This window comes from Mesorhizobium sp. M0077 (assembly GCF_040322955.1).
Taxonomy (GTDB): Bacteria; Pseudomonadota; Alphaproteobacteria; order Rhizobiales; family Rhizobiaceae; genus Mesorhizobium.
Genome location: NZ_JAMYUL010000001.1, coordinates 1 through 846,642, shown reverse-complemented (window position 1 = coordinate 846,642; position 846,642 = coordinate 1). Strand labels below are relative to the sequence as shown.

The window sequence follows — 846,642 nt, the reverse complement described above, 5'->3', positions numbered from 1 at the left end:
GATGCCATCGAACAAACCCTGACCTTCTTCAGGCTGCCGAGACAGCACCACAAGCATCTCAAATCCACCAACATGCTGGAGCGGCTCAACGAGGAAATCCGCCAGCGCACCTATGTCGTGCACATCTTCCCCAATACCGAAAGCTGCCTGCGCCTGGTCAGGGCCTTGGCCGTCGAGACCAATGAAAACTGGATGGAGGCCAACCGATACATCAACATGGACGACCTGCGCGAGCACAAGAAGCTCGCTCTGCGCCAAGCCGCATGACCAGCATCATGGCTGCCCCATTTTGCAGAACTTGACGCACACAACCATGGTTGCCGATAGCCGCATGCCGAGGCCTAAGCTCATCAACAGTCGCACGATTTGGGATCGTGTCACCCTCGATATCGCTTTCTCCTCCCTGCCAGACAAAGATAACGGCCTCCAAGAACTGTTAGATCGGAGTAAGCAGAAGGCGGCAACAAGATAGGAAGCTACGCGCATTGCGTATACGCTGTGGGCGTAGTACCATTATCCTCCGAGTGGAATGATGACGTGAACGAGAATGACAAGCTTGCGCGAGATGTGAAAGCCTGGCGTTCGAAGGGAGGTTTCACTGCTGAGAGTGCAGCGAAGGTGTTGGGAATACCGAAACGCACATACGAGGGCATCGAGCAAGGTCGAGGTTTCCCGTACCCGAAACTCCTACGCGTTGCCCTCGAAAGCAAAAACCTTTCGCTTGAAGCGATGATAGAGGTCTCTCCGCATGTGAAAAAGCGGCGGTAGAGGACTGGAAGGAGGCCTAATCGCCCGGCCATTCAAGGATGACACTTTCCCCGGCGTTTCGTCGCGCCTCAAAAATGGAAAGACAGTCTATCGCTATCGTGCAAAGGGAATGCCTGAAATCCGCCTCCCCGGCCAGCCCGGTGATCCGGAATTCGAGGCTGCCTACAAAGGGCGACCCAGAGCCAGGGCCTAAAGGCAATTATTATCGACCTACCCGGTCGGGCGTTGCCAAAGACGTTCGGTCATGCAGCGCGGCGACTTGAAGGGACTATGGAATGGCTGGACGAAGCAACGCAGCGGAAGAATGCCAGGCTGATTGAACGCTTCCTTCGGAGCAGGTCGAACCTGCCTACCCGCTGACTTGGCGCGATACGCCAGTAGGAACATCTCGACGCCGACCATCTGCGTGCGATTGTCGAAAGCGCCTTTGCCGCCAACCGGACGGTTGCCAAGCACCTGCTGGTCGCAATCAAGAAGCTCCTGTGGGTGGGGATCGAAGTTGAGAAATGGAGCAAACCGCAGAACAATCCCTCACTGTCGATCCGCGTCCGCATTCCTAAATCCACCACCAATCCCGCGTGGCCGGTCCCCATTCGTGAAAAGTTCGAGGCGCGCCATCCGATCGGCTCCCCGCCGCGCACCTGTTACACGCTCGCCTTTTGGCTCGGCAAGCGACGAGGCGATATCGCCTCGTTGCAATGGGACGATTTGGTTTTCGAGGAGATCGAACTGTTCGATGGCTCCCTAGGGGTGATCGAAGCCTTCGATTTCCGGCAGAAGAAGAACCGCAACCGTCACGGCGGTCGCGAGATGTTTATCCCCATCCTCGACAAGCTGGCGCAAGCCTTGGCGCCGCTCGACCGTTCGAAAGGCGGAACGGTACTGAAGAATGCCTATGGGCGTCCATTCGCGGAAAAGAGCCTCACCGGCATGATGGCACATTGGAACAAGCAGGCCGGCATTCCGGAGGGCTACACTCTCCACGGGCTACGCCGCACCTTCGGCACGTATCTCGCCGAATGCAACACCCAATCGCGTGCCATCATGGAGGCGATGGGGCATTCTTCCATGACGGTGACGGACGAATATGTCCGGCAGGCTAACAAGAAGCGAATGGCCGTCGACATAGCCCGCGCCATCAACGAGCGCGAGGCCAAACGCGATGCGATGAAGCAGCGAGCGGCCCTGCGCGTCGTCAAGTAAGTGAAATCAACCGACCATGAGCAGGGTCCCATATCGGGTGCCCTTTTCTTCGGGCCCATAATGGGCCCAAAACGTTTTGGGCCGAGGCATATCTTTAATAATGAAATCAATGGTTATGGTGGTGGTGGCAGTCTGGAGCGAACCCGTCTCTGTCTGATCGTCCCTGTTTCGCCCGGAAAAACAGCGAATTTTCGGCGATTTTGGGCGCCTGAGCCATTTTCGACCTAAAATCCCGGCGCAGTTTCAACGCCTTGGCATAAAATTCCCTATTCAGCCTAACAGAGAAATGGACGCGGCCTATCAGGGAACGCAGCGAGCTTTAGAGGCCAGGAATGCGCGTCGTCCCCTGTTCGCCTTTGAGCAGCTTACGATTGGGTTCGTCACTCCGCCATGGAAAAAAGCCGAGTGCAGCACACCTTCACCGCCAAGAATTGTACGACCTCCTTTGGTCGACGCCCATCATCACGCTCGGTGAGCGGTTCGATATTTCGGATCCAGGACGAGCGAAGAGTGAAACGTCCCCACACCCGGTCGCTGGACTAGTGGCAGCGCTGAGATCTGCAAATCCAGACCAACACGGCGAGGTCTCAGTTCCGGGTGTAAGCGATTTTGAGCGGACTGAAAATCCGCGTGTCGGTGGTTCGAATCCGCCTCTGGGCACCAGTTCTTGACTGAAGTTGCTTTATTTCCAGTAAGATACAGGAACTTGGCGGATTTCGATCCACCTGAACACCCACCTTAGAATGCTTCGTTGGCAGCCCTGTGAGGGTCGCGTCCTGCCTGTACCATGGCCGTCTAGGCGACGGCATCAGCCATCAGTCATCAGTCATCAGATTGAACCAATCCGCCTTGCAGGCCGTATCATGTGCAATTGGTTCGCCCTTGGTCTCAAGCACAATCACTTAGATAAACTCGCCTTCGGTAAAATCGCGAAAATAGATCGGGACCGCGTTAGTAAGAGGGGAGGAACATTCCTTCTTCCATGGGAGCTTCCTCAAAGGCCTTTCGGACATCCTTCGGGGATACCTCGTCTGCCATGGCCGCCACATAGGCTTCCACGGCCTGCTGCCATTTTGGGCCACGCTTGGTCCAGGTCAGCAGTGGCTCCGCAGCACCTTGGACGTGGTTGACGCCATGGCGCATGCCTATGCGATCCGTCTTCTTCTTTTTGGGGGGCAGCATAGCGCCATTTGCGGTCATTGAAATTTGCACTCGCTGGGGGCTGTTGTAATGGTGTTCTCGGTGAAGGTAATCGCCGCCTTATCCTCACAGCGATATCGTAGGGCAAGACAATGAGTAAGCCACCCAAACGTCCAATCGATCTAAGACGCGAATCCGCGTTCTCGATGACAATCGGCGGCCAAGGCGACCGAGCAGCGGTCCTGAACATGGTCGCGACCACGGGATCAGCTTTTGTGATAAAGCAGAACTCAGTGCATGAGATCAGACTCGCGGATCAAATTGACCCTGATCGCACAAACATTAATGTTCCCAACACTCAGCAATTGTTCGCTGAGGCTGGTTCGGAATCCGACATCGTTGCCCGAACGTTTCTGTCGGCCGACGCACTTTTTACCAAAACCCATTTTCCGGATGAGAAGGTGAGAGACCGAGTGGTTTTGGTCTCAGCCGAAATCATGACTCACCTTCTGGCGGCGCAGAAGGTTCTGGATCACCTACAGGCAGACCAAGAAAAGCGAATTGCCGATGTAAAGGCGTCGAAGGATCCGACAAGACTGCCAGCTGTCACGGAAGTCGAGTCTCGAGCGAATACGTTCATCCAGAAGGCGGAACACGCGCTTCAAGCAATATATCGTCTCGCCGAAGTCTTCTATGGCCCGCAAATGAAAGCCGAAGGAAAATTTCCTGACAACCTCCCTCTGGCATTTGCAAAAGCCTTTGGGGAAAACGCCCCATCAACGGCTTATGCAAAGGCTGTGGCACTCTTTGGCCATCAGGTTCGCAACACGCGACATTGCGTCGAACACCGCAAAGAAGATCAGCGGATCGTAGCGAAGGATTTTCAGCTCAGACCAGACGTTGTGCGGTACCGCTGTCTATGCCTTTCATTAGGGTTGTGACCGCTGCGGCTTTCCAGCCTCAAACGTCCCTCATTCTGTGACCCCGGTGGAACGGTCGTCCCCGGCGCGGAGGAAGAACATAGGACCAACGCCTGGCCTCCAGCACCCGCTCATGCCTGAGTCTGGTGGCGACCATTTTCACGACCGTTTGAACTGGAAAGATCTGCGCTCGCTTCCGAGCCGCATTCAAGAATGCACTTGGCGGAACTGCCGCAACTATGGCCTGCCCTTCGACGCGCTCCGGCAACAGACACCAGAGCATGCCACGGTTAGGCCCCGACGGATCATCCATTGCCTCGATACCCTCGAAGTCGAAGAACACCGGCGTTGTGCATGTAAGCCACGCCAAGGGAAAGCTCTGCTCTGGGCTACGGGTAATGAAAATGCTTGTCCCCGGTATGGGCTTGAAAAGCCTTTGACCTTGCAGAAACCGGGATCGATCTCTCTTCAGCCTCGCTCCGTCCACGACCCAGACCATATTTCGATGGAACGCCTCGCGTGCTGACTTCTCCTGCATGGGCAAGTGCGAGTGCTGGAACTCGATAGCCAAGCCATACTCGGTCTTCACATCTGCAATATGCTTCTCGCCTGCCTCGTCACGCTGGACCACCTCCTGCCATCCCGCTGGAAATTGGTCCTTCCAGCTGCGATGCCACAGGGTTTCGGGCTCCCACCACGGATCGCAGTTCCTGTTGCCGTGATGCGCCCAGTGCCAGACCCTTTGCGTTCCGCACCTTGCAGTCATTGGCCGCGAACAGCCCGGGCAGAAAGCGACCATTCCAGGCGATGCCTGACACCGAATATCGTTCACCAATGCAAACCGCATGTTCTTCTCCATAAGCGTTCAGGGCCGCACACCACCGTAGGCGGCAGCCAGATTTCTTGTTTGGGAAGCTATGTCGGCAGCGCGGCCAGCCTGAGCTGGTGCTGTTTCTTCTTATCTTCGACGTGAGGTCGGACCGTCGTCGGTTATCATGCGGCTCAGAAAATGCCCGGCGCCGCTTCTTCTCAAAGCATGCACCAAAAATATCCGACTTGCTGGCTCAGTCAAGTCTGTCGGGAAGGGCGGCAACCGCCGCCAAGAGGTGGCAAGATTGTAGACCACCCCTGTCGCTGCCGAGAAAGCCCGACAACCGCCGATAAGTGATCCGCCGGTCAGAGACTGCTGACAAGCGGTATGCCGCTCAGCGGCCAAATCTCGCGCTAAAGGCCCACAGTGAGAAAGTCAGAAAAAATCTGCCGCGATTTCGAAGCAAGGTCACGCAAGAAGGTATCCCTTCCCCGCCGCAAACTGGGACCGGCCCCTCCAGGAACGCTCCGTCGCCTAGACCGCGAGGCACTGCGGCGCGCGATCACGGCAGGACGAGGGAAGTCAAGTTTGTCTCGGCCGTCATCCGAGGAGGCAAGTGAGCCATTGCTCGCGCAAAACGACGCCGAATCGTGACAAAAGTCCTTCCACGGAGAGACGAAAACACGAAGAGATTGCGTTGACGTGCGTTGCTGGTAATGACGGTCTGTGCCGTTGCGCGAAGCCTGAGCCAAAGAAGCTCGCGCAGACGGGCGCGGCTATGAGGGGGTAATGGAGACATCAAAGCAAGTCTGGCTTCGTGCGTTTTGGGGTTTTGATCCAGAGAACGAGGGGTATTTTGGCTTCACGCATGAAGGAGATCGGAAACAGTTCCTGAATGCGGCGAACGGTGGCGATTGGGTTTTGATATATGGCGGTGTAAACGAGCACACGGCGGCCGAGGAAACGCGCCAAGCCTTGGGCTTTTTGGAGCTTTCAACAGAGCTCTGCCTGGACGTTGAACGCATGTCACCCAAAGCCGTGCAGCGAAGGCAAGATGGAGAATTTGAGGACCGCTGGAATTATGGTCTCGTAGTTACGCGCGCTTGGCGTCTCCTACACAACGTTCATATTAGAAATATCGCGGTAGAGGCTTATTCAAATGATTTTCGGTTTGATAGGGCAAGTCGCGGCGTCTTGTTGAACACCCAGGAAACTGAACGTGCATTGAGCTATCCAATAGTTGAAGTGAACGTTTATGGGCAGACTCCAATCGAGACCGTTGATGCATTTCCTACACAGGCTGTTAAGATATTCAAACCGTCTGTTGGGATTCCGCCGTCCTTTGGCTCCAAAACCCACACGTCTGAGGACGGCGAGAACATTTTATACCTGATGGAATTTACCGGATCCGCTACGTACCTGCTTGGTGACTCGCCACTTTACTCTGGAAATACTCTCTTCAAGGTGGGAAGGAGCAACGATCTCAAAAGGAGGACGTGCGAACTGAACAGCGGCTTTCCCCCGCCATCAGTGGTTAAATGGAAAGTTGTAGCCAATCATAAGTTCCAGGATGGGGAGTCAGCCCACGAATCTGAAGCCGTCCTGAAGAACTCTTTTGACAAGAAGTTCTGCTCGGTCGGCGGAGAATTTTTTGTTGGCAAAGGAGTTGCAGTGCAAAGCGCGTTCCTTCAGCATTGTTCAGCCTACTCGATTGTTATTAAGGGCGCTCCTGGGAAAAATAAGTTGTAGTACTGCTGGAAGTACGATCGCGCCCATACCCCTCTCTCACCGCAAATCGCGACCGGCCCTCCGATCTGCTTGTTAAAGTAAATCAGATTTCACTCATCACCGCGCACATCCATTTTTCTTGTGAGATAAGCTTTTTTGTCCTCTTCGCTTAAAGCTGCAAGCCACTTTTCATGCTCACGCTGTCGCTTTTCTTCAGACGTGGAATGCAATATTCCAGCGACGACGAATATTGCGACCGTCCAAAACGTGATTTGGTTCAACCAAGAAGGACGAAAGCCATCTTGGTCGGTATAGATCACGTTTATGACTATCAAAAATAGTATTATCCCGCCTACAAACCCAGCTCCATATCCTGTATCCTTCTTATTCACTGTTTCAAACCTTGTGAGGTAGTGAGTTTAATTCCAAGGATAAACTATCATGGTGAGCAGCAACCGGAAACAGCCCTCCTAAAGCGGTGCTGTTTTTCACCTGCATATCAAGGAACGATCATTGCGTCTAAGCCCTACGATGTTTCCTAGACCAACGACCACGGCACTCCCCCCCTTCATCTGATGCACCTAGACATAAGGCTGTCGCGAAGTTGGTAAGCGTTGCCGGTGTAGGCGCACCCGTCAGGCATGAAGCACCACTGTCCAGGCATTTGTCGGCCCGATACACGCTAACAGCCGGCCAAGCCTTCCTTGCTCCCTCTGAACGGACGAAAAGAGCATGTTGCAATGCCGGCTTCGGCGGTGGCGTGAGATCGGGCAATCTCCACGATCAGGGTAACTTCACTTTTCAATGGACGTTTCTTTTCCATGGAAGGGAATTTCCATACGCCACATCCCCAGGAAAACCAGCAGTCCGCCTACAGGCAACGGTCAATCGTAGGTGAGGCGTTTTTCCCAGGTCGCGGTCGTTCCATAGTCGTTCGTTGGGGTATTCTATGTCGGTCTATCTTTTTGATAATTCATGTGAAAATAGGGGTATTGGTTGGTATGCCTATCTATTAGGGTCGTAGCCCACCGCTTTTCCAGCCTCAAGCGGACATACTCCGGCGTCGGACGGCAGCGTTGCGCCAGGAGCTGCCATTCCCGGCGCTTCTCCAAACCTGACTTTCGCGCTACAGCTTGGGTTCGACCCTGTGCAACTGTCTGATAGGCAATGGGGCAAAGACTGCTTCGGGCCCAAACCGCTCAAACTCGACCGCATCTTGCTGATCGGCTTCCGATACAGTTCGGACTTCCAAGAGGTGTGAAATGGATGATGATATCTGGAATCAGGCCTTCTATGACGACGGCGAGTGGGTCTCCTGGTCCGACGTAGAAGAACAGCTCCAATACCAGGAGTGGCGAGCAAAATATCCTAATGCGATAAGATCTTTGATTCCTTATTTTCAGGATCTCTTGTCGCTGGCAGAAAGCTACCACCTTGAGACAGGTCGTCATCTCAATGTGTACGGAGACATTGGGGAACTCTTCGGCGCCATTACCTATGGAATAAAGCTGAACAAGAACTATGCGCAGGGTTCTGATGGTAGGCTTGGCAACGATCACGTTGAGATCAAGACCATCACCCCGTTCAAAATCAAGGACGAGGTTTTCGTGAAGTTAGCAGGTAACTTCAACAAGCTGCTCGTCGTGAAGATCAACGCGGACTTTGAAGTCTCATCCCGAATGGTCGTTCGCTCGAAGCTTCCCAAAACGGCGAAGCCTTTCCTCAGGATAAGCTGGGGGGATCTGCTCGTGGCCGAATGACGGCTTCGTCCGCCACTTGCTCGTCCCCATCAACGTGGCGAATGGCAACGTTCCACCCGATCCGGACCTCCATGGTCGTTCCGTGGGAAGGCAACGGTCAAAAGCGGACAGACCTTATGAGGTCAAGAAAGGCCGCTGAGAGCGTGCGGTGTCAGGCGTTTGTCGGGGCGACGACAGGCAATTGCCAGTTGATCGCACGTCGCTAGGGTCGTTGTCGCCGGTCCTTGATGGTGACTGAAGATGTTTGCGCATGGGCCATGCCAGGAAGTCATAAAAAATCTACGGCGATTTCGAAGCAAGGTAACGTGAGAAGGGGACCCCTCCCAGCGCGCAAATTGGGACCGCCCCTCCTAGCCTCAGAAACAGCCGCCACCAAGCGCAACGGTATCTGCCGGGCTTCCACACTGGCCAAGTGCAGCAAGCCGCTGTGCGCCTTTTGTCGGGTCACCAAGCTGACTCGCCGTAGCCGATCACTTGTACCTGTGATGTATGGTCTAGACCGTTGAGTGGATGCCGCCTGGTCCGGACCGACTCATCCCGCCAATGCCGATGACTGCGGCGTGGGGAAACAGATCCTAGAAGCGCACGAAGGCGGTTTGCCAGGGCTTTGCCGGCTGAGGTGTCGTTCCAAGCTGTATCGCCCGTTGTCGGCCTGTGAAGGCTGACCTGTCCACCAACGTTGGACACTGGGCGAAAAGAGCAGTGTTCCGCCTAGCGTTAAGCCGACAACGGTGGCCAGCCCTACCTTTTTCGGGGCCGGCAATCGTTTGCACTTGATGGTTCTTTTCCTGGACAGGAAATTACATGTGACCATCACATTAAACAACGCTGTCGTGTTGGTGACGATCAAGGCGTGTTCATCGTGGTCATTCTATGAAAGTCGTGGTTGTCTTATCTCACTGTGATTTCGTGGGAATTAGGCGGTGGTGGTGTCTACGCTTTACATTAGGGTTGTTATGGCGGCTATTTTCTCAACCGTACGCGGTTCCTTCTCAGTGAGATTTTTGTGAAGCAGGTTTGTAGCTTCTTCATTGTAAGCGGGTGTCGCTGAAGCCGTCGCTTGGCAGGCTTTTTTGCGTGTCGCTTTGCCTGCATTTTTCTGATGGCATCCCGGAACCGTCCCTTTATCTGTGCGGGGGAGGATCGCCAAACTTCTTCGGGCACACTGCGGACTTCTTCTATCTGTGGCCATTCGCGCTCTTCGAGCACTTTGATCGCAAGGTGGGCGACCCTACTTGCTCGGTAGTCCGCATCCCGGAAAAGAGCGGTTACCGGAATGGCGTTCGCGCGGGGGTTGCTCGACGTAAGTTTCGCGTGCCGCATCACGGTCCGTGGTGCGAGCAGCTTGCCGAGTTTGACGTAGTCGATCTGTTCCAAGATCAGGAACCGGTGAAGATAGCTCTCCAAGTTCGCATTGATGAGGTCCGAAAGCTGGTCGCCGCCAAAATGAGTCCTGACGGCTCGGCCGCCTTTCGATGTCCATTCTAGGTGGGCAATGATCGATCCAAACTGCCCCAGCGCCAGCTTTCTTCGCCGAATGTATATTTTTAAGTTGTGGGCCGCCTTATCGTGCTCGAAGTAGATCGTGGGGTGGTCGAATAGGCCCCGACGCTTCAGTTCCTTTGCCGTAAGCCTCGGACCTTTTTTCGCCTTGCTTACGAACCCTATGTATCCGCGTTCGTGGTTTATCTTACCAAGGTGCCGAAGCAGCCAGTCTCGAACAAGAAGGGCAGTTTTCTCTGACCTGGCATCAATGTCGAAGGCCGCTTCGACCTTGTTTACCCAATACGAGCCAAGTGCAGCTTCATGTTTTTGGAGCAGCTTCAGGACCGCCTTGTCGGGCAGGCAAACGATCTTAAGCCGGCTGCCTCGCTTCCCGTGTCTCTTCTCAATCTTGAATGAGTGACTGCGCCGCTCGAGTTCCTCGATCGGCAGGAGTTGTCCTAGCTGGTCTTTTGGTACTTCGGTGCAAATGTTGATTGCGTCGAACGTGGGCCGAAACGTCCCAATTCCAGGTATGGTCAAGAAGGCTGCCATGTCGCGCTTACTTCAAGCCGCTTCTATCAAGGTGCACACGAAAGCGATTGTTCTTGGTCTTCGATGTCGGTACCGACGGTATCGACGCATTTACGTGCGTTTGGCGGATCGCCATTTTCTTCTCAATCACAGCCAGAACTTCCGCCTCAATCCACCACGTATGACCATCTATCCGGACTGGTTCCGGCAAGGTGCCGCGTTCCGCGTAGCGCCAGATGGTCGCGACTGACACATGCATCGTCACGGCAACTTCCTTGACGCTCAGAAATTTCACAGCCTGGGCCATCCTAGATCCTGTGGCCACGGCTAGGCAGGTCTGCTTTTATGAGCAGCACGTCGCGGACAAGGAACAGACGTCGCCCCGTTGGACTCAGTTGGTAGGTCTTGAGTTCTCGGTCTAGTTTGCGGAACTGAGCAGCGCTGACGCCGAGCATGTTGGCTGCCACGCTCGCCCTAACGTACCGGTGCTCCCAACCGAAAAATCCCAAGCGTAGTGTGCGCCGCTGGGTCGGGGATAGCAGTTCATCCCGCTCGCGGCACTGCCGGCCCGACCTTGCGCGCCACTTAAAGTCTCACCCGAGCACGATAGTTCTTGCCAACGTGGCTTGCGACATGACCCGCCCAACGATCCAACAAGTCACGCCTTTGATCCAAATAGTCGGTGCGGCGGTAGGACCTTTCAACGCTTGATCCTATGGTACGGCGAAGCATGGTTTCGGCTACTTCGTGCCGGGCGTCGGTCGTTTCCGCCAGCCAATCCCGCAAGGATGATCTGAACCCGTGCGGTCTGTACTCCAGCTTGGCACGCTTCATGTGTTGGCTCATGGCCATATCGCTAATGACGCCCTTCTTCGGGTTGGCAAAGAGGTATCCGTCACGCTCAAACTGCTGGGCCTTCTCAATCACGGCAAGCGCTTCCGCCGACAAAGGTACCCTGAATTCGGTGGTGGCGTCCCGCCGCCCCTTCATTGCCTCAGCCGGTATCGTCCACACGTCACCTTCAATCTGATCCTCGTGAATATACCTGATAGGCGCTGACCTCACCCCCGTGAGGATTAGCAAGCGCAGGGCCAAATGCGTGATTTTGTCGTCTTTAAGCGTCGCGTAAAATGCCGGCAGATGCGACCAAGGCATGGCGGGAATATTTTCAGCTTTGTGCCGTTGCCTACCCAGCAAGGCCCTTGCCTTGTCCGTGGCCTGTAGGTCCACTTCCAGGCCCAGCGCGGCGGCGTGTTTGAGACATATACTCAGCCGGTTCATTGCCTTGCGCGCCGTGTCGGCCTTGACGTGCCAAATCGGCGCCAGCGTGTCACGAATGTCGCGCTGGTCTATTTCTCCGACGGGCACCTTTCCAAGCTTCGGTAGCACGTGCAGTTCCAGCGGCGTGAACCACCGGCCAGCTTTGCCGTCGCCTTTCAATTCTGCCTTGCGCGACTCAAAAGCATCTTTGGCGATGTCGGCCAAAAGGTGCAGGTTGCGCGCGGCTTCCCGCTTCTCGTGGTCGCGTACCCTGATGGGGTCTCTTCCAGCCCGCACCACCGCCCGCCATTTCTCGGCTCCGTCGCGGGCTTCCTTGAGGCTGACCCCCACGATGGAGCCAAGGCCCATTTCCCGCCGCCTGCCGTGCATCGTGTAGCGCAAGAACCATTGACCTCCCCCGTCATCGCGCCTCAGCAGCCACAATCCCCCACCGTCAGCGTGCTTGCCCGGTGTTAATTTCTTGACGGCAATGGCGCTTAGCCTGTTGAGGGCGCGCATCGCATTCACCTCTCCAAAATTCCCAAATGTCACCGATCACAAACCACCGCAAGGCCCACCTATCCATCTATGATAGGTTGCATTCAATTGCGACGACGTGAGACATAAAAATCAGCAACTATCGACACTTACAGGAAATTTGATAGGCCCTGATACACGCTGTGGTCCTATGTAAATGCCGCCTCTGGGCACCATCTCTTTATGGTCCATTCCGGACACATAGGTTACGGTTTATATCGGAGACATGGGTAACACTTTTGGCCCGAAGGGGTTTTGGAGTGGTTCGAGCCTGCATGTCTCATCATCGAAGTAGCCCAAATCATAATCCATGAAGGAAGCCAGCCAGATATGGTCCTCGACCTGTTTGATGCCGACGGTCTGGCCGGCAAAGACGAGGCTGAGGTTGATCTTCTTGCGATTGTAGCAGATGCGGCCGCAGGTGGTGACGGTGACGGCCTTGTCGTGAAGCGGATAATCGAGATCCGGCAGGCCGGCATAGATGCGCGGTGACGGCGTGTAGCGCTCGGCTGGACAGGCCATGTCGAGCGCCTGATGTGGGCGTTCTGAGTTGAACTCATTGATGAAGTCATCGAACCTGGCCTGCTGCTGCAGGAAATTGGCGCCAGCCGGTTTGGTGGTTTCCTTCTTGAGAGTCAGATGCATGCGCTCATGGCGCCCGTTCTGCTGCGGACAGCCCGGCTGGATGCGCTCGATGTCGATGCCCAGGCGCAGCCACCAGACCGACAGTTTGCTGAGATTGAACAGCGCGTTTGGGCTGGCAAAGGGAACGCCATTGTCGGTCCTGATGGCGCTGGGCAGGCCGAACTCTTTGAAAACGCTCTCGAACACCGTGAAGGCATAGGCTTCCTTGGTAGTCGACAACGCCTCGCAGGCGATGAGATAGCGGCTGGCGAAGTCGGTGATCGTCAGCGGATAGCAATAGCGCCGATCGGCGAGCATGAACTCGCCTTTGTAGTCGGCACACCACAGATCGTTGGGCCGATAGCCGTTTGAAAGTGGTGTTCCCATCGCGCTGTTGCGCCTTCGCTTGCGGCGGGTCGAGAACCGCATGCACCGTCGAGATCGCAGGCCGGTGAACGTCAGGATACAGCCGGGCCAACCGTTCGCGTATCTTTGGCGCACCCCAGGTCGGCTTGTCTTGCTTGAGGCGCACAATCAGCTTCTCGATTTGAAACGGAAGCTGATTGGCGTGGCGGTAGGGTCGGCGTGATCGATCCGTCAGCCCCTCAAGGCCACTGTCATTGTAGCGTGTGAGGATCTTGTAGCCGGTCTTGCGCGAGATATCGAACTCACGGCAAGCAATGAACTTCAGCCGCTCTTCCATGACGTTACACTCCTTCCAAGGCACCTTGCTCTCCTTGCAAAGGGCCGAAAGTGTAACCCATGTCTCCGGAATGAACTGTCACCCATCTCTCGGGAAGGGCATATGCTGATAAATCAATTGGTTGGAACAAATCCTGGCAACTTGACTAGGCCGTTACGTGTCGCGCCATGTTGCAACTGGGTTGCATTGATTTTCAACGGTTTCCTGTGACAAGCGGCTAGTCGACGCGACATAGAATGCGACATGATCCACACGTCTCGGCCCGGAGGCACCGGTCTTGAAATTCGGTTGCTGCCGTCCCTGCCCTTCCCCTTCGGTGTTATCAAATCCTTGCCCGTCAACGCTTTGCAGCTCACTTATGTCGGCTTTGTGCTATCCCGTGCCGGCCAATACCGTAGCGTTGCGTTGCAAAAACCGTAGCAGAGTGTTCACACATTGTTCCGGTGTTGATTTCAAAAAGTTTCCTGCGACTATCGGCAGGTCCACATGGCTGCGACATAGCAGAGGGGGATCGATGGACATCATGTTGATGGTGAACATTGCTGGCGGCATCCTTCTGGCCGCCGCTACTATCTCGATTTTGGGCCCGGTCGGATGGCCATCTCTTTGGCAGACGCCATCAGGCCGACATCTATCTCCGTGAGAGCGAAAGGCCGGCGGCTGTCGCCACTAATGGTCCAGCGCAGCGAAGCATTCCGCCGCCGTCGACGATCGACCAGAAATGGCCACACCAGGTGGCGCTGCCTGATGACCTCTGCACCCGTCGGAACCGGACCAAAATCCACGACTACTGCGACGCGAAGCGGGATCGCTGGAAGGGCAAGATACGCGGCGTCGCCGCGGCGACGGCTATAGGAGAATTCTCGACCTTGGCCCGCTCAGCGTGCCTGAACTCCTGCGCAACTGAGGCAGAGCCATGTGAGACGCTACACCAAATATCTGTCGTGGTCGGAAATCCACCGGCTGTACCGCCTGACTTCCCAGGCCGAGACCGGACGCAACGACGAGCCGCGCTACAACATCGCGCCGACTCAGGATGTCCCATTCTTCCTCGGTCGAGATTGCGTCGACTGTCAGGCCCAGGGGCTCGATTGAGCCGTCCGCATGCTCGATAGTAATTTTGACCGGCCCCTCATCGATGTCGCCGAATTGCGAAGCAAACGCGATCTCAGACTGCATCGCGACGCACCGATGCGAACGAGAACGTCCAGATTGGCCTGCCTAGTGCCGTCGAAAAGCCACCAGCGGCCACCCAGGTAGGCTTCGAACACGGCGTGGAAGTCACGAGGTTCGAGCCCAAAGGCGTAGCAGTCTGATGCCAGATCGACGGTGGCACCGCGTAGCTACTTCTGCTCGGACGACCAAGGGAATTTATATATCGGTCGCGGCTGTCATAGCAGATGTTTCCATACATCTTGAGGTATGCATCCCGGCGCGCCGCGTTGGCATACACCGAGGCGGGGTCCTTGAGATCGGCCTCGTATTGCGCGAGATTGGCAGTTGTCAGCGCTATAGGAAGGATGTCCATCGCCTGCGGGATGCTTTTGCCCTCAAGCCAGTCGGCCGCAAACTGTCCCATGGCATAGCCGAAGACGGGCGAGGACAACGAGATACTCGCCTTGTAAGGGCTGTTGCCTTTCCTGATTTCAGCGACAGCTTCCGCCTCTCCGTCAATTCCGCCAAGGAATTGGTCAGGTCGGTCTTTGCCTGCCGCGCGCAACGCTTCAAGCGCACCCAGCACGACCGCATCCGCGCCGAGCACGACGTCGACATCCGGATTGGCCAGCAGGATGGTTTTCATGGTAGCGGCGCCGCCTTCCTTGGTAACCGGCTTGGGTGCGATATCGGCGACGATGATCACGCCAGGCATCGCATTCAGGCCATCGCGCATAGCCGTGAACCGGGGCGCCAGAAACTCCATCGTATCCTGGGTCAGCAGAACGACCTTGGCCTTACCGCCGAGCTTGGTGTTGATATGGTCAATGGCTGCATCGGTCAGCACCTTGCCAGTTCGATATTGCGGGGCATTGAGCAGCAGCGTTGCCGGTGGGGGCACAATCGTGCCAACAAACGCCCCCGACCAGATCGCCTTCTGAAGAGCCGTACTGAAAGCCACTGGATCCGATGAGGTGGCAACCATGGCGCCAACCTTCGCCGCGACCAAAGACTGCACGTGGGCTATCGCCTTACCCACATCGTTTTCCGCCAACACTCTTCGATATTCCAGGCCGCGGTTCTTTGCAGCCATGGACAGACCGTGGTCGACCCCTTGCAGGAAGTCGCGCTCGTTCTCCTGCACGTAGGCCAACACTTTTGTGAGGCCAACCGGAGCGTTGCAGGAGGGCGCATGGGGATCGAAGGCGGGGAATACCGTTCGCTGGGTAATGCCGGGGGCGCCTTCCTTGGCATCCGCGACGGTAAGCCCGCCCATCGCGGCGACCAAAAGCAGCGCTGTCCCGATCAGCCGTCGACCGGCAATTTTATTGCGATCAACCATTTTTGTCCCCCCTCGACATCACCCTTTGGCGGTGAACGCGCCAACGCTGGTGATGCCGCTGCAGTCATTTCACCTTGCGATGAACGGGTCTACTATCCAGCAGTAGCGCGCCGTGGTTCTGTCGAAAACACCAAATGGGCGGCCGTTCCGGGCTGGATGTCCCGGTAGTCCAATTTGGAGCCGAGGCTGATGCACATCGCATTGATGATTCTGCTGCCAACGCCGGTGCCTTTGGCAGGTGCGCCGTCTGCCTTTCCAACACCGTCGTCTTCGACCACCAGCTCCGCCTGGCCACCTGGCAGCCTGCTTAGCCGGACGCGGATTTCTCCGACACCATCCGGATAGGCATACTTGAAAGCGTTGGTGACCAGTTCGGTGACCACAACGCCCAAATTGATGCTGATGTCCGTTTCGAGGTCGATTGGTTCGATCTTGTAAGACAGGCTGACACCGTGAACCTGGCTGCGCATCGACGTTTGCAGATGATCGAGCAGGCCGGTCAGATATTCGTCCAGGTCAACCGAGCGAGCGTTGGCCGAGCCATACAGCCGCCTGTGCACCAGCGAGATGGCAAAGATGCGGTCCTGGGTTTCGGCCAGCGCTTCCTTGGACGCGAGATCTCCGACAGCCTTCGCCTGCAGTTTCACCAGAGACGACACAAGAGCCAGGCTGTTGGCGACCCTGTGATTGACCTCTGACAAAAGCACTTCGGCTCGATCGCGCTCCTTTGCCAGGTCCTCGGTGCGGGTGGCGACACGTTGCTCCAGTTTGTCATTAAGCGCATTGACCTCGTCGTGGGTATCGCGAAGTTCCCTGGTGTAGCGAGCAGCACCATAGGCTGCTCCGCCAACCACAGCGATGATGACAAATCCGCCGATTGCCGAAACGAGCCGCAGCCACGCGCTGTTAGCTCGTTGTTCGACGACACCGGAGGTAAGCCGGTTATCTGCTTTTACAATGATACCCGAAAAGAACACATTGGCTTCGTCAGTCAAAGCCTTGCCTTTGTTCGTGCGGAATATCGCCAATATCTCGGCGTCGCGGTGATCTCGCTTGAGAGCGATTGTCTGGTCCAGCTCACCAAACTTGGCGGCAATGATTGCGGAAAGCCTTTCCAGTGTAGGCTTCGAATCGAGATAGGACGTCAGCAAGGTCTGCAGCGCTTGCATGTGGCGCTGTGCCCCAGCCTTGGCGGTTTCATATGGCCCCAAATAGATTTCGTTCCCGGTGATGACAAAGCCGCGCTCGCTCGCCTCGGCCGTCTGCATTGCATTTCTCAACTCGACAGCAGCGACTCGTATATCGCGCGCTTCAATCGCATTGTCGAAATAGGATTGAGCCCGCTGCCCCAGCCAGAAGTTGGTGGCGACAATGGCCATAAGCGCCGCAAACCCTATTAGCAGGGAGGCGGAAGTGAATCGGACAATTTTTCGGTTGGAGAATTGCATCGGCGCATTCCTGCCCGATTTTGGGCGAGTGCGCCATCAAGTATCGAGAGCTAATAAGCCCCGCGTGCAAAACTAGCCTCTTAGCTTTGCCCTTGCGACGTGATCGACCAACCAAGAAGGTAATCAGGTCGAGTTAGCGCCGATGATCGTGACTGGTAGCAGTTCAGTCAGAGTACAAGGCCACCGGTGCTGCACCGAGGGCCTTTGCTCTAGGGACCATCACTTCCGCGCCGTGACCAGAGTACCAGAACGTCCATCTCCCGACCCAGTGGCCCAGATGGATGCCCGCAGGCGACATCAAAAGTCGAGTGATCAGTTTGTCCTGTTGATCGATGTTATCGCAAGGTTCGTCAGCTTGTTGTTGGTGGCCTTCTCCTCGTCGAGGATCTCGCTGAGCAGCTTATGCGCCTCGTCATGCCCCAGTTCCTTTGCCCATTCCCGCAGAGAGCCGTACCGGGAAATCTCGTAGTGCTCGACGGCCTGGCAGGCGGCCAGCAGGCCCGCATCGAGGGCTGTACCTGACGCTTCCTCCATCAGTCCGTCGGCTTCCTTGATGAGCCCCTCAATGGCGTCGCACTTCTCGCCGACGGCCTTCTTGCCGATAGACTTGAACACCTGCTCCAGCTTCTTGATCTGCCCCTTTGTCTCAGCGAGGTGATCCTCGGCCGCCTTCGTCAGCTTGGCGTCGTTCGCGGCGGCAGCTACTTTGGGTAGCGCCTTCGTAATCGCGTTCTCCGCATAGTAGATGTCCTGGAGGGTATGTTCAAAAATTTCGGCTAGCGTTTTCATCGTGATGCTCCGTTCGCCCGAATTGGCTTCGGGAGAAAGTGGGAGCGAGGCGAATGGTTCCTTCAGGTGGGGCGGACTTCAGACTGAGATATCCGGTATGAGCGGGGAACGATGGAACACCCCTACATCCCGGAACTTTATTGGCGTTTGGCACGTTCTCCGGCCGAACCAACTAAGGTTCAAGGAAAAGGGGAAAATATGGAAAATCCAGGTGTGGGTTGGATAGCAGCGATCGTCATCGGCGGTATCGCCGGCTGGCTTGCCGAGATGTTCATGAAAAGCAACATGGGCGTGCTTATGAACATCATTTTGGGGATCGTCGGCGCAATCGTCGCCAATGTCCTTCTCGGGCTGCTGGGCGTATCGCTGGCCGGCTGGCTCGGCTATCTTGTCGCAGGCTTCATCGGCGCGTGTATTTTGATTGCCGTGGCGCGAATGATTAAACGCTGAGCCTCAAAAATCGACCTTGCACACATCCTCGAATATGCAGGCGCGTGATCGAAGGATCACGCGCCTGCTATTCACAGCGGAGGTAAGCGGGCCCTGTCCGGATTACTTTGTTGAGGTGACGGCGCAGCAGTCTGATGTTGCGATTGTTAGCTTTGAAATACACGTCGAAGATCGAGCCGAGAATTGGGACACTTCCTACGAGCGTGTCCAGCAGCACGTTGCCTAGCATGCGGGCGACCAAGCCGTTTCCGGCACCGACGTTTCGAGCTCGCAAGACGATGTAGGCCGAGACAATGCCCGTCGCCGCATCTCCGAGTACGGGGACCAGACCTACGAGCGCATCCAGTCCAAAACGAATTGATGTGCCTGGAATGCGCCAGCGGGAATCGAGTAGCGCGGCCAATAGATCCAACTCGGCAAGTACGTTTGCTGTATCACCACCGTGACCGCCCTGCCCGATCATGCCAACTCGCGCGCCAGTACGATTTAGTATCTCTCCCTGATGGATAGCCGTCACCTTAGATATCGCTTTGACCGCCTGAATTCGCTTGCGTCCTGTGCGATGGCACGTCGTCGAGCAAGGTCGTCTCACCGGAGCTTTTCGGCGCCTCAACGGGCAATTCACCAGTAGGCGTCATTTTGCTGACGGCCTCAGGCAAATCTCGCGTGATCCGGCTTATGAGCTCCTCGCGCGAAAGGCCGGTCTGCATCGAGAGGGAAGTCAGGGTGTCTTCGTCTATGGCTGCTTCCACCTCGCTTGGCTGGATCGGCTCGTTCGGCCCGGTGCCTACCCACGAATCGACCTTCGATCCGGCGCCTGCCCCTCTGAACCGGTCGAGAATATCGCCAAGCGCGGCCCCCGAAACGCCTTTTGAAAGCTGATCCAGAATCCCGCCTTGCGGATCATTTGGGTTGCGATCACCCGCTCCACGGATCATGTCGCCGATCTTGTCGCGATTTTGGTATGCCAAGACGCCGAGCATCGCGATCGCCAATTTTCCCAGGTTAGCCATTGGTACCTCCACTGTTCAATGGACAAGGGCTCAACATCACAAAAGTTCCGACGGCGACGGTCTAATTGAATAAGGGCTGGCGTATCGACACCGACGTGAGCGGTGGCTTCGCCTAGGACCGTGGAACAGGCAGCGAGCTGCGGTCACGAACTCCCCTGTCCCGCAATTACCATTTGCCTAAAGCGGCGTGTTGTCGTTGGCCTGCCGGGCGGCTTCGGCCTCGGCGACGTCGATCGTGCAAAGCTCGTTGCCTGCCTGATCGCGCATCCGTACCAGCCATCCAGTCAAATCGTCGTCGCCGGGTTGCAGATCGAGTCGATCGCGCAACGGATCGCCTCGGCGCGAGCAGCCTCAAAACTTGGCATCACGGCAGGCGGAACCTGGCGAGATTGGTCGCCGTCGCGATATTCGAACGTATAGACATTGCTCTGCCGGCCGCGGACATTGCCGGATTCCGGTGTCCTATTGAAACCGCCAATTCTATCGACAGGCATTTCGAAGGTCGCGGTCTGAACAAGCAGGGCTTTTGCACGGTCGATTGCCCCCAGCGCGCCGTCGGCGTCGTCGCCTCGCGCCATTTCGACCGCGATAGATTCACCCCCCCGGCCCTCAAACACCACTCTAACAAGAGGCAGGCCGGAAGGCGCGGCCGCCTGTCCAATGTTGATTCCGACGATATGCATGGGGGATACCTTTGACGCTCAGTTTCGCACTCTCAGTGCTTTCGCTGCTCGTGCTCATCCGCGCGGACGAGATAGTCGCTAGCTGCGGCCAGTACGGCCAAGAACGCAGCGGCATATCTGGCAAACCCGAAGGCCTGCGCGGCGGCCAATTTCGCACCGCGTGCATGCTCGGCGATAAATGCATCCGTCGCATCCTGAACTTCAGCTCCAGCCTTGCCGAATAGGGTGCGCTCCTTCGCTGTGGGCTCAAACGCCTTACCGATTATGTGGCCGAGCAGCAGGCCACCCGCAGATCCAGCGAGCACCTTGGCCCGAAACAGGTTTGTGATCGCCTTGCGCGGATGGGCTTCATAACGAATTGACGCGGCGTCGGAATGCGAGGCGCCGGCGACCTTATCTACAGCTATATCGTCGGCGCCTGCCGGGCCATGCGTGCTACGCCTGCCGGCGTCAAATACCGCAACTGCACCCAGTGCGACCGCGGCAGCAGTGCCGCCATTATTCTTGACGGCGTCCGACACACCGCCTAGCGCCCTCGCCACCTTCTGCTTCGCGTACCGGGCGGACGCATCGACCAGATTTCGGGGCTGCAGGCGCCGGCTTATCTCGCTGACAGGTTCAAACAAAGCCTGCCGCTCTGTGCGGCTTTTCAGCATGATCTCGCGCATCTCTTCACTGGGTTGAGCCAAAACGCATCCCCTGTTTCAATGCCGCGATGTCAGTGCGCACCTGGTTGACGGTTTCGACAGGTGTGATGGTCCATCCCGCGAGCGCTCGCTTCGCAAGATAGAGAAACAGCACGCCGCCTACCCCCAGAAGTGCTGCGACGATTAGGCAAGCTACCATCGGATCGACACCAAAGTGGATCATAGCGAGGATCAGGAACTGGACCATGGCGAATGCAGCCAAGACAAAGAGCACCAGTGCGGCGATGCCGCACGCGCCTGACGAGACGATCGTAGACGTCTTAACCTTCATCTCGGCTTGGAGAAGACGAAGATCGAGGCGCATCAGCGAAGCGAGATGGCTATACCCTTCGCTGAAAACGCTTCCCAAGGGTCGGAGATTGGAACCATCATCCATTTGGAACGCTCTTCGTGTCAGGACCGATCGGAGCTTCGCATGATCCGGGTCAGCACAACGCCGGCCAGGATGCCTACGCCGAAAAAGGCCGCCGGTTGGCGCTGGGCGAATCTCGTGACTGAGTCGAGCAGTTCACCCACGTTGCGGTCCCTGATATCCGACGAAATCCGTTCGACACCTTCGGCCGCGCTCCGAACCATGCCTGCAACCTGCGGAGATTGCTTCTCGATTCCATCAGCCGCCTCCTTCACGGAATGGGCAATGTTGGCGATCGCGTCGGCGCCGGCGGTCTTGTTCAACTCCACCGCTTCCTTGAAGGCGCCTGCAGCATCCGACGCAACCGAACCGGCATAATTTTTCGCGTCAGTCGTCACCGAAGCGGCAGCGGTTTTGAGATGCCCTGCGGTTTCGGCAGCGCTCGACTTTAGTTTGCCGAGCGCTTCCTTGCTGCTGTCGGCCACCTCGGCATCGTTAGGGTGTAGCCAGTTCAGGTCGCTCGATGATCCAGTGGGGTCGTTGCTGATTGACGTGTTCACGGTTTTCCACTCCTGTTGTTGTGAAGTGAACTCGGCCAATGGCAACCTGTTCCTACCCCGAGCGAATTTTCCTGCCGCGATTTGGCCTGCTGCCGGAACAGAGCAGAAGGGTCGGTTGGCCCTAAACCCATGTTTTCGATGATGTCCGGCGTGTTGTTGCGCGGGCTGTCGATCGGCCAAGTCGCTGGAGGCGATCGGGTCACCTCGCGCGCCGATGGGACTCATTCTCGTTTTTTGCGTCTGGATGAAGGACGGGTTGAGGCCTCCTTCTCAAGCTTGCCAAGCCTTGTCTTGATCGTCTCGGGATCCTCGTGTTCCAAACCGACAACGTCATTCCGGGTCTCGTTTAGAGCCACAATGATCTCGTCCAGTTTGGCGTGAATTGCTGCAGTGTCGCGATAGCCCTGGATCAGTACGACCCCAGTGATGATGATTGCAGCGACAGACAAAGCATTAGGTGACCGCGTTCGTTAGGCCAAACGGCACCAGCAGCGTGCATATGGCCATCACAACTAGCATCACGTAGAAGCCTGGCGGCCGCGAAAGGAAATCGGCGGCTGAAAACAACAATCGATTCATTAACTCACCTTTTGTGAGAAGGTCTGCCGCCTACAGCAATCGGCGCCTTTCACAATGAGGCATTGCAATGCGATCCGCTATTCCTCTTTGCGAAATCCTGCAGCGATGCGTGCCGCAGGTCAGCCTCGGCGCGCAGGTGCTTCACGCGACCGATCAGGCCCGGCTTGACACATTGCGTCGCCGGCCGCTTCATAATGCCCTTGTGCGCCGTGGCCGTCACCTGGCCGCTGTGATTCGGGATCGAGGAAACCTTTTCAAAGCTTCGCTGTTAGGGCACCATGGCCCGCTTCTTCTTCGATCTAACCGAAAACTATCCCCTACCGGGATACCGAAGGCACCGAGCTTGCAAACTCGGCCGCCGCTGAAGATGAGGCGGCAAGGGCGTTGTTTGAAATAGTGAAAGACCAGGTGCCGGGCGGCACATTCCGCCAAGTCGCCTTCCAAGTTCATGACGGCACCAACATTTCGCTGTTTGAGGTGAAAGTCACGTGTGACGTGACGCGGGCTGCACATTCCGATGACAGACGGTTGGAAGCCTGACGAACGTACCTCGAAAGCGCTCGCCGGAACCAACGCCGGGCGGTTGGCGAACTCAACTCCCTACGTACGACCATCGACGAGACACGCCGCGTCCTGGCTGCGTCACGGAAGCTCTTGGAACAGATGGCCGAACGCGAAGACCCCCAGCCGCAGGTTAAGGCGCCTTCTATTGGAATCCGCTCATCTTAACGCGAGAGCTGGCAGGTCCGTCAACCGGCTACCCGCAGAAGCAGTGCGACACCGATCCCATAAGGGATCAGCAGTGCCGCCAAGGCGACCCACAGGCCCGGATCGGCGAATACCTGCATCTGGCTGCGAAGCTGTTCCATTGCACCCAACGCTGTGTTCCAAACTGAAAAGGCCGGCGCACACAAGCGGTCGACGGGCATTAAGTTCCATTGCTAGATCACCAGCAAGCGCGCTTACCTGCAGCGGAACCTGATGGCCACTACGACCGTTATTCGAAAGGACAACGAAAGGAGATCGCCATCATGGACTGGAACCGCGTCGAAGGAAATTGGAAGCAATTCAAAGGCAAGGTCAAGGAGCAGTGGGGCAAGCTCACTGATGATGATCTCGACCGCATAGCCGGCAACCGCGATCAGCTCGAAGGTACGATCCAGGAGCGCTACGGCATTGAGAAGGATCGCGTGCGGCGAGACGTCGACGACTGGTATGGCCGACAAGACTCGTAGGATACGACAGTTGAGCCTGTTCAAATAAAGGGCGCGTCACGAACCGCGCCCTTTTCGCGTTTTTGGCATCCGTGCGCCGTTCGGCTCGGCCTTGAACAAGCGATTTTTGGGAACGTGTCGGCTTCCGGCCGCGTTGATCTCCACAATGGAGATTGTAGAAATGTCCATCCACAAAGAAGACTATCGAACGAACAAGGCTGACTACCTGATAGCGAAAAGGCCAGATCTGGTTGAGAAGACCAAGCCGAAAAAGAAGACGTTGCGGCGTGACGATCAGCGTTCCGCAAAGTTATTGGAAAGCCCCGCCGCGTTACCCGAGAGGCCGGCCTCACGCCGTTAGAAATCGCAGAAGGTCAAGAGGAACATTTTAGCGATATTGAATGTTCGACTGTTTATGGACAGCCGAACCGTACTCTCAGCAGATCAATCCAGAGCAGCACGAGCCCTACTGAACTGGTCGCGTGTGCGACTAGCCGCAAAGGCCAATCTTAGCGAAATGGTGATCAGCGATCTTGAGAACGGCTTCAGGAGACCGCGTCCCCACAACATCGCGGCCGTCCGCAAAGCGTTTGAAGACGCCGGAATCATCTTCACAGTCGAAGGCACTCCATCGTTAGCCCGCTCAGAAGGTGATAGCAGCCTCGCCACCGATAATAGACAGTGGCGCCGCAGGGAGAAAAAAGGATAAGGAGAAAAGCCCGTGTACCCTCCTCTGCAACCCGATCTCTAAAGCGGCCGCTAACAAGGGCGGTTGTTCACTGAATTTGTGCTGCGCTCACCTTTCTAAGGTGCCGGTCGAATATGGCCAGCTTCTCTTCGTAGCCGATCCGCACTCTGGACCTGCAGCTATCGCAGTTGAAACCGGCAATCGTTTTCAGCCAGGATCCCCTTCTCACCATTGGGCACGAACAGGAGGGACATTGGAATTCTATAGGTACGTCGCGCAGTTCATTTGATAGAGGCACTGTGTATGTTCTCCTAAGCGGCACGGCCAATGCAACAAAGTAGAAGGTGAAATGTTTCGCGGCTCGGCCATTTACGCGGAGGGATCAGACCTAAGTCCAAATGCTGAGGAGGGCAGGCAAGCTGTTCGTTGGCCCTCGATCCCGGTTAGTCGCAGTGGCCTCACCAGACTCAGCCGTAGCTCAAGGGCTCGTATCACCGGCCAGAAGGCACAGTTCATCCAGTGGAATGGTGACAGAACCGGCAAAGCCGCGCGACCGATAAAATTAAAGCCGCACGAACTTGTCGAGATTCAGACGGATCCGTTCCTTCTGCCACTTCAGCAAGGTGGCCGTAGTCGCAGTGGCCGCTTGAGCGATATCTAGGGGCGTTGCAACCATCGCATCCCCCCAAAAGGCAATGGTAAACGCAATCTTTATGGGCCCTACGAAACCCTTTCTTCAATCAAAAACGAAAATGGCTATTCGTCGGGGCGCTCGACGGCGGCTTCGTCGACCTCGGCTTCCATCTCGTCGCTGACCGTCTTGCTCTTGCCCAAACCGGCCATCGGCACACCGTTAAGCCTTGTAGCCAGGCGTCGGCATGCTCCTGCCAGTAAGGCGGGGCGGCGCGCTCCGTGCCGTCCTTCTGCGCTTGAGCACCGTACATCCACGCATAGGTGGCACGCTCCTGATCCTTCTTAGCCACCGCCATCTGTGTCGTCCTCTCGAAAATCTTGCAGAGAAGCGTGCCGCAAATCTTCCTCACCACGCAAGTGCTTCACGCGGCCGATGATGCCGAGCTTAACCCACTGTGTCGCCGGCCGCTTCATGCCCTTCGGCGCCGGCCCAGCGTGCTCCTGGACGCGCTTCCATAGCCGTTCGCGGATTGCCTGGCTGGAGTTGATGAACGCTGAGCCGACATACTGCCCGGTTTTCCGATCGGCCATCAACGCAAAGGCCGGCTTGCCGGGTTCCCGCTCGACGCCTAGCAAATCATATTCCTCCACCATGTAGCTTTTGATCTTCAGCCAGGCTGTCGACCGGCCGCTGCGGTATTTGCTGTCACGTCGCTTCGACACCATGCCTTCTATGCCCGCCTCGTCGATCAGGTGGAATATGGCTTTAGCATCTCCGGGCAGCGCTTGGCTGAACTGGATGCGGTCATCAGGGAAGATGAGGCCTTCCAGGATTTCGCGACGGTCTTCGAGGTCCATTTCCCGCAGATCGTGACCGTTCAAATAGAGGAGATCGAAGGCAACGAAATAGAGGTCGTGCTGCCGCCGCGTGATCGCCTTGTGCAGTTCGCCGAAGTCCGACAGGCCGGCATCGTTCAACACGACGATCTCACCGTCTATGATTGCGCTCTCGGCGCCGAGCTCTGCGCTTGCCGCCACGATGTCGCGGTATTTGGTTGTCCAGTCGAGCCCGCGACGGGTGTAGATCCGCGTCCCGTCCTCGTCGATGATCATCTGGGAACGGTAGCCTTCACCTCGTGAGTCCATCCATCGCCCTCGGGAGGCTTCTCCACCAAGGTCGGCATCAAAGGCTCAATGAACTTCAAACGCATGCACTGACCCACACCCGGCGATTCAAGCCGCGAGCCCGAAATCGGTTCCGGAACATTTTAGCTCAAATGCATGAAGCCGACGAATGCCGAGCAGCGTTGACGCTCATCCGGCGCACAATCGAGGACCACTGCCCGCCCGGCGTGCTGCCGAGCGAGGAAGCGGTGAACGGTCTCTATGGGCCGGGGCTCATGGATGAGGCGGAAGCGCTGGCGGCTGCCATCGTCGCAACGATCGACCAGATGCAATTGCGCGTGATGACGAAACCGCCTGACCGCGCTGCCCCATTATAGGACGGCGCGGTCAAACCCCAACCTTGGCTGCGCAGGCGGCTTCGGCATTGAGTTCCACCCCTAACTCCGGCCGGCGCTGATCAGGCAATCTCCCACTGCGGCGCCGGCCATTTTCGTTGCACCCCGCGCGGGAGCCGCCTTGGCTGACGTCCATTAGCTCCCGCTCATCTTGACCCCGGGCGCAATGTATTGTCCGTATATGAACTCGACGAGTGAGGGCACTGCATTGCCATGTAGGCGGTCGGCCCTCGCGGCTGTCGAGCGATGTTTGAGGGAGCAGCGCATTGTTCGTCGATTACTACGAACTCTTGGAGATCAGCCCAAACGCCAACTCGGAGACACTTGAGCGAATATTCCGCTACTTTGCGATGCGCTATCATCCCGACAATCAGCAAACTGGAAACGAAGCCCGCTTCAGCGAAATAGTAGAAGCACACAACGTCTTGAGGGATCCCGTTAAGCGCGCCCAGTACGATATCTCCTATCGAGAGCATGCCGGTGAGCGGCTTAAATTGGTCGAGGAGGCAAGCGACCCCAAAGGGGTCGAGAAGGATGCTTTGGTCCAGGCCAAACTGCTTTCGCTGCTCTATGTGAAGCGCCGCCAGGATGTCGGCAATCCGGGCATTGGCGACGTCGAAATCGAACGGTTGTTAGGCTGTCCACCAGAGCATCTGGAGTTTCATCTCTGGTACATGAAGGCAAAGGGATGGATTGCAAGAATTGAGAACGGGACAATCGCGATCACGGTTGAAGGCGTCGATCGCGCCGATTCCGAACTGCGTCGCGATACCAGCATTCGGCTCCTGAGTAGAGAATAGAGAGGGTATCTGCCCAAGATTCCGCAAGGCTCCAGGGGAGCCTCGCGCGTCATTTTGCCGAGACCAGATAGGCTGAGGAAATAGGGTCTTCGGTGGCCGCTTGCGGACGGGGGCAATGAGGATCATGCTGACGCTGGTCCTATCGCTTCCCTCGAAGTAGGCCAGCGAGCCCTATTGTGAGGCAGTCCGGCATGTAGGATTGTAGTCCTCGTTGCGGCGACCCCCTCAAGCGGAGATCGCCAATGGCCAGAACCAAACCTTCCGAACAGCTTTCCCGGGCTGAAATCGAGCGCTTCATCGCGGCAGCCGAAGCGCTGCACAAGAGCATCGTCGGGCCGCTCCTGGCGTATCACAGCGAGCACTACCAAGCTCTACGTGAGGTCCATCGACCGCTGTTGAAGTCGGTTCAGACCATTACCGGCAAGAGGGCGCCATTCATCCAGCCGAACATGACAGGACCGGCACAGCCGCGGGAGAAGCCTCCGGGCTAGTTCTCCTCGCGGAAGTCCTGCAGTGAGGCGTGGCGGAGGTCCTCCTCGCCGCGCAGGTGCTTCACAGCTCAAACTCATACGGGCACTCGGGAAGGGACCGAGTTTAAATCGGGTTATGGTTGCAGCGCGGATTAGACCATCAGGCTTAATTGCTGCGCTGTCATTCTGCGGGTAGGATCGGGGTGTGGTTAATGCCACTCTCCAGTGTGGTCGGCACCGTCACGTCACCCAACTGTAACGTTGCCCCCGACAGCGCCGACCACGCTCAATGTTGGCCGATTAGGCCGGGGCCTCCCCTGTACGAAACCGTACCTTTGAACCTCCTTTGCAAAAAAAGAGTGAATAAATCCCTTCGCCGGAAGGGAGGCCGCGATGGATCTAAAGCATTTAGAAACCGCACTAATGTCAGGCGAGAATTTTCTCGAGCAAGCGCTCATCCAACCTTTTTCGAAGGCCTGTTGGATGTTGGCGCCGAGGTGAAGTGGTGTTTATCTGCGGCGCTTCGATCACTTGCTTGAGAGCGTGTATTCGCATGCGTCAAAGACTACCTTACGGGCCCCATCGAAGTCGCGGAATATCAACTCGATTTCCAGGAAATCCTGCGACCGTTTGTTGCGGCACTCGGCGCGATCGTGTTGTCGTTCGACCATACAACGCCAAATTTTGGCCCGGCGAGCCGATCGGCCAGGATTTCTTCTCTGCGATTGGCTTGCCTCATCTCTGGGGCGCCATGAGAAAGCCGGCCGGCCCGATCAACGAAAGCCTGTCACGGCCGGAAATATACGTGCTTTCAGTGACTGAAGGTATTGCTGAAAAGCAGCGCCTGATGGACCACTTCCGAGCCCGGCCCTTCGCGAATTGCGGCAGGGCCAAGTTCTTCCGGTCACCCGATTTTCGCGTTGACTTCAACCTGAGATATTTGGTTTTGAACTCTGGCGTTGCCGCCCTCAATGGCGGGGTGGACATCACCGAATTTCTCGATCTGGCCAACGTCGACGATGATCCACATTGGCAAGCATTGGACCCGAACGACCCTCAAATAGTCGACTATCTTGAAACCTTCAGGGCCAAGCATTCGGACTCAGACGGTGGGATTGATTGGGAAGTGCAGTGAAGATCGCGATGGAGCGGGATGCGGCGCGGTAATCGGGCGGAAACACTTACCCAACCGTAGGGTAAGGGCCGCTATCTAAAAGCCCGCCAACCTTTCGGTGGGCGGGCCTCCAGTGTCGGAACTGGAGAGTGTCATGTCGACAGCTCCGGCACTTGCGAACGATTGGTTAGTGGCGCCAGATCAGCAGGCAGAGCTGGCGCAGGTCACGATCATAAGCGCCCCGGCTCTCGATCACGTCGATGCAGCGCTTCTTGAACCGAGTGATTTCGGCGCTCGACATAGCGTCGACAATGCGAGTCAGATCCGTATTGGTCGGATTGTCGGGGGACTCGGTTCCGACAGTGGCACCGCTCGTGCCAATGGGTGCAGTGGTTCCGTCGTCGCCAACTGCGGCGTTCGCCGGCATGCAAAGATTTGCGAGAACGGCTCCAATGGCCATGCTTCCCACCAGGATATCAAAGATCTTTGTCATAATGCGCCTCCAAGGCTGTCAGCCCATTTTTCAAACCAAGGCCGGCGGTGTTTTAGCTCGCAACCAGCGGGACGGTGTGGTCGTTGAGTGATTGATTGGGTATTGATCGAAAAACGGGAACGCGATCAGATACGCGTATCGGCCGTAAGATGTGCCATGCGGAAACCTCCGCTGTCGGCATTAATTATGATCGTGACCACGACATCCTCCAAACCGGATCCGGGTGAAGATGCTGAAAGACATAGCTCATTAGAAGCACGAATAGATGAATGAATGTCTAAAAACTCCATACCTATTCTTGGCAATGACAGTGACGAAGTGAATTGTGTTAGGCGTTCTTAGCCGTGTTAACCGTTGACAAGCGTGAGGCGAGTTCCTGCGGTATCGCGTTCAGCTCCGCCTTTGCGGCGTTAGGATGCGCGCCTCTCGCAAAAGCGATGACCAGTTGTGGAGCTGCTATTTGTTCTCCTCGCGGAAGTCCTGCAGCGATGCATGCCGCAGGTCATCCTCGCCGCGCAGGTGCTTCACACGACCGATCAGCCCTGGCTTGATCCATTGCGTCGCTGGCCGCTTCATGATGCCCTTGGGCGCCGTGCCTGGGTGCTCCCGGACGCGTTTCCATAGCCTCTCGCGCATTTCCCGGTTCAAGGTGACGAACGCGCTGCCGACATAGCGCCCTGTGCCCCGCTCGGCCATGAGAGCGAAAGCCGGCTTGCCAGCTTCACGCTCGACGCCGAGCAGATCGAATCGTCGATCGCATAGCACTTGGCCTTCAGCCAGTTGGTCGACGGACCGCTTCGGTATTTGCTGCCCTTCCGCTTCGACACCATGCCTTCATGTCCGGCCTGGTCGAGCAAGTGAAAGATGGCCTTGGCTTCCCCCGGCAAGGGCTCGCTGAACTGAATATGCCCGCCGGGCCCGATCATGCTGGACAGGATCTCGCGCCGCTCCTCCAGCGCCATGTCTCGCAGATCATGGCCGTTAAGGTGAAGCAGATCAAAGGCAACAAAATACAAGTCGTGCTGCCGGCGGGTGATAGCTCTGCGCAGCGCTGCGAAGTCCGAAAGGCCCTTGTCGTTCAGAACGACGATCTCGCCGTCGACAATGGCGCTTTCGGCACCAAGGCGCTTGGCCTCTCTCACCATGTCGCGATATTTTGCCGTCCAGTCGTGGCCATTGCGCGTATAAATGCGCGTGCCGACTTCATCAATGATCATCTGCGATCGGTAGCCGTCGAACTTGACTTCGTGGGTCCAGCCTTCACCCTCGGGAGGCTTCTCCACAAGGGTCGGCATCAACGGCTCGATGAACTTCAAACGCATGTACTGACCACCCTCCGGCGATTCAATAAGATGAAGCTAAAATAGTTCCGAAACCGGAATCAGCCTCTTGGGTGCAACAAACACGTCAACTCGGCGTTGCGGGATGAGCGAAGGAGGAATCGATATGGCCGACGACAAGAGCAAGCGGGATTTTCGTGATCGGGACCGTGTCTCGGCCGATGAGGATTATGAAGTTGAATATTTCGCAACAAAGACCGGCATCACACCCCAGCAGGTCAAAGAGCTGATCGCGAAGCACGGCAACCAACGCGAGACTTTGGAGCGGGTAGCCAAGGCGCTGCGGAAACAATGACCAAGCTGTCTGATCTCGGCAGACCACTAATCGGGCACCGACATGAAGGCCCGCCCGCGAGCGAACTCGCGCATTTCCTCCCTTGCCCTGTTTGCGGGCAACAGATTGATATGCGCGATTTTCGCCAGGTCACGCCGATCAGGGCGGCGCGGGAAGCGACAGAGCGCGACGTCACTCTGCGCACCAGCGAGCCCATCTGGATCAGGGTTGCCGACGAAAAGCGCGGCCACATATTCGAATACAGTTTCAGCCTGTAGGTGGCGATCCAACTCGGCTACTGAGTTTTTGAATGGCATACCATGCCGTCGACCTCGATACGCAAGTTCGACTATGACCCGAACACCAGGGTTCTCTCGGTTTGGTTTGTAGCGAGCGGGAAGAAATACGAGTTTTTGGACGTACCTGCTGAGGCGTTTGCCGCGTTCAAAGCTGCCTTTGCCAAGGGCGTCTATTCTAACAGCCACATCCGGAACCGTTATGCATTCCGGCTCGCGCCAGGCAGGCGCGAACTTGCAAATCTTCCATGATAAACGGCGAATGATAAAAAGCCCGCTGACGTCTGGCGACGCTGCAGGGATGGCCCGCGCCTGCTTCGGAGGCTGCGCGGGCCGACCATGACGAGTGGAGAGGACATCTTGGTCACCGGCACGGACCGCTGAAGAACGAGCCAGCAGTGGCCAAACAGCCTCAGAGCGGGAATGTTCCCGCCTGACGCAAAAACACCCGTGGCTCAGCCGGCGGGCTCTGTTTCAGGGGCACTGTGCACGGGCGCGGCGTCTGCCGTCAATGCAGTTTGCCGACTAGCCGAGCGTATTCGGCTTCAGCCCTGCCATAGGACCCATCAGCCAGCGCAATTAGACGCGCGCGATCAAGGATGACGACCTCTCCTCGCATCGATCGTATCAGACCTTGGCCCTCCAAGGTTTGCAGCGCTATGGTGACGCCGGGCCGCCTGACACCCAGCATGACTGACAAGAACTCGTGCGTAATCGCAAAGCGGTTCCCGTCGACGCGATCATCACACATCACCAGCCATCTTGAGAGCCTGTCGACGATGTTCATCCGGGCATTGCCGAGAGCGGTGAAGCTTGCCTGGAGGTGAAAGTAGTGAACGTAGCGGAGCAGAAAAGTTCGCAGGGTTGGGCTTGTCAAAAGCGCCTTGCTGAAGAGGCCCGCGTCTATACCAAAGGCTCGGGCTTCTAATTGCACGTAGCAATCGTGCGTTGATCGGTCATCGCCCATGACGAGCGCTGAGCCGGTCATGCCCTCACAACCAATGATTCCGATCTCAGCTTCGATACCAGGCCGCAGCTCGCCCACCACTGACCCGAGACCGCTCTCGAAGAAGTACACGGTGCTGATTGGTGACCCCGCCACTTCGAGATGCGTCTTCAGCCCAAGGGAGACGCTTTCGAAATGAGGTTGCAGCAATGCCAAATCTGCCGAGCACATTCGAAGCAGCAGCGAATTGCGATAGATCGAATTTTGGCCGGTGTCGCGTTGCGCGGCAGTGTGAGTTTGTGAACTGGAGTCTGTCATAGCTCCCTCTCCCTATTGGGGGCGGAAGCATGTTGATCGCTCACAGCCGACGGACGCCCTTGGAGTTGCCGTCGATGGCACACTCTATGCCTGCGGACCGCGGATGTCCCATTCTTAATTTAATTGCATTGATCGGCCCGAGCCAACCTTTGGCGCGCCCGCGCTAAGACGGCATTCAGATGCTCCAGGAATTCGTCATCACTTTTCGTTGACAAACCGCGTTGTCGAACGCGAGTGACAATGCGCTCCTGGAGTGAAACCGCTGTCTCATAGTGGTCCACGATCAGCTGATATGAAGCGTTCACTGGGGCGGATTCGAAGAGCTGAGCCATTGTGGCAATGTAGTTCCAAGATGATGAGAGTCGATGCGGCCGCTGCTTTGCGTAACAATCGTACAATGTGCTCAAGAATGTGCGGTTACCTGATCTATACGGCCTATCCGGAGGTGGTGTGGAATTCTGCTGACTTAGCAGCACGGATAGAACTCGTGATCCGCCACGCAGCACGCGCCAGATAGACCAATAGGGCGTAACTAGCGACGCGAGCGCCGCCGCTGCGATGCAGTGAGCCGAATGCGCCGAGGCCCATCAACTTCCACAGGGTCACCTCGGCAGTGGCCGCCTCACCCCGGTCATGTCTTCGCTGAAGGATTTCACCGCGTCTTCAGCCTTGGCAAAACGCTGCACCAGCTTGTCGGTCTTGGCGTACATCTTCGATCGGCTGGCGGCTGGGCGCTGCTCGGATTGCTCGTAAGAGAGCGCGGCTCAAGCATCGCTGTCGTTTAATGTCGCGCCGGATCTCGGTTGCGTCTCGCTGAACGCCCTCCATGGACGCCCTTCATCGTTGGGCCACCAGGGTCTTTCTTGTTGTCTGAATAGCCGCCTTCGCGCGTGAGCACCTTGGCAGGCGCTTTCTTTTCGCGCGAAATTGCCACCGTTTTAAAGCGGGAGGGTCGGGATGCAGGTTTTCGATGACATCGAGGCGCTGCTGGATGCGGGTGAAGCCTCGACGGCACTTAAGGAAGTGCGGGCGCTGGTGCATCAATTTGGGCGCGGGTCCAGTGTCTTGGCGGGCGCGATCGACGACCTCATTATCGACCTGTCGACGCTATCATTCGTCGCCGATGCTTACGGAGACCGTATCGCAGAGGCGGCGAGCATGCTGGCTCGAAAAAGGCTATTGAAGACCAAGTTGCTCGCACCTCGTCAGAACGTGGAAGCGGTCAGCTAGAGATTGGTGGTCGCTACCAGAAACGTGTCGACCTGCTCGGTGCTCCGAGCGCATCGAAACCTCTCGCCATCATCGGTTCCGTATGGACGAAAGAGCCTCCTGACCTTGCGACCAGATGAAAGCTTGGACTTGCGGCAGACCGCAAGCAGTTGGAGCTTGAATTGCCGACACACACTCAGGAACCGTTGCCGGGATCGCACTCCATTGGTCGTCGGCCCAGATCCGGCGCGCCTCGCTTAAGGTGCCGGTCGAATATGGCCAGCTTCTCTTCGTAGCCGAGCCGCACTCTGGACCTGCAGCTATCGCATTTGAAACCGGCAATCGTTTTCAGCCAGGATCCCCTTCTCACCATAGGGCGTGAACAGGAGGGGCATTGGAATTCTAAAGGTACGTCGCGCAGTTCATTTGATAGAGGCACTGTGCATGTTCTCCTCAGCGGCACGGCCACTGCAACAAAGTACAAGGAGAAATGTTTCCGGGTTCGGCCATTTGCTCGAAAGAATCGGACCTAAGTCTAAATGGTGAGCGGCCCTGAAACCCATTCGCCTTGGTGTCGGCCTTTGCGTCGGAAATTGAAAATAGCGAGGGTTCGAGGGCGGCCCCGGGCGTGAGGCTGGCAAGTGGGCCAAGACGGCGGCGGTAAGGCGGAGCCTGTGGCGATCAAATAACCGGTTCCCCTAGAATCTCCTTTAGCCAGCTCATGGTTCTCAGCCCGTATGCCATTCCGGCGCAGTCGGCAAACCAGTCGAAGACGCTCATGTCACGCCCTGTGACGCATTGAAGGATTTCGATCGCTGCGCCCGTTAAAGCAAGTAGAACCGCCAGCCGGACCACCTGTTGGGGCCAGCCGAGGCTACCCAAAGCCGACAAGGTGGCGAACGCAGCGGCGTGGTTGAGCTTGTCGTGATGAGACGTAAAGGCCAATCCGAGGGCGTGCAGCAGGTGGTCTGGCAATAGGGCGAGCAACAGGACGACTGCCAACGTGGAGAGAAAGGCAGCCCTTGCCATGCTCTGATAGAAGCTCGACTGCGGCAATCTATTCGTAGCACTCCCGGTTCCTAGTTCTCGCTTCCCCGACCGACGCACTGGGCAGGGTCAAACCTGCATCTGAGCTAAGAGCGCGAACAACTGGCATGCTTAACAGGCCTCCTGATCTCATCAGTAAGTTCCATGAAACAGCCTATGTCACTCTGGATGGTTCCATAGGGCGCTGCGAATGTCGCCCTCCATTGTGATGAGGCCGAGGGATTCCTGCCGAAAAGGCGCGGCGGAATAGGCGAGCCGTTGGTACCGCTTGCGCCCAGGTGCGATGCGTATCATGCCGGGCACGGCTGGGCGGGAGCGGAACTCTTTCCAGCCTTGGCCCGGCTGTGCAGCCCGGCCGACGCCCTTCTGAATTCAATTATCGCCCGCGTCGCGGCTAACAGACGAAACCGTTATTTAGTCTGGTCATCCCTGCCTCGGTGATCTCGCCTTTACAGATTTCAATCCTGGACGCTAAGCCAGCAGCGGCCACTCGCTGCTGTCCAATCAACAAGCCTCAAACATCAGGTCGCGGTTATATGCAAAAAAGCCGGCCACCTTTCAGCAGCCGGCCAGTGCAAACAAGGAAGGGAACGTTGCACTGATGGGGCAGTGCACCGTCCGAAGCGTTTCCAAGCGACAATGTTCCACCGACGAGAGAACAAAGAAGGCTTCACCGCCAGCGCACATTCCCCTTAGCCGCGCTGTGTTGCCGTCGGCTAGACTAGTGTCTAAAGGCCTTTAACCAGCCACGGATCGGTGTCGTATCCGAGGCGCGGCTTTTCCGGCGTTCCACCGGCCGGCAATTTGGCGGTTCCGGTCGGCCTGCAGTCCAGCTCGAGCACCTGCTTCTTGGCCGAGTGCTTCGTAGAGCAAAGGTCCGTGGCGTCACTCACCACCACCTTCTTCTCCTTGGAAACAGCGACACCAGTCCCAGCGATCACGATCGCCGCGCAAAACACAGCTACTCTCATCATACTCCCCACCGTTGCTCCTCCCCAAAAAGGCTGAGCATGACGTTACGGCACATTTAAATTAGCGCAAGCGAATATTAGCTGCCTAGTCCCCTTCACATCGGCTCTGGTCGCCTCCCCCTTGCTGCTGCGCCTTGCGAAACCGGGAGCGCGATATGGTAGGATGGGCGCATGCCTGCTCATGATCGGAGGGCCGATGTTCATGACTTGAGCTCGACATGGCAGAGGGCTGCAACCGTCAAGTTTCCCAAGTCGTCGTGGCGATGAACGATCGCGTCGAGGATCGCTTACCAAGCGGCGTTTACTAGGTTCCGCTGGTCTAGCCTTACGCGATCACACCATAACCACGTGATGACAAATCAGCCATGTGTGTGGCGCGGCGGGCCTGTTCCGCTTGTGGCCGGCGCCTACCCACCCGGGTTCCCCAACCATGGGCGTCGGCCATTTTCGTTCTCTCAGCTATTATAGGCCTTTGCCATCGGCCTATGTGTTGGCCTTGGATGGCGAGATCGCGGTTAGATCGCCTCGTTCGTTTGGATGTTTCGCTGGCGTTGGCAGGAGGCGCATATGTTCGCCAGCCGGCGGATACCACACCGCCCCACCGGTCAGGCCCAGCGCGCCCGCTGCAAAGTCCCGCAGACGGCTGCTGGGCCGCTGGCGGGCAGCGGCTACTTGCTGATGATCCAATCCACCAAGCCAGTTTCGATCAGCTCGCACCCAGTGAAATCGCGCACCAGGGCCTTGGCTAAATCGCGCCATTGACACTCAGGCGTACCCGTTTCCCCTACTAGGGCTCGGAATGCAGAGCGGAAAACGTCGGCTTGAAACGCGGAGACGGCAACAGTAGACGGGTCGCCATCTTCCCAGCCTCGCGCCACGTCGCGACGACGTTGACGAGGCGCTTCAGAAGCTCGCGTGAGGCTCGGATGGCCCTGCGCGATTGATCCATGTCCCAGCGAAATGTGGCGGGTTCCGCCATGGACTTCTGGCGCATGAGCAGGTGGCCGTAGTGGCCGATCGAGCGATATCTATGGGCGTTGCAACCATCGCGGCCTCCCAGAAAAGGCAATGGCAAACGACACATTAATAAGCTCGCCGAAACTCTCTCTGCAATGAAAAGAGTTGTACGAATTTGACCAACCCGCACCTTCAGTGATGCCGGGCCGCTACTATCCTCGCTCATGGTCTGTCATCGCAATGAAGGACGACATCTCCGAGCACCCGTAGCACACCTGTTGCATGGAAAAAGCTGTAGGCGTTTATAGGTGCCCGGGCACTCCGCCATTAGTTTGCGTTGTGGCGCGGGACAAAGCAGGTTTCCTCACTCAGGCTGACTACCGTGAAGCGGGGCACAAGCCCGACTTCGACGCATTGCCTTGGGAAGCTGAATACAGGGCCGCCAACTCAACCAAGCCGGCTGTATCCTAGCTTGCAACCAGGGGCACCGTGACGGTCGTGGCGTAATTTATCGGATACTGGTCGAAATACGGGAAAGCGATGACGAAGGCATAGCTGGCGGTCAGATGCGCCATCTTGAAGCCGCCGCTGGCAGGGTCGATCGCGATCGTCACAATGACGTTCTGCAGACCCAGGTTCACCAATTTCTGCGTGGCGATGGCCTGGATGTCGCTCTGCGAAAGCGTGTTGTTCAGCTGCAGCGCCCGAGAAGAGGTTTCCAGCGTATAGCGGACGGTCGACACGGCATTCATGGCCCAGCCGAAGGCGAAGATTCCAAACAAAAGCATCACCAGGAAAGGCGCGATCAAGGCGAACTCCAGCCCGGCTGCGCCGGAGCAGTCACGGCGCCATCTGGATCCGATCCTTTCAGCGGACACGGATCACCTCCTGATGACTGATCGCGCGCGGGTCCGGGAAGACACCGAAGTTGAACGGGGGCACCCAGGTGCCCGTGGCCGTTATCTGGACGAACACGGTCGGCAGCTTCGTTCCGCCGCAAATGGTGGTCGCATCCACGACCGTGGCGCCGCACAAATAGGAGCGGACCAGCACGACCGCGGCGTCCTCGGGCTTGTCGTTCCAGCTCGAAAGCGCGACCGCCTGCGTTCCGGTGTCATTGGACGCGCCGGCCATTACGAGATTGGCCGCGGTTTTGACGCCCGCGCGCATCTGCAGGTAACTCGTCACGTAGGACCAGCCGTCGGCGATGCCGAGGCAGACGAGGCACAGGATGGGCAGCAACATGGAAAACTCCACGGCAGCTATCCCGGATTTGTCCAAGACAATGCGCAAGGTCCGCCCACCCACCCCGCTACTCGACGAGCTGAACGGATTGCGTCGCCGGAATGTTCTTCATCCCGAGGCTGGTGCAGTCCTGCTTGATGGTCGTACTGCCGGACCACTGGATGGTGTCGGCGACGACCTGAGTACAGCCGCCGTTCCCCGAGAAGTTGCCAAGGTAGTTGACCTGCTGCCTGGGGAAATAGATGGCGCCGGTCAAAAGCGAGTCCGCGGTGCCATTGAAGGTGCTCTGCGCCGCAGTCCCAGTCCTGTCGCCGTAGAACAGCACGCCGGAATAGGCTCCGGAGGTAGGCGCGCTCAGCGTCACCTTGGCGTTGCCGTTCATGCTGACGGTGTTGCTGCCTGCCATGAAGATGGTTACCCCGCTGCCCGCGACGACCGCGTTGGCGTTGACCTTCATACCACCTTGCACGACGTAGACGCCGGGCTGCAGGGTGACGTTGCCGCTGAGGCTCATGCCGCTGCAGTAGGTGCCAGGCTGGAGTGTTTGCGACGTCTTGTTGCCGTTGACAGACTTGCACGGGTTGCCGGCCGTCGGCTTCGCCAGGCTGGAGAAAGGATCAGCCGCCGGCAAGGCATGGGTGATGTTGGACTTGCAGACCGTGGTCGCTGGATTGTTCAGCACCATGCCGCCGACGGTGATCAGGCAGTCGGCCTTGAGCACCGCCGAGCCCTGCGTCTTTATGGCGTCCGAGGCAATCGAGTCCGACATGACCGAACAGCCGGTGAGGTTGACGGTGGTGTTGCCGGAAAAGAGCGCAGCCTGGGAGGCCGACTGACTAAGCGCCAGCACGCAAGCCTTGGAGGCGTCATTGATCAGCGCCACCGCCCTTGCTTGTTCGGCAACGGGCGCCTGGTTGAAAATCGCCGTGAAGTAGCGGTCGAGGTTCTGCTTGACGATGACCTCCACTGCCTTCTTCGCGGTGTTCGGGCCGGACAATGGCGGCGTGTTGACCTGGATCGTGCCCGGCGTGGCAAAATTGTTCGAGGTCGCGGACTGCGTGGCGGCGGCGATGATGGTCGGGTTATCGGAACCCGCGACTTTCTCGAGCGCACCGGCATAGGCCGCGGCATCGGCAACGGCCTGCAGCTTAAGGCTGCTGTAGTACCAGAAGGATGTCTCCATACCGAGGCCGGCGCCGGCGACCACGACCGGCAAGGTGAAGGCGAAGATGACGGCAACGTTACCGTTCGTGAGGCGCCTTAGCCGGCCCAAAGCAAACCAGATCCGGGTGAACGCGTTGGATGACATATGTATTAGAAACCACGAATAGATAAACGAATGTGTAAAAAACCCATTCCGATTCGATGAAGTCCGATCTGCCAGACGAAACAGGTGTGCTGCAATTCCTCCTCGCCTCGCATGTGCTTCACGCGGCGTCATCACTACGGCCAATGGAGGCGCATTGCTGACCGGCAGCTTTGGGGCCGCAACCTGACCGTCCGTGATTGGGAGCCATATGGCTGCGCGGCTGTTCCGCTATTGAGCCTCGACAGGAGTCCTAGATCCACACACACGCGTATCTTGGGTCGATCGCGCTTCGCGCAAGGCGCCAAATTGCCAGGTCGTGAGTTCGGACAGCGGAAGCATTCTCCTCATGGGTGTGGCTTGTCGAGCACAAGATTTCACGATCACCACCAAGTTTCGGGATGACAGTTTCGTGTTGATCCCGCTGCTCGGCAGCGTCTGCGGTGAAGTCTCCGTTTAGCGGCTTACCCGGATAATGACGGCAATGCAGGAGATCGGCAATCTCCTGTTCAAGCACATCCATGGGCCATCACCGTCGAGGCCCTGAGGTTACCCAGCCGCAGGAGGGTCCTAAAGCCGCACAACCTTGTCGAGATGCAGCCGTATCCGCTGGCGTTCAGCGAAGGACAGGGCGAACGATTCCAAGCCGAATGAGCGTGTAATTTCCTGGTCGGTCTCTATGATGCGCACGACCCATTCGCCACTGGCTCCGACCACTTCCACGCGAGGCAACGCCTTGCGGATTGGCACCACGTTGCTCATCACATCCTCCCTACGAAAAGCAATGGCAAGTCGATTTAAGACCCTGGTAGTCGGTAGTTCAATAACAAATGCTTGTTCGGATCGGACGAACCACCCTGGATGGGGAGTACGAAGCCGGGCGAATCACACCTCAGTCAGGCGAACCCTCCCAGGAACCTTCCGTGAGATAGCCTCTGCTTTAGGTCGTTGGCATTCAGGATGGCCGCCAGCTCTTCGGCATACTCCATGTCGGGAAGGTCGACAGATGGGTGGCCCGCTACAATAGCAGGCAGCCCGGTGAACACGTCGAATACCGTCCACGTCCCATCCGGTTCCCGCCTTACGCCGTACCGCAGAGTTGCCATGAGAGGATGCTAATGGAAGCCGCGAATATATGGTACAAAAAATGCGAGCGGGCCATCGGGCAACAGGCACGCCTTTCCGGAACTTTTGCCGCTGCGACGGGTTCGGTCGGGCATGGCCAGAATAGCCAACCTCGGACCGCCCATCCCCGGCAAGCCACATGACCTGACTGGGAAGAGCATTTCTATGCGCGCCCCATTTGCGCGCAAAAGGTAGACCGTCGCGATTTCCGCCGACTGATGTGGCACGAGCAACCGGACCGCCAGCCGCTGGAATTCGACGCCTAAGAGCGCAGCACAACCCAACTGGTCATCGCTATCGAAGCAGCGTTTGCGCGCGGCCACTTCTAGGCGCATGGTGCCTAGATGAGTTCTATCGAACGCAAGCTGGCCGAATTGAACGACATTCAGCAGGACTTGACTGAACAGGCTACAATCCTGCGCTATCTCTCCGAGATTTCGCGCCAAGACGCGAGAGAGATCTGCGAAGAGCTCCGCCAAATGGTAGGTGTGGCTCGCAGCAGCAACAAATTCGCGTCCGTCATCACCGGCTCGTGCAAAGGCTAGGCCGACCGGAATCGGCGGCTGGCTGGTCCGGGCCGGAATGAACCGGGGCAATGCCCGGCTCAACGGCTACGCTCTCGATCAAGTGCAACTGGTCCCGGAAGATCGCGCCGTGGAGGTCGGTTTCAGCGGCGCAGTCTTACTGCCGCAACTTCTCCGTGAGGCAGCATTCGTTTGCGGTGTTGATCGCTCGCAGGATGTCGTGAACGCTGCCTCCCACCGGTTCGCCGATGCAGTGCGCGTCGGACGAGCCGAGTTCCGGACCGGGCTAGTCGAGGACTTGCCCTTGCCGGATAGCACATTCGACAAGGCCCTCAGCGTCCACACAGTGTACTTCTGGCAAAGCCTTAGAGCTGGATCCGCAGAGCTCCATCGCGTCCTCAAACCAGGCGGTCGCGTCGTGCTTGGCTTACTCCCGAAGGCACATATGGACCGGATGAACATGCCGGCCGATGTTTTTTACACCTCGCGAGCCGGATGAGGTCATTGCTGCCTTGCGAGAGGCAGGGTTCAGCGACCCTGAAGTCCGGAGACCGAGCACGGAAACCGCCTGGCTCGTTGTGACAGGCATACGAAGATACGTTTCGGCGCCTAGACACGGAAAAGCCCGCTGCCGAAGCCAACTGGCTTTGTTGCAGGGCCGTGGTTTGCCTAGGCTCCTCTGGGTTCAACACTGGGTGCCAATTGCGCCGTCACTGCGCTGAGACGCCCACGTTTGGCCAGTACTGGCTTGCTGTATTCTTTCTTCACGGCAGTCCCTCTCTAGCGAATTCGGCAAAGCGCCGGTCTAAATGTTGTCACTCATCGGTGCAGGTTGATGGCGTGCACACAGCCGTTACGGCCGAGAGCTTCTCGCGCTTCTTTAATTCAGGCTTCTGATAAGGCTTCTTCATGCAGGGTCCCCACGTTTGTCCCTCAACGCGAAAAATGCAGTGAGGCCGCCACGATTGTCAACCAGAAACACTGAAGTAGCGGCCGACCGACGCCAGGGGACCGGCACGCGCGGTCAGGGCGGCGTGCGCAGCGTGGATGCTGCAATTGCCTGGCCGGTTGCCATTGCCTGCTAACGAGCGCACACTGCTGCGGTCGCCTCGAAAAATCAAAAACAAACAGGCACGAGGCGCTTGGGAGCGATCATCAGGCTTTCGCCCGACTACTTGGGAGAAGGCCCATGCCCACACCGGCACAGAGCCGGCTCATGTATTTTGTCGTGTTATCCCGATCATGCGAAGACGTTCGCTCTGGTGCGGGACGACTTCAAGTCCTTTTCAAGGGTGTTGGGAGGTTGGCCCACGGCTGAAGGACTGCACAACCAAGGGGCGACGATCAGCTTCTGCACTTTCAGACACATCGTGATAACCTGTCGGTCATGAAATCGGAGGCTTGAGAGAAACGTGGGCGGGCCCCAGGAGAATAATTTCTGCCCATGGGGAAGGCGATGTCCGCGCTAGCCGGAATGTCAGCTACCGAAGATCCGCCGCCTGAAGGCTGCCAGTCCGCTAACGGCCGCCCCAAAGCTGCCGGTCAACACAAGGTCGCATCGGAACCGATCCTTCGCATCCCCCGTTATCGAATGGAAGGGACATTACTTGTCATTAGGAGATGAAGAATGAAACGGCTTCTTTTTGCCACTGCCATGATGGCTGTTTCCAGCGGGCTTGCGTTCGCGGGGACGACAGGGACAACAGGGACAACAGGGACAACGTCGAGTGGCTCCTCCACTACCACAACGATGCCGACGACAGATAACAACACGGATTCGACCACAACGAAGTCGACCAATTCGAACTCAGCGAAGGACTGTGCGCCGGGCCAGCAGAGTGGCAGTGCCAAGCAGGCCGCTCCTGGTCAACAGGATGACACCAGTGCCCAGTCCGCAGCCCCTGGACAGATGAAAACGACTGCCGAAGGTTGCTAATTGTGCCGGGAGAGGCCGGTTTGCACCGGCCGGAATGGATGCCTCCCGCTGCCGACCGGCGGCAACGGTCCGGCCTGCGCGCCCTTCGATCAGCGCGGGCCGTTTTTCGGAAAGTACCTCCCTTAATCGTCCAACGAGCCTGCAGCCTTTTCTTGGGCGAGTCGGATCTTGGGCGAGTCGGAATGCATAGTTAGTTGCGGATGTGATTGTTGAAATAGCGGCCCTTGGCGAAGGCAGATTTGAACGCGACAAATGCCTCAAGCGGCACGTCCAGGAAATCGTATTGCTTCCCCCTTGGCTCAAAACCAGACCGAGAGAACCCTGGTCCGGGTCAATAGTCGAACTTGCGCATCGAGGTCGACGGCATGGTGCGTTTCAAGAAACCAGCGTGAGCCGTCGGCCAGCCGGGTATGGACCGCCCTACGGGCTGAGCTGTATTCGAAGATGTGGCCGGGCGTAGAATGACGTCGCGTTCCGTCGCTTCGCGCGCCGCCCTGATCGGAGTTTTCGCGTTGACGGTGTGGGTGGCCGTCACGGCATCGCATGCCATCTCCTCAACACGGTATTTCGGCACTTTTGTTCCTACGCGTCGGTAGCGACTCCGCTTGTTTAGGGTCGCCCTCAAAGAGGAGAATAAGGTGGCAAGCTCGTCGTCGCCCAGCCGCCGGGGGTGTGACCCGGCGGCTTGCACGTTCGACTAGGGTCGTTTCAGCGGTGACCGGTCTTACGGCGTTGGCGCAGGATCCTGTTTGGAAGCCAACTCGTCGATCTTCTCGGCAAGCACGCCATTGGCCCATTCGGTGACCTCGGCGTCTACCGGCTTGTTGGCCATATCGGCGAGCGCGTCATCCAGCGATGGGACGGCGGCAGCAGCATCGGCCGCCGCTATATTGGCCGCATCGAGCGCCGCCTGCGCTGCATCGATCTGCTCCTGGGTCGGGACTTGGTCGGCCGGAGTATTCGGGTCGTTCAATTTGGCGTTCAACGCGTCGACTTCGGCTTGGGCGGCATCTACCGCGGCTTGGGCGCCCTTGGCGGCGGCCGAAGCTGTCACATAAGCCTGAATGCCGGCGAATTTCTTGCTCTTGGAGTTCATATAAGCGTTGATGTTGCGCTGCAGCGAGTTCAGCCGGCCAAGCTTGGCGTGAATGTTCTTGTCCTTGGGCGTCGCGGCGACCTCAATGTCGTCGACGGCGACCTGGTCGTCGGCCGAGGCCTTCTTTCCGGCGTGAGCCGATGCCGACTTGCCGTGCGAAACGCTGTTGCCGGACTTCCCGCCGCTGTTGCCGGACTTGCCGCTATTGCCGTGACCACCGCCATTGCCGTGACCACCACCATTGCCGTGACCACCACCGTTGCCGTGACCACCACCGTTTCCACCCGCGCCAGCGAAAGCAGGAGCGGTCACTAGCGCAAGCGCGGCAAGCGCTGCCAACAGCGTTTTTCGGGATGTCATGGTACCTCCTCAGGCGAATACTCACCTCGCCGATTTCTTATAGAGCGGCTTATAAGAGTTTCCTAATCCGACTGAAGGAACTTTAGATAAATGCTTGTTGCAATGAGCGACTGACGACTGCGAAGCTCTTTGTAAGCGTATGAAATCTAACAAAAAATTCGGAGTCGCAGACCCTGTCGGCCTTTTGCGCGACTGAAGTCCCATACCGATCGGACCTTGGTCGGGCGATGCACAACTGCGGAATGCTTGCGGCATTGCGGAGTATGGCGTCACCATGTGGCTGCGACTGCGCAATGTAGACAACTCGCCGGGCGAAGACCCCAACTACCTCGAGCCCGGCGAGCCTTACACCTGATCAGAGTACGCGATCAGGACCGGGGATCAGCCGGCGAAAGATGTGGGTGCAATATGGGTGCCAAACTATTCGTCCCAAATTGGGACCATGCTGCGGCCGGCAAGCTGCGCTTACGTCTCATAAAAGGCTTAGGCGCTGGCATCGGAAATGGGGATCGCTGGTTAGATCGCTTCCTTCCTCCGTTTGTATGATTCGTTGGCATTGGCAGGCGTGCGCATATTGTTTGCTGGCCGGCGCTGAGTCTCACCGGTCGGGCCCAGCGGCCCGCCCGCCGCAAAGTGTCCCCCCGCGACAAAGGCTGCTTGGCCGTCCTAGCGCCGATCTGCTCCGGCAATGGCCGCGTCAATGCCCGCTCGGCTCCAGCAACAGCTTCATCCTTGGTTGCGACGGTTCCGCGCGCGCCGCCGTCATCGAGCGAATCTTACTCGCCTAACCCGGATCGTGCCGCGTCCGCTTTCCGGGACGCACGGATCTATGCTCAATAGCTAATGTCAGGCGCGTACCTGAATTGGTCCTCGAGCCGAGATAGCGCGTTAGTCGACAACACGACATTGCGATGTCCAGAAATCGACCGTTTTCGGACAGCTTGTGGCGGCCGTAGCACAGCGGGTTGTTTCGCAGGTGCTGTGTCCGGAAACTCTGTCCGGATTTCTATTGTTCGGCATACGCGATTTGCGCCGCCACCCGGCTATGTTCCCGACTGCATATTATGAGACATTTGGCGCCGTGGCCCAATTCGCTCACCTAGAGGAAATGGACTCGACAATTCGAGTTGACTGTCGTTCCCGATCGAGCGCAAGTCCACCTCACAAGTCTGGTGAACGTCTGCCAATATAATCGAAATATCTTCGACGACGATTTCTAGGTGGCATATTGGAGAAGGTGACCTTCGAATGAGTGCCTTGTTATTTTCTGGCTTCAGTTCAACAGTTCCCGAGCCCCTGGGCCGTCGCTCGCTGATGCCAAACCAAACGCCTGCCCGAGGGCGAGTGCCAGTTTCGAATGCTTTTTCGCAGCATGCTTATGACGAGCATTGGCTACAAGGTTTGCTGTTTCGGCATCCCGAGTTGATCATGGCTGACCGCCTTGAAGGCAGCTTTGGCGATGTCGTGCCTTTATGCCGGGAACTCGCCATTCCTCGAGCGGGCGGGACAGTGTTCGCGGATATTCTGGGCGTCGCAAGGACCGGCCGACTGGTCATTATTGAGTGCAAGCTTTGGCGCAACCCACAGGCGCGACGGGAGGTGTTGGCGCAAATCCTGGAATATGCCGCGCTGCTGCGACGCTGGAGCTTCGGTGATCTGACCGCAGGGATAAAACGCAAGCTGGCAACCCATGAGCCGAACCCGATCTTTGTCGCTGCGAAGATTCGTTGGCCAGAGCTTGAAGAGGCCCCTTTTGTCGATGCCGTGACGCGGTCGCTGAAGCTGGGTGACTTTCAGCTCATTATCGCCGGAGATGGCATCCGCTCGGATACGCACGCGATTGCCGAGCATCTGAATTCGCAAGGTGCGGGCCTAGCTCAGCTGACACTGCTTGAGATCCAATTGTGGCAGGCGGCTTCGGGTACCATTGTCGTGTTACCAATAGTGCCCTTGCGGACTAAAGTCCTTCAGCAAAGAGTTTTGGTCGACGGCGGCGGCGTGCCGCTCCAGCTGGAGACGCAGGAAATCGGCGCCTCAGAAGCCAGCGAAACGATGGAGAGCGTTGTTGATCCGGAAAGCGGCAGTCGGCGAAGCGTCAATCGTGCGTTCTGGCAACGGTTCAAAGACCACGTTCAATTCGATCATTCCGACCAGTTGCCAGCGCGTCACAGTGGCGACAACTGGGTCAGGATACCGCTCTCAAAGCCCCTAGGCTGGATTACAGGTTTTCGCTCCACTGGCGCAAAGGCTGAAGTGGGTTTGTTTCTGACCTTCAGGGACGAGGATGGGTAAGTTCTTTTCGATGAGTTCGACGCCCACATTGCAGAGCTGCGCAGCGAAAGCGGCCTCGATTTGGCAGCAAGGTTGAAATCCGCCGCACCGTTCTATACCGAACTCGGCGTATTCAGACCGCGGTCGACCTTCGCTGACGAGGAACAGCAACTCGACTGGCTCTGTGATGCTGCAAATCGATTTGTCTCTCTGATCCGGCCTCGGCTTAGCGTGCTGGCGGAAGCCGCCGAATGACACGGCTTCTCAAGTGGGAACGACTGGCCTTGAAGGGCGACTTCTCGGCGATGCCCGGGCCCTTCGAGTGGGATCAGTCAGGGCGCTTCGCCCATTTCCTGAACGGGTACGACGTCGCCGGAGGAATGGACCCTCTTGCCGGCCTTGCCATCGGAATGTCGGAGCAAGCTCGCAAGATTGGCAAATGGGACGGCAGCGCGCTCGACCTTTGGCTCTGTCTGTTCTTCCAGCATCGAGCGCATCGTCATATGGGCTCCGAAGATAGCGACCCGATACTCGACGAACTTTGCGAGGCGCTGCGAGTGAGGCTCAGTCGGCTGTCTCCAGCCGAGGCGAAAGCATTGGCTTCGCGTCTCAACCAGAACGCCGCTTAGGCAATGAGCTCTTGCCCTTCCGACGCTCGATTCCGCATCTGCCTGATCAATGTACTCTTGCACATCGGCGGTTCGCGGCTCGACCGTCAGTATATCGTCGCAAACGCAATCCATTCGCGGAGCGGTGTCCAAGGCGACGGGGGATCAACGAAGCCTTTGAACATTCGGCTGCCTCTATCCGTGCCGGTCAACCTGTCGCGACGGCGTCAGAAAACTCTCCTACGCTATCTAGTTGTGTAGATCGAGAACCGCTATTTTTGGCGTGTGCCCCAGACAAGCCAGGGCAAACCGCCTCGCGCCTCAAGCAGAGCGCCATCAAGGCCGCTTTCCGCAGTTGTTCGCATATCGAAATAGTTGATAGCTAGTTCCGAAAGGGGGAGCAAAACAGTTTGTCGGCAATCGCTGTATCGCAAGGAGCCGACAAAATTTTTTGTTGCCCCATACTTACACAAAATCGGTGATTTGTGAATCCTAGCTCGAACGCTGCCGAAACACTCTGTGAATTCCGGGTATGGCTAATTTAGATGGTTTTTTCGAATCGTCGATTCTGCGACCTCACAGGCGCGTTACCATGCGGCGCGCACGAATTTCAGAGGATCAAATGGCCACCAAAATCACCACAGTTTCGATGGACGCACTCACCCCCTACCGCAACAATGCTCGCACCCACTCCAAGAAACAAATCCGACAAATTGCCGACTCCATCGAAAAATTCGGGTTCACCAATCCGGTTTTGGTCGACGAGAAGAACAACGTCCTTGCCGGCCATGGCCGGCTCTCAGCAGCGCGCCTCCTGGGTTGGAAGGAAGTTCCAACCCTCTCAATCACCCATCTCAATGAGGCGCAGAAGCGCGCCTACATAGTTGCCGACAATCGGATCGCCGAGAAGGCCGGCTGGGACAAGCAGATCCTGGCCATCGAGTTGCAGGCGCTGGTCGACCTCGACTTCGATGTGAGCCTCACCGGCTTCGACATCCCAGAGGTCGATCTGATCATCAGCGAGTTCTCGCCGAACAATCAGGATGATGAATCGGAAGAGGATGAAACGGGCCTTCCGGAGCAATCAGCAGGACCAGCAATAACGCGGCCCGGCGATCTGTTTCTGCTCGGCGAACATCGATTGCTTTGCGGCAACACGCTTTCGAAAGAGAATTTCGAGACGCTGATGCAGGGGGAGAAGGCGTCCGTCTGTTTCACAGACCCGCCCTACAACGTTCCGATCGGCGGACACGTCAGCGGGCTTGGCAAGACGAGCCACCGGGAATTTGCAATGGCATCCGGCGAGATGTCCGACGACGAGTTCGCAGGGTTCCTGGAACAGTCGTTCTCACTGATTGCTGGGTCGAGCAAGCCGGGCGCTATCGCCTTCGTGTGCATGGATTGGCGTCATATCGCAGAGACCACATTGGCGGGTAAACAGACGTTCGGCGATCTGCTCAATCTGTGCGTCTGGAACAAGACTAATGCCGGCATGGGCAGCCTCTACCGCTCTCAGCACGAACTGGTGCTGGTGTTCAGGAATGGCAAGGAGCCGCATCGCAATAACGTTGAACTCGGCAAACATGGGCGTCACCGCAGCAATGTCTGGACCTATCGCGGCGCCAACAGCTTTGGCACCTCGCGAATGGAAGAGCTCGAAGCGCATCCGACCGTCAAACCTGTCGCTCTGGTTGCCGACGCTCTGCTCGACGTCAGCCGCCGCGGCGACGTCGTGCTGGACCCTTTTGGCGGCTCGGGCAGCACGCTACTCGCATCGCACAAGACCGGGCGCCACGCACGCCTTATCGAGATCGATCCTGTCTATTGCGATCTGATCATCCGCCGCTTCGAAAGGCATACGGGCAAACAGGCAACGCTCGCCACCACGGGCGAGACTTTCGAGGAACTGTTCGAGCAGCGTGGAAGCGTCAAAGCTTCCGGCGTACTCGCCAAAACAGCGTCCGCGGCCCCAGCGCCTGAAACTGTGGGAGGCGTGCTGTGACCACCCGGAGAAAGAGATCTGCCGACTACTCGATAGGCTACGGCAAGCCTCCGGCTGAAACCCGGTTCCAGAAAGGAATATCAGGCAATCCGAAAGGCCGACCGAAAGGCAAAAAGAACATGAACACCATTGTACGCGAGACGCTCTTTGGGCCGATCCAAATCCAGCAGAATGGCAGGACGACGACGGTGACGGCCCTGGAGGCCATCCTTCTCAAAATGCGCAACAACGCGCTGTCAGGCGATTTCCGGTCGGCGGCCCATGCTCTTCAGCTCGCATCCCGTTGTGCCGAACTTGAGGAAAGCCGGCATCCCGATGCGGAGGTTGACGTGTTCGATCCGCAAACGATGGTCGAGATGATGCGGGATTATCTCGACCACAAGGACTCGTCAGAGAACAACGATACCGAGACGCCTTCCAAGACGGGCGATCAAGGAGATGAGGAATGAACGCCCCCCTCTCCCTACCGGGCCGACCATCCTCCTCGCCCGTTGCACCGACTGCCCTTCAGCTGCTGTTGGGCGCGGCCCGCGTTGACCTGGCGACCTTCGTGGCCCTGGCTTTCTCCGCTGTCGATCCAGGCGCCAAGTATTTGCCCAACTGGCACATCCGCGCCATTGCGCATCAGCTCGAGCGCGTATCCGCGGGCAATTGCAAGCGCCTGATCATTACGATGCCACCGAGATCGTTGAAGTCGGTCACCACCTCGGTCGCGTTCCCGGCATGGATTCTTGGCCGCGATCCGTCGAAGAAAATGATCTGCGTCTCTTATGCTCAACCACTTGCGGTCAAGCACGCCAACGACTTTCGAACGGTCGTCAACACCGCCTGGTACCGATCGATGTTTCCGACCTTCAAGGTTAGCCCGCGCAAGAACACCGAAAATGAGCTGCAGACCACGCTCGGCGGTGGGCGCCTGGCGACCTCGACCGGTGGTCAGCTAACCGGCCGGGGTGGCGACATCATCATTATCGATGACCCCTTGAAGGCAGATGAAGCGCATTCGGAATCGGCTCGCAATAGGTGCGCCGACTGGGTTCGCACGACATTGATGTCGCGCTTCGACAATCCCGCGGCCGGTGCCGTCGTCCTTGTCATGCAAAGATTGCATGTCGACGACCTAGCAGGCGTGCTTCTGGAGACTGGCGGCTGGGAGCATTTGAACCTGTCGGCGATTGCCGAGCAGGACGAACGCGTCCAGACAAGTGTAAATCGCTGGCACGATCGCAAGCTTGGCGACTTGCTGCACCCCGCGCGTCTTGGACACGTCGAATTGGACGGTCTAAAGCGCCTACTAGGATCGCTTAATTTTTCCGCGCAGTACCAACAATCCCCTGCCCCACCGGACGGCAACATGGTCAAGAGGGTGTGGTTTCGCGACTACGATCCGCATCAGTTCGACCGTCGTTCTATGACCATCGTTCAAAGCTGGGACACCGCCCTCAAGGGCGACCCCTCCAGCGATTACTCCGTCGGAACGACATGGGCCAAAGACGACAACAACTATTATCTCCTCGATCTCGTCCGCGTCCGGGCAGCTTACCCAGACCTCATCAAGGCGGTAAAAAACTCCCTTCTGGAGCACTCCCCCGACATCATCCTCATCGAGGATGCGGGTTCCGGCTCAAGCCTCATCGCCGACTTGGATAGCCAGGACATCAGCACCACGCCGGTAAAAGCCAGAACCGACAAGGAAAGCCGGCTGTCACGTGTTGCCGCAATGATCGAAAACGGCAACGTCAATCTTCCGAAAGACGCGCATTGGCGAGACGACTTCCTGCTTGAGGTGCTCGCATTTCCGAACGGAAAGCACGACGACCAGGTCGACTCCATGACCCAGGCGCTGATTTGGATGAAGGATGACAAGCCGACGGGTAGGTTCTATTTCGGCAAATTTTGAAGTCCTGCTCCAAAGTCTGGGCCAAATGTCAGCTATGCGCCTCATCTCGGCCGTTGCAGCCACCTTTGATACCTTCTGAAAGCAGACGTTGACGGCGACCACGCTGGAGGTCGCGGTTGCGCACTGTGCGTCACGACTATGTAAGAGGTGGCCGGCCTAACCGCGCGGTCGAGTGGTCGAGCCGCGGACCAAGAGTTCGACCGGTATTATCACCTGGCTCGGGGCGCCGTTTGCAAACACCATCCTGGCGGCAAGTCTCCCCTTCCCGACGATGTCTTGGGCCACTGTCGTGAGCGGAGGCGTGGTGCGCGAAGACTCTGCGGTGCCATCGAAGCCGACGACCGACATGTGCTCGGGTATCTTGATATTGCGCCGACGCGCTTCGTCCAGGACGGTGATTGCCTGCCAGTCCGACATGGTCAAGATCGCCGTTGCTTGCGGAACCTGGTCGAACACGACCGCTCCTGCCGAAGGCTCACCTGGAGTCGTCTCGATGATCGGGACATTGTCGAGTGACAGACCGAGCTCAGCCAAACCCTGCGCGAAGCCGAAGAGTCTCTCGTGATCGAGTTGAAAACCGGCAGAGATAGCGCGCGGGGCATTGCCCGGCAAATGGACGATGGGTGACCCCGATGTGCGCCGAATGGACAGGATTGCAAAACGCCGATGTCCAAGCGCAGCCAGATGCCTGATGGCCGCCAGCGCCCCGCTCCTGCCGTCTATCCTGATAGAATTGACGTCCGGACCGGCATCGCTCTCGAGGATGACGAAGGGCAGCCGCCGGCGGCGTAAAGACGCGATCAACTCGATGTCCGCACTGTGGCCCAGAATGAAGCCGTCAACCAAGGCCTCTCGAATGGTGGAGGTGCGCGTTTCGTCCGTACCATTGACCAAACTCAGTGTCGCTCCAACCTCGTCACAAGCAAGCGAAACGCCAAGCACCAGCTCGCGCAGATATGGGCTCCTGATCATGTCGGCAATGGCGTATGCACCCGGGGGGATCAGGCCGATGGCGTTGAACTTGCCGTCGCGCAGCACGCGTCCTCTCGGGTCGGGGCCATCATAACCAAGCTGACGCGCCGCGGCCTCGACGCGCTGGCGCAGATCGGATCGCACCAGATCCGGATGGTTGAATACGTTGGAGACGGTGCCGCGGGAGACTCCAGCGACCCGGCCGACATCGGCGAGCGTAGGCGTTTTAGAAGCGTTCATTTCCCTCAGTTAGACAATTTTTTGGAGCGCTCCAAGTTTTTTCTTGACGTCAAGCGTCAAATGATGGAATTTGTACTTGGAGCGCTCCAAAGATTGAAAAATTGCAGATTTTCGGTCTCTATGCCGGACATCGGCCAAGCGTGCCTGATTTCGCAAATCATTAAGGAGGAATAGGATGGCTACGACCAATGGTGCTCCGACCTCACTCGTCGGAAAGACTTTTGATTGCTTGTTCGGACAGTTTGTACCGAGGTTGACGGTCCTGTCGCCGACCGAATTGCGGTTGCAGGCGACGATCGGCGCTACAAAGATCGACGAGGTGGTTCAGAGCAGTCTGACCGGCGTTCGACCCGGACTTGTCATCATGAGTTGGACCGAGCAAGGCGGCAACTTCGTCGTGCAGGTTCAAGATCACGAGAACCAGATCGTTCATAACTATGCGCGACTGGCGGACGGGCAGCAGTTCTGCGCGCAAGGCACAATTCAACCAGTGACGACGGCGTGAGGGCCGCCTGTCTATCTGAGAGGAGAATTACGCCATGACCACCAAGGTGATCGACCAGACCGACCCTACGCAGTGGGATCCAAAGCTTGACGCCGTTATCGCGGCTCCCGGAAACCATAAGGTGTTGTTTGAGAATGACCGGCTACGTGTGCTTGAGGTAATCCTCAAGCCCGACGAGGAAGAGCCGACACATCACCACCGCTGGCCTTCAGTATTCGTGTTCGATCAGGTAGAAGGCCCTATCCACGACTTCGCGCCGGATGGAACCATGATGCCGCCCAATCGAGATGTCATCCAGGCGGTTCAGGCATGGGACGGTCAAGGCTGTCTCGTGGTGCATATGGCCCCCCAACCAGCGGGTCGCGTGCTCAACGCTTCGAGCAAGACCGTGCATGGTATCCGTGTCGAGATGAAGTCATAAAGCAGACGTGATCCTGGCCACCGGAACTCGCGCACGCTGAACGTCCACTTCTGACGGATTTAAGCCTTAAAGCTGCCAGTTGGCTTGCGGTCCCCAAGGTTGCCCGACAGCTTGCGCTTCATCTCAGCCGTTGCGGACAGATTTGCCACTGATTGAAAGCGGGCATCGCGGCGACCAGGCTGGGCGCGATCAAAGCCACCACGGCCGAAACAAGAGTCGCCACCGTACACCCGACTTGGATTGTGCGTCAGCGCATTGGTAGGATGTTCTGGTTAAGGCGGAACAGATTGTCCGGATCGTATTTGTGCTTGATCTTGGCGAGCTTCGCGTAGGCGTCGGCTCCCAAGGCGTCGCGCACGAGATCCGCTCCTTCACCATGGCCGGGGAAATTCAGATAGAGGCGGCCAGTCGAGTAGCGCTGCATGTCCTGCCAGAAGCTGCGAACCCAGCCGATGTTCGCATCGTCCTCGTTAGCGCCTGGCCAGATGGCGTCGAGGCTGAGCATGAAGGGCATGGAGCGGTCGCCGAAGGCAGTTGCATCGGCTGCAACGCGCTGGACGAAACCGCCGAACTTCCAGATCGAGGCGAAGGTCATTTCGGAGGGGCGCTTCGCCATCCAAGCGGTGGTCTCCTCGATGACCTCGTCGTCGAGGCGCGAGAGGTAGGTGGATTTCCAGTAGCAGCGGTCGCGGCCTTTCGGGAACAGCCCGTCATAGAGCGACTGGACGGTGCGATATGGCATGCGGCCGCTGAAATCGACGAGCGGTTCCCCAAAACTGCGCAACGGCGCCACGACCCGTTCGCCCTCGTCGGCCGGTCCGTCATAGACATGCGCGAGCGCCAGGACGCGCCGGCCCCTTGCATGCTCGGGAATCGAGGGGTCGTCGGGCAAGGTGGAGAACTCGGCCAGGCCGCTCAGGCGGTCGGGTGCGGTCTGCATGTAGTCGCGCCAGAGCGGAATGATCTCGTTGGCGCGCTCCTCGGGATAGGCCGGACCGCATAACATCAGCTCCGGTTCGATCGGGTGCAGCTTGAACTCGAAGCTCGTCACCACGCCGAAATTGCCGCCGCCGCCCCGTAGCGCCCAGAAGAGATCCGGGTTCTGCGTCGCGTCGGCATGGATGAGCCGGCCATCGGCGGTCACCAGATCGGCGGCCAGCAGATTATCGACGCTGAGGCCGTGGCTGCCGCGCAGCCAGCCGATGCCACCGGAAAGCGTCAGGCCAGCAACGCCCGTCGCCGAGATGAGACCGCCCGGCGTGGCGCGGCCAAGCGGTGTGGTGGCCGCATCGACATCGGCCCAGGTCGCGCCGCCCTCGACGAGGGCACGGTCGAGGCCGGACGCGACCCGCACGCCCTTCATCAGCGACATGTCGATCATCAGGCCGCCTTCGCAGACGGCGTAGCCTGCAACATTGTGGCCACCCGAGCGGATCGCGATCGCTAACCGATGCTCGCGCCCGAAATTCACCGACGCCACGACATCGGCAGCACTCCGGCAGCGCGCGATGAGGGCGGGACGGCGGTCGATCATGCCGTTCCAAACGACCCGCGTCGCGTCATAGGACAGGTTGGACGGCTCCAGCACCTCGCCGCACAAGATGGAACGGAAGCTATCGATGCTCGATTGTGCAAGGGTAGCGGTGGCGGCCATGTGGCGGTCTCCTCGTTTTGACACACGCTAGCGCGGCGCGGGCACGGCCGCTAAAGTCGAAAATGCTGGAAAGCGGTCATTTCTGCCATGGTTGAACAGGCGAGACCATTGAAAGTGGCGATCCTTGCCGCTCCGGAGGCTACCGCCTCCACGATCTACGGCATGTTCGACTTGTTTTCCTCGCCCGGCAGGGATTTCCTGTTCATCACCAGCGGAGCCGCGGGCACGCCACGCATGCGGCCCTATGTGGTTGCCGGGGACGGCAGCCCGTTTCGCGCGGCAAACGGCATCTGGGTGCGCCCAGATCACAGCCTTGCCGATTGCCCGCCACCCGACATCGTCTGTATTCCAGATTTCTTCGTCAATCCGGGCGAAAGCGTTGCCGGGCAGTATGACGCCGAAGCCGCGTGGCTGAAGCGAGCGCATGACGACGGCGCCATGCTGGCCAGCGCATGTTCGGGCGCGGTGCTGCTCGGTGAGGCCGGGCTGCTCGACAATCGCGAGGCCACCATTCACTGGGGCTATGTCGAGACGCTCACGAACAACTATCCCGGCGTGAAGGTGAAGCCGGGCCAGTCGCTCGTGCTGAGCGGCGAGGCCCAGCGCATCGTCATGGCCGGGGGCGGCTCAAGCTGGCAGGATCTCGCCCTCTATCTGATCGCGCGCTTCGTCAGCCTCAGGGAGGCGATGGAGGTCGCCAAGGTCTACATGCTGCAGTGGCACGACATGGGCCAGCAGCCCTTCGCCGCGCTGATGCGCTTTCGCCAGACCAGCGACGCGGTGATCAACCGGTGCCAGAGATGGGCGGAACTCAACTATCGGACGCCGTCGCCCGTCGCCGCCATGACGAAGTTGTCAGGCCTGTCCGAGCGCTCCTTCGTGCGCCGCTTCGCCAGGGCTACGGACATGAAGGCGATCGACTACATCCACGCGCTCAGGCTCGAGCAGGCCAAGCAGATGCTGGAGACGGGCGATCTCCCGGTCGAAGCGGTGGCGAATGAAGTTGGCTACGAGGATGCGAGTTTTTTCGGGCGTCTCTTCCGCCGCAAGGTCGGGCTGACGCCGGCGCAATATCGCATTCGTTTCAGTGCTCTCCGGCGAGTTCTGAGCTGCGGTTGAATCTCGGCCGCCGCGGCGCGATACCCATATTCCGCTTCGCGCTTCAATTCGGCCATTGGGCCGAGCTCTGCCGCCGATTGAAGCGGACTCTGGTGGCTGGTGCGCGTAGGCAGGGGTGCCACGTTACAGCAAACCCACGTGTAGCGCCGGAGGGGATCGTGGCGCGCCCAGAACGAAAGCTTGTGGCGGTTTTGGCAGCAGAAATGACGGAAGCGCCGTAAGATTGCGGCAATCCTAGTGGCGGGTTCAGCCGTCTGGGGCGAACGACCAGGATTGTAGGCTCCTTCTCGCGGAAAGCCTGGCCATCCGCATCTCGGAATTCACCTATCGAACGTCGCCTTCGAAAACGGGATTCTGTAATCTGTGCTATGCCACTTAGTCGACAGGAGTGGGCAAAGTGAGCCAGACGCGGAAACTTGCGGCGATCCTGGTCGCCGACGTGGTCGGATATAGCCGGTTGGCGGGGTCGGACGAAGATCGAACGCTCGCGCGGCTACGGGCGCTCCGGAGCGATCTCATCAATCCGGCCATCGCTGTCCACAATGGGCGCGTTGTGAAGCTTATGGGTGACGGCACCCTCGTAGAGTTCCGGAGCGTTGTTGACGCCGTACGCTGTGCAATCGAAATGCAGAACGGCATGGTTGAGCGCAACGCTGGCTTACCGCCCGGGCGACGCATTGAATTTCGCGTCGGCATTCATCTCTGCGATGTTGTCGAGGAGAGCGACGGCGATCTGATGGGAGATGGTGTCAATATTGCCGCCCGTCTAGAAAGCATCGCTGAGCCGAACGGCATCTGTTTATCGGCCGCCGCTTACGAACAGGTGCGCGACAAACTGAAGGAAGAATTTGTCGATCTGGGCGAGAAAGAGCTCAAAAATATCGCACGCCCGGTGCGGACCTATTGTCTATGTATGCGCGACACAGTCCCAAAAACCGATCTGGCTGCGACTGCCGGGTCCTCCGAACAGCTGGCGCTGCCCGACAACCCTTCGATTGCTGTCCTGCCATTTCAGAACATGGGCGGCGACCCCGAACAGGAATACTTCGCCGACGGCCTTGCCGAAGACATTATTACTCGGCTGTCGCGTCTTCGTTGGCTCTTCGTGTCCGCCCGCAACTCTTTGTTCACCTACAAGGGAAAAGCGGTCGACTTAAAACAAGTCGGTCGAGAGCTTGGTGTGCGGTATGTGCTGGACGGAAGTGTAAGGCGCTCAGGTCATCGCCTCCGGATAAGCGCGCAAGTCAGTGACACATCGAACGGGGTCCAAGTGTGGGCTGAACGATACGATGTGGAATTGTCGGAATTCTTCGCGCTTCAGGATCAGATTGCCGAAAGTGTCATCGCTACGATCGAGCCGCGGCTCTACACGGCGGAACAGCAACGCTTTCAGAGCAGGTCCCCCACCAATCTTGACGCTTGGGGATTCGTCATGAAGGCGATGCCATATGTCTGGACCTGGAGTTCGGCTACGGAAATCGAGATTGCACAGGGATTTCTGAAGCAGGCTACGGACCTCGATCCTGACTATCCCCGCGCCAACAGCCTGTTGGCGTGGGCTCACGCGGCCCGCGTTTTGTCAGGATGGGCCAACGCAGCAGACATTCTGCCCACCTCTCGCGCCCTCGCGCAGCGGGCAATCCAAGGCGACCCCGAGGACCCGTGGACGCATTTAGCGGCAGGGTTTGTGCACATGATTTCGCGCGGCTTCGACTCTGCTGTGAGAGAACTAAATGAAGCGATCGAGCTAAACCCGAGCTTCGCCTTTGCGCATTCGATCCTGGGCTCAACTTACGGATATGGGGGCATGCCCGCCGAGGGGCTCGACCATCTTGAAATCGCGGGTAGGCTAAGTCCTCGCGATCACACATATGCTGCGAATTTCTCCATCCTTGGCTTATGTCATTTCATGGCTGGACGATATGCAGACGCGGTCGAATGCGAATGTCGAGCGGTTGAACTCCGGCCCCATTTTGGGTCTGCATGGCGGACGTACGCGGCGGCCGCTGGGATGGCCGGTGAAATGGACATCGCGGTTCATGCGCTTTCGCAGGCCAAGCGCCTTCAACCGTCCCTATCCCTTCAATGGGTAGACAAGTTTCATCCGATCGTTCACGACAAGCACCGGGCTCTCTATGTAGAGGGGCTGCGCATTGCCGGGCTTCGATAGTTGCGGATCGTGCCGTGCTCGTAACTCGCTATCGGACCTACTATACCGCACGAGTGTGCGCTCAGCGCCTCAACTCGGTTGTTAAAGCTTCGGTGGGTTTCTTCCAACAGCAGACGTTCCTCACGATGAATCCGAAGAGCCGGCCGACTACTTGGAAGTATGCATCCGAATCGCTTCGGCGCGCTAGATCTCTGAAACCAAGGCGCTACTGGGATGGCCCTGAGTTCGGCTGATCGATTGCCCCCGTCAAAACGGCTTCCGCTCCCGGGGCTCTCCCTTCTCACCAATTTCCCGTGCGGTTCTGCGCTGCACTCTGGAGCGCGCGAGAGGCGGACCTATCGAAGCTGTCGGCGCAGGCCGCTTCGACGTCCGCTTCGGTCAAGCCAACGTCCCGCAGAAGGAAGTTGGACAGGTGACCGAGCCCGCGCTCTATGTTGCGGCGGGTCCTCCACTCACGGACAAGGGCCAGCAGGCGTTCGAGCGGAGGGTCAAGAAAAGTGCCCGGCAAGCGCCGTGCGGTCTGGCCTATTGTCGTTTGCGTCATGTTACGCCAAGTCATGGTGAACCTCCGTTGATCGGGGATGCGAATGACGATCACGTGACGGCAGAAGGCGAGAAGGCACCAGGGCAGCTTCGGAAGCGTTCCGCTTCAGATTGTGAACTGGCCTCAGACCTCCGCAAGGCCTAACCTGCGGCAAAGGAGCGGTCAGCCATGACGCGACGGCCTTACGGACTGGTCTGCCCGATCTCGCACGCCTGCGAGTTCCTGGAGCCACGCTGGACAATCCAAATCCTGACCGAGCTCTGGAACGGCTCGACCCGCTTTAATGACATTCGCAAGGGGGTGGGCAACGTCTCGTCCGCCCTCTTGTCGAGGCGGCTCAAGGAAATGGAAGCGTTGGGCCTGGTCGAGCGCGTCGAGGACGAGGCGACGGGCACCATCAGCTATTTCCGTATCGAAAAGTCGATAAGGCTCGAGCCGGCGATGAACGCGCTGGCGGAATGGGCGCAATGCAACATCGAGGCGGAGATCGCGCTCGCCGACGTGGATGTTTCGACCCTCATGTGGGCCGTGCGGCGAAAGATTGACCTCGCTGAACTGCCGCGGCGGCGCGCCGTCATCCGCTTCCATTTCCGCGACGATCCCCCACCGAAGTGTCCCCATTACTGGTTTGTGGTCGAGCCAGGCTCAGACTTGCCCGAGCTATGCTCGCTCGACCCCCGCCGGGACGTCGATCTTTACGTTGAGACCGGCGTTGTTTCACTGGGAGCCATCCTGGAGGGCCGCTCCAGCATCGAGCGTGAGAAAGAGAGGGGCGGCCTTTTCCTCATCGGCGACCCCGGCCTCGCGCGAAGCATGGACCGCGAATCTCGGTCTACGCGGCGCTTGAGGGAATCGTCCAGCTTCCTTGAAAGCCATGTTTGGAGTGCAGCCTTATGCAACCCGCCCAGGACGACAAAGCCATTTGGCTGGCCTCAAAAGCTATGGTGCAATCGTCCGTGTTGATTGCTGCTCACTGAAAGCCGCCAGTCCGCATTCGACCCAGAGTCGCCAGTCTGCAATGCGCCTCATTTCGGCCAGAAGGTCGACATTTGCCGCGTCCAAAAGCGTACATCGTGATGATCGGCGTGACGGTCTGTCTGCGCCAAGCGACCGTCAGAACGCTGCTTGAGAAGAGGTACGGAATCACATCAAATATCCGTGCCTTCAGTCCGATCTCCCGGCTCTGCTGGATCAGCAAATGCCCTGCAGATCGCTCTCCCGCGCTTTGGCTCCAGACAGGCCGCCGGAGGTAATGATCCTCGGCCCCGCGCTTTTGGCTAGTATTTGATAACGAAAAACCCGCTTCGGCGGCTTTTTTACTCAATATCGTTTTTTTAGTCCAGCGCGCTTCGGTGTACTCAGCAAATTTCACTGTTTCGTTTCGGGTGGCGTCTTAGCTGGTCTAAATGAGTGGTAAATCGCGCCGAAAATAATCCCCACTGCTATCCCAACAAAAATTATTAGCAACGCTCCACCAGTGGTGTTTGGCGCAATGATCGTCATCGCAATGAGCCCAAGCACCAATCCCACCACTCCGGACACACCGAACCCGGCTATGAAATCTAGGAAGGGCGTCACTTCACACCGACGACTGAAAAGATCAGGGACCCGTAGTGATCCGCCCACTCGCGAGCTGTTGCGATCAAGCTTCTATCGAACGTTCCCGATCTCCAAAGCTCGGGCCTGTTTTCAATTTCCACTACCCACCGGTGCATGATGTCACTTGCCATCTTGTATTCGGTCACTGTTGAAAGGTCGGCTTTAAGAACCACAGCACCAGGCTTTCCGATTTGCGTCGGCGGTGCCCACGCAATCAGAAAAGGCCCGTCGCCGTCGACAGCAACGCCGCTTGCAACTGCATCGCGGACTGCCTTTTGCGAAACAGCTAGTCCATAATCCTGAAGGGCTTCGTCGCAGGTCCTGGTTATGTTCGCCTTGGTTGCGGCCTTTGCATGCTCGGCGCTGTCCATCGGCCATACCGTTACCATTTGGGCCGCTGTAGGGACGACGAGCGACGACGACGGCAGGACGGCATTCACAAACGCCTCGCACAGCATCTTTTGCCGTTCCTGGTCGTAGGTGGTAACTTTCGATTTGAATGCCAGAATCCCATAAGCCGCGAAATTAGTGGGTGGATATTCGTTCGGTCCGGCAAAGATCCTAGAGGCGTGAATTTCGTGAGAGGTGTCTGGAGCGCCGGGCGAAAGTACTTTGTCGACCGCGTAGACCAAGCCGTTCGTCTGTTTCACGTCGCTGGCAACGAGACTGGCGATGTCGCCAAATTGGTCCGTTACAGAAATATTGCTTCCTGCCGCCCGAAAAGTGAGAGAGCATCCCCCGATTGTGTCGACCGAGTAGGCTCCGTTGTTCGCGGCTATCTCAGCGAGGATCGCGTCGGTACTCAGATCTCCGGAAATCACATGACACTTTAGGATTTTGGAGAGTTCGTTTTTAGCTTCGGGCGCAAGAAGAACCTGCACTGCACCTTGCTGCAATCTTGCAAATGCAGCGTCTGTCGGCGCGAGAACAGTGAACGGGCCTTTACCCTCCAACGTCTCAACCAGCCCGGCCGCTTTCACAGCTGCTACAAGGGTGGTGTAGTCCTTGGAAAGAGCGGCATTCTGGATGATATTGTTGTCGGAAGTCGTCTGGGCGCGTGCTACCGCCGTCTCAACCGTCTGGGCGTTTCCGACCGCCACCTGACTTATCAGGATGCACACTGCAAAAATCAGTCGACGCTTCATGCCAAACTCCGCCCAGCGAGAGCGAATTTATCATAACCATCAGTTTTGATAAGTGACCTTGGCTATTTGCCCAAGGCGCAGTTCTTTGGACGTTTGGCCTTACGATTGCGTCACCAATGAAACTGCGGGAGGCGGTGACATCACTGCTGCAATGCGCGCCAAGGAGTTTCGACGCGAGTTTAGGGGCCGCGAACGGCCCCGTCTGAGGATCATCATACCGCAAGCTGCCTGTTCGCTCTCTGCCAGACAGGACGTTCGGCACGCCGACTCTTGATCTCGGCTTCGAGGCGCATTTCAGACATTCAGTCAGGATGTCGGTTTAGGGGCCGTTAACGGCCTGGCAGCTTTCAGGATGACTGGCAAGAAAGCCGACCGTTGCGTCCAGCCTAGTGCAGACCGCTTTGCGCCAGAAGCGGCCCTCGCTCACATCGGGCCGGCCCAAATTGTCTGCGGTCACTCGCGTTGCACTGAGGAAAGAGAGCCTGCTAGTAAGATTCCGGCCGCCGGGCGGTACCGAAGTGCCGGGGTGCTCGACGGATGAGACTGGGGACGCAAGGCAATGGCTACCGGTAGGATCTCCGACATCGTCCTTATGGACGGCATCGGGCTTTCGAGCGCTATCAAATCGAAGCAAGTTTCTTGCGTCGAGGTGATGACCGCTTATCTCGACCGCATCTACGCATTCAACCCGCGCGTGAACGCCATCATCTCCATGCCGCCGCGCGAAACGCTGCTGGCAGAGGCCAGGGAGCGCGACGCGCAGCTCGCGCGCGGCCACATTCTCGACCCGCTCGAAGCAGATGCCGGCGCCCTTGCCGGCACGATAGAGCGAACGATAGAACGCCAGCGCCTTGAGCTTGCCGTCACGGGCCACCGCATAGGCGCTGATCTCCTCGCCGGCAATGAAACGCTGCGCCACCCACGGCATTTCCGGCGAAGGGCTGATGGCGTCGAGTTCTTCAGGTGACGGGCGCAGCAGGACATGGCTGGCAAAACGCGACCAGACCGGCTTGAACACCAGCTCGCGCGACCGGTCGTGCACAGCCTGCAGATCGTGGGTGCTCTGCAGCAGCGTCGTTTTCGGCACGGCGAGGCCGAGGCTTTCAACCAGCCGGATGAAGGCGTGCTTGTCGTGGACCCGGGCGAGCAGATCCATGTCAGGCGCAAACAGGCGGGCAGTCATGGCGCGGTCGCGCCAGAGCTGGCCGAGATAGAAAACCTCCTCGCAGGTCGGGATGACGAGGACGACGCCCTCGCTGCGTACCAGCGCTTCCACCGCCTCGGCATAGGCATCGGGCGCAAAACGAGGCGGCGGCAGGCGGCGATAAAGCGCGCATGCCGTGCTCGCCGCAGCGATCGGATGTGCCGGGCTGTCGGCCAGGATCACTCGCCGCCCGGCGCCGTGCAGCAGCCGCGCCAGATGCAACGCCACCGGCGCCCGGGCTCCGGTGATCAGCACGGTGCTATTTGCATGCGGCACCGACATCACAGCGGAGCGAGGATCAAACGCCGGTCAAGGATTTTGTCGTCACCAGCGTCACACCGGCGCTGGCGAAAATCGGCATTATGCCGGGCGATGATCTGCGCGGCCGTCTCACTGGGGCTGTCCAGCGTGCTGTGGGCGTCGGACACCACGGTGACGCCGAGCCCGCGAGCAAAGGCGCCCTTCACGGTGGCCGCAACACAATAGTCGCTCTGCGCGCCGATGAGCACGACCTCACCCGCGCCCTGCCCTGCAACCCATTCGCCAAGTGCGGCATTGCTGAAGGCGTCGCCGACATTCTTGGCGAAGGTCGGCTCGCTGTCGGCCTGGCCGAGTGCCGGCCACACCGGCCAGCCCGGCGCGCCGGGCGCCAGCGGGTCTCCCGCCGGTCCATCATGCCTGATGAAAGCGATCTTGCGCCCGCCGCGGCGTGCCCATTCCAACAGCGCCTGGACACGCGCGGCGATGCCCGCCGCATCATGGATCGGCGGCTCGGCGATGCCGTCGAACATGCCGGTCTGGAGATCGATGACGATGAGCGGCGCGGTGGATGCAGGTGCTGGTTTTGACATGGCCGCGACCATAGCGCGGGTGACAGGCGGGTCAAGGATTTCAGGATGCAGGCACTCCCGGACGCGAGCTGCCGGCGCCGTCGGTATCGGCTACGAGCTGCGCGGGTCGGGTCTGCACTGCGGGACCGCCTTGGTAGTGTTGATCAACCGGGTGCGCACTACGGATGGCTGCCGAAGGTTCTGCCAATAGGCTCCGGCCCCCTTCATCTCGCGCCCCGCGCCGCCGCCGATCATGCCGTCCGCCCCGACGAGCATCGTCACGACCTTGATCCCGCAGGCGAGGTTGCGGTTGGGATCGGTGATGTCGACCTCCGACTTGAAGCCGCATCTGTATCTCTCTTCATCTGCCAGCGACAGCTGCAGCAGCCCGATGGAATATTGGCCCTGATCCGCTTCCCAAAAGGCCGCCGAGGTATTGTTTACGGACTCTTCAGCGGCCAGGTCAGCAATCATCGTGCGCCAGAAAACCGCCCGCCCGTTTCTGTCTTGCAGCATGTAGCCGGGGCAGAAAGTTGCGATGTCGGAGGGTTCCAGCGCAGTCAAGGGTGTGTCTGCATTGATCAGCGCCGTCACCTTGCGGGTGACTATCTTGTTGTCGAGCTGCTTTTCCACCGCGCCTTGCCCGTCAAGGCACTTTTTGGCGAACGCCTGTGCCTGGGGCTGGGTCGTGTGGCCTCGAGCCCGCCATTGCGCGGTGCAGGATGGCTGGGCTCCGGCCGGAGGAGCCGCCGGCGCCGGGGGAACCGCAGGGGATGGGGGAGCGGCCTTGGATGGGGGAACCGCCGGGACGGCGCTTTCAATGACGCGCGGGTTCGCGCAGCCCTCGACCAGGCACGCCAGAGCGCCAGACACCGCAATTGCCTGCAACAGTCTCGATCGCAAAAAGCCAATCAGCGGCGCTGACCCGTACACGAACACCCCCTCCCGGCCACCGGTTGCGCTTGCCACGACCTGCACAGTCTTGTTGGCGTCAACTTGGCAGATCGGTATCCGTATGTCACCCCGATGCCGCCGGTTGTGGTAAAGGCACCGGCAACGCGTCCGTCGGGCAGGCGCACGATAGCCGTGACGACCGTGCCGTAGGCGCCGCGCCAGACGCTATGGAAGCCTTGATGCGTGTGGGGCGCCACGACAGCCGAACTGGAACGCGCAAGACGCTGTCGACCGCTACAACTGCCCGCACACTTAGTAGAAACAATGGAACAAGATGATATCAAATGGGGCTTGGCAACAGCATATCCCTCCCTTGCGGAATTGGGCAAAAATAGCGGTTTGGAGATAGGTTGTGCCTTTTCCGGAAATGTCGACGCGCGGTATCGTCGATTGCTTGCTCATCATTCCCGACTAATCGTCCCGGAATGGCAACTGAAACCACGATTTGTGCGACCGAGGCGGACCTCGACGTATAATTTCGAACCCTGTAACGCGATTGCAAATTTTGCTGGCTCGAACAACATGGCGTTCCACGGCCATACGCTGTTCTGGCACCAAGAGCCGATCCGCTGGGCGCAAAGTGAAAAATTCGATCGGGTGAAGCACAATTATGGCGGCTTCATCCGTGATGTCATGCAACACTACCCCCAGGCGGTCTCGTGGGATGTTTTCAACGAGATTGTCGGCGAGCAGGCGCCGTTGCGCGACGAGTTCTTCATCCAGCCATTCGGCCTGCAGTTCATCGACTACTGTCTGCGCCTCGCGCACGAATGTGCCCCGGCCGCCCGCCTCGCCATCAACGACTACAATCTGGAATGCGCCACCGACTGGTCGCATGCCAAGCAAGACAACATGTTGCGGCTGATCGTGCAGATCAAGGCCATGGGCAGCCCGCTGCATGCGATCGGCATCCAGGGCCACCTGTCGTCGATCCACAAAGCGTCGGCTGAATCGACCGTGCGCTTCATCGACCGGCTAGCGGATCTCGGTCTCGATGTCTTCATTTCGGAACTCGACGTCAACGACTCCACCATGCCCGTCGACACTGCGGTTCGTGACAATGCGGTCGCAGCCTACTACGAAGACTTTCTGACGGTGGTTCTCAGCAGACGATCGGTCAAGCGCCTGGTGTTCTGGGGCATCTCGGATTTCGACAATTGGGTGGTCCGGCGCCAGACACGGGAAAGGCGCCGATCCGGTAAGGCTCGCCCTGCCTTGTTCGATGACGGGCTTCAGCCAAAGCCGGCTTTTGACGCCGTGGTGCGGGCGTTGCAGGGTGCGCCACGGCGTTGACCCTGCCCTGCCCGAAATCCTACGCTTTAACCACCCGGTCGCAGACTATGCCATTGCGCTGCATGGCGTTTCGCGTGTCGATGATGAGCCTCGAATGGTTGGCCAGCAAGCCGTAGTCAATATCGTCGTGATCAGTCACGATGACCACGGCGTCGTAAGCGCCGATGGAATCACGGCTTAACTTGATGCAATCCTTGCCGGCAAGCGTCGGGTGCTTGCGCGTCTTTGGAATGCGCGCCACGTGCGGGTCGTGATAGGCGATGTCCGCGGCTCTTGTTTCCAGCAACTCGATGAGCTTGAGCGCCGGACTTTCACGCACGTCGGAAACATTCTTCTTGTAGGCGACGCCGACGATGAGAATGGATGCCTGGCTGAGTGGAAGACCAAGCTGCGTATCCAGTGCCTCCGACAGCTTCGACATGACATAGTGCGGCATCGACACGTTGATCTCGCCGGCCAGTTCGATGAATTTTGTCGACACCTCGAACTCCCGGGACTTCCACGTCAGATAGAACGGGTCGATAGGGATACAGTGCCCGCCAAGCCCCGGTCCCGGGTAGAATGGCATGTAGCCGAAGGGCTTGGTCTTGGCTGCCTCGATCACCTCCCAGATATCGATGCCCATTGCGGCATAAATGACCTTGAGTTCGTTGACCAACGCGATGTTCACCGCGCGGAAGATGTTTTCGGTCAGCTTGACCACCTCCGCGACCTTGATGGAGGACACCGGCACAACCTTGTCGACGATGGCACCATAGAACTGCGCCACCAGCCTGGCCGCGATCGCGCCATCGCCCGCAACGACCTTGGGGATGGTCGCGGTTTCGAAGCCGACGCTGCCTGGGTCCTCGCGCTCCGGCGAATAGCCGAGGAAGAAATCACGCCCGGACCGGTACCCGCCGGCTTCCAGAATAGGCTTCATCACCTCGTCGGTCGTGCCGGGATAGGTGGTGGATTCAAGTACGATCAACTGGTCCTTGCGCAGATAGTCAGCAATTGCGCGCGTCGTGTTCTCGACGAAGGAAAGATCGGGTTCGCGCTGCTTGGTCAGCGGCGTCGGAACGCATATGGAAATGACATCGCATTCGGCAAAGCTGGCGAAGTCGCATGTCGGCGTAAACGAGCCTTCGGCCATGATCGACTGCAGCGTTTCGTCGCTGACCGCGCCAATGTAGGAGCGGCCTGTTTTCAGTTTCTCGACCTTGCTGTGGTCGACGTCGAATCCGATGACCTTGAAGCCGGCGCGCGCTGTGACAGCGGCCAGTGGCAGGCCGACATAACCAAGCCCGACAACACCGATTGTCGCCGTGCGGTTTTCCAGTCTGGAAAGAAGCAAGGCACCGCGCATCTTGTCCGTATGAATGTTCAATTGCGCCTCCAAAGATGCAAGGCGAGGACGTTCGCGCTGCAATCTCAACAACTTGAGAGCCGCGAATTGCGTCTCCCGCCTTGAGACAGAGCGCAACCTTTGTGCCAATCCGTATTTATCCGGCAAAATTCCGCATTCAAACGGCCCAGGAGGTGAGAAAGACGGGATTCCGGCTGCTGCTGAGCATTGAAAATGTCAAGAGCAAGAGATGTGCCAAAATCATACATCTTTGTTGCGTAATAGCTCATATAGCAAATTGTGTCCCAAAAAATCCAATGATTACAATAGGATAGTTAACCACTCCCGTTAGTCATATCGTTAACAATTAGTTGCATTTGCCTGTGGAAAAGTTGTTTCGATACCTGGGGCGCACAATGAGGGGGTGCGGTTGTCCTTCGTCTTCAATGCAGGAGTGTCGCCATTATGGGTACATACATCAGAGAAGTCAGATGCCTGATAGCGGGAGGTGCAGGGTTCGTCGGAACGAACCTCGCGCGCAGTCTGCTTGAGAATGGCGCTACCGTGGATTGCGTCGACAATTTTTCGACAGGCCGCAAGGCCAATGTGACGGATCTTGCCCGATATCCGAACTTCAACTTCATCAAGCTCGATGTGACGGATACGGCATCCTGCGACCGCTTGCTGCGGCGCCGCTACAGTCACGTCTACAACCTTGCCTGCCCGACCGGCGTACCCAATATTGCGTTGCTCGGCGAAGAAATGCTCATGACATCTTCGATTGGCGCATTGAACCTGCTCAAGGTCGCACGCCGGTCAAAGGCCAGCTACCTCTTCGCCAGCACCGCAGAGGTTTATGGCGACCCAGAAATCTTTCCGCAGCCGGAAAGCTATGTCGGCAAGGTCGATCCTGTCGGCCCGCGCAGCCCCTATGAGGAAGGCAAGCGCTTCGGCGAAGCCCTCGCTCACTTCTGGGCCCAGAAGTACGATGTCGATGTCCGCATTGTGCGTATCTTCAACACCTACGGTGCAGCAATGTCGCCCGATGACCAGCGGGTTATCCCGCAGATGCTGTCGCGGCTGATTGCCGGCAAGCCGGTGCCGATCTATGGCGACGGCGCCCAGACCCGGACCTTCCTCCATGTCGACGATTTGGTCGACGGCCTGGTCACCGTCATGGAAAAAGGCAAGAAAGGCGAAGTCTACAACATTGGCGGCGATACGCAGATCACCATCTGCGACTTGTTCGAGCTGGTGAAGACGGCAACCGGCCTCGCGGGCAAGGCACAGTTCAAGAAACACTTCATTGCCGATCATCGCGGCCGGTGCCCCGACACCGCAAAAGTACGGGCGCTGGGATGGCGCCCGCAGGTCTCGCTCGCCGACGGCATTCGCCAGAGCCATCGCGATCTGCTGGCATCGATCAACGCTCATCCGCCCTGCAGCAACGGCGCGGTGACCAGTCAGCTTTTGGGACGTCGAATTTCCGCAGGACTCGATCCCGATCTGCGACCGGCCCTGACATGAACGAGGTCGCGGCGGCCAACATAGCCATGATAGTGCTCAGCGCTTCGCTGGGCATCAACATCATCTTCTGGTGCACGATCGGCGTCATCAGGTTCGTGAGCGAATTCGGATCGCGAAATGCCACGGGCGCACTGCCGAGTGTCCGCCTCGCCGATGTAGCCGTCGTCATTCCCGCGCACAATGAAGCGATCGCCCTGCCGAAATGCATCGCAGCGCTGAAGCAGATCATTCCGGCCAGACAAATCTACGTGGCCAGTGACGGTTCCCGCGACGCCACAGTGGCGATTGCTCGCGCTGCCGGCTGCAGGGCTCTCGACATCCAGCCCAATGGCGGCAAGGCCAAGGCCATCGACCAGGCGATACGGCACTACCGTCTTTGCGATCGATACAAGGCCGTGCTGATCCAGGACGCGGATTCCGAAATCGATCAGCATTATTTCCGCCACGCACTGCCATTGTTCGACGATCCCGGTGTGGCGGCAGTTGCAGGCCATGTCCTGTCGCGCTGGCGCGACCACCGCTGGCCAAGCATTGACATGCTGTTTGCGGCCTACCGGACGCGGCTCTATCGGATTCTGCAGACAGCATTTCAATACGGACAGTCCTGGAAATGGACCAATGTCACCTATATCGCGCCGGGCTTTGCCAGCATGTATCGCACCGACGCGCTGCGCTTCATCGATATCACCGCGCCCGGACTTGTCATCGAGGATTTCAATATGACCTTCGAGGTCCAGCACAAGCGGCTGGGGCGTGTTGCCTACTCGCCACTGGCCCGCTGCTCTTCCGAAGACCCCTTCACACTAAACGACTATCGCAAGCAAGTTCAGCGCTGGTACCTCGGCTTCTGGCAGACCGTATGGCGCCACGGGATCTGGCCAAGCCGGTTCTGGCTGTCGCTGGGCGGACTGCTGACGGAGTTGATGGTCATCTCATTGTTTGCGCTGGCACTGCCTTTCGCCGCGATCTTCTATCTCGCAACGGGTATCGAGATTCCGGCCATCTCGCTCAATGAATTGGCTGTGCATCCGGTGTCTCCACTCGGCCTGCTGGCCCTGTTCCTTGCGGTCGACTACTCGCTCACCTTCGTCGTCGCCGTCATTGAGTGCCGTCCAAGTCTGCTTGTTTATGGCCTTGCATTTCCATTCATCCGGCTGCTCGACGCTGCTCTTTTCCTGCGCGCGCTGCTCAAGTCGCTTTCCGCAAAATCGGACGGCCGCTGGATCAGTCCGGAACGATACGTGCCAGTCGTCCTCGACGGGAGGAAAACATGAACATAACCCGACGGACTGCCCTTCTTGGTGGTCTTGCGATGCCGCTGCTCGCATTCGCGGGCAAAGGCATTTCGCGGGCCGCGACCGCCGAGACATTGCCCAACCCGCTGATCGTCGCCATCAGCGGACTTGATGCCACGGCAAAGCCGGCCCGGCTCGCAGCACTTACCGATGCGTTCCTGGCCCGCAAGGTGCCGATCCTGGTCACCATCGCGCCCGTCGATGCCACTGGTGCTTTGCTCGATTACAATTCCGACGTGGCCAAATGGCTGCGCCAGACGATCCTGCTCAATACGGGCGGGATCGAATTCGGCGCGCACACGGACACCATCACTTCTGCGGATCCCTATTTCCAGGCGCGGCAGGCCAGCGACATCCAGGCCGCCTTTTCCTATCTGGCCAACGAGTACCAGAGATATCAGTCGAAGGCGGTCATCACGGCTTTGACAATGACAACCAATTCGCCGTTGCGGTCGCACCAGGACGCCTCGTCGCTGCGCGCGGCCGGTATCCGTTCGCTGATCAGGCTGCGTGGCGGGCTCGAGGACAAGGTCGGGCTGCAGCCGGTTGATGGCGGCTACTGGAGCACCGACACCAACCTGGTCAATGTCTTCGCTTCCGCCCTGACCTCGACCAGGCCGGCGGCCGCGAGTTCAGGCCCGATGGATGTGCCGACCCTCGGCGCCAACATTGCCGGCCTGACCGACCGCAAAAATCCGATCATTGTCGATATCCCGTTTGCGGCACTGGCAGGCCTCAGCGACGGCGATCTGGCCGGTTATGGGGCGACCGTCGCACAGGCGGCGGTCGATGCCATCGCGAGCGGCAAGGTGCGGAGCATTCTGCCGCAAAAACTCTACGTCCAGAGCAAGCAGACCAACCGCCTCATCGTCGTCCGGGTCGATGATCTCCGCGTCGACCGCGACACCGACCCGAGCCATATGGCTTTTGTCTACGATTTGATCGAGTCCGGCTATCCCGTCACCGATGCGATCATCCCCGCGCCGCGGTCGGGCCGTTTGTCCACGGATGAAAAAATCAAGGCCTTTCTGCGCGCCATGCTGCCGGAAAAGCACTACGATATCGCCGCACATGGCTGGAACCATACGCCACAGGAACTGCTCGGCAATTCGTCGCAAAAGGACTTCGACCTGATCAGGGACGGTATCAGCGAGGTCTATCGCTCCACGGGCAAGTTCCCGACTTCCTACATCCCGCCCAACGACGCCTTCGACGACAACACGCTGAATGCTGTGGCTGCCACCGGCACGCCCGTTTTCAGCGCCGAGAAGGGCGATCTGCGCTGGTTCAGCGGGATCGACAGGCGTGGCATCCTGCACGTCTCCAACACCATGAAATTCGAGAAAGCCTGGACCCCCGACCTCCCCTATTTCACCAGGCAGCAGGTGCTCGACTATTTTGGCACCCACAACGATGCGGTGTTCTGCATCCATCCGCAGACTGCCAACACGCCGGAAAAGCAGGCGCTGGTCCTCGACATGCTGGCCGAGCTTTCCAGTCAGCCCGGCACGAAACTCGTCAACTTCGACGAATATTGTCGCGCCGTCAGTCCGGCGATGCCGAAGGTCGATCGCATTCGCAGCGCGCGCGCCGATGTGTCGGTGCGCGACTGGATCAAACCGGATCCGTATCCGCTGGACGACGGCGTGCTGAAAGCAGATGCGGCACTGGCCTGGAGCTATTTCGACTGGGGCGCGAAGAATTACAACGGCATGGTTCCGGCCACGTCATGGATCGAGTTCGGCAAGCAGACGGGCTACCCGTTCACGACGATGTGGGATGTCGGATCGTACATCCTCGCCGCCTTGTCGGCCGAGCGTCTCGGCATCATCGGCCAAACCGAATTCGAGACGACCGTCAGCCGGATCATTGCTTTCCTGGGCGAAACCAGCTTCCGTTATGCAGGCGGAAAACTGCCGCACACCGAGCGCGCCTTGAAGTCGCAAGCTGGCCAGCGCGACGGCTTCGACAGCGCCGACACCGGACGCTTGCTGATCGCTCTGAAGATCCTCGACAACTACACGTCCGGCACGTTCCCTGTTTTCGACCTTGTGTCGGGTTGGTCGTTCAAGCCCGTACTCAAGGGCGGCGAAATGCATGTCGTCAGCGACAAGGGCCGCATTTCGTCCGCGCATGCGAACAGCTATGCCGGCTATGCCGGCCGCGGCTACAGCATGTGGGGCGAAGAGCTCAAGCCGGTCTTCGATACAGCCCATCCGGACCGCAACATGGACGAGGCCGTTGTTGCGCTGGGGGAAATCCAGCGCCGCGGGCGGATCGCCACCGAACCTCACGTCACCGAGGAGATCGAGCTGGGCGGTTCACCGCACGGCCGCCTGATGGCCGACATCCTCTACGCCGCCCAGCTCAAGCGCTATCGTGAGACCGGCATTGTCACCTGCGTCTCGGAAAGCGCCATGGTCGGCCCACCCTATTTTACCTATCAGGGGTATCAGTTGACCGACATTGGCGGCAATTTCACGGTCGACACGATGAAAACCTCGGCCCCGGACAAGGCGGCAAAACTGGCTGATTCCCTGCGTCTGGTCAGCGCCAAGGGCGCCTATCTCTGGCACGCGTCACGCCCCGGTGATTATTCGACCATCCTGGTCGACCTGGTCAGGGATCGAGCGAAAATGCCGGGCATGGGCTTCTCCTCCGGCATTTCGGAAAAGACAGGCAAGGCCATCCGGGTCAGCGACGTCAACACCAACGGCATCATCCTCGAATCCGTCGCCTATATTCTTGGTGGGCGAAAACCACTCCTGCTCTCGGAAGAGGCATGAGCAATTCCAACAAAGCTTGAAGCGGTTTGTACGGATTGTGTAGCATGGGCTTCCGCCGGGAGCGATTGCGGAGATGCGCGTTGCGGCGCTGGCCCCTGCGATCGTCTCGGTCATGTAAGTAGAGCCGCGTTTAAGTAGAGCCGCGTTCTCCGCGAGCCTCGCGCCGGGAATCGCTCGAATTTCTCGTTAGTGCAGAGTTTCCGGCGCGCGCGAGAAGTACGATAGCTGCTGAGACCGAAGCCAGCGGGCAAAGGCTTGGAGCAACCAGGAAGGCCCTGGCGTGAATAAACGGGCGACCGCTGGATTGGGTTCCCTTGGTGAATGGTGGCTCGCTCCGCGCAAGGCGCGAGCGGACCAAGATATGAGGGCATATCTCGGTCAGCACCCGGGACCGTCGACGAACTCGCTGCGTGCACCGCGGTTGACCTTTGACCTTTGGCACACGCTATTCCGATCCACCTTTGCAGCAATGAATGGATCTCGCCGCTTCGCTTATCGACAGTCTTGATGACGGCCGTCCTGGAAACAGGGATGATGCCGGATGCACTTCTGTCTGCGCCGGCAGATTTTCGAATGGCACGCTCATCTCGCCCGCCAAGCCTCCCGGCGCTTAACCCTGTTTGTGGCCTCTTGTTGGCCTTGGTCCTGATTGAGTTCCGGACTGCATTTTATGCGACTTCAGGTGGGTGTGCCCACCGAATTTTAGTCTTGGCGGCTAGAATAGTCCCTGCCCTATCGAGCACCAGAGCCTACGGAGTGATTTGCCCAATGATCAACTGCGGCGCTGAGGCCGCTGCCTTCGTCGCGGCGATGCGCAATGCACCTCAGAGGATCGCGAAGGAACGCGACCTTCAAGAAATACGGCCGTCAGTAGCAGCGCTAGTCCATTGTGTTGTGGCTATCCTCGCGGATCAATGTCCGGTGTGTCGCCACTTAGATGTGCCGCCTAGCGCTCGCAATGTCCGCTTTTGGGAACGCCGAAATGGGTCTAAACGGCCGACATGAGGCGCAAAGCCGCCGTTCGGCTTCCACTATGCCCAGAGCGCATGCCGTCACGTTCCGACGCTCAGTCAAAGCGAACCAGATCTAATCCTGAAGAATCAGCCGGCCGGGATTACCGGCGCAGCCGGATCGTGAGGTCCGGGAACATGGCCGGCAGGAACCACTGCCGCCGCGCCTAAAACGTGCTTCTCTTGATCATCAAAGAAAATGTGGGCCCCGAGCGCCTTCAGGATGGGTGCTTTCTCACGGCTGCCTACGAAGTGCGCCTCGTCAGCCGGTGTTCCCCACGCTCTCAGCGTCCGAATTACGCGCTCATGCGCAGGGGCATTCCGGGCAGTGACAAGTGCGATGCGGACCTTACTCACGTTGCCCTCATTAAGGAAAACTCGGCGCAATGCCGATAACTTGTGAAGAAAATTGCCAAACGGGCCGCGCGCCATCGGATTGCTCGCGTTCGCGGTCTCATGCGCAAGGAAAGCCTCCAGGCCCTTTTCTTTGTAGATTGCGTCGGACTCGGGGCCAAACACTACAGCATCGCCGTCGAACGCGACCCGGACCTCGCCCTGGGGTGTTTCGGCACGATCCTTGGGCGCCAAGCCAAGCCGAGCAGCGGCTGCTCCGCCGTCTACCGCTCCTTTTACATCCGTGTCCGCGTTTGAGAGAAATAGGTCAATGCCCCAAGCAGGAACAAAAGGAGCGAGTGACCGCCCGCTAGTAAAACTGCCTGTCTTGACGACAAGCCCATAATGATCGATCGACTTGAACGCTCGGAGAGAGAGGTCGGGCGAGTTCTGGGACAGAAGGATCACTTCAACATACGGAGCAGCCTCAGGATCGTTCAGCGCGAGTAACCGCTCGACTACCTCAAAGCCAGCACCCCTGCGGAGGATCACGTCCTCGCGTTCGAGCTGCATGGCCGCATACGACTTGACGCCGTAGTTCTCGAATACGCGATGTTCCTCCTCCAGATCAAAAAGAGCGCGCGTAGAGATTCCGATGCGGAGAGGGCTGGCCCTTAGCGTAGACCCTGGATCGCCTTTCCCCTTGTCATCTTCGGCTGTAAGAGAGGCTTCCGCGATTTCCATTTGCCCTTCCTCCGATATTAAGACAGCCTAGGCAATGCCTTTTCTATATTTGACTTATTTCCGAAGAATTGAAGATCTGCGGTTCATTGCAGATCGCTGTCATTTCATCGCGATTTCCTAACTTTTCAAATGCCGGATGGAATTGGGTGCATCGACACGTCGTGGCAAGGTCCACTGGTGTGGTCTAAGCCTTGAGGCAGCGATATTCGACTGGACTTCATACGGCAACGGAGCATTGGTGTTGCCAGCGCAGCAGAAGAACAATGGATTAAGAACGAGCAGAATCTCCAGCCCGCCAAAGCAGCGGGCTTCGGTCAGTACAAGCGCCGGAATGGTCCGGGCTTCTAACTGATGGAGATTTGAAATGTCTATCTTTAACAACACCACTATGAAGGCCGACAATGCGGAAGCCGCCGATACGGCACCCAGCGTCGACGACAGCACCCCAACCCGGAAGCCGCGCGAGAAGTCCGTGGTGACCGTCGCAGTGACGGTCAAGAAGGCAAAGGACGAAGCGCCCGCAGCGCCTACCAAAACCGACATCGTCCTCAAGAAGCTGAAGTCGGCCAAAGGCGCTACAATCCAAACTTTGATGGATGCGACGGGATGGCAGGCGCATTCGGTGCGGGGTTTCCTCTCCGGTACCGTCAAGAAGAAGCTTGGCCACGAACTGCTCAGCGAAACCGGCAAGGACGGACAAAGGCGGTACCGCATTGCCGAGGCGAAGACCGCCGGTTGACCTAGATGCGCAAAAGACAGGATCTGGATAGTGAGATCGCCGGGATTGGCGGTCTCACGCGTGATGAACTCACGGCAGCATGGAAAAAGGCCTATGGCTGCCCGCCGCCCAAAGGGGTCAAACGTGGGTTGCTTGAACGGTCGGCCGCCTGGCATCTCCAGGCCAAGCGATTGGGTGGTTTACCTTCGACCGTCAAGAAAACACTCGGAGCAGGCAACGCGCGCCGGTCCAACGTAAAGGCTGTCCAACCGAGCAATACTGGACCGGATCGCGAGGACGGTGTTCCGTCGGTCCGAGCAGCGTCATCGGATAAGGCACTAACGTCCCCGCCACGATCCCTTCCGCCAAGAATCGGCTCCCGTCTGGTGCGGGAATGGAATGGCCGGATGCACGTTATCGAAGTGGTCTATGACGGCTTCGTGCTCGATGGCAAGACGTACGGATCGCTGTCGGCTGTCGCCCGCCGCATTACCGGCGCCCATTGGTCTGGCCCGAGGTTCTTTGGCCTATGACAGCAATCCCTCGCCTCAACTGCGCGATCTACACTCGCAAATCGACCGAAGAGGGATTGGAGCAGGAATTCAATTCGCTCGATGCCCAGCGCGAAGCGTGCGCGGCCTTCATCGCATCGCAGGTCGGTCTTGGCTGGAAGTTGATGCCAAGCCACTACGATGACGGCGGGATTTCGGGCGGCACGATGGAGCGCCCTGCCCTGCAGCGTCTCCTACAGGACATCCGGGACAAAGAGGTCGATGTGGTGGTCGTCTATAAGATCGACCGCCTCACCCGTTCGCTGATGGATTTTTCCAAGATCGTCGAGATCTTCGATGCCAGCTCCGTCTCGTTTGTCTCGGTCACGCAGCAGTTCAACACCACAACCTCAATGGGTAGGCTCACGCTCAACGTGCTCTTGTCCTTCGCCCAGTTCGAGCGAGAGGTTACAGCAGAGCGTATCCGCGACAAGATCGCGGCCTCGAAGAAGAAAGGCATGTGGATGGGTGGCGTGGTGCCCCTGGGCTATCGTGTCGAGTACCGCAAGCTGGTGATTGACGAAACCGAGGCACAAACAGTCAGATACCTGTTCGCCCGCTATCTCACCCTGAGGTCAGTGCGCGACCTTGTCGATGAGGCTGCGAGCGACGGGGTTTCCACACGATCGCGACACCTCAAAGACGGATCAGTTGCAGTTACCATGCCGTTTGGTCGCGGCAACCTCTACCACCTGCTTTCGAACCCGGTCTACGTCGGCAAGATCAGGCACAAGGATCAGGTCTACGATGGAGAGCACAAGCAGATTGTCACGTCTGCCACGTTCGACGAGGCCCAGGCACTACTTGCCTCTCAGGCGCCGCGGCGGCGAAGCGAGTCCAATGTCACGCAAGCCCATTTGCTCACCGGTCTGCTCTTTGATGAAGCGGGCGAGAAATTGCGATCGGTTCATGCCAACAAGCAAGGTGTTCGCTACCGATACTATGTCTCAAAGCAGTTCGTCGATGAGCGCACGAAAGGTTCCGAGGGCTGGCGTCTTCCGGCACCCGCACTTGAATCAGTTGTTGAGCATCGCCTCAATCTGATTCTCAGTGATCAAGCCCAACTGTCTGATTGGATTCGGCAATGGGCAGACTCTGGCGAAATCCAGGCAGCGATGCGGCGAGTTGACGAGACGCGGTCGTGTTGGGCTTCAGGCACTACGGATGCGAAGCGATCTCTGCTCCAAAAGATCGTTCACAGGATCACCGTCAAGCTTGGGTTATTGACCATCGAACTGGATCGCCGCTTGCTATCGGAATTGCTTCTCGACCGAAAGCTGCCACCCAACGATAGCGCCCAAGTAACTTCCATCGAATGTCCAATCGGAATGAAGCGTCGCGGCGTCGAAACGCGGATCGTGCTTACCAACGGATCCAACATCAACCGGGCACCCGATGCCGCCTTGATCAACCTTCTGCGCCGCGCCCAGCTATATCTCAGCCAACTTACAGACGGAGTCGGTCGCAGCCTTACCGACGTTGCCATGCTCAACGGCACCGATACATCCGAGGTCAGCCGCCTATTGCCCTTCGCTTTCCTCGCTCCAAAAATTGCGGCCAACATCGTTGCAGGTGATCAACCTGTTGAACTAACGGCGCACCGGCTGTCCCGATGGTCGGACCTCCCCCTTGCCTGGGCCGACCAGGCTTCACTCCTCGGCTTCTAATCATCCGGCGAGCATCTCGCCGATCAGTCGCCCATCACTTTGGCAAACACTTGGCTACGGAATTCGCCCGACAGAGACGGACGACCACAAGTCAGGTGTTTCAGGCGCTCACTGCGTCGTCTCGGCCAAGTGTTGCCCACTACCGGGTGCTAACCCACGGAAAGGTCGGAGCTATTCTGAGACGGATGGAAACCCAAAAAATGAGGGGACTGGATGGTGGGCCCGGAGGGACTCGAACCCCCAACCAAGCGGTTATGAGCCGCCGGCTCTAACCATTGAGCTACAGGCCCCACGCGCGCTGGATTAGTGTTTTTCCTTGCGCGGCACAAGGCTTTCCGGACGGGCTGGCCGAGATCGCCCAAATCAGCCCATATTCGCGCCCTAGTCGACAGGCGCGACTGGATCGCACATCGAGGAGATTTTCATGACCAGACATATTTTGCCGCTCGCACTTGCCGCCGCGATCGCTTTTCCGGCGATAGCAAGCGCTGCCGATTCGCTGCCCCCGCCCCGGATCATCGTGTCGGGTGAAGGCCAGTCGACCGTGGCGCCCGACCTGGCGCTGCTGACGCTCAGCGTCATGCGCGAGGCCAAGACCGCACGCGCGGCACTCGACGCCAACAACGACGCCATGGCCGCCGTGATCGCGGCAATGAAGTCGGCAGGGATCAAGGATCGCGACCTGCAGACCGCCGGCATCCAGATCAACCCGCGTTACAATTACACCAACAAGCCCGACGGCAGCCAGGAAGCCGAGCTTGTCGCTTACCAGGTGACCAACACACTCTCGGTGCGCATTCGCGACATCGACAAAACAGGTGAGGTTCTCGACAAGGCTGTGTCGCTCGGCGTCAACCAGGGCGGCGGCATTTCGTTCTCCAACGAGGATCCGAAGGCTGCCGTCACCGAAGCCCGCAAGAAGGCGGTCGCCGATGCCATGGCCAAGGCCAAGACGCTGGCCGAAGCCGCCGGCGTCAGCATCGGCCGGGTGCTGGAAATCACCGACCAGAACGTTGCGCCGGCGCCGATGCCGATCAATGCCAAGGCCTTCGATGCGGCAGGCGCCGCGGTTCCCGTGCAGGCCGGCGAGAATGCCTACGCCGTGCAGGTAACAGTGACATTCGAGCTTAAGTAGCAGGCCGCCGGGCCGGGTGCGGTTCTGCTGAACCCGTCGGCCGGAACCGCTATCGCCGACATGAAAAACCCCGGAGGACTGGCCTCCGGGGTTTTTTCGAGCCGCACCCTTCCGCGGAGGGAAAGGGGCTCCTGGCTGACCCTAGAAGGGTCATGCCGCTACTCCAGGCTGATCCTCGCGGAGGAACATGCCTCCGGATCGACCTTCGCAGAAGGTCGTATCCCAGACTGATCTTCGCAGAAGATCAGTCTGGTTCTGTTAGCGATAAATAACCGGGCAGCCGCGCTCATTGGCGAACACGATCACAACGCGATCGCCATACTGACGGCCGGCGACCTTCACCACGCGGCGATTGACATCGACGATGCGGACGCGGTGCAGGCCCATGCGCTCGGCCTTGTCGAGGGCGCGATCCGGCGAGCAGCGGCGCCAATTGCGGTCACGGCGAAAGCCGTCCTCATCGTCGCCGGTGTAGACGCCGACGCGGCGGTCATGGTTGTTGCCGAAGCCGAGATAGATCGAGTCCGCCTGGGCGGGCACTGCGGCAAGCGTGCCGAGAGCTACGAGACCCGAAAGGGCTGCCGTCTTGAATGAGTTGAACATTGTCTTCTCTCCTTGTTGAGGGCTTGCGCCCGTCTTGGTCGAACCGATGGGGGGAGAATGCTCCTTGCAATCTGAACTCTTCGCGAACCGGCCGTTCATTTTCGGTTAATCTGCCCGACAGGTTGAAAGCAACCGCCCCTTCCACCGCTGCAAACGATCCTGACCGTCAAAAACGTCCAATGGCGCAGAACGCCCTATGGCAGCGTCCGTTCCAGAATGCTCAGGGCTCGTCATCGAGCATATAGTCGAAATAGTCGTCCGGCTCGGCCAGATCGGTCTCACTGGCGCGGACGCGGCCGCGCATGGAGATGCCGGCATCATGAACGGTCTCGGCACTTCCCGACACCAGCCTGTGCCACCAATAGAGGTCGTGCCCCTCGGCAACCAGCCGGTAGGCACAGGTTTTCGGCAGCCACGTGATGGTGCGCACATTCTGCGGCGTCAACCCGACACAGTCCGGCACGCGCGCCAGCCGGTTGGCATAGTCCGAACAGCGGCAGCTTTGCCCATCGAACAGCCGGCAGCCGACTGATGTCCAGTAGATCTCGCCGGTATCCTCGTCCTCGAGTTTAGACAGGCAGCATTTTCCGCAGCCGTCGCACAGCGATTCCCACTCGGTGGGCGTCATCGCTTCCAGCGTCTTGGTCTTCCAGAACGGCGTTTCCATTATGGGTCGAGATGTGGCCTCCGCATGCGGCAAGGTCAAGCTGTTGTGTGACTTCAAGTTCCGGCCGCACCATAGGAAAAACATGAAGTTGCCTTCAAAACGCCGGTCAATCGTCCTTGGGTGCGGGTAATGCCTGCAAACCGGAACCAATCCGGTCAAGGACAGTTTGGGCAGGGATGGGACCCCACAAGGAGAATTTAAGATGAAACGCCAACCACGGGTACTGGCAGGTACGGCACTTGGCCTGCTTATGGCATCCGCGCCGTTGGGCGCATCCCCGTTGCAGGGCAACGCCGTTTTCGGCCCCTTGCAGCACACGGCCGCGCCACTGATCCTGGTCCAGGACGACCCTGCTGCAGATGGTCAGCAGACCGACCAGGAACTGCCGCGCAAAAAGAAACGCCAGCAGGCCGAACAGGCAGCGCCGGCCGCCGAGCAGCCTGCACCGGCTGCAGAGCAACCCGCCCCTGCCGCCGAGGAACAACAGCCGCGCAGGAAGAAGCGGGATCAGCAGCAGACCGAGCAGGCCCCGGCCGAACAGGCCGCACCTGCCGCTGAGGAACAGCAGCCGCGCAAAAAGAAGCGCAATCAACAGCAGCAGATCGAGGCGGCGCCTGCGGATGAGGGCGGCGCCCAGGCAGCGCCGGCGACCGATGAGCAGCCGCTCAAGCCACGCAAGAAGAAGCGTGACCAGCAGCAGATCGAGGCAGCACCGGCTGAACAACCGGCCGAACAGGTAGCTCCGGCAAATGAAGAACAGCCGCTAAAGCCACGCAAGAAGAAGCGCGACCAACAGCAGATCGAAGCGGCGCCCGCTGAACAGCCGGCCCAGCAGCCTGCCGAGCAAGCAGCGCCCACCGAACAGGTGGCGCCGGCAAACGACAACAAGTCGGGCAAGAAAAAGCGCAAGCAGGATCAGCAGATTGAGGCCGCGCCTGCCGACAAAGCGCCAGACGTCAAAGTTGCGCCTGCCGGAGAGCCCGCGCCGCAGGCCGAGCCGATTCAGCCCCCGGCCGATCAGCAAGCGGCTCCCGCCGAAGGTGAACAGCCGAAGGATCAGGCGAAAAAGCACGGCAAAAAAACTGTCGGCGAACAGCCGGTGACGGGCGAACAGCAGCCTGCGACCGGTGAACCACAGCCTGCGGAGCAACCGGCCAATGCCGAGCAGCCCGCGCAAGGTGAGACGCCGGCGCAAGGCGAAGCCACGGCCAATCCAGACGAAGCACCCATCCTGGACAGCCAGAAGGATGCCAGGCGCAAGCACCGCAAGGACCAGGGCGGCAACAGCCAGAATGGCGATGGCCAAAATGGGAACGGCCAGAATGCTGGCGGCCAGACGGGCGAGCAGCCCGCGCAGGGCGGCAGCGAGGCGCAAGCCCCGAAGCCGGCTCCGGTCGACCAGGGACCGCCGCCCACCGACGACAAGTCGGCTCAGCAGGCAATTCAGCCAGAAAAGATCGCCCCGGTGACGGAGGAAAAAGGCAAACGCGTCGAGCGTGCACCCGATGAGAACGTCCGCGACCGCCGGCGTCCAAGAGGCGTCGACGTCGTCAAGGAACTCGGCGACCGCGTCATCCTGCAGTTCAACAACCAGACGATCGTGCAAAGCAATGACGCCCCGCGCATGCACCGCGGCGCCAGGAATGTTTACTACGAGGATCTGTCGGGCAACCGCACCCGCGAAATCGTCGAGCGCGACAATGGCATCCAGATCGTCACCATCCGCAACCGCAATGGCGACGTCATCAGGCGATCGCGCATCACGCCGGATGGGCACGAATATGTGCTGAGCTATGTCGACGAGCGCAGCTATGACGACGACAACGACTGGCGCGATCCCGGTGACGACCTGCCGCCGATGCGGCTCACCATCCCGCGCCGCGAGTACATCCTCGATTCGGAAGATGTCGAAAGCCCGGACGATTATTACGAGTTCCTCGAACAACCGCCGGTGGAGAAGGTCCAGCGCCTCTATTCCATCGACGAAGTGAAGCGTTCGGCGCGCGTGCGCGACATTGCCCGTCGCGTCGACCTCGACACATTGAACTTCGAGTTCGGCTCGGCCTCGATATCCGACACCGAAGTGCAGAAACTGGAAGGCGTCGCCACGGCCATGGAGAAACTGTTGAAGAAGAACCCGGCCGAAACCTTCCTGATCGAAGGCCACACCGATGCGGTTGGCACGCCGGAGGCAAACCTTGCTCTGTCCGACCGGCGCGCTGAGTCTGTCGCCGAAGCGCTGACCAATGCCTTCGGCATCCCGCCGGAAAACCTGACCACTCAGGGCTATGGCGAGGAATACCTCAAGGTCAACACCACGGCGCCCAACCGCGAGAACCGCCGCGTCGGCATCCGTCGCATCACCTCGCTGGTGGCACCGGTGGCGAGTAACAATTGATCTGCTTTCCAATGGCTTGAGCAGCTTTCTGGAATCAGATCGACAACAAGGACCCATCCCGGCAGACCGGGATGGGTCGAGCTGCGGACAGCAATCCCGGTTCAACAAGAATTGTACTGGTATTAGAACCGGCTCATTGAATAGAGCGGCCGCCCTCCCCAGATTCAAGGCTGGGCGTTCCCTGCCCCGTCCCGACTCCAGCGGGATGCATTGAACCCCGCCGGCCCTCCCGGCGGGGTTTTTTTGCGTCGCAATTTGCCTTGCAAACCGCGGCAAGCTGATCGAAATACCCCAGTCGACATCAAAGCTGACCGGAACCGCTGCATGAAACGTCTCGAACTAGCCATCGAATCGATCATCCTCGCCTCACGCTGGCTGCTGGTGGTTTTCTATATCGGGCTGGCCCTGGCGCTCGCCGTCTATGCGCTGTCCTTCGGCAAAAAACTCTACGAGTTCGTCATGGTCGCCTTCACACTCGACGACACCGACACCATCCTGAAGATGCTCGGCCTTATCGACGCCGCACTTGTCGCCTCGCTGGTGGTGATGGTGATCATCTCCGGCTACGAGAATTTCGTCAGCCGTTTCGACGACCAGGATGGCGGCGTACACTGGCTGGGTACCATCGATGTCGGCTCGCTGAAGGTCAAGGTCGCCTCGACCATCGTCGCTATTTCCTCGATCCACCTGCTGCAGGTGTTCCTGAATTCGTCTTCCTATACGATCGACCAGCTGATGTGGCTGACCATCATCCATCTCGCCTTCGTCGTCTCGGCGCTGATGCTGGCCTATATCGACCGGCTGATGGGACTGAGCAAAGGCAAGAAGGGCGAGGCGTGATGAGCCCCTTTCTCCCGTTCATGGGGAGGTGAGGCTGGTCCGCACAGCGGGCGAAAGGCAACTGCTTGGTTTTTCGAACGACCAACGCCGGCAGGTGGATGAGGGGCAGCGCCGGCGGCCCGTGATTTCCGTCAATAGACGCTTTTGACGTTCGTCGGCGAATTGGCAAATACCGCGTCCGGCACGAAAAAGTCGCCGGCCAGCGGCCCGGTCGCGCCCGGCGCATAGACCGCGAAATCGGTCACGCCCTCGGCGCGCAGCACCTCTTCATCGATGTAGAAATTGCCCGATGTCTCGCGCGATGGCCGCAGGAAGATGGCGTGTGCGGCATCGGCCATGATGTCGGGTAAGCGGCTCATCGCCGCCACCGTCGCGCCGCCGAGCAGATTGCGCACCGCAGCCGTGTCGATGGTCGAGATCGGCCACAGCGAATTTACCGCGATGCCGTCCTTGGCAAACTCGGCGCTCATCCCCAGCGTGCACATCGACATGCCGAACTTGGCCATGGTGTAGGCGACGTGGTTCTTGAACCATTTGGCCTTCATATCGAGCGGCGGTGCCAGATTCAGAATATGAGGATTCTCAGCCAACTTCAGGTGGGGAACGCACATTTTCGACACCAGGAAAGTGCCGCGCGTGTTGATCTGGTGCATCAGATCGTAGCGCTTCATGTCGGTCTCCAGCGTGCCGGTGAGCTGGATGGCGCTGGCATTGTTGACGCAGATATCGATGCCGCCGAACTTTTCGACGGTCTTGGCAACCGCCTCGGCCACCTGCGCCTCCTCGCGGATGTCGCACAAAACAGGCAGCGCCTTGCCGCCGGCCTGCTCGATCTCCTCAGCTGCCGAGTAGATCGTGCCCGGCAGCTTCGGATGCGGCTCGGCGGTCTTGGCCGCGATCGTCACATTGGCGCCGTCGCGCGCCGCCCGCAACGCTATCGCCAGCCCGATGCCGCGCGACCCGCCGGAGATGAACAGCGTCTTTCCCTTGAGCGACATGTCTTGGCACCTCCCTTGCTACATCACTGACGCGAACCATTGCGCGGCGGCAATGCACTGCGCAAGGCCTCGGCAGCCTGCAACGGGTTACGCAACGTAGGCTCAAACGGATAAGGGGGTTAGACCAGCACCAGGCCCTGCCGCATCGCGATCGCGATGGCATCCGTGCGGTTCGCAGCACCCAGCTTGATCAGGATCGCGGCGACGTGGAACTTTGCCGTGTGCACGGAGATGTTCAGCCGCCGCGCGATCACCTTGTTGGGCGCGCCTTCGGCCAGCAGCGCCAGCACTTCGGCCTCGCGCGGCGACAGCGCCGGACGGGCGGTAGCGCCATCGTCCAACGGCTCCTCGCCGAACAGCCCGCTATGGCTTCCGCCGTTGGCGGCGCCATCGAAATCGTCGTGGCGAGCGGGCGTCGAACGCCCATCCCTGGACACCCGGTAGCCGGCCGCCGCCAGTCTGACGGCAGCCGCGATCAGATTCGCATCCGACGCCAAAGGCAGCACGGCAAGCACCCGGTTTTCCGGCCGGCCAGCGCTCGCGGATAGCAGCACCCGTGGGATTGCGCTGTTGCCACCATCGGCTCGATCGAGCCAGGCCGCACTGTTCGCAACAGCGTCATCGAAGACAGCGACGTCGGCAATCCCGCTGCCGGCTACGACCGGAAGCAGATCGTCCGCCATGGCAAGCGAAGCTGACAGGCGCTCGGCACGCGCGGCATCGTGCAGCGCGATCAGCACCACGAGCTGGCGTCCGCCGCCCGCCACCTCCGGCCGACCCACCTCCGGCCCACCCGCCTCCGGCCCACCCGCCTCCGGCCTTGTCAGCGTGTCGCTTTCCATCGGCCCTCTCAGCTCAGCGGTTTTTCACCGACGGTCAGCGCGACGTCGCGCTGCTCGCCGCCGCGCACCACGCCGAGCGTCACCGCAGCGCCCGCGCTATCCGGCCCAAGCTTTCGGATCAGTTCGCGCGGGCCGTGCACTGCCTCGCCATTCCACGCCACGATGATGTCGCCCAGCGCAAGGCCGGCGGCTTTGGCCGGACCGTTGTCGTCGAGGCTCATGACCATGGCGCCGCGCGCCGCGCCGTCACGGATCGGGTGCAGGCCGGCGCCGAGATAGCCGCGCGCGACATGGCCCTTTTCACGCAGCGTCGCCACGGCCCGCTCGATCGTCTCATAAGGCATGACCAGCGCACGACCACGTGGCCCAAACAGCAGCATGCCGATCAGCGCGCCCTTGGCGTCAAGCACCGGCCCGCCCTCGAAACGGCCGCCGGCATTGACGGCGAGATTGATGCGCCGATCGATGGTGCCGCCGCGCATCGAGCGCCAGGCGGGGCCGACCTCGCCGACCGAGCCCGAGACAGCCAGCGCCGAGCCCTGACTGCTGCCGACAGCGATGGCGACGTTGCCCGGCCGCACCCCATCCGCCTTGGCGAGCGCAGACGCCGCGGCCGCGCCGGCCGGCTTCAGAAGCGCTACGCCGGTCGACGGATCGCGACCGACCAGTTCGGCCTTCACCGCTTCGCCCGAAGCCAATGTCAATTCGATCTCCTCACCGGCCTCGACAGCTTCCTCGGCGGTGACGAAATAGCCGTCACGCCAGTGGAAGGCGCTGGCGGTGCGATGGTGATGGGTGGTGAAACTTGCCGTTGCCGGCGCAGCCTTGGCGGCGAGATCGGCGATGGCCTCGGAAAATGCATTAAGGTTGAAGTCACTCATGATGATCTCCTGGGTTTTCTCATGCCCCAGATATCGCTCGGCAGTGCGCCCGGAGGTACTCGTCTGACGGCTAGTTACTGGTGTGACTGGCCATCTGGTCAGGTCGCGGCAGTTCGAGCCGCTCCGCACATATAGTCATCATCGCGCCTGAAAAACACGGAGCCCCGCCAATGGCCCTCGCCGCCCACAAATTCGAAACCGACGACACACTGCTCGACGCCTATTCGACGACAGTCGCCGACGCCGTCGACCGCATCGGCCCAGCCGTCTGCCGCATCGAGCGGGTCGGTGGCCAAGGTGGCCATGGCTCCGGCTTCGTCATCGCGCCGGACGGGCTGGTCGTTACCAATTTCCATGTCGTTGGCGATGCCAAAACGGTGCGCGTCTCTATGCCCGACGGCGCCTCCAGCGAAGGCCGCGTGCTAGGCCGCGACCCTGACACCGACATCGCGCTGGTGCGCGCCGATGGCAGCTTCACCGAAGTCGCGCCGCTCGGCGATTCCAAGCGGCTGCGGCGCGGCCAGATCGCCATTGCCATCGGCAATCCGCTCGGCTTCGAATGGACCGTAACGTCAGGCGTGGTCTCCGCACTTGGCCGTTCGATGCGCGCCTCGACCGGGCGGCTGATCGACGATGTCGTCCAGACCGATGCCGCGCTCAATCCCGGCAATTCCGGCGGACCGCTGGTGTCGTCGGCAGGCGAGGTCATCGGCGTCAACACCGCCATGATCCACGGCGCGCAAGGCATCGCCTTCGCGGTCGCTTCCAACACCGCCAATTTCGTCATTTCGGAGATCATCCGCTTCGGCCGCGTGCGCCGTGCCTTCATCGGCATCTCGGCCGACACCACGAGTTTGCCGCGCCGCGCAGCGCTCCTGTCGCAGGTGACCACCAGTACGGCGGTGCGGCTGCGCAGCGTCGAGAAAGACGGACCCGCGGCGAAGGCCGGCCTCAGGGAAGGCGACATCATCGCGGCGATAGACGGTCGCCCGGTCACCGGCGTCGACGACCTCGTGCGCATGCTCGACGCCGAACGCATCGGCCGCGAGACGCTATGCACAGTGGTGCGCCGCACCGGCGTCAGCCAGGTGACGGTGACGCCGGTAGCAAGGGCGAGCTGAGCCTTTATCGAGGCTTGAGCACCCGCCCGAGCAGCGACACCAGCAGTCGCGCAAGGTCACCGGTCGGGTCGAGGTCGGGATCGTAGATCGTCATGTCCAAGCCGGTGCAGCGCTGGTCCGCTGCCAGCGCCGACAGAATGGCAACGAGTTCATCGGGGTCGATGCCGGGGCTGCCGGGCGAATCCACCGCCGGCATCACCGTCTGGTCGAGCACATCGACATCGAGATGCAGCCAGTAGGGACAGCCGGCGCGCGCCAGCGTCGCTCTTGTCTTTTGCAACACTCCAGCCGCGCCGAGTTCCTGCGCGGCAAAGACGTCGATGCGCGTCACGGCGGTCGCATTGATGTCGGGCCAGGCAAAATCGGCATCGCGGCTCTCGCGTTCGCCGATCTGAACCACCGCATCGTCGGCGACGAGCGGACCGACAACACCTGGCCATTGCGCCAGCAAAGCCTCGCCGCGTCCGGTGGCAAGTGCCAGATCCATGCCGGCAACCGAGCCGAGTGAGGCATTGACATCGTAGTTGCCGGGATGGCGGAAATCGCTGTGGCCATCGAAATGGATCAGGGCGACCGCGCCCGAGCGCCGCGCGGCGACCAGTGCGCCAAGCAGGATCGAGCAGTCGCCGCCGATGATCAGCGGGAACTCGCCTTGCCCAAGCGCACGGGTGACGATCTCGGCAAGATCGAGGTTGAAGCGGCGGATCGCAGGACCATTACGCAGCCTAGTGCCCGGTTGCGGTTCGGTACTGTAGGCGGGTCTGTCGAGATCGACCACCCGCCCCGGCGCCAGCGACTCGATCAAACCAGCTTGGCTCAGCGCCTGCGGCGCACGCCAGGTGCCGGGCACATGGCCCGGCTCCAAGGGCCGAAGGCCGAGATTGGATGGCGCACGAACAAGGCAGATGTCACGCATGCGGCAGGCCCAGCTTCAACATCACCAACATAGACCGCATGGTGCGGGTCCGGCCACAGCGGCCGGAGCCGCTGCCGACATTTGCTGCCATTGTTCAGCCTTCCGCCGCGCCCGCCGCGAATTGCGCCTGAAATTCCGGGCTGAGCGGGATCGGCTTGATGATGTCGATCAGCACGCCATTGGGATCCTTGGTGATGAAGTGGCGCTGGCCGAAGGGTTCGTCGCGCAGCGGGCACAGGATCGGCAGGCCGGCCGCAACGATCCGTTCATAGACAGCGTCAGGATCCCTCACCTCGAAATTGATCAGCAGCCCCGATGTGCGGCCGCGCCCCTCCTCGGGGATCGTCTCGTGGTCGCCCTGGACGATGCCGAGATTGACGCTGCGATCCTCGGCAGACTGCAGGTGCACATACCAGTCGCTCGCAAACAGCGGCTTGAAGCGGAAGTGATTGATATAGAAGGCTTTCGTGCCGGCTACGTCGCCCGTCATCAGCACCGGATAATAGCTCGTCGTCTTCATCTTTCTTTCTCCCGTTAGCCAACATACAGTTTGCATGCAATTCGAAATAACATACAGGCTGCATGTATGCAACGAGAAACCCCGCGCCGCTCCAACCGCGACCGCACCGAAGCGACGCGCGCCGACCTGATCGCTGCGGCGCGCAAACTGTTCATCGAAAAGTCCTATGCCGAGACCGGCACGCCGGAGATCGTTGCGGCCGCCGGCGTCACCCGCGGCGCGCTCTATCACCATTTTGCCGACAAGCAGGCGCTGTTTGCCGCCGTGGTCGAGCAGGAGGCGGCGGCGGTGGCGCAAGAGATCGAGCGCGCCTCGCCGCCTTCTTTGTTTGCCCGCAATGCGCTGATTGCCGGCTCGGACGCCTATCTCGCCGCCATGCGCGCGCCCGGCCGCACGCGGCTTTTGCTGCTCGACGGACCGGCCGTGCTTGGCCGCGCCGCCATGGATGCGATCGACAATCGCCACGGCAACCGGTCGCTGCGCGAAGGCCTGGTTGCGGCGATGCGCGAACAGTCGATGACCAGACTGCCTGCCGATGCTCTGACCGCTTTGCTCGCCGCTGCCTTCGACCGCGCAGCACTTGCCGTCGAGGCCGGCGCCTCGGCCGAAGACTATCGCGCCGTGCTCATGGCTCTGATCGATGGGCTGTCTCCGGCTCATCCTCAGGCAGGTCGTCCGGGTCGAACTCGTTGAAGCAGCCGAGCTGGCGTTTGAACTGGTCGATCAGCCAGGCCGCCGCCGGTTTCGGGCTACGGTCGGCGCGGTGCATGGCATAGAGCGATGAGCGCACCTCGCTAAAGGGTTCAAGGTCGAGTTCCACCAGCCTGCCGCTGGCCAAATCGTCCGCGATCAGCCAGCGCGGCAACCCGCCCCAGCCCAGCCCCTCGCGCATCAACGTATGCTTGATACGCACGTCTGTCAGCCGCCATGTACGATAGGCAAAGACGCCGAAGTCGCGTCCCTTGGTGCGTTCCGACTGGTCGGTGACAACCAGCTGGGTGTGCTCGCGCGCATCCTCGAGCGTCACCGGTTTCGGCAGCAGTGCCAGAGGGTGGGTGGGGGCGGCAGCCAGCACGATCGACATGAAGCCGATGCGCACGAGATGCACGTCGACCTCGCCCAGCAAGCCACCGATGCCAAGATCCGACTGTCCGCTGACGACATGGTCGGGGATCAGACCGAGCGTGCCGATATGCAGTCGCATCATCACGGTCGGGAACTGCGCCTCGAATGCCTTCAGCACCCGCACCAGCACTGGCGAGGGCAGCGCCGCGTCAACCGACAGCGCAACTTCAGCCTCCAGCCCCTGATGGTGACCGTCGGCACGCGAACGGATGCGCTGCAGCACGCCGACCATGCGCCGGGCGTCCTCCAGCATCGCCCGGCCGATTTCGGTCAGCTGCGGCTCGCGCGTGCCCTCGCGCTCGAACAGTTTCAGGCCAAGCTGCGCTTCAAGATTGGCGATGCCGTAGCTGATGACGGACTGCGCGCGGTTAAGCTTGCGGCCGGCGGCTGAGAAGCTGCCGGTGTCGGCGACCGCAACCAGGATCTGCAATTGGTCGAGCGTCGGATTGGGCTGCACGGCATACCTACTTTATGGATGGATCATATAGATAATATACCAGTTTTTTGAATGGGTCGGTAGGTCCATATCAGGCGGGAGAAATCAATTCCCACTGGAGAGAACCGCTATGTCTATCCTGCTTGTAACCTCGAGCCCGCGCGGCGCTGCCTCGCACTCGACCCGTATCGCTACCGAATTCGCTGAAAAGCTCGTCGCCGCCGACCCGTCGAATACGCTCGTCGTACGCGACCTCGTGGCCAACCCGCTGCCGCATATCGACACCGATTATGCGACCGGCATCTACACCCCCGTTGAAGCCCGCACGCCGCGCCAGGCCGAAGTCGTCGGCGTCTCCGACATCGTGCTTGACGAACTGTTCGCAGCCGACACCGTGATCCTGGCCACCGGCTTCATCAACTTCAACATCTCCTCAACCCTGAAGTCCTGGGTCGATCACATCTCCCGCTCCGGCAAGAGCTTCTCTTATGGCGAGGGTGGTCCCAAGGGCCTCGTCACCGGCAAGAAGGTCTATATCGTACTCGCCTCGGGCGGCATCTATTCCGAAGGTGCGGCCGTGCAGTTCGATCACGCCATCCCCTATCTGCGCGGCGTGCTCGGCTTTCTCGGCATGACCGACGTCGACGTCATCCGGATCGAAGGCGTCGGCATGGGTCCCGACGCCGTGACCGCCGCGCTCGCCAATGCGACCGCCAAGGTCGATGCCGTGGTGGCCAAGACCGCGAGCGCGCAAATCGCCGCGTAAGCACACCCCGTCATTCGCATTGAAAAGGCAGGCGCTTCGGCGCCTGCCTTTTTCCTTGTCAGGCGGCGCGATAGGTTGCGTGTCGAAAACGGATCTATCGCGTTACTAGATTGCCGCGCAACGCCATTGGTTATTCGGCCTGTCTGCGTTATCGGTCGCTGATGTTCCTTTCCGTCGCGACAACCCATCATCCAGCCACAGATCTCGGCTTCTTGCTGCACAAGCATCCCGAACGTCTGCACGAGACTGACCTATCCTTCGGCAAGGCCTGGCTGTTCTATCCGGAGGCGACCGATGAGCGTTGTGAGGCTGTGCTTCTGCTCGATGTCGATCCGATAGGGCTCGTTCGGGGCAAAGGCCAGGCAGAGGGCTTGCTGGATCAATATGTAAACGACCGACCTTATACGGCATCGTCATTTCTGTCTGTGGCTTTGAACAAGGTACTGCGGACAGCGATGACCGGCATCTCGAAGGAGCGCCAGCAACTGGCCGATAGCGACCTCCCGCTCGAAGCTGTGGTGACCCCGCTGCCGATGCGTGGCGGCGAGGCCCTGGTTCGAGATCTATTCGAACCGCTGGGATGGACCGTCAACCTGGCGCCGGTCGAAACTGTCGGATCTGGCGCGGGTGGACCACGATACGGTCATCTGAGGCTGACTGGCACCGGCCGCCTAAGCAGCCTGCTCAACCACCTTTATGTCCTGATCCCGGTGATGGACGACACCAAGCACTACTGGGTGGGCGAGGCCGAGATTGACAAGCTGCTGTCCAAGGGCGAGGGCTGGCTGGAAAACCACCCAGCCAAAGACCTGATCGTGCGCCGTTATCTGCGCAACCGAGGTGCGTTGGCCCGCATCGCCCTGGAGCGGCTGGCTCCGGAGACGGCCAATGAGGTCCTACCCCCCGAAGCCCGGGCTGCACCTGAGCAAGCGCTGGAGGCGCCCATCCGGCTGAACGACCTGCGCATGGACGCCGTGGTGCAAGCCATTCGGGCGACCGGAGGGACCAGTGTTGCAGATTTGGGGTGTGGCGAAGGCAAGCTGCTCTATCGACTCGTGCGCGAAAAATGGGTCCACAAGCTGTTCGGGCTCGACCCCGCTATTCGTGAACTGGAATGGGCCGCCAAGCGTCTCAAACTGAACGAGTTCGGGGGACCGCCTGAAGACCGGGTCACGCTGCTGCACGGATCGCTGACATATCGCGACAGCCGATGGGCGGAAGCCGACGTCGCGGTGCTGGTCGAGGTCATCGAACATCTCGACGAAGACCGGCTGCCAATGATCGAGCGTATTATCTTCGGCGAGACAGCGCCAAAATTCGTGATCGTGACTACGCCGAACGCTGACTACAACCCCTTGTTCCCCAGTCTGGCCGCCGGCGCTTTTCGCCATCCGGATCACCGTTTCGAATGGGGCCGGGTTCGGTTTGAAGCCTGGGCGGCCAGGATCGGCGAGATCTATGGCTATAGCGCCGCCTTAAGTGGCATCGGAGCCGTGGACCCCGTGCTCGGCGCGCCGACGCAGATGGCGGTGTTCACCCGATGAGAGAGCCAGACAAGACCGACCTCACCATCCCTGACTTCGCCCTCGTCGTGCTGATCGGCTCGACGGGATCGGGCAAGTCGACCTTCGCCGCCAGGCACTTCCTGCCGACCGAAATCATCTCGTCGGATCGCTGCCGCGCGTTCGTCAGCGACAACGAGACTGATCAGGATGTCTCGGCCGACGCTTTTGATTTGGTGCGCGAAATCGCCGGCAAACGGCTCAAGCATCGAAAGCTGGCCGTCATCGACGCGACCAATGTGCGACCCGCTGATCGCAAGGCGTGGGTCGAGCTGGCGCGCAAATGGCACGCTTTGCCGGTCGCCGTGGTCATCGATCCGGGTGTTGATGTTTGCGTCGCCCGCAACGCGCTACGAGCCGATCGTCCCTTCGGCGCCGGCGTTGCCCAGCGCATGACGAACGAAATTCGCAAGGGCCTCGGCGGCCTGCAACGCGAAGGTTTCCGTCAGGTCTGGAAGCTCACCGGCCAGGCCAGTATCGACGCGGCCAAGGTCTCGCGTCAGCCATTATGGACCGACAAGCGCGACGATTGCGGTCCTTTCGACGTCATAGGTGATGTCCATGGTTGCGCCGACGAACTTCAGACCTTGTTCTGTCAGCTCGGTTACAGCATCGCCTGGTCCGACGGCCATGGTGATCGGACCGTCACTGTAACGCCGCCAGAAGGCCGCAAGATCGTCTTTGTCGGCGACCTCGTCGATCGTGGTCCCAACGTGCCCGACGTCTTGCGCATCGCCATGAGCATGGTCGCGGCGGGAACCGCCTACTGTGTCCAGGGCAATCACGAACGCAAACTCAGCCGCTGGCTGGAAGGCCGCAAGGTCACGATCGCCCACGGCCTGCAGCAAACCATCGACCAGTTGGACGCTCAGGATCGCGGCCTGCGAGAGGCTTTGCCGGCCTTCCTCGACAGCCTGCGCAGCCACGTCTGGCTGGACGGCGGACGCCTCGCCGTGGCACATGCCGGACTCAAGGAAGAGATGATCGGGCGCGGTTCCGGCGCGGTGCGCGAGTTCGCCCTCTATGGCGAAACCACGGGCGAAATCGACGAATTTGGCCTGCCCGTCCGTGCCGACTGGGCAGCCGCCTATCGGGGCAAAACCAGCGTAGTATACGGGCACACGCCGGTGCTGTTGGCGGAGTGGGTCAACAACACGCTTTGCATCGACACCGGCTGCGTGTTCGGCGGCAAGCTGACTGCCTTGCGCTGGCCGGAACGCGAACTGGTCGACGTGCCGGCAGTCGAGACCTGGTCCGAACCCGTGCGTCCCCTCGGCGGACCGGGCCTTGGCAAATCGGCACAGGCCGATGCCGACGGCGTGCTCGACTATCAGGATGTCTCTGGGCGACGCTGGATCGAGACCGAACTGAAAGGCAGGGTTGTCGTGGCCGAGGAGAACGCGTCGGCGGCACTTGAGGTGATGAGCCGCTTCGCGCTGTCGCCGCAGTGGCTGGTATATCTGCCGCCGACAATGTCGCCATCCGAGACCAGCAGCCAAGCCGGCTGGCTGGAACGCCCCGAGGAAGCTCTCAGTCATTTCCGCGAGCGTGGCGTCACCCAAATCCTGTGCGAAGAGAAGCACATGGGTTCGCGGGCAGTCATCGCTCTGTGCCGAAACGCGCAGACGGCGCGCGACCGGTTCGGGGTATCTGGCGACGAGACAGGCGCGATCTGGACCCGGACCGGACGCTCCTTTTTCAGCGACAGCGGCATGACGGAGCGCCTGCTCAATCGCCTGCGCGCCAGCGTCGACGCTGCGGATCTATGGCAGGAATTGAACAGCGACTGGTTGCTGCTGGACACCGAGATCATGCCATGGTCGGCCAAGGCAAGCAGCCTGATTGAAAGCCAGTACGCCCCAGTGGCAACGTCTGCGGCCGCTGGGCTCCAGGCCAGCCGCGAAGCGCTGGCCCGTGCGATGGCACGCGGCGTGGATACGGCCGCGCTCAAGGCTCGCATTGAGGACCGCGCCGCGCGTGCCGCCAGATACGCCACTGCCTGGGCGCCTTACGTGTGGCCGGTCTCGGGCGTCGACGACCTGAAGGTCGCGCCGTTCCACCTGCTGGCAAGTGAGGGATGCGTCTGGTACGACCAGAACCACGTTTGGCACATGACGCTTGCGGACCGTCTGGCTGCCGGGGGCGGCGTGGTAACGCGAACGCAATGGCGGATGGTTGACCTGGCCGATGCCGGTTCTTGTGCGGAGGCCGTCGCCTGGTGGGAGACGCTGACCGACTCAGGCGGCGAAGGGATGGTAGTGAAGCCGCACGACTTCGTCAGCCGAAACAAGAAGGGGCTCATGCAACCGGCGCTGAAAGTGCGCGGCCAGGAGTATCTTCGCATTATCTATGGCCCCGAATACGATGCGCCGGACAATCTCGTGCGCCTGCGCGAACGAGGCTTGGGTGGCAAGCGCAGCCTGGCGCTCAGAGAGTTCGCGCTCGGTCACGAGGCACTGAAGCGGTTTGTCGCCAAGGAACCGCTGCGACGTGTTCACGAGTGTGTTTTCGGCGTCCTGGCGCTGGAGAGCGAGCCAATCGATCCGAGGCTGTAGGCTACCCGAACATCCTCTCGCCTTGCTCGTCGACCAGTTGCATGCCCTTCTTGATCGAGATGTCGACGGCGTCGCCCAGTCCGGCAAAGCGATCGGCGCGGATGAATTTGTGTTCCTTCATCACGCCGTCGACTTCCTTCGAAACCACGCCGCAGGTCTGGTATTGGCCCCCCTCCGCCTTGTAGGGCGTGGCACTGATCAAAAATCCCTTGTGCTCAACCTGCTTTGCCGGTGCTGCGCTCTTGGGCTCGCCCCCCTCACCGCCACCACCGAAAAGACGCTTCAGAAAAGACATGGGGCTTCCTCCAACGGCAATCATCCTGCACCACGTCTCGCGGTGCAGGATGATTTTCAGTACCGTTCCTCAGTCGAACGGGCAAGCGTTCTCGCCAGGGGTCAACCGCGCGATAGCGCTTCCAGGGCTTCAGCGGCGGCTTCCAGGACTGCAATCGCCTCGGCCTGCTTTTCAGCCGACGCGTCGACGAGATCGCCGAGCGCGGCACGCAGCCGGTGACGCACGGCGCGGAACTCCTCGCGGGCTTCCGAGCGACCCCGTCCACCACGCCGTCCGCCTTCCTCGCCGTCGTCGTTCCAGCCGAACCAGTCCCGCGCTTTCGCCATCTTGCGGCCGAAGCGCTCGAGATGCTCCAGCACGCCGTCGATCATCTCGCGGTTCTCGGCGAGATGCGCCTGGCCCGCCTCGGTGATCGAAAACACCTTCTTGTTGCCGTCGGCGGCTGAAGCCGCATAGCCGGCCTCTTCCAGGAAGGTCAGCGTCGGATAGACGACGCCCGGGCTCGGGCTGTAGATGCCGCTGGTGCGCTCTTCCAGCGCCTTGATGATGTCGTAGCCGTGGCGAGGCGCCTCGGCCAGCAGCGACAGCGTGATCAGCTTGAGATCGCCGTCGGCCAGCATGCGCCCGGCGCGAAACATGTCGCCCGGGCCGCCGCGTCCACCGCCACGTCCGCCGTGGCCGAACGGACCAAAGCCGCTGCCCCCTCTTCCACCAAATTTGCCTGCCATGTGCAGGAATGCGCGCTCGGCGCGCTCGCCAAAGGGATGATGTCTATGCATGAATTGCTCCTTGAGTTATATCTTACGATACATCTTAATTAGGCTTGCCCCGCCGACGAGTCAAGATATATCTTACGATGTATCTAAAGGCGGCGCCAGAAGGTTGATTTCGCCGCCGCCGGCAGCTAGAAAGCGCGTGAGGGCCAAAACCTCTCCGTAAGCGTCTGACGTCAAGCAACGCATCCACCCCGGTCTTTCCGGGCAGTTCCGCCGGAAACCCGGCGCAATGGATGCCAAATGCGACGGACCGGATGTTTCAGGAAAATCCAAAAATGACCACGAACCGTAAGCGCGGCAAGCTGCCGGCGCGCTATGCCGCGATCGTCAGCCCGCTGGTGCTGTCGCTGCTGATGACCTTCATCGTCTCGTTCATATCGACGCTGAAAAGCCTTGGACTGCAACCTGATTTGCCGGCTGTCTGGCTCACTGCCTGGGGCCTGTCCTGGCTGGTAGCGTTCCCAACGTTGCTCATGGTGCTGCCGGCGGTGCGCCGCATTGTCGGCTGGCTTTGCGAGCCGGCGTCCCGGTAACGCCCATGACGGTAAGGCCCGCAGATTCTTCGGGCCTTGCCTCGCTACCAGCGGCCCTTGCGCCGGTTCCAGGCATAGAGAAGATCGGCGAAACGATCATAGGCCAAGCGCGTCAGCGGCAGCGCGACCGGATTGCCGAAGAGCGTCGCCAGCCAGCCGTCGCCCGGCGTCGCCCGCCAGACGGCAACCGCGACATCGGCGCCGACCAGCAGCCTGCCTTCGGCATCGGTGGCATGCAGCCGGCGGCGTATGTCCTCCAGCGAGGCGCTGTAGCCAGAGAGCGCCGCCGGTTCGAGGTTGATGTCGCGGAATTCGATCCGCCCGGCCTTGATCGCCTCGATCAGCCGCCGTTTCTGCCGGGTGATGCCGCCATCGCAAACCGGGCAGCGTGTGTTGTACCAGACGGTCAGCGCAGGCTTGGACATGGCGCGACTATCGCCCTGACGGCACGGCCCCGCAATATGACGCCGAGCCGCACGGACCCGCGCCCAGCGCTATCCAAGCGAGGCGACGATCTCGCGATAGGCAAATTCCGGGAAAGCCTTGAGCGTTCGCGTCTTGACGCTGCCACCCGTTGCCAGCATCAGGGCGAAACGAGCAAGCACAGCATCGTCGGGCGCCTCGATAATCGCCACCATGTCATATTCGCCCATAGTCAGGTAAAACGCCTTGAACGAGCCGCCCATGTCGGCCAGTTGCTTCTTGGCGGCATCGAGCCGCTTCGGCGACTCTCGGATATTTCTGGCGCCCTGTTCCGTCCAGTTCATCAGCAGGATGTAGGTTGTCATCACACACCTCCCTCCGGCGCCACGGAGCACGGCTGAGGACATCAGCCGGGGCGGACATCCGGTTTTTCGCCCAGAACATGCATCCGACCAGGCAAGTATCCTCCCGACGGAGATGGGCGACAAGAGCCTTCACCCGGCAACAAAAAGGGCGCCATCGGCGCCCTTTTCGAATTCTGGTCTGTTGCCGGTATCAGCTGTCGAGGAAGCTCCTCAGCTTGCGGCTCCGGCTCGGGTGCTTGAGCTTGCGCAGCGCCTTGGCTTCGATCTGGCGGATACGCTCGCGCGTCACCGAGAACTGCTGGCCGACTTCTTCCAGCGTGTGGTCGGTGTTCATGCCTATGCCGAAGCGCATGCGCAGCACCCGCTCCTCGCGCGGCGTCAGCGAGGCGAGCACCCGCGTGGTGGTCTCGCGCAGATTGGCTTGGATCGCCGCATCGATCGGCAGGATCGCCATCTTGTCCTCGATGAAATCGCCCAGATGCGAATCCTCTTCGTCACCCACAGGGGTTTCGAGCGAGATCGGCTCCTTGGCGATCTTCAAGACCTTGCGCACTTTTTCGAGCGGCATTGCGAGCTTTTCTGCCAGTTCCTCCGGCGTCGGCTCGCGGCCGATTTCATGCAGCATCTGGCGCGACGTGCGCACGATCTTGTTGATCGTTTCGATCATGTGCACCGGGATGCGGATGGTGCGCGCCTGGTCGGCAATCGAACGCGTGATCGCCTGCCGGATCCACCATGTCGCATAGGTCGAGAACTTGTAGCCGCGGCGGTATTCGAATTTGTCGACCGCCTTCATCAAGCCGATATTGCCTTCCTGGATCAGGTCGAGGAACTGCAGGCCGCGATTGGTGTATTTCTTAGCGATGGAAATGACGAGGCGCAGGTTGGCCTCGACCATTTCCTTCTTGGCGATAGCGGCTTCGCGCTCGCCCTTCTGCACCTGGTTGACGATCTTGCGGAATTCCAGGATCGAGATCGCCGTCTCGGTGGCGAGGTTCTGGATTTCCGAACGCAGATCCTTGATCGCGTCCTTCTCGTTCTTGGTGAATTCCTTCCAGCCGCGCGAGGTGAGATTGCCGATCGAGCGTGTCCAGTTCGGGTCGAGCTCGGAGCCCTGATATTCCTTGAGGAACTCCTCGCGGCGCACGCCATAGCTTTCGGCCAGGCGCAGCAGCTTGCCTTCGTTCTGCACCAGCCGCTTGTTGATGTCGTAGAGCTGCTCGACCAGCGCCTCGATGCGCGCCGTGTTGAGCGACAGCGACTTCACCGCCTTGATCAGCTGGTCCTTCAGCTCCTTCAGGCGGCGGTCCTGGCTTGGCGACAGCGTGCCGGTCGCGGCCAGACGGTTCTCGACCTGCTGGTCCTGCAGCTTGCGCAGCTTCTTGTAGGTGTCGGCGATGACGTCGAGCGTCTCCATCACCTGCGGGCGCAGTTCCGCTTCCATCGCCGCCAGCGACAGGCTCGCCTCATCCTCGTCTTCCTCGTCGTCATCGACCAGGCCGCGCGTGTCGGCGCCGACATTGGTGATGTCGTCTTCCTCGTCGCGTCCACGCCTCGGCTTGTCCTCGGCCTTGGGCGCCTCCTCGATGCGCTCGACCACCGGCGCCTGCTTGGCTTCGGGGCCGGCATAGGTGGCTTCGAGGTCGATGATCTCGCGCAGCAGGATCTTGGATTCGTTGAGCTCGTCACGCCAGATGATGATGGCCTGGAAGGTCAGCGGGCTTTCGCAGAGGCCCGCAATCATCGTCTCGCGGCCGGCCTCGATGCGCTTGGCGATCGCGATTTCGCCCTCGCGCGACAGGAGCTCGACCGAGCCCATCTCGCGCAGATACATGCGCACCGGGTCATCGGTGCGGTCGGTCGGCTCTTTCTTGGTGGTCGTGGCGGCGACGGCGGTGCCGGTCTGCTCGGCCAGTTCGTTGGCGTCTTCCTCGGCGTCGGCATTGCTGTCGGCGGCCTCGGGCTCCTCGCTCTGATCGTCGTCCTCGACCACGTTGATGCCCATGTCGGACAGCATCGCATTGATGTCTTCGATGCGATCCGGATCGGTCTCTTCCGACGGCAGCACCGCGTTCAGTTCGTCGAGAGTCACATAGCCGCGCTTCTTGGCGGCCTTGATCATCTTCTTGACAGCATCATCGGAAAGGTCGAGCAGAGGCCCATCGGTGGCGCCTTCACGTTCGGTCTCGACCTCTTCCTTTTCCTTTGTCGCCATAGTCTTTATCTTCTCCTAGCGGCCGAGCATCGAAGCCGCGTAGCTGCCGCACCGGTCAAACTACATGCGCTGGTGGCGCTTAACCGGGCCGGTAACCGAATCAACTCTTTTGTTTGTTCATATCGTGCCCCCAAAACCGGTTTTCACTTTTGGGCGATATGCATTAAGTCCAGATTAACCCTGATATCTGTGGCAGGCTGACAGCCTGTCCAGTGATCAGCACCTCGCGTCAGTGCATTTCCATCGACGCCGGCGCGGGTTAAGGTTTCGAATCGTCCTGATTCCGTCATTCTGCCAGAAGGTCAAGCGCCTCTCGCATGATTCGCATCAAAAAAGCGAATCAATTACCCGACTTAGAGGCGTCGATTCGACGCGCAGCACGTACAACATTCATTCTTGCGCAGGTTTCGACCTAGACGCGCCCACCCCTGCCCGAGGATACCCCGAACCCTTCGATCAGCGCTTCCGTTGCTTGTACATCACGGAATTGCGCCTGAATCTCGATGAGGTGCCGGTAGTTTTCGTCAGTGGGATCGCTGGCGAGCGCTGCTTCCGCCTGTTTCAGCTCCTTATGTAAGGTGCGCGCGCTGCGCTGCAAGTGCAGCGCCTGGTTGAAGGCGTCGCGGGCATCGTCAAGCGCTGCGGTTTCCAGCGCGGGCCATTGCCTGGCCCGTTGGATGAGCGCCACGGCGCGCGCCCAGATATCGCTGCAGCCGGCACGTTCGATGGTGGCGATCACCGCGCTACGGTCATTGGCCATGTCGTGCGCCATCGCATCGAGGATGGCGGCGTGCAGCCGCTGCAGATCGGTGTTGGCGAGATCGAGGAACTCGACATGGGCGAAGTTCTCGTCGATCAGCGCCGGATGGTTGACGAGGGCTACGATGATCGTCGCCTCGCGCACCGACATCATCTCGCCACCGCGTTTGACCATGGCGGAGCGGCCGAGGCTTTCGGTGATCGCGGCGCGCGCGCCTGCCCCGCTGCCTTTGGCGAACTGTCCGCCGGATGCGGGCGTTTTGCCCTGCCCCGGTTTCCAGTCCTGGCGACCTTGCCGCACTTCGCGCTGGGCGCTGAAGAAGGTCAGCTCCCGCTCGCGCATCCACTGCTGGTAGTGGTAGCGCTGGCTCTCGTCGCGGATGCGGCTGGTCAGTTCGCGCAGCGTCTTTGTCAGCCCCGCCCGCCGCTCCGGCGTGTCGAAGACGCCACCGGATGTCTCACGCATCCACAACAAATCAGCGAGAGGCCGCGCTTCCGCCAGCACGGCACGAAACGCGTCCGGCCCTTCTGCCTTGACCAGATCGTCGGGATCCTTGCCCTCCGGCAACAGCGCAAAGCGCACCGACCGCCCGGCCTGCACCGACGGCAGCGCGAGATCCGCGGCGCGCCACGCCGCCTTCAGCCCGGCCTGGTCGCCGTCGAAGCACAGCATCGGCTCAGGCGCCATGCGCCACAGAAGTTCGAGCTGGTTTTCGGTGAGCGCGGTGCCGAGCGGCGCCACGGCATTCTCGAAGCCGGCCTGCGCCAGCGCAATCACGTCCATATAGCCTTCGACGGCAATCACCGTGCCGCCTTTCGCCAGCGCTTTGCGGGCGCGGGCGAAATTGTAGAGCACGTTGCCCTTGTGGAAGAGCTCCGTGTCGGGCGAATTCATGTATTTGGCCAGCGCATCGGGCGCCAGTGCGCGGCCGCCAAAGGCGATGATCTTGCCGCGCGAATCCGGGATCGGGAACATGATGCGATCGCGGAACCAGTCATAGGAGACCGGGATGTCGTCGCCATGACGCACCAGCCCGCAGGCCTCGATGTCGGCCTTGGGCACACCCTTGGCGGCAAGATGTTCCTTCAGCGCATTGCGGCTGTCGGGCGCAAAGCCCAGCCGGAACGATTGCTGCGTCGCCGGCGTCAGCCCGCGATCCCTGAGATAGGCGCGGGCTTTTGCACCCTCCGGTCCTTGCAGCCGCTCCTGGAAGAAGGCAGTCGCCATCTCCATGACATCGGTCAGACTGGCGCGTTCCTTCTCACGCTGTTCTTCCCGCTCGTCGCGCACCGGCATCGGCACGCCGGCCATGTCGGCGATCTTCTCGACCGCTTCGGGAAAGCTTAATCCGTCGAGCTCGGTCAGGAACTTGAAATGATCGCCCGACACCGAACAGCCGAAACAGTGATAGCGGCCCTTCTTGTCCTCGCAGTGGAAGGAGGGGCTCTTTTCGCCATGGAACGGACAACAGGCCCAATAGTCGCCGCGCGAGGCGTTGGTCTTCTTCCTGTCCCATGCGACGCGCTGGCCGATGACCGATGAAATCGGCACACGGTCGCGTATCTCATCGAGAAAGGCGGGCGGAAAGCGCATTGGGGAACTCGTTTGTCCCTCATATAATCATGCTCGCGAAAATCCGACGACCCTTATTGCGGACCATACCCGGTTTCCACAGCCAAAAAGCCCGGTTTCTACAGCCAAAAGAAAGGCGGCCGTTTCGGGCCGCCTCCTTTCAAGTCTCTGCATTGCGCCGGCGAGGCCGGGCTTAATGCGCGGCAATGGCGCCGAAGATGATGCCGGACAGGACGCTGACCAGCACATAGTCGTTGCCGACGCGGATCCATTCCTGGCCGCGGCCGGGGCGATGCAGGCCATAGCGGCCATAATCGCGGATCGGCTGGTGCCGCTTCCAGCTGGAATATTTCTGGCCATTGCGCCAATGGCTGCGCTTGACGACCACCGTCTTCTTCACGACGCGCTTCCTGACATCGACATGCTTGCCGGGCCTCTGCCAGTCGACCCGCGTGTAATTCGACTGCGGTGCGACCGGTGCGTTCACCGGTGCGGCCTGGCCGGTAAGCGAAGTGGCGGCCAGCATCGAGAAAGCGAGGGCGGAAAGAACAACACGTTTCATAGCGGGGCTCCTTGGTTGTCGATGCCTAGGGAATAGCGCCCGAAGGATGAACCGAAACTGAACACTAGCATTACATTTACGTAATGAAATCCGGTGCTTATCCTGGATATTTGAACATCATCGCAAAGGCGATTGCCGGGAGTCCGGCAAACCGGGACGATCCGCTGCCATCACCAGGGATCCGCCATGCAACCATTTGCGCATCCGTCCATTTTCCGACACGCCCTGTCGCGCCGCGACGGCTCTTGAAATCGACAAGATTTTATTACCCGGCTAAAATATTCCGGATATTGTTCAAGACTGTCATGACCATGATTCGCAGCCCCGTTTTCCTCCCTGCACTGCGCGCCCTCCGCGTCGCGGTAGCTGTCTGCGTGCGGGTTTCGAAATGAGCGGCTCCGTCGTCCTGCTGCATCTGGCGGGCGCGGTGGCGCTGATGCTGTTTGCCACCCGCATGGTCAAGACAGGCGTCGAGCGCGCCTATGGCGACGTGCTGCGTCACCGGCTGCGCTCCACCATGCGCAATCCGATCATGGCGGTGCTGGCCGGCTGCGGCCTGTCCATCGCGCTGCAGAGCTCGACCGCCGTCACGCTTCTCGTCGGCTCCTTCGCCGGCGCCGGCATCGTCTCGGGCATGTCGGGCCAATTGGCTGTGCGCGGCGCCGAGATCGGCTCGGCGCTGGTGGTCAAGCTCTTGACCTTCGATCTGACGCTGCTGGTGCCGATCTGCCTCGTCGCCGGCACGGTCATGTTCATGGCCACCGAGCGGCGCGATTGGCGCCAGTTCGGCCGTATCCTGGTCGGCATCGGCCTTCTGGTACTGTCGCTGGAAATGATCGGCCAGGCGTCGGAGCCGCTGCGGCAGAGCACGCTGATGCCGCTCATCATCGAATATTTCTCCAGCGACTACGTCACCGCCTATCTGCTCGCCGCGCTCGTTACCTGGCTCTTCCACTCCTCGATCGCCGCCGTGCTTTTGATGGTGACGCTGGCCGGCCGCGGCTTCATCCCGCCCGAACTCGGCATCGTGCTGGTGCTCGGCGTCAATCTCGGCTCGTCGATCATCGCGCCGCTGCTCACCCGAAGTGCCGAACCTGGCGTGCGCGTCGTGCCGATCGGCAATCTGTTGATGCGCGGCATGGGCTCGCTGATGATGCTGATCCTGTTCATGACGCTGAAGCCGCCGGTCGCCTTCCTCGGCGCCACCGTGCCCGACCAGATCGTCAACGCCCACATCCTGTTCAATGTGCTGATCCTGCTCGCCGGCCTGCCGCTTGCCAGCCTGATCTATCGTGCCTCTGAGAAGATCGTCGCAATGGGCACCAAGCCAGCGCCGGCTACAGAGCTCGATGTGGTCGAACTCTCCGCCCTCAACGACGGCGCGCTCGACGTTCCGAGCCAGGCGCTGGCCAACGCCACCCGCGAGGTGGTGCGCGTCTGCGAGACGGTCGAGATCATGCTCAAGCGTATCATCGAGCTGTATGAAAGCGCCGACGGCGACAAGATCAAGGCGCTGGCCGCCCTTGACGACCGCGTCGACAGGAAGCACGCGGCGATCAAGCTCTATCTGGCCAAATTGACCAGGAACTCGCTCACAGAGGACGAGGCGCTGCGCTGCCAGGAGCTGATAGGCGCCTGCGTCAAGCTCGAGCAGGTCGGCGACATCATCGTGCGCAACATGCTGGTGCATGTGAAGAAGAAGTTCGAGCGCGGGCTGGAGTTCACGCCCGAGGGCTGGAGCGAGCTGCTCGCCTTTCACACCTCGGTGCTGGCCAATGCCAGGCTTGCCTTCAACGTGCTGGTGTCGCGCGACCCTGAGACTGCCCGCCAGCTGGTGCTGGAAAAGGACCGGCTGCGCGACCGCGAAAAGGAAACCAGCGCCAGCCATTTCGTGCGGCTGCGCGACGGCACCGCCAAGAGCGTCGAGACCAGCTCCATCCACCTCGACACCATCCGCGACCTGAAGCAGATCAACTCGCTGCTGGCGTCGATGGCCTACCCGGTGCTGGAAGAGCGCGGCCTGCTCGGCGGCTCCAGGTTGAAGGCGAGCTGATCAAGAAAACCTAAACCGGCCGCAAAAATTTCTGCATTGCCGGCAAGCGCCATCCATGATTTGAGGCCAACTCGTTCAAGGATCGCTTCCGCGCCATGCTTCCGCTCATTGCCCTGTTCATCGCCGCCTTCGCTTTCGGCACCACCGAATTCGTCATTGCTGGCGTGCTGCCGCAAGTGGCCGACGGCCTTGGCGTTTCGATCCCGACCTCCGGCTATCTCGTCTCAGGCTATGCCGGCGGCATCGCGGTTGGCGGGCCATTGCTGGCGCTCGCCACCAAGGGCATTCCCCGCAAGACGCTGCTGCTTTGCCTGACCGTCGCCTTCACCATCGGCCAGGCCGCTTGCGCGCTGGCGCCCGATTTTACCTCGATGCTGCTCTTGCGCATTGCGGTCGCCGTCGCACACGGCGCCTATTTCGGCGTCGCCATGGTGGTGGCTGTCGGCCTCGTGCCCGAGGACAAGCGCGGCATGGCCGTGGCTGTGATCCTCTCCGGCCTCACCGTATCCAATGTCATCGGCGTCCCGGCCGGCACCGCAATCGGCAATCTCTGGGGCTGGCGCGCCACCTTCTGGGTGATGTGCGCGCTTGGCGTCGTAGCCTTTGCCGCCATGGCTGCGCTTTTGCCGCGCACGACAGGCGCATCAAGGCCATCCGCCAGTCTTGGCAGCGAGGTTCGCGTGCTGGCGCGCCAGCAAGTCTGGACCTCGCTGATCCTGATGCTGATGTTGATGATCGGCCAGTTCGGCCTGTTCACCTACATCACCCCGACCCTGCTTGAGGTGACCCATCTCGACGAGGGCCTGATCCCCTGGGTGCTGCTGCTCAACGGCGTCGGCGCCACCGTCGGCGTCTTTCTCGGCGGCAAGCTTTCCGACTGGAAGCTGATGCCGTCGCTGATCACAATGCTTGCGCTGCAAGCGGTGATGTTGGGCGTGATCTATGCCGTCAGCCCCTACCCCGTGCCGATGGTCATCGCCATCGTTATCTGGGGTGGCCTCAACTTCGCCATAGGCACGCCGATCCAGACCCGCATCCTGGCCTGGACGGCGGACGCCTCCAACCTCGCCTCCTCGCTCATCCCCTCCGGCTTCAATGTCGGCATCGCGCTCGCCGCGTCGCTGGGCGCTGCCATGCTCAACGCCGGCTACGGCTATCGCAGCCTGCCGGTTGTGGGCGCTGCCGCCATGCTGGTGGCGGTGGTGGTGGCACTTGCCTCCTACATCTGGGAGGGGCGCAGCCGGGCAGCGCCGCCGCTGCCAGCAGCGGCCGAATAGCATCGGACTACAAATCGATCCGGAACAACAAGCTCTCGGCGCCGCCATACGCGGCGTCCTTGATGAACGGACCGACCACACGGCCGCCATTGGCCAGCACCACCTTCTGCGAGGCCGGATTGTCGAGGTCGGTGGTGAGCTCGACATATGGCAAACCAACAGCCCTCGCCTCGTCCAGCATCAGCCGCAGCGCCTCGGTCGCATAGCCTCGTCCGCGCTTCCACGGCACCACGGCATAGCCGATATGGCCGAGCACATGCGACGGCAGTGCGGCCGTACCCGGCTGCCAGCGAAAGCCGATCGAGCCGGCGGCCTCGCCGTCCCAGATCCAGCGCCGGAAGCCCGGCAGCCGCGGCACGGTCGTGCCGTCCGGCAAGGTAATCGGGCCTCCTTTGGCCTCGGGATCGTCGAGGCTGGCAAGGAACGCCGCGGGATCCTCGTCGATCGCCGCAAGTTGCTCGCGCGTCGCTTCCATCAGCCGGACATTGTCCGGCGACCAGCCACGCTCGAGCGCCGCCTTGTAGGAGGGCAGATGTTCGAGCGTGGGTTTGACGATTTCGATCATGGTGGGTCTCTCCGGCAGGTCAACGCTTGCTCGCTTAAGCCGGTGCGGACCGTTTCTTGCCCAGAGGTAATGCCCCTGCTCTCCTTCGCCATTGAAGTGGTGTCGGCTCCTACTGCAGCAGGCCTTTGACGATGCCGCTGGCCTTGCCGAAATCCATCTGGCCGGCATATTTCTGCTTCAGCACAGCGATCACCTTGCCCATGTCCTTCTGGCTGGCGGCACCGGTAGCAGTGATCGCTTCGCGCGCCGCTGCAGTCACCGCCGCCTCGTCCAGCTGCGTCGGCAGGAAGCCGCGGATGATCTCCATCTCGCCACGCTCCTGCGCCGCCAGTTCCGGGCGCTTGCCGTCCTCGAACGCCATGGCCGATTCCTCGCGCTGCTTCACCATTTTGGCCAGGATCTGCAAGATCTCCTCGTCGCTGGCGGGGTCCTTGGCCGAGCCGCGATTGGCGATGTCGCGGTCGTGAATGGCGGCCTGGATGAGCCGCAGCGTCGGCAGCCGGTGCTTGTCCTGCGCCTTCATCGCGCTTTTCAGGGATTCGGCGATTTTTGCGCGCATGATGCTTTCTCCTTCGAACGGCGCGGACAATAACCGCGGCCCATCCGCAAAGCAAACGCGCCAAAGCCCTGATATCGTTCGACGAAACAAATGCTCGCCGTTTTTGGCACGGGCATCATTGACCGCTCTGGCGCCTTCCCCTATGTACTCGGCCTTGCACAAGACAAAGAATTGATGCGCGCAGGCTCGAGAGATCGGCCGCGCCGTTTGCTGCGCAGATGGCCCGCCATCGAAGCGCGCAGCGTGACAGGAGCGTCGCCATGGCCGAGATGACCCCCGAACTGACCCCGCCTTGGGCAACCGAAAAGCCGACCGCCGTCCTGGTGCTGGCCGACGGCACCGTCATCGAGGGTCGCGGCCTCGGCGCCACCGGTTCCGCCGTTGCCGAAGTCTGCTTCAACACCGCGCTCACCGGCTACCAGGAAATTCTCACCGACCCGTCCTATGCCGGCCAGATCGTCACCTTCACCTTCCCGCATATCGGCAACATCGGCACCAATGACGAGGACATCGAGGACTTGAACCCGGTCGCCCGTGCAGGCGCCGTTGGCGCGGTGTTCAAGGCCGATGTCACCAACCCGTCCAACTACCGCGCCGACACCGGGCTGGACCAGTGGCTGAAGAAGCGCGGCATCGTCGCGCTGTCGGGCATCGACACCCGGGCGCTGACCGCGCTGATCCGCGAAAAGGGCATGCCCAATGCCGTCATTGCGCACGCGCCCGACGGCATCTTCGACATCGACGATTTGAAGCGGCGCGCCGCCGCCTGGTCGGGCCTGATCGGGCTTGACCTCGCCAAGGAAGTCACCTCGGGCCAGTCCTCGGTCTGGCGTGAAACGCCCTGGGTGTGGAACGAAGGCTTTGGCGAACAGGCCGAGCCGTCGATGCACGTCGTCGCCATCGACTACGGCGTCAAGCGTAACATCCTTCGCCTGCTTTCCGGCCTCGGCGCCAAGGTCACCGTGGTTCCGGCCGGCACCGGCTCGGAAGAGATCCTGGCCATGCAGCCCGACGGCATCTTCCTCTCCAACGGCCCCGGCGACCCGGAAGCCACCGGCGACTACGCCGTGCCGGTCATCCAGGACCTGCTCAAGACCGACATCCCGGTATTCGGCATCTGCCTCGGCCACCAGATGCTGGCCCTGGCGCTCGGCGGCAAGACCGCCAAGATGCACCAGGGCCATCACGGCGCCAACCACCCGGTCAAGGATCATACCACCGGCAAGGTCGAGATCGTCTCGATGAACCACGGCTTTGCCGTCGATGCCGACTCGTTGCCCGAGGGCGTCGAGGAAACCCATGTCTCGCTGTTCGATGGCTCCAACTGCGGTATTGCGCTCACGGGCCGTCCGGTGTTCTCGGTCCAGCATCACCCCGAGGCCTCGCCCGGCCCGCAGGACTCGCACTATCTGTTCCGCCGTTTCGTCAATCTGATCCGCGAAAAGCGCGGCGAGCAACTGCTGGCCGAACGGGCCTGAGCCCTCTATGTACCAGTGATAATATCGCTTAACCTCGAGCGATAAATCTGCGATATTGCGCGAGTGAAGACGATCCTCCTCTCGGTGTCGGCAGCTCGCGATCTCGACAACCTGCCGGCCGATGTCCGCGAGCAGGTCTCTGAAGGTTTGAACACTTATGCCATCAGCGGGCGTGGCGATGTAAAACGTCTTGCCGGCCGAGACGGTTACAGACTTCGGATCGGTCGCTACCACGTTATATTTGATGAAGATCGCACGACAATCCTAGCGATCTACATCGGCAAGCGCGAAACGACGACCTACAGCCGGCCATAGGACAGCACATCATGAACGCTCCGCAAATCATAAGGACTTCAACTGGGGAAGAACTGGTCGTCATCCCGAAGGCTGACTACGAGGCATTGCTGCATGCCGCCGAAGAAGCCAGAGAAGACGCTGCGGATGTGGCGATCTACGATGAGCGGAAGGCCGAGTTCAAAACTGAAAAGCCCCTGCCCGCCGAGGTGACCATGGATATTTTGCGAGGTTCCAGCCGGCTCAAGGCGCTGCGCAACTGGCGCAAGCTGACGCAGGCCGAGTTGGCTGATGCCATCGGAGTCAGCCAGGGCTTCCTGTCGGACCTTGAATCCAATCGCCGCAAGCCATCGGCGCAAACCAGCACCATGCTGTCGAAGGCATTGGACGTGCCCAGCGAATGGATCGAAGCCTAGTATCTGACCTTACGCCACCGGCCGGCCTTCGCTGGCCTCCAGTATGGCGAACCATTGCTGGCGGTCGAGGTCGATCTCCAGCGCCTTGACCATGGCGGCCAGCCGCTCGGGCTTCATCGTGCCGAGCACCGGCGCCAGCCGCGCCGGATGACGCAGCAGCCAGGCGATGGCGACGGCGGCGAGATCGCCGGCGCCGATCTCGGCAGCCACCGCCGCGATTGCCGCCCTGACCCGCGCCTCGCGCCCTTCCTTGCCGGTGAACAGCAAGCCGCCGCCGAGCGGCGACCAGATCATCGGCGCATAGCCGAGGCGTTGCGCGTGATCGAGGCTGCCATCCATCAGCGCATTGGTCTTCAGCACCGACATCTCGATCTGGTTGGTGGCCAAGGCAAACGGCAGCCGCGAGGCCAGAAGGTCGAACTGCGACGGCGTGAAGTTGGAGACCCCGACCGCCCTCACCTTGCCTGACTTGACCAGCCCGGCAAGGGCCGCCGCCGTCTCGTCGGCATCCATCAGCGGATCCGGCCGGTGCAGCAGCAACAGGTCGAGATAGTCAGTGCCGAGATTGGCGAGCGAACGGTCGACCGAGGCCGCAATATGGGCCGCACTGGTGTCGTAATGCTTCAGCCGGTTCTGAGGCCGGTTGGCCGATGCCAGAATGATGTCGCATTTCGAGATCAGCTCGATGCTGTCGCGCTTGCCCTTCCAGCGCGACAAGCCGGCGCCAAAGGCAGCTTCCACCTGGTGATGCCCGTAAATATCGGCATGGTCGAAGCTGGTAAGGCCGAGATCGACCGCAGTGCCGATCAGCCGCGCGACCTGATCGGCGTCCGGGCGCGCGGCGCTGTCGAGCAGGCGCCAGGCGCCGAACACCAGCCGCGACAGCGACAAACCGTCCTTGGTCAGCTTTATGCGGCTGTCATGGCTCATATCTGGGCTCCATCTTCCGCAGCGCCGGTGGCAACGCTTTTCACCGCCGTCGGCCTCGCAACTTTCGTTACAAAGACAATGACGGCAAGCGTCAGGAAGCACGCGCCAACCAGATAGGGCGCGCCGCCGAACACCACGGGCGCATTCGGCCCGGTGAACCAGGAAAAGATCGCGGTGTACAGCAGCGGCGTGATGATCGAGGTGATCGAGAAGATCGACGTCATCGCGCCCTGCAATTCGCCTTGCGCCGATGGCGGCACCTTGGCGGCGGCGAGGCTTCTCAGCGGCGGATCGGCCAGTGCTTCCAGGCAGCCGACGACGATCACCGCATAGATCATCCAGCCTTGCGAGGCGAAGGCGTAGCCAAAGGCGCTGGCCGCCGTGAAGGTCAGGCCGATGACCGCCGTCCTCCATTCGCCAAGTTTGGGGATCACGCGCGGCAGCACCGTCGCCATGACGATCGCCCCACACAGGCCGAAGGCGCCGAGCGAGAAGCCGATCTGCTGCTCGCTCCAGCCATAGCGGTAGTTGGACACGAACGACCACACCGCCGGATACATCATGTGGCCGAGCGTCATCAGGAAGAAGGCGAGCCCGATCCAGCCGATGCCCTGATATTGGCGCATCTGCAGCAGCGTGCCGACCGGGTTGGCGCGTTTCCAATCGAAGCGGCGGCGGTGCTTTTCATCGAGCGTTTCAGGCAGGAAGAACATGGCGATGAGGAAGTTCACGAAGGCAAGCCCGGCGGCAAAGTAAAACGGCACCCGCGGCCCGAACGTGCCGAGCAGCCCGCCCAGCACCGGCCCAATGACGAAGCCGACGCCGAAGGCGATGCCGAGCAGACCGAAATTCTTCGCCCGGTTGTCGTCGTTCGAGATGTCGGCAATGAAGGCCGACGTCGTCGAATAGCTGGCGCCCGAAATGCCGGCCAGCACGCGGCCGATGAACAGCATCGGATAGGACCAGGCGATGGCGCAGATCAGATTGTCGATCGAGAATGTAAGCACCGAGGCAAGCAGGATCGGCCGCCGCCCGAAGCGGTCGCTCAATCCACCCATGATTGGCGCGAAGAAGAACTGCATCGCCGCATAGACGAAGAACAGCCAGCCGCCTTCGATCGCCGCTTCGCTGATGCCGACGCCGGAAAGCTCCCTGAGAAAGGCCGGCAACACCGGCATGATCATGCCGAAGCCGATAATGTCGAGCAGCAGCGTGGTGAAGACGAGCGCAAGGCCCCGCCTGGCGGTTTTGGGGTCGATCATGATGGCGTCTGCTCCCTGAGACCGCCCTTGGGCGGGCGCCCGTTATAGGCGAGGCGCCACTTTGGAACAATAGGAGAACGCCTCAGGCGTTCTCCTCCTGACATCTGTTGCCGGTGGTGAATCGGCCCGCCGACGGATGCGCTTTGGACCGCGGTCGGCTGGAACTTGCGAGCGCCTCAAACCGGGCCGGTCAGCGTGTTGCAGTCCGACAGCTTGCCGCTCTTGTAGCCGCGCGCCAGCCAGGTCTGCCGCTGCTGCGACGTCCCGTGGTTGAAGCTTTCCGGAACGACATAGCCCTGCATCTTCTTTTGCAGCGTGTCGTCGCCGATCTGCTTGGCGGCGTTGAGCGCCTCTTCGATGTCGCCCTGTTCCAGAATGCCCTTCTGCGCGGTGAAATGCGCCCAAACGCCGGCGAAGCAGTCGGCCTGCAGCTCGATGCGCACCGACATCTGGTTGGCTTCCGCCTCACCCATCGACTGCCGCATCTGGTTGAACTTGGGCAGGATGCCGGTGAGGTTCTGCACATGGTGACCGACTTCATGGGCGATCACATAGGCCTGGGCGAAATCCCCCGAAGCGCCGAACTGCTGGTCGAGTTGCTGGAAGAAGGTGGTGTCGAGGTAGACCTTGTGGTCGCCGGGACAATAGAACGGTCCGGCTGCCGTCGAGGCGGAGCCGCAGGCCGAGCGGATCTGGCCGCTGAACAGCACAAGCTTCGGGTCCTCGTATTTCAGGCCCTGCGACTGGAAGATGCCGGTCCAGGTCTCTTCGGTCTCGGCCAGCACGGTCGCCACGAACTGCTTCATCTCGTCGGAAGCAGGCGTGCCGGCGCCGTCGTCCTGGCCGCCGCTGTTGTCGGTAATCTGGCCACCGCCACCCGGCAGCACGCCGCCGCCCTCGCCAGTGCCCAGGATCTGCGACGGATCGAAGCCGAAATACCATCCGGCCAGCACCACGAGGACGACCAGCAGGATGCTGCCGCCGCCGCCGGTGCGGCCGCCAATCGGGATGCGGAACTGGCCAGGGCTGCCGCCGCCGAAACCACCACCGCCGCCGCTGTCGCTGCGCTCGTCCTCGACATTGTCACTCTGACGGCGGCCCTTCCAGAGCATGGCAACTCCCCGTATGCAAATTTTCGGCTGGCCTGGCCGATGTCGTGGCCCAGTCCGACCCAACAGACAATTATCGCAATGGTTGCGCCAAGTCACAGTATTTTTCGTGGCAGCGGCATCGCGCGTTCGCACTCTGGTCGAGGCGGCATGCGCGCTGTAGCATCCGGTTCGAACGGGGGTATCGGGGACTTGCGGACGATCGGTCGATTTCTGCTGCTGGCGGTGGTGCTATGCCTCGGCCCGGCGTCGGCGCGCGCCGTGACGCTCGATTCCAGCGTCGCCGTAACCGATCCCGAGACATTGCAGGCGCTTGAGCGTGGCGGCCTCTCCATCAGCCGCCTGCTCGGCCCGGCGCTGGGTCTCACGCGCGAGGTCGACAATCGCGCCCTGTTTTCGGTGCGCGCGCTGACCCCTGTCCGCAACGCCGTCAAGCAGCAGATCGCCGACGAGCCTGCCAATAGCCCCGATCCCTATGTCGCCGCGCTGGCGAAGACGAGGGCCCCCAGCCAGAAATTCAACCCGAAATACATCGACGATGACCGCTCGACGCTCGACCTGACCGGCGTCGTCAACCGCATGGACCGCGGCTATCTCGGCCACACCGAATGCGGCGAGATCAGGCTGATCTACCGCTTCCACTATTCGGTGGCGGAGAAGCCCACGAAGGGAAAGACAGCGCAACGCATCTCGTCGCGGCTGCCGCTGACCATGAGTCTAGTCTTCAACGCCAGGCCCGGCGAGGCTCGCCCCCGCGCTTCGAGAGACCGTCCAAGCGCCACCGCCGTTTCCTGTGCCGAAATCGCCAAGCGCTGGCTCGCCGCCGGCCAGAAGAACCTTGCGCCCGAGCAACTGGCAGCCTGGCTGCGCTCCGACGAAGGGCCGCTCTCCAACGCCATGCTGAATTCGTCGCAGATCATGCGGCTTGAGCTGAACATGCAGGTTCTCCGGCTGTCGGCCTCGAGCCGCCGCGACTTCGGTGGCCACGCCGAATATCTCCTCAAGATTTTCAAATGGGACCCAACGACGTCCACCTTCCAGGAATCGAAGATGGAGAACCAGATCGACCGGAAAGTGGTTCTGGCCGACCGGCCGGCCTTCGCCAAATGGCTGCTCACCGACCGCAACATCTACGATCTCGACCGCGGCCGGCTGGTCATCGACGACAAATTCCTGGCGACCAGCGCCGTCTCGGTCGCACCCGGCGGCATGGCCAGATCGCAAAACAACATCGCCTATGGGCTGCTCGATGATGCTGACATCGACAGGGCGTTGCAGGATTATGTCGCCAGGGGCAACACGCTGCGCAGCGTGAAATCGGTGGCCGGGTTCAATCTGCGTCTCAACGAAATGACCTGCACCGGCTGCCACCAGACGCACGGCATTGCCGGCTTCCACTATACAGGCGCCGATCCGGCCAACGAGCCGCGCCGCAACGCCGTCTTCGTCCCCGGCTCGGCGGTGTTCTTCGCCGACCTGCCGCGCCGCCGCGCGATCGTCGAGGACTTCGCCACAGGCGGCCATCCGGATTTCTCCCGCGGCTTCGCCGCCCGTCCGGACGCCAAACTCGCCGAAGCGCTGAAAAGCACCGATCTCTACAATGGCTGGGGCTCGATCTGCTACAGCGGCGAGGATGCCAGCTTCAAGGACTGGAGCTGCGGCGAAAGCCTGCGCTGCGCCGGCGTCCATGAAAGCGACATCCATCCGGGCTTCGGCACCTGCGTCAGCGAGGCGGCCACCGCAGTCGGCGACCCCGTCGAGTTCGGCGAGATCAAGATGTCGAGCTGGGGCAGCGACAAATATTGCCGCCTGTCGCCGGCCACCGCAAAAGCCTGCGCCATCGATCCGGCGCGCGACAAGAAACCGGTAATCAAGCTCGCCGGCTATGGCGCGGCGCGCCAACGCTACGACAACCCCGAGCAGAAGACCGGTGGCTTTCCCGGGGGCATGCTGCGCAAGGCAAGCTGCGACAAGCTTCCCGACGAGGCGACTTGCGGCCGCCTCGCCAAGACCGGTTTCAACGACTGCATCGCGTCGGGCAAGGACCACAAATTCTGCACCAAGGAATTCACCAAGACCGCCGGCCTGCGCGCCTGCGACAAGGCGCATCCCTGCCGCGAGGACTATATCTGCACCGCCGGCTACGACGATCTGGCCGCAGCCAAGCCTGGCAAGGGCTCCTGCATTCCGCCCTATTTCATCTTCCAGTTCCGCGTGGACGGCCATCCGCGCAGCTGGGTGCAGGACACCGAGGAATGAGCGGCAGGTTGCCGCTTGCGAACAGAACTCAGATCTTCTGCTTGGTGCCGGCGCTTTTGCCGTCCGAGCTTTTGGAGCGTTCCTCGAAACGCGCGGCGCCCTTTTTCAGCGCATGGCCGGTTTCGACCTCGGTCTTGCGTTCGTCCTTTGCCGCTGCCTGCCTCAAACCCTCGGCCGCCTGCTTGCCCTTCGCGGTCGGTGCCTGTTCGACGCCCATGTTTTCCTCCTTGGCGCGCAACAATCACGCGCAACGTCAGGAGCAACGAGCCTGACGTGCGGAGGTTCCAGTGGTGCGGCCCCGGCACCCCTCAGCCCGGCGCGATCATCGCCTTGCGAAAGGCTTCCAGCGTCTCGGCGCTGACATGATGCTCGATGCCCTCGGCATCGATGCGCGCCGTCTCGGCGCTGACACCGAGCGAACGCAAAAACGCTTCTACCGTCTGGTGGCGGATGCGGCTCTCTTCCGCCACCTTGCGCCCGGCGTCGGTCAGGAACACACCGCGATAGGGTTTTCTGGAAACGAGCCCGTCGGCGCACAGCCTGGTCAGCATCTTGGCCACCGTCGGCTGGGCGACACCCAGCCGCGCAGCAATATCGACCTGACGCGCCTCATTGCCGTCCTCGATCAGGTCGGCGATCAGCTCGACATAATCCTCGACCAGCGCGCCGCGGCGCGCTTCGCGCTGCTGCCGGAACCCTTTCGAATGAATCTCGGCGTCAGGAAGCGGCTCCTCGCGTCCAACCGGTCTGTGCTTCAGCGCCAACACGCGCTCCTTCCTATCTTTTGACAAGAATCGGCTTTGGGCAAAGCAATCGCCCTTTGCCATTCATAGCACGGGCTTAACTGTTCCAGCCGTTTATTTCCATTCCATGGCAGGCGCAACCGGCGTTTGCGATCCCCTGCCGGCCTGCCGGTCGGCGCAACAGGAAGCACATACAATGAAATATAGCCTATTGCATAATGTTGAGCCCTGGCATAGATAGGATGACGTCAACCGATCCACCCAGTGGAAAGCCCTCCATGTCCGAAGCTGACGCTACCTTGGGATCATCCTGGCGATTTGACAGGCCGGAGGACAATCCTCCCAGCCTGCGCGAGGTGAACTCCACGATCGCGGTGCCGCAGTCCGGCGTCTGGTTCCGTCGCCTGTTCGCCTTCATGGGACCGGGCTACATGGTCTCGGTCGGCTATATGGATCCGGGCAACTGGGCCACCGACCTCGCCGGCGGCGCCCAGTTCGGCTACACGCTATTGTTCATCATCATGCTGTCCAACCTGATGGCGATCCTGCTGCAGGCGCTTGCCGCCCGGCTTGGCATCGCCACCGGCCGCGACCTCGCCCAGGCCTGCCGCGCCTATTATCCGCGTCCCGTCAGTTTCGTGCTGTGGATCGCCTGCGAACTCGCCATCATCGCCTGCGACCTCGCCGAGGTGATCGGCACGGCGATCGCGCTGCAGCTTCTGTTCGGCATTCCGCTGATCGGCGGCGCGTTGCTGACGGCGCTCGACGCCTTCATCGTGCTGCTCTTGATGAACAAGGGTTTCCGCTATCTCGAAGCCTTCGTCATCGCGCTTCTGATCATCATCTTCGGCTGTTTCGCCATCCAGATCTTTGCCGCTGCCCCTCCGGTCGGCTCGATCCTGCATTCGATGTTCGTGCCGTCGACGGAGATCGTCACCAATCCGGCGATGCTCTACATCGCCATCGGCATCATCGGCGCCACGGTGATGCCGCACAATCTCTACCTGCACTCCTCGATCGTACAGACACGCGCCTATGAACGGACCGAAAAAGGCAAGCGCGACGCCATTAAATGGGCGACGACGGACTCGACCATCGCGCTCGTCCTGGCGCTGTTCGTCAACGCCTCGATCCTGATCGTCTCGGCGGTGGCCTTCCATGGCACCGGCCATCAGGATGTCGCCGAGATCGGCCAGGCCTTCGAGCTCTTGTCACCGCTGCTTGGCCTCGGCATCGCCTCGATCCTGTTTGCGGTGGCGCTGCTGGCCTCCGGCCTCAACTCGACGGTTACGGCAACGCTTGCCGGCCAGATCGTCATGGAAGGCTTTTTGCGCCTGCGCATTCCGCAATGGGCGCGCCGGCTGCTGACGCGCGGCATCGCCATCGTCCCGGTGGTGGTCGTCACCGCGCTCTATGGCGAAAAGGGCACCGGCCAGTTGCTGGTCTTCAGCCAGGTGGTACTGTCGATGCAGCTGCCCTTCGCAGTCATCCCGCTGGTGCAGTTCGTCTCCGACAAGAAGAAGATGGGCAACCTTGCCATTCCCCGCGGCGTGGCGGTCCTCGCCTGGGTCGTCGCGGCGGTCATCCTGGTGCTCAACTTCAAGCTGCTCTACGACACCGTCTTCGGCGTCGGCTGAGTTTCTTCTTGAACTGCTCTATCTCTTGTTTGACGCAATTCCGGGCGGAAAGCCGCCTCACACTTTTCCTGGAATTGCTCAAGACGGCGACAAACCGGCGGCTTGCGCTATCTTACCGGCCATCATGACAAGTGTCGAAGACGCCAGGAAATTTTACGCGCAGCTGATGGCGGCCAATGCCGGCTCGGCCGATCCGCGCCTCGAAGAGGCGTTCGCCACCGTTCCGCGCGAGGCCTTTCTCGGTCCCGGACCCTGGGCGGTAGTCGCCGGCAGGGCGCTCACCACCGGCAACGGCAAGATCATGACGCCGAGCGCCGATCCTGTTCACATCTATCAGGACGTGCTGGTGGCGCTCGATGCCGACAAGGGCATCAACAATGGCGAACCCTCCTTGCACGCGATGTGGATCGGCAGGATCGCCCCCAGACCGGACGAGGCCGTCACCCATATCGGCGCCGGCACAGGCTACTACACCGCCTTGCTGGCGCGGCTGGTTGCGCCCGGCCCGGTGACCGCCTTCGAAATAGAGGCAGATCTTGCTGCCAGAGCAACAAAGAATCTCGAAACCTACGGCAATGTAAGCGTCGTCCACGGCGATGCCGTCACCGGCGATCTGCCGCCGTCCGACATCATCTATGTCAATGCCGGTGTCGTCGCACCGCCGGCTCCTTGGCTTCGGGCGCTGAAAGCGGGCGGCCGCATGATCTTTCCCTGGCGTCCGTCCCAGGGCGTCGGCCTGGCCGTGATGGTAACCCGCAACGACAAGGGCTTTGCCTGCGACCCCTTCATGCGCTCGTGGTTCATCCCCTGCGTCGGCGCCTCGGCGGCCGGTTCGGCGGCCAAAATCCCCGACCTCCAGAAGGCGGCGCGCAGCCGTTCGATCTGGCTGACGTCAGACAGGGCGCCGGACCGGACCGCCACCGCCATCATCGGCGACGTCTGGTTTTCGTCGCAGGCGCTTGGCGGCGGGCGACGGCGGTAGGTACCCTTGTCGGCCGGCAGCGTTTTTTTGCCAACGCCTGTCGGGCGGCCGCCGGCCTGTCCGTCCTTAGTTTAGATCGAAATCCGGCCCTGACGGCGCGGATCCTGGAAAAGGAAAATCCAATGCGAAAGATCATCGCTTCCACCTTCGTCAGCCTCGACGGCGTCATGCAGGCGCCAGGCGGCCCGGAAGAAGACCCGGTTGGCGGCTTCGAGTTCGGCGGCTGGACGTTCCACTACTTCGACGAGGTGGCGGGGGTGGCCATGGAGGAATTGTTCTCCAAACCCTTCGCCCTGCTGCTCGGCCGCAGAACCTACGACATCTTCGCCGCTTACTGGCCGTATCAGAAAGATGCCATCGGAGATGCCTTCAACCCTGCGACTAAATATGTGGCGACGCATCGGCCGGATTCGCTCACCTGGGAAAATACGCAATGGCTTGGAGAAGATATCGTCGCGGCGTTGCGCCGCCTCAAGAAGGAAGATGGGCCTGACCTGCTCATCCAGGGTTCGAGCGAGCTGATCCAGACTTTGCTCGCCAACGGGCTGATCGACGAGATCCGGTTGATGATCTTCCCGCTGCTGCTGGGCAAGGGCAAGCGGCTGTTCGATGGTGGTGCGATGCCCGCCGCTTTCAAGCTGGTCAAGTCGCAGGCCACTACCACAGGCGTCATCATGGCGACCTACGAACGCGGGGGTGAGGTCAAGGTCGGGTCGTTCGCTACGCAGAAGCCGTCAGAGGCCGAGCTCGAGCGGCGTAAGAACTGGAAGTAACAGGGACAGGCTTGGCACCTTTCCTCTCCCCCGATCGACGGGGGAGAGGAAATGCAAGTTCTGTCAAGCCGCCACAGCCCGCCGTGCCAACCCACCCCGGACATACCGCGCGAACTCCTGCGCTGCCGGCGCCGTGCCGTACTTCGGCAAATGCAGATTGATGGAAAAATTCGGCAGCGGCGGCAGCCCGGCATCAAAAGCCAGGATGTCAAGATCGGCAGGCACGGTGGAGGCCAGCCAGGCGGTGACGGCAAGGTCGGAGCGCACTGTCGCGGTCGTCGCGTCGATGTTGCCGTTCTCGAACACGGTGCGCCATTCCAGCCCGTGCTCGTTCAGCGCCGACAGCACCACCGGTCGGAAGGCGCAGGTGTCGGCGACGATCGACACCGGCAGCGGCCGCTTGGCACGGGCGACGCCGCCCTTGGCCCCCACCCAGACCAGCCGGTCAATGGCCAGGCATTCGCCGGCCGACGGGCCAACCCGTTCCTCGATGACGGCAAGATCGATAGTGCCGGCCGCAAGGGCCGCGGCAAGATCCGGCGAGGCGGCGCAGAGTAGGGATATCTCAACCTGCGGATAGGTCTCGGCATAGGCTTTCAGCACCGGCGCCAGCAAGGTGCCGACAAGGTCATAGGGAACACCGAGCCGCACCTGGCCGGCGACCTCGGTGCCCGCCATCTCGGCCCAGATCTCGTCATTGAGGCCAAGCAACCGTTTGCCCTTGCCGAACAGCCGCTCGCCGGGCCGCGTCAGCCGCAAGCCACGCCGGTCGCGCTCGAACAGGCTGCAGCCCAGCGCCTCCTCCAGCCTTTTGATCTGCTGGCTGACGGCGCCTTGCGTCAGATGCAGCGCGTTCGCCGCCGCCGTCATGCTGGCCTTGTCGGCGACAGTGACGAAGGTGCGGATCAGCGCTGTGTCGAGGTTACGGATCATGGTTGGCATTATATCTGCTAATGCCAACCATCGCAAACATTGCATTTACTGAAGTATGCAGAAGTCTACCGTAGGGCCTTCGATGGAGGACGCCTCATGTTGCAGCCCATCTTTCCGCTCATCCTGTTTGCCTTCGTGGCCACCGTCACGCCCGGCATCGCCACCACCCTGTCGACTGCTTCAGGTGCGCAGTTCGGCTTTCGCCGTTCCGTTCCCCTATTGATCGGCAGCGCTGCCGGCCTCGCCACCGTGACCGCTGCTGCCGCCGCCGGGCTCGCCGGTCTGCTGCTGGCTATGCCTTCGCTGCAACTGGCGATGAAAATCATCGGCTCGCTCTATCTCATCTGGCTGGCAATCAAGATCGGCCGCGCCGGGCCGCCTGATCTCGATGTGGCGATGGCAAAACCCAACAGCTTCTTCGGCGGCGCCGGCATTCAATGGATGAACCCGAAGGGCTGGGCGATGGGACTGGGGGCGGCGGCCTCGTTCGCAGCCCTTGCCGACGGGCCGGGACAACTCGCGCTGCTGCTCGGCTCGACCTTCGGCCTCACTGCAGCCGTCTCGCTGTCGATCTGGTGCGTGGCGGGCATGGTGCTGGCACGGCTGCTCGAGACCGAATGGCAATGGCGCGCGCTCAACATCGTGCTGGCGCTGGTGCTGGCTGCATCGATCATACCGATGTGGCGGGGAGCGTAAACGCAGAGGTCGGCGCCAGTACCCCCACCCGGACCTGCGGTCCGACCTCCCCACAAGGGGGAGGTAGGGGAGCGCGCACTTTACCCTCCCCCTTGTGGGGAGGGTCGCGAACGAAGTGAGCGGGGTGGGGTCCTGGTTCGCGAACCAGCTACTCTCAAGCCGCGTAGCGGGCAGCCGGCTTGTCGGCGTGCAGGCTGCCATAGAAGACTTGCCTTGCGCCGAGGAAGGTGTCGAGCTTAGCTGCGTCGGCCAGCGCCGGCACGGTGACGGCTTCGCCCCTGGATAGGCCCACAAGCGCGGCATCGACCATATCGTCGGCGGTCATGATGATCTCCTTCGGCAGATTGTCGATATCACCGCCGGCAAGCTCCCAGAAATCGGTGCGGGTCGCGCCCGGCAGCACCGCCTGCACCTTCACATTGGTGCCGGCGACTTCGCGGTGCAGGGCCTCGGTGAAGTTGACGACATAGGCCTTGGTGCCGCTGTAGATGCCGCCGAACGAGGTATCATAGGCGAGCACAGAGGCGATGTTGACGATGGCGCCGCGGTTGCGCGCAAGAAGCCCCGGCAGAACGGCGCGGGTCAGGCGGGTCAAGGCGATGACGTTGACCTTGATCATGCGCTCGGCCTCGTCGGCGTCGGCCGTTGCCACCACGGCCTGGCCACCAATGCCGGCATTGTTGACCAGCAGCGTGACGCTATCGTCGGCTGCGATCGCTTGCTCGACGCCGCGCACATCATTGTCGTCGGCGAGGTCGGCGGCAATCACGCTGACCTTGCGCTTGTAAGCATATCGCAGCTTTTCAGCCAGTTCCTCCAGCCGGTCGGCGCGCCGCGCTACCAGCACCAGATCGTAGCCTTGCCCGGCCAGCCGGTCGGCATAGACCGCGCCGATGCCGGCAGATGCGCCGGTGACGACTGCGGTACCCTTGTTGTCCTGTCCACTCATTGTCCTGTTCCTTTTTTCTGCCCGGCGAGACAGGTCGATGAACCCTCGTCCCGCCCTGATCTCCATTAGTGGCATATACCACTTTCCGGGAAGTAGGCATATACCACCATCTTGTCAACGGAGGCGGCAGAAACTATTTCTGCGGCAGGCCGGCAGCGGTTTTGCCGGCAAGGAGTCGTGATGAGCAAGACCGCGCTGCCGGGATTTAGCCTTTGCAACAACGCCACGCTGCGGCGGGCCGCGCGCAAGCTCGGCCGCTTCTATGACGATGTAATCTCGCCTTCGGGTCTGAAGGGCACGCAGTACGGCCTGCTCTACCAGATCCATGTCAGCAACGAGCCGGCGATGGGCACGATAGCCGAAGCGATGGTCATGGATCTCTCGGCGCTCGGCCACACGCTGAAGCCGCTGATCCGCGACGGCTATGTCGACACCTTCGCTGACAAGGACGATCGCCGCGTCAAGCGGGTGCGGCTGACCGACCAAGGCCTGGCCAAGCTCGAGGAGACGACGAAATTGTGGACCATTGCCCAGCAGCGCTTCGAGGCGCTGGTCGGCCCGCAACGAGCGGCAGATCTGCGCGCTATGCTGGATGAAGTCGCGGCGCTGGACTACGACGTGCCGGCGGCCGCCCCTTCAAGCTGAAAGAACGGCCGCCGGTCCTTTGCAAAGATCTATTCCGCCGGCATGGCGACCGGCCGGGCCGCCCAGCGGCCGGCCAGCACCACGCCAAGCCCGATCAGCGGGAAGATGGCGGCGACTAGGCCGAGGTCGGCCGGCACGCCGTAGCGAAGCACGGCGCCGCCGGCCACAGCGCCCAGCGCCACGCCGAGATAGAGGGCCGAAGCGTTGAGCGACAGCACGATCGGGGCGGCGTCGGGCGCCAGCTTGATGATGCGGCTGGCCTGCGCCGGCGGAAATGCCCAGCCGACCATGCCCCACGGCACCATCATGGCCATCAATGCCGGCCCGGCGAGATGCTGCGGCAGGAAGGTCGGGATGACCGAGAGCATCACCAGCATGACGGCGCTCAGCGCCAGCGACCAGCCGACGGTGCGCGTCGCACCAAAACGGTCGGCCGCCTGGCCGCCGGCTATGTTGCCGATGACGGCGCCGACACCGAAGGCGAGCAGCATGCCGGGCAGCGCAATCGGGCTGAGGCCGCCGCTCTGGATGGCCAGCGGCGCGATATAGGAAAACACCGAGAAGGCGCCGATCAGGGCAAGAGCGGTGGTCAGCAGGATCGGCATGACGCCGGGGCGCAGCGCCGCAGCCAGCCGCCGCCTGAGCGGCAGCTTGGTGCCGACAATTCCGCGCGGCAGCCGGTACCACAGGATGGCGCCGACCAGCGCGCCGAGCCCGGCAATGGCAAAGAAGGTCCCGCGCCAGCCGGCTATCGTGGCAACCAGCGCGCCGAGCGGTGCACCCAGCGCAACCGCCACCGTGGTTCCGCCGACGACGACTGCAATGGCCCGCGCCCGGTGGTGGTCATCGACCAGCGCCACCGCCGTGCCTTGAGCGGTCGCGGCAAACAGGCCTGACGACAGCGCCATGATGATGCGGGCAATGAGCAGCAGCTCGAAGGACGAGCTCAGCGCCGCCACCACATTGCCGATGACGAAGAACGCCAGCGTCCACAAGATGACGCGGCGCCGGTCCCATTCGCCGGTCAGCGTTGCCAGGATCGGCGTGCCGATGGCGTAAGCCAGCGCGAAGGCGGTGATCAGCGTGCCGGCGAGCGGAATGGAAATGAGGGCGTCGGTGGCGATATCAGGCAGCAGGCTGGAGATGACGAAGCCTTCGGTCGAGATCGTGAACGATCCGAGCGCAAGCCAGAAGAGGCGCTTGTCCATAGGGCGTGTCCTTAGTTCAAAACTTATTGAACAATTGGACATAACAGGACATGATGTCAATGAAGCCAGACGAAAATAGCTGAAGCCTGCTGACAGCCCTGTGTCAGGACAGCCATTGGGCCAATCGCGAAACGGACTGTGCATGCCCGCGAAAGATCGACGCGTTGAAATCGCCACCGACTGTGCTTAGTTTCGGGCCATGACTTTGCCGCACCCCAATACAGACCAGATCAGCCTGCCGGTTGTGCTCGGCGTGCTTGGCGACCCGACCCGGCTCGCCATCGTGCGCTATCTCGCCAGCAAGGAAGGCGTGCCGCTGAACTGCAGCCGGTTCCTCGACCTCGGCTCCAAGACCAATCTCAGCTATCACCTGGCCAAACTGCGCGAGGCCGGCGTCACCCGCGCCGAAGTGGCCGGCACCAACCGGATGATCACGCTGCGCCGCGCCGACCTCGACGCCCGCTTCCCCGGCCTGCTCGACAGCGTGATTGCGGCGGCCGGAGATGACCCGGCTCTACCCATCGTCGGCGGCCACGACATCGAAATGCCGGCGTAGCTGGTGCCGAAGTCAGGCCGCTCCTAGCGCTGCCAAAAACCGATATGCGGGGCGAGGAGCTCCTCGTCCATCTCGGGGAAAGGGCCGTGGACATCGACCGGCTTCTGCCCGGAGCCGAGGACTGTGCGCGACGAGAGGTTCATCGTCGGATTCTCGGCGTGGTTGCCAGTCAGCGCGAGAAGCTTGGTCTCCTCGAAGCCGTAGACCAGCCGGCCGATATTGGCCCAGTACAGCGTTCCCGTGCACATCGCACAGGGCTCGCCGGTTGTGACCAGCGTGCAGGACCAGAGGAATTCCGGCGGATAGGCGTCCGCGGCACGCCGGGAGAGCTCGGTTTCGGCGTGGCGCACGGTGTTGATGTTTCCTTGCCGCATCAGGATGCGATCGTCGGGGCCGACGAGCACGCAGCCGAAAGGATGGTGCCCATGCGCGGCAGTCTCGCGCGCGACGTCATTGGCGGCGCGGAGGTGGGCAACCATCTGGTCGCGGGTCATCGCCTGGTCCCTCCCCAGATGAACTCTGGAACGGCGTGGACGCTAGCAGATGGAGTGCTTCCGCGATAGCCAGCTCCCGGCTGTCTCGAACGATCTCAAAGGCTTGATAATGAAGGCAGCGCCTTGATAGGAAGACGGGCCGCAAGCCTCCAACGGGGCTGCACCAAGGAGCCCGCCGCATGCGCATTGCCGTTCTCGCCGACATCCATGGCAATGTGCTGGCGCTGGATGCCGTGCTCGCCGATCTGGCGCGGCGCGGCGGCGCCGATCTAACCGTCAACCTGGGCGACTGCGTCTCCGGTCCGCTTTGGCCGCGCGAGACGTTCGAGCGGCTCGAAGCGCTCGACCTGCCGACTGTGCGCGGCAACCATGACCGCCGCGTCGCCGTCGATCCGGCCGACCATACGATGTGGGCTTCTGACCGGTACGCCCAGGAGCGGCTGACGGAGACGCAGCGCGAGGCGCTGTTCGCCCTGCCTTTCACGCTGGAGATTGTTCCCGGCGTGGTCGCTTTCCATGCGCGGCCCGACCATGACGAGAAATACCTGCTCGACGCGATCGTCGATGGCCAACTGGTGCGCGCGCCGCTTGCCGCTATTCAGCGGCGGTTGCAGGCGCTGGACCCGGCCTGCCGCATCGTGCTGTGCGGCCACAGCCACCGCGCGGAACTGGTCCGTATCCCCGGCGGCCCCTTGCTCTTCAATCCCGGCAGCGTCGGCGCCCCCGCCTATGAAGATGACACGCCCCCGGCGCATGTTTCGGAGCAAGGCAGCCCGCATGCGCGCTACGGCATCCTCACCTTGGATGGCGATGGTCCAGACCGTTTCGAGACCATCGCCGTCGACTACGACCACGAAGCGGCGGCGAGACAGGCCGCACAGGCGGGCCGACCGGAATGGGCGCATGCGCTGAGGACCGGCTTCATGCCCAAACCCTCTTGGCAAGGCTCCGCTTGACCGCATGGCTGCGCCCTGCTTCCGCCTCGCGGCACCAAACATCGGACGCATTTTCAGACTTACATGGCCGCGTATCGTCCCTTATAAAACCGCCTTGGCATACGGCAGGACTGCTGCCGCAAGGGTAATCGGCGCACGGCCAAATGATGAGGCGCACAATCCGAACCATTTTGCATCGACTGACTGGCGCTCCGCTCCTGCGGGCAGCCCGGTTGTTGGCGGGTCCGTTGGTGGTGGGCCCGTTGTTGGTGAGCTTGCCGGCCAATGCCGAGGACGCGCCTGCCGACATCGTTTCCATAGTGACCGAGCTCGGCCCAGGCGATCTCCTCAACATCCGCGCCACGCCGTCGCCGGTCGGCAGAACCCAGGCGCGTCTGCCGATCGGCTCGAGCGTCAGGAATTTCGGCTGCAACGAAGTGGACGGCCACCGCTGGTGCAAGGTCGAGGAGATTGACAATCCACTGGTCAAAGGCTGGGCGCCCGCGCGCTATCTTATCCCCGACAATCCGACCGTGGTCGAAGTTGACGCCGCGCCGCCCCAGGTGACCGCCAGCGCTGAAGCCGGCGGCCCGACGCTCGCGCCCGACATGCCGACGCAGCCGGCCGACGTGGCCGCAGCGCCCCGGACGACTGCACCTGCCGCCTCTGCCGCTCCGGCTGCACCCACTCAGGCTCTACCCACCCCGGCTGCACCCGCGCCGGCTCCACTCGACCTGACGGAGCGCCTTGGCGGCACGAATCCAGGCGCGCCGAAGTCCGCCGCCGAGATCGGCAGGACCGCCATGCAGGATGCTTACGGCCTTGCCTTCGCAGCGAATGAAAGTCCGCCGACGGATGAAATCCCTGCCACAGAGGCTCCGGCAACGGAGGCCACAGGGACGCCGGAACTCGCCGCCGCCGCGTCTGCGGGAGCAGCGCCGGATACAGCGTCCGCGCCGGGGGTACTATCCCCGACGCCACGGCCAGACCAGGCCAAAGCTGCGACCGCTACGCAAACCGTTGCACGGCTGGAACCCCCGCCCGCCCTCGGCGCCACCGCCGAGATCCCCTGCGCCCGCTATGTCGGACAACCGATGACCCGCTGCGCCGTCAACATCGTCCACAATGGCGCCGACAAGGCAGACATCACCGTGACCTGGCCCGATGGCGGCACGCGCGTCATCTCCTTCTATGCCGGCATGCCGGCCGGCTCGGATTTGGGCAAGGACTTCCGCTTCACAAGGGAAGGCAGCCTCAACATGATCCGCGTCGGGGTATCCGAGCGGTTTGAGATTACGGATCAGCTCGCGCTGGGGGATTAGGTGTCAGGCAGTAGGGAATGGGCAACAGGCGCCTTAACCTCGCTCCTGCCTAATCCCTGCTGCCTGATCCCTACTGCCTGATCCCTACTGCCTAGCCTCATTTTCGGGGTTACATCTCCCAAAACTCTTCCCTATAAGGCCCTCCTAGCCTGATACCAGAATCGCAAGCACAACCGGCCGGGTCTTCCCGTCCCGGTTTTTCGTGCAAGCCGCTCGCCGAACGGAACTCACAACGATGCCAAGACGCACCGACATCAAGTCGATCCTGATCATCGGGGCCGGCCCCATCGTCATCGGCCAGGCCTGCGAGTTCGACTATTCCGGCACACAGGCCTGCAAGGCGCTGAAGGAAGAGGGCTTTCGCGTCATCCTGGTCAATTCCAATCCGGCCACCATCATGACCGACCCGGAACTGGCCGACGCCACTTATATCGAGCCGATCACGCCTGAAGTCGTCGCCAAGATCATCGCCAAGGAGCGGCCCGACGCGCTGCTGCCGACCATGGGCGGCCAGACCGCGCTCAATACTGCTCTGTCGCTGCGCCGCATGGGCGTGCTCGAACGCTACAATGTCGAGATGATCGGCGCCGACGCCACGGCGATCGACAAGGCTGAGGACCGGGCGCTGTTTCGCGAGGCGATGAAGAAGATCGGCCTGGAAACGCCGAAGTCGATGCTTGCCAATGCCACCGATGTCAAGAACGCCGACCGCAAGACGCACGAGGCCGAGCGCGCCGCCGTAAAGGCCGAGGCGCCTGCCGACCTCGATGCCGCGCTCGACGCGCTGGAAACCCGCTGGAACCTCGGCGAAGGCGACCGCAAGCAGCGCTACATCAGCCATGGCATGGCGATTGCCGCCCAGGCGCTCGACCATGTCGGCCTGCCCGCCATCATCCGCCCGTCCTTCACCATGGGCGGCACCGGCGGCGGCATCGCCTACAACCGCGCCGAATTCTACGACATTGTCCAGTCCGGCCTCGACGCCTCGCCGACCACCGAAGTGCTGATCGAGGAAAGCGTGCTCGGCTGGAAGGAATATGAGATGGAGGTCGTCCGCGACAAGGCGGACAATTGCATCATCGTCTGCTCGATCGAGAACATCGACCCGATGGGCGTGCATACGGGTGACAGCATCACCGTCGCCCCCGCGCTGACCTTGACCGACAAGGAATACCAGATGATGCGCAACGCCTCGCTCGCAGTGCTGCGCGAGATCGGCGTCGAGACCGGCGGCTCCAATGTGCAGTTCGCCGTCAACCCGGCCGATGGACGCCTCGTCGTCATCGAGATGAACCCGCGCGTCTCGCGCAGCTCTGCCTTGGCGTCGAAGGCGACCGGCTTTCCCATTGCCAAGATCGCGGCCAAGCTCGCTGTCGGCTACACGCTGGACGAGTTGGAGAACGACATCACCGGCGGCGCCACGCCCGCCTCCTTCGAGCCGAGCATCGATTACGTCGTCACAAAAATCCCGCGCTTTGCCTTCGAGAAATTCCCCGGCGCCGAGCCGGTGCTGACCACCGCCATGAAGTCGGTCGGCGAAGTCATGGCCATCGGCCGCACCTTCCAGGAATCGCTGCAGAAGGCTTTGCGTGGACTGGAAACCGGCCTGACCGGTCTCGACGAGATCGAGATCCCCGGCCTCGGCCACGGTGCCGTGGCTGCCAACCACGCCGACGACCGCAACGCCATCCGCGCCGCGCTCGGCACGCCGACGCCCGACCGGCTGCGCATGGTGGCGCAGGCGATCCGCATGGGCACCTCGCTGGAAGACGTGCACGCCATGTGCAAGATCGACCCGTGGTTCCTCGAACAGATCGCCGGCATCGTATCCATGGAAGCCCGCATCCGCGAGCACGGCATCCCACAGGACGCTGTCAATCTGCGCATGCTGAAAGCGATGGGCTTCTCCGATGCCCGCCTAGCGTCGCTGACGAAGACCGACGCCGAAGTGATTCAAAAGATTCGCGAAAAGCTCGACGTTCATCCAGTTTATAAGCGCATCGACACCTGCGCCGCCGAGTTCGCCTCGCCCACCGCCTATATGTACTCGACCTATGAAGTGCCCTTCGCCGGCGCGCTCGCCAACGAGGCGCATGTGTCGTCGCGCAAGAAGGTCGTCATCCTTGGCGGCGGTCCGAACCGCATCGGCCAGGGCATCGAGTTCGACTATTGCTGCTGCCACGCCGCCTTCGCATTGCGCGACGCCGGCTATGAAGCAATCATGATCAACTGCAACCCCGAGACGGTCTCGACAGACTACGACACCTCCGACCGGCTCTATTTCGAGCCGCTGACGGCGGAAGACGTGCTGGAGATCCTGCGCGCCGAACAGGCCTCGGGCGAACTGGTCGGCGTCATCGTCCAGTTCGGCGGCCAGACGCCGCTGAAGCTTGCCGACGCGCTGGAGAAGGCCGGCATCCCGATCCTGGGCACCTCGCCGGACATGATCGATCTCGCCGAAGACCGCGACCGCTTCCAGAAGCTGCTGCACAAGCTCAACCTTAGCCAGCCGAAGAACGGCATCGCCTATTCGGTCGAGCAGGCCCGCCTCGTCGCCGGCGAGCTCGGCTTTCCCTTGGTGGTGCGCCCGTCCTATGTGCTGGGCGGCCGCGCCATGCAGATCATCCACGACGAGGGCATGCTGCAATCCTACCTGCTCGACACCGTGCCCGGCCTGGTGCCGGAGGACATCAAGCAGAAATACCCCAACGACAAGACCGGCCAGATCAACACGCTGCTGGGCAAGAACCCGCTTTTGTTCGACACCTATCTCTCCGGCGCCATCGAGGTCGATGTCGATTGCCTATGCGACGGCACGTCGACCTTTGTGTCGGGCATTCTGGAACACATCGAAGAGGCCGGCATCCACTCCGGCGACAGCGCCTGCTCGCTCCCCGTTCACTCGCTGCCTTCCGAACTGGTCGACGAGTTGGAGCGCCAGACGGCGGCGCTTGCCCGCGCGCTCAATGTCGGCGGCCTGATGAACGTGCAGTATGCGATCAAGGACGGCACGGTCTATGTGCTGGAGGTCAACCCGCGCGCATCGCGCACCGTGCCCTTCGTTGCCAAGACCATCGGCCGGCCCATCGCCAAGATCGCCGCCCGCATCATGGCCGGCGAAAAACTGGAAGACGCCTTCGCCCATTACGGCGCCATGCCCGACCCGCGCAACCCCGGCCACATCGCGGTCAAGGAAGCCGTCTTCCCCTTCGCCCGCTTCCCCGGCGTCGATATATTGCTGGGCCCGGAAATGCGCTCGACCGGTGAGGTCATGGGCCTCGACCGCGATTTTGCGCTGGCCTTCGCCAAGAGCCAGCTCGGCGCCGGCGTCGATCTCCCCCGGTCCGGCACGCTGTTCGTCTCGGTGCGCGACGAGGACAAGGCCGGCATCCTGCCGGCGGTCAAGCGCCTCGCCGGCCAGGGCTTCAAGGTGCTGGCGACATCCGGCACGGCCCGCTTCCTCGCCGAAAATGGCGTCGACGCCCAGAAGATCAACAAGGTGCTGGAGGGCCGGCCCCACATCGAAGACGCCATCCGCAACCGCCAGGTCCAGATCGTCTTCAACACGACGGATGGCCAGAAGGCGGTATCGGACTCGAAATCGCTGCGCCGCGCCACGCTGATGCAGAAGGTGCCGTATTACACCACGCTGTCGGGGGCGGCGGCTGTGGCGGAGGCGATTGCAGCGCTGAAGGCGGGGAGCCTGGAGGTCAGGCCGCTGCAGGAGTATTTTGCTTGAGGCGATTAGCTCCCTTCTCCCCGTTCAACGGGGAGAAGATGCCGGCAGGCAGATGAAGGGCAGCGCCACCACCCAGATGAGCTCCCTGAGGGTGTCCATCACTGATTTTCTCTGCGGCGCGGAAATATCCTATTTGCTATCGTCAATAAGCTGTCATCACGTATCAACTCAGAACCCGTTCCTACGGTCAGGTTTGCACCGACGCGCTGGCGATAAATATCTCGAATTTTCTTAAGCAGTTTCTTTCCCGACATATTGGCACGAGGGTCATCATTCACCCTTTGCCTCATGTCTCGCGCTAAAGCTCCTACGTTTACTCGTCCATTTCCCTGTTTGCGTTCCCAATCTAACCGGGAATTGAGAGCATGCTCGTATGCGTCCTCGCGAATCTCCTCGATCGCCTGATTGAGAATTTCCGTAAACTGAGCCTCGTTCTGTAAGTTGTTTAGAGCCGAAAGGTAGCGCGGATTCAGCAAGTGGGATTCGATATCGACACCAGTTGTCACAAATGAATCACACTGCATCTCCCGAATTGACGTTTTCCACGCTTCGACTTCCATGGGGTCAAGGAAGTCGCGATCCCTATGAATCACAAGGCGGGCGCCCGATATACGTCGAGTATGATTCGCTATAGTCCTAAGATTATGTAACTCCGTTACACCGCGATAGGGAAGAATCAACGTTCTTTCCATATCAAATCCACTAGACGCCAATAATGTAACGATACTTCTAGTTATTTCATCCTCGGTTAATAATATAGCATCGTAGTTCTTTGTTCCAATTCTCTCCTTCAAATCGAGAGCGCCCAAATCCATTAGTATGTCAATCTGGTCGTCGCGGGAAGCCGGAGCCGCAGCACCAGACTGAACCCAAATATATCGAGCAACGCCGGAAAGCGCATCAACTATGTGTCGAGAATGGGTCGTGATAACAATCTGAGTTCCTAAATCCTCAGTTATTCTAAATAGAAGATTCGAGATTATCCTTTGATTGTTCGGATGAAGATGGGAGTCTGGCTCATCAAGAACAATTAGGCTCGGGCGGAATCTATGAAGATAACACAGTATCTGAACTGCCTGTAGGAATCCGGTTCCGCAAAGTTCAATAGGGATACTCGTGCCGTCCTTCTTAACGAATACATATATATATTCATCAATCTTTTGCTCAAAAATAACATCGATCTCGACACCAGGGAATACCTCAGCGAGGTCAACGAGAAATCTATTTCTATTATCTTCATTTGGCCAAAGCCTAAGGAGCATATTGCGAAGAATTACGTTCGCGTCACCCCGAGCAAGAGCCCGCAACAAAACTCCATCAGAAACAAACACCTCGCTCTTAGCGACACCCGCTAATCCCGGCGAGAATATGCTGAACGGATCATCTAAACTCGCTAATCCCACAGCGACTTCCGGATTCACAATTCGGGCTTGGACATTGTTGTTCTTACCTTTCGCAACTTCCAAGGAAAAAGTACGCCCATTCTCCAAGGTCAAATCAAACAAAATCGATCTATTTTCACCCTCCACCAATTTTCCACCTTGACCTAGGGCGTATGGATTAGAAGCAGGAGAGTATATGATCTCATCCGGCCCTAGCGTCGCTATCAAAGGGCTTTTTCGCGTCCATTTCTTTGCCAGTGCGATGGACTGCAAGATCGATATGCAAAAATGGAGAGCTTGAATTATGCTGCTTTTTCCAGAATTGTTTGATCCAACAATTATGTTCAAATCAGATAGGCCTACACTGGTATCTTCGATAACCTTGAACCGGCGTATCCTGAAATTTTGAATTTTCATTGCTCGGCTCCAAAGAATCTCATTTTGGCGTTTCTACCTCAATGAGCTTCACTGCCTTAGCCTTAGCCCTCTCCAGTTTGTTCGTAGCCTTTCGCATCCTAGCGACCGCTTCCTTAGCCTTGTCGCCTTCGATCGTATCCCGCTTGATTACTTCATTTTCGACCAACTGCGAGAGGTTCTCGTTACCAACCTTGATGTCTGGAAAGAGCTTCCGGATTTCCCGGCGCACCACCGAAATCACGGCTTCAGACCGGATGATCGCCGAAACCGTAAACTTGTTGAACAGCTGTGCCTGCTGATGGAATGCATCCATTGCATCGGTCGTCAGCCCTTCCTTGGCGAACAGGAAGAGGCACTGTAGATGGTCCTCATTCTTGGGATTCATGTCGGCAAGGACAATCCGGCAAACTTCTTCATGGCTGATCTGGTTTGCCACATAGATACGGACCAACCGCCATTCGACCGCATTGGTGAGGATCACCCAGTGAATGCCTTGGTGGGCTCCGTAGTCGATAACCTGCCTCAAGTGATTATCAGCCAAGCTGCTGCCCGCTGATTTCACCTCAACAAGCAATCGCAGTTTTCCTGCAATCTTGATCGCGAGATCGCAATATGTAGCCTTGATCTGGTGTTCCGAGGTTAGCTCGTCATATTTATCATAGCCAAAAACATCGGCCAGGATGTCCTTGACCAAGGTAACCGTGTCGGCTTCCGCGACATCAGATTTTTGCTGAGCCAGCGTAATCCGCTGATACTTCTTGAGATTCGACGCAACGCGTTCGCCGAATTTCTTCGGTAATTTGTTCATGACTCGCCCTCCCTATCCCCGGCGAGATTTGAGGACGACTTTACTTCAAAGACAAGCGGAAATTATTTCATGAGGGGAGAGGTGGCCCCTCACGCCACCGCCACACACTCGATCTCGATATCGAACTCCATCGGCCACGACGCCACCGGCACGAAGCTCCGCGCAGGCGGGTTGACGCTGAAGTACCTGGAATAGACCCGGTTGATGGCGTTGTAGAAGCCGGAATTGACGGCGTAGATGCGCACCATCACCACATTGTCCAGCGAGGTGCCGGCGGCTTCCAGGCAGTGTTTCAGCGCCTTCAGCGACGCCTCGGTCTGCGTTTCGATATCGCCACGCACCATCTCGCCGCTCACCATGTCCACCGGCGGCGTCGCCGAGATGAACACGAAGCCATTGGCCCTTACTGCCGTCGAGCAAGGCAGCCCGAGCGCCCGCACCTTGGCCGACATGACGGGCACTTCGATGACTTCTTTTTTCATGGTGATGCTCCCTTTGTTTGGCAAGGTTAGCGCCAAGTCCCCCTCACCCAGCCTCCGCTTCGCTCGGCTGACCTCTCCCCGAGGGGAGAGGAGACTGCGAGCGCCAGCACGTCCCTCTTCTCCCCAGTGGGGAGAAGGTGGCCGCGAAGCGGTCGGATGAGGGGGCCTGCGCCACCTTTGATTGTGAGGAGCTTATCCCCCCGCCCAGCGAACGCCAGCGCCGGACCATAGTCCAGCCGTCACCCCTGCCCCGGATAGGGCATGCCGTCCTTGTGCAGGAACCTGCCATCCGAACTCGGGCTCATCATGTCGATGTCGGAGCAGGTGATGAGATCATCCGGATTGCGCGATCCGACCTCGAGATAGCGCGCCGTTGTGGACGAGCGGTTGATCATGTGGTGGCCGTTGCCGCTGTTCTTGGCAAAGGTCGCGCAGTCGCCGGCCTTGAGCAGCGTCTCGCCGCCATCCTCGACCAGCACCAGTTCGCCGTCCAGCACATAGACGAGCTCGTCCTCATGGCTGTGCCAGTGGCGCTGGCTGGACCAGCCGCCTGATGGCAATGTCATCAGGTTGACGCCGAAATCAGTGAGGCCGCCGGCATCGCCGAGGCGCTGGCGTGTGCGCTCGGCGCAAGGGGCGTCGAAGGGTGCGGGGTAGCCGGAGCCCTTGCGGACAGGCACGGTGGACAGGTCGATCTTGGGCATGGGAGCTCCATTGAATTGGTGGCGGCAGTGTATGTCACTGCCGCCGCAGCCACAGAGCCACTTTGCCGCAATGCCTTGCCAACGGCAGGCATCGGCCGTCGCACTCTACGGCGCCCCCCTCTGTCCTGCCGGACATTTCCCCCACAAGCAGGGAGATTGGCTGTCGCCTCAGCCTTCGCCAATTTTCACCGTCGGTAGAAAAGCACGGCGCCGACGCTGCTGATCTCCCCACTCGTGGGGGAGATGTCCGGCAGGACAGAGGGGGCGCCGTAGAATGCTATTGCTGGCCAGTCACCAACCCTCAACCCTGATGCGCGGCCGCGAGTTCCTTCACGTGCTTCTCGTGCATCTGCAGCGTCGGCAGCGTCTTCTTGGCGAATTCCTTCATCGCCGGGTCGTCGCCCGAGTTGGCATAGGTGCTGAACAGGGCAACGGCCTCCTTGTGCGCGTCCGTCTGCATCTGGATGTACTTGGCGTCAAAATCCTTGCCGCTTGTGCTCTTCAACTCGTCGAGCATTGCCTGCTCCTTCGGCTGCAGGGCCGGTCCCGCGGCTTTGGTCGAACCGGTGGTCTGGCCCTGGCTCAGCGCCGCCTTGAACTCCTTGCCGGCTTTGGTGTGGTCCTTGACCATCTGCTTGGCGAATTTCCTGACGTCAGCCGCCTTGGATTTCTCCTCGGCGAGCTTGCTCGACTGGATTTCGAATTCGTTGGAGCTAGGCACGGTCTTGACGAAGGTTGGGGTATCGACCTTGCTGGCGGCCATGGCAGGCGCGACCGCAGTCGAGTTGGCCGCAAAGGCGGCAGGGGCACCGGCGAACAAGGCGACGGCGGCAATGGTGAGAAGCGTTTTCATCTGAGGTCTCCGATTTGAAAATTTCCCTCGGCTAATCAAACGCGGCATTGGCGGCAGGGTTGCGTCCGGAGAACTATTCGTCAGCGACCATCTGCCGAAGAGCCGTCCCGAGCCCCTGGCGGACAAACCTCAGGACAGCACGCCTCGCCATATTGCAGCTGTTCGTTCCAGTTCGGCCGACCCTCAGGCGTGAAATCCATAAGGTTCCACAGGATCTCGCAGATGCCGATGGCGCGCTGATCCTAATGGACGGCGCTGCATTGGGAGCCGGTTGCACTTCCCTGTATTGCGTCTGCAGGTTAGATTTCCGGAGCTGGGGAGACACATGCAAGAGGATGAAGAGATCGATCTGCGCTGCCCGCAAGTGGTGGCCGACAATGCCGCCAAGGGGTTGAGGCTGCGAAGAGAATTCGGCCGGGGCGGCACCGAGATCGGCGTGGCGCGGGCGACGGAACTCAAGAACCGCGAAAAGCTGGCGCCATCCACTATCCGCCGCATGGTCAGCTACTTCGCCCGCCACGAGGTCGACAAGCGCGGCAAGAATTACGGCAATGAAGACAATCCATCGGCCGGCCATATCGCCTGGCTGCTGTGGGGCGGCGACGAGGGCCGCGCCTGGGCGCTTGAGCTCAAAAAGAAGATCGGCAATGCGCCCGATATCTGAGGGCTGCCGTAAAACGACTGGCGGGCCCCAAACCCCCGCCTGGGACCCGCCAAGGAGTGGCTGAACACATGCCGGTGCAGCCCCTCCACATCTGCCAGTCGTCGATCCGCCGTCGGTCGAAAGGCATGGATGGTGAGGTAGCATCCGGTTGCGGCGGCCTATGTGAAGCAGTTCACAATCCGAAGGATTTCAACAGCGCTCGAGCAATTCCAGGAAAAGTGGGAACCGGTTTTCCCGGGAAAAGCGCGTAGCGTTTTCCCCAGGGAATTGCGGCAAGAAAAAAGCCCTTACCCTTCCCAGGCGACAGGCATCATTCCCAACCGCTCGTAGAGCCTGAGCGCGGCGGCGTTCTCGACCGTGTTGGTCTTGAGGTCGACATGGGCCGCGCCCCGATCCCGAAAGGCGTTGAAAGCCTGCCACATCAGCGCTTCGCCAATGCCTTTGCCGCGCGCTTCGGGATGGACCGCGAGGTCCTTGACGAAGGCCCTCGTCCAGCACAGCGCTGCCGCCGCCAGCCGTCCCTTGGCGTCGATGACGAGGAAACACAGCGCCGGGTCGAATTCGGCATCGCTGGATATGCGCGGCCACCATTCGTCGAACGGGCCGTCGGCGCCGTCGTCGAACACCTCGGTCAAAAGCGCATGCAAGGGCTGCGCGTCACCATGTTCGAAGCAGCGCATGGTAAAGCCGTCCGGCCAGTGCGGTGCAACGAGCGTCTCGTCGAGGGTTTTGCGCAGCCGGATGTCGTTTGGAGCCGGCGGGCGCGGTTCAGGCATCGCGCTCAGGCGTCGGGCTGCAGCCGGCGGCGCTTGCGGTCGACACCGAGGCCGGTGGCCTCGAGCAGGCCTTTGCGCTTGGCGTCGAAATAATAGCCGGTCTGGTAGAGCCAATCGGCCTTCTTGGCGTTGCCACCCGCCACCAGCCAGGCGCCACGCAGATATTTGACCGCGTATTTCAGATTGGTTTCGGCGTCGAACAAGCCCTTGGCCGGCCCGTCATAGCCCATGCCGCGCGCCGTCGCGTGCTTGATCTGCATCAGCCCCCAATGGCCGTTATTGTAAGCCTTGGGATTGTAGGTGCTTTCGCGGTTGACGACGTGGCGCACCAGATCGACCGGCACCTCGTAGAGAGCAGCGTATTTCTGGATCAGCCGGTCGACGTCGCCGCGCATGCCGGTCGCATGCTCTTCTTCCGGGAGACCGAGCGGCGCGGCGGGGAACTGGCCCAAGGAAGCCGGGTTCTGCGGCACGACATAGGCTACCTGCTGCACGCCGGGCATGGCGTTCTGGCCGCCCTTGGCGGTCGCCGGCATGACAAGGCTGGCGGTCGTATATTGCGCCGCGACCGGCTGTCCGGCCTTGGCGGGCGCAGGCGCCTGCCAGGCATTGGCGGCCATCACCGCAGGCACGGCCGGGGCCGTGGGCGTCGCGCCGGCAAAGGCCGCGGTCGCGGCAGCCGGCTGCGGGGCGGCGGCAAGTGCCGGTGTGGCGGGAGTTGCTTCGGCCGCCTGGACGGGTGTTATGCCCGAGGATTGCGGCAGCACCGAAACCGTATCGGGCAGCGGCACGGTGAAGCCGGCATCGCTGCCGGCGGCGGTCGCGGTTTCGGTCAGCGCAGGCGTGGCCTTCATCTGCGAGGTCGATTGGCAGCCGCTGAGGGCAGCTGCGCCGACGATCACAGAGATCGCGAAAAGGTTGAATTTTGCTGGCAAGCCGCGCGGGTCCGATTTGTCGGTTGTTAAGAAGTCCTTACACCAGCGATTCCTGGTGGGCAATCGGGACCATCTGGTGGTTTTCGGGTGGCGAGAGCCGGGCTCAGATGCCATATTGTTCTGCATATGTACCGGTCGGTATCCCGGTTTTCGCCGCTTTGCGGAAAGGAGCGCATCATGGAAACGGCATCTTCGATCACAGCCGGCCACGCAGTGTTAGAAACAGTGATCGGCTTCATGGGCATCGCCTGGAGCGAAAAGGGCCTGATCCGGCTCTGCCTGCCCGAAAGGAGCCGCGAAGCAGTGGAGCGCCGGCTGATGCGGCATGCCGGTGTTGCCGCCAGTACCACTGCGAACATTGGGCAGCCGCAATGGGTGGTCGAGCTGATCGCCTCGATCAAGGCGTATGCGTCAGGCGAGGACGTCGATTTCTCCGGCGTGCCGGTCGATCTCGACGGCGTCGACGACTTCCGTCTCGCCATCTACGACGCGGCGCGAAAACTGCATTACGGCGAAACCACCACCTATGGCGAACTGGCCAAGCGCGCCGGCCAAGCCGGCCTGCCGCGCGAAACCGGGGCAGCGCTGGGCGCCAACCCGGTGCCGCTGGTCATCCCCTGCCATCGGATACTAGCCGCGGGCGGCAAGATCGGCGGCTTCTCGGCGCCCGGCGGCTCGGCCACCAAGGAAAAGATGCTGGCCATGGAAGGCGTGCGCGTCGGCCCGCCGCCGGCGGCGCAGGTCTCGTTCGGGTTCTAAGAGCTTGAATGGTATGCCGGCTGGGTATGTTGAGATTCAGGTCAGGCCGCACCGAGAACTATGGTCTTCGAGAACCGGAGCGGAGCGTACTTAATGTACGTGGGCGCCGGAAGCGCAGAAGACCATCGTTCGCAGGCCGGCCTCACTTGAATATCAATATGCCTAATGACGGCGCAGGAAGCGGCGGTGAAAATGGTCGTTCTCGATCCGCTTGCAGAGATAGACCGGGCAGGATTCGGTATCGGCGCTCGGCACATAGGCGCGCTTTCTGACCTCGCCGACATTGCAGAATTGCTGGCTCTGCACATAGCGGTCGAAGAGCGGCAGCCCCGGCACACGCCTGGACTGATAGCGCAGGATGACCGCGCCCTGGCGGGCGATCGTGCCTTGCACCGTGTCGCAGCTCATACGAGTGGGGTCGTAGCGCGAGATCGCCTGCGCCTCGGCGGCCGCCAGCGTCAGGCAGGCGGCAAGCAGAATGGTTTTCACAACCGTTTTCATGACAGTCTCCCAAAACCGGACTAACGCCGTCGGGCGTCCCGATCTTCCCGATTGCTCGACGCTTTCATGCGATTGGGGCGGCCTTTAGGCGGCGCCACCGCAACGCCATTTTTCGAGCCATCTTGTTTTTGGTGCGAAACCCGCCTATATCAGCTCCATTGATATTTCGGCCGATCGATCCGGGCCTCGCGATCTTCGCGTTTGCTGACGTCTATCTCCAAAATCTCGATACAAACCGGCTGAACCTCGGTTCGGTCAAACCAAAGCAAATGCGAGGACTATTCATATGGCAACTGGTACGGTCAAGTGGTTCAATGCCACCAAGGGCTTCGGCTTCATTCAGCCTGATTCGGGCGGTGCGGACGTTTTCGTTCACATCTCCGCTGTCGAGCGCGCTGGACTGTCGACCCTGGTCGAAGGCCAGAAAATCAACTTCGAGATCGAGCAGGACCGCCGCACAGGCAAGTCGTCCGCTGGTTCTCTGAGCAAGGCAGCCTGATTTTGCGATAGCGCGCGCCGGACGAGAGTTCGGGGCGCGCGGCAAGTCACGGATGTACTGACGGTCGCGCGAGAAGCGCGCTGGAGCGGAAAGACCCGACAAGCTGGATCAGCAGATAGCTGCCGGCCCGGACTTAAAGCTCCGATCAGGCTACCGAAAATGGGAAGGCGGGATTTATCCCGCCTTTTTGTTTGTCTGGAATTGGACGATGGCCATGCTATTAGTTTCGCCCCATGACCAAGCTCGAACAGATTGAAAGATCCATCGCAGCCCTGAACACCACAGAACTAAAGGCCTTTGCCAAATGGTTCGCAGCGTATCAGGCAGAGGTGTGGGATATGCAGATCGAGGCGGACGCCAAGGCTGGCCGGCTGGATAAGTTTGCCGAGCAGGCTTTGGCTGAACTTCACGCGGGCCGAGTTCGCCCTCTTTGAATGCGCGCTACGGCCGAAGGCCGCAAGCCCAACCGGGCATCGCGCCCGTTGGCGTCCCGTCCGGAACGAGCCGCGAAGCGGCGGCAAGCGTGAGGACAAAATCAGCGCCGCAGATGCAGCGGCACCACCTTGTTGTCGGCGCCAAGCAGCGCCTCGATCGACAGCGGCTCCCGGTTGAAGATCGTGCCGGCCAGCGCCGGGCGGCCGAGATGGAACCCCTGTAGCAGGTCGACGCCGCCATCCAGCGCGACGCGCAGATGCACGGATTGCTCGATGCCTTCCACCAGCACCTTGGCGCCGCGATCGTGCAGCGACGAGACGAGCGGCCGGAAGAAGCGCTCGGCGGCAGCGTGGCGGCAGAATTCGGCGAACCAGCCGCCGTCGATCTTCACAATATCCGGTTGAAGCAGGCTCATCCGCTCCGCGGTCGAGTGGCCGGTGCCGAAATCGTCGATGGCGATGCGGATGCCGTGGCGCCGCATCTCGCGCACCAGCGGAGCCAGCACATTATCGTCGGCCGCCTGTTCGGTGATCTCGCAGACCAGCATGGCGGCATGCAGGTCGAGATCGCCGAGATGCCGCGTCATCAGCCGGATCTCGGCCAGCGCCCGCCCGAGATGATCGTTGATCATCGGGTTGTAATTGAAGAACAGGTCGAGCCCGTCGGCGCCGATGTTGCGGAAGTTTTTCAGATGCAGCATCCGGCACATCGTCTCGACAAACAGGCGGTCGCCCGGCGCAACACTGTCGAAGAACATGGCCGGTGCAACCGGCATGGAAGCGCGCTGCGGTTCGATCAGCGCCTCGACGGCAACCGCGGCCAACGCGCCGCCGCGTGGCGCAAAGATCGGCTGGTAGGCGCTCTTCAGCCGGAACGCGCCGTAGACGCCGTATTCGATGCCGACCTCGTCGGCAAAGATCGCTTCGCCGATATCGCGACGCCTCTCGCGCTGCCCGGTCATGGCCCGGTCCTGCGCCCGAACACCCTGCCCGGCCGCGCTGGAGGCGCTGCAGTCGGGCCGGCAGGCGTCTTGCCAGGCTCGGCCGCCGCGACAGATGGCTGCCCATCCTTGCCGAAAGCGCGAAAGCTGGTCGGCGCCAGTTCCGGCTTGGCCAGCACGAAGCCCTGCACCATCGATGCGCCGGATTTCTCGGCCAATTCAAGCTGCCAGCCTTCCTCGATGCCTTCGAACACCGTGCGGATGCCCTGTAGTTCGAAGTTCGTCACCATGGCAGTCAAGAGGGCAAAGCCGGCGCCGGATTCCATGAGCTGCGTGATCCAGTGCGCATCGAATTTGACGATGTCGGGCTTGAGCTCCTTGATGCGGTTGATGTCGGATTCATCGGCGCCGTAATCGTCGACGGCAATGCGAAAGCCATTGGCCCGCAGCGCCTCGACAAAGCTGTAGAGCGTTTCCTGCGACGCCGACTTCTGCTCGGTCACCTCGCAGACGATGCGGCGCGGATCGATCCCGGCTTCGTGCAGCACCAGCCGCATGTCGCGCAACGCGTTGTCGGCGATGGAGCGCTCGGTAAACACCGACGGATCGAAATTGACGAAGATCGAGGCTTCTTGCGGCAGGCAGGCGCCGGCGTTGAGCAAATGCAGCGTGCGCGTCAGCGCCTCGATGTGCAGGCGGTCGCCGGCCGGACAGGTGCGGAAGAAGTTCATCGGCGATTGCGGCTCGCCGTCACGAAACGGCCGGATCAGCCCCTCGAACGCTGCGATCGAGAGCTTGCCGTCCTTGAAGGCGAAGATCGGCTGAAAGGCGCTCTGCAGCGTGTAGGGACCCCAGACACCTGAAGCGGTGCCGTCATCGTGACGGATGATGTGGGCAAGCCCGGTGCTGCGCGACAAGGGTCCCTCGCTCCGCGAGACAGGCGAAATGGCTGGCGATCCTGCCGTCAAAGGTTTTAGCGGCCGTTGATGAATTTATTCTTGCCGGGGATAAGCCTATCGATTGCCGAGCCCGCAGCGCAGAGCGAAACGGTCATGCACGCGCTCCAAAAGCCGATCTTCACAGGTCCTTGACCCCTGGCTCATCCGACAATGCTTGCACTTGCCGGGTCGATGCGACATGAGAAGCGCCGCAGCTGTTTGCGGTTGCGCCGACCCCTCTGGAGATATCTGGTCATGGCCTTTCTTGCCGACGCCCTTGCCCGCGTAAAGCCTTCCGCCACCATCGCGGTGACGCAGAAAGCCCGCGAGCTGAAAAATGCCGGCCGCGACATTATCGGCCTCGGCGCTGGCGAACCGGATTTCGACACGCCCGACAACATCAAGAATGCGGCGATCGAGGCGATCCGCCGCGGCGAGACCAAATACCCGCCGGTTTCGGGCATCGCGCCGCTGCGCGAGGCGATCGCGAAAAAATTCAAGCGCGAGAACAATCTCGACTACAAGCCCGAGCAGACCATTGTCGGCACCGGCGGCAAGCAGATCCTGTTCAACGCCTTCATGGCGACGCTGAACCCAGGCGACGAGGTCATCATCCCCCGCCCCTATTGGGTCAGCTATCCCGAAATGGTGGCGATCTGCGGCGGCACCTCGGTGTTCGCCGATACTTCGATCGACAATGGTTTCAAGCTCACTCCCGCCGTGCTGGAAAAGGCGATCACGCCGAAGACCAAATGGCTGTTGATGAACTCGCCGTCGAACCCGTCCGGCGCCGCATACACGGAAGCCGAGCTGCGCGCGCTGGCCGACGTGCTCTTGAAGCATCCGCATGTCTGGACACTGACCGACGACATGTACGAGCACCTGACCTATGGCGACTTCGTCTTCAGGACGATCGCCGAGGTCGAGCCGAAACTCTACGAGCGCACGCTGACCATGAACGGCGTCTCGAAAGCCTACGCCATGACCGGCTGGCGCATCGGCTATGCCGCGGGTCCCGTCCAGCTGATCAAGGCGATGGACATGATCCAGGGCCAGCAGACCTCGGGCGCCTGCACCATCGCGCAATGGGCCTCGGTCGAGGCGCTCAACGGCCCGCAGGATTTCGTCGCCAGGAACAAGGCGATCTTTCAGGGCCGTCGCGACCTCGTCGTGTCGATGCTCAACCAGGCGCGCGGCATAACCTGCCCGTCGCCGGAAGGCGCCTTCTATGTCTACCCGTCCTGTGCCCAGCTGATTGGCAAGAAGACCAAAGCCGGCAAGATAATCGACACCGACGAGACTTTCTGCTCCGAATTGCTCGAAGGCGAGGGTGTCGCAGTGGTGTTCGGCTCGGCCTTCGGCCTCGGCCCCAACTTCCGGATCTCCTACGCCACGTCGGAGACGCTGCTGGAGGAAGCCTGCACCCGCATCCAGCGGTTCACGGCATCGCTGACCTGAACTGGCGGCACCGAGACATGAAACCCGGCTTCGAGCCGGGTTTTTGTCAGGAGCAGACCTCAGCCGCCATACTGCTCGCTGGTGACCGCTTCCATCCAATCGGCATGGACGCCGTCCAGCGCTTCCTGCATGGCGACGTGGGTCATTGTCGTCTTTGGACCCGCGCCGTGCCAGTGCTTCTCGCCGGGCTCGAACGAGATCACGTCGCCCGCCTTGATCTGCTGGATCGGCCCGCCCCATGTCTGCGCAAGGCCGGCCCCCGCAGTGACATAAAGCGTCTGCCCCAGCGGATGCGTGTGCCAGTGGGTGCGCGCACCGGGCTCGAAGCTGACCAGCGTGGCTCTGAGCCGGGCCGGCGCTTCCTTCTCGATGATGGGCGTCTGCAACACGCGGCCGGTGAAATACTTCTCCGGTGCGATGATGGTCGGCACGCTGCCGCAGGCAATGATCTTCATCTCTGGTGATCCCTAAGTTTGGCAGAAGCTACCCTGCTCCGGTGCCGGCTACCACCCCAGCCGGGGCCAGAACAGGCCGGCACGTACGCGATAGTCCGCGTAGGCTCCGGCCAGCGGCGTGCGCGAAAATTTCTTCTCTTCGTCCAGTGCCGCAAACACATAGAGGATAGCGATCCCGGCGACCGGCGCCACCGCCCAGATCGACCAGGTCGCGATCCCCCAGCCGATCCAGAAGACGATGTAGGACGTATAGAAGGGGTGGCGGACATGGCCGTAGGGGCCGTGGGTCAGCAGGCTGTGCGGATCGTCGGGTGCGAAGACGAAGCGCAGCCGCACCTTGCGCGACGTCACGATCGCCCACCAGAACAGGGCAGAGCTCGCCAGTTCGACGGCAAGTCCGGTGATCTTTGCCGAACCCGGCTGCGATTGGATCCAAAGGATGGCGAGAAAGAACAGCGCCGTGGCGATGACCGCCGCCGAAATCACCATGGCGCCTGGCGACATCGCCTGCGATTGGAAATGCGCCCGCATCGACCAGACATATTGGCCAAGCATCGCGATGCTGCAGATCGAGACAAGAAGATCGAGGACTGATTCCATTGTCGGGATTCCGCGCGTGATTGCCATGGAGCCAGCGATCGTGCCGGCTATCTCTTTAGAAATCCTTTCTTAACCACATGTTTAAAGAACATATAGAGCCAGCGATGCGATGTTGGCGGTCAGGCAAATCTCAAGGTCTAATCCAGCATGAGCATCACTCACCGCACCATCCGCACGCCGCAGGCCGACTTGCGCCTCAGCCAGTCGTCTGGGTCCGGCATGCCCATCGTCATGATCCATGGCTCGGGCAGTTCGCGCGCCGTGTTTGCCCGTCAGTTCGATAGCCCGCTTGCCGACGCCCATCGGCTGATCGCCTTCGACCTTCCCGGCCACGGCGAGTCCTCCGATGCCCGCGACCCGGCGACCGCCTATACGATTACCGGCCTTGCCCAGACCACAGCCCGGCTTCTCGACGCTTTGGGCATCGGCCACGCCATCATCTTCGGCTGGTCGCTCGGCGGCCATGTGGCGGTCGAACTTGCCAGCTTCCACCATGCGGTGAACGGCCTGGTGCTGACCGGAGCGCCGCCGGTGTCGAGGGGGCCGTTCGGTATGCTGCGCGGCTTTCACGCAAACTGGGACATGCTGCTGGCCTCCAAGAAGGTCTACTCCGAACGCGACATCGAGCGCTTCGAGGCGCTTTGCTTCGGCGATACCGCCAGTCCGTCTTTCCGCGAAGCCATAAGGCGCACCGACGGCAGGCTTCGCGCCGGCGTGGCGCGCAGCATGTTTGCCGGCAAGGGCGCCGACCAGAAACAGGTGGTCGAGCACGCCCCGTTCCCGGTTGCGGTGATCAATGGCGAGCATGATCCGCTGGTGCGGCTGAGTTACTTCGAGACGGTGGCCTATGGCTCGCTGTGGGAACAATGCCATGTCATATCAGGCGCCGGCCATGCACCGTTCTGGGAACGCCCAGACCTGTTTAACCCGCTGTTGTCGCGCTACGCCGAGACGGTGGTGAAGCAAAGCGCAGCCAGGCCGGCGCGCCGCACCCAGGCCCGCTGAAATCTACCGGCGGTTCTGACCCCGGCTCTCGCTCCGTCCGTCTGGCGGCGGCGCGATTTCTATTTTCCTTGCCCTGCCGGCTAACCCGTGGGACGATGGGTTGGGCAGGTGGCTAAATGAAAACAACCCCGCCCGCGACGGTCGAACAGGCCGGCCGCCGCTCACGACAGGGTGCGATCGGCGCAAAACCGTTTCCACTTTTGCTGATCGCACTCCAAGGGCAACGCCTGAGTGGAGGTCAGCCATGGGTACTCGCGCCGGAGGACGACGCACGGGACCGAAATGCACTGCCATAGTCGGTCCCTTTGCAAGCGGTAAGACGACACTTCTCGAAGCCATCCTCGCCCGTACGGGCGCCATCCCCCGCCAAAATCCCGTTTCATCGGGAAGCACCGTTTCCGATCATTCGCCCGAAGCGCGGGCGCACGCCATGAGCGTCGAGGCGACCTTTGCCACCACCGAATTCATGGGGGAGCAGATTACCTTCGTCGACTGTCCCGGATCGATCGAATTCTCCTTCGAGGCCGAGCCGGTGCTGGCAGCCTGCGATCTCGCGGTGGTCGTCGCCGAGGCCGACGAGAAGAAGATCCCAGCCTTGCAGCTCATCATGCGCAAGCTCGACGATCTCGGCGTGCCGCGCATCCTGTTCCTCAACAAGGTCGACAAGGCAATCGCCGGCGTACGCGATACGCTGAAGATGCTGCAGCCGACGAGCGCGGCGCCGCTGTTGCTGCGCCAGATTCCGCTGCGCAAGGACAATGTGGTGATCGGTTCGATCGACCTGGCGCTGGAGCGCGCCTACATCTACCGCGAATATGCCGAAAGCCAGGTTGCCGAAATTCCAACTGACGACAAGGCGCGCGAACTGGAGGCTCGCTTCTCCATGCTGGAGACGCTTGCCGACCATGACGACCAGTTGATGGAGCAGTTGCTGGAGGAGATCGAGCCGCCGAAAGACGCGGTCTTCGACGATCTGTCCGCCGACCTGCGCGCCGGCGCCATAACGCCGGTGCTGATCGGCACCGCCGAAAAAGGCAACGGCGTGCTGCGCCTTTTGAAGGCGATCCGCCATGACGCACCGGATGTCGAGGCGACGCGCAAACGGCTCGGCGTCCCCGACGGCAATCACACCGTGGTCCAGGTGATGAAGACCATCCACACCGCGCATGGCGGCAAGCTGTCCGTGTCGCGCGTACTCTCCGGCCAGATCGCCGATGCAGCCGAACTCTATTTGTCGAATGGCGAGACGGCGAAGGTCTCCGGCATCTACAAGATGCTCGGCAAGGACCAATCCAAGCTCACCGCTGCCAAGGCCGGCGACACGGTGGCGTTGGGCAAGCTGGACGAGGTCAAGACCGGCCAGACGTTGAGCTCCACGAAGGGCGGTATCAAGCCGCTGGTCACGCTGACGCCGCCGCAGCCGGTCTTTGCCTTTGCCCTGCGGCCGAAGGAGCGCAAGGACGAGGTCAAAATGTCGGCGGCCATCCAGCGCCTGGCCGAGGAAGATCCCTCGCTCACCTTGCGCCACAACCAGGACTCGGCCGAGACCGTGCTGTCCGGCCATGGCGAGATGCATCTGCGGGTCGTGCGCGAGCGGCTGGAAGGCAAGAATCAGATTCCGGTCGAAGGCCATGCGCCTGCCGTCCCCTATCGCGAGACGATCCGAAAGACGGTCCAGCAGCGCGGCCGCCACAAGAAGCAGTCCGGCGGCCATGGCCAGTTCGGCGATGTGGTGATCGAGATCAAGCCGCTGCCGCGCGGCTCCGGCTTTCAGTTCTCGGACACCATCACCGGCGGCGTCGTGCCCAAGACCTACATCCAGTCGGTCGAAACCGGCGTGCGCGATTATCTGAAATCCGGCCCGCTCGGCTTCCCTGTCGTCGATGTCGCCGTCAACCTCTCCGACGGCTCCTACCACGCCGTCGATTCCTCCGACATGGCTTTCCAGATGGCGGCCAAGCTGGCCATGAAGGAAGGCATGGCGGCCTGCTCGCCGGTGCTGCTCGAGCCGGTCATGAAGGTCGAGATCGTCACGCCGTCCGAAGCCACTTCGAAGATCATTGCGCTGATCCCGCAACGGCGCGGTCAGATCCTTGGCTACGACGCGCGGCCTGACTGGCCGGGATGGGATGTCGTGGAGGCGACCATGCCGCAGGCCGAGATCGGCGACCTGATCGTCGAACTGCGCTCGGCGACCTCCGGCGTCGCCAGCTATCGTTGCGCCTTCGATCACATGGCCGAGCTGACCGGACGGTTGGCCGACGAGGCGATGAACGCCAACGGCAAGGCTGCCTGACAGGCCGAAGGATGATCCGCACAAAAAACGGCGCCCGGATGATCCGGACGCCGCTCTTATTGCGGACCGTCTTCTTGGGAGGAAAACGGCAGGTGCGCCGCACGTATCCGCCGCGCCATACGGCACTGGCAGACGAATAGGTTCGGACGCGGTAGCCGCCTGAGCCCGGATCTTCCGAGTGATGCCCCCATCTCCCGGTCGAACCACACCGCGTCCTATGATCTGCTTAAACGATGAATCGCGCCTGCGGCATGTTACCTGAGGTTACATGTCACTGTTACGCGGCGATTTTGCTCGATTTTTCGCTGGCTACGGCAGGCCCGGAAACAAAAAAGCCGGATCAATGAAGATCCGGCTGAGTTTGATTGGAAGTGCCTGTTAAGGCTAACCTCCAGAGGGGAACACTCGAGGGCGCTAATGGGAGGAGAACGCGCCCAGGAGATGATCTATATATGTGCTGTTCATGCCCAAGAAACAAGCATCTATTTTGCAACACACGCATGCAAAAAGGTACAGGCTGTGGTCTAACCCGTGTCTAGGGGCCATAGGACCACGAAAAGTTGCCAAATGAATAGCGCGACCGTGCTGTTGCCTTCGCAGAACCGCAAGTCGGGCTGATTCTCGCGCTCGCGGGCAAAAAGCCGAATGACGTTGAATCGGGCAGCAGGCGTTTATTTTTGCGGCAGCGGGATGGGAAGGGTCGGCCGGAAGAAGGGAGACCTGACATGCGGACACCTCAGGCGATCGCCGGCAGCGCGGTCTTCTTCATCGCCGCACCTTGTGTCGTCGCCCGGCTGGTGCCCTGGCTGCTGACGGACCGCTACCGTCTGCCGCTGTCGACGGTGCCCGGCTTCTTGCCGGCTGGCTCCCTCCTGATCGTCGCGGCCATCGCCCTGCTCGTCCATTCCTTTGCCCGCTTCGCGCTCGAAGGCCTGGGCACGCCGGCGCCTGTCGCGCCCACCGAGAGACTGGTGATCGGCGGCGTCTACCGCCATGTCCGCAACCCGATGTACGTCGCCGTGCTGTCGATCATCCTCGGCCAGGCGTTGCTGTTTTCAAGCTGGAGCGTCGCTGCCTATGCCGCCATCGGCGCGATCGTCATGGGCTCTTTCGTCAGGTTCTATGAGGAGCCGACTCTCGCCCGCCGCTACGGTGGCGAATACGAGACCTACCGCCGCAATGTTCCCGGCTGGCTGCCACGGCTGACGCCTTGGCGGAGGTGACCAGCACCTCCCAAGGCCATGTTTAAAATGACCAGCTGCGCGCTTTGGCGATGATGAAGTCGCGGAAGACGTGCAGCTTGGCCTGGTTCTTCATTGCATCGGGATAGGCGAAATAGGTGTCGAAGGACGGCACCTCGGTCTCCGGCAAAAGCTGCACCAGATCCGATTCCTTGGAGATCACGTAGTCGGGCAGCATGGCGATGCCGGCGCCGCCCTGCACGGCGCGCTTGATCGACAAGATGTCGTTGATCTGCAGCGTCGGCACCCTTTGCCCACCGTCGAAATCGCCGATCGTTTCCAGCCAGTTCAGCTCCGACAGATGCGACGGCACCGGCACACCGAAAGTGACGATGCGATGGTTCTTCAGATCGGCGACCGAGGTCGGCTTGCCGTGCTTGCCGACATAGGACGGCGAGGCATAGAGGTGGAAATGCACGGTGAACAGGCGGCGCTGGATAAGGTCGGGCTGCTGCGGCTGGCGCAGCCGTATCGCGCAGTCGGCCTGACGCATGGTGAGGTCGAGTTCCTCATTGGCCAGGATCAGCTGCAGGCTGATTTCCGGATAGAGCTCGATGAATTCCTGCACCCGCTCGGTCAGCCAGCCGGCGCCGAGCCCGACGGTGGTCGTTACCCTCAGCACGCCGGAGGGCCGGTCCTTTGCCTCGGTCAGCTTCGACTTGATGGTCTCCAGCTTCATCAGCACGTCATGCGCCGTGCGGAACAGCATTTCGCCCTGCTCGGTCAGCACCAGGCCGCGGGCATGGCGATTGAAAAGCGGCACCCCGACGTCATGCTCGAGCGCGCTGACCTGGCGTGAAATCGCCGATTGCGACAGGTGCAAAGTCTCGGCGGCATGGGTAAACGACCCAGCCTCCGCCGCTGCGTGAAACACGCGAAGCTTGTCCCAGTCCAACGCCATTGAATTCCCCTCGTTCTGTTCTTGGCGTCTGAATGAAAAATCAGGCTTTTGAACGGCTTGCGACGCCGTCTTGATAGATATTATTCCGCCGCTTCGCGGTGCACCTCGATGCCGGCCAGGTATTTTTCCGCCTCGAGCGCGGCCATGCAGCCGAGCCCGGCGGCGGTCACCGCCTGACGGTAGATATCGTCGGTCACGTCACCGGCGGCGAACACGCCGGGAACGTCCGTGCGGGTCGAATTCGGCGCCGTCCACAGATAGCCGTTCGGCTTCTGCTTCAGCTTGCCGACAAACAATTCCACCGCCGGCGCATGGCCGATCGCCACGAAGACGCCGTCCACCTGGAGGTGGGTGACCTCGCCGGTCACCGCATTTCTGAGCTTCAGCCCTTCGACCGAAGGCGGCAGCGGCGTCTTGCCGGGCCGGCCGGTGATCTCGTCGACGATCGTGTCCCAGATGACTCGGACATTGTCCTTTTTCAACAGCCGCTCACGCAGGATGCGCTCGGCGCGGAAATCGTTGCGCCGGTGGATGACGGTCACGCTCTTCGCCAGATTGGAGAGATAGAGCGCCTCCTCCACCGCCGAATTGCCGCCGCCGATGACAGCGACATCCTTGCCGCGATAGAAAAAACCATCGCAGGTGGCGCAGGCCGACACGCCGAAGCCCATGAAGGTCTGTTCGGTGGGGATGCCCAGCCATTTCGCCTGCGCGCCGGTGGCAATGATCAGCGCGTCGGCCGTGTAGGTGGTGCCGGAATCGCCCGTGGCGCGGAACGGCCGCACATTGAGGTCAACCTCGGTGATGATGTCGTTGATGATATCGGTGCCGACATGCTCGGCCTGCTTCAGCATCTGCTCCATCAGCCACGGGCCCTGGATCGGATCGGCGAAGCCCGGATAGTTTTCGACATCGGTGGTGATCATCAGCTGCCCGCCCTGCTGCAAGCCTGCTACGAGCATCGGCTTGAGCATGGCGCGCGCGGCGTATACTGCGGCGGTATAGCCGGCCGGGCCGGAACCGATGATAAGGACAGGCGCGTGCTTGGTGGTCATCTAAAGCCTCTGCGGGGCAGACAATCGAGTGTGCCTTGGAAAACGACGTGAAATGTTGCTGGTAATGTAAGGGTTGCCAACCACACCAGCAAGACGATCAGGCAGTCGTCCCCGGAAAGCTTCGGCCTACAGGCATATTCGCGCAATGGCCGCTTTCGTTACGGTTGCGAAATCGCCCGACCAAAGGGCTGGCATCGACACAAAAGTCGTTTAAGGACGAGAGCGCGAAAGATTCTTGCGCTAAGCCGAGACCGCCATGCCCCTGAAAGCCGACCTCGACGCCATCGACTGGAAGATTCTGCGCGAGCTTCAGGCCGACGGGCGCATGACCAATGTCGAACTGTCGAGCCGTGTCGGCATTTCCGCCCCGCCCTGCCTGCGCCGTGTCCGGCGGCTGGAGGAAAGCGGCATCATCAGAGGCTATCGCGCCTTGCTCAACGCGCCGGCGCTCGGCATGGATGTCGTCGCCTTCTGCCTGATCGGCCTGCATCACCAGGCCGACGCGGAACTCAAAACCTTCGCCGAGCGCACTCGCGGCTGGCCGATCGTGCGCGACGCCTGGATGGTCTCGGGCGAATCCGACTTCCTGCTGCATTGCGTGGCGAGTGATCTCGGCACCTTCCAGACCTTCGTCATCGAAGAACTGGCTTCGGCGCCGAATGTCGACACGGTGCGCACCGCGCTGACCATCCGCCGCGTCAAGGACGAAGGGCTGGTGGCGTTCAGCGCCCCATGATCGTCCTAGATTCGGGCGAGCGACTCGATAGCCCCCAAAAGCCATACCAGATCATCGGGGTTGCGCAGCGGCAGAACCTCGAAGCCCGGCTCATTACTTCCCTCGCCATCCACCAGCCAGCCGCGCGGCAGGCCGGCACGTTGCCCGGCCTGCATATCCGCGGGATTGTCGCCGACGATCAGCGAGCGTTTGAGATCGAGGCCGAGGCGCTGCTGGGCCTCGAGCAGCATGCCCGGATTGGGCTTGCGCATCGGATGGTCGGCGACCGCCAGCGGACCGCTGCCCGCCTCGTGGTACGCGCAGGCCAGAACCATGTCGACGAAGGCATCGCCGGCGGCAAGCAGCTTGAGAACCCGGCCGTTGACCGCGGCAAATTCCTTCCAGCCGAAATAGCCGCGCGCGACGCCTGACTGGTTGGTGACGATGACCACCGGGATGTTGCCCCGGTTGGCGGCGGCGATGACCGGCACGATGCTGTCGCGCAGCGCCATTTTGGCTGGATCGTCGGGATAGCCGGTGTCGACATTGATGGTGCCGTCGCGGTCGAGGAACAGCGCCGGCGCGTTGGCTGGAAACACCCGCGAACCCACCCGCTCAACCCACAGGCCGGGTTCAGCCAGCGGGTATGGACCGTAGGCCCCGGTGTCAGCCATTCGACAGACGGTCTTCCACCACCTCGCAGAGATAGTGGTAGAGGCAGAGATGTCCCTGCTGGATGATCGGCGTCGAGGTCGAGGGCACGTTGAGCAGTATGTCGGTGAGCGGCTTGAGTTTGCCACCGCTGTCGCCGGTGAGGCTGACCACCGTCATGCCCATCATGCGCGCCTGTTCGGCGGCAGCCAGAATGCTCGGCGAGTTGCCGCTGGTCGAGATCGCCAGAAGCACGCCGCCGGCCGCGCCATGCGCTTCGACCTGGCGCGAAAACACGGTGTCGAAGCCATAGTCATTGCCCCAGGCGGTCAGCATGCCCGCGTTGGCCGGCAGCGCGATCACATTGTAGGCCTTGCGCTCCTTAAGGAAGCGGCCGACCAGTTCGGTGGCAATGTGGATGGCGTCGCTGGCCGAGCCGCCATTGCCGCAGACCAGCAGCGCCTTGCCCGAGGAAAGCGCGGCGACGACCGCACTCACAGCACGTTCCATCTCGGCGGTCAGGTCACGCTCGACTGTCGCGGTGATCGCGGCCGCCGAGCGGACCAGATAGTCATTCAGTCCGGACATGAAATCCCTCAGTTGGTACCGCCGCCGGCGCGCAATTTGCCGATCGTGCCGGTGGTGCTCTTGCCGGCGACAAGGTCGACCAGGACGACGCGCCCGCCCGCCTTCTGCACCACATCGGCGCCGACAACGGTCTCGACCGTGTAGTCGGCGCCCTTGACCAGAATGTCGGGCAGAAGCGCCTCGATCAGCGCCAGCGGCGTATCCTCTTCGAACACCACGACCGCATCGACCGAGGCCAGGGCGGCGAGCACGCAGGCACGATCATGCTGATCGTTGACCGGGCGCCCGGCGCCTTTCAGCCGACGCACCGAGGCATCGCTGTTGAGGCCGAGCACCAGCCGGTCGCACTGGCTGCGCGCCGCGTGGAGAAGACTGACATGGCCGGCATGCAATATATCGAAGCAGCCATTGGTGAAGCCGACGCTCAGGCCCTCGTCCTTCCACGCCGCCACCATGCGCGCGGCCGATGCGGCATCGAGGATGGCGTCCTTGTGGGCGGTGGGGCCGTGCGAGCGGAACAGCGCGCCGGTGAGTTCCTCCACGGTCAGCCGCGCGGTGCCGCGTTTGCCCACCACCACACCGCCGGCGGCATTGGCGATGGAGGCGGCCATGACGCGATCGGCGCCCGCGGCCAGAGCCAGCGCGAAGCTCGCGATGACCGTATCGCCGGCGCCCGAAACGTCGAACACTTCGCGCGCCTGGGTGGCGATGTGGCGCGCCTCATCCGCGCCGACCACGCTCATGCCCTTTTCGCTGCGGGTGGCGACGACGAAGTCGAAGCCATGTGCCGAAATCAGCTGGCGTGCCGCCGCGACGATCTCGTCGTCGGCGAAAACCGGGCGACCGACAGCTTCGCCAAGCTCCTTGCGGTTGGGCGTGATGGCGGTCGCGCCGGCATAGCGCGCATAGTCGCGGCCCTTGGGATCGACCAGCACCGGTTTTCCCGCCTCGCGGCAGATGGCGATCAGGTCGGCGGCGACGCCGTCGAGCAAGATGCCCTTGCCATAGTCGGACAGGATGACGATGTCCGCGCGGGCCAGCGCCTCGCGGAAATGCACAATCAGACCCGCCCGTTCCTTGTCGTCGAGCGGCTTGATCTCTTCCTCATCGAAGCGCAGCACCTGCTGATTGAGCGCGCTGAAGCGGCTCTTCGACGACGTCATGCGACCGCGCTCCTGCGCCATATCAGCCGTATCGGCGCCGAGTTCGCGCAGCATGCGCACCAGATTGTCGCCGGCCAGATCGGTGCCGATCACCGATATGGGAATAGCGCTGGCACCCAGCGAGACGATGTTGGCGACAACGTTGCCTGCGCCGCCCATCGTCGAGGTCTCGCCGCGCCCGTGCAGCACCGGGATCGGCGCTTCCGGCGAGATGCGCTCGATGACGCCGTTGACGAAACGGTCGAGGATGAAGTCGCCGACCACCAGCACGGCAACGTCGCCAAAGCGGGCAATGGCGCGGTGCAAAGGTTCGGGCGAAGGCGGATTGTGCTTGATCATGTCACTGGCAATGCGAGGGAAAGGCCGACCTCAATCACGCTGAAAATTGTCAATTTACGGGCCGGATCGTTCATGGCGAAGCCGATATACCGCAAATCCGCGCAGCGCAACGTCAGGGCGGCCGTCAGCTCTTCTGCAACGCGACGTGGACGCCCAGTCCGACCAGCACCGCCCCGCCCGCCCGCTGCAAGATGCGCTGCGCACGGCTGGAGCGCTTCAGCCGGGCGATCACCATGCCTGCCAGCAACACGCAGACAATATCTGCCGAAGAGAACATTAAATTGACGATGGTGCCCAGCACGACGAATTGCAGCCACACCGGGAACCCCGCCGAGGCATCGATGAACTGTGGCAGGAACGCCATGAAGAAGATCGCCGTCTTCGGATTGAGCACTTCGACGGTGATGCTCTCGAAAAATGCCCGGCGCGCCGATTTGCGCTCGATCGCCGGCAGCGCCGTGTCACCGTCCCCGCGCTTGCGGAACAAGGACACGCCAAGCCAGATCAGATAGAGCGCGCCGATGAACTTGACCGCCATGTAGAGCGGCGGCACCGCATGGAAGAGCACCGACAGCCCGGCGGCAGCCGCAAAGACATGGAAATAACCGCCAAGATGGATGCCAAGTGCCGCCGTCAGCCCCGACCAGCGCCCGCGCGCCATGGTCTGCGCGGCGGCATAGAGCATGGCCGGTCCTGGAATATAGGCAAAGATCGCCGTGGTGGCGAAAAACGCAATGAGCAGTTCGGTCGACGGCATTTTTTGTCCCCTAGCTTGCGGGCCTCGATAAAGCGGGCGCTTCGCGGTCTCACTATGTCGTCGTGGTGCTTCATCGACAGCCCGGCTGCCCTCCCTTATAAGGACCGGAATCGCAAGCAACCAGAGGCCTTCATGATCATCGTCACGGGCGGGGCCGGCATGATCGGCTCCAACATCGTCGCCGCACTCAATGCCGAAGGCCATGATGACATCCTCGTCGTCGACGACCTCACCGACGGCCACAAGATCGCCAACCTGGCCGATTTGCAGATAGCCGACTATCTCGACAAGGACGAATTCTTGGCCACCTTGGAAGCCGGCGACCTAGGCCGAGTGGAGGCCGTCTTCCACCAGGGCGCCTGCTCGACCACCACGGAATGGAACGGCAAGTTCATGATGGACGTGAACTACGCCTTCTCAAAGCGGTTGCTGCATGGCTGTCTTTCGCTGCGCATACCGTTCCTCTATGCCTCCTCGGCTTCCGTCTACGGCGGCGGTTCGGAGTTTCGCGAGGACCCCGCACTTGAGCGGCCGCTCAACGTCTACGCCTATTCGAAGAAACTATTCGACGACTATGTCAGGCGCACCGTGTTCGACACCGATCATTCCCAGGTCGCCGGCCTGCGCTACTTCAACGTCTATGGCCCGCGCGAGGCGCACAAGGGCGCCATGGCCTCGGTCGCCTTCCATCTGTTCAACCAAGTCGGGCGCGGCGAAAACCCAAAGCTGTTCGGCGCCCATGACGGCTTCGGGCCTGGCGAACAGAGCCGCGACTTCATTCATGTCGGCGATGTCGCCGACGTCAATCTGTGGCTGTGGAAGCGCGGCTCGAGCGGCATCTTCAACTGCGGCACCGGCCGCGCCCAGCCGTTCCGCGCCATTGCCGAGACCGTGATCGATACGCTGGGCAAGGGGGAGATCGAGTTCATCGAATTCCCCGATCACCTCAAGGGCAGCTACCAGAGTTTTACCCAGGCTGATATGTCCCGCTTGCGCGCAGCCGGCTATAATGGGCAATTCCGCAGCGTGGAAACCGGCGTCAGAGACTATGTCGAATGGCTGAAAGCCCAACGATCCTCGTGATCGGCCCACGCTGGGTGGGCGATATGGTCATGGCTCAGTGCCTGTTCTCGGCGTTGAAGGAGCTCCATCCCAACGCCGCCATCGACGTGCTTGCCCCGGCCTGGGCGGCCCCGCTGGTCAAGCGCATGCCCGAGATTCGCCAGCAGATCGATTTCCCGCTGCAACCCGGCGCGCTCGAATTCATCATTCGCCGCCGCTTCGGCCGCCTGCTGCGCGGCCGCTACGACATGGCCTACGTCCTGCCGGGCAGTTGGAAATCGGCGCTGATCCCGTTCTTTGCCCGCATTCCGCGCCGTTTCGGCAATCTCCGGGAAATGCGCTACGGCCTGCTGACCGACATCGTGCCGCTGCCCGATGCCGTCAAACGGCGCACCGCGCAGGCCTATTTCGGTCTTGCCCAGGGTGGCCATTTCCGGGCGCCGCACCTGACCGTCGATGGCGGCAATCAGAAAGAGTTGCTCGCCCGCTTCGACCTGCAGCCGGGAAAATTCGTCGCCATGATGCCCGGCGCCGAATTCGGTCCGGCCAAACGCTGGCCTAGCGAAAGCTATGCCGGCCTCGCCGGAGAGATGATGGCGAAAGGATTCGAGGTCGCGTTGTTCGGCTCGAAGAACGATCGCGACGTCACCGCCGAGATCGCAGCACTCGCGCCCGGTGTCGTCGATCTGGCAGGAAAGACGCGGCTGGAGGACGCCATCGACCTGATCGCCGCGGCCAGGCTGGCGGTGTCCAACGACAGCGGGCTGATGCATGTCGCGGCCGCCGTCGGCACACCGGTCGTTGCCGTCTACGGTTCGACCTCGCCGGAAAACACGCCGCCGTTGGCTGAACAGCGCGAACTGATCTGGTTGCATCTGTCCTGTTCGCCCTGCCACCGGAAGATCTGCCCGCTCGGCCACCTCAACTGCCTGAAGACGCTGGACGTTGCCCAAGTGGCAGCGGCGGCGGACAGGTTGCTGGAACTCCCGGCCGCCGCATGAAGGTTTTGATCGTCAAGACCTCCTCGATGGGCGACGTCACCCACACCTTCCCCGCCGTCGAAGATGCACGCCGCAAGCGCCCCGATATCGCCTTCGACTGGTGCGTCGAAGAAGCCTTTGCCGCCATCGTCGCGCTGCATCCGGCGATAGCAAAGATCCATACCGTCGCCATCCGGCGCTGGCGCAAGCATCTGTTCAACGCCCGCACATGGCGGGAGGCGACAAGCTTGCGCCGCGCTCTGCAAGCAGGCGAGTACGACCTCGTCATCGATGCGCAGGGGCTGCTGAAATCGGCCCTGGTGGCGAAACAGGCAGCGGCACCAATCGCAGGTTTCGACCGCGCGAGCGCGCGGGAGCACTCGGCAACGTTGTTTTACCAGCGCAAATACGCCGTGCCGCGCAACCTGCACGCCATCGAACGCACGCGCCGGCTGTTCGGGCTGGCGCTCGGCTACGAGCCCGACCTTTCGACCCTGGCATCCGGGATTGTGCCGCCTCCGGGCCGCCTGGCCGGCATCGACGGCAAGACGGCCTTCCTGCTGCACGGCACCAGCCGCGAAGACAAGAAATGGCCCGCCGAAGACTGGATCGAAACCGCTCGCCTGCTGGTTGGTACCGGAATGACGCCGGTCACCACCTGGTCGAACGAGCGTGAGAAGGCGGTCGCCGAGGCAATCGCGAAAGCCGTGCCGTCAACGATCGTGGTGCCGAGATCGCCGCTGGCAGACATTGCCGCGATCCTTGGCCGCTCGACGCTGGTTATCGGCGCCGACACCGGTCTGACCCACCTCGCCAGCGCCTTCGGCCTGCCGACGGTCGCGGTGTTCCTGGCGACCGAGCCGGGTTTGACCGGCCCGCGCGGGCAATATGCCTCAACGCTGCTGGCCGCATCGGGAGAGCACCTAACGCCGGCGAAGGTGGTGGCGGAAGCTGAGAAGCAGCTGGCGCTCAAATCACGAGCACCAGCCTAGAGCCTTTCAGAAGGATCTGAGGTGCTAGATGAACTGCACCTGGACGATCTCGTAACCCCTGGCGCCGCCAGGGGCGTTGACCTCGATGGCGTCGCCGACTTCCTTGCCGATCAGCGCGCGCGCGATCGGCGAGGAGATCGAAATACGGCCCGATTTCACATCCGCTTCCTGGTCGCCGACAATCTGGTAGGTCTTCTTTTCCTCGGTGTCCTCGTCGACCAGCACCACCGTGGCGCCGAACTTGACCTTGTCGCCGCTAAGCTTGGTGACGTCGATCACCTCGGCCCGAGCAATATAGTCTTCCAGTTCGTTGACACGGCCCTCATTGAGGCTCTGCGCCTCTTTGGCGGCATGATATTCGGCATTTTCGGACAGGTCGCCATGCGAGCGCGCTTCGGAGATCGCCTCGATGATGCGCGGCCGCTCCTCCTGCTGGCGCCAGCGCAGTTCTTCCTTCAATGACGCGAACCCCTCGCCTGTCATCGGGACCTTGTTCATGATGCCTGACCTTTCCTGCCGCCACCCCCGCATTTCGGGGAAAGCCTTGTCGATGGGTATAAAAAGAAAACGGGTCCGGCAGCCTCGGGCTAACGGAACCGTTTCACCGCAGTTTTCCCCAATATAGCGATCCTCGCGCGTTTTTCACGCTGAAAAAGCAGGCTTTTTGAAAAATCATGAGCCGATTGTCCAATTGTCGTTACGGCACGTGCAGCGTGTTGCAGTTGCGACAACCAAAAAACCGACTGCGATTGCTCGCAGCCGGCCCAGAGAAGCCGTTGGGGTTGGGTCAGCTTCTCATGAAATGGTAGATCTGTTCGGCCAGCATGCCGTATTCGCGGGAACCTTTGCCGGTCCGCTTCTCGATCTCGGCCAGCTGCGCCTGGGCGCCGGCCAGATCGCCGATCTGCAGATGGGCCTCGCCGAGATATTCGCGCACCAGCGTGTAATCCGGGTTGATGCGGAGCGCTTCCTCGTAATAGCCGAGGCCGACGGTGACACGGCCGGAATGGCGATGCGAATAGCCGAGATAGTTGAGGATGCGTGGATCCTGCTTGTTGGCGGCAAGGCTGAGCACGGCGATCGCCTCATCATAACGCCCGGCCATGGCCAGGTCGTGACCAGCATCGTAGATGTTGTCGTCGTCCAGCATGCCGTACTTCGGCGCGACGCATTTCTGCTTTTTCTTGTCCCAGACCTGCCCCTTCTTGCACTGGGTGGTGGTCTCGGTACCACCGCCACCGCCGCCGGCCGCAAACACCGGAACCGCAAAGAACTGCAGCGCCACAAGCGCCGCAGCCGCCTGGATCAACACTCTTTTATGCATCGAAGCCTCCTTGAGGGATAATGACGATCTTGAGGGAAAATGACGATAATGAAAAGCTAACGCCGGGATGCAGACTTTTCATCCCGGAAACCCGCAGCCGCCGAAACTATTTGTGCGGCCGTGCCTAACCTGAATTCGGTCAAAGGCGGGAGCCAGGGATCAGAACATGACGTGACGCGCGCTGCAAATCCGCTATCATTCGGGAAATGATCAGCGGGGGTGCCCGAGAGTGCAACAGCGCCGTGAGCGGGAATGGGAGCTATCGATCGGCCCGGACACCGTGCGCCTGTTCATTCTCAAGGCAAAGGGACTGAGTGCTGCCGTCAACGAAGACTATGCCGACGGTGCCGAGCATGAGGTCGAGCTCGATGGTGAATCACATGCCAATCACCACCATGACGGTCTGGCGGAGGAAAGCGCGGAAGACCTCACCGAGGAAGAGCTGCGCGAGCTGATCAACGACCTCAACGTCGACGAAGCGGCCGAGTTGATCGCGCTGGCCTGGGTCGGCCGCGGCGACTATGACGCAGCGGAATGGTCCGATGCGGTTGCCGCTGCGCGCGACCGCGCCAACAAGCGCACGGCGAAATACCTGCTCGGCATGCCGCTTTTGGCCGACTGGCTGGAAGAAGGGCTGGAAGCGATTGGCGCGTAACGACGTCGTTACCGTTCGTGATGGGCCGCAGGCAACCTCCGGGCGCTCGCGCCGTTGAGGACGATGGGGCCTGTTGTACTTTCCCGAACATGCAGGGTTGCACTGGTCATGGTCGTCACGGCTCTGCTGCTGACGCCCCTGCTGACGCAAGCCGACGCCAAACAGCGCAAGAAGCATTACACGCCGCTGTCACAGCGGTTGGAGCAGCTGTTTTCACCGCGGGTCGACTCGCATCCTAAGCCGCGCAGCAAACACCGCCAGAAGCCCAGGCCACAGCGGCACATCACGCCAAAGCAGGTGGAACAAAAGACCCCGGATAAAGAGCCCTCGCCCGCCGATGTTCCGGTGCAGCCCTCGCGCGTTGTCCCGCTGCCCGAGGCGCGTCCTTCAGAGGCGCCGAAGACCGGCGCGGCACCGATCGAAAAGCAAAAGGCCGAAGGTCCGAACCCCCTTGGCGCGCCCAACCGGTCCAATGACGATCGATTCAACGAAGAAAAGTCCCGTTTGAAAAAGCAGGCGCGGCCCGGACCGTCAGCCCCGAAGCCGTCGACCGATAAGCAAAGCGAGCCCGAGCCGCCGGCCGCGGTGCCGATTCCGACACAAAAGCCAGACACTTCGGAACCTGAAGCTCAGCCGCTGGCCGTTGCTCCGCAACCACCTGAAAAACCCGATGCCGGCGACAAGAAGATGCTGCCCGATGCGCGCTCGGCCGATGTGCCCGATGCAAAAATGCCGGCGGCGGAAGTCGCCTGTCGCGAGCGGCTGACGGCCCTTGGTGTCGAATTCGAGGAGCATAAGGCGGAAAGCAATCCCGACATCGGCTGCTCGATCCCCTATCCCCTGGTGCTGAAGTCGCTCGGAAAATCCATCGCCATCGGCCCCGCGACCGAACTCAACTGCCCAATGGCCGAGGCTGCAGCCCGCTTTGCCGCCGAAATCATACAGCCGGCGGCGAAAGCCGAGTTCGGAGCTGACCTGAAATCGATTAACCAGGCATCGGCCTTTGTCTGCCGGCCGCGCAACGGCACGCGCCATCTGTCGGAACATGCCTTCGGCAACGCGCTCGATATTGCCAGCTTCACGTTGTCGGATGGCAGAAAGGTCGAAGTCGGTCCAACGCCGCCCGAGAAGGACGGCAAATTCCTCAATGCGGTGCGCAAGGCCGCCTGCGGACCGTTCAAGACCGTGCTTGGGCCGGGCGCGGACCCGGACCATTCCCTGCATTTCCATCTCGATCTCGAACCGCGCCGGAATGGTGGCACTTTCTGCCAGTAATGGCCCTCCAGTGATCGTCATGCCGGTGATGGTCTGGCTGCCGCATTTCGGCCGCAGGCATGAACGTGGACGCTGAGTTTTCCTTTACCCTTGATCGTTAAAATCCCATCGATCAAGGACAGGATTCCGCCCATGGCCGCAATATTTCGCGCCGCCGCGAAGGCAAAAAGCGCAGCGATACTGGCCACCGGTCTTGCGCTGGCCGCCGTTTCGGCTTGCAACACTGGCAGCGTGCTGTCGCTGCAGCCGGCCGTCGATGTCGGCTCGCAGACCGCGGCCGTGCCGCAATATGAAGGCATGCAGAAGCTCGTCCCGTCCAATCCCTATATGACTGCCGCCTATCCGCGCATGGACGAGCCGATGTCGGAGCCGCAGCAGATGCCGGCCAGCGAAACCGATTGCCGTGGCGAGCTGAAGCGCCTTCGCGTCGTCTACACCGATGTCCAGCCGATCCATGAGGGACAGTGCGGCATAGACTGGCCGGTCAAGGTCTCCGCCATCGGCGGCATCCAGATGAAGCCCGCCGCGACATTGACCTGCGACATGGCCGCAAGTTTCGCCGCCTGGACCAGCAACGAACTGGTTCCTTCCGCCCGCTGGCGCTATTTCTCGGGCGTCAAGACCATCCACCAGGGCTCAAGCTATTCCTGCCGCAACATCGCCGGCGAAGGAGTCCTGTCCGAGCACGGCAAGGGAAACGCCCTCGACGTCATGAGCATCGAGCTCAACAACGGCGACGACATCGACGTGCGCAAGCCCGGCCTGTTTGCCTTCCGCACCCGCGGTTTCCTCAACAATGTGCGCGCCGACGGCTGCCAGTATTTCACCACCGTGCTCGGTCCCGGCTACAATTACGATCACCGCAACCATTTCCATTTCGACATCAAGAACCGCAAAAGCGGCTACCGCGCCTGCCGCTAAGGCGTTTCACCGTTCAGAAATCAGTCGGGATTGGCGTTCCCGGTGGAAGCGATGATTTGCTCGGCCACCAGATCCTGGATGCGCCAAAGGTTCCTGTCGCGGATACCGCTCTCTTCCAACTTGCTGACGGTTCGGAACAGGTATTGAGCCGACGAGCCCCAATGCCCGGCAGCCCGCGCCAGCGTGTCGGCAACCTGCTCCAATGGCAGCCGGCCCGCATAGGCCCTGCCGTCTGGCGCGGCGACGAAAGCCAAGGCCCGCAACGGCCCATCCTTGGTCTTGACCTTGATCCAGCATGGCACGTTGGTCGGCGGGTTGGCATCGATCTCGCGGCGCATCAACTGGCCAAGTTGCCCGACATGGTCTTCCGCGGGCAGCCGATAGACGATGCCGTTGCAGCTGCCGCCTCGATCGAGCGCCAGCATCAGCGCCGGCAAATCACGGGTTCCGCGCCAACGGGTCAGCGTCAGGCAGAACGAGCGGTGCCATCCTGGCGCCGTGGCCGGGCGCTGCTCGACATGGGCGAATTCGGGGTTCCAGATCAGCGACCCGTAGGCAAAGACCCATAGCGCTTCAGGCCGATGCTCCGACAGAAGTTGCTCGACAAGACTATCGAACTCCGCGTCTGTATGCTCGGTTGTTCCGGGCTCGGGACCCGGATCCGGTTCGACACGCTCGACCCTTGCGACAAGGTCCGCGGTCAATGCCATCGAGCTGCGACCCACCGGCTTCTTATCCATTGCTGCTCACCCCCGCAAAAACGATGGCCGACGATAGAACGGCTGCTCGCCGCTGGCCATTGATTTCCAGGGTCCGTCAGGCACAGATACCGCACGGATCGAGCCGCTTTCATGAGCCGACGAAGCCTGCAACGACGCGCATTGACCTGGCTCGCCGCTCTTCTGGCGGTCTGGCTGGCCCTCGCCTATGTCGCTGCGCCGGAATTCTGGACGGTTCGCGACCGCGGCTTTCGCACGCAGACTTTCGAGATGGTGACACACACGCCGCAAGGCATTCCGGGCGACCCGATCAATATCGGCCTTGTCGGTACCGAAAAAGAGATGATCCATGCCTTCGCCATGGCCGGATGGGATACGGCCGATGGCGTGACGCTAAAGACCGCGATCGAAATCGGTGAGAGCGTGCTGTTCGATCATCCCTATCCTGACGCCCCGGTCAGCCGGCTGCTGTTCGAAGGCCGCGCCCAGGATCTCGCCTTCGAAAAGCCGGTCGGCGGCAGCGCCGACCGGCGCCATCATGTCCGCTTCTGGCGCAGCGATGCGACCGGCGACGACGGCCGAACGCTCTGGATGGGCTCGGCCAGCTTCGACCGCGGCGTTGGTCTCAGCCACGATACCGGCGCCATCACCCACCATATCGCCCCTGACATCGACGCCGAGCGCGATCTCGTGATCCACGACCTGTCGGCGGCCGGCATGGTGATCTCGGTGAGCGACATCCCGGGCATCGGCGCCACCAGGACCGGACGCAACGGCGGCGGCGATCCCTATTTCACCGACGGCAAGGCTGTTGTCGGGGTGCTCAGGCAATTCCCCTGAACCACTGTCATTTTCCAAAAATCATCGCGGACTATTTTCCTGCGGCCCGCCGCAATGCTATTGAGCCCTGATGCTATACGTCGAAATCGCCACCGTGGTCGTCCTCATCTGTGTGAACGGCCTTCTGTCGATGTCCGAGCTCGCCATCGTGTCGTCGCGCCCGGCGCGGCTCAAGGCGATGATCGACCGCGGCGTCAATGGCGCCGGGCGTGCGCTGACGCTCGGCTCCAATCCCGGCAAATTCCTGTCGTCGGTGCAGATCGGCATCACTCTGGTCGGCGTGCTGTCGGGCGCCTTCTCCGGCGCCACGCTGGGCGACAGGCTTTCGGTGTACCTGGCCTCGACCGGCATGCGCGAAAACATCGCCGACCCGCTCGGCGTCGGGATCGTCGTCGCCATCATCACCTATTTCTCGCTGATCGTCGGCGAGCTGGTGCCCAAGCAGATCGCGCTGCGCGATCCCGAGCGCGTTGCCGCCCGCGCGGCGCCTGCGATGACCATCCTAGCCACCGTCTCCGCGCCGCTGGTGTTCCTGCTCGACATTTCCGGCCGCGCCATATTGTGGCTGCTTGGCCAGCGCGGCGAGAGCGAGGAGAAGGTCACCGACGAAGAGATCAAGATGCTGGTCGCCGAGGCCGAGCATCACGGCACCATCGAATCCGACGAGCGGCGCATGATCGCCGGCGTCATGCGGCTCGGCGATCGCGCCGTGCGCGCCGTGATGACGCCGCGCACCGAGGTCGACTGGATCAATTTGCAGTCCGATGAGGGCGCCATCCGCAAGCTCTTGATGGAGACCCAGCATTCGCGCCTCCCGGCCGGCGATGGCGGCGTCGACGTCATGGTTGGCGTTGTTCAGACGCGCGACGTGCTGGCCGCCCTGCTCGCCGGCCGCGCACTCGATCCGCGCAAGCATGTGCGCGCCGCCCCCATCGTCTACGACCAGGCCGACGCGCTGGATGTGCTGCAGAAGCTGAAGGAATCCGACGTGCCGATGGCGCTGGTGCATGACGAATACGGCCATTTCGAAGGGATCGTCACGCCTGCCGACATTCTCGAGGCCATCACCGGCGTCTTCCGCGCCGACCTTGATGCCGGCGACGAGGAAAACGCCGTCAAGCGCGAGGACGGCTCATGGCTGCTCGCGGGATACATGCAAGCCGACGAGATGGCTGACGTTCTCGGTATCGACCTGCCGGAAAATCGCGATTACGAGACCGTCGCCGGTTATGTGCTGTCGCACATGCACCATCTGCCGGCGACCGGCGAATGCGTCGACGCGCAAGGCTGGCGTTTCGAGGTCGTCGACCTCGACGGCCGCCGCATCGACAAGCTGATCGCCACCCGGCTGCCCAGCGGCCATCGCGAAGTGGTGCGTTGACGCTCTGCCGTCAAAGCGAATAGCGCGCTCAGACCGCGGCTTCGATCGGTTCGGCAAGCTTCGGATTGGAGCGCGAGGCGATCAGGCAACTGGCCACGATCAGGGCCGCTCCAGCCAGCGTGGTCCAGGTCGCCGCCTCGTCGAAGAACAGCCAGCCAAACACGATCGCCCAGATGAAGGCAGAATACTCCGTCGGGATCAGATATTGCGCTTCGGCCCGCGCGTACGACCAGCTCATCAGGAACTGGCCGGAGAGCGACAGCGCCGTCACCCCGGCCAGCGGAAGCCAGAGATTGCCCGGCAGGGCAACCGCGAGCCAGGGAGCGGCGGGGAGAAGGACGGCGGCAACGCACAGGTTCTGGAACAGCATGATCTCGACTGGCTTGGCCACCAGCGCCTGCCGCCGCGAGAGGATCAGATTGTAGGCGTAGAACACCGTCGATGCGAGCACCGCCACCGTGCCAAGCAGGGCATCCCCGGTATAATTCCCTTGCCCGAACTGTCCGGCCATGATGATGACGACGCCGGCGATGCCCGCCAGCGACGCCCAGATCGCCTGGCGCTGTATGCGTTCGCCCAAAAGCAGCGCCGCCAGCAGGAGAGCGAACAGCGGCGCGACGAAACTAAGCCCGATCCCATCCGCTAGCGGCAATCTGGCAAGGCCCCAGAAGAACGACAGCAGAACGATGCCCACGATCACGGCACGCAGCGCGTGTAGCCGCAGCACGGAAGGCGTGGGAAGGGAACGCGGCCCCGCCGCCCAGGCCGTGCCCGCGACCACGCTCGCAAGCATGCTTCGCCACAGCACCGTGTTGTAGACACCGACGGCGATGACCAGGATTTTCATCGCCGCATCCATGGCGGACAGAAGGAAGATCGCAAGTGCACAGACCAGCACCGGGGTCATGGGGGAAACGACGCCTGACGGGCTGGGTAACTTCACGGGGCATGCTCATGTGATGGATCGCAGCCGGATATATCAGGGGAGGACGGCCAGGCCAGATGGCAGGGCCGTGCATATGGCGGTCCAACCGATCTTCGCAGCCCCTCGATTTGAATTCGGTGCGTCGGCAGCGCCTTTCGCTATCGGCCCCAGCCTGCCCTCACCCATGATTGATCCGCTGGACGAATGGCAAAAGCAGCCAAAGCCTCTATATCGATTGTCATGGATGCATCGAACGAACACGCGCTAAACGACGAGCTTCTCCAAGATATCCAGCGCCTGTCCTTCGAGTATTTTCTCAACGAGGCCAACCCTGCCAACGGCCTAGTCGCCGACCGCAACACGCAGGCGTCGCCTGCCAGCATAGCCGCCGTCGGGCTCGCTTTGTCGTCCTATCCCGTCGGTGTCGAGCGCGGTTTCATGACGCGCGATGCCGCAATCGAGCGGACGCTCGCCACGCTTCGCTTCTTCTGGAACGCCCCGCACGGGCCGGAGCCCGATGCCACCGGCTACAAAGGTTTCTACTATCATTTCCTCGACATGAAGACCGGCCGCCGCGTCTGGAATTGCGAACTGTCCACGATCGATACCGCCCTTTTGCTTGCCGGTGTTCTGGCCGCCGGCGCTTATTTCGACGAGGACGATGAGCTCGAACTGGAAATCCGCCAGCTTGCCGATGCGCTCTACCGCCGTGCCGACTGGCGCTGGGCGCAGAACGGCGGCGCCACCGTCACCCATGGCTGGCGGCCTGGAAAAGGCTTTCTCCGCTACCGCTGGGAAGGATTTGACGAGGCGCTGATCCTGTACGTCCTGGGTCTCGGTTCGCCGACCCACTCGCTAACTCCCGAGAGCTACGCGGCCTGGCTGTCCACTTACAAATGGAAGACCATCTACGGCCGCGAGATGGTCTATGCCGGCCCGCTTTTCATCCACCAGTTCTCGCATATCTGGATCGATTTTCGCGACATCCGCGATGCCTTCATGCGCGATCACGACCGGGACTATTTCGAAAACAGCCGCCAGGCGACGTATCTGCAGCGCGATTACGCAATCCGCAATCCGAGGGGGTTCGCGGGCTATGGCGAGAATTGCTGGGGCGTCACCGCCAGCGACGGCCCAGGTCCGATCGCGCGGCGAGCCGATGGACGCCGCTTCTTCGGTTATCTCGCCCGCGGCGCACCGTTTGGCCCCGATGACGGCACGCTGTCGCCATGGGCGGCAATCGCCTCCTTGCCTTTTGCGCCGGAAATCGTGCTGCCGGCGCTGCGCCATTTCCACGAGATGGACCTGCGCGACGGCAACCCTTACGGCTTCACCGCGAGCTTCAACCCGACGATCGCTGCCGACGACGGCCGCGCCTGCGGTTGGGTATCGCCGGACCATGTCGGCATCAACCAGGGGCCGATCGCCCTGATGATCGAGAACTACCGGTCCGACTTCCTGTGGCGATTGATGCGCCGCGTGCCGGCCATCACCACAGGACTGCGCCGGGCCGGGTTTTCCGGCGGTTGGCTGTGACAGGCGGCGATCCTTCGCGCGGGATCGTCAAGGCATCAGCGCGACCTTGCCGGTCCGACTCCACCATCCGGCCAAGGGAGCCGAGAGCGCCTCTTCACGTGAATGAAAAAGGGCGGCGCAAACGCCGCCCTTTGGAAAAATCATCGGTCCTTGGGAGGATAAGGCTCAGGCCGCCTGGGCTTCGCCGGCAATCGCGTCGGCCTGACGCGCTGCCTTGAGCACGCGGGCCCACCAGGCAACGTCGTTGACCAGCGCCGTGGCAGCCTGGTTCAGATGCTCGATCTCCTCGAGCTTCTTCTCGCCCTGGCGCACCGCCAGGAAATCGCTCCAGGCAATGTGAACGGCGGATTTGACCGGCGCCATCTGCAATTCGACCGCGGCAAGACGCAAATGTTCGACAGCGCGCGAGCCGCCGACGCTGCCATAGCCGACGAAACCGGCCGGCTTCTTGTTCCATTCATTGGCGGCGTAATCGATGGCGTTCTTCAGCACGGCCGTCGGGCCATGGTTGTATTCGGCGGCGGTGAAGATGAAGCCGTCGAATTCGGCGACCTTCTTTTGCCAGCGCTGGGCAACTTCGTTCTGCGACGGCGCCCAGGCGGACGAGGCGACCTCGTCGAAGAAGGGCAGCGGCCAGTCGCGCAGGTCGACGGTCTCGACGTCGATGTCGGCATGGGATTTCGCGATCTTGGCGATCCACTGGGCGGGCACATCGGCGAAACGCGCGGCGCGTGTCGAACCGACGACGATGGCGATTTTGGGCTTGGACATGGGGCTCTCCATATATGCAAAAGCTGGTATCGTTTGGATACCGGCGCTATATGAGATACTGACAAATGGCAGCGCAAGGAGGCACCGTTATGTTACTGAGGCACCCGCACAACACCGAAGACTGCCGCGCCGTCTCGGAAATCCTGCAGCGCGTCGGCGACAAATGGACCGTTCTGGTCGTCGGCAAGCTGGGCGGCGGACCGCTGCGTTTCAATGAGTTGCGCGCCGCTGTCGGCGGCATTTCGCAGAAGATGCTGACCACCACCTTGCGCGGTCTTGAGCGCGACGGCTTCGTCACCCGAACCGTGTTCCCGACCATCCCGCCACGCGTCGACTATGAGCTGACGGAGCTCGGCCATGAGCTGCTGGTGCCGGTCGGCGCGCTCGGCGAATGGGCGCGGAAGAACACCTCGCGGGTCCAGGCGGCGCGTGAAAGATTCGATGGCGTGCACGCCTGAAAACCGTTGCTTAGCAATAGTTTACGGATTTTGCCGTCCACGACGCGTACCCGGGTTTAACTGGATCCGCCCTTGCATCGTTGGTCACGCCATGGCGACATAGCTGCAGCGTTTCGTTCGCCGGCGCATCATCATTTTGAGGCTGACGAGGTCTTCCGCTGACGGGCCCTCAGGCCTTTGACGCAGGGTTGCTGCAACACACTGCGCCGCACGTCTCTACCCTTGCAGACCGCTGGGCAGTCCGCTCGTTGCCAACGGTCCGGTCGTGCGTGCAGGCAACGCTTGGAAGCTCTTTCCTGATCTCGGTATAAGCGGTCGTGCCAAGCAGGCAGATCACCGCGACGAGGGCCGCCACGAGCCAGCCGTTCAGCATGTGTTGACGCATTGTCTTCCCTCCGCCGCCCGCAGAATCGGATGTGAAGGCAACCATTGGATGTCGCGCAGCGCATCGCCCGCGCGGGGGATGTTACATAAGCGCAAGCTTGGCAGAATCGACGATGTCAACTTTCGGTTGGAATCGGCTTCGGCTTGCCGTCGCTATCCAGCGCCACCATGACGAAATCGGCGTGGGTGACCTTCTCCATCAGGTCGGAGAGGTAGCGTTGCGCCCAGGCCTCGACCTTGAGCGTCATGGAGGTGCGGCCGACGCGCTCGACATGGGTGTAGATGCACAGCGTGTCGCCGATCTTCATCGCCTTGGCGAAGGACATTTCCTTGACAGCCGCCGTCACCACGCGACCCTTGGCCCGCTCGGCCGCACGGATGCCGCAGGCAAGATCCATCTGCGCCATCACCCAACCGCCAAAGATGTCGCCGGCCGCATTTGCATCGGCCGGCATGGCGAGCGTACGCAAGGTCAGATCGCCGATCGGCCGTCCGTCCGCGTAATGCACCATCTGCCGGATCCCCTGAAACGATTGCCCTCGATCCCCTAGCGTCATGGACCCAAGAGGTCAACGCGACGGGCGAGGCTCCCGGCGCAATGTCGGTTCCATGGCAGCTTTTCCGGCCAGGCGTCTCACGGTCGCATTTTTCACAACGCATGCCGGAAGGCACCGCGACTTCGGAAGCCTGCCGCGGATAGGCTGCAGCCAGTTTTGCGGAGCCGCCGACACCAATCATGCAGACCTATGACTTCATCATCGTCGGCTCCGGCTCAGCCGGCTCGGTTCTCGCCGACAGGCTGTCGGCTTCCGGCCGTTACTCCGTGCTGGTGCTGGAAGCCGGCGGCAGCGACCGCCGCTTCTATGTCCAGATGCCGCTTGGCTACGGCAAGACTTTCTTCGACCCCGCGGTCAACTGGAACTACAAGCCCGAGCCGGACCCCGGCCTTGCCGGCAATGTCGACCATTGGCCGCGCGGCAAGCTGCTTGGCGGCTCCAGCTCGATCAACGCCATGGTCTGGATCCGTGGCGCGCGCGAGGACTTTGACGACTGGCGCGATGCCGGAAATCCCGGTTGGGGCTATGACGATCTGTTGCCGGGCTTCAAGGCGCTTGAGGACAATGAGGCCGGCGCCGACAGATGGCGCGGCACCGGCGGGCCGCTGCATATCACCGACACGACGAACGCCGTCCATCCGCTGACCAGGCGCTACCTCGCAGCCGGCCAGCAGGCTGGGCTGCCGCTCAACCCTGACTTCAACGGCGCCGCCCAGGAAGGCGTCGGCGTCTACCAGATCTCGACCAGGAATGGCCGCCGCATGTCGGCCGCGCGCGCCTTCCTGCGCCCGGCGATGAAGCGCGCGAATGTGCGCGTCGAAGCCAATGCGCTGGCGACCAGAATCCTGTTCGAGGGCAAGCGAGCCGTCGGCATCGAATATCTGCAGAACGGCGAGACCAAGACGGCGCGGGCCGGCCGCGAGGTGATCCTGTCCGCCGGTTCGATCAACTCGCCGCAGCTGCTGCAACTGTCCGGCGTCGGCCCCTCGTCACTGCTCAAGGGGCTTGGCATCCCGGTCGTCCACGGCAACGAAAATGTCGGCGCGCATCTGCAGGACCATGTCGGCATCAACTATACCTTCAAGGGAAACGTGCCGACGCTCAACCAAATCCTGCGGCCCTGGTGGGGCAAGCTGCTGGTCGGCATGCGGTACATCCTCACCCGCTCCGGCCCGCTGTCGCTGTCGATGAACCATGGCGGCGGCTTCTTCCGAACCGACCTGGCGTTTTCGCGCCCCAACATGCAGCTTTATTTCCAGGCTTTCTCGACCGTCATTCCGAAGAGCGGCGAGCGGCCGATCCTGACGCCGGATCCGTGGCCGGGCTTTTCCATCGGCCTCTCCAACTGCCGCCCGTCCAGCCGCGGCGAGATCATGATCCGCTCCAGCAATCCGCTGGACTATCCCAGGATCGTCGCCAACGCCTATTCCACCAACGCCGATGTCGACGAGATGCTGGCGGCGGTGAAATTCGTGCGCAAGATAGCCTCGATGCCCGCCATGGCCGAGATCATCACTGAGGAGGTTTTGCCGGGCCCATCGATCCAATCGGATGCCGATCTGATCCAGGATTTCAGGAAGCGCTCAGGCACCGTCTATCACCCGGTCTCGACGTGCCGCATGGGGCCGGGCGCCGGGGCCGCCGTCGTCGACCCGCGCCTGAAAGTGCACGGGCTCGCAGGTCTGCGTGTCATCGACGCCTCGATCTTTCCCGCCAACATCACCGGCAACACCAACGCCGCCTCGGTCATGACCGGATGGAAGGGCGCCGAACTGGTTCTGGAGGACCAAAAATGAAGATCACCGACGTCAAGACCTGGGTAGTCGGCAACCCGCCGCCCGGCATCGGCGGCAAGTATTTCATCTTCGTCAAGCTGACCACCGATGGCGGCGTCGTCGGTTACGGCGAGGCCTACAACGCCACCTTCTCGGCTCACATAACAGCGAAGCTGGTCGAGGACATGGCCGAGCGTTACCTGATCGGCCACGATCCGCATGACATCGAGACCTTCTTCCGCCGCGCCTATTCCTCAGGATTTACCCAGCGCCCCGACGTTACCGGCATGGGCTGTTTCTCGGCGCTGGAAATGGCCTGCTGGGACATTGTCGGCAAGGAAGCCGACAAGCCGGTCTACAAACTGCTCGGCGGCCAGGTGCACGAGACGCTGCGCTCCTACACCTATCTCTATCCGCACACCGGCAGCGTCCATTCGGAGGACGCGCCGGACGGCCGGAACGTCTACAATGACCCCGAATTGGCGGCCGCCTGCGCGCTCGAATATGTCGAGCAGGGGTTCAACGCCGTCAAGCTCGACCCGGCAGGCCCCTACACCGCCTTCGACGGCCACCAGCCGCGCCTGATCGACATCGATGTCTCCACCCGCATGGTCAAGGCGATCCGCGAAGCCGTCGGCACCCGCGCCGATATTCTGTTCGGCACGCATGGCCAGTTCACCGCATCGGGTGCGCTGCGCATGGCACGCGCCATCGAGCCCTACGATCCCTTGTGGTTCGAAGAGCCGGTGCCGCCCGACATGCCCGAAGTGATGGCTCAGGTGGCGCGAGGCACGTCGATCCCGATCGCCACCGGCGAGCGGTTGACGACCAAGTTCGAATTCGCCCGAATCATCGAGAACCGCGCCGCCACCATCCTGCAACCGGACCTTGGCCGTTCCGGCGGCATTCTCGAAACCAAGAAGATCGCCGCCATGGCCGAGGCATACCACATCCAGATCGCGCCGCACTGCTATTGTGGGCCGATCGTTGGGGCCGCCAACATCCAGCTGGCGGTGACGCTGCCCAATTTCCTCATCCTGGAATCGCTGAAGCAGTGGGACGGCTTCCACGCGACACTGCTCAAGAAGAAGATCGAATGGCAGGACGGCAATGTCATTCCATCGAAGGAGCCGGGCCTCGGCGTCGAGCTGGACGAAGCGGTCTGCGACGCGCATCCCTACACCGGCAAGGACCTGCATTTGCAGATGATGCAAACGCCGCTGATGCCGTGAGCGAACGCTACGCCTTCATCGGCCTTGGCCATCTCGGCGGCAACCTTGCCGCCAGCCTGTTGCGCAACGGTTTTGTCGTCATCGTCTTCGACCGCGACCCCGCCGCCGTCGAGCGCCTCGTGGCGCTCGGCGCCACGGCCGCGACCAGCCCGGCCGAAGCGGCGGCACAGGCCGGCAATGCCATTACTTGCCTGCCCTCGCCCAAGGTCAGCGAAGCGGTGCTGGCTAATGCCGGCGGCCTGCTCGAGGGTCTGCCCAGGGGCGGCTCCTGGATCGAGATGTCGACCAACGGCCGCGACGAGATCCTGCGCCTCGCCGCCCTCGCCGCGGCCAAAGGCATCGAGACGCTGGAGTGCCCGGTCACCGGCGGCGTGCATCTGGCCGCGGTCGGAAAGATCACCGCGCTTGTCGGCGGCGATGCTGCGCTTTACGAGCGCCATCGTCCGGCCATCGAAGCGATGTGCGCAAAGTCGTTCCTGATGGGTCCGGTCGGCTCCGCGGCGGTGATCAAGGTGATCACCAACATGCTGGCCTTCATCCATCTCGTCGCCGCCGGCGAGGCGCTGATGTTGGCCAAGCAAGGCGGCCTCGACCTCGCGCAATCCTACCACGCCATCGTCGCCTCCTCCGGCAACAGCTTCGTCCATGAGACCGAAAGCCAGCTCATCCTCAACGGCTCCTACGACATTGGCTTCACCATGGACCTGGCACTGAAGGACCTCGGCTTTGCGCTTGCGATGGGCAGAGAGTTCAGACTGCCACTCCAACTGGCGCCGCTTGTGAGTGAGATTTTCCTGATGGGCAAACAGGAATATGGCGGCGGCGCCTGGTCGACCCAGATCGTCAAACTGCTCGAGGATGCCGTCGACATGGATCTGCGCGCGCCCGGTTTCCCAGCCAAGCTGGAAAGCTAAGCCGGGTAAATATGTCCTGCGATTTCAGGCCTTTGGCCGGTTCGCCGGAATCGCCGCTCAAACCACCTGAATCAATCCCTCAACGCCTTGATTCAATATCTCAGCGTCAGCGCTCCGGGCAGGATCTCAAACGTCGCGGGTATACGCCCCGGCGACTCGCCATCTATGTCGACCAGCGCGCCGTTCTTCTCGACATCGCCGATAGGTTCGACCACCACTTTCCGGCCACGCAATATGGTGATGGCCGGATGGTTGCGGTGCCGGCCGCCATAGAGCAGCCGAATATCCCAGATCAGCTTCAGCTTGCCGGCCGCGCGCAGGATGACGATGTCGAACTGGCCGTCGGCGAGTTCGGCGTCCGGGGCGATCATCATGCCGCCGCCGAAGAACTTTCCGTTGGCGACCGCCACCAGCGCCATGCGCGCCTCGACCGGGGTGCCATCGTCGACGGTGATCCTGACGTCCTGGAAGCGGTAGCGGATGAACTCGACCACGGTGCGCCAGAAAAACAGCGCCTTGGCCGACATCCTGCCCTTGCGCTTGTCGGCATTGACCGCACGGTCCGTGGCGCCGGATAGGCCGAGGCTGGCGATATTGATGAAGTGCCGGCTGGCCAGCGCGCCATGGTCGTCGATGTAGCAGATGCGCCCTGCATCGACCTTGCGCGCCTTGGCTTCGGCGATCCGCTTCAGCACCGCATCCACCTCTTTCGGCAGCCCGAGCCCGCGCGCGAAATCGATGCCGGTGCCGCAAGGCAGCAAGGCAAGTTCGGTTGTCCGGCCGCTCTCATCGAAAGCCTGCAGCAATCCGTCGGCCACTTCGCTGGCGGTGCCGTCGCCGCCGGCCGCGATCACCAGCTCGAAGCCGCTTGCCGCGAGGTCGAGCGCCAGCCTTTCGGCGTCGCCCTCGGCCTGCGTCTCGCGCAGCTCGAATTCGCCGAAATGCTTTTTCAGCGAAGCAGCCACCTCCGGCCAATGCCGTTTCAGCCGGCCGCCGCCGGCAATCGGATTGAGCACCACCCCGACTTTCAATGCGCACCCTCCCCGCACCGAGCCGATAGGCTTGATGCTTTGCCGGCATTGAAGCCCGCGCCAGCCGGCGGAGCAAGGGGCACAGCCGATCAGGCGCCAAAAAGCGGGCGGGCTGTCTAATGCAGCTGGAGTCGAAATTCCGAGCTTTGTGGCAAACCGTCCCCGATAATCCCGTTATCCACAGGCTCACGCCCATTCCCCAAAACCCTTACCCGGCGTAAGTTTAACCCATCTCAGGCGGCTACCGATCGCCACGCCGAAAGGCAAAGCGAAAAGGCGGATTTCCTGAGGCCCGTACGGCCCGAAGCGAGAGCAGGCTTGCTTGTTCGAGGGACGGATGCCGAGACCTACGGGGCCGCGGAAAGCGTGCGAACGCCAACGGCGGACCGATGCTGCCATGAAGGACGGCGAAAACCTTCGATGGCGCGCCGAACGAAGCTCGCAAGGGTGGAGAACGGCGTGGTCTGGAACGGGCACTGTCCTCGGGCGGTGACTGGCAGGACCGTCAAAATCAAGGCCGGCATGGCGCGACGACTTTGCGGAAGTTGCTGCCGCGACCGTGTCCTGATCTGACAGGGAGGCGCTGGGAGAAATCCCGGCGCCGACTGTCTTTTGGGCCAAGGGTCCGGTCGGCGAAGCGACGCGTGAAGAAGCCGATACTTTGTTGGAACGCGATTTCGGCGCTGACGGCACCATCTTCATCACCAGGCGGGGTCAGCAATTCACCGACATGATCCCGCGCCTGATCGACAGAGGCGTGTCCTTCGTCGAGATCGGTGGCAATGACGCGACCATGCTCACCGTGCTTTCGGCGGCAGACTTCGCTCCGCCCGAAGGCGCCCGGGCGCTGTTCAGCCAACCGTTTCCTCGATCCGGCCACCCGTCGCACCGGGCTGATCGTCGCCGTGCGCAAGCTGCACATCGTGCTGCCGGCGCTGTTCGAAGCAGGCGCCAGGCTGGAACACCTCTACGACTGAAGACGCGCCCTGCACCGCGACCTGCCCGGCGGGCCAAGCTACTTCTTCGGGCCGATGCCCGGGATCAAATTGAGGCCGGCGCTTATATATTCCGGCCGTATGGCGCCGCTGATGAGCGTGAAGGTGGCGAGCATGATGCTGGCCAGCGCACCGTCATGCCATGGCCTGAGGGCCAGCGCGTTGACGGCATAGGCCCAGAATGGGAAGGCCAGCATCGACATGACGATGTTGGCTCCCGGAGCCTCCGCATCGTCCGCTGAATCGCTGACCGATTTCAGATACACCGGCGTCATCGCCAGCGCGACGATCAACATGATCCATGAAATTGTCCAAACGCTGATACCGGCCATTTCAATCTTATAGATGGCTGCCTGCACCTTACCCGGAATGTCCCCCGGATTGCCTTTCGTCTCTTCCGCCACCGCATCGGTCAACGCCTTGGCAACCGGCTGCTCAGTGGCATTGACCAGGATGGAATTGACGAAGATGAAAAATGCCACGACTTCGGCAGGCACGTACTTCGCAACCCGGTCGAGATAGCCGTCGCCGCCTTTCGATCCTTGATCTTCTTGCTTGTCATCGTCGACGCCGAGCGGAGCATCGCCTGGAATGCCCTCGAGCGTTGAATCCCTTTTCGGCACAGGCTCAGCGGACCGGACAATTCTTCCCATGACAAACCCCTCCTATATTGTTGTATCGCCCCGTGAGTATCGTAGTAGAAAACCGGGCCAAGAAACAGTTGTCGCGGCCATAGCCGACAGGATTTATTCAGGCTTCTTCCTGCAAATGCATCACGCTCCCGCCCTATCTGCTACCGGGTGTCTCGAAATCCACCTATAGTGAGCCGTACCCGAAAAACGCATCCCCCGGCTCATCGCGTGATCGCGGCCAAAATCCCGCCTTGTTCGCGCGCGATGGAAGGACTGGCTGCCGGGGGGCAATCCGAAGGACAAGACCGTGATCAAGACCGCCCTTGTCGCCATGACCATTGTCGGCTGCGACTGCGACGCCAAGCTTTGCGAATATATCGGCGAGACGCCGGCGAAGTGGGCGACTATCGCCGACTGCGAAGCGGCGATGAAAAGCCAGATGCTGCACCAGAAGAACTTCGACTATCCGCTGGTCTCTGGCATCTGCCGCAGCAAGGGGTCGGCGTCTTCTTCGCAACTGGCGGCGGCCGCATCCCGCCCGGAACTGAAGCCGGCCAGCCGGAATGTCCAAACCCCGTTGCCGCCGGAACTGAGCCATCGGCCGAGCGTTCCCGTCGGCTCCCCGACGACGGCCATGGAGGCAGCAGCGGTACGGCCCGTCGCCTACGAGCAAGTGGTCGATGGCGGAACAGGCGTGCTCTACCGCACCAGGAACGGCTACGCCGTGGTCAAGACAGATCTCGGCCGCGTCGCGTCGGCAACGGTCGGCATGGCCAAGCGGTCCGCGAACTGGCTGGCAGGGCTGGTGCCGAGCGGGTTGTGAGCGGCCTGCCGCCGGACCATACCACGCTGTCGCACTGCCGTTGAAAACTCCAGATAGATGCATGATGGTGTCAGCATCGACACGCAGGAGCGCCATTTCATGAAGCATGCAGTTCGAACCGTGCTGTCCCTGGTGCTGGCCTTGGCGCCGATTCCGGCCGGTGCGCAGGATTCCGGCCAGGGCGGCGACAAGGTTGTAGGCGTCGCCAGGGACGATCCGGACATGGCGGCGGCCATTGCGCAGGCGCGCGCCAGCCTCGATGAATTCCTGTCCTTGTCGGATGCGCCGCCAGCCGGGACAACCAGCTACAAATTGAAAGTCGAGGTCAGGGACGGAGACGCCTCGGAGCATTTCTGGATCATCCCCTTCCACAAGACCGCGACCGGCTTTGCAGGAACATTGGCCAATGAGCCGCAAGCGGTGCACAATGTCGTGGCCGGCCAGGAACTCGAATTCAACCGGGACGATATTTCCGACTGGGGCTACACCAGAAACGGTCGCCAGGTCGGGAGCTTCACCGTCTGCGTGATGTTCAAGACGATGGCGCAAGAAGACGTCGAATATTACCGCCAGAACTACGGCTTCGACTGCTGAGGCGCGGCAGCCTGGCTAATGCATGCGCCCAAACAGGACCGCCCGTTTTGGGGCAACGAATGCATGAAAACAAGACCTGAAGCGCGTCGCATGAATTCGTTTCGACGCGCGGCGCTTTAGGCCTCGCCATCCGTCGCGCCGATCTTGCGCACCAGCGCCGCGGTCGCCAGGATCGCGCCCATATCGGCGATCATCGGCGCGACGTGCTTGGTGTAATCGAGCGGCACGGAAATGGCGGGCAGTTCGAAGAAATTCTTCGGCTGCGGCAAGAGCAGGAAACCATCACTGCCATTAAGCGCCACCCGCGCCGGATCATCGCGCCATGTCTCGTGCAGCCATTTCAGCGCCTGCGCCAGCCGGCCGCTCACCAACGGCTGGGCGGCGGCGACATTGTCGGTGCGAAATTCGTAGTCGCCGTCGAGCAGCGGATCGCCGCTGGACAGTTCCTGCATCTTGCCGGCGAAGATGCCGCGGAAGAAACCGACCACCGCGTTGCTGCGGCGCGTCGCGACCAATATGCCGGGGAACGGCGCGATCGTTTCGAACGCAACGATGACGCCCTTGAAGACCGTCGACGAGCCTTTGCCCGAACCTTGGCGCAACTCCGCCTCGTAGAGCTCGAACGGAAAATCCTCGTAGCGGCCTGACACGATGTCGTCAAAGCTCTGCCGGTTGAAGGCGCCGACCACGGCGCGCGGCAGCCGGTCGAAGGAATTCGGCGTCACGCTGTGCTGATAGCGCACATCCCTGATGAAGCCGAAGATGATCGGCAGCAGCGTGTCACGGAACGATTGCTGCAGCCGCGTCGCCGGCCTGATCGCCAGGAAGTACAGCAGCAGCGCCGCGAAGAAACCGCCGACATAGAGGAACACATGCGGCGTCGAGAACCATTGCTCGTTCAAGTCGGCGACCTTGTTGAACAGCCAGGCCACCAGCACGACAAAAACCAGCAGCGGCCCCAGAAACACCGGCACCCGCCAGCGCACCTGGCGGCAGGCCGAAGCCCGTCCAGCCTCATAGATCTCGATATTCTTCCTGATGCCGGCGACCACCGCTTCATCAGGCATGAACTCAGCTGCTTCCATCGCCCCCTCGCAAAGTCCTATTATGCCTATGATAGCGGGAAAGTCGTCAGTCGCCAAAGATCGCCTTCAGCCTGGCTTCGACCTTGCCCTTCATCCGGCCAGTCAGCGCCTCGACCGGAACCAGCCGCTCATGCCCGCCTGCGCGCAACCGCATGAAGGCATGCATCCGGTAGCCAGCGATCGCGCCGCGCTTGCCGAGATCTGCGCTGACATCGACGACGAAAATGCCGGCGATGCGGCCGGGCCAGGGCTGCCGCGCCAGCGCCGTGCCGAGGAAGTCGCCAAGCCCGTAAGCCACGAGCGTCTTGCCGACCCATTGCACCGGCTGCACGACATGGGCGTGGTGCCCGGCAATCAGCCCCACGCCGTGACCGGCCAGCAACCTCGCCAGCGTTTGCGTTTGCGGCTGCGGAAAATGCCGGAACTCCCAGTCCCAGTGCGGCACCGCACAGGTGAGGTCGATGTTCTTGTCGGCCGCGCCTCTCGGCCATGCCGCCGGATCGCTTTGCATCGAGACAAGCTCGGTGAATGGCCCGGCGTCGCCATTGCGCCACAGTGTGAAGGCGGCAAAGCCGATCGTCAGCGGCCCGGCCTTGACCTGCTCGACCGGTCCTTTTTTCGCGGTGCCGACGGTGCGGATGCCAAGCCGCTTCAGCGCCGCAGCCGTCTCGTCGAAACCGGCGACGCCCTGGTCGAGCACATGGTTGTTGGCCAGCGACAGCACGAGCTTTTCACGCGCGATGCCTACGGCGGCAAGCGCCGCGGCAAGAAACCGCTCGCTCATCGCATGGTGCGTGCCAAGCCGCGTGCCGAGCGCCACGCTTGGCTTCTCGACGATCGGGCTTTCACAATTGCCGATCACCAGGTCGGCTGAGCCCAAGAGTTTTGCGATCGCCGGATCGCACTCCGGCGCACTATGGTTGGCCACCGCCGAAATATCGCCGACAAAGGCCAGCCGCACCTTCCGCCCTGGCGGTGGATCGATGAGTGTCGTCGCCGCGATGGGCGCAAAATCCCTGACATCGCCGCCAAGCGACGGCTTCAGGAAGCGCGGCAGCCATGACAGTTTGTAGGAAAGCGGATAGTTCGACACGCGACGCCCAATCGTTTGCCCAATCGGTTAGCTTGTGTAGACGGTCTGCCCGGGAAGTGTCGACCGTCAGTCCTTGAAACACTGCCGCCGGCAGACACGGCGCCAAATGCGTGTAATGTCTGCGCGTCGCATAGTGGAGGGATGAGATGACACGTTTTGCAGGCCTGCTGGCGTCCGCCTTCCTCCTGTTGCTGCCTTTATCTTCGGCCCGCGCCGCCGCGCCCGAAGCGGCAACCGCTTTGTTCGAGGCCAAAACGGTGACCGAGCGCAACCGTGCGCTCACAACGCTTGAGTCTGCAGCGAAAGGCGATCCGGCGTCAGCCTATGCCGCCGGCGCCGGCGAATTCTTCACCGCGCTGGAAATCCTCGCCGGCGGCCTGCACCGCCACGGGTTCGAAAGCCCGCAATCCTTCATGCTGCCGCTGATGCGGCTGCCGATTCCGGACAATCCCGATCCCGAACCGCTGACCTATGAGCAGTTCCGCGCCATTCTGGTCGCCTTTCGCGACCGGTTGGAAGAGTCGGCGGTGACACTGGGTTCGGTGCCCGCGGGAGCCGATATCGGCATGGTCATCGACCTCACCCATCTCGGCATCGATCTCAACGAGGACAGCAGTATCACGCCGGATGAAAGCATCGCGGCGGTCATGGCCGCGCTGTCGCGCGGCGGTATCTCGTCGGACGGCGCCGCTCCCTCGCTCACATTCCGCTTCGACCGGGCCGACGGTTTCTGGCTGCAGGGCTATGCCGAATTCCTGATGGCGCAGGCCGATTTCTGGCTGGCGCATGATTTCAGGACCATGTTCGACGGCTCGTTACACATGCTGTTCCCGCACGCCAAACTGCCGCTGCAGGACGTTCTGGTGCCTCCCGCCGGGGACATGGGCAGCAGCATCTTCTCATCGGAATGGCGCATCGCGGATTTCATCTCCATGGTTCACCTCGTCAACTGGCCGGTGGTCGAGCCCGAGCGACGTCAAGCGGCGCGCCGCCATCTGCTCGAAATGATCCGGCGGTCGCGCCAGGACTGGAAGGCGATCCGCGCCGAGACCGACAATGACCGCGAATGGCTACCGGGACCGCAGCAGAAGGGCGAGAACCCGCTCACCGGGCTCGAAGTCGGCGAGGAGCAGGTCGAGGCCTGGCTCGCCACTCTGACCATGGCCGAAGACCTTTTGGAAGGCCGCAAGCTGCTGCCGCATTTCCGCATCACGGCCAGCACCGGCCAGGGCATCAACATGAAGCGTTTCTTCGAAGAACCGAAGCCTTTCGACCTAGTGCTGTCGATTACCGGCCCGGCCATCGCGCCCTACCTCGAGAGCGGTGAGATCGTGACCAGCGGCGAGTTCGACCAGATCCAGCGTCAGTTCGGTGGCGGTGGGTTTTTGACCTTCGCGCTGTGGTTCAATTGAGCAGGTGGCCCGGCTTTGCGTGACACAGCTCCTGACACCCTTGTGTCAGGAGCTTCGACCCGCTTAGTGTCCCTTGCCACTGCACTCTTTCCATTTTGGCGGACTCTGCCCATATTTGGGGCATGGCCAAACTTCCCGAGAAAAAGACACCGTCTCCGGCGGGTGACAACAGCGCTTCGCTGCCCAAGCGGCGCAGCCCGTTGACCGATTTCCTCGATGCTTCGGAGCCCTTGCACAAGGGTGGCTTCGCCGAGGCGCCGCAGGCTGACTTCACCGGCACGCCGCTGAGCGGCTCGATTGCCGACTGGGCCGAGCAGATCGAGCAGGAGGCCGAGAAGGAAGGCCGTCTCACCGGTAAGGGCGATGGCAAATCACCAAGGTCCGCGAAGAAGATCCCGGAGCGGTCCGCTGCGCCCGGCCGCAGTTCGCGCGGGACCTCGATGGGTGGCGCGGCAACGGCGCGCGAGCGCACCGCCGCCGGCCTCAACCCGGTCGCCGGTCTCGACATCTCGCTGGAAGACGCCGAGACGATGGCCTCGGGCAGCGTCACCGCGACGGTCGCGGCGCTGTCGGCGCTGATCGAATCCGGCAACCCGCTGCACAAGGACGGCGTGCTGTGGACGCCGCACCGCCCTGCCCGCCCGGAAAAATCCGAAGGCGGCATCGCTATCAAGATGGTGTCGGATTTCGAGCCGGCCGGCGACCAGCCGACCGCCATCAAGGATCTTGTCGAGGGCGTCGATAACAATGACCGCACCCAGGTACTGCTCGGCGTCACCGGCTCCGGCAAAACCTTCACCATGGCCAAGGTGATCGAGCAGACGCAGCGCCCTGCCTTGATCCTGGCGCCCAACAAAACGCTGGCCGCGCAGCTCTATTCCGAGTTCAAGAAATTCTTCCCAGACAATGCGGTGGAGTATTTCGTCTCCTATTACGACTACTACCAACCGGAAGCCTACGTTCCGCGCACCGACACTTTCATCGAGAAGGAATCCTCGATCAACGAGCAGATCGACCGCATGCGCCATTCGGCGACGCGTTCGCTGCTCGAGCGCGACGACGTCATCATCGTCGCCTCGGTGTCCTGCATCTACGGTATCGGCTCGGTCGAGACCTACACGGCGATGACCTTCCAGATGCAGATCGGCGATCGGCTCGACCAGCGGGCGCTGCTCGCCGACCTCGTCGCCCAGCAGTACAAGCGCCAGGACATCAATTTCGTGCGCGGCTCGTTCCGCGTGCGCGGGGACACGATCGAAATCTTCCCGGCGCACCTTGAGGACCGCGCCTGGCGCATCTCGATGTTCGGCGACGAGATCGAGGCGATCACCGAATTCGATCCGCTCACCGGCCAGAAGACCGGCGAGCTGAAGAGCGTCAAGATCTACGCCAACTCGCACTATGTGACGCCGCGTCCAACGCTCAACCAGGCGATCAAGTCGATCAAGGAGGAGCTCAAGCACCGGCTGGTCGAGCTCGAGCGCGCCGGCCGCCTGCTGGAGGCACAGCGGCTCGAACAGCGCTGCCGCTTCGATCTTGAGATGCTGGAAGCCACCGGCTCCTGCGCCGGCATCGAGAACTATTCGCGCTATCTCACGGGACGCCAGCCGGGCGATCCGCCGCCGACTTTGTTCGAATATATCCCGGACAATGCGCTGGTCTTCATCGACGAAAGCCACGTCACCGTGCCGCAGATCGGCGGCATGTATCGTGGCGACTTTCGGCGCAAGGCGACGCTGGCGGAGTATGGTTTTCGCCTGCCCTCCTGCATGGACAACCGTCCGCTGCGCTTCGAGGAATGGGACGCCATGCGACCGCTCTCCGTCGCGGTTTCTGCGACACCCGGCGCCTGGGAGATGGAACAGGCCGGCGGCGTGTTCGCCGAGCAGGTCATCCGCCCGACCGGCCTGATCGATCCGCCGGTCGAAGTCCGCCCGGCGAAAAGCCAGGTCGACGATGTCGTCGGCGAAATCCGCGACACCACGGCCGCCGGCTACCGCACGCTGGTCACCGTTTTGACCAAGCGCATGGCCGAAGACCTGACCGAATATTTGCATGAGCAAGGCGTGCGCGTTCGCTACATGCACTCCGACATCGACACGCTGGAGCGCATCGAGATTCTGCGCGATCTCCGCCTCGGCGCTTTCGACGTGCTGGTCGGCATCAACCTGCTGCGCGAAGGCCTCGACATTCCCGAATGCGGTTTCGTCGCCATCCTCGACGCCGACAAGGAGGGCTTTCTGCGCTCCGAGACGTCGCTGATCCAGACCATCGGCCGCGCCGCCCGCAACGTCGACGGCAAGGTCATCCTCTATGCCGACCAGGTCACCGGCTCGATGGAGCGGGCGATGGCCGAGACCAACCGCCGCCGCGAAAAGCAGATGGAATGGAACGCGGCCAACGGCATCACCCCGGAATCGGTGAAGTCGCGCATCTCCGACATTCTGGACTCGGTCTACGAGAAGGACCATGTCCGCGCCGACATCTCGCAGTTCACCGACGGCGCCGGCGCGATGATGGGCAACAATCTGAAGGCCCATCTCGACGCCATGGAAAAGCAGATGCGCGACGCCGCCGCCAATCTCGACTTCGAGAAGGCCGCCCGCATCCGTGACGAGATCAAGCGGCTGCGCGAGATGGAACTGTCCATCTCGGAAGACCCGCTGGCCAAATACGCTGACATGGAAAGCCCGGTCTCGGGCCGCGAGAAGGGCAAGCACAACAAGGGCGTGGCCAAGCACCGTACGGCTGAGGAACAGGAGCGTTTCCGCAAGTTCGACGACGCACGCGCGGCTGAAGAGGCGGCCAGGGCTGCCCGGTCCAACCTCTTCCGCAAGCCGGCGCTCGACGAGATGGGTGCCGAGGGCGCCGTGCCGGTGAAGAAACCGCTATTTGCCAAGCCGTCGATCGACGATATGGGGCCTGGTACCGACATGCCGACACCGTCAGGCGCGGTGTCGCGCTCGCTGTTCAAGAAACAGTCGGCGCAGGAAGCGCACGGCTCCGACTTCGGCATTCCGGGCGGCGCCACCAAGCCACTGTTCAAGAAGAATTCGCTCGACGAGATGACCGTGCGGCGCACGGAAAAGCCGGTCGAAGGGAAAGTGCCGGCCAAGCCCCAGCCAATCTCCCCCCGAGTGGAGGAGATGCCCGGCAGGGCAGAGGGGGGCGCGAAGGAACGCGACGATTCCCCAAAGCCATTCGTTCGCCAGCGCGCCGGCATCGGCTCCTACGAAGACCCAGGCGACGCCCGCCGCGAAAAGCGCCGGCCGGGCAAGACGGGACGGCCGGGGAAATAGCACCTCTTTCCTTCTCCACTTGTGGGAGAAGGAAAGAGCGCTCCACCACCGCCGCATCCGTCGCCCACTTGCCTCCACCCCCGCCTTTGGTGTAATCGCTCCACACACTCAAAGTTTTGTCTTGAAAGGAGGGCTGCGTGTCTATCGATCACCATCATCAGCGTGGCCCGATTTCTGCCCTGCGAGTTCGCTTGCAGGGTTGACCAGGGACATTACGGGTTTTCCCGTTTCGATTTTTTGGTCTGCCTTTCGTGGTGCGCAAAGCTGAGCCTGATGGCCGGCAAGCACACCGTCAAAGTGCATCCGGAGTTGTCTCCGGCGAGACCAGAGAAATCGCAATGGCCCTGATCAGCCTCAAATCCCTCGGCGTCACCATGAGTGCGCCGCTGTTTTCCAATCTCGACCTCACCATCGGCGCCGGCGACCGGCTCGGCATCGTCGCCGCCAATGGCCGCGGCAAGTCGACCTTGCTTAAATGCCTGACCGGCGCGCTGGAGCCGACCTCGGGCGACATTTCTCGCACGCGCGGCCTGCGTGTCGGCCATGTCGAGCAGTCGGTTCCGCCTGCCCTTCTTAGCCGCAGCTTCCATCAGGTGGTGGCCGATGCCTTGCCGGCCGAGCAGGCCGACAGCGAGATGTGGCGCGTCGATGTGGTGCTGGATTCGCTCGACGTGCCCGAGCCGATGCGCGAACGGCCGATGCAGGCGCTGAGCGGCGGATGGCAGCGGCTGGCGCTGATTGCCCGCGTCTGGGTCACCGACCCCGATGTGCTTTTGCTCGACGAGCCCACCAACCATCTCGACCTCGCCAAGATCAGCCAGCTGGAAAGCTGGCTGAACGCGCTGCCTCGCGAGGTGCCGGTGGTCATCGCCAGTCACGACCGCGCCTTTCTCGACGCCGTCACCAACCGCACGCTGTTCTTGCGCCCGGAGGACTCGCCGGTGTTTGCACTGCCCTATTCCAGGGCGAGGCAAGCGCTCGACGACCTGGACGCTTCGACGGCGCGCCGGTTCGAGCGCGACATGAAGGTGGCGCAGCAACTGCGCAAGCAGGCCGCCAAGCTCAACAACATCGGCATCAATTCCGGCAGCGACCTTTTGACGGTGAAGACCAAGCAACTCAGGGAACGGGCGGAGAAGCTGGAAGACGACGCGGTATCGGCGCATCGCGAGAAATCAGCCGGCGCGATCCGGCTGGCCAACCGCGGCACCCATGCCAAGATGCTGATTACGCTGGACGACGCCAGGGTGGAAACGCCGGACGGCATGCTGCTGTTCAAGACCGGCAAGCGCCACATCTGCCAGGGCGATCGCATCGTGCTGCTCGGCCGCAACGGCGTCGGCAAGTCGCGTTTCGTCAACCTGATCCGCAATGCCATCTCCGAGCCTGACACGGTGCCGAACGTCAAAGTGACGCCGTCGACGGTGCTCGGTTACAGCGACCAGGCGCTGGCCGGCATCAGTGGCGACGACACGCCGCTGGCCATGGTCTCGCGCCGCTACGATGTCGGCGAGCAGCGCGCCCGTTCGCTGCTTGCCGGCGCCGGCGTTGTCATTGAGATGCAGGAGAAGAAGATCGGCGTGCTGTCCGGCGGCCAGAAGGCGCGGCTGATGATGCTGGCGCTGAGACTCGCCAACCCCAACTTCTACCTGCTCGACGAGCCGACCAACCATCTCGACATCGACGGCCAGGAAGCGCTGGAGGAGGAACTGCTCAAGCACCAGGCGAGCTGTGTGCTCGCCTCGCACGACCGTTCCTTCATCCGCGCCATCGGCAACCGCTTCTGGCTGATCGACAAGCGGAAGCTGACCGAAGTCGAAGACCCCGAGGATTTCTTCCGCTCAGTGGCTGAAACGGCGGGCTGAGGAACTACCACCATGGGCCGCACTGTGTTGCGGCCCATGGTTTCACATCTCCCAGAATATTTTCAGCGCTCTGTCGGATCGCCTGAACCTGCTGCGTCCTTGGGATGCCGACACGATGATGCCGGCTTCATCTGAGGAGAACGCATCATGTCCATCCTGTCATCCATAGGCCGCGTCGCCGCCCGTTACGCACAGAACCGCGCCCGCTATCGCAGCGAGCGCGAGCTTCTGGCCCTGCCGATCGAACTGCGCAAGGATATCGGCTGGCCGGAAATCCTCATCGACGCGCAAAACGGCCCGCGGATCTGCAGGGCGCCCTGACCATGCGGTCGGGAAAGATCGATGCAGGCCGCCGCGGGGCGACCGTTGCTCAGTCATGCGTATCGCCAGACAGCGGCGTCGCCTGCATCGATCGGCGCTTTTCGAACGCCTCGAACCAGCGCGTCAGCCGCGCCCGCGCGCGAAAGGACGGCAGCTGGCGGAACGCCATCCACGACAGCGTGGTGGCAAGCGCTATATGGCCGATATGGAGCGATGTCTCGTCGTCCAGCGCGCTTTCGATCCAGTCATAGCTGGCCTCGATTTTTTCCCGGTAGCCTTCGGCAAGCGCCGCATAGCGCAACTGTTCGGGCCGCCTTTCCGTCTCCCAGCGCAGGCCTATGCCCGTCTGCGCCAGGCCTTGGGCGACCGCCTGCAGCCGCAACGCCTGCCAGCGCGCCTCGCCATCTGGCGGCAGCAATTTGCGGCCGTCATGCAGCGTATCGAGATAGGCGCAGATGACATCGGAATCGAAGAGCGGCGGCGCATCCGGCCGCAGCAGCACCGGCACCTTGCCGAGCGGGTTTTCGGCGTAGACACGGGCATTGCGCAAGGTCGGGCTGGTCTCGTGATGAATGACCTCGAGCCGGCCGGCAAGCCCGACCTCATGGGCGAAGACGAGCGCTTTGCGCGCAAAGGGCGAATGGGTCTGGTAATAGAGGATCATTGTCGTCTCAGCGGGGTTGAAGGAGCAGTCCCCTTTTCTAGCCTGCTCATACCGAGGATTGCGCTCTGATTGGGCGCCGCCGACGCAAGTTCATTTCACCCCAAAAATCGCATCGGCCCAAAAAATCGCATCAGACATGTAGGATTGCCGCCGCCTCGTTCGTCCTGAGGTTCGCAAAGGCCAGACCAAGCGCCCAGACCAAACCCAAAGAGGAACAAGACATGACCGACCAGACCCCCATTCAGCCGGCCGCGAAAGTTCTCGGTGGATTGACCCCCTATCTGCAGCTGGACGGCGCCTTCAAGGCCGCCGAATTCTACAAGAAGGCCTTCGGCGCCGAGCAGGTGTTCTTCTATCCGCCCGATGAGCAGGGCCGCACCATGCACATCCATCTCCACATCAACGGCTCGACGCTGATGATTTCCGATTTCTACCCCGAAAACGGCATGCCTGCCGTCAAGCCGCAGGGCTATACCATGCAGCTCCATCTCGGCGCCGACGAGATCGATGGCTGGTGGAAGCGCGCGGTCGATGCCGGCTGCGAAGTCGCAGTGCCGCTGCAGCTGATGTTCTGGGGCGACCAGTGGGGCAACATGCGCGATCCCTTCGGGGTCGAATGGGCGATGAACGCGCCGGCGAAGAAAGACTGACCACCGCTGACAAAGCTCCTCACCGGCTGACGCCGGTAAGGAGCTTTGTGAGATACTCCAAGGAGAACCTGATGTCCTATGTCGATGGTTTCGTGCTCGCCGTGCCGAAGGCAAATATCGATGACTACAAGAAGCTGGCCAACCTCGCAGGCCCGATATGGAAGGAACACGGAGCGCTCGCCTATGTCGAATGTATCGCCGACGACGTGCCCTATGGTGAGTTGACCTCATTTCCGCGTGCCGTTCAGGCAAAAGACGACGAGATCGTCGTCTTTGCTTGGGCCGTCTATTCGTCCAGGCAAAGCCGCGACGCGGTAATGGCCAAGGTTATGGCCGATCCCCGTTTGACACCCGATTTGGGGCCCATGCCCTTCGATATGAAGCGCATGATCTTCGGCGGCTTCCAGCCCTTCATCGAGCTTTAGCCGCTGCTCAGTCCAGCTTGTCCAGCAGCGGCTTCAACCTGTCGCCATAGCGCTTCCAGAGATCGACCGAGCCCTGATACATCGGCTGGCGCACCTGCGCGGCCGAGGCCGTGCGCACCGGGCGGTCGGTCTCGTGGAACGACAGCGCCTTGTCGTCCCAGGACAGGCCGAGATGCCCGATCAGCGCCCGCGTCTGTCCCTCCTGGTCGGCCACGAAATCCTCGTAACGCACGTCATGGACGACGCCCGGCAGAACATCGTGCCAATGCGCCATGATGTCGGTGTAGATGTTGTGGAAATCGGCGAGCTCGCCCAGATCATAGCCGTAGCGGTGGTTGTCGCCGCGGAAATGCACTTTGTAGATCGAAAGGCAGGTCGCCGCCGCATCGCGCGCGCAATGGATGATCTTGGCTTTCGGCAGCATCATATGGATGAAGCCGATGAGCAGGAAGTTGCCGGGCATCTTGTCGGTGACATGCCTGAAGTTGGGATAGCGCTCATGCAGCATGTCGAGATAGGCTTGGCCCGCCTCCGCAAACTCCGCGTCGGATACATCGACCAGTCCCCAGGGGAAACCTCCCGGCATGGTCAGCGGAAATTGCTTGCCGACCGCGGTTTTCAACATGCTGAGCTCGCCCGCGCCATAGACTTGTGGATGGCTGGCGATGATCTGTTCGACCAGCGTGGTGCCGGAGCGCGGCATGCCGACGACGAAAATCGGCGTGTCGTCGGAGATTGCACTTGGCTTGTGCTTTTCGAAAAAGCCGGCGTTGAACACCGTCTTCATCGCCTCGAATTCGGCCCGCGTCCTGACCGGATCATAATCGATGCCCTTGCGGCGGATCGCATTGCCTTCAGCGAAATAGTCGAAGGCCCTGTTATAGTCCTTCAAATCGTCATTGGCCTTGCCGAGACCGAAGGACAGCTGCATGCGTGCCAGGCTGTCGGCCGGCGCCTTGGCATGCTGGGCCTCCATGCCGGCGAGTTCGGCGTCGCGCTCCTTCTGGCGCTTGACCTGCGTCAGCATCAGCCAGGCCTTTGCCATGCCTGGCGTGATCGCCAACGCCTGCCGAAACAGGTCTGCCGCTTCATCGAGCTTGCCTTTTTCCATCAGCCCGACGCCGAGCCCATGCAACAGGTCGGCATCCTTGGGCCGGATCGTCAGCGCCTCGCGAAAGGTCGCCAGCGCCTCATCCAGACGACCGGCTTCCTGCAACGTTTCGGCAAGCCCGATGCGGGCGCGGACATGGAAGGGATTGCGCCCGATTGTGCCGCGATAGATGTCCTCCGCAGCCTCGAACTGGCCGAGCTGTTTCAACGCCGAACCCAGATTGTCGCGTGCCGCGAGCTGGTCGGGCTTGAGATCGACCGCGCCGCGGAAGAAATCGGCGGACGCGGCAACGCGGCCGAGATCGCGCATCACCGTGCCGAGATTGTTGAGGAAATCGGGATTCTTCGGCTGCAGACGCACAGACTGCTCGATCAGCTCCAGCCCTTCGGGGCTGCGCCCGGTCTGGTGCAGCAACAGGCCCAGGAAATGCGCCGCTGCCGGGTGATTGGCCTTGCGCGCCAGCACCTGCCGGTACAGCGTCTCGGCCTCCTGCCGGCGCCCGGCCTGATGCAGCTGCAGCGCCTGCTGCACATATTGGTCGAGGCCCAGCGGCGCCTGTCCGCCAGCTCCAGCACCCGCCGCTCTTCTCTGATCTCTGTTGATGGGAAACCTGCCGTGTTTTGTCCGCTTGCCGCGATCTAGGCCATCGGCGCTGCAGGTTCAAGGGAAGAGTGGGCTCGCCAAGGGCGCGGACCTCTTCGAAACTCTAGAGGAATTCCAGGAAAATGTAGCGTTCAAATCAGCCGGTGGCTCTCGGCGAGCCGGCGCTCCCGCCGTAGCGTGCCGTCGGTGTCGGCAATCTTGCGCCGTGCCGCTTCGTCGCTTCTTATCGTCAGGCGCACTGATATTGCCTTTGGGAAGAGGACGATTGGCTCGATTGTTGCGGTCGGACGATCCGGCGTTTTCATGAATCTCATATATTTTTGCCTTTCGTAAAAAATAATCTTAGGGGCACCGGAATAATTATTCCGGTGCTCTCTAAATAAGAAATTGGCTGATATTGTTCCACGATAGCAGATTTATTAGGGGTTTATACGACATTTTTTTGATACCGGTCGAGCCGTGGCGGAAATCAGCTTGAATAACCAACAATTTCGGATTATTGATCTGAGATCGTTTTTTGGGTCAAGCTTGGCATATAGCGGCGTCGGAGATACTCGACCCGCCAAACTCATTCCAATCGCCGATGGTTGAGGTCCCGGTTGATGCCGGAAAGCATCGACGAACCAGAGCCAAGCCAATGCCGGATCGCACCACCCGTTCCATCGCCCATTTCGCGGCACCCTTCGTGCTTAGCGGGCTGGAAGGGCAACTGCCGGCCGGCGACTATGACATCGATCACGACGAAGAGCTGATCGAGGGCATGTCGCGGCTTGCCTGGCGTCGCGTCGCCACCTTCATCCATTTGCCGGCAAGGGCGGTGAAGAACCCGGCCACCAGCCAGCTTGTCGCCATCGACTACCTCGAACTCGAAACAGCGCTGAGGCGCGACCAGGAGAACGCAGCATGATCCGCTTCCAGCAGAATGCGCGTCCGCGCACCGACACGCCCTCGCACCTCTTCGCCATCGGCCAGACCGTGCGCATGAAGAGCCGCAGCGGGCTCGCCCAGAAGACCGCCGAGCTGTTTCAGATCAAGAGCAGATTGCCGGTCAAGGATGGCTCGCCGCAATATCGCATCCGCAGCGAGCAGGAGACCTATGAGCGGGTCACCACGGAAGACAACCTCGAAGTGGCGGACGCCCCGGCTGTCCCCGACAGCCCGGCCGTCTGACACCGCACCCACCCAGCACGTACGAAGGAGCAGACAGATGGCCAAGGGTCAGCAGCGCAGCAATCGCGAAACGCGCAAGCCCAAGAAAGACAAGGTGGTGGCCAAGGCCGCCTCCCCGTTCGGTTCCTCGGTCAAGCAAGCAGAGAGCAGCCTGAAGCCGAAGTCGAAGGGCTGACCAGGCAGGGCGCGCCTGGCGCACCTGCCGGCAATGGACTGACGATCTCGGACTGACGATCTCGCGCAAAACTCTACAACGGAGGCTTGCTTGACGTTCTTCGTCGAGCCGCTCGCGCGACGTCGACGAAGCCACGCTCGACAAGGTATCGCTGGACGCGCCGAACCTGCGCGCCGCCCTGCAGGGCGCCACCGCGCTGTTCCACAGCCTCGCCATGCCGCAGATCCCCGACCGTCTGCGCATTTGCGACGAGGACGGCGCAGAGCTTTATGCCGGCCCGGCCGACGGGGCGTATTCGGCGTAGGCAACCACTCCGATCCGCGACCTTGCCTTCTCCCTTGGGGGTGAGAAGCGGTCCGCGCAGCAGACGAAAAGCCAATTGTTGGCTTTTCGAGTTTCGAACGCCCTGAGCCTGCGAAGGACCAAGGGTGGTCCGGTCCACCCGCCCGGTCCCCGCTGCTTCGCAGGGTCCCGGCATTCGCCGCCTTTTATCGTGCCAGTGGGACGGTGAATTCGCCTCCGGCGGACTCACCCGACAGGGGAGAAGGAAAATCAGCAGGGGCCGTCCTCGACGACGCGGTAGTCGGCGGCACGGGCCTCGCAGGCGTTGGGAAAGGTGCGCAGCTCGCCATGGCGGCGGGCGCAGACCGGGGCGTATTCGCGCGTGCAGAATGTCGGCTCTTCGCCGCCACCACCGCCACCACCGCCGCCGTCGCGGCAAGGGCCGTCGCGAACGATGCGGTAGCCTTCCCGTTCGGCAAGGCAGGCATTGGCGAAGGTCTGGCGGTCACCGTGGTGCCGCGCGCAGACCGGCTCGTATTGCCTGGTGCAGAATTCCGGTTCCGGCCGTGGCGGGCGCGGACGTGGTCCCGGCCCGTCATCGACGACGACGGTGCAGGCCGCAAGAAGACCCGACAGGAAGAGAATAGTAAAACCCTGGCGCGAGAAGATCGTCGCAAGAAATCTCATGAATATGCCTCCCTCGAGACCCCCGTCCCCGGCGCAAAACGCGCCTGTCGATCCTCGCCATTCCCTTGCCAAATGCAACCCCCGTTTGCGGCGCGGGAGCCATGCGATGCCCGGCCCGCGCATTGGTTTGGCCTGGACCAGACCGCTGGACCATGCGTGGCCGGGCTCTGGCTGATGAACTCTTAAGAACCCAGGTTTATCGAAGCGCCTTCGTTGGGATGCGTCGATGGACGCGGCCCGCGGCGCTATCTTGCAACTATCACGTTTCCGTGCGATAAATTTTGTGTTCGGGCATTTGCGACCCGGAGAGCGGAACGTTTTGGACGACCTTTCCCCGATACTGTGAATCTCTGACGGCCCCGTTTTCGGCGGGGGGTTTTACCATGCGCGAATGCAGGACTGCCGAAGCAACCACCGGGACTTGCCCACGATGCCAGGCGGCGGGCAAACCATAAGACTGACACGGGTGAAGGAGTTTCCCCAATGGCCCAGACCGGCACCGTTAAATTCTTCAACGCGACCAAAGGCTTCGGCTTCATCACGCCCGACGGCGGCGCCAAGGATGTGTTCGTCCACATTTCCGCGATCGAGGCCTCGGGCCTGCGTACCCTCGTCGACGGCCAGAAGGTCACCTTCGACGTTGAACCCGACCGCATGGGCAAGGGTCCGAAGGCGGTCAACCTCCGCGCGGCCTGAACCGGCGGTGCCCGCGCGCCCGTCAGGGGCGCGCAAAAAAGCACTCAAGCGTGTTTGAACCGGCTCTGTCAGAGCCGTCCAGAGTTTCGAAGGCGCGACGTTTCTGGTCGCGCCTTTTTCATGTCCGCCGTCGCCGCAGGCAAAGGACGCTCTACCGGTCCATGGCGTGGCTGATCGCCGGAGCAATCGTCTGGCGCGAATTGCCTTCGGTGCAACAATCTATTTGACCAGCCTTCAGCGTTGCCGCCCTGGCCAAAACTTTCTCTTGCCGATAGCGCTAAAATAAAGGACAAATTTCCCTTCGGGCATTTGCCGGCCCGAAACTGGACTTTATGGGATCAAAGGGAGCTTCCCATGCCGCAGACCGGCACTGTCAAATTCTTCAATCATGCCAAAGGCTTCGGCTTCATTACGCCCGACGACGGGCAGAAGGATGTCTTCGTTCATATTTCGGCCGTGCAGGCTTCGGGTCTTTCCGGTCTGGAGGATGGACAGAAAGTGACATTCGACACCGAGCCGGACAAGCGCGGCAAGGGTCCGAAGGCCGTCAACCTGTCGGTCGGCTAAGCCGGCTCAAGACAGTCCGGACGGAGATTGACGAGGCGGAGCGCCTTGCGTACGCGCTTGGTTTTGCCGCAAGAACTGGATCGTATCAGCCAATTCCGTTCAGCCCCCGTTCAGCCACGGTCTTCTATTAATCGTCCCCTAGGCTGGACCGCATCCCCGAAAACTATCCGGGCCGGCACGAAGGAGACCAAAATGAATCGCATTTTCAAGACCGCCATCCTGGGCGCCGCTCTCGCCGCGACCACCCTCGCCACCTTGCCTGCCGCCAATGCCAAGGACTGGAACCGCTGGCATCATGGCCATGGTCGTCATCATAATGGCGACGCGCTTGCGGCCGGTGTCGTCGGCCTTGCGGCCGGCGCTCTGATCGCCGGTGCGCTGAGCAACCCGCAGCCGCGCTACAGCAGCTATGACGACGACTATGACTATCGCGAAGTGCGGCCGGCGCCGGTGCGCCGTTACTATGCCGAACCGCGGGTCGTCTATGCCGACCGCTATGCCGAGCCGTGGACCCGCGATTGGTACGAATACTGCTCGGACCGCTACCGGAGCTTCAATGCCCGCAGCGGCACGTTCACCGGCAATGACGGTGAGCAGCATTTCTGCGTCGCGAATTGAGGCTTCCCTGCCCCAAAAAAAGCGCTGACCGCAAGGCCAGCGCTTTTTTTGTTGGCAGAAAGACATCGCTAAGTCAGGAAGGGATTGGTCCGCCTTTCCTCGCCAAAGCGGCCACCCGGGCCGTGGCCGCAGATGAAGCCGATCTCGTCGCCGAGCGGCAAAAGCTTGTCCTTGATCGAGGCGATCAGCGCCGCATGGTCGCCGCCCGGCAGGTCGGTGCGCCCGACCGAGCCGCGAAACAGCACGTCGCCGACATGAGCGAACTTCGCCGCGCGATTGTAGTATACGACATGGCCGGGCGCATGGCCGGGGCAGTGCAGCACCTCGAACATATGTGAGCCGAACGAAACCGTCTCGCCCTCTGTGAGAAACCGGTCGGGCACGCAGTTGCGCGCCCCGGCAATGCCGTAGCGCTGGCCCTGGTTCTCGAGATTGTCGAGCAATAGCTTGTCGGCTTCGTGCGGGCCGATGATCTCGATGCCGAGTGCTTCCTTCAGCTCCATGGCGCCGCCGGCGTGATCGATGTGGCCATGGGTGATCCAGATCGCAGCGGCGGTGATCGCATTGTCCTTCAGCACCGCCAGCACCTTGTCGATGTCGCCGCCCGGATCGACGACGACGCCATGCTTGTCATCCATGTCGAACAGGATGGTGCAGTTCTGCTGGAAAGGCGTGACCGGCACGATGCCGGCATTGAGCTGACCCATGATTGTCCTTTCGCTGGTCCAGAGTGATGTAGAGGCGTGGGCGAAGGCCGTCCACTGCTGAAAGGCAAACAGTCCGTCCCAAACAGAAATGGGCGGCCCAACGGCCGCCCATTTGACGAAGCCTGAGTCTCGGGCAATTCCAGGAAAAGTGTAAAGCGGTTTTCCGTCCGGAATTGCGTAAAACAACAAACTAGATCATTCGCCGTGAAACGGTGAATGATCTAGAGGCTTACTTCTTCATCGCGCCCATGACCGCACCGATGATGCCGGTCAGGATGGCGCCGCCGCCGGCGCCGCCGAGCAGGTTTTTGAGGTTCAGCGTATCACCCAATCCGCCCGCTGCCGTGGCAGCCGCTGCCGGGTCGGCCGTGCCGCCGAGCAGGCTGCCGAGGATCGCCGCGCCGCCGACGCCGCCAACGGCGCCACCGATGATTTTGGTCAGCTGGCCCATCGCCGCATTCTTCAGCGCAACGCCGACCGCCTGACCACCGACAACACCTGCAATTACCTGTACAACGAGCGCAATGAGCGTATTCGTATCCATGTACCTAGTCCCTCCATAGCTGCCAGCCTCCCGGGCCGACACCATCATGAGACGCTGAATTATACGAAAGTCAAATGCACAGATGCTGAAATAAAGGGGCCGGCCTCAAAACCGCCCCTGCTTGCGAAAAAAGCTGTGACTTTCGTTATTCTGCGGCTATCGCATGCTTAGGTTGCACCGCAGCAGAATAGTCGTTCATCAAAGTCTTGGCGATCTCGCCGACCTCGAATCGGTACGGACCGATCTCGGAGACCGGCGTCACTTCCGCTGCCGTTCCGGTGAGGAAGCACTGTTCGAAGCCTTCGAGTTCCTCAGGCATGATGGCGCGCTCGACGACTTCAAGGCCGCGGTCCTTGGCGAGGCCGATGACGGTGCGGCGGGTGATGCCGTCGAGGAAGCAATCGGGCTTCGGCGTGTGGATCTTGCCATCCTTGACGAAGAAGATGTTGGCGCCCGTTGCTTCGGCGACCTGGCCGCGCCAGTCGAGCATCATGGCATCGGCATAGCCCTTGGCCTCGGCGGCATGCTTGGACATGGTGCAGATCATGTAGAGGCCGGCGGCTTTCGACTTCGACGGCGCGGTGCGCGGATCGGGCCGGCGCCATTCCGCCAGATCGAGACGGATGCCCTTAAGCTTCTGCGCCGGGTCGAAATAGCTCGGCCATTGCCAGATGGCGATGGCGCAGTTGATGCGGCTGTTCTGCGCCGACACCCCCATCTGTTCGCTGCCGCGCCAGGCGATCGGCCTGACATAGGCGTCCTGGAAACCCTGCTTCTTCAGAAGCGTGGTCGAGGCGTCATTGAGCTCGGCCACGGAATAGGGAATATTGAAGCCGAGCAGGCGCGCCGATTCATGCAGACGCTCGGTGTGCTCGTTGAGCTTGAAGATGGCGCCGCCATAGGCGCGCTCGCCCTCGAAGACGGCGCTGGCATAGTGCAGGCCGTGGGTCAGCACGTGGATCTTGGCATCGGCCCATTTGACGAACTCGCCGTTGATCCAGATGAAGCCGTCCAGTTGGTCGAAGGGAACGGATGCCATGGAAACCTCCCGCGGGCGGCGACCCGCACATCATTAGTGTTGTTCTTGTTGCGCGACAGCCGCGTCGGGCGGCCCTTGAAGCGTAAGCGGAGAATCGAACTCTGGCAAACTCAGGAAGTTCCGGAAAAACCGCACTCCCTTGCCTTTTCGTTCGCATTCAGCCGAAAAGCTTGTCAAAAATTACCATTGCGGGGAAATTACGTCAATAGTACTGACATAATTTCCCTCTATGGACGGAGAAATGATGACGGATCGAAGCCCAGCTGCCGGAAAACCGATCAAGACGCCGATCACCGACGAGGACGGCATCGACTTCGCCATCATCGAACTGTTCTTCTTTGCGTATCGCGATTTCACTTCCGATCCGGACCAGATCCTGGCCGATTACGGCTTTGGCCGCGCCCATCACCGGGTGCTGCATTTCGTCAACCGCCGGCCGGGACTGACGGTCGCTGAACTGCTCGACGTGCTCAAGATCACCAAGCAGAGCCTGGCGCGGGTGCTCAAGCAGTTGATCGACACCGACCATATCGTGCAATTGCAGGGTCCGCGCGACCGCCGCCAGCGGGAGCTCTATCCGACAGCCAAGGGGCGCGCCCTGGCGCTGGCCCTGGCGCGGCCACAGTCACGCCGCATCCGTGCTGCATTGGAAGATTCCGGAGCCAGCGAGCGTCCCTTGATCGAACGATTCCTGGAAGCCATGGTCAATCCGGAACTAAGGGCGCAGATCGACATTGTGCCTGCAAACATGTCAGGGAAAAGCCATGGAGACCATTGAGAGGGTGGACCAGCCGACGGCGCCGGACGATGACGCGCCGCATCTGCTTGTGGTCGACGACGACACCCGCATTCGCAATTTGCTCAAGCAGTATCTGACCGAAAATGGTTTTCGCGTCACAGTCGCCGGAAATGCCGGCGAGGCCAGGCGAAAGCTTGCAGGACTCGACTTCGACCTCCTTGTCCTCGACGTCATGATGCCCGGAGAGACCGGCGTCGACCTCACCAAGGCGCTGCGGGCGGAGAAGAACGTACCGATCCTGATGCTCACCGCGCTATCGGAAACCGACAGCCGCATCACTGGGCTCGAGGCCGGCGCCGACGACTATCTGCCCAAGCCCTTCGACCCGCGCGAACTGATCCTGCGCATCAATAACATTCTGCGCCGCGGCGGCCCGGCGACGACGCCCAAGGTCGAGCAGCTGGTCTTCGGCCCCTACACCTTCCAGATCGCCAGGCGCGAGCTGAAGCGGGGCGGCGAGGCGCTGAAGCTGACCGACCGCGAGCAGGAGATCTTGGCGATCTTTGCCGCGCGGGCCGGCGAAACGATCCCGCGTCACGAGCTTGTCGGCGACGATTCGGAAGTCGGCGAGCGCACCATCGACGTCCAGATCAACCGCCTGCGCCGCAAGATCGAGCGCGATCCGTCCAATCCGGTCTGGCTGCAGACGGTGCGCGGTATTGGGTATCGGCTCAGCGTGGAATAGAATGCCGCTGACGGCCGCCCTTGGCCATAGATGTGTGGCCATCGACCAGCGGCATCGACCAGCGGCCATTGACCCAGCGAAAGGACAAATGGCGACCACGCAACTGGAACGGCCGGAACAGGGCGGCTTTGGCGCGCGCGTATCACGCGCGCTGAAAGCAATGCCGCGTGCCTGGAAGCGGTTCTGGCGGCTGGTTGCGTTCTATATGCCCAAGCGGCTTTATGCCCGCTCGCTGATCATCGTCATCGCGCCGATGATCCTTCTGCAGTCGGTCGTCGCCTTCGACTTCATGGAACGCCACTGGGCAACCGTGACGCAGCGCCTGTCGCAGGCCACCGTGCGCGACATCGCCGCGATCATCGACATGATCGAGACCTATCCGCACGATGGCGACTACGCGAACATCATCCGCATCGCCCAGGACCGCATGCAGTTGAAGGTCGACCTCTTGCCGCCCGACCCGTTGCCGGCGCCTGGACCCAAGCCCTTCTTCTCGATCCTTGACGACGTCCTTTCCACCGAGATCACCCGCCAGATCAACCGCCCGTTCTGGATCGACACGGTCGGCAATTCCAACATCGTCGAGGTCCGCATCCAGCTCGAGGGCAAGGTGCTGCGCGTCTTCGTGCGCCGCAGCCAGGCCTATGCCTCCAACACCCACATCTTCCTGATCTGGATGGTCGGGACGTCACTGGTGCTGCTGACGATTGCCATCCCCTTCCTTCGCAACCAGATCCGGCCGATCCTGTCTCTGGCCGAGGCCGCCGAAAGCTTCGGCAAGGGCCGGCCGATGCCGCGCGATTTCCGCCCACGCGGCGCCGAGGAGGTTCGCCGGGCCGGCTTTGCCTTCATCCAGATGCGCGAGCGCATCGAACGCCAGCTGGAACAGCGCACCGCCATGCTGACCGGCGTCAGCCACGATCTCAGAACCATCCTCACCCGCTTCAAGCTGCAGCTGGCGCTGGCCGGCGGCAAGCCCGAGACCAAGGCCGCGCTCAACCAGGACATCGACGACATGCAGTCGATGCTGGAAGGCTATATCGCTTTTGCCCGCGGCGAAGCGTCGGAAGATGCCGGCCATTTCGATCTCGAGGCCTATTTCCAAAAGCTCGGCGAGGAGGCGTCGCTGCACAAGCGCAAGCTATCGACCGTGCTTGCCGGTGATCCGGACGTGCATGTGCGCCCGCACGCTTTCGCCCGGCTGTTGTCCAATGTCGCCGGCAATGCCTTGCGCTATGCCAAGACGGTGGAGATCAGCGCCGATCACGGCCGCGGCTCACTCGTCGTCACCATCGACGATGACGGTCCGGGCATCCCGCCGGAAAAGCGCGAGGACGTGTTCAAACCGTTCGTGCGGCTCGACGAGGCGCGCAACCTCGACGCCAGCGGCACCGGCCTTGGTCTCTCTATCGCCCGCGATATTGCCCGCAGCCATGGCGGCGACATCATGCTGGAAGACAGCCCGCTCGGCGGCCTGCGGGCGGTGATCAAAGTGCCCGCCTGACCAAAGCATGATCTGGAAGTCGGGCTCGGCCAAAAACCACCTTCATCCGCGCGTCATGAAACCATGGTCAAGAGCGCGCATGAAGCGCGCGACCTCAGTTGATTCGGCTCAGCCGCCTTACTTCGACCTCGTGCCTGCCCGGGTGCGGTGGAGCGAAGCGAGGGCAGCCGGGCCGTACCGCTATCGCATCAAGGCAACCGTCGACCCGAGCAAAGGACCGCCATGCGCATCCTGATGGTCACCGACGCCTGGCGGCCGCAAGTCAACGGCGTCGTCCACACGCTGGAGCGGCTCACCGAAACGCTGAAAACCTTCGACGTTGCGGTCGACTTCCTGACCCCGAACATCTTTCGCACCTTGCCGTTGCCGACCTACCCCGACATCAGGCTGGCGCTGACCACGCCCGGCCATGTCGCGCGGCTGATCGAGGCTCGCAAGGCCGACCATATCCATATCGTCACCGAAGGCCCGCTCGGCATCATGGCGCGGCGCTATTGCCGCAATGCCGGCCGTCCCTTCACCACCAGCTATCACACCCGCTTTCCCGAATATCTCAGCGCCCGCCTGCCGGTGCCGGAGAGCTGGGCCTATCGCTGGCTGCGTGATTTCCACAATTCCGGACAAGGCACGCTGGTCGCCACCCAGTCGCTGGCGGAGGACCTTGCGTCGCGAGGCTTCACCAAGCTCAGGCCGTGGACGCGGGGCGTCGACACCGATCACTTCCGCCCCGACAAGAAGAAGGACCTCGGCTTCCCTGGCCCGGTATTCCTGTGCGTCGGCCGCGTCGCCATCGAGAAGAACCTGAGCGCCTTCCTCGATCTCGACTTGCCCGGCAGCAAGGTGATCGTCGGCGAAGGACCGGAACTGGCCAGGCTCAGGGCGAAGTACCCGCAGGCGCATTTCCTCGGCCATCGCCCGAACGATGAGCTGGCCGAGATCTACGCCTCGGCTGATGTTTTCGTCTTCCCCAGCCGCACCGACACGTTCGGCAACGTCATCATCGAGGCGCTGGCCAGCGGCACGCCGGTGGCCGCCTATCCGGTCACCGGACCGATCGACATTGTCGGCGACGGCATCGGCGGCGCGGTGTCGACCGATCTGCGCGAGGCCTCGCTCGCCGCGCTCAATGTCGACCGCGCCGAGGCGCGCGAACGCGCCATGCGCTACAGTTGGAAAGCCTGCGCCGAAATGTTCATGGACACGGTCGAAGAGGCGCTGAGCACAAGGCGCAAGCTGGCCGCCTGACGCAATCTTCCTAAAACAACCTGCCGCCGTCCGGCACCTTGCGCTCGATGGCGCCAAGGACCACGGCGCCTTCCTCATCAGGGAAGCCGAGCGTGAGCACTTCGGACATGAACGGACCGATCTGGCGCGGCGGGAAATTCACCACCGCAAACACCTGCCGTCCCACCAGCGTTTCCGGCGCATAGTATTTCGTGATCTGTGCCGAGGATTTCTTCACGCCGATCTCAGGGCCGAAATCGATCTTCAGCTTGAAGGCGGGTTTGCGCGCCTCGGGGAAAGGCTCGGCCTCGACGATCGTGCCGGCACGGATGTCGACACGATCAAAATCGGCAAAGCTGATCTCGGGCTTGCGCGCGCTGCTCGAACTCATGGAAGCTCAAGCGTTGCCATAGGTCTCGAACAGGACACCGGCCAGCGCATCCTTGGCCGAGGTTCCCGACCAGACAACGAACTGGAAGGCCTGGAAATAGCATTCGCAGGCTTCAAGCGCCGACGACAAAAGCACCTCGACCTGCTGGCTCGACGGTTCGACCCCGCCGGCAAGCAGCAGCGACTGGCGAAACATGATCGCGCCCTCCTGCTCCCAGAGATCGAAATGGCCAAACAGCATCTGCTCGTTGATCAGCGACAACAGCCGCATCACTTCCAGCGCGCGGGCTTCCGGCACCTTGATGTCGAAAGCACAGGCCAGATGCAGCGCCTCGAAATCCTCCATCCATGAGAAGGAGACGTGATAGTCGGTCCAGCTGCCGGCAACCGAGATCGAGATTTCGTCATCGCCGGCCCGTTCGAAGGACCAGTCATTGTTATGGGCGACCTGCTCGATGACATCCACCGGATGGATTTCGCGGGAGAATTCGAGTTCGAGAAGTTCCATGGAATGCTTCCTGTGTTCAGGGGAGCGCCACACGCTCCGCGGGGCACACACGACGAACAATTTGTCTTGAACTCGGACGGCCAGGACTTCACGACACAAAGACCCCGGACCGGACCCCACCGCCCGGCCGCATGACCCTGCTCCGAATCATGCAACAAATTCAGTCTATTGATCGGGAGTCGCGTGAACAGCCTAATTTTTCGCACTGCGTCATCAGCATGTGGAAAGGCGCTGTCACAAAGATTCATGCATTGCCGGTAAACGATTCACGGCAAAGCACTTTTTCGGATTGTGCTTTGTGGAAAAGTTTAAATTTTATTTTTTTGCTTTGGGCTTTGCCGCAGCCGCAGGTGCGGCCTGTCCGGTCAATTCGGCAAGCCTGGCCTCGAGCGCGTCGATGCGGGCGGCCAGCCTGGTGTTTTCTTCGCGGGCCTTGGCAGCCATCTCGCGGGCAGCCTCGAACTCCTCGCGCTGCACCACATCCATGGTGTTGAGGATGCGCTCGGCCTGCCCCTTGAAGGCAGTCTCCACCTCGCGGCGCACGCCTTGTGCGGCACCCGCAGCATCGGTCATCAGCTTGGCGAATTCATCGAGAATGCGGTTCGGTCCGGTTGACATGGCAAATCCTCGCTTGCTCGAATTGACGTAGTGGCACTGCCTGCGGAATGCAAGAACGTTGAAGCTGGTGCGGCTTCATGTCGGACGCGATTTGGCTCACGGTCCGGCCGACAGATTGCTATTATCGCAAATGGATTCTTGGAACGACGGTTGCCGTGACGGACAGTGCGGACTTGGAGAAGCGCTTTGCAGCACTCGATGCAGCACTCGCAAAGGGCATTTCGGATGCCGATGCGGGCCGGGTCAAGCCTGGCGACGAGGTGCTGGACAGGCTTGAAGCCAAATACAGGGCAATGGCAGAGAGAACCAAGTGAAGTTACTGGTCTTCGCAGACCAGCGGCCTAGTTTTCCTCACGACTTGCTCAGGCAAGAGTCACTCTCATTCAGGATCAACCAATGGCAACGCCCCCGCGCCGACCGACCAATCCGATGGAAGCCGCTGAAGCGGCCTTCAAGCCGGTCAAGAAACCCGCGCCTCCCATTCGCGAACCCTCCGCCGCACCAAACGTTCGCGAGCTTGTCTCGATCAGGATCGATCGCGCCGTGCTCGACCATTTCCAGGAAGATGGCCCCGGCTGGCAAGACAGGATCAACGATGCGCTCAGGCAATTGGTCGCCGGCAAGCCGCAGGGTTGAGCCCATTATCTCTGACGATCAGGCTGTCGTCACCTTGCCTTGACCCAGCCAAAACCCTGCCGCATGGTCCGCGCCCTAACGCGAGCCCTCCCAGGAGATCCTGTTGAACGACTATTTCCCGCTGCCGATGGCGTCGCTGTCCTTCCCCAACATCGACCCGATCCTGGTTCAGATCGGCCCGCTGGCTGTGCACTGGTACGGCATCGGCTATATCGTCGGCATCCTGTTCGCCTGGTGGTACGCCAAGCGGCTCGTCACCAACACAAGGCTGTGGCCTGATGGCGTCTTGCCGATGAAGCCGATCGACCTCGACGATTTCATCGTCTGGGCCGCCGTCGGCGTCGTGCTCGGCGGACGCACCGGCTATGTGCTTTTCTACGATTTAAAGCGCTATATCGACCACCCGCTCGACATCTTCGCCGTCTGGCAGGGCGGCATGTCGTTCCATGGCGGCCTGCTTGGCGTCATCCTCGCCATGACGCTGTTTTCCCTCAAGCGCGGCATCCGCACCTGGACGCTGTTCGACGTGGTGGCAGCCGGCGTGCCGGTCGGGCTCGGCCTCGTCCGCATCGCGAACTTCGTCAATGCCGAACTCTGGGGTCGCGTGACCGACGTGTCGTGGGGCGTCGTCTTCTGCAACGAGCGTCTCCAGCAGACCGTGGCGGGTTGTGTCGCGGGCCTGGAGCCTCGCCATCCGAGCCAGCTCTACGAAGCGCTGCTCGAGGGCGCGGTGCTGTTCCTGGTCCTGCGCTTCCTCACCCATTCGCGGCTGAAGCTGAAGACGTCGCGCTTTGTCGGCGGCGCCTTCATTTGCGGCTACGGCCTGTCACGCATCTTCGTCGAGTTCTTCCGCGAGCCCGACCAGCAGCTCGGCTACCTCCTCGGCGGCTGGCTCACCATGGGCATGGTGCTGTCGCTGCCGATGGTGCTGGCCGGCATCTGGGCGATGGCCACCGCCAAACCGGCGCCGCAACCACAGCCGGCATGACACGGCTGAAGACCCGCATCGTCGACCTGATCGGCGCGCTCGGGCCCCTCCCCGTCAACGAGTACATGGCGCTCTGCCTTTTCGATCCCAGCGACGGCTACTACACCACGCGCGAGCCGTTCGGCGCCGCCGGCGACTTCGTCACCGCACCCGAGATCAGCCAGATGTTCGGCGAACTCGTCGCCGTCTGGCTCTATCAGGCCTGGCTGGCGATCGGCCGACCGCTGCCGGTCACCATCGCGGAGATCGGGCCTGGCCGCGGCACGCTGATGAAGGACATGCTTCGCACCCTGACGCGGCTCGATCCGGCTATCGCCGCCGGAGCGTCCTTCGCTCTGGTCGAGACCAGCCCGCGGCTAACCGAAATCCAGAAGCAGACGCTTGCCGAAAGTTCGGTTGAGCTCGGCTGGCACGAAACCATCGCCACGCTACCGCAGGCGCCATTGCTGATCGTCGGCAACGAATTGTTCGATGCCGTGCCGATCCGCCAGTTCATCCGCGCCGGCGCCGGCTGGCGCGAACGGGTGATCGGCCTCGATGTCTCAGACGAGTTGAGCTTCTTCGCCGGCGCTGGCTCGGTCGAGGCGACGCTGCTGCCGGAAGACGCCACCGAGGCGCCACAAGGCTCTATTTTCGAAATAGCACCGGCCCGCGCGGCACTGATGGCGACCATTGCCGAACGCATAGCCGACCACGGCGGCGCCGGGCTGTTCCCCGATTACGGCCATCTCCAGCCCGGTTTCGGCGACACATTGCAGGCCGTGCGCAGGCACGCCCCCGAAGATGTGCTGGCCAATCCCGGCGAAGCCGATCTCACCGCCCATGTCGACTTCGCTGCACTGGCCGCCGTCGTGCGGGCGCATGGCCTCGATGTGGAATTGGCGACGCAGGGCGACTTTCTGCTTGGCATGGGATTGCTTGAGCGAGCTGGCCAGTTGGGCAGCCAGGCAAGCCAAGAGGCACGACAAACCATTGCCGATGCCGTCGAGCGCCTGGCCGGACCCGACGGCATGGGCACGCTGTTCAAAATCCTGAAAATCCTGCCGCATCAGCCAGTCTGACCCTCAGAGATCGTTACAAGCCGTCCCGCGACGCCGCCTATGGTCGCATGCCTGCTTTTGGCCAATGCAAAGTCGACGCAGCAGCACTGTCGCAATCACTCGGCCGAACTTCGCCTTGACGAAAACGCCGGCGCGGACAACAAACCCATCCATGCTGAATCAGACCAAACCGGATCCTGTTCGCTCGCCGCTGCTGGAAGCGGCCAAGCCGCGAGGTATCCGCCATGGCTATTTCACCCGTATCGGCGGCGTCTCCGGCGGCATCTATCAGGGACTTAACATCGGCACCGGGTCGGATGACGATCAGATGCTGGTCGCCGAGAACCGCCGCCGCGTCGCTGCCTGGATGGGTGTGCCGGCCAGCCATCTCCTGACCGCGCATCAGGTCCACTCGCCCGATGTCGTTATTGCCAGGGAACCCTTTCCCGGCCCGCGGCCCAAGGCCGACGCCATCGTCACCGACCGGCCGGGCATCGCCATCGGCGCCTCGACGGCCGATTGCGGCCCGGTGCTGTTCGCCGATGCGCAAGCGCGCATCATTGGCGCTGCACACGCCGGCTGGAAGGGCGCTTTCACCGGTGTGCTTGAAAACACCATTGCCGCGATGGAAAGCCTCGGCGCCCGCCGTGAGCGCATCATTGCGGTTCTCGGTCCTTCGATCGGCCCCGACAATTACGAGGTCGGGCCGGAATTCGTCGCCCGTTTCGTCGAAGCCGATGCCGAAAACATCGGCTATTTCGCGCCTTCGGCCAATCCGGCGCATGCAATGTTCGATCTCAACCTCTATACGGTCGACCGGCTGAAGAAGGCTGGCGTGACCGCCGAGGGGCTTGGCCGCTGCACCTATGCCGAGGAGGATCTCTTCTTTTCCTACCGGCGCGCGACGCATCGCAAGGAACCGGACTACGGTCGGCAGGTTTCGGCAATTGTTTTGGAGAACGGATAATGGCGCTGCATTTCGAACGGTCGGAATTTGACGCCCGGCGTGACCGGTTGATGATCGAGATGACGGAAAAGAAGCTCGATGCTGTACTGCTTTTCGCCCAGGAGAGCATGTACTGGCTAACCGGCTACGACACGTTCGGCTTCTGTTTCTTCCAGTGCCTGGTTGTGAAGGCTGACGGCTCGATGGTGCTGCTCACCCGCTCGGCCGATTTGCGCCAGGCGCGCCACACATCGATCATCGACAACATCGTGCTGTGGACCGACCGCGACGGCGCCAACCCGGCGGTCGACCTGCGCAACCTGCTCAACGACCTCAATCTCCTCGGCGCCCGCATCGGCGTCGAATACGACACCCATGGCCTGACCGCCTTCAATGGCCGCCGCGTCGACGAGCAGCTGCAGACCTTCGGCCAGATCGCCGACGCCTCCGGTATTGTCGGCCGTCTGCGCCTGTTCAAGAGCCCGGCTGAAATCGCCAAGGCCGAAAAGGCCGCCAACCTTTCCGACGACGCGCTCGACGCGGCCCTGCCGCTGATCAAGCAGGGCGGCGACGAAGCGCTGATCCTTGCCGCCATGCAGGGCGCGGTGTTTGCCGGCGGCGGCGACTATCCGGCCAATGAATTCATCATCGGCTCGGGCATCGACGCGCTGCTCTGCCGCTACAAGGCCGGGCGCCGCAAGCTGACCAAGAACGATCAGCTGACGCTCGAATGGGCCGGCGTGTTCCATCACTATCACGCGCCGATGATGCGCACCGTGCTGACCGGCAAGGCGTCGAAGCGCCATCAGGAGCTGTTCGACGCCGCCCGCGCGGCTCTTCTGGCGGTCGAGAAGGCGATGACGCCCGGCAACACCTTCGGCGACGTCTTCGACGCGCATGCCCGCACGCTGGAGGCGCACAGCCTGACCAAGCATCGGTTGAACGCCTGCGGCTATTCCGTCGGCGCCCGCTTCACCCCGTCCTGGATGGATATGCCGATGTTCTACCAGGGCAATCCCGAGCCGATCGCGCCCAACATGACATTGTTCGCGCACATGATCATCATGGACTCCGAAACCGAGACGGCGATGACGCTTGGCCGCACCTACCTGACCACCGAATCCCAGCCGAAGCCGCTTTCGCGCCATGATCTCGACTTGATCGTACAGTGAATCCATAATGGTTGGTCCACGCGGGGGCGTTCGCGACTAAGGAGTTTTCGGGCAGATGAGACGATCGCATGTGACGACCGTGTCATTGCTCGCAGCGCTTGTGCTGGCCGCTTGCACCAATGCCAAGGACGTCCTTGAGCCGTCCGCCATCACGCCGCCGGCAGCCTCGGCCCAACCGGCTCAGCCCTTGGCTGCCCCGGGCATCGCGCCCGCCGCCACACCAGCGCCGGCCGTCGGCGCCACGACACCCGCCAACCCCGCGCAGAGCGCCGCCGCTTTGTCGAAGACCCGGCTGCAGATCGCGCCGATCGTCGGCGCCTCGGTGGAAGCGGCAACGCCGCTGACGGCCGAACTGCAGACACGCGCCAAGCAGCGCGGCATCACCCTTGCCGGCAGCGCCGACCAAGCCGCCACCCATGTGCTGAAGGGCTACTTCTCGACGATGACGGAAGGCAAGGACACCACCGTTATCTATGTCTGGGACGTCTATGACCCCGCCGGCAACCGGCTACACCGCATCAATGGCCAGCAGAAGGCGCCCTCGGTCAATGCCGCCGAAGGCTGGCCCGCGGTTGCACCCGCTACCATGCAGGCGGTCGCCGACCAGACGATCGACCAGTTCGCGGCCTGGCTCGGCGGCAGCGCCGGCTGATCCGCCTGTTACCGGCTTCCGTTCACTGTTGACGTTTTTGAGATTAGCCGGCGGATTCCCGTCAACGAGGCTTGCAATACCGGCACGGCTCGCTACAAGCCCGATTAAGAGGACCTCCCCATCCTTCGCCAGGAACGGTGCATGAAGCTTTTCGCGGGCAATTCCAACCGGGTGCTGGCCGAAGCGGTCGCCCGCTATCTCAATGTCCCGCTGGGCAAGGCCAGCGTCAGACGCTTCGCCGATCAGGAAATCTTCGTCGAAATCCAGGAAAACGTGCGCGGCGAGGATGTCTTCATCCTGCAGTCGACCTCGTTCCCGACCAACGATCATCTGATGGAACTGCTCATCATGATCGATGCCTTCATGCGCTCCTCGGCCAAGCGCATCACCGCGGTCATCCCATATTTCGGTTACGCCAGGCAGGATCGCCGGGCCTCGGGCCGCACACCGATCTCGGCGAAGCTGGTCGCCAACATGATCACCCGCGCCGGCGTCGACCGCGTCTTGACGCTCGACCTCCATGCCGGCCAGATCCAGGGTTTTTTCGACATTCCGACCGACAATCTGTTCTCGGTGCCGGTGATGGCCCGTGACGTGAAGGCAAAATACAAACAGCTTGCCAATGTCGTCGTCGTCTCGCCCGACATCGGCGGCGTGGTGCGCGCCCGCGCGCTCGCCAAACGCTTCGACGCACAACTGGCCATCGTCGACAAGCGCCGCGAACGTCCCGGTGAATCCGAAGTGATGAACATCATCGGCGCGGTCGCCGGCAAGGATTGCCTGCTGATCGACGACATCGTCGATTCCGGCGGCACGCTGTGCAACGCCGCCGATGCGCTGCTCGCCAACGGCGCTACCAGCGTCACCGCCTATATCACCCACGGCGTGCTGTCGGGCGGTGCGGTCGCCCGCATCAGCGGCTCGAAGCTGCAGGAACTGGTGATCACCGATTCCATCCAGCCGACGCAAGGCGTGCTCGACGCCCCGAATATCCGCGTCATCTCCATCGCCGACCTGATGGGCGAGGCGATTTCGCGCACAGCGACCGAAGAGTCCGTGTCGAGCCTGTTCGATTAATCCATGTTGCCCAAAAGCGTGCCCCCGGGCCTGGCTCGGGGGTAATCTCGTTTTTGGAATCTGCCCCAAACCGTCGTGAAAGGAGCCAGCTGATGCGCAATCGAATCAAGGCTGCAGGCATCGCAGGAATGCTTCTCGCAATCGGCATCGCCAGCGCGGCCTATGCGCCGACAATCGCTCCGGTTTCGACCGCGCAGGCGCAAACGGAATATCTTCCCACCGAAAAGGATTTCATCGGCAAATGGAGCATCGCAGGGTCCGCAATCCGGCCACCGCGTGATCTGAAAGAGCCGGCGAAGCCCGACCAGGAAGCGGCTGCGACCGAATTTCAGCAGACTGTGACCGCCTTTTATGGCGCCTTCGACTATCTGGAGATCACGGCGGACGGCCGCTACAATTTTCACCAACCGGGTGACCCGGCATCGGGGCCTTGCGTCTGGTGCGGGACATGGTCGTTCAAGAACGATTCCGTGTGGCTCGAACTGGACACGGCACCCAGGCTCGACATCTACACCGAGGGCGGCGACATGCAGATGACCTACACGGCCGAGCCTGAAGAGACGTCACGATACAAATGGCTTGTTTTCAGCTGGACCAAGGCTGATTGAACTGAGGGGTGAGGCGTTCTCGCGCACGCCAACCGAAGCATCGGTGTCAAGCCCGATCTCCTGAGGCGGGCAGTCAGTCCATGGTTGCATTGTGCGAGGAGTTCACCATGGCCATACTGCCCCTCCAATCAACGGAGGAGTAGCAGATGCGGCGTAGGACTTTGCTCGGGCTCGCGGTTTCCATTGCAGCCACCCTTTCAGTACCGGCGGCCTGGGCCGCCGATTTTCCGGACCGGACCATCACCATGGTTGTCCCCTTTTCCGCCGGTGGCTCGACGGATCTGGTCGCGCGCCTAGTCGCCAACAAGATGTCCGAAAAGCTGGGCCAGCAGATTGTCGTCGAAAATGTCGGCGGCGCCGGGGGCAGCATCGGCGCTGCCCAGGTCGCCCGAGCCGAACCGGACGGCTACACGATCCTGATGGGCACGGTCGCAACCCACGCGCTCAACCCGCTGATCCTGAAGACAAAGCCCTACGATGCGGAGAAGGATTTTGCGCCGATATCGTTGCTCGTGCTGGTGCCAAACGTCCTGGTCGTGAACCCTGAATTCCCTGCCAAGGACGTCAAGGAACTGATCGAGATGCTGAAGAAGGACCCGGACAAATATGCCTACGCCTCATCAGGCAATGGCACCCCGCTCCATCTCTCCGGCGAGCTTTTCAAGACGATGGCCGGCGTCAGCATGCAGCACATTCCCTACAAGGGCGCCGGACCGGCCTTGAACGACGTTATCGGCAATCAGGTGCCGATGATGTTCGACAACCTCCCCTCTTCATCGGGCCATATCAAGAGCGGGACGCTGAGAGCGCTTGGCGTCACCACCAAGGAGCGCGTTCCCTCCTTCCCCGACATACCGGCCATTGCCGAAACCATTCCCGGCTATGAAACCTACAGCTGGAACGCTCTGTTCGCGCCCGCAGGCACGCCGCCGGAGGCCGTCGCCGTTCTTCAGAAGGCGGCAGTTGAAGCCCTGAAAGACCCTGATGTGATCGCCCGCATGGCCCAGTTCAGCGCCTCGATCGTGGCCTCCACCCCGGAAGAGCTTGGAGTGCATGTGAAGGCCGAACTCGCCAAATGGGAACCGATCGTCAAGGCCAGCGGCGTTCAGCTGGACTAGGGCCTACGGCAAAGTACTGCGGGCTTTTCCTGGCGCTACGGCGCCGGGGCCTCAAGTCGGGGCTGAGCCCGCCGCATGCCTTCGTCGCGGGCGCCGCGCATATAGCCGCGCGGCGAGGCGCCAAGCATGCGCTTGAACATGGTTATGAATGCCGGCACGCTGTCATAACCGAGGTCGAGCGCCACCCTGGTGATCGGCTCGCCATCGGCGAGCCTGGGCAGGGCCGCAAACAGGCAGGCCTGCTGGCGCCAAGTCGACAAGGACAGTCCGGTCTGGCGCTGGAAGGCGCGGGTGAACGAACGGCGGCTCATGCCTGCGGCATCCGCCCACTCGTCGATCGTGGCGTGCGGCGAAGGTGCCGCGACAAAGCGTCGGCAGAGCGCCGCCAGCTTCGGGTCGGACGGGAACGGCAGCCCGAGCGGCCGTTCCGGCAAGGTCGGGATCTCGTGCAGCAAGAGGTTCATGATCAGCCCGCCGCGGCCTTCCAGTTCGCTGCCTTGCGGCAGCTTTTCCGATTCGACGATCAGGCTGTGCATCAGCTCGGTGATGCCGACGACGCGCAAACCTTCCGGCAGGCCGGGGATAGCGCCCGGCATGACATAGACCGAGCGCATCGAGACGTCGCCCAGCATTTCGACGGAATGCTCGGTGCCGGCCGGTATCCACATTGCGTGGTCGGGCGGCACCATCCAGCGCCCGTACCTGGTCGTCACCAGCACGACACCGACCAGCGCATGCAGCAGCTGGCTGCGGCTGTGGCGGTGTTGCGGCACGAGGTAACCGTCGGGATATTCGGTCGGCAAAGCCACCGCCGGCCCGGAAACCTCCTCCAGCCACTGCCAGCGGCTTTCGTGCAATCGGCCGAGATCGGCATTGCCGGCGCGGAAGATGTCCCTGCCATGTGGCATCGGCTATGGCCCACTTGCGAAACTATTGGACCAAACCACGAAAGAAGTCGCCTGGCAAGCGGCTTATAAGGCAGCCATCCCCAAGGCGCTCCGCAGGGGCGTCGCCCAAGCGCTTCAGACGAGCGTCCTTAAGGCGGTCCGCGGGAGCGGCCGCCAAGCCTGCCTGCGGGCAAACACCCGCCAAAAAGACCTCGGAGCCTGCCTTGACCGATACGACAGCCACCAGCATTGCACCGCAGCCAAGCGCCAGCCTCCCTTCAGCCCAGGCGACCGCCTTCACCGTCATTCTGGCGGTGAGCTTTTGCCACGGCATCAACGACATCATGCAATCGCTGCTGCCGGCGATCTATCCGCTGCTGAAAGAGAACTACGGTCTCGATTTCTGGCAGATCGGTCTTTTGACCTTCACGTTCCAGGTCACGGCGTCGCTGCTGCAGCCGGTCATCGGCATGATCACCGACAAGCGGCCAATGCCCTATTCGCTGCCCTACGGAATGGCGTCCTCGCTGATTGGCCTGATCGTGCTCGCCTATGCCGGCCACTATGCGCTGCTTCTGGTCGGCGCCTCGCTGATCGGCATCGGCTCGGCGATCTTCCATCCGGAATCCTCGCGCATTGCCCGCTTTGCCTCCGGCGGCCGCTTTGGCCTGGCGCAATCTTTGTTCCAGGTCGGCGGCAATTTCGGCCAGTCGATGGGGCCGCTGCTCGCTGCCTTCATCGTCGTGCCCTTCGGCCAGACCAGCATTTCATGGTTCGCCGTCGGGTCTCTGATCGGCATCATCGTTTTGTCGCGGGTCGGCGGCTGGTACAGCCGGATGCGCGCCGCGCAAGGTAATCGCAAGGCAGCAAGCTTCGTCTCGCCCTTCCCGCGCAAGAAGGTGATGGGAGCGCTGGCGGTGCTGACGCTGCTGGTGCTGACCAAGAACGCTTACATCGCCTCGCTCTCCAGCTACTACACCTTCTATTCCATCCATAAATTCGGCGTTTCGGTGCAGATGAGCCAGGTCATGCTGTTCCTGTTCCTTGGCGCCTCGGCGCTGGGCATCCTGCTCGGCGGCCCGTTCGGCGACCGCTATGGCCAGAAGGCGATGATCTGGTTCTCGATCGTCGGCGTGCTGCCGTTCACGCTCGCTTTGCCCTACGCCAATTTCGAATGGACGATGGTGCTGACGGTGCTGATCGGGCTGATCCTGTCCTCGGCCTTCTCCAACATCGTGGTGTTTGCCCAGGAGTTGGTGCCGGGACGTGTTGGCACGATCGCCGGGATCTTCTTCGGCTTCGCCTTCGGCATGGGCGGCATCGCCGCAGCCGTGCTCGGCGTCGTCGCCGACATGAAAGGCATCGATTTCGTCTTCCAGATCTGCTCGTATCTGCCGCTGCTCGGCCTGCTGACGGTGTTCCTGCCCAACATGAAGGAAGCCAGGAAGGCGCAGGCGGCGGCCAGATAAAACCGGTCGATTTTGCGGATTTGACGCAGGGCGCGGCATTGCTGCGCCCTCTGTGATTCTTTCACCATGCGCTGGTTGAAAAGCCTGCTAGAGATAGTCATCAACGAAGGCTTGGGGCCTTCGACGTCTCTGGGGGATGACATGCGCAAGATCGTATTGGCCGTATTGGGTGTGCTTCTTGTTACCTTGCCGGCGACGGCACGCATCGTTCCTTTTCCGCCGGGTTTCAAGACGCAGTCCGTCGAAACCAACGGCACCAAACTCTATGTGCGCGTTGGCGGCAAGGGTCCCGCCGTCGTGCTGCTGCACGGCTTTGCCGATACCGGAGACATGTGGGGCGCCGCGGCCATCGCCCTCGCAAAGGACCACACCGTCATCGTGCCGGACCTGCGCGGCATGGGTCTGTCGGCCCACCCGGAAGCGGGCTACGCCAAGAAGAACCAGGCCGTCGACATCGCCGGCGTGTTGGATGCCCTGAAGATCGACAAGGCAGATCTCGTCACCCACGACATCGGCAACATGGTCGGCTATGCGCTTGCCGCGCAATATCCCAAGCGCATCACCAAATGGGTCATCATCGATGCGCCGCTGCCCGGCATCGGCGATTGGGAAAAGATCAAGCAAAGCCCGCTGCTTTGGCACTTCAACTTCCGCGGCCCGGATATGGAGCGGCTGGTCGCAGGGCGCGAGCGCATCTATCTCGATCGCTTCTACAACGAACTGTCGGCAGACCCCAAGAAGATCGACGAGGCCACGCGCAAGCACTACGCCAGACTCTATGCCCGCCCGCATGCGATGCATGACGCTTTCGAGCAGTTCAAGGCGTTTGACCAGGACGCGATCGACAACCAGGCGATGCTTGCCGCCGGCGGCAAACTGACCATGCCGGTGCTGGCTGTCGGCGGTGAAAAATCCGCCGGCACCACGCAGGCCGATCTCCTGCGGCTTGTTGCGACCGATGTCACGAGCGGCATCGTGCCCGACTCCGGTCACTGGATCATGGAGGAAAACCCCGACGCGACCGTCAAAGTGATCACTGGTTTTCTCGATAAATAAGGCACCGCCTCGCTGACATTTCGATGAAAGCAAAGGCACCCGCCCGGCGGCGGGTGCCTTGCTTATCCGACTGGACGATGTCTATTCAACTGAACGGTTCTACGCCTTGAAGAAGGCCAGGAGGTCGGCATTGATGACATCGGCATGGGTCGTCGCCATGCCGTGCGGGAAGCCCTTGTAGACCTTGAGCTCGCCCTTTTTGAGCAGCTTGACAGCCAGCAGCGCGGAGTCGGCGATCGGAACGATCTGGTCGTCGTCGCCATGCATCACCAGCACCGGCACGTCGATGGCCTTCAGATCGTCGGTGAAGTCGGTTTCCGAGAACGCCTTGATGCAATCGTAATGCGCCTTGGTGCCGCCCATCATGCCCTGGCGCCACCAATTCTCGACGACAGCCTGCGACACCTGGGCGCCGGGGCGGTTGAAGCCGTAGAACGGGCCGGCCGCAACATCGTGGAAAAACTGGGCGCGGTTGGCTGCCTGGGCGGAGCGGAAACCGTCGAAAACCTCGATCGGCAGGCCGCCGGGATTGGCCGCCGTCTTCAGCATGATCGGCGGCACCGCGCCGAGCAGCGCGGCCTTGGCGACACGGCCGCCGGAGCCGTACTTCGCGACATAGCGGGCCACTTCGCCGCCACCGGTAGAATGGCCGACATGGATGGCGTCCTTGAGGTCGAGATGCGCCGCAAGTTCCGCGACATCGGCGGCATAAGTATCCATCTCGTTGCCGGTATCGGTCTGGGTCGAGCGGCCATGGCCGCGCCGGTCATGGGCAATGACGCGGTACCCCTTGGACAGGAAGAACAGCATCTGGGCGTCCCAGTCGTCGCTGCTCAGCGGCCAGCCGTGATGGAAGACGATGGGTTGTCCCGTTCCCCAATCCTTGTAGAAAATTTCGGTGCCGTCCTTGGTGGTGATCGTGCTGCTGCCGGGCTTGGTCATCTCGCTCTCCATTGATTGCTTCCGCGATAATCAATATCGCGATAACCATATGACTAGCGCAGGTCCAAATCCTTGTCTACAGAAAATATGTACCGCGATATCATTTTTCGTGGTACATATTGGTGTGCTCAGTCGGCAAAGGAATGCCTCGTGCCTCTCCCGTTGGACAACCAGCTCTGTTTCACGCTTTACGCCACCAGCATGGCAATCAACCGCACCTACAAGCCCATGCTGGACGAGATGGGCATCACCTATCCGCAATACCTCGTGCTGAACGCACTTGCCGAAGCCGGCGGGATGTCGGTCGGCTCGATTGCGCACAGGCTCGCTTTGGAATCGAGCACCATCACGCCGCTGGTGAAGCGCATGGAACAGGCCGGTCTCGTCACCCGCCAGCGCAGCCAGACGGACGAGCGCCAAGTGCAGGTCGACCTGACGCCTGCCGGCCGCGCGCTGCTCGTCCAGTGCAACTGCCTCAACGAAACCCTGATCGAACGCTCGGGCATGACGATGGCTGATCTCGATGCCTTGAATCGGCGGATCCAGGCGCTGCGCGAAGCGTTGAGCAGCAAGCCGGACTAGCTGCCCTACAAACACGCCAGGCTTAATCCTTGCCGGCCAGCCAGCGCACGACGTTGCCCATCAGCTTGCCGTAGAGCGGCCATCCCAAAAAGTCCTGCGACAGCCAGTGTGGGCCGATGTCGGTCGCCCACGCGACGGTGCGGCCACGGCCATGCTCACGAACCGCAAGCAGCGGCCAGTCCGTGCCGCGATACTGGCAAGTCGCCAGAAGCTGGGACGAGCCGTCGCGCCTGAAATCGAGTTTGTTCATGCCGAGGATCGGCGGCAACGGACCCGCGACACCGGCAAGGATCGGATGCGACGCCTGAAGGATCGACGGCTGCAGGCCTTGCGGCACTTCCAGCCCGTCCGAGAATGGCAGGCAGCGCACGGGCAGCACGTCCTCGACCGGGGTGTCGTGGAAACGCGCCGTGCCGAACATGCCTTGGAACCCCATATAGCCGCCGGCCAGCATCAGCCCGCCGCCGCCTTCGACATAGGCCTTGAGGACGTCGAGGCGGTTGACGCCGATGCGCCCGGCGCGGGCCTCCGGCGTGACCAGCAAGGTCAGCGCGCCGACATCGGAGATCACCACCGCCTGGTATTCGGCCAGCGCGTCGAGGTCATACGGAAATTCGGCCGCACAGCGATCGCCACCGATCTGCGTCACCGCTATGCCCTCTGCGGCAAGGGCGGCATTGAAGGCCGTCGCGCCATTCACCCATGTCGCACTTGTCAGAACGTCGCCGCCGGCAGCGACCGACGTCGTCGCCGCGAAGGTCTCGCCTGCCAGCAAAAGTTTCATCGTCGCCCTCACGCTTTTCGACTGAGGATTGAAAGGCGAGCGCCGGCTCGAGCCGGCGCCCGCAAAGCCTTGGGAGGCTTAGAACAATTCCAGGAAAAGTGTGACCGGTTTTCCGTCCGGAATTGCGTAAAACAAAGGGATAGAGCGGTTCGCCGTTTCCGTGAAACGGTGAAACGCTCTAGAACTTAAACTCGGCCAGATTTTCCGGCGTCACGATCTTGGCCGGGCCGAGGATCAGTTCGCCGCTGGCCCCGATCGTGTATTCGCCGAGCCTGCCCGCCGTGAACTTCTCACCTTCCTTGCCGGTGATCTTGCACTGCGCCAGCGCCTGGGCCGCCTGATAGGTCAGGTAGCCGAGATCGGTGACATTCCACCAGATGTCCTGGGCGGCGCCGTCCTTGATGTATTTCGAAATCAGAGTGGCCGGCGCAAGGCCGGTCAGCTTGACCTTGCCGATCATGCCGGCTTCCTCGAGTGCGCGCGCGGCCGCCGGAAGGCCTATGCCTGCCGGCACGATGATCACCTTGAGATCCGGAAACGCCTGCACCAGCGCCAAGGCCTGCTGCTGGTTGACCTGCTCGCTCTCCTCGCCATAGGCGACCTGCACCAGTTTCATCTTGGCGTATTTCGGCTCTGCCGCCATCTTCGCCTTCATGAAGTCGATCCAGGCGTTCTGGTTGGTCGCCGTCGGCGTCGACGACAGGATGGCGAACTCGCCTTCGCCGCCGCTGAGGTTGAATGCGCTTTCCAGCATCATTTCGGCCAGACTGTCGCCCTTCACCTGGTTCACGAACACCGCGCGCGCATCGGCCGCGACGTCGGAATCGTACGATATCACCCGGACGCCTTGCTGAACGGCGCGCTTCAGCGCAGGCGCAACCGCATTGGCGTCGTTGCCGGCAATAGCGATGACCCCGACCTTCTGCGACACAAGGCTGTTGATAAATTCGATCTGTGCCTCGGCCGTCGCCTGCGACGGGGCGACCTGGGTGGCGGTGCCGCCAATTTCCTTCGCAGCCTCCTCGGCGCCGCCGAAAGCCACCTTGAAGTAGGGATCGGTGTCGAGCTTGGGCAGGAAGCCGACCGTTACAGGTTCCTTGGCGCATTCCTGGCTGTATGCCAGCGAGGCCGGCGCAAGCAGAACCGCGGATGCGAGCAGGGCTATTCTAAACGCTTTCATTGTGTCTCCTCCGTCAGAATTCGGGCTTGAAGAAAGGGGCCCGAGATCACCCCTTGGTTTCGCGCAGGACGCGCGATCTTGACAGCCGCTCCTCCAGGGAGCGCCAGTAGTTGGAGACCAGCAGCGAGCCGATCAGGAGCAGGCCGATGATCATGCCTTGGGCGTCGCCGCCGATCTGGTTGAGCGCCAGCACGTTGCGGATGATGGCAATCAAGAGCAGCGCCAGCATGACGCCGGTGAGCCGCCCCTTGCCGCCAAAGACACTGACGCCGCCGAGCAGCACGATGGTGATGACGTCGAGCTCCATGCCGAGCGCATTGTTGGCGCGGGCATTGGAAAGGCGCGCGGTGTAGACGATGCCGGCGATGGCCGCGACGACACCGGAGACGACGAATAGCCTCAGCACCATCTTGCGCGTGTCGATGCCGGAATAGCGCGCCACTTCCGGACTGCCGCCGAGCGCGTAGATGCGCTTGCCGGTCGGCGTCTTCTGCAGCACCACCGCGAAGATCGGCGCCAGCAGCAGGAACGGCACGATGGTCCACGGGATTTGTGTGCCCGGCAGATTGCTGATGCCGAAATCGACAACCGCCGGCGGCAATATGTTGACCGAACCGGTGCCGAGCAGGATGTAGCCAATGCCCCGATACAGCGCCATGGTGCCGAGCGTCACCACCAGCGACTGCAACCCGAGGCCCGACACCAGATAGCCGTTGAAGGCGCCGAGCAGGCCGCCGAAGACGAGCGTCAGCGGAATGGCGGCCAGCGTCGGCACGCCAGCCTGGACAAGCAGGCCAAAAATCACGGATGTCAACGCCAGCACCGAGGCGATCGACAGGTCGATCTCGCGGGTGATGATGAGCAGCGTCATCGGCAGGATCAGCAACGCCTTTTCCGAGGCGCTTGCGGCCAATTGCGAGAGGTTGAAGCCGGAGACGAAATTCGGCACGAAGACCGCCGCATAGATAAAGACGGCGAGGCAGGCGGTCGCCAGCAGCAGATCCCAGAAGTCGATCGAGCGGATAAACTTTCTCATCTCGCCCTCGCCTGTCTTGCCTGTTCGGCACGCCGCACGATGAAGGTGTCGATGCCGATGGCAACCAGGATCACCAGGCCATAGACGCCCTGCAGCCAGAGCGGGTCGACACGCACCAGCGTCAGCCCGTTCTTGATGACCAAGAGAGTGAGCGCGCCAAGGATGATGCCGAGCAGCGTGCCCGAGCCGCCGCGGATGGCGACGCCGCCGACCACTGCCGAGGCGATCACCGTGAGTTCGAAGCCGAGCGCGACGCGGGCATCGATGGTGGCATAGCGCGATGCCCACAGCGCCCCGCACAGACCGCCGAGCAGGCCGGCCATGCCGAAGGCCAGCAGAATGCGCCGGTCGACCGGGATGCCGATCAGCCGTGCGCCGTCGGGGTTGGAGCCGGTGGCAAACAGCTCGCGCCCGGTTGCGGTGCGATAGAGCAGCACATAGCCGGCGCACAGGATGACAATAGCGATGATGACGATCAGCGGCACGCCTGCGATCTTCAGCCCGGTCATGTCGAGCCAGGCTTGCGTGACTTCGTCGGCGCTGACCTGGTCGCCCGCCGCCCAGATCGAGTTGAAACCGCGGAAGATCGACATCGAAGCCAGCGTAACGACGATGGCCGGGATCTTTCCCCAGGTAACGACAAGGCCGTTGAGCAGTCCGGCAAAGCCGCCGACCGCGCAGGCGGTGATCAGGCCGATGCCGATGTCCAATCCGGGATAGGCCTGAACCATGCTGGCCGCCATATAGGCGGAGAGGCCGATCACAGCTGCGATCGACAGGTCGATGTTGCGGGTGATCAGCACCAGCATCTGCGCCAGTGCGGCGACAATCAGCAAGGCCGCGTCCATCGACACAGCGGTGAGGTTCGCCGCGCTCACCATGCGCGGGTTGATGATGGTAACCGGGATGGCGACGGCGAGCATCGCGGCGAGCAGCCCGAACTCCCGCCGCTTCAGAAAATCGAACGGTCCTTTTGCCTTTTCCTCCCGGGCGGCGCGTTCTATCTGCGCTGCCTGGCCGGCGCGTTCATCGGTCCTGGTCGCCGCTTCCAGTACTTTTTCCTGCGTGGCTTGCCCGCGCGAAAACTCGGCAGTCTGGCGGCCTTCGCGCAGCACGACAATGCGGTCGCACATGCCGATCAGCTCGGGCATCTCTGACGAGATCAAAAGGATCGCCATGCCTTGCGCGGCAAGGTCCGCGATCATTGCATGCACTTCCGCCTTGGTGCCGACATCGATGCCTTGCGTCGGCTCGTCGAGGATGAGCACGCGCGGCTCGGTGCGCAGCCACTTGGCCAGCACCACCTTCTGCTGGTTGCCGCCGGATAACTCTTTCACCGGCTGCCCGTAGCCGGAAAAGCGCAGCTTCATGCGCTTCAGCCAGTCCGCCACCAGACCGATGGCGCGGTCGGTGCCGTAGAGACCGCGTTGTGCGGCCTTGTCGAGAACAGGTAGCACCGCATTGTCGAGGATGGAGAAATCCATCACCAGGCTCTGGCCCATGCGATCTTCCGACACATAGGCGATGCGCGCATCCATGGCGTCGCGCGCCGAGGCGAACTGCACGGGCTTGCCGTCGATCAGGATTTCGCCGGCGTCGGGCCGGTCGATACCGAACAGCACGCGCGCAATCTCGGTGCGTCCGCTGCCGACCAGGCCGCCAAGCCCCAGCACCTCGCCGGCGTGAAGCTTGAGGTCGATACCGGTAAAGCCGCCGGCGCGCGAAAGTCCCTTCCCCTCCAGCACCAGCGCGCCTGAGGCATGGCGCCGTTCGGGATAGAGGTCGGTGACTTCACGCCCGACCATCATGCTGATGGCGGCAGCACGGCCAAGCTCGGCCTTCGGCTTGACGCCGATCAGGCGCCCGTCGCGCAGCACCGCGATGCGGTCGGCGATGCGGAAGATCTCGTCCATACGGTGGCCGACGAACATCATCGCCACGCCGTGCAGCCTGAGATCGGCAACGACGGAAAACAGCCGCTCGACCTCGCGCTGCGACAGCGCCGCCGTCGGTTCGTCCATGATCAGCACGCGCGCATCCAGCGATAGCGCCCGGGCTATTTCGACCAGTTGCTGTTCTGAGGTACGCAGGGTTCCCAGCCGCGTTGCCGCCGGCACGTCGAGGCCGACGGTCGCCAGCACCTTGCGGGCGCCGGCCAGCATGGCGGCATTGTCGATGCCGCCAAAGCGGTCGCGCGGCATGTGGCCGAGATAGATGTTCTCCGCCACCGACAGATCGGGAAACAGGCCAGGATGCTGGTGCATGACCGCAATGCCGGCCGCCTGCGCGTCATGCGGCGAATGGAAGACGGCTGATTTGCCGTCAACCTCGACATGACCGCTGGTGGGAGAATGCACACCGGCCAGAAGCTTCACGCAGGTGCTCTTGCCGGCGCCGTTTTCGCCAAGCAGCGCCAGCACCTCGCCGGAGCGCAATTCGAAGGAGGCGTCCTTGAGCGCAATCGTGCCGCCGAAAGCCTTCGTCGCCTGAACCAGGGCAACAGGAACAGCCCGCACCACCGCAGCGTCGGCTTCGCTTTGTGTGCTCGAGTGCAGCACGTCTCCTCCCTGACTAGTTATTTTTTCAATTTGCTATATTAAATAGCGCAAAGGCGCAACGGCAAAATTGACTTCCATGGTTCCGACGCGCACTGTCGCCGCCAACATAGGCACCGCAGGGTGCGCTCGGCCGCAGGTGGTTTGCGGGCTTCGCGCCGGGAACGGGACATTTGGGGAGTGTGCGGGTTTTGTCAGGGAAAGGCAGCAATTCTGTCAAAGTTCGGCACTATAATGAGCGTTTCGTGCTCGACGCCATCCGTCGCCTCAAGGAAGCCTCCAAGTCCGATCTGGCGCGCGCGGCAAGCCTGACGCCGGCGGCCGTCGCTGCCATCGTCGACGGCCTGGAATCTTCCGGATTCGTAAAGCAAGTGGGAAAAAGGTTCGGGCAGCGCGGTTCGCCCTCCACGCTTTACCGGCTGACGCCGGAGCGCATCTACAGCGTCGGCATCAAGATCGGCCGGCGTGCGCTTGAAGCCGTTCTGGTCGACTTCGCCGGTGAAATCCGCGCAAGAGAGTCGCACGAATACCGCTTCCCCGATCCTGATTTGGTGCTGAAGGCCGGCAACATGGCGCTGGCCACCTTCGAAAAGCTGGTGGATGGGCTTGGCGATGCCAGCATCGTCGGCGTCGGCATTGCCTCACCCTATTTCCTCGGCGGCTGGAGCGAGGAACTCGGCTTTCCCGACGATCTCGGCAGCCGCTGGGAGGCGATCGACCTGACGACATGCTTTGCCACGCCGGCGAAGACGCCGGTGTTCGTGGAAAACGACGCCACGTCGGCGGCGCTGGCCGAACTTGTCCAGGGCGCCGGCGCCCGCTTTCGCGATTTCATGCACATCTCGATCGACACTTTTGTCGGCGGCGGCCTGGTGCAAGGCGGCAGGGTCCATACCGGGCCGCATGGCAACAGCGCTGCCCTCGGACCCTTGCCGGTCTCGCCCTCAAGCCTCGATTCGGTGGCGGCGAAGCCTGCGCGCTACCAGAGCCTGCTGCATCGCGCCTCGATCTATGTGCTGGTCAATCACCTGAGGTCGCGCGGCGTGGTGATCAATCGTGTGCGGGAACTCGATCCGTTGCCAGCCGAAGCGCGCGTGCCGCTGTTCGAATGGATCGACGATTGTGCGAGCGCGCTGGTCGAGGCGATCATCGCCATCACCTCCATCATCGACATCGAGGCCATCGTTCTCGACTCGATCCTGCCCAGGCCGATCCATCTCGAACTGCTGGCAAGGGTGCAGACCCAGTTCAACCAGGCCAGCGCAATCGGCATCGTGGCGCCGGAGATCGTGTCGGGGCAATTCGGCCCTGAGGCCTCCTCGATCGGCGCTGCCATGCTTCCGTTCTCGGCGCTGCTGGCGCCCGACAGCGGCGTGCTCATGATCGGCAAGGACCGGACGAAACTGCTGAGCGCTCTGTCCACGCTCGGTGGCGCCAAGGGAAACGGATCAAATCCGCCCACCGACCTGCCGGCCTGAGCGCAATGCGGCGCGCCCAACGCAGGCATCGGCCGCCCTTGCCCGCCATGGCTTGCACGCCTGCCCGCCTTCCGCTATAGAGCCGCCACCCGCGTAGACACCCTTGGAGGCAACGCGGCGGAAGGCTGCCTTCCCTTGTGATCCCGAACAAAGCTCCGCGTATGCGGTTTCTGGCATTCGGACATCCAGGCCTGGCGGCTTTCGACGTTTACGGTCCAGGCACACTGCCACCGCAAACGCTCCATAAAACGCGAAAGGAAATGCCATGAGCCACGATACTTACGAGCTCAAGGCCGAAGCGCGCGAACAGGTCGGTAAGGGGTCCGCCCGTGCAGTTCGCCGCAACGGTAAAGTGCCTGCAGTTATCTACGGCGACAGACAGCCTCCCCTGGCGATTGCGCTGAACTACAAGGACGTCTTCTACAAAATCCATGGCGGCGGGTTTTTGACCACGATCGCCACGATCGATGTCGACGGCAAGAAAATCCAGGTTCTGCCCAAGGATTTCCAGCTCGACCCGGTCAAGGATTTCCCGGTCCATGTCGACTTCCTGCGCATCGGCAAGGACACCGAGGTCAACGTCGACGTGCCCGTCCACTTCATCAATGAAGACAAGTCGCCCGGCATCAAACGCGGCGGCGTGCTCAACATCGTGCGTCACGAAGTCGAGTTCCACTGCCCGGCCAATGCGATCCCGGAATTCATCACCGTCGATCTCACCGGCGCCGACATTGGCGATTCGATCCACATCTCGGCGGTTACCTTGCCGGCCGGCGTCAAGCCGGTGATCTCCGATCGCGACTTCACCATCGCGACCATTGCCGGCTCCTCGGCGATGAAGCCGGAGACGGAAGAGACGGCGGAAGCGGCAGCCCCCGAAGCGGCGGCTCCTGCTGCCGAAGAGAAGTAATTTTCGGGCCCGGAGTTCACGATGCTTGTCTTTGCAGGCCTCGGCAATCCGGGCGCGAAATACGCTGATAACCGGCACAATGTCGGCTTCATGGCGGCGGACGCAATTGCCCGCCGCCATTCGTTTTCGCCCTGGTCGAAGAAGTTCCAGGGCCTGATCGCCGAAGGCACGATTGCCGGCGAAAAGATTCTTCTGATCAAGCCGCAGACCTTCATGAACCTGTCGGGACAGCCGGTCGGCGAAGCCCTGCGCTTCTACAAGCTCGGCCCCGAGGCGCTGACCGTCTTTTACGACGAGATCGACCTGCCGGCCGGCAAATTGCGGGTTAAGGTCGGCGGTGGCGCCGGCGGACACAACGGCATCCGTTCGCTCGACCAGCATGTCGGCAAGAACTTTCGCCGCGTGCGCATCGGCGTCGGCCATCCCGGCGTCCGGGAAATGGTGCAGTCCCATGTGCTCGGCGATTTCGCCAAGGCCGACCGCGAATGGCTGGACGTGCTGCTCGACACCATCGCCGACGATGCCGGGCTGCTGGCCAAGGGCGACGACAGTTCTTTCATGAACCGGGTGACGCTGGCCTTGCGCGACAAACTAACGCCAACCGGCGACGACGACCGGCCGCCGCCAAAGGCGCCGAAGGCTGAGGGCCCGAAAGCTCAAAGCCACATCCGCCAGGCACGGCCACAGCAGGCGCCGGCCAAGCTGCCGGAAAGCGGCCCGATGGCCGCCATGCTGAAGAAACTGTTCGGCAAGAAGGACTGAGCGTCGACAGGATCGGGACCGCGGGGCTTGACGTTGCTCACTCCTATCGCCCATAGCCCTCATCAAATTTCTAGTTTCCCGATAGGACCGGACACATGGGTTTCAAATGCGGCATCGTTGGCTTGCCCAACGTCGGCAAGTCGACGCTTTTCAACGCGTTGACCAGGACGGCGGCGGCGCAGGCCGCCAACTATCCGTTCTGCACCATCGAACCGAACACCGGCGAGGTGGCGGTGCCTGATCCGCGGCTGCAGAAGATCGCCGCAATCGCCAAGTCTAAGGAGATCATCCCGACCCGCATCTCCTTCGTCGACATCGCCGGCCTGGTGCGCGGCGCCTCCAAGGGCGAAGGGCTGGGCAACCAGTTCCTCGCCAACATCCGTGAGGTCGACGCCATCGTGCATGTGCTGCGCTGTTTCGAGGATGACGACATCACCCATGTCGAGGGCAAAATCGACCCTGTCGCCGACGCCGATACGGTCGAGACCGAGCTGATGCTCGCCGACCTCGACAGCCTCGAGCGCCGCATCGTGCAGATCCGCAAGCGCGCCGGCAGCAAGGACAAGGAAGCAACCACCGTGCTGCCGATGATGGAGGCAGCACTCGAGCTCCTCCAGGCCGGCAAGCCGACCCGCATCCTGCTCAACGGCATTTCAGCGGAAGACCTGCGCATCCTGCAGGGACTGAACCTCTTGACCTCGCACCCCGTGCTCTATGTATGCAACGTCGCCGAAGCCGACGCCGCCACCGGCAACGAGCACACCAAAGCCGTGGAAAAGATGGCGACCGCGCAAGGCGCCGGCACCGTGGTGATCTCGGCCGCGATCGAGGCCGAAGTCGCCCAGCTCTCCGACGAGGAAGAGATGGAGTTCCTGTCCTCGCTCGGCCTCGACGAGCCTGGCCTCAACAAGGTCATCCGCGCCGGCTACGATCTGTTGCATCTCATCACCTATTTCACCGCCGGGCCGAAGGAGACGCGCGCCTGGACGATCCACAAGGGCGACAAGGCCCCGCAGGCGGCCGGCGTCATCCACACCGATTTCGAGCGCGGCTTCATCCGCGCCCAGACCATCGCCTACAACGACTACATCACGCTAGGCGGCGAAGTGGCGGCCAAGGAAGCCGGCAAGGCGCGCGACGAAGGCAAGGAATATGTGGTCCAGGATGGCGATGTCCTGCTGTTCAAGTTCAACACCTGAGACGCCGAGGCTCTCGCGGCTCGCGCGCTGACGGCGGCCGATCACGGCTTCGTCAAGTGGAGGAGCCGGCATGCCGCTTCGCTTGACTGCCCTTGGCACCGGGTCTATGGCCGTTTGCATGCGACTTGGCCGTCCCCGTGGGAACGGCGGCGCGTGCAAGACCCATCGCTATTAAACGAAACCTTGGGCTCAACCAACGGAGACCGGCGATGATCAAGGCCTTCGTCGTCGACAATGATCGCCTGCGCCTCGCCGACGATCTCGTGGCCAATGGCGATCAGGTCGTCTGGGCCGACCTTCTCAACCCGACCAAGGAAGAAGAAACAACGATCGAGACCTGGCTCGGCGTTGCCATCCCGACGCGCGAGGAGATGGAGGAGATCGAGATTTCGAGCCGCCTCTACATCGAGGACGGCGCCTACTTCATGACCGCCACCTTGCCGGCGCAGACCGAAATCGATGATCCCTTGATGTCACCGGTTACCTTTGTGCTTGCCGGCCCGAGACTGGTCACCATCCGCTATCATGAGCCGAAGGCGTTCAAGACCTTCCCCCTGCGCGCCGAGAAGGTGGCGACAGGCTGCACCACCGGCAACACCATCCTGATCGGCCTGCTGGAGGCGATCGTCGATCGCCTAGCCGATATTCTCGAACGCGCCGGCCGTGACATCGAGACGATCTCGCGCGACATCTTCGAGGCGCGGTCGACCAAGGTGAACAAGCGCAATCGCGATTTCCAGGAACTGCTCAAGGCCATAGGCCGCAAGGAAGACATTGCCTCCTCGATCCGCGACAGCCTGATCTCGCTGCAGCGCCTCACCGGCTTCCTTGCCCACGTCGCGACCCAGATCAAGATGAGCAAGGACGTCCGCGCCCGCATCAAGACAGTATCGCGCGACGTGCTGTCGCTCGCCGACCATGCCACCTTCCTGTCGCAGAAGATCTCGTTCCTGCTCGACGCGACGCTCGGCATGATCTCGATCGAGCAGAACGCCATCATCAAGATCTTCTCGGTCGCCGCCGTCATCTTCCTGCCGCCGACGCTGGTGGCTTCGATCTACGGCATGAATTTCGACGTCATCCCGGAGCTGAAATGGGAGCTCGGCTATCCCTTCGCCATCGGCCTGATGATCCTGTCGGCGATCCTGCCGTTCTGGTATTTCCGCCGCCGCGGCTGGTTGTAGGCCCAATAGAATTCGCTTGACCAAACGCCGCCCGGACGGCATCCGGATGCCCGGTGATCGTACAACCGGATTGGGATCATGACCGCAAAAAGCTGGGCCTACGAGGATTTCACCGAGGGCGCATCGATCGACCTCGGCGCCAAGCAGGTGAGTGCGGCCGAAATCATCGAATTCGCCACCGAATTCGACCCGCAGCCGATGCATCTCGACGAAGCCGCCGGCAAGGCCAGCATCCTTGGCGGCTTGGCCGCCTCCGGCTGGCACACCTGCGCGATCTTCATGCGCATGCTGTGCGACGCCTTCCTGCTCGACTCGACCGCGCAAGGCGCGCCCGGCATCGACCAGGTCAAATGGAAGAAGCCGGTGCTGGCCGGCGACACACTGGCCGGCAGCACCAGCGTGCTTGCCAGGCGCCTGTCGAAATCCAGGCCTCAGCTCGGCCTCGTCACCTTGCGCAGCGAACTGTTCAACCAGCGCGGTGAAAGCGTCTTCGAACTTGAGAACACTGTCATGTTCTTGACCCGCGAGGCCGGCGCATGAGCCTCGACGCGTTCTTCCGCATCGGCGATACCATCAACCTCGGTTCGCACACATTCGAAACCGAGGCGATCAAGGCGTTCGCCTGCAAATACGATCCACAGGTCTTTCATGTCGACGAGGAGGCCGCAAAGAAAAGCGTGTTCGGCCGCCTCTGCGCCTCAGGCTGGCACACCGCGGCCACCTGGATGAAGCTCAATCTCAAAAATCCTATGGACGCTTCTCAATGGACCGGACCCGGCCCGGTACCAGAATTCGGCCCCTCCCCCGGCTTCAGGAACCTGAAATGGCCAAAGCCGGTCTATGCCGGAGAAACCGTCACCTTCATGCGCACGGCCCTGTCCCACCGCCCGCTCGCCACCCGCCCCGGCTGGCGGCTGCTCGCGCTGCGCTCGGAAGGATTCGATTCTACGGGCGACAAGGTGCTGGAGTTCGACAGCGCGGTGCTGGTGAAGGCTGGGTAGGGGGTAGGTTTTAGGCAGTAGGGATTAGGCAGCAGTGGGTGCTGCTCCTTGCACGGAATGCGGAGCTTCCCTCCCTACTCCCTACTCCCTACTCCCTACTCCCTACTCCCTACTCCCTACTCCCTAATGCCCCTCAAACCCGATCAACGTCCGCACCGGCACGCCCAGCGCTTCGAGCTTCGCCCGTCCGCCGAGATCCGGCAGGTCGATGACGAAGCACGCGGCAAGAATATCGGCGCCGATCTGCCTCAGCAGCTTGACCGCCGCCTCCGCCGTGCCGCCGGTCGCGATCAGGTCGTCAACCAGGATCACCTTCTCGCCCGGCGCAACGCCGTCCTTGTGCATCTCCATCTCGTCCAGCCCGTATTCCAGGCTGTAGGCGACGCGTACCGTCTCGTAAGGCAGCTTGCCCTTCTTGCGGATCGGCACGAAACCGGCCGAAAGCTGGTGCGCGACCGCACCGCCGAGGATGAAGCCGCGTGCCTCAATGCCGGCGATCTTGTCGATCTTCTGCCCGGCATAGGGATGCACCAGCTCGTCGATGGCCCGGCGGAAGGCGCGCGCATTGCCGAGCAAAGTGGTGATGTCGCGAAACAGGATGCCGGGCTTGGGGTAGTCCGGAATGGTGCGGATCGCGGCGAGCAGCGTGTCTTCGAGCGAGGATTTCATGGGTCGAGATTACCTGAAACGGAGGTTGTTGCGCGACAATTGTTCGATCGAACTGCAGCCCATCAGCTTCATGCCGCGCTCGATCTCGATCCGCATCTGCTCCAGCGCCCGCTCGACGCCCGGCTGTCCGGCCGCCGCCAGGGGGAACAGATAATAGCGGCCGACGCCAACAGCCTTGGCGCCGAGCGACAGCGCCTTCAGCACATGGGTGCCGCGCTGCACGCCGCCATCCATGATGATGTCTATTCTGTCGCCGACGGCATCGACGATCTCGGCCAGTTGGTCGAACGCCGCCCGCGAGCCGTCCAGCTGCCGGCCGCCATGGTTGGACAGCACAATGCCGCTGCAGCCGATCTCGACGGCGCGCTTGGCATCCTCCACCGACATGACGCCCTTGAGACAGAACGGACCTCCCCACAGTCTGACCATCTCGGCAACATCGTCCCAGGTCATCGACGGATCGAGCATCTCGGTGAAGTAGCGGCTGATCGACATCGTGCCGCCGCCCATGTCGACATGCTCGTCGAGCTGCGGCAGCTTGAACCCCTCATGGGTGAAATAGTTGATCGCCCAGCCCGGCTTCAGCGCGAACTGCAGCATGCCGGCAAGGTTGAGCTTGAAGGGGATGGCAAAGCCGGTGCGCTTGTCGCGCTCGCGGTTGCCTCCGGTGATGCTGTCGACGGTCAGCATCATCACTTCGACTCCAACCGCTTTCGCCCGCTGCATCATCGCCCGGTTGAGGCCGCGATCCCGGTGGAAATAGAACTGGTAGACCTGCGGGCTGCTGCTGATCTTGCGCGCTTCCTCAAGACTGACAGTGCCGAGCGAGGACACGCCGAACATCGTGCCGAATTTGGCCGAAGCCTTGGCCACCGCGCGCTCGCCTTGATGATGGAACAGCCGCTGCAAGGCGGTCGGCGAGCAATAGACGGGCATGGCCAGCTTCTGGCCCATCACCGTCACCGACATGTCGATCTCGCTTACCCCGCGCAGCACGTTGGGAACGAGGTCGCAGCGCTCGAAGCTCTCGGTGTTGCGGCGGTAGGTGACCTCGTCGTCGGCCGCGCCATCGATGTAGTTGAAGATTGGCCCCGGCAACCGCTGCTGGGCCATGCGCCGGAAATCGGAAAAGTTGTGACAGTCGCGTAGCCGCATCATCGATCCCAAATGCCCCTTTAGCCGGCGATCCGCCGGGCGCGCGTGCAATACCAATCGCATGGCGCCGTGCCAACGGACTTCTTACTGGACGGCTGCTGCGCCAAGATGCGAACCATGCCCGGTTTGGCAAGCAAAAAGGGCGTCCGAAGACGCCCTTTCCATTTCCGAGGAATAAGATGCGGCTTAGTGCGCCACGCCTTCCCACACCTTGCGCTTGGTCAGATACATCAGCGCGCCGAACAGAAGCAGAAACACCAGAACGCGGAAGCCGGTCTTCTTGCGGTCTTCCATATGCGGCTCGGCCGCCCACATCAGGAACGCCGAGACGTCGCGCGAATACTGGTCGATCGTCTGCGGCGAACCGTCATCGTAGGTGACCTGGCCGTCGGAGAGCGGCTTGGGCATCTTCAGCGACACGCCGGACATGAAGTATGGATTGTAGTGGGTGCCTTCGGGGATCACCATGCCGGCAGGTGGCGTCTCGTCGTAGCCGGTCAGCAGCGAATGGATGTAGTCCGGGCCGCCCTGCGCATATTGCGTGAAGATGTCGAAGACGAAGCGCGGGAAGCCGCGCTCGACGCCGCGCGCCTTGGCCAGCAGCGACATATCCGGTGGGGCAGCGCCGCCGTTGGAAGCGGCAGCCGCCTCCTCATTGGCGAACGGCGCCGGGAAATGGTCGGACGGCTTGCCCGGGCGGTCGAACATGTCGCCGGCATCGTTGGGTCCATCATGGATGGTGTACTCAGCCGACAGCGACTTGATCTGCGCTTCCGAATAGCCGAGGTCCTCTAGCGTGCGGAACGCCACCAAATTCATCGAGTGGCAGGCCGAGCAGACTTCCTTGTAGACCTTCAAGCCACGCTGCAGCTGCGCCTTGTCGTAGGTGCCGAACGGACCGGCAAAAGTCCAGTCCATCTCCTTCGGCTCGTGGATCGGGAAATGCGTCGGTGCCGCCGCGTTGTGCGCCTCTTCAGCGGCGATCGCCACACTGCCGACGGCTCCGATGCCAGCGGCAAACACGCCTAGCAGGGCGAGCGAGGTGAGAATCTTTTTCATGCCAAATCCCCTTAGATTCTCACTCAGCCTTTGGTTTCCGGCGCCGCGGTCGCACCGGCCGGATGTCCCCCTCCGGCACCCTTGTTCTTCTCCAGCACCGCCTCGGTGATCGAATTCGGCAGTCTGCGTGGCGTCTCGATCAGGCCAAGCACCGGCAGGATGACGAGGAAGAAGGCGAAGTAGAACAGTGTCGCCGCTTGAGCGTAGCCAACGTAGTTGCCCGAGACCTCACCTATCAGGAGGGTCAACAGACCGCCACCTTCCGCCGGCTGCGAGCCAAGCCAGCCAAGCAGGACAGCGTCGGCGACGAACAGCCAGAAGAAAAGCTTGTACCAGGGCCGGTAGACCGCCGAGCGCACCTTGGAGGTGTCGAGCCACGGCACCAGGAACAGCATGACGATGGCGCCGAACATGCACAGCACGCCGCCGAGCTTGGAGTTGATCGGCCCGATGTTGAAGGTGATCGCGCGCAGGATCGCGTAGAACGGCAGGAAGTACCATTCCGGCACGATGTGGGCCGGCGTCTTCAGCGGGTTGGCGATCGTGTAATTGTCCGGATGGCCGAGAAAGTTCGGCAGGTAGAAGACGAAATAGGCGAAGAAGAACAGGAACACGATCATGCCGAATGCATCCTTGATGGTCGCATAGGGCGTAAAGGCAACGGTGTCGGTTTTCGATTTCACCTCGATGCCGGTCGGGTTCGACTGGCCGACCACATGCAGCGCCCAGACGTGCAGCACGACGACGCCGGCAATCATGAACGGCAGCAAATAGTGCAGCGCAAAGAAGCGGTTGAGCGTCGGGTTGTCGACGGCGAAACCGCCGAGCAGCAGTTCCTGGATCCAGTTTCCGACCAGCGGAATGGCGCTGAAGAAGCCGGTGATGACGGTGGCGCCCCAGAAGCTCATCTGACCCCAGGGCAGCACATAGCCCATGAAGCCGGTCGCCATCATCAGCAGATAGATGATGCAGCCGAGGATCCACAGCAGCTCGCGCGGCGCCTTATAGGAGCCGTAATAAAGCCCGCGGAAGATGTGGATGTAGACGGCGACGAAGAAGAACGAGGCGCCGTTGGAATGCATGTAGCGCAACAGCCAGCCCGAATTGACGTCGCGCATGATCTTCTCGACCGAATTGAAGGCGAGGTTGGTGTCGGCGGTATAGTGCATGGCCAGCACGATACCGGTCAGGATCTGCGCCACCAGCATGATCGTGAGGATGCCGCCGAAGGTCCACGCATAGTTAAGGTTGCGCGGCACCGGATAAGCGATGAAGCTGTCATAGACCATGCGCGGCAGCGGCATGCGGGCGTCGAACCAGCGTTCGATACCGGTCTTGGGCGTATAGGTCGAGTGTCCCTCGCTCATCGAAATATCCCCTGCCTCAACCGATAAGGATTTTGGTATCGGAAATGAACTTGAATACCGGCACGGCCATATTTTCCGGCGCCGGGCCTTTGCGGATGCGGCCGGCGGTATCGTACACCGAACCGTGGCACGGGCAGAACCAGCCGCCGAAATCGCCTTCCTGGCCAAGCGGAATGCACCCCAGATGCGTGCAAACCTGCACCATCACCATCCAGGCTTCCTTGCCGGGCGTGGTGCGGTTGGCGTCGGTCGCCGGCGCATCGGCGGGCAGATTGGCGTTGCGGGCAATAGGATCCTTGAGGTCGGCAAGGTTCACGGCCTCGCCGTCCTTCATCTCCTGCTCGGTGCGGTTGCGCACCACGACCGGCTTGCCGCGCCATTTGACAATCAGCGACATGCCAGGCGTGAGCGAGGCGACATCAACCTCGACCGAGGCGAGCGCCAGCGTCGAGGCATCGGGGCGCATCTGGTCGATGAACGGCCAGGCAACGGCGCCTGCGCCAACGACTGCGGCCATGCCGGTGGCGACGTAGAGAAAATCACGACGGTTGGGATCCTGGGTGTCGGTTGCGCTCACGGGTGCCTGATCCTTTCGCCTCTTCCGAGCCGGCGGCCGAGCTTTGTCCCCGCTCCATCGCGCCGGCCCGACAGCGCATGGCGAACAAGCTAGCGAATTCCTCCGGCATTTGGATTTCGGTTTATGCGTGAAGCCCGTTTTTGTCCAGCGGGCTGAAGCCACAAGGGCAGATTGTCGCGGGGACAGAACAGCGCGTCAGTTGGCCAGATGCCCAAAGGTCGGCAAAGGCGGCTAAACAACAGGGAAATATCAGCAAATCCGAGGCTCCCCGCCTGTCTCGACAGGACAGGTTGCCGTGATCTAGTCTCGCCGGCATGGCACATATTATCGACCGCGAGACCTGGACCAGGACGCCCGGCCGCTGGCAGGGCGAACTGCAATGCGGCGCCTACGACTCCAACTCCTGCCTGATTTTCAACTATCAGGAAGAGATTGGCGGCGGCCCGCGCCTGCACACGCATCCCTATTGTGAAATCTTCATCATCCGGCAAGGCACCGGCCTGTTCACGATCGGCGACCAGCAGATAGAGGCCACGGCCGGCCAGATCCTGATCGTGCCGCCCGATACGCCGCACAAATTCACCAATCTTGGCCCAGGCCCGCTCGAAACGACCGACATCCACGAAAACGGCAGCTTCATCACCGAATGGCTGGAATGATTGTTGCCGGCTGGTGACCTCTAGCTTGCACCGAGCCTGACCAGCACGGCCCTTGGGATATCGTATTCGCGGATGGCCGACTCATGCCGGCGCAGGCCGCAGAGTTCACGCTGGATGAAATAGGCGTGCACCGCCGCGGCAGCCTCCTTGAGCAGCCGCGGTCGCTGCTCCTCGTCGCCGTTGTTCTGACGGAGCTTGGCCAGCGTTTCCTCGACCCGTTGGCCGGCACGGCCGAGCGCTGCGGCCTTTTCAGCCAGTATCTCATGGCCGAGGGCGTCGAACGCGGCTTCGGCAGCCGAGGCGCCTAGGGATGGCGGACGCAGTGACATCTCAGCCTCCTTTTATGTCTTGAGAGAGCATCATGCGGTGCGTGACGAATTCTTCGCTCACCACCGGCTGGAAACCAAGCCGTTCATAGAACCCAAAGGCTTCTTGTGGCGCGCGGGTGTTCAGCACGGCAAAATGCTGACGTGCCCTGTCAATGACGGTCTCGACCAGCATGCGGCCAATGCCGCTGCGGCGATGACGCGCGCTGACGAACAGGTGCCTGACCCGGCCGTGGTCCCTGCCTTCGAAATAAGGATCGATGTTCAACCCGCACACACCAGCGAGTTCTCGGCCATGCCATGCACCAAACAGCGCCTCGCCTCGTTTCAGGAACTTGTTGCGGCCGCCCGCCCAGCCATCCGCCAGCCGCACCAGCATCCAGTAGCCTTCCAGCCGGCTCTCCTCCTTCAGCGCATCGAAGGCCGGCGCGGTTGGCCGCAGCCGCTTGAGGACGTAGCCGATATCAGGCGACGCTGCCATGCCCTACTCCGCCGGCCGTGTCTCTTCCAGCACGCTTTCCTCGTGGTAGAGGAAGCCGCCGGACTGCCGCTTCCACAGCCGCGCATAGAGCCCGTCGAGCGCCACCAGCTCGTCATGCGTGCCCTGTTCGACGATGCGGCCTCCGTCCAGCACCACAAGACGGTCGAGCGCGGCGATGGTCGACAGCCGGTGCGCTATGGCGATGACCGTCTTGTTCTCCATCAGCCTGGCCAGATTCTCCTGGATCGCCGCCTCGATGTCGGAATCGAGCGCCGAGGTCGCCTCGTCGAGGATCAGGATCGGCGCATCCTTGAGGAAGACGCGGGCGATCGCGACGCGCTGGCGCTGGCCGCCCGACAGTTTCACGCCGCGCTCGCCGACAAAAGCCTCGTAGCCGGTACGGTCCCGGTTGTCGCGCAGGCCCAATATGAACTCGTGCGCCTCGGCCTTCTTCGCCGCCGCGATCACCTCGGCGTCAGTTGCATCCGGCATGCCGAGCTTGATGTTGTCGCGTAGCGAGCGGTGGAACAGCGCCGTGTCCTGGCTGACCACGCCGATATTGGCGCGCAGCGAGTTCTGCGTCACCTCGGCGACGTCTTGCCCGTCGATCAGGATTTTCCCGCTCTCGAGGTCGTAGAGGCGCAGGATGAGATTGGCTAAGGTCGTCTTGCCCGCACCGGACGGCCCGACCAGCCCGACCTTCTCGCCAGGCTTGACCACAAGGTCGATGCCATTCAGCACGCCAAAACCCTTGCCGTAGTGGAACTCGACATTCTTCACCTCGATGCGGCCGCCGGCGACGACAAGCTCTTTCGCATCCGGCGCATCGACAAGGCCAAGCGGCTGCGAGATCAGCGCCTTGGAGTTTTCCAGGACGCCGAGATTTCGCAATATGCCGTTGAGCTGCATCATCACGCGCCCGAGCAGCATGTTGAGCCGCAAGACCAGCGACAGCGTGAACGCGACGGCGCCGACGGTGATCGACCCTTCGACCCAGAGATAGACGGCAAAGCAGCCAATCGCGGTGATCATGATGCCCGACAGCGTCGTCAGCGCCATGCGCACGCCGGTCAGCCGGCGGGTGAAGGGCCGTAGTGCATCGAGATAGATGTCGAAGCCGTTCTTGATGTAGCGGTCGTCGCCGTCGGCCGAGAATAGCTTCAGCGTCTGCACGTTGGAATAGGAATCGATGATGCGCCCATTGATCATCGAGCCCGCTTCAGCCGTGGCCTCGGCATGCCTGCGGATCGAGGGCAGATAGAGCTTGGCCAGCCAGGCGAAAGCGAGAATCCAGATCACCACCAGCACGGCCAGGCGCAGATCCAGCCCGGCGACCAGCGCCAAGGTCGTCACCGTATAGATGAGCATGAACCAGATGACCTCGATGAAGCTCTCCATCAGGTCGCCGGTCGCCTGCCCCGCCTGCCAGACTTTTGTCGCGATACGGCCGGCGAAATCGTTTTGGAAGAAAGTGTAGGACTGGCGCGATACGTGCCGGTGCGCCTGCCAGCGCACCAGATTGTAGAAGCCCGGCGTAATCGTCTGTTCGTTGACCAGCGCCGACAGGCCGACGACGACGGTGCGGATGACCAGCACCACTGCGATCATGAAAACAAGCTCAGGCCCGGCGGCGGTCCACAGCGCGTGCCAGCTGCGCTCGCCAGGAAGCTGGTCGAGAATATCGACCAGCCGCCCGACGAAGTAGAAAAGCCCGGCCTCGATCAGCGGCGCGATGCCGCCGATGACAAGCATGGCGAAGAAGGCGAACTTCGCCTGGCCGACATAGTGCCAGAGGAAGCCGCCGACGCTTGACTGCGGCCGAAGGTCCGCCGGCTCCCTGAACGGATAGACCCAGTTCTCGAACCAGCGATAGACGGCTGTCATCATGCTGACGTCATCACTCTGCGGCTTCACCCTTCACGCCGATGTCGTTGGCAACAGCGTCATTGGCGGCATCGACCGGACCGTCGTCGAGCAGGAACCCGCCCGACTGGCGCTGCCAGAGCTGCGCGTAGAGCCCGCCGCTGGCGACGAGTTCCTCGTGCGACCCCTCCTCGATGACACGGCCCTTGTCGAGGACGACGAGCCTGTCCATCGCCGCGATGGTCGACAGCCGGTGCGCAATGGCGATGACGGTCTTGCCTTGCATGAGCTTGTAGAGATTCTCCTGGATGGCGGCCTCGGCTTCGGAATCCAGCGCCGACGTCGCTTCGTCAAGGATAAGTATCGGTGCGTCCTTCAACATAACGCGAGCAATGGCGATGCGTTGCCGCTGGCCGCCGGACAATTTGACGCCGCGGTCGCCGACATGAGCGTCGAGCCCTTTACGTCCGGTGTGATCCGAAAGCCTGCCGATAAACTCCAGCGCCTCGGCCCGCCCGGCTGCCTCGATAACCATTTCCTCCGTCGCATCGGGCCGCCCGTAAAGGATATTGTCGCGCACAGAACGATGCAGCAGCGAAGTGTCCTGCGTCACCATGCCGATCTGCGCGCGCAGCGAATCCTGCGTCACCGAAGCGATCTCCTGGCCGTCGATCAGGATCCGGCCGTTCTCGAGGTCGTAGAACCGCAACAGGAGATTGACCAGCGTCGACTTGCCCGCGCCCGAGCGCCCGACAATGCCGACTTTCTCGCCGGGCTTCACCGTCAGCGACAGGTTCTCGATGACGCCCTTCTGCTTGCCATAGTGGAAACGAATGTCGTCGAAGCGGATCTCGCCCTTGGTGACGGCAATGTCCTTCGCCCCCGGCCGGTCTTCGACCAGGCGCGGCAGCGAGATCGAGGCGATACCGTCTTGCACCGTGCCGATGTTCTCGAACAGGCTCGACATTTCCCACATGATCCACTGCGACATGCCCCACATACGGAGCACGAGGCCGATGACCACGGCGACGGCGCCGATCGTCACCGCCTGGCCGAGCCACAGCCACAGCGCCGTCGCCGTCACCGAAAACAGGAGCAGCGCGTTGAGGATATAGAGCAGGCCGTAAAGCACCGTCACCAGCCGCATCGACCGGTAGACCGTGTCGAGGAAGCCTGCCATGCCTTCTTTGGCGAACGTTGCTTCGCGCCGTGCATGGGAAAACAACTTGACCGTCTGGATGTTGGTGTAGCTGTCAACGACGCGGCCGGTCATAGTCGAGCGCGCATTGGCCTGCGCCTCCCCGACCTTGCCCAGCTTCGGGATGATATAGCGCAACAACCCGATATAGCCGAGCAGCCAGACGCCGAGAGGTGCCGCCAGCCGCAAGTCGGCCGAGCCGACGATGAACAGCATGCCGAGGAAATAGACGATTACGTAATTGAGCACCTCGATCACCTTGATGACGCATTCGCGCACGGCGAGTGCCGTCTGCATCAGCTTGGTGGCGATGCGGCCGGCGAATTCGTCCTGGTAGAAGCTCATCGACTGCTTCAAGAGATAACGATGCACCTGCCATCGGATGCGCATGGGGTAGTTGCCCATCAGCGTCTGCTGGTTGAGCAAAGAATGCAGCCATACTGTACCTGGCAGCGCGAACAGCACGACGAAGGCCATGCCGGCGAGCTTCCAGCTCTCGGTCTGCAGGAAGGTTTCGCGGTTCTGCCCGGACAGCCAGTCGACGATGTGGCCCATGAAGCCGAACATCCACACTTCCGCGATGGCAATCGCCGTCACCAGCACCGCGTCCAGGATGATGTATGGCCAGGCGCCGCGCGTATAATGCACGCAGAAGGCAACCAGCGTCTTCGGCGGCTCGACCGGTTCCGCTGCGGGGAACGGATCGAGCCTTCTTTCAAACCAGCTAAACATAGTGATGCTCACAAAACTTTTGTCCGCTCATGCGGCGCGGGAAAAATCCCCGGGGCGCTCCGCGTCCCCAGACCGTACGTCGGCGGGGACCGACGGCCCGGAATCACCCGGGCCATCGGTCCTGCTTCGCGCAATATAGGGACTTGCGGGCTTTTCACCGACAGAAGCCTTCGACTGAGCTGACGGCACGCCGCCGCCAGTCCGGTTTTTCGCGCCCGGCCGGATCAGCCGGATGATCCGGCGCACCAGCGACGGCCGGCTGTGGTCGGGAACCGCACGCGAGAAATCGACATCCGGCAACATGCCGCGATGCGGACGCCGGCGCATCTGGGCGTGAACCGCCGACGAATACGTCTCGCCGACCAGCAACGCCCAGGTCGCCGTCTTGCGTTCGTGCAGGCTTCTTGAACCCGGTATCTTATAGGGATCGAACATCGGTCCGTCCTCCGTGTGAAAATAGACATAAAAAGGCGAAGCAATGTCGTGCGCCGGCCTTCGGCCGGAGGCACGGATTGCATCCGTCGGGACACGACGATAGGCCTCGGTCGCGACATGCTCAGCTGGGGCGCTTGGCCCCTTTAACGGTTTGAAAAACATCGCAGGATTCCTTCGAGAGCCGAAAATTGGGTTCGGCGGGAATCGGTGCGATCAGATCTAAGAAATCAGGTAAATCGTCGTACCGAAACCGCCGGCGGGCAGGTAAGCCCACGGGAGGGGCGCTGGATGTGCATGGTCATCATGAAATACCCCTCCATCGGTTCGGGTTGACAATGCGTGCGGTATAATCGACTTCGCAGAAAATGGCCACCCGCAGGTCCAGCAATTTCCAAAACCAGCCACCCGCTGTGGCCGATCTGCCACTTATTAGAAAGACGCGGAAATGAACCACCGTCTCCGCATCGCCCTCTACCAGCCTGACATCGCCGGCAACACCGGAACAATCCTGCGCTTCGCCGCCTGCCTCGGCCTTGGCGTCGACATCATCGAACCAGCCGGCTTTCCGCTCTCCGACAAAGCGCTCACGCGCGCCGGGATGGACTACCTCGAAATGGCTGCCCTGACCCGGCATGTCGACTGGAACGCCTTCGAGGATTGGCGCAAGGGCCAAGCCTGCCGGCTGGTGCTGCTCACCACCAAAGCCGCGACCCCCTATACGGGCTTCAGCTTCGCCCAAGGCGACATCCTGCTGTTCGGCCGCGAATCCGCCGGCGTGCCGGATCCTGTCCATCAGGCGGCGGATGCGCGGCTGACGATCCCGATGCAGCCGGGCACGCGCAGCATCAACGTCGCGCTGTCCGTCGCCATGGTCGCCGGTGAAGCCATCCGGCAACTCGGCTAGAACCTTCAACGCGTTGTCGTCATCGCCAACGGCCCTTGCGTCTTGCATCATTCTCACCCAGGCGCACATCGCCTTCTCCTCAATTGCCCTATCGACATTTCCTGGCTACAAGCTCAACTTAAGTTGAGGTCAAGCGGAAAATCGAGATGGCTCCGGTAAAGGAATTGACGGTCGGCCAGTTGGCCATGCGCAGCGGCGTGGCGGTGTCGGCGCTGCATTTCTACGAGGCGCGCGGGCTGATCCGCAGCCACCGCACGTCGGGCAACCAGCGGCGCTATGGCCGCGACGTGCTGCGGCGGGTGGCGATCATCCGGATCGCCCAGGAGGTCGGCATCTCGCTGGCCGAGATCGGCGCCGCACTTGAATCGCTGCCAGAAGGCCGTACCCCGACGCGCGAGGACTGGAACCTGTTGTCGACCGGCTGGCGCGACGACCTCGATCGCAAGATCACTCAGCTAAAGAAGCTGCGCGACGGCCTTACCGACTGCATCGGCTGCGGCTGCATGTCGATCGACAAATGCCCGCTGCGAAACAGGGAAGATCGCTTGAGTGCGCAAGGGCCGGGCGCAAGGCGACTGCTTGTGGAATCCTAATCCGCCGCGGGCAGCCGCCGTATGGTGAATTCGATTACGTCGCCCGGCCGCTCGAACCAGCTTTCGATCTCGGTCCAGTAGGCCTGCTTGGGAAAACGCTCGAACCATTCCTTGGCCTTGAGCCGCGCATCCGGGCGCGGCAGGACGAAGGTCTCGCGCAAAAACCCGTCACGCGGCATGCGCTCGCGCTCGGCGCGTGAACGATCGAGCCTTTTCTTCAGGCCATGCAGCGGCGGTCTTGCCGGCGTGCGCATGAAAGAACTCCTGGGCCGAACCAGATGACACTTGACCCTTGCCCCTAAGAGATTAGGGATCGCGCCCGGAAAAGGCTAGTGGTCCGATTCCAACATTCGCCTCCCTAATCCCCAGGCGCCGTTGCGAATGTTGGAATCACAAGGACCGCTAGCAAGTTTATGTTTCTGGTGGAGTTTTCGAATTTGACATTTGCATCGTGCCCTGCGCCACGCTGTGTGCAAATGTCAAATTCACTCCACTAGGTCCTTTGTCGGCCGCGACCGGAGACAGCATTTTGGAACGACCAGAAATACCGGCAGGCCTGCCACCCGACATCGAACAGAAGAAAATGAAGGCCAGGCTCTGGTTCGAGACGCTGCGCGAGCGCATTTGCACAACCTTCGAGCAGATCGAACAGGAACTGCAGGGACCACTGGCCGAATGGTCGCCCGGCAGCTTCGAGAAGACGCCGTGGGAACGCGACAATGGAAAGGGCGGCGGCGGCGCCATGGCGATGATGCGCGGCCGCGTCTTCGAGAAGGTCGGCGTCCATACTTCGACCGTCTATGGCGAATTCTCGCCCGAATTCAGGAAGCAGATGCCCGGCGCCGAGGAAGACCCGAGCTTCTGGGCATCAGGCATTTCGTTGATCGCGCATCCCTGGAACCCCAACGTGCCGGCCGTGCACATGAACACCCGCATGGTCGTGACGTCGCGCCACTGGTTTGGCGGCGGCGCCGATCTGACGCCGGTGCTCGACCGCAACCGCACGGAAGATCACCCCGACACGGTCGCCTTCCATCGAGCCATGCAGTTCGCCTGCGAGAAGAACGCTGCGATCGCCGACCACCCCAAATTCAAGGCCTGGTGCGACGAGTATTTCTATCTGCCGCACCGCCACGAGCCGCGCGGCGTCGGCGGCATCTTTTTCGACTGGCTGCATTCGGGGGAGGAGAAAGGCGGCTGGAATGCCGATTTGAACTTCGTCCAGGATGTCGGGCGTTCTTTCCTTGTCGTCTACGGACACCTGGTTCGCGCCCATTTCAACGAGAACTGGACCGACGACGACCGCGACGAGCAGCTCATTCGCCGCGGCCGTTACGTCGAATTCAACCTTCTTCACGATCGCGGCACCATCTTCGGCCTGAAGACCGGCGGCAATGTCGCTTCGATCCTGTCCAGCCTGCCGCCGGAGGTCAGGTGGCCGTAAAAAATCGGTGAGCGAAACGTGAGCCGCATTGACGTCCCATTCGCCGAATCTGGGCAGCCAATGTGGCATCGCCATTATCTTTTTCGTCTAATAGGCGATTGAAATAAAACGACTATTTGTCGTTTCGGGCCGGGAAGCGCCGGCGGTTCAGTCCCGAACCGCGACACGACGCTACCGGACGGCCCTGAACAAGGCGGAGCATTTTCCAAACGGATGCCCGCATTTCCAGGAGTATTACATGCGAAAGCTCATTGTTTCGGCAGCCGCCGCTGCCCTTCTCGCTTCCGGCTCGATTGCCTTTGCCGCGGTCAAGCACACCACGGGCACGGTCAAGACCTATGATGGCACGGCCATGAGCCTCGTTCTGGACGATGGATCGACCTTTACGCTGCCCAAGACCTTCAAGGATCCTGGCCTGAAGGCAGGCGAAAAGGTCCGCGTTTCCTGGGACATGAGCGGCAAGAACAAGGTTGCCGAGTCCGTCAAGATCGAGAAGTGATCGGGACAAGACCGAACGTTCTCGCCTTGGCTTAGCCTGGCAAGAGGGGGCGGAGCAGCGCTGCTCCGCCTTTTTCGCCCCCACGGCAACCAAACTCGTGGAACCGTGTTATGCTAACTCCCCCGTGCGCGCCCCCGAAACCGACTGCTGTGACAGGGCGGAACAGAGATGGCGGAGCTTCGTGTGCCCATGAGAGGCACAGGCTCCAAGGAGGAAAAGGAGAAAATCCCATGAAGGAATTCCATTGCGGCTCGCTGGTTCCCGGCTGTGAGTGGCACACCCGTGCCGGTGAGGAAGCCGAGGTCATGCGCCGCGCCGTCGACCATATGCGCGAGACACATGGCGAAACGGTCATTCGCGAGACGATGATCGAGGCGATCCGCTCGCGCATCGAGAAAGTTCGCGACGCGGCCTGAGCAGTCCTATCTGGCCTTCAAGGCTTCCGCGGCGCGCTCCAGCAGCGCGTCGCGATCAAGCGCAAAGCCGGACCCGATCCATTCCTTTTCCAGGTTTTTCAGGATCGCACCGAGTATTGGCCCCGGCGACGCGCCAAGCGCCGTCAGATCGCCGCCCTTGACTGGGAACACCGGTTTTTCCCATTTCAGGGCAAAAGCGAGCAGGCGCGAAAACCCGCCGGCCTGAACCAGCGCGTCATTGTCCTCGAGAGCCCGCGCTCGCGCCGACGCCAGCGACAGCCGCAGGCGATCGAGAAAACCCTGGCGCTCCCCGGAATAGAGTTTCTTGGCCAGTTCCGCTTCGCTTGTCTTGGGCTCGACGGCAGCCGTCAGCGCCCAGTGGCGCAGGCGCTCCGCCTCAGTGGTCGAAAGTTTCAGCCGCTTGGCCAGTGTCTTCATCCTCTCCGCATCGGGCGGCACGATCGCCTCCAGCCTGAGCAGCGGGTCCGGCGCCCAGCCCAGATCCTTTTCTGTCTTGGTCAGCCCATGAATGGCATCGATGCCCCATTTCTCGCTTTCCGGCAGGGCGCTGGTGAGCACGCCGGCCTGGCGCATCCACAGCAAGGCGCGCGACGGATCTGGGGCCGATAACAACTTCTTCAGCTCGGACCAGATGCGTTCGGCCGAGAGATGGGCGAGACCGTCCTTGAGCCGGGCGCAGGCCTTCAATCCCTCGGCATCGGGCCGACCCTCGCCATACCAGGCGAAAAAGCGGAAGAAACGCAGGATGCGCAGATAGTCTTCGCGGATCCGCTGCTCGGCATCGCCAATGAAGCGCAGCCTTCGTGCCTCGATATCGCCGACGCCGCCGACCAGGTCCACGACCGTCCCGTCAGCCTCCGCATAGAGCGCGTTGATGGTGAAATCGCGCCGTTCGGCGTCGGCCTTCCAGTCGCGGCCGAACGACACTTTGGCGCGGCGGCCATCGGTCTCGATGTCGGCGCGCAGCGTGGTGACCTCATAGGGCGCGCCGCCGGCAATCACCGTGATCGTGCCGTGCTCGATGCCGGTCGGCACCGCCTTGAAGCCCGCCGCCTCGGCGCGGCGAACGGTTTCCTCGGGCAGGCAAGTGGTAGCAACGTCGATATCGGCGACCAGCTGCCCAATCAGCGCATTGCGCACCGCGCCGCCCGCGATGCGGGCTTCCTCGCCGCCCTGCGCCAGCACGGCAAGCAGCCGCTGCAGATGCTTTTCACCCAGCCAGTCGGCTCTGCCCGCCAGCGATATCGGATCACTCAAGCATAGAGCCTTTCATAGAGCGTGCGGATGATGCCGGCGGTGACGCCCCAGATGCGCTGGCCGCCATAGGGCATATCGTAGAAGAACCATTCCAGGTCGTTCCACATGCGGCTGTCCCTGGTGTGGTTGGCCGGATCCATCAGGAACGAAAGCGGCACTTCGAAGGCGGCGTCGACCTCGTCGGAATTGAGCGACAGCGTAAAACCGGGCTCGACGATCGCCAGCACCGGCGCGATGCGATAGCCGCTGCCGGCGACATAATCGGGCATGCGGCCGATGATCTCGATGCGGTCATGGCCGAGGCCGATCTCCTCGAAGGTCTCGCGCAAGGCCGCTGCTTCCGGGGTCGCATCGGTGGGATCAATGGTGCCGCCAGGAAAAGCCACCTGCCCGGAATGGCTGCGCAGTTTTTCCGCCCGCTTGGTCAAAAGCACGGTCGCATCGCGTCCATGATCGACGACCGGGATCAGCACCGCGGCGTCGCGCAGCGCTTTGAGCTGCGTCAACCGTGGATGGCCGGGGTTGAAGCGATGATCGCCATAATCGTCGCCGGCATGGGCTTCAGCTTGCGCGGCGACCCGCGCGCGAAAATCCGCTGTGGAAAACGGCGGCGGCCTCACCTGATCCATCATGCGCTCAGCCGCTTCAGTTTTTCCGCCGGCATGATCGGATAGATTTCGCCTTTCGAGCGCACGGCAAACATCGTCTTGCCGCCGATATCGATCTCCTCGCCATGCTCGACCAGTTCGTACATCACCGGCCGCGCCACCAGCGCTTCCAGTCTCCCGCGCACCAGCACATAGGGCTTCAGGCCGCCGGTCTCGTTCTCGTCGACGAAGCGCAGCGGATGGCCAGGTCCGGCCTCGACGACATCGCCGACATTGGTGCGGAAAGTGATGGTCTGCTCGGCGCCGGCGCCGGAAACATCCATTTCAACCGCGATGAAAGGCGCGTCCACGACGCGGATGCCGACCCGTTCGACCGGCGTCACCAGATAGGTCCTGCCATCCTCGTCCTTGCGCAGCACGCTGGAAAACAGCTGCACCAGCGGCATGCGGCCGATCGGCGTGCCGAGATAGAACCACGTTCCGTCTTGTTTGATCTCCATGTCGAGATCGCCGCAAAAGTCGGGATTCCAGCGCTCCACCGGCGCCGCGCCCTTGCCGGCGCGAGCCGCACGCGAGATCAACGCTTCGAGACCGCGCGCCTCGGTTGCGGCAGCAAGGCTGTGTTCGCGATGTTCGGAGCGTTCCGTCATGGTCACGAAATAGTCACTGTTGTTCCGCTTGTCAGCCTAAGTCTGTGATTTAAATTCATTCGTAGGCGCCAGGCGAAGCCGAATCGCGGCATTCTAAGGCTCTACAGTGCAAGCCGGTACTTCCAGCACAAGGATCGATGCGGCATGAGCGTAATGGTCAAGGAAAGCCCAATCAGCGAAAAGGACATGATCGCCCAGGCCGAGACGGCGCTGGCCGATATTTCCAGGGTGCGCGACGGCGTCGGCCGCGTCATTTTCGGCCAGGAAGTGGTGGTCGAGCGCACGCTGGTGGCGCTGCTTGCCGGCGGCCATGCGCTGCTGGTCGGCGTGCCCGGCCTTGCCAAGACCAAGCTGGTCGAAACGCTCGGTGTCGTGCTCGGCCTCGATTCGCGCCGCATCCAGTTCACACCCGACCTGATGCCGTCGGACATTCTCGGCTCAGAGGTGATGGAACAGGACGAGGCCGGCAAGCGCTCCTTCCGCTTCATCTCCGGCCCGATCTTCGCGCAATTGCTGATGGCCGACGAGATCAACCGCGCCTCGCCGCGCACCCAGTCGGCGCTGCTGCAGGCGATGCAGGAATATCACGTCACCATCGCCGGCATTCGCCACGACCTGCCCGCGCCCTTCCATGTACTGGCGACGCAAAACCCGCTGGAGCAGGAAGGCACCTATCCCCTGCCCGAAGCGCAGCTCGACCGCTTCCTGATGCAGGTCGACATCCTTTATCCCGAAATCGAGGCCGAGCGGCGCATCCTGCTCGAAACCACCGGCATCGAGGACGCCAAGGCGCAAAACGTGCTGCAGCCGCCGCGGCTGAGGGAAATTCAGACGCTGATCCGCCGTATGCCGGTGCCCGAAAGCGTCGTCGACGCCATCCTCAAACTGGTGCGTTCGGCGCGTCCCGGCCAGGGCAATGCCGAGACCGACAAGCATGTCGCCTGGGGTCCCGGCCCGCGCGCCAGCCAGGCGCTGACGCTGTGCGCCCGTGCGCGCGCGCTTTATGACGGGCGGCTTGCGCCGTCGGTGGACGACATCCGCGCGGTGGCCGAACCGGTGCTGCAGCACCGCATGGCGCTGACCTTTGCCGCCCGCGCCGAGGGCACGACTGTGCGCGACGTGGTGGCGAAACTGGCCAAAGGAATCTGATGGCACGTATCGGCGAAGTCCAGGCACCGGCAGCGACGCGCGACGCGCTCGCCAGGGGCCGGTTGCGGGCTTCGCTGGTGCCGGACCTGCTGGTCGAGGCACGCCGTATCGTCAATACGGTAATTGCCGGCTGGCATGGCCGCCGCAAGCGCGGCATCGGCGAGAATTTCTGGCAGTTCCGCCCCTATGTCGAAGGCGATTCCTCGCGCATCGACTGGCGCCGTTCGGCCCGGGACGACCACACCTATGTGCGCGACCGCGAATGGGAAGCAGCCCACACGGTGTGGCTTTGGGCCGACCCATCGCCCTCCATGCTCTACAAATCGACTGGCGCCAGCGTTTCCAAGGAATCGCGCGCGCTGGTGCTGGCACTGGCCATGGCCGAATTGCTATCTCGCAGCGGCGAGCGCATCGCATGGCCCGGCCTGACAGATCCGTTCACCGCCCGCAACGGCGCCGAGCGCATCGCAGCGCAATTGATGCACGCCGCGGACCTGCCAGCAAAGCCTGACCTGTCCGCCATCCGCCGCTTCTGCGACATCGTCGTCGTGAGCGATTTCCTCGACCCGGTCGAGGAGACCATGGAATGGCTCGATGTGCTGGCGCGGCATGGCGTGCGTGCGCATCTGATCGAGGTTGCCGATCCGGCGGAGGAGACCTTTCCTTATGCCGGCCGCACCGAATTCACCGATCCCGAGACCGGCGACAAGTTGACCGCCGGCCGCGCCGAAATGCTCGGCGACGAATACCGCCTGCTCTACACCGCCCGCCGCCAGGAGATGGCCAGCTGGTGCAAGCGCCTCGGCTGGAGCTACACCGTCAACCACACCGATCGCCTCGCTTCCGAGGCGCTGGTGCGCATCCACATGGCGATGACCGCCGATGGCGCATTCGTGGGAAGGGCCGGCGCATGAGCTGGCTGCCGCTCTCCTTTGGCGCTCCCATGGTGTTGTGGGGCCTGCTCGCGCTGCCGGTGATCTGGTGGCTGCTCAGGCTCACACCGCCCAAGCCGCAGTCCGAAATGTTTCCGCCGCTGAAGATCCTCGCTCGCGTGCTGAAGCGCGAGGAAACGCCGCAGCAGAGCCCGTGGTGGCTGACGCTGCTGCGGCTGTTGATGGCAGCCCTTGTCGTCGCGGCATTAGCCGAACCCGTTTTCAATCCGCGCGAAAAATTGCCGGCCGAGGGCGCCGCCCTGGCGCTCGTCATCGACAATGACTGGGCGAGTGCCGCCGACTGGGGCAAGCGCGTCGCCACCGCCCAGCGGCTGATCGCCGATGCCGGTTCGAACGGCGTACCGGTCGTCATCGCCTTCACCGCCGAAAAGCCGAACGCCGAGATCGGCCCCTTCGATGCCGCGGCTGCCCTCGACCGGCTGCGCGCCGCCAAGCCGAGGCCGATCCCAACCGACCGACCCGCCGTCTATGCCCGCGTCGCCGGCGTGCTGGAAACCTTGCCCGGCGCCAGCGTTGCCGTTCTCGCCGACGGCCTTGCGGCAAAGGGCGACGAGGCCGCCTTCAACACACTGCTGTCGAAAAATGCCGCCCGTGTCGTCTGGGCCAATTCCGACCGGCTGGCGCTGACTGGGCTCACTGGCGCCGAAAATCAGGTCGACGGCTTCGCCCTGACCGCCATCCGCGCGCCCGGCGACCCGGCGCCGGCACAAGTCACCGCCGGCGCCTTCGACGACAAGGGCCGCCGCATCGCCGACGCGACGCTGACCTTCGCGCCGGGTGAGACTACCGCCAGCGGCACGATGGCGGTGCCGTTCGAACTGCGCAACGACTTCGCCTCGATCGCGCTCGACGGCGAACGCCAGGCAGGTGCGGTGCGCGTGCTCGACGAAAGCTCCAAGCGCCGCCGCGTCGGACTTTTATCGCAGGCCGAGGCCGACCAGGCGCAGCCGCTTCTGTCGCCGCTCTATTACATCAGGCGCGCGCTGCAGCCTTTCGCCGATCTGGTCGAACCGTCGAGCGTCGATCTCGCCGACGCCATCCCGCAGCTTCTCGACCAGAAGCCGGCGATGATCGTCATGGCCGATATCGGTACCATTCCGCCGCAGGTCCATCAGCGGCTGGTCGACTGGGTCGACAATGGCGGCACGCTGGTGCGCTTTGCCGGTTCGCGGCTGGCCGCCGCCGGCAATGACGATGATCTGTTGCCGGTCAGGCTGCGCACCGGCGAGCGCTCGCTTGGCGGCGCGCTGTCATGGACGACGCCGCAGGCGGTGACCGAATTCCCGAAGAACGGCCCGTTCGCCGACCTCGCACCGCCGGCCGAGGTCACGGTGAGCCGGCAGGTGCTGGCCGAACCGACGCCGGACATCGTCGAACGCACCTGGGCAACCCTTGCCGATGGCACCCCGCTGGTGACCGGGTTGAAGAAGGGCAAGGGCACGCTGGTTCTGTTCCACATCACCCCGGAAGCGACATGGTCGACGCTGCCGATCTCCGGCAGCTTCGTCGAGATGCTGCGGCGCATCGTGCAGCTGTCGCGCAACCAGGGTGCGGCGGTTGCCAACGCCGAAGCCGCTGCTACGTCGCTGGCACCTTATCGCATGATAGCCGCCGACGGCACTTTGGTGCCGCCGACGCCGGACGCGCGACCGCTGGTCCCCGGCGCCGGCACGCTGCCGGTGACGTTCGAGAACCCGCCCGGCCTCTACGGCTCGGAAACCGGCGTTTTCGCCCACAATCTGCTCGAACCGGCCACCGCCTTCGCGCCGCTGGTGCGCCCGCAATTCACAGTGCCGGTGACCAATATCCAGTACGCTTTCGATGAATCGCGCGACCTCAAGGGATCGCTGGTCACAGCGGCACTTGCGCTTATGCTGCTCGACACGCTGGCGGTGTTCTGGATGGGCGGGCTGATGTCGCGCCGACCGCGCCGCGGCCGATCGGCCGCAGCAACGACGGCTGCGCTGCTGCTTGGCCTCGGCATGCTGTTTGGCCATGCCGACCTCGCCCACGCCGACGACGCCAAGCCCGGCGATGCCGCGGCAATCGAGGATATTGCCAAGACCCGCATCGCCTATGTGCTGACCGGTGTGCCCGGTGACGATTCGATCAGCCGCGCCGGGCTCGAAGGCCTGACCCGCTTCCTGATCGAGAAGACCGCGCTCGAGCCGGGCGCGCCGGCGGGCGTCGATATCTCGAAGGACGAGCTTTCCTTCTATCCGCTGATCTACTGGCCGATCGATCCTTCCGCGCCGATGCCGAGCCAAGCCGCGATCGCCCGCATCGACGCCTATATGCAGCAGGGCGGCACGGTGCTGTTCGACACGCGCGACCAGTTCGCCAACGGCATCGGTGCGGATTCGGCGAGCCCGGCGACGGAACGGTTGCGCGACATTCTCGGCAATCTCAACGTGCCGCCGCTGGAGCCGGTGCCCGCCGACCATGTGCTGACCAAATCCTTCTTCATCCTGCCCGAATTTCCCGGCCGCTTCTCCGGCAGCCCGCTCTGGGTGGAAGCCTCGCTCGAGGCCAGCAATGCCGAGAATCGGCCGGTACGCGTCGGCGACGGCGTCTCGCCGATCCTGATCACCGCCAATGATTTTGCCGGCGCCTGGGCCGTCGACGGGAATGGTGACCCGCTTTTGCCGACCGTGCCATCGGATCCGATGCAGCGCATCTATGCGCTGCGCGCCGGCGTCAACATCATGATGTACATGCTGACCGGCAACTACAAATCCGACCAGGTGCACGTGCCCATCCTGCTCGAACGGTTGGGGCAATAGGATGGCTGTATTGGCTAATTTCGTCTCGATCCTGTCTGGCGCCGGCGGCGCAGCCTCACCCTCCCCCTTTTGGGCAGGGTCGGCTCGCTGTCGCAGCGAAGCGAAGACAGTGGGCCGGGGTGGGGGTGCAGCCAGCGCTCTGTCGCCTACCCCCACCCCGCTCCGCTACGCGGATCGACCCTCCCCACAAGAGGGAGGGTAAACGATGAACTGGTCGATTTCGTTCGAACCGCTGCTGTCCTGGCCCTTGCTGGCTTTGGTGCTCGCACCGCTGCTGGTGCTGGCCGCTGTCGGCTTGTGGTTTCGCCAGCGCGGCGCGATCTTCCGCTTCGCGGCGCTGATTGCGCTGGGCGCAGCACTCCTCAATCCGGTCTTCCTCGATGAGGAGCGCGAGGCGCTGAAGAGCGTCGTTGCCGTCATCGTCGACCGCAGCCAGAGCCAGGATATCGGCGACCGGACCAAACAGACCGACGAAGCGCTTGCCGGTTTGCAGCAGCGCCTTGGCCGCTTCAAGCAGTTCGACGTCCGCGTCGTCGAGGCCGGCAAGTCGGAAGCCGCCGACGAGCGCACCGAGACCAAGCTTTTTGCAGCGCTTGAAGGCGCCTTCCGCGACGTGCCGCCCTCGCGCATCGGTGGCGCCATCATGATCACCGATGGCGAGGTGCATGACGCACCGGCCGCCCCCGACTTCAATGCGCCGCTGCACGCGCTGATCACCGGCAACGAGCACGAGAAGGACCGCCGCATCCGCTTCGAGAACGCGCCGCGCTTCGGCCTCGTCGGCAAGCCGCTCGACATGACCTACCGCGTCATCGCCACCGACGGCGAAACCGGCCCGGTCGATGTCCGCGTCTCGGTAAATGGCGAGCAGGTCGCGGTCGAAGAGGCGACCATCGGCCAGGCGATGCCGCTGCAGGTGACCATCCCCGGCGCCGGCCGCAACATCGTCGAACTCTCCATCGACCGCGAGCCGGGTGAACTGACCGACGCCAACAACCGCGCCATCGCGCTGATCGACGGCATCCGCGAGAACTTGCGCGTGCTTTTGGTTTCCGGCGAACCGCATGCCGGCGAGCGCACGTGGCGCAATCTGCTGAAATCCGACGCCTCGGTCGATCTCGTCCATTTCACTATTTTGCGGCCGCCGGAAAAGCAGGACGGCACGCCGATCAACGAACTGTCGCTGATCGCCTTCCCGACCCGCGAGTTGTTCGTCGAGAAGATCAAGGATTTCGATCTCATCATCTTCGACCGCTACCAGCACCGCGACGTGCTGCCGATCCTCTATTACGACTACATCTCCGAATATGTCGAAAAGGGCGGCGCGCTGCTGATCGCCGCCGGGCCGGAATATGCCGGCGACGCCTCGATCGCCCGCACCCCGCTAATGTCGTCGCTGCCGGCAATGCCGACCGGCGAAGTCATCGACAAGGCCTTCTATCCGCGCCTCACCGATCTCGGCCAACGCCATCCGGTGACGCGCGGCCTCGACGGCTCGGCGACCGAGCCGCCGCGCTGGAGCCGCTGGTTCCGCACCATCGGCGTACAGAACCCCGAAGGCGAAGTGGTGATGAAGGGCGCCGACAACCGCCCGCTGCTTCTGCTCGATCATAAGGGCGAAGGCCGCGTCGGCATGCTTCTGTCCGATCAGGGCTGGCTATGGGCGCGCGGCTTCGAGGGTGGCGGCCCGCATGTCCAGCTTTACCGCCGCATCGCCCACTGGCTGATGAAGGAACCTGAACTCGAGGAAGAGCGGCTGACTGCCGACGGCCGCGGCATGATGCTGGAAATCCGCCGCCAGACGATGAGCGACGATCCCGGCCCGGCGCAGGTGATCACCCCTTCGGGCAAGGCGCTGATCGTGAAGCTGGAGAAGTCCGAACCCGGCGTTTTCCTGGGCAGCATCGAGACCAAGGAGATCGGCCTCTACCAGATCGGCAATGGTGACCTGACCGCACTCGCCCATGTCGGCCCGGTCAACGCGCCGGAATTCTCCGACGTCGTCTCTACCGAGGACCGGTTGAAGGCTCCGACTGAGGCCACCGGCGGCAGCGTGCGCCGGCTGGCGGCCTCCTCCACCCTTGGCCAGCTCACCGGCAGTGTCGCCCTGCCCTCCATCGTCCCGGTCCGCGCCTCCGGTGCGGCCTCGGGCGCAGACTGGATCGGCCTGCGCAGCACCGACGACAGCGTGCTCAAAGCCGTCTCGCGCGTACCCTTGTTCGGCGGCTTCCTCGGCCTTTGCCTGCTGCTGCTGGCCATGGGCGCGATGTGGTACAGAGAGGGACGGTAGCACCGCTTATCCTTCTCCCGGTTCACGGGGAGAAGGTGCCCGAAGGGCGGATGAGGGGCAGCGCGAGCCTGAGGCTGTTGGCAATCTCCTCGGCCCGCGCAAGCGAACTGTCATCGACCTCGGCGCTGCCCCTCATTGTCTCAACCTACTCCTCCGGCTCCGTCGTAAACAGCAGCGGGTACCCCTTGGCCTTGGCCGCGTCGATGGCCCGTGTCGCCTTGGTCTCGGCCACATCCCTGGTGAAGACGGCAACGACGCAAACGCCGAGCCGGTGCGCGGTGATCATCACCCGGTTCGCCTGGTCTTCGCTGAGCTTGAACTCGCCCTTCAGCACCGTCACCACGAATTCGCGCGGCGTAAAATCGTCATTGATGAGGATGACCTTGTAGAGCTTCGGCCGCTCGGTCTGCGGCTTGGTCTTGGTGCGGGGTTTGGAACTGATTTCAGGCATCGGGAACCGGTATCGCGCGAGGGGTCGCTCTCACTTTGTCATGGGGGAAAGCCGTCGTCCATTTTGATCGGCGCGCCAAACCGGCTTCCCGGAAGTGCTGCCGTTCACAAATTTAGGAGCTGTGCGCTGCGGTTCAACGGCCCTGGCGGTCGGCGACGCGACGAGCCTGGAATTGCCGTGCGCTGGATGCCGCATCGGGCCTTGATCCGGCCGCCTTGTATTCGACCCAGGCGACCGCGAGCCAGCCGAAGAAGCAGGCCAGCGCCGCGCCGGTGATCACGGTCAGCAGCAGGCTTTGCCATGGTGTGATGTATTGCCAGCTGCTGGAGATTGCCGGTGCAAACAGCGACGGCTCCGTGCGCCCGCTCACCGGATCGGGCACCGGGCTGGCGGTGAACTGGATCAGCACCCTGACCATTGCCGAGGCCACAAGGCCGCCGATGGCCATCGAGCGCAGAATGGATGAAAGCCGCTTCTTCATGCGGGCTATCCTACCGGACCGGCATTGCAAACGGGTTAAAGTCCTGGGTGGCCGGCACCCATCAACGGGTAATCATGCTCTCACACGACAAGGCCGCTCCAGCCGGGGGGTGCTGGAGCGGCCTTGTTACAGACAAACCTGTTGGCTGTCTGGATCAGGCCTTCGGGGCGTCCGTCTTGACGACCTTCTTCGCCTTCTTGTGCTTCTTGACGGGCTTCTTGGCGACGACCTTCTTCACCGGGGGCTTGGCGGTCGTGGTCGCCGGAGCGGTGGTCGTGGAAGCAGCCGGAGCAGCGGTCGTGGTGGCAGCGGCATTGCCCAGAGCCGGCATTGCGAAAGCGAGAGCGACGGCGAGACCGGTGGCGGAGAGGATGGACTTTTTCATGGCTTCATTTCCTTCTTTGTGCGGGTCGAGTTTCGAGTGTCACTGAACCGGGTCGATCGGTGTCACTCCAAGCAGCTTCAAAGCGTTCGCGAGCATCCGGATACCCTGTGCCTGTTTCTTGTTGGCGCAGAACCGGTTTCCCTTTCTTTGCAGTGCTTTCGCCGCGGTGACCTGCGTTGCCGCGGCATGGGTTTCGAGGGCTTCGTCTACCTGGCGATTGAGATCGATGCAGCGCTCGCTCCTTGTGATCGGCGTCACCTTTGCGGTTGTGGCTCCGATCGCGGCTGTGACGAGCGGAATGCTGAGCAGCGCACCCATCAAGCTGATCGTGAACCTGTGCATCGGTAATGTCCGTTACTCCGGAGACTTAGCGTCGCAGCCGATGTCCTGACCGCCACGGCACCCTTTATGCCCTTGATTCTTTTCGGGAGTTTTTCCGGACTATAGAATTTTGTTTCTGGACTGTTTCTGGCAAATCGGCTTTGCGGGCGATCATCGCCGCTCGCCAACATGTGGCCAGAATTCTATCGTGTGGGTGACGCCACAGAAGCAGACTCAGAAGGCAGCCGCCGACGGGCCGCCAGCAATGACAGGATCGCCGTGAAATCCGATGCGCACATACTGATCGTCGACGACGACAAGGGCATTCGCGACCTGCTTCAGGAATTCTTCCAGAAGCGCGGCCTGCGCACCACGGTTGCCGCCGACGGCGTCGAGATGGAAGACATACTGCGCCGCACGCAGGTAGACCTGATCGTGCTTGATGTGATGCTGCCAGGAAAGAGCGGGCTGGAGCTCTGCCGCGACCTGCGCGCCAGCTACTCGACGCCGATCATCATGCTGACGGCGGTGACCGAGACCACCGACCGCGTCGTCGGCCTGGAAATGGGCGCCGACGACTATGTGCCCAAACCCTTCGATCCGCGCGAGCTGCTGGCCCGTATCCGCGCCGTTTTGAGGCGCAATGGTGCTGCCGAGCCGAAGCGGGCCACCACCAAGCAGATCTATCATTTTGCCGGCTGGACGATGGACTGCTCGCGCCGCCGGCTGATGGCGCCGGGCGACGTCAGGGTCGAACTGACGATGGCGGAGTTCAACCTGTTGCAGACCTTCGTCAAAAGCGCGCAGCGCGTCCTCACCCGTGACCAGCTCATCGAGCTTTCCGGCGGTGACAGCGACTATTCCTTCGACCGCAGCATCGACATCCTGGTCAGCCGTCTCAGGCGCAAGATGGAAGACGACCCCAAGACGCCGAAACTGATCCTGACTGTGCGCAGCGGCGGCTACCAGTTCCTGCCCGAGACCACCTCCGAATGAGACGTTTCCTGCCGCAAACCCTGCCGGTCTGGGTTTTGCTCATCGTCATTGCCGGCCTGCTGATCAGCCAGGTCGCCACGCTCTACATCGTCTCGCGCGATCGTGCCGTCGCCAATGACGAGGTCGATCTCTACCGGCTTAACGACCGCGCCTATTCGCTGGTGCAGCTGATGCATGACGACACGCCGGAGCAGCGCAAGCTGACGGCCTCCGGTCTGTTCAACGCCACCTATGCGCTCACTGTTTCGGACACGCCCGCGGTCACCTCGTCGATCGCCGGCGACGACGAACTGGCCGAACTCGAGGACATCCTGGTCGGGCGGCTGTCGAAATTCGGCATCACCGACGCCCGCGTCCGGCGCGATCCGGCAACCCAGGCAGCCAACGCGCCTGGCGGTGTGGCCGTGACCAAGGATGTCGGCGCGGTGGAGCGCGACCTGTTATCGCTGGCGGCCAGCTTCGCCCAGAGCGACAAGCTGACGGCATCTGTCCGCTTCGCCGACGGCCAATGGCTGAATTTCACCGAGCCCAACACGCCGGTCGGACCGATATTGAGCTTCGACAGCCTGCCGCTCTATTCGCTGATCGCGGCCCTGGTGGTGATCATGTCGATCTGGTCGCTGCGCCGGCTGACGGCGCCCTATCGGATGATGGAGACGGCGGTCAACCGGATCGGCACGGATCTGAAGAGCCCGCCGATCGCCGAGACCGGCAGCCGCGAAATCCGCGCCGCGGCCAAAGCCGTCAACGCCATGCAGGTCCGGCTGCGCGACTATGTCGAGGACCGCGAACATCTGGCCGCCGCGCTCGCCCACGATCTGCGCACGCCGCTGACCCGCATGCGGCTGCGCCTCGAACTGTTGCGCAGATCGACCGCGCGCGAGGCGCTGGCCCACGACCTCGCCGACATCGAGAGCATCGCCAGCTCCGTCATCGACTTCGCCACCTTCGAAGTCACCGAGGAGAAGAGCGAGCGGATCGATTTCTGGTCGCTGGTGGAATCGATCGCCGACAGTTTCGAGGACGTCACGTTCGACCATGACGGCGCCAGGCCGCGTGGCATGATCTGCATCGCGCGACCGGTGGCGCTGAAGCGCTGCGTCAACAATCTGGTCCAGAATGCCGTGACCTACGGCAAGAAAGCCCATGTCAGCCTGCGGCAGTCGGACGGCACGGTGACGCTGGTCATCCGCGACGAGGGGCCGGGCATACCGCAGGCGCAGCTCGACCAGGTGTTCGGTTCCTTCGTGCGGCTGGAGCAATCGCGCAACCGCCAGACCGGCGGTCTCGGCCTCGGCCTGACCATTGCCCGCAACATTGCGCGTGCCGCCGGCGGCGATGTCAACCTGTCCAACCATCCCCGCGGCGGCCTGCTGACGGAGCTCAGCCTGCCGCTGGCGGCATGAGGCAGCAGACTAGCGTCTCGATGGGCACCGGGGGTGGATCAGCCAACCCAACCTTGCAATAGTGCAGCCGCTCGAGCAGGAGGAGATCGCCGCATGTTTTACGCCATCCTGGCCTATCACGTCGAACAGACCATCCAGTCCCTGACGCCGCAGCAGGATGCGGCGCTGATGCACGACCTGCTCGAAGTCAACGCCAGGCTGACCCGCGAAGGCAAGCTTGGGCCGGCGGCAAGACTGGGCGCGACCGCCGAGGCCGTCACGCTGCGCGGTCCGGGAGACGGCATCGTCATCGACGGGCCGTTTGCCGAGACCAAGGAACAATTGCTGGGTCTTTATGTCCTCGACTGCGCCACGCAGGAGGCGGCGATTGCGGCTGCGCGCGACTTGCGCCGCGTGAACCCCTCGGCGGTGTACGAGATCCGGCCGATCACATTTTACCTTCCCGGCCTGGCGTTCCCCGTGACGAAGGGCGATTTCCAGGAGGCCGCCAGCGGCTGAGAGCCGCTTGCCCTACCCCATGGCCGGTCAGGCAGAAGCGATCTCGTTGCCCAGGCGGACCGTTTCGGCGACGAGAAGGTCGAGATCCTCGCGCCGGGTCCGGTGGTTGTTGATCGCCACCCTCAGGCAATGCTGGCCTTGCACCGTGGTATCGGAAATGGCGGCGATGCCTTCTTCCTGCAGCCTCAGCATGATCTCGGTGTTGAGCGCCTTCGAGCGCTCGCCATCGAGCCCTTCCGCGCGATAGCGGAAGCAGACGATGTTGATGCTGGTCGGCGCCGTCAGTTCGAGCGCTGGTTCGGCCGCGATCAGTCCTGAGAGATACTGCCCCTGCGCAATGTTCTGGTCGATCAGGCGGCCGAATTTTTCGACGCCGTGTTCTCGCAACGCCATCCACACTTTGAGTGCCTTGAAGCCACGTGTCGTCTGCAGGCCATAGTCGTGCAGCCATTGGCCGGAGGCCAACCCGCGCGGTGTCGATTCCAGATATTCCGGCGTCACCGCGAAGGTCTTGCGATGCGCCGAGGCATCCCGCACCAGCGCGCAGCCTGCCTCGAAAGGCGCATGCAGCCATTTGTGCGGATCGAGCGCGACGGAATCGGCCCATTCGATGCCGGCGACGCGATGGGCATTCTCAGGCGCGATCGCGATCAGCGCGCCGATGCAGCCGTCGACATGGAACCAGAGGTCCTCCTCATGCGCCAGCTTGGCCAGCGCCTGCAGATCGTCGATGGCGCCGGTGTTGACAGTGCCGGCGTTGCCGATGATGCAGGCCGGCTTGAACCCGGCCGCGCGATCTTCCGATATCGCAGTCCTCAAACCTTCAATGTCGATGCGAAGTCCGGCGTCGCTGGCAATGCGGCGCAGCGCCTTGTTGCCGAGGCCGAGCGCTTCCATCCCCTTGCGGTGACAGGAATGGACCTGGTCCGAGCCATAGAAACGCAAGGGCTTTTCGATTGCTCCAACGCCGTGCTCGCGCACGTCGATGCCGGCCTTGGTGTTGCGCGCCACGGTCAGCCCGATGATGTTGGCCATCGAACCCCCGCTAACCAGCGTGCCGCTGGCCGAAGCCGGCATGCCGGTCATCTGCTTGCACCAGTCAACCACCTGGCCATCCATCAGGGCGGCGGCATGATTGCCGCCGCCGAGATTGGAGCCCTGGATTGCCGCCAGGAAATCGCCGAGCGCGCCGGTGAAGTTGCTCGACCCCATATACCAGGACCAGAAGCGCGGATGGATGTTGCCCATCGGATAGAGCATCACCTTGTCCACGACATCGCCATAGATGTCGGCAAGCGGGGTCGGCGATTGCGGCAGCGAGGCGGTGAAGAAATGCCTCACATCTCCAGGCATCTCCTGCCACACCGGCCGTTGCCTGACATCGCGCAGGTAAGCGACGGCATCGTCAACGATCCGATGCGACAGGCTTTGCACATCGGCCCAGTCCGAGGGGTCAAGCGTTTCCTCGGTACTGGTAGCCGAGTGTCCAGGCATCGCGTCCATGCAGATTGCTCCCGCGTCATTATGCCGGGAACTGGCAGCCGGGCGTGGAGCGCGACAGAGCGAGCTCTTCCGCATTCATCTCGGCCTCGATGCCGTCGAACAAAGGCGTGGTCATGTAGCGTTCACCGGTATCGGGAAGCATGCACAGGACCACCGATCCGGCCGGCGCCGTGCCGGCGATCTGGCGTGCAACGGCAAAGGCCGAACCGCCGGAGATGCCGGTGAAGATGCCTTCCTGCTGCGCCAGCGCCTTGGCCCATTTCATGCCCTCCGGCCCGGCGATCGGCATCACCTCGTCATAGAAGTTGCCATCGATGGCCTCCTGCAGGACGCTGGGAATGAAATCCGGCGTCCAACCCTGGATCGGGTGCGGTTCGAAAGCCGGATGGCTGGCGGCCGGCGCTCCGCCGGCGCCACGCATCTGCGGCTTGCCGCTGCCGACAAGCTGCGCATTAACCGGTTCGGTGAGCACGATCCGAGTCTCAGGCCGCTCGCGGCGCAGCACCCGCGCCACGCCGGCGACGGTGCCGCCGGTGCCGTAGCCGGTGACGAAATAGTCGAGCCGCGAGCCGGCGAAATCGTTGACGATCTCGCGTGCCGTGGTAGCTTCATGAATGTCGGCGTTGGCCTTGGTCTCGAACTGGCGGGCCAGGAACCAGCCATTCGCTTCGGCCAGTTCCACCGCCTTCTTGTACATGCCGAAGCCTTTCTCGGCGCGCGGCGTCAGCACCACCTTGGCGCCCAGCATCCGCATCAGCTTGCGGCGCTCGACCGAGAAACTGTCGGCCATCGTCACCACCAGCTTGTAGCCCTTCTGCGCACAGACCATGGCAAGACCGATGCCGGTGTTGCCGCTGGTCGCCTCGACAATGGTCTGTCCAGGCTTGAGCGCGCCGGTGCGTTCACCTTCCTCGATGATGTTGAGCGCCAGCCGGTCCTTCACCGACGCAGCCGGATTGAAGAACTCGGCCTTGACGTAGATGGTGGCGTGCGCCGGTCCGAGATTATTGACGCGGATGACCGGCGTGTCGCCGATGGTGTCGAGAATGCTGTCGAACAGGCGGCCGCGGCCGGCCGTGGTTCTGATTTTCTGCTGATGCAACATGGGTAAACTCCTGGTTTTGGTCACGGGCCGGTTACACACCGGCGGTTTGGGCGACGAGGTTTCGACACCTTGCCGCACTACGTCCTTGACGTGCGGCAGTGTGGTAAACACCACATTCGGCGCACAAATTTTGCGAGCCGGGTGCACTTTGTCGTGCTCGGTGGTAAAGCAGGGGCCGGCAGGTCAGCGTGGGAGCAGGCGTGGTATCTGGCGTGGAATCGAGCCTGGCGAGCAGCCATCAAGGTGTTGTCGTGCGCCTGTTTGGGCCGCCGACGATTGCGCGCGACGGCGTCCCGGTGGTCTTGCCGGCATCGCGCAAGCTGCGCGCGCTGCTGGCCTATCTGGCGCTGGCGCCCCATCCGGTCGGACGTGGCAAGCTCTGCGAGTTGCTGTGGGATGTTCCAAATGATCCCAGGGGTGAGCTTCGCTGGTGCCTGAGCAAGCTGCGGGCCGCGCTCGACGAACCGGGCCGCCGCAGGATCGAAACATCGGGCGATACGATCGCGCTCGACCTCGACGGCATCTCAGTCGACGTTCTGGATGTCGCGGCGGCGGCTGCCGCAGGCATCGAAACGCTCGAGCCGACGCGACTGCAGTTGCTCTCCGACCTGTTCGTCGGCGACTTCCTCGAAGGGCTGGAGATCGACCGCAGCCCTCTCTTCAACAGCTGGCTGACCGCGCAGCGCCGCCGTTTCGGCTCCTGCCACGCGGCTACACTGGAACATCTGGTCAAGACGCTGCCGGCCGATTCCGAAGACGTCTCCGCCCATCTCGAAAAATGGCTGGAATTGACCCCGTTCGACAGCAGCGCCCATGTCGCACTCCTGGTGAGGCTGGCGCGGCGCGGCCAGTTCCGTGCCTGCGAGGACCATCTTGCCGCAGCAGCATCGCTCTTCCAATCGGAAGAGCTGGATTTCGGCCCCGTGCGCCAGGCGTGGCTTGCCATTCGCGCGGAACGTCACTGCGCCACTTTGCCGGCACAGCCTGCGGTTGCGCCGGTGGCGGGCCACAGTCCGATCGCGCTTGCCGCCACCGAAGCCGCGACGCCGCACAAGGCTGCGCTGGCCGTGATGCCATTTGCCGAAGACGCCGGCAGCGGCGTTCGTGGCGGGCTGGCCGATGGCTTGACCCACGACATCATCACCCGCCTCGCCAAGCTCAGGGACTTCTTTGTCATCGCCCGGGGCTCGGTCTTTGCGCTGGCAGAAAGGAACATCGCGCCGGAAGATGCCGGCCGAAGGCTGAATGTCGACTATGTCGCCACCGGCACGGTGCGCAGCTTGACCGGCCGCCTGATCGTCACCGTCGAGCTCGTCGAGGTCCGCACAGCCAGGATCGTCTGGGCCGAGACCTTCGAGCGCAAGCCCGACGATCTTTTCGCCGTGCTTGACGATATCGGCAACAGCATCGTGGCCTCGGTCTCATCCGAGATCGAGACCGTCGAGCGCAACCGCGCCATGCTGAAAGCGCCCAATTCACTTAACGCCTGGGAGGCCTACCATCGCGGCCTCTGGCACATGTATCGCTTCACCCGCAGCGAGAACGACCTCGCACGGCATTTCTTCGACATTGCTGTCAGGCAGGATCCGACCTTCACCCGCGCCTATGCCGGCCTCTCCTTCACCCACTGGCAGAGCGCCTTCCAGCGCTGGGGCGACCGCGACCAGGACAGCGTGCTTGCCTTTGAGGCGGCCGGCCAGAGCCTTTTGGTCGACGATCATAATCCCGCCGCGCACTGGGCGATGGGCCGGGCGCTGTGGCTACGCGGCGAGGGTGACGCGTCCGTGCTCGAACTGCAAAAAGCCGTCGACCTCAGCCCGAACTTCGCGCTTGGCCACTATGCGCTGTCCTTCGTGCATTCGCAGTCGGGCGACCCGCAAGCGGCGATCGGGTCGTCGGATCATTCGCGCCATCTGTCGCCGTTCGACCCGATGCTGTTCGGCATGCTGGGCGCACGCGCCATGGCGCATGTCCGCCTCGGCCAGTTCGACGAGGCAGCCGAATGGGCGCTGAAAGCGGCTGCCCGCCCCAACGCCCATGTCATCATCCTGTCGATCGCCGCTCACTGCCTGGCGTTGGCTGGGCGGCTGGACGAGGCGAAAAACTTCGCCGCCGCCATCCGCAAGACGCTTCCGGACTACCGTGCGGACGACTTCATCCACACCTTCCGCTTCGACCGGGATGCCACAGCCCTGTTCAAGCTCGGCGCCACGCGCATCGGTCTGGCTTAGAGCATGATCCCAAAAAGTGGGTACCGGTTTTTGGAAAAGATCATGCTCCAACAAAGGGTTAGATCATGATGAGATTTCAACCAAATCTCATCATGATCTAGCGCCGCAACACCGCGCTCAGCACGTCGCGTATGCCGATCGCCCCGACAAAGCGCGACTGGTCGTCGAACAGCGCCACGGGTGCCGTCTGCGAGCGGTGCATGGCCAGCATCACCGTCTTCAGCGAGGTCCCGGGATTGGCCCAGAACACTTGCGCCGTCTCCTCCGGCTGCGCCTCGACATCGGCGCATGAAACCCATACCGCCGGTTTGCCGTCGCGTTCCGCCGCCGCCACCAGCCCGTGCTCGTCGATCTTAAAGCGCGTCGTCTTGCGCCGGTCGAGCCACACCCAGCCATTATCGCCGTGCTCGAGGTCGCGGCTGTCGCGCATGACGTTCCAGGCGGTCAGCACCGACAACGGATTCACATTGGCGATGAAGTCGCGGACATAGTCATTGGCGGGCTTGAGCACGATGTCTTCCGGCGCCCCGGTCTGCACGATGCGCCCGCCTTCCATGATGGTGATATGGGTGCCGATCTTCAGCGCCTCTTCCAGATCATGGCTGACGAAGATGATGGTCTTCTTCAGCTCCGCCTGCAGCTGCAGCAATTCGTCCTGCAGCTTGGTGCGGATCAGCGGATCGAGCGCCGAGAACGGCTCGTCCATCAGCAGGATCGGCGCCTCGGTGGCGAAGGCACGGGCCAGGCCGACGCGCTGCTGCATGCCGCCGGACAGTTCATGCGCGTATTTCTTCGACCACTGGTCGAGATTGACCAGTTTCAGCTGGCGTTGCACGCGCTCCTTGCGCTCTTGCTCCGGCACGCCGGCGAGTTCGAGGCCGAGGCCGACATTCTCCTCCACCGTACGCCAAGGCAGCAGGCCGAACTGCTGGAACACCATCGCCACCTGCTGCTGGCGCAGCCGCCGCAGCGTCGCCTGATCGCAGGTCACGACATCGACGATATTGTCGCCGTCCTTGACCAGCACCTGGCCGCGCGACACCACGTTGAGCCGGTTGACCGCCCGCAGCAGCGTCGACTTGCCCGAGCCGGACAGGCCCATCAGCACCGAGATTTCGCCCTCATGGACGGTCAGGCTGGCGCCGGCGCAACCCAGCACATTGCCGGTCTTTTCGAGGATTTCGGCGCGCGTGGCGCCGCCGTCGATCAGCGCCAGCGAACCGGCCTGGTCGGACCCGAAGACGATATCGACATTCTTGAAGTCAACGGCGACGGTCATTTCTTGCCTCCAACGCCGATACGCGTCATCCGGTCGAGCACGATGGCGAGTACGACAATCGCCAGGCCCGCCTCGAGCCCGAGATCGATGCGGCGCGAGCCGAGCGCGCGGTTGATTTCAGTGCCGAGGCCGCCGGCGCCGATCAGTGCTGCAAACACCACCATCGACAGCGACAGCATGATCGATTGCGTCAGCCCGGCCATGATGGTCGGCAGCGCTGAGGGCAATTCGACCTTCCACAGCAGCTGCTGCTTGGTGGCGCCAAACGCCTCGCCGGCCTCGATGATCGACTTCGGCACCGAGACGACGCCGAGATGGGTGAGCCGGACCGCGGTCGGGATGACGAAGATGATGGTGACGATGAGGCCGGGCGCGTTGCCGAGACCGAACAGGGTCAGGACCGGGATCAGGTAGACGAAGGTCGGCAGCGTCTGCATCAGATCGAGCACCGGCAGCATGATGCGGTAGACCTTCGGCTTGTGCGCGGCCCAGATGCCGAGCGGCACGCCGATGGCCATCGCCATGGCGGCGGCGGCCACGACCAGCACCAGCGTCTGCACCGTCTGCTTCCAGAGGTTCTGGTTGATGATGAAGATCAGGCCGAGAAAGACGCCTATGGCCAGCGGGCGCGAGCGCTGCAGCAGCCAGGCGACGATGGCGATGATCAGCGCCAGCAGCACCGGCGGCACCACCAACAGGATGCCAACCAGCCCGTCGAGCAGGAAATTGAGGCCATTCGAGAAGGCCCTGAACACAGTGTCGAAATTGTCGGTGAGGAAACCGAAGAACGCCTTTCCCCAGGCGCCGATCGGTATCTTGTGATCGACCATGAATTTCGAAATCGGATCCATATCGCCCCTCTCATGCGAGAGACCGCCTGCTTCCGGCCTCCGCTGTCGTTAGGTCATCTTCTCACAGGATATGAAAAAGGGCAGCCCTTTCTAGATTGGCTGCCCTTCCTGGTTCGGCTTTGCCGAATTCAGTCGGCTCAGCTTCCGAGCGCGGTCTTGACCGCCGCTGCCGCATCGCCGCCATCGAAGGTGGTGACGCCGGCAATCCACGGCGCAACCGCGTCAGGGTGCTTCTTCAGCCAGTCGGCTGCGACCGTGTTGGCGTCGCCGCCCTTCAGGATCGCGTCCATCATCTCGCCTTCCATGTCCAGGTTGAACTTCAGGTTGGCGATGAACTTGCCGGCATTCGGGCATTCGGTGGTGTAGCCCTTGCGCACATTGGTGTAGACGGTGGCGGCGCCGAAGCCGCTGTCGCCCATGCCGTCGAGATAGGTGAGCTTCATGGCGCCCATCACCGGATGCGGCGTCCAGCCGAGGAACGCGATCCACTCATTGTTCTTGATCGACTGCTCGGCCTGCGTCAGCATGCCGGCTTCCGAGGACTCGACCAGCTCGAAGCCTTCGAGATTGTCCTTCGGGTTCTTGATCATGTCGAGGATGATGCGGTTGCCGTCATTGCCCGCCTCGATGCCGTAAATCTTGCCGTTGAACTCGTCCTTGAACTTGCCGATGTCGGTCAGCGACTTGACGCCGGCCTCCGCGACATAGGTCGGTACGACGATGCCGTAGCCGGCGCCGGTCAGGTTGGTGCCGATCGTCTCGACCGAACCATCGGCGGTGTAGTCCTTGATGTCGTTGGTCATCGAGGGCATCCAGTTGCCGAGGAAGACGTCGAGATCCTTGTTTTTCAGCGACGCCATGGTCACCGGTACCGATAGCTGGATCGTCTGCGGCTCGTAGCCGAGCGCGGTGAGCAGCACCGAAGCGACGCCGGTGGTTGCCTGGATGTCGGTCCAGCCGACATCGGAAAGGCGCACCGCCTTGCAGCTCTCCGGATCGCCGGCAAGTGCAGCGCTCGTGGACAGAAAAGTCGCCAGGCCGAGGCCGGCGACGAAGGTGTTCATACGCGACATTGGCAGTCTCCCATTGTGATTCTTTGGCGAAGCGTAGTTACGGTTTCTCTGCCCGCCTTGTTTCGTCAGCCAAACACCATTCTGGTGTGGTTTCAAGCGCTAAGACAATCACGATCAACGGCGCGGACTGGCCAAACAGCGACACGCCCGCCGCTTTTTGGATTGCAGACGGCTTTTCCCATGAAATGCAGCGGTGCCCTCTCCCCGCGCCGCGCCAACTCGGCTTAAAAGGACGGCATGGCCAAGCTCTACTTCCACTATGCGACGATGAATGCCGGCAAAACGACAATGCTGCTGCAGGCGTCCTACAATTATCGCGAACGCGGTATGACGACGATGCTGTTCGTCGCCGGCCACTACAGAAAGGGCGACACCGGGCTGATCTCGTCGCGCATCGGCCTGGAGACGGAGGCCGAGATGTTCCGCGACGGCGACGATCTCTACGCTCGCGTCGCCGAGCATCACGAACATACGACGGTGCATTGCATCTTTGTCGACGAGGCGCAATTTCTCGAGGAAGAGCAGGTCTGGCAGCTCGCCCGTATCGCCGACCGGCTGAACATCCCTGTGATGTGCTACGGCCTGCGCACCGATTTCCAGGGCAATCTGTTTTCCGGTTCGCGAGCGCTTCTGGCCATCGCAGACGATCTGCGCGAAGTGCGCACCATCTGCCGCTGCGGCCGCAAGGCGACGATGGTCGTGCGTCTCGGCGCTGACGGCAAGGTGGCCAGACAAGGCGAACAGGTGGCGATCGGCAAGGACGTCTATATCTCGCTCTGCCGCCGCCACTGGGAAGAGGAAATGGGCCGCGCCGCGCCCGACGATTTCATTGGCTTCACCAGAAGCTGAACGGCCGGGACAACATGAAAATTCTGCAGTTCACAGTTGATTGCCCGTTTCCGCCGGTCTCCGGCGGAGAGATCCGGAACGCCGCCAATGCACGCGCCCTGGCATCGATGGGCGAGGTCCTGACGGTAAGCCTGACTGGCGCCCCGGCACCCTCCACACCGCCGAACATCCGTCACCGGATCATCGAGGCAGCGCGCGGCAGGGCGCCCTGGGGCAGGCGCAGCCCGCACCCGACCGTGCATATGATGCCGGACGACGAGCTGGCCGAAGCCGACGCCATCTGGAGGGAGTTCGCGCCCGATCTCGTGGTGATCGAGGAGATCGTGCTTTCGCAGCTGCTGACGCTGGCGCCGAAGCATCGCGCGCGCACCGTCCTTGACCAGCACAACATTGATTCCCGGACGGTGTCCGACCGGATCGCCGGCCTGACGCTGTGGCAGCAAATTCGAGACTGGCGCCAAAACAGGCGAAGGAAGGCAGAGGCGCGCGAAGCCGACAGGTGTGCGGCTGCCCTGGCCGACCAGGTCTGGGTTTGTTCGCGGGCCGACGAAGCGCTTCTGTCCGCTCTCGGCCCCGTCAACGACGTCAGGTTCGTCGCCAACCCCATTCCAGACGAGAGCGTGCTTTCCCTGCCGATTGCTGCCGAGCGCTTCAGTGAGCTCAGCCTGTGCTTCATCGGGCATCTCGGCTATTTCCCCAACATCGACGCCGTCAAGCAGATCGGCCGCGCGATGGCGCCGTGCCTCGCCGCCTCCGGCCGGCCCTGGTCGATCACCGTCGCCGGCAGAAACCCGCGCGATGTCGTGCGCGGTCTATGCACCAGGCATGGTCTGCGGTTGATCGAGAACCCACCGCATCTGCCGGAATTGCTTGGGCGTGCCGGCTATGCGCCGATCCCGCTGCGCTTCGGCGGCGGAACCCGCATCAAGGTGCTGGAGGCGATGGCGGCGGGCCTTGTCGTCGCCGCCACCGAAAAGGCCGTCGAAGGGCTTGGCCTGCAGGCGGGCAGGCATTTCCTGTCCAGCGACGATGCCGGCAAGTTGGCATTGAAAATCATCGATCTCGCGACACGCCCGCAAGCGGCCGCCGAGATGGCGGAGATCGGCCGCGCTTTCGTGCGCGACAATCATTCGTCGGCGGCGATTGAAAAGCAGGTCAAGCAGGCGGTCGCGGCGATCCCGCGCACGGACTGAGCCCGGCTGCTATCCACCGGCATACGGCGTTTGTTAAGGCCTGCTGCCTATTTTGCCCTCAGCAAGAGCCAGCCGGGAACCGCCATGCTTCGAGCCATTTCATCAGCCCTTGTCATTTACTTGGCCGGTATCCTCGCCGCGCAGGCCGACGGCGATGCAGCACTTGGCAAGAAAGTATTCTACCGCTGCATGGCCTGTCACGAGGCGGCAAGCGACCGCGACAAGGTCGGCCCGCATCTCCTCGGTATCGTCGGCCGCACCGCCGGCACCGCCCAGAATTTCAACTATTCGCAGGCCATGAAGGACGCCGGCGCGGCCGGCCTGGTCTGGGACGAAGCCAACCTCAAAGCCTATCTCGGCGCTCCCAAGCTGAAAGTACCCGGCAACAGGATGGGCTTCTCCGGCCTGAGCAGCGACGAGGACATCGCCAACGTCATCGCCTATCTGAAGGCCGATCCGAAGCCTTGAACGGCGCGATGCGTAGCGTGATGGCGACGGCTTCCGCCAGCTGTCTCGCGCTTGCAACTCATTGAGCCCTCTGTCGAATTCAGCACACCCACACTGTCCGAGATCGACTTCTTCGCAGCCGTCAAAGTTCAATGACAATTGAACAATACTTGGCCGGCTGGTTAATCACGCCATGACCCCGCCTTCATTGCCTTTCAAGACGACCAGGCATTTTTTTGTTTTCGGGGCGGGTCTTGTCTTGCGTCTTTCAATCCCCTGATACCCCACATATATTCGCCGCTGTTCGCAGCCAGCGACCGGAAGCCGAAGCGGGAGGCCCCTATGGCGACATTGCAGAATTTCGATGCCGAAATTGCCAAGACCAGGCAGGTCGTGCAGGACATGCGCTCCAAGATCGAGCAGTCGGGCACGGTGCTTGATACGCTGGCCACCGCCGACAAGAAGATCGGCGACGCCAATTTCGACATCGAGAATGCCCGCATCGAGGACGTGCTGAAGCAGCAGAAGGTGATGGAAGGCAACATTGCCGACCTGATCATCGGGCTGGAAGACGCCACCAACGTCTTCGGCACCGAATTCGAGAGCATGAAGAACTACACCGGCTGGGAAAGCTTCGTCGGCGTCTTCTCGGCGCAACGCAAGCAGCGCATGCGCACCGACCGCGTCCGCAACATGTCGCTGGCCGGCAATCTGCAGGAGCTTCTGGTCAAGTCCGACACCATCGTCGGCATCCTGAAAGCGCAGAAAGAGGTCCTCGACCAGCGCTACAAGACCTCGGAAAACAGCCTGTCGCAGGTGATCGAGCGCCGCAAGGTCACCATGACCAACCTCGAGGCGGTGCAGAAGCGCATCGAGGAGGTCAATCCGCTGCTGCTCGACATCGAAAACAAGATCGCCGCTTCTACCAGTCAGAAGGAGCGCACGCAGCTTGAGGGCGAGCGCTCGAAACTGGCGACCGAATACAATGAAAAGCAGGCCAAGGAGCAGGAGCTTCTGGCCGAAAGCCAGACGCTGGAACGCTACACCTCGATGTTCCAGACCTTCGTCGATTCGCTCAACAATCAGATCGCAGCGCAGTCGACGCTGATCAACAAGCTGACCATCGATACCGAGCAGCGCATCGTGCTCTACAAGGCACTGGAAGATTCCTTGAAGACCGCCGCCCAGCAGGATGTCGCCCACAAGATCAACACGCTGGGCAGCCAGGTTGACAACACCGCCGAAGAGACCATGGCCGGCATTGGCGCCGCCTCGCAAAAGCACATCGGCGATCTCCTCGAAATGCACGAGAAGAACATGGTCGCCAGCTCCGACATCCAGCGCCGCAAGAAGCTCGCCGACGACGCCTTCGCCCGCCGTTTCGACGACGTGATGAAGAAGCACAATTCGGCCAACTACGTGCAGTCGTAAGGAGCGGCTGCACGCGGGCACACCGGCATGACTCCCGAAAACGAAGCGGCGGCGCGCTATTTTTCCGCCATCACGGCGGCACTCAGCGGCCTCGAAGTGTTCATGCGCGACGACCGCTCGCCGCTTTACCGGCACGGCATCGTCGCCAAGATTGTCGCCGAATACATTGCCCGGCTGGACAAATCGTTTTCCTGCTGGCGCAACCGGCTCGGCTTCATGGACACGTTCCGCATTTCGCGCGCCGACAGCGGCTATCCCGTCTTCCAGAACCTGCTCGAACTGGAAAACGACCGCCGCCAGGCCGAGGCGCGGCTGGCCAACATTCCGCTGGCCGGCGAATTGCGCGAGGAAATGGCCGACTTCATCCTGCGCCACAAGGAATTCCCCGAAGCGCTGCAGAAGTCGATGGCCGAGCGGCTCTATCTCGAGGACGTCAAGAGCGAACAGACTTTTGGCCCGTTCTCGCTGGCGCAGACGGCCAAGGTCTCGGTCAATCCAAAGACCGGGCGCCCCTATTACCTCGTGCACTGGGCGAGCTTCGACGGCAGCGCCAACCTGCCGCTGGTCTACATGGTGACGGTGGAGGATTCCTCCGAAAGCATGATCCGGCAGCTCGTTGACAGCAGCGGCAAGCTCAATGAACGGGTCGACATCCCGCTGCCGGTGGACGGCCTGCTCAACCCCGAACTCGCCCATCGCTTCGACGATTTCACCGAGAAGAATTCCGCCTACACGCTTTCGCCCGCAACGATTGCGGTCAATCTCGACAAGGATTTCGAGCCGCTGCACCCTAAGCAGCTGCGCCGCGTCGTGCTCGGCCCCTTTTATTCCGCAGGCATTACGGACAACAATTCGACCGTGACCGAGGTGCTGGCCAAGGTGCGCAAACCGGAAAATGCCTGGCTGCTCACCTGGACCATCCAGGAGGTCTACTCCAAGGGCGAGAAACCCGGCCGCAAGGGCCTGTTTTCGAGCGAGAAGACCACGCAGGAATTCTTTATCAACACCGACGATCTCGAAGCCGCGCGCCAGGGTGTGTCGAGCTACGAGAACCACGCCCTGATCCCGCACGAAGCCTATCAAGCACTCTACGCCGCCGGCGAAGCTCAAAAGATCTTTTCCGGCTACAAGGTTCACATCCTGTCAAATGGGCAGGTGATTTCAGATGTGTAAGAGTCTCGCTTGTGACGCCAATCGCCAAGCTGAGCCGAGGCGTGGCCGATGATGCCAGCGGTCTTCGCAAAGAAGAAACAGCTTGATGCTCTGAGGAAGACTGTCCGGGCCGGCGCGCTGGAAGGTCTGGAGCACAGCCAGCGCATCGACATCACCTACACGTCCAATGCGATCGAAGGCAACACGCTGACTGCCGGCGAAACAGCCCTGGTGCTCGAGAAGGGCATCACAATCAGCGGCAAGCCCCTTAAGGACCATCTGGAGGCAGTCGATCATGCGCGAGCACTGAATTGGGTGCTGGAAATCGCCTCGCAACGCGACATGCCGATAATCGAGGCCGATATCCGTAACCTCCACCACCTGGTTGTCGCGAATTCCAGGCCCGAGATTGCAGGCAGCTATGCCGATACCGCCCGCTATGTGAATACCGATGCCGGTGTTCACAATTTTCCGACGCCGACGGAAGTCCCGGCCCTCATGGAAGCTTTTTCCCATTGGCTGGGCGTGGCACGCAACACGCCGAAGACCGCCTTCGAAGCGCATAGACGGTTCGTCGGCATTCATCCTTTCAACGACGGGAATGGTCGTACGGCACGTCTGTTGATGAACCTCATTCTGGCGCGGGCCGGCTATCCGCCGGTAGCGATTCGTCCCGAGGATCGTCCGGCCTACATTGCCGCCCTTGAGATCGATCAACGCGGCGGCGGCCATGCCGCCTTTGACAAGTTGCTTTTCGACAGGCTGGACCAGACGTTGGATATGTATCTCGACGCCGCTCGCCAGGCGCGCGATTCGTCGGCCAGCAAAAGTATTCCTATGAGGAGCTGACCATGGACACGGGCCTGACCACCATCCCGGAAGCGGCTATCGAAAAGCACCGCGCAACCGCGCAAAGCTTCATCACCCGCGTCGTCGTATTGGAAGACCCCTCGCGCGAATCCGGCACAGCGCTGGCCGGCACCAACCGCCGCTTCGTCTCCACCGTCTCGGTCGGCTCGGTGCGGCGCACACGCGAGGTCGAGCTGGTCAAGACCGTCGCCGCAATCCATCCCGACGACCAGCTGATGAGCATCCCGCAGCACACGCTGTTGTTCCGCGCCCGCCGCGGCCTGGCGATTGCGCTCGCCATCTCCGACGTCTTCGCCGAGGGCTCCGACCTCGAAAGCCTCCAGGCCAAGAACACCCGCGCACCGCTCGAAGGCGATGAAGCCGCGACCTTCAAGAAGCTTCTGTCAGCCTCTGCTTACGTTTCGGCCTTCAGCCTTGCCTCCTATCTGTTCCAGCTGATCGACAGCGATGGCGAGGCGCCCAACGATATCCCCGAACCCGACTTCCTGTTCGACACGCCGCAGGACGCGGTGAAGTCGATCGTCGCCGGGTTGGACAAGGCGATTGCAGGCTCCAAGGACGATGGCGACCTGACGACCCGGGCGCGTGCTTTCGCCCGTGTTGCCATTGACGGGCTCTTGGCCCGTAAAGGCCGCTTCGACGGCATCGGCCCGTTCGAGAACGCCCATATCCGCATCGACGCCGACGATTTCACCCTCGACGGCTTCGACGTCGCGCCCGGCAAGCGCTCCAAGCCGCTGGTGATGACCTTCAAGAAGCCGGAAGAGGTCGTCGGCAACCACATTGCCAAATACCAGTCGGTCAAGCTCGCCAAGATGCTGATGGCCTACGATTTCGAGCGCGAGTTGAACCCGTTCGTCGAACTCGGGGGCTTCCTCTTCACCTTCATCGGCGACGGCGCGCCGGGCACCGGCAAGACGACGCTGATCCAGATGATCGCCGGCCTCGTCAACAATTATTGTCAGGTTGCCGGCTATCCCTTCGCCTATGAGAATTTCGGCGTCGACCAGATCTCGTCCTACCAGGGCAAATCTGGCCAGAATTGCCGCCAGTTCATCAACAATGTCTTGAACCCACGCGTCATCGGTTTCGGCACCGTCGACGACATCGACCAGGTGGCGGCCCGCCGCTCCGACGACCGCGCCTCGGCCGGCCAACAGGAAATCACCGGCGTCTTGATGGACGCCTTTGCCGGCGCCGGCACGGTGGTGCGCGGCAATTGCTCGTTCGGCATGTTTTCCAACTATCCCGAAAATGTCGACGATGCGCTGCGCCAGCGCGCCGGGGCCCGCTGGCTGGTCGACGGCCCACAGAGCCGCGACGACTATATCGACATCTTCGTCCTGCTTGCCGGCAAGAACCACAAGATCCCACTCGGCGACCACAAGCTCTACGCCGCGCAGGAGATCCAGCGCGCGGTGACCGAAGCCTATGAGGAGCACGAGAATCCTCAGGAAGACGGGCTGATGAAGGTCTATGAGCGCTACATGAAGGAGAATGGCGCGCCGAAATCGATGGCCGACATCGGCACTTATCTGCACCTGATCAAGGATGCCGAGCCGCGCTTCACCGGCCGAGCCATCAAGAACGTCACCGACGCCATCAAGATGCGCGCCATGGACATCGAGCTGCCCGACGACTGGTTCGAGAAGCCGGAAGCCTTCATGCACAAGGGCTACGACGAAAAGAAAGCCATGATCGAGGAACTGCGGGGGCCGTTCTCGATGGACATGGTCATGCAGGAGATCAACCGCTACGCCGACTCAGAGTTCCGCTATTCCGACAAATCCGACGACGCCGCGGTGGAGAAGCTGCTGCGCGACGCACGCCTGCGCGAACGGGCGGGGCGCGAGATGGAGGAGATGAAGAAGAAGGGGCTCTGGAATGCGTGAGCTTCCTTCGCTGCCCGCGGGTGCTGAAAGGCTTGGCGCTAACGCTGACGCCCCCCTCTCCCCGTCCTTCACGGGGAGAGGGTAAGGGTGAGGGGCGGCGCATGCGTGGACCAGAGATCGCTACGACCATACTGGCAGCTATCGAACAGCGCCTCGATCGGCACATCCGGACCAATGATCTTCGATTTATTGACGCCAAAGGCCATGGGGAGACATGTCCTTGAATGCTAGCGCTGCCCCTCACCCTTACCCTCTCCCCCTGAAGAACGGGGAGAGGGAGGCGTCAGCGTTGGCGCTTCGCCACAACAGGCAACGCCACTCGGAACGTTCTGCATGAGCCACGCCAAAAAGCCCGACCTTCTCCGCGACAATGAGCTGATCTACGGTCGCTTGCTCACCGTCGACGAGTCGCACCTCATCCAGCGCTACAACAAGGCGCTTGTTGCCTTCGGCCTCAAGCCCACCAAGCTGAAGAGCTTCCAGATCGACCGCACCGGCTTCTCGCCCGAAGTGGCCGAGGAATGCGGCGATTACGATTATCTCGACCCCAATGAGGTCAACCGCCGCTTCATCATCCTGACGCCGTCGCAGATCGATCTGCCGGTGGTGCACACCGCCTTTTCCAACACCTCGCAGCTGATGTTCGAGTTCATGTCCAAGAACCAGCGCGCCATCGATGCGCTGACCATCAAGGATGTCATCTACGGCGAGATCGAGGATTCCGTTCCCCTGGTCAACGACATCGAGGATCTGCTGTCGATCAGCCAGGTCGAGTTCAGGGTGCTTTCGGCCGAGGACGTGCTGGGCAAGGCCGCCGAACTCGGCAAGCTGGTCGACCGGCTGAAGCAGGAGCCCGATGCCTGGCGCGACAACACCATGCTGAGCCGTATGGTGGAGCTGGCGAAGGTCTGCGGCGATATCCGTGAGAATGCGCTGGTGCCCGACCAGGTGATCTTCCGCCACAACGCCTACTGGACCAGCCATTTCGGCGGCGTCTACGTCTTCGTCGATCCTGATATGACTACCGTCATCGGCGACCCGGCCGCCCCCGGCTTTCGCCGTTCGCGGCCCTGGCAGGTCAGCTATCTCTCGATCAACGATGCCGACAAGGTGTTCAAGTTCCTGGCCAGCACCGGCCGCATCGAACTGCCCCGCGCGTCATGGGTCGAAAGCTCGGGCTATCTCGAGCATCGCGCCGAGATGGTGGTGCGCTCTCTCATCCGCGACACAGAGCCGAACCGCAATTTGACCGAGGTCGACAAGGTCTGGCTGCAGACCTGGATCCATGGCCATGCCGATCTGATCACCAAGGACGGCAATTTCCCCTTTCTCAACGCCGCCAAGCGTGAGATCGCCCAGCTCGGCCATCTCAAGATCGAGGATGTGTTTCCGCAACAGCGCTTCCTGGTCGTGCGTGGCAAGCCCGACCATCCCGACGCCTGGCTGACCAACCAGCTGATCTCGGATTTCGTGCCGCAGGACTTTGTCTCGCGTTACGTCTTCAACAAGCCGGGCTTCTACAAGGACTATGACGGCTACAGCGACGCCTGGCGGTCGCATGTTGTGGACGTTCTGAAAACCACATATTTGAAAGACAAAGTGGCGTTTCGCACGCGCCTTTACGGCCTGACTGACTGAGGGGTGAACGAGAGCCATGCTTGATCCGATCGTGAATTTCTTCACCCGCATCTTCCAATGGATAGGCCGCGGCATCGGCCTCGTCATCGGCGCGATCCTGTGGCCGTTCCTCTGGGCTGGGCGCTGGTATACGCAGCGCGGCTGGATCCTGAAGGCTGTGGTCGGCCTCGCGCTTCTGGTGTTGATCGGCCTCTACGCCAATTTCTTCTACGCCACCCAGTGGTGGAACAAGTTCGATCCCAACTACGTCGACAAATACACCTTCGAGAACCGCAACATTTCCGCCGGCGAACAGGTCGCCGCCGGCGCCGGCACCGACACCGCCAAGACCTGCGGCAATTCGGGCATCGCCCAGGTGGCGGCCGACCTGACGGACTTCAACGTCAACCAGAATGCCTGGATCTCGTCGATGATCCTCTACAAACTCGGCCTGTTCGGCATCGACTGGGACAACACGCCGTTCATGGACAACAAGGCCTCGTTCCAGCGCGGCATCAACCAGGCGGTGCGGCGCACCGCCACCGAGCTTGCCGACAATCTCGGCCGTGTTCGCACCACATCGCAGATCGACGGCGACCTGCAGGATGCGCGCGGCAATCTGCAGTTCGACGAGGAGACCTGGTATTTCGGCCTCAACCCGTTCGGCCCCAAGACGCCGACGCCGAGCTATTATCGCGATGCCGTCACCAAGCTGCGCTCCTTCAACGCCCGCCTCGGCAGCTGCCAGGCGACGTTCGATGCCCGCGCCGACAATCTGAAGCAGTATATCGACCGCATCTCCTCCGACATTGGTTCGACCTCGGCGATCCTCAAGGAGCGCGCCGAAAACCATAACAATGGCTGGTTCGACTTCCGCGCCGATGACCGCTTCTGGTTCGCCTATGGCCAGCTCTATGCCTATTACGGCCTGATGAAGGGCGCCCAGGCCGACTTCGAGGACGTCATCAAGGAAAAGCATCTCGGCAATCTGTGGGACACAATGGATGCGCAATTCGTCTCGGCGCTGCGCATCCAGCCCTTCATCATCGCCAATGGCCGTGAGGATGGCTGGATCATGCCGACGCACCTGACGACGATGGGTTTCTACGTGCTTCGCGTGCGCTCCAACATGGTCGAGATCAGCAACGTCCTGACTCAGTAGATCAGCTACGTACGCGGAGCCATAGTCCGCATGCTCCCTGCGTCGAGGTATAGATCGACACCCACGCGTTTGGCGATCGCCGCCCTGTGCTCGCCAGCCTTCGCCCAGCCGGCGTTGGCAGCGTTATCAAGATCGTCAAATCCGCCGTAGTCTCCCAGATAAAGACGCGATTTTCCTAAGATGGAATTGAGCCGAGCTTGCAGTTGGTCATCAGTGAGCGTCTGGGATGCCGGGTCGGAAAGACCCTTCTGTGACAGAAACCATGAACGACCTGGATTGTTCATCTTGAAGTTCAGTTCTGCACTGTTGATCCAGGAAAAAGCCTTCGACTTGTCATTGAGCCCTACCGAATATGCCGCAACAGAGAAGCCAAGCGCGCGTTGTGCATCAGACAAAGAATTCGCACGCGAGTAACGATAGATATCGGTCGCATCGATACCGGAACGCTGAGCAGCAGCGGATAGTGACTTTGCCAATTCATCATAGCTGTCGTTGTCGATAAATGCCGCGTACTTTGATGATTTATCTAGGTATTTATCAAATTTTACTTTATCCATTTGAGTACTACCAATCTCATGGATCAAACCAAGAACGTTTGCAGCAGAAGACACCGAATTCTGTAAGTAACTCATAATTGAGATATCGTCATAGATATGATCGTGCGTTTTTTCCGAGGGTTGGTTCATCTCCGATGTACCGATACCATTCATCGCTGACCATTCCGGGACTGTGCCGTCACCCTGGCCAAGGGTCGTTTCAAACTCGACTTTTGATTGATTCAGAGTGGCCGACCCGGAAACTGCCGTGGTGTTCTCGAATGCGTTGTCTTTGCGAAGCTTTCCAACGACATAGCGATACTTAGCCCGGATGGCCTCACCGACATCTTCTGAGAGGCGACCGCAAACGACGCTAGAAGCAGATTCTATTTTTTTTGCAATGTATTCATACTCGGTTGCTTTCAATTTCTCCGGAAATCGGCGCGGGATAGCCATCTCTTTCCAAGTGTTCACCAAACTCAAATTCATGATCGATCGATCACCGGTGACACTGACCTTCTCTATGATTTTGTCCGTCTGGTACGCCTTGCAGTCCGATTTCATAATATTGGTGAACGGTATCAACTCATAAACACTGTCGAATGTAATAGCATCCTCTATCAGAGCGTCGCCGAACAGCATGCGAAAATACCGGTCTCTGGTCATGCTATTGTCGCCAGAGAACATGGAGGTAACAACCTCTGGCGCACCCAGGAACGGTGTGCCACCGAAGATAAAATAGCTGACCTGATTGGCATCGATTGGCATTTTGCTGCCATCATTGCATAACTTGTTCTTCGAAAACGATGTTTTTATCCAGGTATCTAGAACTATGCCGCCCATGCTATGGGCAATAAAAATGTATTTGCTATATTTCTTCTTGGAAAATTCGCCGCAAATAAAGTTATCGAAATCATTCGCGCTAGATGCATTCGAGAGGCGCCAATCGTAAGGAAAAGAGAGAACTGCTGCGTCAGTTGAAAAGCTGAGATTTTCTTTGAAATCGGAATACACATTGAGATCCGAGATGCTGCCAGCGACCCGTCCGAAAAGCCTTTTCCAGACTCCGCTCATATCATTGATTTCGGCACGCTCGAGAAGTTCCGGCTTTGCAGTGGGGCAGTCTTCAATAGACAGGCCGTCTCCGCCATAGTGACCGTCACCCCAGATCACCGTATCTTTATATTCTCCGGCTGCGGTGCAGGTCAGTTTTGATCCGAAGATACCCGGCAGGAAAATGATTGCGATATTTTCTGAATAAGCTTGGTTGCGTTCCAATTTTTTCTTCTCAGTCGCCGCTAGCGAGACATCGGGCACGACGAGAAGGTAAACCAAGACAGCCGCAACAACAGTGAGAATTGTCCTAAAATACACGACGCCCTCCCCTCTAAATAGACCCTTATAAACACACTAGCACGCCAACGGCGTGCGGCGTAGCCTGTCGCATTCCGTGCATTGCGCGGCTGTTTTGAGACGGCGGAACGTCGCTTCCTCTGGCTTCTATACGGCGCGGCAACGGAGCCAGGAAGAACCGGCGGCAGGTCGGCCCGGCCGCGGAGACACTTTCTTCATAGGAAACATAGTTGCATGCAAGTTGACGCCGCGGGAGCGACAGGGTTAGAACATGCCCGCGCCCGGGTTCAACATGCCTGCGAGTGAGATCAAACCCGTCCCCTCCACCGTCCAATCCGAAGGAAAGCCGTCATGGCCGAAGTGAAGTCCGACATCGAGATCGCGCGCGGCGCCAAGAAAAAGCAGATCCAGGAGATCGGCGCCAAGATCGGCATCCCGACCGAGCACCTTTTGCCCTACGGCCACGACAAGGCGAAGATTTCGGCCGAATTCATCAAATCGGTGAAGGGCAACAAGGACGGCAAGCTGATCCTCGTCACCGCCATCAACCCGACGCCGGCCGGCGAAGGCAAGACGACCACCACCGTCGGCCTTGGTGACGGTCTGAACCGCATCGGCAAGAAGGCGATCGTCTGCATCCGCGAGGCTTCGCTCGGCCCGAATTTCGGCGTCAAGGGCGGTGCCGCCGGCGGCGGCTACGCGCAGGTCGTGCCGATGGAGGACATGAACCTCCACTTCACCGGCGACTTCCACGCCATCACCACGGCGCACAATCTTCTGTCGGCGCTGATCGACAACCACATCTACTGGGGCAATGAGCTCGGCATCGACACCCGCCGCGTCGCCTGGCGCCGCGTCATGGACATGAACGACCGGGCGCTGCGCGAAATCATCTGCTCGCTCGGCGGCGTCGCCAACGGTTATCCGCGCGAGGCAGGCTTCGACATCACCGTCGCCTCTGAAGTGATGGCGATCCTGTGCCTTTCCACCGACCTCAAGGATCTGGAAAAGCGCCTCGGCGACATCATCGTCGCCTACCGCCGCGACAAGAGCCCGGTCTATGCCCGCGACCTCAAGGCCGACGGCGCCATGGCGGTGCTGCTGAAGGACGCCATGCAGCCAAACCTGGTGCAGACGCTGGAGAACAACCCTGCCTTCGTGCATGGCGGCCCGTTCGCCAACATCGCGCATGGCTGCAACTCGGTGGTCGCCACCACCACGGCGCTGAAGCTCGCCGACTACGTCGTCACCGAAGCCGGCTTCGGCGCCGACCTCGGAGCCGAAAAATTCTTCGACATCAAGTGCCGCAAGGCGGGTTTGAAGCCGGCGGCTGCCGTCATCGTCGCCACCGTGCGCGCCATGAAGATGAATGGCGGCGTCAAGAAGGAAGACCTCGGCAAGGAAAACATCGAGGCAGTCAAGAAGGGCTGCCTCAATCTGGGCCGCCACATCGAGAATGTGAAACAGTTCGGCGTGCCTGCGATCGTGGCGATCAATCATTTCACCACCGATACCGAGGTGGAAATCCAGGCGATGAAGGATTTCGTCGCCTCGCTCGGCGCCGAGGCGATCCTGTGCAAGCATTGGGCCAATGGCTCTGCCGGCATCGAGGAGTTGGCGCGCAAGGTCGTCGAGATCGCCGAATCCGGCGCCTCGCAGTTCGCGCCGCTCTATCCCGACGCAATGCCGCTGTTCGAGAAGATCAACACCATCGTCCAGCGCATCTATCGCGGCGACGAGGCGATCGCCGACAAGTCGGTGCGCGACCAGCTGCATGCCTGGGAGCAGGCCGGCTACGGGCACCTGCCGGTCTGCATGGCCAAGACCCAATATTCCTTCTCGACCGACCCGAACCTGCGTGGCGCGCCGACCGGCCACACCGTGCCGGTGCGAGAGGTCAGGCTTTCGGCGGGCGCCGGCTTCGTCGTCGTCATCTGCGGTGAGGTCATGACCATGCCCGGCCTGCCCAAGGCGCCGTCCTCGGAAAAAATCTTCCTCAACGAGATCGGCCAGATCGAAGGCCTGTTTTGAAAATTTCGAGATCGTTGCGAGATCCAAGAAGGGCGGCCACTGGCCGTCCTTTTGCTTTTCGGGGACAGATTTGCCTATGCAGCGTTGCGCGCCAGCGCGCGCTGGTTGGACGCATAGGGCGTGTCGCGTTCGGGCAAAGCACCGGTCTTCAGGCAATCGATCCATTCGGCGGTCTTGAGCACGGCCGCAAAGCGCGACTGCAGGATGATGGACACCACGCGGTGGATCTCCTCGGCCGAGGCGTAGCCGGCGCCGTTGGCGTAAGGCAGCGAACCGGTGGCGTCGGACAGGAACTCGACCGCAAAGCCGACATGCGCGGCGTGGATGATGGTCGACAGGTCGCAATTATGCGTCATGTAGCCGATCACCGTTATCGTATCGATGGTATTGGCGCGCAGCCACGCCTCGAGGTCGGTGCCGGCAAAGGCGCTAGGCAGTGACTTCTCGACATAGTGGTCGCGGCTTCGCCGGGCGATCTCGGGATGCAGGTCGCCGCCATGGCTGCCCTTGGCGAAGACTGGCGAGGTCTCGGGCGCCATCTGCTTGACGACCACCACCTTCACGCCGGCCACAGCGGCGGCATCCATGGCGCGCGCGACATTGACGACGCTGTCGCGGAACGGCGGATACTGGATGGCGAGGTTGCCGCCGTCATAGTCGTTCTGGACATCGATGACGATGAGCGCGCGGCGCGGGGTGTTGGCGGACATGGTGTTTTCCTCTCAGGCTTGAATGGGCCAGGTCGAAAATAGACGGATCGTCCGACTGCCAAAAGTGGCCCGATTGACATCATTCGAAAGAATTGGGACAATTCGCTTTTCGCTTGCTGGAAACACGCATGGCCGACCCGATCATTGCCGTTCTCGCCTTTGACGGCATCAGCCCGTTCCACCTCTCCGTGCCGTGCGTGGTGTTCGGCACCGACCGCACCAAGCTTGGCTTGCCGCGTTTCGACTTTCGCGTCTGCGCGCTCGACGATGGAGCGATCCACACCGATGCCGGGCTGACCATCGCGGTGCCGTATGGCCTTTCCGCATTCGACGATGCCGACATCGTCATCGTTCCGAGCTGGAAGGATCTCGAGGCCCCACTTCCGCCGCCGCTCCTGGCAGCGCTCACCCACGCGCACCGGCGCGGTGCGCTGATCGTCGGCCTCTGTCTCGGCACCTTCGCCATTGCCGCCGCCGGGCTGCTTGCGGGCCGGCGTGCGACGACACATTGGGCCTCCACCGACCGGCTGCAAACATTATACCCGGACATCGAAGTCGACGCCGACGTGCTCTATGTCGACGACGGCGACATCGTCACCTCGGCCGGCGTCGCCGCCGGGCTCGATTGCTGCCTGCACATTGTGCGAGCCCGCTATGGCGCAGAGGTAGCGCTGCGGCTGGCCAGGCACATCGTGCTGTCGCCGCACCGGCAGGGTGGGCAAGCGCAGTTCATCGAGCGCCCGCTGGCGAAAACCCCGGCCACCGAACGCTTCACCCTGGCGCTCGACACGGTGCGGGCAACGCTCGGACAAACGCACAACCTCGACCGCGTCGCGGAGGCCGCGGGCCTGACCCGGCGCACTTTCACCCGCCGTTTCCAGAAATCGATCGGCACCAGCTTTGGCGAATGGTTGGCCGGCCAACGCATCGAACTGGCGCAACGGCTGCTGGAGGCGACGGAAAAATCGATGGACATGGTGGCCTTCGAAGCCGGCTTCGGCAGCGCCACCTCGCTGCGCCAGCATTTCGCCGCACGGCTCAAGACGTCACCGGCCCAATACCGGCGTGAATTCTCGCGGCGAGCCGGTCCGGACGAGCGTATGGCACGCACGGCTTCATACTGACCGCCCACGACGAGTTCAGCCCCGCTTGACCGCCCGCGCCGGATTGCCGACCACCGTGGTGTTGTCAGGGACGTCGCGCGTCACCACCGCGCCGGCGCCGACTATGGCGCCATCGCCGATGCTGATGCCGCCGAGGATGATGGCGCTGCCGCCGATCCAGGCGTCATCGCCGATGGTGACCGGCCTGGCAATCTCCAGTCCCGACTGACGGCCAGCGGCCTCCTTGTGGTGCTCGGCGCAGTAGATCTGCACATTGGGACCGAGAAGCGTCCGCCTGCCGATACGCACCGGCGCGGTGTCGAGGATGGTGCAGCCGGCATTGAGGAAGGCGCCGTCGCCGAGATGGATGTTGAAACCGTAGGCGCAGTGGAACGGCGCCTCGATGCGGCCGCCCTCGCCCGTGCTGCCGAGCAGCACCGATAGCGCTGGACCGATATTGCCACGTCGCTGGGGCGGTAGCGTATTATGCTCGAACACCGCATCGCGCGCGATCACCCGCAGCGCCTCCAGTTCGTCGTCGATGCAGGTGTACCATTCGCCTGCAATCATCCTTGTGCGTTCGCTATCGGCCATCACAGCGACTCCGTCCCTTCGTCGTGTTCGACTGTTTACCAAAGTACAATGCTCACTGATGGAAGAAGCACCATCGCCTACTCTCGTCAAACGTAGGACCTATGCTAGCTTGCCCTCGTGGGCCAGTCCCGGGCCTGCTTTCGAGGGGGATCGACATGCTCTATTTGCTTGCACTTCTGATCGGCGTCATTGCCGGTCTTCGCGCCATGACCGCGCCAGCCGCGATCGCCTGGGGAGCGTATCTCGGCTGGCTGCCGGCGGCCGGCACCTGGGCAAGTTTCATGGGCCATTGGGCCGCCGTCGGTATCTTCACCATCCTCGCCATCGTCGAACTGGTCACCGACCAGCTGCCCTCGACGCCGAGCCGCAAGGTGCCGCAGCAATTCGGCGCCCGCATCCTGCTTGGCGCCTTCAGCGGCGCGGTGATCGGCGCCACTGCCGGTTCCACCATTGGCGGCCTGATTGCCGGCGCCATCGGTGCTGTCATCGGCACCTATGGCGGCGCCGAAGCGCGCGGCCGGTTGGCCGCCGCCTTCGGCAAGGATTTGCCTGCCGCCCTCATCGAGGACGCGGTGGCGATCATCGGCGGCCTGCTGATCGTGGCGGCGGTGGTATGACTGCCCAAGCCTCAGACGCCAAGACATACGACGCCATCATCATCGGCGCCGGACAGGCCGGCCCTCCTCTCGCCGGCCGGCTGACGTCAGCCGGCATGAGCGTGGCGCTGATCGAGCGCAAGCTGGTCGGCGGCACCTGCGTCAACACCGGCTGCATGCCGACCAAGACCATGGTCGCCAGCGCCTATGCCGCGCATCTGGCGCGGCGTGCCGCGGACTATGGCGTGACGTTCTCAGGCCCTGTCGGCGTGGACTACAAGAGGATCAAGGCGCGCAAGGACAAGGTCACCAATGACTCCCGCAGCAATCTGGAGACGTGGATCGCCGGCATGAAGGGCTGCACGCTTTATCGCGGCCATGCCCGCTTCGAATCCGCCAACACGGTGCGTGTCGGCGACGACCTTCTGACCGCCGAAAAGATCTTCCTCAACATCGGCGGCCGCGCCTCAGTGCCCGACCTGCCCGGCGTCAACGACGTCGACTACCTCACCAACTCCTCGATGATGGACCTCGACGTTTTGCCGCGCCATCTCATCGTCGTCGGCGGCAGCTACATCTCTCTTGAATTCGCGCAGATGTTTCGCCGCTTCGGCTCTGAAGTCACCGTCATCGAGAAGAGTTCGCGCCTGACCGGCCGCGAGGACGAGGACGTGTCGGCGGCCATCCTATCGATCCTCCAAAACGAAGCCATAGAAGTCCATGTCGGCGCCGACGACATCCGCTTTGCCAGACAGGGCAAGGACATCGCCGTGACCTTCTCGTCCGGCAAGCCGCCGGCGGTCGGCTCGCATGTGCTTCTGGCACTCGGCCGCACCCCCAACACCGACGATCTCGGTCTCGACAAGACCGGCATCGCGGTCGATCTGCGCGGCTTCGTCACCGTCGACGACCAGTTGCGCACCAGCGTGCCCGGCATCTGGGCGATGGGCGACTGCAACGGCAAGGGCGCCTTCACCCACACCTCCTACAACGACTATGAGATCGTCGCCGCCAATCTGCTCGACGACGATCCGCGCAAAGTCAGCGACCGCATCGAGGCCTATGCGCTCTACATCGATCCGCCGCTCGGCCGCTGCGGCATGACCGAGGCGGCGGTGAAGAAATCCGGGCGCAAGGCGCTGGTCGGCCAGCGGCCAATGACCCGCGTCGGCCGCGCCATCGAAAAGGGCGAGACGCAAGGTTTCATGAAGATCCTGGTCGATGCCGACACCAGGCAAATCCTCGGCTGCTCCGTGCTCGGCCCCGGCGGCGACGAGGCAGTGCACTGCGTGCTCGACCTGATGTACGCCAAGGCGTCGGTCGATACGCTGGCGCGCGCCGTGCATATCCACCCCAACGTCTCGGAGCTGTTGCCAACCATCGCCCAGGAGCTGAAGCCGCTCGCTTGACATAACTCCGCGTCAAGCTCAGCGCTTTCTGCATTGGTGCGTTGCAGCAATGTGCATTGCGCGCGGCAAGGCTTCTCGTTCAGTCTGGATTGAACCGATTCAGTCTGGATTTTCCATGCCTTTGCCGATCCTTGCGCTTGCCATTGCGTCCTTTTGCATCGGCACCACCGAATTCGTCATCATGGGCCTGTTGCCGGAGGTTGCGGCCGATCTCGGAGTGTCGATACCCTCGGCCGGCCTGCTGGTCACCGGCTATGCGCTGGGCGTCGTCTTCGGCGCACCCATCGTCGCCATGGCCACCGCGCATCTGCCGCGCAAGCCGGTGCTGGTCGCGCTGACGGCGATGTTCGTCGTCGGCAATCTGCTCTGCGCCATTGCGCCCAATTACTGGCTTCTGATGGCCGCGCGCGTCTTCACCGCGTTCGGTCATGGCGCCTTTTTCGGCATTGGTTCCGTCGTTGCCGCCAGCCTGGTGCCGCGCAACAAGCGCGCCAGCGCCATGGCGATGATGTTCGCGGGATTGACGCTCTCCAACATTCTCGGCGTTCCTGCCGGCACCGCGCTTGGCGAAGCCTTCGGCTGGCGCTCCACCTTCTTTGCCGTCGTCGGCATCGGCCTGATCTCTGTTGCCGCCATCGCCTGGCTGGTGCCATCCAATGTCGTCGAACCGAGCGGCGGCGGCCTGCGCAGCGAACTGCGCGTGCTGGGCAAGCTGCAGGTCTGGCTCGCCATGCTGATCGCCTCGCTGGCCTCGGCCAGCCTGTTTGCCGTCTTCACCTACATCAAGCCCTACCTTACCGATGTCTCCGGCCTTTCGACCTCCGCGGTCACCTGGGTCCTGCTGCTGTTCGGCGCCGGCATGACCATAGGCAACATCATCGGCGGCCGGCTGGCCGACTGGAAATTGATGCCGACGGTCATCGGCACGCTGCTTTTGATGGCAGTTCTGTTTGTCGGCTTCATGCAGTTCGGCGCGATCGCCAGCGTCGCCATCGGCATCGTCTTCTTGTGGGGACTGCTGATCTTCGTCGTGGTGCCGCCGCTGCAGATCCGCGTCGTCGAAGCGGCTTCGGAAGGGCCGAACCTCGCCGCCACGCTCAACCAGGGCGCATTCAATGTCGGCAATGCCAGCGGCGCCTGGATCGGCGGCGTGGCTCTGTCGGCCGGCGTTTCCTATGCTCATTTGCCGCTGGTCGGCGCGGCGCTGGCCCTGCTGGCGGTCAGCGTCGCCGTCGTCTCGCAGGCGCTCGAAGGATCGGCGCCGATAGCGACGGTTCCGGCCGCCGCCGAATAATTCCATTGCGCCCATGGCGGCTCGAACTGGACCAATCGACAGCCCTTCGGCAAACGTGCATGTGTTCTGCCTCTTATCCTGGAGGCATCCCATGCAGAAATCGATCGAACGCATCGCCGGCGACACCGAAGGCGTTTCCTACGAATTCCCGGTGTTCCGCTTCGCCGGCGCCGACGCGGCAGCACCTTCGGCCTATCTGCAGGCAGCACTCCACGCCGGTGAATTGCCTGGTGTCGTCGCCATCGACGCCTTGATGCCGGCGCTGAACAAGGCCGAAGCCGAAGGCCGCATCAAGGGCAACATCACGGTCGTGCCCTGGGCCAATCCGATCGGCCGCGCGCAATATCATTTCGGCGAGCACCAGGGCCGCTTCCATCTCGGCACCCGCAACAATTTCAACCGCGGCTTTCCACTGCTCGCCGCGCCCGACGCCAAGCTATTGCCCGACACCACGCTTGGCACCCCCGACCAGCTATTGAAGACCCGTCTGGTGCAGCTGTCGCTCGGCCACGACATCGTGCTCGACCTGCATTGCGACGACGAGGGCCTTGCCTATCTCTACGTCCACGCCAGCCTGTGGCCGGCGATGGCCGATTGCGCCGCCGCCATGGGTATCGACGCCGTGGTGTTGTGGAGCGAGGACACCGACGGCACCTTCGAGGGCGCCACGATCATGCCCTACCAGAACGTCCCCGCCAACGTGGCGAAGCTCGACCGCCGCGTTGCCACCACGGTAGAATACCGTGGCATACTGGATGTCGACGGCGCGCTGGCAAGTTCCGATGCCGAAGGCCTTTACCGGCTGCTGGCGGCGCGCGGCGTCATCGCCGATACCGCCCTTCCCGCACCCGGCGCGTTCAAGGGCCTCGTCGCGCCGCTGGAGAACATCGACATGATGCCGGCGCCCCGGGCCGGCGCCATCCTCTACGACGTCAAGCCCGGCGACCGCGTCGCGAAGAGCGCGCGCCTCGCCACCATCGTCCACACACCGGGCGAGGCCGGCGGCCGCACCGAGGTGCTGGCACCGCAGGACGGCGTCATCCTGACCCGCCGCTCGCGCCGCATCATCCGCGCCGGCGAGGATCTCTTGAAGCTGGTCGGCGACAAGAAGAGCGCCGACGCGAGGTCAGGCACGCTGGAGGACTGAGCTAACCCGAAATCGCCAGCCGCGCCTTGGCCTCCAGCCATTCGGCCATCTGCCGGTACGGCACCGGGCCGTGGCTGACACGGGCGACACCAAGCTCGGCCAGGCGCTGGCGCGGCGGCACATGCGCCAGCGCGATGATGTTGACCGGCAATGCCGTCGCCTTGCACAGCGCCTCGATCAGACCCTCGTAGCCGAGTCCCGGCGCAAAGAAGCCGCTCGCTCCTGCCTTTTCATAAGCGTGCGCCCGCTCGATGGCCTGGTCGAGCAGCACGCTGTCATGCGCATCCGTCTTGGCCTTGAGGAAAATGTCGGTACGGGCGTTGATGTAGGCGGGAATGCCGGAAGCCTTCACCGCCGCCGCTGCCGCCTCGATCCGCTTCACCTGTATGGCGATGTCGTGCAGGCCGGCGCCGCCGACGATCTGGTCCTCGAAATTGAAACCGATGGCGCCGGCCTGCAGGGCACGTGTGACCGTCTGGGCGACAGTCTCCGGCTCGACGCCGTAGCCGCCTTCGAGGTCCATGGTCACCGGCAGGTCGACTGCCGCCACGATGCGCTTGATGTTGTCCAGCGCTAGCTCCAGCGGAATTTTCTCGCCATCGGCATAACCAAAAGCAGCCGCGACCGGCCAGCTTCCGGTGGCGATCGCCTTGGCGCCCGCCCTCTCGACGATCTTGGCCGAGCCCGGATCCCAGGCATTGTAGAGAACGATCGGGTTGCCCTTGACATGAAGGGCATGGAACGTGCGTGCGCGCTCGATCTGCTCGGTCATTGCTGTCTTCCCGTCTTTCCGATGTTGGACGAACAGTCTAGGCAGGACCCCAAGCCTTGGCGATGTGCCATGGGTTGCGGAAGCGGCGGCCACAAACAGGCCTTTCAAACCTGTTGCGCATCCGGCTTTTCGCCGCTATGGATTTCGCCCATGAACATGCGCTCGATCAAGACCATTTGGTGGTGGGCTCGCTGACAGCGGCCTGTTCGAACGCGTGCGCGTGAAAATAGAGGGTGGCCGCAACGGAATGTCCGGGCGGCCATTTGTTTTTTCAAAGCCATTCCCGGGTCCGTTGCCCCAACAAGCCATATGGAGACGGCAATGACGATGAAGGCTCTGGAAGACGGCGCGGAAAGCTTCGTGACCGCAGGTGGTGTCACCATCACCCGCGAACGCCACGACAAGCCTTACGCCGGTGCGATCGATGCCTATGTCGATGGCTTGAACTCGCGCCGTGGTGCGGTGTTTTCCTCGAATTACGAATATCCGGGCCGCTACACACGCTGGGATACGGCCATCATCGATCCGCCGCTGGTGATTTCCGCGCGTGGCCGCGCCATGCGCATCGAGGCGCTGAATGGCCGTGGCGAAGTGCTGCTGCCGGTGATCGGCAAGACGCTGGCCGGCGTTGCCGAGGTGACGATTGCTGAAACCTCGAAAAAGCTGATCCGCCTCGATGTCGCCAAGCCCGGCCGCGTCTTCACCGAGGAAGAGCGCAGCCGCGTCCCCTCTGTGTTTACTGTGCTGCGCGCCATCACCGCTCTGTTCAAGACCGACGAAGACGCCAATCTCGGCCTTTACGGCGCCTTCGGTTACGACCTCGCCTTCCAGTTCGATCCAGTCGACTACAAGCTTGAGCGCAAACAGAGCCAGCGCGATCTCGTGCTGTTCCTGCCTGACGAGATCCTGGTCGTCGACCATTATTCGACCAAGGCCTGGACCGACCGCTACGATTATTCCGGCGACGGTTTTTCAACCGAGGGGCTGCCGCGCGACGAAATTACCGAACCGTTCAAGACCGCCGACCGCATCCCGCCGCGCGGCGACCATGAGCCGGGCGAATATGCCAATCTGGTGCGCAAGGCGATGGACAGTTTCAAGCGCGGCGACCTGTTCGAGGTCGTGCCCGGGCAGATGTTCTACGAACGCTGCGAGACGCAGCCTTCCGAAATCTCGCGCAAGCTGAAGTCGATCAACCCGTCGCCCTATTCCTTCTTCATCAATCTCGGCGAAAACGAGTATCTGATCGGCGCCTCGCCCGAAATGTTCGTGCGCGTCAACGGCCGCCGCGTAGAGACCTGCCCGATCTCCGGCACCATCAAGCGCGGCGACGACGCCATTTCCGACAGCGAGCAGATCCTGAAGCTGCTCAATTCCAAGAAGGATGAATCCGAGCTGACCATGTGCTCGGACGTCGACCGCAACGACAAGTCCAGGGTCTGCGATCCGGGCTCGGTGCGCGTCATCGGCCGCCGCCAGATCGAGATGTATTCACGCCTGATCCACACCGTCGATCACATCGAAGGGCGCCTGCGCGAAGGCATGGATGCCTTCGACGCCTTCCTGTCGCATGCCTGGGCGGTCACCGTCACCGGTGCGCCGAAACTGTGGGCGATGCGCTTCATCGAGCAGAACGAAAAGAGCCCGCGTGCCTGGTATGGCGGCGCCATCGGCATGGTCAATTTCAACGGCGACATGAACACCGGCCTGACGCTCCGCACCATCCGCATCAAGGACGGCATTGCCGAGGTGCGAGCCGGCGCCACATTGCTCTTCGACAGCATCCCCGAGGAAGAAGAAGCCGAAACCGAACTGAAGGCATCCGCCATGCTCTCCGCCATTCGCGACGCCAAATTGGGCAATGCCGCAGGCGCCGAACGCACCACCGCGCGCGTCGGCGACGGCGTCAACATCCTGCTCGTCGACCACGAAGACTCCTTTGTCCACACACTGGCCAACTATTTCCGCCAGACCGGTGCCAATGTCTCGACCGTGCGTTCGCCGGTGCCGGAAGAAGTCTTCGAACGGCTGAAGCCCGATCTCGTCGTGCTGTCGCCCGGACCGGGCACGCCGAAGGATTTCGACTGCGCCGCGACCATCAAGAACGCCCGCGCCCGCGACCTGCCGATCTTCGGTGTCTGCCTTGGCCTGCAGGCGCTGGCCGAGGCCTATGGCGGCGAACTCAGGCAGTTACACGTGCCGATGCACGGCAAGCCGTCGCGCATCCGCGTCTCCAAGCCCGGAATCATCTTCTCCGGCCTGCCCAAGGAAGTGACCGTCGGCCGCTACCACTCGATCTTTGCCGATCCGGTGCGGCTGCCCGACGATTTCATCGTCACCGCCGAGACCGAGGATGGCATCATCATGGCCTTCGAACACCGCAAGGAGCCGATCGCCGCCGTCCAGTTCCATCCGGAATCGATCATGACGCTCGGCCACAATGCCGGCATGCGCATCATCGAAAACATCGTTGCGCATCTGCCGCGCAAGGCCAAGGAAAAGGCCGCTTAGAAACGATGGCGGCGACGGACAACATGGCGGCGATCGCAGCGAAGGCAGCGGCCAGGCAAAGGATCGCCAGCCTTGCCTTCTGGTCGATTGTCATCGCCTGCGTGGTGCTCGCGCTCAAGCTTGCCGCATGGTACGTCACCGGCTCCGTTGCGCTCTATTCGGATGCGCTGGAGTCGATCGTCAACGTCATAGCCTCGGCCGCCGCCTATTGGGCGGTCCTGGTCAGCTACAAGCCGGCCGACCAGGACCATCCGTTCGGCCACCACAAGGCCGAGTATTTTTCGGCGGTGCTGGAAGGCGTGCTGATCGTGCTCGCCGCGCTTTTGATCCTCAACGAGGTCTGGCGCTCCTGGCAGACGCCGACCCCGCTCGAACAACCCTGGGAGGGCCTGGCGATCAACGGTGTCGCCACCGTCATCAACGCCTTCTGGGCCTGGACGCTGATCCGCGCCGGGCGCAGCGCAAAATCACCGGCGCTGGTCGCCGACGGCCGGCACATCATGACCGACGTAATGACCTCGGTCGGCGTCTTCGGCGGCCTCGTCGGCGCTATCCTGACCGGTTGGCAGATCCTCGATCCGGCGCTTGCCGTCATCGTCGCGCTCAACATCCTGTGGCAGGGCTGGCACGTCATCGGCTCGTCGATGAACGGGCTGATGGACCGCGCAGTGGACACGTCCGAACACATGCACATTCGCGACATCATCTCGGCCAATTGCAAGGGCGCGCTGGAGGTTCATGACCTCAAGACCCGCATCGCCGGCCGCGCCACCTTCATCGAGTTCCACCTGGTCGTCGACGCCGACATGACGGTCGGCGCCAGCCACGTCATTTGCGACCGCATCGAGGACGCGCTGAAGGCCGAAATCCCCTCGGTGCGCGTCACCATCCATGTCGAACCGGACGACGAGGCGAAGCTGCCGAAAGGCACGACGGCGGTGCCGTTCGCGTGAGGCGAGTTACCACGTTTCGATAGTGAGATCTTTGATCCGCTCGAATTCCCGGATATTGCGGGTTATCAGCGTGAGGTCCCGAGCACGTGCCTGCCCGCCAATCAGCGCATCGTAGGGACCAATCGGGGTTCCCAGTGCCGCAAGCCCAGCACGAATCTCACCGGCATGTCTCGCGTCGTCTCGGTCGAATTCAAGTACCGGGAACTGCAAGGCTTCGATGCGCGCCAGATTTTGGACCTTTCGCTGGCTCTTTTCAGCGCCGTAGTACAGCTCATGCAAAACGACCGCCGAGAGAGCAAAGTCTTGTGGTGCATGCCGTTTGAGCAAAGCCAGCAGACCCTCGTCGCCCGCGATGACCGCTATGACGGCATTGGTGTCGAGCAGGTAGGTCACTTAAAGAGGTCATCCAAAGCAGGTCGATCCTGACCATCCTGACGCTCCAGCGCTCCCTGGACGAAATCGTCGTCAACCGGTCCGATGACCTGGTCGAGCCATGCCCAATCCTGCGCAAGCGGCTCCAAGATGACAGTTTGCCCATGACGACGGATCGAAACCTCGTCTGCCTCGAACCGAAACTCCTTAGGCAAGCGCACAGCCTGTGACCGGCCTGACCAGAACACCTTTGCCTTGTCCATGTGCTATCCTCAAATGAGATATAGCAAAGATATATACCATGGTAGCGTCATAGACAAGATCGAACTCAACGAGTGCAGGTCGACTGCGGCATAGCCTCCAACCGGTAGACCTTGTCATCGGACTTGGTCTTGCCATCCGCCGAGCACAAATCGACGATCGCCAGGCTGCTGTTGGGATTGGCGAGCATCATGGTGCCGTTGGCGCCGCGCTTGAGGAAGATTTCCTTTTGCGCGATATCGCAGGAAAAGTTGCTCATCTTCGAACTGGCCGCGCAGCGCCATTGATCCGCTTCACCCTGGCAGGAATAGGTCTGCGTGACCTTCGTCCCGTTCTTCCTGGTGGTCACCGAAACGGCGACATCGGAGCCGTCGGGCCAGTTGGCGACATCGCCTGAGGCAAAGGAGGCGAGTTCGACCGGCCCGCGGAAGACCCGGATCGACTGCGTCACCTGGTCGGGATGCGAGGAGAGATGCGCGGCATCGTAGTCTCGCCCGAAGCAGAAGGGTTGGTCCGGTTTCAGTCGCTCGCGCAAGGGAGCCCCAAGCGCCGGATCGATCGGGTCGATCTTGGCGAATTCAGCCTGGCAGGTTGCGGCCGGCATCGGGTCAAGACGGAAATTATCGTCCTCCGAGCCCAGCGCCTGCCGGTCATATTCGGCTTCGCCCAGTTCGTCCTCCGATCCGGCGTCGAGATAGAGATCGGACGAGACATCGGTGAGGATCAGGCGGCCTTTGTCATCGAGCTTCAGCGACGCCATGGTGCGGTCGCAGTCCATGCCGCAGCGGATCGGACCTGACTTGCCGTCCTCGGACTCGTGATTGCACCAGCCGCCGGCCCATTGCGGCGCCTTGGCGCCGCGCACCATGGTGGTGAGAAAACCGTTGTAGGAGGTGTCGGCGTTTGCCATCGGCTCCTCGTTCGGATGGCTCACCGGATCATGGCCATAGAGGAAGAAGATCCGCGCCACCTTCTGCTTTGGATGCGCCTTGAGGTGCGCCGCATCATAGACGCGGCCGAAACAGGCATCGGCGCCATTCGGGCTGAGTTCGGGTAATTTAAGCACATCGTCGGCCGCGGCCGAACCCGCAAGCGCGCCGAGCAGCACGGCGCCAAATCCAGCGCTGGCAACAACCTTCCACTTCCTGAACGCCATGTGACCCCCTCCTCGCATCGACAGGACGTAACGTGAATTTATGCTAGTATCATGGCCGCAGCCACGCAATTTGCGGGGAGCGCCAAGCCGAGAGGATGCCATGCGTCGACGCGACATGTTCCGGGCCAGCCTTGCCGGTGCCGCCGGCCTGTTCGGGCTGAGCCGGGCCGCCGCCGCTGAAGACAGACCGAAGGTCGCTTATCACCTCAGCGACCTCGATAAGGTCAACTTCGTGCTCGGCAACATCAAGAACCACTATGAAGGCACCGGCGGCAATGTCGACATCGTGTTGGTCGTGCATGGTCCGGCCCTTGCCGGCTTCAAGTCGAAAGGCCTATCGGCGGCGATCTCGGGACGCTTTGCCGGCCTTGTCCAACAGGGCCTTGAGCCGCATGCCTGCGGCAACACCATGCAAGGCATGGAGATCACGCTTGCCGACCTGCTCGAGGGCTTCCACGCCGCCGACAAGGGCGGCGTCGTCAAGCTCGCCGAACTGCAGCGCCAGGGCTACGCCTATCTCCGGCCCTGAGCCGCCACGGGCTTGAACGTGAAGGCCATGAGAGCCTACGAAGGGTGGCCAAACAGCCCGAAGGAAAGTGCTCATGACCGCGACCACCCTCGTCATCCCCGATCTTGCCGGCAAGGCGGTGCTGGTCACCGGCGCTTCGACCGGCATCGGTGCCGCCCTTGCACTGGCCTACGCCGCCCAGAAATGCCGGGTCGCGCTGCACTACAATTCGAGCCGGAAGGCCGCAGAAACGCTGGCCAAAACCATCCGCGACAGCGGCGGTGAGGTGTTCCTGACACAGGGCGACTTCTCACAGGCAGCCGATGTCGAGCGGGTAGTCGAGGAGAGCGCCGAAAAATTCGGCCGGCTCGACGGGCTGGTCAACAATGCCGGCGGCATGCTCGGCCGCGTGCCCTATGCTGAGCAGACCGAGGCGCACTACGACGCGGTGATGGACCTCAACGCCCGCTCGGTGCTGACGGCCTCGCGCAAGGCGATGCCATGGCTGAAGAAGCAGGGCGGCTTCATCGTCAACACCTCGTCGATCGCGGCGCGCAATGGCGCTGGCGGCGGCGCCGGGCTGTACGGTTCGGCCAAGGCCTTTGTCTCCAATGTGACGCGCGGCATGGCCAAGGAACTGATCGGCTTCGGCATCCGCGTCAATGCGGTGGCGCCGGGCACCATCGCGACACCCTTCCATGAGCGCTATTCCACCGACGAGCAGATGAAGGGCATGGTCGCCACCATTCCTCAAGGGCGTGCCGGCACGGCCGAAGACTGCGTCGGCGCCTATCTGTTCTTGTCCTCCGATCTTTTGAGCGGCTACATCACCGGTCAGGTCATTGAGGTGAACGGTGGCCAGTTGATGCCGTGAGCCGGCAATTGCATACTGCGTCTCGCAACCATGCATGTCGTGCGCACGTTTGCTGAGGTTGGAAGAAAGGGGAGAGGCAATGTACGGATTGATCGGAAAGATGCGGGCGGCGCGCGGCCAGCGCGACGCGATCATGGATGTGCTGCTCGCCTCGACCGGCGCCATGCCGGGTTGCCTGAGTTATGTCATCGCCCGCGACCCGGCCGATGCCGACGCGATCTGGGTGACCGAAGTGTGGACCGACGCCGCAAGCCACAAGGCTTCGCTGCAACTGCCGGAGGTCCAGGCAGCGATCGCCAAGGCCCGGCCGATCATCGCCGGCTTCGAATTCCAGGTCGAGACCCATCCGGCCGGCGGTTTCGGCCTGCCCGCCATCAAGAACGAGTGACATCCCAACGCGGGGTCGGGGTCGTGAATTTCGTCCGAGACAGCGTTCGCATTTTTCTCTTCCAGGTCTAAGACCCAAACATGGACTCTTCGCCAGACCAACCGGCCGTCGAACGCATGGCGCGCATGCGTCCGGTTCGGCAGTGGCTGGTGCTGCTGATCGTCTCGCTGCTGATCGCCGGCGCGCTGGAATACGCCGCACTGCCGGCGGCGCTGCTGATCGGCCCGATGCTGGCGGCGATCCTTGCCGGCACCAATGGCGCCACGGTGCGCGTGCCGCGGCCGCTGTTCGCCGCCGCCCAGGCCTTGGTCGGCTGTCTGGTCGCGGCGTCGATCTCCACCGACATTTTTTCGGTGTTCTACAAGGAATGGCCGCTGGTCCTTGTCGTGGTGCTGGCGACCCTTGCGGCGTCCAGCCTGCTTGGCTGGTTGATCAGCCGCTGGCGCATCCTGCCCGGCACCACCGCGGTCTGGGGCTCGTCGCCGGGTGCTGCCACTGCCATGGTGCTGATGGCCGGTGCCTTCGGCGCCGATCAGCGCCTCGTCGCCTTCATGCAGTATCTGCGCGTCATCTTCGTCTCGATGACGGCGGCGCTCGTCGCCAAGATGTGGGTCGACACGTCGGGCATCGAGGTACCAGCCATCGTCTGGTTCCCGCTGATCGAACCGGCAGCCTTTGCCGCCACGCTCGGCGTGGCGCTGGTCGGCGGCCTGCTTGGCCGGTTGTGCCGGCTGCCGTCACCCTTCTTCCTCGGCACTTTCATCTTTGGCACCATAGTCCATCTCGGCTTCGGCGCGGCGATGCAATTGCCGCCATGGCTGCTGGCGCTCTCCTATGCGATGGTCGGCTGGTCGATAGGGCTGAACTTTACCCGGGCGATCCTGCGCCATGCGACACGGGCGCTGCCGCAGATCGTCGGCTCTATCGTCGTGCTGATCGCCTTTTGCGGCGGGCTTGCCTGGCTGATCAGCCACGTCCTCGGCATCGATCCGCTGACCGCCTATCTCGCGACCAGCCCCGGCGGCATGGACAGCGTCGCCATCATTGCCGCCGCCGCGCAGAACGTCGACATATCCTTCGTCATGGCCTTGCAGTCGACCCGCTTCCTGGTCGTGCTCATCGCCGGGCCGAGCATAGCGCGGCTGGTGGCGAGAGCCGTCAGGGACTGAGATTCAAATATCCAGGGAAGAGGAAAAGTGCCCATGAAACGTCGTGTGAATGCCGTCGATCTCTCAGGCCGGGTCGCCGTGGTGACCGGCGGCGCGCAAGGCATCGGCCTTGCTGTCGCCCGGCGACTGCTGTCATCGGGCGCCAGCGTCGCAATCTGGGATGTGGACGAGACCGCCATGGCGAAGGCCGTTTCCGAACTCGCCCCGCTCGGCCGGGTCGAGGGTTTGCTGTGCGATCAATCGCTGATGGAGGCCGTCGACAGCGCCGCGACCGAAACCGAGCGCTCGCTTGGTCCGGTCGATCTGCTGGTAAACAATGCCGGCATCGCCGGACCGGCAGCGACGGTGGCGGATTATGATCCTGCCGCCTGGCGCCAGATAATCGACATCGACCTCAACGGCGTCTTCTACTGCTGCAAGCGCCTGGTGCCCGGCATGATCGCGCGCAGCTACGGCCGCATCGTCAACATCGCCTCGGTCGCAGGCAAGGAAGGCAATCCGAATGCCGCCGCCTATTCCGCCGCCAAGGCCGGCGTGCTCGCGCTGACAAAATCGCTCGGTAAGGAACTGGCCGGCCACGACATCGCCGTCAACGCGCTGACCCCATCGCCCGCCCGCACCCGCATCCTCGAACAACTCACTGAGGCCCAGGTCGCCTACATGCTGGGCAAGGTGCCGCGAGGCCGGTTCGTCGAAGTCGAAGAGGCGGCTGCGATGATCGCCTTCATGCTATCGGACGAAAATTCCTTCACCACCGGCGCGACCTTCGACCTGTCCGGCGGCCGCGCCACCTACTGAGAAGCAGAGCTATTCCTCGCTGTCTCGTTATCGCCGTCGGCCGCGAAGGACTAATTCAAGAGCCGCCCAGCGTCGCGGCAAGCCGGTCGGGAAGGAAATCGACGAAGGCGCGAACCTTCGGCGACAAATGACGATTGGACGGCCACAGCAACCGGAACTGGCCGCGGCCGTCGACATGGTCGTCCAGCACCGTGCGCAGCAGGCCGTCACGCAGCGCCTCGCGGACCAGGAAATCGGGCATCGAGCTGATGCCGAGCCCGGCCATCGTGGCGCCCTTCAGCGCCTCCGTGTTGTTGCAGGTCAGCATCGAGCGGACCTGCGGCTCGGCGCTGCCGCCGATGAACGGCCAGCCTTGCAGCTTGCCGCTGTTGGGAAAGCGGAAGCGGATGCCGTAATGGTTCACGAGATCGTCCGGACCGCTCGGGTTGCCGTGCTGCTCGATATAGGAGGGTGCCGCACACAACAGCAGCCGGAAGGGTGCAAGCGGCCGCGCCACCAGGCGCGAATCCGGCAGGTCGCCGCTGCGGATCGCGATGTCGACGCCTTCGTCGATGAGGTCGACGATGCGGTCGTTAAAGTCGATGTCGAGTTCGATTTCGGGATAGCGCGCCATGAACTCCGACAGCACCGGGAACAGCAAATGATAGGTCACGATCGGCGTCGAAACGCGCAGCCGCCCATGCGGTGTTTCGCGGCTCCGCGACAGCATCGCCTCGGCATCGTCGATGTCGTCGAGGATGCGCCGCACCCGCTCGTTGAACAGCTTGCCCTCTTCGGTCAGGCCGATGCGGCGCGTGCTGCGCTGAAGCAACCTTACGCCGAGATCCTGCTCGAGCCTGGCGACGCTCTTGCCGACGGCCGATGCCGAGATGCCGAGCGTGCGGCCCGCAGCGATGAAGCTGCCGAACTCAGCCGTGCGGGCAAAGGCCAGGAGCCCATTGAGGCGTTCCATCGCATCTCTCCATTCCAGCGTTTCAGTCCGGTATATCTGGAGATTTAACACTATTTTTCTCGAAGTGTCGCGAGCCTATCTTCCCGTTACGACCGGCGCACCAAGCTTGCGGCAGGCCGGCGGATCCTGGTTCAGATAGGAAAATTATGACCCCGAAGACCACAAACGGCGCGGTCGCGCCATGGCTTGTCCTGTTGTCGGTATGCCTTGCCGCCATGACAATGCCCTTGACCTTCACCGGCCCGGCCGTCGCGCTTTCCCGCATTGCGGCCGACCTCGGCGGCAGCCCGATCGCGCTCAACTGGGTGACCAACGCCTTCATGCTGACCTTCGCCGCCACCTTGATGGCATCAGGCGCGCTGGCCGACAATCATGGCCGCAAGCGGCTCTTCCTTGTTGGCCTCGCCACCTATGTGCTGGCATCGCTGGGATCGATGTTTGCTCCTGATATCGTCTGGTTCGATGTGCTCAGGGCTGCGCAAGGGCTCGGCAGTGCCGCCGCCTTTGCCGGCGGCGCCTCCGCTCTTGCCCAGGAATTCGATGGGCCATTGCGGCTGCGCGCCTTCTCCTTCCTCGGCACCAGTTTCGGCATCGGCCTCGCTTTTGGGCCGATCGCGTCGGGCCTGCTCATAGATGCTTTCGGCTGGCGATCGATCTTCGTCTTGGTGGCAGTGCTCGCGATTGCAGCCGCTTTGCTCGGCCTGCGCACCATCAGGGAATCGCGCGATCCGGATGCGACCGGCCTCGACTGGGCGGGAGCCGGCACCTTTACGATCGCGCTGGCATCGCTGACCTACGGCGTGCTGCAAGCGCCGCAGAGCGGCTGGACCGATCCCCTGGTGATCGCGCTTCTCGTGGCGGCCGCCCTTTGCTTTGCCGCTTTCGTCGTCGTCGAGCGGCGCGTGCGCCGGCCGATGCTCGATCTCTCGCTGTTCCGCTTTCCCCGCTTCGTCGGCGTCCAGTTCCTGGCGGCCGCTCCCGCCTATGGCTTCGTCGTCCTGCTGGTGCTGTTGCCGATCCGCTTCATCGGCATCGAGGGGATGAGCGAGATCAAGGCGGGGCAGTTGATGATCTGCCTGTCGGGACCGCTGTTGATCCTGCCACTGCTCGCCGGCCAGGTAGCGCGCTGGATCGCTCCGGCAACGATCTGCGGTGTCGGCCTGCTTGTGGCCGCCGGCGGCCTTGTCTGGCTGAGCCTGACACCGCCTGTCGTCGCAGCGCTGGTGGCGCCGCTGATCCTCATCGGCGTCGGCATCGCCTTGCCCTGGGGGCTGATGGACGGACTTGCCGTCGGCGTCGTGCCGAAAGAGCGTGCCGGCATGGCGGTCGGCATCTTCAACACCACCCGCGTCGCTTGCGAAGGCGTGGCGCTGGCGATCGTCATGGCAGTCCTGTCGGGTTTCACGGCAGCCCAACTGGCGGCTCAGGGAACGGCGTCTTCCCTGGATGCAACCGCCGCCGCGCAGCTGCTGGTGACCGGCAACATCGGCGAAGCGGCAGCCCGCTTGCCGGGTGCCGGAGCCACGGTCCTGGTCCAGGCCTATGAGATCGCGTTCGACAGGCTGCTGATCGTGCTGGCGGCAATCACCATCGTCACCGCCCTTGTCGTCTTTCTCGGCTTGCGCCGTGGATCGGCGGTGGAACACGAGACCATTGCTCTGCCTGTTTGCCAGGAAGGGTAGCTGAGCCGCGTCAGGAGATGACGAGGCTCGCTATGCGGTGGCCGTCCAGCACGAAGGTCATGTCACCCTCGCCGTTGAAGCCATTGCCTTTCACGGCAATGCGGACGCGGTAGCTGCCCTCGACCTCGGCGATGCGGACAATGCGAAGATTGGACTTCACGCCGATATTGTCCGACTGGTTCCAGCGCGCGATCTGCTGGCGGCCTTGGAAGGACCGCCCCCAGTCGGTCAGGGACGCGTCGGCTGTGAACGTGTGGAGAACGGCTTCGCTATCACCCGCATTGGTGGCCTCGATAAAGCGGCGGATAGGTTCGGGTGTGGTCATCAATCGAGCCGGTGCATCAGATCATCATCCAGCCAGCGGCCGAAGAAATAGACCAGCTGCTTGTGCCACCATGGCCAGTCATGACTGACATCGCCGCCCCAATAGTCGACCCAGGCGGGAATGGATTTGTCGCGCAGGATCTGTTCCAGCCTGCGGGTCTCGACCAGCATCCGCTCTTCCCAGGCGCCCTGCCCGCAGCAGAAGATCATCCTCAGCGACTTCAGCCGGGCAAGCAGCTTTGGGTCTACGGTGCCGGGCAGATAGTCGAGCGGTGAATTGTAGAAGATATCACCTTCCAGCGCCTTGCCGAAGAAATCGCCCGCCGAATAGACGCCCGACAGCGCGATGACGCCGCTGGCGAGTTCGGGAAAGCGAAAGACGAAGTTCGTGGAATGATAACCGCCCATCGAACAGCCGGTGAACAGCGGCTTTAATTTGCGCCCGCCATTGGCTTGCTCGGCGGTCGCCAGAAACTCCGGCAGCGCCTCCTCGCGCACATATCGGAAATAAGCCTCGTGGCGACCGATGCGGTGGGCGGCGCCGGCATGCTTGTTGAAGAACGATTCCGAATCCACGCCGTCGACCGCGAACAGCTGGATGCGGCCGGTGTCGATGAATTCGGCCAGCGCTCCTACCCCGCCGGAATCCTCGAACTGGTAGAACCGCCCCTGCGAGGTCGGGAACACCACCACCGGCCGGCCGGCATGGCCGTAGCGCTTGTATTCCATGTCGCGGCCGAGATTGCCGGAGAAACCCTTGTGATAGGAGATGTCCATCGCGTCTAAGCCTTTTCCGCGTGGATGTAGGCGACGGCCGCGCGCAGCTCTCTCTCGTCCTTCGAGCGCATCTGGTAGGCGTAATTTCCCATAGCGCGGCTGAAAACCTTTTCTATCGGCTGATGATGGACGATCTTGTCGCGATGCGCGGCTAGCACGTCCTCATGGCTGTGCAAATAGTGGAGGTGCTGCTTGCGGCTGGCATAAGCGGTGAAATACTTGCCCTCATAAGGACCACCGGCGGCATCCTTCACCACCATGTCGGCCCAGGCCGCGTAGACGTCGATGTCGAACGTGTAGTTGATCGCATCGGTCATCCAGGCGCCGGGCGGCCGCATGTTGACCTCAAGCGCGATGACGCGGTCGTCCTTGGTTTCGAACAGCTCGATGTGGAAGAAGCGCTCGCGCACGTCGAACGCCTTGAGGATTTTGCGGCCGGCCTCTTCGATCGCCGGTCGGACGTTGGGAAAGCAGGTGTAGCTCATGTGGCGGTCCTTGTTGACCACTTCCATGATGCTCTGGTCGTAGCGGTGGCTGGCCGCCAGCACCACCTCGCCGTCACGGTTGACCAGCCCATCGAAGGTCACCACCAGCCCCTCGATGAACTGCTCCATGACGAAGGTCACGTCCTCGGGCTTGTCCCTGAAAAACTGGTCAAGTTCCCTGGCGTTGGAAATCTTGAAGGTGTTCGAGGCGCCGGACCCGGAATCGGGCTTCACCACCACGGGATAGCCGACGCGGCGGATGAAGGTCATGGCGCCGGCGCGGTCGGAGCATTTGCGCTGGGCGATGGTGTCGACGCCGCTCTTGCGAAAGAATGCACGCATGCGGCTCTTGCGCTTCAAATTCTTCACGAAATCGAGCTTGGTGCCGTAGATGTTGAAGTCGGTGCGGATGTTGGCTTCCAGCTCCAGCCAATGCTCGTTGAGTGACTCGAAGCGCTCGATCCGACCCCATTTGTGGATGAAATGACCCATGGCCCGGAACACCGGATCGTAGTCCTCCATGTCGGCGATGCGGTAATATTCCGACAGGGCCGCCTTCAGCTTGCCGTCCAGCGCCTCATAAGGCGCATCGCCAATGCCCAGCACCGTGGCGCCGGCCTTTTTCAGCCGGTCGCAGAAATCGGCGCCGTTGGCGGGAAAATGCGGCGAGAAGAAAACGAAATTCACGGATGACCCCTCCGACGGCGAAGCATTGCGGCCCCGGCTACACGCAAGTCTGGCGCATTTGCCGCGCATGGGGAAGAGTGCTCGCGAGTGGTGGAATGGCAGCCCACTTGCCTGTCCATGGCGGCTCCTGTATGAAACCCGCCATGAACACGCGCGTCTCCTCCGTCGCTTCCCGTCCGACCGGCTTTGCCGGCGAGACGGTGCGCGCGCTGGCATCGACCCTGCTTCTTCTCGGCCTTATCGGCGATCGCCGGGTTCGCTGAAGGAGCGCCCGGCGGTCGAACCGCCGCTTACGCGTACGCTCCTTGGCCAGTTCAGAAATTGGCAATTCACATCAAGCGAACGAAAATCTGATAAGGCGCTGCTCGCCCTGGAATCCGTCCGAAGACCGATCCGCGAGCCGCCGGGAGAACAAGACGATGAACGCACGAGAAGAGATCCGATCCGGCGAAGCCGAAAGCGTAAAACACGCGGCCGGCCACATGCCGGACGCAGCCCGCAAGTACCAGCCCTATCCGACCGTCGGCCTCACCGACCGCACCTGGCCCAACAAGGTCATCGACAAGGCGCCGATCTGGTGTTCGGTCGATTTGCGTGACGGCAACCAGGCGCTGATCGATCCGATGGGCCATGAGCGCAAGGCGCGCATGTTCGCCCTGTTGCTCGACATGGGCTTCAAGGAGATCGAGATCGGTTTCCCCTCGGCCTCGCAGACCGATTTCGATTTCGCCCGCTGGTGCATCGAGGAAGGCAATGTGCCGGCCGATGTCTCGCTGCAGGTGCTGGTGCAGTGCCGTCCCGAACTGATCACCCGCACCTTCGAGGCGCTGAAGGGCGCTACCAATCCGATCGTGCATTTCTACAATTCGACCAGCGAGCTGCAGCGCCGCGTCGTCTTCGAGAAGGACGTCGGCGGCATCAAGCGCATCGCCACCGATGCCGCCAAGATGATCACCGACATGGCCGCCAAGGCCGGTGGCGGTTACCGCTTCGAATATTCGCCGGAGAGCTTTACCGGCACCGAACTCGACGTGGCGTTGGAGATCTGCAACGCCGTCACCGAGATCGTCAGGCCGACGCCCGACAACAAGCTGATCATCAACCTGCCCTCGACGGTCGAGATGTCGACGCCCAACATCTACGCCGACCGTATCGAGTGGATGTGCCGTAACCTCGACAACCGTGAAAACTTGTTGATCTCGCTGCATCCCCACAATGACCGCGGCACCGGCATCGCCACCACCGAGCTCGGCCTGATGGCGGGTGCGGACCGCGTCGAAGGCACGCTGTTCGGCAATGGCGAGCGCACCGGCAATGTCGACATCGTGACGCTGGCGCTCAACATGTACACGCAAGGCGTCGATCCCCATCTGGATTGCTCGGACATCAACCGGATGAAGGACGTCTACGAATATTCCAACCAGCTGAAGATATCCGAACGCCATCCTTATGTCGGTGAACTGGTCTACACCGCCTTTTCCGGCTCGCACCAGGACGCCATCAACAAGGGCATGAAGGCCTTGAAGAAGGCCAACACGCCGGTCTGGGAAGTGCCCTATCTGCCGATCGATCCGGCCGATGTCGGGCGCAGCTACGAGGCGATCATCCGCATCAACTCGCAGTCGGGCAAAGGCGGCATCGCCTATGTACTGCAGGCCGATTACGGCCTCAATCTGCCGCGCAACCTGCAGATCGAGTTCAGCCAGGAGATCCAGGCGATCACCGACGCCGAAGGCAAGGAAGTGCCGGCAAAACGCATCCATGACCGCTTTATTGAAACCTATGTCGACCAGCCCGGCGCACGACTGAAGTTCCTCGACCATCACACCTATCCCGATACCGAGAAAAAGGGCCGGCGCGTGGTCGAGGCGGTGATCCTCGACAACGGCAAGGAGACGACAATCGCCGGCTCCGGCACCGGCCCGATCGACGGCTTCGTCGATGCGCTGTCGCGTCATGTTGGCGTCGACATGTCGGTGCTTGATTATTCCGAACATTCGCTCCAGCGCGGCTCGAACGCCTCGGCGATTTCCTATGTCGAGATGGAATATCCCGGCGGCAAGCTGTTCGGCGCCGGCATCAACACCAACATCGTCGCCGCCTCGCTGGAAGCCGTTGTTTCGGCCGCCAACCGGATAATCGGCCGCAAGGCCGGCTGATATTTTCCCGGGCGCCGAATGTCCGCGGCGCCCGGAAATCCCCCATTTGCCGAGGGAAATTCCGGTCTTTTGTGTCAACCACCGGCAACTATCCGGTGTGTTACGCGATCGCATAACATAAGCATGCTTGTATGGAAGTGCAGGCTCTATATGATTGCGCCTCAACCTGTGCCGACTTCGAGAGGATCGACACTTGCAGCATGCCACGCCTGCCGCCCCCGCAGTGCGCGAGACACTGGAGCGACTGCTCGCCAGCGAAACGTTCGGACGTTCCGAGCGCGCGCGCAAGTTGCTGCGCTATCTTGTTGAGCGCGAGCAGGCCGGCGAAGCCGACAGGCTCAAGGGTTTCTCCATCGCCATGGACGTCTTCGGCAAGGACGGCGATTTCGATTCGTCGACCGACGCCGTTGTCCGGGTGCAGGCAGGCCGGCTGCGCGAACTTCTCCAGCATTATTTCGCCAATGAAGGCATAGCCGAACCGGTTCGCATTGCCATTCCGCGCGGCGGCTACGTGCCGTCCTATGAGCTCAACGCCATACGCCTGCCGGTTGGGCAGGAGCCGCTTGCGGCGGCGGTAGCCGCCTTGCCCGGATCGCCCGACCAGGCGGCTCTTGACGCCGTTCCCGCTGCCGCGACAGCTTCGGGGGTTACAGAACCTGGGCCTTCGCTGGCGCGCCATCTCCAGTTCTTCTGGGTCGCCATGACGCTGGTCATTCTCATGCTGGGCGTGCTCATCCTGCGCCAGGGCAGCGGCGCATTGCTTGCCAGCAGCGATCCTACCGCGGTGGTCGAGACCGCGGGCGTAACGAGCAGCATCGCATCGCCGTCGATGGAGGCCCTGCCCCTCGTCTACATCGCGGTGAAGGCCACCGGCCCCGAGGCCGGCCGCGTCGCCGCTTCGCTGCGCGCCGGCCTTGCCGGTTTCGACACGATCGACTTCATCGGCCGCGACGCCGACAGCAAGCGCGATCCGAGCACCGACCCGACCAGCTTCGTTTTCGATGTCCTGCCGGGACCAATGGCAGGTGACGTGACGCTCGAACTGCAGAGCGTGGCGACCGGCCGCGTGCTTTTGTCCCGCAGTCTGACGGCCGCCGACAGCGCACCTGGCACCGTCGAGGATCGTATCGCCGCCATCCTCAGCTCGACCATTCCCGCCTCCGGCCCGCTCTACAGCTACATCGAACAGAACGGCATTCAGACCGGGCTGACGAGCTGCCTGATCCTCAACGACAGATACTATCTCGACCAGAGCACCAGGACGCACGAGGCCGCCTATCGCTGCCTGGACAACCTCGCCGGCCAGGGTGCGAAATCGTCGTTGGTCTATTCGGAACTGGCCTCCCTGACCCTTGAGGCAGCCACCGATCATTACGCCTATCCGCCTGGCGCGACGGTCGAACAGGCAATGTCTTTCGCCCATCGCGCCATCCAGATGGGACCGACCAGCCCCTATGCGCACCGCGCCTATGGCTACCTCAACTCGCGCCTCGGCAACACCGAGGAATCGATCCGCTGGATGCGCAAGGCCTATGAGCTCAACCCCTACGACCTCGGCATGGCTGCCGCTTACGGCTATGGCCTGATCTTTGCCGGCAAATATGCCGAGGGAACACCGATCCTGACCCATGCCGTCGAGACGTTCAGCGGCCATCCGACATGGTGGGATTTTGGGCTTTTCGCCGGACAGTTCATGCTGGGCGACATGAACAAGGCCGCGATAGCCAGCGAGTCGCTGCGCACGACGGCGATGAAATCGCATTATCTGGCGGCGCGGCTGATCGGCGCCAAGGCTGCCGGCCGCGAACAGCTGGCAGCCAAGCTTCTGGATGAGCTGACCACCAAATTCCCGAAATTCGCCGCCGATCCGCGCGCGGCCTTCGCCGAGCGCAAATATCCCGCCGATCTGACCGACCGGCTGGTTGAGGCGCTGCGCGCCGCGGGCCTCGGCAACGCCAGCTAGTCTTTCCGGATCGCGAAAACTTTACTGGCCATCGGTCTGGACTGGGAGCAATCCAGCCTCGATTCGAATTTCCTCTCCAGTCTTGCAATAATCGCAAGTCTTGCAATAATCGCACATTTTCATGGTCTCATCCCTCTATGTTGCCGAGCGGGGCGCCGGGCCGAAGACGGTCGTCCTGCTGCATGGCTTCGGTGGTTGCCATGATATCTGGCGCGAGGTGACCGCGTCGCTAGGGCCCGATATCAGGACTTTGGCCTACGATCTTCCGGGACACGGACTGTCTCTCGAATTCCCTGGCAGCGGCCCGGCCAAAACAGCGGCGCGAGCGGTTCTCGCGGATATCGCCGCACGCGGGATAGCAAGGGTGCATGTCGCCGGTCATTCGATGGGCGGTGCGGTCGCCTCCCTGATGGCGCTTGCCGAGCCTGACAGGATAGGCTCGCTGACGCTTCTGGCGCCGGGCGGTGCTGGGTCAGAGATCAACGGACCGCTGTTGCGCCGCTACGCCGCGGCCGCCGACAGACGGGAAATCCGCGCCTGCCTTGCCGCCATGTCGGGACCGCGAAGCCCGCCGCCCGAACGCATCGTTGGCGTCCTGGCGGACCTACGCCGTCGCCCCGGCCAGTTGCGCAAGCTGATTGAGATATCGGCCGTCATGACCAGGAACGAGCGGCAGGGGGTCATACCCCGCGAACAGCTGGACACCCTCGACATGCCGGTGATGGTGGTTTGGGGAACGGACGATCCGGTGCTGCCCTTTACCCAGGCTGATTGTCTGCCGGCGCATTTTCATATTCATCACGTGCTCGATGCCGGCCATATGCTGGTCGAGGAAGTGCCTGATGTGGTCGCCCAGGCCGTGCGCCGAAACATGGCACGCCGCGGCAGGCGCCTGCGTCCGACATTCGAGGCCGCGGCGAGCTAACTTACTTGCGCCCCGCATCTCGCCAGTGCATTTTGCCGCCGCCTGTGTTAACTCGCAATTAACCATATCAGCGAGGCGACGCCGATGAAGGACACTGGCGAAAACATCACCCCCATCGACACCTCCCGCAAACTGTCCGACGTCGTTCGCGATGTGAAAAATGCCTTCGCCGATCGCGACGATGTCGTGGTCGACATGCGCGAGGCGCACCGGATGCGGCTTGATCTGCTCGCCGCCGAGCTCGCCCCGGTCTTTGCCGACGTGCCCGCCGACATGGACAATTTCGACTTCGTCGTCTCCTCCGGCCTGCAGCCCCGCCTGTGGATCGACGCCGTCAGCCATGTCGCCATGGGGCGCGACCGCCGCACCTACCGCTTTCTCAGGGATACCCGCATCGGCCGCGTCGTGCTCGCCGAATCGACCGATATGAAACCGGTCGCCGATCAGGTCACGCGCTATGTGGCGGAGCGTATCGTCGAGCGCCAGCGCATGATGGAGGGCGGTGTCGAGCCGGCCGTCGCCGACCTGAAACGCGCCGCCGTGCCGGAAGCTGAGCCGCCCTTGCAAGCAGCCGTGCCCCGCAAGGGCTGGTCGACGTTCCTTTCCGGTCTCGGCTTGGTCGCCGCCGGCGCGCTTGTTGGCCTGGCGGTGGCGGCCGCGCTGTTTTGGGATCGCCTGATGGCGATGAAGATCAGCTTCTGATCAACGATCTGGAGGCCTCGGTGTCTGCGCGCCGAGTTCAATGACCTGCAGGTCCGATGGCGGCAAGGCCGGCCCGGTCAGGCCGCGCCGCGTCAGGCGAATCAGCCAATTGCCCTTCTCCCCGTCAATATCGAGCAGATTGTACTGTGCCGCCGGGTTCTTGCTGCCTGGCGACTGCCCGGCGGCGGCGACGCCGACGACCGGAATCCTGGCGCCGCGCCCGCCAATGAAGAACAGCGACGGCAGATGCGAATGGCCGTGCAGCACGAGTTCGGCGCCATGCCTATGAACGGTCTTGTGGAAGCGGGAGATGCCGAACAGGCGCTTTTGCTGGGCGACGGCGCCGCGCACCGGCGGATGATGGATCATGATCACCCGCAACAGGCCGCGTTTGTTCGTTGCGTCGAGCACTGTCGCCAGCCTTTGCGCCTGACCTTCGAGGAAGAAGCCGTTGGCCATGAACGGCGCCGTGGCGCGCGCCGTCGAAACGCCGATCAGCGCGACATTGCCGCGTACGCGCAGATAGGGAAAAGCGTTGCGGTCGATCGGCGCAGTCACGCCGTCGCCGCTCATCCACGCCGCCCAGGAGCGGCAGACCTTGTCGAAGGCGCCCGGCACATAGGCGTCGTGGTTGCCCGGCACCACCGAGACATCCTCCGGCGAACCCAGCGTCTCAAGCCAGTGCTTGGCCATCTCGATCTCGCCGTCGAGCGCCAGATTGACCAGATCGCCGGTAACGGTGAGGTGGTCGGGTGTGCTCGCCTTCATGTCGGCGACGATGGTGTCGATGACGGCATCGTGCATATGGCGGCGGCGGTTGCGCTGCCAGTTGACGTAGCCGACGACGCGCTTGGACGCGAGTTCGCGATAGGTTACACCGGGAAGCGGCCCCAGATGGACATCGGAAATATGCGCGAGCCTGAACATCCTTCCTTCATAGGCGACGCGCTCCCCGCTTTCCACTCACTGTTTCCTGCCCATCCACGGTTTCGCTAGTCATGGCTATATCGGACCCGGAGCAGGCGTTTCGCCAGACCGGCTGGGCAGGCCTCAGGGCAAGGCTGTTCCATCTCTATTTCCTGCTGCGGCGGCCGATGACGCTGGGCGTGCGCGGCCTGATCCACGATCGCGCCTCGAACACCGTCTTCCTCATCCGCCACACCTATGTCCCCGGCTGGCAATTGCCGGGCGGCGGCGTCGAGGTCGGCGAAACGCTTGGCGAAGCGCTGGCGCGGGAACTGGCCGAGGAAGGCAATATCGCGCTCACCGCCCCGCCGGTGCTGAAGTCGATGCATTTCAACCGCCGCTCCAGCCGCCGCGACCATGTCGGCCTCTATCTCATCGAAACCTTCAACCAGACCGCGCCGAAACTGCCGGACCACGAGATCGCCGAAGCAGGCTTCTTTCCGCTCGACCGCTTGCCGCATGGCACGACGCCGGCGACGCTGCGGCGGCTTGCCGAGGTTTTTGAAGGCGAGCCGGTATCGCCGTACTGGTAGGCTGTCAATCCGATGCTCACGCCGCCTGCCTGAACCGCGCCCGGTCGTGCGGCGCGCCATAGTCGAGCCCAGGCCCGACCGGCACGATGCGCGTCGGGTTGATGCTCTCGTGGCTGCCGTAATAGTGCATTTTGATGTGGTGCAGGTTCACCGTGCCGGCGATACCGGGCACCTGGTAGAGGTCGCGCAGATAGTTCGAAAGGTTCGGATAGTCGGCGATGCGGCGCAGATTGCATTTGAAATGGCCGACATAGACCGGGTCGAAACGCACCAGCGTGGTGAACAGCCGCCAATCGGCCTCGGTGACACGCTCGCCAGTGAGATAGCGCTGTTTTGACAGTCGGCCCTCCAGCGTGTCGAGCGCCGCGAACAGCTCGCCGAACGCCTCTTCATAGGCCGCTTGCGTGGTGGCAAAGCCGGCGCGGTAGACGCCGTTGTTTACGGCGGGAAAGACCAGCGCATTGACCTTGTCGATCTCGCCGCGCAGGCCTGGCGGATAGGAATCGAGAGCGGCATCGCCCCACTCGTCGAAGGCCGAATTGAGCATGCGGATGATTTCGGCGGATTCGTTGGAGACGATGGTCTCTTCCTTCTTGTCCCACAGCACCGGCACCGAAACCCGGCCCGAATAGGCTGGATCGGCCTTGGTGTAGATTTGGTGCAGGAAGTCGAGGCCGTAGAGCGTGTCGCCGGTGGCGCCATCCTCGGCCAAAAACGTCCAGCCCTCAGCACCGAGGAAATGATGCACGACTGAAACCGGGATGATGTCTTCTAGCTTCTTCAGCGCGCGAAAGATCAGCGTGCGGTGCGCCCACGGACAGGCGAGCGAGACATAAAGATGGTAGCGTCCGGGCTCGGCCTTGAAGCCGCGCGTACGACCTTGCGCCGGCGCGCCGTCGCGCGTGATCCAGTCACGCCACTGCGTCTCGGCGCGGATGAACCTGCCGCTGCTATCGACATTGGCCGGACGGTCCTGCCATTTGCCTTCGACCAGCAATCCCATACGAAATCTCCTTGCGTGCCTTGGCCAATGTAGTCGCAAGGCGGCAATGCCGAAGCGGTCATCTGCTGAACAGAGCGTCACTCGTATGAAACGCCGGATGAAAACAGCCGATTGCAGCCGCCGGAAATTGATGCTAGCGGACACTCCGCATGTTCGATCTTGGCTTGATCCGGTTTGACCGACGACGAAAGGGCGCCCGCGCTTAGAAAGCGCTGACTGGCGAACGCTGCCGCTTGCAGCAACCTTTCCTCTTTATCGGACCGCGAAGACCATGAGCCTTGCCGACGTGAAATACCTGCCGGAAACTCCGGCGCATGATCCCGAAATCGAAGCCATCAACGACGAAGCCTTTGGCCCCGGCCGTTTCGTGCTGGCCGCCTACAAGATTCGCGAGACCGGCGGCCACGAGCGCTCGCTATCCTTTGTCGCCATGGATGGCGACATCGTCGTTGCTTCGGTGCGCATGACCCGCATCGCCGCCGGCGCCGGACGCGCGCTGATGCTCGGGCCGCTCGCCGTGCGGCCCGCCTTCAAGAATCTCGGTATCGGCCGCCGGCTCGTGGCGATCGCGCTGGAGGCGGCCGCCAAGGCCGGCGCGCCGGCGGTGATCCTTGTCGGCGACGAGCCTTATTACGGCCCGCTCGGCTTCAGAAAGATCCCCCGCGGCCAGATCTCCATGCCGCGCCCGGTCGACCTCGACCGGCTGCTGTCGCACGAGATCGTGCCCGGTGCCGTGGCGCGGCTCTCCGGCGAGGTCGGCCATGCCAGCCTTGCCAGGATCGCGGAGCAGGCACCAGTGATGGCCTGAGCTCCAGGATCGGTCGCGGCACCGGTCGCGATGGATCCCCATTGGTCAGGTTGCACCATGGCGGCGACCTCCGTAGCATGACCTGGAACAGCACGGAGCATGCAGCATGAACCCGAACGGCCAGATTGCGATCGTAACCGGCGGCGGCTCCGGCCTCGGCGAGGCAACCGCCCGCGCGCTGGCCGACAAGGGCGCGCGCGTCGCCATTTTCGATATCGGCATCGACCGGGCATCGAAGGTGGCGGGCGACATTGGCGGCGCCGCCATCCAGTGCGATGTGAGCAGCGCCGACAGCGGTGCGGCCGCGGTCGCCGAGGTGGAAAAGAGACTTGGGCCAGCGCGCATCCTGGTCAATTGCGCGGGCATTGCCATCGGCGTGAAGACGATCGGCAAGGATGGTCCACATCCGCTCGACCAGTACCGCAAGGTGATCGAGATCAATTTGATCGGCACCTTCAACATGATCCGCCTCGTCGCCGACCGTGCCGCCAAACTCGAACCGCTGCAGGGCGGCGAGCGCGGCGTCATCGTCAACACCGCGTCGGTGGCCGCCTATGATGGCCAGATCGGCCAGGCCGCCTATGCCGCATCCAAGGGCGGCGTCGTCGGCATGACGCTGCCGGTTGCCCGCGACCTGGCGCGCTCCGGCATTCGCGTCTGCACCATCGCGCCCGGCATCTTCAAGACGCCAATGATGGCCGGCATGCCGCAGGAGGTGCAGGATTCGCTCGGCGCGGCCGTGCCCTTCCCGTCCCGCCTCGGCGAGCCGTCCGAATATGCCGCGCTCGCCCTGCATATCGTCGAAAACCAGATGCTGAACGGCGAAACCATCCGCCTCGATGGGGCAATCCGCATGGCGCCGAAATAGACGGCCATGGCGGCCGGCGCAGTGAAGACCGGTCCGCTGGCCGGCCTGAAAGTCATCGAGATGGCTGGGCTCGGCCCGGTGCCTCTGGCCGGGCTGATGCTGTCGGAGATGGGCGCCGAGGTGCTGCGCATCGAGCGCACCGGTTCGGACCAACCCCTGCTGCCGCTCTCCGATGCGTACAATCTCGACCGTCACGGCCGCTCCATCCTGCGCGTCGACCTCAAGCAGGCCAAAGGAACGGAACTGCTGCTGCGCCTTGCCGAAAAGGCCGATCTGTTTGTCGAAGGCTTTCGCCCCGGTGTGATGGAGCGGCTTGGTCTCGGCCCGGATGCTGCATTGGCGCGCAATCCGGCGCTGATTTACGGCCGCATGACCGGCTTCGGCCAGGACGGGCCGCTCGCAGGTCGTGCCGGCCACGACATCACCTACCTCGCCTATTCGGGTGTGTTGCATGCCATCGGCCGGGAGGAAGGTCGGCCGGTGCCGCCGCTGAATCTGATCGCCGACAATGGCGGCGGCGCCATGATGCTGATCGCCGGGGTGCTTGCAGCGCTGTTCGAGCGCTCGCGCTCCGGCAAAGGCCAGGTGATCGACGCAGCGATGGTCGAGGGCGCTTCGATGCTGGCGGCCCCCATACACGCCTTCATGTCGGCAGGTCTGTGGAGCGACCGGCGCGGCGCCAACCTGCTCGATTCCGGTGCGCCCTTCTACGACACCTATGAGACGGCGGACGCACGCCACGTTGCGGTCGGCTGCCTTGAGCCGCGCTTCTTCGCCGCATTCGCAAGGCTGCTGCCGCTCGGCGAGGATTTTGTCCGCGGCCAATACGACAAGGCGTTGTGGCCGGACATGCGCGCGGCCATTGCCGACCGGTTCCGGCAGAAGACACGCGACGACTGGGACGCGCTGTTTGCCGCAAGCGATGCCTGCGTGGCGCCGGTTCTGTCGCTGGCCGAAGCCAGGGATCATCCGCACAACCGGGCGCGTCACGCATTTGTGAAAGCAGGTGCGCTCGAGCGGCCCGCACCCGCGCCACGCTTCTCGGCCTCGCAGCCGGCGCTTTCCGGCATGCCTGAAGATGACGATCAGCGACCGCAGACCGTGCTGGCGCGCTTCGGCTTTTCGACAGCCGAGATCAAAGCGCTTGTCAAAGCCGGCATGATTGGCCAATAACTGGATTTAGAAAATCAACTTACCTGGTGAGCATTTTGGACCAGCCGAAGAAGGACGTCATTCGCGCGACGGACGCCGAGGCGATCAGGCTGGCCGCAACGCTGATCCGCAGCGCCCGTTTCGGCGCCCTCGCGGTGATCGAGCCGTCGACCGGCGCACCGCTGGCCTCCAGGGTCGGAGTCGCCACCGACATCGATGGCACGCCGCTGATCCTTGTCTCGGCGCTGTCAGCCCATACCGGCGCCATGCTTGCCGAGCCGCGCTGCTCGCTGCTTGTCGGCGAACCCGGCAAGGGCGATCCGCTGGCGCATCCCAGGATAACGCTGGTCTGCCGGGCGCAGCCGCTGGAACGCGGGTCGAGCGCGCATGCCCGCGCCGAGCGGCGCTATCTCAACCGCCATCCCAAGGCAAAGCTCTATGCCGAGCTCGGCGATTTCTCGATCTTTCGGCTCGAGCCGGAGCGCGCCAGCCTGAATGGCGGCTTCGGCAAGGCCTACCTGCTCGACCGTGCCGATCTCATCACCGAGGGGCCGATCGTCGACGAGCTGGCCGCCAGCGAACAATCCGCTCTCGACCACATGAATGCCGACCATCTCGACGCCATCGCCGTCTATGCCCATCATTTCGCCAGGGTTGAAGGTGATGGTTGGACCATGACCGGCTTCGATGCCGATGGCATGGACCTGGCATCGGGCGACACCGTTTGCAGGGTCTATTTTCCGCAGCCGTTGAAGACCGCGCGCGACCTGCGGCCGGTTCTGGTCGACATGGCCAAAGCCGGTCGTGCGCCAGCTACGCAAGGATAATCGTCATGAATCAAAAGCACGTCTTGAGATTTGGGCGAAATGATCTACGATTCAGACGACGCTGAATCAGCAGCGTGATCCATAGCTGAATTATAGCAGCCAACGCTATTTGCCCCCATAGCGTTTGGATGAGCAGGAAAACATGGGGCATCGATGGTCTCGACCAAACTAATCGCCAATGCCGAATCGGCGGCGACATTTCTGACCCTTATGGGCAACGAAAAGCGGCTCTTGATCATGAGCTATCTGGCCGACGGTGAAATGTCGGTCGGCGCCATCGCCGAAAAGGTGATGCTCAGCCAGTCCGCTTTGTCGCAACATCTGGCCAAGCTCAGGGCGCTCGATCTTGTCGAGACCCGCCGCGACCGGCAGATGATCTACTATTCCTGCAAGTCCGAAGCCGTGCGCGAACTGTTGCGCATGCTGGACGGCATTTTCGGGATAGGCGACTTGTCCCAAATGGCAACGCGTCTGCGCCGCGCCGGGACTTGACCTGCAGGGCTTGACTGGCGGCTCCGATCGCTCCTTACCTCGCTGACGATTTTTCGCCGGCCGAGGTATTGATGGATCCGATCCAGATCGACGACGCGCGCGATCCGCGGGTCGCCGCCTATCTCGACATCCGCGAGCGCGATCTCACCGGTCGCCATGGCCGGTTCGTTGCCGAAGGCAAGGTGGTGCTGGACGTCCTGCTGTCAGCCGGACGCTTTGCTGCGGAGTCGGTCCTGGTCCTCGAAAACCGGCTGGCCGGGCTCGACGACATCCTGCGCAAGGCCCCTGCCGACCTGCCGGTCTACGTTGCGGCAAGCGCCGTCATGGACAGGATCGCCGGCTTCCACATGCATCGCGGTATATTGGCGATCGGCAGCAAGGGCACGCCACAGCCCGCCGAGGCCTTGCTCGACACCTTGCCTGCCGAAGCGTTGATCGTCGTTCTCATCGGCATCGCCAACCATGACAATATCGGATCGATCTTCCGCAATGCCGCCGCCTTCGGCGCCGATGCCGTCTTCGTCGACGCCACCTGTTGCGACCCACTGTATCGCAAGGCGATCCGGGTCTCCGTCGGCGCCGCGTTGAAGGTGCCCTTTGCGTCCTTCGGCGACACTGAAGCTTTCATCGCGAAGCTCGGCGAGTTGGGCTTCGGCCAGGTCGCTTTGTCGCCGCGTGGTGAGGCTGACATTCGCGATGCCGCGCGACCGAAACGACTGGCGCTCTATCTCGGTACCGAAGGCGAGGGCCTCCCGGAGAGCCTGCTTGCCCGCCTGCGGACGGTGCGGATCGCTATGTCGGAAGGGTTCGACAGCCTGAATGTTGCTGCCGCGTCAGCCATTGCGCTGCACCATTTTTCGCCCTGATAGGAGTAGTCAGGCAATTCCAAGCCGGGGCTTGAAACTCAGCTCGGCAAATCTGCCTTCTGCAACGCCCGGACGCGATCGGCCAGGCTGGTGGTTCCTGACCGCGTTTCCTGCGGCGCCGCCAGCGCCTTGGCGATCGGTGAATCAGGTCCTTCGAGCTTGGCTGTCAAATGGACGACCTCAGCCGCCAGATTGTTCATCTGTTCGCGCAAGGCAGAACCGGCATCATTGCCATTGCCGGGGCCATTCCCGGGCTTCGCGGATCCAGAACCGCCAAGCTCCGCCTTCATCCGCTTGTTTTCGCGGGCCAGCGTCGTCAGCCTGGCTTCGAGCCGCTCTCGGTCGCCTTCGAGCTTGGCGAGCGTCTTGTCCATGTCCTCGTTCCTGGCGCGGGCACTGTCTTGCGCACCAACCAGGCCAGCAGCCGCGGCGCCTCCCGCAGCCTCGCCCTTCACCCGTTCGCGAAGCCGGGCCAGTTCCTTTTCGCGGCGATCGAGCTTGTCCTCGCGATCGGCAAGCGTGGCGAGCAGGCGCTCGAGCTTTCTGTCGAGGTCGGCGGTTCTTTTCTTTTCGGCCTTCAAGGCATCGCGCGTGGCCTTGGCCTCGGTGACGACTTCCTGATGGCGCCTGTCGGCCTCCTTGCGCTGGCCGCGCAGCACTGAAATGTCGTTGGCAAGTTTTTCCAGCTCGGATTCGCGAGCCACCAGTTCGATCTGACGATTGCTGGAGGAGAAGGACGCGTCGTCGTACATATGCTCGAGCTTTTCCAGCTCGAGCGCGCGCTTTTCCATCGTGCGCTCTGTTTGTGCAAGCCTGTCAGACAGCTGTTGTATCTGCTGCTCGCGATGCAGGAGCAATTCGTTTTTTTCCCCGAGCTCCGAAAGCGCCTGCTTCTTGTCCTTGCGCTCGACCGCCAGGCCCTTCAGCGCCTCGCGGCCGCGATTGATTTCGACGAGTTGCTCATTCGCCTGCTCACGCAGCGTCTTGATGCTGATTTCGAGCCGGCGCGTCGTCATGGCGAACTCGGCCCGCAAGCTGTCCTTATCGGCCTGGATCTCGGCCAGCGTTCGCGGCACCGACGCCTCGACACGCTTGCGTGTCAGCACAACCGCCCGCCGCCAGATGGCCGGCGCGACCAGCAGCGCCAGAAAGCCTGCGCACAGAAAGCCGAGGGCGAAGAACAGGATCGACTGAACCAAGGTGACTACCCGTTACGGGCGGGCCGCTATCCGGCAACCGCCAAGTCTGGACTTTGCCATGTTCGCATGACGCAAATCCAGCGCTGCGGCAAGGGTTTGCCGCAGCTGCACCGGGTCAGAATCTGTTGATCGGGTCGAAGTGTGGTCGGAATCGCTCAGAAAGGATTCCAGGTCGGCCTCTGCGTCAGCTTCAGATAGCCGAGATTGACGCCAAGCCGCGCGCCGACGCCGGTGCGGATCGGCACCAGCAGCACCCTGTTGTTCTGCAGCACGTTGAAGCCGACGCCAGCCACGACATAGGCCGAACCGGCAACGCCGCCGAACCGATTGTAGAGATTGCTGACGTCGTCGAGGTTATAGACGAGCATCATCACCCGCGATCCCTCGCCGCCGAAATCCCAGCCGAGCGAAGGCCCTTGCCAGAACACCTTATGGTCGCCAGCATTCTTGGTGTAGAGCGTGCCTTCGCCATAGGTCAGGCCGCCGATCAGCGCGCCGGAGCCCTCTTCGCCGAGCAGATAGCCATTGGGCAGGCCGTAGGAGGCAAAAATCTTCTCGACGACGGTTGCGAGACCGCCCGACGTCGCGCCGAAGAACTTGTGACCGGAATCGACGATCTCCTGAGCGGTGTATTCCTGTGCCCGCGACGCAGAGGTTGAGAAAGCGAGAGCGCCCATGAGGGCAATCGCCATGAAGAAGACGCGGACAAACGTCCGGTCGTAGAATCGGGAAACCATGCTTCCAATCTCCGTCAGGGAGCACTTTCGCCGACGCCTCGCACCCCGTCCGGCTCTTTAGGCGGCCGTTAAGGATGACTGTTACGGGCAAACTATGCCGTAATCCTTTTTCAACCATTAACCTCCCACATGAACATGGCGGTTCGAAGGCTGTTTCTGACTGTCTGCACGGGCTCCCATCCTGTGCAAAGATGCCGTTTTTCTCACAAGAATTGTGGATTGTTGCTGCACGCTCGGGCGCTGTGTATTCAGAATGCCTGGGGGAGAGAGCGTGATTCGGGTGGTGAGCGTGGCTGTCGGCCGCGCGGCCACCAGGAAGTGAATTTTAGCAGGGATTTTTCGCCGATGGCTGAGCTTTTCTCTCTCTCCGCACCCGATCTCGCAGCCTTGTTGTGCAGCCGAGTCTGCCACGACATCATTTCGCCGGTCGGCGCCATCAACAACGGCCTCGAACTCCTGGACGAGGGCGGCGCCGACGAAGACGCCATGAAACTGATCCGGCAGAGCGCCAGAAACGCTTCGGCCCGCCTGCAATTCGCCCGCATCGCCTTCGGTGCCGCCGGTTCGGCGGGCATGATGATCGACACCGGCGATGCCGAGTCCGTCGCCATCGCCTTCCTGAAGAACGAGAAGCCGGAATTGATCTGGAACGGGGTTCGCGCCCTGCTGCCCAAGAACAAGGTCAAGCTGCTGCTCAATTTGCTGCTCGTCGCCAATGCCGCCATCCCGCGCGGTGGCAGATTGGTGGTCACGCTGGAAAACCTCGACACCGAGCCGCGCTTTGCGCTTGCCGCAAGCGGCCCGATGCTGCGCGTGCCGCCGAAATTCCTCGAACTCCATTCCGGCAACAAGCCCGAGGAGCCTATCGACGCCCATACCGTCCAGCCCTACTACACGCTGCTGCTGGCGCGTGAGGCCAACATGACGATCTCGATTCACGCGACCGCCGAAGAGATCGTGCTGTCCGCGGCCTGAGCGAAGCCGCTCGGCAGGACGTCCGAGCATCAAGAACAATCAAGTATCTTTTCCCGCTGATATTTGCGGCAATTCAGAACAGGCAAGTTTCATTGCCGGCAACGCCCCTGCCGAATGGGGCTGCAAACGACATGTTTGTAAAAACTTTACCTAACGGCTTTTCTGCTTCTTTACCAGATTGGCCTAGTGTGCATCCCGATACCCGGATGCCGCCGGTTCGCACCATGGCAAAGAGGACCCGGAAATGAAGCGCTGCATGTTTGTCGACGATTCGAGCGTCATCAGAAAGGTTGCAAAACGGATTCTTGGCGGCTCCGACATGATGGTCATCGAAGCGGCAACTGGACTTGATGCTGTCGAGATGTGCGCTGCCGAGATGCCTGATGTGATTGTCGTCGACGGCGCCCTGCCGGACATGCAAGCGGTCGACGTCATTCGCCAGGTTCGCGCCATGGAGAGCACGATCAAACCGCAGATTCTGATCTCACTGGTCGAGGTCGATGTTGCCTCGATCATGAAGGCAAAGCGCGCCGGCGCCCAGGGTTATCTGTTGAAGCCGTTCAACCGGCCGCAACTGCTCGAACGATTTCGTACCTTGAAGGTTGCCGCCTGATTCGGCTCGTTTTCGGCCAAAAAGGACAGCAAAAAACCCGGCCTGAGCCGGGTTTTTTGCATTGGGTTCAATCGGATGGTGTTCGCTCAGGCGCTGACGCGGATGTCTTCCGGCTCGCGCAGCACATAGCCGCGACCCCAGACCGTCTCGATGTAGTTCTGGCCACCGGATGCTGCGTCGAGCTTCTTGCGCAGCTTGCAAATGAAGACGTCGATGATCTTCAGTTCCGGTTCGTCCATGCCGCCATAAAGGTGGTTGAGGAACATTTCCTTGGTCAGCGTGGTGCCCTTGCGCAGCGAGAGCAACTCCAGCATCTGGTATTCCTTGCCGGTCAGATGCACGCGTTGACCGCCGACTTCGACGGTCTTGGCGTCGAGATTGACCACCAGGTCGCCGGTGGTGATGACCGACTGGGCATGGCCCTTGGAACGGCGCACGATGGCATGAATGCGGGCGACCAGCTCGTCCTTGTGGAACGGCTTGGTCATATAGTCGTCGGCGCCGAAGCCCAGGCCGCGCACCTTGTCCTCTATACCGGCCATGCCGGACAGGATCAGGATCGGCGTCTTCACCTTGGACAGGCGAAGTGTCCGCAAGACTTCGTAGCCGGACATATCGGGAAGGTTGAGGTCGAGAAGAATGATATCGTAATCATAAAGTTTACCGAGATCGACACCTTCTTCGCCGAGGTCGGTCGTGTAAACATTAAAACTTTCAGATTTGAGCATCAGCTCGATGCTCTGAGCGGTTGCACTGTCGTCTTCTATCAGCAGAACGCGCATTTCATTCCCCTTTTCTGCCGCCGGACCATGTCACGACCCATCCGGGACCGGAGCAGTGATTGCCTGAACAGAGGCTGCCATCGAATGGTTAACAAAACCTAATTCCGCACCAAGGACGGTACCAGATTTTTTAACCCCTTTCTACACCGTCTTGAATCTAATGATGAATCACAGAACCAAATCGCTAACGCAACACATTAATAAGTCGGACTAAGTGACTCAAGGGACTCGCTGGCCGGCTTCCGTATCGGGAGCCGGAATTTTTACCCGGCCTTAAGTCCTCGCCCTTATGATTAACAATGCGCGTAAACGAATGGTTACCGCCGGCAAAAAACTTTAGGGATTTGTTTCCCATAGTTCGGGGAATGCCGGTGGATACGGGCGGCGCCAGGCCCTGGCGGGCGGATTGGACGATATGTGCAGGTGTGCGTTTCCGGGAGTACCGAATCATGAAGTCACGTGAAAACCTCGTTCGGCTGAAGCAATTTCAGGTGAATGAGAAGCGGCGGCAGCTGCTGCAGCTCGACATGATGATCGCCGAGTTCGAGCGCATGGCCGTTGAACTGGAGCTTCAGATCACCGCCGAGGAGAAGAAGGCCGGCATCACCGACATCAATCATTTTGCCTATCCGACCTTCGCCAAGGCGGCGCGTCTGCGCCGTGATAACCTCAGAAACTCTCAAAGCGACCTCGCCCAGCAGCGAAGCGCTGCCGAATCATTACTCGGCGAAGCTGAAGCGGAGCTTTCCAAGGCCGAGATGCTGGAATCGCGCGACACCAAGATCCGCGACGCGGAACTCGGCGGTCGCAGCGCCATGATCGGCTGACGGCAGGGTTTTAACCCGACCGGCGCCGACTGACGCGCTTTGCGTGTAGCGCGCCAAAAGGCTCCGGCGCTGCTGACCTGGCCGCAAGGCGGCCGCAGCTTCAGGCCCGTGTCAAGTCCCGTCCTGGTTCGCCGCCGCCCTCGCCCGCGCTTGCTTGATGTCAGGCACATGCTCTTCCGACCAGGAGCGTATCTGGGGAGCAGCCCCGCCAGGTTCTGGCCAAGTTCGGTCAATTCATATTCGACCCGCGGCGGGATCACTGGAAAGATTTCGCGCCGCACCAGCCCGTCGCGCTCGAGGACGCGCAGGGTCTGCGTCAGCATTTTGGGTGTGATGCCTTCGAGCTTACGCGCCAGTTCGCCGTTGCGCATCCGGCCACGGCGCAGCGCACAAACCGTCAGATAGATCCATTTGCTGGCCAGCATCTCGAGCACGGCGTGCGAAGGACACGTCCGCTGGAAGGCGTCATAGCCGGAGCCGCAATCATTATCACTATCCATGAGGTGCCTATATGTGGAAAAGGTACATACTGGACAAGGCAATGTTACTATCGAAATGATAGTGGCTCAGAAAACCCCAGCAGGAGCCTCCCATGCGTGCCGTTATCCAGAATTCCGTCGGCGGGCCCGACGTCCTCGTCATCGCCGATCGCCCCGCGCCCTCGCCCAAGTCCGGCGAAGTGCTCGTGCGCGTGCATGCTGCCGGCATCAATCCGGTCGATGGCTCGGTGCGCGCCGGCTACTATCCATTGCTGGGCGAACCGCCCTTCACTTTGGGCTGGGATATTTCAGGTACGGTCGAGGCGGTAGGCCCAGGCGTCGATGGCGGCCTCAGGGTCGGTGACGCCGTGTTCGGCATGCCGCGTTTTCCCAAGCAGGCCGCGGCCTATGCGGAGCTCGCTGTGGCCCCGGCCGATGAAATCGCACCGAAGCCGCAAGGCATTGACCACAATCATGCCGGCGCGCTGCCGCTGGCCGGTCTGACCGCCTGGCAAGGCCTTGTCCGCCATGGCGGCCTGAAGCGCGGCCAGCGCGTGTTGATCCATGCTGCGGCCGGCGGCGTCGGGCATCTGGCGGTGCAGATCGCCAAGGCGCACGGCGCTTATGTCATCGCCACCGCCAGCCCGAAGAAACTCGATTTCGTCCGCTCGCTCGGCGCCGATGAAGTGGTCGACTACACCAAGCGAGATTTCACCGCCGAGGTCAGCGACGTCGACTTGGTGCTGGAGCCGATGGGCGGCGACCATGCCGACCAATCGCTGACAGTCCTGAAGGACGGTGGCGCCCTGGTGTCGCTGCTCAATGTCCACGACACCACCCGAGCCAAGGCTGCTGCGCGTGGGATCCGCGTCGAGCGCATGTCCGTCGTGCCCGACCGTGAAGGCCTCGTCGAACTTGGCAAACTGGTCGATGCGGGAAAGCTTGCGGTCCATGTGGCAAAGGCGTTTCCGCTCGAACAGGCGGGCGCCGCGCACGCTTTTCTCGCCACTAGGCCGATCGGCAAGGTGGTGCTGACGGTCTGAAGCAGGCATTACCGACAGGCAAAAGGGCGCGGTTACCGCGCCCTTTTCTGTTGTGGTCCTGGCTCTAGTGCCGGTATTGCTGGATGCGCGTCGTGCGCAGCCCGGCAAGGCCGTATTCGTCGATCGACGCTTGCCAGGACAGGAATTCCTCGGTGGTCAGCTTGTAGCGCTGGCATGCCTCGTCGAGGCTCAAAAGCCCGCCGCGCACCGCAGCAACCACTTCCGCCTTGCGCCGGATAACCCAGCGACGTGTATTCGTCGGCGGAAGATCGGCAATCGTAAGAGGGCTGCCGTCAGGCCCGATAACATATTTGACTCGCGGTCTAACAAGATCGGTCATCGTACTCTCTACTAAAAACTCAAAGACCCAATCCCCACCACATTACCGCCACAGCTTTAAAAATTGCCTAAGCGAACCCTAATGAGTAGGTAAGGATCATGAACGCCGCGTTAGTCTTTTTATCGGCATTTGAGGCAACTGCGGGCAGACGCGCGATTCTCCCGCAAAATCGGCACCGCCGCAAAGCTGGCGCCACCGGTGTGGTTGACCTATATTCGCGCCACTGCCATTGAAGCGCCGCGCAGAACGAAAGAACCATGAACAGCCTCGACCTTCCCGCCAGCCCGCAAAACACCCGCATCGTCGTCGCCATGTCGGGCGGTGTGGATTCGTCTGTCGTTGCCGGCCTTTTGAAGCGCGAAGGCTATGATGTCGTCGGCGTCACGCTGCAGCTCTACGACCATGGCGCCGCAACGCACCGGGCCGGGTCGTGCTGCGCCGGCCAGGACATTGACGATGCCCGCCGCGTTTCCGAGACACTGGGCATTCCGCATTACGTGCTCGACTATGAGGAGCGCTTCCGCAAGGCGGTCATCGACCCGTTCGCCGAGAGCTATGTCGCCGGCGAAACGCCCATTCCGTGCGTCTCTTGCAATCAGACGGTGAAGTTCGCCGACCTTTTGACCACCGCCAAGGACCTTGGCGCCGATGCGCTCGCCACCGGCCATTATATCCGCTCCGGCGCCAATGGCGCCCACCGCGCGCTATTCCGGCCCGTCGATGCCGACCGCGACCAGAGCTATTTCCTGTTTGCCACCACGCAGGCGCAGATCGACTATCTGCGCTTTCCGCTGGGTGGGCTGTCCAAGCCTGCGGTGCGGGCCATCGCCGAAGAAATGGGGCTGACCGTTGCCGCCAAGCAGGACAGTCAGGACATCTGCTTCGTGCCGCAGGGCAAATATTCCGACATCATCGCCAAGCTGAAGCCAGCTGCCGCCAACCCAGGCGACATCGTCCATATCGACGGCCGCGTGCTCGGTCGCCATGACGGCATCCTGCGCTATACGATCGGCCAGCGCCGCGGCATCGGCATCGCCTCGGGCGAGCCGCTTTACGTCGTCCATCTCGACGCCGACCGGGCCCGTGTCATCGTCGGCCCGCGCGAGGCGCTGGAGACCCACAAGATCTATCTGCGCAACATGAACTGGCTGGGCGATCGCGCGCTGTCCGACATTCCGGCCGCCGGCATGGAGCTGTTCGCCAAGGTCCGCTCGACGCGGCCGCCGCGCCCGGCCGTGCTGCATCACCGCGCTGGCAGCACCTTTGTCGAACTGGTCGACGGCGAGTCCGGCATCGCGCCCGGACAGGCCTGCGTGCTCTATTCCGACGACGGCAACGAAGCCCGCGTCTTCGGCGGCGGCTTCATCGAGCGCTCCGAGCGCGGCGCCGAGGCCGAAGCCATGCTCAGCCGGCTCGCAGCTAGGCCGGCGCAGATTCCCGCAGAGTAAACACTACGCTCTCGGAGACAGTTTTAGTTTCGATCTGCCTTAAAAGCAGAGTTTCGAAACGGTCTCAGGACTTTGTGTGCGTGACTGTACCCGCCGTCAGGATGCGCAGCACCCTGATGGCTTCCTCGCCGCTGGTGCGCGGCTCGGCCCGCGTCTCGATACACTGGATAAAGTGCTCGAGCTCGCGCGTCAGCGGCATCCCCTGGCCGACCGCGACATAGGACGGCTCGTTGGTGGTGAAGGCCCACTGGCCGCTGTCCTGCCACACCGCGTGGCGGTAGACGGCCAGCTTGCGCTCCCAGGGCTCGACATCGTCGAACACCGCCATTGCCTTGGTGCCGACCACGGTCAGCCGCCGCTCGCGGTAGGGATTGAGCCGCGAGGTGAAGAGATGGCTGCGCAGCCCGTTGGGAAAACGCATGTGCAGATGCGCGAAATCGCTGAGATTGTCGAGGAGTGCCGCCCCCTCGCCCCTGACCTCGATCGGCTCGGTGCCGGTGATGGCCAGGATCATCGACAAATCGTGCGGCGCCAGATCCCACAGTGCGTCGTTCTCGGTGTGGAATTTGCCGAGGCCGAGCCGGTGCGAGTGGATGTAGCGGACCTCGCCGAGCTCGCCATTGTCGATCAGCGCCTTCAGCGTCTCGAAGGCGGGATGGAAGCGCAAGACATGGCCGACCATGAACACGCGGCCATTGTCCTTGGCCGCCTGCACGGCGCGCTCGGCGTCGGGCACGGTCAACGCAATCGGCTTTTCCATCAGCACGTCCTTGCCGGCCTCAGCGGCGCGCACGGCAAGATCGGCATGGAATTGCGGCGGCAGCGCCATGACGATGGCGTCGATATCGTCACGCACGAACAGCTGGTCGGGCTCGATCGCCAGGCAGTCCTGCTCGCTGGCAAAGCCTTCGGCCCGCGCCCTATTGGCATCGGAAACCGCATGCAGCGCGCCGAGCGCCTTGAGGGTGCGGATGTGGTTGCTGCCCCAGTATCCGCAACCGAGGACTGCAATGCGCGGCTTCATCAGCTTCAAACTCTAATTTCTTGGCCGAGACATAGCGGCGTGCCCCGTCGAACTCAACCCCGGTGGCTTACCGGAGATGCCAGCCCGGCAAAGCTTTTACCGGCGACAATATGCCGGCGCCCCTCGCGCATCGATGCTTGACAGGCTCGCCCTCCCAACCTTATATCCGCGCGACCTTGGCGAACGCCTCGAAATGCCTTTCGATTTAAGGCGATTTCGGGCCTTTCGCCGCCCTGGCGGGGTAGCTCAGTTGGTTAGAGCACGGGAATCATAATCCTGGGGTCGGGGGTTCAAGTCCCTCTCCCGCTACCAGCCTACCTTAAGCTATTGAAATCATAGCAAAGACGCGGACCTATGGTAGGCGCCCTGTCCGAAAAAATCTTCAATGATTTTAGGACCTAGCCTGCTGCCATTGTGACGCCAACGAACGTGTTGCGACGCTTCGCAGACAACAAACTGCGCCTCGAGAGACTTGATTGCGAGAATTGGCTGAAATCTCGACCTGCGGACCCATTCGGTCTCGATTCCGAGGCGCAATCGACGCGGATTTTCGAATGGCGCGCCCGTGTCGCTCGGCGGCTTCTGCCCGAGTTATCCAGCTAAATTAAGCAGTCTCATCGGGCGGGCGCTCTGGATTCGCCGACGCCAATCCGCGTGAGCGTACGCGGATCGTCTGACAGATACGATCAGCGAGAGAAGCGAGCGCGCCCTGCACAGTGCGTGCCCCAAGAACGGATTGGAGGGTAACGGCCTGTGTTGCAAACCTATGTTTGAAGGCCTCTCCGCCACAGAGGAAATCGACCAATCCCAAGCCGTGATCAAACGACCACTGTATATACTCCGTAATCAGGACCGCACCCGGCGACGCTCGGCTAAAATCAGGGTCGTAGGTGGTAACGAATGCCATCATGACGTTGTGCTGGACGATGTTGATGGAAACCGCGACCATCGCACCATTGCATTCAAGTACGAAAATGCGCAGCACACCGGCGCGTGACAGCGCGTCGACCAGAGCGGCAAGAACCGGCTCGCCCTCTTCGAAAAGGTCGGATTCACGCGTGTGCTTTTCCAGCCATCTGCGCTTCAGCGCCGATAGTCGCTCCAGCAATGGCTGCAGCGGCTCGTCGGCCGACAGGAGGCGGAATTTCACTTCGCCTGTTTCTTCCAGTATCTTGATGCCGCGCCGATAGTTCTGGCGCATCTTTTTCGGCTGGTCCGCCAGCCACGCTGCTCCGCTGGCCCACTGTCCAGCGACGCGATAACTGACTTCCTCCCGGTGATTGGCGCGAAGCTTGACGCCGCTGGAAGAGGCCGGTGTAAAAATCCTGCGGGCTGCCGCATCCGGAGACAGACGATTGATAAAAGCAAGATCGAAGCCACCTGCCGAACAGATCCGGTTCCAGAGGTTCTGGAGGGCCGATAGGGAGCATTCCGGCGCGACAAGAATATCACCATAGTCCGTATAGCTATTGGCGGCCCATTCGAGGAGCCGAAGTCCTTTTCGTCTGCCGATCGCCAGGGGAATGACAGCGACCAGCCTGTCATCGCTCCATACCAGGCCGATCCGCAGCGAGCGCCGGTCGCGGTCACGCACGGTGCTCCACCATGCCGAAACCCAGGCATGGCTCTGAAAGATCAGTGCATGGGTACGATGCCATAGGTCTACCCATTCGGCTTCGATGGCGGCCAGGCGATCCGTCGAACTGACGATTTCCAGTCGCTCCGCACCAACAGCGTCAATCGAAGCCATTTTGTTCATGGTTGGAGACGGTCCTGCGGCCGCGCGACATCGATGCGCTTTTGAAAAAGTCGCATGATATGGTTTGCCATTTTCTTGAGCGGCAGCACGTAAAGTCCGAAAAGCGACTGATAGTCGCGTACGTCGCGATCTATCAGTCCAAACTTGAGGTCTTCGTCCGGATCCGGGATGAACTGCGTTCCGAATATGCGATCCCAGAATGAAAAAAGTAGCCCGAAATTCTTGTCGTAGTGGCGAGGGTCGACACTGTGATGCACCTGGTGCCAATGCGGACACAAGATGACGCCGTTCAACCGGCCGAAGGAAATCTTCAGATGCGTGTGGCGAACGAAGTCCATCATGAGAATGTTGCGAATGACATAGACGTTGATGCCAAATATGGCGATCTCGACCGGATCAAGCGCAATCAGGCTCCACAAGCCGAAACTGATCCCCGGTATGACGCCGTCCCAGATCCGGTTCATCAGATCGTCCAGGGGGTGAACCCGGTCCTTGGTGATCCCAACCATCACTTCGGCCGAATGATGCACCTTGTGCAATTCCCACAGGAACGGGAAACGGTGCTGGGCAACGTGATATAGGTAGTAGGAGATATCGTAAGCAACGAGCATGGTTGCGGTGAAGAGGATGATCGTCACTGGGCCGGCGGGGCCGGGTATCAGCGGTTGCGAGATGCTGAAGAGCCAGCCGACTGCCTGGTTTGTTGCATATCCCGTGGCGGCAACGAAGGTGACACCGGCGGGAATGAGCAGGAAGGGCATCACCAGCCTTTTCGTGATCCAGAACAATGCGTCCGCTCGCGCCGATGGGTGCATGATGACTTCCGCGGGAAAGGCGAAGTCGAAAAAGTCCCGGAAGGATTTCTGTTCGACCGTTCGCCAGTAGGCGACCACCGCGCTCCCCAGCGCCGTGAGCAACAAGAGACCGAGTGTCAGCAGATCGATGTGTGAGAGTTTTTCCACGATCACTCTGGCGAATTCCGAAAACATCGATGCAGTGGCTCCTAGGTGGTGAAATGGCGATCCGGCTCGTCGCGAAGCACATATTGCCAGGCCCATCATATGCTGCCCGCAACTGTGTATCGGGATGCGACTGGCAGAACAATCATGGCCAAATTAGCAGATCAACGGTGTCAAAACCGCTAAATATCTGAACGTAATTAATGTCGAACGCTGCGCCTGCAACCTGCCCGTTATCGGGTCTGCGGCGGACTTGGCGCGAGCCGGATGACTACTCCCTTTTCGCCTACTTGGCCACGCCATGCGAGGCGTTCGGCTGGCTGCCTTGCACCAAAACGCGGCGAAACCCAGCCGCCCTGGCCCGGTGTGTCGCCGCCGGAACGGATGTGGATCGCTGCGTCTGGAAAGTGGATAGTCATCAAAGGTTCAGCGCCGCGCAATATCGTGACAATGTTTCCATCCCTGTTGGCGTGGAGGTCGGCGGCGAGTTGGAAGACGATCTCAGCGACGCGGCTGCCGCCGAGCAGTTGGTCGGTCACGAGGATGCCGTCGCCATCGCGTGTCACGGCGCGTTGATGCACAACGCCGAAGCGGCCTTTGTACCCGTCATGTCGGGCACACAGCCTCCAGTGCGGCCCCGGCTCGCTCTCCACCAATGTCGCAACCGCCTTGTGCGACCAGTTGAACGCCCCGGAGATGATGCTTTGGCTTTTACCCTCTAGGTTCAGCGTGTTGTGCGCCGGCGTCGAGCGGAACCAGTCGCGCCAGCCTCCCCCCGAACCATAGAGCCATGTGCCGGGGTCGACCAGCACCGGATCGCCGTCAATGCACAGGGTGAGCGACAGCGCGTCGGCATGACCGTGCGCCGCTATCGAAAGGTAGCCCAGCGGGCCGTGGTCGTATGTCAGATGGACGTTGCGACCATTCATCTCGCCGCGCCAGACGGAGAGCCCGCCTTGCGTGAATGTATGCAATCCATTCGGCACCGGCGCCGGCCGCGGTGGCGCGCCGAAGAAAAGCGCACGAAAATCGCCAGGCTCCGGTGCGCTGCCCGGCATCCGTAGAAAACCACGGATGGCGGCCGCGACCGATCCGACATAATCGGTTTCGCCCCCCAGCGTGATCACGCGGCCTTCATCATTGTCGCCGAAGCCGCTGGTTTTCGGCGGGAGCCAGCCTGCGAAATTGGCGAAAGCGGCCAAACGCGCTTCGACGGGCTGGGGAAAAGGCAGTCCGGCCTGGCGCGCCGCCGCAGCGCACAGCAGGAAAAGTTCGGCACTGAAGGCGGCGTAGGTCGGGGTCTGCTCGGCCCCGGCGCCATCGGCCAGGATCTGTTTGAGCACCTCAGCCAGGAGCGACTCGCGAGCCACCTCGGCCCCGAAAGCCAGACCGATCAAATATTCGCCAGCCAATTCCGCGACGAGATGGTTGTTGGCGGACGAAAAACGGGAGGGAAACCGCGGCAGCCAATAGGCGCTTGCCGCCAGTATTTCACCGACTTTTTCTCGCGTCGCCGCGCCAAGCCGGTCGCCGACGAGGTCGAGCGTGACAATCAGGCTGATGGCTCGTAGCGCGACCTCGATGCCCGAGGCCCAGCCAACGCCCCGAAATGGTGGGTTGGCGAAATGCCAGCTCTCGATCGCCGCCTCGATGGCCGCACGGGATTGATCATCGCCGGTGAGAAGCAGATGGGCAGCCAGTGGCGGCAGTTGCTGCAGCCGGTTGATTTCCCAGACATATTTTACATCGCCACGGCCGGTGGCATGGCGAAAATCGATATCGAAAGTATGGGTCTCGGGGCCTGGCCAAAGCCGGCCGGTCACCGGATCAAGGCGCCAGAGCTCGGGTGGAAAGAGAGTATAGGGGTCTCGCTGTGGCCAGGTCTGCCCAAGTGCTGAAAACTGGCCCCGAAGAGTGTTTTGCGCAGCCGCCTCGATAGCTTGCCGCTGGGCTGGTGTCGCAGCGGCCGGCACAGCATTCCGCAATCCGTGCAGCACCGGGTGCAACTGCGGCGACGCATAGCGCTGCCAGCCGTTGTCGCGGCGGCGCGAAACGGTCCTCCGGCGCTGCTCGTCCAACCGATGCAATATCTCGGCCAACTCCATGCTGCGCAATCGGTTGAAATACCACCCGACCCTCATCCGCGCTCCGCCAAGATTTTGATCCTCATACACCATCCCGTCGAAAAAGCGTGTGGCGGCATCCTCTTTTCCGTTCCCGCGGTTAATATCTTCGGCCATGACGCGGAGTTTTGCGATGAGAAAAGTTGTCTACGTCATAGCGTGCGCGCTTGGCATGGCTTTGTCAGCCGAGGCGGCGCCGATCCCGCTTGAGCGCGGCGTCGGCGTCCATGAATGGCTCAACTGGTCGCCGGTGGAGAAAGATGGTTCCTACAAATGGCCGCCCTATCGCAGCGAGAAGGAATGGCTTGCGGGCGGCAGGCCGCTCACCGATTGGCCGGACGGCGACCAGTTTGATCGCATTCGATCCATGGGCTTCGACTTTGTCCGGCTGAGTGTCGACCCTGGCCCTCTGCTTGCCAGCGAGGGCGCCAAACGACAACAGGCGCTGGACATGCTTGCCGCTGCGGTGCAGCGGGTGGTTTCAAGCGGGCTCAAGGTGGTTTTCGATCTGCATGGCGTCAGCCAGGTTCCGGCCTACAGCATGGAAATGATCTATGGCGGGGCCGACAGCGAGGGTGTTGCCCGCTATCGCAAAATGGTAGTGGCGGTGGCTGCCATGCTGATCGAAATTGGCGCCGACAAGGTCGCCCTCGAGCCCTATAACGAGCCCGCCTACTACCCTTGCGATTCAAGCGGCAGCGATGACTGGCAGCGGATCATGGCAGGCACGGTTCGCGATATTCGCGCCGTCAGCAGCGAACTCACCATCGTCGCGACCGGCGCCTGCGGCGGGAGCATCGCGGGACTGGTCAACCTGGACCCCAACTTCGACGACCCCAACGTCTATTACAGCTTCCACATGTATGATCCGCACAGCTTCACGCACCAGCGGGCCGATGACAAGAACGCTTTCTCCTCCGGCCTTCCCTGGCCTGCCGACGCCAGCACGCCCGAAGTGGTCGCCGAAACCCTCAAGGCGCAGATGGACGCCGCCGGCTTGAGCCAGATCGAAGAGGTGATGAACATGGCCTCGGCGCGTGAAACGATCGCCCGATACTTTGAGCAGAATTGGGGGCAGAGCCAGCTCGAAGCGGGTTTCCGTCAGGCGGTCGACTGGGCTGAAGCCCATGGCATAGCGAGCCGACGCCTGTTCGTGGGCGAATTCGGCGTTATCTTGATGTCTGCGGATGGCCGCATGGGAGCTTTCGATGCTGATCGCCTGCGCTATCTCATGGCAGTGCGCAGAGAGGCGGAACGTTTCGCGATGCCGTGGTCGGCCTGGGAATTCTCCAATCCTTACGGAATGAGTGTTATCCAACCCAAGGGGCCTGCGATCCCGGACCGGGAGATGTTGCGGGCACTAGGCCTGCGATAACTCGTCATCGGGTCAGGATCGGTTCGAGCGGTCTGCCTGGTTGCTGGCGATCAATTGCGTGGAAACCCAAGGACTGTCGTCTCCAGTTGCAGCCGAGAGGGCCTGATCGAACCAAATCAGGCTCAGTTTTAAAATCACTCCACCGAGCAGCTATTTAATATATTCGCTGTAGATTGGTGTCCTCGATCATACGCAAACAAGGGAAAGAGGGCCAAGGGAAAGAATGTGCGGAATTGCCGGCTGGATTGGGCGCAGGGTCGAGAAGCCACAAGATCGGGCCGTCGGGATGTCGAATGCCTTGCAGCATCGTGGTCCCGATGCCGAAGGCATCGAACTCTTGGACCTGAATACAGGCGAGGACCAGTTGGCATTGGTGCATCGCCGCCTGGCGATTATTGACTTAAACGCCGATTCAAATCAGCCGATGCAGACCGAGGACGGACGGCTCCGGATTATTTTCAACGGCGAAATATACAACTACATCGAGCTGCGTGAGGAGTTGATCGGTCTCGGTCACCGTTTTCGCACACGCTCCGACACGGAAGTGCTGCTCAGGGCTTATGACCAGTGGCGCCTGGCCATGTTCGACCGATTGAGCGGGATGTTCGCTTTTGCGCTATGGGACGCTCAACGGCGCGAATTGATCCTCGCTCGCGACCCCTTTGGAAAAAAACCCCTTTACCTCATGCAAGGCAGAAATTTGCTGTCGTTTGCCTCGGAGATCAGCGCGTTGTTGTCTGCGCAGCCAGATGGCCAGCAGCTCGATCTGGATGGAGTGCGCGAGTATCTGACCTGGCGTTACGTGCCTGGACCGCGGACGCTTTTCAAACAGATCCGTAAGCTCAACCCGGGAAGCTACGCTGTGTGGTCGCAAGGGGAAGTAACGGAAACGCGCTATTATGCGCCCCCGGATCAGACCGATCTGACAGCGGATATCGATCCAGGAACCGCCAAGCGACGATTTCTGGAATTGCTCGACCGTTCTGTCGAGATCAGGATGCGCAGTGATGCGCCGTTTGGCGCCTTTCTATCCGGGGGGCTCGACTCGTCGGCAATCGTTGCCCTGATGACCAGGCACAGCGACAACCCGATTCGTACGTTTTCGGTCGGTTTCAGCGAACAGGCTTACAGCGAGCTTCCATTCGCCCGGCGCGTCGCCGATCATTTCAAGACCGATCATTGCGAAATCGTCATCCAGGCGGATGACCTGATGAATCATCTGCCTAAGATGGTCCGCCATCGGGGGGCACCTGTTTCACAAAGTACGGACATTCCAATTTACCTGATGTCGGTTCGAGCCTCGCGGGACGTCAAGATGGTGCTTACGGGCGAAGGGGCGGACGAGATTCTCGGCGGCTACCCCAAACATCGCGCAGAGTCTCTGGCGGGTGTCTACCGGTCACTTGTTCCAGCGTCGCTTCACAACAATCTCCTCGCCCCTTTGATGCGCGCATTGCCCGGCGCATCGGCCAAGTTCGACATATTTGCCCGAAGCGCGGGTGAACGGGACTTTGCAACCCGGATGATCTCCTGGTTTGGAGCCATGACGGCGCGGGAACGCGATTCGCTCCTCGGTGGGTTGGCCACTTGCGGCCATGACTGCAACGATTTCCCGTTCTCTTCGAGTGTGACGGAATCTCATCTGCGCCGTGTGTTGTTTTTTGATCAGACATCGTGGTTGCCCGACAACCTCTTGGAACGGGGCGACCGAGTGATGATGGCCGGTTCAATCGAGGGGCGAATGCCATTCCTTGATCGCGATCTGGTTTCCTTCGTCAGCCAACTGCCCGATCGTTACAGGCTGGGCCTCCTGCACAGCAAACAGATCCTGCGCGACTGCATGGCCGGCATGGTTCCCGACGAGGTCCTCAACCGCCCAAAGATCGGCTTCAAGGTGCCCGTCGCCGAATGGTTCCGCGGGCCGATGAGCGATTATGTACGGGACCATCTGTGTTCGTCCCATTCGGTCATCCGTAGCTATTTGAGCGCCAAGAAGCTGGACCAGATTGTCAGGGAGCACGCCGAGCGCGCCGCGGACCACGAAAAACTGATATGGGCGCTTTTGAACCTGGAGATATTCCACCGCGAATTCGCGCTTGGCCCGCCGCAGTGACGACAATGAAGGACAGCGTCAGCGCTTGACCGATCGCGCCTCGGACGCGACCGATCTCCAGACATCGCAGATCGCGTCGACAAACGGTGCAAGCTCAAGCCTTTCCCGGTGCACCGCCATGGCGGCGGCGCCAAGCCGCGCGCGCAGCGCCGTATCCTCGACCAGCCGAGTTAACGCCTCGGTCAACGCCGCCACATCGCCGGGCGGCACCAACAGACCGGATTGTTCGTGGGTGATGATGTCCTCGACCGCGCCAACCGGGGTGGCCACGACAGCCAGGCCGGCCGCCATGCCTTCGATCACCGACATTGGCAGATTTTCGGCGAACGAGGGGAGCACCAGAATATCGGCCGAAGCGATCAGTGATGCGACCTCGTCAGGTCCCACCCAGCCCGGAAAAGCAATACGGTCGGCAATCCCTAGAGCGACCGACCTCGCTCGTGCCGGCTCGACCTCACCATCGCCGGCGATCGTGGCACGCCAACCCCTGAGATGTTTCATCCGCTCCAGCGCCTCGCCCAACTGCGGCACGCCCTTTCGCTCGCCGATGCGGCCGAGGAACAGGATGTGCACGTGATCGCCTCCGCCGACATGCGCCAGGGAAGGAACTGCCGTGGCGTTGGGAACGATGACAATATTGCCGCCGTTCGCCGGTGCCCGGCTGGCGACGAAATCGCGCCAAAGCCCCCCGAGGACAATCACCCGGCCGGCATGCTCGAACAGAGCCCTGATACGGCGGCTCATGAAACTATGATCATCTTTCCAGAATGTCTGATACTGCGCCCCATGCAGATGAAGGACATATGGTATGGACAACAGCCTGGCGCAGGCGGCGATCATCATCTTGCGATAGGTGCTGCCGGAGACCGATATATTGATGTGAATGACGTCGGCGCGTCTGTCGAGGCGGGCCGCAAGCATCCGCGCGCAAAAACCAAGCATGTAGAAGATCGAAAGCCCGACATGTCCCGGGCCACGGCTGGAAAGAAAGCGCAGATCGATGTCGGCGATCTCTTGCCGTTCGAACTCCTGCTTCAGCGCCCCCATGATCCGGTCGATGCCGCCTTGTCCCGAAACGCCCGAGGGCGTTGCGACCAGGACATGTATTTTTCTATTGTGGGCGAGACGCTGCAACATGACACCATTTGGATTGCGGATGCCGGGTGACCGTAAAGCAAAGGTTCCAAAAAAGGTTTACGACAAATCTTTTGGTTCAAACTGTATCCGTTCACCCTTTGCCGTCATCATGCTGGAATTCCCGTCGGTCAACGATTAATCGACGGCAAATTTTCCGGGAACAACCCTTTGCTGCTCCGTTCCACACTCATCTATGGCCCAGCTATTCTGCTGACGCGGGTTTCCGCTCTGCTCCTGCTGGTCGTCATGACGCGGCTGATCGACCAGACCGAGTATGGCCTGCTGACCCTGGTGGTCACCGTGGGCGAAATGACGGATGTTGCCGTTACCAACTGGCTGCGCATTGCCTTGCTGCGGCTTGGCGGAAAAGGCGACGTCAGCCGTGGCAGCCTGATGCTTGCCGGACAGGTATTGCTTGTCACCACGGTGCTGGCCCTGATCATATCCGTGATCGCCTCGGCGGTGATCGTGCCGGAGCGCTGGATCGAATTTGCAATCGCCGTCTGCAGCTATCTGATTGCCGGCTCCATCAGCCGGTTCGCGTTGACGGTGCTGCAAATGCAGCAGCGTCATTCCCTCTATTCGATGCTTGAATATCTGCGCGGCCTGCTGCAACTCGCCTTGCCGATCGCCGCCATCCTTATCTTCCAACGCTCGTTTCTGACGGTATCGCTCGGCTCGAGCCTCGCCGTGCTGATTGCCGGCATCGTGGCGTGCGTGGTGGCATCCGGGCGCGTTATTGGCGGCCCGCCGCGCTTCACCCACAAGGAGTTTTTTGCCCTCGGCGTGCCCCTCGTCATCATGGCGCTGGTCGGTTTCGGTCTCAACAGCGCTGAACGCGTCTTCCTCAAGCTCTACTACGATGCCGGCGCGGTGGCTGTCTTCGCAGCCGCCTACGCATTGGCTCGGCAGCCGATCGATATGGTCGCCAACGCAATCAACATGGGCGCATTTCCAGAAGTGGTCAGCCGCTTCGACGAAGAGGGATCCGAGGCGTCCGGGCGGTTGTTGTCGCAACTCATGGCCTTGATGATACGCCTTTGCCTGCCGGTCGCAGCAATGCTTATCGCGCTCAGCGGCGACATCACGCGACTCCTGCTGCCCGCGGAATATCATGGTCGCTTCGGTCTGCTGTTTCCGATCATCGCCTTCAGCGTTCTTTGTGCCAATCTCACAAGCTTCGTTTATGGCGTCGTGGTGCACGCACATAAGCGGCCGTGGTTGCTGATCATCGCCAATTCCTTCGGCTCGGTGGCAACGATTTCACTGTCTTTTATGTTGATTCCCACCATGGCGGAGGTTGGCGCGGCGTTGGCGTTGGCGGGCGGATCGCTGGCAGGTCTTGCAGCCTGCATCGTCATCGCCGAGAGGCTCACGCCGGTGCCGGTTCCCTGGCGCGACATCGCTGTCTCGGCCATCATTTCTATCTGCACCGGACTGGCCGCCAGCCTTGCCAGCACTGCGCTGGGCAATATGCCGGCGATCTTTCCGCTCGCGGCGGGCGGTGTCGCCGGCGCTGCGGCTTTCCTGGGACTGACCTGGTTGTTTCACCCCGCGGCCGTGACGCAGTTCATCGGCAAGCTAAGGGCACGGCTCCGGATCGCATAAATCCCGCGCAATGAGGCATGCTTGTCTGAAAGTCGCGAGCCTACGGATTGACGTTTCGGCGTCCCCGGCGAGACCAGAACTCACGCCACAGCAGCAGTGCATAGGCGGTGTTGGTATCGTAGTAGCGGCGCCACAAGCGTCGCGGCTCCTGCGCCACGCGAAACAGCCACTCCAGGCCCGCCGCCTGAACCAGTTTCGGTGCCCGGGCGACCTTTCCACCATAGACGTCGAAGCTGCCGCCCACGCCCATGACGAAACTCGGAGCGAGTACGTCGCGATAGCGCTTGAGAAAGCGCTCCTTGCTCGGCGTCGGCATCGCCACAAACAGGCAGTCGGCACCTGAAGCGTTGATGGCCTCGACGATCGCGGCCTCTTCCTCCGCCTTGAAATACCCATTGCGCCGGCCGGCAATGGCCAGGCTCGGATGATCTCTGGCAAGTCGGCTTTCAACTGCGTCGAGAATGTGCTGTTCAGCGCCCAAAAGGTAGGGGCGATAGCCACGCTTGGCGCACAGCGCAAGCAGGTTGATCATGACGTCGACGCCGGTCACACGCTCCGGCAACTCGACGCCGCAGAGCCGCGCGCCCCAAAGCACGCCTTTGCCGTCGACATTGACCATATCCGCCCCGACGACATCCTCGCGCAGTTCGGCATTCTTGCGCATGTTCACAAGCTTGGCGACGTTCACGACAACATGATGAAGCGGTCGCCGCGTCGCCATCGCCTCGTCTGCGATGGCCAGCGTCTCGGCCATGGTCAGCGCATGGATGGTCGCACCGAGAAACTCGCGGCGGCGTGATGCCAATAGGGAGTGTTGCGCCCATGCCGGGTCATGCGAGTTCATGCCGCTTCTCCGGTGCGAGCGAGAGACTGCGAGCGTTCCATTTCGGATTTCTTGCCTTCGATGCGGGCGTCGGGCTTGCGCGCCTTGCGCCAGGTCCACAGGCCCCGTGTGTCGACGAGCTTCTTGTCCTTGAGCGCTTCGGGATCGATCAGATTGAATTGTCGATGGTCGACCAGCAGGACGACGATATCGGATTGGTCAATAGCGGAAAGTGCATCGGTGAACATGACGCCGCTGCCCTCGAGCTCGTGTGGCAACTGACGCGCATTGGGCTCGGCAGCGACGATCTTGATATTGGGAATCTTGGACAGAAGCTTAACAACCTCGACAGCCGGGCTCTCGCGCATATCGTCGATATTGGGTTTGAAGCTGAGGCCAAGACAGGCGATCGTCTGCTTGCGGGTCGGGTCGAGCAATGCCTCGATGTCCCTGACCACCGACAAGGGTCGCTCGGAATTGATGCGCCGTGCCGAACTGATCAGCCGCGTATTGTTCGGTGCGGCGTCGATGATAAAATACGGATCGATCGCAATGCAGTGGCCGCCCACGCCCGGGCTCGGCTGCAGGATGTTCACGCGAGGATGCCGGTTGGCGAGATCGATTACCTCCCAGACGTTGAGCGACAGATCCTGGCACACCGCCGCAAGCTCATTGGCGAAGGCGATATTGACATCGCGGAACGCATTTTCAGTCAGCTTAACCAGTTCCGCGCTTTCGGCCTGGGTTATGAACAGGTCGCCGGCGACGAAGCTTGAATAGAGTGCCGCTGTCCGCTCCGAAGACTTTCGGGACAGTCCGCCGATCGAGCGATCATTGTTGATCAGCTCGGTCAGCACCTTTCCCGGCAGCACGCGCTCGGGAGAGTAGGCGACCAGGACGTCAGCTTCCTCGCCATGCGCGACGGGAAATTTGAGATCGGGTCGCAGTTCCGCGAGCAGCGCTGTCATGACACGCGTCGTACCGACCGGCGATGTTGATTCCAGCACCACCAGGTCGTCCCGTTTTAGCACCGGAGCGATGCTTCGCGCTGCCGCAAGCACGTAGCTTACATCCGGCTTGCGGTCCGGGGTGATCGGAGTTGGAACGGCGATAATATAGGCATCGGCCGGCTGAGGCGTGCTGAATGCCTTGAGCTTGCCATTGGCGACAACTTTCTGGATCAAACCATCCAGGTCCGGTTCGATGATGTGGATTTCGCCGCGGTTGACCTTCGCGACCACCGCCTCGTTGATATCGACACCGATGACATCGAGTCCGCGGCTGGCAAAAATGGCACAGGTCGGCAGGCCGATATAGCCCATGCCGATAACGGAAACGGTTTTGATTTCAGCCATGATTCAGCAATTCCTCAACGATCCGGCTCGCAGCTTGGCCATTGCCGTATGGATTGTGCCTCTCCGCCATGCCGCGATAGACGCTCTCATCATCGAGCAGGCTATTGGCATTGGCCAGAATTTTTTCGATATCGGTGCCGACCAGCCGGGCAGTACCAGCGGCGATCCCTTCGGGTCGCTCCGTGTTTTCCCGCATCACCAGCACCGGCTTGCCGAGTGAAGGCGCCTCTTCCTGCACGCCGCCGCTGTCGGTCAACACCAGGTAGCTCTGTTTCTGCAGGTACAGGAACGGCAAATAGTCCTGCGGGTCGATCAGGTGGATGTTCGGCACCGTCCCGATTTCGGCCTCGACCACGGAGCGCACATTCGGGTTGGGATGGACCGGGTAGATGATCTGCACATCCCTGCGCGCCGACAATGCCTTCAGCGCGGTGCAGATTCTCTGGATGCCGCCATCGAAATTCTCACGGCGATGACCGGTGACGAGTATCATTTTCTTGGTCGGATCGATGAAGGGGAAACGAGCGGCGAGCTTGGCGTTCATCAACTTGTCGGCATCGATCTCGCTGGAGAAATGCAGCAGCGTGTCGATCACGGTATTGCCGGTTACGAAGATGGTGTTCGCAGCCTTTCCTTCGGCGATGAGATTGTCGCGCGCCTCGGTGGTCGGCGCAAAATGCCAGGTGGCGATGTTGCCGGCAATCTTGCGGTTCAGTTCCTCCGGAAAGGGAGAGTTGATGTTGTGGCTGCGCAATCCCGCCTCGATATGGGCAACCGGAATGCGCTTGTAGAAGGCAGCTAGAGCCGCGGTCATCGCGGTGGTTGTGTCGCCCTGGACGATGACGATGTCCGGCTTCGCCTTCTCCAGCACCCCCGCCATTCCGAGGAGCACGCGCGAGGTCACGTCGAACAACGTCTGACCTGGCTGCATGATGTTGAGATCGTAGTGCACCGGCAGGCCCGTCAGTTCGATGACCTGATTGACCATCTCGCGATGCTGGCCCGTCACACATATTTCCGTGGTGAAGCCTGGATGGGCGAGCGCGGCCCGCGCCACCGGAAAACATTTGAGCGCCTCCGGCCTCGTGCCGAACACGATCAGCAGTTTTCGCCTTGAGGGCAAGTTCGGATGTGAAACGGCGTTCATGGTTGACCCTGGTCACCGAAAGCGTGGGCGCCCGGCTGACATGTGCTTTCAGCCTAACAATAGCGCCCTGAACCGCCTTCGTATTCAAAAAAATTAACGTATGATTAACGCTAGAGTCCGCAGCCCCCCTTGGGCAACCCTTGCCAGGAACTGTGGGGAAAGATACCAGAGCAAAGCCATTTTTTGCTTTAACGAGAATAGCTTGGGTTGACTAATATTTTAATCATCGGCCACGCCGTCGCATCCCGGCGCTGGGAAAATGAGCTTTTCATGCGGTTGGGTGCGGCAGGTTATGTGGTCTCGAGTTGCCACGCGCCGGCGCCGGCGCCAACCGCTCGGGGGCTGGACACTGTCTTGGCGATCGAGAGCCGGCGTTTCGGTCCCTCGCTGGCGGGCCGGTCCGAGCCGTTGCCGCCCATCGATCGCGGCCCTCCGGACCTCGTCATAGATCTCACTGCCAGCGCAACGGGGCAAGACGCGCCAGTCCTGAGGCTCGAATTTTGCGGTCGCAACAGCTTTCCAGCCGGCGTTGCCGCAATGTTGGCGAGCGGACAATTGCCTGAACTTGGCGCTCGCCTCGATGGCGTTGTCGTGGCCCAGGCTAGACCGATGCTGGCAGACAGGCTCTGGCTATCTCGAAGCTGCAACGACCTGCTCGCCGGCGCCATGTCGCTGATCATGCAAACCGTCGCCCGCTTCTTTGCGGGCAAGCTTGTGCCGGTAAGCGACAACCCGGTGCCGATCCTGAAGAACGACAGTTTTGTTCGACACTATGTGCCCTTTTTCGGCAGGGCTTTGATCGATCGCGCCGTGCAAAAAATCAGGCGGGGACGACGCCCCTTCTATTGGCAGGTTGCCTATCGGGTGATCGACGGACCAGGCATCGCCGAAACCGGGCAACTCGACGGCAAACCGTTCACAGTCCTGCCGGACGATGGCCAACGCTTCTATGCCGACCCGTTCGTCTTCGAGGCCGACCGCCGCCATCATCTGTTTGTCGAGGAATTCCCCTACGCGACGAGTCGCGGCGTGATTTCCGTCGCCGAGCTCGGTGACGATGGCACTTTCGGTGTTCCAAGGGTTGTATTGGAGGAAGCGCACCACCTGTCTTATCCGCAGGTGTTCGCACACGATGGCGAGATTTTCATGATCCCCGAAAGTGGTTCGGCTCGCGAACTTGTGCTCTATCGCGCCGCGCAGTTTCCCGACCGCTGGGTCCGCGACACGGTGCTGATGGCGGACAGGGATTTCAACGACGCGACGCTGCTCGAATCCGACGGTCGCTTCTGGCTGGTTGGAACGGAGCGGTTCGGCTACGGCAGCGCGTCGGACACGATGGCGGTCTATTGCGCACCCTCGCTGCGCGGGCCATGGGTCGCCCATCCGCTCAATCCCATTGCCGTCGATCATTCGGCCACCCGGCCGGGCGGCGCCTTTATCCGCCACGACGATGCCCTGGTGCTGCCGGTGCAGAACGGATCGAGGGCCTATGGCGGTGGTCTGGGGCTGATGCGGCTTGAGCGACTCGACGCGTCCGATGTCCGTTTTGCCTCGCCCCGGCCGATCGGCGCGGGTCCGGCATGGGCACGCACGGGCATTCATACGCTTAACCGCGCCGGCAATGTCGAGGTCGTGGACAGCGCGGGCTGACTGAAGCGCTGAAAGCCGTGACCGTCCCGTTGCTTGGCCTGCTTATTTGTTCTCCGTGGCAATATGAGGAAGCGGTGTGTTTCTCGTCTTCCTTTTGCCGTTCAGGGTCTGAAGAATCGGCTTCTCGATCATCTCGTAAATCACCAGACTGACGAGGCAGGCTGCCACGATGCTGACCACCGACACCAACAATACCGTTGTCGGATGCTCGTATCCGACGGTGCGTCTGGCCAGGTACGCCACAGCGCCGATCACGAAGATATGCGACAGATAAAGCGCGTAGGAAGCGTCGCCCAACTGCTCGAGAAGGCTCCAGTGCTTGAGTTTCGGCTCCAGAATGAGGCTGAGATGAAGTAGGCCCGCCGCCCACATTGCTTGTCCCGCGAAGCTGATCTGACCCAAGAGCGGCGTACCGTCATCGACGAATGAAAGCACCCCGCCCGCAGCGGTCATTACGCCGAATATCCAAGCATGGCGTATGTCGGAAGTGAAATCACCGTCCAAATAGCGCCGCCCTATCCACATACCGATGACGAATGCCACCGGAGAAGGGTTGAGATAGAACTGGATAACAGGGTTGGTGGGAGCCAGCCACAGCCCGGCTATCCACATCGCAATGAAAAAGACCGTCAGCACAAATACGCGCGAGGTCACGGACAGGAATGCGAACACCGCAAAAGCGATATAGAAAAATACCTCGTAATTGAGCGTCCAGCCGAGTGAGAGGATTGGACTGGCGCTATCCCGTCCAGGCGCTTCGTGAACAATGAAGAGGAGCGACTGAAGATAGTGGGGCCACGTAAAGACGGTCTTCTGGAAGAGACTTGGCGCGAGCGCCGCCAGAACCGCGGCGAGGCTGGTGAAAAGCCAGTAAAGGGGGATGATCCGGATTGCTCGGCGTTTCAGGAAGGTGGCAGCGGAAAACGGACCATCTCCCGTAATATGGACCATTATGAAACCGCTGATGACAAAGAACAGAACGACGCCCAGGCGGCCCGCCGTCACAATAATCAGATTGTCCACGCCAATCTGATAGGAAAAGGCGTGTGCGAACAGAACCAGCAAGGCGGCGCAGGCGCGAAGATACTGAATCGAATAGAACTTCTTCACCTTGATCTCCTGCGCTTTGCCGGCGCCTGATGCCATTGTGCCGTCCACAGGCAGCGCGTCGGGCGCCGTGCAAAGCATCGCCATCAATACGACCGGCCAATTAAGTGTGGGTTACCGACTTCATGAAATAGCCCATGCCGGGCATCGCCACTGTTAAGATCGGGTTATCCATATTCCTTTACGTTCTTGCAGGAAAATGTACCCGGGGGTGCGTTCGTCCCCTGCCATCTCAATCGCAAGCCGCAACGCTGGTCAGATAATCGTGAGTGTCACCCCCACAGAGCAACAGTTCGTGACCGCGCAGGCCAGCCGCCAAGACGCCCTCACACTCCTGTTCTTTCTCCTCGCGGCCTTCGCTTTCCTGCTCCGCTCGACCATCTCTCCGCAATTGATGAATATGGTGATGTCCTATTCGACGGAGGGGGGGTCGTTTCCCGAAAAGCTGCATATCGGGACCTATGCCATCTTTCTGCTGCTTGTCGTCATCGCCACGACCCGGCCAATTCGGCTCGAAGGCGATGAAGTCAGGCTGTTCAAGGCGACATTGTTATATTCGCTGCTGCTGTTGTGGCTGGTGCCTTATCTCTTCGTGATAGGCCGTGCCGGCTCGGCCGGCTTCATAATCGATTCCTATCTGGTCTCTTGTGCCGCGGCGATGATCATGCTTGCCCTGGGTGACCATGTGCGCAGGGCGCTTGGCAATGTCATCGTCGGCATGATCGTCCTCAGCGCCATCATCGGAACGATCGAGGCCGTCACCCAGCATCGATTCCTGCCCTATCCCCTCGTTGAGCTGGACTTTCGGCCGATCGGACTGTCGGCCCATCCGCTGGCGCTGGGCGCGCTTTGCACCACCGCCATAGGTTTCGTTGCATTGACGCGGTGGCGTATCTGGGTGTGCGCGCTTTGCATCTTCATTCTCTTCATCGGCACGGCCGCTTCGGGCGCGCGCACCGCCCTGCTGCTCGCTTGCGGCGAGATCCTGTTCCTGCTCGTGTTCCTGCCTTGGCCGGACTTGTCACCCAGACATCAACGCCAGGCCAAACTCCTGGTGCTGATGCTGACGCTGGCCGGTGGCGCCATACTGATTGCGATACTCTTTTCGGCGGGGCTGCTGAACCGCTTCAGCAACACGCTCTTTGATCAAAATTACGACGCGCGCGTCAAGATCTACGATGTATTCAAGTTCGTTGAATGGAGGGACATCCTGCTTGGCATGAATCCCAACGAGTTGTTGAAGATCGTCAACGAAAAGCTCAACCTCCCCTTCATCGAAAGCACGCCGGTCGTTCTTACGCTTTTGTTCGGCCTGCCGATCGCCCTGCTCTTCGCGTTTGCTTTCTTCCGGTTCCTTTTCAAGCTCCTGCGCAATACGCCTCGGGCCGCCCATATCGCAGCGGCCGCGTCCATTCTCGCGGCATTGTCAAACAATGCCCTTTCTTCGAAGGCGCCGGATATCATGCTGCTCGTCATCTTGTTGCTCGCTTATCGAAAGCCGGATGGGCGCCTCGGCACGCCCCTTCAAGGCCAACCAGCATCAACAGCGACATGACGCCAAGCCCGCTCCTTGCGGGTGCCCTCGCGACGACCTCTTGTATTTCCATTTGAAACGCCTGCACGCTTTGCCAGGCTACGACGGGCGTGGCAGAATACCGACCAAGGGTGGATAGATCGCTGTTCCGGAACGCGCCTGACACGCCTGGAAAATGAAATGTTAACGATGTTTCCGTAAAGCAGGCTGTGCGTATTGAATATTAAAGGGTTAGCATGATGTCCGCCGCTTCCGGTCCTCCTCCAGCCGCGGCCGCCGCCGGCATTAGCCCCTATGAACGGATCGAAAATGCGCGGCGCGCCAGCAGGCCAAAGCCGCAACAAACCGCGCCGATCATGGCACATGCGGCGGCACCCGCTGTAACGTCGGCCCCTGTAACGTCGGCCCCTGTGTCGCCTGCACCCGTGGCGCCGCCTGTAGCCGAGCCCGTCACGACGGTGACGCTCAACAAGATCGGAACCTTTCTCGAACTCGATTTCGGGCGTCTGTTTGTCTGGCTGCGCGCCGGCCTCGCTCTGGTATGCCTGCTGGCAATCGCCGGCGGGATCATCGGCGGTGCCTACGCTCTGCTGAGCAAGCAGCGCTACACCGTGACCACGGACATCCTCATCAATCCCGCCAATCTTCAGGTTGTTCCGAATGATCTTTACCCGCAATCGGCCCAGGTCGATGGACAGCTGCTCAGCGCGCGCAGCAAAGAGCGCATCTTGACCTCGGGCAGCGTGCTTTCACGTGTTGTAGACGATCTTGACCTGGCCAGTGACCCGGAGTTCTTCGACGCGGACCGAAGCCGCACAGGGACGGACGGCGCCAAACCCGACCCAAAGCTTACCGCCCTGAAGAACCTGGCGGAACGGGTTAGCAGCATCGCGGATGAAAAGTCGTTTGTCACGACCTTGATGGTATCGGCGGAAACCCCCGCTAAGGCGATCCTGATTTCGCAGGATATCGTCAAGACTTTCCAGGAAGAGCTGGCCAGCGCCGAGGCTTCCGGCGCCAGCCGTGCCGCGGCCGCGCTGGACGGGCGGCTGGGCCAGCTCAAGAGCGATGTGCAGGCGGCCGAAGAGAAGGTCGAGGCCTATAGGCGCAGCCACAATCTGGCCACCAGCAATGGGCAGCTTGTTTCCTCGCAAACCATGACCCAGCTCAACGGCCAGATCGTGGAGACGCAATCGCGCGTCATCGCCGCGCAGGCAAGTTACGACGCCCTGCTTGCCGCCGGCGCAAACGGCACCAATTCCGGTCCCGCCACGTCGGAGGCGCTTGTGGCGCTGCGCGCAACGGCCAACGGCCTGCGCCAGCAGATCGATTCGCAGTCGATGACCTTTGGCCCCCGTCATCCGTCGATCGTCAGGCTGAAGACGGAGTACAACACGGTCAGCGCGCAACTCAGCGCCGAATACGCGCGCACCCTGCGCCTGGCGAAGGTCAATCTCGATGCCGCCAAAACCTCGTCGGCCTCCCTCAATGCCAAGATGAATGACTTGAAGGGCAACGTGTTCTCGGATAGCGATTCCGAGGTCGCCTTGCGTGAACTTGAACGTGACGCCGCGTCGAAGACGGCTATCTATGAAAGCTTCCTGTCGCGGGCACGCCAGATAACCGAGCGCGAACAGATCGACAGCACCAATGTGCAGGTGATTTCCACCGCAGTGCCGCCAAAGGGCCGTTCATGGCCCCCGCGCACGGTCGTGATGATCGGCCTGGGGGCCATTGGCGGCATGATCCTTGGCATGTTGCTCGCCATTACCCTGGGTATCGTGCGCGACATGCGTCTTCCGCCGAACCGCCCGGACGTCATTGCCAGCCGCGCCTGAAATGGCGAAGCGGATTGTCTTTCACATTGCCAGCCTCAGGGGCGGCGGCGCCGAGCGTGTGTTCGTCCTGATAGCGAACGAGCTGGCATCGCGCGGCCACAACGTCACGCTTTTTACCTGGAACGCGCAGGGGCCCAATGCCGCCCTGCTTTCGCCTGCCGTGCATCTGGTCGATTTCGGCCTCCCCATTCGCGGCGAGGGTTATGGCAAGTGGGCGACATTGAAAGGCATCGTGCGAAGCGCGGGCCTGCTTGGCCGCCTTTCTCCCGACGCGATCTACAGCGCCCCGGAATTCGCCAATCTGGTCGTGGCGCTGGCGCTTTCCCTCGCGCGAAGCAGGGCGCGGTTCTTCCCGAGTTTCCATGCCGCCGCCTCACTGCCTTCCGGCAGCCTTGGCGCGAAAATGGCGGTCTGGCTTTCGGCCCTGGTTGCGGCCCGCGCCACCAGGGCCATCGCGGTTTCTGAGGGTGTCGGCGGCGATCTTGTGGCCCGAGGCTTCCCGAAATCCAAGGTCGTGGTCATCAACAACCCGCTGCCGCCGGCTGCGGCATCCCAGCAACGCTCCTACGCCTGGCAGGCAGAGCTCGCGGCGATGGGCGACGGCCCCATCATCATCACCGCCGGACGCCTGGTGCCCGTTAAGGATCATTGGACGTTGCTGCGGGCCTTCGCTGTGCTGCGCGCCGGCCGCCGGGCCCGGCTTGTCATCTTCGGCGAGGGTCCGCTGGCCGACGAGCTGCGCGCCTATGCCGAAGAATCCGGTATCGGCGCAGACGTTCTGTTTGCGGGCTATGTCAATGATCCGGCGGCCTGCTACGCCGTAGCTGACTTGTTCGTCCTATCATCGACCAGCGAGGGCTTCGGCAATGTTCTGGTCGAGGCCATGGCAGCGGGGATTCCGGTGGTCTCCACGGACGCGCCGCACGGCCCGCGCGAAATACTTGATGACGGCCGCTTCGGCGCCCTGGTGCCGGTCGGCGATGCCGCGGCCCTGGCAGTGGCGATGGCCGGAATGCTCGACCAGCCGACAACCGCCGCGATCCTGAAAAGCAGGGCGGCGGATTTCGAAATTGAAAAGATCGGAGACCGGTACGAGGCGTTGCTCTGAATTAGCGCATGGATCGGCTTGCGGCGGCACAGGAATCCGCCATTGATGGGACAGGACGCCGCCAACATAGGCCGGTTACTCCCAATCCAATCATGATCTTTAACATCAATTTACCCGGAGTTGGTAACAACAGGGAACCCGCGTTTTATCCTCAGGATAGGGATTTTCCTTGCCGCAGCATCACAGCCTTCCTGCCGGCCGTGCAAACGATCGCAATTGGCCGCGATTGCACCGCTTCATGCGGGTTGAGCTGGAACTCGCGCCTGACGTCCTGGTGCCGCGAGCCGAAACGGAACTGCTTGGCCGGACGGCCGCGGCCATTCTTGGCGAACAGGCGCACGAAACGATCCTGATCGACATGTGCTGCGGCAGCGGCAATCTTGCCGTGGGCATCGTCAGCGAATGTCCTCGGGCTCGGGCATGGGCGGCGGACCTGACCGACAGCACGGTTTCGCTTGCCCGCCGCAATGTTGTGCGCCTCGCCCTGCAGGACAGGATCAAGGTCCGGCAAGGCGACCTATTTGCCGCGATCGAGGGTGACGGCCTCCGCGGCGCTGCCGACATGGTTGTGTGCAACCCGCCCTATATTTCCTCATCCCGTCTCGATAGCGAAAGCGCGCATCTGTTGGAGAACGAACCTCGGGAAGCTTTCGACGGCGGCCCTTACGGTATTTCGATCCTCCAAAGGCTGGTCCGGGATGCCGCAGCTTTCCTCAAGCCAGGCGGATGGCTGCTATTTGAGTTCGGCGAAGGTCAAGATCGGCAGATAGCAACCCTTTTATCGAGAACGAAATCCTACGAAACCCCAACCTTTGCCGTGACGGCCGACGGCCAGCCCCGTGTCGCCATGGCGCGCAAACATGGTGGCCGGGTTCCCGGAACCGGGAGCCCGGCGTGAGCGTCGTCCGCGCCCTCGATCAGGCCGACCTTGCGGCCGTCGCGGGCATGTTTCAACGCATGCTGCGCAAGAAGCGGGGGCCAGCGCCGGCCTCCCTCGTCGATTACATGAGGCGGTTTTATCTGGACGCACCCGACTGGGGCAGCGGGCTCCGTTCGCTTGTCCATGTCAATGACGCCGGCCAGGTTTCCGGGTTCGTCGGCGTTCATGCGCTGCCAATGAAATTCAACGGCCGGCAGCTCTACGCTGCCATCTGCAGCTCGCTGATGGTCGAGGATCACGAGACCGATCCGATGGCCGGTGCCCGCCTGTTGAAGGCCTTCCTCGATGGTCCGCAGGACATCTCCTTCAGCGAAACCGCCAATGATACGTCCGTGAAACTGTGGACGCGGCTTCGCGGCGTTGTGCTGCCGCAATACAGCCTTGACTGGGTTCGCGTGATGCGGCCGGCGACCTTCATGCTCAGCCTTTTTGCCAATCACATGAAGCTTGCCTGGATGTTCAACCCGCTCGCCCGGATCGTCGACCGGCTCTACCTTCGCAAAATGAAGGGCAGTCAACGACGCTGGACCGGCGTCGTCGCCAACGCATCGAGCCGGGGGGCATTTCGGGCCTCCGAGATCGACAGCGGCAGCTTTGCGGGGCTGCTGGAGCCGCTTTGCGCCCAATTTCCGCTACGTCCGCAGTGGGCGGAAGGTCAGCTCAACCATATTCTGGGCGATGCGGCGCAAAAGCCGGATTTCGGAGAGCTTGTCTACGTGTCGGTGGCATCGCCGAACGGCGCCAATGTCGGCGCTTTCGCCTATTACGCGCGACCGGACGGGATCGGCCGCGTGCTGCAGGTCCTCGCTCTTCCCGGCCAGGCCGGGCCGGTGATCGATTGCCTGGTCGAGCATGCCGCCCGGCGCGGTGTCTCCGGCTTGCGCGGCCGCGTCCAGCCCGCGCTTCTGGACGCCATGCTTGTAAGACGCATAGCCTTCATACCGGTCGCCTCGACCGTCGTGCATTCACGCGATCCCGAGCTTCTCGATGCCATGAAGAACGCGCAGGTCTTTCTGAACGGGCTTGCGGGCGAGCAGTGGAGCCAGTTGATCGGCGGCCGCTTCACCTGAAGCGTTCCGCCTACAGCAATTCCAGGAAAGGGTGCGCGGCTTTCCGTCCGGAATTGCGTAAAGACAAGAGCTTAGTATTTCTTTCATGCATGTCGTATCGCAAGACCGGATCACTTTTGCTCGATATGCATAGGTCAGGAGCCGACTTCGTCCACGCCGTCAACGAGCTGCGGGCGCAGGTGCAGATAGCGCGTTGCCTTTCGCTTGGCGGCGATGTCGGCCCAGACGCGTTCGATCTGTGAGGCGGTCAATCCCGCCGCTTGCCCTACCACCTCGGCGGACACGCCGTTGTTGAGGCCGTAGAGACACAGATCCATCCGATCGTAAGGCAGGGAGAAGTAGAATTCTTCCTGCGTCTGCGCCAGCGAGTAGGTGTCGGTGGTCGGCGGCCGGTTGCGGACCTCTTCCGGAATGCCGAGATAGGCGGCTAGCGCATAGACCTGCGTCTTGTAGAGATGCGCGATCGGCTTGACGTCGGCGGCGCCGTCGCCGTTCTTGACGAAGAACCCCTGGTCGTATTCCAGCCGGTTCGGTGTGCCGAGCACGGCGAAGTTCAGCCGGTCGGCATGATAATATTCGAGCTGCTTGCGGGTGCGCTGCTTCATGTTGGTGGCGGCAACGATGCCGAGATAGACAGCCACCGGCATCCGCAATTTCGTCTGCTTGCCTTGCGGGTCCTGCACCACCAGCGACGAGATGTTGTAGCCCTCGCCTTCGAGCACGTTCGCGATCACGATCTTCGAGGCCCAGCCCTTGCCATAGTCCGGGACCAATTCGCGGATGAAGGCGTCGCGGCGTTCATAGCAGCCCATTGCCCGCAGGGTCGGCCCGATATCCTCCACAACGGCCTCGACGCCGAAAGTGTCGGCGACCAGATGGCCGAGCCGCAGGCTTTCGGGGTCGGAATCGCTTTCCGGCATGAGGACGCACAGCACATTCTGGTGGCCGACGGCCCGCGCGGCCAATGCAGCCGAAACGCTGGAATCTACACCGCCCGAAAGACCGAGCACGAGTCCGCGCTTGCGAATGCCGCGCAACTGCTCGCGCAGGGCCGCCACGATCCTGTCCGTTTCGGCGGCGGGATCGATGGCCAGGGCTTGCGTGAAGGCCGGCGCATCCTGGGTTGAGCCGATGTTCATTGCTCGGCCTCCATCATCTCAGCCGCGAGCCGGCGGCTGACCTTGCCCGACTCCGTCTTCGGTAATTCGCTCCGGAACTCTATGATTTTGGGGACCATGAAATCCTCCAGGTGGCGCGCGCAGTGACGAATGATGTCCTTTCCGCCAAGCGCCGGATCGGACCGCACGACGAGCGCGCCGATCGCATGCCCCAGCACCGGATCCGGCACGCCGACGACCACCGCTTCCGCGATACCTGGATGGGCGTGGAGCACTGCCTCCACTTCCTTGGGGGCGACCTTCTCGCCACGCGTCTTGATGATGTCGTCCTTACGCCCGACAAAATAAAGAAAGCCGTCCTCGTCGGTCTGGAACAGGTCGCCCGTATAGAGCACCTTCTCCCAAGGGTTAGGCCCCGGCCGGAGCGCTCGTTCCGTCGCGGCCTTGTTGCGCCAATAGCCCTGCATCACGTGCGGACCGCGGATGACGAGCTCACCTGCCACGCCCGCCGGCACGCGTTGTCCAAGGTCGTCGACGACAAAGGCTTCCGTGTTGGGGATGGCTATGCCGACCGACCCTGGCCGGCGGTCAAGTTCCTCGGGTGGCAAATAGGTGCAGCGCTTGCATTCGGTCAGCCCATACATCGAATAGATCCGGACGCCGGGCAGCAGCGAGCGCAGGCGTTCTATGTGGGCTGGCGGCAAGGCGGCCGCGGTGTTGGAAATATAGCGGAGGCTGGGCAGGAAACCCGGCGCCAGATCACGCATCTGCAGGATCATCGCCGCCATGGTAGGCACCAGCGGAAGGCCGGTGACGCCCTCTTTGCGGATGCGTTCGAAGATCTCGTGCGGGAAGGCGAAGGACTTCTCGAGCACCAGCGTGGCCCCGAGCCTGACTGCCATCAGCAACTGGTAGAGGCCATAGTCGAAGGCAAGCGGGAGGACGTTCAGGATGATGTCGTCCGGCGCGTTGCGCAGATAGGTGGCGATCGACCCCGCGGCAGCGTCGCAATTGCGATGCGTCATCATCACACCCTTGGGCCGGCCGGTCGAACCTGACGTGTAGATCAGCATCGCAAGGTCGACGTCGATGCCGCGATGGTTTACCTCCGCGCCATCGAACGTCAGGCAGTCAGTCAGGGACGCGGCCCCTGCCGGGCATTGCCCATCGGCCCCAGGGGTGGAAGCCACGAAGATGCCGGTCTTGCCTTGCGATGCGCAGGCTTCGGTGACCACGGGCATCAGCTTCGCCTGCGTCAGGACCGCCCTGGCGTCGCAATCGGCGATGATGTAACCGAGCTTGTCGGCCTTTGTGGAGGGGTTGATCGGACTGAAGGTCGCACCTGCCTTAAGTGCGGCAAAGATCGATACGGCCGCCTCCCAGCAATTGTCCATGAAGATCAGAACGCGGTCGTCGCGCCTGATCCCATTCATGAAGAGAGCGGTGGCCAGCCGGCTCGAAAGGTCGTCGAGTTCTTCGTAGCTCAGCCTTTTGCCCTTGGTGACCAATGCCGTCTTGGCCGGGTGGGCAGCAGCCTTCGCCACCAGAAAATGCTCGATCCGCACGGGACGTTCCTCGCCGTTGGCGCTTACGCTGCCAGCGTTTGTGCTCTCGCCTCGATGAAGGACGAGATGCGGTCAAGCGAGTCCAGGTTGGCCGGAACGATGTCGGCGTCCACCATCGCGATGCCGAAATTGTCCTCGATGAAGGCCACCAGCTCAAGTACCGCAGTCGAGTCGATGATGTCGTTCTCGATCAGCGAGGCTGAATCCGACAGTGTGTAGGAGGTGTCGCCGAACAGGAAGTTGTCGACGATAAAGCTTCTGACCCTGTCCTTGATTGCCGTCATCATGTCTTTCCTTTTCCTCGCCGTCTCAGGCCGCTCTTGCCGCGCCGACCGCTTGGCCGGCGAAATTCTTCTGCCACAGCTGCGTCGACAGAATGCCGACGAAGGCGGCGTTGTCGCGAAATCCGGTCGCGGTCTCCATGCGGCATTTCTCGTGGAGCTTGGCCACCGCCTTGGCGTTGAACAGGCCGCCGGCGGTAATGCTCGCCTCGCCCAGGCAGTCACGCACATAGTCTAGTTCCTCCGCCCCGACGAAGGAGCGGGCCTCCGGGGCGCGGTAAGGTTGCTTGGTGCGTTTGCCGATTGCCGCCGGAAGGTGGTGCCTGGCCACCTTGCGCAATATGTGCTTCTCCATCAAGCCTTTCAGTTTCATCTCCGGCGGAAGTCTTGCCGCGAACTCTACCACGCGATGATCCAGGAAAGGAAACCGCCCTTCGATGCCGTGCGCCATGGCCATCCGATCGCCTTGGCTGGAGAGGATGTAGCCGGGCAGGAGGAAGCGGGTTTCGAGATATTGCGCCTGATGCAGCGGATGCCATAGGGAAAACGCCTCGGGCAGGCGGCTGGTCAGCTCTTCAGCTGCGTCATAACCCTTCAACGTCGCGCGCAGGTCGCCGGAGAAGAAGATTTTCGCCGCCGCCGTGGTCTTGAATCGTGGCCGATGCGAGAACAGCGGATCGTCGAGGGCAGCGTTGCTGGTACCGAAGAAGGCAGCCAGATACTCCACCGATTGCTGTTGCAGGCCCGGCAGATACGGGTAAAGCCGGCGGAACAGCTGCGGCCTAATGCGCGATGCGGGCTGCCGCCCGCAGAACCGGCGGACACGCGCCTCCTTGAAGACGTCGTAACCGGCGAAGACCTCGTCGGCGCCTTCACCCGTCAGCACCACCTTCAGGCCGGCCTGGCGAACCAGGGCGGACAATTTGTAGAGTGGCGCAGGCGCCGTGCGGATGATCGGCCGCTCGGCAAAGCGGATGACCTCAGGAAAGACGCTGGCGATATCGCGGGCGCCGCATTCTATGGCGTGGTGGCGCGTGCCGAGCGCCGAGGCCATTTCGGTCTGAAAGGCGCTTTCGTCATGCTCGGCGCTGTCGAAGGTTACGGAAAATGTCTCCAGTCTCCGAGGAGTCATGCCGGCGGCAAGCGCCGAAACGAGCGACGAATCGAGCCCTCCCGAAAGATAGGAACCGACCGGCACGTCGGCCCGCATGCGAAGCCTCACCGCATCGGTCAGAAGGGCTTGCAACTCCTCTGCCGCATGGTCCTCGTTCGTGATCTTCGACGGCTCATCACGATGCGGATAGTCCAGGTGCCAGTATCGTCTGACCGTGACCTGCCCCTGCGTCGCGATCATCACACTTGCCGGTTCCAACTCGTGGATATTGCGGAACGCCGTGCGCGGAGCGATCGGCGCCCACAGCGTAAAGATCTGATCCAGCGCAATCGGATCAATTTCAGCGGAGACGCCCGGGACCTTCAGCAGGGCTTTGATCTCCGAGGCAAAGTAAAGCACCCCGTCCTTACTTGTGTAGAACAGCGGCCGGACACCCATCCGGTCTCGTGCAAGCACCATTCGTCGCTGCCGATTGTCCCATATCGCCAAGGCGAAATCACCGTTCAGGAGAGACAAGCAGTCTTCGCCCATCTCCTCATAGAGCTGAAGGATGACCTCTGTGTCGCTCGACGTCCGAAAGTGCCGGCCCTTGGCGATCAGCCCTTCGCGCAGTTCTATGTAGTTGAAAATCTCGCCGTTGAACGCAATCGTCAAATTGCCGGCCTCGTCGGACATCGGTTGCTGGCCATCGCCGATGCCGATCACCGACAGCCGCGCATGCCCGAGCCCGGCATCGGGTGCTACGAATTTCCCTTGCTCATCCGGCCCACGATGGGCAATTGCGGCTACCATGTGCGTGAGCAAAGCTTCCGCATCCCGGATTGACCCGAAATAACCCCCGAATCCACACATCCCTTGAACTCATATTGAACGCTAAGGTACGGAACATAACCTCGATAGTGGCATCTGAGGTTAATCCGATATTTTCACCGAGCATGTGGTTAACAAGAAGTTTGCCACGATGTGGTGTTCGTGGCTAGGACGCGATGGCTCTCCATCACCTCGCGGTTGCGGCCGTAATAGCCGGAACGATAGCCCAGGCTCGCTCTAGGCCTTTTGTCCGGGTTGGCATGGCTGGACACGGGCGGCTAAGGCTGGAAATGTGATTGCACGTCTTCGCTGCCGGGGGGCTGGCCGGAGGACGAGGAGGATGGCGCTGAATTTCGAATATATTGCCGGCCATCCGGCGCTGCACCGTCATGTCGAGGCGCAGTCGAAGGCGCTGCTGCATATCTATGAAACGAGCCCACGCCTGGCCGCCGTGTTCGCCACGCAACAGCGCTGGTTGCTGGCTCACACCGGCCTAGCCCTGCATTTCGCCCGCGACCCGCGCGATCCCCGCACGGAACTGACACTGGCCCGCTTCATCGATGCCGTGCTTCACTATTCCGTCGCTAGCCGCAACACGGCCGAAGCCTTCATCAAGGAGATGCTGCACTATCACATCATCGAATACCTGCCGCACACCGGTGATGGACGAGCCCATCCCTTTCAGGTGACGGCAGCGACGCTGAAGGAATTCGACGGCTGGGTGGTTGCGCATCTGCGCACGCTCGACGGTCTCGACAGCGGCAACCGCCTCGCCGCGTTTCTCGAGCAGCACGGCATGATTGCCAGGCTGCAGCCGCTGGTGGCGGAAGGCCTGCTCTCCTCCAACCCTGTGCGTGAGCCCAAGCAGACGTTTTCGCTGTTCATCTGGCTCAACAATGGCGGCATCGTCATGGACTGGCTGATGTCCGGCATCGATCCCGACAATGCCGCCCTCGACCGGATCCCGACCAGCGTGGTTTCGATCGGCGAATTCGCCAATTGGCTAAAACTCTCGCGCACCCATCTTGCGCGCAAATTGCGCGACGCCGAAAAGCTCGGCAGCGTCGGCTGGCTGGGCCGGCGCGGGCATTCCGTAATGTGGGTCTCGAACAGCTTCTACCAGGAATACATGACCGTGCAGGCCGCCAAACTTGCCGTCATCGATGCCGCGTTCGAAGCCTGCCGACCGGCGGCGCCGCACGCTGGCTGAACGTTCGGCGCAACGCTGTTGCGCAGCCGATCGTGCCGACCGCGAGGACCCGTCCGGGCGCATGGCCGAGGTGGCCTTTCCGCCGTCGGGATACGGACATCTGGACAGCGGCGAAGCCTGAAAGCGGAACGATCCGCGCGAGCGGCAGCGATCCGCCCGACGGGTTCGGGTGGATCAACTGGTCAAAAGCCGGGCGCAGCATCTCAATCGATGTCGAATGACACGCCCTGCGCCAGCGGCAGCGCCTTGGAATAGTTCACCGTGTTGGTGGCGCGGCGCATATAGGCCTTCCAGGCATCGGAGCCGCTCTCGCGCCCGCCGCCGGTTTCCTTCTCGCCGCCGAAGGCGCCGCCGATCTCGGCGCCCGACGTGCCGATGTTGACGTTGGCGATGCCGCAATCCGAACCATCGACGCCGAGGAAGCGCTCGGATTCCTGCAGGTCGCGGGTGAAGATCGACGACGACAGTCCGGCGCCGACCGCATTGTGCTCGTCGAGCACGGCATCGAAATCGGAATATTTCATCACGTAGAGGATCGGCGCGAAGGTTTCTTCGGTGACAGGAGCCACCTGCTTCGGCATTTCGACCAGCGCCGGATGCACGTAATAGGAATCGGGATGGCCATTCTCGACCCGCGAACCGCCGGTCAGCTTGCCGCCGTGAGCGGTGGCTTCCTTGAGCGCCTTCTGCATGGCGTCGAAGGCCGCCTTGTCGATCAGCGGCCCGACGAGCGAAGACGTCTCCAGCGGATTGCCGACCGAGACGCTCTCATAGGCCTTCTTCAGCCGCGGCAGCAGCGCGTCATAGACGCTGTCATGCACGAACAGGCGCCGCAGCGTCGTGCAGCGCTGGCCGGCGGTGCCCATGGCGCCAAAGGCGATGGCGCGCAGCGCCATGTCGAGATCGGCGGTCGGGCAGACGATGCCGGCATTGTTGCCGCCGAGTTCGAGCACGGCGCGGGCAAAGCGCTTGGCCAGACGCGGGCCGACATCCCGGCCCATGCGGGTCGAGCCGGTGGCCGAAACCAGCGCCACCTTCGGGTGGTCGACCAGGATCTCGCCGACGGAGCGGTCGCCAATCAGCACCGGTGCCAGGCCCTGCGGCGCATCTGCGCCGAAGCGCTTGACCGCGCCGGCAAAAATCGCCTCGCAGGCGAGCGCCGTCAGCGGCGTCTTTTCCGAGGGCTTCCACACCACGGCGTCGCCGCAGACCAGCGCGAGCGCCGCGTTCCACGACCACACCGCGACCGGGAAGTTGAAGGCCGAAATGACGCCGACGACGCCGAGCGGATGCCAGGTCTCCATCATGCGATGTCCCGGACGCTCGGTGGCGATGGTCAGACCGTAGAGCTGGCGGGAAAGGCCGACGGCGAAATCGCAGATGTCGATCATTTCCTGGACTTCGCCGAGGCCTTCCGACGGGATCTTGCCGACCTCGATCGACACCAGCCGGCCGAGCTCGGTTTTGTGCGCGCGCAACTCCTCGCCGAGCAGCCGCACCAGTTCGCCGCGCCGGGGACCCGGCACCATCCGCCAGGCCTGGAACGCCGTGTGCGCGGCATCGATGGTCTTGGCCGCATCGGCCGGCGAAATCGTCTTCAGCGCCGCGATCTGTTCACCCGTCACCGGACTGCGCACGACGAGGTCGCCGCCGGTCAGCGCGTCCTTGGCCACACCCAGTTTCGCCAGAAGTTCGGCCGTTTCCTTCGCTATCGTCATTTTTGTCCCTTTCAGATCCGCTCGCCATCATAGGGCGGCGGTCGAGCCTTGGCGCCATTATCGCCCGCATGCCGCAGGCGCTGTCATGGCGTGCCATTACTCGTTTCAGGGGAAAATCGCCACCCCGGCATGGTCCAAGCCGAGATTGCACGATTGAGCCAGAGGAGGAACAGGCTTAGTGCGCTGTCTTCGCCGGCGCCTTCACGGCTCCGTCTCGCATCAGCCGGTCGATATGCATGCGGATATGGGCGGCTTCCGCTGCCGTGTTGGCCAACGCAATGGCGCGATCGAAGGCGACACGCGCCTCTTCGCCACGGCCGAGCTGCATCAACAGACCGCCCTTGAGGCCGAAGAAGTGGAAATAGCCGGACAGCCTCTCGCCAAGCGGCTCGATCATGGCAAGGGCAGCTTCCGGCCCGCGCACCTTGGCGACCGCAACGGCACGGTTCAGCGTCACCACCGGCGAAGGTTGCATCGCCTCCAGCAGGCTGTAGAGCAGGTCGATCTCTGTCCAGTCGGTCTCCTCGGGGGTTGCCGCCCGCGCATGAAGGGCGGCGATCGCCGCCTGCACCTGGTAGGGTCCGGGCTTCTGGTGGCGCAGGGCCTTGTCGACCAGCGCCAGGCCTTCGTCGATCATCTTGCGGCTCCACAGCGAGCGGTCCTGGTCGTCGAGCAGCACGATCTCGCCATTCTCGTCGAAGCGGGCCGGCGCGCGCGCATGCTGCAGCAAAAGCAATGCCGTCAGGCCCATGATCTCCGGCTCGGTCTGGAACAGCCGCAGCAACAGGCGAGCCAGCCGGATCGCTTCCTCGCAAAGCGGCGCACGCGCCGGCGCCTCGCCGCTGTTGGTGGAATAACCTTCGTTGAAGATCAGATAGACCATGGCGGCGACGGCGGCGAGCCGCTCCGAGCGCTCGACCGCGCCGGGCGTCTCGAACGGCACGCCGGCATCTGCAATGCGCGCCTTGGCGCGCGTGATGCGCTGTTCCATGGCGCTTTCGCCGACCAGGAACGCACGCGCGATCTGCTTGACGGTGAGACCGGAGACGATGCGCAGCGCCACCGCGATCTGCTGCGTAGGCGGCAGATCCGGATGGCAGCAGATGAACAAGAGCCGCAATATGTCATCGCGGTAGTGCGCGCCGTCCAGCCGTTCGGCGATATCGCTCTCGGCATCTTCCAGGTCCGAGATCTGGTCCTCTTCCGGCATCGGCGCCTGCTTGGCGCGCTTGCGCACCGCGTCGATGCCGGTGTTGCGGCCGACAAAGATTAGCCAGGCCGCAGGATCGCGCGGCGGCCCGTTCTGCGGCCAGTTCTTGAGTGCCCTCAGGCACGCGTCCTGGAAAGCTTCCTCCGCCGTATCGAGATTGCGGAAATAGCGCAGCAGCGCACCCATAGCCTGCGGGCGGGCAGCGCTGATCGCCGAGCTTATCCAGGCGAGGTCTGTCATGTGGCTACTCTGGTTGGGTTGAAGACGGAAACCGGTCGGATCTCATAGGATCCGCCGCTGGGATTGACCTCGGAAAGCTCGCGCGCGAAGTCGACGGCTTCGTCGAGATCGGCGCATTCCAGCGTGTAGAAGCCGAGGAACTGTTCCTTGGTCTCGGCAAACGGGCCGTCGATGACGACCGATTCGCCCTTGACCTTGCGCAGCGTCGTCGCGGCGGTGGTGGGCAAAAGCCGCGCCACCGGCCCAAGCCGGCCGGCTTGAGCATATTTTTCCTGCACATGCATGAGCTTTGCCATGACCTCGTCATCCTGTGCCTTGCTCCAGGAGGAGACGACATCTTCGGAGGCATAGCAGAGGATAGCGTAGAGCATGGGACGTCCTTTTCTGTCTCAAAGGACGAAACAGTAGGGCCTGTGCCGACATGGCGTCGACAAAAAAGTTACGCCATTTTTGTCAGCCTTCGCTTGCCTTCAACCATCTCAGCACAAGAGCCTCTTCATCATCGAGACCGTCGATCGCTCGCTTGCGCTTGTTGGCCTCGGTCATTTCGCTAAGCAGCCGCCCTTCCACCCAGGCTTCGAAAACCTGTGGATGGATGTAGCATTTGCGGCAGACGGCGCGTGTGTTGCCGAGCCGCTCGGCCACCTTGTCGATGACCGCGTTCATCACACGCTTGGTCTGCGCCTGGCTTTCGGGAAGCTCCGTCCGCGCAAACAGCGACGCGGCATGGATGGTGCCGCCCCAGGTGCGGAAATGCTTGGAGCTGAAATTGGCGCCGATCGCGTCGCGGATATAGCGGTTGACATCGTCGGAGCGCACTCCATGCCTCTCGCCGTCCTCGTCGAGATATTGGAACAGTTGCTGCCCCGGAATATCCTGCGCGCCGCGCACGACCCGGGCGATGCGGCGGTCGACCAGCTTCAATTTCCATTCCTTGCCGGACTTGCCCTTGAAGGCAAAGCGCAGGCTCGATCCCTTGATGTCGACGTGGCGGTCGCGCAGCGTCGTCAGCCCAAAGCTCTTGTTGTCGCGGGCATAGGCGGCATTGCCGACCCGGATCATCGTGTTGTCGAGCAGCCAGACAATTGCCGCCACGACGCGCTCGGCCGGCAGGCCACGGCGGCGCAGATCGGCATCGATCCGGCGGCGCAGCTCCGGCAGGCTTTCGGCAAAGGCGACAAGGCTGGAGTATTTGGCGCCGTCGCGCTCGGCGGCCCACAGCGGATGGTAGCGGTACTGTTTGCGCCCGCGCTGGTCGCGGCCGGTCGCCTGGATGTGGCCGGCGGGATCGGGCGAGATCCACACATCCGTCCATGCCGGCGGAATGGCCAGCGCCTTGATGCGGGCAATGGCTGCCGCGCCGACGGCCTGTCCTTTCGCGCCCTTGTAGGAAAAGCCTTCGCCCGCCTTCAGGCGCCGGATCCCCGGCTCGCTGTCGCTGATATAGGTGAGCGAGGCCTGTTCGGCAGCGGTCTGCGCGCCGTTCTTCGGCGCCCCATCGTCCCCCTGTCCGGCCGCCGACCGGCCGGATGGCGTCCCAGATTTGTCCAGCATGCCCGCTCCACGAGATTTTTCTCGTAGATAAGCACCAAGCCGACTGCTGGTTCCGCGCTCAAGCTTTTTCCAGCGCGACCGGGATGACGTCGACGGCCTGGTCGCCGACCTGGCCGCCGGTGGTTTTCAGCACGCCGACGATCGGAGCCACGTCGGAATAGTCGCGGCCATAGCCAACGGTGATGTGGTCGTTGCTGGCCCGCATGCCATTGGTCGGGTCGAACTCCTGCCAGCCGGCATCGCGCCCACACCACACCTTGACCCAGGCATGCATGGCATCGGCGCCTTCGAGCCGCGGCTTCCCTTTCGGGGGAATGGTGCGCAGGAAGCCGCTGACATAACCCGCAGGAATACCTAGCCCGCGCAGGCCGGCGATCATGATGTGGGAGAAGTCCTGGCACACGCCCCGCTTCAAACGGAAGGCATCGCTGGCCCCGGTACGCACCGTGGTCGCTTCCCCGTCATAGGTGAAGTCGCGGTGGATGCGGTTGCACAGATCGATGGCCATGCCGACCGTCGAGCCGCCGGCGCTGTCGCGGGCATAGGCGGTGATCGCCGCATCGATGCCGGCATGATCGCTGGCGGCGAGAAAGTGATGCGGTGCATCCGGCGCCAGTGACCGTACGGCGCCGAGTTCTTCCCGCAGGCGCTGCAGATCGGGCGACACGTCGAGCCCAGGCTCCGGCCGTGACACCGACACGCGCGCGCTCATTCTGATGTCGAGCCCGTCATGGACGTCGCGAAAGGCGATCGCGGTGACATTGTTGCCGAAGAAATCGGCAAAATCCGTGCGCTCCGATGGGGTCGGCACAAACGAAAGCGAGGCCGCGATCACGCGCTGCACGCCGGCAATGGTCGGCGGCAATACACGCACCTGATGCCGGCTGCCACCGGCCGCGGCGTCATAATCGTAGCTGAGATGAAGCCTGATATCGTACAGCATGTTAACCGAAATACGCTTTAGCCAGGCTGCTATAGAGGTTGCCGATCTCAGTTGCGAGATCGTCCAGCACCTCCGCCGACATCTCCGATGGCTCCATGACGGCAATTGCCGTGTTGAGCTGCAGGATTTCCTTGGCCGCGACCGACATATGCCCCTCCGGCCCAACCGATGGCAACAGGCCGATCTCCGCCTTCAGCCGTTCGAGCTGGAACAGGATCGAGCGCGGGTTGAGTGGGTCGAGCGCCAAGAGGTCGATCACCGTGCGCCGTCCGGCCCGCACCGGATATTGCCGGCGGTGGGTCATGACGCTGTCGCCGATCTCCAGCATCATGTCGAGCGAGCCGTCCGGCGCACCGGACCTTGTCAGTCGGGCTAGCGTACGGGCGATCTGGATGCCGCGCTCGATCCGCCGGCCGATCTCGAGGAAACGCCAGCCGGTGAAACGGTACATATTCTCGTGCAACAGGCCAGAGAAACCGGCGAGCTTGCGCAGCATGACCGTCATCGCCCGTGTCGCGTCGTCACCCGGCGCCACCGTGGTGGCGAACTGATGAATGGTCTTCGACAGGTCCTTCAGCGCCAGCCAGCCATCGGGCGAAAAGCGGTCGCGGATCTGTCCGGCGCTGTAGACGGCGCTGTCCAGCGTGCCGATCAATCCGGGCGGAATGGCCGCTTCGAGATCGATGCCGAAGGGTTCGAGATAGTCCCTGATATCGGCGAGCAGCAGCATGTCAGGATCGGACGTCTCGGCCAGCCGCACATGATAGGCGCGCAGGATACGCACTGTATCTTCCGAACGCTCGATATAGCGGCCGAGCCAGGTCAGGTTTTCCGCCGCGCGGCTGGGCAGGCTGCCCGGCATGGTGCGGACGAAGCTGTCATGCTCCTGCGGCAGCAGCGTCTCGCGCTCGACCGACCGGTCGCTGACCACCCAGACGTCGGCCGCCTGGCCGCCGCGCTGCATGGCGATGGCCGTCGGGTCGAGCGACAGGCCGACACGGGCGAAACCGCCGGGCATTACCGTCCAGCCATCGGGCGTGCGCGCGAGATAAACGCGCAGGCTTGCCGGCCGTGGCTCCAGCCAGCCGCCGACATAGACCGGCGTCGTCGACAGCGTCACCGCTTCCTGGCCGACGAAACCGCTGCCATCGCTCTCGATGCGCGCGATCAGCGCGATGCGTTCCTCCGGCGTCAGTGCCGAACCGAGCCTGGTCTGGCCGTCATCCTCAAAGGCCAGCCGCGTCGACAGCGCCGGACCGATCACCATGCGATCGATATTGGCAAGCACATGGGCCCGTTCGGTTGCTTGCCCGCACCACCAGGTGGCCACGCTTGGCAACAGAAGCTCTTCGCCGCGCAATGCGCGCGAAATCTTCGGCAGGAAGGCGAGCAGCGCCCGGGTTTCCATCAAGCCCGACCCCAGCGCATTGACCGTAGACACGGTGCCGCGGCGGATCGCCTCGACCAGCCCCGGCGTGCCGATATGCGAGTCCGACCTCAGTTCCAGCGGATCGGCAAAGGCGGCATCGAGCCGCCGCCACAGCACGCTGATCGGCATCAGCCCGGAAACCGTGCGCACCATCAGCTTGCCGCCGGAGACGGTCAGATCCTCGCCCTCGAGCAGCATGATGCCGAGATAGCGGGCGATATAGGCGTGCTCATAATAGGTCTCGTTGAGCGGCCCCGGCGTCAGAATGGCGACGCGGCCGTCATTCTCCTTCGCCATGCCGATCAGAGCATCGCGAAAGCGACGGAAGAAACCGGCCAGGCGATGCACATGCATCTCGCCATAGATGTCGGACAAAGCCCGCGTCGTGGCGACGCGGTTTTCCAGCGCAAAGCCGGCGCCCGACGGCGCCTGCGTGCGGTCGCCTAGCACCCACCAGCTTCCATCCGGTCCACGGCCGAGCTCGAAGGCGCAAAAATGCAGGAAATGACCGCTGGCCGGCATGGTGCCGACGACGGGGCGCAAATATTCGGGGCTCGCCGCAATCAGGCCTGCCGGCAGGATTCCCTTCTCGATCAGCCGGTTCGGCCCGTAAATATCAGCGACTATCTCCTCGAAAAGCTCGGCGCGCTGGACGAGACCGGCGCTGATCCCGGCCCATTCCTTGTCTTCGATCAGCAGCGGGATATGCGCCAGTGGCCATTCGCGCTCGTTGGCGCCGGCCTTGTCGTAGACGCGATAATAAACGCCGGCGTCGCGCAGATACTGGTCGGCGCGGGCAAAGCGCTGGCCCAGCTTTTCGGGACCCAGCTCCTCCAGCGCCTCGATGAAGGGCGCCCAGGCCGGACGCGGATGGCCCGAAGCATCGACCATCTCGTCGACGACGCCGTCAATCGGCTGGTAGTGCTCCAGCAGACTGTGCCTCAGCGGCTTGCCGCGGACCTTTTTCTGATTCCCCTTTGCCATTGCTGATCAGAGTCTTGCTGGCCGCCTGAGGTCAAGGGTCATGGGGAAGTCTTCAGAGGCTTCTTCATTGCGCAGCACATAGGCCGACGGCGTATGGCCGCGCGGCTCGAAGCGGGCGAGACGCCTCGCCTCGGCCTCATTGCCGTTGACCGGGAACGTGTCGTAGCTGCGCCCACCTGGATGCGCGACATGGTAGACGCAGCCGCCCACCGCCCGCCCCGACCAACGGTCGTAAATGTCGAAGACCAAAGGCGTGTTGACCGGCAGCGCCGGATGCAGGCCCGACGAAGGCTGCCAGGCCTTGAAGCGCACACCGGCCACCGAGACCTCGCGATTGTCGGTGACCTTCATCGGCACGATTCGGCCATTGCAGACAATGGCATGACGTTCCGGGTTGAGGCCTTCGGTCCTGACCTGCAGCCGTTCGACCGAGGAATCGACGAAGCGCACGGTGCCGCCGATGGCCCCTTGCTCACCCATCACATGCCACGGCTCCAGCGCCTGCCGCAGTTCCAGCTTGATGCCGGCATGCTGGACTTCGCCGCAGAACGGAAAGCGGAACTCCAGCTGGGCATCGAACCATTCCGGCCGGAATTCGAAACCGTTGAGCTTGAGGTCGTCGAGCACGTCGAGGAAATCCGCCCAGACATAATGCGGCAGCATGAAACGGTCATGGAGCGAGGTGCCCCAGCGCACGAAGCGGCCATCAAGCGGGTTCTTCCACGCACGGGCGATGATGGCGCGCACCAGCAATTGCTGCGCCAGCGACATGCGCGCATTGGGCGGCATCTCGAAACCGCGGAACTCGACAAGCCCAAGCCGGCCGGTCGGGCCATCGGGCGAAAACAGCTTGTCGATGCAGATTTCCGAGCGGTGCGTATTGCCGGTGACGTCAGTCAACAGATTTCGGAACAGTCGGTCCACCAGCCAAGGCAGCGGTGCGTTGCCCTGGTCGGGATGCGGCACCTGCGCCATCGCGATCTCGAGTTCGTAAAGCGAGTCATGCCGCGCCTCGTCGAAGCGCGGCGCCTGGCTGGTCGGGCCGATGAACAGGCCGGAGAATAGATAAGACAGCGACGGGCGCCGCTGCCATTGTAGCACCAGGCTCTTCAACAAATCGGGCCGGCGCAGGAACGGGCTGTCATTGGGCGTTGCGCCGCCGACCACAACATGGTTGCCGCCGCCGGTACCGGTGTGGCGGCCATCGATCATGAACTTGTCGGCGCCAAGCCGTGTCTGCCGTGCTTCCTCGTAAATCGCCGTCGTCGTCGCCACGCAGTCCTGCCAGTTGGCAGCCGGATGGATGTTGACCTCGATGACGCCGGGATCGGGTGCCACCCTGATGACGTTGAGGCGCGGATCGTGCGGCGGTCCATAGCCTTCGATATGCACGGGAAGGCGGATCGCCTTGGCCGCGTTTTCTGCGGCTGCGACCAGTTCGAGATAATCTTCCAGCGCCTCGACCGGCGGCATGAACACGCAAAGCCGCCCGTCGCGCGGCTCGACCGAAAGTGCTGTACGCACCGCGCCGCCGATCTCGGTGATCTCCTGCTCCACCCGGTCTTGCTGGCCGGTCGTCGCAGTGAACGATACCGCCTGCTGGCGCCGCGCCATCTCGTCGGCGCCTTCCAGTTCGGCCGGAGCCGGTTCTGGCAGTATGGCTTCCCGCGCCGGCAGCGGTCCACGCGGCAGCGACGGATCGACCGGCACGACATAGGGGAACTGTGCCGGCGGCACATAGGGCAGCGTGCCCAGCGGCAGGCGGTAGCCGACCGGGGAATCGCCCGGCACCAGGAACAGCCGCCCGCGCCGGGTCTTCCATTTTTCCGAGCGCCAGCGCGGGTCCGAAGCCTGGCTGTTCCAGCGCTGCACCGGCAGCACGTAGCCGGACGGCCTGGTCAGCCCGCGCTCGAACACTTTCGCCATGCGGCTGCGCTCTTCGGGGTCTTCCAGTTTGGAGTTGGACGGATCGACATTGTCGGGCAGCTTACCTTCCTTCAGCAGCCATTCGGCCGGGTCCTCATAGGCCTCGCTGACCATCGCCTTGTCGATGCCGAGTTCGCCGGCGATTGCCGTCAGCAGGCTTTTCGCCTGCTGCGGCCCGACCTTCGCATCGCTCTTTTCGCGTGCGATCAGCGACGGATCGCTCCACACCGGCTGGCCGTCGGTGCGCCAATACAGCGAGAAGGTCCAACGCGGCAGGCTCTCGCCCGGATACCATTTGCCCTGGCCGTAATGGAGGAAACCGCCCGGCGCGAAGCGCTCGCGCAGTTTCCGGATCAACGCATCGGCCTTTTCGCGCTTGGTCGGGCCGACGGCGGCGGTGTTCCACTCGGCGGACTCGAAATCGTCGATCGACACAAAGGTCGGCTCGCCGCCCATTGTCAGCCTGACATCACCCGCTTGAAGTGCGGCGTCGACCTTGTTGCCCAGCGCATCCAGCGCCTGCCAACTCTCATCCGAAAACGGCTTGGTGATGCGCGGATGTTCGGCAATGCGGTCGACACGCATGTCGAAGCCGAACTCGACATTGGCAAAGCTCGCCATGCCGGAAATGGGCGCGGCGTTGCGGAAATGCGGCGTGGCCGCCAGCGGCACATGGCTTTCGCCGGTGAGCAGGCCGGACGTCGGATCGAAGCCGATCCAGCCGGCGCCCGGCAGATAGACCTCGCACCAGGCGTGCAGGTCGGTGAAGTCGACGGCGGTTCCGGCTGGGCCATCGAGCGCGACCAGATCGGGCTTCAGCTGGATCAGATAGCCTGAGACGAAACGCGCGGCGAGGCCGAGATTCCTGAGAATTTGCACCAGCAGCCAGCTCGAATCCCGGCACGATCCCTTTTTCGCGGCCAGCGTTTCCTCCGGCGAGAACACGCCGGTTTCCATCCGCACGATATAGGCGATCTCCCGCTGCAGCCGCGCATTGAGGTCGACGACGAAATTGACGGTGTTGGTGGCGCTACGGTCGATGGTTGCGAGGAAAGCCGACAGCAGCGGCCCCGCCGGCTCCGGCGTGCGGTAGATGGCGAGATCGTCCCTGATGTCTTCGGGGTACTCGAACGGGAAGGTCTCGGCCGATGGCTCGACGAAGAAATCGAACGGATTGTAGACCGTCATGTCGGCGACGAGATCGACCTCGATCTTCAATTCCGTCACTGGTTCCGGGAAGACGAAGCGGGCCAGGAAATTGCCGTAGGGGTCCTGCTGAAGATTGACGAAGTGGTTCGCCGGCCCGACCTTCAGCGAATGGCTGAGCACCTTGGTGCGGGAATGCGGTGCCGGCTGCAGCCTGATGACCTGGGGCCCGAGAACCACCGGCCGGTCATATTTGTAATGGGTCAGGTGGTAGACGGCTGCCAGTATTGCCATGGGGCCCCGGAGATCGGCGTTTCTTCAGCCGAACCCTGACACATCTATTGGCCATTCTCCAAGCAGAGATGTTGCGCTGCACCTAAATTAAGCAGCCGAAGCCGGCTACGCTGTGTCGAGATTCAGGTCAGGCCGAGTCGAAAATGGCTGATACCGAGAACCGGAGCAGAGCGTACTTTTGGCACGCGAGCACCGGAAGCGCAGGTATCGGCCATTTGCAGGCCGGCCTCACTTGAATTCGGCACAGCTTAGAAAAACGCCTGTATCCCCGTCTGCGCCCGTCCCAAAATCAGCGCATGCACGTCATGCGTGCCTTCATAGGTGTTGACCGTCTCCAGGTTCTGCGCGTGGCGCATGACGTGGTAGCCGATCTGGATGCCGTTGCCGCCATGCATGTCGCGGGCCTGGCGGGCGATGTCGAGCGCCTTGCCGCAATTGTTGCGCTTGACGATCGAGATCATCTCCGGTGCCATCTTGCCTTCATCCATCAGCCGCCCGACGCGCAGCGAGCCCTGCAAGCCGAGCGCAATCTCGGTCTGCATGTCGGCGAGCTTTTTCTGGAACAGCTGCGTGCCGGCGAGCGGCTTGCCGAACTGCTTGCGGTCGAGTCCATACTGCCGGGCCCGGTGCCAGCAATCCTCGGCGGCGCCCATCGCGCCCCAGGAAATGCCGTAGCGGGCCCGGTTGAGGCAGCCGAATGGGCCGCCGAGGCCCCTGGCGTTGGGCAGCAGCGCGTCTTCGCCGACTTCGACGCCTTCCATCACCACCTCGCCGGTGATCGAGGCCCTAAGGCTGAGCTTGCCGCCGATCTTCGGCGCCGACAGCCCCTTCATGCCCTTCTCCAGTACGAAACCGCGGATTTCGTCCTTGCCGTTGTCGCCCTTCAGCTTCGCCCAGACCACGAACACGTCGGCGATCGGCGCGTTGGATATCCACATTTTCGAGCCGGAAATCTTGTAGCCGTTCGCCGTCTTCTCGGCCCGCGTCTTCATGCCGCCCGGATCGGAACCGGCATCCGGCTCGGTCAGGCCGAAACAGCCGATCCATTCGCCCGAAGCCAGCTTCGGCAGGTATCTCTTGCGCTGTTCTTCCGAGCCATAGGCATGGATGGGGTACATCACCAGCGACGATTGCACCGACATCATCGAGCGGTAGCCGGAATCGACCCGCTCGACCTCGCGCGCCACCAACCCGTAGGTGACGTAATTGGCGCCGAGACCGCCATATTCCTCAGGGATGGTGATGCCGAGCAGGCCGGCCTCGCCCATCTCACGAAAAATGCCGGCGTCGGTCTTTTCCTCGAGATAGGCCTCCTCGATGCGCGGCGCGAGCTTGTCGGCGGCAAAGGCGGCCGCGCCATCGCGCACCATGCGCTCATCCTCGGAAAGCTGGTTCTCGATCAGGAAGGGGTCTTCCCAGACGAACGCGTTCTTGTCGGCGGCCATGGCTTCGCTCTCTCCCAAAATCTTGAAGTGCTCGGGCTTATCCACCTCCGCTTCGGAAAAATCAAACAAAATTGCATCACAGATCAATGAGGTTTAGTAATGGATCATGAACGTCCAACGCCGGCTTTTACCCAGCACCAGCGCCCTTGCCGCCTTCGAGGCCGTGGCCCGCCTTGGCTCCTTCACCGCTGCCGCCCAGGAACTCGATTTGACCCAAGGGGCCGTCAGCCGCCAGATAGCACTTCTGGAGGAACAGTTCGGCCGCCGGCTGTTCGAGCGCGACAGCCGCAATGTTCGGCTGTCCACGGCGGGCGAAATCTATGCCGAAGCCGTGCGGGCGGCACTCGGGCAATTGCGCGACGCCGCGCTCGGATTGATGAGCAATCGGCATAGCGGCATGCTGAACCTCGCCATACTGCCGACCTTCGGCACGCGCTGGCTGATGCCGCTGATCCCGGATTTCGTCGCAGAAAACCCTGACATCACCATCAACTTCGTCACCCGCATCGGCCGCTTCGACTTCGCCCGCGAACGCCTCGACGCCGCTATCCATCATGGCCAGCCGGACTGGCCGGACGCCGATTCCACATTGTTGATGCGCGAAACCGTGATGCCGGTGGTTTCGCCCGACTTCCTTGCCAGCCGCGATATCACCACGGCGGCCGACATCAGCCGCCTGCCGCTGCTGCACATGGCGACGCGCCCTGGCGCCTGGGGCGAATGGTTCGAGGAACAGGGCTTGAGCGCACCGATCGGACCCGGCATGCAGTTCGAGCAATTCGGCACCGTTGCCCAAGCCTGCATGGCGGGGCTTGGCGTCGCGCTCCTGCCGCAAGTTCTTATCGCCGGCGAATTGCAGCGCGGTCAGCTCGTGCAGGCGCCGGGACAGCCGATGCAAAGCCGCAGCGCCTACTACCTCGTCGTCCCGAACGACAAGCGCGGCCACCCGCCGGTCGCCAGCTTTCGCGACTGGCTGCTGGGCCAGGTTGAGAAGGAACCGGCCGTTCTGGCCTGGTAGCTACTTCCGCTTCATCGGCTCGGTTTCCGGCTGGAAGCGCAGCGTTTTTGCGACTTGCGTTCGGCAACTTTCGCATCGAGCTTGCTTTTGATCCGGGCGAAAGCCTGGTCTCCATCGACCGAACTGCCACTCGCCATGCCCTCGTCCCAAAGACGCCCCAACTCTTGGACACTCACTTTCTCGAAACTTGCCATATCGCGCGTATCTCCACACAAGGATGGTAGATAACGCTCTAGCGATTGCAAGGAACCATTCGAGGCTACTTCCGCTTCAAGGCATCGGCCAGTGCTGCGCCAAACGCGCCTTGCTGTGCCGGTCGTTCCGGCTGACGCTGCGGCATCGGCGAAGGTTGCGCCGGCTTTCCGCCGCCATTGTCGCGCGGCCCCTTCGGCGTCCCGCCCTCGCCGCCGTCCTTGCGCATGGACAGCGCGATGCGCTTGCGCTTGATGTCGACATCGACGACCCGCACCTTCACCACGTCGCCGGCCTTCACCACCTCATGCGCGTCCTTGATGAAACGATCAGCCAGTTGCGAGACATGCACCAGCCCGTCCTGATGCACGCCTATATCGACGAAGGCGCCGAAGGCCGCGACATTGGTGACGGTGCCTTCGAGAAGCATGCCGGGCTTCAGATCCTTGATATCGTCGATGCCATCGGCAAAGGTTGCGGTCTTGAAGCCGGGGCGCGGATCGCGGCCGGGCTTTTCCAGCTCGGCAATGATGTCGCGCACCGTCGGCAGGCCGAACCGTTCGTCAACGAAGACGCGCGGATCGAGCGCCTTGAGCGCGGCACTGTCTCCCATCAGCGAGCGCACATCGCGGCCGCAGGCAGCGACGATCTTCTTGGCCACGCCATAGGCTTCCGGATGGACCGACGAGGCGTCGAGCGGCTCGCTGCCATTGGCAATGCGGAGGAAGCCTGCGGACTGTTCGAACGCGCGCGGTCCAAGCCGCGCCACCTTGAGCAGTTCCTTGCGGCTGGCGAACGGCCCGGTCGCATCGCGATGCGCGACAATGGCATCGGCAAGCGACGCGCCTAGGCCTGACACGCGGGCCAAAAGCGGCGCCGAGGCGGTGTTGAGATCGACGCCGACAGCATTCACCGCGTCCTCCACCACCGCCTCCAGCGAGCGGCCAAGCCGGTACTGGTCGACGTCATGCTGGTACTGGCCGACGCCTATGGATTTCGGCTCGATCTTGACCAGTTCGGCGAGCGGGTCCTGCAGGCGCCTGGCGATCGACACCGCACCGCGCAGCGACACGTCGAGCCCGGGAAACTCAGCCGCCGCTGTCGCCGAGGCCGAATAGACCGAGGCGCCGGCCTCGCTGACGATCACCTTGAGCGGCTTTGGCCTACCATCCGAAGGCATGTCGGACAGCATGTCGGCGACCAGCTTTTCAGTCTCGCGGCTGCCGGTGCCGTTGCCGATCGAGATCAGCTCGACCTTATGCTGGCGGATGAGTGCTGCGAGCTGGGCCTGTGTGCCGCGCACATCGTTCCGCGGCGGAAATGGATAGACGGTCGTCGTCGCCAGCACCTTGCCGGTGCCATCTACCACCGCGACCTTGACGCCGGTGCGGATGCCGGGATCGAGCCCCATGGTCGGCCGCGAGCCGGCGGGTGCCGCCAGAAGCAAATCCTTGAGGTTGCGTGCAAAGACATGGATCGCCTCTTCCTCCGCCCGCTCGCGCAGGTCGCGCATCAAATCGAGCGTCAGGTGCAGCGAAAGCTTGATCCGCCAGGTCCAGCCGGCGACTTCCATCAGCCAGCGGTCGCCCGGCAGGCTGCCGCCGATGGCGTAGGCATTGGCGATCATCCGCTCGACCGGCTTCACCGGCGAGGCATCGTCGGCATCGACCTCGATGTCGAGCGACAACACCTCTTCGTTGCGGCCGCGCAGCATGGCCAGCGCGCGGTGGCTCGGAACATTTGCCCAACGCTCGACATGCTCGAAATAGTCGGAGAATTTCGCCCCGGCCTCCTGCTTACCGTCGACGACACGGGCACGCATGAAAGCGCGCTCCTTCATGTAGGTGCGAAGCTTGCCGACCAGATCGGCTTTTTCCGCGAACTGTTCCGACAGGATGTCGCGTGCGCCTTCCAGTGCGGCCTTGGCGTCGGTCAAATCCTCGGTCATATAAGCCAGCGCCGCCTCGGCGGGCACCAACGACCGGTTGGCCAAAATAGCCTCCGCCAATGGCCCCAGCCCGCGCTCCCGGGCGATCTCGGCCTTGGTGCGGCGCTTGGGCTTGTAGGGCAGGTAGATGTCTTCCAGTTCAGCCTTGGTGGCGGCAGCCACAATTTTGGCCTCAAGTTCCTCGGTCAGCTTGCCCTGCTCGCGGATCGAACCGAGAATGGTATCGCGGCGCGCATCGAGTTCGCGCAGATAGGCCAATCGCTCGGCAAGGTCGCGCAATTGGGTGTCGTCGAGCCCGCCGGTGACCTCCTTGCGGTAGCGCGCCACAAACGGCACCGTCGCGCCCTCATCGAGCAACCCTATAGCTGCTGATGCTTGCTCCGGCCGCGCCCCGATCTCTGCCGCGATGATGGATGCGATGCGTTTGCTGTCTGCTGCCATGCTGGTCCCTGTCGCAAAGAGCGGCGACCATAGGCGCTGATGTCCGTCACGCCAACCGCAGTGTTCTCAAGCGTCAAAGAGGTCCACAGGAAAGCGCCTTGCCTTGGCTCGTCCTCAGACCATCCCGCTCAGCGCCTCGAAAAAGGCAACGATCTCGCGTTCGAGCGGATAATCTTCAGGCACCGGCTGCGACCCCATTTTTGCAATCACCACTTCCGTCTTCGGATCGACGTAGAGCCATTGGCCATGGATGCCGATGCCGCAGAAAGCACCGTTTGCCGCACCCGTTTGGTACCACTTGTTGCGATAGCGGCCCTTCGGGAACAGATGCACCATCGTGCCGCGCTGCCAGGCCTCCGCGCTGCCGCCGGCAACGGTCGTATCGCGCACCCAGCCTTCCGGCACGATGCGCCGGCCATTGGCCGTGCCGCCCTGCCGCATCATCTCGCCGATACGCGCCAGGTCGCGCGGCGTCACCGAAATGCCGCCGGCGGTGCGCGCCGTACCTTCCATGTCGACGCCGATCGAAGCCTCGCTGACAGCACCCAGCGGCAGCCACAGTTTCTCGCGCATCAGGTCGGGGAAGCGCTGGCCGGAAGCTCGTTCGAGCAGCAGGCCGAGCAGATCGGAATTGGGCGAACGGTAGCGGAAGGTTTTGCCATGCGGTTCTTCGAGCCGCTGCAAGGTCAGAATGAATTCGCGCAAGCTTTCAGTGCCGCCGCCCGGATTCCACAGCGTCGCGCGGCGGTAACGGGCAAAGGCGCTTTCGGGATCGAGATAGGCCTCCTCGAAATCGAGGCTGACGCTCATGTCGAGCACATGCCGGCAGCTTGCATCGGCATAGGCCGAGCCGGCGGCTTCCGGAATGTAGGCCGTCACTGGCGCTTCCGGGTCGAACACGCCCTCGCCTTCCAATATGCCGGCGATGATGGCGGTGACCGATTTGCTGATCGAAAAGACGATGTGACGGGCGCCGAAATCCATAATGGGCGCAAACCAGTCGCCGATGACCTTGCCAGCCTTCAGCACCGTCAGCGCGTCGCTGCTCGAACGTGTGAGGAATTCGGCCACCGTTTCCGGGGCGCTGGCGATCGAAACCTTTTCGCCGAGCAGGCCGCTCAGGTCCCGCACCGGCGCTTCGACGCTTCCCGGCGTCGCCGCCACGGGAGCGGTCGGCACCAGTTCGCCAAGGTTCTGGAATGACCAGCGGTTGAAGGGGTTTTCGCGCCAGTTGGAGAGCAGCACCTCATTACGGGCAAAGCCGTAGCGGATCTCGAACGCAGTCTTGCCAGTCATGAACGTTTCCTCGGAGGGATGATTTGTTGTGGGTCAACCAAGCTTCTTGGCGATGGCGTGCACCGCCTTCAGCGTTGCCACCGAATAGGCGACATTGCTGAAATCCGGATAGCTTGAAAGCTTGACCACGACCATGCCGGTGTCCCAGTCGATATGGATCATCTGCCCGAACACGCCCCGGCACATCAGTGCGCGTGAGCGCGGGTTTTCGATCCAGAACTGGTTGCGGTAGCTGCCCTCCGGCAGGCTCGGATTGAAATCCGGCGCATGCCTGCCGTTGCGCGTCGCCTCGATCCAGTCGGCCGGCACGATGCCGCGGCCATTGTCGAGGATCAACTGGCCGAAGCGGGCGTAGTCTCGCAGCGTCGCGTTGAAGCCGCCATCGGCCAGCGCATAGCCGGCGCTGTCAACCGTGAAGCAGGCGCTCTCGTCGGCGCCGAGCTTTTGCCACAGCTCCTCGGACACCAACTGCGCCAGCCGTTTACCGGTGACCCGCTCCATGATGAAGGCAAGCACGTCGGTCTCGATCGAGCGGTACTCGAACGCGGCGCCATGCGGCCGCACCTTGTCCTTCAGCTGCAGGATCAACTCGAACAGATGCGGCGGCCATTGGAAATCCGGATCGCTGTCCGGCGGCACCGGCTTCCAGCCGGTGGCGACATCGACCTGGCCGATATCGGAATAGCGATCGGTGTATTCCTCGGAAAAGCGAACACCCGTCGTCATGTCAAGCACATGCTGCACGCTGGCGCCGTCCCAGCCGGTCGCGCCGAGCTCCTGCAGATAGGCGGTCACCGGTTTGGCCGGGTCGATCAAGCCGCGCCCAACCAGAATACCGAACACGGTGCCTGTTACCGACTTCGCCATCGACTGCGACAGATGCAGCGTGCGCTCGGCCATGCCGTTGAAATAGCGCTCATAGGCGACCTTGCCGTCTTTGAGCACCAGGAAGCCGTCCGTGTAGGTCTCGTCGAGCAGGCCAACGAGCGTCGTCGGACGGCCCTTGCTGTCTTCCACCGGCAGCGCGTCGAGATCGGTCTCTGCGCGCTCAAGACGATGGCGATGGCCATTGCCGCGCCAGACCTCGATGGTCGGCAGGAATTCGCGGATGTGTTGGAAGGCCCAGCGATTCCATGGCGGCCGGTCCCAGTCGAGCTTCGGCAGCACCATTTGAGGCGGCGAGCCCCGCATGATCGACGGCCGCGGATCGCTGTTGCGATAGGAGTCCATGAAAGCCATTCCGGAAAAGAAAAGACCCGGCGGCGGATGCCGCCGGGTCTGTCAGACTGCGGTTATTTCTGCAGTTCGGTCCAAATCTTGGTGTAGATGTCCTGGATCTCAGGCGCGCACATCTTCTGGAATTCGCCTTGTGCCTTCGCAGTCTCCGGAATGACGACTTCCGGCGCATCCTTCATGTCGGCCGGCATGTACTTGTCCGAGCCGGTAATGGCGTTTGCGTAGCGATGGAAGGCCGAGAGGCCGGCCGCGTTTTCCGGATCCATGATGAAGTTCTGGAACAGCTTGGCGTTCTCGACGTTCTTGGCTTCCTTGAGAACGACGACGTTATCGCTCCACAGGCCGTAGCCTTCCTTCGGATAATTGTAATGGATGGCCGGATTGGCCAACCGCTGGCGTAGCGCCGAGCCGTTCCAGTCGCTGGTCGCCTTGAAGTCGCCGGCGCCCATCTTTTCGATGGTGTTGTATTCCATGGCGATCCAGTTCGGCTTGGCCGCGACAAGCGTGTCGCGCACCTTCTTCAGCACCGTCTTGTCGTCGGTGCACTGCTGGCCGCCGACATATTTGATCGCCGCGAAGATAACGTCATTCATCTCCGGAACGACATTGGTCTTGCCCTTCAGCTCGTCCGGCGTGTTGAAGATGATGCCCCAGCTGTCGGCTGGTCCCTTGTAGGCATCGGTGTTGACGACGACGCCGACGGTGCCCAGCGCCCACGGCACGGAATATTTGCGGCCGGGGTCGAAGTCTGGATTGGCCCATTCCGGCGCCACGTTCTTGAAGTTCTCCATCTTGCCCGGATCGGTCTCCTGCACGAGGCCCTCCTTGATCCAGATCGGCACGTAGGTTTGCGACGGAACGGCTATGTCGAAGCCGGTGCCGCCCTGGCGTACCTTGGCGAGCGCCGTATCGTTGGAATCGTAATCGGTAATGGTCACCTTGACGTTGTATTTGGCTTCGAACTTTTTGATCACGTCGGGGCTGGTATAGTTGCCCCAATTGTAGATGTTCAGCTCGCCATCGGCGCTGGCCAGGCTCGTCGTTGCGAGCAGCGCCAACCCCATGGCGGCTGTCGTTGTTTTCCAGTTCATGGTTTTAGCTCCCATTTGTCGGTTCAGTCTCTTTTCCTGCTGACGAAGAAAAACAACGTGACGATCGCGACCGAAAGCAGCAGGAAGGCGGTCGATATCGCGTTGATCTCAGGCGTGATGCCGCGGCGGATCTGGCCGAGCATGTAGGTGGGCAGCGTATCCTGGCCGCCCGATTTGACAAACTCGGTGATGACGACGTCATCGAGCGAGATGACGAAGGCCAGCATCAGTCCGGCCAGTATGCCGGGCCACAAAAGCGGCAGCGTGATGCGGCGGAAGGTCTTCCAAGGCGTCGCGTACAGATCGGCGGCCGCGCGCTCCAGCGTCAGGTCCATGTTTTCCAGCCGCGCCCGGATCGGCAGATAGGCGAACGGGATGCAGAAAGCCGTGTGCGCGGCGATCAGATAGCCAATGCCGGAATAGCCGGTGAAGATCTTGATGCGCGAGAAGAAGATCAGCAGCGCCACGCCGGTGACGATCTCGGGCACCATCAGCGGCTGGTTGATCGCCGCATATTTGAAGGTGAGGCCCGGATAGGATGCGGTGCGCGTGGTGGCGAGCGCGGCCATGGTGGCAAAGATTGTCGACAGCACCGCAGCGACGGCGCCGATCCGGAACGAGCGTAGCGTCGCGTCGATAACTTGCACGTTCTGCCAAGCCGACTGAAACCAGCGCATCGAAAAGCCGCCCCATTCCGACGTCGAGTTCGCCGCGTTGAAGGCATAGGCGACCAGCACGATGATCGGCAGATAGAGCACGATAAAACAGGTCGCAGCGATCACCGTGAAGCCGGTCTGGTGCTTGATGGAAAAGTTCTTAGCCATGCCGCGCCCCCGACTTGCCGGCATTGCGCACATAGGCAAGCAAGGCAACCATGACGATGATCATCACCGTGATCGACAGCGCCGAGCCGAGCGGCCAGTTGCGGCCTTGGCCGAACTGCAATTCGATCAGGTTGGACAGCATCATGTTCTTGCCGCCGCCAAGCACGCTCGGCGTCACATAGGCGCCAAGGGCTGGAATGAAGACCAGGATGGAGCCGGCAATGACGCCGGGTTTGACCAGCGGGAAAATGATCTTCCGCAATACCTTGAAACGGGTCGCGTAGAGGTCGTAGCCCGCCTCGACGAGGCGAAAATCAAGCTTCTCCATGCTGGCATAGATCGGCAGCACCATCAGCGGCAGATAGACATATGCCATGCCGATCAGAATCGCCGTGTCGGTGAAGAGGATCTGCACCGGCGCTGAGACGATACCAAGCTTGAGCAGGATGGTGTTGATGATGCCTTCGTTGCGGATGATCTGCAGCACGGCGAAGGTGCGGATCAGCAGGTTGGTCCAGAACGGAATGGTGATCAGGAACAGCCAGAGATCCCTGGTCTTCTCGCTGCGTGTCGCCATGAAATAGGCGGTTGGAAACCCCAATGCCAAAGTTGCGATCGTCGTTATCACCGCCAACTTGATCGAGCGCCAGAATATGGTGACGTGCGCTGCCGCAAGCGAAAGCGTATCGTCGAAAATGTCGCGTTCCATGAACACCGACAGCCAGGCATCGGGCGAGAACTGCCACTTCACATCGCCATAGGGGCCAGGCGTCAGGAACGAGTAGATCAGCACGATCAGCAAGGGGCCGGTCGCGGCGAGGAAGATCACCAGCAAGGCTGGCGCTGACAGCAGCCAGCGGTCGCGCACATCGCGTCGCTGCGCTGCCTTGGCGACTTGTTCCGCGGTCGCCATGATCAGTCCTTCAGCACTTGCGCGGCGTCGTTGCCGATCGTGATGCCGATCTGGCCGCCCTGCACGAAGCCGTCACCGGCGCCGCGGCTGTTCTGACGCCGCACGATGAACGGCTCGCCACCGGCAAGGCGCAGATGGAAGTGCGTGTCGGTGCCGAGATAGACGATGTTTTCGACGGTGCCGGACAGCGAAGCGCTCGGGCTGGCCGTGCCCAACTGCGCATGCTCTGGACGCACGACGATGGTGACCTTGCCGCTGGGGCTGAAGCCTTCCGGCAGCGAGGCTGGGATTTCCACACCAGACGGCAGCTTCACCGTCGCCCGGCCACCAGTCGCGCTAACCACATCCGCCTTGAGGAAGTTCGACTCGCCGATGAAGTCGGCGACGAAACGCTCGGCCGGCCGGTCGTAGATGTCGCGCGGCGAGCCGACCTGCAGGATTTTGCCCGACGACATCACCGCGATGCGATCCGACATGGTCAGCGCTTCCTCCTGGTCGTGGGTGACGAAGATGAAGGTGATGCCCGTCTCGTGCTGCAGCCGCTTCAATTCGATCTGCATTTCCTTGCGCAGCTTGTAGTCGAGCGCCGAGAGCGGTTCGTCGAGCAGGAGCACCTTGGGCTGCGGCGCCAGCGCCCGGGCGAGCGCCACGCGCTGCTGCTGGCCGCCGGAGATCTGGCTGGTTCGGCGACCCGCCAGCGCCTCCATCTTCACCAGTTTCAGCATCTCGGCGACGCGCGCCTTGATCTCGGCCTTCGGCTTGCCCAGCATTTCCAGGCCAAAGCCGATATTGTCGGCGACCGTCATATGCGGGAACAGCGCGTAGGATTGGAAGACGGTGTTGACCGGCCGCTTGAAGGGCGGCAACGGCGCGATGTCCTGACCGTAGAGGAGGATTTCGCCGGCGGTTGGAAAGTCGAAGCCGGCAATCAGCCGCAGCAACGTGGTCTTGCCGCAGCCGGATGGTCCCAGCAGGGTGAAGAACTCATTCTCGCGGATGGATACCGAGACCGTATCGAGGGCAGCGACCTGCCCCTCACCCGATCCGAAAATTTTACTGACGTTTACGACTTCAATTGCATTCCGATCCGGTTTTTCCGGCACGATACGCCTCACTGTTGACCCCGCTCTTGCTGGCGGAGTTTTTCCCCTGTTCGATGTGACCACACGGCCGGTTGGTTGGCAAGTCCGGCATTGAATCACAGTTCAGTCGGTCATTTCGTCTTGCAAGCGGCAAGCTGTGCAAGCCGCATGCCATTGTCAGGCCTGGTAGGTGACCTTGCCACCGCAGACCGTCGTCACCGGCCGCAGCTTGTGTAGATCGGCCGGCGCCGTCTTCTCGATATCGGCCGACAAAACCACCAGATCCGCCATATAGCCGGGTTTCAGAACGCCTTTGCGATGCTCGGCGAATTCGGCATAGGCGCCCTCGACCGTGTAGGCGGCAATCGCTTCCTGCAGCGAGAAACTCTGGTCAGGATCGCCTTCTGCCCATGGTTTGCGCTGCACTGCCGCCTGAATGCTCAGGATCGGGTCGATCGCCGCCACCGGCCAGTCCGAGGCGAACACGACATGGGCGCCGGCGCTTTTCAGGGTGCGCCAGGCATAGCTCAGCGGCCAGCGGGCCGGCCCGATGCGTGACACCGTCGGCTCCAGCGGAAAATCCATGGCGCCGGGCGGATGCGACGGCTGCATCGAGGCGATGACGCCGAGTTCGGCAAAACGCGGCACGTCGGCTGCTGTGGTGACCTCGATGTGCTCAACCCTGTGCCGGCTGTCGCGCTTGCCATTGACCTTCTGCGCCGCCTCGTAACCGTCGAGCACTGCGCGCACCGCGCCGTCACCGATCGAGTGCACGGCGATCTGCAGCCCGCGTTTGTCGATAGCCACGGCGAGATCGATAAATTGCTGCGGCGTGAACAGCGGCTCGCCGACCCAGTCGGGACGATCCGCATAGGGTTCGACCATAACAGCGGTCCAGGAATCGAGCACGCCGTCATAGAACACCTTGACCATGCCCGATGACAGCCACTCACTGCGGTAGCGCTCGGCCATGACGGACGCCTTCTCGAGCATGTCGAGCGTCATGAAGTTCTTGTAGTGGAATGGGATCTTGACGCGGCAGGGCAATCCCTCCTCGGCCTCGATCTCGGAAAGCAGTTCGAGCTGGTAGAGATTGCCGTCCATGTTCTGGATCGAGGTGATGCCGTGGCGCGCGCACCAGGCAAGTCCGCGCCGCATTATGTCACGGTCGGCGGCCCGCTCGGCGGCCGACGGCATTGGGTCCGGCTCGCCGCCGGTCGACAGCCCCAGCCGCACCCGGCTTTCGCCGGCAAGGTCGAGCACCGGACCGAAGGCCTCGCCCTCGCGCAATTCGCCCGCGGCCAGGCCGTCGCCACCCATCACGATCTCGTTGCCCGGACCGAGCGTGCGTCCTTTCAGGATGCCGGCTATCTCCAACGCCTTGGTGTTGGCCCACATCGTATGGTGGTCGGGCGCTGCCATGCAGAAGGGGCGGTCGGGCAGGATGGCGTCGAGATGATGGCGTGTCACCCGCTCGTCGCCGAGCACGGTGTAGTCGACGCCCTGGCCCACAAGCATTTTCGCCTCGGGCCGCGTCGTGGCGTAGTCGCGGATGGCGCTTTGAAGCGCCTCGAAGCCATGGATACCGCCGAGTTGAAGATGCGCGAGCTCGGCCCCTCCCGAGAACAGATGCATGTGGGCTTCGATGAAACCGGGCAGGACCGAACCGCCCTTGGCGTCGATCACCTCTGTGGTCGTTCCCTTGAGTTTTTCGATGGCGGCGTGGTTGCCTATGGCGATGATGGCGCCGTCCTTGACGGCAATCGCCTCGGCGGCGGGATTGTCATCGTCCATGGTCCGCACGCGACCATTGATGACGATCAGATCAGCATTTTGACCCGCACCCGTGACAGACATCGCGACTCCGCGCTTTTGACGACTGGCTGAGACCGACAACCCTCTTGTCCGACAAGCTGCCACTCCGCCGGAGCGGCTTTATCGGACGAAAACTGATGCCAGTGCGCTGTTTCGAAATTCCCCTTGTGATCTCTCAAAACAGCGTGGATAAAAGAATGCGACTAATTATTCGCGTTTGTCAACGTGCCGAATTTCGAATGTATTGTGGACGACACACCACGCCAATGTTGAGACCGGGACCTGTGTTGAAACCGGCAGGGAACGAAGGCATCAATCCGTGAAGCGCAGTCTCAGCCGCGAAACCAGGATGGCGCTCGAACCGCGCAAGCAGCCGCGGCAGGAACGGTCGAGCAAGGTCGTCGACAGGATACTCGACGCTGCGCTGACCCTGACGCGGGAGCAAGGAACCAAGACGCCGACGACGCTCGCCATTGCCCGGCGCGCGGGCCTGTCGGTCGGTTCGGTCTACCAGTACTTTCCCAACAAGGAAGCCATTCTCCTCGACCTCGCCCGGCGCTGGCTGTCGTCGTTTCCCGAGGTGATCGCCAGGCGCATCGAGGTCACCCCACCCACCAACCGCGACGAGTTTCGGCAGGAGGTGCGCAAGCTGTTCATCGATACCTCCAGAATATATCTCGAAAACGCCACCCTGATGCCGGTGATCGAGGCGATATCCGGCAATGCCGACCTCAGGCCGATCCAGGACGAATATGACGAGCAGATCATCGCGCTTTACGCCGCGTGGCTGCAGCATGTGAACCCGGCCCTTGAAGACAAGATCGCCAGCCGACTCGGCGTGCTGATGATGGATGTCGGGCACGCCTGCCGGCTTGTGGGGTTGAAGCGGGATCGCAAGACATACGACCTCATCGAGGACGATGTGGAAAGAATGTGGCTCGCTCTGGTCACCCCCTATCTCAACCTTGACTGATTTCGCTATTTCGAGAGGAAATTCATGAAGACTGTCTATTCGCCGCTTCATGCCGGCCATGCCGGCCAGATGGAACTGGTCACGTCGGCAATCGTGCCGGGTTTCGAAAAGCCATCGCGGGCCGAGTTCATCAAGGCGCGGGTCGAGAGCGAGAAGCTGGGGCCGATCATCGGACCGGTCGAGCACGATCTCACAGCCGCCAAGCGCATCCACAAGGCCGACTATATCGACTTCCTGCCAACCGTCTGGCCAGCGTGGAAGGCCGCCGGCCTCAAGGGCACGGCGATGCCCTTCACCTGGCCGACGCGCGGCCTGCGCGACGACGTGCCACCCAAGCGCGTCGACGCCTTGCTCGGCTATTACTCCTTCGACGCCGGCGCCACCTTCGTCGAAGGCACATGGACCGCCATCAAATCGTCCTATGACGTGGCGCTGACGGCGGCGGCCTTGGTCAAGGGTGGCGAGCGGTCGGCCTTCGCGCTTTGCCGCCCGCCCGGCCATCACGCCGGTGCCGGGTTCATGGGCGGCTACTGCTACATCAACAATGCTGCGGTCGCCGCGCAGTGGTTCCTCGACCAGGGCCCAAAACGCGTCTCGATCCTCGACGTCGACTATCACCACGGCAATGGCACGCAGCAGATCTTCTATGAACGGGCCGACGTGCAGGTTCTCAACCTGCATGGCGATCCCATGGTCGAGTATCCGTTCTTCCTCGGCCATGCCGATGAACGCGGCGCCGGCGCCGGCGAAGGTTTCAACGTCAATTATCCCATGCCCTTCGGCACCAATTGGGACGCCTGGAACGCCTCGCTGGAGGATGCCTGCGTCAAGCTCGCCGCCTACGCCCCCGATATCGTCATCGTGTCGCTCGGCGTCGACACCTTCGAGAAGGACCCGATCAGCCAGTTCAAGCTGAAAAGCCCGGACTATCCGAAGATCGGCCGGCGCATCGCAAAGCTCGGCCTGCCGACGCTGTTCGTGATGGAAGGCGGCTATGCCGTCGAGGAGATCGGCATCAACGCCGTCGGCGTGCTGACCGGCTTCGAGGACAAGTAGGGGCAACGAGGGCGTCAGCAAGACGCCCTTCATTCGCGGCACGCTGGCGCGAGATGGAAGCCGCTAGTCGGCAATCCAACCCTGCCGCCGTTCAGAGTGCTTCAGTCGTTACCCGAACCTGCCGTTCGTCCGTGGCCTAGCAACGGCAGAGCCGGTCCTTGGAATTGGCCTGTCGCGCTGGAGCGTAATGCTTCTACGCAACAGGTTGATTGTTCTCGCGAAGCGTCTTGTTCACGCGATTCCTCCAGGGATAAATTGACTTTGCAAAAGCTGCTGGCAAAGTAGAACATATGCGGCTTTCCTGAACTCTTAGCCTCGAGGCAAGCGTGAATTCGACCAGCAAAGGTGATAAACTAGAAGACGCATTCCACCGCTACCTTGTCGACCAAAAAGATCGCGGGGAGCTAGTTTTTGGCGCGTATCCATCGCAAAACTGCAAAATTTATAAGAAGAAAGAATACTATTGTCGCGAACGCGAGGCATACGTTGAATTCGATGTCGTTTTGGAACTGTACCGAACTGGCAGCGATGTCCCACACCTATACGTCATATTCGAGTGCAAGAATCATGACGCCAGCGTCTCCGAAATATACGTCAACGATTTTTCATCGAAGATTGGCCGGATATTTCCGCATGCGTCGAAAGGGGTCATAGTAGTAACTTCGAGGCTGCAGTCTGGAGCAGAGATGGTCGCCAGAAATGGCGCGATGGGCATTGTAAAATTCGACGAGCATGGTTTGGAAATCGTTGCGGATCGCAAAAGTTCTTTTCTGGAACATGGCTTCGTGCGCGCCCAAATTTTCAGAAGCGATGATGTCGCTAAGTCTCTAAAGTTCTCCGGTTTCCATGACGGCAAATTTTTCGCAACCTTAGACGAGTTGCTGACAGATCTGGATCCAGAGGCAGCCGCTCTCTCTCGATACGATCTCGAAGCCGGGGGTCGATCGGTGCCCTTCTTATCGATAGAGCAAATCAAAGTGGCCGCAGAGAAAGCGCTCAAATCAATCGATTACACGTCCGATGCAGTAGACTTACCCAAGCTTTGCCAAATGCTATCTATCGATTTACAGTTTTCTGATCGTGAAATGATCGACGTTGACGGGACCCCGATCTTGGGGTCGGCAAACTTCAGGCGAAAAATGATTATGATAAACTCACACTCGCTCCAGACACGAGAGCGCTTTACGGTTGCACACGAGATTGGCCATTTCGTTTTGGACCATGAACGATATCTACGCTCTGAGACCATTGTCGAGCGAGACCTTTTCATTACGAATGAGAATTCTAACAGATTTAATTATGAAAGATTAGAGTATCAGGCAAACGCATTCTCGGCTGAACTGATATTACCCGATGAAATTTTTCTACAAAAAACAGCACAGACTCGCCGACAATTAGATATAAAAGATCGAGGGCACGGGTATATATTTGTCGACGACCAGCCATGCAATTTTCTTGTCTACAATGAATTACTTTCGCGCCTATCAACGTACTTTGCGGTTTCGAAGCAGGCAATCGAAGTGAAATTTAAGAAGTCGAAAATGCTGACCGATCAAAGAAGAAGGAATGAAATTCCACCGATAGCCAGCCTCATTAACGTCCTGACGTCATTTCAAAAGCATTGAGTTGTATCAACAAAAAATATGAAGGCGTGTCGCGAGGCGACAGAATTTAGGACAGCTGCCGTAGCGTCGCCATCCTGAAACCTGCCTATCCGCTTCACCAATGTCGGTCATTCCTCCATTTATTGCTTCGCGAGCTACGCTGGTGCGCCGGTGCCTGCCGTGCCCATCGGCGCGGCTGCCTTTCGCGACCGGCCGATGCGGTAGACAATCACCGCCGCAATCACGCCTGCCGCCAGGATGGCGAGCGCCAGCAACGGCCGGTACCAGAACCAGGCAATCGCGATCGTCACCGTGCCGACCAGGATCGCCAGAACGAAGGCGATGATGCCGGTGCCCATCCGCGCCATGCTGCCGAGGAAGGGTATGACGTCGAGGATCACCCCGATCGGGCTGAGGAACAGCGCAAAGCCTATGGTCAGCAACAGCAAGCCGGCGCCGCGCAGCAGCCAGGTGATCAGCGTGTTGGCGCTGACGGCGTCGGCGAACATCTTTTCGGCCGGGACGTTGCCGGTATCAACCATCAGCAGCGCATCGCCGGCTTGCGTCTGGTAGGGCTCGAAGCGGCTGCCGGCCTGGCGCGCGATGATACTGATCACGCCCAGCGGCGCCAGTTCGTAGCCGATTCGATAGTCACCCAAAGCGGGCGTCGTGTTGTCATTGCCGAGAAAAATCTTGCCATCGACGATGCTGAGCGGTTTCGTTCCGGTATAGGCAGCCTTTATCGCCGCCGACTGGTCGGCTGAGAGCGAATAGTCCTTGTCACCCTCGATGCGGTCCAGCACTGGCGTATCGAGATCGAAGGCGACAAGCTTGCCCTCAGGAATCTGGAAGGTCCGGCCGTGGATTTCCATCGGCGGATTCTGGTGGCCGTCCGGCTTCTTGAAGTCCGACGAGTCGATCTGGCTGTCGTCCCACACCTTGGAATAGCTGTAGGTGGTCACCGTCTCTTCGCCACCGCCGAGCTTCTTGGTCGTCTCCGACTTGGACTCTTCCTTCCACTGATACATCTCGACACTGCGCGACAGCCGCAGCCCTTGCGCCGCAATGCCGAAATCCGGATCCGCCAGGCCGCTGTCCGCCGTCACCAGTCCGCTGACATGAACCAGCTTGCCGTCATTGGCGGTATCGACGCTGTCGGCGCCGACCGAAACCACCGCTCCAGAACCTTCGGCCAGCGAGCGCGCCGTCTGCACGGCGCGGCCTTCGTTCCAGAACAGCCCGATCACCATCAGCACGATCAGGATAAGGCCGAAGATGACCCCGCCGACCGCGCGCTTGATCCGCCCGAACCACGAGACGGATGTGACTTCCCGAAATGAATCGCTCATCGTTTCCCCCGAAACAAAGTTGCCCAAGATTACAACGCGGCCGGCGGCTGCGCGTTTAGCCCGTCAATCGGCGTGGATCTGCGCGCCGCAATCCCTTTCGCCGGCGCAGGCGTGCACCGCGCGCGTCGTGCCGCCATCGCCAACCCGCCACGGTGAAGCGGACAGTGGCGCTTGCCTCTTATTGCCCAGAAGATCAAGCGCCCGCATAGCGGTCTGCTCCTCCGCCTCGTCACGCTTGACGATCTCGACGTCCTTGAAACCGATAGCGGCAAGCTGCGGCATCACCACATCAGGGTCGCCCGCCACCACGATCAGCGACGGATCGAGCGACGCCAGGGCCAGCGCCTGTTTCTGAACCGCATCGAGCGTCAGCTTTGTGCGCGCCGCCATGCGGGTTTGCTGGTCCTCCAGCGTCGATCCGCTGCCGACCGCGCCAATCAGCGAGGAGAACAGACCAGCCGACGTCTCGGCCGATCCAGCCAGCGCCCGGCGATAGACAGTCACCGTGCGGTCGACTTCGTCCTGCGCCACCGGCAAGGTGGTCAGGCTGGCAAATCCTTTCAGGATTTCGGTAATCGCCGGCCCGGTGTTGGCGCGCTCGACGGTGGTTGCCACGACCAATCCCGAGCCGGCCTTCATCGGGCTCATCAGATAGCTCGACACGCCATAGGAGTAGCCCTTCTCCTCGCGGATCACCGAATTCAGCCGGCTGGAGAAATCGGCGCCAAGCAGGTTGGAGACCGCGGTCGATTCAGCGCGCTCGCTCTCGTCGGCGCCGGGCGCCGGCCGCGCCACGAACAGCGCCGACTGGCTGGCGCCGGGTTCGGGCACCAGCAGCACTTTCTGTCCCCCGTTGAAATGCGCCGCCGGCGACGGCTCGACGGCATAGCCGGCGGTGTCGCTTGTCCACGCGCCAAATGCTTTTTCAAGGCTGGCGGCGACGCTCGCGACCGGCATCGGGCCGACGCTGTAGAAAATCACCGCCTTCGGCGTGAACTCCGCCTTGAACGCGTCCCTCGCCCCGTCGAGCGAGATCGAGGCCAGCGCCTTTGCCGACCAGTCCACCGCTGCCTTGCCCGGCACCTGCGGGATCAGCGTCGCCTTTGCCACGCGGCCGGCAACGCCGGGCAGATCCGCCTCGCGGCCGTTCAGCCAATCGACCGTCTGCGCCATCAGCACCGTCCATTCGGTCCTGTCGAAACGAGGCTTCAGCACCGCGTCGGCGAGCAGGCCAATACCCTGGTCGAGCTTTTCCGGCGGCACGCCAAGCGTCATCATCGTGGTCAGCGTTCCGGCCTGGTGGCCGACGCCGGCGCCGATGTCGCTGGCCGCCTTGGCGAAGTCAGCCGAGCCGCGATCGGCGGCCCCGCGTGTCGCCATGCTTGCTGCAAGCTCCAGCAACCCCTCCTTGCCTTCCGGCACGCTGTTCCAGCCGCCGGCGGCGCTGGCCGCGACATAGACCATCGGCGCTTCCGGCATTGTGTAGTGGACGAGTTTGATGCCATTCGAGAGCGTCGCCGTTTCCATGGCGGGCAGTGTTGCCGAAGGCGCTTGCCCGGCCGCATGCTTCGGAATGTCGATCGCCGCCCGCTCCGGTGCGGTGAACGGCTGCGGTGTGCCGGACGAGCCGATCAGTGCATCGGGATAGCCGCCGCGGGGGCCGGGCTTCAGCATCAGTACGCTGGCATCTTCCGGTTTCAACAGCCGCTTCATCGTTGCCTCGACATCCGCCACGCTGGCGTCCTTCACCCGCGGGTCGTCGACCAGCGCGCTCTGCGCATCGCCGAGCACGTCGGCATTGTAGGAGACGACGCCGGCGCGATCGTTCAGTGCTTCACTGCCGAGCCGCGCTGCCTGCAAGATGCCCGTGCGCGCACGCTCGACATCGACCGGATCGAGCGGGGTCTTCAGGAAATCCGCAAACGCCGTTTTCATCGCGCTTTCCAGCGCTTCCGGCGCCACACCTTCGGCGGCACCCGCCTCGAAGGTAAAGCGGCCACCGAGCAGACCGCCGGTCCAGCTCGCGCTGGCATAGGTGGCAATGCCCAACTGCGAAACCAGCCGGTTGCGCAAAAACCCATATTCGCCGTTGCCGAGCAGTTCGGCGGCAATGCTGAGCGCACCATTGTCGGGCGACTGCGCCACCGGGCCACTGAAGCCGACCACGACGATGGGGCTTGGTACACGATCCTCGAGCACCAGCTTGAGCCGGGCCTGCGTCGGTGCCGGCACGGCGGGCCGCGCCACATCGGCGCCGCGCGCCACGCGGCCGAACGTGTCGGCAATCAGCGCCTTGGTGTCGTCGATCTCCAAGTCGCCGACCAGCACCAGCACCGCATTGTTGGGCAGATAGTAGCTGTTGAAGAAACCCCTGACATCGTCGAGCGTCGCCGCATCAAGATCGGCGACCGAGCCGATGACCATGCGGCTATAGGGATGCGGCTTCGGGAACAGCCCGGACCAGAAAGCTTCCCAGCCGGATGCGCCGGCCTTGTCGAGCACGTTCTGGCGCATCTCGTTCTTGACCACCGAGCGCTGCAGATCGAGCTTGGCCTGAGTCACCGAACGGCCGAGATTGGCCATGCGGTCGGCCTCCAGCGACAGGATCATCGGCAGTGACGACGACAGCCCGTCGACGTAATAAACGGTGCCGTCTTCGGTGGTCCAGGCATTGATCTCGTTGCCGAGCGCGGCGTGCGCGCCGAACACGTTCGGCCAGGCCGGCGTGCCGGAAAACATCAGATGTTCGAACAGATGCGCAAAGCCCGAGCGTCCCGCGGGTTCATTCATCGACCCGACGCGGTAGCGCAGGTTCATCACCACCTTCGGCACGCGATGGTCGGGCACCAGCACCACCTGCAGCCCGTTGTCGAGCGCATAGGTAACGGTCGGCTCAGCCTTGGCGGGCGCTGCCATGCCGGCAAGAACGGCAAGCACCACCGTGAACGCCAGGAAAACCTGCTTCATCATGACCCCCGATGCTGATGGCCGCGAGCAAGCGCCGCCAAATCCGCCGTATGACCGAAGGGATGCCCACCCCTGCCGGCTGCCGAGACCCTATCGGAATCGATCGGCCCTCGATACGGCAGTATCGCAACACCCTCTGGCTTTTTCGTGTCGGCGTTTCAGGCCTTTTGCGGCGGAAAGGCCGCGAAAGCCGCCCCTGAGTCGCTTGAGTCCAATAATATTGATTTTGTCAAATCGCGTTTGATGTCGGATTCATCTGCGGGTAGATTAGACCCGAATCAGCCGGTCCTTGGGGGGCGCGGCGACCACCCAAAGTCTCAAGTTCCGGCCAATGACCGGCACCAGACGCGGACGGCTTCGCGTTCCCTGAATGGATTCGGCGATCAGCGCGACCGCCGCGCCGTGTGAGTGCTTCGTAAACGTGATGCGTCTTCAAGTTCGGCCGCTGCCAACCCCAGCGTCCGGGCTCAAGAAAAGACTCCGGCCATGACATACAACCAAAGCATCCAATGAGCAGTTCCGCCGCGCTTCTCCAATCCGATACGTTAGGCTCGCGCCTCGAATCGCGCGGCGATCTCACCTCCTTTTTCATGCAGCTTGCCGCCGAGATCGGCGCCGACAGCTACATGCTCGTCGCCATCGTCCACGACCAGGACCGCAACGACGCCCGCATCGTCTCATCCAACTGGATCTTCGACGCCATTGAACTGATCGGCAAGCGGCTGATCGCCGGCCTTGCCCAGGGACCGCTGACCGTTGCACCTGGCATCCGCCCGAGGCCGCTGGTCGCCGCCGCGGCGCCCGACGCCGGCGGACTGCTCACAGGCGAAGAGGCGCGCCTGCTCGACGTGCTTGGCCATGCCGAAGTCTATTCGTTGCGGCTCAATGTCGGTCGCCAGCGGCTGTTTGCGCTTTTCTCGGCGGCCGAGGCCGGCAGTATCGACCAGCCGGCGCTGATGAAGGCTCAGTTGAAGTGCTGTTACGCGCTGTCCGCCATCCCGCAATTGATCGCCGCCGCCGCCATGCAGGACCCGCTGTCCGACCGCGAGCGCGAATGCCTGTTCTGGGTGTCTGAAGGCAAAACCACCGATGAGGTCGCAGTGATCCTCGGGGTCTCGTCCAACACCGTCAACAGCTACATCACCCACGCCATCCAGAAATTCGCGGCGTCGAACCGCGCGATGGCCATCGCCACGGCGATCAGGAGCGGCATCATTTGAAACATGCTGACATCAAGGCGGCGGCCGAAGCCCTTTTCAACGAGCAGCGCAATCCGTTCGGCGCCTTCTCCATCGGTTCCGAGACGCACCATGCCGTTACCATCCCGGACGCGGTGCGCCGCTGCCGCTGGATCGCAGTCGACATCAACGCGTCGGCGTTTGGCCTCTACTTCGTCAGCCCCTCGCCGGAACGGGCGCGCCTGGTGCCGAGCTTCGATTCCGACTATCCCGCCACCGCGGTGACAACCAAGTTCATCGCCGGCGCCAATGGCGAGGAGATGGTTCGCCACAGCGGCGCCTCGACAGCGCCGCGCTGGTGGGCGGACGACGGCATCGCCGGCTCGGACGCCGTCTTCAAGAACCTCGCCTGGGCGGAGCGGACGGCGCCGCTGGCGCCAGGCACCAACGGCATTGCCTTTCCCGTCCATGCCGATCGCGGCCATTGCGGGCTGGTGGTGTTCCTCGGCTCGACGATCGCTCTGCCGGAGGACACGCTCTACGAAATCCACGCCCGCTGTTTTTCGCTGTTCGCCGCCGTCGCCCGCATTCGTCCGAACGATGCCGGCCGGATGCGGTCGATCTCCAAGCGTGAACTGGAGTGCCTGAAGCTGACCGCCAACGGCAACACCAGCGAAGAGATCGCCAGGCTGCTGAAGCTGTCGGTCCACACCGCCAACCAGTATCTCACCCAGTCGACGCAGAAGCTCAACGCGGTCAACCGCAACCAGGCGGTGGCCAAGGCGCTGCGCCTGGGTCTGATCGAGTGATCAAAGCCGCGTCCGGCGATTGGGATAAGACAAAAGATCAGCGATAGGCGAGCGGCTCGGTCCGGCGAATGCGCGCCTCTTCGATGACCGTCTCCAGCAAGGCGGTGTTGTGCTCGGGGTCTTCGCCGGGCTTCTCGAACGAAACATAGTTGACCGCGACCGAAGACCTCTCCTCGCTCAGCGTCAGCTGGAAATAGACGGTGACGCCCGGCGGCCGAAGCTCGAGATCGAGCACGACGCGCGGGCTGCCGCTCCAGTCGACATGTGCCTCTCCGCCATGGCCGAGCCTGAGCGTGCCCGGCAGGAAGAACAGCTCCACCGCCGAATCCACCAGATCCGACAGGCAAGCGAAATGCTCGAGCCGGATGAAGGCGATGTAGTCGGCGACATCGATCAGCCGCAACTCGTCGACCACCTGCTCGATGGCCTTGGCGACGATGAGTTCGCGGGATTTTGCGTGCGGTTGGCGGTTCATGAAATTTGTCTCCGCTCAGCCTTTTTGGAGTAGACGATCCGCACCAGTTCGGCGACGGCCTGGTAGAATTGCGACGGGATCACGCTATCAACCGAAACTTGCTTGTACATGGAGCGGGCGAGCGCCACGTCCTCGAAGATCGGGATGTTGTGCTCCTTGGCAATCTCGCGAATCTTGAGCGCCACAAGGTCCTGGCCCTTGGCCAGCACCATGGGTGCTGAATCCTCGTCGCGGACATATCTGAGCGCGATGGAAAAGTGCGTCGGATTGGCGATGATCAGCGTCGCGCGCGGCACCGCCGTCATCATCCGCTTGCGCGCCCGGTCACGCGCCAGCGAGCGCAGCCGCGACTTGATGATCGGGTCGCCCTCGGACTGTTTGAACTCGTCCTTGACCTCCTGCTTGGTCATCCGCAGATCCTGCTTCCAATGGAAGCGCGACCAGACGACGTCGACCGCCGCGATCAGCCCCATGACGAAGACGATCGCCACCAATATGTCGACGGTGATGCTTTTGATGACGAGGCCGAAAGCGACGGGGTTGGTGATCATGCCGGCCAGGAGCTGGCGGTAGTCCTGCGACAGCGTGAAGTAGAGCACGATACTGGCGAAGCCGAGCTTGCCCAGCGATTTCAGGAATTCTACCCAGCCCTGAATACCGAACATCCTGGTCCAGCCCTTAGCTATCGAGATGCGCGACAGTTGCGGCCGGATCCGCTCGCCGACGACTTGCGGCATGTTCTGCAGCACCGAGGCGCCGATGCCGGCCACCACCAGCAGCACCAGCAGGCTGACGACGGCGTTGCCTATTTCCATCATCACGGTCTTGTAGAGCGCGATGACGTCGGTCTCGGTGTCCATCGGCCACGCCTCGGGCTTTTCCAGGAACATCGACAGGAACATGCCGAGATCAACGACCGCGTCCTTGGCGTAGAAGACGGTGAACACCAGTATGGCGATGAAGGACGCCAGAAGTGCGGCCTCTCGCGAATGGGGCAGCTTGCCCTGTTCGACGGTGTCGCGGATCTTCTTTTCGGTCGCGTCTTCGGTTTTGGAGTCTTTGTCCGCCGCTTCAGCCATTCAGCGCTCGGCGTTAAGCCGCTTCGCTCTGCTGCGATGAGGGCAGTTCGAAAGCCCCCTCGCGCGAAAGCCGGATTGTCGCCACCGCGATGTTCTTGCGCGCCGTCATGATGTCGGCAAGCTGAATGCCTTCCGAGCCCTGTCCGAGCTCGGACTCGATCATGCGCCGCGACCGTGCGCCGATCGCCGAGAGCGCCGATTCCGTCAATGCGGGTGGTGCACCGCGCAGCGCCAGCGTAATCAGTTCGGTCGACAGCCCGTCGAACAGAAGCACCCGCGCCTTCTGCGTCAAAAGCGGCAGATCGTCGAAGGCAAACAACCTGGAGCGGACACCGCCGAGGTCCGGCGTGCCGGCCTCTTCCAGATCCTGCATGACCTCTTCCAACTGAGGCTTGTCCATCTCGTTGAGCATACTGGCGACGCGCGCCTGTCCCGCCGAGATGTCCTTGGTCGCTGTCTGCGCCAGCACGCTGGCGCGCAGCTGGTTCTCGATGATCCTGGTCGCCGCGTCCGGAATGGTCGCCATCGTCACCATGCGCTTGATGATCTGGCTGCGCATCGGCTTTTCCATCGTCAGCAGAATGTTGGCGGCGGCCTGCGGCGCAAGCTTCGACAGCACCATGGCCGCGGTCTGGGGATGCTCGGCGGCAAGGAACGTGCCCAGACGCGTCGGCTCGAGCTTTTCCAGCTCCGGCCAGATCGGCGGTGGTCCTTCCGGCGCAACCTCGAAGCGCTTGTCGCCCATGATGGCGCTCATCTCTTCGGGCGACAGCGATTCATTGAGGATCGTGTCCATCCGGTCGGCGGAATCGAGCAGGCCCGCACCTTCGGTGAACTCGGCCTCGAATTCGGCAACGATGCGTTCGAGGTCGCTTTGCGGAATGGTGCGCAGCAGCCGCGCCCCTTCGATCAGTGCCTTCAGTTCTTCTTGCTTGAAGAATTTCAGCAGCCGGCTGGCCGAAGGCTTGCCCATCGCCACCAGGATGGCGGCGGCCTTTTGCGGGCGCGTGAGCGTCACCGGCGTCGTCATGGCATAAGCTCCGATCGCTGCTGAGACCGCATGTCGTCTAATCCTCAGGCGCTCTTGGCGGCAGCGATGATTTCGGTCAACCTGATGCCAAAGCGCGACGGATCGCTTTCCAGCACGGTGATTTCGCCGCGCGCGATCTTGCGGCCGTTGACCACGACATCGACCGGTTCGCCGATGCGCCGGTTGAGCGCCACCGTCGAGCCCTTCTGCAGCGCCATCAGGTCCGACACCGACATTTCCGTGCTGCCGAGGATGATCTGCACATCGACGGGGATGCTCATGATGATGTTCGAATTGGCGCCGGACGTGGCAGCCCGCAAGGCGGCGTCGGGGCGCTTTTCCTCCTCCTGGAGGACACCGCGCAATTCCTCGATGGCGCGGTCGAGCTGTTCGTCCGGCTGGTCGATATTGGCTTCCACCTTGGTCTTGGCCATCACTCGTCTCCAGATGCTTGGGCTTGCCCGGCGTCAGCCCGGCATGAGCCCATCGATAAAATCCTGACCGGCATCGTAAGGATGCCTGATCCGGACGGTGTAGTTCTGCCCGAGTTTACCGAACTCGCAGACAAACAGCGTCTTGTCGCGCGCGCTCAGCTTGGCTTGGGACTGCGCCGTCTCCTCGAGCTCGATGATCTGGCCCGGCTCGAAGCCGGCGAGGTCGCCGAGCGTCAGGCGGGCCAGCGGCATGGTCGCTTCGAGCGTCACCGTCGAGCGCATCACTTCTTCGGAAAAACGTGCCCGCCAGTCGGAGGTCGTGCCTTCGCTGTCGTGGACATCGGCGATACCGCGTGTGGCCAGCAGGATGCGCTGCGGGATCATCACCGTGACCGTTCCGCTGTCGGTCGGCGTCGAGATGCCGAAGACGATGCGCACCGCCGCGCCATCGCGCAGCACGCGACGCTTGGCTTCGCTGCCCGAAAGCGCCCGCGGCACCGGCAGCCGCAGCTCGAGCGAGCGCCGGCCTGATCCGTTCAACGCCTGCGCAACTTCCTGGAAGACCGTGGTCGCGACATCGGTCTCGATCTGCGACAGAGCGCGCTCGATCGGCGAAACCGGCTGATCCGGATCGCCGCCGAACAGCGCGCACACCATCACGGCGATGGCCGGCGCATCAGCCACCAGCGTCATCGCATCCGAAGACGTCGGCGATGCTATGATGGCCATGGCAAAGGCATCGCCGGCATTCGTGCGGGCATCGGGAACACGGCTGATCTCGACCGCGCGCAGGTCGACGGTGACCGGTGCGCCGAGCTCGCCGGCTAGGCTGTTCTGCAGCAGCGGCAGCGCGCGCTCCCCCATCGAGCGCCCGGTGCCGATGACATGAGCGGCCTCACCGCTGTCACCGACCAGACGCTCGATGATCAGCGAGCGGGCTTGCGAGGGGCTGCCAGGACTTGTCATGACGGCGTGCGGTCCTGTCTGTCGTCATGCATGGCTCAAGCCGCTTTCTTCTCGGCGGAAGCTGTGTTCATCGTGCTTTGCTCGACGGCATCGATCGTCGGCCGCTCATAGGACGAGATGGTCTTGCGACCGAACTCGATGGCCACCTGCGGCAGAGCGCCGTTCATGTAGGCAAGCAGCGTCTGCTTGACGATGATATAGAGGCGATTCTTCTTCTCGCGCACCGTCTTGATCTTGGTGGCAACCGGTCCGACCACCGCATAAGACAGGAAGATGCCGAGGAAGGTTCCGACAAGGGCGGCGCCGATCAGGCCGCCGAGGATTTCGGGCGACTGGTCGAGCGCGCCCATCGCCTTGACCACGCCGAGCACGGCGGCGACGATGCCGAGCGCCGGCAGACCATCGCCCACCGCCACCAGCGCGTGGTAAGCCTTCATCTTGTCGGACTTGATGGTCTGGATTTCCTCGTCCATCAGCGCCTCGATCTCATGCGAGCGGGCATTGCCGATGATGATGATGCGGCAGTAGTCGCAGATGAAATTCGTCAGATCGTGATTCTTGAGCACGGTCGGGAATGCCTGGAAGATCGCCGATTCCTCCGGATTGTCGATATGTGCCTCGACCTCGCTGCGCGACTTCGAGCGCAGTTCGCGCATCAGGCTGTGCAGCACGCCCAGCGTCTCCAGATAGTCGCGCTCCTTCGGCACCGCCTGCTTGAACGCTTCGAGGATACCCCTGCCGGTGTCCTTGACCGTCTTCATCGGGTTGGCGACGAGAAAGGTTCCAAGTGCGGCGCCACAGATGACCACCGCTTCCCAAGGCTGCATCAGCACATGCAGATGGCCGCCCATCGCCATGAAGCCGCCGAGAACACAGCCGAGCGTCACCACAAGTCCGATCAGAATGCCCACGCCAGATCCTTCCGCATCACGTCAGGCCTAACCGATAGCCCCCGTGCCTTGTGTGAGGCTTGAATCATGCAAGGTGAAGCGATTCAGCCTCGCGCAAGCAAGTCCGCATAGTCTTGCTTTTGAAGCTGCGACCGGAGGCATGTCGTGTTGAGCACTTTTACCAGCTACCAGCTCATCGCCAGGGACATCCCCAAGGCGATCGACCGCATCGAGGCGGAGCCGATCACCAAGCGCGACACCGACTACTATCTCGCCAACATCGGCAGCGTGAAATCGATCGACGATTTCGTCAAGAACGACCGGCTGTTCAAATATGCCATGAAAGCCTTCGGTCTCGGCGACATGGCTTACGCCAAGGCCTTCATGGTCAAAGCGCTGAAGGAAGGGGTGTCGGATTCCGACAGCTTCGCCAACAAACTGAGCGACAAGCGTTATGCCGAGTTCGTGTCGGCCTTCAATTTCGCCGCACTTGGCGCTAATGCCACGAGCTACAATTCGGCACAGCAGGGCGTGACCAACAATTACGGCCTCCAGGTCTCGGTCGGCCCTTCGCAGAACGGCTTCACCTACTACAAGGGCGAAACCTCGTACTACCTGAGCAACATCTCCAACGTAAAATCGATCGACGACCTGATGGGCAACGATCGCCTGCTCACCTATGCGATGGCCGCGTTCGGCCTGGACGCCGACGCCGAGCCGGCTGCGACCGTGCGGGCCATGCTGGAAGGCGGCGTCACCGACCCGAACAGCCCCGCGAACACGTCGACAAACAAGGGCTATGCGGCTTTCGTCGCGGCTTTCGACTTTGCCCAATATGGCGACCAGGCTACGGCGCGCGACGCCGTCCAGCAGGCGGTGCCGAAGGCTGTGATCGGCGGAACCGGACTGTTGCTCGTCAAGCCGACCGCGCAATACATCAAGGGCGAGGCCGACTACTACGCAGCCAACATCTCCAAGGTGAAGTCCATCGAAGACCTGCTGAAGGACAAGCGCCTGCTGACCTTCGCCATGGCTGCCTATGGGCTTGATGCATCGACCCAGACGACGAAGCAGATCCGCACCATGGTCAATGGCGGCGTCACCGATCCGTTGAGTCCCGCCAACCTGTTGACCGACAAGAGCTACGCCAACTTCGTCAGCGCCTTTGATTTTGCCCAGTATGGCGATCAGACGACCACGCACGACGCGGTGCTGAAGACCACGCCGAAGCTCTACACGACCGAGTCCAGTCTTGGCCTCATCAAGCCGAATGCGGACGCCGTCCAGGCCGAGACCAGCTACTACCTCGCCAACATCACCAAGGTGAAATCGGTCGACGACCTGATGGCCGACAGCCGCCTTTATAACTATGCTCTGTCCGCAAGCGGGCTCGATCCGGCGACCACCAACAAGGATCTCGTCCGTGATGTCCTTGAGGGCGGTGTCCGTGAGCCCGCCAGTGTCGCCAACAAGCTCTCCAACAAGGCCTATGCCAGGCTCGCCACCTCGTTGAATTTCGAGGCCTACGGCGAAGCGGCAACGACCCGCAGCCCGTCGCAGCAGCCGGTGGTCGACAAATACATGCGCCAGACCCTGGAAGAAGACGCCGGCAAGACCAATGAGGGCGTGCGGTTGGCGCTCTATTTCGAGCGCAAGGCCTCGACCATCACCAACTGGTACGACGTGCTGGCCGACACGGCCCTGACCAGCGTGGTACGCACCGCCATCGGCCTGCCCGATTCCTTCGCTGCCGCAGATATCGACAAGCAGGCGCAGGCCTTCGAGGCAAAGCTCGACCTCACCGATTTCACCGACCCGGCCAAGCTCGAGAAATTCCTCACCCGCTTCACCAGCCTTTGGGAAATCAATCATCCGACCTCGACCGCCCAGACATCGATCGGTGTGCTGTTTGCGCAGCCGACCACCGTCGGCATCTCGACCGATCTGATGATGGCCATGCAGAAACTGAGATTCTGAGAACACCATGCAGGACAGCCTTTACGTCGCCCTTTCCTCGCAGATCGCGCTTGAGCGCCGTCTCGACACCATCGCCGATAATGTCGCCAACGCCTCGACCATCGGCTTTCGCGCCACCGGCGTGAAGTTCGAGGATGTCGTCTCCGGCAGCGGCCCCAAATCGGTGTCCTTCGCCTCCTCCGGCAAGACCTATTTGTCCGGCGCGCATGGCGCGATGACGCAGACCGGCAACCCGTTCGACTTCGCCGTCCAGGGCGATGCCTGGTTCGGCATCGACACCCCGGCCGGCACCGTGATGACGCGCGACGGACGTTTTTCGATGAACGAGAACGGCGAGTTGATGTCGCTCGAGGGCCATCCGGTGCTGGATGCCGGCGGCGCGCCGATCCAGCTTGACCCGCGCGACGGTCCGCCCAAGGCGGGCGCCGATGGCTCGCTGCGCCAAGGCGACAAGCTTGTCGGCGCCATCGGCCTGTTCAATTTCGACCCCGGTCCGAACTTCGTCCGCTACGGCAATTCTGGCATCGTGCCCGCGCGTGCGCCGGAGCCGGTCACCGACCGTTCCGATCTCGGCGTCGCGCAAGGCTATGTCGAGGAATCCAATGTCAATCCGGTGCTCGAAATGACGCGCCTGATCATGGTCCAGCGCGCCTTCGAGAACACCGCCGCGCTGATGCGCCAGACCGACGCCTCGACCGACGACGCCATCAAGACGCTCGGCTCCAAGTCGTAGCAGCATGTCGAGCAGCAAATCATCGATACGCGCGCTTGAACGGCAACCGGAGACAGCACCGGAAAACCGGCTGGCTGCGCTGGAGCGGATCTGGCGCCGCTTCGATGACACCGAGACGTTGCTGCGGCGCGGCGGCCGTGTTTCGGAGGTTTCGCCAACGCATTACAAGGTGCGCGGCCTGTCTGAAGTCGCCAGGCTTGGCGACCTCGTCGAACAGCGCGGCAATGCCGGCACGCGCCGCGGCGAGATCGTCAGGATCGGCCGCGACGAAGTCGTCATCGCCCCTTTCGAACGCAGCGCCGACGCCGGCATCGGCGACGCCGTGTTTCGCCGCGGCCCGCTGACGGTAACGCCGCATGCTTCGTGGCGCGGGCGCGCCATCGACGCGCTGACCCGCGTCATCGACGGCGGCCCGCCGCTGACCAGGATCGGCGAGGCTGCGAGCGGCGACGGCACAACGCCCGGCGCCATGGCGCGGCAGCGCGTCGGCACCGCCTTCACGACCGGGGTCAAGGTGATCGACATCTTCACGCCGCTCTGCCTCGGCCAGCGCCTCGGCGTCTTTGCCGGTTCCGGCGTCGGCAAGTCGACGCTGCTCGCTATGCTGGCCGGCGCCGACGCCTTCGACACCGTGGTCGTGGCGCTGATCGGCGAGCGCGGCCGCGAGGTACGCGAATTCCTCGAAGACACGATCGGCGCAGAGAGCATGGCCAAGACGGTCGCCGTCGTCGCTACCAGCGACGAGAGCGCCATGATGCGCCGGCGCGCGCCGGATACCGCCATGCGCGTTGCCGAACATTTTCGCGACCAGGGCCATCGCGTGCTGCTGGTGCTGGATTCGATTACCCGCTTTGCCCATGCGCTGCGCGAGGTAGCGACCGGCACCGGCGAGCCGCCGGTCGCCCGCGGCTATCCCGCTTCGGTTTTCACCGATCTGCCTAAGCTGCTCGAACGCGCTGGCCCGGGCGCTGAAGGCCCCGGTATCAAAGGACAGGGATCAATCACTGCCATCATCTCGGTGCTGGTCGACGGCGACGACCACAACGACCCGGTCGCCGATTCGGTACGCGGCATCCTCGACGGCCATGTCGTGCTCGACCGCGCCATTGCCGAACAGGGCCGCTACCCCCCGGTCAATCCGCTGTCGTCGATCTCGCGCCTCGCCGACAAGGCATGGAGCCCCGAGCAACGCATGCTGGTGACCAGGCTGAAATCGATGATCTCGCGCTTCGAGGACACCCGCGACATCCGCCTGCTCGGTGCCTATCAGGGCGGCGCCGACGCCGAGCTCGATATTGCCGTGCGCCAGGTGCCGCTGATCTACGAGGCGCTGACGCAGTCGCCCAGGGATCGCGCCTCGAGCGACGCATTCTCCGACCTCGCCCGTCATCTGAAAGGCAAGCAAAGTGTCGATGCAGGAGACTGAGCTTCAGTACACCGAGCGGCTTTTGCGCGAGATGATCGCAGAGGCCAGTGCCGCCGAGGAAGCCCGGGCCAACGAAGCGAGAGCTGTCAGGGCAAAGGCCGATCTCGACAAGGTCGCCAAGGCTGAGGCCATTCTGGCCAGGGCCGCCAGGCCAGTCTTGCCCAGGGTAGCCAGCGTAGTCGAGTCCACTGTGCCTCGCTTGGCCGAGCCTGCCTTGCCCAGCGTCGTCAAGCCTGAATTGCCAAGGGCCCCTCGCGCCGGCCCCAAAGAAGCGATCGAGACCAGTCGTGACTCGCTTCTCGACGGGCTGTTCCCGGTCACCGAATGGCCGCAGCCGACAAGGCCGCAATATCCCAGGCTCGACAAGAAATCCGACCGCCGCAGTGATATCGTCTTTGCCGCGCTCGGCATCACGCTCGGCCTGATCTGCGCGCTGTTTCCCTGGTATATCTTCTTCAATCAGGACCAGTTCGGCGTGCAGGCGATCAAGTTCGGCGGCAGCGGCACCAATGCAGGGCGGGTCAGCGGCGGCTCGCAGATGGAGAACAGCGGTCAGCCGCTGACGGCAAACGATGTTCCCGATGTCGACCTGTTCGCCACCGGCACGCTGCAGGACCCCGAGGACAAGACCCGGCCTCCCGGCGTCGACGAGCAGCCCTTCCCGGCGGACGCCAAATTTCGCATGGTTCATGTCGCCAATGGCCGCGCCATGATCGAGGACGATGCCGGCCTGTGGATCGTCCAGCGCGGGTCGAAGCTGCCAGACTCCAGCGTCGTCTCGTCGATCGAGCAACGCAGCGGCAAGTGGGTCATGGTCACCAGCACCGACCAGGTGATCGAACTCTCCAAATAGCGGCACACCGGGTTACCCCCCGGCTCGCGCAAGGTCCGCGCAAGACTGGCAGCCTAGTCTTGTTCGTACCAGCCCGGAGATCCCCATGGAGCCCGTCAATCTTTTCGATCTCGCCGCCAAACAGTCGCAATGGCTGTCGGTGCGCCAGTCCGCCATTGCCGGCAACATCGCCAACGTCAACACGCCCGGCTACACCGCCGGCGATGTCGAGCCGTTCGAGAAGGTGCTCGACCGCACGGCAGTGTCGCTGACCGCCACCCAGGCAGGCCACCTCGGCACTGCCGCCACCAATGCCGGCTTCACGGTCAAGCCAGAAGAGACGACCGGCGCCATCATGCCCTCGAAGAACACGGTAGTGGTCGAGAACGAACTGATGAAGGCCGGCGAGGTCCGCCGCTCGTTTGAACTCAACACGGCGATCGTCAAGGCCTTCCATTCGATGATGATGATGGCGGTGAAGAGCTGACCATGGACGCCTTGACCTCAGCTCTCAAGATCGCCGCGTCCGGCCTCAGCGCCCAGTCGGACCGCTTGCGCGTGGTGTCGGAAAACCTTGCCAACGCGCAGTCGACCGGCAACACGCCGGGCGCCGACCCCTATCGCCGCAAGACCATCAGTTTCGTCTCGGAACTCGACCGTGCCTCGGGTGGCACGACGGTTGAGGTCAACTCGATCGACCGCGACCCCAGCGACTTTCCCGTCGAGTTCCAGCCCGGTAACGAGGCCGCCGACGACAAGGGCTACGTCAAGATGCCCAATGTCAACGTGCTGGTCGAGATGGCCGACATGAGCGAAGCCAACCGCTCCTACGAAGCCAACCTTCAGGTCATCAAGCAGGCGCGTGATCTGATCTCCATGACCATCGACCTGATGAGGAACCAGTAATGATCAGCGGCATTGGCGGTATCGGATCGCTTCCCCTCAAGCCGGAGATCGGTGGCGCCGATACCACGACCGACCTGTTCCAGGGCACCAGGGCGCCGATGGCCGGCAGCGAAATCGGCGCCACCTTCGCCGAAGCGCTGAGCCAGGCTGCTTCAAAGACCGTCAACACCTTGCAGAACGCCGAGCAGGTCTCGATCCAGGCGCTCAAGGGCGACGCCGATACCCGTCAGGTCGTCGACGCCGTCATGAGCGCCCAGCAGGCCCTGCAGACCACGATCGCCATCCGCGACAAGGTCGTCTCCGCCTATCTCGAAATCAGCCGTATGGGCATCTGAGGAGACTTGCCGTGAAAGCACTCGCCATCGCAGCGACCGGCATGAATGCCCAGCAGACCAATCTGGAAGTGATCGCCAACAACATCGCCAACATCAACACCACCGGCTACAAGCGCGCGCGCGCCGAATTCTCCGACCTGCTCTACCAGGTCGACCGCACGCAGGGCGTGCCCAACCGCTCCAATTCATCGCTGGTGCCGGAAGGCGTGTCGATTGGCCTTGGCGTCAAGACGACGGCGGTGCGCAACGTCCATACCCAGGGCGAACTGACCTCGACCGGCAACAGTTTCGACATGGCGCTGACCGGCCGCGGCTGGTTCCAGATCGAGGGCGCCGACGGCGGCACACTCTACAGCCGCGCCGGCGCCTTCAACACCAACGCCACCGGCCAGCTGGTGACCGTCGACGGCGCCAATGTCATCCCGGCCATCACCGTGCCGACCGATGCCATCGAAGTTGTCGTCAACAAGACCGGCCAGGTCTTTGCCCGCATCGACGGCCAGACCGACCTCCAGCTGCTGGGCCAGCTGCAGCTCGCCAACTTCGCCAATGAAGCAGGCCTCGCGCCGCTCGGCGACAATCTGTTCCAGGAGACGCCGGCCTCCGGCCCGGCCAATGTCGGCGTGCCCGGCGATCCCGGCTTCGCCTCGGTCGAGCAGGGTTATCTCGAGGCCTCCAACGTCGATCCGGTCAAGGAAATCACCGAGCTGATCTCGGCGCAGCGCGCCTATGAGATGAACTCCAAGGTCATCCAGGCCGCCGACGACATGGCCTCCGTCGTGTCCAAGAACATCAGGTAAGATTTGATGGTCTCTCCGGCCTTCCGCTCCGCGCTTTGCCGCACCGCGCTGATCCTGGCGCTGGTGGCCGGCGGTGTGCCGGCGTTTGCCCAGGAGAGCGCAGACCAGCAGACCACCACTCAGGTCGCGAGCAGTCAGGCAACCGGCGAGATCGTTCTGATCCCCAACCGGGTCATTTATCCCGGCGAGATGATCGACACCGGCGTGCTGAAATCGGTGACGCTGCTCCCCGGCAAGCACAGGCCAGATGCGGTCGCCACGCGGGCCATGGAACTCCAGGGCAAGGTCGCCAAGCGCACGCTGCTGCCCGGCCGCTATATCCCGGTCGCCGCCATCCGCGACGCCTGGCTGGTCGAACAGGGCGCCGACGTGCAGGTCTATTTCATCGCCGGCGACCTCACCATTTCGGCCACGGCGGTGTCGCTGCAGCCGGGTGCCGCCGGCGATTTGATAAAGGTCCGCAACACAGACAGCGGCAAGATCTTTTCCGGCACGGTGATGGCTGACGGCACCATCCGGGTCAGCGCGTCATGAGACGCGGAGCTGCCCTTCTGCTCGCGGCCGTTGTCGGCCTGCAGCCGGCGCTGGCCGACGGTCTTACGCCGAAGCAAAAGCGCGATCTTGCCGGCCAGAATGGCGGCGCCTTTGTCGATCCCGAATACGATCCGGCCACCACCAACCGCATGTTCAGGGTCTCCAACGGCCCAAGCTCTCTGCCACCCGGCCAGGTCGCATCGCGCATCAAGGACATTGCGCAGCTGCAGGCTTCGCGCGACAACCAGCTCGTCGGCTACGGCCTCGTCATCGGCCTCGCCGGATCGGGCGACAGCCTGCGCAATTCGCCCTTCACCGAACAGTCGATCCGCGCCATGCTCGAAAATCTCGGCATCGCCACCGAAGGTGGCAGCGCGCGGGCCAAGAACGTCGCCGCCGTCATCGTCACCGCCAACATGCCGCCTTACGTGCAGTCGGGCGCCCGCATCGACATCGACGTCTCCTCCATGGGCGACGCCACATCGCTTGCCGGCGGCACGCTGATAATGACGCCACTGAAGGCGGCCGATGGCGAGATCTATGCTGTCGGGCAAGGCTCGGTCATCGTTTCCGGCTTCACCGCCCAGGGCGATGCCGAAAAGCTGACGCAGGGCGTGCCGACGGCCGGCCGCGTGCCCAACGGCGCCATCGTCGAGCGCACTGTGCGCGCCGAATTCGAGGACCAGGCGCTGCTCACCTTGCAATTGCGCAACCCCGATTTCTCCACTGCCGTTCGCATCGCCGACGCCATCAACGGCTACACCTCGCAACGCTTCGGCATGCGCGTGGCGGCGGAGCGCGATGCACGTACCGTGCAGATCAGGCGGCCGAAGAATGTTTCGGCGGCGCGCTTCTACGCCGAGATCGAGAATTTGGTGGTCGAGACCGACACGCCGGCACGCGTCGTCATCGACGAACGCACCGGCACCATCGTCATCGGCAACGAGGTCAAGATCTCGCGGGTGGCGATCAGCCACGGCACGCTCACCGTGCGCATCACCGAACAGCCGAAGATCGTCCAGCCGGAACCGTTCTCCAAGGGCGTGACAGCGGAGGAACCCTTCACCACCATCGATGCCACGCGGCCTGACGCCCGCGTCAATGTGCTCGACGGACCGAACCTCGAAACGCTGGTGTCGGGCCTCAACCGTCTCGGCGTCAAGCCGGACGGCATCATTGCCATTTTGCAAGGCATCAAGTCGGCCGGCGCTTTGCAGGCCGATCTGGTTCTCCAATAGGCCATGCCGATGATCGATTTCTTTTCCCAAAAGCAGCACCGCCGCAGCGCAGCCTTGGCAGCTTGCGTCATCGCCGCCACCGTCCTTGCCGGCGGCACTGTCCGCGCGGAAGAAGCGGTGCGGCAGGTTCTGCTTGGCGGGCAACAGCCAGCGGCAGTGCAGCAGCTGGTCCGCGAGAAGGTGCCCGATGAAAGCGAGATCCAGCGCTTCTGCTCCAACATCGCCGACGCCGCCCGCGACCGCCGCTACGCGCTGCAGGCCGAAGAGCTGAAGCAGCTGCAGGCCGGCATCGACCTGCGCATGAAGGCGCTGGACGACAAGCGCGCCGAATACGAGCAATGGCTGAAGCGGCGTGAAGTCTTCCTGGCCCGCGCCGAGGATGGCGTCGTCAAGATCTATGCCGGCATGAAACCGGATGCCGCGGCCGAGCGCCTGGCCATGGTCAACGCCGATCTCGCCGCCGCCATCCTGATGAAACTCGATTCGCGCAAAGCCGGCGTCATTCTCAACGAGATGGACCAGAAGGCAGCGGCCACACTCACCGGCATCATGGCCAGCGCGGCCCGAAGGGTAGATCCGTCATGAAGTCGCATATTCTCGCCCTGGTCGCCACGGCTTCACTTGCCGGATGCGCCTCCGACCCCAGGGAGATCGGCAGGGAGCCGGCGCTGTCGCCGGTCGGCACCGGCATTACCGGCAGCGTCAATTCGCCCTACTCCTATCCCGAAACGCCAGCCGCGCCGGTGAAGAAATTCTCGCTGTGGGACGACCGCCAGAGCCGGCTGTTCACCGACCCGCGCGCGCTGCGCGACGGCGACATCCTGACCGTCAGGATCAAGCTCAACGACAAGGCCAACTTCAAGAACCAGAACGATCGCAGCCGCACCGCCGGGCGCAAGCTCGGCTATGACGTCAACCTCGGATGGGAAGGTGCCACCACCAGCGGCAAGGGCGACGCGGGGCTGAGCTCCACCACCGAAACCAATGCGGACGGCGAAATCAAGCGCTCGGAGAACCTCGAGCTCAACGTCGCCGCCGTCGTCACCGAAGTCCTGCCCAACGGCAATCTGATGATCCGGGGCTCACAGGAGGTGCGCGTCAATTACGAGCTCAGAGTGCTGACCATCGCCGGCATGGTGCGTCCATCCGATATCGGCGCTGAAAACACCATCTCTTATGAACGCATCGCCGAGGCGCGCATCTCCTATGGCGGCCGCGGCCGCGTCAGCGAAATCCAGCAGCCCGCTTACGGTCAGCAGATCCTCGACCAAGTCCTCCCCTTTTAGGACTGGAGAACGGCGCCGTGGCAAATGTCGAACAGGTTCAGCAAAAAAAGGGCCCGTCGCTTGTCATCCAGCTTGCGATGCTGCTGGCGGTGACGGGCGCCGCGATCGGCATGGGCTGGATGTCCGGCGGCTATCTGAAGGGCGTCGGGGGACCGGTGCCTGTGCCCGCCGCACCGGAGAACCAGTCCAATGCCGAGCAACCGAGCAAGGCGGCCGAACATGCTCCCGGCACCGGGCCGACGCTTGTCCAGCTGGCGCCGATCACCACCAATCTGGCTTCGCCTGCTGACACCTGGATAAGGCTGGAAGCGTCGGTGGTCTACGATGCGCCGCAGCCGCCGGAACTTACCGAAAGCATTCACCAGGACCTGCTTGCCATGGTCCGCACCCTGAAGATGCATCAGATCGAAGGCGCCAGCGGCTACCAGCATTTGAAAGCCGACCTCGAGGAGCGCGCCGCAATCCGCAGCGGTGGCCATGCCAAACAGGTTCTGATCAGGACATTGCTGCTCGAATGAGAAAACTCGTCCTCGCCGCCGCGATCGTCGTCGCCGCCACCTCTGTCGCCGCCGCCCAGCAGCTCGATCTCGGCGGCATCGGCAAGGCCGACGGCGCCACCGTCGGCTATATCATCCAGATGTTCGGTCTGATCACCGTGCTGTCGGTGGCGCCGGGCCTGTTGATCATGGTGACGAGCTTCACCCGCTTCGTCATCGCCTTCTCGATCCTGCGCGCCGGCATCGGCCTGCAGTCGACGCCGGCCAATCTGATCCTGATCTCGCTGTCGCTGTTCATGACCTTCTACGTCATGGCGCCGACCTTCGACCAGGCCTGGAACACCGGCGTCAAGCCGCTGATGGACAACCAGATCAGCCAGACCGAGGCGTTCGAAAAGATTTCGGACCCGTTCCGCACCTTCATGCTGCACAATGTCCGCGACAAGGACTTCGACCTGTTCGCCGATCTCGCCCGCGAACGCGGCCAGGTCGTTGCCAGGGACACCGTCGACCTGCGCATCCTGGTGCCGGCCTTCATGATCTCCGAAATCCGCCGCGGCTTCGAGATCGGCTTCCTGATCGTGCTGCCGTTCCTCGTCATCGACCTGATCGTCGCCACCATCACCATGGCCATGGGCATGATGATGCTGCCGCCGACCGTCGTTTCGCTGCCCTTCAAGATCCTGTTCTTCGTCCTCATCGACGGCTGGAACCTGCTTGTCGGCAGCCTGGTGCGCTCCTTCACCTGACCGTCCGCGCGCCCTTGGCGCCTTGCTAAAATTTTATGCAATATATTTCCGGTTAACCGTCCCGTTTAGTCCTTTGGTAGGGACTTGCCCGCATATTGCTCGCAGATGGCGGGTGATCGGGTCTCACGATCATTGGCATGATGCCGCTCCGTCATACCGGAAAAGCCGGTATGTCAAAAACACCCTGTAAAAATCAAGGTACGAGTAGCCATGTCCAGTATCATGACGAACGCCTCGGCGCTGACCGCGCTGCAGAGCCTGAACAACACCAACAAATCCCTCGAGCAGACGCAGGCCCGCATCTCGACCGGCTACCGCGTTGCCACCGCTTCCGACAACGCCGCTTACTGGTCGATCGCGACCTCGATGAAGTCCGACAACAAGGCCAACTCGGCCGTGCAGGACGCCCTCGGCCTCGGCGCCGGCAAGGTTGACACCGCCTACACCGCCATCAACGACGTCAAGGACCAGGTCGACCTGATCAAGACCAAGCTGGTCACTGCCCGTAGCGCCTCGAAGGAAGACCAGCAGAAGATCGCGACCGAAATCAACGCCATCCAGGCGCAGATCAAGTCCTCGGTCGCCAACGCCAACTTCGCCGGCTCGAACCTGCTGCAGAACGACGCTGCCGCTGCGTCCGACCTGAAGATCGTTGCGGCTTACAACCGTACCGGCGCGACTGTCACCATCGACACCATCGACGTCAAGGCTGCCGATACGCAGGTTCTCGATGTCGCCGGCACGGGCGGCATCGTCGGCGGCCTGCTCGCCGCTGCCTTCTTCGACCCGAGCACCACGGCGGTTACCCCCGCCGCCATCGACACCGCGCTCGGCACTGTTGAAACCGCGCTTGCCAAGCTGTCCACCGGCGCTGCCTCGCTCGGCGCCGCCAAGTCGCGCATTGACACCCAGAAGAGCTTCCTGTCGAACCTGTCGGACTCGATCGACAAGGGCGTCGGCGCTCTGGTCGACGCCGACATGAACAAGGAATCGACCCGTCTGCAGGCCCTCCAGGTCCAGCAGCAGCTCGGCATCCAGGCGCTGTCGATCGCCAACGGCAACTCGCAGTCGATCCTGTCGCTCTTCCGCGGCTGATCTCTCGACATTCCGACTGACACCATCCGTCGGGCCGCGCCAACAGCGCGGCCCGATTTCTTTTTGCGGCTGTTGATTTTCTTGCTAAATGGCTGCCGATTTTTGCTCTTGGCCAGCGCCCTGAATGGCTTGGTTTAACAGGCCGTTAACCATATCCCGGTAGTCATGGTTAACCATTCTATGGCGGGCAGACCATACGGTCGATGGGCTTATGCCTACCCCCTTGATGAAGTTGATCCGGCGTGTTCGGGACACGCCAGTGTTGAAAAGGGGTAAATATCTTGGCTAGCATCATGACGAACGCTTCGGCTCTGACCGCGCTGCAGAGCCTGAACAACACCAACAAGCAGCTTGAAACCACCCAGTCACGCATTTCGACCGGCTACCGCGTCGCCACCGCCAGCGACAACGCCGCCTACTGGTCGATCGCCACCACGATGAAGTCCGACAACAAGGCGCTTTCGGCCGTTCAGGACGCGCTTGGCCTCGGCGCCGGCAAGGTCGACACCGCCTACACCGCCATCACCGACATCAAGGACCAGGTCGACCTGATCAAGGCCAAGCTGGTCACTGCACGCAGCGCCAGCAAGGACGACCAGCAGAAGATCGCGACCGAAATCAAGGCCATCCAGGACCAGATCAAGTCGTCGGTCACCAACGCCTCCTATGCCGGCTCGAACCTGCTGCAGAACGACGCTGCTGCGACCTCCGACCTGAAGATCGTCGCGTCCTATAACCGCACCGGCACGACCGTCGCCATCGACACCATCGACGTCAAGGCGGCCGACACGCAGGTCCTCGATCTTCCCGGCACCGGCGGCATCGTCGGCGCTCTGCTGGCGACGACCTTCTTCGATCCCAGCACCACCCAGGTCCTTCCGGCAGCCATCGACACCGCACTTGGCGCCGTTGAAACGGCGCTTGCCAAGCTGTCCACAGGCGCTGCCTATCTCGGCGCCGCCAAGTCGCGCATCGACACCCAGAAGAGCTTCCTGTCGAACCTGTCGGACTCGATCGACAAGGGCGTCGGCGCGCTGGTCGATGCCGACATGAACAAGGAATCGACGCGGCTGCAGGCACTCCAGGTCCAGCAGCAGCTCGGCATCCAGTCGCTGTCGATCGCCAACGGCAACTCGCAGTCGATCCTGGCGCTGTTCAAGCAGTAAGCCTGACCCGGCTTTCTCTTCCTTGAATAGGGGCCGCGCCAACAGCGCGGCCCTTTCCTGTATGGGTGTGTTTTGACGCATGTCGTTGACCCGGAACCGCTGCACACTTCCGGGCGACATGCTCTATCATCTTCGCACAAGCTTCGCGGTCTAGTGTTCCCACGGAATATCATGCTGGGAGCGCTTGAATCGTGCCGCAACAGATCCAGAGCATCATCTCGAATCTCAGGGCATTTGGCGTCAGGCGCCTTGCCATGCTGGCCGGCATTGCCGCATTGGTGATGGCCGTCATCGGCATCGGCTCGGTCTATCTCAACCGCCCGGCCTATGAGACGCTCTATGTCGGGCTCGATCGCTCCGACGTGAACCAGATCGGCCTGGTGCTCGGCGAAGCCGGCATCGGCTTCGACGTCGGCTCCGACGGCACCTCCGTGCTGGTGCCGGCCGGCACAACCGCGCAGGCGCGCATGCTGCTTGCCGAAAAGGGCCTGCCGACCAGCGCCAATGCCGGCTACGAACTGTTCGACAATGTCGGTTCTCTCGGGCTGACCTCCTTCATGCAGCAGATCACCCGCGTGCGCGCGCTGGAAGGCGAGATCGCCCGCACCATCCAGTCGATATCCGGCATCAAGGCCGCCCGCGTTCACATCGTCATGTCCGAGCGCGCCAATTTCCGCCGCGACGAACAGCAACCCTCCGCCTCGGTGGTCATCCGCTATTCCGGCATCGACGCCGAAAAGAGCGCCATGTCGATCCGCCATCTCGTCGCCGCCGCCGTGCCGGGCCTGTCGGCCGACAAGGTTACCGTGCTCGATTCCAACGGCAACCTTCTCGCCGCCGGCGACGATCCCTCCAACACAAGTGCTGCCCGCACGCTCGGGGTCGAGCAGACCGTCGAGGCGCAGATCGGCGACAACATCCGCCGCGCGCTGACGCCTTATCTCGGCCCCGACAATTTCCGCGCCAGCGTCAAAGCCGACGTCAATACCGACACCCGCCAGACCGAAGAGACAATCTTCGATCCGGAGTCGCGCGTGGAGCGTTCCGTGCAGTCGGTGCGCGCCAACGAAAACAGCAATCAGAGGCAGGCCTCGACCCCGGCCAGCGTCGAGCAGAACCTGCCCGAGACCCAGGCGACCAGCACCGATGGTCCGCAGACGTCATCGGCGAACGACCGCAAGGAGGAGATCACCAATTACGAGATCAACTCCAAGAAGATCGCCACAGTCTCGAACGGCTATTCCGTTACCAAGATGTCGATCGCCGTCGTCGTCAATCAGCAGCGGCTGATGACCATCGTCGGCAAGGACGCAACGCCCGAGCAGATCGCCAAGCGCGTTGCCGACATCCAGAAGATGGTGGCCTCGGCCACCGGCTTCGACGACAAGCGCGGCGATATCATCGATGTCTCGGCGGTCGAGTTCATCGACGGGCTCGACGGCGAGGCGGTCGAGCAGCCGGGCATAATGGCGTCGATCGGAACCCATGCCGGTACGATGATCAATGCCGGCGCGTTCATCGTCGTGGTGTTCCTGGTCGCCTTCTTCGGCCTGAGGCCAATGGCCACCGCGCTGAGCGCGCGGCCGACGCCGGCACTTGCCGGTCCGAGCTTCGACGACGTCCAGCGTTCACTGCCAACACCCGAAGCCGCCAGGGCCGAACCGGCGCCGGCTGCCTTGCCCGGCAGCCGCCCCGGCCCGACTCCACTCGATGATCTTCGCCAGAAGATCAGGCCGGCGCCACAGGAGCGGCTTGCCCGCATGGTCGACATCAATGAGGAGCGCACCGCGCAGATCCTGCGCAAATGGGCGGCCCAGGAAGCAGCGGTATAGACCATGGCCTCGGCAGCGCTTTTCGACCTTTTGCCGGATTTCGGCGCACGCAGCCAGCGTGCCGGCCAGCCCTCGCTCGCGGCCATGGCCGAGCCAAGGCCGGAGACGTCGGCGCCGCAGGCCGACATCGGCGCGCTGATCGCCGAAGCGGTCATCGATGCCGAAGCCGCCCTTGAAGCCCGCCTTGCCATCGCCCACCAGGCAGCGCTCGAGGCGCAGAGCCAAGCCAACGCCGATGAAGCAAAGGCCTTTCTGGAAAGTTTCGGCGGCGATCTCGGCGCGGTAGTCACTGCCCGTATCGAGATCATGGAGGCGAAGGTCAGCGACCTCGTCGGCGCCACCATTGCGCGCATCATTGGCGGCCTCGTCAGCGACGATCTGCAGAAGCGTTCGCTGGAAGCCCTTGCCGGCACGATCCGCGAAGCGGTCGGCGACAGCGAGGCGGTGCGCATCGCCGTGCGCGGGCCGCTGTCATTGTTCGAGACGCTGAAGGCTTCGCTCGGCCCACGCGCGGCCAATCTCGATTTCGTCGAGGCACCCGGCTTCGACCTTACCGTCGCCATTGACGAGGCGGTGTTCGAAACCCGCATTGCCGAATGGTCGGCCGCCTTGTCCGAGGCCCTATCATGAGCGAGGGCCCTCCTATGAACGAGTGGACGTCATGAGCGTTGCCGACGCCGCTGAGCCGAGGCACGAGATCATCATCGTGCGGCGCAATCACGACGACCACGACGACGCCCACCACGGCGGCGTCTGGAAGATTGCTTTTGCCGATTTCATGACTGCCATGATGTGCTTCTTCCTCGTCATGTGGCTGATCAACGCCGCCAACGAGCAGACCAAGGCCGCCGTTGCCAGCTATTTCAACCCGGTCAAGCTGGTCGATCGCAACGCCAGCCGCAAGGGCCTTGAAGACCTCGGCGATGGTCCGAGCAAGGTCGGGCTGACGGCCGACGACCCGCGGGACAAGACCAGCAAGGCCGGACAGGACGGCATCGGCGGCGCCGGTACTTCCGACAAGAAGCAATCGAAGGAATCGGCGCCGAAGACCGATCTTTCCGACGAGCATCTGTTTGCCGATCCCTATGCGGTGCTGTCGGAAATCGCCACCGACACCGGCGTCATGCAAAATGTCAGCGAGAAGGGCGATGGCGGCGCGCAGGCGTCCGGCCCGGCTACCGGCGCATCCGGCGGCCAATCCTACCGCGACCCGTTCGCGCCGGATTTCTGGTCGCAGCAGGTGGCTGCACCAGGCGCCGAAGCCACCGCCGAACGCACCAAGATCGAAGGCGATCCGCTGAAGCCGGGTGCCAAGGCGGCACAGACGCAAGTGGCGGAAGTGAAGGCCGTGCCGGCCGCGCCGCCAGTGACCGCGGCGCCGCTCGAGCCGCTGGCGAAATCCGTTTCCGATAAGCCACTGACCAAGGCTGAAGCCAAGGCAGAGGCCAAAGCAGAGGCCAAGGCTGAAGCAGCGAAGGCCCAGATTGCAAAGGCCGAAGCCGCCGAAGCACAACCCGCACCCAAACCCGAAGCCGCGGAAAAGGCGCCGACGGCCGCCACTGTTAAAGCCGCGGCGCAGGTCAAGCAGGAACTGGCCGAGGCCTTCAAGCCAGGCGACAAATTGCACGATGGCGTCTCCGTCGAAGCTACCGACAAGGGTGTCGTCATTTCGATCACGGACCAGTTCGATTTCGGCATGTTCGAGATCGGATCGGCGGTGCCTAGGCGTGAACTGGTGCTGGCGATGGAAAAGATCGGCCGCATCGTCAACGAGCAGAAAGGCACGATCAGCATCAACGGCCACACCGATGCGCGGCCGTTCCGCAGCGACACTTACGACAATTGGCGGCTGTCCACGGCGCGCGCCCATTCCGCCTACTACATGCTGGTGCGCGGCGGCGTCGACGAGCGCCGCATCACCGAGGTCGCCGGCTTCGCCGATCGCGAGCCGAAAATTGCAGCCGACCCGATGGCGGCCGCGAACCGCCGCATCGAAATCCTGATGGCGACCGACGGATGAGGCGCGCCGCCATCATCGGCCGCGCCGTCGGGCTGCTGCTGCTGAGCGCTGTCCATCCGCCATCGGCCTTCGCCGAGGACGGCTTGCAGCCCTATCAGCTGGTGCGCTCGCTGCAGCTTGTGCAGGACCGCATCGCCGCCGGCGATCACGCCGCGCTGCCGATGCAGGCCAAGCTGCTCGAAATGGCCGACACAAGGCTGCGCGCGGCGGACGCAGATGATTTCAGCGACCCGAAGAATTTTCGTGCCTTGCTGGTCTATGGCATGAGTGGCGGCAACCCCGTCACCGTCGAGGCGGCGGTGTCGCGCGCCAAGACCGACCCGCAAAGCCTGACCATCGCCAAGGGCATTGTCGATTATCTGAACGGCCGGCCGGCGGCTGCGATCGAGGCGCTGAAGCCGATCGATCCGATGACCCTGCCCCCCGATCTCGGTGCCTTTCTGGCGCTGGTCAAGGGCTCGCTTCTCGCCACCAAGCAACCGGTCAGCGCGCTTGCGCTGCTCGACGATGCTCGCCTGCTCAGCCCCGGCACGCTGGTCGAGGAAGCAGCGCTGCGCCGCTCGGTCGGCATCGCCGCCGCGCAAGGCGACGGTGCGCGTTTCGCGCTTGCCTCAACCCAGTATGTCGAAGACTACCTCTATTCGCCCTATGCCAGCCAGTTCGCCGACGCATTCGTCTCCGGCGTCATCACGCTGCACATGGCAATCAGCCAGGACAAGCTCGCCGACATCACCGCAATGATGGATCCCGAGCGCGAGAAGGTGATCTATCTGCGCATCGCCCGCCGCGCCGCGATCGACGGCTTTGCCGATCTCTCCGCCTTCGCCTCGGCCAGGGCTGAACGGGGCCGCGACGGCATCCACAATCAGGACGATCCGCGCGCCCAGCTCTATTCCAGCCTGTCCACGGTGACGTCCGGCACCATCGGCGAGGTCCGCGCCAAGCTGGACAAGATCGATCGCAACCAGCTTTCGCAAAGCGACCGCGACCTGCTCGATGCCGCGCAGGCCGTGGCCGATGAAGTCATCGCCCCGCCGGCGCCGTTGCCTGCCGAAAAGCCCGCACCTGCCGCGGCCAGGCAGGAGCCGGTCAAGACCGCGGCAGTGGAAAAACCCGACGAGCCAGAGCTGCCGCCGGTCGAAGGCGCGATGCCGGAACAGCCAGCCGTCACAACATCGAGTGAACCGGCAGCAACCGACCGACCGAAGGCGGCAAGTGAACCGGCCGCGCAGGCACCAAGCACGCCAGAGGCAAAGGCGGCGGAAACGCCTGCAGTCGCCTCCGCCAGCGATGCGGCTCCGGTCGTGCCGGCATCGGCGCCGGCCCCCGCCGCCGTAGAGCCAGCCGATCCCACCGACGCCGCCATGGCGAGGACGCGTCGCCAGCTCGATTTGATCGACCAGATGCTTGGAGCAGCCCCGAAATGACCACCAATGTTGGCCAGGCCCTGCCGGCTCCCGCGCACGCCGGATCGAAGCAGTCGGCCTCAAACGCCAAGGGCGGCGACAAAAGTTTCGGCGACATGGTGCGCGGCGACGACGATGCGCCGACACCGATAGGGCAGGGAGCAATTGAGGCCGCATCGCACGAGCCGCATTGGGCCAAACGCAGCCCTGCCGGTCCCGGCAAAAGCGAAATCCCACACACCCAGTCTGGCAAAACGGGGACGAAATCCGCTGCCGGCAAGGCCGCAAAAGAACATGCCGATAGTGGCCCGGACAAACCATCCAAGGACGCTGAGGTGGCCGGACGAGACGCGGATGCAGGATCGCTGCAGGATCATTTGCCACTGGTGCTGGCGCTGCACGATATCAGGCATTTCTCAACGGTCCGGACAAGCGGGAACGGCATCGCGACGAATGGACAGGCTGGGCAACCGGCGCCCGCTGGCGAGGCCATTTCTGCACAGACGTCGCCTCAGAAGAAACACCGCGCAGCGTCCGGCATTGACAACAGACTCGACACGACGACGCGATCGGAACGGGCCAAGCCCGGTACCAGCGTTTCCGCACAGGATCAGGGGCAAAAGCTGCCCGCGATCGGGCTCCAGTCCGGCAAACTGCCGCACCAGGATGGTCCGACGCCTCCTCTACCGGCGGACCAGACGGCAAGCGACGTTTCGGCACCCGAGGCAAAACGGTCCGCGCCGTCGGCGAAGTCCGTCGATGGAGCCCATTCCGCGGCATCGTCCACACAGGGAAAACAGCCGCCATTCGCTGCGCGCGTCGACATTGTCGCCGAGCAGAGTTTCCCGGCCCCGGCGCAAAGCCCGATGAACCAGACGACTTCGGCGCTTATCGACGCGCTGGCTTCGGACAACGGCCTGCGGCAAGCGGTTTCGACGCCGTCGACGACCGCCCAGACGGCCGGTTCTGTTGCCGTTCCGACACATATATTGAAGATCGAGCTTCACCCGGCAGAGCTCGGCATGGTAACCGCCAGTCTGAGGCTTTCCGGAGAACAACTTTCGATAGAATTGAAGCCCGAAACCCATGAGGCTTACCGCCGTCTCGCCACCGACAGCGACGCCATCGTGAAGTCGTTGCGCGGGCTCGGCTTCGATGTCGACAAGGTCACCATCCTGCAACCCTCGATAGCGATCCACGCAGCGGCCCGCAGCGATGCAGCGAACTCGCAGCCAATGCCGCAAGGCCGCGACCAGTCCGCTTTTCAGCCCGGAAACTCGAGCGGCAACAATACGGGTTCGGGCGGCCACCAGTCGGGAAGAAACCGCAATGACGATGCCCAGGAATTCGGCCGCGCTGGCGCGCCTGCTCGCGAGCGTGCTGGCGACGATATGTTTATCTAGCCTCGCCACCAAGCCGGCCACCGCCGCCACCAACCCTTGCGAGCCCGAGATCTTGCGTGCCGCCGATCGCTATGGCGTGCCGGCCGGCATCCTCTATGCGGTCGGACTGACCGAGACCGGCAAGAAGGGAAGCCTGCAGCCTAATGCGTTGAATATAGAGGGGAAAGCGGTATTTCCAAGGAACCGCACCGAGGCCCTGGCCGCCTTCGAAGCAGCCCGGCGCGAGGGCAAGACACTCATCGATCTCGGCTGCATGCAGATCAACCATCACTATCACGCCGCGCATTTCCGCAGCGTCGACGACATGCTGGACCCGCGCCAGAATGTCGACTATGCCGCGCGCTTCCTGGCCAGCCTGCATGCGCGTCATGTCAGCTGGTCGATGGCCGTCGCCCGCTACCACGCCGGCCCCGACAATGATCCCGCGCAGAAATTCTATGTCTGCCGCGTCATCGCCAATATGGTCGCCACCGGCTTCGGCAAATGGACCCCGAACGCCCGCAACTTCTGCAACCATTAGGTGAATCATCTCTTGCGAACGGCTGCAAATCCACGCCCGGCGGGTGACGTGCCACGTCACCCGTTCGGCAACCAACGATACAACCTCCTGATTGCGGTTATTTCGAAACTCGAAATAACTCCCAAGAAAATAGCTACAAGAAATGATGGTTGTTCAGGATTCCCGGCACCGGTTACGGCTCTTCCCACGGGGCAGATGATCTGATTCGGAGGCGGGGCCGATGATTGTAATCGTTGACGAGCGTGAGCTCGTAACTGAAGGCTATAATTCACTTTTCGATCGTGAGGGCGTCGCCTGTGCAGGCTTCGCGTCCGGTGAATTCGGCGAGTGGGTGACATCGGCCGCCGACACGGATTTGCGATCGGTCCGAGCCTTCCTCATCGGCGACTGCCGCGAAGGCGCCATCTCGCCACGCCAGATCCGCGACCGCACCGGCGCTCCGGTTATCGCGCTCAGCGAACAGCACTCGCTTGAAAATACGCTGCGGCTGTTCGAGAGCGGTGTCGACGACGTCATCCGCAAGCCGGTCCATATCCGGGAGATCCTGGCCCGCATCACCGCCATCCGCCGCCGCGCCCATGAGGACGTCAGCTATACCGAGATCGGCGCCATGCGCATCTTCATGGACGGCCGCGATCCCGAGATCGATGGCCAGCCGTTGCCTCTGCCGCGCCGCGAACGCCGCATCCTCGAATATCTGGCGAGCAACCGCGGACGCCGCGTCACCAAGACCCAGGTCTTCAACGCCATCTACGGCATCTTCGACGAAGAGGTCGAGGAGAACGTCGTCGAGAGCCACATCTCCAAATTGCGCAAGAAGCTGCGCGAAAAGCTCGGCCAGGACCCGATAGATTCCAAGCGCTTCCTTGGCTACCGGCTGGTGTTCTGATGGCGGTCTGCGCCAGCCTCGCGCAAGACAGAAATTATATCCTCGCGACCACAGATGGGCCCAACGATGTTGGGCATTGAGGAGACGTTCGATGAGCCTTTACGGAATGATGCGGACCGGCGTTTCCGGCATGAACGCGCAGGCCAACCGCCTTTCGGCCACAGCCGACAACATCGCCAATTCCGACACCACCGGCTACAAGCGATCCTCGGCCGAGTTTTCGACGCTGATCATGCCGCAGGTCGGCGGCGCCTATAATTCCGGCGGCGTCAACACCACCATCCGCTCGGCCATCAGCGCCCAGGGCGTGCTGCAGTACACGACCTCGGTTTCCGACCTTGCGGTCAACGGCAACGGTTTCTTCGTCGTCCAGGACCCCAGCGGAACGCCTTTCCTCACCCGCGCCGGCGCATTCGTTCCCGACGCTCAGGGCAGACTGGTCAACGCCGCCGGCTACCAGCTGATGGCCTACAGCTACGCCAACGGCACACCGGCTGCCACCGCCAACGGTTTCGAAGGGCTGGTGCCGGTCCAGATCTCCGACCAGGAAATGACCGCGACGCCCAGCACCGCGGGCAACTTCAACGCCAATCTGCCGGCCGGCGCCACGCCGCCCGCCGGTCCGCTGCCGTCCACCAACAGCCCGACGGCGGAATACACGTCGAAATCCTCGATGGTCACCTACGACAATCTCGGCAACAAGAAGCTGCTCGACCTCTATTTCACCAACACCGGGAACGGCACCTGGTCGGTCTCTGTGTTCGACCAGTCCCAGGCGACGCCGGGCACATCCTTTCCCTATACGGGCGGCGCGCTGGCCACGGCCAACCTGACCTTCGACACCACCACCGGCAAACTCACCGGCGCCGTCGATTCGATTACCATCCCCGTACCGGGCGGTGCGTCGCTCGACCTCGATTTGTCCAAGCTGACTCAGCTCGGCACCGGCTTCACGGTCTCCGAAGCCAAGGTCAACGGCAACGCGCCCAGCACGATCGAAAAGATCCAGATCGGCGAGGACGGAGTCATTTACGCCCAGTATCAGGACGGCTCGACCAAGCCGCTGTTCAAGATCCCACTGGCCGACGTCCAGAGCGCCGACAACCTCACCGCACTGCCTGGCAATGTCTATGCGCAGTCCACCGACTCCGGCACCGTGCGCATCGGCTTCGCCAATGAAGGCAAGCTCGGCAGCATCATCTCCGGCGCGTTGGAAAATTCCAACGTCGATATCGCCGAGGAATTGACCAACATGATCGCGGCGCAGCGCAGCTACACCGCTAACTCGAAAGTGTTCCAGACCGGTTCCGACCTCATGGATGTCCTTGTCAACCTGAAGAGATAAACGACGGGCGCCAGGGGAATGAACCCAAACCAGAGCAGCGCGGTGCGCGGATTTCGAATTCAAGGCCACACCGGCAAACCGGCCGGGGTGGTCTGGAATTGCAGGTTTCCGAACGCCGACGCCGCCGACAGGGCAGAGACGTCATCCCCTCCCCACTGGCCTCGTGAAAGACCCGCATGTCGCTGACTTCCGCATTGACCATAGCCCAACAGTCGCTTCAGACCACATCGAAGCAGACCAGCGTCCTTTCCCGCAATATTGCCGACGCCAGCAACCCCGACTATGCCCGCCGCACGGCGGTCGTCGTCAGCAGCGCGCCCGGCGCCCGCTCGGTCGAGATCCAGCGCGCCACCAACGCCCTGCTGTTTCGCCAGAACCTTAGCGCGCAATCGGCATGGAGCGGCCAGAGCACGCTTTACAGCGGAATTGACCGCCTCGCCGTTGCCGTCAACGGCGTCGACAACGCCTCCTCTGCCTCGACCGCGATCGGCAAGCTGCAGAACGCGCTGCAGCTTTACGCCGCTACGCCATCCAACCAGAACCTCGGCTCCAGCGTCATCGACGCGGCCCAGCAGGTGGTGCGCGCTCTGAACGACGGCACCAACGCGATCCAGGATTTCCGCACCCAGGCCGATGGCGAGATATCAACGGCGGTTAACGATCTCAACTCGCTGCTTAGTCAGTTCCAGGACGCCAACAAGGCGGTCATCTCCGCAACCCGTTCGGGTACCGACGCATCCGACGCGCTCGACCAGCGCGACGCTTTGCTGAAGAAGATCGCGGACTATGTGCCGGTGTCGACCTTCACGCGTGGCGACAACGACATGGTCATCACCACCAAGGATGGCACGACACTGTTCGAGACCATTCCGCGCTCGGTAAGTTTCACCCCGTCGGCGGGGTACACGGCCGGCACACCAGGCAACACCATCTACATCGACAATGTGCCGGTCAGCGCCGGGGCTGGCGGCAACACCAGCGCCGACGGCAAGCTCGCCGGGCTCATCACCTTGCGCGACGGCGTCGCGGCGACGATGCAGAGCCAGCTCGACGAAGTGGCGCGCGGCCTCATCACCGCCTTTGCCGAAACAGCACCTTCGCAGCCCGACCGAACCGGCCTGTTCACCTGGTCGGGTGCGCCCGCCATTCCGGCCGCCGGCACGCTGATCGACGGGCTTGCCGGCTCGATCAAGGTCAACGCCGCAATGGACTCGAGCGTCGGCGGCAATCCGGTGCTGCTGCGCGACGGCGGCGCCAATGGTGCGGCCTATATCGCCAACACTGCCGGCAACGCCTCCTATTCGCAGCTCTTGATCGGCTATGGCGACAAGCTCGACAAGCCGATGCCTTTCGACGCTGCGGCCGGCATCACCGTCACGTCCAGCGTGTCCGACTACGCCGCCAATGCCATTGGCTGGTTCGAAGGCCAGCGCCAGCAGGCCTCGAGCAACGCCGACGCCAAGGAAGCGCTGGCATCGCGCACCGCCGAGGCGCTGTCCAACGACACCGGCGTCAATGTCGACCAGGAGATGTCGCTGCTGCTCGACCTCGAACACACCTATCAGGCCTCGGCGCGCATGATGAAAACCGTCGACGACATGCTGTCGGCCCTGCTCGATGCCGTAGGATAAGCCATGAAAGCCACATCCGTCTCATCAGCCGCCCTCTCCAACGCCGCGCGCTATCAGCAGATGCGCATGCAGGCCGAACTGGTCAAAGCCACCAAGGAATCGACGACCGGCACCGTCGCCGATGTCGGTCTGGCGCTCGGCGCGCGCACCTCGCAGGCGGTCACCTTCTCGCGCGACCTCGACCGGTTGAACGTCATCATCGATTCCAATTCGCTGGTCACCGCGCGGCTGTCCTCGACGCAGGCTGCGCTTGGCCAGCTTTCCGACACTGCGCAGAATTTGCTGACCGCGCTGACCGCCGCCGGCAATTCCTCGAGCACCATCACGCAGCAAGCCGGCAAGGCCGCCGTGCAGCAGATGACCTCTATCCTCAACGCCAGCGTCAACGGCGAATATCTGTTTGCCGGCACCAACACCGACGTCAAGCCGATCGACGATTTCACCGCCGCGGGCTCGCCGGCCAAGGCGGCGTTCGACGCTTCCTTCTCGTCGTATTTCGGCTTCACGCAGGCCGATCCGCTCGCTGCCAACATCACCGCCGCCCAGATGGACGGCTTCATCACCAGCAATGTCTTGCCGCAGTTCATGGGCTCCGGCTGGCAGGCCAACTGGTCGAACGCCACCGACCAGCAGATCGTCAGCCGCATTTCGCTGGGCGAAACCACCCAAACCTCGGCCAGCGCCAATGACGACAGCATCCGCAAGCTCGCCATGGCTTCCGCCCTGATCACCGGCCTGCTGTCCGGCAATATCAGCCAGGCGGCGAAGACCACCGTTGTCGGCCGCGCCCAGGCGATGGTCGGCGAGGCGCTGGGCGGGCTAGGGCAACTGCAGGCCGAGACCGGCCTTGCCGAGAAGCGGGTCTCCGACGCCAGCGACCGCATGAAGACGCAGGTCGACCTGTTCGAGCGCCATATCCTTGATCTGGAAGGCGTCGACCCCGCCGAGGCAGCCACCCGCGTCGCGGATCTGACGCAGCATATCGAGACGTCCTTCGCGCTGACCGCGCGCCTGCAGCAGATGAGCCTGCTGAACTACCTGACCTGACAATCTCAACCGCAACGGTAGAGCCAAACGATGTACCAATTCTCCTACGCCGACATCCAGACCGACTCCGTTGCCGATGCGAAAGATCGCGAGCGGCAGCTTTTGACCCGCTCGATCGAAATGCTGGCGGCGGCGGCGGCGGTCGGCCACACCTCGATGGAGGCGGTCGAAGCGCTGCACTTCACCAACCGGGTCTGGACCACCTTCGTCGAGGATCTCGGTTCCAGCGACAATGTCCTGCCCAAGGAACTGCGCGCCAACCTCATCTCCATCGGCCTGTGGCTGCTGCGCGAGGCCGAGGACATCCGCCAGGGCCGCACCGACAATTTCGAAGGGCTGATCGAAGTGTCCCAGATCATCCGGGACGGCATTCAATGACCAACACGCTGAAGATATCGCTGAAGCCGAACGAGAAGATCTACATCAACGGCGCCGTCATCCGCGTCGACCGCAAGGTCACCGTCGAGCTGATGAACGACGTACAGTTCCTGCTCGAGAACCATGTCATCCAGGCCGACGATGCCTTGACGCCGCTCAAGCAGCTCTATTTCATCCTGCAGGTGATGCTGATGAACCCGGCCGGCGCCATCGAGGCGCGCGCCATGTTCCGCCGCTCGCTGCCCTTGCTTTTGGCAAGCTTCGAGGATGAGCAGATCAGTGGCGCGCTGAAGCAGATCGACCGCATGGTCGGCGAAGACCATATCTATGAAGCGCTGAAGGCTATCCGTGCGCTTTATCCGCTCGAACGCCGCGCACTTGGCGGCAATGACGATGTTCAGGGTGCGAAGCGCCCGCTGGCCGTGGGAGCACAATACTGATGAATGTGGACATGACGACGACGATCCCCACGGGCGCCAACCAGGGCACCCAGCAGACGTCGAAGACAGCGGTCGACTACCAGTCGTTCCTGAAGCTGTTGATCGCCGAGATGAAGAACCAGGATCCGACGAAACCGATGGATTCGACGCAGTATGTCGCCCAGCTCGCCACCTTCTCGCAGGTAGAGCAATCGGTGCAGACCAACACCAAGCTCGACCAGATCATGCAGTCCTCGGCGCTGTCGCAGGCCGATGCCTTGATCGGCCGCTCGATCACCTCGGCCGACGGCAAGACGACCGGCGTCGTGGCCTCGGTCAAGCTTGCAAGCAACGGCGTGATCGCCGTGTTGCAGAACGGCACCGAAGTGCCGGTCGGCGCGGGCGTTTCGATAAAGCCGGCCAGCTAGACAGTTCCATAGAGGCGCGCTCACATGAACGAGGCCGACGCACTCGACATCGTCCAGTACGCGGTATGGACGGTGCTTGTTGCTTCCGCGCCGGTGGTGCTGGTCGCCATGGTGGTCGGCATCGGCATTGCCCTGATCCAGGCCCTGACCCAGATCCAGGAAATCACCCTGACCTTCGTACCCAAGATCGTCGCCATCATGCTGGTCGTGGCGCTGACCGGTCCGTTCATCGGCAGCCAGATCTCGGCCTTCACCAACGTCATTTTCGAGCGCATTGAAAACGGGTTCTAGGCAGCGCTTGCAGGCGGCTGTGTTCCGGCTAGATTGCAGGCCATGACTCAGGCAGAACTCACCGGCAGGCCATGTGCGGAATAGCCGGCGTCTGGCGCAAACGAAACCCGATCGACGCCAACGACCTGTCGGATGTCGCCAGCATGATGCAGGCGCTGGTACATCGCGGCCCCGACGATCATGACAGCTGGCACAACAATCGGCTGGCCCTCGGTCACCGCCGACTGACCATCATCGATCCCTCGCCCGCCGCCCGTGAGCCGATGCTGACTTCTTCCGGCGATGGCGTTCTCGTCTACAATGGCGAGGTCTACAATTACCGCTCGTTGCGCGAAACGCTGCAGGCGCAAGGCGTCGTCTTTCGAACCATCTGCGATGCCGAAGTGGTTCTCGAAGCCTTGCATCACTGGGGTCCCGAAAAAGCCGTGCCGCTGTTCGACGGGATGTTTTCCTTCGCCTATTTCGACGCTCGCAGCAGTGCGCTGTGGCTTGCGCGTGACCGTCTTGGAATCAAGCCGATGTCGGTGGCCGACACGCCGGAGCGAATCCTGTTCGCCTCGGAGGACAAGGCGATCCTCGCCTGCGACGGTTTTCCGCGCGACATCGACAGCCGCGAGATCACCTTGCGGCTTGCCTGGCAGAGCCGCGATTCCAGCTACAGCCTGTTCGACCGCATCGAGCGCCTGCCGCCCGCCGGCCTGTGGAAGATCACCGATGGCGTTATCGAGAAGCGCCGCTTCTGGCATGTGCTGGACGTGCTGGAGACCGCGCGCATTACCGGCGATGCATCCGCTGATGCTGAACACATGGCGACGCTCGAGGCGTTGCTCAAGGACAGCGTCGGACTTCACTGCATCGCCGATACCAGCGTTGCCACCGCCTGCAGCAGCGGTGTCGATTCCGGCCTGATAACGGCGCTGGCAAAGCGGTTCAGGCCGGAAGTCCACGGTTATGTCGTCGACCCGCAGCTCGGCAACAGCGAGGCCGAAGACGCCGAACGCACCGGCCGCCATGTCGGCGTGCCCTTGCGCCGGGTGCCGGTCGACAGGAACCGGTTTTTCGAACTTTGGCCAAGGGTAATCTGGCATCTTGAAAGCGATGGCTGGCACGCCAGCCATGTCGCACTGCTGGCGCTTGCCGAACGATGCCGGGCCGATGGCGTCAAGGTGCTGCTCACCGGCGAAGGCGCAGACGAATTGTTTGGCGGCTACCCCTTGCAGGCCTTGAGCATGAAGAAGTGGCGTTCCTGGTCGTGGCCCCGGCGCCTGGTCCATTCGAAGCGCTCGCTCGACCGGAGATTCGAGCAACAGCGTAATGCCCCCTACAAGGTCTCGGCTGGAAGCCACTCACAAATGGATCGCAGCATGGTCCTGCGTGCTTTGTCGCCGGAGCTGAATTTTCTGCAAACCGAGATCTTCGACCGCCTGGAGCCGGTTATGCCGCCCGCGGATCGCGCCTTTCTCGGTAGTTGCCTCTACGACCTCTATTCGCATCTGCAGGACATCCTGCACCGGCACGACCGGCTGAGCATGGCGGCGTCCGTGGAACTGCGGGTCCCGTTCCTGGAAAACCGCCTGATCGACTTCGCCATCCATTTGCCGAGGCGGCAGAAATACCGCGACAAAACAGGAAAATGGCTTTTGCGAAAGGTCGCTGAAAAGCATATTCCGCGCCAGAACGTCCAGGCGCGCAAGATCGGCTTCGAGATGTCGTCGCAATTTTCGGCCGGCACGGAGACTTTGCTACGCGGCGGTTTCCTGCGCGATGCCTTGAAATGGCCCGCCGCGAATTTGGAGGACATGGTCCAGTTGGCGCGGCGCGAGCAACCGTCCAGGCTGCGGCTTGTCGGCATGGAGCTTTTCCTGCGCCTTCACGCCGGCGGCGAGACGACAGGCACGCTGACCGAAGCCTTGCATACCGCTGCCCGGGACAGAAGCTGACTTCGCGCGCGGCCGACAGCCCCGCGCAGTGGACCAATGAGAACATCGCTCTGGGTAGCGAACCCTTCCCGGCTGACGTATTTTCGCCTTGCTATCCTGTTGTTGGACCATGATCTTTTTCGAAGACGCGTTCGCCCTTTTGGATGTCGTGCTCTATTTCAAACGGATGCCATGATTGTCGTCCCGGCGGACGAAACCAGCACGTTAAGGTGGGACAGGTCTGATGATCGATGACGAGCCGGACAGCGAACGCGTTTCGGCGCTGGCGCCGTTCCGGCACGGCATCTTCCGCGCCGTCTGGTCGGCCAGCCTGGTGTCGAATTTCGGTGGCCTGATCCAGGGCGTCGGCGCCGCCTGGATGATGACCACCATCGCCACGTCGCCCTATCAGGTGGCGCTGGTCCAGGCCTCGGCCACTCTGCCGATCATGCTGTTTGCACTCGTCGCCGGCGCCATCGCCGACAGCTTCAACCGGCGCAAGGTGATGCTGATCGCCCAAATCTTCATGCTGGTCGTCTCTGCACTTCTAACGCTGTTCACCTGGAACGGCTGGATGACGCCGTGGACGCTGCTTGCCTTCACCTTCCTGATCGACAGCGGCACCGCGCTCAACAACCCGTCCTGGCAGGCATCGGTCGGCGACATGGTGCCACGCAACAAGCTGCCGGCGGCGGTTGCGCTGAATTCGCTGGGCTTCAACCTGACGCGCAGCGTCGGCCCGGCGATCGGCGGCATCATCGTTGCCGCCGCTGGTGCGGCTGCTGCCTTCGCCGCCAATGCGCTGAGCTATATAGGTCTCATCATCGTGCTCTTCCGCTGGAAGCCGGAACTGCCGGTTTCGACGCTGCCGCGCGAGACGCTGGGCGCCGCCATGGGCGCCGGCCTGCGCTATGTCGCCATGTCGCCCAACATCGGCAAGGTGCTGGTCAGGGGCTCCGCCTTCGGCTTCAGTGCCGGCGCGGTTTTGGCGCTGCTGCCGCTGGTGGCGCGCGACGTCGTCAAGGGCGATGCCTTGACCTACGGCATCATGCTAGGCGCCTTCGGCATCGGCGCCGTCGGCGGCGCGCTGATCAGCGTGCGTCTCAGACAATTGCTGTCCAGCGAGACGATGGTGCGCATGGCCTTCGCCGGCTTTGCCGTCTGCGCCTTCAACGCCGCCATCAGCCTCAATGCTTGGCAGACCGCGGCGGGTCTGCTCATCGGCGGCGCCTGCTGGGTGATCGCGCTGTCGCATTTCAACGTCACGGTGCAGATGTCGACGCCGCGCTGGGTCGTCGGCCGGGTGCTGTCGGTTTACCAGACGGCGACCTTCGGCGGCATTGCGCTGGGCAGCTGGATCTGGGGCGTCGTTGCCGATGCGCATGGCGCCGAAACCGCGCTGATTGCGGCGGCCATCGCGATGCTTGTTGGTGGCGCGATCGGCCTGTTCCTGCCGCTGCCGCAGCAGACGACTCTCAACCTCGACCCGCTCAACCGCTTCAAGGAGCCGCATCTCGGCCTCGACCTGAAGCCGCGCAGCGGCCCCATCGCCATCATGATAGAGTACATTATCCGCGACGAAGATGTGCCCGAATTCCTCGCCACCATGGCCGAGCGCGGGCGCATCCGCCGCCGCGACGGCGCCCGCAACTGGACGCTGGCTCGGGACTTAGAAAATCCCGCAGTCTGGATCGAGCACTACCACACGCCGACCTGGCTGGAATACATCCGCCACAACCGGCGCGCCACCCATGCCGACGGCGTCGTCGGCGAGCGGGTGCGGGCGCTGCACAGCGGCGACGAACCGCCGCGCGTGCGCCGCCTGATCGAGCGCCCGACGACCGCCGGCACCGCGCTGGTCTCGCCGAAGGGGCCGATCGATCACTGAGCTCGCCATAGCCGTAGCGCCGGTCAGCCGGCGCTCTGGATCATGTAGAGCTTGCGCGTGGTCTCGCGTATCAGCCACTCGCCCTTCCAGCCCTGCGGCAGGACGAGGAGATCGCCCGGACCGAGTTCCCGCACCTCGCCACCGATGCGGCTCAGTTCCACGCGCCCCGAAATGATGTGGCAGATCTCCGACGAGTCCGAACGATCGGCGGTGAAGCGGCCGGGCGTGCATTCCCAGATGCCGACATCGACAGTCCCGTCCGGCGATTGAAAGAACGAGCGCACGGCCTCGACCTGATCCCCTTCAATCGAGGTTGGCTTAGGAGAGAACGCGCCGATCTCGGCCTTGGCGAGATCGTGGAAGGTCGAAAGATCGATCAAGTCTAGCTCCATGGATAAGAGCAATTCCAGGAAAGGTGTCTGCCCCGGAATTGCGTGAGAACAAATGGCTTTAGTGGCCGGTGATGCTGTCGGCCAACGCGGCCAGCTTCGAGGTGCGCGCAAGCCCTGCCGCCTCGCGGCCATCGGCAATGCGATAAAGCTGGTACATCGAATGCACGCCCAGCCAGCGGAAGGGCTCCGGTTCCCATGGCCTGACCTTGCGGTTGACCCAGGGCAGCTTCGTCAGCTCGGTGTTTGCCCCGAGAACAAGGTCAGCCAGCGTGCGCCCCGAAAGGTTGGAGCTGGACACGCCGAGGCCGACATAGCCGCCGGCCCAGCCGATGCGGGTCGCGGGATCGAGGCCGACCGTGGTGCACCAGTCGCGCGGCACGCCGAGCACGCCGCACCAGGCGTGATCGATGCGGCATCCCTTGGTCTGCGGCAAGAGCGTCGTCAGGATCGTGTGCAGCTGGTCGATCGTGGCCTGCTGCGTCTGGCCGTTGACGTCGGTGCGCGAGCCGTAGCGATAAGGCACGCCGCGTCCGCCCATCGTGATGCGTCCCTCACGCGTGCGCTGGGCATAGCAATAGGCATGCGCCGCATTGCCGAGCAGTTCGTGCCCTTCCCAACCGATGTCGCGCCACAGGTCGGCAGGCAGCGGCTCAGTCACGATCTGCGCGCTGTTGAGCGCCAGCCAGGTCCGCTCCTCGCCGGGGATGCCTGATGTAAAACCCTCGGTCGCGCGGATGATCGTCTCCGCCTGCACCGTACCGCGGTCTGTCGTCACGCTGCCCTTGGCGATGCTTGTCACCGTCGTCTTCTCATAGATCGGCACGCCCAGCCGCTTGACGGCATCGGCAAGCCCGCGCACCAGCTTGGCCGGCTGCACCCGCGCCTGGCCATGGACGACGAAGCCGCCCATGACGTTACGGATGTTGATGCGCGTGCGCGTTGAGGCGGCGTCCAGCATCTCGACGCGGTTCGGGTCGACATCCCAGGAACGGATCGTCTCGCATTCTTCGCGCACGCGCTCCAACTGCGCTGCGTTGGTGGCCACCGTCAGATTGTCGACGCGGCGAATGTCGGCGTCGATGCCTTCCTCGGTCGCGACCCGGATCACTTCATCAACGCAGCCTGCCATCGCCGCCTGCATCGCCATCACGCCTTGGCGGCTCGATGTCTTGAGATATTTTTCGCGCGACCAGCTGAAGCCGCCCGACAGCCAGCCGCCATTGCGCCCCGAAGCGCCGAAGCCGGCAAATTCGCGCTCGACGATCACGACGCGCAGCGATGGCTTCGCCTTTTTCAGATAGTAGGCGGTCCACAGGCCGGTATAGCCGGCGCCGACAATGGCGACATCGGCCTCGATGTTTCCAGGCAAGGACGGGCGCGGAACGGGAACCGCCCCCAGATCCGCATACCAGAACGATATGTCGCCGTTGCGCTTGGCTTGCATGGAATGACTTTCAGATGGGATCAGGCCAGATGGGATCAGGCCAGATGGAATCAGGTGAGTGTGGTGTCGGCGCTTGCGTCGTCCGCGAGCAGCTTGGCATCGCTGCCGTCGAAGCAGAGCTCGACCTTGTCGCCGAGGCCAAAACTCTCGCCGGTCAGTGGTGAGCGCACGATCGCGGCCGAGCCGTCGGCGAGCTTAACTTCGTATTTCGATTCCGAGCCGAGATAGATGGCTTCCGCGATCGTCCCCGACAGGCGGTTGGCGCCATTGGCAGCACTTTGGCCGGCTCTTCGGATCGCGAGCTTTTCGGGACGCAGCAGCATCACCGGACTGGCTTCTCCCGACAGCTTACGCGGTACCGTCACCGTCTCGCCGGCGATGCTCAGCGCGGTGCTGTTGCCATCGCTGCGCGCCTTGCCGCGCAGCACGGTGGAATCGCCGATGAAGCGGCCGACGAACAGCGTTGCCGGCTCGTCATAGAGCTGGCGGCCGGTGCCGACCTGCTCGATGCGCCCGCGGTTGAACACGGCGATGCGGTCCGACAGCACCAGCGCCTCTTCCTGATCGTGCGTGACATAGACGAAGGTGGTGCCGAGTTCGCGATGGATGCGCTTGATCTCGAGCTGAAGCCATTCGCGCAGCTTCTTGTCGAGCGCGCCGAGCGGCTCGTCCATCAGGAGCAGCGGCGGGTCGAAGACGATGGCGCGTGCCAACGCCACGCGCTGCTGCTGGCCGCCCGACAATTCGCTGGGATAGCGATGCGCGAAATCGCCCATCTTGACCATGTCGAGCGCCCTTGCCACGCGTGTCTGCCGCGTCGCCTGGTCGACGCCGCGCAGCGTCAGCGGATAGGCGACGTTGCGGCCGACGCTCATATGCGGGAACAGCGCGTAATGCTGGAAGACGACGCCGATGTTGCGCTTGTGCGCCGGCATGCCGACGACGCTTTTTTCCCCGACCAGAAGCTTGCCGCTGGTGACATCGGTGAAACCGGCAATCACGTTGAGCGTCGTCGTCTTGCCCGAGCCGCTGGGGCCGAGCAGCGTCATGAACTCGCCGGGCTCGATGCGCAGCGACACGCCGTCCAGCGCCTTGAAGCCGCCATAGGCCTTGCTGATCGCTTCGAGATCGATCGCCGCGCCCTTGCTTGTCGGCTTCGGATTCATTGGCGTCCTTTCCGCTCGCGGCCAAGAAGGAGCATGCCGCCGCCGATCAGGATCGTGGTCGCGAAAAGCAGGATCGTGCCGACAGCCGCGACCGTCGGATCGGCGTCGCGCGTGATCGAGGCAAAAATCTGCACCGGCAATGTCTTGAGATAGGGGTTCGTGATGAACAGCGACACGACAATCTCGTCGAACGAGGTGGCGAAAGCGAACAGCAGGCCTGAGAGCACGCCCGGCGCGATCAGCGGCAGCGTCACCGTGCGAAACGTGGTCAGTGCGCCGGCGCCCAGGCTCGCGGCGGCTGTCTCCAGCCGGCGGTCGAACACTTCGAGACTGGCCGAGACCGCGATCAGCACGAAGGGCAGCGCAAGGATGGTGTGGGCCAGCACGAAGCCGAGCAGCGTCCCGACGAGCTGCGTGTCGAGATAGACGGCATAGATGCCGATCGCCAGCACCACGCCCGGCACCACCATCGGCGTCAGCATCAGCATGCGCAAAAGGTTCGCCGGCCGCGCCTTCATGCGGTCGAGGCCGAAGGCGGCAAGCGTGCCGAGCACCGTTGCCAGGACGGCAACGATGGAGGCGACTTTCAGCGAGTTCAGGAAGCTGTTCGACCAGTCCGGATTGGTGGCGAAATTCTGGTACCACTGCCAGGAAAAGCCTTGCGGCGGAAACGCCAGCGATTTGTTTTCGTTGAACGACATCGGCACCACGACCAGCGTCGGCGCCACCAGCCATATCGCCACCAGCAGGCAGACGAGCCCGAGAAGAACGCGGGTGAGCGGCTTCATCTCCATCAGCGCCGCCCCGCTTCCCGATGACTGGACCGCATCACAGGTGCTGCCAGCGCCAGCAGCACGAAGGTGGTGACCAGCAGAACGACGCCCATGGCGCCGCCCCTGCCCCATTGAAGCAGGCTGAGCACCTGCGTCTGCACCAGCGTCGACAGCATGGTCGAGCGCGGGCCGCCGAGCAAAGCAGGCGTGATGTAGAAGCCGAGCGACAGGATGAAGACGATGATCGCGCCGGCATAGACGCCGGGCAGCGACAGCGGCAGATAGATGGTGAAGAACGCGCGCGACGGCCGCGCACCGAGGCTTTGCGCCGCACGCATCAGCCTGAGGTCGATGCCTTGCATCACGGAATAGAGCGGCAGGATCATGAACGGCAACAGCACCTGCGCCATGCCGATGACCACGCCGGTCTGGGTGCGGATCAGCTTGACGCCGCCGAACCCGACCGAGCGCAGCAACGAATTGATGACGCCCGAATCCTGCAGCAGGATCACCCATGACAGCGTTCGCACCACACCACTCACCCAGAACGGGATCAGCACGCAAAGCACAAGCACCAGCCGGACGCGCGGCCCGACCGCGGTCATCAGATAGGCATAGGGATAGGCCGCGATGACGCAGACCAGCGTCACCCAGGCCGAAATGACGAAAGTCCGCTGCAGCACTGTCAGGTTGACCGGCGCGCCGAAGAACCAGGCATAGTTCTGCAGCCCCCACTCAGGTTCCGACAGGCTGCGCAGCACGATGGTGAGCAGCGGATACCCGATCACCGCGACGAGCAGGATGAGCGCCGGCGCCGTGAGCGCGAACGGCCGCCATGCCCGACCCGACCGCGCATGGGCGGCGGGTTGGGCGATGGGTTCGGACGCGCTCACGGCCTGGCTCTCACTTGGCTGTTCAGTTGCCGGCCATCAACGCCGACCACTTCTCCTGCGCCACCGGGAAGTTCTCGACCCAGAACTTGATGTTCTGCTTGTAACCCTGCTTCTGGCGCTCGGGCGTGTTGGTCAGGAAGGCGGCGACCGACGCATCGACCTTGGGCTGCGCGTCATTGTTGATCGGCGTATAGGAGGTCTGCTGCGCCAGGATCTCCTGCGCCCCCTTGCCGAGATAGGCATTGAGCAGCGCATAAGCCGCATCCGTATCCTTGATGCCGACCGGAATGGTCATCTGGTCCATCACCACCAGCCAGTCCTGCCAGGCCGGCGCATATTTGGCGCCGTTCTTCACCGCCGTCATGGCACGTCCGGTCCACATCATCAGCATGTCGGCTTCGCCAGATTCGGCAAGCTGCTGCGATTCAGCGCCGGTCTTCCAATAGATCGTGTCGGGACCGAGCTTGCGGATGACATCGATGGCCTTGTCGATGTCGGCCGCCGTCATCGCCTTCGGGTCGCCGCCAGAGGCCTTCAACGCCTGCTCCAGCAGGCCGCCCGTCGGGTCGCCCGAACCGTCGAGCGCGCGCGTGCCGGGGAATTTTGCCGTGTCGAAGAAATCGGCCCAGTTCTTGGGCGGGTTATCCCCATACTTCTCCTTGTTGTACATCAGCACGACGCCGTAGTTCATGGCCGGCACCGAGCATTCGCCGACCTGGCCCTCGGGCACCTTGGAGACGTCGAGCTTGCTGAAATCAAGCTTCTGGAACAGCTTGCCGCAATAGACGTAAGGCGGCAGGTCGGCGGTGTCGACGACGTCCCAGGTGACGTTGCCGGATTCGACCTGCGCCTGCAGCTTGGCGATCTCTGTCGGCCCGTCATTGAGCAGCGTGGCGCCGGACTTTTCGACGAACTCCTTGAGCGCGGCGGCCTGGCCGTCCTGGTAGATGCCGCCATAGGAGACGAGCGTCAGCGTCTTGCCCTTGAGCGAGCCTTCCTTGACCTCACCCGCGACAGGCTTTTCCTGCGCGAACGCTGCGGTTGCCAGAACGCCGAGCGCCAGCACGGCGCCAAGGCCAAGATGTCTTGTTTTCAGCATGATTATTGTTCTCCCATTTGACCCGCATGGATTGAACCTACCTGGCTGCGAGCGGTTTCCAGGCCCTGTATTGATCGAGTTCGGCGCGCACCGAAGTCGGTGGCGCAATGATCCACATCACCTCGGCTCGGCCACTGCCGATGTTCTCTGAGCGATGTGCTGTCGATGTCGCGTATTCGATGCTGTCGCCCTCTTCCAGCACATGCCTGACATCGCCGAGCGAAACCTCGACGATGCCGCGCAGCACGACGAGCATCTCGTGCGCGTCGCCATGGGTGTAGAGCGCTGGGCCGGTCGAGCCGCCGATTTCGAACTCGCCGACATAGACTTCCATGTCGCTTAAAGGGGGACGCGAGAGCAGCATCTTGCGGCAGCCGTCGCTGGGCGGCAGGCTCGGCCGCTCGCTGCGCAGCAAGACCCCGCGCTGCCCGGCGGCACTATCCTCGAACAGCATCGCCACGCTCACCCCAAGCGCCGAGGCCATCTGGTTGAGCGAGGCGGTGCTGGCGCCGGTCAGGCCGCGCTCGAGCTGGCTGATGAAGCTGGCGCTGGTCCCGGTCAGCTCGGCGAGTTCGCGCAGCGAAAGCCGCCGGCCGAGACGCAGGCTCTTCAGCCGCTGGCCCAGCATCTGATGGGCATGCGTCGCCGTCGAGGCGACGCCATTCTTGACCGGAGCCTGGTCGGTGCTCATCCCGTCTTTTTCTCCCACTGAACAATTTGTACAGTGACACTGTACACGTGGCAAGCGCCGAGTAGGGACATTTAAGATGCCGGCCAAGGCCTAGTCTTCGCCCGACAGGTCGCGCCGCGCCTTGTCGAGTTCCTCGGCGTAGCGCCGTATCAGATGGCCCTCGGTCAAAAGCCCGACAACGGCCCGGTTGTCGAAATTCTCGACCACCGCCAGTTCCTCCGCGACGGCGCGCTGGATGGTTTCGGCGGTGGACTGGACGTTCATGGTCGGCACCAGCACCGCATGCCGGAATTTGGCCGGCGCCAGCACCGGCGTCTCACCATCGAACGGATCGCTGTGCAGTTCGGCGACGATCAGCACGCCGACATAATGCCGGCTGCTTGCGGCGCCATTCTGGCGCTGAGGCGCAGTCAGGCTTGCCGCCCCGCTTCAATTCCCCGCGAGCGTGTCGAGGTATATGAGCGATCGCTTACGCAATCGACGCAGCTGTGTTATTTTTGGCCGTCTCCATTTCCCTCAAGGAGGAGAAGATGAGTGCGCGGGGATTTTTTTCATTAGCTGTTGGCATGATTTTTTTGAGCTCGTCTGCGGTGAGCAATTCAAGCATGGATATGCCGGTTAGGTCTGTTGTGTCACACCCGATGTCTCTTTTTTTGGCGGGAGGCAATCCGGAAAACCAAAGCCGGCCGGCAAAGGAATTTATCCAGACTGCACAACAAGATGTTTGCTGTCCTGGCGGCTACCCTTGGTATCGCAATTCGACGAACACCTGCTACGGCAGCTATGAAGACTGCCACGATACCGATGGCGGCGGATGGTCCTGCAGACAGGTCAACGCCTGCTAGACTTTCTTGGGCCTACGCCTTCTTGACTGTGCCCGGTCCTCAGATCGGCTTCGGCTCGCCGGCCTCGTAGAGCATGAGGTTGCGCTCGCCTATGCCGAGCGATGCCCAGCTCGCCCGCCAATCGGCGATGTGAGGCGAGCGGAAATGCGCGTCGAGCGCGGCCCTGTCGCTCCACACCTCGATTACATGGATGAGCCCGGCGTCGAGCACGTCCTGCGCGTAGGAGTATTCGATGCAGCCGGGCTCCGCCCAGCTGCCCAGTATCATGCGCCGCATGGCCGGCCTTGCCTCGTCGAGCCGTTCCGCCGGCAAGCGAATGGTGCCGATGATCACCAGCATGATCTCTCTCCTCAAGGCCTCTGTCGTCCTGGCAAGTAACCAGTCCTCCCACCCTCGCGCAAGCTTGACCGGTTAGGCTCGAAGGGCTGTCGCGTGCTCGGCAGGCTGGTGATTGGGGACGACATGGCGGTCAGCGAAAGCTTAGCGACAGGAACAGTGGCCAAGAACGGCCGCGATGTCTTCTTCGCCATCGGCATCGTTATCATCCTGGCCGTGCTGTTCCTGCCGATCCCGGCCTTCCTCATCGACATCGGCCTCGCCTTCTCGATCGCACTGTCGGTGCTGATCCTGATGGTGGCGCTGTGGATCCAGCGGCCGCTCGATTTCTCGTCCTTCCCGACCGTGCTGCTGATCGCCACCATGCTGCGGCTGTCGCTCAACATCGCCACGACGCGCATGATCCTGTCGCATGGCAATGAAGGCACGCACGCCGCCGGCTATGTCATCGCCGGCTTCTCCAAACTTGTGATGGCCAGCGATTTCGTCATCGGCCTGATCGTCTTCATGATCCTGATCGTGGTCAACTTCATCGTCATCACCAAGGGCGCCACCCGTATTGCCGAAGTCGGCGCCCGCTTCACCCTGGACGCTATCCCGGGCAAGCAGATGTCGATCGACGCCGACCTGTCCGCCGGCATGATCGACGACAAGACCGCGCAGCTGCGCCGCCGCGAGCTGGAAGAGGAATCCTCCTTCTTCGGCTCGATGGACGGCGCCTCGAAATTCGTCCGCGGCGACGCCATTGCCGGCCTCATCATCACCGCCATCAACATCGTCGGCGGCATCGCCATCGGCTACATCAGGCACGGCATGGGCATGGGCGAAGCCGCCGATGTCTTCATCAAACTGTCGGTCGGCGACGGCCTGGTCACCCAGATCCCGGCGCTTATCGTTTCGCTCGCCGCCGGCCTGCTTGTGTCCAAGGGCGGCACGCGCGGCTCGACCAACCAGGCGGTGTTCGGCCAGCTCGGTGCGCATCCGCGCGCGCTCTATGTCGCGGCCTCGCTGCTCGTCCTGCTCGGCCTGATGCCCGGCCTGCCGTTCTTCCCGTTCTTCACGCTAGCCGCCGGCATGGCCGGCCTTGGCTACGTCATCCCGATGCGCGCCAACCGCGAGGCTGCCGCCGCCGAAGCGATCAAGGATCTGGAGAAGGCGAACAAGGTCGAGGAAGAGAAGAACTCGGTCAAGGCTTCGCTGACCACCGCCGAGATCGAGCTTCTGATCGGCAAACAGCTGTCGACGCGGCTGCTGGTGTCGCATCAGGAACTGGTGTTCCGCATGGCCAAGATGCGCAAGAAATTTGCCACGCAATATGGCTTCGTCGTGCCGGAAGTGCGCGTCGCCGACGATTTCGGCATCCCGCCGAAAAGCTATCAGATCAAGGTCCACGGCACCGTCGTCGCCGAATACCAGATGCGCGTCGGCGAGATCATGGTGCTGCTCGGCAACCGGGATTTGCCCGACGTTCCCGGCGAGGAAATCCGCGAGCCGGCCTTCGGCATGCGCGCCTTCTCGGTGCTCGAAACCTTCGCCGAGGATCTGAAGCGCGAGAACTATACCTTTGCCGACAACATGTCGGTGCTGCTCACCCATTTGTCCGAGGTGATCCGCAACAACCTGCCGCAGCTTCTGTCCTACAAGGACATGAAGGCGCTGCTCGAGCGCCAGGATCCGGAATACCGCAAGCTCGCCGACGAGATCTGCACCTCGCACATCTCCTATCCCGGCCTGCAGGCGGTGCTCAAATTGCTGCTGGCCGAACGCGTATCGATCCGCAACCTGCATTTGATCATCGAGGCTATCGCCGAGATCGCGCCGCATGTGCGCCGCACCGAGCAGATCGTCGAGCATGTCCGCATCCGCATGGCCCAGCAGATCTGCGGCGATCTCTCCGAGGGCGGCATGCTCAAGGTGCTGCGCCTCGGCAACCGCTGGGACCTCGCCTTCCACCAGAGCCTCAAGCGCGACGCCAAGGGCGAGGTGCGCGAATTCGACATCGACCCGCGCCAGCTGGAGGAATTCGGCCAGGACGCGACCAAGGCGATCCGCAAGCATCTCGAGGCCGGCGAGCGTTTTGTCCTCGTCACCGCGCCCGATGCTCGCCCCTATGTGCGCATGATCATCGAGCGCCTGTTCACGACGCTTCCCGTTCTCTCCCATGTCGAAATCGCCAAGGGCGTCGAGATCAAGGTGCTCGGGACGATCTCGTGAACATACTGTCGCAAGGCGTCGTCATCGCCGCCTTCCTCGCCTTCTGTCGCATCGGCGCCTGCTTCATGCTGATGCCGGGCCTGTCCAGCGCTCGCGTGCCGGTCCAGGTCCGGCTGTTCGTGTCGATCGCCGCCACCGGTGGCCTGCTCGCCTTCCTGTGGGACAAGATCTTTCCCTTCGTCGATGCGCGTCCGCAGGTGCTGGCGCCGATGATCATCTCCGAACTTTTGGTCGGCGGGCTGATCGGCGCGATGACGAGGCTCTACATGGAGGCGCTGCGCTTCATGGGTTCGGCCATCGCCATGCTGATCGGCTATGGCGGCACCGGCGGCCCCGCCATCGAGGAGCCAGAGCCGCAGGCGGCCCTCGCCGCCATCATCTCGTTTTCAGCGTTGCTGCTGCTCTTCGTCTTCGATTTCGACCACGAGATCATCCGCGCTCTGGTCGCCTCCTACACGGTGGCGCCGGTCAACGTCTTCTTCAATCCGCAGGCCGCCCTGGTCGATCTCACCGACACGGTGTCGGACGCCTTCTTCCTGGTCATCCGGCTCGGCAGCCCGTTCATCGCCTATGCCATCCTGGTCAATTTGACGATCGGCTTCGTCAACAAGCTGACGCCGCAGATTCCGGTCTACTTCATCTCGCTGCCTTTCGTCATCGCCGGCGGCATGATCATCTTCTACTTCGCCATCGGCACCATGCTGTCGCTGTTCGTCGACGGCTTTGTCGATCTGACGCTGGCGAGGTGAGATGAGCACGCGCAAGGAACGGCTGAAGAAACTGGTCAAGGTGCAGGAGCAGCTGAAGGCCCTGCACGAGACGCGCCATGCGGCCTTCCTGGCGGCAGCGGCAACCGCCGAAACCGAGGCCAAGGAACTTGTCCAGCATTTCGACGCCGACCAGTCGATGGCGGTGCTGTTCCCTGACCTCTACCATCGCCGCATCGCCAATGCGCTGGTCCGGCAGGAAGCGAGCTTAGAAAGCGCCAGGCAGGAGGTCACGCTCATCGCCACTGCGACGGCGCGCACCAACATGGTCGAGCGCGCCTACAAGGACGTGCGCCGACAGGACGAACGCGAACGCTCCGACCGCGACCGGCTCGATCTGATCGCGCAGAAGCGCGGGCAGGAATAATCGAAAGTTAAAGCCGCGTCACTTGCGGACGGCGTTCGGTTTCGTTCCGTGCGGCGGGCTGTATTGGGTGTACGGCGCCGTGTTCGGCCTCTGCGCCTACGCCACCTACGATCTGACCATGGCGACGCCGGCAGCGCCCACCGCAAATGACTAGATCGCATCGACCCAGCCGGACTTGCCGCTGCTGATAGCAATGGCCCAGCATCCGGCGAAGGATTTCAAACCGGCAAGCCTGCCACAAGCTTGTTGCGGCATGGTCGCTCAGGAAACCCTGCAAAGAGGCGGACTTTCTTGGCGATTTCTCCACCCAGCGACATCGTTCTCGATGTTGCCCGAGCCGTCGACCCGACGGATATCGAGGCTGCCCGTGCCGCGCTGGCCAAGCGGGCCAACGGCGTTGGCGGTAATTTTTCTGTCGACATGGCTGCTTCGGTCGATGCCGGCTCGATCCTGTCGCGCGCCACCGCCGACAAGGCCGCCGCAAATGCCGATCCCGCCAGCAAGTTCAAGAAGTTCGAGGCGATGGTCTTGCAGACCTTCATCCAGAACATGCTGCCCAAGGACACAGAGGGCGTCTACGGCAAGGGGCTGGCCGGCGACATGTGGAAATCGCAGCTTGCCGAGCGTGTCGCCGACGTCATGGCCGAGCGCGGCGGGATCGGCATCGCCAAATCGCTGCTCGCCGACCACTACAAGGACGGCAAGCGCACCGTGCCGATCGGCCCGGTGTCAACCGGGCCGCACAAGACCGAGATCGACCAGCAGACCCGGCTGTCCACCTCGCTGGTCGAGGAATTGCAGCGCAAGGCCGCACGGTCGATGACCGGCGACGAGACGACCATCAAAACCGAAATCAAGATCTAGACCAGGATTTTCAATGGCCGATTTTTCAAAATACTCTTCCAACCTGCCGGCGCGTACGTCCGAAGCGCCGATCCCGTTTGCACGGCCGGGCAACCTTGCCGCCATCATCGGCCGCATCGAGGAAGCGGTCGAGGAAGAGACGGCCGGTTTGAAGAACGACACCAGCTATGACCTCAAGGCCTCCAACGCCCGCAAGAGCCGCTACCTCTATGAGCTGACCCGCGCCATGAAGGGCGCCAACGAGATCGAATTCCTGGAACAGCATCGCGACAGTCTGGCGCGGCTGCGCCAGAAGCTCTCGAAAAACGAGGCTGCAATCCTCGCCCACCTCAACGCGGTCAACGAAGTCGCCACGCTGTTGAAGAACGCCATTCAGCGCGCCGAAGCCGACGGCACCTATTCGGCCGGCGAATTCGGTTGGGCGAGCTGATGATTTCGGCAACAGGCGGGAACAACCGGTGATCAAATTCATCGCCGCCGCGATCTGGATCTGCGCCGCCACGCTTGGCGCGGTGTTCTATTCGTTCCAGGCGGCCGGTGAGCGCGGCGTCGGCGAGACGCCGAAACCGATGCTGGGTGGTCTCGACTACGTCAAGACCGACATCATCTCGGTGCCGCTGATCCGCGATTCCAAGATCGACGGCTATTTCCTCACCAAGCTCGTCTACACGGTCGAGCCGGCCGAGATAAAGAAGATGTCGATCCCGGCCGAAGCGCTGATGACCGATCAGGTCTATTCCTATCTCTACTCCAATCCTCAGATCGACTTCACCAAGAAGGAAACCATCGATCTCGATGCCTTCCGCAAGGCCATACGCGACACCGTCAACGCCCGCGTCGGCGCCGACCTGGTGCATGAAGTGCTGATCGACCAGGTCAACTTCCTGACCAAGGACGAAATCCGCGACAACGCCATGCGCCGCCGCAAGGATCCGGCCACGCCGACCGAACCGGCCCCGGCGGAATCGGCCCAGGCCGAGGCGGCGAAGCCCGCTGCTGAACACTAGCCTTCGTCGCAGGGCGAATGTTCTCTGCCGCATTCCTTCCGACTGAAACGAGATGACGCATCGCGCGTTGACGTTTACGTCAACTCGAAGCTATATGCGCCAAGCGACCAGGATCGCGGTACGCGCGAGACAGCGACTTCGGCGGAGGCCGGTCACTGAAGCGCGGCAAAACGCAACGAGACCAGGAGAACAGTCATGAGCGTTCAGGATATTGCCGAGAAGATGAGGTCGCGCGTGGCGAGCGCCGGGTTCGAACATTCCGTGAAGTTCGATACCGGCAGCAACGGCGTCATCGTCATCGACGGCGCAACCGTCTCGACCACCGACGCGCCGACCGACTGCACCATAAAGCTGTCGCTCGACGATCTGGATTCGCTGATCGCCGGCGACCTCAACCCGACCATGGCGTTCATGTCCGGCAAGATAAAGGTCGAAGGCGATATGTCGGTCGCCATGGCGCTCAGCCAACTGATCGGCTGAGCCCTTCGCAAAAACAAAACGCCGCCCTCGCTGAAATGCAAAGGACCGGCGGCGTTTGTTTTTGGACAATCAGGCGGCCAGCGACAGCCTCTGTGCCTTGAGCTTGCGACCTGCAGCCTTCAGCGTGCCATGCGCGCCGTCGAGCGCACCATCGATCAGTTCCAGCGCCAGCAGGCGGTGCCGCTCGTACGGACCAGGCATGGCGAGCGCGCCGGTCTTCTCCGCCGAGAAGCCGAAGCGGCCATAGTAAGGCGCATCGCCGACCAGCAGCACCGCGGCATGGCCGAGACGCGCGGCCTCGGCCAAAGCATGGCGCATCAGCGCCGAGCCGATGCCGGCGTTCTTCAGCGCCGGATCGACGGCGAGCGGTCCGAGCAGAAGTGCTCCCGGGCCACCCTCGCCCAGACGCACGTCCCACAGCCGCACCGTACCAGCAACCGCGCCGGTTGCATCGCGCACGACAAAAGCGAGGCCTTCGGAAGGCCGGCGGCCACGCCGCAGCTTCTCCGACGATTTCTTGCGCCGCATCGGCCCCATGGCTCGATCGAGCAACGCTTCACGCGATGCAATGTCTGCCGCAGTTTCGGCGACGACAACAATGGCGCGGGCACTCTCCCCCCTCGAGGGGGAGATGTCGCCGAAGGCGACAGAGGGGGTCGGCACGACCTGACGCGACACCGCGTCGTGGACGAGGGATGCCGGCGCTTCACGCGAGACGACCCCCTCTGGCCTGCCTGCCATCTCCCCCTCGAGGGGGGAGATTCCCACGGCACCATCAATGTAATTTACAATGTCCATTTCCGCGATCCTTCACGAGCGGAGCTTGTTCCACAGGCGAACCCGAGCGGACGCAAACGTCCGCCTGAGGTGATCTGAAGGCCGAAGCCGTCAGATCACGTAGGATCGGAGAGGCTCGAAGCCGTTGAAGGCGACCGCCGAGTAGGTGGTCGTGTAGGCGCCGGTGCCTTCGATCAGCACATCGTCGCCAATGGTCAGCGACAGAGGCAGCGGATACGGCGTCTTCTCGTACATCACGTCGGCCGAATCGCAGGTCGGGCCGGCGAGCACGCAAGGTGCGGTCTCCGAACCGTCATGGCGGGTGACGATCGGATAGCGGATCGCCTCGTCCATCGTCTCGGCCAGACCGCCGAACTTGCCGATGTCGAGGAACACCCAGCGCACATTGTCGTTTTCGGCCTTCTTCGAGATCAGCACGACTTCCGACTTGATGACGCCGGCATTGCCGACCATGCCGCGACCCGGCTCGATGATGGTCTCAGGGATCGCATTGCCGAAATGCTTGCGCAGCGCCGAGAAGATGGCCTGGCCGTAAGCCTGGGCCGCCGGCACATCACGCAGATAGCGCGTCGGGAAACCGCCGCCCATATTGACCATCTTGAGGACGATGCCTTCGTCTGCGAGCGTGGCGAACACCTTCTTGGCGTCGGCCAGCGCACGGTCCCACGCCGTCAGGTCGGTCTGCTGCGAGCCGACATGGAACGACACGCCATAGGCGTCGAGGCCGAGCGTCCTGGCGTGGCGCAGCACGTCGACGGCCATCGCCGGCACGCAGCCGAACTTGCGCGACAGCGGCCACTCGGCGCCTTCGCCATCGGTCAAAACGCGGCAGAACACACGCGCGCCGGGAGCGACGCGGGCGATCTTGTCGACCTCCTCGACGCAGTCCACCGCAAACAGCCGGATGCCGAGCTGGTAGGCGCGTGCTATATCACGCTCCTTCTTGATGGTGTTGCCGAAGGAGATGCGGTCCGCCGGCGCACCGGCGTCCATCGCCATCTCGACCTCGGCAACGGAAGCGGTGTCGAAGGACGAGCCCATCGCAGCAAGCAGGCGCAGGATTTCCGGCGCCGGGTTTGCTTTCACCGCATAGTAGATCCGGGAATCGGGCAGCGCCTTTTCGAAGGCGCGGAAATTGTCGCGCACGACATCGAGGTCAACGACGAGGCAGGGGCCGGACGGACGTCGGGTGGCGAGGAAGTCGAGGATGCGCTGGGTGGCCATCGGGGTCTCTCCATAAACGCCTTGCGGCGCGCAATAAGGCGGCGGGACGCGGGCTTTCGGCCTCGCGAACACGCGGTCAAACAAAGGCGGGACGGAAATCCATGGAACCAGCCGGTGGAGACCCCGGAACCATGAAACGCCGTCTCGCGGCGGTGAACCTTGGCCTTGCCCGGCCTCGGTTCGCTTTGTCTGCCTTGGCTTGGATGGGAGACCCGTCCGCACTGCCGGCAATGAAGGTGTGCCTCTTCAGTAACCCCGGTCTTTGGACGACCGGCAGAACACCAGAAAGGCCCGCACCGTCGTTGCTTCAAGGTGTCCTCGGGCTGGCGGTTGGCCGCTAGACCGACTGGAGGGGTTAGCTCCAGTTACCTTACCGATTTCCCTCACCATTCGAGGATCGGCGGACACCCACAGGCACGTGCGACTTTGGGCAAGCGCGATATAGGGTCGAAAGATTTCACAATCAATAAAAATCGTATCCCAGGTTGTAAAATTTCCGGCATCGAACAATGCTGGGCCAACCGTATACGGATATCGAACGATGCCAGGCACGCACGGCCCGCTCAACGCCTTTCTCGACCTGCGACGAATGCCGGTGGCCAATGCGGAACTGGGGCCGCTGGCGGGGCTCAAACTGGCCGTCAAGGACATTTACGACGTCGCCGGCTATCGCACCGGTTGCGGCAATCTGGTGAAGTTCGCCGAGTCCCACGCCGCGTCGAGCACCGCACCGGCCGTACAGGTGATTCTCGATGCCGGCGCGCGCTTCATCGGCAAGACGCAGACCGACGAGTTCGCCTTCTCGCTGATGGGCCAGAACGCGCATTTTCCGTTTCCGGTGAACCCGGCTGCCCCCGACCGCGTCACCGGCGGCTCGTCCTCCGGATCGGCCGCGGCGGTGGCCGGCAAGCTTGCCGATATCGCCACCGGCTCCGACACCGGCGGCTCGATCCGCGCGCCGGCGAGCTTTTGTGGGCTGATCGGGCTGCGCACCACGCATGGCCGCATCTCGCTCGAAGGCACGATGAAGCTGGCGCCGAGCTTCGATACGTTCGGATGGTTCGCCGACGACATCGAAACCTATGAGACGATCGGCAAGCTGTTGCTTGGCCGCGACCCGCATCAGCATCCGCTCAACCGCCCGCTGTCGATCCGCTGGCTGGACGCCTTCGTGGCCGGTCCCGCCGAGGCAGCCGAATACGCCAGGATGAGAGCGCTGGCCGCCAGTCTTATCGGTGAGCCGGCGCCGGTAGAGTACAGCTTCGCCTCCTTCCCCGACGAGCTCTACTGGTGCTTTCGCCGCCTCCAGGCCACTGAGGCCTGGCAGCAGCATGGCGCCTGGATCATTTCTGGCGAGCGCGATCTCGGGCCGGGCGTCGAGGAGCGCTTTGGTTTTGGCCGCACGATCGACGAAAAGACCGCGCGGGCCGAGGCGGTGCGCCGCCTGACGTTCCGCTCCGAGCTAGCCGCGCTGCTCGGCCAGGACGGGTTTCTTGTCCTGCCCACCGTTCCAGGCCCCGCACCTCTGGTCAAAAGCGAGCCGCAGCAGCTCCAGGCCTACCGCGAAAGGGCCTTGCATCTTTTGTGCCTTTCGGGTCTTTCAGGCTTTCCGCAAATCACCCTGCCGCTGGGCTCGGTTGACGGTGCCCCTTTCGGCCTCTCGCTGCTCGGCCCTCCCGGCAGCGACATTGCCCTGATACGGCTCGGCCGGCGAATTCTCGATGCGGCACGAAAGGCCTGATGATGGATACACTGACCCGCATGCGCGCCTTCATCGACGTCGTCGAGGCCGAAGGCTTTTCGGCGGCCGCGCGCAAGATCGGTCGCTCCAAGGCGCTGCTGTCGAAATATGTGCGCGAACTCGAGGACGAACTCGGCGCGCTGCTGCTCAACCGCACCACGCGGCAGTTCTCGTTGACCGAGGCCGGCCATACCTATTACAGCCGCGCTTCGGAAATCGTGCGCGAGGTCGACAGCCTGGCTGACGCCGTGCGCGAATCCTCCGGCGACGTGCGCGGCAGGATCAAGCTGTCGGCGGCGCGCACCTTCGCCGATGCGCCGATTGGCCAGTCGCTCATCGACTTCGCCAAGCAGCATCCCGACATCGTCCTCGACATCCATCTCGACGACCGCTTTGTCGATCTGGTCGAGGAAGGTTTCGATCTTGCCGTGCGCATCTCGCGGCTGGAGAACTCATCGCTGATCGCCCGCCGCCTGGGGCCGTTTTCGATCAAGCTTTGCGCCTCGCCGGAGCTGATCGCCAAGCACGGCAAGCCGACGCGCCCGCAGGATCTCGCCAACTTGCCCTGCATCGTCGACACCAATGGCCGCTCGCTCGCCAACTGGCGCTTCAGGGGCGATGGCGAGGAGTCAGTCAGTGTCAACGTATCGGGTCCCATCGAGGTCAACAGCCCGATGGCAGCGCGAGCCGCCGCCGTGTCCGGCCTGGGCTTCACCATCCTGCCCGATTTCATCGCCGCCCCCGACCTCGCATCCGGGCTGCTGGTGTCCTTGCTCGACGACCGCATCCAGTCGGGCAGCGGGATTTTCGCCGTCTACCCGCACCGTCGCTATCTGCCGGCCAAGGTCCGTGTCTTCGTCGATTTTCTGGTGCAGTGGTTCAAGAACCGCGAGAGCGCCTGACCCGGTCTTGCCGTGCCGCGGTCCCAATTTCGCCCCGTTTCTGGTAACCTCTCGAAATCTCTCCGAGGCCGATGGAACAGCGACCGAGAATGCATCTGAAACGGCACGCAATCATGCTGGCTTCGGCCTTGGCGGCGCCTTTTGCCGCCGTTGGAGCGGCTGGCGCGCATCCTCATGTCTTCGCCGAGGCCCGCCTCGACGTGATCCTCTCGCCGGATCACCAAAGTGTGAAAGCGCTGCGTCACCTCTGGCGTTTCGATGATCTGTTTTCGAGTACGGTGATGATGGAGTTCGACAAGAACTCCGACCTGAAGCTTGACGACAAGGAGCTGAAGGATGTCGCCGACACAGTTCATGCCTCGCTGGCCGAATTCAACTATTTCCAGCTCGTCACCGTCGACGGCAAGGACGTGCCGATGACGCCGCCACCGCATCTGATGGCCAATTTCGACAACGACCAGTTGATCATCCTGTTCGAATCCGAACCCAAGGTGCCGATCAAGCTCGCCGGCAAGATCGATTTCGGCGTCTACGATCCAACCTTCTACACAGCGATCGACTTCACCGAGGATAGCAACATCACGGTGGAAGGCCTGCCCTCGAACTGCACCAAGAGCGTCATCCGGCCTGATCCAGACGAGGCGATCAAGGAAAACCAGAAGACCCTGACGGACGCCTTCTTCAACGACCCGACAGGCACCGACATGAGCAAGATCTTCGCCACCAAGCTCGAACTGAATTGCCCGCCAGAAGGATAGATCCGGTGATGAAACCGTCCCTGCGTTTGGCATTCGGCCTCGTGGCCGCTGCCCTGCTGATGACGCACTTTCTCGGGCAGGCCCATGCCCAGAGCTCACTCGGCATCGGTGTCAATGACGGCATGGCGCCCACCACCGGCCCGTTCGCCCACATCCTGATGTGGATCAATCTGCGCCAGCAGGAATTCTACCGCGCATTGGCCACGGCGATGAAAGCAATGCGCGAGGACGGCAGCAAGATGTGGCTGCTGATCGGCCTGTCCTTCGCCTACGGCATTTTCCACGCCGCCGGCCCCGGCCACGGCAAGGCGGTGATCTCGTCCTACATGGTGGCCAATGAAGTGGCGCTCAGGCGCGGTATCCTGCTGTCCTTCGTCTCGGCGCTGCTGCAGGGCCTGACCGCGATCCTGGTGATGCTGCTTGCCTATTTCGTCCTGCGCGGCACCGCCATCTCGATGACCGACGCAGCCTGGTTCATGGAGATCATGAGCTATGTATTCGTCACTTTGTTCGGCGCCTGGCTGCTGTGGCGCAAGCTCGGGCCTACGGTCCTGCGCTGGTTCGGCAAGGCGCCCGCCTACAGCCTGTCGGCAGCCCACGCCGGTCATTCCCATGGCGGCCATTCGCATGCCGCTCACAGCCACGCGGCGCATGCGCATTCGCATGCCTTGCATGTGCATCACGACCATTCGCATGATCATCACGATCACGCTGCGCACGACCACGACACACACGATCATTCCCATCACGACCACGCTCATCACGATCACGCCGCTCACGATCACCCAGCCGGCGAGGTCTGTGATACGTGCGGCCACTCACATGCGCCCGATCCGGCGCTGCTGTCGGGCGACCGCTTCGACTGGCGCACGGCCTGGTCGGCTGTAGCCGCCGTCGGCATCCGCCCCTGCTCCGGCGCGCTGATTGTGCTGAGCTTCGCTTTGCTCAACGGCCTGTGGCTCGGCGGCCTGCTGTCGGTGCTGGCGATGTCGATTGGAACCGCCATCACAGTCTCGGCGCTGGCAACGATCGCAGTCACCGCCAAGAACTGGGCGGTCTATTTCGCCGGCGACGGCCGCATGGGCAACCGCATCCACACAGTCGTCGAAATCGGCGGCGCCGCCTTCGTCTTCCTGTTCGGGCTGTTGCTGTTGTCGGCGAGCCTGTCCGGAGCTGTGTGACCTCGGCGGGTCAGGCCTGACCCGCGATCATTCCGCCCAGCTCATCCTCGATATGAGCGCGGATGATTTCATCGAAACTGTTTTCGGCGCTGAAGCCGAGGTCCCTTGCACGGCGCGCCTCGAAGCGCGTCGGCCAACCCTTGACGATCGCCCAGATCGTTTCGTCGGGCTCCTCACGGATCAGGCTCGCCACCTCGGCGCCTGCAGTGCGCTCCAGCGCCTCGATCTGCTCGCCGACGGTGACGGCAACGCCCGGCATGGTGAGGTTGCGGCGTGGCCCGACGGCGGCACTGTCGATCCCGGCGGCATGGATCAGGAAGTTCACCGCCGAGCGCGGGCTGGCATGGGTGTGCAGCACCGAGCGCGGCACTGGCAGGATCGCCTCGTGCCCGCTCAGCGGCTCGCGGATGATGCCGGAGAAGAACCCTGACGCCGCCTTGTTCGGCTTGCCGGGCCGCACGCAGATGGTCGGCAGCCTTATGCCGATGCCATCAAAGAAGCCGCGCCTGGAATAGTCGGCCAGCAGCGCTTCGCTCATCTGCTTCTGCGTGCCGTAGGAGGTTAGCGGCGTAGGATGAAAATCGTCCGGGATGACATCGGGGAACGGCGCGCCGAACACCGCGATCGACGAGGTGAAGACCAGACGCGGCGAAAAGCCCGCCAGCCGGACCGCATCGAACAGAGCCCGTGTGCCGTCGAGATTGACGCGGTAGCCGAGATCGAAATTCGCCTCCGCCTCGCCCGACACGATGCCGGCGAGATGGAACATGACGTCGGGGCGTGAGGCGACCAGGCTCTCGGCAGCACCGGCGTCGGCAAGGTCGCCCGTATGCGTGGCGATGCTGACGCCATCCATCGCCGGCGCCTGCGGCGGCACGATGTCGTGCAGGTCGAGCCCGGTGATCTTGCGGCCGTTGAGCGTGCCGTCCTTGGCCAGCCGGTCGACAAGTTTGCGGCCGACCATGCCGGCGGCGCCAGTAATCAGGATGCGCATTTCAAAGCCTCTTATTTGCCCTTGTTCTGGCTGCGACCCCGCAACCAGAACACCAGAAAGAATGCCAGCACGAAGGCGATGCCGACGATGCCGGCAAGTACGGTCGAGACATTGCCGACGGCCAGCATCACGGTCGGCAGATAGAACGCCGCGATGCCGAACAGCAGCATGATCCAGGCTGCGGCAATCAGCGCGTTTCGCGTGTCGCGATCCATCATGCCGTCCCGCCACAGCGGGAACTCGTCAACTCGGATGCAAATGCCATGAAATTCCCTGTCAGTGATAATGGCCGTGATGCGGTGGCGCACCATGGTCGTGGTCATGATCGTGCTCGTCATGGCTGTCGGCGCACTGGCCGAATTCCGGTTCGACCGTCGCGTGGCTGATGCCGTGTTCGGCGGCGAGCCGCTTCTTGATGGCGCTGACCGCCTGGTGCGGATCGACGCCATCGTTGAGGCAGGCATGCAGCGTCGCCATGTTGCTGGAGCCGTCCAGCGACCAGACATGCATATGGTGCACCTCGCGCACGCCCTTGACGGTGCCGGCAATGTCCTTGGCGATGATGTCGCGGTCGAGGCTTGCCGGTACGCCTTCGAGAAGGACGTGGGCGGCTTCGCGCATCAACGACCATGCGGTGGACAGGATCAGCACCGAGACCAGCACCGACAGAACCGGGTCGATCGGCGTCCAGCCGGTGGCCAGGATGACCAGCGCCGCCACGATCGCCGCCGCCGAACCGAGCAGGTCGCCCAGCACATGCAGGATGGCGCCGCGCATGTTGAGGCTGTCGTGGTCGCCGCCATGCAGCACGAAGAACGAGGCGAAGTTTACCAGAAGGCCGGCGATCGCCACCACCAGCATCGGCCCGCCCAGCACCGGCGCCGGCGTCATCAGCCGGCCCCAGGCTTCGTAGACGATCCACAACGCAATGGCGAAGATGGCGATGCCGTTGGTGTAGGCGACCAGCGTCTTGACCCGGCCGAAGCCATAGGTCAGGCGCACTGTCGCCGGCCTTCCGCCAAGATGGAAGGCGTACCAGGCAAGGCCAAGCGCGATCGAGTCCGCGAGCATGTGGCCGGCGTCGGCCAGCAGCGCCAGCGATCCCGTCAAAAGGCCGCCAAGCACTTCGGCAACCATGAAGCCGGCGGTCAGGCAGGCTGCGATCAGCACGCGTTTCTTGTCGGTCGAGCCATGCACATGGCCGGCGCCATGCCCAGCATGCGAACCATGATCATAGCTGTGCGCCATCGAAAAAAACTCCTGTTACGCGCCGAACTCGGCGCGGAAATCCTCGAGCCGCCGCTTCTGCCGGCCTTCGCCATCGAAATTGGCAGGATCGAGCCATGCCTCATAGGCTTTGCGCAGCGCCGGCCATTCCTTGTCGATGATCGAGTACCATGCCGTATCGCGGTTTTCACCCTTGACCACAAGATGCTGGCGGAAAATGCCCTCGAACTTGAAGCCGAACCGCTCGGCCGCGCGCTTCGAAGGGTCGTTGCGGTTGTTGCATTTCCACTCGTAGCGGCGATAGCCGAGCCCATCGAAGATGTATTTCATGAACAGGAACTGCGCCTCGGTCGCTGCCGGCTTGCGCGAGATCAGTGGCCCCCAATAGATGTTGCCGATCTCGATGACGCCATAGGCGGGATCGATGCGCATCAGCGTCTGTCGCCCGGCGACCTTGCCGCTGGCCTTGTCGATGACGGCGAAGAACAGCGGATCCTCGCTCGCCTCGACCTTGTCCAGCCATGGCTGGAAATCGGCGCGGGTTTGTGGCGGGTGGTCGGGCAGCCAGGCAAAGCGTCCATCGATGTCAGGCACCGACGACGCCTCGTACAACCCATCGCCGTGCTTTTCGGCGCTCAGCGGTTCGAGCCGGACATAGCGGCCATCAATGGGCTTGCGCTCGGGCCGCGGACGCGCTTGCCAATCTTTGAGATTTTCCGACACGCAAAACTCCAATCCGTTTGACTTTTGTGAGCAGACGCTCACAAAAACGCGACCTAACAGCAAGAACCACACGGACGGGAAAAATGCTCCACACGATTTCGGCCTTCGACCGTCTCGGCGAGGAAAACGCCTTTGCCGTGCTGGCGCGGGCGACCGCACTGGCTCAACAGGGCCGCGACATCGTCAATCTCGGCATCGGCCAGCCCGACTTCAAAACGCCGCAGCACATTGTCGAGGCCGCGATCAAGGCGCTGCGCGACGGCCACCATGGCTACACCCCGGCCAATGGCCTGCTGGCGACGCGCGAAGCGGTGGTGCGGCGCACGCTGACCACCACCGGCGTCGAGGTCTCGCCCGAGAATGTAATGATCCTGCCCGGCGGCAAGCCGACCATGTTCGCGGCCATCTTGATGTTCGGCGAACCCGGCGCCGAGATCCTCTATCCAGACCCAGGCTTTCCGATCTACCGCTCGATGATCGAGTTCACCGGCGCCGCGCCCATTCCGGTGCCGATCCGCGAGGAGAACGGCTTTGCCTTCTCGGCAGAAGAGACGCTGGCGCTGATCACGTCGAAGACCAGACTGCTAATCCTCAACTCACCGGCCAACCCGACCGGCGGCGTCACGCCGCGCGCCGAGATCGAGAAGCTGGTGAAGGGACTGCAAGCGCATCCGCAGGTCGCTATCCTCTCCGACGAAATCTACGACGTCATGACCTATGACGGCGAGACGCATTTTTCGCTGCTCAATTTTCCGGAAATTCGCGACCGGCTGATCGTGCTCAACGGCTGGTCGAAGACATGGGCGATGACCGGCTGGCGCATGGGCTGGTCGATCTGGCCGAATGGCGACAAGGGCGGGCATCTCTACGACAAGGTCCGCAAGCTGGCGGTCAATTGCTGGTCCTGCGTCAACGCGCCGAGCCAGTTCGCCGGCATCGCCGCCATCGACGGCCCGCAGGACGATGTCGACAAGATGATGCGCGCCTTCGACAACCGCAGGAAGATCGTGGTCGAGGGGCTGAACGCGCTGCCCGGCGTCTCCTGCATTACGCCCAAGGGCGCATTCTATGCCTTCCCGAATGTTTCGAAGACCGGCTGGAAGGCCAAGAAGCTCGCCTCGGCACTGCTCGAGGAGGCCGGCGTGGCGCTGATCGGCGGCCCCGATTTCGGCATTCTCGGCGAAGGCTACATCAGGCTTTCCTACGCCAATTCCGAAGAGAACATCTTGCGCGCGCTGGAGCGGATCGAGGCGTTTTTGAAGAAGTAGGCCTTCGGCTGTTCACCCACGCCCCACGAACGGCATCTTGGTCGCCATCACCGTCATGAACAGCACGTTGGCGTCGAGCGGCAGGCTGGCCATGTGGACGACGGCGTCGGCGACGCGCTGGACGTCCATCACCGCCTCGGCGGCGATGGTGCCATTGGCCTGCGGCACGCCGACCGTCATGGCATGCGCCATATCGGTCAGCGCGTTGCCTATGTCGATCTGGCCGCAGGCGATATCATAGGGCCGGCCGTCGAGCGCCAGCGTCTTGGTCAGCCCCGATATGGCGTGCTTGGTCGCGGTATAGGGCACCGAGCCCGGCCGCGGCGCATAGGCCGAGACCGAACCGTTGTTGATGATGCGGCCGCCCATCGGCTTTTGCTTGCGCATGGCGCCGAAGGCGGCGCGGGCGCACAGGAAGGATCCGGTGAGATTGACGCCGACAATATCGTTCCAAACCTCGACCGGTATCTCGTCAATCGGCGTCGACTTGTAGCTCATGCCGGCATTGTTGAAGAGCAGGTCGACGCGGCCGAAGGCTGCGGCCACCGTCTCGAACAGATCATCGACTTCGCCGGCCTTGCTGATGTCGCAGGCAACCGCCAGCGCCTTGGCGTCCGTTTTCCCGGCTTCGGTAATGGCGGCATCGAGCACCGCTTTGCGGCGGCCGCAAAACACCGTGTTCCAGCCCGCCTTCACCAGTGCCGTGGCGACGCTCTTGCCGATGCCCGTGCCGGCGCCGGTGACGATGGCGGTTTTCTCTGGGAAGGCTGTCATGGATTTTGCTCCTGCGCGCCGCGCATCCCGGCACAGATCGGGGTGCATCCGAATGCACCGACCCATCGCAAATGAAGGCGATCATGGCAAGTCGGACACTAATGCATGTCGCTCAAAAGTGGCCCCGGTTCTGAGAGAACGACATGCATCAGGACAAAAACATGAAGCGCCACGCGCTTTATGTGATCGGTCCGACAAAAAGGGCGGTCATTGGCGACCGCCCCCTGATCTGAACCGGGCTTGGGAGGAGGAAAAGCCGATCCGACTGACTAAAATCATGCGCTTCCTCGGTAAACGAGCAGTTAACGCTTTTCCCGCCGCGGCTGCGTTGTCTACCAGCGCGGGTTCGGCGCCGTGCCTGACGGAACCGGCACCTTGGCCGCCGACACCGTCGCCTCGACATGATCGACGAGCGCATCCGGCAGGCCGAGCCGGCCGGCGAGCAGGTCGAGATAGCCGCGTTCGGCGCGCGTATCGGGGTCGATCGTCAGTCGCGACGCCGTGTAGAGCTCGAGCCTCTGCTCATCGGTCTTGGCGCCTGCGACCAGCGTATCGAGGTCGAGCGGGCTATCCAGCTCGGCCATCAGAAACTTTTCCGCTTCCGTGCCGATGCCGGCCAGACTGAGCTTGCCGGCGATCTTTTGGCGTTCCGCGTCATCGACATGGCCATCGGCCTTGGCCGCCGAGATCATCGCCCGCACCAGGGTCAGCGTGAACTCGTCCTCCCCCTGTGGCGCCTGTGAAGGATGAAAGCCGGTGTCGGCGGGCGGCGGCAGCAGTTCCGGCTGGCCGGCCGCCGGCGCCTGCTCGGGTGCATTGCCGGCCTTGTAATTCTGGTAGGCCTTGTAGGCGAGACCGCCGATCGCAGCCAGTCCGCCGAGCTTCACGGCCGTGCCGGTGACCTGCCGTCCCGTGCCGGTTCCAAGCAGCACCGCGGCCAGCGCACCGGCGGCCAGCGGATTGTCCTTGGCCATCTGCACAGCCTGCCCGGCCTTGTCGCGAACGGTGCCGGTTGTGCCGGGAACTTGCGAGCCGAGCAGATCGTCGAGAAGCTTCTTGGGGTCGAACATGGTGCCTCCAGAAAAGGGCCCGCACCAACGTGGACGGGCAGGTTTTGGACGTTGCAGACGTAGGTCCCGCACACTGACATTACAATGACGGAGGCGCGCTTTGCTATCGGCGCCGGCAATGCCGCAAATCGGTGATCCGTGTGTCGATACCGGCCTCGGCTTGCGCTAATGTCGCCGCCGCATTGCCGAGGGAGGAACCTTGCTGTGACCGATCAACCTGGCCGGGAACCGGCGCGCGATCCGCAGGATCTGGAACGTTTGTTGATCGACCGGCAATGGGCGGGAGACATTGAGGGCATGGTAGCGCTGTTCGAACCCGATGCCGTCATCGACACCGGAGCAGCCGAATTGACGCGTGGCCATGAGGCGATCCGCGCTTTGTTCGAAGCCTTTGCCGCGAGCTGGCGAAAATTCCAGCGCGGCGAGCAGCGCCCGGCGGCCATTAACGGCGACCTCGCGTTGACGTCGACCAGGCTTGCCGACGGCTCGATAACCTCAGAGGTCGCGCGCCGGCAGGCCGACGGCACATGGCTGTGGGTGATCGACCGCTATTCTGTCGTGTGGTGATCCAGTCAGGGCGTCGGCGGCACTTAACTGCCGATATGTCCCCTGCCCTGCGCCTGCGCAAGTTCGACCTGGCGCTGGCGCTCGGCATAGCGGGTGCGATCCTCATCCGAGCGTGCCTCGTAGCAATGCGGGCATGACACGCCGGTGGAAAAATGCGGCGACAGCCGGTTCTCCGGCGTCAGCGGATGCCGGCAGGCGCGGCAGAGTTCGGCCTCGCCTTCGGTCAACCCATGCGACACCGAGACCCGCTCGTCGAAGACGAAACACTCGCCCTGCCACAGGCTGTCTTCGGCCGGGACCTCTTCAAGATATCCGAGGATGCCGCCCTTGAGATGGAACACATCCTTGAAGCCGAGCGACTTCACATAGGCCGTCGCCTTTTCGCAGCGGATGCCGCCGGTGCAGAACATCGCGACCTTGCGGCCGTCGAGTTGGTCGCGGTGTTTTTCCACCCAGGCCGGGAATTCGCGAAAGCTTGACGTGCGCGGGTCCACCGCGCCCTCGAACGTGCCTATCGACACTTCGTACGCGTTGCGTGTGTCGATGACGATGGTGCCGGGGTCCGAGATCAGCGCGTTCCAGTCGGCCGGCGCGACATAGGTCCCCGCACCCGTCGCCGGGTCGAGGTCTTCGACGCCCATGGTGACGATCTCGCGCTTCAGCCGCACCTTCATGCGATGGAACGGCATTTCGGCGGCAGTGCTGTATTTGACCTCGAGATCGGCAAGACCCTCGATGGCCTCGAGATAAGCGATCAGGTCGGCTATGTCGGTTTCGCTGCCGGCGACCGTGCCGTTAATACCTTCCTGCGCCAGAAGCAATGAGCCCTTGATGCCGCGCCCGCAGCAGAAGGCGGCAAGCGGCGTGCGCAAGACCCGCAGCGCCTCGAAGTCGCCCAGCCTCGCAAATTTGTAGAGCGCGGCGACGCGCACGGGTTCATGGTTGGTCATCGCCAAGCCACTAGACCGTGGTCAAAGCGGATTCAAGGCAGAGCTAAAGACACTTCGTCGGTATTCGCCCGCAGGCTCGTTGGCCGACATGTGACATCGCGGCAGGCCGGGTTTCGTGGACTCGGAATCGGCCTTCTGCTAATCGGTTGAAATCACCTAGGGAGAGACAAGCCAATGCTCAGCAAGACCGAAACGCTCCTGTCGCTGCTCAATGGCCAGCCGGTCATTCCGGTGCTGAAGATCGCCAATGTCGCGGACGCCGTCCCGCTCGCCCGGGCGCTGGCCGCCGGCGGCCTGCCGGCGATCGAGATCACGTTGAGAACCGCCGATGCGCTGGAAGCGATCCGCCGCGTGGCCGGTGAGGTCGAGGGCGCCATTGTCGGCGCCGGCACAATTCTCGATGCCAAGCAGTTCGACCAGGCAGCGGCGGCTGGCTCGAAGTTCATCGTCAGCCCCGGCATCACGCGCGAGTTGCTGGCGGCGGCCAAGGACAGCGACGTTCCCTTGCTGCCCGGCGCCATCACGCCCGGCGAGATCATGGCTGCCCGCGAGGCCGGCCTGCGGTTCCTGAAATTCTTCCCGGCCGAACAATCCGGCGGCATCGCCTCGCTGAAGGCCTTTGCCTCGCCGCTGGCCGACGTGAAATTCTGCCCGACCGGCGGCATCTCGGCCAAGAACGCCGCCGACTATCTCAGCCTGTCCAACGTTATCTGCGTCGGCGGCTCGTGGGTGGCGCCGGACGAGTTGGTCAAGGCCGGCAAGTGGGATGAGATCGAGGCGCTCGCACAGACCGCGAGCAAGCTCGGAAAATAACCTCCGCTACTTTATCTTTGCGCAATCCCAAGGGAAGCGCTCCGCGCTTTCCCGGGAAAATCACAGTGTTCCCGGAATTGCACTCGGCACAAAAACCCGCCAGCTGCGCCGACCGGGTTTGCTACGCGTTGAGATTTTGGTTCCCGCTCAAGGGCTCGAACCTCGATTCACGCCTTCAAAGGGCGCTGTCCTACCATTAGACGAAGCGGGAATGCAGTTTGGTGGTTAGCATTCTGGGGCGATGGAAGCCAGTGCTCGATATCTCGCTAGAAGCAAAAGCCGCGCGGGTTGCCCAGCGCGGCTTCAATGTTTACCCCGTCGAGCTCTTACTTCGTCTGGAAGCGGGCGACCGAAAGGAATTTCACGGCATTGCCGGTGAAGCGGTTGGCATCGGCCATCTGGTTGTCCGCATGGAAGCCTGCGGTGTAGACCTCGCTCGGCGGCGTATGCACGATGTTGTAGGCATAGCGCGGCGCTGTCGTCGGGCTGGAAACGGTGGCGATGTTGTCGCCGCTGCTCAGCGCCCAGCGGGCCGCCTGCGGTTCGGCCGCCACCACCACTGCCTTCGGTCCTGGCTTCAGGTCGCGGGCCGAAGCCCTGGCTTCCTTGCGTGTCGTCTTGACGCCGGCGCCGATCACCGAGGCTGGATCGGTACCGGCGGGACGGGCAGCAATAGCGCCGCGCGGCGATGCGGCATCGACACCTGACGGATCGTTGAACGCCGAGCGAGGCTCGAGCGACGCAACCTGATAGTCGTCGGTAGCACCGGCTGTATCGGCGGCGCTGGCCTGTTCGAGAACCGCCTTGACCTCGTCCGGACGCTGCGACGGCAGCACCGAGAACGCGTCGGTTGCGGTCTGCTTGTGGGCAGCCGTATCGGCCAGCGCCAGCAGAACGCCCTTGTCCTGCGGCGCAAGCTCAGCCGGCGGCGAAGAGCGGTCGGGACGCCAGGTCGGCAACGGGACGTTGACCGCGACCTGCGCCGGAGCGGCAGCTTGATCGGCCCCCTGGTCGGCATTGCTCGCATCGGCCGTGCCGAACGGCACATTGGCCGGCGCCTGCGCCGTCGCCACCGTCTGTTCGGTGGTGGCATCGGCCACGCCGAACGGCACGGTCTCAGGTTGTTGCGCGCCGACATCGGCCTTCGGCCGCGGTGCGAAAGCGGGCAGCGGCACTTCCTTGGCGGGCAGCGCGGCGATGATCGTCTCCGGCGTGTCCTGCGGCTCCGAATCGTCAGCGCTGTCGTCGGCAAGCTGCGGAATGTTGGCGCGCTTGGCGTTCTGCGGCGACACGATCGCGATGCCAGGCAGATTGCTGTTGTTGTTGCTCGTGGCAGCCAGCACCGGCTTCACGCTTCTCGGCGGCGGCGCGGCGGTAGCGACATCGGCGCTGTCGTCGGCTTCGTCTTCACCGCCACCGCCAAAGAACGCGGACAGGAAGCCACCGGATTTCTTGGTGCTGCCGCCTGCGCTGGCCATCATGATGGCAGGAGAACCGGCGCCCTTGCGCGCCTTGTAGGAGGCGAGCGCTTGGTCATAACCCGGCAACGGCCTGCCGTCGCTCGGCACATGCAGCGTCTTGCCATTGGGGAACAGGCTGACCAGTTCCTGGCGGCTGATGCCTGGCCAATGCCGCACATTGCCGACGTCCATGTGGACGAAGGGCGAACCCGACGACGGATAGTAGCCGACGCCGCCGCCCTGCATCTTCAGGCCGATGTTGCGCAGCTTTTTCAGCGGCACACCCGGAATGTAGAAGTCCATCGCCTTGCCCAGCATATGCTGGCTTTCCTTGGCGACACCGCGGCTGCGGCTGCGCAGCATCGAATTGGTCGACGGCGAGCGATAGCCGCAAACGACCTGGATGTAGTCGGTGGCGCCGGCCTGCCGGTAAGCTTCCCACACCAGATCGAGCAGGCGCGGATCCATCTTGGTCGGTTCGTTGCGACGCCAGTCGCGCAGGATGATGTTGATCTTCCTGAGGCCTGCCGGATCGTAGCGGCCATTGCGCTTGTAGACGATCTCGGCCTTTTCGTGCGTGTGGAGGTGATAGAGCTTGAGCGAGCGCGTTTCAGCGCTGGCGCCGGCAGCAGTTGCGGCGAGGAAAGCGAACGCAACGATCAACGCTGCCAGCCATCTCGGCCAGACGCCCATGTGATCGCGCCGCCCGTTTCTGTGTCGTTCGACTTTGTTCAAATCAAAAGGCCTTGCAGGCTGCCGTTTGTCCCCGGATTTGTCCAAACGGATGCGTGGTTCTCACATCCGAATATCGATCCTAATGGTTAATCATCGCTTATTGAAGCCGAAATGCGGTAACACCGTGGCGATATCCCGTCAAAAATAATACACAGGATTTCTTGGTAAACTGCTGGTTTAGATCAAGATTCAGCCTTTTCCCGCTACACGATCTGTTACCGCTGGCCTTAATGCGTGAACAACGCTGTCCGCATCAGCCATATTCCCGCCCCAACCCTTATGCAGCGCCGGATGTGGCATGGCAAGCTGGTCCCGGCCTTGCGTTGGCAAGCTGTGGAATTCGGCGTTCAGGAGGCAAGGCGGTCGAGGCGGCCGGTTTCCGGGTCGATGCCGTATTCCTTGAGCTTGCGGTAGAGCGTCGAGCGGCCGATGCCGAGACGCCGTGCGACCTCGCTCATCTGGCCGTTGTAATGGTCGATGGCGAGCTTGATCATTTCGAGTTCGACATCGGCCAGCGCACGCACATTGCCACGCTCGTCCAGCGCCCTCAATGTGCCGAAACGCTGAAGCAACCTGGCCGGAGGGGCGAGCTCGGCAGCTGCAGTACCGGCATCATCAGTCTGCGCGCCATCGCCTTGCGATCCGGTGCTCAAGGCCATGCCGGGGTCCGACAAGGACGCATCGGCGTCGAGATTGACGGTGCCGTCGACCTGCGCCCGGATCTGCGGAAATTCGTCAGTCGTGAGCACATCGCCTTCGGCAAGCACCGAGGCCCTGAACACGGCGTTTTCCAGCTGCCTGATGTTTCCCGGCCAATCATAGGCCTGCAGCATGGCCAGTGCGGCATCCGAGATGCCGTGCAGGCGATTGCCCGCCGGCGCCACCTTGTCCATGAAATGCTTGACCAGATAGGGGATGTCGTCGCGGCGGTCGCGCAGCGGCGGCACGACGATCGGGTAAACGTTGAGCCGGTAGAACAGGTCCTCGCGAAACTTGCCGTCCTTGACCTGCTGCAGAAGGTTGCGGTGCGTGGCCGAGATCAGCCTGATGTCGACCCTGACGGTGGAACGGCCGCCGACCGGATCGACCTCGCCATCCTGCACGGCGCGCAACAGCTTGACCTGCACGTCGAGCGGCAGGTCGCCGATCTCATCCAGGAACAGGGTGCCCGAATGCGCCTCGACGAACTTGCCGGTGTGCTTTTCGGTGGCGCCGGTGAACGAACCTTTTTCGTGACCGAACAGGATCGATTCGACCAGATTGTCGGGGATGGCGCCGCAATTGACGGTGACGAACGGCTTTGTGCGGCGTTCGCCGCTGCCCTGGATGGCGCGCGCCACCAATTCCTTGCCGACGCCCGATTCGCCCTCGATCAGGATCGGGATGTTGGAGGCCGCAGCCTTCTGGCCGAGGCGGATCACCCGGTCCATCGCCGGGCTGTGCGTGATCATGTCCTTGAAGGTCAGGTGGCCGCCGCGACGCCGCGACGTGCGCTTGACCTCGTCCTCGACCGCCTCGACCTTGAGCGCGTTGCCGACCGCGGTCTGCAGCCGGTCGGGAGACGCCGGCTTGACGACAAAATCGAAAGCGCCGTGGCGCATCGCCGAAACCACCGTTTCGATGCCGCCCTGCGCAGTCTGCACGATGACGGGAACAGTGATGCCGCGCTCGCGCATCGCCTTCAGCACGCCGATGCCGTCGAGGCCCGGCATGACAAGGTCGAGGATGACTGCCGAAATATCCCTCGCATTGGGTCCGTCAAGCGCGCTCAGACCGGCCTCGCCGCCATCGGCAACGATGGCGCTGTGGCCGAATTTCGTCACCGCCGCCTCGAGCAGCCGGCGCTGCACGGGATCGTCATCGACTATAAGAATGGAACCTGTCATGACTGATTTGAGTTGCCCGCCTGGGAAATTCCCATGGATCATCTTGGCACAGGGTTCTAAACAAGGTTTCAAAAAACCCGGTGAACGAATTCCTTAGGATTTGACCGGCTTGTCCTTTCCCCTTGATTCCAGAAGGTAATTGTTGATGAGCAGGATTCTCGGTCGGCAGCTTGCGGCGGTAGCGTCCGGTCAGGGCGCGGCGGAACTCGGCGACCTGCCGGAATGGAATCTCGCCGATCTTTATTCCGGCATGGAGGCGCCCGAACTGAAGCGCGACCTTGCCAAGGCGGCGGCCGATGCCGTCGCCTTCGAGAACCGCTGGAAGGGCACGCTGGCTGCGGAGGCCGAGCGCGGCAGCGCCGGCAGGCTTGGCGAGGCGCTGACAGCCTATGAGGCGCTGGAGGAACTGATCGGCCGCATCGTCTCCTATGCCGGCCTGATCTATGCCGGCAACACCGCCGATCCGCAGCGCGCAAAGCTCTATGGCGACATCCAGGAGAAGATGACCGACGCCAGCGCGCATCTTTTGTTCTTCGCGCTGGAGCTGAACCTGATCGACGACAAGGCGCTCGAAGCAGCCCTCGCCGCCGACGCCGGCTTTGCCCATTACCGCCCCTGGGTGCTCGACCTCAGAATGGACAAGCCCTACCAGCTCGAGGACCGGGTCGAGCAGCTGTTCCATGAGAAATCGATCACCGGACGCGGTGCCTGGAACCGGCTGTTCGACGAGACGATGTCCGATCTGCGCTTCGACATAGACGGCGAGGAACTGACGCTGGAGCCGGCGCTGAACCGCCTGCAGGACGCCGATGGGGAGGTCCGCCGCCGCGCCTCCGAAGCGCTGGCCGCAACCTTCCGCAAGAGCCTGCGCACCTTCACGCTGATCACCAACACGCTGGCCAAGGACAAGGAGATTTCCGACCGCTGGCGCGGCTTCGAGGACATCGCCGATTCACGCCATCTCGCCAACCGCGTCGAGCGCAGCGTGGTCGATGCGCTGGCGTCGGCCGTGCGCGAAGCCTATCCGCGCCTGTCGCATCGCTACTACGCGATGAAGGCGCGCTGGCTCGGCATGGAGGTGATGAACCACTGGGACCGCAACGCCCCCTTGCCCGAGACGCCGCAGGCCGTGATCCCTTGGGACGACGCCAGGAACACCGTGCTGTCGGCCTATCAGCGCTTTTCCCCCGATATGGCGGAGATCGCCCGCGTCTTCTTCGACCGCAACTGGATCGACGCGCCGGTCAGGCCCGGCAAATCGCCCGGCGCCTTCGCCCATCCGACCGTGCCTTCGGCGCACCCTTACGTGCTGCTCAACTACATGGGCAAGCCGCGCGATGTGATGACGCTGGCGCATGAACTCGGCCACGGCGTGCATCAGGTGCTGGCCGGCGGCCAGGGCGCGCTGATGGCTTCGACGCCGCTGACTTTGGCCGAGACGGCCTCGGTGTTCGGCGAGATGCTGACCTTCCGTTCGCTGCTCGACCAGACCACCGACAAGCGCGAGCGCAAGGCGATGCTCGCCCAGAAGGTCGAGGACATGATCAACACGGTCGTGCGCCAGATCGCCTTCTACGAGTTCGAACGCAAGGTGCATGCAGAGCGCAAGAACGGCGAACTGACCTCCGACAAGCTCGGCCAGTTCTGGCTCGAGGTGCAGGCCGAAAGCCTGGGGCCGGCGATCAAGCTGCGCGAGGGCTATGAGGTCTTCTGGACCTACATCCCGCACTTCGTCCACTCCCCCTTCTACGTCTACGCCTATGCCTTTGGCGACTGCCTGGTGAACTCGCTCTACGCGGTCTACCAGAACGCTGAGCATGGCTTCCAGGATAAGTATTTCGAGATGTTGCGCGCCGGCGGCACCAAGCATCACTCGGAGCTTCTCGCGCCCTTCGGCCTCGACGCCACCGACCCCGCCTTCTGGCAGATCGGGCTTGGCGTGATCGGCGGCCTGATCGACGAGTTGGAAGCGCTCGACAGTTAATGCGCGCACCCATTGGACCGATGGCGCAGAGTGGCAGGTTCAGCAGCGGCCTCGACTTTGCAGAATCGCAGAACAGTTTAGCCGGAATGCATGTGACGGCAGCTCTGTTCTTGTTCTAAATATCTGTTCTTGAATAACTCTCCGGCGAAAATTCCGTTAGCTTTCCCGAAGCCGTATGATAGCTTTCCGACTGAAGCTCAGCCGGGCGCGCGGCTTAAGGCCGGACAGTATCCCGGCCCATGGCAGCGGTCTGACGAATGCGACAGCGACGGTTGGCAACGGGCGGAAAGCCGAACGCCGACACTCGACGACAGACCGGCTGTTCCCTGAGCCGCCGAACCGCATTGGATGATCCGATCTGCCAAGGTCATGACTTGGGACGGCGGCGGACGGATCCGACTGGAGAGAGACGATGACCTTCTTTTACATTGTCCTGGCGTTCCTTGTAGGTGTGTTGGTTGGCTGGTTTATCTGGGGCCGGCTGCGCGGCGAACTCGACAGCCTGCGCGGCGATCTCGACCGCACCCGCAGCGAGCGTGACAGACTGCGCGCCGACGCCGATCGCCTGACTGGCGAACTCGACGCCTGCGGCAAGACCCGCGCCGATCTCGAACGCCGGCTGCGTGAAACATCAGCTCCATCCGCCAAGCCTTCAAGTTCGGCGCCGGCCGCGCTGGTATCGACAGCGGCAACGGCCAAGTCCGCCCCGGCCGCGAAACCGACCCCCGCCAAACCCGCCGCGGCCAAACCAGCTGCGGCCAAATCCGCGGCCGCAAAACCAGCGGCCAGCAAACCCGCCGCCAAGGCCGCGCCCAAAGCCGCGGCTTCAAAGCCCGCTGCCGTCCCGAAGAAGGCCGCCCCGGCAGCTGGAAAGGCCGACAATCTGCGTCGCCTGATCGGTATCGGCCCGGTCAACGACAAACTGCTCAAGGGCCTTGGCGTCACGACCTACGCGCAGATCGCCGGCTGGACCGCGGCCGACGTCAAGCGCATCGAGGACACGCTGAATTTCGACGGCCGCATCGCTCGCGAAAAGTGGGTCGAGCAGGCCAAGCTGCTTGCCGCCGGCGACGAAAAGGAGTTCGCACGCCAATTCCCGAGCGCCGGGACCGCCAACAACAGCTGATCCGTCATCGGCAACATAACCAGAAGGCGGCGCTCTCGGGCGCCGTCTTTATTTTTGCATTCGCCACTGTCTTTGCGCCCTGCGACGCCGCTCCCTCGATTGCACGCCGCCCGGCCCCCATATAGAGCGGTTCTGGCGTCATCGACCGCAGTACCCGAGCCCCATGCCCCTGCCCTCTGCCATTTTCCGCAACGATGAAAGCGGCCGCCAGTTGGTCTTCGACCACCCGGCCGACATCCTCATTGCCTATGATGCCAAGGATTTTCTGCCGGCGCTGGCGGCCGCGCAGGCGGCGAGCGATGCCGGCAAATGGCTGGCCGGCTATTTCTCCTACGAAGCGGGCTATCTGCTCGAACCGAAACTGGTGCCGCTGCTGCCTGAAGGCCGGCGCGCGCCACTGGTTTGTCTGGGTGTCTTCGATGCTCCGGTCGAAGAGGCGGTGCCGCGCAACGATGCGCCTGCCACCAATGGCCCCATCTTCGACGCCAGGGCCAGTTGGTCCGCTCAGGACTACGCCCAACGCTTCGCGCGCCTTCACGACCACATCCGCAAGGGCGATTGCTACCAAGGCAACCTGACCTTTCCGGTCCGTGCCCAATGGTCGGGCGATCCGCTTGCTGCCTTCGACGCACTGACAGGACGCCAGCCGGTCAAGTATGGCGCGCTGATTTCGCTCGGCGATCCCATCGTCTTGTCGCGTTCGCCCGAGCTGTTCTTCGAGATCGATGCCGAAGGCATGATCGAAACCCATCCGATGAAGGGTACCGCACCGCGCGGCGCGACCAAGGCCGAGGACGCGCGGTTGAAGTCCTTCTTGCGCAGCGACGAAAAGAACCAGGCCGAGAACCGAATGATCGTCGATCTCCTGCGCAACGACATCTCGCTGATCAGCGAGGTCGGCACGCTGGAAGTGCCGGAACTGTTCCGCATCGAGAGCTACCCGACCGTCCATCAGATGGTGAGCCGTGTGCGGGCGAAGCTTCTGCCTGATCTCGGCATCCGCCAAATCTTTGGCGCGCTGTTTCCCTGTGGCTCGATTACCGGCGCACCGAAAATCCGCGCCATGGAAATCCTGCACGAGCTGGAAGAGACACCGCGCGACGTCTATTGCGGCGCCATCGGCTGGATCGCGCCTGGCGGCATGATGCGCTTTTCGGTGGCGATCCGCACCATATCGCTCTTTTCCAGTGGCGAGGCCGTTTACAATGTCGGCGGCGGCGTCGTCTTCGATTCGACGGCGCAAGAGGAGTATCAGGAGTGTCTGCTGAAGGCGCGCTTCGCGACGGGGACACCGCCGATTTCGAGCTGATCGAGACCATGCGCTGGGAGCCCGGCCAGGGCTTTCTGCGCTTCGAACGCCATCTCGCGCGCCTTTACGGCTCGGCGGAAGAACTCGGCTTTGCCTGCGATCCGCAGCGGATCGGCGAGGTGCTGGCGAATACTATCGGGGCGCAGCAGACGGCGCTGCGCACCCGGCTCGTCCTGCAGCGCAATGGCGAAGTGACCGCCTCGGTCCAGCCCTATGAGCCGTTCGCCGCCGACAAGGTCTGGCGGCTGCGACTGGCGCGGGTCCGGCTCTCTTCCTCGGACGCGCTGCTGCGCCACAAGACCGGCCGGCGACAGATCTACACTCACGCCCGCTCCGAATATCTGATCACCCAGGCCGACGAAGTGTTGCTCGCAAATGAGCGCAGTGAAATCTGCGAAGGCACCATCACCAACGTCTTCGCCGATTTCGGTGATGGCCTGCTGATGACACCCAGGCTCGACTGCGGCCTGCTGCCTGGCGTATTGCGCGCCGAGCTGCTGGACGAAGGCCGCGCCCAGGAGGCGATCTACAGCTATGACGAGTTGAAATCCGCCAAAACACTGTTCGTCGGCAATTCTCTGCGCGGCTTGATCCCGGCAACATTGGCCTGATACGAAGCGGCTGCGAGAATAACCGCCGGCATTGGACACTTTCTAGCGAAGCATGAATTCTCGTCAGCCCACGCACACGCCCTATGATGGCTCCTCAAAGCTCTTCACCATCGGGCTGAAGCCGCTCGAGCTCGACAAGTGGATCGAGGTCGACCGGTATCTCTTCGACCATCTCGCCGAAAAGCGCCGGCTCTATGCCGAAATTCCCGACAAGGTGTTTGTCGAGGAAGACGGCACGCGCGACGCCCAGCGCGAAGTGCGCGGCCTCATCGAAGCACATCTGCTGTCGACATTTCCCGGGATGTACCGGCGCACCAATGCCGGGGTTGAGGTCATTGGCGCCAAAGCCGACTCTGACGCCACCTTCCCCGATGCCCCGCTGGTCGCAGCGTCGCTGCTCGTCCAGGAAGACCTGATCCTGATGCGCCGTGACGACACCGGCTGGCGACTCGCCGCCGGCTCGCTGTGCTTCCCGTCATCCTGGTCGCTGGTCGAGAAATTCGGCCGGCCGCTGCAGCAGATCCACGCACCGGTGCCCGGCTTCGGTCCGGGCACCAGGCCGGCCGAGCTCATCAACCGCATGTTCGACGGCCTGCAGGGTCAGGCTGTCGAACGCTTCAACTGGTCGATCCAGGCCGGCGACGCGCTCTATCATCCGCTCTCCAATGTCGAGCGCATCGACCGCGCCACCAGGCGCCCCTCGCGATTTCCCGACGGCGACGTCAACACCCATGCCTTCATCCGCGTGGAGCGCCAGACGCTGCGCAAACTGCCTCTGTCGCGCGACATCCTGTTCACCATCCGCATCCATCTCGACCCGCTGAAACTGCTGGCGCGGCATCCCGACCGGGCAACGCTTGCCGCCTCTTTCGCGGCGCAATTGCAGGCGCTGGATGAGGCTCAACTCGACTACAAGGGGATGACATCAGACCGTGACCGGCTGGTGCAACGCCTGCAAACCATGGCTAAGGAGTGACGATGATCCGACATGTTCTGAAGCTAGCCGTCCTGCTCGGTGCATTCCTGGCGTTGCCGGCAACAGCGCATGCGGAACCGGTGACCTATGCGGGGAAGCTCGGCAACATCGACATCGTCGTCGAGTTTACCGGTGATCCGGCGACGGCTGGAGAGGCACTGGCGGCGCGCTATTTCTACCGCTCCAAGGGCGTCGATATTCCTCTGCAGGCGAAGTCGAGCAAGGGCGCCACCTTTCAATTGGCCGAGGAAGAAGCCTGCGATGCCAAGAAGTGCGGCGACGGCCAGGCTCCACCCATCGGCGCCGTCTGGCGGTTGAGTTCCGCCGACAAGGGCAAGACGCTGGAAGGCACCTGGACGGCCAAAAAGACCCTGCCGCTGAAGCTGACAAGGATCGCCAGCCGTGCCCAGACGGAGACGCCGGCGACGACGCCACGCGATCTCTATGATTTCACCGACATGACATTCTCGGGCGACGATGCGCCGATCACCATGGCGGCATCGCCCTACGACTATCTCAAGCTGGATTTTGCGCCCAAGGCAGACGCCAAGGAAGGTTGGCCGGATGCAGCCTACAACTATGTCACCAATCCGCGCACCAAATTCGCCAGGCCGCGCATCGTCGATCTCGCCGGCAGGGCGCCGATCGAAGCCGCCAATGCCTTGCTGCAGAACCGCCATTGGCATGACAGCCTCAGCGCCTTGACGTGCGCGGCGCTGCAATATGCCGGTTTCCACGACGGGCCGCCGATGGAGGGCATGGACGACGATTCGCTTGGCGGCTATGAAGACACGACGTCCAAAGTTACGTCATTGACGCCGAAGCTGATGAGCTGGTCGGAATCCGGCAGCCTCTATTGCGGCGGTGCGCATCCGAACAACTATTCCGACGCCTATGTCATGGACGTGCGCCGTGGCGCCTTGCTTACCCTTCAGGACATGTTTTCCGATACGGTCGACGGCAAGCCAGGCCCCTCGCTGGCCACCTTCGTCAAGGAGAAGCGCAAGAAGCCAAGCGACCAGACCGAGGTGGATTACGAGGCCGAATGCGGCATCGACGATTTGATCGGCGACTATCTCGGCGCCAGCCTGAAGCGCGATGGCGACAGGCAGGTTCTGGTCTTCGGACTGCAAGGTTTGCCCAACGTCATCCAGGCTTGCGCCGGCGATCTCGTTGAAATCCCGGACTCCGAAGCACAAGCGCTGCTCACGCCGGAATTCGCGAAACTGCTCGAACCGTAGGCGCATCTGCGCCGTCGGGAACTAACCTTATCCCTGCTTTTCGCTTTATTGTGACAATGATCTATGGTTTGTCGCGCGGCGGTCGAACGGCCGCTTTGGCGCGTTGCTTGAAGGAGTGCTCGATAAAATGGCGAATGAAAACTGGCCCGTTTACGGTGAAATCACCGGCCCTGTCGTGATGATCGGCTTTGGTTCGATCGGACGGGGAACGCTGCCTCTGATCGAGCGCCATTTCAAATTCGACAAGTCGCGCATGACGGTCATCGACCCGCTCGACACCGACCGCAAGCTGCTCGACGAGCGCGGCATCGCCTTCGTGCAGGAGCACGTGACCGAGAAAAACTACAAGAAACTGCTGACGCCGCTTTTGACCAATGGTGGCGGCCAGGGCTTTTGCATCAATCTGTCGGTCGATACCGGCTCGGTCGACCTGATGCGGCTCTGCCGCAAGCTCGGCGTGCTCTACATCGACACCGTCGTCGAGCCGTGGCTCGGCTTCTATTTCGACGCCAAGGCCGACAATGCCAGCCGCACCAACTACGCGCTGCGCGAAGCCTTGATCAAGGAGAAGCACGACAAGCCCGGCGGCGCTACCGCGGTTTCGACCTGTGGCGCCAATCCGGGCATGGTCTCGTGGTTCGTCAAGCAGGCGCTGCTGAACCTTGCCGGCGACCTCGGCCTCGAGTTTTCCGAACCCGCGCAGGACGACCGTGACGGCTGGGCGAAGCTGATGAAGAAGGCCGGCGTCAAGGGCATCCACATCGCCGAGCGCGACACCCAGCGCACCAAGAAGCCGAAGCCGATGAACGTGTTCTGGAACACCTGGTCGGTCGAAGGTTTCATCTCGGAAGGGCTGCAGCCGGCCGAGCTCGGCTGGGGCACGCATGAGAGATGGATGCCGAAGAACGGCAAGGAGCACAAGCATGGCTCCAAGGCTGCGATCTATCTCGAACAGCCCGGCGCCAACACCCGCGTGCGCTCCTGGTGCCCGACGCCGGGCGCGCAATACGGTTTCCTGGTGACGCACAATGAGGCGATCTCGATCGCCGACTTCTTCACCGTGCGCGGTAAGAAGGGCAAGGTGCAATACCGCCCGACCTGCCACTATGCCTATCACCCCTGCAACGACGCCGTGCTGTCGCTGCACGAAATGTTCGGCGCTGCCGGCAAGCCGCAGCCGGTCCACCATGTGCTTGACGAAAACGAACTGGTCGACGGCGTCGACGAGCTTGGCGTGCTGCTCTACGGCCATGCCAAGAACGCCTACTGGTACGGTTCGCAGCTGTCGCTGGCCGAAGCCCGCAAGCTGGCGCCCTACCAGAATGCTACCGGCATGCAGGTCACCTCGGCCGTGCTCGCCGGCATGGTCTGGGCGCTGGAAAACCCGGAAGCCGGCATCGTCGAGGCCGACGAGATGGACTACAAGCGCTGCCTGGAAGTGCAGTCCCAGTATCTCGGACCGGTCAAGGGCTACTACACCGACTGGACGCCGCTCGATTACCGTCCGGGCCTGTTTCCCGAGGACCTCGACGAAAGCGACCCGTGGCAATTCCGCAACATCCTCGTTCGATAGCGGTTCCATACCCCTGCCTCACTGCCTTGCAATCGCCCGGAAATCGGGCGATTGAAGGGATGCGGACGAGAGCAGTGTGCATCCATTTGGACGCACGAGGGACGGCTCTGGTAACTTGAGGCCACGCACATCGTGTTCTCCAAAACGTCGTTTGACGATTGGGCCGATGCGTCAGGAGAGGATTTGATATGACGATTGCGCGCAAAATTCTTTCTGCGGGCGCGGCGGGCGCTCTTGCGACGATGCTTGCCGCCTGCACCACCGGCGGCTCCGACGGGCCACCGATCTCATCGCAGGCGCGAGGCGTCGAAGGCTCATGGCTGAACGCCGAAGGCAAGGCGGTCTCGACATTGAACGGCGGCGTCTTCACCACCGTTTCGGCGGAGACCGGTGAGAAATTCGCTGACGGCAGCTACACCAAGACCGGCGCCACCTCGGTCGAGATCAACGGAACCTCGCTGATCCGGCAGCAGCCAATCGCTTTCAACTGCCTGCTGGTGTCCATAAACCAGCTGAATTGCACCAGCTCCGCCGGGCAGAACTTCGTGCTGACCAGGCGCGGCTGAACCTTTCCCATGCGGCTTGCGGATGGCGGCGGCGCGATGCCGCCGCCTTTTTTATGCCGGCAAACCGATGCCGGTTATCCGCCCTGATTCTTCTTGCATCGCCACAACCGCGATGTGAACATACCCGAAATGCTGGCTGTTATCCTGCAGTCGGGCAAGAGCGTTAAACGCCTTTGATCATATCCGGGAGACGAAGATGAAGAAGCTCGCCGCCATTGCCGCCCTCTCTGCCTCGACACTCGGCCTGTCGGCCGCACCATCCTTTGCCGACTACACGTTGAACATCCTGCATTTCAACGATTGGCACAGCCGCATCGAAGGCAACAACAAATACGAGTCGACCTGCTCGGCCGAGGAAGAGACCAAGGGTGAGTGCATCGGCGGCGCCGGCCGGCTGGTCACCGCGATCGCACAGGAGCGCAAGAAGCTCGAAGGCCAGAACGTGCTGCTGCTCAATGCCGGCGACAGCTTTCAGGGATCGCTGTTCTACATCACCTACAAGGGCACGGCGGAGGAGGAATTCCTCAATCAGATCAAGCCCGACGCGGTGACGCTCGGCAACCACGAATTCGACGATGGCGAGAGCGCGCTGGTGCCTTATCTCGACAAGGCGAAGTTCCCGATCGTCAGCGCCAATGTCGTGCCCAACGACAAGTCCGGCGCCGCAGGCAAGATCAAGCCGTCGATTGTGCTTGAGGTCGGCGGCCAGAAGATCGGCATTGTCGGCGCCGTGACCAACGACACGCCGGAACTCGCCTCTCCCGGCCCCAACATCACCATCGCCGACGACGTCAAGTCGATCACCGCCGAGGTCGAGAAGCTGAAGGCGCAAGGCGTCAACAAGATCATTGCCGTCACCCATATCGGCTACAGGCGCGAGCGCGATGTCATCGCCAAGATCCCGGGCATCGATGTGGTGGTCGGCGGCCACAGCCATTCGCTTCTGTCCAACACCGACCCGAAGGCGGAAGGCCCCTATCCGACGATGGTCGACAACCCCGACGGCTCCAAGGTGCCTGTCGTGCAGGCCGCGTCCTATTCGAAATATCTCGGCGAATTCAAGGTCGTGTTCGACGACAATGGCAACGTCAAGGAAGCCAGCGGCGACCCGATCTTCCTCGACAAGTCGATCACTCCCGATCCGGCCGTTCTTGCCCGCATCAAGGAACTCGGTGCGCCGATCGAGGCGCTGAAGAACAAGGAAGTGGCCGAGACCACCGAGGCCATCGACGGCAGCCGCGAAAGCTGCCGCACCAAGGAATGCGCGATGGGCAACCTCGTCTCCGACGCCATCCTCGACCGCGTCAAGGGACAGGGCGTCGAGATCGTCGTCTCGAATGGCGGCGGCCTGCGTGCTTCGATCGACAAGGGCACCGTCACCATGGGCGAGGTGCTGACCGTGCTGCCGTTCCAGAACACGCTGGCGACCTTCCAGATTTCCGGCAAGGATCTGGTTGCCGGGCTGGAAAACGGCGTCAGCCAGGTCGAGGACGGCGGCGGCCGCTTCCCGCAGGTGGCAGGTCTCAAATACTCCTTCGACAAGTCGGTCGCGCCCAATGCCGGCCGAGTCAAGTCGGTCGAGGTGATGCAGAACGGTGCCTGGGCGCCGATCAATCCGGACAAGGACTATCTGGTCGCCACCAACAATTACGTCCGCCAGGGCGGCGACGGCTACAAGGTCTTCGCCGAGAAGGCCAAGAACGCCTATGATTACGGCCCGGGCCTCGAACAGGTGGTCGCCGACTATCTCGCCGCGCACCGGCCCTACACGCCCAAGCTCGACGGCCGCATCACCGAGGTTGCCGCAACCGTAGCGGCTGCCCCGGCCGCCGAGCCGGCAAAACCAGCCGAACCGGCACCTGCTCCAGCGGAACCGGCAAAACCGGCCGAGGCTGCACCGGCGGAGCCGGCGATGCCCGCATTGCCGGCAGGCTCCGGCGACATCACCACCACGCCGCCGACTGTCCCGGCGGAAACCGCCCCGGCAACGCCGGCTCCGGCCGAACCGGCAAAACCGGCCGAAGCCGCACCTGCTCCGGCAAAGCCGGCTGACGCCGCCCCGGCCGAAGCCAGCCATGTCATCGTCGCCGGCGATACCTATTGGGATCTCGCCAAGAAGGCCTACGGCGACGGCGCCAAGTGGAAGGTGATCTCCGAGGCCAACAAAGGCTACGAACCACGCCGGCTTCCTGTCGGCGCGACCTTGACCATTCCGGCGAAGTAACCTCGCTTCGCACTCACGACCAGCAAAACCCGTCCGGGTAACCGGACGGGTTTTTGGCTTTCAAGGTAAGGTGCGGCCAGACGCAGCATTGAAAACTTGCTCCGCATCGCTAGGTTCGCCCGACATCGTCGGTTTTCGCGGTGTCGGGAGACCTTCATGACGCTTTCCACGCCTGTCGACCCCAAAGCCGCGAAAGCGCTCGACCCGCTACCGGCCGGACATCCGCCGGTAAAGGCAGGCAAGATCGGCGTCATGTTGGTCAATCTCGGCACGCCGGACGGCACCGATTTCAAGCCGATGTGGCGCTATCTCCGCGAATTCCTGTCCGATCCGCGGGTCATCGAGCTCAACAAGGCGATCTGGTATCCGATCCTCTACGGCTTGGTGCTGACCACGAGACCGAACAAGTCCGGCGCCAATTACGCCAGGATATGGAACCGCGAGAGGAACGAGTCGCCGCTGCGCACCTACACCCGGGCGCAGGGCGAAAAGCTGGCCGCAGCGCTCATCGACCTACCCGATGTCGTGGTCGACTGGGCGATGCGCTACGGCAACCCCTCGACCGCGAGCGTCGCTCAAAGGCTGGTCGAGCAAGGCTGCGACCGCATCCTGTCGTTCCCACTCTACCCGCAATACTCCGCGACCACCACCGCGACCGCCAACGACCAGCTGTTTCGCGCCTTGATGAAGATGCGCCGCGCGCCTGCCGTGCGCAGTGTTCCGCCCTACTATGACGAGCCGGTCTACATCGAGGCGCTCGCCCATTCGATCGAACGGCATCTGGCAACGCTAGACTTCGAGCCCGAGGTGGTCATCACCTCCTATCACGGCATCCCGAAGCCCTATTTCGAGAAGGGCGATCCCTATCACTGCCACTGCCAGAAGACGACACGGCTGTTGCGTGAACGACTGGGGTGGGATGAAAAGAAGCTGATCATCACCTTCCAGTCGCGCTTCGGCGCCCAGGAATGGCTGCAGCCCTACACCGACAAGACGGTCGAGAAACTGGCGAAGGACGGCGTGAAATCGATCGCCATCGTCAACCCAGGCTTTTCCGTCGACTGCATCGAGACGCTGGACGAAATCGGCCGCGAGGCGGCCGAGACCTTCCATCACGCCGGCGGCGAGAAATTCGCCCACATCCCGTGCCTCAACGACAGTGCAGAAGGCATGGCGGTGATCGAGGCGATGGTGCGGCGCGAGCTGTCGGGCTGGGTCTGAGGCCGCCACGTTGCGGCGATCGATCGCCGCAGTTGCGCTATTCCATGCACTAATAATCAACGATCACCTGATTGTAACATTATTGAAACACACCTAAGTGTTTGGTGAAGTCGGTTGCATGGAATCAACGCCATGGCCGGCATCTGAGGGAGATTCAAATGGACTTCAGTGGTTTCGGTATTGCGATTGGTGCGCTTGCCTTTCTGGTATTGGTGCTTCTTATCAAAGGCATCCGGACAATCCCGCAAGGCTATAATTATACGGTGGAGCGCTTTGGTCGTTACACCAAAACACTAAGCCCCGGCCTCAACCTCATCGTGCCGTTCGTCGACCGAATCGGCGCCAAGATGAACATGATGGAGCAGGTGCTCGACGTTCCGAGCCAGGAAATCATCACGCGCGACAACGCCATTGTGGGCGTCGACGGCATCGCCTTCTACCAGATCCTCAATGCGGCCCAGGCCGCCTACCAGGTCGCCGGCCTGGAGAACGCCATCCTCAATTTGACGATGACCAACATCCGTACCGTCATGGGCTCGATGGACCTCGACGAATTGCTGTCGAACCGCGACGCCATCAACGAGCGCCTGCTGCGCGTCGTCGACGAAGCGGCGCATCCGTGGGGCATCAAGATCACCCGCGTCGAGATCAAGGATATCAATCCGCCGGCCAACCTCATCGAATCGATGGGTCGTCAGATGACCGCCGAACGCAATAAGCGTGCGCAGATCCTCGCCGCCGAAGGCCTCAAGCAGTCGCAGATCCTCGAGGCCGAAGGCCGCAAGGAAGCCGCCTTCCGCGACGCCGAGGCGCGCGAACGCTCGGCCGAGGCCGAAGCGCGAGCCACCCAGGTTGTATCGGAAGCCATCTCCAAGGGCGACGTGCAGGCACTCAATTACTTCGTGGCGCTCAAATACACCGAAGCGATGGGCAAGATCGGCACCGCTAACAACAGCAAGGTCGTGCTGATGCCGATGGAAGCCTCGGCGCTGATCGGCACCCTCGGCGGCATAAGCGAGATCGCCAGGGAGGTGTTCCGCAGCGAAGGCACCGCCGGCGCCGCCAGGCAGGCCGCCCGCCCTCCGGTGGTTCGCCCAAGCGAAAACTGAGATCGGGCGAGAACTGAGATCATAAGAGCATGATCCCGAAAAGTGGGAGCCGGTTTTCGGAAAAGATCATGCTCTCAAACAAGAACTAGGAGCGCACTCCCATGTTCGACCGCATCATTTCCGAACTTGGTCCGTGGAACTGGATGGTTCTGGGCTTCGTCCTCCTGGTGATGGAGGTCATCGCGCCAGGAATATTCATGCTGTGGATCGGCATCGCCGCATTGGTGATCGGTGTGATTTCCCTGCTCGTCTGGGACGCAAGCTTCTGGGCCTGGGAAGTCCAGGTCCTCGCCTTCCTGGCCCTGTCGCTGGTCTCGGCCCTTGCCGGAAAGAAGCTGGTTGGTGGGCGTAATACCCCTAGCGACCAGCCGCTCCTCAACCGGCGCGGCGCGCAGTTGGTCGGCAGGATGGCAACGCTGGCCGAGCCGATCAAGGACGGTCGCGGCCGCATCAAACTCGGCGACACACTGTGGCGCGTCTCCGGTCCCGACCTGCCGGCCGGCACGCAGGTGCGCGTCGTCAGTTCGGCCGACACCGATCTGGAACTGACCGTCGAGGCAGTTTGACATTTCGAAAGCGCATGGCGCTTTCGATCCGGAAAATCAGGCGCGTCGCCTAGGGCTTCCCGAACGCGACGCGTCCTTTGATTTTTTCAGGCGGCGCCGATGCGCAGCAGGTCGTGCAGATGAACCAGTCCCACGAGCCGCCTGCCTTCGACCACCATCAGGCTCGTAATGGCCGAATTGTTGATAATCTGCAGCGCCGTCGCCACCAGCGTGTCCGGTGTGGCCGTCTTCGGCTTTTTCGTCATCACCTGATCGACGCTCATTTCCATGAGATTGCTGCCGATGTGACGCCTGATGTCGCCATCGGTGATGATGCCCACCAACGCGCCATCCGCCGTCGCGATCGCCACGCAGCCGAAGCCCTTGTTCGACAATTCGAGGATCGCCTCGCGCATGCCCGTGCCGGAAGCCACCAGCGGCAGCCTTTCGCCGACATGCATGATCTCGTGGATCTGCGTGAGATTGGCGCCGAGCTGGCCGCCGGGGTGGAACGTGCGGAAATGGTCGGGCGTGAAGCCGCGCGCTTCGAGCAGCGCTATGGCCAGCGCATCGCCGACCACCAGTTGCAGCAGGGTCGATGTCGTCGGCGCCAGACCGTGCGGGCAGGCTTCCGGCGCGGACGGCAGGAGCACCACCACGTCGGCCGCGCGCGCCAGCGCCGAGGCCGCGCCCGCGGTAATCGCAATCAGCGGGATCGAGAAGCGCCTGGAATAGGCGACGATGCCCATCAATTCTTTGCTCTCGCCGGACCATGACATGGCGATGATGGCATCGTCTCTGGCGATCATGCCAAGGTCGCCGTGATTGGCCTCCGCCGGATGGACGAAGAAGGCAGGCGTGCCGGTCGAAGCCAGACTAGCCGCGATCTTAGTGCCGATATGGCCGCTTTTGCCGACGCCGGTGACTATGACGCGGCCATTGATGCGCGACACCATGTCGACGGCGCGGGCGAAAGGTTCGGCCAGTTCGTTCTCCAGCGCGGCGGCCAATGCCGCCACGCCGGCCTGTTCCGTGGCTACCGTTCTCAGCGCCGAGGCGACCGAAGCCTCCAAAGGCTTCTTTTCTGGGGATCCCGCATGCATGGCTGATGCGATTAGCGCTTTGCCGTTCGCCTGTCCAACAGAATTGCCGTCCAGCCATGTCGTACAGGCACACCTTCAACCCTCCGTTAACCATCCCCGTTTACGGTTCGGTAAGTATGGCGCGCTTGCGCCGCGCAAGCAGTGGTGACGATGTCGCGGGCCCAGCCTCAAGAGAAAAAAGGTCGAACGGGCAGAGCGTTTTGCGCTCTGCTTCTGGCGACGAGCGTGCTCGCTTTGCTGCGGCCAACTGCGCTTCATGCCCAGGAGACCGAGCTGCGCGGCGAAGTTTCGGAATCGGCGATCCTGTCCGACCAGCAGCGCCGGGCCAGGCAATTGAGCAAGGCCAACACGCAGGTCAAGACCGCCCCTGCCGACACCGCCCCCACGGGAAACACGCCAACCGCTTATGTGCCGGCCAGCGACGGCGCCTTGCCTGACGACACCGACCCGTCACAGGCCGGCGCAAACAGCATTTTCGACCCGCCGGCGACCATCGACGATTCGTTCGTCGACAAGCCGCCAACCGTCCAGCCACGCCGGCCGTCGACGGCAAAGCAACGCGCCGCCGCGGATGCAGACAAGGCCAAGGACAAAACCAAGGCTGCCGACAAAAAGAAGCCTGGCAAAGCCACGGACCAGACCACCACCGGAACGACTCCGGACGGCACTGCGGCAGACGACGCCGATCAGGACACAGCCAACCGCCGTGTCCTCACCGTCGACAGCGTCGACCGGCAGAAGCTCGACCCTGGCGCCGAGCGCACCGACGCCATCGAGGGCCAAAAGAAGAAGCTCGAGGACGACCCGTACGCGGCAACCGGCATCAAGGTCGGCTCGTTCCTGCTGCGGCCGACGCTCGAGCAGGGCGTTGCCGTCACGTCGAACGCCGATTCCAGCGCTGGCGGCAAGTCGGCGGTGCTGTCCGAAACGGCGCTGCGTTTTTCCGCCGCCTCCGATTGGCGCGAGAATTCGGCGGTCATCGACGGCTACGGCAATTTCCGCAACACCATTTCGGGCCAGAAGATCAATGAGGCACGCGGCCGTATCCAAGGCACGTACAATGTCGACCTCGACAATGAACTGCGTGCCATCGCCAAGCTCGGCTACGAGATTGCGCCGGAATCGGCCTCCGCGCCCGACGCCATTGCCGGCGTCAAATCGCAGCCGATCCGCCAGACGGTCGACGGCAGCCTCGGCGTCGAGAAGGACGTTGGCAAGATGCGCTTTGCGCTGACCGGTGCGGTCTCCCACGACATCTATGGCGACGCCAAGCTAACGGACGGCACCGTGTTGTCGCAGAAGGATCAGGACAACACGCTCTACACCGCAACGTTGCGGACCGGCTATGAAATTTCCCCGGCTCTGACGCCCTTTGCTGAGATTGAGCTCGGCCGCCGGGTATATGACCAACGGATCGACAACAAGGGCTTCGAGCGCTCTTCGACCCGGCTTGGCGCACGCGCCGGTATCGAAGTCGACATGGGCGAGAAGCTCAAGGGTGAGTTCTCGGCCGGCTGGGTGAGGGAGGCGATCGACGACAAGAACCTGGAGGCGATTTCGGGAGCCACCATCAATGCCGACCTCAAATGGTCGCCCGAGCGCGGCACCATCATCGGCGTCACCGGGCGAACCACGGTCGAAGGCACAACGAATGCCGGTGAGAGCGGCGACATCCTCTATTCCGGCCGCCTCACCGGCGAGCGGCAGATCCGCGCCGACCTGACCGGCAACGCAGCCCTTGGGCTCGACTGGCGCAATTACACCGGCTCCGACGGCCATGACATGACGCTAAGTGCAGAGGCCGGGCTGACCTGGTGGCTGAACCGTTACGTCGGTCTCACCAGCCGCGCTCGCACCGAAAAGCTGACCAGCAATCTGCCCGGGCGCAACTACACCGCCAACAGCATCTATTTGGGGCTGAAGCTGCAGCGGTAGCTAAAAAGCAGCGCCGCGACGCTCGGACGGCTTCATCTCATCGAGCAGCGTGCGGATGACGCCGGCCATGTTCTCGTTCATGTCGCTGCGCCACAGCGCGAAGGCGACATTGGCCTCGACGAACCCTTCCGGCGAGCCGCAATCGAAGGTGCGGCCCTGAAAGTGGTAGCCAAAGAAGGGCTGCTGCTTTTCCAGCTTCAGCATCGCGTCGGTGAGCTGGATCTCGTTGCCGGCGCCCTTTTCCTGGCTTTCCAGGATCTTGAAAATCTCGGGCTGCAGGATGTAGCGGCCGTTGATGTAGAGATTGGACGGCGCGGTGCCGATCTTCGGCTTTTCGACCATCTCGGTGATGCGGAAGCCGTGATGCGTGTCCTCGCCGCGGCCGACAATGCCGTATTTGTGGGTTTCGGCCGGATCGCATTCCTGCACCGCGATGATGTTGTTGCCGGTCTCCTCGTAGAGCTCGACCATGGCCTTCATGCAGCTCTTTTCGGACTGCATGATCATGTCGGGCAGCAACAGCGCGAAGGGTTCGTCGCCGACCAGTTCCCGGGCGCACCAGACGGCGTGGCCGAGACCCATCGGCACCTGCTGGCGGGTGAACGAGGTCTGCCCCGGGCCCGGCTGCAGCCGCTGCAAGCGGGCCAGCTGATCGTCCTTGCCGCGCTGTGCCAGCGTATCATAGAGCTCGAACTGGATATCGAAATGGTCTTCTATGACCGCCTTGTTGCGGCCGGTGACGAAGATGAAATGTTCGATGCCGGCCTCGCGCGCCTCATCGACGACATACTGGATGACCGGCCGGTCGACGACGGTCAACATCTCCTTGGGAATGGCCTTGGTGGCCGGGAGAAACCGTGTGCCGAGACCGGCGACCGGGAAAACTGCCTTGCGAACTCGCTTCATGCGTCAATTATCCGTTTGAGGGCGTGCCCGGCAATCCCGCCTCGCGACATTTTCGCGCCGGAATTGGGGATTATCGGGCCATTGAGGGAAACATCAACCGGTAAAGCATCCAGGTGTCTTTTCGTTCCAGGCGCCGCCTATGGTAAACCAATTGCTAACCCGGTTCGGCGATGAATGGTCTTTCCTGAGATAGAGAAAGGGGAAAATATGTCCGTTCGCAGTGCCGCAAAACTCTTTACCAGCGTGCTGACGGCGGCCAGCCTCTCGCTCGCCTTGCTGATGCCGGCCGGACCGGCCTTCGCCGATGCCGGGTTTCGGCAATGGGTCGCCGGCTTCCGCGCCACGGCCGTGGCGGGCGGCGTTTCCGGCGCGGTCTACGACCGAGCGTTCCGGGGCATCAATGAGCCCGACCCGGTGGTGCTGGAAAAGGCACGCACCCAGCCCGAGTTCACCGCGCCCGCCTGGGACTATTTCGACAACCGCGTCCATGACCAGTCCGTTGCCGTCGGCCAGCAGATGGCCAGGAAATGGAAGCCGTGGCTGGACCGGATCGAAGCCAGGTTCGGCGTCGACCGCTACATCCTGCTCGCCATCTGGTCGATGGAATCGAATTATGGCGAGATCCTCAAGCGCGACGACATCATGCGCAATGTCATCCGCTCGCTGGCAACCCTCGCCTATGGCGACGCCAAGCGTTCGAAATTCGCCCGCACCCAATTGGTCGCCGCGCTGAAAATCCTGCAGACCGGCGACATCGACGAAAGCCACCTGATGGGCTCCTGGGCCGGCGCCATGGGCCAGACCCAGTTCATCCCGACCAGCTACCAGCATTATGCCGTCGACATGGACGGCAACGGCAAGCGCGACATCTGGAATTCGATCCCCGATGCGTTGGCGACATCAGCCAATCTGCTGAAGAAGAATGGCTGGCAGGGCGGCAAGACCTGGGGCTACGAGGTCACCATTCCAGCCGGCAAACTGCCTGCCGGCTCGAAGACATTGGCGCAGTGGCAGGCGCTCGGCGTCGCCAGGGCCAATGGCAAGCCGTTCAAGAACGCAACCGACACGGCGACGCTGAAAGTGCCGGACGGCCGCGGCGGACCGGCCTTCCTGATGATCAAGAACTTCTCCGTCATCAAGGCCTACAACAACGCCGACAAATATGCCCTGGCCGTCGGCCTTCTTGCCGACGAAATCGCCGGCTCTAATGGTCTGGTGCAGGACTGGAAGCGGCCTTTCACCAAACTGTCCTTCGAGGAAAGGCAGGAGTTGCAGAAGCGGCTTTCGCAGCACGGACTTTACGACGGCAAGTTCGACGGCAAGATCGGTGACGGTACGAAAACCGCCATCATGACCTATCAGGCAACGGTCGGCTTGACCCAAGACGGGTATCCGAGCATGGAAGTGCTCAAATGGCTCAGAAAGAAATAGAGCCGACGACGGCAGCGCGCATCTGCGACGCGCAAGGGATGCCGTAGCATCGGTCTGTGCATGATCCCCTGCGAGGGCCATGCACCAAGTGATGGAGAGGGTGCTTGGTTCCGGCAGCGCGTATCCGTGTGATCGTTTTCCGCTTGCCGATCCTCATTCTGGCCATCGTCGTCCTGGCGACGGGGGTCGCCGGCAGTTTCCACACACCGGCTTTGGCGCAGGAGCAACCGCAGAACCGCGGCTGGTCGCTGCGCGACCTTCTGTTCCCGCGCCGCAGCGAACGCATCGAGCCGCCGCTCGACGTCCGCAAGGCAAAGCCGAAGGTCAAGAAGAAGCCCCGTGCACCCGTTGAACCTTCCGCTCCGATTGTCGAGAAGACACCGGATGCCCGCGTCATTCTGGTGATCGGCGATTTCATGGCCAACGGCCTGGCCGAAGGCCTCGAAACAGCCTTTGCCGACAATGCCAACGTCAGGATCGTCGAGCGCGCCAACGGTTCTTCGGGTTTCGTGCGCGATGATGTCTACAACTGGCCCGAACAGGTCAAATCGCTGGTCGAGACCGAAAAACCCTCCGTGGTCGTCGTCATGCTCGGCTCCAACGACCGCCAGCAGATGCGCGTCAACGATGTGCGCGAGCAGCCGCGCTCCGAGAACTGGACCAAGGAATACGAACGCCGGACCGAAGCCTTGGGAAAGGCACTGGCGGCGACCAAGGTGCCTTATCTGTGGGTCGGCATGCCAGCCTTCAAGACGCCGAAGATGACCTCCGACATGCTGGCATTCAACGACATCTACCACTCGGCAGCCGAGAAGAACGGCGGCGAATTCGTCGATGTCTGGGATGGGTTCGTCGACGAGAACGGCGCCTTTGTCTCGACCGGCCCCGACATTAACGGCCAGGCCGTGCGGCTGCGCTCCGACGACGGCATCAACGTCTCGAAAGCCGGCAAGCGAAAGCTCGCCTTCTACACCGAAAAGCCGCTGGCCAAGATCCTCGGCCTGGCAGCGCCGGGAAGCGTGGTGACGGCTGCCGCGCCGGCCGGCGCCCCGGTCGAGGCGCCGTCGCTGCCCGCCGCCCCGATCGTGGTCGACCGCACCGTTCCAATGCTGCTCAACGATCCGGCGCTCGACGGCGGGACCGAGCTTCTCGGTGCGGCGGCGGCGCCGAAAGCCAATCCGGATCTGCCCGGCGAAAAACTAATCCTCGAAGGCAAGGCGCCCGAGGCCTCGCCCGGCCGCGCCGACGACTTCTCCTGGCCGCCCAAGGCCGCTGCCGCGACGGATACGACGACGGCGATCAACCGTTAACGGGGGAGTACCGTCGACCCCATCAGCGCTTCATCGATCGAGCGCGCGGCCTGGCGGCCTTCGCGGATCGCCCACACAACCAGCGACTGGCCGCGGCGCACATCACCTGCGGCGTAGAGCTTGTCGACGCTGGTCTTGTAGTCGCGATCGTTGGCTTCGACATTGCGGGAACGGCGGCTGTCGGTGGTGATTTTCATCTCACCGTCCAGCTCTTTCGCGACGCCGGCGGCAGCCGGTCCGGCAAAGCCGATGGCGATGAAGGCGAGGTCTGCACGGATGACGAATTCGGTGCCGGGGATAGGCTTGCGCTTCTCGTCGACTTCGCAGCATTTGACGCCGGTCAGCTGGCCGTCCTCGCCGATGAATTCGAGCGTCGCCACCTGGAATTCGCGCTCCGCACCTTCGGCCTGTGAGGACGAGGTGCGCATCTTGGTCGCCCAGTAAGGCCAGACCGAAAGCTTGTCTTCCTTCTCCGGCGGCTGCGGGCGGATGTCGAGCTGGGTGACGCGCACCGCGCCCTGGCGGAAGGCGGTGCCGACGCAGTCGGACGCGGTATCGCCGCCGCCGACGACGACGACATGCTGGCCGCCGGCGATGATCGGATGCGACGGCCAGGCCACCGACTGGATCGGCTCGCCGCCGACGCGACGGTTCTGCTGCACCAGATAGGGCATGGCGTCATAGACGCCGCCGAGATCGTCGCCCGGAATATTGGCCGGACGCGGCGATTCCGAACCGCCGCAATAGAGCACCGCATCGTATCCGGCGAGCAACTCTGCCACCGGCTTGTCGACGCCGACATTGACGCCGCAATGGAAGGTCACGCCCTCGCCCTGCATCTGCTCGATGCGGCGGTCGATATAGTGCTTCTCGATCTTGAAGTCGGGAATGCCGTAGCGCATCAGCCCGCCGGGACGGCTCTCACGCTCATAAACGCTGACCTCGTGGCCGGCGCGGCCAAGCTGCTGCGCCGCCGCCATCCCTGCCGGGCCGGAGCCGATGACAGCGACCCGCTTGCCCGTCTTCTTCTCTGGCGGATAAGGCCGGATATGGCCGGTTTCATAAGCCTTGTCGGCGATTGCCTGTTCGACAGTCTTGATGGCAACCGGAATGTCCTCGAGGTTCAGCGTGCAGGCTTCCTCGCAGGGCGCGGGGCAGATGCGGCCGGTGAACTCGGGGAAATTGTTGGTCGAATGCAGGTTGCGGATCGCATTGTCCCAGTCGCCATTGTAGACGAGGTCGTTCCAGTCCGGGATCTGGTTGTGGATCGGGCAACCGGTCGGCCCGTGGCAGAACGGGATGCCGCAATCCATGCAGCGCGCCGCCTGTTTCTCGACCTCCTTGTCCGACATCGGCAGCGTGAATTCACGAAAATGCCGGATGCGGTCGGAGGCCGGCTGGTACTTGTGCACCTGCCGGTCGATTTCGAGAAAGCCTGTTACCTTGCCCATAGTCCAGTTCCTGCTGTCCAGATGGTGCGGTTTTCGCACCCGTTAACCCCTTGAGGCAGCCGTGGCAACCTTGCATCCGAGGTCAAACTGTCGCTGAAAGTTCCGCCGGGAAGCCTGCGCCTCCCGGCAAGTCGAAAAACCTATTCCGCCGCCACGCCCATGCGCATGCGTTCCATCTCGATCAGCGCGCGGCGGTATTCGACCGGCATGATCTTGCGGAATTTCGGCCGGAAGGTCGTCCAGTCGTCGAGTATCTCGCGGCCGCGTACCGAACCGGTGAAATGGACGTGGTTCGAGATAAGCTGGTAAAGCCGTTCCTCGTCATGGGTGGTCATGTCACCCGAGACGTCGACGCGACCCTTGTGGTCGAGGTCACCGCCATGATGCAGCAGCCTTTCCATCAGATCGTCTTCTTCCGGAACCGGCTCCAGCTCGACCATCGCCATGTTGCAGCGCGCGGCGAAATCGCCGGCCTCATCCAGAACATAGGCCACGCCGCCCGACATGCCGGCAGCGAAGTTGCGACCGGTCTGGCCGATGACGACGACGATGCCGCCGGTCATGTATTCGCAGCCATGATCGCCGACGCCTTCAACGACGGCGGCGACGCCCGAATTGCGCACCGCGAAGCGCTCGCCGGCGACACCTGCGAAATAGGCCTCGCCCTCGGTCGCGCCATAGAGGACGGTGTTGCCGACGATGATCGATTCCGCCGCGACGATCCTGGACTCCTCCGGCGGCCGGATGACGATGCGTCCGCCCGACAGGCCCTTGCCGACATAGTCGTTGGCCGCACCGACGAGATCGAACGAGATGCCGCGCGCCAGGAAGGCGCCGAACGACTGGCCGGCGGTGCCGGTCAGCTTCACCTGGATCGTGTCCTCGCGCAGGCCCTTGTGCCTGAAGCGCTTGGCGACTTCGCCCGACAGCATGGCGCCCGTGGAGCGATCGACATTGCGGATGTCGACCTCGATCTTGACCGGCTGCTTGCTTTCGAGCGCGGGCTTCGCCAGTTCGATCAGCTTGCGATCGAGTACATCGTCGATCGGGTGTTTCTGCCGTTCGGTCCAGTGCACCGCCTCATGCGGCGCGTCCGGCTTGAAGAACATCTTGCCGAAATCGAGCCCACGCGCCTTCCAATGCTGGATCATCTCGCGCTTTTCCAGCAGGTCGCTGTCGCCGATGATCTGGTCGATATGGGTGTAGCCCATCTCGGCCAGCAGCCCCCTCACCTCTTCCGCAACATAGAAGAAGAAGTTGATGACATGCTCGGGCGTGCCCTTGAAACGCTTGCGCAGAACCGGATCCTGCGTCGCGACGCCGACCGGGCAGGTGTTCAAGTGGCACTTGCGCATCATGATGCAGCCGGCCGCGATCAGCGGCGCGGTCGAGAAGCCGAACTCGTCGGCGCCGAGCAGCGCACCGATGATGAGGTCGCGCCCCGTGCGCAAGCCGCCATCGACCTGCAGCGCAACGCGCGAGCGCAGCCCGTTCAGCACCAGCGTCTGGTGCGTCTCGGCTAGGCCCATTTCCCACGGGCTGCCGGCATGCTTGAGCGAGGTCAGCGGCGACGCGCCGGTGCCGCCATCATAGCCCGATATGGTGATGTGGTCGGCGCGTGCCTTGGCGACGCCGGCCGCAACCGTACCGACACCGACTTCCGACACCAGCTTGACCGATACGTCGGCCGCCGGGTTGACGTTCTTCAGATCATAGATCAGCTGCGCCAGATCCTCGATCGAATAGATGTCGTGATGCGGCGGCGGCGAGATCAGGCCGACGCCGGGCGTCGAGTGCCGGACCTTGGCAATGGTCGCGTCGACCTTGTGGCCGGGCAGCTGGCCGCCCTCACCGGGCTTGGCGCCCTGCGCGACCTTGATCTGCATGACATCGGAATTGACGAGATACTCGGCGGTGACGCCAAACCGCCCCGAGGCGACCTGCTTGATCGCCGAACGTTCGGGGTTCTTGCCGCCGCCGGGCAGCGGCAGATAGCGGTCGGCCTCTTCGCCGCCCTCGCCGGTGTTCGACTTGCCGCCGATCTGGTTCATGGCACGCGCCAGCGTCGTGTGTGCCTCGCGCGAGATCGAGCCGAACGACATCGCCCCTGTCGAGAAGCGCTTGACGATATCGGCCGCCGACATCACGTCCTCTATCGCCACCTTCTTGCGGCCGGTCTCTTCCGCAAGCTTGATCCTGAACAGGCCGCGTATGGTCTGGGCACGGGCCGTCTCGCTGTCGATCTGCGCGGAATACTCCTTGAACGTCTCCCACGAGCCCTGGCGCACGGCGTGCTGCAAGGTGGCGACGGCGTCGGGCGACCACATATGGGCTTCGCCGCGCATGCGGTACATATACTCGCCGCCGACCTCGAGGCTGTTGCGCAGCACCGGATCGTTGCCGAAACCGTCGGTGTGCCGGCTGAGCGTCTCAGCCGCGACCTCGTCCAGGCCGACACCTTCGATCAGCGTCGCTGTGCCGGTGAAGTACTTCTCGACGAAATCCGACTTCAGCCCGATGGCGTCGAATATCTGCGCGCCGCAATAGGACTGGTAGGTGGAGATGCCCATCTTCGACATCACCTTGAGGATGCCCTTGCCGATCGACTTGATATAGCGCGAGACCACCTCGTAGGCGTCGACCTCTGCCGGCAGTTCGCCACGCTTGTGCATGTCGAGCAGCGTGTCGAAAGCAAGGTAGGGGTTGATCGCCTCGGCGCCGTAGCCGGCGAGACAGCAGAAATGATGCACTTCGCGGGGCTCGCCGGATTCGACGACCAGGCCGACCGCGGTGCGCAGACCCTTGCGGATCAGATGGTGGTGCACGGCAGCCGTCGCCAGCAGTGCCGGAATGGCGATACGGTCGGGACCGACCTGGCGGTCGGACAGGATGATGATGTTGTAGCCGCCGGCAACGGCCGCCTCGGCGCGCTCGCACAGACGCTCGACGGCGCCCTGCATGCCGGCCGCGCCCTCGCTCGACCCGTAGGTGATGTCGATGGTCTTGGTGTCGAAACGGTCCTCGGTGTGGCCGATCGAGCGGATCTTTTCCAGATCGCCATTGGTCAGGATCGGCTGGCGCACTTCGAGCCGCTTGCGGCGCGAATTGCCGACCAGGTCGAAGATGTTCGGCCGCGGCCCGATGAACGACACCAGACTCATCACCAGCTCTTCGCGGATCGGGTCGATCGGCGGGTTGGTTACCTGGGCGAAGTTCTGCTTGAAATAGGTGTAGAGCAGCTTCGACTTGTCCGACATCGCCGAGATCGGCGTGTCGGTTCCCATCGAACCCACGGCTTCCTGGCCGGTGGTCGCCATCGGCGACATCAGCAGCTTGGTGTCTTCCTGGCTGTAGCCGAAAGCCTGCTGGCGATCGAGAAGGCTGACATCCTTGCGTAGCGCGCGCGGCTCGACCGGCTTCAGATCCTCCAGGATCAGCTGCGTGTTGTTGAGCCAGGTCTTGTAGGGATGCCTGGTGGCGATCTCCGACTTGATCTCCTCGTCGGAAATGATGCGGCCCTTGGCAAGGTCGATCAGAAGCATGCGGCCAGGCTGCAGCCGCCACTTCTTGACGATCCTCTCCTCCGGCACCGGCAGCACGCCGGCTTCGGACGCCATGATGACGCGGTCGTCGTCGGTGACGATGTAGCGCGCCGGGCGCAGCCCGTTGCGGTCGAGCGTGGCGCCGATCTGGCGGCCGTCGGTGAAGGCGACCGCGGCCGGCCCGTCCCACGGCTCCATAAGCGCTGCATGGTATTCGTAGAAAGCCTTGCGATCGGCATCCATCAGCTTGTTGCCGGCCCAGGCTTCCGGGATCAGCATCATCATGGCGTGGCTGAGGCTGTAGCCGCCCTGGAACAGGAATTCGAGCGCATTGTCGAAGCACGCCGTGTCGGACTGGCCGTCATAGGAGATCGGCCACAGCTTGGAGATGTTGTTGCCGAACAGTTCGGAATCGACCGAGGCCTGGCGCGCCGCCATCCAGTTGTTGTTGCCGCGCACCGTGTTGATCTCGCCATTATGCGCGACCATGCGGTAGGGGTGCGCGAGCTTCCATGACGGGAAGGTGTTGGTCGAGAAGCGCTGGTGGACGAGGATCAGCGCGGTCTCGAAACGCGGATCCGACAAATCCTTGTAATAGGCGCCGACCTGGTAGGCCAGGAACATGCCCTTGTAGACGATGGTACGCGCCGATAGCGACACACAGTAGGCGCCGATATCCTTGTTGTTGTTCTCGGCGTAGATGCGGCCGGAAATCACCTTGCGCAGCAGGTACAGCCTGGCCTCGTATTCCTCGTCATCTGGAATGTCCGATGTGCGGCCGATGAAGACCTGGCGATGGAACGGTTCGGAGGCCGCAATATCGGGCGCCTTCGACAGCGATGAATTGTCGACCGGCACGTCGCGAAAGCCGAGCAGCGGCAGCCCTTCTGACTGCGCCGATTCGGCGATGATCTCTTCGATATGGGCGCGCAGTGCCGCATCCTGCGGCATGAACCAGTGGCCGACGCCGTATTGGCCTGCCGCCGGCAGTTCGACGCCCTGGGCCGCCATCTCTTCGCGGAAGAAATGATCGGGAACCTGCACCAGCACGCCGGCGCCGTCGCCCATCAGCGGATCGGCGCCGACAGCGCCGCGATGCGTCAGGTTTTCGAGCACGAAGAGCCCGTCCTTGACGATCTGGTGCGACTTCACGTTCTTCATGTTGACGATGAAGCCAACGCCGCACGCGTCATGCTCGTTGCGCGGATCATAGAGACCCTGCGCGGCCATGCCATTGGTGGTCAGGCCGTTGGTGGTCTGGCCTTCTTTGGTCAGAACGGTATTTTTAACGGCTGCCGCTTTCGTCTGCGCGGCCTGGCCGATAATCGCAGATGGCGTCAGTTCCGTCATCGTCCTGTCCTCCGTTCCGGCCCCTTGCACGTCTAGCATTTGGGGCGCTGGTCTACCTTGGGAAGCGACTGGCTTCCGCTCTCATTCTTGCGGCACGTCTTTTCGAAATCCTTGGCGGACCGTGCGGTGCACCGCCGGTTCGTATCCGGTATCGTACAGGCCACAGCCGAGCCGTCTACCCGTCGCTCGCGGCAACGGCCGGAGTGGCCCAAATGATACGCCAATCCAGCCTGACTTGTGCGACAAAATAAGACAGCACTACTGTCCTAAATTTTTATGGCAGAAATCCTGGGCGCGCACAAGACCGATTCACCAAATTCTTGGACGTTTGGCGACAGAAAATTACGTCAGGCGCTGTTGAAACGAAATTTCGGTCCCGGCACTCCTTCGTGATCGCCTTTGGCTTTACCGCTTTTTCAGCCCTTGGCCCTTGCGCGTCAAACCCCGAAACGGCCATGGTCGCGCTCTTGTCGCAACCAGACTTTCTCAACCAGGCAGGGACTTTGCTGATGTTCTTTGCATCCGACAACTGGGCGGGCGTCCATTCCAACATTGCCGCCGGGCTGTCAGCCAATGCCGGCGGCTTTTCGACCGCCTATGGCGATGGCGATCTCGACCGCGCCGTCTACCAGCGTTTTAGCGAGATCTTCGAACGCGAGGTCGCGGTGTTCTTCGTCGCTACCGGCACGGCGGCCAACTCGCTGTCCCTGGCCGCTTACAACAAGCCCGGCGGCATTTCCTTTGCGCACCGCGAATCGCACATCATCGAGGACGAATGCGGCGCGCCGGAATATTTCAGCGGCGGCTCGCGTCTCCATGCTGTCGACGGCGCCCTGGGCAAGATCGATCCGCACAATCTTGAACGCGCCGTCGCCCGTTTCGCACCCGAAATCGTCCATTGGGGACGCCCGACGGCCGTCTCGATCACCCAATCGACCGAAGTCGGCACAGTGTACGGGCTCGACGACATTTCCACCATTTCGGAGATCGCCAAACGCTTTTCCCTGCCGCTGCATATGGACGGCGCCCGTTTTGCCAACGCATTGGTCGCGCTTGAGACGACGCCGGCCGAAATGACCTGGAAGCGCGGCGTCGACATCGTCTCGTTCGGCGGCACCAAGAACGGCTGCTGGTGCGCCGAAGCGGTGGTGCTGTTCGATCTAGACCGCGCCAAGGAGTTGTCCTTCCTGCGCAAGCGCGCCGCACAGCTGTTCTCCAAGTCGCGCTTCATCGCAGCGCAGTTCGACGCCTACTTCACGGACGGCCTGTGGCTGGACACGGCCCGTCATGCCAATGCCATGGCCGCGCGCCTGGCGGCTGCGATCGAGGATTCGGCAACGGCGAAGCTCGCCTGGTTGCCGCAGGCCAACGAGGTGTTCGCGGTGATGAAAAAGGCGGAAGCCGAAAGGCTGCAATCCGTCGGCGCAGCCTTTTACGACTGGCACAGGCCGCACGGCTTCGACGGCCATGTCGGCGAGGACGAGTTGCTCTATCGCTTCGTCACCAGCTTTGCCACGACTTCAGATGAGGTCGATCGCTTCGGCCAGATGATCGCCTGAACCCGCGAGACCGCGCCAATGACAAAGCCACCTCTCGGCTCAACCATGCGGCTGGTTCGCCCGGCGCCAAACGTGCTCGGCTTCTACGATGGCCGCGTTGACGGCGTTCGCGCCTGGTCGGACGAGCCGAACTGGCTGGACGACGGCGCCTATGCCCTCGGCATCTGCACCTATGCGAGCGTCGATGGTTCGCAGGCGCTTGTCTACGACACGCATATTTCGCTGCCTCACGCGCGCTTCATCAGGCAGACGCTCGAAGACATGGGCGCAACATCGATCCGGGTCGTGCTCAGCCACTGGCATGACGATCATATTGCCGGCAATGAGGTGTTTCAGGATTGCGAGATTATCGCCAACACGCTCACCGCCTCGGCGCTCGCGAACAACCGGGCTGAGATCGAAAGCGGTGTTCCACCGATCAAGCCTCTCGTGCTGCCGAACAGGACCTTCGCAGGCAGTCTTGACCTCGCCGTTGGATCGATCGCCGTCGAACTGCGTCAGGTCGAAATCCACAGCCATGACGGCACGGTGCTGTTCATGCCCGAAACCGGCCTGCTCCTGGCGGGCGACACGCTCGAGGATCCGATCACCTATGTCAGCGAGGCGGATCGGCTGGCGCAACATCTGGTCGATCTCGAACGCATGGCCGGCTGGTCGATAGACCGCATCTTGCCCAATCACGGCTCGCTCGAAGCGATTGAGCGAGGCGGCTACGACAAAGGCCTCATCGCCGCGACGCAAGCCTACGTTCAAAAACTGCTTCGCTGCCGGCGTGAGCCTGATCTTGCGAAGCAGGATCTGAAAACCTGCGGCGCCGACATATTCGCCACGGGCGCGGTCGAGTACTTCGCGCTGTACGAGCCCGTCCACCGGCAAAACGTCGAGGCCGTTCTCGCAACCGGCACCGATCGCTAAGCAAGGAAAGGCCGCGCCAAAAGCTCGAGGCCAAGCAAGATCAGGAAAACAAGAAACCAGCGCCGGAAGGTCGCCGGGCTGATCCGCTGTCGGAGCAACTGTCCGAGCCACATGCCGAGCAAGGCCGGCGCAACCGCCAGCGACGACATGGCGACATGCCCGACCTGGAACGCGCCGTGCGAGGCAAGGCCGGCAGCGAGCGCGATCGTCGACACGGTGAAGGACAGGCCGAGCGCCTGGATCAGATCGTCACGGCTCAAGCCCAGCGCCTGAATGTAAGGTACAGCGGGCACGACGAACACGCCGGTGCCGCCGGTGACGATGCCGGTAAGGAAACCGACGATGGGCGACGACCAGCGCTCGGCTGACGCGGGAACCGTCAACTGCCGCGCCAGCAGCGTATAGACGGCATAGACGATCAGCGCCGCCCCGAGGCCGGCCGTCGTCCATTTGACATTGTCGCTGGCCAGCAGCCATGAGCCGGCCAGCGTGCCGGCGACGATGCCGACCATCATCAGCCACAGCCGCCTGAGGATCCATCCGAAGCTCGGGCCGGCAAACAGCTGCCAGATATTGGTGACGAAGGACGGCACGATCAGCAGCGAAGCCGCGGCGACCGGCGGCATGATTGTGCCCAGCAGCCCCATCGCCAACGTCGGCAGTCCCATACCGGTAACGCCCTTGACGATGCCGGCCAGCAGGAAGGTCACCGCAATGGTTGCCGTTAGGGCCAGGGAAAAATCAGCCGAAAGATCAGACATCGCCCTTCATGGGAAGACGGCGCCCGCCGCAAAAGAGCCAGAACTCTTCGGTTGGGGTGACAGAGGCTGCGGCGAAAAAAAGCGGCGCCTCGCGGCGCCGCTTTCGTCTCGGGAGGAGACGCTTTCAACCTTGGGCGTTGTGACGCCGCCGTCTTGATCACGCGGCGTTCTTGGCCTCGATCTGCTTGGCGTTGGCCGAAGAGGCGGTAATCGCGATCTTGCGCGGCTTCAGCTCCTCGGGGATGTTGCGCTTAAGGTCGACGAAAAGCAGGCCGTTCTTCAGGGTGGCGCCGACGACCTCGACATGGTCGGCAAGCTGGAAGCGGCGCTCGAACGAACGCGAGGCGATGCCGCGGTAGAGCAGCTCGGAGCCTTCGCCATTGCCCTCTTCCTTGCGCTCACCCTTGACGGTCAGCACGTTGCGGTGGGCTTCGATCGAAATCTCTTCGTCCGAGAAGCCGGCAACCGCCATCGAGATGCGATAGGCGTCCTCGCCGGTGCGCTCGATGTTGTAGGGCGGATAGGTCTGCGCGCCATCGGGCTGGGCCAGCGAGTCGAGCATGGTGAACAGGCGGTCGAAGCCGACGGTCGAGCGATAGAGCGGGGAAAAATCAACGTGACGCATGAGGTGTTCTCCTGTTGAGCAACATGTTTGCGTGTGGCCGGTGCGAAACCCTGGAAAGGCGTTTCGGGTGGACCAGCAGCCCCGACATCGGCGGCTGCATCCGACATTTGGGGAGCGCAAAAGCGCATTTCAAGGATTTTTGAAGAGCGCCAATCGAGGCGTCGATGAACGGCAGATGAACCGCTGCTTCGGCGCCCGTTCAGCCGGCCGGCGCTAGAGTGCCCCCAGGATAAAGAACCAGGCGGCGCCGGATGAAAGCGCCGCGACGAGGCCGACCGGGTGTAACGTCCCTTCCTCCCGGATCGACAGAGGCCGGAAGCACGCCGCCGCAGGCTGCTTCCGGCCTTGCTTGTCGTTCGTCCGCCCCCTTGGCGTCCTCCCTTTGCTTTTCATCCATTGGCGTCTATCACCATGCCGACGCCCTGCCGGGTGAGACACCACGAAGACGCAAGCGCCTAATGACGGATCTCTTCCATCCCACGCCAGGCAATCCGCCGCCGCAAAATGTCGCCGGCGGCTTTTTCACCACGCGCGACGGCAAGAAGATCCGCTACGGCCTGTTTGCCGCGGTCACCCGGCCGCTGAAAGGCACCGTCGTGCTGCTGCCCGGCCGCAACGAGTGCATCGAGAAGTATTTCGAAACCATCCGCAACCTGACCGACCGCGGCCTCGGCGTCGCCACGCTCGACTGGCGCGGCCAGGGCGATTCCGACCGGCTGATCGCCGATCCGCAACGCGGCTATGTCCGCTCTTTCTACGATTACACCGGCGACCTCGAACAGTTCTTCGAGGATATCGTGCTGCCCGACTGCCGCGGCCCGTATTACATCCTCGCCCATTCGATGGGCGCCGTGATCGCGCTGCTCGCGGCGCCGTCGATGGTCAACCGGGTGCGTCGCATGGTGCTGATTGCGCCTTTCCTGACGGTGCCCGACTCGCCCGTGTCGGCAAAAACCGCGCGCCGCGTCTGCTCGATATTGTGCTTTCTCGGCCTCGGCCGGCTCTACGCCGCCTGGGGTCCGCGTCCCAGGGAAACCCTGCCCTTCGCCCTCAACAAGGTGACATCGGACCCCGGGCGCTATCAGCGCAACACGAAAATCTACGAGCACTATCCGCAACTGGCGCTCGGCGGGCCGACGATCCGCTGGCTGCAGGCGGCAATCAAGGCAGGCGAAGCCATCAGTGAGCCCGACTTCATGGCCAGGATCCAGGTGCCGCTGCTGATGATCGCCGCCGGCGCCGATCAGGTCGTCTCGACCAAGGCCGTGGAAGCCTATGCCAGGCGTCTGCGTCTGGGCTCGCTGCTGATGATCGATGGCTCGAAACACGAGATCCTGCAGGAGGCCGATGTCTATCGCGAGCAGTTGCTCGCCGCCTTCGACGCCTTCATACCCGGCAACGGCGACCCGACAGCCTGATGCCGCCGGCGCTGCATGTTGCGGCGCCTTGAGCTTGCGTCGCCTGCTGACAGCCTTCTGTCAGGAGCAGCGCCGGCAGCACCCAAAGAGCTAAAGATTCTGACAGCCGGTGCCGCCCCGGAATGCTCATCTCTCCGGGTCGAACCGAACGCCAAGGAGATGACGTCATGACCGAGAAAACCTGCGCTGCCTGCGATTGCCAGCTGGACGCCAACCCGATCCGCGTCAAGGTCGGCGGCAAGACCGTCGAGGTCTGCTGCGAGGAATGCGCGATTGCGCTGAACGAAGCCGGCGCCTCAGTGGCCGGCGCCGGCAACGGGGAAGCCTGAGCGATGCGCCCCGATCATGCGGCGCAATGCCTCGCACATCAGCCGACAACTCAAACCGCGACGTTCCGGCGGTCCTTGCGGACACAAGGCATCGCGGCGGCCAACTGGATCGGCCGTCAATTGGAAAGGCGCCGAAGCCGCCTTGCCTTGCTCGAAATGACCGACGAACAGCTCAAGGACATCGGCCTGTCGCGCAGCCAAGCTCACTGCGAATACATGCGCCGTTTGTGGGACTGAGCCATGGCCGTTACAAAGGGCCCGACAGGTGAAGTCTCCTGACAGGTTTGGACAGGTCAATCGCCTAATGTGCCGGAGCAGCTTTCGGTGCAAGGGTAGAATGCCACGGCCATGTCTCAGCTCACCATGTCGCAGTTCACGGTACAGACACTTCTGGACACCGGCACCGTCATGGTGAGGGATGTCCTCTGCAGCGGCGAATGCCGGCACAAGAGCGAAGAAGAGTGCACCGCTGCCACGCATCTTGTGTTTCCCTATCGCGGCGTCTTCGTGCGCCATGTCGGCCGCAACGATGCGGTCGCCGAAGCCAACCAGTTGTTGTTCTTCAACAACGCCGAAGGCTACCGGATCAGCCATCCCGTCGAGGGTGGCGATTCCTGCCTCGATCTCGTTGTCGAGGAGGCGCAACTGCAGGAGCTGACGCCGAAGGAGCAGTTGCGCTCGGGCAGCGCCGTGGCGTTTCGTCGTCAGCGCCGCCGCATCGACCCGCGGGCTCAGGCGCTGGTGGCGGTGCTGCGCCACAGCCTGAGCCGCAACATTGCCGAAACGCTGGAGGCCGAAACCCTGGCGCTGACGCTGGTGCGGCGCTCCCTCGGCGAGCGCACCTCGCATGCCGCCGGCGCAAGCGCTGGCCGGCAGAAGCTGGTCGATCGCGCCAAGCTCGTCCTGTCCTCGGATCTTTCGCGGCGCTGGACGCTGGCCGAGATCGCCGCTGAAGTCGGGGTATCACCGGTTTATCTCACGCAGGTTTTCCAGCAGGTCGAGGCGATGCCGCTCTATCGCTACCATCTGCGCCTGCGGCTGGCGCGCGCGCTCGACCTGCTTGGCCGCTACGACAATCTGACCACGCTCGGCCTGGACCTCGGCTTCTCCAGCCACAGCCATTTCAGCTCAGCGTTCAGGCAGGTCTACGGGCGAACGCCGGCGGAATTCCAGCGCTCGATCAAGCCGCGCTGATCGGGTCGACTATCAGCCCCGCAGGGCTGCCATTGCAGCCGCGTGAAGCTCCGGCGTTGCGGCGGCCAGGATGTCGCCGCCCTTTTCCGCCGGACCGCCCACGAATGTGGTGACGACGCCGCCGGCCTTTTCGATGATCGGGATCAGCGCCACGATGTCGTAGGGTTTCAATCCGGGATCGGCGACGATGTCGACGCTGCCCGAGGCAATCATGGCAAAGGCGTAGCAATCGGCTCCGTAGCGGGCGAGCTGGATCTGTTTCTCGAACGCGTCGTAGCGGATGCGCGCCTCGCCCTTGAAAAGCGCCGGCGTGGTGGTGAACAAGGTCGCCTCGTCAAGCTTCGTCCTCTTGCGGGTCGACAGCTTCCGCGGCCCACCGGGGCCTTCGTAGTGGGAGCCGGAAGCGTTGGCGTAGAACAGCTCGCCGGTGAACGGCTGCGCCATCATACCGGCGACGGCGTCACCGTCGACCGTCAATCCGACCAGCGTTCCCCACACCGGCAGGCCTGAGATGAAGGCGCGGGTACCATCGATCGGATCGATCACCCAGACATGCCTTGAGGAGATGTTTTCGCTGCCATGTTCTTCGCCAAGGATACCGTGATCGGGATACTCAGCCGAGATCAGCGCCCGGATGGCGCGCTCGGCCTCGCGGTCGGCCTCGGTGACCGGGTCGAAACTGCCTTTTTCCTTGTTGGCCACCGCGCCCTGTGCGCGAAAACGCGGCAAGGTTTCAGCCGCCGCCGCTTGCGCGATCCGGCGCATGAAATCGATGCTGATGTCCACGTGATTCTCCCGCATTGCAGAGTGCCAACCCGGTCTGCAGGCACTTTCCCGCCAAAACAAGCCGGTTTATCGATTTTAGAGACATCAGCGTTGCCGAAATGTCACACATCGGCGCCATCGAAACGCATTTTCACATCAGAGTGAATTAAAAAAGCGTGGGATCGATTGACATTTGTGCATCGCACAATAAATTTGTTCTCGGACAGGTTTTCCTGTCCATGCCCTCCTTGGGCGTTTCCTCCCTAGACTTCGACCGTGTCGTGCAAACGATGCGGTCTTTTTTTACGCTGCGGGATGGCCAGCGCGGGATCTCATGAACAGCCGCCGCTCCGTGTCATTCGGCGGCCAGCGGCAGGTCTATGAAGTGGTGGTCGGGCATCGCCATCAGGTCGGCCGAAAAGCGCGCCATATCGTCGGCCAGCGCATCGAAGCCGGCCGATTTCTGGAACGTCCGCTCATTCATGTAGAGGCCGCGATTGACCTCGATCTGCAGCGCATGCAGATGGCGCGCCGGCCGGCCGTAATGCTCGGTGATGAAGCCGCCTGCATAGGGTTTGTTGTGGGCGACGGTGTAGCCCATGCCGATGAGCAGGCCGATCGCCGTCTCGGTCAGGGCTGCCGTGGCCGAGATGCCGAAACGGTCGCCGACGATGAAATCCGGCCGCAGGCCGCTGTCGCCCACCCTGATGCTCGCCGGCATCGAATGGCAGTCGATCAGCACGGCATAGCCGAACCTGGCATGGGTTCTGGTCAATAGCCGCTTCAGCGTCTCGTGATAGGGTTTGTAGACCGCCTCTATGCGCTGGACGGCCTCCGCCAGCGGCAGACGGCCGGAATAGATGTCGAGCCCCTCACCCACCAGCTTGGGCACGGTGCCGAGCCCGCCGGCAACGCGCGCCGAGCGGATGTTGCAGAAGGACGGCACCGGCTCGGCGAACATGCGCGGGTCGAGTTCCCAGGGTTCGCGATTGACGTCGAGGTAGGCGCGCGGAAAATTCGCCGCCAGCATCGGCGCGCCCAGCACCACCGCGCTGCCGAACAGCTCGTCGACATAGCAATCCTCGGAGCGGCGGATGGCGTTCCGGTCGAGCCGCGCCATGGCCAGGAAGCGGTCTGGATAATAGCGGCCGCTATGCGGTGAGTTGAAGACGAAGGGAACGCGCTGCTCGGCGCCCGATCGGATTTCGAAGGGTGGAACGACCGAAAAATCCTCGGCTGCCGTCGTCAATTTGAACGAACCCGGAAACAGCAATGCATCATGATGGGAAACTGCCACCTCATCGGCCGCATGTCCAGCATTTCGGCATGTCAGGAACCCCGTCAAATCAGGATTAATGCCGCCAACGTTCACTTGATGTTTACCGTCAGCTCCTCATATACAGGATGGTTAACGGGCTTGCCGGACGGCAGGCTTGGCTGGGGTGATTCGGACGGGACAAGATGGCACGCATTCTGCTGGCGGAAGACGACGACGACATGCGCCGGTTCCTGGTCAAGGCACTGGAGCGGGCCGGCTATCACGTCAGCGATTTCGACAATGGTGCCAGCGCCTATGAGCGGCTGCGCGAAGAACCTTTCTCCCTGCTGCTGACCGATATCGTCATGCCGGAGATGGACGGCATCGAACTCGCCCGCCGCGCCACCGAGATCGATCCCGACCTGAAGGTGATGTTCATCACCGGTTTCGCGGCCGTCGCGCTCAACCCCGATTCCAAGGCGCCGAAAGACGCCAAGGTGCTGTCCAAGCCCTTCCACCTGCGCGATCTCGTCAACGAGGTCGAAAAAATGCTCCAGGCCGCCTGAAGCACGCACAGTGTTGATCTCGCCGCTTCTTCGGCGGCGCGACAAAACGAGCCTTTCTTTCCCTTTTCCGGCTATTGACGCGCTGGACCAAAAATGGTGTATGCGCGGCTTCGGATGGGCGTGTAGCTCAGCGGGAGAGCACTGCATTGACATTGCAGGGGTCACAGGTTCAATCCCTGTCACGCCCACCATCCTTTCGATAACTTAGCCAAGCCCGTTCTTGGCGCACCCCTTCGACGACTTAGCCGGTAAGGCGGCCACCGCTTGTGGCAGCCGCCCCGTTCAAACGCGACGCGCTTTAGACGTGGTGCGGGCTTAGCGTCCTTGAAGGCGCAGGCTCGATGCCGTCCTCCATAAGAATATCCTTCTTGCGAGCGAACGCGACGAAGACGCCTCGTGCTGTCTCGGGTTCCACATCACCAATCAGAGCGGCTTTGCAAGCGCGAATAGCAGCTCTCTGCTCCGGGCTGTTGCCACACCATTCGGATGCGAATTGATAGGCATCTGCGACCGTGTTGAGTTGGCGGGGAAAGCCCAAGCCCACCCACACCCGGACTGGCTTTTCAAAAAGTTTCGATAGCATCATGACCTCCTTTCCTAATGCATGTCACCCAGAAGTGTGCCGCGGGTCTGGGACAACGACATGCATCAAAACAAAGACTTAAAGCGTGTCGCATGAATCGGTTTCAGCGCGACGCGCTTTAGGCAGTCACTCCTCCGCCTTCGCCACCTCTGCCCATCATCCACGGCATTGTCGTGGATACTTCCTCAAGGATTCTGGCTGCTTTCGCAAAACCGCTGAACGCGTCTCTGGCTGCGGAAAGCGGATAATCGCTATCGAAAGCTCGCTGGCAGGCCCGCAATGCGGTTTGGTGAATGGGGCCGCGCCTGTCCTTCGGCCATTCATAGAGGAACTCCAGAGCGTCCTCGAGACACGTGATTTCCTGAACAAGGTTGTCGCCGCTTTTCACGAAAACGGCGCTGTCAAACATCCGATCGTTCATATGATCCTCCAAATCGAACGAACCATTGAGTTTCATGGTTTGCGCGGTCCAGGCCAACTGCGGGCGCGCGACAATGCGCGCCAGTACGTCCTGCAGTGATCATCTTCGTTTCTCCGCAATCACAGCCTCCCGGCCGAAACCGGGAGGCGGACCGCAGTTCAAAGTGACAGATCGGCAGGATTACGCGGCTTTACGCGCGCGGTCCGTGTCTTGCGTGATCTGAGTGGCGGCCGTCGGCGTGTCGCCCACGCCGATGCTGATGCGGCGCGGCTTCAGCTCTTCGGGAATCTCGCGGACAATGTCGATCGAGAGAAGGCCATTCTCCAGTTTGGCTGCCTTGATCTTCATGTGGTCGGCAAGCTTGAACGTCTGCCTGAAACTGCGGTAGGCGATGCCCTGGTGCAGCAGCTGGCGTCCGCTCTGATCATCAGCTTTCTGGCCTACCACGACCAGTTCGGGTCCATGCTGGGTAAGCTCGACCTCATCCTGGCTGAAGCCTGCGATGGCCATCGAGATACGGTAATCGTTCTCGTCGACCTTCTCGATGTTATAGGGCGGCCAGTCTGGACGCGTGCCGCTGTCGAGCATGTCGAAAAGCCGGTCGAAACCGACGGTGGTCCGATAGAGGGTATCAAAGGTTCTCATAGCCACATCCTCCTTGAAGCAACATGGGTACAAGGACGCCGCCCCGTGCGGCGCCGCCATTTTTTGCCGAGCCTTATGGCCTTGGCGGAAATCGAATTAGGAGGCGCCCCAAATGAGTTCAAGAGCATCTCGAATTTTTTTTAGTAGCATCCTTCGCATCGACGGAAAGCGAAATCTGAGTTTCTACGGGACCTTCCCTTCGAACAGTCGAACAGCCCCTTGAAGTACAGATCCGGCGGGAAGTTTTCGCGCGATCTGCGCGACCGCATCGTCTACTGCCCCGCCGTCCCGTTTCGTATTCAAATGCCGGCCAGCAAGGAACCGGGTAGCGGCCTTCCGATCCGTAAATCCACCCTGTCTTGGGCCGAAACGTCCCGGCACGTGCCGGGACGTTTCTGGCTCGCGGATCACTGTGGCCGCGGATCGGGCCTGTCGGGCTTGTCATGAGGGGTGTTGTTGCCTTCACGGCACGGTGTGCCGATGCCGCAGCATTTGCCGTTGTAGGTGACACCGGGCTTGGTCTTCTCGCATTCCCTCGGCGGTGCCGTCTGACACCCTGCCAGCACCGAAACCGCGATGGCGGCGAGAAATGCGTTTCTTGAAGTGATAAACATTGACGTTCTCCTTGATGGACCGTGTTTGCTACACACCGCTTGGTCGCGGGCGGCAGCGAAATGGTTCAAGGAAAATTGGAATCAGGCCGCGCCGAGGCGGACATCACCCTTCTCAATATGGTTGAGAAACCACGCATATGTCTGTTCCAATCCATCGCGAAGCGCGTAGCGCGGGCGCCATCCCGTCGCAAACAGCCGCGAAACATCCATCAACTTGCGCGGCGTGCCATCTGCCTTGGTCGTATCGAAGGCGATATCAGCCTCGACGCCGGCGACCGATGCGACGGTCTGGGCAAGCTCGGCAATGGTGACATCCTCGCCCGAACCGACATTGACGTGGCTGTCGCCGGCATAATTCTTCAACAGCCAGACCAAGGCACCGGCGGCGTCGTCGACATGCAGGAATTCACGCCGTGGCGTGCCCGAGCCCCAGACCTCGAGGCTGTTGCCGCCGCTCAGCGCCAGTGCATGCGCCTTTCGCATCAGGGCCGGCACGACATGGCTGGACTGGAGATCGAAATTGTCGCCAGGACCGTAAAGGTTGGCCGGCATCGCCGAGATGTAGTCGACGCCATGCTGGCGCCGATAGGCCTGGCACAGTTTGAGCCCGGCGATCTTGGCGATCGCATACCATTCATTGGTGGGTTCGAGCGGACCGGTCAGCAGCGCGTCTTCCCTGATCGGCTGCGGCGCGAGCTTTGGATAGATGCAGGACGAGCCGAGAAACAAAAGCTTGCCGACCTCGCTGCGAAAGGCGCCGTCAATGACATTGCCCTGCATAACCAGGTTTTGCTGCAGGAAATCGACAGGGAACCGGTCATTGGCCAGGATACCGCCGACTTTGGCGGCCGCCATCACCACCGCATCCGGCCTGTGCTCGGCCATCCAGCGCCGCACCCCTGCCTGGTCGAGCAGGTCGAGCCTGTCGCGCGATACGGTGAGTATCTCGCAGTCCTCGCTCGCCAGCCGGCGCACGACGGCCGAACCGACCATGCCGCGATGCCCGGCGACGAAGACACGCTTGCCTTTCAGATCAAATGTCGCGTCCATGAACCTGCCTCACGCAGAACGGCTGTTCTGCCGCGTGCCGCCGGCGGTGCGCGCCAGATCGGCCTGCACCATTTCCGCCACCAGATCCCTGAAGCCGGTCGTGTGCGACCACCCCAGCCTGGCTTTGGCCTTGGCGGGGTCGCCGAGCAGCAGGTCGACCTCGGTCGGCCGGAAATAGCGCGGATCGATGCGCACCAGGACAGTGCCCGAACCGGCATCGACACCGACTTCATCGACACCCTCGCCTTGCCAGCGGATGGTGCGGCCGGTCTCGGCAAACGCCAGCTCGACGAATTCGCGCACCGAATGCGCCTCGCCGGTCGCCAGCACGAAATCGTCGGCTTCGCTGTGCTGCAGAATGCGCCACATGCCCTCCACATAGTCGCGCGCATGGCCCCAATCACGCTTGGCGTCGAGATTGCCGAGATAGAGCGTGTCCTGCAGGCCATGATGGATCGAGGCGACGGCCCGCGTGATCTTGCGGGTGACGAAGGTCTCGCCGCGTGTCGGGCTTTCGTGGTTGAACAGGATGCCGTTGGCGGCGAACATGCCGTAAGCCTCGCGGTAGTTGACCGTGATCCAGTAGGCGTAAAGCTTGGCCGCGGCATAGGGCGAGCGCGGATGGAAGGGCGTCGCCTCGCTTTGCGGGACCTCGCGCGCCTTGCCGTAAAGCTCCGACGTCGATGCCTGATAGAAGCGCACCGACTTCTCCAGGCGCAGGATGCGGATCGCCTCGAGCAGCCTGAGTGTTCCCAGCGCATCGGCATTGCCGGTGTATTCCGGCGTCTCGAAACTCACCTGGACATGACTCTGGGCGCCGAGATTGTAGATCTCGCCGGGCTGTGTCTCCTGCACCAGGCGAATAAGGTTGGTCGCGTCGGTCAGGTCGCCATAATGCAGGAAGAAACGCGCACCGCGCTCGTGCGGATCGACATAGATGTCGTCAACGCGCTCGGTGTTGAACGAGGACGAGCGGCGTTTGACGCCATGGACAATATAGCCCTTCTGCAGAAGCAATTCTGCGAGATAGGCCCCGTCCTGCCCGGTAACCCCGGTGATGAGCGCCACTTTTTCCGTCATTGCCGCTCCGTCCGCATCCAATCCCGGCAACCGAATACAGATTTGGCGCGAGAACGCAAATCCCCCATACGGGGGACAGGTTTCAGCCAGCGATTGTGTCGTTCTCAGGCACCTGCAACCGCGCAGAAATGCTTCATCCTGGCCAGCGCAAGCTCGGGATCGGCGAGCAACCCTGCCTGGTCGGCAAGGCGGAAGATGTCGGCATAGTGCAGGATGCCGCGCGCCGACTGCATGCCGCCGACCATGGCGAAATGGTCCTGATGGCCGTTGAGCCAGGCCATGAAGACGATGCCGGCCTTGTAATACTCCGTCGGCGCCTCGAAGATCTTGCGCGACAACGGCACTGTCGGCGCCATCAGCGCGTCAAATCCGGCGCGGTCGCCGTCAGCCAGTTTCGCGAGCGCCGCACTGGCGACCGGCGCGATGGCGTCGAATATGCCGAGCAAGGCGTGCGAGTGCCGCTTCCCGTCGCCGGCAATCAGTTCGGGATAGTTGAAATCGTCGCCGGTGAACATGACGACGCCTTCCGGCAACCGGTTGCGCAAGGCAACTTCCTTGCCGGCATCGAGCAGGGAAATCTTTATCCCCTCGACCTTGCCGGCATGGCGCTCGATGATGGCGACGACGGTGTCGAGCGCGGCCTCGAAATTGCCGCTGCCCCAATAACCTTTCAGTGCAGGATCGAACATGTCGCCCAGCCAGTGCAGGATGACCTTGCCGGATGCCTGGCTGAGGATGCGATCGTAGACCCTGATATAGTCGTCCGGACCCTTTGCGACCGCTGCCAGCGCCCGGCTGGCCATCATGATCGCCTTGCCGCCCTCGCCTTCAATGAAAGCGAACTGCTCCTCATAGGCGGCGATCACATCTTCGAGTGATCTCGAATTGGCCGGCGCCAGATGATCGGTGCCGGCGCCCGAGGCGAGGTCTGCGCCTTCGACGCTGCGCGCCTCGGCGATCGAGCGCCGGATCAATTCCTGCGCATTCGCCCAGTCGAAACCCATGCCGCGCTGCGAGGTGTCCATCGCCTCGGCGATGCGGAAGCCAAGCCGCCACAAATGATGCCGAAACGCCATCGTCTTGTCCCAGTCGACCGCAGGCTTCGACCAGGGGTCGGTCATCGCGAAAGGGTCGGCGACGACATGGGCAGCGGCATAGGCGATGCGCGGGAAAACCGCACCGATTACGGGCTCGACCGGACTGCCCGCGAGCTTGTAGCTGACGCGGCCGCCATTCTGCGTAGGCAGGGTGATATCCATGGCAACCTCCGTTTTCGGCATCCTATAAATGGAACGTTCCAATAAATCAAGAACCTTTATGATTCAGGCGATTGAACCGGTCCAAATGCCGAAGAAGGCTAAGAGCCCTTGCTTGGAACCGCATTCCTCACCTTTTCGATCTCCGCAAGAATCCCGATTGACTCTCGTTTGGCAGAGTGATTAGAACGTTCCAATAGATTTGCTCATTCAGGCGGAGGAAACCACCGACATGGCCAGCCGGCCCAAGGCAACGATCCTGGACATCGCCCGCGAGGCTGGTGTGTCCAAATCGACGGTGTCGCTTGTGCTGCAAGGCTCAGGGCTGATCCGGCCTGAAACCGCGGTCAAGGTTCGCAAGGCGATCGAGGATGTCGGCTATGTCTACAACCGCGGCGCCGCCAATCTGCGCAAAGCCCATTCCAACGTCATCGGCATGGTCATCAACGATCTCACCAACCCCTTTTTCGCCGAGCTGGCGGTCGGCATGGAGCGCGTCTTCCAGTCAGCCGGCATCGTGCCCTTCATCGCCAACACGGCGGAGAACCCGGTGCGCCAGGAAGAAGTGCTGAAGTCGCTGATGGAACAGGGCGTCGCAGGCCTGATCGTGTCACCGGCACGCGGCACCACGCCGGGCGCCTTCCGTCGCCTCGAGATGGCGGGCGTGCCGGTCGTCTTCGCCATGCGCCGCCTGCCGGACAGCCGCATCCCGGTGATCGCTCCTGACAACCATCGCGGCGCGTATCTCGCCGCCGCCCATCTGATCGGCAAGGGCCATCGCCGGCTGGCCTTCTTCGGCGGCACCTCCGACCTGGTCGTCTATCAGGAGCGCCTGGGCGGTTTTCGTGAAGCTTGCGAAACATTGGGCATTGCCAGGCGCGACGTGCTTGTCGTCGAAGGCGAGACCAGCCGCAGGGGCGGCATCGCGTGCCTGGAAACCGCCCTTGCCATGGCCGAGCCGCCGACGGCGGCACTGTGCTTCAACGATGCCGTCGCCTTCGGCGTCATGCTGGCGCTGCGCAAGCGCGGGCTGGAGCCCGGCGCGGACTTTGCCGTCGTCGGCTTCGACGACGTGGTCGAGGCCGAGCATTATATGCCGGCGCTGACCAGCGTCTCGGTCGACACACCCGGCCTCGGTGAACGCGCCGCCCACGTCATGCTGAAGATGATCCAGTCGCGCACCACGCATGCCGAGGACCATATCGGCGCCGTCAATCTGGTCGTCAGGGACAGCTGCGGTCCCGGTCGCCGCGCCCAGAACACATCAGCAGGAATGGGAGACGCGGCATGAGCGTCAGATGGGGACTGATCGGCGCCAGCACGATCGCCAAACAGTTCATGATCAACGCCATCCGCGCACAAAAGGATGGCGAGATATCAGCGGTGATGAGCTCCAACCCGGAGCGCGCCAAGACCTATGCCGCAGAAAACAACATTCCTCTCGCCGTCTCGACGCTTGACGATTTGCTCGGCGCCGACATCGACGTCGTCTACATCTCGACCACCAATGAACTGCATCTCGAACAGGCGCTGGCCGCGATAAAGGCGGGAAAGCATGTTCTGTGCGAAAAGCCGCTGGCGCTGAACAGCACTGATGCGCGCACGATGGTCGCCGCCGCCAAGGAAGCCGGCGTGGTGCTTGGCACCAACCATCATCTGCGCAATGCCGGCGCCCACCACGCCATGCGCGACGCCATATCAGCCGGCCGCATCGGCAAGCCGATTGCCGCGCGTGTGTTCCATGCCGTCTATCTGCCGGAGAACCTGCAGGGCTGGCGCATCACCAGACCGGAAGCCGGCGGCGGCGTGGTGCTCGACATCACCGTGCACGATGCCGACACGCTGCGCTTCGTGCTCGGCGACGACCCGATCGAGATTTCGGCCTTCACCCAGTCGGCCGGCATGGCCGGCAGCGGGCTGGAAGACGGTGCCATGTGCATCTGGCGCTTCAGGTCCGGTTTGATTGCCCAGTCGCATGAAGGCTTCACAACCAAGTTCGCCGATACCGGCTTTGAGGTGCATGGTTCCGAAGGTTCGCTGATCGCAAAAAATGTGATGACGCAGAAGCCAGTCGGCTCGGTGCTGCTACGCACCGCCAAAGGCGAGGAAGAACTGAGCTTCGACCGAGAAGACCTCTACGCCAGGTCGCTGCGCCAGTTCCATGCCGCCATGCGTGGAGAAGGCCAGCCCTCCGCCACCGGCGAGGACGGCGTCTGGTCGCTGGCGTCGGCCGAAGCAGCGTTGCTGTCCGGGAAATCCGGCAAGGCGGTTGCCATCGAGCCGAAACTCGGGAGCGCCAAGTGAGCAAGCTCGTCTCCGCTCAGCAGGCCGCCAACCTCATCAAGGACGGCATGACCGTGTCGGTCTCGTCGTCGAGCGGGCTCGGCTGCCCGGACGCCGTGCTCGCCGCCATCGGCGGGCGCTTCGACGCGGAAGGCCATCCGAAAAATATCACCACGCTGCACCCTATCGCCGCCGGCGACATGTATGGCATCAAGGGCATCGACCATCTGGCCAAGCCCGGTTTGTTGAAGCGCACGCTCTGCGGCTCCTATCCCTCGGGCCCCTCCTCGTCCGAGCCGCCGCAGATCTGGAAGATGATCGGCGACAATTCGGTCGCCGCCTACAATGTGCCGTCGGGCATCCTGTTCGACATGCACCGCGAGGCCGCCGCCAAGCGGCCGGGCGTGCTGACCAAGGTCGGCCTTGACACTTTTGCCGACCCGCGCCACCAGGGCTGCGCCATGAACGCGGCTGCAAGCGAGCCGATCGTCTCGGTGCAGCAGTTCGACGGCGAGGAATGGCTCTATTTCCGCTCGATCGTGCCCAACATTTCGATCATCCGCGCTACCACCGCCGACGAGCGCGGCAACCTGACCTATGAACATGAGGGCGCCTATCTCGGCGGCCTCGAACAGGCGCTTGCCGCGCGCAACAATGGCGGCATCGTCATTGCGCAGGTCAAGCGCGTCGTCGAGAACGGCACGCTGAAGCCGCATGACGTGCGCGTGCCCGGCGTGCTGGTAGACCACATCGTGGTGGCGCCGGACCAGTTGCAGACGACGCTGACGCCTTACGACCCGGCGATTTCGGGCGAGATCTTCCGCCCGCTGTCAAGCTTTCGCAACGCCGAAATGAACATCCAGAAAGTAATCGCGCGCCGCGTCGCCATGGAGTTGCGCGATGGCATGGCCGTCAATATCGGCTTCGGCATCTCGGCCAATGTGCCGCGTATCCTTCTCGAGGAAGGCCAGCACGGCAAGGTCACCTGGGTGATCGAGCAGGGCGCGGTCGGCGGCGTGCCGCTGCTCGACTTCAAGTTCGGCTGCGCTTCCAACGCCGAGGCGATCATGCCCTCGCCGCACCAGTTCATCTATTTCCAGGCCGGCGGCTTCGATGCCTCGCTGCTCTCCTTCTTGCAGATCGACCGCCATGGCTCCGTCAACGTGTCGAAACTCTCGGCCCGGCCACATGTCACCGCCGGGGCCGGCGGCTTTGTCGACATCACGGCACGGGCGAAAAAGATCGTCTTCTCCGGCTTCTTCAATGCCGGCGCAAAACTGTCGCTCGCCGATGGCGGCATCCGCATCGATGCAGAAGGCAAGGTCAAGAAGGTGGTCAACGAGGTCGAACACATCTCCTTCTCCGGCAAGCGCGCCGTCGCGCAAGGGCAGGACATCACCTACGTCACCGAGCGCTGCGTGATGAAGCTGACGCCGGACGGTCTGATGGTGACGGAACTGGCGCCCGGCATCGACCTCGAACGCGATGTGCTGGCGCAGTCAGAGATTCCGCTCGGCATCGCCAACGATCTCAAGGTCACGCCGGCGGCTCTCTATCAGGACCGGCCGATCGGCCTGTCGCTGAATGGTGGCGCTTCGCTCGGAGGCGCGCATGGCTGAGCGCCTCGTCACCTTCGAGCAGGACGGCGCCATCGGCATCGTCACGCTGCGCCGGCCGGAGAAGTTCAACGCGCTGGACATTCCGATGCTGCGCGCGCTCGAGACAGCGCTCGACGAAGCCGAAATGGCTGAAGGCGTGCGCGTCGTGCTGATCCGCGGCGAAGGCAAAGGCTTTTGCGCCGGCGGCGACGTCGAGGCCTGGGCACAAATGAGCGCTGCCGACTTTCAGGTGCAATGGGTGCGCTACGGCCACCGTGTCTTCGACCGACTGGCGCGGCTGCGGCAGCCGACCATCGCGGTGCTTTCCGGCCATGCGCTGGGTGGCGGGCTGGAGCTGGCGGTCGCCTGCGACTTCCGTGTCGCCGAAACGCAGGTGAAGCTCGGCTTTCCCGAGACATCGATCGGCGTCGTCCCCGGTTGGTCCGGCACGCAGCGCGCCGTGCGCCGCTTTGGGGCCCAGATCGTGCGCCGCATGGCACTCGGCGGCGAGCTCTTTGCCGCCTCCGACGCGCTTGCCCTCGGCGTCGTTGACCGCGTGGTCGAGACCGGCCAGGCGCTGGCAGAGGCCAGGACTTGGGCCGAAAAAATCGCCGGGCGCGGGCCGCTCGCAACCGAAGCCGCCAAGCTGATGATCGCAGTCGCCGAAGGCGAGGAAAGTGCGGCCGCCACCGAGGCGCTCGCCAGCGGCTTCGTTGCGCTGACCGGCGACCTCAAAGCCGGCGTGAGCGCCTTCAAGGCCAAGCAGAAGCCGGCCTTTTCAAGATCCTAGAGAAAGCATGATGAACGCACCGCTCAACATTTCCATGCCGGCCGAGGCGTCCAAGGCGCCGAAGGCTTACAAGCTCCTGATCGACGGCAAGCATGTCGATGCCCGTGACGGCCGCACGATTGCGCGCAACAGCCCCGGCCATGGCTTCACCGTTTCGCGCTATGCGCAGGCCGGCGAGGCCGAGGTGGAGGCGGCCATGCAGGCCGCGCACAAGGCATTCGAGACCGGCCCGTGGCCGCGCACGAAGGCGGCCGAGCGCGCCGCGATCTTGCTCAAGACGGCTGACCTGATCGAGGCCCAGCTCGAAGACATCGCCCGCCTCGATGCGCTGGAATCCGGCAAGCCGATCGCCCAGGCGCGCGGCGAGATCGGCGGCGCCGTCGACATCTGGCGCTATGCCGCCTCGCTCGCCCGCACGCTGCACGGCGAGAGTTACGCCAATCTCGGCGACGCCATGCTGGGCGTGGTGCTGCGCGAGCCGATCGGCGTCGTCTCGATCATCACCCCGTGGAATTTCCCGTTCCTGATCGTCAGCCAGAAACTGCCCTTCGCGCTCGCCGCCGGCTGCACCGCGGTGGTCAAGCCGAGCGAAATGACCTCGGCCTCGACCTTCGTGCTCGGCGACATCCTGATGCAGGCCGGCCTGCCCGCGGGCGTCGTCAACATCCTGGCCGGCCTCGGCGCCGATGTCGGGGGGCCGATGGTCAGCCATCCGCTGGTCGAGATGGTGTCGTTCACCGGCTCTACCCGCGTCGGCAAGATGACCATGGCTTCCGCCGCGCAGTCGCTGAAGAAAGTCTCGATGGAGCTCGGCGGCAAGAACGGCCAGATCGTCTTCCCCGATGCCGATCTCGAGGCGGCCGCTGACGCAGCAGTGTTCGGCGGCTTCTTCAACGCCGGCGAATGCTGCAATGCCGGCAGCCGGCTGATCGTGCATGAAGCCATCGCCGACGATTTCCTCTCCACTGTCAAGGCCCTGACCGCCAAGGTAACGGTCGGCGACCCACTCGACGACCGAACCAAGGTTGGCGCGATGATTTCCGCCGACCATCTGACCAAGGTGGCGGATTACGTCGTGGCGGCAGCAAAAGACGGCAGCAATGTCTATACCGGTGGCGGCCAATTGGCGTCCAATGCCGGCCAGTACCTCGATCCGACCATCATCCGCGGCGTTACCGAAGACATGGCTATTGCGCGCGAGGAAGTGTTTGGCCCGGTGCTCTCCGTGCTGACTTTTGGATCGATTGAAAAGGCGTTGCACATCGCCAACAACACGCCCTATGGTCTGTCTGCAGGGGTGTGGAGCGCCAGAATCGACACTTGTATGTCGGTGGCGCGTGGTGTGCGTTCGGGGACCGTTTGGGTGAACACATTCATGGAAGGCTTTCCCGAGTTGCCATTCGGGGGCTACAAGCAGTCCGGCATCGGACGCGAACTCGGCAAACGCGCTGTCGAGGATTATACCGAGGAAAAGACAATCCAGTTTCATCGCGGCCAGCGCACCGGTTGGTGGGTCGGCTGAGTTTGGAAGAACCCGGTGGGCTTCCACCGGTCGTGTAATGCAACAAGGGAGGTAGAACATGTTGCGCAAACTGCTTATCGGAACGGCTCTGGCGACGGCCTTTGCTTTCTCGGCCCATGCCGAAGACGTCAAGGAAGTGCAGATGCTGCATTGGTGGACGTCGGGCGGCGAAGCGGCTGCTCTCAACGTCCTCAAGGGCGACCTTGCCAAGGAAGGCTATGCCTGGAAGGACGTGCCGGTGGCCGGTGGTGGCGGCGACGCCGCCATGACTGCGCTGAAGGCGATGGTCGCGGCCGGCAATTACCCGACCGCGTCGCAGATGCTCGGCTACACCGTGCTCGACTATGCGGCGGCCGGCGTCATGGGCGACCTGACCGAGACGGCGAAGAAGGAAGGCTGGGACAAGTCGGTTCCGGCAGCCCTGCAGAAGTTCTCCGTCTATGATGGCAAGTGGGTCGCTGCTCCAGTCAACGTCCACTCCGTCAACTGGCTGTGGATCAACAAGGCGGTGATGGACAAGATCGGCGGCACCGAGCCAAAGACCTTCGACGACTTCGTCGCCCTGCTCGACAAAGCCAAGGCGGCTGGCGTTATTCCGCTCGCCCTTGGCGGCCAGAACTGGCAGGAAGCCACCATGTTCGACTCGGTTGTGCTGTCGACCGGCGGACCTGAGTTCTACAAGAAGGCCTTCAACGACCTCGACGACGAGTCCCTCAAGTCGGACACGATGAAGAAGTCGTTCGACAACCTCGCCAAGCTCGTCACCTATGTCGACCCGAACTTCTCGGGCCGCGACTGGAACCTTGCCACCGCCATGGTCATCAAGGGCGATGCCCTGGTGCAGGTGATGGGTGACTGGGCCAAGGGCGAGTTCAACGCCGCCAAGAAAACGCCGGGCACCGACTTCCTGTGCTATCGCTTCCCGGGCACGGAAGGCTCGGTGGTCTACAACTCCGACATGTTCGGCATGTTCAACGTTCCGGACGACCGCAAGGCCGCCCAGGTCGCGTTGGCCACCGCCACCCTGTCGAAGAGCTTCCAGTCGGCCTTCAACGTCGTCAAGGGTTCGGTTCCCGCCCGTACCGACGTTCCGGACACCGACTTCGACGCGTGCGGCAAGAAGGGCATCGCCGACCTGAAGGCTGCCAACGAAGGCGGCACACTGTTCGGCTCGCTTGCCCAGGGCTATGGCGCGCCTCCGGCGGTCGCCAATGCCTACAAGGACGTCGTTTCGAAGTTCGTCCACGGTCAGATCAAGACCTCGGACGAAGCCGTGACCGAACTGGTCAAGGCAATCGACGACGCCAAGTAAGCCCTGGCCGGCAAGACACCTTTCCCGCTTCGGCGGGGAAGGTTCGCCTCAGGATTGGCCGGCTGGCGCAATTCCAGGAAAAGTGTGAGCGGTTTTCCGGCCGGAATTGCGTAAAAGAAAGAGTTAGAGAGGTTCGCCGTTTCCGTGAAACGGTGAAACCCTCTTGAACACCATGCCGACCAGAGACCCGTATGCACGGGGCCGCCTTGCCTCCTGACGGCAGAGCACGGACGACCCTAACGGGAGGAGCCTCATGAGCAGTGTAGCGACGACCCAGATCAAGCTGACACCCGAGCGGTCTCGCCCCTCCGTGCGCGCGCGATTGCAGGACGCGCTGCCGAAGATCGTGCTGGCGCCGAGCTTCGCCATCACCATCGTCTTCGTCTATGGCTTCATCCTGTGGACGGTCTATCTGTCCTTCACTAATTCCAAGACCTTCCCGTCCTATGTCATTACCGGACCACGCGCGTATCTACGGCTGTGGGGCTGGACGTTCGACTCCGACCCGCCATCGAGCTGGTACACGTCGATCGTCAATATGGGCATTTTTGGCTTTCTCTACATCGCCATCTGCCTGGCGCTCGGCCTGTTCCTGGCCATCCTGCTCGACCAGAAGATTCGCGGCGAAGGCGTGTTGCGGCCGATCTATCTCTACCCGATGGCGCTGTCCTTCATCGTCACCGGCGTCGCCTGGAAATGGTTCCTCGACCCCGGCCTCGGTCTTGAGCAGACCTTGCATCAGTGGGGCTGGACGAGCTTCCATTTCGACTGGATCAAGAACAAGGATTTCGTCATCTACACGGTGGTCATTGCCGGCGTCTGGCAGGCCTCCGGCTTCATCATGGCGATGTTCCTGGCCGGCCTGCGTGGCATTGACGGCGAGATCATGAAGGCGGCGCAGATCGACGGTGCCACCACCTTTCAGCTCTACCGCCGCATCGTCATTCCGCTGCTGCGGCCAATCTTCCTGTCGGCCTTCATCGTGCTCGCGCACCTTGCCATCAAGTCCTACGATCTCGTCGTGGCGCTGACCAGCGGCGGCCCCGGTGGCTCGGCCTGGCTGCCGTCCAACTTCATGTATGAGTACACCTTCAAGCGCAACGAAATGGCCGTCGGCTCGGCCAGTGCCGTGATCATGCTGATGACCATCGTCGCCATCATCGTGCCCTATCTCTATTCCGAACTGCGGGAGAAGCCGCGATGAGCGCTGTCGCCACCCCTGCCCGCCCCGCTGCTTCCCAAAAGGCCTCCGGCGGCATGAGCACCAAGACCCTCAACCGCATCGTCATTTACGGGCTTCTGGCGCTGTTTGCGCTGTTTTATCTGATGCCGCTGTTCGTCATGCTGGTGACCTCGTTCAAGACCATGGACGAGATCCAGAACGGCAACATGCTGGCGTTGCCCACGGCGCCGACCTTCGACCCGTGGCTGAAGGCCTGGGGCGAGACCTGCGTCGGCCTCACCTGCGCCGGCATCAAGGGCTATTTCTGGAACTCGATCAAGATGGTGGTTCCAGCCGTACTGATCTCGACCATGCTCGGCGCGCTCAACGGCTACGTCTTGACCAAATGGCGTTTTCGCGGCGCCACGCTGGTGTTCGGGCTGATGCTGTTTGCCTGCTTCATTCCGTTCCAGTCGGTGCTGCTGCCGATGGCGACCATTCTCGGCAGCTTGGGACGTTTCGGCGTGAAGCTGCAGAATGCGACGGGTACGAGTTTCGGTCTCGGCAATCCGACGGTCAACCTGGTCTTCGTCCATGTCGTCTACGGCATCGGCTTCACCACGCTGTTTTTCCGCAACTATTACGAGGCGTTCCCGAACGAACTGATCAAGGCGGCGCAGGTCGACGGCGCCTCCTTCTTCCAGATCTTCCGCCGCATCATGCTGCCGAACTCGATGCCGATCTTCGTCGTCACCGTCATCTACCAGTTCACCAACATCTGGAACGACTTCCTGTTCGCTTCGGCTTACGCCGGCACAGGCGACTCCATGCCGATGACGGTGGCGCTCAACAACGTCGTCAACACCTCGACCGGCGTCGTCGAATACAACGTCAACATGGCGGCCGCGATGATCGCGGCTCTGCCCACTCTGATCGTCTATGTCGTCGCCGGCCGCTATTTCGTGCGCGGGCTGATGGCTGGCGCGGTCAAGGGCTGATCAATTCGGAAGGAACGACCATGGCTTTTCTGGAAATTGATGGGCTGAAGAAGCGCTTCGGGAATGTCGAGATCCTGAAGGGCATCGATGTCGAGCTCGAAAAGGGCGGCTTCCTGGTGCTGGTCGGCCCGTCCGGCTGCGGCAAGTCCACCTTGCTCAACACGATTGCCGGCCTGGAGCAGATCACCGAGGGCGAAATCCGCGTCGACGGCCGCGCCATCAACGATCTGCACCCATCCAAGCGCGACATCGCCATGGTGTTCCAGAGCTATGCGCTCTATCCGAACATGACGGTGGCCGGAAACATCTCCTTCGGCATGGAGATGCGCGGCGTGCCGGCCGACGAACGCCAAAAGGCGATCGACAAGGTGGCCAAGGTCCTGCAGATCGGCCACCTCCTGCAGCGCAAGCCGAGCCAGCTTTCCGGCGGCCAGCGCCAGCGCGTCGCCATGGGCCGGGCGCTGGTGCGCGACCCCAAGCTGTTCCTGTTCGACGAGCCTTTGTCCAACCTCGACGCCAAATTGCGCGTTGACATGCGCATCGAGATCAAGCGCCTGCATGCCACCACCGGCACAACCATCGTCTACGTCACCCACGACCAGATCGAGGCGATGACGCTGGCTACCAAGATCGCCGTCATGCGCGACGGCGAGGTGCAGCAGTTCGGCACCCCGGCCGAGATCTACAACAACCCGACCAATTTGTTCGTCGCCGACTTCATGGGTTCGCCAGCGATGAACCTGATCCCGGCGACCATTGCCACGTCGGGCAATGCGCTGTCCGTCGTGTTGGAGCGCGAGGCGCGCGAGCCGATCACGCTGCCGATGGCCAACGCGCCAGCGGGTCTTTCGGCATTCCAGGGCAAGCCGATCATCTTCGGCGTGCGCCCGGAAGCGCTGACCGATCCGGAAGGTGCGGAACGCAACGCCTCCAACATTGCCACTGCCGACCTGCACATCGAAGTGGTCGAGCCGGCAGGGTCCGACACGTTCGCGGTGACCAACCTCGGCGGCAAGGGCGTGGTGGCGCGGTTGCGGGCCGACGCCAACATCCAGCCGGGCACCAGCACGCCGCTCGCCTTCAACCTGACCAAGGCCGTGTTCTTCGATCCGGCGACCGAACACCGCATCCGCTGATCGAGATGGTCAGCCCCGATATCGTCATCATCGGCTCCGGTATCGGCGGCGCTACGATCGCCTCCGGTCTGGCGGGCAGCGGTGCCTCGATCCTGATGCTGGAGCGCGGTGAGCCCTTGACGGCAACGCCGCATGCCCGCGACACGCGCTCCATCTTCGTCGACGGCCACTACCGTCCGAAGGAGATGTGGCGCGAGGCCGGCGGTGCGGCCTTCAACCCCGGCAATTACTACTATGTCGGCGGCAATTCGAAATTCTACGGCGCGGTGCTGATCCGCTACCGCAAAGAGGATTTCGCCGCCATGGAGCACTTCGGTGGCGTCTCGCCGGCATGGCCGTTTTCCTACGATGAATTCGAGCCTTGGTATTCGAAAGCCGAGCAGCTGTTTCGCGTCCGCGGCTCGCTCGGCGAGGACCCGACCGAACCGTTCCACTCGATCCCCTATGCTTTCAAGCCGGTGCCCGACGAAGCGCCGATTGCGCGCGCCCGCGCCGAGCTGAAGGGACTGGGCCTGCACCCCGCCTCGCTGCCGCTCGGCGTCGACATCGACACCTGGCTGAAGGAGGGCAAGACCGGCTGGGACGCATTCCCCAACACCGCCCAGGGCAAGGTCGATGCGCAGACCGGACCGCTGACGGCTGCACTTAAGGACAGCAATATCCGACTCGAAACCGGCTGCCATGTCGAATATCTCGAAGCGTCGTCCGACGGCAAAAGCATCGCTGCCGTTCACTACCGTCAGAATGGCGAGCTGAAGAAAGTCGCGCCGAAGCTGGTCATCCTGTCCGCCGGCGCGGTCAATTCCGCCGTCATCCTGCTGCGCTCGCCTTCACCAGATGGCAAAGGCTTCGCCAACCGCTCCGACCAGGTCGGCCGCAATTTCATGAACCATAATTCGAGCGCCATGCTGGCGATCGATCCGCGCCGCAGGAACGACAGCGTCTACCAGAAGACGCTGATGCTGAATGACTACTATCTCTCCGACGGCAAAGGCGGCAAGCCGCTCGGCAACGTCCAACTGCTCGGCAAGATCGACGGCAACATGTTGAAGGCCAACGTCAAACGCGTGCCGAAATTCGCGCTCGATTACATGGCCGGTCGCGCCGTCGACTGGTATCTGATGTGCGAGGATCTGCCCGATCCGGAAAGCCGCATCATGGTCGACGGCAAGGACATCGTCATGCAATGGCGGCGCTCCAACATGCAGTCGCTGGACGGGCTGACCAAGGTGATGCGTGAGAACTTCCGCGCCTGCGGTTATCCCATCGTGCTGTCGCGTCCCTTCGACAAGCGCACGCCCTCGCACCAGTGCGGCACGGTGAAAATGGGCGATGACCCGGCGACGTCGCCGCTCGACCCCTTCTGCCGCGCCTTCGACCACCCGAACCTGTTCGTCGTCGACGCCAGTTTTCTGCCGAACTCCGCAGCCGTGAATCCGGCGCTGTCGATTGCCGCCCAGGCGTTGCGCGTGGCCGAGCATATTCGCCGAACGGACCTCGCGGCATGACCCGCCCCGCAGCCATCGTCACCGGCGGCGCGCGCGGCATTGGACTGGCCTGCGCCGAGGCGCTGGCCGATGCAGGCTTCGACATTCTCGTCGCTGACCTGGCCAACGACCCCGCCAAACGGCTTGTTGAAAACATCATCGCGCGCCGCGCAAAGTTCGCTTACCACCGATGCGACATTGCCAGCCTTCCCGATCACGCATCGCTTATCGACGCCGCCACGCATGAGTTCGGCCGAATCGACTGCCTTGTCAACAATGCCGGCGTCGGCGCCATGGTGCGCGGCGACCTGCTGGAACTGACGCCCGAAAACTTCGACCGTGCGCTCGGCATCAATCTGCGCGGCACCGTATTCCTTAGCCAGGCCGTCGCCAAGGCGATGCTGGCGGCTCCCAGCAATCATCCGCGCTCGATCATCACCATCACCTCGGTCAGCGCCGATATGGCCTCGCCGGAACGCGCCGACTACTGCATCTCGAAAGCCGGCCTTTCGATGTGGGTGAAGAACCTGGCGCTACGGCTTGCGCCGGAAAACATCGGCGTGTTCGAACTGCGGCCGGGCATCATTCGCACCGACATGACCGCGAGCGTATCAGCCAAATACGACGCGCTTATCGACAGCGGCCTGGTGCCGGCAAAACGCTGGGGCGAAGCATCGGACATCGGCGCCGTGGTGGCGACGCTTGCCGCCGGCAAGCTCGGCTTTTCCACAGGCTCGATTATCAATGTCGACGGCGCGCTCTCCGTGCCTCGACTGTAGGTGGATAGAGTTATGACCGACTACATCATCGTAGGTGCCGGCCCGGCCGGCTGCGTTCTGGCCAACCGGCTGAGCGAGGATTCAGCGAATTCCGTGCTGCTGCTCGAGGCCGGCGGCAAGGACTGGCACCCCTACATCCACATGCCGGCGGGCTTTGCCAAGATGACCAAGGGAATCGCTTCCTGGGGCTGGTCGACTGTGCCGCAGAGGCACATGCAGGACCGCGTCTTCTGGTATACGCAGGCGAAGGTGGTCGGCGGCGGCTCGTCCATCAATGCCCAGATATACACGCGCGGCAACGCTCGCGACTACGACGCATGGGAGAAGGAAGAGGGCCTCGCGGGCTGGGGCTATCGCGACGTGCTGCCCTATTTCAAGCGCGCCGAGAACAACCAGCGCTTCGCCAACGATTTTCACGGCGACCAGGGGCCGCTCGGCGTGTCGAACCCGATTTCGCCGCTGCCGATTTGCGAGGCCTATTTCCGCGCCGGCCAAGAGATGGGCATCCCCTTCAACCCGGATTTCAACGGCGCTAGCCAGGAAGGCGTCGGCTACTACCAGCTGACCCAGAAGGACGCCCGGCGCTCATCCGCTTCGGTCGCCTATTTGAAGCCCATCCGCGCCCGCAAGAACCTGACGGTCCGAACCGATGTGCTGGTCACCCGCATCGTCGTCGAGAAAGGCCGCGCCATTGGCGTCGAGATCGTCGACAAACCCGGCGGCGAGAAGACCATCATGCGCGCCGAGCGCGAAGTGATCGTCTCGTCCGGCGCCATCGGTTCGCCGAAGCTGTTGATGCAGTCGGGCATCGGCCCGGCTGATCACCTGAAATCGGTCGGCGTGACGCCGGTGCATGATCTGCCCGGTGTCGGCTCCAACATGCAGGACCATCTCGATTTGTTCGTCATCGCCGAATGCACCGGCGACCACACCTATGACAACTACGCCAAGCTGCACCGCACCGCGTGGGCCGGCTTGCAGTATCTGCTGCTGAAGAAAGGGCCGGTCGCCTCCAGCCTGTTCGAGACCGGCGGCTTCTGGTACGCCGATCCGACCGCCGCCTCGCCCGACATCCAGTTCCATCTGGGACTGGGCTCCGGCATCGAGGCCGGCGTCGAGAGGTTGAAGAACCCCGGCGTGACCTTGAACTCGGCCTTCCTGCGCCCGCGCTCGCGCGGCACGGTGCGGCTGAGCAGCGCCGACCCGGCCGACCACCCGCTGATCGATCCCAACTATTGGTCGGACCCTTATGACCGCGCCATGTCGATCAAGGGCCTCAGGCTTGCGCGCGAGATCATGCGGCAGAAGGCGCTTGCACCTTACGTGTTGCGCGAGGTGCTGCCCGGACCATCGCTCGCCAGCGACGACGAGCTGATCGACTATGCCTGCCGCACCGCCAAGACCGACCATCACCCCGTGGGCACCTGCCGCATGGGCCATGACGATATGGCGGTGGTCACACCGGACCTGCGCCTGCGCGGCATCGAGGGCCTGCGCGTCTGCGATGCCTCGGTGATGCCGCGCGTGCCTTCCTCCAACACCAATGCGCCGACCATCATGGTCGGCGAAAAAGGCGCCGACATCATCCTCGGCCGCGAGCCGCTTCCGCCGGCGGTGTTCTCCGGCAATCGGGCCGCATAGCCACTTGGGAGAACGAACCAATGATCAGACACTGCGTCTTCGTACGCTTCCGCGGCGATGTGCCCGCCACCGAGCGCACGGCAATCCACGCCGATCTCGAAGCACTGCGCTCCGTCGTCGACGGCATGGACACGGTCCATTTCAGCACCAATGTCAGCCCGGAGCCGTTCGCGCGCGGCTTCAGCCATGCCTTCACCATCGACTTCCGCGATGCCGCCGCCCGCGACGCCTATCTCGTGCATGAAGCGCATCAGCGCGCCGGCGCCCGATTGGTCGCAGCGCTCGAAGGCGGCACCGACGGGCTGATGGTGTTCGATCTCGACATTACGAAAAAGTGACCGCTTTTCTTTCGAAAGCCGGCTGACGCCTGTTCTCTTTTGCGCCCCAAGGAACATATCGTTCCCCGGGGGCGTTTAGGAGGAACGTCGTGGCTCTCACCGCGCAGCAGAAGAAAACCGTCCTTGCCTCCTTCCTCCGCTGGACGCTCGACGCTTTTGATTTCTTCCTTCTGACGTTCCTGCTCACCGATATCGCAACCTGATTCAACACTGACGTTCCGGCAGTCTCCAAAGCGTTGTTCCTGACGCTGGCGACACGCTTCATCGGCGCCTTCTTCTTCGGCAGGCTGGCCGACAAATATGGGCGCAAGCCCATTCTGATGCTCAACATCGTCAGCTATTCGGTGATCGGCGCGCTGGCTGCCTTCTCGCCCAATCTCGTGGCTACGCGCTGGCGCTGTTTGCCGGCGTGGTCGCCGTCTGCATCATCCTCGTCATCCGCTTCAGTCCGGAACGGCGCGGACAGGTGATGACGGTGCTCGGCTGAAGTATCAGAATCTCAGCCCAGCCTGAGGGCCACGACACCGGCGACGATGCCGAGCGCGGCGGCGCCGCGCCAGCCTGTCATCTTCTCGCCGAGCGCGAAAACCGAGATCATCATGGCAAACAGGATCGACGTCTCGCGCAACGACGCCACCGAGGCGATCGGCGCCTTGGTCATCGCCCACATGACGATCCAGTAGGCCGCGCCGCTGAGCACGCCGGTGAACAGGCCTGCCTTCCAGTCACGCGCCAGCACGGGCAGCGCCTTGGGCCCGCGAAAGATGAGGCACAGCACCAGCGCCCACGTGGCATCGCAGATGAACAGCCATGCGGCATAGCTCGTTGCCGTTGCGGCCAGCCGCGCGCCGCTGCCGTCGGAGAGCGTATAGCTGGATATGAAGATCGAAGTGCCGAGCGCAAAGCCGACCGCCCGCACATTGATCCGCTCCAGATGCGCGCCGCCGCGAAACGACATCACCAGCGTGCCGGCCGACAGCAGCAGGATGCCGAGGATGGCGAACGGCGCCGGCATCTCCTGCACCACGACAACGCCGCCGAGGGCGGTCAAAAGCGGCGCCGTGCCGCGCGCCAGCGGATAGGTCTGGGCGAAATCGCCGGCCTTGTAGGCGCCGATCAGGAAGGTCCGGTAGCCCATGTGAAAGAGCACCGAGGCGATGATAAAGGGCCATACCGCGGCCTTTGGAAACTCGACGAAGGGCAGCACGAACAGTGCGGCAAAACCCATGCCCAGCGTCATCAGCGTGATCGACAGGAAGCGATCGAGATGCACCTTGACCAGCGCGTTCCAGATCGCGTGCATGGCGGCGGCGGCAAGCACCGCGAAAAAGACGAAAAGCGTCATCGAGGGCTCACCGATCTCCCGAGCTCAAAGGCGTTTCGAGATCGATATCGATCCGGACCGGAAAATGGTCTGAAGCGATCTCGCCTATATCGGCACTGACCGAGCGCACACGGTCCGCGAACATACCGCCGACGAAGCAATGGTCGAGCCGGCGTTTTGCCACTTTCCCGTCGATCGTTTTCACATGGGTGTGGAAATCGGCAGCCGGCTCGCTAGCGACGGCAGCGGCATCAACAAATCCGTCGAGATAAGCTGCCCCGCGATGATAGGGCGTGCTGCCGACGATGCGGCTGTATTCGGCGCTGCCCGGCTCCATGTTGAAATCGCCCATCCAGATCGCAGCTGTCGGGTTCTCCGGCTCGGCCTCGCCGCTGGTCCAGTTGCGCGAAGGCTCATCGTCCGCGCCGCTCCACGGGCCGCCCTCGGACGGCGCGCGGCGATGCTCGGCCAAGAGATAGTCGATCTGCTCCAGCCGCTCCTCCGCCGCGACATGGGCGAGGTGCAGCGACAGGACCCTTACCGGTCCGGCGGGTGTGCGGATCATGCATTCGAGCGCCGCATTGCGGGTGTTGAGCGGCTTGAGCGTGCGGCGCATGGGCAGCGCGTACAGCCGCGACCAGGCGATCGGCAGCTTCGACAGCAGCATGGTGCCGAACTGGCGGCGGCGGTTGACGACCCGGCCGTCGCGCCGCTCACTGGCGTCCATGTCGAAGGCCGGGCCATAGACCCAGTAATAGCTAGGCAGCAGCTTGGACAGGACCTCCGGCTGGTCGTCCTCATTGGTGCGCTGCCAATGCCGCTCGACCTCCTGCAGCGCGATGATATCGGCGCCGTCGACCAGCTTGGTGCAGCGCGAAAGATCGTAACGGCCATCGCCGCCGAACCCGTACTGGATGTTGTAGCTGACCAGCTTCATTGCTTATCCGGCTCAATTTCGCTTTGGCAGTAGCGGTTCGGCAGATGGGTTGCAATGTACCGGCACGACGGCGGAACTGGGCCAGCGTCTATGATGTGGTCAGCGGCTGGAACCGGCCCGCCGGCGATGCCGCCAGTTCGGCCCAGTCGATCTCTTCCTCCAGCCGGTGGTAGGCTTCGTCGCCGATCGTGCCGTTGCTGCGCAACTCCTCGAGCGTGTCGCGCTGGCGGTTGATGGCATAGAGGCGCAGCCGGTCGTATTCGGTCGCGGCCTGAGCGTCCTCCGGGTTTTCCGCAATCAGGCGCTGCGCTTCATACTGTTCGCGCACGACGGCGGCGGCCGCAGATGTCTTGCGGCTCAGCACGTCCAGTGCTGCCTGCATGATGGCGACGCGCGCCTGCGCCACCTCATTGTCGACGGTTCTATCGGGGTCGAAGTTGATCCAGCGCAGCAGCGGCTTCAGCGTCATGCCTTGCAGTACCAGCGTGCCCAGCACCACCGCGAAGGCGGCAAGCACGATCGGGTCGCGGCCGGGAAAATCGGCCGGCAGCGCAATGGCCACCACCAGCGTCACCAACCCACGCATGCCGCACCAGCCGACAATGACGGCGCCGCCGAACGTCGGCAATTCCCGCCTTGCCTCTTGGCTGCCGAAGCGGGCAAGCCACCGGATGATCGCGACGTAACTCGCCACCCAGACAAGGCGCGCGACGATAACGACGACCAGCACCGTTGCGGCGAAAAGGAATGCTTCGCCTTGCCCGTCGCCGGCCAGCCTGCCAACGATCGTGCGTGCCTGCAGGCCCATCAGCACGAAAGCCAGCACGTTGAGCACGAACACGGCCGACTCCCAGACCGAATAGGTGCTGACGCGGCGTCTCGCCGACGACTGGCGCGGCGCCCTGCGCGCAATGGTCATGGCATAGACGACGATGGTGATGATGGCGGAAAGGCCCAGCCTGTCGGCGATGATCCACACGGCGAAGGTTCCGGCAAACTGCACCACCGTGCTGCTCGCCGCATCCTCGATGCGGCCGAGCGCCAGCAGCGAGACGCGGCCAAACAGATAGCCCGCGATCACACTGCCGATCGTTGCCAGCAGGATCACCGGAACGGCGTTGCTGAGCATGATCGTGCCAAGCGCCGCCGAAACCGCCAGCCGGTAGATCAGCAGCGCCGTGGCATCGTTGAGCAGGCTCTCGCCCTGCAGGATGGCGGTGATGCGGTGCGGTACCTTGAACTGGCTGAGCACGGCGGATGCGGCCACCGCATCCGGCGGCGCGACGATGGCGCCAAGCGCGATTGCCGCCGCGATCGGCAGGCCGGCCATCTTCCAGCCGACGAAGGCAACCACCACGGTGGTGAAGACGACTGCGCCTAGCGCCAGCAGCGCGAGCGACAGCCGGTAGCGCTTGAGGTCGCGCAGCGACGTGTCATAGGCGGCGTCGAGAAGCACCGGCGCGATGAACAGGGCAAGCGCCAGTTCCGGATCGATCTCGATCGTCGGCGCACCGGGTACGAAGGCGATCGCGACCCCGGCCAGAGCCAGCAGGGACGGATAGGGAATTTCCAGCCGCCGCGACAGCGCCGTCAGCGCGACGGCAGCCAGAAGCAGGATGAGGGTAAGTTCGAATAGCGCCATGGCCTATCGTAGCGGCGAAGCGGCATCATGGGCAGTGGCTGGATGGCAAGATGCTGTTGATTATCCAGCACTCGGGGTCCGGCAATGATACGGCCGTTCATCGCGCCAGCTCGAATCGACCGCCTCGGTCGCGCCAAAATGCTGCTTGCTAGTGCAGCACCAGCATATCGCTTGATGAGAACGATATGTCGGCCTTCTCGCCGACCGCGGGCGGTGGCGTTGCCGGGCTGTTGAAGGTGTCGAGCGACACCGTGTTGCCGCCGATGCCGACGCGAACGCGAATGACTGAGCCGAGGAAGTGCACTTCGGAGATTTCGCCCGACAGGCTTGAATCGCGCCCGGGTTGGCGTCCGAGCGAAATCGCCTCCGGTCGCAGCGCCAGCGACAGCGTGTCACCGGACTTCGAGCCGTTGAGCTTGCCCATTAGCGAGACTTCCTGCGTGTTGACGCGCACCTTGCCGGACGCGGCATCGGTGACAGTGCCTTCGAGCACGTTCAGCGTGCCGACGAAATTGGCGACGAACTTGGTCGCCGGCCGGTTGTAGATCTCGAACGGGGTGCCGACCTGCTCGGCCTTGCCGCCATACATCACCGCGATGCGGTCCGAGATCGACAGCGCCTCTTCCTGGTCATGTGTGACGAAGATGGTAGTGATGCCGAGCTTCTTCTGGATCGAGCGGATTTCCTCGCGCAGCGAGACGCGCACCTTGGCGTCGAGCGCCGACAGCGGCTCGTCGAGCAAAAGCAGCTTCGGCTTCGGCGCGATGGCGCGGGCCAGCGCGATGCGCTGTTGCTGGCCGCCGGAGAGCTGGTAGGGATAGCGGTCGGCCATCTGCGGCAGCTTGATGATGTCGAGCATCTCGGCCACGCGTCTGTCGATGTCCGCCTTGGGCATGCCGGCGACCTTCAGGCCAAAGCCGATGTTTTGCGCCACCGTCAGGTTGGGGAACAGCGCATAGGCTTGGAACACCATGCCGACATTGCGCTGGTTGGGCTTTAGCCTCGTGATGTCCTTGCCTGCGACGACGATCTTGCCCGCCGACGGCTCTTCGAAACCGGCGACCATGCGCAGCACGGTGGTCTTGCCGCAACCCGATGGCCCAAGGAAGGAAACGAACTCGCCCGGCTCGACATCAAGATTGAAATCTTCGACCACGGTGGTGGCGCCGAAGGATTTTCGCACATGCTGGATGGAGAGGAATGGTTCGGCCATGGCTTTTTCTTTCGATCAGTACTTTGTCGATCAGTTCGGGCGGTTCGCCGATCTCGGCGCGAAACGGGACAGGATCTGGATCAGCGACATACAGCCCCAGGTGATGGCGAAGGCGATGATGGCAAGCGCCGCCGGCTCATAGGCGCGGTTGGCGCCAACGTTTTGCAGATAGGGGCCGAAGGCGGGCCGGTTGAGCAAGCTGGCCATGGTGAATTCGCCAATGACGATGGCGAAGGTAAGGAAGGCGCCCGACAGCACGGCGATCAGCACATTGGGCAGGATCACACGACCAATGATCGTGCCCCAACCGGCGCCAAGGATCTGCGCCGCTTCGGTCAGCGTCCTGACGTCGATGGTGCGCAGTCCGGTATCGACCGCGCGATACATGTAGGGCAGCGCCAGCATTGCATAGCCGATGACCAGCAAGGCATTTGTGCCCATGTCGGTGGCCAGGAACGGCAGCGGCGAATTCGAACCGTACATCCTGATATAGCCGAAGACGATGACGATGGCGGGAATGACCAGCGGCAGCAGCGTGATGAACTCTACGATCGGCCGCAGTTGCGGCAGGCGCAGTCGAATCCAGTAGGCGGCGGGCACCACGATCAACACGCCCAGAATGATGGTGAAGATGGCGGCAAGCACTGAGTAGCCAAAGGTCGCCTGAAAACGAGGGTCGCCAAGCACGATCTGATAGGCGTCGAAGGAATAAGCGCCGCGCCGCATGCGCAAGGAAAATTCCACCGTCGCGATCAGCGGAATGAAGAAATAGGCCGCGCCCAGCCCGAAGACGACCCAGGCCCAGAATTTTCCGGACTTCATTTCAGCCACCTCTCCGAGCGCGTCCGGAACCAAATGTAGAAGACATTGGCCAGCCCGGTGATGACGATCATGCCGAAGGCGATCGCATAGCCGAGATGGGCATTGTGCAGCACGTCACCGCGTATCTGCGCATAGAGCAGGATCGGCACGATGTTGAGTGAAGAGCCGGTCAGCGCATAGGCGGTGGCGATGGCGCCGAAGGCATTGGCGAAGAGCAGGATGACCGTGCCGAGGAAACTCGGCCAGATCACCGGGATGACCACCATGCGCCAGTATTGCGTCTGGGTGGCGCCAAGCGTCGCCGCAGCCTCGCCCCACTCCTTCTTCAAGCCGTCGATCGCCGGCGTGATGATGACCACCATTAGGGGAATCTGGAAATAGACATAGGTCAGCGTCAGGCCCCAGAACGACAGGATGTTGAAGCCGTGCGCGTAGATATTAAGACCGAAAAAAGTGTTCAGCATCACCGTGGCAAGGCCCAGCCGGCCGAGCGTGGCGATGAAGGCGAAGGCCAGCGGTACGCCGGCGAAATTGGAAGCCACGCCGGAGAATGTCAACGTCGCCGAACGTATCCACTCCGGCAGGCCGCCGCGCACGATGGCGATGGCGATGCCGAGACCTGCGAAGGCGCCGATCAGCGACGAGGAAAGGCTGACCTTGAGCGAGATCCAGTAGGCGGCGACAATCGATGGCTGCGCCAGTGCTGCTATGTTTTCGAACGTGAATTCGCCGGCATCGTTCTGGAATGCACCCAGCATCAGATAGAGCGTGGGTAGGATCAGGAACATGATGGCGAAGATGAAGAATGGCGCAACGCCGAGCCATTGCGTCGGCAGTCGCATTGCACGCGCCTCGCTGGGGGGCGCGGTCTTCCCGGCAACTGCGTGATCGGAAAGCGAGATATCTGTCATGCGCCGGCTACCGTCTCCGAGGAACACCGGGCGGCCGCGAGGCCGCCCGGTTGGTTTCAAGCCTTACTTGACGTTGGCGCCGACGACGGCATCCCAGTTCTTGGTGACGGCTTCCTTTGCCTTGCCCTGCTCGTCCAGCGTCGGGAACACCGCGGCAGCGTAAGCCTCGGCCGGCGGCAGCTTGGCCATCACGTCCGCCGGGAGCTTGCCGTTCTTGGCAAGATCGTTGAAGCGGATCGGGTGGCAATAGCCCTTCAGCCAGCCGATCTGGCCTTCGTCGGAGTAGAGATACTCCAGCCAGAGCTTGGCAGCGTTCGGATGCGGTGCGAAAGCACTGATCGCCTGCACATAGACGCCGGCAACGACACCGGTCTTGGGCACGACGACGTCGACGGGCGGATTGCCCTTCAGCGTGTCGCGACCGGCAAGTGCATTGTAATCCCAGGTCACCAGGATCGGCGTCTGGCCTTGTGCCAGGGTCGCCGGTTTGCCGATGACCGGCACGAAATTGCCGGCGGCGTTAAGCTTCTTGAAGAAGTCGAGACCAGCAGTGCCAGCAGCTTCGCCGGCAGCCGCACCACCGGAAATGCCGGCCGCGTAGACGGCCTGGATGGCCTGGTTCGAGGCGCGCGGGTCGCCGGCAAGCGCCACGGTGTTGGCGAATTCCGGCTTCAGCAGGTCAGCCCAGTCAGCAGGCGCTTCCTTGACGAGGTCCTTGTTCACCAGGAAGGATAGCACGCCATAGTAGTCGCCGGTCCAGTAACCATCGGCATCCTTGGCGCTGTCGGGGATCGAGTCCCAGGTCGACACTTTGTAGGGCTGGATCAGGCCGTCAGCCTTGGCGGTCGGGCCGAAGGACAGGCCAACGTCGATGACGTCGGGCGCCTGCGGGCCCTTGTTGTCCTTGTTGGCCTTGATCGCCTCGACCTCGTCGCCGGAGCCGGCATCGGGGTTGAGTTCGTTGATGGTGATCTCAGGATACTTTGCCTTGAAGCCGTCGATGACGGCGCCGTAGCCGCACCAGTCATGCGGCAGCGCGATGGTCGTGAGCTGGCCTTCCTTCTTCGCAGCGGCAACCAGTTCATCCATGGACTGGGCCGACGAGATAGCAGAGGTCGCCATGAGGGCGACGGCCGAAAGGGAAAGCACTTTCCCTGTGAACTTGAACATGTGTTCTCTCCGTTGAACTGGCGTCCTGGACGCCTGCGATGCGGTATCGGTTTCATATGACAGCCAGATGAAAGCTTTTTGAAACTGGCCCCCGGCGGTACGAAAAGTTAACTCTTTTTAACCGGCTGTAGCAATTAGCCTCGACTTAATTTCCCGGCTAATGGTTTATTGCCTTGCTTTTTGCCCCCTTGCCCTTCCTTTCCTTCGTTTTTAGATCACGTCCGGCGCAGAAACCGCCTCAGACAGTGCCGGCGATAGTGTTCTCGAGCAGCGTCAGCGCCGCCTTTTTGGTCAGCCTGACCGGGTTGCCGCCGGCGGTCGGATCGACCACCGCCATGTCGGCGATCAGCCCTTTGCGCTTCTTGTCCATGTCGAGCCCCTTGATCAGATCGGGCAGCGCATGCGGCACCTTCAATTCCTTGCGCAGCTTGATGATCGCTTTGGCAAAGCCGTCGAAGCCACCCTTGATGCCGCAATAGGCAGCGAGCCGGGCAATCCGCTCCTCGATGGAGTCGCGATTGAAGGCCAAGACATAGGGCATGAACACCGCATTCGTCATGCCGTGATGGGTGTCGTAGAGCGCGCCGATCGGATGCGACAGCGAGTGGATGGCGCCAAGACCCTTCTGGAAGGCGGCAGCACCCATGGCGGCCGCACTCATCATGTGGGCGCGCGCGACAAGGTCCTTGCCGTTGGCGTAGGCCTTGGGCAGGTTCTCGAACACCAGGCGCACACCTTCCACCGCAATGCCGTCGGCCATCGGGTGATAGCCCGGCGCGCAATAGGCTTCGAGGCAGTGCGCCAGCGCATCCATACCGGTGCCGGCGGTGATGAAGCCGGGCATGCCGACCGACAGTTCCGGATCGGCAATGACGATTGCCGGCAAAAGCTTCGGATGGAAGATCACCTTCTTAGTGTGCGTCGCCTCATTGGTGATGACGCCGGCACGCCCGACTTCCGAGCCTGTGCCGGCAGTGGTCGGCACGGCTATGATCGGCGCGATGGCATCCGAATTGGCGCGCGTCCACCAGTCGCCGACATCCTCAAAGTCCCAGATCGGCCGCGTCTGGCCAGCCTGGAACGCGATCAGCTTGCCGAGATCGAGCGCTGAACCGCCGCCGAAGGCGATGACGCCGTCATGCTTGCCCTTCTTGAACACGGCGATCCCGGCGGTGAGGTTGGAATCGACCGGGTTCGGCTTCACCTCGGAGAACACGCCATAGGATACCTTGGCGTCGTCGAGGATTTTCAGCGTCGAAGCGACGACCGGCAGTTTCGCCAACCCCGGATCGGTGACGAAAAGCGGCCGCTTAATGCCGGTGGCCGCGAGCACCTCAGGCAGTTCCTTGATGCGCCCGGCACCGAAGCGGACGGTGGTCGGGTAGTTCCATTTGGAGATCAGCTTGGACATGTCTTGTCTTTCAAAAAATCAGATGGCTTCGCGCAGATGGAAGGATTTCGGCCGGGTCAGATTGTCGTAGCCGAGCGCCGAAAGGGCAACGCCTTTGCCGGTGTCCTTGACGCCGGTCCAGACCAGCGCCGGATCGAGGTAGTCGCAGCGGTTCATGAACACGGTGCCGGTCTCGACGCGGTCGCCGATCGCCACCGCATGCTCGATATCGTCGGTCCAGATCGAAGCGGTCAGCCCGTAGGGGCTGTCGTTCATCAGCGCGATCGCCTCCTCGTCGTTGCGCACCTTCATGATGCCGACGATCGGGCCAAAACTTTCCTCGCGCATGACGCTCATCTGGTGGTCGACGCCGGTCAGCACTTCCGGCGCCAGATAGGGCGAGCCGGCCTTGTCGTTAGCCACCTTCATATTGATGTGTGCGATTGCACCCTTGCGCAGCGCCTCGGCCTTCTGCTCGCGGATCAGGTCGGCAAAGCGCGCCTGCGCCATCGGCCCCATTGTCGTCGCCTGTTCCAGCGGATTGCCGACGACATAATTCTTCGTCTCGGCGATGAAACCTTCGACGAACTGGTCGTAGACCTTCTCATGCACATAGACGCGCTCGATGCCGCAGCAGCACTGGCCGGAATTGTAGAAGGCGCCGTCGACCAGATTGGCCACCGCATGGTCGAGCTTGGCGTCGGGCAGCACATAGGCCGGATCCTTGCCGCCGAGTTCGAGCCCGAGCGTCATGAAGGTGCCGGCCGCCGCCTTCTCGATGGCGCGGCCGCCGCCGACCGAACCGGTGAAATTGACATGGTCGATCTTGCCCGAGCCGAGCAGCTTCTCGGTCTGGGCATGGTTGAGCACGACATTCTGGAACACGCTCTTGGGCAGCCCAACCTTGTCGAAAGCCTGCTGGAAACGTTCGCCGACCAGCAGCGTCTGCGCCGCATGTTTGAGGATAACAGTATTGCCGGCCATCAGTGCCGGCACGATGGTGTTGACGGCGGTCAGATAGGGATAGTTCCACGGCGCGATCACCATGACGACGCCGAGCGGATCCTTCTTCACATAGCGTCGGAAGCCGTCCTTCGGGTTGGATGCCGGCACGGATTTCAGCGCGGCTTCAGCGATCTCGACCATGTAATTGGTGCGTTCCCTGACGCCGCCGAACTCGCCGCCATAGCGCACCGGTCGCCCCATCTGCCAGGCGATCTCCGGCACGATCTCGTCGGTCATCGCGACCAGCGCTTCGAGCATCGCCAGCATAAATTTGCCGCGCTCGACGATCGGCTTCAGCGCCCACTTCTCCTGCGCCGCTTTGGCGCGCTCGACCGCGGCATTGATCGCCTGGTCGGTCGCGATCGGTCGCTCGGCATAGATCGAACCATCGATGGGCGATTTGAGTTTTACGGTTTCCAAAGGATGCTCCAGTTTAGCAGGCTAGCGTACGCAGATGGCCGTTGCGGCCATAGCGAAGGATGGGCTCGTCACGCGTCACCAGAACCATGTCCAACGCTCTCGCACTTGCCATCAGTATCCGATCCATGGGATCACCATGAGGCGGACCGGGCAGGTTGGATGACGCAATCAGAATGGCTGGTGAGATAGCGCTGAGCTTTGCCGACATTCGCTCGATGAATCGCTCCACGAAGTCGAGTGGCGCCAATGGCAGATTGAGCCGGCCCTTGGCTACGCCAATTCCGATCTCCCATGCCGACATCGGCGAAAGATACAGACGGCCGTCATAGGCCGCTTCCGAAATCTCCCGGCTTGCGTGCGGATCGATCAGACTATCGTTGGCGACAAAGATCATCGCACATGTATCCAGAAGCAGGTTTGGCTCTTCGCTCATTTACGCACCGCAAGTTTGCCGTCGCGCGCGTCAGCCTCACCGCCCAGATAGCCCCGGTCCCATGGCTCGTCATCGAAAGGTTTGGTGATATCAAATCCGGCTTCGATTGTTATCAGGCCCTTCATGAAACCAAAACCGGGGTGGCGATCCGCGCGCGCCTCCTTTGGCGCGGCAGGCACGCTACCACTGGGCGGCGCCGAAATGGGCACTTTGCGAACGCGGCGAAATACCAGTTTCCCACTCCCTATATTGACGGATTCGGTCTCGAACCCAGCCTCAAGCCACTCCCTTGTCATGGGATTGTTGCTCGGATTGTTGCTCCACCATGCAGGGTATTGCTTCGATGCGGGCAGCGGCAGATTGAGCACTCTCTCGATTTCGGCGAATGACATCGGAACGCGATCGACATTTTGGGCAATGAGAAAGTCCTTGAGCGGCGCATATTTGGACATTGCAAACTCCTCAATGTAGCGCACTGCAGTTTACAGGTACCATATGGCACTAACTTCACTACATTGTCAACATTAAAGCTGTATAAAGTTTTAATACCGCTCGAACCCCCTGTGCAGTTCCCAATCCGTAATGCGGCGGTCGTATTCGAACTGCTCCCACTTTGCGGTGTGGACATAATGTTCGAGCACATCGTCGCCGAGCGCCTGCTTCAGCATCTTCGACTTGGCCAGCGTCTCGGTGGCGTCGCGCAGCGTCTTCGGGATCTCCGGCAGGCGCGAGGCCTGGTAGGCATCGCCGACGAACGGCTTCTGCAGTTCGAGCTTCTCGTCGACGCCGGCAAGGCCGGCGGCGATCAGCGCGGCGAACGCGAGATAGGGGTTCAGGTCGGCGCCGCCGATGCGGCATTCCATGCGGATGCCCTTGGTGCCCTCACCGCACAGGCGGAAGCCGGCGGTGCGGTTGTCCTCGCTCCACATGATCTTGGTCGGCGCGAAGGTGCCGGCCTGGAAGCGCTTGTAGGAGTTGATGTAGGGCGCCAGGAACCAGGTAAACTCCCTGGCGTATTTGAGCTGCCCAGCCGCCCATTGCTGGCCAAGCGTGGACAAAGTCCAGTCCGCCTTCTTGTCGAAGAACAATGGCGTCTTGCCGTCGGCGCTCCACAGCGAATTGTGGATGTGGCTGGAATTGCCGGCGAGCCCGTAATTGTATTTCGACATGAAGGAAATCGACTTGCCTTCGGACTCGGCAATCTCCTTGGCGCCGTTCTTCAGGATGACGTGGCGGTCCGCCATGTCGAGCGCCTCGGCATAGCGCACATTGATCTCTTCCTGGCCCGGGCCCCATTCGCCCTTGGAGTTTTCGATCGGAATGCCCGCCGCTTCCATCTCGTTGCGAAGCCGGCGCATGACGCCTTCTTCCTTGGTGGTGATGCCGATCTGGTAGTCGCCGATATAGGGCGACGCGGTGTCGAGCCCCTGCCAGTGCTTCTTGCGGGCGGAATCATAGGTCTCGTTGAACAGGTAGAATTCGAGCTCCGAGGCGAAGTAGCCGATATAGCCGCGTTCGGTGAGCCGCTTGACCTGCTTTTTCAGGATGGCGCGGGGCGAATGCGGCAGGTCGTCATGGGTGTGGTGGTCGAGCACGTCGCAGATCACCAGCGCCGTCTTTTCCAGCCACGGAATCCGCCGCAGCGTGGCAAGGTCCGGCTTCATGACGAAGTCGCCATAGCCCTTCGACCAGCTCGCCGCCTTGTAGCCCGGCACCGGCTCCATATCGATGTCGGCGGCGAGCAGATAGTTGCAGCCATGCGTCTCGTCATGGGCGGAATCGACGAAGTACTGCGCCAGGAAACGCTTTCCCGCCAGCCGCCCCTGCATGTCGACGATGCAGGCCAGCACCGTGTCGATCTCGCCATTGGAGACCGCTTTCTTCAACTGATCGAACGAGAAATTTCCGGCCATTCCTTTGGCACTCCAGCGCTGGTCGTTGATGACAAAACCATGGCCGGCACGATGCCGGCCATGGCCATGATGGTTTACGTCAGTGGCCGGTTTCGCCGACGGCCTGCTCGGCTGCCTTGATGGCTGCCTGACGCGCCGCGATGATGTCGCCCAGCGGCGGACCCTGGAAGCGATTGCGCTCGAAAGCGAACCAGATAATCGCCGTCAGGATGAAGAAGCCAACGGTGATGTATAACGCCCAATCGTTCGGCGGCTGGATGCCGATGATGAAGATCAGGATCATCGACAGGATCGACAGCACGGCAAACAGCATGAAGATGCCGCGACCCATGTTCCAAGGGCCCATCTTGTCCCACTTCGGCGTTCCCCAGGCCAGCATGCCGAGCACGATCGGCACGGTGAAGGAGAGGAACAGGAAGATGACGGTGCAGGACACGACGATGGTGTAGGCCGAGGTACCGGCGACGGAGACCAGCGTCGAACCCCAGACGAACAGCACCGATAGGACCGACGCCGTCCAGATCGCCGCCACTGGCGTGCGATAGGTCGGGCTGACCTTGGCCAGCGCCGCCGAGCCCGGCAGGCCGCCGTCACGCGAGAAGGCGAAGATCATGCGCGAGGCCGAGGTGACGGTTGCGAGACCGCACAGCAGCTGGGCGATGAACACCACGAGGTAGACGAACTCCTTGAGGCCGGGGCTGACGCGCTGGTCGAAAGCCCAGAAGAAGACGTTCCAGCCCTGCTTGGCGGCGTCGTCCATATTCGGGATCATCAGCACGAAAGCGGCCAGGAACAAATAACCGAAGACCGCCGACCAGATGACCGACATGACCATCGCGCGCGGCACCGATGAGGCCGCCTTGATGGTTTCCTCGGAAGTGTGTGCCGAAGCATCGTAGCCGGTGATGGTGTAGATCGGCAGCAAGAGGCCGAGAGCGAACACCCAGGCGTTCGAGACGGACGGCCAGACGCTGGCGCCGGCCTCACCCGAGTAGTTGTGGAAGGTGAAGAGCCGGCTGAAATCCCAGGTCTCGGCGGAGAACAGGCAGACGACCGCAATCAGGATCGAGCCGAAGAAGATCAGGTAGCCCGAAAAATCGGTCAACCTCGCCGTCAGCTTGATGCCGAGATGGTTGATCAGGGCCTGGGCGCCAGTGATGATGACCAGGAAGATCATCTGATTGGTCAGCGTACCCTCGATGCCGAGCGTCGGCCCGAAGGCGCCGATAAAGAACGTCCAGGTGCCGACGTTGATGGCGCCGAGCACGGTGATCAGGCCGAGCAGGTTGAGCCAGGCCGTCACCCAGCCGGTGCCGCGATTGCCGAGGATCGAACCCCAGTGATAGAGGCCGCCGGCCGTCGGATAGGCCGAGCTGATCTGCGACATGGCGACCGCGAAGGTAAGCGAGACGAAGCAGCCGACCAGCCAGCCGATGCCGATGCCGATACCGCCGGCGCCCGACGTTGCCTGCGCCAGCGAATTGATGCCGCCCGACAGGATGCAGATGATGGAGAAGGAAACCGCGAAGTTGGAGAAGCGGCTTAGCCGCCGCTCAAGTTCCTGGGCGTAGCCCATGGAGTGGAGGTGCTTTACGTCTTCCGCCTTGTCTGTGTCTGAATAACCCGGTGCTGCCATTGTAGTCCCCTTTGCGTTCTTAGCTGGCCGGCCCTGCCCCGGTCGGCTTGCGCCGGCCGGAGCATCTAGTCTTGCTGTTAACCGGCCGTCTGGCCGACGGCTGCTTCCGCGGCCGCGATCTCCGAAGCGCGGCGAGCAATGTCGGCGCCGATCGGCGGGCCTTTGAAGCGGCGCGATTCGATGCCGAACCACAGCACCACCAGCAGAACGATCAGGCCGATGGCATAGTTGATCAGGATGTCGAAGGGCGGCTGGATGCCGGCATACATCAGCACCAGAACGCCAAGCACCGTGATGACGGCGAACGGCTTGGACCAGATGCCGAGGCGGAACGGGCCGAATTCGGTCCAACTCTTGCCCTCGGCAAGCAGGCCTGCGGCCACCGGCATGGCGTAGGACACGTAGAGGAACAATGCACAGCCGGCCGCCAGTGCGGCGAAAGCCGGCGAGTACAATGTCGCTGCGACAGCGAGCACCGCTCCGAGCCAGATCGCCGCCACCGGCGTACGCCATGTCGGGCTGACGGTTTTCCACACCGACGAACCGGGCAGGCCGCCGTCACGCGCGAAGGCAAAGATCATGCGCGAGGTCGACGTCAGTCCGGCGAGCGCGCAGATGAAATTCGCCAGCACGATTGCGATGGCAATCATGCTCTTCAGCAGGAATGGTGCCGGCAGATTGTTGAAAAGATTGAACCAGGCATTGGCGCCATCCTTGGCCGTCGCTGCCAGATCGGGGCTGGCCAGTACGAACGAAACGGCCATGACGAAGCCGAACACCAGCGACCACAGGACCGAATGGATCATGCCGCGCGGCACCGCCACGCGGGCATTGTGGGTCTCTTCGGACGTGTGGGCCGAAGCGTCGAAGCCGGTGATGGTGTAGAGTGGGTAGAGCAGGCCGATTAGGAAGGCGACGAGTGCCGTCCGTGCGGTCGGAACGTAGCCTGCGCCTGGATCACCGGTGTTGTTGACGAAGGTGGTGAGCCGCGAGAAATCCCAGCTTGCGCCCCAGATCAGGAACATCGCGGTCAACACGACGGCGACGACCAGAATGAGGTAGCCCGAGAAATCCGTCAGCATGGTGGTGAGCCTGATACCGAAATGGTTGATCAGCGCCTGCGCGACCGTGATGATCACAACGCCGATCACCTGCTCCTGATAGCCCCACGCGGAGACGTCGTGACCGAACACGCCGGACCAGACAAGGTCCTTGAACAGCGCATAAACGCCGACATTGACCGAGGCGACGACGAAGACCAGGCCGAGCAAGTTGATCCAGGCCGTGGCCCAGCCCCAGCCGCGCCCGCCGAGAATTGACGACCAGTGGTAGAGACCGCCGGCCGTCGGATAGGCCGAGCCGATCTGGCCAAGGGACGCGGCAACGACAAGTGCAAAGACGCCGCCGATGACCCAGCCGACAGTCGCCTCGAAGCCGCTGCCGGTCGCCATGGCCAGCGGGAAGGACGTGATTCCGCCCGCCAGAATGCAAATGATCGAAAAGGAAATAGCGAAGTTCGAGAAGCCGCTCATGCGGCGAGCCAACTCCTGGGCATAGCCCATGCTATGGAGGGTTTTTACATCCTCCGATCTTTCAGCGTCTGATTTGTCCGGTCCTGCCATTTTCGTCCCCTGTTTTTCTAGCTGGCCGATTGAACTGACTTTCCCACTGCGTGTCGCCGGGAACCCTTGGCCTCCTCGGGTTCCAGGTCAGAAAAAATGCCTGTGAGCAGATCCGCCCATTTCCGCTGCCCGGTCTCGCCGGAGATCTCGTCGTTGCGGATTTCGATCATTGCGCAGGCAAGGCCGCGCGAGCGTGCATGGCGCTCCAAAGTGAAATAGACGCGGTCGGCCGGCGAATATGGCTCGTTGATGCCGACACTGACGCCGGAGAGCCGCTGCAGCGCCGCTATGAGCGGCGACGCCAGCCGGCGGTCGTCATCGTGGATGATGCCGATATGCCAGGGCCGGTTCTTGCCCTTGTAGACCGGGGTGAAGGAATGCACCGACACCAGCCGGGTCTCCTGCCCACGCGCCTGCCGGTCGTCGATGATCGATGCGATCGTGTCGTGGAACGGCCGCCACGACAAAGCGATGCGCTCGGCGCGCTCACTGTCCGACAGGCCGGCATTGCCCGGAATGGCCGTCGTCTCGCTGACCGGCGGCACCAGGTCCGGTGCGTCGAGCGGACGGTTGCAGTCGATGATCAGGCGCGAGATGCGGGTTTCGATGAGCGTCGCATCGAGGGCGGTCGCGATGCGGCGGGCCACCGGCAGCGCGCCGGGGTCCCAGGCGATGTGGCGGGAGAGATCTTCGGCCGGCAGGCCAAGCGTGCCGAATTCGGATGGCAGGAAGTTGGAAGCGTGGTCGCAGGTCAGCACGAAAGGGCTGGACCCGCCGGGGTTCGTCACCCCTACGATATCAGACGATGCAAGGCTGGCGGGCCGTGCTCTCTCCATAGTCTGCCGTCCCCTGGGGAGCGCTGTATCTTATGTTACGTATTTTGCGTCATTGCGTCCCTGTGGATGATTTCATACAGTTTGTCCGGCTTTGTCAAACGCGATTTCGGGGAAGCGGTCTGGACGGGCTCAGGGGTGGGGAAAACGATGATTTCCAGCATTGCCGAACTGATTTCGGACCGCATCGGCACGATGCCGGCCGGCGAGCGCCGCGCCGCGCAAACGCTGATTGCCAACTATCCGCTGATCGGGCTGAAGACGGTCGCCGAGTTCTCGACCGCCGCCGGCGTATCGTCGCCGACCATCCTGCGCTTTGTCTCCAGGCTGGGGTTCCAGAACTATCCCGAATTCCAGTCGGCGCTGCAGGACGAACTGGCGGCGCAATTGCAGTCGCCGGCATCGCGCACGCTCAATCCGGCCTCACCGGGCAGCAGTGCCGTGTCGCCAATGCTGGAGGCGACGCTGGACAATATGCGCGAGACCTTCAGGCATCTGTCCGACAGGCAGCTTGCCGACATCGCCGAAAGGCTCGCCGAACGGCGCGGCAAGACATTCCTGATCGGCGGCCGCTTCACCGATCCGTTGGCGCGCTACATGGCCGCCCACCTCGCCATCATCCAGCCCGACGTTTATCACCTCGCCGGTCAGGAGAGCATCTGGCGCGACCGGCTGATCGACATGGGCAAGCGCGACGTGCTGGTGATCTTCGACATCAGGCGCTACCAGGACAGTCTGGTACGCTTTGCCGAGACCGCGCATCAGCGCGGCGTGCAGATCGTGCTGTTCACCGACCAGTGGCTATCGCCGATCGCCCGCTTCGCCCGCCATGTCATTGCAGGACGCACCGCCGTGCCTTCGGCGTGGGACTCTTCCGCCGCTCTGTTCGTTGTCGCCGAGACGCTGATCGGCGCTGTCACCAGGCAACTCGAGGCCGACAGCGCCAAGCGCATCCGCGACCTGGAAAGCCTGCGCTGACACGCTCAATCCCGGCCGCAGGTGCGCAAAATTACGCAGATTTAATGTGCATGGAAGCGGCAGAATTGCCATAAAGCCATGATATTGCGGCGGCTTCGCACATACCGGGTGCGTCGCTGCGCGTTTTTTTGCTTGGTGAAACCGGTAGACGTTTTGCCAACCGGAGTGTCGATGGTCGCCTGGAAACAGATCGTTTTTGCGCTTGTGATCCTGGTCGCGGCTGTCCTCGCCTGGGCGCGATTCTTCCCGGGCGCGCCGGAGGTTCTGGCACGCTGGGGCATCGACTGGACCTATGCTTCGGCGCCCGCCACAACCGGTGCGGTCGACACGACAAAACAGGCAGGCGGTCGCAACGCTGCCGGCCGCCCGGCAAATGTCGTCGCCTTGCCTGCGGCCACCGCCACCATCAACGATCGCCTGCAGGCGATCGGCACCGGCCGCGCCAACGCCTCGGTGACGGTCAACCCGTACAGCTCCGGCCGGCTGGTTGAATTCCTCGTTCAGTCCGGCACCCGCGTCGACAAGGGGCAGATCATCGCTGTTCTCGATTCCGAGACCGAGGTGATCTCGCAGGATCGTGCCAAGCTCGCCTTGCAGGATGCCCAGGACAAGCTCGAGCGGGTGAAATCATTGAGGGCCTCCAACGCCGCGACCCCGGTCGCCGTCGCCGATGCCCAAGTGGTGCTGGCCGGCGCCAAACTGGCGCTGCAGGATGCCGAACTCGCCTTGCAGCGTCGTTCGATCGTCGCCCCTATCGCCGGCACGGTCGGCATCCTGCCGATATCGGCCGGCAATTACGTCACCAGCCAGTCGGCGATCGCCACGCTTGACGACCGCTCCTCCATCCTGGTCGATTTCCTGGTGCCCGAGCGCTTTGCCGCCGCCGTCAAGGTCGGCGCGCAACTGTCGGCGACGCCGATCGCCAATCCGAGCAAGGCCTATACCGGCACCGTGTCGGCCATCGACAACCACATCGACGAAAAGAGCCGCACTCTGCTGGTCAAGGCTGCAATCGCCAATCCGGCGGATTCGCTGCGCGCCGGCATGTCGTTCGGCATCACCATGCGCTTCCCCGGCGACACCTACCCGGCCGTCAGCCCCCTGGCGATCCTGTGGGGTTCCGACGGCGCCTATGTCTGGCAGGTCGAGGACGGCAAGGCCAGGCGCGTTCCCGTGCGCATCATCCAGCGCAACACCGAGACGGTGCTGATCGACGCTGAGATCGAGGATGGCGACATGGTGGTGACCGAAGGCACCCAGAGCGTCAGCGAAGGCGGCGCGGTCCGCATCGCCGGCCAGGATCAGCGCGCCGCGGACGCGGCCGAAGGCTCATGACCGCGCCTGTCAGCACCGCCAGCGAAACCGGCTTCACCGCTCTCTTCATCCGCAGGCCGGTCATGGCCTTCGTGCTGAACACGCTGATCGCAGTGGCCGGCCTTGCCGCTTTCTACGGCGTCGAAATCCGCGAACTGCCCGATGTCGACCGCGCCGTGGTCACCGTGTCGACGGCTTTCGAGGGTGCCGCCGCCGAAACCGTCGACCGTGAACTGACCGACACCATCGAGGGTGCGGTCGCGCGCGTATCCGGCGTCAAGTCGATCTCGTCGACCTCGTCCTTCGGCCAGAGCCGCGTCACCATCGAGTTCAACGACGGCGTCGATTTGAACGTCGCCGCTTCCGACGTGCGCGACGCGGTCGGCCGTGTCGCCAACATGATACCGGAGACCGCCGATCCGCCGCGCATCGTCAAGGCCGATGCCAATTCCGATGCCGTGATGCGACTGGCCGTCACCTCCGACACCATGTCGGTGCAGGACATGACGGTGATTGTCCAGGACCAGATCGAGGACGAACTGGCTGCCGTGCCTGGCGTCGCCGACGTTCAGGTCTATGGCGACCGCGACAAGATCTTCCGCATCGATGTCGACCAGAACAAGCTCGCCAGCCTCGGCTTCACTGTCGCCGATCTGAGGGCAGCGCTTGCCTCGGTCGCTTTCGATTCACCAGCCGGTTCGATCACCACCACCAACCAGGATCTCATCGTCCGCACCACGGCCGATGTGACGACGCCGGAAGAATTCGAAAACATCATCATCGGCGGCACGACGCGCATCCGCGACGTCGCCACCGTCACGCTTGGTCCCGACATCGGCCAGACCTCGTTGCGCTCCGACGGCAAGACCGGCATTGGCCTTGGCATCATCCGTCAGGCGGAATCGAACACGCTGGACATTTCCACCGGAGTGAAGGCAGCCGTCGCCAAGCTGCAGGAAAACCTGCCCAAGGGCATGTCGATTAAGATCACCAGCGACGACGCAGTCTTCGTCAACGGCGCCGTGCACGAGGTCGAGATCGCGCTCGGCCTGTCGATCTCCATGGTGCTGATCGTCATCTACATCTTCCTGCTCGACTGGCGCGCGACGCTGATCCCCGGTCTCTCAATGCCGGTCGCCATGATTGGCACCATCGCCGCCATCTATCTCGCCGGCTTCTCCATCAACATCCTGACGCTTCTGGCGCTGGTGCTGGCGACCGGCCTTGTCGTCGACGACGCCATCGTCGTTCTGGAAAACATCGTGCGACGGCGCAACGAAGGCATGGGGCCTCGTGCCGCCGCCGTGCTCGGCGCCCAGGAAGTGTTCTTCGCAGTCATCGCCACGACGCTGACGCTCGTTGCCGTTTTCGTGCCGATCTCCTTCCTGCCGGGACAGACCGGCGGCCTGTTTCGCGAATTCGGCTTCGTCCTCGCCATGTCGGTGCTGCTCTCCTGCGTGGTGGCGCTGACGCTGTGCCCGATGCTGGCCTCGCGCATGTTGACCGGCGCATCGCTCCACCATGAAGGCGGTCACGGCATTGGCGCGCGCGTCGGTGGCGCGCTGAACGCGGCCTACAAGCGCGCCTTGCATGCCTGCCTCGGCGCGCCGTGGATCGTGCTGCTGGTTGCGGTGCTGTTTGCGGGCGTCGCCTTCAGCCTGTTCGGCACCATCCGCCAGGAACTGACGCCGAGCGAGGACCGCGCCGTCGTGCTGTTGCGCATCAACGCGCCGCAAGGCGTCAGCCTCGATTACACCACGCAGCAGATGCAGAAGATCGAGCGGCTGATCCAGCCGCTGCGCGATTCCGGCGAGATCGTCTCGACCTTCGAAAACGCCGGCCAGAACGGCGCCTACAATTCCGGCTTCATGGTGATGACGCTGGCGCCGTGGGACGAGCGCACGCGCAGCCAGCAGGAGATCATGGCGCAGATAAGCCAGCTGACCCGGCAGGTGCCATCCGTGCGCATCTTCCCGGTGCAGGCCAATAGCCTCGGCATTCGCGGCGCCGGCAACGGCCTGCAATTCGCGCTGGTCGGCAACGACCGCAAGGCGCTCGGCGACGCGGCGGTGAAGATCATCGCCCGGATGCAGGCCGATCCGCGCTTCCAGACGCCGCGGCTTTCCATCGACCCGACGCAGCCGCAGCTGGCGGTGGCCATAGACCGCGAGCGCGCCTCCGATCTCGGCATCGACATATCAGGGCTCGCCAACACCTTGCAGGCGATGCTCGACGGCAACGATGTCGTCGATGTCTACATCGCCGACCGCAGCTATGGCGTGAAGCTGGTCTCGACCACCAACCCGATCAATGATCCGACCGATCTGGAAAACATCTTCCTGAAGACCGCCGACGGCCGCTTCGTGCCAATGTCGACCATCGCCACGCTGACCGAGCGCGCCGTGCCGCCGTCGCTGACCCGCGAACAGCAGCAGCCTTCGGTGGCGATCACCTCGAACCTGAACGGCAATTTCGCACTGGGTGACGCGCTCGGCGTTGCCGAGCAGATCGCCGCCCCGCTGCTGCCGCCGGGCAGCCGCGTCCTGCCGCTGGCCGAAGCCGCGACGCTCGGCGAGACCAACAGCGCCATGATCACCATTTTCGGCTTCGCGCTGGTCATCATCCTCCTGGTGCTTGCCGCCCAGTTCGAAAGCTTCGTCAGCGCCGTCATCATCATGGCGACGGTCCCGCTCGGCCTTGCCTGCGCAATCTTTGCGCTGCTTTTGTCAGGCACCAGCCTCAATGCCTACAGCCAGATCGGCCTCGTGCTTCTGGTCGGCGTCATGGCCAAGAACGGCATCCTCATCGTCGAATTCGCCAACCAGCTGCGCGACCGCGGCCTCGGCGTGCGCGAGGCGATCGAGCAGGCCTCGATCATCCGCCTGCGGCCGGTGATGATGACGATGATCTGCACCATCCTCGGCGGGGTCCCGCTGGTGCTGGCCGCCGGCGCCGGTGCCGAAGCGCGCATCGCGCTCGGCTGGGTCATCGTCGGCGGGCTGGGTCTCGCCACCGTCTCGACGCTTTTCCTGACCCCGGTCGCCTACCTCCTGCTCGGCCGCTTCGTCACGCCGAAGACGCATGAGGAAGCGAGGCTGAAGCGGGAGCTTGAGGAAGCGGCGTACGCCAATGTCGAGCCGGCGGAGTAGCTCCGCTTACCCTCCCCCTTGTGGGGAGGGTCGGACCGCAGGTCCGGGGTGGGGGTGCAGCGCCAACTAACGTCGGTCCAGCGCTCCCGCGAATAACAGAGGTAGGAGCCAAGACCCCCACCCCGACGAAAGAGCAAAATTGCTCTTCGTCGACCCTCCCCACAAGGGGGAGGGTAGAAAGTCACGGCCTGATAAACACCTTCCCGTTCGGCTTGGCCAGCTCCGCCGGGACCTTCGCCATCGCCTCATCCAGCGGTAGCACCGCCGTCACGTCGGTTGACCAGCGCCCATCCGAAAAGCGCTTCTGTGCTTCCATGATCGCCGGGCCGCGCTTGTCGCGGAACTGGCGCATCCATTCGACCAGCCAGAAGCCTTCAATGTGCTTGTGTTGGAAGATCATCTGGCCGGGCTCACGGATGACAGTGGTGTCCGGATCGAGCCGTCCATAGATGATCCAGCGCGAGCGCTTCGGCATGGCGTCGAAGATCGCCGAGGCCACCGGCCCGGTCACGGCATCGAGGAAGATGCGCGGCTGCTCGGCCTTGACCACATCGCGTAGTGCTGCCTTGAAATCCGGCGCCTTCTCGTTGAGCACATGGGCAGCCCCGATCTCCTTCAACAGCGGAATCTGCTCGTCGCGGCGCACGGTGACGATCGGCCGGAACCCAGCCTCCTTGGCGAGACCCGCGATCAGCTTGCAAAGCTGGCTGGCGCCGGCGGTCATGATGAAGGCTTTTTCGCCCGTCTCCTTGACGATGTCGAACATGGCGAGCGCCGTGAGCGGGTTGACGATCATCGCCGCGCCATCCTCGTCGCGGACCGTGTCGAGCAGCGGAATGCAGCCGGCAGCTTCGGCAACTGCATAGTCCGCCCACGCGCCCCAATTGGTGACGCCGGTGGTGAAGGCGATGCGCTTGCCGATCAGGCTTTTCGCATAGGGCTCGTCGCCGCTGGCAACGACCGTGCCGACACCCTCGAAGCCGGCCGGCTGGCCCTTGGCGCGCGGCTGACCGTACTGGCCCTTGATGAACATGACGTCGGACGGGTTGATCGAGGCGAGGCTGACCTTGATTAGAACCTGGCTCGGTCCGGGCGTCGGCACGCCGATGCTGCCAAGCTTGAGGTACGGCTCCATCGCCTCCAGCGCACTGCCGGAGGGCGTCCTGGTGTAGCCGTCGCCGGTCAGCAGCAGTGCTTTCATGTCTGAGGGGATCGCCATGGCGGGGCTCCTTACAGTTTGAGGATGAGCTTGCCGGATGCGCCACGGCCAAGCACGCGCGTCACCACGGCGGCGGCATCGGCCAGCGGATAAGTGCCTTCGATGGCCGGCCGAACCTTGCCGGCGAGATGCCAGCCGACCAGCGCCTTCAGATTGTCGGCATGGACGAGCTGGTCGAGCGGCGCGAAATCGCGGGCGATAATGGCTTTCATGCGCTCACACCTTTTCCTGCGTGTATTTCCTGAGCTCTGTGCGCGCCACTTGCCGGCGGTGCACCGCGTCCGGCCCGTCGGCCAGCCGCAGGGTTCTCAGATGCGTCCAGGAGCGCGCCAACGGCGTGTCCTGGCTGATGCCTTGCGCGCCGAACATCTGCACCGCCTCGTCGGTGACCTTGAGCGCGACGCGCGGCGCTATGACCTTGATCTGGCTGATCCAAGGGGCAGCGGCGCGCGCATCGCCCTGGTCGATCATCCACGCCGCTTTCAGGCAGAGCAGCCGCGCCATCTCGATCTCCATGCGGCACTCCGCGATGATGTCGAAATTGGCGCCGAGCTTGGCCAGGGGTTGGCCGAAAGCCTCGCGCCGCACGGAGCGCTGGCACAGCAGTTCCAGCGCCATTTCGGACTGGCCGATGGCGCGCATGCAATGGTGGATGCGGCCGGGGCCGAGCCGCCCTTGCGCGATCTCGAAGCCCCTGCCCTCGCCAAGGATCAGGTTCCCCGCCGGCACCCGCACATTTTCGAAGCGAAGATGCATGTGGCCGTGCGGCGCGTCGTCGTCGCCATAGACCTGCATCGGCCGAAGCTTGGTCACCCCCTTGGTGTCGGAAGGCACCAGGATCATCGAATGGCGGCGGTGCTGCAGCTCAGCATCGCCGCCGGTGCGGACCATGACGATATAGATGGCGCAGCGCGGGTCGCCGGCGCCGGACGCCCACCATTTCTCGCCGTTCAGCACATAGTCGTCGCCCTGCCGCTTGCAGCGCATGGCAATGTTGGTTGCGTCGGACGAGGCGACGTCCGGCTCCGTCATCAGATAGGCCGAGCGGATTTTTCCCTCGAGCAATGGCTCCAGCCACGCCTTTTTGTGGTCGTCCGAGCCATAGCGCTCCAGCACCTCCATATTGCCGGTGTCAGGCGCCGAGCAGTTGAAGGTTTCAGCACCCAGATGCGCCTTGCCCATCTCCTCGGCGAGGTAGGCGTACTCGACCGTGGACAGGCCATAGCCGCGCTCGGAGCCGGTCAGCCAGAAATTCCACAGGCCGCGCTCTTTGGCCTTATTCTTCAGCCCTTCGAGAATCTCGGTCTGCCGCGCGCTGTAGACCCAGCGATCGCCGCCCTTGCCGACCTCGCTCAAAAACTCATGGTCGAGCGGCATGATCTCGTCGCGCACCATGGCCGCGACGCGCGCGTGGATCGGCTTCAGCCGCTCGGTCATGCCGAGATTCATGTCCGCCATCGGTCTCCAACCCTTTCACGCATCTGGGCACTTTACCCGTGGCAAGGATGACCGTACTTCGGGTAGCCTTGTCAACGCGAGCCCTTTCGCCCCGGACCGTGAGGAGAAAGGCGCGGAGGAACTGCGATGAGCTATCTCGAAGAACTGTTTTCGGTCGCGGGCAAGACCGCACTTGTAACCGGAGCGGCGACCGGCATCGGCCGCATGGTTGCGACCGCTTTGGTCCAGGCCGGCGCAACGGTGATGATCGCTTCGCGCAAGGGCGAGGATTGCATCAAGGTCGCCGCTGAGTTGAACGCGCTCGGCGCTTCCGGCCACGCCGAAGGCTTCGCCGGAGACGTCTCGAGCGAGGCCGGAATTGCCGCGCTGGTCGCCGAGGTCAAGGCGCGCACCGAGAAATTGCACATCCTCGTCAACAATGCCGGCATATCCTGGGGCGCGACGCTTGAGGATTTTCCCTATAGCGGCTGGGCCAAGGTGTTCGCCGTCAACGTCACCGCCGTCTTCCACCTGACGCGCGAATTGCTGCCGCTGCTGGAAGCCGCCGCGAGCGACGCCGATCCAGCGCGCGTCATCAACCTTGGCTCGGTGATGGGCACGCAGCCGCTGGCCGACGATGCCTATTCCTACACGGCGTCCAAGGGCGCCGTTCATCTTCTGACGCGCACGCTGGCGATCGAGCTCGCGGCGCGGCGCATCACCGTCAACGCCTTCGCGCCCGGCCCCTTTCAGAGCCGCATGACCGCCTTTGCCACCGGCACCGAGGAAAAGGCAAAACATGTCGGCAGCCATGTGCCGATCGGCCGTATCGGCGTGGCGGATGACATTGGCGGCGCAACGCTCTATTTGTGCAGCCGTGCCGGCTCCTATGTCACCGGCGCCATCCTGCCGATCGACGGCGGGCAGTCGGTGCAGCATGGGCTGACATTGTTCAAGGAATGAGCCGCGGTCGGCGGCAAGTGGAGGAATCGCAGTGGAACCGATCAGTCTCGATGTGCTTTTGGCCAGTGTCGGCAAGGAAGTCGGCATCTCCCCCTGGCGCGTGGTTACGCAGACCATGATCGACCAGTTCGCCGACGCCACCGACGATCACCAGTTCATCCATTGCGATCCGGAACGAGCCAAGCGAGAGACGCCGTTCGGCGGCACGATCGCGCATGGCTTCCTGTCGCTGTCGCTGCTCTCGGCGATGACCTTCGAGACCATGCCGCCACTGGAAAAGGGCAAGATGGGCGTCAACCACGGTTTCGATTCGCTGCGCTTCCTGGCGCCGGTGAAGACCGGCTCGCGCATTCGCACTCATTTCGTGCTGGCCGACGTCAAGGTCAGGCCATCGGGCTGGGTTCAGACTGCGCATGACGTGACCATCGAGATCGAAGGCTCGAAGAAGCCGGCGCTGACCGCGCGCTGGCTGACGCTGACATTGATCGAGCGTGAGCCGGAGACCGCATGAGCGGCGACGCCAATGCGCTGGATCAAACAGCACTAGCGCCCTATCTCGAGGCGCACATCCCGGGTTTCACCGGGCTTTCTGCAATCGCAAAATTCAAATCCGGCCAGTCGAACCCGACCTACCTGCTGACCGCCGCCAGCGGCCGCTATGTGCTGCGCGCCAAGCCGCCGGGGCAATTGCTGAAGTCGGCACATCAGGTCGACCGCGAATTCACCGTCATGAAGGCGCTTGCCGGCACCGCTGTGCCGGTGCCCCGGATGCTGCATCTGTCGGCGGAGGACTCGCCGATCGGCCGCATGTTCTACGTCATGGACTTCCTCGACGGCCGCATATTCTGGGATCCGGCCGTGCCGGAAGCCGGCGGTAACGATGAACGCGCCGCCCTCTACGATGCCATGAACGCCACGCTGGCAGCCCTGCACGATGTCGATGTCGAGGCGGTTGGGCTGGGCGATTTCGGCAAACCCGGCAATTACTTCGAACGCCAGTTGGGTCGCTGGACCAGCCAATACCGCGCCTCGGAGACTGGAAAGATCGCCGACATGGACCGGCTGATCGCCTGGCTCGAGACGCATAGACCTGCTGATGACGGCCGGGTCTCGCTGGTGCATGGCGACTACCGGCTGGACAACATGATCTTCGCGACTGGCGAGCCGAAAGTGCTGGCAGTGCTCGACTGGGAACTGTCGACGCTCGGCCATCCCTTCGCCGACATCGCCTATCAGTGCATGCAATGGCGGCTGCCGCACGCCTCAGGCTTTCGCGGCCTTGGCGGTGTCGACCGCGCCGCACTCAGCCTGCCCTCGGAAGAAGCCTATGTCGCGGCGTATTGCCGGCGGCGCCGGCTTGCCGGCATCGACAATTGGAGCTTCTTCCTCGCCTTCTCCTTCTTCCGCTTGGCGGCCATCTGCCAGGGTGTCTACAAACGGGCGCTCGACGGCAACGCCTCCAACCCGGAGAAAGCAAAAACCTATGGCGAGGCCGTAAAACTGCTCTCGCATCTCGCCGGCAAACTGATCGACAAGCAGACATAAAAGGGAGGCATGATGGGCCGTTTCGAGGGAGCGACCGTGCTGATCACCGGTGCCGCCGGCGGCCTCGGCCGCGGCGCTGCCAAAGGCTTTGCCGCTGAAGGCGCCCGGCTGGTGCTGTCCGATATCGACGACAAGGCACTGGCCGATCTTGCCGGCTCTTTGCAGACCGAAACCGCTATCCTTGCCGGCGATATAGCCGAGGAAAAACTGTCCGAGGATCTGGTGAAACTGGCGGTGGAGAAATTCGGCCGTCTGGATATCGCCATCAACAATGCCGGCATCGTCCAGAGTTTCGTGCGCCTGCCGCAAGTCCCCTCTGATGAGGCGCGCCGCGTTCTGGAGATCGACCTGCTCGGCGTCTTCTACGCCATGAAACACCAGATTCCGCAGATGGAGCGGCAGTTCAAATCGGACGGGAAAGGTGGCGTCATCGTCAACATCGCCTCGGTTGCCGGGCTGGTCGGCGCACCGAAACTGTCGGTCTATGCCGCCGCCAAGCATGGCGTCGTCGGGCTGACCAAATCGGCGGCAGCCGAATATGCCACCAAGGGCATACGCATCAATGCGGTGTGCCCTGCGCATACGCGCACCGCCATGGTCGACGGCTTCGTGCGTATTTCCGGCGCGCCGGAAGCCGAAGCACTGGCTGAGTTGACGCGCGGCGTGCCGATGAAGCGGGTGGCCGAGGTGGACGAGGTTGTTTCAGCCATCCTGTTTGCCTCCGACCCCTCCAATTCCTTCATGACCGGCCACACGCTGGCCGTGGATGGCGGCGTCGGCGCGATTTGACGGCCCCCGATCTGGTTATCCGCATTTGGTAACCATTGCCGTTGCGGGAACCTACGGCGCCCTTGTCCGTTTTCGTACAGCGTATATAATTTAGCCAACACCCATCACATGAAGGCAGACCGACGTGCCGCTGAGCGTCCAGAAACGCCGCGAAAAACAAAAGGCCGAACTGCGTTCCGAACTGCTCGACGCAGCCCACAAGCTCGTCAAGGAAGAAGGCTATGAAGGCCTGACCATCCGCAAGCTGGCCAACCGGGTCGGCTATGCCCCGATGTCGGTCTATTCCTACTTCGCCGACAAGCAGGACATATTGTTTGCGCTGGCCGAGGATGCGTTCGAGACACTTGCCCGCAACATCGAGGCGCACCCCTCCGACGACCCGATCGAGGCGCTGAAGGCAGTGATGACCGAATATGCCGCCTTCGGGCTCGGCAATCCCAACGAATACCGCACCGTGTTCATGACCGAAAAGACCAAGCTGCCGGAGGGCAGAAGCTACGAGGACATGGAAGAGGGCAACCCGGCGATGAAAGCGCTGATCTCAAGGGTCGAGGCCTGCGTCGCCGCCGGCAAGCTGCAGGGCGACCCACGCGCAATCGCCACCATGCTGTGGGCGGTCGGCCACGGCACCATCTCGCTGCTGATCACCTTTCCGTTCTACCCCTTCGGCGACCCGCAGGCTTTCGTGAAGCGGATGTGCGATGCCACCCTTGTCTCGCTCACCGCCCAGAACGTGCCTCCGCTGACCGAAACCCCGGTCAATTGCTGACCGAGTTTTTCAAACGCTCTTTCCGCAAACACTGACGTCCGGCGTCATGGCTTCTGCTGAGTCGGTACGCCGCAATTTCCGGTGTTCAAAAAAATTGTCGTACATGTACGTTTTCTGACTTGAAAACCCGTTTCCTTGGACGTATGTGTACGCTGCATCGTACATGTACGAAAAGAATTTAACCGATGGAGACAGACATGAACAAGACCCTTCTCGCTCTCGCCACCGTGCTGGCTCTCTCCGGCTCGGCTTTCGCCGCCAACAACACACACTCGACCAAGCAGGCCCCCGCCGCCACCTGCGTCGACACCACGACCAATGCCAAGCTCGATTGCGCCGTGACCGGCTCGGTCGAAAAGTCCGACGTCAAGGCCAAGAGCCCGCGTCTCGGCATCGAGATCAACCCATGGATCGTGCCGAGCACGTTCTAAGTTGATCGGGCTCGACCACAGCACAACGATTAATTTAAGGGCGGCAGGATAATCCCGGCCGCCCGTTTTTCCTCAGCGCCCCCATTTCCTCAGCGCAAGCCGGCTTTTCCTGAGTTCAAACCTGGCGTAGCCGAACGGGTTATTTCTTGCGCGGTTTGCGACCCGGCACCGTCTTGGCCTTGCCGGGTCTTGCCGGCGCGCCTGGGATGGCGGTCGAGGTGATCGACACCGGATCGCTGGCCGGAAACGTGTCCTCGAGGCCTTCCTCGAGTTCCTCTTCTTCGGCAGTCACCTCGTGATGCTGCTCATGTTCGAGTGAGCGCACGGCGGACGTCTTGCCAGCTGACTTCGGCGGCGCTTTCGACGGCATCGTATGTTCTCCCTGATGGGGGAAGCAGAACGGCTTGACCCGTCAAACGTTCCTACGCCGCCGCGTCGCTGGCTGCTTCCGACAGGAAAGTAAAGACATAGTCCGAGAAGGAACGCCAGCACTCGACCCGGAAAGCGTCGGCTGCCGTGCGCAACAGCAGGATTTCGCACTTGCCGAGAATGGTGCGCGACGCCGCGCCCACCGGAAAAGCCTCGAGCGACAAATCCTGCGGGCAGCCTGCATTGATCGCGGCGGCAGCCGCCGGGCCGGTGACGGCGAAGGCGACGTTGCGGTGCGAGATGCCGACCGCCGAATGCAATGCGGCAACCCCAGCACGATCGGCCAGCGGATCCTTGCCAGCCTCATCGATAACCAGCCACTCGTCAGGGCCAAGCCACAGCGCCGTGCGCCCTGTCTTCGACGCCGAAGTTTTCGGCTGCTTCGGCAAGGTCAGGCCGAGCGCCTTCGACAGCGCCGCGACGGAAGCCTCCGGCGCGCGCAGCGACATGCGCTCCGCCGGCGGCAGCACCTCGACCTTGACATCCGTTGCGGAAACGACGCGTTCAGCCAGGGCCGGGCGGCGCTCGACCGACGGCGCTGCAGCTGGGGCCGTCTTCTTTGCAGCAGCCTTAGCCATTGAGGCGCCCTCCCGTCTCGTCGAAGAACACCATGCCGGTAACCTCCACTTCGATCATCCCGTTCGGCATCGGCACATAGAGCGTGTCGCCCATCCGGTCGCGCCCGCCGGCAACCAGCGCCAGCGCGATCGAGCGACCGCAATTTTCCGACCAGTAGCTGGATGTGACGTGACCGATCATCTTCATCGGGATCGCCTGCTTCGGGTCGGCGACGATCTGCGCGCCTTCCTCAAGCACCACTTTCGGGTCCTTGGTCTTCAAGCCGACCAGCTGCTTGCGGCCCTTGGCGACCAGATCGGGCCGCGTCAAGCCGCGGATGCCGACGAAATCGGTCTTCTTCTTGCCGACCGCCCAGTCGAGCCCGGCATCGTTCGGCGTCACCGTACCATCCGTGTCCTGGCCGACGATGATGTAGCCCTTTTCTGCGCGCAGCACGTGCATCGCCTCGGTACCGTAAGCAGTCGCGCCATGCTTTTGGCCTTCGGCCCACAGCGCTTCCCAAACGGCCTGCCCGTAGTCTGCCGGCACATTGACCTCGAAGCCGCGCTCGCCGGTGAACGACATGCGAAACAGCCTGGTCGGAACGCCGCAGATCTTGCCTTCGCGCACCGACATATGCGGCAGCGCCTCGTCCGACATGTCGATGCCTTCGACCAGCGGTGCAATGATGTCTCGCGACTTCGGCCCCTGCACGGCGATGACCGCCCATTGCTCGGTTATCGAGGTCAGCCAGACATTCAGATGCGGGAACTCGGTCTGGAGATAGTCCTCCATATGGTTCATGACGCGCGGCGCGCCACCCGTCGTGGTCGTCACATGAAAACGGTCCGGCGCCAGCCTGCCGACGACGCCGTCATCATAGATGAAACCATCCTCGCGCAGCATGATGCCATAGCGGCAGCGGCCGGGCTCAAGCTTCTCCCACGGATTGGTGTAGAGCAGTTCCATGAACCTGGCCGCATCCGGTCCGACCACTTCGATCTTGCCCAGCGTCGAGGCATCGAACAGGCCGGCATTGGTGCGCACAGCGACGCATTCGCGGTCGACCGCCTTGTGCATGTCCTCGCCGGGTTTGGGGAAATACCAGGCGCGCTTCCACTGGCCGACATCTTCGAACACCGCGCCTTGCGCTTCGGCCCAGGGATGGATCGCGGTCTTGCGTGTCGGGTCGAACAGCGGACCGCGCGAATGGCTGACGATCGCGCCGAAAGTGACAGGCGTATAGGGCGCGCGGAACGTGGTCAGCCCGACCTCGGGGATCGGCTTGCCAAGCGTCTCGGCGGCAATCGCCAGGCCGTGCATGTTGGAGGTCTTGCCCTGGTCGGTCGCCATGCCGTTGGTGGTGAAGCGCTTGACGTGCTCGATCGAGCGCATGCCTTCATGTACCGCCTGGCGGATGTCCTTGGCGGTGACGTCGTTCTGGAAATCGACGAAGGCCTTGACCGTCTTGTCCGGCCCGGCGCCGGGCGCCGCGCCCAGCATGCCGCGCGACCAGCTTTCCGACGCGTCGACCTTCGGCTTAACGCCCTTGGCCACTTTGCCGCCCGCATCCTTCGCCGCCTTGGCGCCGGCCGCATAGGCTTCGTCGATCGACGCCGACAGCCCATCCGTGCCGTTGCAGGCGCCGACCGAAACGCAGTCCTGCGCATAGATGCCCGGCACGAAGCGCTTGGTCTCGTCATTGAACGCGACCTTTCCGCGCGACTGCGAGAACAGATGCACCGATGGCGTCCAGCCGGCCGACATCAGGATGGCATCGACCGGAATGGTGCGCTCGCCGCCCCCATTCTTCGGCTGAACCGTCATCGAGGTCACGCGCAACTTGCCGCCGGCGCGGATCACCGCGCGGCCGAAATTGACCTCGATGCCGAGCGCTCTCGCCTCGTCGATCACAGGTCCGGTCGGATGGTCGCGCAGGTCAACGATCGCCGCCACGTTGACGCCGGCCTTCTTCAGGTCGATCGCGGCGGAGTAGGCCGAGTCATTGGCGGTGTAGACGCCGACATTTTTGCCGACCGCGACACCGTACTGGTTGAGATAAGTCCGCGCCGCCGAGGCCAGCATGATGCCGGGCCGGTCATTGTCGGCAAACACGATATGGCGTTCGATGGCGCCGGTCGCCAGCACCACGCGCTTGGCGCGTACCTGCCATAGGCGCTCGCGCGGCAAATCGCGGCCGGGGTTTCGCAGATGGTCGCTGACCCGCTCGACCAGGCCGACGAAGTTCTGCGCGTAGTAGCCGAACGCCGTCGTGCGCGACAAAACGCGGACATTGTCCAGGGCGGTGAGCTTGGCCACCGAGCCTTGCGCCCAGGCATAACCGTCCTGGCCGTCGATCTTCGCCCCGCTCTCGAAGCGCAGGCTGCCGCCGAAGCTGGCCTGTTCATCGGCGAGGATGACACGCGCGCCGGTTTCGGCAGCGGCGAGCGCTGCCGCAATGCCGGCCGCACCGCCGCCTAGCACCAGTACGTCGCAATGCGCATAGCGCGACGAATAATGGTCGGGATCTGGCTTGTCAGGCGAAACGCCGAGGCCGGCCGCGGCGCGGATCTTCGGCTCGTAGAGGCTCTTCCAGGCTGCCTTCGGCCACATGAAGGTCTTGTAGTAGAAGCCGGCCGAAAACAGCGGCGATGCCAGATCGCTGACCGCGCCGACATCGAAGGCGAGCGAGGGCCAGCGGTTCTGAGATTGGGCGACAAGCCCGTCATAAAGTTCCTGCACGGTGGCGCGGATGTTCGGCGCCTTGCGCGCGGCGTCGCGCTTGACCTCGACCAGCGCGTTTGGCTCTTCCGCTCCGGCCGACAGGAAGCCGCGCGGACGGTGATACTTGAACGAACGTCCCACAAGATGCACGCCATTGGCAAGCAGCGCCGAGGCCAGCGTGTCGCCTTCGATGCCGGTGTAAGACTGGCCGTCGAAAGAGAACCGCGCGGTCTTGGCCTGGCTGAGACGGCCGGCGCTCGGAATGCGGAACGCGCCGCTCATTTGGAAGCCATTTCGTTGGAGTTTTTGGGCAGCTTGGACGGTTTCGGCTCGCCGGCTTTGTAAGTCATGACGAACTTGTCGGTGACGGTGTCGCGCACCGCGTTGAAGAAACGCGCGCAGCCATGGATGTGGCGCCAGCGCTCATAGATGATGCCCTTCGGGTTCGAGCGGATGAAGAAGAACTTTTCAAAATCGTCGTCGCTCTCGCCCGCCATGTTGGCCGAGCGCGCAATATGAGCCTCGCCGGCGTTACGGAACTCGAGCTCCGGGCGCTCTTCCTCGCAATAGGGGCAGCGGATGAGAAGCATTCTGTTCGTTCCTACAATTCGCCGTGGCCGACATGCGCGCCGGCCGGTTGGTTGCAAAGCCTCTGGCCCATCGCCGCAAAAGGCGCGACGAGCCGAATGCGCTCCTCTACACTTGCGGCGGGGCGAAACAGCTCGCGATACGCCATGTTGCCGATCGTGAGCTGAAACGGATCGGTCGTCACGATGACGCTGCGCGGCTCGAATGTGTCGTCCTCGCCGAGATCGGAGGGCCTGTTCTCCATGAAGATGACCACCTTCTGGCCACCGCTCCACACGCATGCCAGAATGCCGGCGTCGATCGAAAACGGCCAATTGGCTTCGTTGCCGGCGCGGCTGATCGGCTGCGTCCGCACCTCGTCCGGTGACGGAAAATGGAACAGGTCCTGCTCCCCCGCCAGCACCAGCGGCACCGCTACAGCCAGTTCCACCATCATCAGTGCGCCACCGCCGCCGCTGCTGCCTCGTCGATGAGGCGCCCGGTGCGGAAGCGCTCGATGGTGAAGGGCGCGTTGATCGGATGCGGATCGTCCTTGGCAATCGTGTGGGCAAAGACATGGCCTGAGCCGGGCGTTGCCTTGAAGCCGCCCGTGCCCCAGCCGCAATTGACATAGAGGCCTGATACCGGCGTCTTGGCCAGGATCGGCGAACGGTCGGGCGTCACGTCGACGATGCCGCCCCACGAGCGCAGCATCTTCATGCGGGTGAAGATCGGGAACATCTCGCAGATGGCGTCGAGAGTGTGCTGCAGGATATGCAGGCCGCCGGTCTGCGAATAGGAGACATACTGGTCGGTACCGGCGCCGATCACCAGTTCGCCCTTGTCGGACTGCGAGATGTAGGCGTGCACCGTGTTCGACATCACCACGCACGGCACCACCGGCTTGACCGGCTCCGACACCAGCGCCTGCAGCGGATAGCTTTCCAGCGGCATGCGCACGCCGGCCATGTTCATGATCACCGAGGAGTGGCCTGCAGCCACCACGCCGACCTTCTTGGCGCTGATGAAGCCGCGCGTCGTGTCGACGCCCATGACCGCGCCATTGGCCGCCCGCTTGACGCCGGTGACCTCGCAATTCTGGATGATGTGCACGCCGCGCGCCGAAGCGCCGCGCGCATAGCCCCAGGCCACCGCATCGTGACGCGCCGTGCCGCCTCGCCGCTGCAAGGCGGCGCCGACGACGGGATAGCGCGCCTGCCTGGAAATGTTGAGCGGCGGGCAGAATTCCTTCGCCTGCTCAGGCGTCAGCCATTCATTGTCGATGCCGTTGAGACGGTTGGCATGGACATGGCGCTTCAGCACCTGGATGTCGTGCACATTGTGCGCCAGCATCATGACGCCGCGCGCCGAATACATGACGTTGTAGTTGAGTTCCTGGGAGAGCCCATCCCACAGCTTCAGCGCATGGTCGTAAATGCCGGCGCTCTCGTCGTAAAGGTAGTTGGAGCGGATGATGGTGGTGTTGCGCCCGGTGTTGCCGCCGCCTAGCCAGCCCTTTTCCAGCACCGCGACATTGGTGATGCCGTGAACGGTGGCGAGATAGTAGGCGGTGGCCAGGCCATGACCGCCGGCGCCGACGATGATGACGTCATATTCCTTCTTCGGTTCCGGCGAGGACCATTGTTCCTCCCAGCCCTTGTGGCCGCGCATGGCCTCGCGGGCGATGGCGAATACCGAATATTTTTTCAACGTTCCAGCCTCGCAAATGGCGGTGGGGTATTTACGCAGCCCCGGCGCGCGAGGTGTATCACTAGCGAAACGGCGCTTCCACCCTTGCGCTGTTTGCGACGGCGCTTGCCGTTTTGCGCCGCGGTGGAAAAGACCTGCCCGGGCTGGCAGGCATGGCTGCGTTCGGACACACTGGCGATCGCGAGACTCTGGAGGACGAATATGGGCAACGCCTGGTGGAATCTGACCTTGCGTTTCCTGCTGGAACTTGCCGCCTTGCTTGGCCTCGGCTTTGCCGGCTGGAGCCTCTCCGGCGGATGGTGGCGCTGGCTCTTCGCCTTGGCCTTGCCGTTCATTGCAGCTGCGCTGTGGGGAACCTTCGCGGTGCGCGGCGATCCGAGCCGGTCCGGACGCGCGCCGGTTCCTGTACCAGGCGCAGTCAGGCTGGTGCTTGAACTGGCCATCCTGTTTGGCGGTGCAGCCGGATTCTATGCCGCCGGTCACACGACTACGGGCGTTGTCATCACGCTGCTCATCGCCATCAGCTACGCATTTTCGCTCGATCGCCTCGGCTGGCTGCTGAAGCAATAGTCCGGCGCGCGGCGCTTGTGCCGCTGCGAAGCCATTCAGCAAGTCGAGCACGTATCGGGTGGCTAGCACCGTCCCGAACTGCGATCAACATCCCGGTTGCCGGCACAGCCGGCGCGATGAAAGGATGCAAAAAATGTTCGCACTCACCAATAAAATAGCGATCGTCACCGGCGCCAGTTCCGGCATCGGCCGCGCCACCGCAAAACTCTTCGCCGAAGAAGGCGCCAGGGTCGTCATCGCCGCCCGCCGCCAGGCCGAACTCGATGCGCTGGTCGTCGAAATCGAGGACGCCGACGGCACGGCAGTCGCGCTTGCCGGCGATGTCCGCGACGAAGCCTATGCAAAAGCCCTCGTCGATCTCGCCGTCGAAAAATTCGGCGGGCTCGATATCGCCTTCAACAATGTCGGCTCCGTCGGAACGATGGGTCCGATTTCGGAACTGTCGCTGGACGGATGGCGCGAGACGCTCGACGCCAATCTGACCAGCGCCTTTCTCGGCGCGAAATACCAGGTGCCGGCGATGGTCGAACGCGGCGGCGGATCGCTGATCTTCACCTCGACCTTCGTCGGTCACACAGTCGGCATGCCGGGCATGACCAGCTATGCCGCGAGCAAGGCCGGACTGATCGGCCTGACGCAGGTACTGGCCGCCGAATACGGCCCCAGGGGCGTGCGGGTCAACGCGCTGATGCCGGGTGGCACCGACACCCCGTCGGCAACATTCAAGACGCCGGAATCACGCGCTTTCGTGGAAAACCTGCATGCCTTGAAACGTGTCGCTGTGCCTGAAGAGATCGCCAGCGCTGCGCTCTTCCTGGCATCGGATGCGTCGAGCTTCACCACAGGATCGGCGCTGTTTGCCGATGGCGGCGTCTCGATCACCCGGACGTGAAGCATTTCGCGGGTCATCGCCCGCGCCGATCAGCCATAGAACCCGAAACCGGACTTGCTTTTTCCACGCGATTTGGCGATTCGGTTTCGGGTGAGGAGGACGGACATGCTGCTGATCAGGACCTATGTCGCCCAGAGCGCAATCGAAGGCGTCGGCGTGTTCGCCGCCGAGCCGATCAGGAAGGGCGCCTCGATCTGGCGGCTCGATCCGGATTTCGACCGGCTGATCCCGATGGACAAATACGAGGCGGCGCCGCCGCACCTCAAGGAATTGCTCGACCGCTATGCCTATCCGAGCCCCGACCGTCCCGGCTTCATGGTCTATGAAGTCGATAATGGCCGCTTCATGAACCACGCCGAGCGGCCGAACACGGATTTTTCGCAATATGGCGGCGCCACCGCCACTCGAGATATATCAGCCGGCGAGGAAATTACCTGCGATTACGGCGAATTCTTCGAGGATTTCGCACGGCTCCATCTGGCCAGCGCCTAGTTGGCGCCCTATCTCGGGGCTGCCGTGGCAAATTGGCGGTTGTCCTTCATTTCCAGTGTGGACAGCGCGGCCTGATTCTGCTATCAGCCGCCACAATTCGTGGTGTAAAGCGCCGCGGAGGCATGTGGCTATGGCCGCTTGCCTGTTGATATCAAACCCGAAAGACAGGATTGCCCGTGCAGGTACTCGTCCGCGACAATAACGTTGATCAGGCGCTTCGCGCTCTCAAAAAGAAGATGCAGCGCGAAGGCATTTTCCGCGAAATGAAGATGCGCGGCCATTACGAGAAGCCTTCCGAGAAGCGCGCCCGTGAAAAGGCCGAAGCCGTTCGCCGCGCCCGCAAGCTGGCCCGCAAGCGCGCCCAGCGCGAAGGCCTGTTGCCGATGACGCCGCGCCCGGTTGCTGCCGGCGCCGCCGGTGGTCCTGGTGGTGCTCCGCGTCCGCCGCGGTTCTGACGCCAATTTTTCGTCCTTTTCGAAGGATACTCTGAGGTGGCGCGATGCGGAATCGCCGCCACCTTTTTGTTTGGAGCGCCGCCATTCTGTTGGAGGCCGTTCCCTTGAACGCGCAAACGGCGTTCTAGATTTTGTTACGACAATCTGTGACCCGGCCCGGAGGGGGACCTGGACGGCGCGGCTGAAGTGAGGACAGGGCAGACATGAACGCAATCGGCGTAGAGCGCAAAACCACAATGCGCGGTTTGGCCCTGGCGGCAGCCCTGATGTCCGGCCTGGTGCTGGCCGGTTGCCAGAGCGTTCCGACCGGCGAATTCAACAACATCGACAAGGCGCAAGGCTCGAGCGAGAACATCTCCTCGCTGTCGGCGGTGATCCAGCGCAATCCGCAGGATCCGGAAGGCTACAATGTGCGCGGCTCGGCCTATGGCCGTGGCGGCCAGTATCAGGCGGCGCTGAAAGATTTCGACACCGCCATCCAGCTCAACCCGAATTTCTACCAGGCCTATTCGAACCGAGCGCTGATCCAGCGCTTCCTCGGCAACCAGGCGGCCGCCCTTGCCGACTACAACCGCTCAATCCAGATCAATGCAAATTATGACGCCGCCTATATCGGCCGCGGCAACCTTTATCGCAAGGCAGGCCAGACCCAGCAGGCCTTCAACGATTTCCAGAAGGCGATCCAGCTTGATACGACGGATGCGCGCGCGTACCACAATCGCGGCCTGATCTATCAGAGCCAGGGCCAGCACAAGTTTGCCATCGAGGATTTCTCGACCGCCATCTCGCTGGCGCCGGACGCCGCCGAACCCTATAACGGCCGCGGCCTCTCCTATCTCGCCATGAATGACGAGGACAACGCCTTCTCCGACTTCAACATGGCCATCAAGCTCGACGGCAAGAACGCCGAAGCCTGGTCCAACCAGGCGCTGATCTACGAGCGCCGCGGCGACAAGGTCAAGGCCTCGAAGGCCTACCGCGAAGCCGTCCATCTCGACCCGACCTACCAGCCGGCCAAGGACGGCCTGTCGCGCACATCGGGCGCCACCGCCGGCTGAGATGCAGCCGGCGCGCCGCCATCGGCGGCCTTTTATAACAACGTTCCATTCCTGATGCAGTGCGCCGCGTGAGCGGTTTCTCCCAAGGGAAAGCGCAGAGCGCTTCCCCTTGGGATTGCGTATCCAGAAAACCCCACTATCACCCAATCTTAACCACCGGGGCAAAGCGTTAACCCCTGCCTTGATCGCGCCAAGTTTTCAGCGGAACGCTCCGGGCCATTCAACCGTTGTTGAAGGCATTTTCGAAAGGACTGACCCATGATCAAGAAAATCATCTGTGCCGCGGCACTTGCCACGACGCTGCTTGCCGTTCCCGCCAGCGCCGGCAAGCTTCAGCTCGGCACGCTCGATTGCACCATCGACGGCGGCGTCGGTTACGTCATCACGTCGAACAAGGGCGTCGACTGCACGTTCCGCCCTTATCACCATGGGCCGTCCGAGAAATACACGGGGATGATCTCCAAGCTCGGCGTCGATCTCGGCCAGACGCATCAGGGCCAGCTGGTGTGGGCGGTTCTGGCCGCCACCCGCGGCCATGACGAGGGCGACCTTGCCGGCCATTATTACGGCGTCAACGCCGAGGCGAGCGTGGTGACCGGCGGCGGCGCCAATCTGCTGGTCGGCGGGCTGGACGGCGCCTTTGTGCTGGAGCCGCTCAGCGTCCAGGCGCAGACCGGCGTCAATGTAGCGGTCGCCGTGACCTCCCTGGAGCTGATCCACTCGTTCAAATAAGCATCGGCAAACAAGGATCGACTGATCCCTCTACGCGCGGCGCGGAACAGGTTACTGTTTCGCGCCGTATGCTTTTTGGGGGATCCGCCGTGCTGAAACCAGCCATCGCCGCCGCTATCACCATCATCTGTACCGCCCAGGCCCAAGCGCAAGACCAGGGCATCGAACTCGGTGTGCTCGATTGCGCCATCGGCGGCGGCACCGGCTTCGTTTTCGGCTCCAGAAAGGATCTGAGCTGCACCTTCACGCCGGCCGACAAGAGCTTTTCGCCGGAAGCCTATTTCGGCGCCGTCAACAAATACGGGCTCGACATCGGCACCACCAAGCAGACCGTCATGCAATGGCTGGTGCTGACGCCGCTGAGGAACATCTATGCGCCCGGCGCGCTGGCCGGCGACTATATCGGCGCCAGCGCCGAAGTGACCGCGGCGGTCGGCGCCGGCGCCAATCTCCTGGTCGGCGGCTCCTCGCAGGCCTTCACCCTGCAGCCGCTCAGCCTGCAGACGCAGACCGGTATTAACATTGCGATCGGCGCCAGCCAGTTTCAGCTGCGCAGCATTGAGAACTGACCGGCGCATCAAGCGGAGAGGCTTCCGGCCAATCTCGCCCGTCTGCACTTCGATAAAAAGCCACTTGAGCTCAACTGCGCTTGAGGTTTTACAACTCGCCTGACTGAAACAGCGCGCATGGCCCCGCCGGAAAGCCCCCACTGGCTTCTGGCGCCATGCGCCGGCATCGAGATATGCAAAGGCAGGGTAAAAGAATGACTGAAATCACCAGCAACAAGGTCGACTGGCGGGCATTGTGGGCAAGCGGCGACCTCGCGCGCTTCTGCTTCATCAGTCTCGGTATCCTGCTGCACGCCACCAACGAGACGATGGTGGCGACAGTCATGCCGGCCATGGTCGGAGACCTCGCTGGTGTGCAGTTCGTCGGCTGGTCGCTGGCCGTCTACGAGCTCGGCGCCATTGTCGCCGGCGCAGCGGCCGGGCGGCTGGTCAGCTATGTCGCGCTACGCTCCAACGTCACGGTCGCGGCCCTGCTCTATGCCGCGGGCGCCCTGATCTGCGCCACCGCGCCGTCCATGCCGGTGTTTCTTGTCGGCCGTCTGGTCGAGGGGCTCGGCGGCGGTGCGCTGGTGTCGCTGGCCTTCGTCTCGGTCGAGCGGCTGTTTAACCGCAACATCTGGCCACAGCTGTTCGGCATAATGTCGGCGATCTGGGGCGTCGCCGCGTTCAGCGGCCCGATGCTCGGCGCGATCATGGTCGAGCTCCTGTCCTGGCGCTGGGCCTTCGGCGTCTTCGTGCTGGGTGGCATTGCCATGGCATCGGCAAGCTTCATCGTCCTGAACGCGCCGGAAGCGGCGAAGCCGCAGGCCGCCGCCGGCACATCGCCGCCCTTCCCCTATGCAGCACTTGGCTGCCTCGCCATCGCCGTCGCGCTGATCGCCACCGCAGGCGTCGACGTCGCCTTGCTGCGCTCGTCGCTGCTGCTGGCCCTCGGCCTCGCCGGCCTGGCGCTGTTCGTCTTCGTCGACGCCATGAAGCCGCAATCGCGACTGTTCCCGTCGGGCCTGTTCTCATGGCGCTCGCCGGTCGGCAGCGGCATGAGCATGGTTGCCGCCTTCTCGGTGGCGACAGTCTCTTTTTCCATCTACGGGCCGCTTCTGCTTACCACGCTGCACGGCATCCCGATCCTGACCACAGGCTACATCATCGCCGCCGAATCGATCGCCTGGTCGATCCTGTCGATCGCCGTCGCCAATGCGCCGCTGCAGCGCGAACGGCAGATCCTCGTCATCGGCGCGCTGATGATTGCAGCCGGCCTCGCGGGTTTCGCCTATGCCATCCCCGCCGGCTCGATCCCGATGATCCTGCTCTGCGCTTTGTTGCAAGGCGGTGGCTTCGGCGTGTCATGGCCCTTCCTGACCCGCATCATCGTCGCTTCGGCCCGCGACGGCGAGCAGACGATCGCCTCGGCCGCCGTGCCGACCATGCAGCGCATCGGCTATGCCGTGGGCGCCGCCATGGCCGGCATCATCGCCAATGCCAGCGGCTTTTCGGACGGGCTGAACCGCGAGGCAGCAGCGCACGTCGCCGGCTGGCTGTACCTGGCCTTCGTGCCGCTCGGCATTGTCGGTTGCCTGGCGGCGTTGAAGATGGCTTTAGAGGCACGCCGGCCGCAACTGGCGACAGGCTGAGGGCACGGCGATCGAGAATTTGGCGACAGCATTTTGCCGGCACCGTCGGCGTCAAATGCCCCCGACCACAAGGCTGCTTGCAAGACCATGGCCCGTGCCTGATTGCGGACCGGCGGCCGCTCAGGCTTGCAAACGCTCGGCGATGAGCGCGGCGAGCCGCGCCGCCACCTCGTCCTTGCCCATCTCAGGCCATTCCTCGACACCGTCCTTCGAGACGATGCGCACCTTGTTGCGGTCGCCGCCCATGACGCCGGTGGGGCCGACGCCGCTTTCATGCGAGACATCGTTGGCGACAATGAAATCGGCGCCCTTCTTCTTCAGCTTGGCCTCGGCATTCGCAATCAGGTCCTGCGTCTCGGCGGCGAAGCCGACAACCAGCCCCGGCCGTTGCCCGTGATGACCGACGCCGGCGAGAATGTCGGGGTTTTCGACCATTTGCAGCGCCGGTGGGCCCTGGCCCGCCACCTTCTTGATCTTCTCGCCGGCCGTGCCAGCGGTGCGCCAGTCCGCGACGGCAGCTACGAAGACCGCGGCGTCCGCCGGCAACAACTGTTCGACGGCCGCTTTCATCTCGGCCGCGGTCTCGACATGTGTCGTCACAACGCCGGCCGGATCGGCAATGCCGACCGGACCGGAGACCAGGCGTACATCCGCGCCCAGTCTCGCCAGCGCCGCCGCAATCGCATGGCCCTGCTTGCCCGAAGAGCGGTTGGCGATGTAGCGCACCGGGTCGATCGGCTCATGCGTCGGCCCCGAGGTGACGATGATCCTGCGGCCGGCCAGCGGCTTCGGCCTGCTATCGAGCAGTGCCTCGATCACTGCCACGATGTCCAGCGGCTCGGCCATGCGGCCTTCGCCCACCTCATTGCTCTCGGCCATCTCGCCCCTGGCCGGGCCGACAAAGGCGATGCCGTCCTTGGCGAGCGTCGCCCGGTTGCGGCGCGTCGCGGCATGCGACCACATTTTCGGGTTCATCGCCGGCGCCATCAGCACCTTCTTGTCGGTGGCGAGCAGCACCGTCGAGGCCAGATCGTTGGCATGGCCGTTGGCGAGCTTGGCCATCAGGTCGGCGGTGGCCGGCGCCACCACCAAGAGGTCGGCCTCGCGCGACAGGCGGATATGGCCAACATCGTGCTCGTCACTGCGGTCGAACAGTTCGGTGAAGACATGGTCGGCCGAAAGCGCGCCGACCGAAAGCGTGGTGACGAACTCCTGCGCCGCCGATGTCATCACGACGCGCACCGCCGCACCGCGCTCGCGCAGCCGGCGGATCAGGTCCAGCGCCTTGTAGGCGGCGATGCCGCCGCCGATGATCAGCAGGATGCGCTTGCCGTCGAGGGTGTTGTGCGTTTTTGTGGATTGACCTCGCTGGGACAGATCGTTGTCAAAACCTCCATGAGGCTCAACCAGGCGGCGGATTGTTGCATAGAGGGTTTCGCTCTCGGGCATGCCGGCTTCCGCCGACAGCACGCTTTTGGCAAGCGCATCACGCGCCTCTTCCTCCATCGACACCCCGCGCGCCGCAGCGCGCTCACGCAATTTCTGCTTCACGTCGTCAGCTAGATTGCGGACAGTAATGGTGCCCATGACTTGCTCCGCGACATCAATAGCGCGACTGCAACGCTAGCACCACAATTGCTAGCGTTGCAAGCGATCAGAGCAGCTTCCACGCGATGTAAACCAGCGTCAGCGCGATCACCCATAACGCCAGCCGGCCCGAGCGGGTGTAACGGGCTTCGGCCTTGCCGATGGCGCGCGATGTCGCCTCGTCGAAGCGGAGGCCGTGCTCCGCCATAAAATCGATCTCGCGCGACAGCCGCTCGGTGCGGGCGGCAAGGTCCGGCGCTTGGCGGGCGAGCGCCAGCAGCGCCTTGGCGCCGTCGCGCGCGTCCATCAGCAGGCCGCTCGGCCCGAGATTGCCGGCGATCCACTGGCCGACCACCGGCTCGGCCGTCTTCCACATGTTGAAGGCCGGGTCGAGCGTACGCGCGACGCCCTCCACCACCACCATGGTCTTCTGCAACAGGATCAGTTCCGACCGCGTGGCCATATCGAACAGTTCGGTGACCTCGAAGAGCAGCGTCAAAAGCTTGGCCATCGAAATGGTCTCGGCCGGCTGGCCGTGGATCGGCTCGCCGATGGCGCGGATCGCCTGCGCGAAAGCCGCGACATTGTGCTGGCGCGGCACGTAGCCGGCCTCGAAATGCACCTCGGCGACGCGCAAATAGTCGCGGGTGATGAAGCCGTAGAGGATTTCGGCGAGGAACCGGCGCTCCTTCTTGCCGAGCCGTCCGGCAATGCCGAGATCGACGGCGACGATATTGCCATTGGCCTCGACGAACAGATTGCCTGGATGCATGTCGGCATGGAAGAAGCCGTCCCGCAGCGTGTGACGCAGGAACGACTGGATCAGGTTGGTGGCGATCGCCTTCAGATCGTGTCCCGCCGCAGCGAGGCCGGCGATGTCGTTCATCTTGACGCCGTCGACCCATTCCATGGTCAGCACATCGCGCCCGGTGCGCTCCCAGTCGACCGACGGCACGCGGAAGCCCGGGTCATCCTTGGTGTTTTCGCCAAGTTCCGAAAGCGCTGCCGCCTCGAGCCTCAGATCCATCTCGATCTTGGTGGTTTGCGCCAGCGTCTCGGTCACCTCGACGGGCCGCAGCCGCCGCGACGACGGGATGTATTTCTCCTGCAGCCGGGCGGCGAGGAAATAGCTTTCGAGATCCTGAAAGAAGCGGCGGCGCACGCCAGGCCGGATCACCTTCACCGCCACCTTGGTATCGACACCGTCATGCATGGCCTGCGCGGGATGGACCTGGGCGATGGAGGCCGCCGCGACCGGCCCGCCGAACTGCGTATAGAGTTCGCCGATCTTGCGCCCGAGCGAGCCCTCGATCGCCGCCACCGCTTCCGCCTGCGAAAAAGTGTGCATCTTGTCCTGCAGCATGGCGAGGTCGAGCGCCATGTCGTTGCCGACGACATCGGGCCGCGTCGCCAGGAACTGGCCGAGCTTGACGTAGGAGGGTCCGAGCCGGACCACCGCCTTGGCCAGCCGGTCGCTGCGCTCATAAGCGAGCGCGCGGCGGCGGGTGAAGAGCCGGGCCATGCGCCAGCCGAATTTCGGCAGGCCGCCGAGTTCGTCGCCCGGCAATGCTGCGATCACGCCTTCGCGAACCAGCACCCAGCCGGCCCGCGCGAGCCGAAAGGCGGCGCCGACGCTGCTCATCGCCTACCCTGCTGCTGCAAACTGTCGTGCCTCAAAGCTTCCAGCCCGAATGCAGGGCGGCAATGCCGCCGGAATAGTTGCGGAACGACACGCGCTCGAAGCCCGCGCGGGTGATCATGGCAGCAAAGTTCTGCTGATTGGGAAATTTGCGGATCGATTCGACCAGGTAGGAATAGGGTTCGCCCTCGCCCGTCACCATCTTGCCGATCTGCGGAATGGCGTTGAACGACCAGGCTTCGTAGACCTTGTCCAGCAGCGGCATCTCGACCTCGGAAAACTCCAGGCACAGGAACCGTCCGCCGGGCTTCAGCACGCGAAAGGCTTCCGTCAGCGCGACATCGATGCGCGGCACGTTGCGGATGCCGAATGCGATGGTGTAGGCGTCAAAGGTGCTATCGGTGAAAGGCAGTTCCTCGGCATTGGCCTCGACGAAATCGGTGTTGCCGGACAGGCCCTTTTTCTCCGCGCGGTCACGGCCGACGCTGAGCATCGAGCCGTTGATGTCGAGCACCGTGGCATGCGTGTTGCCATGGCTGGCGTCTACAATGCGGAAGGCGATGTCGCCGGTGCCGCCCGCCACGTCAAGCACTTTCCAGCCCGGACGTTTCGGCGGATTGAGCCATGTCACCATGGCATCCTTCCACAGCCGGTGCAGCCCGGCCGACATCAGGTCGTTCATCAGGTCGTAGCGGTTCGCCACCTTGTGGAAAACCTCATTGACCAGAGGCTGCTTGTCGCCTGGCCCTACCTTCTTGAAACCATAGGAGGTTTCCATGCCGCCCGCGGCCGTGGTTCTCTCAACTGACATTATTTTGATCCGTCATAAAACCGGCGGGACCATAGCCGATCGATGGTGCGGGCGCTATTGTTTAAGGCGCGGTGTTCGGCCGCGCTTCCAGGTGGTGCGCTTTACGGCCTGGACTGATGAGACGGGATAACTGCATGCCTTTGAAAGCAGAACTGCACTGCCACATCGAGGGGGCAGCGGCGCCCGAACTCGTCATCAGTCAGGCGCAGAAATACGGCAAGGACACCTCGCTTTATATCCAGAACGGCTCCTTCGTCTGGCATGATTTCACCTCGTTCCTGGCGGCTTATGATTTTTCCGCCGACCTGTTCCGCACCGAGGAGGATTATGCCCGCCTCGCCGACCATTATCTGACCAGCCTTGCCCGCGACGGCGCCATCTATTCCGAGGTCTTCACCTCGCCCGACCATGCCGTCAGGGCCGGCCTGTCGCCCAAGGCCTATACCGATGCGCTCGGCGAAGGCATGCTGCGCGCCAAAGCCAAGACCGGCATTGAGGGCCGCATGATCGTCACCGGCGTACGCCATGTCGGCGTCGAGTCGATCGAGCAGGCGGCGCGCTTTGCGGCGCGCTGCGGAAATCCGCTGGTCACCGGCTTCGGCGTCGCCGGCGACGAGCGCATGGGCGAGATGGAGGATTATGTCAGGGCCTTCGAGATCGCCCGCGAAGCCGGCCTCGGCATCACCATCCATGCCGGCGAGCTGACCGGATGGGAGACGGTGCAGGCCGCACTCGACCATATCCGCCCCTCGCGCATCGGCCATGGCGTGCGCGCCATCGAAAACCCCGATCTGGTGCGGCGCATCGCCGATGAGGGCATCGTGCTGGAATGCTGCCCCGGCTCCAACATCGCGCTCAAGGTCTACGACAGTTTCGCCGATCACCCTTTCCCTGCGCTGCAGGCAGCCGGCTGCAAGGTGACGCTGAATTCTGACGACCCGCCCTATTTCTGGACTTCGCTGAAGCGCGAATACGACATCGCCGCCGAGCATTTCGCCATGAACGAAAAGGCGCTGGCCGCCATCACCCGAACCGCGATCGAGGCGGCTTTCGTCGACAGGAAGACGAAAAGCGCGCTGCTTGCCCGGCTCGATGCGAAGAGGTGACTGGTGATTGGTTTGCCGGCGCTTCGGCCTGTCAACGGCAATGATCGATCCATCGGGACTCGCAAACCTGCTCACAATTCACTATTCACTATTCACCATTCACTGGAGCAACCCATGCAGGGCGTCACCGTCGTCGACCACCCGCTTGTCCAGCACAAGCTCACCATCATGCGCAAGAAGGAGACGTCGACCGCTGGTTTCCGGCGGCTGCTGCGCGAGATCTCGCTCCTGCTCGGCTACGAGGTCACCCGCAACCTCGAACTGACGACGACGACCATCGAAACGCCGATGGAAACCATGGAAGCGCCGACGCTGGAGGGCAAGAAGCTGGTCTTCGCCTCGGTGCTGCGCGCCGGCAATGGCCTGCTCGAAGGCCTGCTCGACCTGGTCCCGGCGGCCCGCGTCGCGCATGTCGGCCTCTACCGCGATCACGATACGCTGGAGGCGGTGGAATATTTCTTCAAGGCGCCGAGCGATCTCGCCGACCGGCTGGTGATCGTCGTCGATCCGATGCTGGCGACCGCGAACTCGGCCATCGCGGCCATCGACAAGCTGAAGGAGCGCGGAGCCACCAACATCCGTTTCCTTTGCCTGCTGGCGGCGCCAGAAGGCATCGAGCGCTTCACCAAGGCGCATCCGGATGTCCCGGTCTTTACCGCTTCCATCGACCGCCAGCTCAACGAGAAGGGCTACATCATGCCCGGCCTCGGCGATGCCGGCGACCGCATGTACGGAACCAAATGACGGCGGCTGGCAAGGCCAGCTGACATCCAGTCGTTTACCGCCCGTTTACGCAAAGCCGCGGTTTCGGGTTGGTGTTAAAGCGGCACACACCATACGTGGGCAAGAATGGGCCTTCACGAAGGTCCATTCATGCTGCGCAAGCTTGTCATTCTGGGCGTGTTCGCCGGAACGTCGGCATCGATCCCGATCGTCTATCAGTCAAATCCGCAGATTCTCGACAACCTGTTGAAGTCGACCGTCGCCGGCAAGCCGTCCGCGCAGCCTCAGCCCGAACTGAACATGGCCTCGGTTCCCGGCAAGCCGGCCGCACCGCTGCCCACTGGGCGCAAAGTATTGGTGGCGGCTGACGAGCGCGGCCATTTCACCTTCGCCTTCAAGCTCAACGGCCGCCAGGTCGACGGCATGATCGACACCGGCGCCACTTTGGTCGCCATCAACACCTCGACGGCGCGCCGCATCGGCATCTCGCTCAACCCGTCGGACTTCAACCAGCAGGTCAACACCGCCAATGGCGCGATCAGGGCCGCCGTGGTCAACATCGATCGCCTGCAGATCGGCAAGATCAGCGTCGACAACGTCCAGGCGGTAGTGCTCGACGACAAGGCTCTGCGCACCAACCTCATTGGCATGAGCTTTTTGCAGCGGCTGGCAAAATACCAGGTCGAAAACGGCACACTGTTGCTGGTGCAGTAGCGCGTTCCGCTACCCGCGCGGCAGCACGCGCCGGATGACAGTCTTGTCGGCGGCTGGTTTCGACGCCCCGATCGTATAGGCCGAAAGCACGGCGGCTGCGGCCGCTTCGGCCTCCACTTGCGTGCGGGCGTGGACCAGCGCCAGCGGCTCGCCGGCCCGCACCTCGGCGCCGAGCGGCAGCAGCCTGGTGATGCCGACCGCATGGTCGATCCTGTCGTCCGGCCGCGTGCGCCCGCCACCGAGCCCGACCACAGCAAGGCCGATATCGCGGGTGGCAATAGCGGTGGCAAAACCGTTGCCTGTCGCCTTGACCGCAAACTCCACCGCCGCTTTCGGCAGGTATTTTTCCGGCTTCTCGACGAAATCGGCGGGACCGCCAAGGGCTGCGACCATACGCGCGAAGGCGGCTGCCGCGCGGCCGCCGGCCAGCGTCTCGGCCGCGCGCCTGAGACCGTCCTGATTGGACGACGCCAGCCCTGCCGATTGCAGCATCTCGGCGGCCAGCGCCAGCGTCACATCCTCCAGTCGCTTGTCGCGGAACCTTCCTGTGAGGAAATCGACGGCGTTGCGCACCTCGACCGCGTTGCCGGCCGCCGACGCCAGCGGCTCGTTCATACCGCTGACCAGCGCCGAGGCCTTCAGGCCGGCGCCGTTGGCGATCTCGACTAGGCTGTTGGCCAGTGCTGTCGCGTCGCGCGACTTCTCCATGAAGGCGCCATTGCCGACCTTGACGTCGAGCACCAGCGACCGCAGGCCGGCCGCGAGTTTCTTCGACAGGATAGAGGCAGTGATCAGCGGCACCGATTCCACCGTTCCGGTCACATCGCGGATCGCATAGAGGCGACGGTCGGCGGGCGCGAGATCGGCGGTCTGGCCGATGATGGCACAGCCGGTCTCGAGCACCGTCTTGCGGAAGCGCGCGATATCCGGCTGGCTGATATAACCCGGGATGGCATCCATCTTGTCCAGCGTGCCGCCGGTATGGCCAAGGCCCCTGCCGGAGATCATGGGCACATAGGCGCCGCAAGCGGCGACGATCGGCGCCAGCATCAGCGAGACATTGTCGCCGACGCCGCCGGTCGAATGCTTGTCGGTGACCGGACCCGGCAGGTCCGACCAGTCGAGCACATCGCCGGAATCGCGCATCGCCAGTGTCAGCGCCACCGCCTCGTCGCGGTTCATGCCGTTGAAGAACACCGCCATGGCAAAGGCGCCGACCTGGCCGTCCGAGACGCTGCCCGAAGTCACGCCCGCGACAAAAGCCGAAATCTCCTGCGCGGACAGTTTCTGGCCGTCGCGCTTGCGGCGGATGATTTCCTGCGGAAGCATCAGGCGGCGCCCTTCGGCTCCGGCAACCCATCCTGGAACACATGCGCAAGGATCGTCGCCAGCCGTGCGCCGCCGATCGGCGCCATGTCCTTGGTCTCCTGGTGCGACAGTTCCGCCCCGGTCATCCCGGCGGCGAGATTGGTGATCACCGAACAAGCGGCTACGCGAAGCCCAAGGAAGCGGGCGAGAATGACCTCCGGCACGGTCGACATCCCTACCGCATTGGCGCCCATGACGCGCGCCATGCGGATTTCAGCAGGGGTTTCGAAACACGGACCGGAAAACCACATATAGACGCCCTTGTGCAGCGCCGTCCCTGTCGCCTTCGCCGCCCGTTCGATCGCCGCGCGCAAGCCGGCATCATAGGCTTCGGTCAGGCCGACGAAGCGGCGGTCGCTCGGCTCGCCGATCAGCGGGTTGGAGCCGGAGAAATTGATGTGGTCGGTGATCAGCATCACCGATCCTGGCAGCATGTCGGGATCGACCGAGCCGGCGGCATTGGTAAGGATCAGCTTGGTGATGCCGATGCCGGCAAGCACCTCCAGCGCCGGCCGCATTGCAGCAGCAACGCCGTGCTCGTAATAATGGGCGCGGCCGGACAGCATCAGCACCGGCGTGCCGGCGAAAAGCCCCGCGGCCACCTCGCCGGCATGGCCAGTCACCCCGCTGCGGGGGAAACCCGGCAGGTCGGCATAAGAGATGCGCACGGCATTTTCGACCTGGTCGACAAGCCCGCCAAGGCCCGACCCCAGCACCATCGCCGTTGTCGGCGCCAACCCGTCCAGCCTTTCAACGAGGTGGTCCAGAGCTTCCTTCATATCAGCCAACTCTCACTTCAAAATGTCGCCACGAAACCCGTAGGGCAGCATGTCGCCCATCGTCACGGTCTCGACCACGCCGGTGTTGTCGCAAAGATAGAGCTTCGTGTCCGGCCGGCAGAACTCCGCCAGCCTTTGCCGGCAGCCGCCACAGGGCGAGCATTTGGCCATGCGCGAGGCAATGACGGCGATCTCGACGATCTTGCCGCCGCCGCCCATGATGTAATGGCCGAGCGCCGTGGTCTCGGCGCACCAGCCTTCCGGATAGGACGCGACCTCGATGTTGGCGCCGGTGAAGACACGGCCGTCTTCGGTGCGCAACGCCGCACCCACCGGAAACTTCGAATAGGGCGCGTAGGCCTTGGCCATGGCCTCCTGCGCGGCTTCGAACAGATCATGCGACATCTAGACGTTCTCTCCGACGATCGTGGTCAAAACCCGGCCATTTGCGTTTTCCTAGCGCCTTTCGAGCACCAGCCGCATGTTCGACACAGTGCTCCTGGGCGCCCGGATCAACGTTCCTTGACATAAGGCACGCCGCCGGCGCGCGGCGGGATCGCCTTGCCGATGAAGCCGGCAAGCAGGATCACGGTCAGCACATAGGGCAGCGCCTGCATGAACTGCACCGGCACCTTGCCGATCAACGGCAGCGGCGAACCCTGTAGGCGGATCGCCGCCGCGTCGAGGAAGCCGAACAGAAGACAGGCGAACATAGCGTTGACCGGTCGCCATTTGGCAAAGATCAGCGCCGCCAGTGCGATGTACCCCTTGCCCGCGGTCATGTCCTTCACGAAGCCGCCATTCTGCACCATCGAGAGGTAGGCGCCGGCAATGCCGGTCAGCACACCGGTGCAGATCAGGGCCCGGTAGCGCAGCCAGGCGACCGAGATGCCGGCGGTGTCGACGGCGGCCGGGTTCTCGCCGACGGCGCGCAGGCGCAGGCCGAAGCGGGTGCGAAACAACACCCACCAGGTGAACGGCACCATGGCGAAAGCGAGATAGACCAGGATCGAATGGCCAGAGAGCAGCTCGGAATAGATCGGCCCTATGATCGGCACGTCGTGGATCGCGGCAGCACCAGGCAGAGTGATGGCCTCGAAACGCTCGCCCGGCTGCAGCGCCGGCGTTCGCCCGCCCTGCTGGAACCAGGCCTGGCCCAGAATGATGGTCGAGCCGGCGGCGACGAAGTTGATGGCCACACCGGAGACGATCTGGTTGCCGCGATGGGTGATCGAGGCGAAGCCGTGCACCAGGGCAAAGGCGACCGACATCACGATCGCCATGCCGAGACCGAGGAAGGCCGAATGGAAGACCGAAGCGGCGGCCGCACCTGCAAAGGCGCCGACCAGCATCTTGCCTTCCAGCCCGATGTCGAAAACGCCTGCGCGTTCCGAATAGAGGCCGGCGAGGCAAGCGAGCAGCAGCGGCACCGACAGGCGTATGGTCGAGTCCAGGATCTGCACGATGGCGATGAAGACGTCCATCTCAGGCGCCCTTCCCTTTGACCGCTTCGATGCCGACCGACCTTGGACTGAACGAGGCGAACAGCGCCTGGACGTAGGGCCGGAACATGTGCTCCAGCGCACCGGCAAACAGGATGACCAGGCCCTGGATGATGACGATCATGTCGCGGGAAATCGCCGGCATTTCGAAGGCAAGTTCGGCGCCGCCCTGGTAGAGCATGCCAAACAGGATCGCCGCCAGCACGATGCCGACCGGATGCAGACGGCCCATCAGCGCCACGGCAATGCCGACGAAGCCGGCGCCGGAGACGAAATCGATCGCCACATTGTGCTGGTCGCCCATCACCGGGTTCAGCGTCATCATGCCGGCCAGCGCGCCCGAAATCATCATCGCGATGATGATGATGCGGGTCTCCGAAATGCCGGCATAGCGCGCCGCTTTCGGGCTGTGGCCATAGGTGCGCATCTCGTAGCCGAGCTTGGTGCGCCAGATCAGCAGCCAGACCAGGAATGCCATGAGCAGCGCCAGCAGGAAGCAGATGTTGAACGGCGCCGAGCGGATCTTGGCGCCGAACAGTTCGATGATCCAGTTGAGTTTGGGCAGTTCGGCGCCGGCGAGGAAGTTGCGCGTCTGCGGCGCCTGCGACGCCGCCGGCTTCAACGGCCCAACCAGGAGGTAGACCATGATCGAGGCCGCGATGAAGTTGAACATGATGGTGGTGATGACGATGTGCGACCCGCGCTTGGCCTGCAGATAGGCCGGAATCAGCGCCCACAGCGCACCGACGGCGGCTCCGGCGACGATCGCCAGCGGAAAGGTCAGCCACCACGGCAGCACAGTGTCGAAGGCGAGGCAGACCACGCCCACGCCAAGGCCGGCAATATAGGCCTGGCCCTCGGTCCCGATGTTGAACAGGCCGCAATGTGCGGCCACCGCCACCGACAGGCCGGTGAAGATGAAGGTGGTGGCATAGAACAGCGTGAAGGCAATGCCGGTTCCCTTGCCGAAAGCGCCCTCGACCAGGATGACGGCGGCACGAAACGGGTTTTCGCCGACCAGCATGACGACGAAACCGGCAACGATGAAGGCCACCGACAGATTGATCAGCGGGACCAGCCCATAATCGGCCCAGGCCGGCAGCTTGGCGTAAGGCGTGCTCACTCTGCCGCCTCCTGGCGATCGACGCCTGCCATCAGCAGGCCAAGCTCGCCTTCGGTCGCCTCGGGGCCACGTTCGCCGACGATGCGCCCGGCAAACATCACCAGGATGCGGTCGGACAGCGAACGGATCTCGTCGAGTTCGACCGACACCACCAGCACCGCCTTGCCCTGGTCGCGCATTGCAATCAGCCGCTTGTGGATGAATTCTATGGCGCCGACATCGACGCCGCGAGTCGGCTGGCCGACGATCAGAACACCGGGATCCTGCTCCATTTCTCGCGCCAGCACGATCTTCTGCTGGTTGCCGCCGGAGAAATTCGCCGTCTTGAGACGCGGATTGCCGGGACGGATGTCGTATTTCTCGATCTTGTCCTTGGCATCAGCCATGATGGCGTCGATGTTGAGGAACGGCCCTTTGAGGTAGCGCGGGTCGTCATGGTAGCCGAGGATCGAATTCTCGTTCTCCTCGAAGGCCAGCACCAGGCCGACATGATGGCGGTCCTCCGGCACATGGGCGAGCCCACGGTCGCGCAACTCGCCGGGATCGGCGGCCCCGGTCAGGTCGATCGGCTTGTCGTCGAGCATCACCGAGCCGGAAACCGCGCGCCTGATGCCGGAAATCGCCTCGAGCAGTTCGGACTGGCCGTTGCCGGCGACACCGGCAATGCCGACGATCTCGCCGGCGCGGATATCGAAGGAGATGTCGTCGACCATGGTGACGCCGCGCTGGTCTTTCACCGTCAGGTTCTTGACTGCGAGCTTGACCGCGCCGGCCTCCGTCTCGCCCTTTTCGACCCGCAGCAGCACGCGCCGCCCGACCATCAGTTCGGCCAGTTCGCCGACTGTCGTCTTGCTGGTCTCGCGCGTCGCCACCATCGTGCCCTGGCGCATGACCGAGACATTGTCGGTGATGGCCATGATCTCGCGCAGCTTGTGGGTGATCAGCACCACCGTTTTCCCCTGGTCCTTCAATTGCCTGAGGATGCGGAACAGATGGTCGGCCTCGGCCGGCGTCAACACGCCCGTCGGCTCGTCGAGAATCAGGATCTCGGCGCCGCGATAAAGCGCCTTCAGGATTTCGACACGCTGCTGCAGGCCGACCGGCAATTCCTCGATGATGGCGTCGGGATCGACTTCCAGCCCGTATTCGCGCTCGAGCCGCTCCAGTTCGGAGCGCGCCTTGGCGATGCTCTTTTTCAACAGCGCATCGCTTTCGGCGCCGAGGATGATGTTTTCCAGCACGGTGAAATTGTCGACCAGCATGAAGTGCTGGTGCACCATGCCGATGCCGAGCGCGATGGCGTCGTTGGAAGTCTTGATCGACGCCGGCTTGCCGCCGACGCGGATCTCGCCGCTGTCGGCCTGGTAGAAGCCGTAGAGGATCGACATCAGCGTCGACTTGCCGGCGCCGTTCTCGCCGACGATGCCGTGGATGGTGCCGCGTGCGATCTCCAGATTGATGTCGCGATTGGCGCGAACGGCGCCAAAACTCTTGTTGATGCCGATCAGTTCGATTGCGGCTTGCGCCATGCAGCCTGTCCCACTCTTATTTTTTTATCGCTTGGTCAAAACGCCTAGCATGATGCCCCACCCCGTGCCAATTGGCGGCGCAGTGGCCACTCTCGACAAATCCCGGTGCGCTTGTCAATTTCGAACGTGGCCGCAGACCTTCACATTCACTAATATGCAAGGCTCAACAGTCGCATCATGCTGCAACTGCGTGCACCAGGACCTGGGGAGTTTCGAATGATCATGCCTGTCGACCGGCTGACGACGCTGGAAATCCGCGCCGCCGAGCAGGAAAAGACCATCGAGGAACTGTCGGGCCAGATCGCCGAGCAGTGGACGGCGATCGAACGCATGCAGCGCAAGCTCGATGCCCTGACCGGGCGCTTCATGGCGCTGGAGGAACAATCGGCACCCGACGTGCCGATAACCAAACCGCCGCACTGGTAGCAAGGAGAAGCCTATGGCCAGTGAAAGCGATCGCGTTGCGCGGGCGGGCGATTATGTGCTTGGCCTGATGAACGATCGCGACCGCGAACGTGCCGAGCGCGACCTGGAGATCGATCCCGCCTTCCGCGACACGGTGATGCGGCTGGCCGAGCGCATGCATGTCTTCGACCGCACGGGGCGGCCCTCGGGCGACGGCGATCGCTGGCGGCTGATCTCGCAACGCATCGCCGAACTGCCGCAGATGCGTGTGGTCGGCCAGGACGAAGCGAAGCCGGTGATCGGCAGACTGGAGCGGAAGCCCTATGGCGTCGGCGTGCATTCGCTCGGTGGCCGACGCGGCTTCGCTATCGCCATTGCGCTGATGGTGGTGTTTGCGCTGGGTTATCTCTTGGGCTTGTTGTCGACCGGCGGTGCGCTTCTGCCATGACGTCCAAGGCAATCGCATATGGATTCTTGCGAAGAAGGACCCGCAACGCCGGAACTGCCGATCTCCCCCCTTGCGGGGGAGATGGCCGGCAGGCCAGAGGGGGGTGTGAAGGATCGCCAACCTTGAATGGCTCCAGAATGAACCGTAATTGGCTGTTAGGCCGAGGGACAGCACCCCCCTCTGCCTTGCCAGGCATCTCCCCCGCAAGGGGGGAGATCGGACGTCGCCGGGACCTCCGCCAATCCTCAACGTCCTTTAAAGCCCTCAAACAAAACCGCCGGGCTTTCACCCGGCGGTTCCAAACCTCAGCGCTTACCAATCAATACGGGCAGGCGTTGTCGGCGGTGTAGTCGTGCACCTGGATCGTGCCGGCGATGATGTCGGCCTTGGCCTTTTCGACGGCAGCCTTCATCTCGTCGGTGACCAGCGCCTTGTTGTTGTCGTCCATGGCGTAGTCGACACCGCCTTCCTTGAGGCCGAGATTTTGCAGGCCGCCTTTGAAGGTGCCGTTCTTGCCGTCCATGAAGGCGGTGTAGACGGCCACGTCGACGCGCTTCAGCATCGAGGTCAGCACCTTGCCGGGCTGCAGGCCGTTCTGGTTGGAATCGACGCCGATGCCGAGCTTGCCGGCATCCGCCGCCGCCTGCAGCACGCCGACGCCGGTGCCGCCGGCCGCGGCATAGACCACGTCGGAGCCCTGGTCGATCTGCGTCTTGGCGATCTCGCCGCCCTTGGCCGGATCGTTCCACGCCGCGGGCGTGTCACCGGTCATGTTCTGGATGACATCGGTCGCACCGGCCGCCTTGGCGCCGCCGACATAGCCGCATTCGAACTTGCGGATCAGCGGAATGTCCATGCCGCCGATGAAGGAGACCTTCTTGGACTTCGAGGCCATCGCCGCCAGGATGCCGACGAGATAGGAGCCTTCGTTTTCCTTGAACACAAGCGAACGGACATTGGGCATATCGACGGCATCGTCGATGATGGCGAAGTTGAGATCGGGATATTCCTTCGCGACCACCTTCAGCGCATCTTCCCAGGCAAAGCCGGCCATGACGATCGGGTTGCGGCCGTCTTCGGCGAAGCGGCGCAGCGCCTGCTCGCGTTGCGAGGCGTTCGACACTTCGAACTCGACATAGGCGGTGCCGGTCTCGGTCTTGAACTTTTCGGCGCCGTGATAGGCAGCCTCGTTGAAGGATTTGTCGAACTTGCCGCCGAGATCGTAGAGGATGGCCGGCTGGACATCCGCGGCGAAAGCCGGAAGAACCATTGCGGTTGCGGCCAGGAGGCCGAGAACGATACGTTTCATGTGATCCACACCCTGTCGGTTATTTTTTTCCGTTACGCGCCGCCCGCCTGCCCGGTTCTCCGGCAGGCATGCGGCATCAGCCAGGAGTGTACTCCCCTCCCGCTCAAGGCAATCTGGCACGGCCCGAAACAAAATTCACGCGGAATTTTGACCTTTTGGAAAAGCATGCCCCCCGTTGGAAAAACATGCCCAATGCGGTGACAGCTGTGGACGATTGCCGCGTTGTCGTCGCAAGTCCGCTGGGACAACCCATCAGCCCGGCGCGAATTCTCCGCCGCGCCGCCGGCGCCGGTAGCCGACCGCATAGAGGATGAAGGCAAGCACCGCGAACACGGCAAACCCCGGCTGGGCAAGCACCCAGGCGATGCCGCCATCCCATATCATCGGATTGACCTTGGCGCGCACGAAGGTCTCGAAGGCCGCGCGGGTGTCGGGCGAAACCGCCAGCCAGCTCGAATTCAGCGGCGTCATGACCAATGTGGAAGCCGCCACCGAGCGCGTCGCGTCGAGCACGGCCATGATGACGGCGACCGAGAGTGCGATCATGGCCGCGAGGCGAAACAAAAAACGCAACATCGAAATCTTCCCCGATCCTCAAGTTCCTCCCGAGGACCTTCCGGTCAAAGGCGAGGAATAGAATGCGCACGCCCGGCGTGCAATCGCCATACGCGAATTTGAAGCCTATCGCCCGCCTATATGGCCACCTTTCGGCTCCGCCGATGGACGAGCCAGACGCCGAGGACGCCGCCGCCAATGGCCCCGACCACCAGCCCGGCAAGGCCGATGAACACCGCGAAGTAGCCGCAGCCGCCTTCGAAACAGCTGATGTCGGTGGCTTCGGCGATCCCCGCGCCGAGCGCGAAGCCGGCGACGGCGCCGACGACGGCGCCGAGGGTGATGCCGGCCAGCGCGGCGACGATCGAACTAAAGGCTGACGGTGCCTGCGCTTCCGGCCTTGCATAAAAGGCCTTGGCCTCGTCGCGGCGGCGCAGCAGGTAAATGCAAAACAGGCCGATGACGATTTCCGTGGCGGCGATCGCAAGCTCCCTGGCGGAGACGGTGAAATCGGGCACGGTCAGCGCATAGACCTGCTCGGCCAGCCGCCAGGCGATGGTGGTGATCTGCCAGATGGTGAAATGACGCGGAAAGCGCGCGGAACGGCTGAAGGCGAGGCCGAGCAGATAAAGCCCCCACACGATGGTGACGATGTCGAAGGCCAGTCCGCCAAGCACGAAATAGAAGACCCTGTCCGGCAGGCCGGAACTCTCGAACAGCCACCGCGCCGAGACCAGCCAGTAGACCGACCATGCCATGACGAAGAGGAGCCAGACCACGGGCACGAAGGACAGCCCGCTGTCCGGACGCCCTGCGGGCGTCAGCCCGCCTGGCATGCCTCCGGCCGGCGTTCCGCTGGCCGGCTGTTCATTGCTCGATGTCATGTCTGGACGTTGCCCCCGCAAAGCCTCCGCCGCACTCGACAGGTGGCGAGGGGCGAAGTCAAGCACGGCCGGCCCTGCCGCCTTGCCCGTGCACACCATTCAGAACCGAAGCGCCTTAGAAGCGGAGGCGTTCAACGCCCCGCGAAACGATGCGTGGCCGGCAAAGCGAATAGACTGCCGTTATGGCTTGGCATTCGGCGCCGGATCGACTAGATGAGCCCCGCGCCTGTTTGATTGACGGGCGCCGGGAAGGGCATCCGCTGGTTGGCGGTGTCCATCAAGCGGGTCTTCCCGCAAATCCCAAAGGGATGCATCTCCCCAACCCGCGTGGCAAAACCGGCCGGCGCGAATGCAAGGACGGAGAGGTGGCCGAGTGGTTGAAGGCGCACGCCTGGAAAGTGTGTTTACGGGAGACCGTAACGCGGGTTCGAATCCCGCTCTCTCCGCCATCGCCGTTGATTTTATTGTATTTTTTGACTATTTATCGATCTGCCATAACCGAGGAAACTCGACGGTAGCAACTCTCCGGAACCTTGCCCAGCCGGATATCTTGAGTCTCGTGGCGGCGGAGCATTTGTTTGTCCCTCACAGCGATGTCGGGTCTCGTAACCCTAATTCGCCGTCACGCCTCACACAAAGAAAAACCCCGCCGAAGCGGGGTTCTCATTTCGGTCAAAAATCTCAGTAGGGAGAATTGCACTCCCGACGAGGGCCGTAGTTCGGCTGGTAGGTGTTGTCCGAGGCGCGGTAGCTACGGTAATGATCGTAGCACCACTGCACATGCGAATCGCCACCCCGGTAGACGCGATGGTTGTTGTTGAGCGCGCCGGTAATCAGGGCGCCGGCAATGAATGCTCCGGCGGGGAACCAGAAATCGCCGTGGCGGCGATAGCCGTGTCGGTAATGGCGCGAGCCGCGATGGCCGTTCCAGTAGGGGCCGTCATTGTTGTAGCGCGAGGAATTGCGATCGCCGCGATGCTTCATCCACGGCTTGTAGTCCACCGCCTGCACATCGGACGACGCCGAAGGCGCCTGCGGCGTGAACATTTGCGCTGCACCTGCAGGCACAGCGGCGGTGGCCGCGAACGAAACTGACAGCGTGGCCGCCAGCATACCCGATACAATCTTATTCATGATCTTCTATCTTTCCGTTGCCGTCCCTTATGGGCTTTAAACGGTTTAAGAGCGTTCCGGTTCCGCCCGCCTGCCACAACAAAACCCCACACTTGGCGGGGTTCTGTCGTTTGCGATGCGGAGCGGTTAGGCGGAGAGCTTCGCAACCATCTCCGGAGTCAGAATGCAATGCGCCCATGCCTCGTCATCAATCGGCTTTAGGCTGTCCGCCAAGATCTATCCCGATTGGGATCCACGTTCATGAAGGATCGCACGCCGCAAATCCCGCGGACCTTGCTGGTCCTAACCCCTCCCATAACCATAGACGGCAAGATTTGGTCTTTGTGGGTTATCATTGCGCCGAGTTCGAATTTCCACGCTCGCTTAGTGGAGAGCTACGTAGCGCCGAAGCGGAAGACGCGACTTGTCGACAAGGCGTAGATCCCATGGTTGGCGGGGAGCGTTGGGCGTGTCCTTGTGCCGGCGCAGGGATGATGATTTGCTGCGATTCAACAAAGCGGGGGAACGCCATGGCGGACACGGTTATGAAGGCTCCGGTTCTGGATGTAGTTTTAGCATCTGGGATCGACGCCGCCTTAGGCACGGTGTCGGTCACATTTGGATCAATCGACACAAAGAGATTCCAACTCGATTTCTCCGCACAATGTGTTCCTTTGGCAATTGCTGCCCTCTCGGCCGAGATGGGAAAGCTCGTCGCCACTCTTCCTGCCGAAATGACACCAAAACTGCAGGGCATTTCTATAACGAGCACTCAACTGGCCATGAAAGAGGACGGCACTGTAGCCATCTTTCTCCGATTGGAGAGTGGAGCGGAACTGCCGCTTGATTTTCGGTTGGACGACCTCACCCGCCTGCGCCAACAAATAGACGAAGCGCTTACGCTGGCGGATCGAAAGACCCACCACTGATATAAGCTTCGTCCCGCTCTACATCCGCGCCTTGTCATCTCGCTGGTTGCTGCCGGCGTCTGGCGATTCCGGCAGCGCGATATAGTGGGCATGGCTTCCTGCCCCTGCTGGCCGGGCTCGGCACAACCGGGCTTAATGAAACAAACTGCGACATAGCGCGTTGAGGCTCATTCGCGGAGGGAGCTTCAAAAATGGATCCGGTAACGGCTGCTGTGCTAGTTTTGCTTTCTTGCAGCCCCGGCCAGGGAGTCTGCGAACCACTCGGTACATCACCGGCCGTTTTCGGATCCCTTGACACATGCCAGTTGACGCTAGCGAGGAGGCTCGCGGACGCGCCCAACGGAGAGATTGTCGGTCGATGCCGTTTAATCGATCCGATGGCTACAGGTTCCGTTCCCGCGGGATACAGGACCATTGTCGTCACGCGGGGCACAGGGGCGGATTCGGTGAGCCGTCGCTATATCGTCCCGCACAAGGACTGAAGCCCGCGACATCGCCCGCACCTCTTGCGTAGGGGAAAGAGGCGCGGGGCCGACCGGCTGTTTTGCCTTGCGCAAACGCTTTCGGCTGGCAAGTTCATCAACCGGCTACCCGCAGCAGCAGTTCGGGCCGGGGTTAATCTCTACGATGGCCGCGTCTATGGGCCTGGCGGCGAAGGCTTCATCCGCCTGAATGTCGGCTGCCCGCGTCCTCTGTTGCGCCAAGGACTGGAACGCATGTCCAGCGCGCTGGCATCCCTGTGATCGAGCGCCAGGATGCCCCGGCTGCGAGCCTGGTATTTGATGCCGGCAGCCGGTAAGGAAACGTCCGAGGGCCGACGAGCCGGGTGGCCCGCAAGTCCGGATCCATAACCGTGCCGGACACGACGCTCAAGCCAAGGTCGACATGTCCATCTCGATCGCCGCTACCATTTCACAGCGAACCCGAGCTTGGCGCCCAGGGCGTGGCTATCGCCAAAATCCTTGAGGCTTGTCCGCGCTGTCCCTTCTCCGAAGACGGCGTAGCGGCCGTCCGCCCAGCTCAGCGAGCCACCGAGGCCGACACCGCCCCATAGCGCCTGATTTTCGCTGACCAGCTTCGTGCCAGAGACATCGACATCATTTCCGTCGAGGAAGTCGTAGTAAAGGTTGCCGAGCCCGTAAATGTGGGTGCGGCTTACTTGCCCGGCATCGTCCACCCACTGGTCTTCATAGTCCGCGGAGAGGCCGAGGCGGCCAACGAGGCTGTTGCTGCTGCCGGGCGACACGACGGCGCCAAACGGGTCGGTGAACGTGTCGAAGTCGACCGACGAATAGGCAAGCTGGGCCTGCGGCGTCAGCGACCAGTTGCCGTTGAGGGCGATCTTCTGTCCGGTCTCGATGCTCAGCCCGTAGCCGAAACCGTTGTTGCCGTCCGCAAGCGTGGTGCCTAGCGTGGCCGACCGGATGTCACTGTCATACCATGTCGCCTCAGCCTGCGCGTCGACGTAGAAGCCACCGCTGCCGAACCAGGTGAGCGTGCTGCCGACGCCGTAGCCGGTGGCAGCGATCGACCCTGCCCCGAAGATCGAGGACACGTCCGACGACGCGGTTCCGTAGTGGGCCGTAATCCCTCCGATCAGGGTACCGGCTTCGCTTTCGTGCAGCAGGCCATCGACGCCGGCCTGCAGCTTCCAGGTGGTCACGTCATAGTTCGTGCCGGAGGTCGACGTCTCCGGCTTGATCTCGGCATGGGCAGCTTCGATGCGCGCCCATATCGCCTTGCCGTCGACCGCGCCCTGGCCTGGCAGGTCCGCACCTTGCGGCGTAGCACCCTCGCCCCACCACCGATTGCCGATGCGTTGCTGCATGGTGCCCAGTTCATTGAAGGCCTGCAGCACCCCTTCATAGGCCTCGTACAGCGGCACGCCGGGCGAATAGAGCGGCTGCGGATCGGGATCGCCGTTGACCAGGGCCGAGCGCAGATACCAATCGCCATCGGCCGGCGTGCTGACGCCGTTCTTGTAGAGCCTGTATGCGTAGGCGCCCGCGACGACCGCTGCATCGCCTTCGAAGGTATAATTGCCGTCGAGCGAGAAGCTGCCGTTCGAGACGCCGCCGACGTCGACGATCTTGATGCCTCCGACCGTTTGGGCGCCCGACCCGCCGAAATTGACGACCTGAAGGGTACCCGTCCCTGACGTGTTGCCGGCGATCACCAGCATGTCTGTCGGCGAACCGTCACCACCGAGCGCAGCGTTGAGAACGACGGCGCCGCTATTGCCGACATAGTCGCCGCTTACGGTAAGTGTGTCGCCTGGGACGCCACCCGCGATGCGCACCGTTCCGGCGTTGCTCAGCCCCGCAATCGTCTGGGACGTGCCGGCAAGATCGAGCGTGGCGCCCGAGGCGACGGAAAACTGCGAGGAGGAACTGAACGCGTTCGCAGCGCCCGCGGCAAGCGTGCCGCCGCTGACCGTAGTGGCGCCGGTAAAGCCTGAGTTGTCCAACGCAAGCAGCAGCGTGCCTTGGCCGTCCTTGATGAACGTACCGGCGCCCGAGAGCACGCCGGCATAGCTGGCGGAGGCGACTTGGTCGAATGTGAAGGAGGCGCCGGCGCCGATCGCGACATCGCCACCTAAGCGCTCGGCTGCCGAGACGAGGCCGCCTTGATTGACGGTCCAGTCCAGCAGCGACGTGCCTGACAGCGTCAGCACGCCGGCGCCATCCTTCATCATTGCGCCGGTGCCGGAGATATCGCCGGCGAAGCTGGCGTCCGCCGCCTGGTCGAACACGACAGTGCCGGAATTGCCGATGTCGCCACGAATCGAGGTTGCATCGCCGACCAGCGTGCCAGCGCTGACCAACGTGTTGCCGCCATAGCTGTTCGTTCCCGTAAGCGTCAGCGTGCCTGCGCCGGTCTTGGCAAGGCTGCCAGCGCCAGAGATCGCACCGGACAAGGTCAGGTCGGCCACAGTGTCGAAGGTGCCGCCGGCCGACGAAAGCGTGACGTCGCGCGCCGAGCTGAACGCCGCTGTGTTGCGCAGCGTCCCGCCGGAGAGCGTCAGGCCGCCAGCGGCAACGCCGAGATTGTTGTCGGCTGAAACAGATAGCACGCCGCCCAGGACGGTGGTGCCGCCCGTGTAGGTGTTGGCGCCGGACAGCACCAGCGTGCCCGCATCGGTCTTGGTCAGGCTGCTGGTCCCGGTTAGCACGGAGGCGATGGTGGCGGTGTAACCTGCTCCGGCCACCGTGCCGTCGCCGACCCGAATGATGCTCTCGCCGCCAGCGCCATCAAGCGTGATGGCGTCGCCTTCGATGCGGTAGCCATCGGCGGCGAATTGCATGCCGGTAACCTCCAGCGCGCCGGCGCTGCCGTCGGCGATGACGGTGCCGCCAAGCGTCTGGAAGATGGCGAAACCGGGCTGCGGCTTCATCGCGCCAGTTACCAGGCCGGTGCTCGTCGTCCAGTTCAGGCTTGTCGCCGTCCACGTGCCGTTGCCGCCGTCGACCAGATCATTGTTGGCATTGCCGGCCGCGTCACCATCCCAGAAGAGCAAGTCGGTGCCGACGCTGCTGACGAGATTGACCTGGTTGGCGACGGAGGTCTGCACCGTCAGGTCGGCGGCCGTGACACCGGCCGGCAGATTGCCGAGCTCGAGACCATTGTCGGTGAGTGCGCCGCCATAATTGATTAGCCGGTAGACGCCAGGCCCGAAGCCGCCGACATCGGTGATGTTGAGGCTGCCGTCCAGCGTCAGCGCGCCGGTCACCTCGATCAGGTCGTTGACACCGCCGCCGACAATGCCCGCCTGGCCGAGCTCGTAGTCGAGCATAGAACCGGAGCTCAGGCTGAGCGATCCGACCGTAAGCGTGCCAGGGCTGGACCCCGGCGCCAGCACACCGCCATCGGCGACGATCACCGCGCCGCCGATCGAGCCGGAGCCGCCCAGCGTGCCGCCGCTGTTGACCGTCGTTTCGGTGCTGCCGAGCGAGCCCTCGACGATAAGCTTGCCGCTGTCGACGGTGGTGCGGCCGGAATAGGTACTGTCGCCCTTGAGCACCAGGGTGCCGGCGCCCTCCTTGTAGACGCCGCCCACGCCGCTCAGCTCGCCATTGGCGGTCAGCGTCGTACCCGCCGCCGCGCGGAAGTAGCCATAGGCGGAAGTGAGGTTGACATCGCGGCTCATGGCGAAGCTTGCTGTCGTGCCGAGTTCGCCGCCGTCGAGTGTCAGCAGGCCCGTAGCGGCACCCAGATTCTGGTCCGACGCGACCGAGATGCTTTTGCCGGTCCCGACCTTGGTGCCGCCGCTGTGGGTGTTGGCACCGGTCAGCGTCAGCGTGCCGAAGCCTTCGATGTCGACGCTGCCCGAGCCGGAGATATTTCCGCCGAAGGTGTGGGGGCCGAGGTCGAGAAACGAGACAGCGCCGTTGTCCAGGATGTCGCCACGGATCGCCACGGTGTTGCCGGCAAGCGTTCCTGCATTGACGATGTTGCCACCGGTATAGCTGTTGGACAAATTGGTGACGTTGAGGGTGCCGGCGCCGCTCTTGACCAGTGTGCCGGTGCCGGTCACCTGGCCTGACACGTCCAACTGCGTGCCTGCCACCGTGTCGAACCCGCCGGTCGAATTGATCAGGACATTGCGATTGGTGGCGAAGCTGGTGGTCGTGCGCAACGTGCCGCCGTCGAAGGTCAAGCCGCCCGAGAGGGCGCCCAGATTGTCATTGTTCGAAATCTGCAGGATCCCGCCGGACAAGGTCCAAGGCGTGACGGCAGTTGTCGTCCCCGTTAGGGTCCAGGTGCTGTTTCCGGTTTTCTCGTAGAACCCAAACCCGTCATATTTGGCGCCAGCGCCGATCTGCGACACACCGAAACTGGCGCTGATATCGCCACCCAGCTTGAATGTATCCGCGGCGCTGAAAGCGACCACATTGCCTGTGATGGTGGAGCCGGCCTGAATCTCCAGCGAATTGACGCCGCCGGTGAACTGGATGGCTTTGCCGGCTGCCGGCGTTCCGCCACCGGTGCCGACGGCACCGCCGCTGATCGTACCCGCATTGATGACCGCGATGTTGGCGCCCTTGATCCCTGCGGCGCCATCGCCGCCTGCCAAGGAGCCCTGACCGCCACTGCCGCCAACGATCGTCGCACCTAGCTTGTTGATGACGGTTCCACCTGAAAGCAGCAGAACAGCGGCGCCACCGTCCCCACCGCCGCCGAGAACTGTTCTTCCACCGGCACCCCCGAGCAGATTCCCGCTGTTCTGGATTGTCCCGCCGCCCATCAGGACGATGGCAGCCGCGCCGCCGCCACCACCTGCTTGGACCCCAATTGTGGAGAGACTCGTGCCGCCGGTAACGCTGCCGCCCGCCTCTACAAACACGTTTGCGGACGAGAATATGCCGACGCCGCCACCACCGCTGCCGCTGTTGCCATTGGTCCCACCTCGGCCGCCAGTGCCACCACTCACCGATCCCGTGCCATTGACTGTAACGTCGGCCGTGGCACTGACGCCCACACCGCCACCGCCACCGCCGCCGCTCCTGACGACGCCATTCGTGCCAGGGGAGCCCAAAGCGCCGGCCCCGCCGCTGATGCTGGTTGCAATGGTCCCGTCTGTCGAGATGACCAGACCCGTAGCACCAGTGGCACCGGCAACGCCATTTGGGTTGTTAGCTGTCCCACTTACCGCTCCCGATCCTCCTGGCGCCCCGTCACCCGTCGTGAGGTCAATGCCGCCACCACCGCCACCAGCGGTCGCGCCATTGGCGGCATTCTGACCCGTGGCACTCGCGAGCGCGCCGTCAACGCCACCTTGTCCAGCGCCTGCGCTGCTACCATTGCCGCCATCGGCCCGAGCCGGCGCGGCGCTCAGCGCAAGGGCAACAGTTAGGATCGTCAAGGCGGAAGTGCTGGAGCGAAGCGACACGACTTGCGGCAAGCGCGCGAGATGCAAAACCCAAAACCCATCACGCGCAATCCGCTCCGCCATGCCTAAGCTCCCTGATTCCTGAGTGCGCGAAGGCAGCATGAAAGCTATTCGCCCGCAAGAAGTTTATAGTCGTGAGAGCTACCAAGAAGCTAACGGTGATCAGTAAAATGAAGTCTGCGACTTTTGAGCGACAGAAAATAGTCAATATTAGATATAGCTTATTAAACAGAGACCTTACGGAATCGCGAGAACAATCTCGCTGCATGAATTTATGCGGAAACGTTCGGACCTCCTGGGCCCAGCCGATCCCATCGGGCGGAGGTGAGTTTCGCCTCTACGGGGCGATGAGGCGCTAGGCTGCCCCTTGGGCGACCCTCACTATCCTGCAAGAAGTGATTCTGTAATCGACTCCCACTCTGCGTCTAGCTTGCCAGTTGCCACAGGCTGCCCGGCGCGGCGGTACCAGTAGGCTGCATTAGAAAGGTCGCCTTCTTTGCGGTGCAGATAGGCATGAACCCATACAGAGGCCGGATCAGATTCGTTGGCCTGCACACACTCATGCGCCCGCTCCCAATCGCCCTGTCTATCCCACCATAGAGCGTGGAGCGCCATCCCAAGATTCGCCGGGGGCTCTACACCCTGAAGGGTCGCACGGAACTCGTCGATGTCCATAGTTACCTCGCCTCTGGCTACGCCGGTCCTGTCCCGTTCCGTGCAACGAAATGCGCCCTCTGCCGGTGATTTGCTCTGCCGACTTTAGCAATGGCTCTGGCGATCTTTAGCGGAAACGGGGTTTTCGCTCGGCAAAGGCCGCATCAAGGGCTTCCAATTGACGAATGCTCGTTGCAGGGCTGCTTCCTGCTTCTAAGCTTCATGGTCGGCAGAAGCTGCCACGGAAACCAAAGGCGCTTCCAGGCTCCATGTTATGCCATGCGGACCGTGTTCGAGAATTCCTTGCCCACTGACCGCTGCGGGCGCAACCCGCTTCAGCACAACGGTTCCAAAGCCACCTTGTCCGACAGTCTGAACCTGCGGACCATCGGATTCGGCCCAGGTGAGGTGAAAGAGCCTCGAAGCACCGGAACCGGTGATGCCCCATGTGACCGAAATCCGGCCCTTGTCCCCTGAGAGCACGCCGTATTTGGCCGAGTTGGTCGCCAGTTCGTGGAAGGCAATCCCGAGATACTGAACTGCGTTGGGACTGAGCACCAATGATGGGCCCGACATTTCGATCACATCCCCCCGCGGGAAAGGCTCGACCTGGGCCGCCAAGAGGTCGCTGATCGTGGCACCCTTCCAATCCGCCGAAACAAGCAGGTCGTGAGATCGCGACAACGCCATGATGCGCTCGCGCACCTGGGTTTCAAAGTGTTTTGGCGTCTCCGATCGCTTGTTGGTCTCCCGGATCATCGACAGGATGACCGAATACTGGTTTTTCACCCGGTGGTTGACCTCGCGCATCAGCATGCGGATGCGGTATTCATTCTCCTTCGCCGACGTGATGTCTCGCGCTATCTTCGATGCGCCGGTGATCTGCCCGGTTGCGTTACGCACGGGCGATATCGTCAGCGAAACCGGAACCAGGCTGCCATCCTTGCGCAGGCGGGTCGTTTCGAATGGTTCGACGCGCTCGCCGCGGCGAATGCGTTGGAGGATGCGGGGTTCCTCGTCCTGATGGTCTTCGGGGATCAGCATGGTCACCGACCGGCCAATCGCTTCGTCGGCGGTATAGCCGAAAAGCCGTTCGGCGCCGTGGTTCCAGCTTTTTATGATGGTGTTGAGATCCTTGCTGACGATAGCGTCAAATGAGGATTCCACGATCGCTGACAGGTGCTGCCTGGTTTCTTCGGCACGCTGGCGGTCCGTCAGGTCCAGCAGCATGTTGACGGCGCCAATCAGAGCGCCGTGCTCGTCCCGCAGCGGTGTCGGGTAGGGCAGGAACGGAAAAAACGATCCATCGGGACGCTGCGCAACAGCTTGCTGATTGCGGACCGGCCTGTTCTCCTTGAGCGCGATGGCCATCGGGCATTCATCGTGCGGCAATTCCTTGCCGTCGGCACTGAACAGCTTGAACGTCACACACCATTTATCCTTGCCGACCTCAGGCTCCCTGCCTGCCAGATCGGCCGCGGCGCGGTTGTAGTAGGTGATCGTCCCATCCTGATCGGTCGTGTAGATGGCGACGGGTAGGCCGTCGAGTATCTGGTGATAGGTACTGTCATGCTGCCTGAGCTCCGAGCGGGTGTGCACCAAGTCGGTTACATCGACCGTGAAGCACCGGGTGTTGATCAGCTTGCCGTCCCGGAAATGTCCGCTTGAGGTGACTTCGACGTGCTTGATCGATCCATCGCTGGCCCTCAATCGCGCCGGATATCTTACGATCTTCTCGCCATTGGCAAGGCGACCCAAAATGTCCTCTATGACGTCCCGGTCGGGATAGAACTCGGCGATGTGGCAACCGAGGTAGTCCTCTGCGGGATAGCCGAGAAGGTCGAGCTCAGCCTGGTTGGCATGCACGATTACGCCGTCTGCGTTCACCAGATGGAGGGCAACGGCGCCGTTTTCGAAGAAATCCTTGTAATCGAAATCCAGACCGTCATTGCTGGACACCCCCGGGTTTTCGAAGGCGACAACATTCGCCTGTGTTGCTTCATGCATCCCAAACACCTTGTCCAGTCCAACCAAATATAATGCGGCTTGGATCAGTTGGTTCCCATTGCTCGCGGTCTCGACCCGCTGCGTACGGGAACCGGACCCTAAAAGGGTCGTAGCCTCGACTCGTCTTCCATCTACAAACGTGCGATCATCCGCGCATGGGCAAACCCTTGGTCCTTGTCGTCGACGACGAAGCCTTGATAGCACTGGATATGGAGTCCACTCTTTCGGAGGCGGGCTTTGCCGTGGCATTGGCGGCGACATGTTCCCAGGCGAAACGTTTTCTTGCGGACCATACCCCCGCCGCAGCGATCCTGGACGTCAGGTTGTCGGACGGCGAGGCTGTTGACGCGGCAAAAACCTTGGCAGGGCGGGCGGTTCCTTTCATCGTCTATTCCGGCCTGGGGCTCGAGGAAACCCCCGAAGCGTTCTCGTCCGGCGTAAGAGTGATGAAACCCGCCGGACCTGCAGAGGTGGTCCGGGCTCTCAAAGCGATGACCGCCGGGCAGCAGAAGGCGACGGGATAGCCGTGCTCTGAGCACCTTCGGTCTAAACTAGCCAGGCGCTGCCGGAGCAGCTGCCGTGCCTCACGGAGCAGCGAATTGCGGCCGGTGCCGATCAGGCGAACAAGGTCGCGCGCTTGATCCTCGGTGATGCCGGTCTCTTTGGCAGTTGACAGCACCAGTGCTTCATTCCCTTCCACTTTCTTAGGGTTGTGCTCGTCCTTGCCCGTGCTGATCATGCCTTCTCCATCGGCTCAACGCCAGGATCTGAGACTCATTCTTCGACGCACGGTCAACCTCGCTGTGCCGCGTTTGAGCGACAGAGATAGCGGCTCAATTATTGCGTTGCCAGAAACGATCCTGGCAACAGCCAAGTGGCCGGGTCCGTTCGTACGATAAAGCGCCCCGCGCAGGGACGGCGCCAGCATGGGCCAGATCGACCAGACAGATTGACCGGTCCTATGCCTCTCCGAAATCGGTTTCGTTTCTTGACGTCGGTTGCCGCTCGTAGTCAACGGGCGGCGGCAGGAGCATGATTTCGGTCTCCTTGCGGCCGAACTCTCGGCCGATCTGGAACGCCGCGTAGATCGCGCCGAGGCGGATAAGGAATCTAAGCATGGGGGTTCTCCTTCGATGTTAGGAACCGCAAGGCCGCGAGATTGTTCCATGGTTTGCGAGTGGGGACGATCTTGCCGTCGCACCAGGCATTCCAGCGCCGGCGCGGCAATCTGAGACATGGCGGTGCGGCTAGGCTGTTGCGGCCGTTGCCTGGGCCGGGATCCGTTTTCGAGGGGCCGGACGGCGTCGATCGCGGCGTTTCGAAACGACTTTGAGGGGAACGGCCGGCGCTGGAGAAAGTGCGCCAAGCACAGCGTTGACCATGCCGTGCGCTACGAAATCGGCGCTGATGTCGGCGGCCAAAGCTTGCCTTTCTTGCCCGACATCGCCCTGCTCCGCGTCTGACCAGAACACAATCCCAATTCTCAAACCTGCCTTGGCGCGCTTCAGTCTCCGGACCAGAAAGCGGGCATGCTTGAGCGAATCCCGGTTCAGGAAACCGACCACGACGGTGTCGATCGCCTCTAGTTCGAGACGACGAATACCTGCCGGCTCCATATCGACAAAACTGGCCTTCGCCACCGTAGCACCTTGCACCTCCAGCACCTGAGCGAGCATGGCGGCAGCGGCATCGTCGAGTTCGCCGCGACCGCCGGCACAAAGCACCGACATGTCCTTGCCGTCGGGCAGCTCGATCTCTTCCTCTTCGACGCCATCTGTTTCCCTGCTCGCGCTCCCTTCCGCGGTGGTTGTCGGCGCATCTTCCTCGCTTGCCTCTTCCTGTGCATCGTCGGCAAGATTTGCCACAAGAATTTGGGCGCTCGCCGCCACCTGCCTTCGCTGTTGATCGCCCATCACGCCACGCATGCGGTCCTGCTCGCCCAACAGGAGTGCAGGAATGGCGACAGTGTCGTAGAAATCGATCAGGTACTTCTCCTCGAGGATCTCCTCGGCATGGTCAGTGGCCTCGTCGGGATCGCCGGCCAGGAGCCGTTGATAGAGCCGGGCGTGAGATTCAAGGACGGGCTCGTTGCCAAACAGGACGTCGAGAAATTCGAACTGCGGAACATGTCGCCCGAGGACGACGAGGCAAACTGTCAGCGGCGTCGAAAGGACCAGGCCGAGCGGCCCCCACAACCATGTCCAGAAAATTGCCGCAACGATGATTGCCAAAGGAGAAAGTCCCGTGCGCGAGCCATAGAGCCACGGTTCGATGACGTTGCCGGTTACCAATTCCATGACGACAAACAGTGCGGCGGTCCACAGCACCAGCGACCAGCCGGGCGCAACCGCCAAGGCCAGAAACAAGGGCAGCAGCATGCCGATAACAGGGCCGATATAGGGAACGAAGCGCAGCGCCAGTGCCAGCAACCCCCACAGCAGCGCGTTGGGAATGCCGAGCACCCAAAGGCCAATTGCGATTGGTATGGCGTAGACGATGTTCACCACCAATTGCATGATCAGATAGCGGCCAACCCGTTTGCCGGCATCCTGCAATGCCTGCGTTGTGCGATGGAGGTCGCCATAGCCGACGAGGCGGATAAACCGGTCGCGCAGATCCTCGCGCTCAAGCAACATGAAGATGACGACGATGATGATCAGGCCAGCTGATGCCAGCGGGCTGATCAACGGTCCGATGATGTTCTGCAATACCTCCAGAGGTCTCTCGCGGGCGACGATCTCGACGGGAACAGGCTCGCGCCGGGGCTTGTCGGCCGCAGGCGGCGCCACATCCTGCTTGTCGATCTCCTGACCGACACGCTCGATCACCCCGCTCAGCCTGGCAATTATGCCGCCACCAACGCCCGTCTCCTTGAGGGAACGTACCTTCGTCAGAATGTTTGTCTGGTAGACGGAAATGTTCTGAGCAAGCTCGCTTACCTGGGTCGCAACAATGAAGCTGAACAGGCCCAGGGCCGCGAATGCGCCAATCACGCTCAGAAGCACTGCGGGCAGCCGAGGCAAGCCGACACGCTTCAGTGCGGAGACCATCGGCACCAGCGCAAAGGTCAAAAGCAGCGCGATGGCAATGGGAAGGAACACCTCACGACCGAAATACAGCGCAGCTACTGTCGTGACGATGGTTGCCACGGTAGGCAGAGCTGTGCGCGGATGGGCATTGCCTGCCGCAAGAATCCGTCCTAGCCCCCGCTCGGACGATGAGATGTCGTTTCGACGATTGGCAGCCACCTGATTCCCCCCGTTTCCTAGCGATAGTTAGACCCATTCGCCTGCCGGGCAATGTTTAGCAGGGCCGAATACATACGTTTTGCGGTTTTGCGCCCTGGGCGCTGTGCTCTGACGGTTCAGTCGATATCGTCGGAGCCGCAAATCTGTGGTAAAGCCGCCGCCCAACCAACCAAAGGACGACATCTGTGAGCGAACCGACTGTGGCCGAAGCGACCGAAAGTATCTATGCCTCGCTGCGGGCGGACAATGCCGACATCGACGCCCATATCGCGACGCTCAAGGCTGCGCTGACACGAGAGGGCGCAAAACAGGCGGTGTTCGATCCGGCAAAATTGGCGCAGAACAACCGCTCCGGCCGTAAGTTGATGCAGGCTTATTTTCGCCAGCGCGGCGTGAGCGTGAGGTTTTCGGACCAGTAGCGCGCGGCAGCTTGGGGGAACGGCGTCCCAACGGACGGTCCGTATCTCGCCCGCTCCGCCCTGCGGTGGACTTTCGTCAATCCTAGGCGAATGCCCGCCTTGCCCTGCCCAGGTCGGTGTCGCCCCCTGCCCCTGCAGCTCTTGACGGAAACCGGTGCCTCCTGTTTGAGGGTGACCAGGACGTTTGCTGCATAGGGAGATGGGCAGGGTGGGCAAACAGTGAAGCGCGTTCTTCGGATGCTTGCCGCGGCGATCATCGCGTCCGGGGCGACCGGCTGCACGAGCATTTCCTACTACGCGCAGTCGTTGCAGGGTCACGCGCAGATCATGGCCGCCCGCAAAAATATTGGAAAAATCATCCGTGATCCTTCGACGCCTGAGGCATTGCGCGCCAAATTGACGTCGGCCAGCGCCATAAGACGGTTTGCGACAGATGAACTGGCACTGCCCGAGAACAGCAGCTACCGCAGCTATGTCGACATCCATCGCGACGCCGTGACCTGGGCCGTTTTTGCCGCGCCGCAATTCTCGCTTGCGCCACGAACATGGTGCTTTCCGGTTTTCGGCTGCGTTCCATACCGGGGTTATTTCTCCCGGAAATCCGCGGCTGAAAGCGCTGTCGAGCTTCAAAGACAAGGCCTCGACGTCTATGTCTCGGGCGTCACCGCCTATTCCACGCTTGGCTGGTCGAGTGACCCGCTGCTGAGCACCATGCTGCATCAGGACGACACCTATCTCGCAAGCCTTGTTTTTCATGAGCTGGCGCATCAGCGCCTCTATGTGGATGGCGATTCCGCATTCAATGAGGCGTTCGCCGTAGCCGTCGAAACCAGCGGCGTCAGGAAATGGCTCCGCGCCGCCGGCGATCGGGCCGGATTGCGCCGCTACGAAGCCGATCGCAAGCGCAGCGCCGATTTTCTCGGGCTGGTGGCGAGGACGCGCGACGAGCTAAGGCAGGTCTATGGTAGTCCCCGCACCCCGGAAAAGATGGCGGCCGCCAAGGCAGCAACCATCGACCGGTTGCGGGCGCGCTACCGGCGGATGCGCGACAGGCACTGGGCGGGATACCGTGGATACGACGCCTGGTTCGATGCCCCGATCAACAACGCAAAGCTCGCCGCGACTGCCGTCTACGGTGAACAGGTTCCGGCCTTTCTTCGCTTGTTCGACCTGTGTTCGGGTGACTATCCAAGGTTTTACGCTTCTGTCCGGCGGATCGCGGATTTGCCCAAATCGTCCCGCGCCGAAGCGCTCAAGGCTGCGGACACATGCAATTGACTTGAACAAGCACAGGCTGGTCCTGACGATCACCCCAGCGACAGTTCCTTCGTCTGGTGTCTCAAAACGAGGCCGACCGCGCCCAGCAAGGCATCGTTCTCGGTGTGCTTGCCAACGATGATGCGCGTGCGCAGGGCGGGAGCGACATCCCGGGACTTGATCAGCGTGTGGCGTTCATAGGACGCGATCAGCGGCGTCAACAGAATGTCCCCTGCCAAAGCCATGTGGCCGCCGATGATGATAAGCGGCGGATTGAGCACCGAGCCGATCAGGCCGAGACCCCGGCCGGCGATCTCGGCGGTATCCTCGATCATCCGCAACGCCCTGACGTCGCCCTGCTCGGCCATGGCGATGACATCGTCCATGGTGACTTGCCGCCCAACGACACGCGAAATCTGTTCCAGCGGCCGGGCAAAACTCGCGTAGAGCTCCAGGCATCCGCGATTGCCGCAGCGGCAAAGGTCGCCGCCGGGATCGATGCTGATGTGCCCGAATTCGCCAGCGCCGCCGGCGACGCCCGTCACCAGCCGGCCATGCTGGACTATGGCGCCGCCGACACCCAGATCGATCTTGAACAGGACGAAATCGTCCTGGCCTACGGCCGCGCCCCACATCAGCTCGGCAATGGCCGCGCAGTTGCTCTCGTTGTCGGCGAAGATCGGCTGTTCCAGGACGGGTCCGAACACATCTCGTATGTTGACGCCGGCCCATGTTGGAACCATGCTTGCGCGCAGCACCACTCCATCGCGGCTGACAGGGCCGGAGACGGAGACACCAACCCCCAGGAGCCCCGCCACCGGCAGACCGTTTTCCCTGTAAGATTGGGCAATTGCCGATTTGACCGCCTGGGCCGCCTGTTGCGGCTGGTAGTCCAGCGCCATTGGAATATTTTGTTCGGCAATGACGGAATGCGAGACATCGGCGACGATGAGCCGTATCTGCTGAAGAGCCAGGTGAATGCCGACGCAGGTGCCCGCTGTCGGATTGAGCGTCACCGCCGCGGCTGGCCTGCCGATGCCTCTGATGCCGTCGCGGCTGGTCGGGGCTTCGATCACCATTCCAGACCTTTTCAAGCCGTTAAGCGCGGTTGACACCGTCGAGCGCGCCAGACCGGTGGCGCGTGCGATCTGCAACGCGGAGAGTGCGCCGCGCTCGCTCAGGCAGCGCACGATCATGCTCTCCGGCGACGCGGAGGGTCTGTCGATCAGCCAGGTTCTAAGCGAAGGTTTTGTCATGGCTCAACATAAACATCGTTGACTGATAGCTCCAATATGTCATCTTGGAAAGAACTCGAGATTGACGCATCTCGCCGGCGGCGGCTTCAAACCGCGGCCATAAGCGGTCGAGACGAACCGTGCAACACGATATGGGAGTGAAACGATGAAGTCCGTCATGACCGCGCTTGCGGCCGCTGCTGCGTGCACATTTTTCGCCGGAACAGCCTTCGCCGAACCCAAGACCAACCTTTTGCACCAGTGGGCGACCGGATCGGACGCCCAGGCGATCGCCAAGCTCGGCGAGATGTTCACCGCCAAGGGCGGCAAATGGGAACAGACCTCGATCGCCGGCCACACCGCCAATACGCTGGCCAAGCTGCGCGCCGACGTGATCGCCGGCAATGCCCCGCCTGCCGTGCAGCTCAAGGGCCCCGAGATCGCCGAATGGAACGAGACCGGCATGACCGCCGATCTCGACGAGTTGGCGGCCTCGGAAGGGTGGGAGAAAGTGGTGGCGCCGGAATTGCTTCCGGTGATGAAGCCGACCGGCAAATGGGTCGCCGCGCCCATGAACATCCACCGCATCAACTGGCTCTGGGCCTCGCCCAAGGTCATGCAGGCGGCCGGCGTGGCGGAAATGCCCAAGACCTGGGCCGAGTTCAATGCCGCCTGCGACAAGATCGTCGCCACAGGCAAGATCTGCATCTCGCATTCGACCGCCGACTGGACGGATTCGACGGTGTTCGAGGTCGTGCTCTACGGCCAGGACATCGATCTCTACCGTAAGGCCTTTGTGGAAGGCGATGTCGAGTCCATGCGCAGCCCGGGAATGGTCAAGGCCTTCACGCAGATGCGCCTGATGACGAGCAAATACATGGATCCGGGCATGGTCGGCCGCGACTGGGATTCGATGTCGGCGCTGGTCGGCAAGGGCGACGCGGCGTTCCACATCATGGGCGACTGGACGATCGGCCTTTTGACCGCCGCCGGCTTCAAGGAAGGCACCGACTATGTCTGCGCCCAGGCGCCGACCGATTGGGGCAAACCCGGCTTCATCCTCAACTCGGACTCGGTCGTGTTCTTCAAGCAGAAGGACCAGGATTACATCGACGGCCAGAAGCTGCTGGCCAGCCTGATCCTGTCGCCCGACTTCCAGACGGTCTTCAACCAGGCCAAGGGCTCGATCCCTGCACGCCTGGATATCGATCTGTCGAAGGGCTTCAATCCGTGCCAGCAGCTCTCGCAGAAGGATCTGCAGGCTTCGATCAAGGACGGCACGCTGGTCCGCTCGATGGCGCACAACATGACCATCCCGCAGAAGATGCGCGGCGCGATCATGGACTCCATTACCGAGTTCGTGGCGACACCGGACATGTCGCCCGAGGATGGCGCCAATGCGATGGCCGACGCGGCGGAAGCACAGAAATAGACGGGAATGGCCGGGCGCCATCCGCACCCGGCCGTCCGCCATCCCGGTCCCGCGCTCCGCCAGTCCTGTGCTCTGCCAATCTCCGTGCTCTGAATGTCAAATCACGACCTGATCCTGTCGGTACCGACGCCTGCCCGCCCCTGGCGCGAGCGGCTGGGCTCCGCGATGCCCTTGCTCGTGCTCGGCCCCTCTCTCGTGGCGAGCTTCGTCTACGTCTTCGTGTTCACCGGCTGGACGCTCTATATCTCGCTGTCCAACTCCTCGCTGCTGCCGACCTACGGCTTCGTCGGCCTGGACAACTACGCGTCGCTGTGGGCGAACCGGCGCTGGAACATCGCCTACAACAACCTGTTTTTCTTCAGCGCTTTCTACATCGTCGGCTCGATGGCCGTGGGACTGCTGCTGGCGATCCTGATCGACCAGCGCGTGCGCGGCGAAGCGGCATGGCGCACGATCTTCCTGTATCCGCTGGCCGTCTCCTTCATCGTCACCGGCACGGTCTGGAGCTGGCTCTACAATCCGACCGACGGCATCCAGGCCATGGTGCGCGGTTTCGGCTGGGCGAGCTTCAGTTTCGCACTCGCCAGCGACCGGCACTATGCGATCTACGCGGTGATCATCACCGGTGTCTGGCAGGCCTCGGGCTTTGCCATGGCGCTGTTCCTGGCCGGCCTGCGCTCGGTGGATCAGGACCTCGTCAAGGCCGCGCAGATCGACGGCGCATCGACGTTCCGCATCTATCGCAAGGTGCTTCTGCCAACCATTGCGCCGATCTTCCTGGCGGTCGCCGTCATCCAGATCCAGTTCGCCATCAAGACCTTCGACCTCGTGGCGGCCCTGACCAAGGGCGGCCCGGGGATCTCGACCACCTTCCCCGCCATCTACGTCTATGACCTGATGTTCCAACGCGGCCAGATCGGCGAAGGCGCGGCCGCCGCCATCATGATGCTTGCCGCTGTTGCCGTGGTGCTGGTGCCCTATTCATTCTGGGTGGTCTGGCGCCGGCGCAAGGAAGCCGGCCATGGCTGACGTCTCCCTGGACCAGTCGCTCGACCGTCGCGCTGCCGCAGTCGCGTCGCGCCGGCATTTTCTCACCCGCTTCGCCATTTATGGGCTGCTGGTCGTCTTCGCGGCGATCTACCTAGTCCCGTTGCTGGTCGTGGTGCTGAATTCATTCCGCGACCAGCAGGAGATCGCACGCAACGGGTTGATCTCGCTGCCGCGCAGCTTCCGCCTCGGTGCCTGGGGCCAGGCCTGGAGCACCTATTGCATCGGCGGCACCTGCGAGGGCATGCAGCGCAACTTCTACAACTCCCTGAAGATGACGATCCCGGCCACGATCATCTCGACGGCGGTCGGCGCGATGAACGGTTACATCCTGTCGAAATGGCGCTTCAGGGGTTCGGAAGCTTTGTTCACCTGCATGCTGCTCGGCGTCTTCATTCCGGGCCAGATTTCGTTGATGCCGTGGGCGTTCATCCTCGGCAATCTCGGCCTTAGCAATTCGGTCTACGGGCTCGTCCTCATCCACGTCATCCAGGGCATTTCGTTCACCACTTTGTTTTGCCGCAACTACTACGTCAGCATCCCCGACGACCTGATTAAGGCGGCGCGCATCGACGGCGCCGGCTTCTGGCGCATCTTCCGCAAGATCATTCTGCCGCTCTCCTCACCGATCCTGATCGTCACGGTGATCTGGCAGTTCACCGGCATCTGGAACGAATATCTGTTCGGCGTCGTCTTCACCTCCGGGCAGCAACAGCCGATCACGGCAGCGCTCGTCGCGCTGACGGCAAGCGGCACCAATGTGCGCGCCTACGATGTCATGAGCGCCGCCGTGCTGATCGGCGCGCTGCCGCCGCTGCTGATCTATCTCTTCGGCGGCAAGTATTTCGTTCGTGGCCTGACCCAAGGGGCGATCAAGTGAGGCGCCGTCAAGTGAGGCGCGATCCAATGAGCGGAGCCTGTCTCCTGTCGCCGATCGTCCCGTCCGCCAAGAAGGGCATCGCATGTCGACATTGACCATCCGATCGCTGCGCAAGAACTACGGTGCGGTCGAGGTGCTGAAGGGCGTCGATCTCGAGGCGCAGGACGGCGAGTTCATCGCGCTGGTCGGACCCTCCGGCTGCGGCAAGTCCACTCTGCTGGCGATGATCGCCGGGCTTGAAACCGTTACCTCCGGCGAGATCCGCATCGACGGGCGGCTGGTCAATTCGGTGCCGCCGAAGGACCGCGACATCGCCATGGTGTTCCAGTCCTACGCGCTCTACCCGACGATGACGGTGCGCGAGAACATCACCTTCGGCATGGAAAGCCGCCGCGTCCCGAAGCCGCAGCAGGACGAGGCCGTCAGTCGAGTTGCTGCCTTCCTGCAGATCGAGCCGCTGCTTGGCCGCAAGCCCGGACAGCTCTCGGGCGGCCAGCGCCAGCGCGTCGCCATGGGCCGGGCGCTGGTTCGCGATCCCAAACTGTTCCTGTTCGACGAGCCGCTCTCCAATCTCGATGCCAAGCTGCGCGTCGACATGCGCACCGAAATCAAGAAGCTGCATCACCGCGTCGGCAAGACCACGGTCTACGTCACCCACGACCAGGTCGAGGCGATGACGCTGGCATCGCGCATCGCCGTGATGCACCAGGGCGAGGTCCAGCAATTCGACGATCCCGCCACGATCTACAACCGTCCGGCCAACATGTTCGTCGCCGGCTTCATGGGGTCGCCGGCGATGAATTTTCTGCCAGCCGAACTGAGCCAGGAAGGCGGTCGCGCCACTGTTGTGTTGCAGACCGCCGACGGCAAGACGGCCAGCCTGCCGATGGTCCAGGCGCTCCCATCCGACACGCCGCGACAGCTCGTGCTCGGCATCCGTCCCGAGCATATCTACCGCTTCGATCCCGACCTTGCGCGCCGCAAGCCGGGCATCGCGCAGATCGATGCAGTGGTCGAACTGGTCGAGCCGACAGGCGCGGAGACCATGGCCGTCCTGCGCCTGGGCGGCAAGGAGATCACCGGCCGTTTCGACCCCGACGGCACGCCGCTTATGGGCGAGACGGTGACGCTCGGCATCGACATGGCGCGGGCGTGCCTGTTCGACCCGACGACCCAACGCCTGATCTGACCCGATCTGACCGAAGCTTGATCTGAAAAGAGTTCCGCCTTGTCCTTCGCCACATATCCGAGCCTGTCCGAGCGTGTCGTGCTGATCACCGGCGGTGCGTCGGGCATCGGCGCCGACACGGTCCGCGCCTTCGCCGCCAATGGCGCACGAGTGGCGTTTCTCGATCTGCAGCAGGAGGCCGGCGAGCAGCTTGCCCGCGACCTCGCCGCCACGGCAGCGCACGCGCCCCTGTTCCTGCGCTGCGATGTGACCGATATCCCCGCCCTCCAGGCCGCGATCGGCACGGTGCGCGACCGCCTAGGGCCTGTCGCGGTGCTGGTCAACAACGCCGCCGATGACAATCGCCAGCCGGTCGCCGACGTGACCCAGGCGACATGGGACCATGCCCAGGATGTGAACCTCAGGCACCACTTCTTTGCCGCTCAGGCCGTGCATCCGCACATGAAGGAAGTGGGCTTTGGTTCGATCGTCAATTTTTCCTCGATCGCCTGGCGATTCGGCGCGTCAGAGATGGCCCCCTATGCGGCGGCCAAGGCTGCGGTGGTCGGGCTGACCTTCGCGCTGGCGCGGGCGTTTGGCCCCGACAACATCCGCGTCAACGCCATCGAGCCGGGCGCCGTCATCACCGACCGGCAGCGGGAGCTTTGGTACAAGACCGAAGGTTCGGTCGACCAGGTCGTGCAGCGCCAGGTGATCCGCAAGGTTCTGCTCGGCGAGGAGATCGCGCGCACGGTGCTGTTCCTCGCCGCCGACGACAGCCGCATGATCACCAAGCAGTCGATCACCGTGGATGCCGGCCTGCGATGACCACACCTGACTCAAAGGATCGCTTCATGCTCGAGGTCGGCCTGAACCCCTACGGCCTGACCTATCATCTCGGCCTCCAGGGCCGCGGCACGCCACGCGCCAATCCTAGACCTGCGGGGCTCGAAGGTTTCATCGCGCTCGCGACCGATCTCGGCGCGCGCGTGCTGGAGATCTGGGTGCCATGGCTGACCGAGCTTTCCGACGACGCGGTGATCGCGCTGCGCGAACGGCTCGCCGGCCTTCGCATCGCGCCGGTCGTCAGCGGCGGCCTGCTGGTGGGCGAACCGCTCGACGATGCGTTTCGGGCCGCGCGCCTGCTCAACGCCAAAATCATCCGGACGGCGCTGACGCCGGTTCTCTGCGGCGACCGCAACGCGGCCGGCGAAAAATGGAGCGAGTACGTCGGCATCATTCGAGAGCGATTGGTGGAATGGGGTCCCCGCGCGAATGCCGAAGGGTATGTCCTTGCGATCGAAAACCACCAGGACGTTACCAGCCGGGAACTCGTCGATTTCTGCGCCCTCGGTGGTGACAGTGTGGGCGTCACCTTCGACACCGGCAACACGTTCCCGGTCGGCGAAGCGCCGCTCGATTTTACGAAGGTGATCGCCCCCTATGTCCGCCATGTCCACCTCAAGGATTACCGCGTGCAGTTCACGACCGAAGGTTACCGGCTGATCCGCTGCGCCATCGGCGACGGTGCGGTGCCGTTTGCCAAGCTGTTCGCCATTCTTGGCCAGCACCACGATCGCATGACCGCCGTTCTCGAACCGGGCGCCTTGGAGGCCCGGCATGTCCGCTATCTCAGCGACGACTGGTGGCGCGGCTATCCGCAGAAGACGGCACGCGAATTTGCCGCCTGCCTGGCGGCCGCGCAGCGCAACCGGCTGCCCGACGATGCCGACTACCGCACGCCTTGGGAGCGCGAAGCCGACGTCTCACTGGTTTCCTATGAGCTCGACATGATCCGGCGCAGCGCCGCCAACATGCGCAAACTGATGGAGAATATCCGATGACGGCACGTGAACTCGATGGATTGACCGCCTTCGTAACCGGCTCCGGCCGTGGCCTCGGCCGCGTGATGGCCGAGCGCCTGGCCGAACTCGGCGCCAATGTCGCGATCCACGACATGGACGAGGAAGCGCCGGCGAAGTACGGCGAGTTCGCCAATCTCGGCGAAGTGGTCGAGCGCCTGAAGCGGCACGGCACGAAGGTCACGTCGGTGACCGGCAACATTGGCGACCAGAAGGCGGTGGCCGAGATGAAGCGCAGGATCGAGGCCGATCTCGGCGACGTCCATGTGCTGGTCAATTGCGCTGGCGGCGACATCGGCGCCAAGGGCGGCAAGCCGAACCCGAACAACGCCCTCGACATCGAACTGGACGACATCCGCGTGCTCACCGAGAACAATCTGATCGGCACGATGCTGGTCTGCCAGGCCTTCGTGCCGCCGATGAAGCAGCGCGGCGGCGGCTCCGTCATCAACATCGCCTCCGCGGCGGCACATCTCGGCTGCTCGCCCGAGGTCGTTTACTCCACCTTGAAGGCCGCGGTCGTGCATTACACGCGCTGTCTCGCCAAGGAACTGATCGACGACGGCGTGCGCATCAACGCGGTCAGCCCAGGCGCCACGAAGACGGCACGCTTCCAGGCGACCCGCACGGTCGATCCGGAGCGCATGGATTCGAGCAAGAAGTCGCTGAACCGCTATGCCGAGCCGGAGGAGATCGCCGAGGCGGTGGCCTTTCTAGCCGGCCCCCGCGCACGATTTATCAATGGGCAGGTGCTCCGCGTCGATGGCGGGTTTACGATCTTTCCGGGGTGATGGCGGGGTGCCTCGGATTTCAATTTCGGGGCCGAAAGCGGAAGTGCCGTTTTCGGGATTCCTGGGTTAAATTGCCCCCTCACGCCTCGAGCTTTTCGCAGCGTCAAAACGGCTGTGGAGGGATTGGCAGGCTATACCGCTGACGAAGCGCACATGTGACGCACCGAGGATAAGTAACCCCGCTTGGTCACGAGGGCGCTGCCGACCGGTTGGTCGAAACTGGCGCTGGTACTCGCTATTCACGAAATTGCCGATCACCCTGACGAGGTCCACTAAGCAATGGTGAACGTCATTTCTGAAGTCGCAAGCAACTCGGCCGCCCTACTCCATTGAGGTCAGCCATGCCTTCGCGGAGCCGACGCAATCTCTGCTGGAGCCATGCTTCTTCAGGCGCAAGCGCTGTGTCTCAGTGCGGCATGAATCCTTTTCTCAGCCAAGCCAATATCTTGCTCCCATTGAGGACCCTGCGGACACGCCCGGCGGCCCAGCCAGCCTGCATGGTGGCGCCGGTGTGGCAACTGCAGACGATCTCATGCAACTGCCAATCGGAGAGTTCGAAGAAGCGTCTGGCTTCCCCGTAGGTATCCGATTGCATGCCCGATGCACGCAGCAGTGGATCGTCAAAGGCGACACTGATCGCCGATCCGACCGCGCGCGCTTCTCCGCGGACAGAGGGATGCAGATGCTCAGTCCCGGTGAGAGCCACAAGGGAGCGCGTCGGATTTCGATAGAGCAGTTCCGCCCACCGCTCTATCCGTTGCGTCCTTGTAGCCAGCAGAGCCGGCGATAGTGGACTGATGTCCGCGACTGACTGGAGTTGATCGAGTGTCTGGTGCTTCATGACTGCCTCCTGTTGGTCGTTCCAATCCCAAGGCCTTTGCTGCAGGATTGGCTCACACGCTAAGCCGCCTCGTAAAGGAGCGGCGGCCGATCAGGTGTTGCCACCAATCACCCACAGGCACCACGCGGCGGCATCTGCAGCGACCCCAACTGCATTCCTTCGCCAATGTTCCAGCGGGATGAAAAAAACTGTGCGGCCGGCCGACCCGACGGACCCGGCTGGCGCACGCAGGATCCTGAACTGCTGGACGATGATGACGCAGGCCTGGAAAGGCGGCTAGGTTGGACCTTGCTTTTCAGGCTTGACCATGATGTTTCACTACCCGCTCGGTCATCGCGGGAAGGCCAGGAGCAGAGCCGCTGGCGGCAACGATGAGTTGCGGACGAGGTCGGGCGGTGGAGGACGACGCCCTTGGGCCGCCAGGTCACTGAAGGACCAACCGAAGCGGCGCTTCGGGCGAGGAACGGCGGCAAGGCCTCTTTGACCGGCATGGGGCGCATTGCTGACCGGCAGATTTTCGGCCGACAGCAGACCCTCTGCTGCTTGGGTACCCAGCACGCAAGCTGACATGTGAGACCTCGGTGCGAAGGCAGGGACCAGACCCACTGCGAACGTACGTGTTGGTTCGCATGTTGGCGCTGAAGCGCCTTATCGTTCAGCCTCGCGGCACATAGATCATATGAACCGTATCGTCATCGATCAATGTGCTCGACACCAGTTGCAGCGGAGGCCTTGCCTCGTGGAAGAAAGGCTTGCCCTTGCCGAGCACGAACGGCCTCACGTGCAGGTGATATTCCTCAATCAGGCCCAGCCCGGTCATAAGACCGGCCAGTTCCGGACCGGAAACGCTCAGGATACCCTCCGTGCGGGCCGCGATCTCGCGAATCTGCGCTTCAATATCGCCGGAGATGAGGGTGGCGTTCGGGCCGACCCGTGAAAGTGTGCGCGAAACGACCCATTTGGGCAGCTTGCGCCAGAGTGTCGCGAACTGGCGAAGCGAAGCATCCCATTCCGCGTGATCATCGTCCCAATAGCGCATGACCTCGTACATCCGGCGGCCATACACAGCGCCGGCATGGTTGCGAATCGTCTCGATCCAGTACTCGAAGTGCTTCTGGCTTGGTGCGCCCATGACCAGATTTCCGGCAATGTCATCGACATAGCCATCGATGGAAACGTTCATTCCCAAGATAAGTTTGCCCAAAAGCAGCGCCTTCACATGGTCGGTTCACGGATTAACCGCTTGTAATTGCAAGCAGTCAGACGCTATAGCAACTGATTGCAAATCGCAAGTAGCATAGAAAGAAGCGTTCGTGCCGCAAACGAGCCCTGCCTTGTCCCATCAACCCTGCATCCGTCCCGGCTATCGCCCTCTACGCCTGCCTTCCCGAATCAAGCTGCACCCCAAGTCGCTCGTTCCGTCTCCACCGCACCACGGCGCGATAGCTGGTATGATCGACAGGCACGTGAAGGACGAAACGGTCGGGGATTGCGATATCGGCCTTCACCCGCAGCTCCGCACCGTGAGCGTGCTGGTTGCAAACCAGACAATTGATACTGGCGTCGCCAACGCGGATTGTCGCTTCCTTCAGAACAAGATCACGGATATGCGACCGTCGCTCTATCGGTGGGTCAGCCGGCATTGCCTTATCCCTCTGATTTGACGACCTGAAACTCTTCTGAACCCGGAATGGAAAGCGCACTACCGGCCCAGCGGTTGCCTCGAAAGACTGACGAGCTCGGCTTCGTCGACCACGCCGGCCATATAGTTCGCGATAATCCGGGATGCGATGGCGTCGCGTGCTTCGGGCGACTGACCGTCGCGCTTAAGCTGCTCGAATACACGGCCCAACAGCTCGAGTTCGGATGGCTGCAAAACGCCGGCCTCGGTGGCTTTGCGTCGAATGGGCATTTGTGATCCTCCACTGCGGTCAACAACATACGACCGCGGCAGGGAAACTCAACTCACCTGTCGAGGGCGCCGCGCGGGGGGCGCCGCGCGGGCGGCGCCGACCACAAATCCCGTTTACCCGAGCGGGGAGTTTTTCACTCAAAGCCACAGTGATCTGGCGTCCATACAAAGCCCGCCAGCAAAGCCGGCGGGCGCAATAGTCATAAGATACCCCACTAGAACCAGCTTCGGTCGCGTTCCTGGCTTTGCCCGAGCAGCATGCCGATCAACAACCCGGCAATGCCGCCAAGCACGAAAGCGCTGCTGATGGTGCCGGGATTTTGCTGGACGGCTTCGGACACCGTCTGCGCCTGCGATCTCAGCTGCTGCGTTGCCCGTGCCGCGCGCTCGGTCGCGCTGCCATACCAGCCGCCGGCTTCGCCAACGGCATCTTCTGCGCGCTCGGCAAGCGTCCGGTTGATCTTGCTGATCTCGCGCTTCAGCGATGCGACCTGCTTCTCCAGGGCCTCCTGGGCATCTCGGGCGGAAATCTTCGGGGTGTCCTTCGGGGTGTCGTTCTCGGCCATGGCTGTTCCTTTCGTTGAGGCAGGGGGAACGGCCAACGGACAAGGATGGTTCCGCTGCCTGCGCTCACAGTCATTCACCCGGCCGGCCGCCAACTTTGGGAACACTCTCCCGATCCAACGGTTGTGGCTGATGGAGGGCACGCATTTGTCGAATCGATCGAGCCATGCTGAAACGCTGCGGACGGTCTCCGATCTGCTACACCGCGCCCGCCGTGTCATTCGCGACGGCGGCCATGCGGCGGCGATGTTCGAAATAGACACGCTGCTGCAGGTCGCCCAGACAGAGGTTGCGCGCCGCCTCGAACGCAACGATCGCTGAACCTCGATAGGTCACCGCGGTGTTCACTTGCCGGCGGCGAAGGGCCTCGTTTCCCTTTTTGATCGACTTGCAAGGCGCCCATCGAGCGGGTCGCCGTCCTCAGCGTCGGCATGGCAAAGGCGCAAAAAGCCGCTGACGAGGGGCCATCATCGCGGCATCGACCCTCCCGGTTATAACGCTTGGGCGGCGGAACAAAGCTTGGCCGCACTGGTTAGGCTCACAGCACGATGTGTGCCCCAACGAGGATCTCTGTCCATGAAAACACGTGTTCTTCTAGCTTCGCTGGCCACCGCCACAGCCATGGTCTTCGCCCTGCCCGCCTTCGCCGCCGACAGCGCTCAGGACTTTGTCGACAAGGCTGCCATCGGCGGCCTGTTCGAAGTGGACTCCAGCAAGATCGCAGAAGGCAAGGCCCAGGATCAAGGCGTCAAGGATTTCGCCAAGAAGATGATCGACGATCACGGCGCCGCCAACGCCAAGCTTGCGACCATCGCTGGCGAACAGAAGCTGAAAGTGCCGACGGAGCTGGACGCCAAGCACAAGGCCGATCTGGAGGCTCTGCAGAATGCCAACGATGCCGTCGACAAGCCCTATGTCCAGATGCAGCGCGATGCGCATTCGGAGGCGGTCACGCTGTTCGAGAGCTATGCCAAGGACGGCGACAACGCGCAGCTGAAGACCTTCGCCTCCGAGACCTTGCCGACGCTCAAAATGCATCAGGAAATGGTCGAGAAGATCGCTTCCGCCGACAATGCATCGTCGACCACCAGTTCCACCACCCCTGCCGTGAGCACGACCGACACCACCAATCCGGCCGCCCCGGTCCCGGGTGCCAACAGCTTCACCGAGGATCAGGCCAAGAGCCGCATTCAGGATGCCGGCTTCTCCGGCGTGTCCAAGCTAACCAAAGACGACCAGGGCATCTGGCGCGGTCAGGCCACCAAGGATGGCAAGACCACGACCGTGGCGCTCGATTATCAGGGCAACGTCGTTGCCGGCGCCAACTGAACCTCTGAACCAGATCGAGGAGATCAAGACCATGAAAACCGTAACCGGACTTTTCGACAACTACGATGACGCCTCCGATGCCGTCGGCGAACTGGAGGCAATCGGCGTGCCGCAGGCCGACATCAGCATCGTCGCCAACAATTCGGACGACTGGTACGACGACGGCGACACTTCCAACGCCGCCGAGGATGCAGCCGGGGGCGCCGGTCTCGGAGCCGTCATTGGCGGCGCCGGAGGGCTTCTGACAGGGCTCGGCATCATGGCCATTCCTGGCGTCGGTCCTGTCGTGGCCGCAGGATGGCTGGCCGCCACCGCGGTCGGCGCCGTTGGCGGCGCGGTCGTCGGTGGCGCTGCCGGTGGCATCGTCGGGGCGCTGACCGAGTCAGGCGTCCCCGAAAGGGATGCGCATGTCTATGCGGAGGGCGTTCGCCGCGGTGGCACGATGGTGACGGCCAGGGTCAGCGACGAACTCGCCGACGAGGCAGAGCGTATTCTTGGCGAATCCAACTCGGTCGATCTGCAAGACCGCCGACGCGCCTATGAAGCCGGGGGCTGGACCGGCTTCGATGCCAATGCCGACCCCTACACCGACATCGAGGCCGAGCGCGACAGAACGCGCAACGCCAGCCCACTCTGATCATCGAGCCCCGTCGCCGTACGGCGGCGGGGCCGAAGGTGCTGTCGGCGCACTGAAAGCGACGTTCAGATTCGGCCATAAGGGGCGGGTTCTCATCGGACCTGCCCCTTTTCGCTGTTGCCTTGGCTTGACCGGCTCTCGCCGTGTTAACGTCGAACCAACCCAGCCCCAGGAAAGCATGAGCCCGTCCCCGCAACTGATTGCCGAATGGCCGTTGTCGCCGTCAGCGACACTCGGGTCCGCCGTGCGCTCCAAGGGGATCGAACGTGAAGTCAGAGCCCGGCTGCCATGGGCAGTCAGGAAGCACGTCAAGGCCGAGACGGGCCGCATCGCATTGCGAATGTCGAGATCCGAAGCGGAAGCGTTCAAGGCCGCCTCTGCCAGCATCTCCAAAACACTGGAGGGAGTGGAAGCGCTGCCTGTGCTTCCACGCGAGGTCGAGGATATCCTTACGATCTCTTCGCGCGAGCGCCACAAATGGCTCAAGGACGGTCGGCTGCAAAGCACCGGCACACGCACCGTCAAGATGCGTGGGCGATCAAAGTCTGTCACCTTCCACGTTTTCGACCCGCGCCACATCGAGGACGTCCTGGACCGCGATCTGGCAACCGTCTGGAGAGAGCAGGATGTCCAGGAGGTCGCCGAGAACAGGCGGCGCGGCGCGGGCAAGGCCGCGCTGACGCGCGCGGGAAAGGGCACCGGGCAGGCTCGCACTGCGAGGAACGCCCGGGACACGGATGGCCCGCCGCCCGGACTGAAGGGCTGGGATGCGTTCGAGGACGAAGGCCTGCTGCGATAATGATGCTGGCGCTTGCCCTTGTCCTTTGTGCGGGGCGAGCCTCAGCCTCAGCGCATCAATCCCGCTGCCCGCAGCGCGTCCTCGATGACCTTGGTAATCCCGCCCGCCGGACCGCCTGGCGGATTGACAGGCTCCGGGGCCGGATCGACACGGACGGCTCGCGGTTTTTCCTTCGGCGAGAAAGGCTGCAATGCAGTGCCTGAAGCGGCCTCGGCTTTCGCCGCGCGTCGTACCTCTGGCTTCGTCAGCCCCCAAAAACGGGCGATGTGGCGCGTCGAGGAAATCCCGACATCCAGCATGAACTGCCCTGCTTTGCCGAGAGCATTGTCGCCGGTCGCCTGCAATGGCGTGCCATGGCCCATGCCGGCAATGCTGTATGCCTCGACCACGTCGCGGCCTTTGCCATCGGACCAGACTTTTCGGCTCTGACCGTCGACCTTTTCCGTGCGTGTCGGCGCTTGAGCGAGGCCGTGCACGCCCTGCCATTGCGCCAGCACCGCGTCGGCATTGGAAGGCACCACTGTCGTATCGGCCGAGCCCTGCCAGACCGAAATCCTCGGCCACGGCCCCTTGTGCAGCGAAGCAGCCCGCAAAAGACGCTGCAGGTCGCTTCTGGACGGGCCGCCATGGCCACGCATGCGGTCGAAGGCTTCGGGGATGGTCGAGGCGCTGCCATAGGCAAGCCCGGCAATGATCGCGCCACCGGCAAACACGTCCGGGTAGGTCGCCAACATCACCGCCGCCATGGCGCCGCCGGCGGAAAGGCCGGTGACGAATATCCGCTTGCGGTCGAGACCGTGAGTGACCACCGCCGCCTCGATCATCTGGCGGATGGACAGCGCCTCGCCGCTGTCGCGGCTTATATCGCCTGGCACGAACCAGTTGAAGCAAAGATTGGCGTTGTTGGCGCGCTGCTGCTCGGGGAAAAGCACGGCAAAACCCTGATCGGCAGCAAGTTCGGTCCAGCCGGAACCATGGTCGTAGCCGGCGGCAGTCTGGGTACAGCCATGCAGCACCACGACCAGCGCCGCCTGCTTCGGCAGGTTTTCAGGAAGATAAAGCCGCGCACGCAAGGCGCCGGGATTGGACCCGAACCCTGTCATCTCGGACAGGTGATCGTCCTTGCTCTGTCCTGCGCCGGCAGGCCGGCCGCGCATCGCGCTCAGCCGGGCGATCGTATCGGATATGTCTCGCAAATCGGTATCCTTGCGCGCCGGAATGGGCAGACTCGTGCACACAACGCACACGCAGCAATATCGTTGCTGCACTGCACAATAACAAGCGGCGCGGCCGATTAAACGACCGGTGGATCACAGGATCCGCTGCAGAGCTTGTAACGACGCGCGCAATTGGCCCGGCTGGCCTCTGGTCAGTCAGCCGGTCGAGGGCGGCAGGCGCTGGCTCACCAGCGCTGATGCACGTAGGGCTTGATGTTCTCGTCGTAGACCGCCTTCACCTTGGCCATCAACTCGGAGGACAACGGCGCAAGCTCCGCCGCTTCCGCATTGGAAACCGCCTGCGCCGGATTGCGGGCGCCGGGGATGACAACCGTCACCGCGTCGAACATCAGGATCCAGCGCAGCGCGAATTTCGCCATGGTGGTGTCGCCTGACACCAGCGGCCGCACCTTCTCGACCGCCGCCAGCCCGACGTCATAGGGCACGCCCGAAAATGTCTCGCCGACATCGAAGGCTTCGCCATTCCTGTTGAACAGGCGATGGTCGGTGGTCTCGAACTTGGTGTCCGTCCTGAACTTGCCGGACAACAGGCCGCTGGCCAGCGGCACGCGGGCGATGACGGCGACATCGTTCTTCTTCGCCTGGTCGAAGAACAGCTCGGCCGGGCGCTGGCGAAAGGCGTTGAAGATGATCTGCACGCTGACGACGCCGGGATATTGCATCGCCTTCAGCGCCTCTTCGACACGCTCGACGCTGACGCCGTAATTGCGGATCTTGCCCTGCTCGGTGAGCTTGTCGAGACGCTCGAACACCTCCGGATGATAGTAGAGATCGGTCGGCGGGCAATGCAGCTGCACCAGGTCGAGCGTGTCGGTCTCGAGGTATTTCAGGCTGCGGTCGATCCAGCCGGTGAGGTTCTCGACGCTGTAGCCCTCGACCGTCTGCTTCGGCAGCCGCCGTCCGGCCTTGGTGGCGATGAACGGGCGCGCGCCACCGCGTTCCTTCATCACCCGTGCGATCAGCTTTTCCGAACGGCCGTCGCCATAGACGTCGGCGGTGTCGAGGAAGCTGACGCCGGCATCGAGCGCGGCATGCAGGGCGGCGACCGCATCGTCGTCATTGACCTCGCCCCAGGCGGCGCCGATCGCCCAGGCGCCGAAGCCGATCTCGCTGACTGATCTGCCGGTACGACCAAATTTCCGTGACTGCATCTCGCTGTTCCTGACTGCGGCTTCGTCGGCAATGCCGGCTGCACGATTCCGTTTTTTCGGGGAGCCTCATACCGCATGGCAACGCGATTGACATCCCTCTTCCTGGGATTTACCAGATTACAGGGTTGTATGACAACGGGGTAAGACTGCAACAGTGGGAGCCGGGAGGAACATGTCGCTGATGCGCCAACTTTATCTCGGCGGGGTCGCCGGATGAGCAGTCCGTCAACCGTGGTTGGCTCCCTAATCGAGAACAGCCTTGTCGCGCAGATCCTCGAAGCGGGCATAGCTTTTGGTCAGATGGCTGCGCATGGCGCGGCGCGCGGCGTTGACGTCCCTGGCTTCGATGGCCCCGAGAATGGCGCGGTGCTCGCGCTGCATGCGGTCGAGATATTTTTCCCGCTCAGCCTCCGTCATCCGGTCGAGCCGCGTCCACTGGCGCGGGATCATGGCGCTGCCGAACGTGTCGAACAGCCGGGTGAAATTCGGGTTCTGCGTCGCGGCGAGAATGGCGCGGTGAAAGCCGAAATCCTCTTCCGAACCGGAACCGCCGGCACGCACCGCCGTCTCCAGCGCGTCCAGCTTCGCGCCCATCTGCGCCAGCGCTGCCTCGCTGCGCCGTTCGGCGGCAAGGCCGGTCGCTTCCACCTCGATGCCCATGCGCAGTTCGAGCACGCGCAGCACCTCGTCGATCGATTCGAGATCGTCTGGCAGGACGGAAAAAATCTTCGGCATCGGATCCTTGGCGACGAAGGCGCCGAGGCCCTGGCGCGTGGTAATCAGCCCCCGGGCGCGCAGCGCCGCCAGCGCCTCGCGCACCACGGTGCGGCTGACGCCCGTGGCGGCGACAATCTCCTGCTCGGTCGGCAGCCGCTGGCCCGGCGCCAGGTCACCGGATTCGATCTGCGCGATCAGCGTGTTGACGAGCCCGGTCCTGAGATTGGGCGCCTGCGGTATGGCATCGAAAGTCATGGGCTCCGCCATCGGCGCGACTCCGGTTCGATTCTTGTTCGAAGGCCGAATCTTATTCAAAGAATTGCATCGACAGGTGCCCGCCGCAAGGTGACGAAAATTCGGCCCGTTGGCACGGGCGATAGGAGGATTGCATGAAAGAACGCATCGGCTTCATCGGCCTGGGCAGCATGGGCGCCGGCATGGCCGACAATCTGCTGCGCAAAGGCTGGCCGCTGACGGTGCATGTCCACCGCAGCCGCACCGCCGCAGACCGGCTGATCGCCGCCGGCGCCACCGAAGCGCCGAGCCCGCGCGAACTCGCCGCTGCCTGCGACATCGTCATCCTGTGCGTCACCGGTTCGCGCGAGGTCGAAGCGCTGGTCAAGGGCGCGGACGGGCTTGCTGCGGCCAAGACGCCGCTGCTGATCATCGACTGCTCGACCTCCAACCCGTCATCGACGACAGCGCTTGCCGCCGACCTCGCGGAGCAAGACATAACGCTGATCGACGCGCCGCTGGCGCGCACGCCCAAGGAAGCCACCGAGGGCAAGCTCGACGTCATGGTCGGCGGTGCGGCCGAGATCGTCGCCCGCGCACGGCCGGTGCTGGAAGCCTTCGCTGCGCGTATCGTCCACACCGGCCCGACCGGCAGCGGCCACACCATGAAGCTGCTCAACAATTTCGTCTCGATGGGCTATTCCGCGATCTATTCGGAAGCGCTGAGCCTCGGCGCCAAGGCCGGCCTGACGCCGCAGGTCTTCAACAGCGTCATCTCCGGCAGCCGCATGGATTGCGGCTTCTACCAGGCCTTCTTCGATTTCGTCTTGAACCGCAACGAAAACGCCCAGCGCTTCGCCATCGCCAATGCGCTGAAGGACATGACCTATCTCGCCTCCTTCGCCCAGGCCGCCGGCATCGCCAACCCGATCGGCGCCGCTGTGCGCAATGGGTTCGCTACGGCCGTCACAACAGGCCATGGCGAGAAATTCGTGCCGGCGCTGTCGGATATTGTGGCGGGGTTGAATGGGGTGTCGCTGGTGGAGGCGTGAACATCGCATAGGGTGCTCCCCCACTCCGTCTCGGCTTCGCCGAGCCACCTCTCCCCCACAAAGTAGGGGAGAGGAAACCCAAGCTTTGAGGGCTGCGACCCCGAAGATTGCCATTTCCTCTCCCCATGAAATGGGGGTAGAGGTGGCTCGGGGAAGCCGAGACGGAGCGGGGCCGGCACTGCCAGTCGAGGATTAGGCTGCGTAGAGCCGCCTACGAATAAGCCGATCAGTCGCGCCTCCAACCGGCAACTAGCGAGCACTCGTCCATCCTATCAAACCGCAAGATCGGTCGAGCGCGACATGTCCGGAACCGCCTATCTGGTGTCGCCACGCAGGACGAGACGTTTGATGACGCCACTTGAAAGCTACCAAGCCCGGATGCAGCGGGTGCTGGACCACATAGACCAGCATCTGGACGGAGATCTGGGCCTGGAAGCGTTGAGCGGCGTCGCGGCGTTCTCGAAATACCATTTCCACCGGCAGTTCACGTCAACCTTCGGCTTGTCCGTGCATCGCTATGTCCAGCTCGCCCGCCTGAAGCGCGCTTCTTACAGGCTTGCCGAGAGCGACGCCCAAAGCGTCACGGATATAGCGATGGATGCCGGCTACGACGCGCCGGATGCCTTCGCCCGCGCCTTTCGGCAACGGTTCGGACAATCGCCTTCGTCGTTCCGGAAGTCTCCCGACTGGGGGGCGTGGCTCATGGCCTTCGGGCCGCTCGAAAAAGCAAGGACCACGCTCATGCAGATAATCTTCGAACCCGCCGACGTGATCATCCGCGATGTGCTGCCGACGCCGGTGGCGATCATGGAGCATCGCGGCGACCGGGCGACGCTTCCTGACACCATCCAGCGCTTCATCGCCTGGCGCAAGGCGGCCGGCCTCTCGCCCGAGACAAGCCCGACCTTCAACATCTTCCGTTCCGAAAGGGAGCCGGCGAACCCGGCCGATTACAGCATGGATATCTGTGCCGGAACCGACCTGCCGGTAGAAGGCGGGCGGATCGAGGACGCGCAGATGAAGGCCGGCGTGATCCCCGCCGGACGCTGCGCGGTGCTGCGCTACCCCGGCAACACCAACAATCTCGAGCCGGCAGCGCTCTACCTCTACCGCGAATGGCTTCCGGCCAGCGGCGAGGAGGCGCGCGACTTTCCGATCTATTGCCAGCGACACTTTTCGTCGAACGGACCGGTGCGCGAGGTGGTGCTTGAGCTGTTTCTGCCGCTGAAATAGCGCGGTGGGGTGGCGGCCTATCTCCGGCCCTGAGCTGGTTGAGCCGACGACCGAGTGAAATCTGTATGGCGCTCCCCCACTCCGTCTCGGCTTCGCCGAGCCACCTCTACCCCCACATTCGTGGGGGAGAGGAAACCCAAGCTTTTGAAGGGCTGCGATCTCGGAGATTGGCATTTCCTCATCCCCATGAAATGGGGGGTCCGAAGGACGGGCGAGACCCGTGGCTCGCCCCGGCAAGGTGGCTCGGCGAAGCCGAGAAGGAGTGGGGTCAGCGCTGCCATAGGCGATTGGCCCAGCGCGCGGACAAGGCAAGCTATCCCTAAGCCTGCCCGCGCACAGCCTTCCGCAATCTCGAATGCCGCACCGGAGACGCTGTCTCGGGCCCCGGCACTGCCTCCGCAGCTTCCCCCTCATGCAACCCCACCCGCAGCGCCGCGCCCGCCAGATGGTCGCGCATCGCGGCTTGCGCCCCTTCGGCGTCGCCGGCACGGATCGCTCTCAGGATGCGCTCATGTTCGCCGAGCGTGATGCGGGCCATGTCGTCCGACTTTTGCTGGTTGCCGGCGGCGAGAATGCTTTCGCGCACCCGCTCGGACACGAAGACCAGGAATTGGCCCATGTAGGAATTGCGCGTCGCCTCGGCGACGGTGCGGTGGAATTCGAGGTCGCTGCGCAGCCAGGCGACGCTGCCATAGGGGGCGGCGCGCATGCCGGACAGCGCATCGCCCATGGCTTTGAGATCGGCGTCGCTGCGCCGTTTTGCGGCAAGGGCCGCCGCCTGCACTTCGAGGATGCCACGCAGTTCGAACAAATTGCGAAACGAGTCGGCGCGCTGCAGCGTCTCATGGTCGATGGTCAGCACCGTCGGGTTGTTGCTCTCGACCACGAAGGCGCCGCGCCCCTGCTGCGACCAGATGCGGCCTTCCGAGCGCAGCCGCGCGATCGCCTCGCGCACGACGTTGCGGCTGACGCCGAATGTGGTCGCCAGCGCCTGTTCGGTCGGCAGTTGGTCACCCGGCTTCAGGCGCCCTTGCGCGATCTCGCGCGAGATGGAACTGGCCACCAGAGTGGAGAGGTGTGGGCCGCGATTGACCTTGTCGAGTTTCAGCGTCATCGCTCACCTATAGTCGACGGCGGCGGCCGGCGCCAGAATGCGGCCGTTGCTCAAGATATGGCGCGGGTCGAATGCGTCCTTGATGCCGGCGGCGAGGTCGAGCGTCACCGGATCGATGCGTTCGAGGAACGCCTTCTGCTTGACCCGGCCGATGCCGTGCTCGGCGCTGATCGAGCCGCCATAGCGATCGACGACGGTGAAGATCTCGGCTTCCGCCTGCTCGAACAGATGTTCCATCGCCTCGATGCCCATGCCTTCCGGCGGCACGACGTTGAGGTGGATGTTGCCGTCGCCGACATGGCCGTAGGTGACGGCCAGCGCATCAGGCCGCGCCTTCTCCAAGGCGGCCAGCGCATCGGTGACGAAATCGGCAAGCCGCGAGATCGGCACCGAGACATCGGTGCGCAAATAGCGGCCGCCCCTGCCCTGCCGCTCGACCATGATCTCGCGGTAGAGCCACAACCGCTCACCTTGAGCCCTGGTCGAAGCGATGACGCCGTCCTCGACGATGTCCTCGACGCTGCCGAGAAACCCCAGCAGCATATTGGAGAGGTCGATCAGCCCGCCGGAGGACACCTCGATCAGCACATAGGCCGGGTAAGGCTGGCTGAGCGGATCGGGAAAATCCTTGCCCTCGCGCATGGTGATCTGGATGCCGACGCGCAGGATCAGTTCGAAGGCGGTGAGCAGGTCGCTACAATCGCGCCGGGCGCGGGCATAGAGCGCCATCGCATCCTCGACGGAGCGCAGGCCAACCAGCGCGGTTTCGATCTGCGTCGGCTTGGGGAATAGTTTCAGCGCCGCCGCGGTGACGATGCCCAGCGTGCCCTCCGAGCCGATGAAGATCTGCTTCAGATCATAGCCGCGATTGTCCTTGCGCAGCACTTTCAGCCCGTTCCAGATGCGGCCGTCGGCCAGCACCACTTCGAGGCCAAGCACCAGGTCCCGCGTCATGCCGTAGCGCAGCACGTTGAAGCCGCCGGCATTGGTGGCGACATTGCCGCCGATGCGGCAGCTGCCCTGCGCGCCGAAGGTGATCGGCAGCAGGCAGTCGCTCGCTTCGGCGGCGCGCTTGGCATCCTCGAGGATGCAGCCAGCCTCGACCACCATGGCAAAGTCGATCGGGCTGATCGAACGGATACGGTTCATGCGCTCCAGCGAGATGACGATCTCGCCGCCATCCGCCGCCACTGCGGCGCCCACGAGCCCGGTCAGGCCGCCTTGCGGCACGACCGGAATGCGCTCGGCATGGCAGAACCGCATCAGCGCCGACATTTCATCCACCGAGGAGGGCCGCGCCACCGCCAGCGGCCGGCCGAAATGATCGCCCGACCAATCGCGGCTGTAGCGCGCCAGATCCACTTCCTCGGTCAGCAGCCCGCCATTCGGCAGCAGGCCGGCCAGGGCTGCGATCTGCGATGCGGAGGTTGGCAGCACGGCATTCATGGATTGGCTCTGGGCCCCTCGGCAAAACGACTGGACAAATACCGACGTTGTCGTGTTATCATACAACCCTGATTGAGAACATCAAGCGAGGCTTGCCGCCAAGCGTTCGATGTGGATGATCAGACCCGCAAATCACAGAATTCGGAGGACTTCCCCAATGAGCGACGCCCCGGGCTTTCGCTATATGCACACCATGATCAGGGTGCTCGACCTCGACAAGTCGATCGCCTTCTACACCGAGGTGCTCGGCATGACCCTGCTGCGCCGCGACGACTACCCCGGCGGCAAGTTCACCAACGCCTTTGTCGGCTACGGCCCCGAGGACAAGGAAGCCGTCGTCGAGCTGACGCTGAACTGGGGCCGCGAGGAGCCCTACGAGATCGGCACCGGCTTCGGCCATCTGGCGCTCGGCGTCAACGACATCTACGCCGTCTGCGCCGAACTGGAAAAGCGCGGCGCCAAAATCCCGCGCAAGCCCGGCCCGATGCAGCACGGCACCACCCACATCGCTTTCGTCGAAGACCCCGACGGCTACAAGATCGAGCTGATCGGCCTCGACACGATGTGATCCGATCGGGCCGGACCGCATCGGCCTCGCGCCGATGCGGTCCCGTCCTGTCCGCGCTTGCCTGGGAGGCAGGATCACTTGATGACCGCGATCTTGCTGCGGTCGATGGTGATGGCGACGGCGGCAATGAGCACCGCGCCGAACACCATGTTTTCCAGGAAGATATTGACGCCGACAAAGGTCATGCCGATGCGCACGATCGAAATGATCAGCGCGCCGACCGCCGTGCGGGCAACGCCGCCGAGCCCGCCGGTGATCGCCGTGCCGCCGACGATTACGGCGGCGATGGCCGGCAGCAGCAGCTGGTTGGCCAGCACCGGCGAACCGCTCGACAGCCTGGCTGCCAGCACGACGCCGGCGATGGCCGCGAGCATACCCGACGCGGCAAAGGCGATGATCTTGGTGCGGTCGACATTGATGCCGGCCGCCCACGCCGCCGGTTCGCCGGCGCCGACCGCAATCGCCTGGCGGCCGAAGCGCGTGTAGCGCAGCGCCAGAAAGGCGGCGATGCCGATCACCGTCGAAATCAGCACCACCACGGGAATGCCGGCGACAGTGGCGTTGATCCAGGCGGTGTTTTCGCGACCAGCCTCCTCGATGGTGATGGCGCGGCCATTGGAGACCCAGAGCGCCAGGCCGGTGACCACGCCGCCGGTGGCGAGCGTCGCCACGAAGGACGGCACGCGTAGCTTGACGTGGACGACGCCGCTCAGGATGCCGAAGGCAAGCCCGGACAGGATCGCCACCGGAAAGGCGGCGAGGCCGAGCGACGGCAGCAATTGCGCCAGGATGACGCTGGCCAGCGACGCCACCGCCTGGATCGACAAATCGATGCCGCCGAGCAGAATGGCGAAGGTGACGCCGGTCGCCAGGATGAACAGCACGGCGGTGTTGGCAAACAAAAGCGCCACGGTTTCGCCGGTGAGGAAGCCGGGCGCGGCGATCTCGATGATCAAAAGCAGGCCCACCAGCAGGATCAGCGGAATGGCGCCTTGCGTCCACTTGCCCTCGAAAACCTGCCTGATGGAGAACGCCTCATTCATCGGTTCACACCATTGCCCTGAGAAGATCGACCTGGTTCGGCTTGTTGCCCGGACTGGCATCGAAGCGCGCGGTGATTGCACCGTCGCGCATCACCAGCACCTGGTGCGACAGACCGATCGTTTCCTCCAGCGTGTCGGAAATCAAAAGGATCGCCACGCCTTGCGCCGAGAGATCGCGCACCAATTCGTAGACCTCCTCCTTGGCGCCGACATCGAGGCCGCGTGTGGGATGGTCGAGCACCAGGATGCGCGAGCCCGCCGTCATCCAGCGCGCCAGCACCACCTTCTGCTGGTTGCCGCCGCTGAGCTTGCGGCAGGCGGCATCGGGACCGGGCGCCTTGATGCGCAGCCGCTTGATCCAGTCGGCGGCAAGCCGGCGCTCCTTGCCATAGTCGATGGCGCCATGGCGCATGACGCTGGAGAGATCGGCCAGCGAAATGTTCTCCGCGATCGACAGGAACATCACCAGCCCTTCGAGCCGGCGCTCGCGCGGGACATAGCCGATGCCCTTGCGCACCGCCGGTTCCGGCGAGGAGAAGCGCACGGCATCGCCGGCGATTTTCATCTCGCCGGCATCATGCTGGACGAAGCCGCCAACGGTGCGCGTCACCTCCTCGCGGCCGGAGCCGACGACGCCGGCAATGCCGACGATCTCGCCCGCCCGGATCGAGAGATCGACGCCGTGATAGTAACCGTTGGCGCCAAGGCCCTTGGCCTCGACCATCACGGTATCGCGCGGCGCCAGCTGGCGGGCCTCGCGATAATACTCGGCCTGCAGGCCCCGCCCAACCATGATCTCGTGCAGCTCAGGCGCGGTGACTTCGGCTGCACGATGTTCGGCAACGACGGCGCCATCCTTCATCGTGTAGACGCGGTCGGAGATATTGAGCACCTCGTCGAGGCGGTGCGAGACGAAGACGAAGCTGGCGCGGGATTTGAGCGAGCGCACCCGCGCGAACAGCACCTCGATGTCGGCGGCGTTGAGCACCGAGGTCGGCTCGTCGAGCAGGATGAGCAACTGCCGCTCGACCACTTCCTCCAGGGTCAGCGCCTTGGCCAGCTCGACCATCTGGCGCGCGGCGAAGGTGAGTTCGGAGGTGCGCGCGGTGACGTCGATGTCGATGCCGATCTTGGCCAGTTGCCGCCGCGCCGCCGCGTTCATGGCGCGCCAGTTGACGAGGCCGAAGCGGGTGAAGCGGTCCTCTCCGCCGAGATAGATGTTTTCGGCAACCGTCAGGTTCAGCACCAGCGACTGCTCCTGGAACACCATGCCGATGCCATGCCTGGCCGCATCACGGGCGTTGCGCATGCGCAGCTGTTCGCCGTCCAGTGTGAGCGAGCCGCCATCCGGCCTGTAGCCGCCGGCCAGCACCCGCATCAGCGTCGACTTGCCGGCGCCGTTCTCGCCGATCAGCCCGACAACTTCATTGGGCCGCACTTCGATGGAGACGTCGCGCAGCGCCTGGACGCCGGGGAAATTCTTGATGATGTTGGACACCTGCAGCATGGCGTTCACTTGACGATTTTCAGGCGGACACGGTCGAGCGACAGCGCCACCGCGGCGATGATCATCAGACCCTGCACCGTCTGCTGGATGTAGGGCGAGATGCCGAGCAGGATCATGCCATTGGCAAGCACGGTGACGATCAGCACACCGATCAGCGTGTTGACCACACCGCCCTCGCCGCCGGTCAAAGCGGTGCCGCCGACGACCACTGCGGTAACCGCGGCAAACAGCCTGCCGTCGCCGATGACGGCATGCGACTGGCCGAGCTGTGCTGCGGCCAGCACGCCGGCAATGCCGAAGAAGAACCCCGCCAGCGCAAAGGCGGTGATGCGCACGCGCACGACATTGACGCCGGAGAGCTTGGCGACATCCTCATCACCGCCGATCGCCAATATGTGGCGGCCGAGCTTGGTGTGGTACTGGATGACAGTGGCGAGCAGGAAGGCGCCGAACGCGACCCAGACCGCCACCGGCAGGCCGAGGAAACGGTGCAAGGCCAGGTCGCGGATCGAGGCGTCGTTCAGCTTGATGGCCGTGCCGCCCAGCATATAGACCGACAGGCCGAGGCCGATGAACCACATGCCGAGCGTGCCCATGAAGGACGGGATGCGCAGCATGGTCTGGACGAGACCGCTGACGAAGCCCATGGCGGTGCCGGCGGCGATGGCAGCGAGCACCGCCCACCAGCCATAGTCGTTGCCGTTGCCGTCATTGGCGGCGAGCAGCACAAGCACCATCGCCGCCACCGAAAGCGTGCCTTCGACTGCGAGGTCGATGCTGCCCATCAGGATGATGAAGGTCAGCCCCATCGCCAGCGTCAGCGGCACGGCGGCGGAATTCGCAAGCCGCACCAGATTGCGCAGCTCGATGAAATTGGGGTTGGCAATGGCGATGAGTACGCAGAGTACAATCAGCACCGCCAGCGGCGCCAGGCTGCGCCAGCGCCTGCCGCCCAGGAATGTCGCGATGCGGCCGGGGAACGGTGTCATGGGCGTCGTCCGCTCGATGTCCGAAACGGACTTCAGGGGTTCTGTATGGATTGTCAAGAAACCGCTTCCCGTCTGCTGGTGACAGCCGTCGCGACAAGGGGATCGCGACGGCTGCGGGAGGAAGCGGGCCGCCAGGGAGTTGCAGCCCACTCCGATGGATCAGGTGCGGATTGCTCCGGTGACCCGGCCCCACAGATCGTTCCAGTCGATCTCGGGCTTCGCATCGACATTGGTCTTGTAATATTCCTCGACATTGTCGTGCGAGATCAGCACCGCCTTGCCGTAGAACTCGCGGTGCTCCGGGGGCTCCTTGGTCGGGTCGAACTTGCCGATCTTGGCGTTGTAGCCGATGGCGAGACCCATGCCGCCCTGCCAGAACGGATCCGAAGTGACCGTGCAGGCGAACTCGCCGGTGCGCACCGCATCGACCGCCGTCTTGATGCCGTCGACGCCGACGATCGGCACCTTGCCGGCGAGATTTTCGGCACGCAGCGCTTCCAGTGCGCCGGAGCCCATATCGTCATTGGCCGCCCAGATGCCCTTGATGTCGTCGCCGAAGCGGGTGAGCAGATTGCCCATCAGGTCGAAGGCTTCGGTCGACTTCCAGTTGGCGACCTGAAAGTCGAGCAGCTTGATGTCTGGGTTGGCTGCGAGCGCCGCATCGAGGCCCTTCTTGCGCTCGATCGCCGCCGTGGTCGAGATCAGGCCGCCGAGCGCTACGATGCCGCCCTTGCCGCCAATGGTCTTGAACAGGATCTCGGCGATGGTCTTGCCGCTGTCGATGCCGTCGAACTCGATATGCGAGACATAGTTCGGGTTGAAATCCTTCGGGTGCAGATCCCCAGGCTTGTTCCACTGGGTCACCACATAGGCGCCGGCCTTGGCGCAGGCCTCGACGATCGGGCGCGCATCGGGCGTGTCGTTGGGATCGGAATTCAGCACCATGTTGCCGCCGGTCTTGGCCAGCATCGCCTTGATGTCGGCAATGCCCTTCTCGCTGTTGCCTTCCGAAACCAGCGTGACGTGTTCCAGCCCGGCCCATTTGGCATACGCTTCGGCGCCGGTCTTCCACACCGCGTGATAGGGGTTGGACAGCGAGCGGATCGACGTCACCAGTGTCGGCTTGTCCTGCGCGCGCAGCACGCTCGGCATGGCGAGTGCCGCCACGCCGGCGGTGGCGCCCATCATCAGCGTGCGCCGGTTGACCGTAAAATTCTCCGTGTCCTTCATACCTCGAAACCTCCCGATTGAATTCTGTTCCGCCCGGCATCTTGCGCAGGGAGCGCGGCCGGGACCTCCTGGTGAGGATCGTCAAGCTCCTCCACTTGTACGACAACCCTTCAACACGATAACCATACCCTTTCTCTTGACGTGGCACAAGCGACTTGAGATCGTCGCGCGCAAGAGGAAGGGGCGGTGATTTTCATCGCCCGCCGGAGCATGATCCCTAGAAGTGGGAACCGGTTTTCTCGGACAAATCGGGAAACCGTTTTGTCCGGAGATCATGCTCCAACAAAGAGAACCCGGGAGTGGAAATGACGGATTACATCATTGTCGGCGGCGGTTCGGCTGGCTGCATTCTGGCCGCCCGGCTGAGCGAGGACCCAGACGTGTCCGTCGTGCTGCTCGAGGCCGGTCCGCCCGACACCGATCGCTACATCCATCTGCCGGTCGGCTTCTTCAAGATGACGTCGGGGCCGCTGATCTGGGGCTATGACACCGCGCCCGGCAAGGAGATCGACGGCCGCACCATGGTCTATCCGCAGGCGCGCGTGCTGGGCGGGGGCTCCTCGATCAACGCCCAGGTGTTCACCCGCGGTTGCCCGCAGGACTATGACGGCTGGGCGACCGACGCCGGCTGTGCCGGCTGGAGCTATGCCGACGTGCTGCCCTACTTCGTCCGCTCCGAGGGCAACGACACTTTTGCCGATGCGCAGCATGGCATTGACGGCCCGCTCGGCGTCTCCAGCGGCGCGCCGCATCCGCTGACCCGCATCTTCGTCAAGGCCGCGCAGCAGGCGGGCCTTCCTTTCCGCGCCGACTTCAACGCCGGTGAGCAGGCGGGCGCCGGCTTCTACCAGACGACGACGCGTCGGGGGAAACGCTCGAGCACGGCGGTCGCCTATCTGAAGCCGGCGCTCGGCCGCAAGAATCTGACGCTACGCACCGACGCCTCGGTCAGCCGCATCGTGGTCGAGAACGGCCGCGCCATCGGTGTAGAGATCATCGTCAATGGCCGCACCGAACTGCTCCGCGCCGAGCGCGAAGTCATCGTCGCCGCCGGCGCCATCGGCTCGCCGAAATTGCTGATGCTGTCCGGCATCGGCCCGGCCGTGCATCTCGGCCAGCACGGCATCAAGGTGATCCACGATTCCAAAAACGTCGGCCAGAATCTGCACGATCACATGGACGTCGACGTCGTCGCCGAGCTCAACGGACCGCACGGCATCGACCGTTACAAGAAGAAGCGCTGGCAAGCGGTCGCCGGTCTTGAATATGCGCTGTTCGGCAAGGGGCCGGTGGCCTCCAACATCGTCGAGGCCGGCGGCTTCTGGTGGGGCGACCGCGCGGAGAAGACGCCGGACATCCAGTTCCATTTCCTGCCCGGCGCCGGCGTTGAGGAAGGCATCGGCTCGGTTCCCGGCGGCAATGGCTGCACGCTGAACTCCTACCATGTGCGCCCGCGTTCGCGCGGCAGCGTCACGCTCAAGTCCGCGGACCTGCGCGATGCGCCCATCATCGACCCCAACCCGTTCGCCGAGCGCTATGATCTCGAACGCGCCATCGACGGCATCGAGATCAGCCGCGAAATCCTGTCGCAGCCAGCCTTCGCCAGATACATCAGCCGCGAGCATCTGCCCGGCAAGGCGATGCAGGGGCGCTCAGCACTCGAAGCCTTCGCCCGAGAACATGGCCGCAGCGCCTATCACCCAGTCGGCACCTGCCGGATGGGCGGCGATGCCGACAGCGTCGTCGATCCCGAGCTGCGCGTGCGCGGTCTGCAAGGCCTGCGTGTCTGCGACAGCTCGGTCATGCCAAGCATCGTGTCGTCCAACACCAACGCGGCCGTGGTCATGATTGCGGAGAAGGCTGCGGATCTGATTGCGGGGCGAACGCTGCCGGTGGCGTAAGCAGGACAATCGCATGTGGTGGCGCCACGCGATTGCCCTGCCTTGAGCACCTGTCGCTGAGCGCATAGCACTCGAACCGCACTAAAAACGACAGCCTCCCGCAGCGCCTTCAACCGACGCTTGCGCAATCCACCAACCGACCGGAAACCCCCGGTTGCGGGCTCGTTGCCGACGCCTGCGCGGGGATATGAAAGCGCTTTTGCGCCAGTCCGCGATCACACCATATGAACCGATCCAACCTCTGCTAGCTTGTGGGCGTGGGACTTGTCCCGCTTTGGCCGGTGCTTCAGGCAACCCCATCCCAACCCCCCGCCCCCTGCGGTACCGGCCATCCCCTCCCTTCTGCCAGGCTTCCCGACCTGCCATCCTCAGCCGTCCTTGCCAACTTCGAGGTCGACGACGAGGCCTGATGCGTGGCATGCAAATCAAGACCATCGGCAGCGTATCGAGGGATTTCACATCGGCTGTCTGGACGACGTCCTGGAGAGCGACAGATCGGGGTCGAGCCGCCTCAGCTCCCGGTTGATGGCCGCCAGGCGCTCCGGTTCGCCTTCCGTGTTGCAGACATTGAGAGTAACGACGCGTAAGCGCATCAGCGAACCACCGCCGCGATGCGTTCCAACGTGGTGCGCGAAACGGCTCGGCCATCGGCGCGGTTCGGCTTGCCAAATGCCGCCATGCCGCCCATACACGGCTTGAAAAACGCCCCGAGGGTCCGCGCCCATTTTGCCAAAGGATACTCTCCGATGTCTGTGACGCCGTCCCCGTGGTCAAAATCGTGACGGCTTCCCTCGCAAGCCTGGGCTGGACGGATTTCTTCGGCGACCAGCTTGAAGCCGATGAGGCAGACCTAGTGCCGACGCGCATCGCCTCGGTGCACCGCGACCGCCTGGCCGGTCTGTCTCTGTCAGGGCCAGTGGATCTGACGCTGCCGGCCAATGCCAACACCGGCGACTATGCCGTCGGCGACTGGGTGCTGGTCGAGCCTCACACGCATCTGCTGCGCCGCCGCCTGACTCGCAAGACGGTGCTGGAGCGCCGCACACAGGGCGGCAGGATCCCGCAGCTGGCCGCGGCCAATGTCGACACGCTGTTCATCGTGACGTCCTGCAATGCCGATTTCAACATCGCCCGGCTCGAGCGCTATCTGGCGCTGGCCAACGAGGCCGGAACGACGCCGGTGATCCTGCTGACCAAGGCCGACACCGCTGACGATGCCGAGGCGTATCTGAAACAGGCAACAGCCCTGCAGCGCGGACTGGCCGTGGTGATGCTGAACCCGCGCGTCGCCGATGCCGCAACGGCGCTTGCCCCTTGGTGCGGCGCGGGGCAGACGGTGGCCCTGGTCGGTTCCTCCGGCGTCGGCAAATCGACGCTGGTCAACACGCTGGCCGGAGCGGCGCAGCAATCGCCGCAACAGACTGCGGGCATTCGCGAGCACGATGCCAAGGGTCGCCACACCACCACGGCGCGGTCGCTGCACCCCATCGCCGGTGGCGGCTGGGTAATCGACACGCCGGGCATGCGCACGCTGCATGTCAGCGACGTCGCATCCGGCATCGACACGCTGTTTGCCGAAATCACCGAGCTTGCCCCGCTGTGCAAGTTCCGCGACTGCACTCATGTCCACGAACCGGGCTGCGCGGTGCAGGCTGCGTTGAAGGCGGGTACGCTCGACCCCGAGCGCCTTGCCCGCTGGCGCAAGCTGTCGGAGGAAAACCAGGGCAACACGCCGGTTCAGAGCGGGCCGCGCGGCAACAAATCGCCTGCCGGGCGCCCGAAGCGGCGTTGAGAGGATAGGAATTGCGGAACGAGACGTCGGAGGCCCGGCATGTGCCGGGCCTCCCTTTTTTCACTCTCCGCGCATCGTTGCCTGGAAGGTCGGCAGGTGCTTCTTCTGCGCATCCAGCATGCGCTCGCGGTAGACGCCGTAGATGACGTCGGTGTCGTGCAGCGTCACGCCGGCAATGGTCGGCGAGGCGAAGACCGGCAGTTCGATGCCGCGCTTGGCGAGCTGCTCGGCGGTGCGCGCGATCAGCTCATGCGCCAGGATCATGGCAAGCACCGTCGATGAGCCCGACACCGGCCGGCTCCAGCCCTCGACCGGCACGATGGCGTCCTCGATCGGCGAACAGGTGTCGATGACGAGGTCGGCGGCATCCGCCAGCCGCTTGCCGGAGGAGTGCGTCGCCGGCTTGTCCAGATTGTTCTTGCTGGTGACCGCGACGACGAAGATGCCGCGCTTCCTGGCGTAGAGCGCGGTGTCGATGCCCGACGAGTTGCGGCCGCTATGGCCGAAGATGATGATGGAATCGCCCTTGTTGAGCGGCTGGTGGTCGAGGAATTTTTCGGCGTATCTTTCCGTACGCTCCAGCCACAAAAGCTCGCGCACGCCGCCGGCGCCGAGCACATTGTGCCACATCACGCGCGGGTCGGTCAGGGGGTTGAAGCCGACATAGCTGCCATAGCGCGGAAACACTTCCTGCACCGGCAGCACCGAATGGCCGGAGCCATAGAGATGCACCAGCCCGCCGCCCTCGAGCGAGTCGGCAAAGCGGCTGGCAGCCTGGCCAAAGGCCTCTTCATTGGCTTTCGCAGCCTGGTCGATGAGGGCGGCGAGACGGTGGATGTAGAGATCGGACACGCGGGTACTCCTGTTTGATGTGTCGGTCTGGAATGGATCAGCTTCTTGGGTTCAGCGGCACGCGTCCGGCGCGCAGCGTCGAGCGGATTTCGTAGCGGTCGCCGCGCATGATCGAGACGGTGAATTCGAACGGGCCGCGCTCGTCGGTGGTGATGCGTTCGACGACGAAGGCCGGGCTGCCGACGGCGAGGTCGAGCAGTTCGGCGTCCGCCGCACCGACCGCGCCGACCCGGTAGTTCTCCCGCGCGGCCACCGGCACGATCCCGTAATGGCGCTCCAGCGCCTCGTAGAGCGAGCCCTGCAGCAGGCCGGCATCGAGGAAGCCCGGCACGCGCACCGCCGACAGCTGCGCCGTCTGGATGCCGATCGGCTCGTTGTTGCCGAGCCGCAGCCTGCGAATGCGCACCACCGGATCGCCCTCCTCGATCTCCAGCGCGCCGGCAGCCGCCGCATTGGCGGTGGTCAGGCTGCAGTCGAGCAGGCGCGAGCCCGCGACCACGCCCATATTGCCCATCTCCTGGGTAAAGCTGGTCAGCTCACGCGTGCCGGCGACCAGCGTGGTCGAGCGCACGAACGTGCCGCGGCCATGTTCGCGCCTGAGCAGCCCGGCCTCCTCGAGATTGCGCAGCGCGTGACGCAGCGTGATACGGCTGACGCCGAACAGGGCGCACAGCCTGTCCTCCGCCGGGATCTGGTCGCCCGTCGCCCATTCGCCGCTCTTGACGATGGCGCGGATCGCCTCTTCGACCTGATACCAGAGCGGCTCCGGCCGTCTGCGGTCCGGCTGCTGAAAGCTTGCTTCGCTCATCGCACATGCCTCCACCCCTGCCCAACGGCGCCGGCCAGCGCCGCGCCGACGAGGCCGGCGCGGGGACCGAATTTTCCGGGCTTGACGTCGATGCCGCGCAGATGCGGCGGCAGTTGGCGTCGCAGCGCCGCAAGCAGCGGCGGCCGGATCACATCCAGCGCCTCCGCCAAACCACCCGAAATCAGAACCGCTTGCGGATCGAGCAGCGCGACAGCGCCTGCAAGCGCGGTGCCGAGCTGTCGCGCCGGCAGTTCAAGCAAGGTGAGTGCGGCCAGTTCGCCGGCCTGGGCAGCGGCGATCAGCTGGCGGCCGTCGGCAAGGCCGATCTGTCCGGCAAGGGCATCAAGCGCCCGGCCCGACGCGACGCGCTCCAGCCAGCCGCTGCGCTCCTCGCCATGATCTTTGACGTCGGCGCAGGCCCAGCCGAACGAGCAGGCGCCGCCATGCGCGCCGGCAACGATGCGGCCATTGGCCAGCACCGCCGAACCGATGCCGGTGCCGATGGCGAGCAGGATCGCATCCGACATGTTTTTCGCACTGCCTTCGACAGCCTCCGCCAGCAGCGCAATCTGTGCGTCATTGCCGATCGCTACGCGCAGTTTGGGAAACAGCGTCTGGATGTCGACGCCGTCGAGGAACGGCAGGTTGGGGATCCAGCGGCAAATTGAGCCCTCGACCAGACCCGGCACCGCGATGCCAAGCGCTGAGACCGGCCCGGCCTCAGCGCACAGCGCGTCGATGCGCGCAATGAAGGCATCAAGGGTTGCCGGCGCCGGCTCGCTGCCCAGCGCCTCCAACCCACCGACATCGCCCGTAGATACGCCGGCGCGCAGATTGGTGGCGCCGAGATCGATGGCGAGTACCCGCGTCATCGACCGGACCCTTTGCCGAAGGGGAGCGAGAACAGGCCGCTGCCGGCATTCCACGAATGCGACGCCGCCGCGAAGGCCTGCGCATGGCGCGTGCCGCGCAGGCAGCCGCGCAGCCGGTAGAGCGAACTGTAATAGTCGACATAGGGGAAGCTGCTCAGGCCGCGCGCCAGCTCATACTCCATGACCGCGTCGCGCCAGGCCTCGAACCCGTCGCTGACATCGACGAGATGCTCGGGCCGGAAGCCGTCATCGTCCTCCCAGTTCTCGCCGAACAGCAGCAGTTGCGGCGTATGCGCCGGATGGTCGCTGGCAACGGTCGGCAGTCCGGCGAAGAAGATACCGGTCTTGGTCAAATGCGCGGCGGCGCGATGGTCCTTGTGCCAGCTGCCGTGCCAATGGGTGATGACGATCTCGGGTTTCAGCTCGCGAATGATGTCGCCCACTTCGAGCGCCGTCTGATCGTCTGTGGGCAGGAAGCCGTCGCGCAGGCCAAAGCCACGCATGGTGACGCCGAGCCGCTCCGCCGCGCTGCCCGCTTCCTCTTCCTTCTGCACGCAATAATGCGCGGGAACCAGGTACGGATGGCCCTGCTCACCCATGGTCAGATGCAGGAAAGTCACCGTGGCGCCGCGCTTGACGGCAGCGGCCGCCAGCGGCCCGGCCATCACCTCGGCATCGAAGGCGTGCGCGCCGACCACCAGGATCGATTTCGCCGCATAAATTCTGTCTTCGATCATTTCATGCCCCCTCCGGTGCCCACGCCTTCGCGAATCTGGCGCGCCAGCAGACAATACATGATCAGGATGGGCGCCATGGATATCGCCAGCGAGGCGAACACCAGGCCCCAGTCGGTGCGGAACTGGCCGACGAAGACGCTGATCGCCAGCGGCACCGTCTTGTAGCGGTCGTCGAAGATGAAGATCAGCGGGAAGAAGAAATCGTTCCACACCGCGATCGCGGTGAAGATGGCCACGATCGACACCGCCGGCTTGACCATCGGCAGGATGATCTGGAACAGGATGCGCACCTCGCCGGCGCCGTCCATGCGCGCGGCCTCGTCCAACTCGGAGGGTAAGACGCGCATGAAATTGGCGAAGATGAAGACGGCGAAGGGAATGCGGATCGCCGAATAGACCAGGATCAGCCCGGTCAGCGAATCCAGCAGGCCGAGATTGCGCATCAGCGTGAACAGTTCGACCGAGGCGAGCCGGATCGGCAGCATGATGCCGGACAGGAACAGGCCGAGCATGATGGCATTCCAGCCAAGCTTGTAGCGGCTGAGCGGATAGGCGGCCATCGCCGAGACGACGATGGTGAGGATGACGGCGCCGCCCGTGACGATCAGGCTGTTGATGAAATTCTGGCCGAGATCGGCGCGCGTCCAGGCGTTGATGAAATTGTCGAAGGCAAAGCTTTGCGGCAGGCCGAGCCTGTTGTCGTAGATCTCGGCCGTGGTCTTGAAACAGGAGACGACAAGGATGTAGAGCGGCAACAGCACAGCCGCCGTCCAAACGACCAGCACCGTCCAGCCGGGCAGCCGCGCCAGCTGCCGAGAGATGTCTGGCCTCTGCGCAATCGCCAGCGCGCTCATAGCTGCACCGTGCGGCGGTCGAAGAAGCGCAGCATCATGAGCGTGCCGATGCTGAGGATCAAAAACAGCACGGTGCCGAGCGCCAGCGCCAGACCGATATCGGTGATGCCGACAGCGCCTTCCGCGCCGAAGGCCAGCCGGTAGAAGTAGGTCACCAGCGTGTCGGTCGAATAGCTCGGATTGCCCTGCACGCCCTGCGTGACATAGACGATGTCGAACTGGTTGAAGGTGTTGATGAACGACAGCGTCGTCAGCGTGCCCAGCGCCGGCATCAGCAGCGGCAGCGCGATCGAGAACAGCATGCGCGCATTGCCGGCGCCGTCAAGTTTTGCCGCCTCGAAAATCTGGCCGGAAATCTGCCGCAGACCTGCCGTGTAGATCAGCACCGGCAGGCCCATCCAGTTCCAGGCATCGACGGCGATCAGCATGGCGAGCGCGGTGTGGCTGTTGCCGAGCACGGTCAGGCTGCCCTGGTGCAGGCCAAGCCCGTTCAGCGCCCATTCGACGACGCCGCCCGGTGCCAAAAGCAACCGCCACAGCGCGCCGACGATGACCGGGCTCAGCACCGCCGGAAAGAAGAACACCGACTGGAAGAACGCAGCACCCCTGTCGCGCAGGAACAGCAGCCAGGCGAACAAAAGCCCGATTCCGTTCTGGAACAGCATGATGCCGAAGAACCAGGCGGTGTTGTGCCACAGCGCGCCGTAGAGCCGCGCGCCGCTGGGGAAAACGAACAGCCTTGAGAAATTCGACAGGCCGGCGAACTCGACCATGCGCAGCCCCTTCCAGACGAAGAAGCTGCCCCAGAGCGACATCCCCAGGGGATAGAGGACGAACAGCGCATAGACCGCCAGCGCCGGCAGGGTGAACAGCACGGCCATGCGCTGCTGCGTGCGGCGAAGGCTGCTGGTGCGGCGAAGGGTGCTCATGCGCTTTTCTGGTCCGTGAGAGGCCGGCCGCTTTGCGACCGGCCGCGCCTACTGCTTCGGCTTGAACCAGGTGGCGACTGCGGCCTGCATGTCGGCCGCCAGCTTCTCCGGCGCGATGTTGCCTTCGACCATGTCGATGATCTCCGACTGCAGCACCGAAGACGCCGTCGGCGACTGCCAGCGGAAGCCGACCAGCGTCAGATAGGGCGTCGAATTCTTCGCCATCTCCATCATCGCGGCCAGCACTGGATCCTTCACCGTCACATCCGTGCGGGCCGGCGGCCAGCCGAGCTCGTCGGCGAACATCTGCGCGAACTCTGCCGAAGCCATAAAGCCCAGCACCTTGGTCGCGGCTTCCTTGTTCTGGCTCTCGGAGACCAGGCCATAGGAGCCGTCGGAGAAGGCCGAGGTGTAGAGTTTTGCCCCGGCATCGTCGGCGGGGAACGGGAAGATCGAGAATTTCAGCTTCGGGTTCTGCGCCTTGAAGCTGCCGTTCTCGAACGAACCGCCGAGGAACATCGCCGCCTTGCCGCCGATGAACTGCTGCGTGGCGGTGGTGTAGTCGATGCCGGCGAAGCCGTCGGGGAAATACGGCTTCAGCTCGGCGAAGCGCTTCAGCGCCGCCACATAGCGCGGATCCTCGAAGGTCGCCTTGCCGCTCATCATCTCGTCGTAGAATTCAGGACCATAGACGGTCGGGCCGACGACGCCGACGGCGATCTCCAGTTCCCAGGCCGAGCCGTTGGCGCCGCCGGTGGCGATCGGCGTGATGCCGGCCGCCTTCAGCTTCTCGCAGACAGCGGTGAAATCCTTGTAGGTCTTGGGGATCTCGATGCCCTGGGCGGCGAAAATATCCTGGTTGTAGAAGACGCCCATCATCGGCACCGAATAGGGCACGCCATAGAGCTTGCCGTCGCTGCGGCCGCGCGCGCCGCCAAGCGCCGCGTCCTCCATATTCTTCAGCTCCGGCACGCTGTCGTCCAGCGCGTCGAGATAGCCGGCCTCGACGAAGGGCTGCAATTCGCCATAGGCCTTGAGCTGCGCGATGTCGGGCCCGCGCCCGCCGCGCAGCGCCGTGCTCAGCCGGTTCTGGTAGTCGGCATCCGGCGTGAACTGAATGGCGACCTTGATGCCGGGATTCTTCGCCTCGAAGGCATCGAAGATGCGGCGCATCGCCGCCTCGTCCTCGGTGCGCCAGCTCCACAGCGTCACCGTGCTGTCGGCGGCTCGCGCCGGCAATGAGGCAAAGACGCCGGCGCAGGCGGCGGCAAGGCCGCCGATCAGCCTAAGCGCTGCGCGCCGGTGAAGTGAAAGCATGCTCATTGCCAGTCTCCCATTGTTCTCTGTCCTTGGCGTCCCGCGGCGTTCCCGTGCCGTGAGAAGTCATTGGTTCAGCAAAAGTCATTATAACGACATAGCGGTATTCGCAAGAGGTCTGCTGCGCCTCAGGAATGGCGGCGTTGGCCCCCTCACGACATTGCAGTACCTGCATCCGTTTGTTACCTAACGATAAATATCCACATTCCAGCGCCGCAAAGAAATCTGTGACCGTACCATGTGAGACTTTTTCCCCAGCAAGCCCTTGCGTCGCCGCGCTGACTTGTCATAACCTCATGTGAACCGATAGGGAGGATGAGGAATGTCGTTTGCCTGGACGTCGAAACTGGCACTGGCCGCAGGCCTCGCCATCCTGCCCGCCACGGCCTGGGCGCAATCGGTCGACATCTCCTATCTCACCCACTGGTCGCCGGAGACGGTGGCGCTGCTGGAAGCGGCGGCCAAGGATTATGCCAAGACCAATCCGGATGTCAGCGTCACCGTGCGTGCCGTCCCCTTTGGCGACCTCCTGACCACGCTGCGCTCGCAAGGCGGCGGCGCGGACGGCCCGACGATCGGCGGCATCTACGATCTCTGGTTGCCGGAACTGGCGCGCGACAAGCTGGTCGCGCCCGCTCCCGATGCGGTGGCCAGCGAGGTCATGGCCGCCTGGCCGGCGGGCGTCACCAGCGCCGCCTCGGTCGGCGGCACGCTCTACGGCATCCCCAACGAGATCGATGTCTATGCGCTGAACTATAACAAGGCGCTGTTCAAGCAGGCCGGCATCGCGGCGCCACCCGAGACCTGGGACGAATTCAAGGATGCGGCCAAGAAGCTGACCAACAAGGATGCGGGACAGCAAGGCTTCGGCATGATCAATTCATGGGCCGCCGGCGTCGTCCACCCCTTCGCCTCGCTGCTGGTGTCCAATGGCGGCGACCTGGTCAAGGACGGCAAGCCGGTGCTGAACAGCCCGCAGGCGACCGAGACCTTCCAGTTCTATGAGGACCTGATCAAGTCGGGCGCCAGTGTGCCGGCGATGGCGACCGCAGACGCCAACACCACCGGCCCCTTCCTCGACAATTTCGTCTCCGGCAAGACCGGCATGATCATCATGGCCAATTGGTGGGAGAGCGCACTGAAGGCCGGCATGGGCGACAAGTTCGCCGACATTGCAACGGCGCCGATTCCCGTCGGCCCGAGCGGCGACAAGCCGCATTCGATCTCCTACTCCTGGATGACCGTGGTCAACGCCAATGCAGGTGCCGCCGAGCAGAAGGCGGCGTGGGACTTCCTCGCCTGGCTGAACAATCCAAAGTCCGGCAAGAACGGCGCTTCCGCGATGTCGGATATCCTCATGTCGATGGGCATCCTGCCCTCACGCCTCTCCGACATCGAGGCGCACAAGGACAAGCTCGGCTCGGAATTCCTCTCCGGCTATGTCAGCGTGCTCACCGACGCCAAGCCGTTCCCTGTCGTGCCCGGCGGCCAGGAATTCTCGGAATCGCTGCAGCAGACGCTCGAGGCGTTGCAGTATGGCCAGGTCTCGGCCAAGGATGCGCAGGCGACGGCGCAGGCCGACGCCATTTCGATCCTGGAGCGCGCCGCCAAATAATGATTCAGAGGTACCGTGCCTCGGCGGGCATCATGCTGGCGCCCGCCGTGACGCTGATCGGCATCTTCGTCCTGTTGCCGATGCTGCTCACCGTCTGGCTGTCGTTCCAGGACTGGTCGACGCAGACGCCGTTTTCCAGCGCCAGCTTCATCGGCCTCGACAATTTCCGCGACATTTTTGGCGTCTCCTCGGTTGGCCGCGATTTCAAGGTCGCGTTCGCCAACACAGCCGTCTACACCGCGCTCTCCGTCGTCCTCATCCTGCCTCTGTCGGTGGCCTTCGGCCTGATGGTCTACCAGCGCGATGTCGCCGGCGGCACGGCGCTGCGCACGGTGCTGTTTGCCACCTACATGGTGCCGATGATCGCTGTCGCGCTGGTGTGGTCGAAACTCTATTCGCCGAGCGAAGGCCCGCTCAACCAGATGCTCGGTCTGATCGGCATCGGCCCGCAGCCTTTCCTGTCGTCGCCGCGCTCGGCGCTGATCTCGATCATCTTTCTCAATGTCTGGCAACAGGTCGGTTACTTCACCGTCTTGGCGATCGCCGGGCTGACGCAGATCCAAGGCAGCCTCTACGAGGCGGCGAAGCTCGATGGCGCCAACCGCTTCGAGCAGTTCCGCTTCATCACGCTGCCGCTGATGCGGCGCACGCTGTTGTTCAGCGCCGTCATCGCCATCATCAACGCCGTGCAGGTGTTCGAGCCGGTTGCCCTGATCACGCAGGGCGGGCCGGTCGGCTCGACCAATGTGCTCACCTACCACATCCGCCGCGTCGGCATCGAGCGTGCGCAGGGTGGACTGGGTTCGGCCATGGCGGTCATGCTGATGCTTTCGCTGATTGTCGTCGTCTGCGCGCTGTTTGCCTTCGCCAACCGGAAGAACGACGAATGAGCGCGGGATCGTCGAGCCGGCTGTCGCGCCGGCGCCCGTCCGGCCACAAGGCGCTGCTGGCGACGCTGATGCTGCTGGTCGCCGTCGCCTCGGCCTTCCCGCTGGTCTGGATGGTGCTGTCGAGCCTCAAGACGCCGGCCGAGAGCATGCAGGTGCCGCCGGTGTGGATCCCCCTTACGCCGAGCCTCGACGCCTATGAGAAGGTGTCGGGCGTGGTCAATGTCGGCCGCTCGATGTGGAATTCTCTGGTCATCGCCTCGATCACCACCGCCGGCATCCTGCTGACCAGCATGATGGCCGGCTACGCATTCGCCAAATACCACTTCCCCGCCAAGTCGCTGCTGTTTTCTGTGCTGATCGCCACCATGTTCCTGCCGCCGATCGTGACGTTGATCCCGCTCTATCGCCTGGTCGGCTCGATCGGCCTCAACGCCAGCCTCGCCGGCATCATCGTGCCCAATCTCGCCAATGCTTTCGGCATCTTCCTGATGCGCCAGTTCATCTCCGGCGTGCCCGACGAGCTCATCGACGCCGCGCGCATGGACGGCGCCTCGGAGTTCTTGATCCTCTACAAGATCGTCGCGCCGAGCGTCGCCCCCGCAATCGCGGCTCTGGCCCTCTTCGCCTTCGTCTATCACTGGAACAGCTATCTGTGGCCGCTGACCGTGCTGCAGGGCAATGCCGACGCCTATCCGATCGTCATCAGCCTGAGCCGGTTGCTGAGCTACAACAGGGGCGCGGTCAACACCGGCCTGGTGATGGCCGGCGCCACGCTGGCCGTGCTGCCGCCGCTCATCCTGTTCGCCTTCCTGCAGCGCTTCTTCGTCGATTCCATCGTCGGCTCGGCGATCAAGGGATAGCTCGCCTCACCCGAACCTTGCCGCCGTCCAAGCCCCGCCCGCAGCATTCGACTCCACCGCCGCAGCAACAAACTTCACCCCCCGCGCGCCATCGACGACATCGGGCACCTGTGCCGCGCGCGCCGGATCAACCGTCCCGCCCGAACGGTGCGCGCGAATGATATCGGCGGCGTCGCGGTAGAAATTGGCGAAGGCCTCGATATAGCCCTCCGGATGCGCCGCCGGCATGCGCGAAACGCGCTGGCTCTCAGTGGTCGAGCCATGGCCGCCGCGCACCAGCGTGCGGGTCTCCTCGCCGTAGATGGAGAAGCGCAGTTCTTCCGGCCGGCCGCCCGACCATTCGAGCCCGGCTTTGTCGCCATAGATGCGCACCGAGAGATCATTGTAGTGGCCGGGCGAGGTCTGGCTGGCGAGGATCGTGCCGCGCGCCCCGCCGGTCCAGCGCACCAGCACATGCGCATTGTCGTCGAGCCGGCGTCCCGGCACGGCAGTGAACAGATCCGCCGACACCGCCTCGGCCTCACAGCCGGAGATATAGCTTGCCAGGTTGAAGGCATGCACGCCGATATCGGCCAGCACCGCCGACTGCCCGGCGCGCGCCGGATCGGTGCGCCACTCCGCCTGCTTCTGGCCCTCGGCGTCGATCGGCGTGGTCAGCCAGTCCTGGATGTAGGCGCCATGCACGGACACGATGCGGCCAAGCGCGCCCGCCGCCACCATCTCGCGCGCCTGGCGGACCATGGCGTAGCCGGTGTTGTTGAGCGTGACGACGAAGCGGCGCTTTTTCACCTGCGCCAGCGCCACCAATGCTTCTGCGTCGGCCAGCGTCGTCGACAGCGGCTTGTCGCAGATCACGTCGATGCCGGCCTCGAGAAAGGCCGTGGCGATCGGCGCGTGCAGATGGTTGGGCGTGACGATGACCACCGCCTCGATGCCGTCCGGCCGCGCCGCTTCGGCTCGTGCCATGGCGCGATAATCGGCATAGCTGCGCTCGGGCGCGATGCCGATCTCGGCGGCCGAGGCGGCGGCGTTTTCCGGGTCCGACGACAGCGCGCCGGCGACCAGTACGATCTGGTCGTCCAGGCGCATGGCCAGCCGATGCACGGCGCCGATAAAGGCATTGCGACCGCCGCCGACCATGCCGACCCTGAGCCGCTTGCCCGCCGATCCGTCCGATGTTGCGTAGACCATTTTCAAGCTCCTCCCGGCAGACCGCTTTCGAACATGATTTCCAATTTTCATATTGTAAAACGATCGTATCGCGCTAGCCTGAAATCATGAGTGGGGCAAGCAAGGCATCCGCACGGTCCAGCACCGACGAGGCGGCGACGCGCAAGCGCGGGCGCTCTCTGGCCGCCCTCGGCTACATCCAGCCGCAGACCTATGAGGAGCTGCGCGCCGTGCTGTCGTCGGGCACGGTGCACTTCCCCAAGCGGCTGCGCCAGGTGGCGATCTTCCTGTGGCAGCACCCGAGCGACGTCGCGCTCGGCACCATCGCGCAGGTTGCGGCACAGGCCGGCGTGCAGCCCTCGACGCTGGTGCGCTTTGCCCAGATCTTCGGCTATTCCGGCTTTTCCGATTTCCAGGGCCTGTTCAAGGAGCACATCAAGGGCTCATGGCCGGAAGGGCGCGGCGAACCGCGCACCGAGACCGAGCCAAATCTGCATTTCCTGCACGGCATGGTCGGCGCATCGCAGGCCTCGCTGGGCCGCATCGAGACCGGCTTCGACGTCGAGAGTTTCGACAAGATGGTGGCGCTGCTGGCGGCGGCCGAGCTGATCTATGTCATCGGCTCCAAGCGCGCCTTTCCCGTCACCGCCTATCTCTCGCTGACGCTCTCGCAGCAAGGCGTGCGCAACGTGCTGGTCGACAATGTCGGGTCCTCCGCACTCGACCAGATCGGCTGCATCGGCGGCAGGGATGCCGTGCTCGCTGTCTCCTTCAGCCCCTACAATTCGATCACGCCCGATCTCGTCGCGGTGGCGCATGAGCGCAAGGCGCGTATCGTCACCGTCACCGACAGCACCTTCAGCCCGCTGATCCCGCTCTCGGACAGCTGGCTGGAAGTGGTGGAATCCGACTTTGCCGGCTTCCGCTCACTGGCGGCCTCGCTCGCCGTTGGGATGGCGCTGGTCCATGGCGTGGCGGCGCGGCGCGGCGAATGAGGCGTCACTGGTCCAATTGACTATCGGGAATTGCCGTTCCATATTTCTCAAAATAGAAACTTTATTCCCGGGAGGAGGAATGGAGATCCGGCTTGACGGCAAGGTGGCTCTGGTCACCGGGTCGACGCAAGGCATTGGCCGCGCCATTGCCGAGTCGCTGGCGCGTTCCGGTGCTGCCGGGCTGCTGGTCACCGGCCGAGAGAAGACGCGTGGCGAGGCTGTGGCGGCCGAGCTTTCGCAAATGGGCACGCCGACCATCTTCGTCGCCGCCGACCTTGCCGATCCTGACGCCCCCACCCTTCTGGCGCAAGCCTGCATCGAGCGCTTCGGCCGCATCGATGCGCTGGTCAACGCCGCCGGCCTGACCGATCGCGCCTCCTTCCTCGACGCCAGCCTCGACGACTGGGCGGCGCTGTTTGCCGTCAACACGCGCGCGCCGTTCTTCCTGATGCAGGCGGCGATTGCCGACATGAAGCAGCGCGGCCAAGGCGGCGCCATTCTCAACATCCTGTCGATCAACGCCCATTGCGGCTCGCCGGAGCTTGCCGTCTATTCCGCCAGCAAGGGCGCGCTGGCGACGCTGACCAAGAACGCCGCCAACGCCCACCGTTTCGACCGCATCCGCGTCAACGGCATCAATGTCGGTTGGACGGACACGCCGGCCGAACGCATCATGCAGGCGGAGACTTTGGGCAACGGCCCTGGCTGGCTCGACAAGGCCAATGCCGCGCAGCCTTTCGGCCGGCTGCTGACGCCGAACGATATCGCCAGCCTCGCCGTCTTCCTGCTCTCCGACGCGGCCGGCCCTATGACCGGTGCGGTGATCGACCAGGAGCAAACGGTGATCGGGGCGAACCGGTGAGCGCTTCCACCGAAACGCTTGGGCCGGCGCTGCTCGACCGCTTGCCGGCCTCGGTCCAGACACCGTCCTATGACCGTACGCTCCTCTCGCCCGGCATGGCGCATCTCGGCGTCGGCGCCTTCCACCGCAGCCATCAGGCCGAATACACCGACGATCTCATCTCGCTGCGCTTCGACCGCTGGGGCATCGTCGGCATCAACATCCGTCCGCCCAGCCTTGCCGACACGCTGGGACGGCAGGGCGGGCTCTACACAAGGCTGATCCGCGAGAACAGCCATATCGAGGCACGTGTGATCGGCAGCATCGTCCGGGTGGTCGACAGCCAGGAGAGTGCGGCACCGGCGCTCGGCGTGCTGATCTCACCCGATATCGAGCTGGTGACGATGACGGTGACCGAAAAAGGCTATTGCCACGTCCCGTCCAGCGGCGAACTCGACCTTGGCCATCCCGACATCGTCCACGACCTCGCCAACCCCGAGACGCCACGCAGCGTGCCCGGCCTGCTGGTGCGGGCGCTGGAGCAGCGCAGGGCCACACATGAGCGACCCATAACGTTTCTCTCCTGTGACAACATCCCGACCAACGGTACTATTCTGAACAATGTCGTGCGGACGTTTGCCGAACGGCGGAGCAAAGGGCTGGCCCGCTGGATAGAGGCCAATGTTGCCTTCCCCGCGGCCATGGTCGACCGCATCGCGCCGGCGGTGACGCAGGATGACCTCGATAGTGTCGAGCAGTGGTTCGGCTACCACGATGCCGCCGTCGCTGTCGGTGAGCCGTTCCGGCAGTGGGTGATCGAGGAAAAATTCGCCGGCCGCATGCCGCGCTGGGATCTGGTCGGCGCCACCTTCGTCGACGACGTCACGCCGTTCGAGCATCTCAAGATGCGGGTGCTGAACGGCGCCCAGACGACACTGGCGACGCTCGGCGTGCTGGCCGGGCTCGAGCACACATCGGACGCCATAGCCAACCCACTGCTGTCGGACTTCATCCGGCGCATGCTGGTCGAGGAGACGCTGCCGACGCTGATGCCGGTGCCGGGCGTCCTGCCCCTTGCCTATGTCGAGCAGAGCCTTGCCCGGCTGAAGAACACCGCGATCCGCCACGGCAACCACCAGGTCGCCACCGACGGTTCGCAGAAGATCGTCCAGCGCCTGCTCAACCCGATCCGCGACCGGCTCGCGATGGGCCAGAGCATCGGCCTGCTATCGGTGCCGGTCGCCGGCTGGATGGCCTATCTGATCCGGGCCTCGGATCGCTTTGAAAGACGCTGGCCGGTGTTGGATCCCTATGCCGGCAAGGTCGCCGCGATCGCCGATGCGACCGGTCACGATGCCAGCGCGCTGGTGTCCGCCATCCTTGCCATCGGCGGGATATTCGACCCCGGCCTTGCCGCCGACGATACGTTCCGCGCGGCCGTCACATCGGCGCTGGGCGACCTGCTGTCGGACGATCCGATGGCGGCTGTCCGGCACAGTCTCGAACAAGATGAGGTCGCGAGGTTGAAGCGATCCAAACAATCGGCATTATAGTCGTCGGGGTCTAAGGGAGGCAGAATGAAACTAGGAGTGCTAACAGCACCTTTTGCGGAGACGCCGCTTGGCGAGGTTGCCGACTGGGCGCACTCGGCCGGCTTCGAGGCGCTGGAAATCGCCTGCTGGCCGAAGACCTCCGGCGCGACGCGACGCTATGCCGGCACCAGCCATATCGATGCCGCTTCCACCTCGCCCGCGCAGGCCAAGGAGATCGTCGCTTCGCTGACGGAGAAGAAGCTGACGGTCTCCGGCCTCGGCTATTATCCCAACCCGTTGCATCCGGACCCTGCCCATCGCGAGGCCGTCATCGGCCATCTGAAGAAGGTCATCGTGCTGGCCGCCAATATGGGCGTGCCGGTGGTCAACACCTTCTGCGGTGGCGATGCCTCGAAGACCGTGGACGTCAACTGGCAGGACGCGCTGAAAGTCTGGCCCGAGACCGTCGCCTATGCGCGCGATCACGGGGTAAAACTCGCCTTCGAGAACTGCCCGATGATCTTCACCTATGACGAATGGCCGGGCGGGCACAACATCGCCTATTCGCCGCTGGTCTGGCGGCGCATCCTCGAAACCTGGGGCGGCGAGGTCGGCATGAATTTCGACCCCTCGCATCTGGTCTGGCAGATGATCGACCAGGGCCGCTTCATCAAGGAGTTCGGCCCCTACATGCTGCATGTCCACGCCAAGGATTTGATGATCGATCATGATGGTTTGTATGAGCGCGGGATCCTTTCCGCCGGGATAGGCTGGCAGGTGCCGCGCATGCCGGGATTGGGCGATGTTGACTGGAGCGGCTTCTTCTCCGGCCTCTACCGCGCCGGCTATGACGGCTCGGTCATCATCGAACATGAGGACAGGCGGTTTGAAGGCAACGACGATGCGGTGAAGCGGGGCTTCCTGCTCGCCCGCGACGTGCTGCGCCCCTTCGTCAAATGACGAGGTGAATGACTTGGTCTGAACCTGCCGAAGGGTCTGACCCTGAGACGAAAAACAACAATGTGGAGGAGTACTGACATGAAGAAAATACTGACCATGGTCCCGTTGCTTGCGGGCGCTGCCTTGCTGGCATCGATGGGCGTGTCGTCGGCCGAAGCCAAATATACGATCGGCATTTCCAACACCGTGCAGGGCAATGGCTGGCGCGAGGAAATGGTCTGCGCCATGAAGGCGCAGGCGCTGGCTTCGGGCGAAGTGACGAAGCTCAACATCGCCCATCGCAACACCGATGCCGCCGGCCAGCTCGAAGACATCCGCAATCTGATCAGCGCCAAGGTCGACGCCATCGTCGTCAACCCCGCTGATCCCGCCGGCATCAAGGCGGGCCTGGAAGAAGCCACCAAGGCCGGCATCGTCGTCGTTGCCGTCGACCAGGCGGTGACCGAACCGTCGGCCTACATCATCTCCAACAACCAGGAACAGTATGCCTATCTCGGCGCCAAATGGCTGTTCCAGCAGATGGGCGGCAAGGGCGAAGTGTTCTACATGCGCGGCGCCGCCGGCGCCTCGGCCGACAGCGATCGCGACAAAGGCTTCAAGAAGGCGCTGGCCGAAAACCCCGGCGTGAAGGTGGCGCAGGAAGTCTTCACCGGCTGGCAGCAGGATCAGGCCAAGCAGCAGATGCTGTCGTTCCTGGCCACCGGCACGCCGTTCAACGGCGTGTGGACGTCGGGCATCGACAACGTCATCGTCGACGCGCTGGTCGAATCGCAGGCGCCGCTGGTGCCGGTGGTCGGCGCCGACAATGCCGGCTTCGTCGGCCAGCTGAGCTCGGTGAAAGGTCTCGTCGGTGCAGCCGTCACCAACCCCGGCTCGATCGGCGGCGCGGGCGTGACGCTGGCGCTGCAGATCCTCGACGGCAAGAAGCCGGCGCAGCAGACCGTGCTGGTCGACCCGCAGCTGTGGGACAACGCCACCGACGAAGGCAAGGCCAAGCTGAAGGCAGCCGCCGATCCGTCGCTCAGCCCGGAATGGCCGGTCTCGATCTCGATCCCGGAGTGGACGACCTACACGAAGGACCAGATCGTGGCCTGCAAGGGGCCGGGGGAGTAAGCCTGGTTTGAATGAACTGGCGAGGACGGCGAACGACCGTCCTCGTCACACAGACTAGCGCTCTACGGCGCCCCCTCTGTCCTGCCGGACATCTCCCCCACAGGTGGGGAGATTGGCTGTCATCTCGGCTTTCGCTAATTTTCTACGCCGCAATACGAGGGGCGGCGCCGGAACTGCCAATCTCCCCCCTTGTGGGGGAGATGTCCGGCAGGACAGAGGGGGGCGCCGTAGAGCGCCGACATTAGTTTCTGGAACCATCAATTTTGACAACAAACCATTTGACCACCAGCCCCCTCCTCGACGCCACCGGCGTCGCCAAGAACTACGGCGCGGTTGCAGCGCTTCGCAACGCGTCGCTCTCCGTGCTGCCGGGCGAGGTCCACGCGCTGATGGGCGCCAACGGCGCCGGCAAGTCGACGCTGGTGAAGATCCTGACCGGCGCCATTCCGGCGAACTCCGGCCGCATCCTGATCCGTGGCGAGGCGCGCGACATTCGCTCGCCCGCCGCCGCGCGCCGCGCCGGGCTGCTGCCGGTCTACCAGGAGCCGTCGCTGATCCCCGATCTCGACGTTCTCTCCAATCTCAGGCTCACCGGCACGCCGGTCGAGCCGTTCCGCGCCTGGGTGCGCGAGCTCGGCATCACCGACCTCGATCTGCGCGACACCGCGCGCGACATTCCGCTGGCCGTGCTGCGCCTGCTCGACCTGGCGCGGGCGCTCGCCGTCGAGCCGGACGTGCTGCTGCTCGACGAGATGACGGCGGCCCTGCCCGCCAACCTCGCCGAAAAAGTGCTGGAAGTGGTGCGCCGCCAGGGCGATGCCGGCCGCGCCGTGATCTTCATCTCGCACCGCTTCGTCGAAATCTCCGCACTGTGCGACCGCGCCACCGTGCTGCGCGACGGCGAGACCGTCGGTGTCGTCGACATCGTACCCGGAGTCGAGGAAAAGATCGTCGAGCTGATGCTCGGCACCCGCATCGTGAAAACTCATGTCGCCGCCCGCAGCGCCGCCGAGAAGGCCGCGCCCGCAGCTGCCCGGCCGCGCATCTCCGTGCGCAATCTCCGCGTCGGCGCCAAGCTCAGCGACGTCTCCTTCGATCTCGCCGACGGCGAAGTCGCCGGCGTCGTGGCGCTCGAAGGCCAGGGCCAGGACGAATTGTTCGCCGCCCTTGCCGGCTCGATCCGGCCCTCCGGCGGCACGATCGAAGTCGATGGCCAGCCAGTGAAATTCGCCCACCCGATCGACGCCATCCGCGCCGGCATTGCCTATGTGCCGGGCGACCGCTCCGAGGCGCTCGCCATGCAGCGCTCGGTCCGTGAAAACATCGCCCTGCCCTTCAGTGCCGCGCTGCGCAACTGGGGGCCGATCAACATGCGCCGCGAGCGCGCGACCGTGCTCAGCGCCATCGAGCGGCTGCAGATCGACACCCGCGCCCAGGGCGAAGTGCAGCGCCTGTCCGGGGGCAATCAGCAGAAGGTGACCATCGCCCGCTGGATCGCGGCGGATGCCCGCACCATCCTGTGCTTCGACCCGACGCGCGGCATCGATGTCGGCACCAAGCAGGAGATCTACAAGCTGCTGCGCGAACTCGCCGGCAACGGTAAGTCGGTGCTGTTCTACACCTCGGAGCTGGAGGAGGTGCAGCGCGTCTGCGACCGCGTCATCGTCATCTTCGGCGGCCGCCTCGTCGACATTTTTCCGGTCGAGGAGGCCGACGAGCCGGCGCTGATGCGCGCCGCCTACGGCCTGCCGCGCGGCGCCAAGGCCGACATCGGCATTCTGGCAGACCCGACCGCGAACACTTCGGCTTCGCCGGAGGCGACGCCATGAGCCATTTCCTGCGCCGCCAGGGCTGGGTTGTCGGCCTGTTTGCCCTGCTCATCGTCCTGTTCATCGCCACCAGGATCATCCAGCCGGCCTATGGCAGCAATGATTTCGGCTCGCTCGCCCGGGCCGTTCTGCCCTATGCCTTCGCAGTCGCCGCGCAGACGGTGGTCGTCATCGCCGGCGGCATCGATCTGTCGGTCGCCGCCATGATGGCGCTGACCAGCGTCACCGCGGCGTCGATGATGAATGGCGCGAGCGAGGAATACGCGCTGTTCGTGGTGCCCTTCGTGCTCGCCATGGGTTTTGCGCTCGGCGCGCTCAACGGCCTGCTCATCGTCGTCACCCGCGTGCCCGACATCGTCGTGACGCTGGCCATGCTGTTCGTGCTGCAGGGAGCAGCGCTGTTGGTGCTCGACGCGCCGGGCGGCGGCATCGCCGAATGGCTGAAGGCGCTGATCTCCGGCACGGTACGGATCCCCGGCCTGCCCGACGCCGTAGATGCCTGGGTCCCGAAGGCGCTGCTGGTGCTGATCGTGTGCCTCTGCGTCATCTGGATACCGCTGCGGCGCTCGCGCCTCGGCCTCTCCGTCTACGCCATCGGCTCGAGCGAACTGGCGGCGTTCCGCTCCGGCGTGCCGGTCAAGCGCACTCGCATCATCGCCTATGCGCTGTCCGGCCTGTTCGCCGCCTTTGGCGGCCTGGCGCTGACCATGAGCACCGGCATCGGCGCCCCCATCCCCGGCCCCTATCTGCTCGCCAGCGTCGCCGCCGTGGTGCTGGGCGGCGTCGCGCTCGGCGGCGGCAAGGGCGGCCTGCTCGGCCCCATCGTCGCCGTCTTCGTGCTGAGGCTGGTGCGCACCGACCTGACGCTGCTCGCCATCGACCCCAATGTCACGGCCATCATCGAGGGGCTGATTATGGTGGCGGTGGTGATGTTCGGGGCGTTTATCACGATGCGGGGGCGGCAATGATGGGTGTGCTGTCGCAGAGAGACGTCGGCGTTCCTTCGCGCCCCCCTCTGTCCTGCCGGACATCTCCCCCACGAGGGGGGAGATCAGCTGTCATCGCCGCTTTCGCCAGCCTTCAACGTTGCAAAAAGGAGCGAGGCGCTGGAGCTGCCAATCTCCCCACAAGTGGGGGAGATGGCCGGCAGGCCAGAGGGGGGCGCCGTAGAGCACTGTCCTCGCAGAACATTGGGCGCACCCCATGAGCACCACCGCCATCACCCCGGTCCCCTTCGGCCGCCGCATAAAGCGCTTCATGGCCGATCGCCCGCTCATCCCGCTGATCGTCCTGCTCGCCATCCTGGTTATAATCCTGCAGATCCTGCGCCCCGGCATCGTCAACGAGCGCTGGATCGCCAACACTATTAAATTCGCCATCCCGCTGGCGATCCTGGCGGGATGCCAGACCATGACCATGCTGACCGGCGGCATCGACCTGTCGGTCGGCACGGTGGCAACGATGAGCGCCTTCATCATGGCGACGCAAGTGGTCAACCAGGACCCGGCGGTGGCGTTCCTGCTGGCGATGATGCCGGCGGTGCTGATCGGCCTCGTCAACGGCATCGGCGTCGGTGTCTTCCGCGTCCACCCGCTGATCATGACGCTGGGCACCAGCCTGATCGGCACCGGCTGCCTGCAGGTCTACCAGCGCACGGTGATCGCGTCGGGCGCAAAAATCCCCGACTTCCTGGCTTGGCTCGGCACCGGCGTGACATGGGGCTTCCCCAACGCGCTGCTTTTGTTCGTGCCGCTCGCCGCCCTCATCGTCTTCACGCTCGCCCGCACCGGCTTCGGCCGCCTGCTCTACGCCGTCGGCGACAATGAGCGCGCGACCCGCCTGTCGGGCGTGCAATACTGGCAGGTCATCACCGCGCTCTACGTCACCTCCAGCGTGCTCGCCGGCATCACCGGCCTGCTCTATATCGGCCTGATCAAGGCGCCGTCGCTGTCGCTCGCCGAACCGCTGGTGCTGCCCTCGGTCGCCGCCGCCGTCATCGGCGGCACCTCCATCTTCGGCGGCCGCGGCGGCTACACCGGCACCATCATCGGCGCCCTGATCCTGACCGTGCTGACAACACTGCTGACCATCCTGCAGATGCCGGAGGGGGCACGGCGGATCTTGTTCGGGCTGATCGTGCTGTTCGTGACGGCGGCGTATTTGCGGATTGTGGAGGAGCGGTAGGGGCTGGCGCCCGACGCTGCATTGGGCGAAGCTTCCCCATCCAAGGTTCAGGCCAAGCGCACGGGAGCAAGTTCCCCCTCACCCGGATTGCCAACCGAATTGCGAAGGGCAATTCGGGGCAATCCGACCTCTCCCCGAGGGGAGAGGAGGGCGCCAGCGTCAACGCCAGCCTCTTCTCCCCAGCGGGGAGAAGGTGGCCGCGAAGCGGCCGGATGAGGGGGCTGGCGCAGCCATAGGCGATTATCATCGCCCCAGACGAGCTTACCCCACCGAGAACGCGAGGGAGCGCCCCCTACTTCAAAGAAATCGCCATCCCGCTCAGATCCGCATTCACCTGCAGCCCCACCTGCCGGCCCGTAAGCTCGAGCTGGGCGCCCTTGTCGTTGGTCATGACGATCACCTGCGCCCCCTTGCCGAGCGCGCCGCCACCGCCGGCCGCGCCATAAACCCCGGTCGCATCCCGCACCCTGCGGATATGGCGCACGGTGCCCCGGAAATAGGTCTTGGAAACCCCGAAGGCGAAGCCGCCCGAAACGCCGCCGATCGTGATGGGATAGGAGCGGCCGTGGAAGGTCAGCGTCCCCTCGCCGCCGGAACCGCCGACGAAGAAGGCCGCCTTGTACACGGCAAAGCGGATCGTGCCGCTATCGGCATGCGCGGCGCTGGCAGCGCTGACGGACACAGTTGTGATGGCCGCAACCGCGAGCGAACGAAAGCTGGACGAGATGGTCATGGTGCGAGCTCCTCAGGATCGCCGCTTGCCCAACCGGCAGGGCTCGTCGGCGTCTTAACAAACTTGAACAGGTTCAGGCCGGATTTGGTTCCAGGCAGGCTGTGACAAGATCCGACGAAACGTGACGTGGTGTACTTTCGGGTTGCGGAGGAGGCGGCGGCTATTTCCTCTTCCTGAGCACTTTTCGCAGCGTTAACTTCAACCGCCTCATCTGGTAATGGCGCCGCAACTTGGCCAGCGCCGACTGGTGGGCGGTGTCGATTGCAGCCAGCGAGCCCGCCTCGGTAGCCTGCGGCAGCGCGAGCAGCGCGTCGGCCTGAAGATCGGCAAAGGGCTTGGGGTCATAGCTGGCGAACGGCGTCGGCGGGTCGCTGAGCACGGTGGGGTTGCTGTTGATCTCGAACACTACAAGCCTGCCGTCCACGAAAGTGTAGTCGATGCGGCCATACTGCATGCAGGCTTTTTCGAAGACCTGCATGACCGCATTGGCGTCAGGATTCGTATCGACATAGGTCCTGATTTCTTCGATATGCGCCGGCAGCAATTGCTCGGGCGAATTCTTGACGAACCACGATTTCGACATGGCGCAATGCTGGCCGTAGATCGTATCGCCGACCCGAAACGCCGCGTACTTCCTGAAATAACCGTCCATTCCGGGGGTGCCGATCATCTCCACCACCATCGGCCGCACCAGATCGCTACCGTCCAGCCGGGCGATCGCGGCGTCCAGCGCCGGCCGGTCGTGCAGCAGCGGCGGCTCTCTGTAGAGTGCGCCCGTCTCGTCGCGGATGAAAACGGGATAGCGTATCGCCTCTTCCAGCTCGTCCGGCCTGAACACACGAAAAGCGTTGCTGCCGTCGGCATGAAGCAGGCGCAGCAGGTCGAAGCGCTGCAGGCTGGCGGTCGGGTGATTGAGCTGCGTCAGGCCGGTGTTGTCAGCCAGTTCGGCGCTGATGCCGGCCGCGCGGCTCAATTCGTCCGATGTCAGCCGGTCCATGTCGGACCAGATGACCACCCCGGCGCGAACGCCGCGCAGCAGCCCGGCATCCTCGTAGCGCACCAGCCGGAACCACGCCTCCAGGTCAGTCCGGTGATACAGAAGCACCACCGCCTGCGTGTAGGCGTGCTCCCGGTGCGCGACGTAAAATATCATGCGTTTCCGTTGTCCGTATGTAATTGCAAAGGGGAACCATGATAATTAGACAGGCTTGTGAAAGCCGTGAAATGGTTCTCGATCCGGCATGCGTCAAACAGGAGATAGAACAGGTTGACGTTTCCGTGAAGCTGCAAACCGCATTGGCAAGAAACTGCCATGCGCCATCAACGCGTTAGAAGTCGAGGCAGCCGACACATGAATTTAGACGATGTTGCGACACCCATCCGCCGGTTAGACCTGGAAGACATCCCTTTGCTGATGGAGCTTGAGGCTGCCGCCTGGGCCGCACCGCTGCAGGCGAGCGAAACGACCATCCGCCACCGGCTGGCACTCGGACACACCATGTTCGGCGCGATCGATGGCGATCTGCTTGCTGGCACCATCTGCTTTACCGAGACCAGCCAGGATCCGCTGGTGCGCGCCGATTTCCCCAGGAATTTCGATGCCTATGCATCGCTGCCGCGCAGCGAGCCGGTTTACGCACTTTACGCCTACAATCTCTGCGTCCGGCCGAGCCATCGCGGCTCCAACACGGCGGTGCGGCTCTTGAAGGAGATGGAGAGCCACGGCCGCCGCCTGGGCGCCAGCTGGCTGATCGGCGATGGCCGCTGCTCGTCCTATGCCGGCTCCTCGGGCGAAGAGTATGATCATGTCAAGGCCGATGCGCGGTTCCGCGCCACCATCGACCGCTGGAACCAGACCGGCACAAGACCGCCGCTGGAAGAGATCATCCGCGATCCGCTGCTGCGCATGCACTACCGCGTCTACGGATGCGAGTTCCTCTACGTCATGCCGGACTTCTTCCCGCAGGACGCCACGTCAGGCGGCTTCAGGGTCATTTCAGCCAAGAATCTCAAGGCATGAGATTCGCGCCGTCATGACAGCTCCGCATTTCGATCCGTTCGCGCTCGGCGACGACCCGTTTCCGCATTTCGCCCGCATGCGCGCCGCCGGCGGCATTGCGCGCGGCGTCGCGCCCTATCCCGAGCTGGCCGACGCGCATTATGTGTTCAGCCATGAGCTGGTGTCGGGCGCGCTGAAGCATCCCGCTCTTGTTCAGGCGCCGCCGGGTACATATGAAGAGGTCCGCCGCAAGCTCGTCGACCATGCGCCCATGGCTCTGCTCAGCCGCTCGGTGCTGCTTGCCGATCCGCCTCAGCATGGCGCCTTGCGCCGGCCGGTCGCTGGCTTTTTCTCACGGCCGGCCATCGAAGCGCTGACGCAAGGTCTTCGCGCGCTGAGCCACGAGCTGGTCGAGCGTGCGCTGGCGGATGGCCGCGTCGACGCCGTCGCCGGGCTCGCCGTGCCAGTGTCCTTCTGGCTGCTGCAGGAAATCCTCGGCATCGAGATCGAGGACCCTTGGGCGTTGAAATCGGTGACCCGCCGCATGGCCAGCGCATTCGACCTGCGAAGAGCGCAGCCGCCGGCAGAAAGCGCCGAGGCCTATCGCGAATGCCAGGCTTTTGTCGAGGAGCGGCTGGCTCGACAGGCCTACCGGTCGGACGGAATGGTTGCCGGCATGGTGCGGGAGGTTGCGCAAGGCCGCTGGTCGCGCGAGGACATGGTGGCCAACATCGTCTTCATGCTGTTTGCCGGACAGGAGACTGTCGTCGACGCTCTCGGCAACGCAATTGTTGCGCTGGATCGCTTTCCCGAACAGCGCGCGCTGCTCAAGCGCGGCGCTGTCGACTGGAGCAGCGCGGCGGCCGAACTGCTGCGCTATGGCGCCTCGGTGCAATACGCCGTCGCCCGCATCGCGGCGCAGGACATCGACCTCGGCGACGTCAGGATTGCGGCTGGCGAAGCGGTCGTGCCGGTGCTCGGCAGCGGCAATCGCGACGATGCCGTCTTCGCCGATGGCGACCGGCTGGACCTCACGCGCCCGCCAACCATGTCGATGACCTTCGGCACCGGCCTGCATGTCTGCCTCGGGCAGCATGTCGCCCGTATCGAGATCGCGGCGATGATAGAAGCCCTGTTCACCCGTGCGCCCGGATGGCGGCTCGATGCCGCAAATGCCGAGCGCCGCGCCTCGATGTCGTTTCACGGCATGGCTACCGCGCCGCTGATCCTCAACCCCGCTGCGTGAAAAGCGGCCGCGTCTGGGGGATGACCGCCGGGTCGAGCGACCTGACGATTTCCGAAACCTTTGCCCGCAAGGCGCCCACCGTCGCATCGTCGAGCGGATCGAGAATATCGTTCTGATCTCTCGATACCCGGTACTCGTCCAGCGACGGCGCCTCGCTCGACGGCGTGAAGCCGCCGCCGCGGGCATGCTTGTCGGCCAGTTCCTGCCTCGATTTCACGGCATAGTGGCGGATCCAGCCGATCTTCCATTCCATCGGCATGGCCGCCGGGTGCTTGTCGAGCGTCATGCCGTCGACCAGCGTCCTGCGGAGCGAGATGCGGAAACCGTGCGGGTGCGGCATGAACTGCCCGGGATCCCGCAGCGCCTTGCGCAGCACCGAGGACACGCGGGCAAACGACTTCTTCCAGCGCGCGGTCGGGGCGTCATGCGTGCCGCGCCTTTGAAACCGCACCGTCACCAGTTCGTCGTCATAGGCCTCTTTGCCGTCGCTGCCGAAATTCACCCAGCGAAAGGCGACGCTGCGCACGCCCGGGCGGCTCAAAAGCGAGCGGACCAGTTCGGCTCCGCTCCAGGGCGGCGCGTCGAGCGGCTCGAGGAACTCGTCGGCGTCCATGAAGCCCAGATAGCGATAGCCGTGGAGCAATGCCTGCCAGTAAAGATAGGAATAGGCCCGCCGCTGCGGCAGCACCGTGTCGTGTCGCCAGTCGACCAGCCGAATCCAGCCGGCATCGCGCAACGCCTGGAGCACCGCCGTCTGCGGTCCGGCGCTGCAGTTGTCGGCGATCATCAGGTCGAAGCCATGCAGCTTGTGCCAGGCGACCCACTCGATCACATAGGGCTGCTCCAGCTTCATGATCGCGCAGATCACCGGCCTGTTGACGGAAAACGGAATTCTCATCGCAACGCTTTCCCCGCGCCACCCGCTGCTGCTTGAGGCTCGACCTGCCGGAACGGGATCGCATCGCCATAAAATGCCGCAAGCTGCTCCGAAGAGCCCGTCCAGTCGCCCATGTCGAACTGGTGGAACCGATAGCGTGGGTCGTCAAGGGGCAGCAGGTCGATATCCGGCCTGATGCACCGGTCGAATATGCCGGCCACCGGCAGATGGATCGTCCGCGCCGAAGACAACCAACCGGCCAGCCAGGAGAAGCTGCTCACCCCCGTGACGAGATGGCTCGCCCGGCGCAGCGTCTCGAAATCGGTCAATGGCGACGCCTTCGGCGCGAAGACAGCATCGGGAAAACGCTGACGCAGGCGCCGGCAATAATCGTTGTCGTCATGGGTCTGGCCGACGAAGACCGGCTTGCGGCCGCTATCCTTGATGAGCGTCTCGAAGAAGCCGAATGGCATCGGGCAATAGTTGCGGTGGAAGCCGTCGAGGATGTCGCCGGCCCGCACATGGATGACGAGAAAATCGTCGCCATGGGTCGGCGCGGCGACGGCACGCCCGTCGAACAGCCCGGAGACCTCGTCCCGGTCATAATAACCCAGCCGCTGCGCGAAGCCCTTGAAGCGGATGCTCCGCGCCCGCCTGTCGCGGAACGCGGCTATGATCCCGTCGAGGTCGTAGCGGTGATAGCCGTCGACCCGAAGCAGCCGGTATTTCCACAACAAAGGCGGCCGCACCCTGGCGATGGACCATTCCGGCAGGTCGGCGTCGCAGACATAGCCACCGGGGATACGCTTCGCCAGCACATGGCAAAACATGTACTGGAACATCTTGTTCGCCATGCCGCCAAACGGCTGCATCACGATGGGCACTTGCCGCATTGGACCCCTTTCGCCAAAGACGGTCATTGTTACCCGAGCTGCGCGGGCCGGTCGACTGGCCTCTGACGCCAAGGGCGCATCATGATCGCCGCCGGCAAGCCACCCTCAGGGGTAATGCGTCGGCTTTGGCGCGTAGATCTTTGGATCGAAGTCCAGATCCCTCGGCAAGGGCAGGCTTGAGCACTGCAAATGCACCTCGCGTGCGAGCAGCCTTCGCTGCTTCTGCTCGTTCTCCTTGATGGCCGCCACGAGGCCCATGCTGTAGGGCCCCAGCACGACGCCGGCGGCCCATCCCGGATGCTCCTTCTCGCGCGCGTCGTAATTCATGGCATCGGTGCGGGCCTGCTGGCATTCCGGCGTCGCCCATTTCGGGTCTTGGGTCGAGAGCGAGGCTCCATACTGGACCGGAGACGATACGCACCCTGCCACTGTCGCAGTCAACGCGACGACCATTGCAATTCTCATCCGCAAGCCCCTCCTAATGTAGGAGGCGACTACAAGACGATTCCAGCGGGAAAAAGGCAGCTTCAGGATGCGGATTTTGCAGGGCCGCTCACCCCAGCAGGTTGCGCGCCGTGCGCATGAAGATCTTCGAACCGATCGGGATCAGATCGTCGGGAAAATCATAATCGGGATTGTGCAATGACGGGGTGCGCTCGCCCGCGCCGAGGAAGAACATCGCCGACTTCGCCTTGTGGCCGAAGATGCCAAAATCTTCCGAAGCGCGCATCGGCAGGGCTTCCTCGCTGCGCGCGACGCCCTCTTCGTCCAGCGCGTGGTTGAGATGTTCCACCGCGTCCGGCGCATTGACGCTGGCGACGAAGATTTCGTGATAGTCGCAGCGCACGGACAGGCGGTGCTCGGCCGCTATCCTGGCGGCCAGCGCCTCCGCAGCTGCGACCAGCTCCGCCATGCGCTCGTCACGCCTTGTGCGCAGCGTCGCCCAAACCTCGGCGTAGCCGGGCGCGATGCCGAACACGGCCTCGCCCATCGTCGCATGGGTGACGGTGACCATGCTGAAATCGTCATCGGCGAAAGTGCCGCGCCCCAGTGCCGGAAGCGCCGGCATCAGCTGGCTGATCGCCGGCATCGGCGACACGCCGGTTTCGGGCATGGAGGAATGCGCGGTCTTGCCGTCCAGCACGATGCGGATGCCGCGCGAGGCGCAGTTGACGACGCCGGGCTTGAGCCGCACCTCGCCGAACGGCACGCCCGGCAGATTGTGCAGCGAGAAGGCGAAGTCCGGCGCGATCTCGCCAAAGCGTGGATCGGCGACGACGCCGGCCGCACCATTGCCGGTTTCCTCCGCCGGCTGGAACATCAAGACGACGCGGCCGCGGGCCGGCCGCTCACGCCCGAGCTGGCGGCCAAGTGCGGCCAGGATCGCGGTGTGGCCGTCATGGCCGCACATATGCGATTTTCCCGGCACCTGCGAGGCATGCTCGACGCCCGAAAGCTCCTCGATCGGCAGCGCATCGATCTCCGAGCGGAACAGCACCGTCGGTCCCGCCTGGCCGCTGTCATAGACCGCCGCCACGCCATGACCGCCGAGGCCGGTCAGCACCTTGTCCGGCGCTGTATCGGCGAGGAAGCTGACGACTTCCTTGGCGGTCTGTTCTTCCTCGTTGGAGATTTCCGGGTTTTGGTGCAGCTTGCGGCGCCATGCCGTCAGCTCGATGATATCGCGATTGGTCAGAGTCATGGCTTGGGCTCCGCTTTGGTGCTGCAGGTTACACAAACACGATAGGGTTTTTCTCACGCCGTGCCATACTGATCAATTCCACTGGTCCATCTGCCTGTCTTGTGTGAGCGTAGATGACGACATCCCATGACCACCACACAACCCAGAGAATTTCCAGCTCCGCACTGAGGCCGTCGATCTCATCTCCGACATCCGGTGGCTTCTCCTGAAAAGCGCCGCGTGCTCGCCTGTGCGACATCTTTCGCGATATTTGCTTCCATCCACCCGAAGGAACGGTTTCGGAGCAACAATGGCCAGGCGGTTTGCGTTTCTCTTGGTTCGCGACTTCACGCTGTCGCCGCTGTCGCTGTTCATCGACACGCTGCGGCTCGCCGGCGATGAAGGCGACCGCAGCCGCCGGATCGAGTTCGACTGGGAGATCGTCGGCGAGCGTGGCCTGCCGATCCGGGCGAGTTGCGGTGTCGAGTTGCTGCCGACCAAGGCGATCGGCAATCCGCAGGAGTTCGACAATGTCGTCGTGGTCGGTGGCCTGCTCGACACCAACCGCAGCCTCAGCTCCGAAAAGGAGGTCTTCCTGTTGCGGGCGGCCGAAAAGGGCGTGCCGCTGACGGCACTCTGCACCGGCAGCTTCGTGCTCGCGCGCTACGGTCTGCTCGATGGCTACAGTGCTGCCGTCAGCTGGTTTCACATCAAGGATTTCCGCAGCCAATTCCCTGATGTGAACGCCCATGCCGACAGCCTGTTTTCCGTCGATAGGGGCCGCTCGACCTGCGCCGGAGGCACGGGTGCGGCCGACCTTGCCGGCCATTTCGTGTCGCAGTTCATCGGCCGCAAGGCTGCGGAAAAAGCCGCCAAGATCCTCGTGCTCGACCGCATCCGCTCGAGCTTGGATGTGCAGCCCGTCGGCGACCTCTTTCCCGCGGCCTCGAGCCGCGCGGTGAAACGGGCGCTGCTTCTGATGGAAAGCAATCTCCAGGAGACGCTGTCGATCGCCGAGATCGCGGGCCGGTTGCATTTATCCCGGCGCCAGCTTGAGCGGCTGTTCGGCGCCGAGCTCGGCATCGGCCCGATGGCCGCCTATCTTGCGCTGCGCGTGCATCAGGCCAAGTCGCTGCTGGAGGGGAGCGACTTGGCGATCGGCGACATCGCCTACCGCTGCGGTTTTCCCAATGCCGGCCATTTCAGCCGTGTCTTCCGCCATCAGACCGGTATCACGCCGACCCATCTCAGGCATCCGAACCGAATGTCCGGTGTCTTTGCCGACGGCAAGGGGAGCGGTCCCTAAGCCTATATTGGGGCGTGCGATCTCGCCGTTGGTATGATAATATCATACCAACCTGATAGGAGGGATCCATGTCCGCCACCGAAAAACGCACCTTCAGCCTGCCGGCCGAGCAGGCTGCTTTCATCGACCAGCTCGTTCGGTCCGGCACATACGCGACCAGCAGTGAAGTGATCCGCGCCGGTCTTCGCGCATTGCAGGAACGCGACGCCGCCGTGGAGCGCTGGCTGCGTGAGGAGGTCGCGCCCACCTATGATAGGTGGAAGGCAGACCCCTCCCAGGCCATCCCGGCCGACAAGTCTTTTGACAGCATCCGCGCACATCACGCAGCTCGCCTCAATGGGAACGTGTGAAGCGCCGGCATGTTGTCCTTTTGCCGGAAGCCCAGACGGACCTGTTATGGATATACGATACGGTCGCTCACGCATCCGGCAACCTCACCGCCCTTCGCTACATCGAGCGGATCGAGCGATTTTGCCTGGGTCTCGACTATGCCTCGGAACGCGGAACCCTAAGGGATGATGTGCGGCCGGGGCTTCGCATCGTTGGCTTCGAGCGCCGCCTGACTGTGGCCTTCACCGTAGAAGGCGACCAGGTGGTGATTCTCAGGGTGTTCTACGGCGGCGTCAACTGGGAGGACGAGTTGGCGCCTATCGCTCCGTGAACGCCCGCGCGAACGAGTCCAGCATCGGCCGCGCCAGATATTCGAGGAAGGTTCGGTCGCCGGTGCTGATAAACGCCTCGACCGGCGTTCCCGGGTAAAGCTGCTCGGCTTTCACGCCCTGCGGCAGCGTGTCGGTGATCTTCAGCGTGGCGCGGAAATACGCCTCATGCGTGGTTTCATCGATCAGCCGGTCGGCGGAAATTTGCGTCACCGTAGCCGGGACCTCAGGGGTGAGGCGCGCGTTCAGGGCGGACAGCCTGAGCTTCGCCGGCTGGCCGACGCGAACCAGGTCCACGTCTTTCGGCCGCAGCTTCGCGTCGACGATGAGGCCCGACGCGGTCGGCAGGATCTCCATGATCTTCTGCCCCGGCGCAATCACGCTGCCTTTGGAGTTGTAGATCGAGGATACCACGATGCCGGCTGCCGGCGCCTTGATCGTCGTGCGCCCCAGCACCGCCCCGGCTGCGGTGATCTGTTCGCCGATGTCGGCCAGGCTGGTGCGAACCTCGTCGAGCTTGGTCAGCGCGTCCTCGACGCGCTGCGTGGTCGCGCGCTCGACCTGCGCCTGGGCTTCGACGATCTGCGTCTTGGTCGCTGCGATATCCGCCTCCAGCGCGCCGGCCTGGCCGACCAGATCGGCCTCGCTGCGCAGAAGCTGCGAATATTCGCTGCGGTTGGTGAGACCCTTGTCGAGTAGGCCGGTCTTGATGCCGAGTTCCTTCTTCACGATCTCGGCCTGTTGCTGGATGGCGAGTTTCTGCGCCTCCAGTCCCAGCGCCGACTCACGATGCATGGCGACGCGCTGCGCCAGGATCGACTGCTCGGAGCGGAACCGGGCGAGCCTGGCCTCGAACTCCTTCTGCTGTTCGTGCACCAGATTGTCGAAATCGCGCTGGAACGGCGCGGGTGCTGCTTCGGCGATCGGCGCCAGCCTGTCCGATCCGTCGCGCTCGGCCTCAAGTCGCGCGGCACTTGCCCTGAGCGCGATCGTCTGTCTGGTCAGCCGGTTGAGGTCGGTCTCGGCCGCCCTGCGGTCGAGCAGGACCAGCGGTTCGCCTTGTTGCACGCGGTCGCCTTCATGCACCAGCAACTGCTCGATGATGCCGCCCTCGGGGTGCTGGATGAGGATGTTGCCGCCCGTCGCCGAGATCGTGCCCGAGGTGATCACCGCGCCGGAGAGCGGCGCGTTCGCCGCCCAATGGCCGAAGCAGCCGACGAAGAGCGCTATGGCCACGTAGCCGACGACGGCCATGCGGCGGAAGTCGGTGCGCGGTCGACCTTCGAAGGCGAGGCTCTGCTGCATCATCGTCTATGACCCGAAGCGGACGCTGTGCGGGCGCACGGTCGGCACGAACGAGCCTGTCACCACCGCGCTCCCGGCCTTGCCGGCCGCCGGTTGCCTCAGCACCTCGCTCGCAGGGCCGAAAGCTTCGACCATGCCGTTGCGCAGGACCATGACGCGGTCGCAGGCCGCGGCGATCGAAGGGCGATGCGTGATGACGACTGTCGTGACGCTTACACTTCGCGCGGCCGAAAGCATCCCTTCGAGCGCCGCCTCCCCACTGCCGTCGAGATGGGCGTTGGGCTCGTCCAGCACCAGCATGCGTGGCTTGCCGTAGAAGGCGCGCGCCAGCCCTATCCGCTGGCGCTCGCCGCCCGACAGCACGGTATGCGACGGGCCTATCATGGTCTGATAGCCGTCGCGCAGCGTGAGAATCAGCTCATGCGCCTCGGCGCGCCTGGCCGCTTCGACGATCGCGGCGTCATCGGCGTCGGGTTCGAAGCGGGCGACATTTTGCGCGATCGATCCCGGGAAAAGCTCCACCTCCTGCGCGAGATAGCCGATATGCCTGCCAAGCTGGGTTTCGTCCCAGCTCCTCAGGTCGGCGCCGTCGACCCTGACCGCGCCGCCGGTCGGCTGCAGCGCGCCCACAAGCAATTTCGCCAGCGTCGATTTGCCGGCCCCGCTCGGGCCGACGATCGCAACCGCTTCGCCGGCGCCGATGGCAAAATTCAACCGCTTGAGGATGGGCTCAGTGCCGAAAGCCGCAGTCGGCGCGATGAAGAACAGATCCTGCACCGAAATCGCGCCCAATGGATCGGGCAGTGCGAGCTTGCGCCCCTGCGCTGGTTGCGCCGCAAGGGCGGTGTCCAGCCGCTTCCAGCATCGCTTGGCGTCGACGATCTGCCGCCAGGATCCGATCAGCTGGTCGAGCGGCTGCAGCGCGCGCGACGACACCAGCGACGAAGCGAAGATCATGCCGGCGGTCATCTGCCCTTGTAGCACCAGCCACGCGCCGGCGCCGAGGATCGCCAGTTGCAGCATCATGCGCAGCGCCCGCGACGTCGCGCTGAAGATCGCATTGGCGCTTCCGGAACGGTCATGCAGGGTCAGCGCCTCAGCAACGTGTTGTCCCCAGACCGCGGCGGCATTTTGCACCATGCCCATGGCGCGCAGCGTGTCGGTGTTGCGGGCGAAGGCCTGCTCCGCCTGGCTGGCCACCGCCGAGCGTTCCGCCGACATGGCATCGTTCCTGCCGATGGCAAGCTGGTTGGCCACGACCAAGAGAAACAGCAGCACGGCGCCGGCGAGCGTCAGCCAGAACAGGACGGGATGGATGAAATAGAGCAAGGCCAGGAAGACGGGCGCAAACGGCAGGTCGAACAACACCGCCACGCCGCGCGACCTGATGAAGGCGCAAGTCGTGGCAAGGTCGTTCAGCGGCGACAGCCCGCTGCCGGCATGTCTGGCGCCAAGCGAGGCGGCGAATGTCCGCGCGCCCAGTTTCTGGTCGACGGTGGCCGCAACACGTTGCGCGTAGATGGCGCGGACCGCGTCCAGCAGGCCGAGGAAGGCGAGCGCGAGGACCGCCATGGCCGAGAGATAAAGCAGCGTCTCGACGCTGGAGGACGGCAACACCCGGTCATAGACCTGCAGCAGATAGAGCGGGATCACCAGGAGCAGGATGTTGATCAGCAACGAAAAGATGCCGATATCGGCGATGCCGCGCAGGAAAACCGGGCGCAGGCCGATGGCCGCATCCCTGAGTGGCGCGCGGTCCCGTGACATCTAAACCGCGTGCTCGGCTGTCGTGCTCAGATGGCTCTGCTGCAAATCGTTCAGCGTATAGGCGTGGATATAGTCGATCTTCATTTGCGCGGGCGTCGCCAGATGGTCGGGCGGCGCGCCGGCTTGACCGCCGACCGCAAGGTCGACCAGCATATACATGGGCTTGTTCATATCGGACGGCGTCGCCGCTTCCGCGACCTGGACGCCATCATAGGTCCAGACCAGCTTGTCCGGCGTCCACAACAGGCCATAGGTGTGATAGCCGTCGGTGTTGGAGACATTCACCGTCGACCCGACCGTGGTGTGGGTTCCCGTCTCATTTGTGTGCGCGGTCATGAGAAGCGCATTCGGGTTCTGCCCATACATTTCGATCACGTCGAGTTCCGGGGGCCATGAACCGTCTTCGGGCAGAAGCCAGAAGGCCGGCCACGCGCCGGCATTTTCCGGGAGATCGGCCCGCATTTCGAAATAGCCATAGGTCTGCGAGAAGGTGTCGTGCGTCGTCAGTATGCCGGAAGTGTACTCGTAATTGTTGATCAGCGGCTTGATGTCGTCGGGCGCATGCGCCGCGGTTATGGTGAGCACGCCGCTTGCGACGCTGAACGGATGGACCGAGCTGGTCGGCGCATAATTGGCGTCGATATACCATTGCAGCTCGCCGTTCTGGGGCTGCGAGCTGCCGTTCTGCGCCCCCCACCAGAAATTGGAATCCCAGATGCCGCTCTGGCCGTTCCACAGGCTCAGCGTGTTGAAATCGTCGTTGAACGACAGCGTCATGCCGGTCTTGTCGATCGGCAGCTCGAACTGGCCGGGCTGAAACTTGTCGATCGTGGTGTTGTGGAACACCAGCACCTCGCTCGAGCCGAGGTTCAGCTGCACGTTCGATCCCACCTGGACCATATTGGCGTGGACGGCCTCGAACGAGGTGAAGGCATAGCCGTTGAGGCGCACCGTGTCGGTCGCGCCGAAATCGGAGATAAGGTCGCTGCCATTGCCCTTGGTGATGATGAAGGTGTCGGCGCCGGCGCCGCCGATCAGCACGTCATTGCCCTTGCCGCCGTCCAGCGTCTGGCTGCCAGCGCCGCCCGTTATGATGTTGTCCTGAGCATTGCCGAAGGCATAGTGGCCGTCGCCGGTGACGACGAGGTTCTCGAAATTGGCGGGCAGCTTGTAGCTCATCCAGGTATCGATCGTGTCGACGCCCGCGCCGTAGTTCTCGACCGCTTTGTTGATCGTCGAATAGAGATGGTAATAGTCGTCGCCCGCGCCGCCATACATGGTGACCTTGACGTTGGTGTCGCCCCAGAAGGAATCGTTGCCCGAGGTGCCGTAGCGGTAAGGCGCGCCTCCAGTCGCCGAGAACCAATGGGTGGAAGCGCCGGTATAGGGAAGTGGAATGCCTTTGGCGTTGAGGACTGTGGTCATTCCGACACTCCTTGCGCATGCTGCCTTGGTCGTTCGACAACCTTCGAGCGACCATTTCGGATCAACTCTTAAATTGATCCGTCGTTCCAGGGAATCATTCTATAGTACACCAAGGAGATCGTCGCCCATCATTTAATAGATAATGCCGAAGGCGTTAAGCTGATCCTAATACAACTTTGTAGGAGAGACTTACAATTTTAATAAATTGTGAGATCCGCGCCGAAAGGTTAGGCAACCTGTCAATGATTCATGCAATTTGACGCGACACGACCGCCTGCCTGAGGCGGCGACTCGAAGTCGCGGGCGGATGGCTGCCGGCAAAGGGCTCAAGAAAATTTGACAGGCTATGTCGGACCGGGTGAAGTTCACCCGTCCTTGGGGCATCGAACAACGAAACCACAAAGGATACCGAAGAGATGCCAAGCACCGTACGTTTGCACCGCGTTCTGACGACCAGCCCGGAGAAGGTCTACCGCGCATTCACAGAAGCCGACGCGCTGGCGAAATGGCTTCCGCCGAACGGCTTCACTTGCACCGTGCACAGCTTCGACGCGAAAGTCGGTGGCGCCTTCAAGATGTCGTTCCGAAACTTCACGACGGGCGGCAGCCATTCCTTCGGCGGCGAATATCTCGAACTCGTTCCCGGCGAGCGCCTGCGCTACACCGACAGGTTCGACGACCCCAATTTGCCCGGCCAGATCGAAGTGACCGTGCTCCTGAAGAAAGTGTCGGTCGGCACGGAACTCGACATCACGCAGGCCGGCATTCCGGACCTTATTCCGGCCGAAGCCTGCTATCTCGGCTGGCAGGAGTCGCTGCGCAATCTGGCAAAGCTCGTCGAACCCGAGATCAATCAGTAGAGCCCATCGGATCGGCGGCGCCGCCCAGCCAGTCCGCGCCGCCGACAATGCCGAGCCGAGGACTCATCCCTCACGGCCCGGTGCAGATCGGCAACGGTTGTGGCGGCGGTGGCGGGTTGTCCTTGGCGTATTGCGCGATGATCGGCTCAAGGCTCTTTCGCGGCCAGAATTTCGGCTTGCCGATCTCCTTCAGGCAGGACGCATTCCAATAGGCGCCCGATTTACCAACGGCGGCGATGTCGCGCGATTCCGGGTAGATATAGAGCGTCGTCGGATTGCTCTTCACCATCGAAATGATCTGGTCGGCGTCGGACGGCGACCAGCTGGTGCAGCCATTGCTGCGGCCGCCGGCGTAATCCACCAGCTTGCCGTATGGGACGAAGCCGTCATGGTCGGCATAGGAGCTGTTCGGGTTCTTGCGCAGGCACATGCCGCGCAACAGCCGCGCCGCGTGGCCGCCGATCACCCGCTGCCTGGCATTCGCCGTCTCGCCCTCGCCGTCGAACTGGATGAAGGTGCGCAGCAGCGCCTGGTCCTTTTTTGCGCCGATGCGGTAAAAACCCTTGAATGAGGTCTTTGCCTCGCCGGTCATATAGGCGCCGCCGGTCGTCAAGGACGAGTCCAGCGCATTGCCGAAGTTTTTCGCGCAGCGCTTCCCGTTGGAGAAATCGACCACGCCCTTCAGATTGCGGCCGCCGCCATGGCCCGACGAGATCGCCCTGAACGACTGCTTGGCCTCGCAAATGACGTAGTAGCGCCGCCCCAGCACGCCATTGCCGAGATCGCCGGGGCGCGTCGCATCCATGGCGAAATAGCAGCCATTGTGGACAGCGCCTTGCGCGACCTTCTTCAGGTAAAGCGCGCGCGCCCGCTCCAGCACCACTTGCGAAATCTCGCCGTCGTCATTGCCGACGTGGGCCTGCAGCCACGCCGGTAAATCGGAGGACGCGGCAAAAGACCGGGCAGACATCGTCAAGGCGATGCCGGCGATGGCGAGGAGGCCAAAGACAAAGACAGCCAGAGATTTCAACCGCACCGGACAACCCTCCCGCCCGAACCGTTCTGCGATTCTCGGAAACCCATCATAAATCGTCGCGCACCGATCGGCGAAACACATCTTGTTCAGAACCGCGCAAGCAAGTCAGGTAGCTGCCTGTTCGCCTTTCACAGCGCCAGGCTGCCCTGTTCCGCCTCCGCGGCATTGGGGTCGCCCGGCGCCGTCGCCCAGGCGAGCTCGACCAGCGTCACCGTGCGGCGGCCGGTGCCGTCGAGCTGGCAGACGATGAGGCCCTGCTCCTCGATATAGGTGAGCAGCCGCCGGGCGCGCCGCAGCGAATGCGAGCCGTAGGCGCGCGCGATCGCCGCGTCGCTCGGGCACGGCCAGCCCTCCTTGGCGGCGCGGGCGATCATCATGAACACGCCCTGCATGTCCTCGGGCAGCAGCGAGGCGCGCACGGAAACGTCCTGCCAGGCGTCATCGCCTGCCATGTCGGCGCCGAGCCCGGCGCGGGCGCGCGTCAGCATGCGACGGAATTCTGAGAGGTCCGGCACCACCGAAGCGAGGCCTTCGATGCGGCAGCGGACGACGAACTCCTGATAAAGCACGCCGATGACGCGGAAACCCGCATCGGGCTGCGCCAGGATGGCGCGCAGGACACGGTCCACCCGCTCTCGCCGGTCGGCGATATCCTCGGCGCTTACCGCCGGTTCCGCAGGTTCCGGGCGGATCTCCATCGCCGCCGATTTGGCCGCCATCAGCTGGTCGAGCAGCTCCGGCGACGCCATCCGGCGCGGCGCGCGCATCGTCTCGGGCGGCGGCGCCGCCAGGATGATGGCGCGCGCGTCTTCAAGCGCTGTTTCCGGCATTGCCATCAGCCGCGGCGTACCGTTGCGCGGGCTGGTCTCGGTCTGGCCGATGCGCACGCCCAGCGGACGGCGCGACAGCGCTGGGCCTAACGCCATGAAGTGCCCGCGCTCCAGGTCTCGAAACGCCTCGGCCTGACGCCGTTCCATGCCCAGAAGGTCGGCGGCGCGCGCCATGTCGATATCGAGGAAGGTACGGCCCATGAGGAAATTGGACGCCTCCGCCGCGACATTCTTGGCGAGCTTTGCCAGCCGCTGCGTGGCGATGATGCCGGCAAGGCCGCGCTTGCGGCCGCGGCACATCAAATTGGTCATGGCGCCGAGCGAGAGCTTTCGCGCCTCGTCGGACACTTCGCCGGCCACGGCGGGCGCGAACAGCTGCGCTTCGTCGACCACCACCAGCATCGGATACCAATGCTCGCGGGCAACCTCGAACAACCCGCCGAGAAAGGCAGCGGCGCGCCGCATCTGGTTCTCGGCATCGAGCCCTTCGAGATTGAGCACCGTGGAGACGCGGTGGATGCGCGCCCGCTCGCCGGCTGCTTGCAGGCCACGCTCCGTATGCTCCTCGGCATCGATGACGAGATGGCCGTAATGGTCGCCCAGCGAAACGAAATCGCCTTCCGGGTCGATGATGGTCTGCTGCACCCAGGGCGCGCTCTGCTCCAGGAGCCGGCGCAAAAGGTGCGATTTGCCGGAGCCGGAATTGCCTTGCACCAGAAGCCGGGTCGCCAGCAGCTCCTCAAGGTCGAGCGCCGCCGACGCACCCGCCGTCGTCTGTCCCATCTCGATGGCTACGGTCATGTCACGACTCTCCTTGCGGACAGGGCTTATCAACCCGGCCGCGAGCCGTCGAGCGCGCCATGGCAACTCGCCCGCTGTTCCACACCTATGCTGCCAAAGCGCCACACATCAGCCCATCTGCCCAAAGGGAAGGCACATCAAGCGGAGTTGACCGGCGGCAGAAGCGGCGCTTCCAGCCCGTCGAAGGGATCGCGCCAGGCATCGATGGCTTCGAGCCGGCGATACCAACCCAGAACAGAGGGATAGTCCGCCAGCGGCAGGCCGGCTGCATCGTTGAACGGCAAAAACGTCGCCATGCGGAAATCGGCATAGGAAAGCGACTTGCCCACAAGCCATGGCCGCTTGGCGAGCTCCGCCTCGAGAATCGCTGCCGCGATGCGGAACTCCGCCAGCCCCTCCTCCACCTTGCCCTGGTCGACAGGCCCAATCCCGTAGCGCTGCTTGGTTCCGCGCTCGAAATGCACGGTGTCGCAGGCCCGGACGAAATTTTCCTTGCCCCAGCTCAGCCAGCGGATCATGTCGGGTTGGTCGCCGCCGCCGCGCCAGAAATCCGAACCCGCTTCGCGCGACAGAAGGCAGGCTATGGCGTCGGCTTCCCACAGGCTGCCGCCCGGCCATGCCAATATCGGCAGGCTAAGATTGGGATTGAGCTGACGAAACCGCTCAGCCTGCCCGGGCGCCATGGGTGCCGCAAACTCAAACTCGACCTTGGCCTGCAGATGACGTGCCGTTGCAACCGCGAGGCGCGGATTGGGATTGCGGCTGAAGTACAGTTTCATGTCCGGTCCTGGATGCTGTGGGCTCGATCCTATCAAACACGCAAACGTGCCCTCCAGGCAATCTGGTCGGACCACGATTCCGCTGGCGCACGACGCCGTTCGGCGTATTATTTCCTTCGGGAGAGGGTTCTTGGCAGGAGGAAGCCATGAACGTAGTGCAGAGCGTACCTGTCATCGACGTGACAACCCAGAACCTTGTTTCCTCTGCGCTTTCCAGATTCCGCGCCGGCGATACCGTCTCGACCAGGGCGGCGCTCGACGCCATCCGCCGCATGGATCCAACCTGTGTCGACAGCGACGACGATCTCGTCGAACTCGTCGTCATGGCGGCAATTGGTAAGACCATGGCGGTTGTGTTCGACCACCGCTCCCGCTAGCCCTGTTGGACGAACCTGTCCCGTTCAACTCGCTTGAGCTCGAGTGGGTTCGGTTGGCGAGCTTTTACAGCTGCAGCCCGGAAGCGGACGTCTTCGTGCGCGAAGGCCGGCAATAGCATAAGCGGCAAGACTCAGATCCCCAAGGGATGCGGCATGTAGCCGACGAAGCCGCCGATCTTCCAGTGGCCCGCCACCTTCCTGCAGAAATACAGCGTCTGCCATTTCAGCTTGTCGACGCTGCCATCGGCCTTGGCCACCGAGCCGTTGAACTTCTTGTGCAGCACGGCGCGGTCGCCATCGACGTCGATGTCGCGCATGTTGGTGACGCGAAACAGCGCCTCGCGCAGCGGCTCGGCGAATCTGGCCGCCGCCGTCTCCTTGGCCTGGCGCAGCCATTCGTCGCGATAGACGGCAAGGCTCGGGAATTGCAGACGCCAAGCGTCGGCATCGCTGAGGAAATGCGCATGCATGCCGAAGAAGCTGTCGGCGAGGAAATCATCCTCGACCATCGACCAGTCCTGACCGATAAAGGCGTCGATGTCGCGCCGCACCAGCATTTCCCAGAGCGCGTGACGATCGGCATCGCCCTCTGGAAACGGGTTCTTGTCGAAGGTCATTGAAATCTCCTGTCGGCAAAATGCGACGCGCAAGATGCTGGCGGTCCGCTGATAAAGCAACACGCGTTTGGAAAAATGCTGCTTTCCAAAAAGCCCCCTATGAGGATCACCGGGACAGGCGTAGAGCGGTCGTCGAAAACGGGGCGCGGCCCGCCATTCTGAACAGGAGTTTCACTTGCCTAAAGAGTGTTTTGGAACATCCCACGTGCCGCTGTCGCCGGCCGTGCGCGCCGGGGATTTCGTCTACATCTCAGGTCAGGTGCCGGTCGACAGCGACCGCATCGTGGTCAAGGGCGGCATCACCGAGCAGACCGAGCAGGTGCTGCAGAATGTGAAGGCAGCACTCGCGCTGGCCGGCTGCACCATGGACGATGTCGTCAAGACCACGGTCTGGCTCGAGGACGCGCGCGACTTCGGCGCCTTCAATGCCGTCTACGCCAAGCACTTCCCGAAAAATCCGCCGGCCCGCACCACGGTCGAATCGCGGCTGATGATCGACATCAAGATCGAGGTCGAAGCCGTCGCTTACCGGCCGGTTTGACCAGTCGGGGCATGATCCCGAAAAGTGGAAACCGGTTTTCTCGACAAACGGAAACCGTTTTGTCCAAAGATCATGCCCCGAAACAAAGAGAGGCAGGCGCCGATGCAGTTCGATCTCCTGATCAAGGGCGGCCGCCTGATCGATCCGGCCTCGGGCCTGGACGCGCCGCGCGATGTCGCCGTTGCGGGCGGACGCATCGTGGCCATCGAGGCGGCGATCGATGCCGAGCACGCCACCAAGATAGTCGACGCTCGTGATTGCATCGTCACGCCCGGCCTCATCGATTTGCATAGCCATGTCTATTGGGGCGGCACCTCGCTTGGCGTCGATGCCGACCGGCTGGCGGCCAAGAGCGGCACCACCACCTTCATCGACGCCGGCAGCGCCGGCGCCGGCAATATTCTGGGCTTTCGCCGCCATGTCATCGAGCGCTCGAAGGTGCGCATCCTGGCCTATGTCAACATCTCCTTTGCCGGCATATTCGGCTTCTCGCAAAGCGTCTCTGTCGGCGAATGCAGCGATCTCAGGCTCTGCGAGCCACGCGAGACGGTGGCTGCGGTGCGCGAGCACGCCGATGTCGTCGTCGGCGTAAAAGTGCGCTCCGGTAAGCATGCCGGCGGCGCCAGCGGCATCGCGCCGGTCGATCTCGCGCTGGAAGCCGCCGACCAGGCCGGCCTGCCGCTGATGGCGCATATAGACGAGCCGCCGCCCGGCCGCTCCGAAGTGCTGCCGCGGCTGCGCAAGGGTGACATCCTCACGCACTGTTTTCGCCCGTTCCCCAACGCGCCGGTCTTCGCCTCCGGCGCGGTGCGGCCGGACATGCGGCTGGCCCGCGAACGCGGCGTCATCTTCGACATCGGCCACGGCATGGGATCGTTCGACTTCGCCGTGGCGAAAGCGATGCTGGCCGAGGGCCTCGCGCCCGACGTCATCTCCAGCGACGTGCATCTCTATTGCGTCGACGGTCCGGCCTTCGACATACTGGTCTGCATGTCGAAGCTAATGGCGCTGGGCATGCCGCTGGTCGAGGTGCTGCGCGCCGCCACGCAAAGGCCAGCCGAGGCGATCGCCAGGCCGGAGCTTGGGACGCTGAAAGTTGGCGGTGTCGGCGATGTCGCGGTGCTGAGACTGCGCCCCGGGCGCTTTACCTTCGTCGATGCGGTCGGTGCGGCGCTGATCGCGGATCAGCGGCTCACATCGGACGGCATCGTCGTGGGTGGTGTCTGGTGGCCGAACGAAGCCGCCGACCACAACGAGACCGAGCGCTTCGAGGCCCACACGCACCATACGCATGTCGAGGTCGCGGCACGGCATTTCGGGCGTAGGCACGATTAGCTGGTCTCCCCTTCATGGGAGATGGTCTGTCTTTCGGCGGCGCGTTTGAGGACCGCCTTCCCCCACTCCGTCTCGGCTTCGCCGAGCCACCTCTCCCCCCTCCGGAGGGAGAGGAAAGGCGCCAGCTGGAATCGCTTCGCGCCATTCCTCTCCCCCGTCGATCGGGGGAGAGGTGTCGAGCGAAGCTCGACGGAGTGGGGGTCGAACCTTACCCCGAATTACTCACCGCCCCAAACACCGGCGTCGCAATCCCTTCCATCCGCGCCTTGATCTGCAGCGCCACATATTTCGAGTAAAACCGCGACAGCGCCAGATTGCCGCCGTGGAACCACAGCGCGTCCTGGGCCGTCGGCTTCCACATGTTGCGCAGCTCGCCTTGCCAAGGACCGGGATCGCCCTTGACGCCGGAGCCGAGGCCCCAGCATGGCCCTACCTTGTCGGCGACCTCGCGCGAGACGATGGCCGCCACGGTCTCGTTCATCGACTGGTAGCCGGTACAGGCGACGATCGCATCGACGGCCAGCTCGCTGCGGTCGTCGAACAGGATGCCGGTCGGCGTCAATGAACTGATGCCGACGCCGCTCTTCACTTTGATCTCGCCATTGATGATCAGTTCGCAGGCGCCGACATCGATGTAGTAGCCGGAGCCGGTGCGGTAGGCCTTCATCAACAGCCCGGTCTCGTCCTCGCCGAAATCGATGGCGAAGCCGGCGGCGCGTAGCTGGTCGTAGAAGTCTGCGTCGCGTGCCTTGATCACCTCGTAAAGATCCCGCTGGCTCTTGGGTACAAGCGCGAACGGCGTGGACGCGACGATCAGGTCGGCCTTGTCGGTGCTGATGCCGCGCGCCAAAGCCTTTTCCGAGAAGATCTCGAAGCCGACTTCCATCAGAGTGTCGGATTTCACCACTGTCGTCGGCGACCGCTGGATCATGGTGACGTCTGCGCCGCTCTCCCAGAGGTCGACGCTGACATCGTGCCCCGAGCTTGCCGCGCCGATGACAGCGACACGTCTGCCGCGGAATTTCTCGCCGCTTGCATACTGGCTGGAATGCAGGAGTTCGCCCTTGAAGGTCTCGGCGCCGGGCAGCGCGATCTGGCGTGGCGGGCCATAGGCGCCGGTGGCAAAGACAATGTGCTTCGGCTTCAGCGTGATCTGCCGGCCGACGCGGTCGACCACCACAGTCCACACCTTCTCGGCCTCGTCATAGCTGGCGCTGAGGCATTTGGTGGCGACCCAGTAGTTGAGCTCCATCACCCTGGTGTACATCTCCAGCCAGTCGCCCATCTTGTCCTTGGGCGTGAACACCGGCCAGTTCTCCGGGAACGGAATGTAGGGCAGATGGTCGTACCAGACCGGATCGTGGAGCACGAGCGAGCGATAACGGTTGCGCCAGGAATCGCCGGGGCGCGCATTTTTCTCGATGATGATGGTGGGCACACCGAGCTGCCTCAGCCGCGCGCCGAGCATGATGCCGCCCTGCCCGCCGCCGATCACCAGGCAATAGGGCTGCTCGGTGGCGCCGAGGTCGCGCGTCTCGCGCGCCCGCGCCTCCGCCCAGGTTTCGCGCTTCGGATCGGCCTTGTGACGGATACCAAGCGGCCGCGCCGGTCCCTTTTGTTCCTCGAACCCCTTGAGCTCACGCACCGCCGTGAACAAGGTCCGGCAGCGGCCGTCCGTAAGGCGCACAATCCCTTCGCCCCGCGCGACCGCCGTTTCGAACGTGAACCAGGCCTCGACGGTGCCCTCATCCGAGGTCGCCTCGCCGGACAGCGTCCAGTGTGAGGGCTTCGTTTCCGCCAGCGTCGCTTGCAGCATGTCGCGGATCGCACCGCGGCCTTCCATCGTGGTGATGTTCCAGGTGAAAGCCAGCAGATCGCGCCAGTAGCAATCCTCGACGAACAGGTTGGCGGCCGCCTCGGCGTCATCAGCTTCCAGCGCCCGTGCAAGCGCGCAAAGCCATGTCGCCGCCTGTTTCGATGGTGCCATGTCGAGCATCTGTTTTTCCCTCGTTTTGCGTTCCCATTGTTTCGAAAGACGGAGCCGCCGCAAGAGGGGTCGCGATATCATGGCGTCGGTTTCTAGCGGCCCGGAACGGAGCCATCTCCCGGAAATCTTTATAGGAATTTTATATCTTTCCTCCCGGCCCCGTCTCGAACCTTTATGGCGATCGGGTCCATATTCCATCTCGAGCAAAACGCTGCGGACGCCGTGACCCCAGAGTTACGGCGGGCCGTTCTCATGGAATTTCTGGCTCGCCAGTCGCTGGCGCCAAATACAAGCAGAAGCAAGGACCAACACAAATGGACATCGTCGTCATCGGGATCGAGGTTTTGTTCTTCGGTCTTTCCCTCGCCTACATCAAAGCTTGCGACGCTCTTTAAGCGGAAGGATCGCACCATGCTTGTCGATTACATCCTCGGTGGCGGCGTGACCTTGTTCCTGCTCGTCTACCTGACATACGCCCTCGTTCGCCCAGAACGCTTCTGAAGCAAGGCACGGAAACCCATGACACTCAACGGATGGATACAGATCCTGGTTTATTGCGGGATCGTCGTTTTGCTGGTGAAGCCGCTCGGCGGCTACATGTACCGCGTCTTCAATGGCGATCGCACCTTTCTCTCGCCCATACTCGGGCCCGTTGAGCGCGGCCTCTACCGCATTTCGGGAACCAGCGAGCGCGAGGAGCAGCACTGGACGACCTACGCGGCAGGAATCATCTTCTTCAGCCTTGCCAGCTTCCTGGTGCTGTACTTTCTGCAACGCCTGCAGGGCGTCCTGCCTTACAATCCGGCCGGGATGGCATCGGTCGAACCCAATCTCGCCTTCAACACTGCCGTCAGCTTCGTCACCAACACCAACTGGCAGAATTACGGCGGCGAAAGCACGTTGTCCTACCTCGTGCAGATGGCCGGCCTGACTGTTCAGAACTTCATGTCGGCCGCCGTCGGCATTGCCATTGCGGTGGCGCTGATCCGCGGCTTCGCCCGCGCCTCGGCCAAATCGATCGGCAATTTCTGGGTCGATATGACCCGCTGCACGCTCTACATCCTGCTGCCGCTCAGCATCGTGCTCACCCTTGTCTATGTCTGGCTCGGCATGCCGCAGACGCTCGGGCCTTATGTCGACGCCACCACGCTGGAGGGCGCCAAGCAGACGCTCGCCCTTGGGCCGGTCGCCTCGCAGGTCGCCATCAAGATGCTCGGCACCAATGGCGGCGGCTTCTTCAACGCCAATGCCGCGCATCCTTTCGAAAACCCCGACGCCATCTCCAACATGATCCAGATGGTGACGATCTTCGCGCTGGGTGCTGCACTCACCAACGTCTTCGGCCGCATGGTCGGCAACCAGCGCCAGGGCTGGGCGATCCTGGCCACGATGGGTGTGCTGTTCATCGCCGGCGTCGTTATCTGCTACTGGGCGGAAGCCGCGGGCAATCCGCTGGTGCATGCGCTGGGCATCGATGGCGGCAACATGGAAGGCAAGGAGAGCCGCTTCGGCATTGCCGCTTCGGCACTATTCGCCGTCATCACCACGGCTGCGAGCTGCGGTGCGGTGAACGCCATGCATGACTCGTTCACAGCACTTGGCGGCCTGATCCCGATGCTCAACATGCAGCTCGGCGAAGTCATCGTCGGCGGCGTCGGCGCCGGCTTCTACGGCATCGTCATGTTCATCGTCATCACCGTGTTCGTCGCCGGCCTGATGGTTGGCCGCACGCCCGAATATCTCGGCAAGAAGATCGAGGCCAAGGAGGTCAAGATGGCAATGCTCGCCATCCTCGCTCTGCCGTTGGTCATGCTGGTCTTCACGGCAATAGCGGTCGTGTTGCCAAGCGCCGTCGCCTCGATGGCCAATGGCGGTCCGCATGGCTTCTCCGAGGTTCTTTATGCCTACACTTCGGCGGCGGCCAACAACGGCTCGGCCTTTGGCGGCCTTTCCGGCAACACGCCCTGGTACAACATCACGCTCGGCATCTCCATGTGGGTGGGTCGCTTCTTCGTCATCATTCCAGCGCTTGCCATTGCCGGCTCGCTAGCGACGAAGAAGACGGTTCCGGCTTCCGCCGGCACCTTCCCGACCGACGGCCCGCTGTTCGTCGGCCTGCTCGTCGGCGTCATCCTGATCGTCGTCGGCCTGACCTTCTTCCCGGCACTGGCGATCGGACCGATCGTCGAGCACCTGGCTGCCATCAACGGCCAGACATTCTGAGGCTTGTCATGTCCTGGTTCTACCCAAAACGCATGAAGGCCCGGCCGCGAGCCGGCCCACGAGCCGGCAATGAGGGGGAGGAAACGCCCCCTCCCTTCCCCAGCGTATCTACCTTCCTCGGCCTCGCGGCAGTCATGATCGTGATCTGGCTGCTGGCCTATGGTCCGCCGCCCCTCTTTTCGGCATCCGATCGGTCGGTGCCGGCCAACAGTTCAGATACTGGAGCCACCAAATGAGCCAGTCCAAATCCGCGAGCATCATGGATGCCCGCATCCTGTGGCCGGCCATCGGCGGCGCCTTCAGGAAACTCGACCCCCGCACGCTGGTCAGGAACCCGGTGATGTTCGTCGTCGCCATCGTCTCGCTTCTTACCACGGTCCTGTTCGTCAAGGAAATCGCCACCGGCGGCGGCGATTTCGACTTTACGCTGCAGATCATCATCTGGCTGTGGTTCACCGTGCTGTTCGCCAACTTCGCCGAGGCCGTCGCCGAAGGCCGCGGCAAGGCGCAGGCCGATTCGCTGCGCAAGGCGCGCACCGAAACCCAGGCCAAGCTGCTTGCCGGCGAAGACCGCTCCAGGTTCAAGCTGGTGCCCGGCACCAGCCTGAAGGTTGGCGACATCGTGCTGGTCGAAGCCGGCGACATCATCCCGTCCGACGGTGAAGTGATCGAAGGCGTGGCCTCGGTCAACGAGGCGGCAATCACCGGCGAGTCCGCACCCGTCATTCGCGAATCCGGCGGCGACCGTTCGGCGGTCACCGGCGGCACGCAGGTTCTGTCCGACTGGATTCGCGTGCGCATATCAGCCGCCTCCGGCCACACCTTCCTCGACCGCATGATCTCGCTGGTCGAGGGTGCCTCGCGCCAGAAGACGCCCAACGAGATCGCGCTCAACATCCTGCTCGTCGGCATGACGCTGATCTTCGTGCTGGCCACCGCCACGATCCCGAGCTTTGCCTCCTATTCCGGCGGCTATATCCCGGTGACGGTGCTGGTCGCGCTGTTCGTCACCTTGATCCCGACCACCATCGGCGCCCTGCTGTCGGCCATCGGCATTGCCGGCATGGACCGCCTGGTGCGCTTCAACGTGCTGGCCATGTCCGGCCGTGCCGTCGAAGCGGCGGGCGACGTCGATACGCTTTTGCTCGACAAGACCGGCACCATCACGCTCGGCAACCGCCAGGCCACCGAATTCCGCCCGGTCAAGGGCGTCACCGAACAGGAACTGGCCGATGCCGCGCAGCTCGCCTCGCTCGCCGACGAGACGCCTGAGGGACGCTCGATCGTCGTGCTGGCCAAGGAGAAATACGCCATCCGCGCCCGTGACATGGCAACCTTGCATGCCAGCTTCGTGCCCTTCACCGCGCAGACCCGGATGAGCGGCGTCGACATCGATGGCTCGTCGGTGCGCAAGGGCGCCGTCGATTCGGTTCTCGCCTATGTCAGCCAGTCGACATCGGCCACTCACGGCACGCGCCCCGGCAGCGACACCGTCAAGTATCTCCAGGCGATCGCCGACGAGATCGCCAAGTCGGGCGGCACGCCGCTGGCCGTCGAGCGTGACGGCCGCCTGCTCGGCGTCGTCCACCTCAAGGACATCGTCAAGGGTGGTATCCGCGAGCGCTTTGCCGAACTGCGCAAAATGGGCATCCGCACCGTGATGATCACCGGCGACAATCCGATGACTGCGGCGGCGATCGCAGCCGAAGCCGGCGTCGACGATTTCCTCGCCCAGGCCACGCCCGAGGACAAGCTGAAGCTGATCCGCGACGAACAGGCCAAGGGCAAGCTGGTCGCCATGTGCGGTGACGGCACCAACGACGCGCCGGCCTTGGCGCAGGCCGATGTCGGCGTCGCCATGAACACCGGCACGGTTGCCGCCCGCGAGGCCGGCAACATGATCGACCTCGATAGTGACCCGACCAAGCTGATCGAGATCGTCGAGATCGGCAAGGCGCTGCTGATGACGCGCGGCTCGCTGACGACCTTCTCGATCGCCAACGACGTCGCCAAATATTTCGCCATCATCCCGGCCATGTTTGCCGTCTTCTACGTTGCGCCGGGACATACCATCGGCCCCCTGCAAGCGCTCAACATCATGCATCTGGCGACGCCGCAGAGCGCCATCCTGTCGGCCATCATCTTCAACGCGCTGATCATCATCGCTCTGATCCCGCTGTCGCTGAAAGGCGTCAAATACCGCGCCATCGGCGCCGGCGCGCTGCTCAGCCGCAACCTCCTGGTCTACGGCCTCGGCGGCATCATCGTTCCGTTCGCCGGCATCAAGGCGATCGACATGATCGTCACCGGCCTCGGCCTCGCTTAAGGATATCTCCATGCTCTCCCAGATACGCCCCGCAATCACAATGATCGTCTTTTTTACTGTCCTGACCGGCCTGATCTATCCCTTGGGGATGACCGGCATCGCCCAGACGCTGTTTCCGCATCAAGCCAATGGCAGCCTGATCGAGAAGAATGGCACGGTCATCGGCTCCGAGCTGATCGGCCAGGGCTTTGCCGGCGACACATATTTCCACGGCCGGCCCTCGGCCGCCGGCGACGGCTACAATGCCGCGGCGTCCAGCGGCTCCAATCTCGGTCCAACCAACCCCAAGCTGATCGACCGCATCAAGGCCGACGCCGAAAAGCTGAAGGCGGAGAACCCGAACCAGCCGGTGCCGATGGATCTGGTGACGACGTCCGGCAGCGGCCTCGACCCCGCCATCAGCCCGGACGCCGCCTATTTCCAGGTCGCTCGGGTGGCCAAGGCCAGGGGCTTCGACGAAGCCAAGGTCAAGGCGCTTGTCGACAGCCATGTCGAAGGCCGCGAACTCGGCTTCCTCGGCGAGCCGGTCGTCAATGTGCTGGCGCTCAACCTGGCACTGGACGATACCAAGCAGTGAGAGACAATCTCTGAAGCCAGGGGCCGGGGATCGACACGATCCTCGGCGCCGTTCATGATCGAGCCTGATGCCGGACGCCAGAAGCAACTATACCAGACCCTCTCCGGACGCGCTGCTCGAGCATGCGGAACGGGAAGAGCGCGGCCGCCTGCGGATATTTCTGGGTGCTGCACCCGGTGTCGGCAAGACCTACGAAATGCTGATGGCCGGCCGCGCCATGCTTGCCGACGGCATCGACGTGGTCATCGGCATCGTCGAAACCCACGGCCGCAAGGAAACCCTGGCGCTGGTCCAAGGCTACGAGGTCATCCCGCGCCAGAAGGTCGACTACAGAGGCCGCGTGCTGGACGAGATGGACATCGATGCCATTCTCGCCCGCCGGCCGGCGCTGGTGCTCGTCGACGAACTCGCCCACACCAATGCGCCAGGCAGCCGCCACCCCAAGCGCTATCTCGACGTCCAGGAAATCCTGACGCGCGGCATCGATGTCTACACCACGCTCAACATCCAGCATGTCGAGAGCCTGAATGACGTGGTGGCGCAGATCACCCGGGTCAGGGTGCGCGAAACGGTCCCGGACTCCATCATCGACCAGGCCGATGACATCGAGATCATCGACCTCACGCCCGACGACCTGATCAAGCGGCTGAAAGAGGGCAAGGTCTATTTCCCCAACACTGCCCAGCGCGCAGTCGAAAACTATTTCTCGCCGGGCAATCTGACCGCGCTTCGGGAATTGGCGCTGCGCCGCACCGCCCAGCGCGTCGACGAGCAGTTGCTCAACCACATGCAGTCGCACGCGATTCCCGGCCCTTGGGCGGCGGGCGAAAGGGTGCTCGTCTGCGTCGATGCGCGTCCGGGCGGAGCGTCTCGTGTCCGCTATGCGCGCCGGCTGGCCGACCGGCTGCGCGCACCGTGGACGGCGCTGCATGTCGACACGCCGCGTTCGGCCGCCATGTCGGAGGAAGACAAGGACCGGCTGGCCACACTGTTGCGCCTGGCCGAGCAGCTCGGCGCCGAGGTGACGACCATTCCGGGCCAGAACGTCGCCCAGGACATCGTCCGCCACGCCATGGCCAACAACTTCACCCATATCGTCGTCGGCAGGCCGACCCGCTCGCGCTGGCGCGAACTGATCGAGGGTTCGCTCACCTACGATCTGATCCGCAATGCCGGCGATATCAGCGTCCATGTCATTTCAGGAACGGAGCGCGACAACGAGGCCACGTCGAGGGTCAAGGCGGCGGCCGAGCAGACGCCATTTCAAATCTGGCCTTATCTTTTCTCGACCGTCTATGTAGCCGGCGCGCTTGCCGTCAGCGCCGTCCTCGATCAGTTCCTCGACGTTCGCAACCTTGCCAGCGTGCTGCTGCTGGCGGTGCTGACATCGGCAGTGACCTTTGGCCTGTGGCCGGCGCTGTACGCCTGTTTCCTCAGCGCCATTGCCTTCAACTTCTTCTTTCTCGAGCCGCGCTACACGATGACGATCCGCGATCCGGAGAGCATCGTTGCCTTCGCCGTCTTCCTCGTCGTTGCCGTCATCGCCAGCAATCTGACGGCGCGTGTGCAGCGTCAGGCAGCCGCCGCCCGTTCACGCGCCCGGGCCACCGAGGACATCTACCTCTTTTCAAAGAAGCTCGCCGGCGCCGGCACGCTCGACGACGTTTTGTGGGCCACAGCCTTCCAGATCGCCTCGATGCTGAAGCTGCGCGTGGTGCTGCTTTTGCCGGAAGAAGGCACGATCACCGTCAAGGCCGGTTATCCCCCCGATGACACGCTGGCCGAGGCCGACATCGCGGCTGCACGCTGGGCTTGGGAACACAACCGGGCTGCCGGCCGTGGCGCCGATACCCTGCCCGGGGCAAAACGCCTCTACCTCCCCTTGCGCACCGCACGCACGGCCGTCGGCGTCGTCGGCCTCGACAATGACAAGCAAGGCCCGCTGCTGACGCCCGAGCAACAGCGCCTGCTCGACGCGCTGGCCGACCAGGCGGCGGTTGCCATCGAGCGCATCCAGCTGGTCGCCGATGTCGACCGCGCCAGGCTGGCGGCCGAGGCCGACCGCTTGCGCTCGGCACTGCTGACGTCGATCTCGCATGATCTGAAGACGCCGCTGGCGGCCATCATGGGCGCGGCCGGCACGCTCAGGGAATTTGCGCCGGCACTGCCCGAGAACGATCGGGCCGAGCTGCTGACCACCGTGCTCGACGAGTCCGAACGGCTGAACCGCTTCATCGCCAATCTGCTCGACATGACCAAGATTGAATCGGGCGCCATGGAACCGAATTTCGCCCTGCACTATGTCGGCGATGTCGTTGGCTCGGCCTTGCAGCGGGCACGCAAGATCACTGCCGGGCACAAGACCGAGGTTGATATTCCGGCCGACCTGCCGATGCTGAAGCTTGATCCCGTGCTGTTCGAACAAATGCTGTTCAATCTGCTCGACAATGCCGCGAAATACGCGCCACAGGGATCGACAATCCGGCTGCAGGGCTGGGCCGACAATGGCTCCGTCGCGCTGCAGATCATGGATGAGGGACCGGGCATTCCGCCCGCCGACCTGGAGCGCGTCTTCGACAGCTTTTACCGGGTGCGCAAGCGCGATCAGGTCCAGGCCGGCACCGGGCTCGGCCTGTCGATCTGCCGGGGCTTCATCGAGGCGATGGGCGGCACGATCATGGCGGCGAACCGCAGCGATCGCCAAGGCGCGGTCTTCACCATCCGCATGCCGAAGCCGGCACGATCGCCCGGCCTGGACGAACGGAACGCGGACGGGCAAAACTCTGGTGATCCGGCATGACAAATTCCAACGTCAGCATACTGGTCGTCGACGACGAGCCGCCGATCCGCAAACTGCTGCGCGTCGGCCTCGGCAGCCAGGGCTATGCGGTCAGCGAAGCGCCCAACGCCAACGCTGCGATCGAACTCGTCGATGCACAAAAGCCGGATCTGATCCTGCTCGACCTCGGCCTGCCCGGCATGGGTGGCCTCGATCTCCTGCGGAAATGGCGCGGCGACGGCCTCGACGTGCCCGTGGTCATCCTGTCCAGCCGCACCGACGAAGCCGGCATCGTCGCGGCGCTCGAACTCGGCGCTGACGACTACATCACCAAGCCGTTCGGCATGAACGAGCTGGTCGCCCGCATCCGCGTCGCGCTGCGCCACAAATTCCAGCAGCAGGGCGAAAAGCCGGTGTTCCACACCGGCGATCTCAGCGTCGACCTGGTCAAGCGCATCGTCAAGGTCGAAGGCAAGGAGATAAAGCTCTCCCCCAAGGAGTACGACATATTGCGTATTATGGTGCAGCATGCCGGCAAGGTGCTGACCCACCATTTCCTTCTGAAGCAGGTGTGGGGCGATTCGACCGACGTGCAGTATCTCAGGGTCTATGTCCGCCAGCTCCGGCAGAAGATCGAAAAATCACCCGACCAGCCGCGCTACATCACCACCGAGACCGGCGTGGGGTACCGGCTGCGCGAGGTTGAGTAGCCGCGCGCTCGCTGCTCAGTCCGCCGAGAGTTCCGCGGTCCGTGCCAGTGCGCCGCCGAAGCCGTTGAGCGGGATGGTGAAACTCACCGCTTGACCGGTGTCGGCCGCGAAGGCGTCGATCTTCAGCGTGGTGGCTGCCTTGAGCAGCGGCGTGACGCTGGCATCGAACGCCACCGGCACCAGGCAGCCGACGGCCTGGCAGGTGTTGAACGGCAGGCTGCCTTCCAGCTTCTGGTCGTCGATGGTCAGGCTGACGCCTTTGGCGAGCGCCAGGCCGAACGGCAGCGCCAGCGTTCCGGCGGCATCCTCGCCGCTCTTGCTCGACAGCTCGATGGCCAGCAGGCGCTGGTTGGACTGCTTGTTGAACTGCTGATGCGACAGGCTGCAAACCTTGGCCGTGCCGGTTACCTGGCAATTGACCGTCCAGTCGCCATGTGTCTCGGACAGCGCCGAGGCGCCGCCAGGCAATGTCGGGCCGGCAGCAGGGGCGGGCGCTGCGGCGGCAGGCGCCGCCTTGTCGGTCTTGGTTTGCGCCGCGACTGCCACCGGGCCAAGAATACAGATGCTGCCCAGTAGCGCCGCGAAATATACTTGCCTGCTTTTCATCAATATGCTCCCGATTGTGCCTCGAGTCAGCCGCGATTGAGGCCGAGATCCGCGCCCGATAGAGCGGTCAATCGATCTTTTCTGTCAAGTGCGGCCGGGCCGCTTCCTCAGGGATTTCGCCAACCCGTGGCAGATCGGCCCATGGCAGACCGGCCCATGGCAGATCGAGACGAACGCCCTATATAGAGAGGAGGTTATATCTGTACGGGAATGAACTGATGTCGACGCTTCGCCTATCGACAGTTCTCATGTCGGCAATGCTGGCGGCGGCAACGCTCGCCGGCATCATGCAATCTGCTGCGGCTCAGTCCGTCAATCCCAGCGCCAACCGGCTGATCCAGCAGAACCAGCTGCAGCAATTGCGCAACAGCCTGCAGCGGCAGCAGTTCCAGCAACAACAGCAGCAATATCGCGAGCAGGACCGTCGGATCGTGCCGCAGCCGCGCCCCGAAGTGCCCGTCGTCCGGCAAGCTTGTCCGATTCAGATCGTCAACAACCAGATTGTGCGTGTTTGCCGTTGATATCGGTCGCTTGCGATTTACTTAGTCGACTTATTTACTAAAAATGCCTCATTGCCTCGCGGGCATATCAGGGGTTTGCAGGCGGCGTGCGGCGGTGCGCCCGCCGACCGGATTTTCAGCACATGGCGACGACCAAGAAAAAGGCGGTACGCAAGGCAAGGCGAGGCGAACGCATTCGCCAGGTCGCCGCCATTCCCTTTCGCCTGGACGTTTCAGGCAATTTCGAAGTGATGCTGGTGACGTCGCGAGCGACGAAGCGGTTCATCGTGCCCAAGGGCTGGCCGATGAAAGGAAAGAGCGGGCGCAAGGCCGCCACCATCGAGGCGCGCGAAGAAGCCGGCGTGCTCGGCAAGACCCGCAAGGCGCCGGCCGGCAGCTATTCCTACTGGAAACGGCTGGAGCACAATTTCGTGCGCGTCGACGTCGTCGTCTATCTGTTGGAGGTGTCCGAGGAACTGGCCAACTGGCAGGAGGCCAAGAGCCGCCAGCGGGCATGGCTCAAGCCGCAGGACGCGGCGTTGCTCATCGATGAGCCGGATCTCTCGACGCTGATGGCCAACCTGGCGCCGCCTCAGCCGGCAGTGCCGGACCCGGCCTGACCAACCTCACTTGCCCTCGTCCCCTTCAGCGGGACCCTCATCCCCCTCAGCGGGAAATGGCCGCAGCGGCGTGCCCGTATAGGCCCACAGCCATTCGCGCGGCAGCGGCCCTTTGTTGCGCTCGCTTTGCTGCGACTGTTCCCATGCATGCGCCAGGATGCCCACCGAGCGCGAGAGCACGAACAGGCCGCGCGTCAACGGCGGCGGAAAGCCGAGCTCGCCATAGATGACGGCGGTGGCGCCGTCGATGTTGAGCGGTATTTTCTTCCCCTTGCGCCGTGCCACCTCTGATTCGACGGCCTCGGCGATGTCGGCAAAGCGTCCGCTGACGACGCCGCGCGCGGCAAACTCGCGCGTCACTGCGATCAGGCGCGGCGCGCGCGGATCGACCGGGTGGAAGCGATGGCCAAATCCCGGCACATAGCCTTTCTCCTCGGCGAAGAAACGGTCGAGCCGTGCGGCTACGGCTTGGTCCAGCGCAACACCCTGGTCAAGTGCCACGGCAATGTCGCCATAGAAGGACAGCGCCTGTTCGCCGGCGCCGCCATGCACGTCACCCAGCACGTTGACGGCGGACGCCATGGCGCTGTTGATGCCGACGCCGCAGGTGATGGCCATGCGGGCAATGGCGATCGACGGCGCCTGCGGCCCGTGGTCGACGGCCGCCCCCAGCGCAATGCCGAGCAGCGCCGCCTGCTCCTCGCTCGGCAATTCGCCGCGCAGCATCAGCCAGATCGTGGCCGGAAAGCTGACGCGGCCGATCAGCTCCTGGATTTCATAGCCGCGCAGCCGGATAATGCCGGGGCTCATCTCGATGATGCCGGTCTGCCACCATTCCTCGCCGCGTTCGCGGCCGGTTTTTCTCTCGCTCACGCGCTTCTCCTGGCGCGCGGCGGCAGGGTGGAAAAAACCTCGTCCATATGCTCGCCCAGCACAGGCGGCGGCAGGACCGGCAAGGGTGCCGCGCCATCGACCATGAAGCCGCCGCGCACCACGGTCAGCGGCTGCGCCATGCCGGGCAGACCCTGGAAACGCGTGGTCATGTCGCGCTCGACCACCTGGCGCTCGCCAAGCACTTGGGGGATCGTCAGCACCCGGCCCGCCGGCACGCCGGCGCGGTTGAATTTTTCCTCCCAGCCTGCGGCCGAGGCGCTCGCCAAGGCCGTCTCGATCAGCACCTTCAGCACAGCGCGGTTCTGCTTGCGCGTCTCGCGCTCGGCAAAGCGCGGATCGTCGGCCAGTTCCGGCTGGCCGATCAGCCGGCAAAGCGTGACGAACTGCTCCTGCTTGTTGGCGGCGATGTTGAGCAGGCCGTCGCCGGTGCGAAACGCGCCGGAGGGCGCAGCCGTCATGTTCTCATTGCCCATCGGCTGCGGCTCGACGCCGGCGGTCAGATAGTTGGACACCGGCCAGCCCAGCGCCGACAGCGTGCATTCGAGCATCGAGACATCGAGAAACGCGCCCTCGCCCGAGGTCTTCTGCTTGACCAGCGCCGCGGCGATGGCGAAGGCCCCGACCAGCCCGCCCAGCGTGTCGGCGACGGGATAGCCGACCCGCAAGGGTGCGGTCTCCGGCGTGCCGGTGATGCTCATGATGCCGGACAGCCCCTGGATGATCTGGTCGTAGGCCGGATTGTCGCGCATCGGCCCGGTCTGGCCGAACCCCGATATGGCGCAATAGACGAGACCCGGACGAACCGCTTTCAGCGCCTCATAGCCAAGCCCCAGCCGCCCCATCACGCCCGGTCGAAAGTTCTCGACCAGCGCATCGGCGGAGGCGACGAGATCGAGGAAGCGTTCGCGGTCGGCTTCGCTTTTGAGATCCAGCACCACCGATCGCTTGCCGGCATTCTGCGCCAGGAACGACGCGCCCATCCCCGCCTCGTTGAGCGCCGGCGAGGCGCCGAGCTGGCGCGCCAGATCGCCGCCTTGCGGCGTCTCGACCTTGATGACATCGGCGCCGAGCAGCGCCAGCTGGTAGGCACAATAAGGGCCCGCCAGCACATTGGTCAGGTCGAGAATGCGGATGCCGGCAAGCAGATCGGTCATGATGCTCCAGGTCGCTCAGGCATCGCCCGGCACATGCTCGGGTCCGCGCCGGCGCCGATGCTCGATGAAGGCCCAGATATGCGGACCGGCGAGCCCGATGAAGGCAAGGATCAGCAGCACCAGCGACAGCTTGTGGGTGTAGAACACCGACCAGTCGCCGTTCGAGATCGTCATCGCCCGGCGGAACTGCGTTTCGGCAAGCGGCCCCAGGATCATGCCGATGATGACCGGCGCGGTCGGGAAATCGAAGCGCCGCATCAGGAAGCCGGCGGCCCCCAGGAGATAGAGGATGACGAGGTCGATCGGCGATTGCGAGATGCCGTAGGTGCCGACGGTGGCGAACACCAGGATGCCGGCATAGAGCTGCGGCGCCGGGATTTTCAACAGCCGTACCCACAGCCCGATCAGCGGCAGGTTGAGGACGACCAGGATGACGTTGGCGATGAACAGGCTGGCGATCAGGCCCCAGACCAGATCGGCCTGCGTCGTCAACAGCAGCGGTCCCGGATTGATGCCGTAGCTCTGGAAGGCCGACAGCATGATTGCGGCGGTCGCCGAGGTCGGCAGGCCAAGGGTGAGCATCGGCACCAGCACGCCGGCGGCAGACGCATTGTTGGCGGCTTCCGGTCCGGCAACGCCCTCGATGGCGCCGACCGTGCCGAACTCCTCCTTGTGCTTCGACAGCTTCTTTTCGATGGCGTAGGACAGGAAGGTCGGGATCTCGGCGCCGCCGGCAGGCATGGCGCCGATCGGGAAGCCGATGAAAGCGCCGCGCAGCCATGGCTTCCACGAGCGCCCCCATTCGGCCGCGGTCATGTAGAGCGAGCCCTTGAGCGGCACGATCTCGTCCTTGCCGGCATAGCGGCGCGAGGCCATGTAGAGCGTCTCGCCGACGGCAAACAGGCCGACCGCGGCAATGATGACATCGACGCCATCGAGCAGTTCGTTCATGCCGAAGGTGAAGCGCGGCTGTCCCGTCTGCAGGTCGACGCCAATCATGCCGATGACGAAGCCGATGAACAGGCTGGTGAGGCCGCGCACGGAGGACGAGCCGAGCACCGCCGACACCGTGATGAAGGCAAGCACCATCAGCGAGAAATATTCGGCCGGCCCGAAGGCGAGCGCGAACTTCACCACCACCGGCGCCAGGAAGGCGACGCCCATCGTGCCGATGGTGCCGGCGACGAAGGAGCCGATCGCCGAGGTCGCCAGTGCCGCGCCGCCGCGACCCGAGCGGGCCATCCTGTTGCCTTCCAGCGCGGTGACGATGGTGGCGCTTTCGCCCGGCGTGTTGAGCAGGATCGAGGTCGTCGAGCCGCCATACATGGCGCCGTAATAGATGCCAGCAAACAGGATGAAGGACGCCTCCGGCGCCACCTGGTAGGTGATCGGCAGCAGCAGCGCGATCGTCAGCGCCGGCCCGAGGCCGGGCAGCACGCCGATGGCCGTGCCGAGCGTGGTGCCGACCAGGCACCACAGCAGGTTCGTCGGCGAGAAAGCGACCGAAAATCCGTGGGCGAGATGGCCGAGCGTCTCCATGGCGTCAGCCCCTTACCGTGGCGATGATCGCGTCGACCACCGTATTCAGCTGGTTTTCGATGAAGCCGGCGCCAATGTTGACGCCGAGCGCCCTGGCAAAGCCGAAATAGGCGGCAAGCGCCAGGATCAAGCCGGTCAGCGCATCGCGCAGCGTGTGCTTGCTGCCGAAGCCATAACAGACGAGCACGAACATGATGACCGAGGCGGCGGTGAAGCCGAGCGGCTGGATCAGCACCAGATTGGCGACCAGGCCGGCAACGACGATGCCCATCGCCTTCCAGTCGGTCGGCGTCTCCTTTTCTTCCTGCGGCTGCCAGCCGCCGCGCAGCGCGGCGACGATGAGCAGCAGCGAAAGCACGATCATGCCGGTCATGGTGATGTAGGGAAAGACGGTCGGCCCGACCTTGGAATAGAGCGGCGAAACCGGGATCGCCAGGGTCTGCCACGCCACGGCCGCGGCACAGGCGAGAAGCCCGATGCCGATCAACAATTCGGGCATGGCAAGGCGCGGGGGCGCCGGCTGCTGGTCGCTGGTGCTCATCGATGTCCTCCCGAGATGGCCGGCATCCTCCCGCCGGCCGCATCCGCAGTTTCACTCCCAGCGCATGATATGTCCATGCCGCAGGCGAATGTCGGAGGGGCGGCCGTGGCCGCCCCTGAAGACATCAGGCGAGGCCGAGATCCTTGAGGATCGCGGTGATGCGGGCGGTGTCGTCGACGAGGAATTTCGCATAATCGTCGCCGGTGAGCAGGATGGGCGTCCAGTTACGGTTCTTGCACTCGGTTGCCCAGGCATCGCTCTTGGCCATGGTCTCGATCATCGTGACCATCGCCGCCTTGTCGGCATCGGAGACGCCTGGCGGTGCGAAGACGCCGCGCCAGTTGAACAGTTCGACGTCAATGCCGGCTTCCTTCATCGTCGGTGCGTCGATGCCGTCCTGGCGCTTGTCGGCGGAGATCGCCAACAGCCGAAGCGCGCCCGCCTTGACCTGCTCGGAGAACTCGCCGAAGCCGGAAATGCCGGCCGCAACCTGGTTGCCGAGCAGCGCCGACAGCGCCTCGCCACCGCCGGCGAAAGGCACATAGGAGAGGTTGGTTGCCGGAACGCCGACCGTCTTGGCGATCAGCCCGAACAGGATGTGGTCGGAGCCGCCGGCCGAGCCGCCGGCCACCGGAACCTTGGTCGGATCCGCTTTGAGCGCCGCAACGAAATCGCCGGCCGTCTTGAACGGCGAATCCGCCGGCACCACCAGCGCCTCGAACTCGCCGGTGAGGCGAGCGATGGGCGTGACTTCGGAGAGGTTGTTGGCTGATTTGTTGGCGATGATGGCGCCGACCATGACCATGCCGGCCACCATCAGCGAATTGCCCTTGCCCTTCCATTGGCTGATGAACTGCGGCAGGCCGACCGTGCCGCCGGCGCCGCCGACATTGGTGATCTGCGAGCCGGAGATCAGTTTTTCACTGCGCAGCACCTGGTCGATGGTGCGCCCCGTCTGGTCCCAGCCACCGCCGGGCGCGGCCGGCACGAAGATCTGGATCTGCGGTGCATCCTGAGCGAGGGCGGGCGTCAAATGCGTTGCAACGAATCCGGCAGCGCCTGCGGCCGCGGTGCTCATCAAAAATCTGCGTCTGTTCAGCATGGGATTCCTCCAAATCACGACACCTCCTCCGGTGCCTGCCAGAAACGTAGCCTGAAAACAGACCCGCTCGGCAAAAATTCATGCCGATTTCGGTGCGTTCTGTCAACAGGAACGCTGTTCTACTAGACAGAACCATGGATGTGCGGCACAATCGCTTCGGCCGGCCTTTGTCCGAGCAGGTAAACTGGAATGAAACTGTTCGTGAGATGACCGAAGCGCGATCCCAGCCGTTGCCGGCCGATGGTGTTGCCGCGCTCGACCGCGCGATTGCCATTCTCGACGCGTTCGCGACCGCCGACCGCTCGCTCAGCCTGGCCGAGATCGCGGCGCGCACCGGGCTCTACAAAAGCACCATTTTGAGGCTGGCGAACTCATTGCTGCGCGGGCAGTTGCTGGAGCGGCTCGACGATGGCCGCTACCGCATCGGACCCGCCACCTTTCGGCTTGGCGCGCTTTACCAGCGCTCGGTCGTGGCGGTCGACATCCTGCTGCCGATCATGCGTGATCTTGCCGAACGCAGTTGGGAAAGCGTGGCGTTCTATGTCCGCTCGGGCGACGCCCGCACCTGTCTCTACCGCGTCGAATCCAAGCATCCTATCCGCTACACCATTCGGGAAGGCGACCTGCTGCCGTTGCTCACCGGCTCGGGCGGCCGCGTGCTGGCAGCGTTTTCAGGCCAGCCGGGCGAACCATACGAGACCATCCGCAAGGCCTGCCACTATCTGTCGATCGGCGAACGCGACCCTGAGACGGCGGGCGTCTCGGTGCCGGTGTTCGGACCGGGCCGCGTTCTGCTCGGCGCCTTGACGCTCGCCGGCCCGTCGACACGCGTCGATACGGCGTTCCTGCGCCGCATGACACCGGACCTGCTGGAGGCCGCCGCTCGCGCCACCCGCGCCTTCGGCGAGGATGCCTCGATGCTGGAGCAGGCAGCGCGCCTAGCCGGCGCTGAAACCGTGATCGGCCTCAGTTCGCCTTGACCAGCACCACGCGGCGGTTCTTGGCGCGGCCGGTTTCGTCGTCATTGCTGGCGACGGGCGCCATCATGCCGGCGCCGGCGGCGGTCAGCCGGCCGCCATCGATGCCGTATTTCGAGACCAGCGCCGTCTTTACCGACTGCGCCCGCCGCGACGACAGATCGATATTGTAGTCGAAGGCGCCCTGGTTGTCGGTATGACCGACGACGATCACCGCCATGCCCGGCTCGTTGGTCAGAAGCGTCGAGATCTCCTTCAGCGTCGGTTCCGATTCCGGCTTGATGTCGGCCTTGTCGGTGTCGAAGAAGATGCCGTAGAGCGAGATGGAGCCGGTGGCCGACAGCGAATCCGCCATCTTGGCCGCTTCGACCACCACCATCTTCTTGTCGCGCGCCTTGGGCTCCAGCACCTGAACGACGGCGATGGTGCGGCCGTTGAGTTCCTTGCAGTAGAGGTCGTCGATCAGCGAATAGGCCTGAACAGTGACATAGGCGTCGCCGCCATCCTGCGGCACCTTGGCAGCGAAGAAGCGCTGGTCGTTGATACCGGTGGTTACCGCACAGGCGCCATTGGAAAAGGCCGCGTCCTTGACGTCGCTTTCATGGAAGAAATACATCATCAGGCTCATGTCGCCGCCGCCACCGCTCGACGACCGGTCGGCGGCGCCGCCGCACTCTTCCTTCTTGCATTCGAACAGGACTTCGCCGCCGGCGGCCGCGATCACATCCTGGTAGTTGCGCAGCACTTCGAGCGGGGAGCGCTCGGCCGGCAGCACATAGGCGATGCGGGTCAGCGCGCCTTCGACCTCAGCCTTCTTGTCCGGCGCGAACACACGGTTGTTCATCGTGTCACGGGCATCCGGATCGGCGCTCGGCTTCAGCGGCGACAGCGGCACTGTAAAATCGGTATAGGCGAATTTTTCGTAGGAGACGATGAACGACCCCTCGTAGCGCTTGGCCAGATGATTGTCGGCACCGCCCTCGATGTCGGCGGTCGGCACCGTCGCATCGGCGCCCGCCAGTTGCACGGCCGCCAGCAGCAGCAGCCCCGCCCAGAAAAGCTTCAGAAATATCGCATTGATCGTACGCATGGTCGGCTCCCCCAAAGAGCAATTCCAGGAAAAGTGTGAGCGGTTTTCCCACAGGAATTGCGTAGCTAGATTAGAATAGCCAACCCTGGCAGAACGTGGAAATTGCGTCGATGAAGCGCTTCACACCCGCCGTTCGAGCAGGATCGTCAGCCCGTCGTGATAGGTGGTTTCCAGGACCTTGGTGTAGCCGCACTTTGCCGCAACGTTCAACGAACCGGTGTTTTCCGGATCGATGATGCAGACGGTTCTCGCGCCGGCAAAGGTTTCGTCGCCCCAGGCCAGGGCCCTTCTGACGACTTCGCTGGCAAGACCCTTGCCATGCGCTTGCGGCGCCAGCGCCCAGCCGGCTTCCGGAATGCCCTCGAGCGACGGCTCGATGTCGCGCTTCAGATCGTGGAATCCGGCCTCGCCGATGAAGCGACCGCTGGCCTTGTCCTCGACCGCCCAGAAGCCGTAGCCGAGCAGCGACCACAGGCCGGCATGCCGCAGGAACCGCATCCAGCTTTCCTCCCGCGTCCGCGGCTTGCCGCCGATGAAACGGGTGGTGACGGGGTCGGCCCACATGACGGCATAGTCGTCGAAATCTTCGATCCGGTGCGCCCGCATGATGGTCCGTTCCGTTTCGAGAACCGGGACGCCGGCTGTTTTTGGACTGCCCATGAAACTCTGCCTCCGTTGACGGTCAGCGCTTAGCAAACCAGCGCGCCCGGACAAGGGCCAAGCCGGATCATCATTCAGCCAGGGAAGCTTCCGAACGGCCTGGCGCGACCAGGCGGTCGAAGCGAACAGCGTCGGCTTACTTTCAGCCGTGCCAGACCATCTTCATGTAGAGCCCACCGCGCCGCAATTCGTCCAGCATCTGGTCGAGCCGCTTCTGCCTGGTGTCGCTGCGTTTGGCGCGGGCGACCCAGCCGAGATAATCGTTCTTCTGGTAGTCCGGCCGCGCCTCGTAGGCCGCTGTCAGTCCTTTTTCGGTCAGGGCGATGCGGATGTCGTCCGGCATCGGGTTCAGGGCGCGCTTCAGTCCGGTCATTTCAGAAAACCCCAGCTGTCAGGATGGCGACGCCGATGGTCCAACCCAGGTCCGCCTCTGGGAATTCTGCCGAACGATGCTACCTTTCGCAACCGGTCCGGCAAGGGCCGGTCTCGATACCGCCAATGGGAGGAGAACGCCATGGACACCACCGATCTCGTGCTTGCCATTCTCCATCATCTGCTGGTGTTCTCGCTGGCCGGCATCGTCGGCGCCGAATTTGTCCTGATCCGCGGCGACCTCTCCGCCGCCGCGCTCAAGCGGCTTGCCCGCATCGACCGCCATTATGGCATTATCGCCATGCTGATCATCATCATCGGCATCTGCCGCGTCATCTACGGCCTGAAGGGCTGGGAATTCTACGTCTACAACTGGGTGTTCTGGGCCAAGATGGCGGCATTCGGCATCGTTGGCCTGCTGTCGATCATCCCGACCATCCGCTTCATCTCCTGGAACCGGCAAGCCAGTGCAAATCCCGGCTTTCAGGTGCCGGTTGCGGAACTCGCCTCGGTGAAGACCTATGTGCGCGCCGAAGCCTTCATCTTCCTGCTGATCCCGATCTTCGCGGCGGCGATGGCGCGCGGCTACGGTTACTAGAGCTTTGTTTTTACGCAATTCCGGACGGAAAACCGGGTGCTGTCCTAATTAGCGGGCAGTCGTCCTAGTTTGGCGGTAACTGGCTATATTCCGTATCGGGCAATGGATGATCGCGAAGATAACCCCACGCGCCATTCCCGGACTCCGACGCGCGAGCGCCGATTTCAATTAGAAGACGGGCGGTGTCTTCTTCCGTGAGACCAACCACGGCAGCGAGAGTGCTTAGTTTGCGCCAGCCATTTGGCGAAGCTTTGTCGAGCATTTGGCGCAAAAGATTCCGACGGCTATCATCTCTGGCCCGGTCATGATTGGTTTCCCATCGATACTTTATGTATTCGGCCGCTAGCGTCAGTGCGCTGCCGACGATAGCGCCAACTAGGCCCGCCCAAAATTCCGTTCCCATCGCCGCCTCAGTCTGGTGACTTAGCCCGATTTTCGCGCATCTCTTCGACTATCGCATATAGGCCATCAGCAATCGATCTCATCGCAGCGGCTTGTTCGGCTTGTGCGACAATCGCGGCCTCGTCTGCGGTCAATTCGACCGCATCGCCCTGATAGCTCCAGTCCAGAAGGCTTGAATTGCTGTCCAATCGAAACTTGATAGCCATTTTTCCTCGCGCCTTTTAAGGGGTAGCCGACGACGTTTTGATTTCGAGCTCAATCGGAGCATCGTCCTCATCGTAGATTTGAGAGACGTTCATCGCAAAGGTCTTGAACCAGCGCAACCGCTGTGGTGAGGGCCACCCCATTTCAGCCGGTGGAATCTTCTTAAGAAGCTCAATCAGCAGCGGGTCGAGGTCAAGCTCTACTCCACCGCCGCTACCAGTTCCGCTACCAGTACCAGTACCGCCATTGCCATTCTCTCCACCGGTCTGATTGGCCGGGAGAGTTAGACCCGCGACCGTTGCCGGCATAACCATCCGGTTCTTGCCGTGTTCGAAGAAGCCGGCTTGCTCCGCCGATTTCTCAAAGCGCTGCCGCGCTCGGTCCTTCACCTTTTCCGAGACGCCCAACCCGACAATCTCGCGTTCCAAGGCGGCCGCCTGTGCAGGCAACACGCCGTTCTTGTAGTTGTCGAAAATTGCCTTGAACAACGGCACGTTCATGAACGCTTGCGCCTTGGCCGCACGCGCCTGATTTGGATCGATAATGGCCGCGCCAAGGTCGGTGACCTTGTGCTTTCTGCCTTCCGACACGATCAAGCCGAACAGCTTGGCTGCCGACAACTGCAATCGGAAACCGCTGCTTTTGACGCTCTGCTTGCTCCACGCGGCAAGCTGTGCGTCGTCGCACTCTCCACGACCTGCATTGCCGTGAATAGCCGTCGCCAATTCCATCGCCGAATCGAGGTCGTCGTAGGGGAAAGCGATGGTCGACCGCTGCCGGGTCTGTACATCGTCGGCGGGCTTAACTGCCTCCGACATGGATACGGTCTCGCCACTCATGAGGCTGCCTCCGTTCGTGCCGCAGGATTGCGGTCAGCCTCTTTATGCGGAGCCAGTGGCTTAGTCAAGATATTTGTTGCGCGAAATGGATAAGGCAGTTGACGCTGTCCAATTCTCGCAATAGATTGTTCTAAGGAAAGAGGGAATCACCATGACAACAGTTAGAGCCCCGGCACGGCAGCCGACGCTACCGGGGCGAGGATGATGGAAGGGCCGGCACCCTGACCCCGCGAAGGAAAGGTGACCGGCCCTGCAATAGGCTACTTAGTTCTCCCCGTTCGTCTAACGGCAGGACGCCCGCTCTTACAGGCGAGGGAATCCAGGTCCGAATCCTGGCCGGGGAACCAAGAATCGATGGGCCGATCTGCGCGAACAGCCGGCCCCGGATCACTTCACAGGGATTTGGCCCCCTGCGTCATGACCACTCCGCTCTATATAGCGGATTCCCGGTATTTCCGCCAGAGGCGGACGCAAGCCAATCCCATAGCCCGTTGGATTGGCCCCAATGAACATTCTTCCCCAAGACCGGCAAGTTGCCGTCATCAGCGCCCTGATCGAGGGTTGCTTGATCCGCGCGACCGAACGCATGACCGACACCCACCGCGATACCGTCATGCGCCTTGGCGCTCGCATTGGCCGTGATGCGCCGCCCTTCACGACATGATGTTTCGCGACTTAACCATCAACCAGCTTCAATTTGAAACATCAACCAGCTTCAATTTGACGAGCTGTGGGCCCACATCGGGCAAGAAGCAGATGCGCGTGAAGCGCGACGACGATCCGACTAAGGGCGACTGCTACACGTTCCTCGCACTGGACCCGTTGGATAAGGCGATCATCAGCTACCGGGTCGGCAAGCGCACTGGCGAAACGACGATTGATTTTGTCAGGGATGTGCGCGCCCGCGTCCTAGGAATGCCGTTCATCACGTCCGACGCCTTCCCGACCTATGAGCCGTCGATCCGCGCCGTGTTTGGCCCCGGCGTACACTACACGCAGATCGTTAAGACCTATGTAAACGAGCCGCCGGTAAACGCTGCCCGCCGCTACTCTCCCGGCGCTATCGTAAAGGTAGCCAAGGAACGTGTATTCGGCGCGATGCCAGATTTCATGGCTTCAACTAGCCACGTCGAACGCGTCAACCTTTCCGTACGCATGGGATCGCGCCGGTTCACCCGGTTGACGAACGGCTACAGCAAGAGGGTCGAGAACCATGAGGCAGCGGTCGCACTGTTCGTCGCGCATTACAACCTCTGCCGGGTGCATGAGAGCTTGAAGATGACGCCGGCAATGGCGCTCGGATTGACGGATCGCCCGTGGTCGGTTGCGGAGCTAATTGATGTAGCGGTAGCCATGATCGAAAACGCAGTTCGTCCTAATTAGGACAGCACCGAAAACCGCTTCACACTTTCCCGGAATTGCTCTGAAGCAACGCCAACACCAAACCCATCTCCTCCGGGCATACTCCCCACTGATCGCCATGGTTGCGCACGACTGTATTTTGCAGTTTGCGTCAGGCGACAATCTGTTAGCTTGCCTTTGTTGCACCCTCGCTGCCTGACCTGCACAGCGATCGGAGATTGATATCCTGGGAGGAGAATTACGATGAGGAAAATTGTAGCCGCCCTGGCCGCCGCCGCGGCCGTCACGCTTTATTCGTTCACCGCCAGCGCACAGACCTATCCCGAGCGCACCATCACCATCGTCGTGCCGTTTGCGGCCGGCGGTCCGACCGACACGGTTACGCGGCTCGTCGCCGAAGCCATGTCGAAGGATCTCGGCCAGCAGATCATCGTCGAGAATGTCGGCGGCGCCGGCGGCACGCTGGGCGCCGGCCGCGTCGCCAACGCCGACCCGGATGGCTACACGCTGCTCATCCATCACATCGGCATGGCGACCAGCGCCACGCTCTACAGAAAACTCGCCTACGACACGCTCAACGCCTTCGAGTATGTCGGCCTCGTCACCGAGGTGCCGATGGCGATCGTCGCCCGCAAGGACCTGGAGCCGGCCGACCTGAAAGGGCTGGTCGAATACGCCAAGACCAACAAGGACACCATCACCGTCGCCAATGCCGGCATCGGCGCTGCCTCGCATCTGTGCGGCATGCTGTTCATGAGCGCCATCGGCACGCCGCTGGTCACCGTACCCTACAAGGGCACCGGCCCGGCCATGACCGACCTTCTCGGCGGCCAGGTCGACATCATGTGCGACCAGACCACCAACACCACCAAGCAAATCCAGGGCGGCACGATCAAGGCCTATGCCGTCACGACGCCGGAGCGCCTCGACGTGCTGAAGGACGTGCCGACGACCATCGAAGCCGGCCTGCCCGCGGTGCAGGTCGGCATCTGGCACGGCCTCTATGCGCCGAAGGGCACGCCGGCCGAGATCACCGGCCGACTGTCGAAATCGCTCCAGGTCGCGCTGAAGGACCCCAACGTCATCGCCCGCTTCGCCGAACTCGGCACCAAGCCGTCGTCCGAGGCCGACGCGACGCCGGCAGCGCTGAAGACCAAGCTGGAAGGCGAGATCACGCGCTGGAAGCCGATCATCGAAGCCGCCGGCCAATACGCCGACTGAGGCTTGAACGGGGCGCTGCCGGCGCCCCGTTTTCGCTTCGACGTCCGTTTTCACATTTGCAACGGCAAGCCCGTTGCAAGGGTCAGGGGAGGACCGCCATGAAACCTTTCGCCATCGACAGGACAAACGGCCTGTGCGCCGCGCTGTTCATCTTTTTCGGCGCCTTTTTCGCGATACAATCGCTCGGCCTCGAAATCGGCACCGCCTTTCGCATGGGACCGGGCTATTTCCCGCTGGTGCTGGCGATCGTGCTGATCGTGCTCGGCGCCATCATCCTCGTCCAGGCGGTGCGCGTCGAGGGCGAGCCGATCGGCCCCATTGCGTGGCGCGGCATGCTGTTCATCCTGCCGGCGCCGATCTTTTTCGGCATGACCGTGCGCGGCCTCGGCTTCGTCCCGTCGATCTTCCTGACGGCGTTGATCGCCTCTTTTGGCAGCGCCCGCATGAAGCCGCTGACGGCACTTCTGCTGTCGGCCGGCCTGACGCTGTTTTCGGTGCTGGTCTTCAGCTACGCGCTCGGGCTGCCATTCCAGCGCTTCGGCCCCTGGTTGCCCCAATGGCTGGCATTGTGAGGCGCTGAGATGGACCTCCTCAGGAACCTCGAACTCGGCTTTTCGACGGCCACCACGCCGGCCAATCTGGGTTTTTGCCTCATCGGCGTTCTGCTCGGCACGCTGATCGGCGTCCTGCCCGGCATCGGCGCCACCGCAACCATCGCCATGCTGCTGCCGATCACCTTCCAGATCGGCGACCCGGTCTCGTCCCTCATCATGCTGGCCGGCATCTACTACGGCGCCCAGTATGGCGGTTCGACCACCGCCATTCTCATCAACATGCCCGGCGAATCCTCCTCGGCCGTGACCGCCATCGACGGCTACCAGATGGCCAGGAACGGTCGCGCCGGGGCGGCTCTGGCGATCGCCGCGATCGGCTCGTTCTTCGCCGGCACGGTGTCGACCTTTCTCGTCGCCGTCTTTGCCCCGCCGCTGACGGCAATAGCCCTGCAATTCGGCGCGGCCGAATATTTTTCGCTGATGATCGTCGGCCTCGTCTCGTCCATCGCGCTCGCCCACGGCTCGATCGTCAAGGCGCTGGCGATGGTCGTGCTCGGCCTGCTGCTCGGCATTGTCGGCACCGACATCTACACCGGCACGCCGCGCTTCACGCTCGGCATCCGCGAATATGCCGACGGGCTGAACTTCGTCGCGGTGGCGGTCGGCGTCTTCGGCGTTGCCGAGATCCTGCGCAATCTCGAAAACGAGCACGAGCGCTCGGTGATGATCAAAAAGGTCTCCGGCCTGATGCCGACCCGCGACGACTTCAAGGCGATGGCCGCGCCCATCGTGCGCGGCACGATCATCGGTTCGGCGCTCGGCATCCTGCCCGGCGGCGGCGCGGTGCTTGCGGCCTTTGCCTCCTACACGGTCGAAAAGCGCGTGTCGAAACACCCGGAGGAGTTCGGCAAGGGCGCCATTGCCGGCGTCGCCGGACCGGAATCGGCCAACAATGCCGGCGCCCAGACCTCCTTCATTCCGATGCTGACGCTGGGCATTCCGGCCAATCCGGTCATGGCGCTGATGATCGGCGCCATGATCATCCAGGGCATCGTGCCCGGCCCCAATGTCGCGATCGAGCAGCCGGCGCTGTTCTGGGGCATCATCGCCTCGATGTGGATCGGCAATCTGATGCTGATCGTGCTGAACCTGCCGCTGATCGGGCTGTGGGTGAAGCTGCTGACGATCCCCTATTATGTGCTCTTCCCGATCATCATGGCGTTCTGCTCGATCGGCGTTTACAGCGTCAACACCAACGCCTTCGATCTCTACGCGGTCGCATTCTTCGGCCTGCTCGGCTACATCCTGACCAAGCTGCGCTGCGAACCCGCACCCCTGCTGCTCGGCTTCGTGCTTGGCCCGCTGCTCGAGGAAAACCTGCGCCGCGCCATGATCCTGTCGCGCGGCGACCCCTCGACCTTCGTGACGCGGCCGATCAGCGCCGGCCTGCTGCTCGTCGCACTGGCCGTGCTCGTCGTCGTCTTCCTGCCGTCGGTCAAGAAGAAGCGCGAAGAGGTGTTCGTGGAGGAAAGCTAGTTGTCGGGACGCCGGGCGCCGCGATTTCCACCAGCGGCGCCGGCACATCGGTCGTCTTCACTTCGGCCTTGCAGAGATCGGCGATGACGCAGGCCGGGCAATCGGGTTTGCGCGCCTTGCAGACATAGCGGCCATGCAGGATCAGCCAGTGATGCGCGTGGCGCATATACTCATCCGGAATGATCCGCAGCAGCCCTTGCTCGACCTGCTCCGGCGTCTTGCCTGGCGCCAGGCCGAGGCGGTTGCCGATGCGGAAAATATGGGTGTCGACCGCCATCGTGTGCTGGCCGAACGCCATGTTGAGCACGACATTGGCGGTCTTGCGCCCGACCCCCGGCAGCTTGACCAACTCATCGCGCTCGCTGGGCACCTCGCCGCCGTAATCGCGTATCAGCGCCTCCGAGAGCGCCACGACATTCTTGGCCTTGTTGCGCCAGAGTCCGATGGTGCGGATGTACTCGCCGACCCTGGCTCCGCCCAGCGCCAGCATCTTTTCAGGTGTGTCGGCGACCTTGAACAACGCCCGCGTCGCCTTGTTGACGCCGGCATCGGTCGCCTGCGCCGACAGCACCACGGCCACCAGCAGCGTGAAGGCGTTGACGTGCTCGAGCTCGCCCTTCGGCTCGGGCCGCTGCACCGAAAACCGCCGGAAGATCTCATGCACCTCGGCGGCGCTGTAGAGCGAACGGAGCCGCGCCGGCCGCGGTCGCGGCTTGGCATTCGAGCCGTCGCGCCGCCCGGGCTGCAGTTCACTTTTGGATAGGGAAAGATTTTTGGACTTGGGGCTGGCCATATCCCTCCTATAATATCCTGGGATGAGCGACACAAACGCCTCGTTTCAGGCCGACGAGCCATTCTTCCAGGCGCTGCTGACACCGCACCGCTCGCTGGGCCGCACCGGCTTTGCCGTGCTGATGGGCGCGCTGCTGTTCGGCTGGGTGGTGACCGGGGCGTTTTTCCTGTCGCGCGGCGCTTGGCCGGTGTTCGGCTTCTTCGGCCTCGACGTCATCGCCGTCTACATCGCCTTCCGCGCCAACTATCGTGCCGCCCGTGCCCGCGAGGAAGTGTCGGTGTCGCGCACCAGCCTCGACATCCGCAAGACGGCGCCCTCGGGAAAGTCGGAAGCGCATCGCTTCAACCCGTTCTGGGCACGCTTTTCCGTCGCTCGCCATGCCGAGATCGGCATCACCAGGATGACGGTGGAAGCACAAGGACAGAATGTGCCGATCGGGTCATTCCTGGACCCTGACTCCCGCGAGAGTTTTGCCACTGCATTTTCACGTGCTCTGACAAAAGCCAGGACGCATTAGAGCCGGCGCGTCAGAACCGGTAGCGTAAAATCCTGCCGACCTTGCGCAATGCGGGAATGTGTCTCCAGAGGCCGATGAACAGTTTTGCGGACCAGCTCATGTGCGCTGTGCGTTCCGCGCTGTAGGCCGAGATATCGTCGACAAAGCGCAGCTTCGGAACGGCACGCTCCAGTTCCTGTAGGTCGTCGATCGCCCAGTGAACCTCGGCGCCCGTCGCCCTGATGGTCGGATTGAGGCGCAGCATCTTCAGGCCGAAGTGGCTGTAGGCGTCGAACATCAGCTCGCCGCCGGCAAGATGCGCGACAAGGCGTGACAGCAGCCGTGGCCCCTCCTCTACCGGGAGATAAGGCGTCAACCCCTCCATCACCACGACGGCCGGACGATTGCGCGGCACTTCTGCCAGCCAGTCTGGGTCGGTTACCGAAGAGCCGACGAGGTGGTAGTGGTCCCGGGACGGGTAAAGCTTGCGCCGGAGCGCGATGACATCCGGAAAATCGACATCGAACCACTCCACGCCTTCGGGTGGATCGACACGGAAAATGCGCGTATCGAGCCCGCAGCCGAGATGCAGCACGATGGCGCCGGGATTTCTGGCGATGAAGTCCTGAACGCGGACATCATACGTCTTGGCCCGGATCGCCAGGCCGATGCCGAGATTGGTGTCGACCTTGAGGCGCGAGAAATCATAGTCGATCTTGCGCACGGCCTCGTCGGCGAAGCGATCCCCGAGCAGCGAATGCGGCAGCCGGCTTTCCAGTGCCTTGCCATAAAGCGTCATCAGCAAGGTCTCCCTTGCTCCGCTCAGATTCACCCTTTCGCCGGCCATTGGCATCTCCCGGGGCGCAATCCAGTATTTATCTGGGAACAGGCGGCAACAAGGCAAGTTTCGGGTGGTTGCAAGGGGCGGAAAGACCGATATTCGCGGTCAAGGAGATATTGCCATGAACGCCCAGATGACCATGAATACGCAGATGAAACCGACAGCGATCCTGCAGCACGACATCACCCCCGAGGGCAGCGACTACGAGGTCGTGCGCCGCGCCATCGAGAAGATCAGCCTCGACTATCGCGACCAGCCCTCGCTGGAAGCCCTGGCAGCCGATGTCGGCGAGACACCCACGGGCCTGCAAAAGCTGTTCACCCGCTGGGCCGGCCTGTCGCCAAAAGCCTTCCTGCAGGCGGTCACCCTCGACCATGCCCGCAAACTGCTCGATTCCGGCATGCCGCTCCTCGAAACATCGTTCGAACTCGGCATGTCCGGCCCCGGCCGGCTGCACGATTTGTTCGTCACCCACGAGGCGATGTCGCCGGGCGACTACAAGACGCGCGGCTCCGGCCTGACCATCCGCTACGGCTACCACATCTCGCCCTTCGGCATCGCCCTGATCATGGTCACCGACCGTGGCCTTGCGGGGCTCGCCTTCAACGATCCGGGCGGCGAGCGGGCGGCTTTCGCCGACATGTCGGGCCGCTGGCCGAACGCCACCTATGTCGAGGACATGAGCGCCACCCAGCCCTATGCGGCGCGCATCTTCGATCCGACATTGTGGCGCGCCGACCAGCCGCTGCGCGTGGTGATGATCGGCTCCGACTTCCAGCTGCGCGTCTGGGACGCGCTGCTCAGGATCCCGATGGGCAAGGCCTGCACTTATTCTTCGATCGCCTCCAGGATCGGCGCGCCAAACGCCAGCCGGGCGGTGGGGGCGGCGGTCGGCGCCAACCCATTGTCCTTCGTCGTCCCTTGCCATCGGGCGCTGGGCAAGTCCGGCGCACTCACCGGCTACCACTGGGGCCTGACCCGCAAACGCGCCATCCTCGGTTGGGAAGCGGGCCAGACCGCGTCCTGAAGCTGCCCGCATCAAACAACACCGGCGAAATCCCTTCGCCGGTGTTTTTCTTTTTGCGAGCTCCCGGCGCAAAACATCCGCACGCTCTGGCAAGCCGCCGGCTTACAGGTTAGCTTCCCGCGCATTCCGCAGGAGGCTTTCTTGATCATCGTTGTCGGCTCGATCAACCTCGACCTTATCGCCAATGTCGACCGCCTGCCTTCGCCGGGCGAGACGGTTCGCGGCTCCGGCTTCACCACCGCGCCCGGCGGCAAGGGCGCCAACCAGGCGCTGGCTGCGGCGCGCGCCGGCGCCAAGGTGCGCATGGTCGGCGCCGTCGGCAAGGACAATTTCGCAACCGAAGCCCTCGCTTTGCTCGTGGCCGGCAAGGTCGATCTCTCCGGCGTCGGCCAGAGCTTCGCCTCCACCGGCACGGCGCTGATCCTCGTCGGCGCCGATGGCGAGAATGTCATCGCCGTCGTGCCGGGCGCCAATGATTCGGTGCTGCCCGGCGATCTCGCCAAGGCTTTCCTTGCGAAGGGCGACGTCGTCCTGCTGCAGCACGAGATCCCGCTGCAGACCGTCGATGCAGCGCTTGACGCCGCACGCGCCGCCGGCGCCGTCACCGTGCTCAACACCGCGCCGTTCCGTAGCGAGGCGGCAGCGTTGCTCGGCAAGGCCGACTACGCCGTCGCCAACGAAACCGAATTCGACCTTTACGGCGAGGCGCTGTCGCTGAAAGGCCGCGACCGCCCGGCGCGCATGCGCGACTTCGCCGGCAAAACCGGCCGCACCATCGTCGTCACGCTCGGCGGCGACGGCGTGCTGGCGGCGATCCCGGAGGATTTCCTGACCGTGCCGGCGCTGAAGATCACGCCGGTCGACACCGTCGGGGCCGGCGATACTTTTTGCGGTTATCTCGCCGCCGGGCTGGCGTCCAACCTGCCGCTGGAGCAGGCTCTCACCCGCGCCGCAGCCGCCGGCTCGCTCGCCTGCCTGAAGCCCGGCGCCCAGCCGGCCATCCCGCTGGCGGCGGATGTCGACACCGCCCTGCGCAACAACGCCGGATGACAGCCCTGCGCCCCGCAACGAAGCACGCCGCGCCCCCCGCCGGCGACATCTGCCGGATGTCCGCTGTCGACCTGGCCGAGGCGATCCGGCTGCGCCGCCTGTCCGTGCGCGAGTTGGTCGCCGCATTCCTCGACCGCATCGACGCGGTAAACCCGCTGGTCAACGCCATCGTCTCGTTGCGCGAGCGCTCCGACATCCTGCGCGAGGCCGACGCGGCGGACGCCGATCTGGCGCAAGGCGGGCCGGCCGGCTCGCTGTTTGGCCTGCCGATGGCGATAAAAGACCTCGCCATGACGCGCGGCTTGAGGACCAGTTTCGGCTCGCCGATCTTCGCCGATTTCGTGCCACAGGAGGATGATTTCTTCGTCGAGCGCATCCGCAAGGCCGGCGGCATCATCATCGGCAAGACCAACGTTCCCGAATTCGGGCTGGGATCCAACACCTACAATAATGTTTTCGGACCGACGCTGAACGCGTTCGATCCGGCGCTGACCGCCGGCGGCTCGAGCGGCGGCGCAGCGGTCGCCCTTGCGCTCGACATGGTCCCGGTCGCCGACGGCAGCGATTTCGGCGGCTCGCTCCGCAATCCGGCGGCGTGGAACAATGTCTATGGCTTCCGCCCGTCGCAGGGCCTTGTCCCCGGCGGGCCGGATCTTGAAGTCTTTCATGCCCAGATGGGCATAGACGGACCGATGGGCCGCAGCATCAGGGACATGGCGCTGCTGCTCGATGTGCAGGCGGGCTACCATCCGCATGCGCCCTTGTCCTGGGAAAAGCCTGGTTCGTTCCTCGAAGGGCTGGCAACGCCGGCAAGCGGCGGCCGCGTCGGCTGGCTCGGTGATCTCGGCGGTCACCTGCCGGTAGAGCCTGGCATCCTCGACCTGTGCGAGGCCGCACTCGGCCGCTTCGCGGAGGCATCCTTCCTGACCGAGCCCTTGCTGCCGGATTTCGATTTCGAGGCACTGTGGCAAGCCTTCGTGACGCTGCGGCAGGCGAGCAGCGGCTCGGCGCTGAAAGTCCATTATGACGACCCGCACAAGCGCGCCCTGCTGAAGCCGGAAGCCGTCTGGGAGGTGGAGAACGCCATGCGACTGACGGCGCCGCAGATCCGCGCGGCCTCGGTCATCCGCACCTCCTGGCACCGGACGCTGCTGTCGCTGTTCGAGCACTTCGATCTCATCGCGCTGCCGACGGCGCAGGTGTTTCCTTTCGAAGTCGGCACGCATTGGCCAAGTGAGGTCGCCGGACGCGCCATGGACAGCTACCATCGCTGGATGCAGGTTTCGGCCTTCGCCACGCTCGGCGGCTGTCCGGCGCTCAACGTGCCTGTCGGCTTCGACGACAAAGGCCGCCCCATGGGCATGCAGTTGATCGGCCGGCCGCGCGGCGACCTCGCCGTGCTCAGGGCCGGAGCGGCCTATGAGGCGACCTTGCCTTGGCAGGTGGGGGCGTCCTGACGCGAGGGGCGGCACGGTCTGCGACCGGCTTGCACCAGCCCCGCCGCCATGCATTGATTGCAGCCAGCCGCCTAAGCGCATCCTCGAGGAAATCCCCATGTCGCTGGAACTCTACGCCGCCTATGTCCTTGCCTGCATCGTCATCATCCTGGTGCCCGGTCCGACTGTGACGCTGATCATCGCCAACAGCATCCGCCATGGCTACCGCGCCGGCCTTGCCAATGTCGCCGGCACGCAGGCCGGGCTCGCCGTGATGATCGCCATTGTCGGCATCGGCCTCAACACGCTGATATCGGGCATGGGCCACTGGTTCGAATGGGTACGCCTGATCGGCGCCGCCTATCTGATCTGGATGGGGGTGCAGATGTTCCGTTCCAAGGGCGCGCTGAATGCCGACGGCACCGCGAGAAAGCCGCGCGGCGGCTTCTTCCTGCAGGGCCTGCTCGTGGCGCTGAGCAACCCCAAGACCCTGGTGTTCTTCGGCGCCTTCTTCCCGCAATTCATCGCCCCGCAGGGCAATTACACCCTGCAGATCGTCGTCATGGGCCTTACCGCCATGATCTTTGCCGCCGTCTCGGACTCGACCTACGCGCTCGCCGCCAGCCGCGCCGGCCGCCTGCTCTCGGCCAGCCGCATCAAGCTGATGTCCAGGATCAGCGGCAGTTTTTTGGTCGGCGGCGGCGTGTGGCTGGCGTTTTCAAAGGCGAAGTAACGGCGCCTTTTCCTTCTCCCCTTGTGGGAGAAGGTGGATCGGCGCGATAGCGCCGAGACGGTTGAGGGGTGTTCCAGCGGAGTGAGACGCTGGCGTTTCCTGGAACACCTCTCCGTCGCCTTCGGCGACACCGCCCGGGGGCGAGCCACTTGTCTCGCCCCGTCCCTTCGGAACCCACAATGGGGAGAAAGGAAAGACAGAGCTAAAGCCGAGCCAACCGCTCCACCAGCAGCGCGAAAAAGGCGTCATGGTCGATGTCGCGCATCACCATGGCGTTCTTCGGCCGCTTGGTCACGCCCCACCAGTCGATCACGGTCATGCCCATGGTGAGTTCGGAGGTGGTTTCGACGGTGACGTTGCAGTTGCGGCCCTTGAACAGCTCCGGCTTCAACAGATAGGCGATGACGCAGGGGTCGTGCAGCGGGCCGCCATCGGTGCCGTATTTCTCCTCGTCGAAGCGCTCGAAGAACTCCAGCATCTCGGCCGTCGCGGTGCCGACCCTGGTGCCGAGCTGGCGGATGGCCTGCGTGCGCTTGGCCGTGGTCAGCGCCTTGTGGGTGACGTCGAGCGGCATCATGACGATCGGAATGCCGGATTTGAACACCAGGTCGGCGGCTTGCGGATCGACATAGATGTTGAATTCTGCGGTCGGCGTGACATTGCCGCCTTCGAAGAAACCGCCGCCCATCAGTACGATTTCCTTGATGCGCGGCGCGATCTTCGGCTCACGGATCAGCGCCAGCGCGACATTGGTGAGCGGGCCGAGCGCGCACAGGGTGATCGTACCGGCCTCTTCCTTCATCAGGGTCTCGACGATGAAGTCGACCGCATACTGGCCCTGCAGCTTCATCTTCGGATCGGGCAGTTGCGGGCCGTTGAGGCCGGTCTTGCCATGCACTTCCTCGGCGGTGACCAGCTCGCGCGCCAACGGGCGGATGGCGCCTGCATAGACCTTGATGTCGGGCCGGCCGGCCAGTTCGCAGATTTTCCTGGCGTTCTTTTCGGTCAATTTCAGCGGCACGTTGCCGGCAACAGCAGAGATGCCGACGATCTCCAGCTCGGCGCTGCCGAGCGCCAGCAATATGGCGACGGCATCGTCCTGGCCGGGATCCGTGTCGATGATGATCTTGCGGGTCTGGGGCATTTCATTTCCTTATGCGGGGGAGTCTTTTTGGCGGGGGTGTTCGGCGGCTTGAACTTGGCCGCGGCGCGGACCATATCAAGACCATCGGGAAAAATGCCATCCGGGTTTTTCCAGTTTATGTCGCTCCAAAGAGGACAGTGTAACATGAGCCGAATGACGCCCTTCTCCAGCCCGCTTCTCCTTGGTTTCGATGCCATGGAAAAGACCCTGGAACGACTGGCGAAATCCGGTGACAGCTATCCTCCCTACAACATCGAGCGCCTCAGCGGTGCCGACGGCAAGGCCGAAAGGCTGCGCATTACGCTGGCTGTCGCGGGTTTCGCCGAAAGCGATCTCGATGTCACCACGGAGGAAAACCAGCTGGTCGTGCGCGGCCGTCAAGCCGACGACACCGAGCGCGAATTCCTCCACCGCGGCATCGCCGCGCGCCAGTTCCAGCGCTGTTTCGTGCTGGCCGACGGCATGCGGGTGATCGCAGCGGAACTGAAGAACGGCCTTTTGTCGATCGATCTCGATCGGCCGGATACCGAACGGCTGGTACGGAAAATAAATATATCGGTGAAAGACTGATCTTTACCGATGGCTCTCATGCGGGGATGGCCTTGAGCGGCGTCCTCGCGCCAAGGAGGCTTGAAATGACCAGAACTGACGAAACCATCATCATGACCAGCGGCGAATTCGCCCATCTCGGCGAAGGCTCGGTCGCTTATCTGCGCAAGGTCTCGAGCGACGAATTGCTCGGCCGCTTCCCCAATCTGGGCGAAATCGCGCCCGGCATGGTCCTGTGGGCCCTGTTTGCCGCCAACGGCCAGCCGATCCTGCTTTCGGATGCGAAAGACCGGGCTTTGGCCGGCGCCATGGAAAACGACCTGACCACTGTCGCCATTCACTAAGGCGACTGCTGGCGGTTGAAATGGAGAGGGCCGCCTTCGGCGGCCCCTGGAAGACTTAAATCCGAAGAACTTCAGGCGGCGTGCGAGGCCTGCGTGTCCGAAAGCAGTGCGTGGATGGCGACCGCGTCGCGCGTGCCTCTGATCTTGGCCACCGTGTCGGCGTCGCGCAAAACCCTGGCGATGCGCGACAGTGCCTTGAGGTGATCGGCGCCGGCGCCTTCCGGGGCCAGCAGCAAAAACACCAGATCGACCGGCTGGTCATCCAGGGCCTCGAAATCGACCGGCGTCTCCAGCCGGGCAAAGACGCCGGCGATGCGCTTCACCCCGGCGAGCTTGCCGTGCGGAATGGCGATGCCGTTGCCGACGCCGGTGGAGCCCAGCCGTTCGCGCTGCAGGATGGTGTCGAACACCTCGCGCTCCGGAATGCCGGAAATCGCCGCCGCTCTCTCGGACAGCAACTGCAGAAGCTGCTTTTTGGAGTTCGCCTTCAACGCCGGCAAGATCGCCGGAACGTTGAGAAGATCGCTCAGATCCATATTTGAAATCCCTTATTCGCCTGCCGTCGCCAGTCCTCGCCCCTCGCGCGGCTGGCTATTATCTCCGCGAGACCATTGTCGTCACCTGTGCGACCATTGTCGTTGTCGTCACGCCTGTGCGACTTTGGTCGTCGACGGGTCGATCCAGCCGATATTTCCGTCCGGCCGCCGATAGACGATGTTGAGGTGGTCGTTTCCGGCGTTGCGGAATACGAAAACCGGGCTGTCCTTGGTGTCGAGTTCGATAACCGCCGACGCCACCGACATGGTCTGCAGCGTCATGGTTGATTCGGCGACGATGGCCGGGGCGTAGTCCTCCGGAATGTCCTCATCGTCATCGGTCAGCGGCGCCATCACCGTATAGGCGATGTCGGTGATTTCGCCATTTCCACTGCCTGAATTGTGCGATTTCAGACGGCGTTTGTAGCGCCGCAGCCTGGTTTCGAGGCGATCCGCGGCCGCCTCGAAGGCAAGTGTCGGATCCTGGGAATCGCCGGTTGCCTGGAGCGAAGCGCCGGAATCCAGCCTGATCATGCAATCGGCCGAGTAACGCGACCCCGATTTGATGACCGTGACGTGCCCTGAAAAACCGCGATCGAAATATTTTCCAATCGCCTCGCCGACACGATCGGTAATGCGCGTACGCAACGCATCGCCGATATCCATGTGTTTACCCGATATGCGCAATTTCATCTGAAAACTGACCTTCCTTGCTCAGGCTTCAAACTGGCCAGAGTTTATACTCGTGATCCGTGCGCACAAGCTTTGCGGCGTCAACTCGCGCCGATTTTAAATCCGAACTTTCCGGTTGATCACAATCCGCCTTCTTGGCCGTCCCGTGGCCTTCATCGTGACGGACCATCCGCATGCGGGCCGCGAGCCCGTCTCATGCGGGCGGGCTTCTAGACACTTCATTGCAGCTTGTCAATTAATGCATGTCGCCCAGAAGTGCGCTGCGGTTCTGGGACAACGACATGCATCAAAACAAAGACTTAAAGCGCGTCGTATGAATCCGTTTCAGCGCGATGCGCTTTAAGGTCGGAAAGTTGTGGAATCCAGCCATAGCAAAAGCCTTGCCGGGCAAGCAGACCTAGCGCCCCGCGCTCGCCAAAGCGCGCTTTTCACGCCGCCGCTGCACCGACGAGGGAATATTCATACCCTCCCGGTACTTGGCCACCGTGCGCCGGGCAATATCGACGCCGCTTTCCTTCAACATATCGACGATTGCGTCATCGGACAGCACATCGGCGGGCTTTTCCTCGTCGATCAGCTGCTTGATGTGGTCGCGCACCGCTTCCGAGGAATGCGCATCACCGCCGCCCGACGCCGCGATCGAAGCCGTGAAGAAATAACGCAGCTCAAACACGCCACGCGGCGTCAGCATGTATTTGTTGGCCGTCACCCGGCTGACGGTCGATTCATGCATGCCGATGGCATCGGCCACCGTGCGCAGGTTGAGCGGCCTGAGCTGGCGCACGCCATGGACGAGAAAAGCGTCCTGCTGGCGCACGATTTCCGACGCCACTTTCAGGATCGTCTTTGCCCGCTGGTCGAGACTGCGCGTCAGCCAGTTGGCATTCTGCAGGCACTCGGCCAGGAAATCCTTCTCCGCCTGATTCTTCGCATGCGGCGAGACCTGGGCGAAATAGATGTGATCGACAAGCACGCGCGGCAGCGTCTCGGCATTGAGCTCGACCGTCCAGCTGCCGTCATTGGCGGCGCGGACTTCGACATCGGCGACGATGGCGTCGCTGGCGCCGCCCGAAAACGCCATGCCCGGGCGCGGGTCGAGCGCGCGGATTTCGGCCAGCATGTCGAGGAGATCCTCCTCGTCGACCCCGCAAAGCCGCTTCAGCGTCTGGAAATCGCGCCGCGCCAACAGTTCTAGGTTGCCGATCAGCGTCTTCATCGCCGGATCGAGACGATCGCGCATGGCAAGCTGCAGCGACAGGCATTCGGCAAGGTCGCGCGCAAACAGGCCGACCGGCTCGAATGTGTGGCAGGCTGCCAGCACATTGGCCACCATCGCCTGATCGGCGCCGAGCCGTTTGGCGATCTCGGCGGGATCGGCGCGCAGATAGCCGGCCTCGTCCAGGCCGTCGGCCAGTTCGGCTGCAATCAGCCTTGCGGCCGGATCGGCAAAGGCAAGCGCGATCTGCTCGCCGACATGCTGGCGCAGCGTGATCGCCGCGGCGGCCATGTCGCCGACGTCGAAGCCTTCGGAAGAACCGGACGAACTATTGCCGGTGGCCGACTTCCACTGCGCCGTCAGGTCCGGACCGAGCCGCTCGCTGGTGCCGGGATCGTCGGGGAACAGATTTTCCAGCGAGCTGTCGAGCTTGTCGGAGATCGCTTCGGCGCTCCACGCCGTCTCGTTTTCGAACCAGTCGCCATCGGCGGCAGGCTCAGGAGCGGCATCGCCCTTCTGCACCTGGTCGCTTGCGGCGTCATCCTGGGGCTCGGCGCGCTCCAGCAGCGGATTGCGCTCGATCTCGTCGTCGATGAAGTGGTCGAGCTCGACATGGGTGAGCTGCAACAGCCTGATCGACTGCATCAGCTGCGGCGTCATCACCAGCGACTGGGATTGTCGTAGCTGTAGTTTCGCCGCCAACGCCATGGTTCGGTTTCAAACGCCCTTCTGCACCCGGAAGCCTACACATCAGAAGCTGCCGGAAAATGAATTTTTCCGACCTTCCATAGAAACTGGCCCGGCTTTTGCTTGTCAAGGCGAACGATGGCAAAAGGCCCCTACCGAAGCATTATCTCACGCAAAATCGGAGAAAAAAGCCCGGCGGGGCGGCAAAAATCACGTCAGGAAACAAATTTCACGCTCAGAGCGTGAAACCTTCGCCGAGGTAGAGCCGGCGCACATCGGGGTTCGCCACCACCTCGTCGGCACGGCCATGAGTCAGCACCTGGCCGGCATGGATGATGTAGGCGCGGTCGATGAGGCCGAGCGTTTCGCGCACATTGTGGTCGGTAATCAGCACGCCGATGCCGCGCGCCGTTAGATGACGAACCAGCTGCTGGATGTCGGCGACGGCAATCGGGTCGATGCCGGCGAACGGCTCGTCGAGCAGCATGTAGGCCGGGCGCGTCGCCAAAGCTCGGGCGATCTCAAGACGCCGCCGCTCGCCACCCGACAGCGACATGGACGGCGACTTCCGCAGATGGCTGATGTGAAATTCCTCGAGCAGTTCGTCGAGATTGCGCTCGCGCACCTTGCGGTCCTTCTCAACCACTTCGAGCACGGCGCGGATGTTCTGCTCGACATTCAGGCCGCGGAAGATCGAGGCTTCCTGCGGCAAATAGCCGATGCCGAGGCGGGCGCGGCGGTACATCGGCATCGAGGTGACGTCGAAACCGTCGATCTCGATCGTGCCCTCATCGACCGGCACCAAGCCGGTGACCATGTAGAAACAGGTGGTCTTGCCGGCGCCGTTCGGCCCGAGCAGCCCGACAGCCTCGCCGGCGCGCACGCCGATGGTGACACCGCTGACCACCTTGCGGCCCTTGTAGCTCTTGGTCAGACCCTTGGCGATCAGGGTGCCCTTGAACTTCGCGGAATCGACGGTGACTGTGGCCGGTGCTGCAAGTTTACTGGCCGCCCGTCCCGGAAGGCGGGTCAGCAGCGAAGACACGCCAGTCATTCGGGCTTCGGGGCCTCGGATTTCGGTGGCGGCGTCATCGACATGATGACGCGCCCGCCGCAGCCATCGACCTGAGCAAGGCCGCTTTTCATCTGCACGGTGAGCTTGCAGCCCTTGAGGACGTTGGGTCCTTGGGACAAGACGACCTCCTTGCCCGACAGAACAAGCACCTGCGTCTTCATGTCGAACGTGGCGTTGTCGCCGGTGGCGATCTGGTCATTCGACTTGATGTAGACTTTGTTCTTGACCACCAGATGGTCGATATTGGCCGAACCGGTCATCGCCGAAGCGCCGGCGGCAGCACCTTTGGCGGCGTTGGGGTCCTTGACGTAGTAGACCTCCATGCTGCCGGCCTTGAGCAGCGTTGGCCCTTGCGTGACGGTGACGTTGCCGCTGAACAGCGCCATGCTGTCGGCTTGGCGGACCTCAAGTTTGTCGCTCTCGATCTGGATCGGCTGGTCGCCCGACAGTTTGAGCCCGGACTGGCTGCTGGCGCTGGACTGAGCCCAGGACGGCGCCATACCCAGCAACAGCAAGGCCGAAGCTGCGGCGACAAGCCGTGCCGAATTACTGGGACGCATTCGTTTCTCCGCTCTTTGCCTCTGCCGCCTTCATAGTGGCCGGATCGATGTGAACGCTTACCTTGTTCTCGAAAACGATGACCTTGCCATTGTCTTCGACCGACATTGAACCCGCGGTGATCCGCGAGCCGTTACGGCTGACATCGACCGCATCACCTGTCTTCATAGAGCCTTTGCCCATATCGAGGAAGACCGATTTGAAGATGGCAGCGACGCCGTCGGTGGTGGTGACGGTAACGTCGCTGGTCATGTCCATCGTGTTGGCGTTTCTGTTGTAGATCCCGCGCTTGGCGTCGACGGTCGCCACATTGTCGGCCGTCAGCGGCAATTTGGCATGGATGCCTTCGAGTTCGATGATGTCCTGCTTGCCGACATCCTGGATGGCGCGCAAGGCCGTCAGCGAATAGGGCAGCTTGTCCTTGGTGAAGCCGTTGAGCTTCGGATTGGCCATCACCAGCTTGCCATCCGCGAAAGCGGTGCCGTCTGCCTGTATCGAAATGTTGATCGGCGCCGCCAGATAGGAATAGACCGGAAACGCAACCGCGATCCCGGCGGCAAGCACCGGCACGGCAAACTTAAGCACGCGCACGCGGCGCGAGTGGCGCTGGGCGCGGTCGAAGGCGTCGCCGCGCGTGCCCGCTGGCGCCGTGGGCGCCAAGGCCGCATCGGCATTGGTCGGTTCGTTCGATCGCGCAAGCATGACTGACTTCTAATAAACCCTTGTCCGCCAAAACACCTGCTATAGGTGGGTTGCCGGCCCCCGCAAGCAAGCACAAGCGGAGGAAAACCGCAAAAATGTGACGGCCGCTGTTTTACAGACGGAACTCAGGCGACACAATTTCGTCACTTCATAGCAGAAACGAACGCGCCGCGTCATTTTTTCGTGAAATGCCTCCGTCGCGAAGGTCGCTTCGTCGCAGGCTCTTGAGGAAGAGGTAGCCGGGCGCGGACGCTTGCTTTAAAAGCATCGCTTCCCACCGACTGTGAGGCAGACCATGGCACTGAGAGCCGACGACCTGATCGACCGCCGCCGCTTGCGGCGCAAGCTGACCTTCTGGCGCGGCGCCGCCATTGCCATCGTGGCCCTTGGGGTGATTGCGCTTGCAAGCTGGTTCTATGGGGGCGACCTCGGCGGTTCTTCCGTCGACCACATCGCCAAGGTCAGGATCGAAGGCACCATCGCCGAGGACGAGGAACTGATCAAGCGGCTGGAAACCATCCGCACATCCCCGCAGGTCAAGGGCGTCATCCTGGCGATCGATTCGCCCGGCGGCACCACGGTCGGCGGCGAATCGATCTACGAGGAGGTGCGCAAGCTTGCCGCCGACAAGCCGGTGGTGGCCGAGGTCGGCACGCTGGCCGCATCGGCCGGCTACATGATCGCCAGTGCCAGCGACCATATCGTTGCCCGCAAGACGTCGATCGTCGGCTCGATCGGTGTGCTCATCCAGTATCCCGATGTCAGCGGTCTGATGGACAAGGTCGGCATCAAGCTCGAGGAAGTGAAATCCTCGCCGCTGAAGGCATCGCCCTCGCCCTTCAAGCCGACCAATGAAGACGAGCGAGCCATGGTCCGCAAGCTCATCCTCGACAGCTATGACTGGTTCGTCGGCATCGTCGCCGAGCGCCGCAAAATGACCCGCGATCAGGCACTGGCCCTTGCCGACGGCTCGATCTTCACCGGCCGCCAAGGCCTTGCCAACGGTCTGATCGACGCTGTCGGCGGCGAGAGCGTGGCGATCGACTGGCTGGCGACCAAGGGTGTCGACGCCAAGCTCAAGGTGGTGGAATGGAAGGACACCGAGCGGCGTGGCGGCTTCCTGTTCTCGAAAGCAATAGCGCGCAGCGTCGGCAGCGCGCTCGGCCTGTCGGAGGCCGGCAGCGACGTGCTTCACGAAATTGGCGCGGATCGCTTGTTTCTTGACGGTCTCGTTTCCGTCTGGCACCCTTGATCTGCCGGTTGGGGCGAGTAAAAAAGCAAATAAAATCATCCTGATAATTTGACCGCAGCGCTTTCACGGGGACCTTTCTGATGATCAAATCCGAGCTTGTGCAGATCATTGCCACGCGCAACCCGCATCTTTTCCTGCGCGACGTCGAAAACATCGTGGGAGCGATCTTCGACGAGATCACCGATGCCCTGGCGGAAGGCAATCGGGTCGAGTTGCGTGGCTTCGGCGCTTTTTCGGTGAAGAATCGCCCTGCCCGCACCGGCCGCAACCCGCGCACCGGCGAATCCGTCGAGGTCGAGGAGAAGTGGGTGCCGTTCTTCAAGACCGGAAAGGAATTGCGTGAAAGGCTGAATGGCGGCAAGTAGGCGCGGACCACGCGCCGACCTTATCAAGGCCTGCCTTCTCCAGGGAATCTCTATGTTGAACCGCTTCATACTTATCGTGGTCTTCGTGCCGCTCGCCGTCATCCTGATTGCGCTGGCCGTCGCCAACCGCGAGCTGGTCGCCTTCACGCTCGACCCGTTCAACCCCGGCAATCCGAAACTGACGCTGACCTTGCCGCTGTTCATCTTCCTGTTCGTGGCGCTCGCCATCGGCATGGTCGTCGGCAGCCTGGCGACCTGGGTCAAGCAGGGCCGCTACCGCAAGCTGGCGCGCCAGCGCGGGGTCGAGGCCGAGAATTTGCGCCAGGCGGTCAGCCGGGTACCCGCCGCACCGCAAGGCTCGGGCCAGGGTCCGGCGCTGCCGAAGCCAACGGCCTGAAGCCGAAGCTTTTGTCTTCGCGGAGTTTTGCATGCTGACCATTTCGGCCGACGCTGTCGACCAGGCGCTGACCTTTCCCGGGCTGGTCGAGACATTGCGCGCGGCCTTCCGCGAGGGTGCTGTGCAACCCGTCCGCCATCATCACGGAGTCGAACGGCCCGACGGTGCCACTTCCACGCTGCTGTTGATGCCGGCGTGGACCGACTTCCATGCGGCCGGCACGTCGGTCGGCGGTCATATCGGCGTCAAGATCGTCACCGTATCGCCCGACAACAACGCCATCGGCAAACCGGCGGTGATGGGGCTCTATCTCCTGCTCAACGGCGCCACCGGTGAGCCCGAAGCGCTGATCGACGGCCAACGGCTGACACAGTGGCGCACCGCTTGCGCCTCGGCGCTGGCCGTCTCCTATCTCGCCCGCGAGGACGCATCGCGGCTTCTGGTGGTCGGCGCCGGCGCGCTGTCGCCGTTCCTCGCCAAGGCGCACTCCGCGGTGCGGCCGATCAAGACCATCCGCATCTGGAACCGCACGCCCGCCAATGCCGAAAAGGTCGCGGCTGATTTGCGCGCGGACGGTTTCAACGCCGAGGCCGCAAGCGATCTCGACGCCGAACTCGCCGAGGCCGACATCGTCTCATCGGCGACGATCACGACGACGCCGCTGGTCAAGGGTGCGCTGCTCAAGCGGGGCGCGCATGTCGATCTGGTCGGCGGCTTCACGCCGACCATGCGCGAGAGCGACGACGACGCGATCGCGCGCGCCCGCGTCTATGTCGACACCCGCGCCGGCGCCACCAAGGAAGCCGGCGACATCGTCCAGCCGCTCGCCTCCGGCGTGCTGAAGCCGGAAGCCATCGTCGCCGATCTGCATGAGCTGGCGCGCGGGGAAAAACAGGGCCGGCAGAGCCCCACTGAGGTCACGCTGTTCAAGTCGGTCGGCGCCGCCCTCGAAGACCTTGCCACCGGCATTGCCGTCTACAACGCGCTCAAGCAGTAGCGTCTGCCTGCACCGGCGCCGGCGCCGTTCCTGAGACCAAACTTCCTGACCGCCTCCGCGCTGCCCGCGCCTTGGTCCCATCCAAACATTAGGCGTAGAAGACCAAGCGACTGAGAAGCGTGGGGAAGCGGAACGGCGGCTTTCGGGCCAAATCGCCGCTTCGCGTACGTCAGTGGTGACCGACAAATCTACGGGCGTTTGAAAGAAACTAGAATTGTGAAAGCGAGGAGACCCAAGCCAACGCTTATTGGTACGGCTCTTGGCGAAATCCAGTCCATGAGTGACCCGGTTCCAGTCGATCCCATAACGCTGCCTATGGAGTAGGCCAAAGAAAAGCTGGCAGTTCCGGCTACTAACATCCCGCCCTCGAAGCGCTCGCCCAAGATTGTGAGGGCACAAGTGCTCAAGGCGAATGTTGCAACGCCGATTATAGCGAACACCACCAGGATAGCGGCCTCGGATTGCAAAAACGGGATTGCCAGGAACGCGACCGCTCCTAAAAGGCCGCAGCAGATCGTCACACCGGCACGCGATGTCTTGTCCAGCAACCATCCGACCAGAGGCTGGGCAAACGCGGTGGGAAGTGACAGCACGGTAATGGCGTATGCTGCGAAAGCTTCGGAGTGGCCGACGCGAACGAAGTAGACCGCCATGCCTGAAATCGCAGCAATATCGGCAAAGCCGAAGGCCAATTCGATCAGAACCAGAATGGGTGCGGCGCTGATAAATCGGAGCAGCGCGCCTGCCGGCGCGCGTTCAGGCAACGTCGGCTAAAGTTCCCGGCGATCCGCCGCTTTGGGGCAACGGCAGAGCATCTCGAATGTCTCGGAAGCTGCCGCTACCATGGTAGGAATGGCCGGTCAGTCGGCCTTCATGGCAGCGCCCATCGCCTCGGCGATCAGCGCGAAATCATGCGCCGTAATTTCGAACAGCCCAAAGCGCAGTTGATAACCCCAGTTCGATTTGCCCGCGGTGAAGTCGAGCTGCTCGAGCAGCGGCTTGATCGGCGCCTCCTCGGCCTTGGCCCATTCGACATCCCTGCGGAACGGCGTGAAGCCACCGCCCATGTCGCCCTGGTAAGGCTCGCCTTCGCGCACGGTGCCGATTGCCGTGAAGGCCTGCAGGCCGTCCTTCTCGCGCAGAATTGTGGTCGGCGAGTAGTAGATGATGCCGTCGCCGGGCTTGATGCGGCGCAAAGGTGCCGCCTTGCCGTGGTTGACCTGCATGAAGCCGGCCTCGCGGCCGCGCCGGACATGTTCGGCGGAAGCGACCGCGATCCAGTGCGCACTCATTTCTGTTCTCCATTGGCCTGTTCCCCATTGGCCTGTTCTCCGTCGTTCAGCCAGTAGACGCGCAGCCGGTGCTTGTCGGGATCGAGCGCAACGAAGGTGCGGCCGAAGTCCATGTCGGTCGGCGTCTGCAGAACGGTCAAGCCGCGTCCTGCCCAGTCCGTGTAGGCGGCGTCCACCGCATCAGGCCGGTCCAACGCGAAGACGAGCTCCGCACCGCCGCCCGCGGCCGCGGCCGACGGCTCCACCGTGTGGCGCGACCACAGGCCGAGCTTGAAGCCATTGTCGAGCACGAACAGCACGAAGGTCGGCGACGTCTCCACCGGCTGGCGTCCCAGCAGCGCACCGTAGAAGGCGCCGCTCCGCTCCGGGCTGTCGACATAAAGGATGACGAAATTGGGGGTGTTCATGTCTGCTCTCCAGGTTTCGATTGGAGGAGCATAGGTGACCCCACTGTCAGATTCTGGCAGCAGCGTCTTGTGGGCGCGTGGAAAGGAGCATTAAGCGCCAGGCTGGCGCTCCGGTGCGTCCAGCGTCGCGCGCCATTCCTTCAGCAGCGCCTGCCGACGACGCGGATAGCGGATATCCGTGGTGTTGAGCCCCGACATCCGGTCGGCGCGAAAATGTCTGAAATCCTGCCGCGTCTCGCACCAGGCCACCACCACCCGCACCTTGTCGAAAAAGCCGAGCGCGAATGGCCAGATCAAGCGCTCGGAGGCGGCGCCGCCGGCATCGCGGTAAAGAAAGCCGAGTTTTCTCTCGTTGCGGATCGCCTGGCGCACCAGGCCAAGGTCGATGCTTTCGACAGCATCGCCGTGCGGCCCGACCAAAAGCGCGGTCGCATCGAGGTCCTCGCGCAGATCATCCGGCAGCACAGCGGCGATCTTGGCCAGCGCGTCGGTGGCGGCGGCCGACAGCCGCTTGTCCGGTTGTCTGGCAACCCAACGCGATCCCAGAACGATGGCCTCGATCTCCTCGTCGGTGAACATCAGTGGCGGCAGCATGAAGCCGGGTTTCAGCACATAGCCCAGCCCAGCCTCGCCCTCGATCGGCGCGCCTTGCCCCTGCAGCGTGGCAATGTCGCGGTAGAGCGTTCGGATCGAAACGTCCATCTCGCCGGCAAGCGTGCGACCGCTCACCGGCCGGCGATGCCGGCGCAGGATCTGGATCAGGTCGAGCAGGCGTTCGGAACGGGACATGATTCGAGATTTGCCTGTTTCCTCAGCGAGGTCCACCACCTCAGACATTCGCACGCTCGACCATTTTGTTTGCGCAGCCGGTGACCCTATGCCAAAAGCGGCCTGCCGCCTCCGGAGACGCTCCTGCTTGAAGTCTTTTCGCGACAAACGCCGCGACAACCGTCCGCCCGCAAAAGGCAGGACCGAACATGCGCGGCCACAGCCGGAGACCGTACCAATCCGACCCGAAGCCAGACAGCAACGCCACGAAACAAAACCGAACGACCGGTCTGATCCGAAGCCCGCCCCCCGTATCCTGGCGCGTCGCGAAGGCATCCTGCCCACTGAGCGCCTGCCGGTGATCCTCGAAGTGGCGCCCAATCAGGATTATGCACTGCTCGACAGCGGTGCCGGCGAGAAGCTCGAACAATACGGCCCCTACCGCATCGTGCGGCCCGAGGGACAGGCGATCTGGCAAAAGGCCTTACCGGCCAGGGACTGGGACCGCGCCGACGCCATCTTCACCGGCGACACCGACGAGGAAGGCATCGGCCGCTGGCGGTTCCCGAAGGTACCGCTGGGCGAGACCTGGCCGATGAAGCATGACGGCATCGACTATCTCGGCCGCTTCACCTCGTTTCGCCATGTCGGCGTCTTCCCCGAGCAGGCTTCGCACTGGGACCATATGGCCAGCCTGATCGCGGCGGCCAAGCGCCCGATCAAGGTGCTGAACCTGTTCGGCTATACCGGGCTCGCGTCTCTGGTGGCCGCCCGCGCCGGCGCCGAGGTCACCCATGTCGATGCCTCCAAGAAGGCGGTCGGCTGGGCGCGCGAAAACCAGGAAATGGCCGGTCTCGGCAGCAAGCCGATCCGCTGGATCGTCGACGATGCAGTGAAATTCGCCGAGCGCGAAGAGCGCCGCGGCAGCCGCTACGACATCATCCTGTTCGACCCGCCTGCCTATGGCCGCGGACCCAAGGGCGAGGTCTGGCAGTTGTTCGAGGACCTGCCCGGCCTGACCGACCTTTGCCGCGCGATCCTGACGCCGAAACCGGTCGCCATAGTGCTGACCGCCTATTCCATCCGCGCCTCCTTCTTCGCCATCCATGCCTTGATGCGCGACACCTTTGCCGGCATGGGCGGCACCGTTGAATCAGGCGAACTGATCATCCGCGAGCAATCTGCCGGCCGGGCGCTGTCGACATCGCTGTTTTCGCGCTGGGTGGCCTGAATGCCCGGGAGACCTGAATGCCCGGGAGTCCCGAATGAATGAGCGGCACGCAGGTGCGCCCGGGCAGGTCAAGGAAGTCACCAGCCTTGCCAATCCGCTGATCAAGGACATCAAGGCGCTCGCCCAGAAGAAATTCCGCGACCAGCACAACGCCTTCATGGCCGAAGGGCTGAAGCTGGTCATCGACGCCCTCGACCTCGGCTGGTCGATCAGGACGCTGGTTTTCGCCAAGGCCGGACGCGGCAATGCGGCGGTCGAAAAGGTGGCGGCGCGCACGGTTGCCGCCGGCGGCACCGTGCTCGAAGTGTCCGAAAAAGTGCTGGTCGCCATCACCCGCCGTGACAATCCGCAAATGGTGGTCGGCGTCTTCCGGCAAAAACTGCTGCCGCTAAGAGACATCCGCGCTCACGACGGCGACGTCTGGGTGGCGCTCGACCGGGTGCGCGATCCCGGCAATCTCGGCACCGTCATCCGCACCGTCGATGCCGTCGGCGCCAAGGGCGTCATCCTGGTCGGCGAGACTACCGATCCTTTTTCTGTCGAGACCGTGCGCGCCACCATGGGCTCGATCTTCGCCGTGCCGGTGACCAAGGCGACGCCGGAAGCATTTCTGGCTTGGCGAAACAGCTTCTCGGGCCTGGTGGTCGGCACCCATCTGAAGGGTGCGGTCGACTACCGCTCGGTCGATTTCTCCCGAGGACCGGTGCTCTTGATGATGGGCAATGAGCAGCAGGGCCTGCCCGACAATCTGGCGGAAAGCTGCGACCGGCTGCTGCGGATTCCGCAGGCCGGCCGCGCCGATTCACTCAATTTGGCGGTCGCCACCGGAATCATGCTGTTCGAGATCCGGCGCGGCGCGCTGAAACTTGCCCCCGAGGACGCCACATCGTGAAATCATGGTCTCCCTATGCGCTGCTGGTGGTGGTGGCAATCGCGCTCGACCAGTGGATAAAGCATCTGATCGAGACCGGCCTCGTCTTCCAGGAAAAGCTCGACCTGGTGCCATTCCTGGCGCTGTTTCGCACCTACAATACCGGCATCGCCTTCTCGATGTTCTCGTCCTTCGGCGACACCGGCCTGGTCGTCATCGCGGTCGTGGTCGTTGCCTTCGTGCTTTATCTGGCGACGCGCACGCCCTCCGGCCATGTGCTGGCCCGCATCGGCTTTGCCCTGATCATCGGCGGCGCGATCGGCAATCTGATCGACCGCGCCGTCTACGGCCACGTCATCGACTATATATTGTTCCACACGCCGGTATGGTCCTTCGCCGTCTTCAACCTTGCCGATGCCTTCATTTCGGTCGGCGCGGCGCTGGTCGTCTTCGACGAGTTCATCGGCTGGCGGCGCGAGGCCAAGCCGCAAGGCCCAGAAGCCTGACGGCCCGACTCTTTTGACCAATTGACCTCGCCGGACGGTCGCCGCACAGTTCGGCCAGAGCCAGCCAATGCCGACCGCCAGCCTTTGCGAAGCCGAGGAGAAGAGATGCCTGAAACCTTCAAAGCCATCCTCGTTTCGCGCGACGCCGAAAAGAAGCAATCGGTCGAGATCGTCGATTTCAGCGAAGCCGATCTGATGGAAGGCGACGTAACTGTCGCGGTCGAGGCGACGACGGTCAACTACAAGGACGGGCTGGCCATCACTGGGAAAGCGCCAGTGATCCGCCGCTGGCCGCTGGTGCCGGGCATTGATTTCGCCGGAACCGTCCTCTCCTCATCGCATGCCGACTGGCGCAAGGGCGACAAGGTCATCCTCAATGGCTGGGGCGTCGGCGAGACGCATTTCGGCGCCTATGCCGGGCGCGCCCGCGTCAACGGCGACTGGCTGGTGCCGTTGCCCGACGGCATCAGCGCGCACGATGCGATGGCGGTCGGCACCGCCGGCTATACGGCCATGCTCAGCGTCATGGCGCTGGAGCGGCACGGCATCCTGCCGGATCGCGGCCCGGTGGTGGTGACGGGTGCAGCCGGCGGCGTTGGGTCGGTCGCGGTCTCGATCCTGTCCAGCCTTGGCTATCACGTCATCGCCTCGACCGGCCGCAACGCCGAAAGCTCCTATCTGATCGACCTCGGTGCCGCCGAAGTGATTTCGCGCGAGGAACTCTCCCAGCCGGCCAAGCCGCTGGCCAAGGAGCGCTGGGCCGGCGGCATCGATGCCGTCGGCAGCCACACGCTGGCCAATGTGCTGTCGATGACCGCCTATGGCGGCGCGGTCGCCGCCTGCGGCCTGGCGGGTGGCATGGATCTGCCGTCGAGCGTCGCCCCGTTCATCCTGCGCGGCGTCTCGCTGCTCGGCATCGATTCGGTGATGGCGCCCAAGGCCGTGCGCCTCGAAGCCTGGCGCCGCATCGGCAGCGATCTCGATCTGCAAAAGCTCGCCGGCCTGTCGACGACCATCGGCTTCGACGACATCATCGCCGCCGCCCACGACATCGTCGAGGGCAAGATCAGGGGGCGCATGGTCGTGGATATGTGAGGCCCCGAAGCCGCCAGAACGGGCGGCAAAAATGCATGACCGCTAAAATTCGAACGATCCGCCGCGCTTTTCCATAATCTCTATCTGGCAAGGATTTCCGCATGATCGCGGAGTCCGCCAGGAAAGAGAAGAGCCGCGCCGAAAGCATCGACGGGCCGAACCCGGCGACGCCCAAGCGGCAGCATGTTGCTGCGCCGCCGCTGGCGCCGGATTTTCCGCGCGCCACGCACGAGGGCCTGCTGTTCCTGACGGTCGTCGCCAGCGTCGTGCTGGCGGGCCTGTCTCACCTCACCGGCGCGCCGATCTTCATCACGTTCGGTCTGCTGGCGACCGGCCTTGCCGGCGTCGCCATGCACCTGCGCAACCGCCGCACCGTCCACCGCGCGACGGCCTTGCTCGACGAAACCGCCGCGCGCAGCCGCGCCGAGATCGAGACGCTGGCCGACCGCATGTGGGAGATGCAGGAGAGCGAGGAGCGTTTTCGCGGGCTGATCGATGCGCTCGGCGATCTCGTCGTCCACCGCGACCGCGACGGCCACATCGTCTATGCGAACATGGTTTTCGCCGGCCTCGTCGGAACCGATCAGCGCGACCTTGCCGGCAGGACTCTGGCCGACCTCGGCATCGATGTCGGTATCGTTCCCGACGCCGCCTTTTCCGATCATGAATGCCTGAGTTCCACCGACGTCTCCATACGTACCCCGAACGGTCCGCGCTGGTTCTCATGGATCGAACTGTCGGTGCGCGACAAGGATAGCGGCGCCGTCTCGCACCGGGCGATTGCCCGTGACATCACCGCCCGCAAGCGCGCCGAATCCTCGTTGATCACCGCGCGTGAGCGCGCCGAATATGCCAGCCAGGCCAAGTCGCGCTTCCTCGCCACCGTCAGCCATGAGATCCGCACGCCGATGAACGGCATCATGGGCATGGCCAAGCTTCTGGCTGACACCAATCTGTCGCCCGAGCAGCGCACCTATGTCGGCGCTGTCTCGACCTCGGCCAGCGCCCTTTTGGCGCTCATCGAGGATTTGCTCGACTATTCCAAGATAGAGGCCGGCCGTTTCGACCCGGAGCCGCAGCCGACATCGCTGCGCGAAATCGCCGACAACATCATCGAACTGATGGCGGCGAAAGCCTTCGCCAAGAACATCGGCCTCGGCTGTCATGTCGAGCCCGACGTGCCACAGATGATCATGGCCGATCCCGGCAGGGTCAGGCAGGTGCTGCTCAACCTGATCGGCAATGCGATCAAGTTCACCGACACCGGCGGCGTGCTGGTTTCGGTTGCACGGGCCCGCACCGAGACCAGCGACCGCATCTGCTTCACCGTCGCCGACACCGGCCCTGGCCTGCGCGAAGAGGATATGGAGCGCATCTTCGAGGAGTTCGAACAGTCCGACGGCACCTCGACCCGCACCCATGGCGGCGCCGGCCTCGGTCTGGCCATATCGAGGCGCCTGGTCGCCGCCATGGGCGGTGCCATTTCGGTGTCGAGCCGGCTTGGCGAGGGATCGGAATTCGTCTTCGATATCCCGGCCGCAGGAGCAACCGAGGCACCGCAGAACCGGCAGAACATCCTGGCCGGCCGGCGCGCCGTGATCGTGTCGAAGAACGCCGTCGAGGCCGACGCCATCGCCCGCACCATCCGCGCCCATGGCGGCGCCGTCGACGTCGCCGCAACCGCTTCCCAGGCGACGCCCTTCGCCGAACATTGCGATGTGCTGTTGATCGACGCGGCCCTGGAGGACGGCGACGGCAGACTGCTCAAGCGCCTGCGCCAGAGTGGCTTTACCGATTGCGAGGCGATCACGCTGATCGCGCCGACGGACCGCGGCATGCTCGGCGAATTCCGCACCAGCGGCTACGCCACCTTCTTGGCGAGGCCGGTGCGCGGCGAAACCCTGCTGCGCGTGCTGCTGACCAGTCATGCCCCTGCCTTGCCGCCGCCCAAGCCGGAAAAGACCGGCGCGTCCTCGCTTCGTGCCCATGGCGGGCGCCAGCAAGGTTTGTCGGTGCTGATCGCCGAAGACAACGACATCAACGCCATGCTTGCCCGCGCCACGCTTTTGAAGGCGGGACATCGCGTGAAAGTGGTCGGCAATGGCAAGGCCGCGGTCGAGGCGGTGACCGAAGCCGGGCTGAAAAATCGCTTCGATGTGGTGCTGATGGATTTGCACATGCCGGTCATGGACGGGCTGGACGCGATCGCCGCCATCCGCCGCCACGAGGAGGAAATGGCTGTGCCGCCGGTTCCGATCATGGTGCTTTCGGCCGACAGCCAGGAAAAGACCCGCCACACCGTGCTCGCCCATGGCGCCAGCGGCTTTGTCACCAAGCCGCTCGATCCCGACGCGCTGGTCCATGCCGTCGAGGGCCAGGTGGCCGCCTGAATTCATGTCGCTCGAAAATGGCCCCGGTTTTGAGAAGACGACATGCACAAAACAAAGACTTGAAGCGCGTCGCGTGAATCGTCCCAGCGCGACGCGCTTCAAGGTGACGCTGGCGCAATCCTCGCGTCACGTAGGTAGCCGAATGAGGGTTTTCGCCAGCCGACGAAGTATTGCCCGTCGCGCCGTATCACGGTACTGTCACAATCCTGTTGCACCTACACCGTATCCCCGTGCCAAGAGGGATGGCTCGAAGGAGAATCACTCGTGCATACAGTTATGCCGGAATGTGACACTCGGCCCAGCGCAGGCGGCGCTTTGCTCGCCGCGCGGAACGCCGATGCCGTCGCAACAGGCGCACCGCTGGGCCGTATCGGCAATCTCGAAGTGCGGCTTGCCCGCAATGAGGCCGAGATCGCCGCCGCGCAGGAAGTGCGCTACCGGGTGTTTTATGACGAGCTTGGCGCCAGGAAGGACCTGTTCCAGGCGCAGGACCGGCGCGACGCCGACCGCTTCGACCCGCTGTGCGACCATCTCCTGGTGCTTGACACCTCGATCTCCGGCCCCGAGCATCGCCGCATCGTCGGCACTTACCGCCTGCTGCGGCAAGAGATTGCGGCGACCGCCGGCGGCTTCTATTCCGAAGGCGAGTTCGAACTGACCAAGCTGATCGCCCGCCATCCCGGCCAGCGCTTCCTTGAGCTCGGCCGCTCCTGCGTGCTGCCGGAATACCGCTCGAAGCGCACCATTGAGGCGCTGTGGCAAGGCATCTGGGCCTACATCAACCACTATGAGATCGGCGTGATGACCGGTTGTGCCTCGTTCCCTGGCACGGTGCCGGCTGCGCATGCCGAGGCGCTCACCTACCTTGCCCATCACTGCCGGACCAACTCCGCCTGGGATGTGCGGGCGGTCTCCGGCCGCTATTGCTCGATGGATCTGATGCCGATCGAGGCGGTCAACGCCAAGGCGGCGATCGCGGCCATGCCGCCGCTGGTCAAGGGCTATCTGCGCGTCGGCGCCCGCATCGGCGACGGCTGCGTCATCGACCGTGAGTTCTCCACCGTCGATGTGTTCGTGGTGATGCCGGTCAAGGAAATCGGCGCCCGCTACGTCAACTATTATGGCGGGGAAGCGCAGCGCTTTGCGGCGTGAGGCAGTAGGCAGTAGGCAGTAGTGAAGGCTGCCGCGAATTGCTGACTACCGACTATTCCCTATTCCCTATTCCCTATTCCCTATTCCCTATTCCCTATTCCCTATTCCCTATTCCCTATTCCCTAATCCCTCTCCCTACGGAATATCCTCCGGTCGCCGTCCCGGGCGGCTCTTGTAGGACGGAAAGGTCCAGCCGAATTTCAGCGCGCCGCCGCGCACCAGGAAAGCCGCGACGAAGCCGGCGATATCCGAGGCGAGCGGCGGCAGGCCGGCAAGATCGCCAAGTGTGTAGAGGCCGGCGCCCGCGAGTGCGGCGGTGACGTAGATTTCGGGCCTGAGCAGCACCGATGGCTCGCCGGCCAGCAGATCGCGCAGGATGCCGCCAAATGTGGCGGTCAACACGCCCATAACAACGGAGACGACCGGCGAGCCGGTGATGGCCAGCCCCTTGGCCGCGCCCATTACGGAAAAGGCCGCCAATCCGATGGCGTCGAGCCAGAGCAGCCATTTCCAGCGGGATTCGACGCGGTGGGCGATGAAGAAGACCAGCACCGCAACCGCCGCGCAAACCAGCACATAGCCGGAGTTGGCGACCCAAAAGACGGGCAGGTTGAGGATGACGTCGCGAAGCGTGCCGCCGCCAATGCCGGTGACGCTGGCCAGAAACAGGAAGCCGATAATGTCGAGCTGCTTGCGCGAAGCCGCCAACGCCCCGGTCGCGGCAAAGACGGCGACGCCGGCATAGTCGAGGAGGTCGATGGGTGTCAGGGACATGAGGTAGTAGGGATTGGGAATTAGGGAAAGTATGAATAACACGAAGCCGCGCGATTGATACGCCTGCCCCTATTCCCTATTCCCTATTCCCTATTCCCTATTCCCTACTGCCTACCCTACTCACGCATCCTTCTCGGCCTGCTCGTTCACCGGCCCCGGCTCGACCGGCGCTTCGGTGGCCGCGATCTTGGGGCCGCCCTTGGCGACCCCGACCATGGCCGGCCGCAGCACGCGCTCGCCGATCGAATAGCCCGGCTGCACGACCTGGACGACGGTGTTGGCCGGCACATCGGGATTGGGCACTTCGAACATCGCCTGGTGGAAATTCGGGTCGAACTTCTCACCTTCCGGTTCGAGCTTCTTCACCCCATGCCGTTCCAGCGTCGACAGCATGGCGCGCTCGGTGATCTCGACGCCGTCGATCAGCGCCTTGAAGCCGGCATCTCCGGCCGCTTTCGCCTCGGCGGGGATAGCATCGAGCGCGCGGCGCAGATTGTCCGACACCGACAGCATGTCGCGGGCGAAATTGGCCACCGCATAGGCGCGCGCATCATGCACGTCGCGGGCGGTGCGGCGGCGCAGATTCTCCATCTCGGCTGCGACGCGCAGCGCGCGGTCCTTCAGCTCCTCGTTTTCCTTCAGCAGCCGCACCAGCGCTTCATAGTCGCCGTCGATGCCGCCTTGCGTGCGCTCGGCCTCGGCCGTTTCGATATCCTCGGGCGCGCGTTCGTCTTTTGTCTGGTCGCTCATCGCCATTTCCCGTCATTCGAATGGTTTGGATTTGCGCCCGATATCGAGGTTTGGCGGCCAAAAATCAAGGGGCAAGCCCAGGAGGACGCCCCACAGCAGGCAATGTTGCGGGCTGCCCGTCGGACTTGGTGCGGGGCGCAAGGACGTTCAAAATTAATTCAAACTTTACCGTAACGGCAGCCTTTGCTTGCCAACACCCCGCTATGGGGAACCATTCAAAGCTTGGAGGAGTTTTGAAACCGACACAGGATTTGAGACAATGGACCGCAATACTGGCAACAGAAGCGAAGAGCTCGCCGCCGACATCAGGCGCCAGTTCGGCACCGAGGCGACGACGCGCTTCTTGCGCACCTTGCCGGCCTTCCGCACCGAGGCCGACATTCCCGCCCGTTTCCGGGATCTGCTCGACCGGCTGGACGGCATAGAAGCCAGCATGGCCGGCGGCCAACGCCGTCAATAGCGATGCTATCGCGCGACAATTACGCGCAGTAATTTTGCGTGAGCTTTTCCTTGCGGCAGCGGGACGCCCCGCCTATGCTTCCTGATGAACATGATTTCCCCCGAGACGGCCGCCAACAGCAAGCGCGCCTGGTTGAAGATCCTGGCGCGCTACAAGAAGCCCGACCGGCGACGCAGCACTCTTGAACTCGCCATCACCCTTATTCCTTTCGTTACGCTGTGGGCGCTGTCTTCGGCAGCCTATTCCTATGGCCACTGGTGGGGCTTGATCCTGATCCTTCCCGCCGCCGGTTTTCTGGTGCGGATCTTCATGATCCAGCACGATTGCGGCCACGGCTCCTTCTTCGCCAACCGCACTGCCGACGACTGGATCGGCCGCGCGCTCGGCGTGCTGACGCTGACCCCTTACGATTGCTGGCGGCGCGCGCACGCCACCCATCACGCCAGCGCCGGCAATCTTGACGAGCGCGGCATGGGCGATATCAGGACGTTGACGGTTGCTGAATACCGGCAGCTGTCTTGGCGGGGACGCCTTGCCTATCGTCTCTACCGCCATCCCCTGGTGATGTTCGGCCTTGGCCCGATCTGGCTGTTCATCTTCGAGCAGAGGCTGCCGGTCGGCATGATGCGCGGCGGCCTGACGCCCTGGGTGTCGTCGATGACCACCAATCTCGGCATCGCGGTCGCGGCAGCGCTGCTTATCTGGCTGGTCGGCCCCGGCGCTTTCCTGATCGTCCATTTGCCGATCGTGATCCTGGCCGGATCGGCCGGAATCTGGCTGTTCTACGTCCAGCACCAGTTCGAGGAGACGGAATGGGCGAAGGACGAAGAGTGGGAATTCCAGCGTGCCGCCCTGCACGGCTCGTCCTATTATGATTTGCCGCCGGTGCTGAACTGGTTCACCGGCAATATCGGCGTCCATCACGTGCACCATCTCTCGGCCAAGGTGCCGGGCTACCGGCTGCAGGAAGTGCTGCGCGACTATCCCGAACTGCGCGGCATCGGCCGCGTCACGCTCCTCGACAGCCTGCGCTGCGTCAAGCTTGCGTTGTGGGACGAGAACCGCCGCAAGCTGGTCTCGTTTCGCGAAGCGCGGGCCTTGGCCTAAAAGCAATTCCAGCAAAGTGTGAGGCGGTTTTCCGGGCTTTCGCTTGGGAATTCCGTAAGACAAAGAAAAAAACCGCCGCACCGAAGGCGCGGCGGCATCTCCCAAAAACCGGCTCAGGCAGCCTTGCGCTCCTCGCGCATCCAGACCTTGCAGCCCTGATCATGTCAGGCGCCTTTTCGGCGATCATGATGGACGGTGCATTGGTGTTGCCGCCGATGAGCGCCGATTCCTCCCTCGCGCCCGGCGGATATTTCCGTCCGGACAGCCAGGAGAAGGCCCGATCACAGTCTTTGTAAAGACAGGCGGAATTACCGTCGCGTCAGCTGTTGCGAACGCGCCGCCAGGAGTATTTCGGCCCCTTCGGCTCCGACGCTTCGGTCGGCTGATAGTAAAGGCCCAGCCCGCCTGTGCGGCCTTCTTCGAGGCGCTTCAGCAGAACCGGGTTGGAGATCTCGAACTCGTCGAAGCCGAGGCGCAGCATATGCGGCAGCTGGTCGACGAGCACCTGGCCCGTGGCGCGGACCGCGCCCTCGAAATCGTAGCGGCTGCGCAGCAATTCGCCCTTGGAAAACGAGCGGCCGTCGCTGAAGGCCGGAAAGGCCAGCGCCACCAGCGACAGCTGGTCGAGCAGATCCACGATCTTTTCCAGCTGGTCGCCCGGCAGCAATGCGACGCCCAGCCGCTCCTTGGCCGAGCGCCGCACCTCGGCATCAAGGCCGAGAAATGCCTGCAACGGCAGGATGAAGCGGCCATTGCCCGCCAGTGCATCCGCACTTTCGGCATGTGTCCACTCGTCTTCGCGAAACCCCGTCCGGGTCCAGAGGCGGGTCTCCGCTGTGGTCTGTTCAGTCATAGAAAATTCCTAAAGCCCTAAAAATCGAAAGTCCGCGAAAGCCGGTCCACACGAAACCGGCGGCCTCCGAGCGGAAGCCGCCGTTGCAGGCCAGCCTCACCTGAATATCACCATAGCTTAAAGGGATGCGTCGGTCAGCGATACTTCCAGTCCCGACAGATGGATGCCGCACTCGGTCTTGGCATGACCGGCCCAGCGTCCGCTTCGCGCATCCTCGCCCGGCTGCACCGGCTGCGTGCATGGGAAGCAGCCGATCGACAGATAGCCGTACGCAACCAGCGGATTTTCGCGCAGCGCATGCGCGCGCATGTAGTCAGCCTGGTCGGATGTCGTCCAGTGCGCCAGCGGATTGACGCGTACGCGCGGGCCGACCGCCTCGAACACCGGCAGCGCGGCTCGCGTCGCCGCCTGGAAGCGCTTCCGGCCGGTCAGCCAGGCGCGGAAGGGGGCGACGCCGCGCGCCAGCGGCTCGACCTTGCGCACGTCGCAGCAGGCATCGGTATTGCTCTGGTGCAGATTGCCGGTCGGATCGACCCGCTCGAGCGCCGCGTCTTCGGGCTTGATCACCCTGATGTTGGTCAGCCCGAAATCGGCGACCAGCGCATCGCGATAGCCCAGCGTCTCTCCGAAATGCTTGCCGGTGTCCAGGAAGATGACCGGCAGCGTGCGGTCGACCTTGGCGATCATATGCAGCAGGACGGCGGAATCCGCGCCGAAGGACGACACGGCGGCGATCTCGTCATGAAACAATTCGCTCGCCGCGCGTTCGATGATGTCGAGCGGGCTCAGATGTCCATACAGCGCGTCGAAGCCCGCCGCTTTGGCGGCGATGCTGTCGTCGACGTCGACGATGCGGTCAAGCGGCCTTGGTTTCGCCAGCATAGAGCGCCTCCTTGAACGGCGCGGGACCGACACGGCGGTAGGCGTCGATAAAACGTTCACTGGGACCGAGCCGAAGGCCGAGATAGGTGTCGACGATCTGCTCGATGGCGTCCGTGATCTCTTCCGATGAGAAGCCGCGGCCGATGATTTCGCCAACCGAGGTGTTCTCGTCGGCCGATCCGCCAAGCGTCACCTGGTAGAGTTCGGAGCCTTTCTTCTCGACGCCGAGGATACCGATATGGCCGACATGGTGATGTCCGCAGGCATTGATGCAGCCGGAAATCTTCAGCTTCAATTCGCCGATCTCGCGCTGCCGCTCCAGCGAGGCGAAGCGAAGCGAAATCTCCTGCGCGATCGGGATCGAGCGCGCTGTCGCCAGCGCGCAATAATCGAGGCCAGGGCACGCGATGATGTCGCTGATCAGGTTGGAATTGGCCGTCGCGAGGCCAATGTCGACCAAAGCGTCGTAGACCGCTTTCAAATCGGCGCGCGCCACATGCGGCAGGATCAGGTTCTGCTCATGGCTGACGCGCAGTTCGTCGAACGCGTATTTCTCGGCGATGTCGGCGACCGCTTCCATCTGGCTGTCGGTGGCATCGCCCGGCACTTCGCCGATGCCTTTCAGCGAAATCGTCACCGCGGCATAGTCGGGATGGCGATGCGTCACGACATTCTGGTCGAGCCAATCCGAGAAGCTTTTGGAATCGAGCCGCGCCAGCTTGATCGCCGCGTCGCCTTCCGGCCGGGCGGTCAGTGCCGGCGGCGCGAAATAGGCGTCGATGGCACGGATGTCGGCTTCCGGCAGCTTCAGCTCGGCGTCCTTCAGCTCCTGCCATTCGGCCTCGACCTGGCGGGTGATTTCCTCGACGCCGGTCTCGTGGACGAGGATCTTGATGCGCGCCTTGTACTTGTTGTCGCGGCGGCCATAGAGGTTGTACACGCGCAGGATCGCCGTGCAGTAGGACAGCAGGTCGGCTTCCGGCAGGAAGTCGCGGATCTTGCGCGCCACCATCGGCGTGCGGCCCTGGCCGCCACCGACATAGACGGCAAAGCCGAGCTCGCCGGCGGCGTTCTTCTTCAGATGCAGACCGATATCATGCGTCTGGATGGCGGCGCGGTCGCGCTCGGCCCCGGTCACCGCGATCTTGAACTTGCGCGGCAGGAACGAGAATTCCGGATGCACAGACGACCATTGCCGCAGGATCTCGGCATAGGGGCGCGGATCAGCGACCTCGTCGGCGGCGGCGCCGGCAAAGTGATCGGCGGTGACGTTGCGGATGCAATTGCCGCTGGTCTGGATGGCATGCATCTCGACGCTGGCGAGATCGGCCAGGATCGCCGGAATGTCGGACAGCGCCGGCCAGTTGAACTGGATGTTCTGGCGCGTGGTGAAGTGGCCGTAGCCCTTGTCGTATTTGCGCGCGATGTGGCCGAGCATGCGCAGTTGCGCGCTGTTCAGCGTGCCATAGGGCACCGCGATGCGCAGCATGTAGGCGTGCAGCTGCAGGTAGACGCCGTTCATCAGCCGCAGCGGCCGGAACTGATCCTCGGTGATCTCGCCGGACAGCCGGCGTTCGACCTGGTCGCTGAACTCGGCGACGCGGGCCTGGACAAAATCGTGGTCGAACTCATCGTAGCGGTACATGTTTCGTCTTTCAGGGCGCGTCCGCCCGTATTTTGTTACGCTGCCCGCGCAGCCTGCTTGCCCAGATCTTCCCGGATGGTCGGGCCGGCGGCGCGGATCTTTTCGCGCAAGCGTACCGGCACGACGACGCCATTGATGACTTCAACGTCGATCAGATTGACGTCGACAACCTGATTGTTGGCGTTGGCCTTGGCGCCGATTGCTTCCAGCCTGTCCTCTGCCGCTTGGTCATGGGCAAGGTCGGCATGGTCGACCGTCTCGGCCCAGCCGCCATCGGCGTACCAGACGGCGATGCCGTCGGAGAGGCGGTTTGCGGTCAGTATCTTCATGGCTCGACCTCTGCGTCGGCCGCGTTGGCGGCGCCCTCATAGTTATGGGCCGCGAGCGGCTCGGAACGTTCAAAGTTGGCGCCGGCAACCGCGTCGCCGATGATGGTCATCACCGGACCGGCCAGATCGGCGCGCTCTTCCAGCGACGGCAAATCGGCCAGTGTGCCGTGGAAACGGCGGCGGTTCTGCAAGCTGGCATTCTCGACCACGGCAACCGCCGTGTCCGGCGACAGGCCGGCCTCGATCAGTCGTCCGGCGACTTCGGCGGCGACCGAGCGGCCCATATAGACGGCGACGGTGGCGCCGGAAATGGCGAGCTTGGCCCAATCCGGCAGCGAATTGCCCTTCAGATCATGGCCGGTGGTGAACACCATCGACGAGGAGACGCCGCGCAGCGTCAGCGGCAGCTCGAAGTCGGCGGCGGCGGCAAAGGCCGCGGTGACGCCGGGGACGACATCATAGGCGATGCCGGCATCGCGCAGTGCGGCCATCTCCTCGCCGGCGCGGCCGAACACGAGCGGGTCGCCCGACTTCAGCCGCACGACGCGCTTGCCCTGCCTGCCGAGATCGACCAGCAGCGCATTGATCTCGGCCTGGCTCTTGGTGTGGCATCCCTTGCGTTTTCCGACCGGCAGCCGCTCGGCGTCGCGGCGGCCCATGGCGACGATCGCCTCCGGCACCAGCGCGTCATAGACGATGACGTCGGCTTCCATCAAAAGCCGATGCGCGCGCAGCGTCAGAAGATCCTCAGCACCTGGCCCGGCGCCAACCAACGCGATATGGCCCGAAGCCGGAGCCTTCGACAGCAACAGATCGGCGGCGGCGTCATGCGCCTGCGAAAGCTCGCCGGCTTCGACGGCGCGCGCCGGTGCACCCTGGAAAAAACTGCTCCAGAACTGGCGGCGGGCGTTGCCTTTCGGCAGCAGCTTTTCGGCGGCACCCCGGAACGAGGCGGCAAGCGCTGCCAGCGGCCCGAGCGACGGCGACAGCATGCGGTCGATGCGGCTGCGCAGCATCTGCGCCAGCACCGGACCCGCGCCTTCCGTGCCGATGGCGATGGCGACCGGGGCGCGGTTGACCAGCGCCGGGGTGAAGAAATCGCATAGCTCCGGCCGGTCGACGGCATTGACCGGAATGCCAAGGCGGCGCGCATCGTGGGCGACGCGGCGGTCGAGCGTCTCGTCGCCGCTGGCGGCAAACACCAGGACCGCGCCTTCGAGATGCGCGGCGTCGTAGGGGGCGTCGATACGGATGGCGCCGGTCGTGGCGATGAAGCTCAGCAATTCGGCGTCGGCAACATCGGCAATGATGCGAAGCACAGCACTCGACTGATCAAGTAGCCGCGCCTTGGCCAACGCTTCGCCTCCGCCGCCGACGATGGCCACGGCTTCGCCTTCGACCCGCATGAAGACCGGGAACGCGGTGAGCTTGGGATTGGTGTGCGGCATGACGAACAGATTCCAGAACAATTCGGCAGTTTTAGGCGCGGACGCGAAAAAGCTGAAGGAACCCACTCGCGCATCCCCTGACGGGAGGCAATCGGTTTTCCGCAAGCCAAAGGGCCAAGAGAAAAATATTCCACATCCGCATATCAGGCGGATTCAAGCTGCTGCCGCAGGCTTTGTTCTGCGGCTCTTTTATCTGGGAGCCCGCCAAGCTGCAAAATTATTTTTTCTAAATTCTACCAATCTAGTAGATTAAAGCGTCACCTCGGACATTGCTCCGATAGATGATAGATCGGGCTTGATATGGCTGCGTGCGATCTCGGCGAACGAAGTGGAACGTTCCCGCTTCGCCACGCGTTCTGCCCCTGCCGCAACAGACAATCGTCGGCTGGATTTGAACCTTCAAACAGGAGCCCGCAAATGAGCAAGATCAACCTGAAACATGGCCTTCTGGTCATGGTGGCCGATGGCGAGAAAGCGCTGTTCCTGAAGAACGAGGGCGACAATCTCTATCCGCACCTGCAGCTCTTCCAAGAGATGAACCAGGACAATCCGGCAACGCGCGAACAAGGCAGCGACAGTCCCGGCCGCTACAATGACGGCCCCTCCGTGCATCGCAGCGCGGTTGAGGAAACCGACTGGCACCGGCAGGGCAAGGAACGCTTTGCCGAAGAGATCGCGGACCGGCTCTACAAGCTCGCCCATCACGGCATCTTCGACGACATCGTGCTGGTCGCGCCACCGCTGGTGCTCGGCACCATGCGCAAGAAATTGCACAAGGAAGTCACCGACAAGGTGCAGGCGGAGATCCCAAAGACACTGACCAACCGCCCGCTGATCGACATCGAGGCAATGCTGCAGCAGGCAGCCTGACGCTATCTCATAGATCATTCGCGCGCGCAGCGTTTTCGCTGCGCGCGCCTTTCGTTTTTCGGCGCCTCTGGCCACCAATTTACGTCTCGCGGGTTGCGTCGCCCGCACCCCCTCCACCATATTGCAAAGGCGGCGGCTGCGGGCGGCGCACACCCGACATTTCCCGAAAGGCGCTCCATAGACAATGCCGCATGACACGCCCCTTATCGCCACCATCGTCGCCGGTCTGGGGCTGGCATTCATCTTCGGGGCGCTCGCCAACCGTTTTCGCATCCCGCCGCTGGTCGGCTATCTCGTCGCCGGCGTGCTGGTCGGACCGAACACGCCGGGTTTCGTCGCCGATGCCGGCCTTGCCAATGAGTTGGCCGAAATCGGCGTCATCCTGCTCATGTTCGGCGTCGGCCTGCATTTCTCGCTGAAGGACCTTCTCTCCGTCCGCGCCATCGCCGTACCCGGCGCCATCGTCCAGATCGGCTTTGCCACCGCGCTCGGCGCCGGCCTTGCCTGGATGCTCGGCTGGTCGATGGGCGCCGGCCTCGTCTTCGGCCTGGCGCTTTCCGTCGCGTCCACAGTGGTGCTGTTGCGCGCGTTGCAGGAGCGACGGCTGATCGAGACCGAGCGCGGCCGCATCGCCGTCGGCTGGCTGATCGTCGAGGACCTCGCCATGGTGCTGGCGCTGGTGCTTTTGCCGGCGTTGGCCGGCGTGCTCGGCGGCCAGCCGCAGGTCGATGACCATGCGAGCCTTTTGTCGCTGCCGGCCAGCTACGGCATCTGGGGCGTCGTCGGCCTCACGCTCGCCAAGGTCGCCGCCTTCGTCATCGTCATGCTGGTGGTCGGCCGCCGGGTCATTCCGTGGATCCTGCATTACGTCGCCCATACCGGCTCGCGCGAACTGTTCCGGCTGGCGGTGCTGGCGATCGCGCTCGGCGTCGCATTCGGCGCCGCCAAACTGTTCGGCGTCTCGCTGGCGCTCGGTGCCTTCTTCGCCGGCATGATCATGAGCGAATCCGAGCTCAGCCACCGCGCGGCGGAGGAATCACTGCCGCTGCGCGACGCCTTCTCGGTGCTGTTCTTCGTCTCGGTCGGCATGCTGTTCGATCCGTTCAGCCTGATGAGCAATGGCTGGCCGATCCTGGCGACGCTGGCCATCATCGTCATCGGCAAGTCGCTGGCCGCCTTCGTTATCGTCATCGCCTTCCGCTATCCGCTGGGAACCGCCTTGATGATCTCGGCCAGCCTCGCGCAGATCGGCGAATTCTCCTTCATCCTGGCGGAGCTCGGCGTCGGGCTGAAGCTGTTGCCGCAACAGGGACGCGACCTGATCCTGGCAGGCGCCATCCTGTCGATCCTGGTCAATCCGCTGATGTTCCTCGCCCTCGACTGGATGAAGCCATGGCTGGACGCGCGCGCCGCCAAGGCAGCACCACCGGAAGAGGCCAAGCCGGTCGGCCCGGCGACGCAGCCCGGACAAGTGGCCTCGGTGGCCGCCGCGGCAAAAGAGGATGGCCCACCGCCACGCACAACGCTTTCGGGCCACACCATCCTGATCGGCTACGGCCGCGTCGGCAGCCTGGTCGGCGCGGCGCTGAAACAGGCATCGCTACCGTTCCTGGTCATCGAGGACGCCGACAAGACGCTGGCGAGGCTCAGAGACGACGGCGTCGAAATCGTCTCCGGCAATGCGGCCAGTGCGGGCGTGTTTGCCGCCGCCAATCCGCACGGGGCCAAACGCTTGATCCTTGCCATCCCCAACGCGTTCGAGGCCGGGCAGATCGTGCTCAGGGCACGCGCCGCCAATCCCGGCATCAACGTCATCGCACGCGCCCATTCCGACGCCGAGGTCGAGCATCTCAAGGGGCTCGGCGCCGACACCGTCATCATGGGCGAACGCGAGATCGCCCGCGGTATCGTGCAAGAAGTGCTGGAGCAAAAGCCGATGCGCGCCCCGAAGCCATTGAGCCCTCCCCGGCCTGAGGCTTGCCCACAGGCGCGTTGATCACGCCACGAAGGCGGAGCCGCCATTGTGCGCGACGCTGGCGAGATACTTTGCCGGCGGCTTGCCGAGCGCTTTCTTGAACATGGTGATGAAGGCGGTGACGGAGCCGTAGCCGAGATCACCCGAAACCCGCTGGACACTCGCACCGGAGGCCAGCTCCCGTATGGCGACGATCAGGTGCAATTGCTGGCGCCAGCGGCCGAAGCTCAGTCCGGTCTCCTTCACCACAAGGCGAGCGAGACTGCTTTCTGACAGCGCGACGCGGTTGGCCCACTCGGCAAGCGTGCTGCGGTCGGCAGGGTCTTGCGCCAACGCTTCGGCGATCCGCCGCAAGTGCGGCTCGGCGGAGATCGGCAGATGCAGCTGCTGGACCGGCATGCGCGGCAGTTCGGAGAGCAGGATCGTGGTCAGCAGCACGTCCCTCGCCTCATCCTCCTCCACGCGATCGGCCAGCTCAACGATCAGTTCGCGCAGCAGCGGCGAGATCGACAGCGTGCAGCACCGGTCCGGCAGATCGGCGGCTCCCGGCTCGATATAGACGAAGAAAATCCGCGCATTGGCCGTCGCGATATTGCTGTGTTCCATGCCACCGGGAATCCACACCCCGCAATGCGGCGGCACCATCCACAGACCGCTGGGCACGCGGCAGGTGACGCCACCGCCGAGCGCGAAGACGAGCTGGCCCTTCCGATGCCAATGGGTCGCCACTTCCGCTTTGGTTTCGGTGACATCGACGCGAACCGCAATTGCAGGAGCGATCACATCATCGACGTCGAAATTGACCCACGGGTAGCGGAGAGGCTGTCTCATGATTGACGGCTTTTAGCGACTATTCGCCATGATAGCTAAATTCTTTGATCCGGGAAGTCGATAGGCTCTGGTTCGTGGCTGGCATTTCACAAACCGGCAGGAAGCCTTCCCATGCGCGCCCTCGTCATCTCTCCCGACAGCCCCACCGGACTGACGTTTGCCGAGGCCAACGAACCTCAACCCCTCGCCAACGAAGCGCTTGTCTGCGTCCACGCAACCTCGTTGAACCGCGGCGAACTGCGCCTGCTCACCATACGCCCAAAAGGCTGGATACCCGGCCAGGACATCGCAGGGATTGTCGAACGGGCGGCAGCCGATGGCTCCGGGCCTGCCGTCGGCGCCCGGGTTGTGGCTTTGGTCGACGAGGCCGGCTGGGCCGAACGGGCGGCCGTTCCGACCGACCGTCTCGCCGTCATCCCGGACGATGTCAGCTTCGGGTCCGCCGCCACGCTTCCGGTCGCGGGCACGACGGCTCTCAGGGTCTTGCGCCATGGCGGCGACCTCGCGGGACAGCAGGTGTTGATCACCGGCGCCAGCGGCGCGGTCGGCCGTTTCCAGATCCAGATCGCCCGCGAGCAAGGCGCCGCGGTGACTGCAATCGCCGCCGCCCGGCACGCCGAGGATCTCCGCGGTCTTGGTGCTCACGAAGTCGCCGAGTCGATCGAACTGGCCGAAGGGCCATTCTCTCTGATCACCGAGTCGGTCGGCGGCCAAAGCCTCGCCCATGCCATCGAACGCGTCGCCCCCGGCGGCACCATCGTCATGTTCGGTTCGAGCAGCGGCGAACTCACGCCGGTTGGCTTCAGACAGTTCGTTCCGGGCCATGAGGGAGCGAGGCTTCAGACTTTCGCCTACTACACATCCGGTCCAGCAATTGGCGCGGACATCGCCTCGCTGCTCGCTCTGGTCGCGGCTGGCCGGCTGGAAACCCGTGTGTCCATGACCGTGCCGTGGACAGACATCACCCAGGCCCTGGACGCCCTGCGCCAGCGCAGCTTCAGCGGCAAGGCTGTTCTCACCATCGCCGGATGAGCAGTCTGTCAGTGCTCAGACGTGCTGGCCGCCATTGATGTGGATTTCCGAGCCCGTCACATAGGACGCCTGCTGCGAGCACAGGAAGAAGATGATGTCGGCGACTTCCGAGGTGGCGCCAAGGCGCCTGAGTGGGATCGTCTCGACGATCTTGTCGGTGCCCGGCGACAGGATCGCGGTGTCGATCTCGCCCGGCGCAATCGCATTGACGCGGATACCGTGCGGGCCGAAATCATGCGCCATCTCGCGCGTCAGCGAACCGAGCGCCGCCTTCGAGGTCGCATAGGCGGTGCCGGCGAAAGGATGCACGCGCGTGCCGGCGATCGAGGTGACGTTGACGATCGAACCTTTTGCTGCCGCAAGCTCCTTGAAGAGACCACGCGCGAGCATGATCGGCGCGAAGAAATTCACCTGGAACACATCGCGCCAGACATGCATCGGCGTGTCGATCGAATCCATGCGGCTGTTGCCGTCCTTGAGCTTCGGCGAAATGCCGGCATTGTTGACCAGCGCGTGCAATTGCCCGCCATGCGCTTCCAGCCGGTGACGTATCTCCGAGACGGCGATGCCGACATCTTCCTGGTCGGCGAGATCGACCTTGATGTGGTCCTCTGGGCCGGCCGGCCACGGGCAATCCTCGGCAAAAGCCTGGCGCGAACAGGTGATGACCCGCCAGCCCTCACGCGAAAAGCGCTTGACCGTGGCATGGCCGATGCCGCGGCTGGCTCCGGTCAGCACGATGGTTTTTCTGGTGTCGGTCTCAGCCATGTCTGTCACTCCGGCCGGAGATGTAGCCGAATGCCGCGAAGGTGGCGAGAGGCCGAATTGTCACCGCAGCTCTCATATGAGGAACGGATTGCCAGCTCGCATTTGGTTCGAAGCTAGAATGACGAGCCGCTCAGCCGCCGCCGAGAATATCCAGGATTGAGGTTTTCCGCTTCTTGGTCGGGCCGCCGACGCTGCCCGGCGGTACCGGATGCTTGATCGAGGCCGTGGTGCCGCCGTCGCCCGGCATGTCGAAGCCGTCGGCATCGACGGTTTCGGCCGGACGGCGGACCGGTGCTTGTGCGGGTACAGCAGCAGGTGCCGGCGCGGCAGCAGGCTCAGAACGGCTGACGGCCACGGCAGGCAACGGCGCCGCCTGATTGTTATCGACTGACGGAATATCGTCGGGCACGATGGTGTCGGGCGGCGTCGATTTCCAGGTCCCGGGCAGCGGCCTGACCGGCACGCCTTCATGCGCCGCCACCATGAATTCGTGCCAGGCCTGTGCCGGCAGCGCGCCACCGGTGACCTTCTTCATCGGCGTGCCGTCATCATTGCCGAACCATACGCCGGTGGTGAGGTTTGCGGTGTAACCGACGAACCAGGCGTCGCGCGAATTCTGGCTGGTTCCGGTCTTGCCGGCAGACGGCCAGGCGAAGGCCGCCTTCTTCGCCGTGCCGATCTCGACCGTGCCGGTCATCATCGAGTTCATCATGCCGACAATGTTCTGCTTGACGACGCGCGGCGCGCTGCCGCCATTGTCGTCATAGAGCACCTTGCCTTCGGTCGTGGTGATGCGGCGGATGAAATGGATGTCGGGCTTGTAGCCGCCATTGGCGAACGGCACATAGGCCGATGTCAGCTCCAGCGGCGTCACTTCCGAGGTGCCGAGCGCGATCGAGGTGTTGGCGATCAGATCGGATTGGATGCCCATGCGATGCGCCGCCTCGACCACCGCGTCGGGGCCGACCTCCATGGTTAGCTGTGCCGCGACGGAATTCAGCGACTTCGCCAAAGCGGTCGCCAACGTCACCTTGCCGAAATACTTGCCGCCGTAATTGTCCGGTGTCCACTTGCCGATCTTGATCGGTGCGTCGTTGCGCACGCTGTCGGGCGTGCGACCAGCTTCCAGCGCGGCCATATAGACGAACGGCTTGAAGGCCGAGCCCGGTTGACGGCGTGCTTCGGAGGCGCGGTCGAACTGGCTGGTCGAATAGTCGTAGCCGCCGACCATGGCGCGCACGGCGCCGGAATTGTCGATCGAGACCAGCGCGCCCTGGCTGACATTGAGCTTCTTGCCGCTCTCGTCGATCAGCCGGCGGATCGACTCTTCGGCGAGCTTCTGCAGGTTGAGGTCGACGGTGGTGTCGACGACGATGTCGCTGCGCACGTCGCCGATCAAATCGGGCAGCTCTTCCATGATGGTGTCGGCGACGTAGTTTTCCGAACCGGTCCAGTAGGATGGCGCGCGCGTTGCCGGCGCGCTCATCGCCGAGGCCAGTTCCTTGGCGCTGATCTTGCCTTCGTCGCGCATGGCGGCGAGCACCAGCTGCGAACGCTCCTCCGCCGCCTTCGGATCCCGCGCCGGCGACAGTCGCGACGGCGCCTTCAAGAGGCCGGCGAGAAGGGCCGCCTCCGACAGAGTGACGTCGCGCGCGCTCTTGCCGAAATAGCGGCGCGAGGCCGCCTCGACGCCATAGGCGCCGGAGCCGAAATAGACCCGGTTGAGGTACATTTCGAGGATCTGGTCCTTGGTATGCTTGTGCTCCAGCCACAGCGCCAGCAGCACTTCCTGCACCTTGCGCTCCAGCGTGCGGTCGGGCTTCAGGAACAGGTTCTTGGCCAGTTGCTGGGTCAGCGTCGAGCCGCCCTGCGAGAAACGCCGGCCCAGAACATTGGTCACCATGGCGCGTGACAGGCCGATCGGGTCGATGCCGAAATGCGAATAGAAGCGGCGGTCCTCGATGGCGATGACGGCTTCCGGAATGTAGGGCGACATTTCGTGCAGGCCGACCGCCTCGCCGCCGCTCATGCCGCGGTTGGCAAGCAGTTGCCCGTCGACCGAGACGATCTTGATGTTGGGCGCACGGTCGGGGATCGACCAGGTGGTCGCCGCCGGCATCTTGGCGCCGTAATAGACGACGATGCCGGCCACCGCGATGCCGCCCCAGATGCAGAGCACGAAGCACCAGTAGAACATCCGGGCCATCACGCCGAACAGCCCGCGCCGGGGTTTGCCGCGCTTGCCGCGTGACGATGATTTTGCCTTGGAGGTTTTGCGCGCCGAAGATGATTTGCGATTGGCCGGCACGACCCGATCCTCCTCGTTCACCGAAAAACCGGCCGCGGATTTCGCCTTTGGCGATCCCTCGAAGCTGGGTTCGACGCGACTGTCTCTGCGGTTCGCCATGCGTTGCGCTGTCTTCCCGGTATCAATGGCGCTCGGGTTGGAGGGTAGATGCGGCGGTTTAAGGGCGCGTTAAAGCAGGGTTTATGCACCCTTCTGAAATTCCTTAAGAATTTCTAAAATCCGCTGCCGCTGGCTAACAGGCGTCGGCAACGCGGTACTTTGGCGGGTGCCCGAGATCACTGTTCAAACAGTTTGACGGATCTTGTCTCGCAACGCGGCGGCGACAAAGGCCGATCGGGTGACCCCCAACCGATTGGCTGTTTCGTCAGCCTCGGCGAGCAAACCGGCATCCAACGAGATATTGGCCCGGGCCGGACGGCCGGCATCTCGGATCAAGGGCACGGACATCAAGATAGCGCCAGCGGCGAGCGCTGCTCGAACCTCAGCATCTTCTAAAAGCGCCTCGACTTTGCGAGGAGTGGGGATTTTACGGCCGTCCGCGATTTCTTCAGCCACCCATTCGGCCAACGCGGCCATAGCGTCCTTTACAGCCTCGTCCCGGCTTTCCGACTGCGCGACGCAGCCAGGAGCATCGGGAAACGAGACGCCGACAAAGCCGTCGGCAGCATCCACGAGTGCGACATAGCGAGACATATCTAACAGCTTTCCTTATTCCGACTTTATGTCCATTAGGCTTCGGAACGCGATGAGGTCGGTTTATTCCCAGCCTGCCGCCTTGGCTATAGACCGAGCTACCAACGGCGTCAGAGTCTTGTGGCGAGGAACCATGATCGTCGGCATGCCGTCTTTTTTGTACTTGTCATGCTTCGTGCCGCCGACGTTCTTCCAGCCTTCCCTCTCGAGCCGGGCCTTGACTTTGGCGGTGTTGGTTTCGTTCATTTCTCGGCTCAAATCTATGTGCAAATTTTTGCACATAGTGGAAACGAAAGTCAATCACGATGTGCAAATATTTGCACAAGGAAACTCCCAATCGCCGTAAAATGCCTGGATGACAAATCAGCGCCACCCGCAGGCGGACATCATCAATTCTGCTGGATCGAAATGCCTTTGTCGTCGATCTTCAGCTCCACGCCCTTTGGCTTGGTCTGCTCGTGATAGACATAGATACCTAGCGCAATGACCACGACCAAGAGCGCGCCGATGAGGAGATAGAGGGTGTTCTGTTTCATGGCGCGCTCCGTTTCGTATCGAGCGTCACGCTCGCTTCAAGACCTTGACCAGCACCAGCAGGATGACAGCGCCGATCGTGGCGTTGATGATGGCAGCCAGAATGCCGCCGCCGATTGCGAAGCCCAGCCTTGGAAACAGCCAGCCGGCGATCAGGGCGCCGATAATGCCGACGACGATGTTGCCGATGAGGCCGAAGCCGAAGCCCGAGACGATGAGGCCGGCGAGCCAGCCGGCAATGGCGCCGATTATGATGAAGATGAGAAGGCTTTCGATGCCCATGACGCGTTCCTCCAGGAAGAGAGGCTACGGAGCGGAAGGCCCCGAATCGGCCTCGATATCAACGACTTCAGGCTATGCGAAAGCAGTTGCACCCGCCAGCGGCGCTCATTGATCGTCGTCATCGTCGCTGGAGACTGGCCGCCAGCTGGTCGGGTCGACCTTTTTCTGGGTATCGCTGTCGGTGTAGACCCACCAGGCGCCGTCGCGATATTGCCCGACGGATTCGCTGACGACGCCGGCGCCGTCCTTCCACAGAACAGTGACCTTGGATCCATCCGTCGGGGCGGTCGCTATCGGTTTGCGGTCTGCCACGTCATCCCCCTCATTGAGTCGACAGAACGCCACGACGCGTGTCTGGTTGCAAGGCTGCCGGAAGCGTTATCCGAAGGCCATCAGCTGTGGGCAAAAATATCCTCTTCGTCCCAACCCATCAAATCGAGCTTGGCACGCGTCGGCAGGAAGCGGAAGCAGGCGTCGGCTTCCTTGGTGCGCCCGTCCCGCGCCAGGCGTCCAGCCAGCACCTCGCGCAGACGGTGCAGATAGAGAACGTCGGAAGCGGCATATTCGAGCTGTTCGGGCGACAGGGTCTCGGCCGCCCAGTCCGACGATTGCTGCGCCTTCGACAGGCCGACGCCAAGCAGTTCGAAGCAGATGTCCTTCAAGCCGTGCCGGTCGGTATAGGTGCGGGTCAGCCGCGAGGCGATCTTGGTGCAGAACACCGGCTCCGGCATGACGCCGAAGGCATTGTACAGCACGGCGAGGTCGAAACGGCCGTAGTGGAACAGTTTCGATATGCCGCGGTTGCGGAGCAGGCTGACGAGGTTCGGCGCTTTCTTCTGGCCGGGCGCGATCTGGATCACGTCGGCCGAGCCATCGCCGGGCGAGATCTGCACCACGCAAAGCCGGTCGCGGTGCGGGTTCAACCCCAGCGTCTCGGTATCGATGGCCACCGCGTCGACATTGTAGTGGGCGAGGTCGGGCAGATCGTTCTTGTGGAAGCGGATGTCGGGCATAGTTGTCTCCGGATCGCGGCGTAACTCGTCCTCGCCGCGATCCGCTGAAAAATCAACAAGAAAACTTCCCAGCCTCCTCAGCGCGTCAGCGCATCGAGAATGCGCGCCCAGGAGCGCTGGCCCTTGTGGAAGGAGGTCAGCTCGTATTTCTCGTTGGGCGAGTGGATGCGGTCGTCGTCGAGCCCGAACCCGACCAGCAGCGATTCCATGCCGAGATAGGTCTGGAAGTCGCCGACCACCGGTATCGAGCCTCCGCTGCCGGTCGTCACCGCTGGCTTCGGCCATTCATCCGACAGCGCAGTCTTGGCCTTGGCCAGGAATGGCGAGTCGTAGGAAAGCTGAATTGCCGGCCCGCCGCCATGCGGGTGGAATTCGACCGAACAGTCCCTGGGAATGCGCGCCTTGACGAATTCCCGGAACGCGGCGCGGATCTTCTCGGGGTCCTGCTTGTGGACGAGGCGGAAGGAGATTTTCGACGACGCTTCCGCCGCGATCACCGTCTTGAACCCCTTGCCGGTGTAGCCGCCGATGATGCCGTTGAACTCGGCCGTCGGCCGCGCCCAGGTCAGTTCCATCACCGAGCGGCCTTTTTCGCCCGACGGGATCGAGAGGCCGATCGGTCCGAGGAAGGTTTCGGCGGTCTCGCCCAGAGTTTCCCATGATTTCAGGATCTGCGACGGCGTTTCCTCGACCCCGTCATAGAAGCCGGGAATGGTGATGTGGCCGTTCTCGTCATGGATGTCGGCGAGGATTTTCGCCAGGATGCGGATCGGGTTGGCGGCGGCGCCGCCATAGAGGCCCGAATGCAGGTCGCGATCGGCGGCCTTGACGGTGACCTCCTCGCCGACCATTCCGCGCAGCGAAACGCAGATCGACGGCGTTTCGCGGTCCCACATGCCGGTGTCGCAGACCAGAGCGAAATCGGCCTTGAGCTCATCGGCATTGGCCTCGAGGAACGGCTTCAGCGACGGCGAACCGGACTCCTCCTCGCCCTCGAACAGGATGGTGATGCGGCAGGGCAGATTGCCATGCACCTGCTTCCAGGCGCGGCAGGCCTCGACGAAGGTCATCAGCTGCCCCTTGTCGTCGGCCGAGCCACGGCCGGTGATTACCTTGTGACCGGGCTCGATCTCCTTGACCGCCGGCGCAAACGGGTCGTTCTCCCAAAGCTCGATCGGATCGACCGGCTGCACGTCGTAATGGCCATAAAACAGCACATGCGGCGAACCGGCGGGGCCTTCATGGTGCGCAACCACCATCGGGTGTCCCGGCGTGTCGCGCACCGAAGCGTCGAAGCCGATCAGCTTGAGGTCCGCCACCAGCCATTCGGCGGCCTTGCGGCAGTCGGCGGCATAGTCTGAATCGGTGGAGATCGACTTGATGCGGAGCAGGCCGAACAGGCGCTCCAGGCTCTGGTCGAGATTTTTGTCGAGACGGTCGAGGACGGAGGAAATGGTGGACATTACTGCGGGCCTTTCTTTTCGGTGCCGGGACCGTAAAGGCAGCGCATCAAAACGAAAAGCCCGCGATCGTTGGACCACGGACCGTAAACACTTGTCAGAAGGCAAAAAAGAACCGCCGTGGTGGAGGGGAACCACGGCGGTCTTTTACTCGAAACGATGCGGCAGCCCGGAGAGGGGGGATAGGCTGCCGCAATTGTCCGGGATAGGCGGGGGACGGGCCTTGCTCCGGACTCGGCGAAAACTGCCGATGACCTTTATTTGTGTCTCGGATCGTGGCGTTTCAAGGGCACAAAAATTACACTTTTGTAACATAGCCGTGAGCGCCGAGGCAAACAGCAGCAGGACCTATCGGCAGGCAGGCTCTGTCAGCATGTCGCCGCAACACCTGTTGGAAGCCCGCCTTTGCCATGGACCGCGCCGTCCTGCCGCGCTATCCCTGCCGGCATGAAAAAAGGCGACCATCTCTTCCTTATCGACGGCTCCGGCTACATCTTTCGCGCCTATCATGCGCTGCCGCCGCTGACCCGCAAATCCGATGGGCTGCCGGTCGGCGCGGTCTCCGGCTTCTGCAACATGTTGTGGAAGCTGATGCAGGACGCCCGCAACACCGATGTAGGCATCGTGCCGACGCATTTAGCGGTCATTTTCGATTATTCGTCGAAAACCTTCCGCAATGATCTTTACCCGGAATACAAGGCCAACCGCAACGCACCGCCCGAAGACCTGATCCCGCAATTCGGTCTGATCCGCCAGGCAACCGTGGCCTTCAACCTGCCTTGCATCGAGATCGAAGGCTACGAGGCCGACGACCTCATCGCCACTTATGCCAGGCTGGCGTGCGAGGCCGGCGGCGACACCACTATCATCTCCTCTGACAAGGATCTGATGCAGCTGGTCGGACCCACGGTCGGCATGTACGACCCGATGAAGGACCGCCAGATCGGCATCCCCGAAGTCATCGAGAAATGGGGCGTGCCGCCGGAAAAGATGATAGACCTGCAGGCGCTGACCGGCGACTCCGTCGACAATGTGCCGGGCGTACCCGGCATCGGGCCGAAAACGGCGGCGCAGCTTCTGGAACAGTTCGGCGACCTTGACGGGCTGCTCGCCCGGGCCAGCGAGATCAAGCAGGACAAGAGGCGCGAATCCATCATCGCCAATGCCGACAAGGCGCGCATATCGCGCCAGCTGGTGACGCTGAAGAACGACGTGCCGGTGACCGACGGGCTCGACGATTTCGTGCTGCATGCGCCGGATGGGCCGAAGCTGATCGGCTTTCTCAAAACCATGGAATTCACCTCGCTGACCCGGCGCGTTGCTGAAGCGACCAGCACCGAAGCCGGCGATGTGCAGGCTGTCGCCGTCACCGTCGAGCGCGCCGACACCGCGCACGGCCCCGATGTCGGTTCCGGCATAGCGGCGCCTGCGGCAACACAGGATGAAGCCAAAACCGAAACCGCCAGGGCCGGCGACGCCCCTTCGCTGCTTGCCGCACTTCGCCTGGAAACGGCCGCTGCGGCCAAAATCGATCCCGCCGCCTATGTCGCCATCCGCGACACGGCGACGCTCAAGACCTGGCTGGCCCAAGCCAAGGAGACCGGGATCGTCGCCTTCGACACCGAAACCACGTCTTCCGATCCGATGCTGGCCGACCTCATCGGTTTCTCCCTGGCGATCGGCCCCGGCCGCGCCGCCTATGTGCCGCTCGCCCACAAGAGCGGCGCCGGCGACCTGCTCGGCGGCGGCACGCTGGAGAACCAGATTCCGGTCCGCGAGGCGCTGGCGCTGCTGAAGCCGCTGCTGGAAGACAAATCGGTGCTCAAGATCGCCCAGGACGCCAAATACGACATCGTCGTCATGAGCCGCCACGGCATCGATATCGCACCCTTCGACGACACGATGTTGATTTCCTATGTGCTCGACGCCGGCACCGGCCACCACACTTTGTCCTCGATTGCCGACAAATGGCTCGGCCATGCCACGACGCCGCTCAAGGACCTCGCCGGTTCCGGCAGAAGCTCGGTCGGGTTCGAGCAGGTCGACATCGACCGGGCGACCGCCTACGCCGCCGGCCATGCCGACGTAGCGCTGCGGCTATGGCAGGTGCTGAAGCCGCGGCTGGCCGCCAAGGGCCTTGTCTCGGTCTATGAGCGGCTGGAGCGTCCGCTGGTGCCGGTTCTGGCGCGTATGGAGCAGCGCGGCATCTCGGTCGACCGCCAGATTCTGTCGCGGCTCTCCGGCGAGCTGGCGCAAGGCGCGGCACGGCTGGAAGAGGAAATCTACGGCCTTGTCGGCGAGCGCATCAACATCGGGTCGCCAAAGCAACTCGGCGACATCCTGTTCGGCCGCATGGGCCTGCCCGGCGGCTCCAAGACCAAGACCGGGCAATGGTCGACCTCCGCGCAGCTTCTGGAAGACCTCGCCGCCGAAGGCCACGAACTGCCGCGCAAGATCGTCGACTGGCGTCAGCTGACCAAGCTGAAATCGACCTACACCGACGCGCTGCCCGGTTTCATCCATCCCGACACCAGGCGCGTGCACACATCTTATGCGCTGGCCGCAACGACGACGGGCCGGCTGTCCTCCTCCGATCCCAATCTGCAGAACATCCCGGTGCGCACCGCGGAGGGACGCAAGATCAGGACGGCCTTCATCGCCGACAAGGGCCAGAAACTGGTCTCGGCCGACTACAGCCAGATCGAACTGCGCGTGCTTGCCCACGTCGCCGAGATCCCGCAGTTGAAGCAGGCCTTCGCCGATGGCGCCGACATCCACGCCATCACCGCCTCGGAAATGTTCAACGTGCCGGTCGAAGGCATGCCGTCCGAAGTGCGCCGCCGCGCCAAGGCGATCAATTTCGGCATCATCTACGGCATCTCGGCCTTTGGGCTCGCCAACCAGCTGTCGATCCCGCGCGAGGAGGCCGGCGCCTACATCAAGAAGTATTTCGAGCGTTTCCCCGGCATCCGCGACTATATCGAGGCAACAAAGGCCTATGCGCGCGAACATGGCTTCGTCGAAACCATCTTCGGCCGCCGCATCCACTATCCTGAGATCCGGTCGTCAAACCCGTCGATCCGTGCCTTCAACGAGCGCGCCTCGATCAACGCCAGGCTGCAAGGCACCGCTGCCGATATCATCCGCCGCGCCATGGTGCATATGGACGAGGCGCTGGAAAAGGCCGGCCTGTCCGCCCGCATGCTCTTGCAGGTGCATGACGAATTGATCTTCGAGACGGTTGAAGCGGAAGTCGAGGCGACGATCCCCGTGGTGCGCAGGGTGATGGAGAACGCGCCGATGCCGGCCATCTCGATGTCGGTGCCGCTGCATGTCGATGCGCGGGCGGCGAACAACTGGGACGAGGCGCATTGAAGGTGCGATGATTGTCTTTGTCACGGGAGACCTGCTGGCCGCCAAGGAAAGCTATATCGCTCAAGGCGTGGCAGAGGGCAATCAAGAGGGCCTTGGCACCGGACTTGCGCTGAAGATTTCGAAAAAGTGGCCGAATGTGCAGGCTGCGTTCAAGAAATATGCTCGGACCGGCAGGTTTATTGGCGGTCATATCTGGACATTGGAGCCAGACGGCAATCGGCCGGGCTTCATTTATCTGGCAACCCAGCCAGATATGTATCACGCCACGCTTCCCTATTTACGGAAAGCAGTTCGCGGGCTTGTGAAATGGGCCGACAAAAACCGGGTAGAATCCATCGCCTTGCCAAAAATCGGGTCTGGCCTTGGCAAATTATCTTGGCTCGACGAGGTGAAACCCCTGCTTATGGAGCAGCTAACACCTGGGCCTACGCGGTACGTCGTCTATGAGACATTCTTGAACGAATTCGAGAATAGCGCACCGCCTCGGCTCAAGTAGGAAGCAAGCTAAGCCGCCTCAGCCAGGCACTTGGCACACGTCCCTCGAAACTCGATCACCGCCTTCTTCGCAGCAAACCCGGTCGAGCGCACCCATTCGTCCAGCCGATGGTCGACGTCATGGTCGGACATCTCCATCACCTGCCCGCATGTGTCGCAGATAGCGAAGGCTGTCATCGAATGCGTATGGTCGTGCGGTTCGGCGCAGGCGACGAAGGAGTTGAGGCTTTCCAACCGGTGCACGAAGCCTGACTTCACCAGGCTGTCGAGCGCCCGGTAAACCTGTAGCGGCGCGCGGAAACCGCGCTCGCGCAGCTGGTCGAGAAGCGTATAGGCGCTGAGCGGTCCGCTGGCGGCCTCGAGCTTTTCGAGCACGCTCAGCTGATTCTTCGTCAGCACATCCCTTGCCGCCATGATCCCGTTTTCCGATCGTTTAGAGCATGATGCCGAAAAGTGTGGAGCGGTTCTCGGACGACATCACGTTCCATCTGTTTGACCCAGCGCCGCTCGCAAATCATTTCTGCCATGCGACGGTCTCAATTCTCTTGAGATAGCGATGAAGCAGGCTTTTTGCCACTGTTTCCGTTATCGCCATCGACACCATGACCACCACCGCCGATTGACGGCACCGACCACATTCAAAATACTGACAAAATTCGCGACGAAAGGTGCCGCACTTGCAAATTCGATCGGGCTTGGGGAAGCAATTATGATCAAACTGACACGACGGACGCTGCTCGTCGGCACGTCGGCGCTTGTGGCTGCCGGTACGGTTTCGTTCCGCGCTCTCGCCGCCTCGCGCACCTATCACGCGCTGCTGGTTGCCTGCACCGACTATCCGAACCTGCCGCAGAAGAACTGGCTGATCGGGCCGAAGAACGATGCCGGCCTGGTGCGCGACTATCTCCTGAAGAACACGCCCGATCCGGTGAAGTTCTCGGCCGAGAATGTGATCCTGCTCGCCAAGGACGTCGAAGGCGCCAACGGCCCGCCGACGCATGCGGCGATCAAGGCCGCCCTTGCCGACCTCGCCGGCAAGGTGCAACGCGACGATTTCGTCTATCTGCATCTGTCGGGCCACGGCGCCCAGCAGCCGCAAGCCAAGGCCGGTGACGAGACCGACGGCCTCGACGAGATTTTCCTGCCGTCCGATATCGACAAATGGATCAACCGCGAAGAGGGCGTGCCGAACGCGCTGGTCGACAACGAGGTCGGCGCCGCACTCGACGCCATCCGCGACAAGGGCGCCTTTGTCTGGGTGGTGTTCGACTGCTGCCATTCGGGCACCGCGACGCGCGCCGCGGAAGTCGATGACGAACTGGAGCGCAAGGTCGAGTTCGCCGACCTCGTCGGCGGCGACAACGCGGCGAGAGCAGCGGCGGTGAAGGCCTATGACGACATCTCGGCAAGCGCATCGCGCGGTTTCGACGAGAATGGCGGCCGCAAGCCGGCCTTCAACCTGACGCCGACCGGCGCAGAGCCGATCGCCAGGGGCAAGCTGGTCGCCTTCTATGCCGCGCAGACGGTCGAGACGACGCCGGAAATGCCGCTGCCCAAGGGCACGCCCGACGCGCCGCGCTTCGGCCTGTTCACCTTCACCATCCTGTCGAAATTGGCCGAGAACCCCAACGTCACCTATCGCCAGCTCGGCCAGGCCGTGCTGCAGCAATATTCGGCCGACGGCCGCACAAGGCCGACGCCCCTGTTCGAGGGCGAACTGGACGCCCGCGTGTTCGGCACCGACAAGACCGACGCCGTCATGCAATGGCCGATTGCCGTCAAGGACGGCGATGTCGCGATCGGCGCCGGGCTGCTGCAGGGTCTGACCCCCGGCAGCAAGCTCGCCATTTTGCCTTCGGCGCTGTCGAAGCTCTCCGACGCCGTCGGCTATCTCGAAGTGAAATTGGCAAAAAACCTCGAAAGCCAGCTCGCACCGGTCGAATTCGACGGCAAGCCGGCGCTTGCGCCGACGGCGGTGCCCGCCGGCGCCTATGCGCGCGTTGCCGAACTCGCAGTCGACTACAAGCTGCTGGTGGCAAAGCCGGCGCCGACCGCAGGGCTCGATAAAGAAACCGAGCTGGTCAATTCGGTTCTGGACGAATTGGTGGCGAAGCCGAAGTCCGGCTTCCACATCGCGCTGGTCGAGCCCGGCAAGAGCGCCGATCTGCGGCTTGCGGTGCTGCGCGAAAAATCCATGGACGGCGCTGCCGCCAACGCCAGCGACGAACCGGCGCTGTGGTTCCTGCCGGCGTCCGGCGACATCAGCTTGAAGGACGGCAGCAAGCCGCCGCGCATCGTCATCCATCAGGATGGCCGCGACAAGCTTGCGGAAAACACAGCCAAGAACCTGACCACGATCTTCCGCGCCACCGGCCTGTCGCGGCTCGCCGCGGCGTCCGACTACCGGCCGGACGAGGTCAGCGTCCAGTTCCTGATCAAGCGCCAGGACAGCGATGTGCTGGAGCCGATCGAATCCTCGACGGTGCCGCGCGTTTCGCCGGGCGATCAGGTACACATTGCGGCCAAGAACGGGTCCGACGAGTTCGTCGACATCAACGTGCTCTACATCGGCAGCGACTATTCGATCACCCATATCGTCGCCGAGCGGCTGGCGCCGATCAACCAGCAGGCCGATCAGGGCCTGAAGGAAGGGCTGCTCGCCTTCACCGACACCAGCTTCGGCATGGAGCGCATGATTGCCGTGCTGACCGAGGCGCCGCCGCAGAGCGAGAAAGAGGATCTGAGCTTTCTTGCCCAGGAAGGCGTGCGCGCCGTGACGCGTGCCGCATCGGGAACGCCTGGTTTTTCCGACATGCTGGCCGACATCGGCATGGCGCCGGCGACGCGCTCGGTGATGCGGCTTGCCGACAAGAGCGGTCCCAAAGGCGCGGTGATGATCTTCCCGATGGAGACGGTGCCCCGCGCCTGACCTGACATCGCTTCGCCGGCTCTTGCCGGCGTGATATATGAACATTCCCGGCTCGCGACACTTCTATGCGCCGCGGCTGAATGCAACAGATGAGGACATCAGTGACTATCCCCGTGCTCTCCTGGCGTGCAGCGACGGCCGGCCTTGCCGGAAGCCTGTTGCTGGTTGCCAGCGCCTCGGCGGACGAGAATTGCGGCCTGTGCGCCAAGCAGATCGTCACCAACTCCGAGCTCGCCACCTGCTTTCTCGACCAGTACGACCAGATCGCCAAGACCGGCAACACGGCCGTTGTCGTCGATCTCTCCAGCTGCGCCTCGCGCGGCGTGGTCGAGCCCTTGCCGTCACCCAGCAAGGCGGCTGCCGAACCGGACGTGCAGTTCATGATTTCGCGCACGCAGCTCGATTGCCTGAAAAAGAAGCTGGAGACACCCGGCATCGTGCTCGATCCCACCGCCATTATCCGACTGGACAGCTGCGGATGAAAAAGCCGGGGGGCACTGCAACGCAAAAATCGCCAGCCACATCGGCGCCGGCACCGGCCAAGAAGCCGGCGACCTTGCCCGAAACCACCGAAGGCTTTCCGTGGCCGAGCAGTCACGAGATCAAGAAGGAAGCCAACCCGTTCACCGACCGCGACTGGCGCATGCTGATCTATGCCTGGTCGGGTCTCGCCGTGCGCCTGGCGATCGTCTTCACCTTGGGCTTCTCGGTCTTCCAGTTTCTGGCAAACCAGGAACAGAAGCGCGTCGAGCAGACGATGTCGCTGGTCGAGCTTTGGGAAAGCAAGGATTTTCAGCAGGCGCAGCGCGCGCTCAAGGAGCGCCTCTCGTCGCTCAACGCCAAATACGACAATCTGCTCAGCGCCACGCCGTCGCCGACCGAGGAACGGGTCTTCCGGCAACGCATTGGCATTGAGGCGATGACTGCCGGCGGCGGCACCATGCCGATCGCCGATTTCAACGACAATTTTGATCGCATCGTCTATTTCCTCAATCGTCTCTCCATCTGCGTTGAGGGCAAGCTCTGTTCGCGCGATGTCGCCGATGCCTATTTCCGCGACTATGCGGTGTCGTTCTGGAGCTATTTTGCCGGCTACATCGAAAAAGAGCGCAAGGCCGGTTCCGCCAGTTATGCCCAGGCGATCGAGAATTATGTGCGTCACGGGTCGGCGCCGCCCGCCGACTCCAAATAGCGGCGCAACAAGGTGCCGGGCAGCTCCCATCCCTTGCGTGCTATCCGGTGGCTAATCCTGGTCGGTCTTCTGGCGTTAACGTCAACCGCCGGTGCCGAGGACCTCGATTTCCACCTCGATCTCAACACCGGCGGCCACAGCGCCAGGGTCACCGACCTTGCCTTCACGCCGGACGGCGAGGAACTGGTCTCCGCATCTGACGACAAGACCATCCGCATCTGGGACTGGCAGAGCGGGGTGACGCTGCGCACCATTCGCGGCTATCTTGGCAATGGCAATGACGGCAAGGTCTTTGCGATTGCCGTGTCGCCGGATGGCAAGACGATCGCCGCCGGCGGTTATTTCGGCGCCGGCATCGGCGACAAGCCCCCTTATGGCGATATCAGGCTGTTCGATTTCGCCACCGGCAGGATCAAAACCGTGCTCAAGGCCGCCGACTATGCCATCTATGATGTCGCCTTTTCACCCGACGGAAACACGCTCGCCGCCGGCGGTGGCGATGGTTTCGTCTACCTCTGGCGGGCGGACGACAAATCCGCGTCGGGCTGGACGCTGGCGGAAAAATTCGATGCCGATTCCTGGCGTGTGGAAAAGCTCGCCTTCGCCGCTGCGGGAACCCGGCTGGCAGCGACGACCACCGACAATGGCATCCGGCTCTGGGACGTCGCCAAGTCAGAGGAAATCGCTTTGCCCGCCGAGGCCGAACCGCTGCGCGATGTCGGCGTCGCCGCACTCGCCGTGTCATTGGATGGCAGGCTGTTCGCCACCGGCAGCAAGGACGGCGACGTCCAGCTCTGGCAGGCCAGCACGGGCAAATTCGTCCGCGCCATGCCGAAGCAGGATTTCCAGATCGGCGCTCTGAGCTTCGCGACGGGTTCGCGGCTTGTGGCGTCATGCAGCTATCGCTGCGCCGACAAGCATCGCTCGGTGGTCTGGAATACCGACAGCGGCGAGCAACTGCTCGACTATAACGGCCATGACGGCACGGTCTTTGCTGGCGCCGGCAATGCCGACGGCTCGCTGGTGGCGACAGCCGGCGGCACCCGCAACGCCATCCAGGTCTGGAACCCCATGACCGGCGAGCGCAAGGCGCTGCTGCAAGGGGTCGGCGAACCGGTGACGGCGATCGGGATCGATGCGGCGAGCAGCTCCATCGCTTGGGGCAACACCAACCCCTGCCCTGAACGCGTGTCCTGTCCCGAGCTGCAGGGCACGCTGGACAAGGTGCTGGCGCTACCGACGGCCGAGCGGTTCTTCGAGGACCCGGTGGCGTTTGCGGAACAGGGCGCCTATGCCCGCGCGGCACTCGCAGAGGGTGAGTGGTCGCTCCGTGCTGCCCCCGGCGGCAAGGACGGCCTGGAGAATGCCGTGCTCGAAATCGCGAGCGGCGGAAAGGTGATGCACAGCATCGAGAATGCCGCCACCAATGGCTTCGTCCATTCGGCTTACACGCTGATCGGCAATGGGCTTGGCCTGATCACCGGCGGCAGCGACGGCACGCTGTTGGAATACAAAACCGCGACCGCCGAGCTATCGGGTGAATTCACCGGCCACACCGGCGAGATCAACGCCATGGTTGCCGCCGAGAAGGAAGGGCTGTTGGCCACCGGCAGCGCCGACCAGACCGTGCGGCTGTGGAATTTGAAGACACACAAACTGATAGTGTCGATGTTCTTCGCCGGCTCCGAATGGATCGCCTGGATGCCGCAGGGCTACTATTATTCCTCCGCCGACGGCGACAAGTTGATAGGCTGGCACGTCAATCAGGGTCGCGACCACGAAGGGCGTTTCATCAGCGCCGGCCAGCTGAAAAAATATCTCTGGAGCCCGGAAATGGTGCGCCGGGCCATCATCCTGCGCAGCGCCGAACAGGCGGTTCAGGAAATGCGCCCCGGCGTCGACCGCCAGCTGGAAAAGCTGCTCGAGCGCAAACCGCCGGAATTCGGCATCAAGCTTGCCGCCGACCAGAGCAGTGTCCGCGAAGGCTATGTCGCCGTCGAAATATCAGGCGTGCAGGAAGCAGGCGCCGACGTCGCCGGGTTTTCGATCCTGTCGAACAGCCGCAATGTCGGCAATGTCACGGCGCGCTCGGCCGATGGCGGCAAGAGCACCATCGTCGAAGTGCCGGTCGAGAATGGCGAGAACACCATTCGCATCACCGGCACCAACGAGTTCGGCTATCTGACCGAGCGCAGTGTCACAGCACTTGGCAGGAAAACCGAAAAGCCCGCCAACAAGGGCAAGCTCTACGTCGCCGTGATCGGCGTCGACAAATATCCTTTCCTCACCGATGCATGCGCCGGCCACGCCTGCGATCTGCGCTATCCCGTCGATGACGCCACCGAATTCCTCAAGGTGATCTCGCAGAAATCCGCGCCCTTGTTTTCGGCGATGGAGACGCTGGTTCTGGTCAACCGCGAAGCGCTGGATGAGGCGCCCGATTCCGGCAAGGACGTGTTCAAGGTCGCCAGCGCCGACACCATCCTGGAACCGGATTCCGACACCATCGACGACCAGCTCGCCGACTTCCTCGACAGACCCGGCGAGAACGACACCACCATCATTTTCGTCGCCGGTCACGGCATCAACATCGACGAAGACTATTATTTCATCCCCACGGACGGCCGCAAACAGGATGCCGACCGCTGGAAGCGCTCCTCGCTGGTCGACTGGGGCGACATCCAGAAATCGGTTGAGCGGGCCAAGGGCATGCGCTTCATGCTGCTCGACACCTGCCACGCCGCCAACGCCTTCAACCCGCGCCTGGAAAAAGACGCGCAGGACGCACGCATCGTCGTCTTCTCGGCCACCGCTGCCAACAACACCGCCGCCGAAATGCCCGAGCTCGGCCATGGCGTTTTCACCTATTCGATCCTCGAAGGCCTGCGCGGCCGGGCCAAGACCTCCGACGGCGGCGTGACGCTGTTCGGCCTCGCCGACTATATTTCGCGCGAAGTGCTGCGGCTGACCGCGTCCAAGCAGAAGCCGTTCTACTATGTCGGCGGCGTGGAGAACATTGTGCTGGCTGAGCCGTGAGAGGTCGGCACCCAGGCACCCCCCTCTGGCCTGCCGGGCATCTCCCCCTCAAGGGGGGAGATTGGCAGCTTCTTTGGCGACGCCTTTTTCTTCACCGTTGGAGATTAGCGAAAACCGCAAAACAGCTAATCTCCCCCCTTGAGGGGGAGATGTCCGGCAGGACAGAGGGGGGTGCCTGGGCGCAAACCATCGTGCGGCATTTTGCAGGCGCCTTCTTTATTTTGTCACCCCTCCAAGCGTCCGCAGCCCCCATCACCTGTCCACCGGGCGATGCCAACTTCCCGTCCTTCTACGCCGACCCCACGCTCTTCACCGACGCCATCTCCGCCGTCGCCAAGCTCACCCCCTCCAACCAACGCCTCACCGGCATCACCGTCCCCCACCACCTGCTTGTCGCCGATCTGGTCGCGCTCGGTTTCCATGCCGCGTCCGGCTTCCGCAACAAGCGCATCGTCATCCTGTCGCCGGACCATTTCCACGAGACGCAGAAACTCTTCGCCACGACGCCGCGCGGTTTTGAAACAGTGCTCGGTCCAGTCCAGGCCGACACGGAAGCCGTGCACCTTCTGGAAGCGAACAGCGACATGGTCGAAGACTCCTGCCTATTCGCCAGGGAGCATGGCGTGCAGGCGATGCTGCCTTTCCTGCATCACTATTTCCCCGAAGCTGAAATCGTGCCGGTGGCGATGTCGGTCAAAGCCAAGCGAGCCGACTGGGACCGGCTGGCGCAGGCGCTGAAAGCGATCGTCGACAAGGACACGCTGATCGTCGAATCCACCGATTTCTCCCACTATCTGCCGCAGCACGAAGCCAGGCGTTTCGACCAGCAGACGCTGAACATGCTCGCCGCCGGTTCGCTCGACGGCATCGCGGCGCTGCGCCAGCCGGATCACGCCGATTCGGTCGGTGCGCTCTATATCCAGACCAGGCTGCAGCGCGAACTGTTCGGTGCTGCGCCGCTGGTCGTCGCCAACGAGAACTCGCAGGCGCATTCAAGCGACTATGTCGAGCGCACCACCAGCTATGTCGTGGCGCTGTTCGGCGCCTTCGGCCCCGGCTTCAACAATCCTGCCCGTCCCGACGACAAGCTCTACTATTTCGCGGGCGACGTGAATTTCGGCCGCGCCATGAAGAAGATCCTGGTCCGCGACGGTGTTGCCGAGAAGATCGTCGAAAGCGTGCTGGCCCTGACCCGCTCGCGGCCGCTGATCGTCAATCTCGAAGGCGTGATCCTGCCCAACGTCCCTGAAGCGATCGACGACATGACGCTGGCCATGCCCGCAGACCTCGCCATCGACATGCTCAAGAAATTGCATGTCGCCGCTGTCAGCCTCGCCAACAATCACGCCTACGACCTCGGCCCGTCAGGCTATGCCGAGACGCTGGCCGCACTCGATGCGGCCGGCATCGCCCATTTCGGGCAGGGCGAGACGCTGGCGCTTGCCGATCTCGACCTGGTCGGGCTGACCGACATCGATACCAACGGCTCCAGGAACACCGACCTTCTGACGCCTGCTTTGCTCGACCGGCTGCTGCACGGCAATGCCGAGCGGCCGGTGATTGCCTTCGTCCATTGGGGCCGCGAGTACAAGACGGAGCCGTCGCCGCGCGAGGAGATGCTTGCCGACCAGATGCGGCTGCGCGGTGTCACGGCAATCGTCGGCGGTCATCCACATGTATCGAGCGAGGCGATCCTGCCGCTCGGCGGCGGCGATGTTGCGGAGATCTATTCGCTCGGCAATTTCCTGTTCGACCAGAAGGCCGAACGATCGTCTGGGTCGATGCTGGAACTCAGGGTGTTCAGCCAGGGCACGATCTTTGCCAGGCTGATCCCGCTGCCCAATTATTTCGAGATGGGCTCGAAATAACGCGATTCCCGAAAGGACGTGACAGGACCTCAACAGCCTTGCAGATCTTCCGGCAGATAGCAGACCGCCGGCTTGGTGCTGGTTTCAAACAGCGACTGCTTCGGCCTGAAATAGAAGAACGTGGCCGGCTTGCTCTCCCGTGTGCTGCCATCGGCGAAATGGGCGGCGATGCTGAAGCGATGGATCGACGACATTGACGACCACATTTTCAGCCGTGCCGTGTAGGCGCTGAGATTCTTGTTGCCGCGCACCGGCATGGGGATGCTGTAATCGGTCTTGCCGATCGGAAATTCGATGTTCTGGTAGCGTTGCGCTTCGGGCGACGCGCCGCCGCCATCGCCGCATTCGGCGAGCGATTCTGGGACCTCGATGCTGACCAGCGAGACGATGACGCGAAACGGCTCGCTCTGCTGGTAGACAGCGCCCTGATCGTCCGCCCAGGAATAATCGAGCTTGCCAATCCCGGTCACGCTCATTTTCTCGACGCTGCCGCTGATGTAATCGGCAACGTCGCCGAACTTGACCTTGTTGGCCACCTGGGCGCGGCAGACATCCAGGCTGTCCCTTGACGGGCAGGTGAAGCGCTCGGTCTCGAGCGTGGTTGTGTCGACGCCGGCTTCAATCAGCACGTTCTTGATCGAGACGTCGACGCCGTCGCCGAAAGTGCCGATGTCCTTCGTGAACGTGCGGCTCGGCTCGCCGGTCGCGTTGTCCTCCTCGTCGGTCCTGGTGAACTGGATCGACATCTTCATGTCTTTCACGTCGCCCCAGCCATTGTTGACGATCGAGAAGTCGGGGCGGAAGCCGACGCAGCCATAATGCTCGCTGATCGACAGCATCGGCTTGCGGTAGGCCTCGCTCGCGGCCACCTTCATTTCCAGGCTGTCGATCTTGACCCTCGACTGGTCGGTGGTCTTGAGGTCGACTTCGGCGAAGGCCGGCGCCGTCTCCCAGTCCATGCCTTCATAGACATTGCCGGTACGAATCTCTCCGGTGCCGTTCCAGGCATCATTGTACTGGTCCGACACCGGATAGATCGCGATGTCTTCGTCGCGCACGAGATGCTGGTACTGCATGTCGGCCTGCTGCGTCATGCGCTGGTCGACGGCAATGCCGATCTCGACCTTGTCGGCGGAACCGCCGCCGGTCTGCGCCTTGAGCAACCCGCCCACTCTGGCATCGGCCAGCACATCGGGGCGCGCACCGCCGATCTCCTTGCCCTTCGCCCATTGCGACCAGTACACGGTGCCGCCGGGCAACCGGGTGCGGCCCTTGCCGTCCTTCAGCCCATCGGCAAAAGAGCCGACGAATATCTTGCCTGTCTTCGTCTCCAGCCTGCCCTCGCCATTCGGCACACCGGCCCTGAATTGCCCTTCATAGCGATTGCCGTCGGCATCGACATGGATCGCATGGCCGTCGAGCTGGCCGGCGACCCAACGGCCGTCGAGAATCTCGCCTGAACGCAGCTCCAGCCGGCCTTGTCCTTCGGGGCGGCCATTCCTGATCTCGCCGAAATAGCTGGAATAGATCGTCTTGGGGTCGTAGCTCGCCGAGCCGCGTACGCGCCAGACCAGCCTGCCCTTGCCGTTGACGGTGCCGTCGGCTGCGACGGTGCGGTCCGGCGACACGCCGGCTGCCGGCTCCCAGGTGAAATCAAGACTCAATTCCGGGTGGGAATCCCAGACCCGTACATTCTTGCGCAGCACCGAACGTGTTTCGCTTTTATAGAGGATTTGCACCCGCTCGGCCCAGGCGCCATCGGGTGTGGCACCGCCTTGATCGGCCATAGCGGAAAAGCATGTCAGTGCGGCCAGCATGGATGCAGCCGCCATCGCTTTGACTCCAAAGCTCATTCTTGCCCGCGCCATCTTACCCAACCCCTTGGATTGCCTAGCGTAAGCACCGCTGTAACACAGTGCAAGAGAGGTGTTTCGATACAAAAAAACCGGCGGCAGGAACGTCCCGCCGCCGGTTTGGTAGTGCTGGTTATCGCCGCTGTTTGCCGGCGAAAGATCGGGCCTTATTTGTACAGGCTGTTGATCCACGCCACGTTGGCAGCGTTCAGGCGCACCGCAGTGTTGGCGTTGGGGCTTTCGGCCACGTTCACGCCGGTGACGACGCGCTGCTTGGCGCCATTGTCGTAGGCGTAGACCGAGCTGCCGCTCGACCCCGGATAGGTGTCGCAGTCGTACTGGAAATACTCCGCGCCGACGTTTTCGGCTTTCACTTCGCAGGTCGCCTTCCACATCGTTCCCATCGGCTTGTCGCCGGGATAGCCAACGATGTTTGCGGTGAAATCGCCGAGGTTCTCATAGTTGGCATAACCCAGCCAGCCGAGATTGGTGCCGACATCCTGCTTCAGCGTGATGATGCCGAGGTCCCACGGAATGACCGAGCCGTAGTAACCCTGATAATTGTCGATGAAGCCCTGCAGGATATAGACGCTCTCGTAGCTGAAAGCGCCAAACGGTGCATCGTCGGCGGTGTTGCCGTTGAGCGACGGCACGAAGATGACGTCGTCGAGCCAAGCCTTGTCTTCATTGCTGTAGAGGCAATGCGCGGCGGTGAGCACCGTGCGCGGACCGATCAGGGTTCCCGAGCAGCTGCCATAACCGCTCTTGGCTTTGCCTTCGATATACCCGATCGCGGTGAACGGGTAGGTCTTGGTGTTCTTGATCTGCTCGCGATCGTCGGCCCCGAACACCTGGCGGCCGGCTTCGTCGCCGCCCGTCAATCCGGTCTTGTCGGCGTTCGGTGTGTTGGCGGGCGCGTTCAATTCCTTGATGACAAGGTCCTTCAGCGTCTCGCCTGCATCGATCTTGATGTCCTTGCCATCGGCGGAACGTCCGACGATGCCATAGGATTTGACCGCCGTGCCCTCGTCGGTCAGCGGCGCTGCCCGGCTGGCTTCATCTTCGGTCAGTTTCGGCGGCGCGATCGGCTTTGCACGGCCGGGCTGGTAGTCGCCCGTTCCGAGATCGCGCATGCTTTCGCCATTGCCGGCATTCGCTGAGCCGGGATCGGCGGCGAAGGCAGGCATCGTCCACAGTGCGGTGGATAGCAGTGCGGACGCAATGATAGTGCTTGTCAGTTTCGTCATGGTGAGACTCTCCCAAAAGTCAGCAAGGAGTGGAGCAAAATACAGAAATATTGTCGAGATCGTGGTGGAGTTAAAAAATTAGTTTGGTTACCCGCCCGTATCGGATCATCGGTCCGGGCGGCCTCGTTAAAGCCCTCCGCCAAACGCACCCGCGTCGATATACTGCCTAAAATAATCCAACATTGGCAATGACAAATCGCTTCCACGTAGCCCGTGGGGGGCTATAGGGTTTGGGTGGGCTCTGCCCGATGGGGCACGATTAGCAAAAGTCGTATTTCGGTTTTATGACCGCGCGGATGTCGTTCGTTCTGGCAGAAGGCGATCGAGGTACCGGTACCGCTTCTGTTGGTTATGCGTCATGGCGGCATGGCTCGGCATTTTTCATCTCAGGAGGGTTTCAAGGTGAACATTATCCATCGGTTCAGGCCGCTTGCCGCTGCATCGCTGCTGGGCATCGCGGCCGCTTTCCCCGCCGTCAACGCGCTCTATGCAGCCGACGACGCCGCCAGGCCGGAAGCGGCGGTCTCGCCGATGCAGCGCGTCGCCGAATCCCGGGACAAGGCCAAGGCCGAGAATCCCGACGGGGCCGACCGCGTCTATGGCGGCAAGGAAGCCGACAAAGGGGCCTATCCGTTCCAGGTGGCGCTGCTGACCAGCGCCCGGCTGGACCCCAGCCCGGCCTCGCAGCCGAACGCGCAATTCTGCGGCGGCAGCCTGATTGCTCCGCAATGGGTGCTGACGGCGGCGCACTGCCTCAACGACAAGGGCCGGCCGATTTCGCCCGACACGGTGACCGTGCTGACCGGCGCCACCGATCTTACCGAAGGCAAGCGCTACAAGGTGATCGAGGTTATCGTCAACGAGGGCTACAGCGAACAGACGCTGGACAATGATCTCGGCCTGCTCCGGCTGGCGGAGCCCGCCGATGCGCCGGTCATCAAGATCACCAATGAGCCGACGCCAGACAGCGGCAAGACCACCGTCATCGGCTGGGGCAAGATGCAGGACGGCACCTTCCCGACCGCGCTGATGGTGGCCGATCTCGATCTCGAGCCGAGCGCTGCCTGCAACAGCGGCATCAAGTCGATCTATGCGCATGACCTAAAGGCGGCACTTGGCGATCTCTCGCATCGGATGCGTTATTCGGAAAAGGGCATCGATGCCGCCGCCAATGCGATCGCCGCCGATATGTCGGATCCGCTGACCAAGAACATGATCTGCGCCGGCACCGACAGCGGCGAACGCGACGCCTGCAACGGCGACAGCGGCGGTCCGCTGTTCATGACCGGCGCCAACGGTCCGGTCCAGGTCGGCGTCGTCTCCTGGGGCGAAGGTCCGTCCGACGGCACCGCCGCTTGCGGCCACAAGAATGCCTATGGCATCTACACGCGATTGGCCAACTATACGGGTTGGATCGAAGCCAAGATGAAGACCCCGGCTCCGGCAGCCGCGGCGGCGCCCAAGGCCGGTCTCGGCACGGCCAAGAAGCCCTGAACGGGCCCGAAGCTTGATAAACGCAAAACGGCGGGATCTTTCCCGCCGTTTGATTCATGTCCGGTGCCGGCTGTTCCGCTTACTTCCGCGGCGGGCCTTTGCGCTCGGCCGACGCCGCCCACAGATTGATGTCGGACTCGCGTGCGTAAGTGTCGATTTCGGCGAGCTCGGCATCGCTGAACTCGAGCACCTTGAGCGCGCCGACGCAGTCCTCGACCTGTTCGGGCCGGCTGGCGCCGATCAGCGCCGAGGTGACCCGGCCCTTGCGCAGCACCCAGGCTAGCGCCATCTGCGCCAGCGTCTGGCCACGCTTGCCGGCGATCGCGTTCAGCGCCTGGATGTTGGCGATGGTCTTTTCGTTGATGAAGGCGGGCCGCAGCGACTTGCCTTGGCTGGCGCGGCTGCCCTTGGGGATGCCGCCGAGATATTTGTCGGTCAGCATGCCTTGCGCCAGCGGCGAGAACACGATCGATCCGACACCGAGCCCTTCCAGCGTATCGAGCAGTCCGTCCTCTTCGACCCAGCGGTTGAGCATCGAATAGCTCGGCTGATGGATGATGCAAGGCGTGCCGAGCTGCTTCAATATGTCGGCCGCCTCGCGCGTGCGCTGCGAATTGTAGGACGAAATGCCGGCATAGAGCGCCTTGCCGGAACGCACCGCATGGTCGAGAGCGCCCATCGTTTCCTCAAGCGGCGTATCCGGATCGAAGCGGTGCGAATAGAAGATGTCGACATAGTCGAGCCCCATCCGCTTCAGGCTCTGGTCGAGGCTCGCCAGCACATATTTGCGGCTGCCCCATTCGCCATAAGGCCCTGCCCACATCTCATAGCCCGCCTTGGTCGAGATGATCAGCTCGTCCCGATAGCCGGCGAAGTCGGTGCGCAATATCTCGCCGAAGGCGATCTCGGCCGAGCCCGGCGGCGGACCGTAATTGTTGGCGAGATCGAAATGGGTGATGCCGAGATCGAAGGCCTTGCGCGCGATCGCCTGCTTGGTCTTGTGCGGCGTGTCGTTGCCGAAATTGTGCCACAGGCCGAGCGAGATCGCCGGCAGTTTCAGGCCGGATCGCCCACATCTGTTGTAGAGCATTTTCTCATAGCGGTGTTCAGCCGGCTGCCAGCGCATGGGGTACAGATCCTGGATTGTATGGGTGTCGGCGCGAGCGCGCCGACACCCTTCTACCTCATTTCTGCTTCGCCAACAGTCCTTTTGCGTCCTTGACGCCGAGTGCAGCCGGCCGCTCGCAGCTGGTCTGCATGGCGACGAACTTGCCGGTCTCGCCCGACCGCAACAGGCCGGTCATGACGTCGACGGCATGCAGCGCGAGCTCCATCGAGCAACGATGCGGCCGGCCCTCGGCGATCGCCAGCGCCATGTCGGCAAGGCCTGCGGTGCGGTAGTTGGCCATCATGCCCTGGCCGTGCATTTCGTTGGGCACGCCGAACGGATGCTGCCATTTCGGCAGTTTCTTCACCGGTTTTGCCGCCTTGGTTATGCGCACGTCGCCACCGAAGAAATTCGGATCCGGCACGAACACCGTGCCCGTCTCGCCATAGAGTTCCATCGGCGCATGACCATGCGCCCAGACGTCCCAGCTGGTGTTGAGCGTGACCACGGCGCCGTTCTCGAACTCCAGCAGGCCGTGGATCGTCGTCGGCGTGTTGACCGGGATTTTTTCGCCCGCGCGCGGTTTCGACGAGATCGTGCGTTCCTTGGCAGGCGTCGTCGCGAAGGCCGCCACCTGCTTCACCGGCCCGATCAGCTGGATCAGGTTGGTGATGTAGTAAGGCCCGATGTCGAGCACCGGCCCGGCGCCCGGCTGGAAGAAGAAATCGGGATTGGGGTGCCAGTGCTCCATGCCGTGGCCCATCACATGACAGGTGCCGCTGGTGATCTTGCCGAGCGCGCCGGTGTCGATGAGGTTGCGCACCAGCTGGTGCGCGCCGCCGAGGAAAGTGTCCGGAGCCGAACCGATGCGCAGCCCTTTCTTCTCGGCCCGGCTCTTGAGGTCGAGCCCTTCCTTGACCGACAGCACGAACGGCTTTTCCGAATAGACGTGCTTGCCGGCATCGAGGATCTGCTTCGACACCCCGTAGTGCACCGCCGGGATGGTGAGGTTGACGATGATGTCGATCTCGTCATCCTTGAGCAGTTCTTCGACGGTCTCGGCGCGCAGCTTGAACTCCTTCGCCCGTGCCTTGGCCGCGTCCATGTTGATGTCGGCGCAGGCGCGCATCTCAATGCCGCGAAACAGCGGCGCCAGCGAGAAATACGCTTTCGAGATGTTGCCGCAGCCGATGACGCCGATACCCAGTTTCTTTGCCATGATGATTGTTCCTAGTAAGCCTTGACGGATGCGAGCGAGCGGCTGGCGAAGCGCTCGATATCGTTGGGGTTGTCCTGTTCCATGACGTAATATTTGGCCGCGCTCTTCGCCCGAAGTGTCTTGATCAGGCCGGCCCAGTCGATGGTGCCGTGGCCGACATCCGCCCAGCCGTCCTCGTCAAGGCCTTCGCCTGACTTGGCCATGTCCTTGACATGGACGGCCCTGATGCGCTTGCCGTGCTTTTCGATCCACGGAAGCGGATCAACGCCGCCGCGGACTACCCAGGCGACGTCCATCTCCCAGCCGATGTCGGGCGCAGTCGACAGGATGTGATCCTGCGGCACCGAGCCGTCGGCGAGTGTCTTGAACTCGAAATCATGGTTGTGCCAGGCAAAGCCGTAGCCGGCTTTTTTTGCGGTCTCGCCGACCTTGGCCAGACGCTCGCCGAAGCCGCGCCAGCCGGCAGCGTCGGCCGGCCGCTGCTCGGCCAGCAGATAGGGACAGATGACGAGCGTGATGCCGAGTGCGTCGGCTGTTTTGCGTACGCCGTCGAAATCATTCTCCAGCGCATCGATCGAGAAATGTCCGGTCGGCATCGAAAGCCCGTTCTTGTCGAGTTCGGCGCGGAACGCCGTGGGGTCGTCATAGACGCCGCCGAAACCTTCGACTTCCTTGTAGCCGAGCTTGCCGAGCATTTTCAGGATGCCTTCCCACGGCTGGAAATTGCGGGCGCTGTAGAGTTGGAATGACCAGTTCATCGTCTCTGTCCGTTTCTTGGGTGGAAGGCTTGGGGATGTTTTCGGGGGATCGTTTTCGCGAGATCGTTTTAGGGGGATCGTTCTTGGGAGGATGGTTTGCGGATGATTCTAGAGGGTCACAGGCGATTGCCGGTCGCGGCGTCGAACAGCGAGGCGCGCGCCGGATCGAAACCGAACTGGATCGGATCGCCGCTGCGCAGCGTCCGTTCCGCCTCGACGCGGAAGGAGAGGTTGCGGCCGGCAAGCTTCGTCCACACCAGCGTGTCGGAACCCATCGGCTCGACGATCTCGACCGAACCGCCGGCGGAAAACGGCATCGACTTTGCAGCGTCACCGAAAGCGATATGTTCAGGCCGGATGCCCAGCACGCAAGCGCCGGCCGGGCGCTCCGTGCCGTCAAAGGTATAGCGATCGAGCGGCACCGAAACACCGTCGGTCCTGAACACTGGAGCAGCACTGGCCTCCAGCTCCCCTTCGAGGAAATTCATCGCCGGCGAGCCGAGGAAGCCGGCGACAAACCGGTTGACCGGCCGGTTATAGATCGTCTGCGGCGCGTCGAGCTGCTGGATGACGCCGCCGCGCATGACCGCGATACGATCGGCCAGTGTCATCGCCTCGATCTGGTCGTGGGTGACGTAGATCATGGTGTTCTGCAGCTTGCGATGCAGAAGCTTGATTTCGACGCGCAGTTCCGAGCGCAGCTTGGCGTCGAGATTGGATAGTGGCTCGTCGAACAGGAAGACGTCGACGTCGCGCACCAGCGCCCGCCCGATCGCCACGCGCTGGCGTTGGCCGCCGGACAAGGCCGCGGGCTTGCGCTGCAAAAGCGGCTCGATCTGCAGGATCTCGGCGGCGCGGGCGATGCGCTTGGCGATCTCGTCCCTGGGCACGCCGGCAACGCGCAGGCCGAACGACAGGTTCTTCTCCACCGTCATTTGCGGATAAAGCGCATAGGACTGGAACACCATGCCGATGCCGCGATCCTTGGGCTCTTCCCAGGTGACGTTCTTGCCCTTAATGAAGATGCGGCCTTCGGAAATATCGAGCAGCCCGGCGATGCAGTTGAGCAAGGTCGACTTGCCGCAGCCCGAGGGACCGAGCAGCACGATGAACTCGCCCTCTGCGACCTCGAGATTGAGGGTCTGCAGCACCGATACAGAGCCGAAATTCAGGGACAGGTCCTGGATCGAAACGCTGGTGCCGCTGGCTGCCATCATCGCCATCACCCTTTCACCGCACCGGCGGCGATGCCGCGCACGAAAAGCTTGCCGGAAATGAAGTAGACGATGAGCGGCACGAGCCCGGTCAGGATGGTGGCGGCCATGTTGACGTTGTACTCCTTCACGCCTTGCACCGAATTGACGATGTTGTTGAGCTGCACCGTCATCGGATAGGTGTCGGGGCGGGTGTAGACGACGCCGAACAGGAAGTCGTTCCAGATGCCGGTCACCTGCAGGATGATGGCGACGACGAAGATCGGCAGCGACATCGGCGCCATGATGCGCAGGAAGATGCCCCAGAAGCCGGCGCCGTCGACCCGCGCCGCCCTGAACAGCTCTTCCGGCATCGAGGCAAAATAGTTGCGGAACAAAAGCGTCAGGATCGGCATGCCGAAGATGGAATGGACGATCACCAGGCCGCTGAGGCTGCCGTAGAGGCCGATCTCGCGCAGGATGATGACGATCGGATAGATCATCACCTGATAGGGGATGAAGGCGCCGACGATCAGGATGACGAAGAATGTGTCGGCGCCCTTGAAGCGCCAGTTGGCGAGCGCATAGCCGTTCACCGAGGCGATCGCGATCGACAGCAGCACCGACGGCACGGTGATGCGCACCGAATTCCAGAAGCCGCGCGAAAGCCCGTCGCAATTGAGGCCGGTGCAGGCCGTCGCCCACGCCTTCACCCACGGTTCGAAGGTGATTTCGAGCGGCGGCGAGAAGATATTGCCCATCCGTATCTCGGGCATGCCCTTAAGCGAGGTGACCACCATCACATAGAGCGGCAGCAGATAGTAGACCGCCACGACGATCAGCGTGCCATAGAGGAAGATGTTGCGGCGCGAGAAGACATGCCGCGGCTTCGGCCCGCGCGGCCCCGAGGCTTCGCGCTCGGCGGCACCGGCGCTGGCGGGCAAAGGGACGGCCGGGTCAGCCACGCTTCCTGCCTCCGAATTCAAGGTAGGCCCACGGCACAACGACGATCACCACCGAGAGCAGCATCATGGTCGAGGCGGCAAAGCCCTGGCCAAGATTCTGTGCGAAGAACATGTAGTCGTAGACATATTTGGCCGGCACTTCGGAGGCGATTCCGGGGCCGCCGCTGGTCTGGGCGACAACGAGGTCGTAGACCTTGACGATGCCCGACGCGATGATGACCAGCGTGGTGATGAAAACCGGCCGCATCATCGGGATGACGATGAACAGATAGGTCTTCCACATCGGGATCCCGTCTACCCGCGCCGCCTTCCAGATGTCCTCGTCGATGCCGCGCAGGCCGGCCAGCATCAGGCACATGATGAGCCCGGTGCCTTGCCACAGCGCCGCAATCGAAATGCCGTAGATGACGATGCTGGAATTGTAGAGCGGGTCGAAGTTGAAGCTCGTCCAGCCGAGGTCCCGCACCACATGCTGGATGCCGAAATCCGGATTGAGCAGCCACTGCCAGACCAGGCCGGTGACGATGAAGGAAAGCGCGAACGGATAGAGGAAGATGGTGCGGAACGTGTCCTCGAAACGGATCTTCTGGTCGAGAAGCGCTGCAAGCAGGAAGCCGATGACCAGTGAGAACACCAGCGAGATCGCGCCGTAGATCAAAAGGTTCTCGATCGAGATCAGCCAGCGCGGCGTCGCCCACAGCCGGTAATACTGATCGAGCCCGGCGAAATTCAGCCGTGGCAGCAGCTTCGAATTGGTGAAGGAATAGAACACCGTCCAGACGGTGCCGCCGACGAAAACCACCGACGCGGTGAGGATCATCGGGATCGAGGCGACCTTCGCATTGATGTTGCGGAACAGCGGGTTGGGGCGTTCGCTCTTGCTCATCTCGTCAGCCGGCTGGTAAGGGCGGTGCGATCCCGGCCCTGCTTTCGCAAGGCCGGGAGCGAGGTGTATTGCCTCCAACGTCAGTCTGCCGAAGCGATGAGGTCGGCGAAGCGCTTCTGCGCGTCTTCGATGGTCAGGTCCGGCTTGGCGAAGAATTCGGCGAAGAGATCTTCCTTCTGCTTCTGGGTATCCTGCGAAAGCAGTTGGTCCGTCCACGGGATGACGGCGCCCTTGGCGAGGATCGCCAGACCCTTCTTCATGCAGTCGTTCGCCGCATTGAGATCGACGTCACCGCGCACCGGCAGCGAGCCCTTCTTGAGATTGAAGGCGACCTGAGTCTTAGGGTCGAGCAACGTCTCTGCCAACACCTCCTGCGCCTTGGACTTGTCGGCATCCTTGAGCAGCGGGAAATAGAAGGCGTCGCCGCCGGTGGCGATAACTTCGTTCAGACCGAGGCCCGGCAGGCAGGCATAGTCCTTGCCGGCGACCTTGCCGGCAACCTGGAACTCGCCTTGCGCCCAGTCACCCATGATCTGGCCACCGGCCTTGCCGGTGATGACGAGATTGGTTGCCTGGTTCCAGTCCTGCACATTGGTGTTCTTCGCCATCTTGCGGGCATCGTCGGCGGCCTTGAAGACCTTGGCGATCTCGGGCCCGGCGGCGAACTTGGCATCCTTGTCCTTGTAAACCTTAAGGAACGCGTCGGTGCCGCCGACCGCCGCCAGCAGCACGTCGAAAGCGCCGGAAGATTGCCAGGCCTGTCCGCCGACAGCGAGCGGGATGATGCCCGCCTTTTCCAGGGCGGGCGCTGCCGCCACGAATTCATTCCAGTCCTTCGGCAGCGGCACGCCGGCCTTCTCGAAGGCTTCGTTCGACAGCCACAACCACTGCCAGGAGTGGATATTGACCGGCACGCAATAGATCTTGCCGTCGATGGTGCAGCTGTCGAGCAGGCTCTTCGGCCGCACGATTTCCGTCCACTTGCCCTTGGTGGCGACCTCGGTGAGGTCGCGCATCAGGCCGGCCTGCACCAATTCTTCGGCCTGCCGGCCGTGATTGAACTGGGTGGCGCCCATCGGATCGCCGCCGGTGATGCGGCTGATCATGATCGGCCGTGCCGTGCCGCCGGATCCGGCAATGGCGCCGTCGACCCAGTGATTGCCGGTCGCGTCGAAGGCCTTGGCGAATTCCGCAACCGCCGCCGCCTCGCCGCCCGACGTCCACCAATGGGTGACTTCCAGGTCGGTGGCGGCCGCCGGGCCGGCAAGCTGCAGCGCGGCCGTCGCGGCAAGGGCAGCGGTCAAAAGTCTATAGCGCATTTCGGTTCCTCCCAGAATCTGAAACGTTACAGATTTTCGATACGGCAATTATGCGGTGCGTGCAACCCCTGAGATAAACGCCGCCGAACTTTTTTCGAGGCCCGAACAAATTCGTTGCGTGCAAACCGGCAAACTCCGCGCAAAACCGGGTGCTGCGCTGCAAAATCATGCTGCAGCGCAAGAAAGCCGTCTCGAACTTGATTGTCGCGCAACGTTTCTGGCCGCCAAAACCCTGCCAAAACCAGGCTTGAGAGACCCACGCGCTGCGATGTTGGAAATCTGTAACGTTTCAGTATATTGGCCTGACGGCGAAGAACCGTGCTACATCGTCATCGAAGCGATTGTCGGCCGGTCCGGCGGCTGCTATGCGCCTGACGGGGCGGGACGAATGGACAGGGACCAGACGGAGAAGGACGACGAGGCGTCGGCGCATGAGCGGCCGACGCTGAAAACGCTTGCCTTCATGACCGGGCTCGGCGTCACCACCGTCTCGCGCGCACTCAAGGATGCACCCGAGATCGGCGCCGAGACCAGGCGGCGGGTTCAACTCGTCGCCAGGCAGATCGGCTACCGGCCGAACCGCGCCGGCGTGCGCCTGCGGACTGGCAAGACCAATGTTATCAGCCTCGTGCTCAATACCGAGCGCGAGATCATGAGCTTTGTCTCGGACATCATCTACGGCGTCTCGGAGGTCATTGCCGACACACCCTATCACCTGATCGTCACGCCCTACTCGCGCTCGCAGGATCCGCTGGACCCGGTAAAGTATCTGGTCGAGTCCGGCTCGGCCGATGGCGTCATCATCTCACGCACGCAGCCCAACGATCCGCGCGCCCGCTACATGCTGGAGCGTGGCATACCCTTTGCCACGCATGGCCGCACCGATATGGGGCTTGTCCACCCCTATCACGACTTCGACAATTACGCCTTCGCCGCCGAAGCGGTGCGCCATCTGGCCGGCGTCGGCCGGCGCCGGCTGGCGCTGGTAGCGCCGCCGGTCGGGCTCACCTATTACGACCACACGGTCAATGGCTTTGCCGACGCACTGAGCGAGTTCGATGCCAGCGAAGTGCCGTTCAACGCTGTTTCAATCGACCAGTCGATCGATCAGATCAGGACGCGGACCGCGCAGTTGATGCGCCGCGACGTCAGGCCGGACGGTTTCGTCAGCAGCGCCGCCGCAGCGACGCTGGCAATCGTCGCCGGCATCGAGGATGCCGGCCTGAAACTCGGCCGCGACGTCGATGTCGTGTCCAAGCAATCGTCGGAACTGCTGCATCTGTTCCGCCGGGAGTTGCTGATCGTCAACGAAGACTTCCGCCTCGCCGGCACCGAGCTTGCCCGCGCCGTGCTGGGCTGGATAGGCGGCGCGGCACCTGGCTCTTTGCAGACTGTAGTCAAGCCAGGCGACGTCGTCGCCTATCAGGGCTGACTGGCACGACCTGAGAGGTCCGCCTCACCTGACCCTAGCCGGCAGCGCCGCTGCCCCATGGCCCATGGAAAGCGCCCTGCTCGCCGATGCGCTCGAAGCCATGCGCGCCGAAGAAGTCGCGCTGCGCCTGGATCAGGTTCGAGGTGCCGCGGCCCTGGCGGTAGCTGTCGAAATAGGCAAGCGCCGACGCCAGCGCCGGCACGGGCGAACCGGCCTCCGACGCTCTTGCGACGATGCGCCGGAGCGACGGATGCGCCTCCTGCATCATGGTGGTGAAAGCCGGCGCCATCAAAAGGTTGGTGGACGCGCCGCCCGAGCCGAAGGCTTCCGCCATGGTGTCGAGCATCTGCGAGCGGATGATACAGCCGGCACGCCAGATCTTGGCGATGGTCGGCATCGGCAAGTTCCAGTTGAACTCCTTCGAGGCGGCGCTCATCACCGCGAAACCTTGTGCATAGGCGGCGATCTTGCCGGCGAGCAGCGCCAGCTCCAGGTCTTTCAGAAGTGCCGCCTTGTCACCGGAGATCTTGGTGACGCCGATATTGCCATAGGCTTTTTCGGCCGCCTGCCGCTCATCCTTGATCGAGGACAGCACGCGGGCCGCCACCGCCGCCTCGATGGCCGTCGCCGGAATGCCGAGCTGCTGCGCCTCGATGACAGACCATTTGCCGGTGCCCTTCTGGCCGGCACGGTCGAGGATGATGTCGACCACCGGCTTGCCGGTCTTTGCATCGTCGGCGGCCAGCACCCTGGCGGTGATCTCGATCAGATACGAATCGAGCCGGCCCTTGTTCCAGTCCTCGAAGACCTTGCCGATCTCCTTCGGCCCCATGCCGAGACCGTCACGCAGGAAACCGTAGATCTCGGCGATCATCTGCATGTCGGCATATTCGATGCCGTTGTGGATGGTTTTCACGAAATGCCCGGCGCCGTCTGTGCCGAGCCAGGCAGCGCACGGTTCATCCTTGAACTTGGCCGAGATCGCGGTCAGCACGCGTTCGACGCGCTTCCACGAGTCTTCGGTGCCGCCGACCATGATCGACGGTCCATGGCGCGCGCCTTCCTCGCCGCCGGATACGCCCATGCCGATGAAGGTGAGACCTGAGCCCGACAGTTCCGAAAAGCGCCGCATCGTATCGCGGAAATTGGCGTTGCCGGCATCGATGACGATATCGTTGTCAGACAACACGCCGCGCAGCGCTTCGATCTGTTCGTCGACCGGCTTGCCGGCCAGCACCATGATGATGACCGGGCGCGGCGGCTTGATCGCAGCTGCCAGTTCCTCCAGGCTGTAGCAGGGCACCACCATGTCCCTGAGCGAACCGGCGCCTTCGAGGAAGGCATCGGTGCGCGCCTTGGTGCGGTTGAAGACGGCGATGCGGTGCCCGTGCTCGGCAATGTTGAGCGCGAGGTTGGAGCCCATTGTGCCAAGGCCGATCAGGCCTATTTCGGCTTTTTCCATCGTTTCTTCCCTGCTTTCGGATTTTGTTGAGGCCGCGTTTTTCGGGATGCCCATTTTTCGGCGAGATGATTGACGGGCCTTTCGCGCCACGTCAACCGCCTCGCCGAATTGTGTTGCGTCTGCGTTGTGTCAGACCGAGTCAGGAAGGGTCAGTTGGTGACCAGGCGACGCCTTGCCGATCGAACATATGACGTTAGGTTGAACTTATGGCAGTCAAACGGATGGACAATGTCGGAATCGTCGTCGATGACCTTGACGAGACGATTGCTTTCTTTTGCGAGCTCGGCCTCGAACTGGAAGGGCGGGCGACGATCGAAGGCGAGTGGGCCGGACGTGTCACCGGGCTCGGCGATCAGCACGTCGAGATTGCCATGATGCGCTCACCGGATGGCTATAGCCGGCTCGAGCTCTCCCGCTTCCTCACGCCGACTGTCGTCGCCGATCACCGCAACGCCCCGGTCAACGCCCTGGGCTACCTGCGCGTCATGTTTACCGTGGACGACATCGACGACACGCTGGAAAGGCTCCGCAAGCGTGGCGCGCAGCTGGTCGGTGAAGTCGTCCGTTACCAGGAGGTGTATCGGCTCTGCTACATCCACGGGCCGGAAGGGCATCTCATCGGGTTAGCCCAGGAACTCGGCTGAGCGTCCTTCGCGGGCGGGCTGAATATCACTCGGCGCGGATATCGATCGGCGCTTCGATCTTTATCACTTCGAAATCCGAAACCAGAATATCGAGCCGCGCCGTCCAGCGGCCTGGAATCGGAATGACGAGATTATCGACCCGCCAGGTGCCGTCGCCTGGCTTGGTCGCCGGACGCTTGATCGGCTCGATCCCCGAATCGGGCTTGGACAGCACCAGCGTCACTTCCTTGGCGTCGAGCGGGCCGAAATCGCCATCCATGATGACGATGGAGGCGGTGACCTCCCCGGTATGGCCGGGCGTGATGTCGATGTCGGCCATCGCCTTCATAGTGTGGATATGGGTCGACGTCGGTTGTGCCGCGGCGATTGCCAGCGCCCGTGGCGGCGGCGTGAAGCGCCAGCCGGCGGCAACGCCGAAGATCAGGAGCACGATCAGCATTTCGACTGAGATCGAGCGGCTAAGCCGTCGCCGCACTTCCGTCGCTCCGGCCTCGGCCAAGGCGGTGAGCCGCCATCGATTGACCGCCGCCAGCGTGAACAGAAACACCAGCAGCGCTAGCTTGATCAGCAGCAGCCGGCCATAGGCGGTGTTGACCAGTGCCGCCGGTGTCTGCACCTGGATGATGGCGAGCACCACACCGGCGGCGGCAAGCACTACCACCACGGGCATGATCGCGCGCGAAAACCGCCGCAGGAACGCCCCGGCTTCCACCGATTGGCTGCTCAACGCCAGGCCGAGCGGCAGCAGTGCTCCAGCCCAGAAAGCGATGCCGGCGCCATGCAGGAACACCATAGGCCGCGTCAGCCATTGCGGTTCGGCTGCACTGGCATGGCCGCTGGCGGCAAGGGCTGCACCCACACCGGCCAGCCCGGCGAGCGCCAACGGCCTGGCGCCAGCACGCGATCCGACCAACGACAGCAGGCCAAGCCCGAGCGCCGCCAGCGAAATCAGCACCGTCCAGCCGAAGCTGGTGCCAAGCGCCGTCCGCCAGACCACCGGTTGCGCCAGCCGGGCGAGTGGCGCGCCCAGCGCGTCCAGCCCCTGGAACCCGAGCGACAGGGGTGCTGCGACCAGCCCGCACAGGATGGCGGCAATGACGAAGCGCTGGCCTGAGCGCTGGCCTTGCGCCAGCCATGTCAGCGCGAAGGCGCCGCCAATGCCGAGGAAAAGCCCGATGTAGAGAAGAACCTTGCCGGTCCAGATCGCTGACCGCAAATCTATATCGACAGCTTCCCCCACCGCCGGCGCCGCACTTGGCGCGCCAACGGAAAACAGCACCGAGCCGCCGACCGGATGGCCATCGGCGGAAATCACCCGCCAGCTCAAGACATGGGTGCCCGGCCCGAGCTTTTGTGGATTGTCGATCTCAACCGTTTGGTCGCTCAACCGAAACGAGGTCAAAGCGACAGGCGTACCGTCGGGCCGCACCAAGGTCAGCACCAGCGGCGACACAGGCTCGCTGAAGGTCAGCGAAAATTGCGTCGGCGCTCGCTCCAGAACCGCGCCGTCGGCAGGCTCGGCCTTGATCAGCGCCGCATGGGCAAAGGCCTGGTTTGGCGTGGCAAGGACGGCAAGCAGCAGGATCGCGGCCAGCAGGCCGAAGCACCTGCCGGCTGTCCGTTCTATCCGCTGAAAACAGGCCACGTTCATGCCATCCACCAAAACAGTGGCGCGCCGCTTCGAAGCAGCGCGCCGCCAATGCATCATTTCTTCGGCAGCAGGTTGAGGCCGGGCGCCGGATCTTCCAGCGCATCCTCATCCTGACCAGCCGCCGGAATCTCTATCCAACGCGTGGTGGCCCCATCGCATTCCTGCACCACCGGAAAATAGAGTTTTTGCCCGGCCGGCAGATCGGCGGCCAACGTGCCGCGGAAGACGAACTCGTCATAAAATTCGTCCGGCAGGCTGCCGCCGCTCCAGTCGACTTCCTTGACGCCCGAGGTCACCGCCTCGCCATAGAGCTGGTAGGATTTCTCGTACTTGCCTTTCTTGACCTGCAGCGTCCAGCCGGGCTTGGGCATCGGCTTCACCCCGATCACCCCTTCCGGGATCTGCACGCGCACGGCAATCGTCGCCTTGCCTTCGCAGCCATGCGGCACGCGCAGCACGGCCTTGTAGGTCGAACCGACTGGCGCTTCCTGGGTTTCGAGCGTGATATGGCCGAAGGCAGCGCTTGTCCCCAGGACGAGGAATGCAGCGGCCGGCAAAAGATACTTGTTCATGATGGTCCCTCTCGAAAAATCGGTTGGCAAATTGATTGGTCAGTCGTTGTCTTCCAGGGGTGGCGCGCTGCCTATGGCTTGCACGGCAAACTCGACGGTCACGGTTCCGGCCTTCTCGAAAGTCAGCGTGGCGGCAAACATCTGGCCTTCTTTAGGCGGCTGCTTCAAATCCATGAACATCACGTGGTAGGCGCCAGGACCCAGCGTGATCTTGCCGCCCGCCGGAATGTCCAGGGCGCCACTGACCGGGCGCATGGTCATGACGCCATCCTTCATCCCCATTTCATGCAGTTCGGCCTTCCCCGAAATGTCGGAGGAAATCGACAGCAGCCGGTCTGGTGCGCTGCCCTTGTTGACGATGGTGAAATAGCCGCCGGCAACCTTGGCGCCGGCTGGCGTGGCACGGGACCAGGGATGCTCGATCTCGATGTCACCGGCCTTGAACTCATGCGCAAGGACGGAATGGGCGCCGACGAACAACAGTGCAAAGGCAAAGAGGGCGCTGCCGAGACGCTGCTCGATAGTGGTGAAGATAGGGGTGCTGCGGCGCAACGCGCCGGCATGACGAAAACGGGACATGGGTAGGCTCCATGAATATGAGGTCGCGCCTTTGTCCGGCTGCGAACGAGTTTATCATTGGATGATTATCGCCCGCGCGGGTTACGCCAAGCGAGCGGCGGTTTTTCAGCCCGCAAGCGGCGGGGCGCGCGGATTGGCCGGAGAGCGCTCACGCGTAACGTCGGGATGCCTGACTGCCGGCGGAAGAAACGCGACTGTTTCAAAAGACAGGCTCACCGGCGCCACGCCGACGCCTGCCGGCGGCGCATAGGCGACGGAGGCCATGCTGCAGCCGAGCATGCAGCATGCCGGCATGTGCGGCTGGTGCGGATCGCCGCCGGGAAGCTGGACCGCCCCCTCATGTGTACAGATGACGTTGCCGAAAACGTCGAGTTGCGAGGCATCCGGCGCAATGCCGAAAGCAAACACGCCGAGCGTCGACTGGAGCAGCAGCACACAGGCCGCGACAAAGGCGGCCGTCATGCTCCATCTCTTACGCCGGAAGTCCAAAGACCTGCCTCTTCACGCAGCAACGCTTGGATATCTAGCACGCGGCATGTCGGCGGAAAATCGCCAAATCATCGCTGCGGCAACGCGGCGCGTTAAGAAGCAATCCGACCGATTTCCGGGATCGACGTCAACAGCGTGTGGCGTGCCGACTTCAGATGCTTGCGGCAGGCGGCGTCGACCTTGCCGAGATCGCGCGATTTCAGCGCCGCGATGTAGGCGAGATGCTCGCTCACCGCGACTTCGTTGCGCTCGCGCTCCTGCGCCTTGTTCCACTGGTAGTGGTAGTGAAAGATCATGGCGATGACGTCGTAGAAATCGACGATGAAGCGGTTGTGCGACGCCCGGTGGATCAGCCGGTGGAAGCGCTCGTCTAGCTCAGAGAATTCGTTGAAGCGGATGGCGATTTCGCTGGCCAGAAGCCGGTGCTCGTCTTCCAGCCGGTCGAGATCCGCCCAGACCGGACTATCCCCAGGCAAGGCGGCAAAGGCCGCCGCCGAGCGTATCTCGAACATCTCGCGGATTTCAGTGAGTTCGAGCGCGAAGGCTCGCGTAAACCCCTTCAGCACCCAGTGGCTGTTGCGCCGCTTCTCGATCAGGCCGAAGCGGGAGAAGCGGATGAGGAACTCGCGCACGCTGGTGGTGCCGACGCCGATCTCGCGCGCCAGTTCGAGCTCGTTGATCTGCATGCCGGCCTCGGCGCCGCCAGCCAGCAATCTGCGCATAAACGACCGCTCGATGATCTGGGCCAGTGTGTCTGTCTCCTCCTCGGGGAAGAAATCATCCGGCTTCGGCGCCCTGAGCACTGTCTTGCTGCGTTTGTTCCACGCGATCAGCCCGGTCTCTTCCATGCGCGCCAGAATGGTGCGCACGGTGGTCCGGCTGACGCCGAGCAAAGTGCCCAGTTCCGGCTCCGACGGCAGGCTCTGCGTTTCATCGAGCAGCCGCAGACCCCTGTTGTAAGCGTCCTTGTAGACGTTGTTGCTCTTCGACATCCCTGCCCCGTTGCGCGCCGGCGCTTGCTGTGGCTGGCTTGAAGCGCGATATCACATATGTCCTGGCTCTCACCCGGCAGAGCAAACGCTCTGCGTGTCAGACGCCGCTCCCCACAAGCCAAGCGTCCATCGGACGCATGGTCTCCTCCTGAAAAAACAATTGACGCACAAATGTTTTTTCACGATAAAAGACATTATATGTAAACAGACGCGTGTCAATCCGCGCATCCCCAGGAACAGACCCAGGAAACTGCCCGTGAACGCCTCGAACAGCATTCTTCTGTCCCCCGCCGACAATGTCGCGGTCGCCAATGGCCGCATCGAGATCGGCACCCCTCTGCCCGGCGGCGCCGTCGCCACGGCCTTGATCGAGCCCGGCCACAAGGTGGCGATCAAGCCTATCGCCGTCGGCGAGGCGGTGGTCAAGTATGCCCAGGCCATCGGCCGCGCCACCCAGGACATCGCGCCCGGCGACCACGTCCATTCGCACAATCTGGTCTTCGAGTCCGGCCGTCTGCCGGTCGTGCCGCCGAGCGAAGCGGAGCATGCCACCGAAGCCGACCGCGCCCGGACATTCATGGGCTATCGTCGCGCCGATGGCCGTGCCGGCACGCGCAACTTCATCGGCATCATCGCCAGCGTCAATTGCTCGGCCACCGTCTGCCACGCCATTGCCGACGAGGCCAACCGCGTGCTGTTGCCGAAATATCCGGGGATCGACGGCTTCGTCCCGATCGTCCATGGCCAGGGCTGCGGCATGAGCGGCACCGGCGACGGCATGATGGTGCTACACCGCACGCTCGCCGGTTACACCCGCCATCCGAATTTCGGCGGCGCGTTGATGGTCGGCCTCGGCTGCGAGGTCAACCAGCTCACCCTTTACGGCCAGAAGGGTGCGGCGGCGGGAAAACGCCATTTCAACATCCAGGACGCCGGCGGTTCGCGCAAATCGGTCGCAAAGGCGATGGGCGTGCTCGCCGAAATCGCCGAGGAAGTCGGCCAGTATCAGCGCGAGCCGATCCCGGTCTCGGAGATCGTCGTCGGCCTGCAATGCGGCGGTTCCGACGGCATGTCGGGCATCACCGCCAATCCCGCGCTGGGAGCGGCGGTCGACATCCTGGCCGGCGTCGGCGGCATCGGCATCCTGTCGGAGACGACGGAGATCTATGGCGCCGAACATCTGCTCGCCTATCGCGCGGCAACGCCGGAGATCGCCAAGAAGCTCGACGGTTTCGTCAAATGGTGGGAGGACCATGTCGCCAAGCACGGCGCCTCGATCGACAACAACCCCTCGCCCGGCAACAAGCGCGGTGGCCTGACCACCATCCTGGAAAAGTCGCTGGGCGCCGTGGCCAAAGGCGGCCAGACTCCGCTCAACGGCGTCTTCGGTTATGCCGAAAAGGTCACCGGCAGTGGCCTGGTGTTCATGGACACGCCCGGTTACGACCCGGTCTCGGCGACCGGTCAGGTGGCGGGCGGCGCCAACATCATCGTCTTCACCACCGGCCGCGGCTCCTGCTTCGGCTGCCGGCCCACGCCGTCGATCAAGGTCGCCACCAACTCGACCATGTACCACCAGATGGAAGAGGACATGGACGTCAATTGCGGCGTCATCGCTTCGGGTGAGAAGACCATCGCCGGCATGGGCCGGGAACTCTTCGAACTCATCGTCGAGACGGCATCGGGCCGCAAGACCAAGAGCGAGGCGTTCGGCTACGGCGACAACGAGTTCGTGCCGTGGCACCTCGGCGCGACGCTCTAACCACCGACGAAAAAAAACGGGCTGCAACGACGGCTCACAAGGGGAGGCTTTGGATGGACAAACGCCGCATCGGCACGACTGCGCTCGAGGTAACCGAGATAAGCTTCGGCGGGGCGGCGATCGGCGGGCTCTACCGGGCCTGTCCGCGCGAAGCGGCGATGGAGACGCTGCAGACAGCCTGGGATGCCGGCCTGCGCTATTTCGACACCGCGCCCTTCTATGGCTTCGGCCTGTCGGAGCGGCGGACCGGCGATTTCCTGCGCTACAAGCCGAGGGATTCCTATGTGCTGTCGACCAAGGTCGGCCGCCTGTTCCGCCCGGTGCCGGAAGACCAGGTTCCCGATCATTCCTATGTCGACCCGCTGCCTTTCGCGCTCGACTACGACTACTCGTATAACGGCATCATGCGCTCGGTCGAGTTCTCCTATGCCCGGCTCGGGCTGAACCGGATAGACATCCTGTTTGTGCACGACATCGGCACCTACACACATGGCGTCGAGAAGACGAAGCTGCACTTTCGCCAGCTGATGGACGGCGGCTTGAAGGCGCTGGACGAGCTTAAAACGTCGGGTGTAATTTCCGCCTATGGGCTCGGCGTCAACGAGGTGCAGATCTGCCTCGACGTGCTGCGCGAAGCACCGCTCGACTGCATCCTGCTGGCCAGCCGCTATTCGCTGCTCGACCGCTCGGCTGAAGCCGAGTTGCTGCCGCTGTGTCGTGAGCGACAGACTTCGCTGATCATCGGCGGCGTCTTCAACTCCGGCATCCTGGCAACCGGACCGGTGCACGGCGCGCATTTCGACTATCTGCCGGCGACGCAGGACATACTCGAGCGTGTCGGCGCGATGGAGAAAATCGCTGATGAGGGCGGATATCCGCTGGCGGCGGCTGCATTGCAGTTTCCGCTGCAGGAGCCTGTCGTGGCCAGCGTGCTGACCGGAACGGCCAAGCCTGCCAACCTGACGCGCAACCTCGACCTGTTCGACGTCCAGGTGCCGCAAGCGGAATTCGCCCGCTACGCTCCCTACACCATCGTGCAGGAGCTCGGGTGACGAAACGCCACAATCACGGTTCTCAAGAAGGAATGAATATTCCATATTGACTCGACGGTGGAATTAATATTCCATGATGATCAAGGAGGATCGGGAGCGTCTGGACGTGGCACTGAGGATCGGCAGGGAGGTTTCCCCGCCAAGCCATGCGCAGGCCGATATGAAACACCGCTTGCGTCGGCCGGACCGATGCACTATCAAAAAGCGGCAACTGTTTTTTATTGATAAAGTTCTGTTTGGGCCGCGCCTATCCAAATGGAGCTTCCGTAACCTTCACCGGGCGATCTAGGGAGGATTCCTAATGAAATTCGTGACCAGCATTCTCAACCGCCGCTCACTGATGGCACTAGCTGCCGCCTCGATGCTTGCCGGCACGCTGCACACGGCGCCGGCTTCGGCGGCGGACGTGACCATTCCGATCATCGTCAAGGACACCACGTCCTTCTATTGGCAGATCGTCCTGGCCGGCGCCCGCAAGGCCGGCAAGGATCTCGGCGTCAACGTACCCGAACTCGGCGCCCAGGCTGAAACCGACGTCAACGGCCAGGTCTCGATCCTCGAGAATGCCGTCGCCGGCAACCCGGCCGCGATCGTCATCGCGCCGACCGAATTCAAGGCGCTTGGCAAGCCGATCGATGAAGCGGCCAGCAAGGTCAAGGTCATCGGCATCGACTCCGGCGCCGACTCCAAGGCGTTCACCTCGTTCCTGACCACCGACAATGTGCAGGGCGGACGCGTCGCCGCTGACGGTCTTGCAGCAGCCATCGGCGAAGCCAATGGCGGCAAGATCGAGGGCGACGTCGCCCTGATCACCAACGCGCCGGGCGCCGGTTCGCTGGAGCAGCGCAAGCAGGGCTTCACCGAGCAGCTGGCCGCGAAATATCCGGGGCTCAAGCTCGTCGCGGACAAATATGCCGACGGCCAGGCAACGACCGGTCTCAACATCGCCACCGACCTGATCACCGCCAACCCGAACCTCAAGGGCATCTTCGCGTCCAACCTGATCATGGCGCAGGGCGTCGGTCAGGCAGTCGCCGAGAACAACCTTGGCGGCAAGCTGGCGCTGGTCGGCTTCGACAGCGACGAGAAGCTGATCAAGTTCCTCAATGACGGCGTCATTTCCGCGCTCGTCGTCCAGGATCCGTACCGGATGGGCTATGACGGCATCAAGACCGCGCTCGCCGCCTCGAAGGGCGAGAAGGTCGAGGCCAATGTCGACACAGGCGCCAACCTGGTGACCAAGGCAAACATGAAAGACCCCAAGATCGACGCCCTGCTCAACCCGAAGCTCTGAGCCCGTCGACCAAAAATCCTTTCCGGGGCCTCGCGCCCCGGAAACACCGGATACAAGCTTGAATATCCACCGGCTTGAATCACCTCGACGATGCGGCTTGACTGCATCGCGACGTGCCAATCGTAAGGCCAATCTGGGAGGATTGTCATGACGCCCATGGCGCAGGAACTGCACCCGGCCCCAACGCTAGCGCCCGGCAGGACGATCCTCGAACTGCACGGGCTGGAAAAGCGCTATCCCGGCACGCATGCGCTGAAGCCCGTTCACCTTGCCTTCAAGGCAGGTGAGATCCACGCCATCGTCGGCGAGAACGGCGCCGGCAAATCCACCCTGATCAAGCTTCTGACCGGCGTCATGCCGCGCACCTCCGGCGATGTCATCTGGGAGGGCAAGCCGGCAGCGCTGGCAACCCCGCACGAGGCAATGGCGCTGGGCATCAACGCCGTGCATCAGGAGGTCGTGCTCTGTCGCCACCTCACCGTCGCCGCCAACATGTTCCTCGGCGAGGAGAATTCGCGCTTCGGCATCCTGCAGCAGCGCGCCATGGTCAAGGAAGCGCAGAAGATCATCGACGGTCTCGGCTTCGACCTGCCGGCGCATGTCATGCTGGGTGACCTCACCATCGGCCAGCAGCAGCTGATCGCCGCCGCCCGCGCCACCGTGCGCGGCACCAAATTCCTCATCTTCGACGAGCCGACCGCCTATCTCACCCGCAAGGAAGCCGACCAGCTGTTCACGCTGATCCGCAGGCTCAAGGGCGAAGGCGTCACCATCATCTACATCAGCCATCGCATGGAAGAGGTGTTCGAACTCGCCGATCGCGTCTCGGTGCTGCGCGACGGCACGCTGGTCGGCACTCGTAACATTGCCGAGACCAATGACGCCGAGTTGGTCAAGATGATGATCAACCGCTCGATCGAGCAAGTCTACCACAAGGAGCATTTCACCCCCGGTGCCGTGATCGTTGAAGCGAAAAACCTGTCGGGCAAGGGCTTCGAAGACGTCTCGATGACAGTGCGCGCCGGCGAGATCGTCGGGCTCTATGGCCTGATCGGCGCCGGCCGCAGCGAGTTTGTCACCACGCTTTATGGCCGCCACAAGAAGTCGGCCGGCCAGATCCGCTGGCAAGGCAAACCGGTGCTGATCAATTCCGAGCACGACGCGATTAAGCTCGGCATGGCGCTGGCGCCGGAAAGCCGCCGCGACCAGGGCCTGTGCCTGAACCTGCCGGTCGGCCTCAACCTCAACTTGCCGATCTACAAGCGCATCTCCAACAACCTGCTGATTTCGAACACGAAGGAAAAGGCTGAAGCCGATCGCCAGATCGCCGGCCTCCGCATCAAGACGCCGACACGCGGCGCGCTGGCCTCCAGCCTGTCCGGCGGCAACCAGCAGAAGATCGTCATCGGCAAATGGCTGGCGCACGGCGCCAAGCTGTTCATCTTCGACGAGCCGACCGTCGGCGTCGATGTCGGCACCAAGGCCGAGATTTACCGCCTGTTCGGGGAACTGTTGTCCAAGGGCGCCGGCATCATCCTGATCTCGTCCTATCTGCCCGAGGTTTATGAGCTCGCCGATACGCTGCACGTGTTCCGGCGCGGCAAACTGGTCGCCAGCCATGGCTTTCGCGCCGCCAGCCACGAAGACGTGCTGACACAGGCGATCGGCTGACAAAACAAGAAACGGGAGGAACCATGAGCATCGAAACCGCCGCGATCGAAAAACCGAAACGGAACTACAACGTCCTGTTCGGGCTGACGCTTCTGGCGTTGCTGGTTCTGCTCTGGATCGTGCTGTCGGTGGCGACGCCGAGCTTCGCGTCCTCCAACAACATCGCCAATCTTTTGCGGCAGGGCTCGATGATCGCCATCATGGCGGTCGGCCAGACCTTCGTCATCATCACCGGCGGCATCGACCTCTCGGTCGGCGCCGTGGTCGGCTTCGCCACCGTCATTGTCGCCATGATGATCAATGCCGGCTTCCCGATCTGGGTCGCCATTCTGGTGACGCTGCTGGTCGGCGTTGCCATCGGCCTGTTCCATGGCTTCGGCATCGTCAAGATGGGCCTGCCGCCCTTCATCATCACGCTGGCGACGCTGACCTCGTTGCGCGGCATCGGCCTGTTGATGACCAACGGCAATTCGATCAACATCAACAGCGACAGCTTCACCGCGTTCTCGCGCAGTTCCTTTGTCGGCATCCCCAATCTGTTCTGGATGGTGATCCTGGTCGGTATCCCGGCCTACATCTTCCTGCACCACAGCCGCTGGGGCCGCTATCTCTTCTCTGTGGGATCCAATGCCGAGGCCTCGCGCCTCTCGGGCGTCAATGTCCAGCGCACCATCTACATGGCCTACACGCTGTCGGGCCTATGCGCGGCCTTCGTCGGCGTGCTGCTGGCGGCGCGCATCGGCATCGGCAACCCGACCCAGGCGGAAGGTTGGGAGTTGCAGGCGATCGCCTCATCGGTGATCGGCGGCACCTCGCTGTTCGGCGCCGTCGGCTCGGTGCATGGCCCACTGCTCGGCGCCTTCATCCTGGCCACCATCAACAACGGCGCCAATCTGCTCAACGTCAACTCGTTCTGGCAGCGCATCATCACCGGCGCGCTGATCATAATCATCGTCTATTTCGACGGGCTGCGCCGTCGCGGCAAGTAATTCTCCCTGACCTTCTGCGCCGGCCTGCTTAACAACGGACCGGCGCCTTTGAGAAACACTGGAATTGCCGAATGAAAGCTGTTGTCTGCCGCTCGCCCGGCGAGCTTGTCCTGGAAGACCGGCCGGCGCCAGGAGCGCCACCTGCCGGCTGGGCGCTGGTCGCCGTCAGCCATGTCGGCATCTGCGGCACCGACTACCACATCTTCGAAGGCAAGCACCCGTTCCTCGCCTATCCCCGCATCATGGGCCACGAAGTGTCGGGCACCGTCGTCGAGACCGGCGAAGATGTCGACCTTGCCGTGGGCGAGCCCGTCATCATCAATCCCTATCTCGCTTGCGGAAAATGCATCGCCTGCCGGCACGGCAAGCCGAATTGCTGCGTCAGGATCGAAGTGCTTGGCGTCCATCGCGACGGCGCCATGGCCGAGCAGATCCTGGTGCCGGCGCAGAATCTTTATCCGGCAAACGGCCTATCGCTGGCCGACGCGGCGGCGGTGGAATTCCTCGCCATCGGCGCGCATGCCGTGCGGCGTGCCCGCGCCGAACCAGGCGCCCGCACCCTGGTCATCGGTGCCGGGCCGATCGGCCTTGGCGCAGCGCTATTTGCGCGCATCGCCGGGCTCGATGTCAGCCTGCTCGACATGAGCACGGAGCGGCTGGATTTTGCAAAAGGCGAACTTGGCTTCGCCACGCTCGACGGCTCACAAAAAGCGGCAGCCGAACTGGTGCGCGAGGCAACCGGCGGCGAAGGGTTCGACATCGTCTTCGACGCCACCGGCAACACCGCCTCGGTGCAGTCGGCCTTCGCACATGTCGCGCATGGTGGCACGCTCGTGCTGGTCAGTGTCGTCAAGGACGACATCGTCTTTTCCGACCCGGAATTCCACAAGCGCGAAATGACATTGATCGGCAGCCGCAACGCGCTGAAAGTCGATTTCGATCACGTCGCCGCCTCGATACGCAACGGCGCCGTGCCTCTGGCAAAACTCGTCACCCACCGCACCACGCTGGCCGGCACGCCGGATGATCTCGCCCGCTGGGCGCATGAGAAATCGGGGTTGATCAAGGCTGTGATCGAGGTGGGGTAAGACATCCGAAAAATTTGGTGGAGCGATAAGTGCCGAGTTAAGGCAGATCGCATACCTCGGCGATTTGCGAAAAGGCCCGTCGCTTCCTCATCCACGGGCGGAGCAAGGAGCGAAGCGACGCGGCGCAGACCCGAGGACATTCGGTGACGTCTGCGCTAGAATCCAGCGGTGCAAAAAGAGGCGTCCATTCGCATCTCCTACTTGCACCGCTGCGCGCGCGACAGTCGCGGCATGGGTCCTCGGGTCTGCGCCGCGTCCGCTGCGCTCCCGCTCCGCCCGTGGATGAGGAAGTGAGCGGCTAAGCCGCCCGCTTCCACCCATCCCTGATATGCCTGTATCCCTCGCGATAAACTGCCTCCGGCGTCTCGGAAAAATCCCGCCACACCTTGGTCGCCGCCGCCAGATCCTTCAGCGACCTGCCAAACGCCTCGATCGTCAGCCAGTCGTCATAGCCGCTCTTGCGGATGGCCGCGAAAGTCTCTTTCCACGGAATGTTCCCGCGTCCCGGCACGCCGCGATCGTTCTCCGAAATGTGGATGTGCACGACATTCCTGCGGTGCTTCGTATAGGCGCCGATCGGGTCGGCTTCCTCGATATTGGCGTGGAAGGTGTCGTACATCGCCTTGATGTGCGGCCGGTCGATGGCATCGACGTGCTCGGACAGATCGGCCATCGTGTTCAGCAGATAGCACTCGAAACGGTTGAGCGCCTCCAACCCGATGGTAACGTTCCGCTTGCCGGCATGATCGCCAATGGCGCGCTGCGAGGCGATCGAGCGCTTCTTCTCGGCAGCGGTCGGCCCGCTGCCGGAGAAGGCGCCGAGCGTCGAATGCAGCGGCCCGCTCAGCGTACTCGCGCCGAGCGCCTGGGCGCAATCGATCGCCCATTTCATGTAGCCGATGCCGGCCTTGCGGGTCACGGCATCCGGCGAAATCAGATTCATCGCCGGGTCGCCCATCGCCGTAACAGCCGTGCGCTCCAACCCGATGCGGTCGAGCAAATCGCCAAGCTTCTTGTAGTCCTCTGGCGTGCCTGAGAAGATCGGTATCTCGACGCCGTCGAAGCCGGTCGCCTTGATGTCGCGCAGCAACGGCTCGTGTTTCTTAGACACGGAAGTCGTCCACAAAAACATGCACATGCCGATTTTCATCGACAGCCCCTCCCCATTTGACGGCGCGCTGGTTTCTTTCGCACCTCGCACCATGCGCCCTCATTCGGCCGCTTAGCGGCCACCTTCTCCCCGAAGGGAGAAGAGACTTGGCGCCGGCGCTACCTAAAGTTTCGTCCACGCCCCGTTCTTCTTCGACGACTTCACGCAGGCCTCGATGAACGCCATACCTTCGACGCCGTCCTGGATGGTCGGGAACACCACGTCCTTGCCCGGTCTGCCGCCCTTCTTGCGTGCCGCGCGGATCGCGCGCGCCGCCTCCTGGTAGATGTTGGCGAAGCCTTCGAGATAGCCTTCCGGATGGCCAGACGGAACGCGGCTGACGCGTCCCGCAACCGGCAGCGCGCCGGCGCCGTTGCGGGTGAGCAGCTGCTTGGGCTGGCCGAACGGCGTGTACCAGAGATAGTTCGGATCGGCCTGCACCCATTCCAGCCCGCCTTTCGAGCCATAGATGCGCAGCTTCAGCCCGTTCTCGTGGCCGGGCGCCACCTGGCTTGCCCAGATCATGCCCTTGGCCGGATGCACCTTGCCGACCGGCTTGAAGCGCAGCATGACATTGACATTGTCGTCGAGCAGTCGCCCCGGCACGAAAGCGTCGAGATCGGCCGACAGGGAATCGAGCTCCAGACCCGAGACGAAGCGCGCCAGATTGTAGGCATGCGTGCCGATGTCGCCGAGCGCGCCGCCCGCGCCCGCCTGCTTGGGGTCGGAGCGCCACGCCGCCTGCTTCTGGCCGGTGGCGGCAAGATCCTCGGTCAGCCAGTCCTGCGGGTACTCGGACTGAACGATGCGGATGTCGCCAAGCTGCCCCTTGGCCACCATCTCGCGCGCCTGCCGGACCATCGGATAGGCAGTGTAATTGTGCGTCAGCACGAACACCTTGCCGGTCTTTTCAACCACGGCCGCGAGCTTCTTGGCCTCGGCCAAAGTCGTCGCCAGCGGCTTGTCGCAGATGACGTGGATGCCCGCCTCGAGGAAGGCCTTGGCCGCCGGCACGTGCACATTGTTGGGGGTGACGATCGCCACCGCCTCGATGCCGTCCAGGCGCTTGGCCTCGGCCTTGGCCATCTCGGCATAGGAGGTGTAGCTGCGCGCCGGGTCGAGACCGAGTTCGGCGGCGGAAGCCTTGGCGCGCTCGGGACTGGCCGACAGGGCGCCGGCCACCAGCACGAAGTCATTGTCCATGCGCGCCGCGATCCGGTGCACCGCGCCGATGAAGGCGCCTTGGCCGCCGCCGACCATACCATAGCGGATCGGGCCGCCCCCCGCTTCCGACTTCGATGCGCCGACCATGTCTTTCTCCTGCTTGTCTCAAATACCCATCATGGCGCGCAGCATCTTCTTGTCGGTGGCGCCGCCGGCGAAATCATCAAAGGCCTTTTCCGTCACCCGGATAATGTGGTGCTGGATGAAGGGCGCGCCTTCGGCCGCGCCGTCCTCCGGATGCTTGAGGCAACACTCCCACTCCAGCACCGCCCAGGAATCGTAGCCATACTGGGTAAGCTTGGAGAAGATGCCGCCGAAATCGACCTGCCCGTCGCCAAGCGAACGGAATCGCCCCGCGCGATTGGTCCAGCTCTGATAGCCGGAATAGACGCCTTGCCGCCCCGTCGGATTGAACTCGGCATCCTTGGCATGGAAGGCCTTTATCCGCTCGTGATAGATGTCGATGAATTCGAGATAGTCGAGCTGCTGCAAAAGGAAATGCGACGGGTCGTAGTTGATGTTGCAGCGCTTGTGACCGCCAACCGCATCTAGGAACATCTCGAAGGTTGCGCCGTCGAAGATGTCCTCGCCAGGATGGATCTCGTAGCCGACATCGACGCCGTTTTCGTCATAGACGTCCAGGATCGGCTTCCAGCGTGTGCCGAGCTCGGCGAAGGCCTCCTCGATCAGCCCGGCCGGCCGCTGTGGCCAGGGATAGAGGTACGGGAAAGCTAGGGCGCCGGAAAACGTCACCGAGGCTTTCAGGCCAAGATTCTTCGAGGCCTTGGCGCCGAACTCCATCTGTTCGACCGCCCATTTCTGCCTGGCCTTGGGGTTGTTGTGCACCGCAGGCGGTGCAAAGCCGTCGAACTGGGCATCATAGGCCGGGTGCACCGCCACCAGCTGCCCTTGAAGATGCGTCGACAGTTCGGTGATCTCGACGCCGGCATCCGCGCAGATGCCTTTCACCTCGTCGCAATAGGTCTTGGAAGATGCCGCCTTCTTGAGGTCGAACAGGCGTGCATCCCAGGTCGGGATCTGCACGCCCTTGTAACCGAGACCGGCCGCCCATTTGGTGATCGAGGCCAGCGAATTGAACGGCGCGGTATCCCCCGCGAACTGCGCCAGAAACAGCCCCGGACCCTTCATTGTCGACGGCATCGGCATCCTCCCAATTCATTTTTCCAAGGACCAAGCATAGCGTCTGATGAAAGCAGGGCCAGCCTCTTTGGTCTCTCGTGATGTGCATTCTCGTATCGGCATTCTGGTATTACCAAATACCGAAAATGGGTCAAGCCATTTGACTCACGCACAAAGCTGCTAGGGCATTCCATTTTTGGCGATATATACCAGCATAATCAATACGGTACACAGATGCCGATATCGCATGGCGGCGGTTCTTGCCGCGCGACAAAAATTGCTGTAGACCTCCATTAGGGCCCAATTGGTCGAACCAGTTGCGCAAAAACGCTGGAGCGCCTTGGGGAGGAAACACGCGACGCGCCTTGTGGGGCGCATCGCAGGCGAACTGGCACAGACGAATTCTGGGAAGGATAGACCATGCATCTTTCGACGCACAACTGGATGCGCGCGGAACCGTTGGAGGTGACGCTGAAGCGCATCAAGAAATTCGGCTACGAGTCGATCGAGATTTCCGGCGAGCCCGAGCAATACAAGACCAAGGAGACCCGCGCGCTGCTGAAAGAATACGGCATCCGCTGCTGGGGGTCGGTGACGCTGATGCTGGGCGAACGCAACCTTGCCGCCAGGGACCAGGGCCAGCGCGAACGCTCGGTGCAGTACGTCAAGGACGTGCTGACCATGGTCAGCGAACTTGATGGCGAGATCATAACGCTGGTGCCCGCGACCGTCGGCAAAGTGGTGCCGGACGGCACCGAGGAAGAGGAATGGAAGTGGGTGGTCGACGCCACCCGCGAATGCTTCACCCATGCCAAGAAGGTCGGCGTCAAGATCGCGGTCGAGCCGCTCAACCGCTTCGAGACCTATTTGTTCAACCGCGGCGCGCAGGCGTTGGCCCTGGCCGATGCGGTGAGCCCCGAATGCGGCGTCTGCCTCGACGCCTATCACATCCATATGGAAGAATTTAACGTCCATGACGCGATCCGTCAGGTCGGCAAACGGCTGTTCGACTTCCACGTCGCCGACAACAACCGCTTTGCCGCCGGCCTTGGCCAGATCGATTGGCCACGGATCGTGCAGACGCTGAAGGAAGTCGGCTATGACGGCGCGCTGACCAACGAATTCGTCGCGCCCGTCGACCGCACACCCGCCGCGCCCTATCCCGACATGGTCGACCGGAATCCGGTCGACATTTCTCCCGAACAGCTGAAGTTCATCCAGGATCACGGCTCCAGCGTGCTGACGGAGAAATTCTACACCGACCAGATGCGCATCACGGCCGAAACGCTGCTGCCGCTAATCAAGTAGCCGATCGGGATGCGCATCAAAACGGTCCAGGCGTGGTGGGTCCGCGTGCCGATTGAGGCCGCGAAGCAGCATCGCAGCGACTTTGGCCAGGTGACGACGTTCGACGCCGCCATCCTGCGCATTGAGACTGACGACGGGCTGATCGGCTGGGGCGAGGGCAAGAACGCCGCCGGCAGCGCCGGCAGCTATGGTGCGCTGGTCTACATGCTGAATCACGAGGTCGGGCCGCAGCTGATCGGCCGCGACCCCGCCGACATCGGCATGATCTGGGAGATGCTCTACAACGGCGTGCGCCATGACAGTGCCGCGCGCGCCGGCCATGCCATGCCGCAGCTGGCGCGGCGCGGCATGAGCATTGCGGCAATCAGCGCCGTCGATATCGCGCTCTGGGATATTCTGGGCAAGTCGTTGGGACAGCCGGTGTGGCGGCTCATCGGCGGCCGCAAGCTCGACCGCATGCCGGCCTACGCCTCCGGCGGCTGGGCTGCCGCCGACGCTATCGGCGAGCAGCTCAAATCCTACATCGCCAAAGGCGGCTTCAAGGCGCTGAAGATGCGCGTCGGCGCCATGGACGGCGCCCCGCACATTTCCGCCGCCCGCGTCCGCGCCGCACGGCAGGCGCTCGGTCCTGACGTCGAGTTGATGGTCGACGCGCACGGCACCTATACGGTGGCCGAGGCCAAGCGCTTCATCAGCCTGGCCAGCGATCTCGACCTCGCCTGGTTCGAGGAGCCTGTTATCGCCGACGACAAGGCTGGTATGGCCGAGGTGCGCGCCTCGGGCTCGATCCCGATCGCCACCGGCGAAAGCGAAGCGACGCGCTACGCCTTCCGCGATCTCGCGGTGCTGAAATCCGCCGACATCTTCCAGCCGGATCCGGCCTTTTGCGGCGGTATCAGCGAGGCGATGAAGATCGGCACCATCGCCAGTGCCTTCAATCTGCGCTTTGCCCCGCATCTGTGGGCCGGCGCCCCATGCTTCTTCGCCGGCCTGCATGTTTGTGCGGCCTCGCCTGCCAGTTTTACCGTCGAATATTCGCTCGGCGCCAACCCGATGATCCACGATCTTATCGAAGAGACTGTCGAAGCAAGGGACGGTATGATAGCGATCCCTGAAAAGCCGGGTCTGGGATTCACCATTTCGGAGCGGTTCCTGGAGGCGCACGCGCAACGCGGTTGACGATGAAAGAAAAGAACCTTCTCGCCGAGCTCGCCGCCTATCTCTTCGCCCATTCGGACAAGGAGACCGGCCGCACGCCTTCGGAGCGCGAACTGGCGGAGCATTTCGTCGTCAGCCGCGGCCAGATCCGCGAGGCGCTGGCCATCCTCGAGGCCATGCGCATCGTCGAGCGCCGCGCCAAATCCGGCATCTATGTCGACACCAGGCAGGCCAGTGTAGAAGCCTTGGCTCTTTTCGCCCGCGCGGGCCTGCCGCTCGATCCGGTGCAGATCTACGAGACCGTCGAACTGCGCAAGATCCACGAGATCAAGGCCGCCGAACTTGCCTGTTCGCGTGCCACTGAAGAGAATTTCGAACGCCTGCGGGAGATCCTGAAAGCCTCGGAGGAGTGCATCGCCGCCGGCGAAGGCCTCGCCAAGGAAGACCGCGAATTCCACCTCGAAATCGTGCGGGCGACCAAGAACGGCGTCTTCCACAATATCTGCAGTGTCTATTACCTGATGGGCGAGCAGCGGCTGCCGATCTACTTCAACGATCCCGAGCGCTCAGTGCGCTCGCATGCCGAGCATATCCAGATCTACGAGGCGCTGCTGCGTCGCGACGGCAATCTCGCCCAGGCGCTGATGAGCGCCCACCTGCAAGGCGCGGAAAGCTACTGGAAGGGGATCATCGAGGGCCGGGAGGCGCAAGCGCAAAGCCTGGCACTTGAGAAGGTCTAGTGCAATTCCAGGAAAGGTGTGAAACGGTTTTTCTGGGAAAAGCGCGCGGCGCTTTCCTTTGAGAATTGCGACTAGCGAGAGCCCCATGCCCAGAATCCTGTCGACGCACACGCTGCACCCGCGTGCCTCCGCCATGCTGGCGGGCGCCGGCGAACTCGTCGTCGCCTCAGCGCTCGATGCGGCAACGCTGACCGCCGAGGCGAAGCATGCCGACGTCATCATCGTTCGCGCACCGCTGCCGCCGTCGCTGTTCGAAAACGCCACGAAACTCAGAGCAGCGGTCCGCCACGGTGCCGGGCTCGACATGGTGCCCATGGAGGCCGCGGCCGCGGCCGGCGTGCTGGTCGCCAACGTGCCGGCGGTCAATGCGCGTTCGGTCGCCGAATATGTGATGTTCGCGGCCCTTGCCCTGCTTCGGCGCTTCCGTTCGGTCGACCGCGACTTGCGCGCCAAGGGCTGGAATGCCGGCCGCGACCATGCCAGCCATGCCAGCGAGCTTGCCGGCAAGACCATCGGCATCATCGGCTTCGGCGCCATCGGTCAGGCAGTCGCCCATATCGCCGCGCACGGCTTTGGCCTCGACGTCGTGGCGACGACCCGCAGCATGCAGCCGGCACCCGACAGGATCGGCTTCCTGTCGATCGATGCGCTGATCGAACAGAGCGACATCATCGTGCTCTGCTGCCCGCTGACGCCGGAAACGCGCGGCCTGATCAGCCGCGAACGCATTGCCCGCATGAAGCCGGACGCGCTTTTGATCAACATTTCGCGCGGACCGGTGATCGACGACGAGGCGCTGATCGAGGCCTTGCGCCAAGACCGGATCGGCGGCGCCGCACTCGACGTCTTTGCCACGCAGCCGCTGCCGGCAAACCATCCCTATTTCGGTTTCGACAATGTTATCGTCACCCCGCATATGGCGGGGATTACCGAGCAATCGATGATGCGCATGGGCGTGGGCGCGGCCGGCGAGACCTTGCTGGTGCTGGCCAACCGGCTGCCTGTCAATCTGCGCAATCCCGACGTGGTCGAGCATTACCGCAGACGGTTCCCGGCGGACGCGTGAACCATGTCCGGTTTTCGCTTCGCATCTCTGGTTCTCGCAGTGTCGTCGATCGTGGCCTTACCTTCGCTCGCGGCGGCACAAAGCAGCGATTATGTCTATTGCAGCAATGGGATCGTCTGCATGATGGCGCCCTGCCCGTCAGGCAATGCGCTGGATCTGACCACCGGCAATGTCGTTAAAGGCGTGGAGCTCAACACTACGGAATTGCCGCCGCTGGACAGATCGGCACCTGACCTCTCCGACAAGCTTTATGCTGGAAAACTCGTCGTCCGAGGATCGATCCAGCATCGCGGCCAGCCGAACGATCCGCCGATGCTGGTCGTTACCAAAATCGAACGCTCCTCCAAGAAAAGCGAGCGCAAGCGCTGCGCGGCACGTTGACTGCCGACCTACGGCTCGCTGCCTATCGGAGCAGCCGCTCGACTTCAGCCGCGATGCGCAGCAGATGGTGGTCGTGGCCATTGCGCGCCACCAGCATCAGTCCGGCCGGCAGCGTCATGCCGGGCATCGGCAGCGAGATCGCGCAGAGGTCGAACTGGTTGGCGACCTGGGTATTGCGCAGCAGCAGACCTTCGGTGCGTTCACGCAGAGCCGTATCCTCGGCCATCGAAACGATAGTCGGCGCTGTCACCGGCGTGGTCGGCAGAGCTAGCACATCGACCGAACCCAACCGCTCGTCCATGGCTATGCACAGTGCCGCGCGACGACGCATTGCCCTGATATAAACCGGCGTCGGTATGGCCGCCGCCCGCGACAGCGGCCCGCTGACATGGGGATCGACCGGCACCGATGCGCCCGTCGCCAGCCAGTCGGCATGGATTTCAGAACCTTCCATGGCCGCGATCGAGCCGCGTTTGGTGGCCAGGCGCAGATCGGCAATGAGGTCGTCGATCGAAATGTCCGTGAGCCACGCGCCTGCCTGCTCGATCCCGGCAAGGCTGCGATCGAACGCGGCGGCAATCTCCGTTTCCGTGTCTTCGAAAAGCAGGCCGCGCGGAATGCCGACACGAAGCCCGGCAAGCGCTAACGGCAGGGGCAGTTGCGGCATCTGCTCGCCCGTCATCGCGGCGTCAGCCAGGGCACACGCAGCAACACTCAGCGCCAGCGGCCCGATCGAATCCAGCGTCGCGGAAAGGGGATAGGCACCAGTCAGCGGCACGCGCCGCGCCGTCGGCTTGAAACCGACGACGCCGTTCAGCGATGCCGGGATGCGCACCGAACCGCCGGTGTCGGAGCCGATGGAAATGTCGCTCGTCCCCTCGCCAACGGACACGGCGGCGCCCGACGACGAACCGCCTGGAATGCGGCTGGTGTCGGCGGCATTGCCCGGTGTGCCGTAGTGCATGTTGTCGCCGATAGCGGTGAAGGCGAATTCGGTCATGTTGGTCTTGCCGATGATGACGGCGCCGGCCTGGCGCAGACGGCTGACGACCGCAGCGTCGTGCCGACGGGGCGCGGTGTCCCTCAGCATCAGCGACCCGGCCGTGGTCGGCTCGCCGGCGACATCGAACAGATCCTTGATCGACACGATGGTGCCGTCGAGCGGCCCGAGCGATACGCCGGCCTTCTTGCGCGCATCGGTGGCCTCGGCCGCTGCGCGCGCCGCCTCGGCATAGAGTTTGGTGAACACCTTCTCGCCTGCCGCGCAACTGGCAAGACGTGACAGGATGATCTCGAGACGATCGCGGATTGATTGCATGTCGATGTCGGATTCCGTCAAGGTGGAGCGTCTTTAAGGCATATGGGCCGCTAGGTCAGCGGAAGGAATAGCCCGGACAGCGTGCCTTTGCACCTGCCAGCGATAGGAAGGGACTGATGCTGTACAAAGGCAGCTGCCACTGCGGCAAGGTTGCGTTCGAATTCAAGGCGCAGCTGACCGGCGCCGTGCGGTGCAATTGTTCGATCTGCTCGCGCAAGGGCGCGCTGTTGGCCGCCATCCCGCATGACAGCCTGACGGTGCTGGCGTGGGGCGACGATCTCGGCACCTACACATTCGGCAATCATGCAATGGCGCATCGCTTCTGCCGCACCTGCGGCATCCATCCCTTTGCCGAGGATGTCAGTCAGGGCAACGAACGCAGCGCCTACATCAACCTCAACTGCGTTGCGGATATTGATGCTGCCGGTCTGTCGATTTTCGACTTCGATGGCCGCTCGGTCTAAGCTTACCGGTAACCCGCGGCATCGGCGGGTTTGCCGGCGTCCTGTACCTCCGGAACATAGCGCCAGGCGTCCGGGCGTGAGCCGTCGAGATCGGTAAAACCATAAATCTGCGCCAACCCACCGCTGGACAGCGACTGGCCGTTCCAGCGCGCACGATCCGGATCCGCCGCAAGCGACGCGACCGCGCGGCCGACAAAGCGCGGCGTTTCGGAAATGACGAAATGCGGCACGTTGGCGGTGGCGTCGCGCCAATTGTCTTCGGTGACGCCAAACGCCTCCAGCATCATTTCGGAACGCAGCCAGCCGGGCGTCAGCGACACCGAGGTGGCGCCATGCGCAGCAAGATCTTTGGCGTGTGCCCATGCCATGCGGTTCACCGCGACCTTGGCGAGATCGTAGAACGGCGACAGCCGATAGTGATCGGCATTGTACTCGGCGGTGCCGTCAGTGACCTCGACCAGCAGCCCGCCCGGCCGCTCGATCATCAGCGGCAGCGCATGATGCGCGGTGATCAGATGCGTGTCGATGCCGAGCCGCAACAGGCGCAGGCCGTTTTCCAGATTGTGGTCCCAGACCGGCTTATTCCACTCGAACAGCTTTTCGCCGCCCCAGATATCGTTGACCAGAATGTCGAGCCGACCCTGTTCGGCCCGGATGCACTCGACCAGACTGCGCACATCATCAGTCACCATATGATCGACTTGCACGGCAATGCCCTTGCCGCCATGCGAACAAACCAGCTCCGCCGTCTCCTCGATGGTTTCGGGCCGGGCATAGTCGGATTGCTGGCTGCGTGTGGTGCGCCCGGTGACATAGACGGTGGCGCCGGCGGCGCCGAGTTCAACCGCGATCCCCCGCCCGGCACCACGCGTGGCGCCGGCGACCAGGGCGACCTTTCCTTGCAACGTCATGGTAGTCTCCCAACCGAATCTATCGACCAAACCGATCTGGCTTACGCCGCTCGCATTATATATAAATGATTATTCGGTTATATTGAGATGTCAAGGTGACGCGACCAAAAACCAAATCCGACGAGCAGGTGCTGGAAGCCGCGTTGGGATTGATTCACGAACATGGACCCGAGGCGCTCACCTTCGAGCGGCTGGCAAAGGCGTGCGGCCTCTCTGGCGCAACACTGGTGCAGCGTTTCGGCAACAAGGCGCAGCTGAAGCAGCGCACCTTGCTGCAAGCGTGGGACTGCCTCGATGCCAAGACGAGGGAACTCGCAGCCACCGTTCCCAAAACGCCGGCCGGCGCGATCGAATTGCTGGTGGGGCTGTCGCAGGGCTACGGCGGCATCGAAGCCTACGCCGAGGGCCTGCTCGTCCTGCGCGAGGATCTGCGCGACCCCGTGCTCAGGGCGCGAGGCGCCGCCTGGAAAGCGTTCCTGAGCGAGGCCCTTGCGGCTTGCTTGGCCGGAACGCCCGACACCCCGCGCGACATCGGCCTGCTGATGGCATCGCATTGGCAGGGCTCACTGCTGTGGTGGAGTTTTGACCCGACGATCGAGGTGGCCACCTATGTCGAGGAAAGCCTCAAGTGCTTCGTTGCAGCCATCACCAAAACAGCGGCCCGAAAACCGTGATGGGCCGCTGCGCAAGCTGGGAGTGGATGTAGTCTAAATTAGCTGGCGTGCCGCAAGCTCACGCCGCTGCCCTTGTCGAACAGCACCACCTTGTCCTGATTCCAGGCAAAGCGCACCGGCTGCTCGATCTGGACATCGGTTCTGGCCGGCACCGTGGCGCGCAGCGTCGTGTCGCCGACCCGCAGAGTCAGGATCTTTTCCACGCCATGGTTCTCGACATCGTGGACGCGTGCCTCGACCGGCGCACCGCTTTCAAGATACACATCCTCAGGTCGAATACCGAAGACGAGCGGGCGACCGTCGGTCGCACCGCCCGCCTTGGCACCCCCAGAGAAAGGCAGTTCGAAATTCAGCGGCGCCATCACCGCGCGGCCGTTGACCAGCTTGCCATCGATCAGGTTCATCGGCGGCGAGCCGACGAAGCTCGCCACATAGGTATCGCGCGGATTGTTATAGATCTCGTGCGGCGTGCCGGTCTGGATGATGCGGCCATGGTTGAGCACGCCCACCTTGTCGCCCATCGACATCGCCTCGATCTGGTCGTGGGTGACGAACAGAAAGGTGGCGCCAAGCTGGATCTGCAGGTTCTTCAGTTCCGTGCGCAGCGCCTCGCGCAGTTTGGCGTCGAGCGCCGACAGCGGTTCGTCCATCAGGAACACGCGCGGCTTGCGCACGATGGCGCGGCCGATCGAAACGCGCTGCATCTCGCCGCCGGACAGACGATCGGTCTTGCGGTCGAGCAGATGCTCGATCCGCAGTGTCTTGGCCGCTCGTGCAACACGGTCCTTGATCTCGGCATCCGGCAGCCGACGTATCTTCGGCTTCAGCGGGAATTCGAGATTTTCGCGGACTGTATAGCGCGGATAGAGCGAATATTGCTGAAGCACCAGCGCCACATCGCGCTCGGCCGCACCCCAGTCGGCGACGTCGACGCCGTCGATGAACACCTGACCCTCGGTCGGCTTTTCCAGACCCGCGATCATGCGCAGCGTCGTCGTCTTGCCGGCGCCGGTCTCGCCGAGCAGCACGAAGAACTCGCCATCGGCGATCTCGAGATCGAGCCCGGTCAGTGCGGTGTGGTTGCCGAAGCTCTTGGAAATATTCTTGAGCTGGATATGAGCCATCAGAGCCTCACCTCAAGCGACTTGCCGCTTGCCGTGTCGAAGAAATGTGCTTGCGTCGGATCGATCCTGGCGAAGACCTTTTCGCCCGGGCCGCCGACGAAGCCGCTCTTGGTGCGCGCGCGCAGCATCTTGGAGCCGACCTTGAGATCGACAATGTCGAACGAGCCGAGCGGCTCGACGATCTGTGTCTCGACCGGCAAGAAACCCTCCGCCGCTTCATGGCGCACCAGCACGCCTTCGGGCCGGATGCCGAGCGCCAGCTGGCCGCCGGCATGGCCGTTGAGCTTGGACAAAAGCGTGCGCGGAAATTCGAAGCCGGCGGCAGCGCCACCGACGGTGACCGAGGCCGCCGATGCGGTCTCGGCGATCGCCGCATCGGCGACGTTCATCACCGGGCTGCCGACGAACTGCGCCACGAACAGATTGGCCGGATGCGAATAGACCTCGTCGGGCGAACCGACCTGCTGCAGCACGCCCTCATGCATGATCACGATGCGGTCGGCGAGGCTCATCGCCTCGATCTGGTCGTGCGTGACATAGATGGTGGTCGAGCCCTGTTTGATGTGCAGCCGCTTGATCTCGGCCCGCATCTCTTCGCGCAGCTTGGCGTCGAGGGCGCCGATCGGCTCGTCCATCAGCATCGCCTTCGGCCGCCGCACCAGAGCCCGGCCGATGGCCACACGCTGCATGTCGCCGCCCGACAGCGCCGACGGCTTCTTGGCCAGCAGTTCCGTGATCTGCAGCGTCTTGGCGACCGAGCGCACCTCGCTATCGATCTCGGCCTTGCTCTTGCGCGTCGCGCGCAAGGGAAAAGCAATGTTCTCATAGACGCTCATATGCGGGTAGAGCGAGAACGACTGGAACACCATCGCGATGTCGCGGTCGGCGGCCTTGAGGTGTTGCACCGGCTTGCCGTCGATGAGGATGTCACCGCCGTCGATCGTCTCCAGCCCGGCAACCGCCCTCAATGTCGTCGTCTTGCCGCAACCCGACTGACCGAGCAGCACGATGAACTCGTTGTCGTCGATCTTGAGGTTGAGGTCCTTGATGACCTGGACCGCACCGAAGAATTTCTGGACGCCGCGAAGCTCAATCTGGGTCAATGCTCTGCTCCCGGATTGCGCACCTGGCCGGTACCGGCCTTCTCCGCCGGCGCGATCTTCGAGGTGATGTTGAAGCCGATCAGGCCGATCAGGATGATGGTCACGCCATAGCTGTGCAGCAGCAGGTTCCACGGCTGGCAAAGCGCGATGATGCCGAGGACCATCAGTACCTGAGACCCCGGTTCGAGATATTTCTGGTTGATGGCTCGAAAGCTCATTTGCGGATCGCTCCGAAGGACATGCCGCGCAGCAAATGGTTGCGGAGCAGGAAGGTGAAGATTGCGACCGGCAGCAGGAACAGGAAGGTTCCGGCGGCGATCACCGTCCAGTCGGGCAGGCCGGCGCCGACCTGGCTGGGGATGAAGGGCGGCGCCGTCTGGGCGCGGCGGTTGGTCATGATCAGCGCGAAAGCATACTCGTTCCACGCCGTGATGAAGCAGAAAACCGCAGTCGCGGCGATGCCGGTGGCGGCCTCCGGCAGCACGATCTTGAAGAAGGCTTCCATGCGGGTGTAGCCGTCGACCAGCGCTGCCTCTTCATACTCCTTCGGGATCTCGTCCATGAACCCCTTCATCAGCCACACCGAAAAGGACAGGTTGAAGGCGGTATAAAGGATGATCAGCCCGATATGGGAATCGTTTAGGCCGACGGCCCGGTACATCAGGAACATCGGGATCGCGACCACCACCGGCGGCAGCATGCGCGTCGACAGGATGAAGAAGAGCAGATCCGCCTCCCCCTTCACCTTGAAGCGCGAGAAGCCGTAGGCGGTGAAGGTACCCATGCCGACAGCCAGCACCGTCGAGGTGATGGCAATGATCAGCGAGTTCATGAAGCGGCTCGGATAGCCGGACCATTGCACCTGGCCCTTGCCGTCGCGCACGATCTTTTCACCGCCGTCGAACACGACACGTTCCCACCAGGGTGCCGCCGCATACTCTTCCGGCGACGGCGGGTTGCGCATCTGCGAGCGCTTGGTGAACAGCTTGACGAACGGCGATATCTCGGGCTGGAACACCACCGTCGGCGGGATGGTCGTGGCAAGATTGCGCGGCTTGAACGCCGTCGAGGCGATCCAGTAGATCGGCGCCAGGAAGATGATCGTCACCAAAAGGACGGCGACGATGGCGACGCGATTGAAGCCTATTTCGGAAGAAGTGCGGACGGCGGCCATCTCAGCGCTCCTTCACCTTGTTGAGGTACTTGACGTAGATGTTGGTGATGGCCAGCACCATGATCAGCACGATGTAGGCGAGCGCGCAGGAGCGCCCGGTCTGCCATTCCTGGAACGCCATCTTGTACAGCCGGATCGAGATCAGCTCGGCCGTCGGCTGGCTGGTCAGGATATAGGCGAGGTCGAAGGTCTTGAACGCTTCCATGGTGCGGAAGATGACCGCGATCATCAGGATCGGCGCGACCAGCGGCAGCGTGATGCGGAAAAAGGTGTAGAACGGTCCGGCGCGGTCGATCGCCGCTGCTTCGTAGAGATGCTTCGGCACCGCTGAAAGACCGGCCAGCGACAACAGCATGACGAAGGGCGACCACATCCAGATGTCGGTTAGCGCAACCGCATAGAGCGCCATCTTGGGATCCGCCAGCCACTCGAAATTGCCGAGGCCAAGCGCATAGTTGATGACCCCCCATGACGGATCATAGAGCAGTTTCCAGAACAGACCGACGACGGCCATCGACAGCATCATCGGCAGCAGCAGCAGCGTTGTGATGAGACCCTTGAGGGGAATATCCCGGTTGAGCAGCATGGCCACGCCGAAGCCGACGAGCAGCTGACCCGCGACCGAGATGATGACGTACTTCGCGGTGATGGCGAAGTTGGACCAGACATAGGGGTCGTTGAGCAGGTCGCGATAATTCTGCAGCCCGACGAAATTCGCCGGCGCGTTGGTCGACGCGCGGAAATCGGTGAAGGAATAGCCCAGCGAATAGATCAGCGGGAAAATGTTGAAGACGATCAGGAACAGGATCGTCGGGATTATGAAGAGGTTGCGGATCGACATGTCGCTCAAGCCGCGTGCAGCGGCCCGCGAGGAAGTGTCCAGCGTGGTGATCATCGTGGTCGCCAAGACCCTGCTCCCGTTTCGGAAAAAAGAACGGAGGAGGCACGGATGCCTCCTCCGCGAGAAAAGCTGCTTATTGGCCGCGGCCGTATTTCTTGAACGTCGCGTTCCAGTCGCCTGCGAGGGCGTCCAGCGTTTCCTTGGCGGTGCCTTCGCCGCCGATCATGTAGGGATAGACGCGCTGGTTGAGCTGCTGCAGCAGCTCGGCATATTCCGGCACCGCCCAGAAGTCCTTCACCTTGAACATGGTCTCGTAGAAGGCCTTGTTGTACGGCGTGGCGTTCTGGAACTCCTCCGACTTGAGCACGGCGGCGCTGCAGGTGTAGCCGCCGAGCGCCGCCCACTTCTTCTGGGTCTCGTCCTTGATGAACCATTCAAGGAACTTCGTCGCCTCTTCCTGCTTCTTGGAGTAGGAAACGATCGAGATGCCCTGACCGCCGAGTGCGGCGAACTGATCGCCGTTCGGGCCTGGAGGATTGGCGAAGAAGCCGGTGTTCTTGGCGTTCGGGTTCGACGCCTCGTTGATCAGCGAGGGGAAGAACGCGAAGTAGTTCATGCTCATCGCGGCCAGGTTTTCGGTGATCGCCTGATTGTCCTCCACGAAGAACGACTTGGCCCAGCCCGGAGGCGTGAACGTGTAGAGTTCCTTGTAGGCGTCGAGTGCGGCGATTGCCTTGTCGGAGTTGATGAAGCCGTCGACCTTGTAGGTCTTGTAGTCACCCAGTTCGCCGCCGAAGGAGAACAGCGCGTTTTCGAAGCCCATCGCCATCGCGTCATAGGAATTGTCGGTGTAGATGGCGATGCCGTATCGCTTCTGATCCGGCCGGTAGAAGAACTCCGCGATGTCGCGCAGCGCCTTGAAATCCTTCGGCACGTCGAGATCGTAGCCGTACTTGGCCTTGAAGGCTTCCTTTTCCTTCGGGTCCTCGAACCAGTCCTTGCGATAGGACCAGCCGACAGCGTCGCCTTCGAGCGGGATCGCCCAGTACTTGCTGCTGCCGCCCGGATACTCGGCGTAATATTTCACCGTTGCCGGCGCCATCACTTCGCCAAGCTTGTGCTTGTTGAAGAAGTCGGTCAGGTCGACATAGTGGCCGCCGGTCGAGCCGGCGCCGAGCCATTGCGAGTCGCCGACGACCATATCATAGGCGTCGCCATGGGCGTTGAACTCGGTGAAAGCCTTGGTCTGGAAGTCGGACCAGGGCGTGGTTTCCACCGTGATCTTGACGCCGGTTTCCTTCTCGTACTCGTTGCCGAGTTCCTGCAGATAATTGGCCGGATCCCATTCCGCCCAAAAGATGGTGAGCTCCTTGTCCTGCGCGTAGACGGACGTTCCGCAGGCAAGTACTAAGCCGATACCAGCAAGCAGGCTGGTCATTGTCTTGCGCATAATGATTTCCTCCCTTGTGCGCATTCTACCTTGTCATGCTAGCCGGCGGTGAAGCCGGCCTGGTAGTTCCTCCCGAGATCGCACCTTTCCGGTTCCAAGCCTCCTCGCTTTGCCGGAAACTGGATCGCAGCTCTCACTTTCGATCCGCTTTTCTGTCCTGATCTGGTATTACCAATTTTAGATAGCCGTCAAGCTCTTTCTTGGACCACCACCGGACCTTGTATAACCGGATTCTTCATGTATCCGACTGTTTTCCCTTAATTTTCCTACTCGTTGATATAGGAGAGCCTTGTTTCGGCACTGCCATCCCGGTTAACATCAATAGTGGGCATCCAAATCTGGTCGAACCAGATTGGCGCTATTTCGCCAATGCCGCTGTCGGGGCCGCATCGATTTCAGCCGTCGATTCCGCCACCGCGGCGCGCACAAGGGCGCCCGCCGCCCATTGCGCGACCGACCGCATGCCGCGGCTATCGAGCCCCCATATATCCTTCAGCACGATCAGCACTTCGACGCCGAACATCATCGACAGCGCCTGCGCCAGGCGCTTGAACTCGCGCGGCGGCAGCCGGCCCTTGAGCGGTGCGATGGCATCCTTCAGCAGCTGGACGCGATGTCCGCGCGTGAATTGCGGCTCGCCGCCCAGCGTGCCCGCCTGCCGCTGCGCCCATTGGTCGAGCGACAGTTTCAGCGCTGCCTTGAAAGTTGCCTCGAAAGCTTCGATGCGCGGCATGGCGGTATCGAACAATTCGGCAACGCGCCGCCCGGCATCGGTGGACGTCGATTGCCAGGTCAGGATCGGCCCAAGCCCCTCGTCGACCACCGCCTGCACCAGGGCTGCCTGGCTGGGGAAATAGCGATAGGCGGTGGCGCGCGACACTTGCGCCGCCTCCGCGACTTCGCTGACCGACGGGGTGACGCCCGCCTGCATCAGCCGCGTCGCCGTCTTCAGCATCAGCCGTTTTGTGCGGGCCCGTGGGCCGCGTTCGGCAGCCTCGTTGGCGTCGTCGCTCCCAGCGGCTTGTTGACGTGAGACTTCCATGTCAATACGATACGCGCGTCTCAAAAAATTGCAATGACCTTTGCCCACCGAAAGGCCGGCAAAGGGCGACAGGCGGCCCGGCGCCGGTCGGCCGGTGACGGGAGAAACGCGATGAAGCGCATCTACGTGGTGGGCACAGCCGACACCAAGGGCGAGGAACTTGCCTTCCTGGCCGATGCTATTGCCGCCACCGGCAGTTCGGTTGCCCGCGTCGACATCGGAACGCGCGGTGCCACGGTGCCGGTCGATATCCCGGCCAGCGAGGTCGCGGCGCATCATCCGGATGGAGCCAGTGGCATGCTCGGCATCGATGATCGCGGCACGGCAGTGGCCGGCATGGGCGCCGCCTTCACCAGTTTCATTCAGTCGCGCGACGACATATCAGGCGTGATCGGCATTGGCGGCGGCGGCGGCACGTCGATCATCACTGCCGGCATGCGCGCGCTGCCGCTTGGGCTGCCCAAGATCATGGTCTCGACGCTCGCCTCCGGCGACACCGCGCCCTATGTCGACGTCTCCGACATCATCATGATGCCATCGGTCACCGATATGGCGGGACTGAACCGGCTGTCACGCGTCGTGCTGCACAATGCGGCGCAGGCAATCGCCGGCATGGCCGCCAGGCCGGCGCCAGTCGCCACTGGCAAGCCGGCACTCGGGCTCACCATGTTCGGCGTCACCACGCCTTGCGTGACCGCCATCGCGGATCAGTTGCGCGCCAACTACGACTGCATGGTCTTCCACGCCACCGGCACCGGCGGCCGCTCGATGGAGAAGCTCGCGGACTCGGGCCTGCTCGCCGGCGTCATCGACATCACCACGACGGAAGTCTGCGACCTGTTGTTCGGCGGCGTGCTGCCGGCGACGGAAGACCGCTTCGGCGCCATCGCCCGCACCAAGCTGCCCTATGTCGGCTCGGTCGGCGCGCTGGACATGGTCAATTTCTGGGCGCCGCCGACCATTCCCGAGAAGTTTAGGGGCCGGCTGTTTTACGAGCACAATCCCAACGTCACGCTTATGCGCACCACGGCGAATGAATGCCGCGGCATAGGCGAGTGGATCGGCACCAGGCTCGCTCGCTGCGAGGGCCCTGTGCATTTCCTGATCCCCGAAAAAGGCGTCTCGGCACTCGACATCGAGGGCGGCGCCTTCTTCGACCTCGAAGCCGACGCCGTGCTGTTCGATGCCATCGAGCGCACCATCAGGCCGAGCGCCACGCGCCGCGTCACACGCCTGCCGTTGCACATCAACGATCCGGAATTTGCCAAAGCCGCAACCGCGGCCTTCCTCGACATCGCCAGATAGTGAGAGTCAACAAATGCCCGCAATACCGCGCAAGGACATATTGAAGAAGTTCAAGGCGATGATCGCCGACGGCGTGCCCATCGTCGGCGGCGGCGCCGGCACCGGCTTGTCGGCGAAGGCCGAGGAAGCCGGCGGCATCGACCTCATCATCATCTACAATTCCGGCCGCTACCGCATGGCCGGGCGCGGCTCGGCTGCCGGCCTGCTCGCCTATGGCAACGCCAACGAGATCGTCAAGGAAATGGCCTACGAGGTGCTGCCGGTGGTCAAAAAGACGCCGGTGCTGGCCGGTGTCAACGGCACCGATCCCTTCGTCATCATGCCGCTGCTGCTTGCCGAGCTGAAGACGATGGGCTTTTCCGGCGTGCAGAATTTCCCGACCATCGGCCTATTCGATGGCAGCATGCGCCAGAGTTTTGAGGAAACCGGCATGGGCTTCGGGCTGGAGGTCGACATGATCGCCGAGGCGCACAAGCTCGATCTTCTGACCACGCCCTATGTCTTCAACCCCGACGAGGCGCGCGCCATGACAAAAGCCGGCGCCGACATCGTCGTTGCCCATATGGGGGTGACGACCGGCGGCTCGATCGGAGCCACGTCGGCCAAGTCGCTCGACGACTGCGTGGTCGAGATCGACGCCATCGCCAACGCGGCGCGCTCGGTGCGCAAGGATGTCATCCTGCTTTGCCATGGCGGGCCGATCTCGATGCCGGATGATGCCCGCTACATCCTCGACCGCTGCAAGGGCCTGCACGGCTTTTATGGCGCGAGTTCGATGGAACGGCTGCCGGCTGAAGCCGCGATCGCCAGGCAGACGGCGGATTTCAAGGCCGTCACGCCGCACGACCAGAAGAAAAAGAAGGGATGAGATCATGACCGACAAGAGCAAGGTGTTCGTATACCCGAAGGACGTGAGCGCCTTCGGCTTTGACTGGGGCAAGCTGTCGCTGACGGTGGCGCCTGAAGTGAATGGCGCTGAGCGCTTTTCCGGCGGTGTCGTCGACCTGCCCCCAGGCAAGGGCCATACCCGCCACAACCATCCCGGCGCGGAAGAGATCATCTTCGTCATCTCAGGCAATGGCGAGCAGATGGTCGAGGACGAGGAGGGCAATCCGGTCGTCGCCAAGGTCGGCCCCGGCTGCACCATCTATGTGCCGGAAAGCCGTTTCCATTCGACGCTGAATACCGGCGATGGGCCGATGCAGCTCTTCGTCGTCTATTCGCCGGCCGGACCGGAACTGGTGCTGCGGGAGCTGCCGGATTTCAGGCTGATCCCGGCGGGGAAGTAATCGCGAAAGGCCCCCTTCATCCGGCCGCTTCGCGGCCACCTTCTCCCCGAGGGGAGAAGAGGCAGAAGCCAGCGCCGGCGCAAACTCCTCTCCCCTCGGGGAGAGGTCGGATAGCCCCGAATTGCCCTTCGCAATTCGGATGGCAATCCGGGTGAGGGGGTAGCGCCGAGCTAGGCTATCCCACCTCTATTCCACCCCCGTGCCCGATCCCCAAACATCACATACCCCGCATCCGTCACCGCCAGCGTATCCTCCAGCTTGATGAACCCCCGCGTCGGGTGAAGCATGGTCGTCTCCACCGACAGCACCATGTTCGTCTCCAGCGGCTTGGCCGAATAAGTGCCTTCATAGGTGACCGGGTGGTTGGTCATCAGGAACGGCGCTTCATGGGTGATCAGGCCCATGCCATGGGCGAAGAAATCCGTATAGGGCGCGACCTTCGACGCCTTCAGCACGCCCTCCGCGTGCGAAATCATATCGCCGCCGATGGTGCCTGCCCTCACCTTCGAGAACGCCGCCTGCTGCACCGTCTCGACCTCGGCCAACAGATCTTCCAGCTCGGCATCCGGCTCGCCCAAAATGCCCATGCGGCAGAGGTCGCCAATATAGCCGTGATAATTGCCGCCGGAATCGATCGACAGCACCTCGCCCTTTTTCCACGCCTGCGGTGACGCCGCACGGTTGTGGCTGGCGCCCAACGTCAGCAGGCAATATTCGAAATGCGCGCCGCGATTGGTCTCCTCGCGCCGCAGATGCTCGATGATCTCGGCCTTGGTCTTGCCTTCGTGCGCCCACTGGATGGTCGCCAACATGGAATCGGTGATCAGCTCGGAGGCGATGCGCAGCTTTTCCAGCTCGGCGTCCGTCTTGATGGCGCGCATGCGCTCCAGCATATCGGTCGCGTCGATCAGCTTCGCGTCCGGCAGCGCCTTGCGGATCAGTGCATAAGCATCGGACGGCAGGAAGGCCGGCTCGATGCCGATGCGGGCGCCTACCTTGCCGATTTTCGTCACGTGCTCGACCGCAAGATTGGCAGCATCGAGCGTGCCCCAGCAGGCGGCATGCAGCGTCGGCGTCCAGAACGGGCTGTTCTGGTGCTCGGCGCCTTCCATGCGGTTGCCGATGTAGGCGGCATGATCGGGCCCACCCTTTTCATAGACGACGACAGGCAGGTAACGGCTATGGCCGATCGCATCCATGGCGGCAAAGAAGATGAACTTGTAGCCGCCGAGCAGATACTGCGTGTTGTGCTTGGACGTCGCGAGCAGAACATCGATGCCGGCCTCTTCCATCAGCCGGTCGACCCTCGCCTGGTCGAACGGGATATTGCTGACGGCGCTCTTGCCCGGGGCAATGTTCATTGTTCTCTCCCTGATTTCCGTGGGATCGCCGATCGTGCAGCGGCCGATCCCTTGGCTTTCGATCAAATCTGCACCATTTCGTTAACTCTGGTCCAGCCAGAAACAGGTTGGATTGCTTCGGCAGGCTGTCACCACTCGTCATTGCTGCACGCTCAGGCAGTCTGGTCCTACCAGAATACCAGAATGAAAGGGCCACCTCTAAAACTGGTCCAGCGGACGAAAATTTCAAAGCCAAGCAAGGATGCGCCAATTCCGTCTCTGGCGAAACCCTTGGCAAGGGTCATAATCGCCGCGAGGATGCTGGCGGGTGCGGCCAGCTTCGAGGGGTGCGCCCATCTGGTCGCGGAGAGGACGGAGGTTGATCATGTCGGATATTTCCAGACGCACGCTGCTTGGCGGCTCAGTTTTACTGTTGGCCTCCACCGCCATGCCCACATTCAGCTGGGCGCAGACGCCGAAGAAGGGCGGCCGCCTCGTGCTTGCCGCCGATTCCGAGCCGCGCAACCTCAATCCGGCCATCGTCGCCTCCAACGGCGTCTTCTTCATCTCCAGCAAGATCGTCGAAACGCTGGCCGAAGCCTCGTTCGAAGGCAAGGACGGACTGGAACCCCGCCTTGCGCTCTCCTGGGAAGGTGCTGCCGATGGGCTGTCGGTGACCTTCAAACTGCGCGACGGCGTCAAATGGCATGACGGCGAGCCGTTCACCTCGGCCGACGTCGCCTTCTCCGCGCTGCAGATCTGGAAGCCGCTGCAGAATCTCGGCCGCACCGTGTTCAAGGATCTGGCCAGCGTCGACACCCCTGACGATCTGACCGCCGTCTTCAAATTCGCCAAGCCAACGCCGTTCCAGCTGATCCGCAACGCGCTGCCGGCGCTGTCAAGCGTGGTGCCGAAGCACATCTACGAGGTCGGCAAGATCGAGGACAACCCGGCCAACAATGCACCCATCGGCACCGGGCCGTTCAAGTTCGGCGAATACAAGGCCGGCCAGTATTACAAGCTGACCAGGAATGCGGATTACTGGGCCAAGGACGAGCCGTATCTCGACGAGATCATCTACCAGGTGCTGCCCGACCGCACGTCGGCTGCAGCGGCGCTCGAGGCCGAAGAGATCCAGCTCGCCGCCTTCTCCGCCGTGCCCCTGGCCGACCTCGACCGCATCTCCAAGGTGCCGGGCCTGAAGGTGATCTCCAAGGGCTATGAGGGGCTGACCTATCAGCTCGTCGTCGAGATCAACCATCGCCGCAAGGAACTGGCCGACGTGAAGGTCCGCCAGGCGATCGCGCATGCCATCGACAAGGACTTCGTCGTCAAGACGGTGTTCCTCGGCTATGCCGCCACCGCCACCGGCCCGGTGCCGAAGAACGATCCGCAATTCTACACTGCCGACGTGCCGATCTATCCATTCGACGTCGCCAAGGCCAACGCCTTGCTCGACGACGCGGGGTACAAGCGCGCCGATGACGGCAAGCGTTTTGCGCTGAAACTCCTGCCGGCACCCTATTTCAACGAGACGAAGCAGTTCGGCGACTATCTGCGCCAGGCGCTGGCGGCAATCGGCATCGACGCCGTGATCGTCAACAACGACTCGGCCGCGCACATCAAGGCCGTCTACACCGACCACGCCTTCGACCTCGCCGTCGGCCCGCCGGTGTTCCGCGGCGACCCGGCGATCTCGACCACCATCCTGGTGCAGAGCGGCATTCCCGACGGCGTGCCGTTCTCCAACCAGGGCGGCTACAAGAACGCCGCGCTCGACGCGCTGATCGCCAAGGCTTCGGAGACGCTGGATACGTCAGCGCGCACCGACCTCTACAAGGAATTCCAGAAACAGGTCGCGGCGGACCTGCCGCTGATCAACGTCGCCGAATGGAGCTTCATCAGCGTGGCGCGCGAGACGGTGGGGAACATCGCCAACAACCCGCGCTGGGCGGTTTCGAACTGGGCGGACACGTATCTGGAATCGTGACACATTTGCGCGGATGAAAGTTCGCAAAGAAATTGGTGTGAAGGCATGGCGTAGGGCCGCGTTTCGTCACACCCCCCTCTGTCCTGCCGGACATCTCCCCCGCAAGGGGGGAGATCAGCAGCTTCGCTGTCGCGTACATTCGGCATCGAAGATTGGCGAAGGCAGAGGCGACATCCAATCTCCCCCCTTGCGGGGGAGATGTCCGGCAGGACAGAGGGGGGTGCCTAGACACCGCACCTCTCCCGACTGGCGCAGCGCTATGCCTTTCCCATGACCCGCGCCCTCACCCTCATCCGCCGTCGCCTCGTCGGCAGCATCTTCGTGCTGCTGATCGTCATCATCGGCACATTCCTCCTCCTGGAAGCTGCCCCCGGTGACGCGGTCGACGCCTACATCGTCTCGACCGGCGGCGACGCCGGCATGATCGAATTGCTGCGTCATCGCTGGGGCCTCGACCAGTCCGAGCTGACACGGCTCGCGAACTATCTCTGGGCGCTGCTGCATTTCGACCTGGGCCAGTCCGTTACCTTCTCGCGGCCAATTCGCGATGTTATCCTGGAACGCCTGCCGACGACACTGCTCCTGATGGTGACCGCCACTGCGCTCTCCTTCGGTTTGGGCTCGGCGCTCGGCATCTACGCCGGCGCCAGACCCGGCAGCTTTCGCGACCGCTTCCTGTCGATCGGCTCGCTGGCGCTTTATGCCGTGCCGGGTTTCTGGTTTGGCCTGGTGCTGATCGTCGTCTTTGCCGTCGACCTGCGCTGGCTGCCGATCGGCGGCATCGAGAGCCTGGCCTCGGACAAAATCGGGTTGGACCGCGCCGCCGACATCGCCGTCCATCTCGTCCTGCCGGTTTCCGCGCTCGGCTTCATCTATCTCGCGCTCTATCTGCGCATGATGCGCGCCGGCATGGCCGAGGCGTGGCGGCAGGATTTTGTGCTCGCCGCCCGCGCCAGGGGGCTGTCGCGCCGCCGCATCGTGCTCGCCCATGTCGCCCGCAACGCGCTCTTGCCGCTGGTCACCATGCTCGGCCTGCAATCGGCGCAGATGCTTGGCGGCAGCGTCGTCATCGAGAGCGTCTTTGCCGTGCCCGGCCTCGGCCGGCTGGCGCAGGAAGCGGTCGCCTCGCGCGACACGCCGCTGCTGCTCGGCATCATCCTCACCAGCGCCGTCCTCGTCATTGCCGTCAACCTTGCCGTCGACATCGCCTACGCCCTCCTCGACCCGCGCGTCGGCGCCGGCGAGGCCAGCGCGTGAGCGCGCTGCCGCGGTTCCTGCGCCGGCCGGAAGCGGTCGCCGGTGCGATCATCCTGACGCTTCTGTTCGCCATGGCGCTGTTTGCGTCGCTGCTCTTCCCCGGCGACCCGCAGGCCATTGCCGGACCAGCACTGCTGCCGCCGTTGCAGGACTGGTCGCTGCCGCTCGGCACCGACCGGCTCGGCCGTGACGTGCTGGCCGAACTGTTCCACGGCGCCCGCACCTCGCTGGCGGTCGGCCTGGCGGCGGCGGCGGCGGCACTCTTCGTCGGCGCGATCGTCGGCACGCTGGCCGGCTTTGCCGGCGGCCTTGTCGACGAGGGGCTGATGCGCATCATCGATGCCTTCCAGACCGTGCCGAGTTTTCTCTTGGCGCTGGCCTTCGTCAGCGTCGTCGGGCCGTCGCTCGGCGTCGTCGTCACGGCAATAGCGCTTGGCGCCTGGACCGGACCGGCGCGTGTAGCGCGCGCCGAAGTGCTGTCGATCCGCGAGCGCGATTACGTCGCCGGCGCTCGCGTCATCGGCATGCATCCGCTTGAGATCGCTTTTCGCGAAGTGCTTCCCAACGCTCTGCCGCCGGTGCTGGCCTTGTCCTCGGTGATCGTGGCGGCCGCGATCCTCACCGAGGCAGCGCTTTCCTTCCTCGGTCTCGGCGACCCCAATCGCGTCACCTGGGGCGGCATGATTGCCGAGGGCCGCACTGTGCTGCGAACCGCGCCCTTTCTGTCGATCGTTCCGGGCATTGCCCTGGTACTGACCGTGCTCGGTATCTATCTCGCCGGCGAAGGCGTGGTGGAGACGACGGCGGTGCGGAGGAGCCTGTCGTGACCGCACTGGCTGAGATACGCGATCTGTCAGTGCGCTATCGGCGAGATGGCAGCGAGGTGACGGCGCTGAAGGGGGTCAGCCTGGATGTTATTGCCGGCGAGCGGCTGGCGATCATTGGCGAAAGCGGTTCGGGCAAGAGCACGCTGGCGCTGGCGGTGGCTGGACTGCTGCCCGGGTCAGCCAAGGTTAAGGGAAGGATCGATTGGTTCCTGAGATCGACAGGAGAGGCAGGCGTCAAGGCACCCCCCTCTGTCCTGCCGGACATCTCCCCCTCAAGGGGGGAGATTAAGCTCTCATCTGCGCTTTCGCCAATCACTGGCATTGCAGGAAGAGCGCTGGCCGCAAAGCTGCCAATCTCCCCCCTTGAGGGGGAGATGTCCGGCAGGACAGAGGGGGGCGCCGTAGAGCGCAAACTATCCGTCGCAAACCCCCTTCCCGGCCGCGACATTGGTTTCGTCTTCCAGGACCCGTCCGCCAGCCTCGACCCCGTCATGACCGTCGGCAAACAGATCGCCGAAGTCGCCTGCACCCACCTCGGCCTCGACTGGCCGCAAGCCTACGCCAAGGCAAAGACCCTGCTCGAACGCGTCCGCCTGCCCGACCCACAAACCGCCATGCGTGCTTTCCCGCACCAGCTCTCCGGCGGCCAGAAGCAGCGCGTTGCAATTGCCGCGGCCATTGCAGCCGGTCCGAAACTGCTGATCGCCGATGAGGCGACCAGCGCGCTGGACACCATTGTGCAAGCGGAAATCGTCAGCCTCATTCGGCAACTGGTGGCGGAGGACGGCATGACGCTGCTGTTCATCAGCCACGACATCGCGCTGGCCGCCGAACTCGCAGAGCGTATCGCTGTATTCCGGAACGCCGAACTGATCGAACTCGGCCCGACTGAGCAAATCATAAACGCCCCGCGCCATGCCTATACGCGAACGCTGCTCGACGCCCATCTCGGCCTCGACGCCGATCCGCTGCTACGACGGGCGCCGGCATGAACTTGCTCACCGTCTCCGGTCTTACCAAGCGATACCGTCGTGGCGGCAAGGCCATCGCGGCCGTCGACGGTGTCTCCTTCGCCATCGAACCCGGCGAGACGCTGGCGCTGGCCGGGCCCTCCGGCAGCGGCAAGTCGACGATCGCGCGGCTGGTGCTTAGGTTGATCGAGCCCGACGCCGGCACCGTCCAGTTCGAAGGCGATGACTTTCTGCTCTTGAAGGGTGCGGCCCTGCGCACCAAGCGCGCGCGCCTGCAAATGGTGTTCCAGGATCCGCTCGCCGCGTTCAACCCGCGCGCCACGGTGGCTCGCGTGCTTGACGATCCCTTGCGCATCCATGCCATCGCTTCCCGCGCCGAGAGGCCGGCCCGCATTGCTGCCTTGCTGGATCGCGTCGGGCTGGCAGCCGATCTCGCCCCGCGCGCCATTCACGAAATCTCCGGCGGCCAGCGCCAGCGCGTCGCCATCGCCCGCGCCATCGCAACCAAACCGTCGCTGATCGTGCTCGACGAGGCGGTGTCGGCGCTCGACGTTTCGGTCCGCGGACAGATCCTTGCGTTGCTGCTCGACCTGCAAGCCAGGGAACGGATCGCCTATCTCTTCATTTCGCATGATCTCGGCGTCGTACGGGCCATCGCCCACCGCGTCGTTCTTCTCGACGCCGGGCGGATCGCCGAGAGCGGCGACGCCCGCAACGTAGTCGACGCGCCGCAATCGGCAATCGGCAAGGCGCTGGTTGCGGCGGCGCCAAGATTGGACAGAAGCAGCAGGCAAGTACCATGACCGAACCAGAAGCCAGAGCCGAAAAACTCTCGCGCGAACTCGATTCCGCCTTCCGTAACCGCGCCGATCTCTACCGTCTGTTTCTCGACGAGCTGACCGGCGAACTCGGCGCGGAAAAGGCCGAGGCGATCATGATCCGCACCATCGAGCAGCGCGGCAAGGAGGTGGCGGCGGCCGCCTTCGTCCGTTTCGGACCTAACGACGCGCCGGCCATCGGCGAGGCATTTTTGGCCGTCAGCCCGGATGGCGGCCTGATGTATCCGACCGATGTCGAGCGCGGGCCGGACCACATCGCCTTCAAGGTGAAGCGTTGTCCGCTGAAGGACGCCTGGGTCGAGGCCGGTGTCGGTGATGAAAAACTCGCCACGCTCTGCCGCATCGCCGGCGCTTTCGACCGTGGTCTGTTCGAGGCAACGGGCGTGCGCTTCGACAATGTCACCTGGACGCCGGGCCACGGCTCCGGCTGCTGCCACATCGCGCTGACCAACCGGGATGCCGCCGAATAGGCAGTTGCTGATCAGCCGGCGGCAAACACATGCAGCTCCGTGCCCGCCTGTTCGGCAGCAGTGCGCAGGTCGGCCTTCGGTTCGCTGTCGGTGACGATATCGGCAATGTCATTGAGCCCGCAGATGCGTTCGAGACTGCTGCGGCCAAACTTGTCGTGGGTCACCACCAGCACCGTCGACAATGAACGCGATATCATCGCGCGTTTAACGGCTGCGGCGCCCGAGATCATGTCGCTCGGACCATCGGCGCTTATCCCCGATGCCCCGATAATGGCGACGTCGGCATTGTAGCGGCGCAGGAACTCGACGGTGTCTTCGCCCAACACGCTGCCTTCCCGGCTATCATAGGTCCCGGGGCAGAGCAGCACCCGAAAGGTCGGATTGGCGCCGGCCACAGAGGCCACTCCGGTGGAATTGGTGATGATGGTCAGGTCGCGCTTCAGCTGCGAAAGGTTGCGCGCCACCTCATAGGTGGTCGAACCGCCATCGATCATCACGATCTGGCCCTTCTCGACAAGGCTTGCCGCGCCGCGGCCGATGCGGGCGCGCTCCTCGATCAGGGTCAGGCCACGCTCGGAAATCACCGGTTCTGATGTCACCAGCGAGATCGTCGCACCGCCATAGGTGCGGTTGATCAGTCCGGCATCGCCGAGTTCGATGAGATCGCGGCGGATGGTCTCGCCGGCGACGCCGATGCGCCGTGCGAGCTTGGAGATGCGTATCGACGCCGACCGGCGCACTTCCGAAAGGATAAGCGCGTGCCGCTCCTTCTTCGTCAGTCGGCCTTGGTCCATGACTATTCCATTCCCTTTGCAGCAATCAGCGCGTCGCCAAGCTCGGCAAATCCCTCCGCGCCGCGCCCGCTTGTGACGAAGGCGGGAGACGCAGGAAGCTCGTCGGCGAAGTCCAGCACATTAGCGACGCCGACGCTGTTGGGGAAGAAGCCGAACATTGGTGCATCGTTTGGACTATCGCCGACGAAGACAATGCTGTCCTTGTCGTGGTCGATATCTATACCGAAACAGTCCCGCAAGAATAGCCGGCTTGTCGACAGTTTGTCGTATTTGCCGAACCAGCCATTGACGTGGATGGACGAGATTTTCGCCGTCGCGCCATAGCGCTGGAAGATGCCGACGATCTTCAGAACCTCGGTTTTGGGCAGCGGCGCCACGTCCTCGCAAAAATCGATCGCCAGATCGGCCTCGCGATAGGCCTGGTCGGCCGCGACCGCCGCACCCGGAACTTCGCTCAGAACGGTTTGCTCGATCTCCTTGAGGCGTGCGGCATCGGCCTGCCGTTCGGCAGCGCTCTTGGCGTAGTGGCGAACAATCCGCTTTTTGGCGTCGTCGTAGCGGAAATAGAAGGCGCCGTTCTCGCCGATCACGCCGTCCACCGGCCATTGCCGGGCGATCAGGTCGCACCAGCCGGCAGGGCGGCCGGTAACCGGCGCGACAATGAAGCCGGCCTGCTTCAGCCGCTCGAGCGCCGCATAGGCTTTTGCCGGCAACCGCCCCTTGTCGGTCAAGGTGTCGTCTATGTCGGTCAGCACGACAGCGATGTTGCGCCGGTCCGGCGCGGTGAAGTCGGTGAGCGGACGCAGCACCCGCTCAGGCTCCCGCCGCAACCGTTTCGAGCGAGGCAGCAGCGACGTCGAGCATGGTGAACCTGTCGCGGATCAGCCGCGCATTGGCGACCGCCTCGTCGTAGAAGCCAGCCGGTATGGCGACCTCTTGCGGCGTGGTCGGGGCGCCGGCGGCACGCAGTGCTGCCGCGATCTCGCGCGCCGGGCGTGCCACCCGCAGCAGCCTTTCGCGATGCGAGCGCCACTGCCTGGCCAGCATGGTGTTGACAGCGTCCGCCCGTTCGCGGTCCAGCAGCTTGGGCTTGAATGCCGCCCAGCAGGAACGTCCGAGCGTTTCGCCGAAGATTTCGATGAAGCGGTCTGGCGTATCGGCGGACGGCGCGAGCTGCAGCTCCCGCAGCGCCAGCACGCGTTCCTGTAGCCGCGCCATCGTCAACGTCGTCACCGCTATGTGCTCGCCGTGATGCGCCTCGGGCAATCCCTGGCCCCGCATGTCGATATAGTGGGCGATGAGATGTTCGCCCTGACTGGCCGGATAGGAGCCGCCGCACAAAGTCATGCCAAGGCCCGACATGACCAGCGTGCGCACCAGCACTTCCGTTGCCTCAAGGTCGCCGGTCCCGAGTTCGCCGGCTTTGGCGATAAGCGCCTCCTCGTCCTCGGCCAGAAGCATGAACGGCGCCTCCCGGTAGGGCGTGCCGAGCAACAGATGCGCCATCAGCCAATCGGTCTGCGCGGTCGGCCGCGCCATCGAATCGCCGAAGCCGGCAGCGATCAGCCGGTGCGGCGCTCGCGCCATGACATCGAGATCGAGGAAGACACCGACCGGCAGGCTCGCCGTCAGCGATTTCTTCAGGCCGTCCTCTGTGATTGCCGCAGACACCGAGGTGTAGCCGTTCATCGACGGCGCGGTGCCGAACACCGCATAGGGCTTTTCGGTCAGATGGGCGGCATATTTGGTGATGTCATTGATCGAGCCCGATCCGACCGCGACCAGACCGCTGGCGTCTTTCGTGCGGGCGATCACCGATCGCACGGTGTCCATGTCGGGATGCGGATGGCGCGGCAGGATGATCTTGTCGACATCGCTGGAGCCGCGCAGCGCAATCGACACTCTCTCGCCGAGAGCCAGCCTTGTGTCGGGATCCATGACAACGGCGAGCCTGCGGCCGAGCGGCAGCGGCTTGACCAGCGCATCGGCTTCATCGCCGAGACCGCGCCCTATGACGATGGTCTTCAGCGGCACCGACAGCATTCCCTGGCTATCCGGGTCAGGCAGCGTGCCGGCAATAAGGCGATCGAGCATTTGTCTGGACATAGGATGCAGTCCGGTCAGTCAGCATGAAGCGGGGTCAGGGCATCGAACAAGGTGCGATACCGGCGGTAACTTCTGTCGTAGGCGGCCTTGGCGGAAGGATCAGGGTCGATCGTCTCGATGTGGCCGGCCAGCCTTTCAGCCGCCTGCTGCACTGAGGAGGTAAGGCCGATGGCTGCGGCGGCAAGGATTGCCGCACCGATCGGCGAGGCATCGGCCGCACCCGCGATCTCGACCGGCCTGCCGCTGACATCGGCACGGATTTGCGCCCATACCCGGCTGCGCGCGCCACCGCCTGAGAGCCGGATGCGATCCGTCGCGATATCGAGATCGTCCAGCCGGTCGACCACGTCGCGCATGGCAAAGGCACAGCCCTCCAGCACGGCACGGGCACAAGCGGCTTTGCCGTGGAAGGATGTCAGGCCGTAGAAAGCGGCACGCGCTTCGGCGATCCAGCGCGGCGCCATGGCACCGGACAACGCGGGCAAGAACAGCAAATCGTCGCTGCCGGCAACCACCGTCGCCGCCAGTTCCGACATCGCCGCCGGCGAATCGACGCCGAAGGTTGTTAGAAACCACGTCACCGCGCCGCCCGAGAGCCATCCGGGATTGGAGATGAAATAGCCGTTGCCGAGAAAGCCATGGGTCTCGACCAGGCCGCCGGGGTCGAGGCGAAGCGTGCCGGACACCGCGCCGACCACTTCGGCCGTGCCGAGATTGCAGGCGACGACACCGGGCACGACAACCCCGGCGCCTATGGCGGCCGAAAAATCATCGCCGGTGCCGACCGCCAGCGGCGTGCCCACAGGAAGACCGGTGAGCTCGGCGCCGGCGTGGGTCAAGGCGCCGGCGATCTCAGATGCATCGTCGATGCCGGGCAATTTATCTGCATCGATGTCGAAGGCCGCCAGCAGATCGCCGGCATAATTGTGCTCCTTCAGCCCATAGAGCATGGTCGTCGAGGCCAGCGCGTGATCGATGACGGCACGACCGCACAACGCTGCGACCACGAATGATACCGGTTGATGCCAGAGCGCCACTCGGCGCGCTTCGGGCAGGTTGCGCGCGGCCCAGCGGATTTTCGCCGCCATATGGGTGGCGTCCAGAACGAGACCGGTGCGCTCACGGATGAAGTCCGGGTCGATGCCGGCGATCTCTCCTGCCGCCCGCCGGTCCATCCAGATGATGCACGGAGCCAGCGCCTCACCATTGCGATCGACCGCGACGCAGCCGTCGAGCTGGCCGGCAATGGCAATACCCTTGATGTCGGACGGCGCAAGCCCAGCCTTGTCGAGCGCGCCGGCAATGGCCGGCTTGAGCGCCGCCAGCCACAGCGCCGGGTTCTGTTCGGCCCAGCCGGGCGCCGGGAAGGCCGGCTGGTACAACACAGCGGCCTCGCCACGCAGCCGCAATTCGTCATCGACAACGATCGCCTTTAGGCTTTGTGTGCCGAGATCGATGCCGATGACTGGCATTAGACACGCTCGCAATCCGCGAGGACATCCCGCAGTTGCGAGAGGATAGAACCTTTCGTCGGCGAATAGGAGCCATCGAAAACCGCTGTGCCAATGGTAAAAGCGTTGGCGCCGGCCAGCTTGATTGCCTTGATGCGATCGGCTGATGCCACAGCGCCGGCGACGATCAGATGCCGCGACGGACCAAGCCCGCGCCGGGCTGCGCGCACCAGTTCGGCCGGGTTGGCCTCGGTGGCGCGATAGGCGAGGATGTCGCATCCCGCACAACCCTTCTCGGCGAAGGCGCGGCAGTCGGCCTCAACATCCTCGGCCGAACCGCCGAGCTTGGTCGGATGGCCGACCGGCCGCCCGGGAAAAGGGTAGTATTCGGTGCCGCTCCCCTCCAGCAACGCCATGATCTCGTCGACCTGGGTACCACCGAGCAGGCGCTGGATGCCGAGATCCCTGGCGATGCGCGCGGAATTAAGGCAGGCCTCAGCCGTCGTCGAGACAACTTCCATGTAAGTGGTGGCGCCTGTCCGGCCAATGGCGACAGCGAGCTTGCGCAGCACATCCGGCGCGACGCCAATATCCTTGAAGCCGACATGCTTCAGGCCGACCGGCTCAATCAAATCGACCAGGTCGAGACAGTCCTCGACCGTGCGATCGTTGCGCGTCAGCATGAAGATGAAGTCCATCCGAAAGGTCCCTCGCCTGGTCGGGAAAGCCGGTTTGCTGCCGGTCTGTTAACACCTCCTAACCATTTGTTGCAAGGTGCCACATTTTGATTTGCAGTACCACACATTTTATGACAAAACGGGCGCCGGCCCGCCAGGCACGACTTCTAGGGAGAGGGAAGAATGCTCAAGCCGCTGAGACGTACCGCGTCCAGACTGCTCGTCGCAGTCGTATTTGTGTGGCCCCTGACGTGGCAAGTGACACAAGCGGCCGCGTGGGATCTGAAAGAGGCGTCGAAACCCTATAGCGGCCAGACCATCCGCATGGTCGGCGAGGCGCTGCCGCCGCTCGAAGCGCTGAAGAAGATGGCGCCGGAGTTTGAAAAACAGACCGGCATCCATGTCGAAGTCGAGATGTACGAGCACTCGGAAGCCGTCAACAAGGTGCAGCTCGATCTCAACTCGCACCGCGGCCGCTACGACGTCATCATCCAGCCGCATCGCGAACTCGGCAAGTTCGCCACCAACAACCATCTGGTCGAAATCGCCAAGATGATGGCCGACCCGGCTTTGCGCGATCCGAGCTTCGAGCCGGAGAAGCAGCTCTACCAGACCGCCTGGCACGAAATCTCCTGGTATGACGGCAAGGAGTACGGCTTCCCCTTCACAGTGCTCAACATGTTCATGTGGTATCGCTCGGACCTGCTCGCCGATCCCAAGGAGCAGGCAGGCTTCAAGGCCAAGTATGGCTACGACCTCGCTCCCGCCAAGGACTGGAAGCAATACCGCGATATCGCCGAATGGTTCTATCGCCCCGACCAGGGTTTTTACGGCACCGCCCTGCAGGGCAAGCGCCATGAGGCACTGTGGTATGAGTGGCTCAATTTCCTTTATTCCTTCGGCGGCGACGTGCTCGAAGTGAAGAGCGGCTCGGCCTGCGGCCCGGTCATCGTCAACAGCCCCAAGGCCGTCGCCTCGCTCGAATATTACAAGAGCCTGCTGGAATTCTCGCCGCCGGACAGCCTCAACTATTTCTGGGATGATGTCATGGCGCTGATGCAGCAAGCCAAGGTCGCCGAGCTGATCATGTGGAACGACGCAACCTATGCCGTGTCGGTCGACACCACGGCCTCCACCGTGGTCGGCAAGGTTGGCTTCGATCTCGTGCCGCAAGGCGACGGCGGGAAGATCGGCCAGGTCGAGGGCTGGACCTATCTGATCCCGGTCTATTCGAAGAACCAGCAGGCCGCCTTCCTCTTCGTCCAGTGGATGATGGGCTATGACCGCCAGCTCGAACAGCATCTCAATGGCGGCGCTTCAGGTCGGCCGGATGTCTATGCCTCCGCCGAGGTGCAGAAGCTGCCCTATGCCAAGGCTTCGATGGAGGCCAACGAGCATGCGGTGCCGAAGGCGACGCTGCCGCAATCGGCCGAGATGACCGACATACTAGTGCGCGAACTGTCATCCTACCTCGCCGGCGAAAAGGAGGCGCAGGCCGCCCTTGACACCGCCGCCACTGACATCTCGACACTGCTCGGTTCTTGCGCACCCATGACCTATCCGGCACGATAGGCCTTGAGATGTCGCGCAGAGGCTACCCGCACAAGCGGGTAGCCGTTCTTGTCCGCAGGAAACGCCCGTGACGAACCGCACTCCATCGCCGCGCGGAATGCCGCTTCTCGACCGTGGGGTGGGGCCGCTCTTGATGCTGCCGGCGACCCTGCTCGTCGTCGTCTTCCTGGTCGGCCCGTTCTACTACATGGTCTACACCGCGCTGACCGACCTCAGCTTCGCCGACGCCAGCCATGCCGGCGCCTTCGTCGGTTTCGACAATTTCCGCAAGCTGATGCGCAACGACCCATTCTTCTGGGCATCGTTCCTGTTGACGCTGAAATTCGTCGTCATCGCCGTCGGCCTTGAGTTCCTGCTCGGCTTTGCGCTGGCCTTCCTGATCTTCCGCTTCGTCGCCAGCCAGCGGCTTCTCACCATACTGCTGCTCATCCCGATGATGATCGCGCCGGTCGCCGTCGGGCTGATCTGGCGGCTGCTGTTGCAGGGCGATTTCGGCATGCTCACCTTCTACATGCGCAAGGTCGGCCTGCTGGCGCAGAATTCGGCGGTGCTTTCGGCACCCGACCTGGTGTTTCCGACCATCGTCGCCATCGATGTCTGGCAGTGGACGCCTTTCGTCACCCTGATCATGCTCGCCGGGATGATGAGCCTGCCGCGCGCGCCGTTCGAGGCGGCGATGATGGATGGCGCCAAACCGTTCCAGATTTTCCGAGACGTCATGCTGCCGCTGCTGCGGCCGGTCATCGCGCTCGTGCTGCTGCTGCGCGGCATCGACGCCTTCAAGGAGTTCGACAAGGTTTTCCTGATGACCGGCGGCGGACCGGGAACGCTGACCGAGCTGGTCTCGATCTATGCCTACCGCGTCAATTTCCGCAACTGGGACCTCGGCTACGGCGCCGCGGTCGCCTTCATGATCTATCTCGTCGTGCTGATCCTGTGCTCGGTCTTCTACAAGGCCGTCTACTGGTCGAGCCGCAAGCAGGTGGGGGCGTTTTGAGGGCGCTGCGATGATCGATCAATCCACCAACCGCGCCTGGAGGAGCTTTGCCTGGGCCGTGCTGCTGGTCGCAGTGGTTGTTGCGCTGACGCCTTACGTCTGGATGGTGCTGGCCTCGTTCAAGAACCGCGTCGACCTTCTGTCTTCTGTGCCGAAATGGGTCTTTTCGCCGACGCTCTCCAACTATCCGGCCGTCTTCATCGACAAGGGATACTGGCCGCTGGCGATCAATTCGGTGCTGATCTCGGTGTCGTCTACGATGCTCTGCATCGTCATCGGCGCGCCGGCTGCCTATGGCTTTGCCCGTTCCAATTTCCCCGGCAAGGAAGACCTGTTCTTCTTCTTCCTGACGACGCGCATGGCACCGCCGATCTCGATCGCCGTGCCGCTGTTCCTGTTCTTCACCTCGCTTGGCCTGATCGACACCATCTACGCCGTGGTGATCGCCCACACCTCTTTCAACCTGTCGCTCGTCGTCTGGATGATGCGCGGCTTCTTCGCCGAAATCCCCAGGGAGATCGACGAAGCCGCGATGATGGACGGCCGCTCGCGGCTCGGCGCATTCTTTTTCGTCGTTGCACCGCTGGCCGCGCCCGGCATCGGCGCGACGGCCGTGCTCTGCTTCATCCTGTCATGGAACGAGTTCCTCTACGCCTTCATCCTCGTCGCCTTCGACGGGCGGCCGCTGACCGTCGGCATACCGGGGCTGGTGACGCCGCATGGCACGCTATGGGGCCAAGTCGCGGCGGTCGCCATCGTGGCGACGCTGCCGATCGTGCTTTTCACTTTCCTTGTCCAGAAACAGCTCGTCCGCGGCCTCACCTTCGGCGCGGTCAAGGGTTGAAGGGATCTCGCATGGCAATTGTTTTCGACGGCGTCACCAAGGCTTTCCCCGATGGGACGGTGGCGCTGCAGGCGCTCGACCTTGCTTTCGAGCCCGGTGAATTCCTCGTGCTGCTCGGGCCCTCCGGCTCGGGCAAGACGACAGCCTGCCGGCTGCTCGCCGGGCTGGAGCGGCCGACCGCCGGGCGCATCATGGTCGAGGGTCGCGATGTCACCGACCTGCCGCCGCGCCTGCGCGGCATGGGCATGGTGTTCCAGAACTATGCGCTCTACAGCCATAAGAGCGTCTACGAGAACATCGCCTATCCCTTGCGCATCCGAAAAATGCCGGCCGCCGTGCTCGACCGCTGCGTCCGCGCCATGGCCGAGCTGCTCGAAATCACCCGTTACCTCGACCGCCGCCCTTCGCAATTGTCGGGCGGCCAGGCGCAGCGCGTCGCTGTGGCCCGCGCCCTGGTCTGGCAGCCTAGCCTCTGTCTGATGGATGAGCCGCTGTCCAATCTCGACGCCTTGTTGCGGCTCCACATGCGCACCGAGCTGAAGCGGCTGCATCGCGAGCTGAAAAAGACCTTCGTCTTCGTCACCCACGACCAGGAAGAGGCGATGACGCTGGCGACCAGGGTCGCGGTGCTGCGCGAAGGCGCGCTGATCCAGTACGACGACCCGCGCGAGATCTACCGGCGCCCGGCCAATCGCTTCATCGCCGAATTCATCGGCCGTCCAGCGATGAACACGTTCGATGGTGACGTCCGCGCCGGCGTCTTCCACGCCAGCGGTTTCACTTGCCCGCTTCCGGGAAAGCCTGATGGTCCCATCGTGCTCGGCATTCGCCCCGAGCAGATCCAACTGGTCGACGCCTCCGCAAGCGATGCCATCCAGTTTGCCGTCGACGTCGTCGAACCGGTCGAGCCGGACGTGCTGATCTTCGCCAAGAGCGAGGCGAACGCGCTGATCGTCAGGACAGTGAATGTCGATCGCGCTTTCGATCCCGGCCAGCCGCTTTATCTACGCTTTCCGCCGGCAGCGCTGCACACGTTCGATGCGGTTTCGGGAGCGCGGCTGCCGTGAGCTCGCTACTCGCTTTGGTGCCGCTGGCCGCCGCGGCACTTGTCTGGCGGCTGTTCTACAGCTTCAACCTGTCGCGGCGCTGGTTCTCGATGGGGGAACTCATCTTCTGGGACGCCATTGCACTGGTAATCCTGCAGCTTGTCTGGCTGATCTGGTTCTGAATGCGCATTCCAGCAACGCAGATCAGTAGCCCAGCGCACAACCGTCCTTGCGCGGATCGGAGGCACCGGTGAGCGTGCCCTTTTCCCAATCGATCAGCACCAACTGGCCGCCGCCATGCGGCTCCTCGGCGATCGAAACCTGATGGCCGCGCTGACGCAGGCCGGCGATCGCCTCAGCCGGAATCCCGCGCTCGGCCAGCACGGCATTGTCCTTGTAGAACACCCGTGGCGCATCCAGTGCCTGCTGCGGGTCCATCCCGAAATCGATCATGTTGGTCAGCAGATGGACATGGCCGAACGGCTGGTAGCCGCCGCCCATCACCCCGAACGGCATCACCACCTTACCCCCTCGCGTCGCCATGCCAGGCATGATGGTGTGCATCGGTCGCTTTCGCGGCGCGATACGATTTGGATGGCCTTCCGTGAGGCGAAAACTGCTGCCGCGATTCTGCAGCACGACGCCTGTCTTGGGACCGACGACGCCGCTGCCGAAGGAACCGAAGGTCGAGTTGATGAAGCTGACCGAATTGCGGTCGCGGTCGACCACGGAGATATAGACGGTGTCGCTGCGCGACAGCTCAAGCCGCGGCAGATGCGTCATGGCGAGGGCCGGATCGATGGCGGCGCGCAGCCGCTCCGCATAGGCTGCCGACAGCAGTTGTTCGACGGGGACCTGGACGAAATCCTGGTCGCCGATGAAAGTATCGCGGTCCTGGTAGGCAAGCCGGCCGGCTTCGATCTCGAGATGCAGCCGCTGGGCACTGTTCGGCTCCAACGAACCAAGGCTGAAGCCCGAAAGCACATTCAGCATGATCAGCGCCGTCATGCCCTGATTGTTCGGTGGCATCTGATGGATATCGTAGCCGCGATAGGACGTATTCACCGACGTAACGTAGTCGCCTTGGGTCTCGGCGAAATCCTCCAATGCATGCAGCCCGCCCAGCGCGCGAAGACGTTCCACCAGATCGTCCGCGACCTCACCTTCATAAAACCCTGCACGGCCTCGGTTGGCAATGATGCGCAAGGTGCCCGCCAAGTGCGGCTGCCGATGCACATCGCCGGCTTGCGGCGCCCTTCCCTCGGGCAGGAATATGCGCGCGGCGTGTTCATCGGCTGAGAGCAGGGCGACCTCGTCGGCCCAGTCGAAGGCGACGCGATCATAAACGACACAGCCTTGTTCGGCATAGCGAATGGCTGGCGCCAGCGCGGCGTCGATGCCCTTTTTTCCGTGGTCCTCGAGTAGCCGGCACCATGCATCGATGGCGCCTGGTATGGTGACGGCATGCGGTCCGGCCGCAGGCAGTTCGCTATGCCCCCGCTCCAGATACCATTCGGCGGTTGCCGCAGCGGGCGAACGCCCCGAGCCGTTGAAAGCGAGAACATCGCCCTCGCCTTTGGGACTGTAGAGCACAAAACAGTCGCCGCCGATGCCGGTCGATTGCGGCTCGACGACGCCTTGCACCGCCGCAGCGCAGACAGCGGCATCCATGGCATTGCCGCCGGAGCGCAGCATGTCGATGGCGGCCAGCGTCGCCAGCGGATGCGATGTCGCCGCCATCGCTTCTGTCGCGCGAACTGGCGAGCGGCCGGGGAACTGAAAATCACGCATGCAATCGCCTCCAATGATTTCGCGCCCGCCGGCCGCAGCCTTCAATGCTTGATGCGGTCGCGCATGGCGTACCACAACATCCCCAGCACATAGAGCGGGCCCCGCAGCGCTGTACCGCCCGGGAACGGCATCGGCGTCAGCGTCGAGAACAGGTCCAGCCGCGAGGCGTCGCCCGTAATCGCTTCGGCCAAGAGCTTGCCCGACAGCGTTGACAGGATGACGCCCTTGCCGGAATAGCCATGCGCGAAATAGACCTCGCCATAGTGCCCGACATGCGGCAGCCGCGACGTGGTCACCGACACCAGACCGCCCCAGGCATGATCGATGCGGCAGCCCTTCAGTTGCGGGAAGGTGGCCTCCATGTGCGGCCGCACGAAGCCGGCGATGTCGGCCGGCGGCGATGGCGTGTAGCGCTCGCCGCCGCCGAACAGCAGCCGACCGTCCGCCGACATGCGGTAGTAGTTGACGACGAAGCGCGTGTCGGACACCGCGACATTGGCCGGGATGACATTGTGTTTGCCCTCCAGCGGTTCGGTGGCGACGATGTAGTTGCCGACCGGCATGATGCGGCTGTTGACGCGCGGCTCCAGCCCATGCAGCAACGCGTCGCCGGCCAGCACGACATGTTTGGCCCTTACCGACCCCTGCGCCGTCGAGACCCGGATCGAAGGCTCGCGCTCCAGCTTTACCGCGACGGAATTTTCATGGATGACGACACCGGCCGCCACGGCGGCACGGGCAAGGCCGAGCGTGTAGTTCAGCGGATGCATATGGCCGCCAAGCGGCTCATACATCGCGCCATGATAGGGCGTGTCCACCTTGCCGCGTGCCTGCGCCGCCGACAGGATCTCGACGTCGCGGAACTTCATCACGCTCTCGAGGCATTTGGCCTCGTCTTCGAGATCCCTGAGGTCGGAGCCATTAACGGCACCGACGAGATGGCCGGTCAGCCGCAGATCGCAATCGATGGCGTGGCGCTCGATGATGTCGAGCACCAGGCCCCGCGCCTCGAAGGCGAGGTCGAACAGCGCCTTCGCCCGCTCGGGGCCGTAAAGCTTGACCAACCCCTTGGCGCCTTTGCGCAGGCCAGGGATCATCTGGCCGCCATTGCGGCCCGACGCGCCCCAGCCGATCTTGCCGCCTTCGAGCAGCACCACCTTCAGGCCGCGCTCGGCGGCATGAAGGGCGGCCGACAGGCCGGTGCAGCCGCCGCCGACCACCACCAGATCGGCGCCGACATCTCCCACCAGCGCCGGATGGTCCGGCGCCGGATTGGCGGTGGCGACATAATAGGAATTGCCGATATCGAGGCTCGAATTGAAACCTGTTGAGCCGGAGGCCATGATCACACCTTCAGCAGCAAATGGTCGCGTTCCCAGCTCGTCACCACGCTCTGGAACAGGTCGAGTTCGACGCTCTTGACGCGCAGATAGGTCTGGAAAAAATCCTCGCCGAGCAATGCCCGCACCGGCTCGCAAGCAATGAAACGATCAAGCGCCTCCTCCATCGTTTTCGGCAGCGTGCTTTTGATCCTGTAGGCATTGCCCGAGGCCTCAGCCGAGCGCGCCAGCTTCTGCTCGACGCCGAGATAGCCGGCAAGCAGCGAACCGGCGATCGCCAGATAGGGATTGCAATCCGCTCCCGGCAAGCGGTTCTCTACCCGCCGGGCGGCGCGGCCACCTGCCGGCACGCGCAGGCCGCAAGAGCGGTTGTCATGCGACCATTCGATGTTGGCCGGTGCGCTGTGGTTCGGCCGGATGCGGCGGAACGAGTTCACGTTGGGTGCGAACAGCGGCATGATCTCGGGCACATATCTCTGCAGGCCGCCGATGAAATGGCCGAACATTTCGGTGTCTGCATCATCTCTGTCGGCAAACAGCGCGGCGCCTGTCGTTTCATCGACGACAGACATGTGCAGATGCATCGAGCTTCCCGCCTGCGCCGCGATCGGCTTGGCCATGAAGGTCGCGTGCATGCCGCTCTGCTGCGCCGCCTGGCGAGTCAGCCGCTTGAACAGCAGCACCTGGTCGGCGAGCGGCACCGCGTCGCCGTGCAAGAGATTGATCTCCAGCTGCGCGGTGCCGGACTCATGGATCAGCGTGTCGAGCGGCAGGCCGGCGGCTGCGGCATAATCATAGACGCGCCTTATCACCGGCTCGAATTCTTCCAGCGCCACCATGTCATAGGGATGCTGCGAGCCCTCGGCGCGGCCATTGGCGCCAACCGGTGCCGTCAGCGGCTGGTCGGGATTCGGATTGGGCGCGGTCAGATAGAATTCGATTTCCGGCGCCACCACCGCGCGCCAACCGCGCTTCCGGTAGAGATCGAGCACGGCGCGCAGCACATGTCGTGGCGAGGCCATCCAGGGCTTGCCTTGCATGTGGAAGGCGTCGGCGAAGACATAGGCTTTGCCGACGCCACCGCCCGGCGCCAGGCACAGCGTCGACATATCAGGCACCATGCGCATATCCGGGTCTTGATAGGCAAAGCCTTCGTCGATGGAACCGGAGTAGCGGCCATCGATGCTGACCAGGAAAGCGCTGCTCGGCAGGTAGAGTGCGCGGTCTTCCAGCGCCTTGAGGAATTTCACCGTCGGCAGCGCCTTGCCGCGCAGCACGCCATTCATGTCGGGCACCAGGCACTCGACCTCCGTGATGCCGTGCTGGGCGAGCCAGGCCTTGGGATCGTTGCCGGTGAAGAGAGCGGTGTTGGTATTTTTGTCCTGCATTTTGGTTCACGTACCTATGAGAGAGAGTATGGCTTGCGCGGCCACATCCGTTCCAGGGGTCAGCGCCATCTTGGCAGCATTGTCCCTGAGGCGGGCGCGCATCGCATCGTCGGCCAGCAGGCCGAGAATGGCTCTCTCCAATCCCCCTTCCGTCCAGGCGTCGCGGCCGATATGGTCGCCGACACCTGTCTCTCCCGCGCGTTGCGCATTGTCGTGACCGTCCCAGCAATAGGGCATGATCAGCGACGGCACGCCGAAGCGCAGCGCCTCGCAAAAGCTGTTGTTGCCGCCATGGTGGATGAACAGGTCCGACTTCGCCACCACCGAAGGCTGCGGAAACCAGGCGTCGAGATAGACATTGTCCGGCACCGCGCGATAGGCGTCGCGCAGGCCGCCGGCATTGACGATGAAGCGCGCCGGCAGCCGGTCGAAGACGGCGAGCATGCGTTCGATCAGCCCGACATCCATCGCGCCGAGACTGCCGAAGCTGACATAGACCAGCGGCCCGCCATTGCGCGGAAACACCGGCACCTCGAACGGCCCTTCCGAGCGCACGCAGCCTTCGAGATAAACGAAGCGTTTGGGGTCGAGCGGCTCGGCCCGCTCACGCCGTACGATCGCTGGCGTCAGCAGCAGATTGAGGTCGGGTGATGTCTCGAGGAACAGGCCCTTGGGCAACGGCGCCAGGCCGGCATCCGCGCGAAAACGGTTGAAGCGCTCATGCGCGGGTGCGGAGGCCGCGAGATAGCGCGCTTCGAACGCCGCACGTTGCGGGTCGTCGGCACCCATCCCCGAGAGATAGGGCGGCACCTCGGCATCCGGCAGTTCCGTCTCGGCACAGGAGACGACGCGCACCCACGGGCAGCCGGCGGCGGCGATCGCCGGGAACATGATGACGTTGTCGAGCACCACCACATCCGGCTTCAGCCGCGCCAGCAATTGGCGCAGCGGCGCCTCGGCGTTGACGGCGGTGTCGACGATCGCTTGCCAGGTCGGCGCGACATAGGTCTCGAGCTGGTCGATCGGGCTCAGCCGGAAATGCGGCAGGTGCCGGCGCACGAAGGCCTGCCAATAGCTCTGCCGCTCGCTGTCGCTCAGCGGCTCATCCGTCGGCAGATGGTATTCCTGGAAGCCATAGTCGGTAAAGACGCCGGAGAAGCCGGCATGGCAGATGAAGACGGGGCGAGCGCCCCGTGCGCGCAATGCCTGTGCGATACCGACGCAATTCAACGCGGCGCCGAAACTGGCTTCGGGAAACAGCGCGATGGTCGGGCTGGCTTTACGCGTCAATTATTCCTCTTCAATCCGGCCGGCTGATCATGCCGAACAGTGCGGGAGCTCCGCGGCTGGCTGCTTGCGGTCGCTGGCTGCGGGAGAGCCGCAGGTGGATGCGAAGCAGATCGGCAGCCACCTCATACTGCCGGCTTTCAAGATAGTCGAGTATGCCCGAGTGTTCGCGCAACGATTGCCGCAGCCGAAACACGTTGACGCCGGAATAGATGCCCGGCAGCCGGCGCAGGCGGAGATGATCGGCCAATGCATCCGACACAAAACGGTTGGCGCAGCCCTCGGCGATCATGCCATGAAAATCCATGTCCAGCCGCTGGAACTCGCGCGTGTCGAATGTCTCGTCCGGCAGCGCTGCAAGCGCTTCCATGCCTTGCCGCAACATTGCTGCCCGCGCCCCGTCCAGCCGAAAGCCTGGCGTCAGGATGGCCGCCGGCTCCAGCACCAGGCGGAACTCGTAGCTTTCGCCTTGCGCCTCCGGATCGTCCGGCGCGCGGCGAAACAACCAGGATTGCCCAGGCGCACGATCCAGAAGATTCTCGTCGGTCAGTTTGTTAAGTGCTTTTAGTACCGTCTTGCGATCAGCGTCGTAGCGTCGCATCAGCCCCGCGATGGTCACCGTCTGGTCCAACCGTCGCGCCGAGCGGTCGCGCAGGATGGCTTCGGCGAGCTCGTCTTCCTCCGCACTAGGTAGTTCGGCGGCAATGGCGGGCTGGGCGGCGAGGTCGACCGTCAGATGATAACCGCTGTCGGCCTCCCAGCGCACCACGCCCCGTTCCGCGAGCAGGCCGAGTGCGGCGCGTACGGGCGTGCGCGAGACATTGCACAGCGAGGCGATCTGCTGTTCGGGCAGGCGGGCGCCAGGCTCGAAGCCACGCTGCCGCGCCACATCCAGGATGCGCTGCGCCAGATCGAGATGGTTGGTGCGAGGTCGTCTGGCTACGGCTTGCATGACTTTTCTCGAATGCGAATGTGGCGCATTGGTCTGGCTGATCGCCGGAACAGGGACAATCGGCCAAATTCCTCCGTCGGTTGACAGATTATGGATTGACGTACTTTTTTCTGCAATAGTACTGTCGGCACAATCGGCGAGAAAAGACCGAGGGAACAGGATCGAGGCAGGCGCGCGCGTCGCCGGCCTTGGTCCGGCAAATGATTTCGACGATCAAACCGAATGGGAGACTGCCATGACCGCTACCAGCCTGCGGCGCCGTGCGCTCAATACATCCTCAATCGCTCTCGGTCTCGCCCTGACGCTCTCGGGGCCGGCCGCCGCAGCCGACCTCGTTATTTCGAACTGGGATGGGTACATGGCACCCGACGCCATGGCCGCTTTCAAGACCGCCACCGGCATTGCCGGCGAAGTGGTGGTGCACGCCACCAATGAAGAGATCATGGGCAAGCTGATTGCCGCCGGCGGCAAGGGCTATGACGTGGTCTTCGTCTCCTCGCCCTTCGCCGAAGTATTAAACAAGCTTGGCCTGACCGAGCCGATCGACCATGCCAAGATCCCCAACCTCGCCAACCTCTATCCCGAAGCGACCAAGCTGCCGCACGATGCCGGCAACGCTTTCTCCGTGCCTTACACCTGGGGCACGACGGGCCTCTGCTACCGCTCTGACCTTGTCAAGACGGCGCCCACGAGCTGGAGCGACCTGCTCGCCCCTTCCGACGAGATGAAGGGCAAGACCACCATGCTGGCGACCGATCGCTGGCTGCTGGCCGCCGGGCAGCTCGACAAGGGCTATTCGGTCAACGAGACCGACCCGGCCAAGATGGCCGAGGTCAAGGACCTCTTGATCTCCGCCAAGAAGACCCTGCTCGCCTATGACGACACCACCTTCTATTCCAAGCTGGTTTCCGGCGAGGCGCTGATGGTGCAGGCCTGGGACGGCTGGTGCAATTACGGCATCGCCGACAAGCCGGAGATCAAATACGTCATCCCTAAAGAAGGTTCGGACCTGTGGGTCGACACGATGGTGGTGATGAAGGCGTCCGAGCACAAGGACGACGCCTTCAAGTTCATCAACTTCATGCTCGACGCCAAGAACCACGCCTGGGCGGCGCAGAACATCGACTGCAAGGTGCCGAACAAGCCGGCGATGGAAAGCCTGCCGGCCGACTTCCTGGCCAAATTCCCCAACATGGCGATGCCGGTGGCCGATCTCGTCAAGTTCGAGCAGTTGCGTGACGTCGGCGAAGCCCAGCGCGACTATTCCAAGATCGTCAGCGAGATCAAGGCCGCGCAGTAAGCGGCGCAGACTTCACGGCCGGCAGCACTTCTGCCGCCGGCCCTGAGCGGTACCCGAGAAATTGTCCCAGACCCGACTTCGTTCCTCTCTGCTGATGGCCCCGGCGCTGGTCTGGCTGACCGCGCTGATGGTTATCCCATGCGCCCTGGTGCTGGCGCTCGCCTTCTTCCGGCGCGGCGTCTATGGCGGCATCGACTACACTTTGACGCTGGAAAATTTCGGGTTGGTCTTCGACCCGCTCTATGCCGGCATCTTACTCAAATCGGCGCGTATCGCCGGCACCGCGACCCTGATCGCGGTGGTGATCGGCTATGCCGCCGCCTATGCGATCGCGGCCGCCCCGCGCCGGTGGCAGCCGGTGTTCCTGTTTTTCGCCGTGCTGCCGTTCTGGTCCAACTACCTGATCCGCACCTATGCCTGGATCGTGCTGCTGAACCGCGAAGGCCTGATCACCCAGCTCTTGCGCTGGTTCGGCTACACCGGCGAACCGCCCTCGATGCTCTATACCGAAGGCTCGGTCATCGCAGGCCTCGTCTACAACTATCTGCCCTTCGTCATCCTCGCCTGCTACGCGCCGCTGTCACGCCTCAACCCGGAACTGGCCGAGGCCTCACGCGATCTCGGCGCCTCCGCTGCCACCACCTTCCGACGTGTCATCCTGCCGCTGACCGTGCCCGGCATCGCTGCGGGTGCTGTCTTCGTCTTTGTGCTGTCGATCGGCAATTTCGTCACCCCGGCGCTGCTTGGCGGCGGCCGCTTCCAGATGATCGGCAACCTCGTCTACGACCAGTTCCTGACCGCCAATGACTGGCCGTTTGGCGCGGCATTGGCGATGGCGCTGATCGCCATCATGCTTCTGGTGCTGATGGCGCAGGCGCTCGCCGCCGACCGCGCCGCGGGGCGTGCGACTGAGGCAAGGGGCGACGCCGATGGCTGAGCGCTGCGCAATTCTTGCTTTCTCCCCGTTCACCGGGAGAAGGTGCCCCGAAGGGGCGGATGAGGGGCGGCGTCAACCTTTGCGACGCTCAACGCTGCCCCCCGTCTGCCTGCCGGCATCTTCTCCCCGTGAACGGGAAGAAGGACTCTGGTCGTTCGCTTGCGTTCCAATTGTCGGAGGCCGGCGATGACCCATTCCTTCACCCGTACGCTCGGCATGCGGACGATCCTCACCCTCGTCTTCGCCTTCCTCTACATCCCGATCGCCGTGCTGGTGGCGCTGTCCTTCAACGAAGGCGGATTGCCGACGGCATGGTCGGGCTTTTCGCTGAAATGGTATGCCTCGCTGGCCGGCAATTCCGCCATCCTTTCCGCTGCGCTCAACACGCTGATCGTGGCGTTGGTCTCCACGGCCATCGCCACGCTGCTCGGCACGCTGCTGGCCATCGGCATCGAGATGCGCCGGCAATACGGCAGGGGTCTCGAGGCGCTGATCTTCGCACCGATGATCATCCCCGACATCGTCCTGGCGATCGCTCTGCTGTCGTTCTTCTCCATGCTAAACCTGACCATGGGCCTGCACACCATCATCCTCGCCCATGTCGTCTTCAACCTCGCCTTCGTCTGCTCGGTGGTGCGCGCAAGGCTAAAGAGTTTCGACTGGTCGATCGTCGAGGCCTCCGCCGACCTCGGCGCCTCGGCTCTGACCACCTTCCGGCGTGTGACATTGCCGGTCATCGCGCCGGCAGTGGTCGCCGGCGCTCTGCTTGCCTTCACGCTCTCGGTCGACGAGTTCATCATCGCCTTCTTCACCGCCGGTGCCGGCCGCGCCTCGACGACGCTGCCGATGCAGATCTACGCCATGATCCGCTTCGGCATCACGCCGGAGATCAACGCGCTGGCGACGATCGTCATGGCGGTATCCATCACCGCGCTGACCCTGTCGCAGCGGCTCAACCGTGGGATCATCGGCCAATGAGCGAACCGCGCACGCTGCTGGCCATTGATAACGTTTCGAAGAAGTTCGGCCGGGTCACCGCCGTCGACGGCATCTCGCTCGACATCCGCGAAAACGAGTTCTTCGCGCTGCTTGGACCCTCCGGCTGCGGCAAGACCACGCTGCTGCGCATGCTGGCCGGCTTCGAGACGCCAACCGACGGCCGCATACTGCTCGATGGCAAGGACATCGCCCGGACCCCGCCCAACAATCGGCCGGTCAATCTGATGTTCCAGTCCTACGCGCTGTTCCCGCATATGAGCGTGCGCGCCAATGTCTCCTACGGGCTGGAGATGGAGCGCTTGCCGAAAGCTGAAATCCGTTCCCGCGTCGAGGCCATTCTGGCCACCACCGAGCTTGTCCCCTTCGCCGACCGTAAGCCTGAGCAATTGTCGGGTGGCCAGAAGCAGCGCGTCGCGCTCGCCCGCGCGCTGGTCAAACGGCCTCGGTTGCTGCTGCTCGACGAACCGCTGGGCGCGCTGGACAAGAAACTGCGCGGCGCCATGCAGATGGAGCTGAAGCGCCTGCAGCACGAAGTCGGCATCACCTTCGTCATCGTCACCCACGACCAGGAAGAGTCACTCGTCATGGCCGACCGCATGGCGGTGCTCAAGGACGGCCAGCTGCTGCAATGCGACACGCCGCACGCGATCTACGAGCATCCCACCGACCGTTTCGTCGCCGACTTCATCGGCGTGATGAATTTCGTACCGGGCAAGGTGTCTGCGGATGGCGTGATCGCCGCGAACGGCGCGCGCATCACCGGCAAGGTTCCCGCCAAGCTCACACCCGGCGCTTCCGCTGTCGCTTCGGTGCGACCCGAGCGCATCCGGCTGTTCCCGTCACCCGAGACCGCCAACCGCACCGCCGGCACGGTCGAGGCGCTGGCCTATCACGGGCTGGACCTGCAGCTGCATATCCGCACGCCCTTGTCGCCAAAACCGTTCCTGGTGCGCGTCACCGCCGATGCCGCCGACCGCCGGCCGGTCTCGTCGGGCGATCAGGTCGAACTCGGCTGGGACGCCGCCGATGTCAGAATTTTTCAGGAATAGGAGAGCTTGATGGCGCAGAAGACGATCGCGTTTTTTCCCGAAGCGGCCTACGGCCCGGCGCTCAATTCGGTCGGCATCGCGCAAGCCGTCGAGGCGCGCGGCCATAAGGCAGTGTTCCTGTCCGACCCCGGCTTTGTCGATGTCTACAAGGGTTACGGCTTCGAAGCGCATCCGGTGAACCTGTCGGAGCCGATGCCGCCCGAGCAGATGGCGAAATTCTGGGAAGACTTCATCAACGGCCACATCCCGAACTTCCGCAAATCGCCCTACGATCAGGTCGACAATTACGTGAAGGATTGCTGGACCGCGATCGTCGACAGCGCCAAATGGGCGCAGAAGGATTTGCCGCGAGTCCTGGCCGCCATCAAGCCTGATGTCATTTGCGTCGACAATGTGATCCTGTTTCCGGCCATCAAACAGTTCGGCAAGCCTTGGGTGCGCGTCATCTCCTGCTCGGAAAACGAGATCGAGGATGAGGACATCCCGCCGCATCTCTCCGGTTGCGGCGAGAACGACCATGTCGGCCACCAGCGCTATCGCGATCATTTCAATGCGGTGATCAAGCCCATCCACGACGACTTCAACGCCTTCCTCACCGCAAACAATGAAGCGCCATACCCGGTCGGTCAGTTCTTCGAGGCCTCGCCCTATCTCAATCTCCTGCTCTATCCCGAAGCGGCAAAGTTCAAACGCCGCCATCCGCTTGATACGACGAAATTCCAGTATCTCGAAGGCTGCGTGCGGCAGGAAAAGCCATACGCCGTGCCGACCTTCGCCGAGAACAATGACGGGCCGCTGCTCTATGTCTCCTTCGGCAGCCTCGGCGCCGGCGATGTCGATTTGTTGAAGCGCATAATCGCAACACTGGGCAAGACCCGTTACCGCGCGCTGGTCAATGTCGGCGGCTACAAGGACCTGTACACGGATGTGCCGGACAACGTCATCGTCGAGAGCTGGTTTCCGCAGCCTTCAGTCATCCCGCAGGTCGATGCCGTCATCCACCATGGCGGCAACAACTCGTTCACGGAGTGCCTCTATTTCGGCAAGCCGGCCATCATCATGCCCTATGTCTGGGACGGCCACGACAACGCCACCCGCGTCCAGGAAACCGGCCACGGCTTCGGCATGCCGCGCTACGACTGGAGCGACGCCCAGTTGGTCAGCAGGATCGAGGCTTGCCTGACCGACCCCAAGATGAAGGCCAAGCTGGCGAAGACCTCGTCGCAGATGCGGGCACAGAACGGACCGGAAAAGGCCGCAGGGTTGCTGGAGAAGTTGCTGTGACCTCCTCCGCTCCGCACCTTTACCAAGCCTCCACCCGCACCGACCTCGTCGACTGGGGCGCCCAGTCCGACGCGCTCGACGGCGCGTCGCACTCGACCGGCAGGCTTGTCCACAAAGGACCCAACAACCAGCCGGAATCCGGCATCTGGGTCTGCACGCCCGGCCGCTGGCGGCTCTCGATTCCGCGCGACGAATTGTGCCATTTCGTCGCCGGCCGCGCGACGTACCGGTCGGATGCCGGGGAGGTGGTAGAAGTCGCAGCCGGGACCGTGGTCATGTTCCCTGCCGGCTGGACAGGCGAATGCACCGTGCATGAGACCATGCGCAACGTCTACATGCTGGCATCGCCGTAGTGGAGCTTCACAACATGCCGACACCGCACTGGCCGCAGGCCTCGACCGTGGAACTGGAGGATTGGGGCGCGGGCAGCAACACGCTTGCCGGCTCGCCGCGCGCCTCGGGCAAAATCCTGTCGCAGAACCCGGACGGATCGAGCGAATGCGGCCTGTGGTCGTGCACGCCCGGCTCGCGAAAGGTCACCTTTGCCGCCGACGAGTTCTGCCATTTCCTGTCGGGCCGCGGGACCTATGTCCGCGAGAATGGCGAAGAGATCCCGGTCGAGGCCGGCATGCTGGTGTTCTTCCCCGCCGGCTGGGCCGGCACCTCCACCATCACGCAAACACTGACCAAGGCCTTCATGTGCCGCTGAGCACTTTTTTCAAGGAAATCGCCATGACCACGCCCATCATGCAATCCCCGCTTGCCATCACCGACCTCGTCGACTGGGGCGTCATCCCGACCATGATCGAGGGCGAGTCCCACACCTCGGGCAAGCTGCTCTACAAGGGGCCGGAGGGCCGTTCGGAATGCGGCCTGTGGGTCTGCACTCCCGGCAAATGGCACTGCCATGTCACCCGCGACGAGTTCTGCCACTTCCTCGAGGGCCGCTGCACCTATGTGCACGAATCGGGCGAGGTCATCCAGATCGAGCCGGACACGGCGGCGTTCTTTCCTCAGAATTGGAAAGGCGTCTGCACCGTCCATGAGACCATCAAGAAGGTCTACATGATCCGCTGAGCGGACCTGAAAGGACGACCATGCAATTCTCCGCTGACCGGCCGGCTTTCTTCGTCAATCCGGACTACCGGCCGATGACCGGCACGGCAAAACCGGTGATCGATCCGGCGACGCTGGAGACCGTCGGCTCGATCTCCGCCGCAACGGACGGTGAGGTCGATGCGGTGCTATGTGCCGCAACCACGGCACAAGCCGCCTGGAAGAAGCTCGATGCCAAGAGCCGGGCAAAGCATCTGCATGCGGTCGCCAACGCCATCGAGGCGGCAGACTTCACCCGCTGCGCAGAGCTGATGGTGCGCGAGATGGGCAAGCCTTATCCCGAAGCAATCGGCGAGATCGCCAATTGCGCGCCGATCTTCCGCTACTATGCCGAGATGGCGCGCGACGACGCCGGCAAGATCGCCGGTACGACGCAGGCCGGGTCGTTCCAGTATGCGCGCTACGAGCCGTATGGCGTCTCCGTGCACATCATGCCTTACAACTTCCCGATCCTGCTGATGTGCTGGACCGTTGCGGCCTCGCTTGCCGCCGGCAATGGCTGCGTCATCAAGCCGGCCGAAGCGACGACGCTGTCGACGCTGGACTACATGACGGTGTTCCGTTCACTGCCGGAAGGGCTGGTCGCCTGCCTGCCTGGCACGGCCGCCACCGCGCAGGCGCTGATCGCCTCCGAGCGCACCTACGCTGTCGCCTTCACCGGCTCGGTCGCCGCCAGCAAGGCCGTGGCAGTCGCCTGCGCCGAGCGCATGAAGCCTTGCGTCATCGAAGCCGGCGGCAGCGATCCGCTGATCATCAGCGAGCACGCGCCGCTCGACGTGGCGGCAGCCGGCAGCGTCACCGCCGCCTTCCACCTGACCGGCCAGGTCTGCACCTCGGCCGAACGCTTCTTTGTCGTCGACTCGGTTCACGATCGCTTCGTCGAGCTGTTCGCCGAGAAGACGCGGGCGCTGCGCATCGGCAATGGCATGGACAAGACCGAGATCGGCCCGCTGGTCAGCGAAGCCGCCCGGGCGAAAGTGATGCGGCTGGTCGATGATGCTATCAGCAACGGCGCTATAGCCGTTGCCGGCGGGCGCATTCCGCCGGCGCACAACACTGGCTGGTTCTACGAGCCAACGATCCTGACCGGCGTCACCCCCGATATGGCGATCGTGCGCGAAGAGTGTTTCGGACCGGTCGCCGCGATCTGCCGCGTCAAGGATTTCGACGAGGCGATCCGGCTTGCCAATGACAGCCCGTTCGGCCTCGGCGCCTCGGTGTTCACCACCGACCTCGCCGAGGCGCATGAGGCGGCCGAGCGGCTCGAGGCCGGCATGGTCTGGGTCAACAACCCGCTGATCGACAATGACGCCTTGCCCTTCGGCGGCTGGAAGGCATCAGGCCTTGGCCGCGAGCTGGGACGCCAGGGACTCGACGCCTTCCGACGCTCCAAGATGGTCATCATCGACCACAGACCGGCGACCCAGGACTGGTGGTACCCTTACCCCGACAGCTGGTTCCACGAGACAGGCGGCCGCAAGCACGTGTGAGCCCGGCCAGTCCACAACGTAAGCTGATGCTTACGCATCTGCCGAGATAGGCCGGCTATTTCAACGCTTGAAGCTTGTCGATCGCGGCAGTGAATCCGGCAAGCGAGACCGGAATGGTCACCGGCTTGCGCGTCACCGACTCCATGCCGATGTTCAGGTTGGTTCCCGATTTCATCGCCTTGACGAGGTCCGCCGACAAAGGGGTCGCGGCATAGGCGCCGTTCTGGTCGCTGGTCTGGATGGCGATGGTCGTCTTCTGCCCCTGGTCGATCTGGTACGAGGCGCCGGAAGGCAGGAACAGCCCGTGCGGCAAGGCCAGCAGCATGGCGAGGTTGCCGTTGCCATTGTCGCGGCGAACCGTAACGGTAAGAACGCGCTGCCCCGTCTTGGCCTCGGTAAGGTTTTGGGAGACCTGGCATTGAAGCTCGGTGCCGGCCGATCCGCTGGCGCAGTTTAGCGCCCACGGATTGCCTTCTGCAGGCTTCGTCTCGGCAGATTTGGTTGACTTCGGCTCTTCGGCAAGCACCGACCCTGCCGACACGACCAGCCATAGCGCGCCAACCCAGGCGGCCCGCCCACAAACGGTTCTCAGCAATGAAGCCACCCGATCCTCGTCGTGTCAGGGTTTCGCCGAGCGCGTTGATACAACAGCCGAGCCTGGCGGGGAAGCCAATACGGTACATGAGCTCAGGCTAAATTACTGTTGCTGAATTGTCACAATAAACAACTTTGAAATCTTGTACGTGTAAAGCAAACAATCATGCTCGCTATACACTGGGATTCGGATAGTATTAGCGACGGAGCGTGTACTCGTCGGGGTTCGCAAGGGATGGAGACGACCGAGAAAACTCGGCAGATCAATGACATGGCGACGCACGGAAGAAGCTTCCGGGCGAATAGCAAGTATCGCCGGTCAGGTTTTTCCAGGCATCTCTGGAAGACGACTGCGCTGTCCACTCTGGCACTTGCCCTTTCCGGCATAGCCGCCCATGCCGGCGACACCGGACTGTGGCAGCCGCAGGTCCGCGTCATCATCGGCGCCAACAACAATGGCGGCAACACGGCGATCGAGGGTTTCCTGCCGCTGAAGCAGAACCTCGAATCCGTTCTCTTTCTCGATGTGCGCTCGAAATACGATTTCGACGACGGCTTCGGCCAGGACGTCGGCCTCGGCGTTCGCCGCATCGTCAATCCGGATCTGATGATCGGCGGCTACGCCTATCTCAACATCCAGAACCACGACAGTCACCAGTTCGTCGCCTCGACGCTCGGCCTCGAGGCCATCACCTCAAAATACGATGCGCACGTAAACGTCTATCTGCCGATCAGCGGCGACCGCAGCACGGCCGGGCAAGAGTCGAGCCTGTCGCTGGTCGGTCATCAGCTGATCGAGCAGATATCGGCCATCGCCCACCGCGATTACGCGGCCTGGGGCATCGAGGGCGAGGTCGGCGTTCAGGTGCCGCTCAACCTGCCCGAGAACCATTCACTGCGTTTCGATGTCGGCGCCTACCATTTCGGCGATCCCGACGGCGACGACGGCAGCATCACCGGCGCCAAGGCCGGCCTGGAATATTCGATCGGCGACGTCATCGGCAAAGGCACGTCGCTGACCTTCACCGGCGAGGTGCGCAACGACAACCGCGATGACACCCAGTTCGCCGGCAGCATCCGGCTGACGGTGCCGCTCAACGCTTTCGACAAGGGCTCGTCTTCGGCCGATGACGGCGCCGAGCCGGTCTATCCGGTCAGCCCCGGCCTGCGCAAACGCGTCAACGAGCGCGTACGCGGCGACATCGGCGTTCGCATCGAGAGCCAGGACAAAGTTACCGGCACGTCGACGCGGGTGGCGATCAATGCCGCCACCAACACGGCATTCGGCCAGTTCTTCTTCGCCGATGGTGACAACGACGCGCTCGGCCTCGGCACGATCGGCGACCCGACCACGCTCGACAATGCAGTCGCCGGCGCCGGCGCTAACGGCGTCGTCGTCGCGCTGGGCGGCAAGGGAAACATTACGACAGCCGGCGTGACGCTCGCCAACGGACAGACCGTTATCGGCGGTGGCGGCGGTGTCCAGGCGCGGCTCGCCGACGGCAGCATCGGCACCTACAATTTCGGCGGCTCCAACGGCACCATCCAGGGCACCAACCCCGCCAACAACGTCCTGACGCTCGCCAATGGCAACACGCTGAGCGGTATCACCATCACCGGCGGCAAGGACGGCATCTTCGGCAACAACATCACCGGCGCCACGTTGACCAACGTCACGGTCACCGGCACCGGCGGCCACGGCGCCGACTTCACCGGTACATCGACCGGCGTCAATGGCTCGAACTTCACCGCGACCGGCAACGGCCTCGACGGACTGCACATCGAAGGCGACGGCACCTATAACTTCACCGGCACGACGCTGCTGCAGGGCAATGGCGACGACGGCCTGGATATAACCGGCCACGGCACCTACACTTTCGCCACCCTCAACGCGCTCGACAACAACGATGCCGGCATTACCGTTAAGGGCACCGGGGTCGCCGGCTCGATCACCATCACCGGCGGCCAGGTGTCGGGCAACAAGGCGCTCGGCGACGACGGCGTCGGTGTCTTCATCGATCCGATCACCGCCCATATCGTGCTGGATTCGATCACCCAGACCGGCGGCACATCGGGCGTCGTGCTCGAGAATCTTTCGGGCAGCCTCACCGTCAACGGCGCGACGACGATCTCGAACACGACCGGACCGGCCATCGCGATCACGGATTCGCCGGCCGCGATCCGCTTCGGCGACATCAACATCACCAATCCCGGCACCGACGGCATGGTGTTTGCGGGCGCCAACACATCAATAATTGCCGGCAACATCGTCATTGCTGGCCTCGGCTCCGGCGTCGGCCTCGATTTCTCCGGCAGCCAGACGAATTTCACCGCGCAGTCGCTCAACATCACTGGCACAGGCGCCGCCGGCTCGATCGGCGTCGATCTATCTTCCCCGAGCGCGGGCGGGGCAACGATCGTCATCACCGATGGCGGCGCGATCGCCAATGTCGACACCGGCGTGCGCTTCGGCATTTCCGGCTCGCCGGCCAATTCGGCCAATGCCCAATTCAGTTTCGGCGGCGGCTCGATTGCCGGCATCACCGCCTCCCTCGACGCGCGGGGGCTCAACCAGACGCTCGGGCTCTATGCTTTCGGCTCGACGACCTTCAGCGGCCCGCAGCTGTTCGACCAGCAGAATGTGATTTTCGTCGGCGCGACCGCGACCGGTTCGGGCACCGGATCCTCGCTGCTCGACCTGGCGACGGTCGCGACGGCCGATGCCAATGCCGACGGCACCGCCATCTTCGTGCTGGTCAATCGCGGCACGGACATAGACGATGCGGACGCCTTCTCGCTGAGCGCCGGCCAGACGCTGGCTTCGTTCGGCAACGGCCGCACGTTCTCGCTCGGCGGCATCCCGATCAATGTGACGGGCGACAATGTCGTGCACAGCAGCACCGTCTCCGACGCCGGCGGCGCAGCCACGCTGACCAATAGCGGTGCCGGCGACACGGTGACGCTCGCCAACAATACCTCGCTGCTCGACTTCAACCTGTCCAATACCGGTGGCGGCAACGCGGTTCACGGCAGCGCCGTCAGCAATGTCACAATGACGGGCCTGGCCGTCAGCGGCGCCGACCTGAACGGCTTGCTGTTCGACGGCACCAATACCGTTACCGCCACCAACCTCAGCTCGACCAACAATGGCGGCGCCGGCTTGTCGATCCAGGGCGACGGAACCTATTCGTTCAACGGCACGACGACGCTGTCGAACAACGGCACCGACGGCCTGTTGATCAACGGCAACGGTACCTACGGCTTCGAGACGCTTGACGCCAAGGTCAATGGCGGCAGTGGCGTCGACGCCACATCGACGGGCGCCGGCAAGCTGACGACCACTGGCGGAACGATCTCCGGCAATGGCGGCAACGGATTCAGCGCATCCCAGATTGGGCTCGATGTCACGCTGACCAGCCTCAACCAGATTAGTGGCGGGACCGGTGTCGGCCTCACGAACGTCACCGGCAGCTTCGATATCTCCGGCTCGACGACGATTTCGAACGTCGCAAACGGCATTGTCATCCAGAATAGCTCGGCAACGGTAGGCTTTGGCGGCAATGTCACGGTCACCGCTCCTTCTGGCTCTGGTATCATACTGGCTGCCAATTCCGGTGCCATCACTTTCGGCGATGTCGCGATCGACCAGCCGGGCCAAAACGCGATCGACATTTCCGGTACGAACGGCACGATCAGCTTCGCCAACATCGACATCACCGGCCTGCCGACCGGCAAGACCGGGCTCGACCTGTCGGGCAGCCAGTCGACCTTCACCGCCACCTCGCTCGACATCACCGGCGCCGGCACTTCGACCGGCATCGACCTTTCCGGCACCACCGGCGGCTCGGTGACGATCGGCACCGGTGTGATCTCCGCCGGCACCGGCGTCCAGATGGGCACCAACGGCGCGGCAGGCACCAGCGCAAACACGACCTTCTCGTTCGGCGCCGGTGTCGGCACCAGTTCGATCACCGGGACGACCGCCTCGCTCGACATGCGCGGCCTGCTAGCCGGCAACGGCACCTATGCCTTCAACGCCACCCATCTGGTCGGCCCGCAGCTGTTCGACACCGCCAACGTCATCTTCGTCGGCGCAGCAAACACCGGGACCGGCTCCGGCGCGAGCGTTGGCGACCTTATCAACGCCGACGCCGCCGACGGTCTGACGACCGAAGCCAACACCATCTTCGTCCTTGTCAACAACGGCGCTGGAACCATCAACACCGATGCCGACGGCTTCACGCTTGCCGACGGCCAGCAGATCGTCTCCTTCGCCAACGGCAACACCGTCGCTCTCGGCGGGCCGCCGGCCAACGTCACCGGCGCCGAGGTGGTTACTTCGGGCACCCAGGTCGATCCGTTCGGCAATGGCGCCGCCACTCTCAACAACTCGGCCGGCAGCACCATCGATCTCGCCAACGGCAACCGCGTCGCCGACCTCAGCGTCAGCAATGCGGGTTCGGGCTCGGCGATCAACGGATCGAATGTAAACGCGGCCACCATCACCGGGGTGACGATCAGCAGCGCCGTAACCGGCATCGACCTGACCGGCGCAACGGGTGCGATCAACATCACCAACACGACGATGGGCGGCGTCAGCGGCACCGGCCTGCTGGCCAGCAACTTCGGCGGCACCGGCACCTTCAACAATTTGGATATCACCGGCGCCGGTATCGGCGTCAGCGTCACGGGCGGTTCCACGGGCACGCTGACCTTCGACAATGCGAGTTCGATCGCCGGCACGACGGGCACGGCGCTCAGCATTCTTGGAGCAACGCCTAACCTCACCTACAACGGCACCATCAATCAGACGAGTGCCGCGAGCGCGGTCATGATCAGCGGCATGACCGGCGGCTCCGCCACCTTCGCCGGCCAAATCACCGCCAGCACCGGCGCGGCCAACGCCATCGACCTGACCGGCAATGCCGGCGGCACGATCAATTTCACCGGCGGGCTCGACCTCACCACCGATGGCGGCCTTGCCTTCAGCGCCATCAATGGCGGCACGCTCACCGTCACCGGCACCAACACGACCGCATCTGGGCTCGGCCCTGTCGAAAACGGCATCCATCTCGGTGGCGCCGGCGGTTTGACCATCGGCGCAGGCGGCGTCATTTTCGACAGCGTCACCGTCGACGGCTCAGGCGGCGCCGTGCAGACCGGCATCCTCATCGAAAACACCAGCGGCGGCAGCGTCACCTTCGGCGCTGTCGACATCAATCGCGTCAATGGCGACGCCATCCGCCTCACCAACGTGGCCAACGCCGTTACCTTCAATGGCACGACGACGATCGACACGGTTGTTGGCGGTGGCCCCGGCTTCGTGGTGCAAGGCAGCGCCGCGACGGTCAATGTCAACAATCTGGTGACGACGCTGGTTTCGGGCGACGACGTCAGCCTGACCAACAACACCGGCACGATCAACATCGGCGGCACCATCACCGGTTCCGGCACCGGCAACGGCGTCGTGGTTTTTGGCGGCAGCGCCGCGATCACGGTCTCGGCCAACATCTCCAGCTCGGCAACAGCACCAGGCACGGCGGTCAAGATCGACGGCACCATCGGCGGCTCGGCCCAGTTCAGCGGCAGCGTCACGTCGACCGGCACCGGAAATCTGTTCGCAATCGGCTCGACATTGCCCCCGGCAGGCGGTGCGTTCAGCTTCACCGGCCCGACCCTGTCGGCGAGTGGTGGCGGCGGCGCGGTGGTCGGTGGCCTGATCGGCACCGCAACGTTGAATGTTACCACCCCGCTATCGATCACCAATGCCTTGGGCACCGGCCTGTCCGTCTCCGGTGTCGCGAGCACCGCATCGGCAACCTTCGGGGCGGTGACCGTGACGGGCGCCGGCGGCATCGGCATCAACATTGTCGGCAATGCCGGCCCGGTGACCTTCGGCACGACCCAGGTCACGCTGGGCACCACGAGCGGCACTGCCGGCATCAACTTCGCCGGCACCAACAACGATGTCAGCTTCGGCACGACCACCATCGACGATGTCGGCGCCAACCAGACCGGCATCGACTTCAGCGGCTCCTCGACGACGGCCGATTTCGGCCTGACGACGATCACCGGCCTGGGCGACCTGACCTCGCGCGGCATCGACCTGTCGTCGACCACCGGCAACAAGGTCATCACCTTCCTGCAGGGCTCGAAGATCGACAATGTCGGCATCGGCGTCGAATTGTCGTCCGGCCAGACCACGGCGACCTCCGCCAATGCCAACTTCACCTTCGGCGACGGCGATTCGACCGACGGGCTGGAATCCTTCATCATCGCCGCCGCCGGCGGCTTCACCGTCAACGCGGCCGGTCTCGATCCGACGCTCGGCAACTACGATTTCGACGACGTGTTCTTCACCGGCAGCGCCAACCTCGCCACCGCGCCCGGTTCGATCACGCTGGTCTCGCAGTCGGGCGGCTTCATCGCCGCCGGCACGACCGGCAATCTCAGCATGGGCGTCAACACCATTTCGCTCGCCGCCGCCGATGCGCTGACCGGCACGCAGAACTTCGCCTTCGTCGGCACGATCAATCTCGGCGCCACCGCCTTCACGCTCGATTCCGGCCAGACGATCACCGGCTTCGGCAACAGCAATGTGGTTTCGACCGGCACGATCCAGCCGGCCAACGTCCAGGGCAATCTCGGCGCCACCGGCGGCAACATCACCGGCGACGAGGCCGTGGTCAGCGGGACGGCCAACCTGATGCAATTGCTCGGCGACAACGCCGTGCGCCACACCGCTTTCGACTTCAGCAGCGCGACCGGTGCCGCCTTCCTCATCGATCAGAGCGCGGTCGGCTTCAGCAATGCCAGCGGCATCACCATCGAAGGCGTGACGATCAGCAACGTCGCCGCTGGTCAGACGGCCATCCAGGTCGCCGGCCTCAACGGCAATCTGTCGATCATCAACAACAACATCAACGTTGCCGGCACGCTGCTCGACGTCAACGGCGGCACCGGCACCATTTCGGTGTCGCGCGGCATCCTGCCCAACAGCGCCACTCCGGGAACGCTGACCGGTGGCGGCATCAATATCGCCAACCGCACCGGCGGCGCGGTGACCTTCACCGACCAGGTGACGATCACCGGCGGCAACGGCGTTTCGATTTCGGGCGGCAGCGCGGCAGCTGCGGTCAACTTCAATGGCGGCCTCGACATCACGACATCGTTGGCCACCGGCCTCAGCCTTTCGGGACTGAATGGCCTCACCGTCGCCAATGCCGGTTCCACGACGATCAACGCCACGGGCCAGACCGCGCTGTCGCTGCAAGGCACACTCGGCGCCGGCGGCGTCAATTTCGACAGCATCACCTCGAGCGGCGCCACCAGCGGCATCATCCTCAACGGCGTCACCGGGGCGGTGAATGTCTCCGGCGCAACCAGCATCACCGGCACCGGCAGCTTCGGCATCGACGTCACCGGCGCCAACACCGGCACGTTCACCTTCAACACGGTGACGGTGAACAACGTCGCGACGACCGGCGGCGGCATCAACTGGGTCAGCGGCAACCTCAACATCGCCAGCCTCGCCAACATCGACACGAGCAGCGGCGTCGGCTTCTCGCAAAGCGCCGGCACGGTGAACTTCCTCAACGGCCTGACCATCGATACCACCAGCGGCACCGGCATTGTCGGGACCGGCGGCACGATGGGCATCACCGCTTCCGCTGCAGCCCAGACGGTAAATTCGACCAGCGGCCAGGCCATCAGCCTCTCCGGCGTCGCCGCCACCATCGCGCTCGACTCGACCTCGTCGGGCGGCGGCACCAACAATGTTGGCCTGGCCAATGTCACCGGAACAGTCAGCCTCGGATCCGGCGCATTGAGCGGCGCTTCGGGCGTCGCATTCCTGCTCAATGGCAGTGCTGCGACCGTCAGCTATGGCGGCACGGTCACCAAGACCACCACCGGCAAGATCGTCGACATCTCCGGCGTCACCGGCGGCACGGTCACACTGTCCGGCGCGCTCAGCGCCACCGGCGGTTTCGACAATGGTATTTATGTCCACGGCAACTCCGGCGGGACCATCACTCTCAGCGGTGGCACGAAGACGCTGACCACTGGCGCCAATACGGCGGTCGACTTGACGACCAACACCGGCGCGACGATCAACTTCGATACGGGTGGCCTGGTGATTACCACCACCTCCGGCACGGGCTTCAACGCCAGCGGCGGTGGCACGGTCAGCGTCGGCGCGCTCCTCAGCGACAACAGCATCACCACGACGGCCGGCGGCACCGCGTTGAACCTCAATGGCGTTGCGATTGGCGCTGCGGGCATGAATTTCGACAGTGTTTCGGCCACTGCCGCCGCAACCGGCATCTCGCTGAACAATATCGCCTCGTCCGGCGGCGGCGCCATCATTCTCGGCACGGTCAACCTGCAAGGCATGACCACGCGTGGTGTCGATGTTTCCGGCACGCTTGGCGCGGCGCTGTCCTTCAACGATCTCGACATCGGCCTGAACAGCACGACAGGCATCGCCTTCGACCTCAATGGTGCGGCGATCAACGCGGCGATCACCGCCAATGATTTCGACGTGACCAACGCGGCCGCCGCCGGCAGCACCATCGCCGTCGACCTGCGTGGCGCCACTGGCGGCCAGACGGTACGCCTCGGCGATGCCGTTGTCGGCGGCGCCAGCTCCAGCATTGCCGGCGTCAACACCGGCGTGTTCCTCAACAGCGCCACCAACCTCGCTTTCACCTATGGCGACGGCGAATCGGCGACCGACCAGCTCTCGACCATCGGCGCCAATGTAGGCATCGACGCATCCAGTGCGCCGGTTGCCGGCACCTACAATTTCCAGGATGTGAACTTCCAGTCGGCTCCCGGCCTGGGCTTCGGAGTCGGCAAGGTCTATTTCGTCGGCGCGTCCGCGACCGGTGACGGCAGCGGTCGCGACCAGAACAATCTCGCGACGCTGGCCACCGCCGAAGCAGCAGCCGTGGCGACGGACATCCTGGTTCTCGTCAACGATGGCGGCACCATCACCGCGGCAGGCAGCAATGGCAACGACACGCTGGCTCTCGCCACCGGCGAGCAGGTGCGCGGCTTCGGCAACGGCAACATCAATCTGGCGCTGACGGTGCCCTCGACCATCCAGCTCGCCAGCAACAGCATCTCGATCATCGACCAGACGCCCAATGGCGCCGCGACGCTGACGACGAGTGCCGGCAACAATGTCATCACGCTCGGCGCCAGCGGCAACATCATCGACGGCTTCATCCTGAATGGCAGCCCGGCGGGTGCCGCGCGTGGCGTCAAGGACAATGGCGCGGGTGCTGCGAATACCGTCATCAGCAACATGACCATCAGCAATTTCGCCACGCAGGGTATCGAGATTACCCCGTCGAACAGCACGACGATCAACAACGTTACTTTCTCCGGCAACGCCAGCGATGTGTGGCTGAACGCGTCCAACACCACCATCACCAACGTCACCAGCACCGGCGCCACCGGCATTGCCTTCAGGCTCGACAACACCACCGGCACGACGACGCTGACCAACGTCAACATCACCACCGCAGCGACCGGCACCGGCATCGCCTTCGGCGGCGCGTCGGGCGCCGGCGGCACGATCAGCGGCACCAATGTCCAAATATCGGGCGGCAGCGGCCTTTCGGTGACCGGCGGCAACGCGGTGATCAGCTTCGACGGCGCCAGCTCCATCATCAGCACGTCGGGCGCGGCGGCCACGATCTCGACCCGCGCTGGCGGCAGCTTCACCTTCGCCGGCTCGGTGATCGCCAACGGCGCTGCGAGCGGCATCAGCATTTCCGGCGCGACGGCGGCCAATACGGTGAGCTTCACCGGTACGGTCGATCTCGGCACCACGACGCCGATGACCGGCACCGCAGTCGCAATCAACAACGGCGCCACGGCCTCGACCGTCAGCTTCGCCAACCTCGACATCGTCACAAACGGCACCACCGGCTTCAGCGCCATCAATGGCGGCACAGTCAATGTCACGACCGGCACGGTGAGCTCCACTTCCGCGCAGGCGGTCAACCTCAACGGCATCGCCACCACCACCGGCATCAATTTCACCTCGACCAATTCGACCGGCGGCACCAACAACGTGTCGCTGACCAATGTCGCCGGCGCCGGCACTGTCAGCCTCGGCTACGGTGCGCTCAGCGGCGCGACCGGCGCCGCCTTCCTGGTCACTGGCGGCTCGGCCAACATCAGCTATGCCGGCTCGGTCACCAAGACCACGGCCGGAAACGTCGTCAGCATCTCCACCCGCACCGCCGGCACCATGACGCTGTCGGGAACTCTCAGCGCCACCGGCGGCGTGGCCAACGGCATCCTCGTCAACGCCAACACCGGCGGCACGATCAACTTCTCCGGCGCCAGCAAGATACTGACCACCGGCGCCAACAATGCCGTCGACCTGACGGCGAACACCAACACGGCGGTCAACTTCACCGGCGGCGGCCTGGCCATCACCACCACCTCCGGCACCGGCTTCAACGCCACGAGCAACGGCACTGGCACCGTGACCGTTACCGGCTCGGGCAACACAATTTCGACCGGCAGCGGCGTCGCGGTCAACCTTGACAGCGTTGCTATCGCGGCGGGCGGCGTGACCTTCGCTTCCACAAACAAAGGCGTCGGCGGCACCAGCGCCGTCATCCTCGATTCCGTCACCGGTTCGGGAGCGATCGACCTCGGCACCGGCGCGCTGGTGGGCGGAACAAGCGCCGTGATCCGTATCGGCGATGGCCTAGGCACCGCCAACAGCGGCGGCACGGCGGCGTTCACCTATGCCGGCGCGATCACCAGCGGCAGCACCGGCCAGGCGGTCAACATCCAGGATCGCGCCCTGACCGCCGGCAACATCACCCTGTCGGGCAACATCACGCATAATGCGGCGGGCCAGATCGGCATCCTGCTGGACGACAATGTCGCCGGCATCATCACCTTCTCCGGCGCGTCGAAATCGATCACCTCGACCACGGCGGCTGGCGTCAGCCTGAGCGACAATGCCGGCGCGACGATCAACTTCACCAATGGCGGGCTGGTCATCGCCACCACCAGCGGCGCCGGTTTCAATGCCACCGGCGGCGGCACGATGACGGTGCAGGGCACCGGCAACACCATCGTGTCCGGCACGGGCACGGCCCTTAATGTCGCCAACACGACGATCGGCGCCGGCGACGTGACGTTCAGGAGCATTGCGTCCAATGGTGCAGCCAACGGCATCGTGCTCAACAACACCGGCACCAGCGGCAATCTGGTGGTGACCGGCACCGGCGCGACGGGGGGCAGCGGCGGCACGATCCAGAACTCGACCGGCGATGGCGTCAGCCTGACCGACACTCAGGATGTCAGCCTGAGCAACATGATTATCAGCGACAATGCGGGCAACGGCATAAAGGGCCTGCGCGTCAACGGTGTGGTGCTCAACGGTCTGACCCTGAACAGCAATGCCGATGCCAACACCGAGTCCGGAATCCTGTTCAACGAACTTACCGGCAACGCCTCGCACGTCACCACGTTCACCAACCTCACGGTCTCCAACTCATTCACCCATAACGTGCAGGTCATCAATTCCGGCGGCACGTTGGCGAACCTGGTGGTGAGCGGCGGCACGTTCTCGAACAACGGCGCCTCAAACAATGCCGGCAGCGACTTCATCTTCGAGGCGGACGGCGCCGGTGTCGCCGGCGCGCCGACGATGACGCTGACCGTCGACGGCGCAACCTTCACCGGCAACAACGCCTATCCCGGACCGGGAGTCATCCCTGGAACCGGTCTGTTCGTCATTGCCAATGACGGCACCGTCAACGCTCACATCGGCGAGACCACGGGAAATCTATTCAACAATCTGAACAACGGCATCAACCTCACCCAGAGCAGCAATTCCGGCGCCGGCACGGGCGGCAATCTGAATTTCACCGTCCGGAACAACACCGTCACCAACAGCGACTCGACGGCCATCAACGTGTTCAGCAGCGGCGACCTCGCACGGACGCTTGACGGCACAATCGCCAACAATGTCATCGGTACGCAAGGCGTAGCAACCTCGGGATCGCGAACCGGCAACGGCATCAGGGTTGGGCATGAAAGCCTCGGCGTCGCCAAGGTGCTGATCGACAACAACATTATCCAGAGCATCGGCGTCAACGGCATAAGCGGTGGCGACAGCGTCTCGATCACGCAGCTCGTGCAGCCGGGCACCGTGCACGCGACGGTCACCAACAACACCATTCGCGACAATGCCGACAGCCGCGGCATCACGGTCACCGCCACATTTGCCGGCGCTATCATCAATGCCGACGTTCATGCCAACACCATCACCAACGTCAACAACGCCAATGCCATCCGCTTCCTCGCGGACGGCCTCGGCGGCGCCGACGGCACGATCAACGTACCGCAGGCGAGCGAGGCCGGTATCGAAACCGTCAATGGCGGGGCAACGGCACTGACGGACACCCGGACGTTCTTCAACCAGCCGCTGCCACTGCTGCCTGCCGCGACACCGTAGTCAGCAACCTTGGATTTCGTCCTAGGAAATATATTTTATGAATCTGATATCGACTTGTTGTCTTACTTAGGCATAATACAAGAATTCAGACAGTAAGCCGCCAACGGAGGGAACGGGGATGAGTGAGCCTTATTTAGGTGAAGTCAAGATCATTTCCTGGAACTATGCACCGCGCGGCTGGGCATTTTGTAACGGCCAGTTGTTGCCGCTTAACCAGAACCAGCCATTGTTCTCACTTCTTGGCACCAGGTACGGCGGCAACGGCCAGACAAATTTTGCCCTTCCGGATATGAGGGGACGTGCGCCGGTTCATACGGGCGGCCCTATTGGTGCAATGGTCGGCGGCCAGGGCGGCGAAGAGTTTCACACGCTCACGCTCGGCGAAATGCCGACACACAACCATTTCGTCAACGCATCGAACACTGCCGGAAACGTCAACAATCCATCCGGCGCGCTGTTGGGGGCGAACGCCAGCCCGATCTATCAGCCGCCTGGCAGCGCGGTGGCTATGGCGAAGGAAAACATCACTTTCGTCGGTGGCGGCCAGCCGCATGAGAACAGATCGCCCTATATCGTCTTGAATTTCATCATTGCCCTGCAAGGCATATTCCCGTCGCGAAATTAAGAGGACGCTTCGATGAGCCAACCTTTTGTCGGCGAGATCAGGATGTTCGGTGGCAATTTCCCTCCGAATGGCTGGGCGTTCTGCCAAGGCCAGTTGATGCCGATCTCCGAGAACGAAACCTTGTTCAATCTGATCGGTACGACCTATGGCGGCGACGGGGAGGAAACATTCGCCCTGCCCAACCTCGCATCCCGCATCCCCGTCCATGCTGGCAAGGGCCCGCTGGTCAGCCAGACCTATATCGTCGGAGAACTGGGCGGGGTCGAATCCGTCACTGTTTCAACCCAACAAATGCCGAACCATTCCCATACCTGGACCGGTTCGTCGAATATCGCCAAGAATCCGGGTCCGTCCGGCGGTGTCCTGGCGACATCGAGCCTGCTGACGCCCTATGTGGGTATCGCACCTGATGGCAACATGGCCGCCGGAGCCATTTCGCCGGCCGGCGGCAGCCAGCCTCACGACAATATGGTGCCGTTCCTCGCCGTCAGTTTCATCATCTCGCTATTTGGCATCTTCCCCCAGCAAAGCTAGAGACTTGCCATGACCAATCCGTTCGTCGCCGAAATTCGAATTTTTGCCGGAGATTTCGCCCCGACGGGGTGGGCGACCTGCGATGGCCAGCTCCTGCCAATCTCGCAGAATACGGCGCTGTTTTCGCTGCTGGGCACAGTTTACGGCGGCGACGGCAAGTCGACCTTCGCGTTGCCGAATATGGCTGGCTCCGCGCCCATGGGGCAAGGACAGGGCAATGGCTTGTCGGAGCGGTTTCTCGGCGAGACGGGTGGCGAAACGTCCATCACCCTTCTGCAAACGGAAATGCCGCAACATAATCATTTTGTCGCGATATCCACCGAGAGTGGCGCCCAGGGAACTCTTACCGATGCGGTTGTTCTGGGGAAGTCGGGGGGCGGAACGCTGTATCAGAACAACACTTCGCAAAATCTGGTCCAGATGGACCCCCAGGCACTGAGCATGACGGGCAGTACGTTGCCTCACAACAACCTGCCTCCCTATCTGGCGATGACGTTCATCATTGCCATGCAAGGCGTTTATCCGGCGCGTCCGTAAGCGCCACTCCATGATCCAGCTTCCGATTGTGGACAACGGGCCTGTTATATTTTGCTGGGTGCGCGCGGCGCGGATTGATCTGACGTTCCGCCCGATGGCGGACGCCGATCTGCCGTTCATGTCGGCGCTCTACGCCTCGACCCGCGCCGAAGAACTTGCCGTCACGCCGTGGAGCGACGCGCAGAAAACGGCGTTCCTCGACATGCAGTTTCAAGCGCAGCACGCGCATTACCAGAAATACTATCTCAACGCCGACTGGCTGGTGATCGAGCAGGCAAGGCAAGATATCGGTCGCCTGTATATCGAGCGCTCGGCGAGCGAGCATCGCATCATAGATATCGCCTTCCTGCCGGCGCATCGCGGCAAGGGGTCTGGCGGTGCGTTGCTCGCCGATCTCATCGATGAGGCCGTCGCCGTCGGCAAGTCGGTCTCGATCCATGTCGAGAAGAACAATCCAGCGCGGCGGCTCTACAAACGCCTCGGCTTCACCGTTGCCGAGGACAAGGGCGTCTACGACCTGATGATCCGTTCGCCGTAAGGCCGTGCCGGTCGTCACGTGCCGCGATACCAGGAGACGATGGTGAAACGTTCGTTGCGCGTGACCGGGGTGACCTCGTGCGTGGTTTCCGAACGAAAGGCGACGAGAGAGCCCGGCAACGCGGGCATGGCAACGCGCAGGTCCGGGCCGCTGTAAGGCCCATGCAGGACCAGCGAGCCGCCTGCATAGCTTTCTGGCGAAGGGTTGTCCGATTGACGGTTGAGAAAGATCACCGCCGAGATCTTTCGGAACCGCGACTCGTCGTGAATGAGCGGCGTGTTGCCATCCTGATGCGGCACAAAGAAATCGCCTTCCCGATAGTGAAGGAACTGAGGTTCCTCGACCTGGCCGAGCAGCCGCCCGAAATGCCGCTCCAGAGCCGCCTTCTGCCGCGCCAACAGGGGCACTCACTCGCTCTTCAGTGGCCTGCGAAACCTCGGCGCGCGCGGTCTTGCGGATCCATGCCGTCTTCTGGTCGGCACGCCCCAGCAGGCCGGCCGGACGGCCCACGGCCGCCCGGATTTCGGCGCACAGTGCGCTACACGCCGCTCCGTCAAATACGTCCGCAATCTCGATATAGTCGATCATATGTCGAGCCGCCGCGCTGGCAATCACCCTGATGACCGGATCGTCCCCTGGCCGATCGGACCGCGAAAAATCAGTTGAATACCGCCTCGTAAAGCCGCCCCGCCGCATCGGCAGCGATCGGCACGATGAAGATCTCATGGGCGCCGCTTTTGCCGTTGAACCGATAGATAGCCTGCGGCAGCGCCGCGTCGCGCGGCCCCCTGAACAGCAGCGTGAAGCCACCGCCGTCGCGCGGGCTGTTGGCAATGGGCTGCACCGCGCTGAGTTCCAGCGTGAGCGTCTGACCGCCGGCTTCGACGGAAAAGCTCTGCCCCTGCTCGAAATCCGAAATCGATGCCATGCGCCTGCCCTGGTTCGTCTGTCTTTCAGACGGCTGTCTTGAGAGTCTGTCCCGTCAGCCAATGTCGCTGCTTGATGGCATGCTGTCTATAGAGCTTGATCTCCAGAAGTAGAAAAGAGCACGATCGAACAACGATGTAGATTTATCCCGCTAATGTCGGGGTAGATCAGTCGTCAGCGCGTTGCGCCCTCGCCGCCGCTGGCCTAAACCGGGAGCGCATAAGAGGAGAATGCCAGGGATGACTGATGCGAAAACGGACGGGGCGGAAAGCACGGCGGCCAATGCGCTGCCGCTGTTCTACAAAAAGCCCGAGGCGCTCAATCCGCTACGGCACGGCTCACTCGGCCTGGCGGCGCGGGCCGATTTCTCCTTTGCTCGCACCGCGCACGCAATCCCCGTCGTCGCCTCGGAAATGCCGGCGGCAATGCGCTCCTACCCGATCGTTTTCATCGGCGACGCCAAGGCGCCTGTCATCATCACCGGCCTGCGCCAGGACCAGAACCTGTTCGTCGGCGCCGACGGCAAATGGGCGGAGCCGCATTACATTCCCGCCTATGTCCGCCGGTACCCCTTCATCCTCGCCGATGAATCGAAAACGACCGGCCGCCTGACGTTGTGCATCGACCGCGCCAGCGAACGCGTCGTCGAGCTGACGCCTTCGTCCAAGGGCGGCGACGAGACCGCGCCCTTCTTCGACGGCAACGAGCCGGCCGAGGCCTCGAGGCAGGCGCTCGCCTTCTGCAGCCAGTTCCAGACCGACTTCAATGCGACTCGCGCCATGATCGACAAGATCGACGCGCACGGCCTGTTCGCGCCGCGGCAGAGCAAGGTGACGCTGGAGGGCGGCGAGACCCTCAACCTCACCGACTTTCAGGTGATCGACGAGCCGGCCTTCAACAAATTGAGCGACGAGGCGTTTCTTGATCTCAGGAAATCCGGCGCGCTTGCGCTGCTCTATTGCCATCTCGCCTCGAGCAACAGCTGGACCTCGCTGGCCTTCCAGGCGTCATTGCGGCGAGCTGGCTGACGCGGCCCGCGACGAAAAGCTTCGGCAAGGCGCGGGTTGTTTAAATCAACGGTTCGCGCCTTCGCACGACGATCTCTCCGCGGCTCGAATCATGCTGTTGTCGTGCAGATCGCTTGCCATGACGGGTTGGCGAACTTCCTAATGCTCGACGTATAGCTCTCGCGAAATGCGCCGAGGCGGCATCAATCCCCCGGTTCGCGGACCTCTCAATAAAGCCGAGCAGGCCAACCTTGCTGCCCTCCTCAATCCTTGAATAGCCGGTCGTCGCCATCGATCACGGTCCGAACGCAAAAAGCCCGCGTGAAGCGGGCTTTTTTTGTTGGTTGCGGGGACAGGATTTGAACCTGTGACCTTCAGGTTATGAGCCTGACGAGCTACCGGGCTGCTCCACCCCGCGTCACCTCCAGGGCAAGCTCTTGCTTGCTCCGGACTCTCCAGGGCAAGCTCTTGCTTGCTCCGGATCTGAAGCAAGCGTTTGCTTGCTTATCTGGACGTAAGCCTGGGCCTATGAACAGGATGGCTTACAGATAGGTATATGGCTGACCAAATGAAAGGGCCGCTTGCGCGGCCCGTGATCCCTTGGCGGGCCTTTTCGTAGAGAGAAGATTTCAGTTTCATCCGGTTTGCGGATGAGAGTTCAACGTGCGTTTTGCAGACCTGGCAGCGACCTACTCTCCCGCGTCTTGAGACGAAGTACCATCAGCGCTGGAGCGTTTCACGGCCGAGTTCGGAATGGGATCGGGTGCAGCCGCTCCGCCATAACCACCAGGTCGGCAAAACGCACGTTATATCGAGAAGCTGTTTTTTCGTGCCAAGGCGACGTTTGTGTTTTGCTTACGGGCGTAAGCCCGCAAGCGCGACTGCGCGTCGCCGGTTTTCCGGCGCCCTCGCGGAGCATAGGCCCTGTAAGGGCCGCTCATGCGTGAGCGCTGGTCAGATCATCGTGTTTCACGATGAGCATAAGGAATGAGAACGATCAAGCCGATCGAACTATTAGTACCGGTAAGCTTCAAGCGTTGCCGCTCTTCCACACCCGGCCTATCAACGTGG

General features: G+C 62.8%; 814 protein-coding genes, 7 tRNA genes, 2 rRNA genes and 12 pseudogenes. 432 read left to right on the top strand and 403 right to left on the bottom strand.

The window, feature by feature from the left end:
• The 3 genes from NKJ57_RS04165 to NKJ57_RS04155 form a co-directional block, all read left to right on the top strand.
• Positions 1–267 (top strand): transposase (locus tag NKJ57_RS04165; RefSeq protein WP_352510561.1); only part of this gene is annotated, 267 nt, incomplete at its 5' end.
• Positions 268–537: 270 nt separating this feature from the next.
• On the top strand, positions 538–768 hold the full coding sequence (locus NKJ57_RS04160) for a helix-turn-helix domain-containing protein (RefSeq protein WP_084566247.1): 231 nt from the start codon (positions 538–540) through the stop codon (positions 766–768).
• Between the two features lie 486 nt (positions 769–1,254).
• On the top strand, positions 1,255–1,971 hold the full coding sequence (locus tag NKJ57_RS04155) for a tyrosine-type recombinase/integrase (RefSeq protein ID WP_352510560.1): 717 nt from the start codon (positions 1,255–1,257) through the stop codon (positions 1,969–1,971).
• A 951-nt stretch (positions 1,972–2,922) separates the two neighbouring features.
• Here the strand turns inward: NKJ57_RS04155 and NKJ57_RS04150 are convergent.
• A complete protein-coding gene (locus tag NKJ57_RS04150) occupies positions 2,923–3,171 on the bottom strand; it encodes a DUF982 domain-containing protein (protein ID WP_352510559.1) in 249 nt (82 codons plus the stop codon).
• A 92-nt stretch (positions 3,172–3,263) separates the two neighbouring features.
• Here NKJ57_RS04150 and NKJ57_RS04145 point away from each other — a divergent pair, with 92 nt between their 5' ends.
• Positions 3,264–4,052 carry a hypothetical protein gene (locus NKJ57_RS04145; RefSeq protein WP_352510558.1) on the top strand — a complete coding sequence of 263 codons (789 nt, stop codon included), beginning with the start codon at positions 3,264–3,266 and terminating at the stop codon, positions 4,050–4,052.
• A gap of 19 nt (positions 4,053–4,071) precedes the next feature.
• On the opposite strand, the gene NKJ57_RS04140 is transcribed toward NKJ57_RS04145, so the two are convergent.
• Positions 4,072–4,662: a competence protein gene (locus NKJ57_RS04140; RefSeq protein WP_502902015.1), complete on the bottom strand. Its 591-nt coding sequence runs from the start codon at positions 4,660–4,662 to the stop codon at positions 4,072–4,074.
• 81 nt (positions 4,663–4,743) lie between these two features.
• Positions 4,744–4,830 (bottom strand): annotated as a pseudogene (locus tag NKJ57_RS30860) (competence protein CoiA family protein); the annotation flags it as partial.
• Between the two features lie 801 nt (positions 4,831–5,631).
• Between NKJ57_RS30860 and NKJ57_RS04135 the strand changes: the two are divergent.
• Positions 5,632–6,591, top strand: coding sequence for a GIY-YIG nuclease family protein (locus tag NKJ57_RS04135; protein ID WP_352510557.1), 960 nt, complete (start codon positions 5,632–5,634; stop codon positions 6,589–6,591).
• An 89-nt stretch (positions 6,592–6,680) separates the two neighbouring features.
• Here the strand turns inward: NKJ57_RS04135 and NKJ57_RS04130 are convergent, their stop codons facing one another.
• Both NKJ57_RS04130 and NKJ57_RS04125 read right to left on the bottom strand, forming a co-directional pair.
• Positions 6,681–6,962 (bottom strand): hypothetical protein, encoded by a 282-nt coding sequence (locus NKJ57_RS04130; RefSeq protein WP_352510556.1) that lies wholly within the window; start codon positions 6,960–6,962, stop codon positions 6,681–6,683.
• A 290-nt stretch (positions 6,963–7,252) separates the two neighbouring features.
• Positions 7,253–7,393, bottom strand: a complete 141-nt coding sequence (locus tag NKJ57_RS04125; RefSeq protein WP_352573646.1) for a hypothetical protein — start codon at positions 7,391–7,393, stop codon at positions 7,253–7,255.
• Positions 7,394–7,832: 439 nt separating this feature from the next.
• Here NKJ57_RS04125 and NKJ57_RS04120 point away from each other — a divergent pair, with 439 nt between their 5' ends.
• Positions 7,833–8,330, top strand: coding sequence for a hypothetical protein (locus NKJ57_RS04120; RefSeq protein ID WP_352510555.1), 498 nt, complete (start codon positions 7,833–7,835; stop codon positions 8,328–8,330).
• Between the two features lie 963 nt (positions 8,331–9,293).
• Here the strand turns inward: NKJ57_RS04120 and NKJ57_RS04115 are convergent.
• The 4 genes and pseudogenes from NKJ57_RS04115 to NKJ57_RS04100 all read right to left on the bottom strand — a co-directional run bounded on the left by NKJ57_RS04115 (position 9,294) and on the right by NKJ57_RS04100 (position 13,494).
• Complete coding sequence (locus NKJ57_RS04115; RefSeq protein WP_352510554.1) at positions 9,294–10,367, bottom strand: hypothetical protein; 1,074 nt, start codon at positions 10,365–10,367, stop codon at positions 9,294–9,296.
• 7 nt (positions 10,368–10,374) lie between these two features.
• The gene (locus NKJ57_RS04110) at positions 10,375–10,653 is read right to left on the bottom strand and encodes a helix-turn-helix transcriptional regulator (RefSeq protein WP_352510553.1); all 279 of its coding nucleotides are present in this window, start codon (positions 10,651–10,653) and stop codon (positions 10,375–10,377) included.
• Positions 10,654–10,931: 278 nt separating this feature from the next.
• Positions 10,932–12,125, bottom strand: a complete 1,194-nt coding sequence (locus tag NKJ57_RS04105) for a tyrosine-type recombinase/integrase (RefSeq protein ID WP_352510552.1) — start codon at positions 12,123–12,125, stop codon at positions 10,932–10,934.
• Between the two features lie 231 nt (positions 12,126–12,356).
• Positions 12,357–13,494: pseudogene (locus NKJ57_RS04100) on the bottom strand (helix-turn-helix domain-containing protein).
• Positions 13,495–14,388: 894 nt separating this feature from the next.
• On the opposite strand from NKJ57_RS04100, the gene NKJ57_RS04095 reads away from it, so the two are divergent.
• Positions 14,389–14,565: a hypothetical protein gene (locus NKJ57_RS04095; RefSeq protein WP_198021034.1), complete on the top strand. Its 177-nt coding sequence runs from the start codon at positions 14,389–14,391 to the stop codon at positions 14,563–14,565.
• Here the strand turns inward: NKJ57_RS04095 and NKJ57_RS04090 are convergent.
• The 4 genes and pseudogenes from NKJ57_RS04090 to NKJ57_RS04075 form a co-directional block, all read right to left on the bottom strand.
• Positions 14,518–14,780, bottom strand: a pseudogene (locus tag NKJ57_RS04090) (transglutaminase family protein); the annotation flags it as partial. The gene NKJ57_RS04095 and the pseudogene NKJ57_RS04090 overlap by 48 nt on opposite strands.
• 293 nt (positions 14,781–15,073) lie before the next feature.
• A pseudogene (locus NKJ57_RS04085) lies at positions 15,074–15,718 on the bottom strand (substrate-binding domain-containing protein); the annotation flags it as partial.
• Between the two features lie 341 nt (positions 15,719–16,059).
• Positions 16,060–17,415 (bottom strand): sensor histidine kinase, encoded by a 1,356-nt coding sequence (locus NKJ57_RS04080; RefSeq protein ID WP_352510551.1) that lies wholly within the window; start codon positions 17,413–17,415, stop codon positions 16,060–16,062.
• A 312-nt stretch (positions 17,416–17,727) separates the two neighbouring features.
• A complete protein-coding gene (locus NKJ57_RS04075) occupies positions 17,728–18,204 on the bottom strand; it encodes a YciE/YciF ferroxidase family protein (RefSeq protein ID WP_352510550.1) in 477 nt (158 codons plus the stop codon).
• Between the two features lie 198 nt (positions 18,205–18,402).
• On the opposite strand from NKJ57_RS04075, the gene NKJ57_RS04070 reads away from it, so the two are divergent.
• Positions 18,403–18,654, top strand: coding sequence for a GlsB/YeaQ/YmgE family stress response membrane protein (locus tag NKJ57_RS04070; RefSeq protein WP_023740256.1), 252 nt, complete (start codon positions 18,403–18,405; stop codon positions 18,652–18,654).
• Positions 18,655–18,721: 67 nt separating this feature from the next.
• Here the strand turns inward: NKJ57_RS04070 and NKJ57_RS04065 are convergent, their stop codons facing one another.
• The 7 genes and pseudogenes from NKJ57_RS04065 to NKJ57_RS04035 form a co-directional block, all read right to left on the bottom strand.
• Positions 18,722–19,117, bottom strand: a complete 396-nt coding sequence (locus NKJ57_RS04065) for a DUF4112 domain-containing protein (protein WP_352510549.1) — start codon at positions 19,115–19,117, stop codon at positions 18,722–18,724.
• A 55-nt stretch (positions 19,118–19,172) separates the two neighbouring features.
• Entirely contained in the window at positions 19,173–19,667 is a 495-nt protein-coding gene (locus tag NKJ57_RS04060) for a YidB family protein (protein ID WP_023705658.1), read from the bottom strand.
• 284 nt (positions 19,668–19,951) lie between these two features.
• Positions 19,952–20,350 (bottom strand): hypothetical protein, encoded by a 399-nt coding sequence (locus NKJ57_RS04055; protein WP_352510548.1) that lies wholly within the window; start codon positions 20,348–20,350, stop codon positions 19,952–19,954.
• 32 nt (positions 20,351–20,382) lie between these two features.
• Positions 20,383–21,018, bottom strand: coding sequence for a hypothetical protein (locus NKJ57_RS04050; protein WP_352510547.1), 636 nt, complete (start codon positions 21,016–21,018; stop codon positions 20,383–20,385).
• Positions 21,019–21,022: 4 nt separating this feature from the next.
• The gene (locus NKJ57_RS04045; protein WP_352510546.1) at positions 21,023–21,433 is read right to left on the bottom strand and encodes a phage holin family protein; all 411 of its coding nucleotides are present in this window, start codon (positions 21,431–21,433) and stop codon (positions 21,023–21,025) included.
• A gap of 17 nt (positions 21,434–21,450) precedes the next feature.
• A complete protein-coding gene (locus NKJ57_RS04040; RefSeq protein ID WP_352510545.1) occupies positions 21,451–22,008 on the bottom strand; it encodes a hypothetical protein in 558 nt (185 codons plus the stop codon).
• Positions 22,009–22,190: 182 nt separating this feature from the next.
• Positions 22,191–22,548, bottom strand: a pseudogene (locus tag NKJ57_RS04035) (low affinity iron permease family protein).
• 312 nt (positions 22,549–22,860) lie between these two features.
• Between NKJ57_RS04035 and NKJ57_RS30855 the strand changes: the two are divergent.
• Positions 22,861–23,088, top strand: a complete 228-nt coding sequence (locus NKJ57_RS30855) for a DUF6894 family protein (protein ID WP_502899966.1) — start codon at positions 22,861–22,863, stop codon at positions 23,086–23,088.
• Between the two features lie 209 nt (positions 23,089–23,297).
• On the opposite strand, the gene NKJ57_RS04030 is transcribed toward NKJ57_RS30855, so the two are convergent.
• Entirely contained in the window at positions 23,298–23,477 is a 180-nt protein-coding gene (locus tag NKJ57_RS04030; RefSeq protein WP_156932489.1) for a hypothetical protein, read from the bottom strand.
• A gap of 102 nt (positions 23,478–23,579) precedes the next feature.
• On the opposite strand from NKJ57_RS04030, the gene NKJ57_RS04025 reads away from it, so the two are divergent.
• The 3 genes from NKJ57_RS04025 (at position 23,580) to NKJ57_RS04015 (ending at position 24,471) form a co-directional block, all read left to right on the top strand.
• Positions 23,580–23,783: a CsbD family protein gene (locus NKJ57_RS04025; protein WP_023673385.1), complete on the top strand. Its 204-nt coding sequence runs from the start codon at positions 23,580–23,582 to the stop codon at positions 23,781–23,783.
• Between the two features lie 160 nt (positions 23,784–23,943).
• The gene (locus NKJ57_RS04020) at positions 23,944–24,123 is read left to right on the top strand and encodes a hypothetical protein (RefSeq protein WP_023748974.1); all 180 of its coding nucleotides are present in this window, start codon (positions 23,944–23,946) and stop codon (positions 24,121–24,123) included.
• Positions 24,124–24,177: 54 nt separating this feature from the next.
• Positions 24,178–24,471: a helix-turn-helix domain-containing protein gene (locus tag NKJ57_RS04015; protein WP_084014416.1), complete on the top strand. Its 294-nt coding sequence runs from the start codon at positions 24,178–24,180 to the stop codon at positions 24,469–24,471.
• A gap of 954 nt (positions 24,472–25,425) precedes the next feature.
• Here NKJ57_RS04015 and NKJ57_RS04010 read toward each other — a convergent pair.
• Positions 25,426–26,294, bottom strand: a pseudogene (locus NKJ57_RS04010) (ATP-dependent DNA ligase).
• 66 nt (positions 26,295–26,360) lie between these two features.
• Here NKJ57_RS04010 and NKJ57_RS04005 point away from each other — a divergent pair.
• From NKJ57_RS04005 to NKJ57_RS03990, 4 genes are all read left to right on the top strand, one after another.
• Positions 26,361–26,585, top strand: coding sequence for a hypothetical protein (locus tag NKJ57_RS04005; RefSeq protein ID WP_023740343.1), 225 nt, complete (start codon positions 26,361–26,363; stop codon positions 26,583–26,585).
• 284 nt (positions 26,586–26,869) lie between these two features.
• Entirely contained in the window at positions 26,870–27,403 is a 534-nt protein-coding gene (locus NKJ57_RS04000) for a J domain-containing protein (protein ID WP_023740342.1), read from the top strand.
• A 242-nt stretch (positions 27,404–27,645) separates the two neighbouring features.
• A complete protein-coding gene (locus tag NKJ57_RS03995; RefSeq protein ID WP_023740341.1) occupies positions 27,646–27,894 on the top strand; it encodes a hypothetical protein in 249 nt (82 codons plus the stop codon).
• Between the two features lie 730 nt (positions 27,895–28,624).
• A complete protein-coding gene (locus NKJ57_RS03990; RefSeq protein ID WP_023740339.1) occupies positions 28,625–29,008 on the top strand; it encodes a hypothetical protein in 384 nt (127 codons plus the stop codon).
• Between the two features lie 166 nt (positions 29,009–29,174).
• Here NKJ57_RS03990 and NKJ57_RS03985 read toward each other — a convergent pair whose 3' ends face one another.
• Together NKJ57_RS03985 and NKJ57_RS03980 are read right to left on the bottom strand one after the other, a co-directional pair.
• On the bottom strand, positions 29,175–29,480 hold the full coding sequence (locus tag NKJ57_RS03985) for a hypothetical protein (RefSeq protein ID WP_023740338.1): 306 nt from the start codon (positions 29,478–29,480) through the stop codon (positions 29,175–29,177).
• A gap of 456 nt (positions 29,481–29,936) precedes the next feature.
• Positions 29,937–30,802: pseudogene (locus NKJ57_RS03980) on the bottom strand (ATP-dependent DNA ligase).
• Between the two features lie 124 nt (positions 30,803–30,926).
• Here NKJ57_RS03980 and NKJ57_RS03975 point away from each other — a divergent pair.
• From NKJ57_RS03975 to NKJ57_RS03965, 3 genes are all read left to right on the top strand, one after another.
• Positions 30,927–31,115 carry a DUF3606 domain-containing protein gene (locus NKJ57_RS03975; protein ID WP_023708231.1) on the top strand — a complete coding sequence of 63 codons (189 nt, stop codon included), beginning with the start codon at positions 30,927–30,929 and terminating at the stop codon, positions 31,113–31,115.
• A 110-nt stretch (positions 31,116–31,225) separates the two neighbouring features.
• Positions 31,226–31,372, top strand: coding sequence for a hypothetical protein (locus tag NKJ57_RS03970; RefSeq protein WP_023740336.1), 147 nt, complete (start codon positions 31,226–31,228; stop codon positions 31,370–31,372).
• A 42-nt stretch (positions 31,373–31,414) separates the two neighbouring features.
• Complete coding sequence (locus NKJ57_RS03965) at positions 31,415–31,642, top strand: KTSC domain-containing protein (RefSeq protein ID WP_352510544.1); 228 nt, start codon at positions 31,415–31,417, stop codon at positions 31,640–31,642.
• 256 nt (positions 31,643–31,898) lie between these two features.
• On the opposite strand, the gene NKJ57_RS03960 is transcribed toward NKJ57_RS03965, so the two are convergent.
• A complete protein-coding gene (locus NKJ57_RS03960) occupies positions 31,899–32,654 on the bottom strand; it encodes a Crp/Fnr family transcriptional regulator (protein WP_023741384.1) in 756 nt (251 codons plus the stop codon).
• Positions 32,655–33,435: 781 nt separating this feature from the next.
• Complete coding sequence (locus NKJ57_RS03955; RefSeq protein WP_245260116.1) at positions 33,436–33,552, bottom strand: glycosyl hydrolase 108 family protein; 117 nt, start codon at positions 33,550–33,552, stop codon at positions 33,436–33,438.
• A 59-nt stretch (positions 33,553–33,611) separates the two neighbouring features.
• Here NKJ57_RS03955 and NKJ57_RS03950 point away from each other — a divergent pair, with 59 nt between their 5' ends.
• On the top strand, positions 33,612–33,884 hold the full coding sequence (locus NKJ57_RS03950; RefSeq protein WP_023741386.1) for a hypothetical protein: 273 nt from the start codon (positions 33,612–33,614) through the stop codon (positions 33,882–33,884).
• A gap of 660 nt (positions 33,885–34,544) precedes the next feature.
• Here the strand turns inward: NKJ57_RS03950 and NKJ57_RS03945 are convergent.
• From NKJ57_RS03945 to NKJ57_RS03910, 8 genes are all read right to left on the bottom strand, one after another.
• Positions 34,545–34,919: a VanZ family protein gene (locus NKJ57_RS03945; RefSeq protein WP_023709574.1), complete on the bottom strand. Its 375-nt coding sequence runs from the start codon at positions 34,917–34,919 to the stop codon at positions 34,545–34,547.
• Between the two features lie 719 nt (positions 34,920–35,638).
• Entirely contained in the window at positions 35,639–35,884 is a 246-nt protein-coding gene (locus NKJ57_RS03940; RefSeq protein WP_023740330.1) for a hypothetical protein, read from the bottom strand.
• 784 nt (positions 35,885–36,668) lie between these two features.
• Positions 36,669–37,064: a hypothetical protein gene (locus NKJ57_RS03935; protein ID WP_352510543.1), complete on the bottom strand. Its 396-nt coding sequence runs from the start codon at positions 37,062–37,064 to the stop codon at positions 36,669–36,671.
• A gap of 241 nt (positions 37,065–37,305) precedes the next feature.
• Entirely contained in the window at positions 37,306–37,716 is a 411-nt protein-coding gene (locus NKJ57_RS03930; RefSeq protein ID WP_023716265.1) for a TadE/TadG family type IV pilus assembly protein, read from the bottom strand.
• The gene (locus NKJ57_RS03925; RefSeq protein WP_352510542.1) at positions 37,706–38,095 is read right to left on the bottom strand and encodes a TadE/TadG family type IV pilus assembly protein; all 390 of its coding nucleotides are present in this window, start codon (positions 38,093–38,095) and stop codon (positions 37,706–37,708) included. The genes NKJ57_RS03930 and NKJ57_RS03925 overlap by 11 nt, the downstream gene beginning before the upstream one ends.
• Positions 38,096–38,150: 55 nt before the next feature.
• Entirely contained in the window at positions 38,151–39,392 is a 1,242-nt protein-coding gene (locus NKJ57_RS03920) for a pilus assembly protein TadG-related protein (protein WP_352510541.1), read from the bottom strand.
• A gap of 567 nt (positions 39,393–39,959) precedes the next feature.
• Entirely contained in the window at positions 39,960–40,151 is a 192-nt protein-coding gene (locus tag NKJ57_RS03915) for a hypothetical protein (protein ID WP_352510540.1), read from the bottom strand.
• 353 nt (positions 40,152–40,504) lie between these two features.
• Positions 40,505–41,122, bottom strand: coding sequence for a hypothetical protein (locus NKJ57_RS03910; protein ID WP_352510578.1), 618 nt, complete (start codon positions 41,120–41,122; stop codon positions 40,505–40,507).
• On the opposite strand from NKJ57_RS03910, the gene NKJ57_RS03905 reads away from it, so the two are divergent.
• Entirely contained in the window at positions 41,097–41,537 is a 441-nt protein-coding gene (locus tag NKJ57_RS03905; protein ID WP_352510539.1) for a class I SAM-dependent methyltransferase, read from the top strand. The genes NKJ57_RS03910 and NKJ57_RS03905 overlap by 26 nt on opposite strands.
• Positions 41,538–43,164: 1,627 nt before the next feature.
• Here NKJ57_RS03905 and NKJ57_RS03900 read toward each other — a convergent pair.
• Positions 43,165–43,254, bottom strand: a pseudogene (locus NKJ57_RS03900) (KTSC domain-containing protein); the annotation flags it as partial.
• Between the two features lie 444 nt (positions 43,255–43,698).
• On the bottom strand, positions 43,699–44,430 hold the full coding sequence (locus NKJ57_RS03895; RefSeq protein ID WP_352510538.1) for a hypothetical protein: 732 nt from the start codon (positions 44,428–44,430) through the stop codon (positions 43,699–43,701).
• A 1,248-nt stretch (positions 44,431–45,678) separates the two neighbouring features.
• On the opposite strand from NKJ57_RS03895, the gene NKJ57_RS03890 reads away from it, so the two are divergent.
• The 5 genes from NKJ57_RS03890 to terL all read left to right on the top strand — a co-directional run bounded on the left by NKJ57_RS03890 (position 45,679) and on the right by terL (position 51,211).
• A complete protein-coding gene (locus NKJ57_RS03890) occupies positions 45,679–46,722 on the top strand; it encodes a hypothetical protein (protein ID WP_352510537.1) in 1,044 nt (347 codons plus the stop codon).
• Between the two features lie 230 nt (positions 46,723–46,952).
• Positions 46,953–47,330: a hypothetical protein gene (locus NKJ57_RS03885; protein WP_023740378.1), complete on the top strand. Its 378-nt coding sequence runs from the start codon at positions 46,953–46,955 to the stop codon at positions 47,328–47,330.
• A 601-nt stretch (positions 47,331–47,931) separates the two neighbouring features.
• Positions 47,932–49,311, top strand: a complete 1,380-nt coding sequence (locus NKJ57_RS03880) for a site-specific DNA-methyltransferase (RefSeq protein WP_352510536.1) — start codon at positions 47,932–47,934, stop codon at positions 49,309–49,311.
• Positions 49,308–49,760 (top strand): DUF5681 domain-containing protein, encoded by a 453-nt coding sequence (locus NKJ57_RS03875; protein WP_352510535.1) that lies wholly within the window; start codon positions 49,308–49,310, stop codon positions 49,758–49,760. The genes NKJ57_RS03880 and NKJ57_RS03875 overlap by 4 nt, the downstream gene beginning before the upstream one ends.
• Positions 49,757–51,211 carry a phage terminase large subunit gene (gene terL / locus NKJ57_RS03870; RefSeq protein ID WP_352510534.1) on the top strand — a complete coding sequence of 485 codons (1,455 nt, stop codon included), beginning with the start codon at positions 49,757–49,759 and terminating at the stop codon, positions 51,209–51,211. The genes NKJ57_RS03875 and terL overlap by 4 nt, the downstream gene beginning before the upstream one ends.
• Positions 51,212–51,367: 156 nt before the next feature.
• Here terL and NKJ57_RS03865 read toward each other — a convergent pair whose 3' ends face one another.
• Positions 51,368–52,249: a substrate-binding domain-containing protein gene (locus NKJ57_RS03865; protein WP_245271892.1), complete on the bottom strand. Its 882-nt coding sequence runs from the start codon at positions 52,247–52,249 to the stop codon at positions 51,368–51,370.
• A 36-nt stretch (positions 52,250–52,285) separates the two neighbouring features.
• A pseudogene (locus NKJ57_RS03860) lies at positions 52,286–52,423 on the bottom strand (LacI family DNA-binding transcriptional regulator); the annotation flags it as partial.
• Between the two features lie 175 nt (positions 52,424–52,598).
• Between NKJ57_RS03860 and NKJ57_RS03855 the strand changes: the two are divergent.
• Both NKJ57_RS03855 and NKJ57_RS03850 read left to right on the top strand, forming a co-directional pair.
• Positions 52,599–52,928 (top strand): MoaF-related domain-containing protein, encoded by a 330-nt coding sequence (locus tag NKJ57_RS03855; RefSeq protein ID WP_352510533.1) that lies wholly within the window; start codon positions 52,599–52,601, stop codon positions 52,926–52,928.
• Positions 52,929–52,962: 34 nt separating this feature from the next.
• On the top strand, positions 52,963–53,349 hold the full coding sequence (locus NKJ57_RS03850) for a hypothetical protein (RefSeq protein ID WP_352510532.1): 387 nt from the start codon (positions 52,963–52,965) through the stop codon (positions 53,347–53,349).
• Between the two features lie 247 nt (positions 53,350–53,596).
• On the opposite strand, the gene NKJ57_RS03845 is transcribed toward NKJ57_RS03850, so the two are convergent.
• Positions 53,597–55,003, bottom strand: a complete 1,407-nt coding sequence (locus tag NKJ57_RS03845; protein WP_352510531.1) for an FAD-binding oxidoreductase — start codon at positions 55,001–55,003, stop codon at positions 53,597–53,599.
• 114 nt (positions 55,004–55,117) lie between these two features.
• Between NKJ57_RS03845 and NKJ57_RS03840 the strand changes: the two genes are divergently transcribed.
• Positions 55,118–56,122, top strand: coding sequence for a GlxA family transcriptional regulator (locus tag NKJ57_RS03840; protein WP_352510576.1), 1,005 nt, complete (start codon positions 55,118–55,120; stop codon positions 56,120–56,122).
• 397 nt (positions 56,123–56,519) lie between these two features.
• On the top strand, positions 56,520–58,292 hold the full coding sequence (locus NKJ57_RS03835; protein WP_352510530.1) for an adenylate/guanylate cyclase domain-containing protein: 1,773 nt from the start codon (positions 56,520–56,522) through the stop codon (positions 58,290–58,292).
• Between the two features lie 280 nt (positions 58,293–58,572).
• Here the strand turns inward: NKJ57_RS03835 and NKJ57_RS03830 are convergent, their stop codons facing one another.
• Positions 58,573–58,836 (bottom strand): DUF1127 domain-containing protein, encoded by a 264-nt coding sequence (locus tag NKJ57_RS03830; protein ID WP_023829982.1) that lies wholly within the window; start codon positions 58,834–58,836, stop codon positions 58,573–58,575.
• A gap of 168 nt (positions 58,837–59,004) precedes the next feature.
• Between NKJ57_RS03830 and NKJ57_RS03825 the strand changes: the two genes are divergently transcribed.
• Positions 59,005–59,799, top strand: coding sequence for a winged helix-turn-helix transcriptional regulator (locus tag NKJ57_RS03825; protein ID WP_352510529.1), 795 nt, complete (start codon positions 59,005–59,007; stop codon positions 59,797–59,799).
• A 7-nt stretch (positions 59,800–59,806) separates the two neighbouring features.
• Here NKJ57_RS03825 and NKJ57_RS03820 read toward each other — a convergent pair whose 3' ends face one another.
• From NKJ57_RS03820 to NKJ57_RS03800, 5 genes are all read right to left on the bottom strand, one after another.
• Positions 59,807–60,208 carry a hypothetical protein gene (locus tag NKJ57_RS03820; protein ID WP_156932427.1) on the bottom strand — a complete coding sequence of 134 codons (402 nt, stop codon included), beginning with the start codon at positions 60,206–60,208 and terminating at the stop codon, positions 59,807–59,809.
• A 202-nt stretch (positions 60,209–60,410) separates the two neighbouring features.
• Positions 60,411–61,580 (bottom strand): fasciclin domain-containing protein, encoded by a 1,170-nt coding sequence (locus NKJ57_RS03815; protein ID WP_023748212.1) that lies wholly within the window; start codon positions 61,578–61,580, stop codon positions 60,411–60,413.
• Between the two features lie 319 nt (positions 61,581–61,899).
• Complete coding sequence (locus NKJ57_RS03810; RefSeq protein WP_352510528.1) at positions 61,900–63,039, bottom strand: ATP-grasp domain-containing protein; 1,140 nt, start codon at positions 63,037–63,039, stop codon at positions 61,900–61,902.
• A gap of 26 nt (positions 63,040–63,065) precedes the next feature.
• Positions 63,066–63,635 carry an isochorismatase family protein gene (locus NKJ57_RS03805; protein WP_352510527.1) on the bottom strand — a complete coding sequence of 190 codons (570 nt, stop codon included), beginning with the start codon at positions 63,633–63,635 and terminating at the stop codon, positions 63,066–63,068.
• A 90-nt stretch (positions 63,636–63,725) separates the two neighbouring features.
• Entirely contained in the window at positions 63,726–64,247 is a 522-nt protein-coding gene (locus NKJ57_RS03800; protein ID WP_023756164.1) for a hypothetical protein, read from the bottom strand.
• A gap of 585 nt (positions 64,248–64,832) precedes the next feature.
• Between NKJ57_RS03800 and NKJ57_RS03795 the strand changes: the two genes are divergently transcribed.
• Entirely contained in the window at positions 64,833–65,861 is a 1,029-nt protein-coding gene (locus tag NKJ57_RS03795) for an endo-1,4-beta-xylanase (RefSeq protein WP_081731558.1), read from the top strand.
• Positions 65,862–65,880: 19 nt separating this feature from the next.
• Here NKJ57_RS03795 and NKJ57_RS03790 read toward each other — a convergent pair whose 3' ends face one another.
• Positions 65,881–67,209: a nucleotide sugar dehydrogenase gene (locus NKJ57_RS03790; RefSeq protein WP_031245008.1), complete on the bottom strand. Its 1,329-nt coding sequence runs from the start codon at positions 67,207–67,209 to the stop codon at positions 65,881–65,883.
• Between the two features lie 444 nt (positions 67,210–67,653).
• On the opposite strand from NKJ57_RS03790, the gene NKJ57_RS03785 reads away from it, so the two are divergent.
• The 3 genes from NKJ57_RS03785 to NKJ57_RS03775 are packed head-to-tail and all read left to right on the top strand — an operon-like array spanning position 67,654 to position 72,796.
• On the top strand, positions 67,654–68,715 hold the full coding sequence (locus tag NKJ57_RS03785; RefSeq protein WP_081731572.1) for an NAD-dependent epimerase/dehydratase family protein: 1,062 nt from the start codon (positions 67,654–67,656) through the stop codon (positions 68,713–68,715).
• A complete protein-coding gene (locus NKJ57_RS03780; protein WP_352510526.1) occupies positions 68,712–69,989 on the top strand; it encodes a glycosyltransferase family 2 protein in 1,278 nt (425 codons plus the stop codon). The genes NKJ57_RS03785 and NKJ57_RS03780 overlap by 4 nt, the downstream gene beginning before the upstream one ends.
• Entirely contained in the window at positions 69,986–72,796 is a 2,811-nt protein-coding gene (locus tag NKJ57_RS03775; RefSeq protein ID WP_352510525.1) for a DUF3131 domain-containing protein, read from the top strand. The genes NKJ57_RS03780 and NKJ57_RS03775 overlap by 4 nt, the downstream gene beginning before the upstream one ends.
• Before the next feature lie 1,100 nt (positions 72,797–73,896).
• On the opposite strand, the gene NKJ57_RS03770 is transcribed toward NKJ57_RS03775, so the two are convergent.
• Complete coding sequence (locus NKJ57_RS03770; RefSeq protein ID WP_084567180.1) at positions 73,897–74,883, bottom strand: 5'-nucleotidase; 987 nt, start codon at positions 74,881–74,883, stop codon at positions 73,897–73,899.
• A 364-nt stretch (positions 74,884–75,247) separates the two neighbouring features.
• On the opposite strand from NKJ57_RS03770, the gene NKJ57_RS03765 reads away from it, so the two are divergent.
• The 3 genes from NKJ57_RS03765 to NKJ57_RS03755 are packed head-to-tail and all read left to right on the top strand — an operon-like array spanning position 75,248 to position 77,819.
• Positions 75,248–75,622, top strand: coding sequence for a DUF3489 domain-containing protein (locus NKJ57_RS03765; protein ID WP_352510524.1), 375 nt, complete (start codon positions 75,248–75,250; stop codon positions 75,620–75,622).
• 5 nt (positions 75,623–75,627) lie between these two features.
• A complete protein-coding gene (locus NKJ57_RS03760) occupies positions 75,628–76,134 on the top strand; it encodes a DUF2924 domain-containing protein (RefSeq protein WP_352510523.1) in 507 nt (168 codons plus the stop codon).
• Positions 76,131–77,819: a recombinase family protein gene (locus tag NKJ57_RS03755; protein ID WP_352510522.1), complete on the top strand. Its 1,689-nt coding sequence runs from the start codon at positions 76,131–76,133 to the stop codon at positions 77,817–77,819. The genes NKJ57_RS03760 and NKJ57_RS03755 overlap by 4 nt, the downstream gene beginning before the upstream one ends.
• 214 nt (positions 77,820–78,033) lie before the next feature.
• On the opposite strand, the gene NKJ57_RS03750 is transcribed toward NKJ57_RS03755, so the two are convergent.
• A tRNA-Ile gene (locus NKJ57_RS03750) sits at positions 78,034–78,109 on the bottom strand.
• Between the two features lie 134 nt (positions 78,110–78,243).
• Between NKJ57_RS03750 and NKJ57_RS03745 the strand changes: the two genes are divergently transcribed.
• On the top strand, positions 78,244–78,954 hold the full coding sequence (locus NKJ57_RS03745) for an SIMPL domain-containing protein (protein WP_352510521.1): 711 nt from the start codon (positions 78,244–78,246) through the stop codon (positions 78,952–78,954).
• 258 nt (positions 78,955–79,212) lie between these two features.
• On the opposite strand, the gene NKJ57_RS03740 is transcribed toward NKJ57_RS03745, so the two are convergent.
• Positions 79,213–79,557, bottom strand: coding sequence for a hypothetical protein (locus NKJ57_RS03740; RefSeq protein WP_023713887.1), 345 nt, complete (start codon positions 79,555–79,557; stop codon positions 79,213–79,215).
• Positions 79,558–79,777: 220 nt separating this feature from the next.
• Positions 79,778–80,224, bottom strand: coding sequence for a YcgN family cysteine cluster protein (locus NKJ57_RS03735; RefSeq protein WP_023672465.1), 447 nt, complete (start codon positions 80,222–80,224; stop codon positions 79,778–79,780).
• A 202-nt stretch (positions 80,225–80,426) separates the two neighbouring features.
• On the opposite strand from NKJ57_RS03735, the gene NKJ57_RS03730 reads away from it, so the two are divergent.
• Positions 80,427–82,622, top strand: a complete 2,196-nt coding sequence (locus tag NKJ57_RS03730) for an OmpA family protein (protein WP_023741129.1) — start codon at positions 80,427–80,429, stop codon at positions 82,620–82,622.
• Between the two features lie 324 nt (positions 82,623–82,946).
• Positions 82,947–83,462, top strand: coding sequence for a TIGR00645 family protein (locus tag NKJ57_RS03725; protein WP_023733287.1), 516 nt, complete (start codon positions 82,947–82,949; stop codon positions 83,460–83,462).
• A 131-nt stretch (positions 83,463–83,593) separates the two neighbouring features.
• Here NKJ57_RS03725 and NKJ57_RS03720 read toward each other — a convergent pair whose 3' ends face one another.
• From NKJ57_RS03720 to NKJ57_RS03710, 3 genes are all read right to left on the bottom strand, one after another.
• On the bottom strand, positions 83,594–84,460 hold the full coding sequence (locus NKJ57_RS03720) for an SDR family oxidoreductase (RefSeq protein WP_023733288.1): 867 nt from the start codon (positions 84,458–84,460) through the stop codon (positions 83,594–83,596).
• A gap of 119 nt (positions 84,461–84,579) precedes the next feature.
• Complete coding sequence (locus NKJ57_RS03715; protein WP_155923341.1) at positions 84,580–85,302, bottom strand: helix-turn-helix transcriptional regulator; 723 nt, start codon at positions 85,300–85,302, stop codon at positions 84,580–84,582.
• A gap of 8 nt (positions 85,303–85,310) precedes the next feature.
• Entirely contained in the window at positions 85,311–86,183 is an 873-nt protein-coding gene (locus NKJ57_RS03710; RefSeq protein ID WP_352510520.1) for a S1C family serine protease, read from the bottom strand.
• A gap of 170 nt (positions 86,184–86,353) precedes the next feature.
• Between NKJ57_RS03710 and NKJ57_RS03705 the strand changes: the two genes are divergently transcribed.
• A complete protein-coding gene (locus tag NKJ57_RS03705; protein ID WP_023689759.1) occupies positions 86,354–87,304 on the top strand; it encodes a S1C family serine protease in 951 nt (316 codons plus the stop codon).
• 4 nt (positions 87,305–87,308) lie between these two features.
• On the opposite strand, the gene NKJ57_RS03700 is transcribed toward NKJ57_RS03705, so the two are convergent.
• Both NKJ57_RS03700 and NKJ57_RS03695 read right to left on the bottom strand, forming a co-directional pair.
• Entirely contained in the window at positions 87,309–88,220 is a 912-nt protein-coding gene (locus NKJ57_RS03700; protein ID WP_352510519.1) for an arginase family protein, read from the bottom strand.
• Between the two features lie 94 nt (positions 88,221–88,314).
• Positions 88,315–88,740 carry a VOC family protein gene (locus NKJ57_RS03695; RefSeq protein ID WP_352510518.1) on the bottom strand — a complete coding sequence of 142 codons (426 nt, stop codon included), beginning with the start codon at positions 88,738–88,740 and terminating at the stop codon, positions 88,315–88,317.
• A gap of 66 nt (positions 88,741–88,806) precedes the next feature.
• Between NKJ57_RS03695 and NKJ57_RS03690 the strand changes: the two genes are divergently transcribed.
• Complete coding sequence (locus NKJ57_RS03690; protein ID WP_023672456.1) at positions 88,807–89,433, top strand: TetR/AcrR family transcriptional regulator; 627 nt, start codon at positions 88,807–88,809, stop codon at positions 89,431–89,433.
• Here the strand turns inward: NKJ57_RS03690 and NKJ57_RS03685 are convergent.
• Positions 89,366–90,322: a LysR family transcriptional regulator gene (locus tag NKJ57_RS03685; protein WP_352510517.1), complete on the bottom strand. Its 957-nt coding sequence runs from the start codon at positions 90,320–90,322 to the stop codon at positions 89,366–89,368. The genes NKJ57_RS03690 and NKJ57_RS03685 overlap by 68 nt on opposite strands.
• A gap of 109 nt (positions 90,323–90,431) precedes the next feature.
• On the opposite strand from NKJ57_RS03685, the gene NKJ57_RS03680 reads away from it, so the two are divergent.
• From NKJ57_RS03680 to NKJ57_RS03670, 3 genes are all read left to right on the top strand, one after another.
• A complete protein-coding gene (locus NKJ57_RS03680; protein ID WP_023672454.1) occupies positions 90,432–91,067 on the top strand; it encodes an FMN-dependent NADH-azoreductase in 636 nt (211 codons plus the stop codon).
• Between the two features lie 110 nt (positions 91,068–91,177).
• A complete protein-coding gene (locus NKJ57_RS03675; protein WP_245272158.1) occupies positions 91,178–92,611 on the top strand; it encodes a 3' terminal RNA ribose 2'-O-methyltransferase Hen1 in 1,434 nt (477 codons plus the stop codon).
• Positions 92,608–95,184, top strand: coding sequence for a polynucleotide kinase-phosphatase (locus tag NKJ57_RS03670; RefSeq protein ID WP_352510516.1), 2,577 nt, complete (start codon positions 92,608–92,610; stop codon positions 95,182–95,184). The genes NKJ57_RS03675 and NKJ57_RS03670 overlap by 4 nt, the downstream gene beginning before the upstream one ends.
• A gap of 1 nt (position 95,185) precedes the next feature.
• Here the strand turns inward: NKJ57_RS03670 and NKJ57_RS03665 are convergent, their stop codons facing one another.
• Together NKJ57_RS03665 and NKJ57_RS03660 are read right to left on the bottom strand one after the other, a co-directional pair.
• Positions 95,186–95,479, bottom strand: coding sequence for an HlyU family transcriptional regulator (locus NKJ57_RS03665; RefSeq protein WP_023701148.1), 294 nt, complete (start codon positions 95,477–95,479; stop codon positions 95,186–95,188).
• Between the two features lie 101 nt (positions 95,480–95,580).
• Positions 95,581–96,258 (bottom strand): PadR family transcriptional regulator, encoded by a 678-nt coding sequence (locus tag NKJ57_RS03660; RefSeq protein WP_023733292.1) that lies wholly within the window; start codon positions 96,256–96,258, stop codon positions 95,581–95,583.
• A 272-nt stretch (positions 96,259–96,530) separates the two neighbouring features.
• Here NKJ57_RS03660 and NKJ57_RS03655 point away from each other — a divergent pair, with 272 nt between their 5' ends.
• A complete protein-coding gene (locus tag NKJ57_RS03655; RefSeq protein WP_023683797.1) occupies positions 96,531–96,788 on the top strand; it encodes a DUF2798 domain-containing protein in 258 nt (85 codons plus the stop codon).
• 44 nt (positions 96,789–96,832) lie between these two features.
• Here NKJ57_RS03655 and NKJ57_RS03650 read toward each other — a convergent pair whose 3' ends face one another.
• The 5 genes from NKJ57_RS03650 to NKJ57_RS03630 all read right to left on the bottom strand — a co-directional run bounded on the left by NKJ57_RS03650 (position 96,833) and on the right by NKJ57_RS03630 (position 102,685).
• Complete coding sequence (locus tag NKJ57_RS03650; RefSeq protein ID WP_023733293.1) at positions 96,833–97,213, bottom strand: thiol-disulfide oxidoreductase DCC family protein; 381 nt, start codon at positions 97,211–97,213, stop codon at positions 96,833–96,835.
• 69 nt (positions 97,214–97,282) lie between these two features.
• Entirely contained in the window at positions 97,283–97,576 is a 294-nt protein-coding gene (locus NKJ57_RS03645; protein WP_023733294.1) for a GYD domain-containing protein, read from the bottom strand.
• A gap of 190 nt (positions 97,577–97,766) precedes the next feature.
• A complete protein-coding gene (gene rpoD / locus NKJ57_RS03640) occupies positions 97,767–99,791 on the bottom strand; it encodes an RNA polymerase sigma factor RpoD (RefSeq protein WP_023672446.1) in 2,025 nt (674 codons plus the stop codon).
• 412 nt (positions 99,792–100,203) lie between these two features.
• On the bottom strand, positions 100,204–102,144 hold the full coding sequence (dnaG, locus tag NKJ57_RS03635) for a DNA primase (protein WP_352510515.1): 1,941 nt from the start codon (positions 102,142–102,144) through the stop codon (positions 100,204–100,206).
• A gap of 172 nt (positions 102,145–102,316) precedes the next feature.
• Positions 102,317–102,685 (bottom strand): RcnB family protein, encoded by a 369-nt coding sequence (locus NKJ57_RS03630; RefSeq protein WP_023672444.1) that lies wholly within the window; start codon positions 102,683–102,685, stop codon positions 102,317–102,319.
• Positions 102,686–103,073: 388 nt separating this feature from the next.
• Here NKJ57_RS03630 and NKJ57_RS03625 point away from each other — a divergent pair, with 388 nt between their 5' ends.
• Both NKJ57_RS03625 and NKJ57_RS03620 read left to right on the top strand, forming a co-directional pair.
• Positions 103,074–104,738 (top strand): Na/Pi cotransporter family protein, encoded by a 1,665-nt coding sequence (locus NKJ57_RS03625; RefSeq protein WP_023691517.1) that lies wholly within the window; start codon positions 103,074–103,076, stop codon positions 104,736–104,738.
• A 95-nt stretch (positions 104,739–104,833) separates the two neighbouring features.
• Positions 104,834–106,015, top strand: coding sequence for an MFS transporter (locus tag NKJ57_RS03620; protein WP_023751200.1), 1,182 nt, complete (start codon positions 104,834–104,836; stop codon positions 106,013–106,015).
• Positions 106,016–106,022: 7 nt separating this feature from the next.
• Here the strand turns inward: NKJ57_RS03620 and NKJ57_RS03615 are convergent, their stop codons facing one another.
• Positions 106,023–106,580 (bottom strand): GNAT family N-acetyltransferase, encoded by a 558-nt coding sequence (locus NKJ57_RS03615; protein WP_023672441.1) that lies wholly within the window; start codon positions 106,578–106,580, stop codon positions 106,023–106,025.
• A gap of 109 nt (positions 106,581–106,689) precedes the next feature.
• Positions 106,690–107,139 (bottom strand): GatB/YqeY domain-containing protein, encoded by a 450-nt coding sequence (locus NKJ57_RS03610; protein ID WP_031243959.1) that lies wholly within the window; start codon positions 107,137–107,139, stop codon positions 106,690–106,692.
• Positions 107,140–107,399: 260 nt separating this feature from the next.
• Here NKJ57_RS03610 and carA point away from each other — a divergent pair, with 260 nt between their 5' ends.
• From carA to NKJ57_RS03595, 3 genes are all read left to right on the top strand, one after another.
• Positions 107,400–108,617, top strand: coding sequence for a glutamine-hydrolyzing carbamoyl-phosphate synthase small subunit (gene carA, locus NKJ57_RS03605; RefSeq protein WP_352510514.1), 1,218 nt, complete (start codon positions 107,400–107,402; stop codon positions 108,615–108,617).
• A gap of 63 nt (positions 108,618–108,680) precedes the next feature.
• Positions 108,681–108,932, top strand: a complete 252-nt coding sequence (locus NKJ57_RS03600; protein ID WP_352510513.1) for a type II toxin-antitoxin system RelE family toxin — start codon at positions 108,681–108,683, stop codon at positions 108,930–108,932.
• 11 nt (positions 108,933–108,943) lie between these two features.
• Positions 108,944–109,327 carry a helix-turn-helix domain-containing protein gene (locus tag NKJ57_RS03595; protein WP_023748195.1) on the top strand — a complete coding sequence of 128 codons (384 nt, stop codon included), beginning with the start codon at positions 108,944–108,946 and terminating at the stop codon, positions 109,325–109,327.
• A gap of 9 nt (positions 109,328–109,336) precedes the next feature.
• On the opposite strand, the gene NKJ57_RS03590 is transcribed toward NKJ57_RS03595, so the two are convergent.
• The 3 genes from NKJ57_RS03590 to ypfJ all read right to left on the bottom strand — a co-directional run bounded on the left by NKJ57_RS03590 (position 109,337) and on the right by ypfJ (position 112,631).
• Positions 109,337–110,257 (bottom strand): aldo/keto reductase, encoded by a 921-nt coding sequence (locus tag NKJ57_RS03590; RefSeq protein WP_352510512.1) that lies wholly within the window; start codon positions 110,255–110,257, stop codon positions 109,337–109,339.
• Positions 110,254–111,519, bottom strand: a complete 1,266-nt coding sequence (locus NKJ57_RS03585) for a TCR/Tet family MFS transporter (protein ID WP_352510511.1) — start codon at positions 111,517–111,519, stop codon at positions 110,254–110,256. The genes NKJ57_RS03590 and NKJ57_RS03585 overlap by 4 nt, the downstream gene beginning before the upstream one ends.
• Before the next feature lie 176 nt (positions 111,520–111,695).
• Positions 111,696–112,631, bottom strand: a complete 936-nt coding sequence (ypfJ, locus tag NKJ57_RS03580; protein WP_023705842.1) for a KPN_02809 family neutral zinc metallopeptidase — start codon at positions 112,629–112,631, stop codon at positions 111,696–111,698.
• 189 nt (positions 112,632–112,820) lie between these two features.
• Between ypfJ and NKJ57_RS03575 the strand changes: the two genes are divergently transcribed.
• On the top strand, positions 112,821–114,887 hold the full coding sequence (locus NKJ57_RS03575) for a hypothetical protein (RefSeq protein ID WP_352510510.1): 2,067 nt from the start codon (positions 112,821–112,823) through the stop codon (positions 114,885–114,887).
• A 28-nt stretch (positions 114,888–114,915) separates the two neighbouring features.
• Here NKJ57_RS03575 and NKJ57_RS03570 read toward each other — a convergent pair whose 3' ends face one another.
• Complete coding sequence (locus NKJ57_RS03570) at positions 114,916–115,104, bottom strand: hypothetical protein (protein WP_023672434.1); 189 nt, start codon at positions 115,102–115,104, stop codon at positions 114,916–114,918.
• Between the two features lie 91 nt (positions 115,105–115,195).
• Positions 115,196–115,651: a manganese-binding transcriptional regulator MntR gene (gene mntR / locus NKJ57_RS03565; protein WP_023740198.1), complete on the bottom strand. Its 456-nt coding sequence runs from the start codon at positions 115,649–115,651 to the stop codon at positions 115,196–115,198.
• Positions 115,652–115,908: 257 nt separating this feature from the next.
• Between mntR and NKJ57_RS03560 the strand changes: the two genes are divergently transcribed.
• From NKJ57_RS03560 to NKJ57_RS03550, 3 genes are all read left to right on the top strand, one after another.
• On the top strand, positions 115,909–117,267 hold the full coding sequence (locus NKJ57_RS03560; protein ID WP_023672432.1) for an Nramp family divalent metal transporter: 1,359 nt from the start codon (positions 115,909–115,911) through the stop codon (positions 117,265–117,267).
• Positions 117,268–117,391: 124 nt separating this feature from the next.
• Complete coding sequence (locus NKJ57_RS03555) at positions 117,392–118,249, top strand: protein-L-isoaspartate O-methyltransferase family protein (RefSeq protein WP_023733300.1); 858 nt, start codon at positions 117,392–117,394, stop codon at positions 118,247–118,249.
• 122 nt (positions 118,250–118,371) lie between these two features.
• On the top strand, positions 118,372–119,022 hold the full coding sequence (locus NKJ57_RS03550) for a dihydrofolate reductase family protein (protein ID WP_023727458.1): 651 nt from the start codon (positions 118,372–118,374) through the stop codon (positions 119,020–119,022).
• A gap of 63 nt (positions 119,023–119,085) precedes the next feature.
• On the opposite strand, the gene NKJ57_RS03545 is transcribed toward NKJ57_RS03550, so the two are convergent.
• Positions 119,086–119,964 carry a LysR family transcriptional regulator gene (locus NKJ57_RS03545; RefSeq protein ID WP_502902012.1) on the bottom strand — a complete coding sequence of 293 codons (879 nt, stop codon included), beginning with the start codon at positions 119,962–119,964 and terminating at the stop codon, positions 119,086–119,088.
• 87 nt (positions 119,965–120,051) lie between these two features.
• On the opposite strand from NKJ57_RS03545, the gene NKJ57_RS03540 reads away from it, so the two are divergent.
• A complete protein-coding gene (locus NKJ57_RS03540) occupies positions 120,052–120,651 on the top strand; it encodes a LysE family translocator (RefSeq protein ID WP_352510509.1) in 600 nt (199 codons plus the stop codon).
• Between the two features lie 154 nt (positions 120,652–120,805).
• Here the strand turns inward: NKJ57_RS03540 and NKJ57_RS03535 are convergent, their stop codons facing one another.
• Complete coding sequence (locus tag NKJ57_RS03535) at positions 120,806–121,600, bottom strand: SDR family NAD(P)-dependent oxidoreductase (RefSeq protein WP_023713907.1); 795 nt, start codon at positions 121,598–121,600, stop codon at positions 120,806–120,808.
• 180 nt (positions 121,601–121,780) lie between these two features.
• Here NKJ57_RS03535 and NKJ57_RS03530 point away from each other — a divergent pair, with 180 nt between their 5' ends.
• Entirely contained in the window at positions 121,781–122,245 is a 465-nt protein-coding gene (locus NKJ57_RS03530; RefSeq protein ID WP_023672426.1) for a MarR family winged helix-turn-helix transcriptional regulator, read from the top strand.
• 29 nt (positions 122,246–122,274) lie between these two features.
• Here NKJ57_RS03530 and NKJ57_RS03525 read toward each other — a convergent pair whose 3' ends face one another.
• On the bottom strand, positions 122,275–123,453 hold the full coding sequence (locus NKJ57_RS03525) for an MFS transporter (RefSeq protein ID WP_352510508.1): 1,179 nt from the start codon (positions 123,451–123,453) through the stop codon (positions 122,275–122,277).
• Positions 123,454–123,652: 199 nt separating this feature from the next.
• Between NKJ57_RS03525 and NKJ57_RS03520 the strand changes: the two genes are divergently transcribed.
• The gene (locus tag NKJ57_RS03520; RefSeq protein WP_023683780.1) at positions 123,653–124,009 is read left to right on the top strand and encodes an ArsR/SmtB family transcription factor; all 357 of its coding nucleotides are present in this window, start codon (positions 123,653–123,655) and stop codon (positions 124,007–124,009) included.
• 23 nt (positions 124,010–124,032) lie between these two features.
• Here NKJ57_RS03520 and NKJ57_RS03515 read toward each other — a convergent pair whose 3' ends face one another.
• Entirely contained in the window at positions 124,033–124,503 is a 471-nt protein-coding gene (locus tag NKJ57_RS03515) for a nucleoside deaminase (RefSeq protein ID WP_023733303.1), read from the bottom strand.
• A 179-nt stretch (positions 124,504–124,682) separates the two neighbouring features.
• Between NKJ57_RS03515 and NKJ57_RS03510 the strand changes: the two genes are divergently transcribed.
• The 3 genes from NKJ57_RS03510 (at position 124,683) to carB (ending at position 130,499) form a co-directional block, all read left to right on the top strand.
• Entirely contained in the window at positions 124,683–125,459 is a 777-nt protein-coding gene (locus NKJ57_RS03510) for a metallophosphoesterase family protein (RefSeq protein ID WP_352510507.1), read from the top strand.
• A gap of 242 nt (positions 125,460–125,701) precedes the next feature.
• The gene (locus NKJ57_RS03505; RefSeq protein ID WP_502902011.1) at positions 125,702–126,760 is read left to right on the top strand and encodes an SH3 domain-containing protein; all 1,059 of its coding nucleotides are present in this window, start codon (positions 125,702–125,704) and stop codon (positions 126,758–126,760) included.
• Positions 126,761–126,995: 235 nt separating this feature from the next.
• Entirely contained in the window at positions 126,996–130,499 is a 3,504-nt protein-coding gene (carB, locus tag NKJ57_RS03500) for a carbamoyl-phosphate synthase large subunit (RefSeq protein WP_352510506.1), read from the top strand.
• Between the two features lie 98 nt (positions 130,500–130,597).
• Here carB and NKJ57_RS03495 read toward each other — a convergent pair whose 3' ends face one another.
• The 5 genes from NKJ57_RS03495 to NKJ57_RS03475 form a co-directional block, all read right to left on the bottom strand.
• Positions 130,598–132,298 (bottom strand): AAA family ATPase, encoded by a 1,701-nt coding sequence (locus NKJ57_RS03495; protein WP_352510505.1) that lies wholly within the window; start codon positions 132,296–132,298, stop codon positions 130,598–130,600.
• 19 nt (positions 132,299–132,317) lie between these two features.
• The gene (locus NKJ57_RS03490) at positions 132,318–133,106 is read right to left on the bottom strand and encodes a hypothetical protein (protein ID WP_352460589.1); all 789 of its coding nucleotides are present in this window, start codon (positions 133,104–133,106) and stop codon (positions 132,318–132,320) included.
• A gap of 89 nt (positions 133,107–133,195) precedes the next feature.
• On the bottom strand, positions 133,196–133,588 hold the full coding sequence (locus tag NKJ57_RS03485; RefSeq protein ID WP_352510504.1) for a Rid family hydrolase: 393 nt from the start codon (positions 133,586–133,588) through the stop codon (positions 133,196–133,198).
• 239 nt (positions 133,589–133,827) lie between these two features.
• A complete protein-coding gene (locus NKJ57_RS03480; protein WP_352510503.1) occupies positions 133,828–134,292 on the bottom strand; it encodes a cupin domain-containing protein in 465 nt (154 codons plus the stop codon).
• A gap of 301 nt (positions 134,293–134,593) precedes the next feature.
• Entirely contained in the window at positions 134,594–135,145 is a 552-nt protein-coding gene (locus tag NKJ57_RS03475) for a DUF4142 domain-containing protein (protein WP_023733307.1), read from the bottom strand.
• A 325-nt stretch (positions 135,146–135,470) separates the two neighbouring features.
• On the opposite strand from NKJ57_RS03475, the gene NKJ57_RS03470 reads away from it, so the two are divergent.
• Positions 135,471–135,809: a hypothetical protein gene (locus NKJ57_RS03470; protein ID WP_023697061.1), complete on the top strand. Its 339-nt coding sequence runs from the start codon at positions 135,471–135,473 to the stop codon at positions 135,807–135,809.
• Between the two features lie 287 nt (positions 135,810–136,096).
• Here NKJ57_RS03470 and NKJ57_RS03465 read toward each other — a convergent pair whose 3' ends face one another.
• Positions 136,097–136,585, bottom strand: coding sequence for a GNAT family N-acetyltransferase (locus NKJ57_RS03465; RefSeq protein ID WP_352510502.1), 489 nt, complete (start codon positions 136,583–136,585; stop codon positions 136,097–136,099).
• Positions 136,586–136,590: 5 nt separating this feature from the next.
• Positions 136,591–137,439, bottom strand: a complete 849-nt coding sequence (locus tag NKJ57_RS03460; protein ID WP_502902010.1) for a transglycosylase SLT domain-containing protein — start codon at positions 137,437–137,439, stop codon at positions 136,591–136,593.
• Positions 137,440–137,697: 258 nt separating this feature from the next.
• Here NKJ57_RS03460 and NKJ57_RS03455 point away from each other — a divergent pair, with 258 nt between their 5' ends.
• Positions 137,698–138,279, top strand: a complete 582-nt coding sequence (locus NKJ57_RS03455; protein WP_352510500.1) for a methylated-DNA--[protein]-cysteine S-methyltransferase — start codon at positions 137,698–137,700, stop codon at positions 138,277–138,279.
• A gap of 162 nt (positions 138,280–138,441) precedes the next feature.
• Here the strand turns inward: NKJ57_RS03455 and NKJ57_RS03450 are convergent, their stop codons facing one another.
• Complete coding sequence (locus NKJ57_RS03450) at positions 138,442–138,768, bottom strand: hypothetical protein (protein ID WP_023748190.1); 327 nt, start codon at positions 138,766–138,768, stop codon at positions 138,442–138,444.
• A 298-nt stretch (positions 138,769–139,066) separates the two neighbouring features.
• Between NKJ57_RS03450 and NKJ57_RS03445 the strand changes: the two genes are divergently transcribed.
• Positions 139,067–139,279, top strand: coding sequence for a cold-shock protein (locus NKJ57_RS03445; protein WP_015316174.1), 213 nt, complete (start codon positions 139,067–139,069; stop codon positions 139,277–139,279).
• A gap of 233 nt (positions 139,280–139,512) precedes the next feature.
• Positions 139,513–139,713, top strand: coding sequence for a hypothetical protein (locus NKJ57_RS03440; RefSeq protein WP_023748189.1), 201 nt, complete (start codon positions 139,513–139,515; stop codon positions 139,711–139,713).
• A gap of 101 nt (positions 139,714–139,814) precedes the next feature.
• Here NKJ57_RS03440 and NKJ57_RS03435 read toward each other — a convergent pair whose 3' ends face one another.
• A complete protein-coding gene (locus tag NKJ57_RS03435) occupies positions 139,815–140,675 on the bottom strand; it encodes an EAL domain-containing protein (protein ID WP_023825329.1) in 861 nt (286 codons plus the stop codon).
• Positions 140,672–141,571, bottom strand: coding sequence for an EAL domain-containing protein (locus tag NKJ57_RS03430; protein ID WP_023728195.1), 900 nt, complete (start codon positions 141,569–141,571; stop codon positions 140,672–140,674). Before NKJ57_RS03430 ends, NKJ57_RS03435 begins: the two co-directional genes overlap by 4 nt.
• A 276-nt stretch (positions 141,572–141,847) precedes the next feature.
• On the opposite strand from NKJ57_RS03430, the gene NKJ57_RS03425 reads away from it, so the two are divergent.
• A complete protein-coding gene (locus NKJ57_RS03425) occupies positions 141,848–143,050 on the top strand; it encodes a pyridoxal phosphate-dependent aminotransferase (RefSeq protein ID WP_023683765.1) in 1,203 nt (400 codons plus the stop codon).
• 59 nt (positions 143,051–143,109) lie between these two features.
• On the opposite strand, the gene NKJ57_RS03420 is transcribed toward NKJ57_RS03425, so the two are convergent.
• Positions 143,110–143,505, bottom strand: coding sequence for a (R)-mandelonitrile lyase (locus NKJ57_RS03420; RefSeq protein ID WP_023748188.1), 396 nt, complete (start codon positions 143,503–143,505; stop codon positions 143,110–143,112).
• Between the two features lie 48 nt (positions 143,506–143,553).
• On the bottom strand, positions 143,554–144,105 hold the full coding sequence (locus NKJ57_RS03415; RefSeq protein ID WP_023748187.1) for a methyltransferase family protein: 552 nt from the start codon (positions 144,103–144,105) through the stop codon (positions 143,554–143,556).
• A 147-nt stretch (positions 144,106–144,252) separates the two neighbouring features.
• On the opposite strand from NKJ57_RS03415, the gene NKJ57_RS03410 reads away from it, so the two are divergent.
• The 3 genes from NKJ57_RS03410 to NKJ57_RS03400 all read left to right on the top strand — a co-directional run bounded on the left by NKJ57_RS03410 (position 144,253) and on the right by NKJ57_RS03400 (position 148,629).
• Complete coding sequence (locus tag NKJ57_RS03410) at positions 144,253–145,110, top strand: alpha/beta fold hydrolase (protein ID WP_023748186.1); 858 nt, start codon at positions 144,253–144,255, stop codon at positions 145,108–145,110.
• Positions 145,111–145,354: 244 nt separating this feature from the next.
• Positions 145,355–147,406, top strand: coding sequence for an elongation factor G (locus tag NKJ57_RS03405; RefSeq protein ID WP_023748185.1), 2,052 nt, complete (start codon positions 145,355–145,357; stop codon positions 147,404–147,406).
• A 725-nt stretch (positions 147,407–148,131) separates the two neighbouring features.
• Positions 148,132–148,629: a methyltransferase family protein gene (locus tag NKJ57_RS03400; protein ID WP_023705867.1), complete on the top strand. Its 498-nt coding sequence runs from the start codon at positions 148,132–148,134 to the stop codon at positions 148,627–148,629.
• Between the two features lie 22 nt (positions 148,630–148,651).
• Here the strand turns inward: NKJ57_RS03400 and NKJ57_RS03395 are convergent, their stop codons facing one another.
• Both NKJ57_RS03395 and trxB read right to left on the bottom strand, forming a co-directional pair.
• Positions 148,652–149,548, bottom strand: a complete 897-nt coding sequence (locus NKJ57_RS03395) for a LysR family transcriptional regulator (RefSeq protein WP_023671970.1) — start codon at positions 149,546–149,548, stop codon at positions 148,652–148,654.
• An 80-nt stretch (positions 149,549–149,628) separates the two neighbouring features.
• A complete protein-coding gene (trxB, locus tag NKJ57_RS03390) occupies positions 149,629–150,603 on the bottom strand; it encodes a thioredoxin-disulfide reductase (protein ID WP_023705868.1) in 975 nt (324 codons plus the stop codon).
• Between the two features lie 256 nt (positions 150,604–150,859).
• Between trxB and NKJ57_RS03385 the strand changes: the two genes are divergently transcribed.
• Positions 150,860–151,339: an Lrp/AsnC family transcriptional regulator gene (locus tag NKJ57_RS03385; protein ID WP_023705869.1), complete on the top strand. Its 480-nt coding sequence runs from the start codon at positions 150,860–150,862 to the stop codon at positions 151,337–151,339.
• A gap of 5 nt (positions 151,340–151,344) precedes the next feature.
• Here NKJ57_RS03385 and NKJ57_RS03380 read toward each other — a convergent pair whose 3' ends face one another.
• From NKJ57_RS03380 to NKJ57_RS03365, 4 genes are all read right to left on the bottom strand, one after another.
• A complete protein-coding gene (locus NKJ57_RS03380; RefSeq protein ID WP_352510498.1) occupies positions 151,345–151,992 on the bottom strand; it encodes a D-glycero-alpha-D-manno-heptose-1,7-bisphosphate 7-phosphatase in 648 nt (215 codons plus the stop codon).
• Positions 151,985–152,557: a D-sedoheptulose-7-phosphate isomerase gene (locus tag NKJ57_RS03375; protein ID WP_352510497.1), complete on the bottom strand. Its 573-nt coding sequence runs from the start codon at positions 152,555–152,557 to the stop codon at positions 151,985–151,987. Before NKJ57_RS03375 ends, NKJ57_RS03380 begins: the two co-directional genes overlap by 8 nt.
• Before the next feature lie 8 nt (positions 152,558–152,565).
• A complete protein-coding gene (gene rfaE1, locus NKJ57_RS03370; protein WP_352510495.1) occupies positions 152,566–154,059 on the bottom strand; it encodes a D-glycero-beta-D-manno-heptose-7-phosphate kinase in 1,494 nt (497 codons plus the stop codon).
• A gap of 124 nt (positions 154,060–154,183) precedes the next feature.
• On the bottom strand, positions 154,184–154,816 hold the full coding sequence (locus tag NKJ57_RS03365) for a LysE family translocator (RefSeq protein WP_352510494.1): 633 nt from the start codon (positions 154,814–154,816) through the stop codon (positions 154,184–154,186).
• 132 nt (positions 154,817–154,948) lie between these two features.
• Between NKJ57_RS03365 and rfaD the strand changes: the two genes are divergently transcribed.
• Genes rfaD through waaC form a run of 3 tightly spaced genes read left to right on the top strand, consistent with a single transcriptional unit; the run spans position 154,949 to position 157,850 of the window.
• Positions 154,949–155,899, top strand: coding sequence for an ADP-glyceromanno-heptose 6-epimerase (gene rfaD / locus NKJ57_RS03360; protein ID WP_023691545.1), 951 nt, complete (start codon positions 154,949–154,951; stop codon positions 155,897–155,899).
• On the top strand, positions 155,872–156,879 hold the full coding sequence (gene waaF / locus NKJ57_RS03355) for a lipopolysaccharide heptosyltransferase II (RefSeq protein WP_023728207.1): 1,008 nt from the start codon (positions 155,872–155,874) through the stop codon (positions 156,877–156,879). Before rfaD ends, waaF begins: the two co-directional genes overlap by 28 nt.
• Positions 156,876–157,850: a lipopolysaccharide heptosyltransferase I gene (waaC, locus tag NKJ57_RS03350; RefSeq protein WP_352510493.1), complete on the top strand. Its 975-nt coding sequence runs from the start codon at positions 156,876–156,878 to the stop codon at positions 157,848–157,850. Before waaF ends, waaC begins: the two co-directional genes overlap by 4 nt.
• Before the next feature lie 24 nt (positions 157,851–157,874).
• Here the strand turns inward: waaC and greA are convergent, their stop codons facing one another.
• A complete protein-coding gene (greA, locus tag NKJ57_RS03345; protein ID WP_023671981.1) occupies positions 157,875–158,348 on the bottom strand; it encodes a transcription elongation factor GreA in 474 nt (157 codons plus the stop codon).
• Positions 158,349–158,637: 289 nt separating this feature from the next.
• Positions 158,638–159,174 (bottom strand): tetratricopeptide repeat protein, encoded by a 537-nt coding sequence (locus NKJ57_RS03340; protein ID WP_023741092.1) that lies wholly within the window; start codon positions 159,172–159,174, stop codon positions 158,638–158,640.
• A 229-nt stretch (positions 159,175–159,403) separates the two neighbouring features.
• Here NKJ57_RS03340 and NKJ57_RS03335 point away from each other — a divergent pair, with 229 nt between their 5' ends.
• The 3 genes from NKJ57_RS03335 to NKJ57_RS03325 all read left to right on the top strand — a co-directional run bounded on the left by NKJ57_RS03335 (position 159,404) and on the right by NKJ57_RS03325 (position 162,025).
• Positions 159,404–159,829 (top strand): DUF3775 domain-containing protein, encoded by a 426-nt coding sequence (locus NKJ57_RS03335; RefSeq protein WP_023683751.1) that lies wholly within the window; start codon positions 159,404–159,406, stop codon positions 159,827–159,829.
• 198 nt (positions 159,830–160,027) lie between these two features.
• On the top strand, positions 160,028–161,104 hold the full coding sequence (locus NKJ57_RS03330; RefSeq protein WP_352510573.1) for an extensin-like domain-containing protein: 1,077 nt from the start codon (positions 160,028–160,030) through the stop codon (positions 161,102–161,104).
• A 132-nt stretch (positions 161,105–161,236) separates the two neighbouring features.
• Positions 161,237–162,025, top strand: a complete 789-nt coding sequence (locus NKJ57_RS03325) for an extensin-like domain-containing protein (protein WP_023683749.1) — start codon at positions 161,237–161,239, stop codon at positions 162,023–162,025.
• A gap of 20 nt (positions 162,026–162,045) precedes the next feature.
• Here the strand turns inward: NKJ57_RS03325 and NKJ57_RS03320 are convergent, their stop codons facing one another.
• Positions 162,046–162,765, bottom strand: a complete 720-nt coding sequence (locus NKJ57_RS03320; protein ID WP_023737837.1) for a gamma-glutamylcyclotransferase — start codon at positions 162,763–162,765, stop codon at positions 162,046–162,048.
• A 111-nt stretch (positions 162,766–162,876) separates the two neighbouring features.
• On the opposite strand from NKJ57_RS03320, the gene NKJ57_RS03315 reads away from it, so the two are divergent.
• Both NKJ57_RS03315 and NKJ57_RS03310 read left to right on the top strand, forming a co-directional pair.
• The gene (locus NKJ57_RS03315) at positions 162,877–163,584 is read left to right on the top strand and encodes an LssY C-terminal domain-containing protein (RefSeq protein WP_023724930.1); all 708 of its coding nucleotides are present in this window, start codon (positions 162,877–162,879) and stop codon (positions 163,582–163,584) included.
• A gap of 70 nt (positions 163,585–163,654) precedes the next feature.
• Positions 163,655–164,965 carry a hemolysin family protein gene (locus NKJ57_RS03310; RefSeq protein ID WP_023705877.1) on the top strand — a complete coding sequence of 437 codons (1,311 nt, stop codon included), beginning with the start codon at positions 163,655–163,657 and terminating at the stop codon, positions 164,963–164,965.
• A gap of 28 nt (positions 164,966–164,993) precedes the next feature.
• On the opposite strand, the gene NKJ57_RS03305 is transcribed toward NKJ57_RS03310, so the two are convergent.
• Positions 164,994–165,872 (bottom strand): DMT family transporter, encoded by an 879-nt coding sequence (locus tag NKJ57_RS03305; protein ID WP_023701605.1) that lies wholly within the window; start codon positions 165,870–165,872, stop codon positions 164,994–164,996.
• A 258-nt stretch (positions 165,873–166,130) separates the two neighbouring features.
• Between NKJ57_RS03305 and NKJ57_RS03300 the strand changes: the two genes are divergently transcribed.
• The gene (locus tag NKJ57_RS03300; RefSeq protein ID WP_023701604.1) at positions 166,131–167,426 is read left to right on the top strand and encodes a glucoamylase family protein; all 1,296 of its coding nucleotides are present in this window, start codon (positions 166,131–166,133) and stop codon (positions 167,424–167,426) included.
• A gap of 165 nt (positions 167,427–167,591) precedes the next feature.
• Here the strand turns inward: NKJ57_RS03300 and NKJ57_RS03295 are convergent, their stop codons facing one another.
• A complete protein-coding gene (locus NKJ57_RS03295; RefSeq protein WP_023671992.1) occupies positions 167,592–168,197 on the bottom strand; it encodes an NADPH-dependent FMN reductase in 606 nt (201 codons plus the stop codon).
• A gap of 89 nt (positions 168,198–168,286) precedes the next feature.
• Here NKJ57_RS03295 and NKJ57_RS03290 point away from each other — a divergent pair, with 89 nt between their 5' ends.
• Positions 168,287–168,655, top strand: coding sequence for a winged helix-turn-helix transcriptional regulator (locus tag NKJ57_RS03290; protein ID WP_023683744.1), 369 nt, complete (start codon positions 168,287–168,289; stop codon positions 168,653–168,655).
• Positions 168,656–169,155: 500 nt separating this feature from the next.
• Here the strand turns inward: NKJ57_RS03290 and NKJ57_RS03285 are convergent, their stop codons facing one another.
• On the bottom strand, positions 169,156–169,551 hold the full coding sequence (locus tag NKJ57_RS03285; RefSeq protein ID WP_023671995.1) for an acyl-CoA thioesterase: 396 nt from the start codon (positions 169,549–169,551) through the stop codon (positions 169,156–169,158).
• A 224-nt stretch (positions 169,552–169,775) separates the two neighbouring features.
• Here NKJ57_RS03285 and NKJ57_RS03280 point away from each other — a divergent pair, with 224 nt between their 5' ends.
• Genes NKJ57_RS03280 through NKJ57_RS03270 form a run of 3 tightly spaced genes read left to right on the top strand, consistent with a single transcriptional unit; the run spans position 169,776 to position 173,517 of the window.
• The gene (locus NKJ57_RS03280) at positions 169,776–171,392 is read left to right on the top strand and encodes a GMC family oxidoreductase (RefSeq protein WP_023741088.1); all 1,617 of its coding nucleotides are present in this window, start codon (positions 169,776–169,778) and stop codon (positions 171,390–171,392) included.
• Positions 171,389–172,603, top strand: a complete 1,215-nt coding sequence (locus NKJ57_RS03275; RefSeq protein ID WP_023671997.1) for a mandelate racemase/muconate lactonizing enzyme family protein — start codon at positions 171,389–171,391, stop codon at positions 172,601–172,603. Before NKJ57_RS03280 ends, NKJ57_RS03275 begins: the two co-directional genes overlap by 4 nt.
• Positions 172,600–173,517, top strand: a complete 918-nt coding sequence (locus tag NKJ57_RS03270; protein WP_023683741.1) for an NAD(P)-dependent oxidoreductase — start codon at positions 172,600–172,602, stop codon at positions 173,515–173,517. The genes NKJ57_RS03275 and NKJ57_RS03270 overlap by 4 nt, the downstream gene beginning before the upstream one ends.
• Before the next feature lie 92 nt (positions 173,518–173,609).
• On the opposite strand, the gene NKJ57_RS03265 is transcribed toward NKJ57_RS03270, so the two are convergent.
• Complete coding sequence (locus NKJ57_RS03265) at positions 173,610–174,548, bottom strand: diacylglycerol/lipid kinase family protein (protein WP_023683740.1); 939 nt, start codon at positions 174,546–174,548, stop codon at positions 173,610–173,612.
• A gap of 782 nt (positions 174,549–175,330) precedes the next feature.
• Here NKJ57_RS03265 and NKJ57_RS03260 point away from each other — a divergent pair.
• Positions 175,331–175,525, top strand: a complete 195-nt coding sequence (locus NKJ57_RS03260; protein ID WP_352510492.1) for a hypothetical protein — start codon at positions 175,331–175,333, stop codon at positions 175,523–175,525.
• Between the two features lie 38 nt (positions 175,526–175,563).
• On the opposite strand, the gene NKJ57_RS03255 is transcribed toward NKJ57_RS03260, so the two are convergent.
• Positions 175,564–176,196 (bottom strand): hypothetical protein, encoded by a 633-nt coding sequence (locus NKJ57_RS03255; protein WP_023709078.1) that lies wholly within the window; start codon positions 176,194–176,196, stop codon positions 175,564–175,566.
• Positions 176,197–176,482: 286 nt separating this feature from the next.
• Between NKJ57_RS03255 and NKJ57_RS03250 the strand changes: the two genes are divergently transcribed.
• Positions 176,483–176,998, top strand: a complete 516-nt coding sequence (locus tag NKJ57_RS03250) for a hypothetical protein (protein ID WP_023705887.1) — start codon at positions 176,483–176,485, stop codon at positions 176,996–176,998.
• A gap of 99 nt (positions 176,999–177,097) precedes the next feature.
• Entirely contained in the window at positions 177,098–177,592 is a 495-nt protein-coding gene (locus NKJ57_RS03245; RefSeq protein ID WP_023691555.1) for a YegJ family protein, read from the top strand.
• Between the two features lie 116 nt (positions 177,593–177,708).
• Here NKJ57_RS03245 and NKJ57_RS03240 read toward each other — a convergent pair whose 3' ends face one another.
• Positions 177,709–178,677: a hypothetical protein gene (locus NKJ57_RS03240; RefSeq protein WP_352510491.1), complete on the bottom strand. Its 969-nt coding sequence runs from the start codon at positions 178,675–178,677 to the stop codon at positions 177,709–177,711.
• A 46-nt stretch (positions 178,678–178,723) separates the two neighbouring features.
• Positions 178,724–179,770, bottom strand: a complete 1,047-nt coding sequence (locus tag NKJ57_RS03235; protein WP_352510490.1) for a CapA family protein — start codon at positions 179,768–179,770, stop codon at positions 178,724–178,726.
• 146 nt (positions 179,771–179,916) lie between these two features.
• Here NKJ57_RS03235 and NKJ57_RS03230 point away from each other — a divergent pair, with 146 nt between their 5' ends.
• The 4 genes from NKJ57_RS03230 (at position 179,917) to NKJ57_RS03215 (ending at position 186,667) form a co-directional block, all read left to right on the top strand.
• Complete coding sequence (locus NKJ57_RS03230) at positions 179,917–181,182, top strand: hypothetical protein (protein WP_352510489.1); 1,266 nt, start codon at positions 179,917–179,919, stop codon at positions 181,180–181,182.
• A gap of 122 nt (positions 181,183–181,304) precedes the next feature.
• Complete coding sequence (uvrB, locus tag NKJ57_RS03225; RefSeq protein ID WP_023821589.1) at positions 181,305–184,481, top strand: excinuclease ABC subunit UvrB; 3,177 nt, start codon at positions 181,305–181,307, stop codon at positions 184,479–184,481.
• Between the two features lie 338 nt (positions 184,482–184,819).
• Positions 184,820–186,346 (top strand): ABC-F family ATP-binding cassette domain-containing protein, encoded by a 1,527-nt coding sequence (locus NKJ57_RS03220; RefSeq protein WP_352510488.1) that lies wholly within the window; start codon positions 184,820–184,822, stop codon positions 186,344–186,346.
• Positions 186,347–186,493: 147 nt separating this feature from the next.
• Positions 186,494–186,667, top strand: a complete 174-nt coding sequence (locus NKJ57_RS03215; protein ID WP_023672009.1) for a hypothetical protein — start codon at positions 186,494–186,496, stop codon at positions 186,665–186,667.
• 49 nt (positions 186,668–186,716) lie between these two features.
• On the opposite strand, the gene NKJ57_RS03210 is transcribed toward NKJ57_RS03215, so the two are convergent.
• Complete coding sequence (locus tag NKJ57_RS03210; protein ID WP_352510487.1) at positions 186,717–187,331, bottom strand: glutathione S-transferase family protein; 615 nt, start codon at positions 187,329–187,331, stop codon at positions 186,717–186,719.
• Positions 187,332–187,552: 221 nt separating this feature from the next.
• Between NKJ57_RS03210 and NKJ57_RS03205 the strand changes: the two genes are divergently transcribed.
• Positions 187,553–187,981 carry a VOC family protein gene (locus tag NKJ57_RS03205; RefSeq protein ID WP_023705894.1) on the top strand — a complete coding sequence of 143 codons (429 nt, stop codon included), beginning with the start codon at positions 187,553–187,555 and terminating at the stop codon, positions 187,979–187,981.
• 2 nt (positions 187,982–187,983) lie between these two features.
• On the opposite strand, the pseudogene NKJ57_RS03200 reads toward NKJ57_RS03205, so the two are convergent.
• Positions 187,984–188,130: pseudogene (locus NKJ57_RS03200) on the bottom strand (hypothetical protein); the annotation flags it as partial.
• Here NKJ57_RS03200 and NKJ57_RS03195 point away from each other — a divergent pair.
• A pseudogene (locus NKJ57_RS03195) lies at positions 188,068–188,406 on the top strand (DUF1428 domain-containing protein); the annotation flags it as partial. The pseudogenes NKJ57_RS03200 and NKJ57_RS03195 sit on opposite strands and share 63 nt — an antisense overlap.
• Before the next feature lie 7 nt (positions 188,407–188,413).
• On the opposite strand, the gene NKJ57_RS03190 reads toward NKJ57_RS03195, so the two are convergent.
• Both NKJ57_RS03190 and NKJ57_RS03185 read right to left on the bottom strand, forming a co-directional pair.
• Complete coding sequence (locus tag NKJ57_RS03190; RefSeq protein ID WP_023724948.1) at positions 188,414–190,048, bottom strand: tetratricopeptide repeat-containing sulfotransferase family protein; 1,635 nt, start codon at positions 190,046–190,048, stop codon at positions 188,414–188,416.
• Positions 190,049–190,251: 203 nt separating this feature from the next.
• A complete protein-coding gene (locus tag NKJ57_RS03185; protein ID WP_023728228.1) occupies positions 190,252–190,434 on the bottom strand; it encodes a hypothetical protein in 183 nt (60 codons plus the stop codon).
• Positions 190,435–190,757: 323 nt separating this feature from the next.
• On the opposite strand from NKJ57_RS03185, the gene NKJ57_RS03180 reads away from it, so the two are divergent.
• Genes NKJ57_RS03180 through NKJ57_RS03170 form a run of 3 tightly spaced genes read left to right on the top strand, consistent with a single transcriptional unit; the run spans position 190,758 to position 191,465 of the window.
• A complete protein-coding gene (locus NKJ57_RS03180) occupies positions 190,758–191,027 on the top strand; it encodes a hypothetical protein (protein ID WP_023701590.1) in 270 nt (89 codons plus the stop codon).
• Positions 191,024–191,290: a hypothetical protein gene (locus NKJ57_RS03175; protein WP_023711156.1), complete on the top strand. Its 267-nt coding sequence runs from the start codon at positions 191,024–191,026 to the stop codon at positions 191,288–191,290. Before NKJ57_RS03180 ends, NKJ57_RS03175 begins: the two co-directional genes overlap by 4 nt.
• A 37-nt stretch (positions 191,291–191,327) precedes the next feature.
• On the top strand, positions 191,328–191,465 hold the full coding sequence (locus NKJ57_RS03170) for a hypothetical protein (protein WP_023683725.1): 138 nt from the start codon (positions 191,328–191,330) through the stop codon (positions 191,463–191,465).
• 552 nt (positions 191,466–192,017) lie between these two features.
• Here the strand turns inward: NKJ57_RS03170 and NKJ57_RS03165 are convergent.
• A complete protein-coding gene (locus NKJ57_RS03165) occupies positions 192,018–192,434 on the bottom strand; it encodes a Kazal-type serine protease inhibitor domain-containing protein (RefSeq protein ID WP_352510486.1) in 417 nt (138 codons plus the stop codon).
• 483 nt (positions 192,435–192,917) lie between these two features.
• Between NKJ57_RS03165 and NKJ57_RS03160 the strand changes: the two genes are divergently transcribed.
• The 3 genes from NKJ57_RS03160 (at position 192,918) to NKJ57_RS03150 (ending at position 194,315) form a co-directional block, all read left to right on the top strand.
• Positions 192,918–193,130, top strand: a complete 213-nt coding sequence (locus tag NKJ57_RS03160) for a cold-shock protein (protein WP_006202520.1) — start codon at positions 192,918–192,920, stop codon at positions 193,128–193,130.
• A 354-nt stretch (positions 193,131–193,484) separates the two neighbouring features.
• Positions 193,485–193,697, top strand: a complete 213-nt coding sequence (locus tag NKJ57_RS03155) for a cold-shock protein (RefSeq protein WP_023672019.1) — start codon at positions 193,485–193,487, stop codon at positions 193,695–193,697.
• Positions 193,698–193,889: 192 nt separating this feature from the next.
• Positions 193,890–194,315 (top strand): BA14K family protein, encoded by a 426-nt coding sequence (locus NKJ57_RS03150; RefSeq protein ID WP_023672020.1) that lies wholly within the window; start codon positions 193,890–193,892, stop codon positions 194,313–194,315.
• Between the two features lie 68 nt (positions 194,316–194,383).
• Here the strand turns inward: NKJ57_RS03150 and NKJ57_RS03145 are convergent, their stop codons facing one another.
• The 3 genes from NKJ57_RS03145 to NKJ57_RS03135 all read right to left on the bottom strand — a co-directional run bounded on the left by NKJ57_RS03145 (position 194,384) and on the right by NKJ57_RS03135 (position 196,605).
• Positions 194,384–195,022: an MBL fold metallo-hydrolase gene (locus NKJ57_RS03145; protein WP_352510485.1), complete on the bottom strand. Its 639-nt coding sequence runs from the start codon at positions 195,020–195,022 to the stop codon at positions 194,384–194,386.
• Positions 195,023–195,251: 229 nt separating this feature from the next.
• Positions 195,252–195,566, bottom strand: coding sequence for a hypothetical protein (locus NKJ57_RS03140; RefSeq protein ID WP_023686110.1), 315 nt, complete (start codon positions 195,564–195,566; stop codon positions 195,252–195,254).
• 145 nt (positions 195,567–195,711) lie between these two features.
• The gene (locus tag NKJ57_RS03135) at positions 195,712–196,605 is read right to left on the bottom strand and encodes a branched-chain amino acid aminotransferase (protein WP_023672023.1); all 894 of its coding nucleotides are present in this window, start codon (positions 196,603–196,605) and stop codon (positions 195,712–195,714) included.
• A gap of 244 nt (positions 196,606–196,849) precedes the next feature.
• On the opposite strand from NKJ57_RS03135, the gene NKJ57_RS03130 reads away from it, so the two are divergent.
• The 4 genes from NKJ57_RS03130 to NKJ57_RS03115 all read left to right on the top strand — a co-directional run bounded on the left by NKJ57_RS03130 (position 196,850) and on the right by NKJ57_RS03115 (position 200,838).
• Positions 196,850–197,383 (top strand): MarR family winged helix-turn-helix transcriptional regulator, encoded by a 534-nt coding sequence (locus NKJ57_RS03130; RefSeq protein ID WP_023683723.1) that lies wholly within the window; start codon positions 196,850–196,852, stop codon positions 197,381–197,383.
• A complete protein-coding gene (locus NKJ57_RS03125) occupies positions 197,370–198,089 on the top strand; it encodes a response regulator (protein ID WP_023672025.1) in 720 nt (239 codons plus the stop codon). The genes NKJ57_RS03130 and NKJ57_RS03125 overlap by 14 nt, the downstream gene beginning before the upstream one ends.
• 88 nt (positions 198,090–198,177) lie before the next feature.
• Entirely contained in the window at positions 198,178–199,593 is a 1,416-nt protein-coding gene (locus NKJ57_RS03120) for an ATP-binding protein (RefSeq protein ID WP_023672026.1), read from the top strand.
• Between the two features lie 222 nt (positions 199,594–199,815).
• The gene (locus NKJ57_RS03115) at positions 199,816–200,838 is read left to right on the top strand and encodes a glycosyltransferase family 4 protein (protein WP_023683722.1); all 1,023 of its coding nucleotides are present in this window, start codon (positions 199,816–199,818) and stop codon (positions 200,836–200,838) included.
• 10 nt (positions 200,839–200,848) lie between these two features.
• On the opposite strand, the gene NKJ57_RS03110 is transcribed toward NKJ57_RS03115, so the two are convergent.
• The 3 genes from NKJ57_RS03110 to NKJ57_RS03100 form a co-directional block, all read right to left on the bottom strand.
• On the bottom strand, positions 200,849–201,208 hold the full coding sequence (locus tag NKJ57_RS03110) for a tRNA-binding protein (RefSeq protein WP_023672028.1): 360 nt from the start codon (positions 201,206–201,208) through the stop codon (positions 200,849–200,851).
• Between the two features lie 6 nt (positions 201,209–201,214).
• Positions 201,215–201,715 (bottom strand): type III secretion system chaperone family protein, encoded by a 501-nt coding sequence (locus NKJ57_RS03105; protein ID WP_006202532.1) that lies wholly within the window; start codon positions 201,713–201,715, stop codon positions 201,215–201,217.
• Between the two features lie 315 nt (positions 201,716–202,030).
• Complete coding sequence (locus tag NKJ57_RS03100; RefSeq protein ID WP_352510484.1) at positions 202,031–202,333, bottom strand: accessory factor UbiK family protein; 303 nt, start codon at positions 202,331–202,333, stop codon at positions 202,031–202,033.
• A gap of 155 nt (positions 202,334–202,488) precedes the next feature.
• Here NKJ57_RS03100 and NKJ57_RS03095 point away from each other — a divergent pair, with 155 nt between their 5' ends.
• From NKJ57_RS03095 to NKJ57_RS03050, 10 genes are all read left to right on the top strand, one after another.
• Positions 202,489–202,647 carry a hypothetical protein gene (locus NKJ57_RS03095; RefSeq protein WP_245259839.1) on the top strand — a complete coding sequence of 53 codons (159 nt, stop codon included), beginning with the start codon at positions 202,489–202,491 and terminating at the stop codon, positions 202,645–202,647.
• An 82-nt stretch (positions 202,648–202,729) separates the two neighbouring features.
• Positions 202,730–202,969: a BrnA antitoxin family protein gene (locus NKJ57_RS03090; RefSeq protein WP_023683720.1), complete on the top strand. Its 240-nt coding sequence runs from the start codon at positions 202,730–202,732 to the stop codon at positions 202,967–202,969.
• Between the two features lie 103 nt (positions 202,970–203,072).
• Positions 203,073–203,957 carry a prolipoprotein diacylglyceryl transferase gene (gene lgt / locus NKJ57_RS03085; RefSeq protein ID WP_023713942.1) on the top strand — a complete coding sequence of 295 codons (885 nt, stop codon included), beginning with the start codon at positions 203,073–203,075 and terminating at the stop codon, positions 203,955–203,957.
• Positions 203,954–205,018, top strand: coding sequence for a class I SAM-dependent methyltransferase (locus tag NKJ57_RS03080; protein WP_031237653.1), 1,065 nt, complete (start codon positions 203,954–203,956; stop codon positions 205,016–205,018). Before lgt ends, NKJ57_RS03080 begins: the two co-directional genes overlap by 4 nt.
• Positions 205,019–205,169: 151 nt before the next feature.
• The gene (gene pgeF, locus NKJ57_RS03075; protein WP_023705898.1) at positions 205,170–205,964 is read left to right on the top strand and encodes a peptidoglycan editing factor PgeF; all 795 of its coding nucleotides are present in this window, start codon (positions 205,170–205,172) and stop codon (positions 205,962–205,964) included.
• Positions 205,964–207,115: a M24 family metallopeptidase gene (locus NKJ57_RS03070; RefSeq protein ID WP_023683716.1), complete on the top strand. Its 1,152-nt coding sequence runs from the start codon at positions 205,964–205,966 to the stop codon at positions 207,113–207,115. The genes pgeF and NKJ57_RS03070 overlap by 1 nt, the downstream gene beginning before the upstream one ends.
• 55 nt (positions 207,116–207,170) lie before the next feature.
• The gene (locus NKJ57_RS03065; protein ID WP_352510483.1) at positions 207,171–207,767 is read left to right on the top strand and encodes a hypothetical protein; all 597 of its coding nucleotides are present in this window, start codon (positions 207,171–207,173) and stop codon (positions 207,765–207,767) included.
• A 141-nt stretch (positions 207,768–207,908) separates the two neighbouring features.
• Positions 207,909–208,844, top strand: a complete 936-nt coding sequence (locus NKJ57_RS03060) for a ribose-phosphate pyrophosphokinase (RefSeq protein WP_023686119.1) — start codon at positions 207,909–207,911, stop codon at positions 208,842–208,844.
• 92 nt (positions 208,845–208,936) lie between these two features.
• Complete coding sequence (locus tag NKJ57_RS03055; RefSeq protein ID WP_023670049.1) at positions 208,937–209,452, top strand: hypothetical protein; 516 nt, start codon at positions 208,937–208,939, stop codon at positions 209,450–209,452.
• Between the two features lie 146 nt (positions 209,453–209,598).
• Complete coding sequence (locus NKJ57_RS03050) at positions 209,599–210,570, top strand: Bug family tripartite tricarboxylate transporter substrate binding protein (RefSeq protein ID WP_023695796.1); 972 nt, start codon at positions 209,599–209,601, stop codon at positions 210,568–210,570.
• Between the two features lie 35 nt (positions 210,571–210,605).
• Here the strand turns inward: NKJ57_RS03050 and NKJ57_RS03045 are convergent, their stop codons facing one another.
• Entirely contained in the window at positions 210,606–211,478 is an 873-nt protein-coding gene (locus NKJ57_RS03045) for an AraC family transcriptional regulator (protein ID WP_352510482.1), read from the bottom strand.
• Positions 211,479–211,681: 203 nt separating this feature from the next.
• Here NKJ57_RS03045 and NKJ57_RS03040 point away from each other — a divergent pair, with 203 nt between their 5' ends.
• Positions 211,682–212,926 (top strand): MFS transporter, encoded by a 1,245-nt coding sequence (locus NKJ57_RS03040; RefSeq protein ID WP_023670046.1) that lies wholly within the window; start codon positions 211,682–211,684, stop codon positions 212,924–212,926.
• Between the two features lie 141 nt (positions 212,927–213,067).
• A complete protein-coding gene (locus tag NKJ57_RS03035) occupies positions 213,068–213,982 on the top strand; it encodes an alpha/beta fold hydrolase (RefSeq protein WP_352510481.1) in 915 nt (304 codons plus the stop codon).
• 99 nt (positions 213,983–214,081) lie between these two features.
• Here the strand turns inward: NKJ57_RS03035 and NKJ57_RS03030 are convergent, their stop codons facing one another.
• On the bottom strand, positions 214,082–214,924 hold the full coding sequence (locus NKJ57_RS03030) for an alpha/beta fold hydrolase (protein ID WP_156929740.1): 843 nt from the start codon (positions 214,922–214,924) through the stop codon (positions 214,082–214,084).
• Between the two features lie 150 nt (positions 214,925–215,074).
• Here NKJ57_RS03030 and NKJ57_RS03025 point away from each other — a divergent pair, with 150 nt between their 5' ends.
• Entirely contained in the window at positions 215,075–215,506 is a 432-nt protein-coding gene (locus NKJ57_RS03025) for a MarR family winged helix-turn-helix transcriptional regulator (RefSeq protein ID WP_023670043.1), read from the top strand.
• Positions 215,507–215,528: 22 nt separating this feature from the next.
• On the opposite strand, the gene NKJ57_RS03020 is transcribed toward NKJ57_RS03025, so the two are convergent.
• From NKJ57_RS03020 to NKJ57_RS03005, 4 genes are all read right to left on the bottom strand, one after another.
• Positions 215,529–216,290 (bottom strand): glutamine amidotransferase, encoded by a 762-nt coding sequence (locus NKJ57_RS03020; protein ID WP_023701577.1) that lies wholly within the window; start codon positions 216,288–216,290, stop codon positions 215,529–215,531.
• A 178-nt stretch (positions 216,291–216,468) separates the two neighbouring features.
• Positions 216,469–217,470 (bottom strand): rhamnose ABC transporter substrate-binding protein, encoded by a 1,002-nt coding sequence (locus tag NKJ57_RS03015; RefSeq protein ID WP_023701576.1) that lies wholly within the window; start codon positions 217,468–217,470, stop codon positions 216,469–216,471.
• Between the two features lie 46 nt (positions 217,471–217,516).
• The gene (locus NKJ57_RS03010) at positions 217,517–218,506 is read right to left on the bottom strand and encodes an ABC transporter permease (protein ID WP_023724955.1); all 990 of its coding nucleotides are present in this window, start codon (positions 218,504–218,506) and stop codon (positions 217,517–217,519) included.
• Positions 218,503–221,064 (bottom strand): ATP-binding cassette domain-containing protein, encoded by a 2,562-nt coding sequence (locus NKJ57_RS03005; protein ID WP_352510480.1) that lies wholly within the window; start codon positions 221,062–221,064, stop codon positions 218,503–218,505. The genes NKJ57_RS03010 and NKJ57_RS03005 overlap by 4 nt, the downstream gene beginning before the upstream one ends.
• Before the next feature lie 242 nt (positions 221,065–221,306).
• Between NKJ57_RS03005 and NKJ57_RS03000 the strand changes: the two genes are divergently transcribed.
• The 7 genes from NKJ57_RS03000 to NKJ57_RS02970 all read left to right on the top strand — a co-directional run bounded on the left by NKJ57_RS03000 (position 221,307) and on the right by NKJ57_RS02970 (position 227,595).
• Positions 221,307–222,539 (top strand): ROK family transcriptional regulator, encoded by a 1,233-nt coding sequence (locus NKJ57_RS03000; RefSeq protein WP_023701572.1) that lies wholly within the window; start codon positions 221,307–221,309, stop codon positions 222,537–222,539.
• A gap of 265 nt (positions 222,540–222,804) precedes the next feature.
• Entirely contained in the window at positions 222,805–223,449 is a 645-nt protein-coding gene (locus NKJ57_RS02995; RefSeq protein ID WP_023686131.1) for a 50S ribosomal protein L25/general stress protein Ctc, read from the top strand.
• Between the two features lie 21 nt (positions 223,450–223,470).
• On the top strand, positions 223,471–224,211 hold the full coding sequence (pth, locus tag NKJ57_RS02990) for an aminoacyl-tRNA hydrolase (RefSeq protein ID WP_023701571.1): 741 nt from the start codon (positions 223,471–223,473) through the stop codon (positions 224,209–224,211).
• Positions 224,212–224,306: 95 nt separating this feature from the next.
• Positions 224,307–225,410 (top strand): redox-regulated ATPase YchF, encoded by a 1,104-nt coding sequence (gene ychF / locus NKJ57_RS02985; RefSeq protein ID WP_023701570.1) that lies wholly within the window; start codon positions 224,307–224,309, stop codon positions 225,408–225,410.
• A gap of 209 nt (positions 225,411–225,619) precedes the next feature.
• Positions 225,620–226,594 (top strand): magnesium/cobalt transporter CorA, encoded by a 975-nt coding sequence (corA, locus tag NKJ57_RS02980; RefSeq protein WP_023701569.1) that lies wholly within the window; start codon positions 225,620–225,622, stop codon positions 226,592–226,594.
• Between the two features lie 78 nt (positions 226,595–226,672).
• The gene (locus NKJ57_RS02975; RefSeq protein WP_023670033.1) at positions 226,673–227,134 is read left to right on the top strand and encodes a MaoC family dehydratase; all 462 of its coding nucleotides are present in this window, start codon (positions 226,673–226,675) and stop codon (positions 227,132–227,134) included.
• On the top strand, positions 227,131–227,595 hold the full coding sequence (locus tag NKJ57_RS02970) for a MaoC family dehydratase (RefSeq protein WP_023828124.1): 465 nt from the start codon (positions 227,131–227,133) through the stop codon (positions 227,593–227,595). The genes NKJ57_RS02975 and NKJ57_RS02970 overlap by 4 nt, the downstream gene beginning before the upstream one ends.
• Positions 227,596–227,718: 123 nt before the next feature.
• Here NKJ57_RS02970 and NKJ57_RS02965 read toward each other — a convergent pair whose 3' ends face one another.
• The 5 genes from NKJ57_RS02965 to petA form a co-directional block, all read right to left on the bottom strand.
• On the bottom strand, positions 227,719–228,264 hold the full coding sequence (locus NKJ57_RS02965; RefSeq protein WP_013529989.1) for an adenine phosphoribosyltransferase: 546 nt from the start codon (positions 228,262–228,264) through the stop codon (positions 227,719–227,721).
• 9 nt (positions 228,265–228,273) lie between these two features.
• Entirely contained in the window at positions 228,274–229,419 is a 1,146-nt protein-coding gene (locus NKJ57_RS02960) for an alpha-hydroxy acid oxidase (protein WP_023686136.1), read from the bottom strand.
• A gap of 186 nt (positions 229,420–229,605) precedes the next feature.
• The gene (locus tag NKJ57_RS02955) at positions 229,606–230,478 is read right to left on the bottom strand and encodes a cytochrome c1 (protein ID WP_023670029.1); all 873 of its coding nucleotides are present in this window, start codon (positions 230,476–230,478) and stop codon (positions 229,606–229,608) included.
• 23 nt (positions 230,479–230,501) lie between these two features.
• Positions 230,502–231,845 carry a cytochrome b gene (locus NKJ57_RS02950; protein WP_023670028.1) on the bottom strand — a complete coding sequence of 448 codons (1,344 nt, stop codon included), beginning with the start codon at positions 231,843–231,845 and terminating at the stop codon, positions 230,502–230,504.
• A 16-nt stretch (positions 231,846–231,861) separates the two neighbouring features.
• Complete coding sequence (petA, locus tag NKJ57_RS02945; protein WP_023670027.1) at positions 231,862–232,422, bottom strand: ubiquinol-cytochrome c reductase iron-sulfur subunit; 561 nt, start codon at positions 232,420–232,422, stop codon at positions 231,862–231,864.
• Positions 232,423–232,736: 314 nt separating this feature from the next.
• Here petA and NKJ57_RS02940 point away from each other — a divergent pair, with 314 nt between their 5' ends.
• A complete protein-coding gene (locus NKJ57_RS02940) occupies positions 232,737–233,081 on the top strand; it encodes a cupin domain-containing protein (RefSeq protein ID WP_023683696.1) in 345 nt (114 codons plus the stop codon).
• Between the two features lie 20 nt (positions 233,082–233,101).
• Here the strand turns inward: NKJ57_RS02940 and NKJ57_RS02935 are convergent, their stop codons facing one another.
• Genes NKJ57_RS02935 through NKJ57_RS02915 form a run of 5 tightly spaced genes read right to left on the bottom strand, consistent with a single transcriptional unit; the run spans position 233,102 to position 238,116 of the window.
• Positions 233,102–233,410: a DUF6665 family protein gene (locus tag NKJ57_RS02935; protein WP_023670023.1), complete on the bottom strand. Its 309-nt coding sequence runs from the start codon at positions 233,408–233,410 to the stop codon at positions 233,102–233,104.
• Position 233,411: 1 nt separating this feature from the next.
• Positions 233,412–233,888, bottom strand: coding sequence for a GNAT family N-acetyltransferase (locus tag NKJ57_RS02930; RefSeq protein WP_023733361.1), 477 nt, complete (start codon positions 233,886–233,888; stop codon positions 233,412–233,414).
• Between the two features lie 3 nt (positions 233,889–233,891).
• Positions 233,892–235,775 (bottom strand): ABC transporter ATP-binding protein, encoded by a 1,884-nt coding sequence (locus tag NKJ57_RS02925; protein WP_352510478.1) that lies wholly within the window; start codon positions 235,773–235,775, stop codon positions 233,892–233,894.
• 10 nt (positions 235,776–235,785) lie between these two features.
• On the bottom strand, positions 235,786–237,681 hold the full coding sequence (locus NKJ57_RS02920; RefSeq protein WP_352510477.1) for an ABC transporter ATP-binding protein: 1,896 nt from the start codon (positions 237,679–237,681) through the stop codon (positions 235,786–235,788).
• Positions 237,682–237,708: 27 nt separating this feature from the next.
• Positions 237,709–238,116: a hypothetical protein gene (locus tag NKJ57_RS02915; RefSeq protein ID WP_023728260.1), complete on the bottom strand. Its 408-nt coding sequence runs from the start codon at positions 238,114–238,116 to the stop codon at positions 237,709–237,711.
• A 445-nt stretch (positions 238,117–238,561) separates the two neighbouring features.
• Here NKJ57_RS02915 and NKJ57_RS02910 point away from each other — a divergent pair, with 445 nt between their 5' ends.
• Entirely contained in the window at positions 238,562–239,020 is a 459-nt protein-coding gene (locus NKJ57_RS02910; RefSeq protein WP_352510476.1) for a tRNA (cytidine(34)-2'-O)-methyltransferase, read from the top strand.
• A gap of 146 nt (positions 239,021–239,166) precedes the next feature.
• Positions 239,167–239,613, top strand: coding sequence for a redox-sensitive transcriptional activator SoxR (gene soxR / locus NKJ57_RS02905; RefSeq protein WP_023691595.1), 447 nt, complete (start codon positions 239,167–239,169; stop codon positions 239,611–239,613).
• On the opposite strand, the gene NKJ57_RS02900 is transcribed toward soxR, so the two are convergent.
• Entirely contained in the window at positions 239,610–239,867 is a 258-nt protein-coding gene (locus NKJ57_RS02900) for a hypothetical protein (RefSeq protein WP_023683688.1), read from the bottom strand. The genes soxR and NKJ57_RS02900 overlap by 4 nt on opposite strands.
• Positions 239,868–240,142: 275 nt before the next feature.
• On the opposite strand from NKJ57_RS02900, the gene hemF reads away from it, so the two are divergent.
• From hemF to NKJ57_RS02885, 3 genes are all read left to right on the top strand, one after another.
• Positions 240,143–241,057 (top strand): oxygen-dependent coproporphyrinogen oxidase, encoded by a 915-nt coding sequence (gene hemF, locus NKJ57_RS02895; protein WP_023695814.1) that lies wholly within the window; start codon positions 240,143–240,145, stop codon positions 241,055–241,057.
• A 238-nt stretch (positions 241,058–241,295) separates the two neighbouring features.
• The gene (locus NKJ57_RS02890; RefSeq protein WP_023686144.1) at positions 241,296–241,556 is read left to right on the top strand and encodes a DUF1344 domain-containing protein; all 261 of its coding nucleotides are present in this window, start codon (positions 241,296–241,298) and stop codon (positions 241,554–241,556) included.
• 230 nt (positions 241,557–241,786) lie between these two features.
• Positions 241,787–241,972 carry a DUF1059 domain-containing protein gene (locus tag NKJ57_RS02885; RefSeq protein ID WP_023670013.1) on the top strand — a complete coding sequence of 62 codons (186 nt, stop codon included), beginning with the start codon at positions 241,787–241,789 and terminating at the stop codon, positions 241,970–241,972.
• 6 nt (positions 241,973–241,978) lie between these two features.
• Here NKJ57_RS02885 and NKJ57_RS02880 read toward each other — a convergent pair whose 3' ends face one another.
• The 3 genes from NKJ57_RS02880 to NKJ57_RS02870 are packed head-to-tail and all read right to left on the bottom strand — an operon-like array spanning position 241,979 to position 244,508.
• Entirely contained in the window at positions 241,979–243,250 is a 1,272-nt protein-coding gene (locus NKJ57_RS02880) for a CCA tRNA nucleotidyltransferase (protein ID WP_352510475.1), read from the bottom strand.
• Positions 243,247–243,879 (bottom strand): CoA pyrophosphatase, encoded by a 633-nt coding sequence (locus NKJ57_RS02875; protein ID WP_023683684.1) that lies wholly within the window; start codon positions 243,877–243,879, stop codon positions 243,247–243,249. The genes NKJ57_RS02880 and NKJ57_RS02875 overlap by 4 nt, the downstream gene beginning before the upstream one ends.
• Complete coding sequence (locus NKJ57_RS02870) at positions 243,879–244,508, bottom strand: DUF1285 domain-containing protein (RefSeq protein WP_023670010.1); 630 nt, start codon at positions 244,506–244,508, stop codon at positions 243,879–243,881. Before NKJ57_RS02870 ends, NKJ57_RS02875 begins: the two co-directional genes overlap by 1 nt.
• Before the next feature lie 144 nt (positions 244,509–244,652).
• On the opposite strand from NKJ57_RS02870, the gene NKJ57_RS02865 reads away from it, so the two are divergent.
• The 4 genes from NKJ57_RS02865 (at position 244,653) to NKJ57_RS02850 (ending at position 251,683) form a co-directional block, all read left to right on the top strand.
• On the top strand, positions 244,653–245,657 hold the full coding sequence (locus tag NKJ57_RS02865) for an AAA family ATPase (protein ID WP_352510474.1): 1,005 nt from the start codon (positions 244,653–244,655) through the stop codon (positions 245,655–245,657).
• Positions 245,657–246,571: a DUF58 domain-containing protein gene (locus tag NKJ57_RS02860; RefSeq protein ID WP_023683683.1), complete on the top strand. Its 915-nt coding sequence runs from the start codon at positions 245,657–245,659 to the stop codon at positions 246,569–246,571. Before NKJ57_RS02865 ends, NKJ57_RS02860 begins: the two co-directional genes overlap by 1 nt.
• The gene (locus tag NKJ57_RS02855; RefSeq protein WP_023686149.1) at positions 246,568–249,393 is read left to right on the top strand and encodes a DUF4159 domain-containing protein; all 2,826 of its coding nucleotides are present in this window, start codon (positions 246,568–246,570) and stop codon (positions 249,391–249,393) included. The genes NKJ57_RS02860 and NKJ57_RS02855 overlap by 4 nt, the downstream gene beginning before the upstream one ends.
• Positions 249,394–249,598: 205 nt before the next feature.
• Positions 249,599–251,683, top strand: coding sequence for a hypothetical protein (locus NKJ57_RS02850; protein WP_352510473.1), 2,085 nt, complete (start codon positions 249,599–249,601; stop codon positions 251,681–251,683).
• 145 nt (positions 251,684–251,828) lie between these two features.
• Here NKJ57_RS02850 and clpS read toward each other — a convergent pair whose 3' ends face one another.
• From clpS to NKJ57_RS02830, 4 genes are all read right to left on the bottom strand, one after another.
• Positions 251,829–252,134, bottom strand: a complete 306-nt coding sequence (gene clpS, locus NKJ57_RS02845) for an ATP-dependent Clp protease adapter ClpS (protein WP_023683679.1) — start codon at positions 252,132–252,134, stop codon at positions 251,829–251,831.
• 133 nt (positions 252,135–252,267) lie between these two features.
• Positions 252,268–252,615 carry a hypothetical protein gene (locus NKJ57_RS02840; protein WP_023705924.1) on the bottom strand — a complete coding sequence of 116 codons (348 nt, stop codon included), beginning with the start codon at positions 252,613–252,615 and terminating at the stop codon, positions 252,268–252,270.
• 154 nt (positions 252,616–252,769) lie between these two features.
• Complete coding sequence (locus NKJ57_RS02835) at positions 252,770–253,000, bottom strand: hypothetical protein (RefSeq protein ID WP_023670004.1); 231 nt, start codon at positions 252,998–253,000, stop codon at positions 252,770–252,772.
• Positions 253,001–253,039: 39 nt separating this feature from the next.
• A complete protein-coding gene (locus NKJ57_RS02830) occupies positions 253,040–253,342 on the bottom strand; it encodes a hypothetical protein (RefSeq protein WP_023705925.1) in 303 nt (100 codons plus the stop codon).
• Positions 253,343–253,600: 258 nt separating this feature from the next.
• Here NKJ57_RS02830 and NKJ57_RS02825 point away from each other — a divergent pair, with 258 nt between their 5' ends.
• The 3 genes from NKJ57_RS02825 (at position 253,601) to NKJ57_RS02815 (ending at position 256,221) form a co-directional block, all read left to right on the top strand.
• The gene (locus NKJ57_RS02825) at positions 253,601–254,317 is read left to right on the top strand and encodes a response regulator (protein ID WP_023670002.1); all 717 of its coding nucleotides are present in this window, start codon (positions 253,601–253,603) and stop codon (positions 254,315–254,317) included.
• Entirely contained in the window at positions 254,314–255,723 is a 1,410-nt protein-coding gene (locus NKJ57_RS02820) for an ATP-binding protein (protein WP_352510472.1), read from the top strand. Before NKJ57_RS02825 ends, NKJ57_RS02820 begins: the two co-directional genes overlap by 4 nt.
• A 93-nt stretch (positions 255,724–255,816) precedes the next feature.
• Entirely contained in the window at positions 255,817–256,221 is a 405-nt protein-coding gene (locus NKJ57_RS02815) for a YciI family protein (protein ID WP_352510471.1), read from the top strand.
• A 27-nt stretch (positions 256,222–256,248) separates the two neighbouring features.
• On the opposite strand, the gene NKJ57_RS02810 is transcribed toward NKJ57_RS02815, so the two are convergent.
• On the bottom strand, positions 256,249–257,724 hold the full coding sequence (locus NKJ57_RS02810) for a pyridoxal phosphate-dependent decarboxylase family protein (RefSeq protein ID WP_352510470.1): 1,476 nt from the start codon (positions 257,722–257,724) through the stop codon (positions 256,249–256,251).
• A 19-nt stretch (positions 257,725–257,743) separates the two neighbouring features.
• Positions 257,744–258,829 carry a PLP-dependent cysteine synthase family protein gene (locus NKJ57_RS02805; protein ID WP_352510469.1) on the bottom strand — a complete coding sequence of 362 codons (1,086 nt, stop codon included), beginning with the start codon at positions 258,827–258,829 and terminating at the stop codon, positions 257,744–257,746.
• Positions 258,830–259,029: 200 nt separating this feature from the next.
• Between NKJ57_RS02805 and NKJ57_RS02800 the strand changes: the two genes are divergently transcribed.
• Positions 259,030–261,060, top strand: a complete 2,031-nt coding sequence (locus NKJ57_RS02800) for a transcriptional regulator (RefSeq protein ID WP_352510468.1) — start codon at positions 259,030–259,032, stop codon at positions 261,058–261,060.
• A 97-nt stretch (positions 261,061–261,157) separates the two neighbouring features.
• On the opposite strand, the gene choV is transcribed toward NKJ57_RS02800, so the two are convergent.
• The 3 genes from choV to NKJ57_RS02785 all read right to left on the bottom strand — a co-directional run bounded on the left by choV (position 261,158) and on the right by NKJ57_RS02785 (position 264,263).
• Positions 261,158–262,339 carry a choline ABC transporter ATP-binding protein gene (gene choV / locus NKJ57_RS02795; RefSeq protein ID WP_352510467.1) on the bottom strand — a complete coding sequence of 394 codons (1,182 nt, stop codon included), beginning with the start codon at positions 262,337–262,339 and terminating at the stop codon, positions 261,158–261,160.
• Entirely contained in the window at positions 262,336–263,190 is an 855-nt protein-coding gene (choW, locus tag NKJ57_RS02790; protein ID WP_352510465.1) for a choline ABC transporter permease subunit, read from the bottom strand. Before choW ends, choV begins: the two co-directional genes overlap by 4 nt.
• Before the next feature lie 137 nt (positions 263,191–263,327).
• Entirely contained in the window at positions 263,328–264,263 is a 936-nt protein-coding gene (locus NKJ57_RS02785; RefSeq protein ID WP_352510464.1) for a choline ABC transporter substrate-binding protein, read from the bottom strand.
• Positions 264,264–264,500: 237 nt separating this feature from the next.
• Between NKJ57_RS02785 and NKJ57_RS02780 the strand changes: the two genes are divergently transcribed.
• From NKJ57_RS02780 to NKJ57_RS02750, 7 genes are all read left to right on the top strand, one after another.
• Positions 264,501–265,112, top strand: a complete 612-nt coding sequence (locus NKJ57_RS02780; RefSeq protein WP_352510462.1) for a thymidine kinase — start codon at positions 264,501–264,503, stop codon at positions 265,110–265,112.
• A 14-nt stretch (positions 265,113–265,126) separates the two neighbouring features.
• Complete coding sequence (locus NKJ57_RS02775; protein WP_352510461.1) at positions 265,127–266,305, top strand: glycosyltransferase; 1,179 nt, start codon at positions 265,127–265,129, stop codon at positions 266,303–266,305.
• A gap of 84 nt (positions 266,306–266,389) precedes the next feature.
• Entirely contained in the window at positions 266,390–266,773 is a 384-nt protein-coding gene (locus tag NKJ57_RS02770; protein ID WP_023737794.1) for a c-type cytochrome, read from the top strand.
• A gap of 321 nt (positions 266,774–267,094) precedes the next feature.
• The gene (locus tag NKJ57_RS02765; RefSeq protein ID WP_023669990.1) at positions 267,095–268,183 is read left to right on the top strand and encodes a hypothetical protein; all 1,089 of its coding nucleotides are present in this window, start codon (positions 267,095–267,097) and stop codon (positions 268,181–268,183) included.
• A 27-nt stretch (positions 268,184–268,210) separates the two neighbouring features.
• Positions 268,211–269,356: a hypothetical protein gene (locus NKJ57_RS02760; protein ID WP_023669989.1), complete on the top strand. Its 1,146-nt coding sequence runs from the start codon at positions 268,211–268,213 to the stop codon at positions 269,354–269,356.
• A 48-nt stretch (positions 269,357–269,404) separates the two neighbouring features.
• The gene (locus NKJ57_RS02755) at positions 269,405–270,184 is read left to right on the top strand and encodes a Fic family protein (RefSeq protein WP_352459836.1); all 780 of its coding nucleotides are present in this window, start codon (positions 269,405–269,407) and stop codon (positions 270,182–270,184) included.
• A 2-nt stretch (positions 270,185–270,186) separates the two neighbouring features.
• Complete coding sequence (locus NKJ57_RS02750) at positions 270,187–272,097, top strand: ATP-binding protein (protein WP_352510460.1); 1,911 nt, start codon at positions 270,187–270,189, stop codon at positions 272,095–272,097.
• A gap of 68 nt (positions 272,098–272,165) precedes the next feature.
• Here the strand turns inward: NKJ57_RS02750 and NKJ57_RS02745 are convergent, their stop codons facing one another.
• The gene (locus tag NKJ57_RS02745; protein WP_023749803.1) at positions 272,166–272,303 is read right to left on the bottom strand and encodes a hypothetical protein; all 138 of its coding nucleotides are present in this window, start codon (positions 272,301–272,303) and stop codon (positions 272,166–272,168) included.
• Positions 272,304–272,430: 127 nt separating this feature from the next.
• Here NKJ57_RS02745 and NKJ57_RS02740 point away from each other — a divergent pair, with 127 nt between their 5' ends.
• A complete protein-coding gene (locus tag NKJ57_RS02740) occupies positions 272,431–273,735 on the top strand; it encodes a DUF6638 family protein (RefSeq protein WP_023683664.1) in 1,305 nt (434 codons plus the stop codon).
• Between the two features lie 16 nt (positions 273,736–273,751).
• Complete coding sequence (locus NKJ57_RS02735) at positions 273,752–274,876, top strand: DUF2333 family protein (protein ID WP_023686165.1); 1,125 nt, start codon at positions 273,752–273,754, stop codon at positions 274,874–274,876.
• Positions 274,877–274,881: 5 nt separating this feature from the next.
• On the opposite strand, the gene NKJ57_RS02730 is transcribed toward NKJ57_RS02735, so the two are convergent.
• A complete protein-coding gene (locus NKJ57_RS02730; RefSeq protein ID WP_156937173.1) occupies positions 274,882–276,786 on the bottom strand; it encodes a lipase/acyltransferase domain-containing protein in 1,905 nt (634 codons plus the stop codon).
• Between the two features lie 330 nt (positions 276,787–277,116).
• Here NKJ57_RS02730 and NKJ57_RS02725 point away from each other — a divergent pair, with 330 nt between their 5' ends.
• Positions 277,117–278,796 carry a formate--tetrahydrofolate ligase gene (locus tag NKJ57_RS02725; protein ID WP_023669985.1) on the top strand — a complete coding sequence of 560 codons (1,680 nt, stop codon included), beginning with the start codon at positions 277,117–277,119 and terminating at the stop codon, positions 278,794–278,796.
• Positions 278,797–278,870: 74 nt separating this feature from the next.
• On the opposite strand, the gene NKJ57_RS02720 is transcribed toward NKJ57_RS02725, so the two are convergent.
• The gene (locus NKJ57_RS02720) at positions 278,871–279,506 is read right to left on the bottom strand and encodes an isochorismatase family protein (RefSeq protein ID WP_023728277.1); all 636 of its coding nucleotides are present in this window, start codon (positions 279,504–279,506) and stop codon (positions 278,871–278,873) included.
• Positions 279,507–279,634: 128 nt separating this feature from the next.
• On the opposite strand from NKJ57_RS02720, the gene NKJ57_RS02715 reads away from it, so the two are divergent.
• Positions 279,635–280,630 (top strand): GlxA family transcriptional regulator, encoded by a 996-nt coding sequence (locus tag NKJ57_RS02715; protein ID WP_352510459.1) that lies wholly within the window; start codon positions 279,635–279,637, stop codon positions 280,628–280,630.
• A gap of 15 nt (positions 280,631–280,645) precedes the next feature.
• Here NKJ57_RS02715 and NKJ57_RS02710 read toward each other — a convergent pair whose 3' ends face one another.
• Positions 280,646–281,203 carry a sugar O-acetyltransferase gene (locus tag NKJ57_RS02710; protein WP_352510458.1) on the bottom strand — a complete coding sequence of 186 codons (558 nt, stop codon included), beginning with the start codon at positions 281,201–281,203 and terminating at the stop codon, positions 280,646–280,648.
• A 155-nt stretch (positions 281,204–281,358) separates the two neighbouring features.
• On the opposite strand from NKJ57_RS02710, the gene NKJ57_RS02705 reads away from it, so the two are divergent.
• From NKJ57_RS02705 to NKJ57_RS02690, 4 genes are all read left to right on the top strand, one after another.
• Positions 281,359–281,820, top strand: coding sequence for a DUF4126 domain-containing protein (locus tag NKJ57_RS02705; RefSeq protein WP_352510457.1), 462 nt, complete (start codon positions 281,359–281,361; stop codon positions 281,818–281,820).
• On the top strand, positions 281,817–283,208 hold the full coding sequence (locus NKJ57_RS02700) for an FAD-containing oxidoreductase (RefSeq protein ID WP_352510456.1): 1,392 nt from the start codon (positions 281,817–281,819) through the stop codon (positions 283,206–283,208). Before NKJ57_RS02705 ends, NKJ57_RS02700 begins: the two co-directional genes overlap by 4 nt.
• Before the next feature lie 115 nt (positions 283,209–283,323).
• On the top strand, positions 283,324–284,502 hold the full coding sequence (locus NKJ57_RS02695; RefSeq protein ID WP_352510455.1) for an MFS transporter: 1,179 nt from the start codon (positions 283,324–283,326) through the stop codon (positions 284,500–284,502).
• 91 nt (positions 284,503–284,593) lie between these two features.
• Positions 284,594–285,649 carry a M14 family metallopeptidase gene (locus NKJ57_RS02690; RefSeq protein ID WP_352510454.1) on the top strand — a complete coding sequence of 352 codons (1,056 nt, stop codon included), beginning with the start codon at positions 284,594–284,596 and terminating at the stop codon, positions 285,647–285,649.
• Between the two features lies 1 nt (position 285,650).
• Here NKJ57_RS02690 and NKJ57_RS02685 read toward each other — a convergent pair whose 3' ends face one another.
• Entirely contained in the window at positions 285,651–286,421 is a 771-nt protein-coding gene (locus tag NKJ57_RS02685; RefSeq protein ID WP_352510453.1) for an isocitrate lyase/PEP mutase family protein, read from the bottom strand.
• A 321-nt stretch (positions 286,422–286,742) separates the two neighbouring features.
• On the opposite strand from NKJ57_RS02685, the gene NKJ57_RS02680 reads away from it, so the two are divergent.
• Both NKJ57_RS02680 and NKJ57_RS02675 read left to right on the top strand, forming a co-directional pair.
• Positions 286,743–288,932, top strand: coding sequence for an anthranilate synthase (locus tag NKJ57_RS02680; RefSeq protein WP_352510452.1), 2,190 nt, complete (start codon positions 286,743–286,745; stop codon positions 288,930–288,932).
• A gap of 23 nt (positions 288,933–288,955) precedes the next feature.
• Positions 288,956–289,885 (top strand): cation diffusion facilitator family transporter, encoded by a 930-nt coding sequence (locus NKJ57_RS02675; protein WP_502902008.1) that lies wholly within the window; start codon positions 288,956–288,958, stop codon positions 289,883–289,885.
• 6 nt (positions 289,886–289,891) lie between these two features.
• Here NKJ57_RS02675 and NKJ57_RS02670 read toward each other — a convergent pair whose 3' ends face one another.
• The 3 genes from NKJ57_RS02670 to NKJ57_RS02660 form a co-directional block, all read right to left on the bottom strand.
• Positions 289,892–290,278, bottom strand: coding sequence for a type II toxin-antitoxin system VapC family toxin (locus NKJ57_RS02670; protein ID WP_023744268.1), 387 nt, complete (start codon positions 290,276–290,278; stop codon positions 289,892–289,894).
• Entirely contained in the window at positions 290,275–290,520 is a 246-nt protein-coding gene (locus NKJ57_RS02665) for an antitoxin (RefSeq protein ID WP_023724992.1), read from the bottom strand. The genes NKJ57_RS02670 and NKJ57_RS02665 overlap by 4 nt, the downstream gene beginning before the upstream one ends.
• 65 nt (positions 290,521–290,585) lie before the next feature.
• Positions 290,586–291,674, bottom strand: a complete 1,089-nt coding sequence (locus tag NKJ57_RS02660; protein WP_352510450.1) for a hypothetical protein — start codon at positions 291,672–291,674, stop codon at positions 290,586–290,588.
• A gap of 100 nt (positions 291,675–291,774) precedes the next feature.
• On the opposite strand from NKJ57_RS02660, the gene NKJ57_RS02655 reads away from it, so the two are divergent.
• The 5 genes from NKJ57_RS02655 to NKJ57_RS02635 all read left to right on the top strand — a co-directional run bounded on the left by NKJ57_RS02655 (position 291,775) and on the right by NKJ57_RS02635 (position 295,411).
• Complete coding sequence (locus tag NKJ57_RS02655) at positions 291,775–292,203, top strand: DsrE family protein (protein ID WP_023683648.1); 429 nt, start codon at positions 291,775–291,777, stop codon at positions 292,201–292,203.
• A gap of 73 nt (positions 292,204–292,276) precedes the next feature.
• Positions 292,277–293,056: an SDR family NAD(P)-dependent oxidoreductase gene (locus tag NKJ57_RS02650; RefSeq protein WP_023669971.1), complete on the top strand. Its 780-nt coding sequence runs from the start codon at positions 292,277–292,279 to the stop codon at positions 293,054–293,056.
• A gap of 79 nt (positions 293,057–293,135) precedes the next feature.
• Positions 293,136–293,444, top strand: a complete 309-nt coding sequence (locus NKJ57_RS02645) for a putative quinol monooxygenase (protein WP_023691624.1) — start codon at positions 293,136–293,138, stop codon at positions 293,442–293,444.
• An 80-nt stretch (positions 293,445–293,524) separates the two neighbouring features.
• The gene (locus NKJ57_RS02640; protein WP_352510449.1) at positions 293,525–294,613 is read left to right on the top strand and encodes an AbrB family transcriptional regulator; all 1,089 of its coding nucleotides are present in this window, start codon (positions 293,525–293,527) and stop codon (positions 294,611–294,613) included.
• A gap of 45 nt (positions 294,614–294,658) precedes the next feature.
• A complete protein-coding gene (locus tag NKJ57_RS02635; protein WP_023669968.1) occupies positions 294,659–295,411 on the top strand; it encodes an SDR family NAD(P)-dependent oxidoreductase in 753 nt (250 codons plus the stop codon).
• Positions 295,412–295,466: 55 nt separating this feature from the next.
• Here NKJ57_RS02635 and NKJ57_RS02630 read toward each other — a convergent pair whose 3' ends face one another.
• Entirely contained in the window at positions 295,467–296,363 is an 897-nt protein-coding gene (locus NKJ57_RS02630; protein WP_023733384.1) for a LysR family transcriptional regulator, read from the bottom strand.
• Positions 296,364–296,509: 146 nt separating this feature from the next.
• Here NKJ57_RS02630 and NKJ57_RS02625 point away from each other — a divergent pair, with 146 nt between their 5' ends.
• Positions 296,510–298,045 (top strand): MFS transporter, encoded by a 1,536-nt coding sequence (locus NKJ57_RS02625; protein WP_352510448.1) that lies wholly within the window; start codon positions 296,510–296,512, stop codon positions 298,043–298,045.
• Between the two features lie 10 nt (positions 298,046–298,055).
• On the opposite strand, the gene NKJ57_RS02620 is transcribed toward NKJ57_RS02625, so the two are convergent.
• The 3 genes from NKJ57_RS02620 to NKJ57_RS02610 are packed head-to-tail and all read right to left on the bottom strand — an operon-like array spanning position 298,056 to position 300,318.
• A complete protein-coding gene (locus tag NKJ57_RS02620) occupies positions 298,056–298,370 on the bottom strand; it encodes a nuclear transport factor 2 family protein (RefSeq protein ID WP_031192978.1) in 315 nt (104 codons plus the stop codon).
• On the bottom strand, positions 298,370–299,146 hold the full coding sequence (locus NKJ57_RS02615) for an esterase family protein (protein ID WP_023804785.1): 777 nt from the start codon (positions 299,144–299,146) through the stop codon (positions 298,370–298,372). The genes NKJ57_RS02620 and NKJ57_RS02615 overlap by 1 nt, the downstream gene beginning before the upstream one ends.
• A 5-nt stretch (positions 299,147–299,151) precedes the next feature.
• On the bottom strand, positions 299,152–300,318 hold the full coding sequence (locus tag NKJ57_RS02610) for an ATP-grasp domain-containing protein (protein WP_352510447.1): 1,167 nt from the start codon (positions 300,316–300,318) through the stop codon (positions 299,152–299,154).
• 419 nt (positions 300,319–300,737) lie between these two features.
• Here NKJ57_RS02610 and leuA point away from each other — a divergent pair, with 419 nt between their 5' ends.
• The 4 genes from leuA (at position 300,738) to NKJ57_RS02590 (ending at position 306,067) form a co-directional block, all read left to right on the top strand.
• Positions 300,738–302,477 carry a 2-isopropylmalate synthase gene (leuA, locus tag NKJ57_RS02605; protein ID WP_488377108.1) on the top strand — a complete coding sequence of 580 codons (1,740 nt, stop codon included), beginning with the start codon at positions 300,738–300,740 and terminating at the stop codon, positions 302,475–302,477.
• Between the two features lie 193 nt (positions 302,478–302,670).
• Positions 302,671–304,440, top strand: coding sequence for a tetratricopeptide repeat protein (locus tag NKJ57_RS02600; protein ID WP_023711106.1), 1,770 nt, complete (start codon positions 302,671–302,673; stop codon positions 304,438–304,440).
• A gap of 121 nt (positions 304,441–304,561) precedes the next feature.
• Positions 304,562–305,365 carry an alpha/beta fold hydrolase gene (locus NKJ57_RS02595; RefSeq protein WP_023711105.1) on the top strand — a complete coding sequence of 268 codons (804 nt, stop codon included), beginning with the start codon at positions 304,562–304,564 and terminating at the stop codon, positions 305,363–305,365.
• A gap of 84 nt (positions 305,366–305,449) precedes the next feature.
• Positions 305,450–306,067 carry a hypothetical protein gene (locus NKJ57_RS02590; RefSeq protein ID WP_023711104.1) on the top strand — a complete coding sequence of 206 codons (618 nt, stop codon included), beginning with the start codon at positions 305,450–305,452 and terminating at the stop codon, positions 306,065–306,067.
• On the opposite strand, the gene NKJ57_RS02585 is transcribed toward NKJ57_RS02590, so the two are convergent.
• Entirely contained in the window at positions 306,068–306,994 is a 927-nt protein-coding gene (locus NKJ57_RS02585; RefSeq protein ID WP_023683636.1) for a metallophosphoesterase family protein, read from the bottom strand.
• Between the two features lie 71 nt (positions 306,995–307,065).
• Between NKJ57_RS02585 and NKJ57_RS02580 the strand changes: the two genes are divergently transcribed.
• Entirely contained in the window at positions 307,066–307,566 is a 501-nt protein-coding gene (locus NKJ57_RS02580; protein ID WP_352510445.1) for an NUDIX domain-containing protein, read from the top strand.
• A 16-nt stretch (positions 307,567–307,582) separates the two neighbouring features.
• Here NKJ57_RS02580 and NKJ57_RS02575 read toward each other — a convergent pair whose 3' ends face one another.
• Entirely contained in the window at positions 307,583–308,569 is a 987-nt protein-coding gene (locus NKJ57_RS02575; RefSeq protein ID WP_023699707.1) for a glutathione S-transferase family protein, read from the bottom strand.
• Positions 308,570–308,840: 271 nt separating this feature from the next.
• Between NKJ57_RS02575 and NKJ57_RS02570 the strand changes: the two genes are divergently transcribed.
• The 6 genes from NKJ57_RS02570 to NKJ57_RS02545 all read left to right on the top strand — a co-directional run bounded on the left by NKJ57_RS02570 (position 308,841) and on the right by NKJ57_RS02545 (position 313,582).
• Complete coding sequence (locus NKJ57_RS02570) at positions 308,841–309,377, top strand: GNAT family N-acetyltransferase (RefSeq protein WP_023686191.1); 537 nt, start codon at positions 308,841–308,843, stop codon at positions 309,375–309,377.
• A gap of 106 nt (positions 309,378–309,483) precedes the next feature.
• Positions 309,484–310,245: a 3-hydroxyacyl-CoA dehydrogenase gene (locus NKJ57_RS02565; protein ID WP_023683632.1), complete on the top strand. Its 762-nt coding sequence runs from the start codon at positions 309,484–309,486 to the stop codon at positions 310,243–310,245.
• Between the two features lie 6 nt (positions 310,246–310,251).
• Positions 310,252–311,418, top strand: a complete 1,167-nt coding sequence (locus NKJ57_RS02560) for a CaiB/BaiF CoA transferase family protein (RefSeq protein ID WP_352510444.1) — start codon at positions 310,252–310,254, stop codon at positions 311,416–311,418.
• A 35-nt stretch (positions 311,419–311,453) separates the two neighbouring features.
• Positions 311,454–312,224, top strand: a complete 771-nt coding sequence (locus tag NKJ57_RS02555; protein ID WP_352510571.1) for a HugZ family pyridoxamine 5'-phosphate oxidase — start codon at positions 311,454–311,456, stop codon at positions 312,222–312,224.
• A 153-nt stretch (positions 312,225–312,377) separates the two neighbouring features.
• Entirely contained in the window at positions 312,378–312,716 is a 339-nt protein-coding gene (locus NKJ57_RS02550) for an ArsR/SmtB family transcription factor (RefSeq protein ID WP_023669951.1), read from the top strand.
• 71 nt (positions 312,717–312,787) lie between these two features.
• Complete coding sequence (locus NKJ57_RS02545) at positions 312,788–313,582, top strand: TrmH family RNA methyltransferase (RefSeq protein ID WP_023683629.1); 795 nt, start codon at positions 312,788–312,790, stop codon at positions 313,580–313,582.
• 38 nt (positions 313,583–313,620) lie between these two features.
• Here NKJ57_RS02545 and NKJ57_RS02540 read toward each other — a convergent pair whose 3' ends face one another.
• Entirely contained in the window at positions 313,621–314,781 is a 1,161-nt protein-coding gene (locus tag NKJ57_RS02540) for a coiled-coil domain-containing protein (protein WP_352510442.1), read from the bottom strand.
• Between the two features lie 155 nt (positions 314,782–314,936).
• On the bottom strand, positions 314,937–315,473 hold the full coding sequence (locus NKJ57_RS02535) for a DUF1134 domain-containing protein (protein WP_245259859.1): 537 nt from the start codon (positions 315,471–315,473) through the stop codon (positions 314,937–314,939).
• Positions 315,474–315,863: 390 nt separating this feature from the next.
• Between NKJ57_RS02535 and chpT the strand changes: the two genes are divergently transcribed.
• Positions 315,864–316,493, top strand: a complete 630-nt coding sequence (chpT, locus tag NKJ57_RS02530; protein WP_023669947.1) for a histidine phosphotransferase ChpT — start codon at positions 315,864–315,866, stop codon at positions 316,491–316,493.
• A 244-nt stretch (positions 316,494–316,737) separates the two neighbouring features.
• Positions 316,738–317,106: a response regulator gene (locus NKJ57_RS02525; RefSeq protein ID WP_352510441.1), complete on the top strand. Its 369-nt coding sequence runs from the start codon at positions 316,738–316,740 to the stop codon at positions 317,104–317,106.
• Between the two features lie 86 nt (positions 317,107–317,192).
• Here the strand turns inward: NKJ57_RS02525 and ctrA are convergent, their stop codons facing one another.
• A complete protein-coding gene (gene ctrA / locus NKJ57_RS02520) occupies positions 317,193–317,888 on the bottom strand; it encodes a response regulator transcription factor CtrA (protein WP_006203583.1) in 696 nt (231 codons plus the stop codon).
• A gap of 449 nt (positions 317,889–318,337) precedes the next feature.
• On the opposite strand from ctrA, the gene NKJ57_RS02515 reads away from it, so the two are divergent.
• Positions 318,338–318,715 (top strand): flagellar export protein FliJ, encoded by a 378-nt coding sequence (locus NKJ57_RS02515; protein ID WP_023669945.1) that lies wholly within the window; start codon positions 318,338–318,340, stop codon positions 318,713–318,715.
• 111 nt (positions 318,716–318,826) lie between these two features.
• On the opposite strand, the pseudogene NKJ57_RS30850 reads toward NKJ57_RS02515, so the two are convergent.
• Positions 318,827–319,215: pseudogene (locus tag NKJ57_RS30850) on the bottom strand (winged helix-turn-helix transcriptional regulator).
• Between the two features lie 92 nt (positions 319,216–319,307).
• Between NKJ57_RS30850 and NKJ57_RS02505 the strand changes: the two are divergent.
• Positions 319,308–320,237: an NADP-dependent oxidoreductase gene (locus NKJ57_RS02505; protein WP_352510439.1), complete on the top strand. Its 930-nt coding sequence runs from the start codon at positions 319,308–319,310 to the stop codon at positions 320,235–320,237.
• A gap of 64 nt (positions 320,238–320,301) precedes the next feature.
• On the opposite strand, the gene sciP is transcribed toward NKJ57_RS02505, so the two are convergent.
• The gene (sciP, locus tag NKJ57_RS02500; RefSeq protein WP_013529904.1) at positions 320,302–320,577 is read right to left on the bottom strand and encodes a CtrA inhibitor SciP; all 276 of its coding nucleotides are present in this window, start codon (positions 320,575–320,577) and stop codon (positions 320,302–320,304) included.
• Positions 320,578–320,834: 257 nt separating this feature from the next.
• Between sciP and mnmA the strand changes: the two genes are divergently transcribed.
• Positions 320,835–322,025, top strand: coding sequence for a tRNA 2-thiouridine(34) synthase MnmA (gene mnmA, locus NKJ57_RS02495; RefSeq protein ID WP_352510438.1), 1,191 nt, complete (start codon positions 320,835–320,837; stop codon positions 322,023–322,025).
• A gap of 64 nt (positions 322,026–322,089) precedes the next feature.
• Here the strand turns inward: mnmA and NKJ57_RS02490 are convergent, their stop codons facing one another.
• On the bottom strand, positions 322,090–323,049 hold the full coding sequence (locus NKJ57_RS02490) for a Gfo/Idh/MocA family protein (protein ID WP_352510437.1): 960 nt from the start codon (positions 323,047–323,049) through the stop codon (positions 322,090–322,092).
• A 235-nt stretch (positions 323,050–323,284) separates the two neighbouring features.
• Here NKJ57_RS02490 and NKJ57_RS02485 point away from each other — a divergent pair.
• Positions 323,285–323,361, top strand: a tRNA-Met gene (locus NKJ57_RS02485).
• Positions 323,362–323,653: 292 nt separating this feature from the next.
• Here NKJ57_RS02485 and NKJ57_RS02480 read toward each other — a convergent pair.
• From NKJ57_RS02480 to NKJ57_RS02470, 3 genes are all read right to left on the bottom strand, one after another.
• Entirely contained in the window at positions 323,654–324,808 is a 1,155-nt protein-coding gene (locus NKJ57_RS02480; protein ID WP_023747195.1) for a GNAT family N-acetyltransferase, read from the bottom strand.
• Positions 324,805–325,797, bottom strand: coding sequence for a sterol desaturase family protein (locus NKJ57_RS02475; protein WP_023747194.1), 993 nt, complete (start codon positions 325,795–325,797; stop codon positions 324,805–324,807). The genes NKJ57_RS02480 and NKJ57_RS02475 overlap by 4 nt, the downstream gene beginning before the upstream one ends.
• Positions 325,798–326,000: 203 nt before the next feature.
• Entirely contained in the window at positions 326,001–328,007 is a 2,007-nt protein-coding gene (locus NKJ57_RS02470) for a heparinase II/III family protein (RefSeq protein WP_352510436.1), read from the bottom strand.
• A gap of 16 nt (positions 328,008–328,023) precedes the next feature.
• Here NKJ57_RS02470 and NKJ57_RS02465 point away from each other — a divergent pair, with 16 nt between their 5' ends.
• Both NKJ57_RS02465 and asnB (NKJ57_RS02460) read left to right on the top strand, forming a co-directional pair.
• Positions 328,024–329,265, top strand: coding sequence for a glycoside hydrolase family 5 protein (locus NKJ57_RS02465; RefSeq protein ID WP_352510435.1), 1,242 nt, complete (start codon positions 328,024–328,026; stop codon positions 329,263–329,265).
• Positions 329,266–329,488: 223 nt separating this feature from the next.
• A complete protein-coding gene (asnB, locus tag NKJ57_RS02460; protein WP_352510434.1) occupies positions 329,489–331,378 on the top strand; it encodes an asparagine synthase (glutamine-hydrolyzing) in 1,890 nt (629 codons plus the stop codon).
• An 18-nt stretch (positions 331,379–331,396) separates the two neighbouring features.
• On the opposite strand, the gene NKJ57_RS02455 is transcribed toward asnB (NKJ57_RS02460), so the two are convergent.
• Positions 331,397–332,515, bottom strand: coding sequence for a glycosyltransferase family 4 protein (locus tag NKJ57_RS02455; protein ID WP_023671802.1), 1,119 nt, complete (start codon positions 332,513–332,515; stop codon positions 331,397–331,399).
• A 168-nt stretch (positions 332,516–332,683) separates the two neighbouring features.
• On the opposite strand from NKJ57_RS02455, the gene NKJ57_RS02450 reads away from it, so the two are divergent.
• On the top strand, positions 332,684–334,123 hold the full coding sequence (locus NKJ57_RS02450) for a lipopolysaccharide biosynthesis protein (protein ID WP_352459815.1): 1,440 nt from the start codon (positions 332,684–332,686) through the stop codon (positions 334,121–334,123).
• 40 nt (positions 334,124–334,163) lie between these two features.
• Here the strand turns inward: NKJ57_RS02450 and NKJ57_RS02445 are convergent, their stop codons facing one another.
• From NKJ57_RS02445 to wecB, 3 genes are read right to left on the bottom strand one after another with little or no spacing between them, the layout of a single operon-like run.
• Positions 334,164–334,967 carry a WecB/TagA/CpsF family glycosyltransferase gene (locus tag NKJ57_RS02445; protein ID WP_023725122.1) on the bottom strand — a complete coding sequence of 268 codons (804 nt, stop codon included), beginning with the start codon at positions 334,965–334,967 and terminating at the stop codon, positions 334,164–334,166.
• A complete protein-coding gene (gene wecC, locus NKJ57_RS02440) occupies positions 334,964–336,301 on the bottom strand; it encodes a UDP-N-acetyl-D-mannosamine dehydrogenase (protein WP_023686301.1) in 1,338 nt (445 codons plus the stop codon). Before wecC ends, NKJ57_RS02445 begins: the two co-directional genes overlap by 4 nt.
• Positions 336,294–337,448, bottom strand: a complete 1,155-nt coding sequence (gene wecB / locus NKJ57_RS02435; protein ID WP_023737705.1) for a non-hydrolyzing UDP-N-acetylglucosamine 2-epimerase — start codon at positions 337,446–337,448, stop codon at positions 336,294–336,296. Before wecB ends, wecC begins: the two co-directional genes overlap by 8 nt.
• A 609-nt stretch (positions 337,449–338,057) precedes the next feature.
• Here wecB and NKJ57_RS02430 point away from each other — a divergent pair.
• Positions 338,058–339,098, top strand: a complete 1,041-nt coding sequence (locus NKJ57_RS02430; protein ID WP_023686303.1) for a glucosamine inositolphosphorylceramide transferase family protein — start codon at positions 338,058–338,060, stop codon at positions 339,096–339,098.
• A gap of 42 nt (positions 339,099–339,140) precedes the next feature.
• Here the strand turns inward: NKJ57_RS02430 and NKJ57_RS02425 are convergent, their stop codons facing one another.
• The gene (locus NKJ57_RS02425; protein WP_196814872.1) at positions 339,141–340,244 is read right to left on the bottom strand and encodes an acyltransferase family protein; all 1,104 of its coding nucleotides are present in this window, start codon (positions 340,242–340,244) and stop codon (positions 339,141–339,143) included.
• 256 nt (positions 340,245–340,500) lie between these two features.
• Between NKJ57_RS02425 and NKJ57_RS02420 the strand changes: the two genes are divergently transcribed.
• From NKJ57_RS02420 to NKJ57_RS02400, 5 genes are all read left to right on the top strand, one after another.
• Entirely contained in the window at positions 340,501–341,760 is a 1,260-nt protein-coding gene (locus NKJ57_RS02420; RefSeq protein ID WP_023751290.1) for a VpsF family polysaccharide biosynthesis protein, read from the top strand.
• Between the two features lie 218 nt (positions 341,761–341,978).
• A complete protein-coding gene (locus NKJ57_RS02415) occupies positions 341,979–343,577 on the top strand; it encodes a GumC family protein (RefSeq protein WP_031243977.1) in 1,599 nt (532 codons plus the stop codon).
• Position 343,578: 1 nt separating this feature from the next.
• Complete coding sequence (locus NKJ57_RS02410; RefSeq protein ID WP_023671792.1) at positions 343,579–344,685, top strand: glycosyltransferase; 1,107 nt, start codon at positions 343,579–343,581, stop codon at positions 344,683–344,685.
• A 169-nt stretch (positions 344,686–344,854) separates the two neighbouring features.
• On the top strand, positions 344,855–345,583 hold the full coding sequence (locus NKJ57_RS02405; RefSeq protein WP_023671791.1) for a N5-glutamine methyltransferase family protein: 729 nt from the start codon (positions 344,855–344,857) through the stop codon (positions 345,581–345,583).
• Positions 345,580–346,695 carry a hypothetical protein gene (locus tag NKJ57_RS02400; RefSeq protein ID WP_023671790.1) on the top strand — a complete coding sequence of 372 codons (1,116 nt, stop codon included), beginning with the start codon at positions 345,580–345,582 and terminating at the stop codon, positions 346,693–346,695. The genes NKJ57_RS02405 and NKJ57_RS02400 overlap by 4 nt, the downstream gene beginning before the upstream one ends.
• Positions 346,696–346,829: 134 nt before the next feature.
• Here NKJ57_RS02400 and nadE read toward each other — a convergent pair whose 3' ends face one another.
• The 4 genes from nadE to asnB (NKJ57_RS02380) are packed head-to-tail and all read right to left on the bottom strand — an operon-like array spanning position 346,830 to position 351,625.
• Complete coding sequence (gene nadE, locus NKJ57_RS02395; RefSeq protein WP_023751291.1) at positions 346,830–347,834, bottom strand: NAD(+) synthase; 1,005 nt, start codon at positions 347,832–347,834, stop codon at positions 346,830–346,832.
• Positions 347,831–349,378, bottom strand: a complete 1,548-nt coding sequence (locus tag NKJ57_RS02390) for a class I adenylate-forming enzyme family protein (protein WP_352510433.1) — start codon at positions 349,376–349,378, stop codon at positions 347,831–347,833. Before NKJ57_RS02390 ends, nadE begins: the two co-directional genes overlap by 4 nt.
• Before the next feature lie 23 nt (positions 349,379–349,401).
• The gene (locus NKJ57_RS02385) at positions 349,402–349,665 is read right to left on the bottom strand and encodes an acyl carrier protein (RefSeq protein WP_352510431.1); all 264 of its coding nucleotides are present in this window, start codon (positions 349,663–349,665) and stop codon (positions 349,402–349,404) included.
• 22 nt (positions 349,666–349,687) lie between these two features.
• Entirely contained in the window at positions 349,688–351,625 is a 1,938-nt protein-coding gene (gene asnB / locus NKJ57_RS02380) for an asparagine synthase (glutamine-hydrolyzing) (RefSeq protein WP_352510430.1), read from the bottom strand.
• A 298-nt stretch (positions 351,626–351,923) separates the two neighbouring features.
• Between asnB (NKJ57_RS02380) and NKJ57_RS02375 the strand changes: the two genes are divergently transcribed.
• The gene (locus tag NKJ57_RS02375; RefSeq protein WP_352510429.1) at positions 351,924–352,793 is read left to right on the top strand and encodes a hypothetical protein; all 870 of its coding nucleotides are present in this window, start codon (positions 351,924–351,926) and stop codon (positions 352,791–352,793) included.
• A 203-nt stretch (positions 352,794–352,996) separates the two neighbouring features.
• Here the strand turns inward: NKJ57_RS02375 and amaB are convergent, their stop codons facing one another.
• The 8 genes from amaB to NKJ57_RS02335 form a co-directional block, all read right to left on the bottom strand.
• A complete protein-coding gene (gene amaB, locus NKJ57_RS02370) occupies positions 352,997–354,511 on the bottom strand; it encodes an L-piperidine-6-carboxylate dehydrogenase (RefSeq protein WP_352510427.1) in 1,515 nt (504 codons plus the stop codon).
• A gap of 175 nt (positions 354,512–354,686) precedes the next feature.
• Entirely contained in the window at positions 354,687–355,961 is a 1,275-nt protein-coding gene (locus tag NKJ57_RS02365; RefSeq protein ID WP_023707663.1) for an RNA polymerase sigma factor, read from the bottom strand.
• Positions 355,958–356,332, bottom strand: coding sequence for a YciI family protein (locus tag NKJ57_RS02360; RefSeq protein WP_023671781.1), 375 nt, complete (start codon positions 356,330–356,332; stop codon positions 355,958–355,960). Before NKJ57_RS02360 ends, NKJ57_RS02365 begins: the two co-directional genes overlap by 4 nt.
• An 82-nt stretch (positions 356,333–356,414) precedes the next feature.
• The gene (locus NKJ57_RS02355) at positions 356,415–357,515 is read right to left on the bottom strand and encodes a DNA topoisomerase IB (protein ID WP_023686314.1); all 1,101 of its coding nucleotides are present in this window, start codon (positions 357,513–357,515) and stop codon (positions 356,415–356,417) included.
• A gap of 58 nt (positions 357,516–357,573) precedes the next feature.
• Positions 357,574–358,458, bottom strand: coding sequence for a transglutaminase family protein (locus NKJ57_RS02350; RefSeq protein WP_023683456.1), 885 nt, complete (start codon positions 358,456–358,458; stop codon positions 357,574–357,576).
• Position 358,459: 1 nt separating this feature from the next.
• Complete coding sequence (locus NKJ57_RS02345; protein ID WP_023703955.1) at positions 358,460–360,871, bottom strand: circularly permuted type 2 ATP-grasp protein; 2,412 nt, start codon at positions 360,869–360,871, stop codon at positions 358,460–358,462.
• A 6-nt stretch (positions 360,872–360,877) separates the two neighbouring features.
• Positions 360,878–364,237, bottom strand: coding sequence for a transglutaminase family protein (locus NKJ57_RS02340; RefSeq protein WP_023733417.1), 3,360 nt, complete (start codon positions 364,235–364,237; stop codon positions 360,878–360,880).
• Between the two features lie 248 nt (positions 364,238–364,485).
• The gene (locus NKJ57_RS02335; protein WP_023699743.1) at positions 364,486–365,682 is read right to left on the bottom strand and encodes an acyl-CoA dehydrogenase; all 1,197 of its coding nucleotides are present in this window, start codon (positions 365,680–365,682) and stop codon (positions 364,486–364,488) included.
• A gap of 106 nt (positions 365,683–365,788) precedes the next feature.
• Here NKJ57_RS02335 and NKJ57_RS02330 point away from each other — a divergent pair, with 106 nt between their 5' ends.
• The gene (locus NKJ57_RS02330) at positions 365,789–366,700 is read left to right on the top strand and encodes a LysR family transcriptional regulator (RefSeq protein WP_023733418.1); all 912 of its coding nucleotides are present in this window, start codon (positions 365,789–365,791) and stop codon (positions 366,698–366,700) included.
• Positions 366,701–366,711: 11 nt separating this feature from the next.
• Here the strand turns inward: NKJ57_RS02330 and NKJ57_RS02325 are convergent, their stop codons facing one another.
• The 9 genes from NKJ57_RS02325 to NKJ57_RS02285 form a co-directional block, all read right to left on the bottom strand.
• Positions 366,712–366,894, bottom strand: coding sequence for a hypothetical protein (locus NKJ57_RS02325; RefSeq protein WP_023671771.1), 183 nt, complete (start codon positions 366,892–366,894; stop codon positions 366,712–366,714).
• 65 nt (positions 366,895–366,959) lie between these two features.
• Positions 366,960–369,281 carry a Tex family protein gene (locus tag NKJ57_RS02320; RefSeq protein ID WP_352510425.1) on the bottom strand — a complete coding sequence of 774 codons (2,322 nt, stop codon included), beginning with the start codon at positions 369,279–369,281 and terminating at the stop codon, positions 366,960–366,962.
• 114 nt (positions 369,282–369,395) lie between these two features.
• Positions 369,396–370,577 carry a serine hydrolase domain-containing protein gene (locus tag NKJ57_RS02315; RefSeq protein WP_023733420.1) on the bottom strand — a complete coding sequence of 394 codons (1,182 nt, stop codon included), beginning with the start codon at positions 370,575–370,577 and terminating at the stop codon, positions 369,396–369,398.
• A gap of 33 nt (positions 370,578–370,610) precedes the next feature.
• Complete coding sequence (locus NKJ57_RS02310; protein WP_352510424.1) at positions 370,611–371,807, bottom strand: serine hydrolase domain-containing protein; 1,197 nt, start codon at positions 371,805–371,807, stop codon at positions 370,611–370,613.
• Positions 371,808–371,869: 62 nt separating this feature from the next.
• A complete protein-coding gene (locus tag NKJ57_RS02305; RefSeq protein WP_352510423.1) occupies positions 371,870–372,904 on the bottom strand; it encodes an ABC transporter substrate-binding protein in 1,035 nt (344 codons plus the stop codon).
• A 23-nt stretch (positions 372,905–372,927) separates the two neighbouring features.
• Entirely contained in the window at positions 372,928–373,728 is an 801-nt protein-coding gene (locus tag NKJ57_RS02300; RefSeq protein WP_023686325.1) for an ABC transporter permease, read from the bottom strand.
• The gene (locus NKJ57_RS02295; RefSeq protein ID WP_352510422.1) at positions 373,721–374,641 is read right to left on the bottom strand and encodes an ABC transporter permease; all 921 of its coding nucleotides are present in this window, start codon (positions 374,639–374,641) and stop codon (positions 373,721–373,723) included. Before NKJ57_RS02295 ends, NKJ57_RS02300 begins: the two co-directional genes overlap by 8 nt.
• A gap of 2 nt (positions 374,642–374,643) precedes the next feature.
• Complete coding sequence (locus tag NKJ57_RS02290; RefSeq protein ID WP_023699750.1) at positions 374,644–375,744, bottom strand: ABC transporter ATP-binding protein; 1,101 nt, start codon at positions 375,742–375,744, stop codon at positions 374,644–374,646.
• Positions 375,745–375,900: 156 nt separating this feature from the next.
• A complete protein-coding gene (locus NKJ57_RS02285; RefSeq protein WP_352510421.1) occupies positions 375,901–377,580 on the bottom strand; it encodes an amidohydrolase in 1,680 nt (559 codons plus the stop codon).
• A gap of 277 nt (positions 377,581–377,857) precedes the next feature.
• Here NKJ57_RS02285 and NKJ57_RS02280 point away from each other — a divergent pair, with 277 nt between their 5' ends.
• The 3 genes from NKJ57_RS02280 (at position 377,858) to NKJ57_RS02270 (ending at position 381,192) form a co-directional block, all read left to right on the top strand.
• On the top strand, positions 377,858–378,511 hold the full coding sequence (locus NKJ57_RS02280; protein WP_023714009.1) for a TetR/AcrR family transcriptional regulator: 654 nt from the start codon (positions 377,858–377,860) through the stop codon (positions 378,509–378,511).
• A 24-nt stretch (positions 378,512–378,535) separates the two neighbouring features.
• Positions 378,536–379,567 (top strand): histone deacetylase family protein, encoded by a 1,032-nt coding sequence (locus NKJ57_RS02275; protein ID WP_352510420.1) that lies wholly within the window; start codon positions 378,536–378,538, stop codon positions 379,565–379,567.
• Between the two features lie 326 nt (positions 379,568–379,893).
• Positions 379,894–381,192 (top strand): ImmA/IrrE family metallo-endopeptidase, encoded by a 1,299-nt coding sequence (locus NKJ57_RS02270; RefSeq protein WP_023696891.1) that lies wholly within the window; start codon positions 379,894–379,896, stop codon positions 381,190–381,192.
• Between the two features lie 134 nt (positions 381,193–381,326).
• Here the strand turns inward: NKJ57_RS02270 and NKJ57_RS02265 are convergent, their stop codons facing one another.
• Entirely contained in the window at positions 381,327–382,520 is a 1,194-nt protein-coding gene (locus NKJ57_RS02265; RefSeq protein ID WP_352510419.1) for a TMEM43 family protein, read from the bottom strand.
• A 63-nt stretch (positions 382,521–382,583) separates the two neighbouring features.
• On the bottom strand, positions 382,584–385,490 hold the full coding sequence (locus NKJ57_RS02260) for a M16 family metallopeptidase (RefSeq protein WP_352510418.1): 2,907 nt from the start codon (positions 385,488–385,490) through the stop codon (positions 382,584–382,586).
• 506 nt (positions 385,491–385,996) lie between these two features.
• Between NKJ57_RS02260 and NKJ57_RS02255 the strand changes: the two genes are divergently transcribed.
• Positions 385,997–386,707 carry a helix-turn-helix transcriptional regulator gene (locus NKJ57_RS02255; protein WP_023671758.1) on the top strand — a complete coding sequence of 237 codons (711 nt, stop codon included), beginning with the start codon at positions 385,997–385,999 and terminating at the stop codon, positions 386,705–386,707.
• Positions 386,704–387,474: a helix-turn-helix transcriptional regulator gene (locus NKJ57_RS02250; RefSeq protein WP_023733429.1), complete on the top strand. Its 771-nt coding sequence runs from the start codon at positions 386,704–386,706 to the stop codon at positions 387,472–387,474. Before NKJ57_RS02255 ends, NKJ57_RS02250 begins: the two co-directional genes overlap by 4 nt.
• 37 nt (positions 387,475–387,511) lie before the next feature.
• Here the strand turns inward: NKJ57_RS02250 and NKJ57_RS02245 are convergent, their stop codons facing one another.
• From NKJ57_RS02245 to motA, 6 genes are read right to left on the bottom strand one after another with little or no spacing between them, the layout of a single operon-like run.
• Positions 387,512–387,949, bottom strand: coding sequence for a BspJ family T4SS effector nucleomodulin (locus tag NKJ57_RS02245; protein WP_023825400.1), 438 nt, complete (start codon positions 387,947–387,949; stop codon positions 387,512–387,514).
• Complete coding sequence (flhB, locus tag NKJ57_RS02240) at positions 387,946–389,028, bottom strand: flagellar biosynthesis protein FlhB (RefSeq protein ID WP_023683475.1); 1,083 nt, start codon at positions 389,026–389,028, stop codon at positions 387,946–387,948. Before flhB ends, NKJ57_RS02245 begins: the two co-directional genes overlap by 4 nt.
• Positions 389,029–389,041: 13 nt before the next feature.
• Complete coding sequence (locus NKJ57_RS02235; RefSeq protein WP_023728370.1) at positions 389,042–390,058, bottom strand: flagellar motor switch protein FliG; 1,017 nt, start codon at positions 390,056–390,058, stop codon at positions 389,042–389,044.
• A 44-nt stretch (positions 390,059–390,102) separates the two neighbouring features.
• Positions 390,103–390,492, bottom strand: coding sequence for a flagellar motor switch protein FliN (fliN, locus tag NKJ57_RS02230; protein WP_023725153.1), 390 nt, complete (start codon positions 390,490–390,492; stop codon positions 390,103–390,105).
• Between the two features lie 33 nt (positions 390,493–390,525).
• Positions 390,526–391,458 carry a FliM/FliN family flagellar motor switch protein gene (locus tag NKJ57_RS02225; protein WP_352510417.1) on the bottom strand — a complete coding sequence of 311 codons (933 nt, stop codon included), beginning with the start codon at positions 391,456–391,458 and terminating at the stop codon, positions 390,526–390,528.
• A gap of 35 nt (positions 391,459–391,493) precedes the next feature.
• Positions 391,494–392,369, bottom strand: a complete 876-nt coding sequence (motA, locus tag NKJ57_RS02220; RefSeq protein WP_023671751.1) for a flagellar motor stator protein MotA — start codon at positions 392,367–392,369, stop codon at positions 391,494–391,496.
• 144 nt (positions 392,370–392,513) lie between these two features.
• Here motA and NKJ57_RS02215 point away from each other — a divergent pair, with 144 nt between their 5' ends.
• The 32 genes from NKJ57_RS02215 (at position 392,514) to NKJ57_RS02060 (ending at position 423,338) form a co-directional block, all read left to right on the top strand.
• A complete protein-coding gene (locus tag NKJ57_RS02215; RefSeq protein WP_352510416.1) occupies positions 392,514–394,325 on the top strand; it encodes a DUF1217 domain-containing protein in 1,812 nt (603 codons plus the stop codon).
• A 7-nt stretch (positions 394,326–394,332) separates the two neighbouring features.
• Positions 394,333–395,058, top strand: coding sequence for a flagellar basal-body rod protein FlgF (flgF, locus tag NKJ57_RS02210; RefSeq protein WP_023671749.1), 726 nt, complete (start codon positions 394,333–394,335; stop codon positions 395,056–395,058).
• A 4-nt stretch (positions 395,059–395,062) separates the two neighbouring features.
• Entirely contained in the window at positions 395,063–396,484 is a 1,422-nt protein-coding gene (fliI, locus tag NKJ57_RS02205) for a flagellar protein export ATPase FliI (RefSeq protein ID WP_352510415.1), read from the top strand.
• Positions 396,471–397,337, top strand: coding sequence for a hypothetical protein (locus NKJ57_RS02200; RefSeq protein WP_352510414.1), 867 nt, complete (start codon positions 396,471–396,473; stop codon positions 397,335–397,337). The genes fliI and NKJ57_RS02200 overlap by 14 nt, the downstream gene beginning before the upstream one ends.
• An 85-nt stretch (positions 397,338–397,422) precedes the next feature.
• On the top strand, positions 397,423–397,803 hold the full coding sequence (gene flgB, locus NKJ57_RS02195; RefSeq protein WP_023683310.1) for a flagellar basal body rod protein FlgB: 381 nt from the start codon (positions 397,423–397,425) through the stop codon (positions 397,801–397,803).
• A 2-nt stretch (positions 397,804–397,805) separates the two neighbouring features.
• Complete coding sequence (flgC, locus tag NKJ57_RS02190; protein WP_023686341.1) at positions 397,806–398,222, top strand: flagellar basal body rod protein FlgC; 417 nt, start codon at positions 397,806–397,808, stop codon at positions 398,220–398,222.
• Positions 398,222–398,557, top strand: a complete 336-nt coding sequence (gene fliE / locus NKJ57_RS02185) for a flagellar hook-basal body complex protein FliE (RefSeq protein WP_023701074.1) — start codon at positions 398,222–398,224, stop codon at positions 398,555–398,557. Before flgC ends, fliE begins: the two co-directional genes overlap by 1 nt.
• A gap of 11 nt (positions 398,558–398,568) precedes the next feature.
• On the top strand, positions 398,569–399,357 hold the full coding sequence (gene flgG, locus NKJ57_RS02180; protein WP_023686343.1) for a flagellar basal-body rod protein FlgG: 789 nt from the start codon (positions 398,569–398,571) through the stop codon (positions 399,355–399,357).
• Positions 399,358–399,363: 6 nt separating this feature from the next.
• Positions 399,364–399,891, top strand: a complete 528-nt coding sequence (gene flgA, locus NKJ57_RS02175) for a flagellar basal body P-ring formation chaperone FlgA (RefSeq protein ID WP_352510413.1) — start codon at positions 399,364–399,366, stop codon at positions 399,889–399,891.
• A complete protein-coding gene (locus NKJ57_RS02170; protein WP_023673652.1) occupies positions 399,888–401,129 on the top strand; it encodes a flagellar basal body P-ring protein FlgI in 1,242 nt (413 codons plus the stop codon). The genes flgA and NKJ57_RS02170 overlap by 4 nt, the downstream gene beginning before the upstream one ends.
• Before the next feature lie 3 nt (positions 401,130–401,132).
• Positions 401,133–401,714, top strand: coding sequence for a MotE family protein (locus NKJ57_RS02165; protein ID WP_352510412.1), 582 nt, complete (start codon positions 401,133–401,135; stop codon positions 401,712–401,714).
• Entirely contained in the window at positions 401,711–402,415 is a 705-nt protein-coding gene (gene flgH, locus NKJ57_RS02160; RefSeq protein ID WP_352510411.1) for a flagellar basal body L-ring protein FlgH, read from the top strand. Before NKJ57_RS02165 ends, flgH begins: the two co-directional genes overlap by 4 nt.
• Positions 402,416–402,432: 17 nt before the next feature.
• Positions 402,433–402,933, top strand: a complete 501-nt coding sequence (locus tag NKJ57_RS02155; RefSeq protein WP_023673655.1) for a flagellar basal body-associated FliL family protein — start codon at positions 402,433–402,435, stop codon at positions 402,931–402,933.
• A complete protein-coding gene (fliP, locus tag NKJ57_RS02150) occupies positions 402,930–403,661 on the top strand; it encodes a flagellar type III secretion system pore protein FliP (RefSeq protein WP_023686348.1) in 732 nt (243 codons plus the stop codon). Before NKJ57_RS02155 ends, fliP begins: the two co-directional genes overlap by 4 nt.
• Before the next feature lie 210 nt (positions 403,662–403,871).
• Positions 403,872–404,756 carry a flagellin N-terminal helical domain-containing protein gene (locus NKJ57_RS02145; RefSeq protein WP_023683303.1) on the top strand — a complete coding sequence of 295 codons (885 nt, stop codon included), beginning with the start codon at positions 403,872–403,874 and terminating at the stop codon, positions 404,754–404,756.
• Positions 404,757–405,037: 281 nt separating this feature from the next.
• A complete protein-coding gene (locus NKJ57_RS02140) occupies positions 405,038–405,922 on the top strand; it encodes a flagellin N-terminal helical domain-containing protein (protein ID WP_023683302.1) in 885 nt (294 codons plus the stop codon).
• A 191-nt stretch (positions 405,923–406,113) separates the two neighbouring features.
• Positions 406,114–407,754 carry a flagellar basal-body MS-ring/collar protein FliF gene (gene fliF, locus NKJ57_RS02135; RefSeq protein ID WP_352510410.1) on the top strand — a complete coding sequence of 547 codons (1,641 nt, stop codon included), beginning with the start codon at positions 406,114–406,116 and terminating at the stop codon, positions 407,752–407,754.
• Positions 407,755–407,757: 3 nt separating this feature from the next.
• The gene (locus NKJ57_RS02130) at positions 407,758–408,384 is read left to right on the top strand and encodes a hypothetical protein (protein ID WP_352499083.1); all 627 of its coding nucleotides are present in this window, start codon (positions 407,758–407,760) and stop codon (positions 408,382–408,384) included.
• A 31-nt stretch (positions 408,385–408,415) separates the two neighbouring features.
• Complete coding sequence (locus tag NKJ57_RS02125; protein ID WP_352510409.1) at positions 408,416–409,774, top strand: MotB family protein; 1,359 nt, start codon at positions 408,416–408,418, stop codon at positions 409,772–409,774.
• Positions 409,771–411,201 (top strand): MotC family chemotaxis protein, encoded by a 1,431-nt coding sequence (locus NKJ57_RS02120; protein WP_352510408.1) that lies wholly within the window; start codon positions 409,771–409,773, stop codon positions 411,199–411,201. Before NKJ57_RS02125 ends, NKJ57_RS02120 begins: the two co-directional genes overlap by 4 nt.
• On the top strand, positions 411,198–412,583 hold the full coding sequence (fliK, locus tag NKJ57_RS02115; RefSeq protein ID WP_352510407.1) for a flagellar hook-length control protein FliK: 1,386 nt from the start codon (positions 411,198–411,200) through the stop codon (positions 412,581–412,583). Before NKJ57_RS02120 ends, fliK begins: the two co-directional genes overlap by 4 nt.
• Positions 412,516–413,103, top strand: coding sequence for a transglycosylase SLT domain-containing protein (locus NKJ57_RS02110; protein ID WP_373432824.1), 588 nt, complete (start codon positions 412,516–412,518; stop codon positions 413,101–413,103). The genes fliK and NKJ57_RS02110 overlap by 68 nt, the downstream gene beginning before the upstream one ends.
• Positions 413,104–413,323: 220 nt before the next feature.
• Entirely contained in the window at positions 413,324–413,992 is a 669-nt protein-coding gene (locus NKJ57_RS02105) for a response regulator transcription factor (protein WP_023683295.1), read from the top strand.
• Positions 413,993–414,083: 91 nt separating this feature from the next.
• Positions 414,084–415,337, top strand: coding sequence for a flagellar hook protein FlgE (locus NKJ57_RS02100; RefSeq protein WP_352510405.1), 1,254 nt, complete (start codon positions 414,084–414,086; stop codon positions 415,335–415,337).
• Between the two features lie 176 nt (positions 415,338–415,513).
• Positions 415,514–416,968: a flagellar hook-associated protein FlgK gene (gene flgK / locus NKJ57_RS02095; RefSeq protein WP_023686357.1), complete on the top strand. Its 1,455-nt coding sequence runs from the start codon at positions 415,514–415,516 to the stop codon at positions 416,966–416,968.
• 3 nt (positions 416,969–416,971) lie between these two features.
• Positions 416,972–418,015, top strand: coding sequence for a flagellar hook-associated family protein (locus NKJ57_RS02090; RefSeq protein WP_023671892.1), 1,044 nt, complete (start codon positions 416,972–416,974; stop codon positions 418,013–418,015).
• 30 nt (positions 418,016–418,045) lie between these two features.
• Positions 418,046–418,393 carry a flagellar biosynthesis regulator FlaF gene (gene flaF, locus NKJ57_RS02085; RefSeq protein ID WP_023671893.1) on the top strand — a complete coding sequence of 116 codons (348 nt, stop codon included), beginning with the start codon at positions 418,046–418,048 and terminating at the stop codon, positions 418,391–418,393.
• Complete coding sequence (flbT, locus tag NKJ57_RS02080) at positions 418,390–418,833, top strand: flagellar biosynthesis repressor FlbT (RefSeq protein WP_023671894.1); 444 nt, start codon at positions 418,390–418,392, stop codon at positions 418,831–418,833. Before flaF ends, flbT begins: the two co-directional genes overlap by 4 nt.
• On the top strand, positions 418,833–419,240 hold the full coding sequence (flgD, locus tag NKJ57_RS02075) for a flagellar hook assembly protein FlgD (RefSeq protein WP_023671895.1): 408 nt from the start codon (positions 418,833–418,835) through the stop codon (positions 419,238–419,240). Before flbT ends, flgD begins: the two co-directional genes overlap by 1 nt.
• 24 nt (positions 419,241–419,264) lie before the next feature.
• Positions 419,265–419,531 carry a flagellar biosynthesis protein FliQ gene (gene fliQ / locus NKJ57_RS02070; RefSeq protein ID WP_023671896.1) on the top strand — a complete coding sequence of 89 codons (267 nt, stop codon included), beginning with the start codon at positions 419,265–419,267 and terminating at the stop codon, positions 419,529–419,531.
• Positions 419,532–419,602: 71 nt separating this feature from the next.
• The gene (gene asnB / locus NKJ57_RS02065) at positions 419,603–421,471 is read left to right on the top strand and encodes an asparagine synthase (glutamine-hydrolyzing) (RefSeq protein WP_352510403.1); all 1,869 of its coding nucleotides are present in this window, start codon (positions 419,603–419,605) and stop codon (positions 421,469–421,471) included.
• A 223-nt stretch (positions 421,472–421,694) separates the two neighbouring features.
• A complete protein-coding gene (locus tag NKJ57_RS02060; protein ID WP_023804741.1) occupies positions 421,695–423,338 on the top strand; it encodes an MFS transporter in 1,644 nt (547 codons plus the stop codon).
• A gap of 23 nt (positions 423,339–423,361) precedes the next feature.
• Here NKJ57_RS02060 and NKJ57_RS02055 read toward each other — a convergent pair whose 3' ends face one another.
• The 8 genes from NKJ57_RS02055 to NKJ57_RS02020 all read right to left on the bottom strand — a co-directional run bounded on the left by NKJ57_RS02055 (position 423,362) and on the right by NKJ57_RS02020 (position 430,156).
• Positions 423,362–423,730 (bottom strand): cupin domain-containing protein, encoded by a 369-nt coding sequence (locus NKJ57_RS02055; RefSeq protein ID WP_352510402.1) that lies wholly within the window; start codon positions 423,728–423,730, stop codon positions 423,362–423,364.
• A gap of 58 nt (positions 423,731–423,788) precedes the next feature.
• On the bottom strand, positions 423,789–425,174 hold the full coding sequence (locus tag NKJ57_RS02050; protein ID WP_352510401.1) for an NAD(P)/FAD-dependent oxidoreductase: 1,386 nt from the start codon (positions 425,172–425,174) through the stop codon (positions 423,789–423,791).
• A 50-nt stretch (positions 425,175–425,224) separates the two neighbouring features.
• Positions 425,225–426,340, bottom strand: coding sequence for an ABC transporter ATP-binding protein (locus tag NKJ57_RS02045; RefSeq protein WP_352510400.1), 1,116 nt, complete (start codon positions 426,338–426,340; stop codon positions 425,225–425,227).
• Positions 426,337–427,134, bottom strand: coding sequence for an ABC transporter permease (locus tag NKJ57_RS02040; protein WP_023695739.1), 798 nt, complete (start codon positions 427,132–427,134; stop codon positions 426,337–426,339). The genes NKJ57_RS02045 and NKJ57_RS02040 overlap by 4 nt, the downstream gene beginning before the upstream one ends.
• Positions 427,134–428,006 carry an ABC transporter permease gene (locus tag NKJ57_RS02035; RefSeq protein WP_352510399.1) on the bottom strand — a complete coding sequence of 291 codons (873 nt, stop codon included), beginning with the start codon at positions 428,004–428,006 and terminating at the stop codon, positions 427,134–427,136. The genes NKJ57_RS02040 and NKJ57_RS02035 overlap by 1 nt, the downstream gene beginning before the upstream one ends.
• A 22-nt stretch (positions 428,007–428,028) precedes the next feature.
• The gene (locus NKJ57_RS02030; protein ID WP_352510398.1) at positions 428,029–429,105 is read right to left on the bottom strand and encodes an extracellular solute-binding protein; all 1,077 of its coding nucleotides are present in this window, start codon (positions 429,103–429,105) and stop codon (positions 428,029–428,031) included.
• A gap of 37 nt (positions 429,106–429,142) precedes the next feature.
• A complete protein-coding gene (locus NKJ57_RS02025; protein ID WP_027049833.1) occupies positions 429,143–429,796 on the bottom strand; it encodes a helix-turn-helix domain-containing protein in 654 nt (217 codons plus the stop codon).
• A 90-nt stretch (positions 429,797–429,886) separates the two neighbouring features.
• Complete coding sequence (locus NKJ57_RS02020; protein WP_023740977.1) at positions 429,887–430,156, bottom strand: hypothetical protein; 270 nt, start codon at positions 430,154–430,156, stop codon at positions 429,887–429,889.
• A gap of 170 nt (positions 430,157–430,326) precedes the next feature.
• Between NKJ57_RS02020 and NKJ57_RS02015 the strand changes: the two genes are divergently transcribed.
• A complete protein-coding gene (locus NKJ57_RS02015) occupies positions 430,327–430,641 on the top strand; it encodes a hypothetical protein (RefSeq protein ID WP_155921527.1) in 315 nt (104 codons plus the stop codon).
• A 39-nt stretch (positions 430,642–430,680) separates the two neighbouring features.
• Here the strand turns inward: NKJ57_RS02015 and NKJ57_RS02010 are convergent, their stop codons facing one another.
• Complete coding sequence (locus NKJ57_RS02010; RefSeq protein WP_023691739.1) at positions 430,681–430,980, bottom strand: putative quinol monooxygenase; 300 nt, start codon at positions 430,978–430,980, stop codon at positions 430,681–430,683.
• 123 nt (positions 430,981–431,103) lie between these two features.
• Here NKJ57_RS02010 and flhA point away from each other — a divergent pair, with 123 nt between their 5' ends.
• The 7 genes from flhA (at position 431,104) to NKJ57_RS01975 (ending at position 436,676) form a co-directional block, all read left to right on the top strand.
• Complete coding sequence (gene flhA, locus NKJ57_RS02005; RefSeq protein WP_023671908.1) at positions 431,104–433,191, top strand: flagellar biosynthesis protein FlhA; 2,088 nt, start codon at positions 431,104–431,106, stop codon at positions 433,189–433,191.
• On the top strand, positions 433,188–433,940 hold the full coding sequence (gene fliR / locus NKJ57_RS02000) for a flagellar biosynthetic protein FliR (protein WP_023691740.1): 753 nt from the start codon (positions 433,188–433,190) through the stop codon (positions 433,938–433,940). The genes flhA and fliR overlap by 4 nt, the downstream gene beginning before the upstream one ends.
• A gap of 1 nt (position 433,941) precedes the next feature.
• On the top strand, positions 433,942–434,325 hold the full coding sequence (locus NKJ57_RS01995) for a hypothetical protein (protein ID WP_352510397.1): 384 nt from the start codon (positions 433,942–433,944) through the stop codon (positions 434,323–434,325).
• Between the two features lie 291 nt (positions 434,326–434,616).
• Positions 434,617–435,189, top strand: a complete 573-nt coding sequence (locus tag NKJ57_RS01990) for a rod-binding protein (RefSeq protein WP_023683276.1) — start codon at positions 434,617–434,619, stop codon at positions 435,187–435,189.
• Between the two features lie 13 nt (positions 435,190–435,202).
• A complete protein-coding gene (locus tag NKJ57_RS01985; protein ID WP_023686384.1) occupies positions 435,203–435,619 on the top strand; it encodes a hypothetical protein in 417 nt (138 codons plus the stop codon).
• A gap of 28 nt (positions 435,620–435,647) precedes the next feature.
• A complete protein-coding gene (locus tag NKJ57_RS01980; RefSeq protein WP_023683275.1) occupies positions 435,648–436,196 on the top strand; it encodes a hypothetical protein in 549 nt (182 codons plus the stop codon).
• Positions 436,197–436,391: 195 nt separating this feature from the next.
• Positions 436,392–436,676 (top strand): SCP2 sterol-binding domain-containing protein, encoded by a 285-nt coding sequence (locus NKJ57_RS01975; RefSeq protein ID WP_023683274.1) that lies wholly within the window; start codon positions 436,392–436,394, stop codon positions 436,674–436,676.
• Between the two features lie 69 nt (positions 436,677–436,745).
• On the opposite strand, the gene NKJ57_RS01970 is transcribed toward NKJ57_RS01975, so the two are convergent.
• Positions 436,746–437,417: a GNAT family N-acetyltransferase gene (locus NKJ57_RS01970; RefSeq protein ID WP_352510395.1), complete on the bottom strand. Its 672-nt coding sequence runs from the start codon at positions 437,415–437,417 to the stop codon at positions 436,746–436,748.
• Between the two features lie 147 nt (positions 437,418–437,564).
• The gene (gene odc2, locus NKJ57_RS01965) at positions 437,565–438,698 is read right to left on the bottom strand and encodes an ornithine/lysine decarboxylase (protein ID WP_023671923.1); all 1,134 of its coding nucleotides are present in this window, start codon (positions 438,696–438,698) and stop codon (positions 437,565–437,567) included.
• 541 nt (positions 438,699–439,239) lie between these two features.
• Here odc2 and NKJ57_RS01960 point away from each other — a divergent pair.
• From NKJ57_RS01960 to NKJ57_RS01945, 4 genes are all read left to right on the top strand, one after another.
• A complete protein-coding gene (locus NKJ57_RS01960) occupies positions 439,240–440,439 on the top strand; it encodes an amidase (RefSeq protein ID WP_352510394.1) in 1,200 nt (399 codons plus the stop codon).
• A 2-nt stretch (positions 440,440–440,441) separates the two neighbouring features.
• Entirely contained in the window at positions 440,442–441,341 is a 900-nt protein-coding gene (locus tag NKJ57_RS01955; RefSeq protein WP_023671925.1) for a LysR family transcriptional regulator, read from the top strand.
• Positions 441,342–441,430: 89 nt separating this feature from the next.
• Positions 441,431–442,099 carry a DUF1007 family protein gene (locus tag NKJ57_RS01950; RefSeq protein WP_023695722.1) on the top strand — a complete coding sequence of 223 codons (669 nt, stop codon included), beginning with the start codon at positions 441,431–441,433 and terminating at the stop codon, positions 442,097–442,099.
• A gap of 8 nt (positions 442,100–442,107) precedes the next feature.
• Positions 442,108–443,280 (top strand): nickel/cobalt transporter, encoded by a 1,173-nt coding sequence (locus tag NKJ57_RS01945; protein ID WP_502902014.1) that lies wholly within the window; start codon positions 442,108–442,110, stop codon positions 443,278–443,280.
• A gap of 10 nt (positions 443,281–443,290) precedes the next feature.
• Here the strand turns inward: NKJ57_RS01945 and denD are convergent, their stop codons facing one another.
• The 4 genes from denD to NKJ57_RS01925 are packed head-to-tail and all read right to left on the bottom strand — an operon-like array spanning position 443,291 to position 446,224.
• Positions 443,291–444,274 (bottom strand): D-erythronate dehydrogenase, encoded by a 984-nt coding sequence (gene denD / locus NKJ57_RS01940; RefSeq protein ID WP_352510393.1) that lies wholly within the window; start codon positions 444,272–444,274, stop codon positions 443,291–443,293.
• A gap of 11 nt (positions 444,275–444,285) precedes the next feature.
• On the bottom strand, positions 444,286–444,492 hold the full coding sequence (locus tag NKJ57_RS01935; protein ID WP_023686390.1) for a hypothetical protein: 207 nt from the start codon (positions 444,490–444,492) through the stop codon (positions 444,286–444,288).
• 58 nt (positions 444,493–444,550) lie between these two features.
• Positions 444,551–445,522, bottom strand: a complete 972-nt coding sequence (locus tag NKJ57_RS01930; RefSeq protein ID WP_352510392.1) for a cation diffusion facilitator family transporter — start codon at positions 445,520–445,522, stop codon at positions 444,551–444,553.
• A gap of 15 nt (positions 445,523–445,537) precedes the next feature.
• A complete protein-coding gene (locus NKJ57_RS01925; RefSeq protein WP_023737656.1) occupies positions 445,538–446,224 on the bottom strand; it encodes a GNAT family N-acetyltransferase in 687 nt (228 codons plus the stop codon).
• 83 nt (positions 446,225–446,307) lie between these two features.
• Between NKJ57_RS01925 and NKJ57_RS01920 the strand changes: the two genes are divergently transcribed.
• Positions 446,308–447,492, top strand: coding sequence for a pyridoxal phosphate-dependent aminotransferase (locus NKJ57_RS01920; protein ID WP_023710953.1), 1,185 nt, complete (start codon positions 446,308–446,310; stop codon positions 447,490–447,492).
• A 12-nt stretch (positions 447,493–447,504) separates the two neighbouring features.
• Here NKJ57_RS01920 and NKJ57_RS01915 read toward each other — a convergent pair whose 3' ends face one another.
• A complete protein-coding gene (locus NKJ57_RS01915; protein WP_352510391.1) occupies positions 447,505–448,266 on the bottom strand; it encodes an SDR family oxidoreductase in 762 nt (253 codons plus the stop codon).
• A 332-nt stretch (positions 448,267–448,598) separates the two neighbouring features.
• Entirely contained in the window at positions 448,599–449,336 is a 738-nt protein-coding gene (locus tag NKJ57_RS01910) for a tellurite resistance TerB family protein (RefSeq protein ID WP_023671935.1), read from the bottom strand.
• Positions 449,337–449,540: 204 nt separating this feature from the next.
• Between NKJ57_RS01910 and NKJ57_RS01905 the strand changes: the two genes are divergently transcribed.
• Positions 449,541–449,903, top strand: coding sequence for a YybH family protein (locus tag NKJ57_RS01905; protein WP_352510390.1), 363 nt, complete (start codon positions 449,541–449,543; stop codon positions 449,901–449,903).
• A 23-nt stretch (positions 449,904–449,926) separates the two neighbouring features.
• Here the strand turns inward: NKJ57_RS01905 and trhO are convergent, their stop codons facing one another.
• Entirely contained in the window at positions 449,927–450,853 is a 927-nt protein-coding gene (gene trhO / locus NKJ57_RS01900) for an oxygen-dependent tRNA uridine(34) hydroxylase TrhO (protein WP_352510389.1), read from the bottom strand.
• Between the two features lie 174 nt (positions 450,854–451,027).
• Here trhO and NKJ57_RS01895 point away from each other — a divergent pair, with 174 nt between their 5' ends.
• Entirely contained in the window at positions 451,028–451,666 is a 639-nt protein-coding gene (locus NKJ57_RS01895; protein WP_352510388.1) for a 2-dehydro-3-deoxy-phosphogluconate aldolase, read from the top strand.
• Between the two features lie 137 nt (positions 451,667–451,803).
• Here the strand turns inward: NKJ57_RS01895 and NKJ57_RS01890 are convergent.
• The 3 genes from NKJ57_RS01890 to NKJ57_RS01880 form a co-directional block, all read right to left on the bottom strand.
• A tRNA-Gln gene (locus NKJ57_RS01890) sits at positions 451,804–451,877 on the bottom strand.
• Positions 451,878–451,992: 115 nt separating this feature from the next.
• Entirely contained in the window at positions 451,993–453,819 is a 1,827-nt protein-coding gene (gene mepK / locus NKJ57_RS01885; protein WP_352510387.1) for a peptidoglycan L,D-endopeptidase MepK, read from the bottom strand.
• A gap of 389 nt (positions 453,820–454,208) precedes the next feature.
• Entirely contained in the window at positions 454,209–455,747 is a 1,539-nt protein-coding gene (locus tag NKJ57_RS01880) for a sigma-54-dependent transcriptional regulator (RefSeq protein ID WP_023671940.1), read from the bottom strand.
• 145 nt (positions 455,748–455,892) lie between these two features.
• On the opposite strand from NKJ57_RS01880, the gene NKJ57_RS01875 reads away from it, so the two are divergent.
• The 12 genes from NKJ57_RS01875 to NKJ57_RS01820 all read left to right on the top strand — a co-directional run bounded on the left by NKJ57_RS01875 (position 455,893) and on the right by NKJ57_RS01820 (position 470,253).
• Positions 455,893–457,731, top strand: a complete 1,839-nt coding sequence (locus NKJ57_RS01875) for a M3 family oligoendopeptidase (RefSeq protein ID WP_352510386.1) — start codon at positions 455,893–455,895, stop codon at positions 457,729–457,731.
• Between the two features lie 412 nt (positions 457,732–458,143).
• Entirely contained in the window at positions 458,144–458,857 is a 714-nt protein-coding gene (locus NKJ57_RS01870) for a helix-hairpin-helix domain-containing protein (protein WP_352510385.1), read from the top strand.
• 163 nt (positions 458,858–459,020) lie between these two features.
• Entirely contained in the window at positions 459,021–460,166 is a 1,146-nt protein-coding gene (locus NKJ57_RS01865) for an aminodeoxychorismate synthase component I (protein WP_352510384.1), read from the top strand.
• The gene (locus NKJ57_RS01860; RefSeq protein WP_352510383.1) at positions 460,115–460,777 is read left to right on the top strand and encodes an aminotransferase class IV family protein; all 663 of its coding nucleotides are present in this window, start codon (positions 460,115–460,117) and stop codon (positions 460,775–460,777) included. Before NKJ57_RS01865 ends, NKJ57_RS01860 begins: the two co-directional genes overlap by 52 nt.
• Positions 460,778–460,829: 52 nt before the next feature.
• Entirely contained in the window at positions 460,830–461,753 is a 924-nt protein-coding gene (locus NKJ57_RS01855; protein WP_352510382.1) for a heme-dependent oxidative N-demethylase family protein, read from the top strand.
• Positions 461,754–461,755: 2 nt separating this feature from the next.
• Positions 461,756–462,994 carry a hypothetical protein gene (locus NKJ57_RS01850; protein WP_352510381.1) on the top strand — a complete coding sequence of 413 codons (1,239 nt, stop codon included), beginning with the start codon at positions 461,756–461,758 and terminating at the stop codon, positions 462,992–462,994.
• A gap of 127 nt (positions 462,995–463,121) precedes the next feature.
• Entirely contained in the window at positions 463,122–464,567 is a 1,446-nt protein-coding gene (locus NKJ57_RS01845) for a homospermidine synthase (protein WP_352510380.1), read from the top strand.
• 188 nt (positions 464,568–464,755) lie between these two features.
• A complete protein-coding gene (locus tag NKJ57_RS01840) occupies positions 464,756–465,133 on the top strand; it encodes an Omp10 family outer membrane lipoprotein (RefSeq protein WP_023683250.1) in 378 nt (125 codons plus the stop codon).
• 196 nt (positions 465,134–465,329) lie between these two features.
• Positions 465,330–467,357 carry a bifunctional metallophosphatase/5'-nucleotidase gene (locus tag NKJ57_RS01835; RefSeq protein ID WP_023691760.1) on the top strand — a complete coding sequence of 676 codons (2,028 nt, stop codon included), beginning with the start codon at positions 465,330–465,332 and terminating at the stop codon, positions 467,355–467,357.
• 156 nt (positions 467,358–467,513) lie between these two features.
• Positions 467,514–468,578 carry a ferrochelatase gene (gene hemH / locus NKJ57_RS01830; RefSeq protein WP_023683248.1) on the top strand — a complete coding sequence of 355 codons (1,065 nt, stop codon included), beginning with the start codon at positions 467,514–467,516 and terminating at the stop codon, positions 468,576–468,578.
• 158 nt (positions 468,579–468,736) lie between these two features.
• Positions 468,737–469,687 carry an SPFH domain-containing protein gene (locus NKJ57_RS01825; protein ID WP_023671952.1) on the top strand — a complete coding sequence of 317 codons (951 nt, stop codon included), beginning with the start codon at positions 468,737–468,739 and terminating at the stop codon, positions 469,685–469,687.
• Between the two features lie 101 nt (positions 469,688–469,788).
• Positions 469,789–470,253 carry an NfeD family protein gene (locus NKJ57_RS01820; protein WP_023686409.1) on the top strand — a complete coding sequence of 155 codons (465 nt, stop codon included), beginning with the start codon at positions 469,789–469,791 and terminating at the stop codon, positions 470,251–470,253.
• A gap of 86 nt (positions 470,254–470,339) precedes the next feature.
• Here NKJ57_RS01820 and NKJ57_RS01815 read toward each other — a convergent pair whose 3' ends face one another.
• Positions 470,340–471,335, bottom strand: a complete 996-nt coding sequence (locus NKJ57_RS01815; RefSeq protein WP_023704013.1) for a KpsF/GutQ family sugar-phosphate isomerase — start codon at positions 471,333–471,335, stop codon at positions 470,340–470,342.
• 150 nt (positions 471,336–471,485) lie between these two features.
• On the opposite strand from NKJ57_RS01815, the gene NKJ57_RS01810 reads away from it, so the two are divergent.
• On the top strand, positions 471,486–473,270 hold the full coding sequence (locus NKJ57_RS01810) for an outer membrane beta-barrel protein (RefSeq protein ID WP_352510379.1): 1,785 nt from the start codon (positions 471,486–471,488) through the stop codon (positions 473,268–473,270).
• Here NKJ57_RS01810 and galU read toward each other — a convergent pair whose 3' ends face one another.
• The gene (gene galU, locus NKJ57_RS01805; protein WP_352510378.1) at positions 473,271–474,176 is read right to left on the bottom strand and encodes a UTP--glucose-1-phosphate uridylyltransferase GalU; all 906 of its coding nucleotides are present in this window, start codon (positions 474,174–474,176) and stop codon (positions 473,271–473,273) included.
• Between the two features lie 207 nt (positions 474,177–474,383).
• On the opposite strand from galU, the gene NKJ57_RS01800 reads away from it, so the two are divergent.
• Together NKJ57_RS01800 and NKJ57_RS01795 are read left to right on the top strand one after the other, a co-directional pair.
• Positions 474,384–475,607 carry a lytic murein transglycosylase gene (locus NKJ57_RS01800; protein WP_023828228.1) on the top strand — a complete coding sequence of 408 codons (1,224 nt, stop codon included), beginning with the start codon at positions 474,384–474,386 and terminating at the stop codon, positions 475,605–475,607.
• A gap of 104 nt (positions 475,608–475,711) precedes the next feature.
• Positions 475,712–476,917, top strand: coding sequence for an SGNH/GDSL hydrolase family protein (locus tag NKJ57_RS01795; RefSeq protein WP_352510377.1), 1,206 nt, complete (start codon positions 475,712–475,714; stop codon positions 476,915–476,917).
• Here the strand turns inward: NKJ57_RS01795 and NKJ57_RS01790 are convergent.
• A complete protein-coding gene (locus tag NKJ57_RS01790; protein ID WP_023686414.1) occupies positions 476,914–478,368 on the bottom strand; it encodes a glutamate synthase subunit beta in 1,455 nt (484 codons plus the stop codon). The genes NKJ57_RS01795 and NKJ57_RS01790 overlap by 4 nt on opposite strands.
• A 140-nt stretch (positions 478,369–478,508) precedes the next feature.
• Positions 478,509–483,260: a glutamate synthase large subunit gene (gene gltB, locus NKJ57_RS01785; protein WP_352510376.1), complete on the bottom strand. Its 4,752-nt coding sequence runs from the start codon at positions 483,258–483,260 to the stop codon at positions 478,509–478,511.
• Between the two features lie 509 nt (positions 483,261–483,769).
• On the opposite strand from gltB, the gene NKJ57_RS01780 reads away from it, so the two are divergent.
• Entirely contained in the window at positions 483,770–484,819 is a 1,050-nt protein-coding gene (locus NKJ57_RS01780) for a threonine aldolase family protein (RefSeq protein ID WP_023686416.1), read from the top strand.
• Positions 484,820–484,837: 18 nt separating this feature from the next.
• Complete coding sequence (locus NKJ57_RS01775; RefSeq protein ID WP_352573639.1) at positions 484,838–485,734, top strand: MBL fold metallo-hydrolase; 897 nt, start codon at positions 484,838–484,840, stop codon at positions 485,732–485,734.
• On the opposite strand, the gene NKJ57_RS01770 is transcribed toward NKJ57_RS01775, so the two are convergent.
• The gene (locus NKJ57_RS01770; protein ID WP_023686418.1) at positions 485,731–486,495 is read right to left on the bottom strand and encodes a sulfite exporter TauE/SafE family protein; all 765 of its coding nucleotides are present in this window, start codon (positions 486,493–486,495) and stop codon (positions 485,731–485,733) included. The two genes, NKJ57_RS01775 and NKJ57_RS01770, sit on opposite strands and share 4 nt — an antisense overlap.
• 157 nt (positions 486,496–486,652) lie before the next feature.
• Complete coding sequence (locus NKJ57_RS01765) at positions 486,653–487,120, bottom strand: Hsp20 family protein (RefSeq protein WP_023671202.1); 468 nt, start codon at positions 487,118–487,120, stop codon at positions 486,653–486,655.
• A gap of 458 nt (positions 487,121–487,578) precedes the next feature.
• Here NKJ57_RS01765 and NKJ57_RS01760 point away from each other — a divergent pair, with 458 nt between their 5' ends.
• The 4 genes from NKJ57_RS01760 to NKJ57_RS01745 all read left to right on the top strand — a co-directional run bounded on the left by NKJ57_RS01760 (position 487,579) and on the right by NKJ57_RS01745 (position 490,061).
• Positions 487,579–488,538 (top strand): alpha/beta fold hydrolase, encoded by a 960-nt coding sequence (locus NKJ57_RS01760; RefSeq protein WP_023735042.1) that lies wholly within the window; start codon positions 487,579–487,581, stop codon positions 488,536–488,538.
• 167 nt (positions 488,539–488,705) lie between these two features.
• Positions 488,706–488,867 (top strand): hypothetical protein, encoded by a 162-nt coding sequence (locus NKJ57_RS01755; protein ID WP_023695699.1) that lies wholly within the window; start codon positions 488,706–488,708, stop codon positions 488,865–488,867.
• A gap of 3 nt (positions 488,868–488,870) precedes the next feature.
• The gene (locus tag NKJ57_RS01750) at positions 488,871–489,104 is read left to right on the top strand and encodes a DUF1127 domain-containing protein (protein WP_023751336.1); all 234 of its coding nucleotides are present in this window, start codon (positions 488,871–488,873) and stop codon (positions 489,102–489,104) included.
• Positions 489,105–489,230: 126 nt separating this feature from the next.
• Positions 489,231–490,061 (top strand): helix-turn-helix domain-containing protein, encoded by an 831-nt coding sequence (locus tag NKJ57_RS01745; RefSeq protein WP_023735044.1) that lies wholly within the window; start codon positions 489,231–489,233, stop codon positions 490,059–490,061.
• A gap of 12 nt (positions 490,062–490,073) precedes the next feature.
• Here NKJ57_RS01745 and hisN read toward each other — a convergent pair whose 3' ends face one another.
• Positions 490,074–490,847, bottom strand: coding sequence for a histidinol-phosphatase (hisN, locus tag NKJ57_RS01740; RefSeq protein WP_023735045.1), 774 nt, complete (start codon positions 490,845–490,847; stop codon positions 490,074–490,076).
• 334 nt (positions 490,848–491,181) lie between these two features.
• Positions 491,182–492,123 carry an N-formylglutamate amidohydrolase gene (locus tag NKJ57_RS01735; RefSeq protein WP_023704024.1) on the bottom strand — a complete coding sequence of 314 codons (942 nt, stop codon included), beginning with the start codon at positions 492,121–492,123 and terminating at the stop codon, positions 491,182–491,184.
• Between the two features lie 164 nt (positions 492,124–492,287).
• Here NKJ57_RS01735 and cpdR point away from each other — a divergent pair, with 164 nt between their 5' ends.
• On the top strand, positions 492,288–492,650 hold the full coding sequence (gene cpdR, locus NKJ57_RS01730) for a cell cycle two-component system response regulator CpdR (protein WP_023671195.1): 363 nt from the start codon (positions 492,288–492,290) through the stop codon (positions 492,648–492,650).
• 116 nt (positions 492,651–492,766) lie between these two features.
• Positions 492,767–492,841: transfer RNA gene (locus NKJ57_RS01725), tRNA-Val, on the top strand.
• 107 nt (positions 492,842–492,948) lie between these two features.
• On the opposite strand, the gene NKJ57_RS01720 is transcribed toward NKJ57_RS01725, so the two are convergent.
• The 7 genes from NKJ57_RS01720 to NKJ57_RS01690 form a co-directional block, all read right to left on the bottom strand.
• A complete protein-coding gene (locus NKJ57_RS01720) occupies positions 492,949–493,236 on the bottom strand; it encodes a DUF982 domain-containing protein (protein WP_352510374.1) in 288 nt (95 codons plus the stop codon).
• Positions 493,237–493,351: 115 nt separating this feature from the next.
• Positions 493,352–493,654, bottom strand: a complete 303-nt coding sequence (locus tag NKJ57_RS01715) for a DUF982 domain-containing protein (protein ID WP_023671193.1) — start codon at positions 493,652–493,654, stop codon at positions 493,352–493,354.
• A 180-nt stretch (positions 493,655–493,834) separates the two neighbouring features.
• On the bottom strand, positions 493,835–494,299 hold the full coding sequence (locus NKJ57_RS01710) for an Hsp20 family protein (protein WP_023671192.1): 465 nt from the start codon (positions 494,297–494,299) through the stop codon (positions 493,835–493,837).
• A gap of 407 nt (positions 494,300–494,706) precedes the next feature.
• Positions 494,707–494,913, bottom strand: coding sequence for a hypothetical protein (locus NKJ57_RS01705; protein WP_023710933.1), 207 nt, complete (start codon positions 494,911–494,913; stop codon positions 494,707–494,709).
• A gap of 81 nt (positions 494,914–494,994) precedes the next feature.
• Entirely contained in the window at positions 494,995–495,963 is a 969-nt protein-coding gene (gene fcl / locus NKJ57_RS01700) for a GDP-L-fucose synthase (protein ID WP_023701026.1), read from the bottom strand.
• Positions 495,964–495,972: 9 nt separating this feature from the next.
• A complete protein-coding gene (gmd, locus tag NKJ57_RS01695; RefSeq protein WP_023701025.1) occupies positions 495,973–497,043 on the bottom strand; it encodes a GDP-mannose 4,6-dehydratase in 1,071 nt (356 codons plus the stop codon).
• Between the two features lie 104 nt (positions 497,044–497,147).
• Entirely contained in the window at positions 497,148–498,302 is a 1,155-nt protein-coding gene (locus NKJ57_RS01690) for a dihydrodipicolinate synthase family protein (protein ID WP_352510373.1), read from the bottom strand.
• 229 nt (positions 498,303–498,531) lie between these two features.
• Between NKJ57_RS01690 and NKJ57_RS01685 the strand changes: the two genes are divergently transcribed.
• The 14 genes from NKJ57_RS01685 to NKJ57_RS01620 all read left to right on the top strand — a co-directional run bounded on the left by NKJ57_RS01685 (position 498,532) and on the right by NKJ57_RS01620 (position 513,815).
• Positions 498,532–499,590 (top strand): LacI family DNA-binding transcriptional regulator, encoded by a 1,059-nt coding sequence (locus tag NKJ57_RS01685; RefSeq protein WP_023747128.1) that lies wholly within the window; start codon positions 498,532–498,534, stop codon positions 499,588–499,590.
• The gene (locus NKJ57_RS01680) at positions 499,587–500,603 is read left to right on the top strand and encodes a Gfo/Idh/MocA family protein (protein ID WP_352510372.1); all 1,017 of its coding nucleotides are present in this window, start codon (positions 499,587–499,589) and stop codon (positions 500,601–500,603) included. The genes NKJ57_RS01685 and NKJ57_RS01680 overlap by 4 nt, the downstream gene beginning before the upstream one ends.
• Positions 500,600–502,201 (top strand): acyl CoA:acetate/3-ketoacid CoA transferase, encoded by a 1,602-nt coding sequence (locus NKJ57_RS01675; protein ID WP_023747126.1) that lies wholly within the window; start codon positions 500,600–500,602, stop codon positions 502,199–502,201. The genes NKJ57_RS01680 and NKJ57_RS01675 overlap by 4 nt, the downstream gene beginning before the upstream one ends.
• The gene (locus tag NKJ57_RS01670; protein WP_023671185.1) at positions 502,194–502,970 is read left to right on the top strand and encodes an enoyl-CoA hydratase/isomerase family protein; all 777 of its coding nucleotides are present in this window, start codon (positions 502,194–502,196) and stop codon (positions 502,968–502,970) included. The genes NKJ57_RS01675 and NKJ57_RS01670 overlap by 8 nt, the downstream gene beginning before the upstream one ends.
• Before the next feature lie 10 nt (positions 502,971–502,980).
• Positions 502,981–504,492 carry an aldehyde dehydrogenase family protein gene (locus NKJ57_RS01665; RefSeq protein WP_352510569.1) on the top strand — a complete coding sequence of 504 codons (1,512 nt, stop codon included), beginning with the start codon at positions 502,981–502,983 and terminating at the stop codon, positions 504,490–504,492.
• Between the two features lie 58 nt (positions 504,493–504,550).
• On the top strand, positions 504,551–505,804 hold the full coding sequence (locus NKJ57_RS01660; protein WP_027049809.1) for an ABC transporter substrate-binding protein: 1,254 nt from the start codon (positions 504,551–504,553) through the stop codon (positions 505,802–505,804).
• A gap of 253 nt (positions 505,805–506,057) precedes the next feature.
• Positions 506,058–507,008, top strand: coding sequence for a carbohydrate ABC transporter permease (locus NKJ57_RS01655; RefSeq protein WP_023671182.1), 951 nt, complete (start codon positions 506,058–506,060; stop codon positions 507,006–507,008).
• Complete coding sequence (locus NKJ57_RS01650; protein WP_023671181.1) at positions 507,005–507,964, top strand: carbohydrate ABC transporter permease; 960 nt, start codon at positions 507,005–507,007, stop codon at positions 507,962–507,964. Before NKJ57_RS01655 ends, NKJ57_RS01650 begins: the two co-directional genes overlap by 4 nt.
• Before the next feature lie 20 nt (positions 507,965–507,984).
• Positions 507,985–509,100 (top strand): ABC transporter ATP-binding protein, encoded by a 1,116-nt coding sequence (locus NKJ57_RS01645; RefSeq protein WP_023671180.1) that lies wholly within the window; start codon positions 507,985–507,987, stop codon positions 509,098–509,100.
• A gap of 5 nt (positions 509,101–509,105) precedes the next feature.
• On the top strand, positions 509,106–510,608 hold the full coding sequence (locus NKJ57_RS01640; protein ID WP_352510371.1) for a GMC oxidoreductase: 1,503 nt from the start codon (positions 509,106–509,108) through the stop codon (positions 510,606–510,608).
• Positions 510,605–511,366, top strand: a complete 762-nt coding sequence (locus NKJ57_RS01635) for a 3-ketoacyl-ACP reductase (RefSeq protein ID WP_023814629.1) — start codon at positions 510,605–510,607, stop codon at positions 511,364–511,366. The genes NKJ57_RS01640 and NKJ57_RS01635 overlap by 4 nt, the downstream gene beginning before the upstream one ends.
• A 12-nt stretch (positions 511,367–511,378) precedes the next feature.
• Positions 511,379–513,007 carry a GMC family oxidoreductase gene (locus NKJ57_RS01630; protein WP_023814630.1) on the top strand — a complete coding sequence of 543 codons (1,629 nt, stop codon included), beginning with the start codon at positions 511,379–511,381 and terminating at the stop codon, positions 513,005–513,007.
• A 20-nt stretch (positions 513,008–513,027) separates the two neighbouring features.
• Positions 513,028–513,345 carry a Dabb family protein gene (locus NKJ57_RS01625; RefSeq protein WP_023814631.1) on the top strand — a complete coding sequence of 106 codons (318 nt, stop codon included), beginning with the start codon at positions 513,028–513,030 and terminating at the stop codon, positions 513,343–513,345.
• 236 nt (positions 513,346–513,581) lie between these two features.
• Positions 513,582–513,815, top strand: a complete 234-nt coding sequence (locus NKJ57_RS01620) for an MFS transporter (protein WP_023686435.1) — start codon at positions 513,582–513,584, stop codon at positions 513,813–513,815.
• A gap of 29 nt (positions 513,816–513,844) precedes the next feature.
• Here the strand turns inward: NKJ57_RS01620 and NKJ57_RS01615 are convergent, their stop codons facing one another.
• The 15 genes from NKJ57_RS01615 to NKJ57_RS01545 all read right to left on the bottom strand — a co-directional run bounded on the left by NKJ57_RS01615 (position 513,845) and on the right by NKJ57_RS01545 (position 530,619).
• Positions 513,845–514,690: an EamA family transporter gene (locus NKJ57_RS01615; RefSeq protein ID WP_023686436.1), complete on the bottom strand. Its 846-nt coding sequence runs from the start codon at positions 514,688–514,690 to the stop codon at positions 513,845–513,847.
• A gap of 7 nt (positions 514,691–514,697) precedes the next feature.
• The gene (locus NKJ57_RS01610; protein ID WP_023814632.1) at positions 514,698–515,606 is read right to left on the bottom strand and encodes an endonuclease/exonuclease/phosphatase family protein; all 909 of its coding nucleotides are present in this window, start codon (positions 515,604–515,606) and stop codon (positions 514,698–514,700) included.
• An 88-nt stretch (positions 515,607–515,694) separates the two neighbouring features.
• Positions 515,695–517,248, bottom strand: a complete 1,554-nt coding sequence (locus NKJ57_RS01605; protein ID WP_023814633.1) for a cation:proton antiporter — start codon at positions 517,246–517,248, stop codon at positions 515,695–515,697.
• Positions 517,249–517,396: 148 nt separating this feature from the next.
• Positions 517,397–518,461 (bottom strand): ABC transporter ATP-binding protein, encoded by a 1,065-nt coding sequence (locus NKJ57_RS01600; RefSeq protein ID WP_023701013.1) that lies wholly within the window; start codon positions 518,459–518,461, stop codon positions 517,397–517,399.
• A 30-nt stretch (positions 518,462–518,491) separates the two neighbouring features.
• The gene (locus NKJ57_RS01595; RefSeq protein WP_023671171.1) at positions 518,492–519,283 is read right to left on the bottom strand and encodes an ABC transporter permease; all 792 of its coding nucleotides are present in this window, start codon (positions 519,281–519,283) and stop codon (positions 518,492–518,494) included.
• Positions 519,280–520,194, bottom strand: a complete 915-nt coding sequence (locus NKJ57_RS01590; RefSeq protein ID WP_023817252.1) for an ABC transporter permease — start codon at positions 520,192–520,194, stop codon at positions 519,280–519,282. The genes NKJ57_RS01595 and NKJ57_RS01590 overlap by 4 nt, the downstream gene beginning before the upstream one ends.
• A gap of 63 nt (positions 520,195–520,257) precedes the next feature.
• On the bottom strand, positions 520,258–521,364 hold the full coding sequence (locus NKJ57_RS01585; RefSeq protein ID WP_023671169.1) for an ABC transporter substrate-binding protein: 1,107 nt from the start codon (positions 521,362–521,364) through the stop codon (positions 520,258–520,260).
• A gap of 238 nt (positions 521,365–521,602) precedes the next feature.
• Positions 521,603–522,775: an iron-containing alcohol dehydrogenase gene (locus NKJ57_RS01580; RefSeq protein WP_023683212.1), complete on the bottom strand. Its 1,173-nt coding sequence runs from the start codon at positions 522,773–522,775 to the stop codon at positions 521,603–521,605.
• 18 nt (positions 522,776–522,793) lie between these two features.
• Positions 522,794–524,179 (bottom strand): aldehyde dehydrogenase family protein, encoded by a 1,386-nt coding sequence (locus NKJ57_RS01575; protein WP_352510370.1) that lies wholly within the window; start codon positions 524,177–524,179, stop codon positions 522,794–522,796.
• 13 nt (positions 524,180–524,192) lie between these two features.
• Positions 524,193–524,612, bottom strand: a complete 420-nt coding sequence (locus NKJ57_RS01570; RefSeq protein WP_031196520.1) for a type II toxin-antitoxin system VapC family toxin — start codon at positions 524,610–524,612, stop codon at positions 524,193–524,195.
• Positions 524,609–525,064 (bottom strand): DUF7662 domain-containing protein, encoded by a 456-nt coding sequence (locus tag NKJ57_RS01565; protein ID WP_023695631.1) that lies wholly within the window; start codon positions 525,062–525,064, stop codon positions 524,609–524,611. Before NKJ57_RS01565 ends, NKJ57_RS01570 begins: the two co-directional genes overlap by 4 nt.
• Before the next feature lie 90 nt (positions 525,065–525,154).
• Positions 525,155–526,525, bottom strand: coding sequence for a glutamine synthetase family protein (locus NKJ57_RS01560; protein ID WP_352510369.1), 1,371 nt, complete (start codon positions 526,523–526,525; stop codon positions 525,155–525,157).
• Between the two features lie 79 nt (positions 526,526–526,604).
• The gene (locus tag NKJ57_RS01555; RefSeq protein ID WP_352510368.1) at positions 526,605–528,161 is read right to left on the bottom strand and encodes an amino acid permease; all 1,557 of its coding nucleotides are present in this window, start codon (positions 528,159–528,161) and stop codon (positions 526,605–526,607) included.
• A 77-nt stretch (positions 528,162–528,238) separates the two neighbouring features.
• Positions 528,239–529,783, bottom strand: a complete 1,545-nt coding sequence (locus NKJ57_RS01550; protein ID WP_352510367.1) for an amino acid permease — start codon at positions 529,781–529,783, stop codon at positions 528,239–528,241.
• 17 nt (positions 529,784–529,800) lie between these two features.
• The gene (locus NKJ57_RS01545; RefSeq protein WP_352510366.1) at positions 529,801–530,619 is read right to left on the bottom strand and encodes an N-formylglutamate amidohydrolase; all 819 of its coding nucleotides are present in this window, start codon (positions 530,617–530,619) and stop codon (positions 529,801–529,803) included.
• A 147-nt stretch (positions 530,620–530,766) separates the two neighbouring features.
• Here NKJ57_RS01545 and NKJ57_RS01540 point away from each other — a divergent pair, with 147 nt between their 5' ends.
• From NKJ57_RS01540 to NKJ57_RS01530, 3 genes are all read left to right on the top strand, one after another.
• Entirely contained in the window at positions 530,767–531,594 is an 828-nt protein-coding gene (locus tag NKJ57_RS01540) for a MurR/RpiR family transcriptional regulator (RefSeq protein ID WP_023686446.1), read from the top strand.
• Positions 531,595–531,765: 171 nt separating this feature from the next.
• Positions 531,766–532,929, top strand: a complete 1,164-nt coding sequence (locus NKJ57_RS01535; protein ID WP_023686447.1) for an efflux RND transporter periplasmic adaptor subunit — start codon at positions 531,766–531,768, stop codon at positions 532,927–532,929.
• A complete protein-coding gene (locus tag NKJ57_RS01530; protein ID WP_023704042.1) occupies positions 532,926–536,057 on the top strand; it encodes an efflux RND transporter permease subunit in 3,132 nt (1,043 codons plus the stop codon). Before NKJ57_RS01535 ends, NKJ57_RS01530 begins: the two co-directional genes overlap by 4 nt.
• 181 nt (positions 536,058–536,238) lie before the next feature.
• Here NKJ57_RS01530 and NKJ57_RS01525 read toward each other — a convergent pair whose 3' ends face one another.
• Genes NKJ57_RS01525 through NKJ57_RS01515 form a run of 3 tightly spaced genes read right to left on the bottom strand, consistent with a single transcriptional unit; the run spans position 536,239 to position 538,734 of the window.
• Positions 536,239–537,276 carry a zinc-binding dehydrogenase gene (locus NKJ57_RS01525; RefSeq protein WP_023825174.1) on the bottom strand — a complete coding sequence of 346 codons (1,038 nt, stop codon included), beginning with the start codon at positions 537,274–537,276 and terminating at the stop codon, positions 536,239–536,241.
• 11 nt (positions 537,277–537,287) lie between these two features.
• Entirely contained in the window at positions 537,288–537,488 is a 201-nt protein-coding gene (locus NKJ57_RS01520) for a zinc-binding dehydrogenase (RefSeq protein ID WP_023671155.1), read from the bottom strand.
• Positions 537,489–537,492: 4 nt separating this feature from the next.
• Entirely contained in the window at positions 537,493–538,734 is a 1,242-nt protein-coding gene (locus NKJ57_RS01515; protein ID WP_352510365.1) for an acyl-CoA dehydrogenase family protein, read from the bottom strand.
• A gap of 126 nt (positions 538,735–538,860) precedes the next feature.
• On the opposite strand from NKJ57_RS01515, the gene NKJ57_RS01510 reads away from it, so the two are divergent.
• The 6 genes from NKJ57_RS01510 to NKJ57_RS01485 all read left to right on the top strand — a co-directional run bounded on the left by NKJ57_RS01510 (position 538,861) and on the right by NKJ57_RS01485 (position 543,210).
• Positions 538,861–539,676 carry an SDR family oxidoreductase gene (locus NKJ57_RS01510; protein WP_352510364.1) on the top strand — a complete coding sequence of 272 codons (816 nt, stop codon included), beginning with the start codon at positions 538,861–538,863 and terminating at the stop codon, positions 539,674–539,676.
• A gap of 25 nt (positions 539,677–539,701) precedes the next feature.
• A complete protein-coding gene (locus tag NKJ57_RS01505; RefSeq protein WP_352510568.1) occupies positions 539,702–540,187 on the top strand; it encodes a MaoC family dehydratase in 486 nt (161 codons plus the stop codon).
• The gene (locus tag NKJ57_RS01500; RefSeq protein WP_352510363.1) at positions 540,184–541,221 is read left to right on the top strand and encodes a phosphotransferase family protein; all 1,038 of its coding nucleotides are present in this window, start codon (positions 540,184–540,186) and stop codon (positions 541,219–541,221) included. Before NKJ57_RS01505 ends, NKJ57_RS01500 begins: the two co-directional genes overlap by 4 nt.
• 12 nt (positions 541,222–541,233) lie before the next feature.
• The gene (locus tag NKJ57_RS01495; RefSeq protein WP_352510362.1) at positions 541,234–542,010 is read left to right on the top strand and encodes an SDR family NAD(P)-dependent oxidoreductase; all 777 of its coding nucleotides are present in this window, start codon (positions 541,234–541,236) and stop codon (positions 542,008–542,010) included.
• Between the two features lie 124 nt (positions 542,011–542,134).
• A complete protein-coding gene (locus NKJ57_RS01490) occupies positions 542,135–542,779 on the top strand; it encodes a TetR/AcrR family transcriptional regulator (protein ID WP_112396653.1) in 645 nt (214 codons plus the stop codon).
• Between the two features lie 197 nt (positions 542,780–542,976).
• Complete coding sequence (locus NKJ57_RS01485; RefSeq protein ID WP_023671148.1) at positions 542,977–543,210, top strand: DUF680 domain-containing protein; 234 nt, start codon at positions 542,977–542,979, stop codon at positions 543,208–543,210.
• Positions 543,211–543,349: 139 nt separating this feature from the next.
• Here the strand turns inward: NKJ57_RS01485 and NKJ57_RS01480 are convergent, their stop codons facing one another.
• The 6 genes from NKJ57_RS01480 to NKJ57_RS01455 are packed head-to-tail and all read right to left on the bottom strand — an operon-like array spanning position 543,350 to position 549,198.
• Entirely contained in the window at positions 543,350–543,580 is a 231-nt protein-coding gene (locus NKJ57_RS01480; protein WP_023691851.1) for a hypothetical protein, read from the bottom strand.
• Between the two features lie 52 nt (positions 543,581–543,632).
• Positions 543,633–544,217, bottom strand: coding sequence for a sarcosine oxidase subunit gamma (locus NKJ57_RS01475; protein ID WP_023691852.1), 585 nt, complete (start codon positions 544,215–544,217; stop codon positions 543,633–543,635).
• Positions 544,210–547,203, bottom strand: a complete 2,994-nt coding sequence (locus NKJ57_RS01470; RefSeq protein ID WP_352510361.1) for a sarcosine oxidase subunit alpha — start codon at positions 547,201–547,203, stop codon at positions 544,210–544,212. The genes NKJ57_RS01475 and NKJ57_RS01470 overlap by 8 nt, the downstream gene beginning before the upstream one ends.
• Entirely contained in the window at positions 547,200–547,511 is a 312-nt protein-coding gene (locus NKJ57_RS01465) for a sarcosine oxidase subunit delta (protein WP_023683197.1), read from the bottom strand. The genes NKJ57_RS01470 and NKJ57_RS01465 overlap by 4 nt, the downstream gene beginning before the upstream one ends.
• A gap of 11 nt (positions 547,512–547,522) precedes the next feature.
• Complete coding sequence (locus NKJ57_RS01460; protein WP_023710913.1) at positions 547,523–547,945, bottom strand: hypothetical protein; 423 nt, start codon at positions 547,943–547,945, stop codon at positions 547,523–547,525.
• Positions 547,945–549,198 (bottom strand): sarcosine oxidase subunit beta, encoded by a 1,254-nt coding sequence (locus tag NKJ57_RS01455; RefSeq protein WP_023671142.1) that lies wholly within the window; start codon positions 549,196–549,198, stop codon positions 547,945–547,947. Before NKJ57_RS01455 ends, NKJ57_RS01460 begins: the two co-directional genes overlap by 1 nt.
• A gap of 201 nt (positions 549,199–549,399) precedes the next feature.
• On the opposite strand from NKJ57_RS01455, the gene NKJ57_RS01450 reads away from it, so the two are divergent.
• The 8 genes from NKJ57_RS01450 to NKJ57_RS01415 all read left to right on the top strand — a co-directional run bounded on the left by NKJ57_RS01450 (position 549,400) and on the right by NKJ57_RS01415 (position 555,597).
• Positions 549,400–549,768, top strand: coding sequence for a YrdB family protein (locus NKJ57_RS01450; RefSeq protein WP_023671141.1), 369 nt, complete (start codon positions 549,400–549,402; stop codon positions 549,766–549,768).
• A gap of 133 nt (positions 549,769–549,901) precedes the next feature.
• Positions 549,902–550,660, top strand: a complete 759-nt coding sequence (locus NKJ57_RS01445; protein WP_352510360.1) for an SDR family oxidoreductase — start codon at positions 549,902–549,904, stop codon at positions 550,658–550,660.
• 105 nt (positions 550,661–550,765) lie between these two features.
• Positions 550,766–551,152 carry an SET domain-containing protein gene (locus tag NKJ57_RS01440; protein ID WP_023671139.1) on the top strand — a complete coding sequence of 129 codons (387 nt, stop codon included), beginning with the start codon at positions 550,766–550,768 and terminating at the stop codon, positions 551,150–551,152.
• Positions 551,153–551,328: 176 nt separating this feature from the next.
• Positions 551,329–551,607: a 30S ribosomal protein S21 gene (rpsU, locus tag NKJ57_RS01435; protein ID WP_023671138.1), complete on the top strand. Its 279-nt coding sequence runs from the start codon at positions 551,329–551,331 to the stop codon at positions 551,605–551,607.
• Between the two features lie 203 nt (positions 551,608–551,810).
• Positions 551,811–552,665: a tetratricopeptide repeat protein gene (locus NKJ57_RS01430; protein ID WP_023686462.1), complete on the top strand. Its 855-nt coding sequence runs from the start codon at positions 551,811–551,813 to the stop codon at positions 552,663–552,665.
• Between the two features lie 258 nt (positions 552,666–552,923).
• Positions 552,924–553,397, top strand: coding sequence for a DUF992 domain-containing protein (locus NKJ57_RS01425; protein ID WP_023671136.1), 474 nt, complete (start codon positions 552,924–552,926; stop codon positions 553,395–553,397).
• Positions 553,398–553,486: 89 nt separating this feature from the next.
• Entirely contained in the window at positions 553,487–553,966 is a 480-nt protein-coding gene (locus tag NKJ57_RS01420; RefSeq protein ID WP_352510359.1) for a DUF992 domain-containing protein, read from the top strand.
• Positions 553,967–554,160: 194 nt separating this feature from the next.
• Positions 554,161–555,597, top strand: coding sequence for an MFS transporter (locus NKJ57_RS01415; protein WP_352510358.1), 1,437 nt, complete (start codon positions 554,161–554,163; stop codon positions 555,595–555,597).
• Between the two features lie 120 nt (positions 555,598–555,717).
• On the opposite strand, the gene coaBC is transcribed toward NKJ57_RS01415, so the two are convergent.
• From coaBC to ubiE, 3 genes are all read right to left on the bottom strand, one after another.
• Positions 555,718–557,184 (bottom strand): bifunctional phosphopantothenoylcysteine decarboxylase/phosphopantothenate--cysteine ligase CoaBC, encoded by a 1,467-nt coding sequence (gene coaBC, locus NKJ57_RS01410; RefSeq protein WP_352510357.1) that lies wholly within the window; start codon positions 557,182–557,184, stop codon positions 555,718–555,720.
• Positions 557,185–557,251: 67 nt separating this feature from the next.
• The gene (ubiB, locus tag NKJ57_RS01405) at positions 557,252–558,826 is read right to left on the bottom strand and encodes a 2-polyprenylphenol 6-hydroxylase (RefSeq protein ID WP_023671132.1); all 1,575 of its coding nucleotides are present in this window, start codon (positions 558,824–558,826) and stop codon (positions 557,252–557,254) included.
• A gap of 31 nt (positions 558,827–558,857) precedes the next feature.
• Positions 558,858–559,634 (bottom strand): bifunctional demethylmenaquinone methyltransferase/2-methoxy-6-polyprenyl-1,4-benzoquinol methylase UbiE, encoded by a 777-nt coding sequence (ubiE, locus tag NKJ57_RS01400; RefSeq protein ID WP_023691856.1) that lies wholly within the window; start codon positions 559,632–559,634, stop codon positions 558,858–558,860.
• 134 nt (positions 559,635–559,768) lie between these two features.
• Here ubiE and NKJ57_RS01395 point away from each other — a divergent pair, with 134 nt between their 5' ends.
• From NKJ57_RS01395 to NKJ57_RS01385, 3 genes are all read left to right on the top strand, one after another.
• Entirely contained in the window at positions 559,769–560,740 is a 972-nt protein-coding gene (locus tag NKJ57_RS01395) for an adenosine deaminase (RefSeq protein ID WP_352510356.1), read from the top strand.
• 114 nt (positions 560,741–560,854) lie between these two features.
• Positions 560,855–561,484 carry a uracil phosphoribosyltransferase gene (gene upp / locus NKJ57_RS01390; RefSeq protein ID WP_352510355.1) on the top strand — a complete coding sequence of 210 codons (630 nt, stop codon included), beginning with the start codon at positions 560,855–560,857 and terminating at the stop codon, positions 561,482–561,484.
• Between the two features lie 129 nt (positions 561,485–561,613).
• A complete protein-coding gene (locus NKJ57_RS01385; protein WP_352510354.1) occupies positions 561,614–562,177 on the top strand; it encodes a TIGR02281 family clan AA aspartic protease in 564 nt (187 codons plus the stop codon).
• Between the two features lie 9 nt (positions 562,178–562,186).
• Here the strand turns inward: NKJ57_RS01385 and deoA are convergent, their stop codons facing one another.
• From deoA to NKJ57_RS01355, 6 genes are all read right to left on the bottom strand, one after another.
• Positions 562,187–563,506 carry a thymidine phosphorylase gene (gene deoA / locus NKJ57_RS01380; RefSeq protein ID WP_352510353.1) on the bottom strand — a complete coding sequence of 440 codons (1,320 nt, stop codon included), beginning with the start codon at positions 563,504–563,506 and terminating at the stop codon, positions 562,187–562,189.
• Positions 563,506–564,324 (bottom strand): purine-nucleoside phosphorylase, encoded by an 819-nt coding sequence (locus NKJ57_RS01375; protein ID WP_352510352.1) that lies wholly within the window; start codon positions 564,322–564,324, stop codon positions 563,506–563,508. The genes deoA and NKJ57_RS01375 overlap by 1 nt, the downstream gene beginning before the upstream one ends.
• Before the next feature lie 12 nt (positions 564,325–564,336).
• A complete protein-coding gene (cdd, locus tag NKJ57_RS01370; RefSeq protein WP_023683183.1) occupies positions 564,337–564,729 on the bottom strand; it encodes a cytidine deaminase in 393 nt (130 codons plus the stop codon).
• 107 nt (positions 564,730–564,836) lie between these two features.
• On the bottom strand, positions 564,837–565,808 hold the full coding sequence (locus NKJ57_RS01365) for an ABC transporter permease (protein WP_023683182.1): 972 nt from the start codon (positions 565,806–565,808) through the stop codon (positions 564,837–564,839).
• 1 nt (position 565,809) lies between these two features.
• Entirely contained in the window at positions 565,810–566,949 is a 1,140-nt protein-coding gene (locus NKJ57_RS01360) for an ABC transporter permease (protein WP_023747101.1), read from the bottom strand.
• Positions 566,946–568,478: an ABC transporter ATP-binding protein gene (locus NKJ57_RS01355; protein WP_023747100.1), complete on the bottom strand. Its 1,533-nt coding sequence runs from the start codon at positions 568,476–568,478 to the stop codon at positions 566,946–566,948. The genes NKJ57_RS01360 and NKJ57_RS01355 overlap by 4 nt, the downstream gene beginning before the upstream one ends.
• Before the next feature lie 219 nt (positions 568,479–568,697).
• Between NKJ57_RS01355 and NKJ57_RS01350 the strand changes: the two genes are divergently transcribed.
• Together NKJ57_RS01350 and NKJ57_RS01345 are read left to right on the top strand one after the other, a co-directional pair.
• Positions 568,698–568,904, top strand: coding sequence for a SlyX family protein (locus NKJ57_RS01350; RefSeq protein WP_196813821.1), 207 nt, complete (start codon positions 568,698–568,700; stop codon positions 568,902–568,904).
• Positions 568,905–568,917: 13 nt separating this feature from the next.
• Positions 568,918–569,331 carry a hypothetical protein gene (locus NKJ57_RS01345; protein WP_352499055.1) on the top strand — a complete coding sequence of 138 codons (414 nt, stop codon included), beginning with the start codon at positions 568,918–568,920 and terminating at the stop codon, positions 569,329–569,331.
• 319 nt (positions 569,332–569,650) lie between these two features.
• Here NKJ57_RS01345 and NKJ57_RS01340 read toward each other — a convergent pair whose 3' ends face one another.
• From NKJ57_RS01340 to NKJ57_RS01330, 3 genes are all read right to left on the bottom strand, one after another.
• Positions 569,651–570,640 carry a BMP family lipoprotein gene (locus NKJ57_RS01340; RefSeq protein ID WP_023683177.1) on the bottom strand — a complete coding sequence of 330 codons (990 nt, stop codon included), beginning with the start codon at positions 570,638–570,640 and terminating at the stop codon, positions 569,651–569,653.
• Between the two features lie 252 nt (positions 570,641–570,892).
• On the bottom strand, positions 570,893–571,216 hold the full coding sequence (locus NKJ57_RS01335; protein ID WP_023733526.1) for a hypothetical protein: 324 nt from the start codon (positions 571,214–571,216) through the stop codon (positions 570,893–570,895).
• 116 nt (positions 571,217–571,332) lie between these two features.
• Positions 571,333–572,079, bottom strand: a complete 747-nt coding sequence (locus NKJ57_RS01330) for a hypothetical protein (protein WP_023733527.1) — start codon at positions 572,077–572,079, stop codon at positions 571,333–571,335.
• Positions 572,080–572,438: 359 nt separating this feature from the next.
• Between NKJ57_RS01330 and NKJ57_RS01325 the strand changes: the two genes are divergently transcribed.
• A tRNA-Ser gene (locus tag NKJ57_RS01325) sits at positions 572,439–572,528 on the top strand.
• Positions 572,529–572,760: 232 nt separating this feature from the next.
• On the opposite strand, the gene NKJ57_RS01320 is transcribed toward NKJ57_RS01325, so the two are convergent.
• A complete protein-coding gene (locus NKJ57_RS01320) occupies positions 572,761–573,213 on the bottom strand; it encodes a BA14K family protein (protein ID WP_023740899.1) in 453 nt (150 codons plus the stop codon).
• Positions 573,214–573,722: 509 nt separating this feature from the next.
• On the opposite strand from NKJ57_RS01320, the gene NKJ57_RS01315 reads away from it, so the two are divergent.
• The gene (locus NKJ57_RS01315; protein WP_023740898.1) at positions 573,723–574,121 is read left to right on the top strand and encodes a hypothetical protein; all 399 of its coding nucleotides are present in this window, start codon (positions 573,723–573,725) and stop codon (positions 574,119–574,121) included.
• Between the two features lie 904 nt (positions 574,122–575,025).
• On the opposite strand, the gene NKJ57_RS01310 is transcribed toward NKJ57_RS01315, so the two are convergent.
• From NKJ57_RS01310 to NKJ57_RS01295, 4 genes are all read right to left on the bottom strand, one after another.
• Complete coding sequence (locus tag NKJ57_RS01310; protein ID WP_352510351.1) at positions 575,026–579,657, bottom strand: autotransporter outer membrane beta-barrel domain-containing protein; 4,632 nt, start codon at positions 579,655–579,657, stop codon at positions 575,026–575,028.
• 110 nt (positions 579,658–579,767) lie between these two features.
• Positions 579,768–579,923 (bottom strand): hypothetical protein, encoded by a 156-nt coding sequence (locus NKJ57_RS01305; RefSeq protein WP_156033724.1) that lies wholly within the window; start codon positions 579,921–579,923, stop codon positions 579,768–579,770.
• Positions 579,924–580,392: 469 nt separating this feature from the next.
• On the bottom strand, positions 580,393–580,686 hold the full coding sequence (locus NKJ57_RS01300) for a hypothetical protein (RefSeq protein WP_023704064.1): 294 nt from the start codon (positions 580,684–580,686) through the stop codon (positions 580,393–580,395).
• A 192-nt stretch (positions 580,687–580,878) separates the two neighbouring features.
• Positions 580,879–582,672, bottom strand: coding sequence for a PAS domain S-box protein (locus NKJ57_RS01295; protein WP_023683170.1), 1,794 nt, complete (start codon positions 582,670–582,672; stop codon positions 580,879–580,881).
• A gap of 155 nt (positions 582,673–582,827) precedes the next feature.
• On the opposite strand from NKJ57_RS01295, the gene NKJ57_RS01290 reads away from it, so the two are divergent.
• Positions 582,828–583,196, top strand: coding sequence for a response regulator (locus NKJ57_RS01290; protein ID WP_023671108.1), 369 nt, complete (start codon positions 582,828–582,830; stop codon positions 583,194–583,196).
• A 435-nt stretch (positions 583,197–583,631) separates the two neighbouring features.
• Here the strand turns inward: NKJ57_RS01290 and NKJ57_RS01285 are convergent, their stop codons facing one another.
• Both NKJ57_RS01285 and NKJ57_RS01280 read right to left on the bottom strand, forming a co-directional pair.
• Positions 583,632–583,790, bottom strand: a complete 159-nt coding sequence (locus tag NKJ57_RS01285) for a hypothetical protein (protein ID WP_023671107.1) — start codon at positions 583,788–583,790, stop codon at positions 583,632–583,634.
• Positions 583,791–583,919: 129 nt separating this feature from the next.
• Complete coding sequence (locus NKJ57_RS01280; RefSeq protein WP_352498865.1) at positions 583,920–585,920, bottom strand: AI-2E family transporter; 2,001 nt, start codon at positions 585,918–585,920, stop codon at positions 583,920–583,922.
• Between the two features lie 185 nt (positions 585,921–586,105).
• Here NKJ57_RS01280 and NKJ57_RS01275 point away from each other — a divergent pair, with 185 nt between their 5' ends.
• Positions 586,106–586,339 carry a hypothetical protein gene (locus NKJ57_RS01275; protein ID WP_023671105.1) on the top strand — a complete coding sequence of 78 codons (234 nt, stop codon included), beginning with the start codon at positions 586,106–586,108 and terminating at the stop codon, positions 586,337–586,339.
• Positions 586,340–586,576: 237 nt separating this feature from the next.
• Positions 586,577–587,617: an aminopeptidase gene (locus tag NKJ57_RS01270; RefSeq protein WP_031245934.1), complete on the top strand. Its 1,041-nt coding sequence runs from the start codon at positions 586,577–586,579 to the stop codon at positions 587,615–587,617.
• 29 nt (positions 587,618–587,646) lie between these two features.
• Here the strand turns inward: NKJ57_RS01270 and NKJ57_RS01265 are convergent, their stop codons facing one another.
• Positions 587,647–588,852 (bottom strand): ROK family transcriptional regulator, encoded by a 1,206-nt coding sequence (locus NKJ57_RS01265; RefSeq protein ID WP_023747087.1) that lies wholly within the window; start codon positions 588,850–588,852, stop codon positions 587,647–587,649.
• Between the two features lie 145 nt (positions 588,853–588,997).
• On the opposite strand from NKJ57_RS01265, the gene NKJ57_RS01260 reads away from it, so the two are divergent.
• The 7 genes from NKJ57_RS01260 (at position 588,998) to NKJ57_RS01230 (ending at position 596,011) form a co-directional block, all read left to right on the top strand.
• Positions 588,998–590,263 (top strand): ABC transporter substrate-binding protein, encoded by a 1,266-nt coding sequence (locus NKJ57_RS01260; protein ID WP_023710878.1) that lies wholly within the window; start codon positions 588,998–589,000, stop codon positions 590,261–590,263.
• Between the two features lie 93 nt (positions 590,264–590,356).
• On the top strand, positions 590,357–591,292 hold the full coding sequence (locus NKJ57_RS01255) for a carbohydrate ABC transporter permease (protein WP_352510350.1): 936 nt from the start codon (positions 590,357–590,359) through the stop codon (positions 591,290–591,292).
• On the top strand, positions 591,285–592,190 hold the full coding sequence (locus NKJ57_RS01250) for a carbohydrate ABC transporter permease (RefSeq protein WP_352510349.1): 906 nt from the start codon (positions 591,285–591,287) through the stop codon (positions 592,188–592,190). Before NKJ57_RS01255 ends, NKJ57_RS01250 begins: the two co-directional genes overlap by 8 nt.
• 82 nt (positions 592,191–592,272) lie before the next feature.
• The gene (locus NKJ57_RS01245; RefSeq protein WP_352510348.1) at positions 592,273–593,379 is read left to right on the top strand and encodes an ABC transporter ATP-binding protein; all 1,107 of its coding nucleotides are present in this window, start codon (positions 592,273–592,275) and stop codon (positions 593,377–593,379) included.
• Positions 593,380–593,418: 39 nt separating this feature from the next.
• Entirely contained in the window at positions 593,419–594,186 is a 768-nt protein-coding gene (locus NKJ57_RS01240; RefSeq protein ID WP_352510347.1) for an SDR family NAD(P)-dependent oxidoreductase, read from the top strand.
• On the top strand, positions 594,183–595,202 hold the full coding sequence (locus NKJ57_RS01235) for a sugar phosphate isomerase/epimerase family protein (protein ID WP_352510346.1): 1,020 nt from the start codon (positions 594,183–594,185) through the stop codon (positions 595,200–595,202). Before NKJ57_RS01240 ends, NKJ57_RS01235 begins: the two co-directional genes overlap by 4 nt.
• A complete protein-coding gene (locus NKJ57_RS01230) occupies positions 595,199–596,011 on the top strand; it encodes an SDR family NAD(P)-dependent oxidoreductase (RefSeq protein WP_023710874.1) in 813 nt (270 codons plus the stop codon). The genes NKJ57_RS01235 and NKJ57_RS01230 overlap by 4 nt, the downstream gene beginning before the upstream one ends.
• A gap of 406 nt (positions 596,012–596,417) precedes the next feature.
• Here the strand turns inward: NKJ57_RS01230 and NKJ57_RS01225 are convergent, their stop codons facing one another.
• The 5 genes from NKJ57_RS01225 to NKJ57_RS01205 form a co-directional block, all read right to left on the bottom strand.
• Positions 596,418–596,852, bottom strand: a complete 435-nt coding sequence (locus NKJ57_RS01225) for a hypothetical protein (RefSeq protein ID WP_023671095.1) — start codon at positions 596,850–596,852, stop codon at positions 596,418–596,420.
• A gap of 655 nt (positions 596,853–597,507) precedes the next feature.
• Entirely contained in the window at positions 597,508–598,056 is a 549-nt protein-coding gene (locus NKJ57_RS01220) for a dihydrofolate reductase family protein (RefSeq protein ID WP_352510567.1), read from the bottom strand.
• Between the two features lie 169 nt (positions 598,057–598,225).
• On the bottom strand, positions 598,226–598,495 hold the full coding sequence (locus NKJ57_RS01215) for a PilZ domain-containing protein (protein ID WP_023726509.1): 270 nt from the start codon (positions 598,493–598,495) through the stop codon (positions 598,226–598,228).
• 59 nt (positions 598,496–598,554) lie between these two features.
• Positions 598,555–598,764: a hypothetical protein gene (locus NKJ57_RS01210; RefSeq protein WP_023671091.1), complete on the bottom strand. Its 210-nt coding sequence runs from the start codon at positions 598,762–598,764 to the stop codon at positions 598,555–598,557.
• Positions 598,765–598,979: 215 nt separating this feature from the next.
• On the bottom strand, positions 598,980–599,330 hold the full coding sequence (locus NKJ57_RS01205) for a hypothetical protein (RefSeq protein WP_352510344.1): 351 nt from the start codon (positions 599,328–599,330) through the stop codon (positions 598,980–598,982).
• Between NKJ57_RS01205 and NKJ57_RS01200 the strand changes: the two genes are divergently transcribed.
• The 4 genes from NKJ57_RS01200 to NKJ57_RS01185 all read left to right on the top strand — a co-directional run bounded on the left by NKJ57_RS01200 (position 599,329) and on the right by NKJ57_RS01185 (position 602,093).
• Complete coding sequence (locus tag NKJ57_RS01200; RefSeq protein ID WP_155923737.1) at positions 599,329–599,649, top strand: hypothetical protein; 321 nt, start codon at positions 599,329–599,331, stop codon at positions 599,647–599,649. The two genes, NKJ57_RS01205 and NKJ57_RS01200, sit on opposite strands and share 2 nt — an antisense overlap.
• 255 nt (positions 599,650–599,904) lie before the next feature.
• The gene (locus NKJ57_RS01195) at positions 599,905–600,657 is read left to right on the top strand and encodes a DUF4142 domain-containing protein (protein ID WP_023671088.1); all 753 of its coding nucleotides are present in this window, start codon (positions 599,905–599,907) and stop codon (positions 600,655–600,657) included.
• A 31-nt stretch (positions 600,658–600,688) separates the two neighbouring features.
• Positions 600,689–601,294: a general stress protein gene (locus NKJ57_RS01190; protein WP_023704148.1), complete on the top strand. Its 606-nt coding sequence runs from the start codon at positions 600,689–600,691 to the stop codon at positions 601,292–601,294.
• Between the two features lie 178 nt (positions 601,295–601,472).
• Positions 601,473–602,093: a hypothetical protein gene (locus NKJ57_RS01185; RefSeq protein WP_031195548.1), complete on the top strand. Its 621-nt coding sequence runs from the start codon at positions 601,473–601,475 to the stop codon at positions 602,091–602,093.
• Between the two features lie 47 nt (positions 602,094–602,140).
• Here the strand turns inward: NKJ57_RS01185 and NKJ57_RS01180 are convergent, their stop codons facing one another.
• From NKJ57_RS01180 to NKJ57_RS01170, 3 genes are all read right to left on the bottom strand, one after another.
• A complete protein-coding gene (locus NKJ57_RS01180; RefSeq protein ID WP_352510342.1) occupies positions 602,141–603,289 on the bottom strand; it encodes an extracellular catalytic domain type 1 short-chain-length polyhydroxyalkanoate depolymerase in 1,149 nt (382 codons plus the stop codon).
• 206 nt (positions 603,290–603,495) lie between these two features.
• A complete protein-coding gene (locus tag NKJ57_RS01175) occupies positions 603,496–604,482 on the bottom strand; it encodes an aldo/keto reductase (RefSeq protein ID WP_352510341.1) in 987 nt (328 codons plus the stop codon).
• A gap of 243 nt (positions 604,483–604,725) precedes the next feature.
• Positions 604,726–605,466 carry a FadR/GntR family transcriptional regulator gene (locus NKJ57_RS01170; RefSeq protein ID WP_352510339.1) on the bottom strand — a complete coding sequence of 247 codons (741 nt, stop codon included), beginning with the start codon at positions 605,464–605,466 and terminating at the stop codon, positions 604,726–604,728.
• Between the two features lie 122 nt (positions 605,467–605,588).
• Here NKJ57_RS01170 and NKJ57_RS01165 point away from each other — a divergent pair, with 122 nt between their 5' ends.
• Both NKJ57_RS01165 and NKJ57_RS01160 read left to right on the top strand, forming a co-directional pair.
• Positions 605,589–606,485, top strand: coding sequence for an NAD(P)-dependent oxidoreductase (locus tag NKJ57_RS01165; RefSeq protein WP_352510337.1), 897 nt, complete (start codon positions 605,589–605,591; stop codon positions 606,483–606,485).
• Positions 606,486–606,833: 348 nt separating this feature from the next.
• Entirely contained in the window at positions 606,834–607,718 is an 885-nt protein-coding gene (locus NKJ57_RS01160) for an AraC family transcriptional regulator (RefSeq protein ID WP_502902013.1), read from the top strand.
• Between the two features lie 319 nt (positions 607,719–608,037).
• Here the strand turns inward: NKJ57_RS01160 and NKJ57_RS01155 are convergent, their stop codons facing one another.
• Together NKJ57_RS01155 and NKJ57_RS01150 are read right to left on the bottom strand one after the other, a co-directional pair.
• The gene (locus tag NKJ57_RS01155; protein WP_352510336.1) at positions 608,038–608,832 is read right to left on the bottom strand and encodes a FadR/GntR family transcriptional regulator; all 795 of its coding nucleotides are present in this window, start codon (positions 608,830–608,832) and stop codon (positions 608,038–608,040) included.
• Positions 608,833–608,835: 3 nt separating this feature from the next.
• Positions 608,836–610,278, bottom strand: a complete 1,443-nt coding sequence (locus NKJ57_RS01150) for an FAD-binding oxidoreductase (RefSeq protein WP_352510334.1) — start codon at positions 610,276–610,278, stop codon at positions 608,836–608,838.
• A gap of 157 nt (positions 610,279–610,435) precedes the next feature.
• Between NKJ57_RS01150 and gloA the strand changes: the two genes are divergently transcribed.
• A complete protein-coding gene (gloA, locus tag NKJ57_RS01145) occupies positions 610,436–610,846 on the top strand; it encodes a lactoylglutathione lyase (protein ID WP_019856614.1) in 411 nt (136 codons plus the stop codon).
• A 74-nt stretch (positions 610,847–610,920) separates the two neighbouring features.
• Here the strand turns inward: gloA and NKJ57_RS01140 are convergent, their stop codons facing one another.
• The 4 genes from NKJ57_RS01140 to NKJ57_RS01125 all read right to left on the bottom strand — a co-directional run bounded on the left by NKJ57_RS01140 (position 610,921) and on the right by NKJ57_RS01125 (position 615,615).
• The gene (locus NKJ57_RS01140) at positions 610,921–611,889 is read right to left on the bottom strand and encodes an ABC transporter permease (RefSeq protein ID WP_352510333.1); all 969 of its coding nucleotides are present in this window, start codon (positions 611,887–611,889) and stop codon (positions 610,921–610,923) included.
• Positions 611,890–611,893: 4 nt separating this feature from the next.
• The gene (locus NKJ57_RS01135; RefSeq protein WP_352510565.1) at positions 611,894–613,396 is read right to left on the bottom strand and encodes a sugar ABC transporter ATP-binding protein; all 1,503 of its coding nucleotides are present in this window, start codon (positions 613,394–613,396) and stop codon (positions 611,894–611,896) included.
• 5 nt (positions 613,397–613,401) lie between these two features.
• Entirely contained in the window at positions 613,402–614,385 is a 984-nt protein-coding gene (locus NKJ57_RS01130) for an ABC transporter permease (RefSeq protein ID WP_023686507.1), read from the bottom strand.
• A gap of 159 nt (positions 614,386–614,544) precedes the next feature.
• Positions 614,545–615,615 (bottom strand): sugar ABC transporter substrate-binding protein, encoded by a 1,071-nt coding sequence (locus tag NKJ57_RS01125; RefSeq protein ID WP_352510331.1) that lies wholly within the window; start codon positions 615,613–615,615, stop codon positions 614,545–614,547.
• 305 nt (positions 615,616–615,920) lie between these two features.
• Between NKJ57_RS01125 and NKJ57_RS01120 the strand changes: the two genes are divergently transcribed.
• Entirely contained in the window at positions 615,921–617,516 is a 1,596-nt protein-coding gene (locus tag NKJ57_RS01120) for a GMC family oxidoreductase (protein WP_352510330.1), read from the top strand.
• A gap of 455 nt (positions 617,517–617,971) precedes the next feature.
• On the opposite strand, the gene NKJ57_RS01115 is transcribed toward NKJ57_RS01120, so the two are convergent.
• A complete protein-coding gene (locus NKJ57_RS01115; RefSeq protein WP_023691904.1) occupies positions 617,972–618,109 on the bottom strand; it encodes an endonuclease/exonuclease/phosphatase family protein in 138 nt (45 codons plus the stop codon).
• Between the two features lie 182 nt (positions 618,110–618,291).
• Here NKJ57_RS01115 and rsgA point away from each other — a divergent pair, with 182 nt between their 5' ends.
• Complete coding sequence (gene rsgA, locus NKJ57_RS01110; protein WP_352510564.1) at positions 618,292–619,308, top strand: ribosome small subunit-dependent GTPase A; 1,017 nt, start codon at positions 618,292–618,294, stop codon at positions 619,306–619,308.
• A gap of 60 nt (positions 619,309–619,368) precedes the next feature.
• On the opposite strand, the gene NKJ57_RS01105 is transcribed toward rsgA, so the two are convergent.
• The 7 genes from NKJ57_RS01105 to NKJ57_RS01075 are packed head-to-tail and all read right to left on the bottom strand — an operon-like array spanning position 619,369 to position 625,683.
• Complete coding sequence (locus NKJ57_RS01105) at positions 619,369–620,160, bottom strand: sugar isomerase domain-containing protein (protein WP_352510329.1); 792 nt, start codon at positions 620,158–620,160, stop codon at positions 619,369–619,371.
• A 37-nt stretch (positions 620,161–620,197) separates the two neighbouring features.
• Positions 620,198–620,968 carry a GntR family transcriptional regulator gene (locus NKJ57_RS01100; RefSeq protein ID WP_023683130.1) on the bottom strand — a complete coding sequence of 257 codons (771 nt, stop codon included), beginning with the start codon at positions 620,966–620,968 and terminating at the stop codon, positions 620,198–620,200.
• Positions 620,965–621,840, bottom strand: coding sequence for an ROK family protein (locus NKJ57_RS01095; RefSeq protein ID WP_352510328.1), 876 nt, complete (start codon positions 621,838–621,840; stop codon positions 620,965–620,967). The genes NKJ57_RS01100 and NKJ57_RS01095 overlap by 4 nt, the downstream gene beginning before the upstream one ends.
• Positions 621,837–622,577, bottom strand: a complete 741-nt coding sequence (locus NKJ57_RS01090; protein WP_031195993.1) for a PIG-L deacetylase family protein — start codon at positions 622,575–622,577, stop codon at positions 621,837–621,839. The genes NKJ57_RS01095 and NKJ57_RS01090 overlap by 4 nt, the downstream gene beginning before the upstream one ends.
• Positions 622,574–623,431: a carbohydrate ABC transporter permease gene (locus NKJ57_RS01085; protein ID WP_352510327.1), complete on the bottom strand. Its 858-nt coding sequence runs from the start codon at positions 623,429–623,431 to the stop codon at positions 622,574–622,576. Before NKJ57_RS01085 ends, NKJ57_RS01090 begins: the two co-directional genes overlap by 4 nt.
• The gene (locus tag NKJ57_RS01080; RefSeq protein ID WP_352510326.1) at positions 623,428–624,360 is read right to left on the bottom strand and encodes a carbohydrate ABC transporter permease; all 933 of its coding nucleotides are present in this window, start codon (positions 624,358–624,360) and stop codon (positions 623,428–623,430) included. Before NKJ57_RS01080 ends, NKJ57_RS01085 begins: the two co-directional genes overlap by 4 nt.
• A gap of 48 nt (positions 624,361–624,408) precedes the next feature.
• On the bottom strand, positions 624,409–625,683 hold the full coding sequence (locus NKJ57_RS01075) for an extracellular solute-binding protein (RefSeq protein WP_023814673.1): 1,275 nt from the start codon (positions 625,681–625,683) through the stop codon (positions 624,409–624,411).
• 316 nt (positions 625,684–625,999) lie between these two features.
• Between NKJ57_RS01075 and NKJ57_RS01070 the strand changes: the two genes are divergently transcribed.
• The 3 genes from NKJ57_RS01070 to NKJ57_RS01060 are packed head-to-tail and all read left to right on the top strand — an operon-like array spanning position 626,000 to position 629,042.
• Positions 626,000–627,292 (top strand): ABC transporter substrate-binding protein, encoded by a 1,293-nt coding sequence (locus NKJ57_RS01070; RefSeq protein WP_352510325.1) that lies wholly within the window; start codon positions 626,000–626,002, stop codon positions 627,290–627,292.
• Positions 627,292–628,182, top strand: a complete 891-nt coding sequence (locus NKJ57_RS01065; protein ID WP_352510324.1) for a carbohydrate ABC transporter permease — start codon at positions 627,292–627,294, stop codon at positions 628,180–628,182. The genes NKJ57_RS01070 and NKJ57_RS01065 overlap by 1 nt, the downstream gene beginning before the upstream one ends.
• Complete coding sequence (locus NKJ57_RS01060; RefSeq protein WP_023750102.1) at positions 628,179–629,042, top strand: carbohydrate ABC transporter permease; 864 nt, start codon at positions 628,179–628,181, stop codon at positions 629,040–629,042. The genes NKJ57_RS01065 and NKJ57_RS01060 overlap by 4 nt, the downstream gene beginning before the upstream one ends.
• A gap of 6 nt (positions 629,043–629,048) precedes the next feature.
• Here the strand turns inward: NKJ57_RS01060 and NKJ57_RS01055 are convergent, their stop codons facing one another.
• On the bottom strand, positions 629,049–630,233 hold the full coding sequence (locus NKJ57_RS01055) for a Gfo/Idh/MocA family protein (protein ID WP_023747065.1): 1,185 nt from the start codon (positions 630,231–630,233) through the stop codon (positions 629,049–629,051).
• A gap of 86 nt (positions 630,234–630,319) precedes the next feature.
• Between NKJ57_RS01055 and NKJ57_RS01050 the strand changes: the two genes are divergently transcribed.
• From NKJ57_RS01050 to NKJ57_RS01015, 8 genes are all read left to right on the top strand, one after another.
• The gene (locus NKJ57_RS01050; protein ID WP_023747064.1) at positions 630,320–631,207 is read left to right on the top strand and encodes a MurR/RpiR family transcriptional regulator; all 888 of its coding nucleotides are present in this window, start codon (positions 630,320–630,322) and stop codon (positions 631,205–631,207) included.
• A 79-nt stretch (positions 631,208–631,286) separates the two neighbouring features.
• Positions 631,287–632,069 (top strand): SDR family oxidoreductase, encoded by a 783-nt coding sequence (locus NKJ57_RS01045; protein WP_352510323.1) that lies wholly within the window; start codon positions 631,287–631,289, stop codon positions 632,067–632,069.
• Positions 632,066–633,601 (top strand): mannitol dehydrogenase family protein, encoded by a 1,536-nt coding sequence (locus tag NKJ57_RS01040; protein WP_352510322.1) that lies wholly within the window; start codon positions 632,066–632,068, stop codon positions 633,599–633,601. Before NKJ57_RS01045 ends, NKJ57_RS01040 begins: the two co-directional genes overlap by 4 nt.
• A gap of 24 nt (positions 633,602–633,625) precedes the next feature.
• Complete coding sequence (locus tag NKJ57_RS01035) at positions 633,626–634,540, top strand: sugar phosphate isomerase/epimerase family protein (protein ID WP_352510321.1); 915 nt, start codon at positions 633,626–633,628, stop codon at positions 634,538–634,540.
• Between the two features lie 78 nt (positions 634,541–634,618).
• On the top strand, positions 634,619–635,653 hold the full coding sequence (locus NKJ57_RS01030) for an ABC transporter substrate-binding protein (RefSeq protein WP_023683115.1): 1,035 nt from the start codon (positions 634,619–634,621) through the stop codon (positions 635,651–635,653).
• A 278-nt stretch (positions 635,654–635,931) separates the two neighbouring features.
• Positions 635,932–637,482 (top strand): sugar ABC transporter ATP-binding protein, encoded by a 1,551-nt coding sequence (locus NKJ57_RS01025; RefSeq protein ID WP_352510320.1) that lies wholly within the window; start codon positions 635,932–635,934, stop codon positions 637,480–637,482.
• Complete coding sequence (locus NKJ57_RS01020) at positions 637,479–638,450, top strand: ABC transporter permease (RefSeq protein WP_352510319.1); 972 nt, start codon at positions 637,479–637,481, stop codon at positions 638,448–638,450. The genes NKJ57_RS01025 and NKJ57_RS01020 overlap by 4 nt, the downstream gene beginning before the upstream one ends.
• A 235-nt stretch (positions 638,451–638,685) precedes the next feature.
• Positions 638,686–639,666 carry an ABC transporter permease gene (locus NKJ57_RS01015; protein ID WP_023728503.1) on the top strand — a complete coding sequence of 327 codons (981 nt, stop codon included), beginning with the start codon at positions 638,686–638,688 and terminating at the stop codon, positions 639,664–639,666.
• 292 nt (positions 639,667–639,958) lie between these two features.
• On the opposite strand, the gene NKJ57_RS01010 is transcribed toward NKJ57_RS01015, so the two are convergent.
• On the bottom strand, positions 639,959–640,399 hold the full coding sequence (locus tag NKJ57_RS01010) for a lipid-binding SYLF domain-containing protein (RefSeq protein WP_023686526.1): 441 nt from the start codon (positions 640,397–640,399) through the stop codon (positions 639,959–639,961).
• A gap of 160 nt (positions 640,400–640,559) precedes the next feature.
• Positions 640,560–641,552, bottom strand: coding sequence for a hypothetical protein (locus NKJ57_RS01005; protein WP_352510318.1), 993 nt, complete (start codon positions 641,550–641,552; stop codon positions 640,560–640,562).
• Between the two features lie 198 nt (positions 641,553–641,750).
• On the opposite strand from NKJ57_RS01005, the gene NKJ57_RS01000 reads away from it, so the two are divergent.
• Together NKJ57_RS01000 and NKJ57_RS00995 are read left to right on the top strand one after the other, a co-directional pair.
• Positions 641,751–642,419, top strand: a complete 669-nt coding sequence (locus NKJ57_RS01000) for a GNAT family N-acetyltransferase (RefSeq protein WP_352510317.1) — start codon at positions 641,751–641,753, stop codon at positions 642,417–642,419.
• Positions 642,420–642,432: 13 nt separating this feature from the next.
• Positions 642,433–643,644: a cytochrome P450 gene (locus NKJ57_RS00995; RefSeq protein ID WP_352510316.1), complete on the top strand. Its 1,212-nt coding sequence runs from the start codon at positions 642,433–642,435 to the stop codon at positions 643,642–643,644.
• Here NKJ57_RS00995 and NKJ57_RS00990 read toward each other — a convergent pair.
• The 4 genes from NKJ57_RS00990 to NKJ57_RS00975 all read right to left on the bottom strand — a co-directional run bounded on the left by NKJ57_RS00990 (position 643,628) and on the right by NKJ57_RS00975 (position 647,116).
• The gene (locus NKJ57_RS00990) at positions 643,628–644,542 is read right to left on the bottom strand and encodes a glycosyltransferase family protein (RefSeq protein ID WP_023691919.1); all 915 of its coding nucleotides are present in this window, start codon (positions 644,540–644,542) and stop codon (positions 643,628–643,630) included. The two genes, NKJ57_RS00995 and NKJ57_RS00990, sit on opposite strands and share 17 nt — an antisense overlap.
• Entirely contained in the window at positions 644,539–645,414 is an 876-nt protein-coding gene (locus tag NKJ57_RS00985) for an alpha-1,2-fucosyltransferase (protein WP_023686531.1), read from the bottom strand. The genes NKJ57_RS00990 and NKJ57_RS00985 overlap by 4 nt, the downstream gene beginning before the upstream one ends.
• Before the next feature lie 105 nt (positions 645,415–645,519).
• Positions 645,520–645,879, bottom strand: coding sequence for a hypothetical protein (locus NKJ57_RS00980; RefSeq protein WP_023691921.1), 360 nt, complete (start codon positions 645,877–645,879; stop codon positions 645,520–645,522).
• Between the two features lie 88 nt (positions 645,880–645,967).
• Positions 645,968–647,116 carry an amidohydrolase gene (locus NKJ57_RS00975; RefSeq protein ID WP_352510314.1) on the bottom strand — a complete coding sequence of 383 codons (1,149 nt, stop codon included), beginning with the start codon at positions 647,114–647,116 and terminating at the stop codon, positions 645,968–645,970.
• A gap of 289 nt (positions 647,117–647,405) precedes the next feature.
• On the opposite strand from NKJ57_RS00975, the gene NKJ57_RS00970 reads away from it, so the two are divergent.
• From NKJ57_RS00970 to NKJ57_RS00960, 3 genes are all read left to right on the top strand, one after another.
• Positions 647,406–648,401, top strand: a complete 996-nt coding sequence (locus tag NKJ57_RS00970; protein WP_352510313.1) for a GlxA family transcriptional regulator — start codon at positions 647,406–647,408, stop codon at positions 648,399–648,401.
• A gap of 68 nt (positions 648,402–648,469) precedes the next feature.
• Complete coding sequence (locus NKJ57_RS00965; protein WP_352510312.1) at positions 648,470–648,751, top strand: type II toxin-antitoxin system ParD family antitoxin; 282 nt, start codon at positions 648,470–648,472, stop codon at positions 648,749–648,751.
• Positions 648,748–649,062, top strand: a complete 315-nt coding sequence (locus tag NKJ57_RS00960) for a type II toxin-antitoxin system RelE/ParE family toxin (RefSeq protein WP_023669695.1) — start codon at positions 648,748–648,750, stop codon at positions 649,060–649,062. Before NKJ57_RS00965 ends, NKJ57_RS00960 begins: the two co-directional genes overlap by 4 nt.
• Here NKJ57_RS00960 and NKJ57_RS00955 read toward each other — a convergent pair.
• From NKJ57_RS00955 to eglC, 3 genes are read right to left on the bottom strand one after another with little or no spacing between them, the layout of a single operon-like run.
• Entirely contained in the window at positions 649,049–650,368 is a 1,320-nt protein-coding gene (locus NKJ57_RS00955) for an HlyD family type I secretion periplasmic adaptor subunit (protein ID WP_352510310.1), read from the bottom strand. The two genes, NKJ57_RS00960 and NKJ57_RS00955, sit on opposite strands and share 14 nt — an antisense overlap.
• A gap of 3 nt (positions 650,369–650,371) precedes the next feature.
• A complete protein-coding gene (locus tag NKJ57_RS00950; RefSeq protein ID WP_023707581.1) occupies positions 650,372–652,132 on the bottom strand; it encodes a type I secretion system permease/ATPase in 1,761 nt (586 codons plus the stop codon).
• Positions 652,133–653,557 (bottom strand): endo-1,3-1,4-beta-glycanase EglC, encoded by a 1,425-nt coding sequence (gene eglC, locus NKJ57_RS00945; RefSeq protein ID WP_023669698.1) that lies wholly within the window; start codon positions 653,555–653,557, stop codon positions 652,133–652,135.
• A 416-nt stretch (positions 653,558–653,973) separates the two neighbouring features.
• Between eglC and NKJ57_RS00940 the strand changes: the two genes are divergently transcribed.
• Positions 653,974–654,417, top strand: a complete 444-nt coding sequence (locus tag NKJ57_RS00940) for an SRPBCC family protein (protein WP_352510309.1) — start codon at positions 653,974–653,976, stop codon at positions 654,415–654,417.
• A 70-nt stretch (positions 654,418–654,487) separates the two neighbouring features.
• Here the strand turns inward: NKJ57_RS00940 and NKJ57_RS00935 are convergent, their stop codons facing one another.
• The 3 genes from NKJ57_RS00935 to NKJ57_RS00925 all read right to left on the bottom strand — a co-directional run bounded on the left by NKJ57_RS00935 (position 654,488) and on the right by NKJ57_RS00925 (position 657,863).
• The gene (locus NKJ57_RS00935) at positions 654,488–655,453 is read right to left on the bottom strand and encodes a hypothetical protein (protein ID WP_023714109.1); all 966 of its coding nucleotides are present in this window, start codon (positions 655,451–655,453) and stop codon (positions 654,488–654,490) included.
• Positions 655,454–655,581: 128 nt separating this feature from the next.
• Positions 655,582–657,084, bottom strand: coding sequence for a helicase HerA domain-containing protein (locus tag NKJ57_RS00930; protein ID WP_352510308.1), 1,503 nt, complete (start codon positions 657,082–657,084; stop codon positions 655,582–655,584).
• A 137-nt stretch (positions 657,085–657,221) separates the two neighbouring features.
• Complete coding sequence (locus NKJ57_RS00925; RefSeq protein ID WP_352510307.1) at positions 657,222–657,863, bottom strand: glutathione S-transferase family protein; 642 nt, start codon at positions 657,861–657,863, stop codon at positions 657,222–657,224.
• 146 nt (positions 657,864–658,009) lie between these two features.
• Between NKJ57_RS00925 and NKJ57_RS00920 the strand changes: the two genes are divergently transcribed.
• Positions 658,010–658,240, top strand: a complete 231-nt coding sequence (locus NKJ57_RS00920; RefSeq protein ID WP_023726475.1) for a hypothetical protein — start codon at positions 658,010–658,012, stop codon at positions 658,238–658,240.
• 131 nt (positions 658,241–658,371) lie between these two features.
• On the opposite strand, the gene NKJ57_RS00915 is transcribed toward NKJ57_RS00920, so the two are convergent.
• Positions 658,372–658,857, bottom strand: coding sequence for a hypothetical protein (locus NKJ57_RS00915; protein ID WP_023669704.1), 486 nt, complete (start codon positions 658,855–658,857; stop codon positions 658,372–658,374).
• Between the two features lie 175 nt (positions 658,858–659,032).
• On the opposite strand from NKJ57_RS00915, the gene NKJ57_RS00910 reads away from it, so the two are divergent.
• Positions 659,033–659,398: a RidA family protein gene (locus NKJ57_RS00910; protein WP_023707576.1), complete on the top strand. Its 366-nt coding sequence runs from the start codon at positions 659,033–659,035 to the stop codon at positions 659,396–659,398.
• A gap of 102 nt (positions 659,399–659,500) precedes the next feature.
• Positions 659,501–660,733 (top strand): amidohydrolase/deacetylase family metallohydrolase, encoded by a 1,233-nt coding sequence (locus NKJ57_RS00905; RefSeq protein ID WP_023710832.1) that lies wholly within the window; start codon positions 659,501–659,503, stop codon positions 660,731–660,733.
• A gap of 208 nt (positions 660,734–660,941) precedes the next feature.
• Here NKJ57_RS00905 and NKJ57_RS00900 read toward each other — a convergent pair whose 3' ends face one another.
• Positions 660,942–662,729, bottom strand: coding sequence for a flavin-containing monooxygenase (locus tag NKJ57_RS00900; protein WP_352510306.1), 1,788 nt, complete (start codon positions 662,727–662,729; stop codon positions 660,942–660,944).
• Between the two features lie 402 nt (positions 662,730–663,131).
• On the opposite strand from NKJ57_RS00900, the gene NKJ57_RS00895 reads away from it, so the two are divergent.
• The 6 genes from NKJ57_RS00895 (at position 663,132) to NKJ57_RS00870 (ending at position 671,335) form a co-directional block, all read left to right on the top strand.
• Positions 663,132–663,221 carry a K(+)-transporting ATPase subunit F gene (locus tag NKJ57_RS00895; RefSeq protein WP_023669708.1) on the top strand — a complete coding sequence of 30 codons (90 nt, stop codon included), beginning with the start codon at positions 663,132–663,134 and terminating at the stop codon, positions 663,219–663,221.
• 18 nt (positions 663,222–663,239) lie between these two features.
• Positions 663,240–664,943 carry a potassium-transporting ATPase subunit KdpA gene (gene kdpA / locus NKJ57_RS00890; protein WP_352510305.1) on the top strand — a complete coding sequence of 568 codons (1,704 nt, stop codon included), beginning with the start codon at positions 663,240–663,242 and terminating at the stop codon, positions 664,941–664,943.
• A 232-nt stretch (positions 664,944–665,175) separates the two neighbouring features.
• Positions 665,176–667,269 (top strand): potassium-transporting ATPase subunit KdpB, encoded by a 2,094-nt coding sequence (gene kdpB / locus NKJ57_RS00885; protein ID WP_352510304.1) that lies wholly within the window; start codon positions 665,176–665,178, stop codon positions 667,267–667,269.
• Positions 667,270–667,279: 10 nt separating this feature from the next.
• Positions 667,280–667,846 carry a potassium-transporting ATPase subunit KdpC gene (gene kdpC, locus NKJ57_RS00880; RefSeq protein ID WP_352510303.1) on the top strand — a complete coding sequence of 189 codons (567 nt, stop codon included), beginning with the start codon at positions 667,280–667,282 and terminating at the stop codon, positions 667,844–667,846.
• 67 nt (positions 667,847–667,913) lie between these two features.
• Positions 667,914–670,646 (top strand): DUF4118 domain-containing protein, encoded by a 2,733-nt coding sequence (locus NKJ57_RS00875; protein ID WP_352510302.1) that lies wholly within the window; start codon positions 667,914–667,916, stop codon positions 670,644–670,646.
• Positions 670,643–671,335 carry a response regulator transcription factor gene (locus NKJ57_RS00870; RefSeq protein WP_023669714.1) on the top strand — a complete coding sequence of 231 codons (693 nt, stop codon included), beginning with the start codon at positions 670,643–670,645 and terminating at the stop codon, positions 671,333–671,335. The genes NKJ57_RS00875 and NKJ57_RS00870 overlap by 4 nt, the downstream gene beginning before the upstream one ends.
• A gap of 15 nt (positions 671,336–671,350) precedes the next feature.
• Here the strand turns inward: NKJ57_RS00870 and NKJ57_RS00865 are convergent, their stop codons facing one another.
• The gene (locus NKJ57_RS00865) at positions 671,351–671,941 is read right to left on the bottom strand and encodes an invasion associated locus B family protein (RefSeq protein WP_023669715.1); all 591 of its coding nucleotides are present in this window, start codon (positions 671,939–671,941) and stop codon (positions 671,351–671,353) included.
• 218 nt (positions 671,942–672,159) lie between these two features.
• On the opposite strand from NKJ57_RS00865, the gene NKJ57_RS00860 reads away from it, so the two are divergent.
• Positions 672,160–672,462 carry a hypothetical protein gene (locus NKJ57_RS00860; RefSeq protein WP_023683090.1) on the top strand — a complete coding sequence of 101 codons (303 nt, stop codon included), beginning with the start codon at positions 672,160–672,162 and terminating at the stop codon, positions 672,460–672,462.
• A gap of 122 nt (positions 672,463–672,584) precedes the next feature.
• Positions 672,585–673,061: an NUDIX hydrolase gene (locus NKJ57_RS00855; protein WP_023669717.1), complete on the top strand. Its 477-nt coding sequence runs from the start codon at positions 672,585–672,587 to the stop codon at positions 673,059–673,061.
• Between the two features lie 6 nt (positions 673,062–673,067).
• Here NKJ57_RS00855 and NKJ57_RS00850 read toward each other — a convergent pair whose 3' ends face one another.
• From NKJ57_RS00850 to NKJ57_RS00830, 5 genes are all read right to left on the bottom strand, one after another.
• Complete coding sequence (locus NKJ57_RS00850) at positions 673,068–673,934, bottom strand: citryl-CoA lyase (protein ID WP_031196006.1); 867 nt, start codon at positions 673,932–673,934, stop codon at positions 673,068–673,070.
• Positions 673,931–675,109, bottom strand: a complete 1,179-nt coding sequence (locus tag NKJ57_RS00845; RefSeq protein ID WP_352510301.1) for a CaiB/BaiF CoA transferase family protein — start codon at positions 675,107–675,109, stop codon at positions 673,931–673,933. Before NKJ57_RS00845 ends, NKJ57_RS00850 begins: the two co-directional genes overlap by 4 nt.
• 15 nt (positions 675,110–675,124) lie before the next feature.
• On the bottom strand, positions 675,125–676,648 hold the full coding sequence (locus NKJ57_RS00840) for a tripartite tricarboxylate transporter permease (RefSeq protein WP_023669720.1): 1,524 nt from the start codon (positions 676,646–676,648) through the stop codon (positions 675,125–675,127).
• Positions 676,649–676,652: 4 nt separating this feature from the next.
• Positions 676,653–677,189: a tripartite tricarboxylate transporter TctB family protein gene (locus NKJ57_RS00835; protein ID WP_023728518.1), complete on the bottom strand. Its 537-nt coding sequence runs from the start codon at positions 677,187–677,189 to the stop codon at positions 676,653–676,655.
• A 124-nt stretch (positions 677,190–677,313) separates the two neighbouring features.
• On the bottom strand, positions 677,314–678,291 hold the full coding sequence (locus NKJ57_RS00830; RefSeq protein ID WP_352510300.1) for a Bug family tripartite tricarboxylate transporter substrate binding protein: 978 nt from the start codon (positions 678,289–678,291) through the stop codon (positions 677,314–677,316).
• A gap of 206 nt (positions 678,292–678,497) precedes the next feature.
• Here NKJ57_RS00830 and NKJ57_RS00825 point away from each other — a divergent pair, with 206 nt between their 5' ends.
• Positions 678,498–679,271 (top strand): IclR family transcriptional regulator, encoded by a 774-nt coding sequence (locus NKJ57_RS00825; protein WP_352510298.1) that lies wholly within the window; start codon positions 678,498–678,500, stop codon positions 679,269–679,271.
• Here the strand turns inward: NKJ57_RS00825 and NKJ57_RS00820 are convergent.
• The 3 genes from NKJ57_RS00820 to NKJ57_RS00810 all read right to left on the bottom strand — a co-directional run bounded on the left by NKJ57_RS00820 (position 679,258) and on the right by NKJ57_RS00810 (position 681,391).
• The gene (locus tag NKJ57_RS00820; protein ID WP_352510296.1) at positions 679,258–680,358 is read right to left on the bottom strand and encodes an OmpA family protein; all 1,101 of its coding nucleotides are present in this window, start codon (positions 680,356–680,358) and stop codon (positions 679,258–679,260) included. The genes NKJ57_RS00825 and NKJ57_RS00820 overlap by 14 nt on opposite strands.
• A 120-nt stretch (positions 680,359–680,478) precedes the next feature.
• Entirely contained in the window at positions 680,479–681,018 is a 540-nt protein-coding gene (locus tag NKJ57_RS00815; RefSeq protein ID WP_023686555.1) for a GNAT family N-acetyltransferase, read from the bottom strand.
• 142 nt (positions 681,019–681,160) lie between these two features.
• Positions 681,161–681,391, bottom strand: a complete 231-nt coding sequence (locus NKJ57_RS00810) for a YdeI/OmpD-associated family protein (protein WP_023683083.1) — start codon at positions 681,389–681,391, stop codon at positions 681,161–681,163.
• Between the two features lie 141 nt (positions 681,392–681,532).
• On the opposite strand from NKJ57_RS00810, the gene NKJ57_RS00805 reads away from it, so the two are divergent.
• Complete coding sequence (locus NKJ57_RS00805; protein ID WP_352510295.1) at positions 681,533–681,988, top strand: DUF2214 family protein; 456 nt, start codon at positions 681,533–681,535, stop codon at positions 681,986–681,988.
• Between the two features lie 64 nt (positions 681,989–682,052).
• Here the strand turns inward: NKJ57_RS00805 and NKJ57_RS00800 are convergent, their stop codons facing one another.
• From NKJ57_RS00800 to NKJ57_RS00790, 3 genes are read right to left on the bottom strand one after another with little or no spacing between them, the layout of a single operon-like run.
• Positions 682,053–682,391: a hypothetical protein gene (locus NKJ57_RS00800; protein ID WP_352510293.1), complete on the bottom strand. Its 339-nt coding sequence runs from the start codon at positions 682,389–682,391 to the stop codon at positions 682,053–682,055.
• 7 nt (positions 682,392–682,398) lie between these two features.
• The gene (locus tag NKJ57_RS00795; protein WP_352510292.1) at positions 682,399–682,596 is read right to left on the bottom strand and encodes a hypothetical protein; all 198 of its coding nucleotides are present in this window, start codon (positions 682,594–682,596) and stop codon (positions 682,399–682,401) included.
• Positions 682,597–682,611: 15 nt separating this feature from the next.
• Complete coding sequence (locus tag NKJ57_RS00790) at positions 682,612–683,433, bottom strand: hypothetical protein (RefSeq protein WP_352510290.1); 822 nt, start codon at positions 683,431–683,433, stop codon at positions 682,612–682,614.
• Between the two features lie 271 nt (positions 683,434–683,704).
• On the opposite strand from NKJ57_RS00790, the gene NKJ57_RS00785 reads away from it, so the two are divergent.
• The 6 genes from NKJ57_RS00785 to NKJ57_RS00760 all read left to right on the top strand — a co-directional run bounded on the left by NKJ57_RS00785 (position 683,705) and on the right by NKJ57_RS00760 (position 688,106).
• A tRNA-OTHER gene (locus NKJ57_RS00785) sits at positions 683,705–683,780 on the top strand.
• Positions 683,781–683,938: 158 nt separating this feature from the next.
• The gene (locus NKJ57_RS00780) at positions 683,939–684,097 is read left to right on the top strand and encodes a hypothetical protein (protein WP_352510289.1); all 159 of its coding nucleotides are present in this window, start codon (positions 683,939–683,941) and stop codon (positions 684,095–684,097) included.
• Positions 684,094–684,816, top strand: coding sequence for a hypothetical protein (locus tag NKJ57_RS00775; protein ID WP_352510288.1), 723 nt, complete (start codon positions 684,094–684,096; stop codon positions 684,814–684,816). The genes NKJ57_RS00780 and NKJ57_RS00775 overlap by 4 nt, the downstream gene beginning before the upstream one ends.
• A 222-nt stretch (positions 684,817–685,038) precedes the next feature.
• Positions 685,039–686,016 carry a tripartite tricarboxylate transporter substrate-binding protein gene (locus NKJ57_RS00770; protein WP_352510286.1) on the top strand — a complete coding sequence of 326 codons (978 nt, stop codon included), beginning with the start codon at positions 685,039–685,041 and terminating at the stop codon, positions 686,014–686,016.
• Positions 686,017–686,114: 98 nt separating this feature from the next.
• Positions 686,115–686,588: a tripartite tricarboxylate transporter TctB family protein gene (locus NKJ57_RS00765; RefSeq protein WP_352510285.1), complete on the top strand. Its 474-nt coding sequence runs from the start codon at positions 686,115–686,117 to the stop codon at positions 686,586–686,588.
• A gap of 9 nt (positions 686,589–686,597) precedes the next feature.
• Positions 686,598–688,106, top strand: coding sequence for a tripartite tricarboxylate transporter permease (locus NKJ57_RS00760; RefSeq protein WP_023683079.1), 1,509 nt, complete (start codon positions 686,598–686,600; stop codon positions 688,104–688,106).
• Here the strand turns inward: NKJ57_RS00760 and nth are convergent.
• Positions 688,066–688,899: an endonuclease III gene (nth, locus tag NKJ57_RS00755; protein ID WP_023669731.1), complete on the bottom strand. Its 834-nt coding sequence runs from the start codon at positions 688,897–688,899 to the stop codon at positions 688,066–688,068. The genes NKJ57_RS00760 and nth overlap by 41 nt on opposite strands.
• 22 nt (positions 688,900–688,921) lie before the next feature.
• On the opposite strand from nth, the gene NKJ57_RS00750 reads away from it, so the two are divergent.
• Positions 688,922–689,416, top strand: coding sequence for a DUF2244 domain-containing protein (locus tag NKJ57_RS00750; RefSeq protein WP_352510284.1), 495 nt, complete (start codon positions 688,922–688,924; stop codon positions 689,414–689,416).
• A gap of 10 nt (positions 689,417–689,426) precedes the next feature.
• Here the strand turns inward: NKJ57_RS00750 and NKJ57_RS00745 are convergent, their stop codons facing one another.
• Positions 689,427–690,242: a class I SAM-dependent methyltransferase gene (locus NKJ57_RS00745; RefSeq protein WP_352510283.1), complete on the bottom strand. Its 816-nt coding sequence runs from the start codon at positions 690,240–690,242 to the stop codon at positions 689,427–689,429.
• Between the two features lie 115 nt (positions 690,243–690,357).
• Between NKJ57_RS00745 and NKJ57_RS00740 the strand changes: the two genes are divergently transcribed.
• The 4 genes from NKJ57_RS00740 to NKJ57_RS00725 all read left to right on the top strand — a co-directional run bounded on the left by NKJ57_RS00740 (position 690,358) and on the right by NKJ57_RS00725 (position 694,482).
• Positions 690,358–691,263: a methylated-DNA--[protein]-cysteine S-methyltransferase gene (locus tag NKJ57_RS00740; RefSeq protein ID WP_352510282.1), complete on the top strand. Its 906-nt coding sequence runs from the start codon at positions 690,358–690,360 to the stop codon at positions 691,261–691,263.
• Between the two features lie 141 nt (positions 691,264–691,404).
• On the top strand, positions 691,405–692,313 hold the full coding sequence (locus tag NKJ57_RS00735) for a ribokinase (RefSeq protein WP_023747048.1): 909 nt from the start codon (positions 691,405–691,407) through the stop codon (positions 692,311–692,313).
• On the top strand, positions 692,310–693,770 hold the full coding sequence (locus NKJ57_RS00730) for an amidase (protein WP_352510280.1): 1,461 nt from the start codon (positions 692,310–692,312) through the stop codon (positions 693,768–693,770). Before NKJ57_RS00735 ends, NKJ57_RS00730 begins: the two co-directional genes overlap by 4 nt.
• Before the next feature lie 97 nt (positions 693,771–693,867).
• Positions 693,868–694,482, top strand: a complete 615-nt coding sequence (locus NKJ57_RS00725) for a LysE family translocator (protein WP_023704199.1) — start codon at positions 693,868–693,870, stop codon at positions 694,480–694,482.
• A gap of 202 nt (positions 694,483–694,684) precedes the next feature.
• Here the strand turns inward: NKJ57_RS00725 and NKJ57_RS00720 are convergent, their stop codons facing one another.
• Complete coding sequence (locus tag NKJ57_RS00720) at positions 694,685–695,626, bottom strand: nucleoside hydrolase (protein WP_023698210.1); 942 nt, start codon at positions 695,624–695,626, stop codon at positions 694,685–694,687.
• 144 nt (positions 695,627–695,770) lie between these two features.
• Here NKJ57_RS00720 and NKJ57_RS00715 point away from each other — a divergent pair, with 144 nt between their 5' ends.
• Both NKJ57_RS00715 and NKJ57_RS00710 read left to right on the top strand, forming a co-directional pair.
• Positions 695,771–696,196 (top strand): Hsp20 family protein, encoded by a 426-nt coding sequence (locus NKJ57_RS00715; RefSeq protein WP_352510279.1) that lies wholly within the window; start codon positions 695,771–695,773, stop codon positions 696,194–696,196.
• Positions 696,197–696,261: 65 nt separating this feature from the next.
• A complete protein-coding gene (locus tag NKJ57_RS00710) occupies positions 696,262–696,519 on the top strand; it encodes a BQ00720 family protein (protein ID WP_023686566.1) in 258 nt (85 codons plus the stop codon).
• A 71-nt stretch (positions 696,520–696,590) separates the two neighbouring features.
• Here NKJ57_RS00710 and ptsN read toward each other — a convergent pair whose 3' ends face one another.
• The 6 genes from ptsN to lptC form a co-directional block, all read right to left on the bottom strand.
• Positions 696,591–697,055 (bottom strand): PTS IIA-like nitrogen regulatory protein PtsN, encoded by a 465-nt coding sequence (gene ptsN / locus NKJ57_RS00705; protein WP_023669743.1) that lies wholly within the window; start codon positions 697,053–697,055, stop codon positions 696,591–696,593.
• 108 nt (positions 697,056–697,163) lie between these two features.
• Positions 697,164–697,748, bottom strand: coding sequence for a ribosome hibernation-promoting factor, HPF/YfiA family (gene hpf, locus NKJ57_RS00700; RefSeq protein ID WP_023747046.1), 585 nt, complete (start codon positions 697,746–697,748; stop codon positions 697,164–697,166).
• A gap of 397 nt (positions 697,749–698,145) precedes the next feature.
• Positions 698,146–699,672 carry an RNA polymerase factor sigma-54 gene (rpoN, locus tag NKJ57_RS00695; RefSeq protein WP_352510277.1) on the bottom strand — a complete coding sequence of 509 codons (1,527 nt, stop codon included), beginning with the start codon at positions 699,670–699,672 and terminating at the stop codon, positions 698,146–698,148.
• A gap of 214 nt (positions 699,673–699,886) precedes the next feature.
• Positions 699,887–700,705 (bottom strand): LPS export ABC transporter ATP-binding protein, encoded by an 819-nt coding sequence (gene lptB, locus NKJ57_RS00690; protein WP_023700100.1) that lies wholly within the window; start codon positions 700,703–700,705, stop codon positions 699,887–699,889.
• Entirely contained in the window at positions 700,702–701,286 is a 585-nt protein-coding gene (locus NKJ57_RS00685) for an LptA/OstA family protein (RefSeq protein ID WP_023683069.1), read from the bottom strand. The genes lptB and NKJ57_RS00685 overlap by 4 nt, the downstream gene beginning before the upstream one ends.
• Positions 701,273–701,986, bottom strand: a complete 714-nt coding sequence (gene lptC, locus NKJ57_RS00680) for an LPS export ABC transporter periplasmic protein LptC (RefSeq protein ID WP_023669748.1) — start codon at positions 701,984–701,986, stop codon at positions 701,273–701,275. Before lptC ends, NKJ57_RS00685 begins: the two co-directional genes overlap by 14 nt.
• A 295-nt stretch (positions 701,987–702,281) precedes the next feature.
• On the opposite strand from lptC, the gene sppA reads away from it, so the two are divergent.
• The 4 genes from sppA to lhpI all read left to right on the top strand — a co-directional run bounded on the left by sppA (position 702,282) and on the right by lhpI (position 704,997).
• Positions 702,282–703,238, top strand: a complete 957-nt coding sequence (gene sppA / locus NKJ57_RS00675) for a signal peptide peptidase SppA (protein WP_023700101.1) — start codon at positions 702,282–702,284, stop codon at positions 703,236–703,238.
• An 80-nt stretch (positions 703,239–703,318) separates the two neighbouring features.
• Entirely contained in the window at positions 703,319–703,603 is a 285-nt protein-coding gene (locus tag NKJ57_RS00670) for an integration host factor subunit beta (RefSeq protein ID WP_006200394.1), read from the top strand.
• Between the two features lie 52 nt (positions 703,604–703,655).
• Positions 703,656–704,000: a lipopolysaccharide assembly protein LapA domain-containing protein gene (locus NKJ57_RS00665; RefSeq protein ID WP_023698203.1), complete on the top strand. Its 345-nt coding sequence runs from the start codon at positions 703,656–703,658 to the stop codon at positions 703,998–704,000.
• A gap of 31 nt (positions 704,001–704,031) precedes the next feature.
• The gene (lhpI, locus tag NKJ57_RS00660) at positions 704,032–704,997 is read left to right on the top strand and encodes a bifunctional Delta(1)-pyrroline-2-carboxylate/Delta(1)-piperideine-2-carboxylate reductase (protein WP_023669751.1); all 966 of its coding nucleotides are present in this window, start codon (positions 704,032–704,034) and stop codon (positions 704,995–704,997) included.
• 188 nt (positions 704,998–705,185) lie between these two features.
• On the opposite strand, the gene NKJ57_RS00655 is transcribed toward lhpI, so the two are convergent.
• The 4 genes from NKJ57_RS00655 to NKJ57_RS00640 form a co-directional block, all read right to left on the bottom strand.
• Positions 705,186–705,761 carry an MFS transporter gene (locus NKJ57_RS00655; RefSeq protein ID WP_023824626.1) on the bottom strand — a complete coding sequence of 192 codons (576 nt, stop codon included), beginning with the start codon at positions 705,759–705,761 and terminating at the stop codon, positions 705,186–705,188.
• Between the two features lie 96 nt (positions 705,762–705,857).
• Positions 705,858–706,289, bottom strand: a complete 432-nt coding sequence (locus NKJ57_RS00650; protein ID WP_023698201.1) for an EVE domain-containing protein — start codon at positions 706,287–706,289, stop codon at positions 705,858–705,860.
• On the bottom strand, positions 706,286–706,696 hold the full coding sequence (locus NKJ57_RS00645; protein ID WP_023683064.1) for a VOC family protein: 411 nt from the start codon (positions 706,694–706,696) through the stop codon (positions 706,286–706,288). The genes NKJ57_RS00650 and NKJ57_RS00645 overlap by 4 nt, the downstream gene beginning before the upstream one ends.
• 90 nt (positions 706,697–706,786) lie before the next feature.
• A complete protein-coding gene (locus tag NKJ57_RS00640) occupies positions 706,787–707,485 on the bottom strand; it encodes a helix-turn-helix transcriptional regulator (protein ID WP_023686574.1) in 699 nt (232 codons plus the stop codon).
• Positions 707,486–707,612: 127 nt separating this feature from the next.
• Between NKJ57_RS00640 and NKJ57_RS00635 the strand changes: the two genes are divergently transcribed.
• The 6 genes from NKJ57_RS00635 to olsB all read left to right on the top strand — a co-directional run bounded on the left by NKJ57_RS00635 (position 707,613) and on the right by olsB (position 714,709).
• On the top strand, positions 707,613–708,695 hold the full coding sequence (locus NKJ57_RS00635; RefSeq protein WP_023814709.1) for an RsmD family RNA methyltransferase: 1,083 nt from the start codon (positions 707,613–707,615) through the stop codon (positions 708,693–708,695).
• 34 nt (positions 708,696–708,729) lie between these two features.
• Positions 708,730–709,587 (top strand): TrmH family RNA methyltransferase, encoded by an 858-nt coding sequence (locus NKJ57_RS00630; protein ID WP_352510275.1) that lies wholly within the window; start codon positions 708,730–708,732, stop codon positions 709,585–709,587.
• On the top strand, positions 709,584–710,072 hold the full coding sequence (gene lspA, locus NKJ57_RS00625) for a signal peptidase II (RefSeq protein WP_023669760.1): 489 nt from the start codon (positions 709,584–709,586) through the stop codon (positions 710,070–710,072). Before NKJ57_RS00630 ends, lspA begins: the two co-directional genes overlap by 4 nt.
• A 105-nt stretch (positions 710,073–710,177) precedes the next feature.
• Positions 710,178–711,167 carry an acrylyl-CoA reductase (NADPH) gene (gene acuI / locus NKJ57_RS00620; RefSeq protein WP_023669761.1) on the top strand — a complete coding sequence of 330 codons (990 nt, stop codon included), beginning with the start codon at positions 710,178–710,180 and terminating at the stop codon, positions 711,165–711,167.
• A 101-nt stretch (positions 711,168–711,268) separates the two neighbouring features.
• A complete protein-coding gene (locus NKJ57_RS00615; RefSeq protein ID WP_352510274.1) occupies positions 711,269–713,557 on the top strand; it encodes a response regulator in 2,289 nt (762 codons plus the stop codon).
• Between the two features lie 276 nt (positions 713,558–713,833).
• Positions 713,834–714,709 (top strand): l-ornithine N(alpha)-acyltransferase, encoded by an 876-nt coding sequence (olsB, locus tag NKJ57_RS00610; RefSeq protein ID WP_023683057.1) that lies wholly within the window; start codon positions 713,834–713,836, stop codon positions 714,707–714,709.
• Positions 714,710–714,844: 135 nt separating this feature from the next.
• Here the strand turns inward: olsB and NKJ57_RS00605 are convergent, their stop codons facing one another.
• Together NKJ57_RS00605 and grpE are read right to left on the bottom strand one after the other, a co-directional pair.
• Complete coding sequence (locus NKJ57_RS00605) at positions 714,845–715,477, bottom strand: trimeric intracellular cation channel family protein (RefSeq protein WP_023683056.1); 633 nt, start codon at positions 715,475–715,477, stop codon at positions 714,845–714,847.
• 126 nt (positions 715,478–715,603) lie between these two features.
• A complete protein-coding gene (grpE, locus tag NKJ57_RS00600; RefSeq protein WP_023691975.1) occupies positions 715,604–716,233 on the bottom strand; it encodes a nucleotide exchange factor GrpE in 630 nt (209 codons plus the stop codon).
• Between the two features lie 259 nt (positions 716,234–716,492).
• On the opposite strand from grpE, the gene NKJ57_RS00595 reads away from it, so the two are divergent.
• Both NKJ57_RS00595 and NKJ57_RS00590 read left to right on the top strand, forming a co-directional pair.
• Positions 716,493–716,693 (top strand): hypothetical protein, encoded by a 201-nt coding sequence (locus NKJ57_RS00595; RefSeq protein WP_023669766.1) that lies wholly within the window; start codon positions 716,493–716,495, stop codon positions 716,691–716,693.
• A gap of 84 nt (positions 716,694–716,777) precedes the next feature.
• Complete coding sequence (locus NKJ57_RS00590) at positions 716,778–717,800, top strand: fatty acid desaturase (RefSeq protein ID WP_023669767.1); 1,023 nt, start codon at positions 716,778–716,780, stop codon at positions 717,798–717,800.
• A gap of 319 nt (positions 717,801–718,119) precedes the next feature.
• Here the strand turns inward: NKJ57_RS00590 and NKJ57_RS00585 are convergent, their stop codons facing one another.
• The 5 genes from NKJ57_RS00585 to cysG all read right to left on the bottom strand — a co-directional run bounded on the left by NKJ57_RS00585 (position 718,120) and on the right by cysG (position 722,957).
• The gene (locus NKJ57_RS00585; RefSeq protein ID WP_023669768.1) at positions 718,120–718,653 is read right to left on the bottom strand and encodes a DUF934 domain-containing protein; all 534 of its coding nucleotides are present in this window, start codon (positions 718,651–718,653) and stop codon (positions 718,120–718,122) included.
• Positions 718,654–718,770: 117 nt separating this feature from the next.
• Positions 718,771–719,535, bottom strand: a complete 765-nt coding sequence (locus NKJ57_RS00580; protein WP_023669769.1) for a phosphoadenylyl-sulfate reductase — start codon at positions 719,533–719,535, stop codon at positions 718,771–718,773.
• Positions 719,510–721,180: a nitrite/sulfite reductase gene (locus NKJ57_RS00575; RefSeq protein WP_023683051.1), complete on the bottom strand. Its 1,671-nt coding sequence runs from the start codon at positions 721,178–721,180 to the stop codon at positions 719,510–719,512. The genes NKJ57_RS00580 and NKJ57_RS00575 overlap by 26 nt, the downstream gene beginning before the upstream one ends.
• Before the next feature lie 35 nt (positions 721,181–721,215).
• Entirely contained in the window at positions 721,216–721,509 is a 294-nt protein-coding gene (locus tag NKJ57_RS00570) for a DUF2849 domain-containing protein (RefSeq protein WP_023669771.1), read from the bottom strand.
• Positions 721,506–722,957 carry a siroheme synthase CysG gene (gene cysG, locus NKJ57_RS00565; RefSeq protein ID WP_023704213.1) on the bottom strand — a complete coding sequence of 484 codons (1,452 nt, stop codon included), beginning with the start codon at positions 722,955–722,957 and terminating at the stop codon, positions 721,506–721,508. The genes NKJ57_RS00570 and cysG overlap by 4 nt, the downstream gene beginning before the upstream one ends.
• Here cysG and NKJ57_RS00560 point away from each other — a divergent pair.
• From NKJ57_RS00560 to NKJ57_RS00550, 3 genes are all read left to right on the top strand, one after another.
• On the top strand, positions 722,956–723,210 hold the full coding sequence (locus NKJ57_RS00560) for a hypothetical protein (protein WP_352510272.1): 255 nt from the start codon (positions 722,956–722,958) through the stop codon (positions 723,208–723,210). The two genes, cysG and NKJ57_RS00560, sit on opposite strands and share 2 nt — an antisense overlap.
• Before the next feature lie 164 nt (positions 723,211–723,374).
• The gene (locus NKJ57_RS00555) at positions 723,375–723,827 is read left to right on the top strand and encodes a baeRF12 domain-containing protein (RefSeq protein WP_023686586.1); all 453 of its coding nucleotides are present in this window, start codon (positions 723,375–723,377) and stop codon (positions 723,825–723,827) included.
• Positions 723,828–724,011: 184 nt separating this feature from the next.
• The gene (locus tag NKJ57_RS00550) at positions 724,012–725,823 is read left to right on the top strand and encodes a cation:proton antiporter domain-containing protein (RefSeq protein ID WP_352510270.1); all 1,812 of its coding nucleotides are present in this window, start codon (positions 724,012–724,014) and stop codon (positions 725,821–725,823) included.
• Here the strand turns inward: NKJ57_RS00550 and NKJ57_RS00545 are convergent, their stop codons facing one another.
• A complete protein-coding gene (locus NKJ57_RS00545) occupies positions 725,824–726,633 on the bottom strand; it encodes an AraC family transcriptional regulator (RefSeq protein ID WP_352510268.1) in 810 nt (269 codons plus the stop codon).
• A gap of 111 nt (positions 726,634–726,744) precedes the next feature.
• On the opposite strand from NKJ57_RS00545, the gene NKJ57_RS00540 reads away from it, so the two are divergent.
• A complete protein-coding gene (locus tag NKJ57_RS00540) occupies positions 726,745–727,665 on the top strand; it encodes a zinc-binding dehydrogenase (protein ID WP_352510267.1) in 921 nt (306 codons plus the stop codon).
• Positions 727,666–727,680: 15 nt separating this feature from the next.
• On the opposite strand, the gene NKJ57_RS00535 is transcribed toward NKJ57_RS00540, so the two are convergent.
• From NKJ57_RS00535 to NKJ57_RS00495, 9 genes are all read right to left on the bottom strand, one after another.
• Positions 727,681–728,433 carry an SDR family NAD(P)-dependent oxidoreductase gene (locus tag NKJ57_RS00535; RefSeq protein WP_023669777.1) on the bottom strand — a complete coding sequence of 251 codons (753 nt, stop codon included), beginning with the start codon at positions 728,431–728,433 and terminating at the stop codon, positions 727,681–727,683.
• A gap of 130 nt (positions 728,434–728,563) precedes the next feature.
• A complete protein-coding gene (locus tag NKJ57_RS00530; RefSeq protein ID WP_352510266.1) occupies positions 728,564–730,840 on the bottom strand; it encodes a transglycosylase domain-containing protein in 2,277 nt (758 codons plus the stop codon).
• 183 nt (positions 730,841–731,023) lie between these two features.
• Entirely contained in the window at positions 731,024–731,434 is a 411-nt protein-coding gene (locus NKJ57_RS00525) for a type II toxin-antitoxin system HicB family antitoxin (RefSeq protein WP_023669779.1), read from the bottom strand.
• A gap of 63 nt (positions 731,435–731,497) precedes the next feature.
• Positions 731,498–731,680 (bottom strand): type II toxin-antitoxin system HicA family toxin, encoded by a 183-nt coding sequence (locus tag NKJ57_RS00520; RefSeq protein WP_023669780.1) that lies wholly within the window; start codon positions 731,678–731,680, stop codon positions 731,498–731,500.
• A gap of 143 nt (positions 731,681–731,823) precedes the next feature.
• Positions 731,824–731,970, bottom strand: a complete 147-nt coding sequence (locus tag NKJ57_RS00515) for a hypothetical protein (RefSeq protein WP_023683048.1) — start codon at positions 731,968–731,970, stop codon at positions 731,824–731,826.
• Between the two features lie 25 nt (positions 731,971–731,995).
• On the bottom strand, positions 731,996–732,250 hold the full coding sequence (locus NKJ57_RS00510; RefSeq protein ID WP_023683047.1) for a GlsB/YeaQ/YmgE family stress response membrane protein: 255 nt from the start codon (positions 732,248–732,250) through the stop codon (positions 731,996–731,998).
• Between the two features lie 105 nt (positions 732,251–732,355).
• Complete coding sequence (locus NKJ57_RS00505) at positions 732,356–732,562, bottom strand: hypothetical protein (RefSeq protein ID WP_023683046.1); 207 nt, start codon at positions 732,560–732,562, stop codon at positions 732,356–732,358.
• Between the two features lie 80 nt (positions 732,563–732,642).
• Positions 732,643–733,263, bottom strand: coding sequence for a ribonuclease D (locus tag NKJ57_RS00500; protein WP_023698188.1), 621 nt, complete (start codon positions 733,261–733,263; stop codon positions 732,643–732,645).
• A 77-nt stretch (positions 733,264–733,340) separates the two neighbouring features.
• A complete protein-coding gene (locus NKJ57_RS00495) occupies positions 733,341–734,726 on the bottom strand; it encodes a M20/M25/M40 family metallo-hydrolase (RefSeq protein WP_023686593.1) in 1,386 nt (461 codons plus the stop codon).
• A 444-nt stretch (positions 734,727–735,170) separates the two neighbouring features.
• Here NKJ57_RS00495 and polA point away from each other — a divergent pair, with 444 nt between their 5' ends.
• Both polA and NKJ57_RS00485 read left to right on the top strand, forming a co-directional pair.
• The gene (polA, locus tag NKJ57_RS00490; RefSeq protein WP_023744079.1) at positions 735,171–738,098 is read left to right on the top strand and encodes a DNA polymerase I; all 2,928 of its coding nucleotides are present in this window, start codon (positions 735,171–735,173) and stop codon (positions 738,096–738,098) included.
• 7 nt (positions 738,099–738,105) lie between these two features.
• On the top strand, positions 738,106–738,594 hold the full coding sequence (locus NKJ57_RS00485; RefSeq protein ID WP_023728547.1) for a macro domain-containing protein: 489 nt from the start codon (positions 738,106–738,108) through the stop codon (positions 738,592–738,594).
• 8 nt (positions 738,595–738,602) lie between these two features.
• Here the strand turns inward: NKJ57_RS00485 and NKJ57_RS00480 are convergent, their stop codons facing one another.
• Positions 738,603–739,007: a Fur family transcriptional regulator gene (locus tag NKJ57_RS00480; RefSeq protein WP_023669789.1), complete on the bottom strand. Its 405-nt coding sequence runs from the start codon at positions 739,005–739,007 to the stop codon at positions 738,603–738,605.
• Positions 739,008–739,302: 295 nt separating this feature from the next.
• Between NKJ57_RS00480 and NKJ57_RS00475 the strand changes: the two genes are divergently transcribed.
• From NKJ57_RS00475 to amrB, 5 genes are all read left to right on the top strand, one after another.
• On the top strand, positions 739,303–741,522 hold the full coding sequence (locus tag NKJ57_RS00475) for a caspase family protein (protein ID WP_023704223.1): 2,220 nt from the start codon (positions 739,303–739,305) through the stop codon (positions 741,520–741,522).
• Positions 741,523–741,623: 101 nt separating this feature from the next.
• On the top strand, positions 741,624–742,004 hold the full coding sequence (locus NKJ57_RS00470; protein WP_245261352.1) for a hypothetical protein: 381 nt from the start codon (positions 741,624–741,626) through the stop codon (positions 742,002–742,004).
• Positions 742,001–742,714 carry a DUF4760 domain-containing protein gene (locus tag NKJ57_RS00465; RefSeq protein ID WP_023700125.1) on the top strand — a complete coding sequence of 238 codons (714 nt, stop codon included), beginning with the start codon at positions 742,001–742,003 and terminating at the stop codon, positions 742,712–742,714. Before NKJ57_RS00470 ends, NKJ57_RS00465 begins: the two co-directional genes overlap by 4 nt.
• Before the next feature lie 33 nt (positions 742,715–742,747).
• On the top strand, positions 742,748–745,750 hold the full coding sequence (locus NKJ57_RS00460) for a hypothetical protein (protein ID WP_352510265.1): 3,003 nt from the start codon (positions 742,748–742,750) through the stop codon (positions 745,748–745,750).
• Positions 745,751–745,899: 149 nt separating this feature from the next.
• Entirely contained in the window at positions 745,900–747,618 is a 1,719-nt protein-coding gene (gene amrB / locus NKJ57_RS00455; RefSeq protein ID WP_352510264.1) for an AmmeMemoRadiSam system protein B, read from the top strand.
• 29 nt (positions 747,619–747,647) lie between these two features.
• Here the strand turns inward: amrB and NKJ57_RS00450 are convergent, their stop codons facing one another.
• Together NKJ57_RS00450 and NKJ57_RS00445 are read right to left on the bottom strand one after the other, a co-directional pair.
• The gene (locus tag NKJ57_RS00450; RefSeq protein WP_352510263.1) at positions 747,648–749,450 is read right to left on the bottom strand and encodes an MORN repeat-containing protein; all 1,803 of its coding nucleotides are present in this window, start codon (positions 749,448–749,450) and stop codon (positions 747,648–747,650) included.
• A 188-nt stretch (positions 749,451–749,638) separates the two neighbouring features.
• Positions 749,639–750,718: a trypsin-like serine peptidase gene (locus NKJ57_RS00445; RefSeq protein WP_023691993.1), complete on the bottom strand. Its 1,080-nt coding sequence runs from the start codon at positions 750,716–750,718 to the stop codon at positions 749,639–749,641.
• A gap of 402 nt (positions 750,719–751,120) precedes the next feature.
• Here NKJ57_RS00445 and NKJ57_RS00440 point away from each other — a divergent pair, with 402 nt between their 5' ends.
• A complete protein-coding gene (locus NKJ57_RS00440) occupies positions 751,121–752,212 on the top strand; it encodes a S1 family serine peptidase (protein WP_352510262.1) in 1,092 nt (363 codons plus the stop codon).
• A gap of 79 nt (positions 752,213–752,291) precedes the next feature.
• Here NKJ57_RS00440 and mgrA read toward each other — a convergent pair whose 3' ends face one another.
• The 7 genes from mgrA to NKJ57_RS00405 all read right to left on the bottom strand — a co-directional run bounded on the left by mgrA (position 752,292) and on the right by NKJ57_RS00405 (position 759,660).
• Positions 752,292–753,338: an L-glyceraldehyde 3-phosphate reductase gene (gene mgrA / locus NKJ57_RS00435; protein WP_352510261.1), complete on the bottom strand. Its 1,047-nt coding sequence runs from the start codon at positions 753,336–753,338 to the stop codon at positions 752,292–752,294.
• Between the two features lie 58 nt (positions 753,339–753,396).
• Positions 753,397–754,539 carry a Gfo/Idh/MocA family protein gene (locus tag NKJ57_RS00430; protein WP_352510260.1) on the bottom strand — a complete coding sequence of 381 codons (1,143 nt, stop codon included), beginning with the start codon at positions 754,537–754,539 and terminating at the stop codon, positions 753,397–753,399.
• A gap of 11 nt (positions 754,540–754,550) precedes the next feature.
• Positions 754,551–755,297 (bottom strand): sugar phosphate isomerase/epimerase family protein, encoded by a 747-nt coding sequence (locus tag NKJ57_RS00425; RefSeq protein ID WP_352510259.1) that lies wholly within the window; start codon positions 755,295–755,297, stop codon positions 754,551–754,553.
• 116 nt (positions 755,298–755,413) lie between these two features.
• Positions 755,414–756,514 carry an ABC transporter ATP-binding protein gene (locus NKJ57_RS00420; RefSeq protein WP_502902006.1) on the bottom strand — a complete coding sequence of 367 codons (1,101 nt, stop codon included), beginning with the start codon at positions 756,512–756,514 and terminating at the stop codon, positions 755,414–755,416.
• 5 nt (positions 756,515–756,519) lie between these two features.
• Complete coding sequence (locus tag NKJ57_RS00415; RefSeq protein ID WP_023669802.1) at positions 756,520–757,455, bottom strand: carbohydrate ABC transporter permease; 936 nt, start codon at positions 757,453–757,455, stop codon at positions 756,520–756,522.
• Positions 757,448–758,341 carry a carbohydrate ABC transporter permease gene (locus NKJ57_RS00410; RefSeq protein WP_023683029.1) on the bottom strand — a complete coding sequence of 298 codons (894 nt, stop codon included), beginning with the start codon at positions 758,339–758,341 and terminating at the stop codon, positions 757,448–757,450. The genes NKJ57_RS00415 and NKJ57_RS00410 overlap by 8 nt, the downstream gene beginning before the upstream one ends.
• Before the next feature lie 80 nt (positions 758,342–758,421).
• Positions 758,422–759,660 carry an ABC transporter substrate-binding protein gene (locus NKJ57_RS00405; protein WP_023733612.1) on the bottom strand — a complete coding sequence of 413 codons (1,239 nt, stop codon included), beginning with the start codon at positions 759,658–759,660 and terminating at the stop codon, positions 758,422–758,424.
• Between the two features lie 388 nt (positions 759,661–760,048).
• Between NKJ57_RS00405 and NKJ57_RS00400 the strand changes: the two genes are divergently transcribed.
• Positions 760,049–761,092 carry a LacI family transcriptional regulator gene (locus NKJ57_RS00400; RefSeq protein ID WP_352510258.1) on the top strand — a complete coding sequence of 348 codons (1,044 nt, stop codon included), beginning with the start codon at positions 760,049–760,051 and terminating at the stop codon, positions 761,090–761,092.
• A gap of 34 nt (positions 761,093–761,126) precedes the next feature.
• On the opposite strand, the gene gnd is transcribed toward NKJ57_RS00400, so the two are convergent.
• On the bottom strand, positions 761,127–762,554 hold the full coding sequence (gene gnd / locus NKJ57_RS00395; protein WP_352510257.1) for an NADP-dependent phosphogluconate dehydrogenase: 1,428 nt from the start codon (positions 762,552–762,554) through the stop codon (positions 761,127–761,129).
• A 206-nt stretch (positions 762,555–762,760) separates the two neighbouring features.
• Here gnd and NKJ57_RS00390 point away from each other — a divergent pair, with 206 nt between their 5' ends.
• Positions 762,761–763,198, top strand: a complete 438-nt coding sequence (locus NKJ57_RS00390) for a VOC family protein (RefSeq protein WP_352510256.1) — start codon at positions 762,761–762,763, stop codon at positions 763,196–763,198.
• A gap of 25 nt (positions 763,199–763,223) precedes the next feature.
• Here the strand turns inward: NKJ57_RS00390 and NKJ57_RS00385 are convergent, their stop codons facing one another.
• From NKJ57_RS00385 to NKJ57_RS00365, 5 genes are all read right to left on the bottom strand, one after another.
• Positions 763,224–764,849, bottom strand: coding sequence for a copper resistance CopC/CopD family protein (locus tag NKJ57_RS00385; RefSeq protein WP_352500394.1), 1,626 nt, complete (start codon positions 764,847–764,849; stop codon positions 763,224–763,226).
• 53 nt (positions 764,850–764,902) lie between these two features.
• Positions 764,903–765,421, bottom strand: coding sequence for a YcnI family copper-binding membrane protein (locus NKJ57_RS00380; protein WP_023683022.1), 519 nt, complete (start codon positions 765,419–765,421; stop codon positions 764,903–764,905).
• Between the two features lie 39 nt (positions 765,422–765,460).
• On the bottom strand, positions 765,461–766,000 hold the full coding sequence (locus NKJ57_RS00375; protein WP_023712310.1) for a copper chaperone PCu(A)C: 540 nt from the start codon (positions 765,998–766,000) through the stop codon (positions 765,461–765,463).
• Between the two features lie 105 nt (positions 766,001–766,105).
• Positions 766,106–766,462: a DUF2946 family protein gene (locus tag NKJ57_RS00370; protein ID WP_352498278.1), complete on the bottom strand. Its 357-nt coding sequence runs from the start codon at positions 766,460–766,462 to the stop codon at positions 766,106–766,108.
• A gap of 119 nt (positions 766,463–766,581) precedes the next feature.
• Positions 766,582–767,481 (bottom strand): GntR family transcriptional regulator, encoded by a 900-nt coding sequence (locus NKJ57_RS00365; protein ID WP_023692007.1) that lies wholly within the window; start codon positions 767,479–767,481, stop codon positions 766,582–766,584.
• Positions 767,482–767,737: 256 nt separating this feature from the next.
• Between NKJ57_RS00365 and NKJ57_RS00360 the strand changes: the two genes are divergently transcribed.
• From NKJ57_RS00360 to NKJ57_RS00330, 7 genes are all read left to right on the top strand, one after another.
• The gene (locus NKJ57_RS00360) at positions 767,738–769,243 is read left to right on the top strand and encodes a UxaA family hydrolase (protein WP_023712307.1); all 1,506 of its coding nucleotides are present in this window, start codon (positions 767,738–767,740) and stop codon (positions 769,241–769,243) included.
• 53 nt (positions 769,244–769,296) lie between these two features.
• Entirely contained in the window at positions 769,297–770,295 is a 999-nt protein-coding gene (locus NKJ57_RS00355) for an aldo/keto reductase (protein WP_023726438.1), read from the top strand.
• A 73-nt stretch (positions 770,296–770,368) separates the two neighbouring features.
• Positions 770,369–770,584 (top strand): hypothetical protein, encoded by a 216-nt coding sequence (locus tag NKJ57_RS00350; RefSeq protein ID WP_023669815.1) that lies wholly within the window; start codon positions 770,369–770,371, stop codon positions 770,582–770,584.
• A gap of 12 nt (positions 770,585–770,596) precedes the next feature.
• The gene (locus NKJ57_RS00345) at positions 770,597–771,589 is read left to right on the top strand and encodes an ABC transporter substrate-binding protein (RefSeq protein WP_023669816.1); all 993 of its coding nucleotides are present in this window, start codon (positions 770,597–770,599) and stop codon (positions 771,587–771,589) included.
• A gap of 147 nt (positions 771,590–771,736) precedes the next feature.
• Complete coding sequence (locus NKJ57_RS00340) at positions 771,737–773,260, top strand: sugar ABC transporter ATP-binding protein (RefSeq protein ID WP_023751427.1); 1,524 nt, start codon at positions 771,737–771,739, stop codon at positions 773,258–773,260.
• A gap of 23 nt (positions 773,261–773,283) precedes the next feature.
• Positions 773,284–774,249, top strand: a complete 966-nt coding sequence (locus NKJ57_RS00335; protein ID WP_023669818.1) for an ABC transporter permease — start codon at positions 773,284–773,286, stop codon at positions 774,247–774,249.
• Positions 774,250–774,320: 71 nt separating this feature from the next.
• Positions 774,321–775,337: a zinc-binding alcohol dehydrogenase family protein gene (locus tag NKJ57_RS00330; protein ID WP_352510255.1), complete on the top strand. Its 1,017-nt coding sequence runs from the start codon at positions 774,321–774,323 to the stop codon at positions 775,335–775,337.
• A gap of 298 nt (positions 775,338–775,635) precedes the next feature.
• On the opposite strand, the gene NKJ57_RS00325 is transcribed toward NKJ57_RS00330, so the two are convergent.
• The 3 genes from NKJ57_RS00325 to NKJ57_RS00315 form a co-directional block, all read right to left on the bottom strand.
• Positions 775,636–776,487: a sugar phosphate isomerase/epimerase family protein gene (locus NKJ57_RS00325; protein ID WP_023669833.1), complete on the bottom strand. Its 852-nt coding sequence runs from the start codon at positions 776,485–776,487 to the stop codon at positions 775,636–775,638.
• A gap of 123 nt (positions 776,488–776,610) precedes the next feature.
• A complete protein-coding gene (locus tag NKJ57_RS00320) occupies positions 776,611–777,798 on the bottom strand; it encodes a Gfo/Idh/MocA family protein (RefSeq protein WP_023826318.1) in 1,188 nt (395 codons plus the stop codon).
• 18 nt (positions 777,799–777,816) lie between these two features.
• Positions 777,817–778,872, bottom strand: coding sequence for a sugar phosphate isomerase/epimerase family protein (locus tag NKJ57_RS00315; RefSeq protein WP_023754226.1), 1,056 nt, complete (start codon positions 778,870–778,872; stop codon positions 777,817–777,819).
• A 399-nt stretch (positions 778,873–779,271) separates the two neighbouring features.
• Here NKJ57_RS00315 and NKJ57_RS00310 point away from each other — a divergent pair, with 399 nt between their 5' ends.
• The 5 genes from NKJ57_RS00310 (at position 779,272) to NKJ57_RS00290 (ending at position 783,504) form a co-directional block, all read left to right on the top strand.
• Positions 779,272–780,159 (top strand): sugar phosphate isomerase/epimerase family protein, encoded by an 888-nt coding sequence (locus tag NKJ57_RS00310; RefSeq protein WP_023669836.1) that lies wholly within the window; start codon positions 779,272–779,274, stop codon positions 780,157–780,159.
• 9 nt (positions 780,160–780,168) lie between these two features.
• On the top strand, positions 780,169–781,338 hold the full coding sequence (locus tag NKJ57_RS00305; RefSeq protein ID WP_023683009.1) for a mandelate racemase/muconate lactonizing enzyme family protein: 1,170 nt from the start codon (positions 780,169–780,171) through the stop codon (positions 781,336–781,338).
• 2 nt (positions 781,339–781,340) lie between these two features.
• Complete coding sequence (locus tag NKJ57_RS00300; protein WP_023686625.1) at positions 781,341–782,057, top strand: FadR/GntR family transcriptional regulator; 717 nt, start codon at positions 781,341–781,343, stop codon at positions 782,055–782,057.
• Positions 782,058–782,142: 85 nt separating this feature from the next.
• A complete protein-coding gene (locus NKJ57_RS00295; RefSeq protein ID WP_023686626.1) occupies positions 782,143–783,123 on the top strand; it encodes an NAD(P)-dependent oxidoreductase in 981 nt (326 codons plus the stop codon).
• Positions 783,124–783,126: 3 nt separating this feature from the next.
• Positions 783,127–783,504 carry a hypothetical protein gene (locus NKJ57_RS00290; RefSeq protein ID WP_023692018.1) on the top strand — a complete coding sequence of 126 codons (378 nt, stop codon included), beginning with the start codon at positions 783,127–783,129 and terminating at the stop codon, positions 783,502–783,504.
• A gap of 22 nt (positions 783,505–783,526) precedes the next feature.
• Here the strand turns inward: NKJ57_RS00290 and NKJ57_RS00285 are convergent, their stop codons facing one another.
• Entirely contained in the window at positions 783,527–784,822 is a 1,296-nt protein-coding gene (locus tag NKJ57_RS00285; protein ID WP_023692019.1) for an amidase, read from the bottom strand.
• 116 nt (positions 784,823–784,938) lie between these two features.
• Here NKJ57_RS00285 and NKJ57_RS00280 point away from each other — a divergent pair, with 116 nt between their 5' ends.
• Entirely contained in the window at positions 784,939–785,286 is a 348-nt protein-coding gene (locus NKJ57_RS00280) for a GFA family protein (protein ID WP_352510254.1), read from the top strand.
• Between the two features lie 2 nt (positions 785,287–785,288).
• On the opposite strand, the gene NKJ57_RS00275 is transcribed toward NKJ57_RS00280, so the two are convergent.
• Positions 785,289–786,197 carry an SDR family oxidoreductase gene (locus NKJ57_RS00275; protein WP_352510253.1) on the bottom strand — a complete coding sequence of 303 codons (909 nt, stop codon included), beginning with the start codon at positions 786,195–786,197 and terminating at the stop codon, positions 785,289–785,291.
• A gap of 95 nt (positions 786,198–786,292) precedes the next feature.
• Between NKJ57_RS00275 and NKJ57_RS00270 the strand changes: the two genes are divergently transcribed.
• Positions 786,293–786,871: a TetR/AcrR family transcriptional regulator gene (locus NKJ57_RS00270; RefSeq protein WP_352510252.1), complete on the top strand. Its 579-nt coding sequence runs from the start codon at positions 786,293–786,295 to the stop codon at positions 786,869–786,871.
• A 38-nt stretch (positions 786,872–786,909) separates the two neighbouring features.
• Here NKJ57_RS00270 and NKJ57_RS00265 read toward each other — a convergent pair whose 3' ends face one another.
• The 7 genes from NKJ57_RS00265 to NKJ57_RS00235 form a co-directional block, all read right to left on the bottom strand.
• Positions 786,910–787,995 carry an ABC transporter ATP-binding protein gene (locus NKJ57_RS00265; RefSeq protein ID WP_023669844.1) on the bottom strand — a complete coding sequence of 362 codons (1,086 nt, stop codon included), beginning with the start codon at positions 787,993–787,995 and terminating at the stop codon, positions 786,910–786,912.
• Positions 787,995–789,098 carry an ABC transporter ATP-binding protein gene (locus tag NKJ57_RS00260; protein WP_023683000.1) on the bottom strand — a complete coding sequence of 368 codons (1,104 nt, stop codon included), beginning with the start codon at positions 789,096–789,098 and terminating at the stop codon, positions 787,995–787,997. The genes NKJ57_RS00265 and NKJ57_RS00260 overlap by 1 nt, the downstream gene beginning before the upstream one ends.
• Positions 789,095–789,316: a hypothetical protein gene (locus tag NKJ57_RS00255; protein WP_023669846.1), complete on the bottom strand. Its 222-nt coding sequence runs from the start codon at positions 789,314–789,316 to the stop codon at positions 789,095–789,097. The genes NKJ57_RS00260 and NKJ57_RS00255 overlap by 4 nt, the downstream gene beginning before the upstream one ends.
• Positions 789,313–790,272: a carbohydrate ABC transporter permease gene (locus tag NKJ57_RS00250; RefSeq protein ID WP_023682998.1), complete on the bottom strand. Its 960-nt coding sequence runs from the start codon at positions 790,270–790,272 to the stop codon at positions 789,313–789,315. Before NKJ57_RS00250 ends, NKJ57_RS00255 begins: the two co-directional genes overlap by 4 nt.
• A gap of 1 nt (position 790,273) precedes the next feature.
• Positions 790,274–791,179, bottom strand: a complete 906-nt coding sequence (locus tag NKJ57_RS00245; protein WP_023682997.1) for a carbohydrate ABC transporter permease — start codon at positions 791,177–791,179, stop codon at positions 790,274–790,276.
• 67 nt (positions 791,180–791,246) lie between these two features.
• Entirely contained in the window at positions 791,247–792,563 is a 1,317-nt protein-coding gene (locus NKJ57_RS00240; RefSeq protein WP_023669849.1) for an ABC transporter substrate-binding protein, read from the bottom strand.
• Positions 792,564–792,921: 358 nt separating this feature from the next.
• Entirely contained in the window at positions 792,922–793,605 is a 684-nt protein-coding gene (locus NKJ57_RS00235; RefSeq protein ID WP_352510251.1) for a TetR/AcrR family transcriptional regulator, read from the bottom strand.
• Positions 793,606–793,716: 111 nt separating this feature from the next.
• On the opposite strand from NKJ57_RS00235, the gene NKJ57_RS00230 reads away from it, so the two are divergent.
• From NKJ57_RS00230 to NKJ57_RS00220, 3 genes are read left to right on the top strand one after another with little or no spacing between them, the layout of a single operon-like run.
• A complete protein-coding gene (locus NKJ57_RS00230) occupies positions 793,717–794,910 on the top strand; it encodes a Tm-1-like ATP-binding domain-containing protein (protein WP_352510250.1) in 1,194 nt (397 codons plus the stop codon).
• A 13-nt stretch (positions 794,911–794,923) separates the two neighbouring features.
• Positions 794,924–795,778 carry a phosphoenolpyruvate hydrolase family protein gene (locus NKJ57_RS00225; protein ID WP_023820488.1) on the top strand — a complete coding sequence of 285 codons (855 nt, stop codon included), beginning with the start codon at positions 794,924–794,926 and terminating at the stop codon, positions 795,776–795,778.
• A gap of 4 nt (positions 795,779–795,782) precedes the next feature.
• Positions 795,783–796,199 carry a cupin domain-containing protein gene (locus NKJ57_RS00220; RefSeq protein ID WP_352510249.1) on the top strand — a complete coding sequence of 139 codons (417 nt, stop codon included), beginning with the start codon at positions 795,783–795,785 and terminating at the stop codon, positions 796,197–796,199.
• 170 nt (positions 796,200–796,369) lie between these two features.
• On the opposite strand, the gene NKJ57_RS00215 is transcribed toward NKJ57_RS00220, so the two are convergent.
• Positions 796,370–797,560: a M24 family metallopeptidase gene (locus NKJ57_RS00215; protein ID WP_352510248.1), complete on the bottom strand. Its 1,191-nt coding sequence runs from the start codon at positions 797,558–797,560 to the stop codon at positions 796,370–796,372.
• Between the two features lie 364 nt (positions 797,561–797,924).
• Here NKJ57_RS00215 and NKJ57_RS00210 point away from each other — a divergent pair, with 364 nt between their 5' ends.
• The 6 genes from NKJ57_RS00210 (at position 797,925) to NKJ57_RS00185 (ending at position 803,893) form a co-directional block, all read left to right on the top strand.
• Positions 797,925–799,529 (top strand): ABC transporter substrate-binding protein, encoded by a 1,605-nt coding sequence (locus NKJ57_RS00210; protein WP_352510246.1) that lies wholly within the window; start codon positions 797,925–797,927, stop codon positions 799,527–799,529.
• 270 nt (positions 799,530–799,799) lie between these two features.
• Positions 799,800–800,786, top strand: coding sequence for an ABC transporter permease (locus NKJ57_RS00205; protein WP_352510245.1), 987 nt, complete (start codon positions 799,800–799,802; stop codon positions 800,784–800,786).
• Positions 800,783–801,613: an ABC transporter permease gene (locus NKJ57_RS00200; RefSeq protein ID WP_352510244.1), complete on the top strand. Its 831-nt coding sequence runs from the start codon at positions 800,783–800,785 to the stop codon at positions 801,611–801,613. The genes NKJ57_RS00205 and NKJ57_RS00200 overlap by 4 nt, the downstream gene beginning before the upstream one ends.
• Entirely contained in the window at positions 801,610–802,605 is a 996-nt protein-coding gene (locus NKJ57_RS00195) for an ABC transporter ATP-binding protein (RefSeq protein ID WP_352510243.1), read from the top strand. Before NKJ57_RS00200 ends, NKJ57_RS00195 begins: the two co-directional genes overlap by 4 nt.
• Positions 802,602–803,387: an ATP-binding cassette domain-containing protein gene (locus NKJ57_RS00190; protein ID WP_023737499.1), complete on the top strand. Its 786-nt coding sequence runs from the start codon at positions 802,602–802,604 to the stop codon at positions 803,385–803,387. The genes NKJ57_RS00195 and NKJ57_RS00190 overlap by 4 nt, the downstream gene beginning before the upstream one ends.
• Positions 803,384–803,893, top strand: coding sequence for an L-2-amino-thiazoline-4-carboxylic acid hydrolase (locus NKJ57_RS00185; RefSeq protein ID WP_023701464.1), 510 nt, complete (start codon positions 803,384–803,386; stop codon positions 803,891–803,893). Before NKJ57_RS00190 ends, NKJ57_RS00185 begins: the two co-directional genes overlap by 4 nt.
• Before the next feature lie 11 nt (positions 803,894–803,904).
• Here NKJ57_RS00185 and NKJ57_RS00180 read toward each other — a convergent pair whose 3' ends face one another.
• The 5 genes from NKJ57_RS00180 to NKJ57_RS00160 are packed head-to-tail and all read right to left on the bottom strand — an operon-like array spanning position 803,905 to position 808,942.
• A complete protein-coding gene (locus NKJ57_RS00180; RefSeq protein WP_352510242.1) occupies positions 803,905–804,687 on the bottom strand; it encodes a DeoR/GlpR family DNA-binding transcription regulator in 783 nt (260 codons plus the stop codon).
• 2 nt (positions 804,688–804,689) lie between these two features.
• A complete protein-coding gene (locus NKJ57_RS00175; protein ID WP_352510562.1) occupies positions 804,690–805,493 on the bottom strand; it encodes an HAD-IIB family hydrolase in 804 nt (267 codons plus the stop codon).
• A gap of 7 nt (positions 805,494–805,500) precedes the next feature.
• Positions 805,501–806,793, bottom strand: a complete 1,293-nt coding sequence (locus tag NKJ57_RS00170) for an iron-containing alcohol dehydrogenase (protein WP_352510241.1) — start codon at positions 806,791–806,793, stop codon at positions 805,501–805,503.
• Between the two features lie 14 nt (positions 806,794–806,807).
• Positions 806,808–808,265 carry a xylulokinase gene (locus NKJ57_RS00165; protein ID WP_352510240.1) on the bottom strand — a complete coding sequence of 486 codons (1,458 nt, stop codon included), beginning with the start codon at positions 808,263–808,265 and terminating at the stop codon, positions 806,808–806,810.
• Positions 808,265–808,942, bottom strand: a complete 678-nt coding sequence (locus NKJ57_RS00160; protein WP_352510239.1) for a beta/alpha barrel domain-containing protein — start codon at positions 808,940–808,942, stop codon at positions 808,265–808,267. The genes NKJ57_RS00165 and NKJ57_RS00160 overlap by 1 nt, the downstream gene beginning before the upstream one ends.
• 237 nt (positions 808,943–809,179) lie before the next feature.
• Here NKJ57_RS00160 and NKJ57_RS00155 point away from each other — a divergent pair, with 237 nt between their 5' ends.
• The 5 genes from NKJ57_RS00155 to NKJ57_RS00135 all read left to right on the top strand — a co-directional run bounded on the left by NKJ57_RS00155 (position 809,180) and on the right by NKJ57_RS00135 (position 813,562).
• Positions 809,180–810,493, top strand: coding sequence for an ABC transporter substrate-binding protein (locus tag NKJ57_RS00155; protein WP_352510238.1), 1,314 nt, complete (start codon positions 809,180–809,182; stop codon positions 810,491–810,493).
• 67 nt (positions 810,494–810,560) lie between these two features.
• Complete coding sequence (locus tag NKJ57_RS00150) at positions 810,561–811,490, top strand: carbohydrate ABC transporter permease (protein WP_352510237.1); 930 nt, start codon at positions 810,561–810,563, stop codon at positions 811,488–811,490.
• Between the two features lie 10 nt (positions 811,491–811,500).
• Positions 811,501–812,334: a carbohydrate ABC transporter permease gene (locus NKJ57_RS00145; RefSeq protein ID WP_352510236.1), complete on the top strand. Its 834-nt coding sequence runs from the start codon at positions 811,501–811,503 to the stop codon at positions 812,332–812,334.
• An 11-nt stretch (positions 812,335–812,345) separates the two neighbouring features.
• Positions 812,346–813,401, top strand: coding sequence for an ABC transporter ATP-binding protein (locus NKJ57_RS00140; RefSeq protein WP_023830120.1), 1,056 nt, complete (start codon positions 812,346–812,348; stop codon positions 813,399–813,401).
• The gene (locus NKJ57_RS00135) at positions 813,398–813,562 is read left to right on the top strand and encodes a hypothetical protein (RefSeq protein ID WP_023728593.1); all 165 of its coding nucleotides are present in this window, start codon (positions 813,398–813,400) and stop codon (positions 813,560–813,562) included. The genes NKJ57_RS00140 and NKJ57_RS00135 overlap by 4 nt, the downstream gene beginning before the upstream one ends.
• Positions 813,563–813,584: 22 nt before the next feature.
• Here NKJ57_RS00135 and ggt read toward each other — a convergent pair whose 3' ends face one another.
• From ggt to NKJ57_RS00110, 5 genes are read right to left on the bottom strand one after another with little or no spacing between them, the layout of a single operon-like run.
• A complete protein-coding gene (ggt, locus tag NKJ57_RS00130; RefSeq protein WP_352510235.1) occupies positions 813,585–815,171 on the bottom strand; it encodes a gamma-glutamyltransferase in 1,587 nt (528 codons plus the stop codon).
• Positions 815,172–815,212: 41 nt separating this feature from the next.
• Positions 815,213–816,514 (bottom strand): NAD(P)/FAD-dependent oxidoreductase, encoded by a 1,302-nt coding sequence (locus NKJ57_RS00125; RefSeq protein WP_031201307.1) that lies wholly within the window; start codon positions 816,512–816,514, stop codon positions 815,213–815,215.
• A gap of 2 nt (positions 816,515–816,516) precedes the next feature.
• Positions 816,517–817,899, bottom strand: a complete 1,383-nt coding sequence (locus NKJ57_RS00120) for a glutamine synthetase family protein (RefSeq protein ID WP_023685714.1) — start codon at positions 817,897–817,899, stop codon at positions 816,517–816,519.
• Between the two features lie 6 nt (positions 817,900–817,905).
• Positions 817,906–819,189 carry a glycosyltransferase gene (locus NKJ57_RS00115; RefSeq protein ID WP_023685713.1) on the bottom strand — a complete coding sequence of 428 codons (1,284 nt, stop codon included), beginning with the start codon at positions 819,187–819,189 and terminating at the stop codon, positions 817,906–817,908.
• Between the two features lie 10 nt (positions 819,190–819,199).
• Positions 819,200–820,138: a GntR family transcriptional regulator gene (locus tag NKJ57_RS00110; RefSeq protein WP_023685712.1), complete on the bottom strand. Its 939-nt coding sequence runs from the start codon at positions 820,136–820,138 to the stop codon at positions 819,200–819,202.
• Between the two features lie 235 nt (positions 820,139–820,373).
• Here NKJ57_RS00110 and NKJ57_RS00105 point away from each other — a divergent pair, with 235 nt between their 5' ends.
• The 9 genes from NKJ57_RS00105 to NKJ57_RS00065 all read left to right on the top strand — a co-directional run bounded on the left by NKJ57_RS00105 (position 820,374) and on the right by NKJ57_RS00065 (position 828,313).
• Entirely contained in the window at positions 820,374–821,438 is a 1,065-nt protein-coding gene (locus tag NKJ57_RS00105) for a polyamine ABC transporter substrate-binding protein (protein WP_352510233.1), read from the top strand.
• Between the two features lie 94 nt (positions 821,439–821,532).
• Complete coding sequence (locus tag NKJ57_RS00100; protein ID WP_352510231.1) at positions 821,533–822,375, top strand: ABC transporter permease; 843 nt, start codon at positions 821,533–821,535, stop codon at positions 822,373–822,375.
• A 186-nt stretch (positions 822,376–822,561) separates the two neighbouring features.
• A complete protein-coding gene (locus NKJ57_RS00095; protein WP_023707562.1) occupies positions 822,562–823,353 on the top strand; it encodes an ABC transporter permease in 792 nt (263 codons plus the stop codon).
• Positions 823,350–824,423: an ABC transporter ATP-binding protein gene (locus NKJ57_RS00090; protein ID WP_352510230.1), complete on the top strand. Its 1,074-nt coding sequence runs from the start codon at positions 823,350–823,352 to the stop codon at positions 824,421–824,423. The genes NKJ57_RS00095 and NKJ57_RS00090 overlap by 4 nt, the downstream gene beginning before the upstream one ends.
• 9 nt (positions 824,424–824,432) lie before the next feature.
• Entirely contained in the window at positions 824,433–825,707 is a 1,275-nt protein-coding gene (locus NKJ57_RS00085; protein WP_352510229.1) for a glycosyltransferase, read from the top strand.
• Positions 825,704–826,060: a cupin domain-containing protein gene (locus tag NKJ57_RS00080; protein WP_352510228.1), complete on the top strand. Its 357-nt coding sequence runs from the start codon at positions 825,704–825,706 to the stop codon at positions 826,058–826,060. Before NKJ57_RS00085 ends, NKJ57_RS00080 begins: the two co-directional genes overlap by 4 nt.
• Before the next feature lie 14 nt (positions 826,061–826,074).
• Positions 826,075–826,416 (top strand): cupin domain-containing protein, encoded by a 342-nt coding sequence (locus NKJ57_RS00075; protein WP_352510227.1) that lies wholly within the window; start codon positions 826,075–826,077, stop codon positions 826,414–826,416.
• Positions 826,417–826,439: 23 nt separating this feature from the next.
• On the top strand, positions 826,440–826,784 hold the full coding sequence (locus NKJ57_RS00070; RefSeq protein WP_023737483.1) for a cupin domain-containing protein: 345 nt from the start codon (positions 826,440–826,442) through the stop codon (positions 826,782–826,784).
• A gap of 20 nt (positions 826,785–826,804) precedes the next feature.
• Positions 826,805–828,313, top strand: a complete 1,509-nt coding sequence (locus NKJ57_RS00065) for an aldehyde dehydrogenase family protein (protein WP_352510226.1) — start codon at positions 826,805–826,807, stop codon at positions 828,311–828,313.
• Between the two features lie 55 nt (positions 828,314–828,368).
• On the opposite strand, the gene NKJ57_RS00060 is transcribed toward NKJ57_RS00065, so the two are convergent.
• On the bottom strand, positions 828,369–828,908 hold the full coding sequence (locus NKJ57_RS00060; protein ID WP_196814081.1) for an invasion associated locus B family protein: 540 nt from the start codon (positions 828,906–828,908) through the stop codon (positions 828,369–828,371).
• Between the two features lie 270 nt (positions 828,909–829,178).
• On the opposite strand from NKJ57_RS00060, the gene NKJ57_RS00055 reads away from it, so the two are divergent.
• The 5 genes from NKJ57_RS00055 (at position 829,179) to NKJ57_RS00035 (ending at position 843,637) form a co-directional block, all read left to right on the top strand.
• The gene (locus NKJ57_RS00055) at positions 829,179–841,403 is read left to right on the top strand and encodes an inverse autotransporter beta domain-containing protein (protein WP_352510225.1); all 12,225 of its coding nucleotides are present in this window, start codon (positions 829,179–829,181) and stop codon (positions 841,401–841,403) included.
• 118 nt (positions 841,404–841,521) lie between these two features.
• Positions 841,522–842,028: a phage tail protein gene (locus tag NKJ57_RS00050; RefSeq protein ID WP_352510224.1), complete on the top strand. Its 507-nt coding sequence runs from the start codon at positions 841,522–841,524 to the stop codon at positions 842,026–842,028.
• 12 nt (positions 842,029–842,040) lie between these two features.
• Entirely contained in the window at positions 842,041–842,562 is a 522-nt protein-coding gene (locus tag NKJ57_RS00045) for a phage tail protein (RefSeq protein WP_023714158.1), read from the top strand.
• Between the two features lie 9 nt (positions 842,563–842,571).
• The gene (locus tag NKJ57_RS00040) at positions 842,572–843,099 is read left to right on the top strand and encodes a phage tail protein (protein WP_023672957.1); all 528 of its coding nucleotides are present in this window, start codon (positions 842,572–842,574) and stop codon (positions 843,097–843,099) included.
• A gap of 10 nt (positions 843,100–843,109) precedes the next feature.
• Positions 843,110–843,637 (top strand): GNAT family N-acetyltransferase, encoded by a 528-nt coding sequence (locus NKJ57_RS00035; protein ID WP_352510223.1) that lies wholly within the window; start codon positions 843,110–843,112, stop codon positions 843,635–843,637.
• 14 nt (positions 843,638–843,651) lie between these two features.
• Here the strand turns inward: NKJ57_RS00035 and NKJ57_RS00030 are convergent, their stop codons facing one another.
• Together NKJ57_RS00030 and NKJ57_RS00025 are read right to left on the bottom strand one after the other, a co-directional pair.
• Entirely contained in the window at positions 843,652–844,035 is a 384-nt protein-coding gene (locus NKJ57_RS00030; protein ID WP_352510222.1) for a 2OG-Fe(II) oxygenase, read from the bottom strand.
• A gap of 260 nt (positions 844,036–844,295) precedes the next feature.
• Entirely contained in the window at positions 844,296–844,565 is a 270-nt protein-coding gene (locus tag NKJ57_RS00025) for a DUF6916 family protein (RefSeq protein WP_352510221.1), read from the bottom strand.
• 238 nt (positions 844,566–844,803) lie between these two features.
• Here NKJ57_RS00025 and NKJ57_RS00020 point away from each other — a divergent pair, with 238 nt between their 5' ends.
• A complete protein-coding gene (locus NKJ57_RS00020; protein ID WP_352510220.1) occupies positions 844,804–845,592 on the top strand; it encodes a SapC family protein in 789 nt (262 codons plus the stop codon).
• A 320-nt stretch (positions 845,593–845,912) separates the two neighbouring features.
• Here the strand turns inward: NKJ57_RS00020 and NKJ57_RS00015 are convergent.
• From NKJ57_RS00015 to NKJ57_RS00005, 3 genes are all read right to left on the bottom strand, one after another.
• Positions 845,913–845,989, bottom strand: a tRNA-Met gene (locus NKJ57_RS00015).
• A 258-nt stretch (positions 845,990–846,247) separates the two neighbouring features.
• A 5S ribosomal RNA gene (gene rrf / locus NKJ57_RS00010) occupies positions 846,248–846,362 on the bottom strand.
• Between the two features lie 202 nt (positions 846,363–846,564).
• Positions 846,565–846,642 (bottom strand): 23S ribosomal RNA (locus tag NKJ57_RS00005); the annotation flags it as partial.

Coding starts and splice junctions, on each gene's coding strand:
- NKJ57_RS04150 (WP_352510559.1), bottom strand. CDS start 3,171: ATGACCGCAAATGGCGCTATGCTGCCCCCCAAAAAGAAGAAGACGGAT.
- NKJ57_RS04145 (WP_352510558.1), top strand. CDS start 3,264: ATGAGTAAGCCACCCAAACGTCCAATCGATCTAAGACGCGAATCCGCG.
- NKJ57_RS04135 (WP_352510557.1), top strand. CDS start 5,632: ATGGAGACATCAAAGCAAGTCTGGCTTCGTGCGTTTTGGGGTTTTGAT.
- NKJ57_RS04125 (WP_352573646.1), bottom strand. CDS start 7,393: ATGGAAAAGAAACGTCCATTGAAAAGTGAAGTTACCCTGATCGTGGAG.
- NKJ57_RS04120 (WP_352510555.1), top strand. CDS start 7,833: ATGGATGATGATATCTGGAATCAGGCCTTCTATGACGACGGCGAGTGG.
- NKJ57_RS04115 (WP_352510554.1), bottom strand. CDS start 10,367: ATGGCAGCCTTCTTGACCATACCTGGAATTGGGACGTTTCGGCCCACG.
- NKJ57_RS04110 (WP_352510553.1), bottom strand. CDS start 10,653: ATGGCCCAGGCTGTGAAATTTCTGAGCGTCAAGGAAGTTGCCGTGACG.
- NKJ57_RS04105 (WP_352510552.1), bottom strand. CDS start 12,125: ATGCGCGCCCTCAACAGGCTAAGCGCCATTGCCGTCAAGAAATTAACA.
- NKJ57_RS04080 (WP_352510551.1), bottom strand. CDS start 17,415: ATGCAATTCTCCAACCGAAAAATTGTCCGATTCACTTCCGCCTCCCTG.
- NKJ57_RS04075 (WP_352510550.1), bottom strand. CDS start 18,204: ATGAAAACGCTAGCCGAAATTTTTGAACATACCCTCCAGGACATCTAC.
- NKJ57_RS04070 (WP_023740256.1), top strand. CDS start 18,403: ATGGAAAATCCAGGTGTGGGTTGGATAGCAGCGATCGTCATCGGCGGT.
- NKJ57_RS04065 (WP_352510549.1), bottom strand. CDS start 19,117: ATGATCGGGCAGGGCGGTCACGGTGGTGATACAGCAAACGTACTTGCC.
- NKJ57_RS04060 (WP_023705658.1), bottom strand. CDS start 19,667: ATGGCTAACCTGGGAAAATTGGCGATCGCGATGCTCGGCGTCTTGGCA.
- NKJ57_RS04055 (WP_352510548.1), bottom strand. CDS start 20,350: ATGCATATCGTCGGAATCAACATTGGACAGGCGGCCGCGCCTTCCGGC.
- NKJ57_RS04050 (WP_352510547.1), bottom strand. CDS start 21,018: ATGCGCGAGATCATGCTGAAAAGCCGCACAGAGCGGCAGGCTTTGTTT.
- NKJ57_RS04045 (WP_352510546.1), bottom strand. CDS start 21,433: ATGGATGATGGTTCCAATCTCCGACCCTTGGGAAGCGTTTTCAGCGAA.
- NKJ57_RS04030 (WP_156932489.1), bottom strand. CDS start 23,477: ATGCCCGTCGACCGCTTGTGTGCGCCGGCCTTTTCAGTTTGGAACACA.
- NKJ57_RS04025 (WP_023673385.1), top strand. CDS start 23,580: ATGGACTGGAACCGCGTCGAAGGAAATTGGAAGCAATTCAAAGGCAAG.
- NKJ57_RS04020 (WP_023748974.1), top strand. CDS start 23,944: ATGTCCATCCACAAAGAAGACTATCGAACGAACAAGGCTGACTACCTG.
- NKJ57_RS04015 (WP_084014416.1), top strand. CDS start 24,178: ATGGACAGCCGAACCGTACTCTCAGCAGATCAATCCAGAGCAGCACGA.
- NKJ57_RS04005 (WP_023740343.1), top strand. CDS start 26,361: ATGCATGAAGCCGACGAATGCCGAGCAGCGTTGACGCTCATCCGGCGC.
- NKJ57_RS03995 (WP_023740341.1), top strand. CDS start 27,646: ATGGCCAGAACCAAACCTTCCGAACAGCTTTCCCGGGCTGAAATCGAG.
- NKJ57_RS03990 (WP_023740339.1), top strand. CDS start 28,625: ATGAGAAAGCCGGCCGGCCCGATCAACGAAAGCCTGTCACGGCCGGAA.
- NKJ57_RS03985 (WP_023740338.1), bottom strand. CDS start 29,480: ATGACAAAGATCTTTGATATCCTGGTGGGAAGCATGGCCATTGGAGCC.
- NKJ57_RS03975 (WP_023708231.1), top strand. CDS start 30,927: ATGGCCGACGACAAGAGCAAGCGGGATTTTCGTGATCGGGACCGTGTC.
- NKJ57_RS03970 (WP_023740336.1), top strand. CDS start 31,226: ATGCGCGATTTTCGCCAGGTCACGCCGATCAGGGCGGCGCGGGAAGCG.
- NKJ57_RS03965 (WP_352510544.1), top strand. CDS start 31,415: ATGCCGTCGACCTCGATACGCAAGTTCGACTATGACCCGAACACCAGG.
- NKJ57_RS03960 (WP_023741384.1), bottom strand. CDS start 32,654: ATGACAGACTCCAGTTCACAAACTCACACTGCCGCGCAACGCGACACC.
- NKJ57_RS03950 (WP_023741386.1), top strand. CDS start 33,612: ATGCAGGTTTTCGATGACATCGAGGCGCTGCTGGATGCGGGTGAAGCC.
- NKJ57_RS03940 (WP_023740330.1), bottom strand. CDS start 35,884: ATGATGAGAGTAGCTGTGTTTTGCGCGGCGATCGTGATCGCTGGGACT.
- NKJ57_RS03935 (WP_352510543.1), bottom strand. CDS start 37,064: ATGAGCGAGGATAGTAGCGGCCCGGCATCACTGAAGGTGCGGGTTGGT.
- NKJ57_RS03920 (WP_352510541.1), bottom strand. CDS start 39,392: ATGTCATCCAACGCGTTCACCCGGATCTGGTTTGCTTTGGGCCGGCTA.
- NKJ57_RS03915 (WP_352510540.1), bottom strand. CDS start 40,151: ATGAGCAACGTGGTGCCAATCCGCAAGGCGTTGCCTCGCGTGGAAGTG.
- NKJ57_RS03905 (WP_352510539.1), top strand. CDS start 41,097: ATGAACCGGGGCAATGCCCGGCTCAACGGCTACGCTCTCGATCAAGTG.
- NKJ57_RS03895 (WP_352510538.1), bottom strand. CDS start 44,430: ATGACATCCCGAAAAACGCTGTTGGCAGCGCTTGCCGCGCTTGCGCTA.
- NKJ57_RS03890 (WP_352510537.1), top strand. CDS start 45,679: ATGAGTGCCTTGTTATTTTCTGGCTTCAGTTCAACAGTTCCCGAGCCC.
- NKJ57_RS03885 (WP_023740378.1), top strand. CDS start 46,953: ATGACACGGCTTCTCAAGTGGGAACGACTGGCCTTGAAGGGCGACTTC.
- NKJ57_RS03880 (WP_352510536.1), top strand. CDS start 47,932: ATGGCCACCAAAATCACCACAGTTTCGATGGACGCACTCACCCCCTAC.
- terL (WP_352510534.1), top strand. CDS start 49,757: ATGAACGCCCCCCTCTCCCTACCGGGCCGACCATCCTCCTCGCCCGTT.
- NKJ57_RS03855 (WP_352510533.1), top strand. CDS start 52,599: ATGGCTACGACCAATGGTGCTCCGACCTCACTCGTCGGAAAGACTTTT.
- NKJ57_RS03850 (WP_352510532.1), top strand. CDS start 52,963: ATGACCACCAAGGTGATCGACCAGACCGACCCTACGCAGTGGGATCCA.
- NKJ57_RS03845 (WP_352510531.1), bottom strand. CDS start 55,003: ATGGCCGCCACCGCTACCCTTGCACAATCGAGCATCGATAGCTTCCGT.
- NKJ57_RS03830 (WP_023829982.1), bottom strand. CDS start 58,836: ATGACGCAAACGACAATAGGCCAGACCGCACGGCGCTTGCCGGGCACT.
- NKJ57_RS03825 (WP_352510529.1), top strand. CDS start 59,005: ATGACGCGACGGCCTTACGGACTGGTCTGCCCGATCTCGCACGCCTGC.
- NKJ57_RS03815 (WP_023748212.1), bottom strand. CDS start 61,580: ATGAAGCGTCGACTGATTTTTGCAGTGTGCATCCTGATAAGTCAGGTG.
- NKJ57_RS03805 (WP_352510527.1), bottom strand. CDS start 63,635: ATGTCAAAACCAGCACCTGCATCCACCGCGCCGCTCATCGTCATCGAT.
- NKJ57_RS03795 (WP_081731558.1), top strand. CDS start 64,833: ATGGAACAAGATGATATCAAATGGGGCTTGGCAACAGCATATCCCTCC.
- NKJ57_RS03790 (WP_031245008.1), bottom strand. CDS start 67,209: ATGCGCGGTGCCTTGCTTCTTTCCAGACTGGAAAACCGCACGGCGACA.
- NKJ57_RS03785 (WP_081731572.1), top strand. CDS start 67,654: ATGGGTACATACATCAGAGAAGTCAGATGCCTGATAGCGGGAGGTGCA.
- NKJ57_RS03780 (WP_352510526.1), top strand. CDS start 68,712: ATGAACGAGGTCGCGGCGGCCAACATAGCCATGATAGTGCTCAGCGCT.
- NKJ57_RS03775 (WP_352510525.1), top strand. CDS start 69,986: ATGAACATAACCCGACGGACTGCCCTTCTTGGTGGTCTTGCGATGCCG.
- NKJ57_RS03770 (WP_084567180.1), bottom strand. CDS start 74,883: ATGGAAATCGCGGAAGCCTCTCTTACAGCCGAAGATGACAAGGGGAAA.
- NKJ57_RS03765 (WP_352510524.1), top strand. CDS start 75,248: ATGTCTATCTTTAACAACACCACTATGAAGGCCGACAATGCGGAAGCC.
- NKJ57_RS03760 (WP_352510523.1), top strand. CDS start 75,628: ATGCGCAAAAGACAGGATCTGGATAGTGAGATCGCCGGGATTGGCGGT.
- NKJ57_RS03755 (WP_352510522.1), top strand. CDS start 76,131: ATGACAGCAATCCCTCGCCTCAACTGCGCGATCTACACTCGCAAATCG.
- NKJ57_RS03745 (WP_352510521.1), top strand. CDS start 78,244: ATGACCAGACATATTTTGCCGCTCGCACTTGCCGCCGCGATCGCTTTT.
- NKJ57_RS03740 (WP_023713887.1), bottom strand. CDS start 79,557: ATGTTCAACTCATTCAAGACGGCAGCCCTTTCGGGTCTCGTAGCTCTC.
- NKJ57_RS03735 (WP_023672465.1), bottom strand. CDS start 80,224: ATGGAAACGCCGTTCTGGAAGACCAAGACGCTGGAAGCGATGACGCCC.
- NKJ57_RS03730 (WP_023741129.1), top strand. CDS start 80,427: ATGAAACGCCAACCACGGGTACTGGCAGGTACGGCACTTGGCCTGCTT.
- NKJ57_RS03725 (WP_023733287.1), top strand. CDS start 82,947: ATGAAACGTCTCGAACTAGCCATCGAATCGATCATCCTCGCCTCACGC.
- NKJ57_RS03720 (WP_023733288.1), bottom strand. CDS start 84,460: ATGTCGCTCAAGGGAAAGACGCTGTTCATCTCCGGCGGGTCGCGCGGC.
- NKJ57_RS03715 (WP_155923341.1), bottom strand. CDS start 85,302: ATGGAAAGCGACACGCTGACAAGGCCGGAGGCGGGTGGGCCGGAGGCG.
- NKJ57_RS03710 (WP_352510520.1), bottom strand. CDS start 86,183: ATGAGTGACTTCAACCTTAATGCATTTTCCGAGGCCATCGCCGATCTC.
- NKJ57_RS03705 (WP_023689759.1), top strand. CDS start 86,354: ATGGCCCTCGCCGCCCACAAATTCGAAACCGACGACACACTGCTCGAC.
- NKJ57_RS03700 (WP_352510519.1), bottom strand. CDS start 88,220: ATGCGTGACATCTGCCTTGTTCGTGCGCCATCCAATCTCGGCCTTCGG.
- NKJ57_RS03695 (WP_352510518.1), bottom strand. CDS start 88,740: ATGAAGACGACGAGCTATTATCCGGTGCTGATGACGGGCGACGTAGCC.
- NKJ57_RS03690 (WP_023672456.1), top strand. CDS start 88,807: ATGCAACGAGAAACCCCGCGCCGCTCCAACCGCGACCGCACCGAAGCG.
- NKJ57_RS03680 (WP_023672454.1), top strand. CDS start 90,432: ATGTCTATCCTGCTTGTAACCTCGAGCCCGCGCGGCGCTGCCTCGCAC.
- NKJ57_RS03670 (WP_352510516.1), top strand. CDS start 92,608: ATGAGAGAGCCAGACAAGACCGACCTCACCATCCCTGACTTCGCCCTC.
- NKJ57_RS03665 (WP_023701148.1), bottom strand. CDS start 95,479: ATGTCTTTTCTGAAGCGTCTTTTCGGTGGTGGCGGTGAGGGGGGCGAG.
- NKJ57_RS03660 (WP_023733292.1), bottom strand. CDS start 96,258: ATGCATAGACATCATCCCTTTGGCGAGCGCGCCGAGCGCGCATTCCTG.
- NKJ57_RS03655 (WP_023683797.1), top strand. CDS start 96,531: ATGACCACGAACCGTAAGCGCGGCAAGCTGCCGGCGCGCTATGCCGCG.
- NKJ57_RS03650 (WP_023733293.1), bottom strand. CDS start 97,213: ATGTCCAAGCCTGCGCTGACCGTCTGGTACAACACACGCTGCCCGGTT.
- NKJ57_RS03645 (WP_023733294.1), bottom strand. CDS start 97,576: ATGACAACCTACATCCTGCTGATGAACTGGACGGAACAGGGCGCCAGA.
- rpoD (WP_023672446.1), bottom strand. CDS start 99,791: ATGGCGACAAAGGAAAAGGAAGAGGTCGAGACCGAACGTGAAGGCGCC.
- dnaG (WP_352510515.1), bottom strand. CDS start 102,144: ATGCGCTTTCCGCCCGCCTTTCTCGATGAGATACGCGACCGTGTGCCG.
- NKJ57_RS03630 (WP_023672444.1), bottom strand. CDS start 102,685: ATGAAACGTGTTGTTCTTTCCGCCCTCGCTTTCTCGATGCTGGCCGCC.
- NKJ57_RS03625 (WP_023691517.1), top strand. CDS start 103,074: ATGAGCGGCTCCGTCGTCCTGCTGCATCTGGCGGGCGCGGTGGCGCTG.
- NKJ57_RS03620 (WP_023751200.1), top strand. CDS start 104,834: ATGCTTCCGCTCATTGCCCTGTTCATCGCCGCCTTCGCTTTCGGCACC.
- NKJ57_RS03615 (WP_023672441.1), bottom strand. CDS start 106,580: ATGATCGAAATCGTCAAACCCACGCTCGAACATCTGCCCTCCTACAAG.
- NKJ57_RS03610 (WP_031243959.1), bottom strand. CDS start 107,139: ATGCGCGCAAAAATCGCCGAATCCCTGAAAAGCGCGATGAAGGCGCAG.
- carA (WP_352510514.1), top strand. CDS start 107,400: ATGGCCGAGATGACCCCCGAACTGACCCCGCCTTGGGCAACCGAAAAG.
- NKJ57_RS03595 (WP_023748195.1), top strand. CDS start 108,944: ATGAACGCTCCGCAAATCATAAGGACTTCAACTGGGGAAGAACTGGTC.
- NKJ57_RS03590 (WP_352510512.1), bottom strand. CDS start 110,257: ATGAGCCATGACAGCCGCATAAAGCTGACCAAGGACGGTTTGTCGCTG.
- NKJ57_RS03585 (WP_352510511.1), bottom strand. CDS start 111,519: ATGATCGACCCCAAAACCGCCAGGCGGGGCCTTGCGCTCGTCTTCACC.
- ypfJ (WP_023705842.1), bottom strand. CDS start 112,631: ATGCTCTGGAAGGGCCGCCGTCAGAGTGACAATGTCGAGGACGAGCGC.
- NKJ57_RS03570 (WP_023672434.1), bottom strand. CDS start 115,104: ATGGGCGTCGAACAGGCACCGACCGCGAAGGGCAAGCAGGCGGCCGAG.
- NKJ57_RS03560 (WP_023672432.1), top strand. CDS start 115,909: ATGTCCGAAGCTGACGCTACCTTGGGATCATCCTGGCGATTTGACAGG.
- NKJ57_RS03555 (WP_023733300.1), top strand. CDS start 117,392: ATGACAAGTGTCGAAGACGCCAGGAAATTTTACGCGCAGCTGATGGCG.
- NKJ57_RS03550 (WP_023727458.1), top strand. CDS start 118,372: ATGCGAAAGATCATCGCTTCCACCTTCGTCAGCCTCGACGGCGTCATG.
- NKJ57_RS03545 (WP_502902012.1), bottom strand. CDS start 119,964: ATGCCAACCATGATCCGTAACCTCGACACAGCGCTGATCCGCACCTTC.
- NKJ57_RS03540 (WP_352510509.1), top strand. CDS start 120,052: ATGTTGCAGCCCATCTTTCCGCTCATCCTGTTTGCCTTCGTGGCCACC.
- NKJ57_RS03535 (WP_023713907.1), bottom strand. CDS start 121,600: ATGAGTGGACAGGACAACAAGGGTACCGCAGTCGTCACCGGCGCATCT.
- NKJ57_RS03530 (WP_023672426.1), top strand. CDS start 121,781: ATGAGCAAGACCGCGCTGCCGGGATTTAGCCTTTGCAACAACGCCACG.
- NKJ57_RS03525 (WP_352510508.1), bottom strand. CDS start 123,453: ATGGACAAGCGCCTCTTCTGGCTTGCGCTCGGATCGTTCACGATCTCG.
- NKJ57_RS03520 (WP_023683780.1), top strand. CDS start 123,653: ATGACTTTGCCGCACCCCAATACAGACCAGATCAGCCTGCCGGTTGTG.
- NKJ57_RS03515 (WP_023733303.1), bottom strand. CDS start 124,503: ATGACCCGCGACCAGATGGTTGCCCACCTCCGCGCCGCCAATGACGTC.
- NKJ57_RS03510 (WP_352510507.1), top strand. CDS start 124,683: ATGCGCATTGCCGTTCTCGCCGACATCCATGGCAATGTGCTGGCGCTG.
- carB (WP_352510506.1), top strand. CDS start 126,996: ATGCCAAGACGCACCGACATCAAGTCGATCCTGATCATCGGGGCCGGC.
- NKJ57_RS03495 (WP_352510505.1), bottom strand. CDS start 132,298: ATGAAAATTCAAAATTTCAGGATACGCCGGTTCAAGGTTATCGAAGAT.
- NKJ57_RS03490 (WP_352460589.1), bottom strand. CDS start 133,106: ATGAACAAATTACCGAAGAAATTCGGCGAACGCGTTGCGTCGAATCTC.
- NKJ57_RS03485 (WP_352510504.1), bottom strand. CDS start 133,588: ATGAAAAAAGAAGTCATCGAAGTGCCCGTCATGTCGGCCAAGGTGCGG.
- NKJ57_RS03480 (WP_352510503.1), bottom strand. CDS start 134,292: ATGCCCAAGATCGACCTGTCCACCGTGCCTGTCCGCAAGGGCTCCGGC.
- NKJ57_RS03475 (WP_023733307.1), bottom strand. CDS start 135,145: ATGAAAACGCTTCTCACCATTGCCGCCGTCGCCTTGTTCGCCGGTGCC.
- NKJ57_RS03470 (WP_023697061.1), top strand. CDS start 135,471: ATGCAAGAGGATGAAGAGATCGATCTGCGCTGCCCGCAAGTGGTGGCC.
- NKJ57_RS03465 (WP_352510502.1), bottom strand. CDS start 136,585: ATGCCTGAACCGCGCCCGCCGGCTCCAAACGACATCCGGCTGCGCAAA.
- NKJ57_RS03460 (WP_502902010.1), bottom strand. CDS start 137,439: ATGAAGGCCACGCCTGCGCTGACCGAAACCGCGACCGCCGCCGGCAGC.
- NKJ57_RS03455 (WP_352510500.1), top strand. CDS start 137,698: ATGGAAACGGCATCTTCGATCACAGCCGGCCACGCAGTGTTAGAAACA.
- NKJ57_RS03445 (WP_015316174.1), top strand. CDS start 139,067: ATGGCAACTGGTACGGTCAAGTGGTTCAATGCCACCAAGGGCTTCGGC.
- NKJ57_RS03440 (WP_023748189.1), top strand. CDS start 139,513: ATGACCAAGCTCGAACAGATTGAAAGATCCATCGCAGCCCTGAACACC.
- NKJ57_RS03435 (WP_023825329.1), bottom strand. CDS start 140,675: ATGACCGGGCAGCGCGAGAGGCGTCGCGATATCGGCGAAGCGATCTTT.
- NKJ57_RS03425 (WP_023683765.1), top strand. CDS start 141,848: ATGGCCTTTCTTGCCGACGCCCTTGCCCGCGTAAAGCCTTCCGCCACC.
- NKJ57_RS03420 (WP_023748188.1), bottom strand. CDS start 143,505: ATGAAGATCATTGCCTGCGGCAGCGTGCCGACCATCATCGCACCGGAG.
- NKJ57_RS03415 (WP_023748187.1), bottom strand. CDS start 144,105: ATGGAATCAGTCCTCGATCTTCTTGTCTCGATCTGCAGCATCGCGATG.
- NKJ57_RS03410 (WP_023748186.1), top strand. CDS start 144,253: ATGAGCATCACTCACCGCACCATCCGCACGCCGCAGGCCGACTTGCGC.
- NKJ57_RS03405 (WP_023748185.1), top strand. CDS start 145,355: ATGGGTACTCGCGCCGGAGGACGACGCACGGGACCGAAATGCACTGCC.
- NKJ57_RS03400 (WP_023705867.1), top strand. CDS start 148,132: ATGCGGACACCTCAGGCGATCGCCGGCAGCGCGGTCTTCTTCATCGCC.
- NKJ57_RS03395 (WP_023671970.1), bottom strand. CDS start 149,548: ATGGCGTTGGACTGGGACAAGCTTCGCGTGTTTCACGCAGCGGCGGAG.
- trxB (WP_023705868.1), bottom strand. CDS start 150,603: ATGACCACCAAGCACGCGCCTGTCCTTATCATCGGTTCCGGCCCGGCC.
- NKJ57_RS03385 (WP_023705869.1), top strand. CDS start 150,860: ATGCCCCTGAAAGCCGACCTCGACGCCATCGACTGGAAGATTCTGCGC.
- NKJ57_RS03380 (WP_352510498.1), bottom strand. CDS start 151,992: ATGGCTGACACCGGGGCCTACGGTCCATACCCGCTGGCTGAACCCGGC.
- NKJ57_RS03375 (WP_352510497.1), bottom strand. CDS start 152,557: ATGTCCGGACTGAATGACTATCTGGTCCGCTCGGCGGCCGCGATCACC.
- rfaE1 (WP_352510495.1), bottom strand. CDS start 154,059: ATGATCAAGCACAATCCGCCTTCGCCCGAACCTTTGCACCGCGCCATT.
- NKJ57_RS03365 (WP_352510494.1), bottom strand. CDS start 154,816: ATGCCGTCGACCGAACTGCTCATTGCGTTTTTCGCCACCACGGCGATC.
- rfaD (WP_023691545.1), top strand. CDS start 154,949: ATGATCATCGTCACGGGCGGGGCCGGCATGATCGGCTCCAACATCGTC.
- waaF (WP_023728207.1), top strand. CDS start 155,872: ATGGCTGAAAGCCCAACGATCCTCGTGATCGGCCCACGCTGGGTGGGC.
- waaC (WP_352510493.1), top strand. CDS start 156,876: ATGAAGGTTTTGATCGTCAAGACCTCCTCGATGGGCGACGTCACCCAC.
- greA (WP_023671981.1), bottom strand. CDS start 158,348: ATGAACAAGGTCCCGATGACAGGCGAGGGGTTCGCGTCATTGAAGGAA.
- NKJ57_RS03340 (WP_023741092.1), bottom strand. CDS start 159,174: ATGCATAAAAGAGTGTTGATCCAGGCGGCTGCGGCGCTTGTGGCGCTG.
- NKJ57_RS03325 (WP_023683749.1), top strand. CDS start 161,237: ATGGCCGCAATATTTCGCGCCGCCGCGAAGGCAAAAAGCGCAGCGATA.
- NKJ57_RS03320 (WP_023737837.1), bottom strand. CDS start 162,765: ATGGATAAGAAGCCGGTGGGTCGCAGCTCGATGGCATTGACCGCGGAC.
- NKJ57_RS03315 (WP_023724930.1), top strand. CDS start 162,877: ATGAGCCGACGAAGCCTGCAACGACGCGCATTGACCTGGCTCGCCGCT.
- NKJ57_RS03310 (WP_023705877.1), top strand. CDS start 163,655: ATGCTATACGTCGAAATCGCCACCGTGGTCGTCCTCATCTGTGTGAAC.
- NKJ57_RS03305 (WP_023701605.1), bottom strand. CDS start 165,872: ATGACCCCGGTGCTGGTCTGTGCACTTGCGATCTTCCTTCTGTCCGCC.
- NKJ57_RS03300 (WP_023701604.1), top strand. CDS start 166,131: ATGGATGCATCGAACGAACACGCGCTAAACGACGAGCTTCTCCAAGAT.
- NKJ57_RS03295 (WP_023671992.1), bottom strand. CDS start 168,197: ATGTCCAAGCCCAAAATCGCCATCGTCGTCGGTTCGACACGCGCCGCG.
- NKJ57_RS03290 (WP_023683744.1), top strand. CDS start 168,287: ATGTTACTGAGGCACCCGCACAACACCGAAGACTGCCGCGCCGTCTCG.
- NKJ57_RS03285 (WP_023671995.1), bottom strand. CDS start 169,551: ATGGTGCATTACGCGGACGGACGGCCGATCGGCGATCTGACCTTGCGT.
- NKJ57_RS03280 (WP_023741088.1), top strand. CDS start 169,776: ATGCAGACCTATGACTTCATCATCGTCGGCTCCGGCTCAGCCGGCTCG.
- NKJ57_RS03275 (WP_023671997.1), top strand. CDS start 171,389: ATGAAGATCACCGACGTCAAGACCTGGGTAGTCGGCAACCCGCCGCCC.
- NKJ57_RS03260 (WP_352510492.1), top strand. CDS start 175,331: ATGACGCGACCATGCTCACCGTGCTTTCGGCGGCAGACTTCGCTCCGC.
- NKJ57_RS03255 (WP_023709078.1), bottom strand. CDS start 176,196: ATGGGAAGAATTGTCCGGTCCGCTGAGCCTGTGCCGAAAAGGGATTCA.
- NKJ57_RS03245 (WP_023691555.1), top strand. CDS start 177,098: ATGAAGCATGCAGTTCGAACCGTGCTGTCCCTGGTGCTGGCCTTGGCG.
- NKJ57_RS03240 (WP_352510491.1), bottom strand. CDS start 178,677: ATGGAAGCAGCTGAGTTCATGCCTGATGAAGCGGTGGTCGCCGGCATC.
- NKJ57_RS03230 (WP_352510489.1), top strand. CDS start 179,917: ATGACACGTTTTGCAGGCCTGCTGGCGTCCGCCTTCCTCCTGTTGCTG.
- uvrB (WP_023821589.1), top strand. CDS start 181,305: ATGGCCAAACTTCCCGAGAAAAAGACACCGTCTCCGGCGGGTGACAAC.
- NKJ57_RS03220 (WP_352510488.1), top strand. CDS start 184,820: ATGGCCCTGATCAGCCTCAAATCCCTCGGCGTCACCATGAGTGCGCCG.
- NKJ57_RS03215 (WP_023672009.1), top strand. CDS start 186,494: ATGTCCATCCTGTCATCCATAGGCCGCGTCGCCGCCCGTTACGCACAG.
- NKJ57_RS03210 (WP_352510487.1), bottom strand. CDS start 187,331: ATGATCCTCTATTACCAGACCCATTCGCCCTTTGCGCGCAAAGCGCTC.
- NKJ57_RS03205 (WP_023705894.1), top strand. CDS start 187,553: ATGACCGACCAGACCCCCATTCAGCCGGCCGCGAAAGTTCTCGGTGGA.
- NKJ57_RS03185 (WP_023728228.1), bottom strand. CDS start 190,434: ATGAGATTCATGAAAACGCCGGATCGTCCGACCGCAACAATCGAGCCA.
- NKJ57_RS03180 (WP_023701590.1), top strand. CDS start 190,758: ATGCCGGATCGCACCACCCGTTCCATCGCCCATTTCGCGGCACCCTTC.
- NKJ57_RS03175 (WP_023711156.1), top strand. CDS start 191,024: ATGATCCGCTTCCAGCAGAATGCGCGTCCGCGCACCGACACGCCCTCG.
- NKJ57_RS03170 (WP_023683725.1), top strand. CDS start 191,328: ATGGCCAAGGGTCAGCAGCGCAGCAATCGCGAAACGCGCAAGCCCAAG.
- NKJ57_RS03165 (WP_352510486.1), bottom strand. CDS start 192,434: ATGAGATTTCTTGCGACGATCTTCTCGCGCCAGGGTTTTACTATTCTC.
- NKJ57_RS03160 (WP_006202520.1), top strand. CDS start 192,918: ATGGCCCAGACCGGCACCGTTAAATTCTTCAACGCGACCAAAGGCTTC.
- NKJ57_RS03155 (WP_023672019.1), top strand. CDS start 193,485: ATGCCGCAGACCGGCACTGTCAAATTCTTCAATCATGCCAAAGGCTTC.
- NKJ57_RS03150 (WP_023672020.1), top strand. CDS start 193,890: ATGAATCGCATTTTCAAGACCGCCATCCTGGGCGCCGCTCTCGCCGCG.
- NKJ57_RS03145 (WP_352510485.1), bottom strand. CDS start 195,022: ATGGGTCAGCTCAATGCCGGCATCGTGCCGGTCACGCCTTTCCAGCAG.
- NKJ57_RS03140 (WP_023686110.1), bottom strand. CDS start 195,566: ATGGATACGAATACGCTCATTGCGCTCGTTGTACAGGTAATTGCAGGT.
- NKJ57_RS03135 (WP_023672023.1), bottom strand. CDS start 196,605: ATGGCATCCGTTCCCTTCGACCAACTGGACGGCTTCATCTGGATCAAC.
- NKJ57_RS03130 (WP_023683723.1), top strand. CDS start 196,850: ATGACGGATCGAAGCCCAGCTGCCGGAAAACCGATCAAGACGCCGATC.
- NKJ57_RS03125 (WP_023672025.1), top strand. CDS start 197,370: ATGGAGACCATTGAGAGGGTGGACCAGCCGACGGCGCCGGACGATGAC.
- NKJ57_RS03120 (WP_023672026.1), top strand. CDS start 198,178: ATGGCGACCACGCAACTGGAACGGCCGGAACAGGGCGGCTTTGGCGCG.
- NKJ57_RS03115 (WP_023683722.1), top strand. CDS start 199,816: ATGCGCATCCTGATGGTCACCGACGCCTGGCGGCCGCAAGTCAACGGC.
- NKJ57_RS03110 (WP_023672028.1), bottom strand. CDS start 201,208: ATGAGTTCGAGCAGCGCGCGCAAGCCCGAGATCAGCTTTGCCGATTTT.
- NKJ57_RS03105 (WP_006202532.1), bottom strand. CDS start 201,715: ATGGAACTTCTCGAACTCGAATTCTCCCGCGAAATCCATCCGGTGGAT.
- NKJ57_RS03100 (WP_352510484.1), bottom strand. CDS start 202,333: ATGTCAACCGGACCGAACCGCATTCTCGATGAATTCGCCAAGCTGATG.
- NKJ57_RS03090 (WP_023683720.1), top strand. CDS start 202,730: ATGGCAACGCCCCCGCGCCGACCGACCAATCCGATGGAAGCCGCTGAA.
- NKJ57_RS03080 (WP_031237653.1), top strand. CDS start 203,954: ATGACACGGCTGAAGACCCGCATCGTCGACCTGATCGGCGCGCTCGGG.
- pgeF (WP_023705898.1), top strand. CDS start 205,170: ATGCTGAATCAGACCAAACCGGATCCTGTTCGCTCGCCGCTGCTGGAA.
- NKJ57_RS03070 (WP_023683716.1), top strand. CDS start 205,964: ATGGCGCTGCATTTCGAACGGTCGGAATTTGACGCCCGGCGTGACCGG.
- NKJ57_RS03065 (WP_352510483.1), top strand. CDS start 207,171: ATGAGACGATCGCATGTGACGACCGTGTCATTGCTCGCAGCGCTTGTG.
- NKJ57_RS03060 (WP_023686119.1), top strand. CDS start 207,909: ATGAAGCTTTTCGCGGGCAATTCCAACCGGGTGCTGGCCGAAGCGGTC.
- NKJ57_RS03055 (WP_023670049.1), top strand. CDS start 208,937: ATGCGCAATCGAATCAAGGCTGCAGGCATCGCAGGAATGCTTCTCGCA.
- NKJ57_RS03050 (WP_023695796.1), top strand. CDS start 209,599: ATGCGGCGTAGGACTTTGCTCGGGCTCGCGGTTTCCATTGCAGCCACC.
- NKJ57_RS03045 (WP_352510482.1), bottom strand. CDS start 211,478: ATGCCACATGGCAGGGACATCTTCCGCGCCGGCAATGCCGATCTCGGC.
- NKJ57_RS03035 (WP_352510481.1), top strand. CDS start 213,068: ATGCGCAAGATCGTATTGGCCGTATTGGGTGTGCTTCTTGTTACCTTG.
- NKJ57_RS03030 (WP_156929740.1), bottom strand. CDS start 214,924: ATGACCAAGCCCGGCAGCAGCACGATCACCACCAAGGACGGCACCGAA.
- NKJ57_RS03020 (WP_023701577.1), bottom strand. CDS start 216,290: ATGAAACTTTTGCTGGCAGGCGAGACCTTCGCGGCGACGACGTCGGTC.
- NKJ57_RS03015 (WP_023701576.1), bottom strand. CDS start 217,470: ATGAAAGCGTTTAGAATAGCCCTGCTCGCATCCGCGGTTCTGCTTGCG.
- NKJ57_RS03010 (WP_023724955.1), bottom strand. CDS start 218,506: ATGAGAAAGTTTATCCGCTCGATCGACTTCTGGGATCTGCTGCTGGCG.
- NKJ57_RS02995 (WP_023686131.1), top strand. CDS start 222,805: ATGAGCCACGATACTTACGAGCTCAAGGCCGAAGCGCGCGAACAGGTC.
- pth (WP_023701571.1), top strand. CDS start 223,471: ATGCTTGTCTTTGCAGGCCTCGGCAATCCGGGCGCGAAATACGCTGAT.
- ychF (WP_023701570.1), top strand. CDS start 224,307: ATGGGTTTCAAATGCGGCATCGTTGGCTTGCCCAACGTCGGCAAGTCG.
- corA (WP_023701569.1), top strand. CDS start 225,620: ATGATCAAGGCCTTCGTCGTCGACAATGATCGCCTGCGCCTCGCCGAC.
- NKJ57_RS02975 (WP_023670033.1), top strand. CDS start 226,673: ATGACCGCAAAAAGCTGGGCCTACGAGGATTTCACCGAGGGCGCATCG.
- NKJ57_RS02970 (WP_023828124.1), top strand. CDS start 227,131: ATGAGCCTCGACGCGTTCTTCCGCATCGGCGATACCATCAACCTCGGT.
- NKJ57_RS02965 (WP_013529989.1), bottom strand. CDS start 228,264: ATGAAATCCTCGCTCGAAGACACGCTGCTCGCCGCGATCCGCACCATT.
- NKJ57_RS02960 (WP_023686136.1), bottom strand. CDS start 229,419: ATGCGGCTACGCGACTGTCACAACTTTTCCGATTTCCGGCGCATGGCC.
- NKJ57_RS02955 (WP_023670029.1), bottom strand. CDS start 230,478: ATGAAAAAGATTCTCACCTCGCTCGCCCTGCTAGGCGTGTTTGCCGCT.
- NKJ57_RS02950 (WP_023670028.1), bottom strand. CDS start 231,845: ATGAGCGAGGGACACTCGACCTATACGCCCAAGACCGGTATCGAACGC.
- NKJ57_RS02940 (WP_023683696.1), top strand. CDS start 232,737: ATGGCACATATTATCGACCGCGAGACCTGGACCAGGACGCCCGGCCGC.
- NKJ57_RS02935 (WP_023670023.1), bottom strand. CDS start 233,410: ATGTCACTGCGTCCGCCATCCCTAGGCGCCTCGGCTGCCGAAGCCGCG.
- NKJ57_RS02930 (WP_023733361.1), bottom strand. CDS start 233,888: ATGGCAGCGTCGCCTGATATCGGCTACGTCCTCAAGCGGCTGCGGCCA.
- NKJ57_RS02925 (WP_352510478.1), bottom strand. CDS start 235,775: ATGATGACAGCCGTCTATCGCTGGTTCGAGAACTGGGTCTATCCGTTC.
- NKJ57_RS02920 (WP_352510477.1), bottom strand. CDS start 237,681: ATGTTTAGCTGGTTTGAAAGAAGGCTCGATCCGTTCCCCGCAGCGGAA.
- NKJ57_RS02915 (WP_023728260.1), bottom strand. CDS start 238,116: ATGTTCGATCCCTATAAGATACCGGGTTCAAGAAGCCTGCACGAACGC.
- NKJ57_RS02910 (WP_352510476.1), top strand. CDS start 238,562: ATGAACCACCGTCTCCGCATCGCCCTCTACCAGCCTGACATCGCCGGC.
- soxR (WP_023691595.1), top strand. CDS start 239,167: ATGGCTCCGGTAAAGGAATTGACGGTCGGCCAGTTGGCCATGCGCAGC.
- NKJ57_RS02900 (WP_023683688.1), bottom strand. CDS start 239,867: ATGCGCACGCCGGCAAGACCGCCGCTGCATGGCCTGAAGAAAAGGCTC.
- NKJ57_RS02890 (WP_023686144.1), top strand. CDS start 241,296: ATGCGAAAGCTCATTGTTTCGGCAGCCGCCGCTGCCCTTCTCGCTTCC.
- NKJ57_RS02885 (WP_023670013.1), top strand. CDS start 241,787: ATGAAGGAATTCCATTGCGGCTCGCTGGTTCCCGGCTGTGAGTGGCAC.
- NKJ57_RS02875 (WP_023683684.1), bottom strand. CDS start 243,879: ATGGATCAGGTGAGGCCGCCGCCGTTTTCCACAGCGGATTTTCGCGCG.
- NKJ57_RS02870 (WP_023670010.1), bottom strand. CDS start 244,508: ATGACGGAACGCTCCGAACATCGCGAACACAGCCTTGCTGCCGCAACC.
- NKJ57_RS02865 (WP_352510474.1), top strand. CDS start 244,653: ATGAGCGTAATGGTCAAGGAAAGCCCAATCAGCGAAAAGGACATGATC.
- NKJ57_RS02860 (WP_023683683.1), top strand. CDS start 245,657: ATGGCACGTATCGGCGAAGTCCAGGCACCGGCAGCGACGCGCGACGCG.
- NKJ57_RS02855 (WP_023686149.1), top strand. CDS start 246,568: ATGAGCTGGCTGCCGCTCTCCTTTGGCGCTCCCATGGTGTTGTGGGGC.
- NKJ57_RS02850 (WP_352510473.1), top strand. CDS start 249,599: ATGAACTGGTCGATTTCGTTCGAACCGCTGCTGTCCTGGCCCTTGCTG.
- clpS (WP_023683679.1), bottom strand. CDS start 252,134: ATGCCTGAAATCAGTTCCAAACCCCGCACCAAGACCAAGCCGCAGACC.
- NKJ57_RS02840 (WP_023705924.1), bottom strand. CDS start 252,615: ATGAAGAAGCGGCTTTCATCCATTCTGCGCTCGATGGCCATCGGCGGC.
- NKJ57_RS02835 (WP_023670004.1), bottom strand. CDS start 253,000: ATGAAAAAGTCCATCCTCTCCGCCACCGGTCTCGCCGTCGCTCTCGCT.
- NKJ57_RS02830 (WP_023705925.1), bottom strand. CDS start 253,342: ATGCACAGGTTCACGATCAGCTTGATGGGTGCGCTGCTCAGCATTCCG.
- NKJ57_RS02820 (WP_352510472.1), top strand. CDS start 254,314: ATGAGACGTTTCCTGCCGCAAACCCTGCCGGTCTGGGTTTTGCTCATC.
- NKJ57_RS02815 (WP_352510471.1), top strand. CDS start 255,817: ATGTTTTACGCCATCCTGGCCTATCACGTCGAACAGACCATCCAGTCC.
- NKJ57_RS02810 (WP_352510470.1), bottom strand. CDS start 257,724: ATGGACGCGATGCCTGGACACTCGGCTACCAGTACCGAGGAAACGCTT.
- NKJ57_RS02805 (WP_352510469.1), bottom strand. CDS start 258,829: ATGTTGCATCAGCAGAAAATCAGAACCACGGCCGGCCGCGGCCGCCTG.
- choV (WP_352510467.1), bottom strand. CDS start 262,339: ATGACCGTCGCCGTTGACTTCAAGAATGTCGATATCGTCTTCGGGTCC.
- choW (WP_352510465.1), bottom strand. CDS start 263,190: ATGGATCCGATTTCGAAATTCATGGTCGATCACAAGATACCGATCGGC.
- NKJ57_RS02785 (WP_352510464.1), bottom strand. CDS start 264,263: ATGTCGCGTATGAACACCTTCGTCGCCGGCCTCGGCCTGGCGACTTTT.
- NKJ57_RS02780 (WP_352510462.1), top strand. CDS start 264,501: ATGGCCAAGCTCTACTTCCACTATGCGACGATGAATGCCGGCAAAACG.
- NKJ57_RS02775 (WP_352510461.1), top strand. CDS start 265,127: ATGAAAATTCTGCAGTTCACAGTTGATTGCCCGTTTCCGCCGGTCTCC.
- NKJ57_RS02770 (WP_023737794.1), top strand. CDS start 266,390: ATGCTTCGAGCCATTTCATCAGCCCTTGTCATTTACTTGGCCGGTATC.
- NKJ57_RS02765 (WP_023669990.1), top strand. CDS start 267,095: ATGGCGACATTGCAGAATTTCGATGCCGAAATTGCCAAGACCAGGCAG.
- NKJ57_RS02760 (WP_023669989.1), top strand. CDS start 268,211: ATGACTCCCGAAAACGAAGCGGCGGCGCGCTATTTTTCCGCCATCACG.
- NKJ57_RS02755 (WP_352459836.1), top strand. CDS start 269,405: ATGATGCCAGCGGTCTTCGCAAAGAAGAAACAGCTTGATGCTCTGAGG.
- NKJ57_RS02750 (WP_352510460.1), top strand. CDS start 270,187: ATGGACACGGGCCTGACCACCATCCCGGAAGCGGCTATCGAAAAGCAC.
- NKJ57_RS02745 (WP_023749803.1), bottom strand. CDS start 272,303: ATGGCCTTTGGCGTCAATAAATCGAAGATCATTGGTCCGGATGTGCCG.
- NKJ57_RS02740 (WP_023683664.1), top strand. CDS start 272,431: ATGAGCCACGCCAAAAAGCCCGACCTTCTCCGCGACAATGAGCTGATC.
- NKJ57_RS02735 (WP_023686165.1), top strand. CDS start 273,752: ATGCTTGATCCGATCGTGAATTTCTTCACCCGCATCTTCCAATGGATA.
- NKJ57_RS02725 (WP_023669985.1), top strand. CDS start 277,117: ATGGCCGAAGTGAAGTCCGACATCGAGATCGCGCGCGGCGCCAAGAAA.
- NKJ57_RS02720 (WP_023728277.1), bottom strand. CDS start 279,506: ATGTCCGCCAACACCCCGCGCCGCGCGCTCATCGTCATCGATGTCCAG.
- NKJ57_RS02715 (WP_352510459.1), top strand. CDS start 279,635: ATGGCCGACCCGATCATTGCCGTTCTCGCCTTTGACGGCATCAGCCCG.
- NKJ57_RS02710 (WP_352510458.1), bottom strand. CDS start 281,203: ATGGCCGATAGCGAACGCACAAGGATGATTGCAGGCGAATGGTACACC.
- NKJ57_RS02705 (WP_352510457.1), top strand. CDS start 281,359: ATGCTCTATTTGCTTGCACTTCTGATCGGCGTCATTGCCGGTCTTCGC.
- NKJ57_RS02700 (WP_352510456.1), top strand. CDS start 281,817: ATGACTGCCCAAGCCTCAGACGCCAAGACATACGACGCCATCATCATC.
- NKJ57_RS02695 (WP_352510455.1), top strand. CDS start 283,324: ATGCCTTTGCCGATCCTTGCGCTTGCCATTGCGTCCTTTTGCATCGGC.
- NKJ57_RS02690 (WP_352510454.1), top strand. CDS start 284,594: ATGCAGAAATCGATCGAACGCATCGCCGGCGACACCGAAGGCGTTTCC.
- NKJ57_RS02685 (WP_352510453.1), bottom strand. CDS start 286,421: ATGACCGAGCAGATCGAGCGCGCACGCACGTTCCATGCCCTTCATGTC.
- NKJ57_RS02680 (WP_352510452.1), top strand. CDS start 286,743: ATGACGATGAAGGCTCTGGAAGACGGCGCGGAAAGCTTCGTGACCGCA.
- NKJ57_RS02675 (WP_502902008.1), top strand. CDS start 288,956: ATGGCGGCGATCGCAGCGAAGGCAGCGGCCAGGCAAAGGATCGCCAGC.
- NKJ57_RS02665 (WP_023724992.1), bottom strand. CDS start 290,520: ATGGACAAGGCAAAGGTGTTCTGGTCAGGCCGGTCACAGGCTGTGCGC.
- NKJ57_RS02660 (WP_352510450.1), bottom strand. CDS start 291,674: ATGGCGTTCAGGAAGTGGAAGGTTGTTGCCAGCGCTGGATTTGGCGCC.
- NKJ57_RS02655 (WP_023683648.1), top strand. CDS start 291,775: ATGCGTCGACGCGACATGTTCCGGGCCAGCCTTGCCGGTGCCGCCGGC.
- NKJ57_RS02650 (WP_023669971.1), top strand. CDS start 292,277: ATGACCGCGACCACCCTCGTCATCCCCGATCTTGCCGGCAAGGCGGTG.
- NKJ57_RS02645 (WP_023691624.1), top strand. CDS start 293,136: ATGTACGGATTGATCGGAAAGATGCGGGCGGCGCGCGGCCAGCGCGAC.
- NKJ57_RS02640 (WP_352510449.1), top strand. CDS start 293,525: ATGGACTCTTCGCCAGACCAACCGGCCGTCGAACGCATGGCGCGCATG.
- NKJ57_RS02630 (WP_023733384.1), bottom strand. CDS start 296,363: ATGGAACGCCTCAATGGGCTCCTGGCCTTTGCCCGCACGGCTGAGTTC.
- NKJ57_RS02625 (WP_352510448.1), top strand. CDS start 296,510: ATGACCCCGAAGACCACAAACGGCGCGGTCGCGCCATGGCTTGTCCTG.
- NKJ57_RS02620 (WP_031192978.1), bottom strand. CDS start 298,370: ATGACCACACCCGAACCTATCCGCCGCTTTATCGAGGCCACCAATGCG.
- NKJ57_RS02615 (WP_023804785.1), bottom strand. CDS start 299,146: ATGGACATCTCCTATCACAAGGGTTTCTCCGGCAATCTCGGCCGCGAC.
- leuA (WP_488377108.1), top strand. CDS start 300,738: ATGAACGCACGAGAAGAGATCCGATCCGGCGAAGCCGAAAGCGTAAAA.
- NKJ57_RS02595 (WP_023711105.1), top strand. CDS start 304,562: ATGGTCTCATCCCTCTATGTTGCCGAGCGGGGCGCCGGGCCGAAGACG.
- NKJ57_RS02590 (WP_023711104.1), top strand. CDS start 305,450: ATGAAGGACACTGGCGAAAACATCACCCCCATCGACACCTCCCGCAAA.
- NKJ57_RS02585 (WP_023683636.1), bottom strand. CDS start 306,994: ATGTTCAGGCTCGCGCATATTTCCGATGTCCATCTGGGGCCGCTTCCC.
- NKJ57_RS02580 (WP_352510445.1), top strand. CDS start 307,066: ATGGCTATATCGGACCCGGAGCAGGCGTTTCGCCAGACCGGCTGGGCA.
- NKJ57_RS02575 (WP_023699707.1), bottom strand. CDS start 308,569: ATGGGATTGCTGGTCGAAGGCAAATGGCAGGACCGTCCGGCCAATGTC.
- NKJ57_RS02570 (WP_023686191.1), top strand. CDS start 308,841: ATGAGCCTTGCCGACGTGAAATACCTGCCGGAAACTCCGGCGCATGAT.
- NKJ57_RS02565 (WP_023683632.1), top strand. CDS start 309,484: ATGAACCCGAACGGCCAGATTGCGATCGTAACCGGCGGCGGCTCCGGC.
- NKJ57_RS02560 (WP_352510444.1), top strand. CDS start 310,252: ATGGCGGCCGGCGCAGTGAAGACCGGTCCGCTGGCCGGCCTGAAAGTC.
- NKJ57_RS02550 (WP_023669951.1), top strand. CDS start 312,378: ATGGTCTCGACCAAACTAATCGCCAATGCCGAATCGGCGGCGACATTT.
- NKJ57_RS02545 (WP_023683629.1), top strand. CDS start 312,788: ATGGATCCGATCCAGATCGACGACGCGCGCGATCCGCGGGTCGCCGCC.
- NKJ57_RS02535 (WP_245259859.1), bottom strand. CDS start 315,473: ATGGCGATTGCCCTCATGGGCGCTCTCGCTTTCTCAACCTCTGCGTCG.
- chpT (WP_023669947.1), top strand. CDS start 315,864: ATGGCTGAGCTTTTCTCTCTCTCCGCACCCGATCTCGCAGCCTTGTTG.
- NKJ57_RS02525 (WP_352510441.1), top strand. CDS start 316,738: ATGAAGCGCTGCATGTTTGTCGACGATTCGAGCGTCATCAGAAAGGTT.
- ctrA (WP_006203583.1), bottom strand. CDS start 317,888: ATGCGCGTTCTGCTGATAGAAGACGACAGTGCAACCGCTCAGAGCATC.
- NKJ57_RS02515 (WP_023669945.1), top strand. CDS start 318,338: ATGAAGTCACGTGAAAACCTCGTTCGGCTGAAGCAATTTCAGGTGAAT.
- NKJ57_RS02505 (WP_352510439.1), top strand. CDS start 319,308: ATGCGTGCCGTTATCCAGAATTCCGTCGGCGGGCCCGACGTCCTCGTC.
- sciP (WP_013529904.1), bottom strand. CDS start 320,577: ATGACCGATCTTGTTAGACCGCGAGTCAAATATGTTATCGGGCCTGAC.
- mnmA (WP_352510438.1), top strand. CDS start 320,835: ATGAACAGCCTCGACCTTCCCGCCAGCCCGCAAAACACCCGCATCGTC.
- NKJ57_RS02490 (WP_352510437.1), bottom strand. CDS start 323,049: ATGAAGCCGCGCATTGCAGTCCTCGGTTGCGGATACTGGGGCAGCAAC.
- NKJ57_RS02480 (WP_023747195.1), bottom strand. CDS start 324,808: ATGAACAAAATGGCTTCGATTGACGCTGTTGGTGCGGAGCGACTGGAA.
- NKJ57_RS02475 (WP_023747194.1), bottom strand. CDS start 325,797: ATGTTTTCGGAATTCGCCAGAGTGATCGTGGAAAAACTCTCACACATC.
- NKJ57_RS02470 (WP_352510436.1), bottom strand. CDS start 328,007: ATGGCCGAAGATATTAACCGCGGGAACGGAAAAGAGGATGCCGCCACA.
- NKJ57_RS02465 (WP_352510435.1), top strand. CDS start 328,024: ATGAGAAAAGTTGTCTACGTCATAGCGTGCGCGCTTGGCATGGCTTTG.
- asnB (WP_352510434.1), top strand. CDS start 329,489: ATGTGCGGAATTGCCGGCTGGATTGGGCGCAGGGTCGAGAAGCCACAA.
- NKJ57_RS02455 (WP_023671802.1), bottom strand. CDS start 332,515: ATGTTGCAGCGTCTCGCCCACAATAGAAAAATACATGTCCTGGTCGCA.
- NKJ57_RS02445 (WP_023725122.1), bottom strand. CDS start 334,967: ATGAACTCGCATGACCCGGCATGGGCGCAACACTCCCTATTGGCATCA.
- wecC (WP_023686301.1), bottom strand. CDS start 336,301: ATGGCTGAAATCAAAACCGTTTCCGTTATCGGCATGGGCTATATCGGC.
- wecB (WP_023737705.1), bottom strand. CDS start 337,448: ATGAACGCCGTTTCACATCCGAACTTGCCCTCAAGGCGAAAACTGCTG.
- NKJ57_RS02430 (WP_023686303.1), top strand. CDS start 338,058: ATGCTGGCAGACAGGCTCTGGCTATCTCGAAGCTGCAACGACCTGCTC.
- NKJ57_RS02425 (WP_196814872.1), bottom strand. CDS start 340,244: ATGGCATCAGGCGCCGGCAAAGCGCAGGAGATCAAGGTGAAGAAGTTC.
- NKJ57_RS02415 (WP_031243977.1), top strand. CDS start 341,979: ATGTCCGCCGCTTCCGGTCCTCCTCCAGCCGCGGCCGCCGCCGGCATT.
- NKJ57_RS02410 (WP_023671792.1), top strand. CDS start 343,579: ATGGCGAAGCGGATTGTCTTTCACATTGCCAGCCTCAGGGGCGGCGGC.
- nadE (WP_023751291.1), bottom strand. CDS start 347,834: ATGAACATCGGCTCAACCCAGGATGCGCCGGCCTTCACGCAAGCCCTG.
- NKJ57_RS02385 (WP_352510431.1), bottom strand. CDS start 349,665: ATGATGACGGCAATCAAGGACAGGGTCAGAAGCTTTATCGTCGACAAC.
- asnB (WP_352510430.1), bottom strand. CDS start 351,625: ATGTGTGGATTCGGGGGTTATTTCGGGTCAATCCGGGATGCGGAAGCT.
- NKJ57_RS02375 (WP_352510429.1), top strand. CDS start 351,924: ATGGCGCTGAATTTCGAATATATTGCCGGCCATCCGGCGCTGCACCGT.
- amaB (WP_352510427.1), bottom strand. CDS start 354,511: ATGACGATAGCGAAGGAAACGGCCGAACTTCTGGCGAAACTGGGTGTG.
- NKJ57_RS02365 (WP_023707663.1), bottom strand. CDS start 355,961: ATGACAGACCTCGCCTGGATAAGCTCGGCGATCAGCGCTGCCCGCCCG.
- NKJ57_RS02360 (WP_023671781.1), bottom strand. CDS start 356,332: ATGCTCTACGCTATCCTCTGCTATGCCTCCGAAGATGTCGTCTCCTCC.
- NKJ57_RS02355 (WP_023686314.1), bottom strand. CDS start 357,515: ATGCTGGACAAATCTGGGACGCCATCCGGCCGGTCGGCGGCCGGACAG.
- NKJ57_RS02350 (WP_023683456.1), bottom strand. CDS start 358,458: ATGCTGTACGATATCAGGCTTCATCTCAGCTACGATTATGACGCCGCG.
- NKJ57_RS02345 (WP_023703955.1), bottom strand. CDS start 360,871: ATGGCAAAGGGGAATCAGAAAAAGGTCCGCGGCAAGCCGCTGAGGCAC.
- NKJ57_RS02340 (WP_023733417.1), bottom strand. CDS start 364,237: ATGGCAATACTGGCAGCCGTCTACCACCTGACCCATTACAAATATGAC.
- NKJ57_RS02335 (WP_023699743.1), bottom strand. CDS start 365,682: ATGGCCGCCGACAAGAACGCGTTCGTCTGGGAAGACCCCTTCCTGATC.
- NKJ57_RS02330 (WP_023733418.1), top strand. CDS start 365,789: ATGAACGTCCAACGCCGGCTTTTACCCAGCACCAGCGCCCTTGCCGCC.
- NKJ57_RS02325 (WP_023671771.1), bottom strand. CDS start 366,894: ATGGCAAGTTTCGAGAAAGTGAGTGTCCAAGAGTTGGGGCGTCTTTGG.
- NKJ57_RS02320 (WP_352510425.1), bottom strand. CDS start 369,281: ATGGCAGCAGACAGCAAACGCATCGCATCCATCATCGCGGCAGAGATC.
- NKJ57_RS02315 (WP_023733420.1), bottom strand. CDS start 370,577: ATGACTGGCAAGACTGCGTTCGAGATCCGCTACGGCTTTGCCCGTAAT.
- NKJ57_RS02310 (WP_352510424.1), bottom strand. CDS start 371,807: ATGGACTCCTATCGCAACAGCGATCCGCGGCCGTCGATCATGCGGGGC.
- NKJ57_RS02305 (WP_352510423.1), bottom strand. CDS start 372,904: ATGAACTGGAAAACAACGACAGCCGCCATGGGGTTGGCGCTGCTCGCA.
- NKJ57_RS02300 (WP_023686325.1), bottom strand. CDS start 373,728: ATGGCTAAGAACTTTTCCATCAAGCACCAGACCGGCTTCACGGTGATC.
- NKJ57_RS02295 (WP_352510422.1), bottom strand. CDS start 374,641: ATGGCGACCGCGGAACAAGTCGCCAAGGCAGCGCAGCGACGCGATGTG.
- NKJ57_RS02285 (WP_352510421.1), bottom strand. CDS start 377,580: ATGTCTGTCACGGGTGCGGGTCAAAATGCTGATCTGATCGTCATCAAT.
- NKJ57_RS02275 (WP_352510420.1), top strand. CDS start 378,536: ATGAAGACTGTCTATTCGCCGCTTCATGCCGGCCATGCCGGCCAGATG.
- NKJ57_RS02265 (WP_352510419.1), bottom strand. CDS start 382,520: ATGAGCGATTCATTTCGGGAAGTCACATCCGTCTCGTGGTTCGGGCGG.
- NKJ57_RS02260 (WP_352510418.1), bottom strand. CDS start 385,490: ATGATGAAGCAGGTTTTCCTGGCGTTCACGGTGGTGCTTGCCGTTCTT.
- NKJ57_RS02255 (WP_023671758.1), top strand. CDS start 385,997: ATGAGCAGTTCCGCCGCGCTTCTCCAATCCGATACGTTAGGCTCGCGC.
- NKJ57_RS02245 (WP_023825400.1), bottom strand. CDS start 387,949: ATGAACCGCCAACCGCACGCAAAATCCCGCGAACTCATCGTCGCCAAG.
- flhB (WP_023683475.1), bottom strand. CDS start 389,028: ATGGCTGAAGCGGCGGACAAAGACTCCAAAACCGAAGACGCGACCGAA.
- NKJ57_RS02235 (WP_023728370.1), bottom strand. CDS start 390,058: ATGACGACGCCGGTGACGCTCACGCGCCCGCAAAAGGCCGCCGCCATC.
- fliN (WP_023725153.1), bottom strand. CDS start 390,492: ATGGCCAAGACCAAGGTGGAAGCCAATATCGACCAGCCGGACGAACAG.
- NKJ57_RS02225 (WP_352510417.1), bottom strand. CDS start 391,458: ATGACAAGTCCTGGCAGCCCCTCGCAAGCCCGCTCGCTGATCATCGAG.
- flgF (WP_023671749.1), top strand. CDS start 394,333: ATGCAGGACAGCCTTTACGTCGCCCTTTCCTCGCAGATCGCGCTTGAG.
- fliI (WP_352510415.1), top strand. CDS start 395,063: ATGTCGAGCAGCAAATCATCGATACGCGCGCTTGAACGGCAACCGGAG.
- NKJ57_RS02200 (WP_352510414.1), top strand. CDS start 396,471: ATGCAGGAGACTGAGCTTCAGTACACCGAGCGGCTTTTGCGCGAGATG.
- flgB (WP_023683310.1), top strand. CDS start 397,423: ATGGAGCCCGTCAATCTTTTCGATCTCGCCGCCAAACAGTCGCAATGG.
- flgC (WP_023686341.1), top strand. CDS start 397,806: ATGGACGCCTTGACCTCAGCTCTCAAGATCGCCGCGTCCGGCCTCAGC.
- fliE (WP_023701074.1), top strand. CDS start 398,222: ATGATCAGCGGCATTGGCGGTATCGGATCGCTTCCCCTCAAGCCGGAG.
- flgA (WP_352510413.1), top strand. CDS start 399,364: ATGGTCTCTCCGGCCTTCCGCTCCGCGCTTTGCCGCACCGCGCTGATC.
- NKJ57_RS02170 (WP_023673652.1), top strand. CDS start 399,888: ATGAGACGCGGAGCTGCCCTTCTGCTCGCGGCCGTTGTCGGCCTGCAG.
- NKJ57_RS02165 (WP_352510412.1), top strand. CDS start 401,133: ATGCCGATGATCGATTTCTTTTCCCAAAAGCAGCACCGCCGCAGCGCA.
- flgH (WP_352510411.1), top strand. CDS start 401,711: ATGAAGTCGCATATTCTCGCCCTGGTCGCCACGGCTTCACTTGCCGGA.
- fliP (WP_023686348.1), top strand. CDS start 402,930: ATGAGAAAACTCGTCCTCGCCGCCGCGATCGTCGTCGCCGCCACCTCT.
- NKJ57_RS02145 (WP_023683303.1), top strand. CDS start 403,872: ATGTCCAGTATCATGACGAACGCCTCGGCGCTGACCGCGCTGCAGAGC.
- NKJ57_RS02130 (WP_352499083.1), top strand. CDS start 407,758: ATGGCCTCGGCAGCGCTTTTCGACCTTTTGCCGGATTTCGGCGCACGC.
- NKJ57_RS02125 (WP_352510409.1), top strand. CDS start 408,416: ATGAGCGTTGCCGACGCCGCTGAGCCGAGGCACGAGATCATCATCGTG.
- NKJ57_RS02120 (WP_352510408.1), top strand. CDS start 409,771: ATGAGGCGCGCCGCCATCATCGGCCGCGCCGTCGGGCTGCTGCTGCTG.
- fliK (WP_352510407.1), top strand. CDS start 411,198: ATGACCACCAATGTTGGCCAGGCCCTGCCGGCTCCCGCGCACGCCGGA.
- NKJ57_RS02110 (WP_373432824.1), top strand. CDS start 412,516: ATGCCCAGGAATTCGGCCGCGCTGGCGCGCCTGCTCGCGAGCGTGCTG.
- NKJ57_RS02105 (WP_023683295.1), top strand. CDS start 413,324: ATGATTGTAATCGTTGACGAGCGTGAGCTCGTAACTGAAGGCTATAAT.
- NKJ57_RS02100 (WP_352510405.1), top strand. CDS start 414,084: ATGAGCCTTTACGGAATGATGCGGACCGGCGTTTCCGGCATGAACGCG.
- flgK (WP_023686357.1), top strand. CDS start 415,514: ATGTCGCTGACTTCCGCATTGACCATAGCCCAACAGTCGCTTCAGACC.
- NKJ57_RS02090 (WP_023671892.1), top strand. CDS start 416,972: ATGAAAGCCACATCCGTCTCATCAGCCGCCCTCTCCAACGCCGCGCGC.
- flaF (WP_023671893.1), top strand. CDS start 418,046: ATGTACCAATTCTCCTACGCCGACATCCAGACCGACTCCGTTGCCGAT.
- flbT (WP_023671894.1), top strand. CDS start 418,390: ATGACCAACACGCTGAAGATATCGCTGAAGCCGAACGAGAAGATCTAC.
- flgD (WP_023671895.1), top strand. CDS start 418,833: ATGAATGTGGACATGACGACGACGATCCCCACGGGCGCCAACCAGGGC.
- fliQ (WP_023671896.1), top strand. CDS start 419,265: ATGAACGAGGCCGACGCACTCGACATCGTCCAGTACGCGGTATGGACG.
- asnB (WP_352510403.1), top strand. CDS start 419,603: ATGTGCGGAATAGCCGGCGTCTGGCGCAAACGAAACCCGATCGACGCC.
- NKJ57_RS02060 (WP_023804741.1), top strand. CDS start 421,695: ATGATCGATGACGAGCCGGACAGCGAACGCGTTTCGGCGCTGGCGCCG.
- NKJ57_RS02055 (WP_352510402.1), bottom strand. CDS start 423,730: ATGGAGCTAGACTTGATCGATCTTTCGACCTTCCACGATCTCGCCAAG.
- NKJ57_RS02050 (WP_352510401.1), bottom strand. CDS start 425,174: ATGCAAGCCAAGCGCAACGGCGACATATCGTTCTGGTATGCGGATCTG.
- NKJ57_RS02045 (WP_352510400.1), bottom strand. CDS start 426,340: ATGAATCCGAAGCCGACAAGCAAGGGCGCGGCGATCGATCTCGAAGCG.
- NKJ57_RS02040 (WP_023695739.1), bottom strand. CDS start 427,134: ATGGAGATGAAGCCGCTCACCCGCGTTCTTCTCGGGCTCGTCTGCCTG.
- NKJ57_RS02030 (WP_352510398.1), bottom strand. CDS start 429,105: ATGCTGAAAACAAGACATCTTGGCCTTGGCGCCGTGCTGGCGCTCGGC.
- NKJ57_RS02025 (WP_027049833.1), bottom strand. CDS start 429,796: ATGAGCACCGACCAGGCTCCGGTCAAGAATGGCGTCGCCTCGACGGCG.
- NKJ57_RS02015 (WP_155921527.1), top strand. CDS start 430,327: ATGAGTGCGCGGGGATTTTTTTCATTAGCTGTTGGCATGATTTTTTTG.
- NKJ57_RS02010 (WP_023691739.1), bottom strand. CDS start 430,980: ATGCTGGTGATCATCGGCACCATTCGCTTGCCGGCGGAACGGCTCGAC.
- flhA (WP_023671908.1), top strand. CDS start 431,104: ATGGCGGTCAGCGAAAGCTTAGCGACAGGAACAGTGGCCAAGAACGGC.
- NKJ57_RS01995 (WP_352510397.1), top strand. CDS start 433,942: ATGAGCACGCGCAAGGAACGGCTGAAGAAACTGGTCAAGGTGCAGGAG.
- NKJ57_RS01985 (WP_023686384.1), top strand. CDS start 435,203: ATGGCCGATTTTTCAAAATACTCTTCCAACCTGCCGGCGCGTACGTCC.
- NKJ57_RS01975 (WP_023683274.1), top strand. CDS start 436,392: ATGAGCGTTCAGGATATTGCCGAGAAGATGAGGTCGCGCGTGGCGAGC.
- NKJ57_RS01970 (WP_352510395.1), bottom strand. CDS start 437,417: ATGGCAGGCAGGCCAGAGGGGGTCGTCTCGCGTGAAGCGCCGGCATCC.
- odc2 (WP_023671923.1), bottom strand. CDS start 438,698: ATGGCCACCCAGCGCATCCTCGACTTCCTCGCCACCCGACGTCCGTCC.
- NKJ57_RS01960 (WP_352510394.1), top strand. CDS start 439,240: ATGCCAGGCACGCACGGCCCGCTCAACGCCTTTCTCGACCTGCGACGA.
- NKJ57_RS01955 (WP_023671925.1), top strand. CDS start 440,442: ATGGATACACTGACCCGCATGCGCGCCTTCATCGACGTCGTCGAGGCC.
- NKJ57_RS01950 (WP_023695722.1), top strand. CDS start 441,431: ATGCATCTGAAACGGCACGCAATCATGCTGGCTTCGGCCTTGGCGGCG.
- NKJ57_RS01945 (WP_502902014.1), top strand. CDS start 442,108: ATGAAACCGTCCCTGCGTTTGGCATTCGGCCTCGTGGCCGCTGCCCTG.
- denD (WP_352510393.1), bottom strand. CDS start 444,274: ATGCGCATCCTGATTACTGGCGCCGCCGGCATGGTCGGCCGCAAACTT.
- NKJ57_RS01935 (WP_023686390.1), bottom strand. CDS start 444,492: ATGATGGATCGCGACACGCGAAACGCGCTGATTGCCGCAGCCTGGATC.
- NKJ57_RS01930 (WP_352510392.1), bottom strand. CDS start 445,522: ATGGCGCACAGCTATGATCATGGTTCGCATGCTGGGCATGGCGCCGGC.
- NKJ57_RS01920 (WP_023710953.1), top strand. CDS start 446,308: ATGCTCCACACGATTTCGGCCTTCGACCGTCTCGGCGAGGAAAACGCC.
- NKJ57_RS01915 (WP_352510391.1), bottom strand. CDS start 448,266: ATGACAGCCTTCCCAGAGAAAACCGCCATCGTCACCGGCGCCGGCACG.
- NKJ57_RS01910 (WP_023671935.1), bottom strand. CDS start 449,336: ATGTTCGACCCCAAGAAGCTTCTCGACGATCTGCTCGGCTCGCAAGTT.
- trhO (WP_352510389.1), bottom strand. CDS start 450,853: ATGACCAACCATGAACCCGTGCGCGTCGCCGCGCTCTACAAATTTGCG.
- NKJ57_RS01895 (WP_352510388.1), top strand. CDS start 451,028: ATGCTCAGCAAGACCGAAACGCTCCTGTCGCTGCTCAATGGCCAGCCG.
- mepK (WP_352510387.1), bottom strand. CDS start 453,819: ATGGGCGTCTGGCCGAGATGGCTGGCAGCGTTGATCGTTGCGTTCGCT.
- NKJ57_RS01880 (WP_023671940.1), bottom strand. CDS start 455,747: ATGACAGGTTCCATTCTTATAGTCGATGACGATCCCGTGCAGCGCCGG.
- NKJ57_RS01875 (WP_352510386.1), top strand. CDS start 455,893: ATGAGCAGGATTCTCGGTCGGCAGCTTGCGGCGGTAGCGTCCGGTCAG.
- NKJ57_RS01870 (WP_352510385.1), top strand. CDS start 458,144: ATGACCTTCTTTTACATTGTCCTGGCGTTCCTTGTAGGTGTGTTGGTT.
- NKJ57_RS01865 (WP_352510384.1), top strand. CDS start 459,021: ATGCCCCTGCCCTCTGCCATTTTCCGCAACGATGAAAGCGGCCGCCAG.
- NKJ57_RS01855 (WP_352510382.1), top strand. CDS start 460,830: ATGAATTCTCGTCAGCCCACGCACACGCCCTATGATGGCTCCTCAAAG.
- NKJ57_RS01850 (WP_352510381.1), top strand. CDS start 461,756: ATGATCCGACATGTTCTGAAGCTAGCCGTCCTGCTCGGTGCATTCCTG.
- NKJ57_RS01845 (WP_352510380.1), top strand. CDS start 463,122: ATGGCGAATGAAAACTGGCCCGTTTACGGTGAAATCACCGGCCCTGTC.
- NKJ57_RS01840 (WP_023683250.1), top strand. CDS start 464,756: ATGACGATTGCGCGCAAAATTCTTTCTGCGGGCGCGGCGGGCGCTCTT.
- NKJ57_RS01835 (WP_023691760.1), top strand. CDS start 465,330: ATGAAGAAGCTCGCCGCCATTGCCGCCCTCTCTGCCTCGACACTCGGC.
- hemH (WP_023683248.1), top strand. CDS start 467,514: ATGACGCTTTCCACGCCTGTCGACCCCAAAGCCGCGAAAGCGCTCGAC.
- NKJ57_RS01825 (WP_023671952.1), top strand. CDS start 468,737: ATGGACTTCAGTGGTTTCGGTATTGCGATTGGTGCGCTTGCCTTTCTG.
- NKJ57_RS01820 (WP_023686409.1), top strand. CDS start 469,789: ATGTTCGACCGCATCATTTCCGAACTTGGTCCGTGGAACTGGATGGTT.
- NKJ57_RS01815 (WP_023704013.1), bottom strand. CDS start 471,335: ATGCATGCGGGATCCCCAGAAAAGAAGCCTTTGGAGGCTTCGGTCGCC.
- NKJ57_RS01810 (WP_352510379.1), top strand. CDS start 471,486: ATGTCGCGGGCCCAGCCTCAAGAGAAAAAAGGTCGAACGGGCAGAGCG.
- galU (WP_352510378.1), bottom strand. CDS start 474,176: ATGAAGCGAGTTCGCAAGGCAGTTTTCCCGGTCGCCGGTCTCGGCACA.
- NKJ57_RS01800 (WP_023828228.1), top strand. CDS start 474,384: ATGTCCGTTCGCAGTGCCGCAAAACTCTTTACCAGCGTGCTGACGGCG.
- NKJ57_RS01790 (WP_023686414.1), bottom strand. CDS start 478,368: ATGGGCAAGGTAACAGGCTTTCTCGAAATCGACCGGCAGGTGCACAAG.
- gltB (WP_352510376.1), bottom strand. CDS start 483,260: ATGACGGAACTGACGCCATCTGCGATTATCGGCCAGGCCGCGCAGACG.
- NKJ57_RS01780 (WP_023686416.1), top strand. CDS start 483,770: ATGTTCTTTGCATCCGACAACTGGGCGGGCGTCCATTCCAACATTGCC.
- NKJ57_RS01775 (WP_352573639.1), top strand. CDS start 484,838: ATGACAAAGCCACCTCTCGGCTCAACCATGCGGCTGGTTCGCCCGGCG.
- NKJ57_RS01770 (WP_023686418.1), bottom strand. CDS start 486,495: ATGTCTGATCTTTCGGCTGATTTTTCCCTGGCCCTAACGGCAACCATT.
- NKJ57_RS01765 (WP_023671202.1), bottom strand. CDS start 487,120: ATGCGTCACGTTGATTTTTCCCCGCTCTATCGCTCGACCGTCGGCTTC.
- NKJ57_RS01760 (WP_023735042.1), top strand. CDS start 487,579: ATGACGGATCTCTTCCATCCCACGCCAGGCAATCCGCCGCCGCAAAAT.
- NKJ57_RS01755 (WP_023695699.1), top strand. CDS start 488,706: ATGACCGAGAAAACCTGCGCTGCCTGCGATTGCCAGCTGGACGCCAAC.
- NKJ57_RS01750 (WP_023751336.1), top strand. CDS start 488,871: ATGCGCCCCGATCATGCGGCGCAATGCCTCGCACATCAGCCGACAACT.
- NKJ57_RS01745 (WP_023735044.1), top strand. CDS start 489,231: ATGTCGCAGTTCACGGTACAGACACTTCTGGACACCGGCACCGTCATG.
- cpdR (WP_023671195.1), top strand. CDS start 492,288: ATGGCACGCATTCTGCTGGCGGAAGACGACGACGACATGCGCCGGTTC.
- NKJ57_RS01720 (WP_352510374.1), bottom strand. CDS start 493,236: ATGATGCTATCGAAACTTTTTGAAAAGCCAGTCCGGGTGTGGGTGGGC.
- NKJ57_RS01715 (WP_023671193.1), bottom strand. CDS start 493,654: ATGAACGATCGGATGTTTGACAGCGCCGTTTTCGTGAAAAGCGGCGAC.
- NKJ57_RS01710 (WP_023671192.1), bottom strand. CDS start 494,299: ATGAGAACCTTTGATACCCTCTATCGGACCACCGTCGGTTTCGACCGG.
- NKJ57_RS01705 (WP_023710933.1), bottom strand. CDS start 494,913: ATGTTTATCACTTCAAGAAACGCATTTCTCGCCGCCATCGCGGTTTCG.
- fcl (WP_023701026.1), bottom strand. CDS start 495,963: ATGGACGCGACATTTGATCTGAAAGGCAAGCGTGTCTTCGTCGCCGGG.
- gmd (WP_023701025.1), bottom strand. CDS start 497,043: ATGACGGAAAAAGTGGCGCTCATCACCGGGGTTACCGGGCAGGACGGG.
- NKJ57_RS01690 (WP_352510373.1), bottom strand. CDS start 498,302: ATGGATATCACCCTGCCTACGCAGAATGGCGGCCGCGTCAGCTACAAG.
- NKJ57_RS01685 (WP_023747128.1), top strand. CDS start 498,532: ATGGCCAGCCGGCCCAAGGCAACGATCCTGGACATCGCCCGCGAGGCT.
- NKJ57_RS01680 (WP_352510372.1), top strand. CDS start 499,587: ATGAGCGTCAGATGGGGACTGATCGGCGCCAGCACGATCGCCAAACAG.
- NKJ57_RS01670 (WP_023671185.1), top strand. CDS start 502,194: ATGGCTGAGCGCCTCGTCACCTTCGAGCAGGACGGCGCCATCGGCATC.
- NKJ57_RS01665 (WP_352510569.1), top strand. CDS start 502,981: ATGAACGCACCGCTCAACATTTCCATGCCGGCCGAGGCGTCCAAGGCG.
- NKJ57_RS01660 (WP_027049809.1), top strand. CDS start 504,551: ATGTTGCGCAAACTGCTTATCGGAACGGCTCTGGCGACGGCCTTTGCT.
- NKJ57_RS01655 (WP_023671182.1), top strand. CDS start 506,058: ATGAGCAGTGTAGCGACGACCCAGATCAAGCTGACACCCGAGCGGTCT.
- NKJ57_RS01650 (WP_023671181.1), top strand. CDS start 507,005: ATGAGCGCTGTCGCCACCCCTGCCCGCCCCGCTGCTTCCCAAAAGGCC.
- NKJ57_RS01645 (WP_023671180.1), top strand. CDS start 507,985: ATGGCTTTTCTGGAAATTGATGGGCTGAAGAAGCGCTTCGGGAATGTC.
- NKJ57_RS01640 (WP_352510371.1), top strand. CDS start 509,106: ATGGTCAGCCCCGATATCGTCATCATCGGCTCCGGTATCGGCGGCGCT.
- NKJ57_RS01635 (WP_023814629.1), top strand. CDS start 510,605: ATGACCCGCCCCGCAGCCATCGTCACCGGCGGCGCGCGCGGCATTGGA.
- NKJ57_RS01630 (WP_023814630.1), top strand. CDS start 511,379: ATGACCGACTACATCATCGTAGGTGCCGGCCCGGCCGGCTGCGTTCTG.
- NKJ57_RS01625 (WP_023814631.1), top strand. CDS start 513,028: ATGATCAGACACTGCGTCTTCGTACGCTTCCGCGGCGATGTGCCCGCC.
- NKJ57_RS01615 (WP_023686436.1), bottom strand. CDS start 514,690: ATGACGCTTTTCGTCTTTTTCGCGGTGCTTGCCGCCGCCGCCATGCAC.
- NKJ57_RS01610 (WP_023814632.1), bottom strand. CDS start 515,606: ATGAAGCTGGTCAGCTACAACATCCAGTACGGGTTCGGCGGCGATGGC.
- NKJ57_RS01605 (WP_023814633.1), bottom strand. CDS start 517,248: ATGGCGCTATTCGAACTTACCCTCATCCTGCTTCTGGCTGCCGTCGCG.
- NKJ57_RS01600 (WP_023701013.1), bottom strand. CDS start 518,461: ATGGCCGAACCATTCCTCTCCATCCAGCATGTGCGAAAATCCTTCGGC.
- NKJ57_RS01595 (WP_023671171.1), bottom strand. CDS start 519,283: ATGAAGTCCGGAAAATTCTGGGCCTGGGTCGTCTTCGGGCTGGGCGCG.
- NKJ57_RS01590 (WP_023817252.1), bottom strand. CDS start 520,194: ATGACAGATATCTCGCTTTCCGATCACGCAGTTGCCGGGAAGACCGCG.
- NKJ57_RS01585 (WP_023671169.1), bottom strand. CDS start 521,364: ATGTTCAAGTTCACAGGGAAAGTGCTTTCCCTTTCGGCCGTCGCCCTC.
- NKJ57_RS01580 (WP_023683212.1), bottom strand. CDS start 522,775: ATGTCCAAGCTGATCTCCAAATGGAACTACCCGACCACCGTCCGCTTC.
- NKJ57_RS01570 (WP_031196520.1), bottom strand. CDS start 524,612: ATGAGCGAAGAGCCAAACCTGCTTCTGGATACATGTGCGATGATCTTT.
- NKJ57_RS01565 (WP_023695631.1), bottom strand. CDS start 525,064: ATGTCCAAATATGCGCCGCTCAAGGACTTTCTCATTGCCCAAAATGTC.
- NKJ57_RS01560 (WP_352510369.1), bottom strand. CDS start 526,525: ATGGCCGGAAATTTCTCGTTCGATCAGTTGAAGAAAGCGGTCTCCAAT.
- NKJ57_RS01555 (WP_352510368.1), bottom strand. CDS start 528,161: ATGGCAGCACCGGGTTATTCAGACACAGACAAGGCGGAAGACGTAAAG.
- NKJ57_RS01550 (WP_352510367.1), bottom strand. CDS start 529,783: ATGGCAGGACCGGACAAATCAGACGCTGAAAGATCGGAGGATGTAAAA.
- NKJ57_RS01545 (WP_352510366.1), bottom strand. CDS start 530,619: ATGGAGAGAGCACGGCCCGCCAGCCTTGCATCGTCTGATATCGTAGGG.
- NKJ57_RS01540 (WP_023686446.1), top strand. CDS start 530,767: ATGATTTCCAGCATTGCCGAACTGATTTCGGACCGCATCGGCACGATG.
- NKJ57_RS01535 (WP_023686447.1), top strand. CDS start 531,766: ATGGTCGCCTGGAAACAGATCGTTTTTGCGCTTGTGATCCTGGTCGCG.
- NKJ57_RS01530 (WP_023704042.1), top strand. CDS start 532,926: ATGACCGCGCCTGTCAGCACCGCCAGCGAAACCGGCTTCACCGCTCTC.
- NKJ57_RS01525 (WP_023825174.1), bottom strand. CDS start 537,276: ATGGCGATCCCCTCAGACATGAAAGCACTGCTGCTGACCGGCGACGGC.
- NKJ57_RS01520 (WP_023671155.1), bottom strand. CDS start 537,488: ATGAAAGCCATTATCGCCCGCGATTTCGCGCCGCTCGACCAGCTCGTC.
- NKJ57_RS01515 (WP_352510365.1), bottom strand. CDS start 538,734: ATGGCGGACATGAATCTCGGCATGACCGAGCGGCTGAAGCCGATCCAC.
- NKJ57_RS01510 (WP_352510364.1), top strand. CDS start 538,861: ATGAGCTATCTCGAAGAACTGTTTTCGGTCGCGGGCAAGACCGCACTT.
- NKJ57_RS01500 (WP_352510363.1), top strand. CDS start 540,184: ATGAGCGGCGACGCCAATGCGCTGGATCAAACAGCACTAGCGCCCTAT.
- NKJ57_RS01495 (WP_352510362.1), top strand. CDS start 541,234: ATGGGCCGTTTCGAGGGAGCGACCGTGCTGATCACCGGTGCCGCCGGC.
- NKJ57_RS01485 (WP_023671148.1), top strand. CDS start 542,977: ATGAACAAGACCCTTCTCGCTCTCGCCACCGTGCTGGCTCTCTCCGGC.
- NKJ57_RS01480 (WP_023691851.1), bottom strand. CDS start 543,580: ATGCCGTCGAAAGCGCCGCCGAAGTCAGCTGGCAAGACGTCCGCCGTG.
- NKJ57_RS01475 (WP_023691852.1), bottom strand. CDS start 544,217: ATGGCTAAGGCTGCTGCAAAGAAGACGGCCCCAGCTGCAGCGCCGTCG.
- NKJ57_RS01470 (WP_352510361.1), bottom strand. CDS start 547,203: ATGAGCGGCGCGTTCCGCATTCCGAGCGCCGGCCGTCTCAGCCAGGCC.
- NKJ57_RS01465 (WP_023683197.1), bottom strand. CDS start 547,511: ATGCTTCTCATCCGCTGCCCCTATTGCGAGGAAGAGCGCCCGGAGCTC.
- NKJ57_RS01460 (WP_023710913.1), bottom strand. CDS start 547,945: ATGATGGTGGAACTGGCTGTAGCGGTGCCGCTGGTGCTGGCGGGGGAG.
- NKJ57_RS01450 (WP_023671141.1), top strand. CDS start 549,400: ATGGGCAACGCCTGGTGGAATCTGACCTTGCGTTTCCTGCTGGAACTT.
- NKJ57_RS01445 (WP_352510360.1), top strand. CDS start 549,902: ATGTTCGCACTCACCAATAAAATAGCGATCGTCACCGGCGCCAGTTCC.
- NKJ57_RS01440 (WP_023671139.1), top strand. CDS start 550,766: ATGCTGCTGATCAGGACCTATGTCGCCCAGAGCGCAATCGAAGGCGTC.
- NKJ57_RS01430 (WP_023686462.1), top strand. CDS start 551,811: ATGAACGCAATCGGCGTAGAGCGCAAAACCACAATGCGCGGTTTGGCC.
- NKJ57_RS01425 (WP_023671136.1), top strand. CDS start 552,924: ATGATCAAGAAAATCATCTGTGCCGCGGCACTTGCCACGACGCTGCTT.
- NKJ57_RS01415 (WP_352510358.1), top strand. CDS start 554,161: ATGACTGAAATCACCAGCAACAAGGTCGACTGGCGGGCATTGTGGGCA.
- coaBC (WP_352510357.1), bottom strand. CDS start 557,184: ATGGGCACCATTACTGTCCGCAATCTAGCTGACGACGTGAAGCAGAAA.
- ubiB (WP_023671132.1), bottom strand. CDS start 558,826: ATGAGCAGCGTCGGCGCCGCCTTTCGGCTCGCGCGGGCCGGCTGGGTG.
- ubiE (WP_023691856.1), bottom strand. CDS start 559,634: ATGTCAGTTGAGAGAACCACGGCCGCGGGCGGCATGGAAACCTCCTAT.
- NKJ57_RS01395 (WP_352510356.1), top strand. CDS start 559,769: ATGCCTTTGAAAGCAGAACTGCACTGCCACATCGAGGGGGCAGCGGCG.
- upp (WP_352510355.1), top strand. CDS start 560,855: ATGCAGGGCGTCACCGTCGTCGACCACCCGCTTGTCCAGCACAAGCTC.
- NKJ57_RS01385 (WP_352510354.1), top strand. CDS start 561,614: ATGCTGCGCAAGCTTGTCATTCTGGGCGTGTTCGCCGGAACGTCGGCA.
- deoA (WP_352510353.1), bottom strand. CDS start 563,506: ATGCTTCCGCAGGAAATCATCCGCCGCAAGCGCGACGGCCAGAAACTG.
- NKJ57_RS01375 (WP_352510352.1), bottom strand. CDS start 564,324: ATGAAGGAAGCTCTGGACCACCTCGTTGAAAGGCTGGACGGGTTGGCG.
- cdd (WP_023683183.1), bottom strand. CDS start 564,729: ATGTCGCATGATCTGTTCGAAGCCGCGCAGGAGGCCATGGCCAAGGCC.
- NKJ57_RS01365 (WP_023683182.1), bottom strand. CDS start 565,808: ATGGACGTCTTCATCGCCATCGTGCAGATCCTGGACTCGACCATACGC.
- NKJ57_RS01355 (WP_023747100.1), bottom strand. CDS start 568,478: ATGGCGCAAGCCGCAATCGAACTGATCGGCATCAACAAGAGTTTTGGC.
- NKJ57_RS01345 (WP_352499055.1), top strand. CDS start 568,918: ATGGCCAGTGAAAGCGATCGCGTTGCGCGGGCGGGCGATTATGTGCTT.
- NKJ57_RS01340 (WP_023683177.1), bottom strand. CDS start 570,640: ATGAAACGTATCGTTCTCGGCCTCCTGGCCGCAACCGCAATGGTTCTT.
- NKJ57_RS01335 (WP_023733526.1), bottom strand. CDS start 571,216: ATGTTGCGTTTTTTGTTTCGCCTCGCGGCCATGATCGCACTCTCGGTC.
- NKJ57_RS01330 (WP_023733527.1), bottom strand. CDS start 572,079: ATGACATCGAGCAATGAACAGCCGGCCAGCGGAACGCCGGCCGGAGGC.
- NKJ57_RS01320 (WP_023740899.1), bottom strand. CDS start 573,213: ATGAATAAGATTGTATCGGGTATGCTGGCGGCCACGCTGTCAGTTTCG.
- NKJ57_RS01315 (WP_023740898.1), top strand. CDS start 573,723: ATGGCGGACACGGTTATGAAGGCTCCGGTTCTGGATGTAGTTTTAGCA.
- NKJ57_RS01305 (WP_156033724.1), bottom strand. CDS start 579,923: ATGGTAGCAGCGCAGGCGCTGGACAAGGTGGCGTTGACGGCGCGCTCG.
- NKJ57_RS01300 (WP_023704064.1), bottom strand. CDS start 580,686: ATGGACATCGACGAGTTCCGTGCGACCCTTCAGGGTGTAGAGCCCCCG.
- NKJ57_RS01295 (WP_023683170.1), bottom strand. CDS start 582,672: ATGCATGAAGCAACACAGGCGAATGTTGTCGCCTTCGAAAACCCGGGG.
- NKJ57_RS01290 (WP_023671108.1), top strand. CDS start 582,828: ATGGGCAAACCCTTGGTCCTTGTCGTCGACGACGAAGCCTTGATAGCA.
- NKJ57_RS01285 (WP_023671107.1), bottom strand. CDS start 583,790: ATGCTTAGATTCCTTATCCGCCTCGGCGCGATCTACGCGGCGTTCCAG.
- NKJ57_RS01270 (WP_031245934.1), top strand. CDS start 586,577: ATGCTTGCCGCGGCGATCATCGCGTCCGGGGCGACCGGCTGCACGAGC.
- NKJ57_RS01265 (WP_023747087.1), bottom strand. CDS start 588,852: ATGACAAAACCTTCGCTTAGAACCTGGCTGATCGACAGACCCTCCGCG.
- NKJ57_RS01260 (WP_023710878.1), top strand. CDS start 588,998: ATGAAGTCCGTCATGACCGCGCTTGCGGCCGCTGCTGCGTGCACATTT.
- NKJ57_RS01255 (WP_352510350.1), top strand. CDS start 590,357: ATGTCAAATCACGACCTGATCCTGTCGGTACCGACGCCTGCCCGCCCC.
- NKJ57_RS01250 (WP_352510349.1), top strand. CDS start 591,285: ATGGCTGACGTCTCCCTGGACCAGTCGCTCGACCGTCGCGCTGCCGCA.
- NKJ57_RS01245 (WP_352510348.1), top strand. CDS start 592,273: ATGTCGACATTGACCATCCGATCGCTGCGCAAGAACTACGGTGCGGTC.
- NKJ57_RS01235 (WP_352510346.1), top strand. CDS start 594,183: ATGACCACACCTGACTCAAAGGATCGCTTCATGCTCGAGGTCGGCCTG.
- NKJ57_RS01230 (WP_023710874.1), top strand. CDS start 595,199: ATGACGGCACGTGAACTCGATGGATTGACCGCCTTCGTAACCGGCTCC.
- NKJ57_RS01225 (WP_023671095.1), bottom strand. CDS start 596,852: ATGAAGCACCAGACACTCGATCAACTCCAGTCAGTCGCGGACATCAGT.
- NKJ57_RS01215 (WP_023726509.1), bottom strand. CDS start 598,495: ATGCCGGCTGACCCACCGATAGAGCGACGGTCGCATATCCGTGATCTT.
- NKJ57_RS01210 (WP_023671091.1), bottom strand. CDS start 598,764: ATGCCCATTCGACGCAAAGCCACCGAGGCCGGCGTTTTGCAGCCATCC.
- NKJ57_RS01200 (WP_155923737.1), top strand. CDS start 599,329: ATGGCTGTTCCTTTCGTTGAGGCAGGGGGAACGGCCAACGGACAAGGA.
- NKJ57_RS01205 (WP_352510344.1), bottom strand. CDS start 599,330: ATGGCCGAGAACGACACCCCGAAGGACACCCCGAAGATTTCCGCCCGA.
- NKJ57_RS01195 (WP_023671088.1), top strand. CDS start 599,905: ATGAAAACACGTGTTCTTCTAGCTTCGCTGGCCACCGCCACAGCCATG.
- NKJ57_RS01190 (WP_023704148.1), top strand. CDS start 600,689: ATGAAAACCGTAACCGGACTTTTCGACAACTACGATGACGCCTCCGAT.
- NKJ57_RS01185 (WP_031195548.1), top strand. CDS start 601,473: ATGAGCCCGTCCCCGCAACTGATTGCCGAATGGCCGTTGTCGCCGTCA.
- NKJ57_RS01175 (WP_352510341.1), bottom strand. CDS start 604,482: ATGCAGTCACGGAAATTTGGTCGTACCGGCAGATCAGTCAGCGAGATC.
- NKJ57_RS01170 (WP_352510339.1), bottom strand. CDS start 605,466: ATGGCGGAGCCCATGACTTTCGATGCCATACCGCAGGCGCCCAATCTC.
- NKJ57_RS01165 (WP_352510337.1), top strand. CDS start 605,589: ATGAAAGAACGCATCGGCTTCATCGGCCTGGGCAGCATGGGCGCCGGC.
- NKJ57_RS01160 (WP_502902013.1), top strand. CDS start 606,834: ATGACGCCACTTGAAAGCTACCAAGCCCGGATGCAGCGGGTGCTGGAC.
- NKJ57_RS01155 (WP_352510336.1), bottom strand. CDS start 608,832: ATGACGCTGAAACTCGACAAGGTCAATCGCGGCCCACACCTCTCCACT.
- NKJ57_RS01150 (WP_352510334.1), bottom strand. CDS start 610,278: ATGAATGCCGTGCTGCCAACCTCCGCATCGCAGATCGCAGCCCTGGCC.
- gloA (WP_019856614.1), top strand. CDS start 610,436: ATGAGCGACGCCCCGGGCTTTCGCTATATGCACACCATGATCAGGGTG.
- NKJ57_RS01140 (WP_352510333.1), bottom strand. CDS start 611,889: ATGAATGAGGCGTTCTCCATCAGGCAGGTTTTCGAGGGCAAGTGGACG.
- NKJ57_RS01135 (WP_352510565.1), bottom strand. CDS start 613,396: ATGCTGCAGGTGTCCAACATCATCAAGAATTTCCCCGGCGTCCAGGCG.
- NKJ57_RS01130 (WP_023686507.1), bottom strand. CDS start 614,385: ATGACACCGTTCCCCGGCCGCATCGCGACATTCCTGGGCGGCAGGCGC.
- NKJ57_RS01125 (WP_352510331.1), bottom strand. CDS start 615,615: ATGAAGGACACGGAGAATTTTACGGTCAACCGGCGCACGCTGATGATG.
- NKJ57_RS01120 (WP_352510330.1), top strand. CDS start 615,921: ATGACGGATTACATCATTGTCGGCGGCGGTTCGGCTGGCTGCATTCTG.
- NKJ57_RS01115 (WP_023691904.1), bottom strand. CDS start 618,109: ATGCGCTTACGCGTCGTTACTCTCAATGTCTGCAACACGGAAGGCGAA.
- NKJ57_RS01100 (WP_023683130.1), bottom strand. CDS start 620,968: ATGAGCGAAGCAAGCTTTCAGCAGCCGGACCGCAGACGGCCGGAGCCG.
- NKJ57_RS01095 (WP_352510328.1), bottom strand. CDS start 621,840: ATGACGCGGGTACTCGCCATCGATCTCGGCGCCACCAATCTGCGCGCC.
- NKJ57_RS01090 (WP_031195993.1), bottom strand. CDS start 622,577: ATGATCGAAGACAGAATTTATGCGGCGAAATCGATCCTGGTGGTCGGC.
- NKJ57_RS01085 (WP_352510327.1), bottom strand. CDS start 623,431: ATGAGCGCGCTGGCGATTGCGCAGAGGCCAGACATCTCTCGGCAGCTG.
- NKJ57_RS01080 (WP_352510326.1), bottom strand. CDS start 624,360: ATGAGCACCCTTCGCCGCACCAGCAGCCTTCGCCGCACGCAGCAGCGC.
- NKJ57_RS01075 (WP_023814673.1), bottom strand. CDS start 625,683: ATGAGCATGCTTTCACTTCACCGGCGCGCAGCGCTTAGGCTGATCGGC.
- NKJ57_RS01070 (WP_352510325.1), top strand. CDS start 626,000: ATGTCGTTTGCCTGGACGTCGAAACTGGCACTGGCCGCAGGCCTCGCC.
- NKJ57_RS01065 (WP_352510324.1), top strand. CDS start 627,292: ATGATTCAGAGGTACCGTGCCTCGGCGGGCATCATGCTGGCGCCCGCC.
- NKJ57_RS01060 (WP_023750102.1), top strand. CDS start 628,179: ATGAGCGCGGGATCGTCGAGCCGGCTGTCGCGCCGGCGCCCGTCCGGC.
- NKJ57_RS01055 (WP_023747065.1), bottom strand. CDS start 630,233: ATGGTCTACGCAACATCGGACGGATCGGCGGGCAAGCGGCTCAGGGTC.
- NKJ57_RS01050 (WP_023747064.1), top strand. CDS start 630,320: ATGAGTGGGGCAAGCAAGGCATCCGCACGGTCCAGCACCGACGAGGCG.
- NKJ57_RS01045 (WP_352510323.1), top strand. CDS start 631,287: ATGGAGATCCGGCTTGACGGCAAGGTGGCTCTGGTCACCGGGTCGACG.
- NKJ57_RS01035 (WP_352510321.1), top strand. CDS start 633,626: ATGAAACTAGGAGTGCTAACAGCACCTTTTGCGGAGACGCCGCTTGGC.
- NKJ57_RS01030 (WP_023683115.1), top strand. CDS start 634,619: ATGAAGAAAATACTGACCATGGTCCCGTTGCTTGCGGGCGCTGCCTTG.
- NKJ57_RS01020 (WP_352510319.1), top strand. CDS start 637,479: ATGAGCCATTTCCTGCGCCGCCAGGGCTGGGTTGTCGGCCTGTTTGCC.
- NKJ57_RS01015 (WP_023728503.1), top strand. CDS start 638,686: ATGAGCACCACCGCCATCACCCCGGTCCCCTTCGGCCGCCGCATAAAG.
- NKJ57_RS01010 (WP_023686526.1), bottom strand. CDS start 640,399: ATGACCATCTCGTCCAGCTTTCGTTCGCTCGCGGTTGCGGCCATCACA.
- NKJ57_RS01005 (WP_352510318.1), bottom strand. CDS start 641,552: ATGATATTTTACGTCGCGCACCGGGAGCACGCCTACACGCAGGCGGTG.
- NKJ57_RS01000 (WP_352510317.1), top strand. CDS start 641,751: ATGAATTTAGACGATGTTGCGACACCCATCCGCCGGTTAGACCTGGAA.
- NKJ57_RS00995 (WP_352510316.1), top strand. CDS start 642,433: ATGACAGCTCCGCATTTCGATCCGTTCGCGCTCGGCGACGACCCGTTT.
- NKJ57_RS00990 (WP_023691919.1), bottom strand. CDS start 644,542: ATGAGAATTCCGTTTTCCGTCAACAGGCCGGTGATCTGCGCGATCATG.
- NKJ57_RS00985 (WP_023686531.1), bottom strand. CDS start 645,414: ATGCGGCAAGTGCCCATCGTGATGCAGCCGTTTGGCGGCATGGCGAAC.
- NKJ57_RS00980 (WP_023691921.1), bottom strand. CDS start 645,879: ATGAGAATTGCAATGGTCGTCGCGTTGACTGCGACAGTGGCAGGGTGC.
- NKJ57_RS00975 (WP_352510314.1), bottom strand. CDS start 647,116: ATGACTCTGACCAATCGCGATATCATCGAGCTGACGGCATGGCGCCGC.
- NKJ57_RS00970 (WP_352510313.1), top strand. CDS start 647,406: ATGGCCAGGCGGTTTGCGTTTCTCTTGGTTCGCGACTTCACGCTGTCG.
- NKJ57_RS00965 (WP_352510312.1), top strand. CDS start 648,470: ATGTCCGCCACCGAAAAACGCACCTTCAGCCTGCCGGCCGAGCAGGCT.
- NKJ57_RS00955 (WP_352510310.1), bottom strand. CDS start 650,368: ATGATGCAGCAGAGCCTCGCCTTCGAAGGTCGACCGCGCACCGACTTC.
- NKJ57_RS00950 (WP_023707581.1), bottom strand. CDS start 652,132: ATGTCACGGGACCGCGCGCCACTCAGGGATGCGGCCATCGGCCTGCGC.
- eglC (WP_023669698.1), bottom strand. CDS start 653,557: ATGACCACAGTCCTCAACGCCAAAGGCATTCCACTTCCCTATACCGGC.
- NKJ57_RS00940 (WP_352510309.1), top strand. CDS start 653,974: ATGCCAAGCACCGTACGTTTGCACCGCGTTCTGACGACCAGCCCGGAG.
- NKJ57_RS00930 (WP_352510308.1), bottom strand. CDS start 657,084: ATGACCGTAGCCATCGAGATGGGACAGACGACGGCGGGTGCGTCGGCG.
- NKJ57_RS00925 (WP_352510307.1), bottom strand. CDS start 657,863: ATGAAACTGTACTTCAGCCGCAATCCCAATCCGCGCCTCGCGGTTGCA.
- NKJ57_RS00920 (WP_023726475.1), top strand. CDS start 658,010: ATGAACGTAGTGCAGAGCGTACCTGTCATCGACGTGACAACCCAGAAC.
- NKJ57_RS00915 (WP_023669704.1), bottom strand. CDS start 658,857: ATGACCTTCGACAAGAACCCGTTTCCAGAGGGCGATGCCGATCGTCAC.
- NKJ57_RS00905 (WP_023710832.1), top strand. CDS start 659,501: ATGCAGTTCGATCTCCTGATCAAGGGCGGCCGCCTGATCGATCCGGCC.
- NKJ57_RS00900 (WP_352510306.1), bottom strand. CDS start 662,729: ATGCTCGACATGGCACCATCGAAACAGGCGGCGACATGGCTTTGCGCG.
- NKJ57_RS00895 (WP_023669708.1), top strand. CDS start 663,132: ATGCTTGTCGATTACATCCTCGGTGGCGGCGTGACCTTGTTCCTGCTC.
- kdpA (WP_352510305.1), top strand. CDS start 663,240: ATGACACTCAACGGATGGATACAGATCCTGGTTTATTGCGGGATCGTC.
- kdpB (WP_352510304.1), top strand. CDS start 665,176: ATGAGCCAGTCCAAATCCGCGAGCATCATGGATGCCCGCATCCTGTGG.
- kdpC (WP_352510303.1), top strand. CDS start 667,280: ATGCTCTCCCAGATACGCCCCGCAATCACAATGATCGTCTTTTTTACT.
- NKJ57_RS00875 (WP_352510302.1), top strand. CDS start 667,914: ATGCCGGACGCCAGAAGCAACTATACCAGACCCTCTCCGGACGCGCTG.
- NKJ57_RS00870 (WP_023669714.1), top strand. CDS start 670,643: ATGACAAATTCCAACGTCAGCATACTGGTCGTCGACGACGAGCCGCCG.
- NKJ57_RS00865 (WP_023669715.1), bottom strand. CDS start 671,941: ATGAAAAGCAGGCAAGTATATTTCGCGGCGCTACTGGGCAGCATCTGT.
- NKJ57_RS00860 (WP_023683090.1), top strand. CDS start 672,160: ATGTCGACGCTTCGCCTATCGACAGTTCTCATGTCGGCAATGCTGGCG.
- NKJ57_RS00855 (WP_023669717.1), top strand. CDS start 672,585: ATGGCGACGACCAAGAAAAAGGCGGTACGCAAGGCAAGGCGAGGCGAA.
- NKJ57_RS00845 (WP_352510301.1), bottom strand. CDS start 675,109: ATGACCGATCTGCTTGCCGGCATCCGCATTCTCGACCTGACCAATGTG.
- NKJ57_RS00840 (WP_023669720.1), bottom strand. CDS start 676,648: ATGGAGACGCTCGGCCATCTCGCCCACGGATTTTCGGTCGCTTTCTCG.
- NKJ57_RS00835 (WP_023728518.1), bottom strand. CDS start 677,189: ATGAGCACCAGCGACCAGCAGCCGGCGCCCCCGCGCCTTGCCATGCCC.
- NKJ57_RS00830 (WP_352510300.1), bottom strand. CDS start 678,291: ATGCTGAACAGACGCAGATTTTTGATGAGCACCGCGGCCGCAGGCGCT.
- NKJ57_RS00825 (WP_352510298.1), top strand. CDS start 678,498: ATGACCGAAGCGCGATCCCAGCCGTTGCCGGCCGATGGTGTTGCCGCG.
- NKJ57_RS00820 (WP_352510296.1), bottom strand. CDS start 680,358: ATGCGTACGATCAATGCGATATTTCTGAAGCTTTTCTGGGCGGGGCTG.
- NKJ57_RS00815 (WP_023686555.1), bottom strand. CDS start 681,018: ATGGGCAGTCCAAAAACAGCCGGCGTCCCGGTTCTCGAAACGGAACGG.
- NKJ57_RS00810 (WP_023683083.1), bottom strand. CDS start 681,391: ATGACCGGACTGAAGCGCGCCCTGAACCCGATGCCGGACGACATCCGC.
- NKJ57_RS00805 (WP_352510295.1), top strand. CDS start 681,533: ATGGACACCACCGATCTCGTGCTTGCCATTCTCCATCATCTGCTGGTG.
- NKJ57_RS00800 (WP_352510293.1), bottom strand. CDS start 682,391: ATGGGAACGGAATTTTGGGCGGGCCTAGTTGGCGCTATCGTCGGCAGC.
- NKJ57_RS00795 (WP_352510292.1), bottom strand. CDS start 682,596: ATGGCTATCAAGTTTCGATTGGACAGCAATTCAAGCCTTCTGGACTGG.
- NKJ57_RS00790 (WP_352510290.1), bottom strand. CDS start 683,433: ATGAGTGGCGAGACCGTATCCATGTCGGAGGCAGTTAAGCCCGCCGAC.
- NKJ57_RS00780 (WP_352510289.1), top strand. CDS start 683,939: ATGAACATTCTTCCCCAAGACCGGCAAGTTGCCGTCATCAGCGCCCTG.
- NKJ57_RS00775 (WP_352510288.1), top strand. CDS start 684,094: ATGATGTTTCGCGACTTAACCATCAACCAGCTTCAATTTGAAACATCA.
- NKJ57_RS00770 (WP_352510286.1), top strand. CDS start 685,039: ATGAGGAAAATTGTAGCCGCCCTGGCCGCCGCCGCGGCCGTCACGCTT.
- NKJ57_RS00765 (WP_352510285.1), top strand. CDS start 686,115: ATGAAACCTTTCGCCATCGACAGGACAAACGGCCTGTGCGCCGCGCTG.
- NKJ57_RS00760 (WP_023683079.1), top strand. CDS start 686,598: ATGGACCTCCTCAGGAACCTCGAACTCGGCTTTTCGACGGCCACCACG.
- nth (WP_023669731.1), bottom strand. CDS start 688,899: ATGGCCAGCCCCAAGTCCAAAAATCTTTCCCTATCCAAAAGTGAACTG.
- NKJ57_RS00750 (WP_352510284.1), top strand. CDS start 688,922: ATGAGCGACACAAACGCCTCGTTTCAGGCCGACGAGCCATTCTTCCAG.
- NKJ57_RS00745 (WP_352510283.1), bottom strand. CDS start 690,242: ATGGCCGGCGAAAGGGTGAATCTGAGCGGAGCAAGGGAGACCTTGCTG.
- NKJ57_RS00740 (WP_352510282.1), top strand. CDS start 690,358: ATGAACGCCCAGATGACCATGAATACGCAGATGAAACCGACAGCGATC.
- NKJ57_RS00730 (WP_352510280.1), top strand. CDS start 692,310: ATGACAGCCCTGCGCCCCGCAACGAAGCACGCCGCGCCCCCCGCCGGC.
- NKJ57_RS00725 (WP_023704199.1), top strand. CDS start 693,868: ATGTCGCTGGAACTCTACGCCGCCTATGTCCTTGCCTGCATCGTCATC.
- NKJ57_RS00720 (WP_023698210.1), bottom strand. CDS start 695,626: ATGCCCCAGACCCGCAAGATCATCATCGACACGGATCCCGGCCAGGAC.
- NKJ57_RS00715 (WP_352510279.1), top strand. CDS start 695,771: ATGAGCCGAATGACGCCCTTCTCCAGCCCGCTTCTCCTTGGTTTCGAT.
- NKJ57_RS00710 (WP_023686566.1), top strand. CDS start 696,262: ATGACCAGAACTGACGAAACCATCATCATGACCAGCGGCGAATTCGCC.
- ptsN (WP_023669743.1), bottom strand. CDS start 697,055: ATGGATCTGAGCGATCTTCTCAACGTTCCGGCGATCTTGCCGGCGTTG.
- hpf (WP_023747046.1), bottom strand. CDS start 697,748: ATGAAATTGCGCATATCGGGTAAACACATGGATATCGGCGATGCGTTG.
- rpoN (WP_352510277.1), bottom strand. CDS start 699,672: ATGGCGTTGGCGGCGAAACTACAGCTACGACAATCCCAGTCGCTGGTG.
- lptB (WP_023700100.1), bottom strand. CDS start 700,705: ATGACTGGCGTGTCTTCGCTGCTGACCCGCCTTCCGGGACGGGCGGCC.
- NKJ57_RS00685 (WP_023683069.1), bottom strand. CDS start 701,286: ATGCGTCCCAGTAATTCGGCACGGCTTGTCGCCGCAGCTTCGGCCTTG.
- lptC (WP_023669748.1), bottom strand. CDS start 701,986: ATGCTTGCGCGATCGAACGAACCGACCAATGCCGATGCGGCCTTGGCG.
- sppA (WP_023700101.1), top strand. CDS start 702,282: ATGGCACTGAGAGCCGACGACCTGATCGACCGCCGCCGCTTGCGGCGC.
- NKJ57_RS00670 (WP_006200394.1), top strand. CDS start 703,319: ATGATCAAATCCGAGCTTGTGCAGATCATTGCCACGCGCAACCCGCAT.
- NKJ57_RS00665 (WP_023698203.1), top strand. CDS start 703,656: ATGTTGAACCGCTTCATACTTATCGTGGTCTTCGTGCCGCTCGCCGTC.
- lhpI (WP_023669751.1), top strand. CDS start 704,032: ATGCTGACCATTTCGGCCGACGCTGTCGACCAGGCGCTGACCTTTCCC.
- NKJ57_RS00650 (WP_023698201.1), bottom strand. CDS start 706,289: ATGAGTGCGCACTGGATCGCGGTCGCTTCCGCCGAACATGTCCGGCGC.
- NKJ57_RS00645 (WP_023683064.1), bottom strand. CDS start 706,696: ATGAACACCCCCAATTTCGTCATCCTTTATGTCGACAGCCCGGAGCGG.
- NKJ57_RS00640 (WP_023686574.1), bottom strand. CDS start 707,485: ATGTCCCGTTCCGAACGCCTGCTCGACCTGATCCAGATCCTGCGCCGG.
- NKJ57_RS00630 (WP_352510275.1), top strand. CDS start 708,730: ATGAATGAGCGGCACGCAGGTGCGCCCGGGCAGGTCAAGGAAGTCACC.
- acuI (WP_023669761.1), top strand. CDS start 710,178: ATGCCTGAAACCTTCAAAGCCATCCTCGTTTCGCGCGACGCCGAAAAG.
- NKJ57_RS00615 (WP_352510274.1), top strand. CDS start 711,269: ATGATCGCGGAGTCCGCCAGGAAAGAGAAGAGCCGCGCCGAAAGCATC.
- olsB (WP_023683057.1), top strand. CDS start 713,834: ATGCCGGAATGTGACACTCGGCCCAGCGCAGGCGGCGCTTTGCTCGCC.
- grpE (WP_023691975.1), bottom strand. CDS start 716,233: ATGAGCGACCAGACAAAAGACGAACGCGCGCCCGAGGATATCGAAACG.
- NKJ57_RS00595 (WP_023669766.1), top strand. CDS start 716,493: ATGGACCGCAATACTGGCAACAGAAGCGAAGAGCTCGCCGCCGACATC.
- NKJ57_RS00590 (WP_023669767.1), top strand. CDS start 716,778: ATGAACATGATTTCCCCCGAGACGGCCGCCAACAGCAAGCGCGCCTGG.
- NKJ57_RS00585 (WP_023669768.1), bottom strand. CDS start 718,653: ATGACTGAACAGACCACAGCGGAGACCCGCCTCTGGACCCGGACGGGG.
- NKJ57_RS00580 (WP_023669769.1), bottom strand. CDS start 719,535: ATGCTGGCGAAACCAAGGCCGCTTGACCGCATCGTCGACGTCGACGAC.
- NKJ57_RS00575 (WP_023683051.1), bottom strand. CDS start 721,180: ATGTACCGCTACGATGAGTTCGACCACGATTTTGTCCAGGCCCGCGTC.
- NKJ57_RS00570 (WP_023669771.1), bottom strand. CDS start 721,509: ATGAAGATACTGACCGCAAACCGCCTCTCCGACGGCATCGCCGTCTGG.
- NKJ57_RS00560 (WP_352510272.1), top strand. CDS start 722,956: ATGACGAACAGATTCCAGAACAATTCGGCAGTTTTAGGCGCGGACGCG.
- cysG (WP_023704213.1), bottom strand. CDS start 722,957: ATGCCGCACACCAATCCCAAGCTCACCGCGTTCCCGGTCTTCATGCGG.
- NKJ57_RS00555 (WP_023686586.1), top strand. CDS start 723,375: ATGAGCAAGATCAACCTGAAACATGGCCTTCTGGTCATGGTGGCCGAT.
- NKJ57_RS00550 (WP_352510270.1), top strand. CDS start 724,012: ATGCCGCATGACACGCCCCTTATCGCCACCATCGTCGCCGGTCTGGGG.
- NKJ57_RS00545 (WP_352510268.1), bottom strand. CDS start 726,633: ATGAGACAGCCTCTCCGCTACCCGTGGGTCAATTTCGACGTCGATGAT.
- NKJ57_RS00540 (WP_352510267.1), top strand. CDS start 726,745: ATGCGCGCCCTCGTCATCTCTCCCGACAGCCCCACCGGACTGACGTTT.
- NKJ57_RS00535 (WP_023669777.1), bottom strand. CDS start 728,433: ATGGCTGAGACCGACACCAGAAAAACCATCGTGCTGACCGGAGCCAGC.
- NKJ57_RS00530 (WP_352510266.1), bottom strand. CDS start 730,840: ATGGCGAACCGCAGAGACAGTCGCGTCGAACCCAGCTTCGAGGGATCG.
- NKJ57_RS00525 (WP_023669779.1), bottom strand. CDS start 731,434: ATGTCTCGCTATGTCGCACTCGTGGATGCTGCCGACGGCTTTGTCGGC.
- NKJ57_RS00520 (WP_023669780.1), bottom strand. CDS start 731,680: ATGAACGAAACCAACACCGCCAAAGTCAAGGCCCGGCTCGAGAGGGAA.
- NKJ57_RS00515 (WP_023683048.1), bottom strand. CDS start 731,970: ATGAAACAGAACACCCTCTATCTCCTCATCGGCGCGCTCTTGGTCGTG.
- NKJ57_RS00510 (WP_023683047.1), bottom strand. CDS start 732,250: ATGGGCATCGAAAGCCTTCTCATCTTCATCATAATCGGCGCCATTGCC.
- NKJ57_RS00500 (WP_023698188.1), bottom strand. CDS start 733,263: ATGCCCGACATCCGCTTCCACAAGAACGATCTGCCCGACCTCGCCCAC.
- NKJ57_RS00495 (WP_023686593.1), bottom strand. CDS start 734,726: ATGTCCACCATTTCCTCCGTCCTCGACCGTCTCGACAAAAATCTCGAC.
- polA (WP_023744079.1), top strand. CDS start 735,171: ATGAAAAAAGGCGACCATCTCTTCCTTATCGACGGCTCCGGCTACATC.
- NKJ57_RS00485 (WP_023728547.1), top strand. CDS start 738,106: ATGATTGTCTTTGTCACGGGAGACCTGCTGGCCGCCAAGGAAAGCTAT.
- NKJ57_RS00480 (WP_023669789.1), bottom strand. CDS start 739,007: ATGGCGGCAAGGGATGTGCTGACGAAGAATCAGCTGAGCGTGCTCGAA.
- NKJ57_RS00475 (WP_023704223.1), top strand. CDS start 739,303: ATGATCAAACTGACACGACGGACGCTGCTCGTCGGCACGTCGGCGCTT.
- NKJ57_RS00465 (WP_023700125.1), top strand. CDS start 742,001: ATGAAAAAGCCGGGGGGCACTGCAACGCAAAAATCGCCAGCCACATCG.
- amrB (WP_352510264.1), top strand. CDS start 745,900: ATGTCCGGCAGGACAGAGGGGGGTGCCTGGGCGCAAACCATCGTGCGG.
- NKJ57_RS00450 (WP_352510263.1), bottom strand. CDS start 749,450: ATGGCGGCTGCATCCATGCTGGCCGCACTGACATGCTTTTCCGCTATG.
- NKJ57_RS00445 (WP_023691993.1), bottom strand. CDS start 750,718: ATGACGAAACTGACAAGCACTATCATTGCGTCCGCACTGCTATCCACC.
- mgrA (WP_352510261.1), bottom strand. CDS start 753,338: ATGCGCTGGCAGCCGGCTGAACACCGCTATGAGAAAATGCTCTACAAC.
- NKJ57_RS00430 (WP_352510260.1), bottom strand. CDS start 754,539: ATGGCAAAGAAACTGGGTATCGGCGTCATCGGCTGCGGCAACATCTCG.
- NKJ57_RS00425 (WP_352510259.1), bottom strand. CDS start 755,297: ATGAACTGGTCATTCCAACTCTACAGCGCCCGCAATTTCCAGCCGTGG.
- NKJ57_RS00420 (WP_502902006.1), bottom strand. CDS start 756,514: ATGATGGCAGCCAGCGGCACCAGCGTTTCGATCCAGGACCTGTCCCTG.
- NKJ57_RS00410 (WP_023683029.1), bottom strand. CDS start 758,341: ATGAGCAAGAGCGAACGCCCCAACCCGCTGTTCCGCAACATCAATGCG.
- NKJ57_RS00405 (WP_023733612.1), bottom strand. CDS start 759,660: ATGCGCTATAGACTTTTGACCGCTGCCCTTGCCGCGACGGCCGCGCTG.
- NKJ57_RS00400 (WP_352510258.1), top strand. CDS start 760,049: ATGGACAGGGACCAGACGGAGAAGGACGACGAGGCGTCGGCGCATGAG.
- gnd (WP_352510257.1), bottom strand. CDS start 762,554: ATGGAAAAAGCCGAAATAGGCCTGATCGGCCTTGGCACAATGGGCTCC.
- NKJ57_RS00390 (WP_352510256.1), top strand. CDS start 762,761: ATGGCAGTCAAACGGATGGACAATGTCGGAATCGTCGTCGATGACCTT.
- NKJ57_RS00385 (WP_352500394.1), bottom strand. CDS start 764,849: ATGAACGTGGCCTGTTTTCAGCGGATAGAACGGACAGCCGGCAGGTGC.
- NKJ57_RS00380 (WP_023683022.1), bottom strand. CDS start 765,421: ATGAACAAGTATCTTTTGCCGGCCGCTGCATTCCTCGTCCTGGGGACA.
- NKJ57_RS00375 (WP_023712310.1), bottom strand. CDS start 766,000: ATGTCCCGTTTTCGTCATGCCGGCGCGTTGCGCCGCAGCACCCCTATC.
- NKJ57_RS00370 (WP_352498278.1), bottom strand. CDS start 766,462: ATGACGGCCGCCTTTGTCGCGGCCTGTGTGCTGCTGCTCCAGTCGACG.
- NKJ57_RS00365 (WP_023692007.1), bottom strand. CDS start 767,481: ATGTCGAAGAGCAACAACGTCTACAAGGACGCTTACAACAGGGGTCTG.
- NKJ57_RS00355 (WP_023726438.1), top strand. CDS start 769,297: ATGGACAAACGCCGCATCGGCACGACTGCGCTCGAGGTAACCGAGATA.
- NKJ57_RS00350 (WP_023669815.1), top strand. CDS start 770,369: ATGATGATCAAGGAGGATCGGGAGCGTCTGGACGTGGCACTGAGGATC.
- NKJ57_RS00345 (WP_023669816.1), top strand. CDS start 770,597: ATGAAATTCGTGACCAGCATTCTCAACCGCCGCTCACTGATGGCACTA.
- NKJ57_RS00340 (WP_023751427.1), top strand. CDS start 771,737: ATGACGCCCATGGCGCAGGAACTGCACCCGGCCCCAACGCTAGCGCCC.
- NKJ57_RS00335 (WP_023669818.1), top strand. CDS start 773,284: ATGAGCATCGAAACCGCCGCGATCGAAAAACCGAAACGGAACTACAAC.
- NKJ57_RS00330 (WP_352510255.1), top strand. CDS start 774,321: ATGAAAGCTGTTGTCTGCCGCTCGCCCGGCGAGCTTGTCCTGGAAGAC.
- NKJ57_RS00325 (WP_023669833.1), bottom strand. CDS start 776,487: ATGAAAATCGGCATGTGCATGTTTTTGTGGACGACTTCCGTGTCTAAG.
- NKJ57_RS00320 (WP_023826318.1), bottom strand. CDS start 777,798: ATGGTCGGCGCATCGAAGTCGGAAGCGGGGGGCGGCCCGATCCGCTAT.
- NKJ57_RS00315 (WP_023754226.1), bottom strand. CDS start 778,872: ATGCCGTCGACAATGAAGGGTCCGGGGCTGTTTCTGGCGCAGTTCGCG.
- NKJ57_RS00310 (WP_023669836.1), top strand. CDS start 779,272: ATGCATCTTTCGACGCACAACTGGATGCGCGCGGAACCGTTGGAGGTG.
- NKJ57_RS00305 (WP_023683009.1), top strand. CDS start 780,169: ATGCGCATCAAAACGGTCCAGGCGTGGTGGGTCCGCGTGCCGATTGAG.
- NKJ57_RS00300 (WP_023686625.1), top strand. CDS start 781,341: ATGAAAGAAAAGAACCTTCTCGCCGAGCTCGCCGCCTATCTCTTCGCC.
- NKJ57_RS00295 (WP_023686626.1), top strand. CDS start 782,143: ATGCCCAGAATCCTGTCGACGCACACGCTGCACCCGCGTGCCTCCGCC.
- NKJ57_RS00290 (WP_023692018.1), top strand. CDS start 783,127: ATGTCCGGTTTTCGCTTCGCATCTCTGGTTCTCGCAGTGTCGTCGATC.
- NKJ57_RS00285 (WP_023692019.1), bottom strand. CDS start 784,822: ATGCAATCAATCCGCGATCGTCTCGAGATCATCCTGTCACGTCTTGCC.
- NKJ57_RS00280 (WP_352510254.1), top strand. CDS start 784,939: ATGCTGTACAAAGGCAGCTGCCACTGCGGCAAGGTTGCGTTCGAATTC.
- NKJ57_RS00275 (WP_352510253.1), bottom strand. CDS start 786,197: ATGACGTTGCAAGGAAAGGTCGCCCTGGTCGCCGGCGCCACGCGTGGT.
- NKJ57_RS00265 (WP_023669844.1), bottom strand. CDS start 787,995: ATGGCTCATATCCAGCTCAAGAATATTTCCAAGAGCTTCGGCAACCAC.
- NKJ57_RS00255 (WP_023669846.1), bottom strand. CDS start 789,316: ATGAGCTTTCGAGCCATCAACCAGAAATATCTCGAACCGGGGTCTCAG.
- NKJ57_RS00250 (WP_023682998.1), bottom strand. CDS start 790,272: ATGGCCGCCGTCCGCACTTCTTCCGAAATAGGCTTCAATCGCGTCGCC.
- NKJ57_RS00240 (WP_023669849.1), bottom strand. CDS start 792,563: ATGCGCAAGACAATGACCAGCCTGCTTGCTGGTATCGGCTTAGTACTT.
- NKJ57_RS00235 (WP_352510251.1), bottom strand. CDS start 793,605: ATGGAAGTCTCACGTCAACAAGCCGCTGGGAGCGACGACGCCAACGAG.
- NKJ57_RS00230 (WP_352510250.1), top strand. CDS start 793,717: ATGAAGCGCATCTACGTGGTGGGCACAGCCGACACCAAGGGCGAGGAA.
- NKJ57_RS00225 (WP_023820488.1), top strand. CDS start 794,924: ATGCCCGCAATACCGCGCAAGGACATATTGAAGAAGTTCAAGGCGATG.
- NKJ57_RS00220 (WP_352510249.1), top strand. CDS start 795,783: ATGACCGACAAGAGCAAGGTGTTCGTATACCCGAAGGACGTGAGCGCC.
- NKJ57_RS00215 (WP_352510248.1), bottom strand. CDS start 797,560: ATGAACATTGCCCCGGGCAAGAGCGCCGTCAGCAATATCCCGTTCGAC.
- NKJ57_RS00210 (WP_352510246.1), top strand. CDS start 797,925: ATGTCGGATATTTCCAGACGCACGCTGCTTGGCGGCTCAGTTTTACTG.
- NKJ57_RS00205 (WP_352510245.1), top strand. CDS start 799,800: ATGACCCGCGCCCTCACCCTCATCCGCCGTCGCCTCGTCGGCAGCATC.
- NKJ57_RS00190 (WP_023737499.1), top strand. CDS start 802,602: ATGAACTTGCTCACCGTCTCCGGTCTTACCAAGCGATACCGTCGTGGC.
- NKJ57_RS00185 (WP_023701464.1), top strand. CDS start 803,384: ATGACCGAACCAGAAGCCAGAGCCGAAAAACTCTCGCGCGAACTCGAT.
- NKJ57_RS00180 (WP_352510242.1), bottom strand. CDS start 804,687: ATGGACCAAGGCCGACTGACGAAGAAGGAGCGGCACGCGCTTATCCTT.
- NKJ57_RS00170 (WP_352510241.1), bottom strand. CDS start 806,793: ATGTCCAGACAAATGCTCGATCGCCTTATTGCCGGCACGCTGCCTGAC.
- NKJ57_RS00165 (WP_352510240.1), bottom strand. CDS start 808,265: ATGCCAGTCATCGGCATCGATCTCGGCACACAAAGCCTAAAGGCGATC.
- NKJ57_RS00160 (WP_352510239.1), bottom strand. CDS start 808,942: ATGGACTTCATCTTCATGCTGACGCGCAACGATCGCACGGTCGAGGAC.
- NKJ57_RS00145 (WP_352510236.1), top strand. CDS start 811,501: ATGATCGATCAATCCACCAACCGCGCCTGGAGGAGCTTTGCCTGGGCC.
- NKJ57_RS00140 (WP_023830120.1), top strand. CDS start 812,346: ATGGCAATTGTTTTCGACGGCGTCACCAAGGCTTTCCCCGATGGGACG.
- ggt (WP_352510235.1), bottom strand. CDS start 815,171: ATGCGTGATTTTCAGTTCCCCGGCCGCTCGCCAGTTCGCGCGACAGAA.
- NKJ57_RS00125 (WP_031201307.1), bottom strand. CDS start 816,514: ATGGCCTCCGGCTCAACAGGTTTCAATTCGAGCCTCGATATCGGCAAT.
- NKJ57_RS00120 (WP_023685714.1), bottom strand. CDS start 817,899: ATGCAGGACAAAAATACCAACACCGCTCTCTTCACCGGCAACGATCCC.
- NKJ57_RS00110 (WP_023685712.1), bottom strand. CDS start 820,138: ATGCAAGCCGTAGCCAGACGACCTCGCACCAACCATCTCGATCTGGCG.
- NKJ57_RS00105 (WP_352510233.1), top strand. CDS start 820,374: ATGACCGCTACCAGCCTGCGGCGCCGTGCGCTCAATACATCCTCAATC.
- NKJ57_RS00100 (WP_352510231.1), top strand. CDS start 821,533: ATGGCCCCGGCGCTGGTCTGGCTGACCGCGCTGATGGTTATCCCATGC.
- NKJ57_RS00095 (WP_023707562.1), top strand. CDS start 822,562: ATGACCCATTCCTTCACCCGTACGCTCGGCATGCGGACGATCCTCACC.
- NKJ57_RS00090 (WP_352510230.1), top strand. CDS start 823,350: ATGAGCGAACCGCGCACGCTGCTGGCCATTGATAACGTTTCGAAGAAG.
- NKJ57_RS00085 (WP_352510229.1), top strand. CDS start 824,433: ATGGCGCAGAAGACGATCGCGTTTTTTCCCGAAGCGGCCTACGGCCCG.
- NKJ57_RS00075 (WP_352510227.1), top strand. CDS start 826,075: ATGCCGACACCGCACTGGCCGCAGGCCTCGACCGTGGAACTGGAGGAT.
- NKJ57_RS00070 (WP_023737483.1), top strand. CDS start 826,440: ATGACCACGCCCATCATGCAATCCCCGCTTGCCATCACCGACCTCGTC.
- NKJ57_RS00065 (WP_352510226.1), top strand. CDS start 826,805: ATGCAATTCTCCGCTGACCGGCCGGCTTTCTTCGTCAATCCGGACTAC.
- NKJ57_RS00055 (WP_352510225.1), top strand. CDS start 829,179: ATGGCGACGCACGGAAGAAGCTTCCGGGCGAATAGCAAGTATCGCCGG.
- NKJ57_RS00050 (WP_352510224.1), top strand. CDS start 841,522: ATGAGTGAGCCTTATTTAGGTGAAGTCAAGATCATTTCCTGGAACTAT.
- NKJ57_RS00045 (WP_023714158.1), top strand. CDS start 842,041: ATGAGCCAACCTTTTGTCGGCGAGATCAGGATGTTCGGTGGCAATTTC.
- NKJ57_RS00040 (WP_023672957.1), top strand. CDS start 842,572: ATGACCAATCCGTTCGTCGCCGAAATTCGAATTTTTGCCGGAGATTTC.
- NKJ57_RS00035 (WP_352510223.1), top strand. CDS start 843,110: ATGATCCAGCTTCCGATTGTGGACAACGGGCCTGTTATATTTTGCTGG.
- NKJ57_RS00025 (WP_352510221.1), bottom strand. CDS start 844,565: ATGGCATCGATTTCGGATTTCGAGCAGGGGCAGAGCTTTTCCGTCGAA.
- NKJ57_RS00020 (WP_352510220.1), top strand. CDS start 844,804: ATGACTGATGCGAAAACGGACGGGGCGGAAAGCACGGCGGCCAATGCG.